Below are 896,288 nucleotides of genomic sequence, written 5' to 3'. Positions count from 1 at the left end.
CCATGGGGCGTATAATGCCCCATTTTCAGTGCGCGCATCCTCATAGTTAACGCCATAGATGATAGCGGCCGTCCTTTTTTCGCTCCGGGGAAAACAAATGCTGAGTTTCGAGCCGCTCCCTCCGGCGCAATTTTTGCCATTTCTGTGAGAATGCCTAATGCTGCGTGAGACAGCGGCACAGAATGCTCCCGTCCTGCCTTCATTCGATGCGCTGGTATCACCCAAACCTTGGCACTCAAATCGAGTTCCGACCAAGTGGCCCCTATGACCTCGCCAGAGCGGCTTGCACAAGTGATTAAGAATGCAAGAGCAAGTTGTGATGAACTTTCGAACGCCCGTGCCTTTTGGAAAAACGCCGGAACATCACGCCAAGCCATGGCCGCATGGTGCCCCCTTTGCAATTTGGTTCGTTTACCTAGCACCGGCTCTAGATTTCCCCTCCAAAGGGCAGGATTCAACGTCCAGCGCGATTTATCGGCGTCACGGGCTTTGGCGGCATCCCATACTCGTTCAATTCGACCGCGAATACGACTGGCAGTTTCCTGTTTCGTACGCCATATCGGCGAGAGCACGCCCAGGATGTCTTCAGTCGTGAGTTCATTCGTTGGTACGAACCGGATTGACGCGCAGTAGGTATCGCCAAGTGTCATCTTCCATTGATCTCGGTGCTTTTGATTTCGAAATTCGCCTTCGATACTTTTGACCAATTGGTCGGCGGCTTCCCCAAATGTTGGCACAGGCTTCGTCTTCGCTTCAAGCTCGGCCGCCTTGGCGTCCGATTCCTTCTTGGCCAATGGGTCGATGCCCTCAGAAATCAATTTCCGCGCCTCAGCGGCGAGATCGCGCGCGCGTTTCAAGGTAATTTCACGCGCCGAACCAAGACCCATCTCGCGTTGTTTGCCGCGCCATTTATAGAAGAATACCCATCGACGGCCGCCGTTGGCAGAAATGCTAAGATAAAGCCCGCCACCATCCGAATGCCTACCCACGGTGGAAAGTGCTTCGCAACCTCTTGCTGACAATTTGTGTATTTCCCGCGCCATAAAGAAATCTCCGCCAGGCTCTTCTGCCCTAGTTCATGCCCTACCAGAAGCTGCGGATGAATGCGAACGGAAATTGAGATAGAATTACAGAAATAGAAATAAGCTATTATAAAACAACAATAATGTTCGATGAGAAAGAGAGACGTTGAGAATAGAATAAACTAATGGGGCGGACACCCCCTCCGCCATATCCCGTTGCCATCATCCACCCATCGTCATGCGAACGAATTCGACAACGGACGTCGTGCCAAGTTTTGTCGAGATATTCACGCGGTGGGCGTCGACAGTTCGGGGCGATATGCCGAGGGCATTGGCAATGCCCTTCGTGTCGAAGCCGCGGCAGATCATGTTCAGAATCTCGCTTTCGCGCGGCGTCAGTGTCGCAAGCAAGGCCTCGTCCTGTTGCCGCTCGAGCGCGGTGTCGAGCAATCGTTCCATCGCATGGATGGTTGCAAACAGGGTATCGGCATCAACGGGCTTGGAGAGAAAGTCCATGACACCGACCTGAAAGGCCGCGCGGCAGGCCGCAACATCACCGTGTCCGGTCAAAATGACCAATGGCCAGCGGATTCCCCGCGCAGCGAGCTGTTGATGCAGCTCAAGGCCATTCACCTGCGGCATTTTCAGATCCACCAGCAGGAATCCCGGCTTGTTGCGATCGACTTTTTCCAGGAAAGAGTTGGCGTCAACGAAGGTCCGGACGGCCATGTCGCTGGCCCGAAAGAGCAGCGACAGACCTTCTCTTACCGTATCGTCATCATCGATCAGATAGATGGGGTACCGCGATGTCATACGATCAATCCTGCCTCTCGGATTTGAATTCGGAATATCGCTCGCCATTGTTGCGCGGGTAAACAGGATTGCGTGGCCAGTCTGGAAAACGCGCATGGTTAAGTTCTATTCACATAGCATTTTCTGTCACCGTAAAGAACGGCGGATTGCGCTCTTTGCACCGGTGTACCGGGGCATCATATCCAGCCTGATAATATGCTATGATTCCATGATCCTGGACCTGTCAGGTGAATATAGCGGATTGGACAGCCACATTTGGTGCAATGATGATGAAATCAATCCCGATCAGGACGTTTCTCTTTCAATGGATCGCGATTGAAATTGTGATCCTGATTGTCGTTGCTGCGATAACCCTGGCCAATCTGCGGAACGATTTTGCAGAAGACCGGTCGCGATTGGCAATAGAACTGACAAATCAATATTCGCAAAGGCGCGCAAGTGTCACGCTGCTGGATCTTGTTTTGCAACTGCCCGACGGAGACACGGAGCCCTCTTTTGTCCAAGTCGCCACGGGCATGATGAAGTCCTATGCTTTTTTGGATAGAATCCAGCTTTTTGAGATGAGACCCGGTCAGTCCGAACTGACTGAATGGATCAGTGTTCCTTCCGCGACCGGCAAGCCGGGAGAAGCAGATCTGCCTGCAATCATGCGTGCCGTGGCGCTCCAGCCTGAAGGGGAAACGATTGCCTATGCGATGCCGCACTTGGCCGAGCATGTTTTGTTTGCGACAAAAGCGATGAATGGCCGGACGCCTGCAGCTATTGTGGTGATCTATGATCTGGCAAAGGCGATTCAATCGATCGTTTTGCCGGAGGCAATAGAACTTCAGGTTCGCCTCGGGAACAGACCCGTTTATGTGCGAAACCCTCATACGCACGGACTTTTTACCGGCTACATGCCGTGGCTGACAGCGGACATGACGCGAACCCCGCTTCGTCCAGATGATGATTCCCAGGCTCATATTCATTTGGACAAGGATGTCGCATTGAGCGACGTGTTTGATTGGCGGATGATCGTCCCCCTGTCGATTTTTGGCTTCGCTGCGCTTTACGCATTTCACTTGCTGAGACGCCAGCGTGCGGCATTGGCAGACGCGCAAGCGGCAGAGCAGCGTGCGCTTCGGCAAATGGAATCGCTCCGGCATGAAAACCGCTTGTTCCAGGCCTCGCGCGTCAATGCTGTCGGCGAATTGGCATCAGGCATTGCCCACGAACTCGCACAGCCTCTTACCGCTTTGCTCAGTCAGAGCCAGGCGGGGCTCATTCTCCTGGAGAAGGGGGAAGCCGGGAACAGGGATGGCAGCCTCAAGCAAGCGCTCGCCGCCAATGTTCGCGAGGCTCAACGTGCCGGCAAAATCCTCCACAGAATGCGCGATTATATTGTCGGGAATGATATTCAACCGATGTTGCAAGAGCTCAACCCGTTCATCGTGAACATGATCGAGCTGCTGCGGGTGAAACTCAGGGAACAGAATATCGAGGTTTCGATGGATTTTGCCACTCCCTCGCCAAAATCGGTTGTGGGTGCCATTGAGCTCGAACAGGTCATTCACAATCTTCTGCGGAATGCTGTCGATGCCTTGTCCGAATGCAGGCATGACCGCAAGAGGATCACCATCAGGACGTTCAGTCAGGATACGGTCAATATCATCGAAATTGCTGATAACGGCCCGGGACTATCCGACGAAGTCCTGAAAAACCTGTTCCGTCCGTTTTTCACGACCAAGGAGAACGGCATGGGTCTCGGTCTTTCGTTGTGCGCCCGGTTGCTTGACCGGTCGGGCGGTACGCTCCATGCCCGCAATGATAATGGAGCGGTGTTCTGGATTGTGCTGCCCGGGGAAGGGATGACATCGCCGCTCATATCTCAAGGATCAGCGGACAGTGGTCTGACACTTCCGGTTCCGTCACCACCGTGAATTCCCGAACCTCGACATTCTGGTTCACCAGCATGTAATCGGCAAACCGTCCCTGCTTGCGATAATGCGAACTGCGGGTTCCGTTGAACCCTCCGGCCGTGACCAGATCCGTCAGCCCTATTTCGGCAAGCACGGAAAAGGTCTCGCTTCCGGGTTCGACATTGAAATCGCCGCACACGATCAGCGCGTCACCCGGCGCGGCAATCCGGGACGCCAGTTGCTTCAGCCGGCGGGCCTGCGCCAGCCGTTCGGGCGTATCCATCTTCCCGTTGACATCGCGCAGCCCGTGCATATGGGCGATGGCGACCATCCGGTCGCGCGCATAGTCGTAAACCCGGATTGCATGCGCAGACCGCGACCTCGGATGATCGCCATAGCCGTGCGGCGAAAACGCCTTGTGCACGAAGTCCTGTGCCTGCGCCGTAACCGGCAGGGAGTTACGCACGAAGGTCGCGAGCCCCCACTGCGAGGGCACCGGCTGATCACCGTTCCACAATACGCCCTGGGCTGCCGGACAGAATATGGCCGTATGGCTGGCAAGTGCGGCCGCAACATCGCGAAAAAAATTCGCGCGCTGGGGCAGGACATGATCCCCGTCGCGATACAGGAGCCAATCGTCCCTGGCCTCGGGACTGTGGACCACCTCCTGCAGGCATAGAACATCCGGCTGCTCCGTTTGGAGATAGGATATCAACGGTTCGTGCAGCTTGCCGCCCCAGCCGTTGAGGCTCATGATTCGCATGCCCTACATCTCCATGGGACCCGTGTGAGCTTTCTATGCGAACGTTAGCTGGGTTGAAACCCGGGAACAGGCTGGGCTTGCGGAAACGGCCTGAACGTCAGGGCGATCAGGAATGCGCCGATACCGATAGCCCAGGCTCCGATATAGAGCCATTCGTAGCTGGCGAATGTGTCGTAGATCAAACCTCCGGCCAACGGACCCGTGGCCATGCCCAAGCTGGCGGCCATAGCTGTTCCGCCGATGATGGTGCCCATCATGCGCATCGGGAAATTCTCGCGCGCCAGTACGGCATAGAGCGGCATGACACCGGCATAGATGAAACCGAACAATGCGGCCACCGCATAAAACCCGGCAAGTTCCCGCACGAAGACATAGGCCAGCGCCCCGAACGCCTGGAGCAGCAGCCCGCCGACCAGCACGCGCTTGGCGCCCAGGCGATCACCCAGAACACCGAAGACAACCCGGCCGCCAAGACCTGCCAACCCTTCCAGGCTGTAGATCGTAACCGCTGCGATCAAAGGAATTCCGCAGCTGACCGCGTAACTCACCGTGTGGAAAATGGGGCCGGAGTGGGTGGCGCAGCAAAAGAAATTGGTCAGCAGCAGGATGATGAACTGAGGAGACCGGATGGCTTGCCCGATCGACATGGATGACTGCGGCTCTGCGTCCTGCAGCCCCGGGGTATTGCCCATCTCGGCGGCCGGCGGGCGGCGCACCAGAAGGGCGGCGGGAATCATCACGGCGGCCGCAACCGCAGCGATGATCAGCATGGATGTCCGCCAGCCATGGATCGAAACAAGCCATGCCGCCAGCGGCGACATGGTCATCGGCGCCATGCCCATGCCCGCCGAAACAAGAGACACGGCAAGGCTGCGCTGGGTGTCGAACCAGCCGGTGACGCATGCCATCATCGGCGCGAAGATTGCGGCGGTCGCGGCGCCGACAAGCAGGCCGAAGACCAGTTGAAACTCGACAAGCGACGTAGCCCGACTGGCCAGTGCCAGACTTGCGGTCAGCAGCACCGATCCCGTCAGCACCACGGGACGGGCGCCGAAGCGGTCGGACAGGTTCCCCCACAGCATGCTAGCCGATGCCATGGCGATGAACCCGATCGTCATGGCGCCGGACACGCCGGTGACGGACCAGCCCGTGTCCCGGGCAATGGGCTGGAGGAAAACCGGGAGGGAAAACATGGCGCCGATGGCCATGCAGCCCAGCAAGCCGCCGGCTGCAACGATTACCCAGCGATACGAAGCATTGCTCATTGCTCTCTCCATTTTACTGGCTGTTGCCGAAAGCCCTTGCCATGCAGGCCGTGCAAACCGGTGTTCGCCCGCCGTGTTATCTGGGCCGCGCGACAACGCGCACTTTACCGCTTTTGCCGCCGCCACAGAAAAACTGATCACCGCCGTCGGACTCGAGCCCCGACACGCCGGTGCCCGCGGGCATGTCGAGGATGGTCAGGACATTGCCGGTCGCGGGATCGATGCGCCTGACATCACTTTGATCTTGTTCCCACGTGCCGTGCCAGAGTTCGCCGTCAACCCAGGTCACCCCGGTGACCATGCGCTTGGACTCGATGGTGCGCAAAATAGCGCCTGTCTGCGGATCGATCTGGTGGATTTTCCGGCCCTGATGCTGCCCGACCCAGAGCGTCCCTTCTGCCCATGCAAGCCCTGAATCGCCGCCGCCGCCGGGCGCCGGGATTGTCGAGAGCACACGGCCTGTCTCCGGGTCGACCTTCTGGATGCGATCTTCGGCAATCTGGAAGAGATATTGGCCATCGAAAGCGGTTCCGGCGTGCGCAGCGATGTCCAAGGAGCGCAACACGGTCCCGCTCGCCGGATCAAGTGCATTCAGCCGTTCTCCCGATGCAAACCAGACATTCCGGCCATCGAAGGTAACCCCGGCCACCTGGTCGGTGCCGGGAAACGGGCCATATTCGCGGAGAATTTTTGCCGATTGTTTCATGATTTCATCCTTGTCACCTGACTGCTGAACATTTCCTCCTGACCCTACTCACTTGGCAGGAGATCGGGGAGTAACAAGATTGTCGGGAAACCTGGCACGGGCGGACTGATCCAGCGGCGGGCGCGTCCGCGACCGAACGACTGCACCTTGCCCGCTTCCGCAAGTATCAGAAGGGCGCGCTGCACGGTCCGGGAACTGGCCCCCAGGGCAATGGCCAGAGCGGAACTTGACCATGACTCGCCATCGGCAAGAAAGGCGAGAACCGCGCCATGCGCTTCCTCCATGGGCGGCGCAAGGACAACGATGCCGCTGGCGTCGAGAGGTGTCATGCAAAAGCCCCGCGCTGTTGCGGACACATCGGCCAACATTCGCAGTTCCTCGCGCAACCGGCCGACTTCGACCCGCAGGCGGGCGCGATGCGATTCATCCGCATGCTTTGCCCCGAATGCGCGGGCGAGAAGCGCGGCTCTTGGCACGTCACCGGGCGCGGCTTCGCCCAGCGCGCGGGCCAGCGCGAACAAAACCGGTCGCGTGGCAAGCGATATCACCCGATCCCCGACCCGAACGACATGCCGGCACGCGTCGACGACCAGCACACCGGATGCGAGCAGCGTTTCGATCTGCTCCAGCAAGAGCGGACGTTCCTCACCGCGTTGAATCAGACGGGCGGCGGGTGTTTTCAGGATATGGGAGGCTTGCTCGACCTCCGCGATGAGGGCGGGGATCTTCGCTTCCGCCGCGGCTTTCTCGGCCCGCCTGAGTGCCTCGCGCGCTGCAGACGTGTTCAGGCGCCGGATGGCAATTCCGGCAGCCACGAGGGCGAGCGCCGCTCTCGACGTTGCCGGCAGCGGCGCGGGATCAAGCTTGGCGAGGGCGCGCTCGGCCGCGTCGACATGACCGACCAGAAGCAGCCGCCGAATATCCACGGTCCGTGCATGGGCGGCATTGACGTGATCGCCATGGGCTTCGAGTGTTGCCCGCGCCATGTCCAGTGCCTTTACGCGCCAGCCCAGATCGCGCGAGACAAGTGCAATTTCCGCTTCGGCGACGATGCATCGCGCGCGGGCTTTTTCCTCTTTTGCGCCGAATGCCCGCGCCGCGCTCTGCAACAGGGTCCTGGCGCGCGGGAATTCGCCAAGTTGCGCCATGGCGATGCCGCGCAGTGCAAGGGCGGGCGCGTCATCACGCAGCGCCACCCGTTTCAAGGCGCCGAGAGTATCACCTGTCGCAAGGGCGTGCGCTGCGGCGTTGATCAGGGAGTCCATCGGATGGCCGTCACACTTGTTACTCCGATCGTTCGATCAGCGAGTCGTAATCCATCTCACGGACAATAACCAGTATTGCAACCTTGATCGGCGAATGGGGGGGCTGGCGAAATCCTGCGTTTCTTTGCGCAGCATTTGAATAGAGGGCGGGTGAGGCTCGGTTGGGGCATTGACGGGGGAAGAATATCACCGAGCCTCCCATTGCCTCATGGAGAGTAGCAACGAGGGTATCATGAGCACCGGAGTTGGGCTTTTTCATGAAGCGCCAGCGCTTGCGCGCGCGGGCCGGATCGCTTGTACAAACACAATGCGAAGCATTCATTTGTTCAGATGATATTAATCTGCAGGTAGCATCTTTGTGCCGGCGTTAAGGTGGGAATGACGTCGTTTACGGGCAGGGGGCTCTGTGGATCAGGATGGCGAAAATACAAAAATAGACTACCAACCCTATGTGATGTCGGTTTGGCCGGTTCTATTTGCATTCGTGGCGGTTTCGATGATGGTGCTGTTTCTCGGCAGAATGGGGGCCGATTTCAGAAATGCGGGCGATCACAATCTCACCCCCCAGACGCACACCGGTGACGACTCCGACAGCCGGTGACACAATCCGGCTGTTCGGCGTTGAAAACCGGCGCAGCCGGCTTGCGGTCTTCCGCGTTGAATAGAGCTGCCTGACTTAGCCTGTTGTATCGCTCACGCATTTCTTGACGAAACTGTTTTTTGCGGCGCCGGCAAGCTTCTTGGCGGCGGCCTGCGTATCGCAGGTTGTTGCCGCATCTGCCGCGCATTTCTTCGTGAAATTGGTCAAAGCAGCGCCGGAAAGCTTTTTGGCCTCGGCCTGGCTTTTACAGGTGCCATCCGCCAAGGCCGGACTTGCTGCCAACGCCAGAAGTGCGATCGCTATAAGTACACGCATATTCAACTCTCCATTGCTGTTCCAGGAATAATAGGTTTGCCCCAATGGGATGCTACGTCAAATGCAACTGAATGACCTTCGTGTGTCTTTCTGAGACAACCGAACAGCCATTCAGCTTCGTTTCCGGTCTTTACCCGCCAGTATCTTGAGGAAGCGGTGAATTGTGCGCCGGTTCGGCCGTTCACTCAGTCTGCTGAAGCGCCGATGCAGAAACTCGTCGATTTCCCGAACGGAGACACTGGCAAGATCCGTACCGTAGCGGGCCTTCAATGCTTCTTCGATCATGTCCAGGTCCCTCGTGGTCGGATTGTAACCGGAGGTACTTATGGCAAGAGGAAGCGATTGGTGAATGAGGTATTTCGCAAGTTTATTGAGTTCTGGATCACGGCCCAATTTACTCATTTTTTCTCCCCCGTGCTCTTCGGCACTATGGGGGAGAGAATACGCTTCGACAGCCCCGCAAGCAACAACGCTGAACCAAAATATTCGTTAAATAAATTCGTCGATTTTTTACTTCATATCACGGGTATTACTAACAGGCGGCCACGGAGAAGACGTAACCGTGATAGTCGTTGTCGATAAGCAGATTCAGCTTGATCTGGGGGTTTCTCGCCAGCCACTCCCTGCATGCTCTTTGCTGGCCGAATTCCGGGAGATTCCTGAAACAACGCCAATCATCGAACAGCATGACAGACCCGACCGTCAAACGGGAGGTGAGGTAATCCAGCACAGGAACGGTGGACTCGTAGAGATCACAATCGACCCATGCGAACGCAACGGTCTGGATAGGCGATGACTGCGCATGTCCTGGTTGCAGCGTCTGGTCGTACCAGCCCTTGATGGTTGTAACCCGCGCCAGATCAACATTGCGCAGCTTGAGATTTTCCTTGAACTGCGTCTCGTTGCACGAGAACTGGCCTTCGAAGAAGCCGCCGCTATAGCCGCCGGACTCGTCGATCCCCTTCTTTGGTTGCGGCAAGCCCTCGAACGAATCCAGGGCGACAAAGCGCATCTCCGGATTTTCCCGTCCTATCACGTTGCACGCATAGGCAAAGGTCTCGCCCTGATAGACGCCGAACTCGAGATAATCTCCCTTGATTTGAGCGCCCCTGAAGTAATCGGTGACCTTGTCGATGACGTCCCACCTGAACCTGTTCGGTGCAAGGAGACGCGTTTGCAGATACTCGACCTGTTGGGCAAGAGCGAGATTCGTTTGCTCATACCGATCCAGCCGGTCCTGCAGTTCGGCGATCACCTGGTCTAGTCCGTAGCTTCGTTCCTGTTGCGGCAAACTGGTCATGCGTGATTCCACTTTATAACTGGGAGATTCGATAGCGGGCAGGCAAGTGTAACAGTCGTACCATTGCCTTTTGATGATTGAATCGCAAGAGAGCCGCCCATTGTCTGAATAAGACGCGCACACCCTGTCAAGCCCAGTCCGCTATGGCCGCGCGACTCGCCCTTCGTCGAGAAGAACGGTGTCGTGGCCTTCTTGATCTGTTCCCGGGACATGCCGACACCAGAATCCTCGATGGCGACAATCAGGTCTTTTCCAATCGGCCAGCGCCTGGCGATATTCACCTTGATCACAATGTGCGGGTGCAATTCATCCTCGACGGCGTCCTTGGCGTTGCGCAAAAGCTCGTGGAGCATGAGATGGAATTGGCCCTGCGGTACAAGCAGCTGCATTGCTTTCACATCGGCGCGCACGATGGGAATGGTCGATCCGTCGGGACGCGTGATCTGATCGAGGATCGTTCCCAGCGTCACGATCGGCGTATTGTCCTGATCAAATTTGGGATAGGCGATCCGGGCCAGCCAATCGGTCACAACCGACAGATCAGTGATCCGCTTGCGGGCCATGTCGAGCAGTTTTGGATCGGGGTTTTCCTCGGGCGAAAGTGTCTCGTGCATCCACATGGACAGTCCGTTGATTCGCGTGAAGGTCATGTGGGAGAAGAGCAGCGCGAACTGGCGGACCTGATTGTTGTAGAGCGCCTTGCTTCTGTAGGCGACCATGGCAAACAGAACGATCATGATCGCGGTTGCAAACACGAAGGCGTACAGGAAATTGTCGTAGAGCGCTTTTTGCTCGAGATCGGCGGTGCGTTTCTGGGTGTTTCCAAGGTTGCCCGTCGTCGTCAAGACAATGGCCGGCCAGAAATCTTCAAACCTGGCCACAATCAGATTGTAGTCCGGATCAGCTAGTGCAAGCTGCGGCATCAGCTCATTGTTTATGTAATCGAGCAGTGTCTTGATCAGATCGATATCCACTTTAGGCATGATCTTCTCGGTATAGGGCAAAGCGATCAACGTCTTGGCATTGATGGCGAGATAGGTGCTTTCAGACAGGATTTTGGCGCGATACTCCTGGGATTTGGTGAACGCAGCCAGCCGGGCCCATCCCATGATGCTGACCATTTTCTCGCGCGCTTGGGTTGAACGCCACTGAACCTCGTTGACTTCCCCGATGATGTCATAGGCCTGACTGCGATACTTGTCCGTTTGCAGAAACGAGGCCAGGCCGATCAGCACAAAGAGACCAAAGGAAATGGCAAGGATGTAGGTACCGTTTGCGCGGAGTATCTGTCTCACCTATCCACCACGTGTCTGAAATCAATCCCACTCATCGTCTAAGGATCACGCGGCTTGATGCGCGATCAAAAATTATTGCTCAAATTGCAGCTCGGTGAGAAACCAGATCCATCTTGAGTGATCTCCCGGGTCATAGGCCTTGGGCATGCTGTCAAAAGGCCAGACAATGTAGAATGGCCCAAAATCGTCGGCCTCAAGCGGGCGGAATTCGCCCTCATGGCATTTTCCTGCCTTGGCTTCAACGTCATTGCAGGCAATCTGTGAGGCAACGATCGGATTGTAACGTTTGATTTCGTCCATATCGATTCTGGCGGAATAATCGTTGGGCGCAATTCCCTTGATGACCTTCGCATTGGCCAATCCGTTCTTTGCCAAAATCTCGATCAGCGAAAAACCGCGATAGGTGCGCTGTACGTCGTTGGTCCAAGGCGTCTTGGTCTGGATCTCCCGATAGGGAAATGATTTTGCCAGATCGTCCTCCTTGTAGGAGACGATGGGTTTTCCGCTCTGGCGTTCGATCTGGAGAACATGCGGGTCGACTATGCCGGCGGAAGCGGCGGGAACCGCGCATAAGAGCACAAGGCCCAAGAAGCAGGCACGCCAACCGCTGTATATTTCCACGGCCTTTTCCTCAATCGGTTGCAGGATCATCATTGTCGGTAGTGATTTTGCGGCCATGAGCCAGGACTTTGCTGCGCGCCCGTTTGTATTTCTGCTCGGCCATCTCGGCACTTTTCATCTTAAAGTGCTTTGCCATAAGCACAAACAGTTCATTGCGTTTCATGCCCTTCGGGCGGTCTTCCACCCATTGGAGGCATTCTTCCTCCGACAATGACAGGAACGGATAATAATAGCCCGGAAAAGCATCGCTGATCGTCTCGCTCCCCCGATGCACGACAAATTCAGAACGGGTCATGAGTTCTAGAATGCTGGCGAGGGTGGGGGCATTGAGCCGGTTTTTACCCAGATATCCCTTCGCACCGAGATTTCTGCATGTTTCCGCCTCATCGGTCGAATACCGGCCGGTGATGACCAGATGAACGGCTGCGGGAGTGGAATTGATGATGGATTCGATGATTTTCAGGCGCACATCGCGGGATTCCATCTCGCTTCCATAGTCTGGAAGCCCCGGATCGATGATGATCAGGTCAAATTCATCCACCTCGATAGCCATCTGCGCCGCATGGAAGGTCTCGGCGGTCGCCACGTGCTGACCGGCTGTCTTGAAGTGCCGCTTCAGCGAATCCGCATAAAAATAATCATCTTCGATGATCAGAACTTTGGAAATTTTTACATTCGCGTGGTCCATGCGTGGGGTTTTAACAGGCTCGTCTCGCGAAAAATAGGTATCATCGCGGCACCTACCGCATGCGGACAATTCAAGCATGATGACAGGCAGGAATGCGTAAGGTGCCATGGTAATGCATTGGCTTTTCCTAAGACAATGGCGCCACTGCAACGATCCACCAATAGTGAAACTCGTTCTGCTTGCTATCGTTCCACGTGCACCACCGGTCGTTTTCTTGTTCAAACTCACTGTGATCATAGCGCTCGATCAGCGAGCTGATAGTAAGCTTGCAATCTTCAATTGTTTCAAATTGTAGGGGAAGGGGTTCGTCCCATAAAACATCACCAAGCGTGTTTCGCACACCGTGCTTGATTATATACATACTTGAAGACCCCCGAAATTCTTTGAGATATACTTAGTTGTATGAAGCCGGAATACAACCGGGCCGCGAAAAGAAAGCACCGCGCAGTTGTTTCGCTGCTGCATATCGCGTTCGGCGTGTCCCGGCATGCTCTGAAGGTCCATCGCCAGCGAGGCTGGACGCCTTGATTGGAACTTTCATCAGCAATCCGAGTTGAAGAACGCTGGCGAAACCCCGTTGGCAGGGCTCGGCCTGGAGGACGTGTGCAGCTTCTGACAAGCCGGGCCCACAGGAGGATGCAAGGAGAATGATCGACGATTTTGATGACGATGACGAAGAGGTCTGGCCAAGCTACAGCTCGAATGTCTGGTATATCGCCATATTCATCGGGGGCGTGGCCGCCGCAGCGCTTCTGACCTACATCTTCGGCGGCTGGCTCTAACGGCGCTTGCGCCGAACACGCTTCACGTCTCCGCATCAAACCTTTCCTTTGCGGATGAGGCGCCCGTTAACCAAAGTTAGCCATGACAGGCAATGTCTCCCTGCTCTGTTAAGCTGCTGTCAACCTATCGGTGCGAGTTATAATTCTGGTGCAATACTCCATGATGGGTTCTGGGGCTGCACCGGGTTCTGTTCGGTATCGTTGCGTAAAAAGTGTGGGGACGGCATCCAGCCGGTAGTTTGCATTGTCAAAAGCCAAAGCTTTTCGAATTGCGGGAGTTGTTGCGATGGGCGCCCTGATGGCAGCCTGCGCGTCCCCCACGGCAAAGGTTGCTAAACGAAGCCACGGCAAGGAATATTTCGCTGAATCCGAGTATGGCGTCAAAGCCAGCCCCCGCGTCGTCACCGATTTCCGCAACATGCCGCGCGGCGGCGGGCGCGACCAGATCGGCAGGCCCTATCAGGTTCGCGGCAAGTGGTATTATCCCAGGGAAGAGCTGGGCTACAAGCGCCAGGGGCGGGCATCCTGGTACGGCTCGGCCTTTCATGGCCGCCTGACCGCCAATGGCGAAGTATACGACATGAACCACCTGTCGGCGGCGCATCCGACCATGCCGCTGCCGAGCTATGCGCGCGTGACCAATCTTGCCAATGGCAGTTCCGTGATCGTGCGCGTCAACGACCGCGGGCCGTATCACAGCGATCGTGTGATCGATCTGTCGCAAAAGGCTGCGACAATGCTCGATTACCAACACACGGGTACGGCTGACGTGAAGGTGGAATATGTGGGTCGCGCGCCGCTCGAAGGGCGCGATGACGGCTTTTTGCTCGCGTCGTATCGTACGCCCGGCACGCGTGATCGTCTGATGCAGCCGGATTCGGGCACCATGATTGCCATGAATGGACCGACACCCACCCAGCGCAATGCCCTTTCCATTCCCGGCATGCGGCAGCCGAAGGCGCAAGGCGTTCAGGTGGCGAGCCTGAATGTGGCGCCGGTATCGTTCAATGATCAGGCGGTCAGTCTTGGTGCGCCCGCGCAGCCGCAGATGAATGCCGCCATGGGTGCAATGCCGTTCGGCTATGATATACAGCCGGTTCTGCCGCTTGTTGGTCCCTATATCGACGACAAGCCGGCGATCCTGCTCGGATCGCTGAAGGGCGGCACACGGCGCGCATCGCCATTCGTCAGTTCCTACGCCAGCGAGCGTGTGGCAAGTGCCAATGCCACGGCGGTGGCGATGAACAGTCTGATATCGCCGAAGGCCATTTCCGACGCGTGGAAGAATGAAAACAAGCCGCGTGAATCCGCAGCGGCACCGGCGGGTGAATATGTCGATGTCGGCCTTTTTGCCGACAGGTCCGAAGCGGGCCGTGTCATGAGCGCCCTGGCGCCATTGGGCAAGGTCGATCTGTCCGAGGTCAACAGCTCGGATGGCCCGCGCATCGCTCTGATTGCACGGACCAGCGCGGGAAAGAATACCGATGCCTTGCTGCAGGCTGCCTGGAAAGCGGGAGCAGGTGATGCGTTTGTCGTACGCGATGACGGAAACTGATTTCCCGCGTCAAAGAACATTGCCGTTACAGCCATTCCGTAAGCTTGCCGCCAGTCTTGCCGTCGTGCTGCTTGCCGCATCGCCGGTTCATGCGCAGGAAGCATTGTTCGACACCAAGGCCAAGCAGGCCCTGATGCTTGAAGACCAGACAGGCACCATTCTCTACGCCAAAACACCCGATACGCTGATCGAACCAGCCGCGCTGGCCAAGCTGATGACCATGGAACTGGTCTTTCATGCGCTCAAGACCGGCCAGATCAAGATCGATACCCAGTATACCGTCAGCGAAAATGCCTGGCGCACGGGCGGGGCGCCGTCCGGCGGCTCCACCATGTTTGCCAAGCTCAAATCGTCGATCAGCGTCGGCGACCTCATCCAGGGCGTTATCGTACAGTCAGCCAATGACGGTTGCATCATCCTGGCCGAGGGTATTGCCGGGTCGGAACAAAAATTCGCCGAGATGATGAACGCACGGGCGAAGGAAATCGGCCTGAAGAATTCGACGTTCCGCAATTCGACCGGCTTGCCCGATCCGGAGCAAAAGGTGTCGCTGACGGACCTTGTCACGCTGGCCCGCTACATCAAGCACGAATATCCGGAATATTATCGCACCTATGCGCAGGAGAGCTTCACCTGGAACAATATTTTCCAGCGCAACCGCAATCCCTTGCTGAAGCTGGATATCGGCGCTGACGGCATGGGAACCGGCTACACCGAACAATCCGGCTATGGTCTTGTCGGTTCGGCCGAACATAACGGGCGCCGTTACATCGCCGCCCTGAGCGGTCTGGCGACAGACAAGGAGCGGGCGGAAGAAGCGAAGAAAATCTTTGAATGGGCCTACAGCGCCTTCGAGGAAGTCAATATCTTTGCCGAAGGCGAGACCATCGCGGAAGCCAGCGTGTTTGGCGGTGTCAAATCCAGCGTCCCACTCAAGGCACACGAAAAGATCAGCCTTCTCGTCCCAACGGCCAACAAGGATCGCCTCAAGGCCCATGTGGTGTATAAGGGCCCGCTGCTGGCCCCGGTCAAGGCGGACGAGCAGGTCGGCGTGCTGCGGATCTGGATCGGCGATGCCTTGGCGCAGGAAACGCCGGTTTACACGGGCGAAGCCGTTGAACCCGGTGATCTGCAGAAGCGCACGCTCGATGCGGTCCTGGAACTCACCACCGGCTGGACGCGCCGCCTGAAGCTTTAAGCTTTTCCCGGCTCGACCTTTTCAGTCCCGCCCGTTAGAACCTCGTCTAGAGATCAAAAGTGACTCTTTATCGAAAGACGGCTGACGGCGTGCAACAAGGACTGTTCATTACCTTTGAAGGCGGCGAGGGCGCCGGCAAATCCACCCAGATCACCCGTCTGGCAGCGCATATGCGTGCAGCCGGCGATGATGTGGTGGTGACCCGCGAGCCGGGCGGCTCACCCGGTGCCGAGGCCGTGCGGCATGTCATCCTGAGCGGCGCTGCCGAATCCTTCGGTCCCGCCATGGAAGCCATGTTGTTTGCCGCCGCGCGCAATGATCACGTCGAGCAGGTCATGCGTCCGGCACTCAACACGGGCAGCATGGTGCTCTGCGACCGCTATATCGACTCCAGCCGGGTTTATCAGGGGGTCACCGGTGATCTCGATGCCGGTCTGATGCGGGCTATTGAAAGGGCAGCCGTCAACGGACTGATGCCTGATCTGACCATCATTCTCGATCTGCCGGCGGAAATCGGTCTGGAGCGCGCAAACGCGCGCCGCGGAACAGGCACGGCCGATCGCTTCGAAAAGGAAACCATCGAGATGCACCGCAAGCGCCGGGACGCTTATCTGGCCATCGCCAAGGCTGAACCGGGGCGGTGCAAGGTGGTGCCTGCGGACCGGCCGGTTGACGATATCGCGGCGGATATTGCCCGCCTCGTCGATCGCCTGAAGGCGCGGCGTGCGATAAAGGAAAAGGCCAGAGCGGGGGCGGCACAATGAGCGATACGCTTCCCGACGTGCCAGCCACGCACGATACGATTGACGGCATTCCCGCTCCGTCGGCCAATCCCGCGCTGTTCGGTCATCCATCCATCCGTTCATTTCTGGCCCAGGCCTATCAATCCGGCCACATGCACCACGCACTTCTGCTCGAGGGGCCGCAGGGGGTGGGCAAGACCACGCTGGCCTTTCACCTCGCCGGACACATGCTCAAGCATCCGGTGCAGCGCGATGCGCCGCTGGAACTGGCTGTGCCCGATTTTTCCGTCGCGCCGTACCGGCAGATTGCCACCGGGACACATCTGGCCGTGCTGCATATCAGCCGCCCGCTCGATGCCAAGACCGGAAAATTCAAGACCGGGATCACGGTCGATGAGATTCGCCGCGTGACGCATTTTCTCAATCGGACGGCACATGACGGCGCATGGCGCATTGTCATCGTCGACCCGGCAGATGACATGAATCGCAATGCTGCCAATGCGTTACTGAAGACTCTTGAAGAACCGCCGCAGCGAACGCTGTTTATTTTGATCTCGCATTCTTCCGGGCGCTTGCTGCCAACGATCCGCTCGCGCTGCCAGTCCATCCGTTTCGAGGGGCTGCAGCGCAGTGACCTCCTGTCGGCGCTGGCAACCATTGGCCTTGGCGCGGACCAGGTACCGGACACCGAAGCCCTCGTAACACATGCGGACGGCAGCGTGCGCAAGGCGGCACTGCTTGTGGCGTTTGGCGGACTGGAGATATCGCAGACCATCGACGCGATACTGACAAAGCCGGTATTCGATGTCCCCAAGGCGCAGGCGCTTGGCACAGCCTTGTCGGGACGCGATTCGGAAATTCAGTTTGATCTCTTCCTTGAGGACATTTTTTCGCGGATCGCGACGAAGGCAGGGGAGGCTGCCGAGAAGGGTGCCGTGGCCGTGGCCAATCACTGGTCGACGCTGTGGCAGGAAATGCAGGGCGAAGCCCGTGAAGCCGATGCCTTCAACCTTGACCGCAAACAGTCCGTTCTTATCTTTCTTGACAGGATGCATCGCGCCCTGCGTGCATCTTGATCCGCCACCCGGTCACACCACATGAATGCGGAATAGTATTTCAATTGAATTCATGCGTTTACGACCGGTATAGCAATCAGGCCGGACATGGGTTATGTCAGCCTGACGCCTTCCCAAGATGCCAATTCCGAAGCAAATCAGGTTACGTATGAGCCGCGAAACATTTTACATCACCACAGCCATTTCCTATCCGAACGGCAGCCCGCATATCGGTCACGCGTACGAGCTGATCGCGACGGATGCGATTGCCCGTTTCAACCGCCATGACGGCAAGGATGTGTTCTTCCTCAGCGGTACGGACGAACATGGCATCAAGATGCTTCAAACAGCACGCAAGGAAGGCATCACGCCGCGGGAACTTGCCGATAGAAATGCCAAGCTTTTCCGTGACATGGGTCATCTCCTGAATGCGTCCTATGACGACTTCATCCGCACCACCGAGGAGCGGCATTACGCGTCGTCGCAGGCGATCTGGAAAAAAATGGTCGAAGCCGGGGATATCTACAAGGATTCCTATGCCGGCTGGTACTCCGTGCGCGATGAAGCCTACTATCAGGAAGACGAGACGGAAGTGCGTGCCGATGGCGTGCGCTACGGCCCGCAGGGCTCGCCCGTCGAATGGCTGGAGGAGGAAAGTTATTTCTTCCGCCTGTCCGCCTATCAGGATCGCCTGCTCAAACTCTATGCGGACAATCCGAGCTTTATCGGGCCGGACGAGCGCCGCAACGAGGTCATCTCCTTCGTCAAGTCCGGACTGAAGGACCTGTCCGTATCGCGCACGACCTTCGACTGGGGCATTCCGGTTCCCGGCGACGAGAAGCACGTCATGTATGTCTGGGTCGACGCGCTGACCAATTATATCACGGCGGCCGGTTATCCCGATGAGAAGGCCGAGCGCTGGCGCTATTGGCCCGCCGACGTGCACATCATCGGCAAGGATATCATTCGCTTCCACGCCGTCTATTGGCCGGCCTTCCTTTTGTCCGCGGGAATCGAACTGCCGAAGCGCGTCTTCGGCCACGGCTTTGTGTTCAACCGCGGCGAGAAAATGTCGAAATCGGTCGGCAATGTCATCGATCCGTTCTCCCTGGTCGAGCATTACGGCCTGGATCAGGTGCGTTACTTCCTGCTGCGCGAAGTGCCTTTCGGTCAGGATGGCAATTACAGCCATGAGGCGATCGTCAACCGCACCAATGCGGATCTTGCCAACGACCTTGGCAATCTGGCGCAGCGCTCGCTGTCGATGATCAACAAGAACTGCGAAGCCAAGGTTCCGCAGCCCGGCGCATTGACCGATGTCGACAAGGCCATCCTCGGTCAGGCGGTGGCAGCGCTGGAGACAGCCCGCAAGGCCGTCGGCACGCAGGCCATGCATCTGGCGCTTGGGGCGATCTTTGCCGTGGTGGCGGAAGCCAACCGCTATTTTGCATCGCAGGAGCCATGGGCGCTGAAGAAGACCGATCCCGCGCGGATGGAAACGGTTCTCTACGTGACGGCGGAAGTGATCCGGCGTGTCGGCATTCTCTGCCTGCCGTTCATACCGGGATCGGCGGCCAAACTGCTCGATATCCTGGCCGTGCCCGCGGACAAGCGCAACTTCACCGATCTTCTCGGCGGCAGCGAACTGGTGCCCGGCGCCGATTTGCCCGCGCCGCAGCCGATCTTCCCGCGCTATGTCGAGGCAGACAAAGGCGCCTGATCAGGAACCCGGATCTTTTTCATGCTTGTCGATAGCCATTGCCATCTGGATTTTCCGGATTTTGCCGAAGAACGTGACGCCATCGTGCAGCGCGCGCTGGATCTTGGTGTTGTGCGGCTGGTCACCATCTGCACACGCGTTCGCAAGTTTGACGGCATTATCGGCATTGCCGAACGCTATGACAGCGTCTTTGCTTCGGTCGGGACGCACCCGAACAATGCGCATGAGGAACTCGACGTCACCGCCGATGACCTGATCAAGCTGGCCGAACACCCGAAGGTGGTGGCAATCGGTGAAGCCGGGCTCGACTATCACTATGATTATGCGCCGCCAGAAGCACAGCAGCAGGGATTTCGCACCCATATCGCCGCAGCACGCGTCACCGGCCTGCCGCTGGTCATTCACGCGCGCAGCGCCGATGAGGACATGATTGCGATCCTGCGCGAAGAATCAGGGAAGGGGGCCTTCCCCTTCATCCTGCATTGCTTCTCCTCCGGTGCCGAACTGGCGCGGGTTGGCGTCGAGCTTGGCGGTTACATCTCGTTTTCCGGTATTCTGACATTCAAGAATTCGCCGGAAATCCGCGACATCGCCAGAAATGTGCCGCGCGACCGGCTGCTGGTTGAAACCGACGCGCCTTATCTCGCGCCGATGCCGCATCGCGGCAAGCGCAACGAGCCGAGCTTTGTCACCCATACGGCAGCCGTGCTGGCGGACACCATCGGTGTCAGCGTCGAGGAAATCGGCATTTTGACCACCGACAATGTATTCCGCCTGTTCACCAAGATGCCAAGGCCCGCCGATGCCTGATCGCCTGCGCTTTACCATTCTGGGCTGCGGCTCGTCTCCGGGCGTGCCGCGCATCAATGGTGACTGGGGCAATTGCGATCCGGACAATCCGAAAAACCGCCGCCGCCGGGCGTCCATGCTGGTGGAACGCATTGCCGCGCATGGCGGCGTGACCACCGTTGTGATCGACACGGGGCCGGATTTCCGCTCGCAGATGATCGATTTCGGCTCCGGACGGCTTGATGCCGTCGTCTATACCCATGCGCATGCGGACCATATTCACGGCCTCGATGACCTTAGGACCTTTGTCATCGACCGGCGCGATCTGGTGGACATCTATGCCGATCAGGCGACCCAGCGCAGGCTCGTCGAAGGCTTCGGTTATTGTTTCAAGACGCCGGAAGGTTCGAGCTATCCGCCGATCCTGCGGCCGCATGAGATCGTGCATCACGAGGCTTTTGAGGTTGACGGCGCGGGCGGTCCGATCCGCTTTCTGCCGCTACCGCAGGTGCATGGCGATATCCTGTCGCTGGGCTTCCGCATCGGCGATGTGGGCTATTGTTCCGATGTCAGCGCGTTTCCGGAAACAACAGCGGCCGAGCTGCATGGGCTCGATATACTCATCATCGACGCGTTGCAGTACCGTCCGCACCCAAGCCATTTTTCTCTCGATGAATCAATGGAGTGGATCGAAAAGCTGAAGCCGCGTCGAGCCATTCTGACCCATATGCATGTGCCACTGGATTATGGAACTGTCCTGCGCGATACGCCGGAACATGTCGAACCGGCCTTTGACGGCCTGTCCTTTGAGGTTGAAGCATGAGCAAGAGCGTTGAACGTGTCCGTCAGGCAGCTCATGCGGCTGGGCTGGAGATCGAAATCCGCCAGATGGCCGATTCAACCCACACGGCCGAAGATGCAGCGGTTCAATGCGGCGTCACAGTCGCACAGATCGTCAAGTCACTGATTTTTCAAGGCACCGATACGCAGCAGCTTTATCTGTTTCTGGTTTCCGGACCGCGCCAGCTTGATCTTGCCAAGGCTGCGCGGCTGACCGGAGAAACGCTGCACCGGGCTGATCCAAAGCACATCCGCAAGGAGACTGGCTTTGCCATTGGCGGCGTATCGCCATTGGGGCATCTGATCGACATCAAGGCCTATGCGGATGAAACACTGATGCAGTTCGACGTCGTCTGGGCTGCAGCAGGCGGCACCAACTTTGTTTTCCCGGCAGAACCGCAGGCTTTGATGACGGCGGCAAAGGCTGAAATAGCCGATATTACCGGCTGATCGAGCCATTCCGGTCCATCTTCTGGTTCCATAATCTATCTTATGCGATCTTTGTATTGCTGTTGGGTACATTCCATTTTCAACTGCGACGGCCCTTTCTCGTATGAACCGACGGGCCTCTCCGTCATCGCTCGCCAAACCATATCTCCATCGCTAAGCTCATCGTCGAGTCGCACACGTGCCCTGAACTTGTAGATACAAGAAGGATGACCACCGTGGATTTGAAAACTGTACGCGCGCTGAAAAACGAAATCGCAGAACAGATCATTCGACCGCTTGTCACTGAAATCCGCGCCGAGCGCCGCATTGTCCGCTCTACAGCAATACGGCGTCTGACCGGCGTCGAAGGCGGTATCGCGCTTGGCATTGCCGCCGGCGACGGAAAGAACGATTACCGGCTCGCCGTCCGCGTCCAGCGCCGTGCGCTCGAAACAAATGCCTATCTGCGCCAGCAGATCGAGGAAGCAGCCCGCAACAAGGCCGACATCACCTATATCGGCACCGTGTTCAAAGGCGGCGCTGTGGCAGCGCCGGCAGTCTTGCCCTGGCATCAGCTGCGTCAGAGGCCGCTGCTGATCGGCGCGTCGGTCGGACATTATTCGATTACGGCGGGCACGCTTGGCGGCTTTGCGCAGCACACGGCGAGCGGCAAGGCCGTTATTCTGAGCAACAATCATGTGCTGGCCAATGAAAACAAGGCGAAGATCGGCGATGCGATCCTGCAGCCCGCGGCCTATGACGGCGGCAGGAAAAGCAAGGACAAGGTCGGCGAACTGCTGGCTTTTGAGCCGGTTGTATCAGGCGCAAACAATCTGGTCGACGCGGCCATCGCCTCGATCGATGCGGATATCGACTTCGACGCGGTGACCCTGATGGGTGCGGGAAAACTGAAGGGCCTGCGCAAGACCCCGCTCCGTCCCGGCGACAAGGTGTTCAAGATCGGCAGGACAACCGGCGTGACGCAAGGTGTTGTCACGGCAATCGAAGTCGATGACGTGGTGGTCAGCTATGAATTCGGCGATATCGGTTTTGACAGCCAGATCGAGATCCAGACCACAGGCAGCGGCCCTTTCAGCTCGGGCGGCGACAGTGGATCGATGATCATGGACGAAAAGGGCTATGCCTGCGCCCTGCTGTTTGCCGGCAGCGACCAGGGCGGCACCAATGGCAAGGGTGTCACCTTCGCCAACGACCTTTCCATCGTGCTGGAGAAAATGGGGCTGACGATGCCGGTTTGACCCTCGTGGAACGAATTTGACATTCGCATCCCGTTTCACATCAGGCGCACCAAGCGAATGTCAAATTCGGACCACTAGCGGGACTGGCCGGGATGCACTAAGTTAAAGCCATGAGCACCTCCATCGAACAGGCGCGACTTGCCAAGCCGAAAGCCAGGGAACTGGCCGGATCATGCGGCACCGTCATTGGTGTCGGCCTGATCCGCATCGGTGACTCCTATGCCATCAAGGTCAATCTGCGCGATCAGCTCCCCGAAACGGCCGAGCTTCCGGAAACGGTGGACGGCGTCAGGGTGGTATATGACGTGATCGGGCCCATATCGCTGCAGGCAGCCGGGAAACGCTGACCGATCCTGTGGACAAGCCACCGGCATTTCAGCTCGGTCATATCAGCCGCCCTGCTCCTGTCTTAGTATATTTCTTATGAAACCATCACGCGACATCACCCGCCTTCTTGAGATCATGCAGGCCCTGCGCACGCCGGTGACCGGCTGTCCGTGGGATCTTGAGCAGGATTTCAAGTCCATCGCCCCCTATACGCTCGAGGAAGCCTTCGAGGTGATCGATGCCATCGAGCGCGATGATATCGACGATCTGCGCGAAGAATTGGGCGATCTTCTCCTGCAGGTGGTGTTTCACGCGCGGATGGCGGAAGAGATGAAGGCATTCGATTTCGGTGACGTGGTCCAGGCGATCACCCACAAGATGATCCGCCGCCATCCGCATGTCTTTGGCGAAGAGGCTGCCCGCGGTGCCGGAATGGCCAAGGGCATGTGGGACAAGATCAAGGCCGAGGAAAAGGCGGAGCGGCGCGAGCGCCGTGCTGCGCTCAATCTCGGCGCCGTGGAGCCGACCGGTTTCCTCGACGACATTCCGCATGGCTTTCCTGCCCTGATGCGCGCACTCAAACTGCAGCAGAAGGCGGCCAAGGTTGGCTTTGACTGGTCGGAAGCCGCGCCCATTCTCGACAAGATCGAGGAAGAAATCGGCGAGTTGAAACAGGCCATTGCCAATGGTGACCGGGAAAATACGCAAGAAGAATATGGCGACCTGCTGTTTGCCATAGTCAATCTCGGCCGCCATTTGAAGCTTGAACCGGAAAGCGCCCTGCGCGGCACCAATGAAAAGTTCCGGTCACGCTTCCACTATATCGAGCGAAAGCTGAACGAGCAGAAACAGACGCTCGATGCGGCGACACTCGATGAAATGGAAGCACTCTGGCAGGAAGCCAAAACCGCGAAGTAACACCGTTTACCCGTTGGTCCGGCGCAGCAATTTCTCGTCGAGATTGGCGTGGGACGCGACGGTCATGTCCATGGTGAGGGATACCGATCCGTCGTCCAGATCCTTGCGTTTCACATTGCTGGAGTGCTGGTAGATCCAGTCCATCAGCCGCATCTGGTCCGGCCGCAGGGTGATTTTGACATGCTTCAGCTTGCCAGCAATGCGGTTCTCGATTTCCTTCAGCAGGGCGTCGACGCCCTCGCCCGTGATCGCCGACACCGGAATCGGATGTTCGTCACCCTTCACCGCCGCACTGAGACGCTGCGCCGACTCGCGGCCCGCATCGTCAAGCCTGTCGATCTTGTTCCACACTTCGAGAATGCGCTTCGTATCGCCGCGCTCGATGCCGAGGCTGGTCATGATCGCATGGACGTCTTCCGACTGGGCTGCAGTATCCGGATCGGAGATATCGCGGATATGCAGGATGAGGTCGGCTTCGACCACTTCTTCCAGCGTCGCCCGGAAAGCGGCAACGAGATGCGTAGGCAGGTTGGAGATGAAACCCACCGTGTCGGAGAGGATGATCGTCTCGCCGTGCTCCAGCCGGATACGGCGCAAGGTGGGATCAAGCGTGGCAAAGAGCATGTCTTCGGCCACGACCCCTGCTCCGGTCAGCCGGTTGAACAGCGTTGATTTACCCGCATTGGTATAGCCGACAAGCGCCACGACCGGATGCGGCACCTTCTTGCGCTTGCTGCGGTGCAGGGTGCGGGTACGCACCACCGTTTCCAGTTCGCGCTTGATGCGCAGGATCTTTTCCTGCAGTGCGCGCCTGTCGGCCTCGATCTGCGTTTCACCGGGACCGCCGAGGAAGCCGCCGCCGCCGCGCTGGCGCTCAAGGTGGGTCCAGCTACGGACCAGCCGCCCCTTCTGATAGGTGAGGTGCGCAAGTTCCACCTGCAGGGCGCCCTCTTTCGTCTGGGCGCGCCGTCCAAAAATCTCAAGAATGAGCCCGGTCCTGTCGAGAACCTTGGCGTTCCATGCCTTTTCGAGATTGCGCTGCTGTACCGGTGTCAGGGAATGATCGACGATCACGAGCTCCGCATGGGAAGCCTCGATGAGCTCATGAATCGTTTCAACCTTGCCCGTCCCCAGCAAGGTCGCCGGGCGCGGCGCCGAAACCTGCACGATATCGGAATGGACAATGTCCAGATCGATGGCCCGGGCCAAGCCTTCGGCCTCTTCCAGCCGCGCATCGTCGCTGCGCTGGAATTCGGGCTGGTGCTTCATGCGGCCGTGATCGTCGGCCTTGCCGCCATCGGAAAAGCGCGTCGGCAAAACCGGCACAATGACGATTGCGCGCGTGGCTTCTCTGGCGGTCTCACCATTATCGGTTGATCCGCCAGGGTTTTGCGCGTTACGCCTTGTTTCTTTGGTCAAATGTTATCTCAGTCGCTGTCTTCGGCCTCAGCTTCGAACATTTGTACAGGCTGGCTCGGCATGATGGTCGAGATGGCATGTTTGTAGACGAGCTGAGAATGGCCGTCGCGGCGCAACAGGACGCAGAAATTGTCGAACGAGGTGACAATACCGGTCAGTTTGACGCCATTGATGAGGAAAATTGTCAGAGAAATCTTCTGTTTTCTGACTGAATTCAGAAATAGGTCCTGAAGATTCTGCGATCGTTCAGCCATTGTTTTTGTCCTTTTATGCGATCAGCAAACGTGTCTCATACAAATTTCGGCAACGGGAGCAGAAAGCCTACTCCTGCAGGAGGTGAAAAATAGTTTCTGTTAGTCCCCTCATACTCCGGTTAACAGGATGGCGTTTTTTCCGCAATGTCAAAAAACGCTTCCCGTAACGAAAGTGCGATCGTTCCCGGGTGCCCATTTGCCACCGATTCGCCGTCAATCGCAACGATTGGCATCACAACAGTTGTGGCTGCGGTCATGAAAACTTCGCGCGCCCGCTTGGCTTCCTCGACAGAAAAGCCGCGTTCTTCGATCGTCAATCCCAGCTTTTTGGCCACATCGAAGATGGTTGTGCGGGTAATACCGCGCAAAATGCCGGTTTCCGCCTGTCTGGTCACCAGAACGCCGTCCATGGTGACAATCCACGCATTTGTTGCCGCGCCTTCCCTAACGGTGCCATCCGGATCGATGAACCAGGCCTCCTGAGCGCCCTGCTCCTTGGCCTGCTGGCGCGCCATAACATTTGGTAAAAGGCCGATAGATTTGATGTCCACCCGCTCCCAGCGGTTTTCCGGCACCGTGATGACCTTCACACCCTTTGCCGCCCGGGCAGCGAACATGACGGGATCCGTGCGCTTGGCGGTGATGACGATGGAAGGCGGTGTATCGGCGGACGGAAAGACGTGGTCGCGCTTGGCGACACCGCGCGTCACCTGCAGATAGACCATGCCATTGTACACACGATTGCGCCGGACCACCTCGGCGATCACGCTCTGCAGCGCCTTCCGGTTCATCGGCCAGCCGATCCGCAGCTCTGAAAGCGAGCGGTCGAGGCGGTTGAGATGGCGCGTCATGTCCATGATGTTGCCGCGGGCAACCTCGCAGACTTCATAAACGCCATCGGCAAACTGGTAGCCGCGGTCTTCAATGTGAACACCGGCATTGGCATGGGGAATGTATTGGCCGTTGACATAGGCGATACGGGACATCGGTAGAGCCTCCTATTCGAACTGGCCGAAGACCATGCGCATGGGCGTTGGCAGATCCACCCGCTTGCCGGTATCTTCCAATGCACCCGTTTCGATATCGCGTTTGAACACGGCGATGCCCCCGCCTTTCTGATTGGCAACGAGCATGAACTTGCCCGTGGGATCGATGACGAAGTTGCGTGGGCCAAGGCCCTGCGACGGTGTCCAGCCGATCAGCGCGAGGCTGCCGTCCGCGGCGATGGCATAGCTGACGATGCTGTTGTGGCCACGGTTGGAGCCATAAAGGAACCGGCCGTCGGCACTGACGGCGATTTCTGCGCAGGTATTGGTCGCGGTGAAGTCCGCAGGGATGGACGGAAGCGTCTGACCAAGCGTCAACTCGGCGGTTTCGGCATTGTAATGCAGCACTGAAACAGTGCTGTTCAATTCATTGATAACATAAGCAATCCTCCCATTCGGATGGAATGTTATATGGCGCGGTCCAGCACCATCGGGCAAGGTCGTGAAGGGCGTTGCTGCCAGCTCCAGTTTCCCGCCCTTCGACGGCAGCTTATAGGCCATGATCCGGTCAAGGCCGAGATCGCAAACGAACACGGTCCGATTATCCGGGCTGACGACGGCGCAGTGACCATGCTGCCGCTTGTCCGTCGGCAGGACCGCATTCTTGCCCTCGTGAATGGCAGCGGCAAAGGCCGATTCCAGCCCGCCGTCGGCGCGGATGGCGAAAGCGGCCACGGCATTGCCGGGGCGTTCGCCCAGCGCGGCAACGGTATAATTGGAGGCAAAGATCGTCTCGCCCGACTGATCGAACCCGAGATGGCAGGTGGTGTTGCCAAGGGTCGGCTGCATATTGATATAGGACAAGGCTCCCGAGGCCGGATCGATATCGAAGGCGACAGCCATCCCCTCGTTCCATTCGGGGATTTCCACTGCCGCGTAGAGACGCCGGCGCTTTTCGTCGATGGCGATATAACCGGGATTGTCGATTGCGAGGTATTCGCTGACGAGCGTGAGATCACCGGTATTGTCGTCAAAGCGGAAGACGCTGATCCCCTTTCCTGCATTGGGCAGAGCGTTGCGATTCAGGTTGCCGACAAAAGCATAGGTTTTTGGCATGGTTGGTCTCATGGGTTGGGGGCTGTGAGATGGAGGGTTTCTCCATCGGAAGGAATGATCAGCTTGTGGGAATCGATAGCCGCTGCCTGCGCATGGGCCTTCAGATCGTCGCGGGTGACGGTTGCATGGTCAAGGGCTTCCATATGCGTCGCGATGACTTTTGTCTTCAGGGGTGAAATGCGGCAGACCTCGACGGTCTGCTCCGCATCCATGACGATGAGAACACCGTCCCATTTGGCACCGCAGGAATGGGTGACGATGATATCGGGCTGCGTCGCTTCGATTGTTTCGCGCACCGGCGGATAGAGGATCGTATCTCCTGCCCAATAGATCGAGGGTTCGCCATCCGCCTCGATGGTAAAACCGATGACATTGCCCATCAGCTGAAGCACAGCCCCGGTGCCGTGATTGCCGTCGCGGCGGGTCAGGCGGATATTCCTCCAGGTCAGATCCCCGGTCAGTGGCGTGACGTCGGTGAAACCGAAGGAGCGGATTTTCTCTTCATCGCCCGGCTGGCAGATCAGCGGCAGATGCTTGGGGACAAGTTCCTGAGCCACAGGGTCGAAATGATCCGCATGCAGATGCGAGACGAGTACAAGCTCCACGCCATCAAGGATCTCGTCGGTTGAAACCGGCAGATCCGTCATGGGATTCGGCGAACGGCCGGTAAAGGACGGGCGGCTGTGTTTGGGAGCGAAAAATGGATCGATCAGGACGGTTGAACCGGCATAATCGAGTTTCAGCGTGGCATTGCGGAGAAGTTGCAGTTTCATGTCGGTGCGTCTTTCTGCTGATCAGAAGAATTCGAGACTGACGCGGAACATCTGCTCGACCTGTTTGACCGCTTCGGCCGTGGCAAAGATGACCACCCGGTCCTGCGGTTTGATGCGGACCGAACCGTCGGGGCGGATGACTTCGCCGTTGCGGTAGATCGCGCCGATCCGCAGTCCGTCCGGCAGATCGAGGTCGCGCAGCGGGGCGCCGACAAGCGGCGAGGTTTCAAGCGCCTCAGCCTCGATAATCTCCGCCCGGCCCTTCTGGACGCTGTGTACGGCCCGGATACGGCCGCGCCGCACATGTTGCAGCACACGCGAAATGGTGACGCTGCGCGGGCTGATATGGGCATCGATGCCGAGGGATTTGCTGAGGTCGAGATAATCCGGATTGTTGATGAGGACGAGGCTGGATTTGCAGCCGAGGCGTTTGGCCATGACGCCGGCCAGCATGTTGACCTGGTCATCATTGGTCAGCGCGACCAGAAGGTCCGCATCCTGGATTTCCGCTTCCAGCAGTAGTTTCTGATCCAGCGCACTGCCATGCAGCACCATGGAACGCCGAAGACCGTCTGCGATGGCATTGGCGCGGGTCAAATTGGGTTCGATCAGCTTGACCTTGGTCTTGGGCTGCTTGGCTTCGATCGTCTGGGCGACGTAGAGCCCGACATTGCCGCCGCCGGCAATGACAATGCGTGTTGCCTCGGGTTCCTCGTGACCGAACAGCGCCAGCGTACGGCGCACCTGTGACTTGGTTGTCGCGACATAGGCGATGTCACCGGCCAAGAGGTGATCGGCAGAGCGCGGAATGAGCAACGTGTCATTGCGGATGATCGCCATCACGGTCGACGGCAGGTCGGGGAAAAGATTGCTCAATTGAATGAGCGGCGTGTTGATGACGGGACAGTCTTCCAGGCATTCGATCGCCATGACCACGATAGTCTCGTCGGCAAAGCGGACAACGTCGCTCACGCCGGGCAAGGCGATGCGGCGCAGCACCATTTCTCCGACCTCAAGCTCGGGCGAAATGATGACGTCGATCGGCATGTGATCGCGGGAAAACAGGTCCTGATAGTGCGGCTGCAGATAGGCCTGTGCGCGGATGCGGGCGATCTTGGTCGGCACGTTGAACAGCGCATGCGCTACTTCACAGGCGACGATGTTCACTTCGTCATAAAGCGTTGCCGCAATGATCATGTCCGCCTGCTCGGCGCCGGCGGCCGCCAGAACATCCGGATGGGCGCCGTGACCGACAAAACCGCGCACATCGAGCGTATCGCCTATGACCTGAATGAGCTCGGCCGACGTGTCGATGACCGAAATATCGTTGTCTTCGGCGGCCAGGCGTTCGGCGATGCCATATCCAACCTGCCCTGCGCCGCAGATGATCACACGCATCAGCTGGCTTTGCCTTCGGCAATCACGGCCATTGCGTCCACGTCAATGAGACTGCTGGCCGGCGGGCCTTGCGGATTGACAGCACGAAACATTCCTCACTCCCATGATGAAGGGCCTATGCCGCAGGGCAAAGGCCGCCGACTTTCCCGTAAAAGCCGGAGAGTCGCAACCGAATACTGTCGGCTACCAACGTATTCCTCCGAAGCCTTGGAGATCGCGTGAAACGGTTAGACCCCGAGCGATTTCAGCTTCCGGTGCAGAGCCGAACGCTCCATGCCGACAAACTCCGCCGTGCGGGAAATGTTGCCGCCGAACCGGTTGATCTGCGCGATGAGATATTCCTTCTCGAAGCGCTCACGCGCCTCGCGCAGCGGCAGGGCCATGATGTGCTGGTCAGATTCGGTTGGAGCCTTCGGCAACGTGTCGCCGATTTCCGCAGGCAGCAGATCGGCGGTGATGACCGCTTCCGGATCATCGCCGCGCGCCAGGATAATCAGGCGCTCGATATTGTTACGCAGCTGGCGGATATTGCCCGGCCAGGAATGGGACTGCAGCACGGCCATGGCATCCGGGCCGATCTTGCGCGGCTTGATACCCGCCTGTTCGGCAATCTGCGTCATGAAGAATTCGACAAGCGCAGGGATATCGTCGCGCCGGTCCGCCAAGGGCGGAACAATCACGGGAACCACTGCCAGCCGGTGGAACAGGTCTTCGCGGAACCGGCCCTCGGCAATCATCGCTTCGAGGTTCTGCGCCGTCGAGGAGATGATCCGTACATCCACCTTGATGCGCTTGGTGCCGCCTACCCGTTCAAACTGCTGATCGACGAGCACACGCAGGATCTTGTTCTGCGTTTCGCGCGGCATATCGGCAATTTCATTGAGATAGAGAATGCCGCCATGGGCTTCCTCCAGCGCGCCCACCTTGCGCTCGCCGCCATCGGATTCGGTACCGAAAAGCTCGACTTCCATGCGCTCCGGCGTAATCGTCGCCGCATTCAGGTTGACGAATGGTCCCTTGGAACGGGTCGACAGGGCGTGGATGGCCCGTGCCGTCAGCTCCTTGCCCGCGCCGGACGGGCCGGTGATCATGATGCGGCTGTTGGTCGGTGCGACGCGCTCGATGGTCTGGCGCAGGTGGTTCATCGACAGCGACGTGCCGAGCAGTTCCGAGCTTTCCGTCGAGCGCTTGCGCAGGTCGGAAACCTCGCGCCGCAGCTTGGATGTTTCGAGCGCCCGTTCGGCAATCAGGATCAGCCGATCAGCCTTGAACGGTTTCTCGATGAAATCATAGGCGCCGCGCCGGATGGCCGAAACCGCGGTTTCGATGTTGCCGTGACCGGAAATCATGACCACGGGAATATCGGGATGGCGGCTCTTGATCTCGTCCAAAAGGGCAAGACCGTCGAGCCGGCTGCCCTGCATCCAGATGTCCAGAAAGATCAGGCGGGGAATGCGATCATCGATCGCCGCCAATGCACTGTCCGCGTCCGAGGCTACACGGGTTTCGTGCCCCTCGTCGCTCAATATTCCTGCAACAAGCTCGCGGATGTCGACTTCATCGTCGACGACAAGAATGTCAGATGCCATTTGAATTCACCTGTTTCGCCGATGGATCGGAATTGTCGGCTGTCTGTGTATTGGTATGGGTCGTGGGAAAAACCATGCGGATCATTGCACCCCGCCCGCCGTGGAAGTCCGCGGGGGCGTCGTGCAGTTCAATTTGACCGTCATGTTCTTCAACGATCTTTTTGACAATTGCGAGGCCAAGGCCCGTGCCTTTCTCGCGCGTCGTCATATAGGGTTCAAGCAAACGCTGCCGGTGTTCACGCGGCAAGCCTTTGCCATTGTCGGAAATTTCGACAATCAGAGCGTCTCCCTCCTGCCTCGACCGGATACGGATATGTCCGTCACCCAGTCCATCTTTCACAACGGATTCAATTGCTTCTGCAGCATTTTTGATAACGTTTCCGAAAGCCTGCCCGATAAGCCGGCCGTCGAATTGCCCGATGAGGGGCACATTGCCGAAATCCCGCTCGAAGCGGATATCGCTGCGGCTGACTTCGACCAGAAACGAGGCTTCGCGCAACGCCTCACGCAAATCCACCGCCTTGATTTCCGGTTTCGGCATGCGCGCGAAGGATGAAAACTCGTCAACCATACGCCCGATGTCACCCACCTGCCGGATGATGGTTTCCGTGCACTGGTCGAAGACTTCGCGATCTTCGGTAATCACCTTGCCGTAACGCCGGCGGATGCGTTCCGCCGACAACTGAATGGGCGTGAGCGGATTTTTGATTTCGTGGGCGATGCGCCGCGCGACGTCGGCCCAAGCGGATGAACGCTGCGCCTCCACCAGATCGGTGATGTCATCGACGGTGACCACATAGGAGTGGTCAGCCGATTCCGCGTCCTCCACGGTAATCTGGACATTGAACGTCCGGGCGCTGCCGCGCCGCGACATCGATACCTGTTCGCGGTAAACCGACCGGCCCGTGGCATGGGCAACCTCGAACACCAGCCCGATTTCCGGGACGAGCGCCGTCAGATTCTTGCCGACGGTCGTGACGGGGTCCAGATCGAACATCGCTTCGGCGGAACGGTTCATGATGCCGATTGCCCCATCGGCATCCACGCTGATGACCCCTGCCGTCACGCCGGAGAGCACCGCTTCGGAAAAACGGCGGCGTTCGTCGATCTGGTCCTTGGCGGCAACAAGGTCGCGGCGTTGCGTTCCCAGCTGGCGCACCATGGTGTTGAATGTCTGGGACAGCGAGCCGACATCGCCGTCGGAACGGCGCACCGGCACCGCAACATCCAGATTGCCGGTTGCAACATCATCCGCTGCACCGATCAGCAGCCGGATGGGGCGCACCAGCCGGTCCGCCACCGCAATGCCGGTCCAGATGGCCGACAGAAGCAAAGTCAGGGTCAGGCCGAAGTAGAGCAGAGCAAACAGAATCTGTGTGTCCACACCATTGGCAACCGGTTTACCCGCATCGAGATTATTGCCCTCGATGGCGCGCATGGAGTTGAGAATATCCCCGTCGACCGGGCGGACCGTATAGAGGAACATATCCGGTATCTGCTGAAGTTTCACGACGGCACTCAGCAGATTGGTCCGTTCCGGCGGGATGAGCACCGGCTTGCCGTCCTGTGCCGTGTTGAGAATGGATTTTGCGACCGGCGGAATTGAAAAATTCGTGCGTATGTCGGCGCGAACGGAGGTGTCACCGTTGGAGCGGATGATGAATGCGCCGATCAGGCCGCGGCCGAGCGCCTGCTGGGTCAGGAAGCGCGTAAAACTGGTGCGGTCCAGATTGTACAGCGAGCGTTGTGCGTCGACATCGCTGACCATTTCAAGCGTCGTGCCCTGCAGGTTGCGCGCACTTTCCTGAATGTAGGAATTGGCCAGGCTGATCGACGAGTTGACGATCGTCGTGGTCCGCATTTCGAACCAGCGATCAAGCCCGAGATCGAGCGTGACCGACGCGACGATGGCCACCAGCATGGCCGGTACCGCAGCGACAAGCGAAAACAGCACGACGAGGCGCACATGCAGGCGGGATGCAGCCTTCCCCCGGTTCCGGGCTTGGCTGATGCGATAGACTTCGCGGCCGATCAGCACGATCAAGGCGAGAATCAGCAGCGCATTGAGACCGGTCAGGATGAATGTAAGATTGCTCTCGGGCTGAACCGGGGTCATTCCCGTGAGGATGAAAAACGTTACGCCCGTCGTCAAAAGCGCCAGAACAACCGTGACAACGCCGATACGGGAGTAAAAGCGCTGCGTGTTGCCGCCAGCGGCAGCCGTGAGCGAGTTTCCCAACTGATTGACCGAATTTGATAAGAGCATTGCTTACGTCATCCCAACCAAGTTGCACTCATGCAACACATTGTGGCGGAAATGCAACGCCCTCTCGTCGAAACCTGTGCAGAATTGGTTCAGCACCGCACGTTTGGCACGACTGACCTCATTTTGGCACAACCGTAAAGAGCGCAGTCGTACGATGTTACGTAGAGGCACTTGCGCAAAGTTCGACACCTGTGGCGCTACTTTGTGCAGCTATCGGAAAACGCATTTGTGGTGGGAGACCAAAAGTTCTGTATTTAGGAGCCAAAGTTCCGTTCTCCTACCAACAAAATCAAAGGCTTAGCGGAAGAATATTTCCTGAGAAAACGAGTTTCCCGAGGATTGGGAACCCAAAAACAAAGTCCAGAATGTGGTCTGGATCAGCGCGTGTCCGAACTCCGAGAAATGCAGCAACATTGTTGAATGTTTCCGAGCATCTCGATGCTCGCAATGACATTGCTGGGCAGCGTCTGTTCAACTGCCGTTTTCGCCTATCATCCGGGAATTAGGTCTGAAGCGCGAACATCTCGAGATAGACGATCCGATATTCGCGCGCTCCATTGTCACCAATTGCCTCGTCTCGATCGGTGGGACGTGGTTCGCGCTCGGCAATCACAAGCCGGAAGCGTTCGCCATCTTTTGCAGCGCGGGGCAGAATGACGTCATAGCTTGCGATCTCCGGCATGAGGAGTCCTGACAACAGGTTGCCGCTTGTAGTCAACTGCAGAAAATCCCTCTGCTGACGCAGGGTTTCGGCAGACGCGGTGAGCTTGCGGCTCACGACCTTAGTACGCTGGCGCTGAGACACCTTGACCACCTGAGCGCCTTGCAGCGGCTCCCAACCGAAATCTTCGTCGGCTGCTTTTTCCAGGTATTCGACAAGAACCTCGATTTGAGAACGAGCCTGCCGGCGCCGCGCGCCGAACGTCTGAAACACGCCGACGAAGGGAATTCCGAACAATCCAACGCGATAATGAAGCGAATCCTTGCGAACCAGGGTTGCCAAACGATCATTGGTAAGCTGGACAATCTCTGCAATGGCGGATGGCGACAGATGCGCCCCGGGAGCAGAGATTGGTTGATACCGTGCGAGCGCCAGCCGAATGAAAGGCATGTAGCTGAGCCCGGGATCAAGGACGATGTCGGCGAACCAAAGTTGACGCTCAGCGTCAAAACCCACCAAATGCGGAGCAACCTCCACGCGTACATCTGCTGGGGTGCCAGGCATAGGCAGTTGTGTGACCGGAAGTTGTGCGGCGGGCAGTTCACCTTCCGATTTCGGAAATATCGGATCAAGACGATCCGGTGCGATCGGGCCTTGATAAACCGCTGCCGGAAACCGGCTGCGAGCCGGCGATCCATCTGCCAGGCTGTTGTTATCAGCAGTTGGATCACCGCCCCAACGCGTCACAAAACCTCCAAGTTTCGTATCAACCTCCGCGGCAGCCATTCCTGCGGGAGGCAAGATCACACCAAGCATCTCCATTGCGCCGGTGACCAGCCAGGGTCGCCTCAAATAGACGCGCAATCCGCCGCCATCCCGGTAACTGCGCTGCTCATTGCCCTCGGTTACCCGGGTCCAGCCAAAAGTCGGGATAACATAGACGATATCGGGAGCTGGCGGTGGCGCACTGTTCGGCACGAAACCGATCACTTCGTCGGACGTTACGATCAGATCGGCAGCATGCGTTGGTTCGCGAAGCGCTTCCGGCATGAATTGTGCAAAGCGTGTTGTCGCAGCGAGGGTGTATCCGACACGGCGATAACGTGTGTCGGGGAAAGTGTGCGCAACTTCATCTTTCAGAAAAACGCGGTGCCCCGGAGGAGACCTGCCGGGTGCCTCCAGCCGTGCAAGCTTGAGTTCAGCGGCATGGCCACCGCCGACATGCCAGCGCGGCAATGGCTCGGTTACGTCATCGACCGGATCAAGCCAGTGACCGGAAAGATCCAGCTTCTCCGTGCTGAGGCTGTCAACGGGCGTTGCGAATCCAATTGCACACGCTGTCTTGCCAACTGTCCGACCGATCACCAGAGACTCTATCGCGGGGCGCACAAGCGGTTTCTGAACGGCATGAACGAGGTCGAGATCGCGCCACGGCGTTAACATCCAGTGTCGCCCCTCAACCGCGCGCTGTTCCAATGCCAGTTGTTGATCAGGCTTTGCGTGCTCGATTCCCCACTGATAAATACCCAGCAGAGCAAGATCCTTGCGTTCGAGTGCATGGCTGAGGCGCACACGCACATGTTCGCCTTTCTCCAACGGGACGAACAATATCCGCTGGGCAGGATCAAAATTTGAACCACGCGGCCCCTCGCCGATCGCTATCCGGAAAGAGCTGGCATCCGGCCATGCCGATCCAGGCGAATAAAAAGGAACCTCCAATGTTTCCGTACTGCCGTCACCATAGCCGGCAATGCGCACGCGGCAGACACGGGACAGCGGGTCAGGCAGAAACGGCAGCGTAAACACCGCTTCGGCGACGGGGAATCTTTGCTCGCTCGCATCTGCGGCAAGAGTAGCAAGCTCACCATCGCGAGCGACAAGGAGATTGTATGATACCGGATCCAACCGGCCACCCGTATCCAGCATGCCATGCAACTCTGCCATGCGTTGAGAGCCCGACGGCGGCACAACATGGCGGGAGGCCACTTCGGCGGTGGGTACCGTATTATCGGCTTCCGTCCCATTGAACGTTCTGATCGCTGCAACCTGAAGGCTCTCTCCATGTACCGGTGGAAGCAGATCCGGTGTGCCAACCAAAGCAAAGTTCGGAGCCTCGACCGGCTCGAATCTATAATAAACCGTCGGCGGAGTTTCGACACCGTTCAACGTCGTTGCATTCTCGTCCAGCGGGCGCGCATTGCCAGCAAGATCGACAGTGCGCATCCTCACCTGGTAGCTTTGACCGAACCGCAATGACGGCAAAGACCTGGCTGTGGCAACATGGTCAACCTCCAATGGCAAGCCGGGCGGCGCAAGGCTTTCCGGGTCACCAACCTTATCGGCAGGATCAATTGCACGGCCAGGACGCGGCGCTGTCAGACTCCATCCATCCCAGCTAAGTATCGCCGCATCGACCTTCAACAGATCAGGTTCCGAACCGTCTGCAGACCCCGATGCAGCCAAGCGCACATTCCCTTCCTCATCGGCAACCTGCAATGTGGAATTGTCACCGAGAAAGCGATAGGTGCTGACGCGCCGGCAGAGTGAGCGCCAGGCCCCTCCTCCCGTCGATACGTCGGCCCGCACGCCGCGCAACAAGTCTTCCTGAAACAGCACGATGGGTTGGTTGGTCGCAAGCTGGCTCTGTATTTTGGCGGACCGATCGAAGGCCTCTTCGAGGGCATAGCCCGTTCCGTCACTGGCAAGAACAATACCGCCTGACCGCAGTGCCGGTGCGCCAGCCCTGTCGGGCTCGGGTGCGACCGGATCCCGGCCGTCGAGTGACTGGTTGCCAATCTCCAGTTCGCGCCGGTCAGTATTGGCGATGTTGATGGCGAACTGCCGAACCTTGAGCGCCGATCCATTGACATCCACTTCAACAAGGCTGCTGTCCCCAAGCAAGACATATCCGTCACTGACCATGGGGGTGCCCGCAGGGCGCGGCGCTGGCGCGAAACGGTTATCATGCAGGACTGTACGGGTGGCGGGAAAGATGTCGGGCAATGTGCTGACCGAATTGGTTTTTTTCCAATCGACAATCAGCTCCAGCTCGTCGTCGACATCCCTTGGGAAAACATCGCGCGGCAGCAAGAGATCAAGCCGAAAACCGCTCGCGCGCAGAAGCCTGGGATGATGCGACAGAAGGGAGACGATACGGTGGAAATCAATAGCCTCCCGGAAAGCGCTGGGATCTGGCAGAGGAACCAAATCATGGGTCTGCCATGAGACGTCCTCGCGAGGATCGTCTGGTCCGGCCTTCAATCTCGTGTCTGTCCGAAGTCCGGATAGCGGCGTGTTATACGCGTTGGCCAAGGCAAAGCGCCCCGACCGCGTACCGTTCAGTGGAGATCGGTTCGCCGGGCTTCGCTCGCGGCGGCGAGACCGCAATAGCCTGAAAACATCGGCCGCACGTGGCTCACCTTTACCACCTATGCCTTCAAGCAGCCCGAACCATGAAAGACGCGAGGGGAGTTCATCCTCGCATTTTACGGCCATCGTGCCATAAATCTCGGCAATATCCTTTGCGAGCGCCACGGCTGGTGACGTTAAAACGCTCGTATTCTGACGGTCCTCAAACTGATGAGCGCGAACAAATGTCTTCTCATCAAACAGGCGTCGCTGCACATTGACCTCCGGCAACGTCTCGAAGACGGCCTCGGTAATGTTGCCGTTAAATCGTACAGCGAGCTTTGCGGCAGCAACCCGCGCGGCCCAATCCAGAAAATCAGGAAACAGCTTCAATGGTTCTCCGGGCGTTGCTGTCGTCACAAGGCGGGGAGATACGAGCACGGACAGGCGCAGGCTCTTGCGATCCGCTGTGGTGCCGTTTGGAAGTGCCGTCCAGATCAACTGTTGTGTGCGATCGACCATTTTGGAACCTCCTCAGGCAAATGCGTCGGCATAAGCGTGCCAAACTGCAGGGGTAGGTACGAAGTCTATGAAACGCGGATCCGATTCTGAGCCCGCAAAACTGCGTTCAACAACGACGCTCGCACTGACGGAAAAGAAAGCAATATCAACTTCGACGGTCAAAACGGCCTGGCCCTTGACCACGGACGTGGTGCCTTGCTTGTAATATCCGAGGGACAAGTTGAGGATGATCGACACGGAGATAAGGCCCAGCGCCTGTACCTCTCCGCCCATTTCAACATAGCCCTTGAACACCGTAAGCCGATCGGGCTCGTTCCAGTGGAAGTACAAACCGCCTTTCACATAGATGCCACCGGAGGCAATGCCGAAATCAAGTTCAGCGAAAGCGCCAAACTCAAGTGCAGCCTCGATTTCCTGAATACCTTTGGAGGTCATCCCGAGCATGACAAAACCGCCGCCGCCAAAAAGAGCGACCGTCAACTGAAACGGATTCTGCCTTTCGGCAAAACCGAATTTGAAAACGAGCGGACGGCCATCGAACGGCAACTGAATCGCCGCAAAAATCATGATGTTCTTGAGTGTGAAAACACCCAGTACGACACTCGGAACACCGAATTTGCCGCCAACCGTCAAACCGCCGTTCTCAAGTTTTATGATTGGTTTAAAACCAAAACCGGGTTTGGAAGAGCCGCTTCCACCGCCACCACTACCGCCGCCGCTGCTGCCTCCACCACTTCCGGATGAGGAACCGCCAAACGCGGATTGGCGCAGCGTTTCAAGAAAAGCGAGTGGGCCACCGAACATGATTGGATCGGTACCAGCCAGCTTGGGATCCGGTTCCATTCCCTTCGCGGTGCCCGCCTTGAAACTGAACGAATCGAAGCTGACGATGATCGCTCCGAAAAAGTCGAATTTGAACCATGTGAGCTTGGCTTCAACGGAGGCCTCGGGGTCTTTCAACCCGGCGTCGCGGGCGTAACTGCCTGGCCCCGAACCCACCTGATCTGCCGCGGATTTGGGTTTTGCGACTTGCAGATAGGTTATCGTGGCCGCCTTGACGTCAAAGGTGGATGTGCCGCGTTGATTCATCTTCAAGACAAGGACCTTGTCGGGAAGCGTTGCGACATGGTGCTCGAAGCTGGTTTCAACCTGTTCCTTCGTGCGTGTTGTTTTGAGTTGTGGAATATGGCTGGCCTCGCTCATGACCAGCGGCACGAGCAGATCCTTCAGGTCGATACCGCCAAAGATTTTGGCTGATGGAAACCATTTGTCCGGCTGAAAACTGCCGCCGGCAAATGTCGCGGAGTCGCCCGTCGCTGTGCCTCCGACATGTCCAAACTCCTGCGATAGGCCGACAACCCCGAAGGCCGGTTGGACGAAGCCGCCGGATTTGTCCGATCTTCCGCCGCCGCCAAGATCCGCAACCAACGACATGTCTTTGGCTGCAAGGAACAGTTTCCCGGCATTGGAGCCGCCAAATCCTGCCCCCAGATAGTGATCGGCATACTCGAAGTTTCCAAGCCCTTCACCGCCGGTCATTTGCGCGATTTCAGTGGACTGAAGACGCACGGTCGCAATCAGGGGATAGCAACGTGGACCATTGCCACCCTTCCAGCCGGGCACGTCTTTCACGCGGAAATGCAATTCATCAATCGGAAAAGTAACCGACCCGGGACCAGGTGCCAGCTGCAACAATTGTTTCTGCAGATCGGTCGACGTCCGGCCGGGAACCGCTTGGTCGGAGCCATTGTATTGACCTGCTGCGCCAGCAGTTGGCTTGGCTTCGGAAACGAAGTGAAGCGGCAGATCAAAGCGGGCAACGTTCCCTCCCAGATCTACCGCCTTGATTGTAAAACGGAAATCCTCTTGTTTCCCGGGAGCGACCACAATCTGCGGCCAAAAATCCTCCTGGTCCGAAGGGGGCGCGAGATTCGGAGTCTGTTTGGTGAGGATTTCAACAGACGTGAATGGGAAATCCCGTCCTGCGTGAGGCTGTCCCGGCAGGGGATATGCCCGAACGGATTCGATCAACAGAATGCGCAGCCTTTGGCGAAGCACGGCGATACGGCCACCGTCAGGGCCCGTTTGAAATCTACGCTCGGTAATCTTCAACACCGAAGCACGATGCCCAAGCGGCATCAGCATCCCCACGCGCAGGACTTCGACGGCATAGTCGCGCCCCATCGCAGCATGGTGCACCCATTTGATGAGCGAAAGCGGCAACCCGTTCGGTCCGACAGGCCGCGTCATCCAGGTTCCGTCAACATCCAGCCATCCGCCAAGCGACGTGAGCATCAAGCGATGGGCAGAAGCAGGAATGGGTTGATAAGGTTTTCTCGAAATGGGCAGCAAAGCCGTTTCATCTGCCGTCAGCCGAACGAGGTCTGCGCGATCACCTCCCGAGAGCGACATCTGAAAAGGCGGCTCGCTAGCGGAAGGATTCGGGAAATCAGGGCTCCAGATCGCAGAGATTGAAATGGGGGCCTCCGTCGCATCCACGCGTTTTGCCCCCTGGGTCGCCCCAAGCCGGCTGTGCCACAGTTCGACACGCCGGTTTTTCTCGCCCCTGACAACAGGGCTTTGCGCGTGAGAGAAGCCAACATCATCCTCTATCGGCGACAACAGCAGCCGATAGGGAATTTCGAGCGCCGTCTGATTGTAAGCGGGTTGCCTGGGATAGAAGAGAAGCAATAGCCCAGGAATGACTCCGACCAGGGAACCGACATCGTTCGAACCCGCGAAACGTTCTGCGAACGCATCCACGAGTTGCAACTCCGCCGCATGCTGAGCCTGTTGAACGTCGGATGCACGGACACCCCGGCCGGATAGCAGGCTCTCGACAACGGCACCGACATGCAGCGCCGCCTCGCGTACAGATTGCGTCGTGAGAGCATCAGCGTTCTGTGCAGCACGACGCACCGTACGCGCGATATTGATGGCCAAATCGGGTTTTGCCGTCATAACGGGAGCAGTTCGACTTATTGCGGCCAATGAAGAGAGCACGTCCCGGTACGATGGAGGCAGAAAGGAGAGACGCGGCGGGCTCAGCGGCACGCGCGCAAGCGGCCAGGACGTCATGGCATCGAGAAATCCGGTAGCCGAGGCGTCCCAGTCGGTGGTTCCGCCCGGGAATTGATAGACAACCCGGCTCCGTCCTGCCAACCGGAGCGCCGCTGGCAAATCATTCGGGGCGAGCGCGCTTGGTGTCTCATCAAGCGATACATCCGCAAATACTTCTTCCGCAAACGCTTGCGGTTGATGGCAGACGGCGAGAAAAGCCGGCTTTTTGCCATCAAGCGGAGCAATTCTGCGTCCGCCTGCTGCGCTGGTGATTGCGAGATTATACAGCTTGAGCGTCAATATAACGAGATCATCCGCCCGCCAAAAACGCAGTTGAATTGGGACTGGATCAATCAGTCCCGGTATCAACCCCGCGACGATGGGGTTCAACTCACGAGCGCCAAGCAACCAAGAGTTGCTCTCCACCAGTTTTACTGTTTTGATTTGACTAGCCATTGAAACTCCCCCCCTGGAGGTTCTGCTGGCCTAAACATGCGCTCTTTTCTTCAAGTTATCCATACAGAAAGCGCTAAGAAATATTGGCTAAGCCATTTGCGGAATAGTCAAACGTCAATACATGCCACGGCGCATAGAGTTAATTGACCAAACATAGAAGGATTGACCGGGCGCCAAGTTCTACTTCTGAACGCAGTGAAACAATCGATCGGTCGTCGCGCGCATCACGTTGTTCACGTTTCGTTCACTGAATACTCCCCCTCACTGACGGCGTTTATATAAACCTTTTATGCTGCTCTCCTACCAGCAAAGTCAAAGGCTTAGCGGAAAAACCATTTCCTGAGAAAACGGGTTGCCCAAGGGTTGGGAGCCCTAAGACGAAGCTCAGATTAATGAATCTTACAACCTGAGACCTTCTTCAACGTCGCTAAAAAGCGCAGTCAACCCGCCACTATACACCAGGTAAATCCCTACCGGGCGGGCCACTGGCTATGTCCCGATGATACACGCACATAATCGGCGTCTAGTTTATGTGGCTAAGCATGTCCAAAACGGGGCAAGTCGGAGACACGCCGCCCGAACATTGATCGACCGTTCGCGCGAGGATGCTTTCCAGTCTGCGGAGATCGGAAATCTTGGCTCGCACATCATCAAGATGGGCCGAGGTCAGCGTTTTGACTGTGGCGCAGGACGCCTCGCTCGGCTGCACCAGGGCGAGAAGTGCTTTGATGTCTTTGATCCCAAAGCCGAGCTCACGTGCTCGCCGGATGAATGACAGCCGCCGCACATGCTCGGAACCATAGTTGCGATAGCCGCCGGCGGTCCGTACAGGCTCGGGCATCAGGCCGATACGCTCATAATAACGCACCGTTTCCGGATGGACGCCTGTTGCTCGTGCGATTTTGCCAATCGTCAGATCACGCATGGCCTCTGCTTCCTCTTGAGCCTGTAGTGGCTACAGGGTTCAGAATACACCTATCTTGCGAGGAAAGCAGCCGTGACTGACGCTCACCTGCCTCAGGGAGGAGTGGGAAGCTCGGTATGATCCAAGACTGGCGCATTCGATTACTCAAGCTGGGACAATCACCATGACACAGGTCATCTCGACCCTTACCTGCCCGTTTTGTGGACATCGAGCCACGGAGACAATGCCCACCGACGCTTGCCGATACGTCTACGAATGCGGAGGCTGCGGAACGCTGCTCAAACCTAAAGAGGGTGATTGCTGCGTCTTCTGCTCCTACGGCGATGTGCCCTGCCCGCCGATTCAAGAGACACGCAGGGCACAAAACACGCCACTTCGCATATGAGGAAGCTGTTGATCGTGTTGGCACCGGCCGAGCGCGCCCGATATCGAACAGTGATAAAAAGACTGTTTGTTTGATTTGGCAGTAACCTTTTTGTGCGCCGCGCGAACTTCCTATCAGACGAGCCGCGATGGCCCTGCTGGGCAAAAGCACATCGTCCACCGCCAACCCATAATCGGAGGAACAGAAATGTCCAATCGCATGCTATCCGCTCTGGTCGCCGGCGCGTTCGCTGCGGCCCTCAGTTCGTTTGCCGTCACATCTGCAAGCGCGGAGGAGATGAGGCCAATGAGCAAGGCTGACATGATGAAGATGCGTGACATGACCGCAAAAGAAGTCAAATCCGGCAAGATGGAAAAATGTTTTGGTGTGGCCCTCAAGGGCCACAATGACTGCTACGCCGGTGCTGGCACCACCTGCGCTGGAACGAGCACGACCGACTATCAAGGAAATGCTTTCAAGCTTGAGCCCAAGGGTACGTGCACAACCATGCATACGCCGAAGGGCACGGGAAGTCTCACGCCGAAAGTTTGAAAAAGACTGAACCGGACGGGCATTTGCACCGCTCGTCCGGGCAATTGGTTCCGACGAGGTCACCATGTACAATCAGTTGCCATCCGCCACCCAAGCTTTGATTCCGCCGCGTGCCGGCGTCGGGCTCAAACCCGAGCATTACCGCTTAATCGTTGAGACCGCGCCAGATATTGGCTTTTTCGAAGTCCATGCGGAAAACTATATGGGCGCCGGCGGTCCGCCGCACCGCTATCTCTCGGCCATCCGCGAACGCTATCCACTGTCCCTTCACGGCGTCGGTTTGTCGATCGGGGCAGACCGGCCACTTGATCAAGATCACCTCAAACGCGTCAGGGAGCTGATTCAACGTTACCAACCCGGGCTGTTCTCTGAACATCTGGCATGGTCATCGCACGATGCGGGTTTTCTGAGCGATCTGCTGCCGGTGCCTTATACGTTTGAGGCACTCACCCGCGTTTGCGAACACATTGATGACGTTCAAGAGAACCTTCAGCAACAGATGTTGCTGGAGAATCCGTCAACCTATCTCGCCTTTGCCGAAAGCACCTATTCCGAGATCGACTTCATTGCCGAGATTGTCCGGCGAACAGGCTGCGGTCTCCTTCTTGATGTCAACAACGTGCACGTCGCGTCGACCAATCAGGAATGGGACCCCATCGCCTATATCAATGCCTATCCCCTCGCCCATGTGCGGGAAATCCATCTGGCAGGCTATGCGAAGGAGGCTGACGACAAGGGGCGGCCGCTTCTCATCGATACCCATGATCGTCCCGTCGACGAGATCGTCTGGGGCCTTTTCGAACATACGGTGAAGCGTGTCGGTCCTATGCCCACGCTGATCGAATGGGACGCGGATATTCCCGCATGGACCATGCTCAAGGCAGAAGCTGAGCGCGCCGAGGCAATCATGTTCGCCGGCCTGCCCACGGGATTTTACCATGCTGCGGCTGGCTGAACGGCAACAGGAATTCGCGGCCGCGCTGCTCGATCCCGAGCGGCCAGCCCCGTTCGGCCTTGTCGGGCCAGACGGCGAGGCCAGTGCGCGACGGTTTGCGGTCTATCGCAACAATGTCGTGGCTGGTCTGGTCGAGACGTTACAGGCGACTTTCCCAGCCATTTACCGCATCGTTGGTCAGGCATTCTTTCAGGCGATGGCGCGCACTTACGTGTTTGCCGAGCCGCCAAGCTCGCCAATCCTTCTCGACTATGGTGCCGGTTTCCCGGATTTTATAGGCGATTTTGCCCCGGCAGCGACGCTTCCCTATCTAAGCGACGTCGCCCGCATCGAGTATCGTTGGACGCAGGCATATCACGCAGCCGAAGCCTCGCCGCTCGATCCTTTGGTTCTCGCCGCAATAGCACCTGAGGCTCTTCCAGAAATCTGTCTTCTTCCCCATCCTTCGGTGCATTTGGTCCGCTCGCAATTCCCGGCTCTTACGATCTGGCGGATGAACATGCCCGGCGGGGTTCCAGCGCCCGTCGACTTTGCGCTTGGTGAGGATGTACTCATCGTTCGACCGGCGGCCGAGGTCGAAGTCCGGTTGCTGGCAAGGGGCGGCTTGGACTTCCTGCAAGCACTTGCTGACGGGATGTCGGTGCTGGCTGCGCTGAAGATCGCAATGGCTGCCGACCACGGCTTTGATCTGACGGTCAACCTGGAGGAACTTATGAGGACCGGCGTCTTTGTCGGCTACAGCCCCTCGACCAATACAACGTTGCAAAAATTGGCAGGACAATCATGACCGGGGTCAGGACGTCCTTCCACATTTTCGGTATCGGGCAGACCGCCCGAAATATCACCAGGCGGCTCGTCCAGGTAGCCTTGATGACAGCACCGCCGATGCTTCGCATCGCACTCGCCGTGCCCTTCTTTCGATCCGGCCTTACCCGATGGGACGGCTTTCTTTCGCTTTCACCAAGTACGCTCTATCTCTTCGAGGAAGAGTTCCAACTTCATATTTTCGGCGATCTCTATGGTTTTCCAGCGCCGGTCCTGATCGCACATCTGGTCGGGATCGCCGAGATCACATTCCCGATCCTGCTTGTGCTTGGCCTGGCAACGCGATTCAGCGCCCTCTGCCTCCTGATGATGACAGCCGTGATCCAACTCGTTGTACCGGATGGCTGGGCAACCTTCCATCTGCCTTGGGCAGCCCTGGCGATCGCCCTCATTGCTCTTGGACCGGGCAAGATTTCGCTCGATCATCTGCTCGACAGGTTCAATCACACGGGGAAAGTGCGAGGTGCCGGTTGATGTCTCCTCGCCGCCTCCAAAGCCCCGACAACCGCATTGGTTCCACTCTAATAGCCGCGTCTTCATGTGGAGCGCAGCGATGACCGAGGAACCACGCAGCCACTTTCAGCCATTGAAAATCGTCGCCGGACGACAGCACGATGTGGGAACCAGCGATAACGGAATGCATGATTTCAGCCATGCTGAGCCGAGTATCCCTGACCTCGATTGGACCATCCTCATGGCGCGCGCCCAGGATGGTGACGCATCTGCCTATCTTCGGCTGTTGGAGGCGATAACACCGTATCTTCGCTCACTTGCAGCCCGGCGACATCGCGATCAACGCGACATTGAAGACGCCGTTCAGGATGTTTTGCTCACGGTGCATTCCATTCGCCACACTTATGATCCCGCGCGGCCATTTGGACCGTGGCTGGTCGCGATCGCCAATCGCCGTTTTATCGATCGGCTAAGGCGTCAGGGCCGCGTAAAGGCCAACGAGGTGTCTCTTACTGCAGCGCACCAAGCCTTGGCCGAGCCCCGAGCAAACATGGACGTAAGGCCGGATCGACATAAATTGGAGAGCGCAATCGGCACTCTCGCCCCAACGCAACAGCAGGCCATCCGGCTGCTCAAGCTCAAGGAAATGTCGCTGAAAGAGGCTGCGATGGCAACGGGCATGTCCATCGCTTCGTTGAAGGTCGCCACGCATCGCGCTCTGAAAAACCTGCGCAAGAAGCTGGCCGATTGGAAGAACATATGATCAAGACTCCGGATCTCATCGCGACACTTGCATCAAACATGGAGCCGGTCCGGCGACTGCGGCCGCCGGCCATCCGTGCGGTCTGCTGGCTTTTGCTCGCCGCTGTGTTGCTTGCGTTGATTGCTGTCAGTCAAGGGATTCGGCCCGATCTCGTTCAACGTCTTCGGGATCCCATCTTTGCCATCAGTATGACAGCGTCCCTTTTGACCGGCATATCGGCCGCCATTGCTGCCTTTGAACTGAGCCTGCCGGACCGCTCCCGGCTCTGGCTGCTCCTTCCTTTGCCGGCCGTGCTGTTGTGGCTGTCGAATATTGGATACCAGTGTTTCGTCCAGTGGATCAGCGTCAGTCCCGATGGCATCAGCCTTGGGGAAGCGGCCGATTGCTTCGCGACCCTGGTCCTGACCAGTTTGCCTTTGTCGCTGACAATGCTCGTGATGCTCCGCTACGCGGCTCCGCTCCGGCCAACAGTCACGACCTTGATGGGCAGCCTTGCGGTGGCTGCGATCACTGCGACAGCCTTGTCGCTGTTTCACGTCATCGATGCCACCCTGATGATCCTGATGTGGAACGTGGGCACCGCGGTCCTGCTGATCGGGCTCAGCGGTCTGTTCGGTCGAAGAATGTTCCGATGGGTGGCTCCGCGCACCTTGTCACCACAGGATTGAACCCCGGAAGATGATGGAGATAATCATGAAAAGACGACTGTTTCTTATTTCCTTGCTCACGGCGTTATTGGCGACATGGGCCGCTGGATCCGTGGCGAGCGCAGTTGATCGAAAGTCCTATGATACGGCAAGCTTCAAAGCGGCGCAGCAAGCCGGTGCACGCATTCTCGTGGATATTTCGGCCACATGGTGCCCTACCTGCAAGGCCCAGAAACCGATCATCGACGGGCTTGCAGAGCAGCCTGTGAACACGGACCTTGTGATTTTCGAGGTCGATTTCGACAGCCAGAAATCGGTCGTCCGCCAATTCCATGCGCAGAGCCAGAGCACCTTGATCGCGTTCCGAGGAAAGGTGGAGACCGCCCGGTCGGTCGGCGATACGAATCCGGGCTCAATAGAAGCTCTCATTCAGTCAACGGCAATGAAGTGAGGATAGTGCAATGGGAATTGGCAGCTCCTTGTTTGCGTTCCTGGCCGGTATCCTCTCAACATTGTCGCCTTGCGTTCTGCCACTCTTGCCGCTTGTCGTTGGCGCAGCTGTCTTCCAGCACAAGTTGGGTCCGGTCGCGCTTGCTGCGGGCCTAGCCATATCATTCGTTGGAATTGGGCTGTTTGTCGCAACGATCGGTTTCGCAATCGGGTTGGACACCGCAGCCTTTCAGGACCTTGCCGCCCTGCTTTTGTTGGCAGTCGGGTTGGTCCTCATGGTTCCCAAACTCCAGACTCAACTCGCCGTGTCAGGGGCCCCAATCAGCGGCTGGGCCGATCGCCGCTTTGGTGGATTTTCCGCAACCGGGTTGAAGGGGCAGTTCGCCCTTGGTCTGCTGCTCGGTGCGGTATGGACACCCTGCGTCGGTCCGACGCTTGGTGCTGCATCCGTGCTGGCGGCACAGGGTAAGGATCTCGGACAGGTGGCAAGCGTGATGACAGCCTTTGGTATTGGTGCGGCCCTACCTTTGCTTCTTCTCGGCGTTGTCTCCCGGGATCGCATGCTCCAGTGGCGCGACCAGCTGCTGCACGCCGGTCAACGAGGGAAAGCCATATTGGGCGCTCTGCTCTTCGCCATCGGACTTATGATCCTGAGTGGCTTGGACAAGAGGATGGAGACCTTGCTGGTCGAAGTCTCGCCTGTTTGGCTGACCCAACTTACAACCCGTTTCTGACTGACGGACATTCCACTCTGTAGCTTGGCCGAAGCTGGGGTGATATCGGTGGAACGCACTCACAGCGCCCCTCCGCGCGAGAAGACCAATGTTCATGTGATGGCATGGTTGGCGTGCACAATTGCAACGCGCCCGCTCAGCTGAGTTCTTGGGCAAGTCCGATGAGAAGTCCTTCAGGCCCGCGGATGTAACAGAGCCGATACACGTCTTTGTACTGGACGACTTCCCCTACAAGCCGCGCGCCGCGTTTGCGGAGCCTTTCAAGCGCGTCGTCGATATCGTCTACTGTGAACATGACGCGGAGGTAGCCTAGAGCGTTAACCGGAGCATTGCGGTGATCCGCGATGACGGGCGGCGTGAGGAAGCGGGAAAGTTCGAGCCGGCTATGGCCGTCCGGTGTGCGCATCATGGCAATCTCGACACGCTGATCGCCCAGTCCAGTGACACGTCCGGCCCATTCTCCTTCAATCGTGGCCCGACCTTCGAGGTCGAGGCCGAGCTCGCGAAAGAAATCAATCGCCTCTTCGAGGTCCTCGACGACGATTCCTATGTTGTCCATTCGTTTGAGTGCCATGCACCCAATCTACTGATAACTGCCCCCCTTATGCAAGCACACACCGGGTCGTGCTGGCTCAATGGCTCATCTGGCCTCAGGAGTTACGATCGTCTTGAACTGTCACGCGCAGAATCTTACCGCTTGCATCGAACAGAATGACCTCCTCGCCGGAACGCCGGGACACTTCACCCGTCTCGCGGTGCGTTGCGGCCAGACGCCAAACCGATCTGGCCGATTGGGGCGACAGCTCTTCGATCAGATCGTCTTCGGCAACCTGATCGGGATAGCTTGCAAAATAGACCTTGAATGCGTCCAGGATAGTCTCCTTCCCGGCAATCTCGCCGATACCGCTCGATACATAGACGGCATCGATTGCAAAAAAGCCGGCAAGTGCCTCAAAGTCGAGGGCATTGATGGCAGCGTGGTAAAGGCGGGTTGTTTCAACGGGACTGAACGGCATGAAAGGGTCTTACTCCGGTTTGAGCCTGTGGACAGTGCACTATCCCCCGCATTTGTTCCAGAACCCCCGTGCCCGAAATCGCAGGCGTTTGACAGCCGCCGCCGCTTCAACGACATAATTATCCGCGCACTGTTTCGGTGCGGCAGTGGATGCAGCGGTCTTTCAGCAACGGGGTGAAAACAAGTGCAGACAGCTCACACGGATATCCGTCAGAAGCATATGGCGGTGCGGACCCATGCACTGGACTTCTGGATGGCGCGCGCCGCCGTCCTCGTCGTTGCCGGATTGCAGTTCCTGCTGGTGAATGATTTCTCGTGGGGGCCGCGCTGGCTCGCCCCGGTGATCGAGCTTTTGCTGCTGGCGCCGCTTTCCATGGCAACCGCATGGGTGCAGACGCGGGCAAGGCAGGCAACGACGGACGAGCATTTTCATCTGGTTGGGCGTTCGCGGCGCCTGATCCGCCGCGCTGCCCTCGGCCTGACAATCCTGATCACGTTCATGAACTTTGTCGCGCTGTACTTTCTTGTACGAGCCCTTCTCGGCGGGCATGCCGGGTCGGCGCAGACACTGCTGATCGATGCGGTCAACATATGGGTGACGAACGTCATTGCCTTCACCCTTTGGTACTGGAGCATCGACCGCGGCGGCCCGGCCAGCCGCGGGCTGACATCGAAAACCTATGGCGATTTCCAGTTCCCGCAAATGGTCATTCAGGATGAACGGCTGAAGAATTGGTCACCCGGCTTCATCGATTACCTCTTTCTGTCATTCACCAACGCGACGGCTTTCTCGCCGACCGACACGATGCCCCTGTCACCACGGGCAAAACTGCTCATGATGGCGGAAGCGTCGCTCTCCCTGCTGACCATCGCCCTTGTCGCAGCACGCGCCGTCAATATCCTGGCGTAGCGGCGGAACCGGAAGCCCTGATGAACGAGAAGCGCATTCACCGGATTTTCGAGGTCAGCATCCTGTTGAAGGGCGCCCACGCGCTCATCGAGTGTATCGGCGGTCTGATCCTGGTTTTTGTCAACACGGCTTCTATCCGGTTGATGGTGAACACGTTCACACAGACGAGACTCCTGGACGATCCCGATGATTATATCGCCACGCACCTTGCAAGGCTTGCCGGCGATTTCTCCGTCAGCAGCCAGCATTTCTATGCCTTCTATCTGCTGAGCCACGGCCTCATCAAAGCCCTGCTTGTCATTGCGCTGCTGCGCAACAAGCTGTGGGCCTATCCGTTGTCCCTCGTGGTTCTGGGGCTGTTCATCGCCTATCAGCTTTATCGGTACTCCTACACGCACAGTCCGGCGCTCATCGTGCTGACGGTTTTCGACCTGTTTGTCATGCTGCTCATCTGGCACGAGTATCGACTGGTTCAAAAGCACGTCACGCGGTAGGTCACCCCGATTGCGCTGAAATCCACTTTATGGTTGTCAGAGTTCCATAAAGGACTCGAACCCGCCATAGATCATGCGCTTGCCATCGAAGGACATCTCCCATTTATCGCTGGCAAGTCGGGGATCCGCCATGGCTTTCTTGTTGGTTTCGTCCCGCTGCTTTCGCGACGCATGAACAATCCACGAAAAGATGACGATTTCATCGTCCTTCGCCTGCACGGCGCGCGGAAACGAGGTGAGTTCGCCGTAGGGAACATCATCGCCAAGGCATTCTACATAGGCCAGCGCGCCATGTTCCTTCCAGACGTCACCAGCCACGCGCGCCATGGCCTTGTAGGCATCGATCTTGTCCTTCGGCACGGCAAGCACAAATCCATCAACATAGGTCATCATATCCTCCTCATTCGGTTCAACGGCCCTAGGACGATTGAACGGGCCAACATTCTACATCGTTCCCGTTTTTATTCGGGCGCTTACATACCTTTCGGCCAATGGCGTGTCGCTTCAAGCGATTCACCTGTCTCAAGCAGGCTCTTGAGGCTTGAGAGAAGGCTGGGCCATCCGGTGGAAACCTGTTCGATCAGCTTGGATTCCGGCCGGTCCATCTCATGGACTACAGTCAGTTTCACCATATCGCCCATCGGATCAAGCTCATAGGTGAGGCGCGAAAATCCCTCTTGCTTCAATTCCGGCATGAATTCGTTGCGCCAGGACAGAACGAGGCGCTTGGGCGGATCGATTTCAACAACTTCTCCGGCATCGCCGACCCGCCCATCCGGAATCATGAGTTTCCACGAGGAACCGGGCTGCCAATCGCAATCCTGCCAGGTTCCCGCCCAATACTGCCGGGTAAATTCCGGATCGATCAGCGCGTGCCAGAGCTTTTGCGGCGTTGTGCGGATATAGGTCACGTACACAAATCTGGGTTTAGTCATGGCCGTCTTCCTCCAGGGTTTTCTTGAGTTCATCGAGGGTGCGCAGCGGACCCTGTTCATACTTGTGGATCCAGCGCGTGGAAATTTCATGGATCGGCACCGGGTTGAGGTAGTGCAGCTTTTCCCTGCCCCGCCAGACCGTCGCGATGAGATTGGCCTCTTCCAATATTGCAAGATGCTTGGTTACGGCCTGACGCGTCATGTCGATGCCCTCGCAGAGTTCGCCCAGCGTCTGGCCGTTCCTGGCAAAGAGATTGTCGAGCAATTGGCGCCGGCTCACATCGGCAAGCGCCCGGAATGTCGCGTCTATGGTCATATCCATATTATGCAACCTTTTGGTTGCATGTCAAATCATTACGCGATACCGCTGGGTTGCGCACCCTGTGCAACAGCCCGGCATCAAAACTTGAAGAATAAAATATTGACGAAATAACAATGGAGTAACCGCTCTTTCTAAAGCGGTTACTCCACTTCTTTGCTCTCAATGGTCAAAGACCGTTCTTTTTGAGAATCTCCGGCGCATTCGCCTTGGTGATGGTTTCAGTGCCGAGAACGATCTTCTTTTCCACCTTTTCGCCCGCCAGAACTTTCAGCGCCTGGCGCAATCCTTCCGCTCCGGGTGTCGGATACAGGAATGTTGCGGCAAGCTCCCCCTTGTTGACCCACTGGACGCCTTCATTCGGCAATCCGTCAACGCCAAGGAACAGGATGTCCTTCTCGCGCCCCGCATCCTTGGCGGCGAGATAGGCACCATAGGCCATCGGATCGTTGTGGCCGTAGACCAGCTTGATGTCCTCATGGTTGCGCAGGGCGGTTGCCATGATGTTGTAGGCCTGATCCTGCTTCCAGTCGCCGGACTGCTTGTCCAGGAGATAGGTGATGCCCTTCTCCGCGTCGGTGTATTTGTGGAAGCCGTTGCTGCGGTCATGGCTTGCCTGCGTGCCGAGGCCACCCCAGATTTCGACCACGGTGCCCTTGGCCTTGCCCTTGCCGCCGAGGAGTTCCACGGCATGTTGTCCCGCCGCTTCGCCGATCACCACATTGTCGCCGCCGATCCACTGGGTGAACTTGTCGGTATCGACGTTGCGGTCAAGCACGATCACCGGAATGCCGGCATCCATCGCTTTCTCCACGACACCGGTCAGGCCTGCGGATTCCTTGGGTGAAATCAGGATTGCGTCCACTTCCTGCCGGATGAAATTTTCAACATCGGCCACCTGCTTTTCCGTCTTGTCCTGGCCATCGGCGACAAGCAGCTCAACATTCGGATGGTTTTTGGCTTCGGCAACCAGATCCTTGTTGAACTGGACGCGCCAGGGCTCGACGGTCGTGGTCTGGCTGAAGCCGATGACATACTTATCCTTGGCCCATGCGCCCGGCATGTGCAGCGCCAGCGGCGCGATGAAAGCGGTTGCCATTGCCAATCTGGCAAAATCTCTGCGTGTCAGATTCATCATATCCTCCCTGATATTGCTTGTTGTCAGTTCATTCCCCCTGCCCTTGCCGGTTCTCTGGCTTGCCGGGCACGGATTTCTTGGACGGCGTGGCTGTCATGAGCTGGGAGAGAAAAAACAGCCATCCGCTGGAGCGCCGCTCCTGCAGCAGCACCGCCACGATGATGATGATGCCCTTGAGCACCAGCTGCGTGTTGCTGTCGATATTGTTGAGCTGCAGGATATTGCTGAGAAAGCCGAAGATGAGCACGCCGACAAGGGTGCCGATCATCGAGCCGCGTCCGCCCATCAGGCTGGTGCCGCCGATCACCACGGCGGCAATGGCGTCGAGTTCAAGCCCCATGCCCGCATCGGGCTTTCCCTGCCTGTATTGCGCGACATAGAGAATGCCCGCCAGTGCGGCGAGATATCCCGATATGGCATAGACGCTGATCTTTACCCGCCAGACCGGCACACCGGCGAGCCGCGCCGCCTCTTCATTGCCGCCGATGGCATAGATGTACCGGCCGAACTTGGTGTATTTCAGGATCACCCAGAACAGGAGAATGATACCGGCGAAAATCAGACCCGGCACCGGAATCAGCCCGAAAATGAGCGCGCGCAGGAATTCGAAATTCGCCGTCGCGTTGCTACCGGTATAGACCGGCCAGACCGCCGTATTCTGCCCCGCCGTCAGGCGGGCAATGCCCAGTCCTGCCACCATCATGGCAAGTGTCACGATGAACGGTTGCAGGCGACCGCCGACGATGACGAGGCCGTTGACCATGCCGAGCATGAAACCGACGGCCGGAACCACCACGAGCACCAGCAGCACGCCGGCCTTTGCATCCGTGCCGGAGGCGACCCACCAGGCGACAGCGGCCGCGGCGGCCACAGCCACAAGGGCGATGATGCGGTTCAGTTGCGTCCGGTCATTTTCGGGCTCGCCAACCGAGCGGCCGGGCACCTTGGCAAGGAACAGCCCTGCCCCCAGCACAACAAGGAATGCCAGCACGAAAATGGCGGGAACGCCGATGGAATAGGCGGCCGACCAGCCCTCATTGGTCAGAAGCATGGCGCAGACGACGGAACCCAGCGCAAGCACGGACCCGACCGAGAGGTCAATTCCGGCAATGAGGATCACCAGTGTCATGCCCACGGCAGTAATGCCGGTAACCGAAATCTGCCGGAAAACATCGGACAGGTTGCCATAGGACAGGAAAATATTGTGCCCCTTGGACGAGATCGGCGATGAGAAAATGCCGACCAGAAACAGCAGCACCAATCCCCAGTAGAGCTTGGTTGCATTCAGCAGGCGCTTGATCCGGCCAAGATTGCCTTGGGGTGACTGCATGGTCTGCTCGCTCGTTCGTGTCATGCCGCGTCCCTTGTCAGAGCCGTGCCCAGGGGTGTCGCCAGTTCCATCACCTGTTCTTCGGAAAACGCCGCGCTCTCAAGAATGCCCGCCGCCCTGCCCTCGCACATCACGAGGATGCGGCTCGACAGCGCAAGGAGTTCCGGCAATTCGGAACTCACTATGATCACCGCCACGCCGGACAGGGCGAGCTTTTTCAGGAGCTCGTAGATTTCATCCTTGGCGCCGACGTCGATCCCCCGGGTCGGTTCATCCAAGAGGACGACGCTGGGCCGGGTTTCCAGCCATTTGCCCAGTACGATCTTTTGCTGGTTGCCGCCGCTCAGCTGATCGATCTTCTGGTCCGGGCCATCGCAGCGCACGTGCATCGCTTTGATGATCCGGCCCGCAACAGAGTCCTCGCGCCGGCGGCTGATCCAGCCGAACGGCGCGAGCCACGGCAAGGACGGCAGCACGGCATTGGCCCGGATATCCGCATCCATGAGAAGACCCGTTCCCTTGCGGTCCTCGGTGAGGAACGCAATGCCCTTCGCCACCGACCGGCGCGGGGTCAGGGACGCGGCGGCAAGACTGGCGCCGTTGCGGGTGATCGTGCCGGAGCGTTCTCCGGTTGCCGCGCCAAAAATCAGTTCGAGCACTTCAGTGCGCCCGGAACCGAGCAGCCCGCCGATCCCGAGAATTTCACCGGCGTGAAGATCGAAGCTCACATCGTCAACGACATTGTGCATGCTGCCGCGCGAATTCGGGCGGCGCAGGCCGAGATGGCGCGCTTCAAGCACAATCGGCCTGCCCGATCTATCCGCCTTGGGTTCCGGTGCAGCCAGGTCGCGCCCAACCATCATGCGGATGAGATCGCGCTCGCTTACATCCTGGGCCCGGCGCGTGGCGATGAAACTGCCGTCGCGCAACACGGTGATCTTGTCGGCCAGCGAGAATATTTCATTCATCCGGTGGGAAATGTAGATAATGGCAACGCCGTTACGGGCGAGTTCCCGCACAAAACTGGCCAGTCTCTGGGCTTCGGCCTCCGACAGCGCCGAGGTCGGCTCGTCCAGAACCAGCACATCGGCATTCAGGGACAATGCGCGGGCAATCTCGACAAGCTGCTGCTCGCCGACGCGCAAATTCTCCACGTCGGCACGCGGATCGATATCGATGCCGAAGCGGTCGAGCAGCTCTGCGCTCCTTGTCTCGATGCTCCTGCGATCGATGAACAGGCCGCCGATCAGCGGCTCGCGCCCGAGAAAAATATTCTCGGACACGCTGAGGCTTGGAATGAGATTGAGTTCCTGGTGGATGATGGCGATGCCGTTATGCTCGGCTTCCCGCGGCGAGGCGAAGTCGACCGCCCGCCCCCGGACAAGCATGTCACCGCCGCTGCGGCGATGCACGCCGCTGAGGATTTTCACCAGCGTCGACTTGCCCGCACCGTTCTCCCCCATGATGGCATGAATCTCGCCCGGATAGATGTCGAGATCGATACTTCGCAGGGCAACAATATGAGCGAATGACTTGCTGATGCCGCGCATCGAGACGATCGGCAGCTGACTATCCAAAATGTTCCTCCCAAAACATTCTTTCAAGTTAATATGTAACATGTTAGATGTTATTGGGCAGGAGTCAAATGCTTCATTCGGAGAAATGGAACTCAGCCTCCCGCCATGCAACAGGGCCTATCGGGGAGCTTTGGACGTGCAATTGGGGTCAGGCGGCAAGAGTTTCAGGGAACAGAAGGTCGTCGCGGTCACACGCAAGGACCAGGTCTATTCCATCCTGCGGCAGGCCATCATTTCATCGCAGCTGGCACCCGGCGAAGCCATCCGCAAGGAACTGGTGGCGCTGCAGCTCGGCGTATCGCGCACGCCGGTCAGCGATGCCATCAACCGCCTCGCCGACGAAGGCCTGGTGGAGATTTACCCGCAAACCGGCACTTTCGTTGCCCGGCTGCGCCTCGACAAGATCGAGACCGCGCAGTTCGTGCGCATTGCCCTGGAGACGGCGGCCATCCGGCGGGCGGCGGAGCGCAGCGCGGCTGACATCGTGCAGCGTCTGCGCGATAATCTCGACCGGCAGCGCAAGGCGGCGGACTCCAGGGATTTCGAAGGGTTTTATGCGCTCGACGAGGAACTGCACGACATGATCTGCGATGCGGCGGGTTTGGTCGGACTGCGCGAAATTGCCGCCAAGGAGCGCAGCCAGATCGACCGCGTGCGGCGGCTGCTCCTGCACTACGAAACGCGCATGGTCGAAACGCTGAAAGAGCACCAGGCTATTGTTGATGCCATTGCCGACAACAGCGTCGAGCGCGCGGCGGCGGCGATGGAAGAGCATATTTCCAAGATGGGCAAAATGCTGCTGCAGCTGCAGACCAAACGGCCGGAGCTGTTTGCCGATTAGCGAACCGCCCCTCGCCGCGGCCTAGTCCGCATGCAGGTCACGCGGGATTGCCGGACCGACCTCGAGATCGCGGAATTCCGCCGCAAAGCCACCCCGCTGCGGCGAACAGGCCATGATACCGACCGACGCATCGTCTTTGGGAAATGGCGCGAGCCTTGCCAGCTGCCACGGCGCATCATTGATGGCATACTGGACCCGCACCGCGTCATCATGGCGGGTGAGCCGGATGTGCACGGCATCGTCGATGCGGGCGCTGTGCAGGGGAATGACGGACCAATCGGATATGCGGTTGGTCACGACAACGCTGAAATGCATGAGGCCATCGGTATATTCGATGCCGGTCTTGATCCAGTTGCGGGCGTCGATCCGCAGCATCAGACCGGCCTGATCATAGAGTTCCCGGTAATCGCCGCGCGCCGTCACGCGGGCGCTGAAATCGCCGCTGACCGGCGTCAGATAGGCATGGCCGCTGTCGCGTTCGAAACCATAGAAGGTATGCTGCCAGAAATCGGTATTCTCAGCCGTCGCTAGCGTGAGCAAACGGGCATCACCGTGATGGGACGGCGGCGCATTGAGCCAGTTGAACGCATCAGTCATCACTCTCTCCACGCGCGAATCCGGCCTCAAACGGCAGATGCGGTGTAGCAGATTGTGGCAGGTGCTGAAACGTGCCGATTTCTGATCTTACGGTCGCTGAAAGTCGAGATGCGCTATAAGAGCGGCAACATTTTCATCGATGCCTCGAAGAGCCGTCGCGCGCGATGGCTTTCGTGATTCACGCATACTCATGTCGGATTAACGGAGCAAAGTCTCACGAATGCAGTGTTTGCGGGCGTTCATCGGCTGGCGTGAAGCGGAACGGCTTTTGAAAATGCCCTCTCTCCGCCAAGACGTTCAGTTCGCGATTTGCCGCCATGACGGCCAGCTCATCCACATCGCGCACACCGCTTTCATAGATCGCAATGACAATCCGGGCGAGCTGGTTGCAGCGAGCGTGGGTTTTCGGGCAGCGATCGAGCATTTTGGAAGCGCGGTCATGGGCCTGCTGCATGATATCCCAATCCGTCGTGGAGTGAATGCGTTGGTCCCTGCTTGAAAAAGGCATGACACACTCCCTGGATATGACTGAAAGTTTTGCAATGCCGCACTGCCGTGCCTGTGGCACGCCAAAATCGCGGACAAAACGAGTAGATTCCTCTTTGCGCCGGAACGCAAATCACACCCGACAAAGCTGGCGATAACTATTTTGTGATAGGCATTTTGGGTTAGAAGCGCCAACCATTTTTTGTTGACCAGAGCGCTCATGTTTTGTATGGCTCACTTGTTCCGGGGTCCATTGCTGGCGCAACCGAAATTTGCTCTGCAAGCCATACAAATCAAAGAGGTTTTCATGAAAATCAACTTTCCGACTTTTGCAAGTGCCGCGGCGCTCGCTGTTGCCTTGATCGCCGCGCCGGCGATGGCGCAGAACGCCGATGGCATCGTTGTTTATAATGCCCAGCATGAAAGCCTCACCAAGGCGTGGGCCGACGGTTTCACCAAGGAAACCGGCATCAAGGTGACGATCCGCAACGGCAAGGACATGGAACTGGCCAACCAGATCGTGCAGGAAGGCGCTGCTTCCCCGGCTGACGCATTCCTGACGGAAAATTCCCCGGGAGTGGTTCTGGTTGACAATGCCAAGCTGTTCGCACCGCTCGACAAGGCAGTGCTCGATCAGGTGCCGGCCAATTACCGCCCGGAACATGGCCGCTGGACCGGCGTTGCCGCCCGTTCCACCGTATTCGCCTATGACAAGAACAAGCTGACGGAAGACAAGCTGCCGAAGTCGCTGCTCGACCTTGCCGATGCAAGCTGGAAGGGCCGCTGGGGCGCCGCACCGGCTGGCGCGGATTTCCAGGCGATCGTCAGCGCGCTTCTGGAACTCAAGGGCGAGGAAACCACAGCCAAGTGGTTGAAGGCACTCAAGGAAAATGCGACCGCCTACAAGGGCAACAGCGTTGCCATGAAGGCCGTCAATGCCGGAGAAATCGAAGGCGCGGTGATTTATCACTATTACTATTTCGGCGATAAGGCCAAAACCGGCGAAAACACCAAGAACGTGTCCCTGCACTACTTCAAGCATGAGGATCCAGGTGCATTCGTCAGCATTTCCGGCGGCGGTGTTCTCGCTTCGAGCAAGCACAAGGAAGATGCCCAGGCGTTCCTGAAGTGGGTCACCGGCAAGGCTGGCCAGGCAGTATTGAAGGATGGCGATTCCTTCGAATATGCCGTTGGCAAGGATGCAGCATCCAATGCCGCTCTGGTGCCTCTGGCCGATCTGCAGGCGCCGAAGGTCGAACCTTCCAAGCTGAACAGCAAGAAGGTGACGGACCTGATGACGGCAGCGGGCCTGCTGTAACCACAATGCCGGTTAGCCGGCAATGAAATAACTCTGGACACCTCCTGCACAGACATTTGATCTTGCAGGGGGTGTTGTTCGATTCCCCTTCGGGTATGAAGGCCAATCTGGCCGCCGGCGGGTGTTCGTGCATATGAAAGCAAATGTGAATTGTTGTCTACCGGATCAATGAACGGCCAACGTCCCGATGCAGCTGCTGCGCAGCTGGCCTTGGTCCCGCATCATGCCGTGCGTCGCCTGCCGTTTTTATCCGTTTTCGGCCTTGCGGGGCTTGTTGCCCTGCTCAGCCTTCTGCCGCTCGGTTTCGTCATCTGGGTGACCATCCAGACCGGCTGGGATACGGTCGTCACCCTGGTGTTCCGCGCCCGCGTCGGCGAACTCCTGATCAACACGGTGCTGCTGGAAGTCTGGACAATCCCGCTTTCCATCGTTCTGGCGGTCAGCCTTGCCTGGCTGACCGAGCGCACCGACCTGCCCGGCGCCCGCCTGTGGGCGTGGCTGGCGGTTGCGCCGCTTGCCGTCCCGGCATTTGTCCACAGCTATGCCTGGATCAGCATGGCCCCCAGCCTGCATGGCCTGTTCGGCGGCGTGCTGGTTTCCGTTCTGGCTTATTTCCCGTTTCTCTATCTTCCGGTCGCGGCGCAGATGCGGCGCGTCGATCCGGCCATGGAAGATGTCGGCGCATCGCTTGGCCTCGGTCCATGGCGGGTTTTCTTCCGGGTGCTCCTGCCGCAGCTGCGCTTTGCTATTTGCGGCGGCTCCCTGCTGATCGGCCTGCATCTTCTGGCGGAATACGGCCTTTTCGTCATGATCCGCTTCGATACCTTTGCGACAGCCATCGTCGACCAGTTCCAGTCAACCTTCAACGGCCCTGCCGCCAACATGCTGGCCGGTGTTCTGGTGCTGTGCTGCGCCGGTTTGCTGGCGCTGGAAGCGTTGATCCGCGGCAATGAACGCTATGCCCGCGTCGGCTCGGGATCAGCCCGTCCGATCACAAAGTACCGGCTGGGCTGGCTTGCTCTGCCCTGCCTGCTCATTCCGCTGATGACCACGGCGCTGGCGCTGGGCGTTCCGTTCGTGACCCTTGGCCGCTGGCTGATTGCCGGCGGCACATCGGTGTGGAAGCTGAATGAAATCGGCACTGCCTTCGGGACGACACTGCTGCTGGCGGTTGCCGGGGCGTTGCTGGCCACTGTCGCAGCGACGCCCATGGCATGGCTTTCGGTGCGGGCTCCCGGCCGCATGCAGCGAGCCCTCGAGGCCTGCCATTATTATGTCGGCTCCCTGCCCGGGGTCGTGGTCGCGCTGGCGCTTGTGACGATCACAGTGCGTGTTGTCCTGCCGCTCTATCAGACGGCGGCGACATTGCTGCTTGCCTACGGGCTGCTCTTCCTGCCGCGCGCCCTCGTCGGACTGCGGGCCAGCATCGCGCAGGCGCCTGTCGAACTGGAGCGGGCAGCCATGGCGCTCGGGCGCACGCCGGTGCAGGCGGTCACGCGCATTACCATGCGGCTGGCCGCGCCCGGCGCCGCCGCCAGCGTAGCGTTGGTGGCACTCGGCATTACCAACGAATTGACGGCCACGCTGATGCTTGCGCCCAATGGCACGCGTACATTGGCGACGGAATTCTGGTCGTTGACCAGCGAGATTGATTACGCGGCGGCCGCGCCCTATGCACTGATGATGGTGGTGCTGTCCCTGCCCCTCACGCTCCTGCTGCATGCCCAATCGAAACGGATAATTGGACGATGACCTTTCTCGACATTCGCGGTGTAACAAAACGATACGGTGCCACCACCGCCGTCGATGACGTCACGCTGTCAGTCCCGGCGGGCAGCCGCACGGCGGTTGTCGGGCCATCGGGATCGGGCAAGACCACCCTGCTGCGTCTCATCGGCGGGTTCGAAGCCCCGGACAGCGGCCAGGTGACGTTGAATGGCGACGTATTGGCCGAGGGCGCGGCGATCGTTCCGGCGCATCGCCGCAGTGTCGGGTTCGTGACCCAGGATGGCTCGCTTTTCCCGCACCTGACCGTCGCCGACAATATCGGCTTTGGCCTGGACAAACGCAGTCCCGACCGCAGCCAGCGTATCCTTGCCCTCATGGATATGGTCGAGCTCGACCCCGTCATGCTGAACCGCCGGCCGCATCAGCTTTCCGGCGGACAGCAGCAACGGGTCTCGCTTGCCCGGGCTTTGGCACGCCAGCCCAAGCTGATGCTGCTGGACGAGCCGTTTTCCGCGCTCGACACCGGTCTGCGCGAAAACATGCGCAAGGCTGTTGCTGCGGTTCTGAAAAAAGCCGGCATTACCACCATTCTGGTCACCCACGATCAGGCGGAAGCCCTGTCCTTTGCCGATCAGGTCGCGGTGATGCGGCAGGGCAAACTGGTTCAGGCCGGACCGCCGCGCTCGCTCTATCTGAACCCGTCGGACCGCACGACGGCCTCGTTTCTCGGCGATGCAATTCTGCTGCCGGCGCAGATCGGCAACGGCTGGATCGATTGCGCGTTTGGCCGGCTGAAGGCACGGACAGCCGAACGGCTGGGCACAGCGGAAATCATGCTGCGCCCCGAACAGCTGAAACTTGTCTCCGTCACCGAGAGCGACGCCGTGGCCGCCCCTGACGGGAATGCCGGTTATGGCAGGGTCGTTGACATCGAATTCGGCGGGGCGGTGTGCACGGTGACGCTTGCCATCATGGGCGACCACGGTTCTTGCAATGGCCAGAGGGCCGCGCCGGTGCAGATCAAATGTTCCGCAGTCAATCTTCCTGCAACCGGGGATCATGTGCGCATTGAAGTCCTTGGCGAGCCGCATATATTTGCCTGATGCGGTTGCTGTTCCGGAATCGGAAAGCGCAACTGCTTAAACAAGCATGCTCCCGGAAGGAACACCCATGCCGCTCTCCATGTACCAGATTTCAGTCCCGGTCTTTATCCGCGGGTTTTCGATCGTCTCGGCGCTGATTGCCAAGGCCGAAGCCTATGCGCAGGAAAAGAAGATCGACCCTTCCGTGCTTGTCAGCGCGCGCCTGGCCCCCGACATGCTGCCCTTTTCGGGACAGATCCAACGGGCCAGCGACACGTCCAAGGCGACCATTGCCCGCCTGACCGATGTCAAAGTGCCAAGCTTCCCCGACGATGAAGTGAGCTTTGCCGATCTGAAGGCGCGGATAGACAAGACCGTGGCCTTTCTGGAAGGCCTGGACACATCAGTGCTCGATGACAGCGAAAACCGCGAGGTTACCCTGAGCTTTGGTCCGCACAAGGCGCATCTGGGCGGCCATGACTACATGCTGCAGTTCGCGTTGCCGAACTTCTTTTTCCACGTCACCACCGCCCATGACATCCTGCGGCACAATGGGGTTCCCATCGGCAAGCTGGATTATCTGGGCGCCTACAGCAACTAAAAGAGAAGCCGTTAGCGCTGTCTTGCCTTGCGGGCAGCGTAGCGGCGATCGCGTTCCGCCTTGCGCTCGGCCTCATCGGCGACGACGCGGGCGATCCGGTTGCTTGACTCGGCCTGAAGCGCCTTTGCGGCGGCTTCTGCTGCTTCTGCCACGGCTGCCGCTTCCGCAAGCTTGCGGTCCCGTTCTTCCTGCTTTACGCGCTCGCGTTCTGCCTGCCGTGCCGCACGTGCCGCCGCAATGGCTTCCCGTTCTGCACGTTTTGCCTGCACCTCTGGATCAGTGGGCTTTGGTGCTTTTTCGAACTTTTTGAGAAGCAGTTGCTTGGCCTCGGCCGCCGCTTTGCGGCGATCAGCGAATTCATTGAGATGTTTCAAACCGGGGTAGTCCTTGTATGGGTCGTTTTGGATCTGCCGGAGGCGCGCCCGGCACCTGCCGTTTACGCTACAACGCACCGCATCACGCAGCGCCGCAGATAGACTTCCTGTAACCTACCCGGCTCGCCGTGACAATGAAAGCCCCGTCTAAAGACCAATTGAATTATCAAGATTTCCGGCTCATTGTAATATCTGGTGTCGATTGGCAAAAAGAACGTGAAAACCTTCGGGTCACGCACCATATCTCTGGAAACGATCAGGCGTCACAATCTGGCACCACGGACGGACGCCCATGGGAGAGCAACATGGCTCACTTTGAATATCAATTGCATGCCTTTGATCTTGATAGCAAATTTGGCTTTGCCGACGGCAATATGTTTGGCGCGCTGCTGCGCGAAAAACTCGGCAAGCTGGCACCCAACAAGCGCGAGGTTCTGGTGGAGTGCGTCAAACGCTTCCTGTTGCCAGCCATTCCGCGCCGGGTACAGACAATGATTGTTGCCAAGGGTCATAACCCGATCCGGCTGGTTGCCGGTGAAACCATCGACGATGTCGAAGATGTCACGGTGGGCATCCGGGAAAAGGACGTGCTGCAGATTGCCCGCGAGCTTCTGCGCCGTGTCAAGTCCTAGACGGCTTCACTCCGGCCGCAGATCAAGTGTCCACGTCTGTCCAACAAGGTCGTGGCCGAAAGAATGGTGCCGTTCTTCCTCCACGAGCTTGAATCCGGCTTCCTGATAAATGCGCCGGGCCGAAAGCAGAAAGTCATTTGTCCAGAGGGTTAGTTTGTGATAGCCGACCGCCCGCGCCCGCTCGATGCAGGCGGCAACAAGCGCCGAGCCGATGCCCAATCCCCGCGCTGACGGTTCCACATAGAGCATGCGCAATTTGCCGACCTGCGGGTCGTCCGTACGCATGAGAAAGACCGACCCGGCTATTTCACCATTCCGGTCGGCAATCCACGCCTGCTCCCGCGCCGGATCAAAGTTTGCGATGAACCCGGATATGATGCCGGCAATCAGACCTTCAAACGTCCAATCCAGATTGTATTCCTTGTTGTAAAGATAGGCCTGCCTGTGAACGACCAGGCCAAGATCACCTGCCCTTGGAGCCCGCAACGTGTAGGCCGGAGCCGGGCTGACCGTTTCGGATCGATTGCCCAGTATGGAGCGGATCTCGCGCATGGATTGGGTCAAGCGGCTGACACGGGCTGTATCGAGCGGCGCAAGCACGGCATTGGCCCTCTCGATAGCGCTTCGGTCCAGCGCTGCGAAGGCAGCCTGCCCCTCCGGCGTCAGCGAGAGAATACGCAGCTTGGCGTGATCGGTGCTGACCGTGCTACTGACAAGCTGGCGCGCTTTGAACCGTGCCAGTATCCGGCTGATCTGCGCGGTGTCCATATCGAGTATCCGCGAGAGGTCGGCAGCCGTTTTGACGGTGTCATTGTTGGCAAGTTCATAGAGAATGCGCGCTTCGGGAAGCGAAAACGGACTGTCGGTCAGATGCTCATCCAGCAGGCCGATAATGTGGGTATAGAAGCGATTGAACGTGCGTATTTCTGCGACCGGGTCCGACATCGGCCCATTCCTTTGCTGTTGACTGGCTTGAGTATTGACTCAGTCAACATTAAAAGGCAAGCGATTGCCATGCACAAACGGAAAGTGCCCGCGAACGGGCACCTTCATTGCCGGCGTGACTGGTCAATCAGTCAACGGCGACCATGACATCGGAAGCCTTGACGACGGCATAGGCACTGTCGCCAACCTTCAGCCGCAACTCGTCAACGGCTTCGTTGGTGATTGATGCCGTGACGATTGAACCGCCGACATCGATGCGGACATGGGCCGTCGTTGCTCCCTTGGTCACTTCGACAACTGTCCCTTTCAGCCGATTGCGTGCACTGATCTTCATGGCGTTTCTCCTGTTGTTTGCCGCACTTTAGACGGGCGAATGCTGTTTACAAGAAGCAAAGGAAAAAGGCCCGGAAAACCGGGCCCTTTCTGCGTTCTCCCAAGGAAATTCATCGTGCGGCGTGTGCCTTGCCTTCCCGGTCAAGCGCGCTGAATTCCTCATCGGAGAGGCTGATCCTTGCGGCATCGACGTTTTCCTCAAGATGCTTGACCTTGGATGTTCCCGGTATGGGCAAAATGACCGGGCTGCGCTTGAGCACCCATGCCAAGGCGATCTGGCCCGGCGTCGCCTTGTGACGGGAAGCGATGGTGTCCAGCAACGAGCCCGGCTTTGCCAGGTCACCCGCAGCCAGCGGGAACCAGGGTATGAAGCCGATTCCGTTCTGCGTGCAGTAATCCACGACATCCTCGCTTGCGCGATCAACGAGATTGTAGCGGTTCTGCACCGTCGCCACCTTGAAGAATTTCGAAGCGGCCTTGATCTCTTCAACAGACACCTCGCTCAGTCCGGCGTGGCGGATCACACCCGCGTCGAGCAGCGATTTCACAGCGCCGAACTGTTCGTCACGCGGTACTTTCGAGTCGATCCGATGCAATTGCCAGAGACCGATCTGATCAACACCAAGCTGGCGAAGGCTCTTATGCGCCTCGTCGATCAGGTATTTCGGATCGCCCTTCGGCGTCCAACGGTCCGGTCCCTCGCGCGTAAGACCAGCCTTCGTGGCAACGAGAATGTCGCCATAGGGATGAAGGGCTTCCTTGATCAGAAGTTCTGAAACATCCGGACCATAGGAATTTGCCGTATCGATGAAGTTCACGCCAAGTTCCGGCAGGCGCTGCAAGGTGCGAATGGCTTCCGGCTTGTCGGCGGGCTCCCCCCAGATACCACGGCCAGTGATGCGCATGGCGCCAAAGCCAAGACGATTGATTTCGATATCGCCGCCAATTCTGAATGTACCGGATTGGGATGCAATGGATTGGGACATTGTCACAGTTCTTTCGTTTGAATTGGAGTATTCGATGAAAGTCAGGAACGTCTGTTGCGCACGGAACGCGCGCAAGATCGTGAACGCACGCCATGGTGCGTCCTTGATACATATAGACCGCAACGGCAAAAGTTTAAGGCTTGAAGAAGCGCCCGCTCTCTTTACCGGTCACGAGATCGGCCAACGATTGCCATTGGCCGACACCCGAACGGCTTCATTCTAATTGAAATAGAAGGCGTAAGAGGCGAAATTTCCCTCAAAGATCGCCGTGATCTGGTTCCATTCGCCGCTGCTCATCGCTGGGCCGTCCTGAAGATACGGCACGGCAGCCGGACCGGTGAGCCAGAGGATGAAATCAAACGGCCTTGGATCGTCGAAAACCTTGGCCAGATTGATACCTTTGTCAAAGCGCCAATGGGGAATGAGGATCTTGCCATCCAGGGCCGCCTCGAATTGCGACAACACCGCGAGCCAGGCCTGGATGCGCTCCTGCGTGACATTGAAGGATGGCAGCACACCGCTCTTCTGCTTCGGGCCGGGCAGCCATTCATGGTCGTCGTCGGTTTCCTTGTCGATGAGGGCCCAGGTTTCCCGGTTGAGTGCAATCACCTTCTTCAGATGAACGCGCACCTCGCTCCACATCGCCTTGTCGGCAACCGGCCAGCGGATGGTGTGAATGAGGGTTATGAAATCAGCGATGTCATCGGCCTGTGCCTTGTTCACCCCGAACATCGTATATTCGTCCGCGCCCCTGCCATTGACTGCCGACATGGTCGAGACAGCACGGGGAAACACCACGCTGAAGCTGCTGTTCCAGCTTTCGGAAAAATCATGGGAAAGCCATGCCTTGGCGACGGCCATCAGCAGATTGTCATAGCCTTGCAGCCATTTCGCATCGGCGGTGTCGAAGCCGACAATGAAAGGCAGGGGATCGCCGTTTTCATTGGTATCCGAAATGGCACGGCCGATATGGTCTTCCGGCCCAACCTTGCCATCGCCGTTCCAGTCAAACCGGGCAACCGAAAGATCGACCTTCAGCTTTGCCGGCTTGTCGCCAACGGCGGCAAGTGCCTTGTCGGCAGAATCGAGATCGGCAATGAACGTTGCGAGAATACCGCGGAATTGCTCATAGGTGATGGGTTCCGGATTGCTGTTTCTGGCGATTTGGCTGGCGCCCAGCCCCAGATACAATTCATAGCCATCCGATTTCGAACCAAATCCATGTTTGAAAAGCGATTGCGCCAGCTTTTCGAACGCGCGGGCGGTGCGCACAAGGCCCAGGCCCAGCTGCGCATCGGCATTGTTCGTCGCTTTCGCCGCCAAGGCCAGCAGTTGCTCATCGGCCTCGCCGATGCGGCCATTGGCAAGATATTTCTGGAACAGCTCGGTCGCGGCATTGTCCGCCCGCGCTGTTGCTGAAAAAGCGAAGCAGGCAAAACTTGCCGCCATGATCAGGGAAATGAGTTTTTTCACGCAGATTTTCCGTTGTTGATGACATCGAACAGCGGATTGATAGGCCGGCGGAAAGCAAAAGTCTGTAAAATACAATCTTGTGGTGTACTTATTCACCTATAGATTGCAACTTTCAGCGTGGCTGATCGTCATCCCTGGCAAAAAATGCCGTCTTTTCTGCCTCCGATTGCAGCACTTCCTGAGCCCGGTCAAGCGCGCGCATGGCAGCAAAAAGCACCTCCCGATCATGCTGGTGCGCCTCGAACAGCGCAACAAAGGCCGGGTTGGTGATTTCATGCGGTTTTGGTGCAGCTTTGGCCCGGTTCAAGCTGTCATCGGCGGTGCGCCTGGCCTTCTCCACGTGATGTCTGGCCGCATCAACATCTGACAAGCTCTTGAAATACTGGCTCATTGTGCGCTTTACCGCTTTCGATGAACGCCCGGCTGCGCTGGAGAGCAAAGCCTGCCTGCTCTGCTCTTCCAACGTATTCTTGCCGGCGCGGCCGGCAGATTTGCTGTTCAGGTCGGACACGTTTTTCATGGGCCATTCTTTGACGATTGGCCACAGCATAGGGCATGGCATCCCATGCTGAAACGAAAGCACGGTTAAAACTCCCGTCAAAACGGGCACCGGATTCTGGTTCTGCCACCTGTGCTAGAACCAGATTGCGCTTTGCCCGTCTCCCAACTCTGTGGGAGGCGGTCTGTCGATTCGCCTCGCGCTTGTCATCGCGAGGGTCTATGGGCGGCGGTCAATGCGGAATGCGGCGTCCCAGCCGAGCGAATGGCGGGCTTTCCCGCTGTTGGCGACAACATCCGTCTCGGTAACATTGTAGGCACCGCTTGCACCGCGCTCGATAGCCTTGAGTGCTGCGCTGGCGGCCGCATCGACATGGACGCGCAAATCCGGATTGGCCGGCATATCGACACCGGTCCCCGGCCCGTAGAAAAAGCCGTAGCGCAGGACGATTCCCGCCATGCCGGGCTCGTTCAACACGGCCCGTTCCATGGCTGCGACACCGGCGACAGTCGTCGCGCGGGGTTCTTCCGCGTGCAGATCAAGCGGATCCGTTTCGATGAACACACCAGGTTTCGGCGCGTAGGCCCAGGCGATACTCTGCGCGATGATACGCCCGACACCCGCGGCTTTTGCCGCCTGTACGAGATTGGCGGTTCCCTCGCTGCGGATGCGGGCATTGCGGCTGATGAAATCCTTCATCGCCGCTGGACTGACACCATGCGGCAAATCCGTGAGCTGATGTATGATCACATCGGGCTCGGCCTCAGCCACAACGGATTTGAGTTTTTCGGCATCGAAGACATCGACAATGGCCGGCTCGACCCCGATCTGGCGCAAGGAAGCGGCCTTCTCGGCGCTTCGCGTGGTGCCGGTCACCACATATCCGGCCTACACCAACAGCGGTGCAAGCCGCCTGCCAACCGCGCCGCTGGCGCCTGCGAGAAAGATGTTCCTGATCATGTGTCTGTCTCCTGTCATTGCCTGCAATTGGTCTTGCGCCACCAAGACGAGACAGCCCAATCGAATGTGACATTGCCCTCACGTTTTTCGACCTAGACGGGTTCGAGCATGCCAAACCAGGCAACCAGCCCGAGCACGACAATGCCCAGTGTGATCTCCGTCAGGGTCCCGAGCCGTATGGCGCGTATGGAACCTGCCTCGCTGGTGCGCATGCGCGGAACGAAAACATAGCGGTTGATCAGGGCCAGTCCGGTCAGCACAACAACCAGAATGATCTTCAGCGCCAGCAAGGCCTGATAGGGGGATGTCCAATCAGCCGGCAGACGTCGAAGGACGAGCGTGGTATTGACCACGCCGGATGCGATCACCAGTGCGACGGCCGCATGACCGGCCGACGAAAACCGCATCAGCGCCGTTCGCGCAGCCACACGCCATTCCGCCTGGCGCAACCGGCCAAGGATCAGCACGACCGGTATCAGCGCGCCGATCCACGCGCCGCCCGAGAGCACATGCACCATATCGTTGAAACGGTGGGCTGCGCCGATCCAGCCCTCCCGCATTGTGGCATGGCCGGAAAATGCCAGGCTTGCCAGAAGCAGTCCCGAAGCCATGGCAAGAGCGATGGACGCGCGGCGTGGCGACAGAGCCAATGCGGGCAACAAAAGCAGGGCCGCCGCGACCTGTATCGCCCAGCCGCGGCCGACACTTGTCTCAAGCAGCACGTCCCGGATGGTTCCGAGATCGACGGCATCGCTCCAGCCCTGCCCGATCATTCCAGCCTGCAGCGGCAGCGTGGCAAAGATCGTTCCGATAGCCAGAAAGACCGCGATCCCGCTCGCAGGACGCAAGCGCTCCCCGATCTCCAGCGCCAGGGGTTTGGGCACAAGCAGTGCGAGATAGGCAAACGCGCCCCACAGGAACATCGTGGACGTATTGTGCACGAACCTGCACAGAACAAGCGTGGTCTCCAACCCCATCAGGGTTTGACGGTGAATGTATAGCTGCCCTTGGTCTTGTGACCGTCGGTGGAAAGTGCGGTCCAGTTCACGGTATATTCCCCCGACGCGAGGGGTGCCGACAGCGGAATGACCAGTGTCTTGTGGTCGTTGATCGACAGTTTGGCCTGTCCCGTCGATATGGTCGCCTTGCCCGGGCCGGTGATCGTTGCACCTGAGAATTTCAGATTCAAACCCTCGGAAAACGTCAGATCGATCTCGACGGGCGAGACCTTCACGATGGCGTTTTCGGCCGGAACTGCCGATTCAAGATGGGCGTGCGCCAATACCTGCCCCAACAGGCCGGCATTAAGGACCGCTGCGACTGCAAAAATACGAATGAGCCGTGACATGAGAACTCCTGTGAGCGGGCGGATTTGACGGATCCGGAGAAAGGGTGCGACCGCGCGGCGAAAGCTAAGCCTGATTTTTGCCGGGATCATGGCAGAATCCCTGTGGGGCGCGACGGCGCGCAGGCGGCAGCGCGAAGCATCCACCGGCGGCCGTCGCTGCTCATTTCCGTACAGCTGCGCGGCTCGACATCGATGCGCCAGAATGCGGAATCCGGTGCCTGCAAGACGCTCAGAACAGCGGCACGAATGACGGAAGCGTGCGTCACCACGATTGTGTGACCGCCATCATGCATATGCGCGCTCATCCAATCTGCAATCCTGACGAGAAAATCATGGACGGATTCGCCGCCATGCGGGGCCGAGGCGGGATTGTTCATCCAGTCCGTTACATCGTCCGGGTGGGCTTCGTGGACCGCGGCGAGCGTCCTCCCCGCCCATTTCCCGTAATCGATATCCGCCAACGCCGCATCGACAACGGATTCCAGACCCAGGGCATCGGCGGTTTGCCGGGCGCGCCGTGCCGGACTGGTCAAAACATGGTGCGCACGGCGCAAATGCCCGGCAATGGCCTGCAGGTTTTGGGCTTCCCCGGGTTCAAGCGCTTCGTCGGCGGGGAAAGCACCTGTGCGGACCGCCGGTGTAGCGCCATGGCAAACAAGGGTCAACCGCGTGGCTCTGGTCAAAATATCCCTCAAAACCCTCAGAAAAAACCGGAAACAGCCCGCAGACCGTTCATTGACAGTCTGCGGCGCGCACAGATATAACCGTGCTGTTGCGAGTTTGGAAGCCGGTGAAATTCCGGAGCGGTCGCGCCACTGTAATTAATCAGTCCTTTTTCGCTGATTGAAAGCCAGACCCTGGCCGCAACATCATCTATTCCGTTAGTGAACGCGTCATTCTGGGAGAAAATTCATGTCCGATATCGCTCTTACGCCGTCAGCAGGCGTCACGCCCATTCCTCTTGGCGAAGTCTTGCCCTGGGCCATTTTCGGCGGGCTGATCATGCTGCTCGCAATCTATTTCATTGGTGCGGAAGAAGGTGCGATGTCGCTCTTCTCGGGCATGTATGTGCACGAATTCGTCCATGACGGCCGCCATCTCCTCGGTTTTCCCTGCCACTGAGGAAACAAAACAATGACAAGAGATCTTTTGATCCGCGGTATGATCGCAGGGGTCATCGCCGGGTTATTGGCGTTCGGGTTTGCCCGGGTGTTCGGCGAACCGCAGGTTGATCATGCCATTGCCTTCGAGGAAAAGATGAGCCAGGCGGCCGGCGCAGCGGCTGAACCGGAGCTTGTCACGCGGGCGACACAGGCCGGCATCGGCCTGTTTACCGGCATTGTGGTCTACAGTGCCGCGCTTGGCGGATTGTTCTCCCTGGTTTTTGCCTTTGTGCATGGCCGGGTCAGTTCCCTCAGCCCGCGCAGCACGGCGGCCCTGCTGGCGCTCGCGGGTTTTGTGGCAATTGTTCTCGTTCCCTGCATCAAGTACCCGATGAATCCGCCTGCGGTTGGCAGCCCGGATACCATCGGGGCCAGAACGGAACTGTTCTTCGTCATGCTGGTGGTTTCGCTCGGTGCCCTTGCGGCGGCTGTGGGTCTGGCAAAGCGCCTTTATGCCCAGCACGGCGCATGGAACGCGACATTGATGGCCGGTGCCGCCTATGTCGTGTTCATTGCGCTGGTGCAATACGCGCTTCCCGCCATCAATGAAGTTCCCGAACAGTTCTCACCGACCGTTCTCTGGAATTTCCGCGTCGCATCGCTGGGCATCCATGTGATCGTCTGGACAACGCTTGGTCTGCTCTTCGGCGCTTTGGCTGAACGGGTTCTGGCCGGACATCGTCCGCGCTATCGCCTGCATGCGGCACGCTGAGCGCAGTCGCGCCATTCCTGAACGCCCGCGGGCGTTCAGGCTTCCGCTGCCGATGGGATTGTCATGAGACCGCAACGCTTCGATATCCCCATGGGATGCCCGGCAGGCTGGCTTCTGGCTCTGGTCGTATGCCTGTTCATGCTGCAAACCGAAAGCGGATGGGCGCACCGCAGCAGCGCCGGTACCGATACGTCGGGCATTTCCATTCCAAGCCTGTCCCATGGTGAAATGGCGGTTATCGCCGACTACCGCAAGCCGATCCTCGATCTGGCGGCCCGCATGACCCGCACCGATGAGAAATTCCGGCGGCTGTTGAACTACACCAATATCCAATACAGCTATTGTCTCTGGGGTATTGTCCCCGGCAGCATTGCGGACGAGCAAAGCCCGTTCAATGCCTGTTCGCACGCCTATCTTGCTGCGACGAAGGCTGTGCTTGTGTATATGCGTGACATGCCCGAACACCGGGACGCCGTCAGTGCCCTGGTCTCCGATCTCGATGCCACACTTGTGCGCAATGGCGGCTCTTTCGTCATGTGCCAGTATAGCGGCGATCCCTACAACACGGCTGATATCATCAGGCCGCGCTGGAGCGATGTGCCTGGACACCTGACCAGCCTGTTTTCCTTCCTGGGATTCGCGATGCTGCTTGCTTCGGCGGTTTTTTCCGTCATCCATCTGACACGCCCGCCACGACAGCCCGTCAACGCCTGATCAAGGCTATGGCCTTTAGGTCACACCGCGCATGTCTTGCCGCCAAACTCCAGATCGCCCTTTCCGCTGCGCGCGACTTGACGTAAGCCTGCTGTCCGGATCGTTTTGACCGTTTGAACGTTATTGCATTCCCTGCCCAAAGACGCTGAGAGCCAAGGACACTTCATGCCCTCCTTTGATTATATCCGCCCCATCCTCCTCTTGCTTGGCTCAAATGTTTTCATGACATTTGCCTGGTATGGCCATCTCAAATTCGCGGACCGGCCGCTCTTTCTGGTCATCTTCATCAGCTGGATGATTGCCTTTGCCGAATACTGCCTTGCGGTACCGGCGAACCGCTACGGTCACGAGATCTATTCGGCCGCCCAATTGAAGACCATTCAGGAAGTGATCACGCTTCTGGTCTTTGCCGGGTTTTCAGTGATGTATCTCGGCGAGAAAATCACCATCAACCACCTCGTCGGCTTCGCGATGATCTGCGGCGGCGCATTCTTCGTGTTCAAGGGTCCGCTCTAGGATCAAACGACAGCATACGTGCTTGATGGTGCAGACGGGTAGTATAGTTAGTCAGATAATTATATGAACGACGGCGGGAAACACCGTTGCCGGGAAGGAATCATCGCCCCAGATCGTTCTTGGTGTTCTTGTAGATGTTGACACCCAGTTCGCGGATTTTCTTGCGCAGCGTGTTGCGGTTGAGCCCGAGCAGTTCCGCTGCCTTGATCTGGTTGCCATGGGTTGCGGTCAGGCATGAGAGGATGAGCGGGTATTCCACTTCCTCCAGCACGCGCTGGTAAAGCCCGACCGGCGGCAGATCATCGCCATAGGACAGGAAGTAGCGCTGCATGTTGAGTTCCACCGCCTGGGCGATAGTGATGTCCTCATTGGACATCGACGTCGAGGATGGCTCCGCCGGCCGCAGGTCGGCCTTGAGTTCCGCCTCAATCACATCCGCATTGATTTCTTCCTGCGGATAAAGCGCGGCGAGACGGCGCACCAGATTTTCCAGCTCGCGCACATTGCCGGCCCAGGGATAGCGGCGCATCAGGTCGAGGCCATCGGCGGTGATGCGTTTTTCCGGCAGGCCGTCCTTTGCCGCCATCTTGAAGAAATGCCGGACAAGGTCGGGAATATCCTCGCCGCGCTCGCGCAGCGGCGGCAGGCGCAGCGGCACCACGTTCAGGCGGTAATAAAGATCCTCGCGGAACATGCCCTGATTGATCAGCGTCCGCAGATCCTTGTTTGTCGCGGCCACGATGCGCACATCAGTCTTGATCGGCGTGCGTCCGCCCACGGTCATGTATTCGCCCTGCTGCAGTACGCGCAGCAGACGCGTTTGCGCTTCCATCGGCATATCGCCGATTTCATCGAGGAACAGCGTGCCGCCATCCGCCTGTTCGAACCGGCCGCTCGACCGGTTCTGCGCACCGGTGAAAGCACCCCGTTCATGGCCGAACAGTTCGGATTCGATCAGGTCGCGCGGAATGGCAGCCATGTTGATGGCGACGAACGGCCCCTTGCGGCGACGGCCATACTCATGCAGCGCCCGCGCCACCAACTCCTTGCCCGTGCCGGATTCACCTGAAATCATCACGGTCAGGTCGGTCTGCATCATCCGGGCAAGAACGCGGTAGATATCCTGCATGGCAGGCGAGCGGCCCACCAGAGGCATGGTATCCGGCTGTTCTTCATTGGCCCATTTTTCCGGCTTTTTCTTCGGTTCCGCCAAGGCACGGCCGACAATGCTGACAAGCTCGGTCAGATCGAATGGCTTTGGCAGATATTCATAGGCCCCCGCTTCGGAAGCGCGGATTGCCGTCATGAAAGTGTTCTGCGCGCTCATGACGATAACCGGCAGATCGGGGCGCGATTTCTTGATGCGTGGCAGAAGGTCGAAAGCGTTTTCATCGGGCATCACCACATCGGTGATGACAAGATCGCCGTCACCGGCGGAAATCCAGCGCCACAGGGTGGCTGCATTGGACGTGATGCGCACATCGTAACCGGCACGTGACAGCGCCTGATTGAGGACTGTTCTGATAGCTGCGTCGTCATCCGCAACGAGAATGCTGCCCAAGCTCATGATCAGAATCCTGCCTTTTTCGATATAATCATTTCATCCGCATGGTCGTCGTCCGACGGATCGCTCTGCCATGCGGGCATCAGAATGCGGAATGTCGTCTTGCGCGGTACGGAATCGCATTCGATGACACCGCCATGATCGCCAACGATTTTCGCTACGAGCGCCAGGCCGAGACCCGAGCCGTTCGGCTTTGTCGTGATGAACGGATCGAACAGATGCGGCATGATATCCGGTGAAACGCCTGAACCGGTATCCTGCACGCAGAATTCGAGTGGCAGGGATACCCGGTTGCGGATGCCCGGAATCGACAGGCGGATACCGGGGCGGAAGGCGGTCGACAGCGTGATCTCGCCCGGCTCGCTCGTGCCGATGGATTCCGCCGCATTCTTCACCAGATTCAGGAACACCTGTACCAGCTGATCACGATTGGCAAAAACATAGGGCAGCGACGGGTCATAATCCTCATGGAACTTGATGTGGCTGGCAAAGCCGTTCTTGGCGATGGCTTTGACGTGGTCCAGCACGACGTGGATGTTCACCGCCTCCCGTTCGATCGGGCGCTCGTCGGAAAACACTTCCATGCGGTCGACAAGCGAGACGATCCGGTCGGTCTCGTCGGTGATCAGCCGCGTCAGCGCGCGGTCATCATCGTTGAGACCGGTTTCCAGCAGCTGCGCCGCACCGCGAATACCCGACAGCGGGTTCTTGATTTCGTGCGCCAGCATGGATGCAAGGCCGGTCACCGAACGGGCGGCGCCGCGATGGGTCATCTGTCGGTCGAGCTTTTCCGCCATTGACCGCTCCTTGAACAGGATGACGATCGATCCCGGCGCTTCGCTGACCGGCGTGACGTAGAGATCGACAATGCGGTCCTGTCCGAGGCGCGGCGACGAAACATCGACGCGATATTCATTGACGGGCGACGGGCTTTCCCGCACCTGCTTGACCAGAGCCAGCAACGGGCTGCCGAACGGCAGCAGCATTTCCAGCGTGTTGCGGCTCAATATGCTGGCGCTGGAGCGGAAAAACGCTTCCGCATCGGAATTGGCATAGGAAATATGCCCGCTTTCATCAAGCATGATCACAGGATGGCGGATCGCATTGAGAACGATCCCGGCCAGTTTGTCGTCCATCGCAACATTGTCTGCCGATGTCATCATGCAACCTTCTTCATGTCATGTTCGTCCGGCCGCGCGAGTGCGGCATGCAGGCGCCCGGCAACCAGACGCGGATTGGTTTCGGTCATGATCGAAGCGCGTTCAGCCGCGCTGATGTCGACACCGTGCTTTTCCAGATACCAGCCGAGATGCTTGCGCGCATGGCGAATGCCGGTCGGCTCGCCGTAATGGGCCAGCATCGCCTCGTAATGGGCCACCGCATAGTCGGCGATCAGGCCTGTGTCCTGCCCGTTCTGCGCGCCATGAACGATCATCCCGGGCAGCCAGGGCTGCCCATAGGAGCCACGCCCGACCATGACCGCATCGGCTCCCGACGCCTCGAGAATGCCATTGGCATCGTCGCGGTTCACCACATCGCCATTGGCAACAAGCGGGATGGAAACGGCCGCCTTGACGGCACGGATGGCATGCCAGTTCGCCTTGCCCTCATAGAACTGGCAGCGGGTACGCCCATGCACCGTCACCATCTGCACACCGGCCTGTTCGGCACGGGCGGCAAGCTCAGGCGCATTGATCGTGTCGTCATCCCAGCCCAGGCGCATTTTCAGCGTCACGGGAATGTTTACCGCAGCGATGGTCGCCTCGATCAGCGTCAGGGCATGGTCCAGATCGCGCATCAGGGCAGAACCGGAAAAACCGCCGGTCACTTTCTTGGCCGGGCAGCCCATATTGATATCGATGATATGCGCGCCCTCGCCTTCGGCGATGCGCGCGGCTTCCGCCATCCACTTCGTTTCACGCCCGGCGATCTGCACCACATGGGTGCCGAGACCGTCTCCGCGCAGCCGCAGCAGGTTGCCGCGCTCGCGCGTGCACAGCTCGGCGCTGGCAACCATTTCGGACACAACCATGCCTGCGCCGGCCTTCCACGCCAGCTGGCGGAACGGCAAGTCGGACACACCGGACATCGGCGCAAGGAACACCCGGTTACGCAGCTGTACGCCGCCTATCTCGAGTGGTTGATTCAGATCGATCACGTCACTATTGCCTGTTTCGTATGCAATTTTCCAATCGCCTATCCTTTAGACAGGAACACCGGACTAGGCAAGGCAAAGAGCACCTCGAATGGACGAGATTTCGTTTAAACCTCTGGTCTTTCGCCTCGGCAAGAGGTAACGCAGTCTGGAGTTACGGAGAGAAGTGTGGCGGCAGGTACAAACGACAAGCAGATGCGGGTGGCAGCCGTCATTGTGGCGGCTGGTCGCGGGGAACGCGCGGGCCAAAGCGTTGAAGGACCGAAGCAATACCGCAAGATCGGCGGTGAAGCGGTTCTGGCGCATACGCTGCGGGCCTTTCTCGGCTGCCCGTTCATCGGCGATGTCGTCGTTGTCATCCACAAGGAAGACGAATCCCTCTTCGCCCAGGCGGCAGGAGACTATGCGGCACGCGTCACATGCGTAACCGGCGGGCCGACGCGGCAGGAATCAACCCGGCTTGGCCTGCTCGCCCTGAAGGACCAGGCGCCGGACCACGTGCTCATCCATGACGGCGTGCGGCCGTTCATCTCCGCCGATCTGCTCGAGCGGGTTATTTTCAACCTGACGCCGCATATCGGTGTTCTGCCGGTGCTTGCCGTCTCCGATACGCTGAAAGCAGCGGGCCATGATGCCATGGTCAGCGCCACGGTGCCGCGCGCCGGGCTTTATGCGGCACAGACGCCGCAGGCCTTCCCCTATGGGCCGATCATGGCGGCGCATGATGCGGCATTCGCCATCGGCCGTTCCGATTTCACCGACGATTCCGCCATTGCCGAGTGGCAAGGCTTGCCGGTGCGGATTGTCGAGGGATCGGCTGACAATACGAAACTCACCTGGGCAAAGGATATCGATATGGCTGATGACCGTCTGTCGCAAAGGCATGCCGCCTTCCCGGATGTGCGCACGGGCAACGGCTATGACGTGCATTCGTTCGAGCCCGGCAATGGCGTGACGCTCGCCGGCGTCTTCATCGAACATGACCGCAAGCTCAATGGCCACTCCGACGCGGATGTCGCCTTGCATGCACTGACCGATGCTTTGCTGGCCACGCGCGGCGCGGGCGATATCGGCACGCATTTCCCGCCGTCCGACCCGCAATGGAAGGGTGCCGCCTCGCATATTTTCGTCGAGCATGCCGTGAAAATCGTCAAGGCGGCGGGCGGGCGCATCGCCAACGCCGATATCACCCTGATCTGCGAGGAACCGAAAGTCGGCCCGCACCGCGAGGCCATGACCGCCGCCCTGTCGAAAATGCTCGGGATTACGCCCGATCGCGTGTCGGTCAAGGCGACGACCAATGAAAAGATGGGCTTTATCGGCCGCAAGGAAGGCATTGCCGCCATCGCTACGGCATCGGTGATCTATCCGGGAGGATTACCGGAATGAGCGGACTGATCGCAGAGACAAAGGCCATCGCGGTTCTGGAAGCCTGCCGCGCCAGAGGCATTTTGCTGGCAACAGCCGAATCCTGCACCGGCGGGCTGATTGTGGCCTCCCTCACCGACATCGGCGGTTCATCCGACGTGGTGGATCGCGGCTTCATCACCTATTCCAACGAAGCCAAGCACGCGATGCTCGGCATTCCCATGGAAGTGATCGCTGCCCATGGCGCCGTATCGGAGGAAGTGGCGCTGGCCATGGCCGCGGGCGCATTGCAACACTCCCGCGCCGGCATTGCCGTGGCGGTGACGGGTGTTGCAGGTCCGGGCGGCGGATCGGCGGCCAAGCCGGTTGGTCTCGTCTGGTTCGGTGTCGCTCTCAAGGGACAGGCGCCGCAGGCTGTACGGCATGTTTTTCCCGATCAGGGGCGCGCGAGCATCCGGCAAAACGCCGTCGAAACGGCGCTCGATCTGGTGTTGAAGACGCTCGCCTGAATTCAGGTGCGCGACACCCGGAACGCCATGCCGATGGAATCCGGCGTCACCGGCTCGAAGCCGAATTTTGCGTAGAGATGTTTGGCCGGGCCATCGGCGATAAGGCTGACATAGGCGCCATCAGGCGCTTCCGCCGCCACATAGTCCATCAGCGCAGTCATGATCTTCTTGCCAAGCCCGCGCGCCTGATGGGCGGGATCAACCGCAATGTCCACCACCTGATAGAAACAGCCGCGATCCCCGACGATGCGGCCCATGCCGACTGCCTTGCCGTCCAGCGTCACCGTCACGCCGCAGACCGTGTTGGGAAGACCGATGAGAGCCGCCTCACGGCTCTTCGGACTCAAACCGGAAATCACCCGCAACCGGCAATAGTCGTCGACGGATGGTGCTTCCCCGTGAAGGGTGTAATCGGGCTCAACGCCACTCATCATTCTCTCCCAAGCTGGTTGCGCCGCAGTTCTAGCTGAATCGTCCCGCTGCGATCAATCATCCGATGCGCGGAAACTTGCCATTCTTGACATCATCACCGCCAGCATGGGATATCGGTTCCATGATCGAGAATGACGTTTTGATTGTTGCGCGGGTTGCCGGCATCCCAACAGGCGGGATGCAGGGACTTCGTGCACGCTGATCGAAAAGCGCAACGCGTCACCAACAAACCCCGCCGGCAACGGACGGGGCTTTTTTATGGTGCGCGCCGTCCATCGGCATCAAGATGGAGAACACGATGACACAGAATATTTATGATACGCCGGCCTTCTTCGAAGGCTACAGCCAGTTGGGCCGCTCGGTGGGCGGTCTTGCCAGTGCCGCGGAGTGGCCTGCCTTGCAGGCGCTGATGCCAGACCTTAACGGCCTGCGCGCCGTGGATCTCGGTTGTGGTTTTGGCTGGTTTGCCCGCTGGGCGCGAGAACGGTGCCGCAGAGGTGCTGGGCCTCGATGTTTCGGAAAACATGCTGGCGCGGGCACGATCAATGTCGACAGATGCGGCCATTCGTTATGACAGAGCCGATCTGGAGGTGCTTGACTTGCCCGAAGCAGCGTTTGATCTTGCCTACAGTTCACTCACCCTGCATTACATCGACAATCTGGCCGGGCTGTTCCGGACCGTTCACAAGGCACTCGTTCCCGGCGCGACATTCATCTTCTCGATGGAACATCCCATCTTTATGGCACCATCCCGTCCCGGCTGGTCGATTGATGCGGAAGGCCGCAAATCCTGGCCCGTCGACGGCTATCTGGTCGAGGGACCGCGTGTGACCGACTGGCTGGCCAAAGGCGTCATCAAACAGCACCGGACAATCGGCACCATTCTCAATCTGCTGATGAAGGCGGGTTTCGCCATCTCCAACGTGGAAGAATGGAAGCCGACGAAAGAACAGATCATCGCGAGGCCCGAGCTTGCCGAGGAACTGGAGCGGCCGATGTTCCTGCTGGTTGCCGCACAGCGCTAAGAGCCGCAAGACGCCGTTTGATCGGGAGAAATCCGGGGGCTTCCAATGGCGCCCGGATTTTGATACGGCTCAGCGCGGAAGAGTTTTTGACCCGCCTGGAGTCTCATTTTGCCATCGTAAAGACCGGTCTCGCCTGTATTACCCTGTGCTGCTGACAATGCGCGTTGCGTTCCGGCAGTGCTGACACATGTTCAGCGGGTGGCAGAGTTAGAGGCCGGTTGGCAATTCAAGCGTGTGCTTTGCGCAGACGCATCGGCCCAAAACTCTTCCCATCCCCGAACACGCCACACCGCGCTCAGTCCATGACTGTCTGACAGCCTTCTTGCTGAACTTCCAAAAGGAAGATCAAGACGGCATGTCCAATACTCTCTGCGTCCAATGGACCATTGTTCCACGAACGGCTCCCCAGCCTCGCATCACCTGCAGCCATTGCCGCTGCGTGCGGCCCTTCCAATCCAGCGGCAAGGCCCGGCTCAACGCCAATGGCCGCAAACTCGACGCCTGGCTCATCTACAAATGCACGGTCTGCGACAACACGTGGAACCGCACGATTTTCGAGCGCAGGCATGTCCGGGATATCGACCTGCAAACCCTTGCAGCGCTTCAGACCAACGATCCGGAATGGCTTAACCGTCTGGCATTCAATCCAGTGGGGTTGAAGGCAATGGAGGTCACGGAGTTCTCGGATGTTACCGTCAGGAAGCAGGTTCTATCTCACGCGCCGGATGTAACCCATCTGTCGATCGAACTCATACTGCCGTTGACAACAACCGTGCGCCTTGACCGGCTTCTGGCTTCGGAACTGGCTTTATCCCGCAGCCGGATACAGACACTCGAAAGCGACGGTCTGCTGTCCACGGCGCCATCCGGCCGCAACATTCTGCGAAAAAGCATTGGAGACGGTCTGGTCGTTCTCCTGGATATTTCCGACGAACCAGAGCGCGGCTGGATTATCGATGCGGCAAGCAGACAGGTAAACGGCTGAAACAGAACACCCCACGGCGGTGATTCCTGCGCTGTGGGGTGTTTTAGTTATCCGGCAAATCAAAAGATGGTTTTGCGTTATGAATCGCGGCCGTAAATCTGGTCGGCGCGTTTTTCAAAGGCCTCGGTGAATTTCCGGAAGGCAATATCGAACATCGATCCCATCAAGAAACCAAGCGTGCGGCTTTTGAATTCATAGTCGATGTAGAATTTGACCTCGGAATGTTCCGGGTTTGCGGAGGGCACGAACTGCCATTTGTTGTCGAGATAGCGAAACGGCCCGTCGACATATTTGGTCTCGATCACCTTCTCGTCCGGCTTGAGCAGGACCTGGCTGGTAAACGTCTCGCGGATCAGCTTGTAGCCTACGGTCATATCGGCGATGAGCAGCGTCTTGCCGTCCCGCTCCTTGCGTGAGCGCACCTTCAGGCTTTCGCACATTGGCAGGAACTGCGGATAGCTTTCCACGTCCGCCACCAGATCGAACATCTGCTCGGCCCGATGCACCACGGGGCGTGTCGTATCGAATTTCGGCATTCAGTCAGCTTCTGTTGGCGTGCAGCGCCTCGCGTGCAGCCTTCAGCTTGGCGAAATCATCACCCGCATGGTGCGACGAGCGTGTGAGCGGGCTCGATGCAACCACCAGGAAGCCCTTGGTCTTGGCGATGGTCGCATAGGACTTGAATTCGTCTGGCGTGACATAGTTGAGAACCGGATGATGCTTGCGCGTCGGCTGCAGGTACTGGCCGATGGTCATGAAGTCGACATTGGCCGAACGCAGGTCGTCCATCAGCTGCAGCACTTCGTTGCGCTCTTCGCCGAGGCCGACCATGATGCCGGATTTGGTGAAGATGGTCGGATCGAGTTCCTTCACCCGCTGCAGCAGGCGGATGGAATGGAAATAACGGGCACCCGGACGCACCTTGAGATAGTTGGAAGGCACCGTTTCCAGATTGTGGTTGAACACGTCGGGGCGCGCGGCAACGACGATCTCAAGCGCACCGTCCTTGCGCAGGAAATCCGGCGTGAGGATTTCAACCGTTGTGCCGGGAGAAATCGCGCGGATCGCGTTGATGACGTCGGCAAAATGCTGGGCGCCGCCATCGGGAAGATCGTCGCGGTCGACCGAGGTGATGACCACATGGGTTAGGCCCATCTTCTTGACGGCCTTGCCGACATTTTCCGGCTCGTTCGGATCAAGCGCCGTCGGCAATCCCGTTGCGACGTTGCAGAACGCGCAGGCACGGGTGCAGATCTCGCCCATGATCATGAAGGTGGCGTGCTTCTTGTCCCAGCACTCGCCGATATTCGGGCAACCGGCCTCTTCGCACACGGTCACGAGGCTGTGCGAGCGCACGATCTCGCGCGTTTCCGCATAGCCCTTGGAGACCGGCGCCTTGACGCGAATCCAGTCCGGCTTCTTCAGAATTTCCGTATCCGGACGATGCGCCTTTTCCGGATGCCGCAGGCGCCGCTTTTGATCGATCGTATCGAGAACCGTTACCATCAGGACTTCCTAGTTTAATTCGAGGATCTGGCTTTGCCAAAAATCCAGAGAATGATAATCGCGCCCGCCGTCGCAACAATCAGATTTCCAAAAAAGCCGTAAAAGTTGAAATTCAACAATCCGGCCAGCGTGCCACCCACGAACGATCCGGCAATACCAACAAGAATATTGGTGAACAAGCCATGATTGCGGCTCATCGCCTTTTCCGCGATATATCCGGCGATGAAGCCGATGACCAGCATCCCGAAGAAACCGACACCGGGCATGCTCATGATACCGACTGGCTGATCCATCTTCCCTCGCTCGCCCTATCGTCCTGATGCAATCGCAATGGCACGAAACACCAGAGCCCATATAGCACCGAAAAGAAAACCACCCAACCCGCAGGCAAAAGTCACCACCCACACACCGGTCCAGCCGCCGATGGCCGTGCCATTGATGGATATGGTGTTGCCGGAAACCAGACTCAAGGCAGACGCAGCAAACCCCAGCCCAAAGCCGATCAGGGTCGACCATTTGAGGATTGCCCATGACAGGCGAATCCAGGGTTTGCTGTCCTTGATGGTGACCAACGGACCGGAATTCCTTTCGTTATCAGGCGTTCAGTGCACGTCCATAGGCATCCAGCACGCTTTCCTTCATCGTTTCCGACAGGGTCGGATGCGGGAAGATCGTGTGCATCAGTTCTTCTTCGGTCGTTTCGAGGTTCATCGCAACCACAAAACCCTGGATCAGTTCCGTCACCTCAGCACCGACGAGATGGGCGCCGAGGAGCTGGCCGGTCTTCTTGTCGAAGACGGTCTTGACCATACCCTGGTCTTCACCCAGCGCAATCGCCTTGCCGTTGGCGACGAACGGGAAACGGCCGACGCGGACGTCATAGCCTTCCGCTTTCGCCTTGGCTTCGGTCAAACCAACGGAAGCGACCTGCGGGTTGCAATAGGTGCAGCCCGGAATCTTGGCCTTGTCCATCGGATGCACGTTCGGCAATCCGGCGATCTTCTCGACACAGATCACAGCCTCGTGCTCGGCCTTGTGCGCCAGCATGGGCGGCCCAGCGACGTCGCCGATGGCATAGATGCCGGGAACGTTGGTCTTGCCATAGCCGTCGATGACGATGCAGCCGCGATCCGTCTTGATGCCGAGTGCCTCAAGGCCGATGTTTTCGATATTGCCCTGCACGCCGACAGCCGAGACCATGCGGTCCGCGGTGATTTTTTCGACCTTGCCGTCCTTCTTTTCGACATGGGCGGTGATGGAATTGGCTGACTTCTCGACCTTGGTCACCTTGGCATCGAGAATGATCTTCATGCCCTGCTTTTCGAACTGCTTGCGGGCAAAGTTGGCAATCTCGGTGTCTTCGACAGGCATGACCTGCGGCATGACTTCGACGACGGTCACATCGACGCCCATCGTGCGGTAGAACGACGCGAATTCGATACCGATGGCACCGGAACCCATGACGAGCAGCGACTTTGGCATTTCTTCCGGCTTCATCGCCTCGAAATAGGTCCAGATCAGCTTGCCATCCGGCTCGATACCGGGAAGCGCGCGCGGACGGGCACCGGTGGCGATGATGATATGCTTGGCCGTATAAGTGCCCTCGCCCAGGGTATTCTTGGGCAGCGGCGCCTGCGGCTCGACCGGCTTCTTGGTGGTCTTGGAGACGACGATCTCGCCGGGCTTGGTCAGCTTGGCCTCGCCCCAGATGACATCAACCTTGTTCTTCTTCATCAGGAAGCCGACGCCGCCATTCATCCGCTCGGCAATGCCGCGCGAGCGTGCAACGATGGCCTTGAGATCTGCAGTCACGCTGCCTTCGATCTTCAGGCCGTAATTCTTCGCGTGTTCGGCGTAATGAAAGATTTCCGCCGAGCGCAGCAGCGCCTTTGTCGGTATGCAGCCCCAGTTGGAGCAGATACCGGCGAGATGCTCGCGTTCCACGATGGCCGTCTTCAATCCCAGCTGCGCGGAACGGATAGCGGCGATATAGCCGCCCGGGCCGGAACCAATGATGATCACGTCGTAATTATTGGCCAAGTCTCGGTCCTCCTAAGACTGAACTAAATATCGAGTATGCCTCGAACGATTGGTGCAATGGCCTTGCCGATTGCCCGTGTATTGTCTGCATCCAGATGCACGCCATCGACCGGCGATGTCTTCGCCACCGATCCCGCATCGAAAAACGCGCAATCGGCCTGCCGGGCGGCATCTTCATAAAAGGCGGCGAGCAGGCGCGACTGTTCGATGCCCTGCTCGAACACCAGCCGGAATTCCGGACCGTCCGTCTCGCCCAGCGGCGGCGGTGACATGATCAGGACGTCAGGTGCTTTCGCATCAAGCTGGTACGGCGCAGTACGGATGATCTCGATCAGCCGCTGCATGCCGCGCTTGGCGCCCTGCGCATTGCCGCAGATAAAGCTCTTCATGTCGTTGGTGCCGAGCATGACGATCACCAGATCAAGCGGAAAATGCGTGCCAAGCGCCGTGGTCAGCGTCTTGGCAGCATTGCGTTCAAACCCCGAGAGATGGTCGTCGAACGCGGTTGTCCGCCCGTTCAGACCATCCGCGACAACATTCACGTTGCCGCCAAGCTCTGCCTGCAAAATCTGTGGCCAGCGATCGCCCAGCGCATGGCGTCCTGACCCGTCGGGAATGTACCCCCAGGTCAATGAATCGCCATAGCAGAGGACCGTTTTCATTGGCGGCCTCAGACCAGCATGCCCATCGGGTTTTCGATGTGGCGCTTGAAGGCCTGAGCAAGCTCGGCACCCAAGGCTCCATCGACAGCGCGGTGATCGGTCGAAAGCGTCACGGACATGACCGTGGCAACCTTGATCTCACCCTTCTTGACGACGGCCCGCTCTTCACCCGCACCGATTGCCAGAATGGTGGCATGCGGCGGGTTGATGATGGCGGCGAAGTCCTTGACGCCGAACATGCCGAGGTTGGAAACCGCAGTCGTGCCGCCCTGGTATTCCTCGGGCTTCAGCTTGCGGTCGCGCGCGCGCTTGGCCAGGTCCTTCATCTCGTTGGAGATGGTGGACAAGGTCTTTTCCTCGGCCTTGCGGATGATCGGCGTGATCAGGCCGCCGGGGATCGACACGGCAACGCCCACGTCGGAATGCTTGTGCTTGACCATGTTGGCTTCGGTCCAGGACACATTGGCGTCCGGAACATCGCGCAGGGCCAGAGCCATCGCCTTGATGATCATGTCATTGACGGACAGCTTGTAGGCAGGAACGTCGCCCTTTTCCGTCTTGCGCATCGGCGATGCCGCATTGATCTGGGCACGCAGCGCCAGCAATGCGTCGAGTTCGCAATCGACCGTCAGATAGAAATGCGGAACCGTCGATTTGGCTTCCAGCAGACGCTTGGCGATCGTCTTGCGCATGCCGTCATGCGGCACAAGCTCGTAGGAGCCTTCCTCGAACAGTTTCAGCACCGTATCGTCCGACATGGGCTTAGGAGCCGCTGCCGGCGTGGCCGCTGCAGCTGCCGCAGGTGCCTTGGCACCGCCGCCAGAGATTGCTGCCTCGACGTCTTTCTTGATGACGCGGCCATGCGGGCCGGAGCCCGTTACAGCGGAAAGATCGATACCGGCGTCCTTGGCGATCCGGCGGGCCAGCGGCGACGAGAATGTCCGGTCGCCGGACTTTGCCGGAGCAGCAACAGCGGCGGCTGGTGCAGCCGGCGCTGGCGCCGTTTCCTTGGGTGCTTCGGCCTTGGCGGGCGCAGGTGCGGCTTCTGCTTTCGCGGGAGCTGCGTCGCCACCCTTGGCAGCAGCACCGACATCTTCGCCGTCCGCCGCCAGAATGGCGATCAGCGCATTGACCTTGACGCCTTCCGTACCGGCGGGAACCACGATCTTGGCAACCGTGCCCTCGTCGACCGCTTCGACTTCCATCGTTGCCTTGTCGGTTTCGATCTCGGCAATCACATCGCCGGGACCAACCTTATCGCCTTCCTTGACAAGCCATTTGGCCAGATTGCCCTCTTCCATCGTGGGAGAAAGAGCCGGCATGGTGATATTGATCGGCATATCGATTTCCTCCCCTTTACGCTGTGTATGTCACAGCTTTGACGGCCTCGACGATTTCTTGAACGTTCGGCAATGCCAGCTTTTCCAGATTGGCCGCGTAAGGCATCGGGACGTCCTTGCCGGCAATCGTCAGGATCGGCGCATCGAGATAATCGAAAGCCTGCTGCATGACGCGGGTAGCGATTTCCGTGCCGACCGAAGACTGCGGATAGCCTTCCTCGATGGTGACGCAGCGACCGGTCTTCTTGACCGATTCGACAACCGTCGGAATGTCCATCGGACGGATGGTGCGCAGATCGATGATCTCAGCATCGATGCCGAGCTTGGACAGCTCTTCCGCAGCCTTCACCGTGTAGTTCATGCCGATGCCGAAGGAGACGAGCGTGACGTCCGTGCCCTTCTTGTGGATGCGGGCCTTGCCGATCGGCAGGACGAAATCATCGAGCTTCGGCACATCGAAGGAGTGACCGTAGAGGATTTCGTTTTCGAGGAAGATGACCGGGTTCGGATCGCGGATCGCAGCCTTGAGCAGACCCTTCGCATCGGCAGCCGTGTAGGGCATGACGACCTTGAGGCCCGGAATATGGCTGTACCAAGCGGCATAGCACTGGGAGTGCTGGGCCGCGACGCGGGCAGCCGCGCCGGAAGGACCACGGAACACCATCGGTGCGCCCATCTGGCCGCCGGACATATAGAGCGTCTTGGCCGCCGAATTGATGATCTGGTCAATCGCCTGCATGGCGAAGTTGAAGGTCATGAATTCAACGATCGGGCGCAGGCCGGTCATGGCAGCGCCAACACCCACGCCGGCAAAGCCGTGTTCGGTGATCGGCGTATCGACAACGCGGCGCGGACCGAATTCGTCGAGCAGGCCCTGGGTGATCTTGTAGGCGCCCTGATATTCGGCGACTTCTTCACCCATGATGAAGACGTTGGGATCACGGCGCATTTCTTCCGCCATGGCGTCGCGCAGCGCTTCGCGCACGGTGGTCGAGACCATCTCGGTGCCTGCCGGAATATCCGGATCGGCGGCAACTTCAGTCTTCGGCGCGGCCGGAACGGTCGCGGCGGGCTTTGCAGCCTCCGCTTCCTGCTGCGGGGCTTCTTGCGCCTTGGCAGGCGCTTCAACGGCTGCAGCCTTTGGCGCGCTGGCGGCATCGGCGCTTTCACCGTCGCCCAGGAGAACGGCGATGACGGTGTTGACCTTCACGTTGTCGGTGCCTTCAGCAATAAGAATCTTGCCGATGGTGCCTTCATCGACCGCTTCCACTTCCATCGTCGCCTTGTCGGTTTCGATTTCTGCGAGAACGTCACCGGATGTGACCTTGTCACCTTCCTTTTTCAGCCATTTCGACAGTTTGCCCTCTTCCATGGTCGGCGAGAGCGCTGGCATCAGAATATCTACAGGCATGGTTGCGCCTCCCTTAGAGCAGAATGTCGGTATAGAGCTCGGATGCATCCGGCTCCGGATCGGACTGGGCGAAATCCGCTGCGTCGGCAACGATGTCGCGAACGTCCTTGTCGATCTTCTTCAGGTCGTCCTCGGTGGACCAGCCCTTGTCGATCAACCGGCTCTTCACCTGCTCGATGGGATCGTGTTCGGAGCGCATCTTCTGCACTTCGTCCTTGGAACGGTACTTGGCCGGATCCGACATGGAGTGACCGCGATACCGGTATGTCTGCATTTCCAGGATCATCGGGCCCTTGCCGGAGCGCGCCCATGCGGTGGCTTCTTCGCCAGCAGCCTGAACGGCGCGGACATCCATGCCATCGACCTGAATACCGGGAATGTTGAAGGAAATGCCGCGACGGGAGAAATCGGTTTCGGCCGAAGCGCGGGAAACCGCCGTACCCATGGCGTAACGGTTGTTTTCAATGATGTAAATGACCGGCAGCTTCCAGAGCGCCGCCATGTTGAAGCTTTCGTAGACCTGGCCCTGGTTGGCAGCGCCGTCACCGAAATAAGCCAGGGAGACATTGCCGTTGTCGCGGTAGCGATTGGCAAAGGCGAGGCCCGTACCGAGGGAGACCTGCGCACCGACGATGCCGTGACCGCCGTAAAAGTGCTTCTCTTTCGAGAACATGTGCATGGAGCCGCCCTTGCCCTTGGAAAGGCCGCCGCGGCGTCCGGTCAGTTCGGCCATGACGCCCCGGGCGCTCATGCCGCAGGCCAGCATGTGGCCGTGGTCGCGATAACCGGTGATGACCTGATCGCCTTCAACCAGTGTCGCCTGCATGCCGGTCACAACAGCTTCCTGACCGATATAGAGATGGCAGAAACCGCCAATGAAACCCATACCGTAGAGCTGGCCGGCCTTTTCTTCGAAGCGCCGGATCAGCAGCATTTCGCCGTAGGCGTGGAGCTCCTGCTCCTTTGTGTACTCGATTGGTTTTGGTGCTTTGACAGCAGAGGTCTGCGCAGAACGCGCAGGGCTTTTTTTCGCCCTCGTAGCCATATCTCACTCCCTGTTATTTTGTCGGACGACAATAGCAGCAGGAGCAGAACTTACAATATGCAGAATTGAATAAGAGCTATGCAAATAAGACGTTCAAAATGCACGATAAAAAGTGAATTAACCGGAATTCAGTTAATAGTTAAATCACCCGAGCCACGCATAATTGTGACTTCGTCCGGCCGCGATACATTCAACGCCTTGCGGGCCTGTTCATCTAACATGTCCCGCTCGATTGTTCCATCATGCATAAGTTGTACTTCCCGTTCAAGCTCCGTGCGCGACGCCTTGACCGCGTCGTACTGGGCGCGCAGCAGCCGGGTCTGATCCTGCAGCTTGATGGTGGAATAGAGACCGTATTCGCCGTGATAGGCATGGAAACCGAAATAGGCGAAAAACATCGAGGCAAGGATCGGCACGACAAGCCGTCCGCGATTGGTTTTCCGTCTCTGTTTTGTCCACATGGCAAATGACCCGAAGGGATGCGGAATCAGGTCACGATGGCCCGATTAGTCACACGGCCATAAAACAATGTTTTGCTTAACAGCCGATTAAATTTGCCGTTCCCGCTGCCCTGGGGCCGCCCCACCAAAACAAAATGGCGGGCACAGGGCCCGCCATCTCCATCGCTCGAATGTAACGCGTATCAGAGGCTGCGGAAAATGCCGCGGCCGGCGTAACGGGCCTGCGGTCCGAGTTCCTGCTCGATACGGATCAGCTGGTTGTACTTGGCGATCCGGTCGGAGCGGGAAAGCGAGCCGGTCTTGATCTGTCCGCAATTGGTGGCGACGGCGAGATCGGCAATCGTCGAGTCTTCGGTTTCACCGGAGCGGTGCGACATGACGGCGGTATAGCCAGCGCGATGCGCCGTATCGACCGCGTCGAAGGTTTCCGACAACGTGCCGATCTGGTTGACCTTGACGAGAATGGAATTGGCCACGCCCATCTTGATGCCATCGCGCAGACGAGCCGAATTGGTGACGAACAGATCGTCGCCGACGAGCTGGCACTTGTCGCCGATGAGGTCAGTCAGGTATTTCCAGCCTTCCCAGTCATCTTCGGACATGCCGTCTTCGATGCTGATGATCGGGTAGTCAGCCGCCAGCTTGGCCAGATACTTTGCCTGGGTCTTCGGATCGCGGCTCTTCTTCTCGCCTTCATAGACGTAATTGCCGTCCTTGAAGAATTCGGTTGCAGCGCAATCGAGACCGATGGCGATTTCTTCGCCTGGCTTGAAACCGGCTTTCTCGATGGACTCCATGATGAAGTCCAGTGCAGCCGGTGCCGTCTTCAGGTTCGGCGCAAAACCGCCCTCGTCGCCCACATTGGTGTTGTGGCCGGCATCCTTCAGGCGCTTCTTCAGCGTGTGGAACACTTCCGCACCGTAACGCACGGCTTCGGCCAGTGACGATGCGCCAACCGGGAGAATCATGAATTCCTGAAAATCGATGGGATTGTCGGCATGCGCGCCGCCGTTGATGATGTTCATCATCGGCACCGGCAGGACATGGGCGTTCGGTCCACCGAGATAGCGGTAGAGCGGCAGGCCGGAGGATTCAGCGGCGGCCTTGGCAACGGCGAGCGATACGCCGAGAATGGCGTTGGCGCCAAGACGGCTCTTGTTCGGCGTGCCATCGAGATCGATCATGGTCTTGTCGATGTGGATCTGGTTTTCCGCGTCGAGACCGCCGATTGCATCGAACAGCTCGCCATTGACGGCATCGACAGCCTTCAGAACGCCCTTGCCGAGATAGCGTGTGCCACCATCGCGCAGTTCCACGGCCTCATGTGCACCCGTCGAGGCGCCGGATGGGACCGCCGCGCGGCCCAGTGAGCCGTCTTCGAGAATGACATCGACCTCAACAGTCGGGTTCCCGCGACTATCCAGAATTTCACGGCCAATAATATCGACAATAGCAGTCATAAGGCTTTTCCTTCAATTTGCATTGGGCAGCATTCGCCACTGGAATAGCGAATGAAGATGACAAGGAAAATCCCCATGAAGACGAATTGTTGCTCAAAACAGAAAAAAGGCCGTCAGAGACGGCCTTTTCCTGAAAATCAGATCACGCCGACTTGGCGATCCGGTCGAACTCCAGCAGCTTTTCCAGAAGACGCGGCATCTGGTCGAGCGGCACCATGTTCGGGCCGTCCGATGGCGCATTGTCCGGGTCCTGGTGCGTTTCGATGAACACACCGGCCACGCCGACGGCAACGGCGGCACGCGCCAGCGTCTCGACAAACTCGCGCTGCCCGCCGGTGGAACCACCCTGCCCGCCCGGCTGCTGCACCGAATGAGTCGCATCGAAAATCACCGGCGCGCCGAAGCCCGCCATGATCGGCAGCGAACGCATGTCCGATACCAGCGTGTTGTAGCCGAAGGATGCGCCGCGCTCGGTCACCATCACATTCGGGTTGCCGCTTTCCGTGACCTTGGCAATGACGTTTTTCATATCCCAGGGCGCAAGGAACTGGCCTTTTTTGATGTTGACCACCTTGCCGGTCTTGGCGGCGGCGATCAGCAGATCCGTCTGGCGGCAGAGAAACGCCGGGATCTGCAGCACATCGACGACTTCGCCCAGAACCGCGCACTGCTCTTCCGTATGAACGTCGGTCAGCGTCGGCAGTCCGAACTCCTTGCGGATATCGGCGAAAACCGGCAACGAATTTTCAAGGCCAAAGCCGCGCTTGCCGGTCAGCGACGTCCGGTTGGCCTTGTCAAAACTCGACTTGTAGACCAGTCCGATGCCGAGCTTGCCCGTCAGCTCCTTCAGCGCACCCGCCATGTCGAAGGCATGCTGGCGGCTTTCCATCTGGCAGGGTCCGGCAATCAGCGAAAACTGCGCGGTATTGGAAAAGGCAACCGGGCCGGCGGAGACAGTGCAATTCAGGGACATCAGGCAGCCTCAAATACAATGGCAGCGCCCTGTCCCGGTGCCCTATGCACAATCAGGCGGGAGCCGCGCTTTTCGGTGGAGATATTGTTGTTGGCGAGCAGCGTTTCAACCGCAGCCAGATCGCGAACACCGACAACAAAGGCCTGCAAGCGCAAACCCCGCTCGTTTTCCGGCGCATCCAGACCGAGAAAGGATCGAAGACCGGCAGGCGTCAGCACGGTGATATTGGCATTGGCAGCGCGGATATCCATGCCGAAGGAATGGGCGTTGACGTCGCGCTGGTTGACCAGTTCCTGCAAGGGATACTGGAAATCCGTCGGATTGACTTCCGACAGCACGATCTCACGCAAGCCGACCGCGCCATTCCTGTGAGTCTGCAGGGCCGTGCGGTCCACTTTCGGTGGATTGACACGCTGGCAGGTAAAGAAGAAGGCATCGGGAGCCCGCAGATCCGCGGCAAAGGCAAGACGGAAACCGGCCACGCCTTCTGCACCATCAGGTGTTTTGAAGGCTCTTGAAAAATCGAGTATTTCGCCAGCTGAAATGCCTGATTTCACAAACTCCTTGTGATCTGCCCCAGCATCCTGCGTTCCCATGACCAGGGCGGAAAAACCTTCCTGGCCCTGGCGGAAACGATAGGCCTGATCGCGCGCAACAAAAACATTGCCATTTCTGGCTTCGGTTTCACAGGTTTCGCGCTGTGCGATGGCAAGGGGTTCAAGATAGGTGTTATCCGAGAAGAAGACGCAGGCATTCTCCGTGCCAAACGGATGCTGCGCTGATGGCGCAACAGTAAAGCCGAGCGCTTCCAGACGCTGGCGCGCCGTATCGAGATCCACCGTCGGCAGAACCAGATGATCAACAGGTCGGGGCGTGCGCGGCGTTGCTATGGTCATGGGAAAAGGGTGTGCCTCAATGCGGACTGCAATTCAAGCCACACCCCATATTGTTTCAAACGAGCCGGCTCTGGTCCATGGCCGCACGAATGAACGAGGCGAACAGCGGATGCGGTTCGAATGGCCGCGACTTCAGTTCCGGATGGTACTGGACGCCGATGAACCATGGATGATCGGCATATTCGATGGTCTCAGGCAGAACACCGTCCGGCGACATGCCCGAAAACACCAGACCGCAATCTTCCAGACGGTCCTTGTAATCGATGTTCACCTCGTAACGGTGGCGATGCCGTTCGAATATATCGGTCGAGCCATAGATGTCGGCAATCCGCGTGCCGGATTTCAGCATGGCTTCGTAGGCGCCCAGACGCATGGTGCCGCCGAGATCGCCAGCCTGTGTGCGCTTCTCCAGCATGTTGCCCTTGAGCCACTCGGTCATGAGACCGACGACCGGTTCATTCGTCGGGCCGAATTCGCTGGACGATGCCTTCTCGACGCCTGCCAGCGAACGAGCGGCCTCGATGACCGCCATCTGCATGCCGAAGCAGATACCGAAATACGGGACCTTCTTCTCGCGGGCGAATTTTGCCGCCAGAATCTTGCCTTCCGAACCGCGCTCGCCGAAGCCGCCCGGCACCAGAATGCCGTGTACCTTCTGCAGATAGGGCGTCGGGTCTTCCTGTTCGAAGATTTCCGATTCGATCCAGTCGAGATTGACCTTCACCTTGTTGGCCATGCCACCATGGTGCAGGGCTTCGATCAGCGATTTGTAGGCATCCTTGAGGCCGGTGTACTTGCCGACGACGGCAATCGTGACCTCGCCTTCCGGATTGTGGATACGCTTGCTGACCTCGTCCCAACGCTCCATGCGGGGCTTTGGTGCAGGATCGATCCCGAATGCCGCCAGAACTTCCGAATCGAGGCCTTCCCTGTGATAGGCCATCGGAACGTCATAGATCGTATCGACGTCGAGCGCCTGGATGACCGCAGACGAGCGGACATTGCAGAACAGCGACAGCTTGCGGCGTTCCGATTCCGGAATCTCGCGATCCGCACGAATCAGCAGAATATCCGGGGCGATACCGATAGAGCGCAGTTCCTTGACGGAGTGCTGGGTCGGCTTGGTCTTCAGTTCGCCCGCTGCGGGGATATAGGGCATCAGGGTCAGGTGGATATAGACAGCGCTGCCGCGCGGCAGGTCGTTGCCGAGCTGGCGGATCGCCTCGAGGAACGGCATCGCTTCGATATCGCCGACCGTACCGCCGATTTCGCACAGCACGAAATCGTAATCCTCATTGCCGTCGACGATGAAATTCTTGATCTCATCGGTGACGTGCGGAATCACCTGAACGGTTGCGCCGAGGTAGTCGCCCCTGCGTTCCTTCTCGATGATGTTGCGGTAGATGCGTCCGGTGGTGATATTGTCCTGCTTGTTGGCAGGACGCCCCGTAAAGCGCTCGTAATGACCAAGATCGAGGTCAGTTTCAGCGCCATCGTCGGTCACAAAGACCTCGCCGTGCTGATACGGCGACATCGTGCCGGGGTCGACGTTGAGATAAGGATCAAGCTTGCGAATCCGTACACGGTATCCACGAGCCTGAAGGAGGGCTGCCAAAGCAGCTGCGGCGATGCCTTTTCCGAGGGAAGAAACCACGCCGCCAGTGATGAAAACATATCGGGCCATGGGCTTATCTCGTTAGTCCTTTGTGAGTGATTTGGCCACAAGAAAATCGGCATGAAAGCCGTTTTTCCCGTGCCAATATCTTTTTCAAACAAGCAAAACGGCCAGACGTTAGGTCTGGCCGTTTCAATTCAGCGACGAATAGTTCTTACAGTACAACCACTTCCGTGCCAACAGTGACGCGGTTGTAAAGATCGATCACGTGATCATTGACCATGCGGAAACAACCGTTCGAAGCGGAGCTGCCGATGGTCCAGGGCTGCACGGTACCGTGAATACGGATATAGGTATCCTTGTTGCCCTGTGAAAGGTAGAGCGCGCGCGCGCCGAGCGGATTGCCTGGACCACCGTCCATGCCGTTCTCATACTTGGCGTAGTGATTTGGTTCGCGCTCGATCATTTCCTTGGTCGGGATCCAACGGGGCCATTCGCGCTTGGTGCGGATTTCGGCGGTACCCTTGAATTCGAGACCTTCCTTGCCGACGGCAATGCCATAGCGGCGTGCGGTCGTGGAGGACTCAACCAGATAAAGGAACTTCTGCTTCGGATCGATGACGATGGTGCCGGTCTTGTAACCGGTGAAGGAAACGTCCTGCGGCAGATACTTGGGATCGAGCGAATAGTTGCGCTTGGCCGCTGCCGCCGTTGCACGGGCGGGCTTACGGGCCTGCGAAACCTTAGCTGGTTTTGCAGTGGAAGCGGTTGGCGTCGTGTCAACCTTTGCCGCATCGGCAGGCGTTGCGGCCGTATTGACGGTGGACTGAGCGAATGCCGATCCGGACATGGCCAGAACAGAAATTCCGATGAGCAGAGAGCGACGTGAAATCATAGTGTTAGTTCCCGGATAATATGCACGCGCCATCAGCGGCACTTGCCAGGCCCCCAAGGCCAAACCTGACTATGGCGATATCTGAAGACTGTTTTCCACTCAATGCAAATCACCGTGAAGAACAGCCCAGACTGATTCTTCACCGCCAAGGGTTGCGGAAGCGCAACACATTTGCTGCGCATCCGCAAAGAATCAGTTTCAGCGGCGGTTACTGCGAATTGGGAACGGGGTTTGCAGGCTGCGCCGGCGCGGCCGGAGCAGCAGGCGCAGGCGCTGTTGATTCGGCCGGTGCCGGTGCCGGTGCCGCTGGTGCTGCCGGTGCCGAAGCGTCAGAGGCCGGCGGCGTTGTGGTCGCAGCACCCGGAAGCTGGTTGAGAATGCCGCCGCTGCCAGCTGGCTGTCCGCCGGTTGCGGGCTGTCCGCCCGTCGTTGCCGGGATACGGTTGAGAATATCCGTCGGGCTTTCGGCGTAGCGCGACATGATGCCAAGCGCCAGGGACGTGATGAAAAAGCCCGTCGCAAGAATCGCCGTTGCCCGCGTGAGCACGTTGGCAGCGCCGCGTGCGCTCATGAAACCCGAGCCGCCACCGATCCCAAGACCGCCGCCTTCAGAGCGCTGCATGAGCACAACTCCAACGAGGGCAAGTACAATCAGAAGATGAATGACGATGACGACGGTTTGCATGGGGTATTTTCTGCTTTCTAGGTGTCGGACGCGGCTCTTTACACCGTATCTCTTAATAAACCAAGCCCGTCAGCGGACAGTTTTCTCGGCAATTCGGCGCTTTTGATGCTCGTCAGAGCGAATGGTACGCCTCACAGATGGCCAGGAAGTCCACCGCTTTCAAGCTCGCGCCGCCAACAAGTGCACCATCGACGTTCGCGATGCCCAGAAGCTCGACCGCATTGGACGGCTTTACCGAGCCGCCATAGAGAATGCGCTGCCGCGCGCCTTCCGCACCAAAACGCGCGGTCAGCGCCGCACGGATCGACGCGTGAACCTCACGGACATCCCCCGCGGTCGGCGTCAAACCGGTCCCGATCGCCCATACGGGCTCGTACGCGATAACCGTATTGGCAGCGGTGGCTCCGTCGGGGATGGAACCGGCGAGCTGCGTTGCAATGATATCGAGTGTCGCTCCGGCCTTGCGCTGTGCTTCGGTCTCGCCGATGCAGATGATCGCGACCAGTCCGGCATCCCATGCGGCCACGGCCTTGGCATTGACCATCGCGTCGGTCTCGCCGTGATCCGTGCGTCGCTCGGAATGCCCGACAATGACATGCGATGCGCCGGCATCCTTCAACATGTCGGCGGAGATATCGCCCGTATGCGCGCCGGACTTTTTCGCATGGCAGTCCTCGCCGCCAATGGCAAGCGCCTCGCCTTCGACGGACTGGGCTGCCCGGAAAACCAGCGTGGCCGGCACACAGATCAATGCGTCAATCTTCTCGCCAATGGCCGAATTCGGCCGGTTGACGATAATGCGCAGTTCATCCAGAGACTCTCCCGTCCCGTTCATTTTCCAGTTACCAGCGACGAGTGGACGGACATCAGGGGTCATTCGGCGTTCCTCAAGACGATAGATTTGATGATTTCTCGGTCATTTGATTGTCTGACTAGCAAATTCACTTGATAAAGCAATCGACACAAGCCCTTCATGACGCTATTCCCCTAAGCAATTCAATTTGAGCCTCATACTGTTACGGTGACTTTCTATGCTCGATTCCTTGCGCGACGTGGCCCAGACCTGGGTAGCCAAGCTGCTTCTTGCTCTTCTTGGCGTCAGTTTTGTTGGCTGGGGCGTTTCCAATACCATTCTCAGCGCCGTCGGCAATGGTTCGGCGATCAGCGCCGGAAGCTCGAAAGTCTCACCGGTCGAATATCGTCTGGCCTATGACCGCCAGCTTGCCGCCCTGCAGCAGCGTTTTGGCCAGCGTTTCACCCGCGAACAAGCCGATGCCATTGGCGTCAGCAATCAGGTGCAGGCGCAGCTTGTCGCCGGTGTCGTGCTCGACGAGGAAGCGCGGAAGATGTCGCTTGGCCTGTCCAAGGATCGCCTGGCACAGCTGGCCGCCGAAGATCCGGCGTTTCAGGGACCTGACGGCCGTTTCAATCCCGGCCAGTTTGATCTGGTGCTGCGCAATGCCGGCATGACCCCACAGGGCTATCTCGACAGCCGCAGCAAGATCGCCCGCCGCCAGCAGATCGTCGAAGCCGTCGCCGACGGCATCACGGTGCCCGACACACTGCTGAAGGCGGTCGCGACCTATAAAGGCGAATCCCGCACCATCGATTACGTCTCGATGCCGAAATCCTTCATCACCGACATCCCCGCCCCCAGCGATGCGGACCTGAAGACCTATTTCGATGCGAACAAGGAAGCCTACGCCGCGCCGCAGTACCGCAAGATCACCTACGTCAAGCTTGAACCCAAGGACATTGCCGACCAGGCGTCGGTTTCGCCCGAGGAGATCAAGGCGGAATATGACAAGAACATTGCCCGCTATACCTCGCCGGAAACCCGCACCATCGAACAGCTGACTTTTGCCAATGCCGATGCCGCCAAGGCTGCCCATGACCGTCTGGCTGCAGGCACCTCGTTCGATGATGAAGTGAAGGCCGAAGGCAAGACAATGAATGACGTGCGTCTTGGCACGTTCCAGCGCAACGCCCTGCCCGACCAGACCATTGCCGAAGCGATCTTCAAGCTTCAGGCCGGAAATGTCAGCGACGTGATCACCGGCGCGTTTGGCCCGGTCATCGTGCGGGTGACTGCCGCCGCACCGCAAGTCATCAAACCGCTTTCCGAAGTGGAGAAGGACATTCGCGAGACGATCGCGCTTTCCCTCGCCGCATCGTCTGTCATGTCCGTGCACGACGCCTATGAGAATGCCCGGGCCGACGGCGCGACCATGGCCGATGCCGCTGCCAAACAGAACCTCAAGGTGGTCACCATTGATGCCGTCGACCAGTCGGGTCGCGGACCGGACGACAAGGAGATTCCCGGTATTCCGTTCGGTGAAAATCTTCTGGCTGCTGCCTTCCTTGCCGATCAGGGTTTTGACAATGAGCCGCTCAATATCGGTCCGAACAGTTTCCTCTGGTACGATGTCACCGGCATCACACCGGCACGCGACCGCACCCTCGACGAAGTGAAGGCGCGGGTCACGGACAACTGGCGGACGGCCGAGCTTGAAAAGCGCCTCAATGAAAAGGCAGAGGAAGTGCGCAAGCGCGTTGCATCCGGCACATCGCTTGACGACATCGCGGCCGAATTCAAGTTCACCAAGGAAACCAAACGCGGCATCACGCGCCAGTCAAAGGATACCGACCTCGGTGTCGGCGGCGTTGCCTCGGTGTTCGACGGGCCCAACGGTCTGGTCGGCGTTACGGAATCGGCGGCGGACCAGTCGAAGCTGATCTTCAAGGTGACGGAATCGATCGAACCGTTGAATGTGGGACCCGACTCGCTGACCAAGGCGGAGAAGGATACCTTCACGTCGCGCCTGTCCGACGATCTGCTCGATCAGCTGGTCATGCAGTTGCAGACCGTCTATCCCGTCACCATCAACAAGACCGTTATTAATCAGGCGCTTGCCCGCCAGTGATTGCAGTGAGACCCAGGAATGGCTGAACTGAAACGTTTCATCGGCATTGCGGCAGCGGGAAAAGCGCTTTCCCGCGAGGAAGCCGTGGAAGCCTTCGACATCATGATGTCGGGACAGGCAACCCCGGCGCAGATCGGCGCCCTGCTCATGGCCTTGCGGGTGCGCGGCGAGCAGGTTGACGAGATTGCCGGAGCGGTCTCGGCCATGCGCTCGAAAATGCTTCCCGTGAAGGCCGTGCCCGGCGCCATCGATATCGTCGGCACCGGCGGGGACCAGTCGGGTTCCTACAACGTTTCAACCTGCGCCGCCTTTGTGGCGGCCGGCGCCGGCGTGCCGGTTGCCAAGCACGGCAATCGCGCCCTCTCCTCGCGCTCCGGCGCGGCCGATACGCTGGCGGCGCTCGGCATCAACATCGAAATCGGTCCCGATCTGATTTCCACCTGCATCGAGGAAGCCGGCATCGGCTTCATGTTCGCGCCGTCGCACCATCCGGCGATGAAGCATGTCGGCCCCGCCCGGGTCGAACTTGGCACCCGCACCATCTTCAATCTGCTGGGCCCGTTGACCAATCCCGCTGGCGTTACCCGCCAGCTCGTCGGCGTCTATGCGCCCGAATGGGTTGAACCCATCGCGCAGGTGCTGAAGAACCTCGGTTCGGAATCCGTATGGGTCGTGCATGGCGACGGTCTCGACGAGATCACCACGGCGGGCGTCACCAAAGTCGCTGCCCTTGAGAACGGTGTGATCCGCACCTTCGAGATCGAACCCGAAGCCTTTGGCCTGCGTCTTGTCGATCCCCAGGATCTCAAGGGCGGCACGGCGGAAGAAAACGCGGTCTCGCTGCTCTCCGTCCTTGACGGCGCGCATGGCGCCTATCGCGATATCACCCTGTTCAATGCGGGTGCCGGACTGGTTGTCGCTGGCGCCACCGGCGACCTGAAAACCGGCATCAGCATGGCGGCCCATTCCATCGACAGCGGTGCGGCGCGAAATGTGCTAAAGAAGCTGGTGCACGTATCCAACAGCAAGGCTGACTGACCATGGTTGATATTCTTCGCAAGATCGAAGCCTACAAGCGTGAAGAGATTGCTGCGGCCAAGACACGTCTGAGCGTCGATGACCTCAAGGCCCGGATCAGGGATCAGGACGCCCCACGCGGTTTTCTCAGCGCTTTGCAGCGGAAACGCGCCGCCAATACATTCGGCCTGATCGCCGAGATCAAGAAGGCGAGCCCTTCCAAAGGCCTGATTCGCCCGGATTTCGATCCACCCGCGCTGGCGAAGGCCTATGAACAGGGTGGCGCAGCCTGCCTATCCGTGCTGACCGATGCACCGTCGTTTCAAGGGGCACCGGAATTTCTGACTGCAGCCCGTGCCGCCGTCAGCCTGCCTGCCCTGCGCAAGGATTTTCTCTTCGATACCTATCAGGTCTTTGAAGCTCGCAGCTGGGGCGCCGATTGCATTCTGATCATCATGGCGAGCGTCGACGATGCGCTGGCCGCAGCGCTCGAAGAAACGGCGATGGCGCTTGATATGGATGTGCTGGTCGAAGTGCATGACGAAGCCGAGATGGACCGGGCGCTGAAGCTTACCTCGCCGCTTCTTGGCATCAACAACCGCGATCTGCGCACGTTCCATGTGGATCTCGCCGTATCCGAACGACTGGCCAGAATGGTGCCGGCGGACAAGCTGCTCGTCAGCGAAAGCGGCGTCTTCACCCATGCGGATTGCCAGCGCCTCGCCAAATCGGGCATCGGCAGCTTCCTCGTCGGTGAAAGCCTGATGCGCCAGAGCGATGTGGCGGCAGCGACCCACGCGCTTCTGCATGGCACAGCGGACCAGCAGACAAGCGCCGCATGACAACCGCGCCGAAGCTGACCCATCTCGACAGCACCGGGGCGGCCCATATGGTCGATGTCGGTGGCAAGGCCGAGACTGAACGGGTTGCCGTGGCGGAAGGGTCCGTGCGGATGCTGGCGGAAACGCTCGAGTTGATCCTTTCCGGCAATGCCAAGAAGGGCGATGTCATCGGAACGGCCCGCATCGCCGGGATCATGGCCGCCAAGAAAACCCATGACCTCATTCCGCTCTGCCATCCGCTGCTTCTGAGCAAGATCAGTGTCGATATCGACGCCGACAAGGCCCTGCCGGGTCTGCGGGTGCGTGCCACCGTCAAGCTGACGGGTAAAACCGGTGTCGAAATGGAAGCGCTCACCGCGGTTTCCATTGCATGCCTGACGATCTACGACATGGCAAAAGCCGCCGACAAGGGTATGATCATTCAGGACATTCGCCTGTTGCAGAAATCGGGCGGGAAATCCGGCGATTGGTCCGCGGAAACTTCAGACGGGAATTGAACGATGGCAGACCTCCTTCCGGTTGACGAAGCGCTGCGGCGCATCCTGGCCAATGTGGATCTGCTTGAACCGGAAACCGTTGCGCTCGGCGATGCGGGCGGACGCGTGCTCGCTGCCGACCTGCATGCCACCCGCCAACAACCGCCCTTTGCCGCCTCGGCGATGGATGGCTATGCCGTGCGCGCCGCCGATGTCGCCAGCGTGCCTGTCCGCCTGAAGCTGGTGGGTCAATCCGCTGCCGGGCATGCCTTCCAAGGCTCGGTCGATCCGGGCGAAGCCGTGCGCATCTTCACCGGCGCACCGGTGCCGGCGGGTGCCGACAGCGTGGTCATTCAGGAAAATACTTTGCCGCATGGCGACGAGGTGGAGATCGTCGAGACCATTGCTTTTGGCCGCAACATCCGCGCGGCCGGCCTCGATTTCAACAGCGGCGATGTCCTGCTTGCCGCCGGCCGGCAGCTTGATCCGGCGGCCCTTGCCCTCGCCGCATCCGCCGATCATCCGCATCTGTCCGTCGTGCGGCGTCCGCGCGTCGCGATATTGGCGACCGGCGATGAACTGGTCAGCCCCGGCGAAAGCTACCGGCCCGACCAGATCATTGCTTCCAACAGTTATGGTCTGGCTGAAATCGTCCGCAATGCGGGCGGCATCGCCATCGATCTGGGCATTGCCGAAGACCGGCTCGAAGCGTTGAGCGATGCGCTGGACCGCGCTGTTGCAGCGCAGGCCGATATCCTGGTGACACTCGGCGGCGCCTCGGTTGGCGACCATGATCTGGTCCAGCCTGCCCTTGCCGCGCGCGGCATGGAACTCGATTTCTGGAAAATCGCCCTGCGTCCCGGCAAGCCGCTGATGTTCGGCCATCTCCAGGGCATGCGCATTCTCGGCCTGCCCGGCAATCCCGTATCGAGCCTGATCTGTGCGCATATATTCCTGACGCCGCTTATCCGCACCTTCATGGGGCTATCGCACGCGCCCGATCTGCGCGCTGCGGTTCTCGGCACTGATATGCCCACCAATGACCAGAGGCAGGATTACGTCCGGGCGCGCATCGTCACCGGACCGGATGGCACGCTGACCGCGACGCCGTTTCCGCTGCAGGATTCATCCATGCTGAAATTCCTCGCCGACGCCAATGGACTGATCATCCGCGAACCGCATGCGCCAGCCCTTGCCGCCGGTTCGCCCTGTACAATCCTGATGTTACGCTGATTTAAAAACCGGGCCTCTGGAGTCATGGGTCAGTCCACAACTCCAGAGCGGTATCGCCTGAGAGCAACCCAAGGCAATTCTTATACTCAAATCAGGCAGTTAACCGGTGCTCTCTACGGTCACTTTCCGTTATATTGGCAAGGTCTATTGCTTTTTGCAACCTAGACGCGTGCCGGAAAGATGGTTCGAGTGTTTTGCCCTGTTTGACCGCCTCGACAAACCGCTGATAGTTCGTCGCGACAGGCTCGACCTCGACCTCTTTCCACACCGCCGTTTCGACGTCCTCGCCGAGGCAGACCAGCAGCTTGGAGCCGTCATGACGGTGCACGACTTCGAATGCACCCTTGTCGCCGTAGACGCGCAGGCGCAGCTCATTGACATGTCCCGTGGCCCAGCGGCTTGAATGGACGACACCCAGCGCGCCATTGGTGAAGCTCACCGTCATGGTGAAACTGTCATTGGCGTCGAGTTCATATTCGCCGATGCGATTGCCTTCCGCCTTGTCGAATGCCTTGAGGCGGCAGAACACCTCGTCGATTTCCGTATCGGTGCCATAGACGACGAAATCGAGAATATGCACGCCGACGTCACCAAGCGTGCCATTGGAGCCGTGCTTCTTTGACAGACGCCAGAGCCAGCGGCTTTCCGTCTGCCAGTCGCCCCACATTTTCGAGACAAGCCAACTCTGGAGGTACGATGCTTCCACGTGCCTGACCTTGCCGATCTGGCCGCTGGTGACCAACTTGCGGGCCGCCTGCAACTGCGCGACATTGCGATAGGTCAGGTTCACCATGCCGACGAGACCCGCCGCCTCGATCTCGTCGGCCATTTCGGCGGCGTCTTCATAATTGGCCGCAAGCGGCTTTTCGCAGAACACGTGCTTGCCCGCCGCGATGCACTGCAGGGTCGTGGCGTGGTGGATGCTGTCGGGCGTAACATTGGCCACCGCATCGAAATCGCCCCAGGCCAGTGCCTCCTCCAGCGAGGTGAATGCCCGCTCGATGCCATATTCCGCGCGGAACGCTTCCGCCCGGCCCGGATCGACATCCACCGCGCCCGCCAGTGTTACCCCTTCGATTTCAGCGAAATTCTTGGCATGGGAATTGGCCATACTGCCGGTACCCAAGATCAAAAGACGCATTGGTCCAGTCCTTCACATGAATGTGCCGCACGCTGCAACGCGGTGCCGGCATTGATACTGCGGATATTGGAAACGGCCGCGCGCGGGCCGTCCCCGATCGGATCGGCGTTTAGCGGAAACCTTCCTCGCCGGCTTCATGCAGGCTGCCGCCGCGGGCGGTGATGGGCTCGATGGCCTGTTCGACCGGCGTGTTCGGCGCCGTATTGAGTTCCGGATAGCGGTTGGGGTTATAAGCCCAGTTCACCGCATTGCGCAGGACAAGCCCGACCGTCTCGTCGTGATAGGTTGGATAGGTTTCGTGGCCGGGACGGAAATAGAACACGTTGCCCGCGCCCTTGCGGTAGGTCAGGCCGGAACGGAACACCTCGCCGCCCTGGAACCATGAGACGAAGATCGTCTCGAGCGGTTCCGGCACGGAGAACGGCTCGCCATACATCTCTTCGTTTTCCAGCTCGAAATAGCGTGGCAGGCCTTTTGCGATGGGATGGCCGGGATTGACCACCCAGAGCCGCTCGCGCTCACCGGCTTCCCGCCAGTGCAGCGCACAGGGCGAGCCCATCAGGCGCTTGAAGATCTTGGAGAAATGGCCTGAGTGCAGGACGATGATGCCCATGCCTTCCCAGACACGCTTGGCAACGCGCTCGACCACGTCGTCGGCGACATCGCCATGGGCGCGGTGCCCCCACCAGATCAGCACATCGGTTTCGTCCAGTACCTTGTCGGTCAGGCCGTGTTCGGGTTCCTGCAGGGTGGCGGTCTTGACCGCGATATTGCTGTCGGACTTCAGAAGCTTGGCAATCTGGTTGTGCATGCCTTCGGGGTAGATTTCGGCGACGGTCTTGTTCAGCTGTTCATGAACATTTTCGCCCCAGACGAGCGTGCGGATGGTCATCTTTGTCTTCCTATTCATTGCATATGCGGTTGGGAGGATGCTCAGTTCAGTTTGACGCTGCCGGCCTGCCCGATTGATCGAAGCGGTGGACATTGTCGTTGATCGGCGAAATGTGGAGCAGTTCGCCGGGCTGCTGGCTTGCAGTCCCGTCCTGTCTGACGACAAGCGGGTCCTTCGCGCCAATATCGATGTAGAGATAGGTCTCGGAACCGAGGTTTTCGGACAGGATCAGCTTGCCGTTCCAGGTGCCGCCCCTGTCCTTGATTTCGAGATGCTCCGGCCGCACGCCGAGCGTGTGGGCGCGGTAGGTATCCGCGTGTTTCTCAGTGAGGAAATTCATCTTCGGTGACCCGATGAAACCGGCGACAAAGACTGATTGCGGCTTCTCATAAAGCTCCAGCGGCGTGCCGACCTGCTCAACGATGCCATCGCGCAGCACACAGATCCGATCCGCAAGCGTCATCGCCTCCACCTGATCGTGGGTGACGTAGATCATCGTGGTCTCGTGCATCTTGGCATGCAGTTTGGCGATCTCGAGCCGTGTCTGCACGCGCAAAGCGGCATCGAGATTGGACAGCGGTTCATCGAACAGGAAGACTTTCGGATCGCGCACGATGGCCCGGCCGATGGCCACGCGCTGGCGCTGGCCGCCGGAAAGCTGTTTCGGCAGGCGGTCGAGATAGGCGGTGATCTGCAGCATGTCCGCCGCCTCGTTCACCCTCCGCTTGATTTCGTCTGTGCCGCCCTTGGCCAGTTTCAGGCCGAACGCCATGTTGTCGAACACCGTCATGTGCGGATAGAGCGCATAGGACTGGAACACCATGGCAATGCCGCGCTGCGATGGCGTCAGGCTGTTGACCACCTTTTCGTCGAAGGCGAGCGTTCCGGCGGTGATGTCCTCGAGCCCGGCGATCAACCGCAGCAGTGTGGATTTTCCGCAGCCGGAAGGGCCGACGAACACCATGAATTCGCTCGGGCTGATTTCCAGATCGACCCCCTTGATGACGTCGAACGTACCGAAGGACTTGCGGACATTGTTGAGATGAATAGCTGTCATTTGAGTTACCCCTTGACGCCGCCGGCGGTGAGGCCGGAAATGATCTTGCGTTGGAAAATCAGGACGAGAACAACGAGCGGCACCGTCACGATGACGGATGCGGCCATGATCGTGCCCCACGGGATTTCATGCGCACTGGCTCCGGACAAAAGCGCGATGGTGACCGGCACCGTGCGCACCTCGGTCGAAGACGTGAATGTGAGGGCAAACAGGAACTCGTTCCATGCGGCGATGAAGGCGAGCAACCCGGTCGTTACCATCGCCGGCCACATCAGCGGCAGGAACACCTTGGTGATGATGACCCAGGGCGTTGCGCCATCGACAATGGCCGCCTCCTCGATTTCCACAGGCAGATCGCGCATGAAGGTGGTCAGCACCCACACGGTGAACGGCAATGTGAAGATCGTGTAGGAAAAGACGAGACTCCACAGCGTGTTGTAGAGGCCGAGAAAGCGCACGACCTCGAACAGGCCTGCCAGCACCGCAATCTGCGGGAACATCGAGACGGACAGGATGGTCAGCAGCAGCAGCGAACGGCCGCGAAACCGCACACGGGCCAGCGCAAAGGATGCGGTGACGGCGATCAGCAAAGCCAGCAGCACCACCAGTGTCGACACGACAAGCGAATTCAGCAGATTGCGGGTGAAACTGCCGGCATTGATGACCGATACGTAGTTTTCCAGCGAGAACGACGACGGAAAATACTCGACGGTGAACAGGTTGCTGCCGGTTTTGAAGCTGGTGATGATGGCGTAATAGAACGGAAAGACCGCCAGCACGACAATCAGGGTGACGAGCGCATAAAACGCCGTGTTCTTGGTGAGATTCCAGATCATCAGCGGTCTCCTCCGTCGAGGCGCACGCGGCCAAGCCAGATCGCCAGCACGGTCATCAGGGCGATCACCAGAAATAGCAGCGTCGACTGTGCCGAACCATAGGCGAACTTGTCGAATTCGATGAGATTTTCCCGCGCCAGCACCGACATGGTCTTGGTCTGCGAGCTGTTGGGCGTCAGAACATAGATCAAGTCGAAAATGCGCATGGCATCGAGCAGGCGGAAAATGATGGCGACCATCAGCGCCGGCTTGATCAGCGGCAGGGTGATGCGGAAAAACTGGCGGATCGGATGCACGCCGTCGATATGCGCGGCTTCATAAATGTCCTTCGGCACCATCTGCAGGCCTGCCAGAATGAGCAGCGCCATGAAAGGCGTGGTCTTCCAGACATCGACGATCAGCACCGCCGTCATGGCCGTATCGGCACTCGCCGTCCAGGCGATGGGATGGCTGATGAAACCAAGGCGCATGAACAGATCGTTGAGAATGCCGAACTGGTCGTTCAGCATCCAGCCCCACAGGCGGGCTGACACGATGGTCGGGATCGCCCAGGGAATGAGGATGGCAGCGCGGACAATGCCCCTGCCCTTGAACTCGGCATTCAGAACAAGCGCGACGATCATGCCGAAAAAGGCTTCCAGCGCCACGGAGATGATGCTGAAGCGCACTGTGTTCCACACGGCGTTCCACCAGGTCGGATCGACCAGAAGTCCTGAGAAGATCGTGCGGCCGCTTTTCAGCTGGATCCACGACAGATAGTTCTTGAATCCCACCCATTTGGCCGCACTCATATTGGTCAGCGAGGCATCAGTGAACGAGAAATAGATTGTCCGAAGCAAGGGCCAGCCGGCAACAATGGCCAGCGCGATGATCATCGGAATGAGAAACAGCTGCGCCGAGCGGGCGCGCTGCCGCAAAAGCTCTGAACGTGCGGTGGAAGGCGTCATGCTCGTATTCCTGCCCGTGTGGTTCCGGATGAAGCGAAAGCGTCAGGCAAACGGTGCGAACGGGTTCGGGAGGTTGTGAACGCCATCCGCACCGTGCCCTTTTGCTGGCAGGGGTCTACCAGCTGTTTCCCTTGAGTTCGGTCAGCTTTGCTTCCAGAAGCTCAAGGTTTTCGGCAGCGGTGCCATTGCCCGATAATGTATCGTGGACCGCGCTCCAGAACATGTTGGACACTTCATTGTATTTCACCTTCGTCGGCGCCGAGGGGCGCGGAACGGAATTTTCAAACACCGGCTTCCAGTTTGGAATCAGCGGCTGCGCGGCGGCGATATCCTTGTCGTCGTAGAGCGCCTTGATGGTCGGCATGCTGGCCTGGGAAATCGCCCGCGCCTTCTGCTGTGCGGGAGAGCCGAGGAACAGCGCCAGCTTGATCGCCTCTTCTGGCGCCTTCGAGTATTTTGAAACCGCCAGGTTCCAGCCGCCAAGCGTTGCAGCGGAGTTCTGGCCCTCCTTGCCGCTCGGCAGGGGTGCCACGTCGAACTTGCCCTTGATGGCGCTGCCATCGGCCCCGGCCAGCGCATAGGCATAGGGCCAGTTGCGCATGAAAACGGAATTGCCGGTCTGCCAGACACCGCGTGCCTCTTCCTCCGTGTAGGCGAGCACGCCCTTGGGCGAGATGGTATCGACCCAGCCCTTGGCGCGGTCGATGGCCGCTGCGGCTTCCGGATTATTGATCGAAATCGTGCCGTCCGCCTCGACAATCTGCCCACCGCCCGAGGATTTTACCCATTCGAGCGCGTTGCAGGTCAGGCCCTCATAGGCATTGGCCTGGAAGACAAAGCCATAAATGCTCTTGTTGCCGCCCGCCCGCTCGCCATCCTGGATTTCCTTGGCGGTTGCCGCCATCTCGTCCCAGGTTTTTGGCACCGGCTTCTTGTACTTTTCCAGCAGGTCCTTGCGGTAGTAGAGCGCCGGGGCGTCGGTGAACATCGGCAAGGCGACCAGCTTGCCGCCGACGGTCTGGCTTTCGATGATCGACGGTATGTGCTGATCGATAACGTCCTTTGCGGCTTCCTTCAGGTCGAGGAACTGGTCGGCCAGCTGCGGCGCCCAGATCACGTCGGTGCGGTAGACGTCGATATCGGTATTGCCGGCGGCGAGCCACAGGCGGTACTGACCGAAATTGTCGGAACTGTTGGCTGGCATGGCAACGATGGACACCTTGTTGCCGGTTTCCTTCTCGAACTGGTCAAGCTGCTTGCGCAGGAACTCGCGTCCATTGCCGGTGTCGCCGGATACGATCGCCAGATTGGCGGCAAAAGCCCCCGAAGCCAGCAAGGTCGTGGTCAAAAGGGTCGCAATGAATGATTTGGCTTTCATGATTTCCTCCCAAAAATCTGACAGAATCGGCTGCCGCACATCGCAGCGATGCTTGGCCCCTCTTCAAAAACTCCTCCTGAAGCGCTTTGGAAATCATTTGAAACATCAAAATTCAAAGCGCTTTGAATGAAAAATGGCAAAGGCTCTTTCACCTGTCAAGCCGCAAATTGGAGACACAAGCCAGACATCAAGGTCAACCACATGGAGAAATGGATTATTATATATATGTTACAGTGCATTATACGGTATTGCTGAGAACACGAATTCCGGGCTGCCGCCCCGTTGAAACAGCACGGAGCCGACCACGGATCACAATATCGCGAGCAATTTACCAAAGCGCTTTGAATTTAGCCTCTGGTTATGTTTATTATTTGGAGTCATATCTGCATTGCCTGAACAGACCGTACTGGATTGCTTGCCATGAAACTCAAGGAACTGGCTGAACAACTGGGCCTCTCGCAAACGACCGTCAGTCGCGCCCTGAACGGCTATCCTGAAGTCAACAAGGCGACGCGCGAACGCGTCAGCCAGGCAGCCCTCAAATTCGGTTACAGCGCGAATGCCAATGCCCGGCGCCTTGCCATCGGCCGCATCGGCGCCATCGGCATCCTGATGCCGCGCGACCGCAGCGAACGTTTCGGTCCGCACACGAGCGAGTTCTTTTCCGGTCTGGCCGAGCAGCTGTCGCAGCATGAAATGGACCTGCTGATGAGCCCGAGCATCAACAATGACGAGCTTGCGGCCTACCGGCGGCTGATTTCCAGCAAGCGCGTGGACGGCATCATCGTCACCGGCCCCACCCTGATGGACGAGCGGGTCGCCATGCTGACGGAAGCGAAATTTCCCTTTGTGCTGCACGGGCGAACCAATATCGCCGCCCCGCATGCCTGGCTCGACATCGACAATGCCGGCGCCTTCCGGCAGGCGGCATCGCACCTGATCGATCTCGGCCACCGGCATATCGCGATGATTGACGGGCTGAAGGGCCACACGTTTTCCGAACACCGGGAAATGGGTTATCGCGAAGCATTGCTGGAGCGCGGCATTGCCGTTGATCCGCGCTTCATCGTGCATGAGCGTTTTTCCGATGAAACCGGTTTCCATGAGGCGCAGCGGCTCTTGTCCTATACGCCGCATCCGACCGCCATTCTCGCCGGCTCGATGATGACGGCGCTCGGCATTTTCCGCGCCATCCGTTCAAGGGGCTATGAACTCGGCAAGGAAGTTTCGGTGATCGCCCATGACGACGTGTTCCCCTATCTCAATGCCAGCAACATGGTCCCCGCCATGACCACCACCCGGTCGTCGATCCGCTCCGCCGGATCGCGTATCGCCGAACTGCTGGTGCGCGTCCTCGACGGCGAGCCGGTCGAGAACATCCATGAGATATGGCCGGTCGAACTCATCCTGCGCCAATCGAGCGGTCCGCCCGTCGCCCCGCGCCGGTGAGTGCCTAGCCCAATTCGAAGGTTGTGATGCCAAAAATCCGGTCGAGCGGCAATTCGGGCGCCGGTCCGCGATACATGCGTGCGGTTTCGAACACCGGCGCGAGACCATAGCGGTCGCAAAGGCGCCGCGCGGCCCCATTGGTCCCGGGAATATCCAGAAAGACCTGTGCATCCCCGGCTTTTGCTGCGAGCGATTGAAACAGCCGGTCGGCGATCTCTTCGGTTTCGGCAAACAAGGGACCGATTTTGCAACCCTCGCGGCATGCGCGCACGACGCCATACCCCGCGATTTTTCCGTCGGCAATGCAGGCCAGGCCGTGGCGGGAGCCGGACGGGCCAAGCCAGGCACGGATAAACGATTCCCGTGGTTCGGGATTGAATTGACGGTCATAGGCGGCGACGGCGCCAATCCATTGCGTATCGATGGCGACGATATCGCCGCTGACGGGTGCCCTGCAGCCGGGTGCGCCGCCATAGCGGTAATTCGCATGGGCATAGACAAACCCCGACTTCCGATAGTTTTCCTGCTGGGCAACGACACCATCAAGGCCGACGGTCTGTCCGGCAAATCCGCTCAGCACGTCCTGCCAGAGCGACCAGCCGAAACCCAGACCGCGCGATTGCGGACGCACCATGTAGAAACCGAGAAAGCCGTAGTCTCGCGCATAGCGGACCAGCGAGACCGCTGCCGTCAGCTCACCATTCACCTCAAGCACGTGATAGCCCTTGGGGTCCGCGGCCCAGAATGCATCCGCATCGTCCAACCCGGGGTTCCAGCCCTCGGCGGCCGCCCAGTCGATGATGCTGCCAAGATCCCGGCGCTCGGCGATTCGGATGAAAGCTGTCATGATATTGTGATATCCAGTTGGAAACCGGCGGAACAGTACCCTGAACGGGCGCATTTCTGCCCCCACAAGCTTCGTAACCAAGCTTCCAGCATTGCCGCAACGGAATATTAAGCACTTGTAGAACAATGCTGGAACAGATAGTGTTTGTTCTGGTTTTGTTTTTCCGATTCCCTGCTAAAGGATCGCCAATGCTCACGCGTAAACAACATGAACTTCTTCTCTTCATTCATGAGCGTCTGAAGGAGACGGGCATTCCGCCATCCTTCGACGAAATGAAGGATGCGCTGGATCTGGCCTCCAAATCCGGCATTCACCGGCTGATCACTGCGCTGGAAGAGCGCGGCTTCATTCGCCGGCTTGCGAACAGGGCGCGCGCGCTGGAAGTCCTGCGCCTGCCCGACTCCATCGCACCCGGCCTCAACAGCCAGAGAAAGTTCGAGCCGAGCGTCATCGAGGGCAGTCTCGGACGCAATGTTGCACCGCCGAAGCCGCAGCCGCGCGCCTCCAACGACATGGATATGCCTGCCAATGTCAGCATTCCGGTCATGGGCCGGATTGCCGCCGGTGTGCCGATTTCTGCGATCCAAAACCAAACCCACATGCTGAGCCTTCCGCCAGACATGATCGGCAGCGGCGAACATTATGCGCTTGAGGTCAAGGGCGACTCGATGATCGAAGCGGGCATTTTCGACGGCGATACCGTTGTCATCAAGCGCGGCGACACCGCGAGCCCCGGCGAAATCATCGTGGCGCTGGTCGATGACGAGGAGGCCACCCTCAAGCGGTTTCGCCGCAAGGGTGCCTCGATTGCCCTGGAAGCCGCCAACCCTGCCTACGAAACGCGGATTTTCGGACCGGACCGCGTGCGGGTGCAGGGCAAGCTCGTCGGCCTGATCCGCCGTTATTGACCGGCCGCCGCGTCCCGTTCAGCATTGTCCGGGACGCCTTCGGTCGCGTGGGCCTTGTGTGAACGCTCCGGCCGGTTGCGCGCCGCATTGGAGTGGATGCGGTACTTGTTCCAGGGTCGGTCCGGCGGACCGATCGCCCAGGTCAGGCGGGCCGACTGCACTCTTTGCTCCAGCGCTTCTCCGGCTTTCGATAGATTCGTCAGGTCACCCTGCCCTTGCCCGCCGGAACCGAACCGGATTTCGGCAGCACCGTTCAAGGCGAGATCACGGCGCGTGATCACCATCGGACCGGGAACGGGGCAACCGGTTTCCACACCGGCAAAGCCCAGCACGACAATATTCCCCTCGCTGCAGGCGGCGTTCCTTTGCGCGGGATCATCCGTATAGGCAATGACGAGACCGCCCGGTTCTCGCGCCAGACAGAGCTTTCCGGCGCATTCGAAGGCACCCTCCGCTGCCTTTTTGCCGATCCGCGCCGGTTTGACGATCTGTTCCAGCCCAAAGCCCTGCCGCCAGTTGTTCAACGTGAAGGCGCCGCCCTGCGGGCGATTGATCATCAATGCCGCGCCATTGCGCACACCGGCCAGCCGGCCATCCTCGGACAGGACGATATCCGGCGGCGCTGTGCGTGCCATGATCAGGACGGCCGCAGCAAACAGCGGCAGGCTGCACAGACGCAACCACGACGTCGTGAGAAGCAGGATCACAAGTGCCGCACTCATCAGGATCAGGCTCGGCTGCGGCATCGGACCAAGATTGCCCGAGGGCGAGAGTGCGGCAACGTGATGGGCGATGAACACCACCATCTCGATGCCGCGTTCCATGACGGCGAACGGCAGGAAATCCAGATCGAACGGCATCAGCAACAGCGCCAATACGGCGAAGGGCATGACCAGAACCGAGACCACGGGCAAGGCAAATGCGTTGCCGATCAGTCCGAGCGGTGCGGTATTGTTGAAATGATAGGCGGCAAAGATCGCACTGGCCGAACCGGCGACCAGGGATGTCAGCGCGACGTCAACGATGTGATCGCCGATCTTGCCGGGCAGCTGCGCCAACAGATTGCTGCGGCGCGGACGCCTGCCATTCCGGCCGGCCTTGCGCGGCGACCACCAGCCGTAAAGGGCAATCAGTGCGGCAGTGGCGGAATAGGACATCTGGAAGCTTGGCCCCATCACCTCGTGCGGCGCGATGGCAATGGTTACCAAGGCGGCCAGGGCAACATTGCGCAGCGACAGCGCCGCCCGGTCCACGGTCATGGCGACAAGCATGACTGCCAGCATGACAAAGCTGCGCTGGGCCGCCACGTCGATCCCCGAAAGCAGCAGATAGAAGGCCGATGCCAGCAGCGCTGCGCATGCCGAAAATTTCTTGATGGGATAGCGCGCGGCAAAGTCCGGAAAAAAGGCCATGCATGCGCGCAGCGAGCCGATGACGATCCCGGCCACGAGCGCCATGTGCAATCCCGAAATGGAGAGGATATGCGACAGGCCGCTCAGCCGCATGGCGTTGTTGGTGGCCTCGCTGATGCCATCGCGCTGGCCGGTGATCAGCGATGCGGCGATGGCACCGGCTTCTCCAGGTATATGACCGAGGATACGATCGGTGAGCGCCTGGCGCATCGCAGCGACGGCAAACAGCGTTCTGGTTGTCAAATCAGCCGGTTCCGGCAGAGAGGCTGCTTCGGGCCTGCCGAGAAAGAAGCCGCTGCCGCCGATGCCCCTGTAGTAATTGTGGAAGGCAAAGTCGTAATTGCCGGATCGCACGGGACCGGATGGCGGGCGCAGATGCACCAGACCGCGCAACCCGTTGCCTATGGCGGCTTCAGGTGGCAAGGCTCTGGCCGATACAACCAGCCTTGCCGGGGCATAATGCAGCTGCGGGCGCTCTGTCGCCACGACATCCACCGTCACGCGCCAGCCGCCCCGGTCGGCGCGGTTGATCGCGACGACGCGGCCGGTCAGCCGCGTGGTGACGGCGGAGCCAAGCATTGGCGTATCCAGCCGCAGCGTTTCCAGTTTGGCGCAGAGCATGCCCATGACAACCAGCAGGGCGGCGGAAAGGCACATCCCGGTCAGATGCCGCTCGCGTGCCAGGAGTTTGAACCCGGCAAGCGCGGTCAATCCGAAAAGGATGGCGCTCAGCCGCGGTTCCACGGGCAAGCCGAAATAGGCGATAGCGCCGCTGCCGGCAAAAACCGGAACGAACAGAAAAAGACTGCCGCGATCATAATCCCGCCCGCATGCCCGGGAAACGGCCGGGAGCAAATCCTGCCCCAACTCCATGCGCCGGCGCAGCGCTACGGACAGACTCACGCCTCGCCGGGTGACGGCAATATTTTGGGATATTTGGGTCGCAAGACCCGGCTCATCGTCCGCCGGACGATCAAAAAACTGCCGTTCACTCGTTTGTGTACTGGTGCCGGGCCCCTGCATTTGCCTCCAATTCTGCCAATGCCCTTGCACGACAGCGCTCCTATGCTACATCAACGCCAGATCAAATCGATTGGATGTTAGGCTAATGGCCGAGACGTCTGTTGGAGTCCTTATGTCGTCACCTGTTGTTACCCGTTTTGCACCCTCCCCAACCGGATACCTCCATATTGGCGGTGCCCGCACAGCCCTGTTCAACTGGCTTTATGCCAAGCATACGGGCGGCAAGATGCTGCTGCGCATCGAAGACACGGACCGGGAACGCTCCTCGGAAGCAGCTGTCACGGCCATTCTCGATGGCCTGAAGTGGCTGGGCCTCGATTGGGATGGCGATGCGGTGTCGCAGTACGAGCGCGCGCCCCGTCACCGGGAAGTCGCCGAAGAGCTGATCGCCAAGGGCAAGGCCTATTACTGCTATGCCTCGCCGGCAGAGCTTGAGGAAATGCGCGAAAAAGCCCGCGCCGAGGGCCGCCCGCCGCGCTATGACGGCCGCTGGCGCGATCGCGATCCGAAGGAAGCCCCTGCAGGCGTCAAGCCGGTTATCCGCATCAAGGCGCCGCAGGACGGCGAAACCCTGGTGCGCGACCTCGTACAGGGCGATGTGCGCTTTCCCAACAAGGATCTCGATGATTTCATCGTCCTGCGCTCCGACGGCAATCCGACCTACATGCACGCGGTTGTTGTCGATGACCATGACATGGGCGTCACTCACATCATCCGTGGTGACGATCACCTGACCAATGCCGCGCGCCAGGCCATCATCTATGATGCGATGGGCTGGGATATCCCGGTGATGGGTCATATTCCGCTGATCCACGGTGCGGATGGGGCAAAGCTGTCGAAGCGTCACGGCGCACTCGGCGTCGAAGCCTATCGCGCCATGGGCTATCTGCCCGCCGCCCTGCGCAACTATCTCGTCCGCCTCGGCTGGAGCCATGGCGATGACGAGATCATGTCCGATGCGCAGATGATCGAGTGGTTCGAGATTTCCGACATCAATCGCGGCGCGTCGCGTTTCGACTTCCAGAAGCTCGAAGCGATCAACGGCCACTACATGCGGTTCTCCGCCGATGCCGACCTGGTCAAGGCGATGATCGACATCCTGCCGGAGATCGAAGGCGGCGCGGACATTCTGTCGCGGCTGAACGAGCGGACCCGTCAGCAATTGCTGGCGGCAATGCCCGGCCTGAAGGAACGCGCCAAGACGCTGGTCGAACTGGCGGACAGTGCGAAATACCTGTTTGCGCAACGCCCGTTGGCATTGGATGAAAAGGCAGCCGGCCTGTTGAATGAAGAGGGCCTGGGTGTGCTTTCCGGCGTTCTTCCGGCGCTGTCGGCCGTCAATGACTGGACTGCCGAAGCATTGGATGCCGCGGTGCGGGTTCATGCGGAAAATACCGGCCTGAAGCTGGGTAAAATTGCCCAGCCCTTGCGCGCCGCGCTGACGGGAAGAGCAACATCTCCGGGGGTTTTCGACGTGCTGGCGGTGCTTGGCCGCGAGGAGTCACTGGGCCGTATCGAAGACCGGATAAAAGGTTAATCCGTAGCCTCGGCGGTGCATTTTTGCATTGCAACATTATGCCGTTCGGCTACGGTGACGTGCCTGAGAAAATCAGGATAAAGACCTTGCAAAGAGGTCAAGGCTTTGGGCCAGTGTGCTGAACGCAGAGGTCAGAAAATAACCTGCCTGGAAGGAACATCCTGTTTCAAAGGCATACTGGAATATGAAGTAACTCGTGTGCTTTCACTTCCGAAGTTCGACGAGAGTCTACTGCTCAAGCAGCGAACTTCGGAATGGTACACGGGATGTCAGCGGGAGCTGAAGCAAGAAAGGAACGGCAATGTCTGAGAATAGCGTCAACATCGATCTGAATGGTCACGAGTTTGCGTTACCGATTAAAAAAGGCACCATCGGACCTGATGTCGTGGACATTGGAACACTCTACAAGAACACGGGTGCATTCACCTACGATCCGGGTTTTACATCCACAGCCTCCTGCGAGTCGCAGATCACCTATATCGACGGTGATGAAGGCATTTTGCTGCATCGCGGCTATCCGATCGAACAACTCGCCGAAAAGGGCGACTTCCTCGAAACCTGCTATCTCCTGCTTTACGGCGAACTGCCGACAAAGAGCCAGAAGCATGATTTCGACTATCGCGTGACGCACCACACCATGGTGCACGAACAGATGTCGCGCTTCTTCAGCGGCTTCCGCCGTGACGCCCATCCCATGGCGGTCATGGTCGGCTGCGTTGGCGCCCTGTCCGCCTTCTATCACGACTCGACCGATATTTCCGATCCGCATCAGCGCATGGTTGCATCCATCCGCATGATCGCCAAGATCCCGACCCTGGCTGCGATGGCTTACAAGTATCACATCGGTCAGCCCTTCGTTTACCCGAAGAACAATCTCGATTTCGCTACCAACTTCCTGCACATGTGCTTTGCCGTGCCGTGCGAAGACTACGTCCCCAATCCGGTTCTTGCCCGCGCAATGGACCGGATTTTCATTTTGCACGCTGATCACGAGCAGAATGCCTCGACGTCGACAGTGCGTCTTGCCGGTTCGTCCGGTGCCAATCCGTTCGCCTGTATCGCTGCCGGCATTGCCTGCCTCTGGGGCCCTGCCCATGGCGGCGCCAATGAGGCCGCGCTCAACATGCTCGGCGAAATCGGCACGGTTGACCGCATTCCGGAATTCATCAACCGCGCCAAGGACAAGAACGATCCGTTCCGCCTGATGGGCTTTGGCCACCGCGTCTACAAGAACTACGATCCGCGCGCCAAGATCATGCAGCAGACCACCAAGGAAGTTCTCGCCGAACTCGGCATCAAGGACGATCCGCTGCTCGACGTCGCCATGGAGCTGGAGCGCATTGCCCTGACCGACGAATATTTCATCGAGAAGAAGCTCTATCCGAACGTCGATTTCTATTCCGGCATCACCTTGAAGGCACTCGGCTTCCCCACCACCATGTTCACCGTGCTGTTCGCCGTTGCCCGTACGGTTGGCTGGATTGCCCAGTGGAAGGAAATGATCGAAGACCCGCACCAGAAGATCGGCCGCCCGCGCCAGCTTTACACCGGTGCAACGCAGCGCGACTACGTTCCGGTCGGCAATCGCAAATAAGATCATCCAGAATACGAAAAAAGGCGCCATTCGGCGCCTTTTTCATATCCAAAAGCCTGTTCCTCAGGCCCTCTGATGCACGTATTCGAGAACTTTCCCGGCGGCAATCTCGCCGGAAGGCCGTTCGGTACGCATCAATGCCGCGATCTCATCGAAACCCTCGAGCTGCAACGCCCTGGCGTAACCCGGTTTCAGCAGTTGTTCGATTTCGCGCGCCAGCGGGCCGGGACGAACGAACTGATTGAAATATTCCTGCACGACCCGCTTGTCGGCGATGATATTGGGCAAGGCCGCACTCCAGACCTTGATGCGCGGCGCAATGAACATGCGCGCCAGCCAGTCAGGCCGGTATGACAGCACCGTCGGGATGCGCGCCAGTGCGAGTTCCAGCGACACGGTCCCGGACGCGGCCAGAGCCGCATCGGCTTCGGCGAAGGCTTTCAGGCGTTCCGCTTCGCCCACCACAATGTCTGGCTGGACTTTCCAGCCGGCAGTGAGCTGGCGCACCAGTGGTTCGACTTTGGGAAGCGTCGGCAATGTCAGCCTGAAGCGGTTGCCGCGTTCCGCCAGCAGTTCAATTGCCTCACCGAAAGGTTTGGAAAGGCTTGATATTTCTGCTCTGCGCGACCCCGGCAGGACAACAAGATTGTGTTCGGTTCTGTCAGCGAAACTGCTTTCCCGCGCCCGGTTCCGCTCTGCCGCCGCCAGCAGCGGTGCATGGGTCACCAGCCTGTGGCCGACATAGGTGGCAGGCGGGCCGTCGAGATCTCGCAATGCCTGCACCTCGAACGGCAGAATGGCCAGCACATGGTCGATATAGCCGCGCATCGCCTTGGCGCGTTCCGGGCGCCAGGCCCAGACCGACGGGCTGATATAGTTGATGATCGGGATCGATGGATCGGCATCCCGCACCTTGCGCGCGACGCGATGGGTGAAATCCGGGCTGTCGATAATCACGAGGCAATCGGGTTTCGCCGCAATGATGGCTTTGGCCAGCTGCGCTATGCGGCGGATGAGCTGCGGCAGTTTGGTGACGATGGCGGTCAGCCCGACCAGAGCGATTTCGTGCTGGTCGAACAAGGAGTTGAGGCCGAGGGCTGAGAGATGCTCGCCACCGACGCCGGTCAAGGTCACCTCGCCGGGATATTGCCGCCGCAGGGCCTGCACCAGATCGGCACCAAGCAGGTCGCCGGACTCTTCGCCGGTGACAATGGCAAGGCGAAGCGGCTTGGCTGCGGCCATCACTCGGCCTCCTGCGCAAAAGTTTCGATGAAAATACCGGCTTCGTTGGCAGCAGCGATTGTTTCGGCGTAGCCAAGGATCAGCGTGCGCCGCGCTTCGATGGCAATGCCCTTCAGACCGGCCTTCACCGCATTCTCCACGGTGCTTACGCCGATGGCCGGCAAATCCGCCCGCACTTCCTGCTGCGGTTTGGCGCATTTCACCAGCACACCGCCCTTGCGGTTGATCCGCTTGGCAATGCGCAGTTCGGCCACCCGCTGCAGCATCGCATCGGTGCCCTCCACGCCCTCCAGCGCCACCACGCGGCTGCCGACGGCAATCGCCGCCTGCCCGATATCGAGCGAGCCGATCATGATGGCTGCCGCGCGGGCGGCCCGCATATCGGCAATGCTTGCCTGATCGGCTTTCTTCCGGGTGATGGTGCCCACTTCAGGCGCCAGAATATCCGGAACGATCTCGTGCGCACCGACAACCCGGAAGCCGTAGGACTCAATGGTTGAGATCACGGCCTTGAGCAAACCGTCATCGCCGAGGCGAAAAGCCCGCATGAAACGATACAACGCAACGAGATTGCCGTTGCCGGGCCGCAGCGCCGCGGAGAATTCCGGCCGGTGGCGCACGCCCCCCGCCAGCACGACGTTGCTGATCTCTTCCGATTTCAGGATTTTCATCAGGCCGCCCAGCTCGACAATCGAGATTTCGGCGTGCTTGCGCGCATTGATCTCGGGCGATGCCTCGCCCTTGATGGCAATGATCAGGGGGTTCGCACCCTGCTTCTGCAGGCTTTCCGCGATGGAAATGGGCAGCAGCCCGTTGCCCGCGACAATCGCCGTGCGGCCCGTTATGGCCGCCGGTTGCGTCCCATCCGTTGTCTTAGCTGTTGTCGTCACTGTCGCTGGTCTCGATTCCGGAACCGAGGGGCGGCGTGCAGAAGGCACGTTTGGTATCAGCGGTGATGAAATCGACCAGATCGAGAACCGCCGGCGATTGAGAAAAGGCAAGACGCACGTCACCGGCGCGATTGCGGACCGGCTTGCTGCGGTCGAACAGCATGCGCACCGCACGGCGCAGATTGTGTATCTCCGGACGGGCCATGCCCGAGCGCTTCATGCCGACAATGTTCAGGCCGCCCAGATAGGCATGATTGCCGATCACCATGCCATAGGGAATGACATCCAGTGCCACGGCTGCAAGCCCGCCGACAAACGCATGGTGGCCAACCCGCACAAACTGATGCAAAGCAGCGCCGCCACCGATGATGACGTTGTTGCCGACGGACACATGGCCGCCGATCATGACATTGTTGGCAAAGGTCACATTGTCGCCGATGTCGCAATCATGCGCCACATGCGAATAGGCGAGGAACATGCAGTTGTCGCCAACCGTGGTCAAACCCCGGCTGCCATCGGTGCCGCGATTCATCGTGACGCCTTCGCGGATCGTGCAGTTCCGGCCAATGACAAGCGTGGTGTGCCCGCCCTTGTGCTTGGTGTTCTGCGGATCGCCGCCCAGAATGGCGTTCGGATAGACCTTGGCACCATCGCCGAGTGTGGTCGCCCCCATGATGACGACATGGCTCAGCAGAGTGACATCATTGCCAATGACCGCTTCCGGTCCGATATGGCAGAATGGCCCGATGTTTACCCTGTCACCAATCTTTGCGCCCGCCTCGACAATCGACGTGGGATGAATGCTGGAATTGGACATCAAGCTCCGGTCTCGTCTTCTTCAGGGAAGCTGACCATTGCCGCCACGTCAGCTTCGGCAACCTTCACGCCGTCAACTTCCGCAACGCAGCTGTACTTGTGGATGTTGCCGCGCTGCTTGAGCTTGGTCACGCGCAGCTTGAGCTGATCACCCGGCACGACAGGCTTGCGGAACTTGGCATTATCGATGGTCATGAAGAACACCTTGCCCGGCTTGCCGCTGCCATTATGGAACAGAACGATAGCACCGGCGGTCTGCGCCATGGCCTCAATGATCAGAACGCCGGGCATGATCGGCAGTTCAGGAAAATGACCGGCAAAATGCGGCTCGTTGATGCTGACATTCTTGATGCCCGTGGCCGAGACATCGCGATCGATATCGACGATGCGGTCAATCAGCAGAAAGGGATAGCGATGCGGCAGATTTGCCAGAAGCTTCTGGATGTCCGCGACGCCAAGACTGCTCGCCTGTACATTTTCATTCATCTGAACTGCTCTCCTTCTTGGTCCTGGTCATCGCGCGGACACTCGCGATTTCACGGAACCATTGCTTGAACGGCTGCGCGGGCGCACCGGCCCACCGCTCACCGTCCGGAATATCATTCATCACACCGCTTGCTGCGGCGATTTCCACGCGGGAACCAATATTGACGTGATCCTTGATGCCGACGCTGCCACCCAGCATCGTCATGTCGCCAAGCACCACACTACCGGAAATGCCACATTGCGCAGCAATCACGCAATGGCGTCCAATACGAACATTGTGGGCAATCTGCACGAGATTATCGATTTTCGTGCCTTCGCCGATCACTGTATCGGCGAGCGCGCCGCGATCAATGGTCGTGTTGGCGCCAATTTCGACATTGTCCTGGATGATGACGCGGCCAAGCTGGGGCATCTTGTCGAGGCCAGCCTTGCCCGGAACATAACCAAAACCATCCTGCCCGATACGCACGCCCGGATGCAGTAGCACACGATTGCCAAGAAAGGCATACTGGACCGAGCAGCTCGGCGCGATATAGCAATCGCGGCCGATCTTGCAGCCGTTGCCGATGACGACGCTGGCGGCAATGACGGTGCCGGCACCGATGGAAACGCGCTTGCCGATGATGACACCGGGCTCGATCGTCACGCCGTCTTCTATTTCAGCGGTCGGATCAATGATGGCGTGCGGTGAAACACCCGTCTCTTCGCCGCTCCAGAGATGCGCATTCACCGCCCGCGGATAAAGCGCGCGGCCAATGGCGGCGAAATCCTGCTGCGGATGGCGGCTGACGATAACGGCAACAGTCTTGGGCACGCTTGCCTTGACTTCGTCCGTGCACAGAACGCCGGCGGCTTTCAAACCTTCGAGATTTTGCGCGTTCTTCTTGCCATCGATGAACACAAGCGCATCGGGACCGGCATCAGCCAGGGATGCGAGGCGGGCGACCGGCCGGTTGGCCAGAGAACTGTCCACAAGAACGCCATTGGTCAGATCGGCGATCTGACCAACAGTCACGTTCAGCAGTGGCTCATAAAAGATCGGATCGGCCATCGACTAACTTTCTCCCCCGGGGAAATATGCTCCCCCGGGAGGTCAGCAATCTATCAGAATTTGCTCGACATGCCGAAGTTGAAGTTCTGCACCTGATCGCCATCCACTTTCTTGACGGGGAAAGCGTAGTCGAAGCGCAGCGGACCGAACGGCGATGCCCACATGATACTTACACCCGCGGATGCGCGCCATTCCATGCTGGTGTTCGATGCCTGCTTGAGATCATTGCCATACAATGTAGCAGCGTCGGCAAACAGGGCGCCACGAATACCCAGGCTCTCAGGAACGATCGGCAGCGGGAACTGCGTTTCCACGGTGGCATTGAAGTAGGTATTACCACCCAGGAAGCTGCCCTTGGCATCCGCAACGCTCAAGTCGCGCGGACCGATACCGGCATATTTGAAGCCGCGAATCATTTCCTGATTGTTCTTGAACGTGTCAAACACGCGCAGATCGTCGCCAAATCCCTTGATGTAGCCAGCGCCGACACCGACGAGGCCGACAATGTCCATTTCCTGGGAAAGCGTCTTGTAGTAGCTGCCCTTGAACGTTGTCTTCAGGTAGTTGGCATCGCCGCCGACACCAGCATATTCCTGGTTGAACTTGGCATAGAGACCATCATGCGGGTTTTTCGTATCGTCGATGGTATTGTAGACAAGCGACCAGCTGACCGACGACTTGATCCATGTACCGCGATTTGCCGCATCAATGAATGCCTGCGAAATCTGCGACGGATCAGGAATGTCCGTTCCCGGGATCTTCGCAGCGTCTTCGATCGTGTATTTTTCCTGCGACAGGTTGTAAGCAACACCCGCCGTCAGTGTTTCGGTGATCGGCAGACCAAAACGGATCGTACCGCCGGTCAAATCGGTCTGATACTTGTCATTGACGCCGGACTGGCGCTTGAACAGATCGAAACCAGCCGAAATACGCTGACCGAGGAAGTAAGGCTCGGTGAAGGACAGCGAGTAGGTACGGTTGTTGTTCAGACCGCCACCGGCAGCAATACGGATATACTGGCCGCGACCAAGGAAGTTGCGCTCGGTGATCGAGCCTTCCACTGTCGGTCCGGGGCTTTCACCACCGGTCGTATAACCACCACCGATGGAGAATTCACCGGTCGACTTCTCGACAACGTCCACAACCAGAATAACCTGGTCAGGCTGCGAGCCGGGAGCCGTCGAGATATTGACGGTCTGGAAGAATTCAAGCCGCTCCAGGCGCTTCTTGGCGCGCTGGATCAGGACCTGATTGAAAGCGTCGCCTTCGCTCACATCGAATTCACGGCGGATGACGTAGTCACGTGTCTTCTCGTTGCCGCGGATTTCAATGCGCTCGAGATAGGCGCGCGGACCCTGGTCGATGTTGTAGACGACCGAAATCGTGTGGTTCTCGAAGTTACGGTCGCCGCGCGGCTCCACCTTGGCAAAGGCATAACCCTGGCCGGCCACCTTTTCGGACAGCTTGATGATGGAGTCTTCGACTTCCTTGGCGTTGTACGTATCGCCTTCGGATGTCTGCACGAGACCACCAAGCTTGGATGTATCGACACCCTCGACCGAGCTCTGGATTTCTACGCCGCCGAACTTGTACTTCTCACCCTCTTCAACCGTAACGGTGATCGTGTATTCGTTGGTGGCAGCATCGAGATTGGCCGTCGACGAAACGACGCGGAAATCCGCATAACCGCGGTTGTAATAGAAGCGGCGCAGCGACTCTTCGTCCGCCCGCATGCGGTCTTCGCTGTACACGTCATTGCGCGTCAGCCAGGACAACGGGTTGGAACGCTTGGTCGAGATCACGTCGCGCAGGCGGCGCTCACCAAAGGCGTTATTGCCGACAAACACGATGTTGGCGATCTTGGTGCGGTCACCTTCGTTGATGTCGAAGACAACGTTGACGCGACCCTGACCGAGATCCATGATGCGCGAACTTACCGTAGCATCGCTGCGGCCGATGTTGCGATAAGCGGCGCGGACAGCCTCGGTATCAGCGTCGAGCGTCTGCTGGCTGAAGGCGCTGCGCGACTTCGACTGCACGACACCGGTCAGCTGCGCGTCCTTGATCTTCTTGTTGCCGCGGAAAATGACCTGATTGACGACCTGATGCTCGGACACGGTAACGATCAACGCACCGCCGGACTGGGTGATGCGCACATCGCCGAACAGACCCGTGTTGAACAGGCGCTTGGTGGCAGCATCAATATCATTGTTGGAAAAAGGCTTGCCTGGCGTGATGCCGAGATTGTCCTTGACCGTTTGGGCATCCACACGGGTATTCCCGCGCACTTCAATGCGGCTGACGGTTGCTGCCTGAGCTGCTGTAATCCCCGCAACCGTCGTAACGATCGCTCCCGAACTTACCAGAGCCGCTGAAATGGCGAGCGCCGACGCTGCACCAACGAATTTTGAACTTGCCGCCATAGGCCTACTAAACCTTTGTTTCTCGTTGTCCCCGGGCGAGATCCCGGACTAAGCAATTACTCGCACACCGTCATAGCCGGTTTTTACATACACGCAAGGCTTACGGTTAAAATCTATTTACTTCACACGAAAGCGTGGCATCCCTGCCACGCCATTCACGGCTTATAGTAAACAGATCATAACGCTTTTCCACCCCACCCCTCTAATTTTCACTAATGTTTAATTTTCATCACCGACAGGCGAAAAGATCATTAAACACAACAAAACCCATGAATCCCAGCACCAGAAGGAAGCCCATCCGGAAGAAAATCTCCTGCACGGCCGGCTTTACCGGCCTGCGGATGACCGCTTCCACGGCATAAAAGATCAAATGTCCGCCATCCAGGGGCGGCAGCGGGAAAAGATTGAGCAAACCGATGCCGATCGACAGCATGGCGGTCAGCTGAATCAGCCAGTCGATCCCCTGACTGGCAGCCTGCCCTGCCATCGTGGCAATTTTGACCGGTCCGCCCAGCTGGCACTTGTCTTCCCTGCCGGCAAAGAAACGGCTGAAAAACTGGCCTGTCCGGGCAATGATGAAACCGCTTTCACGCACCGCCTGGCCGACTGATTCGATGGGGTTGTAGGTCACCCGCCGGAAGTTGCCGAACTCTTGATTGTTCACTACGCCGATCGCGGCGACTTTCACCGGATTGCCCAAGGCGTCCTTCTGTTCGGCAAGCTCCGGAGTGGCGGTCAGACTGACCTCCTGCCCCTTGCGCTCGACGACAAATTTCAGAGAATCGCCCGCCCGTGCCGAAACATGGCGCTGAACATCGGCAAAGGTTTCCACCTTGTCGCCATCCACGCTGATGAAGCGGTCGCCCGGCTGAAATCCGGCCACCGCAGCGGGGCCGCCCGGACGCACTTCCGCAACCACGGGGTCTGCCACCATGCGGCCATAGAGCGCAAAGAAGACGGAAAAGATTGCAACGGTCAGCAGAATATTGAACGCGGGGCCGGCAAAGACCGTCGCCGCGCGCTTCCACACGGGCTGGGTGTGAAAAGCAACGGCGCGCTCTTCAGCGGTCATGTTTTCAGGCAGGCCGATCGGCGAACTGGCCACGCTCTCGTCGCCGGCGAACTTCACATAACCGCCCAGGGGAATCGCCGACAATTTCCAGCGGGTGCCGCTGCGGTCGTTGAACCCGAACAATTCCGGCCCGAAACCGATCGAAAAGGCCTGGACGCCGATGCCGCACCACCGTCCCACGAGATAGTGCCCCATCTCGTGAACGAAGACGACAACCGTGAGTACAATCAGAAAGGGTAAAATCGTACCGATAAGCAAACCGTGCGTGCCGAAGATATAGCTCAGCGTATCCGTCAAAGTGTCCTCCGGGCCTTGCCCAACCCCGTCAGAGGGTCACCTAAGCTCAGCCTGCTAGAAAAGAATGTCGTAAGGCGTTTCCGGCTTCACCAGAATTGCCCCGATGAGGTACAGCAATGCCGCTGCGGCTACAAGTCCATCCACCCGGTCCATCACGCCACCGTGACCGGGGATCATGTATCCCGAATCCTTGACGCCGAATTTCCGTTTGACCCATGATTCGCCGAGATCGCCGATCTGCGCGGTCACCGACAGCACAAAGGCGATGAGCGGAACGGGCACACCGCCGGCCGGGGTAATGAAGGCTGCGCAGGCAACACCGGCAGCCACGCCCGCGGCAGCGCCGCCAATGGCGCCAGACCAGGTTTTATTCGGCGAGAAACGCGGAGCCAGTTTTGGCCCGCCCAGTGCCCGCCCGTTGAAATAGGCAAAGATATCGGTCGACCAGACGACGGCAAACAGGAACAGAACAGCGGCAAAGCCATCCCCGGTGTCGCCGCGCACGAATGTCAGCGCGATGGCCGGAAATCCGGCATAGAGCAGACCGATCGCCGGCCACAGGCCGGACTGCCGTCCACCCAGCACGGCCGTCAGCACGGCTCCAGCCAGCAATATGCCGATGATCAAAAGTCCATTGTGCGACAGCAGCAAAAGCCCAAGCACCACGATCAGGCAGGCCCAGGCAACGCCGCGGGTCAGCGGACTGGAGCGATCCAGCGTTATGGCATGCCATTCGTAGAAGACACCCAAACCGATGGCACTGGCCATGAGCGCAAATGGCACGCCGCCAACCCAGGTCAGGGCGACGGCGATTGCAATCATGACAACGGCACTGAGGGTTCGTATATGCAGATTGCTGAGACGGCCGGTGCCCTTGTCCGGTGCCGATGGCCCTGAAGCCGTCACAGAGCTATTTCCTGCTGATTGACGCCGCCAAAGCGCCGCTCGCGCATGTGGAAGGTTTCGATCGCTTCTGCCAGGTGGGTGGATTTGAAATCCGGCCAGTAGCACGGCAGGAACATGAACTCCGAATAGGCCGCCTGCCAGAGCAGGAAGTTCGACAGCCGCATCTCGCCGCTGGTGCGGATGATCAGATCCGGATCCGGAATGCCCGCCGTATCGAGCCGCGCGGTGATAGCCTCGGCCGTCACCTCGTCCTGCGTCAGAACACCCGCTGCGACGTCAGATACCAACGCCTTCACCGCGCGGGTGATTTCATTGCGCGAACCGTAGTTGAAGGCAATGATCAGCGTCAGTGCCGTGTTCTTCTCGGTCAGGCTTTCCGCTTCGGTCAGGAGGGCGCGAATATCCTTCGCCAGGCCTTCCCGCTCGCCGATGATGCGCACGCGCACATTCTCGCGATGCAGATCAGCCAGATCGCGCCGGATGAACAGCTTGAGCAGGCCCATCAGATCAGACACTTCGGATCGCGGGCGCGACCAGTTTTCCGATGAGAACGCAAACAGGGTTAGGTATGGAATGCCCATTTTGCCGGCAGCGCGGATAGTCTCGCGCAGCGCATCGACGCCCGCCTTGTGACCGGCGGTGCGTGGCAGGCCACGTGCTTTTGCCCAACGGCCATTTCCATCCATGATGATGGCAATGTGGCGCGGATTGGACATGGCATTCAACCTCCGGTGGTATTAACGGCTAAAAACAGACTAAACCTGCATGATTTCCGTCTGCTTGACAGCAACGACCTTGTCCATTTCGGCAATGGTCTCGTCCGTCAGCTTCTGTACTTTTTCGGAAAGAACGCGGTTGTCATCCTGACTGATCGCGCCATCCTTTTCGAGCTTTTTCAACTCGTCCATGCCATCGCGGCGCACATGGCGGGCGGCAACTTTCGCCTGCTCCACATACTGATGGGCAATCTTGACGAGTTCCTTGCGGCGCTGCTCATTGAGTTCCGGCAAGGGAATGCGCAGATTGTTGCCGTCGGTGATCGGATTGAGGCCGAGACCCGACTCGCGAATGGCACGCTCGACCTTGCCAACCATCGACTTGTCCCAGACCGAGACGGCAAGCATGCGTGATTCGGGCACGGTGATGTTGGCGACCTGGTTCAGCGGCATATGCGAGCCATAGGCCTCGACGGTGATCGGCTCCAGCAAACTCGCCGACGCACGGCCTGTCCGCAGGCCATTGAGGTCATGTTTCAATGCCTGCACGGCACCATCCATACGGCGCTTCAGGTCATTCAAATCGAGTGCATCACTCATATTCAACGCTCCTATATTCTTTCCGTTATTCTGGTCAGCCCCTGCGAGGTTGGCGGGTCAATCGTCGGAAACGATTGTCGCGCGTCCTCTGCCCTGCAGAATTTCGGCAAAACCACCCTTTTCGTGGATTGAATAGACAATTATTGGGATATTGTTCTCGCGCGCAAGGGCCACGGCTGTTGTATCCATCACCGTAAGGCCGCGATCGAGCATCTCCTTGTGGGTAAGTCGCTCAAAGCGGACGGCGCTGGGGTCCTTTTTGGGATCGGCGGTGTAAACGCCGTCAACCTGCGTGCCCTTGAACAGGGCATCGGCACCCACTTCGGCTGCGCGCAACGCTGCGGCCGAATCTGTCGTAAAGAATGGATTGCCCGTGCCGCCAGCAAAAATCACGACCTTCCCCATGTCCATGTAGGCTGTCGCCTGTCTCTGCGAGAACGTCTCGCACAATTCAGGCATGGCAATGGCGGACAGGACGACGGTGTCTATGCCGATTTTGACGAGGGAGGTGCGCAAGGCCAGTGAATTGATCACCGTGGCAAGCATGCCCATGTGGTCGCCGGTGACCCGGTCGCCGCCCTTGGACGCGACAGCGACACCGCGAAAGATATTGCCGCCGCCAATCACCACCCCGACTTCAACGCCGAGCGCCCGCGCTTCGGCAATATCACTGGCAATACGGTCGGCAACCGCAACGTCGATACCGAAACCCTGATCGCCCATGAGGGCTTCACCGGAGGCTTTCAGTAGAACGCGTTTATAGACAGCCGTACCAACCATAAGACCTCCCGCAGAGTCGTGCATTTCAGATATTCGAAGCCCGGATACACTAAGGGCACCGCGTTGTCACGCGATGCCCTCTGATTTCGTCAGTTGTGAAATTACTTCTTCACAGCTGCTGCAACTTCCGCTGCGAAATCGGTCTCTTCCTTCTCGATGCCCTCGCCCAGAGCAAAACGGGCAAATGCCGTGATCTTGGCCGGTGCGCCGATTGCCTTTTCCGCATCTTTCAGAGCGGCTTCGACAGTCAGGTCGGGATTGATGACAAAAGCCTGCGAGAGAAGGACAACTTCCTCATAGAACTTGCGCAGACGGCCTTCGACCATCTTTTCGATGATGTTGTCTGGCTTGCCGGACTGGCGTGCAGATTCGGTGAAAACCGCCTTTTCACGCTCAACGGCAGCCGGATCGACTTCAGCGGCAGTCAGGGCCAGCGGGTTGGTTGCCGCAACGTGCATGGCCACCTGGCGGCCGAATGCATTGGCAGCGTCGGCATTGCCGGCTGTTTCAATGGCAACGAGAACACCGAGCTTGCCGAGACCATCGGAAACAGCGTTGTGAATGTAGGTTGCAACAACGCCTTCACCAACGCTGAGCGCTGCAGAACGGCGGAAAGACAGGTTTTCGCCGATTGTGCCAACCGCATCCTTGATGGTGTCGACAACGGACTTGCCGGTTGCCGGATAGGTCGCAGCAGCAACGGCAGCCGTGGAACCATCGCTACCAAGAGCAACCGTCGCAACGTTGCGAACGATGTCCTGGAACGCGTCGTTGCGCGCAACGAAGTCCGTTTCGGAGTTGACTTCAACGATAACCGACTTCTTGCCGTTGGTCGCAACGCCAACGAGACCTTCGGCAGCCGTACGGCCGGCCTTCTTGTCGGCCTTGGAAATGCCCTTGGCACGCAGCCAGTCAACGGCAGCTTCCATGTCGCCATTGGTTTCGGTCAGGGCTGCCTTGCAGTCCATCATGCCGGCACCGCTGATTTCGCGGAGTTCTTTTACCTGTGATGCAGAAATGCTCATTATGTCGCCTCTTCTCAAAGCGAAGGCATACTGGGGAAACCAGCATGCCAACTTTGCGGCGCGTCATGCGCCAATACAATTGTTTTTAGTCACCCGTTACGACGGGTATATGAAGCCTCAAGCGGAGGCTTCACCGTCCTGTGCAGGAGCCGGTGCCGGCTCTTCGAGCGCTGGCTCGACAGGTGCTTCGTCCTGGGCGCCGATATCGATGCCGAGCGAGCCCTGCTGACGCAGGATGCCATCGAGGGCAGCCTTGGCAATCAGATCGCAATAGAGCGAAATGGCGCGCGAGGCGTCATCGTTGCCGGGGATCGGGAAGTCGATCTGGTCCGGATCGCAGTTGGAGTCGATAACGGCTACAACCGGAATGCCGAGACGCTTGGCTTCCTGAATGGCAATCGCTTCCTTGTTGGTATCGATGATGAAGATCAGGTCCGGGATCGAACCCATGTTCTTGATACCGCCGAGGGCGCGGTTGAGTTTTTCGCGTTCACGATCGAGGTTCAGGCGTTCCTTCTTGGTGAAGCCCTGTGCTTCGCCGGAAAGAAGTTCGTCCAGCTTGCGCAGGCGCTGAATGGAGTTCGAGATCGTCTTCCAGTTGGTCATCATGCCGCCGAGCCAGCGGGCATTGACGTAGTACTGGGCGGAACGGGTTGCCGCATCGGCAATGATGTCCGAAGCCTGGCGCTTGGTGCCGACGAACAGAACGCGGCCGCCACGGGCTACGGTGTCCGAAACCTTCTGCAGCGCACGGTGAAGCAGCGGAACAGTCTGGGCCAGATCGAGAATGTGAATGTTGTTGCGGTCACCATAAATGTATGGTGCCATTTTCGGGTTCCAGCGATGTGTCTGGTGGCCGAAGTGAACGCCAGCTTCGAGGAGCTGACGCATGCTGAAATCAGGCAATGCCATCTCTTAGTTTTCCTTTTCCGGTTTAACCTCCACAGGAAAGAGGCGGAAAACCCGCCACCGGAGGCCATATCGGATTTCTCCCGATATCAACCCAAATCCCGTGTGTGGAATGAAGCGGCTGTTAATGGATATTACCGGCAAACGCAAGAGCTACGGTGAGAAAAGGCTATTTTCACAGGTTTCACCGTCGGGTTATCGATAAATGGCTCCGCGATGGCCAATCTCAAGAACCAAAATAATAAGCCGTTTTCCCTGCAGGTCGCAAATGATGCGATAGTTTCCGACTCTATAGCGCCAAAGGCCGCCAAGCGGCCCTGTCAGCGCTTTGCCCAATTGCCGAGGATCGTCGACTGAAGCCAGACGTTCTCGCAAAAACGCAGCAATTCGCTTTGCATCATGTCGATCAAGTTTTGCCAGTTGCTTTGCGGCGGTAGCAGATAGCTCAATCTGCCAAACCAAGATCGCGTTCCACTTCATCCAAGGAGTAAACGCGCTCTTCTCCTTTGCGTATCCGCTCGAGAACGCCAAGGCCTAGATAGTAATCTTCCATGTCATCCAGGCCATTCTCGATAATTTCGCGCAAATAGAATGCTTTGCTCCGGCCGGTCTTGGACGCGAGGGTATCCAGTCTCTGTTCGATTTCAGGAGTTAAACGGATAGATGTCGCCATGATTGCCGCCAGTTGTATTCACTGCATTCAATGTATTCACTTTATCGCAAAAGTTCAAGAATGGGAGATTTCGTCCTCTATTTCGTGCATTTCGGCGCGTCGAACAGCTCCAGATTGACAAGCTTGCCGGTCATGGAGAAATCGCCGTAATCCATCTTGAGATCGCGGGTCACGCCGTTGCGATAGAGTTTGAAATTGATGCGGTAGCTGGGCAGGCCTTCCGATTTGTCCGTATCGTCGAAATAGGCGATGGAAACCGGCCAGGTGTTTTCCTTCTCGAGCGCGCCCATCTTCTTCGTCTCGTCATCGGAATCGCCGGGAGCGGGCTTGCCGATGACCACCGTCGTCGCCATGACCTTGTCGGCATCCTCGGAGCCGTCGAACAGTTTTGTCTGGTAGAACACATCCCCGGCGATCGCCTTCTCGATCAGTTCCTGCATGTGGCGTGTCGGGAACTGTGAAAGCTCGAGATTTTCCTTGTTCGCTTCCGGCTTGGTAAGGGAGATTTCCGTCTTGTCCTTGTCCAGAAGCGCATCGCCGCGCACTTCCTTGGTCAGGCTCTGGTCGACAAATGTCTTGTTGACGAAACGGAATTTGGCGCCGTCACCCGACTCGAACGTGGTGGTCTGCTGGTCGGTCACCCTTTGAGGCTGTTCTTCCATGTCGACGCGCGTCACAAAGCGAAAATTTGTCGTGTAACCTTCACAATCCGAACCATTGAATTCGTATACCATGCGGCCTGTCAGCCCCGTGATACCACTGCTTTCCTGCGCGTTATCCAGCTTGAGATCATAAATGGCGCGGTGTGGTACGAGAGTCGCTGTTCCAGCGGCGAGAGCCATCGACGATCCGGAAAGACCAAGGGCACTCAGGCTGAAAACGAGGACGGGGAATAGACGCATTGACAAGATTCTCCAGTTTTCGAATGGCCATATTAAAAAAACTCTTGGCGGAAGCGAGGCAAAAATCGCAACTTCATTCACAATCACTTGCGATTCCGCATGAGAAGGATGAGAAACCCAATGACCAGCACCATCGACAGCCGTCTAAACGACCTTGGAATTACCCTGCCCGTTGCCGCCGCTCCGGCCGCAAACTATGTGCCCTTCGCACGCAGCGGTTCACTGCTTCTCACCTCGGGGCAATTGCCGCTGGCCGGGGGCAAGCTGATCCATACCGGTTTGCTCGGCATTGATGTCGATCTGGCGCAGGGCCAGGAAGCGGCAAAGGCCTGCGCCATCAATATCCTTGCCCAGGCAAAGGCCGCGCTCGGCGATCTCGAGAAGATCGAGCGTATCGTGAAAATCACGGTGTTTGTCGCCTCCTCCAAGGATTTCACCGAACAGCACCTCGTCGCCAATGGTGCGTCCGACCTGCTCGTGGCCGTGCTGGGCGACAAGGGCCGCCACGCCCGTTCCGCCGTGGGTACAGCGGCGCTGCCGTTGAATGCGCCGGTTGAAATCGAAGCGATCATCGAGGTCCGCTGATCATGGCATCATTGGAATGGCTGACAAAGACGCCCATTGCCCATCGCGGATTGCATGACCTCAACAAATCCCGCTGGGAGAATACGCTTTCAGCCTTTGACGCGGCGGCAAGTGCCGGCTTTGCCATCGAATGCGATGTGCATCTCTCGGCCGATGGCAAGGCTCTGGTGTTCCACGACGGCACATTGGATCGTCTGGTTGCAAAGCCCGGCAACATTCATGATGTCACGGTGGCCGACGCCGCCGCGTTGCGGGTCGGCGGCACAAGGGACCACGTGCCGACACTCGCTGAGGCGCTCAAGCTCATTGCCGGCCGCGTGCCGATCGTCATCGAATTGAAGGGTATTCCGGGAAGGGACGATGGTCTCGTCAAGGCAGTCGCGGAGGATCTGGCCGGGTATGAGGGCAATGCCGCCATCATGTCGTTCGACCATCACCTCATCCGACTGTTCGGCAGGGACGCTCCGGGTATCCCGGCCGGGCTCACGGCGGAGGGGCTCGATGACAGCGATCTGGAGGCGCATTTCTCCATGCTCGCCCATGATATCGATTTCGTCTCCTACAATGTCCATCATCTGGAAAACCGCTTTGTCGGCTTCGTGAAGGGCAGGCTCGGCCTGCCGGTCATTTCGTGGACGGTGCGCAGCGCCGCTGACAAGGCCACGAGCGATGCGAATGTGGATCAGATCACGTTCGAGGGCTTTGATCCCCGCGCCGTTTGAAACACGGCTGTCATGCCGCGCTGCCTCTTGTATCGCCGGGTGGAATACCTAGTTTAATCAGAGGCAGCGAGGCGACTTTCATCCTGCCGGCAACGTCAGGAAACCAAGTTCAGCAATGTCAAATCTTGATCAGGGCGAGTTTACCTTGCGCGTCGGCGATGGAATCGGCGCGTTTACGCCGGAGGAATGGTCGCAGCTCTCGGGAACGTCGAGCGGCACACCCGGTTACAATCCGTTTGTTTCGCACGCCTTTCTCTCCGCCCTTGAGGATTCCGGCTGCGTCGACCGCAAGTCCGGCTGGCTGCCGCAGTTCCTGCGCCTTGAGGATGCCACAGGGACAGTCATCGGCGCGGTGCCGTGCTATCTGAAAGGCCATAGCCAGGGCGAATATGTTTTCGACCATGGCTGGGCCGACGCTTTCGAGCGGGCGGGCGGGCGCTATTATCCCAAATTGCAGGCCAGCATTCCCTTCACGCCCGCAACGGGCCCTCGCCTGCTTGTGCATCGGGACTGGGACGGTCCGGCTGTCCGGGCCGCGCTTGCCAATGGCCTGCGGCAGCTCACGGGGCAGCTCGGGGTTTCATCCGCGCATTCGACCTTTGTGAATACAGACGATCTGCCGGCATTCAACGAAGCCGGTTTCCTGCATCGCATCGATCAGCAGTTTCACTTCTTCAACGAAGGCTACGCAACCTATGATGATTTTCTCGACAGTCTTGCCGCGCGCAAACGCAAGGCCCTGAAGCGCGAACGGCGCGAAGCGCTGGCCGATGGCATCTCCATCGACCGCCTCACCGGCAGCGCCCTGACCAAACCGGTCTGGGACGACTTCTTCACCTTCTATACGGACACCGGCAACCGCAAATGGGGCCGCCCCTATCTCAATCGGGAATTCTACCGGTTGATCGGCGAGCGTATGCCCGGCGACATCGTCCTGATGATGGCGCGGCGCGGCGGCCGCTACATCGCCGGAGCCATCAATTTCATCGGTTCCGACCGGCTTTTTGGCCGCCACTGGGGCTGCATCGAGGACCACCGGTTCCTGCATTTCGAGGTCTGCTATCATCAGGCCATCGATTTTGCCATTGAACGCAAGCTGCATGTGGTCGAGGCAGGCGCCCAGGGTGAGCACAAGCTGGCGCGCGGCTATCTGCCGGTCACCACCCATTCCGCCCACTATATCGCGCATGAGGGCCTGCGCCGCGCCGTCGCCGGTTTTCTCGAGCACGAGCGCAATGACGTTGCGATCATGAGCGACGTGCTGAACGAACACGCCCCCTTCAAGAAATCCGACTGCTGAACACACCATTTGTCCGGGCACGCTTGACCTTGCGCTAGTGGAACGAATTTGACATTCGCATCCCATTTGACATCATCTGCAACATGCGAATGTCAAATTCAAAGTTCCACTAGAATTATATGCTTGCTAGTGGTCCTTTGATTCTGACATTTGCCAGAATGGCTTGTATCAAAGGGGTCGCAAATGTCAGAATCGGACCACTAGCACATGGCAAACATCCGATTCATCATTCAGGAAAGACGGGTGCCCCATGAGCCAGACCTATGACGACAACAATGTGTTCGCAAAAATCCTGCGCGGCGAGATTCCCTCGCACAAGCTCTATGAGGATGCCGATACCTATGCCTTCATGGATGTGATGCCGCAGGGCAAGGGCCACTGCCTGGTCATACCCAAGCAGCCCTCGCGCAACATCCTCGATGCCGCACCGGCCAGCCTCGCGGCCGCCATTGCCACGACTCAGAAGCTTGCGCGCGCCGTCAAGACGGCCTTTGACGCGGATGGCGTGACGGTCAGCCAGTTCAATGAACCTGCCTCGGGACAGACGGTTTTCCACCTGCATTTCCATATTATTCCGCGCTTTGAAGGCATTGCACTGAAGCCTCATACGGGTCAGATGGAAGATCAGGGCGTGCTCGCCGCCAACGCTGACAAAATCAGACAGGCGCTCGCACAGGCCGCTTAGGCTGTCGCCATGGCAGGACGTGAGATCGTTCTGGCGGCGACAGCACGGCCCGATTTGTAAAGCAGGCCGGTACCGTACCAGCATATCAGCGCCACGCCGACGCCTGCGATGACATCGACGAGATGATGTCCTCCCTCGATCGGCGTGGCGATCAGGATAATGGTGTTCAATATCAGGATCGGCAGAAACCAGAACCGGACACCGGAAAAAGCCAGCACCAGCAGGACCGAGAGGGTCCCGTGATAGGACGGAAATGCGATCAGTCCTTTCATGGAGTAGAACGAAATCCACTGATCAACGCCGGAACGAAGATCAAAGAAAGTCTGCTTATAGGCGAGATCCACCACCGGCCTGTGTATTTTCCATATGGCATCGGCAGGTTTGATTGTCGCCAATGCTCCGGCTGAAGGCAGAACCGCCGAAATCAGGATGCACGCAAGGGCGCCCGCCATGACGGCTGCAACGAAGTGCTGCGCCCTTTTCGCATCCTCCATCACGCCGAGAATGATGACGGCGCAGGCGACTTGAGCCAACGTCGTCAGATAGGTGATCGAGAACAACAGACCCAGCCAGGGGTGATCGCCAACATATTGCGCATAGGCGAGCCAGTCGAAGCCAAGCAGAGCGTCAAGGCGCATAAGCGGCACGTCAACGGAGGGAAAATCAAGCGATGTCACCAGATAGCTCAGTACCGCCGCGGCAGCGCTGAATGCCATGAGAATCGCCGTTTCAACGCACATCACACTCAGATGACGCACCGGCCGCTTTGCATGATAGATATAGGCCACGATGCTGCAGAGGCCCGTCAGGACGACCGCCTTCAAGGCACTGAAAGTGTCGAACCGGAAGTCAGACACGGCAATCCACACCGCGTCGATCAGCAGTATTCCGGCAACGATCAATGCTTTCCAAAGGGTCTGACTCTTCGACCTCATCTGAACTCCCCGCACGAGTACTCCGGCAAACCTAGAGAGCGGGGATGTTTATCCCGTTAAGCGATTGGCTTAATCAAAGCTAAAAATGGAGAAAAAGCCCGATTATCAAGACGATCTCCGCCGCGATCACACTGACGATCACATGGCGACCCAGGCGCAGATAGGCCAGAAACCCGACAGCAGCGGCACCAATGCGCAGGAACACCGAGGACTCGGCCAGCGCCCCGCTGGGATAGAGAATGAGCTGGGCGATGACACCCGCGACGAGCGCCGTTGCAACGGCACGCACCGCAATGAGCGCGTCGGAATCCTCGCGCACGCGGCCGCCGATGAGCACACCCAGATAGCGCCAGATATCCGTGGGCAGCCAGCCCGCCAGCAGGATGAAGAGATAGGGCCACCACCAGTCGGTCAGGCTATGCCAGGTCATGCTGCGCGCCCCCTCGCCCACCGCACATAGCCCATCGTCACCGCGCCGCCGGCAAAGCCCGTCAGCAGCAGATCATAGGCCGGTGCCAGGTGATGAATGAGCGGGAACAGCGCGAGGCCCGATACCATGGCCACGTGAACCGACCGGTCGCGCGCCGATCCCCACAGCGACGTCAGGAAATACATTGGCGTCAGGAAGAACAGCGCGGCGAAAACAATCGGCGGAAAGTCCGTCGACAGAAAATAGACCAGTGCCACCACGAGCGAGTTGGTCACGGTCAGCGTGATGCCGAGCCCGGCGAAATAGCTGACGCGCATATCGCGCGGAATGTGGCGGAATCGCTCCATGCCCATGACCCAGGCGGTGACGGCAATGAAATGCGACAGGAAAAGCAGCGTGATCCTGCGCGTCTTCGGCCCGCGCATTTCCGGGATGAAGGCGGCGACCATCGGCATGAGACGGATCGACGACAGGGTGACCGCAACCGCCGCCCCTATCAGCGAATAACCGCCGGAAATTGCGCCGATCAGGACGATATTGGCCGGAAGCGCCCAGATTGTCGCGACCATGAAGGTTGCCTGCAGCAGCGACACGCCATTCTCGCTGGCAAAACCGGCAAAGCCCACATGCGCCGTCATCAGAATGAAGGCCGGGATGCTGAAGATCATCGCCATGCCGGACAGAAACCAGGAGAACCGCGTTCTCACGGTGTCGTCTGCCGGCGTCTGTGATGAAGGAAATTCGGAATCGCCCATGATTCAACCGATAGCCCGATCCTGCCGTGCCAGCAAGAAAAAGGCCGCCCGGAGGCGGCCTTTTCGTTACTTCTTGCGCGGCACCTTGGGCACCGATGCCTTGCCGCGCGATGGCGGCGTTGGCTCGTCGGCGATGGAAGGACCGGCCGTCACTTTTTCAAGTATCGGCTTCTTCGGTGCAGGCTTCTTCTTCGCCACCGGCTTTTTCTCGACAGCGATTTCCTGCTTCGGCTTCACCGCCACTTCGTCGGCGATATAGTCAAGCACGAGACCCTTGGAACCATCGGCCTTCTCGGCAACCGAGACGACAACGGTACCGCCCTTCTTCAACCTGCCAAACAGCACTTCGTCCGCCAGCGGCTTCTTGATGTGCTCCTGAATGACGCGGCCGAGCGGACGGGCGCCCATACGGTCGTCGTAACCCTTTTCGGCCAGCCAGGCGATTGCCTCAGACTTCAGATCAAACGTCACGCCGCGATCGGCAAGCTGTGCCTCAAGCTGGATGACGAATTTCTGGACCACCTGATGGATGACCGGGATCGGTAGCGGACCGAACGGAATGATGGCATCGAGACGGTTGCGGAACTCCGGCGTGAACAGCCGGTTGATCGCTTCCATGTCATCGCCTTCACGACGCGAGGAGCCGAAGCCGATGGCCGAACGTGCAGCATCGGACGCACCCGCATTGGTTGTCATGATCAGGATGACATTGCGGAAATCGATCTGCTTGCCGTTGTGATCCGTCAGCTTGCCGTGATCCATGACCTGCAACAGGATGTTGAACAGATCCGGATGGGCCTTTTCGATTTCATCGAGCAGCAGCACGCAATGCGGATGCTGATCGACGCCATCGGTCAGAAGACCGCCCTGGTCGAAACCGACATAGCCGGGAGGTGCACCGAGCAGACGCGAAACCGTATGACGCTCCATATATTCCGACATGTCGAAACGCAGGAGTTCCACGCCGAGCGACAGAGCCAGCTGCTTGGCAACTTCGGTCTTGCCGACGCCGGTCGGGCCCGAGAACAGGTAGGAGCCGATCGGCTTCTCCGGTTCGCGCAGGCCGGCACGAGCCAGCTTGATCGAGGAGGACAGAGCTTCGATTGCCAGATCCTGGCCGTAGACGACGCGCTTCAGTTCGGCCTCGAGATTGGACAGAACCGCTTCGTCATCCTTGGACACCGTCTTCGGCGGGATGCGGGCCATCGTGGCAATGGTTGCCTCGATTTCCTTCACGCCGATGGACTTCTTGCGCTTTCCTTCCGGCAGCAGCATCTGGCTGGCACCTGTCTCGTCGATCACATCGATTGCCTTGTCGGGCAATTTGCGGTCGTTGATATAGCGCGCCGACAGTTCCACCGCCGATTTGATCGCTTCCACCGTGTACTTGACCTTGTGGAAGTCCTCGAAATACGGGCGAAGACCCTTCATGATCTCGATGGCATCCGGGATGGACGGCTCATTGACGTCGATCTTCTGGAAACGCCGGACAAGCGCCCTGTCCTTCTCGAAGAACTGGCGGAATTCCTTGTACGTCGTCGAGCCGATGCAGCGGATGGCACCGGACGACAAGGCCGGCTTCAGAAGGTTCGACGCATCCATTGCGCCGCCCGACGTGGCTCCGGCACCGATGATCGTGTGAATCTCATCGATGAACAGGATCGCACCCGGAAACTCTTCGAGTTCCTTGATGACCTGCTTCAGACGCTCTTCGAAATCACCGCGATAGCGTGTTCCGGCCAGCAATGTGCCCATATCGAGCGAAAACACCGTGGCGTCGGCCAAGACCGACGGCACCTTGCCTTCGACGATCCGTTTGGCAAGACCTTCAGCGATGGCTGTCTTGCCCACGCCTGGATCACCGACATAGAGCGGGTTGTTCTTGGAACGGCGGCACAGAATCTGGATCGTCCGGTTGATTTCCTGATCGCGGCCGATCAGCGGATCGATCTTGCCGGCTTTCGCGCGGTCGTTTAGATTGTTGCAGTAGGCCGTCAGCGCGTCCTGCTTCTTCTTCGTTGCACCCTCTTCCGACTCGGAAGCGTGGTTTTCTTCATTGTTGCTCTCCGTACCCAGCGGGGTACGCGGCTCGGATGCGCCGGGGCGCTTCGAGATGCCATGGGAGATGTAGTTGACCGCGTCGTAACGGGTCATCTGCTGTTCCTGCAGGAAGAACGCCGCATGGCTTTCCCGCTCGGCGAAAATAGCGACGAGAACGTTGGCGCCGGTGACTTCTTCACGGTTGGAGGATTGAACGTGAATAACGGCGCGCTGGATGACGCGCTGAAACGCGGCAGTTGGTTTTGAATCCTCGTCATACCCGGTGACAAGGTTGTCCAGTTCGTGATCGACATAGTCGGTCACCGTGCGGGTCAGCTGTGCGAGGTCAACATTGCAGGCGCGCATGACACTGCTCGCGTCCTGATCATCGATGAGCGCGAGGAGCAGATGCTCCAGCGTCGCATATTCATGATGATGCTCGTTCGCGATTGTCAGCGCCTGATGGAGGGCCCGCTCCAGACTAGGTGAGAAAGATGGCATGAAACCTCACTTTTTCTCCATCACGCATTGTAGCGGATGTTGGTTTTGCCGCGCATAGTCCATGACTTGGGTCATCTTGGACTCCGCGACCTCATAGGTAAAGACGCCGCACTCTCCGACTCCATGATTATGCACATGAAGCATGATGCGTGTGGCATCTTCTTTGTTTTTCTGGAAAAAGCGTTCCAGAACATGAATGACGAATTCCATGGGGGTGTAATCGTCATTCAGGAGCAACACCCGGTAAAGACTCGGCTTCTTCAGCTTAGGCTTGGTACGTGTGATGACAGCCGTTCCCCGGCCGGGGCCATTGCCGCTGCCTTTGTCTTCATCTTGCATTGTTGGTGCAAACCGCTTCATCTCTTCCAATACCCGCATTTGGTGGTCATGTGTTGCCCTGTGCATTCTATGTAGGTCGCAACGCGCTGATTTTAAGCCCTCTCACAAAGCATGCAATATCACTCGGCCCGTTTTCGGGCGCGCAAATAAAAAAAGTCCGGTTGCACGCGCAACCGGACCTTTCGCAAGCCGCCAATAAGGCTGGATTTATTTGGTAACCTTGGCAACTGCCGCCTCGTAGGGCTTGTAGGCTTCCTTGGCGAGGTCGGCATAGAGTTCGCCGAATTTGGTCGCCTGGGCAACAAAGGCTTCATAGGCCTTCTTGGAGAATGCGGTGTGCGCTTCGTAGAGCTGTTCGACCGACTTGGTCGTGCCGAGCTTTTCAACAAGTGCCGTGCCGTCTTCGAAGGACTTCTTCGAATATTCAGCCGCTTCATTGGCGATTGTCTGCAAACCCTGCGACAGGACCGAAACGCTCTTCATCGAGTTGTTGACGAATTCCTTGCTGGATTCACTCAGAGTTTCGAATGGGCTGGCCATGATAAATCCTTCCATGGATTAAATTTCTGCGTAGCCGTATTTAGTGTGCACTGCACAAAAAGTCAATTTTTTTGTGCATCGCAATAATTTCCGACAATTTTAAACAACGCAATGCCGCGGAATTCGTGAACATTCCGGTTACCATAAACAGTTTGGTAACGCTGTTGCGGGTAATGTTCGACGATCCGTACCTGACGAAACATTACGTCAGTCAAATTCCATATACGCTTCAGTATGAGCAGGTGTTGATTGTGCTTTATCCAGCCCGCCAAGGTTCCAGACTTTTTACCAGACTTACCCATACATTCCTGGCTTTGGCGCTCGCTTCCGGAATAGGCCTGACACAGACACCCAGGGCAGAAGCATCCTCGAAGGCATCGGCCATCGTGGTGGATGCCAACACCGGCAAGACGCTCTACTCGTCCAATGCCGATGCCCAGCGCTTTCCCGCGTCCCTCACCAAGATGATGACGCTGTACATGCTGTTTGAAGCGATGGAAGCCGGAAAGGTCTCGAAGTCGACACCCATTCCCGTTTCCGCCTATGCCGCCGGCCAGCCGCCGACAAAGATCGGCTTCAAGCCCGGCCAGACCATCAGCGCGGAAGCGGCCATTCTCTCCGTCATCACCAAATCGGCCAACGACTCGGCGACGGCCATCGGCGAATATCTCGGCGGTTCGGAACAGCGCTTTGCCCAGATGATGACCAACAAGGCGCGCCAGCTCGGCATGCGCAACACCACCTTCCGCAACGCCTCGGGCCTGCCCAATCCGCAGCAGCGCTCGTCGGCGCGCGACCTTGCCCTGCTTGGCATCGCCCTGCGCGAGCATTTCCCGCAATATTATGATTATTTCTCCACCCGCAGCTTCAGCTATCGCGGCCGCCGCATCGCCGGTCACAACCGCCTGCTCGGCAAGGTGCGCGGTGTCGACGGCATCAAGACCGGCTATACCCGCGATTCCGGCTTCAACCTCGTTTCGTCGGTGAATGTCGACGGCAAGAAGATGGTTGCGGTCGTGATGGGCGGCACCAGCGGCGGCGCCCGCGATGCGCAGATGGCCAAGCTGATCGAACAGTACCTGCCCGGCGCCTCGCGCCGTGACGGCGGCAATCTGCTGGCCTCGCGCAAGAACAGCAAGGTTCAGGTTGCAGCCGTCGAACTGCCTGAAGACGACGATGCGCCGATGCCGACACAGCGTGCCGAAGTTGTTGCGAAAACCAGCAATGTCGTGACGGCCTATGCCTCCGCCCCGGCCCAGTCGCCAGCCGCGCAGATCCTGACCGTTCCGACCCCGACCGCACGTGCTGCGGCAGCCGAATCCGACGATGAGGCCGAGGTCGATCCGGTCACCACCGCTTCGGCGTCGGACAAGGGTACGGCCAGCGGCTGGATGGTGCAGATCGGCTCGATGGGCAGTGCCGACGAAGCCAAGGCGATCCTGGCCCGTGCGGCATCAGAAGTCGGCGGCTCGCTTGCCACCCTGTCGCCCTACACCGAAAAATTCCAGAAGGGTTCGGCAACCTATTACCGCGCCCGCTTTGCCGGCATTGCCTCAGCCAAGGCTGCAAACAATGCCTGCACTGCACTGAAGCGTCAAAACTACCACTGCTTTGCAATTGCGCCCCAATCGTAAGGCAGTGATCTGAAAGACCCAGTTTGTACAGAGTTGAGGGTTTTGCGAATGTCGAGTGTCAATGATTTCCATGGATCTGCCGGTGCTGCCGGCAAGGAATCCCGGTCGCTCTTTGGCGGTATGCACGCGTTGCAGCAGGCGGCGCAGCGCCTTGCCGATCTGCGGCGCGGCAACGCAGCGTTCAAGACGATGGACCTGGTGAACGTGCTGCTGTGCCAGGCGGCGAGAACGCGCCGCGCGGCCATGCCTGCCGTGCGCTTGCACATCCGCACCGCCGGTCACAATGGTGTTACCGCAGTCCGCCTCAAGGTTTCCTGAAGATTCGGGTCTAGAGCAGCCCCAGCGACGCCAGTTCGTTGCGCAGTTCCGGCGGCAGTTTGGCCCGGCCCTTGCCCTGCCCCTCATCAGCCGGTGCATCCTCGCTTGTCAGATAGCGCCAGCCCTGGAACGCCCGCCGCGGCTGCCATTCCGTCGCGATGATGCGCGGATCCAGCACCAGATGGCAGCGTGAAATCCCCTCATCATCGGTGAAGGTGCGAATGTCCGTCAGTATCTGGCGGCATTGGATGTTGCCCTTGATAACCCAGTAAAGCGATCCACCGGCCAGCAATTCCTCGACGCGCTTGGGAACCATGCGCGTCGTATGGAACTGTTCGGGCGACAGTCCGGCACGCCTGCGCTCATCCAGGCGAAAATCGATCCACGCCGCGAGATCTTCGATCGCAGTGCAGCCGACACAAAGTTTGACGAGATTGAGAGCCATGCAGGAGATTTGACGCTTTCAGGCGGCAAGGTCAACCGAAACCGGCGGGTTCTCCACAAGGCGCCGGCGGGAAGCATGGCGATGCCGCCCGCCGGTGAAAGTCTCAGTGACCGGTTGCGGGTATGGCCGCCCCGCCGCCCGATTGCCGTTTGACCGCCGGGGCATGAGCGTCCGCCGCAACGACCGGCACCTCGACGCCCTTGGCATCATAGAGCTTGCCGTTGAGGAAATAGTCGCCGTCATGCAATTGCGCGATGTCCTGATAGCGCAGCACCCGCTCGGTACCGGCGACGAAGACCGACTGCTGGTCCGAATTGCCCGCGGTCAGATGGTTGAACACGATGTTCAGCGCAATCGCCATGAGTGCAGCCGAGCTGATGCCGGAATGGAAGATCGTGGCGAACCATGTGGGGAAATGATCGTAAAAATTCGGCGATGCAATCGGGATCATGCCGAACCCCAGCGACGTTGCGACGATGATGAGGTTCATGTTGTTGGCATAGTCGACCTTGGACAGCGTGCGGATGCCGCTGGCAGCCACGGTTCCGAAGAGCACGAGCCCCGCGCCGCCAAGGACGGCGCTCGGCACCGCCGCAACGATGCGTCCCATGACGGGCAGCAGACCCAGGGCGACGAGAAACACGCCGCCCGTCGCCACCACATAGCGGCTCTTGATCCCGGTCACCGCAACCAGCCCGACATTCTGGGCAAAGGCGCTCTGCGTGAATGAGCCGAACACCGGCGCGATCAGGCTCGACAGCATGTCGGCGCGCAGACCATCGCCGAGACGGCGCGAGTCCACCTTGGTCTCGATGATCTCACCAACCGCCAGAATGTCGGCCGATGTTTCGACCAGCGTGACCATGATCACGATGAACATGGAAATGATGGCTGCCACCTGGAAGGTCGGATACCCCCATTGAAAGATCGTCGGCAGGGCGATGAACGGCCCTTCGCTCACTTTGGAGAAGTCGGTCATGCCCAGTGCCAGCGCAATCAGGGTGCCGATGACGATGGCCAGCAGGATCGACAGCCGTGAAATGCGGGCACTGCCGACCTTGCTGAGCAAAAGCACGATGACAAGGGTCACCGCTGCCAGCTCGATATTGGCCATGCTGCCGAAATCCGGCGCCCTGCTGTTGCCGCCCATCGCCCAGCGCGCGGCAACCGGCATCAGGGTCAAGCCGATGGTGGTGATGACGATCCCGGTGACCAATGGCGGGAAAAACCGGGTAATCCTGGAAAAGACCGGCGTGATCAGCAGGCCGATGAACGAGGCGACCATGACGGCGCCCAGCACCGCCTCGATGCCGCCATTGCCTGTGATGGCGACCATGGTCGCCACGCCGGAAAACGACACGCCCTGAACGAGCGGCAAACGGCAGCCGAAAAAGGGCAGGCCCATCGTCTGCAGGATTGTCGCCAGCCCTCCGGCAAACAGCGACGCGGTGATCAAAAGGCCGATGTCGTTCGATGACAGCCCTGCCGCCTGGCCAAGGATCAGCGGAACGGCAATGATGCCGCCATACATGGTCAGAACATGCTGAAAGCCATAGGCCATATTGGCCGCCAGCCCCAGATTCTCGTCCTCCGGACGGTCCTCTGGCGTATTTTCATTCAATCGTGATGCCAAGGTAGTGTCCTCCCAATACCTTTATGCAGCCCAACCAAACATTGCTGATCGGGCGGGACGAAAACTATGGCAGCTTTTTGGGATTTGACTGTATCTGATTTATTGAAAGTGTTTTCGGCTGCGTGCGGGTATTGCACGCGCCGGTTCAATCAATCTCAGCACTCCACGACATTGACCGCAAGACCGCCAAGGCTGGTTTCCTTGTAGCGTTCGTTCATGTCATTGCCGGTCTGGCGCATGGTTTCGATGCAGGCGTCGAGCGGCACGAAATGCGTGCCATCCCCCTTGATCGCCAGGGATGCGGCCGTCACCGCCTTGACCGCGCCCAGCGCATTGCGCTCGATGCAGGGCACCTGGACGAGACCGGCCACGGGGTCGCAGGTCATGCCGAGATGGTGCTCGAGCGCAATCTCAGCCGCATTCTCGATCTGCGCGGCATTGCCGCCCATAACGGCAGCGAGCCCGGCCGCCGCCATGGCCGAGGCAGAGCCCACCTCGCCCTGACAACCGACCTCGGCGCCTGATATCGAGGCATTGTGCTTGATGACGCCGCCAATGGCCGCCGATGTCAGCAGGAAATCGCGAATGCCATCGGCATCGGCATCGTCATGGAAATGCAGGTAGTAGCGCAGCACGGCGGGAACCACGCCCGCAGCGCCATTGGTTGGCGCAGTGACGACGCGTCCGCCCGCAGCGTTCTCCTCGTTCACCGCCATGGCGTAGACGGACAGCCAGTCATTGGCCAGCAGCGGATTCATGCGGTTCTGCCGCCATTCCTCCTGCAGGCGGTCGTGCAGATAACGGGCGCGGCGCTTGACCTTGAGGCCGCCCGGCATGATGCCTTCCTGCTCCAGCCCGCGATCGATGCAGGAGCGCATGGCCGACCAGATGCGATCAAGACCGGCGTTGAGCTCATCCCGGCTCATGAAGACTTCTTCGTTGCGGCGTTTCATTTCCGCGATGGAGAGCCCGCTCTCCGCGCTCATGGCCAGCATCTGGGCCGCGTTCTTGAACGGGAACGGCACGGGATGTTCGGGTTTTGGTGCAGTGCGGGTCTTCGCGCTTTCCAGCTCTTCCTCGGTGACGACGAAGCCGCCGCCGATCGAATAGAAGATGCGGCGCAGAAGCAGGCGTTCATCCGCATCATAGGCTTCGAAAGCCATGCCGTTGGCATGCCCCGGCAGCGGTGTCCTGCGGTCCATGATCAGATCGGTTGCCGGATCGAAGCGGTAGGCGGGATGCCCCTCGGGGCGAATACGTTTTTCCTGTTTGACGGTCTCAAGCAGCGCATCCATCTGGTTGGGATCGACCGTGGCGGGCAGAAGGCCGCAGAGGCCAAGGATCACCGCCCGGTCAGTCGCATGACCAATGCCCGTGAACGCCAGCGATCCATGCAGATGCACGCGCAGGCGATCCACCTTCACGCCGGTCGGGCGTGGCCATTGCCCGTTCTTCAATTCTTCGAGGAACAGGCTGCCGGCGGTCATCGGGCCCATCGTATGGGAACTCGAAGGACCAATGCCGATTTTATAAAGATCGAAAACCGACAGGAACATCCGGCTACCTCAAATGGTGAAATTGCATCGCGCTATAATGGCTGCTCAAAGGCATAAGCCGAAGCCAGCCACCGACCTAGCGTTGTGTTTCTACGACATGCCGGACCAAAGAAAAAGGGTGCAGACGCACTGCACCCCTCCATCAGAAATTTATTCCGGCTCAACTGGACTGGAGCCTGATTTTTTATCAGTGCATCGCGATGAGATAGGTCACCAGCATGATCACTGCGAAACCGACAACTGCCCAGGCGGTGATGCCCCAGCAGGACTTTTGAACGCTATCGTCCATGAATTTTGTATTTCCCTGTTGCTCTCGGAAGGACACGATTCTGTCGAAACGCTCCCTCCCTGGGAACGCGGGTATATCCGTCCATGCCGTCCTTCGCAACGCCAAAGATGGCGAAATCAGGGCGGCGCGGCGCATGGCTGCGTTGAGCCCGCCGCATGACTTCAATGATTTCAATGTGTTAAAGAAAGCTTCAGCGCGCTGCGCCATTTACGATTGGGGTAAATTCGTGTTGAGTGAATCTGCAAACTGAGTCATGTGTTTGTGCACGTCTTTGTCTCACACCGAGAGAGCCCGCATGGAACCCGCACGCTTTATGTCCTACTGGCTCGATGCGCTGGCCCTTGTCTATTTCTTTGGCGTGTGGGTGCTCTATTCGCGCACCACGGACAAGGGATTTCTCAACCGGCGCTCGCTGACATCGGAAATGAATCTCGCCCGGCGGCAATGGATGACCACAATGTCGAGCCGTGAACTGCGCATGATCGACACCAGCATCATGATCGGCCTGCAGCAGGGCACCGGCTTTTTTGCGTCAACGTCGATTCTCGCCATCGGCGGCTGTTTCGGCCTGCTGAATTCATCCGGCCGGGTGGTCACGCTGTTCCACGATATCCCGTTCCTCGGCGAGACAACCGAGCGGCTGTTTGAAACCAAGGTTCTCGGCCTGCTGGTGCTCTTCGCCTATGCCTTTTTCAAATTCGCCTGGGCTTACCGGCTGTTCAACTACTGCTCGATCCTGATTGGCGGCGTGCCCATGGCGCGCGACAAGGCGCCGGATGATCCGCAGGTCATTGTCAGCGTCAACCGGGCGGCGGAGATCAACATCCTGGCCGGCCAGCACTTCAACAGCGGACTGCGCGGCATCTTCTTTTCCATCGGCTATCTCGGATGGTTTCTCGATCCGCTGCTGTTCATGATCACGACGAGCCTTGTGGCGGTTGTGTTGTTGCGCCGTCAGTTCTTCTCCAATGCCCGCGATGCGCTAATGCGCAACAATGCCAATGCGGATTCATAGGCTGCGCGGCAGATAGCGCCAGACGACGACGGCGGTGAACACCATCAGCGTGCCCAGGGCGATGAAGATCGCGCCAAGGCTGAAGAATGTCAGGATGATCGAATAGAAGAATGCCGGAAGGAGCTCGGAAAAATCGAGATAGGTCCGGTAGACCGAGGTCATCTGCGCCCGCTCGTGCGGGTGAACCGCGCGAATGAAGGTGGTCGAGGCCAACGTATCCAGCGCAACGCAGAAAAACGCCCCGGCAAGCAGCATGAGCGCCGCGATCATCGGAAATTTCTCACCCGCCAGCCCGGCTCCGGCCAGCGCAATGGCCAGAAGGATGAAAACGCCTGATATCGTCCGCATCAGCCCCTTGGCCATGCCGACCTTGCCCCACAGGATCGATCCCAGCAGGAACAGGTTGCCGAGGGAGACGAGCAGGCCGCCCGCCAGCTTGCCCTGGCCCGTCGCCACCATCAGGATCGGCCCGTAGACGAAGAACGTGCTCCAGTAGCACGACCGCGAAAACGCGATGAGCCAGGCGAGCCGCAGACGTGGCTGAGCGACAAACCGCCGGACATTGGCAATCGGATTGGCCGCCCGGCTCGGCCCCTTCTGCAGGGCGGGATTGTCGCTGAGGCGAAAATACCAGAACAGCGTGAGAAGCAGCAGGGAAAAGCCGATCGACAACAGGAACGGTGCGATCATGCCGATGGTACTGTAGAGAAAGACGCCGAGGAACGGCCCGGCCGTCCAGGCAAAGGTCGCCGTCGCCATGCGCACGGACTCGGCGCGCACGAGTTCGCCCTTCTTGATATGGTCCATGATGTAGAGGCTGAGCGTGATGGACAGTGCGCCTGCCCCGAACGTGCGCAGGAACAGCCCCGCCGCCTGCCCCGGCACCGTGTCGAGCGCGAAGGCGCAGCAGCCCAGGATCAGCGAGGTGGCGCCGGCCGTATAAACCCAGCGGCGCGGGATGCGGACGATCAGCAGCGGAATCGACAGGGTGACCATCAGCCCCAGCATCGACATGCAGGTGTAGAGGATGCTGACGCTGCGTTCGCTCTGCAGCAGGTCGTAGGTCTGGATCGGCACCACGCTGGTGATGATCGCCCGGGCCATCGACTCGATGCCAAACAGGATCGCAAACACCCGGGCTGTCGGACGTTTGGCCGTGCTGATCCAGATGGGATGGCGAACTTGATTGATCACTGGCTTGGCTATCGGGGAAATGCTGATTCGAGCGCCCCCTGACATTGGAGCGCGAAACCATGGATAGCAGTCAATCAAGCGACATTATATGTCTGTTTCGCAGAAACCTTTGAAACAAGTGCGAAATATCAGCCGTGATGCGTGCCGGAAACACATGGATTTTGTGTTGTAACTCCCCTAGCCTGTCAGGAGTTGCAATCATCGAGATTCCCGCATGAGCCAGACCGAGACGCTTGCCCCGCCCGCCAAATCCCGTCTCGGCAGGCTTGATGTGCTGCGCGGTTTCGCGCTCATTGCCATGGCGACCTATCACACGGGCTGGGATTTCGAGTTTTTTGGCTACATGGAGCCTGGCACCACGAGCCATGGGGCGTGGAAGCTTTATGCCCGCATCATTGCCTCGACCTTTCTGGTGCTTGTCGGTTTCAGCCTCGTGCTGGCCCATCGCAACGGTATCCGCTGGCGCTCTTTCGGCATCCGCCTGGCGCAGATCGTTGCGGCATCCCTCGCCATCACCCTCGTCACCCGGTACATCACGCCGGACAGTTTTGTGTTCTTCGGCATCCTGCATGAGATTGCCGCCGCCAGCGTGCTCGGCCTGTTGTTTCTGCGCCTTCCCGCCATTGTCATCGCCGTCGCCGCCGCGGCCGTTATCGCCGCGCCGCATTACCTGACCTCCGCTGCATTCGACGCACCGGCGCTCTGGCCGCTCGGCCTGTCGGAAATGCCCATCCGCTCCAATGATTACGTGCCCATTTTCCCGTGGTTCGGCCCGGTCCTGGCGGGCATGGCCCTCGCCAAGACATTGCTGCACCTCGACCGGATGCGCATTTTCGCCGGAACCATCCGTCCAGCCTGGCTCGACCGGGGATTGCGGTTCATCGGCCAGCACAGCCTGGCGTTCTATCTGATCCATCAACCGGTGCTGATCAGCTGCGTTTTCCTGATCGCGCAGGTGTTTCCACCAGCCACGCTTACACCGCACGAGGTTTTCGACCGGGAATGCACCCGTAGCTGCTCGATGGATAATGACAGGGCGTTCTGCGAACGTTTTTGCACCTGCACGGTGGGTCAGCTGGAGACCCAGAAGATTTTCGATGATGTCTATACGGGCAAGCGCAACCAGGACAATGACCCGCAGATACAGGATATCACCGGCATGTGCACGCAGGAAGCGATGCAGCCCTGATTGAAATTTTCATCGGCAGTTGCAGTGCGCGTGGTTCGACAAGCTCACCATGAGGAAGGTTGAGTGTTGCGGGGAGCCTTATTCCGCGACGTTCGCGATTGGCATGCAGCCAACCCACCACCCTCATGGTGAGCTTGTCGAACCACACAGCACGAACCATGCAGAAGGACATTACCAGCCCTCAGGTATTAACGCCCAGTTCCGCCAGCCGTTCGATGCAGGCTTCTTCAACCTGATCGAGTTCGGCCAGGGTTTCCTCGATGTCACGGCGCTTCTGGCGCAGGTCGCCGCGCTTTTCCTCGACGCGCTTCATCAACAGGTGCAGTTGACCCATTTCCCCCGGCGGCTCGCGGTACATCTGCACGATCTCGTGGATTTCCGCGATGGAAAAACCGAGCCGCTTGCCGCGCAGGATCTGCTTGAGCAGATGCCGGTCCGATGGCCGGAACAGGCGTGTCCGCCCGCGACGGACGGGGTGGATCAGCCCCTCATCCTCATAGAAGCGCAATGTCCGGGTGGAAACGCCGAACTCCCGCGTCAGCTCAGTAATGGAATAATATTCGCGCATGACAGACATTGCTCTGATTTTTCTTACTATTTCACATGGATGTTTGGCCACGCAATTACGTAAAAGTCAATTGTACCTTTGTTAGCATAAATGAACGTTAGTCTCAAATGCCGGGAAATCAGCTGTCAGGCCAGTCCGAACCACCAGGTTGCCAGTCCCAGGAACGAGAAAAACCCGACTACATCGGTCACGGTGGTGACAAAGACAGCCGACGAAATGGCGGGATCGGCCCCGAACTTGTCGAGCAGCAGGGGAATCAGAATACCGCCGAGCGCAGCGGCCATCATGTTGATGATCATGGCCGAGGCGATGATCCCGCCAAGTTCGGCATTGTGGAACCAGAAGCCGGCAACCATGCCGATCAGCACGGCGAACACCATGCCATTGATCAAGCCGACCGAGGCCTCGCGCCGGATGATGCGGCCCGCATTGTAGATATCCATGTCGCGTGTCGCCAGCGCGCGCACGGTCACAGTCATGGTCTGGGTCGCCGCATTGCCGCCCATCGAGGCAACGATGGGCATCAGCACCGCCAGCGCCACCATCTGCTGGATGGTGCCGTCAAACAGCCCGATGATGGAGGCGGAGAGAAACGCCGTGAACAGGTTGACGACCAGCCAGGGCGTGCGCGAGCGCGATGTGGAGAGAACGGAGTCGGACAGTTCTTCGTCGCCGACGCCGCCGAGGCGCATGATGTCCTCCTCGGCCTCTTCCTGAATGACGTCGACAATGTTCTCGATGGTCAGCACGCCGACAAGCCGTTCATTCTCGTCGACAACGGCGGCGGACAGCAGGTCGTACTGCTCGAAAATCTGCGCCGCCTCTTCCTGGTCCATCGTCGCGGGAATGGCATGGCGCGTCTCGTGCATGATCTCGTCGATCTTGCTGTCGCGGCCGGCGCGCAGGATGCGGTCGAGATCGATGGCGCCGAGCAGCCGGAACATCGGATCGATGACGAAAATCTGCGAGAAGGATTCCGGCAGGTCGGCATTGTTGCGCATGTAGTCGATGGTCTGGCCAACGGTCCAGAACGGCGGCACGGCGACGAACTCCGTCTGCATGCGGCGTCCGGCGGTTTCTTCCGGATAGCCGAGCGAACGGCGCAGGCGCACGCGCTCGGTGAACGGCAGCTGCGCCAGAATCTCGTCGCGGTCTTCCTGGTCGAGATCCTCCAGGATGTAGACGGCATCGTCGGAATCCAGGTCCTGAACCGCTTCAGCGATCTGCTGATTCGGCATGGCATCGACGATTTCGAGGCGCACGGCCTCGTCGACTTCGGTCAGCGCGGCAAAATCAAATTCATCGCCAAGCAGTTCAACGAGGGCCGCGCGCTGCTCCGATTGCAGCGCTTCAAGAACGTGGCCCAGCTCGGACTGGTGCAGTTTGCCGACATGGGAACGCAGGAACAGAACATCACGATCCGCAATGGCGGCGCCGACACGGGCGAGATAGGACGAGCGGACGGCACCGTCTTCGCCGTAGATGTCGACGTCCCGCTCGTCATCGGCGGGCGGAGGCAATGTTTCCGTTTCGTCCATCGATCCGCACCTGCCTTCCCGACACGACTTGCACCATACAGTGTCAGTTAACGCATAACCCCCGAAATCCAAATCGATTTCTCCGGGGATTATGCGTCAATTCAGAAGGTTATTCCCCCTGCGGGATCGTGTGCGCGGCGCAGCCGGGTCAGGCGGCGCTGTCTTCCCAGCCGCTGATGGCCTTGACCTCAAGGAAGTCCTCCAGCCCCCAGTGACCGCCTTCGCGGCCGATGCCGGACTGCTTGTAGCCGCCGAACGGGGCGTCCGCCTTGTGCGACGCGCCGTTGATCCGCACCATGCCCGCACGCAGCTGTTTCGATACACGCTTGATCCGCTCGCGATCGCCCGACTGGATGTAGGCGGCAAGACCGTATGGCGTATCGTTGGCGATTTCGACGGCTTCTTCTTCCGTATCGAACGGGATCATTGCCAGTACCGGCCCAAAGATTTCCTCACGGGCAATCGTCATCTCATTGTTCACATCGGCAAACACCGTGGGACGGACGAAATAGCCGCGATTGAAGCCTTCCGGGCGGCCGGTGCCACCGGCGATCAGGCGTGCGCCTTCCTTGATGCCCTGCTCTATCAGGCCCTGCACCTTGTTGAACTGCGCCTCGGAGACGAGCGGCCCCATATGATCGCCGTCCTGCGCAGGATCACCGACAACGGTCGCCTTCGCCGTGGCAGCGGCCACCTCAGTTGCCTTGTCATAGACCGAGCGCTCGACCAGCATGCGCGTCGGCGCATTGCAGGACTGGCCCGTGTTGTTGAACACGTGCAGGACGCCGCGCGTTACCGCCGCTTCGACATCGCTGTCGGCGAAAACGATGTTGGGCGACTTGCCGCCGAGTTCCAGCGATACGCGCTTGACCGTATCGGCAGCAGCCTTGGTCACGGCAATGCCGGCACGGGTCGAGCCGGTGAAGGACATCATGTCGATGCCCGGATGCGCGGACATGACAGCACCCACGGACGGACCATCGCCATTGACCATGTTGAACACACCGGCGGGAAGGCCCGATGCATCGATGATTTCAGCAAAAACCACCGACGAAATCGGCGCGATTTCCGAGGGCTTCAGCACCACGGTGCAACCGGCGGCGATGGCAGGCACGACTTTCAGCACAACCTGGTTCATCGGCCAGTTCCACGGCGTGATCAGGCCGCAGACGCCGATGGGCTCATAGGCGATCCGCACATTGGGGTTGTGCTCGTCGAGCGGACGTTCGAACTCAAAACTCTTCAGCGCCCGCATGAATGCCTTGAGGTGGCCGGTGCCCGAGGCTGCCTGCTCTTCCAGCGCCATCTTGATCGGTGCGCCCATTTCGGAAGAGATGGCCTGCGCCATGTCATTGATGCGCGTCTCGTAGACGGCGGTCAGGCGCTCGAGCCAGGCAATGCGCTCCTCGCGGCTTGTCAGGCTCCAGGTGGCGAATGCCTTGCGTGCGGCGGCAACGGCGGCATCGACATCGGCGGCCGAGCCCATTGAAATGACGGCGAATGGCTGCTCATCGGCAGGATTGATGACATCAAGATCCTTTGCCACGGCCGGAGCGGTCCATTTTCCATTGATATAGAAATCGGTCTTGCGAAGCATGGTTGGTCTCCTGCCTGGTGCTGTCGGATTGGGTTGGTTCAGGGGCGGATGTGCATCCGTTGGACTGTTGGTGTAGCGGATGAATGGACCGGCAGCCAACAGGAATATCGAACAAAGAGGCGAAAATAGCGGCGCGCTGGCGTCTGATCGTCATTTCCTGCGGTGGTGGAAGGCACGCCCGATGCGCAGGAAATTGCCGAGCATGGCGTGGCCATATTCCGTCAGCACCGACTCTGGATGGAACTGCACCCCGAATGTCGGGTGCTTCCGGTGGGCAAGCCCCATGATCTCGCCCCTGTCGGAGCGGGCTGTTACGGTGAGCGACGCATTGTCCTCGTCCGCAACGACAATCAGCGAATGGTAGCGCCCCGCCTTGAACGGGCTCGGCAATCCCTTGAAAACGCCCGTTCCGTCATGCTGGATCAGGGACGAGCGGCCATGCATGGGTTCCTGCGCCCGCAGCACCGCACCTCCAAAAGCTTCGCCGATACACTGGTGGCCAAGGCAAATGCCAAGAATGGGAATGCTGCCGCTGAAAGCTTCGATGATGGCGAGCGACTGCCCCGCTTCATGGGGTCCGCAGGGACCCGGCGAGATGACCAGAGCCGCGGGTTGCAGCGCTTCGATGTCGGCAACGGTGATTGCGTCGTTGCGCACGACGCGTGTTTCCTCGCCGAGCTCGGCAAAATAGCGCGCCACGGTGAAAACGAAGGAGTCGTAATTGTCGATGATAAGGATCATGAGCCGGCATCTCCGGCCATATCGAACACATCGAAAATCCGCGCCGCCTTGTCCAGCGTCTCCTGATACTCCGCTGCGGGATCGGAGAGCGCCGTGATGCCGCCGCCCGCCTGGAACACCGCCTTGCCGCCCTGGAACAGCACGGTGCGGATGGCGATGTTGGTGTCCATATTGCCGTTGAAACCGAAAAAGCCGATCGAGCCGCAATAGACACCGCGCGCGACCTGTTCCATCTCGGTGATGATTTCCATTGCCCGCAGTTTGGGCGCACCGGTGATGGAGCCCCCGGGAAAAGCCGCGCGGATCAGGTCCGGCAGTGATTTTTCGTCCGCCAGACGCCCGGTGACGACCGACACCAGATGATGCACGCTGGCATAGGATTCCAGCCCGCACAGCACGGGCGTGAGCACGGAATGGGGATTGCAGACCCGCGACAGATCATTGCGCATCAGATCGACGATCATCAGGTTTTCGGCGCGATCCTTTTCCGAGGCGAGCAAGGTCTCCGCATGCCGCCGGTCGGTATCCGGGTCGGCCGAGCGCGGCACCGTGCCCTTGATCGGCCGTGTCTGCACGTCCCGGCCCCGAACGGAAAGAAACCGCTCCGGCGAACTCGACGCGATGACCAGATCATCGTGCTCCAGATAGGCGGCAAATGTCGCGGCATTGCGCTGGCGCAGCGCCTTGTAGAAGGCCCAGACGGGATAGTTTTCGGGAAGATCGGCGATAAAGCGTTGCGCGATATTGGCCTGGAAAATATCGCCATCGAGAATGTATTCGACGACTTTCGCCACCGCCTGCATATAGGCTTCGCGCGTGAAATTGGATTGCCAGATATTGCGCGCAACACGTGGCCGCGTGGAGTCTGGCGTGTTCACCGGCTTTTCAAGCGCCGCGAGAAAGACATGAGCGCGTTCGGCAGCACGCCTTTCATCCGCCTGTTCGGGCAAACCGGACGAGACGAGCCAGACCCGTTGCGTCAGGTGATCGAAGGCAAGCACGACATCATGGAAATGCCAGATGGCGTCGGGCACATCGCCCTGCGACTGTTTGCGCGGTTCTGGAAGATTTTCCAGCAACCGCCCGAATTCATAGGAGAAATAGCCGATGGCCCCGCCATGGAATGGCGGAAGGCCAGCCTGATCGTCGAGGCGGAAACGTTTGAGATAGTGGGAAAGAGCCTCCAGCGGGCCGAGATCCAGTGGCTGATCGTTCCAGCTGGCCGCACCATCCCGGACCGCCAGCGTGCCGAAGGGATCGGCCGCCACATAGGAATAGCGGCCAAGCTGGTCGTGCCGCATGGCACTGTCAAGAAAGCTCAGCCCGCCGAACGGCTTCAGGCGTTCGGCAGCATCGACTGGTTCCAGCCAGGGGATTTCACGGATGTACATCCGTTGTCAGCCTTTCCCGAACGATGGCGTTACCCGCTCTTGCGGGTGGAAAGAAGTATACTTGTCTCGGTCAGGGTGATTCCGTCAATATGCCTGATGTCGCGCAGGGTGTGATCGAACGCCTCCAGCGTCTCCACCTCGATCTCCGCAACAATATCCCAGCGGCCGTTGGTGGTATGCAGCGCGCGGATTTCGGGAAAGCCCTGCAGGCGGCGGATAACCTTTTCCGCGCCCTGCCCGGCCACTTCGATCATGGCGATGGCGCGAACGCCATAAACGCCGGCACCCGCCTTCAGCGTCACGGTAAAACCCTGGATGGTGCCATCGGTCGTCAGCTTGTCGACGCGGGCCCGCACGGTGGCGCGCGAAATGCCGAGCAGCGTTGCCATCGACGAGACGGGCATGCGGCAGTCATCGCGCAGCAGCGACAAGAGGCGGCGGTCAAGATCATCCATGTCTGTTCCAGTTTGTACAATTGAGATGCGCAAACTGCGCATTAAGTAGCGCATTTCTATCAGGATGCTGTCTATTTGTCACCGTCTCGGGGTGGCAGTATACTGGCTGCGCCGGTGAATCCCCCGGCTTCATTTGATTGACCATTCAAACGCGAAAGTGGCGCTTGTTGATGAACATGCTCAGCAACTTTGAGAACGACCCCAAACAGAAATTGATGATCGTCGGCGCGCCCATCGAGGAAGGTGCCGGTCGTCTCGGCGCCCTGATGGGCCCGGCAGCGCTGCGCACCGCCGGTCTCATCCGCACTTTGGAAGAGATGGGCCATCCGGTCGACGATCATGGCGATCTTCGCCTGCCGCAGACCCTGCCAGCCGTTGCGCCCGTCACCGGCCTTGCCCATCACATCGAAAAGATCGCCGCATGGTCGCGCATGCTCTGCGTTGAAACCTATGAGGCGATGAAGGACGGCAGTTTTCCGGTCATTCTGGGCGGTGACCATTCGCTGTCCATGGGCTCGGTCGGCGGCATCGCCCGCTACTGCCAGGAAAACAACCGCGAACTGTTCGTGCTCTGGCTCGACGCGCATTCCGATTTCAACACCCCGGCAACCTCGCCGTCCGGCAACATGCACGGCATGTCCGCAGCGCTCCTGTGCAACGAGCCTGGCCTTGAAGGCGTGTTCGGCGACGAGCCGCACGGCCTGATCAAGCCGGAAAACCTGCATCTCTTCGGCATCCGCTCCATCGACACGGTCGAGCGCAAGCTCCTGCGCGAACGCGGCATCGACGTCATCGACATGCGCCAGATCGACGAGTTCGGCGTGGCCAAGCTGATGCGCCGCATCATCGAGCGGGTGCAGAAGGCCAATGGCATCCTGCATGTCAGCTTCGACGTGGATTTCATCGATCCGTCGCTTGCGCCGGGTGTCGGCACGACGGTTCCCGGCGGCGCCACCTACCGCGAAGCCCATCTCGTGATGGAAATGCTGCATGATTCCGGCGTTGTCGGCTCGCTCGACATCGTCGAGCTCAATCCGTTCCTCGATGATCGCGGCAAGAGCGCCATGCTGCTCGTCGATCTCGTCGCCAGCCTGTTCGGCCGGCAGATTTATGAACGGCCCGCCGTTTCAGACCAGAGCACCACGGCGCTCAACGTATAAGAAAATTGGCAAATAGGAGGATATTTTGCTGCAAACAGCCGCCCAACTGATTTCGACCGAGTCCCGTCTTGGCGCTCACAACTACAAGCCGCTTGATGTGGTTCTGTCGCGCGGCGAAGGCGTGCATGTCTGGGATATCGATGGGAACCGCTATCTCGACTGTCTTTCAGCCTATTCCGCCGTCAACCAGGGCCATTGCCATCCCAAGATCCTGGCAGCCATGACCGAGCAGGCGTCAAAGCTGACGCTGACGTCGCGCGCCTTCCGCAACGATCAGCTGGCCCTGTTCTACGAAGAGCTGGCAAGCCTCACCGGCTCGCACAAGATCCTGCCGATGAACAGCGGTGCCGAAGCCGTCGAGACCGCCATCAAGGCCGTGCGCAAATGGGGCTACGAGGTCAAGGGCGTGCCGGAGAATGCCGCCGAGATCATCGTCTGTTCCGATAATTTCCACGGCCGCACCATGGGGATCGTCGGGTTCAGCACGGACCCGTCCGCCCGCGAGAATTTCGGCCCCTTTGCGCCGGGCTTCAAGGTCGTTCCCTTCGGCGATATCGATGCCTTTGCGGCGGCATTGACGCCCAATACCGTGGCGTTCCTTGTCGAGCCCATCCAGGGCGAGGCCGGCGTGAAAATCCCGCCGAAAGGCTATTTCTCCAAGGTGCGCGCGCTCTGCACGCAGAACAACATCACGCTGATCCTCGATGAAATCCAGACCGGCCTCGGCCGCACCGGCGCCCTTTTGGCGGAAGAGCATGAGGCGATAGAGGCCGACGTGACGCTGATCGGCAAGGCGCTCTCAGGCGGCTTCTATCCGGTCTCGGCCGTGCTGTCGAACAGCGATGTACTCGGGGTTCTGAAACCCGGCCAGCACGGCAGCACGTTCGGCGGCAATCCGCTGGCCTGCGCCATCGCCCGCGCCGCGCTGCGTGTTCTGACCGAAGAGAACATGATCGAGAATTCGCGCATCGAGGGCGAGTATTTCCTGCAGCAGCTCAAGGGTATCCGCAGCAATATCGTGCGTGAAGTGCGCGGCCGCGGCCTGATGCTGGCCATCGAGCTGCGTCCGGAAGCCGGTGGCGCCAACCGCTTCTGCTACGAGCTGAAGGAACGCGGCATCCTCGCCAAGGACACCCATGGCGATACGATCCGCATCGCGCCGCCACTGGTGATCAAGCGCGATCAGATCGATTGGGCGCTGGAACAGTTCAACGAAGTGCTGACCAGCATGAATTGAGGCCTAGGGGGTTCAACACCCCCCTCTGGGCTGCCGCCCATCTCCCCCACAAGGGGGGAGATCAGCTTTCACAGCTATTTCAATTAATCTTCAACATTGAAAATAAGGCGAAACCATTGATGCCGACTTGATCTCCCCCCTTGTGGGGGAGATGTCCGGCAGGACAGAGGGGGGTGAAATACTTACATCCTCACCCGCTCCGCCTTCGGATCGTACATCGGCGTGAGCGATGCCACGGCTTGCACGCGCTCTCCGGCGATCTCGATCTCGTAGCTCGACGCCAGCACCTGCTCCGCGCTTTCGCCCTTGCAGGCGACGTAGCCAAGCCCGATCGCCCCGCCGAGATGATGGCCGTAATTGCCTGAGGTGATCGTTCCGACGATTTCGCCATCGCGCACGATGGCTTCGTTGTGGAACAGCAGCGGCTCGGGATCGGCAAGACGGAACTGCACCAGCCTGCGGTCCAGCCCGTTTTCCTTCTTCTGCAACACCGCATCACGCCCGATGAAGTCGCCCTTCGTGGTTTTGACGGCAAAGCCGAGCCCTGCCTCCAGCACATGGTCTTCGTCGGTGATATCATGGCCGAAATGCCGGAAGGCCTTTTCGATCCGGCAGGAATCCAGCGTGTGCAGGCCGCATAGTTTTAGACCCAGCTCCTGACCGGCCTTCTCCAGCGCCTCGAACACATGGGCGGTCTGGTCCGACGCGACATAAAGCTCCCAGCCGAGTTCTCCGACATAGGTGACGCGGTGGGCGCGGGCGAGGCCCATGCCGATCTCGATTTCCCGTGCGGTGCCGAAGGGATGACCCGTATTGGAAAAATCGTTTGGGCTGATCCTTTCGATCACCTCGCGGGATTTCGGCCCCATTAGGCACAGCACGGATTCCGCCGCCGTCACATCGGTGATGACCACGAATTCGTCCTTGAGATGCTTGCGCATCCAGGCGAGATCGCGCTGCAGGGTGGCGCCGGGAACAACGGCAAAGAATGCCGTCTCCGACAGGCGCGTGATGGTCAGGTCGCTTTCGATCCCGCCGCGATTGTTGAGCATCTGGGTGTAGACGATGCGGCCGGGTTCGACATCGAGCTGGTTGGCGCAAAGTCTTTGCAGGAAAGCCAGTGCATCGCGGCCCTCGATGCGGATTTTGCCAAAGGAGGTCATATCGAACAGGCCGACGCCATTGCGCACCGCCAGATGTTCCGCGCGCTGATTGTCGAACCAGTTCTGCCGCTTCCAGGAATAGCGGTATTCGCGCTCTTGCCCGTCATTGGCGAACCAGTTTGCCCGTTCCCATCCGGCCAGTTCGCCGAAAACGGCACCGCGTGCCTTCAGATGTTCATGGATGGGCGAACGGCGGATATTGCGGGAGGTCGCCATCTGCCGGTAGGGAAAATGGTCGGCATAGAGCAGGCCAAGCGTCTCGGAGACGCGTTCCTTCAGATACCGCCGGTTCTTCTGGAATGGCTGGGCCCGGCGGATATCCACTTCCCACAGGTCGAACGGTGCTTCACCGTCGTGAATCCACTGGGCCAGTGCCATGCCGGCGCCGCCAGACGACACGATGCCGATGGAATTGTAGCCCGCCGCCACCCAGTAACCGCCCAGTTCCGGTGCTTCGCCGAGATAATAGCGATCATCCGGGGTAAAGCTCTCAGGCCCGTTGAAAAAAGTGTGAATGCCCGCCGTGCCGAGCATCGGCATGCGGTTGACGCCCATTTCGAGGATCGGTTCGAAATGCTCGAAATCCTCCGGCAGCTGGTCGAAGCAGAAATCCTCGGAAATGCCGTTCATGCCCCACGGCTTGGCCACGGGCTCGAAGGCACCGAGCATCATCTTGCCGGCGTCTTCCTTGTAATAGGCGCACTCATCCGGCACGCGCAGCACCGGCAGGCGGCCGAGCCCCTCGATGGCCTCGGTAACGAGATAGAAATGCTCGCAGGCGTGCAGAGGCACCGTCACGCCTGACATCGACGCCAGATCACGCGCCCACATGCCGGCGCAATTGATCACCACATCGGTCTCGATCGTGCCCTGTTCCTCGCCCTTGGCCCAGGAAACGCCGGATACCCGGCCGTTCTTCTTGTGAATGTCGGTGACTTTCACGTTCTCGAAGATTTTCGCGCCGCGCTGCCTTGCGCCCTTGGCCAGTGCCATGGCGATATTGGCGGGATCGCACTGCCCGTCCAGCGGCAGATGCACCGCCCCGACCACATCTGATATGTTAAGATGCGGGTACATCTCCTTGACTTCCTGTGGAGAAATCTCCCGCACATCCACATCGAAAGCACGCGCCAAAGAAGCCTGGCGATAGATCTCGTGCTTGCGTTCCTCAGTCAGCGCCACGGTGATGGACCCCACCTGGCGCATGCCCGTGGCCACCTCGGTTTCCGCCTCCAGCTTGACGTAGAGATCGGCGGAATATTTGGCGAGCCGCGTCATGTTCTGCGAGGCGCGCAGCTGGCCGATCAGGCCAGCCGCATGCCATGTGGTGCCCGAGGTCAGCTGCTTGCGTTCCAAGAGAACGATGTCGGTCCAGCCCAGCTTGGCAAGATGATAGGCGACGGAACAGCCGGAAACGCCGCCCCCGATGATGACGGCTCTGGCCTTAGCCGGAAGAGAACTCATGCGCGGATTCTTTCGTTAGCGGGATCCCAGAGCGGCTGATCCGGATGCACGGTGGCCTTGAAACGTTCGCCGAAAATCTCAACCTCGATTTCCGTTCCAGGTTCGGTAAGTTCGGTCTTGAGCATGCCGAGCGCGATGGATTTATCGATCCGGTGCCCCCAGCCGCCCGAGGTGGTTTCGCCGACGATGCTGCCCTGGTGCCAGAGCGTCGACATATAGGGCGCATCGCAATCCCCGGCATCGACGGTCAGCGTGACGAAGCGCTTTTTCACGCCGTGCTGCTTTTCGCTTTCCAACGCGGCTTTGCCGAGAAAATCAGGCTTTTCCCATTTGATGAAACGGTCCAGCCCGCTTTGCAGCGGCGTGTAATCGGTGGAAAGATCGCCCTTCCATGCGCGATAGCCTTTTTCCAGCCGCAGCGAATCCAGCGCATACATGCCGAACGGTTTTAGCCCGTATGGCTGCCCGGCCTGCCAGACCGCGTCGAAAATCGCCTGGGTATCGGCAACCTTGCTGTGGATTTCCCAGCCCAGTTCCCCGGCAAACGACACGCGCCCAAGCTGGCAATAGCGTCCGGCGATCTGTGTCGTCTGGTGCGACAGCCAGGATTTGCCGAGGTCCGCATCGCAGATGCCGGCAAAGAGATCGCGCGCCTTCGGGCCCGTGACGATCTGGCAGGAAAACTGCTCGGTGACGTTGCTGATGCTGATCGCGCTGCCCCTGGGCAGATGTTTTTGCAGCCATTCCAGATCGTGCCACTCGGCAACGCCCGCAGTAATGAGGAAAAACACATCCTCGTCGATGGCCATGATCGACATTTCGGTGACGACGCGGCCCTTGGCATCGGCGAAATAGCCAAGGCCGATGCGGCCGGGTTTCGGCACAAGGCCGGTAATCAGGCTGGACAGCCAGTCGCGTGCCCCGGCGCCGCTCACCTTGAAGCGGGAGAAACCGGGCAGATCGAGAATGCCGACCGCATCGCGCACCGCATGGCACTCCTCGCGGATGCGCCGTTGCCACGGCCCTTCCCGCGTGAATGTCTGTGTCGCCTCTTCCGAGGTATCGTCGCCGGGCTGCGCATACCAGTTCGCCCGTTCCCAGCCATTATAGGCACCGAACTGCGCACCCAACCCGGCCACGCGCTCATGCAGCGGCGAAAGCTTCTTGTTGCGTCCGGCCGACCACGTATGGCGCGGGAAATGGATGGCGTATTCGTGGCCATAGACTTCCACACCCTTGGCGACGCTATAGTCATGATCGGCAAAGGCCGTGAAGCGGCGCGGATCGCAGGACCACATGTCCCATTCGGTCGCGCCTTCCGCCACCCATTCCGCCAGTACCTTGCCTGCCCCGCCTGCCTGCGCGATGCCGAAGGTGAAAACACAGGCTTCGAACGCATTGGGCACACCGGGCATCGGCCCGATCAGCGGGTTGCCATCCGGCGCATAGGGAATGGGGCCATTGATGATTTTCGACAGACCGGCCGTACCCAGGATCGGCACACGGGCGATCGCGTCGTTCAGATACCATTCGAGCCGCTCCAGATCGTCGGGAAACAGCTGGAAGGAAAAATCATCCGGCATCGGATCATCTGAGGTGGCCCAGTGCGCCCGGCAATTGCGCTCATAGGGCCCGAGATTCATGCCGTTCTTTTCCTGCCGGAGATAGTAGGACGAATCCACATCGCGCAGCAGCGGCAGCTTGTGGCCCTGCTCGCGGCTCCATGCGGCGATTTCGGGGATTTCATCGAACAGCAGATATTGATGGCTCATGACCATCATCGGCACCTCGCGGCCGAACAGCCTGCCGATTTCCTGCGCCCGGTAACCGGCGGCATTGACCACATATTCGCAGCGGATCTCGCCCTGCGGGGTCGCGATCACCCATTCGTCGCCGTCGCGCCGGGCACCTGTCACCGGACAGAAACGGATGATCTTTGCGCCCATGTCGCGCGCGCCCTTGGCGAGCGCCTGCGTCAGCTGGGCCGGATCGATATCGCCATCATTGGGATCGTACAGCGCGCCCGCCAGATCATGCGTCGCGATGAAGGGATAGCGGCCATTGATTTCATCGACGCCGAGCACGTCGATATCCATGCCCTGGTAGCGGCCCATGCTTTTGACACGCTGGAACTCGCGCATGCGCTCCTTGCCATGGGCGAGCCGCAGCGAGCCGGTGACATGGTAGTTCATGGGATAATCGACTTCCTGCGCCAGCCGCCGGTACAGCTCGGCGGAATAACGCTGCATGTTCATCACCGACCACGAGGCGGAGAAGGTCGGCACATTGCCCGCCGCATGCCAGGTGGAGCCCGATGTCAGCTCGTTCTTCTCCAAAAGCACGCAGTCGGTCCATCCCGCCTTGGCCAGATGATACAGCGACGAGACGCCGACCGCCCCGCCGCCGATGATGACGACCCGCGCCGACGTTGGAAATTCAGACATGCAAAGTCTCCCGTGGTCTCATGCTGTGGTTTTGCTGCCCGGTCATGCCCGGGCGATTTCATCGAGGTACCACTGGATGTACCGCAACTCGTTGTGTTCCATCGGCGCGATGGGCCCCGGCACGAAGTAGTGCGAGCGCACGCCGCGCGCGGTGTGTTCGATGATCGTCTTGTCCTCGGCCGTGGTCACCTTCCACAGCCATGTCAGCTTTTCCAGGTCGTAATCCCGGCCCTCCTCGGCATCGCCGCGCACCAGCCAGATCAGCTCCATCTCGCAGGTATCGGCTGTCTTCGGAATGAAACGATAAATCATGCCATGATCGGGGTAGCACACGAGGAAACTGGTGCCGCCAAGGTGGATGGAGGTCACGCCGCCGTCGAATTCGGTGAAACGGCCCATCAGCGGGCCGACAGGCGAGCCGTCCTGGCTGCCGCTCGATACGCCGTCATAAAGCGCATAGCGGAACGTATGAATCGTTTCATTGCCCTGCGCGGAGCTCTGCCAATGGTCGCCGGTCGCAATGTCGATGCCGAGCGCGCAGGTGCGCTGCTCCATCCGCGCATTCAGCTCGGTGATTTTTTCCAGCGGCTGTTCAAGCGCATGGGTCTGCGAATATTCCGGATGCGCCGGGCCGCAGTGGTAGCACTCGACATAATTTTCCACGGCCAGCTTCCAGTTGGCATCCACCGGATAGGTCTCGCGGTACGCCACCTTGGCATCGGCCCAGCCATATTGCCCGCAGGTGGTGCGCAGCGACTGCTCGATAATGTCGAAATTCAGCGGTTCCTCGGCAAAGCAGATGAAGATCAGCCCTTCGGCCACGCGCACATGCAGCTTTTTCAGGCCATGGGCGCTGCGGTCGAAATCCCGCGGCATCAGCCGCGCTGCGCGCAGGCTACCGTCATTCATGTAGGTCCAGGCGTGATAGGGGCAGACGAAGAAGCGGGCATTGCCCTTCTGCTGGGTGCAGACCTCGGCGCCGCGATGGCGACAGACATTGAGGAATGCGTGGATCGCGCCATCTTCGGTGCGCGAAACTATCACCGCCTCCGAATCGATCTTGAACAATTCGAAATCGCCCGCATTGGGAATGATGCTGGTATGGCCGATACAGTGCCAATGGCGGCGGAACACCCGTTCCATGTCCCGGGCATAGACATCCGGGTCCATGTAAAAGGCGCGCGCCAGCCCATGGCCGGGCCGGTGGTCCGCAATCATGCGGTCGATCTTGTCGCCTGCCGGTGCAACACCGGCCAATGCCTGTTCCGCGCCCATGTTAGCCTCGCTCAAAAAGAGTGGTCCCCCGACGCGCTCCCTTGTTTCCCGGATGCGTCGCAGATTAGAATGATTCCGCATTGGGCGCCGTTCAAGCGATGGTTGCTCATCAAGACATGAATTATTCTCAACAGTCTGTTTTACAGGATGCCGCCCGATGATGTCGAAGCCCCGAATACCCCCGCTCGGCTCGTTGCGCGCGTTTGAAGCCTCGGCCCGTCTCTTGAGCTTTCGCCTGGCGGGCGACGAGCTCGGCGTCACCCAATCGGCCATCAGCCACCGCATTTCCGAGCTGGAGGCTATTCTCGGGGTAAAGCTGTTCGAACGCCTGCCGCGCGGCGTGGCGCTGACCGATGCCGGGACGCTGTATTATCCCTATATGCGCGATGCCTTCGAAAAGATCGCCCGCGGCACGGCGCTGATCAACCGGCTGGGCACGACAGACGATCTGGCGATTGAAACCTATGCGACCTTCGCCATCCGCTGGCTCATTCCGCGCCTGACCGATTTCCGCAAGGTCAATCCGAACCTTGCCATCCGCATCGGCACCAGCCAGCTCGACTGGGAACTCAATATCGACAGTTCCGATATCGGCATCATCCATACGACCCGGCCGGAGCGGATGAACCTGCATTACCGGCTGCTTGTCAAAGCCGAGATGTTTCCGGTGTGCAGCGCGGCGGTTGCGGCACGGATCGCGGGCGACACCGAGGCAAAGGCACTCAACAAGGTACCGCGTCTGGCGCTCTATACCGCGCCGGAGGACTGGGGCACGTGGCTGGATGCCGCAGGAATTGCCGATAGCGGCCAGGCGGTGACGCTGAAGTTCGACACCTACCTCGCCGCCCTGCAGTCGGCTCTCGATGGTCAGGGACTGGCCATCGCACCGGGCTTTCTCGTCGCTGACGATCTGAAGGCGGGGCGTCTGGTGGCACCGTTCGCGCTGAAAGTCCCGCAACCCAGTGCATGGTATATGATCTGCCGCAAGGAGCGGGTCAATGAAGCGCGCATCCGCCAGTTCGAGAAGTGGCTGGTGGAGCAGTTCGAGGCTGCATAGGCTTGTGCGTGGTTCGACAAGCTCACCATGAGGGAAGTTGCATTTTGCAAAGCACTGGATTCCCTCATGGTGAGCTTGTCGAACCACGCACGGTGCTCTTGCAAACCTACTTCCTTTTAATCCCGATCGATTTTCCAACCCGCGCCGGAATCCCGAGCTTCGCATGGGCATCCCGGTAAAACGCGAGCTTTGGCAGCACGTCCTCTGGAAACGGCACAACCTTCGGGCCGTTCATATCCACATGCAGTGACAGAACTTCCGACGTCGCGGCAACCCAGCCATCGACGTGAATGATCTCGTTGTAGGTATGCAGACGCTTGCCGTCGAAATCGATGAGCTGGCTGGTGACCGTCACCAGATGGTCGAGATGGATCTCCTGCACGTAGCAGATATGAACCTCCGCCGTGTAGATCGTCAGCTTGCGCTCCGCCGCATATTTCGGGCCGAATCCCAGTTCGGCAAGGAATTCGTCACCGCCCCGGTCGAACACCACGTTGTAATAGGCCATGTTCAGATGGTCGTTATAATCGATCCATTCCTTTTCCATGGCTATCGGAGCGGAGCGGTACAAATCACCTTCTGGCATGCTGGTAGTCCCCTGATTGGTAAAACTCGGCGGCATTTGAACCATGGCAGCCGCCCGTCCACTGTGTCAAAAACGACTGATAATGGCGGCTGCCTAACGATTGGCTGCCGCGCGCAGGCTGCTCGGCGGCTTGCCCTCGAAGGTGCGGAACGTGCGGGCGAATGCGGCAGCGGATGAAAAACCCGTACGCGCGGCGATATCGGCCAGCGGGGTTTTGGTGTCGGTGATCAGCCGCCGCGCGATCTTCAGGCGCAGGCGCAGATAGTAGCGGCCGGGTCCCTCGCCCACGGCCTTTGCAAAAATCTTTTCGAGGCTGCGGGCGCTGAGACCGCAGCGTTTGGCGATGGCACCGATGGTGAGCGGCGCATCGAGATGCCCCTCCATAAGCCGAATCGCCGTGGCGAGTTTCGGATGCACGCCGTCGAGCCGCCCCAGCGAGACAAGCGGCTGCGCAACATTGGACGCATGCGCTTCGTCGTAGATAAAGACGCTCGCCACATCGAGCGCCACGGACATGCCGCAGCGCGAGCGGATGAGATGCAGCATCAGGTCGAAGGTCGGCGATGCGCCGCCCGTGGTGAAGACGGGCCCGTCGATAACATAGCGGTCCGGCCGGATATCCGCCTCGGGAAATTCGGCTGTGAATTCCTCCATGTCCTCCCAGTGGGTGGTGGCACGCCGTCCCCGCAGCAGCCCCGCCCGGCCAAGCAGCCATGACCCCGCCTCGATGCCGCCGATCATCTGGTAGTGATGCATGGCGCGGCGCAGGCCGGCGGTAAAGGTGGTGCGCGAAATATCCGATGTGCCGAAGCCGCCGATCATCAGCAGCATGTCGGCCTTGTCAGCCGGATCGAACGCGCCGGAGACGGCAATCGGCAGGCCGCAGGTGGTGATCGCCGGGTTGCCGTCCAGCGAAACGATCCGCCATTTGAACAGGGTGCTGCCCGACACGCGGTTGGCGGCACGCATGGGATCGATGGTCGATGCCACGCACATCAGCGATGCGCCGCTGAAGACGAGGACCGTCACGTCAAGCGTTTTGGTGTTGGGTAAAAAGAGTGGCGACGTTTCGCTATTCATCAAATCAAGTTCGTATATTGCAAAGCATGCATTTGCAACAGCTGCATGATTTGCCCAACGAAAAAATGGGAGCAAAGCAATGGGACTCACCCCCAATCGCGACGTATTCATCACCTGTGCCGTCACCGGCGCGGGCGACACCACCGGCCGGTCCGACAAGGTTCCGGTCACCCCGCGGCAGATCGCCGACGAATGCATTTCCGCCGCCAATGCCGGTGCCGCGGTGGCGCATATCCATGTGCGCGATCCGAAAACCGGCAAGGGGTCGCGCGATGTCGCGCTTTATGCGGAAGTGGTCGAGCTGATCAAGGCATCGGGCGTCGACATGGTGCTGAACCTCACCGCCGGCATGGGCGGCGACCTGACGCTCGGCAGCACCGAACAGCCGATGCCGCCCTCGCCCGTCGGCACCGACATGGTCGGCGCCACCGAACGGCTCGTGCATGTGGCCAAGCTGCGCCCGGAAATCTGCACGCTCGATTGCGGCACGATGAATTTCGGCGAAGGCGACTACGTCATGACCAACACGCCTGCCATGCTGAAAGACATGGCGGCACAGATCAAGGCGCTGGGCGTGCGCCCGGAAGTCGAGATTTTCGATACCGGCCACCTGCTCCTCGCCAAGTGGCTCTATGACCAGAAGCTTCTGGAAGACCCGGTCATGGTGCAGCTCTGCATGGGCATTCCCTGGGGCGCGCCGGACGATATCAACACGCTTTTGGCGCTGACCAACAACCTGCCCGCCAACTGGACGTTTTCGGCCTTCTCCATCGGCCGTAACCAGCTGCCCTATGCGGCCATGGCCATGCTGGCCGGCGGCAATATCCGCGTCGGTCTCGAAGACAATATCTGGCTCGACAAGGGCGTCCTTGCCACCAACGGCCAGCTGGTCGAACGGGCCGTGAAGGTCGCCGAGGGCATCGGCGCCCGCATTCTGGGACCGGACGAGGTTCGGGCCCGCATGAAACTGACAAAGGGCTGGTAAGAACATGAGCGTCATTCGCAAAGCGGCAGCCGTCGGCGGCGGCGTCATCGGTGCGGGCTGGGTTGCCCGTCTCATTCTCAACGGCATCGACGTATCAATCTTCGATCCGGACCCGGAGGCGGAACGCAAGGTCAGCGAGGTGATGAAGAATTCACGCCGCGCCTACAAGACCATGGTGCCCGGCGGCCTGCCACAAGAGGGTAAGCTGACCTTCGCCAAGTCAATCGCCGAGGCTGTTGCCGGTGCCAATTTCATCCAGGAAAGCGTGCCGGAACGCCTCGACCTCAAGCACAAGGTGCTGGCGGAGATCGACAAGCATGCGGCGGTCGATGCCATCATCGGCTCGTCCACCTCAGGCATCCTGCCGTCGGACATGCAGACATCGATGCAGCATCCCGAACGCCTCGTTGTCGGCCACCCCTACAATCCGGTCTATCTCCTGCCGCTGGTTGAAATCGTCGGCGGCAAGCTAACCTCGCCGGAAGCCATCGAGACAGCGCGCGAACTCTATGCCTCCATCGGTATGAAGCCCGTGGTCATCCGCAAGGAAATCGAAGCCTTTGTCGGCGATCGCCTGCTCGAAGCCGTCTGGCGCGAAGCGCTGTGGCTGATCAAGGACGACATCACCACCGTCGAGGAACTCGACGACATCATGCGCTATTCCTTCGGCATCCGCTGGGCGCAGATGGGCATGTTCCAGGTCTATCGCGTGGCGGGCGGCGAAGCGGGCATGCGCCACTTCATGGCCCAGTTCGGCCCCTGCCTGTCCTGGCCGTGGACCAAGCTGATGGATGTGCCCGAACTCACCGATGAACTCGTCGACAAGATCGCCGCACAGTCCGATGAACAGGCGCATGGCCTGTCCATCCGCGAACTGGAACGCATCCGCGACGATAACCTCGTGGCGATCATGGATGCCCTCTCCCGCCAGAACAAGGGCAAGGGCTGGGGTGCCGGTGCGCTCTACAAGGATTATACCAAGCAGTTGTCGAAACTGGCAAAGAAGCCTGCGGTCTCCAAGGCGGCCGAAAAGGCCAAATCCACCAAACCCAAGAAGAAGGCTTAAATCATGGATTTCGGTCTTTCGGAGGAGCAAAGGCTGATTGTCGAGACGACGCGGGCCTTTGTCGAAAACGAGCTCTATCCGCATGAGGCGGAAGTGGAGCGTACGGGTGTCCTGCGCAAGGAGCTTGCGGACGAGCTGAAACAGAAGGCGATTGCATCAGGTCTTTATGCGGCGAACATGCCGGAATCCGTCGGCGGCGCCGGTCTCGATACCGTGACTTGGCTGCTTTACGAAAAGGAGCTTGGCCGCGCCAATTATGCGCTGCACTGGTCCTGTGTCGGCCGTCCGTCCAACATCCTGCTCGCCGGGACCGACGCGCAGAAGGAAAAATACCTCTATCCCTGCATTCGCGGCGAAAAGTCCGATTGCCTCGCCATGACGGAACCGGGCGCCGGTTCCGACCTGCGCGGCATGAAGGCGACGGCCGTCGAAAAGGGCGGCGACTGGGTCGTCAACGGCACCAAGCATTTCATCAGCCATGCGCTGGAAGCGGATTTCGTCATCCTCTTCGTGGCGTCCGGCGAGGAAGACACGCCGCGCGGCAAGAAGAAGAAAATCACCGCCTTCTTCGTGGACAAGGGCCATCCCGGCATGACGATCCGCGAGGGGTATCGCAACGTCTCGCACCGGGGCTATACCAATGCCATCGTCGAATTCGACGATTGCCGGCTACCCGCCGATGCGATCCTTGGCGAGGTGCACAAGGGTTTCGAGGTTGCCAACACGTGGCTCGGCGCGACGCGTCTGCAGGTCGCGGCGACCTGTCTCGGCCGTGCCGAACGGGCGCTTGGCCATGCCATCGAATATGCCGCACAGCGCGAACAGTTCGGCCAGCAGATCGGCAAGTTCCAGGGCGTCTCGTTCAAACTCGCCGACATGGCAACGGAACTGAAGGCCGCCGATCTCCTGACCTTCGAGGCGGGCTGGAAGTTCGATCAGGGCACCGTCACCGATCAGGACATGGCCATGGCCAAGCTGAAGGCCACGGAAATGCTCGCCTTCGTCGCCGACGAGGCGATCCAGATTCATGGCGGCATGGGGCTGATGGACGACCTGCCGCTTGAGCGCATCTGGCGCGATGCACGCGTCGAGCGCATCTGGGAAGGCACATCCGAAATCCAGCGGCATATCATCTCGCGCGCCCTGCTTCGCCCGCACGGAGCGTAAGTGATTATGCGGTCAGGTTTTACCCCCCTCTGTCCTGCCGGACATCTCCCCCACAAGGGGGGAGATCAGCCTGCATTGCCGTTTCTGCGAAATTTGAAACGTTTCCTGTTGTGCGAAAGCATTCATGCCAATGTGATCTCCCCCCTTGTGGGGGAGATGTCCGGCAGGACAGAGGGGGGTGTCTGACACATGCGCGCACTCGACCGTCTGCTCCGTCCCAAAACCATCGCTGTCTTCGGCGGCCTTCAGGCTGCCGAAGTCATCAAGCAATCGCAGAAAATGGGGTTCTCCGGCGAGATATGGCCGGTCCACCCCAAGCATGACGAAGTGCTTGGCCTCAAGGCCTACCGCTCCGTTGCCGATCTGCCCGGCAGTCCCGATGCAGCCTTTGTCGGGGTCAACCGCTTTCTGACCCTCGATATCGTCCGCCAATTGCGCGAACGCGGCGCGGGTGTTGCCGTCTGCTACGCTTCGGGGTTTCTTGAAGCTGGCGCCGACGACGTGGATGGCGCACGCCTGCAGGATGAGCTGATCGCGGCGGCGGGCGACATGCCCATCATCGGGCCGAATTGTTACGGCCTGATCAATTATTGCGATGGTGCCCTGCTCTGGCCGGACCAGCATGGCGGGCGCAGGCTCGCCGCCGACAAGCGCGGCGTCGCCATCATCACGCAATCGTCCAACATCGCCATCAACATGACCATGCAGACGCGCGGATTGCCGATTGCCCATGTCATGACGGCAGGCAACCAGGCACAGACCGGCCTGCCCGACATGGCCATTGCCCTGCTCGAGGATGAACGGGTCACGGCGCTGGGTCTGCACATCGAGGCGTTTCAGTCAGCGGCGAAATTCGAAGCTTTGGCCAAACGGGCGCGGGAATTGAACAAGCCCATCGTTGCCATGAAGGTCGGACGCTCCGCCCAGGCGCGCGCCGCCACGGTGTCGCATACCGCCTCGCTGGCCGGATCTGATGCGGCGTCGGATGCATTCCTGAAGCGGCTCGGCATTGCCCGCGTCAATTCCATCGCCTCGTTCCTCGAAACACTGAAACTGCTGCATGTGCACGGGCCGCTCGATGGCGATACGCTGTGTTCCATGAGCTGTTCCGGCGGCGAAGCCTCCGTCATGGCCGACAGCGCCGAGGGGCGGAGCATCCACTTTCCACCGCTCACCCCGGAACATCGCGCCAAGGTCAAATCCACGCTGGGGCCGCTGGTCGCCGTCGCCAACCCGCTGGATTACCACACGTTCATCTGGAACAACGAACCGGCGCTGACCGAGACTTTCACGGCCATGGTATCCGGCGGTTTTGCCCTGAGCTGTCTCGTGCTCGATTTTCCGCGCAAGGACCGCTGTTCCGATGTCGACTGGTGGTCGACGGTGCGCGGCCTTGAATCGGCCCTCAAAACCAACAGGGCCAAGGGCGCCATCGTCGCCTCGCTGCCGGAAAACATCCCGGAGGAATACATGGCCGGGCTGATGGCGCAGGGCATTGCGCCGCTCTGCGGCATCACCGAGGCATTCGACGCGGCCGAGGCCGCCGCCTTCATCGGCAAGGCATGGAAGACACCCCTTGCTCAGCCGGTCGTCTCCCCGGAAATCCGAGACCCGGACGAACAGGCGCCCGACGAAGCCGCCGCAAAGGCCCTTCTGGCAAAGCACGGCCTGCCCGTGCCCTTGGGCTGGCGCTGCCAGACGGTCGACGCCGCGATTGCGGCTGCGGAGGACCTGACGTTCCCGGTTGCGCTCAAGGTGCTCGGCGTTGCGCACAAATCCGAGCACAATGCCGTGCGGCTCAATCTGCGCGATGCGGATGCCGTGCGCGCGGCGGCAACCGACCTGATTGCCATCGGCAGCGGCCTCTATGTCGAGCGCATGGTGACCGATGCCGTTGCGGAACTGATCGTCGGCATTGTCGATGATCCGCAGTTCGGGCCGCTGATGACCCTCGGGACCGGCGGCGTGCTGGTGGAACTGCTGCAGGACAGTGTCACGCTGCTGCTGCCCTCCAGCCGCGCGCAGATCGAAGCCGCCCTTCGCTCCCTGCGCATGTTTCCGCTGCTCGACGGTTATCGCGGCAAGCCGAAGGCTGATCTGGACGCGGCGCTGGACGCCATCCTTGGCATTGCCGGATTTGCGGTCAAGAATGCCGGCCGGATCGTTGAACTCGATATCAATCCGCTGCTTGTATGCCGCAGCGGCCAGGGCGCATGGATCGCCGATGCATTGTTGATCACCAGGGGAGAGCTGCATGAATGATGTTGTCAGGACGCGCCGCGAGGGCGGTATTCTTGAAGTCACACTGGACCGTCCGAAGGCCAATGCCATCGACCTGAAGACCAGCCGCCTGCTCGGTGAAACATTTCAAAAGTTCCGCGACGATCCGGAGCTTCGGGTCGCGATTGTCCAGACCGAAGGTGACAAGTTCTTCTGCGCGGGCTGGGACCTCAAGGCCGCTGCCGGCGGCGATGCGGTGGACGGCGATTACGGCGTCGGCGGTTTCGGCGGGCTGCAGGAATTGCGCGACTTCAACAAACCCGTCATCGCCGCGGTCAACGGCATGGCGGTGGGCGGCGGGTTCGAACTCGCCCTCTCCTGCGATCTCATCTACGCATCCGATCATTCGAGCTTTGCCCTGCCGGAAATCCGCGCGGGCACGCTGGCCGACGCCGCCACGGTGAAACTGCCCAAGCGCATTCCCTACCATGTCGCCATGGACCTGCTTCTGACCGGCCGCTGGATGGATGTCGCCGAGGCGCATCGCTGGGGTCTCGTCAATGAGGTCCTGCCCAAGGACAAGCTGATGGAACGGGTGTGGGAGATCGCCCGGCTCCTGGAAAGCGGCCCGCCGCTGGTGTTCGCCGCCATCAAGGAAGTGGCGCGCGAAGCGGAAGACATGAGCTTCCAGGACGCGATGAACTGGATCACCAAGCGCAAATTCCGCACGGTTGACATGCTTTATGCTTCGGAAGACGGTCAGGAAGGCTTCAAAGCCTTTGCCGAAAAACGCGATCCCGTATGGAAGGGCAGATGAGCACGGATTATTCAGTCCTGATCGACGCGGAAACCTGGGCCTTCATCGAGCGGACGAACAGCTTTTATCCGCCCGATGCCGTCGACTATACCGTCGCGCAGCAGCGCGACGTCTACAACACCATGTGCAAGGCCTTCTTTGCCGGCTACCCCGCGGGCGTCTCGGCAATGGATCGTTTCATCGAGGCCGATGGCCGGAAAATACCGGTGCGTCTCTACGACAAGGCAGGCACAAACCCGCAAGCGGTATGCCTCTATTTCCACGGTGGCGGTTTTGTCGTCGGCGGTCTCGACAGCCATGACGATGTCTGCGCCGAGATTTGCGAGAGCACCGGATTTCACGTCATCGCGGTCGACTATCGCCTTGCGCCGGAACATGCGCACCCCGCCGCCTTCGAGGATTGCCTTGCGGCATTCGAACACGTGGCGGCAACATCCAGCCTGCCGATTGTCCTGTGCGGTGACAGCGCCGGCGGCAATCTGGTGGCAGCCGTGTCGCACCATGTGCGCCATAGCGATCGCGCGCCGATCGGCCAGGTCATGGTCTATCCGGGACTGGGCGGCGCGCAGGACCAGGGGTCTTACCTCACCCATGCGGAAGCACCGATGCTGACGACGCGCGATACCGCCTATTATGCGAAAATCCGAAGCGGCGGCCGCGACTGGTCGACCGACCCGCGCTTTGCCCCGCTGGCCGATACGGATTTTTCTAACCTGCCCGATACCGTCGTGATCTCGGCCGAATGCGATCCGCTTTCCGACGATGGCAGGCAGTATTGTCAGCGCATCTCTGCCGCGGGCGGCAAGGCGATCTGGAACAATGAGCCCGGCCTCGTGCACGGCTATCTGCGTGCCCGCCACAGTGTCACACGCGCGCGCTCCAGTTTCCGCCGCATCTGCACCGCCGTGCATCTGCTGGGTCAAGGGCGCTGGCCGGGCCAGCTTTAAACCCGATTTTGCAGTTTGGTGATGCAGATCAGTTCCCGGCGCTTGCCATGCGCCGGTTCTTGACCGCACCTTCCAGCCAGCCCAGCTCCATTTCCGGAACCGATGACAGCAGCAGGTCGGTATAGGCATCGAAGGGTGGCTTCAGCACCTGCGTTTTCGGACCGTAGCGCACCACCTCGCCGCGATACATCACGGCGATGGCGTCGGCGATGGATTTCACCGTCGCAAGATCGTGGGTGATGAAGAGATAGGCGACATGTTCGTCCGCCTGCAGGTCGAGCAGCAGTTTCAGAATACCGTCGGCCACGAGCGGATCGAGCGCGCTGGTCACCTCGTCGCAGATGATCAGTTTCGGCTTGGCGGCGAGCGCCCGGGCGATGCAGACGCGCTGCTTCTGTCCGCCGGACAGTTCGGCGGGGTAGCGGTCGGCAAAGCCTTTGCCCATCTCGATCTTGTCGAGCAGTTCGGCAATGCGTGCGTCGCGCTCCTTGCCGCGCATGCCGAAATAGAATTCGAGCGGACGGCCGATGATGGTCCCGATGGTCTGGCGCGGGTTCATCGCCACGTCGGCCATCTGGTAGATCATCTGCAACTCGCGCAGATCGTTGCGCGTGCGGTTGGCAAGGCGCGGCGAAAGCGTGCGCCCGTCAAAGGTAATCGTGCCTTCCATCGGCGGCAGCAGACCGGTGATGGCACGCGCCAGCGTGGATTTGCCGGAGCCGGATTCGCCGACAACCGCCAGTGTCTGGCCGGGATGCAGATCCACGGAGACGTTCTTCAGCACCTTGACCAGCCCGCCGCCATAGGCCGCGGTGATGTTCTTCACCGACAGGATGGGCGCGCCTGCACTCGTCTTTTCCTGATGCGGGATGTGATGCACCGACACCAGCTGGCGCGTATAGTCCTCGCGCGGTTCCTTGATGATCTGGCGCGTATCGCCATATTCCACCATCTTGCCGTGGCGCAGCACCATGATGTCGTCGGCGACCTGCGCCACCACGGCCAGATCGTGCGTGATGTAGAGCGCGGCGACGTTGGTGTCGCGGATGGCATCCTTGATCGAGGCAAGCACGTCGATCTGCGTGGTCACGTCGAGCGCCGTTGTCGGTTCGTCGAACACGATCAGATCCGGCTCGGAACACAGCGCCATGGCGGTCATGGCCCGCTGCAATTGCCCGCCCGAGACCTGATGCGGAAAGCGCTGCCCGAAGGTTTCAGGATTGGGCAGACCGAGCTTCTTGAACAGGCCGATGGCGCGTTTTTCCGCCTCGGCGCGCGTGGCGATCCTGTGCTGCAGCGCCGCTTCAACCACCTGGTCCATCAGCTTGCGCGCCGGATTGAAGGCAGCGGCGGCGGACTGCGCGACATAGCAGACCTCACGCCCGCGGATTTGCCGCAGGATGGTCGCACCGCCTTTGAGAATGTCGCGGCCGTTGAGCAATACTTCGCCGCCGGTGATGCGCACGCCGCCGCGGCCAAATCCCATGCCGGACAGGCCGATGGTGGATTTGCCGGCACCGGATTCGCCGATCAGGCCGAGCACCTTGCCGCGTTCAACCTTTACCGAGACATTGTCGACGATCACCACATTGCGCGGCGCTTCGCCGGGCGGATAGCTGGTGGCCTCGATCCGCAGATTGCGGATGTCGAGAAGCAGGCCGGTCTTGTCCTTCGCAGGCGCTTTAGCCATTGCCGCGTCCTCCCTTCAGGCTGGTGGTCCGGTTGAGAATCCAGTCGGCGACGAGATTGACCGAGATGGCGAGGATCGCGATGGCAGCCGCCGGGATCAGCGCGGCCGGAATGCCGAACACGATGCCTTCCTTGTTTTCCTTGACCATGCCGCCCCAGTCCGCATCCGGCGGCTGGACGCCGAGGCCAAGGAAGGACAGCGCCGACAGGAACAGCACGGCAAAGATGAAACGCAGGCCAAGTTCGGCAACCAGCGGGGTCAGGGCGTTGGGCAGTATCTCGCGGAAAATGATCCAGATACGCCCCTCGCCGCGCAGCTTTGCCGCCTCGACGAAATCCATGACATTGATGTCGACCGCCACGGCCCGCGCCAGCCGGTAGACGCGCGTGGCATCGAGCAGGCCCATGACGAGGATCAGCGTGGTGACGTTGCCCGGCAGCACCGATAGCACCACAAGCGCGAAGATCAGCGTCGGGATCGCCATGATCAGATCGACGAAACGCGACATCAGCTGGTCGAACCAGCCGCCGATGACGGCGGCGGCGAAACCCAGCACCGAGCCGAGAATGAAGGACAGCGCCGTCGCCATGGCGGCGATGAAGATGGTGATGCGCGCGCCGTAGATCATACGGGAAAGCAGGTCGCGGCCGAGATTGTCCGTGCCGAGCCAGTATTTCGCCGACATGGGCTCCCACACATCGCCGACGGTTTCGCCGACGGAATAAGGCGCAACCCACGGCGCAAAGATGGCCGCGAACAGAAAGACCGCCGTGATGATCAGGCCGATCCAGGCGCTGATGGGGATGTTCTTAACATTCAGCATGGCGCGGCCTCACTTGGGATGTCTGAGGCGGGGATTGGAAACAATCGCCACGATATCAGCAATGATGTTGAGGGTGATGTAAACAGCCGCGAACACCAGTCCGCAGGCCTGCACGACCGGCACGTCGCGCTTGGCCACGTGGTCGACCAGATACTGCCCCATGCCGGGATAGACGAAGATCACCTCGACCACGACGACACCGACGACAAGGAAGGCCAGGTTGAGCATCACCACATTGATGATCGGGGCAATGGCATTGGGGAACGCATGGCGGGCGATGATCTGGAACGGCGTCAGCCCCTTCAGCTCAGCCGTTTCGATATAGGCCGACTGCATGACGTTGAGAATGGCCGCCCGGGTCATGCGCATCATGTGCGCGAGAACGACGAGCGTCAGCACCGTCACCGGCAGGGCGATGGCGCTCAGCCTTTCGCCAAGCGGCATGCCGTCATAGACGGTCGAGACGCTCGGAAACCATTGCAGGCGCACGGCGACGAAGTAGATCAGGAGATAACCGGTAAAGAACTCCGGCAACGACGTCGATGCGAGGCCGAGGCCGGAGATGATCTTGTCCACCCAGCCGTTGCGGTAGCGCACGGCCAGCAAACCCAGTCCGATGGCGAGCGGAATGGAAACCACCGCCGCCCAGAAGGCGAGGAACAACGTGTTCCACAACCTCCCCTTGAGCGACGATGCGATGTCCTGCCCACTGGAAAGCGCCGTGCCGAGATCACCGGTCAATATGCCGCCGAGCCAATGCAGGTAGCGGATATAGGCCGGATCGTTCAGCCCCATGTCACGCCGCAGGTTTTCCAATGCCTCCGGTGTGGCCGACTGGCCGAGAATGGATTGCGCCACGTCTCCCGGCAATATCTGGGTGCCTGCAAAAATCAGCACCGAGACGGCAAGGAGAAGGAGAAGGCCCATCGCAATGCGCTGGGCCACCAGTTTGAGGACAGGACCGCTCATTCGCCCCGGCCTTAGGCGTTCAGCCAGCAGCGGGACAAGGCATAGCCGCCACTCATTTCCTGATTGCCGTCCTTCACCCAGCCGCCAACCTTGGCGCTGGTGGCGTCGATGAAGTCGTTAAACATCGGCACGATGACACCGCCCTCGTCCCGCACCGTGACCGACATGTCGCGGTACATCTGCTTGCGCTTGACGGGATCAAGTTCGGCGCGCGCTGCAATCAATGTCTTGTCGAACTTTTCATTGAAGAAGCGCGTGTCGTTCCAGTCGGCGGTGGACAGATAGGCGGTCGAATACATCTGGTCCTGGGTCGGACGGCCGCCCCAATAGGATGTCGAGAACGGCTGCTTGTTCCAGACTTCCGACCAGTAGCCGTCGCCCGGTTCACGCTTGACCTCGATCTTGATGCCGGCCTTGGCCGCGCTCTGCTGGTACAGCTGGGCCGCATCGATAGCGCCGGGGAAGGCAACATCGGAGGTGCGCAGCAGTATTGCGCCGTCATGGCCGGATTTCTTGAAGTGGAAAGCCGCCTTGTCGGGATCGTAGGCGCGCTGCTCGATATCGTCCGAGAACAGCGGATAGGCCTTGTTGATCGGGAAATCATTGCCGATGGTGCCATAGCCGCGCAGGATCTTCTGCACCATGTCTTCGCGGTTCATGGCGTATTTCAGCGCCAGACGCAGGTCGTTGTTGTTGAACGGCGCCGTGTTGCAATGGGCGATGAAGACGTAGTGTCCCTTGCCTGCCGCGTTCTGGATGGTCACACCCGGCACGCGCTTGACCAGATCGACGATCTTCGGCTCGACGCGGTTGATCATGTGCACCTGGCCGGACTGCAGGGCAGCCGTGCGGGCGGTGGCATCGTTGATGACGATGATTTCGATCTGCGCCGCATGGCCGCGCTTGTCGCCATCCCAGTAATTGGCGAATTTTTCGCCGATGTGCCGTACGCCCGGCTCGTCCTTGACCACCTTGTACGGTCCGGTGCCGATACCGGCAGTGGGCTTGTCCTTGCCGCCGTTCGGCTGGATCATCAGATGGTAGTCATCCATCAGGAACGGCAGGTCGGCATTGGCTTCTTTCAATGTGAAAACAACGGTATCGCCGTCTTTCTTCACACTTTCGATGCCCTTCATGACGCCAAGGGCGCCGGACTTCGAATTGGCGTCGGAGTGGCGCTCCATCGTGGCCACGACGTCATCGGCCGTCATGTCCTTGCCGTTGTGGAACTGCACGCCCTTGCGGATCTTGAAGGTCCAGACCTTGGCGTCGGGGGTTGATCCCCATTCGGTTGCCAGTTTTGGATTGAGCGTGCCGTCCGGCTGGATTTCGACAAGCTGCTCGCCCCACTGGCGGCCGAACTTGTACGGCACCTGGCTCTGCCATGTCGCGGGGTCCATGCTGTCGGTCGAGGCACCGCCCTGCATGCCGGCTTTCAGCGTGCCGCCCTTGACCGGGCCTTCGGCGAGAGCCGCACTGGACAGAAGTGAATTGGCAAAAACGGTGGTGACACCGAGGGCTGCTGCACGGCCGAGAAAGTCACGCCGCGACAGATGTCCGCGGGCGACCTTGCGGCTCAGATAATCGAGTTCTCTTGACATACCCATTCCCCTTTTGTTGCTTGGAACGCATGGCGTCCAAATTCGGTTTTTGTGAATTATGCGACTTGATACCCGTAAATTTCAACCGTTAACGTGACTGTCTAACGTTCTCCTCCAGCAATCAGATGTATTGACGCGCGATCGTCTCGGCGAAATTCCGCTCGAAAACCAGTTCGTCATTTTCGTAGGCTTCGATCCGGCCGGTCAGATGAAAATTGGCCTTGTCCGACCGCATCGTGGTGAACGTTTCCGTGCGGACGCGCCATTCGTCGCGGCCGGACAGTTCCGTCCAATGCGTCTCGCCATGGGCGGACAGCGGATCGTCCGCGTGGATTTCCCAGCGTTCGCGCGCCACGCTGCCGTGGACGAGCCCATGTTCCTTGTCCCGCGCCTCGCCAAAATCATCCTCGATCGACAGGATGATCCTGCCGCTGACCTGATCATGTTCGATCCGCCGGCTGTTGGTGCCCTTGCGCAGGATGTCGAGCTGCCAGGGCGATGCGGCTTCGGGCTCCGGAAAGGTCCATTCATCGCCGGTGGCGAGATCGCGCGATGGCAGGTCGAGCGCGCCCGCATGCAGCGTCAGGCTGACCGCTTCCGGCGATGGCCAGACCATCGGCCAGTAGCTGGAGGAAACGGCGATGCGCAGCCGGTGCCCGGCGGGCACGCGATAGGCGATATCGTCGAGCTTGAAGCGGATTTTTACCGGTTCGCCCGGCGTGAGCGCTTGGGGTTTTTCATGGCTGTCGCGGTGGCACAGGTTGAACACACCGTAGGTGATGCGCGTTGAAGCACCATCGGGATGCACGTCGCACAGGCGCACGGCAACCATGGCAACGGGCTTGTCGCTGGACACGGTCAGGCTGATTTCCGGCGCGCCGACAATATCGACCGCTTTTTCCAGGATATCGCCGTCATAGCAGGCCGACAGCGCGTCATCGCGGCGCTGGTCGCCGGGAAGCTCCGGGCCGAGCCAGATGGCGCAATATTCGCCGCCCATCATGCCGCAATCCTGCGGCGAGGCGACGAGATGGGAAAACGCCCCGCCCCGTCTGGCGCTCAGGGACTTGTCGGCACCGAGCTGAAAGACCTCGTTGCCGATGGTCTTCGACGGCCATTGCGGCTCGGCAATCCAGTACCCCGGACGCTCCGTGTACCAGCTCTTCGGACGGACCGAATCCATGAGATAGCCGCGATAGGCCGGATCGTTCTCGACGCCCGTATCGATGTCCTTCAGCCAGCGGTCCCACCAGCGCAGTGCCTCCTGCAGGAAGCCGATGCGCGGTTCCGGCACGGCAAAATGCGGGTATTTGTGCACCCACGGGCCGACAATGCCTTTGACGGGCGCCTTTATGCCTTCCATCAGGCGCGGCACCGCGTTCTTGTAGGCATCACCCCAGCCGCCGACGGCCAGCGTGGCGGCCTTGATGGCGGAAAAATCCTCGCAGACCGAGCCGCGCTTCCAATAGGCGTCGCGCGTCTGGTGCGCCAGCCAGACGGCCGGCAGGAACGGTTCATGATCGAGCCGGTCCAGCCACATGCTGCGCCACTTGTCGCCGACCAGAGCCGGATCGGGCGTGCGGGAGGAATAGGCGAGCATGGTGGCGCCCCATCCCAGATTCTCGTTGAGCAGCAGCCCGCCCTTGTAATGGATATCGTCGGCATAGCGGTCGTCGGTGGAGCAGAGCGTGATGATGGCCTTCAGCGCTTCCGGCTGCAGCGCGGCCACCTGCAACGAATTGAACCCGCCCCAGGAAATGCCCATCATGCCGACCTTGCCTGTTGACCAGGGCTGCGCCGCGATCCATTCGATCACCGCGCAGGCATCGTTCAGCTCCTGAACCGAATATTCATCCTCCATCAGCCCTTCCGAATCGCCATTGCCGCGCATGTCGACGCGCAGGCAGGCATAACCATGCCCGGCGATGTAGGGATGGGTGAGATTATCGCGCGCCGTCGTGCCGTCGCGCTTGCGATAGGGCAGAAATTCGAGAATCGCGGGAACCGGATTTTCCATGGCGTCCTCGGGCATCCAGACCCGGGCCGACAGGCGGCAGCCATCGGGCAGGACAATGCCCAGATCGGCGGTTTCTTTCACTTGGTGCTGAAATGTTTCGACTGTCCGCATTATCATCTTTCGTCCTCACAGCGGAGCTGAAAACAGATAACGCACACCGGGCAGAACACCCGGTGAAAACATCAATCCCATTTTCTCGTCTTTTGCGAGGTGTTCCTTTTTATCCTACTATGCGCATCTGTCCGGCTAAGCGGACCAAACACTTGCGACATATGTGCGGTCATTTGCGTCACGATGAAAAAGTCTCATCCGAGCCTCGATGGTATGAGCTTTTCCAGCCGCCGGAACAGGAAAACGATGATGCCGGTGATGACGAGATACCCGGCCGCCAGCAGCAGAAGCGGCTCATAGGTGATGTAGGTATCCTGCCTGACGCGCGAAGCCACGGAATAGAGATCGACGACCGTAATCGTCGCCACCAGGGGCGTGGATTTCAGCTGCAGGACCGCCTCGCCCGCCAGTGTCGGTAGCGCGCGGTGAATGGCCTGCGGCAGCCAGATGCGGCGGAAAATCGTAAAGCGGCGCATGCCGAAGGCGCGCGCGGATTCGAGCTGTCCCTTGGGCACACCGGCGAAGGCGCCGCGCATGACTTCGCCCTCATAGCCCGCATAGGACAGGGACAGCGCGAGAACGGCATAGGGCCATGCCTGCCGCAGATACGGCCAGAGTTCGGAACTGCGTATCCACGGATATTGCGGAAACAGCGAGCCCAGGCCGTAATAGAGCAGCCAGAGCTGCAGGAGCAGCGGCGTGCCGCGGATGACCGTGCAGAACACGCGCGCCGGCACCGCCACCACAGCGGGCCCGGCTGCCTGTGCCAGCCCAAGCGGAACCGCCAGCAGAAAACCGATGATCACGGTGACGACCAGTATCCAGATCGTCCGCCACAGGCCCTGCAGGATCAGATCGCCGTAATTGGGCAGCCAGTCCCAGCGCATGAAGACAATAGCCGAGGCCACAAGCGCGAGGCCGATGAGGATAAGAACGATGCGGTGCGGCGGCAGTGCGCGCGCCTGACCGCTCGTGTCGCTGTCCTTGTGGATCGGGAATGTCTCGATCGGGGTTTCCAGCGGCGTCTCGGTCATTACCGCGCCTCCTTGACGGAAGGCATGCCGCGCCGCGCCCATTGCTCGACCTTGGCAAGGATGACATTGGAAAACAGCGTGATGGCCAGGTAGAGGATGCCGGCGGCGATGAAGAACAGGAAATACGCCTTTGTCGTGCCCGCCGCCTGCCGGGTGACGAGCGTCAACTCGCTGAAACCGACGACTGCCAGCAGCGCCGTATCCTTGGTCGAGATCAGCCAGAGATTGGCAAGGCCCGGTAGCGCATGCGGCAGCATGGCCGGCAGGGTGATGCGGCGCATCATCAGCGTCGGCGACATGCCATAGGCCCGCGCCGCCTCGATTTCCCCCTGCGGAATGGCCTTGATGGCACCGCGCAGCACCTCGGTTGCATAGGCGCCCTGCACGAAGCCGAGAACCACGATCCCCGCCACCAGTCCGCTGATGTCGACGCGCTGATAGCCGAGGCTTTCGAGCACCCGGTTGATCATGTCGGTACCAGCATAATAGAGCAAAAGGATCAGCACCAGTTCCGGCACGGCGCGGACGATGGTGGTGTAGATGGCCGCGATGTCGCGCACCAGCGGGCCGCCATAAAGCTTGCCATAGGCGCCGACCGTGCCGATGAGCAATCCCATGCCAAAGGCACCGACGGCGATCTGCAGCGAATTCGCCAGACCGCGCAGGAGGTTGCCGCCCCAACCCGGCGGATTGGGCGACAGAAGGTCGAACATGCCGGCTATTGCGGCGGGAGCAATCGATGCGTCGGCCAAGCGATCCTCGATTCAAAACAATGTATTACCATTCTCGCATGGTGCGTGGTTCGACAAGCTCACCATGAGGGAGCTTGTGGGCTGCAATCAAACCACTTCCCTCATGGTGAGCTTGTCGAACCACGCACCACAATCCGGTGAGCGCGTTAACCGCCGTAAATATCGAAGTTGAAATATTTCTTCGAAATCTCGTCATACTTGCCGTTGGTGCGAATGTCCTTGATGGCCGCATTGATCTTGGTCTTCAGCTCCGTCTCGCCCTTGCGCAGACCGACCCCGACACCCGGTCCAAGCACTTCCAGATCGGGCGCAACCTTGCCCTTGATTTCGCAGCAGGCCTTGCCAGCATCGGTCTGGGCAAAGGTCTCGAGCGCCAGCGAATCGGCCTGCGTGGCGTCGATGCGTCCGGCAGCCAGATCCTGATTGGCTTCGTCCTGCGTCTGGTATTCCTTGATTTCAGCGGCGGTCGCGGCGAAATGCTTCTTCGCATAGGCCTGATGGATGGTCGACACCTGCACACCGAGCACCTTGCCCTTCAGGCCTTCCGGCGACGCGTCCATCTTGACGTCCTTCGAGCCGAGAATGACCGTGGGCGTGTTGTAATATTTGTCGGAGAAATCGATCGTCTTCTCGCGCTCCGGCGTGATCGACATCGAGGCGGCGATCATATCGATCTTCTTGGTGGTCAGCGCCGGAATGATGCCGTCCCACGACACGGGCGTGATGACGCAATCAAGCTTGGCCTGCGCGCAGATGGCAAGGGCGACATCGACTTCCCAGCCTTCCCACTTGCCCGAGGCATCCGGCGAGGCGAAGGGCGGATAGGGTTCGGCGGCAATGCCGACCTTGATCTGTTCGGCGCTGGCGACTCCCATTCCGGCAACCAGCACAGCGGCGGCAACCGCTGATTTCAAGAAAGCTTTCATTCCTATCTCCATTTCTCTTTATTGTTCCCCAGGATTATTCCCTGTATTTTTTCATGCGACTTATGAAACAGTACGGATAAACTGCTTCAAACGTTCGGATTTTGGTGATCCGAACAATTCTTCCGGCGGCCCCTCTTCTTCGACAATGCCGTTGTGCAGATACATGACATGGCTCGCCACTTCCCGGGCGAATTTCATCTCATGCGTGACCAGGAGCATCGTCCGCCCCTCCTTGGCGAGGTCACCGATAACTTTCAGGACTTCACCGACCAGTTCCGGATCGAGCGCGGAGGTCGGTTCGTCGAACAGCATGACGCGCGGCTGGATGGCGAGCGCGCGGGCAATGGCGCCGCGCTGCTGCTGGCCGCCGGAGAGAAAGGCGGGATAGACATCGCGCTTGGCCGAAAGCCCGACCCGCTCCAGCAATTGCTCGCCGATGGCCATGGCCTCGTCACGCTTCATCCCCAGCACGTGAACCGGCACTTCGATGACGTTCTGGATCAGGGTCATATGCTGCCAGAGATTGAAATTCTGGAACACCATGCCAAGGCGGCTGCGGATACGCTCGATCTGGCGCCGGTTGGCGGGGTACTGGCCGCCCTCGCCGTCGCTGACCATCTGCACGTCCTCGCCATTGATGCGGATGACGCCGCTCGTCGGGTTTTCGAGGAAATTGATGCAGCGCAGGAAGGTGGATTTGCCCGAGCCGCTGCCGCCGATCATGGCAACCACGTCGCCGTCCCTGGCTGTCAGCGAAACGCCCTTGAGAACCTCAAGGGCGCCGAACTTCTTGTGCAGGTTCCAGACGTGGATGGCTTCGGCCCGTTCGGCCGCACCGGGTTGGAGCGGGTCCGTGGCAACGGATGCGCGCAACGCCTCCGTCATTGCTGGGTTCCCATGGGTTGTCTTGCACCTGCTGTCATGACACCGTTCATTTCTGCCTGTTTTGTCAGCATGAGGCGAAACTGCCTAATTTAGGGCATCACACCACTTGCGCTCTAATTATGCAAGCGTATAAATACTCCCAGATGCAATTTTTACGAGAGAGCAGTCGCATGAGCGCATTCGGTTCCCAGTCCATGGCCCTTCCCCTGAAACGCGTCATCATGCGCATGCCTGACCGCGTCATGGCGGGCGCCGAACGCGACGTCTGGCATTACGGTCCGCAGTTCGATCCGCGCCGCGCATCCGAACAGCACCGCGTCTTTGCCGGTCTCGTCGCCCAGTCGGGCGCGGACATCACCTGGATCAGGGACGGCAATGACGGATTGTCGGATTCCGTGTTCACGCACGATCCCTCCCTCGTCACCGACAAGGGCGCGATCCTGCTGCGCATGGGCAAATCCCTGCGCCTCGACGAGACGGACCTGCACCACGAAACCTACAGCCAGATGGATGTGCCGGTGCTCGGCCGCATCGTCGCGCCGGGCACCGTCGAAGGCGGCGACTGCGTCTGGGTCGACAGCAAGACACTGGCCATCGGCCGCGGTGTGCGCACCAATCAGGCCGGTATCGAGCAGATGGCCGCCATCCTCGAGCCGCTTGGCGTCACCGTCCTCGGGTTCGACCTGCCGCTGTGGCAGGGCGAAGAAGCCTGCCTGCACCTGATGTCGATCATTTCGCCGCTGGCCGAAGACTTGGCGCTGGTGCACCTGCCGCTGCTGCCCGCCGCCTTCTACCAGCTTTTGAAGGAGCGCGGCATCCGCCTGATCGCCGCGCCGGAAGACGAATTTGCCGCCAGCAACGGCCTCAACCTCAACGTTTTGCCAACTGCCCCCTATGAAGTCATCGCCGTGGCCGGATTCGAAAAGACCAAAGCCGCCATGGAAGCTGCCGGCTGCACCGTCACGACCTTCGAGGCGGATGCGCTGTGCATTGCCTGCGAGGGCGGCCCGACCTGCCTCACCCGTCCGGTTTTCCGGCAATGAACGCACAATCGGCTACACGCAAAACCTTTCGCCGTGAGGGCGAAGACAAGCGCCGCGAGGATCTGATCGCCGCGACGCTTGAATGTGTGGCCGAGCGCGGTCTTGCCGGTGCGACCGTGCGCGAAATCGCCCAGCGGGCCGATGTAACCGCCGGGCTGATCCGCTATTACTTTCCGACCAAGGATGATCTGATCGGCGCCGCCTACCGCGCCGTGATGAACCGCATGACCGTGCAGGCCAGCGATGCCTTGCAGAATGCCGCTGACGATCCGCGTTCGCGCCTGCAGGCGTTCGTTACCGCCAATCTCGGCGAACCGATCATGGACCCGCACAATCTCTCGCTGTGGGCGGGTTTCATCGCGCTCGTGCATGCCGACCCGGCCATGGCCGCAGCCCACCGCGACGGCTATCTCGGCTTTCGCGACGAGTTGGAAATCCTGATCCGCGAGGCGCTGCGTGCCGCCGGCAAACCGGCGGAACCGAACCACACCCGCCGCCACGCCATCGCCATCAACGCCATCATCGACGGATTGTGGCTGGAAGGCTGTCTTGCCGGCGATATTTTCGACGATGGGGAATTGGCGGAAACCGGGGTTGCCGCTATTGAAGCCGTACTGGGAATTTCATTACAAGCTGAAGGAGGCGCCCAATGATGCGCTATGCGTCTGTGACCGGCCGTCTGGCCGGACTGGGATCGGATAAATGGGCCGTGCATATCCGTGCGCGCGAAATGAAGCGCGCCGGTCATGAGATCATTGAGCTCACCATCGGCGAACCGGATATTCCCACCCCCACCGACATGCTGGATGTGGCCGAACACGCCATGCGCTCCGGCCGCACCGGCTATTCCAACGGCCGGGGCGAACCCGGCGTTCTCGCGGCGCTTTCGGCAAAGTACACCGCACGCACCGGCCGGGCCATCGGTCCGGAGCATATCCTGTGCTTTCCCGGCACCCAGACCGCGCTGTCGCTCGTCATGCTCGGCCTTGCCGAGGAAGGCGACGAGATCATCACGGGCGATCCGCTCTATGCCACCTATGACGGCGTCGTCCGTGCCACCGGCGCAACGCGCGTGTCCGTTCCGCTGCGGCCGGAAAACGGTTTCCGCATGCAGGCCGCCGATCTGGAAAAGGCGATCACGCCGAAATCCCGTGTCCTCCTCCTCAACACCCCGCACAACCCGACCGGGGCGGTGCTGAGCGCCAAGGAAGTGGCCGAGATCGGTGAAGTCTGCCGCAAACACAATCTGTGGATCGTCTCCGACGAGGTTTACGAACTGCTGATCTTCGACGGCAGTTTTGCCTCGCCGCTCGACCGGCCGGAACTCGCCGACCGGACGATTGCCGTTGCCTCCATTTCCAAATCCCATGCCGCGCCGGGTTTCCGCAGCGGCTGGTGTGTCGGTCCGGCGGAGTTCACGCAGAAACTGCTGCCGCTGTCCGAATCCATGCTGTTCGGCGTCCAGCCCTTCATCGCCGACATGACCGCCTATGCCCTCGGCCAGCCATCGGCCGCCGCTGCCACGATGCGCGAGAGCTATTTCCGCCGCGCCCAGCTTATTTCCAAGCGGCTCGACGGCATTGCCGGCATCGGCGCCGACGTGCCGCAGGCGGGCATGTTCATTCTCGCCGACATCCGCGCCACCGGATTGAGCGGCAATGATTTCGCCATGCGTCTTCTCGAAGAGGAACACGTGGCCGTCATGCCCGGCGAATCCTTCGGCGACAACCTCTCCGGGTACCTGCGTCTCAGCCTCAGCGTCGCCGATGACAAGATCGATGCCGCCTGCGCCGGGATCATCCGCCTCGCAACCCGCCTCCAGCAACGGAAATCCGCATGACCACGGTCGGTGAAGCCCTCGTCCATCTGCTTGAATCCTACGATGTCGATACCGTCTTCGGCATTCCCGGCGTCCACACCATCGAACTCTATCGCGGCCTTGCCGCATCGACGATACGCCACATCACGCCGCGCCACGAACAGGGCGCGGGCTTCATGGCCGACGGCTATGCCCGCGCGACCGGCAAGCCCGGCGTCGCCTTTGTCATCACCGGCCCCGGCATCACCAACACGATCACCGCGATGGGACAGGCGCGCGCCGATTCCATTCCCATGCTGGTGATCTCGGGCGTCAACCAGCGGGACTCGCTCGGCAAGGGCATGGGTTTCCTGCATGAACTGCCCAATCAGCGCGCCATGTTGCAGACGGTTGCAATGTTCTCGCATCGCATTGAAAAAGCGGACGAATTGCCCATCGTGCTCGCCCGTGCCTTTGCGCTGTTCGCCTCGCGGCGTCCCGGCCCCGTGCATATCGAGATACCGCTCGACGTGATGGCGCAGCCGCTGGATGGTGCGAGCCGCCAGTTGTCCGATGCGCCGATCCCGCAGGCATCGGCCGAAACCATGACGGAACTCACCCGCCAGTGCCTTGCGGCGGAACGTCCGGTCATTCTCATAGGCGGCGGCGCCAAGGGCGCTGCGGCGGAACTCAGGGATCTGGCGGAAAAGCTGGATGCGCCCGTGGTGGCCACCACCAATGCGCGCGGCATCCTGCACAATCACCCGCTGCTGATCCCGGCGAGCGCCAGCCTCACCGCCGTGCGCAAACTTCTTGCGGAAAGCGATCTTGTCCTTGCCATCGGCACTGAAATGGGACCGACCGATTATGACATGTATGGCGATGGCGGTTTTCCCGAGTTGAAACGCCTTGTGCGCATCGACATCGATGCCGGACAGCTCGACCGGCGTCCGGCCTTCATGCCCATCGAGGCTTCGGCCAGGGAAACCGTCGAAGCGCTCGCCGCTACCTTGCCCGCGCGGCGCAATACGAAGTCCGGCGAAGACCGCGCCCTGGCAACACGCGATGCCGCATGGGCCGAGATCGGTCCGCGCACGCAAAGCCATGTGCGCTTTCTGAATATTCTGCGCGACACACTGCCGGGCTCACTCATCGTCGGGGATTCCACGCAGGCCATTTATTCCGGCAATCTCTATTACGATCACGACCGTGTCGGCGGCTGGTTCAATGCGGCGACAGGCTTCGGCGCGCTCGGCTTCGGCCCGCCCGCCGCCATCGGTGCGGCCCTCGGGAAACCCGAGACCTCGACGATCTGCATTGTCGGCGATGGCGGGTTTCAGTTCGTGCTGGGAGAACTCGGCGCTGCGGTCGACGAGAAAGTCCCTGTTATTTTCGTGGTCTGGAACAATCAGGGCTATCAGGAAATCGAGCGCGCCATGCGCGATGTCCACATCAATCCGGTGGGCGTGCGTCCCTCGGCGCCCGATTACCTGAAAATCGCCGAGGCCTATGGCGTGGCTTCGCAGAAGCTGAAAACATTGGAGGAACTGCCCGCTGCTCTGTTGGAAGCCAAGGCGAGCGGACAGCCCTATCTGATTGAAATCGATGAAACATTGATTGGTTGATGGCTTCATGCCATCAACCATTTCTGCCCGTTACGGCCGGTGGATCGTCTTGACCTCGAGAAAGTCTTCCAGCCCGAATTTGCCGCCCTCGCGGCCATTGCCCGACTGCTTGTAGCCGCCAAACGGGCTGCCATAGCGATGCGGTCCGCCATTGATATGCACCATGCCGGCTTTCAACCGTGACGCCACGCGCTCGGCACGCTTGGCATCGCCCGTCTGCACATAGGCGGCAAGGCCGTACGGCGTGTCATTGGCGATGGCGATGGCTTCTTCCTCCGTATCGAACGGAATGAGCGCGAGCACGGGCCCGAACACTTCTTCCCGCGCAATGCGCATATCGTTGCGCACGTCGGCAAAGATGGTGGGGCGGACGAAATAGCCGGTCTCATAGCCCTCCGGCTTGCCCGCACCGCCGACCAGCACGCGTGCGCCCTCGGAAATACCCGCTTCGATCAGGTTCTGCACCCGGCCATACTGGATATGGCTGACGAGCGGGCCGATATGATCGCCCTCCTCCTGCGGATCACCGACCTGTGCCTGCCTGCCGGTGGCTTCGGCGATTTTCACCGCCTTGTCATAGACCGAGCGCTGCACCAGCATGCGCGTCGGCGCATCGCAGGACTGGCCGCTGTTGTTGAAACATTCGAGCACGCTGCCCGCCACGCGATCTTCCAGATCGGCATCCTCGAACACGATGTTCGGCGACTTGCCGCCCAGCTCCAGCGTGACGCGCTTGACCGTTTCGGCCGCGTCCTTGCTGACGGCGATACCGGCGCGGGTCGAGCCGGTGAACGACATCATGTCGACGTCCTTGTGCTTGGACAGGGCCGCGCCCACCGTCGCACCATCGCCATTGACCAGGTTGAACACACCGGCGGGAAAGCCCGCTTCGTCCACCATCTCGGCATAGAGCAGCGCGTTGAGCGGCGTGAACTCGCTCGGCTTCAGCACGCAGGTGCTGCCGGTGGCCAGCACCGGGACGACCTTCAGCGCGATCTGGTTGATCGGCCAGTTCCACGGCGTGATCAGCCCGCACACGCCGATAGGCTCGCGCACCAGCAGATCGCCGTTCGGCAGTTCCTCGCGCATGTGCAGGGCTTTCAGCGCGTCGATAAAACCCTGGAGATGACCGACGCCGACATCCGCCTGCTGCTGGGTGCTCATGGTGATCGGCGCGCCGAGTTCCAGTGTGATGGTCCGTGCCATCTCGTCGTAGCGGCGCTTGTAGATCGCGAGCAGCTTTTCCAGGAGCGCCAGCCGCTCCTCCACCGACGTCCGGCTGTAGGTCTGGAAGGCCGTCTTCGCCGCAGCCACGGCGCGGTCGATATCGGCGGCCGTGCCCATGGAGATGACGGCGACCGGCTTTTCCGTTGCCGGGTTGATCACCTCGAGATCATTGGCCTTGAGAGGCGGCACCCACGCGCCATTGATGTAGAAATCCCGCTTGATGAGCATCGTCGCCTCCTTATGAATGCCGTTTGTCCCGGAAATGGTATGGGGCTTTTCATCCGGATACCAGACGCAAAAGCGACGGAAAGTTTATCCACTCTCACCCCGCCGACCGCACCAGCGCCTGTGCCATGCAGTGAATACCGCCGCCGGTTTTGGAAATCTCGCTCATATCCACCGCCGCCACTTCAAATCCGCGTGCGCGCAGCTTGCCGATCAGCGTCCTGCTCGACGACGGCGCGATGATCCGGTCCTTGCCCAGCGCCATGAAGTTGCAGCCGAGATTCATCGTATCCTCAAACGGCACGTCGATGATCTCGTGGCCCTTGGCTTTCAGCCAGTCGACAATGCCCGGTTCGGTGCAGGCGAGGCACACGGCGGTCAGTTTCGGCGCAATCGGCACCACCATCAGGTCGATATGCACGTAATACTCGTCGATGAAGGCAAGGCGCGTCTCCCAGCCTTCCCGCCGAAACCATTCCTCCACCTGCCGCGCGCCCTCTTCCTGCGTGCGGGCGCCGCCGCAGCCGATGAGGACACAGCCCTCCTCGATCACGTTGAAATCGCCGCCCTCGAAGGTGCCGGCGGTCACCATGTCATAGATCGGAATTCCAAGCTTTTCATAGGTGCGGATCGCGGCATAGTTTTCGCCGCGCCGCCACCAGTTGGCCATGGCTGTGATGATGGCGCCATAGGGCGTCATGACGCTGGAATCGCGGGAATAGACCTGCATCGGCAGTTCCGGTTCCGGCTCATGCCAGTGGATCTTCACACCGAAATGCTCATAGGCGGCGACCAGTTCCTTGTGCTGGGCCTGTGCGGTCTGAATGTTGCACGGCGCCTCGCGCAGATGCTTGCGTGACAGCGAGCTTGTCGCCATGTGGCGCAGGAAGGCGGGCGAGCCCAAGAGTACATCGGTCAGCGGGTCGGTTTCGTTGCGAAAGCCCCAGCCTTTCAGCGGCGCGGTGCCGCCGTTCGGATTGCGGCGCTTCAGCGTGAACGCGTCGCCGTCAAAACCCTGTTCATGGCGTGTCATTGGTCCGTCTCCTCGTCAGGGGCGCGTGGGTATCCACCACTCCCGCCCGCGTGCAGTGGTCACATATTCCGGCCAGCGGAAATGAATCGGCGGTTCGTAGTCGCACAGCGGTGCGATCCAGTTTGACCCGCCAACGCCGCCGCCGGTGCGTTGAATGAATTCATCCTTTGCCTTGTCCCTCGCCCCGCCATCCTCAAGCAGGCGCAGGGCCGTCAGCGCCACCGTCTTGGCGGCGGTTAGCACCATCGGATCGATCGTTGCAGGGATACCGCCGAGCGCATTCATCACCCAGCCCGGATAGGCAAAGCCTTTCGGTGCCTTCAGGGCGGGACGCGCCACGTAGAACCGCACGGTGGGCGCATGCCACGTCATGTCGGTATAGTCGTCGGAGGTGGAATTGATCTGCGACGGCGGCAGGTCGCGGCGCAGGATCGCCTCAGCTTCTACAGGCGCGATCAATGCCTCGCATTCATCGAGAAACGGGTCCTGCATCGCATCGATCCCGGCATTCACCTGAATCTCCCGCGCAACCGCCTTTGCCGCCTCGTTCCAGCGCGGTGCGCCGACAGCCTGCAGGGCATCCCAGGTCACTTCGGCCATGGCATGGTTGGCTAGGCCGGGCCGCGATTTGCACACCCAGTGCCGCTCCACCCGGCAGCCGGTCATGGCGGCAGCGTGCTCGGCGTTGCGGTCGAGCACGGCGGTGACGCGCTCGGCCGTGGCAATGTCAGGCACGCGCATCATGTACTGGATTTCGGCAAGCCCGGCCGGAAGATTGTCGGCGGTCGCCTGCCCCGCCGTCAGAATCGCCTCGCTGATCGACCAGCCGCCCTGATGCGGCAGCATGGAATCGCGCAAGGCTTTCGAGGCCATGTACATCATCATCAGCGCGTCGTTGGCGCCGGGCGCGCGCACCGCCGAATGGGATTGCGGGATCGGCGCGCCGTCGCTGAGCCCCCAGCCCTCCGGCTGGTCGCAGACAAAGCGGTAGATCATCGAATAGGCGGCACCGCAGTGGGTCTCCCAGCGTACCGTATTGCACAGCGGCAGCATGTAGAACGGATGGAACGAGATCATCCCGTCCAGCCCGTCATAATAGCCCTTGGCGGCATGGATGGGTTTCGAGCCCCGCACTTTTTCAGCGGGTTCGCCGGTGAAGCGCAGCGTGCCCGCAATGCCGTGCTTCTGCATGGCGGCTTTTGTTGCCAGCAGCCCGCCAAGGCTGGAAATGCCGAGGCCGGAATGCGGGTCCGTGTGGCCGCCAGCATGCTCGTTCAGGCCGGGTCTTGGCCGCTTGACCGTTGCCGCGTCCTGGCAGTTGCCGGGGACGGCGTCATACTCCGCATACATGCCGATGACAGGGGATTTGCCGGTTGTTCCCGCCCTGTTGGTCCAGTGCGCGCAGAATGCCGTGGGCATGCCGCCCGAGCCGACCTCGACGTCGAACCCCTCGCGGCGCAACAGCGCCACATACCACTCCGCCGATTGATATTCGCGCCAGGCGGTTTCGCCGAAGTCGAAAATGGTGCGCGTCCATGCCGACAGGTCGGCCTGATGCGCGTCGACAAAATCCAGCGCTGTGCTTCCTGCTGCCGTGATCACCATCCATCTCCCCGTTGCGCCGAGATAATCATCTGGAAGGCGGGACAAAAAGTGATATGTTTTTTCAAAACGTGCAAATTCTATTCACCTCATCAACCGGAATTCCATTCATGCGCATTCCTTCCACCCAGGCCCTGCGGTCGCTCGAGAGTTTTGCAAGGCACGGCAGCGTCTGGCGTGCGGCGGAAGAGCTGCATCTGACCCGCAGTGCGGTCAGCCATCAATTGCGCCTTTTGGAGCGCGATCTCGGCTTCGAACTCTTGCAGCGCGACGGCAAGGGCGTTGCGCTCACGCCGCGCGGCCGCAAATACGCCAATGATGTGCGCAAGGCGCTGATCGTCATCGACGATGCCGGCGGCAGGCAGAGCCCGGCGGGTGTCGGCGGATCATTGTGCGTGAGTTCGACAGCGGGCTTCGCGTCGCTGTGGCTGTGCACGCATATCGCCGAGTTTCAGGAGAAATATCCCGATGTCGCGCTGCGCATCGTCACGCCGCGCAAGCTCGACGACGTGACTGATTCCACCGTCGATATTTTTATAGCCTTCGGCGACGGCAACTGGCCGAACCGCGCGGTGGAACTGCTGTGCGAGGTGGAATTCACGCCGCTGTGCAGCCCGGTGCTGCTCAACAAGATCGGCGGCATTGCCGAACCAAGAGACCTGTTGCGCGCGCCACTGCTGCATCTGGGCGATTTCGAGGACTGGACCCGCTGGATGGCGCTGGCCAATGTCGAGAACCCGGATTCGGAGCGCGGCATCATCTTTTCCGACATGAACCTTGTCTATTCCGCCGCCATCACGGCGCAGGGCGTTGCCATGGGCGATGAGCTCACCTGCCGCAAAGCCATGAAGGCAGGTCAACTCATCCGTCCGTTCGACCTCAGCATCAAGTCGCCGAAGTCGTATTTTCTCGTCACGGATTTCGCCAAGATCGAGCATCCGGCCCAGCTGGCGTTCACGGAATGGCTGAAATCCCGCCTGTCGCAAACGCGCAACGCATGAGGTCAGGAATAACATCTGCTCATGCTGGCGTGAATTTCATTCACGTATCGCGGCAATATATTTCAATTGTCGTCACCGGAGATTGTGCCTAGGCTTTCCCGAAAAGAAGGGGAAAGAGGTCAATCAATGCCTCAACGCATGCAACTGGGCGATGCGAAAGCCGCCGAGATCAAGGCTGTTTCCATTGGCAAGACGTTCGGTGCATTCCGTGCGCTGAAGGATTTGTCGCTCGACATCGGACGCGGCGAGTTTCTCACCCTTCTCGGTCCTTCCGGGTCGGGCAAGACCACGTTCCTGATGATTCTCGCCGGCTTTACCGCGCCGAGCGAAGGCCGCCTGATGATGGATGGCCGGGATATCACCGATGTGCCGGCCGAAGACCGCTCCTACGGCATGGTGTTCCAGGGTTATGCCCTGTTCCCGCATCTGACGGTTGAACAGAATATCGCCTTCCCGCTCAAGGTGCGCGGTCGCTCCGCCGCCGATATCAAGCGCCGCGTCGGCGAGATGGTCGAACGGGTTGGCCTCATCGGGCACGAGAAAAAGCTGCCGACAAAACTCTCCGGCGGCCAGCAGCAGCGTGTTGCTCTTGCGCGGGCACTGGCTTTCGAACCCGCGGTGCTGCTGCTGGACGAGCCATTCTCCGCTCTCGACAAGAATCTGCGCGAGATGATGCAGGAGGAGGTCAAACGGCTGCATCAGGAAACCGGCACGACCTTCGTCTTCGTCACGCATGACCAGTCGGAGGCCCTCGCTCTGTCCTCCCGCGTGGCAATTTTCAACCATGGCGAGCTTTTGCAGGTCGGACGCCCGCAGGACGTCTATGAGCGGCCGGCCAATCGCTTCGTTGCGGAGTTTCTCGGCGAGATCAACCTTCTGCCGCTCGATGCGCTGCGCCTCGACGGCGACAGGGCGGCCGGGCAGTTCGAGGACAGGACCATCGTGCTTGCCCGGACCAAACCGCAGATCGGGCCAAGAGCCGTCGCCGCCGTGCGCCCCGAACATATGACCATCGCAGCAGCGCCGAACAACGCCGGGCACAATGCCATCGCCTGCCGGGTCGAGGACGCGACCTATCTCGGCGCCGTCACCCGCTATCACCTGAAAACCCGCACCGGTGCATCGATCGCGGTGTCGATGCCGACGGTTGCAACGCCGCCCTTTGCGCACCGCGCCGATGTCTGGGTGTCCTGGCCCATAGAACAGGGGTTTTTACTGCCGCACCAGACCTAGAACCATGCATACGGCAAGACAGCCGGACATACGGAATGTGACAATAACAATCCTAGGGGAACACAATGGATCACGCATTTCAAAAAGACTGCCTGGAAATACTGGCTGAAAAGGTGGAACGCGGCGAAATCAGCCGCCGCCGTTTCACCCAGATGGCCGCGATGCTGCTGGCGGGTGCGCCGGCTCTCATGCGCTCGAACCGGGCACTGGCACAGGCGAAAGACCTCGTGCTGGTCAACTGGGGCGGCGATGCCATGACCGCCTATGACAAGGCATATGGCCAGCCCTTCACCAAGGAGAGCGGCATTGCCGTCAAGATGGACGGATCCGGCCCGACGGAAGGCGCCATCACCGCCCAGTTCAAGAGCGGCAAGCCCAGCTGGGACCTGATGGACATCGATCCGTTCTCCGGCATTACATTGGGCAAGCAGGGCATGCTCGAGCCCATCGACTACGCCATTGTCGACAGGAAAAAGATGCGCCCCGGCTTTGGCTGGGATCATGCGGCATCGACCTATTTCTTCTCCTACATCATCGCCTATGACTCGTCGAAATTCGGCGATCACGTGCCAACGGGGATGGCCGACTTTTTCGATGTGAAGAAATTCCCCGGCAAGCGCTCCCTCTACAAATGGGGCTCGGCGATGTGGGAAGCGGCGCTGATGGCCGATGGCGTGGCGCCGGAAAAACTCTACCCGCTCGACCTGAAGCGCGCCCATGACAAGATCGCCGCCTTCAAGGAAAACGTCGTGGCCTATTGGGGCGGCGGCGCCGAGAGCCAGTCCGTGCTCATGGACGGCGAAGCCTCCATGGCGCTGATCTGGTCGACCCGCGCGCAACTGCTCGAAAAGGATTCCGGCGGCAATATCAAATTCGTCTGGGATCAGGGCCTGATTTCACCCGGCGCCCTGGCCGTGATGAAAAACAATCCCGGCGGCAAGGACAATGCGATGAAGTTCATCGCCAGCGCGCAGACGCCGGAACGCCAGCTGCAGATGTTCGAGCTGCTCGGACAGGGCCCGGCCAATCCGGCCACCGATGCGCTCATTCCAGCCGACAAGAAGCGGGTCAACTGCGTCGATCCGGCCAACATGGCCAAGCAGATCCCGCTGAACATGGAATGGTATGCCGAACACTATGCCTCGGCTTTCGACGAATACACGAAAGTCATCTCGGCTTGAGCATGGCTTGGTGATCTTCCCCTTGCGGGGGAGATCACCGGCCGCATTTTGACAGCAACAGGGATTTTGAATGGGAAAGTCGGCGACATCACGAACAATCCTGCTGCTTGCGCCGCTGCTGCTGTTTCTCGGGCTTGCCTATGTGGTGCCGTTTCTCGGTGTCGTCAGATGGAGCGTCACCCTGCCCGAACCGGGTCTGGGGCAATATCGCGCCGTGCTTACCGATCCGCTCGTCCAGTCCGTGTTCATCCGCACGCTGCGCATCTGCCTGATCGTCACCGCCGCCGTGCTGGTCATGGCCTATGCCATCGCCTATGTCTGGGTGCGCGGAACACCGGTGCAGCGCATGCTGGCGGAATTCTGCATTCTCGTACCCTTCTGGATTTCCGTGCTGACCCGCGCCTTCGGCTGGCTGGCGCTTCTCTCCAATCGTGGCCTGATCAACACCTGGCTGCAGGCGGCCGGTATCATCAGCGAACCGCTGGCGCTTGCCCGCAACGAGTTCGGCGTCATCGTCGGCATGACGCATTTCCTCATTCCCTTCGCGGTCTTTCCCATTGCCTCGGCCATGCGCGCCATTGACGAGCGCGTGCTTCTGGCGGCGCGCGGCATGGGCGCATCGCGCAGCCGCATCTTCTGGAGCGTCTTCGTGCCGCTGACCTATGGCGGCCTGATCGGCGCGGCGCTGATCGTCTTCGTCTTCGCCCTCGGCTTCTTCGTCACCCCGGCCATTCTCGGCGGCGGCCGCAGCGTCATGGTGGCAGAACTGGTGTATCTGCGGATCTTCCAGAGCCCCGACTGGGGGCTCGGTGCGGCGATCAGCGTGGTTCTGGTGCTGTTCATCGGCATCCTGCTCGCACTCATGCGCCGCTTCATCAAACCCGCGCATCTGGTGGGCTGACCCATGCAATCATCCCGTCCCGGTCCCGTCCTCCTGATCATTGCCACCGCCGTCGCGCTGTTCCTGCTGATGCCGCTTCTGGCCGTCGTGCCCGTGTCGTTCACGCCGCAACGGTTTCTGTCGATGCCGACGGGCACGCTGTCGCTGCGGCATTATCAGGCCCTCATCGACAATCCGGCATGGGGACAAAGCGTACTGCTCAGCCTGCGCATCGGCCTTCTTTCCAGCGCCATCGCAACGGTGCTCGCCACGCTGTTCGGCCTCGGCATCTGGATGTTCCAGCCGCGCTTTTCCGCGCTGCTCATCGGCTTCGTGCTGCTGCCGCTCATCGTCCCGCCCGTCGTGTCGGCCATGACGCTGTATTTCCTCATGACCACGCTTTCCGCCTTCAACAGCTTCATCGGCTATGACACGTGGATCGGCGTGGCGCTGGCCCATGCGGTGATGATCACGCCCTTTGCCGTGGTTCTCATCCTTGTGGCGCTGTTCCAGGTGGACCGGCGCATCGATCTTGCGGCGCGCGGTCTTGGCGCTGATCTGACCACCCGCGCCTTCCGCATCATGATCCCCAACATCAAATTCGGCATTGCCACAGCGGCGCTTTTGTCCTTCGTGCTGTCGTGGGAGGAGATCGGCGTCACCCTGTTCATCACCAGCGTCAATGCCATTACGCTGCCGCGCCTGATGTGGATGGGCCTGCGCGACAATATTGATCCTGCCATCGCCGCCATTTCCGTGCTTCTGATCATCGTCACCGCGGTCATCCTCGCCCTGAGGATTTTTATCGAACGGCGCGGGACATCGGAGACAAAATGATTGCAGACCATAGTGTAGCGGCGCTTGAGGCGATAACCGGCGCGGGCGGAATCAAGACGGGCGAAGCCTTGCGGGCCATTCATCCGGGCTCCGATCCGCACAATCTCGATGCGGGGCTGATGGTCATCCCCCGGAATGTCGAACAGGTCTGCGCCATCGTCAAATTCTGCAACGGCAACCGGATCGCCATTGTCCCGCATGGCGGGCGCACCGGCCTTGCCGGCGGCGCCGTCTCGCAGAGGGACGAAATCATTCTGTCACTGGCTGCGCTCAACCGGATCGAATCCGTGCAAGCGGCGGCGGGAACCGCCATCGTCGAAAGCGGCGTCACCCTGCAGGCGCTGCAGGAGGAAGCCGCCAAGGTCGGCCTCACCACCGGCATCGACATCCCCTCGCGCGGCAGTGCCACCATTGGCGGCATGATTTCCACCAATGCCGGCGGCATGGAGGCATTCCGGCTCGGCGTCATGCGCCAGCGCGTGCTGGGGCTTGAAGTGGTCCTGCCCGACGGCTCCGTCATGAGCGATCTCGCCGAGGTAACCAAAAGCAATGAGGGATATGACCTGAAGCAGCTCTTCATCGGCGCGGAAGGCACGCTCGGCATCGTCACCCGCGCCGTCCTCGCGCTGGCGCCGGTCGACCGGTTTACCGCCACCGCGCTTGTCGCCTGCCCGTCCGCCGCAACGGCGGTGTCGCTGTTCCAGACGCTCCGGCAGGATCGCGCGCTGCGTCTGCTGCGCACCGAATTCATGGCGCAGAACTACTTCAGCCTTGCCGTCGAAGCCCTTGGTCCCGCATCGCTCGCCGCATTCACCGCAGCGCCTGTCTATCTCATTGTCGAAACCGAGGGCCTCGACCAGCAAGCCGCACAAACAGCGCTGGAAGAAGCGCTTGGCGCTGCCATCGAAAACGAACTGGTGCTCGATGCCATCATTGCCCAGAGCGGCAAGGAACGGAACGACATCTGGAATATCCGCGAAGACAGCAATGTCATCACCCGTGCCTATCCGCATGGCTACTGGTTCGACATTTCCGTGCCGCTGCAGCATCTGGACGCCTATCTCAGGCAGTTCAACAGGGGCGTCGCGGCGCTCGGCGCTGATGTCAGGGGCTTTGCCTTCGGCCATCTCGGCGACGGCAACCTGCATATCTGCGTGGCGGGCGAAGACGAGAACCCGCACAAGGATGCGGTCAAGGATATCGTCTATGCCAACCTGCGGCAGATGGGCGGCTCCTTCTCCGCCGAGCATGGAATCGGCCTGGAAAAGATGCCGGAACTGCAGGCGCTGGCCGATCCGGTAAAACTTGCCCTGATGCGGACGATCAAGCGGACAATCGATCCGAACGGCATCATGAACCCCGGTAAAGTTATTGGTTAGCCATTCAAATAACACATGGCATTACTGGTGTGCGTGGTTCGACAAGCTCACCATGAGGGAGATTGGTGCTTTGCAGGGAGCCATATTCTGCAGGAGTGTTCAAACTCAACATTTCCGATTGGCCTTGCAGCCCGCCATCTCCCTCATGGTGAGCTTGTCGAACCACGCACGGTATCATTGCAACAAGCGTATTCTGCTCTTCCCAGCCATGTCGCTGAGAACAAAGCATGTGGCGCGTTCGGGCTTCTCGGGCACCCCATGCAGGGTTATCGTTTCAGCCATGGTCCAGCCTTTCTCCTATCGGCTTTGTACAGGCCGGGTGCAGTCCCTGCGTCCGGTGCTGCTGCGAACGGCCATCTCCACCACCAACACCATAAAACCAACAAAAGGGGTTCTCACATGAAGACACTATTGATGAGCAGCGTCATGGCCTTTGCCCTGATGGGTGCCGCGGGCGCGGCTTCGGCAGCCGAGTGCGGTGACGTGACCATTGCCAGCATGAACTGGCAATCGGCGGAGGTTCTGGCCAATCTCGACAAGATCATTCTCAACAAGGGCTATGGCTGCAATGCCGACATCGTGCAGGGCGATACGATCCCGACCCTGACATCGATGACCGAAAAGGGCCAGCCGGACATCGCTCCCGAAGGCTGGGTCGATTTCATGCGCGATATCCTCGACAAGGCCGTTGCCGACGGCAAGCTCGTCTATACCGGGAAATCGCTGTCGGATGGCGGCGTTCAGGGCTGGTGGATTCCGAAATACATCGCCGACGCCCACCCCGACATCAAGACCATCGACGATGCGCTGAAACATCCCGAACTGTTCCCGGCGCCGGAAGACGCTTCCAAGGGCGCTGTGTTCAATGGTCCTCCCGGCTGGGGCGGCACGCTGGCGACCGCACAGTTCTTCAAGGCCTATGATGCGGAGAAGAAGGGCTTTACCCTGGTTGACACCGGGTCGGCTGCCGGCCTCGACGGGTCGCTCGCCAAGGCCTATGAACGCAAGCAGGGCTGGGTCGGTTACTACTGGGAACCCACCGCCCTCCTCGGCAAGTACCAGATGGTCAGGCTTGATCACGGCGCACCTTTCAACGCGGCGGAATGGAAGCGCTGCAACACCGTGGCCGATTGCGCCGACCCGAAAAAGAACGCCTGGGAACTGGCCGAAGTGGATACGGTGGTCACCAAGAAGTTCAGCGAAAAGTCCGGCCCGGTCATGGACTACCTGAAGGCGCGGTCTTGGTCCAACAAGACCGTCAACGAACTGCTCGCCTGGATGACCGACAATCAGGCAACCGGCGAAGACGGTGCAAAATACTTCCTCAAGAACCACGAGGACATCTGGACCAAGTGGGTCAGCGCCGACGTGGCAACAAAGGTGAAGGCTTCGCTGAAGTAACACTGGCTGGCGTCGTTTATCTCCCCCTCATTGGGGGAGATAGCTGCCGCATCACGCGAGCGCCGTCAAAACCGGATGGCGTAACGCAGCCCGTCATAGATGGCGGCATGGATATTGCGGGCATGCACCGCATCGCCGATCCGCAACAGATCGAATTGCCCCTCCGCCAGCCGCTGCGGGAAAATCGCGCCGCCATTGACCAGATTGCCGTAGTCCACCGCACCGCCATTGCGCGACAGCGGCTTCAACTCGCGGTAAAGATCGTCGATCGGCAAGGTGCCGTGCTCGACAACCACCTGATCCACCAGCCGTTCCTCGCGATAATCCGGATTGAAATCCGAGCCCAGTGTCGCGACAAGCTGGTTGCCGTTGCGGGCGACGCTCATCAGCCGCGTGTTGATGGTCACCCGCACCCCGTGCTCGTGGAACGCGCGCATATAGGGCACGTGGTTCATGCCGCCCATCTCCGGCGCGAAAAACCGTTCCGGGCTGACGAGTTCGAGCTTTGAACCGGCGCGTGCGATCATCTCCGCCGCGCTCATGCCCTGATGGCCGCCATTGTCGTCATAGAGCAGCACCGATTCACCCGGCTTCACCGCGCCCGCCAGGATATCCCAGCTTGAGGTGACCAGATCATCGCCCGCCGCCAGGGGCGGATTTTGCGGCAACCCTCCGGTGGCGATCACCACCACATCGGGCGAAAGCCCAAGCACATCGCCGGTTTCGGCCCAGACATTGTAGCGCAGGGAAACACCCAGCCGCTGCAGCTCCTCAAGCCGCCAGTCGACAATGCCGATCATCTCCTTGCGCCGCGGATTCTGCGCGGCAAGGCGCACCTGCCCGCCCGCATGGTCCGAGGCCTCCAGCACGGTGACGCTGTGCCCGCCTTCGGCCGCAACACGCGCCGCCTCCAGTCCGGCAGGCCCTGCCCCGACGACCACGACCGTCCGGCTGATTGCCGCTTTGGCGATGGCGTGCGGCATGCTGCCTTCGCGGCCGGTCGCGGCATTGTGGATGCACAGGGCCTCGCCGCCCTCATAGATGCGGTCAAGGCAGTAGGTCGCGCCGACGCAGGGGCGGATGCGATGCTCCTCGCCCGCCTCGATTTTCCGCACGATATGCGGATCGGCAATATGGGCGCGGGTCATGCCGACCATGTCGAGCTTGCCCTCGGCAATGGCATGGCGGGCCGTGGCTACATCGGCGATGCGCGCCGCATGGAAGACCGGAAATTTCGTCTCCTGCCGGATATCCCCGGCAAAATCCAGATGCGGCGACGAGCGCATGCCCTGCACCGGAATGACCTCGTTGAGCGCTGCATCCGTATCGATATGGCCGCGAATGATGTTGAGAAAGTCGAACTTGCCCGATGCCGCGATGCGCCGGGCGATCTCGACGCCCTCCTGCCGCGACAGGCCCTGCTCCCAGTCCTCGTCAGCCACCATACGGATGCCGACGATGAAATCCGGGCCGACGGACCGGCGCACAGCGTCGATCACCGCCCAGGTGAAGCGCAGGCGATTGTCGAGCGAGCCGCCATATTCATCGTCGCGCCGGTTGGTGGCGGGCGACCAGAACCCGTCCATCAGGTGGCCGTAGGCTTCGAACTCGATGCCGTCGAGTCCGGCCGCCTGCATGCGCTGCGCCGCCGATGCATAGTCGGCAACAATCCGCTCGATATCCCAGTCTTCGGCCTCTTTCGGAAAGGCCCGATGGGCGGGCTCGCGCACCGGCGAGGCGGAAACCACGGGCAGCCAGTCCGCCTTGTTCCAGCTGGTGCGGCGGCCGAGATGCGTCAGCTGGATCATCACGGCGGCACCGTGTTCATGACAATCGTCAGCAAGGTCGCGCAGCCAGGGCACGATCTCATCCTTATAGGCATGAAGATTGCCGAAGGCCGGCGGCGACTCGCGCGACACGACCGCCGACCCCGCCGTCATCGTCAGGGCGATGCCGCCCTTGGCCTTCTCCGCATGGTAGAGCCGGTAGCGGGTCTTCGGCATTCCGTTTTCCGAATAGGCCGGCTCGTGGCTGGTCGACATCAGACGGTTTTTCAGGCGCAGATGTTTCAGCTGATAGGGTTGCAGAAGCGGATCGGCATGTGAGGACAATGGTCTGGGTTCCCGTTGTTTTGGGCACCTTAACTTGCCATTTGGATATGGTGTTTCTCGGCTGCGACCTATTCTGACACGAAGTCGCCCTTAACGGTTTAATCTCTGCGCAACCGTAACGGCCATGACTCCCGCTTTACCGGATTCGCCCACGGCATCTGGCGACGAAGCGGCGGAAAGGGATTATGCGCCTCCAGACCCAGCGCAACGGTCGTAAAAGCTGATTGATAGCGCCAAAGGTAGCTTCATGTTGAATTTGCCGCTGTTCGATCTGGTGAATAGCCCATTGCAAATGACCAATGCGGTCAAGGACAGTTTGCTCCGAATTCCGGATGGTTGATAGGATGGCCTGAATGAGGCCTAAATTACCCGGTTCCTTGCTTAAAAACTCTCTTAAAAGGCCATTGCGGTAAAGAATGTTATAGTCGATATGCTGGCTTATACCATCGACGGTCGAGTTTCCGTACGCCCGATTGGTTTGAGATCGACGGCGGTGGCAATGATATGCCAAGCTGCTGCGAATAGTGCCGATATCACCAAGGGTGAGCAGGCGCAGATTGAAGTCCCAATCACCCAGAACGGCCATTTGAGGATTAAAGGCGCCAAGACTATCGACCGCCGCTTTTCTGACCACGAGACTGATGGGAGGGAATGTGTTGCGTATCAGCAAGTCGCTCATATCGATGCGGTCAGACCAGGAACCCCAGGCCTCGCGCCTTTCCTCGATAGTGGAATTGCCATCCAGACGCTCGTGTATGACTGTGCAATTTGTGACAACAGCGACATAAGCGGCATTTTCCGGCTCGCTCAAAAATGCGGTTGTCTCCTCAAGAAATGAGGGATCCCAGGCATCATCATCGTCGTGAATTGCGACGAAATCGCCTACTGCCTCCTCTAGAGCGGCGTTCGATGCCGCTTCCATGCCAAGACTTATTGGATGATGTTTGACCGTCACCCGCCCGTTAAAAGCATTTACATGCCTTTGCAGGAGCTTTTCCACCGGCAGCGGATCGCCGCCGTCATTCACAAGATAGAGATGCCAATCTTGATATGTTTGATTGAGAATGCTGGCGAAGGCACGAGCCAGAAGCAACGGTCTATCTTTGGTGCGCGTGACGACGACGACGCGCCCTCCTTGCTCGCGGCATGGCAAAGAGCGCATGCTGTTGGGGAAGATATGTTTGATATGCATTTTTAGATAATTACCTAAAGAAACTGCTTAAGGGTACGTTCGTTCAAATGGCTGAGATACTGGCTGGCTAGTTGACGAATAAACTCACGTTGTTCACCATTCGCCGTTTGTAGCCATTTGCCAAGCGTGCCTGTCCGCCACCCTGTTCGCCAGAATTGTTCCTGGGCTTGGTTCGGTTCGGCGGGCATCACCGGGCAAATAATGGGGTTAAAAACGGAGTGGTCAAAATTGGCACTATGCCTGATCTGTGACAATAAATGTATTTCATTGGAGGTGGGTGAAAGAACAACCGCTCCCAAGGCCGCGATGGCAACGTCCTTGCATAGATCATTAATTCCTAAAGACCCCACGCGGTTGTTTTTGAACAGCCCGGTGATGGTGTGGAGCACACCCTCCTGAAAGTGTTGGGTAATTGCGCTATACTGATCCATCTCTAGGGGATTTTCGGCACAAACAGGCTCCCACCGTTCCTGCCTTTGCTGATAGGAAACAACTGTTCCGTGAGGAGCAGAATGCAGCTCTTCAAGAATTTCGACCGCACCGTGGATTTCTGCCTGCTTTTCCATTGTGCTGAAATCTGAAGCAAAGGCTGCTTCCAGGAGGCCAGCAGCATATCGATTGCCCCGTGCGGCCGGCCAAAGGCCGTAGTAAAATCCCACGAGCGAAACTGCCTGATGGTCTTCTTCCATCAATGTCCGCAACGATCGTTGCATTGTTCCATGCCAACCCATATCGACAATTGCCAGATTGCCGGGTGACATAAACCCCTCTTGTTTCAAGTATTGCGTGAGCCGATCGCGTTCATCCGCCAGATTGCGATAAATGAGTCCCGCGTGCCGTTGCAGAAGCTGTTCAAAACTTGCAACGATATTCGCTCCATTCAAGCGCACATCCACAGATCCGAAACATGTGATGACATCCCTGAGAATATCAGGGTCATCAGACAAGCCAATGCGTTGCAACGCGATCTCCATTGTCGTCCAACCATCACTACTGCTCAAGAAACTTAACAGCGATGGTGAGAGCCGCCGGGAAGTGCTCTCAATATAACCGCATGCCAAATTGAGCGGACGCCTTGAAATAGCGAGGTAACGGCTTTCGATACCTGTTTGAGCCCCCAGTCCGGCTGCATCCCAGGCAGCTTTGATAAGCCAACCGTCGCGTGCACAGAAATACAATCGATCGATCTTGTGCAGTGTGGCTCTGCGTTGAAGCCAGTCTATGAAACTTCCTACTACTATGCCTCCAAGGCATTTACCCATGTTCCTCCACTGATCACGATCGGAAATTGGCATTCGCGACGACCTTGACTCTAAAGTCAGGCGGCGTTGAAAATAGGAGAACGGCAAGATCGATGGGTTCAATGCTCCGCCAACACGACGTTCAGAGCGCGCACGTTCGTAAGAAACTGTCGTGATACCGAAATTTCTCGGATTGTTACAGTCAGACCACTCGTCATCTCCGATATGGAGTATCTTTTGAGTGCACTGTGATTTTACCACCTCCCAAATAGCACCGGACGCCTTGGTAACGCCAACCTCATTCGAGATGTAGAGTGCCTGCCACCCGTGATATCCAGCATCTCCCAGAATTTCGGCCAAGAATGCTGCGGGAAGATACATATCGGATACGAAAATAAACGCCTTGCTCCGTTTGGTTAGTCGACGGGTGAGCTCCAGGATATCGGGGACGGGTTGCAGCACTTCACGTTCTACCGCTAGCTCGGTCCGCAATGCTTGTTCCCATGCCGAAAACTTGGGAAGCTCTGTTAAAATTGCTCCATAAATGTCATTGAGACCAACGTCCTCTGCCCCGGTGCTAAGCTGTTTCAGATTTCGTGCATTTGCTTCAGCTCTCTCGCGGGCGGCCGCATAGCCTTTGGCAATCTTACCGAAGAGCACGACAAGCCGCCGCTCCACTTCAGCAAAAACATCCGCTGGGCTATCGGTTATTCGAGTCAATGCCGTATCAAATATATCGAGAGATATAATTTCGGACGCCTGCGCAAGCTCCACAGTGCGGGCTATGAAATCTTCGTCAACCGCCCAATCGAACAACACATTCATTAAATTCGGCTCTCATTAAGAATATTGGCAATATTTGATACCCCGGCTCTGTTGTCGATGAATGGCTGATGCAACAGCCAGATCTAAGGCCCGCCGGTCCAAGCCAAAAGTACGTCGCCCAAATTGACGCATTTTGTTTTTCTACACGGACACTCTCCTGTGGGCTGCCGTCTCGACTTTAAAACATGTCCCTCCGGGAGATGGTTTGAACCCAAAAGGCGGCATCCAGCAATTATCAATTAGTCTAAGATATGGAGGTTCCTAAACCTCTGCATCACGCTGTCGGCGTCTTTCGAACTTCACAACCGCTTGATCGCACAGAAATTCCCTAAATCCGCTCCGCCGCACCGCGTCTACATCCTGGATGAAAATTTTTCATGCCGTGTTTCGCATGGATGCAACCAACAGCGGAGAGATCGCCCCGATGATCAGTGAGATCACCTGCCCTGACAACAAGAGCGCCCTGTGCGCCGACATCATGAGCGGCCTGCCGGAATGGTTCGAGGAACCGGATGGCATTGCTGCCTGCGCCAATCTGGTGACGGGGCTGCCCGTTCTCGCCCATACGGACGGCGGAACCTGCACCGGTTTCATCGCGCTCAAATATCACCCGCCGGCGGCGGCGGAAATCCTTGTAATCGCGACACGCCGGGAATTCCATGGCCGGGGGATCGGCCGTTCCCTCCTCCAGGCCGCCGAAGCCCATGCGCGCCAGTCCGGCTGCTCCCTGCTGACGGTCAAGACGCTGGCGCCGCGCGGCCGGCATGAACCGCATCTCGACAGCACGCGCGCCTTCTATGACCGCAACGGTTTTCTCAAGGCGGAAATCTTCCCCACATTGTGGGCGGAAGGCCATCCGTGCCTCTTTTTGGTCAAACCGCTGCACTAGGCGATCACCGCAAATCTCCTGTCCGGAGCCGGTTTTGCTCGACCCATCGTCATGCTGCCGCGCTTCTACCGTGTTGATGAAATACGATGCGGCTTGGAATTGTTCTGCCAACCGGTGTATAGGCAGGTCCGGCAGGGCCTTGCCCGCATGCTAAAGCCCGCATTGTAAGGAAAGACGCGCGTCGACATGACCATAGCGAATTCGCAGAAAATCACCGCATGGGAAGATATCACGGCTGCCGTGAACAATTTTCATCTCGCCGCGCTTCTGGGCTGGCAGGACGTGGCGCAGCGTTACCGGCGCTCCAGCGTGGGCGCCTTCTGGCTGACCATCAACATGGGCGTGCTCATCGGCGCCCTGGGTCTGATATTCGGCACCATTTTCCGCTCGCCCATGTCCGAGTTCCTGCCCTTCATCTGCGTCGGCCTCATCATGTGGGGGTATTTTTCGCAGCTGATCAACGAAGGCTGCCTCAGTTTCATCTCCAATACCGAGACGATGCTGCAATTGCCGCTGCCGTTCTTCACCTATGTCCTGCGCACCTGGTGGCGCAACTCCATCATCCTGTTCCACAACATCGTCATTTTCCCCATCGTGCTCTTGCTGTTCGGCAAGTTCATGGGATGGACCGCCCTGCTGGTCTTCCCGGCGTTCATTCTCGTCTCGCTCAACCTTCTGTGGATGATGGTGGTGCTGGCGGTGGTGTGCACGCGCTACCGTGACCTGACGCAGATCATCCAGAACGTCATGCAGGTCGGCATGTATGTAACGCCCATCATGTGGCAGCCGCACCAGCTGCCGGCGGACAAATCCATGCTGATGCTGGATCTCAACCCGTTCTATCATCTCATCAGCGTGGTCCGCGAGCCGCTGCTCGGGCAGACGGGCACCGCGCTCAATTGGGGCGTGGTTGCCGGCATGGCCATCATCGGATGGATCATCGCTCTGCTCTTCCTCAACCGCTACCGCTCGCGCATCACCTATTGGCTCTAAAACCCTTTCGGCACGCCCCACCATTTTCCTGCGAAGGCCAACATGACTTCTATGATACTCGATAACGTCACTGTGGATTTTCCGATCTACAATGCGAAAAGCCGGTCCCTCAAGAACCAGGTCATGAGTCTGGCGACGGGCGGCACCATCGGCTCGAACGCCGAAGGCCATGTGATCATCCGCGGCCTGGAATCGATCAGCCTGAGCCTGAACGACGGCGAACGGCTCGGCCTGATCGGGCACAACGGCTCGGGGAAAACCACGCTCCTGCGCGTGATGAGCGGCGTGTACTATCCCTCCGGCGGGCGCATCGCCATCAACGGCAAATGCACCTCGCTGATCAACATCTCGCTGGGCATCGATGCGGAAGCCACGGGGCGGGAAAACATCCGCATCCGCGGCGCGCTGCTCGGCTTTTCCAAGCGCGAGATGGCCGCCAAGCAGGCGGAGATCGAAGAATTCTCCGAGCTCGGCAACTTCCTCGACATGCCGGTGCGCACCTATTCGACCGGCATGCAGCTGCGCCTGGCCTTTTCGATCTCGACCGTCATCCAGCCGGAAATCCTGATCATGGACGAATGGCTGGCAGCGGGCGACGAAAGCTTTCAGAACAAAGCCAATGAGCGCCTGCACGACCTCGTCAACAAGACCAAGATCCTGATCATCGCCAGCCACTCCAGACAGTTGCTTCTCGCCAATTGCAGCCGTATCGTCTGGCTCGAGCATGGCAAGGTCAAGATGGATGGCGATGCCGAAACCGTCGCGAACGCGTATTTCGGCCACCAGTAACGCCAAGCGCGAAACGTGCTGGAGACATCCGGGTCGCTCTTGACCCGCGCGGAGGGACATGCCTCCTGACATGAGGCTGTCAGGAGGCCTGCTGTATGCGGGACCATCGCGATGAAGGATCCATTCCATGCATGACACAGAGATGAACCGCCTTTTCGAGAGATTATGGCGCGGCGAAGCGGCTATGGAAGAATGGAGCGCTGCCGTTGCCGGCGGTTCCGCGCAAGCCGTCTGCGACGATATGATTGTTGTCTCCACGCATTACGTCGTCGGCAATGTCACGGCAATCCGCACCGGCGCCGGGCTGGTGCTCATCGACACGGGCGGCCGGGAGACCGCGCGGGAAACGCTCGACGTGATCCGCCGCTGGGACAGCAGTCCCGTCCACACGGTCATCTATACCCACGGCCATATCGACCATACCTGGGGTGCCCGCCTCCTGGATGAGGAAGCGGACGCCAACGGTGTTGCCCGCCCGCGGATCGTTGCACACCGCAACGTCTTGCAGCGCTTCGCACGCTATGACCAGTCGCAGGATCTGAACAGTCTCGTCATGGGACGCCAGTTCAACAAAGCCGGCTATGTCTTCCCCGGCGAGCACCGGCGCCCCGACGACGTCTATGACGATCGGCTCAGCCTCGATATCGGCGGCCTGCGCATGGAACTGACGCACGGGCGCGGCGAAACGGACGATGCAACCTTTGTCTGGTTGCCGCAGAAGAAAATTCTGGTCAGCGGCGATTTTGTCATTTGGGTGTTCCCGAATGCCGGCAATCCGCGCAAGGTGCAGCGATATCCGCAGGATTGGGCGTCAACGCTGCGCAACATGCATGCGCTCGAACCCCACATCCTGGTTCCCGGCCATGGACCGGTCATTGCCGGCGCCGCGCGCGTGGCGCAGATGCTGGATGATGCTGCCAGTGCCCTGGAGAGTCTCGTTCGCCAGACACTTGAGCGGATGAACAGGGGCGACACGCTGAATTCAATCCTGCAGAGCGTCCAGGCGCCCTCGGAACTTCTCGCCAAACCCTATCTTCTGCCGAAATACGATGATCCCGCTTTTGTCGTGCGCAGCGTCTGGCATCTTTATGCCGGCTGGTTTGACGGAAACCCCGCGCATCTCAAGCCAGCGGCTGACCGGGACCTCGGCCGTGAAATCGCGCACCTTGCAGGCGGCGCCGAAAACCTGACGCAACGAGCCGAGGCGCTGCGGGCCGCGGGCCAGGCCCGCCTGGCCGCGCACCTGATTGAATTTGCCGTGGCGGCCGCGCCGCAGGACACGGCGGTACACCGCGTGCGCGCGGCCATCTATGCCGACTGCATCGACGCTGAGACCTCCTTGATCGGCAAGGCGATCCTGGCCTATTCACAGCGCGAGTCCGAAGAACACCTGCAATAGCAGGCTCAGGCGGCAAAGCGCCGGGCCTTGCATGCTTCGCCGGCACAGGGACGGGACGGCCGCTATCCAGCCATTCTTATCTGGCTTTGTTTCCCCTGCTGGCAGGTGTGCATCCGGCAACCTGCAGACGCCCGCGTGACCCAAGTAGGGACATCGTCGTCACCTTGATTTCCTCGTGTAACCGTTGTTGGATACTTCCGGGATATTGGAGGAAAAAAGCAAATGACAAAGCACAAGTCATCATCTCCAGCACTGTCGAACGAGATCACAACCGATCAATACTACGATCGCGGAGATTCCGTGAAGGTCAGATGGCCCTTTGGCATCGAAGTAATCAGGATCCATATTCCACGTGACTGTCATTATAAAGTAAAACTGGCACCCACCGACGAGAACGAATACAACGTCGACGTCATCACCAGCCGCGGGCTGACACGCGCCGAAAAAGATTGCATCGCAACCGCATACTATGAAACGACGCCCTTTGTCCTGGAGTCCGACATCACGTTCGTGGTTGCGCAACGCAGCTTTACCGATGGTGTGCCCGATGCGGAGTGGACGACCAACAGCGGCCCGAGTTTTTGACCTGATCGGCGACGCCCCGGACTTTCCCCCTCTTTCCGCCCGGGGATGACCGCTATTGTTCTGGTATTGCCAGCGGCATCCACGCGGATGATGACGGGTTGATCCCCGGAGCCTTATTCTGCCATCGCCGCGTTCAGCAATCCTTGGATCAGACTGGAGTTCACACCATCAGGATTGTGCAGACCGTAATGATCATACCATTCCTGGGGCGCTTCAGGGTGCGGCCCGACCAAAGTCGCGCTGCCTTTGCCAAATGCGTAACGAGCGGCCGCCAGATCGCCATTCTGATAATGGGCAAGTTCCCGGAAACCTGAATTCGTGTGATTTCTGGGCAGATGCGGACCATCCTGAAAATATGTCCACAGTGACGCCCCTGCCCATTGAACCGGCACCACGTGATCGCCGATATCGGACACGGAAAACCCCGGCCTCCCGACCTCGGAATCCGTTTCTCCTTCGACGATGTCAAAGCCCAAATCCGTACCGAGATACGCGCCCATGCAAATTCCAAAATACCGGCCGCCTTTGGATACAAAATCCCGGACGGCCTGGATGCCCGCCTTGCCCAGGCTTCTCCTTGCGCCGTCAATGTCCTGTCCGCCGCCGGGTTGTACATATAAGGAAGCTCCAATGAAACTGGATGGCACCAGCTTCAGCTGCTCATTGGGGCCGATGAATTTAACATCAAAATGAAAGGTGCTGTTCCTCAGGGCTTCGGCGGCCGCCGATGAACAATCATCACAACCGGCAGGCCCGCGATATACGAGCGCAACGGCGGATTGCGATGCATTGGCGGGAGCATTCAACACGAGAAAACATGCGAGAAGTGCGTATTTTGCGGCGCTGAGCATCAGAACAATTCCTTTAGAGTGATGCGGTGCGATCTACCCTAAATCGAATTGCGGTTTAATTTTGAGAAGGAACCAGCCAGCGCAAGCTGCACGGAGCGACGACGCCTAGAACTGCAGGCCGGCCTTTGCGTTGAAGCCATGGCGAATGGCGCCGCCTTCTCCAAGCGTGGTGTTGTAGGCGAGGCCGAGATTCAGCCCCTGGTCGAGGACCACGTCGAAACCCAGGCCCAGCCGGACCGCGTTGCGAACCGTGCCATCCCCCTTGAGACTGAACAACGGGCCGCCGGACCAATCGATGTAATTCAGGTCAATGTCGCTCGCATTTGCCATGTCGTAGCGCCATTCGGCCTTCAGGTTCGGCGTGAACGTGTAGCCGGTGAAACGATAGGTATAATCCGCTTCAAAACCCACGACGGCAACGAGTGAATTCACCGTCTGGTTGCCGTAGCGCAGGCTATTCGATCCGCCGTCCCTTTCGTTGAAGGCATCGAGCTTCGTCCAGGATGCGTCCATCCCGACATAGGGGGTGAAGTAGAGGGCATCCCGGCTTATTTCATAACCGGCCTTTACGCTGCCGAACACCTGCTGCCCATCGCGGGAACCATTGGCGAAACCGCCATCTTCCGTCAGATAGCGCTTGCTGTCGAAGGAAAGCGCGCCATAGCCGAGCACGGCTTCAAGATAGGTGTTCCTGATCGGCCGCCAGCTGGCATAGGTTCCGATGCTCCAGCTTTCACCTTCGCTGCGCGTACCATTGCTGCCAATATCCGTCCTGTCCCTGCCGTAACCAAGACCGATACCGGCGGTCAACCGTTCGTTGAAACGGTAATCCAGCCCGGCACTCACACCGGAGGTTGTAAAATCCCGGCTCGATCCGGAGGATTTGCCGGATGTGTCGCCAATGTCGACCTGACCGGCCGTCCAGACGCCGAAGCGGGATGGAACCGGCTTTTCCCCGACCACTCTGTTGAACGGCTCGGCAGGCCGGGTTCGTCTCGGCTCGGTGAAAAACCCGAGCGGCGTTGCGTCGGCCGGGTCGCGCCGGTCCTTTGCCCCGTCGTCACTGCGCGGCGTGTTCAGGCTGATGCCCTGGCTGGACTCATTGCCGCCGCCCCGGCGCAGCTGGCGCAACCGGTCGCCATAGTTCGACAGCTGGGCATCGGCAAACCGGCGCGCACCTTCCGCCTGGGCGTTGACGATACCGATGACTTCCACGTCCTTTGATGGGTCGGCCCTTGCCATCACCGTAATCGTAACATTGGCGGGCGCCGATGTGGTGAATGCATTGCCAAGGGTGTAGCTGACCGTGGCAACGCCGCTGAACGTGGCGGCGGGCGTGAAATCCAATTGGAAAGCCCGGCTGCCGCCGTCGCGAATGGTTGCGGTGCCTGACCCCGATGGACTGAGCGACACCATGGTCGCGGCAGTAAACGGACCGCCGGTTGCACCTTCCGTCAGGTTTACCGTCACCGGCGTTCCCGCCCGTGTGGTGACGGAATGGGCCGCGGCCACCGGCAGCGGATTGACCGTCAGCGTGATCGTGGCCGGCGGCGACGCTCCGAACACGTTGCTCAGGGTATAGCCGATGCTGACGGCGCCTGACGCCCCGGCTGGCGGCGTGTAGATGATATTGGTGCCAGACACGGTCGCACTGCCGAAAGCCGGTGGGGTAACAATGGCCGCGCCCGTGAAGGGACCGCCGGTGGCGCCCGCCGTCGTGTCAATGGTGGTGGCATGTCCAGCCATCGTTGCAGCGCTATGCGCAGCGGCAACCGGGACAGCCTGCGGCGATACGGTAATGGTGACCGTCGCCGGGGCGGAGGTGCCGCCGGGCCCGGTGACGCTGTAGGTGAAAGTATCGGTGCCGAAGAAATTTGCGGCCGGGGTATACACGGCGTTAAGACCGTTCACGGTCACCGTGCCATGCAAGGGCGCGCTGGTGACGGCAATGGAGGTTATTGGGCCGCCATCGTTGAAAATCACGGGAATGGTGACGGCCTGGTTGGCCAAGGTTGCGGCGGCATCGTTGACCGCAACCGGCGCGGCCTGATTGATTATCAATGTGTAGGCCTGAGCACCGTTGAAACTCTGATGGTCCGTCGCCGTGATGGTAAAACTGTACGCTCCAGCCGTATCCGGTGCACCAGACAAAAAGCCCGCGCTGCTTAACGTCATGCCGTTTGGCAGTCCCCCGGATGTGATTGCAAACGTATAGGGGCCCACCCCGCCGGTCGCCACCATTGTTTGGGAATAGTTGACGCCGGTTTTGCCGTTGGGAAGGGTTGAAGGCGCCAGGCTGATGCTAGGGGGATTGACAGTCAGCGTATAATTATTCGTGGCGGAAAATGGCGCGCCGGGGCCTGTGCTGCTGTCCGTCGCCTGCACGCTGAAAGGGAAAGGGCCCCAAACGGATGGCGTCCCCGACAGTAATCCCGTCGCAGCGTTGAGTGTCATGCCCTCTGGAAGTGAGCCAGCCGCGATCCAAAAGGTATAGGGGGCTGTGCCACCACTGGCAGAGAATGTCTGGCTATAACCGGAACCAGAACTGGCAGCCGGCAGCGTCGGCCCTGCCGGACTCAACGTTATTGTTGGTGATGATACATTCAGCATGAAAGCGCCGGTGACTGTGAAAGGGCCGCTACCGGTGCTGCTGTCCTGCGCACTCACGGTTATGCCAAAGCTGCCGGCAACCTGCGGAGTCCCGGAGAGGGTAACGCTGTTGCCTGTCAGTGGCGTGACGAGCATGCCTTGCGGGATGCCGTTGATGAGAAAGTTACGGAAAGGCGCTTGGCCGCCAGCGAAAGTGTAGGTCTGCGTATATGGGGTGCCAACCTGGGCGGTATGGGACGACGATGGCGTGACGGTAAAACTAGGTGGTGAGATCGTCACTGTGACAGTGGCTGGAGCCGACGTTCCATCCAGGTTGGTGGCGGTATAGGTGAAACTGTCACGTCCGGCATAACCGCTTGCCGGCGTGTAGGTGATCGACGTTCCGGATGCTGACGCAGTCCCATGCGCTGCAGCGCTTGCGACCGCCACAAATGTCGGCGCGCCGCCGCCAATACTGAGCGTTACAGGGTTGCCGACACTGCCATAGGCGACAGTGACAGTCATGTCGGATGCAACCGGCGGTGTCTGGGCCTGCGACAGGGCGGGCCAGAATACGGCCAAACAGACGAAGAACAGCCATGCCGCCAATAGTGTTGGGCGCGCGCCACATACCTGCCGGTGGGGCGCTACCCCCTCCGGCCAATTCGATCTCGGCATTATTCCCCCGCCCCATTGCATCCCCAACGCAATCATCATCCGTAATGTGCGCCGTTCATTGCATCAATACGGCAGATGCCGTAGTTCCCGACTATTTTGACCGGAACCGGAGCGACCTTGGTGTTGGCAGGAAGACTGCCGGCCGGAAATGCAATAGGGCAGCCGTTAGGCTGCCCTATTCTGCAATGATTTCAATCTTGAAGAGAAACCAAATGGTGCGGTCGAGAAGACTCGAACTTCCACGTCTTGCGACACAGCGACCTCAACGCTGCGCGTCTACCAATTCCGCCACGACCGCACTGTGGTAGAAGCCGAACGTGTCGGCTCGCGGCATGTAGCAAATGAATTTCAGTGAAACAAGCCCTGTCGGCAATAAACCCGAATGTTTTTCACAAAGCCGGGTGAAAGTTATGCCGCACCCCGCACACTGGAAATCTTCCAGGAAAAAGTCCATATGCGGCTCACCATCTTTATCCCAAGGGAATCGGCGCTTTGATGGCCGCAAACGGCCCCATCCGCCGTCATTCATCCGGGATGAAGCGACAGTCGAAAGTTTGGTTTCCGATCATGAAGAACAACCGCGACGATCTCGTCTCCGCGTTTTTTGCCCAAGGCGATTCCCCGAAAGTGGAGTGGCGCGTCGCCGATGGGCTGACCGATTACGATACCGCCCTCGCCTTCATGGAAGACCGTGTCGCGGCGATTCGCGCCGGCACGGCCAGCGAACTGGTCTGGCTGGTCGAACATCCGCCGCTCTACACCGCCGGCACCAGCGCCAAGGACGGTGACCTTCTGGCTGCCGACCGCTTTCCCGTCTATGCCACGGGGCGCGGCGGCGAATACACCTATCACGGCCCCGGCCAGCGCGTGGCCTATGTCATGCTCGACCTGAAGCGGCGGCGCGAGGATATCCGCGCCTTCGTGGCGGCGCTGGAGCAATGGATCATTGCCACGCTTGGCGCGTTCAACGTACGCGGCGAGCGGCGCGAGGACCGCGTCGGCGTCTGGGTGACCCGGCCGGAACGCCCGCCGCTGCCGGACGGGTCTCCCGCCGAAGACAAGATCGCCGCCATCGGCATCCGCCTGCGCAAATGGGTGAGCTTTCACGGCATCTCGATCAATGTGGAACCGGAGCTTGCCCATTTCGACGGCATCGTGCCGTGCGGTGTGCGCGGCCATGGCGTGACCAGCCTCGTCGATCTCGGCCTGCCCGTCGGCATGGACGATCTCGACCGGGCGCTGCGGGACGCATTCGAGCCTGTGTTCGGGCCGGTCGAGCGCTAGAGGATTTGGCAGAACCGATCTGCGTGGTTCGACAAGCTCACCATGAGGGAGCTTGCTGGCTGCAATCACCCAACATCCCTCATGGTGAGCTTGTCGAACCACGCACTATGGACATGCAACCAGATCAGGCGAATTCCATGATCACCGCATCCACGGCCAGGCTGTCACCCTGCTTGGCATTGATGGCCGATACGGTGAGATCACGGTCGGCGCGCAGCACGTTTTCCATCTTCATGGCTTCGACAATCGCCAGCGTTTCACCCGCCTTCACCTCCTGACCCTCCGCCACGTTGATCGAAACGATCAGGCCGGGCATCGGGCACAGCAGCATTTTCGACGTATCCGGCGGCAGTTTCACCGGCATCAGTTTTTCCAGCGCCGCCACATGCGTCTGCATGGCATGGCCGATCACCGACATGCCCTTCCAGTCGATGCGCACGCCGTTGAGCACGGGACGCAGCTGCGCCTTCACCGCGCGGTCGTCGATATAGCCGTCCCAGACCGCATCGCCGGGACGCCAGTCGCTGCGGATGGTGATGGCTTCGCCGCCATGCAGCGACAGTTCGATCTTGACCGGCGGCTTGGCCACGCTGCGGTGAATTTTCGCCGGCACGTATTCGTCGTTGATCCGCACCTCCCATTCGGCGCGGATCCTGCCCGTATGCGGCCGCAGGCGGTCGCCAAGGCCGTCGAGGCGCCCCTTGCGCACCAGTTCCACCACAAGCGCAATGGCGGCCAGCACGTCCCTGTCGGCGGCCGTTGGTGCAATCGGATGGAAGCCGTCGGGAAATTCCTCCGCGATGAAGCCGGTGGACAGCCGCCCTTCCCGCCAGCGCGGATGCTGCATCAGCGCCGCCAGGAACGGGATGTTGTGCTCGATGCCGTCGACCACGAAGGTATCGAGCGCATCGGCCATGGCGTCGATGGCTTCCAGCCGGGTCGGCGCCCAGGTGCAGAGCTTTGCCACCATGGGGTCGTAGAACATCGAAATTTCCGAACCTTCCGTCACGCCGGTGTCGTTGCGGATGATGGTCTTGCCGACCGGGCCTTCGCTTGGCGGGCGATAGCGGGTCAGGCGGCCGATCGACGGCAGGAAATTGCGATAGGGATCTTCGGCATAAAGGCGGCTTTCGATGGCCCAGCCGTTCAGCTTGACGTCCGACTGCTTCAGCGCGAGCTTTTCGCCCGCTGCCACGCGGATCATCTGCTCGACCAGATCGATGCCGGTGATCAATTCCGTCACCGGATGTTCCACCTGCAGACGGGTGTTCATCTCGAGGAAATAGAAGTTGCGGTGCTTGTCGACGATGAACTCGACCGTACCGGCGCTCTGGTAGTCCACCGCCTTGGCCAGGGCCACGGCCTGTTCGCCCATGGCCTTGCGGGTGGCCTCGTCGAGGAACGGCGACGGGGCTTCTTCCACCACCTTCTGGTTGCGGCGCTGCACCGAGCACTCGCGCTCGCCCAGATAGATGCAGTTGCCAAAACTGTCGCCCAGCACCTGGATTTCGATGTGGCGCGGCTCGACCACGAATTTTTCGATGAAAACCCGGTCATCCCCGAAGGAATTGCGCGCTTCCGAGGTGGCGCGTTCAAAGCCGTCGCGCACTTCGCTCTCGTCCCAGGCGATGCGCATGCCCTTGCCGCCGCCGCCGGCGGAGGCCTTGATCATCACGGGATAGCCGATTTCACCGGCGATCTTTTCCGCATGCGCCGCATCGGTGATGATGTCGAGAAAGCCCGGAACCGTGTTCACCTTGGCGGCATTGGCGAATTTCTTCGATTCGATCTTGTCGCCCATGGCGATGATCGCCCTGGGCTTCGGCCCGATGAAGACGATGCCCTGCTTCTCCAGTTCCTCGCAGAAAGAGGCGCGCTCGGACAGGAAGCCGTAGCCGGGATGAACGGCCTCAGCGCCCGTCGCCTTGCACGCGGCAATGATCTTGTCGGCGACGAGATAGCTCTCGGAGGCCGCCGCCGGACCGATATGCACCGCCTCGTCGGCCATGTCGACATGAACCGCATCGCGATCCGCGTCGGAATAGACCGCCACCGTGGCGATACCCATTTTCCTTGCCGACTTGATCACGCGGCAGGCAATTTCCCCACGGTTGGCAATCAGGATTTTCTTGAACACTTTTATGGACCTCCCGCACAAAATGCGCCTCTGGTTCTATTGCCAATGGCTGATTTGCTCAACTGCTATTGTCAGTGCTTGCATGGAAAGCAGACCGGTTAATTGAAAGCGGGCTCCGGCGTTTTCTGCTTTTTCCCCTCGCGCCAGACCACATAGGCACCCGAGGCAATGATGATGGCGATGCCCAGCCATTTCGACGCGGTCGGAAACTCCTGGAATACGAACAGGCCGATGATGACGGCCATGACGATTTCCAGATACTGGAACGGCGCCAGCAGCGACGCCGGCGCAAGGCGCGAAGCCTGCACCACGAGGAGATGCCCGCCCGTGGCGATCGCGCCGATGGCAAACAAAAGGAACCAGGACATGCCGGTTGCGGGCGTGCCCAGCGTCATGTCGCTGACGCCGAAGGCTGCACCGAGGAACAGCGCGACGATCACCGTCACCGTACCGCCGATGCCGGCATAGAGCTGCATGACCAGCGGCGTGTCGTGCACGCCCAGGCGGCGGTTGAGAACGAGATAGACCGCAAACAGCGCCGCCGTACCCAGCGGCAGCAGCGAAACCCAGCCGAACAGCTCCCAGCTCGGCTGGATGACGATCAGTGTCCCGATGAACCCGACCGCAACCGCAATGCGCCGGCGCCAGCCGACGGTTTCCTTCAGCACCACGGCCGAGAGCAGCGTCAGCATCAGCGGCTCGACGAAAAACACCGCCATGGCGTCGGCAAGCGGCATGTATTTGACGGCGGCAAAGAAGCACAGACTGCCGATGCCCATCAGAAAACCGCGCAGCAGGTTGCCCCAGAGGTTGTGCGGCTTGAGCGAGCGCATGCCGGTCAGCGCCACGATGATCAGCATGGTCAGGATCGTCTGGACAACGAAGCGTGACAACGTCACCGTGGCCGGCGGCAGGCTGTCCACCGTCGACAGCCATTTGGCGATGGCATCCATCATCGGCAGGATAAACATCGCACCGGCCATCGTTCCGACGCCCCTCATTTGCGGCGAGGTTGTGTTTTCCATGGTGCGGCCTTTCCGGGACAAATGGCTCAGGTGGGGCCCCAGCCATATCGGCTCTGCGGAAAAATGCAATCATCCGCATAATGCAAAATGGAAGCAGAATGCCGCCGGATTTGACTTTTCTGCTTCCAAATGGTGCAAAAGCTTTCGTCTACACTTTAAAAACAAGAAAAAGATGGAGAAAGCCATGAATTTCATCTCCAACATCATCACCGCCATGCCCGACACGGACACGCTGGGCGGCCGCCTTTCCCGCGCGCGCGATGCCAAGTCGATGACGGTGGCGCAGCTCGCGGTGCGTGTCGGCGTCAAGCCGGAAACCATCGCCGCCTGGGAATCCGACCGGTCGGAGCCCGGTGTCCACCGCCTGTTCATGCTGGCCGGATCGCTCGGGGTCACGCAGACCTGGCTCATCCACGGGGTCGGACAATCGCCCGACGAGAGCGACACGGCGGACGAAAACCGCCTGCTGAAAAGCCAGATCGCCAATCTCAAGGCTCTGCACCAGGAGCTGGGCGAGCGGATCGAAGAGCTCGAAAAAGCCGTCTCGCGCCTCAAAGCCGCTTGAAACTTGGGTTTTAACCGCATAGTTCTGTGGTGAACCCCGGAACAGATCACGAACGCCCATCGCGTTTCCCGGCGAAGCATGTCAAGATTGCCGGTGATTCGCAGCCCCTGTAGCATTGGCCAAAATACGATATGGATGACAATAACGACCTCTTTTCAGCGGTAGTCAAAACAGCCCGGGAACGCCAGGCAGCGGTGGACCAGACCAGGGTCGAACCCGCCGCGACACCGGTGGCCCCGCCTGTGAAAATCGCGCCGGTTGCGGCCGCGAAGGCCCCGGCACGGGCCGCCCCCGACAGCAGCGGCGGCTACAATGCGGCGCAGATCCAGGTTCTCGATGGTCTCGAACCCGTCCGCCGCCGTCCGGGCATGTATATCGGCGGCACCGACGAGCGGGCGATGCACCATCTCTTTGCCGAAGTCATCGACAACTCGATGGACGAGGCGGTTGCCGGGCACGCCAACTTCATCGATATCGAACTGGACGAGAACGGCTATCTCTCGGTCACCGACAATGGCCGCGGCATCCCCGTCGATCCGCATCCCGATCCCAAGCAGCTCGGCAAATCCGCGCTTGAAGTCATCATGACCACCCTGCATGCGGGCGGCAAATTCGATTCCGACGTCTACGAAACATCGGGCGGTCTGCACGGCGTCGGCATATCGGTGGTGAACGCCCTGTCCGATCATGTGGAAGTGGAAGTGGCCCGCAACCGGCGCCTCTACCGCCAGCGCTTCTCGCGCGGCCATCCGCTCGGACCGATCGAGGATGTCGGCGAGGTGCACAACCGTCGCGGCACGCGCGTGACCTTCCATCCGGACCCGGAGATTTTCGGCCAGGGCGCCAAGTTCGATCCGGCCCGGCTTTTCAAGATGGCCCGGTCAAAGGCCTATCTCTTCGGCGGCGTTGAAATCCGCTGGAACTGCGCGCCATCCCTGCTCGACCCGAAGGACCCGACACCTGACAAGGCGGTGTTTCACTTCCCCGGCGGGTTGAAGGATTATCTGGCGGCCTCGCTCGGCAAGGATTTTCAGGTCACGCGCGACATGTTCGCGGGCAGGACGGAAAAGTCCGGCGGGCACGGCGCGCTGGAATGGGCGGTTGCCTGGTATGGCGGCGACGGCTTTGTCCATTCCTACTGCAACACGATTCCCACAGGCGAAGGCGGCACGCATGAGGCGGGTCTGCGCATCGCCCTCACCCGTGGCCTGAAGGCCTATGCGGAACTGACCGGCAACAAGCGCGCGTCGATCATCACCACCGATGACGTGATGATCTCGTCGGCGGCCATGCTGTCGGTGTTCATCCGCGAACCGGAATTCGTCGGCCAGACCAAGGACAAGCTTGCCACGGTCGAAGCGCAGCGCATTGTCGAAAATGCCATCCGCGATCCATTCGATCATTGGCTTGCCGCCTCGCCGCAGGAAGCATCGAAGCTGCTGGACTGGGTGGTGGAGCGTGCGGACGAGCGCGTCAAGCGCCGCCAGGAAAAGGAAGTCAACCGCAAGTCGGCGGTGCGCAAGCTGCGCCTGCCGGGCAAGCTGGCCGACTGTACCCAGACGGGTGCGCTCGGCGCCGAACTCTTCATCGTCGAGGGTGATTCCGCCGGCGGCTCGGCCAAGCAGGCGCGGGACCGCGCCACGCAGGCGGTGCTGCCGCTGCGCGGCAAGATCCTCAACGTCGTCAGCGCCGGGCGGGAAAAGATGACGGCCAACCAGCAGATCGGCGACCTGATCCAGGCGCTCGGCTGCGGCACGCGGTCAAAATACCGCGACGAGGATTTGCGCTACGACCGCATTATCATCATGACCGATGCCGACGTCGACGGTGCGCACATCGCCTCGCTGCTCATCACCTTCTTCTATCAGGAAATGCCGGAACTCATTCGCAACGGCCACCTGTTCCTCGGCGTGCCGCCGCTCTACCGCATCGCCCAGGGTGGCAAGGTTGCCTATGCCCGCGATGACGCGCACAAGGATGAACTGATGCGCACGCTGTTCACCGGCAAGGGCAAGATCGAGATCGGACGCTTCAAGGGCCTCGGCGAAATGCGCGCCGACCAGCTCAAGGAAACGACGATGGACCGCAAGAAGCGCACGCTTTTGCGGGTGCAGATCGACGAGGAGTGGATCGAGGAAACAAAACTCGCGGTCGATGATCTGATGGGCACGAAACCGGAAGCCCGCTTCCGCTTCATCCAGGACCGCGCCGCGTTCGTGGAAGAGCTGGACATCTGATATTCAGCGATGAAACCTGTTTCAGATGGCGGTGCTTTGCATCGCCATTTTGTTTTGGGGCAAGCGCTCAATGGCTTTCCCCCCCTCTGTCCTGCCGGACATCTCCTCCACAAGGGGGGAGATCGCATCGGCATCAATCATCTCGGTCAACTTTCCCCCTTGAAGATCAACTGAAACAGCTGTGACAGCTGATCTCCCCCCTTGTGGGGGAGATGGGCGGCAGCCCAGAGGGGGGGTGAAAAGTATTTGGGCTGAAACTTATCCACCACATCCCAAGCCGAGATATTCTCATCCCTGTCCTTTCCGGCGGGAATGCTTCCTCACCCCTCAAAATCAGAAAAAGGAAGCGCAGCAGTAGACGGAGCGGCGTCACGCACTCATTTGTGCCTTGTGCGAATACGATCAAGCATGTCAGCAATAGCTTGATGCGGCTTTGATTTTATTATGGAATGAACACCATCAATGCAATCTATCGTATAATTATGATATTCATCATAGGCATCATAACCCAAATATCCCAATATAGATGTGTCATCCAAAAAACAGACACCGAATATTTTCCTGCCGCCATCGAATAGAGAATATTTCACATTGCACGATTCATGCACGACTGGCATGCGCACCAAATGAACCCCTTGTGATTTTATGGATTGATCATCGTTAAGCCACGCATAATGCGTATAGGTTTGGACATGGTGAACATCGTTGATATTCAGGATGTCTTTTTCTCCATAATTTGACAGAAGATCCCTTTCGGCATCCCCTGTCAAATGTATGTTTTTGACTATTTCCATTTCACTTAAAAGCCAATTTTGAAAGCCTTACGAAAGATTCACCCAAGACAAATTGTCATCATCGACATGTCATAAGATAGCGCACTTTCGTCAAAATGCGTCGTGGCTTTTCTTTCTGCGAATATTCACCAACAAGCCCTAAGTTTTTGGAGCTGGCGTCGTGGGAGGACAGTCTATCCCCCGAGTGGTGGTTATTGAATAAGTTCCAATCGGTGTTTTATATACGCAGATCTTATCTCTTCTATAGGTAAAACTCTCTTGAAGGGTTCCTGAAAAAGCAATTCTTGCGCCGTCCAGGGCTGACTTTGCGCTGCCCGTTGGTCCGCCTATCCCCCAATGATCTTTTGAATCGTAGGTTCCTGATCGGCCGGGCGCGCCGCCCCATACGAGATCGAGTTCGGCCTCAGCCAATTCACGCATGTCATCTCCTTTCGCAAAAGTTCGCAACAGGATGGGTGTCGCGTTCAAAAGATGACTGAATTTATCCATTTTAAAAATTCGCAGTCCTCCCTAGGAAGAGCGAACCGCGCATGATGGTTCTGCCAACCGCTTCGTTCGAAAAAAATCACGCCAACTTATCCACCACGTCCCAAGCCGAGATATTCTCATCCCTGTCCTTTCCGGCGGGAATGCTTCCGGAAACCTTCGAAAGTCGGGAAAGGACCGGCACTTCATCCCGCAGGCAAAACCTGCGGGACGAGGAGGTTGCGCTGAGGCTGTGCGCGTTTCCGATGAGGAAACAAGGCAGAACAGGCAAGACCTGAAATCGCCGGGGCGGGTGGTCCCAGGATCGCAAGCATAACATACCACATACCCCAAGACCCGCGTTCCAGGGACCGCCCGTCTTTCCTCTTTTGCAATGGCCAGATGCGATCGCGGGCGTGGCAAGGCAATGCCGCGCCCGGCGCATATGCAAAGGGCGCCGTTTCCGGCGCCCCTGATACGAAGACAAATTGTCTAGATGTGCAGCGCGTGGCCCAGCGCCTTGAGCGCGGCTTCCTGAAACCCCTCGCCCTGCGTCGGATGCGCATGGATGGTTCCGGCGATGTCTTCCAGCCGCGCGCCCATTTCCATGGCCAGCGCAAATGAAGCCGACAATTCGGAGACACCATGGCCGACGGCCTGGATGCCGAGGATGAGATGATTGCTGGCGGCGGCCACCACCCGGACAAAACCATCCTCGCCTTCCTTGGTCATGGCGCGGCCATTGGCGGCAAACGGAAACATCCCGATCTTGACCTCATGTCCGGCCTGCTTGGCCTCATCCGGCGACAGGCCCACCGTGACGATTTCCGGATCGGTGAAGCAGACGGCGGCAATGGCCCGCTTGTCCCAGCTGCGGTTTTCGCCTGCAACGATTTCCGCCACCATCTCGCCCTGCGCCATGGCGCGGTGCGCCAGCATGGGCTCGCCGGTGACATCGCCGATGGCATAGACGCCGCGCATGGAGGTGCGGCACTTGTCGTCAATGCGGACAAAGCGGCCATCCATATCGATGTCGATCTCTTCAAGACCCCAGCCTGAGGTGACAGGCTTGCGCCCGACCGTCACCAGGATCTTGTCGGCGGCAATGCGCTCGTCCTTGCCGTCGGCGGTTTCGATCAACAGCGCATCGCCCTTGCTGCTGACCCCCTTGGCTTTGGCGCCGGTCAGGACGGTGATGCCGAGCGTGTTCAGGTGCTTGACCACCGGGCGCGTCAGCTCCGCATCATATTGCGGCAGAACTTTTGACTGGGCTTCGACAACCGTGACCTTGGAGCCAAGCTTGGCATAGGCCGTGCCGAGCTCGAGCCCGATATAGCCGCCGCCGACCACGACGAGCTTTTCCGGGACGTCCGGCAGCGAAAGCGCTTCGGTCGAGGAAATGACATTGCCGCCGAACGGCAGCGACGGCACCTCGACCGGCGCCGAACCCGTGGCGATGACGACGTTTTCGGCGCGGATGATCTGCAGGCCGGTCAGGGTTTCCACCTCGATGGTCTTGCCATCGCGGAAGCGGGCCTTGCCGGTGACGATCTTGACGTTCGCCTTCTTGAGCAAACCGGCAACGCCGTTGTTGAGGCGGCTGACGATGCCGTCCTTCCAGGCGATTGTTTTGGTGAAATCGATGGCCGGTTCGGCAACCGAGATGCCGAGCGGCGTCTGCCGGGCGGCGAAATGCGCGACCTTGGCAAATTCATCGGCCGCGTGGATCAGCGCCTTCGACGGAATGCAGCCGACGAGCAGGCAGGTGCCGCCGACCTTCGCCGCCTCGACGATCACCGTATCGACATTGAGCTGTCCGGCGCGGATGGCGCAGACATAGCCGCCGGGGCCAGCGCCGATGACCAGCAGCTTGCAGGAAATATCTTTCATCGGATCAACCCTCCACGAATATCAGCGCTGGCGTTTCGAGCAGCGTCTTGATCCGCTGAATGAAGACTGCGGCGTCCCAGCCGTCGATCACGCGGTGATCGAAGCTTGAGGACAGGTTCATCATCTTGCGCGGTATAAAGGCCGCGCCATCCCACACCGGCCGGGTCATCATCTTGTTGACACCGATGATAGCGACTTCCGGATAATTGATCACGGGCGTCGTGACGATACCGCCCATGCTGCCCAGCGAGGTGATGGTGATGGTCGAACCGGTCAGCTGCTCGCGCGTTGCCGTGCCGGTCTTGGCCGCTTCGGCCAGAAGATTGACTTCTGCGGCGCAGCCCCAGAGATCGCGCGCTTCCGCGTGCTTGACCACGGGAACCACGAGGCCGGACGGCGTCTGTGCCGCAATGCCGATATGCACGCCGCCATGCTGGTGGATGATGTTGGCATCGTCGTCATAAAGGGCGTTCAGCTGCGGCTGTTCGGCGATGGCTTTCACCATGGCGCGCATCAGGAACGGCAGCAGCGTCAGCTTCGGCTGGTCGGCGCGTTTCTTGCCGTTGAGCAAAGCGCGCAGTTCTTCCAGCGACGTGACATCGATCTCCTCGACATAGGTGATGTGCGGGATGTGCGATTTGGCAATCGCCATCTTTTCCGCAATCTTGCGGCGCAGGCCCACCACCTTGATTTCCTTGACCGACGTGTCCGGCGCAAGACCGGATACCACGGGCTTTTGCGCGCCGCGGGCAAAGAAGGTGTCGAGATCTTCATGGGTGATGCGCCCGGCCGGACCGGTGCCGGTCACCTGGCGCAGGTCGACACCCGCCTCCCGCGCCCGCAGGCGCACCGCCGGCGGGGCCAGCGGCTTGTCGCCCTCGGCGCGCGGCGCACCGATGCCAAGCGGCACGGCGACCGGCGCATGCACTACCGGCGCTGCGGCCTTTTCGGGCTTTGCAGCCTTGATCTCCGGCTTTGGTTCTGCCTTGGCGGGCTGGGCCTTCGGCTCTTCCGCCTTGACCGGCTTCGCCGGTTCCGCAGCGGGGGCATGGCCCTCGCCTTCGACCTTCAGGCGGATGATCGGCGAACCGATGGCGATCACCTGCCCGATCTCGCCGCCCAGCCAGAGGATTTCACCGTCGACCGGGGATGGAATTTCCACGGTCGCCTTGTCGGTCATGACGGCGGCAAGGATCATGTCCTCGCGCACGAGATCACCGACCTTCACATGCCATTCGACGAGTTCGGCTTCTGCAACGCCTTCACCGACATCCGGCAGCTTGATGACAAATTCACCCATCGTCTGCTCCTACCCTTCCAGCGTTTCAAGGAATGCACGGCCTACGCGCGCGGGACCGGGGAAATAGTCCCACTCCTGCGCATGCGGATAGGGCGTATCCCAGCCCGTCACCCGCGCCACCGGCGCTTCCAGATTGTAAAAGCAATGCTGCTGGACGAGTGCGGCGAGTTCCGCGCCGAAACCGGAGGTCAGCGTTGCCTCATGCACGATGACGCAGCGGCCCGTCTTGGTGACGGATTCGACGATGGTTTCCAGATCGAGCGGCAGCAGCGTGCGCAGATCGATGATCTCCGCATCGATGCCGGTCTCCTCGGCGGCAGCTTCCGCCACATAGACCATGGTGCCATAGGCAAGCACGGTCAGCTGTTTGCCCTCGCGGCGCTTGATGGCCTTGCCCAGCGGCACCGTGTAATGCCCGTCCGGCACCTCGCCCAGCTCATGCTTCGACCACGGCGTCACCGGGCGGTCATGATGGCCGTCGAACGGACCGTTATAGAGCCGCTTCGGTTCGAGGAAGATCACCGGGTCCGGGTCTTCGATGGATGCAATCAGCAGGCCCTTGGCATCGTGCGGATTGGACGGCACGACGACCTTCAGACCGGATACATGCGTGAACAGCGCTTCCGGGCTCTGGCTGTGGGTCTGGCCGCCGAAAATGCCGCCGCCCGCCGGCATGCGGATGACGATCGGCGAGGTAAAGCCGCCATTGGAGCGGTAGCGCAGGCGCGCCGCTTCCGAAACGATCTGGTCATAGGCCGGATAGACATAGTCGGCGAACTGGATTTCGATGCAGGGTTTCAGGCCATAGGCCGCCATACCGATGGCAGCACCGACGATACCGCCCTCGCTGATCGGCGCATCGAAACAGCGGGTCTTGCCGTATTTGGCCTGCAGGCCGTGGGTGCAGCGGAAAACGCCGCCGAAAAACCCGACATCCTCGCCGAACACGACCACGTTGTCGTCGCGTTCCATCATCACATCCATCGCGTCGCGGATGGCTTCAATCATTGTCTTACGCGGCATCGCTCACACTCCCGCCTGCTGGCGCTGACGACGCAGATGCGGCGGCATTTCCTCGTAGACACCTTCGAACATGTCGCGCGCCGACGGCTTGCCGCCCGCATGCAGCGTGCCGAAACTTTCGGCTTCTTTCTGGGCGGTGATCACGCTGTCGAGAATTTCCGCTTCCGCCTGGGTGTGGCGCTCCTCCGACCAGACGCCGCGCCCGATCAGGTGGTTCTTCAGGCGCATGACGGGATCGCCAAGCGGCCAGGCATCGGATTCGGTCTTTGGGCGGTAGGCGGACGGATCGTCCGAGGTGGAATGCGCCCCGGCACGGTAGGTGACATATTCGACGATGGTCGGGCCGAGATTGCGCCGCGCCCGCTCGATGGCCCATTTGGCCACGGCGAAAACGGCGAGATAGTCATTGCCGTCAACCCGCAAGGCAGGCATGCCGAAGCCGAGGCCGCGCGCGGCGAAAGTGCCGGCACCGCCGCGGGCAATGCCCTGGAAGGTGGAGATCGCCCACTGGTTGTTGACGATGTTGAGGACAACCGGGGCCTTGTAGGTGGAGGCAAAGACCAGTGCGGCATGGAAATCCGATTCCGCGGTCGATCCGTCGCCGATCCAGCCGGCCGCGATCTTGGTGTCCTTCTTGATCGCCGATGCCATGGCCCAGCCGACGGCCTGGATATACTGCGTCGCCAGATTGCCGGAGATCGAGAAGAATCCATGTTCTTTCGAGGAGTACATGATGGGGAGCTGGCGGCCCTTGAGCGGATCTCTTTCGTTGGAATAGATCTGGCACATCATCTCGACCATCGGGTAGCCGCCGGCGATAAGCAGACCGGCCTGACGATAGGTCGGAAAATTCATGTCGCCCGGCGACAGCGCCATGCGGAAGGCGCAGCTCACGGCTTCTTCGCCCAGATGCTGCATGTAGAAGGAGGTTTTGCCCTGCCGCTGGGCGATCTGCATGCGCGCATCGAAGGTGCGCAGCGTCATCATGTGGCGCAGGCCTTCAACCAGCTGCTCGTCCGTCAGTTCGCCAGCCCAGGGGCCGACAGCTTCGCCATCGCGGTTGAGAACACGGATGATCGAAAATGCCAGATCGCGGATTTCCTCCGGATTGGCATCGACGGGCGGACGGCGCACCGAACCCGCTTCGGGAATGTTCACATTGGAAAAATCCGGCTCGCCGCCGGGACGCACGGCCGGTTCCGGCACGTGCAGGCTTAGTGGACCAAATTCACTCGTGGAATCATCGGGCATTCAGCAGACCTCCCAGTCACGCGACGTTTCCGCACTCTACCATGAAATATTAGGTCAGTAATACTGTCTTATTATTCCGCCCTGCTCCCCGAAAATGCCTGCAAGCATCAATATCCGGCGGCAACAATATGAAATCTATGATCATTCCGGCGCGGCTGCGGGACCGGGCCATGGCGCTGCGCCGGAAAAAAGCAATTTTGCATCACGGAACATGCGGCCCGCATATTCATTCGTTCACACGGGCATGGGATTTTGTAATCAAATGCGTGCTCACGGCGAAAAAAGCCGGGTCAGGCGGCGGCGATGGCCAGTCCGTGGCTGCGCGCATTCTCCCGAATCGCTTCCAGATAAATCTTGCGCAGGAGCGACTGCATGCCGTCATTGGCCGCGGTCAGGTCATGCGCCATTACAGGCTTTTCCGGCGCCAGACGCTCCATCATGCGGCGCGTGACTTCCTGCGGCCCGATGGCCAGCCGGCCATTGGCGACATCACGCCAGGCATGCAGCGCGACGCGCAGCGGCTGGTGCGTGCTGTCGGGCAGTCCAGCGGCACTGAACAGCGCGCCGAGCGCCGCATCGCGGCCATCGATCAAAAGATTGCGCACCCGGGCAAGGTTGTGCCCGGAGAGCGCCACCAGAATCGCACCGAAGAAATCGATCTTGCCGGAGGCGACGATGCGGATGACAAAGGCCGTGGTCAGGTCACCGCGCAGCTGCAGATGCTCGATCAGCGCCGGATATTGCGCCGGCGGTGTTTCGGCAACCAGACTGATGGAGGCCTTGACGCAGGCTTCACTGGTGACGCGCCTGGCACGGCGCTCGCCCATCAGGGCCATGACCATATCCATCTGGCACAGGGCTTCGGCCACCTTGATCGCCAGCGCATGGCGGCAATCGGCGGGCAAGCGGTCATCATCGGCGAGCAGCGACCGGATATCGGCGACATGGCCAAGGCGCTCGACCAGACGGCGGAAACTGATATCGGCAATCTCGGCGCGGCTGTTGGCCAGCAGTTCGAAAACGGCAACCGGTTCGGCGATCTCGATGAGAGCAGCGCTGACGGCAAAGGACACCTTGGCCCGGCCCGCAATCACCCTCTGGCTTTCCGCGCAGCCGCCGGCAATGCAGTCGATCAGGTCGATATCGGTCAGCACCGTCGAGCGCGCCAGCATGTAGGCGGCGATTTCCGCCTGGTCGCGCGCCAGCCCGGCGACGATGTGAGCCGGCGCATGGGCGCTGGTGGAGAAAGCTTCGGCCAGCGCAAGGCGCACTTTTGGCGACGGGTCGTCCAGCAGCAGCGTCAGCGCCGCCTCCGCCGCACAGCGGTCCTCGAAGGCGCGTCCGGTTTCGAGATAGACATGGGCCAGCGCGCCTGCGGCATGGCAACGCTGCGCCGCAGAAGCATGTCCGACCATCGCCAGATAATGCCGTATTGTCATGAATTTATACCCCAAGCCCTTATTGCAGCCAAGGCTAGCGGCAAAAGGTTTACGATCGGTTCACCATGTCGATTAACCATGTTGTTTCGGCGCCGCGAGAGAACTTTGATCCTTCCCCGTTGCGAACCCGCCGAAGCCGCCCTAGTCTTTCGCCAAAAATCGCATTGAGGAGACGCCAGCACATGGCCGGACTGTATCTGGAAGAATTCGAAGTCGGGCACGTGTTCAATCACAGCCTGCGCAAGACCATCACCGAGAGCGACAACATGCTGTTCTCGGTCATGACGCTCAACACGCAGCCGCTGCACATCGATTTCGACTTCGCCGCCAAGACCGAGTGGGGCAAGCCGCTGGTCAATTCGCTGTTCACGCTCGGCCTGATGATCGGCATCTCCGTCAATGACACCACCATCGGCACGACAATCGCCAATCTGGGCATGACCGACGTGACCTTCCCCGCGCCGCTGTTTCACGGCGATACGGTGCGGGTGGAGACAACGGTGCTTTCAACGCGGCCGTCCCAATCCAAGCCGGATCGCGGCATCGTCGCGTTCGAGCACCGCGCCTACAATCAGAACGGTGTTCTCGTCGCCAAATGCACGCGCCAGGCGATGATGAAATCCCGGAGCGCTGCCTGATGCGCTCGCTTTTGTTCGTGCCGGGCGATTCGGAAAAGAAGCTGGAAAAGGGCCTCGCCAGCGGCGCGGATGTGCTGCTGATCGATCTCGAAGATTCGGTCAGCGCCGAACGCAAGCCCGCTGCCCGGCAGATCGCGGCGGATTTTCTCAAATCGAACCGCGACAAGAGTTCGCCGCGCCTGTTCGTGCGCATCAACGATCTGGCGAGCGGCCTTGCCGATGCCGACCTCGGCGCGGTCATGCCGTCGCTGCCCCACGGGATCCTGCTGCCCAAATCCAACAACGGCAAGGATGTGACGCGGCTGTCGGCCAAGCTGAACGTGCACGAGGCCCATGCGGACGCGGCGGAGGGTTCGACGCGGATTCTCGCCATCATCACGGAAACCGCGCTCGGCACCCTGTCGGCGGCCAGCTACCCCGATGCATCGGCTCGGCTTGTCGGTCTCACCTGGGGTGCGGAAGACCTGTCGGCGGTCATCGGCGCACGTGCGGTGCGCGATGACAACGGGCGCTATACCGACGTGTTCCGGCTGGCGCGGGCGCTGACCATTCTCGGCGCTTCGGCCGCCGATGTCGCCGCCATCGATACGGTCTACATCAACTACAAGGACGATGCCGGGCTTGCCCGCGAATGCACTGAGGCGGAACGCGACGGTTTTACCGCCAAGCTCGCCATCCATCCGGCGCAGGTCCCGGTGATCAACGCGGTGTTTACGCCCTCGGCCGAAGCGGTGGCACAGGCGCAAAAGATCATCCGGGCCTTCGCCGAGGATCCCGCAGCGGGTGTCATCGGCATTGACGGGCTGATGTTCGACCGACCGCATCTGCGCCGGGCGGAACGGCTGATGGGGCGGGTTGGTGCTGCTTAGGCCGTTCGACGGCATGCCTGACAGTGCGTGGTTCGACAAGCTCACCATGAGGGATGAAGCGAGCTGCAGGGCTGCTGTACTCTGCAACGCCTGTGATGAGCCTTGCAATCAACCACTTCCCTCATGGTGAGCTTGTCGAACCACGCACTTCGGTAAGTGCAAGGCTTTTTACCTCACCCCTCCCATTTCGGCCGGAACATCTGAAATGTTTCCGACACCGTGGCAAAGTCCATGTAGCCGAGCCGCGACACCGGCTGCGCCTTGGTCATGTCGACAAGGCCGTTGGTCAGGATCGCCTCGTCGATGTGAACGCCGACGACTTCTCCGGTCACCATGATGGCCTGCACCGGATTGCCGTGCCGGTCGGTCGGATGGCGGATGTCGGTGACGACGCATTCCAGCGTCGCGAAGGCTTCGGCCACGCGCGGCGCGCCGATCAGCCGGCAATCGGCGGCATTGAGGCCGGCATATTCGAACTCGCTGACGCCGCGCGGCGCATTGACCGAGGTCTTGTTCATGGCCACCGACAGGTTGGCGCTGACGAGATTGGCGGCAAATTCCCGCGTTTCCTCGATGAAGGTGACGCTGTCCTTGCGGCCTTCCGAGGAAAACATGATCAGGCAGGGTTTCGTGCTGATCATGTTGAAGAAGGAATAGGGCGCCAGGTTGATTTTGCCCTCCGCCGAACGGCTGGATATCCAGCCGATGGGACGGGGCGAAACGATGGCCTTCAAGGGATCATGCGGCAGGCCATGGCCATCATCGAACTTGTAGAACATGGCGGCTCAGCCCTTCCACGGTCCGGCATATTCGGACAGGATATCCTTTACCTCGGGGCGCGGGCGCTCCGGCACTTTCGTGTCGCAGCTGCCGATATGGACGAAACCCGCCACCCGCTCATGCGGCGCCAGCCCGAGCAGCGCCCGGCCCTTCTCATCGGATGAATACCAGTTGCTGATCCAGTTGGTGGCGTAGCCGAGGCCGTTGGCCGCATGGACAAGGTTCATCGCCGCCGCGCCGGAGGACAGGAACTGCTCCCATTCCGGAATGTGATGATCGACCTTGGAGAAGATCACGCCGATGACCAGCGGCGCGCGGGCAAAGCGCTTCAGCTCCTGCTCGCGCCGCTGTTCGGTCAGCGGCCCTTCCCGCTCCTCGGCCAGATCGGCGAGATATTTGCCGACCTCGACGCGCGCATCGCCGCGATACAGCACAAAACGCCAGGGTGTCAGGCGGCCATGATCGGGCACGCGCGCGGCGATGCGGACCATGGTTTCGATCTCCGCATCGCTTGGACCGGGAAGGCCAATGGCGGAAATCGGGGTTGAGCTGCGCTGCGACAGAAATTCAATGATGGGAGAAGGCATGAAACGGGGTACCAGATGCTGTTTTTCGAATGGGCGGACAATGTCGCGGTTTCACCGGCCGTGTAAAGTCATGATCGCGTGAAAAAGCCTTGAAATTGCCACCGGCTTCGGATCAAAACAGTGCATGGGCATATTCGACACTCAGAAAGCGGGCTTCGGCTCCGGCACATCCTGGATTTTGCCGGCGGCACTGGCAGCAACCCTGTTGACAACCGGCGCCTGGGCGCAGGCGCTTGCACCCGACATCGCCACGCCCGACGTGGAATTGCCGTCGATCCCCAACCTCAACCAATATGCCAACCCGAAAGCCCCGGCCAACAATCCGCTTGCCGCGGAAGCCGAGCTGGTCCTGTCGGCGAAACTGGCGGAGAACGGCGAAAACATTGGCCGCGGCCTCGTCTGGCGCGTGTTCTCGCCGGATGCCGATGCGGATGGCAAGCTGCCCCTGCTGGCAACGGCCAAGGGTGGCACGACCTCGTTCAACCTCGCCCCCGGCAGCTATCTCGTGCATGTGGCCTTCGGCCGGGCGGGCGCCACCAAGCGCATCACCATGACCCGCGCCAAGCGCAACGAGACGATGATTCTCGACGCGGGCGGCGTCAAGCTCAACGCGGTTCTGTCCGGCGGCGCGCGCATCCCGCAGGACCAGCTGCGATTCTCCATCTATGAGGATCACGAGGACGCCAGCGGCGAACGGGCGCTCATCATCCCCGACGTCAAGCCGGAAAGCGTCGTGCGGCTGAATGCCGGGACCTATCAGATCGTTTCCAATTACGGCACGGCCAATGCGGTCATCCGCGCGGATATCCGCGTCGAGGCCGGCAAGATCACCGAGGCCAATGTGGAGCACCGCGCCGCGCAGCTGACGATGAAGCTGGTGCGCGAGGCGGGCGGCGAAGCCCTTGCCGATACCGCCTGGTCGGTGCTGACGACCTCGGGCGACATCGTGCGCGAAAGCGTCGGCGCCTTTGCCTCCATGGTACTGGCGGAAGGCGAATACGTCATCATCGCCAAGAACAAGGACAAGATTTACCAGCGCGATTTCAAGGTCGTTGCCGGCCGCAACCAGGATGTGGAACTTCTGGCGACCAACGGCGCCAGCGCCGCCTCCACTGCCAATCAGCCCGCCAGCGGCGACGATCCGCTGGACTAAGCTGCAAGACCGGGCCGCAGGACCGGGGCTCAGCGGCGCGTTGCGGCCGGAGCCAGCGCAAACACCGCGCCATACATATAATCCAGCAAATTCTTGCGGTCGGCCAGCGGCGCCAGTTCCGACCAGTCCATTGTCCGGCCGATGCGCACGGTGATGGCCTTGCCGGACAGCTTGCGGAATTCGCGGATGAGCAGCGAAATGCGCAGCGTCATTGAAATCTTGCTGGCGAGATGGAAAACCCGGCCGTTCTGCCCGCCGAAATACACCGGGATGACCGACGCCTTGGCCTGCTGCACCAGCTTGGCCGGAAAAATCTTCCAGGGCAGATCCTCCGCCCGGCCAAAACCCTTGGGCGCCGTGGCAACGCCGCCCGCCGGAAAGACGACGATGGTGACGCCCTCCTTCAACAGGCGCACCGCCTCATGGCGGGTGGCCATGTTCATCGCCACCGCTTCCTTGGTTTCGTCGAAGCAGACCGGCAGCGCATAGGGGCGGATTTCCGGCACCTTCATCAGGTCGTTGTTGATGAGCACGCGGAACGGCCGGCCGAGCTGTTCGGCCAGCGCCAGCGCGGCAATGCCGTCGCCGATGCCGAAGGGATGGTTGGCGACGATCACCAGCGGCGTATCTGGCAGATGCTGCGGCGGCCACTGGTCCGCAACGTCGAGCCTGATGTTGATCAGGTCCATCATGCGGCAGAACACATCGATTCCCGCCGGAACGATGTCGGTGCGCCAGGCATTGTAGAGCCGGACATAGTGGTCGCGGCCGGACAGGCCTTCAATCGAACGGATCAACCATTGGGTGATGCGCGACTGGGTGTCATTGGCGTAGGAGAGTTCTCTGAACTGCACGATCGCATCCCGGCAAATAATGAAACGGCTGAATAGTCACGCAACTCCATGACAGCGTGATGAAAGTCACCACGCTGTCACAAAGCAATGTGCGGGCCTACTCCGCAGCGGCGCGCAACAGGTCCGGCGGCGTGGCTTCCTCGCCGAGCTGCCGGATCGCATCATCAAGGCTGAGCGACGTCTGGTTCTGCGAACCCAGACGGCGCATGTTCACCGTCCGCTCCTCCGCCTCGCGCATGCCGCAGACGAGAATGACCGGTACCTTCTGCAGGGAATGCTCACGCACCTTGTAGTTGATCTTCTCATTGCGGAAGTCGGTGATGACCTGCAGCCCCGCCGCCTTCAGTTCCTTGGCGACCTGCCTGCCGTAATCGTCGGCTTCCGTGGTGATGGTGGCCACAACCACCTGCACCGGTGCAAACCACAGCGGCAGATGACCGGCGAAGTTTTCGATGAGAATGCCGAGGAAGCGCTCCATCGAGCCGCAGATGGCGCGGTGGATCATCACCGGCTGCTTCTTCTCGGAAGTCGAGTCGATGTAGAAGGCACCGAACCGTTCGGGCAGGTTGAAATCGACCTGCGTCGTGCCGCATTGCCATTCGCGGCCGATGGCGTCCTTCAGCGTGTATTCGAACTTCGGGCCGTAGAACGCTCCCTCGCCCGGCAGAATGCCGGTCTTGATGTCGTTCGACTGCTGCTGGATCTGCTCCAGCACACCCATCATCACGTTTTCAGCCCGATCCCACAGTGCATCGGAACCGACGCGCTTTTCCGGGCGCGTTGACAGCTTGATGGTGATCTCGTCAAAGCCGAAATCCTTGTAGACGGACAGGATCAGGCCATTGATGCGCAGGCATTCGGCCGCCATCTGTTCGTCCGTGCAGAACACATGCGCATCGTCCTGCGTGAACCCGCGCACGCGCATCAGCCCATGCAGCGCGCCCGACGGCTCATAGCGATGCACATTGCCGAATTCCGCAAGCCGCACCGGCAGATCGCGGTAGGACTTCAAGCCATGCTTGAAGATCTGCACGTGGCCCGGGCAGTTCATCGGCTTGAGTGCGAAGACGCGCTCGTCGTCGGTTTCATCGCCGGCGACCGTCACCTTGAACATGTTGTCGCGATACCAGCCCCAGTGACCCGACGTCTCCCACAGGGACTTGTCGAGCACCTGCGGCGCGTTGACTTCCTGATAGACGCCGTCGAGACGGCGGCGCATGTAGCTGACCAGCGTCTGGAACATGCGCCAGCCCTTGGCGTGCCAGAACACGACGCCGGGGCCCTCCTCCTGGAAATGGAACAGGTCCATTTCGCGGCCGAGCTTGCGGTGATCGCGCTTTTCCGCCTCCTCCAGCACATGCAGGTAGGACTGCAGCTCGGCATCGGTGGCAAAGGCGGTGCCGTAGATGCGGCTGAGCATCGGATTGTTGCTGTCGCCGCGCCAGTAGGCACCGGCCACCTTCATCAGCTTGAAGGCATTGCCGACCTGGCCGGTCGAGGCCATGTGCGGGCCGCGGCACAGGTCGTACCAGTCGCCCTGCGCGTAAATCTTCAGGTCCTGGCCTTCCGGGATCGCATCGACCAGCTCGACCTTGTAGGCCTCGCCCTTGTCGGCAAAGACCTTGCGGGCCTTTTCGCGCGACCAGATCTCCTTGGTGAACGGCCTGTTGCGGGCGATGATCTCGCGCATCTTCTTCTCGATGAGCGGCAGGTCATCGGGGGTAAAAGGCTCGTTCTTGGCAAAATCGTAGTAGAACCCGTTCTCGATCACCGGGCCGATGGTGACCTGGGTGCCCGGAAACAGCTCCTGCACGGCCTCGGCGAGGACATGGGCGCAATCGTGCCGGATCAGCTCGAGCGCACGCGGATCGTCGCGGGTCAGGATCTCGATGCTGCCGGAATGCTGCAGCGGGTCGGACAGATCGCGCACGACGCCGTCGACCGCATAGGCCACGGCCTTCTTGGCCAGGGATTTCGAAATGGATTCGGCAAGTTCCGCACCGGATATGGCCGCGTCGTATTCGCGCTTCGAGCCATCGGGGAATTGCATGGATACAGTTTTGGAAACTGTCTGTGACATCAGTTGCTCCTATCCAGTCCCGCCAACAATCGCGGGTGGTGTTTCATGACCGGAACGGCTCCGGCGAGCGGACTTTTATGCGCAGATTGATCCGGCGTAAAGTGGCGGTTGAGGAAAAGCGGGTTTTGACCGCTGCAAGTGGGTGGTGCGTGGTTCGCCCTTCGACAAGCTCAGGAAGCTCACCATGAGGGAGTTGGGTGGGCTGCAAGGCCAATCACGAACGCTGCAGAACTTAGCTCCCTGCAATCATCCCCCTCCCTCATGGTGAGCTTGTCGAACCACGCGCCACAGCACTGCGAATGACACAGCAGAAAATCCCTAGTGCGGTTTGCTCACACGCCAGTACCGCCACGGCATGTACCAGACAAAACGTTTGTCCAGCATCATCGGCACGGGATCGTGACCACTGGTGCCGCCGGGCCCGCAGCGGACGAACCGGAACAGGCCCATCCAGCCTCCCGTCCACAGGCCGTAACGGGCGATGGATTCATAGGCATATTCGGAACAGGTCGGCAGGTGGCGGCAGGAATTGCCGATGAAGCCGGACAGCGTCAGCTGGTACAGCCGGACGAAGGCCGTGCCGAACAGCCGTCCCGGCGTCTTGCGCCATGGTCCGTTCCAGTTGCGGGAATATTTCTTTCCCGCCGCAGGGGAATGGTTGTGGGCGGGGTCAGCGCACATCGGCGGCTCAGGCGGCCGCTTCGGCGTTTTTCTTCTCGATCTGGTCGAGGCAATCCACCACCGCCTCGAAGGTCAGCATGGTGGAATTGTGCCGGGCCTTGTAGTCGCGCACCGGCTCGAGAAATTTCAGGTCTTCAAAGCGCCCCTGCGGTGGCGCTCCATTCTCTTTCAGCATTTTGAACATGGCATCGCGCACAGCGTGCAATTCCTCGCTGGTCGCGCCGACCACATGCCGCGCCATGATCGACGACGACGCCTGGCCAAGCGCGCAGGCTTTGACGTCATGGGCGAAATCCGTCACCACGCCGTCCTTGACCTTGAGATCGACGATCACCGTCGAACCACAGAGTTTCGAATGCGCCGTGGCGGTTGCATCGGGATTGTCCAGACGGCCAAGGCGCTGGATATTCCCGGCAAACTCCAGAATGCGCGTGTTGTAGACGTCATTGATCATAATGAGCTTCCGCTGGTGACACGGCCCGAAGCGAAGCGCAAACAGACAATTGTCCATCGCTTTGGCCCTATGAATCCCGAATTCACTCTCTATATAGTATGTGAGCGGGCGAGCACAAAGCGCCATGGCGTAAATTCTGCGTCAATGGTAGATGTAGTCGCCCAGGTTCAGCCTCAGGGCCAAGCCGGCTTCAATACACCACGTATTCGTTTCGGAACGACTATCGTGTATTGCCGTTTAACTCGTCGCTCCCTTGAGGGCGACTACGGGAGATCGCGATGGATGCGGTAATAAAAAGTTTGCAGTCAACGACTGGCAATCAGAACAGCCTACGACGCCCAACCCAGGAAGAAGCGGAAGCTGCCGTTCGCACGCTGCTGCTCTGGGCCGGCGACAATCCGGACCGCGAAGGCCTGCTCGACACGCCGCAGCGCGTGGCAAAAGCCTATAAGGAACTGTTTTCGGGCTATGATGAAGACCCGGAGGAAGTGCTCGGACGCACCTTTGAAGAAGTTGCCGGTTATGACGACATCGTCTTCATCAAGGACATACCGTTCTTTTCACACTGCGAGCATCACATGGTTCCCATCATCGGCAAGGCGCATGTCGCCTATCTGCCCGATGGCGAGAAAGTGGTCGGCCTGTCGAAGATCGCCCGCGTCGTGCATATCTATGCCCGCCGCCTGCAGACGCAGGAGAGCATGACAGCCCAGATCGCCAATGCGATCCAGGGGTCGCTGCGCCCGCGCGGCGTGGCCATCATGATCGAGGCCGAGCATATGTGCATGGCCATGCGCGGCATCCGCGTGTCCGGTTCGACGACGACCACCACCACCTTTACCGGTGCCTTCAAGGGTGACGTCAACGAACAGGTCCGCTTCATGACCCTCGTCAAGGGTCGCTAAACCAGTCTTTTCCAGAATTGGCAGTCATGTCCAACGGTTCCTTTTCGTCGCCCCTTGCCGACAAACATGCAAACGAAGAAGGCGCGGTGTTCGCACCGCGCTTCGATGCCGCCGGTCTGGTGACCGCCGTCGTCACCGATGCGCGTGACGGCCATCTCCTGATGGTGGCGCACATGAATGCGCAATCGCTGCGCCTGACTTTGGAGACCGGCATCGCCCATTACTGGTCGCGGTCGCGCCAGTCGCTGTGGAAGAAGGGCGAGACCTCCGGAAACCTGCAGACCGTTGTCCGAATGCGCACCGATTGCGATCAGGATGCGCTTTGGCTGGAGGTAACGGTGGCTGGAAACGGCCCGACGTGCCATACTGGCCGCCGATCATGTTTCTACCGTCAGGTCGTCAGCGAAAATGGCACATCCCATCTGGTCATGACGCCGGAGGCGTAACATATTTCTGCGCTCCGGTGCCGTTGATCGGATGCTCTCGTTTTCGTTGGTTGGCTAAGCGGCCATAATTCCGCAATATTCATCCTTTGGATACCAAAGTGAGGGGATAATGTGCGAATACGACTTTAGGAGTGCATGCCATGCTCGAATGGGCATCGCGACGGCTACGTGCGGCAGAACCGATTGGCGTTACGAACGGTCCTGAAACACCGGTCATGGATCCGTCCCCCCACAGTGACAAGAGAGCCCCAATCGCGCTGGCGCTGGGCGGCGGCGCGGCGCGCGGCTGGGCGCATATCGGCGTGCTGCGCGCGCTCGACGAGGCCGGTATCGAGATTTCCATGATTGCGGGCACGTCGATCGGCGCGCTGGTCGGCGGCTGTTATCTCGGCGGCAAGCTCGACCAGCTGGAAGAGTTCGCGCGCAGCCTGACCAAGCGCGGCATTTTCTCGCTGCTGGACCTGCGGTTCGGCGGCAGCGGCCTGTTCGGCGGCATGAAGCTTGACAAGCGCCTGCGCGACCATCTCTCCGCGCTTTCCATCGAAGACCTGCCGAAACCGTTCATCGCGGTGTGCACGGAGATCAATACCGGCCACGAAATCTGGCTGACGCGCGGCAACCTGATCACCGCCATGCGGGCATCCTATGCCCTGCCCGGCGTGTTCGAGCCGGTCGAGTGCAACGGCCGCATTCTGGTGGACGGCGCGCTGGTCAATCCGGTGCCGGTTTCCGTCTGCCGCTCCTACGAACAGCCGCTGGTGGTGGCGGTGAACCTGCACTACGACCAGTTCGGGCGTGCCGCCGTGATCAAGCATTCCGCCGGAGCGACGCTTGCCGCCGATGCCGAACGCGAGGGCGCGGTGGCGCATTTCCGCGCGGCGCGCGCCACGCGGCTTGGTATTACCGGCGTGATGATGGAATCGTTCAACATCATTCAGGACCGGATTTCCCGCGCCCGCATGGCCGGCGATCCGCCTGACATCGCGCTGCTGCCGAAAATCGGCCATGTGGGGCTTGCCGAGTTTCACCGCGCCGACGAGGCGATCAAACTCGGCTATGAGGAAACCATGGCCCGGCTCGGCGAGCTCGAGCGCATGCAGAAGGTCGTGTTCTGACACGACCTCAGCAACCGCTTCAGGCGGTTGCGATATAACTGCGAATTTCCTGGGACTCGCGCTCCACTTCCTCGATGCGCAGCTTCACCACGTCGCCGATGGACACGATACCGTGCAACCGGCCATCCTTCTCGACCGGCAGGTGGCGGAAGCGGCCGCGGGTCATCATTTCCATGACCTGGTTGACCGTATGCTTTTCCGAGCACACGCTGACCTTGATGGTCATGATTTCGGAAACGGGACGCCAGAGCACATCGGCGCCATCGGCAGCAATGGCGCGCACGACGTCGCGCTCGGAGAGAATACCCTTGATGGCCTTCTTGTCATCGACGATGACAATGGCGCCGATCTTGTGTTTGGCCAGTGCGGCGACCGCGTCGCCAAGGGTCGTTTCGGGTGCTGCGCTAAAAACGTCGTAGCCTTTGCGTTCCAGTATCATTTTGACTGTCATGTACGTCCTCCTTGCACATAAGTCCTAACGCTGACCGCCGCGATCCTCCTTTATCCCGGCGGTCAATGCGCCATGGTGCGCGTATGTTGCCCCCAATGCAACAGCTTTGCAATCATGCCGACAATTCAGCGCCGGTCGCCGCGATCAAACAGGGCAATGCCCAGAAACCCGATGAGAAAGCCGCCAATATGCGCTTCCCAGGCGATCGTTGCGGCATCTCCCGGCACGACGGCGAAAAGGCCGGTGCCGATATTGGTGATGAACCAGACGGCGACGAAAACGAGAACGGTGCGGGTCCGCAGCGCAACGGCAATCGGCAGGATCGGCCCGGTAAACGCCGCGGAATTGCGCTGGGTCGAGCGGCGGAAACCGAAGCGCGCGGCCGCCCCCATCATGCCGGATATGGCGCCGGAGGCACCGACCAGCGGGATCGGGCTGGCGGGGTAAATGGCAAAGTGCATCATGACGGCGGCAACGGCGGTGACGATCCAGAACAGCGACGTGCGCAGCGGCCCGATGCGCGCCGCCAGCGGCGAGCCGAAGGCGGCAAGCCAGACCATATTGAGCGCTATATGGGCAAAACTGCCGTGCATGAAGGAATAGGTGATGGTGGTCAGCCAGGCGGCGGGCGAATAAAACCCGCCGAACTGGGAAAACCGCGCGGGAATGAAGGCGTAATCCAGCAGGAAATTGTTGTCCTGCGCCTCGGTCAGCACGTAGTTTTCAACCAGAAACACCGCGGCGCAGATGGCGAATATGGCGAGGATGACGCCGGGAATGTTGAAGATCGGCTCGCGTGCCGGTGATTGATCAGGGGTGCTCATAGGTCCGTCATTCTTCCCGCAACTGATTCAGTGCAATGCGTGCTTAGCAGCAAACTCTCCAAACAAAAATAAGGCCGTTCAATGATGTTGAACGGCCCCGAGCTGGATACATGAACATAGAACTCTACTCGCCCCCCTTGTCGCATGCCGGCACCGCCCGCACAATCTAAACCATTTGTTAACCTTAATCGTCCCCTGCGGTGGACGCAGCCGCTTCGCCAATGGCGCTTCCCGCCTGCCGGTGCCAAAGTCAGCGCTCGTGGACAGCGGGGGTTCGCGGCGCGTGGTTCGACAAGCTCACCATGAGGGAGGTTGTGGGTTGCAGGGAGTCATAGTCTGCGGCGTTTGGTATTGGCATTGCAGCCAGACCACACCCTCATGGTGAGCTTGTCGAACCACGCACCCCATACGGCGCAAGACCGGAATATCAACAGGAAGCAGCATATGCGGCACGACGGAACCAGCGAGATCTTCGCCTACTGGAACGATCTGCGCGGAACCCGCGCAGCGCCGGAGCGGCGGGAGATTTCGCCCGCGCTCATCCGCTCGCGCCTGTCCGAAACCTTCATCCTGCGCGCCAGCGGCCCCGGCGAAGCGCGGTTCCGGCTGGCGGGAACGCGCATCTGCTCGATCTATGGCCGCGAGCTGAAAGGCCAGAGCTTCAGCTCCATCTGGCAGGCCAAGGACAAGGCCGTCATCGCGCGCATCGTCACCAGCAGCCTGACCAGCAAGACCGTCGTCCAGTCGACCTATGAGGGCAAGAGCAGCCGCGGGCGCAAGATGCTGTTCAACCTCATCCTGCTGCCCCTCGCCAACGAGGTGCATGAACGGCACCTGCTGGGCATGATCGCACCGGCCGGCAAGCCGTTCTGGCTGGAATCCGACGCGATCATCGAAAACAGCCTGCGCTCCATCGCGATGATCGATCCGCGCAATGCAGCCAATATGCCTGCCGGCAGCGTCCGGGCTGAAGATCACAAGCCCCTGATTTCCAATATACTCCTGCCTGCTCCCAATGGCAGCCGCCGGGTCAGGCATCTCATGGTCTTCGACGGCGGGAAAATCTTGGATTAGGTTAGTAAATTCTAAGCAAACCATATCTGCGTTACATCGCCGTTAAGACTTGTGTTCTAGTCTTCAGAGATAAAGAGTCATTTTAAGCCTTCGGACACACTTCATGCATCTGACCCGTGACGATTCAACCCAGACTATCGCCACGACGGGAAAATTCCATCGCGTGAAGGTCGAACTTTACGGCCGCTTCATGCTGGAAGACCGGACCGAGCATGTCGGCCAGATCAGTGAAATGTCGCCGGGCGAGGCCCTGTTCACCACGGAAGTCATGGCCGGCACGGGTGAGCGCATCATTGCCTATGTCGATCATATCGGCCGCATCGAAGGCACGGTGGAGCGCCTCGTCAGCAACGGCTTTTACCTTTCGCTCGTCGCATCGGAGCGCAAGAAGAACAAGATCGCGGCGCAGCTGACCTGGCTTGCCAACAAGCATGAGCTGGACATGCCGGAAGACCGGCGCCATCAGCGTATCGCGCCGCGCAACCCCATTGCCAAGCTCGGCATGGCGGATGGCCGCGAATATCCCTGCCGCATCATCGATTTGTCGATCTCCGGCGCGGCGGTTGAAATCCGCATGCGCCCCGCCCTGCACAGCCAGGTCGTTCTCGGCTCCATGCGCGGGCGCGTCGTGCGCCATTTCGAGGAAGGCATTGCCATCGAGTTCGCGACGGTCCAGAGCCGCGAAGCCATCGAAATCTCCCTGCAGAATTAAATATCCCTCGCTTGGTTACCAAATGACTTCAGCGTGCAAGCTATGCAGCGGCACGCTTTAAGCGATCATAAATAATTACCTTCCGAGAAAAACCAAACTTTAACCGAAATATACTTCGCATACTTCACTCAATTCATGCTTTAAACAAAACAGTAATATTCAATAATACTTTGCAACGAGCGATAGTTTATTTTTTGCTACCCGTTTTGTTCGGATTTATTGCTGCAGATTTCCATCAGATCAAGGTCTCTCTGTCATTGTCGCCTCAACCGGGGAGACGACGGTATGATAAAAAGCATAATTCTTGCGGGCGCAGCCCTTCTGTTGATGAGCATAGGCACCCAGGCGGGCCCGGCGCGGTCCACGGCGACGGTGATGCAGACCGGCGGGCGCACTTCGCAGCCCATCGGCCATTACGATTTCTGCCAGATCTACCAGGACGAATGCCGCATCCGCAGCATCAGCGACACGCCGGTGCCCCTGACGCCAAAAGTCTGGGCGCAGCTGGTTCAGGTCAACACCCAGGTCAACACGGATATCAAGCCGGCCACGGATATGGAAATCTACGGCGTCGAGGAATATTGGGGCTATCCCGACAAGGTCGGCAATGTCGGCGACTGCGAAGACTATGTGCTGCTCAAGCGCCGGATGCTGATGCAGCGCGGCCTGCCCGTCAGCGCGCTGCTGATCACCGTCGTGCGCCAGATGAATGGCGAAGGCCATGCGGTTCTGACCGTGCGCACCGACCGGGGCGACTATGTCCTCGACAATCTGGAACCGCAGATCAAGCCGTGGAACGAAACGAGCTATGACTATCTGAAGCGCCAGTCGACACATTATACCGGCGCATGGGTGTCCATCACCGACGACCGCCAGGTTCTGGTCGGCAGCATCGGGAAATAATGCCGGACAGGATCAGCTGATCTCAAGCCCCCGCATGAAGCGCCTGCCGTTCTCGACATAATGGGCGGCGGAAAGCCGGAGCTGTTCGATGGCAGCCTCGTCCAGCGTGCGGATGACCCGCGCCGGCGATCCGACAATCAGCGCGTTGTCGGGGAACTCCTTGCGCTCCGTCACCAGCGCCCCGGCACCCACCAGCGAATTCCTGCCGATTTTCGCACCGTTGAGAATGATGGCGCCGATGCCGATCAGCGTGTTTTCGCCGATGGTGCAGCCGTGCAGCATGGCGCGGTGGCCGATGGTGCAGCCCTCGCCGATCGTCAGGGGATAACCCATATCCGTGTGCATCACCGTATGTTCCTGCACATTGGTGTTGCGGCCGACATGGATCCGTTCATTGTCGCCGCGCAGAACGGCACCGAACCAGATGCCGGCATTTTCACCGAGAAAGACCTTGCCGACCAGCGTCGCATCGGGCGCGATCCAGTTTGACGGGCGGTGTTCAAATTCAGGCGCGTGGCCGTCGAGCGTGAATAGGGGCATCGTATCTCCTCAGATTCTTCACGCTCAGCTTAGCGAGCCGCCGCCCGCTTGGCGATGCCGATGCGAATACAACTTTCACGTGTGGTTAACCATAAATCAGCACTTTGAGGTTAGCCTTCCTGTCAACCGAGGCAACAGGACCTGAAGGTTGATGCAAGCTTCCGCACAGCGCGTGGAATCGATAACGGGCAGCCCCTTTCTGCAGCGCATTTTCTATGGCATCGCGGCGCTCGCCCTCCTGACGGTCGGGCTTGTCGTTGCCGGGCATTATTTCGGCCATACGATTTCCCTCGGCGGGCATACGGAAGACACGGATGTGCATGAGGTGGTGATCGGCAACAGCGTGCTGGCGCTGCCGGCCAACACCATCCGCTTCCGGGCGCAGCGGCGCGATGGCGTGGCGCAGCGGGTTGATCTCTATCTGCACTGGCCCGACATGCAGGGCTACCAACCGGAATTCATCCGGGATTTCAACGGCGCGGGCGAAAAGAAGGCGCTGCTCTTCCTGACGTTTGAGCCGCGCGCAACCTCGCGCGACATGTCCGGCCGCTACGGTCCGGTCTACAGCACCCTGACGGACGGCCCCGGCATCAAAGGCCCGGCGGGTCTGACAATCCAGACGTTTCGCGCCACCAGCGGTTTCGTCAGTGAACAGCTCGTCTCCTCACCGGAGAGCAAGGGCCGCAGCTTCTTTGTCGCGCGCTGCCTCGATGAGGCGACGTCGAAAAGCAACCTCGCCTCCTGCCAGCGGGATGTTTTCATCGGTGAGGATTTGCAGCTGACCTACCGATTCCCGCGCGAATTTCTCGCCAACTGGCAGGAATTGGAGCAAAAGGTCCTGGCCTTTGCGCAAGGCCATCTCAAGACACCGAAGTGACGCCTCTGGCGGCACTTCCATTCCAAACAGCGTTAACCGTCAGAGATCCATGTCGAGAATGGCCATGGAGAAGTTGTAGGACAGTTCGCCCTCATCTTCATCCTTGTAGATCAGGCCGAGAAATTCATCGCCAAGATAGAGTTCAGCCGAATCGTCCTTGCGGGGACGGGCCTTTACCGTGAGTTCCGTGTTTCTGAATGTACGCTTGAAATAGCTGTCGAGTTTTTTCAGTTCTTCGGGTTTCACGCGGTTTCTCCTGTCGAATGCAAAATTGTGAAGCGGGCTTGTGGCATGCAGCAACCGGCCCTGTAAAGGGCCGGCGTGTTCGTTTCAATCACTGAAGCGCCCGGTTTCAGTCGAAATTGGTGATGAGCTGGTCCATGGCGCGGGACGGTTCGGCGCAGCCGGTTTCGCCAACGACCCGGGCGGGAACCCCGGCGACGGTGACATTGTGCGGCACGGGCTTGAGCACCACGGAACCGGAGGCAACTTTCGAGCAATGGCCGATTTCGATATTGCCAAGGATGCTGGCCCCGGCGCCGATCAGCACGCCGTGGCGAATTTTCGGATGACGGTCGCCGGTTTCCTTGCCGGTACCGCCGAGCGTGACGCCCTGCAGGATCGAGACATTGTCCTCGATGACGGCGGTCATGCCGACGACGATGCCGGTGGCATGGTCGAAGAACACGCCCTGCCCCATCGGCACGGCGGGATGGATATCGGTCTGGAAGACGGAGGATGAGCGGCTCTGCAGGTAGAGGGCAAAGTCCTTGCGGCCCTCGTTCCACAGCCAGTTGGCCAGCCGGTGCGTCTGGATCGCCTGGAACCCCTTGAAATAGAGGATCGGCTCGATGAACCGCGTGCAGGCTGGATCGCGGTCATAGACGGCCTGGATGTCGACGCGCAGAATCTGCGACCAGGACGGCGTGGCGTCCATCATCGCGGTAAAGGTCTGGCGCAGCAGCTCCGACTCGACATCCGGGTGATCGAGCCGCTGTGAAATACGGTGAATGACCGCCTGCTCCAGCGACTGGTGGTTGAGAATCGTGGTGTACAGGAACGTCGCCAGCAGTGGCTCCTGGCGGATGGTTTCCTCGGCTTCGGCACGGATGGACAGCCAGATCGGATCCATCTGTTTGACCGATCCGGTCATTTTCATCGGGTTGCTTGCGGACATGTCCTACTCCAGGCAATCAGCCAATAGTCTTGCGTTGCCACCAGCATACGGCAAAAGCGATGGGTTGACACCCCAAATTCACCGGGCTGAAACAGTGTCGCGGTCTATGCGTGGTTCGACAAGCTCACCATGAGGGAGGTTGGTGCTGTAACGCTCATCGGAACCATTGCAGAAGAGTGCTCCCTGCAATCCTCCACATCCCTCATGGTGAGCTTGTCGAACCACGCACCACACATCTTCTTGCGGTTTACGCGCGCACCGTCAGAGCGGATGGGCTTTCAAAAACGTGAGCACGGCTTCCTTGAACACCTTGTCGCCGACGGCCAGCATGTGATCGCGGTTGGGGATGTCGATGGCTTCGCCCTGCGGCATCAGCGCCGCCAGCCGGTGCGGGCTGCCGCCGATGTCGTCCTTGGTTCCCACAGCAACCAGCGCCGGCTGGGTGATGCGCGCCATATTGGCTTCGCTGATTTCCTCCTTGGAGGTGATCACGCAGGCGGCCAGGGCGATCTTGTCGCTTCTGGTCTTGTCGGCGAACATGCGGAACATTTTTCCGCGCGGATGCGTCACCGTTTCGGCGTCTTCCGCCAGCAGCGCCTCGGCGATGGGATTCCAGTCGCCGGCACCTTCCACCATGCCGATGCCAAGCCCGCCGAAAATGACGTCATGCACCAGTTCGGGATGTTCCAGCGCCAGGAAAGCGGTGATGCGCGCGCCCATGGAATAGCCCATCACATGGGCTTTGGCGATGCCGAGATGCCTGAGCAGGGCCGCGGCATCCCCGGCCATCAGGGTCGGCGTATACAGTGATTTTTCGTGCGGCTTGTCCGACTGGCCGTGGCCGCGATTGTCGATGGCGATAGTCCGGTAACCGGCGGCGGTCAGGGCCGGCACCCAGCCGGGCTGCACCCAATTGTAGAAATGGGATGAGGCAAAGCCATGGATCAGCAGAACCGGTTCGCCCGCGCCCTCATCGAGATAGGCGAGCTTCAATCCATCATTCTCAAAAAACTGCATGGGGTCGGGACTCATTGATCTGGTCAAAAATGGTAAGGGGCTTTTTTCCTGGAAACAAGGCGCAATGCTATGGGTCATCGTGCGTGGTTCGACAAGCTCACCATGAGGGATGTGGTTTGGCTGCAATGCCAATCGCGGGCGCTGCAGAATATCGCTCCCTGTAATCCAAGACCTCCCTCATGGTGAGCTTGTCGAACCACGAACCACGCGAATGCAGCCTATTTTTTGGTGCAGGTGCCGCAGACCGCAGCAATGGCCGGGTGGCGGACCTTGTCGCCGACCGCAACGCCCAGCCGCCGGGCCGTGCCTGCCTTGACTTCGATGACGAACCGCGCGGGACCGCCGGAGGAAATCGTCGTCCGGGAAAACGGCACCGCATTGGCGCGAATCGCCGATACACGGCCGTTTTCATCGAGGAAAATCATGTCGAGCGCCGAAGGGGTATTCTCCATCCACATGGTGACGAGACGGCTGTCTTCGAACACGAACAGCATGGCGCTATTGTCCCTGAGGTCGGTGCGGAACATCAATCCCCGCTCGCGCTCGTCGTCGGTATCGGCCACCTCCACCTGAAAGGGAACATCGCCCCTGGCCGTGTTGATCACCAGCGGCGCCGCATCGATGGGCAGATGCATCGGCTGCTGATCGGCGGCGCGCACGGCCGATGTGGCAAGGACCAGCGCAAGAAGGCCGATCAGCAAAGACCGGCACACGCGCAACAGCCTGTTCATGGGATGTCTTAGTGGGATGCCGGCAGCTGCGTGCCGATATCCGGGTGAATTTCCGAAGCCATCAGGCCCTTGTCACCATTGCCGAAGCGGACCAGCACCACCTGTCCCGGGCGCAGTTCGGTCAGGCCGAAGCGGCGCAGGGTTTCCATGTGGATAAAGATATCCTCGGTGCCTTCGCCGCGGGTAAGGAAGCCAAAACCCTTGGTGCGGTTGAACCACTTGACCAGAACACGCTCCAGTCCGCTCGACGGCGTGACGGTGACATGGGTGCGCACCGGCGGCAGTTCAGTCGGGTGAACTGCGGTGGAACTGTCCATCGAGAGCACGCGGAAGCACTGCATGCCGCGCTCGCCCTGCTTGACTTCACAGACGACACGCGCGCCTTCGAGCGCGGTCTGGAAGCCGTCGCGGCGCAGGCAGGTCACATGCAGGAGGATATCAGGCAGATCAGCATTGTCAGGGATTACAAAGCCATATCCCTTGGCGACATCGAACCATTTGATGGCGCCCGAAACCTCGATGAGGTCGAGGCCATCGGCTAATTGTTCATCATCGGGGGAATGCCGGGCTGATACTGGTCTGTCTGACATGAAGCGAGCCCCTCCTCTCCTGAAAGCAACCACTGATTCTCTGGAGTCAGAATAACACCTGTCCAATGGATGAGGGCAAGTATCATCTGGCTGTTTTTGTTGAAAAACAGGTGCAAATCTTGTGATGACCGGTTCAACCACCCGTTGTAAGCCTGTCAATTTGTGGCGTCATGAAAATAATGTTACCAAAAAGATGTAGGCGCCTAGCCCGGCGATCGCATGATCACCCCGGGGCAATGATACGATTGCCTGGGGGCAATTGCACAATTGCCCGGGGCAGCCGTCCGGTTGCTGCCGCCTTTCATACACTGACGCACACATCAAGGGAAAACGATGCGCTATCTTCACACAATGGTCCGCGTCCGCGATATCGATGAATCGCTGGATTTCTACTGCAACAAATTCGGCCTTGAGGAAATTCGGCGTACGGAAAACGAAAAAGGCCGTTTCACGCTGATTTTCCTGGCCGCTCCCGACGATAAGGGCCGCGCCGTGGCCGAACGGGCGCCGGAACTGGAACTGACCTACAACTGGGACCCGGAAACCTATACGGGCGGGCGCAATTTCGGCCACCTCGCCTATGTCGTCGACAACATCTACGCCACCTGCCAGAAGTTGCAGGACAGCGGCGTCATCATCAACCGTCCGCCCCGCGACGGCAACATGGCCTTCGTCCGCTCGCCCGACGGCATTTCCATCGAAATCCTGCAGAAAGGCGCACCGCTGCCGCCGCAGGAACCCTGGCTGTCGATGCCGAACACCGGCAGCTGGTAAATTTATGCCGACGTCACCGCCGCCTGAGAGGCGGCGGTGACGGATGGTGTTTGATGCAGGGTGCGTGGTTCGACAAGCTCACCATGAGGAAGGTGGGCTGTAAAGTTAGCCGAAATGATAGCTGCCAAGCCAATTGGAAATGTTGCAGAATAGAGTTTCTTGCAACCCTCGTCGTCCCTCATGGTGAGCTTGTCGAACCACGCACCGCACGCCTTGCAAATGGCGACCGGAAGGAAAGGGAGCCTGTGATGAACGGAAAATTCAGGAATCTGCTCCCCCTAAGCGATGAGGAGGAAGCCCGAATACAGCGGGGCATTGCCGAAGATCCGGACAATCCCGAACTGACCGACGAAGAAATCCAACAGATGCGGCCGTTCAGGGAAGTGTTTCCCGAACTTGCCCGCGAAATCGACAAGGAGATCGCCGCGCGTGGCCGCCCAACACAAGAACCATGATTACTCCTGAGCAAATACGCGGCGCACGGGCGATGCTGGGACTGACCCAGGCGGAGCTCGCAACGCTGGCTGGCCTGTCGACAACCGGCCTCAACAATATCGAACGCGGTCTGGCCGACCCCAAGGCGTCCACCTTGCGGGCTATTCAAGCGGCGCTGGAAGCCAAGTCCGTGGTTTTTCTCGGCGATGGGCAAAACATCGATGGCGGGCCGGGTATCCGGCTGCGGCGGGAATAAGTTTCATCATACCATCGTCTATATTGCTGCCAGCCTGGGGCTATGGAACAATCACAAGTGGACCAGATCGGGAGCGTGCATTGCTGACGACGGGAAACCAGCTTCGCGCGGCACGCGCGCTTGTGGATATGGACCAAACAACCCTCGCAAAGGGCGCAGGCCTGAACATCAATACGATAAGCGCCATGGAGAAGAAGGGGCCTGCCGTGCTGACAAGCGGCCTCGACAAGATCCGAGCTGTCATGCGCGTGCTTGAGGAAGCGGGTGTGGAATTTCTCAATCATGGCCAGCCGGGCGTACGACTCCGGAAGGACTGAGGGTCAACACCTCGTGGAGAAAAAGCCTTTAACCGCCGATCAATGCAGGGCCGCACGCGCGCTCACCAACATGTCTCAGGAGGATCTGGCCAAGGCTGCGCGGGTTGGCCTGTCCACCGTCCGCAATTTCGAAACCGGCAGGTCAACGCCGGTGACCAACAATCTGCAAGCCATCATACAGGTGCTTGAGGCACGGGTTTCCTTCCTCGCCGATAGCCAGACCGTCGACGGCGGGCCGGGTGTCAGGCTGAAATAGAGTGATACTCTCCCCCGCACAGTGCCGTGCCGCACGCGCTCTGATTGGCTGGTCGCAATCCAGGCTTGCGGACGTGGCAAAGGTTGCGCCGGCGACCATTGCAACCTTCGAAACCGGCAAACGCATCCCCTATGACCGGACGCTTGACGATCTCAAGGACGCCTTGACGGCGGCTGGGGTGGTCTTTCTCGACAAGGGCACCGAGCGCGCCGGCGGCGCCGGTGTCCGGCTGGCGGATTAGCGCAATACACTTCTGCACCTAAAACAGTTTGCCAAATGGAAAACTTTTGACTATAGTTCTCCATATGGAAAACTATCAGATATCGCTGGATGCCGCCTTTCACGCCCTCGCCGACCCCACCCGCCGGGCGGTGGTCAGCCGCCTGACCCGCGGCCCCGCCCCGGTCAAGGAACTGGCGGAACCCTTTGCCATGGGATTGCCGTCCTTCATGAAGCACCTGCGGGTGCTTGAGGCCGACGGGCTGATCCATTCCAGAAAGATCGGCCGCGTGCGCACCTGCTGGGTGGATACCGAAAGGCTCGCGGCCGCCGAAACCTGGCTCGCCGAGCAGCGGGCCCTCTGGCAGGGCCGGGCGGACCGGCTGGCCGATTATGTCGAAACCCAGATGCACGGGAGTGTTGAAGATGCCGGTTGACCCATCCGAACTGACCATTGCGCGTTTCATCAAGGCGCCGCCCGCCCTCGTCTGGAAGGCCTGGAGCACGCCGGAGCATCTGGCGAAATGGTGGATCCCCGCCCCCATCGAATGCAAGGTGGTCCAGCTCGACCTTCACCCCGGCGGCGCGTTCGAGACGCGCATGCGCGAGGACGGCGGCGATTTCCAGCCGCATGTCGACGGCTGTTTCCTGGAGATCGTGCCGGAAGCGAAACTGGTGTTCACCACCGTCATGACCGGCGGCTGGAAACCGGCCGAACCCTGGCTGGCCCTGACCGCAATCATCACCTTCGCAGCCGAGGGCAGCGGCACCCGCTACGCCTCGCGCGTTCTGCACAAGGACACCGCCGACGCCCGCAAGCATGAAGAAATGGGATTTGACGAGGGCTGGGGCACCGCCATCGACCAGCTGGCGGCTTTCGTCCAAGATTTGGCCTGAACTAGTTGCCCGTCCCGGCCCTCGCCTTCAGCGCCCCGGCATAGTCGAGCACCATTTTCCGCCGCTCGGGCGTGCCGGGATGGGTTTGCAGCATGCTGGTGGGGCTGTGGTCGTCGAGCTTGTCCTCCACCAGCGCGAAGAATCGGGCAATGGCGGCGGGGTCAAAACCGGCCTTCTGCATCAGTTCGACGCTGTGCCGGTCGGCGGCGCTTTCGTCGGCACGTGAATAGGACAAGGCCAGCAAACCGCCGCCCTGCACCAGCACGTCATGGGTGCTGCCGCCGATATCGCCGCCGATCAGCATGATCAGCCCGGCAACCCCGGCGGCGCGGTAGAGCTGGCGCAGGCTGTGTTTCAGCTCCACATGGCCGATCTCGTGGGCAAGCACGCCGAGCAGCATGTCCGTGTCGCCATCCGCCAGCCTGACCAGCTGGTCGGTGATGACGACCGTGCCGTCCGGCAAGGCGAAGGCATTGGGGCCGATGATGCCGCCATCGCGAAAATTCAGGTTGAAGCCGCCAGCACCGAGGCTGGATTTGGCCGCGAGTTTGCCGAAGCCCTCGTTCAGCTTGGCCTTGTCGGCGTCCGGCAACGTGCTGGGGGAGAAAACCGTGGTGTCGAGCGTTTGCAGCGTCCCTTTCGACATGAGGGCGGGGACAACCGGCGGCGTGACCACAACGGCGACTTCGACCAGCGCGGGCACGGCAAAACGGTAGATCGAGAAGGCGAAGACAAAGGTCAGGAGGACGAGCACCAGCAGCCGGGGGTGGAACCGCTCCAGCCGGTGCACCCACCCGGCGCTGCGCCCCTGCTGCGCCGCCACCAGCGCATCGATGGCGTCATTGTCCATCGTCTCGAAACTGGTCCTGTCGGGATAGGTCAGGCGCCGCGGTATCGACCCGACACGGTCGCTGATGCCGATCTGATCGAAGGCGGCGGCGGACAGGACCGTTCCGTCCACGGCAACGACCGATACGGCATCGTCGGCGAAAACCAGACTGGCTCCCCGGCCCGCGCTCGATCCTTCGCGGTACCAGAGGCCTGTCGTCAGTTTTCCCATGTCAGAAGCCAAAGTCGATACCTTCGATATCCATGAATTCCGAACCGACAGCCGAACCGCTGTCCTTGATATCCGAGAAAATCTCGCCGACATCGCCGTCAAAGACAATGGCCGTATAGTCCGCGTGGAAGCGCGCCAGCCGGACGGCGGCCCAGGGCCGCATCAGACCGAGGGTGACGATGGTCACAACCAGATTGGAAATCATCACCCAGGCATAGGTCCAGCGCGGCATGTCGGAATAGAGATAGTGCCTGTCATCGAATGTCGTGGCACTCAGACCGGCGTTGCGTATGCCGGCGGAATAGAGCAGCCCCGTGACGGCATAGATCAGCAGCACGGGCACGAACAGAAGATATATGAGCAGAATGAATGCCACTTCGCCGCTCGAAGCCTGCGCCTTCATTGCCGCAAGCCCGGCCGATGCGCCAGCGATCAGGATTCCGAAAAGAAAAAGCCCGGCAACCGTGAGTATGGCAGGTAAAACCCAGACGCGATAAAGCGAGCCGATCGTCGGGTCCGGCGAAAACACCTTGCCGCCATAGCGCAGGTTGCCGAGCGTGTAGCGCAAGGTCCACCGGCTGGCGACGGGCGCGAGCAGGCCAAAGGAAATCCCCGCCACAAGGCTGCTCAGGAAGAAAGCCCTGACCGCCCCCCAATAACCGCCGGTGAAATCGAAGCGCACATTGCGGTAGCTGGTGACGCGTGCGCTGAAACGCAGGCCGCGCGCGATCAGCCAGGGGATCGCGACGATGAACACCAGGCCGAGCAGCCCGCCGAGGAGCGGCGAAAACCGCAGCAGTATATTGTAGAGGATGAGATAGCCGACGACGAGGACGCGGCCGATCAGAATCTGCTTCGGTCGGGCGTGATAATCGAACCGGCCATCGGCCAGTTTGGTATTGCCGTAGAAATAGCGATTGCGCCGCACCTTTGCCCAGGCGGAATAGATGCCGAGCGTCACAATCGTCAGCAATACATTGACGATCCAGATGCCGAAATATTCCTTGGCGGTGCCGGAGAACGCAAACCGGTGACCGGTATATTCAGCCGGACGGCCGAACCGTGGTTGTGGCGAGCCTTCCATGTTTCCCCCGAAACAGTTTTGTCCGACAGGACTCCAGGAACAGGCTTAGCCCGACTTGGGACGGGATGGCAATCACGCCGCCGGAATTTCGCCGCGACGGCCGTTTGATATCGCCGACAAACCGCTTTCGCAGGCCGGTTTGTCCTGATATCAGAAATGTCACAATGAGGAGGATGCCATGAAGGATGTGCTGATCGAGCTGGAGCGCCGCAGGACCATTGCGCGGGAGGGCGGCGGCAAGACGCGGATCGAGGCCCAGCACAAGCGCGGCAAGCTGACGGCGCGCGAGCGCATCGACATTTTCCTCGACGAAGGCTCGTTCGAGGAGTTCGACATGTTCGTCGAACACCGTTCCACCGATTTCGGTATGGAAGAGACAAAATTTGCCGGCGATGGCGTCGTGACCGGCTGGGGCACCATCAACGGGCGCACGGTTTTCGTCTTCGCCAAGGATTTTACCGTGTTCGGCGGCTCGCTCTCCGAGGCGCATGCGGAAAAGGTGCAGAAAATCCAGGACATGGCCCTGCGCAACCGCGCGCCGGTCATCGGGCTCTACGATGCGGGCGGCGCGCGTATCCAGGAAGGCGTGGCGGCGCTCGGCGGCTATGCGGAAATCTTTCAGCGCAACGTGCTCGCCTCCGGCGTTATCCCTCAGATTTCGGTGATCATGGGACCGTGTGCGGGCGGCGACGTCTATTCCCCCGCCATGACGGATTTCATCTTCATGGTGCGCGACACGTCCTACATGTTCGTCACAGGGCCGGATGTGGTGAAGACCGTGACCAATGAAACGGTGACGGCCGAGCAGCTGGGCGGCGCGTCGATCCACACCACCAAATCGTCGATTGCCGACGGCGCCTATGACAATGACGTGGCGGCGCTGTTGCAGATGCGCCGCCTGATTGATTTTCTCCCGGCATCCAACACCGCCGATATTCCCGAGATCGAATGTTTCCAGGACACGGACGAGCCGGATTACTCGCTCGACCGGCTGGTGCCGGACAATGCCAACAAGCCCTACGACATCAAGGAGCTGATCCGCAAAACCGTCGATGAGTCCGATTTTTTCGAGATCCAGGAAAGTTTTGCCAAAAACATCGTCGTCGGCTTCGGCCGCGTCGAGGGCCGCACCGTTGGCATCGTCGGCAACCAGCCGATGGTTCTGGCCGGGGTGCTGGACAGCGATGCCTCGCGCAAGGCGGCGCGCTTCGTCCGCTTCTGCGACTGCTTCAACATTCCCATCGTCACGTTCGTCGACGTGCCGGGCTTCCTCCCCGGCACGGCGCAGGAATATGGCGGCCTGATCAAGCATGGCGCCAAGCTCTTGTTCGCCTATGCGGAGGCAACGGTGCCGAAGATCACCATCATCACGCGCAAGGCCTATGGCGGCGCCTATGACGTGATGGCGTCCAAGCATCTGCGCGGCGACATCAATTATGCCTGGCCGTCGGCGCAGATCGCGGTGATGGGTGCCAAGGGCGCGGTGGAAATCATCTACCGCAAGGATATTGGCGATGCGGAGAAAATCGCGGCGCACACGAAACGCTACGAGGACCGGTTCCTGTCGCCGTTCGTGGCGGCCGAGCGCGGGTACATCGATGAGGTGATCATGCCCCATTCCACGCGCAAGCGGGTTTCACGGGCACTGCGCATGCTGCGCAACAAGGATCTCGAAAATCCCTGGAAGAAACATGACAATATCCCGCTCTAGGGCGGGATATCGGTATTCAAGACAAAAAGAATATCGGGGAATTAACGGCGGAAGCTGAAGCCGCCGCTGGATTCGCGAAGGATCTGCGAAATGGTGCGCTTGTCACATGGCTCTGCCAATTTGGCGGCGGCCTTGACCATTGTTGCGCTCGACTTCACGCCGACCTTCGGCAGTTTGATGACACGTGCTTCAGACGGCGACGACGTTTCTTTATTTATTGTTAGCATTGTTCACACCTCTAGTTAAACTACTCTCGCCAAGAGAATAATCCTGTTTCAGCATGCGTCTGTATTTCGGATGCATTGTGACATTAAGAAAATTCAAACGATTTAACAAATCACTATTTGTATCCGATTTTGACTCTCGTTTGAATAAAACCAACAAATCGTAAAAAGGTTCCCCGTCCGTAAATATCACGTAAATATTACACTATGAAACAACAGTAAAAGGCCGTTCTGGCCGGGATGATCCCGCTCTTATGGTTAACGCAACCGGCGTGGCCGAGGCTGAGTGCGTGGTTGTGGTGCATGGTTCGACAAGCTCACCATGAGGGAGGTCGTGGATTGCAGCGGGCGATATTCTGCAGCGCCCGCGATTGGCATTGCAGCCAAACCACATCCCTCATGGTGAGCTTGTCGAACCACGCATCAAGGGCTTTGCAACCGGGGTGATCGCGTGGCGGCCTAGATGGACTCGATGCCGACCTTGCGCTGGATCTGGTCAATCGTTTCCTTGACGAAGAAGGTCAGGCCAGCGGTTACGGTCACGATGTGCGTTCCCGTCCCATAAGGGTTGAACGATACGACATGGGCAAAGTTGAGTGTGATGAGATCGCCGTTGACGTCGGTCAGTTTGATCCACATGGCTGTCTTCCCTCCCAGTTTGACTGCACAGCGGCTTCAACAGACACGCTGTGCCGTCAGGGAAGCAGGTTTCCCGGCATCAGGCAATTCGATTAACGGCATTGCCGGAGATTCTTGCCGACTATGGTTTCCGGCGATAGTGATAGCTGTGCAGTTCGCGGTCAAAACCCAGCGAGGCGTAGAGCGCCCGCGCCGGCTGGTTGTCGGTGAGAACCTGCAGGCAGGCACCCTCGGCGCCTTCGTCCCGCGCCCAGTCGAGCAAGGTTCCAACCGCCCGCTGGCCATAGCCGCGTTTGCGGTGATCCGCATCGGTGGCGACGGATTCCAGCACCAGCAGGCCGTTGCTGATGGCACCATAGGCCTTCGCGACGATCCGGCCATCCATGGTGACGGAGGCAAAGGCCTTTGGCACGACGATGGAGGCGATCATATCGGTGAAAACCGCCTGCTCATCATCCGACCAGCCGGAGATGCGCCTGCCGTCACGCGACCAGCCCGGCGTCATCTCGCGCGACAGTTCGGCGGCAGCAGCGCCGCCTGGGCGATGGCGGCGCAGGTCACAATACAGAACCGTGCTGCCGCCCTCGAAGCGGTAACCGCGCTCGACCAGATGCGACTCCATTTCATCGGCGATGGTCGGAACCCGGAAAATGTAGTCGCGGCCGAGCGCGCCATAGAGTTTTTCCGCCGCATCGATCACGCCGGCGGGTTCGGCGCGCGGTCCGCGCAAAGGGTTGACCGAGTTGGTGCGGCGAACGCCGCCGCCGGAAAACCGCAGCAGCCAGCCGCCATGCAGAACCTGCCGCGGCGACGGCCACGCATTGAAACATGCTTCCTCGACACGCCAGTTCAGATCATCCATCACTGCTTTCTCCTAAACCGCCTGCCCTGCCACCCAGCCGGATGACCAGGCCCACTGAAAATTATAGCCGCCGAGCCAGCCCGTCACGTCGACCACTTCACCGATGAAGTAGAGACCCTTGACGGATTTGGCTTCCATCGTCTTCTGGTCGAGCCCGTCCGTGTCGACACCGCCCAGCGTGACTTCCGCCGTGCGGTAGCCTTCCGAGCCGGCGGGCTTGACCTGCCATTCATTGATGGCCTTCTCGACGCCGAGCAACTGCTTGTCGGAGACATCGGCGAGATGGCTGTGGATGCCGCTGTTTTCGGCGATCAGCTGCGCCAGCCGCTTCGGCAGAAGCTCCGACAGGGCTGTCTGCAGCGCCTGCCGCCCATTGCGCGCACGGGCGGCGCGCAGCGCGTCAAGAATTTTGACACCCGGCAGCATGGCGACGCTGATCGTGTCGCCTTCGCGCCAATAGGACGATATCTGCAGGATCGACGGGCCGCTGAGACCGCGATGGGTGAAGAGCATGGCTTCGGCAAATTTTGTCTTGCCGTGGCTGATGACGGCATCGACGGAAATACCGGACAGGGGTTTCAGCGGCGCCAGCGTGTTGTCATCGAAGGTCAGCGGCACCAGCGCCGGGCGGATGTCGGTCAGCGCCAGGCCGAACTGCCTGGCAACATCATAGCCAAAGCCGGTTGCGCCCATTTTGGGAATGGACTTGCCGCCACAGGCGACCACCAGCGAGGTACAGCGCACGCGCTCGCCGGACAGCGCAACGGTATAACCGCCCGCCGTCGCCTCGATGGACTCGACCACCGTCTGCAACCGCAGCTCGACATTGGCCTGCTTCATCTCCGTGACCAGCAGATCGATGATCTGCTTGGCCGAACCGTCGCAGAACAGCTGGCCCAGCGTCTTTTCATGCCAGGCGATGCCATAGCGGTCGACCAGCGCGATGAAATGGCGCTGGGTATAGCGGCGCAGCGCGGAAATGCAGAAATGCGGGTTTCTGCTGATGTAGTTCTGCGGGGCGGCGTTGAGATTGGTGAAATTGCAGCGCCCGCCGCCGGAAATGCGGATCTTGTCGCCCGGCGCCCTGGCGTGATCGACAATGAGCACCGAGCGGCCACGCTTGCCCGCCTCGACAGCGCACATCATGCCCGCAGCGCCCGCCCCGATGATGAGAACGTCCACCTGCTTCATCATGGCGACGGCAACAGTTCATCGGTGCGGCCGGTCGCCCAATAGGCGAAAAGCCCGACCCATTCCTTCAGGACGATCGTCAGGTTCTGCAGGGAATCGATCGGGTTGTCCTGGGCAAATCCGGGATATTCGATGCCGGAGGTGCGGTAATCGGCAGGCCACGGCACCACGTCGAAGCCCGCCTTGCGGAACAGCCCGACCGAACGGGGCATGTGGAAGGCGGACGTGACGAGCAGCCACGTCTCGCCGGGTTTGATATCGAGCAGCTTTTTGGTGAACTGGGCATTCTCGTAGGTGTTGCGCGATTCATTCTCGAGAACCAGCCGGTCGGCGGCAACGCCGAGCGCCGTCAACAGGCGCGGCGCCGTGGCGGCATCGCCCTCGCCCTCCAGCACCAGTGTGCCGCCGCCGCCGGTGACCACAACTTTTGCCTCGGGGTAACGCCGCGCCAGCACTGCCGTTTCAACGAAGCGGTCACCGCTGGCATTGAGCTCGTAGCCGCCGCGCACCAGATTGACCCCGCCTTCGAAACCGCCGCCAAGGACGATGATGCCATCGTCGTGCGGCGGTGCGGGCGACGGGCGCTGGAACCGGTCTTCCAGCGGGTGCATGAGAAGCGCGCCCAGCGAACTCCAGACGGCCAGCCCCAGGATCAGAAATGCCCCGGCGGATGCGGTCATCGCCGTGCGCCGCCAGGAGAACCACACGGCAAAAAATGCGAGGCCCATCAGCAGAATGGAAAAATTCAAGGGTTGAGCAACGAACCAGAACACCTTGGAAACAAAGAAAAACATTGAAAGTTCCTACGTCAGGTTCGCCAGCATTTTGACCTTCTCGATCTTGCGTTCGAGGCTCTCCGACCATTCAAGGCTCCGGTGCACGATTTCAAAGCCCTCGCGCTCATACAGGCGTATGGCACCCGCATTGCGCGCATGGGATTCAAGCCGGGCGGTTGCATATCCCGCCGCGACAATGTCGGCTTTCAGCGCCTTGAGCAGGAGCGAACCGATGCCCTGCCCCTGATGGCCGGGATCGACCCACATATCCGAGATGTAGTCATCGTTCTTTTCGCGCGCGCCCCAGCCGAGAATGACACCATCCACCTCGGCAACCAGCACGCGGGCAAAATGTTCCTCGGCAAAGGCTTGGTAGGCACGCTCGACATGCGCGCGCATGCCGGGCAGTTCCGGTTCAAACGAGAAAATATTCGATGCCCAGGCCCGTGAGCCGACCGCGGCCAGCGCCGCGATGTCGGCTTGCGTGGCAGGCCTGATTACCACCATTTCGGCGCGTTGAACCTGCCTGCGGCCTGTTCGATGACATAGGCGGTCTGGAACAGGGTTTCCTCGTCGAACGGGCGTCCGATCAGCTGCAGGCCAAGCGGCAGGCCCCGGCTGTCCAGTCCGGCAGGCACGGCGATGCCGGGAAGCCCCGCCATGTTGACCGTGACCGTGAAAATATCATTCAGGTACATTTTCACCGGATCGGACGCCAGATCCTGATCGGCGATGCCGAAGGCTGCCGACGGGGTTGCGGGTGTCAGGATCGCATCGACGCCGGCATGGAAGACGTCCTCGAAATCCTTCTTGATCAGGGTGCGCACCTTTTGCGCCTGCAGGTAATAGGCGTCGTAATAACCGGCTGACAGCACATAGGTGCCGATCATGATGCGGCGCTTGACCTCGTCGCCGAAACCGCTGGCGCGGGTCCTTTCATACATGTCGACAATGTCCTTGCCCGGCACGCGCAGGCCGTAACGCACGCCGTCATAGCGGGCAAGGTTCGACGAGGCTTCCGCCGGGGCCACGATATAATAGGCCGGCAGCGCGTATTTCGTGTGCGGCAGCGAGATATCGACGATGGATGCACCGGCGTCCTTCAGCCAGGCAATGCCCTGCTGCCACAGCTTTTCGATCTCTTCCGGCATGCCCTCGACACGGTATTCCTTGGGAATGCCGATCTTGAGGCCGGTCAGCGGCTTGCCGATGATGGATTCGTAATCGGGAACGGCGATATCGACCGATGTCGTGTCCTTGGTATCGACCGAGGCCATGGATTTGAGCAGGATCGCCGCATCGCGCACGTCGCGGGCAATCGGTCCGGCCTGATCCAGCGACGAGGCGAAGGCGACAATGCCCCAGCGCGAGCAGCGTCCATAGGTCGGCTTGATGCCGACGGTACCCGTGAAGGCGGCGGGCTGGCGGATGGAACCGCCGGTATCGGTGGCCGTCGCACCGGCGCACAGGCGGGCGGCGACCGCAGCGGCCGAGCCGCCGGACGAACCGCCGGGCACCAGATCGGCATTGGAGCCGTTGGCGCGCCACGGGTTTTTCACCGGGCCGTAATAGGAGCTTTCGTTGGATGACCCCATGGCGAACTCATCCATGTTGAGCTTGCCGAGCATCACGGCGCCGTCGGCCCACAGATTGGAGGTGACAGTGGATTCATAATGCGGCTTGAAGCCGTCGAGAATATGCGAACAGGCCTGCGTGTGGATGCCTTCGGTGCCGAACAGGTCCTTGATACCCAGCGGTATGCCTTCCAGCGCCCCGGCCTTGCCTGCAGCCAGACGGGCATCGGATGCCTTGGCCATGTCAAGCGCCTTCTCCGGCGTGACGGCGATATAGGCGTTCAGGGCCCCGTTCGCGGTCTCGATTGCCTTGAGATAGGCACTGGTCAGCTCAGTGGCGGTGATCGCCCTGGCTTTCAGCTGGTCGCGCGCCTCGGCAATGGTGAGAGCGGTCAGATCGGTCATATCAAGTCCTGTTTATTGGGCTGGCGCGAGGGCGAGCCGCTTTTCGTAAAATGCACTGTGTTCCGAATCCGGATAATCGAGGAGCGCACCGCAGCGGATGAAGCCGGAACGCTCATACAGCCGCCATGCCGCGTCAAATCCGGGGCCGACGCCCGTCTCCAGCACAAGCCGGGACATGCCCTTGTCGCGGGCGAGCCCGGTTATGGCCTCGAGCAGGATCGAACCGACGCGTTTGCCGCGCACGGACGGCAGGGTGAACATGCGCTTGATCTCGCCGGTTTCCGCGTCATGCTGCTTGAGCGCACCGCAGCCCACCGCCCGCCCGGTTTCGTCGCGGGCGATGAACACCGTGGCGTCGGCGCCTGCCATCTCTTCCACCGTCATCTTGAACTGGAATTCGACCGGCGACAGCGGCAGAAGATGCGCATTCAGCGCATCCACAAGGGCGCGGACGTCATCCTGCAGGGGCGTTTCGATGGCGACCGTGATCGTCATGGCTGCGCCTTACTCCACCACTTTCGGAACGACGAAGAAATTCTCTTCGGTGACCGGCGCATTGGCAACGATATCGGCCGCCTTGCCGCCGTCATTGACCACGTCCCGGCGCTTCTTCATGGCCATGGGCGTGACCGATGTCATGGGCTCGACACCCGCCACATCGACTTCGTTCAGCTGTTCGACGAAACCGAGGATGGCATTCAGTTCGCCGGTCATGCGGGTCGCATCGTCCTCACTCACGGCAATACGGGCAAGACGCGCAACGCGTTTGACGGTGGAAATATCGACAGACATTGGGATTCCCGAAAATTCAATTCTTGATCAAGCAGCTATAGTGTCCGTTGCGGGCAAGCGCAACGGACAAGTCGGCATGCCGGACGCCGATTACTGCGCCTTGTCGGCCTGCGCATCCGGATTGTCTTCTTCATCGTCGGGTGCAGGCACATCAATGACATCCTCGCTGCCGGGTTCGACAACCGGGTCCGGACCTTTCACGGGATTGCCATTGATCGCAACCGAACCGTCGGCCTGCTGATCGACGACCCACCGGATCCGTCCGCCATCGACTTCCGTGCCGAAATCCTTCGCCAGCTTGACGAAGGTGATGTAATTCTGGATTTCGGCGTCGGTTTCCGCCGCCTTGTTCAGGCGCTCGACAACCTTGTCGAAACCGGCCATCTCCCAGGTGGTGTGGCTGGCGGGCTTCAGGCCGGCAAAGGTCATCTCGCCTTCGACCGTCAGCTCCGCATCGGCGGTACGCACCAGGCTCTTCGAAATCACCAGCTTGGGCGGCGCAACCAGGAACTGCGCGGCGGTTGCCGCTTCAAACTCCTCGGAGAGAACCTTGTCGCGGTTCAGGTCCATATCGTCGATGGCGCCCTTGACGACCGTATCGAGATCGACACCGGCAGTCCCGATCACCAGTTCCACATCGGTCGGAAGGAAAGGCACACCCCATTCGGGGATCGGCAGGGCCGGATATTTCAGGCCGTTGGTGCGCATGGCGTAGTGATAAGCGCCATCCTTGCTGATGCCGTCGAGGTTGGTTTCCTGCGAAATGTTCTGGGCGGCGAAATTGCCCAGCGGCGTTTCAACGTTGAAATCCTTGAAATGATACTCGCCCTTGAGCTTGTCCCAGAGCGGCAGGGACGCCCGCAGCTTCAGCTTGAGCTCGTCCTGTCCGGCCTTGTTGAGCTTCTTCTCGTCCATATGGGCGACGACGAATGCCCACAGGTCCAGCAGCTCCCGGTTGCGGAAGCCCTTGCCCTCGGCAACGCTGCCGAGTTCGCCGCTGCGCAGCGTCACCTTCACCGGTTCACCGGCAGCCGGCGTTTCGGTCTTGGCTGCTTCGCCCTCTTCGGAGGCCGCATCAGGCGTGGGGAGCTTCGTGACGATCGTTTCGCTGAAATTTGCGAGGGATTGCGTCATATCGATATCGATGCCGCCCGATGCAGCGGCCTTGGCAAGCATCTGCCCTTTTGCCCCGCTGGCGCTGGCGTCGATATCCTGTTCCGCCGACTTCAGCGACAGCTTGAACGCATCATAGGCGAAGGTCGAGGTCGAGAACGTGCCGATCTTGGGATCGAACAATCCGGTCCAGCTGCCGCCATCGACCGACCAATGGAACGACTCAGGGCCCTTGGGCCCGCTCACGTCGAAGGCCGCCGCAGGTATGTTGCCCGAGGACACATTCCATGTTCCGTCGGCCAGCGGCTTGGTCAGGATGCTGTAATCCCCCAGGCTGCCCTTCAGCAGGTCCTGCTTCGGCATGGTTTTGAGGAAAGCATCGGTGCTGAAGGTAACGCGGTAGCCGTCGGCCTCGGGCGTTACCTTGAGAATGCCGTTGCTGAGTGCGGTCTTGCCGACATATTTCGACAGGGTATTGGCAAGCTCATCGGCGCCCTTGGCATCGATTGTCTGGGCGAAAGCCGGTGTCGACAACGCCATGACGCAGGAAATCAGGATTAGTTTACGCACAATACCTCCAATAGCTCAGCCTATCGTCGTGGTGACGACCAAAATCACAACGGCTTTAGCAACCCAAACTCAAACCGTAAACTGATCATTTGTCCCCGCGACAAAGACCTGCGTCTTGCTGCCTTCCATCGCGGCGACAAATTTGTCGGCGGTCTGGTCGATGATCGGGAACGAGCCGTAATGGCATGGGATCGCCCTGGCGAATTTGAAATAGCGCTGCGTTGCCAATGCGGCGACGGCACCGCCCATGGTGAAGCGGTCGCCGATCGGCACGATGCCGATCTCCGGCTGGTGCAGTTCGTTGACCAGCGCCATGTCGGAGAAGATGTCCGTATCGCCCATGTGATAGAGCGTCGGCTCATTGTCGAAATGCAGGACGACGCCATTGGCCGAACCCAGCGAATGCGACACGCCATCCTCGGTGATCTGTGCCGAGGAATGCAGCGCGTTGGCATAGGTCACGGTGAAGCCATTGTGCGATACGGTCCCGCCGGTATTGGTTGGATCGACCCGGGCGACACCGCGATTGTTGAGCCAGGTCACCAGATCGGCATTGCCGATCACCACCGCACCCGTATCCTTGGCAATGGCGGCGGTATCGCCGACATGATCGCCATGACCGTGCGTCAGGATGATGTGGGTGGCGCCGCGTGTCGCCTCCTTCGGGTCGACGCCGCGCGCACCCGGATTGCCGTTGAGGAAAGGGTCAATCAGAATCGTGCTCAGGGCGATTTCAATGCGAAAGGCCGAATGGCCAAGCCAGGTAATCTTCATGGGGTTTTCCCTTCCAGTGTCAGTCTTTGCTCGCCACAACCGTCTATTGCAGCTATGTGACATTCATTCGAATTACAACGGCGAATTACAACGGCCTTTCGCCGGCCAATTCAAGTGCAGGAAACACCCTTGACGGTTCTGACCATTGAACAGCTCGAAGATCATGTCGCCGACGGCCAGACCGTCGCGGGGCTCGACCTGGGCACGAAAACCATCGGCATCGCCATTTCGGACCGGGGTTTTTCCTTTGCCAATCCGCGCCCGGTGCTCAAGCGCAGCAAGTTCACCCACGACGCGCAGGATCTGCTGAAGGCGCTGAAAAGCGACAATGTCGGCGCCATCGTCATCGGCCTGCCGGTCAATATGGACGGCAGCGAAGGCCCGCGCGTGCAGGCCACCCGCGCCTTCGTGCGCAACATGGAAAAGCTGACCGACCTGCCCTTCGTCTACTGGGACGAGCGTCTATCGACGGTTGCGGCTGAGCGCGCGCTGATCGGCATGGATGTATCACGGCAAAAACGCGCCGAGCGGATCGATTCCGCTGCGGCGGCGTTCATCCTGCAAGGGGCATTGGACCGCCTGCAGAGCCTGCGTCAGAACGCAGACGGCAATTCCTTCGAATAGGCCAGCGCCGTATTGGCCGACGCCGCGGCGGCGGCACGGTTTTCCCGCCACACCTTGACCCAGGCGATGATCTGCTTGCGGCGGCGGAAGGCGATCAGACAGAAAACCAGCCCCGTATCGACGATGCAGGCACGGGCGACCAGCGGCGGAATGCTGTCCGGCGCGATCCCGAGAATATTGCCGTAAATGGTGAAGACCAGATCGTGCATTTCACGGCTGAAGAAGTACATCCCCATGCTCAGATCGTAGTACGACAGAAAATACCAACCCCACAGAAAGCTTAACGGGCCTGCCCAGAATATCAGGAAGCTGCGCATTCATTTCTCCTAGCGGGGAAGTCGGTGGCGGGTTGTGTAACCCCGTGAAATCACGAGGTATTTTCGAATCACATTGATATCTGCTAAGAGTTTAGACGCAACGTAAACCGTTTGTTAAGGTTAATTTAAAAAAATTTTATTAAAATTGAAGGTATTAGCCGGAGCACTTTTCGGCCCTGCGAGAGGACCGATCAGCGGCTGATGCACGTATTTGACAAATGCGGTCCCAGCACCGCTGAAAAGCAGTGGGATTGAGGCCCCGTTGAAGCCCGCAGAAACGGCGCTCAGTTGGCCGGGGGATAGAGCGAGTTGACGATGCTCTTGGCGTTGTGACGGGCATCGAGCATGCCGTAGGTGGTGCGCCACTGCCCGCCGAGGCGGGTTTCGATGAACGCATCGGCGATATCTTCCGAATGCAGGTGCCGCAGTTCCGCACCCGCTGCGGCCAGCGCCAGCTGTTCAGTCAGGATGCGCGCAGCGCCTTCGTCGTTTTCCGCAACACGCATGGCGGCGCGCAGCACCTCGACCGTGCCCTGCCCGCCGCGCCCGAGCTGGGCGCCGATCCAGTTCAGCACCTCGTCGAACAGCTGCGGCCCGCGCTTGAGAACGCGCAACACGTCCAGCGCCATGACATTGCCGGAGCCTTCCCAGATGGCATTGACCGGGGCTTCGCGGTAATGGCGGGCAAGATTGCCCTCCTCGATGTAGCCATTGCCGCCGAGGCATTCCATCGCCTCGTACAGCAAGGCGGGGGCGATCTTGGCAACCCAGTATTTCACCACCGGGGTCATTACCCGGGCAAAAGCCGCCTCGCCGCGATTCTGCGCCGCATTGTCGAAGGCGCGGGCCAGCCGGAAGGTCAGCGCCGTCGCGCCGGCCACATCCAGCGCCATGTCGGCCATGACCCGCAGCATCAGCGGCTTGTCGAACAGCGGCCCGTCAAACACGATGCGATGGCGTGCATGGTGCACCGCCTCGGCAAGACCGGCGCGCATCATCCCGGCCGAAGCGATGGCACAGTCCAGCCGCGTCAGCGTCACCATGTCGATGATGGTTTTGACACCGTCGCCCGGACCGCCGACCATCTGGCCCAGCGCATTGTCGAATTCGACTTCGGACGATGCATTGGAGCGGTTGCCGAGCTTGTCCTTCAGCCGCTGGAAGCGGAAGCCGTTGGATGATCCGTCGGGCAGGATGCGCGGCACGAGGAAACAGGACAGGCCTTCCCGCGCCTGCGCCAGCACCAGGAACGCATCGGACATCGGCGCCGACATGAACCATTTATGGCCGGTAATCCGGTAAAAGCCGCTGCCGGCGGGTTCGGCGCGCGTCGTATTGGTGCGCACATCCGTGCCGCCTTGCTTCTCCGTCATGCCCATGCCGAGCGTCAGGCTTGCCTTCTTGGCCGGGGATTTGTTGCTGGAATCATATTTGCGCGGCAAGACCAGCGGCGACCACTCGCGGTACAGGCTTGGCGACGACATCAAAGCCGCCAGCGACGCGCTGGTCATGGTGATCGGGCAGAGATGCCCGCATTCCAGCTGCGCCGCCGTATAGAAGCGCGCCGTGCGCGCCTGATGGCGCAGGCCGTTTTCCGTCGGGCCGTCTTCCCAGATGGATGAATGCAGGCCCTGCGCCACGGAACGGCGCATCAGCGCATGATAGGCCGGATGATAATCGATGACGTCGACGCGAAAGCCCTGGCGGTCATGGGTGCGCAGCTTCGGCGTTTCCGTATTGGCGAGCCGCGCCAGATCCTGCGCATCACCGGACAGGACAAACCGGCCGCTTTGTTCCAGCTCCGTCCGGGTCGCCTGCGGAAACCGCTTGGTGATCTGCATCAGCAACGGATCGCCGAGATAGGCGTTGAGGCCGATCATGGAGGGTGTCTGGTTGAGAACGTCGTGGGTTTTCAAGAAAATGTCCTGATCCAATATGAGCTGTCTTTACGGCATGGCCCGTTTCATCCGAACACGTCAGCGCCGCAATCATGAGTCGCGCATTTATGGAATGAAGGTTCTGACAAGCGGTTAACCGATCCATCTTCTTCTAGCCGAATGACGGCGCCGATGCAAAATGTCTCAGGCAGCTTTTTCTGTATCCGGGCGCAAGCTTATGTCTAGACAAATGAAAAGCTGCCTGCCTATCATGCCTCTATATTCATCGTGCCAAAAAAATGAACAAAGGGGTCAATCAGATGAAATTCAAATGGTATCTCGGCGCTGCATGCGCGGCGCTTCTGGCATCCGCCGTCCCGTCACAGGCGGACACGGCGGTTTCCGTCGGCCTGTCCGGCTGGACCGGCTTTGCCCCGCTGACGCTGGCCAAGGAGGCCGGCATCTTCAAGAAGAACGGCCTTGACGTCACGCTGACCAAGATTCCGCAGGCAAGCCGCCATCTGGCGCTGGCATCGGGCGACGTGCAGTGCGCCGCCACCACGGTGGAAACCTGGATCGCCTGGAACGCCAATGGCGTCGCCACCAAGCAGATTTTCCAGATGGACAAGTCGTTCGGCGCCGACGGCATGGTCGTGCGCAGCGACGTCGCCAAGATTTCCGACCTCAAGGGCAAGGCCATCGCCGCATCGGCGCCCGGCACATCGCCCTATTTCGTCCTGGCATGGATGCTGAAGCACAACGGCCTGTCGCTGAAGGACGTCAAGGTCGTCAATCTCGAGCCGGGACCGGCGGCCCAGGCCTTCGTTGCCGGGCAGAACGACGCGGCGATGACCTATGAGCCCTATCTCTCCACCGTGCGTGCCGCCCCGGACAAGGGCAAGATCATCGCCACCACGCTGGATTATCCCGTCGTGATGGACACGTTCGGCTGCACCAATGCATTCCTCGAAAAGAATCCGGAAGCGGCCAAGGCCTTCGCCAAGAGCTACTTCGACGCGCTGGAGCTCATCGCAGCCGACAAGGACAAGGCCTACGCGATCATGGGTGCCGACGTGAAGCAGACGGCAGAGGTGTTCGGCAATTCGGCACAATATCTGCGCTGGCAGGACAAGGCAGCCAACCAGGCCTTCTTCGAGAAGGATTTTGCCAAATTCTCCGACGAGGCGGCAGACCTTCTGCTTGAAATCGGCGTCATCAAGAAGAAGCCGGATATCAGCACCATCGTCGATACCAGCTTCATCAAGTAATCAGCTGATGGCTGCAAGAGGAGGGTGCGTGGTTCGACAAGCTCACCATGAGGGAGGTGGGGGATTGCAGGGAGCACTATTCTGCAACCCATCGGATTGGCCTTGCATCAAACCACCTCCCTCATGGTGAGCTTGTCGAACCACGCACTGCAGCTTGCAGCCACTTCAACCGGACAACATCGGCACTCCTAGGGTTATACCTTCACTCTTTGCATCGGAACACTCATGGTTCAACCTCTCCAGCCGATCGGGGCGTCGTCACGCGTCCTGCTTGGCGTCCTCTTCTTTATCCTGTTTATTGCGGCATGGTCCGCCGCCACCTTCGGCGGCTTCGTATCCAGCACATTCCTCGCCGATCCCCTGACCATGCTGCATGACGGCTGGCTCCTGTTGTCCCAGCAGAATTTTCTCTACGATATCGGCATGACGATCTGGCGGGTTGTCGGCGGCTTTGTCATCGCGGCCATTATCGCCGTTCCCCTCGGCATTGCCATGGGCGCCTACAAGCCCATCGAGGCCATGCTGGAACCCTTCGTCTCCTTTGCCCGGTATCTTCCCGCCTCGGCCTTCATTCCGCTCCTGATCCTGTGGGCGGGTATCGGCGAGATGCAGAAACTGCTGGTGATTTTCATCGGCGCGGTGTTCCAGATCATCCTGATGGTGGCCGTGGCCGTCGCCAATACGCGCCGCGATCTGGTGGAAGCCGCCTATACGCTCGGCGCCAATGACAGCGGCATCGTCAAGCGTGTCCTCATCCCGGCCAATGCACCGGATATCGCCGAAACATTGCGGCTGGTGCTCGGCTGGGCCTGGACCTATGTCATCGTTGCCGAAATGATCGGTGCCTCCTCGGGCATCGGCTACATGATCATCAACAGCCAGGCGCTGCTCGCCACCGGGCAGATCATTTTCGGCATCATCGTCATCGGAGTCATCGGCCTGATTTCGGATTTCCTGTTCAAATCGGTCAATCGCCGGCTTTTCGCCTGGAGGCTCGCATGAGCACGCTCGTCATCAAAGGCGTCAGCCGCATTTTTCCGGGCGTGCACGGCGGCAAGCCGACCGAGGCGCTGCAACCCACCGACCTCACCGTGGCGCACAACGACTTCGTTTCGATCCTCGGACCGTCCGGGTGCGGCAAGTCCACGCTCCTGCGCATTGTCGCCGGGCTCGACCGTCCGACCAGCGGCACCGTGACGCTCGACGGGCAGGACGTGACAGGCCCAGGCGCGGATCGCGGCGTGGTGTTCCAGTCCTATACGCTGTTTCCGTGGCTGACCATCGAGCAGAATATCGGCTTCGGCCTGCGCGAACGCGGCGTTGCAGAAAAGGAAAAGCGCGACATCGTCGCCTCCTATATCGACAAGGTGGGCCTGCGCGGTTTCGAAAACCACTGGCCGAAACAGCTGTCGGGCGGCATGCAGCAGCGCACGGCGATTGCCCGGGCGCTGGCCAACAATCCAAAAATCCTGCTGCTCGACGAACCCTTCGGCGCGCTCGACAACCAGACGCGCGGGCTGATGCAGGAGCTGCTGCTCGGCATCTGGGAGCACGAGCAGAAAACCGTCATCTTCGTCACGCACGATATCGAGGAAGCGATCTTCATGGCGTCGCGGGTGGTGACGATGTCGGCACGGCCGGGCCGGATCAAATCCATCATGCCCGTGCCGCTCGGCCATCCCCGGCATTATACGGTGAAGGCAAGCCCGGAGTTTACCCAGATGCGGCTGAAGCTGACGGAAGAAATCCGCAGCGAGGCCATTCTGGCCGCCGAGGCGCATTAGGGGCCTTGCTTCGTTGCATCGGCATCGTGCGTGGTTCGACAAGCTCACCATGAGGGGAAACGGGGGATTGCAGGGAGCACTATTCTGCAACGTTTGTGATGAGCCCTGCAGTCGAACCACCTCCCTCATGGTGAGCTTGTCGAACCACGCACGATATTCATGCAGCGTCACGAACTTATAAGAACAAGGGATTTTTTAGGGGGAACAGGGCGGGATATGCTGCCAAACGCTTGCGGGGCGGCGGCATCAAGCCTATAGGGGGGACTTGATATGACATCAAAAACGCTCCCCCTCCTGTTTCCCCACCGCCATTTGCTTGGCATCAAGAACCTTTCCCCCGAGGACATCAATATTCTTCTCGACCTTGCCGACAGCGAGATCGCGGTTTCGCGCCAGTCCGAGAAGAAAAAGAGTGTCCTGCGCGGGCGGACGCAGATCAACCTGTTCTTCGAGGCATCGACCCGGACACAGTCATCCTTCGAGCTGGCCGGAAAACGGCTCGGCGCCGATGTGATGAACATGTCGGTCGGCAATTCCTCGGTGAAAAAGGGCGAAACGCTGATCGATACCGCCATGACGCTGAATGCGATGCGGCCGGATATCCTGATCATCCGGCATGGCTCGGCCGGTGCCGCCGCCCTGCTGGCGCAAAAGGTGGGCTGCTCAGTGGTCAATGCCGGCGACGGCGCGCATGAACACCCGACGCAGGCGTTGCTCGATGCGCTGACGATCCGGCGCGCCAAGGGCAAGGTTGCCCGGCTGATCGTGGCGATCTGCGGCGACGTGCTGCATTCGCGCGTCGCCCGCTCCAACATTCTCCTGCTCAATGCCCTCGGGGCACGGGTGCGGGTGATTGCCCCGTCGACCCTTTTGCCCGCCGGGATCAGCCAGATGGGCGTCGAGGTTTTCAACTCGATGGAAGACGGCCTGAAAGACGCCGACGTGGTGATGATGCTGCGCCTGCAGCGCGAGCGCATGGCGGGCGCCTTCGTGCCGTCGGTGCGTGAATATTTCCACTATCACGGGCTTGATCGCGAAAAGCTCAGGCATGCCAAGCCCGACGCGCTGGTCATGCATCCCGGACCGATGAACCGCGGCGTCGAAATCGCCTCGGATGTGGCCGACGGCTCGCAGAGCGTCATTCAGGAACAGGTTGAAATGGGCGTTGCCGTGCGCATGGCGGTGATGGAAGCGCTGCTGGACCCGCGCCGCAACGCGGAAGGAGTAGCGGGATGAGCACGACCGTTCTGCACAATGCCCGGATCGTCGATCCATCCCGCGGTCTCGATGAGACCGGAACAATCATCATCAGGGGCGGCAGCATCGTTGCCAGCGGCGCCGATGCCCGCAACCAGGGTGCGCCCGAAGGCGCGACTGTTATCGACTGCACGGGAAAAACCGTCTTGCCGGGCCTCGTCGATGCCCGCGTCTTCATCGGCGAGCCCGGTGGCGAACACCGCGAAACCATCGCCTCGGCCAGCCATGCGGCAGCCGCCGGCGGCGTGACCTCCATCATCATGATGCCGGACACCGATCCGGTGATCGACAATGTGGCGCTGGTCGAATTCGTCCGCCGCACGGCGCGCGATACGGCCGTGGTCAATGTCTATCCGGCTGCGGCGGTCACCAAGGGGCTGCAGGGCCAGGAAATGACCGAAATCGGCCTGCTGCGCGCGGCGGGTGCCGTGGCGATCACGGAAGGGCGCCATTCCATCGCCGATACGCAGCTCTTACGCCGCGCGCTCACCTATGCCAGGGATTTCGGGGTTGTCCTGTCGCACGAGACACAGGATCCCTATCTCGGCATATCGGGCGTGATGAATGAAGGCCTCTACGCCAGCTGGCTCGGCCTTTCCGGCACGCCGCGCGAAGCCGAAGTCATTCCGCTCGAACGCGACCTGCGTCTTGCCGCGCTGACCAAGGGCACCTATCACGCCGCGCAAATCTCGACGGCCATGTCCGCCGAGGTGGTGGCCCGCGCCAAACAGAACGGCGTCAATGCCACCGCCGCCGTCTCCATCAACCATCTTTCGCTCAATGAGAACGACATCGGCGAATTCCGCACCTTCTTCCGCCTGCAGCCGCCGCTGCGGCTCGAAGAAGACCGGCTGGCCATGGTCGAGGCACTGCGCAACGGCACCATCGACATCATCGTCTCGTCGCACGATCCGCAGGATGTCGACACCAAGCGCCTGCCCTTCGCCGATGCGGCGGCCGGGGCCATCGGCCTGGAAACACTGCTCGGCGCCGCCCTGCGGCTCTATCACAATGGCGATGTGCCGCTGATCCGCATCGTCGAGGCGCTTTCCAGCGGCCCCGCCAAAATTTTCGGCCTCGATGCGGGCACGCTCAAGCCGGGCGCCCGGGCGGATATGACCATAGTCGATCTTGACGAGCCGTGGATTGTGAAGGAAGAACAGCTGCGGTCGCGCTCCAAGAACAGCTGTTTTGAAAGCGCACGTTTCCAGGGCCGCGTTCTGCAGACATTTGTGGCGGGCAAGTCCGTTTTCACCATCTGAAGAGAAAACCGGGGAAGAGAGCATGTCGGATTTCATCAACGGGCAGGCAGGATATCTTTTCGCCGCGCTGGTCCTGGGCTACCTGCTCGGCTCCATTCCGTTCGGGCTGATCCTGACACGGCTTGCGGGCCTCGGCGACGTGCGCAGCATCGGCTCCGGCAATATCGGCGCCACCAATGTTCTGCGCACCGGCAACAAGAAGCTGGCGGCGGCAACGCTGCTGCTCGACATGTTCAAGGGAACCGCTGCCGTACTGATCGCCGGCGCCATCAGCCCGCAGGCCGCCATTGTCGCCGGTCTCGGCGCCTTTCTCGGGCACATCTTTCCGGTCTGGCTGAAATTCAAGGGCGGCAAGGGCGTGGCCACCTATCTTGGCGTCCTGCTCGGCCTCGTCTGGCAGGTGGCGCTGATCTTCGCCGCCATCTGGCTGATCATTGCCTACACCACCCGCTATTCCTCGCTGTCGGCGCTGATCGCGGCGGTTGCCACCCCGATCATTCTCTATGTCATGGGCTACCACGCCATCGCCCTGCTCTTCCTCATCCTGACGGTCATCGTCTTCATCAAGCACCGCGCCAATATCGAGCGCCTCCTGGCCGGCACCGAGGGCAAGATCGGGTCCAAGGGGTGACGGAGGATCAGAAAGGCATCCGCCTTTCTGACAGCCAGCGACTGAGCTGGCTTCGGCTGATCCGCAGTGAGAATGTCGGCCCGGTCACCTTCCGCCACCTGATTGCCCGCTACGGCTCGGCTTCCGACGCTCTGGAAATGCTGCCGGAACTGGTGCGGCGCGGCGGCGGCCGCCGTCCCATCCGGATCGCCAGCTTCGACGAGGCCCGGCGCGAAATGGCGATGGCCGCGCGCGTGGGTGCGGTCTTCACCGGTATCGGCGAACCCGACTATCCCCGCTATCTGCGCCACGCCGACAATCCGCCGCCGCTGGTGGCGATCAAGGGCGATGCGGCGGTGTTTCGCCTTCCGGCTGTCGCCATTGTCGGCGCGCGCAATGCCTCGCTCATCGGGATCAAACTCACGCGGATCATTGCACGGGAATTGGGACAGGCAGGCTATGCCGTCATCTCCGGGCTTGCCCGCGGCATCGACAAGGCAGCGCATGAGGCAAGCCTTGATAGCGGCACGGTTGCCGTCATGGCCGGCGGCCTGGACAAGCCCTATCCGCCTGACAATCTCGATCTCTTCGCAGCGATCCCCGCAAGCGGCGGCGCCGTCATCAGCGAAATGCCGTTCGGCTGGGAGCCGCGCGCCCGGGATTTTCCGCGCCGCAACAGGATCATCGCGGCGCTTTCCCTAGGCCTGCTGGTTGTCGAGGCGGCGGAGCGATCCGGCTCGCTGATCAGCGCCCGGTTTGCCGGAGAACTCGGCCGCCTGGTTTTCGCCGTCCCCGGTTCGCCGCTCGATCCGAGGGCCAAGGGCACCAATGCCCTCTTGAAGAACGGCGCCATTCTTGTGACTGAAACCGCCGACATCCTGTCGGCCATCGGACCGCTTGTGGACCGGCCCTCCCTCGACGATACGGCGTTTTTCGCGCCGGAATCCGCCTTTCCGTCCATTCCCCCGCCCGACGAGACAGACCGCGACCGGATCGTCACCCTTTTGGGTCCAACGCCCGCCGATGTCGACGACCTCATCAGGACAAGCGGAATTCATCCGGCGGCCATTTCGCTTATTCTGCTCGAACTCGATCTGGCCGGCCGGCTGCAGCGTCACTCAGGTGGAAGTGTTTCGCTTCTTTAAAGGGGAGACAATGTTTGTCTCTTTTGCCAAAAGATCATTGCTTTCGATGTAAGCGATTTCGATCAGATAGGCCAGCATGTCCAGGTCATTCAACTTGGCCATACTGCGCAATTCTCCCAGCATTTGCTGAATATATCTTATGTTTTCTGTCCGACTGAACTTGTTCTCACCCATGACTTCGTCCTTAAATACGCATTTATACAGAAATAAATAAAGTTATATTATATAGGTCTTTAATCCGGTGGATTTCACAGTTTGCCAGTCCGAACCTCCACAAAAACAATCAAATAGTGATTCGCTTTCTTAAAAAAGGCGGGACTCGCTGCCTTTCTCAATAAAGCGCCTGAGACGCATGGATAATATCATTAATTGCAATATTTCAAATAGCAACTTTAAGTTGCATTTAACGATTTTTCACGCACAGGCCTTGACGTTCCGAGCAAGCCTGTTCATTTCACAAGACCTGTTTCGAAGTGAAAACTGTGCTTTTGTAATGTGACAAGAGCAGGAAAGCCCAATTCAATAATGAACGTTGTCGTCGTCGAATCGCCCGCCAAGGCTAAAACAATCAACAAATATCTGGGTTCAGGCTATACGGTTCTGGCCTCGTTCGGCCATGTCCGTGATCTGCCTGCCAAGGATGGGTCCGTACGTCCGGATGAAGATTTCGCCATGTCGTGGGAAGTCGACGGGGCATCGGCCAAACGTCTGGGCGATATCGTCAAGGCCTTGAAGGACAGTGACGGCCTCATTCTCGCAACCGATCCGGATCGCGAGGGTGAAGCAATCTCCTGGCACGTCCTGGAAGTGCTGCGGCAGAAGAAGGCCATTGGCACCAAGCCGGTCAAGCGCGTGGTGTTCAATGCGATCACCAAGAACGCGGTGCTTGACGCCATGGCCAATCCGCGCGACATCGACATGCCGCTGGTGGATGCCTATCTCGCTCGGCGTGCGCTTGACTATCTCTTCGGCTTCACCCTGTCGCCGGTGCTCTGGCGCAAACTGCCCGGCGCCCGCTCCGCCGGCCGCGTGCAATCGGTCGCCCTGCGGCTCGTTGCCGATCGCGAAGCCGAGATCGAACGCTTTGTGCGCGAGGAATACTGGAACATTGCAGCGCTCTTGAAGACGCCGCGCAATGACGGCTTCGAAGCCCGGCTGATTTCCGTCGACGGCAAGAAGCTTGCCAAGCTCGATATCAAGAACGCCGAACAGGCGGGTGCGCTGTGCACCATGCTGGAGGGCGCAAGCTTCAAGGCGGCATCCGTCGAAGCCAAGCCGACCAAGCGCAATCCCGGGCCGCCCTTCACCACCTCCACCCTGCAGCAGGCGGCATCCGGCCAGCTCGGCTTCTCGGCCTCGCGCACCATGCAGATCGCCCAGCGGCTGTATGAGGGTATGGACCTTGGCGGCGAGACCGCCGGTCTGATCACCTATATGCGTACGGACGGCGTGCAGATGGCGCCAGAGGCGGTTCAGGCCGCGCGCCAGACGATCAGCAAGGTGTTCGGCGAAAAATACGTGCCGGAGAAGCCGCGCTTCTACTCGACCAAGGCGAAGAACGCCCAGGAAGCGCACGAAGCCATCCGCCCGACCGATTTCAACCGCCACCCGAAGGATGTGCGCCAGTTCCTCGATGCCGACCAGGCGCGGCTCTATGAGCTGATCTGGAAGCGCGCCATCGCCAGCCAGATGCAGTCGGCCGATATCGAACGGACCGTCGTGGACATTGACGCGCAGAACGGTTCAAGTTTTGCCCAGTTGCGCGCCAATGGTTCCGTGGTGAAGTTCGACGGCTTCCTCGGTGCCTATGTGGATCACCGCGAGGAAGAGGATGTCGATGAGGACGGCGCCCGCCTGCCCGAGATCCGCGCCGGCGAGGCCCTCGCCCGCGAAAAGATCAACGCGACGCAGCACTCGACCGAACCGCCGCCGCGTTATTCCGAAGCCACGCTGATCAAGCGGATGGAAGAGCTCGGCATCGGCCGTCCCTCGACCTATGCGGCGACCCTCGCCACCCTGCGCGACCGCGAATACATCACCATCGAAAAGCGCAAGCTCATTCCCGAAGCCAAGGGCCGTCTGGTCATTGCCTTCCTCGAGAGCTTTTTCCAGCGCTACGTGGAATATGATTTCACCGCCGATCTGGAGGAAAAGCTCGACGAGATTTCCGACGGCAAGCTGCGCTGGAAGGATGTCCTGCGCGACTTCTGGACCGATTTCTTCGGTTCGGTCGACGGCATCAAGGAACTGCGCGTCACCAATGTTCTCGATGCGCTGAACGACCAGCTCGGCCCGCTCGTCTTCCCGCCGCGCGAAGACGGCAGCGACCCGCGCATCTGCCAGGTCTGCGGAACCGGCAATCTCTCGCTGAAGCTCGGCAAGTACGGCGCGTTCGTCGGCTGCTCGAACTATCCGGAATGCAAGTTCACCCGTCAGCTCGGCGGCAGCGAAGCCTCCGGCGAGAACGGCAATGGCGACGAGCCGAAGGTGCTTGGCAAGGATCCCTATACCGACGAGGACGTCAGCGTGCGCAACGGCCGTTTCGGCCCCTATGTGCAGCGCGGCGACGGCAAGGAAGCCAAGCGCGCCAGCCTGCCGAAGGGCTGGACCATCGACGCCATGGACCATGAAAAGGCGCTGGCGCTCCTGTCCCTGCCAAGGGATGTGGGCCAGCATCCCGAATCGGCCAAGATGATTTCGGCGGGTATCGGCCGGTATGGCCCCTACCTCTCGCATGACGGCACCTATGCCAATCTGGAAAGCGCGGAGGACGTGTTCTCCATCGGCCTCAACCGCGCCGTCACGGTGCTGGCGGAAAAGCTGGCCAAGGGCCCGGGCCGCGGGCGCGGTACACCGGCGGCGCTGAAGGATCTGGGCGAACATCCCGATGGCGGACCGATCACCGTGCGCGACGGCAAATACGGTCCCTATGTCAATTGGGGCAAGGTCAACGCGACCCTGCCGAAGGGCAAGGACCCGGCAACCGTCACCGTCGAGGAAGCTCTGCTGCTGATCGCCGAGAAGGCCGGGGCCAAGGGCACCAAGAAAGCCCCTGCCCGCAAGGCAGCGGCGAAAAAGCCCGCCGCCAAGAAACCAGCCGCCAAAAAGGCGGCGACGAAAAAAGCTAGTTAAGGACCCGAACATTGGCACGCCGTATCTCTCCACCCAAAGGAAAAAAGCGGCCTGCCAGTTCCGCAGACACCGGTCGCGAGCCCTATCTGCCGGGCCGCGAGGAAATTCTCCAGTTCATCAAGGAGAATCCGGACCGCGCGGGCAAGCGCGATATCGCCAAGGCTTTCAACCTCAAGGGCGATGCACGCATCGGCCTGAAAGACATTCTGCGCGATCTGGCCGATGACGGCCTTGTGGAAAAGCGGGCAAAGCGCCTTGCCGTCCCCGGCAGCCTGCCGAGCGTTGCCGTCCTCGATATCACCGGACGCGACGGCGATGGCGGGCTGATTGCCAAGCCGGCCGAATGGCCTGCCGATCACGAGGACCGGCCGCCTACCGTTTTCATCCGCGCCTCGCGCAACCAGAAGGGCCCGACGCCCGGCGTCGGCGACCGCGTTCTCGCCCGCATTTTTCAAGGCGCCGATCCCAGCGGTCCGGCCTATACGGCCCGCGTCATCAAGCGCATAGAACACCGCAAGGATGCGGTACTGGGCGTGCTGCGCCATCTCGACAATGGCGAATGGCGGATCGAGCCGGTGGAGCGGCGGCAGGCGGAGCTTTCCGTCGACCCGGCCCAGCTGAACAATGCCAAGGCGAACGACCTCGTTGAAGTCGAAGTGAGCAAGATCGGCCGCTACGGGCTGGCGCTTGCCCGGATCAGCCAGATCATCGGCTCCGTCGCCAGCGAGCGGGCGCTGTCGATGATCGCCATCCACGAGCATGAAATCCCGCATGTGTTTCCCGACAGCGTCATTGCCGAGGCGGAAAAGGCCAAGCCCGCCACCATGGCGCACCGGGAGGACTGGCGGCACGTGCCGCTTGTCACCATCGATCCGGCCGACGCCAAGGATCACGACGATGCCGTCTGCGCCGAAGCGGACACGGACGAGAAGAATCCCGGCGGATTCATCGCCACCGTCGCCATCGCCGACGTCGCCGCCTACATCACACCGGGTTCGGCGCTCGACCGCGAAGCGTTGAAGCGCGGCAATTCGGTCTATTTCCCCGACCGCGTCGTTCCCATGCTGCCCGAGCGCATTTCCAACGACCTGTGCTCGCTGAAGGAACTGGTCGACCGCCCCGCCCTTGCCGTGCGCATGATTTTCGGTGCCGACGGGCGCAAGATTTCGCACACATTCCACCGCATCATGATGCGCTCGCATGCGCGCCTGTCCTATCCGCAGGCACAGGCGGCCATTGACGGTGCGACCGACGAGAAGACGGCGCCCATTCTCGACAGCATCCTGAAGCCGCTCTGGGCAGCCTACGCCGTGCTCAAGCGCGGGCGCGATTCCCGCGAACCGCTGGAACTCGACCTGCCGGAAAAGAAAATCCTGCTGACGCCGGAAGGCAAGGTCGACAAGGTGGTGATTCCGCCGCGGCTCGATGCGCACAAGCTCATCGAAGAATTCATGATCCAGGCAAATGTCGCCGCCGCCGAAACGCTGGAGCGCAAGCGCCAGCCGCTGATCTTCCGCATCCATGACGCGCCCTCGCTGGCCAAGCAGGAAATTCTGCGCGAGTTTTTGCGCACGCTGGATATTTCGCTGGCGCGCGGCGCCGAACTGCGCCCGAACCAGTTCAACCATATTCTCAAGCGCGTCGAAGGCAGCGAACAGCAGGAACTGGTCAACCAGGTCGTCCTGCGCTCGCAGTCGCAGGCGGAATACAACCCCGAGAATATTGGCCATTTCGGTCTCAACCTGCAGAAATATGCGCACTTCACCTCGCCGATCCGCCGTTACGCCGATTTGATCGTGCACCGCGCGCTGATCGCGGCGCTGGCGCTCGGCCCCGACGGCATCACCCGCAAGGAAGAGGAAGACCTGCCGGAGATCGCCGCGCTGATTTCCACCTCGGAGCGGCGCGCCATGGCGGCCGAGCGCGACACGGTCGACCGGCTGATCGCCCATCACCTCGCCGGACAGGTCGGCAGCAGTTTCCAGGGGCGGATTTCCGGCGTGACCAAGGCCGGGCTGTTCGTTGCCCTTGCGACATATGGTGCCGATGGCTTTATTCCCATTTCAACCCTCGGCGATGATTACTATCTTTACGACGAAACCAACCATGCCCTTTCGGGCGAAAGAAGCGGCAAGGGCTTCCGGCTGGGCGATATCGTCGATGTGCGCCTGATCGAGGCCCTGCCGGTGGCGGGTGCATTGCGGTTCGAAATGCTGACCGAACCGCATGCCGTTCCAAGCGGCGTGCGCTCGCACCACAAGGCCAAGCGTTTTGCGCGCGGAAGCCAGAAACGTCCGGGCGGGTTTTCCCGCGGCGGGCGAAGAGGTAAGGGATGACGGAACATATTTTTGGTGCGGATACTGCCCCGGCAAGACCCGTCCGCCCGGTGGGGCAGGCCATGTGGCGCGGCTTTCGCAGCCGCTGCCCGCATTGCGGCGAAGGAAAACTGTTCCGCGCCTTCGTCAAATCGGTCGACCGCTGCGCCGTCTGCGGCGAGGACTATACCCACCAGCAAGCCGATGATTTTCCTGCTTATATAACCATCACAATTGTAGGCCATATTGTGCTGGGCGGATTCCTCGCGGTGGAAACGCTCGTCCTGCTTTCAAGCTGGGTGCATCTGGCAATCTGGGCACCCCTCACGGTTGCCATGTCCATCGCCCTGCTCCAACCGATAAAGGGCGCGATCATTGGATTGCAATGGGCCAATTACATGCATGGTTTCGGCGGCGAAACCGATGAGCTGGAACCGCCGGAACGGTGACACGATGCCATTGAGCGACCTCGACAAATCCGCGCCTGCCAAAGCCGCACATGCCCGCCTGCGGCCGCGCGATGCCGCATCGCTGCTGCTCGTTGACCGCACGGGCAAGGAACTGCGCATCCTCATGGGCCGGCGCCACATGCGCCATGTCTTCATGCCGGGGAAATTCGTGTTTCCGGGCGGGCGCACCGAACGGGCCGATGGCCGGATTGCCGCCTTCGGCGAGCTGACGCCGGCCGACGAGGGCAATCTTTTGAAAGGCATGGGCACGCGCCCCAGCATCCAGCGCTGCCGCGCCCTCGCCCTTTCCGCCATCCGCGAGACATTTGAGGAAGCCGGGCTGTTCCTCGGCCGGCACGCCCCCGCCGCCATCGGCCACCCCGACTGGGCGGCCTTTGACCAGCGCGGCATCCTGCCCGACCTTTCGGCCATGCGCTATTTCGCCCGCGCCACCACGCCGCCCGGCGGCTCGCGCCGCTTCGACACGCGCTTTTTCATGGCCTTCCGCGAAGCGGTGGCCGACAGCCTGCCCGAAGGCACCGGACCGTCGCTCGAGCTCGAGGAGCTGTGCTGGCTCCCCTTCAACGACGCCCTGAAGCTCGATATTCCGACGATCACCCGCGCCATCATCCAGGAGGCGCAGGCGGTGCTGGAGACCAATCCGGCCCTGCAACCCGGCCACACCGTCGTTGAATACCGCATGAAATACGGGCGCTTCGTCCGAGAGGTCTTCTAGTTCATGGATGCAATGCAGAAGACGTCCGACCAGATCGTGGTCCGGTCATCCTGGCGCGCCCTTGTTGCGGCCATCGCGACGATCAGTGCCGTCGGTGTCGCCATCGGCCTTGGCATTCCGCTGCTCAGCGTCATCCTGGAAAATCGCGGCCATTCCGCCACGATGATCGGCCTCAATGCGGCGGTTGCCGGCATCGCCTCCATCGTTGCCGCGCCCTTCGCCGCCTCCATCGCCGCCCGTCTCGGCGTGGTGCCTACCCTGCTGCTGATGCTTCTGATCGGCGCCTGCTCCTTCTTCGGCTTCTATGTCTTCAGCGATTTCTGGGTCTGGGTGGTGTTGCGCGTCTTCCTGCATTTCGCCCTGACCATGCTGTTCATCCTGTCGGAATACTGGATCAACACCGCCGCGCCGCCGGAAAAACGCGGGCTGGTGCTCGGCGTCTATGCCACGGTGCTGTCCATGGGCTTTGCGCTCGGGCCCTGGCTGTTTTCGCGCATCGGCAGCACCGGCATCACGCCGTTTGCCGTCGGCTTCGGCATCATCATTTTCGCCATGCTCCCTGTTCTCCTTGCCTGGAAGGAAAGCCCCGATTTTCACGAGGAAGAACACGTGCCCTTCGCGCCCTTCATCTGGGCGGTGCCGACGGCAACGGCCGCCGTCTTCGTGTTCGGCGCGGTGGAAACCGGCGGCTTCGCGCTGTTTCCGGTCTACGGCTCGCGCATCGGCTACAGCGAGGCGGATGCCGCCCTGCTCCTGACCACGATCGGCCTTGGCAATGTGCTGATGCAGATCCCCATCGGCCTGCTGAGCGACCATGTGCAGGACCGCCGCAAGATCCTGCTTGTCTGCGCGCTGGTCGGGCTTGCCGGCATGTGCATCCTGCCCTTCATCACCGCCAACTGGTATCTGGTGGCGGGCCTGTTCTTCATCTGGGGCGGCGTGGTGGCCGGGCTCTACACGGTCGGCCTTGCGCATTTGGGCTCACAGCTTACGGGGCGCGAACTCGCCTCGGCCAATGCGGCGTTTGTGTTCTGCTATGCCGTCGGCATGCTGGTGGGTCCGCAGGCACTGGGGCTTGGCATGGATGCGATGGGCCCCGGCGGATTTGCGGTGTCGCTGGCAATATTCTTCGCCGGTTACGCGCTTCTGGTCGGTTCCCGGCTGATAAGACGCAGGAACTAGCTTGACTTTTCGGCGGGTGTTGGTACATGTCCGACTGAATTTCCGCTTATAGCCACGTTGTTGGACTGAACGGCGGTCCTCTTCTAATAAAGACAGGTAAACTGAAAATGGCTAAGGCTGCAAATATCAAGATCAAGCTTCTGTCGACCGCTGACACCGGTTTCTTCTACGTTACGAGCAAGAACAGCCGTACGAAGACAGAGAAGTTCTCTTTCCGCAAGTACGACCCGGTCGTACGCAAGCACGTTGAATTCAAGGAAACCAAGATCAAGTAATCCTGGATTTTCCCGCATGTTCAAAATGCCGCCTTCGGGCGGCATTTTTGTTTCCGGGGATTGGCAATCCGATTCGGGCGGCCTCAGGCCGCCTCGGAGACAACCTTGTTGCGGCCCGACGCCTTGGCGCCATACAGCGCCTCGTCCGCACGCTTGAGCATGTTCTGCACGCTGTCATCCTTCGACTGCACGCTGGCAATGCCGATGCTGATGGTCACCGGCACGCTGGTGGCGCCGTCATCGACGAAAAACGGCGTCGAGGCCACTTCACGCCGGATACGCTCGGCGACAATGGCCGCCATCGTCAGGTCCGTATCGGGCATGACGATGAAGAACTCTTCCCCGCCATAGCGGCTGGCGAGGTCGCTGCCGCGCACGTTGCGGCGCAGGCGCTGGGCGAATTCGCGCAGCACCTCATCCCCGCCATCATGGCCGTAGGTGTCGTTGATCAGCTTGAAGCGGTCGATGTCCGTCATCAGGATCGACAGCGGACGGCGGCGATCCACGGCGCGCTTGAACAGGGTTGCCAGGTGCGTTTCCAGATACAGCCGGTTGTGCAGGCCCGTCAGGCTGTCGGTGACGGCCATCTCGTAGGTCTTGACGACACTGGCGCGCAGGCCGTCATGATAGGCCTTGCGGCGCAGCTGCGTGCGCAGGCGCGCCAGCAATTCGTTGGAATTGAGCGGCCGCACCACATAATCGTTGACGCCAAGCTCCAGCGCGCGGCGGACCTTCGGTTCCTCGCCTTGATCCGCGACGAATATGATCGGCATCGACCGCGTGTTATCGAGCGAGCGCAACTGCGCGCAAATGCGCAGCGGATCGTAATCGGCAAAGCTCGATGCGATGATCAGGCAGTCGTGATTGCCCTGAATGGCGTCGAAAAAACCCGTCTGCGGATCGGTCTGCACGTCGACGGTGCATTCTTCCGCCAGAATGGTTCTGATTCGTTCGACGCTGCCGGGCCGCTCGTCGATGAGCAGCACCTTGGCATCCCGGGCTATGGCTTCGACACCGCTGGGAAAGCGCAGGATGGATTCGAGGCCGACATCGCGGGTCGTTGCCACCCGCAGCCGCAATTCGTCGGTGAGATTCTTCAGCCGCACCAGGCTTTTCACCCGGGCAAGCAGTTGCAGGTCGTTGACCGGCTTGGTGAGAAAATCATCGGCGCCGAAGTTCAATCCGGTGATCCGGTCCATATCCTGATCAAGCGCTGTCACCAGAATGACCGGGATATGCGCGGTGGCGGGCTGCGATTTCAGCCGGCGGCAGACCTCGAACCCGTCCATGCCCGGCATCATGACATCGAGAAGGATGACATCGACGCTGTTGTTTTCACAGAATTCCAGCGCTTCATAGCCGTTCGACGCCGTCACGACTTCATAATATTCGGCGCTCAACCGCGCTTCCAGAAGCTTCACGTTGGCAGGAACATCATCTACGACAAGTATGCGGGCCGTCATAGTTCACTTCTCCGGGAAAACTGACGGGTCAAGCGTCGCCAAGGTAGGATTTGATGGTTTCGATGAATTTCGGCACGGAAATCGGCTTGGATATATAGGCCTCGCAGCCGCCCTGCCGGATACGTTCCTCGTCGCCCTTCATCGCGAAGGCCGTGACGGCGATGATGGGGATCACATGCAGATCATCATCCGCCTTCAGCCATTTGGTCACTTCGAGCCCGGAAACCTCCGGCAGCTGGATATCCATGAGGATCAGGTCGGGGCGATGCTCGCGCGCCAGATCGAGGGCTTCGAGACCGTTGCGTGTGCGGATCGTTTCATAGCCGCTGGCTTCGATAAGGTCGCGGAAGAGCTTCATGTTGAGCTCATTGTCCTCGACAATCATGACTTTCTTCACCATTGGCAACGTCCCGTTGATCATGCGTGGCGTGGGATTGCCGCCTTGACAAGGCTCCCACCGCAGCATCATTGAATGGATGCAAGTAATAGCGCGTTTTGATTGATGAAAAGGTAACTCTTCACGGCGGTCAAAAAATGCTGCAGATCATGTTTAACCAAGGCTTTATTGAACATCTTCTTTTGTAGAGATTCAATTGGTCATTGGCCCTTCCGCCTGCAATGGGGTCGCGGCAGGCGGTCAAACGGGAATATTGTTTTCAAGGGTGTTCGGATGAACACACATTTCGGGACAGACAGGCAGAATGAAACAGCAGATGAACCTCGAGAATGCACAGGATCTGGCGATCAATGCCCTGGTTTTCCTGGCGCAGGACAGTGAATTGCTGCCGCGCTTTCTTGCCCTCACCGGCATCACGGCGGATCAAATCCGCCAGGCGGCGCAGGAGCCGGGATTTCTGGCCGGCGTGCTGCAGTTCTACCTGGCGCATGAGCCGACCCTGATGCGCTACTGCGAAGCGACAGAGACGGACCCTACGCTGTTCCAGCAGGCGCTGCGGCTGCTGCCGGGCGGACGGCAGGAGGATGTGTACTAACGCGCAAACGGCTTGCAAGCGGCCTGTCTCTTCAGTAAGTTCGGCATGTTCTATTTATGTTCCGAGCATCATGGCCCCCCTCAACGATCCTGAATTTGGATTCTGCCGCGACTGTCTGACAGCGCAGACCTCGACCGGGCGCCGCTGCCAGCAATGCGGCAGCCCGCGCCTGCTGCGCCATCCGGAACTCTACAGGCTCTCCATTGCCCATGTGGATTGCGATGCATTCTATGCCTCGGTGGAAAAACGCGACAATCCGGAGCTGCGCAACAAGCCCGTCATCATCGGCGGCGGCAAGCGCGGTGTGGTCTCCACCGCCTGTTATGTCGCGCGCATTCACGGCGTGAAATCCGCCATGCCGATGTTCAAGGCGCTGGAGGCCTGCCCGCATGCGGTGGTCATCAGTCCGAACATGGAAAAATATGTGCGCGTGGGGCGCGAAATCCGCCAGATGATGCGCGATCTGACGCCGCAGGTGGAACCGCTGTCGATCGACGAGGCGTTTCTCGACCTGTCGGGCACGCAGCGCCTGCACCACGATCCGCCGGTGCGGGTCATGGCGCAGTTTTCCAACCGCGTGGAAAAGGAAATGGGCCTGTCGGTTTCTGTCGGCCTGTCCTATTGCAAGTTCCTGGCAAAAATCGCCTCGGATTTCGACAAGCCGCGCGGCTTTTCCGTCATCGGCGAAGCGGAAACGCCGCATTTCCTGCATGACAAGCCGGTGACGATGATCTGGGGTGTCGGCAAGGTGTTTGCCGCCACGCTGGAACGGGACGGCATCCGCACCATCGGCCAATTGCAAACCATGGAGCTTGGCGCGCTGATGGCTGCCTATGGCAGCATGGGCCAGCGCCTTTACCAACTGTCGCGCGGCATCGACACGCGCAGGGTGGAGCCGGACGGCGAATCCAAGAGCGTATCGGCGGAAACGACATTCAACGAGGATATCGGCACGCTGGAAGAGCTGGTTCCAATTCTGCGCTCGCTCTCTGAAAAAGTGTCGCGCCGCCTGAAGGCCGCCGACATTGCCGGCCGGACGGTGGTTCTCAAGCTCAAGTCGAGCGATTTCAAGCTGAAGACCCGCAACCGGCAATTGGCCGACCCGACCCAGCTTGCCGACCGGATTTTCCGCACGGGACTGGCGCTTCTGGAAAAGGAGATCGATGGCACGCGGTTCCGGCTCATCGGCATCGGCGTGAGTGATCTCAGCGACGATGGCCGCGCCGATCCGCTCGACCTCGTCGATGTGCAGGCGACCAAGCGGGCCGTGGCGGAGACGGCCATCGACAAGCTGCGCGGAAAATTCGGCAACAATGCCGTCGAAACCGGCTATACCTTCGGCAAGATCAGGCAAAGGACACGGCCGGTCCCGGACGAGATTGATTGATTTGATTCAAAGGTTTGTCAGATTTGTTTAAAAGATTGAATCCGGCCCTGCTGCAAGACCATTTGTGCGTGGTTCGACAAGCTCACCATGAGGGGCTGGGTGGGCTGCAAGACTATTCGGAAACATCGAGGTATGAGCAATCCTGCAGGATATAACTCCCTGCAATCCTAGCACTCCCTCATGGTAAGCCTGTCGAACCACGCACCACACAAGATGCCTTTTGCGGCAAAGCGAAGGAGAGATAGCCAGGCCACCATTGACCGGCGCTATTTCAGCGGCAGAAACAGCTCCGCAACCGCCTCATGCTCCGGCACCTCCGGGAAGAAGCTCAGACGCTGGCAATAGATCGGGAAGTCACGCGCTTCCTCGCCGCTGGCCGGAAGCCAGTCGCGATACAGATAGAGCGCGGCGGGCTCCAGATTGTCGGTGTTGCCGACGACGCGCAGCACCGCACAGCGACCACCGGGAATCTCGCCGGCCTTGATCTGCTCGCCGTTCGCCTCGATCGGCTGGTCGGTGCCGACACAAAGGTCCATGCTGTAATCGGCGGGCGATGCGGGACGCCGCTCGGAATGCCAGACCGTGAAGGTCGGGCTTGTCCTGGGGTGCAGGCCAGCGGCCTTGCGCCAAGCGATGAACCGCTGGATGGTGGCACCGATCATCGCGGGGTCACCCCGATGTTCCATGATCGCCACCCGCGTCGGGGCCACATCGCGAATCGTCACGTCAATCGTGGTAAAAGTCTTCTGCATGAGCTTGCTCCTTGCATTGTCAAAAGGCCCGAAGACCGCAAGCCACGGCTCCCAATCGGGAGATTTTCGGAACGACGAAGGCGATTGCCCGAACCGTTGCCGAAAGGCGCGGGCGAAGGCATCGGGTGCGTCGTAACCGGCATCCATCGCTATATCCGTGACGCTTTGGGCGTCTATGTAGGCCAGCCGATACGAAGCGCGCTTCATACGGGCAAGCTGGACATAGCGATGCACTGATAACCCGAAGGTCGACATGAACTGCCGGTGGAAATGGTATTTCGAGAACGCCGCGACGCTGCTCAGCGCTTCCAGGCCCAGATCATCGTCAAGATGCTGTTCGATGTGATCCAGCACCCGTTGCATCCGGGCATGGTAGTTTTCAAGTGCCGCCTTCATCGCCTGTTCCTCCGTGGCGCCACCAGCTAGCCCCTTGCGGATATACAGCGCTCGACCGATCTTGCGGTTTGGGAGGGATCGATCGATACAGTCCAACCGGCCTCACTGCAGCTGTGGCTGCGCCTAAACCATCTCCACATCGACGACGCCGGGAATGGCCTTCATGGCGCTGGCGACCTGCGGGCCGACGCGGTAGCGGTTGGGCAGTTCGATCTCCACTTCGCTAGCGCCATTCTCCTTGATCAGGATGAGCGAGACGATCTGGCCGTCATTCTGCGGGGCGAGATAGGGCGTGATGGCGCTCAGCGGCTCGCTGGAGCGCATATAGAGGCGCAAGGCCTTCTGCATGCGCGTGGCTTCATCCTCAAGCGACTGCGCCGTCTGGATGCGCAGGCTGATGCCCTCTGGCCGGTCTTCGGCGCCGACCGTCACCACGACGGAGCGTCCCGGCTCCAAGAGATCGCGGTATTGCGCCAGCGCCTCGGAGAAAAGCACCGCCTCGAACTGGCCCGATGCATCGGAAAACTGGATGATGCCCATCTTGTTGCCGGTCTTGGTCTTGCGTTCCTGCTTGGCGGTGATAGTTCCGGCAAGCCGTCCGGCATTGGCGCCGCGCTTGACCGCAGCGGAAAATTCGGCCCAGCTCTGCACCCGCATCTTTTCCAGGATCGGCCGGTATTCGTCGAGCGGATGGGCGGAGAGGTAAAAACCCGCCGCTTCGAATTCGCGCCGCAGTTTTTCCGCCGACAGCCATGGCGCCGCATTGGGCAGCTGCAGCCCTTGCGATCCGCCTGCGGCCATGCCGCCAAAAATGTCCGCCTGCCCGCTGACACTGTCTTCCTGCGTGCGCTGCGCATGGCCGATGATGCGGTCGAGACCGGCAATGAGCGCCGGGCGTTCCCGCCCGAAGCAGTCGAACGCCCCGGCATTGATCAGGCTTTCAAACACGCGCCGGTTGACGACGCGCGGATCGATGCGTTCGCAGAAATCCTCGAGGCTGGCATAGGGCGCGTCGCCGCGCTTCTCGACGATATGATCGACCGCCGCCTCGCCCACGCCCTTGATGGCGGCGAGCGAATAGAAAATACGGTTGTCGCCGACTTCAAACAGGCGGAACGACGTGTTGACCGAAGGGGTGACCACCTCGATGCCCAGCCGCAGCGCTTCGCGGCGGAAATCGTTGAGCTTGTCGGTGTTCGCCATATCGTAGGTCATCGATGAAGCGAGGAACTCGACAGGATAATGCGCCTTCATATAGGCGGTCTGGAACGACACGATGGCATAGGCGGCGGCGTGCGACTTGTTGAAGCCGTAGTCGGCGAACTTGGCGAGCAGGTCGAAAATGAAGTTGGCCTGCGGCTTGGTCACGCCGCGTTCCACCGCGCCGTCAACGAAACGGACGCGCTGCATGTCCATCTCGGAGCGGATCTTCTTACCCATGGCACGGCGCAGAAGATCGGCTTCGCCCAGCGTATAGCCGGACATTTCCTGCGCGATCTGCATCACCTGTTCCTGGTAGATGATGACGCCCTGGGTTTCCTTGACGAGATGGTCGATCTTGGGATGGATCGACGCCATCTCCTCGTCGCCATTCTTGCGCGCGTTGTAGGTCGGGATGTTTTCCATCGGACCCGGACGGTACAGCGCCACAAGCGCGATGATGTCCTCGATCCGGTCGGGCTTCATGCCGATCAGCGCCTTGCGCATGCCGGTGCTTTCCACCTGGAACACGCCAACCGTCTCGCCGCGCGACAGCATTTCATAGCTGAGCTTGTCATCGAGCGGCAGGTTGGACAAATCCACGGTGATACCGCGCCGCTTGACCAGATTGACCGCAGTCTGCAGCACCGTCAGGGTTTTCAGGCCGAGAAAGTCGAATTTGACCAGCCCGGCCTCTTCCACCATCTTCATGTTGAACTGCGTGACCGGCATGTCCGAGCGCGGATCGCGGTACATCGGCACAAGTTCGGACAGCGGACGGTCACCGATGACAATACCGGCGGCGTGGGTCGAGGCGTGGCGGTACAGGCCTTCCAGCTTCAGCGCAATGTCCAGAAGGCGCTCGACAACCGGCTCCTTGTCGCGCTCTTCGCGCAGGCGCGGCTCATCCTCGATGGCCTTTGCCAGCGTCACCGGATTGGCCGGGTTGGCCGGAACCATCTTGGTCAGGCGGTCCACCTGCCCATAGGGCATTTCGAGCACGCGGCCGACGTCGCGCAGCACGGCGCGCGCCTGCAGCGTTCCGAAGGTGATGATCTGCGCCACCTGATCGCGGCCATACTTGGCCTGAACATAGCGGATGACCTCGTCGCGCCGCTCCTGACAGAAGTCGATGTCAAAGTCGGGCATCGAGACGCGGTCGGGATTGAGGAAGCGTTCGAACAGCAGGGAGAAGCGCAGCGGATCGACGTCGGTGATCGTCAGCGCATAGGCAACGAGCGAACCCGCACCGGAGCCACGACCGGGACCGACAGGAATATCATGGGCTTTCGCCCATTTGATGAAGTCGGAAACGATGAGGAAGTAACCCGGATATTTCATCCGGGTGATGATGGAAATCTCATATTCCAGCCGTTCGGCATATTCCTGCGCCGTGTGGCCATCAGCCATGCCGAGCGTCTCGATGCGGCTTGCCAGGCCTTCCCGCGCCTGCCGGGCCAGTTCGTCGGCTTCCTCCTGCAGGGCCGCTTCGGGATCGTCGCTTTCACCGGTGAAGCGCGGCAGAATCGGCGCGCGGTTCTTCGGATAATAGGAACAGCGCAGCGCGATCTCGACGGTATTTTCCAGCGCCTCGGGCAGATCGGCAAACAGCGCCACCATCTCGTCTTCGGTCTTGAGATAATGGTCCGGCGTCAGGCGGCGGCGATCGTCGATGGAAAGCAGTGAACCCGCCGCAATGGCCAGCAACGCATCATGCGCCTCATAGTCGGCGCTCTTGGAGAAGAACACGTCATTGGTGGCGACCAGAGGCAGTTCCAGCTCATAGGCAAGCGCGATATGGGTCGCTTCGAGGGCGCGGTCATAGCCGCGATGACGCTGCAGCTCGACGTAGAGCCGGTCGCCATAGAGCGAGCGCAGATGGATGAGCCGCTGGCGGGCGCGGTCGATGCGGTCGTCCTTGATCGCCTTGGCGATCGGCCCCTCGGGACCGCCGGAAAGAACGATGATTCCATCGGAAAGACCCGGCAGCCAGGAGGCAGCAACATGGACGGGATCGCCGGCGGGCGTTTCCAGATAGGCGCGGCTGACAAGCCGGACGAGATTGGCATAGCCGATTTCCGTCGCCGCCAGCAGCACGAGCGGCGCAAGCCCGAGCGCTTCGCGCCGGTTGGCGCTGCGGCTTTCCTCCGCCTGGTCGTGAAAGGCGATGTCGAGCTGGCAGCCGATGATCGGCTGCAAGCCGGACTTCGAACCCTTCTGGGCAAATTCGAGCGCCCCGAACAGATTGTTGGTGTCGGTGATGGCGATGGCCGGGCTTTTGTTGGACGTGGCGAGATCGATGACCTTGGCGACCTGCAGTGCGCCTTCCAGCAGGGAATAGGCGGAATGCACCCGCAGATGGACGAAACGAAGCGCCTGCTTTTCCGCACTGCCTTCGCCGGGTCTGCCCTGTCCGTCTGCCACTGTATCCATCTCCAGAAAATTCCGGCGAACGCGCTGATTCACCACCCGCGCATTCTCGAACAATGGTCAGGGGGTGTCCACCTATACTTTGACCGCCGGATCGTGCGACTGTGAACAACCTGTGATGTGCCAGCGAAAGGCCCGTGAATGAGCAATGCATATCCCGAAATCTATCTGGTGCGGCACGGTCAGACGGAATGGAGCCTGTCCGGCCAGCACACCGGGCGAACCGACATGCCGCTGACGGCAGCTGGCGAAGCGGCAGCCCGCACCCTGGCAGGCCGCCTGCAGGGCCTTGCCTTTTCCGCCATATGGTCGAGCCCCTCCCAGCGCGCATCGAAAACCTGCGCCCTCGCCGGATTTGGCGACGCCCGCGTGATCAAGGACGATCTGGCGGAATGGGACTATGGCACCTATGAGGGCATCACCACCAAGGCGATCCTGGCGGAGCGCCCCGGCTGGCAGCTTTTCCGCGACGGCTGCCCCGGCGGCGAATCCGCAGCCGACGTCGGTGCGCGTGCCGACCGGATCATCCACGCCATCCGCGCGGCGAATGACAGGATTCTCATCTTCTCGAGTTCGCATTTCCTGCGGGTGCTGACGGCCCGCTGGCTTGGCTTGCCGCCCGAAGGCGGCGCGCTTTTCGTTCTGGATACCACCAGCATCAGCGTGCTCGGTTATGAGCACGACCTGTCGGAACCGGTTGTCCGCATGTGGAACCAGATATGATGATGGGCGACGCCCGCGGGCCAGGAACCAGGGAAAACCTAGTCATCCCGGCCCCGCCGGTTCTTTCAGATAACGCTGACCCACATGGCGAATGTTGCAATAAACAGACTGACTGTAACGAATGACATGACGTCCTGGAAAAGTTCGCTCATCGGTAAAACCCTTCTTCGTTTGCTCTATGTATATGTTTTGTTCTATTTTTGTTCCAAAGTCAAGCGCACCAAAGCTGCCATTGGCGCTATGGTTGTCGATTTCTTAACAGAGGGTAAAACGCGGACCGGCGAACGGGTGCCGCCAAACGCAAACGGGCGCGGATTTTTCCGCGCCCGTTTGCTTTCCATGGTGTGAACGGATCAGGAGACCGTGGTGATCTTGCCGTCCTTGAGCGTGACGCGGCGATCCATGCGGCGGGCCAGTTCGTGATTGTGCGTGGCGATCATCGCCGACAGGCCGGACTGGCGCACCAGGGCTTCCAGCGCCTCGAACACATAGGAGGACGTCACCGGATCGAGATTGCCGGTGGGTTCGTCAGCAAGCAACACAAGCGGCGCATTGGCCACCGCGCGGGCGATGGCGACGCGCTGCTGCTCGCCCCCGGACAGTTCCGACGGCCGGTGCGAGGCGCGCGCGCCCACCTTCATGTAATCAAGCAGCTGCTGCGCGCGTTCGGAGGCGACACGCGGTTTCATGCCGCGGATCATCTGCGGCATCATCACGTTCTCCAGCGCAGAAAATTCCGGCAGGAGATGGTGGAACTGGTAGACGAAACCGATGTCGTTGCGGCGGATGGCGGTGCGCTCTTCATCGGACAGCGAACCGCAGGCGCGGCCGTCCAGAATCACATCGCCATTGTCAGGCCGCTCCAGGAGACCCGCCGTGTGCAGAAGCGTCGACTTGCCGGCGCCCGACGGCGCGACAAGCGCGACCATCTCGCCCCTGCCGAGGGAGAAATTGGCATCGTCCAGAATAACCAGCTCCCGGTCGATCTCATTGTACCGGCGGCCGACGCTGGTCAGCTGAAGAATGGGCCCGGCTGACATTATTCGTACCTCAAGGCTTCAACGGGATCGAGCTTGGCCGCGCGCCATGCGGGGAAAAGCGTTGCCAGAAACGACAGGACAAGCGCCATCAGGATGACCGTGAAGGTTTCATTGAAATCCATCTTGGCGGGCAAGGTGCTCAGGAAATAAAGCTCCGGATTGAACAGGGTCGTGCCTGACAACCAGGAGAAGAATTGCCGGATGCGCTCGACGTTGAGGCAGACGAGGACACCCAGGGCCACGCCGGCAATCGTACCGGTCACGCCGATCGCCGCGCCCGTCATCAGGAAGATGCGCATGACCGAGTTGCGCGTCGCGCCCATCGTTCGCAGGATGGCGATATCGCGTCCCTTGTCCTTCACCAGCATGATCAGGCCGGAAATGATGTTCAGGGCCGCCACGAGAACGATCAGCGTCAGGATCATGAACATGACGTTGCGCTCCACCTGCAGGGCGGAGAAGAAGGTGACGTTGCGCTGGCGCCAGTCGGTGAGCATCAGCGGACGCTGCGCCGCATCCTCGATGGGCTTTTTCAGCGCGTCGACATTGTCGGGATTGTTGGCAAAGATCTCGATGGACTGGACCTTGCCCTCCTGGTTGAAATAGAGCTGCGCTTCATCCAGCGGCATGAGCGCGATCGAGGCGTCGTATTCGGACATGCCGATCTGGAAAATGGCGACGACCGGATAGGATTTTACCCGCGGCGAAACCCCGAGCGGCGTCACATCGCCGTCCAGCGACATCAATGTCAGCTTGTCGCCGATGCCGAGCCCCAGATTTTCCGCCATGCGCGTGCCGATGGCCACGCCGCCCGCCTTGTCGAAATTGGCGAAGGTGCCCTGCTTGACGTTCTTGGCGACGAGCTGGAGCTTGTTGATATCCTCTTCGCGCAGGCCCCGTACGAGCGTGCCGGTGCCCTGCCCGACATTGCCCTGGCCGAGCACCTGGCCTTCCACGACGGGAATGGCGAAGGAAACACCGGGAACCGCATCGATCCGCTTGATCACATTGTCGTAGTCGTCCAGCGGCCGGTCCATGGGCTGCATGATGACATGGCCGTTGATGCCGAGAATGCGCGTCAGCAATTCGCTGCGAAAACCGTTCATGACGGCCATGACGATAATGAGCGTCGCCACGCCGAGCATGATGCCGGTAAAGGAGAAACCGGCGATCACCGAAATAAACGTTTCCTTGCGCCGGGCGCGCAGATAGCGCCAAGCGATCATCCGTTCATAGGCAGAGAACGGCTTGGGACCTTGTTGTACAGCAGTGACGGCCGATTCTGTCATAGAGTTCCAGCCTGAAAGTCAGCGGGGCCTGCAAGCTTGTTGATTGCAGCTTCAATGCTCAGGGTCTCCCGTTCACCCGTCGCGCGATCCTTGATCTCGACTTCGCCCGCGGCAACACCGCGCGGCCCGATGATCACCTGCGTCGGCAGGCCGATCAGGTCCATCTTGGCGAATTTCGCACCGGGACGATCATCCGTATCGTCCAGCAGCGGCTCAAGACCGGCATTGGTCAAGGCCTCGTAGACCTTGGCGGATACCGCGTCGCACGCCTCGTCACCCGGCTTCATGTTGACGATGCCCGCGCCGAACGGCGCAACGGCCTTCGGCCAGATGATGCCGTTCTCGTCATGGGATGCCTCGATGATCGCGGCGATGACACGCGAGGGTCCGATGCCGTAGGAGCCCATGGAAACCATGTGTTCCTTGCCATCGGGACCGGTGACCTTGGCGCCCATCGGTTCGGAATATTTGGTGCCGAAATGGAAGATGTGGCCGACCTCGATGCCGCGTGCGGCAAGCTGTTCGGACGCACCGACCTTGTCCCAGGCGGCTTCGTCGTGCATTTCATCCGTCGCCGCATAGGGCGTCGTCCATTTCGTCACGATATCGGCGACCTGCGCATTGTCATCGAAATTGGTATCGGCACCGGGAACCGGCAGGTCGAGATAGGCGCGGTCGCAATAGACCTGGCTCTCGCCGGTTTCGGCCAGAATGATGAATTCGTGGCTGAGGTCGCCGCCGATGGGGCCGGTATCGGCACGCATGGGGATGACCTTGATGCCGAGGCGCGAGAAGGTGCGGAGATAAGCCACGAACATGCGGTTGTAGGCGGCCTTGGCGCCTTCGAAATCGATATCGAAGCTGTAGGCATCCTTCATCAGGAATTCACGCGAGCGCATGACGCCGAAACGCGGGCGGCGCTCGTCGCGGAACTTCCACTGGATGTGATAAAGATTGAGCGGCAAGTCCTTGTACGACTTCACATAAGCCCGGAAAATCTCGGTGATCATTTCCTCGTTGGTCGGGCCAAACAGCATCTCGCGGTCACCGCGATCCTTGATGCGCAGCATCTCGTCGCCATAGGCGTCATAACGGCCGCTTTCGCGCCACAGATCGGCGGACTGGATCGTCGGCATCAGCAGCTCGATGGCGCCGGACCGATTCTGTTCCTCGCGGATGATGTTGGACACCTTGTTGAGGATGCGCAGGCCTGCCGGCAGCCAGGCATAGATGCCAGCCGACTCCTGACGGATCAGGCCGGCACGCAGCATCAGCCGGTGCGAGACGATTTCCGCCTCTTTGGGATTTTCTTTCAGGATAGGCAGGAAATAACGGGAAAGCCGCATTGAGATCACCAAATTGAAACACAGCCTGAATGCTTGAAGAATCAGGCAAAACCAAGTGCAAAGTTAGCGTATTACCCAAAAATCGTTGCCGATTTCCGGAAAGACTCATACGCCGCCAAATGTGTTGCCGCGTCCCGCCCAAAACCCGGATTAATCCGCGACGCAGCAATGTTTCTTAGCGGCTTAACAGCGGGTTGGGAACCCGCCAACGCCAAATGAGACATCTCAGATTTGTGACAGTTTTGTTACGCTGCCAGATTTGTAAGCAAAAAATGACTGTACCGAATATTTTTCGTGACATTTCGAAGGCAGTCCGCTATTTTTTTAATCATAATGAGAAAGTAAGAATAATTCTGCTTTCCAGCGCGGTCAAAGTCTTGGGAGGATGTGACCTTTGGCGCGGTAATACGCAGCCACCATGCAAATGGAATAGGGTCAGACGCGATCTAACAATGCAAGGCGAAAGCCTTGCATTTTTTTTGTCTTGTTGCGGCAATACAAGCACTTATCAAATAAACTTAAAGGTGGTTGCACAGACTGCAGCGCCTCGATCGCGTTGCTTCAGTTCTATTTTGCAACTACTTGGGTGGCAGGCAGATGCGCTCCACCCCGACCAGCCTGCACACCTGATGGGATATTTCCCTTCAACCCCTCTATCCGGAAGGTCCGCAACGGCACGATGATGCCGGTGTCGATTCGCGCGATGTCGTCTCATCCCCGCAGCGCGATCTTAGACCAATGTCGCAATGTTCAGCTCATCTTCGCCTGTTAATTTGGCGTCGCAGGATCAGTGTGCCAGGCGCGGGGATTGGCACATCAGCGACGTTACAATGTTCGGGGACGAACCATGGGAATTCACACACGCGGCGCGGCTGAGCCCGGCAAGCGCAGCATATGCATAAGCACGATTACACGTAATCGTCCGTTCATGCTGCAGAACCTGTTGCAGTCCTATGCCGCCATGGGCGTACCCCATGGTGCCCATCTGCATTTCCTCATCGTCGAGAACAATGAGAAGGCAACGCTGCACGATGTCATCGCGCATTTCCGGGCGCTCGTGCCGCAATGGACGGTTCAGTACGAGGTGGAACCGCGTCTCGGCATTGCCCGTGCCCGCAACCATGCGCTGGCATGCGCCCTGGCCGGCAATCACGATCTCATGACATTTGCCGATGATGATGAACGGGTCGAACCCGACTGGCTGATTGAACTGCTGGCGGAACTGGATGCCTCGAGGCTCGATATCGTCGGCTCCCCCGTGCGCGCCGCGCCGATTTCCGCCGACGCGCCGTTTTCCGCGCAACTGGTCTGGGCCGGTCTCAACCGCAGGGGCATGGACAGCGAACGCAAGGCCCGGCGGCGGTACCAGCGCAACGAAGCGCACAGGATTCTGCTGGCAACCGGCAGCTGGATGGGCAGGCTGAGTTTCTTTGACCGGACGGGCCTGCGTTTCGACGATACGCTTGATCTGGCCGGCGGGGAAGACTGGCGCCTGTACAGGGAAGCCAAAAAACTCGGCGCCAGGACCGGCTGGACGCCGCATGCCATTGCCTACGAAACCGTGCCGATGGACCGGCTGACCCTCGGCTACCATTTCCGCCGTGACCGGGACAGCAGTTCGGTTGAAACCTGCCGGAAGCTCGACCAGCAACGTGCGCTGACCTTGCTGCGCATCCCCGGCTCGCTGGCGATACGGGTGTTCAAACTGTGCAGCTATGCCGCCGCGGCGCCGTTCACGCGCGGCGAAGCGCTGGTGCGGCTGGCGGCATGCATGGGCAGTATTTTCGGCATCTGTCAGGGCTGCCTTGGCAAGAGATCGTCGCACTATCGGCGGACAAGCGGTTTTTGACGATTGCACGCTTGTCATGCGTGGTTCGACAAGCTCACCATGAGGGAAGTGGTTTGGCTGCAATGCCAAGCACGGAGATTACAGAATTATGCTCCCTGCAATCCTCACTCTCCCTCATGGTGAGCTTGTCGAACCACGCACAATGCACCACGGTGCGGATGCCGGATCAGACCGCAGTCCTAATGCAGTTGCGGGAAGAAAACCGGAATGCTCTCGACGCCGAAACCAAGCTTCTGGTTGACGATGTAGAAGAGGATAAAAACCACGGCTGAAATCGCTGTGGTGATCAGGAACACCCGTCCCATCCGGTGCTTGTGCGGCGCACTGGCGGTCGTGCCCAGCGTGACATCATCCTCATCGGCCTGGGTGCGCAGGCCAAACGGCAGCACGGTGAACAGCGTCAGCCACCAGAAGATGAAATAGATCGCCATTCCAGTTGCGATGGGCATGTCAGACTTGCTCCAGTTCGATCAGCGTCCCGTTGAAATCCTTCGGGTGAAGGAACAGCACCGGTTTGCCATGGGCGCCGATTTTCGGTTCGCCATCGCCCAGGATACGGGCGCCCTGCTGTTTTAGCTGATTTCGTGCCGCCAGAATATCGGCCACTTCGTAGCAGACGTGATGCATGCCGCCGGACGGGTTCTTTGCCAGGAACGCCGCGATGGGCGAATCCGCATTCAAGGGTTCGAGAAGCTCGATCTTGGTGTTGCCGACATCGATGAAAACGACAGTCACGCCATGCTCCGGCAGAACCTGCGGCTCGGTGAGTGTCGCACCGAGCGTATCGCGATAGACCGCAGACGCTGCCGCAAGATCCGGTACGGCGATGGCGACATGATTCAGACGACCAAGCATCCTTGACCTCACGTGCGGGTTACGAACACGGTGACGATCGGCTTCTTGCCCCAGGCCTCGTTGGCAGCGGCACGGACGGCGCGGCGCACCGCCTCGCGGACCATCGCCAAATCCTTGCGCTTTTCACGCGGGATACTCTGCACCGCACCAACGGCCGCATCGTACAGCAGATCTTCAAGCAGCTCGCCTTCCCGATCGTTCTCCGGCAGGCCGACCGGCACGATTTCCGGGTCCTCGATGATGTTGTACTTCGCATCGAGCAGCATCGATACCGCGACATGGCCGACATAGGACAGCTTGCGCCGGTCGACAATGCCGACCTCTTCCTCATCGCCGATGAGCTTGCCGTCCTTCATCACGCGGCCAAACGGCGCCTGATCGATGATCTCCGCCCTGCCCGGCGCCAGACGCAGAATGTCGCCATTGCGCACCTGCGGCACCTCGGGAATGCCGGCCATGGCCGCAAGCGAGCCCTGCGCCACGAGATGCGCGGCTTCGCCATGCACAGGCACGAGAATGCGCGGACGCACCCATTCATACATGCGCTTCAGCTCATTGCGGCGCGGGTGGCCCGAGACGTGCACCAGTTGATCATCGTCGGAGATGATATGGATGCCCTGCTCGATCAAAAGGTTTTTTGTCTCGATGATCGGCTTTTCATTGCCGGGAATGGTGCGCGAGGAATAGATCACAGTATCGCCGGCTGACAGCGCCACATTGCGCATTTCATCGCGGGCAAGCTTGGCCAGCGCCGCGCGGGATTCGCCCTGGCTGCCGGTGAGAATGATGACGATATTCTCGCGCGGGATGAAACCATAATCCTCTTCGGAGAGAAATTCCGGAATGCCGTCGAGATAACCCAGTTCACTGGCCACATCGATCATCCGCTTCATCGAGCGGCCGAGCACCAGCACCTGGCGTCCGGCATCGCGGGCGGCGATGGCGATGGAGCGGATACGTCCGACATTGGACGAAAAGGTGGTGATAGCAACGCGGCCGCGGGCGTTTTCGATGATGTCGCGCAGACTGTCGCCGACCTCCCGCTCGGAGGGCGATTCCCCGTCACGCAAGGCATTGGTGGAGTCGCACATCATTGCCAGCACGCCTTCGTCGCCGAGGGCACGGAATCCTGCTTCGTCGATCAGCGGTCCAAGCGACGGCTCCGGGTCCATCTTCCAGTCGCCGGTGTGAACGACGATGCCAAGCGGTGTCCTGATCGCCAGCGAGACCGGTTCCGGGATCGAGTGGGTCACGGCAAGCGCTTCGAACTCGAAGGGGCCGACATTGAACTTTTCGCCGGCGCGGTAAATGGTGACGGGAATATCCGGCGCACCCGGCTCCGACTGGCGCTTGGCTTCCAGCAACCCGGCGGTGAACGGCGTCGCATAGACAGGCACATTCAACAGCGGCCAAAGGTCGAGCAAGGCGCCGTAATGGTCCTCGTGGGCATGGGTGATCACAATCCCCTTGAGATTGTGCCGCTCGGCCTGCAGAAAACGGATATCGGGAAGAACGAGATCAGCGCCTGGAAGATCCGGTCCGGCGAAGGTGACGCCCATGTCGACGACCACCCATTCGCGCTTGTGTGCGGGGCCATAGCCATACATGGCCAGATTCATCCCGATTTCACCAACGCCGCCCAAAGGCAGGAACACGAGCTCTGCCTGATCGGAATTTGCCATTTATACTCCTTACAACCGGCTATCCGGCACTTGCCGATGCAACTGCTCCGAAATGAACATCGCCGGCAGCAATCTTCACCCGTTCCCCATCATTATCGCGTATGACGAAACGGCAGTCTTCGTCAATTGTTTCGAATATACCACGCAGCACCGAGCCGTCGACCCGCACGGCAACTTCACTGCCAATTCCTGCCGCGCGCTTGAGCCAGCGCTTGCGAATGTCGGCAAGCCCGCGCCCCTCGTTCCAGATGCGGCTGTTTTCCTGCCAGGCATCGGACAGCGCCAGAAACAGCGTTTCCGCATCGCAGGCCGCGCCAAGCTGTTTCAGCGATGTCGCTGGATAAGGCACGTCCTCGGGGTAAGCAACCACATTGACACCGATGCCGACGACGACGGCAAACCGCCCGTCCGGCAGATGCGTCGATTCCAGGAGAATGCCGGCAAGCTTGGCCTTGTTGGCCAGGAGATCGTTCGGCCACTTCAGCTCGACACGCAAATCCGACCTGCTGGCACCGATGCCATCGACGCCGACCGAAACCGCGCCTTGCGGGCAGACGGCGTCAAGCGCGTCCGCCAGGGAAAGCCCGGCGACAAAGCCGAGGGTTGCCGCCGTCTTCAACTCGAAATTGCCGGTGAGCAGCAGCGAGGCCGCCAGATTGCCGTGGGACGTGGCCCAGGCGCGGCCGCGGCGCCCGCGCCCGCTTTCCTGTTTCTTCGAAACAATCCACAGCCGTCCGGGATCGCCAGCCTGCGCGCGCTCCAGCGCGACCGCATTGGTCGAGCCGACCGTATCGAAGGCCTCCATCCGGAAGCCGTTTTGCTGCGCCAGCGGCGAGAGCGAGAATCCCATTGATCAGGGTTCCCGGCCTCAGAAGAACGTTTTCGCGGCAGCTTCCGCATAGGTGCTGACCGGTCCGCCGATCAGTACATAAAGCAGCGTCAGCAGGCCCGAGACACCAAGGACCAGGCGCAGTTCGCCGGCAACCGGCACGAACCCGCCAGCCGGTTCATCGAACCACATGATCTTGATGATGCGCAGATAATAGAACGCACCCACGACCGAAGCCACGATACCGATGATGGCCAGCGCATAGAGATTGGCCTGCATCGCGGCAAGGAAGGTGTACCACTTGCCCCAGAACCCGGCGAGCGGCGGAATACCGGCCAGCGAGAACATGAGGATGGTGAAGATCGTCGCCATGATCGGATTGGTGCGGGACAGGCCGGCCAGATCTTCGATCAGCTCGACATTGCCGTGCTTGCGGCGCATGGCCAGGATGAAGGCAAACACGCCGAGCGTCGTGATCAGGTAGATCAGCATGTAGATCGCCACGCCGCGCACACCGACCTGCGTACCGGCGGCAAGGCCGACAAGCGCATAGCCCATGTGGCTGATCGACGAATAGGCCATCAGGCGCTTGATGTTGCGCTGGCCGATGGCTGCGAATGCACCCAGAACCATCGACGCAATGGCGATGAAGACGATGATCTGCTGCCAGTCATGGGTGATCGGCTGGAACGTCTCGACGGCAACGCGTGTCAGAAGCGCCATGGCGGCCATCTTCGGCGCACTGGCGAAGAAGGCGGTCACCGGCGTCGGTGCACCTTCGTAGACATCCGGCGTCCACATGTGGAACGGCACGGCGGAAATCTTGAAAGCAAGACCGGCAAAGATGAACACCAAGCCGAACACGACGCCAAGCTGACGCTCGCCGCCTGCCAGCGCCTGGGCGATGCCCGCAAAGCCGGTATGGCCGGTAAAGCCGTAGACGAGCGAAATGCCGTAAAGCAGCATGCCCGACGACAATGCGCCGAGAACGAAATACTTCAGGCCGGCTTCGGTCGAGCGGGCACTGTCGCGGTTGATTGCAGCGATGACGTAGAGCGCCAGGGACTGCAGTTCGAGGCCGAGATAGAGCGACAGGGTGTCATTGGCCGAAATCATCAAGAGCATGCCGAGGGTCGACAGCAGGATGAGGATCGGGAACTCGAACTTGTCGAACTTCTCCGCCTTGGCGAAGCCAACCGACATGACGAGCGCAACGATCGAGCCGACCAGCGTCAGCACTTTCATGAAGCGCGCGAACGGATCCGAAACGAAGGCACGGCCGAAGACGTGACCATCGTGCGGGAAGAGAACGAGGATTGCCAATGCTGCAAGCAGCACGGCAACCGCCAGTCCGTTGACCAGGGAATTCGCCCGTTCACCGGAGAAGGCCCCGATCATCAGTAGAGCCAAAGCGCCCACTGCGATGAGCAGTTCGGGAGCCATAAGCGTCAGGTTGGCAATCATGTCGGTCTGCATCGGCCTTGGCCTCTTCCTGCTATTTCAGCGCCAGTGTGGCGGCTGCGGACAGCGCGTTATTGTATTGATTGATAAGGGCGTGCACCGAGCTTGCCGTCGCATCGAAGACAGGCATCGGATAAACACCGTAGAAGATGGTGAGGATCACCAGCGGATAGACCACCAGCTTTTCGCGCGGCGACATATCCAGAAGCGACTTCAGGCTTTCCTTGTCGAGCGAGCCGAACACGACGCGGCGATAGAGCCACAGCGCATAGGCCGCCGAGAAAATCACGCCTGATGTTGCAAACAGCGCAACCCAGGTGTTGACGCGGAAGACGCCAAGCAGCGTGAGGAATTCACCAATGAAGCCCGAGGTGCCCGGCAGGCCGACATTGGCCATGGTCAGGACCAGGAACACCACCGCATATTTCGGCATGTTGTTGACGAGGCCGCCATAGGCGGAGATGTCGCGGGTGTGGGTACGGTCATAGACAACACCGACGCAGAGGAACAGTGCGGCAGAAACCAGACCGTGCGACAGCATCTGGAACAACGCGCCCTGGATGCCCTGCTCGTTGGCGGCGAAGATACCCATGGTCACATAGCCCATGTGCGCAACCGAGGAGTAGGCGATCAGCTTCTTGATGTCTTCCTGCATCAGCGCCACCAGCGAGGTGTAGACGATGGCGACAACCGAAAGCGTGTAGATCAAGGGAGCAAAATCAGCTGATGCAACCGGGAACATCGGCAGGGAGAAGCGTAGGAAGCCGTAGCCGCCGAGCTTCAACAGGATGCCGGCCAGGATGGCGGACGCCGCCGTCGGCGCTTCCACGTGCGCATCCGGCAGCCAGGTGTGCACCGGCCACATCGGCATCTTCACGGCGAAGGACGCGAAGAAGGCCAGCCACAGCCATGTCTGCATGGAGGCCGGGAACGGATAGGCCAGCAGCGTCGGGATATCGGTCGTGCCAGCCTGCCAGTACATGGCCATGATGGCCAGCAGCATCAGCACGGAGCCGAGCAGCGTGTAGAGGAAGAACTTGAAGCTGGCATAGACGCGGCGCTTGCCGCCCCACACGCCGATGATGATGAACATCGGCACCAGCACGGCTTCGAAGAACACGTAGAACAGCACGATATCCAGCGCGCAGAACACACCGATCATCAGTGTTTCCAGCACAAGGAAGGCAATCATGTATTCCTTGACCCGGCTCTGGATGGCTTCCCAGCTGGCCAGGATGCACAGCGGCATCAGGAATGTCGTCAGGATGACGAACAGCATCGAAATGCCGTCCACGCCCATGTGATAGGAAATCCCGGAGTCGAGCCAGGCTGCCTTTTCCACGAACTGGAAGCCGGCATGGCCCTTGTCGAAATAATACCAGATCGGCAGGGAAAGCAGGAATGTGATGACCGTCGTCCACAGCGCCACGTTGCGGATATTACGCCGCGCGGATTCACTGTCATCCCGGATCAGAAGGATCAGGAATGCACCGACCAATGGCAGGAAGGTAACAGTCGATAGAATTGGCCAGTCGGTCATCAGAAGTTGCTCCCGAGCATCATCCACGTGACGAGTGCGGCGACCCCAATGAGCATCGCGAACGCATAATGATAGAGGTAACCGGTCTGCAGGCGCACCACGCGGTTGGTGACATCCACGACGCGGGCCGAGATACCATCCGGACCATGGCCGTCGATCAGCCAGCCATCGCCCTTCTTCCACAGGAACCTGCCAAGAGCCTTGGCCGGACGCACGAACAGGAAGTCGTAGAGTTCGTCAAAATACCACTTGTTGAGCAGGAACTGGTACAGGCCGCGGTGCTGCTCGGCCAGCCGGACAGGTGTCTGCGGCGAGCGGATGTAGAAGTACCAGGACAGGATGAAGCCTGCGAGCATCGCAAGGAACGGCGAGGCAGCAACCAGAGCAGGCACATGGTGGTGCAGCTCCAGAATCTCGTTTTCCTTGCCGGTGAACAGTGCACCCTTCCAGAACTCGGCATATTCGTGGCCGAAGAAGTATTCGCGGAAGATGACGCCGGCAAACAGTGCGCCGATGGCGAGAATGAACAGCGGCACCAGCATGACATAGGGCGATTCATGCACGTGATGCATGACGTCGTGCGACGCGCGCGGCTTGCCATGGAACGTCATGAAAATCAGGCGCCATGAATAGAAGCTGGTGAACAGCGCTGCGATAACCAGGAGGATGAAGGCATAGCCCGCCGCCGGGCTGGTCGACGCATAGGCCGACTCGATGATCGCATCCTTGGAGAAGAAGCCGGCGGTGCCGATCGACGTGCCGGGGATACCGAGGCCGGTCAGCGCGACGGTGCCGATGACCATCATCCAGTAGGTTTGCGGGATCAGCTTGCGCAGGCCGCCCATGTGACGCATGTCCTGCTCGTCGGAAACCGCGTGAATAACGGAACCGGCGCCAAGGAACAAAAGGGCCTTGAAGAAGGCGTGCGTGAACAGGTGGAAAATCGCCGCGCCATAGGCACCCAGACCAAGCGCCACGAACATGTAGCCGAGCTGCGAGCAGGTGGAATAGGCGATGACGCGCTTGATGTCGTTCTGCACCAGGCCGACCGTGGCGGCAAAGAAGGCGGTCGTGGCGCCGACAAGCGTCACAACGATCAGCGCCGTATGCGACAGTTCGAAGATCGGCGACAGGCGGGCAACCATGAACACGCCTGCGGTCACCATCGTTGCGGCATGGATCAGCGCGGACACCGGTGTCGGGCCCTCCATGGCGTCAGGCAGCCAGGTGTGCAGCAGGAACTGCGCGGACTTGCCCATCGCGCCCATGAACAGCAGCAGGCAGGCAACCGTGATCGCTTCCTGCTTGCCCAGGGCATAGCCGAGGAAATTCAGGACAACCTTGCCGTCCCCTGCGCCCTCTGCCGGAAGATACTGGGCGGCGGACTGGAACAGCGTGTCGAACTGAACCGTATCGAACAACACGAACAGCGCGAAAATACCGAGAAGGAAGCCGAAATCGCCGACGCGGTTGACGATGAAAGCTTTCATCGCCGCGGCATTGGCCGAAGGCTTCTTGAACCAGAAACCGATGAGCAGGTACGAGGCAAGGCCCACGCCTTCCCAGCCGAAGAACATCTGAACCAGATTGTCGCCGGTCACCAGCATCAGCATGGCGAAGGTGAAGAGCGAGAGATAGGCGAAGAAGCGCGGCCGATGCGGATCGTGATGCATGTAGCCGATCGAATAGGTATGGACGAGCGCCGACACCGTGTTGACGACGATCAGCATGACAGCGGTCAGCGTATCGATGCGCAGGGCCCAGTCGAAGCTCAGCGAGCCGGACTCGACCCAGTGCATGACCGGAACCTTGAACGCCTCGCCATGGCCGAGCGCCACGGTCGTGAATGCGATCCATGAGAGAACCGCAACCACGATCATCAGACCGGTGGTGACATACTCGCTCGCCTTCGCGCCGATGGACGAGCCGAACAGACCCGCGATCAGAAAGCCGAGCAGCGGAAGGAAGACAATCGCCAGATACAGCATGCCCCCGTCAACCTTTCATCATGTTGACGTCTTCTACGGCAATCGATCCACGATTGCGGTAGAACACGACGAGAATAGCCAGACCGATGGCAGCCTCAGCGGCCGCTACGGTCAGGACAAACAATGCAAAAACCTGTCCAACCAGGTCACCCAGTGCGGCGGAGAACGCCACGAAATTCAGGTTGACGGCGAGCAGGATCAATTCGACCGACATCAGGATGACGATCACGTTCTTACGATTGAGGAAGATACCGAAGATCCCCATCGTGAACAGGAGTGCCGAAACTGTCAGATAATGTGCAATACCGATGACCATCATGCGCTCCTGTCAAATACCCTTGCCCGTTTCGACCTGCTTGACCTCGATGGCCGTTTCAGGCGTGCGTCCGACCTGCTGCGAGATGTTCTGGCGCTTGATGCCTTCCTTGTGGCGAAGCGTCAGCACAATCGCGCCGATCATGGCGACCAGAAGCACGAGACCGGCAATCTGGAAGTAGTAGATGTAATCCGTGTAGAGGATGTCGCCGAGCGCCGCCGTATTGCTGCGCGTGGCGATATCGGGTGTCGGCTGAACAACCACGCGGCCAATACTTGGCGTGAAGACCGAACCGCCGAGAACGACAATCAGTTCCACCGCAAGGATCATGCCGACAAGCGCACCGATGGGCGCATATTGCAGCGCCCCGCGCTTCATTTCGGCAAAATCCACATCCAGCATCATCACGACGAAGAGGAAGAGGACGGCCACCGCGCCGACATAGACCACAAGAAGGATCATCGCCAGGAATTCAGCACCCGTCAGCAGGAAGAGCCCCGCCGCGTTGAAGAAGGCGAGGATCAGAAACAGCACGGAGTGCACGGGATTACGCGCCGCAATCACCATGAACGCACTGGCGACGGTGATGAAGGCGAAGAGATAAAAAAACGCCGCCGCAATACCTGTCAGCATGGGTTCCCCCGATTTCCATTCCGGCAGACTGTTCTGCCATTTTAAAAGCGATTCACGGAGATTCCGCGTATTCGCAGCCTCATAACGCATGTTCCGGGCGGGTAGAAGCACCCTGCCCTAAGACACATGCGCGCACTCGGACGGGACGACGCCCCATCCACTCAATTGTTACCGGTACGGTGCATCCATTGCGATGTTCCGTGCCAGCTCGCGTTCCCAGCGGTCGCCATTGGCGAGCAGCCGGTCCTTGTCATAATAAAGCTCTTCACGGGTTTCCGTGGCGAACTCGAAATTCGGACCTTCGACGATGGCATCCACCGGGCAGGCTTCCTGGCAGAAGCCGCAATAGATGCACTTCACCATGTCAATGTCATAACGCACCGTGCGGCGCGTTCCGTCATTGCGGCGCGGACCGGCTTCGATGGTGATGGCCTGCGCCGGGCAGATCGCTTCGCAGAGCTTGCAGGCAATGCAGCGTTCTTCGCCGTTGGGATAGCGGCGCAGCGCATGTTCTCCGCGGAAGCGCGGGCTGAGCGGTCCCTTTTCGTAGGGGTAGTTCAGCGTCGCCTTCGGCGCGAAGAACTGGCGCATCGACAGGAAGAAGGCGCCGACGAACTCCGCCAGCAGGAGCGATTTAGCAGCTTGTGCGAGTTGTGCCATGCTGATTCTCCTTACGGTGTCAGGCCGGTGATTTTAAGAAACGCCGCGGTGGCGATGACCATGAAGAGCGAGATCGGCAGGAACACCTTCCAGCCCAGACGCATCAACTGGTCGTAGCGGTAGCGCGGAACGAATGCCTTCACCATGGCGAACATGAAGAAGACGAAGAAAAGCTTGAGCATGAACCAGATGATGCCGGGTACCCAGTTCAGGAACCAGACGTCAACCGGTGGCAGCCAGCCGCCGAGGAACAGGATCGTGGTCAATGCGCACATCAGGGTGATGGCGACATATTCACCGAGGAAGAACAGCAGGAACGCGGTCGACGAATACTCGATCATGTGACCGGCAACGAGTTCCGATTCCGCTTCGACCAGATCGAAAGGCGGGCGGTTGGTCTCGGCCAGCGCCGAGATGAAGAAAATGACGAACATCGGGAACAGGCCGAGCCAATGCCAGTCAAGGAAGGTGTTGGGCAGGCCGACCATGGTGCCGAGACCGGTCTTCTGCGACAAGACGATATCCGTGAGGTTCAGCGAACCGACAGTGAGCAGAACGGTGACGATGACGAAACCGATGGAGACTTCGTAGGACACCATCTGCGCGGCGGAGCGGAGCGCACCGAGGAACGGGTACTTCGAGTTCGATGCCCAGCCGGCCATGATGACGCCGTAGACTTCGAGCGAGGAAATGGCGAGCACATAGAGAATGCCGACATTGACGTTGGCAATCGCCCAGCCCTCATTGACCGGAATGACCGCCCAGGCCGCCATGGCCAGCACCGAAGACACCAGCGGAGCCAGAAGGAAAATGCCCTTGTTGGCGCCGGACGGAATGATCGGTTCCTTGACCACGAACTTCAGAAGGTCGGCGAAGGACTGCAGCAGGCCGAACGGTCCAACGACGTTCGGGCCACGGCGCAACTGAACTGCCGCCCAGATCTTGCGATCCGCGTAAAGCAGGTAGGCGATGATCAGCAGCATCACCACGAGCATCAGCGCTGATTTTCCGAGGATAATCAGCAGCGGCAGGATGTAGGTTGCGAAAATATCTTCCATATCAGTCTCTTCCCCGCCTACTCGGCCGCCTGCTTGAAGCCGCCCTTGGCCAGCGCGGAACATTCAGCCATGACGGCTGAGGCGCGGGCGATCGGGTTGGTCAAGTAGAAGTCTTGGACCGGCGATACGAAGGCCGTCTTGTCGACGGTGCCCGACGCATTGGCCAGTTTCTTGATGTCGGCAGCATCACCGGCCTGGATGGCGTCGACGACGGCCAGGTGCGGGTATTCTGCATAAAGTTTTGCACGCAGGGCGGCAAGCGAGTCGAATGGCAGCTTCTTGCCGAGCACATCGGACAGTGCGCGCAGGATCGCCCAGTCTTCCTTGGCATTGCCCGGCGCAAAGGCGGCGCGGTTGGTCATCTGCACACGGCCTTCGGTGTTGACGAAGGTGCCGGACTTTTCCGTATAGGTCGCGCCCGGCAGGATCACGTCGGCATTGTGCGCGCCCTGATCGCCATGGGTGCCGATATAGACGGTGAAGGCACCGCCCTTGCCGGCCCAGTTCAGTTCGTCGGCGCCGAGCAGGAACAGCACGTCGAGTGCCCCCTGCATCTGCGCAACCGACTTGCCGCCTTCGCCCGGCACGAAACCGATATCGAGGGCGCCAACCCGGCTGGCGGCGGTATGAATGACGCCGAAACCGTTCCAGTCATCGGCAAGCGCGCCGGTATCCGCCGCAATCTTGGCAGCGAGACCGAGAACCGCATTGCCATCCGCACGGCTGAGCGCGCCCTGCCCGATGATGATGATCGGCTTCTTGGCCTTCTTCAGCACCGCATGGAATTTCAGCGAACCGTTGGCAAGTTCCGCCAGGGTATCTGCGCCGGCACCGAGATATTCGTAGTTGAAGCGCAGGTCGGCCTGTTCGCCGATCAGCGCAATCGGAATTCCGGCAGCGCGCCAGCGTTTGCGCAGGCGGGCATTGAGCAGCGACGCTTCAAAGCGCGGATTGGAACCGATGATGAGCACGGCATCAGCGTCTTCGATACCGTCAATGCTTGGATTGAAGATATAGGAGGCGCGGCCATTGGCCGTGTTCAGAACCGTTCCGTCCTGACGTCCGTCGATATTGGCGGAGCCGAGCGATGTGACGAGCTGCTTGAGCGCATACATTTCCTCGACGCTGGCGAGATCGCCGGCAATCGCGCCGATCTTGTCGCCGGTCGTCTTGGCAACGGCCGCCTTGATCGCCTCGAACGCTTCCGGCCAGCTTGCCGGAACTAGGCGGCCATCCCGACGCACATAGGGGCGGTCGAGGCGCTGGGTGCGCAGGCCATCCCAGATGAAGCGGGTCTTGTCGGAAATCCATTCCTCGTTCACCGCTTCGTTGACGCGTGGAAGCACGCGCATCACTTCGCGGCCGCGGGTATCGACGCGGATCGACGAGCCGACGGCATCCATCACGTCGATGGATTCGGTCTTGGTCAACTCCCATGGACGGGCCTGGAAGGCGTAGGGCTTCGATGTCAGCGCACCGACCGGGCAAAGATCGATCACGTTGCCCTGCAGTTCCGATGTCATCGCCTGCTCGAGATAGGTGGTGATTTCGGCATCTTCGCCGCGGCCGATCAGGCCGAGTTCGGAAATACCGGCCACTTCCGTGGTGAAGCGGACGCAGCGCGTGCAGTGAATGCAGCGCGTCATGACCGTCTTGACGAGCGGTCCGATATATTTGTCTTCAACGGCGCGCTTGTTTTCCTTGTAGCGCGACGCACCGATACCGAAGACCATGGCCTGGTCCTGCAGATCACACTCGCCGCCCTGATCGCAGATCGGGCAATCCAGGGGATGGTTGATCAGCAGGAATTCCATCACGCCTTCGCGGGCCTTCTTGACCATCGGCGTGTTGGTGAAAATCTCCGGCGTCTCGCCGTTCGGGCCCGGACGCAGGTCGCGCACGCCCATGGCGCAGGACGCGGCAGGCTTGGGCGGTCCGCCCTTCACTTCAATCAAGCACATGCGGCAATTGCCGGCGATCGACAAACGCTCATGGAAACAGAATCGCGGCACCTCGGCACCCGCCGTTTCCGCAGCCTGCAGAAGCGTGTAGTGATCCGGTACTTCGATTTCCCTACCGTCGACTTTGATCTTTGCCATCGTCTGTCCAACCTCGCGGAACATTCCGCATTTTCATTTGGCATTCCCGCGAAACCGCTGAAATACCTTCAATTGCTCCATGCCGGTCCAAGCCAGCACGGCTTTATTCGGGCTTCCCCCCCCCGCCAAGGCAGCGGATTGTTTGACCCACTCATCCCGCACGATACGCCCGCCGAATTTCAGATGATCATCGACCCAGGCAATCTCCCGGGGTGACCATGCCGCAATCTGCGCATGGGTGTAGATGCCAAGACCGTTCAAGACCTGCTCCAGCTTCGGGCCAACGCCCGAAATCCGCTTCAGGTCGTCCGGCAAGGCCGGCTTTGCGATTGCCGCCGGTTTCGACGGCCCCGTTGAAACCGCCGCCAGCTTGGCTTTTTTGCCAGCAACCGCCTTTGGTGCGGTTTCGGTCGCCTTGTTGCGTATGATCGTCTTCAACTCAGCAACATCAGGCGCCTGCTTTGCCTCGGCCGCCGGCGACCTGTCCAGCGGCTTCAGCTTCGTGTTGGCATCAAGCATACCGGCAAGAGCACCGGCCCACAGACCCCACATCTGGCTGGCGATGCCGAGACCCACAACAGACGCCGCCGCCATCGCGCCCATCGGCGGTGTCAGCAGATTAGCAGCCGGAACGATCTGCTTCGGCATCACTGCCGACCAGTCCGTACCCGATCGCTTGTCTGTTCCGGTATCCGGCATATCCCCTCAACCCTATTCCGCCGCAACAAGCACGGGGCTTGCCGCAGAAGCGTTGCGTGTAAACTCATCGATACGACGTTCGATTTCCGGACGGAAATGCCGGATCAGACCTTGTACCGGCCATGCCGCCGCGTCGCCGAGCGCGCAGATGGTGTGGCCTTCGATCTGCTTGGTCACGTCGAGCAGCATGTCGATCTCGCGCTTCTGCGCATTGCCGACCGCCATGCGTTCCATGACGCGCCACATCCAGCCTGTGCCTTCGCGGCATGGCGTGCACTGGCCGCAGCTCTCGTGCTTGAAGAAGTAGGACAGGCGCGCAATGGCGCGAACGATGTCGGTGGACTTGTCCATGACGATCGCAGCCGCCGTGCCGAAGGACGACTTGACGTTGCGCAACCCATCGAAATCCATCGGGCAATCGATGATATCGGCAGCCGGAACGACCGGGCAGGATGCACCGCCGGGAATAACCGCCAGCAGATTGTCCCAGCCGCCGCGAACGCCGCCCGCATGCTTGTCGACCAGCTCGCGGAAGGTGATGCCCATGGCTTCTTCAACCGTGCATGGACGGTTGACGTGGCCGGAGATCATGAACAGCTTGGTGCCGACATTGTTCGGACGGCCGATGCCGGAGAACCACGCCGCGCCGCGGCGCAGGATGGTCGGGGCAACGGCAACCGATTCAACATTGTTGACGGTCGTCGGGCAGCCATAAAGGCCCATATTGGCCGGGAATGGCGGCTTCAGGCGCGGCTGGCCCTTCTTACCTTCCAGGCTTTCCAGCAAGGCGGTTTCCTCGCCGCAGATATAGGCGCCGGCGCCGTGATGGACATAGATATCGTAGTCCCAGCCATTCTTGTTGTTCTTGCCGAGCAGCTTGGCGTCATAGCATTCGTCAATGGCGGCCTGCAGCGCTTCACGCTCGCGGATATATTCGCCGCGCACATAGATGTAGCAGGTGTTGGCGCCCATGGCGAAACCGGCAATCAGGCAGCCTTCGATCAGCGTATGCGGATCGTGGCGCATGATATCGCGGTCCTTGCAGGTGCCCGGCTCGGATTCGTCGGCATTGATGACGAGATAATGCGGGCGTCCGTCGCTTTCCTTGGGCATGAAGGACCACTTCAGACCCGTCGGGAAGCCGGCGCCGCCGCGGCCGCGCAGGCCCGATGCCTTCATCTCGTTGATGATCCAGTCACGGCCCTTGGCGATGATCCCTGCAGTGCCATCCCAGCAGCCGCGTGACATCGCACCCTTCAACGACTTGTCGAAAAGGCCGTAAATATTGGTGAAGATGCGGTCTTTGTCAGCGAGCATATCGCACCCGTCCTACTCTCTTCGTCCATTCTCCAGCGAAAACGCACATCGTTTCCGCCAATGATCTTATCTCGGCTTCTTGCCGAAAACCTTGATGTACTCGGCTTCGCCGCCCTTGGCCAAGGCCTTGGCTTGCTTGACCCAGTCGTCGCGTTCGATACGGCCCTTGAAGTTGAGGTAACCGTCAACCCATTCACGCTCAGCCTTTTTCCAGCCGGCGACCTGGGCAAATGTATAGATGCCGAGTTCATGCAGGATGCCTGCAATCTTCGGGCCAACGCCGGAAATCAGTTCGAGATCATCCACGGCGGCAGGCTTTTCGATCGCGGCCGGACGGTTCTTGTCCTCGAGCGATACGGCCTTTGCCGGTGTCTCGTCCTGCTTTGCCGCACTGGCGGCCGGAACTGCAGCGGCATCGGCAGCCTTTGCCGCGCGCTTCGGCTTGGCCGCGCCATCGCCTTCGATCAGCGTCGTTGCGCCGCCCTCAGGGGCGGAGAAATAACGGTCGATCTGCGGGCCGGGCGTGATCGTATCGCCCTTGCCGGCTTCGAAAGCATCGATGATTTCCTCGAGGCGTTCGGGCGTCAGATCCTCATAGGTATCCTTGAACACCATGATCATCGGCGCGTTGACGCAGGCACCGAGGCATTCGACCTCTTCCCACGACAAAGTGCCGGATTCGTTGGTGTGGAAGGGCTCGTGGTGAATGCGGTGCTGGCAGACCTTCTTCAGGTCTTCCGCGCCGCGCAGCATGCACGGCGTGGTGCCGCAAACCTGGATATGGGCACGGGTTCCGACCGGCTTCAGCTGGAACTGCGTATAGAATGTCGCCACTTCCAGAACGCGGATCAGCGGCATGTCGAGCATGGTTGCAACATGCTCGATGGCAGCCTTGGTGACCCAGCCATCCTGTTCCTGCGCGCGCATCAGCAGCGGAATGACCGCGGACTGTTCGCGGCCCTTGGGATATTTCTTGATGGTCTGCTTGGCCCAGGCAGTGTTTTCGCGATTGAACGCGAAGGCTGCTGGTTGGACGCTATCTTCTGCAAGACGACGGACGGACATTAGCGATCAACCTCACCAAATACGATATCGAGCGAGCCGAGGACAGCGGAGACGTCGGCCAGCATGTGACCACGGCACAGGAAGTCCATGGCCTGGAGATGGGCAAAGCCCGGGGCGCGCAGCTTGACGCGGTATGGCTTGTTGGAACCATCGGACACCAGGAACACGCCGAATTCGCCCTTGGGCGCTTCAACGGCAGCGTAAACCTCACCGGCGGGCACGTGATACCCTTCGGTATAAAGCTTGAAGTGATGGATCAGCGCTTCCATCGACCGCTTCATCTCGCCGCGCTTCGGCGGAACGATCTTGGCGGACATGTTGGAAACCGGCCCTACCCGCTCCTTGCCCAGCAGGAGATCGACGCACTGGCGCATGATGCGCACCGACTGGCGCATTTCTTCCATGCGGATGAGATAACGGTCGTAGCAGTCGCCGTTCTTGCCGATCGGAACATCGAATTCCATCTCGGAATAGCATTCATAGGGCTGCGACTTGCGCAGATCCCAGGCGGCACCCGAGCCGCGCACCATGACGCCGGAGAAACCCCATGCCCATGCGTCTTCCAGCTTCACGACGCCGATATCGACGTTACGCTGCTTGAAAATGCGGTTCGGGGTGATCAGGTCGTCGAGATTCTTGACGGTCTGCAGGAACGGATCGCACCACTTGCCGATATCCTCGATGAGCCTGTCGGGAAGATCCTGATGCACACCGCCGGGACGGAAATAGGCCGCATGCATACGGGCACCGCAGGCGCGCTCGTAGAACACCATCAGCTTTTCGCGCTCTTCGAAGCCCCAGAGCGGCGGCGTCAGAGCACCGACGTCCATGGCCTGCGTGGTCACGTTCAAAAGATGCGAAAGAATACGGCCGATTTCCGAGAACAAAACACGGATCAGCTGGCCGCGCTTGGGCACCTCAATGCCGAGCAGGCGCTCGACGGCCAGCGCATAGGCATGCTCCTGGTTCATCGGCGCCACGTAGTCGAGGCGGTCGAGATAGGGCACGGCCTGCAGATAGGTCTTGGCTTCCATCAACTTCTCGGTGCCGCGATGCAGCAGCCCGATATGCGGGTCAACGCGCGCGACCACCTCACCGTCCAGTTCAAGCACAAGGCGCAAAACGCCGTGCGCCGCAGGATGTTGCGGGCCGAAGTTAATGTTAAAGTTGCGGACGCTGTGTTCAGTCATATTTCGCTTCCTGGCGTCTTACACGTCTGTATTCGCACGCATTCAATTCGCTTTGGCCTTCTCGTCACCCGGCAGCACATAATCCGTGCCTTCCCAGGGTGACTGGAAGTCGAAATTGCGGAATTCCTGCCGCAGTTCGACAGGTTCATATACGACGCGCTTGACCTCGTCGTCATAACGGACTTCGACGAAGCCTGTCAGCGGGAAATCCTTGCGCAGCGGATGGCCGTCAAAACCGTAGTCGGTCAGGATGCGGCGCAGATCCGGATGACCGGAGAACAGCACGCCATAGAGATCGTAGGTTTCGCGCTCATACCAGTCGGCACCGGGATAGACCGGCGTGGCGGAAGGCACGGGTGTATCTTCGTCTGTCGCCACCTTGACGCGGATGCGCAGATTCTGGCGCGGCGACAGAAGATGATAGACCACGTCAAAGCGATGCGAGCGGTAGGGATAGTCCACGCCGCTGATATCGATCAGCGAAATGAACTGGCACTGCACGTCGTCACGCAGGAAGGTCAGAACATCCAGCAGTCTTGCCGCGTCGACTTCAACACTCAGATCGCCATAGGCGAGAGCCACCGAATTCAGCGACGCGCCCAGCTTTTCCTGGAGGTAGCTGGAGAGTTCATTCAATGCTTCTTCAAACATCGCCCTCTCCTATCGCTCGATCGTGCCGGTGCGGCGGATTTTCTTCTGCAGCATCAGAACACCATAGAGCAGCGCTTCGGCCGTGGGCGGGCAGCCCGGCACATAGATATCCACCGGCACGACGCGGTCGCAACCACGCACGACCGAATAGGAATAGTGATAATAGCCGCCGCCATTGGCGCAGGAGCCCATCGAGATGACGTAGCGCGGCTCAGGCATCTGGTCATAGACCTTGCGCAGCGCCGGAGCCATCTTGTTGGTCAGCGTGCCGGCAACGATCATCACGTCGGACTGACGCGGTGACGCGCGCGGGGCAAAGCCGAACCGCTCGCCGTCATAGCGCGGCATGGAGGTGTGCATCATTTCGACCGCGCAGCAGGCAAGGCCGAAGGTCATCCACATCAGCGAACCGGTGCGCGCCCAGGTGACCAGCGCATCGGCGGAGGTGACGAGAAATCCCTTGTCGGCGAGCTCATTGTTGATCTCACCGAAAAACGCATCATCGGAACCGATCGGCTTGCCCGTACCGGGATCAAGAATGCCTTTGGGTTTCGGTGCCACGAGGGTGGTTTGGCTAGCGGTCAATCCCATTCCAGCGCTCCCTTTTTCCACTCATAGATAAAGCCGATTGTCAGAACGCCGAGGAAGATCATCATCGACCAGAAACCGAACCAGCCGATCTTGCTGAAGGCCACGGCCCACGGAAAGAGGAAGGCAACTTCCAGATCGAAGATGATGAACAGAATCGAGACAAGATAGAAGCGGACATCAAATTTCATGCGGGCATCATCGAATGCGTTGAAGCCGCACTCATAGGCCGACAATTTTTCCGGGTCTGGCGACTTGTATGCGACCAGAAAAGGCGCAACCAACAGTGCCAAACCGATTACCAGCGCTACCCCGATGAAGATAACGATGGGCAGGTAGGAACTTAAAAGCTCGTTCATGATCCGACTTTTTCCGCCTTGTGAACTCAGGCTGACAAGAATGCCATGTTATGCACATGACTGCCACCAATACGCGACAGACCGCACCAGCTTTGACACCGGTACGATGCGGCGAGGGTTAGCGCGTTAGCGCCATGCGCGCAAGTGCAACAATCACCCCAATACCACCGGTTTTTTGTCACCATTTCGTGACGCATATCCATAAAAAGCCGCGAATTTCGCAGTTTTAAGCCAGTTTGACCCGCAAAACACGGCTGAATCACTCTTTAGAATGATATTAATGTGCCTTGCCGGCCTGTTTGTCCGCGACGTGGTTTTCAGAACTGCGACATTCGGTCCTATAAACGATTTAGGACAAAATGCAGATATGCCGCGCGCGTGGAAACAGCACGCGCGCCAGGGCGCGAATGCTGTTGTGCAGAGTTTGGGAAAGAGCGGCGCTTAGAGACCCGCGAGAGGCTCCAGACTGAGCCTTTCCCCCTCTTCGGACAGATATTGCTTCTTCTGCGCCCTGCGGTCGAGCAGCAGCGACCAGACGGCCACGCCAAGACCGAGCAAGGCCAGCGCCGATCCTACGAAGGGCAGGTTCTGATAGGACACGCCCCAGGTGAGCGCCGCACCGCCAACCCAGGCACCGGCGGCATTGCCCGCATTGAAGGCGCCCTGGTTGAGCGTGGCCGCCAGATTGGGCGCTTCGCTCGCGGTTTCGACCACCCGCATCTGCAACGGCGGAACGATGACGAAGGTCAGCATGCCCCACAGGAACACCACGGCAATTGCCGCTGCCGCCGTGCCGCTGACTTCCGCCAGCAGGGCATGGGTGAACACCACGGTGACCAGGGTGCCGATGACGGTGGGCATCAGCTTCCAGTCGGCAAGCTTGCCGCCGATGACATTACCCACGGTCATCCCAGCGCCGAACAGCAGCAGAACCCAGGTTACCGCCGCGGTCGACAGGCCGGACACATCGGTGAGGATCGGCTTGATATAGGTAAAGACGGCAAACAGGCTGCCGGAGGCGAGCGCCGAGATCAGCATGGCAAGCCAGACCTGCAGTTTGCCGAGAACCTTGATCTCGCTGAGAATGCCGCCCCCCTTCTCTTCTTCCCCGGCCGCGGGAACCAGCAGCGCGATGGCGATGACTGCGGCAACGCCGATGGCGACGACCGCATAGAAGGTCGAGCGCCAGCCATAGAGCTCACCGAGGGCGGTACCGGCGGGCACGCCGAGAATATTGGCGAGCGTCAGCCCGGCAAACATCAGCGCGATGGCGCTGGCGCGCTTGTGGCGCGGCACGAGGCTGGCGGCCACCACCGACCCGATGCCGAAGAAAGCACCGTGCCCGAAGGCGGTGACAACGCGGGCAATCATCAGCATCCAGTAATTGGGGGCAATGGCGCAGAACAGATTGCCGACGACGAAGAGCATCGCGAGACCGATGAGCACGGGCTTGCGCGGCAGGGATGCCGTGGCAATAGCGATGATGGGTGCACCGATGACGACGCCAAGCGCATAGCCGGTCACCAGCAGGCCTGCATGGGGGATGGTGACATGCAGGTCGGCCGCGACTTCCGGCAACAGACCCATGATCACGAATTCGGTTGTGCCGATGCAGAAAGAGGCAATAGCAAGAGCGAGAATCGGCAAGGGCATGGGCGGCAACCGTCGGAGCTGGAGTAAGGAATCATGCTGCCTAGTCCACAAAGCTTTCACAACTGATTTTTGTGCAACGCAGCAATGCATTTATGCGGGGCGATTCACCCCGGCGGCGAATCGTATCCACGGGTTGAAAAACAGCGGAAGAGATTCGCCGTCTGTATATCAGCGGAAAACCGGACAGGACTGATTTTCCTAAGCCGCACCAGAAACCGGCAGGCGCCTGAGGGGCGAACCGGAGAGCGGCAGGCGGTGGACCATGGGAACATTCGGGAGAGAAGAGATGCAAGCGTGCGGGGCACCACTTTCCGTAATATCAAGCATTTACATCAATTGCTTGAGAGGGAAAGTGGCGCGAGTGACGGGGCTCGAACCCGCGACCTCCGGCGTGACAGGCCGGCACTCTAACCAACTGAGCTACACCCGCGCACTTTGCAAACCAGAAATTCATCTGGCGTGAGCGGTCGTTTAAGGGGTTCGCGGGGGAGTGTCAAGCGCTAGTCGACAGGAAAAATGCGATTGTGAAAAACTCTTCAAACAAATCATAAAAGTGTCTCATACCCTCTTGCCAATATCGCACGAAACGCCTAAACGCTCCCCACACACCCTTTGTGAGGGGGCGATTAGCTCAGTTGGTAGAGCGCTTCGTTTACACCGAAGATGTCGGGAGTTCGAGTCTCTCATCGCCCACCATTCCCCAGCGGAATATTTTCTCCCCTTACTTTTAGTCGAGATAACTTGTCTGTTCACGTCGCAGCCAACATGCGTGCTTGGTTGGGATTCGCCAGTTGCGGATTTTTCCCGCCGGCAGTGAGCAACTGCAATATTTTATCCTTTGCGCCAGCAATTTTCTGCGGCAACAATGTTCTCCTCCTTCCAAGAGCAAACCAGAAAACGGGAACATCACATGCCAAACAACCGTGCAGCACGAATCGCAATCCTTTCATTCGCCACGCTTTACCCTGCCCTTGCCCAAGCGCATGTCGGCGTGGGTGATACCAGCGGCTTTAGCCATGGCTTCGCCCACCCCATGTCCGGCCTCGATCACGTCCTGGCGATGATTCTCGTCGGCATCCTTGCCTTCCAGCTGGGCGGACGCGCCCTGTGGCTCGTTCCGGCAGCGTTTGTCGGGATGATGGCCGCTGGCGGCGCGCTCGGCGCTGCCGGAGTAAGCCTGCCCTTTGTCGAACTTGCAATCGCACTCTCGGTAATTGTGCTCGGAGCGGCGGTGGCTTTCGAGATTCAGGCGCCCGTGGCCATTGCAACCGCCCTCGTCGGCCTCTTCGCCATTTTCCATGGCTATGCCCATGGCGCGGAAATGCCGGAAAGCGCCGGCGGCCTCGCCTATGCGGGCGGCTTCATGGCCGCCACTGCCCTGCTCCACGTCACCGGTATCGGCATCGGCTTTGCCATCGGCAGAATCAGCCAGCGCGCCAGCCCCAGTGCGGTGCGAATCATTGGCGGCCTGGCGGCGCTCGCGGGCGTCGGCATCCTGACAGGCGCGCTCTGAACAATTCGAATGCCGAATCAAAAAGGCCGGGCAATTGCTTGCCCGGCCTTTTGTTTGTTTATTTCCGATGGCGTCAGTGCGCGATCTGCGCCGAAGCATCATCTTCGACCACGGCGGCGGCAGGCACATTGACCGGCTCCGTCCACTCGATCGGCTCCGGCTGACGCACGAGCGCATGCTTGATCACTTCCCCGGCACGCGATACCGGGATGATCTCAAGGCCGTTCTTCACATTGTCCGGAATTTCCGCCAGATCCTTGGCGTTTTCTTCCGGGATCAGAACCGTCTTGATGCCACCGCGCAGGGCGGCAAGCAGCTTCTCCTTCAGGCCGCCAATCGGCAGGACCCGTCCGCGCAGCGTGATCTCGCCGGTCATGGCGATATCCTTGCGCACCGGAATACCGGTCAGGATCGAGACAATGGCTGTCACCATCGCGATACCGGCCGATGGACCGTCCTTCGGTGTCGCGCCTTCCGGCACATGCACGTGGATGTCCCTGCGGTCGAACAGCGGCGGCTCGACACCGAAATCGATGGCTCTGGAGCGGACATAGGATGCCGCTGCGGAAATCGATTCCTTCATCACGTCGCGCAGGTTGCCCGTGACGGTCATGCGGCCCTTGCCGGGCATCATGACGCCTTCGATGGTCAGCAGTTCGCCGCCCACCTCAGTCCAGGCAAGACCTGTGACAACGCCTACCTGATCTTCACCGTCGATCTGGCCGAAGCGGAATTTCTGCACGCCGAGATAGTCGTTGATGTTGGTCTCGGTGACCTTCACCGTCTTCTTGGTCTTCGACTTCAGAATTTCCGTCACTGCCTTGCGGGCAAGCTTCATCAGCTCCCGTTCGAGACTGCGCACGCCGGCTTCCCGCGTGTAATCGCGGACGATGGCACGGATCGCGCCTTCCGATACGGAAAACTCCTTCGGCTGCAACGCATGGTCGCGGATGGCCTTGGGCAGGAGGTGCCGCTTGGCGATCTCGACCTTCTCGTCTTCCGTGTAACCGGCAATACGGATGATCTCCATACGGTCCATCAGCGGACCCGGGATGTTCAGCGTATTGGCCGTCGTCACGAACATCACGTTCGAGAGGTCATATTCGACCTCGAGATAGTGATCCATGAAGGTTGAGTTCTGTTCCGGATCGAGCACCTCGAGCAGAGCCGATGACGGATCGCCGCGGAAATCCTGGCCCATCTTGTCGATTTCATCGAGCAGGAAGAGCGGGTTGGACTTCTTTGCCTTCTTCATCGACTGGATGACCTTGCCGGGCATCGAACCGATATAGGTGCGGCGGTGACCGCGGATTTCAGCCTCGTCACGCACGCCGCCAAGCGACATGCGGACATATTCACGGCCGGTTGCCTTGGCGATCGAGCGGGCCAGCGAGGTCTTGCCGACGCCGGGAGGACCAACGAGGCACAGGATCGGACCTTTGATCTTGGTCGACCGCGACTGCACGGCGAGATATTCCACGATCCGGTCTTTCACCTTGTCGAGGCCGTAATGTTCAGCATCCAGGATCTCGTCGGCGAGGTTCAGGTCGTTCTTCACCTTCGACTTCTTGCCCCACGGAATGGTCAGCAGCCAGTCGAGATAGTTGCGGACAACCGTCGCTTCGGCGGACATCGGGCTCATCTGGCGAAGCTTCTTCAGCTCCTGATTGGCCTTTTCGCGCGCTTCCTTGGAGAACTTCGTCTTCTTGATGCGCTCTTCCAGCTCGGCTGCCTCGTCGCGGCCGTCTTCGCCGTCGCCGAGTTCCTTCTGGATCGCCTTCATCTGTTCATTGAGGTAGTACTCGCGCTGGGTCTTCTCCATCTGGCGCTTGACGCGCGAACGGATACGCTTTTCCACCTGAAGCACGGAAATTTCCGACTCCATGAACGACATGGCCTTTTCCAGCCGTGCACGCACGGACAGGATCGACAGCATGTCCTGCTTCTCGGGAATCTTGATCGCAAGATGCGAGGCGACCGTATCGGCCAGCTTCGAGTAGTCCTCGATCTGTCCGGCAGCGCCAACGACCTCTGGCGAAATCTTCTTGTTCAGCTTCACATAGTTTTCGAAGTCCGACACGACCGAGCGGGCCAGGGCTTCGATTTCAACCGCGTCTTCGGCGGGTTCCGACAGCGTCGTGGCATTGGCTTCGTGGTAATCCTCGCGGTCGCTGAAACTGGTGATTTCAGCGCGGGCAATACCTTCGACCAGAACCTTGACCGTACCATCCGGCAGTTTCAGCAACTGCAGGACATTGGCAATGGTGCCGATGTTGTAGATGGCATCCGCCTGCGGGTCATCATCCGCAGCGTTCTTCTGTGTGGCAAGCAGGATTTGCTTGTCGACGCCCATCACTTCCTCGAGTGCGCGAATGGATTTTTCGCGACCGACAAAGAGCGGAACGATCATGTGTGGGAAGACAACGATATCGCGCAATGGCAAAACGGCATAAAGCCCGCTTTCTCCACCCGCCAGTGTCTTCTTGCTTGCAACCGTCATTTCATGTCCTTTCTCAGGCCAATCGGCCTAGATCGCCACATCCGGGTACCCTTTGGTTGCATGATCTTTTTCCAAAATCGGGATCCATTTTGGGGATCATGCGAAGAGCGGCATACGACCGGCTGTGCAGCTTAACCTTTACTTGGAGTGGCGGGGCTCCGGTTTCAAGCGCCCCGGTTTCAAGCTCGGTCACAGAATCGTAATCTATCCTGCTCCTACCAAACTCCAAGCGCAATCTTTTGCGATGCAGCACACCTCTGAAGAGGATGATTTTCGTGGAAATCATCTGTCGACGGGGGCGATACTGCCCGGCCTACACTGTCTTACCGACGCTGCTCTGCAAAAATTGTGCGCCCCGCATGGTTAATCAACCGTAAATATTGTTTCGTGGCGCAATTAAGACCCGCAACAAATGCGAGGGTTAAAATGCAAAAGGCCCCGCTGACGCGGAGCCCTGCTTTCCAGACACTGGTTCGGCGCCTTACGCCGAAACATTGCCCTTTTCTTCCTTGCGCTCGGCATAGATGTAGAGCGGGCGCGAATTGCCCTCGACCACATCGCCGGAGATCACGACTTCCTGAACGCCGTCGAGCGTCGGCAGTTCGTACATCGTGTCGAGCAGGATCTTTTCCATGATCGAACGCAGCCCGCGTGCACCGGTCTTGCGGGCAATGGCCTTGAGGGCGATTGCCTTCAGCGCGTCCTCATGGAACGTCAGCTCGACGTTCTCCATGTCGAACAGGCGCTGGTACTGCTTGACCAGGGCGTTCTTCGGCTCCGACAGAATCTGCACCAGGGCAGCTTCGTCGAGATCCTCGAGCGTGGCGATGACAGGCAGACGGCCGACGAATTCGGGGATGAGACCGAATTTCAGGAGGTCTTCCGGTTCAAGCTCGCGGAAGATCGCGCCGACGCGGCGATCGTCCGGCGCCTTCACCGCAGCGCTGAAGCCGATGGACGTCTTCTCGCCGCGTGCCGAGATGATCTTGTCGAGACCGGCAAAGGCACCGCCACAGATGAACAGGATGTTGGTCGTGTCCACCTGCAGGAATTCCTGCTGCGGATGCTTGCGCCCGCCCTGCGGCGGAACGGAAGCGACCGTGCCTTCCATGATCTTCAGCAGTGCCTGCTGCACGCCCTCGCCCGACACGTCGCGGGTGATCGACGGGTTGTCGGACTTGCGGCTGATCTTGTCGACTTCGTCGATATAGACGATGCCGCGCTGGGCCCGCTCGACATTGTAGTCGGCCGACTGGAGCAGCTTGAGAATGATGTTCTCGACATCCTCACCGACATAACCGGCTTCCGTCAGCGTCGTCGCGTCTGCCATTGTGAACGGCACGTCGATGATGCGGGCGAGCGATTGCGCCAGATAGGTTTTGCCGCAACCGGTTGGACCAACGAGAAGGATGTTGGATTTCGCCAGTTCGACTTCATTGTTTTTCGATGCGTGGGCCAACCGCTTGTAGTGGTTGTGCACCGCGACAGAGAGAACACGCTTGGCATGGTTCTGGCCGATGACGTAATCATCGAGCACCGCCATGATTTCCTGCGGCGTCGGAACGCCTTCGCGGGATTTCACCATCGAGGATTTGTTTTCCTCGCGGATGATGTCCATGCACAGCTCGACGCATTCATCGCAGATGAAAACAGTCGGGCCCGCAATCAACTTGCGAACTTCGTGCTGGCTCTTCCCGCAAAACGAGCAATAAAGCGTATTCTTTGAATCACCGCCGCCGTTGCTGACTTTGCTCATTGCAGTTTCCTTTCAGTATCGGCGCCCTGTTTGGCCGGGAACCGTTCACACCCTTCGGGACTCTGCCCTGCGGGGAATGATTCGAATAGTAATTCGAAGAATAGGCTTCCTCTACTCACCAATCACTTAACGTAGCGTCTGTTGGCCTGCATGCAAGCCGGATGTGTGGCAAAAAGTCCGCATCCGGGTCAAAAAAAGTTCATTCTCGACCCGGTGCGGCCATTTAGCCGGTTACTTTGCATCCCCTTCGATGATCGCACGGGATTCGAGCACCTTGTCGATAAGGCCGAACTCGAGTGATTCCTGAGCCGTCATGAAGTGGTCGCGGTCGAGAGTCTTCTCGATTGTCTCGTAGTCGCGGCCCGTGTGCTTGACGTAGATCTCGTTGAGGCGGCGCTTCATTTTGATGATGTCCTGGGCATGGCGCTCGATGTCGGATGCCTGGCCCTGGAAGCCGCCTGAAGGCTGGTGCAGCATGATGCGGGCGTTCGGCAGCACGAAGCGCATGTCCTTTTCACCGGCTGTCAGCAGCAGCGAACCCATCGACGCGGCCTGACCGAAGCACAGGGTCGAGACGGCCGGACGGATGAACTGCATGGTGTCGTAGATCGCCATGCCCGACGTGACGACGCCGCCGGGCGAATTGATGTAGAGGTTGATCTCTTTCTTCGGATTTTCCGATTCAAGGAACAGAAGCTGGGCGCAGATCAGCGTCGCCATGCCGTCCTCGATGGGTCCGGTAATGAAAATGATGCGTTCTTTCAGCAGGCGCGAGAAAATATCATAGGCCCGCTCGCCCCGGTTGGTCTGCTCGACGACCATGGGTACGAGGTTCATTGCTGTTTCGATTGGATCTCTCATCGGTGGGCCTCAGCGTTTTGGAGAACAAGGGGTTTGAACGCCCCCAAGATTCGTGGATTACACTTTCGATACATAGGGTGTTGCCACCCTGTTCCGCAAGATGTTCTGCCGCCATCCGGGAAGGAGCGCAAGCGCAGAACCGCTTTTTACGCGGCTTCCGCCCGCAACCAGCGCTGCAGCAGGGGTACATCGCCGGTTCCGAGCGTTTGCGCGACCCGCCGCCCGACCGCCGCGCCGAATTTGTACCCATGTCCGGAACAGGCCGAGACGACGAGGCATTTGTCCCGTTCCACGGCGAAAAACCGTTCATCCGCGGTGAAGGTATAGGCGCAGGTGACAACACTGCTTACCCTGTATTCGCCGATCCGCTGCAGCGGCGGGGCAAAGAGATCGCGGATCGCTTCGCCCTCGCCCGGTTCCGCAACGCGGGCTGCGTCGGCATCCGCCGATTTGCGCTTGTGCAGGCCAGAGCCGAATTTCAGGCCGCCGCCGCCGCTTGCCGGAATGATGTAACCGTCGGTACGCCCGCCCACATCGAGCACGACGGGAGAATGCTCCCAGGCCGCCTGCAAATCCGCCGGCGGTTCGAGATAGACCACGGCCGTCCGGTAGGTGGTGAGCGAAGAGACGAGATCGGGGAACAGTTTTGTCACCCAGGCACCCGCCGTGACGACCACCCTGTCCGCAGCAATGACCGTGCCATCGGCCAAGGTCACCGTCCCTGCGGCGCTGTCGACGGCGGTCACCCCGGTGTTTTCCAGCAGTGTGGCGCCGTGCGCGCGCAGCCAGCGGGCCATATCCCCGGCGATCCTGCGGCAATGCAGCGCGCCGCCCTCCGGCGAGAAGAACGCGTAGCGGAACGTGCCCGCTTCCAGATAGCCATAGCGCTTTATGGCCTCGGCAGGCTCATAAAGCTCGAGGGGATAGCCGCCCTGCTCGAGCCCCTTGCGGTATTCCTCGGCTTCATCGCCCGCGTCGCGCGATATGCAGATGAAGCCGCGCGGATCGAGATGGCTCGTGCCGATGTCCTGCCACAGCTCGTCCCAGGCCGCATAGGCCTCAGAAATCGCATCCGCGTAACCGCCCGCGGCACCGTAGGCGCGGCGGATGATGCGGTGATGATCGCCCGAGGCGGCGAGCGGATTGGGAATCGGCCCCTGCTCGATCAACGTCACCGCATGACCGGCCTTGGTCAGCGACCAGGCGCTGGACAGTCCGGCAATTCCTGCTCCGACGATGGTGATTTTCATGATGGGGTCCTGCTATGACTGAAGAAGGAGGGAGATTCGCATGCAATATGAAACCATTCGCATCGATTGCTCAAACATTTTCGACGTGGAAAGCTTTCATCCGGTGTTTGCCGCGACCTGCGGCTTTCCTTCCAGCAAAGCGGCGACCCGCCTGTTGCCTGTCCTTCCTTCGTCTGACCCACGGTATATCTGACCATGACCCCTGCCACGCCCGCCTCATTCCAGTTCACGCCTGCCACCCGCCATCTGCGGCTCGATCCGCACGACCAGGTCTTCGTGCAGAATCCCTACGGCACCTATGCCGCGCTACACGCGCAGACATCGGCGTTCTTCTGGGAGGAATACGGCTTCTGGTGTTTCATCGGCTATGACGGCGTCAACAAACTATTGCGCGACCGCCGCTTCGGCCGGGAAAACCGCCATGGCATCGCCGATTCCCAGGGCAATACCGGCGATCGCGCGCATCTGAAGGATTTCGACCACGTCGAAAAATTCTCGATGCTGGAGCTGGAACCGCCCACCCATACCCGGTTGCGCACGCTGGTGAACCGGGCCTTCGTTTCCCGGCAGGTGGAAAGGCTGCGCCCGCGCATCGAGACGCTGGCGCACGCGCTGATCGACCGCTTCGAAGCAAAGGGCAAAGCCGATCTCATCGCCGATTTCGCCACGCCCATTCCCGTCACCGTGATTGCCGAAATGCTCGGGGTGCCGACGGAAGCGGCGCCGCGGCTTCTCGACTGGTCACACCGCATGGTCGCGATGTACATGCACGGCCGCAACCGCCGGTCGGAAGACAGCGCCAATGCCGCCGCCGCCGAGTTCTCCGGCTTTCTCAGGGACTATGCCGGACGACGGCGCAGCGAACCTGCCGACGATCTTCTGAGCCTGCTGCTGGCGGCCGAGGCGGATGGTGCAAAACTGTCCGAGGATGAGCTGATCACCACGGCGATCCTGCTGCTCAATGCCGGGCACGAAGCGACGGTGCACCAGACCGGCAATGCGGTCAAAACCATTATGGAAAGCGGCCGCAGCGCCGCCGACCTGTTTTGCGATGCGGATTCGACGGCGCGGACCGTCGAGGAATGCCTGCGCTTCGACGCGCCGCTGCACATGTTCACGCGCTATGCCTATGAAGAAATCGACCTTGGCGACGGCATTGCGGTGAAGCCCGGCGACCAGATCGGCCTGATGCTCGGCGCGGGCAACCGCGATCCCAACGCCTTTGCCGATGCCGGCGCTTTCCTGCCGGGACGGTCAGACCAGAAAAACCTTTCCTTCGGCGCCGGCATCCATTTCTGCATCGGTGCACCGCTGGCGCGGCTGGAACTGCAGGTCTCGCTCAAAGTGCTGTTCGACCGGCTTCCCGGACTGCATTTCAAGGAAGCCCCGCGCTTCAAGGATACCTATCATTTCCATGGATTGGAGCGGCTGGAGGTGGAGTGGTGAGGTGTTTTGCAAAAGCACTGTGCGTGGTTCGACAAGCTCACCATGAGGGAGTTGGTCTGATTGCAAAGCCAACCAGCAACTTTGCAGAATAAACGCCCTGCAACCCACTCATTTCCCTCATGGTGAGCTTGTCGAACCACGAACCACGTTAATGCAATCGCAGCACTCACAACCTGATCACATATTCCTTGCGGGTGGTTTCAATGACTTCCCATGTGCCGCGAAAGCCGGGGCGCAGCACAAAACTGTCTCCGGCCTGCAAATGCCGTTCCTTGCCGCCCTCTTCCGTGACGATCGAGCGGCCCGAGAGAATGTGGCAGAACTCCCACTCGTCATAGACGATGCGCCATTTGCCCGGCGTTGCTTCCCAGATCCCGGCGTAGAGGCCGCCATCGGCCTCGTCGCAGTTCCAGGTGCGGAACTGCGGATCGCCCGCGATCACCCGGTCTGCCGCCGGGGCGCCGTGTTCGGGGTCGATGCTGCCGAAATCGATGGTGACAAAATGCGACGATGCCATGGGCCTATCCCGCCTTCGTCAGTGCCTGGTCGAGATCGGAAATCAGATCCTCGACGGTCTCGATACCGATGGACAGCCGCACCACATCCGGCCCCGCACCTGCGGCGATCTTCTGCGCATCGCTCAATTGCCGATGCGTGGTCGATGCGGGATGAATGATCAGGGATTTGGTATCACCGATATTGGCCAGATGCGAAAACAGCTGCAGGTGTTCGACCAGCTTGACCCCGGCCTCATAGCCGCCCTTCAGCCCGAAAGTGAAAACCGCACCGGCGCCGCGCGGCGCATATTTCAGCTGCAGGGCATGATAGGGATCATCTGGCAGCCCGGCATAGCTGACCCAGGCCACCTTTGCGTGGCTGGAAAGCCACTGCGCCACCTTCAACGCATTGTCCGCATGGCGCTGCATGCGCAGCGGCAAGGTCTCGATGCCGGTCAGGATCTGGAACGCATTGAACGGCGACAGCGCCGGCCCGAGATCGCGCAGGCCGAGGACGCGGCAGGCAATGGCAAAGGCAAAATTGCCGAATGTTTCGTGCAGCACGATGCCGTTATATTCGCTGCGCGGCTCGGACAGCAGCGGATAGTTGCCCGACTTCGACCAGTCGAACGTGCCGCAATCGACAATCACCCCGCCCATGGAATTGCCATGGCCGCCGAGGAATTTGGTCATGGAATGCACGATGATATCGGCGCCGTGCTCGATGGGGCGGATGAGATAGGGCGACGCCAGCGTGTTGTCGACGATCAGCGGCAGGCCATGCTTGTGGGCGATGGCGGCGATGGCCTCGATATCGGTGACGATGCCGCCGGGATTGGCAAAACTTTCGATGAAGATCGCGCGGGTCCGGTCGTCGATCTGCGATTCGAACGAGGCGAGATCGTCGGGTTCCGCCCAGCGCACATGCCAATCGAAGGACTTGAACGACTGGCCGAACTGATTGATCGAACCGCCATAGAGCTTTCTGGAGGCAATGAAATTGTCGCCAGGCTGCATGAGAGTGTGAAACACCAGGAACTGTGCCGCATGGCCCGATGCAACCGCCAGCGCCGCAGTGCCGCCTTCCAATGCCGCCACGCGCTCTTCAAGCACCGCATTGGTCGGGTTGGTGATGCGGGTATAGATATTGCCGAAGGCCTTCAGGCCGAACAGCGATGCGGCGTGGTCAGCATCGTCGAAAACAAAGGCTGTCGTCTGGTAGATCGGCGTGGCGCGCGCGCCGGTTGCCGGATCGGGCTGGGCGCCCGCATGTACGGCAAGAGTTTCAATTCCGGGTGCGCGGTGCGCCATGGTTCATCTCCCTGTCATTCCTGATTTTGCTACACGCTATGGGATCGCGGCTTTGCCGCCAACCTATTTTGGCGATCTGAGGCCAAAACTCTGGAAGCCCTGCCGCATCTGTGGTTTTTTCGCCGACAGGATGCGCGAATTGACGCCGCTCCAGCCGATCTCGCCGCACAGCCGCGCATATTCGATCTTCGGGCAGCGATTCATCACCACCTGAATGCCCGCAGCTTCGGCCCTGCGTGCCGCTTCGTCGTGGCGAACCGTCAACTGCGTCCAGATGACCTTCGGCAGCGGCGTCAGCGTCAAGACCTCATCGACAATCGCCGGCACGGCCTCGGAGGCGCGGAACACGTCGACCATGTCGATGGCTTCAGGGATATCGGCGAGGCGCGCAAAAACCTTCTGGCCGAGAATGTCCTTGCCCGCCTGTCCCGGATTGACCGGTATGACCCGGTAGCCCTTGTCGATCAGGTACTTCATGACAAAGAAACTTGGCCGCACCTCATTGGCGGATGCGCCCACCATGGCAACGGTTTTGACGGATGAAAGAATGCCGCTGATATAGGCGTCCGGGTAATGATCGTGATCCATGCGCTTATTCGCCCGTCCATTCCGGCTTGCGCTTTTCGATGAAGGCGTTGATGCCTTCCTCCGCATCGCGCGCCAGCATGTTTTCCACCATCACCTGCGCCGTATAGGCATAGGCCTCGGAAAGTCCCATTTCGGCCTGCCGGTAAAAGGCTTCTTTGCCTGTCTTGACGGTTAAAGTCGATTTCTCCGCAATGGCTTGCGCGTATTTCCTGACAATCGGATTCAGGTACTCCTCCGGCACGACCCGGTTGATCAGACCGAACTCCCGTGCCGTCGAGGCATCGATGGTCTCGCCGGTGAGGAGCATTTCCATGGCCTGCTTGCGCGAAACATTGCGCGACAGGGCCACCATGGGCGTCGAGCAGAACAGGCCGATATTGACGCCCGGCGTGCAGAATGTCGCCTTGTCCGAGCAGATCGCCAGATCGCAGGATGCGACAAGCTGACAACCCGCAGCCGTCGCAAGACCACCGACGGCGGCAATCACCGGCCTCGGATGATGCACGATGGCCTGCATCAGTTCAGCGCAGAGCAGCATCGTCTTCTCGAAAAAGGCCCGGCCCCGGTCGGCGTCCTGCCGGTGCGCGGTCAGTTCCTTCAGGTCATGGCCCGCCGAAAAAAGCTTCTGCGCCGAATCGATGATGATCACGCGCACCGCCTTGTCATCCCGCGCCGCATGCAGATGATCGAGCAGCAGGCGCATCATGGCGAGCGAGAGCGCATTGGCGGGCGGATTTTGCAATGTCAGGCGCAGGACGCCCGAGGCAAGCTCATATCCGACGATTGGTTCATCCTTGCGGATAATGTGAACTTCTCCCATATCGCTCCTCATTCCCAGCGCTTGCAACCCGGTCAAAGGCTGGTCCATTGTTTATAAAGTGGTTTGATCGAACTCACGTGCTTTTTGACAATAGCGAGATTCTCCGCCGACGGGCGTGCTTTCTCGACCTTTGCCAATCCGCTCTTCAGGCCGTCGATCATTTCCGCCTTCTGCTTGTCGGTCAGGTTGGGCATGGACGGAATGGAGGCGATGGCCTTTTCCACCTCCTCGCGCGGTTCCGGATTGGTCACCCAGTGATAGGTCACCATGATCGTTCTTGTGGTTTCGCCCCAGTCGTTGAAATCCTTGAAGCCGTATTCCGCCGCCTTCTTGTCCAGCCGCGCCGTTGCTTCCGGTGAAAGGACGGCGTTGCCCGCCGCTTCTTCCTTCATCTGCGCGCCGACGGGAGCAAAGCTGTAGAGAAAGCGCTTGATGATGTCCTGGGTCAGCGCCACGGGCCGGACCGGCAGGCTGAAGGGTTCGATCTGCGGCGCGGTCTGTGCAAAGGATGGCACTGGAGCCGCAACAGCGAGCCCGGCCATGATAATCAGCGAGCCGGATAGGGATCGAAGCAAAGTCATAACTGGCTTCCTTGCAAAGAAGACACGGATGGCTAGTGGTCCGATTCTGACATTTGCATTCCTTCGATACAAGCCATTCAGGCAAATGTCAGAATCAAAGGACCACTAGAAAGTCTATGATTCTAGTGGAACTTTGAATTTGACATTCGCATGTTCCGCGTGATGTCAAATGGGATGCGAATGTCAAATTCGTTCCACTAGGAATACCAGCGATCATCGCCAGAGAACAGATGGAGTGCCCTTTGGAAACGGCAATGGATGTAACAGCGTTAACGGCCTTTCTCGAACGGGAGTTTCCACAGGTGAACGCTGACGGGGTTGCCTACACCGTTACCGGTGCCGGCCCGGGTTATGCCACGATGCGGCTTGATCCGGCGGACCGGCACCTGCGTCCCGGCGGCACGGTATCAGGCCCCACCCTGTTTGCCCTTGCCGATATCGCCGCCTATGTGGCGATCCTCGCGCAGATCGGCCCGGTCGCCCTGGCGGTGACGACCAATCTCAACATCAACTTCCTGCGCAAGCCGCAACTCGGGCCCATCGATGCCACGGCAAAGGTGCTCAAGCTGGGCAAACGGCTCGCGGTGATGGATATCGCGCTCACCAATGGCGAAGACAACGAACTGGTGGCCCATGCCACCGCAACCTATTCGATTCCACCGCGCAGCTAGGGCTGCAAGCGGGATTAAAATTCCGCAAAACGCAGCAAATCCGGGCAAGAAGCATGTGGTAATATAATACCTTTTTCATAAACTATTGTTTTATAAAGAGTATTTGTCAAAACCGCCAAAAACATCTGCTTGACGTGATCCTGTTGGGCCGGTATTGAACCCCTCGACTGCGGTAGGTTCTTCCTGCCGCATTTAACTGTTGTGCGGATGTTCGCCATTCACACAACGCAAGCAACAAGAAAAGCCTTCCTATGTGAAGGATGATCTCAAGGACGAACACAAATGGCTACCTTCACCCAGAAGCCGGCAGATGTGACGAAAAAGTGGATCCTGATTGACGCCGAAGGTCTCGTCGTCGGCCGTCTCGCCACCATCGTTGCCAACATCCTGCGCGGCAAGCACAAAGCAACCTTCACTCCTCACGTTGACGATGGCGACAATGTCATCATCATCAATGCTGAAAAGGTTGCCTTCACCGGTAAGAAGTTTACCGACAAGGTTTACTACTGGCACACCGGCCACCCAGGTGGCATCAAGGAACGCACTGCCCGTCAGCTGCTCGAAGGCCGTTTCCCGGAACGCGTCGTCGAAAAGGCTGTTGAGCGCATGGTTCCCCGTGGTCCGCTCGGCCGTCGCCAGATGAAGAATCTGCGCGTTTACGCAGGTTCCAATCACCCCCATGAAGCGCAGGCGCCCGTCGTTCTCGACGTTGGTGCACTGAATTCCAAGAACAAAAGGAGCGCATAAGAATGGCTGAGCTCAATTCGCTCGCAGATCTCGGTACTGCCGCCGCATCGACGCAGGCAGCTGCACCGGTTCATGTCCAGAAGCTCGATGCCAATGGCCGTGCCTATGCAACAGGCAAGCGTAAGGATGCGGTCGCCCGCGTCTGGATCAAGCCAGGTTCCGGCAAGATCGTCATCAACGACAAGGAATACGGCAAGTATTTTGCCCGTCCGGTTCTGCAGATGATCCTGCAGCAGCCAATCGTTGCCGCCAACCGCGCCGGCCAGTACGACATCATCGCGACCGTCGCCGGTGGTGGTCTGTCCGGTCAGGCCGGTGCCGTTCGTCACGGCATCTCCAAGGCCCTCACCTACTTCGAACCTGCCCTGCGCGGTGTTCTGAAGAAGGGTGGTTTCCTCACACGCGACAGCCGCGTTGTTGAACGCAAGAAGTACGGCAAGGCGAAGGCCCGTCGTTCCTTCCAGTTCTCGAAGCGCTAATCCAGCGTTTCCATTGGACAGAACAGAAAGCGGGCCCTCGGGTCCGCTTTTTTGTTGCCAATAAATGCGTTTGCGGTAGCTTCGCCGCCAAGCTGAAGATGCATTATCCCGGAGTTAGAAATCCAATGCCATCGAAGACCATCGATCACGCCTTCACCGCACGGACCCTGACGAGCGCTGCGACCGATCCCACGCATGCGGGAGCGCTGTCCTTCATGCGCCGGCGCTATACGAAGAATCTGAACGGTGCGGAAGTGGTCGTCTGGGGCATTCCCTTCGACGCGGCGGTTTCCAACCGGCCGGGTGCGCGGTTTGGCCCGCAGGCGATCCGGCGGGCATCGGCCATTTTCGACAATGACCCGCAATATCCCTTCCAGCGTGATCTGTTCGAAGACCTCGCCGTGATCGACTACGGCGATTGCCTGCTCGACTACGGCAATCATCAGAAGACTCCGGCGACAATCGAGCGCGAAGCGGCCAAGATCGTCAAATCGGGCGCGTTCCTGCTCTCCATGGGCGGTGATCACTTCGTCACATGGCCCATCCTGAAAGCGCATGCGGCCAAGCATGGCCCGGTGGCGCTGGTGCAGTTCGATGCGCATCAGGACACCTGGTACGATGACGGCAAGCGCATCGATCATGGCTCCTTTGTCGGCCGGGCGGCGCGCGACGGCGTCATTGATCCCGCGCATTCGATTCAGGTCGGCATCCGCACCCACGCACCGGATGATTGCGGCCTGCAGATCGTTTATGGCTACGAAGTCGAGGAAATGTCGGCTGCCGAGATTGCCAAGGCGATCATCAAGCGCACCGCCGGCAAACCCGTCTATCTCACCTTCGACATCGATTGCCTCGACCCGGCTTTTGCCCCCGGAACCGGTACGCCCGTTGCCGGTGGTCCGTCCTCGGCGAAAATCCTTTCGGTGCTGCGCCATCTGACCGAACTCAACATCGTCGGCGCCGACGTGGTGGAGGTCGCACCCGCCTATGACCATGCGGATGTGACGGCCATCGCCGGTGCCACAATAGCGATGTACTACCTTGGTATTCTGGCGGAGAAAAAGGCCAAGCGACGAAGCTGACATTCTGATTCAGGGTTCTTACATAATGAATCCGGTTTTCTCGCTAACTCTCTGAATATCAAGCGCCAAAGGCATCTCACATGAAACCGAAAATCTTTATCGACGGCGAACACGGCACCACAGGACTGCAAATCCGGACGCGACTTGCCGGCCGCCACGATCTCGACGTCCTCTCCATTCCGGAAGCCGAGCGGCGCAACAAGGACATGCGCGCCGACTTCCTGAAGAGCGCCGACGTGGCAATCCTCTGCCTTCCGGACGACGCGTCGAAGGAAGCTGTTGCCATCCTTGAGGGCCATAATTCCACGCGGATCATCGATACATCGACGGCGCACCGGATTCATCCTGATTGGGCCTATGGCTTTGCCGAGCTCGACCGGGCGCAGCGGCAGAAGATCGCCGATGCCCGGCTGGTGGCCAATCCCGGCTGCTATCCGACCGGCGCGATTTCTCTGGTGCGGCCGTTGCGCGATGCGGGCATTCTTCCCGGCGATTACCCGATCACCGTCAATGCGGTTTCCGGCTATACCGGCGGCGGCAAGCAGATGATCGCGCAGATGGAAGATCCAGCCAATCCGGACCATATCAGCGCCAACAATTTCCTCTACGGCTTGCCGCTCAAGCACAAGCACGTGCCGGAACTGCAGACACACGGCCATCTCGACCGGCGTCCGATCTTCAGTCCCAGCGTCGGCCGCTTTGCCCAGGGGATGATCGTACAGGTTCCCGTGTTCACCGGCGATCTCAACGGCAATGCCTCGCTGGAATCCATCCATGCCGCCCTGACAGCACATTATGAAGGCCAGGACATCGTGCAGGTGGTGCCGCTGGCGGAGAGCGCATCGCTGGCAAGAATCGATGCGGAAGAACTGCGCGATACCGACATCATGAAGCTGTTCGTGCTCGGCACCGAAGGTCAGGGACAGGTGAACCTCGTGGCGCTGCTCGACAATCTCGGCAAGGGCGCTTCCGGCGCGGCCGTGCAGAATCTCGACCTCATGCTGAACCATGGCTGACAGCATCCACGAGACATTCCCGGCCGAATGGCAGATATCGTCTCCGGAACTGTTCGTTGAAACCCATACCAGCCGCATCATCATGGTGCGGCTGGCTGACGGCACACCCGCTGTCATCAAGGCACTCAACGAAACCGGCATGCGGGAAGAGTTGCGCGGCGTGCACTATCTCGACTGGCACGACGGCAATGGCTCCATCCGCGTGCTGGCCGAAAAAGGCAATCTGCTGCTGCTCGAACATGCCGGCAGCCACACGCTGCTGGACCACCTGAACGCGCATGGCGACGATGCGGCCACTGCGATTGCTGTCGATGTCCTGCTGAAACTGCTGGGCAATAATGGCAAGGGCAAATCCGTCGCACCGGACCTGCGGCCATTGCGCGAACAATATGCCAGCCTGTTCAAGAAAGCGGAAATCGACCGGAACAACGGTGATGCCAGCATTTTTGTTGCAGCGGCGGGGATTGCCGACACGCTGCTCAGCAACCCGGTCGAGGTTCAGCCGCTGCATGGCGATGTCCACCACGAGAACATTCTTCTGGGCGAGCGCGGCTGGCTTGTCATCGATCCGCAGGGGCTTCTCGGCGATCCGATGTACGATGCCGCCAACATGTTCTACAACCCGCTGGAACGGCAGGATTTGCGCACCAGCGAGCAGCGTGTTGCCACCATGGCCCTCACCTTCTCCCGCGCCTTCAACCGCGATATCCGCACGATCCTCGGCTATGCCATGTCGCACGCGGCGCTGTCGGCCTCATGGCACACGGAAGACGAAAATTTCGAGGAAGCGGAGCGGAGCCTCGGCGTCGCACGGGCAGTGCAACGGGTGATGGCCTCACTGGGTTGAGCGCCTGATCAGGCGGGCGACCGCAAGGAATGTCAGGACGCCGAGAATGCCCACCGTGGCGGCAACCGACAAGGCCAGCGTCGGCCCGAGCTTTTCCATGATGAAGGCGAAAATGAACGGTGCGGATGACGACACGATCAGCCGCGCCGAGGTGATCTTGCCCAGAATTTCGCCATAGCCCTGATGCCCGAACAGCGCCAGCGGCAGGGTGCCCTGAACGATGCTGTTGAGCCCCGAGCCCATGCCGAAGAGCATGGCGAAGACCACGGCGCCCGCCACCAGCGGCACCGGCAATGGCGCGATCAGCATCAGGAACGACAGGGGGATCAAGGCTGTCGACAGCACGGCGATCGACATCGCCGACAGCTTGGTGCCGAAAACCATGTTTACCAGACGTGCGGCGAACTGCGACGGCCCGAAGATGGCGCCGACCAGAACGGCCGACGTGCCGACACCCACAGCGGCCAGAACAGGCACCAGATGCACGAGCATGGCCGACAGCGAAAAGCTTGCCAGCGAGAACCCCGCCATGATCAGCAGCAGCGCCGGACGCCTGTTCTCGACGGGCAACTGCCCGCCGACGCCTCTGGCGGGTTCATCCGCGCGTTCCTCATGCAGCTTTGGCGAGCGCCGCGTCATCTGCGACAACCAGAAATGGATGGGAAAACAGATGAAGACCTGCAATCCCGCGTAGAACAGGTAAATCTCCCGCCATGTAAACATTGTCAGCAGACGTGTTGCCAGCGGCCAGAACAAGGTCGAGGAAAACCCGGCTATCAGCGTCAGATAGGTGATCCGGCGCGGCGCCGTCTGCGGATCGATCTGCACAAGCACCGCGAAGGCTGTGTTGTAGAGGATGAACGGTGTGGCCATCCCCGTTGTCACAAGCGCCGGAGCGAACCAGATCCAGCTTTGCGCCAGGACGCAGAGGATGAGCGACAGTGCTGCGGCGAGCGAGCCGAATGTCATCACCCGCCCTGCTCCGAAGCGGTCGGCCCAGCGGCCGGACCATGGCGAGATGATGCCGCCGATCAGAAGCGTGCCGGAGAAGGCCGCAAACAGCCATTGGCGGGACTGGCCGAACTCCTGCGCCATGGCAGGCTCGAGAATGCTGAAACTGTAATAGAGCGTGCCGTAGCTGACGATCTGCGTGACACCCAGACCCGTAACGGCGGCCAGTGAGCGTCTTGCGCTGAGAATCATGATGGTTGCTTTCGATACGGCGGGAATGCCCCGCTGTCCGTAGCCAGCGAAGCTCTCGAATCACTACACCGAGTCTTTGCGCAAAGACAGCCGCTACGAGCGTGCGGTGGTGATTTCCGTTGGCAAGGGATAGGCGCCCTTGGTGGCACGCCAATGGGCAACGGCAAAGCCAAGGATGACGATGGCAAATCCCTGATGCAAAAGGCCCAGGCTCATCGGTACCTGCATCAGCAGCGTAGTGATGCCGATGGCTGCCTGCGTGAGGACAAGGACCACCAGGAATATCGCGCGCCGCGCATGGGTTGTGCCCGGCAGGCGCCGCACCGTCGAGACCGCCTGCCACAGCGCCGCAAGCAGCACGAAATAGGCGAAGCAGCGGTGAACGAACTGCACGGTCTTCGGATTCTCGAAGAAATTGTGCCAGATGGGCTGGATCGGGAACATGTCGCCGGGAATGACGGCCCCATCCATCAGCGGCCAGGTATTGTAGGAAAGACCGGCATCCAGCCCGGCAACCAGCGCGCCGAGGTAAATCTGGATGAAGACAAACACCACGAACCATCCGGCCAGACGCTGGGTGCTCCGGCCTGCGGAGCTTTCCGAATAAACAGCAAGCCCGCGTGCCACATACATCACGGCGGCAAAAATGATGCAGGCCAGTGTCAGGTGCGTCGCCAGCCGGTACTGGCTGACGTCGACGCGGCCGCTGAGACCCGATGCAACCATCCACCAGCCCACGGCGCCCTGCAGGCCGCCAAGCGCCAGGATGCCGATCATGCGCGGCTTCAGCAGCCGTTCAAGCCGGCCGGTCAGCCAGAAGAAGGCAAGCGGAATGGCGACGAGGAAGCCGACGCCCCGCGCCAGGAACCGGTGCGACCACTCCCACCAGAAAATGCGCTGAAATTCGCCAAGGCTCATGCCCTTGTTGAGCTGTTCGTACTGGGGAATGAGCTTGTATTTCTCGAACTCTTCCAGCCATTGCGCGTGGTTCAAGGGCGGAATGATGCCGTGGATCGGCTTCCATTCAGTGATTGAAAGGCCCGAACCGGTCATGCGCGTCGCACCGCCGACCAGAACGATCGTGGCGAGCACAAGCAGCACGAGATAGAGCCACACGCGGATCAGTCTGCGGTTGCGCGCTTCGCGATCTCCGGCGGAGGACACAGCGCCTTCGGATAGGGTGTGGGCGGCCATTCAAAACACTCCTGTAACTGGCCGGATAGGTGCAGCATATGCGCCGGGATGACAAGCCGGGTTTACGCGACAAGCCGTCGCGTTTTTGCCGCAAGGGGGGCTTTTTTGCTTTTCGCCCGCGGCTTAACCGGTTAGATGAAACCCTTGCGCACGTGTTGCAGATGAAAAAGACCAGAACTGGAATGGATTCATGCCCGTAAGGCTCAAGAAACTCATCGGAACCATCCTGCTGGTTACCCTGGTTTGCGTCTACGCCATCGTCGCCACGATCTTCGCCGTGGCACTGCTTGCCAATGCCAGCCCGTGGATCCACCTGATCTATTTTCTTGGCACCGGCCTGCTTTGGGTCATTCCCGCCATGTTCATCATCAGCTGGATGGAAAAGGCACCGAAGAAGAAGGCCTAACTCAGGCCTGGATGACGCGCCGTCCGGCATTGGCGATCGGCGTTGTCACACCGCTCATCATCGTCTTCGCATAGACAAGCTTCTGAAAACGGCCATTGATCGAAATACGCGGCAAGGCATGCAGATTGTTGCTGTGCTCGGTATGGATGGTGCCGTGGCGCGTGGTGACCGCCGACAGAAAACCTTCCGATGCCGCAATGTCGGCTTCCCGCCGCCCGGCAGCCTTGGCCGAGCCGTAGGGATAGGCAAAATGCTGCGGCCGCCGTCCGAGCTGGTCCTCGATCATGCCTGCCGACAGATGCATTTCCTGCGCGACCATGCCCGCCGTCAGCTTTTTCAGATTGTAGTGGTGCACGGTATGGCCGCCGATGGTGCACAGCGGATCGCGGTTCATCTGGCGGATCTCGTTCCAGCTCATCACATCGCGGTCCGGCGCGACGCTGCACACCATATCCTGCACCGCGCACATCGCGCGCAGGACAGGCATCTGTTCCAGTTCGGTCAGCGTATATGAGAAATACCGCATAATGGCATGAAATGCCGACCTTTTCTGAGAAAGCGTCCCGCATCGCCATTCCGGCCCGTCTGGGATTCGGATGAAATCCGCCTTGGCGACAAGACTTTCGACGACTTCCCACCACAGCACCGCCGCCCCTTCGATAAAACCCGGCGCGACATACACGACGAATGGCACCGAATGTTTCTGGAAGACGGGATAGGCGTGGTGGAAATTATCGTCATAACCATCGTCAAGCGTCACCGCGACGAAACGCCGGTCGGAACGTTTGCCGCTCTTCACCCGTTCGACCACCTCGTCCATGGAGATGAACTCGGTTCCCTCGGATTTGAGCGAAACGATGATCTGTTCAAGGAACGCTGGCGTGATGGACAGGGAGCGCGTCACGCCAAGCGGGCTGACGCAGTCCGGACGGACGCGATGCAGCATGATGATCGAGCCCAGCCCGCCAAAATGCTCGCGCGCCGTCGACGCAAAACCGGTGTGCCACGCCAGTCGCATCACGGCCTTTCGTATCAAGTCGGCCGCGTGGACCATTCCTTCACCAATTCGCGCTAATAGGCATGTTGAAACGGGATCGTGACCGTCATTTCATGCAGATTAAGTGTTTATATATCGTTGATCAACGGCATGGTATTTGACGCAACACCGCTTTCACTGGAACCCGCCATGCCTTTACCCCATCTCGATCCAAGAATCATTGCGGCACCCGGTGAAATCGCAACAATCTGGCGATCCCTGCCGCAGAACCATGTCTGCGGCCCGGCACAGTCCGAGGATTGGGTTTCCCTGTGGCAGTCGAATGTCAATGCGGATTGCCTGATCGCCTGCCTCTGCGCCGGGGAAACACCGGTCTTCATTCTGCCGCTGGCGATCAGCCGGTCCGGCCCCTTCAGGGTCGCCGCCTACCCCGGCGGGCCGCATGCCAACTGCAATTTCCCCGTTGTGTCCCCCGCGCATGCCGTCAGCCCCGGCGACCTGAACCGGCTCTTCGAGGCCCTGCACCAGGCGCGGCCGGACATCGATCTCGTCACGCTGGAACGGCAGCTTCCGCTGCTCGACGGTTGCGCCAACCCGCTGCTGCAACTGCCGAACCGGGAAAACGCCAATATCAGTCTGGCGATCACGCTGGACCGCAATTTTCAGACGGTTCTCGAGCGCCACAACGCCAAGCGCAAGAAGAAGAAACACCGCAACAGCATCGGCAAGTTTGCCGAGGCCGGCGGGTATCGCATTGTCACGGCAACGGTGCCAAGCGAGGCCGATGCCATGCTTGAGAACTACCTTGCAAACAAGGCAGAAAAGTTCGCCCGATCCGGGATCAGGAACACGTTTGAACCCGAGGAAATCCAGCGTTTCTTCCGGCAGCTGTTTGCCCGGCACGCGGCGAAGGAACAGCCCCTGTTCCAGCTCAAAGCCGTCGAGGTCGCCGGGCGCTATCGCGCGGTCCTCGGCAAATCCCGGGCGAGAACGCAGACCTTCATCGACTTCATCGGCATTGCCGACGATGACATGAGCAATGCCAGTCCGGGTGAATTCCTGTTTTTCGAAGACATTCAGGACAGTTGCAACACCGACCTTGCCTCCTACAGTTTCGGGGTTGGCGATGAGCCGTACAAGCGGAACTGGTGCGATGTCGAAACGCTGCTCCATGACACGCAGCACAGCCTGACGGCCAAGGGCCGCGCCTGTGCCGCCTACCGCGCCGCCCGCGGCAATCTCGTGCGTGCGGTCAAGAGAAATGACCACCTGTGGACCGCGGTGAAAAAACTGCGGTCCCGGCTCTTTGGCCGCGCCTGAACAGTCTCAGTGGCGATGGCTCGCGGCAGCGGCGCGGACGATCAGCCCGTCGTCCAGCTCCAGCGCACCATCCTTGAACGGGGTGAGAAGCTCGGGCTTGATGAACTCGCCGTCAAACAGCGCCATGGATATCGCCTTGACGTCATGGTCTTCGGGATCGACCAGGCTCAGCACAAGTTCCGAACCATCGTCGACAATGTGCTTCAGCTCGGCCGCCGTGGCTGGCCCGCTGTCGATGACCACCAGATCATAGGCGGACTGCAAGGCATTGAGAATCATCGGCAGGCGCCCGATGGACTGCATGGCCTTGACGGGGTCGTGGATGCCGAGGGGAATGAGCTCCGCCTGCGAGTAATGATCGGCGTGGATGACTTCGCTGAATGACCGCTCATTGGCCAAAAGGTCGGTCATTCCCGCGAGATTCTGGCCATCCAGCATGGAACGGCCAATTTCACCCGATCCGGTCATATCGATCAGAACGACCCGCACGCCGCGATCGGCAAGTTCCCGCACCAGCAATATGGTCAGCGCGGAGGCCTCGTCCCCTTCCGGCGACACGATAACCGCGCGGGCGGCACCGCTTGCCATCAGGCGGTCGGCAACGCCGGCAACACCCGAATGATCCGCATGGTGATCGGAACCTTCTGCGGATGGCGCGGCAGCCAGAACCGGGGCTGCAACGGATGGTGCCGTGAATACCGGTGCGGCAACCGGCGACGGCTCCGCATGAAGGGGCTTGCTGCTTTCAACCGGAGGCACAGCCGCTGCCACGATTTTCGGGGGAGCGGCCACCTTGGGTTCCACCATATCAACATCTGCAACGGCCGTGGGCGCAGGACGCAGGGCCCGGCCACTGAACAAGGCGCTGAGCAGCGTGCCGATGCTGAGGATCAGCAGCGAGGCGACGAAGGCCGCAGCGGTCATCGGGAGAACCTTCGGGAAATAGGGCTCGACCGGCTTGTCCGCGCGGGAGAAAATCCGGACATCGGCGGGCAGATAGCCGCGATCCGTGCGTGAGGAAGCCTCGCGGTAACGCGTCAGGTATGATTCGAGCAGCTGGCGTTGCGCCGTCGCCTCGCGCTCCAGTGCGCGCAATTCCACTTCTTCTTCGCCGGCCTTGGATGATTGCGCCTTCAAACCGTTGAGGGTGCGCGTCAGTTCGGCCTCACGCAGACGGGACGTTTCCGCCTCGTTTTCAAGGCTGGCAAGCACCTTGCGGGCCTCCAGCCTGATCTGCTGATCGAGATCGGCCAGCTGCGACCGCAATGCCTTGATGCGCGGGTGGCCGCTGAGCAGAGACGCGGACAGATCGGCAATGTCGTTGTTGAGCTGAACCTGGCGTTCGCGCAGCCGCTGGATCAGCGGCGACGCCATCACATCAGGCAGGGTTTCCACCGGGGCACCCTTGGCGAGCGCTGTGCGAATACCCGTCGCTTTGGCTTCACTGGCCGCCTTGCTGGCGCGCACGCGCGACAGTTCCGATGACAGTTCGGACAGCTGCTGCGTGGCCAAAACCGCATTGTTCTGGCCGATCAGCAGGTCCGACGAGCTGCGATAGGCGGCAACCTTGGCTTCGGCATCCTTCACCCGCTTGCTCAGATCGGCAATTTCAGGTTCGAGCCAGCCGGTGGCATCGGCATTCGACTGGGATTTCGACGCCTGTTGCGTTGCCACATATTCGTCCGCGATGGCATTTGGCACCGCGGCGGACAGCGTCGGGTCCTTCGAGGAAAACTGGATGACGATGACGCGCGAATTCTGCACGCTGTAGACCACGAGGCGATCGCGCACGGCCTGCAGGATATAATCATCGCGTGCCGTGGCATCGGGATCGGCGGCCAGGCCAAGCTTGGCCAGGATACGCGTCAGCGCGGAAGGATCGGCACCAGCAGCGAGTTCAGCGTTGTTGCCCAGGTCGAGTTTTGCGATCACCCGCTTCAACAGGTCGGACGAACCGATGAGTTCCACCTGGCTCTTGATTCCTTCCTGATCGAGAATCGGCCGGTCGTCACCCTGCTCGCCGCTCGGGCGGGTAAACACGGATTCGCGCGTCTCGATGAGAATGCGTGTTTCCGCGCGGTATTTGGGCGAAATAAGCGAAAGAACCAGGAACGCCGCCAGCGTCAGTAGGATGGCGCCCAGCAAAACACGCACCCTGTTGCGCCATAAACTGGCAAACAGCGCACCAACGTCAATATCCACGTCACTATCGACAGAGCCAGCCCGAGGCATTCCCCACTCCACTTTGAATGCCGCAATGGTAAAGACCCATGGTAACCAGCGGGTTAAAATATCCGGCACTATAAAGCAGACAGCGCAACAAAAGTGCACGCGCAGTTTACCAGCCATTAACCCTAATGAACTGATAATCCCGCTCAGAGTCGAGCGAATTCGTCGCCATTGTTGCAAGGGTATTTACGGTGTTCAGCAAGCAAATCTTTCTGGTCGCGATCAGCGTTGTGTCGATGACACTCGGCGGCTGCGCCAGTTATCGCCCTGCCCCTGCGGCATTCCATGACGCCATCAACAAACCCTACCTGCTCGATGCGGGTGACCGGGTGCGCCTGACCGTGTTCGAACAGGAAGGCTTGACCAATACCTACAGCGTTGATCAGGCCGGTTATATCTCGGTGCCGCTCATCGGCAGCGTGCCCGCCCGCGGCAAGACAATCCAGCAGATCGAAGCCGCCGTGGCCGCCAAGCTGCGCAAGGGCTATTTGCGTGACCCTGATGTAGCCGTGGAAGTCGACCGCTACCGGCCGATCTTCGTTATGGGCGAAGTCGGCGCCGCCGGTCAGTATTCCTACGTGCCGGGAATGACCGCCCAGAAGGCGATTGCCGCGGCCGGCGGTTTCAGCGCCCGGGCCAATCAGGGGGATGTCGACATCACGCGCCAGCTCAACGGTGAAATCCTCACCGGCCGCGTGACGATTTCCGATCCCGTCCTGCCCGGCGATACCGTCTATGTACGCGAGCGCTTCTTCTGATCGCGGGAGATGAGCGACAGCCGATCCCTTCGTATTGTTCACTGCTTTCGCGCACCTGTCGGGGGAATATTCCGGCACGTGCGCGATCTCATTGATGCGCAGATAAAGGCAGGACATCGGGTCGGCGTTGTCTGCGATGCATCGACCGGCGGGGATTTCGAAGAGGCCCTGCTTGAACAGATGCGGGACAAGCTGGCATTGGGGATGCAACGCATCGCCATGCAGCGGCAGATCGGCCCCGGCGATCTGATGGCGGCCGTGCACACCCGCAAGACGCTCAAGGCAATGCAGCCGGATATCCTGCATGGGCACGGCGCCAAGGGCGGCACCTATGCCAGACTGTTCGGCTCGCTGCTGCGGCTCTCGGGAAAGCGCGTTGCGCGGTTTTACTCCCCGCATGGCGGCAGCCTGCACTACAGCCCGGCCACCACGGCCGGCCGCGTGATTTTTCGCATCGAGCGGTTCATGGAAGGGATGACCGACCGGATCATCTTTGTCTCCGTTTTCGAGCGCAACACATACATCACCAAGGTCGGCGCGCCGCGCTGCAAATCCGCGTTGATCTATAACGGTCTGGCGGATGCTGATTTTGAACCCGTCCGGCCGGACAAGGATGCCGCGGATTTCCTGTTCATCGGCGAACTGCGTAGCCTGAAAGGGCCTGATATTTTTATCGACGCCCTGGCAGGCGCGAGCACCATGGGCGGACAAGCGCCGACTGCCGTCATCGTCGGCGATGGCGGCGAGCGCGATCCGCTTGTCCGGCAGGCTGAAGCGACGGGCATGCGCGCGCAGATCAGGTTCCTGCCGCCCATGCAGGCGCGCGCAGCGTTTGGTCTTGCCCGGATTGTGGTCATTCCCTCCCGCGCGGAAGCCCTGCCCTACATTGTCCTGGAAGCGCTGGCCGCCGGCCGGCCCGTCATCGTCAGCCGTGTCGGCGGCATTCCGGAGATAGTGGGTGAGAATTCCGTCGCCCTGGTGCAACCGGATGCGCAGGAGCTTGCCCGCAAGATGGCGGCCGTTCTCGGCGATCCCGCCGCCTATCTGGCTGCCCTTCCCGGTCCCGATCAGATCAGGCAACGCTTCAGCGCCGACAGCATGGCGGCGCAGCTCGAGACGGAATATTTCGCCGCGCTGAATGAATAGGCCGAACCCCGTCCGCATGCATTTTTCAGGCAAGCATTCCTTAGCTCATCCGTGATATGACGGATCAATCGAACTCTTCAAGGTGCAGTATGAAAGACAGAAAAGGGGAAAACAGGTTCTCGCGGGATGCCGTGCGCGATCTTGCGGCCGATGCAGGTTCGTCCAAGCCGGCGGAAAAGGCCAAACTCAGCCCTGTCGCCTACCAGATTGCCTCGCAATATGCGCGCAACAGCAATTCGCCCGTCATGATCAGCGGCATCATGCGCATCGTGGAATTCCTGATTATCCTGTTGACCGGCATGACGGTCTTTCTGATGTATGTCGGCCTGCAGCGGGGGGCAATCTTCAGTTATTTCTCCGCCGTTCTTGTGACCGCCATTGTCGGCGTGCTCGTCCTGGAACTCACGGACAGTTACCAGCTTGCGGTGATGCGCAATCCGTTCACCCGATTCGGCCGCCTGCTGATGGCGTGGTCCGGCACCTTTGCGCTGATGGCGCTGGCCGCCTTTTTCCTCAAGATTTCCGAAGCCTATTCGCGGGTCTGGCTGGGCACCTGGTATGTTTCCGGGCTGATCCTGTTCATTGCCTTTCGCGTGATCATGTCGCGGCTTATCCGCCGCTGGGCCCGCAACGGCAAGATGGAACGCCGCGCCGTGATTGTCGGTGGCGGCAAGCCGGCCGAGGACCTGATCCGCTCGATCGAGCAGCAGCCCTACAACGATATCCGCATCTGCGGCGTCTTTGATGACCGGGATGCCAAACGTTCCCCGCCGGTCGTCGCGGGTTATCCCAAGCTGGGCAATATTTCCGAGCTGATCGAGTTTGCACGCATCGCGCATATCGACATGCTCATCGTCTCCCTGCCGATCACGGCGGAAGAGCGCGTTCTGGCGCTTCTCAAGAAGCTCTGGGTCCTGCCGGTGGATATCCGGTTGTCGGCCCACAACAATCACTTGCAGTTCCGCCCGCGCGCCTATTCCTATATCGGCTCGATCGCCATGATCGATCTGTTCGACAAGCCCATCAATGACTGGGATTCCGTGGCGAAACGGGCATTCGATATCGTCTTCAGCCTGTTCGGCATCATTGTCTTCAGCCCGATCATGCTGGCGACCGCCCTCGCCATCCGGCTGGAGAGCAAGGGCTCGGTCATTTTCAAGCAGCAGCGGCACGGCTTCAACAATGAAATCATCGAGGTCTGGAAGTTCCGTTCCATGTATACGGAAATGTGCGATCCGACGGCGCGCAATGCGGTGGTGAAGAACGATCCGCGCGTCACGAAGGTCGGACGCATCATCCGCAAGACATCCGTCGACGAATTGCCGCAGTTTTTCAATTCCCTGATGGGAACGCTTTCGCTGGTCGGCCCCCGGCCGCACGCCATATCGGCCCATACCCACAATCTGCTCTACAACGAGGTCGTGGACGGCTATTTCGCCCGCCACCGGGTCAAGCCGGGTGTGACGGGGTGGGCTCAGATCAATGGCTGGCGCGGTGAAATCGATACGGAAGACAAGATCAAGATGCGGACGGAGTTCGATCTCTACTACATTGAAAACTGGTCATTGTGGTTCGATCTGAAAATCCTGTTCCTGACACCGGTCCGCCTGCTCAACACGGACAACGCCTATTGAGCGCCGCCGCCGATCCCACTGATTCAGCCCGCGTCGGCAGAGCCGCCGGCAACCGTGCGCTGATCCGGATGTTTTCGATGACCGCCGTCGGGTTCGGCGTGTTCCTCAGCGGGTTCGTCATCAACGAACCCGCGCCCTACGAATTGTACATGGCTACCCTGATCGTGGGCTGGGCACTCTTCGGCCTGCGCTTCTCGCGCAGCGTGGTGGTTCTTCTCGCAACGCTAGTGCTGTTCAATCTCGGCGGCTGGCTGTCGGTGGCGCAGATGGCCGATCTGAAGACCGCACCAATGTATATGGCCGTGTCGCTGTTTCTGGCGCTCACGTCGGTGTTCTTCGCTGCGATCATCGAAGGCAACCACCGCATTCTGCAGGCAATCTTCAACGGCTACGTGATCGCGGCGGTCTGTACGACGATGCTGGGGATTCTCGGCTATTTCGACGCCTTCCCGGGGGCGGAGGTTTTTACGCGCTATGGCCGCGCCATGGGCGCCTTCAAGGATCCCAACGTCTTCGGCCCCTTCCTGATTCTGCCGATTGCCTGGCTGGTGCATGGCATATTGGTGGGCGATCTGCGGACCCTGCCGCTGCGCCTCATCCCCACGCTCATCCTCACCCTCGGCGTTTTCCTGTCGTTTTCCCGTGCCGCATGGGGCATGGCCGTGCTGGTGATTGCGGGCCTTGCCCTGGCGCTGTTCATCCGCAGCCCGAGCCGCCTCTTCCGCATCAGAATCATCCTGCTTGCCGGCCTGGCGGTCGCGATTCTTCTCGTCGCCATCGTCATCGCGCTGCAGATTCCCAGTGTGTCGGAACTGTTCTTTGCGCGCGCCCAACTGGTGCAGGATTACGACAATGCCCAGTTCGGACGCTTCGCCCGCCACTGGTACGGCCTGCTGATGTCGGTCGATCATCCCCTCGGCATCGGACCGCTGGAGTTCGGGCCCATCTATGGCGAGGATACCCATAATATCTGGCTGAAAGCGGCGCTTGATTATGGCTGGATCGGCTTCGTCAGCTACCTGACCCTGACCATGCTGACGCTGGGTCTCGGCCTGCGCATCCTGTTTCGCGACAGGCCCTGGCAGCCCTTCCTGCTATGCGCCTATCTCACCTATCTCTCACATGTGGCGATCGGCAATGTCATCGATACCGATCACTGGCGCCATTTCTACATTCTTGTGGGCATCATCTGGGGCTGCGTCGCGCTGGAAGCCCGATATTCGCCGGCGCCCGCCGCTTCTGAAACAAGGGTGTGAAGCGGTCGCGACAGGCTCTACCCGAGCGCTTTTTTCCTATGAATTCCAGTTATATATTTAGCGTCAATAGGCACTTCGGAACCACAGCCGGATAATCACTTATAATAGATTTCCAATGTCGCCTCCGTGCGTTACCTTGAGAAAGACGCAATTTCAACGCAGCATCAGGCGATTAAATCAAGCTTCTCATACAAGTAGAATTTATAAACTACCGGTTGCATCCAACACATAAAATAATGGGTGGAAATGGTCATTGACGTTTTTAGATACCGATAATCCGAATTATTCAACGGCCGACGGCGAACTCATGCAGCAGGCGCTGGACGAGGCGGCAAGCACGTTGAAAATCGAGGATGACAACGATCCGGAACGGAAAACTCTGGAGCGTTTTGTCCGTGCCGCATTCATTATCGGCAACCGGGATGCCGAAGCGATAGCCCGATTTGCCGTGAATGCCGTACTCATCCGGCGGAAGGCTGCCAAAGGCAGAATCCGCCCTACCCCCGGAAATTACCGATAAACTGCCGGAATGCGGGCGAGGTCGCGCCGCTGAACATCTCCGCCGGCGAACCGTCGCAATCGATCAGCCCTTCGCGCATGAACACGACGCGGTTGGAAACATCCCGCGCAAAATTCATTTCATGGGTCACGACAAGCATCGTCATCCCCTCCTCCGCCAGCGAGCGCATCACCCGCAGCACTTCACCGACCAGTTCGGGATCGAGCGCCGAGGTGGGCTCGTCAAACAGCATGACCTTCGGTTTCATCGCCAGGGAGCGGGCAATGGCTGCCCGCTGCTGCTGACCGCCGGACAGATGGGCCGGATAGGCATGGCGCTTTTCCGCGATCCCCACCTTTTCCAGAAGCGCTTCCGCTTCTGCGATGCATTCTGCCCGAGGGCGTTTGAGCACGTGAACGGGGCCTTCGATCAGGTTTTGCAGGATGGTCATATGCGACCACAGATTGAACGACTGGAACACCATCCCGAGCTCCGCGCGGATATGGTCCACCTGCTTCGAACTCGCGGGGACATTCCTGCCGTGCTTCCTGACCATGTTGATATGTTCGCCATCCACCCAGATCTCGCCTTCATCGGCAATTTCGAGAAGATTGATGCAGCGCAGGAACGTCGATTTGCCCGAACCGCTCGACCCGAGAATGGAGATGACGTCGCCGTCATGGGCTTCGAGCGAAATCCCGCGCAGGACTTCCAGTGAACCGAATTTCTTGCGGATATTGCGCACGGAAAGCCGGTTGACGGTTGCTGCGGCGGGATCGGCGGAATGTTCATGCACCATAATACAAGGTTCCTTACGGCAAACGCGGAACAGCGCGCCGATGGTGGGAAAGCCGGTGTTCCAGCAGCGCCATGGCCTGCAGGATCAGGAAATTGAGGATGAGGTAGATCGCCGCCGCGCACAAAAACACTTCCATGGTGCGGTAGGTCTGCGAAATGAGACGCTGCGCCACGCCCGTGACCTCCCACACCGTCACGAGGCTGGCGAGCGCGGTCGATTTGACCATCATGACGATTTCAGTGGAATAGGCGGGAAGCGCATGGCGGAAAGCGATCGGTCCGATGATCCGCCGGACGAGCAGAAAACCCGACATGCCGATGGAGCGCGCGGCCTCGATCTCCTTGACGGAAACGGCCCGCAGACCGCCGCGAAATATCTCGGCGGTATAACCGGCCGTGCACAGCGCGAGGGAAAGCACGGCGCAGACAAAGGGTTCGCGCAGGAACGGCCAGAGAAAACTGTAGCGGATAAAGCCGAACTGACCGAGGCCGTAAAACACCAGGAACATCTGGATCAGCAGCGGCGAACCACGGAACACGAAAATGTAACCCTTGGCAAAATTGCTGAGGATCGGGTTTTTGGCGACACGCATCCACACGATCAGCAAGGCCAGCAGACCGCCGAAGAAGATCGAGAGGAAAAACAGCGCCAGCGTCATCGGCACCGCTGCCAGCAGGGTTTTCATGGTCTGGAAAATGAAGACAAAATCCATGACCGCTCCTCAGGCCTGACCAAGGGACGACGGCATGGAGCGGTTGGCGCGCCGCTCCGCCCGGTTGAACAGCCGGTCCGACAGGCTGGTCAGAACGAGATAGAGACAGCCGCCGGCAATGAAGAACAGGAAATATTGCCGGGTCGATCCGGCGGCGACCTGGCTCGTGCGCATCAGATCCGCCAGCCCGGTCACCGAAACCAGCGCCGAGTCCTTCAGGCTCAGCTGCCAGACATTGCCGATACCGGGAATGGCGAAACGCAGCACCTGCGGCGCGATGATGCGGCGAAAGCGCAGGCCGCGATGCATGCCGATGGCCTCTGCAGCCTCCAGTTCCCCCTTGGGAATGGCCAGAAAAGCGCCGCGATAGACCTCCGCCTGATAGGCGCCGGAGATGATGCCGACCGCCAGCGCGCCCGCGGCAAAGGACGGCAGTCCGAGAAAGCCTTCATAGCCGAGATAGCGACCGATGGCAGTGACGGCGCCCGATCCGCCGAAATAGATGAGATAGATGATCAGAAGCTCAGGAACACCGCGAAACACCGTCGTATAGGTGTTTCCGAGCGCGCTCAGAACCCTGTTTCCCGACAGTTTCGCCCAGGCAACCATGGTGCCGAGAACAGCGCCGAGAAGCAGGGCGACGATGGTCACGCACAGGGTCATCAGCGCACCGGCGATAAGCAGCCCGCCCCAGCCCTGCTGTCCAAATCCGAGCACCTCGATTATCCACATGCGCCGTGTTCCCGCTCCGCCCGGTTGTTCCGGTTTTTCAGAGTATAGGCGGGCATTGTCAGATGCTGCAAATGCCGCGCCTTTCTGACAATGCCCCATTCATCCACAGGGCGTTACCGCCTCGCGGCGATCGTCACGGGCTGACGTCGGTCTTGAACCACTTCATCGACAGGGTCTTGACCGTGCCATCCGCCAGGGCGGCGGTAATGGCCTTGTCGAACATGGCCTTCAGATCCGTATCGGCCTTGCGGATGCCCAGCCCCTCGCCGATGCCGAAGATCGTACCGCCGAATTCAGGGCCGGTGAAAACCAGCGCGCCGTTGGCCTTTTCGAATGTCGTGCCGAAATACACGGCATCGTCGAAGGCAAGATCGATACGGCCGGACTCCAGATCGAGATCGCGTTCGGCGCCGGTCTTGTATTCGCGCACGGTGGCGATGCTGCCGAAATTGTCATAGATGAACTTGGCATAGACGGTCGCCGCCTGGATGCCGATGGTCTTGCCCTTGAAGGCTGTCTTCATCGCCTCAATTTCGGCAACGCCGGTCTGCCCCGGCGTGAGCTTGAGAACCGAACCAGTTCCGGCCGCATTGGCCAGCGGGCTGTCCTTCTGGGTGGCAAAACCCGCATGGGTATTGGCATAGGGGATCGTGAAATCGATGACCTGCTTGCGCTCGTCGGTGATCGACAGCGCATCCATGATGACATCGAACTTGCCGGCGTTGAGCGCTGGAATCATGCCATCCCAATCGGAGGCCACCAGTTTGCACTCGACCTTCATCTGGGCGCACATATGTGCGGCCAGTTCCGGCTCGAAACCACCCAGCGTCCCGTCCGGATTGGTGACATTCCAGGGCGCATAGGCACCCTCCAGCGTGATCGTGACTGTCTTCCAGTCCTTCGCATGGGCCGCAGACATGGACAGCGCGGAAAGCGCCATCGCACCCGACAGCAGGAGCTTGTGTAGTTTCATCAGCCTTCTCCTCTTGAGGTTGGCAAGTGTTGAACCCGTGTTCCCGTGCCACACTGCGGTGGCTTTTGAGCTTTTGTCTTTTGGCAAGTTGTATATGGTACCTTATGACATCCCCTGTGCCGCGCAAGAGGGAAAGTCGCACAGCGAGGCAAATTCTGATCCTGCACAAGGAATGAGCAATGAAGGGCCTGCGATGACCGATGCCATGCTCAAGAAGCAACCCGCCACACGTTATGGTGCGCCGCTTTATGCCCATGTGAAACGGATGATTCTTGGCCGCATTCATAGCGGCGAATGGCCGCCCGAGCATCGCGTCCCGTCGGAGAACGAGCTGGTGGCCGGACTGGGCGTCAGCAAGATGACCGCCAACCGCGCCCTGCGCGAGCTTGCCAATGAGGGTGAGCTGGTGCGCATCCGCGGCGTGGGCTCGTTTGTCGCGGCGCGCAAGGGTTATTCAACGCTGTTCGAGGTGCGCAACATCGCCGACGAAATCATCGAGCGCGGCCATGTCCATGGCGCGTCAGTGGTTCGTCTGGCACGCGAAAACGCCACCTGTGCCGTCGCCGATGCGCTTGAACTGCCGTCCGGCGCACCCGTCTTTCACTCGGTGATCGTGCACTTGGAAAACGGCATCGCCGTGCAGATCGAGGATCGTTTCGTCAATCCGCGCGCGGCTCCCGATTATCTGGCGCAGGATTTTTCGGCGCGCACGCCCAACGCCTATCTCAGCGCAATTGCCCCGCTCAGCGGGTCGGAACATATCGTCGAGGCTGCCATGCCGTCGGCACGCGACCGCAAGCTGCTCGGCATTGCGCGCAGCGAGCCATGCCTTGCCATCCGCCGCCGCACCTGGTCGGGCGACACCGTGGTCTCGCTGGTCCATCTGGTCTATCCCGGCAATCGCTACCGGCTGGAATCGCGGACGGGTGCCACGCCGGAGAAGCTTTGACGGCGCTGCCAAGCAAAAAAGCCAGACCCGAGGTCTGGCTTTTTGGTAACCGATCTATCCAACCAATGATTGATCTGGCGGGATAAATGGTCGGAGCGGCCGGATTCGAACCGACGACCCCTTGACCCCCAGTCAAGTGCGCTACCGGGCTGCGCTACGCTCCGCCGGTGCCGAACCCCTAGAATACTGGGGTTTTTTTGGCAATAGCCGATTTGGAAGAAAAAGAACAAACTGCACACAAATGCACGGCGTGGGCGTTTTCGGCACGGACCATCCCACGGATTTCTTTACCTTCCCCACCCTTACCTCATACTCGCCGGGCTAAACGGGATGATTCGAATGCGGAATTCGGATTTCATTTTGGAGGACCGTCATGTTGATCGATTTCCAGGGCCGCTATATCGAGAGAGCGGCCCTCGTCGTTATGCACTATCAAGCCGACGTGTTTGCAATCCTGTTCGGGGAGCAGCCGTCGCCCTTGCTGGATCGGTGCAACACTCTGATCAGGCGCTGGCGCGCCACCGGCCGGCCGGTGCTGTTCCCTAACTTTTCGCTGGGTGAAGCCTATGAACACGCGCCGCCGGCAAGCAACCGCCAGATTTCGCCTTATATATCGTCCGGACATTTTCGCACCGGCCGCCCCGTTGCGGGGCTTGCGATCGAACCGGGTGACCTTTTCTATGCATGTCCGCGGGCCAGCGTTTTTCACGGCACGTCGCTCGACGCCGATCTTCGGACGCGCGGTGTAAGCACCCTTGTCATGGCCGGGATAAGCACCACCGGCGTCGTTCTTTCCAGCGTCACCTGGGCCAGCGATGCGGACTACGATGTGCGCCTGATCGAGGACTGCTGCTACGACCCCGACCAGGAGGCGCATGACGCTCTGTTCCGCTCCGGGTTCGGCGGACGCGTCCAGGCCCACACACTTCAGGAGAAGCCATGTTTGACCATGTGAAATTCGGCGTAAGCGACTATGCAGCCAGCAAGGCGTTCTACCTCAAGGCACTCGAACCGCTCGGTGTCGCTGTCATCGCAGAGGGGACGACACCGGCGCAGGGTGCCGAGCTCAGCCCAAAGGGCAAGGCCTCCCTGTGCCTGTACCAGACCGAGGAGAAGCCGGCGCATCTTCACCTGGCGTTCACGGCCGAGAATCGCCAGCAGGTCGACGCTTTCCATCGGGCGGCTCTGGCGGCGGGCGGCAAAGACAATGGCGCGCCGGGTCTGCGCCCGCGCTACCACGCGAACTACTATGCGGCCTTCGTCATTGATCCGGACGGGCACAACATCGAAATGGTTTGCCACGAACCCGAGGCCTGAGGGACGGCCATGGAAAGACAGGGCGAGCTAAGGTCCTCGCCCGTCTCAAATGGACAGGGGATATTTCGTATTCGGCTGGATCTAAAGTGCGATCGCGTGCCTGTTCTTTCCCGCAGCCTTTGCCTGGTACAAAGCTTTGTCGGCCTTATCCAATAAAACGCCGGCTGCACTACCGTGCCGCGGAGCAAGGGCAATTCCCATGCTGGACCCCACTTCCACGCTGCTGCCGACGTTCAAGCGGATGCGCTCGCCTATGTTTTCAGAGATTGACGCCGCAAACGCCGTAAGGTCCTGATCGTCCTCGCTCGCTTTCACAACCACAAACTCATCGCCGCCAATACGGGCCGCTGCGTCTTCGGGCCCGAGATTGGCTAAAATCCGCCTCGACACTTCATACAGCACCTCATCGCCGCTTGCGTGGCCGTATTGATCGTTGACGAGTTTGAAGCCATCCAGATCGAGGTAAAGCACGGCAAAGCCTGTCTGATCCTGCTGCAGCGCCGACAAACGATCATTGATGTGTGCCAGCAGGCCCGTGCGGTTCAGCAGGCCCGTCAGCGCATCTTCATTTGCCCGGCGCTCATTTTCGCGTTCAGCCAGCTTTGTCGCAATCAGCATCGCATTGAGCTTGTGCGAGGCCATGGCCATGCTGATGAGATAAAGCGGAATTTGCAGAAGCGTGACGTATAAGATCGGTTCGCCCGACAGCGCACCACCGAGGCAAGCAGGCCCAAGGCTCAAGATGATCATGACCGAGGCAAGACGCGGCGCGCCAAAATTGCGAAAGCAGATGCCCCCCACCATAGCGCCGGCGGACAGGCAGGCGAGCGTTGCCACCACCCAATCCCCGCTCATCATGCTGATGAAACAGCCGTAACCGACGGCGCCTGACCAGGCCAGAGCCAGCAGAATGTAAATGTCGGTAGGCGTGGCTTTGCCCGCTTTGGCATTCCTGTGGCTGATGAGCAGCACCACGAGCCTCGCGCTGCAGATCAGCAATTCACATCCCAGCCAGAAGATGAATTCCAGTCGAGGTATCCGGTATGCGATGAATGCCGATACCAGAATTGTATTGATAACGCCTCCGGCAAAAATCGGTAATGTTCCGAACAGGCTCGCAATCAATTCCGATCGAATATAGCCCGGCACATTGGATCCAGCATCGGCCAACCAGCGTGTCAGCCGCCATCTCGGTACACTGAATCCTGAAATATCCTCGCGCATAGGCACCTGCTCCGTTGTCGGCGAGATGCCTAGCGAAGAGTCGTCAAGAATTAGAGAATCCCGCGACAGTTCCGAACCAGATAGTTAGAAATGCCTTAAGATGTGAACAGCAGTGTTGATGACCGGGCATCATCGCATCGGCAACGGATTGTCCGACCACGAGGGATCGCCTGCCGGATTTGCGGACCAAAACCGGATGCCCGTGAAATCGATCGATTGCACATTGTCCGGCAGGGCATCACGATAAATGCCAAAGCGCGGCTGGACGTCGATAAACGGGCGGCCGGAATCATCGCGGACACCATGATCGGGATAACCGAGAAGCCCTGTATACGGATCGCAACCGCGCCCGTTGAGCCAGACCTGCACCTGGCTTGCCCCCTCCTTCAGGCTGGGCTTGATCATGACCTTCACATCATTCCAGTGGTCCAGGTCCAGGTGCCATGGACCGCATATTATTCTGGATTCCCCGAGATTGCAGTCGCTGGTTCCGCGCACCTTGACCAGGAAATCCGCCCCCGTGGCCGACGGGCGGGCCTCGACCTTGAACAGGGGATTGGCGGCGGGACACGCCCCTTGCGGCTTCTCGTCACGCGCCTGGATGTTCTGCTTTACCTGATGAATGACTGTCCGGTTGCCGATGCCCTGCCAGGGACGTTCAAGACGGAACCGGAAGCGGTACCAGGTCGGCGCATCGAACTTGACGACCTCCTTTCGCATCTGGATTTCCACGCGTTCCGTCGATTTTTCGTCGGACTCTTTTTCAACGGCGTCGCCCGGATGCACGGAGAGGCGCAACACCGGCCCGGAGGAAGGGGCAGCGCTGGAATCACAGGACAGGCGCGACCGCCATGCCCCCTGATCCAATTTCTTGCTGATCTTCCATAGGCTTGGGGGATGCTGCGGATCGGGTGCGCACAACTCGGCAAGGTCGCCTGACAGAGCCGGAGCCGCCTCCTGCGCTGCGGCTGACCCCACAACCATGACGCTTAGGCTGAAGAAAACACAAGCTATCCACGAAAGACGTGCGTTCACGAAACGAGCTCCCCCTGTCCCATATCCTCTCATTCCCTTGGTCATAAGCCGCAATCCCAATGGCAACATGACACAAAAGTATAAACCTGTATAAAACTGTACATTGCCTATGACGCTTGTCCTTGCTCAGGCAAATGTGCGGATCGCGGGATGTTGAAACCGGCGCAGATTGGCGCCGAGCTGTTCAAAGTCCTCTGTCCGGGGATCGCTGCGCCGCCAGGCCAGGACAATGGTGCGCGCATATCCGCTGCCCTGCAGCGGCAGGTAGTGCAGCCCATGAACGTCACTCACCGCAAGGACGGGCAGCAGGGTACATCCCTCGCCTGCAGCCACCATATATTTCAGGGTCTCCAGGCTGGTCGCATGCCGGTTCGTGGTGTCGATCTCCGCACAGGCGGCAATGGCCTGATCCCGCAGGCAATGCCCCTCCTCCAGCAGCAATCGCTCACGGGCGGACAGATCTTTCCATCCGGCACCGCCAGCCAGCGTTGCCGCATGTCCCTCGGGACAGGCCATCACGAACGGTTCGTGAAACAGCGGGATTTCGCTCAAGCCCGGCTCTCCTGATGGTGTCGACATGAGCACGGCATCAAGGTCACCGCGCAGCAGAGCCGTGACGAGGTCGTCGGTGCGTCCTTCACCCAGCACGAAGGCAAGCGCCGGGTAGTGCGCGCGCAAGCTCTGGAGAATGCGCGGGAAATAATAGGGGCCGAGCGTGGCGATTGCCGACAGGCGCAACGTGCCGCCGAAGGCCTCCGCGGAACGGACGGACAAATCCAGCAGCCGGCGCGCCTCCAGCACCACACGGCGCATCTGGTCAAGGAGTTCCTGACCCTGCGGCGTGACGATGACCCGCCGCGTCGTGCGTTCGAAAATCACCGTCTTCAGCCGGGTCTCGAGCTTGCTCACCTGTACGGAAAGCGAGGGTTGCGCAACCCGGCACTGTTCGGCGGCCTTGCCGAAGCTGCCCAGATCCGCAACCGCAATGGCATATTCCAGATCGCGAAGCGACAGGCCGGACAACGTCATGACGATCATGCTCCTTTCAATACAGGCCGATGGTCGAGCCACTTTCATGCGACTGGCCCATCGCACGGCCGGCATGACATACTCATAGTCTATGCCTATTAGAATATGACAATTCTTATATTATGCCAATGTATATCAGCGCGGTATATCGGACATGCCTGACAGGGCGCGCATGAGCGGCGCCCGGGGCAAACGAGCCAGGCCCGGTAGGGCCAAGGCATTTCCCGTTGTGTAAAGGAACGAATGATGACGACGAACGAGCAGATACCGGTCAAGGAGATGGAAGTCGCGGCCACGATCAAGGCGCTGAATGCCGCACTGTCCGAAGCGGGAGTAGAGGCCGACAAGATCATCTCGATCCATTTCGTCCTGGGGGTCAAGGCAACGGTCGGACAGCCGGTCGAAGACAGGTACCGGGTCCATTACCGCGGCTGAATGAACGACACGGGACGACGCGGGAAACATGACGGCTTGATTGTGACAAACGCCTTTGGCAAGTGAGCTTCGCTTGAGCAACCCAAGCATGGGGTCCAGTGCGTGCCCGCCCTCGCTCGGCGCTGCACTGGGCCTCGCCACAGGCGCATCCGCGCGCCGGCAGACATGCTGTCCCCGAGGCCGGACTGCATCTCAGTTTCGCCTCAGGTTCGGATAATCTCCTGCTCAGGTTCTCGTGTTATCACCCGCACGTTGTCACCTTCGGGCAACGGAGGCTCGGCATCCCATCACCCCCCGATGCCCCTTGCCGGGCCTCACCCGAAGGATACGGGTACCGCGCAGCGTGAAGTTTGCGCCCCCCGCACGCCGACATCCGGCTTTACCCTAAATTGCAGATTGTGACGGATTGGAACCAGGCGTTGAATGCGCTATGGGGTATGCATGAAGCTCATTCAAATCGCCGCCTGGCTGCTGTTCGCAGCCATACTTTTCATCACTGTCGACCCCATCAGCCTGCGGCCGGAGAGCGGCTTGCCGGTCAATGTCGAGCGCTTTGCAGCTTTTGCCGTGCTTGGCTTCGTCTTTGCGGCAGCCTATCCGCGGCGGTGGCTGCTCATCCTGGTTTTGGTGGTTGGCGCAGCTTTCGGTTTCGAGCTGGCGCAGATGCTTGCCCCCACCCGGCATGCCCGGCTGCTCGATGCCGTGGTGAAGGCGGCGGGCGGAGCCTTCGGGGTTGCCGCAAGCACGCTCTTCCTGCGCCTTTTGCGCTAAGGGGATTCGCCCTGCCATTTGCCAACGGCAAGCCCCGGAAGCATTTTACCTGCGGCGGGCCGTCTGGAAGCGGATATCGCCCGCGGCACCCAAAAGGATAATGTCGTCACCCAGCGACCATTCTGCCGCCCGCGCCGCCAACCGTGCGGGAACAGCCTCTGAATTGCCCGGACCAGCCGGCACATCGTAGGTTGCGTGGCCATCATGGGAAAGGATCACCGCAAATCCCTTTTCCAGCGCGGCTCGCGCTGTCGCCGCCAGGCACATTTCCGACAGCATGCCGCAGATCGCCATCGACCGGACACCATGCGCCCGCAGCATATTCTCGAGCCCGGTGCCATCGAAGCCATCATCTCTGGACTTGCGGATCACCGCTTCGCGCGACTCAGGCGGAAAGAACAATTGCCATCCATCGGTATTCGGCGCGTCAACCGCGCCGGCTGGACCGTCATTCTGCAGGAAGACAACCGGCACCTTGGCCGCGCGCGCATTCTCGAGAAGCCTTTTCACCGCACCCTGAAGCTGGACGCAATCCGGAACGGCTTCGGCTCCCGTGATGAAGGCATTTTGCACATCGACGATCACCAGAGCGTGGGCAGTTATCTCATCTTTTGTAAACGCCAAATCTCCACCCTCCTCCATCCGCAGCGCCAACCGATAGGACAGTCGCGCGCCGAGGTTTATTCACTGTTTCGTGTATGGCCAGCCCGGCATTTGAACACCGGATATATTCCAAACCACCCGGAATCATTGCATATAAGAGGTCTCTCAAAAAAAGTCATAAGACATGAGGGGTGTGGAACATGCGAACAAGAATTAAGTTTCTGGGACGACAGAGCTGCAAGGAAAAAATCATCGTTCAGGCGGAGGAGCAGAGTCGCGCTGCTCAGATGAATTTTCAGGATTGCACAGCCGATGTGCAGGCGCTCGTCAGGCGTATACGACGAAAGGCGAGAATTAAACTTCTGACATCACACAGATAATCCGCATTCCGGACATGGCATGTCACCCATGCATACCTTGCGGCTGGCTGCAGCCATTGTTGAATGGCGTATCAATTGCGCTCAGAATCAGCCACAACCAAGCTGCCCGCAAGGGCAAGGCGCGACTGCTATCAACTTAAGGATAGGGTCGGGCGGGCTGATTGACGTCTCACCCGCTGCCACGAACGGACGTGGCCGCCTCCAGACCAATGCCGGGCGGTCAGGCACGGGAAACAGCAGATCCACCAGATCGCCGGCGCCACGCAGCTGGCGGAAATACCAAGCGAAAACCTGATAATATTTACAAACCCTATCACAATTTTGTTACAATAGCATGATATGCTTGTACGTTAAAGTATTCATGGTGATTATACTTGATATTAACCCTGTGTTAACTTATAGTTGCAAATCCGCAACAATAAAAATCCCATCGCTCCCGGCATTAAAGATTTGTAATTTGACATTTGACTCTACGACCAAAGTCGCAGAATACCGAATTGTCACTACCAATCTCATGGAGAGCAACAATGAACATTAAGAGCCTGCTACTCGGCTCCGCTGCAGCTCTGGTTGCAGTAACTGGCGCGCGCGCTGCTGACGCAGTTGTCGTCGCCGAACCTGAAGCTGTCGAATACGTTCGCGTTTGCGATGCATACGGCAAGGGCTTCTTCTACATTCCTGGCACCGAGACCTGCCTGAAGATCGGCGGCTATGTCCGTTACGACGCCAAGGGCGGCGACAGCGTATACACCGGCGGCCATGTCAGCGGCATCAAGGGCTCAGACGGCTTCAACGAAGACACCTATTACAAGCGCACACGCGCCACAGTTCGTTTCGACGCCCGTTCGGAAACCGAACTCGGCACACTGCGTTCGTACATTGAAACACGTTTCAACTACACGAACGGTTCCAACAGCGGTGGCCTCATTCCTAACGCGTTCATCGAACTCGGCGGTTTCCGCATCGGTGTTGCTGACGAACTGTTCGGTTCGTTCACTGGTTATGCTGGCAGCGTCATCAACGACGACGTGATCAACTATCAGTCCGGCACTTCCAACCAGGTTAGCTACACGTTCGCAGCTGGCAATGGCTTCTCGGCCATGATCGGTGCTGAACAGGGCGAATCTGAATCCGACAACGACGGCGTTTCGCACGACTACCGCATCAACGATTACATGCCGCATGTAGTCGGCGGTGTGAAGTACGAGCAGGGTTGGGGCGGCATCTCGGCTGTTGCTGGTTATGACTCGGTTATCGAAGAATGGGCCGGTAAGGTTCGTTTGGACGTCAAGATCACCGACGCTGTTAAGGCATTCGTCATGGGTGGCTATCAGTCCAACTTCGACGACAATTACACGACCGGTCACGTCCGCAGCCTGAACTGGTTCGGCCGCTGGGAAGGCGACTGGGCTGTTTGGGGTGGTCTGTCCGCCAAGGTTTCGGATAAGGCAACTGTCAATGCACAGGTTGCATACGAATCCGAAGGCACCGTTGCTGGTACTTTGAACGTTGCTTACGAGCTCGTTCCTGGCTTCACGATCACGCCAGAAATCAGCTACACCAAGTTCGACGGTCATCGTAAGGATGTATCGATCGACAAAAACGGCGGCAACGACGATGCATTCGGCGGCATGATCCGCTTCCAGCGCAACTTCTAATCCTTAACAGGATTTGAAGATGTATCCGGGGCCCGTCCCCGGATACTCAGGCCTTGGCCCAACAAACATATGAATTGTGTTTGGCAATGGAGAAGGACTGCATTGCTGAACTGCGATGATGAGATCTCCAGTCACGTCATTTTTTGAAACGGTGGGCTTCGCGGCTCACCGTTTTTTACATGTGCGGCGTTGCACGCGCTGCACGCCGGCCGGATCGATATGTTGTGATTTGGAAACCGGCACGTTTCCCGCTATATTCCGCCCTGGAATGCAGGAGGTTACGGATATGCGTGATCTTGATTTCTTGCTTGCAGTCATTGTGATTATCTTGCTGGCGTACCAGACGAAACCGTCGCACCGGGTGTAAACGGCAAGAGTTGACTGACCTCTCCATAGAATGATCCAGGCAAGGATCGACTGTCCGTCGTATGATCCGGGAATATCCGTATACGAACCACAGCATTGGGCTTTCGGCATGGGCCGGGAGCGGAACGTCGTCAGGGAGCGAATGAACTATGGGAGAAGCGATTCTTCACACGCCGCACCATGCACAGCCTGCATCGCCCAAAACGATGCAAAAGGTGAGCAAACAAATTCCTAAAATTGCCTGTGACCCGACAAAACTCTCTTCAATCCTGCGGTTGGCCAAAGGTGGATTCAGCCACCGACGCTTCAAGCATGACACCAAGTAGGTTTTGACCGGAGAAACAAAAAGCCCGTTATCGGAACGCCGATAACGGGCATGCGGGGGTGTCGGCCGGAGCAGCGTTTGCCGCTGTCTTATTTTGGCAGGAGAACCTTGTCGATCACGTGAATGACGCCGTTCGACTGTTTGACATCAGCGATCGAGACATGAGCGACGTTGCCCTTCTCATCCTTGATCGAGATTTTGCCGCCCTTTTCGCTGACGGTCAGAATGCAGCCACCGACCGTCTTCACCTTGTGCGAGCCGCCGTCGTCCTTGATCATCTTCTTGATCGTCATGGACATGGCGTCAGCAGCCACCACATGGCAGGTGAGAACCTTGGTGAGCGTCGCCTTGTTTTCCGGTTTCAATAGCGTCTCGACAGTGCCCTTTGGCAGCTTGGCGAAAGCTTCGTTGGTTGGCGCGAATACCGTGAACGGTCCCTTGCCCTGAAGCGTTTCGACAAGACCGGCCGCCTTGACCGCGGCGACAAGTGTTGTGTGGTCCTTGGAGTTGACCGCATTCTCGATGATATTCTTGTTGGCATACATCGGTGCGCCGCCAACCATCGGGTTGTCCTTTGCCAATGCTGCTCCGCTCAGTGCTGTAACCGCCAAAAATCCGGCGAAAATACCTGCAGTCAATTTACCCATTGTATTGCTCCGCGTTTGCCTCCCCTTCCTGGGGAATGCAAACAAGAACGAGGGCTTGACCGGGAAAGTTTCCGGCAGGTGCATTTATTATTTTTCCGGGCGCTGACATTCGAACAAAACCCGGGGGGAACCGAAACGGCCCCTGCCCGTTATAGGCTTGTCATGCACAGGAGCATATGAAGAATGGCAATATTTTCCAAAACCACCGATGATATCCAGGACGACGTCGAGGCTCAGATCGCAGCCTTGCGCAAGGAAGTGTCGAAACTCACGGCCAATCTCGCCGACATGGGCGGCGAAAAGCTGGACGATGTGAAACGCGCTGCCACCAATCAGGTGCGCTATGCCGCCGATGCGGCCAAGGAAAACCCGCTGGCAACCCTTGCCATCGTGGCAGGCGCAGCCCTGCTCATCGGGCTTGTTTCAAGACGCTAACGAAGGGTGATGGCCATGGACAGTGCTGAACCAAGCCGCAACGACGAGGATCGCGCCCGTTTGCAGCGCGAAATCGAAGATCTGAAGCGCGATCTGGCGGCGCTGACGCAGTCGCTCGCCGACAAGGGCGTGCAACTGCTCGATGATCTCGAAGGCGATGATTCCTCGGCCTTTGAGGCCATCAAGGACGGCGGACGGCGGGCAGCGCATGCTGTCGGCCATCAGGCCCGCAAAATCGGCGGTATCCAGACGCAGAATTCCGTGTCGACGCTGATGGTCATTGCAGGCCTCGGCATCGTCATCGGTATGCTGGCCCGTTGAATCAGTTGCAAAATTTTTTCAAAATATTTTGGAACTTTTGGCCGATGGCGGCGTTTCCACAATACTGGTCCCCCAACCAGCTAGGCTGAACCCCACAGCCAACCCCAAATCCCAGCTTTCACTCCCCGTGGAAGCTGGGTTTTTTTGGCGGGAGCGCGGGTGCGTGGTTCGACAAGCTCACCATGAGGGAATTCATTTGATTGCAAGGCCAATCGGATACGTTGCAGCCTATGGCTCCCTGCAATCCTCAACCTCCTTCATGGTGAGCTTGTCGAACCACGAACAACCTTATTGCCAGCCTGCAACTCTGCAGCGAATTGCGCGGTGAACCTAACGGACCTGATCCAGCAGGCGCTTGCATTCCAGGAGGTCGAAAAGCGTTTCCTGCAGCAGGGTCCGGTTGTCCTTTGACAGCCGCTTGCCGTCGGCAGCCACCGGCCCGTCGTCGTCGCCCTTGATCAGGCCGAAGAGGCGCCGGCCATGGGACGATGATTTCGGCGATCCCATGATGGCGGCTTCTTCCGCCGCGTCGGCGCGTTCCTGCTCGGCGGAATGCGCTTCCTCCTCGCGAACGGCCGCCTGCTTCTGCTGGCTGATGGCTTCGGCGGCAGCGGTGTCGCCGCTGCCGAGCGCAATGATGAACTGTGCGCCATTTTCCCGCAAAAGCCGCTGCACGCCCTTGATCGTATAGCCCTGATCATACAGCAGATGGCGAATGCCCTTGAGCAGGTCGACATCGAGCGGGCGATAGTATCGTCGTCCGCCGCCGCGCTTCATCGGCTTGATATGGGTAAAACGCGTTTCCCAAAAACGCAGAACATGCTGGGGAAGATCGAGATCTTCAGCAACTTCACTGATGGTTCTAAAAGCGTCGGGACTCTTGTCCATGTTTTCACCCTTTCAGGAGAAAATCTGATTCGACGCCTATTTCAGCGGTTTATCAAGTGGTTTTCAAGTACAACGCGAGATTGCCCCACAGCAATCTCGCCCAGGGAGCCGAAGCGCCCTGCATAAATCCGCTATGCAGATTTCTTCTTGCGTGCCTGATGCGAACGCAAAATGCGCTGTTTGAGCACATTGGACGCCTTGAACGTCATGACCCGGCGAGGCAAAATGGGCACCTCTTCACCCGTTTTCGGGTTGCGGCCGATGCGTTCGTTCTTGTCCCGGACCTGAAACGTGGCGAACGATGACAATTTGACCGTTTCGCCACGAACAATGGCATCACATACTTCATCGAGAATGGTTTCGACGAGTGAAGCTGACTCCGTGCGTGAAAGCCCTACCTTGCGATAGACTGCTTCGGCCAGATCAGCGCGCGTAATGGTCTTACCCCCCATACGATCTCTAAGCTCTCGTTTGTTGCAAAACTATCAAGGTGGAAGCGGAAGTTATAGGATCAAATCCGATAGGGCAAGCAGGTAAAACAGTTGATAAAACAAACTGCTGACCCAACCGGACCATCACCACCGTAGCAGAACTGCACCCCACGTAAAGCCCCCGCCCATGGCTTCAAGAAGGACAAGATCGCCCTGCTTGATCCGCCCGTCGGCAACCGCTGTCGCCAGGGCCAGGGGGACGGACGCCGCGGAGGTATTGCCATGCTGGTCAACCGTAATGACCACCTTTTCCTCGGCAAGGTTCAATTTCTTGGCTGATGCGTCGATGATGCGCTTGTTGGCCTGGTGCGGAACGAACCAGTCGACATCCTCGGCAGTGATCCCGGCTTCCGAGAACGAGGCCTCGATCACGTCGGTGATCATGCCGACCGCATGCTTGAAAACCTCGCGGCCCTCCATGCGCAGGTGACCGACGGTCTGGGTGCTGGATGGTCCGCCATCCACATACAACTTCTGCTTGTGCGAACCGTCGGACCGCAGGTTGGCGGTGAGGATGCCGCGATCGGATGTCAGGCCGCGTCCCTCATTGCCCTCAAGCACGACGGCACCGGCGCCATCGCCGAACAGGACGCAGGTCGTGCGGTCATTCCAGTCGAGAAGCCGCGAGAACGTCTCTGAACCGATGACCAGAACGCGCTTGGCCATGCCGCCGCGAATGTAGAGGTCGGCAGTGCTGATGGCATAGACGAAGCCGGAGCAGACCGCCTGCATGTCGAAGGCAAAGCCATGGGTCATGCCGAGGCGTGCCTGGATATCGACGGCGGAGGCCGGGAACGTATTGTCGGGTGTCGAAGTCGCCAGAATGATCAGGTCGATGTCGTCCGGTGTCATCCCGGCATTGTCGAGCGCTGCGCGTGCTGCTGCCTCGCCCAGCGAAGCGGTTGTTTCGCCCTCGCCTGCGATATAGCGCTGACGGATGCCCGTCCGCTGCACGATCCACTCGTCGCTGGTTTCGACAATGCCTTCCAGATCGGCGTTCTTGACCAGACGCGCCGGTTTGGCCGCCCCTACACCTCTAACAACGGACCGGATCATTTATTTTTCCTACGCCTGTGGTTCTATCTCAGCTTCTGAATCATTTTCGGTCTCGCCCTGAAAAGCGACCCCGACCGGGCTTTTGTGAAAATGGCTCAGATCCGAGGCAATTTTGCTCAGGAGCTTGTTGCGCGCCATATCATAGCCGACATCGACGGCGGACGCGAAGCCCAGCGCATCGGTTCCGCCATGGCTCTTGATGACAACGCCATTGAGCCCGAGAAACACGCCGCCATTGATCTTGCGCGGGTCCATTTTCTCCCGCAGATGATTGAATGCGCCCTTGGCGAAGAGATAGCCGATCTTGGCCATCAATGTGCGGCCCATGGCATCGCGCAGATACTGCGCGAACTGCTTGGCCGTGCCCTCCGCCGTCTTCAGGGCGATGTTTCCGGTAAACCCTTCGGTGACCACCACATCGACGGTGCCCTTGCCGATGTCGTCGCCTTCGACGAAGCCGTAATATTCAAGGCTTGGCAAGGGAATCTCGCGCAAAATGCGCGCCGCGTCCTTGACGTCGTCCTGTCCCTTGATTTCTTCCACCCCGACATTGAGCAGGCCGATCGTCGGGCGTTCGATCTCGAACAGCGAACGGGCCATGGCGGCGCCCATGACGGCATAGTCGACCAGCTGCTGCGCGTCGGCACCGATGGTCGCGCCGATATCGAGCACGATGCTCTCACCGCGCAATGTCGGCCAGATGCCGGCAATGGCCGGGCGTTCGACATTGGCCATGGTGCGCAGGCAGAATTTCGACATGGCCATCAGCGCGCCGGTATTGCCCGCCGATACGCAGACATCCGCCTCGCCGGTTTTCACCGCCTCGATGGAGCGCCACATGGATGACTTCCAGCGGCCATTGCGCAAGGCCTGGCTGGGTTTTTCGTCCATCCGCACCGACACATCGCAGTGGTGGAATGTTGAGCTCGCAAGCGTGGGATGACGGTCGAGAACCGGCCTTACCTCTTCCTCACGACCGAAGATCACAAACCGGATATCAGGATGGCGCTCCAGCGCCGTTGCCAGACCGGGAATGACGATCTCAGGACCGAAATCACCGCCCATGGCATCAATGGAAATTCTGATCACTCTCGATTGTCCTGTTCAGTGAGTATGCTTGCTGGGTTTATCAATTGCTCAAAGACTCGGCGAAAATAGTCAATTTCCGTCGCTGTACAACCGGAATCTGCCGGACCTCCGGCACATAGACTGGAATCATTGTGAAAAACACTGCCCCTTTTTGGGTATTTTCCGTTGTTATAGCCCATCAGGGCAGTATTTCGATAGTCAGCCTCAGGAAATCGTCACAATCAAGGCTTCTGTTTCCAGTCCTTGAGGCCGGCAAACGGACTGACAGGCTTCTCCGCTGTTTCATCATCACCGAAGACAACCTCGATGGGTGCATCCGATACGCCCTCCTTGCGGGGATATGGATCAATGGCCAGCTCAAAAAACTCCTCGGCTATGGCACCGGCATCCAGCGTATCGCCGGAAAATGTCTCCGGTATATCGGGACCGTCGGCGCTGATGATCAGCTCGCCGTTCTCATCGAGCGGCAAACGCGCCAGCTTGGAGTTCTCCGGCACGAACAGCGTATCCACTTCCGCATTGACGACCGCATCGACAGGATCCGACGTGACAACGCAGGACTGGACGATCCGGGCCTTCACCACGCCGCGCACGCGTATGCCGTCCTTCTTCCAGGGAACAATCTGCAGATCGGCCTTGAACGACGTCACATCCTGCAATTCGTGAAAGTCCCGCAGCGCTATGCGCTCGCGCTCGTCCGCTTCGATCTTGACGGTCAGTCCCTTCTGCGGAAGCCGTTTGACCGAGACCGGGAAACTGAGTGCGCCATCGATATTTCTTGTCATTTTGCTCCCCTTCCTAATTCTGCAGGGTTTCTGCACCGGCGCTGGCGTCCGGAAAGGCCAGCTGCCCGCGGGCTATATCTTCATCCGACTGGTTTTCCAGGAACAACGCCGCTTGGATGGTGTATCCGGCCAGCGCTGAGGCGCCTGTCCATTCGCTGGTGTCAGGGCGGACATTGCGGGCCAGTGCGGCCGCCAGGGCCGGATGGTCGTTGGTCTGGAGCGCCTTGTCATAGGACTCCACCCGGCCATAGAACATGCGCGCCAGTTTCTTCATCCGCTTCGGGATACCGGAGTCGCCGATCCCAAGCTCCCGCAGCGAGTGATCCACGTCGCGGAAGAATTCATCCGTCACTTCCTGTCCGATCATCTTGAGGGCGGGCGTCCTGCCCTTTATCCGGCGCATGAAAAGAAAAACGTGCAAAGATACCATTTCATAGCGTCCGAGCGGCGAATCCGGCACATCAATGTCAGAATAGAGGTATGGCTGCCGCGCCGCCGCCACGATCACATCGTAGAGGGCTGTGGTAATCGCCTCATTTGCTTTGGCCTTCCGGCTGAATAAATTGAGAATCATATATGTGCTTTCACTTGGGTCGGGCCGCAACACGAGTCGCCGGTTGCATCGGACTTCAAGGTGGTTTACCGAAGTTCTGCGGGCAGCGAAAGACGTGGCCCCACTATTGAAATGGAGATGTCGTTGTTGCAGCGGATTTTCAAGGCCGATCGTTCCCGGGAATATCTTCTCGCCGGAACTCTGTTTTTTGTCGTAGGGCTTGCCGGCTGTAATACCGCCAACCTCAATCCATCCGAAACATTGTCGGAAGGCTATATTCTCGACGAGAAGGCGCTGGCGTTCGTTCCGGTCGGGTCCAGCCGCGAGCAGGTCATCCTGTCGCTTGGCAGCCCGTCCTCGACGGCAACGTTCGACAACGAAGTCTTCTACTACATTTCCCAGAAGCGCAAACGCAGCGTCGCCTTCATGCAGCCGAAGGTGACCGATCGTCGCATTCTTGCGGTTTATTTCGACCAGAAAAGCAAGGTCGCCAGCATTTCCAATTACGGATTGCAGGACGGCAAGGTTTTCGACTTCATCTCCCGCACCACGCCGACCGGCGGCAAGGACCTGTCGTTCCTCGGCCAGTTGCTCGCAGGCGTTGGCAAGGCACCCGGTTCCATTGGCGCAGGCGGACCTCCCGGTCAGTAATCCCTGAGCTGAAAACAAAAAACCCGCGAAACCTGATTTCGCGGGTTTTTCTTTGACGTGAAGGACGCTTATCCGTGCGCAAGCACCGCCAGCAGCAGCAAGGCCACGATGTTGGTGATCTTGATCGCCGGATTGACCGCAGGGCCAGCCGTGTCCTTGTAGGGATCGCCAACCGTATCGCCGGTCACGGAAGCCTTGTGGGCTTCAGAGCCCTTCAGGTGCCGCGTTCCATCCTTGTCGACAAAGCCGTCTTCGAAGGACTTCTTGGCATTGTCCCAGGCGCCGCCGCCGGATGTCATCGAAATGGCAACGAAAATGCCATTGATGATCACGCCGAGAAGCGAAGCACCGAGCGCGGCGAAGGCCGAGGCTTTTGAACCGGAAATCAACAGCACGCCGAAATAGACGACGAGCGGCGCCAATACCGGCAGCAGCGACGGCACGACCATTTCCTTGATGGCGGCACGGGTGAGAATATCCACCGCCCGCGCATAATCCGGACGCTCCGTACCGGCCATGATGCCCGGCTTTTCACGGAACTGCCTGCGCACCTCTTCCACCACGGAACCCGCCGCACGGCCAACGGCCGTCATCGCGATACCGCCGAAGAGGTAGGGGATGAGACCGCCGAAGATCAGACCGGCGACAACGTAGGGATTGGACAATTCGAACGATACGGCGCCTATTCCCTTGAAATAGGAGAAGGCCGTCGAACCATCCTTGTTCGCTTCGCTGATGAAGAACTGCAGGTCGTTGGAATAGGCGGCAAACAGCACCAGCGCGCCCAAACCGGCCGAACCGATTGCATAGCCCTTGGTCACGGCTTTCGTCGTGTTGCCAACGGCATCCAGCGCGTCGGTGGACTTGCGCACGTCCGGATCAAGCCCGGCCATTTCCGCGATACCGCCGGCATTGTCCGTCACCGGACCGAAGGCATCGAGCGCAACGATCATGCCGGCAATGCCGAGCATGGCGGTAACGGCGATGCCGGTGCCGAACAGCCCGGCAAGCTGGTAGGTCGAGATGATGCCGCCGACGATGACCAGGGCGGGCAGCGCCGTCGATTCAAGCGACACGGCCAGACCCTGGATGACGTTGGTGCCGTGGCCGGTCACCGACGCCTGGGCAATCGAATTGACCGGACGCTTGTTGGTGCCGGTATAATATTCGGTGATCACCACGATCAATCCCGTCACCACGAGCCCGACAAGGCCGCAATAGAAGAGGTTGATGCCGGTGATCGACTTGCCTGCGACCGTTCCCACCTCACCCCAGCCGACAGTCATCGACGTGGCAAGGGCAAGACCGGCAATCGACAGAAGACCCGTCACAATGAGGCCCTTGTAGAGAGCGCCCATGATCGAGTTGTTCGCACCGAGCTTGACGAAGAACGTCCCGGCAATCGAGGTGATGATGCAGGCGCCGCAGATGGCGAGCGGATAGAGCATGACCGTGCTCAGGACGGGCGTTGCGGCAAAGAAGATGGCACCCAGAACCATGGTGGCAACAATGGTCACCGCATAGGTTTCGAAAAGGTCGGCGGCCATGCCGGCGCAGTCGCCGACATTGTCGCCCACATTGTCGGCGATGGTTGCCGGGTTGCGCGGGTCATCTTCGGGAATTCCGGCTTCAACCTTGCCGACGAGATCGCCGCCGACATCGGCACCCTTGGTGAAGATGCCACCGCCAAGACGGGCAAAGATGGAAATAAGCGACGCACCGAACCCGAGGGAGACAAGCGCGTCAATGACAACACGGTCCGCAGGCAGATGGCCCATCGGGCCGGTCAGGATATAATAATAGACCGAGACGCCCAAAAGCGCGAGACCGGCGACCAGCATGCCGGTGATCGCGCCGGATTTGAAGGCGATCTCGAGACCGGCGGCGAGACTGCGGGACGATGCCTGCGCCGTGCGCACATTGGCACGGACGGAAACATGCATGCCGATGAAACCGGCAAGCCCCGACAAGACAGCACCGATCATGAAGCCGACTGCCGCGGTGGAAGACAAGAGGTACCAGACTGCTAGAAAGACAACGACGCCAACCATGGCGATCGTGGTATACTGACGTGTGAGATAGGCCTGTGCACCTTCGCGAATTGCACCGGCGATTTCTTGCATGCGCGCATTGCCCTGGTCCGCTGCGAGCACCGATTGGGTAGCCCAGAAAGCGTAAACGACAGACAGCAGACCGCAGGCGATGACGAGAAACAGTATAGTCATGCCACTCCCTCAGATTTTGACCCGAAAAATACCCCTCCCCAGGTCAGGTTCGGTACGGCACGCAAAATCTGCCAGGCCGGCAGAAACGCGACCGTATGTACTAGGAGTAACGAAGCGGATGCGAAAAGGTCAAGGCCTTTCGCTGAGGCGGCTCAGGGTTGGGATAAGCTTGCCAACAGGCACGATGGAACACCCCCCTCTGGGCTGCCGCCCATCTCCCCCACAAGGGGGGAGATCAGCTGTCAGAGCCACTGCAAATCAACTGCCAACGTCAAAGACACTGTAACCACATCGATGCCGATGTGATCTCCCCCCTTGTGGGGGAGATGTCCGGCAGGACAGAGGGGGTGTCCGCCACTTTCAATGAATGGACGTCAGCCGCGCGGGTTCTTCGCGCCGCGGCTTTCACCGCGCAATTCGAAGGCCAGACGGTCGAGCACGGCATTCACCAGTTTGGGTTCGTCTTCCGTGTAGAAGGCCTTGGCGATGTCGATATACTCCGAAACGATAACCGCCGTCGGCACATCGGGACGGTTCTTCAGTTCCCAGATACCGGCACGCAGGATCGCCCGCAGCGTGGAATCGAGCCGCGACAGCGGCCAGTCTTCGGTCAGGGCCTGACGGATCATCGGATCGAGGGATGTCTGCTCGGCCACCACACCGGCGACAATGGCACGGAACCATTGCGGATCGGCATCCAGATACTGCGTACCGTCGACTTCCTTGCCGAGACGGTGCGCTTCATATTCCGCCACCACCTCGATCACGCCGGTTCCGGCAACATCCATCTGGTACAGTGCCTGCACCGCCGCCAGGCGGGCAACGCCGCGCTTGTTGGCGGGCTTTACAGCGGGACTTTCCCCATCTTTGGAAGCAGGCATCCGGTCAGGCTCCGAGTTTTTCCTTGAGGGCAATCATGGTCAAGGCAGCGCGCGCTGCAAAGCCACCCTTGTCCTTGTCCTCGCGGCGGGCACGGGCCCAGGCCTGCTCTTCATTCTCGACGGTGAGAATGCCATTGCCGATGGCAATGCTTTCATCCACCGCAAGCTCCATCAGAGCACGGCAGGATTCATTGGCAACGATATCGAAATGATAGGTTTCGCCGCGAATGACCGTACCAAGCGCCACGAAGCCATCATACTCCGTTCCGCCGTCTTCCGCTGCATCGAGGGCAAAGGAAATGGCGGCAGGCACTTCAAGCGCGCCGGGAACGGTCACGACATCATAGGTTGCCTTGCCTTCATCGAGCGCCAGCTTGGCACCGTTCAGCAGGGCATCCGACAGGTCGTCGTAGAATCGCGCTTCCACGATCAACAGATGGGGCGCATGCGCCTTTTTTTTGGACATGGAAAACTCCAGAACTCAATGGGGGTGGCGAAGATGCTCCGCCTCTGCGTGTGGTCCTAGGCTGATTTCGGATATTCTGCAAGCCGTGCAGCGTATCTCGCCATCTGATCGATCTCGATATTCACCTTGTCACCGGCCTTGCGGTCGCCCCAGGTGGTGACTTCAAGCGAATGGCGGATCAGCAGGACATCGAATTCATTGCCATTGACGGCATTGACCGTCAGCGACGTGCCGTCGAGCGCCACGGAGCCTTTCGGCGCGATGAACCGCGCCAGTTCTTCCGGCACCCGCAGCGCGAAACGGACGGCATCGCCCTCATCCTCGCGCTTGACGATCTCGGCCATGGCATCGATATGGCCGGAGACAAGGTGCCCGCCCATCTCGTCGCCCAGCTTCAGTGAGCGTTCCAGGTTGATGCGCGTGCCGTTCTTCCAGTTGGCGATGCTGGTCAGGCGCAAAGCCTCTTCCCAGGCTTCCACCTCGAACCAGCGGGCATTCGAACCCTTTTCCGGCAGCGTCACGACGGTCAGGCACACGCCTGAACAGGAGATGGAGGCGCCGATCTCGATCGTCTGCGGATCGTAATTGGTCTCCACGCGCAGAAGCACGCCTTCATTGAGCGGCTTGACCTGACCTATCTTGCCGATATCCGTTACAATTCCCGTAAACATGCATGGTTCCTCAGATGGGTCTTACGTATTCGCGATAGTGATCGTCACCGAAGCGGTCATCCCGCGACAGCGTGAAGTCACGAGCGATATGGGAAGAAAGTTCCGGTACTGCAAGACCGCCGTCCGATCCGATTGCCAGCGGGCCTTCAAAAAGCGCAATGCGGTCAACGAGATCGTCCTGCAGAAGCGCGGACGCGACAGCAGCACCGCCCTCCACCATCAGCGTGGCGATGCCCTGCGCCGCCAGATCGTCGAGCAGTTCCGGCAGCGCGGTTGCGCCACAATCGGTTTCGGTCGCGAGCATGCGGCAGCCCGCCGCGACCAGCGCCTGGCGCTTGGCCGGATCGGCCTGGGCGCTGGCGGCAATCCACAGGGGAACGCTACCCGCCGATTGCACCAGCTTGCTGTCCAGCGGCAGACGCAGCCGGCTGTCGAGCACGATGCGCACCGGCGAGCGGTCTTCCAGCCCCGGCAGGCGGCAGGTCAAGACGGGGTCATCGGCCAGCGCCGTGCCGATTCCCACGAGAATGGCATCGGATTCAGCCCGCATCAGGTGCACCTGCGCCCGCGCAATCGGGCCGGTGATGGCAATCTGGCCCGTCCCGTGCCTGCCGATATAGCCATCGGCGGAAAGTGCAAGTTTCAGAGTCACTTCCGGGCGTTTTTTCGATGATCGAATCAGGTAGCCGGCGAGATAATCGGCGGCTTCCGCTGCCAGAACGCCGGTCACCACCTCAATGCCGCCATTGCGCAGGATGGCATAGCCCCTGCCCGCCACCCGGTCATCCGGGTCATTGGCGGCGGCAACGACGCGGCTGACACCCGCCGTGACCAGTGCATCGGCACAGGGCGGCGTCTTGCCGTGATGGGCGCAGGGTTCGAGCGTGACATAGGCGGTAGCGCCCCTCGCCCGGTCGCCAGCCTCGGCCAGGGCTTGTGTTTCCGCATGCGGCCGCCCGCCGATGGCGGTCACGCCACGCCCGGCAATGACACCATCCTTGTCGACAATCAGCGTGGCGACGGACGGGTTTGTTCCCGTCAGCCCCTGATGGCTGCGCGACAGACGAATGGCCGCAGCCATGTAGCGCCGGTCAAGCGCACTCTGCTCCGATGGGTTCATGCGGTTCACTCATCCTCGACCGGATCGGACGCAACATCGCCAGCCGTGATTTCGTCGATCACATTGTGGAAATCCTTGGCCTCGCGGAAATTGCGGTAGACCGAGGCGAAGCGGATGTAGGCGATGTCATCGATGCCTTTCAGCGCATCCATGACCAGCCGGCCGATTTCGTCAGAGCTGACCTCCGGTTCGCCGGAGCTTTCGAGCTGGCGGACAATGCCCGACACCGCGCGCTCCACCCGTTCCGGATCGACCTGCCGCTTGCGCAGCGCCACTTCCACCGAACGCATCAGCTTGTCGCGGTCGAAAGCCACCTTGCGGCCACTCTTCTTGATCACGCTCAGATCGCGCAGCTGCACGCGCTCGAAGGTGGTGAAGCGCCCGCCGCACACGGTACAGATGCGCCGTCTGCGGATCACCGCCCCATCTTCGGCGGGGCGGGAATCTTTCACCTGAGTATCCTCAGACTGGCAGTAGGGACAACGCATCGTTTGGCTTTCCGGAGATGATTCTGAAATCGGTAGTGGTCCGATTCTGACATTTGCGTCCCTTTGATACAGGCCATTCAGGCAAATGTCAGAATCAAAGGACCACTAGCAAGTCTATGATACTAGTGGAACTTTGAATTTGACATCCGCATGTTGCGGGTGATGTCAAACGGGGTGCGGATGTCAAATTCGTTCCACTAGGGGAAGATAGTGGCTTTCGGTACGATATAAAAGCACCCTGGCCGCAACGATGTGTCAAAGAAATGGTTGGCGTGGCTAATCTTGACCGGCGGGTGGCAAAGCTGCTGTGTGTGGTTCGACAAGCTCACCATGAGGGAGATGGAGGATTGCAGGGAGCCATACCCTGCAACCTTTGCGAATAGCTTGACGCCAACTCACCGCCCTCATGGTGAGCTTGTCGAACCACGCACTTCCTCCCGCACCCGCAAACAAAAATGGCGGCGCTCAAGCACCGCCATTTCCAGTATTTCTCCCGGATTTACTGTCCGAGATAGGGGTAAAGCGGGAAGCGGCCAGTCAGCTCGACGACCTTGGTCTGCACGGCCTTTTCCACCGCTGCATTGCCCTCATCGGAATTGGCAACCTTCAGGCCATCGAGCACTTCCGAAATCAGATTGCCGATCTCGGTGAATTCGGCCGCGCCGAAACCGCGCGTCGTGCCAGCCGGCGTGCCCAGGCGCACGCCCGAGGTGACGAACGGCTTTTCCGGGTCGAACGGGATGCCGTTCTTGTTGCAGGTGATGTTGGCGCGGCCAAGCGCGGCTTCCGCACGCTTGCCGGTGGCGTTCTTGGGACGCAGGTCCACCAGCATCAAATGGTTGTCCGTGCCACCCGAAACGATGTTGAGGCCGTTCTTCTTCAGCGATTCTGCCAGGGTACGGGCATTGTTCACGACATTCTGGCCGTAGGTCTTGAATTCCGGCTTCAGCGCTTCGCCGAAAGCCACGGCCTTGGCGGCGATGACATGCATCAGCGGTCCGCCCTGCAGGCCGGGGAAGACAGCCGAATTGATCTTCTTGGCAATATCAGCGTCGTTGGTCAGGATCATGCCGCCGCGCGGGCCGCGCAGGGATTTGTGCGTCGTAGTGGTGGTGACATGCGCATGCGGTAGCGGCGACGGGTGCACACCGGCAGCCACGAGACCGGCGATGTGCGCCATGTCGACCATGAGATAGGCGCCGATCGCGTCGGCGATCTGGCGGAAGCGTTCGAAATCCCAGACGCGCGAATAGGCCGTGCCGCCGGCAATGATCAGCTTTGGCTTGTGCTGATGCGCCAGGCGTTCGATTTCGGCCATGTCGAGCAGGTTGTCGTCCTGGCGCACGCCATAGGAAACGACATTGAACCATTTGCCGGACATGTTAACGGGCGAACCGTGGGTCAGGTGCCCGCCGGAATTGAGGTCGAGGCCCATGAAGGTGTCGCCCGGCTGCAGCAGTGCCAGGAACACGGCCTGGTTCATCTGGCTGCCGGAATTCGGCTGCACATTGGCATATTCGCAGTTGAACAGTTTTTTGGCGCGCTCGATGGCCAGTTCTTCCGCGATATCGACAAACTGGCAGCCGCCATAATAGCGCTTGCCCGGATAGCCCTCGGCATATTTGTTGGTCATGATCGAGCCCTGTGCCTCAAGCACGGCACGCGAAACGATGTTTTCCGAGGCGATCAGCTCGATCTCGTGGCGCTGGCGGCCCAGTTCCTTGCGGATGGAGCCAAAAATTTCCGGATCGATGTCTTCGAGTGATGCGTTGAAAAATGTATCTGCAACGGAAGCGCTTGCATTCGACATGGTGCCTGGACCCTCATTTGCCGGTAAGTGAGTAGGTATTTCCGGCGCATTATCATACTTAAACGATCAAGGCCAATGGCCGGTGGGCGAAAAGCACTAGCCCGAAACCGCCATCCACCATTCAAATGCAAAAAGACCGCCCGGAGGCGGTCTTTGCAATATCAGCATATTCAAGCAGATGCGGCGATCAGGTGTTGGTGCCGATCGACAAGGCCTGCTGGCCATCGCGCTCATAAATATCGTCGCGCAGCTGGACAACGCCGTCGCCGGTCGACCAGGCGCTGACATAGACGAAATGCAGGGGAACCGGATCGGCAACGGCAATCGGCGTGTTGACGCCGGATTTGATCGTCGCATCCATGGTCTGGCGGTCCCAGCCCGGCGTGTTGCGCAGCAGCCAGACATTCAGGTCGCGCACGTTCTGCACGCGCACGCAGCCTGAGGAATCGAAGCGCATTAGCTTGTTGAAATTGCCCTGCTGCGGCGTGTCATGCATGTAAACCGCATAGGGATTGGGGAAGTTGATCTTGGTCGAGGACATGGCGTTGATCTTGCCCGGGTCCTGACGGAACATCAGCTTGACCGCATCGTCGGTGTTCCAGTCGACGCTTTCCGGCGGCACTTCCTGGCGCTGTTCGTTGAACAGGCGAATCTTGTTGCGCGTTAGGTATGTCGGGTCCTTGCGCATCAGCGGGATAATATCCTTCTGGATGATCGACTTCGGTGCCGTCCAGTAAGGGTTGAGAATGACTTCGGAGATCTTGGAGTCGAGAATCGGCGTCTGGCGGTCGATCTTGCCGACAATGGCCGTATGGCGCTGCACGACGCGGCCGCCCTCGACGGCCTCGATCTGCGCGGCCGGAATATTGACCATGACATAACGGGCGCCCTGGTTGGCAGCGGCGAGCGTGCGCACGCGCTCCAGATTGGTCTGCAGCTGGCCAAGCCGGATATTGGCCGGAATGTTCATGGCGGCAATGGTGAACTGGCCCATGACGCCATCGGCGGGAAGGCCGTGGCGGGTCTGGAAACGCTTCACCGCCGCATCGACATAGGTGTCGAACGAATTGGAAATGCCGGCGCTCGCGGACAGATCACCCGATACCATCAGGCGCTTGCGCAGGATGGAAACGGAAGGATCGACAACGCCGAGTTGCAGTTTGGTGGTAACCGGCACGTTCGGCCAGCCGCCACCGGCAACGATCTGGTTGTAGCTGTTGATGGCCGCCTGAATGAAGGACACCGTCTCGGGGCTGGCAATCGGCTGGAAGCTGGCCACCTTGGCGTGGGCGCTGGAGCGAGCGTCGAACTGATCGTCCCAGTTGCCGCGGCGCGGAGAAGCAAGGATGTCGTTGATTGCGGCATCTTCCGCCCAGGCGGACGATGCAATGGCAGCCAAACCAGCTGTTGCCACGCCCGTGAGGAATGTGCGGCGATCAAGCGCTGATGATCCTAGTTTCTTCATAGTATTGCCCAACCCAATTGGAAGTTCTGTAACCAACCCGTCGCCTCATAACGCAGAACACGGATTATGGTTTCCAAAATTATCAGGAACACCCTTAATAAACAGCAACTTTTGCACTGATCGCGTTATCGTGATGGTTCGAGCGCCGATCAGCCCGTGCGGAGGCCGCTATTTAAGCTTCACTGAATTATGGAATAACTCAAAACGCCATTCCACGCCATTATGGCGGATTGATGACTTTTGGCCCGTTGGCACAGCCCTGCACAGCAAAGCCCGCCTTCGCTGTCACGCGAAGGCGGGCTTTTGTTTGGCAGCGGTCTCGAGGATTACATGCGGTAGGCGATGGTATCGTTCCAGAAGCGGTCGAGACGCTGCAACGCCTTGTTCATCGACTGGAATTCTTCCGCCTTGATGCCGCCGACATGCTCGATCGAAGCCACGTGACGTTCGTAAAGGCCTGCAACCAGTTCGGCCACTTCATTGCCCTTCTCCGTCAGGCTGACGCGAACCGAACGGCGGTCGGTGCGGGAACGCTCGTGGGAGATGAAGCCGAGTTCGACCAGTTTCTTCAGATTGTAGGACACGTTCGAGCCGAGATAGTAACCGCGGCTGCGCAGTTCACCGGCGGTCAGTTCAGCATTGCCTATGTTGAAAAGCAGCAATGCCTGGATGGCGTTGATGTCGCTGCGGCCGTTGCGGTCGAATTCATCTTTGACAACGTCAAGTAAACGACGATGCAGACGTTCGACCAACTGAAGTGCTTCAAGATAAAGAGTCCGCAATGCTGTATCATTGACGGTCGCATGCGGGCTCGTGCCAGACTTTCTCTGTATGTTGTTCATAATACCTGCCTCACTGTTGTTTCGGTGTATTTTTCTCACCGTTGAGGCAACACTATCGAATACGCATAAAATTCGAATTAAAACTCAGACTTAACAGTACCTTACCACGAGGCATGCAATTTCAGGCTTAATGAAGACTTACCGCTGCGGCATGGCCTGCTGGCGCTTCTGCAGCAAAAGCACGATACGGAAGGCGATATAGAGCAAGGCGACGCAGCCATGGATAACGGCGATTGCCGGCCGGTAATAAAAGTATTCCCAGAACACCGTGAACATCAGCGTCTCACCCGCGGCAGCCACGAACCAGATGACGGGACCCCACGAAACCATCATCCAGAGCCCGGTCGCCGCCACGGGAAACAGCATGGCCAGCGACACGGACGCCACCTTCCATTGCCAGGGCATCAGGTCGAAGCGCCAGAGCAGCCCGTCGTAATAGCCCATGATCTGCACCCAGTAACCGACACCGGCCGCGAGGCAATACAGCGACACCAAACGCAGCAGCCAGATGAATCCGGTCTGGGCCAGCGTCGAATCGAAGGGCAGATGGGTGGGCTTCTCGATCATGTAAGCTGCAGTTCCCGCTCGCCCAGAGGCGCGAAATAAGCGTCCACCATCTCCGGCGTCACGTCTTCGACCGTTGCGGGCTGCCAGACCGGCGCATTGTCCTTATCGACCAGCAGCGCCCGGACACCTTCATAGAAATCGTGGTTTTCCAGCATTCGGGACAGGATCCGGTATTCCATCTGCATGCATTGATCCATGTCGAGATCACGTCCTTCTTCGATCTGCCTGAACGTCACGTGCAGGCTGGTGGGAGAACGTGTCCTGACGATATCCAGAACGCGCTGCGCATCCTCGTTTCCGTTCACACCGGCAGCGGCCAGGCGGATGAGACAACCGCCAAGCGTTTGCGAATCGAAGAGCACGCCGATCATATCGCGTATTTTTTCACTGGTTTCATAGTCCGGATTGATCGTTTTGCCGTGCAAGGCTTCCGCCGGGTCGCCTGTTTTGATCAGGCTGTGGCGGATCGCCTCCTTGTCCTGCGCCCGGATGGCATGGGTGGCAATGCCGCTCTGCAGGCAATCGCCCTGGCGGATACGGTTGCCGGTCAGAGCGAGATAGGTGCCGAAATGTTCGGGCAAATGCGGCAGGAAGGCGCTGCCGCCCACATCGGGAAAGAAGCCGATACCGACTTCCGGCATGGCGAACATGACATTTTCCGTGACGATCCGGTGCGAGCCATGCACGGAAATGCCGACGCCGCCGCCCATGACGATGCCGTCGATCAGGGAAACATAAGGTTTTGGAAAATGGCGGATGAAGGCGTTGAGCCGGTACTCGTCGTAAAAGAAGTCATAGAGCGGCTTGCCCGCCTGCCCCGCATGGTAGACGGCAAGAATATCGCCGCCCGCACAAAAGGCGCGGCCTTCGCCTTCCACGATGACACAGGCGATATCGGGATCGGCGGCCCATGCCTGCAGGGCGCGATGCATCGCCCGGACCATGATCGGGGTCAGGGCATTGAGGGCTTTCGGGCGTGTCAAACGAACCAGTCCGGCCTTGCCCCTGGTTTCGAATACTATTTCGCCTTCGCCGCCGAAATCGATTTCCATGCACCCCTCCTCATTGATTATTATGAGGTTAGGAAACTCCGGCGCACCGCGTCAATGGATCACATCTGTTGCCAAGCATCTTGGTCGGAGGGGGGAAGCCTGTTAAAACACTTCTAAACAACAGCAGAAAGTCCGCCGCACGCGGATAAGGCAGCCATCATGAACAAAGTTTCCCCTTTTCATGCCAGCACCGGCAGGACCGTCGATGAAATCACGCAGAGCCGCCGCCTGCGCCGCATGCGCAAGGCCGACTGGTCGCGCCGCCTGGTTCAGGAGAACCAGCTGACGGTGAATGACCTGATCTGGCCGATCTTTCTGTGCGAGGGGACGAATCGCCGTGAAGACATTGCCGCCATGCCCGGCGTGCAGCGCTTTTCTGTGGATATGGCCGCGCGCGAGGCGGAACGCGCCGCAAAGCTCGGCATTCCGGCCATTGCCACCTTCGCCAATATCGACCCGGCGCTGCGCGATGAGACGGGATCGGGCATTCTCGATGCCGACAACCTGATCAACCGCGCCACCCGCGCAATCAAGGACGCAGTGCCGGAAATCGGCATGATCACTGATGTGGCGCTCGACCCGTTCACCAGTCATGGCCATGACGGCATTCTGCGCGACGGCATCATCGTCAATGACGAGACGGTGGCGCAGATCACCCGCGGCGCCGTGCTGCAGGCAGCCGCCGGTGCCGATATCATTGCACCGTCCGACATGATGGACGGCCGTATCGGCGCCATCCGCGAAGCGCTGGACCAGAATGGTTTCCAGGATGTGGCGATCATGGCCTATGCGACCAAGTTCGCATCGGCCTTCTATGGCCCCTACCGCGAAGCCATCGGCACGTCGGGACGCCTGAAGGGCGACAAGAAGACCTATTACATCGATCCGGCCAACACGGACGAGGCGGTCCGCGAAGCGGAGCAGGATCTGGCGGAAGGCGCGGATTCACTGATGGTCAAGCCCGGCCTGCCCTATCTCGACATCATCCACCGGCTCAAGCAGACATTCTGCGTCCCGACATTCGCCTATCAGGTGTCCGGCGAATACACGATGATCAAGGCCGCCGGCGCCAATGGCTGGATCGACGAGGAACGGGTGATGATGGAAACGCTGCTGGCGTTCAAGCGTGCCGGTTGCGACGGCATCCTGACCTATTTCGCCCCGCTTGTCGCCGAGCGCCTGAAAGCCGGGCTTTAGACTGCATCAGCTCCGTGCGTGGTTCGACAAGCTCACCATGAGGAAAATGGATGGGCTGCACAGTCGATTGGGAACATTGAAGAATACAGTTCCCTGCAATCCTCACTCTCCCTCATGGTGAGCTTGTCGAACCACGCACAATGGCCATATGCAGCCCTATTGCGCAAAATCTCCTTGAATTTCCATTCTGGAGTTCCCACGTTCTGCAGCACGGCACTGTGTCCGTGTGTTTGAAACGGGAAACGAAATGAATACGAGCGCGCTTGACGGCGAAATAATCACCAACCGCCTGGATGACTGGCGGATGTATCAGGGCGTGCGGTCCAGCCGCATTTTCGCGTTCCTGATGGATTATGTCATCGTGTTTTTCCTGTGCATCCCGGTCGCGATCATCATCGCCATTCTGGGTGTTGCAACGCTTGGCCTTGGATGGATGCTGTACGGCATCATGTTCCCGGCCGTGGCGCTCGCCTATGTGGCGACAACACTCGGCGGACCGCGCCAGGCAACCAAGGGCATGCAGATGATGGGCCTCAGGCTCGAACGTCTTGACGGCCAGAAGGTCGATGGCCTGCTTGCGATCGTCCATACGGTGCTTTTCTGGGGATTGAATGTGGTGCTGACGCCGCTTATCCTGCTCGCAACTTTCGTCGTCGACCGCAAATGCACGGTCCACGATCTTCTTCTTGGTACGGTCGTCGTACGCGCATATCATTAATCCAGAGGGCTCCCGTCGGGAGCCTTCTTCCTTTACCGGCCACATCCATGACTCATCTCAGGCTTGCTGCTCTCGCCGCAATGGCATTTGCATTCTATGGTTCCGGACTTGGCGTCAGCATCGCTGCTTCGCCGGCCGGACGGTTTTGCGGCGAGGTGATTTCAAGCGGTGACTACCGGGATGTCGTCACAGCACTCAATGTGGATCGTGATGGCCGCATATCGGGCACATACCAGATCGAAGCGCGCGATGGCCTGGTCATGGGAACCCTCGCGGAAAAAGATCCGGCCAAGGGTACCGAGCGCACGATGGTCTGGGTCGACAAATACGGCTCGGGTCTGCTGACCATTCGCTTTTCCAACGATTACCGTTCCTTCGCCGGCCGCTGGGGCCGGACGGTCGACGGCAAGGCGGACGCGCCGAGCCATTCATGGAACGGCCAGCCCTGCTACAATCTCAATGACGAGCACGGCTGACATTTTGCCTGGCACCTCGGTCCTGGCCGTAACGTTTGCAACGACGACCCGCGACATTCACATCTGAATGCAATATAATTGAATTGACGTTTTCGGGGGTCTTACGATTCTATAGGGGTTGCAGACTGTTCCAGGATAACGAATGACGCATCAACCGCAGCAATCACCGCAGTTCTTCCTGACAGCACCCTCGCCCTGTCCTTATCTGGAAGGGCAATTGGAGCGCAAGGTTTTTACACACCTCGTCGGCGGGCGCGCCGCCGAGCTGAATGATCTGCTGACCCAGGGCGGTTTCCGCCGCTCCCAGAACATTGCCTACCGTCCGGCCTGCGAGAATTGCCGGGCCTGCGTTTCCGTGCGGATTCTGGCCGGGGAGTTCAAGCAGGACAAATCCATGCGCCGGGTCTGGAACCACAACCGGGACCTGATCGGCAATATCCACCAGGCGGAACCTTCGACCGAACAATACGCCCTCTTCCGGCGCTATCTCGATGCGCGGCACAACAAGGGCGGCATGTCGGAAATGACGGTGCTCGACTATGCGATGATGGTCGAAGACACCCATGTCCCCACCCAGATCATCGAATACCGCCGCCGCGGGCCGGATTCCTTCATCACCAAGAAGGGCGAAGGCGAGCTGATCGCCGTGGCGCTGACCGATGTCATGGGCGACGGATTGTCGATGGTCTATTCCTTCTTCAATCCGGATTACGCCGACCGTTCGCTCGGCACCTTCATGATCCTCGATCATATCCAGCGCGCCGCTGCCGCCGGCCTTCCGCATGTCTATCTCGGCTACTGGGTCGAGGGCTCGCGCAAGATGCAGTACAAAATCCGCTACAAGCCCCAGGAACATCTGGGCCCGAAGGGCTGGGAACGCCGCGATTAGTTCATGTGCACTTTGGTGGTGCGTGGTTCGACAAGCTCACCATGAGGGAGGGTGAGGATTGCAGGGGAGCACTATTCTGCAACGTTTGTGACCAACCTTGCACCAAACCACATCCCTCATGGTGAGCTTGTCGAACCACGCACCACGAAACTGCCTTCTGCCGTTTGAAACAGATTTATGTGCAGGCGACCTAGAATAAGCCAGCGCTTGCGGCTAATGCTCGGGCCTCAAAACAAGAAAAAGACTTGGAAAGTCAGAGGAAATGTCCCAACCGCATCTCGATCACCGCAAGGGCCTGCTCATCACGGGCATAGGCGGACTGATACTCTCCGTCGATATCCCGCTGCTGCGCCTCGGCCAGGGGGAAACCTGGTCGACGCTGCTTTTGCGCAGCGGCACGACCTTCATCTGCGCCCTGATCATCTGGGCGGTGTGGAGCATGGTGACCGGCCGGGTCAAGACCATCCTGCCGGGGCGGATCGGCGTTGCCGTGGCCGGGCTTTACGGCCTGGGCTCGATCTTCTTCATGATCGCCGTCTACAACACCTCGACCGCCAACCTTGTTTTCATCCTGGCGTTCAACACGGTGTTTGCCGCGCTGCTTTCCTGGATTTTCCTGAAGGAGCGCCCGAAAACCGCGACCTTCGTCGCCATGTTCTTCATGCTGATCGGCGTGGGGATCATCGTGCGCGAGGGCCTGTCATCGGGGCACCTGTTCGGCAATATCATCGCCCTGATGTCGACATTCTTCCTCGCCTCCGCCATCACGGTCACCCGCGCCTCGAAGAAGGATATGAGCTTTGCCGCCATTATCGGCACCGTCCTGCCGATGACCGTGGCGATTTTCATGGTTTCACAGCATGGCTTTTCCGTCGCTGCGCCCGGCTGGATCATCTTCAACGGCGCCGTGGTGACGACAATCGCCTTTGCCTGCCTGGCGACCGGCCCGCGCTTCCTGTCCGGGCCCGAAGTGGCGATGTTTTATCTGCTGGAGACGGTTCTGGCGCCGATCTGGGTCTGGCTGGTCTTTGCCGAACGTCCGAGCGACCCCACCCTGTTCGGCGGTATCATCATCATCACCACGCTGGTCAGCCATTCGATCTGGCAGATGCACAGCGCCCGCAAGCGCTCGCGGATGGCGGCGTTCCGCCACCCGATCTGAGAACCCCTATTCGGCTGCCTCGCTGGCATAGCCCGGTGCCGGATAGGCGGGCACGGTGCGCACGCCAGGGCGTGCGGCCGCTTCGGCTTCGTCCGGCTTGTTCGGACGGAAGCCCCAATGGAACGCACGCGCCATCCAGCGGCTGAGATCGTCCATGATCGTGTAGAAGGACGGCACGAACACCAGTGACAGGACAGTCGAGATCAGCAGCCCGCCGATCACCGCGATGGCCATGGGTGCCCGGAACTCGCCGCCATCGCCGAAGGCCAGCGCCGCCGGCACCATGCCCGCGGACATGGCAATCGTCGTCATGACAATGGGACGGATGCGCTTGCGTCCCGCATCGATGATGGCCTCATTGCGCGGAATGCCGTGCTTGACCTCTTCAATGGCAAAATCGACCAGCATGATGGCATTCTTGGTGACGATGCCCATCAGCATGAGAATACCGATGACCACGGCCATGGAGACGGAATTGTTGGTGAGCAGCAGGGCGGCGGCCACACCGGCAATCGACAACGGCAATGACATCAGGATGGTGAACGCATGGAAGATACTGCCGAAGAGTAGGATCAGCACCACGAACACCAGCATCAGGCCCATGATCATCGCATTGCGGAAACCGGCAAAAACTTCGCCCATCACTTCGGCGTCGCCGGTTTCCTGAATGCGCACGCCATCCGGCATGGATTTGACCTGCGGCAAGCCCTTGACGATGGAAAGCCCCTCGCCGATCTCCTTGCCGCCGGCCATGTTGGCGCCGACGACGACGCGCCGTTCGCGGTTGAAGCGTTCGATGGACGACGGTCCCTGGCCGAAACTGACCTGTGCGATGGATGCCAGCGGCACCACGACGCCGGATGGGGCGGTCACGGTCAGCGTGTTCAAGACGGTGAGATCGCGGCGGGCGTCCTCGGTCAGCTGAACCCGGATCGGAATCTGCCGGTCACCCACGGTGTATTTCGCCAGATTGGCATCGAGATCGCCAAGGGTTGCCACGCGCAGCGCATCGGAAACGGCAGCCGTGGACAGGCCAAGCTCGGCCAGCTTGTCCATGCGCGGTGTCACGATGATTTCCGGACGGTCCAGCGCGGCGCTGGAGGACACCGCCTGGAAGCTGCCCGTTGCCGTCATGCCGCTCTGCATGGACCGGGCCTGCTCGCTCACTTTCTGGCCGTCCGTGCCGATGACGCCGACGGCAAATTCGCGCTCGCCGCGATCATTGACAAAGTTGGCGCGCAGATCCGGCACTTCGGAAAGCTTGGCGAAAATCTCGGCTTCGATCTGCTTCTGGCTCCGGTTGCGCTCGCTCTTGTGGCTGAGCTTGACGATCATGGTCGCGCGGCGCGTGTCCGTCTCGCCCTTGGGCGACGACCCGCCGACGACATAGGTCTGCTGCACTTCCGGGATTTCCCGGACCCGCAGCGCCGCTTCATCGGTGACGCGGCGGGTTTCATCGATGCGCGAACCCGGCGTCAGCTCAAGATTGACCGCCACCCGCGCCTCGTCCTGTGCCGGGACAAACCCGGACGGCAGGAACCCCATGGCCCAGATGGCCGTTGCGAACAGCAGGACGCCACTGATGAGCGTGAGCCAGCGATAGCGCAGTGTCACGCCAAGGAAGCGTGTATAGGCGCCAACCCAGCCGGTGCCATTGTCCTCATGGTGCAGGTTCTTGCCATCGCGCAGGAGATAGGCGGTCATCATCGGCGTGATCAGGCGGGCAACCAGCAGCGAGAAGAACACCGCCACGGCGACCGTCAGGCCGAACTGCTTGAAATATTGTCCGGCGATGCCGCTCATGAAGCTGACCGGCGCAAACACCGCTATGATCGTCACGGAAATCGCGATAACGGCGAGCCCGATTTCGTCGGCCGCTTCCAGCGACGCGCGATAGGGCGATTTGCCCGACCGCATGTGCCGGACGATGTTCTCGATCTCCACGATGGCGTCGTCGACGAGAATGCCCGTCACCAGCGTGATGCCGAGCAGACTGATCAGGTTCAGCGAGAAGCCGAGCATATCGATGGCCCAGAATGTCGGAATGGCGGACAGAGGCAGGGCAATCGCCGCGATCAGCGTCGCGCGGATATTGCGCAGGAACAGGAAGACCACGACGATCGACAGCAGCGCGCCTTCGACCAGCGAGCTCATGGCGGCTTCATAATTGCCGTAGGTGTAGTTCACCGCATTGTCGATGATGCTGAACCGCACATCGGGGTATTTCTGCGTCAGCAGATCCATGCGGTCCTGAACCCGCTTGAACACATCCGCATCGCTGGCACCCTTGGCGCGGAACACGCCGAGGGACACCACGGTCTGGTTGTTGACGCGGGCAAAGGATTTGGGTTCCTGAAACGAATCCGACACGGTGCCGATGGCATCCAGCCGGACAGAGCGCCCGCCCGCCAGCGGAATTTCGACGCTGCGCAGGTCGTCCAGCGTGCGGGATGCGCCAAGGGTACGGATGGTCTGCTGGGTTGAACCCAGATCGCCGCGCCCGCCGGTCAGATCGGCATTCATCGATTTCAGCGCGCGGTTGACGTCAAATGCGGTCACGCCCAATGCCGTCAGACGGTCCGGATCGAGCGAGACGCGGATTTCCCGCGTCACGCCGCCATAGCGTTCGACACGGCCGACACCCTTGACGCCCTGGATATCGCGCAGAATCTTGTCGTCGACGAACCAGGACAGTTCCTCGGATGTCATCGCCGGCGCGGAAATCGCATAGGTCAGGATCGACGAGCCCTCGACATCGACAGAGCTGACGATGGGTTCCTTGATCGTGGCAGGCAGATCGCTGCGGATGCGGGTGACCGCATCCTTGACATCGTTGAGCGCCTTCTGCGTATCCACTTCGAGGCGGAACTCGACGAGCGTTGTCGAAATGCCTTCGGTCAGCGTGGTGGTGACGTTCTTCACGCCGGTGATGTTGGCAACCGAATCCTCGACACGCTTGGCGATCTGGGTTTCCAGCTCGCTCGGCGCAACGCCGGGATCGGTGATCGCCACGGAAATCAGGGGAACATCGATATTGGGAAAGCGGGTGATCGGCAGCTTGGAAAAGCTCATCAGGCCGAGAACGACGAGCACGACAAACAGCAGGATCGACGGAACCGGATTGCGGATCGACCAGGCGGAAATGTTCCAGTTCATTTGACTGCCCCCGTCGTTTCCGCGGCAATGCGCATGGGCGTCACCCGGTCGCCATTGGCAACGAACGTACCGGCCCGCGCGACAACGTCTTCGCCGTCGGCAAGGCCGTCGAGCACTTCCACAGCGCGGTCATTGCGGATGCCGAGGGTGACCTTGCGCGTGTCGACCACGCCGTCCTTGACCACCTGCACAAGGGCCGTCGGGCCGCGATAGACAACGGCCGAGAGCGGGACGCTGACGCCATTGCGCCGGGTCAATTCGATGACCGCACGGGCAAAGTTGCCGGGCCGGATCGCGTCATTGTGCTCCAGTGAAATCTTCACCGCACCGAGGCGCGAGCTTGCGGTGATTTCCGGGGAGATGAGACGCACCCGGCCGGAAACCGGCTGCTCCATGCCGGACACGCGCACGGCCACCGGCATGTCGGGCTTGAGGCGCGGCAAATCCACTTCCGGTATATTGGCCGAAAGTTCGAATTCGCCGTCACGGGCAATGCGGAACAGCGGACCGGCATTCATCGACACAATGCCGCCGAGCAGCGCATTGCGGCTGAGGACGACGCCGGTCGTCGGCGCCTTGACATCGGCCTTTTCGATGCGCAGCAGGACATCGCGCTTCTGCGCGGCCACCAATTGCAGCTGTGACTGGCTGGCGACCAGCGCCTGCCGAGATGTGTTGAGCCGGGCATTGGCGCTGTCATAGGCATTGGTGGCATTGTCGAAATCGGCTTTGGAGGTGATGCCCTTGGCCGACAGGGCGCGGGCGCGGTCGAGCGCTTCCTGGGCCTGCCGGACGGCGATCTGCGCATCAACGATCTGCGCCTCCGACTGGGCGATGGACGCTTCGGCCTGGGCGCGCTGCGCCTCGATCTGCGCCAGCTGGATTTCGAGGGATGATTTGTCGAGGCGGGCGATGATCTCGCCCTCCTTCACCCGGTCACCCTGATCGGCACTGAGTTCGAGCACGATCAGCCCCGCCACATCGGTTCCCACCGCAACTTCCTGACGCGGAACGATGGTGCCGGTGACGGTGATGGACGCGACCATTTCGGCTTCGGCGGCCGGAATGACATTGATGACCGGCGGCTTGACCGCCTGTACGGCCGTTTTGTCCTCGGCCATGGCGGCCGGGACGAGCGCGGCAGTGAGGCCGAGGGCCAGAACGACGGATGCCAGAAGTTTAGTGCGACGGTTGCGCATCGGATTACCTGATCAAAAGAGGTATTTGCTGGATCGGTATGTCAGTATTTATGCTTGCACGGGGCGCAGGATGCCGACTGCAAGAGCGCGGAACATCGGCTCCAGCGCCTCGACAGGCACACCCTGTGCCGGAAAATTCCGCATGATGATCCCCTCGCCCATGGCGGCAAGGCTCGCCACGACAAGCTCCAGGTCACCGACGGGATCAATCTCGCCCCGGGCCTTGGCGGCGCCGACGGCCGACAGAAGCTTTTCGCGCATCTGCCCTTCATAAAGCTCGCACTGGGCGGCAACGGCTTCGTTGCGGATGGCTTCCGCCCGCACCTCGGCAAAAAGCCGCGCGCTGGCGTCGTCAACGCCGTTCGCCGACTTCTGGCGAACGTGATCGAGGCCCACCATCACAAGCGCATCGATGATGTTGCCGTACCCGCTCATGCGGTCGAGAATTTCGGCGCTTGCCTTGCGATGGCCGGCGACGATGGCTTCGATCAGGGATTCCTTCGAGGGGAAATAACGGTAAAGCGCGCCGGGGCTCATGCCGGCCTCGGAGCAGATGTCATTCATCGATGCGCCACGAAAGCCCGCACGGACAAAACAGTTGGTGGCGGCTTCAAGGATGCGCGCTTCCTGCACTTCGCGGTTCTGCGCCCGTTTGCCGAACAGCTTGGCGACAAAACAGCCGGATTCCCTGTCCGATCCGTCATCGGTCAGGAGCTTCGATTGCTTTGGCAGAATACTGTCGGTCACGAGGCACCACAAAAAAGAGCGAATGTTCACTCTCATTTACAGCGAAACGCAAAACTGGTCAATACGAGAATGAACGCTCTCGTTTAATTTTTCAATCGGCCGTCACATCGATGTCAGGAAAACTTGCCCGAGCGCGGGAAACCCTTCGGCACCATGCGGCCGGCGGAAGCACGCGGTCCGATCCATTCGGCCAGTTCCTCCCGGCTGCGCGTGAACGTCCGGTCCGCCGCATCCTGCCATGTGAGCCCCCGCTCCATGGCAAAGACGCGGATATCGGAGACGCCGCCATCCTTGTAGCGCTGCAGGCGTACGCCCTTGCCGCGCCCGAGTTCGGGGATTTCCGCCAGCGGGAACACCAGCATCTTGCGGTTCTCGCCGACGATCGCCACGCTGTCGCCGGTGACGGGAATGCAATGGCGCGCCTCATCCGGCGCCTTGACGTTCATCACCTGCCTGCCCTTGCGGGTATTGGCCATGACATCCGCCTCCGGCACGAGGAAGCCGTTGCCGTCATGGGATGACAGCAGCAGCTGGCGCCCGGGGTTGTGCACGAAGGCCGTGACGATGTCCTGATCGTTCTCCATATCCACGATGATGCGGATCGGCTCGCCATGGCCGCGCCCGCCAGGCAGGCTGTTGGCGCCGATGGTATAGAACTTGCCGCCGGTGGTCAGGATGAGAATGCGGTCCGTGGTTTCCGCGTGGAATGCCAGCTTGAGCTTGTCGCCCTCCTTGAAGGTCAGCGACGAGAAATCGGGCAGATGCCCCTTCATGGCGCGCAGCCAGCCCTTTTCCGAGACGACGACCGTCACCGGCTCCTTCTCGATCATGGCATGGTGAATATCGGCCTGGTCATGCTGCGGCGCATCGGCAAAGGTGGTGCGTCGCTTGCCGAGCGGTGTGTCGGCCGCATATTTCTTCTGCATTTCGGCGATCTGCCAGGAAATGGTCTGCCACTGCTTGGCATCGGAACCCAGCAACTGCTCGATTTCGCCCTTTTCGGCGGTCAGCCCGTCGAATTCCTTGCGGATCTCGAATTCCTCGAGCTTGCGCAACGACCGCAGGCGCATGTTCAGGACCGCTTCCGCCTGAACATCGCTCAGCCCGAAACGGGTCATCATTTCCTGCTTGGGCTCATCCTCCTCGCGGATGATGCGGATCACCTCGTCCAGGTTGAGATAGGCAATCAGGAAACCGCCGAGAATTTCCAGGCGGCGCTCGATCTCGGCCAGCCGGTGGCGCGAACGGCGGATGAGGACGTCCTTGCGGTGTTCGAGCCATTGCTTGAGCACGTCGCGCAGCGACAGGACGTTGGGCACCTTGCCGTTCGAGAGAACATTCATATTCAGGGGAAAGCGTGTTTCCAGCTCGGACAGCTTGAACAGGGATTCCATCAGAATATCGGGATTGACGCTGCGGCTCTTCGGTTCGAGCACGATGCGCACATCCTCGGTGGATTCGTCGCGCACATCATCCAGCAAGGGAATTTTCTTGGCGATCAGGAGCTCGGCGATCTTTTCGATCAGCCGGGATTTCTGCACCTGATAGGGAATTTCGGTGATGACGACGATCCAGGTTCCACGCCCCTGATCCTCCACATGCCAGCGGGCGCGCAGGCGGAAACCGCCGCGCCCGGTCTTGTAGGCATCGAGAATGGCATCGGCACTTTCGACAAGCACGCCACCGGTCGGGAAATCCGGCCCGCGCACCCTGGTTCTGGTGTGATCCTCGGGATCGTCCTCCAGCGACATCAGCTCTTCGACCGTCGCCTCGGGATGCTTGATCAGGTGCAGGGCGGCGGCGCAGAGTTCCGATACATTGTGCGGCGGGATCGACGTGGCCATGCCCACCGCAATACCGGACGAGCCGTTGGCGAGCAGGTTCGGGAAGGCGCCGGGAAGAACGATCGGTTCTTCGTCTTCCTCATTATAGGTCGGGCGGAAGTCGACGGCATCCTCGGTGATGCCTTCGAGAAGCAGCATGGCGACATCGGTCATCCGCGCTTCGGTATAGCGCATGGCCGCCGGGTTATCGCCGTCGATATTGCCGAAATTGCCCTGCCCGTCGACAACCGGATAACGCACGGCGAAATCCTGCGACAGGCGCACCAGCGCGTCATAGATCGACTGGTCGCCATGCGGGTGGAACTTGCCCATGACCTCGCCGACGATGCGGGCGCATTTGGCATAGGACTGGTCGGGCGAAAGCCGCAACAGCCGCATCGCATGCATGATTCTGCGGTGGACGGGTTTGAGCCCGTCGCGCACGTCCGGCAGGGCACGGTTCATGATTGTCGAAAGCGCGTAGGCCAGATAGCGTTCTTCCAGCGCGGCTTTCAGATCAACCGGTTCAATATTATCGTCGCCATTGTCTGGCGGAATCAGGCTTTTTCCCATGTCAATGGGTTATCAACTCACCGATTCACGGGCAAGCAATGATTCGCTCAGATCACAGCCTGTTGCCTATCGTGATGGGCAAAAAATGGGCAGGGCTTGCGTCCATCCGTCAAATCTGACTTTCTACCGCCCAATTGGCCCGATTTCGCAGGGAAAGACTGTCATAGTTTTGCCGCGCGGCATGGGATAGATTTGTTTATTGAGCAAAACAAGGAACACACTATGCGTCCAACCTACTCTCTGAAATCCGGCTTGCACCTCATGGCTGCGACCACTGCACTTGTCGTTGTCTTTGCCGGTTCAGCCTATGCGGTGGACGGCAATGCGGTGGCGGCCCGTTTGAAGGCCGTTTACGGCGAACAGGGCGGCACCCTTGAATACGCAAACGTCGAAACCAACGGCTCGACCGTCATCCTCAAGGACACCAAGCTGTCCGCAGCGGGCGCCAAGGAAAGCTTCAATGCCGGCGATGTGACACTCAGCGATGTCAGCGACGTTTCGGGCGGCGGCTTCAAGATCGGATCGGCGACCGTACTGGATATCAAGTTCAGCCCCGCCGATGAACCGGACAGCAAGATCAGTGTCGAAGGCATCAAGCTTGAAGGCATCACCCTGCCGGCCGAAGGCGCAACCGAGCCGCTGGCGAAAATGCTCCAGTACCAGAAAGGCGGGCTGAAGCACTTCAACGTCAACAGCAAGGGCAAGGATGTCTTTTCGGCTGACAACCTGACCGTTTCCGTTTCGCCGTTCACCGCGTCGGCACCGGTTGTCTTCACATCCAATGTCGCCAGCTTCAAGGCGGATCTGTCGGGTGTGGAGGACCCAAAGACCAAGGACACGATCAAGGCGCTTGGTTATGAAACGCTTTCGGGCAAGATCGACATGAACGGCTCGTGGAACATCCCCGATGGCCGTCTCAACGTCGACAAGTTCGCCTTTGCCGCCGACAATGCCGGCACGCTGGGCATGAAGTTCGACATTTCCGGTTACACCCTCGACTTCATCAAGGGCATTCAGGACGCTGTAAAGAGCGGCGACGGCAAGCCTGACGATGCCAAGGGCATGGCCATGCTCGGCCTGATGCAGCAGTTGAGCTTCACCGGCGCATCGATCCGCTTCGACGATGCTTCGCTCACCAACAAGGCTCTCGACTACGTTGCCAAGCAGCAGGGCGCCAAGCGCACCGACCTGGTCAACCAGGGCAAGGCCATCCTGCCGATGATGGCAGCACAGCTCGGCAATGCCGAATTTGCCCAGGCCCTGGGAACAGCGGTCAGCGCCTATCTCGACAGCCCGAAGAACATCGAGATCAAGGCCGCCCCGGCCAAGCCCGTGCCGTTTGCCATCATTGCAGCCGGCGGCATGGCCGATCCGAAGTCGCTGATCAAGACACTCGGCGTCACGGTCAACGCCAACCAGTAATCGATAGAGACGGCAAAGAAAAAGCCCGGCGAGATGCCGGGCTTTTTTGTTTGTCCAGAGTCGGTTGGAAAGGGTTTTTAATCCTCTTTCTTCATCGGCGCGAGGCGGATGTTGAGGTCGCGCAGCTGCGCGGGCGACACATCCGACGGCGCATTCATCAGCAGATCGTAGGCCTGCTGGTTCATCGGGAACATGGTGATCTCGCGCAGGTTCTTGGCACCCACGAGCAGCATCACGATGCGGTCGATACCGGCCGCCATACCGCCATGCGGCGGTGCGCCATACTGGAACGCGCGGTAGAGGCCGCCAAAGCGCTCTTCCACGGTTTCCCGCGAATGGCCGACCGCCTCGAACGCCTTGACCATGGTTTCCGGCAGATGGTTGCGGATGCCGCCCGAGGAAATCTCGAAGCCGTTGCAGACGAGATCGTACTGGAATGCCTTGATCGTCAGCGGGTCCTGGTGCTCCAGCGCGTCCATGCCGCCCTGCGGCATGGAGAACGGGTTGTGGGCGAAATCGATCTTCTTCTCGTCTTCCAGCCATTCGAAGAACGGGAAGTCGACAATCCAGGCAAGCTTGAACTGGTCGCGGTCGACGAGGTTGAGTTCTTCGCCCGCACGGGTGCGTGCGGCACCGGCAAAGGAGACGAACTTCTTGGGATCGCCCGCAACGAAGAACGCCGCATCGCCATCGTCCAGACCCAGCTGCACGCGCAAGGCTTCGGTGCGTTCCGGTCCGATGTTCTTGGCCAGCGGACCGGCGCCGACAATCTTGTCTGACCAAAGACCGAGTTGTTTGGATACTCGTTCTTCGTATTGCTCTGCGCTTTCGTTCGCCAGCTTAGGATGTTCTACAGCATTAAAAACAAGCGAATTGCCCGTACCTTCCTTGCGCCAGAAGATATAGCCGAGGCCCGGCTGGCCCTCACCCTGCGCCCAGGAGTTCATGCGGTCGCAGAAGGCGCGCGAGCCGCCTGTCTTGGCCGGGATCGCCCAGATTTCCACCTTCGGATCGTTGGCGATCATGTTGGCGAAAACCTTGAAGCCGGAACCGGCGAAATGCTCGGTCACGGCCTGCATCTCGATCGGGTTGCGCAGGTCTGGCTTGTCCGAGCCGTATTTGCGCATGGCATCGTCGTAGGCGATGCGCGGGAACTGCTGCGTGACAGGCTTCCCCTCGGCGAATTCCTCGAACACACCGCGCAGGACCGGCTCCATCGTCGACAGCACGTCTTCCTGTTCGACAAAGCTCATTTCGATGTCGAGCTGGTAGAACTCGCCCGGCAGGCGGTCGGCACGCGGATCTTCGTCGCGGAAGCAGGGTGCGATCTGGAAGTAGCGGTCGAAACCGGACATCATGATCAACTGCTTGTACTGCTGCGGCGCCTGCGGCAGGGCATAGAACTTGCCGGGATGAATGCGGCTGGGCACGAGGAAGTCGCGCGCACCTTCCGGCGACGATGCCGTCAGGATCGGCGTCGAGAATTCGGTGAAGCCGATCTCGGTCATGCGGCGGCGCATGGCGGCGATGATCTTGGTGCGCGACATGATGTTCTTGTGCAGCGTGTCGCGGCGCAGATCGAGGAAGCGGTACTTCAGGCGGATATCTTCCGGATAGTCCAGCTCGCCGAACACCGGCAGCGGCAGTTCCTTGGCGGCGGACAGGATTTCGATCTCACGGGCGAAGACTTCAATCTCGCCGGTCGGCATGTTGGCATTGACCGTATCGTCCGTGCGGGCCTTCACTTCACCGTCGACGCGGATCACCCATTCGCCGCGCACGGTCTCGGCCAGTTTGAAGGCGGGCGAGTCGGGGCTGGCGACGATCTGGGTCAGACCGTAGTGATCGCGGATATCGATGAAGAGAATGCCGCCATGATCGCGGACGCGATGAACCCAGCCGGAAAGACGAACTGTCGAACCAACGTCGGATTTCCGCAGGGCGGCGCAGGTATGGCTGCGGTAACGGTGCATGATATGTGCCTCTGAGATGCTTGATGCTTGCTGCCGGGAGGTGTGAAGAAAGCCCCGGCCATGATCTTGGAATTTGCGCGGACAAGCGCATTTTGACGGCGATTTGTCAAGATTGCGAATGACTGGAAGCCCGTTTTGTCGGCCTATCAACCATATAGACGCGACAAGCAGCGAAGAAACTCGGACAGGCGAGACAAATGCATTTCCATTCGCTATAGAAATTTCATGACCATGATTACAACCACAGATCAGCTTGACCAGGCTGTAGCCGCCCTTTCGCAATCCGATTTCGTAACAGTCGACACGGAGTTCATCCGGGAGACCACGTTCTGGCCGGAGCTTTGCGTTATCCAGCTCGCATCCCCTGATCATACTGCCATTGTCGATGCCCTCGCCCCGGGTCTCGATCTTGCGCCGTTTTTCCGGCTGATGGCGGATGAGACCATCGTCAAGGTGTTCCACGCGGCGCGGCAGGATATCGAGATCGTTTTCCATCTCGGCAATCTGATCCCCCATCCGGTCTTCGACACGCAGGTGGCGGCCATGGTCTGCGGCTTCGGCGATGCCATTGCCTATGACCAGCTGGTGCAGCGGGTGAATGGCGCGCAGATCGACAAGTCCTCGCGCTTCACCGACTGGCGCCGCCGCCCGCTCTCCGACAAGCAGCTCGACTATGCGCTGGCCGATGTCACCCATCTGCGCGACATCTATCTGCACCTCAAGGCAAAGCTTGAGGAAGAAGGCCGCACCGACTGGGTCCTCGACGAGATGAAGGTGCTGACGGCGCGCGAGACCTATGACATGCATCCCGACGATGCGTGGAAGCGCCTTAAGATGCGCCTGCGCAAACCGCAGGAGCTTGCCGTGCTGCGCAGCGTTGCCGCCTGGCGCGAACGCGAAGCGCGCGAGCGCAACGTGCCGCGCGGCCGCGTGCTCAAGGACGACGCCATTTACGAGATCGCCCAGCAGCAGCCGCGTGACGTGGAAGCAATGGGCCGGCTGCGCACCATCCCCAAGGGCTGGGAGCGCTCCAGCATCGCCACGGGGCTGCTCAATGCCGTCAACATCGCACTGGACCTGCCGAAGGAAGACATGCCGCGCCTGCCGAAATCCGTGCAGTCGCCGGAAGGTGCAGGAGCGGCGGCCGAACTGCTGAAGGTTCTGCTGCGTCTCGTGACGGAAGAACACGGCGTTGCCGCCAAGGTTGTCGCAACGTCAGACGAGATCGACCGGATTGCCGCGGAAGGCGATGCGGACGATATTCCGGCCCTGCAGGGCTGGCGCCGCGAGGTCTTTGGCGAAAAGGCGCTGCAGCTGATCAATGGCGAGTTGTGCCTGAAGTTCGAGAACAAGCGGATCCGGGCCGTGCCCTGCACGGACTGATACTTCGGCCTAAACCGAAGTACCGGCCCGCCAAAACTGGCTAGCATCGGCCCGTTGAAACCATGCTGATGTGAGGCAATGATGTCTGCTACCCCCGTGCAAACCCCGTCTCCGGCCAGAGAACTGGCGCTTCTCGCCATTCTCGCCACGCTATGGGGCGCCTCCTATACCTTCATCCGGGTCGGGGTCGAGACGATCCCGCCGGTCACCTTCATCGCCGCCCGCACGCTGATCGCCGGCGGACTGCTGCTGGCCATCATCAAGCTGCGCGGCCTTGCCCTGCCGCGCGATCCGGCGATCTGGAAGCGCTTTCTCATCCAGGCCTGCATCAACAGCGTGATCCCCTTCACGTTGATCGCCTGGGCGGAATTGACCGTCAATGCCGGTCTTGCCACCATTCTCAATTCGACAACGCCGATCTTCGCCTTTCTGCTGACGGTCCTGATCACCCGCCACGAAGCCGTGACCACGCGAAAAGTCTTCGGCGTGGCGGCCGGTGTCATCGGTATTTCCCTGATCATCGGGCTCGAGGCATTCAACGGCATCGGCAAGGAACTGGTGGCGCAGCTTGCCATCGTTGCGGCAACGATTTCCTATGCGGCGGCCGCAATCTTCGGCAAGGGTTTCAAAAATCTCGATCCGATGATGCCCGCCGCTGGCTCGATGCTCTGCGGCGCCGTCATCCTCATCCCGGTCAGCCTCGTGGTCGACCGGCCATGGACGCTGGCGCCCTCCGCCCACTCGCTGCTCGCGCTGCTTGGCCTTGCCGTGTTCTCCACCGCCCTCGCCTTCGTGATCTATTTCAGGCTGATCAACACGCTGGGCACGGTCGGCACGACATCGCAGGCCTATCTGCGCGTGCCGATCGGCGTCGGCATCGGCGTATTGTTTCTCGGCGAAAGCCTGGCATCGACCGCATGGATCGGCCTGGTCTGCGTGATTGCCGGTGTCGCGGCGATGACCCTGCCCGGACGCAAGAAGGCGGCTATCGCCGCCTGAGCACCGGCACTTATTTGCCGATGGCCATTTTCAGCGGCTTGCCCGTCAGTTTCGCCAATTGCTGCAAGCGGCCTTCCGGCACATCGCCGATCAGGTCGGCATTCCTTGCCGCCACTTCAAGGTAGATGCCGTCAGACGCCTGTTTCCACGAGAGGTTGGGAACCACCCCCGCCATCGATGCGGAAAACGGATAAACAATCCGCATGATCGCCGCCAGTATCTTCGAATATTCCAGCAGCCGCGGCGTGGCGAGCGCGGCCAGTTCCGGGTCTGCCGCGTTGTTGGCAATACCCTCGTGGCGGAAGAAATTGGCGAGCGCGATATAGGCACGGCCCGGATGATCAATGCCGACAAAAGCGGCGTTGGAGATCATGTTCAGCGCCTGCGAACCGCGATAATCGGGATGGGCACGCCAACTGATATCGGCGATCAGGCAGGCCGCGCGGCGATAGCGCTTCTCGTCCTCCGTCTCGTCATAGCCGAGCGCGGCAAAGGCATCGCCGCTCCAGTCCGCCAGCTCGCGCGCATAGGCGGGCGAGCGGGCGCGCAGCACGGCCAGTTCATCGGCGGCGGCAATCAGCGGGTCTTCCAGCTGCTCGGATTCCGACAGCAGCGAGAACAGAAACCCTTCCCGCACGCCAAGGGCCGAAAAGACAACCTTTGACGGACGCATCTTGCGGATGGTCTCAAGCAGGGCGATGGCGCCATAGGACAAGAGTGCACGGCGGTTCTTCGAGACATCCTCGATCCCGCGCATATTGTCGAGATTGCCGTCCGCGACGCGCTTGAGAAAGCGCTGTGCCTCCTCGAAGGGAATTTCATAGTGGTGCATGACGTGCAGCGGATAGTGCTCGGCGCTCATGTGCAGCTTGGCGAGGTTTCGCCACGTGCCGCCCACGGCGTAGAACGCCCGGCCCTTGCCCTTGGCCAAAAGCTTGGCCGATTCCAGCGTCTTCTTGGCGATATCGGACGCGGCGGAAAGATCGCCGTTCGACATATCCTGCAGACGCAGGCCGCCCAGCGGCAGGGTGATGCCGTCGCCGATGGTGCGGCCCTTGACGTCGACCAGTTCGAGACTGCCGCCGCCCAGATCGCCTGCGATACCATCGGGATCATGAAAGCCGGAGATGATCCCCAGCGCGGAATAATAGGCCTCTTCCCGACCGGACAGAACCTTGATCGGTTCTCCCAGAACGATTTCGGCCTGGGCGATAAAATCGGGACCGTTTTCGGCTTCGCGCGCTGCCGCCGTCGCCAGCACATCCAGCGAGCGGGCGCCCGCCTGATCGGCCAAGGCGCGGAACCGGCGCAGCGCCCGCAAGGCGCTTTGCACAGCCTTTTCATTCAGCTTGCCGGTTTTTACCAGGCCTTTGCCAAGGCCGCAGAGAATCTTTTCGTTGAAAAGGACGGTCGGCGAACGGGTAACCCCCTCATAGACGACCAGACGTACAGAGTTCGAGCCGATGTCGATGACACCGGCCGGATGGCGTCCTTGCACACGCCCCTGCGCTGCGGATATCATGCAGTCTTGTTTTTCGCTGCTTTGGATCGCTTGCGGTGAGCGATCAAGCGTGGTGCTGAAGACTTCAGCGACTTGCCGCGGCCGGACAGGCTGGGATTTGTCATGAAATATTCCTGCGCGTTAAAAGCATCTTCTCCATCCGCCGGAACAATCCGGCGCGACGTACCGTCTGCTAGTAACTCGTAACTCTGCTGATTGTCGAGAAGGTTTGCCAGCATAATCTGTGAAAGAAGCTGTTGATGCACAGTTGGATTGGTGATCGGAACCAGCGTTTCGACGCGGCGGTCGAGGTTGCGGGTCATCATATCGGCTGAACCGATATAGACGAGCGCCTTTTCCGACGGCAGTCCCGCACCGTTGCCGAAGCAGAAAATACGGCTGTGCTCGAGAAAGCGGCCGACGATGGATTTCGCCCGGATCGTGTCGGAAAGGCCCGGAACCTGCGGGCGCAGGCAGCAGATGCCGCGCACGATGAGGTCGATGTCGACGCCGTGCGTGCTGGCATTGTAGAGCGCATCGATGATCTGCGGATCGACCAGCGAATTCATCTTCATCCAGATTGCCGCCGGACGGCCGGCCTTGGCGTGCTCGATTTCTTCGGCGATGTGCTGGAGAATGCGCGGGCGCAGGGTGGTCGGCGACACGGCAATGCCCATCTCACCCGAAGGCTGCGTATAACCGGTGATGAAGTTGAAGATCTGGGCTACGTCGCGGCCGATGGATGGCTCGCACGTGAAGAACGACAGATCCGTATAGATCTTGGCGGTAATCGGGTGGTAATTGCCCGTGCCGAGATGCACGTAGCTGCGCAGCTTCTGTTCCTCGCGGCGCACGACCAGCGACATTTTCGCATGGGTTTTCAGCTCGATGAAGCCGAAGACGACCTGAACGCCGGCGCGTTCCAGATCGCGCGCCCAGCGGATATTGGCTTCTTCGTCAAAGCGCGCCTTGAGTTCGACCAGCGCCGTCACCGACTTGCCGGCATCGGCCGCGTCGATCAGTGCGCGCACGATCGGGCTGTCATTGGAGGTGCGGTAGAGCGTCTGCTTGATGGCAACCACTTCCGGATCCGCCGCCGCCTGGCGCAGGAACTGCACGACGACATCGAAGGATTCGTAGGGGTGGTGCACCACGATGTCCTTTTCGCGGATCGCTGCAAAGCAATCGCCGCCATGCTCGCGCACCCGCTCGGGGAAGCGTGGGTTGTAGGGTACGAACTTCAGGTCGGCGCGCGGAATGCCGACGATTTCGGAGATGGTGTTGAGCGCCAGAAGACCTTCGAGCACGCTGATGCGGTTGTCGGGAACACCGAGTTCCGTCGCCACGAAGGCGCGCAGCGATTCCGGCATTTCATCATCGAATTCGATGCGGATCACCTGGCCGCGGCGGCGGCGCTTCAGCGCGCTTTCGAACAGGCGCACCAGATCTTCTGCTTCTTCCTCCACCTCGATATCGCTGTCGCGGATGATGCGGAATGTGCCGGCGCCCTTTACCTCGTAGCCGGGGAACAGCCGCCCGGTGAACAGGCTGATGGCATCCTCAAGCGTCAGGAAGCGGAAACGTCCGGCATCGTCGGGAATCTGGATGAAACGTTTCAATGCCTGCGGCAGGCGCAACAGCGCCGTCATCGGACGGTTGTCGATGCTGCGGCTCAACAGCATGGCGATGGTGAAACCGAGATTGGGAATGAACGGGAACGGATGTGCCGGATCGATGGAAAGCGGGGTCAGGACGGGATAGATGGTTTCGAGGAAGTGATCCTCGAGCCAGAGGCGTTCGCTTTTGGTCAGCTTGTCCGGGCGGACGATCTCGATGTTTTCCGCCAGCATCTCGACGCGCAGTTCATTCAGGCGCAGCTGCTGGGCGGCCTGCAGTTTGCCGACCTCATCGAGCACGAATTCCAGCTGCTCCTGCGGCGTGCGCCCGTCCGGGCTGCGATTGGCTACTCCGGCACGCACCTGCCCGGCGAGACCGGCAATACGCACCATGAAGAATTCGTCGAGATTGGCGGCGGAGATGGACAGGAAGCGTAGGCGCTCCAGCAGCGGCTGGTGCACATTGTGGGCTTCTTCCAGTACGCGGCGGTTGAACTGCAGCCAGGAGAACTCGCGATTGACGAAACGGTCGACACTGGTGTGCAGATCCGGCAGACCGATGGCTTCGACTGCATTCGTTATGGCGGGTGACTGATCGTTCATTGTCATTCTCCGATTGGAATAGTCCCGTCAAAAGCGGAATCACAGGCCACATTAGTCAAGTCTCTTGAAGGTTTTATAGCAATCGCGGCCCAATCCCTCCTCAGCCCGATAAAAATCGGCACGCGGCAGCTTACACCGGAACCAAAGCCTTTCGCGATGAATTTCTCATGCGGCGCCTGACGGAAAACCCGCCATAATGCCGGTTGCGGCGGAACCAGCCGCCTGTTGTGTCAGATTGCCTCGCTTTAGCGCCGCAGAAGCGATTTTCTTCGCCGCGGAATTGCTCTATGAGAAAGACAACACCATTGCCTATCGACTGAAAGCCCAGGAGCGACACATGGCCGGACACAGCATTCCCCACTTCCAGAACAGCGCTGGTCACGCCGCCATCAGCATTGGCGTCAAGGAATTCATGTGCGTCGGCGCCAATCCGCCTTTCGATCACCCGCATGTCTTCCTTGACCTTGGCGATGACAATGAAAAGGTCTGCCCCTACTGCTCGACCCTGTACCGCTACGATGCGTCGCTCTCCGCCGGGGAAACTGTTCCTGCCGGCTGCACCTATGTGGACGACAAGGCTGCCTGATTGCAAACGCCCGTCATCGATCTGAAGACGGCTCGCAACAGGCGAACTCCCAATCCTGATCAAATCATCATTGCGGGTGCCGGTATCGCCGGCCTGACACTGGCGCTGGCGCTGAGCGCCAAAGGCTTTGCCGTCCAGATCTTTGAGAAGAGCGCCATTCTGGCCGAAGCGGGCGCCGGATTGCAGCTTTCGCCCAATGCCACCCGCCTGCTCGGCCGCCTCGGCGTCCTGGACAGGCTGATGCCTCATGCCGTGCAGCCGGATGCGGTCTGCCTGCAGGATGGCGTGAGCGGGGAAAAGCTGCTGCACCTGCCCATCGGCAAGGCCGCGGCACAACGCTGGCACGCGCCCTACATCGTCTGCCACCGCGCCGACCTGCAGCAGGCACTCCTTGCCGAAGTGCGCCAGCGCGGCAACATCGCCATGCAGCTGGAATCGGCCGTTACCCATCACAACAGCGACGCTCAGGGCGTGCTGGTTCGCGTGCAATACAACGACCGCATCGAAGAGCATCGCGGCGCCCTGCTGGTGGGCTCCGACGGTGTCTGGTCGAACACCCGCAATGCGCTGTCAGACCTTGATCGCGCCCGCTATACCGGCTCCATCGCCTGGCGCGTGTCCGTGCCTGCCGATCGCCTCCCGGCCTCGTTCAGCGCCCTCCTGCCTGAAGGAACCAATGTCGTTGCCTGGACCGGCAGCAATGCGCACCTCATCGCCTACCCCATCCGTTCGGGCGAGCTGATGAATTTCGTGGCGGTGGCGCGCGACCGGAAAAACCCCGGGCGCTGGGACATCGAAGTCAATCCGCAGGCCCCGAACCAGAATTTTACCCGGGATTTCTACTGGTGGCATCCGGGCATCCGCGATCTGGTGCTGTCGGCCGGCCAGTGGACACCCTGGCGCCTGTTCGAAATGAAGCGGTGCAGCTTCCTGCGGGATGAGCGGCTTGTGCTGATCGGCGACGCGGCCCATGCGATGACGCCCTATGCGGCCCAAGGCGCAGCCATGGCCATCGAGGACGCCTGTGCTCTCGCCGCCGCACTCGGCCATGGCAGCGAGGACTGGCCCGCAGCGCTGGCGGCCTATGCCAGGAACCGGACAAAGCGCATCGAGTCCGTGGTGCGGCGCGGCGCGCTCAATCAGCTGGCCTATCACGCCAAGGGGCCGGTGGCGCTTGCCCGCAACCTGCTGTTGCGCAACCGGCCTGCTGAAAAGTTCGTGGCGGGTTTCGACTGGCTTTATGGATTTGATGCGGAAAAGCCCAACGGCGAGATTTGATCGCCACTCGCATTGTTATAGCGCTTGAGTGACCAGACCAGGCTTTGCGGCAAGGGATTCCAGGCGCCGGTGCGCAGGCCGCCTGCCCGCAATACGGCGCCGGTCCAGGTATTGCAGCCGAGCAATGCGGTGAAATAGCCATTGGCTTCGAAGAAACGGTCATTCAGACCATATCCGGCGCCTTCGATCATCATCGCCTTGCCCTCGGCGTTCAGCCGGAAACTACCGAGCATATGTACAAGCATCGCTTCGAAGGCTTCGGGGCCGACCGTCAACCGCTCGATACCGGGCTGGTCCGTGTTGACTACCCCGATGGGCTCCACATGCATCGTGGAACGATCAAGCGTCAAACCACGCATCAGGGGCATGAATTTGAGTTCGGCCCAGGTGGGGGTTTCAAGATAGAAGCTGCGCCCTCCCCAGCCCACGACAATCCAGGCAATGCGCGGGTCGGTCAGTTGGAAATTCTCCCCGTTCAGGATGGACAGCCGCGCCATGACATCGGGATCGGCGGGAAATGCGATGTCCGTATGAATGGGATTGGACAGGAGAAGGACGGTACGGCCAGCCAGCGGCGGAGAGGCTGTCTGCGCGAAGAACGACCGCGGTATCAGGGCACCAGCCACAAACAGCAAAACAGCGGCCACGAGGGCCGCTGCGATGGATGTGACGACGATGCGCAGAATTCTCAATGCAGGATCTGGCTGAGGAACAGCTTGGTGCGCTCGTGCTGCGGGTTGTCGAAGAATGCCGCCGGTTCGTTCTGCTCGACGATCTGGCCCTGATCCATGAAGATCACACGGTTTGCCACCTGGCGGGCAAAGCCCATTTCGTGGGTGACGCACACCATGGTCATGCCCTCTTCGGCCAGTTGAACCATGGTGTCGAGCACTTCCTTGATCATTTCCGGATCGAGCGCCGAGGTCGGCTCGTCGAACAGCATGATGCGCGGGTTCATGCACAGCGAACGGGCGATGGCCACGCGCTGCTGCTGGCCGCCGGACAGCTGGCCGGGATATTTGTTGGCCTGTTCCGGAATCTTGACGCGCTCGAGATAATGCATGGCAATCTCGTCCGCCTTCTTCTTCGGCATCTTGCGCACCCAGATCGGCGCGAGCGTGCAGTTTTCCAGGATGGTCAGATGCGGGAAGAGGTTGAAGTGCTGGAACACCATGCCGACTTCGCGCCGGACTTCATCGATCTTCTTCAGGTCGTTGGTCAGTTCGATGCCGTCGACAAGGATCTTGCCGCTCTGGTGCTCTTCGAGGCGGTTGATGCAGCGGATCATCGTCGACTTGCCCGATCCCGAAGGTCCGGCAATGACGATGCGCTCGCCGCGCATCACCTTGAGGTTGATGTCCTTGAGGACGTGGAAATCGCCATACCACTTGTTCATGTTGGTAATCTCGACGGCTACATCGGTCTTGGAGACCTGCATGAGCGAGCGGTCGACATGAATTTCGGATGGATCGACAACGTTTTGAGTGGTCATGCAGATGCTCCTTAGCGTTTATGTCCTGTGTCCAGCCTGCGTTCCATGAAGATGGAATAACGCGACATGCCGAAACAGAAAATCCAGAATACGAAACCGGCGAAAATCAGGCCGGATATGGGGGTTTGCGGGGATGCCCAATTGGCATCGTTGAAGTGCTGACGCACGGTTCCGAGCAGATCGAACATGCTGATGATGGAAACCAGCGATGTATCCTTGAACAGACCGATGAAGGTGTTGACGATCCCCGGGATCACCATCTTCAGCGCCTGCGGCAGGATGATGAGGCCGGTTTTCTGCCAGTAGCTCAATCCCAGCGAGTCAGCACCTTCGTACTGCCCTTTGGGAATTGCCTGCAGGCCGCCGCGCACCACTTCCGCCATATAGGCCGATGCGAACAGCGCCACGCCGATCAGGGCGCGGAGGAACTTGTCGAAGGTCACGCCCGGCGGCAGGAACAATGGCAGCATGTAGCTGGCCATGAACAGCACGGTCACCAGCGGGATGCCCCGCACCATTTCGATGAAAACGACGCACAGCATCTTGATGACGGGCATTTTCGAACGCCGCCCCAACGCCAGGACGATGCCGAGCGGCAAGGACACGGAAATGCCGACGAAAGACAGGACCAGCGTGACAAGCAGACCGCCCCACGTCGCGGTTTCGATATAGGGAAGGCCAAACCAGCCGCCAACCAGCAGGAAGAATGCAACGATCGGGAAGACAAAGAAGAACACGATCGCGTTGGCGGATTTGAAGGGAATCCTCGGGATCAGCAGCGGAACCAACAGGACGACGAACATGACGCCGACAATGTTGACACGCCAGTGCTGGTCCTGCGGATAGCGGCCATACATGAACTGGTTGAAATTGGCGTTCACATAGGCCCAGCAGGCACCCGACCAGCCTTCCGGCTGGGTACCGCCCTGGGACACCGTCGCGCAGACCGCCCGATCCACCCCCGACCAGGAAGCCTGGACGAACAGCCAGTTGATCATCGGCGGCACGAACCAGGCGAGAAGGAAGAGCGCGAACACCGTCAGAGCGGCATCGACGGGCGTTGCCATCAGGTTGATGCGTATCCAGCGGACGATTCCCCGCTCGCCCAGCGGCGGCGTCTGGCCCTGCAGCATTTCGGTACGAACGAAACTTAGATTGTTGTCGGCCATGATCAGCGCTCCACCAATGCCATTTTGGCGTTGAACCAGTTCATGAACAGCGATGTGAGCACGCTCAGGCTGAGATAGATCACAATGAATATCGCCACCACTTCAATGGAACGGCCGGTCTGGTTGAGGATGGTTCCGCCGACGGCAAACAGATCGGGATAGCCGACTGCGACCGCAAGCGACGAGTTCTTCGTCAGGTTGAGATACTGGCTGGTCAGTGGCGGAATGATGATGCGCAGGGCCTGCGGCACGACGACGAGCCGCGTCGTTGTTCCCGCGCGCAGCCCGAGCGCATGCGACGCCTCACTCTGGCCTTTTCCGACGCCGCGAATGCCGGCCCGGACGATCTCGGCGATGAAGGATGCGGTGTAGAAGGACAGCGCGAGATAGAGCGACATGAACTCCGGTCCGACCAGAGCGCCGCCCTTGATGTTGAAGCCGCCGAGTTCCGGATAATTCATGGTGACCGGAAAGCCCTTGAGCGCGAATGCCAGGAAAGGCAGGCCGATGATCAGCGCCAGCGATGTCCACAACACCGGAAAGCGCTGGCCGGTGGCCATCTGCCGTTTATAGGCCCAGCGACGGACCAGAAAGGCGCCGACGACGGCAAGCACAAAGGCAACGCCAGCCAGCCAGGCACCCTGGCCGAAAACCGGCACGGCAAAGAAGAAACCGCGATTGTTCAGGAAACTGAACGGCAGCGCGATGCTCTGTCGTGCCTGGGGCAAAACCGCCAAAACGCCGGAGTACCAGAAGAAAATAACCAGCAGCGGCGGGATATTGCGGAAAACCTCGACATAGACCGTGCACAGTTTGCGGATGAGCCAATTGTGCGAAAGCCGCCCGACACCGATGATGAAGCCGATGATGGTCGCGGTGATGATACCGACGACGGCAACCAGCATCGTGTTCAAAATACCGACATAGAGCGCCTTTATATAGGTCGAGTCGCTTGAGTATTCGGTGAACGGATGCGAGCTGATATCAAATCCGGAGCGGCCATCGAGAAAACCGAAACCCGTTGCCAGATTGGCGCGCTGCAGATTGGCGATAGTATTGTTGACAAACCAGTAACCCACAGCGACCAGTACAACCAGAACGACGAGCTGATAGATATAGCCGCGAATTCTCGGATCGTTCAGAAGTGATACTTTGGCGCTGCCTGTACCGGCAGGCGTAATATCCTGCGATGCCATTGACCCCTCATTTCTTTTAACCGTTTATTTTTATTATTTTTATTTTTGTTATTTTTTTAATTGTTCCCCCGGAAAGGAGGACGAGCCCCCTTCCCGGATTTCAGATCGATGACTTCAAAAAATCAGCGGATCGGCATTGCGTATTGCAGGCCGCCCTTGCTCCACTGAGCATTGATGCCGCGCGCAATCTTCAGCTTGCTGCCGGAACCGATATTGGATTCGAACACTTCGCCGTAGTTGCCCACGGCCTTGACGATGTTGACAACCCAATCATTGGTCAGACCGAGATCCGTGCCAAGCTTGGTGTTGGCTTCCTGGCCGAGCACGCGCTTGATTTCCGGGCTGTCGCTCTTGATCAGATCCTGGACATTGGCCTTGGTGATGCCAAGCTCTTCGGCCGTCAGCATGGCGTAATGCACCCAGCGGATGACGTGCGCCCACTGGCTGTCGCCCTGGCGGACAACGGGACCGAGCGGCTCCTTGGAAATGATTTCCGGCAGAACGACGTGATCGTCCGGTGCCGAGAGCGTCAGGCGAATGGCGTACAGGCCGGACTGGTCCGTGGTGTACACGTCGCAACGTCCGGCATCATAGGCGGCGTTGACCTCTTCAAGCTTCTCGAACACGACGGGATTGTATTCCATCTTGTTGGCCTTGAAATAGTCGGCCAGATTGAGTTCCGTCGTCGTGCCGGACTGAACGCAGACCGAAGCGCCCGAAAGCTGCAATGCGGAATTGATACCCGACAGCTTCTTGGCGTTGATCATGAAGCCCTGGCCGTCGTAATAATTGACGCCGGTGAAATCAAAGCCCTGCGAGTCACGGCTCAGCGTCCATGTGGTGTTGCGAATCAGAACGTCGATTTCACCGGACTGCAGCGCTGGCAGGCGGTCCTTGGCGGAAAGCGGCGTGAATTTCACCTTGGTTGCATCGCCAAAAATGGCGGCGGCGACAGCGCGGCAATAGTCGACGTCAAAACCGGACCATTCGCCCTTGTCGTTCGGCGAAGCAAACCCGGCCAGACCGGTGTTGACGCCGCATTGCAGAAAGCCCTTTTTCTTGACGTCATCCAGCGTGCCGGCGGAGGCCGCAGAAGCCAGCAAGAGCAGCGCCGATACCCCCAGAACGCTCTTCAAAACGAGATTTTTCATAACGACTAAACCCTTTTAATTGTTGCCCGTGGTTCCCAAGAGAGAAATTTTACATGCCGGTGGGTTCCCCCACACCCTTTTAAGGCTCCAGCATGTCTCCCATTCACCCCTGTATCGAAGGCCATTCTACGTGTTTGGTCAAGGGATAATCTTTGCTCAATATTTTTGCAGAAACGGCCGAATGGCTGCTTCGGAATGGAATTTTCGATTATTTCTTGGTCAAAAACCCCGATCAGCGCCAGAAGCGCTCGCGAAAACGCAAAACCGGGAAGAATCGAGTGCCATCGAACAGAAAGGCCGCCCGGCGCCCGGCGAGGAATCTGGCAAGTGCAAGGGTGAACAGGAAGCCCACGCTGTAGCCCGCGACCACATCCGTCGGATAATGCGCCCTGGCGATGATGCGCGTAAAGGCAATGAACATGGTCGCCAGGATGATCGGCACGCGCCAGCGCGGAAACCAAAGCGCCAGAACCGCGCCGACTGCCCCCATCGTGGTTGAGTGCCCCGAGGGGAAACTGGCGAAATCATACCCTGCGTGCAACGGCGAAAAGCCGTTGGCTCCAAGGGTGTCGATGAATTTCGGCCGGGCCCGCCCGATGCAGAACTTGGCGATATTGGTGAGAATTCCCGACAGCGCCACGGACCAGAAGGCAAACGTCGCCTGGGCATAGATCAGGCCGAGACGCACGCGTTTGGCATGGGGCAGCTTGCGCCAATCGATGTCGATCAGGCAAACCGCAATGAAAAAGGCCGGGATCAGATACCATTGCGACAAACCGATATCCGTCATCAGCCGCAGGGAACTCAGCGGCCCCTGATGCGAGGACAGGTTGCGCGACAGCGGATCGTCGAAGGGATGCAGCAGCAGAATGAAGAAAAAGATCAGGACCGCCGCCATTGACATGCCCCCGGTCCAGGCCGCCGGGCTGTTCGGATAGGCCGGTGCCCGCATGCGGCGCAGGAAATTGACGATCGAGCGGCGCGCGCGCTTCAGGCCGGACAGGGATTGCGGATTGCTGGCATCAGTCATTGTTTCTCCCATCGACCCAAGCGGCCTTATTCTTCCACGCCTGCTGTGCTCGCCTGTTGCAACAGGAACGCCGTGGCCTTATCGACTTCTCCCAGCAGTTACAATTGTTGGCATCGCAGTGCAGAGGATATTCCATGGGCAGAGAGTCGGACAAAATGGCAAAATTCGGGATCAACACACGCCTGGCCCATGGAGGCTACGATCCCCGGGATTATCACGGTTTCGTCAATCCGCCCATTGTCCATGCCTCGACGGTGCTGTTCCCCGATGCGGAAACCATGGCCAGCCACAAGCAGAAATACGGCTATGGCACGCACGGAACCCCCACGACCGACGCGCTGTGCCAGGCCATCGACGAACTGGAGGGTTCGTTCGGCACGCTGCTCGTGCCGTCCGGCCTTGCCGCGGTAACCATTCCCCTTCTGGCGTTCCTGTCGCCGGGCGATCACCTGCTGATGGTCGACAGTGTCTACGGCAACACGCGCTATTTCTGCGATACGACGCTCAAGCGGCTCGGCATCGAGGTCGAGTACTACGATCCGCTGGTCGGCGCCGGCATCGAAACGCTCATCCGTCCCAACACGGCTGTTGTCTTTACCGAATCCCCCGGCTCCAATACGTTTGAAATTCAGGATATTCCGGCAATCGTCGAGAAGGCGCACGCGGCAGGCGCCATCGTCATGATGGACAACACCTGGGCAACGCCGCTCTACCTGAAGCCGCTGGATTTCGGCGTCGATATCTCCATTCACGCGGCAACGAAATATCCGTCCGGCCATTCCGATATTCTCATGGGCACGATTTCCGCCAATGAAAAATGCTTCAGGCAGCTGGACGATACCTATACGGCCATCGGTCTGTGCGTGGGCGGCGACGATGCCTATTACGTCCTGCGCGGCTTGCGCACGATGGCACTGCGTTTGGAGCGCCATGGCGAAAACGCGCTCGAAATAGCGCGATGGCTGGAAAAGCAGCCCGGCGTGATCGAGGTTCTGCATCCCGCGATTGAGAGCCACGCGGGGCACGCCCTGTGGAAGCGGGATTTCAGCGGCGCTGCCGGTGTGTTCTCGATTGTCATTGAAGGCGAGACGAAACAGGCCCGGGCTTTCCTCAATGCCCTTGATATTTTCGCGCTCGGATATTCCTGGGGCGGCTATGAGAGCCTCGCGCTTCAGGTCAACCTGTCCGACCGGGTGCTGACGGGCAAGCATTACAAGGGTCCGCTCATCCGCCTGCAGGTTGGCCTCGAGGATACCAAAGACCTCATCGCCGATCTGGAAAAGGCGCTCGCCGCGGCAAGACATGCGCAATAACGCAATAAACAGAAGGTGATTTCGCCTTGCCGATTGTTCCTGTTATGAAAACGCCATGAGCAGGCTTGCCATTCTTCTGACGTTCCTCACGGCGTTTTCCGTCGGCTGGGTGCCCGTGTTTGCGGCGCCCGTCCGGTTGGCCGACGAAATGGCGGTACAATCGGCCGGTCAGATGGCCGGCCACGCCCATGCCTGTGCCGGCGACCAGAAGCATTGCACGGACACGGCCAAGCTGCCCCATCCCGCGCTATGCTCCGCCTGTATCGCCATTCCCGCCATCGGCATTGCCGCCGTGACCACGGCTTCGACCCGGATGCTGGTGCCGCACGGCATGGAACTGCCCCTCATTGCCCAGGCCAGCGCACCGCTGTCGCCGCCGCCCAAACCGCTATTGATCGCTTCCTATCCTTCATAACGCACGGGTGAACAGGTCATAGCCTGTGCTTGTCTGTCTGACCCAAGGAAAGATCAATTCGATGAAAACCTCTTATTTCTCCGCCGCAGCCCTTGTCTGCGCCCTCGCCTTCACCGCACCAGCCCTGGCGCAGGAGCACAAGATGATGAAGCATGATGCCATGGCGATGCAGCCAACCGGCGATCAGGGCCCGTCATCCAAGGCATTTGCGCAGGCAAACACCAAGATGCACAAGGACATGTCCATCAAATTTTCCGGCGATGCCGACAAGGATTTTGTCCGCGGCATGGTTGCGCACCATCAGGGCGCAATCGACATGGCCAAGGTGGAGCTGAAATACGGCAAGGATGAAGAAATCCGCAAGCTTGCGACCGATATCATCGCCGCGCAGGAAGGCGAAATCAAGCAGATGAAGGCCTGGCTGGCCAAACATGGCGGCTAAACCGCCGCGCCATCCATAATTCATGCCAAAAAAATTACCCGCCGGGTCAAAGCGGCGGGTAATTCAAAAAGCGTCCAATGTGTCTCAGGAGGCGTTGTGATGCTGCATTTCGTAGGAGGCCGCGCGTTTCTGCAGGCTCAATTCCCATAGACTATGGGCAGCATCGGCATAGGTTGACGTACCGGCCTTGAACTCCGCCGAACGCAATGGCAGCAAGTCTTCCACGACATCCAGCGTTCTCGATGGAAGAATGTCGGTGCAGGTCCACAGACGCCGGAACACGGCGCTGATCAGAACCTGCCGGTCGTTGACCTCGATTTGAGGTTCATCGTGCCCGAGTTCCCAATCCTCCAAAGCATCAAGGGCGTCTTGAAAGGCACTATGCAATATGATGGGCGCGTGGCCGTCATGAAGTGGGTGCAGCAAACCAGGCATTCCTGTCTCCTCACTCTTGCGTTGCAATGCCGGGTGCTCCCGGAAACAGAATCATAAGGGCGAGCGGGCGTCATCAGCAAGCCAAAACTTCAATACAAGACCAATTGGCTAGAGATTTCTGATTAAATCGATATTTCACTACAGTTTTAAACATCGACGTTGATATATTCATTATGAAAATCAGCACAACACATTGATGAATTTGAGTTTACAGGCAAATCATACGGCAGCGACGTTGCCGCCGTCCACCGCCTTCCCCTGGCCTGGAGCAATGCTGCGCTGCCGCAAGTGCCGGCGAACTGATTCACGCTGCCATCTTGCCAAAACGGCGGCATTGGCCCATTCATGTCCCGCTATTCGTGATCGAGGAAATTGGCACATGACGACGAAACACCTTCCGCTGATTATTGTGGCTGTGCTGCTGGCCGGCTGCGGCAATATACAGGGGCAGCTTGATCGCGAGAAAATTTCATCCCTGCACTACGATACGGTCGAGTGCCCCGCTTTGATTGCGCAAAAGAACAGCGCGATGGCCGAGATCAGCAGCCTGACCAATGGCGCGGGCTACCGGGAACCGAGCGTGATCACGGGCTTCGGTCCCATTCTGCCGGATTATCGCACCGCCAACCAGAAGAAGGCCGGCGCCCTGCAAGGACAGGTTGATTCCATGACCCGCTCCATCGCACGGCGGAAATGCACGGGCTGATTGCCCGGCAGCCACCCGCCGCGCCGGTCCCGGCAAAGAAATGGCCCCTTACGGGGCCATTCTTGTCTCATGCACCTGTTCTCATGAGCCGCGCAGCAGCTTGCACAGGGCAACCAGCGAGCTGTCATAGCTCGTCGCGTTGGATGAAATTTCCGCACAGCGGATTTTCAGCTTCATCCTGTCCTGGGCCGTGAGCTGTGCCAGCCTGGCGGCGACCGCCTTGTTGTTCACACCGGGATTGAGGCTGCCCGGCTTGGTGCCGCCGCCAAGGATACCACCACCCGTCGTGACCCCGCCGGTACTGACACCGCCGGGACTGGTACCGCCCGGGCTGGTGCCGCCCGAATTGCTGCCACCACCAATGCCGACGCCGACCCCGGCGCCAATGCCACCGGTTCCACCGACATTGGCTCCAGCTCCTGCGCCGATCCCGCCTGATCCGATATTTGCGCCAGCTCCCGCTGTCACACCGCCGGATCCGCCGACATTGGCGCCAAGTCCGGCACTAACGCCATTGTTGACGCTGGCGCCCGCCCCCGCATTGATTCCGTTTGAACCGCCGATCGATGCGCCCACGCCCGCGGCAACACCCTTGGAGCCGCCAACCGATGCATCAGCACCCGCCTTTACACCGCCGAGATTGGCGCTGGCACCAACGCCCAGACCGCCATTCTGCGAACCGCCGACTGAAACGCCGCCCACCGACAAACCTCCGGCAAGCGCCGACGTTGTAAGCACCGCAAGTATGAAAGAGCCAGCTACAATGCAGCTCGTCTTCTTTTCGAACTTATTCATTACAACCTCCCGATTATTACTACTTTGCCCAAGCATTCACAAACCAAGAACACCGATATATGCATCAATAATCGAAATAAATCAATACAACACTTATTACTCAATACATATTTTCTAAATAACATCATTAAAAAACAAAAGTTTTACGCGCAACAATGATGTGTTGCGTATTTTTAATTCTATCTGTTAATTTATTTTCTTAAAATTCTAAACTTCCATCGATCTCCACCGCAAAAATCTCCAACCTCATCTGGAATGGATATATTGCGATACGTAAGAACATGGGATTTAGTTTCATTCCTCAATATTTTTTCTTTCTTATTATAAAGTGCTTCATATTTGCTTTAGGTGATCCGTGATGAAATTGGAAAAACACATGATTACTTACATTTTTAATGAAAACTTATTTTGAAGGGTCCCCTCGAACGCCACCGGACGGTTGCATCTGCTTGCCCAAGCGTTGGCATTGCCGGGGATCGGGCGATAGCGCAGCGGTTTTGAGGGGCCAGCGTCGGGGTACGCCGCACGGCACGGCGCGGGAAATGCACGCCCTGCGGTCATGACTTTCATTTTACTTAAAATATTCAGGGCGATGTAAGCGATGATTAAGCAAGAAATCCGGTGATACTTTGCTAACCAGTTTTTTTAAGTCAGCCGAAATTGTTGAAAGCCTAAGTTCACGACGGTTCAACGAAACCGCGTCAAAAGCAACGCTTCAACAGGGATACAGAACATGACAACTCTTTTCACACGTTTTCTCAAGGATGAGTCCGGCGCAACAGCCATCGAATACGGCCTGATTGCTGCCCTCATCTCCGTCGGCATCATTGCCGGTGCAACCTCCCTTGGCACAAACCTCGGCACGCTGTTCACCAACCTCGGCAAAAAGTTTGGGGCTACGGTCGTTAACTAAACATGCCGTTGGGGTTGCCTGGCCACGGGCAACCCCAATTTCATATCCAACGCCAATGCCGTTGACGTTGGATATGAAATTATCCGGACGGACCCCTGCCCGCCATTTCCATGGCTCCGGTCGTCCCATGGGCCAAAATCAGCCCGATCACCCATATGCATGCATATGCCTGCTGATTACTTCGGGCTTTGATCTATTCTCCTAATAATATTGACTATTTTACTCATATATCGTTTCACGATGCTATATATTTACAATTTCCCGTAAACGTTGTTTCGTCTTCCCAGTTTTGATTCAGAATGCGCTTGAACAAAATCATGGAGGGGACCGCATCATGATCTTTGGCATGACTTTCTATACTTTCGTTCACGTCCTGATCAGCCTGATCGGGATCATATCGGGGCTGATCGTTCTCGCCGGACTGCTTGCGTCCGACAGAAAGGAAGGATGGACACTCATCTTTCTGGTGAGCACGGCAGCCACAAGCCTGACGGGCTTCGGCTTTCCCTACCAGGGCTTTACGCCTGCCATCGGCGTCGGCATCCTCTCGATCATCATTCTCATCATCGCGATCGCCGCCCGTTACCCCCTGCATCTCGCCGGGCCGTGGCGGCGGGTCTACGTGGTCGGCGCCGTGATCTCGCTGTACTTCAATGTTTTCGTGCTGGTCGCCCAGTCATTCCAGAAAATACCCGCATTGAATGCCCTGGCGCCCACCGGCTCGGAGCCGCCTTTTGCGATCGCGCAAGGGATTGTGCTGCTCCTGTTCATTGCCGCCGGCTTTGCCTGCCTGCGGCGGTTTCATCCCGTCATACGGTGAAAACCCGGACCGGATACCCGGCAGCTCCGGATCACTGCACCGCGCCGGCCCATCAAAGGGCCGGACCTCTCAATCGGATGTACTAGAATATTACACCTCCCGATGCCGCCGGGTCAGTGTTATGATCGTGTCTTGAAATTGTTCTCGAATTGCCATGCTGGTCGAACGTGACTTGCTCCTCACCGCAATTGCAGGTTCAAAGTCCGTTAACCTCTGCCTGGCCAAGCCCATGCAGGAGAAAGCAATGGAGGAGGAGGACGAAGAAAACAGGGAGAAGGATGACTATGCGCCCTATATGACATCCATATGGGGTTATCTCGTCGTCTTCCTGATCATCATTCCCCTTGTGCTGATTCTCGGCAGGAAATTCGGGCGATGAGCCCATTCTATTGGCATTTTCCCCGGCCCGCCCATGGCGAAATTGCGGTTCACCGGCAGGAACACCAAGCCACGCAATGTGGCTTATCCAACGGATTTCACGTGGTTTTGTCATATTCATCCCCGCGTGGAACCGTGCAACACGACACAACTGGAGAATGAAGACAAAAGTACCAAAGCTTGTCGCTGGCGGGCCTTTTGTGGCGCATATCGTCTTGTGCTTCACCCCGTCGTCCAATTTGCTGACACCCACCTGCATTGCGTTGGCAGGGGATGTTTGGAAAGGGTCATCTGAGTGCTTACTTTGTACTTTTTGGAAGACTACCGTAATCCGGGCCATTCAAATCGCGAGACAGAAATGGCAACACATCGCCCCGAGAACCCAAAGCCAGTCAAAAAGGCCGGGAAAGTCAAACCCGTCAAAGCCGCGGCGGTGACGAACTGGGATGAACTTATCGCCCGGAACGTGAAGCTCGAAGACAGGCTTATCAAGAAGCTGAGATCGCGCCATATTGTTCGCAAGCTCAAGGTGAGGTTTCTGACCAAATAGGACTTCGGTATCCGACACGGCACCGGTGCAATGGAGCGATGACCGGTGCCATCGATGCCCGGCATTCGACCGGATCTGTTCACGGCGCTTCAGCTCGAAGCGCTGGCGTCAGCGGCCGGACACAACATTTCACCTTCCATAGTTACAGATGTTCTCATTGCATATTCGCGCAATAGTTGTATTCATTTCGATAAAATTTTAACCGCTCTGGAATCTTCAATGTCTGATGACAACAAACAACCCGGCGTATTCGCAGGTTCCTGGCGGCTTGCGATTATCATGCTTGTCATTCTGGCCGCCGTCTGGATCCTTGGACGCGCCTTCGCATAACAACCCTAGGTTTAGTAAACTGTGATTCAACCGGATATTACCGCTCCGGCGGGATGCATCCCGGCTGCGCTTGCAACCGCCAATCCCTGCCCGCATCCGGTGACGGCCCATGAGAATCCCCGTTTTTGATGCACTGCAGCACGCTTCTGTGGGTCGATTCCGCAACACTTCTCTGCCCAACAGGTCATTTTCGGTGCGTTTTCTGAATTATTTTCATGCACACGCTTTGACATTTAACTTTCATGTTGATGGAATAGGCACCTGCAGACGAATTAGGGGAACATTCGAATGTATGAAGATGATGAGGACGAACAGCACTTGCACTATACCACGCCCGCGTGGTGCCATTTGCTTGTGTTTGGCTTTGCGCTGGCAATCGCCGTGCTGATTAGTCAGATTTGTTCTTCCATGGCCTGACGGGCTCCCGTCAGTTCAACCATCGACATCGGGATACTGTCCCATAAGACCCTCACCTGACCCTAGATCGTATTCGCGGGTTTTCCCGGCTGATCGGTCGATGCGCCGAGCGTGGTCCCCAATTGCGATCCGGTGCGCTCGCTGACATCGATGCCCGCTTCCAGCGATGCGGCGACAAAAGCCGCGCGTGCATCCTCGGCGGACAATTTTTCATCAAGTGCATTGCGGCATGCGTCACAGGCGATCCTGTGCTTTTCGCCCCGGCGCCGCGACCAGTACTGCGTCAGCATGGTCAGCGCGTCGCGCACGTTGCGCACAACGATGACGCGTCCGGTACGCGGCGACTTGATGGTCACATGCGTGAATGAAAGCATTTCCATAAGCTTCAAATGCATGAGAAGGCAAGTGGTTCCATCACGCTTGATTGACGAACTGTCCGGCTTGCCCGACACTGGGTTTTTCCGAATGAAAGGGCTGCCCATGGAATATGACAAGGAGACGATCAAAGGCTCGACCAATGGCTACGGGCTTGGGGTAAAGTTCGAACTCACCAATGGCCAGGTATGGGAGCAGACCAGCAGCGACGACGAATATCTGCACCAGTTCATGCCGGAAGTTCTGCTCGATACGGCCGGAAACATCGGAAAACTCAAGATCAACGACATGAATGACTGGGTGGAGATCAAGAGAATTCTCTGACGCCCACAGCGCGGGTGTGACGGCAAGCAAAAGGAAACGCCCCGCCATCCCCTGGGGGGCAGCGGGGCGGATAAAGCTTCAACCCGGCGTCAATTGACCGAAATCACTTCTCCGGTTCGACGATCAATGGAGACGCTGATGTCGTCGCCCTGATAGTCCGTTCCTTCCACGATGATGCGCGACCGCGTCCGCCGGATATCGTCGACTTCGCGCACGCCTTCGGACCGGGCGATCCGCACCGCCGTCCGATCAGTGATGCTGACGCTGCGATAGGGACGATCCATTTGCGGATCGACGAGGCGAACGCCGCCGGGACCTATTTCGATTGATTGCGCGAATGACGGCGCTGAAGCCAATAGCGTCAGAGCCGTTACACCCGCCATTGCCAGAACTTTGAACATGACACTCTCTCCTTAACACGACCCACCAAAACCATACACCACATATGCCTTTGCCGACGCCCCCGAAGCAGGGTTAATGATTAGTTTAGGGCTATAGTGTGGCTGAATTTGCCGCGCCATTGCGTTCCGGATAACTTTCAGAATACGCGTGTTACGAAGCGATCGATTTTCGACCCCTCCCGATAAAAAACGGCAACCGCCAGGGCCGCCAGCAAGGCCGTCACACCGCCGCCGATCACGTCGGAAACATAGTGCGTGCCGACATAGATGCGCGACCAGCAGACGAGAAAGGCCATCAGCCCCAGCAGAATGGTGCGGCGCGCCAGACCGTGAAGCGCAAAGGCCGCGACGATGGCAAGCGATGCCGTCGCATGGTCCGACGGAAACGACCAGTCGGCGCTGGGAGGAACGAGAAGATGCGTGATATCAGCATCATAGGGCCGGATGCGCTGCACAAACAACAGAATGATCTGGTTCAAGCCCAGTCCGATGAGAAAGGTCAGCCCGGCCGAGACGCAGGTATGCCGCACGTGCAGCCTGCCCGCCTTGCTCCACCATTGACCAATGACGGCCACGATCATCAGCGGTACGCCGAAGCTGGTGACGGTCAACATTATTCCGTCGAGAACCGGAGTATGGCCAGCGGGCAAATTGAGCCATTGCGTGATCGTTTGATCCATTCTCTTCTCTGCTTCCTTAGCCTCGAGCGGACTGCGAAAGCCCCGGAATGGCATGTCCTGTCCATCCGGTCTTTCGAATCGGTTTTTCCCGCGACCTCACTGACCGTGAATCGCAACGATTTCATGGCGGAGAACTGGTTCCGTCGACTGGCACGCCGCGGATTGCCGGTCAATGCCGGCTTGGCTTGCATTGTTGCCGCCGCTTCAATTTCCGCAGTTGTCTGCTATGCAGGATCGATCCGCTGTCAGGAAATCGGGGGCCCCATGCAAACCTACGTCACAACCGCACTGATCTACGGCGCCGCCGCCCTGGCCGAGATCGCCGGATGTTTCGCATTCTGGGCATGGCTGCGCATGGAGCGATCGGTGTTTTGGCTGGCGCCGGGCACATTGTGCCTTGTCGCCTTTGCCTATTTGCTGACACTCGCGCCATCGGGTGAAGCCGGACGCGCCTATGCCGCCTATGGCGGTGTCTATATCTTTGCATCGCTGATGTGGCTTTGGCTGGCGGAAGGGCAGCGGCCGGACCGCTGGGACATGACCGGTGGCATTCTTGCGCTTGTCGCGGCGGGGATCATACTCTTTGCGCCGAGAGGAAGCGCTGCCTGACGCCTGTGGCATGAATCGGGTGGCTGGCCATCAAGGGCAAGCGATACACTGAATCCACGCCCCCAGGGAGTGTGAGTTCAATGTTGTCTCTCTTGAATGCTTTGCATGCAATGGCCGCCCGACGCGGCGAGGGTCTGCACCCCGAATTGGCCGCGCGGCTGGAACAGCACGCCCGCAGCAACCCGGAGCGACCGGCCGCGACTCTGCACCCGGATCACACCGGCCAGCAAGAGGGCGGTCAGGTCGTTCAGGTCGATCTCGGTGTGATGCTGTTCAGGCACGGCCGCGGTCGTATCGACAAAACCTGAGACGACAAGCGCGCAGGCCCGTGTACCGATCACCTCGTTTGCGTGAACACGCAAGCATGAAGGCTGGTCAACCCACGCCTCCCCCTGCATCCGCGCAAACTGGGCAGGGCTCACATTGCCCAGCCAAAGTCATTCACCTGTTTGACAACGAACAAAGCGCCCTCAATAATTATCGCGGCGGCAGTCCGCCTGTTCAAGAAGTCCAGGAGCAACCTCGATGATCATTAATGAGATGACGAAGGCGGAGATCAATGCCTTGCTGAGCCGCGCGAGCATTGGCCGCCTGGCCTGCTCCAGGGATGATCATCCCTATATCGTTCCGCTCAGATTCGCCTATCACTCCGTCTTTCTCTATTCTTTTACAACGGTCGGCCGAAAGGTCGAATGGATGCGCAACAATCCGCACGTCTGTGTCGCGTTCGATGAGATCGACGCAACCAATCGCTGGCAAAGCGTGATCGTCAACGGGCTGTATGAAGAACTGTCGAACGATCCGTCCCATGTCGACGCACGCGCAACCGCACACCATCTTCTGAGCGCATCCGCCGAGTGGTGGCAGCCCGGATATACAAAGACGGTCATTCGCGATGCAGAGCGTCCGCTTGAACCCGTGTTTTTCCGGATATCGATCCTCGAAACAAGCGGGCACAAAGCCGTCAAAACCGCGAGCTAGCGGTCCGGCACAATCCGGCACAGGAATTGGCACCCGCTTTTTTCAACAGCACCGTCCTGCGGGACTTGACGCGGCGAATGATCGGATCGCCAAAAAGTGCTGCGGAACCTCTCACGCCCGCCGCCGTTTACCCCATTCAATTGGAGGTCATACGATGCTTACAGCAGCAGTTTTATGGTGGCTGGGCGTTCCGCTCATTGTCGTCATCCTGATTTTCTTCATCTTTCTGCGGCGCCGCTGAATGGGGCGCCTGTTCGGTGCGGCGGGGGCGGCCCTTATGGTTTCAGGTAGGAAAACCCCGTCTGGATCTCATGCCTGATATCGGCGATCACCTTGTGAACCGACTCAATGCGTCCGTCGCTTGCCTGATCGAAGCAGATCCCGACTTTAAGTCCGCGTTGCCGCAATGCCGGCAGAAAATCTTTCAGCACCGCGTCAAGTTCCATCTCAACGATTTCGGTTTTGATATGCAAGCCGGTACCGCGGTCCAGCGGCCCCAGCCACAGCTCCGCAAAGATGGCATCCGGCCAGAGCGGGCAGCACATCGATGTCCCGGCCGGGTCATTGAGAATGAGATAATTCGAACCAAGGTTGATGGTGTATACTTTGTAGGTCTCAACCGCTTTCTTGATGAAATATCTGTAACGCATGGCGTGTGAGAGTTTGAGAACTCTTGTTGCCTCTTCAATACTCTGTTTTGTCTCCATGTGCCCACCCTCGTTGCTGAGGATAGACCAGAATATTAAAGATTGAAGGACAATTATTCCAAAGCGAGAGTTTATTCCGGCCGTGTAAACCGAAATTGATGATCGAGGGTTGGAGAAGCGCTTATTCCAGCGCCTGGGGACGATCGGCTTTATGTGGATGGGAGCGGTGCAACCATGTTGCGCACCCCCACTGGGTCCATTTAATTTACCCTCTGCAATGTGATTTTATCTTGCTGCTCGGCATTCAAACGATGAACGCCCGCTTCTGCTGCAGTTCTTGTTGCCGCATAATATCGGCCGAGGCCAAATGACAGTGCCGCCAGGAACAGGACAACGCCGATATACTTCCAAGCACTGGCTTGATAGGGCTGCGGATCAATCGAATACATTCTAAACTCCAGGGTGACGGCATTGAGCGGGGAAAGCTGGCGCTGTAAAAACCCCACCATCCCGAAAGACGGTGGGGTAAAGTGTGTCTGGAACAGGATTTTGCAGCACTTCCTTCCATCGATAAGTCAATTGACCCAACTCCCTGCACCCGATGGGAGCTTGGATTTCGTTCTTCTCAGGGAACGTGTTGTGGCAGTGTCGTTTCCGGCATATTTGAATTATTGACGGGCAACAGAACAACGTTGCCAGTCATGGACATATCATCAAAACCGGCGTGACGTGAGCGTGACCGAAATCCCGGATCAGACCGGTATTATTGGGCAAAAAGCGTCCATGGCTGCCTTTGCAGGAACTGCGAGCCAACCCCTTGTCAATCAACGCATAAATGCTAGACAGGAATTCCGGTAAACTCGAAGGAAAACGATATGCCGGACTTCTCAACACTCATGCTTTTTGCCGCCGCGTCCGTGGTTCTCACGGCCACGCCCGGCCCCGATATGCTTCTCATCGCCTCCCGCAGCATCAGCCAGGGACGGGGCGCGGGGTTTCTGACCTATGCCGGCATAGCGCTCGGCACCTATTGCCATGCGATGGCCGCAGCGCTTGGGCTTTCCCAGCTTTTTCTTGCCGTTCCCGTGGCTTATGAAATCATTCGCTGGGCGGGCTGCGCCTATCTGCTTTATCTCGCATGGAAAACCATACATTCGGAAGGGACGGCATTCTCCCCGACATCCCGCCTCAAACGTTTTTCGATGAAACGGATTTTCGGCGAAGGCCTCTTCACCAATCTGCTCAATCCCAAGATGGCACTGTTCGTGCTGGCGCTGTTTCCGCAGTTCGTCAAACCCGAAGCCGGTTCTCTGGCCGTGCAGATGCTTATTCTCGCCACCGTGCTCAATGGCATCGGCTTTGTCGTCAATGGCGCGGTGATTCTCCTGAGCAGTCATATCCGCAGCCGGGTCGGCAGCGTCCCCCGCTTCCGCAAACTGCCGCAATATTTGCTGGCAACGGTCTTCACCGGCCTTGCCTGCCGCCTTGCGCTTGGCAGCCGGACCTAGGCAAGTCTGACACGGTGTGGCAGCCGGATTTTAGCTGCAGCCCAGGCGAGGCACACGGCAAAGCAAGCCTTGGACGCGCCGTTCATCTCGAATTGCACCGGGAGCCTACGCCGACATCTCGCGGAATTTGACGTGCGGCGGGGCTGTGACGGTATTGTCCTGCAACGTCCATGTCCCGCCGTCCAATGCAAACCCGCACTTCTGGTACAGGTCGCGGCATAGGCCGTTGGCTTCGGTCGGCGTGTAGACGCCCTTCAGGGGAAGGTGGCTTGCGGCAAGCCCGGCGATAACCGCCTGCTCAACACCAAGGCCAACCACCCGGCAACTCATCACGAACTGGATGATGATGTGATCCCTGACAATGGCGATTCCCACCAGACCATAGTCGGTGTATTTGTCGCCGACTTCGAAAGTCTCGAAGACGGCACCCGAGAGAAAGGCCTGCTGACATTCACCGATGGTCCAGCGCTTGCCCGTGGTGTTGAACTGGTTGGATTTGTTGAGCAGTTCCAGCGCGCGTGGAAAACGTTCGTCCTCTATGGTGTTGATCGGGCGGATGCCGACGGAAACGTCGAGGGAAGCCAGGAACTCTTCCCGGGTCATAACGGCCTTCGCGGTTTCCCGCTGCACCTGAGCCTGGATCATCTCGGTGCGTCTGCTTGACTCCGGCGTGACGTACGGAACCTGCGTTTCCGGGGCCCAAAGCAATGTGCTGCGGATCGAATACAACTCGTCGCCAAGTACCCGCATGGCCGGAAATGCCGCTTGCACGCTTTCCCGCTCAACGGGATTATCGTCAATGAAGAGAGCGTTCTTCGGCAAGAGATTGGTTTCGCTGAGAATATCCTGGATGTTTTCCGATTTTGGCCGCCAGTTTATTTTCCGGACCGCGAAGTCATCGATATTCAGTCTGTGCTTCAGGAACTGAGGCCACAAGTCGAGGATTGTCGCTTCGTCATTCTTGCTGACGATCGCCAGGACGATACCGCGCTGCTTGAGAAATTTCAGGGCTTCGATCAGGCCGAGCGGCCATCCTTCCAGGAGAACGCGATTGTGTATGCCTTCTTCCGCGACAACCCCGCGCCAGAGCGTATCGTCCAGATCAAGGATGACCAGCTTCACGCTGTCTTGCTGGGTGAGCGTCCGATACATGGCATGTATCTCGCTCCAAAACCCGAAGATGAAATCTTCTATGTTGATCGGGTAAAGGCTGGTGAGTTTGGTTGGCTGGACAATGCGGGTTGTGTCGTGGATGGAATCCCAGTCATTGGCATAGCTGGCATGCGACCAGTTCCAGACGAGATCCTCTTGAATGAACTTTCGGCCGAATGTCTGCGCGATGGCATCGGCCTGGACCATATGTGCCCCATGTTCCCGCGCCAGCTCATGCAGTTTGCGGTTCAACTGCTCGACGAAATAGGTGGGGTTGCGCAGGTCATAGCGCGGCAGAAGCCGCCCCATGTGATTCTGCTGCGGTATGAAACATTCGGAAACGAAGGTCATGAGCTTGGTGTTTTCTGTAAACGCCAGCGCGCCCGTAAACGTTTGGATCAAACGCTGCTCGCACTCCCGCAGTTTTTCCTTGAACGGTTCCTCGCTGGTGTGCGGTATATCCGAAAGCATGGTTTCCGGCACAATCGTCCGCAACGGCAAATGTATAAGCTGGAAAGCATATTCTTCGATGGGATGCGGCGGTTCTGTCAGGTCACCGGGATAGTTGTACAGGACATGATCGACTTCCGCGCCCTTGAAAATGACATGGGCGTAGTGGAACAGACCCGCTGCCATGCACGATCCGACAACGAGGATCCGCTTAACAGCGACGGGTGTTGCCTCCAACGTGTCGGGTGTTCTGAATTTATAGGCAACCTTTTGATTTCGCACAGAAGCCGTGGTTTCAAGCATTCAGAGCATCTCCAATCAATCGCAGATCAAGCTAAGCGGTGCCATCCAATCGCCGCAAGACAGATCGCGAAGGCAAAGGACGAAAAACGCAGCATTGAGAATTGGAGTAAACGCGCATCCCGATGGCCTTGCCGCGCAGCCGGCTTCTCCGGGGAATAGCGTGGACGACAGGCCCCGCAGGCGGCTGCGCGGTATCAGGACGTGTTCACTTCACCGGAAAGATCATGTTTTGCGCAATTTTGTGGTCATTTTAACAACAATTGCATTGACACGGCGGCCATAGCAATCTCGATTTCGTGCAACTTGTCACCTGTTTGGATTGCAACGAAAATGATGAAAATACTCGTTATCGCCATATCCGCCCTTACCCTATCAAGCGTTGTGCTTGTCAGCACAGCGGACGCAGCGCGATTCGGATTGAGTTTTGGCGGGCCTCGCAAAAGCGTCGCCAAGGAAAGCGGAAAGGCAAAGAGCAGCAACCCGGGCAAGGGAAGCTCCCGTGGTGGTGGTGGGGGTCACGGTGGCGGTGGTCACGGTGCCGGTGGTAACAGTGGCGGTGGCGGTGGTCACGGTAGCGGTGGTAACGGTGGCGGACACAGACGATAGGTGTCAATGTCACCGGCCGACATGGCTTCGGCGCTGGGCGCGACACACAGACAGGGACATCGTTGTCACCTTGATTTCCCGATTTGGACCATGTTGTTCTGTCTCCCAAAAACGTGGGAGAAGAAGCATGGGCGACAACAACAGATCCGATGAGATTGACTCTCTGCCCGCTGCTCTCGAACTTATCAACACTGTTGACGATCCGGAGCACAAGGTGGCGTTTCTCAAGGACGTTGTCAGCACGCTGGTGGAGGAAGTATTGGAGCTTCGCAAGAAAGTTGCCGAACTCGGCGGCTAAGACCTTTCCTGCTTCGACCGGCCTCCATGAAAGCTTGTTGGTTTGCACAACAGACCAACTGCTGGGTTCGAATTAGCGAAGTCGCGTGGTAGACTACAAGACGTCGTTATATTTCAATGATGGTTTCAAAAAATACTGAATCGATTCGCTACCTAAGTACAGAAGGATCTAAACAACAGATGTTACGGTTCTAATCGACCGCACAGCTTGTTGAAGTATTGCCGAACGGAATGATTCGACTGTTGGCGTTTTCGATACCTTTTGACTCTTTCGCCAGAAAGAACAAATACAGAACACTTAGCGCGTACGGGAGTTGCGTCGATGCTGACTGAAACAGCGCGCACCATATCGAATTTGCATGATGACCAAAAACATGGGAACCGCTATGTTGAACATTCCAAACACCATGCCAGACCAATAAAGCTTAGGGTTATTAGTTCTCGTCCACTCATTGTTTCGAGCTACCCACACACCCGTATGCCATGATCGCAATAATGCCGGCGCGAACAGGTAGGTTGCAAATAGCAAATAGCTGACCAAAATGGGCAGATAGAACACAGCTTCCCCCAGTATTTCACCCGTATTGTTACAGCAATCGTCATATGATCCGCAACAACTGCCCCTGAAAAGCAACGGCCCCCACGTTTAGTGACACGAGGACCTTCTAAGTATGCTGATCTCCGTGGAATGTTATCTGTGAAACAGCTTCACCACCCACTCGACTGAGTTTGCCAGCGTGACACCAAAGGTCACACCGGCGAGCCCGACCACGCCAAGTACGCTGATCCCATCAACTTCCACTTCTTCACCTCGTCCGTGATTTTTTGGAAACCTACACGTCATCCCTTATTGTAGCGACGTCTGTTTTCATGCCTCCAACGTCAGCTATGATCTCATCAGTTTGGCAATGAACTACGGCGTGCTTTTCGTCGACCTCGCGATTCTCCGCGCCAGTTGTGCGCCCAGAAGCGTCGATATCCCTGCGCAAAGCCGCGACTTGCCCGGACAGCAAGCCGACTGCCTAATAGACGTCATTGAGACTTGTTGCCGTCGTTGCCAGCGCTTTCGTGTTTTGCCGACAGCGTTGTGCGAAGTGACCTGATTGGCAAATTACCGGTCAGTTTTCAAAATGGAGACCGATATCTCAGGGCTTGCGGTTAGTGTCGAGAACCTCTCGCACACGCGCTGCTTCATCTTCGATTGACAGCCCGAAATCACCGCACAAAACAGCTGCATCGGAAGAAATTGCGGTTTCATTGATTTCATTCCTTTGCGGGAACCTAGACCGATGTTTGAAGCGCAAGCACAGCGGGTTTGCTGGCGACCTTCGCGCCTGTCATGGAATTAGAAGGAGCAGAAATGATCAACGCGCCCAACACGGCCCCAGCCCCGATTTAACGGTATTTGAGGAGAGTAAGGATCATGTCGGATTAATCCGCTTATTGAGGAACAGGTGAGCGTCAATGACAAAGCTGATCACGAGGATGGCAGCGAGCGCTTCTGCAGCGGCCCGTGTCAGCAAAGGCATAGGACAGCGTTGAAATCGCTCCTATTGAGCTTTTTCGGCAATGTCAGCTTCTCTAACGCACCGGTATTGAAATCGAAGGACACCAGGGCAGCAAACTGATTATCGGTCAGTTTAACCTTGACCAGCCTGTCCACCCTCGCCTCGAACCTCGACAGGCCCGTCAGCAGGAGGATATCGGCTCCATCAGCCGTGATCCACATGCCCGCGGTAACGACGGGCCACCGGCGGCACTGGTATGACCGTAGCCAATGTTCCAGACGCCCACCGTATCGCTATAGGCTGTTGTTCTCAGGGCTTCCCACTCTTTGACAAGCGAAAGCCCAGCCGCATTGATACATCGTGGTATGGTGATTTCCTGATTGTTGGAACGAAGTCTATGTCAGTTGATGGACACTTGCGGCTCGCGTACTTCCCGCAGAGACCGACTGTGATGAAGGGAAAGTTTGCCGCAATCGGGGCTTCTCCCAGATTGACGCGCAAAAAATACCGCCAGTTATGAACGATTTGCATGGATTTATTTGGAAATTCTATCCGCGCACGCAGCGCAGAGGCATGAGGCGCGGGGTTAATTCAGTGACGCGCTACCCCATGCTGGACACGAAACTGGTCCGGCAAGGGCCGGGTCCAATGATACGAGGATTTTGGGATTAGAATCATTGCTGAATTGATCACAGTGAATATAAGGAAACAGGGTGGTTCGATCCATAAAAAGTTCCTGAGACAATCAGTGCTGATTGACTGGAAAGTCTCAGGAATGGGGAACCCTAGTGACGCCAGTTTCCAAAAACAAATGCCATGTTGGATTATTGTGCACTCTTAGACGCGCCGCATTTTCAGGGGTTTCAGTCACCAGAGCAACAAGGCCATAAGGAGCTGGTATACATAAGACAGAACGCAGATGCTAACTGACCTTCACAAGCCCTTTGAGAAATGAGAGACCTCTACTTGCACGCGCCTCATTGCGGATGAACACGATTTCCTCGATATAGCCCGCCCGCATTGGTGCTGGATACCGCATCAGTTCAGCATTGGGCGCGAGCGTCTTTATTACTTCACTCACCGTGAACGAATTGACTTCATGGTTGATCGATAGAAGCACCTTCGCAGTGTCGAGCGCATGTTTGACATAGGTATCGGCCGACGACCTGTCCATTTCGGTCATTGAATCCACGTTGACCACGAGATCCGCTTTGATGTCGGGAAGGCAGATAGGAGGCAGAACGCGAACCGCACCTGGGCAATACTCCTCACCAAAAAGACATACCTTATCCGGCCCGAGTGTCCGTCCGAGGAAGTAGCCTTGTGCGAGATTGGTCAGTGGTATGTCAATGATAGTGTAATTTGTTGCGCCGGAACGATGGCAGTAATAGGCAGTGCGTCCAAGTCCCGCACCGATCTCGAGGATCGAATTTCCTTTGGCCAAACGCAACAAATGCAAGGTTCGGTACTGCTGATATATCGCGAAGACAGCGCGAAGATTAGCCGTCCCGGTTTTCAATTTCAGGCCGAACTCATCCGGGTATGGGTTAGGAAAATCCGCGCGCGTCACGGAGCCGATCAGCGCTATCAGCTCGTCGCTTGTACGCTTCTCGGGAGGTCGATGATCCGGCGCTTCGGGGTTATTCACCCTTGCCACACCGACAGCCGCAGCAAGCGCTTCAATGGCACTCACTACCAAACCCGCCTGCTGAATCTTCAAAGCCTCGTCGTTGAAAAGTTGTTCGTGTCGCTCTGTATAGATGAGGTCAAACCCGTATAACAGATGATTGGAAACGGGATTGCGAAGCGCCGCCGCCAATTCATCGTCCGAGCCATTTAGAACGGTGTTATGGACCGAGGATTTCCAGCCATCCAAAATACCCCACTGCGATTCTCCGTGTTCTGAAAACGTCTTGTGGGCCGCAATATAGGCTGCCCGGACACGGCGAACCAACTGTAGATCGTCTATTCCATCGACTTTAGAGCTAAAATCATACATGTAAAAAAAATCCTCCCCTATAGATTGAAGATTTCTTTAGATTGTCAAAAAAAGTATTTCAATGCCTGACAAGCTAAGTCTTCATATTTTTCCGCAATAAATATCGACATGGACGTTGCCGGCGGATAAATAATTTCTATTCGTCATGGCAATTTGTACATTATCATAATTAGTACTAGCAAGGCGTTTGCCTATTAGCACATCTGACCGAGCAGAGAGACGCACGCATTTGATCCATATGCTATCGATTTGCTCTCTGTCATCCAGTTCATCCAGTAAAACCGTCGATCTGCACCTGCAACAGACCCTTCCCACATGGTGTTTTGCCCGCATAGGCGAAGAAAGTTGCTCGGTCTATTTCACGCTCCAGAATAGCGCTGATCTACCTGAGGGCCACCGCTGGAAGGTAGCCATCACGTTTGAACACCCCACTTGCTACGGACTAGTGAGTGATAGGGCTGAGTAGAAACCAATGAAAGGGATTGGTGGATTGCTGTACGGATACGTATGGGATAGGAATCGCAGGCTGGCCTGTTCTAAAGATATCACCGGAGAGTGCATGCAAACGTTACGTAGACTGAAGGCCCGGCTTTTCCCCAACCTCGTCGTTGACCGATCTCCATTGGATCATGAAATGCAACGCCTACAACGCCGCATTTCCCAGTTGGAGAGAGAGAATACCGCACTTGAGCAACAGTATGCCGCGTTGAAAAAAAATCCTCCAGCGATCAATACCTATCACTTCAAGGGCTACAATATTCCGATCAACCTCATGTTAATGACAGGTGGCGGCCCCGAGACATTCGACGGGATTTCATCGCTCCACAACAACCTTCTCCAAAGGTGGATTGGTATTGAACCAAACCACAATATTTTAGAGATCGGCTGTGGTATCGGGCGCGATGCTATACCGCTCTCCTATCAAGTCACGAACGGCTCATATCTGGGCATCGATATCATCGGTGACTCAATATCCTGGTGCAAACAAGAGATTGAGTCCCGGAACCCAAATTTCAAATTTCTGCACTTCAATGTGGAAGACAAACTTCACAATGCCGGCGGAGTAACAAAGACCACGGACATCGTACTCCCGATAGAAGATGAATCGGTTGATCGGATATTTTTGTTCTCTGTCTTCACCCATTTGTATCAGGCCGATATCGAGCACTATCTGAGAGAATTTAGGAGGGTACTCAAGCCTGGTGGATTGGTGTTGGCGACGACGTTCATCTACGACGACGCCATATTACAGAAAGCTAGGGAAACGAACTTGACAGCCTTCGATCTGCGGTTTGAGCACGAAATTGATGACGGTTGCAGGATAAATGACCTTGACCAGCCGCTAGGAGCAATCGCATTCACCCGCAAGCGATGGGATGAGATGCTGAAGTCAACGGGTATGAAATACGTTCACCCTGTTCTATTGGGCGGTTGGTCTGGTTTCTTCGATACCTATGAAGACGGACAGGACGTCCTCATTTTGGAAGCTGTCCGTTCCTAGCCTCATCTCAGCACTGACGGCCAGACAGCATCGGCAGAGAAAATCGGTGCCGTTGTCGGGATGTCCTTCACTGGGATACGAATTGGTGTGATGGATCCGATTGAGTTTGAACAAGCCGTAACAGCCGCATCAATTGCGTCTGCAATGCTCTCCGGCGTGACCTCGTCGAGGCTTGTTAGAAGTGGACTTCTCTCCGAGATGTCTTTGCATTCGTATCGGTTGGATATTGTTCTGATTCCCGCATATGCCATTTCGAGTGGCGGGTAGCTAGGATGTGGTGAAATCATCAGCGATAGGCCGATCGATGCCTTGCTCAAGAGCTTGGCATACACATCCAAAGGCATCTTTCCGGTAATCACAGCATTTTTGAGTTCGCCGAGTTGATATTTATCAAAGGCCTCGCCAATGCAATAGATCGTCCAGTCGGCTGCCTTTGTCGGGTTACGACGACACCACAAGTTCAAACCATCGATACCAGCCTCGAAACAATTGCGCACTGCAGACGGCCGCGAGTAAAAAAGGATAATCTTTTCGCGCGGAATTTCAGTCAAGGCCGCATTGATTTTTGCATTAGGCGCATATGGAATGACGCATCGGTGCGCGTGCTGGTAATACTTGGCAAAATACCGTTCAAGCTCTTCAGAATTGAAGATAGCAAAAGTGTCTTCGTCACGTTTATAAGTTGCATCGACCAGCGCATACTTAGTCGACCATCCATAGAAGCCGGGTTCAAAATCTTGGATTAGGTAGACAACCCGTGGCGCACTGCCGAAAAGAAGTTTCTGTGTATCGTGTAGTCGATACGCATTGAGGGCGGTCCACCATGCTGTGGCAACAAATATGTCATTCCGCGTGAGTTCAAGAGAATTATAAAGCCGATCGGTAGCGTCAACAATTGTCTTATGACCTCGTTTTTCTTGCCCGATCTTTTGGATTTCGTAACCGTCCAGAATATCTGGAAGAGATTCGCCGACAGCATTATCAGTGACTATTACTCGGAAATCAGTATCATTCTCAGAGACATCCAAGATCTGCCGAAATACTTTTAGAGCCGTATCAATTCCACCGAAAATGTGTGCTGCCTCTAGAGTTGGAACCAACAGATTCAAACGGCGCCGCACTTCATACCTAGGTATTGAAGTTATGCGCGTAGATTCGGGAATAGAACATTGAGTAACGGAAAGAAAGTGCTGGCTTGACGTGATGAGTGGCTCAAAGTCTTTCGTTGGCTTTTCTGTTCCGCCTTCTGTTGTAATTCGAACCCAGCCATAGCCGGACTTCTCGACGAATAAGAGTAGAGAGCGCTCAATTGCGTGCGCCAATGTCCCATCGACCTGACCAGCCTCTTCAGGAAAATCGCTATAATCCAGATCAAGTTCGAGCAATTTTGATATTGCGGCTGACCGCCCCCAGTACATCGAGCCCGACGGAAATTCGAGGATATTGTAGACGTCCAGTGTGACACCGATTCGTGCAAGAAGTTCTTTAGCTATGGGAAAATCATAGCCCCAGTTGATGACGGGCTTAATGAAATCCGCATGCTCTGGATAAACCGCACCGACATTTCCTTCGGACAAAAGGCGTAGGTTTGTTGAAGCAATTTCTTCAGATCCGATGAGTGAGCCAATTAGATAGTCGCGCCAGTTTGCGTATTTGCCGGCCGCATGAAGCGATTGCTTAGAATGCAGATGCAAAAAGGCCGGGTAACGGGCATAGATATCCTTGAACGCGATATACTTTGGAGCAACATCACGGCCACGGTTGGGCACAATGCGTATCTCGCATTCTATGGTGTTGACCCCACTTTTATCAATACGGGCTAGTATCTGGGCCTTCTTGTCGTCAGTGTCAGTCGTTATAAAAAGCCCAAAAGGAACGGGGATGTTCGTTAGGTATTGGATAATCTCAGCGGCCACCTCAGGATAAAAGATGTGCGCGACGACAGCCACACGATCAAAGACAATGCTCTCTCCAAGAGAAGCATCGGGTATATGCACGGCAGGATTCGTCCCATCAGGGATTGTACGGGCGAGAACCGCCCCAATCTGATCAATGCTTCCAACTCGACGCATTTGCGACTCTACGCTGAGTGCCTTCTTTCTGAACAAACTGCGAAATGGAATCTGAGTGGTTTCGACTCGGTGTGCTGTAAACCTCAGAATGTGAGCTACAATCGCCCGCATTCCTCGTTCACGGTAAATCTTCCAGGCTCGCGACGTGTATCGGGTAATCATCCAACCAACCTACAATGAATGCAAAAACTGACGTCCCTCTTTGCAGCGCTAGACTAATGACGGTATGGTGTAAAGAATATTACAGGAACGATTACGCTTTCTGGTCGAATTCCAGATGTGCTGTGTTGCAAATTTATCCAACTCCCGTGAGGCGGGACATGAGCGAGTATTGTCTCTCAGAGAAGCAAATCGTGAACTTTCCCCCTATGCGCCAACGCGCGATCACAACGCACTTCCTGCAGTAAAGAACCTGTCGACCTGCTCAGCCCTGAATGTGCAGCGAAGCCTTGCCGCAGCATTTCATCTGTACGGAAGAATGAGCCCGCCATTTCATAAACAACGCGAATGGCGGGAGGCTGGTACGCTACTGGTGCTATCAGCGGGGCGATGGAGAAGGTCCGCAAGCCGCCTGACGGGCATCCATGACAGTGATCGGCAAATGGTCAACATCCCTCATACATTCCCACCAATGGTCTGGTGGCTCTCGATGCTGCCAGCCAAGGCGCGCCGGATCATGGTGTCTGCTCGGCCTCGATGAACCGCACCAGTCGTCCGAATGCAAAGCGCGCGCGCAACCTCGGGAAGCTCGGCGGTATCGCTCGGCGTCACGGCAAAAGCCACCGTGATAGGGCCGGTTCCTCCCAGTAGCATTGTAAATCGGTCTACTGCTGCCGTGATGCGCCTACTTTTACCCAATTAGACGATTGTAACGACGCTACGCCACCAGTTGCCAGCGATCTGGCGGGACTGAAAGCCTTGTCCCGGTCGCGGGTTGGGCAAGCCAGGAGGGCTGCCGCGAAAATCAGAAACCGCTAGGTATTCACTGCAAGAATCCTATGAGTTCAGATGTTATTTGATCGCGGACAAGTCACGCAATGCGCAGAGTCGATTGGTGGGATACCCCACACATCGACTGTTGGATAAAGGGCTGCAGTTCCTTGTGTTTGGCACTGTGTTGACGATTGTGATTTCAACTAACCAATACGAAAAGAGCAAGCGGATAATGCGTGATCCACACGTTCAAGCCGAGATAACAGAATTGTGGGTAATTAAAACCAGGAACGGATCCGCGAGCAACACTGTGGGCGGCTATATCAAGTCCACCCGCTCGGATTCCAAAACAAGCTATTCGTGCGAGGTATCCATTGTTCTCGGCGAAAAAGATGATCGTCTCAAGGTCGCGGACTTCATAGAGATCGCGCCGGGGCTCGATAGCTGTTATGAACCTGTCGTTGTGTCTAAGTTTGAAAACTAAGATACCCACAGCTCACATAGGGCTGCAATCTAATTTTGGCAAAGTTATCCATGGCGGGAAGCCCCAAACAATGCTGCAATCTCTCACAAGCTTAGGGCATGTATGGTTCGAAGCGCTTAACAGAGGCGGAAGTCTATACGCGCGATGCGGACAAAGTCAGGCTTGCGCGGGGTGCCGCTGAACGCATAGCGAACAATTCAACGTCGCACCTTGAACCAGAGGGCGTCACACCTATCAGTAAAATCAATGACTTAGATGGGCAAGTGGCGATCCCGGCTGGATTCGAACCAGCGACCGTCGGCTTAGAAGGCCGGTGCTCTATCCAGCTGAGCTACGGGACCAGTTTTACACCGGCGAACACAGTATCGCCGGGAAATCCGAACAAACTGCAAACAAGGCCAAACGTCGAAGAATCAGTGCGTCCAGGGCTGCTTGCGGTCAAAGCGGAAGTTTTCCGAATAGGAGACAACGCGCCGTCTTGTTTCCTTGGGTTCCTGCACCGAATAGGCAATGCCGTTCTTCTGTGCGTAGGCGATTGCCTCTTCCTTCGTTTCGAAGGACAGGCGGATCTGGCTCTTCATGTCGCGCGATGACGTATAGCCCATCAGCGGCTCAACCTTGCGCGGCTGTTCCGGCTCGAATTCCAGCATCCAGCTTTCGGTCTTGGCCTTGCCGGACTGCATTGCTGTTTTTGCGGGGCGGTAAATACGTGCTGCCATTAGAAGAAATCCCTTTGTCTGAAATCCCGATATAGTACAGGCTTCGGTTCAGTACCAGCAGCATCATCGGTTGAAATGGTCGGAGCGGAGAGATTCGAACTCCCGACCCTCTGGTCCCAAACCAGATGCGCTACCAGGCTGCGCTACGCTCCGTATCAAGTTCAACGTTGGCTTCCCTAGAGTTTTTGATTCCGGAACGCAATAGCGAAATCAAAGAAAAGCCCGCAAACGGAACAAAAGCTTTGCCACGGCGGGGTACGGCACCGAAAGCCCGGGAAAAGCGCCGGGAATGTTCTGCTGATGTTCCTCCCTGCCCCACAGCCCCATTTGCGAGAGACGAGCTGAAGCATATGATTCGGTGACAAATGGCTTGATTGCACCGTCGCTGTGGACGGGTGCCGGCCTACACTCAACGTCCGAGCTTTTTCACCAAGGTTGCTGCTTTGCGAAGGGGCCGAGTGATTGACCATGACGTACTCGATTGGATGGAACTCAAGCTATCTTCAAGGTCGGCAACGGTTGCAGCCAACCGGGATATCGTAGCGGATTGCGCTTCCATCGCGTTGCGCTCTTTTTCGACCAAAGCGGTTTGAAGGTTGTCCAGTTCGCCTTGCAGCGTTTGTTGTGCCGAGTGCGCCTGCGCCAAATCCCGCCTGGCCGCCACTTCGAGGCGTCTCAGTCTTCTGATCTCTCGTCGCAGCGCAATATTATCCAATTGCTCCAGTGACGGATATTCATCGGCTGATTGCGCCGGAGCTGATACCGGAAACTGGGACACCATTTCCGACCTGACACGAACTTTTTCCGGCTCAACAATCCTCTCGCTCACCAGCTTCACTTGGTCGAAATTTACTGATGCTGGCAAACACCCTCGAAGGACTGAAAAGAGATATTCCGGATCTCGGGTAAAGCGAGGAAAAGCCAAAAGATAAATTGGAACCCCAGCATTCGTCAGCTTGTCCAAGAGCTGATGGAATCCCACGGCGAGGAGCCGGGCTTGATCCAAAGGGTTCAGTGAAAAAACCGTACCTCCAGGTGCGCTCCCCCATGCGTCCCAGGTTTTACTCTCGTCGGCCATCCATTCTTGGGTACGGTGGAGGTTCTGCAGTTCCAGAATGGTCCTGCTGCTTGCCGCTTCCACAAGATTACGAATCGGAATTATGACGCCATCAAGTTTAATGCTTTTGTTTTCAAGCACCTCATCTGCAAATTGGTACAGCCAAGGAGATTTCACAACATAAGGCAGGTTCTCACCGCCGTGGAGAATAAGATCTTCCAAGCCCGCATTGGCATCTTCAAACAATACTGTTTGACCATCCGCTTTGGTGATATGAGTTTCCAGACCTAGCGCATCAAGATATCTGACGAGAAGGCTTGTCCCAGCACGCCCGGTGCCAGCTACAAGGAGATGATTTTTCATTGTTCCCTATGATACCGTTACAACAAATCATGGAGACAAAGAGGCCTAGCATGAACCGATCAATCTCCCATAAAACCAATGGTTTCCGACGTAAGTAAAACTTACGTCAGGGAAAGAATTATCTTCATTCATGGATTCCCCCGAATCCCCATCCAGTAAAACTGATATATTAACCGCAATACAAACTGCAATCACAATTTATTGATGATCAAAGCACAGCCGAAATTCCCGATGTTTTGCGCCCCGTTGAAGAATTCAGCATTCATTACTCCGCGCTGCTCGTGCTGATGCTGCAATACAGCAATCAACGTTGCCCGTCCCAACCCCCCAATCTCATTTCGCAACTCCCGGAGTGCACCGCCGGTTTGGACAAACTCCATCTTGATCACAACGCAGCAAACCAGACAAAGGCCGCTCCTGCGGCCAGTGGCGACAAATGGCTTGATTGTAACGTCCGACTTTGGAACACTCCCTGCTGCTCGAACACACCAGCCTTTGGCGGGCCGATGTGCCACGTTGAAGATACGTCCTTGATCCGGGTTCAATCCCCCGGGACTGGTTTTGCAGGGAACGCCCGTCGCCAGCTTTGATTTCCATGCCGGCGCCTATTTCAAACCGTTGGAGTTTCATCATGTCAGCACATATCGAGATCACAGATTCGGCAGCATTCGACCTGGCCCAAAGCATCGCCGATACCCAGAAGGCGAAACTGCGGGAGCAGCAGATGCGCCAGATCAGCGACGACGACATGCAGGTCGGTGAAACCTGGTTTGTCTGGGGCATCTTCAGCGCCATCACCGATGATCGCCCGCGGCAGCAGAAACTGCTGGCCGATTATCTCGCCCGGAAAATCCAGCCGCGCGGCGACATTGCCAAAATCGTCAGGGATACACTTGCGCTCGACAGCGAGGGCAACCAGCTGTTCAACGCGATCTCCACCGCCGGCCGGCAGGCCTATCACGAAGACGGCGACCACCATCTGAGCAAGATCGCCGCCATCTTTCTCAACGCCATCAAGAACCATTGACGCTTTTCGCGTCAAAGCAGTTCAGATCATGAACGGCCGGACGCTCTAAAGATCGAAGGTCGTCTGCCCCTCGTCGAGGGCCGTGACGACGCTGGCGGCCAGCGCGCGGGTGATTTTCGATTTCTTCTCTAGTGCCGCGCGGTCAAGACGCTCGACAACCCGGCTGGCCGTGGACAGCGACCGCTCGATATGGCTGACCAGAAAGCTGATCACATTGGGATCGACAGCGATCTGCCGGTCGGCAAAGAGCTTGTACATCACCCCGGACAGGAGCATGTCGTCCGGCTCGCCGATCTCGACCGTCGTTGCCGCCTTCAGGCGTGAGGCAAGGTCAGGCAGCTGCACCGGCCAGGTGCCCGGCCAGCGGCGTGATGTCATCAACAGGCTCGATCCGCTCTGGCGCACGCTGTTGATCAGATGGAAAAGTCCGGCTTCATCGATCGGACCATCGCCGATAGCGTCGATCAGGAACGGACCGGTCCTGCCCGAGGCATCGCCGATATGCGCGGCATCGATGACAGTTGCCTCCGATTCGGCCTTCCAGACCGCCGCCAGATGCGTCTTGCCCGACCCGGTCGGCCCAGCCAGAATGACGACGGGAGAAATCCAGCCCGGCCAGCGGTCGACAATGTCCACCGCCGCCATGTTGGAGGCGGTGACAATCAGGTCGTCGCGCGAATATCCCGGCTCATGGCCAAGATCGAGCGGCAGCTGTCGCGGTGCATCGGTCATGTCAGGTGAAATACAGTCAATGCCGCCCGGATGTCACCGGATTTCTTTGGACCGCCCGCTTTTGCTGTAATCGCCTGTGTAGAGCGGGGATTGCCGGTAACGGCCGATGACAAAGCGCACGAGAACACCCATGGCCGCAGCCGTCGGCACGGCGATCAGCATGCCGGTGAAGCCCATGAGCGAACCGAAGGCAAACAGCGCGAACATCAGCCAGACCGGATGCAGCCCGACGGAGGAGCCCACCAGTTTCGGCTGGAGAATATTGCCCTCGAAGAACTGGCCGATGAAGAACACCACGGCCACGGCACCCACATAGAAATAGTCAGGCCAGAACTGCACCAGCGCCACGCCGATGGCCAGCACCAGCCCGACCAGCGAACCGACATAGGGGATGAAACTGATGAGGCCGGCAAACAGTCCGATCAGCAGCCCGAAATTCAGCCCGACGATGGTCAGCCCCACCGCATAGATCATGCCGAGCAGCAGGCACACCGTGCCCTGCCCGCGCACGAAGCCGGCGATGGCCTTGTTCATGTCGCGGGCGATTTCGCGCACCGTCTGCACATGGTCGCGCGGCGTCAGGTTGTCGATGCTCTGCACCATGCGGTCCCAGTCGAGCAGCATGTAGAATGCCACGACGGGCGTGACGACGAACAGCGCGGCGACATCGATAAGCGTCTTGCCCGAGCTCCAGATCGACTGCAGCAGGGTGGACAGGAAACCGGCACCCTGCTGCAGCAGGGAATCGAGGCTGTTGCGGATGACGGACGCATCGACGCCGATGAAATCCTTCAGCCACTGGGAATCGCGGTTGGCGATCAGTTCCTGCAGCCGGGCGACGTAGCTCGGCAGGCGGGCGATGAAATCGGTCATCTGCGATGCCAGGATCGGCACGAGGATCATCAGCAGCAGCGCAAAGGTCACCAGGAACAGGATCAGGATGACGATGGTTGCCAGAAGGCGCGACATGCCCAGGCGTTCCAGCCGGTCGGCGACGGGATCGAGGAAGTAGGCAAGCACGAGCCCGGCCACGAAGGGCAGCAGGATGGACGAGAAAATGTAGAGGAACAGCGCCAGGAACACCACGGCGCCGGTCCAGAAAAACGCCTGACGCCGCACGGCGGTTGCCAGCGTGTTCACCTGCACATCCACGTGGATGTCACGTTCGGCCGGTGGTGTCGTCTTCGTCTTGCTTACGGTTTTGCTCATAGCCAGCCATGTGTTGTGTCCATGCCACGAGATAGGCAGTGGAGGACGCTGCGGTCAAGAGTGCAACCATCCATACCAGAATCGTCCGCCCCGCGCCGAACGAAAATTGGAAGGTCATATCCGCCAGCGTAAACGCCACCAGCACGATCTGCAGCGCCGTGTTCGCCTTGGACACGAACAGCGGGCGCATTTCCACCGGATTGGCCATCACCGTCGACAGCAGCACCGCACTGATAATGAGGATGTCACGCGAAACAACGATGACAACCAGCCAGACCGGCAGCTCGTTGAGGAACCCGAGAACGACGAACAGGGTGACCAGCAGCAGCTTGTCGGCCATGGGATCGAGATAGGCGCCCAGTTCCGAACGCTGGTCGTAGCGCCGGGCGATGTAGCCATCGACACCATCGGAAACGCCGGCGATGACGAAACCGACAAGCGCCGCACCGACGGAACCGGACAGCAGCGCCATGACGATGAACGGCACGAGGATGAAGCGGAAGATGGTGATGTAATTGGGAATTGTCACTCGGCCGGCTTCCTCGCATTTTCTATTGTTACGCTCTAGATGGACGCAGCAGCGGTATTGCTCAACCCCTTTCCGGCGGCCAAACTGTCGATATCTGGTGTTTTCACCCCGCTTGGGGCACTCAGAGCTTGCAGCGACGGCGGAGTCGTGCCATTTCGCCAGCAACAATCCGGAGCTGACAATGACGATCAAAAATGGCCTCACCTATGCGCAGGCAGGCGTCGATATCGATGCCGGCAATCTGCTTGTCGAAAAGATCAAGCCGATCGTGCGCTCGACGCGCCGTCCCGGTGCCGATGGCGAGATCGGTGGTTTTGGCGGCCTGTTCGACCTGAAAGCCGCCGGTTTTACCGATCCGGTCCTCGTTGCCGCCAATGACGGCGTCGGCACCAAGCTGAAGATCGCCATCGATGCGGGCGTGCATGACACGGTTGGCATCGATCTCGTCGCCATGTGCGTCAACGATCTGGTGGTTCAGGGCGCGGAACCGCTGTTCTTCCTCGACTATTTTGCCACCGGCAAGCTCGACCCGGATCAGGGCGCGGCCATTGTCAGCGGCATCGCCGAGGGCTGCCTGCAGGCCGGATGCGCGCTGATCGGCGGTGAAACCGCTGAAATGCCGGGCATGTACCGCGATGGCGATTACGATCTTGCCGGCTTTGCCGTTGGCGCCGCCGAACGCAACCAGCTGCTTCCCTCGGGCGATGTGGCCGAAGGCGATGTCATTCTCGGCCTTGCCTCCTCGGGCGTTCATTCCAACGGCTTTTCGCTGGTCCGGCGTATTGTCGAGCTCTCCGGCCTTGGTTGGGATGCCGATGCGCCCTTCAAGCCGGGCACATCGCTCGGACAGGCACTGCTCACACCGACCCGCATCTATGTGAAGCCGCTGCTGGCGGCGATCCGCGAAACCAATGCCATCAAGGCCCTCGCCCACATCACCGGCGGCGGCTTTCCCGACAATATTCCCCGTGTTCTGCCAAAGGACCTGACCGCCAGCATCGATCTTTCCGCCATTTCGGTGCCGCCGGTCTTCTCCTGGCTGGCCAAGGTCGGCGGCGTCGCGCGCGATGAAATGCTGCGCACGTTCAATTGCGGTATCGGCATGATCGCCGTTGTTGCCCCCGAGAATGCCGATGCTGTGCTCGCTGCGCTGAAGGCGCAGGGCGAGGATGCCGTGCGTCTTGGCACCATGGTTGCCCGCGCCGACAGCGGTGTTGTCTATCAGGGCAATCTGGCGCTGTGAGCAGCGCAGCCCACAAGAAGCGTGTCGCGGTCCTGATTTCGGGCCGCGGCTCCAACATGACCGCTCTGATTGAAGCAGCCAGGGCGGCTGACTATCCCGCCGAGATCGTCGCCGTGATTGCCAACAGGATTGACGCCGGCGGGCTGGAAACGGCAAAGGCGCACGGCATTGCGGCCCATGCCATTGCGCATCGCGATTATCCGACAAAGCAGGCGCATGAGGCCGCCGTCTCCGATGCGCTGCATGCAGCGGGAGCGGAAATCGTCTGTCTCGCCGGTTACATGCGGCTGATGTCGGCGGAGTTCGTTCAGGCCTGGGAAGGCCGGATGATCAATATCCACCCGTCGCTCTTGCCGCTGTTCAAGGGCCTGCACACGCATGAACAGGCGCTCGAAGCTGGTGTTCGCGTGCATGGCTGCACGGTGCACTTCGTCACGGCGGGCATGGATGAAGGTCCGATCATCGCCCAGACCGCCGTGCCGGTGCTCAATGGCGATACGGCAGACAGTCTTGCATTGCGCGTGCTGTCCGTGGAACACGAGACCTATGCCCGCGCCCTGGCGCAGGTGGCATCCGGCAAGGCCGTCATGCAGGACGGACGGACAGTTTTCAGCGATTGATCACGTGACGCCGCTGCTTACGCAGCGTCTTTCTTGTTTTTCGTCGCAGGCACAATTTTCAGTTGCAGTCCAAGCGCGTCGGCGACTTTGGTAATCGTTGCCAGTTCCGGATTACCCTCACCGCTCAAGGCTTTATATATTGTTTGACGCGGGAGACCGGTTCTTTGGGAAAGCTCGGTAATCCCGCGCGCGCGGGCGATGGTACCCAAGGCGCGCGCTATTTCCGCAGGCGTTCCATCCTCACACGTCGCCGCCAGATATTCTTTGATCATCTCTTCGGAATCCAGATGATGCGCGGTATCATAGGGACTTAACTTTATCATGATCTGGCTTTCCTCAAGGTAATGGCCATTGTCTGTGCTCTCTTGATATCGCGGTCCTGCGTACTCTTGTCACCGCCGCACAACAGGATAATCAAGACGCTCTTTCGCTCAATGTAATAGACGCGGTACCCCGGACCATAATCAATACGAAGTTCACTGACGCCCTCGCCGACAGCTTTGACATCACCGGGATTGCCTTCAATCAATCGATCAAGCCGTTTGGCAATTCTCGCTCTGGCTCGCTGATCTCGCAGACCATCAAACCAGTCTAAAAACGTGTCGGTCTTTTCAATCAACCGCTTCATAAATGTAAACCATAGTTGTCAAAATGTATAGATAATCAAAACTACAAATTCAAAAAACAGTCAAAAATATCAATAAAATCAATTCATTGCCGGGCGAACCCAAACCTTGCTGTCGTGGAAGGCTGCGCCGCCATAGGGCGCCGACGCGTCCGAGCCCGTCAGCACGTTGATGCCCTCGCCGCGCTCGAATGCCGAATTGCGGAACAGGCCTTCCGAGATCACCACGCCGCGCTTGAGACCGGCATTCAGGCGGGCATGCACCACCACCTCGCCGCGTTCATTGCCGATTTCGACACGCATGCCCTCCTCGATGCCGAGCGCCGATGCATCGTCGGGATGGATCAGCAGTTCCGGGCGGCCCTCTTTCAGCATCGAGGTCGGTGTTTCGGCAAAGGTCGAGTTGAGGAAATTATGCGCGGGTGATGTGCCCAGCCGGAACGGATGTTTTGCATCCGCGACTTCAATGGCTTCCCAATAATCCGGCCATTGCGGCAGAGTCGCGAACGGTCCCTGCGTACCCATGGACTGCGGCGGACGGTTCGGCGACGGGCTGCCGGTCCAATCCGGCTTGAAGCGGAATTTGCCGTCGGGCCAGTTGAAACCCTTCGCGTAATGCGCGGTTTCGTAATCCGGCTGCACATCGAGCCAGCGGATTTCCTTCAGCACGTCATAGCCCGGCAGATTGCTCGCCGCCATCATATGGTCGATCAGCGTCCGGGCATCGAGATCGAAGCCCGGCAGGTCGCCGACACCGAGGCGTTTTGCCAGTTCGTTGATGACGTAGAGATTGGGCCGCGTTTCACCCGGACCGTCGATCAGCTTGGGGCCGAGCACGATGTGCTGCTGGCCGCCGCCGCGATAGATATCGTCATGTTCCATGAACATGGTGGCCGGCAGCACCACGTCGGCCAGCTTTGCCGTGTCGGTCATGAACTGTTCGTGCACGACCATGAACAGGTCCTCGCGCAGCATGCCCTGCTTGATCAGGCGCTGCTGCGGCGCGACATTGGCCGGATTGGTGTTCTGGATCAGCATCGCCATGACGGGCGGACCGCCATAAAGCGTCTCCTTGTCACCGTTCAGCGCCAGACCGATTTTGGACTGGTCGATATGGCGAACGGAGGAATCCTTGAAGGCCTGTCCTTCGATTTCCCGCTTGTCCATGCGGAAAATGCCGGAGTTGGAGTGAAATGCCCCGCCGCCCTCATGGTTCCAGGCGCCGGTGACGGCCGCAATGGACAGGGCCGCATGCATGTTGACCGCGCCGTTGCGCTGGCGGGTGAAACCGTAGCCAAGCCGGAAGAACGTCTTCTTTGTCGTGCCGACCAGCCGGGCGAACGCTTCGATCTCCGCGACCGTCAGGCCGGTCAGCGCCGCCGCCCATTCCGGCGTGCGGTCGGCAAGATGCGCTTCCAGCCCCTTCGGATCGTCCGTATAGGTATTGAGATAGTCCCAATCGGCAAGACCATCGCGGAACAGCACGTGCATGACGGCGCAAGCCAGCGCCCCGTCGGTGCCCGGCTTCAGCACGAGGCCGAGATCCGCCTGCCGCACGGTGGCATTTTCATAGATGTCGATGGCAACGATCTTGGCGCCGCGCTCCTTGCGGGCGCGCACCGCATGGGTCATCACATTGACCTGCGTGGCCGCCGCATTGGTGCCCCAGATCACCACGCAATCGGACTTGGCCATTTCGCGCGGATCGACGCCGCCAAGCTTGCCGGTCCCGGCGAAAAACCCGGTCCAGGCCATGTTGGTGCAAAAACTGTCGAACTGGTTGGAATATTTCTTGGCGTGCCGCAGGCGGTGCATGGAATCGCGCTGCACCAGCCCCATCGTACCGGCATAGATATAGGGCCAGATGCTTTGCGAGCCGTATTCCGCTTCGGCCTTGAGGAAGCGTTCAGCAACGAGATCAAGCGCCGCATCCCAGCTTGCCTCTTTCCACACGCCCTCACCCTTCGAGCCGCCGCGGACAAGCGGCTTCAGCAGCCGGTCGGGATGGTGGATGCGCTCGGCATAGCGGGCAACCTTGGCGCAGATGACACCAGCGGTATAGGTGTTGTCCTTGGCGCCGCGCACGCGTCCGATCTGGCCGGAATCGAGCACCTCGACATCCAGCGCGCAGGTCGAAGGGCAATCGTGAGGACAGGCCGAATGGCCCGTGCGGAGGATGACAGCTTTGTTCATGGCCTATCCATAGCGCAGTTTTCGCGCCGCCGGAATGGGCTGGATAGCGGCTGCAGACGCAAAATGTCGCGACCGCGCTTGACGCTGGCGAGCGGACTTGATACTTAAGCAATCACTTTAGTATTGAATACTGATCAAACTTTGCATGGGAGGCCCGAAATGTCACTGAAACTGTATTTTCACCCGCTATCGTCGTTCTGCATGAAAGTGCTGACCGCGCTGTACGAGAACGACACGCCCTTCGAGCCCTGCATGGTCGATTTCATGAACGAAGAGGCAAGCGCCGAATTCCGCAAGATGTGGCCGATCCGGCAGTTTCCGGTCTTGCGCGACGAAGCCCGGGGCCAGACCGTTCCTGAATCCAGCATCATCATCGAATACCTCACCGAGCATTTTCCCGGCAGGACGCCGCTTTTGCCCTCCGGGCTGGAGCCGGCACTGGAAACGCGCTTCTACGACCGCTTCTTCGATCTGCACGTGCATGTGCCGATGCAGAAAGTCGTCACCGACAGGCTGCGTCCCGAGGGCCAGAACGATACGCTGGGCGTTGAACATGCCAGACAGAAGCTGCGAACCGCCTATGATGTGCTCGAGGACCGTCTCAAAGGCCGGACGTGGGCGGCAGGCAACGCCTATACGATGGCGGACTGCGCCGCTTCCCCCGCGCTTTTCTATGGCGACATGGCCGTGCCGATCGGCGAGGGATATCCCGTGCTGACCGCTTATCGCGATCGCCTGATGAACCGGCCATCCTTTGCCCGCGCCCTGGAAGAGGCAAAACCCTATTTCGACATGGTGCCGAAATAGGCGTCAGGCGAGACGCATCACGGCGGCGCCTGCGGCGATCAGCGCCACGGCGATCAGGCGCTTGGCGCCGATATTCTCCTTGAGAACCAGGGCGGAGATGGCCACGGCAAACAGGATCGACGTTTCACGCAAGGCGGCAACGGCTGCGACCGGGGCCATGGTCATCGCCCACAGGGCAAGACCGTAGGAGCCGAGCGTGCCGACGCCACCAACCGTGGCCAGCCGCGTCCGCTTGAGGAAATGCGGCCAGAGTTCGCCCTTGCGGGTCACGACGGTCCAGAGAAACAGGGGAATGGCGTTGAGGGTGAAAACCCACATCGTATAGGCCGCCGGTGCGCCGGAATGCCGGACGCCGATGCCGTCGATCAGGGTATAGGTGGCGATGACCAAAGCATTGATCAAAGCAAAGACCGTCGTGGCGCGGTTGGCCCCTGCCCGCCGCCGCGCCTCCAGCGCCAGCACCAGCACGCCGCAGCAGATCAGGGCAATGCCCGACCATTTCTGCGCCGACAGGAATTCGCCGACCAGCGGACCGCTGGCAATGGCGACGAACAGCGGCGCCGTGCCGCGCATGATGGGATAGGCCTGGCTCATGTCGCCGCTGCGGTAGGCCGCCGCGACAAGCGCGAGATAGATGAGCTGGACCACGCCCGATGCCGCCAGAAACGGCCAGCTCTCGCGCGCCGGTACCGGCAGGAACGGCAGGCAGATCATGGCGATCACCCCCGCCGAAGTCACGACCACGACGGTGTTGAGGAATTTATCGCCCTCGGATTTGACGACAGCATTCCAGCTTGCATGCAGGAATGCGGCAAACAGGACAATGAGAACAACTGTTCCGGACATGATCAGACCCCGGCACGCCCGAAATGCGCGTGCTCCCCGCGCTCAATGACACATTTGGGTCATAAGGCAAATTCGATAATCTCATCTTTAAAGTGAGAAGTTCTAAACGGCATTGATGCCGTCGACAAAACTGGCAAGACCGGCGCGCAGCGGCGCACCGAATTCCGCGCTTTTGGCGATGCCGTCCGCGTCCAGCTTCTTGCCCTTGAGCGGCAGGGTGAGCGACGCACTTGTGACCACATGCGCCGACATCGTCATCAGGACTTCCATGAGAAGCGGCGTGATGCGCTCCGAGTGCGGCGAAGTATTGATCAGAAGCACCGGCTTTCCCGGGAATTCGACGCACGACACGAGCCAATCCAGCATGTTCTTGAAGCTGCCGGGAATGCCATGGGCATATTCCGGGCAGGAAATGATCAGACCATCCGCCGCACCGACCTGCTTGCGCAACGCCACAATCTTCTTGGGCGGGTTGTCGCCGTCGAGATCGGGATTGAACGGCGGCAACCCCGCCAGCCCCGCATAAAGCGCCACGCTGACACCGGCGGGCACCAATTGACTGCACGCCTCCAGCACCGACTTGTTCATGGAAACGGCGCGCAGGCTGCCGGACATGGCGAGAAGTTTTGTCATCGGAAGACCTTCGGGAATCAATTTGACAATCAGCATAGCGAGATGCTTGCGATAGCACCAACATCGTGAAACAAGCAGGGCCATGAACTACCGTCACGCCTATCACGCCGGCAATTTCGCCGATGTCGTCAAACACATTATCCTGACGCGGATTGTGCTCTATATGCAGCGCAAGGACCATGGCTTTCGCGTCATCGATACCCATGCGGGTATCGGCCGCTACGATCTCAAGGGAACGGAAGCGGGCAAGACAGGCGAATGGCAGAGCGGCATCGGCCGCCTGCTCGAGGCCAAACTGGATACGGACGTCGCCGGTCTCATCCAGCCCTATCTGGACATTGTCCGCGCCGAAAATCCCGATGGGGCCATCCGCCACTATCCCGGTTCGCCGCTGATCGTGCGGCACCTGCTGCGCAAGCAAGACCGGCTGTCGGCACTTGAACTGCATCCGGACGATGCCCGGCTCCTTGCCGAGCTGTTCGAAGGCGACGTGCAGGTGCGCGTGACACAGCTGGACGGCTGGCTGGCGCTGGGCGCTCACCTGCCGCCCAAGGAAAAGCGCGGCCTCATCCTTGTCGACCCGCCGTTTGAAATCGGCGGCGAATTCGACCGTCTGGCGGAAGGCCTGGTCAAGGCGCACCGGCGTTTCGCCGGCGGCACCTATGCCTTCTGGTATCCGGTCAAGGACCGGCAGGAGGTCAAGCGTTTCGCCTCCCTCCTGCACGATACCGGCATTCCCAAAATCCTGCGCGCGGAGCTGATGATTCGAGCGCCCTCGCCGGAACCGCGGCTCGATGGCACCGGCATGATCATCGTCAATCCGCCTTTCACGCTGGAGGGCGAGCTGCGCAGCGTTTTCCCGGCGTTGTCAAAAGTCCTCAGTGACGGGCAGAATGCCGGTTTCACCGTCGATTGGATCCGCGGCGAGCAAGTTGGTGCTTGACCGCGCGCATCGGCTGTCCGACATTGGTCGCAAATCGATACCTCATGGAGAGTGACCCCTATGGCACGCGTTTCCACCCTTCTCGCCACGACCCTTGGCGCTGCATTGGCAATTTCGTCCGCCGTTCCGGCGTTTTCCGCCGATTACCTGCAACGCGCGCCCAGCCAGACCTATGACGATACCTGCGGCAAATCCGGCGTCCTCAATCGCATCGTCAACCGGTTCTCCTATCAGGTGCATCACGTTCCGGGCCTGCAGCAGGTGGCGATCCAGGATTTCAGCGACGTTCATCAGCAACGCTATGAGCCGAGCCGCAATCCGGAAATGTCCGCCGTCCCGCGCTATTATTGCCAGGCGACCGCCCATCTCTCCGATGGCAGGCAGCGTCCGGTCTGGTACGTGGTCGAGGAAGGCTTGGGTTACGCTTCCATCGGCAACAATGTCGAGTTCTGCGTGGCCGGGTTCGACCGCTGGAACGTTTACAATGGCAGCTGCCGCAGCCTGAAATGATCCGTGACCGCTGATGCAGCTCGGCAGCCTGGCGCGCTACGCCCTGTTTGCAGCGCTTCTCGGCGTGTCGGTACTGACCTATCTGCGTGAGCAGCAGCCGCGGGAAAGTCTTGTTCCGCAACAGACCCCCGAGGTGATTGCCGCGGGCGAACGCCAGACAACCGGCGCGCCCGCCGCACCCGTACCGGCGGGCACCGGTTTTGATTTCTACGTTCTCGCATTGTCCTGGTCGCCCAGCTATTGCGCCGCCGAGGGCTCCAATGCCAACCGGCAGCAATGCTCGACCGGGCGCCCCTACGGCTTCGTCGTGCACGGGCTCTGGCCGCAATATGAACAGGGCTATCCGCAGGACTGCACCACCGACGAACCGCGCGACGTGCCGTTCAGCCAGGCCAGGCAGCTCTCCGACGTCATGCCCTCCGCCGGGCTCGTCACCTATGAATGGCGCAAGCACGGCACCTGCACCGGATTGACGCAGAAAGATTATTTTTCCGTGATGCGGCAGGCGGTATCGCGCGTTGCCATCCCGTCCGCCTACAGCCAGCCCACCCAGCGGGCGCCCGTCAATCCGCAGCTTGTCGAACAGGCCTTCGTCGCGGCCAATCCGGGAATGACGCGGGATGCGGTCTCCGTCACCTGCGACAGCACATACCTGCGTGAGGTGCGCGTCTGCCTGACCAAGGACCTGCAGTTCCGCAGCTGCCCGGAGGTTGACCGCTCCTCCTGCCGCCGGCGTTCCGTCGACATGCCGGGAACGCGGTAGAACATCCATTCCCGCACTGCATGATTTGTCGTGCGTGGTTCGACAAGCTCACCATGAGGGGAAACTGGGGATTGCAGGGAGCACTATTCTGCAACGTTTGTGATGAGCCCTGCAGCCAAACCACCTCCCTCATGGTGAGCTTGTCGAACCACGCACAATTTTGACCGCTTTGCGAAAACCCGCCGGGCGTTTACCGTTCGCCATCGAATCGTCAACCGAGGAGCGTCATCGTGACGAAAGTTCTGTATTCCCCCGCCTCGCCCTACAGCACCAAGGTGCGCATGGTCGCCCATTACGCCGGCATTCCGATTGAAAGTGTCCTCGTGGACACCAATACGGCCCCGGCCGAACTGATCAACGCCAATCCGCTCGGCAAGATTCCGACACTCATTCTCGACGACGGCAAGGCGCTCTACGACAGCCGCGTCATCACCCAGTATTTCAACCGCGTGTCGGGCAACAAGATTTTCCCGCGCAATGCCGAAAAGCGGCTGGAGGCGGAACAGCTGGAATCCGTTGCGGACGGCCTGTGCGATGTCCTGCTTGCCCATGTCTATGAGCGGCGTTTCCATCCGGAAGAGAAAATCCATCAGCCGTGGCTCGACTGGCAATGGGCCAAAGCGATCCGCGTGCTCGACTATCTCAATGCGGCGCCGCCGCGCCTCGGCAAGAAGCTGCATGGCGGCCATATCGCGCTGGCCGCCGCCCTCGCCTATGCAACCCTGCGGTTCGAAGGCAAATGGGAAAAGGGCCGTTCGAAACTCAAGCGCTGGCAGAAGCGGTTCGAAGAACTGCATCCCGAGCTTGCGGCGCTTCTGCCGAAGTAAATCCCGAACAACAAAAAAGCCGGGCAGTTTCCTGCCCGGCTTTTTCTGGAGGTCAAGTCCAGATTAGAACTTGTAGCCAACACCAACGCGAACTTCGTTCGTGGTGATCTTGTTCGATACGCTGTCGATGCCGCCCAGATCATAGTCCTTCTTGCCAAAGTCGGTGTAGCGATATTCAACGCGACCGACGATGTTCTGGGTGATCTTGGCTTCTGCACCGGCACCGGCAGTCCAGCCGACGTGGGTCTTGCTTTCGCTGCCCAGAGGACCGGACAGCTTGCTGTCGGTAATGGCAACACCGCCTGTACCGTAGAGCAGGACCGGATCAAGAGCGATACCGGCACGGGCACGGATAGAACCTTCTACGCCCTGCTTGGCCTTGTAGCCGAAGTTGTTTTCCTTGGCACCGGAGTAGCCGATGTCGCCTTCAGCACCGTATACGAACTGGCCGTTCTGCAGGTTGTAGCCGCCGTAAGCGCCACCCTTCAGGCCGTCAGCATCGAGCTTGCCAACACTGGTCTTGTTCTTGTTCCAGCCATAACCGCCGTAAACACCGAGGTATGCACCGGACCAATCGGCCTGGGGCGCCTGGTACGCAGCTTCAGGCGCAGGAGCCTGTTCGGTGATGACGTCAGCAGCGAGAACTGGGGCGGAGAGCGTCAGCACAGCCGCCGAAGCGAGGATCATTGTCTTAAGAGTGCGCATGGCAATCTCCTTTTTTTAAACTCTTCTACACGGAGCGGGCACTTGGTCGGGGGGATAAACCAAAACTTGCGTCCGCTGAACGAGAGGAACATTCGCTTCTCATTGTGGCGGCACTCGCGCCAGACTGTGAAAAGAAACTGTCGAGAAAATGGCAGAAATGCGATGTGTTCATTATGCAACATTTTGAATTAGCCAATGATTTCAACGATGTAAAAATAGTACGACAAAATAGATTTTACGAAATATTTGAGAAAATTTTATTGAAAAGTCCGCAATCCGCCGGTTTCAATATAGTATACTTAACCGATACTTAAACTCTGCCTTATGCTTGCATTTCTCGGCCAATTTTCGTGGCTATACGCACCTTCATCTGGCAAAAATGCCATGAATGAAACGAATGACTGGAATTTCTCATTTGTCAGTGCAGATGCCGCCAAACCCTCGCGCTTTGCCGATATCCTCCCTATATTCGAGCATGAATCGCAGGACTGGGAGAGCCATTTGCACAGAGATAAGACCGTTGCCCTTGTCACAGGCGGCGCAAGGCGCGTTGGTAAGGCGATTGTAGAGAATCTTGCCGCCAACGGTTTTGCTGTGGCTATTCATTGCAATCATTCGCTCGAAGAGGGTCAAGCCCTGCTGCGTGCAGTAGAGGCGGCCGGAGGCACCGCGGCGGTGGTCCAGGCGGATCTGACCGACGGCGATGCGGTTCGCGGCCTGATCGGCAGCGCCGAGGATGCGCTCGGTCCGGTGGAAATTCTTGTCAACAATGCGTCGATCTTTCATGACGACGGGTTCGGCAATTTCGACGACCACGTCTGGGACAGGCATTTCGCCGTGCATGTGAAGGCCCCGGTCCTGCTGGCGGATGCGATGAAATCGGCGCTTCCCGACGGGGAGAACGGCCTCATTGTCAATATTATCGACCAGCGCGTGTGGCGGCTCACGCCCAAATTCACCTCCTACACCCTGTCGAAGGCCGCATTGTGGGCCGCGACCCAGACCATGGCGCAGGCGCTGGCCCCGCATATCCGGGTCAATGCCATCGGTCCGGGGCCGACCATGCAGGGCGAACGTCAGGAGAGAATCGATTTTGAACAACAAGTTGACGGCCTGCTGTTGAAACACGGGCCCGATCTGGCAGAATTCGGCAACACGATCCGCTATCTCTGGCAGACGCGCTCCATCACCGGGCAAATGATTGCCCTGGATGGCGGGCAGCATCTGGCGTGGGAGACGCCGGATGTCACGGGAATGGCAGAATGACCAACGCACGCAATCATCCGGCAATCGATCCGGCCCCGCCGCTTTCCCCCGACGGGAACGCGGAGGATACCGATGTGATGCTGGATGATGACGGTCCGCTCGCCGAGGAAAACAGCGAGCCGATCCGCGATGTCGCCGCACTGATCAATGCGATCGAATGGGATTCCAGCGTCGAAAGCGACGGAACCAGCGGTGCCGATGTTATTGGCGAACTGGTCAAGCGGCTGCCTAACAAGCCCGGCGTCTACCGCATGTTCAACGGCGACGGCGATGTGCTCTATGTCGGCAAGGCCCGCAACCTGAAGAAGCGCGTTTCCAACTATGCACGCGGTCAGGGCCACAACAACCGTATCGCCCGCATGATCCGCGAAACCATGAAAATGGAATTCGTCGTCACCCGTACCGAGACCGAAGCGCTGCTGCTGGAAGCGAATCTCATCAAGCGCTTGCGCCCGCGCTTTAATGTTCTGATGCGGGACGACAAGTCGTTTCCCTATATCCTGCTGACGGCGCCCAAGCAGACCGACCGGCGGCTGGCACCGGGCATTTTCAAGCATCGCGGTGCCCGCTCCTCGAAGGGCGATTATTTCGGCCCCTTTGCCTCGGCGGGTGCTGTCGGGCGCACGATCAACGCGCTGCAACGCGCCTTCCTGCTGCGCACCTGCACCGATTCGTTCTACGAAAACCGCACGCGCCCCTGCCTGCTCTACCAGATCAAGCGCTGCTCCGGTCCCTGCACCGGTGAAATCAGCGAAGCGGATTATGACGAGCTGGTCACCGAGACCAAGGCGTTTCTGTCCGGCAAGAGCCAGGCGGTGAAAACCCATCTGTCCGATGCCATGCGCGAAGCTTCCGCCGAACTCGATTTCGAGCGCGCGGCGGTCTATCGCGACCGCCTGTCTGCTCTCTCCCACGTCCAGTCGCATTCGGGCATCAACCCGCAATCGGTTGAAGAGGCCGACGTCTTTGCCATCTATCAGGACGGCGGCACCACCTGCATTCAGGTGTTCTTCTTCCGCACCGGCCAGAACTGGGGCAACCGCGCCTATTATCCCAAGGCCGACTCGTCGCTGTCGAGCGCCGAGGTGCTCGGGGCCTTTCTGGCGCAGTTCTACGACGACAAGCCCTGCCCCTCGCTGATCATGCTGTCGGAAACGGTGGAGGATCAGGAGCTGCTCGGTGTCGCCCTGACGGCGAAATCCGACCGCAAGGTGACGATCACCGTGCCGCAGCGCGGCGAGAAGAAGGACCTTGTCGAGCACGCGCTCAGCAATGCCCGCGAGGCGCTTGGCCGCCAGCTGGCCGAAACCTCGTCGCAGTCGCGCCTGCTCAAGGGGGTCGCGGAAACCTTCGGTCTGGAAAAAACACCGCGCCGCATCGAGGTCTACGACAACTCCCACATCATGGGCACCAATGCCATCGGCGGCATGATCGTCGCGGGCCCGGAGGGTTTTGTCAAAAACCAGTACCGCAAGTTCAACATCCGCTCGACGGAGATCACGCCGGGCGACGATTTCGGCATGATGCGCGAAGTGATCGAGCGCCGGTTCAGCCGCCTCGTCAAGGAACACGGCACGCCGGAAAACAAGGACATGCCGGATGCACCGGCGGATGAGGAGATCGATGAATTCGACGAGGAGTCCGATGCCTTCCCCGCATGGCCTGATATCATCCTGATCGACGGCGGTCAGGGCCAGATGAGCGCGGTGCGCGGCATTCTGCAGGAGATGGGGATTGCCGACAAGGTGACGGCCATCGGCGTTGCCAAGGGCGTGGACCGCGATGCCGGGCGCGAGCGGTTTTTCATGGAGGGCAAGCAGTCCTTCACCCTGCCGCCGCGCGATCCCGTCCTGTATTTCCTGCAGCGGCTACGCGACGAGGCGCACCGCTTTGCCATCGGCACGCACCGCGCCAAGCGCAAGAAGGAAATGGTCAAGAATCCGCTGGATGAGATCGCCGGGATCGGCCCTTCACGCAAACGTGCACTGCTTCATCAGTTTGGCACGGCTAAAGCTGTATCGCAGGCCGCTGTCGAGGATCTGATGAAGGTGGACGGGATATCGGAAGCAATGGCCATCACCATTCGCGATCATTTTCGCACCTAGTTTGGTTTACTTATTGAAATCGGGACACAATTGCGCCCGACTCCGGAATGATGAGCTTGACGTTTGGCGGACAAGCCCGTTTGATCGGCACTGATTTGATTGGTTGGAAATATGCCCAAGAACAACGCCTACTCCTTGCCGAACCTGTTGACCTATGGGCGCATTCTCGCGGTGCCGCTGGTCGTGCTGTGCTTTTTCCTTGAAGGCAGCCTGCAATCCAGCGATGCGGCGCGCTGGGGCGCGCTGGCGATTTTCGCCATTGCCAGCATCACCGACTTCTTCGACGGCTATCTCGCACGCATCTGGAAACAGACCTCGACCATCGGCCGCATGCTCGATCCGATAGCCGACAAACTGCTGGTATCGGCCTGCCTTTTGCTGCTGGCGGCGGACGGAACCATTGCCGGCTGGACGCTGTGGGCGGCGATCATCATCCTGTGCCGCGAAATTCTCGTTTCGGGCCTGCGCGAATATCTGGCGGAACTGAAGGTCAGCGTGCCGGTGAGCCAGCTGGCGAAATGGAAGACGACGATCCAGATGTTTGCCGTGGCCATCCTTCTGGCGGGACCCGCCGGCGACAAGATCGTGCCGCATACGACGCAGTTCGGCATCGCCCTGCTGTGGGTGGCGGCCCTCGTGACACTCTATACCGGCTGGGACTATTTCCGTGCCGGCCTCAAACATGTGGTAGATTAGAGCCATGGCAGTGAAACTTGTATATTTCGCGTGGGTGCGCGAACGCATAGGCAAGGGCGAGGAGATCATCGATCTCGCGCCCTCCATCGTGACCGTCGGCGATCTCCTGAGCCATCTCAAAACCCGCGGCGAGGAATATGAGGCGGCGCTGGAATATCAGGACGTCATCCGCGTGGCCATCAACCAGGAACATGTCGACCACAAGACGCCGATTGGCGGCGCACATGAGATTGCCCTGTTCCCGCCCATGACCGGCGGCTGAAGCCATGTCCGGCGCGATCAGACCGCGCGTCGCCATCCAGAGCGACGATTTCGATACGGCCGCTGAAATTGCCCGTCTGACATCGGGACGCCATGACATTGGCGCCGTCGTCACCTTCAGCGGACTGTGCCGGGACGAGGCCGGGACGCTGCAGGCGCTTGAAATCGAGCATTACCCCGAAATGGCCGCCCGCGAGATCACCCGTATTGCCGGCGAAGCGCTTGGCCGCTGGCCGCTGACGGGCCTGACGGTCATCCACCGCTATGGCATGATCCGGCCGGGCGAGAACATCGTGCTGGTCGTGGCTGCCTCCGCCCATCGCCGCGCCGCCTTTGACGCTGCCGCCTTTCTGATGGATTATCTGAAGAATGCCGCACCCTTCTGGAAGAAGGAACACCTTGCCAGCGGTGCGGCAAGCGGCTGGGTCGAGGCCAAATCGACCGATGCGGCGGCGCTTACGCGCTGGCAGGAGATTGAGAAATGAGACGGCTTGCCATTCTGTCACTCTTCATCGGCTTCGCCGGCGTGATCGCGCTGTTCGGCCTGTCGTTCAAGGCACACAGCGAAAGCCGCGTGCCGGTCATTACCGATGTGTCCTGGCTGGCGGAAGACATCAATGGCGGCGGCGTCATCGACTTCGCCCAGACAACCCTCACGATCGGCCGTGACGGTGCGGTGAGCGGTTCCGGCGGCTGCAACCGCTTCATGAGCAAGGCTGTGGTCAAAGGCCGCAAGCTCACATTCAAGCCGGCGGCGGCAACGCGCAAACTCTGCCCGCCTGCCCTGATGGATCAGGAACACAAGTTCTTTGCCGCGCTGGAACGCACCCGTTCCTTTTCGGTCGTCGGCGGCAAACTCACCCTGCGCGATGCATCGGGCAGAACCATTGCGCAGCTGGCGCGGCAGGACTGAATTCACAGCCCTTTAAAACAAAAAAGCCGGGAAAATCCCGGCTTCTTGGTGTCTGATCTGAAACAATCAGCCGACGACTTCCGTACCGGAGAACCAGTAGGCGATTTCTTCTGCGGCTGTCTCAGGCGCATCCGAACCGTGAACCGAGTTTTCGCCGATCGACAGGGCGAATGTCTTGCGGATGGTGCCTTCGTCGGCATTGGCCGGGTTGGTGGCGCCCATGACTTCACGGTTGCGCGCAATGGCGTTTTCGCCTTCCAGAACCTGGACGATGGTCGGTGCGGAGGACATGAATTCAACGAGTTCGCCGAAGAAAGGACGTTCCTTGTGAACGGCATAGAAGCCTTCGGCTTCGCGGCGGCTCATCCAGACGCGCTTGGAAGCAACAACACGAAGACCAGCCTCTTCCAGCTTCTGTGTGATGGCACCGGTCAGGTTGCGGCGCGTCGCGTCGGGCTTGATCATCGAGAAAGTGCGTTCAATCGCCATGGAATAAAACCTTGTCGTTAGGGGAATTGGATGGCGGCTCTATAGCGTCAGGCAGCCCCTTTGCCAAGGGGCTGTGCCGAGAAACAGGCAATGGCATGGTGCGTGGTTCGACAAGCTCACCATGAGGGCGGTGGTTTGACTGCAATGCCAATCTGATAGGTTGCAGAATATATCCCCTGCAATCCTCAATCTCCCTCATGGTGAGCCTGTCGAACCACGCACAACCCTGCTGCCCAAATTGCAGACCTATGCAGCAGCACTGATCTCGCGGGCAATGCCGCCATGCAGATCGAGGCAGCGCTCGAACCACGCGTGCACCGGATCCTTCTCGTCCAGCAGCTTGAACGGCGTCAGCACCCGCACCCACTGGAACGCCCCGAACACGATGTAATCGCTGAACAACGGACCCTTGCCGCCGATGAACGGCTGTGACAGCAGCATCTTGCGCAGGGGCTCAAGGCTTTTGGTGAAGGCGTCGTGCCTGGCGTCACGTTCGGCAGCCACCGCCTCCAGCGGACGGCCGAAGATTTTCTCGCGGCTTTCGCGGAAATAGGCCTGGTTCGGCGCATCGAGAATATCGTGCACCGGCATGAGGATGACGAGATTCAGATAGGGATGCAGCGTCATCTGCGACCAGCCCTCGACGAAGCGGGCCATGGCCCGGCCACCCTCGCCCTTGAACAGCGATGGCCGGTCGGGATAGGTGTCTTCCAGATACAGGGCGATCTCGAAGGAATCCGCCACCCGCGTATCGCCATCGCGGATGATGGGCACCTTTGGCGAGAACGCGCCTTCGAGCTCCGGAATACCCTTGAACGACACGCGATTGCGGTTGAACGGCAGGCCCTTGTGGGCCAGCGACATCACGGTTTTCCAGCAATGCGGGCTGAATGGCCTGTTCAGATCCGTACCGACGAGTTCGTGCAGAATGATTCCCATGGAAAGGCGCCTCTGTTTGGATATTATGGCAGCAAGACTGACGCATTTCGGCGGAAAGTCAATTTGCTGCAACAGCATTTTCGCATGCGCGCCGCCTATAATCCGCGATGAATTGCATAACCAGCGTGCGTGGTTCGACAAGCTCACCATGAGGGACTTGGGCAGATTGCAGGGAACCAGTTCTGCGACGTATCAGATTGGCCTTGCACCAAACCACCTCCCTCATGGTGAGCTTGTCGAACCACGCACCTCCTGACAAGCGTGCCCAATCGGACACAGATATCGCCTAACCCGACTTTCCCGCGCAATCGGGCGATATCTGCAGCATGCACGGCTTGCGAAAAGCGCATTTCCCGTGCAAAAGCGCGGCCATGCTTATTCTCAACGACATATCCGTGCGTATGGCCGGACGCCTGCTGATCGATCACGCCAACCTCAACCTGCCGTCGGGCACGAAGGCTGGACTGGTCGGGCGCAATGGCGCGGGCAAATCCACCCTGTTCAAGGTGATCACCGGCGAGATGCCGGCGGAAACCGGCGATTTCTTCCTGCCCAAGAACATCCGCATCGGCCAGGTGGCGCAGGAAGCGCCGGGAACGGAAGATTCCCTGCTCGAGATCGTGCTGGCCGCCGACCAGGAGCGCACCGCCCTTCTCGCGGAAGCCGAAACCGCCACGGACCCGCACCGCATCGCCGAGATCCACATCCGTCTGGTCGATATCGACGCGCATTCGGCCGAAGCGCGCGCCGGTGCGATCCTCTCCGGCCTCGGCTTCGATTCCGAAGCGCAGAAGCGCCCGGCCTCGTCCTTCTCCGGCGGCTGGCGCATGCGCGTGGCGCTGGCGGCCGTGCTCTTCGCCGAGCCGGACCTGTTGCTGCTGGACGAGCCGACCAACTATCTCGATCTGGAAGGCACGCTGTGGCTGGAGGATTATGTCCGCCGCTATCCGCACACGGTCATCCTGATCAGCCACGACCGCGACCTTCTCAACTCGGCCGTCAATTCGATCATCCATCTCGACCAGACCAAGCTGACGCTGTGGCAGGGCAATTACGACCAGTTCGAACGGCTGCGCAGCGAAGCGCTGGAGCTGCAGCAGAAGCAGCGCACCAAGCAGGAAGCGCACCGCAAACATATGGAGGCCTTCGTCGAGCGTTTCCGCGCCAAGGCGTCCAAGGCCAAGCAGGCGCAGTCCCGCCTGAAGGCGCTGCAGAAGCTGAAGCCGATTTCGTCGGTGATCGAAGACCATGTGGCGCCGTTCCATTTTCCCGAACCGGAAAAGGTGGTGGCATCGCCGATCATCGCCGTTGAAAGCGGTGAAGTCGGCTACACGCCGGGCAAGCCGGTGCTCAAGCATCTCAACCTGCGTATCGATGCGGACGACCGTATTGCGCTGCTGGGTTCGAACGGCAACGGCAAGTCGACGCTGGCCAAGCTGATCAGCGGACGTCTCGCGCTGCAGAGCGGCCGGATGACGGTGGCGCCGAACCTGAAGATTTCCTTCTTTGCCCAGCATCAGCTCGACGATCTGGTGCCCGAGGACAATGCCATCGAGCATGTGCGCAAGCTGATGCCCGATGCGCCGGAATCCAAGGTGCGCGCCCGCGTCTCGCAGATGGGCCTGGCCACGGTGAAGATGAACACGGCGGCAAAGGATCTTTCCGGCGGTGAAAAGGCCCGTCTTTTGATGGGGCTTGCGACCTTCCAGGGTCCGAACCTGCTCATCCTGGACGAACCGACCAACCATCTGGATATCGACAGCCGTGAAGCGCTGATGCATGCGCTCAATGATTTCGATGGTGCCGTCATCCTGATTGCGCACGACAGGCATCTGATCGAAGCCACCATGGACCGGCTCTGGCTGGTGCGTGACGGTGCGGTTGCGCCCTATGACGGCGATCTCGACGCCTACCGTTCGCTGGTTCTGGCCGATGCCAAGGCCGAACGCTCCGGCAACAGCAAGATCAACGCCGATGACGGACAGAAGCTGACCAAGGCCGAGCAGCGCAAGTTGTCGGCGCAGAAGCGCGAAGCGCTGAAGCCGCTGCAGAAGAAGATCCAGGAAGCCGATGCCATGGTGCAGCGCTTCCAGAAGAAGATCGAGACCCTGCAGGACCAGTTGGCCGATCCGGTCATCTACAGCCGCGAGCCGGCCAAGGCGACGCAGATCGGCAAGGAAATCGGCTATGCCAAATCCTCGCTCGCCCGGGCGGAAGAGGAATGGCTGACGCTGTCGACCGAATATGAAGAGGCGATGGCTGATCTGTAACGGGAACGTTACCTCTCCTTACCGTGGTGCGTGGTGCGTGGTTCGACAAGCTCACCATGAGGGAAGTGAGTTGACTGCAAAGCTGATCTTAGACGTTGCAGAATAGTGCTCCCTGCAATCCCCCACCTCCCTCATGGTGAGCTTGTCGAACCACGCACCAGCCATATGCAGCCGGTTTAACTGTTCAAATTTTGCTGCGGTTTTTTGAGAGTTGAGACAGGCGTTCATAATCCAATGCGATCAGCGCCTGCTTTTTCACGCGTGACCACCCCTTGATCTGGCGTTCCCGTGCTATGGCATCAAGGATACGGTCGTAAGTCTCGGTGAAGACAAGTTGGACAGGGCGGCGGCGTTTTGTGTATCCATCGCAAATTCCTGCATTATGTTCCCAAACGCGGGCGTCAACGTCCTGTTTCGTTAGCCCCGTATAATATGATCCATCCGAGCACAGCAGAATATAGACTGTGACCTCCATGCCTGGCTCTCCATATGCGGCGCTGAATGCTAGGAAAACGGATCACAACAGGCAATTCGACAAAAGTTGCAATATGCACAGTGCGTGGTTCGACAAGCTCACCATGAGGGAAGTGAGTTGACTGCAAAGAGCCATATTCTGCAATGCCTGTGACTAGCTTTACAACCAAACCACATCCCTCATGGTGAGCTTGTCGAACCACGCACCACGCACCATCACTCCTCATCACCAACAGCAAAAATCGCAAGAGAGGGGATTTGCAGGTCGAAATCCTCCCCTCTCCTGGATTTTCCGGATAATCCGGAACTGTCGCCCGCCCCTTGTCAGGGCGGGCTTTTTCGTGCCGCTACGGCAGATCGGCGGCGAACACCGTCTTCCTGCGCAACGGCAGGGCGAAACCAGCGATCATGGCGGCAAGGCCGATCATCGTCGAGACGGCAAAGATGATCATCGTCGCATCGCGCAAGGCTTCGGGGCTTGTTGCCTGGGGATAGCTGGCGGCATTGGCGACCAGACCGGCCACCGCAGCCCCGATGGCGTAACCGGCGGATTGCAGCGTCGGCAGGAGGGCGGAAGCCCGGTCGCGCTCGCCGTCACGCGCCGATTCCATCACGCTCTGGCTCAAAAAGCCCCAGCTGACCCCGAACCCCGCGCCGATGCTCATCTGGCCGACCAGAACCACACCCGGCAGATCGGCGGAGAAACCGAGCACGAGAACCGCAAGTCCCGTCACCAGCAGTACCGGTCCGAGCCGGATCATCCGCGAGCGGCGGCGCGGGTCCTGCACATTGGCCACCAGAATGGCAATGCTGCTCCAGGCGACGGCAAAGCTGGCGCTGAACGCACCGGCCATGGTCGGGCCATAGCCCCAGAGATTCTGCAGGGTCATGACGAGATAGACCGAGGTGGACGCCTGGGCGACGGGCATCAGCAGCACGATCCACAGGCCGATGCCGACCGTCGACGTCAAGGCAAAAGCATCGGACGGGAACAGCGGCGTGCGGCTGCGGCGGTCAACCGCAACGACGGCAATGAGAACGGCCGCAGCGCCAGCGACACACAGGACCTCCAGCGTCAGGGTCTGCATGATGCCGGCAAGCGCCACCAGCATGATGCCGCCGCCAATCGCCCCCAGCCGCAGGAAAGGCACGGACAGCGCTGCGGCTTCGGCCGCCGAACGCGGTACGATGCGGAACACCAGCGCGATGAAGATCAGCGCCATGGGTACATTGACGAGGAAAGCCGCGCGCCAGGATACGGTTTCCGTCAAAAGCCCGGCAACCAGCGGACCGCCGAAGGCCGCGATGGCCCAGACGACGGCTTCGGCGCCAAACACTTTTGCCACCAGGCGCGACGGGAACAGGTCGGGAATAAGGGCATAGCAGATGGCGGCGATCACGCCCTCGCCCAGCCCCTGCAGGGCGCGGCCGACAAGCACTTCCGTCATCGACGAGGCCAAGGCGGCAATCAGCGTGCCCGCGAGAAAGACGATGGCGGCGCCGACCAGCGCCCGGCGCGGACCGAGCCTGCCCTTCAGCAGCGCGCCGCTGGCACCGCCGACAATGGACAGGACGAGATAGAGCGTGAAGGCCCAGGAAATCAGCTTCAGCCCGCCGATCTCGCGCACCGCCGTCGGCAGGGAGGTGGAAACGAGAAAGCCGTTGAAGGCAAACAGCGCCACGCCGAGGCAAAGCGTCGTGGTCGCGGCGGAAAACTGCGGGGTCAACAGCTCGGACCAGCGGGCATCGCTGGCTGTATCGTCGGGGTCATGCATGGCGTCACCTCAATTAAATAAGCTTTGTGTTTTTATATTCCGCTTAATAAAATAAGCAATCGCTTTTTAAAAAGAATTTTGTTACATTGCCGACATGCAGGATCGAACGACAAACCGCATGCTCTATTCCCTGAAAGTCGCCGGCGCGCAGACTGCCGCGTCCCTGGCGGATCGTCTCGGCATTACCTCCGTCGCGGTGCGGCAGATGCTGGGACGGCTGCATGAGGATGGCCTCGTCGCCTTTGAAGACAGCCGCGAGACCGTCGGCCGCCCGAAACGCTTCTGGCACCTGACCGAGGAAGGCAACGGGCAGTTTCCCGACAACCATGCGGCGCTGACGGCCGATATCCTCGCATCCGTGTCAGCCGTGTTCGGCGATGCGGGGCTCGACAAGCTGATCGCGCACCGTGAAGCCGCTACGCTCGACCACTATCGCACGCAACTCGCCGACGCGGGCTCCCTTGAGCAACGGGTGCAGCGTCTGGCGGAAATACGCTCCGCCGAAGGGTACATGGCGCAAACCACCCGGGATGCGGCGGGTGCGCTGGTTCTGGTGGAAAACCACTGCCCGATCTGCGTGGCCGCCAGGGCATGCCAGAAACTGTGCCGGTCGGAGCTCGATGTGTTTCAGGCAGCGCTCGGTCCCGATGTCGAGATCAGGCGCTTCGAGCATATATTGAAGGGCGCCCGGCGCTGCGCCTACCGGATCACGGAAAGGCCGGGGGACAGCCCTCAGCTGGCAATGAAGCTGTAGAGCATCGGGCTCATATAGCCTTTCCCGACGCGCCAATAATCGCGCATCGGCCCGCCCTCGCATTGAAAGCCGAGCCGTTTGGCCAGCCGGATCGAAGCGGTGTTGTCGGGATGGATGATCGCCGTGATGCGATGCGCCTTCAGATGGGCCACGCAATAATCCATCAGGGTCTTGACCGCCTCGCTCATCAGTCCCTGCCCGTGCCACTCGCGGCGCAGGATGTAGCCGATTTCAAGCCGGTGATTGCTGACCTCGCGGTGATGGTAGTTCACCATGCCGATGCACTCGTCCGTGATCCTGTCGGCCACCGCCCAGGCCATCGAATCGTAGGGCGATGTGGTCTTTGCCAGGATGCGCAGGCATCGCCGCGTTTCCTCCATCGTCGTGCAGGCGGTAAAGCCCCAATACTGCGTCAGCGTTTCGTTCGCGAGGCAGGCGTGCAGCCCGGCTTCATCGCGGCTTTCGAACGGACGCAGGCGCAGGCGCGGCGTCAGCAGTGTCGGGCAGGCATTGCTCGGCGACACGATCACCGTCCCCATTTGGGCGCTGGCGGCGTGCTGTTGGGGTTGGCCTTGCGGCGTCCCAGGCGGATCAGGCCGAAAATGCTGACGGCGATCATGGTCAGGCCAGCCGGAACGAAGCGCTTGTCGATGCTCACCGCCCCCTTGCGCAGGACGATATCCACCTGCGCCACGTCGAGGCCATCGGCATCGCCGGGTCCAATCTTGATGGTATAGTCGCCCGATACCACGGGATCGATATCGCCGATCCGGTCGCGATAGAAACGCGGCCTCTGCGGCGATCCCCTGTTGGCGGCCTGCGCATTGACATAGGAAAGCGTCTTGACCAGCACGTCCCGGCCGTCCCGCGATACGACCGAGGTCAGGGCGGTGCGCCCTTCGGCCGGAATGAAACTGCGTAGTGGCTGCATGTCGGCAAAGATCCGCACCGGGCCATCGCTGGCCTTCAACGAAACCGTCACGGGTTTGTACGGGCCGGGCCGGTCAAACACCCGCCACGACCCCAGCTCGCTGCCGGAAAAATTATAGGCGTACCAGGGATAGCCAATTCCAAGCGCCACACCGGCGAGCAGGAGCAACAGCAGCAGCTTGCGCATCTCTCAGGCCTTCTTTTCCCAGCGGCCTTCGGCATTCTGCTGCCAATAGGTCAGCGTGTGCCCCCCGGCCTTCAACTGCTTCCACTGCTCTCGCGCCTGTTCAAGCTGCATCTGGTCGTGCCCGTCGAACATCAGCACGAGCCGTTCATAGGCTTCCACATGCACCGGAACCGCGCCATCCACCAGAAAGCGCACCGTGGCCCCATTCGGATTGCCCTCGCCCGTGGTCAGTATCACCGGCTGCTCCTCCGGGTGCGGCTCCTGATCCGTGGCATGGGCCAGAAACGACGCATCCGACCAGGTCCACAGATGATTGTCGAGACTGTCGCGCCGCTCCTGCGATCCGGTCTGGATGACCACCTTCCACTGGCGGCTCAGCGAGCGCTCGACCAGACCCGGAAGCGCGTTTTCCAGTGTCGATTCAGTCAGGTGGTAGAAGAGGATTTCGGTCATTGTCTCTCTTGGCTCAAAAACGCGCCAGTGTCACTTCGTTCAAGCAGTCCTGGACCGATTCGTCAAAGAATGGGTGGTGCGTGGTTCGACAAGCTCACCATGAGGAATGTGATTTGGTTGCAATGCCAATCGCGAGCGTCGCGGAATAAGGCTCCCTGCAATCCACTCCGTCCCTCATGGTGAGCTTGTCGAACCACGCACCACAGTCTCGTCAGCCTTCGAAATTGTCCTGGACCAGCCGGTCAAGCAGGCGGACGCCGAAACCGGATGCCCACGACTGGTTGTAGTCGCTGGCCGGTGTGCCCATGGCGGTACCGGCGATATCCAGATGCGCCCAGGCCGTATCCCCGACAAACCGCTTCAAAAACTGCGCTGCGATGATGGCGCCGCCAAAGCGGGTGCCGATGTTCTTCATGTCGGCGTTCTTGGTATCGATCAGCTTGTCATATTCCGCGCCGAGCGGCATGCGCCACACTTTCTCGCCGGTCGACTGCCCCGCATCGAACAGCTGCGCCGCCAGCGTGTCGTCATTGGAGAACAGCCCCGCATGCGACTGGCCGAGCGCAACCATGATCGCACCGGTCAGTGTGGCGAGGTTGACCATGAATTTCGGCTGGAAACGCTCGTTGCAATAGTAAAGCGCATCCGCCAGCACCAGCCGGCCTTCCGCGTCGGTGTTGAGCACCTCGATGGTCTGGCCCGACATGGAGGTGACGATGTCACCGGGACGCTGGGCGTTGCCGTCGACCATGTTTTCAACGAGGCCGACGATGCCGACCACATTGACCTTGGCCTTGCGGCTTGCCAGCGTGTGCAGGAGGCCGGTGACGGCGGCCGCACCGCCCATGTCGCCCTTCATCTCGTCCATGCCGGCGGCCGGCTTGATCGAGACGCCGCCGGAATCGAACACCACGCCCTTGCCGACGAAGGCGATGGGCGCTTCCTTGCCCTTGCCGCCCTGCCATTCCATGATCGCAAGCCGTGCCGGGCGCACCGACCCTTGGGCGACACCGAGCAGCGAGCCCATGCCCAGCTTCTTCATATCCTTGGGGTCGAGAATCTCGACCTTCACATCGAGCTTCTTCAGTTCCTCGATACGTTCGGCAAATTCAACCGGTCCGAGAATATTGGCGGGTTCATTGACGAGGTCGCGCGCCAGGATGACGCCTTCCGCCACGGCTTCGGCATTGGCAAAGGCCTTCTTTGCCGCCTGCGGATCGGCCACGAGAAGGGTGATCTTGGCCGAGGACTTGTCGTCCCGGCTGTCGTCATTCCTGCCCTTCTTCGTCTTGTACTTGTCGAACGTGTAGGCGCGCAGCAGGATGCCGAGCGCGAAATCCGCGGCATTTTCACCCGACACGTCCGTATCCGGCAACGCCAGAACCACGGAAACATGCTTGGCCTTGCCGATCTTCGAGAAGGCGGAACCGCCCAGTTTCAGCCAGTCATCGGCTTTCAGCTTGGCCGGATCGCCGGTGCCGACCAGGACCAGGCGGTCAAGCTCGGTGCCGCCAGGTGCAAGCGTGCTCAGGCTCGCTGCAAGTTTTCCCTTGAAATCCGAGACATCGATGATACGCGACAGCAACGCCTGCCCGACGACAGATTCGGCTTCCTGCGCGGCCTTGCCTTCGGCTGCCAGAAGCAAAATTGCGGTTCCGTTTTCGACGGCAGCAAACTTTGCAAAACTGATGGATGGTCGTTTGGACATGATATCTCCAGATTGAACAAATTGTGACTTCCTAATTCATCAAAGTTGATGAATGAAGTGGGTAACGATAGGTATCGGGCGCTAACACCTTGTTAACCAGCTTTCTTCGCCTATTTTTAGCCAAGCCTGACTAGATTGAACATATAACGGGTTCGTCCCATAGTGCGGCAAAATAATGCCATGGATTGCATGGCATACATGAAATGGTCGTTCATCCGTGAGCGGCAAGTCGACAAACAAGGTGGCGGAACTCTTTTGCGAAACATGACATGCGCCTGATTGAGTATTACATCTTGCGACGCATCGTCGTCATGTTTCTGGCAGTCCTCCTGTCAGCAGTCGGCATTACGTGGATCGTCCAGGTCCTCGGCCGCATCAACTTCCTGACCACCAGCGGCCAGAGCTTCTTCTACATCCTGAAGTTCAGCTCCAACCTGCTTCCCGCCGCTTTTCCCGTCGTCATGCCGTTCGCGCTGGTCATTGCCGTGACGCAGACGCTGTCGACGATGAACCAGGATTCGGAACTCGTCGTCATCAACGCCTCGGGCGCGCCGCGCTCCACGGTCATCCGGCCTGTCCTGCTCTTTGCCGTCGTCGTCGCCGGTCTTTCATTCGTCATCGCCAATTTCATCGCCCCGTATTCGCAGATGAGCATGCGGCAGATGCTGGCCGACGCCCGCTCCGACGTGATCAATCTCGTCGTGCAGCAGGGCTCCTTACAGCGGCTGGACAAGGATCTCTATCTGCAGATTGAAAGCCGCGATGCCAACGGCGCCATCAAGGGCCTGTTCGTGTCCGATTCGCGCGATCCGGTGACCGACCTCCTCTACTATTCGAAGGACGGCCTTGTCGTCGACAAGGGCAACCAGAGCCTCTTGGTCATGAAGGACGGCGAAATCGACCGCCGCGACGTGAAGACCGGCGATGTGTCGATCATCAAGTTCAACACCTATGCTCTTGATCTTGCTGAATTTTTGCCATCGGACGACAAGGACGTCACCATCTTCCCGAAAGATCGTCCGCTGAACTATCTGATGAACCCGGATCCGAACGATACGGTCTACCAGCAGAAACCGCTGCGCTACACCTCGGAGCTGGCCAAACGGCTGACCGACTGGATGTATCCCATCGTTTTCGCCTTCATTTCGCTGGCCGCCGCCGCGGATTCGCGTTCGCACCGCGAGGCGCGCATTTCAGCCTCCTTCACGGCGATCACGTTGAGCCTGATCGTCTTCTGGATCAGCTATTCCAGCGGGCAGGCTTCGGAAAAGAATGAAAACGTCATTCCCTTCCTCTTTGTTTTCCCGGTTCTTGTTACCCTGTCGGCCATCTATGCATTGGCGACGAATCGTCAGATCGGCATGCCGGCAAAGCTGGCCGACTTCTTCAAGAACGGGTTTTCGTCACCACAGGCGGCCCTTGCAGGTGTCAGGACAAAGCTGCTAAATCCCCGCTCCGGACGTGGAGCGCGTGACGAATGATAGGCTGGACACTCGGACGTTACTTCTTTCTCCGCTACGTGACGATCACCTGCTATTTCCTCATGGGAAGTTTTGCGCTCGCCCTCATCCTCGATTTCACCGAGCTGTCGAGCAAGCTGGCCGCCCTGCCGGAATATTCCTCCATTCAGGCATTCGGCCTGTCCGTGATGCGCATTCCCTACATCATGCAGCAGGTGTTTCCGTTCATCGCGCTGTTTTCGGCGATGACCACGCTGATCTCGCTCAACCGGAAGTACGAGCTTGTCGTGGCTCGCTCCGTCGGTGTCTCGGCCTGGCAGTTTCTCCTGCCCGCCTGCACCGGTGCGTTTTTGTTCGGCCTTCTCGCCGTCCTGATCGTCAATCCCCTCGCCGCCTATGGCTTTGAGAAAAGCGAGGCCGTACAGGCGGCCTGGCGCAGCGGAAAAACCAACGATACAACCGATGCTCGCGTGCCGTGGCTGCGCCAGAAAACCGATGAAGGCGAGACCATCATCGGTGCCAAGGATGTCGTCAACCGCGGGTTGCGTTTGGTCGATGCTTCCTTCATCCGGCTGGACAAGAACAAGGACATTATCGAGCGTCTCGACGCCAAAACCGCTGACCTGGAAGACGGTTACTGGCAGTTGACGGACGTGACGAAATTCGTGCTGGGCGAGACACCTGTTTCACCGGGCGATGTCCGCATCGCAACGCATCTTCGGCCTGAATTCGTTGAAGAAAGTCTGGCCCGGCCCGAGACAATTCCTTTTTTTGAGCTGCGTAACAAAATTGCCGCAGCTCGCTCTTTTGGCTATCCAGCCAATGCTTTTGACATGCATTTCCAGTCTTTGCTGGCTTTGCCTGCCCTTTTAATGGCGATGACCCTAATCGCCGCGACGGTTTCGCTGAAATTTGTTCGCTTTGGCCAATCTGGAACGATGATTCTGGGTGGCGTCCTCGCGGGCTTCGTGCTTTATGTCGTCACAGTTGTGGTCAAGGCATTCGGAAATGCGGGATTCGTTCCGCCTTTCGTTGCCGCTTGGACTCCGGTCCTGATCGCAACTTTTTTTGGGGTCTCCTTTCTGCTGCACAAGGAGGATGGTTAGAGTGGGATTGAATGTAACGCGCTCGGTGTTGCCGACGTGGCTCGCACGGCTTATGTGCGGGACGGCCGTGCTATGCCTTGCAGGCGGGATTTCATTCCCGGCCTTGGCCCAGACAAATGATGCCCTTGCAGGTAATTTCAAGACGAATCCGAATGCGCAGATGCTGCTGGAATCGGATGAACTCGTCTATGATATCAATGCCAAGACGATTTCAGCCGTCGGCGGCGTGAAGATCGAATATGACGGCAACCGCCTCGTTGCCCGTCAGGTTACCTATGACCAGAAGACCGGCCGCCTGAAGGCCGTCGGCAAGGTCGAGATCGTTGAAAAGGACGGCAACCGCATCTATGCGGAAAATCTCGATGTCACCGATGACTTCAAGGAAGGTTTCGTCAACACGCTGCGCGTCGAGGCTGCGGATAACACGCGCTTCGCGGCGGAAAGCGCCGAGCGCATCGGCGGCGAAATCACCAAGTTCAACAACGGTATTTATACCGCCTGCGAACCCTGCCGCGACAAGCCGGGCAAGGCTCCGCTCTGGCAGGTGCGCGCCCAGAAGATCGTCTGGAACGGTAAGAACAAGACCATCCGGTTCGAGCGCGGACGCTTCGAGCTGTTCGGCATGCCCCTGGCCTTCCTGCCGGCGTTTGAAATTGCCGATCCGACCGTGAAGCGCAAAAGCGGCTTCCTGATGCCGAGCTACAAATACGAGACGAATCTCGGCTATGGCGTCAGCGTTCCCTATTTCTGGGCGCTCGCTCCCAATTATGACCTGACCCTCACAGGCACCGGCTATACGAAGCAGGGCTTCCTTGCCGACGCGGAATGGCGCCATCGCCTGGAAAACGGCGAGTACAGCATCCGTGTCGCCGGCATCAGCCAGCGCAAGCCCGGTGAGTTCGATGTGACCGATCAGGTCGATCAGGACAATACCGGCCGCGGCATGATCGGTTCGAAGGGTGCGATTCACATCAACCCGCGCTGGACCCTCGGCTGGGATGCGATGGTGCAGTCGGACAAGGCCTTTGCCTACCGCTATGGCCTCGAAGGCTATGCGGACTACAACAAGACCGACCAGATTTACCTGACCGGCCTGCATGACCGGAACTATTTTGACCTGCGGCTCTACAAGTTCCACGTTCAGGAAGGCTGGAGAGATTCAGACCCCAATTCCTATGAGAACAAGCAGCCCTGGGTTCTGCCAAGTCTCGACTACGCCTATATCCCTACCCAGCCTCTTGCCGGCGGCGAGTTGAACTTCAACTTGAACGTGCAGGCGCTGTATCGCGACAAGGAAGATGGCACGGCATCGACAGGTCTGACACGCTCCGGCTATCTCTCTGGCATCAAGGGCAATGACGGTCGCATCACCGGCGAAGTCGAGTGGAAGCGTACATTCATTACCGATAGCGGCCTTGTCCTGACGCCCATTCTCGCCCTGCGCGGCGATGGCATGTATGTCGACTCGAATTCCGTTGGCGTCAATCGCGATCAAGCCTTTCGCGGCATGGCAACCGCCGGGCTCGAAGCCAAATACCCGATCCTGTTCACGGCAGCCAATTCAACCCACGTGCTTGAACCGACGGCACAGCTCTTTGTCCGCAACAACGAGCCCTATGCCGGCCAGATGCCGAACGAAGATGCGCAAAGCTTCGTCTTCGATGCCTCAAGCCTGTTCGAACGGGACAAGTTCTCGGGTTACGACCGCGTCGAGGGCGGCACACGCGCCAATCTGGGTATTCGTTATTCCGGTACGTTCAACAACGGCCTGTCGCTCAACGGTATTGCCGGCCAATCGTTCCAGCTGGGCGGCATGAATTCCTTTGCCTCGCAGGACTTTGTCAATGCGGGCGCGGAATCGGGACTGGAAACGGCACGTTCCGACTATGTTGCGATGATCGGCGCCAACTACGGCGCCTATACGCTGACGACGGGCGGCCGCTTCGACAAGGATACGTTCGAGGTTCATCGTGCCGAAGTCGCAGCGACGGGCGCCGGCAAGTACGGCTCGGTTTTCGGGAAATACGCATTCATCGGCGCTCAGCCCACCTATGGCTTCACCGAGGACAGGCAGGAAGTCACCCTCGGCGGCACGGCCAAGCTGACACCAAACTGGCGTCTTCTCGGCTCGGGCACCTACGATATCGTGCATGACACACTGGTGAGGCGCACGGCGGCAATTGCCTATGACGATGAGTGCTTCACCTACCAGATGTACTATACGCAGCAACGGCCTATCACCGGCACTGGCACAGCCGGCGACACGACAACAACATACGGTTTCCAGATCTCCTTCCGCACGCTGTGGGAATTCGGCAAGCCTGTCGATATTGGCGGCATTTGATTATTTCTTTTCAACTGGCCGCCCTTGCGGCCAGTCATGCTTTTGCCTTAGTAAAACGGCAATAAGAACGGAAATGAATCTCACAGGAATGGATTTTACCGGTCATTTTTGTCAAAATGGTCAAAAGAGATCCATAATGATCGGATAATGTGGAACATGATGGTGAGGAAGCACATTCTTGCGGCGGCGATTGTTACCGCTTTGGGCTCGGGCCTGGCGGCGGGCATTTCGCTGCCTGCGCAAGCGAGCGACGTCAAGGTAATCGTCAATGGAATGCCGATTACCGATTATGACATTGCCCGGCGCGCGGCCTTTCTGAAGCTGCAGCACAAGAAGGGCAACCTGTCGCAGATGGCGCGGGAGGAACTCACCGACGACATGCTGAAACGCCAGGAAATGCGGCGGCTGAACATCGTCGTTTCCGATACCGAAGTGAATCAGGCTTTCGAGCGCTTTGCAACCAACAACAAGATGACCCTTGCCCAGCTCACCGGTGTCCTCGACAAGGCCGGTGTGACTGCCGACCATTTCAAGGAATATATCCGCCTGCAGATGGGCTGGGGCCGTGCCCTCAGCACCCGCAACCGGTCGCAGGGCGGCAGCCGCGTGTCCGAGCAGGATGCCGTGCAGCGCATGCTGAAGGACGGCGGCAAGAAGCCCGTCTCGACCGAATTCACATTGCAGCAGGTCATTTTCGTTGTTCCGGCCGCCGATCGCGCCAACATCGCCAAGCGCCGCAACGAGGCCAATGCGCTGCGCGCCAAGTTCAACGGCTGTGACTCAACGCGCGATATGGCCAAGGGCATACTGGACGTGACCGTCCGCGATCTCGGCCGTTTCGTCGAACAGGAACTGCCGCCGGAATGGTCGAAACAGGTCACCGCCACTTCGCCCGGACACGCGACCACCACACTCGACACCGACAAGGGCGTCGAATTCCTCGGTGTCTGCGCAACGCGCCAGCTTTCCGATGACCGCGTCGCCCGCCTTGTTTTCTCGCAGGAAGCGGCAGCGGCCAACCAGAAGCCCGATGCCACGGCGGAAGCGGTCAACAAGCAATATCTCGATGATCTGCGGAAAAAGGCATCCATCGTCAACCGATGATGGTATTGCCTTCCCATGAGCAGCATCCTCGCCGTAAGCTCCGGTGATCCCTCCGGAATCGGACCTGACATAGCGCTTGCCGCATGGGCATTGCGCGCGTCGGTGCGTCCGCCGGCGTTTTTTCTGCTTGGCGACGAAAAGCTCATTGCCGCACGTGCGGCACGGCTCGGCATGGATTGCCCCATCGAAATCACCACGCCTGAAGATGCCGACAGGGTTTTCGGGCGGGCTTTGCCGGTTGTTCCCCTGCAAAACCGGCAAATCGACCGTCCCGGCATTCCGCTCGCCGAAAATGCCGCCGGAACGATCGAGGCGATCGAGCGCGCCGTCGAATACACGCTTTCCGGCCGTGCCAGTGCCGTTGTCACCTGCCCTATCGCCAAGAAGCCGCTCTACGAGGCGGGGTTCCGCTTTCCCGGCCATACGGAATTCCTGGCGCATCTGGCCAGTGAACGGTTCGGCCGCGAGGTCACACCAGTGATGATGCTGGCAGGGCCCCTGCTGCGCGCGGTTCCCGTGACCATCCACATTGCGCTTGCCCGGGTTCCCGAGGTGCTGGATACCGCCCGGATCGTCACCATTTCACGCATCACGGCGCAGGCGCTGAAAAACCAGTTCGGCATTGCCAATCCGCGCCTTGCCATTGCCGGGCTCAATCCGCATGCGGGCGAAGGCGGCGCCATGGGCCTGGAAGACGAAGAGATCGTCCGCCCGGCGGTTGAGATCCTGCGCAAGGAAGGCATCGATGCACGCGGGCCGCTGCCGGCCGACACGATGTTCCATGCGGCGGCGCGTGCCAGCTATGACGCGGCGATCTGCATGTATCACGACCAGGCGCTCATCCCGGCCAAGACGCTGGGCTTCGACGACAGCGTGAACGTGACGCTCGGCCTGCCCTTCGTGCGCACCTCGCCCGACCACGGCACCGCATTCGATATCGCCGGATCGGGCAAGGCCAAGCCGGACAGCTTCATCGCCGCATTGCGCCTGGCGGGTGAACTCGCCTCCCATCGCTCCAACCCGGAAAACAACGCCGCATGAGCATCGACAGCCTCCCCCCTCTGCGCGATGTGATCGACCGGCACGAGCTGATGGCCAAAAAATCCCTCGGCCAGAATTTCCTGCTCGATCTGAACCTGACCGCCAAGATCGCGCGGCAGGCTGGCGATCTGCAGGGACAGACCGTCATCGAGGTCGGCCCTGGCCCCGGCGGCCTGACCCGCGCCCTGCTGGCGCAGGGTGCCCATGTGATTGCCATTGAACGCGACGAGCGCTGCCTGGCGGCGCTGCAGGAAATTTCCGATCATTATCCCGGCCGCCTGCAGGTCATATCAGGCGATGCGCTGGAGACGGATTTCAAGGCGCTGGCGGGAGACGGCACGGTCAAGATCGTCGCCAACCTGCCCTACAATGTCGGCACGCAGCTGTTGATCGGCTGGCTCTTGAGCGAGCCGTGGCCGCCCTTCTACGCCTCGCTGACGCTGATGTTCCAGCGCGAAGTGGCCGAGCGCATCGTGGCAAAGCCTGCCTCCGACGCCTATGGCCGCCTCGGCGTGCTGGCGGGCTGGCGCACGGAAGCCAAAATTACGTTCGACGTGCCGCCGCAGGCCTTTACCCCGCCGCCGAAGGTGACGTCCTCGGTGGTTCACCTCATTCCGCGCGCAAGCCCGCTGGCCTGCGATGCAACCATGCTCGGCCGTGTCACGCAGGCGGCCTTCGGCCAGCGCCGCAAGATGCTGCGCCAGAGCATCAAGCCGCTCGGCGGTGAAGCGCTGCTGGCCAAAGTCGGGATTGATCCCACACGCCGCGCCGAAACACTGTCCATTGATGAGTTTGTAGCGCTGGCCAACGCGGTTTAGGTGTGGGTTAGGGAAACCATTGGTAAATCTTGCATAACCACTGTGCGTGGTTCGACAAGCTCACCATGAGGGAATGGGTGGGCTGCAGGGCTAGCCGGAAACATTGCAGAATAAAGCTTCCTGCAATCCTCACTCTCCCTCATGGTGAGCTTGTCGAACCACGCACAATGTTCCTGCAGATATCAGATAACCTGCACCGTTAATCGATCTTCTCATCCAGGAGGCCGCTGACGAAATCGAACAGGCCGGGGCAACGGTCCCGGCGCAGGCGTTCGGCCGTCACGATGGACTGGACCTCGTGATAGGCACGTTCCAGATCCTTGTTGACGATGACGTAATCATAGGAACGCCAGCGTTCGATCTCGTTGCGCGCATTGCGCAGGCGCATGTCGATGACTTCTTCGGTGTCCTCGGCGCGGCGATGCAGCCGCAGCTTCAGGTCGGCCATGGACGGCGGCAGGATGAAAATGCTGACGACATCGCCCTTCATCTTGTCCTGCAATTGCAGCGCGCCCTGCCAGTCGATGTCGAACAGCATGTCCTGTCCGTCGGCCAGGGCGTTTTCCGCCGCCTCACGCGGCGTGCCATAGAAATTGCCATGCACCTCCGCCCATTCGATCAGTTCATCACTGTCGCGCAGGCGTTCGAATTCGCGCACCGAAATGAAATGATAATGCACGCCGTCGATCTCGCTGGCGCGGCGCGGACGGGTGGTGACGCTAATCGACAGCGACAGCTCCAGCTTTTCCTTGTCGTTGAGCAGCAGACGGGCAATGGTCGACTTGCCGGCACCCGATGGCGACGACAGCACCAGCATGAGGCCGCGGCGCTTGATGCTGTTTGAGGCGTTGAGCATGTTTACTCCAGATTCTGTATTTGCTCGCGCAATTGATCCACAACCGCCTTGAGGTCAAGTCCAATCGACGTGATGGAGGCCGCATTGGACTTGGAGCAGAGTGTATTCGCCTCGCGGTTAAATTCCTGTGTCAGAAAATCCAGCTTGCGCCCGACACCATTGCCATCGCGCAGCAGCGTGCGCGCGGCGGCCACATGCATTTCCAGACGGTCCAGCTCTTCCTGGATATCGGCCTTGGTTGCGAGAAACGCCGCCTCCATGTGCAGGCGCGCTTCATCGAGAGCCGGAGATGCATCGAGCAGCAGTGCAACCTGTGCCGCCAGTCTCGACCGGACGGCGTCGAGCGTCCGGCTCGGATCGCGCCGCGCCTCCCCGGTCAGCCGTTCCACCGCATCGATCTGGGTGCTCAGTATGTCGCCGAGCGCCTTGCCCTCGGTCTCGCGGTTGCGCGCAAGCTGCACCAGCGTCTCGTCGAGGACCGCCAGCACGGCCGCTTCGATCTCGGCCCGGTCTTCATCCGTCAACACGTCCTGCGGCGCTTCCAGAACGCCGCGCAGCGCCATCAGACCTTCCGGGGTGGACGGTGCCAGACCGAAGTCCGCACGCAGCTGGGCGGCGATCCCTGCCAATTCCCTCAGCAGCGGTTCGTTGATGAGCGCCCTGGCATCGCCGGCGCTGCGGTCAACGGTCAGGGCCGCCTGGAAATTGCCGCGCTTGAAATGCTGGCTGAACAGCGCGCGCGCCTTCTGCTCCACGGCTTCGAACCCCGCGGGCAGCCGGAACCGCACATCGAGCCCCTTGCCGTTCACCGATTTGATTTCCCATGAAATCTGCGCCCCGGCGCTGTTCCGGAGGTGACGGGCAAAACCCGTCATGCTTTGCAATGACATTTTTCCCCCAAAGTCCGAAAGGACAAAGGCCTGATCGAAACCAGGCCTTCAGACATTATTCCTGTGTCGGCGCGCTGTCGTCCGCCGCAGACGGCTTGGCATTCTTGTCGCCGGTGGCGGCCTTGGCGGCCTCGTCGACACGGTTCTTCTCGACGGTGCGCCAGCGCTTCACATTGTCGTTGTGGTCATCCAGCGTTTCGGCAAAGACATGCCCGCCGGTTCCATCAGCCACGAAGTAGAGGTCCTTGGTCTGCGAGGGGTGCGCAACCGCTTCCAGCGCATCGCGACCCGGATTGGCAATCGGACCGGGCGGCAGGCCATTGATCGTATAGGTGTTGTAGGGCGTCGGCTTCTCCAGATCCGATTTCAGGATTGGGCGGTCGGCCGGCTTGCCCTTGCCGCCGAACAGGCCATAGATGATCGTCGGATCGGACTGCAGGCGCATCCGCTTGTTCAGGCGGTTGATGAACACGGCGGCGACGCGCGGACGCTCATCGGCCTTGCCGGTCTCCTTCTCGACGATGGACGCCAGCGTGACGAATTCCTCGATGGTCTTGAGCGGGATGCTCTGGTCGCGGCGCGCCCAGATATCCTCGACCAGTTTCTTCTGGTCGGCCTGCATCTTCTTGATGATTTCCTCGCGCGTCATGCCGCGGGAGAAGCGCTGCGTGTTGGCGAACAGCGTGCCTTCCGCCGGAACGACCGCCGGCAATGCTCCCACCAGCGCATCGTCCTCGCTGACACGCTGCAGAATCTGGTCGACGGTCAGGCCTTCGGGAACAGTCAGCGAATGCAGGACAGACTTGCCGCTGCGCAGCAGGTCCATGATGTCACGCATCGAGGCGTGCGCCTTGATCTCGTACTCGCCGGCCTTCATGTCGCGCTGAAAGCCATAGGCCTGAACGCCATATTTGAACACGCGGCCATCGGTGATGATGCCGCGGCGTTCGAGGCCATCGGCGATTTCGACGATGCCGCTGCCGTTCTTGACGAGATAATTGGTGGTGACTTCCGTCGGGCCGGGTTCGTTGAAGGCGACCTTGCCGAAATAGACCGCGGCAGCGGCGGCAATCACCAGAAGCACCACGAGCGACAGCATGAAATTGGCGAAGACGACGATCTGGCTGCGCGCACGGCGCGAGCGGCGCCGGGGTGCGGGCGGCGGCGTGCCCGGTTCGGGGCGCAGGGCCTCCGATGCCGACTGCGGGACAATCGGATTGCGCTCCGGCGCGCTGGCGGCGGCTGAACCGTTCGTCTCTTCAGACTGCTGATCTGAGCTCACACGGGCACCTCGAGCATGTTTTTCCGGTTGGAACCGGTATTATTCTGATTGTGAATATGGCGAAAGCGCGAAAACGCTTCCGCCATTGCTTCAATCACTGTTGATAACGCCGCAAAACCAGCGAAGCGTTGGTACCGCCAAAACCAAAGGAATTGGAAAGAGCCACATCGACGGTGCGATGCCGCGGCTTGTGCGGGACCAGATCGATCTTTGTCTCGACCGATGGCTTGTGCAGATTGAGCGTGGCCGGAGCGACATTGTCGCGAATGGCCAGCGCACAGAAGATGGCTTCGGTCGAACCGGCTGCACCCAGGAGATGACCGATGGAAGACTTTGTCGACGACATCGACACTTTCGGAGCGGCATCGCCCAGAACACGTTCAACGGCCGCCAGCTCAATCGTATCGGCCATCGTCGATGTGCCGTGCGAATTGATGTAGTCGACCTGATCCGGGGTAATGCCTGCGCGCTTCAGCGCCATTTCCATGGAGCGCTGCGCACCCTCGCCGCTCTCCGACGGAGCGGTGATGTGGTAGGCGTCGCCGGACAGGCCGTAGCCGATGACCTCGGCGTAAATCTTCGCCCCGCGGGCCAGCGCATGTTCCAGCTCTTCCAGCACGACGATACCGGCACCCTCGCCCATGACGAAACCATCGCGGTCATCGTCGTAGGGACGCGAGGCCGCTGTCGGATCATCGTTGCGGGCTGTGGACAAGGCCTTGCAGGCGGCAAAACCGGCCAGCGAAATGCGGCTGACGGGCGATTCCGTTCCGCCGGCAACCATCACATCGGCATCACCGAAGGCGATGAGACGCGATGCATCGCCGATCGCATGCGCGCCGGTCGAGCAGGCGGTGACGACCGAATGGTTCGGGCCGCGCAGCTTGTGCTTGATGGAGACCTGGCCGGAAGCCAGATTGATCAGACGTCCGGGAATGAAGAACGGCGAAATGCGGCGCGGACCCTTGTCGCGCAGCGTATAGCCGGCTTCGACAATGCCCTCGAGACCGCCGATACCCGAACCGATGAGAACACCCGTGGCGATCTGATCCTCGTCGCTTTCCGGTGCCCATTTGGCATCGGCAAGCGCCTGGTCAGCGGCAGCCATGGCATAAATGATAAAGGGATCAACCTTGCGCTGTTCCTTCGGCTCCATCCAATCGTCCGGATTGAATGTGCCATCGGAGCCATCGCCGACTGGAATGCGGCAGGCAATCTTGCAAGGCAGATCTTCAACTTCAAACTCTGTGACCCGCCGGGCACCGCTCTGGCCAGCCAGGAGGCGGGACCATGTGTGCTCAACACCGGATGCAAGAGGAGAAACCAGCCCAAGGCCGGTTATGACAACGCGCCTCATGGCCGATCCTTCAATGTCATATTCAGCATGATATTTTCCAAGGGCCCTGCGCAGGTTCCGACAAAGGCAATCTGCCGCCTGTCAAAATTCCTGCGCTGCCGGGCCGAATGAAAATCAGGCTTGTGCTTTGTCGATGAACTTGACGGCATCGCCGACTGTCAGAATTGTCTCGGCAGCATCATCAGGAATTTCAACGCCGAATTCTTCTTCGAAAGCCATCACGAGCTCGACAGTATCAAGGCTGTCTGCGCCCAGATCGTCGATGAAGCTCGCACCATCGGTGACTTTCTCGGCATCAACGCCCAGATGTTCAATAACGATTTTCTTGACGCGTTCTGCAGTATCACTCATGTGGAAACCTCAACCTGTTTGTTTTTCTCCATGCCTTGGTTAGCGGCACGGATGACTCTAATCAAGCAATAAGATGGCAGGTCAGCCTTGTTTAACAGCTAAAACCCCTCATCCCAGCCACTTCTTCCTCGCGGAATGGAAAAGGCATCAAATCGATTTGACACCCTGACTTGGTGCGCGACTTATCACGCTTTATTCACGGTCTCAATCGCATAAATGTGATTGCGACCGTTGCATCCGGTTCAATTGCATGTCCGGGTGCCATTTCATCAGATCATCGCCATGCCGCCGTTGACGTGGATCGTCTGGCCGGTGACGTAGGAAGCCTCATTGCTGGCGAGATAGACCACGGAGGATGCCACCTCTTCGCCTGTCCCCATGCGGCGCATCGGGATGGCGGACATGATGCCTTCCTTCTGCTTGTCGTTCAGCTTGTCCGTCATGGCCGATTCGATGAAACCGGGTGCAACGCAATTGACCGTGACGTTGCGGCTGGCGATCTCAGCCGCGAGCGCCTTGGAAAAACCGATAAGGCCGGCCTTGGACGCGACATAGTTGGTCTGGCCCGGATTGCCGGTCACGCCGACAACGGAGGTGATGTTGATGATGCGGCCATAGCGGCGGCGCATCATCGGATGGGTCAGTTCGCGGGTCAGGCGGAATACGGCGGTCAGGTTGACCTCCAGCACATTGTCCCAATCGGCATCGCTCATGCGCACGAACAGGCCGTCCTTGGTGATGCCCGCATTGTTGACGAGGATTTCGACGCCTTCGAGCTCCGCTTCGGCCTTTTCGCCCAGCGCCTTCACTTCATCGCGGTTCGACAGGTTGGCCGGGAAAATCTTGACCCGCTCGCCAAGCTCGTTTGCCAGCGCCTCGAGTTTTTCGACGCGCGTGCCATGCAGGCCGACAATGGCGCCCTGCGCATGCAGCGCCCGGGCAATGGATTCGCCGATACCGCCGCTGGCGCCGGTTATGAGAGCCTTGCGGCCTGTCAGGTCAAACATTGCTCAATCCCTTCCGTTCAAACGTTCAGCGCGGCAACGGCCGCGTCAATATCATCCGGCGTGCCGACGGCGACACCGGAAATGTCCTTGTTGATGCGGCGTGCCAGGCCGGTCAAAACCTTGCCTGCACCAATCTCGTAGAGTGTCGTTATGCCATTGGCGCCGAACCATTCGACCGTTTCGCGCCAGCGGACCTGGCCCGTCACCTGCTCGACCAGCAATGCCGCGATTGCATCGGCCGACGTCACCGGAGCCGCGCGCACATTGGCGATCAGCGGCACCACCGGATCGTGCTTGGCCACATTGGCCAGCGCCTCGCGCATGGCATCGGCGGCCGGCGCCATCAGCGCGGAATGGAAAGGTGCGGAGACCGGCAGCATGATGGCGCGCTTGGCGCCCCGTTCCGTCGCGAGGGCAGCGGCTGCTTCAACGGGAGCTTTCGAGCCGGAAATGACGATCTGGCCGCCGCCATTGTCATTGGCGATCTGCACCGGGCCTTCGAGCGCGGCATCGGCGCAGACAGCAGCGACGACCTCGTGCTCAAGCCCGATGATGGCGGCCATGGCGCCGGCTCCGGCGGGAACCGCCTGCTGCATGGCATTACCGCGGATGCGCAGGAGCCGCGCCGTATCGGCAAGCGAGAATGTTCCGGCAGCGCACAGCGCCGAATATTCGCCGAGCGAATGACCGGCGACATAGGCGACCTTGTCCCTGATCGATATGCCGCGCGCTTCCAGCACGCGGATGACGGCGATGGACACCGCCATCAGGGCCGGCTGCGCATTGGCGGTCAGTGTCAGGGTTTCTTCCGGGCCGTCCCAGATGATGGCGGAGAGCTTTTCACCAAGCGCGTCATCGACCTCGTCGAACACCGCCCTGGCTTCGGCAAAATTGTCGGCCAATGCCTTGCCCATGCCGACGGCCTGACTGCCCTGACCGGGGAAGGTGAATGCTATGGACATGGGGCGTGCCTCCGGATTTCTGCTTTATCGTCGTCAATCTGCCGCGCGATGTGCCTATCGGCAAGCCCGAAGTCAAGCTTTCATGCGCCATAGCGGCCGCACATGCACATTATAATAGGCGGAATAACGGGTTTTCAGCGCCACGCCCGCTCTGTCGCGTCTGGCTGTTGAAAGGTGGGAAAGACGGGCGGTCCCAGGAACGCGGGTCTTGGGGTATGTGGTATGCAATGCTTGCGATCCTGGGGACCACCCGCCCCGGCGTTTTTGAGGGTTTTACCCAATGGGTCCACCACCGGGCCAAACCTCCCCGGCCGCACAGGTTCCTCCCCGTGAAGCCGAAGCGCCGATCCTTTCCCGACTTTCGAAGGTTTCCGGAAGCATTCCCGCCGGAAAGGACACGAGAAGGATAACTTGGGTTGGGAGAACGTGGATAAGTTGGTGTGATTTTTTATGATGGCTGGCAAAACTGCGGTGCGTGGTTCGACAAGCTCACCATGAGGGAGGTGGTTTGACTGCAGCCCACAAACTTCCCTCATGGTGAGCTTGTCGAACCACGCACCACGCGTTACAAATCCCCATAAACCGGCCGGCATGTCGCGTTGCAATATAAAACGTCCATGGCGGGTTGCGTCTTTTACCATTTGCCCGTATAAGCCGCCCGTTCATTGCTCGGCGTCAGCTGGGGGCTGAACGGAGGGTCGGATTTCGATCCGTGGAAGCGTAAAAGCTTCAGCCTCCCGTGTCTCCGCTCTCGATCGTCTCCATCAGCGTCCTTTCTTCCCCGGTCACCCGGCAGAGAGATTCGCAGAGGTTTACCGTTGATTCCGGGCAATATTAACGAAGAAAGGCAAAGACAATGGCTCTTTATGAACATGTGTTCCTTGCTCGACAGGACATTTCGCAGCAGCAGGTCGATGCGCTTGTAGAACAGTACAAGGGTATCATCGAGGCCAATGGCGGCAAAGTCGGGCGTATTGAAAGCTGGGGCCTCCGCGCCCTGACCTATCGCATCAACAAGAACCGCAAGGCGTATTACTCGCTTCTCAACATCGATGCTCCGGCAGCCGCCGTTGCCGAAGTTGAGCGCCAGCAGCGCATCAATGAAGACGTTCTGCGCTTCATGACGATCCGCGTTGAAGAGCACGAAGAAGGCCAGTCGGCCATGCTTGCACGCCGTGACGATCGCCGCGAACGCGACGACAAGTTCGGTGGCCGTGATGACGATCGTCCGCGCCGTCCACGCCGCCCGCGTGACAACGAAGCCGGTGAAGGAGCAGAATAATGGTTGATATCAATCAGATCCCGACCCGTCGTCCGTTCCATCGCCGCCGCAAGACCTGCCCGTTCTCGGGTGCCAATGCGCCGAAGATCGACTACAAGGACATCAAGCTCCTGTCGCGCTACATTTCCGAGCGTGGCAAGATCGTTCCTTCCCGTATCACGGCTGTCAGCCAGAAGAAGCAGCGCGAACTCGCCCAGGCGATCAAGCGCGCCCGTTTCCTCGGCCTGCTGCCATACGTTGTGAAGTAAGACTATCGGAGGCGGCAGGATTTCGTCCCGCCGCCTTCTGCCCTCCGGGGCAACAAAGCCTTCCGCGATGGGCGCGGTCAGGCACACCAGAAAACCCAAGTTGAGGGATCGGTTGAAAAACCACCTCTAACTGCTTCGACAAGCAGGACAGCGAGCGACATGAAACTGACTGGAACAGATATCGGCATTGGTGTGCTGGCGGGCCTTGCGGCTGCGCTGCTGACGACCGGTGTTATCGTGAATTCCAGCCTTGCCATGATATTGCTGCTGCTTTCGCCGCTGCCGATCTTTGTCGCGGCGCTGGGCTGGGGCACGGCCTGCGGCTTCATCGCCGCGCTGACCGTGGCTGTTGCGGTGTCCGTCATCGCCGCCCCGACGGCCGCCGTCGTCGTCGTGCTCATCACCGCCCTGCCCGCCGCCGTCGGTGCCTATTTCACCGGCCTTGCCCGTCCGGCCGCCGAGATCGGCGGACCCAAGGACGTCTATGTCTGGTATCCCCTCGCCGATACATTGTTGCGGCTGGCGCTTGTAGTCGCCGCCGCCTTCATCGTCATCGGCGTCATGATCGGCTTCAGCGAAGATTTTGCCCGCCAGCTGGCGCAGGCGCTGACCCAGCAGCTGGCCGTGAGCAATCCGGAACTGGCGGCCAATGCCGACCTGACGCAGAGCATGGCGCAATTCGTCGTGCGCGTCCTGCCGGCCCTGCAGCCCGCCGCGTGGCTGTGCGTCATCATCGCCAATCTCTACATCGCCCTGCGCCTGACGGCTGCCTCGGGCAAACTGCGCCGCCCGCGGGATGACTGGCCGCGTGCCCTGCGCATGCCGCGCCCGGCGCTTGTCGTGTTTGCCGTCGCCTGCGCCGCTGCGTTCCTGCCGGGCGGTCCCGGCTACGCGGCAACGGCGGTTGCCGGTGCCCTCGGCGCCGGGTTCGTCATGGCCGGCTTCGGCATGCTGCATGCCCGCACGCGCGGCGCCACCTGGCGGCCGTTTGCGCTGTGGTTCGCCTATCTCGCCGTGTTTCTCTTTATTTTTGCACTTCTCGTCTTCCTTCTCGCCGGTCTGTTTGACACATCGCGCAACGCGCCGGTTTCGAAGGCTGTGAATACCGATACCCCACCCAATAACGACAATTGAACTTGAAAGGAAAACTCACATGGAAGTCATTCTTCTCGAACGCATCAGCCGCCTCGGCCAGATGGGTGAAACAGTCAAGGTAAAGGACGGCTTTGCCCGTAACTTCCTTCTGCCGCAGGGCAAGGCGCTTCGTGCCAACGAAGCCAACAAGAAGAAGTTCGAAGGCCAGCGCGCCCAGCTCGAAGCCCGCAACCTCGAGCGCAAGACCGAAGCCCAGGCGATCGCCGACAAGCTCGACGGCAAGACATTCGTTGCTGTCCGCTCCGCCGGTGAAACCGGTCAGCTCTACGGTTCAGTAACGACCCGCGACATTGCCGACCTGATCACGGCGGAAGGTTTCTCGATCAACCGCAACCAGGTTGAACTGAACACGCCAATCAAGACGATCGGCCTGCACAAGATCGTTCTGGTTCTGCATCCGGAAGTTGAAGCAACCGTTACGATCAACATTGCCCGTACGGCCGATGAAGCCGAGCGTCAGGTAAAGGGTGAAGACCTCACCTCCGCCGAAGCGATCTATGGCATTGAAGAAGCACCGCTTTCCGACGAATTCTTCGACGAAGACGAAGAAGGCGAAGAAAACGCCTGATTTCAAAGCAAAAACCGCTCGCAGGAGTGGTGTTTGCTTTACCATGAAACACCCGGCAGAGATGCCGGGTGTTTTTTTGCTTTGCAGAATCAAAAAAACGGGTAAATTTGTTTATCCTACCCACGCCCGACCTTGGCTCAATCCCGAGCCTCATAATGGCCGAGCTCTATCGTCAATGATGGAGATTGTTCATGAATGCCATTCTTAGGGCTGCGCTTTCGCGGCTCATCCACACTGGTACACTTTCGATTACTGACTCATCCGGCCAGAAGCGCACCTTTGGTGACGGGACCGGAGAACCCATCCACTTCCGCATCAACACGGCTGCGGCCGAACGGCGGATTGCCTTCGATCCCTCCCTGCATTTCGCCGAAGCCTATATGAACGGCGAACTCGATGTTCTCGACGGCGATATCTACGACGTCCTGAAGATCATCTTTGAAAACACCGGCGCCACCGCGGCACGCGAGCCATGGATGCTGGCGCTGGAGGGCATTCGCCGTGCCACCCGCCGCCTGCACCAGATGAACAATCTCACCCGTTCATCCAGCAATGTGCAGCGGCACTACGACCTGTCGGAAGAGCTCTACCGCCTGTTTCTCGACCCGGACATGCAGTATTCCTGCGCCTATTTCGAGCATCCAGATGCGACCCTCGAAGAGGCGCAGCTGGCGAAGAAGCGGCATATCGCGGCCAAGCTTCTGGTCGAAAAAGGCCACAAGACCCTCGATATCGGCTGCGGCTGGGGTGGTCTCGGGCTTTACCTCGCCCGTCATCTCGACGCCAATGTGCTGGGCGTCACGCTCTCGCACGAACAGCATGGCATCGCCAACAAGCGGGCCATCGACGAGGGCCTGTCGACCCAGGCTCGCTTCGACCTGCGCGACTACCGGACCATCGACGACAGTTTTGACCGGATTGTCTCCGTGGGCATGTTCGAGCATGTCGGCGTCGGGCATTTCGCCGAGTATTTCCAGCATACGGCGCGGCTGTTGAAGAAGGACGGGGTTTTCCTCCTGCATTCGATCGGCCGGTCGGACGGGCCGTCCTATACCAATGCCTTCATCCAGAAGTACATCTTTCCGGGCGGCTACATCCCCGCGCTCTCGGAAGTGCTTCCGCAGATCGAAAAGGCGGGGCTGGTCATCACCGACATCGAAATCCTGCGGTTGCACTATGCCGACACACTGCGCATCTGGCGCGAGCGGTTCATGGCGAACCGCGACAAGGCCAAGGCGATCTATGATGAGCGCTTCTGCCGGATGTGGGAATTCTATCTCGCCGCATCGGAATCGGCCTTCCGCTGGCAGAACCTGATGGTGTTCCAGATCCAGCTGGCGCACCGGCAGGAATCGGTGCCGCTGACGCGCAACTATATCGAGAAGGAAGAAAAACGCCTGAAGCGGCTGGAAAGCGAGCGCAGCTGCGCCAATACCCAGGTCGACAACCGGGAATCGGCTGCCGGACGCTGACGCCCGCCGCAGCAAACCCATTGGCCCGTCGTGATCGTGCTGATCGCGGCGGGCCAAAGCATGAATCGCGCCCGGTTTTCGCATCGTGGCGGCATATTCTACCAAGTGCGCGGTGGACATTGGCAGGAGAACGCGCTTAAGCCTCCCCACGGGCTGCCGAATAGCCTAGAATCAGCAAATGCGAATCGCGCAAGAGACGTGGCCAATCTTTTTCCCCTCTGTGGATAGCGGGGTCTAAGGTTGTTACCTGCATTGCCTAGGATTCGCGGCGCAGGCCATAGTTAATTCGAACGGGAAAAAATACCATGGCTGAGGCAGCACGCAAATTCATCGAGGTACGGGAAAACGCGGACAAGCTCTACCGCGAGGCACCGAACAATATCGAGGCCGAACAGGCGCTGCTCGGGGCCATTCTCATCAACAATGATGCGTTTTACCGCGTTTCCGACTTCCTCAAGCCCGTGCATTTCTACGAACCGCTGCACCGCAAGATTTTCGACGTGTCGTCGGACATGATCCGCATGGGCAAAATGGCCAATCCCGTGACGCTGAAGACGTTCCTGCCCGTGGAGGAAAAAGTCGGCGAGATGACGGTGATGCAGTATCTGGCGCGCCTTGCCGCCGAAGCCGTGACCATCATCAATGCCGAGGACTATGGCCGCGCCATCTACGATCTTGCCACGCGCCGCGCGCTGATCACCATCGGCGAGGACATGGTCAATATCGCCTATGACGCGCCGGTGGACGTGGCGCCGCAAGGCCAGATCGAGGATGCCGAGCGCCGCCTGTTCGAACTGGCGGAAACCGGCCGCTACGATGGCGGCTTCCAGACCTTCACCGATGCGGTGAAAACCGCCGTGGACATGGCAAACGCCGCCTTCATGCGCGACGGGCACCTGTCCGGCGTTTCCACCGGCATCCATTCTCTCGACAACCGCATGGGCGGCCTGCAGCCGTCGGATCTGATCGTGCTTGCAGGACGACCCGGCATGGGCAAGACCTCGCTTGCCACCAACATCGCCTTCAATATCGCGGCGGCTTACGAGTCCGAGCAACTGGCGGACGGGACGATCAAGGCCAAGAATGGCGGCGTTGTCGGCTTCTTCTCGCTCGAAATGTCGTCGGAACAGCTGGCGACCCGTATCATTTCCGAGCAGTCGGAGATCAGTTCATCGAAAATCCGCCGCGGTGAAATCAACGAGGCCGAATTCGAAAAGCTCGTCGCCTGCTCGCAGCACATGCAGAAGGTGCCACTCTACATCGACCAGACCGGTGGTATTTCCATTGCCCAGCTGGCCGCCCGTGCCCGGCGTTTGAAGCGCCAGCGCGGCCTTGACGTTCTGGTCATCGACTATATTCAGCTGATGCAGGGCTCGTCCAAAAAGGCTTCGGAAAACCGCGTTCAGGAAATCACCGAAATCACCACGGGCCTCAAAGCACTCGGCAAGGAACTCAACACGCCGATCATCGCGCTGTCACAGCTCTCCCGTCAGGTGGAAAGCCGCGAAGACAAGCGCCCGCAGCTCTCCGACCTGCGCGAATCCGGGTCGATCGAGCAGGACGCCGACGTGGTGATCTTCGTTTATCGCGACGAATACTACATCAAGAACAAGGAGCCGAAGGAAGGCACCGAGGAGCATTTCAAGTGGCAGGCCGACCTCAAGGAGGCCATGGGCAAGGCGGAAGTCATCATCGCCAAGCAGCGTCACGGCCCGACGGGCACGGTGAAGCTGGCCTTCCAGGCGGAATTCACCCGGTTCACCGACCTTGCGGAAGATTCACACCTGCCAGAACGCTTCGAGTAATCAATTGAACAGCACAAAACCTCACGTCACCACCGCAGGCGCCGATCCCCGTCTCGCGGGCGGGCGGCTTACCATCGATCTCGATGCGCTCGTGGCCAACTGGATGTTCCTTGCGGAAAAATCGAAACCGGCGCAGGCGAGCGCTGTCGTCAAGGCTGACGCCTACGGGCTCGGCATCGGCCATGTCGTGCCTGTCCTGCGCGACGCCGGCTGCCGGACCTTCTTCGTGGCGCTGGTCGAGGAAGGCCTGCGGGTCAAGGCTGTCGCGCCGGATGCACGGGTTTTCGTTCTGAACGGCCTGTTTGCCGACGCGCGCCCGGTGTTCGAAGCATCGGGGCTGATCCCGGTCCTCGGCTCGCTGCACGAAATCGGCCTGTGGAGCCGCGCCAATGCCGCGAGCGGATTGACGCTGCCCTATGCCCTGCACGTGGATACCGGCATGAATCGGCTGGGACTGACCATGGCCGAAGCACTCGACCTTGCTGCCGCTGGCCGCGAAATGCCGGTGCTGGTGATGACGCATCTGGCGACCGGCGATGAACCCGGCCATCGCCTCACCCGGCAGCAGATCGAGTCATTTCAAACGCTTCGCACCGCTTTTGCAGGCATTGAATCAAGCGCGTCCAACTCATCCGGCATTTTTCACACGATCAGCAATGGCGGCGACCTGAGCCGTCCGGGCATTGCCATGTATGGCGGCGAGGCGCTGGCCGGCGTCGCCAATCCCATGCGCCCCGTGGTGACGCTGGAAGCGCGCATCGTGCAGATCCGCACCAGCCCCAAAGGCGAGACGGCGGGCTACGGCGCCACCGCGCTCTTGGAACGCGACACCCGGATTGCCGTCTGCTCGACCGGCTACGCCGACGGCTATCTGCGCTCGCTGTCGGGCAGCGGCACGCCCCTGCGCAGCGTCGTGCCCAAGGGCGGCGAAGGCTTTGTTGCCGGACGCAAGGTGCCGGTGATCGGCCGGGTGACCATGGACCTGACATCGTTCGACATTACCGATCTTCCCGAGGACGCCGTCAAACCCGGCGATCATGTCGAGCTGTTCGGCGGCAACATCGCCCTGGATGACGCGGCGCGCGCCGCGGGCTCCATCGGCTTCGAGCTGTTGACCAGCCTTGGAAACCGCTATCACCGCCGCTACCTCTATTCCGGAAAAGACGCCTGATGGCCAAGGCAAGAATTCAATTCATCTGCCAGAACTGCGGTGCCGTGCATACGCGCTGGGCCGGCAAGTGCGATTCCTGCGGTGAATGGAACACGCTGGTCGAAGAAGGCACGGCGGGCGGCATCGGCAGTGGTCCCGGCAAGCTGTCCGGCCGCAAGGGCCGCGCCGTCGCCCTCACCTCGCTGTCCGGCGAGATCGAGGACGCGCCGCGCATCCACTCCGGCATCGGCGAGCTCGACCGGGTCACCGGCGGCGGTTTCGTGCGCGGCTCGGCCATTCTGGTGGGTGGCGACCCCGGCATCGGCAAATCCACCCTGCTGACCCAGGCGGCGGCGGCACTGGCGCGGCAGGGCCACAAGGTCATCTATGTCTCGGGCGAAGAAGCGGTGGCGCAGATCCGCCTGCGGGCGCAGCGCCTGCATGCCGCCGACACCGATGTGCTTCTGGCCGCCGAAACCAATGTCGAGGACATCCTCGCCACCATTTCCGATTCCAAGCGGCCCGACCTCATCATCATCGATTCGATCCAGACCCTGTGGACGGATGCCGCCGATTCGGCCCCCGGCACAGTCACGCAGGTGCGCGCCGGCGCGCAGGCAATGATCCGCTTTGCCAAGCAGACCGGCGCCGCCGTGGTCCTCGTCGGCCACGTCACCAAGGACGGCCAGATCGCCGGGCCGCGCGTTGTCGAGCACATGGTGGATGCGGTGCTGTATTTCGAAGGCGAAGGCGGCCATCACTACCGCATCCTGCGCACGGTGAAGAACCGTTTCGGCCCGACCGACGAGATCGGCGTGTTTGAAATGTCCGACCGCGGATTGCGCGAAGTTGCCAACCCGTCAGAGCTTTTTCTCGGCGAACGCAATGACAAATCGCCGGGCGCCGCGGTTTTTGCCGGGATGGAAGGCACCCGGCCGGTGCTTGTGGAAATTCAGGCGCTGGTGGCGCCCTCGACGCTCGGCACACCGCGCCGCGCCGTCGTCGGCTGGGACGGCGGCCGCCTTTCGATGATTCTGGCGGTCCTGGAAGCCCATTGCGGCGTGCGGTTCGGCCAGCACGATGTTTACCTGAATGTGGCGGGCGGATACCGGATTTCCGAGCCTGCAGCCGATCTTGCGGTGGCATCTGCACTGGTTTCCTCCATTGCCGGTATTGCCCTTCCGGCCGATTGCGTCTATTTCGGCGAAGTCAGCTTGTCTGGCGCCGTTCGCCCGGTGGCGCATGCGGTGCAGCGGCTGAAGGAAGCAGAGAAGCTTGGGTTCAAGCAGGCTGTTCTTCCCAAGGGAAGCAACGACGTGCCGAAGGGACGCAATGCGCATCTGACCGAGACCGCGTCGCTGCCGGACCTTGTGGCCCGGATTGCGGCGTCGGGACCCGGTAAAACGAAACGCGACGACTGACGCGGCACAGTCCTCCCGAGAGGGTGTGCAGGTCGGAATTGGATTGGGGATACATGTAAATGCCTATTACGTTGCTAGACGGAATTCTTTTGGGCATCACCCTCGTTTCGGCGGTTCTCGCCATGGTGCGCGGCTTTTCGCGCGAAGTGCTGTCCGTCGTGTCATGGGCAGCGGCGGCCGCGGCCGCCTATCTCTTCTACAAGCCGGTCGTCCCCTTCCTCGCGCCCTATATCAGCAATGAGACCATCGCCCAGATCGCGGCGGCCGGTATCGTCTTCATCGTCACGCTGATCATCGTTTCCGTCATCACCATGAAGATTGCCGATTTCATCATCGACAGCCGCATCGGCGCGCTCGACCGCACGCTCGGCTTCCTCTTCGGTGCGGCGCGCGGCGTTCTTCTCGTGGTTGTCGCGATGCTGTTCTTCAACTGGCTCGTCACGGACAACCAGCCCGCCTGGGTGGCGCAGGCCAAGTCCAAGCCGATGATCGACTCGCTCGGCGCAAAGCTGATCAGCCTTTTACCGGAAGACCCGGAATCAACCATTCTGAAGCGTTTGAAGCCCGGCTCGAGCCATACTCCGGACGCAACGACGGCACCTGAACCCAAGGAAGACATCCCGCCGGAAGGCACGACACCGAAGCCCTGACGGGCTGCCGGGTGCGACAAACGGTTAACTTGGCGTTTGCGTGGTAATACCCCACATAGTGTGGCATAATGGAATGACAGATCTTATAGTTGAATCTGCGGCGAAAGGCTTGCGGTAATGACCGACATTTTTCGTGATGAGACCCCTCTCATGTCCCTTGACGACGACACACTGCATGAAGAGTGCGGTGTGTTTGGCATTTTGGGGCACCCCGATGCCGCCACGCTGACGGCGCTGGGTCTGCATGCCCTGCAGCATCGCGGGCAGGAAGCGGCGGGTATCGTCTCCTATGATGGCAAGCAGTTCTGCTCGGAGCGCCGCATGGGTCTTGTCGGCGACCATTACACCAACCCGGCCACGCTGGCACAGCTGCCTGGCGACCGCGCCATCGGCCATGTGCGCTATTCCACAACCGGCGATCCGGCGCTGCGCAATGTGCAGCCGCTGTTTGCCGAACTGGAAATCGGCGGCATCGCCATTGCCCATAACGGCAATTTCACCAACGGCCTGACCATGCGCCGCAAGCTGATCGCCGACGGCGCGATCTGCCAGTCCAATTCCGACACGGAAGTGGTGTTGCATCTCATCGCCCGTTCGCGCAGCACATCGTCGAGCGACCGTTTCGTCGATGCGATCCGCCAGATGGAAGGCGGCTATGCCATGCTCGCCCTCACCCGCACCAAGCTGATCGCCGCGCGCGATCCGATCGGCATCCGGCCGCTCGTCATGGGCGATCTCGACGGCAAGCCGATCTTTGCCTCCGAAAGCTGCGCGCTCGACATCATCGGCGCGAAGTTCGTGCGTGACATCGAGAACGGCGAAGTCGTCGTCTGCGAAATCCAGAGCGACGGCACGATCAGCATCGAAGCCTTCAAGCCGCAGGCGCCAAAGCCCGAACGCATCTGCCTGTTCGAATATGTCTACTTTGCCCGCCCGGATTCCATTGTCGGCGGCCGCAATGTCTATACGGCCCGCAAGAACATGGGCATCAACCTGGCCAAGGAAGCACCGCTGGACGCCGACGTCGTCGTCCCGGTTCCCGACGGTGGCACGCCTGCGGCCATCGGCTTTGCCCAGGCGAGCGGCATTCCGTTCGAGCTCGGCATCATCCGCAACCATTATGTCGGCCGTACCTTCATCGAGCCGACCCAGTCGATCCGCGCCTTCGGCGTCAAGCTGAAGCATTCGGCCAACCGGGCCGTGATCGAAGGCAAGCGCGTGGTGCTGGTCGACGATTCCATCGTGCGCGGCACCACATCGGTCAAGATCGTGCAGATGATCCGCGATGCCGGGGCGCGGGAAGTGCATATCCGCGTCGCCAGCCCGATGATCTATCATCCGGATTTCTACGGCATCGATACGCCGGATGCGGACAAGCTGCTGGCCAACCAGCACGCGACCCTTGCCTCCATGTGCAAATATATCGGCGCGGATTCGCTGGAATTCCTGTCCATCGACGGGCTGTACAGGGCGGTCAGCGGGGCACCGCGCGACGCACAGGCGCCGCTGTTCACCGACCACTACTTCACTGGCGATTACCCGACCCGGCTGGTTGACCGGGACGGCATCAGCAATGTGCGCCAGTTCTCGCTTCTCGCAAACAACGGCTAACGGTTGAGTTCCCATTCATGATTTCTGACGGCAGTTTCCGGCTGGACGGCAAGCTCGCGCTTGTCACCGGCGCATCCCGCGGCATCGGTTATTTCCTTGCCAAAGACCTGGCAGCGCGCGGTGCGCATGTGATTGCCGTCGCCCGCACGGTGGGCGGCCTGGAAGAGCTGGACGACGAAATCAAGGCTGCGGGCGGCACGGCGACGCTGGTCCCGCTCGACCTGACCGACATGCCTGCCATCGACCGGCTCGGCGGCTCCATCCATGAGCGCTGGGGCAGGCTCGACATTCTCGTCGCCAATGCCGGTATCCTTGGCACGATTTCGCCGATCGGCCATGTCGAGGCAAAAGTCTTCGACAAGCTGATGAACATCAATGTGACCAGCGTCTGGCGGCTGATCCGCAGCACCGACCCGCTGCTGAAGCTTTCCGAGGCGGGCCGTGCGGTGCTGCTGTCGTCAGGCGTTGCCCACTCCGCCCGCGCCTATTGGGGGCCCTATGCGGCATCCAAGGCCGCTGTCGAGGTGATGGGCCGCAGCTGGGCCGAGGAAGCGCGCCAGACAAAACTGCGTATCAATTCGGTCAACCCCGGCGCGACACGCACCGCGATGCGGGCGCAGGCCGTACCGGGCGAAGACCCCGACACACTGCCGACTGCGGCGGAGGTGGCGGCCAAGATCGCGCTCATCCTCGATCCGAGGATCGACGCCACGGGCAAGCTCTACGACGTGCGCGCCGGCAAGCTGCTGGGTTACAACGACCCGAGCTAGATTGTACATTCATCATGGTGCGTGGTTCGACAAGCTCACCATGAGGGATAGAGTAGGCTGTAGGGCGCTGTATTCTGCGACGTTTGTAGTTGACCTGGCATCAGACCACTTCCCTCATGGTGAGCTTGTCGAACCACGCACAGATGGATCTGCAACTGATCATCCGGCGAGGCGGATAATCGCCGCGCCGGATTTGTCGGCGGCAAGCGCCCTGGCGCGCCAGGCCTTCGGGCTCATGCCGGTGACACGCAGGAACTCGCGGTTGAAGTTGGACTTGGTCTGAAACCCGGCATCGAACATGATACCGGTGACCGCACGATCCGTATCCGCCAACAGGCGGCAGGCCTCCCTCACCCGGTAATCATTGACATAGTGCGAAACGCTCATCGCCTTGACCCGGTTGACGGCCGTCGACACCTGCCGGGCCGGCAGGTTCATCTTGCGCGCCAGACGGTTCAGGTTGAGATCGACATCCCGGTAGAGTTCCCGCGCCTGCATCAGCCGATCGAGCGCGGCGGCGATTTCCGTATCTTCGGCGCTGGGCAGCACCGGAGACGCGCCCTCTTCCGCGATTGTTTCGTCCCGTTCCTCCGGGCGGCTGGTTCCCGCGACCGTGGCCGCGCTCCCGAGGACGAGCAGGGCCAGGACATTGCCGATGGCAACGATGCGGGCGGAATGGCTGCCGCCCGACTGGGCAAAATCCCAGCTGATGACGATATCGATGACCGCGGAACTGGAAACGGCAAAGGCTGTCACCTGCAATGCCCGGTAGGCGCTGATGACGCCGTCCAATCGGGATGAACCCAACGCGTCGGGCCCGGTAAAGGCGAGACGGCAGAGCGCAATGCCATAGCCCGCGAACACCAGGATGATGGCCAGCGAGACCGGCGCCGGCCAGAAGGCAATGAGACCGGTGACCACAAGCGTCGGCAAGAGGTGCAGCAGCAGCCACGGACGTTCTCTTGGCGGCCGCTCGCTGCGCAGGCCGTCAAAACTCAGCCATGCCAGCGTGGCGATGATGACGGCGAGCACGGCCTGGACCGGCAAGACCTCCAGCACATCGTACCCCCAGCGCACCCCGATCACCACCGATTGCAGCGCATAGACCGACACCAAGGCGAGGAAGAACGGATTCCTGTCATTGCCGTCGCTTCGCCGGATCATCTGGACGAGAAGAACGACAAGCAGGACGGCGACGACAAACGGCAATGGAACAAACAGCATGGAACCTGCGACCGGGACGAGTGGACGAGGCCCACTATGTCCTGAAACGCGATCGCGGACGACCTGAATTGTGATCAAGGTCGAATTTCAGCGGATAGCGCCCTCCTCTGGTTGCCATGCCAAGCCACAGGAGCCCATCATGCTGAGCCTTATCACCGCCATTCTGCTTCTCTTCGGAACCGTAACCCCCAGCGCCGCCGACCAAGTCAAGCCGCCGCTCGATATCGGCGCGATCAACAGCGTCGCCATTACGGGGGAAGCCAGCCGCATCGTGTTCACCGCAGGCGATGGCGCGCCCTATCAGGCCCGCGTCAACAGCACACGGTCCGGCTGGTTCTCCGGCTGGTATTCGAGCTGGTTCGCCGATCAATGCGCCACCCGCACCACCATGGAGGTCAGGGAACGGACGCTGCGCATCCACGTGGTCAATGCGCCGCTGCTCAGCCTTTCCGACTGCGAGGTGCTGATCCGTGCCAGCCTGCCTGCCGACAGCGATGTCAGCATCGAACAGGCGGCACTGCAGGCCCGGCTGACCGGTGACTATGGTGCCGTGCGCATCAAAGGCCATGCGGCGGATTTTGCGCTGGATGGGCACGCGGCGAGCCTTGATATTTCGGGTGACGCCGTGCGCAGCGACCTGCGCTTTATCCGCGTCAGCAGCAGCGAGATCATCCGGCTCGATTCCCGCGCGCTCGACGCCTCCTTCAGCTTCGGCAAGGACGTTCCCATCAGCTACGCCGTGGATGCCAAGGCATCCCTCGTCGACAGCAAGCGTGACAGCACACCCGGCGCCAAACCCGCGATCAGCATCAAAAGCGATTATGCCCGCGTGACCATCCGCTGATCTCCACCTCTCGAAACAAGGAATATTATCATGCGATTTTTCAGTGCCGCAGCTCTGGTTATTTTGAGTGTGTTTTGGCCTCTTCAACAGGCGCTTGCCGACCAGATTGCTGGTGTTCGGCAAATCGCCGTTCCCTCGAAAGAGCGCGGAACCGATCTCGATGTGACGGTCTGGTATCCGGCACGGACCGGCGGCGAAGAAGTCCTGCTGGGCGATACCCCGCTTTTCACGGGGACCGCCAGCATGCGCGATGCACCGCCTGTTGAGGGGAAATTTCCGCTCATCCTGCTTTCCCACGGCACCGGCATTGCCGGCAATGCGCAAGCCACGGGCTGGATTGCCGCCCCATTGGCGCGGCAGGGATACATTGTCGCCGCGCCAAATCACCCGGGAAATCAGAGCGGAAACACATCGGCAAGCGAGACGATGAAGCTTTGGCTGCGGCCAGCGGATTTTACCGCGACCCTGGATGCGTTGAAAACCGGAACGGTTTTCCGCGACCGGATCGACTGGAAAAACGTCGGCGCGCTCGGCCTTTCCATGGGTGGCTACACCGCCCTTGCGGTGGCAGGCGCCCGCATGGACCAGCAACGCCTCGCGGCCTATTGCGATACCGATCTGCGCAACCACTCCCTGTGCGAATGGCTCGCACAGAGCGGCGTTGATCTGCACAGGATCGATGTGCAGCGGGCAGGCCTGGACTATAGGGACAACCGTATTCGCTCGGCAGTTGCAATCGACCCGGCCATGTCGGACACGCTCACAACCGAAAGTGTTGCCGGCATCGCAATCCCCGTCAACCTCGTGAACCTCGGTCGAAAAGGCGACATTCCCCGCACGCTGCAGGCGTCGTGGATGGCTGACATCATTCCGGGTGCGCGCTATGCAAGCATCGAGGATGCCAACCATTTCAGCATGTTTGCCGCGTGCAAGGCCGGTGCATCGGACAAACTGAAGGCTGAGGGCGTAACGGAACCGCTGTGCGACGATGGCGGCGGGCGATCCCGCAGCGCCATTCACGCGCAGCTGATCGATATGATCACAGACGCGTTCAACCGGACGCTCAAAGCGCAATAGATGTGCTGCAAAGTCTTTGTGCGTGGTTCGACAAGCTCACCATGAGGGAGGAGGAGGATGGCAGGGAGCTTTATTCTGTAACGCTTGTGATTGCAGTGCAGCCCACTCCATCCCTCATGGTGAGCTTGTCGAACCACGCATGATGGCCCCTGCAATCCCTTCAGGACGCCGGTGTCTCTGAACCGGCGGCAGGTTCGGCAGCGGCGGCGGCATCCGCCGCCTCGTGCCGCTTCCACGCGCGGGCGCTGAACGGCAGGCTCAGGAAGAAGCCGACGGTCGTCAGCGTCAACGTCTGCCACGTGTAGCTCATCAGGAATGCCACATAGACCACGATGAACAGGAAGCTCGGCATCACCCAGTCGGATCGGAGTTTTGTTCCGGCTGCCTTGCCGCTGAACACCGGCAGGCGGCTGATCATCAGGATCGCCACGCAGACGGTATAGGCGGCGCCGGCAAAGGCCAGCGGCCTTGTCGGCGCGAGGCCGAGAAAGCCGAGATAGACCGGCAGCATCACCAGCATCGCCCCCGCCGGGGCGGGAACGCCGGTGAAAAAATTACCCTGCCACGCCGGTTTGCCGATCACATCAAGCATCACGTTGAAACGGGCCAGGCGCAGGCAGCAGGCAATGCAATAAAGCAGCGCGGCGATCCAGCCGAAGGAGCGGGCCTGATCCAGCATGTAGGCATAGAGCACCAGCGCAGGCGCCACGCCGAAATTGACGATATCGGCAAGCGAATCCATCTGCGCGCCGAATTTTGTCGAACCCTTCATCATGCGGGCGATGCGCCCGTCAATGCCGTCGAGGAACGCGGCGAGAAGAACCATCGACACCGCCAGCTCGAAGCGGTTCTCGAAGGCCAGCCGGATGCCGGTCAAACCGGCGCAGATGGCCAGAACCGTAATGACATTGGGCACGAGGTAGCGCATGGGGATGCGCGAACCCGTGGGTTCCTGCACCTGCGGCTTTTCATCGAACAGCGGATCGGTCTCGGGTTCGTTCATGCCGCGCGCCTCAGCTGATACGGACCAGCGGGGCGCTGGGCTCGCCGCCGAATTCCGCCAGCACGCTCTCGCCGCCAACGGCCGTCTGGCCGACGGCAACGCGCGGTGCAAAACCTTCCGGCAGGTAGACGTCCACGCGCGAGCCGAAACGGATCAGGCCAAAGCGTTCGCCGATGGAAATGGAATTGTTTTCATCGACCCAGCAGACAATGCGGCGTGCCACGAGACCGGCAATCTGCACCACGGCAAGCCGGCCATTGGGGCTGTCGATCACCAGGCCGTTGCGCTCGTTCTCGGCGCTTGCCTTGTCGAGTTCCGCATTGAGGAACTTGCCCGGCTTGTGGACAATGGTGGTGATGCGGCCGCGCACCGGCGCGCGGTTGATATGGCAGGAAAACACGTTCATGAACACGGAAATGCGGGTCATCTCGCGGTCGCCGAGGTTGAGTTCGCGCGGCGGCACGGCAGGCCCGACGGACGATACGATGCCATCGGCAGGGCTGATCACCAGCCGGTCGTTGGTCGGGGTGACGCGCTGCGGATCGCGATAGAAATAGATGCACCAGGCGGTGAGGATGAGGCCGATCCAGAACAGCGGTTCCCAGAAATAACCGAGAACCACGGTCACGCCGGCAAACCCGGCGATGAACGGATAACCTTCCCGATGGATGGGGACCAGAGTGTTGCGGATGGAATCGACAAGGCTCATTGCTTTGTTCCTGACAGCGCCGGGTGTTCGCCGGGCAGCATACACGCCGCGCCGGAATTTCGCGTTACTTATCGGAGATTGGCAGCGGGGGCAAACCTTTCAACCCGGCTTGCACCGGTCATCAGCAGAATTCTTCAGTGGCGGACTTTTGCTGGCTGCGACTTTTCACGGCTCGACGGCGACGTCGAGTGCGGGTTTGCCGCGAACGACGACACCCAGATCGTCCTCCTCGCGCACCTTGCGCAGGCGTTCTTCGGCCTCGGTTGCCTCGCGCTGGCGGTTCCACATGGAGGCATAGAGGCCGTTTTCGGCCAAAAGCGCCGCATGGCGGCCGCGTTCGGCAATCACGCCATCCTTGAGCACGATGATCTCGTCGGCACCGATGATCGTCGACAGGCGGTGGGCGATCACCAGCGTGGTGCGGTCGCGGCTGACCAGATCGAGCGAAGCCTGGATTTCATGTTCGGTGGCGCTGTCGAGCGCCGAGGTGGCCTCGTCGAGGATCAGGATCGGCGGTGCCTTCAAAATGGTGCGGGCAATGGCAACGCGCTGCTTTTCACCGCCGGAGAGTTTCAGGCCGCGCTCGCCGACCATGGCATTGTAGCCTTCCGGCAGGCTCTGGATGAAACTGCCGATCTGGGCGAGTTCCGCCGCGTTGCGCACTTCCTCTTCCGTCGCCGTGATGCGGCCATAGCGGACGTTGTAGGCGATGGTATCGTTGAACAGCACCGTATCCTGCGGCACCATGCCGATCACCGCGCGCAGGCTTTCCTGCGTCACGTCGCGGATATCCTGGCCGTCAATGCTGATCGAACCGCCCTGGATATCGTAGAAGCGGTAGAGCAGGCGCGACAGGGTGGATTTGCCGGCACCGGACGGGCCGACAATGGCGACGGTCTTGCCGGCGGGAACTTCGAAGCTCACCCCCTTGAGGATCGGGCGCTTCGGATCGTAGGCGAACTTCACATTGTCAAAGCGCACGGCGCCGCGCTCGATCACCAGCGGCCTGGCACCGGGCTTGTCGGTCACCTCCTGCTCGACATCGAGAAGGTCGAACATCTGTTCGATATCGGTCAGGCCCTGCCGTACTTCGCGGTAGATGAAGCCGATGAAATTGAGCGGAATGGAAAGCTGCATGAGCATGGCATTGATGAAGACGAAATCGCCGAGGGTCTGCGTGCCGGCCAGCACCTCCCTGCCCGACATGATCATCATGACCGCCATGCCGATGCCGAAAATCACCGACTGGCCGAAATTCAGCCAGCCGAGCGACGTCCAGATGCGGGTCGCGGAAATCTCGTAGCGCGCCATGGCCGCATCGAAGCGGCTGGCCTCCATCTGTTCATTGCCGAAGTATTTGACGGTTTCGAAGTTCAGGAGCGAGTCGATGGCCTTGGTGTTGGCGTCCGTGTCGGAATCGTTCATGTCGCGGCGGATGCTGATCCGCCAGTCGCTGGCACGGATGGTGAACCAGGTGTAGAGCCAGACCGTCGCCACGACCACGGCGAGATAGGACAGACCATAGGCAAACGCGAAAATCACGGCGGTCAGCAGGAATTCGATGATCGTCGGCGCGGTGTTGAGGATGGTGAAGCGGACGATGGTTTCAATGCCCTTGGTGCCGCGCTCGATGATGCGCGACAGGCCGCCGGTGCGCCGCTCGACGTGGAAGCGCAGGGACAGGTTGTGCATGTGCACGAATGTCCGGTAGGCAAGCTTGCGCACGGCATATTGCCCGACACTGGCAAACAGCGCATCGCGCAGCTGGTTCAAGCCTGCCTGAATGATGCGCGCGGCATTGTAGGCGGCCACCAGCATCAGCGGGCCGACGAGAATGAGCGGCAAGAGATCGGACGGCACGAACTTGCCGTTCAAGGCATTGGTCGCCCATTTGAAGAAATAGGGCACCAGAATGAGGATGACCTTGGAAATCAGCAGGTAGAACGAGGCCCAGACGACCCGCATCTTCAGGTCGGGACGTTCATCCGGCCACATATAGGTCCAAAGATTGCGGATGGTCTGCAGCGTTTTGCCAGACTCGGCGGAGACAGTTTTTTCAGCCACGGCTATTCCTTGATGGCCGCAGCGGCTACCCGCGCTGCCGGCACAATGGTATCGGGCGGACAGCACAGATTGGCCATATCGCCGACAAGAGCGGCGACATCGGCAAAGGCGTCCGGATTGATGCTGTAATGGGAACTCTGGCCGGACTGGCGGTAATTCACCAGACCGGCATCGACCAGTATTTTCAGATGCTGCGATACGGTCGACTGCGCCAGATCAAGCGTTGCGACAATATCCTTGCAGCAGGAGGCATTCAGCCCGGCCAGCTGCCGAACAATGCGCAGGCGCGCGGGATGGGCGAGCGCGGTGAGAATCCGCGCCGTTTCCGCATCTGACATCGCCTGTTGAAATCGGTTGCTGCATTTCATCGTTCATCGGCGATAAACGATATAATTTTCCAATGCAAGGGTTAAAGCGGGTCATCCATGCCATACGGGTGCGGTTTTGGAGCATATCCGACACTCAAGCATCAGAAAAAGCCGTCGAGAAATGCCGCCGTCCGATCCGAGATTCCGACGATCTTGTCGGTTGCCTGGCGGTAGAACTTGAAGTTGAGTTCCGTACCGGGCTCACCATCCTTCCAGTCGGTCAGATGCCTGAGTTCACGCCTGCCCAGCGGATGCGCGGCAAGGGCATTGCGCCGGATCACGACGCTGACACGCGGCGTTTGCCTGATGACGCCGCTCTTCCTGGCGAAGGCTTCGGCTGAGATGACGACACCGCGTGCGACAAGCCCCTGCCCGCCTTCGTTCTCGCTGGCGAAGAGAAAGACCGTGTCACCGGCGGCGATATGCTTGCCGCCATACATGGTCTTCTGCGCGGTGAATGCGAACATTTCCGCCTGCGGATCGCGAATCTCGGCTTTGATCGCGAATGCCACCCGTCCGTCCTTACGCTATTGCGGCGCCGGCTTGTCCTTTTCCGGCAATGAAAAGACCTGTCCGGGGAAAATCCTGTTCGGGTTCTGGATCTGCTCCTTGTTGGCCAGATAGATCGTCGTGTAGCGCACGCCTGCACCGTAGGTCCGGCGCGAAATCGTCCACAGATTGTCGCCGCGCCGGATGATGACCGAACCATCGACATTGCGAAGCGGCTTGGCCGTATCGGTGCCCGGCGCCTGTTCACTGCCGGCAGCCGGGGCTGTTTCGGTCGAAGCCTGCGGCGTTGCCGCCGGTGCGGGCGTTGCGGATGGTGCGACGGCCGACACGCGCTGGCCTGCCTCGCGCTTGAACGGTACGGCGGCGCGGGCAATGACGGTCACGCCATCCTTTTCCACCATGTCCGCACGGATGATATAGTCGCCCACGGGCAGGTCGCGGGTTGTCTGCACGAGAAAGTGGCCATCGGCGCCCGTCTTGGTCGAGCCGATGAGATTGTCATTGGCATAGACCTTGACCGTGTAGCCGGCATCGGCAATGCCGGCGATGAACAGTTTGCTGCCTTCGATCTCCACCGCTTCGACAACGATGCGGGCCTTGGCGGCGGGCTGCTTGGCAGGCTTGTCACCGGTGGGAGCCGCTGCTGCGGCCGGCTGGCTGGAAGCCGCCTGACCTGCTGGAGCTTCCGGCACGGTGATCAGCCGGCTCGGCTGGCCGGATTGTTCGACAAGCGCCAGCACCTGGCCCGATTTGGTTTCGGGGATGGAGACGATGGCGGTTTCCAGCGATGTCATGGCGCTGCCATCGGGTGCCGTCGAGCGCAGGACCAGCTGGTAATCGCCGGGCTTCAGGGGATCATCGAGGACGATGACGAAATCGCCATTGGGCGAGGCCTTGGTGGTTCCAAGAATATCGCCGCGGGCCAGAAGGTCCACCTTGGCATTGTTGGCAGCCTTGCCCGCCAGAACGATCGTCCCCTTGGGGTCAACGCGCAGCACATCGAAGGTTGGCGCACCCGGCTTGCCCTCGGCTGCTTCAACCTGCGGCGTCGTCGTGCCTGTGGCTGGCGCGGCAGCCGGTGCCGTCGTGTCGGCCGAGGGCGCAGCGGGAGCTGCAGCTTGCGGCTGTTCGGCCGGTTTTGCGGCGGGCGTTTGGGCGGTTGGCGCAGGTGTGTTTCCGCTCGCCGTTACGGCCGGCGTATTGGAAGTCGGCTTACCCGGAACAAACCCCAGATAGGCAGCAGCCAGCCCCACGGCGACAACAACGCCAAACCCCAATAGTGCAAACTTGTTCTTGACCATCGATCCCCAACCCTTTTGTTCTTTTTGCTCTAGCGCCTTTTGTGCTCTGCCACAAGAAAACCGTTTAGATTCAGCCTCATTCTTTGTGATTATTCTACCAGATTCGCAATTCGAGGCTTTTGTCGCATCCGCAGCGGCTTGACGTTTCACCGCACAGAAGGCACCACTTTTCAAATGAGCAAGATTCAATCCATCTGCGTTTACTGCGGCTCGTCTCCGGGCCGCGATCCGATTTACAAACAGAGCGGCAGGATGCTGGGCAAATCCATTGCCGAAAACGGGCTTGAGCTGGTGTACGGCGGCGGCACGAAGGGCATCATGGGCGCCGTTGCCGATGGTGTCATGTCGGCGGGCGGCAAGGTCACCGGCATCATTCCGAAGTTCCTGATGAACAAGGAAGCCACCGAGCATGCGCTCGGCCAGCTGTCGGAACTGGTTGTCACCGAGGACATGCACGAGCGCAAGCACAAGATGTTCGAGCGCTCCGACGCCTTCGTCACCCTGCCCGGCGGCATCGGCACGGTGGAGGAGATCGTCGAGATCATGACCTGGGCGCAGCTCGGGCGCCACCGCAAGCCGATGGTGTTCGCCAACATCAACGGGTTCTGGAATCCGATGCTTGCCCTCATCGATCACATGAAGGCGGAAGGCTTCGTGCATACGTCACATTTGGTCAATCCGCTTGTGGTAGAACGCCCGGAAGACATCGTTCCGGCGATCCTCAAAGCAGCAGCAAGAGGCGACCGGGACGGCGACGAAGCGATCATCGAACGGCTGTAGCAGCAAAGGAGCGGGGATTTCATGGTTCAAACGCTGAGCTTAGATCCCTCCCCCGAAGCAAAACTTCTGCCCCATGACGACTTTGTCATATCCTACCGCTTCGGCAGCGACGGCGCCTTGCTGTCCGAACCTGCCGCCGTGACGGACAAGGCATGGACCTGGAAGAGCTATGCGCTGGCCGATGCGCGCGCCCGGCGCAGCCTCGAAGCGGACAAGAGCCTGCCGGACAGCGTGCGCGAAGCCTTTCTCTCCTCCGGCGATCAATGCCAGATCAGCTTCGAAGACGGCTGGCTGTTCGGTGAACTGCCGGATCTGCAGCACGAGCACTACGGCGATCCGCGCGAGCTCGGCTATTTCCGCTTTGCCTTCGACCGGAACCTGTTCATCAGCGGCCGCCGCCACCCGCTGCAATCGGTGGATGACGTGCGCCAGTCCATCAATCGCGGCAAGATCAGGCCGGCCGCGCCGATTGCACTGTTCAACGCGATATTCCGGCGCTTTCTCGACCTGCTCAAGGCCGAGATCAACCGGCTTTCGGAAACGCTCGATTCCATCGAGGACCACATCGTCAGCGAAAAATGGCAGGGCGAGCGCGAACGGCTGGTGCCGGTGCGCCGACAGATCGTGGTGTTTCACCGCTATCTCACGGCTGCCACCAGCCTGTTCCGCCATATCGACCATGCGGACCGGCGCGCCCTGCCGGAAGATCTCGACGATCTGATCGAAGGCCTGTCGATCCGCGCGGCAACGCTGCATGCGGAAGGCGAACAGCTGCAGCAGCGCGCAAGGCTGCTGCAGGACGAGCTGCTGGCCAAGATGACCGATCAGTCCAACCGTTTTCTCTACGTGCTCTCGGTCATGACCGCCGTGCTGTTGCCGAGCAATGTCATCACCGGACTGTTCGGCATGAACACGCCGGGCCTGCCCTTTGCCAACAGCGCGCATGGCTTCTGGGTGGTGGCGCTGCTCGCCGTGATCATCTCGGCCATGGTCTACCTGATCGTCCGCAGGATCGGCGGATCAGGGCGTTAGGAAAGCTTCGCCTTGCGCGATTCATGCAGCATCGACCAGGTGTAGATCGCCAGTGCCGCCCAGATCAGCGCGAAGGCAATGAACTGGCTGTTGGAGAACGGCTCCTTGAACACGAAGATGGCGCAGAGGAACACGATGGTCGGCGCGAGATACTGCATCAGGCCGATGGTGGTATAGCGCAGGAGTTTTGCGCCAAAAGCGTAGAGAATAAGCGGAATGGCCGTGGCCGGACCGGCAAACAGGAGAAGGCCGATATCATGGCTGCCGCCATTGACGAAATGGCTCGTACCCTGCGCCACGGTCCAGGCAATGAAGCCAAGCGAGGGAATGGACAGGATCAGCACTTCCAGCATGAAGCCTTGCGTCGGACCGATGGGCAACGTTTTGCGGAAGAAGCCGTAGAACCCGAAGCTGAAGGCGAGAACCAGCGAAATCCACGGCAGGCCGCCGGATGAAATGGTCAGGAGCACAACCGCGCAGGCCGCAAGGCCGACCGCTACCATCTGCGGGCGCGTCAGCTTTTCCGACAGGAAAATACTGCCGAGCACCACGTTCACCAGCGGATTGATGTAGTAGCCGAGCGCCGTGTCGATGGCGTGCCCGGCACCGATGGCCCAGACATAGGTGCCCCAGTTGATGGTGATCAGCGTCGCCGTCAAGGTGGCCATGGCCAGCATGCGCGGCGTTGTCAGCGCGGTTCTCAGATCGTCGAAACGTCCCAGCCACCACAGCACGGCACCGGCAATGGGAACCGACCAGACGATGCGGTGCGCCACCACTTCCAGCGCCGGCATGTAAGCCACGGCTTTCAGATAGAATGGCAGGATGCCCCACAGCAGATAGGCGGAAAGCGCAAAGATAAAGCCTTTCCTGCCGTCGGACATTCCCGGCCCTGCTTCAGCTGCGATTGCTCCAGCCCCAAGGCCGCTTTGATTGATCTGTTCACTCATGCGGCGATGCTCTACGACTACAGGCCGGAAACGTCTATCGAATTCGGCTGATCATCCCATCAACGCCCTTGATGATTTGGGATCAATTTCATCCAAAAATCGAGAAAACCGGCTCACTCGGCAGCGATTTTGCCAGCGAGATCGCGATTTTTCATCAATTTATAGACGATTGAGTCCATCAGCGCCTGAAACGAGGCATCGATGATATTGTCGGAAACGCCCACCGTCCACCAGCGCACATTGCTGGAATCCGTCGATTCGACCAGAACCCGGGTGATGGCTTCCGTGCCGCCATTGAGGATACGCACCTTGAAATCCGCCAGCACCAGATCGTCGATCTCGTGCTGGTAGCGCCCCATGTCCTTGCGCAAGGCCAGATCGAGCGCATTGACCGGGCCATGCCCTTCCGCCACGGACATGCGCTGCTCGCCATCAACCTCGACGCGGACCACGGCTTCGGAAACGGTCTTGATATTGCCATTGGCATCAAAGCGGCGTTCGACCATGCAGCGGAAGGATTCGACCTTGAAGAATTCCGGCACCGTACCGAGCGTACGGCGGGCCAGCAGTTCGAAGCTGGCATCGGCGCCCTCATAGGCATAGCCCTCAGCCTCGTGCTCCTTGACCAGCGCGATCAGCGTATCGAGGCGCGGATCGTTTTTTGCAACGGGAATGCCGCGCCGCTCCAGCTCATTGATAAAGTTGGATTTTCCGCCCTGATCGGACACCATGACCTTGCGGCGGTTCCCGACAGTCTCCGGCGGTATGTGTTCGTAGGTCGCCGGGTCCTTGATCAGTGCCGAGGCGTGAATGCCCGCCTTGGTGGCAAAGGCCGACGCGCCGACAAAGGCGCCCTGCGCATTGGGCGCGCGGTTGAGCAGTTCATCGAAACTGCGCGACAGGCGCGACAGGCCCTTGAGCTTTTCGGCGCTGATGCCGGTTTCGAAGCGGTCCGACCAGGCGGGCTTGAGCGCCAGTGTCGGGATGATGGTGATCAGATTGGCATTGCCGCAGCGCTCGCCGATGCCGTTGAGCGTGCCCTGGATATGACGCACGCCCGCATCGACGGCCGCGAGCGAATTGGCAACCGCCTGCTCCGTGTCGTTGTGGGCATGGATGCCGAGGTGATCGCCGGGGATGGCTTTGGTGACGGCGCGGACGATCGCGCTGACTTCGCCGGGCTGCGTGCCGCCATTGGTGTCGCACAGCACCACCCAGCGCGCCCCGGCGTCGTAGGCGGTCCTGGCGCAGGCCATGGCATAGTCCGGGTTGGCCTTGTAGCCGTCGAAAAAATGCTCGCAATCGACGATGGCTTCCTTGCCCGCCTCGACCGCCGCCCGGACGGAAGCATCGATGGATTCGAGGTTCTCCTCGTTGGTACAGCCGAGCGCGACACGGACATGGTAGTCCCAGCTCTTGCCGACAAAACAGACGACATCGGCCGGAGAGCGGATCAGCGCCGCCAGCCCCGGATCGTTGGACACCGAAACAGCGGCGCGCTTGGTCATGCCGAAAGCGGCAAACTTTGCCCGTTTGGTGCGCTTTTCCGCAAAGAAGGCCGTGTCGGTCGGATTGGCGCCGGGATAGCCGCCCTCGACATAGTCGAGGCCGAACTCATCGAGCATATCGGCAATGACCTTCTTGTCCTCGACCGAAAAATCGATGCCCGGCGTCTGCTGCCCGTCGCGCAACGTCGTGTCGAAGAGATAAACGCGTTCTTTTGTCACTTGCCCGCCTCCCCCAGCGGCCATGCATCCGTATCATGATCGGGATGCTGGTTGGAAACCATTGTTTTCAGGAATTCGATCGATTCAGGATCGCCATCGGACCTGTGGCCCGGCAACCGGCTGAGATCATCGACATAGGGCAGCTTGTCTTCGATGCCCCATTGCACGAGCGGCGCCAGTTCCTCCGGATGATCGAAGGCGCCGATGGCCAGCGCGACACCGTCGGGCGCCTCGTAGGTCAGGGGCGTGCCGCAAGCGGCGCAGAAGCCGCGCTGGACGTGATTGGACGAGCGGAAGCGCTTTGGCGCGCCGCGCGTCCACTCCAGGTGCGCCGTCCGGGTGGAAACCAGCGGCGCATAGAAATTGCCGAAAGCCTTCTGGCACATGCGGCAATGACAGATGGAGGTATCGGTCAGCGCACCTTCAACGCGGAACCGCACCGCGCCGCACTGACAGCCGCCGCTATAGACGGGCCTGTTATCAAGACTCATGGCTGTGGCTCCCCTTCAGCGCAACACGGACAATGTGCTGACACACGCCCTCGATATCCCGCAAGACATCGTCATTCCAGAAACGCAGGACGACCCAGCCATCGGCTTCCAGCCGGCGGGTTCTGCCCAGATCATAGACCAGATGATCATCTTCACCATGCTGCGCGCCATCAAGCTCAACAATCACGCGATGTGAAGGACAAGCAAAATCAACGATGTAACCGGCAACGGGCATCTGCCTTTTAAAGCTTAGCCCCATCAGCCGGTGCGCACGAACCGCATTCCAGAGCTTCAGTTCAGCGTCCGTCAATGCCCGGCGCATTGCCTTGGCATTGCTTCGAATTTTGCGGGGAACAGGTGTATGTGACGGCATGGTACTCACCCCCCTCTGTCCTGCCGGACATCTCCCCCACAAGGGGGGAGATCACATAGACATCGGTGTTTACCCACAATGTTCAAACTCTCAGATTGTATGACGGCAGCCATGAAAGCTGATCTCCCCCCGTGTGGGGGAGATGTCCGGCAGGACAGAGGGGGGTGAAATAGCGCCGATGTCACCGTTTCACCTCCCAGGTTGTCACGCGTTCGCCGGTCTGCGGGTCCTTGCCGTCCTTCAGCTGGATGCCCTGCTCCAGAAGCTCATTGCGGATGCGATCCGCCTCGGCAAAGCTTTTCGCCGCAAGCAGGGACAACCGCTCGCTGATCCTGGCATCGAGCTCCGCCTTGAAGGCGTCGGACAGGCTGGCGGCGGTTTGACCCGCCACATCCACGCCCAGCAGGGCAAATGCCGCGTGGTAATCCGCCGGGCTGACCGAACCGGATTTGCGGATCGATGCCAGCCAGTTGATCAGGCTTGGCGTCGCCAGATCGTCCGACAGGATGGTGATCGCATCATCCGGGATCGTGCCGACAGGCGCATCGCCGACATATTCGCGCGCCTTGACCAGGATGTTCTCCGCTTCCTCGAGCCGGCTGACGGTGAAGTCGATCGGCTCGCGGTAATTGGTCATCAGCATGGCGAGGCGCAACACCGCGCCCGGCCATTTGCGATCGCCGAAGGTCGTCGTCTGCAACAGCTCGTTGATGGTGAAGAAGTTGCCGGCGCTCTTGGCCATTTTCTGGCCTTCGACCTGCAGGAAACCGTTGTGCATCCAGATATTGGCCATGCGCTCGGTCCCCAGCGCGCAGCACGACTGGGCGATCTCATTCTCATGGTGCGGGAACACCAGATCGATGCCGCCGGCATGGATATCGAAAATGTTCTTCATCGGATCGTCGCAGGCAAGACCGCCGCCGAAGGGCTCGAGCAGCTTGGCCATCGCCATGGCGGAGCACTCGATGTGCCAGCCGGGCCGGCCAAGCCCTTCAATGCCCGCGGGCGACGGCCAGCCGGGTTCATCCACCTTGGACGGCTTCCACAGAACAAAGTCCATCTCGTCGCGCTTGTAGGACGCCACGTCAACGCGGGCACCGGCGAGCATGTCATCGGCCGAACGGCGGGCAAGCAGGCCATAGCGCGGGCCCTTGCGGGCATTCATTGCCGAAGGGGAAAACAGCACATGGCCGTCGGCGACATAGGCGACGCCCTGCTCGACGAGCCGGTCGATCATCGCCACCATTTCCTTGATGTAATCCGTGGCGCGCGGCTGGTCCGACGGCTCGAGATTGCCGAGCGCCGTCACATCCGCCTGAAACTGCGCATTGGTCTTGTCGGTGACGATCCGGATCGCCTCGTTGAGCGGCAGGCCGGGATAGTCGCGCGCCGCACGGGCGTTGATCTTGTCATCCACGTCGGTGATGTTGCGCACATAGGTCACCTGTGCCTCGCCATGCAGATGGCGCAGCAGCCGGAACAGGACGTCGAAGACGATCACCGGGCGGGCATTGCCGATATGGGCATAGTCGTAGACGGTCGGACCGCAGACATACATGCGCACGTTTTTCGGATCGATCGGCACGAAATCTTCCTTCGTGCGGGTGAGCGTGTTGTAGAGGCTCAGGGTCTGCGGCATGTCTTTGATCTCAAATTCGGGTTGCAACGGTAAAAACGCATATCACGGCGCTGGTCTGGCGACCGGTGCGTTTCACATCTTTGGAGCGAATTTTGAGACGAAAACGGCCGGGGCCAGCGAAGCGCTAGCTGATAATAATCCGACAGGTAATAATCGTTACGGACGACGTTTTCATGATTGCATTTATGATTGAGCCGGGGCGCAAGGTCAAGCGCAACTTGCCAACGGCCGGGTGTGGCAAATTTATCGGGTTTGAACTGGTTAATTCAAATTAACCGGAAAGCCCAAAATCCTCCCGGAATGTGCCTTTTTTCCGGCGGAATTGACCGGGATTCCTGCACCCCAGAACAGAGGGGAATTGTCCCCGCGACACAGGACCGGACACATGACCAACACTTCCGTAGCGGCCAAAGCCCGCGACACCGTTTTCGCCGATCATCTGGCCGCACAATACCGTGCGATTGGCCCGGCCGCCGTTCAGGCCGCCGTTTTGACCAAGCCGCGCCAGCGGCCGCTGCTGACCGTTTCAACCGTGCAGGAAACGGACTAACAGACTGAGGGCGATCCCGGCCATGACAAGGCCGATCAGGACGTCCAGGACACGCCATGCGGCCGGCCTGGCAAAAACCGGCTGCAGCAGTCTCGCGCCATAGCCGAGACCGAAGAACCAGACGAACGAGGCGACCGCAGCTCCGGCGCCATAGGCCGCCCGGTTGACGCCTTCAAAACGCGCTGACAGGCCGCCCAGCAGAACCACCGTATCCAGATAGACATGCGGATTGAGGAAGGTCAGCGCCAGCACCGTGGCAATGGCCGCCTTCAGCGAGCCCCCGCCCGAGCGCGCCGCCTGCATGGCCTCCGGCTTGAGCGCACGGCGAAACGCCACCGATGCATACCAGAACAGGAATGCCGCGCCGCCAAGCGTGACCATCGAAATCAGCTGGGGGGACTGGGCAATCAGCGTGCCGAGACCGGCAACACCGGCCGTGATCAGCAGCGCATCGGACAGCGCGCAGATCAGGGACAGGATGAAAACATGCTCCTGCAAAAGCCCCTGGCGCAGAATGAAGGCATTCTGCGCGCCGATGGCGATGATCAACGAGGCACCGAGAAGGAAACCGGACAAAGCGGCGGAAAACATGGGAAAATCCTGAAATCTGAAGGAGAGGCTTGGATGGACGGTCAGAACAGCTTCATCTGATCGTCGGACTCGGGCGGCTTCTGCCGCAGCGGTTTTTTGACCTCAAAAGCCCCTTCGGCCACCCGTTCCTGAATGTCCGGGCCCATATTGGCAACCTTGTTGACCTTGTCGGACACCGGTATCGCCTCGAAAAAGTCCGCCTGGGCCGGTTTCAACAGATCGGCGACATGGCGCGGCTCCTGGGTCTTGCAGTCGAGCCAGCGGCTGAAATCCTTGGGTTCGATGACGACGGGCATGCGGTCATGGATGGGGCGCAGCGTTTCATTGGCGCTGGTGGTCAGGATCGCGCCCGTGTCCATTTCCGAGCCTTCCGCATTGGCCCATGGCTCGTACAGGCCGGCAAAGGCGATGACGCCGCCATGCTTGGGGCGGATCCAGAACGCCTGCGACTTGTTCTTGCCGTCGCGGCGCCATTCGTAAAAACCCGAAGCGGGGATGAGCGCACGGCGATGCCGCATGGCGGTCTTGAAGGATGCCTTGTCGATGGCGGTTTCCGAACGGGCATTGATCATCAGCGGATAATCGGCGGTGTCCTTGACCCAGCCGGGAATGAACCCCCAGCGCACCAGCAAGGCCCGCCGGTCGGGGCGGTTGCTGCCGGGCGGCGGCGTTTCGCCCGAGACGATCATCAGCACCGGCTGTGTCGGCGCGATATTGTAGCGGGCCGGAAAGGCCTCGACATCCATCAGCCCCATCAGGGCTTCAATCTCTTCCGGGGTTCCGAGGAGGGCAAAACGTCCGCACATGCAATGAGAGCCTATTTGAATTGGAGTGGCGATCATCCGGTTTTTCGATGCCGGGTCAAGGTGGAGTTTGCGGGATGTTGCACGATGCTCTTGTCAAAGCCCCAGCCGCGACATACCCCTGACATATGGCACAGATTCCGCTTTCCCCCGATGTTGACGGCGTTTCAGCCGTCTGTATCCGCAACGAGGCTTTCCTCCTGGTGGAGCGCGGGCGCGAACCCGCCAAGGGCTGGCTGGCCTTCCCCGGCGGGCGGCGCGAAGAGGGAGAAGCGCCTGATACCGCCGCCATCCGCGAACTGTTCGAAGAAACCGGCATCCGCGCGACGGAGGTGTCCTATCTCGACACGGTTGTCTTCGATTATTCGACCCCGGAATTTCCCGCCCCCCGGCCCTATCGCCTCGCGGTTTTCCTGGCGCACGATCCCAGGGGTGAGGCCATTGCCGCCGATGACGCGGCGGCGGTCCACTGGCTGAAAGTCAAGGAAATGGCCGGCTTCGATGTCACCGCCAGCGTGCTCGACATGGCCCACGCTCTCGCGCGAACCTTCAAAAGTTGAGGGTATTGCCGCATTGCGCCTTGAAGACGCCTTGCTTTCCGGCCACAACCGTCTGCAGGGGATTCCACCGCCACAGGGTCAAGACGTGCGCCGCAGAGCATTGATATCAGCATTTCTGTTGGCGATCGTCAGCGCGGGTCCCGCCCACGCGGTGGACCCATTGTATGAAACAAAGCTGATCCGGCTGGCGGAAATTCTCGGCTCCATTCATTCGCTGCGCAACATCTGCGGCGAAAAAAGCAGCCAGTGGCGCGACCGGATGGATTCGCTGCTGGCGGCGGAGAATCCGGACCCTGCCCGCCGGGCACGGCTGGTGGCCAGTTTCAACCGCGGCTACCGGACGTTTACCGAGACCTATACGGCGTGCACGAGCCAGGCGATTGCGGCGATTGACCGCTACCAGACCGAAGGAGAAAGGCTTTCTTCGGAGATCATATCGGGCTATGGAAATTAACCAGGCTTTAACTGTTGAAGCCAAAGGACCGCATTTTAAGCAAAACGTATGGTATTGTTTAGCGGCAGTTTAAGAATTGGCTTCGGCCAAGGATGGTATAATCATGAACATGACATCGGCGGACCTCGATAAGTTGGTTGCAGAAGAAAAAAAGCTGGTTGCGATCGAATATCAGAATGAAGTCTGGGCAGATGGCACTCTTGAAGGTATCGAGCCCGAGATCATGGCCGAAGCTGCATTTGCGACCGCGCTGACCGAATTGATCCGGGATAACGGCGAAGTGTCCGCGCTGGCCTTGCTCGAAGTGCTGCGCGAACGTATTTCTGCAGGTGAATTCTCTTCGAATCGCGTCCTGCAATAATTCAACGACCTGGTGATCCTGCATGCTCGACAAGCTCGCTTCCGCTTCCGTGATCGCCAGAACAGGTTTTCTAGCGGCAGTCCTTTGCGCCTGCGCTGTTCCTGCCTATGCCGCTGCACTGGACAGGCCCGTGCAGCTGGCGCTCAGCGAGATCAAGAAGGAAGAGCTGCCGAAGGCCACTGAAACGGCTCCGGCAAAGCCCGAGGAGAAGGCACCGGCGGGCACCGCCCCGGCAGCTCCGCCTGCCGCTTCCGAGACCAAACCCGCCACGACAACACCGGAAAAGCCCGCCGCCCCTGCCGCAGCGCAGGAAAAGAAGGCGCCCGAGGCACCCGCTGCCAAGGAAAACGATACGGCTGGCGCGCCGCGCAGCAATCCGGCCCTGCCGAACGTACCGGAAGGCTCGCCGCCGCCGCACGTGGAATACGACGTCACCAAGCTGCCCTTCCCGGTGCAGAAGATGCGCGAGCTTATCATTGCCGCAGCCAAGACCGGTTCGCTGGAATCCCTGCGGCCGCTGATCGGCTCGGGCGACGACATGACGATGCTGTCGCTCGCCGATACCGACGGCGACCCGATTGCCTATCTGAAGAGCCTTGCCGGCGACACGGATGGACAGGAAATCCTCGCCATCGCCATCGATATCCTCAATTCAGGCTATGTCCATCTGGATGCCGGAACGCCTGATGAGCTCTATGTCTGGCCGTATTTCTTCGCCTACCCGCTCGACAAGCTCGATGCCAAGCAGCGCGTGGAATTGTTCCAGATCGTCACCGCCGGTGATTATGACGAGATGAAGCAGTTCGGCACCTATGTGTTCTACCGCCTCGGCATTACGCCGAAGGGCCGCTGGCGCTTCTTCGTCAACGGCGACTAAGAGCCCCCACCGGCGAAATAGCGCGTGGGCGTGCCCCCGAACACGCGCCGGAACATGGCAATGAAGGCGCTGATATTGTTGTAGCCGACATCAAGCGCGACTGATGTGACCGCCTGCCCCGCTGCCAGCAATTCCAGCGCCCGCATCAGCCGGGCGCGCTGGCGCCACTCGGTAAAGGTGAAACCCGTTTCAACCACGAATTTGCGCGTCATCGTCCGGGTGGGAATACCCGCCCAGTCAGCCCAATCCTCGGCCTTTCGTTCGTCGAGCAGATTGCCGGTAAAGGCATGGGCGATGCGCGCCAGCCGCGCATCCGCCGGCATCGGCAGCCCGAGATCCTCATGCGGCAGGCTGGCGATCTCATCGAGAATGACGCGCGCAATCCGCTCCTGTCCCTGATCAAGCACCTCGCCCTTCCAGCCAGCCGCCCGGCTGACCGCCTCGCGCAGCAGGCCGGAACTGCGCAGGGTGCAGGGAATGGCGGGGAGCATCGCGCATTCCGGTTCCGCCACGTAGACACTCCAGCCGAAATAGGCCCCGTGCGACTGCAGCGAATGCTTGTGATACGGCGGTATCCACACCGCATGGATGGCGGGAACGACCCATTGCCCCGCTTCCGTTCCAATCGTCAACAGGCCGGTGCTCGCCCCCAGCAACTGGCCGCGCGCATGGGCGTGGACGGCAACGAACCGTGGAGCACTCCTCTCCTGCTTGCCCGCAATGATGATCGGGCCTTCGGACGACATGGCTTGTTCCGGGGTGATGAAATAGCTCATTTTGGCCTCAACGCCGTATTCATTGGCATAGATACGATAGCAGCGCCAACGTGTCGTGGCTAGTTTGCTCGCATGATTTTTGCCAAGGAGACGACGATGCGTGCCCAGGACATTTTGCCCGACAATATCAACCAGGTGGAGGTCAACGACGTTGCCGTGCGCAAGGGGACGGTTGGCGCCTTCCTCATCAACGCACGGCTCTGGCTGAAACCCGGCGCAACCGCCGAGGAGCGTGAGGTGACCGAACAGGACATTCTCGATGCGCTGCCCGCACTGGTTGCATTGGGTCTGTTTGACTTCTTATCGATCCGTGATCCCAAACTCAGGGAATTCGTCGCCATGCACCTGTAGGAGACAACGATGCTCATTGATCTGAAGGAATTTCCGCTTGTCTATCTGCGTGCCGACCAGGACAGCACCGAAAGCCCGGAAGCGCAGATCAGGGCGCTGTTTGCCCGCGGCGAACGCTTCGTCATGATCGCCGATCATTCGCCCGACGATCATCAGGAGGAGCCGCACGAGCAGCGCAAGCAACGCTCGCTGGTGCTCAAACGCTTTCGCGACCAGCTGGCACGCTGGTGTGCCGGCGCCATCGTCATCGAGAACAAGGGGCCGGTGGCCAAGCCGATCAAGCTCGCCTCCCAGGCGTTCGGCCATGCTTTCGGCGTTCCCTTTGCCTTTGTCAAAGACGATGCCGCCGCACGGGAAACCGCGCACCGCATCCTTGTGCCGCAGGCTTTTCCGCTCGGCTGAAAAATAATCCGAAAAATTTACGGGGCATGTCACATCCGGCCTTTCCATCTCGTCTTGTCTGCAGGCAACGCAATGCCGCACAAGGAGATGACTGATGAAAGCCCGATTGATTCCCTATAGCTACGCCATCATGAAGCCAATGCTTGACATGGAGGACGTCGTTGTCAAAAGCGGCCTCGAACACAGCCTGATCGAGCTGGTCAAGATGCGCGCCTCGCAGATCAATGGCTGCGCCTACTGCCTCGACATGCATTCGAAGGATGCGATCAAGCATGGCGAAACGGTGCAGCGCCTGGTGCTGCTTGATGCCTGGCGGGAATCGCCGCTTTATAGCGACCGTGAGCGCGCCGCGCTGGGTTGGACCGAGGCACTGACACTGGTTGCGCAAACCCATGCCGACGACCGCGACTTTGAGCCCCTCAAGACTCAGTTCACCGAAGAGGAGATCGTCAAACTGACCATGCTGATCGTGACCATCAACGCCTGGAACCGGATTTCCGTCGGCTTCCGCTCCGTCCATCCGGTCGACAAAGCCCGTGCAGCCTGACGCGACGGAAACATTCAACCGCCTCCGGCCCCGGCTGATCCGCATTGCCTACCGCATGCTCGGTTCAGTCGCGGAGGCGGAAGACATCGTGCAGGAAGGTTTCATCCGCTGGCACCAGGCCGACCGGTCGCAGGTGCGCAGCGCGGAAGCCTTCCTCGTGCGCACCATATCGCGGCTTTGCCTCGATCACCTGAAATCGGCGCGCGTGCGGCGGGAGACCTATGTGGGAAGCTGGCTGCCCGAGCCGATCTTCGACCCCAGCGAGGAGGAAACCGACAATGATATCACCCTCACCCTGATGATGGCGCTGGAACGGCTGTCGCCGCTCGAACGCGCGGCCTTCCTGCTGCATGATGTGTTCGGCCAGGATTTCAATCAGGTATCGGAAGCCATCGGCCGCGATCCGGCAACCTGCCGCCAGCTTGCCAGCCGCGCCCGTACCCATGTGCAGCAGGCAAAACCGCGTTTTCCCGTGTCCGACACGCATGGCAGGACTATTGCGACAGCCTTCTTCAATGCCTCGCGCAGCGGCGACATGCAGGCCCTGCAAGCGCTGCTCGCCGAGGATGTCACGCTCTACACCGATGGCGGCGGCATCCGTCCCTCGGCGATCAATCCCGTCTATACACAGGACAAGGTGTCGCGTTTCTTTGCCGGTATTGCGCGCCACGCCGAATACCGCAAACCGCCGCTGCTGCGTCAGGGACTGATCGATGGCCTTCCCGGCTATGTCACCCGCGAAGCCGACGGCCTGCTCCAGACCACCGCCCTCGCCATCGAGGACGGAAAAATCAAGGCGATCTACATCGTGCGCAACCCGGAGAAGCTGGGCCATATCGCCGTCGCCAATTGATCTTGCGGCAGCAGAGGGCGATCCCGCGCGCCCTACCGCGCGGCTTGCAACGCGCTATCGATGATCGCCGACATCTGGGCCACCGAAAGCGCGCCGACATATTTCCTGCCGTTGACGAAGAATGTCGGCGTACCGGTGACGCCGAACTCCTTCAGTGCGCTTTCCCGGACGGCGTTCACCTTGTTGAGGAGTGACTGGTCGGCCAGGCAGGATTTGAATTCCTGCTCCGACAGCCCCGCCAGCTTGGACGTCTGCTGCAGATAACCCATGATATCCTTGGTCTGGATCCACTGCCGCTGATGCCCGAACAGCGTTTCGATGAAGGGATAATAGCGCTCCTTGGTCACGCAGCGCGCCAGCATGAAAATGCCCGTGGAGCGCGGCTCCAGCGGCAATTCGCGAAAGATGAGCTTCGCCTTGCCGGTGCTGATGTATTTCTGTTTGATGACGGGCAGCGTTTGCACGGTGAAATCCGCGCAATGCGAGCAGGCCATGGACGCGTATTCAACGATGGTCACGGGCGCACCGGCATTGCCGAGGACCATGTCCTCAAGCGGCCCCGGCTGCATGAGTTTGGCCACATCAACGCTGCCGACAGGCGCAGGAACAGTCTCGCCGGCAGCCATCGCCGGGACGGCCATGGAAATGGCGGCGGCAGCGGACATCAGGAGCGTATCACGGCGGTTTGGCATCTTGCCTCCCTACTCAATCTCATAACCAGCCCAGATGCCGGCACGCAACGACTGGTCCGGGAGACATAATCAATCACGCGCTCGCACGCAATCAGCCGGCTCGGGAAAACCACCGCTCCGCTTTTCGCAATTGAACCGCGTGAAACAATACCATGCCCAAAAGATCAAAAAGGCCTCGTGTCATTCACCGGCCAAATCCCCCGCCGCGCGGAGCCGGATGCGTCTTGTCGCAGTCGTTCCAGCCACTGCTTGATACGGTAAAGCTCCCCACCGGCGTGCTGTAGTGGCAATCCGTTCCGAGCTTGAGGCCGTCAATGCCGCGAGTGACCCCCACCAGCGTACCGGAAAATCCGCGTGATTTGGTCGTCGTCGTTGAAACAGAACTATGCGACGAACTGCTCTTGCTGCTGCCTCCCGATTTCGCGGATCCACCCGACAACTGCCCCTTGGAGATACCATGATCGCTATCAAGATTGCCGCCGCCACCTGACACAAATTCAATTTCTTCCGCAGTCAATTCACGCATGACTATCTCCTCGTTGAAAATCGACAAAATCAATCCGTTTTTAAAGGAAACACGGGCAACAACCTGTGTCTATGCTACTTTCGGAGAGGTTTTCGTTGCGCAAGGCGTTGTTTTTCAACACCCGAATTGACCTGCCGAAACATCGCGCTCACGATAGGTGCACCTCTCACACCACGGAATCATCCCATGCCAGAATTCACAATGTATCAGGTCGATGCTTTCACCAGCGCGCTTTTCCGCGGCAATCCGGCCGCCGTTCTGGTGCTAGACGACTGGCTGCCCGAGGCAACCATGCAGAACATTGCCGCCGAGAACAATCTGGCTGAGACGGCATTCGTGCGGCCCAACGGCAGGGGATGGGACCTGCGCTGGTTTACCCCGGTGCACGAGGCGCCGTTCTGCGGCCATGCCACGCTGGCGACCTCGCACGTGCTCGCGCATGAGATGGGCATTGACGGCCAGCTGGTGTTTGAGACGCAGGTCGGCACCTTGCGCGTCGATCGCAGCAATGACGGCTATCAGCTTGATTTTCCGAGTTTTCCGCCTGAAATCCTGAGCGAAATTCCAGCGCCGTTGAGGGCCATCTTCGGCACGGGCGAGGTCAAGGCGTTTCGCAATTTCGAAAACATGTTCGTCGAACTTGCCGATGAACGGGCGGTCGTGGAGTTCGTGCCTGATCTGCCCGCAATCCTGAAACTCGATCCGCTCAGCCTGGTGATCACGGCAAAGGGCAATGAGCACGATTTCGTCTCGCGCTACTTTGCGCCGCTCGCCGGCATCCCGGAAGACCCGGTCACCGGCTCCATTCACGCGACGCTGGTGCCCTACTGGGCGCAGAAGCTGGGCAAGCAGAACCTTTCCGCCTTCCAGCGCTCCAACCGCGGCGGGCACCTCCTGTGCGAACTCAAAGGCGACCGCGTTCTCATTTCAGGATCGGCGGTCACCTTCATGAAGGCGCAGATTTACCTGCCCTGACCGAGCGCTTCGCCAAACAGCACCGGCTCGCCCTGCGACGGCGTGACGATTTCGCCGTCCCACATGACCTTGATACCGCGCACGATAGTGCCGACGGGCCAGCCGGTGACGATCCTGCCGTCATAGGGCGTCCAGCCGGCCTTTGAACCGACCTGCGCATTGGTGATGGTTTCGCGCCGCTTCATGTCGACGATGGTCAGATCCGCGTCATAACCGACGGCAATGCGGCCCTTGCGCGCCATGCCGAACAGGCGGTTGGGGCCGTGCGAACTCAGGTCGACAAACCGCTCGATCGACAGGCGCCCGGCATTGACGTGATCCAGCATGATCGGCACCAGCGTCTGCACGCCGGTCATGCCCGACGGCGATGCCGGATAGGGCTTTGCCTTTTCTTCCAGCGTGTGCGGCGCATGGTCGGAGCCGAGCACGTCGACAATGCCCTGTCCGATGCCCTTCCAGATGCCGTCGCGGTGGCGCGCATCGCGCACCGGCGGGTTCATCTGGATCAGCGTTCCCAGCGTGGCATACTGGCTGGCATCCAGCGTCAGATGATGCGGCGTTGCCTCGCAGCTGGCCACATCCTTGTGCGCGGCGAGGAAATCGATTTCTTCCGCCGTGGAAATATGCAGGACATGGATGCGCGCGCCGGTTTGGCGCGCAATGCGCACAAGCCGCTCGGTGCACTGGAGCGCGGCGATTTCATCGCGCCAGACCGGGTGCGAGGCGGGATCGCCGGCAATGCGATAGCTTTCGCGCTCGCGCAGGCGGAACTCGTCCTCGGAGTGGAAGGCGGCGCGGCGGCGGGTGTTGCGCAGGATGGAAGCCACGCCTTCGTCATCCTCGACCAGGAGATCGCCGGTGGACGAGCCCATGAACACCTTGATGCCTGCAGCGCCGGGCAGACGTTCCAGTTCGGCCACGTCTTTCGCATTGTCGCGCGTGCCGCCGACCCAGAAAGCGAAATCGCAATGCATGCGGTGATTGCCGCGCCGCACCTTGTCTTCCAGCGTTTCCGCCGACGTGGTCAGAGGTTTGGTATTGGGCATTTCGAAGACGGCGGTGACACCGCCGAGGACGGCCGAGCGCGAACCGCTTTCCAGATCTTCCTTGTGCTCGAGGCCGGGCTCGCGGAAATGCACCTGGCTGTCGACAACACCGGGCAGAATGTGCAGGCCGGTCGCATCGATGATCTCGCCGGCGGAGGCACCGCCGAGATTGCCGATGGCGGCAATGCGGCCATTGGTGATGCCGATGTCGCGCAATCCGACACCATCCTGATTGACAACCATTCCGCTTCTGAAAATCGTATCGAACGTCTGAGCCATCTGCTTTCCATTCCTGCCTTGCGAACCCTTCCCTTGCGGCTTACGTAACGGGGACAGCAAAGGCAAGGGTGATATGATGGCATCGGCAAACTTAAGCGGCAGAGCGGTTCTCGACATAACCGGAGACGATGCGGAAAAGTTCCTGCAGAACCTGATCACCACCGATCTCGACACCCTCAGCGAAGGCGATCTCAAACCCGGCGCGCTGCTGAGCCCGCAGGGCAAGATCCTGTTCGAGTTCCTTGTCTCCCGATCAGTGGAAGGTCTCGTGCTCGATACGCTGCAAACCTCGGTCGCCGATCTCCAGAAAAGACTGACGCTCTACAAGCTGCGTGCCAAGGTGCAAATTACCCTGCGGCCTGAATCGGTTGTCCGGGTTTCATGGCACAATGAGTCAGGTGCTTCAGCCAATGATTCAGGTGTGCAGGACCGCCGCTTTCCCGATGCCGTGAATGTCCGCCGCCAGTACGGCGGGGAAACCGCACCGACGGCGGATGAATCGCAATGGACGGCGCTGCGCATTGCCCACGGCGTGGCGGAAGCGCCGCTCGACTATGCGCTTGGCGATGCGTTTCCGCATGATGTCAATCTCGACCAGACCTCCGGTGTGTCCTTCAAAAAGGGCTGCTTCATCGGCCAGGAGGTGGTCTCGCGCATGCAGCACCGCGGCACGGCGCGCCGGCGCATTCTGATTGCCTCGGGCAATGCCAGCCTGCCTGAAACGGGTACGGCCATTACCGCCAACGGCCGCGAGATCGGCACGCTGGGCAGCACTGTCGGCAATGCAGCGCTGGCGCTGGTGCGCATCGACCGTGTCAAGGACGCCATGGATGCGGGCACACCGATCCTGTCAGGAGATGCGGTTCTCACCCTTGCCATTCCGCCCGAACACCGCTTTACATTTCCCGTGACGACCGAAGGGGCCTGAGCGGGAGAATCCATGCCGAAACCGGCAGCAGCTAAAACCAGACAGAGCAACGAAACGCGGGCATGGCAGCGCATGCTGTCGGGCCGCAGGCTCGACCTGCTTGACCCCTCGCCGCTCGACATCGAAATCGAGGATATCGCGCAGGGCCTGTCACGCGTGGCGCGCTGGAACGGCCAGACCGTCGGCGACCACGCCTATTCGGTGGCGCAGCATTCCCTGCTGGTCGAGCACATCTTCGGCCTGATCGTCCCCGATGCAAGCACCGAGCACCGGCTGGCAGCACTTTTGCACGATGCGCCGGAATATGTGATCGGCGACATGATCTCACCGTTCAAGGCGGTGGTGGGCGGCGATTACAAGAGCGTCGAGCTGCGCCTGCAGCAGGCCATCCACCTGCGCTTTTCCCTGCCGCCAAGCGTATCGCAAAGTCTGCGCAGCCTGATCAAACGTGCCGATGCCGTCGCCGCCTATTTCGAGGCGACGCGGCTTGCCGGTTTTGCCGAGAAGGAGGCCGTGCTTTTCTTTGGGCGTCCGCGCGGAATCGACCCGCAATGTCTCGACTTGACGGCCATGGCCACCCAGAATGCGCAGAATGCCTTTTTGCAGCGTTTTGCTGTATTGGAATCACTACGCCACCAGACATAAGGGCCAGCCATGCCGCATATCATCGTCACTCCCCTTTCCCGGCTTGCCGAAACGGCAACACGGTCCGGCGCACGGGACATGGTGACCCTGATCAACATGGGCACCCCGGTTGAACGGCCCGCCGAAATCGCCGAAGCACGCCACCTGTTTCTCGGTTTCAACGATATCATCGAACCGGCTGACGGCATGACGCCGCCGGGTGCCGAGCACGTGCAGAGCCTGATCGCCTTCGGCCGCAATTGGGACCGGCAGGCGCCGCTGCTCGTGCATTGCTATGCCGGTATCTCGCGCTCCACCGCCGGGGCCTATATCACCGCGCTGGCGCTCAACCCCGCGCTTGACGAGGTCTGGCTCGCCCAGACCCTGCGCCGGAACGCGCCTTCCGCCACGCCCAACAGCAGGCTGGTTGCCCTCGGCGACGACATCCTTGGCCGCAAGGGGCGCATGGTCGACGCGATCAAGGCGATCGGGCGCGGCGAGGACGCATTTGAAGGCACCCCCTTCATCCTGCCGCTCGCGGTCCAGCCATGACAACCACCGGTGCGCCCAACGCCGTCGAAATCAATCTGAGCGCCGCCATCGCCGCGGTTGCCGACAACGATCCGCTGATCCTGACGACACCGGCCAGCGACGATGCGCAGCGTGATGAATTGCCGTTCGGCCCGTTCAATCCGCTGGCGCACCGCACCTTCGAGACAGGCCTGCGCGAGTGGGTGGCGGAGCAGACGCCGCTGCGCCTCGGTTATGTCGAGCAGCTCTACACATTCGGCGACCGCGGGCGGCACAAGACGGCCGAGGACCGTGACCTGCACATCGTCTCCGTCGGTTATCTCGCACTGACCCGGATCACCGATGACAACCGGGAAGCGCTGCGCAAATCCGGCGCACGCTGGCGCAGCTGGTATTCATTTCTGCCGTGGGAAGACTGGCGCGGCGGCAAGCCCGCCATGATCGATGACACCATTCGCCCTGCATTGTGCCAGTGGGCAGAACAGGGCAACTCGCATGCGCGCCTGAGCCGGTTCCGGCTGGCCTTCGGCGACGAGGGCATCGCCTGGGACGAAGAGCGGGTGCTGGAACGCTATGAACTGCTCTACGAGGCGGGTCTCGTCACCGAGGCCGTGCGCGACGGGCGCGCCGATCCGCCTGCCCTCACAGGCAATCTCGGCCTGCCGATGAGTTTCGACCATCGCCGTATCCTGGCAACGGCGATTTCACGCCTGCGCGCCAAGCTAAAGTACCGTCCCGTCGTTTTCGAGCTGATGCCGCCGACCTTCACGCTTACCGCGCTGCAGGAAACCGTGGAAGCCATTTCCGGCCGCCACCTGCACAAGCAGAATTTCCGCCGTCTGGTGGAAGGGACGGAACTGGTCGAGCCGACCGGGGCCGAACAGACACAGGCGCGCGGCCGCCCCGCTGCGCTTTACCGGTTCCGGCACAATGTATTGGAGGAGCGCAGCGTCGCGGGCCTGCGGGTCGGCGGGCGCGGATAGGGAGGGGATATGACCGACAAACCCAGTGCCGTGAACGCCGAAGGCATTGCGGAACCGTTCGCCGTGGAAAGCGTGCCGTGGCAGGGCTGGTCGGAAGGCAGCCGTTACGGCTCGCGCTTCCGCTATCTCTCTGCCTTCGGCGGTGCCAGCCATGTCGGCGTTGCGATGGAGGAACTGGCGCCGGGCATGGAGTCCAGCCTCAACCATTATCACATGCTGGAGGAAGAGCAGGCGCTGATCGTCGCGGGCGAGATGACCCTGAAGCTCGGCGACAAGACCTATCTGGTCAAAGCCGGCGATTACATGTGTTTTCCCGCGGGCCAGAAGGCCGGACATTCCTTCTACAACCACAGCAGCGAGCCCTGCCGCTTCCTCATCATCGGTGAGAAGAACCCGCATGACGTGATCGTCTATCCGGAGACCGGCCGGGTCAGCGTCCGCCTGACCGGCGAAGGCTATGACAAGTCGGCCACGATGGAATATTGGCAGGGCGCCGATATGGAGCGGAAGGGGTAAGCGGAGCTTACTTCAGCAGATATACGTTCTCGTCACCCGGGAATGCCCGTGCGCGGACATCATCCGCATAGGCTTTCACCGCCGCGTCGATACCGGCGCCGACTGTACCGTAGACTTTGACGAATTTGGGCGGCTTGGGGTTGTAACCCAGCATGTCCTCCAGCACGAGAATCTGCCCGTCGCATTCTTTCGACCCGCCGATGCCGACGGTCGGAATGGGGATTTCCCGGGAAATCTCGGCGGCGAGCGGCTCGACGATGCCTTCCAGCACCACCGAAAACGCGCCGGCATCGCTGACCGCCTTGGCATCCGCCTTGATCAGCGGCCACAGCGCCGTGTCACGCCCTTGCGTCTTGAAGCCGCCCAGCGTGTTGATCGACTGCGGCGTCAGGCCGATATGCGCCATCACAGGAATGCCGCGTTCGGTGAGAAAGCGGATGGTCTCGGCCATGCGCACGCCACCTTCGATCTTGATGGCGCCGCAGCCGGTTTCCTGCATCACCCGTGCCGCGTTGCGGAACGCCACGGCAGGGCTTTCCTCGTAACTGCCGAAGGGCATGTCGACGACAACCATGCCACGTTTCGAACCGCGCACGACAGCCTTGCCGTGCATGATCATCATGTCGAGCGACACGCCAAGCGTGGAGTCCATGGCGTAGAGCACCATGCCGAGACTGTCGCCGACGAGGAGAATATCCGCATGATTGTCGACGATGCGGGCCGTGTTGGCGTGATAGGAGGTCAGCGCTACGATGGGTTCGCCGCCCTTGCGTGCACGGATTTCCGGCGCCGTAACCCGGCGAATGACGATTTCCTGGCTCATCTGGATGCGCTCCCCTCGCGTTGTTGTCAGCCGATCACGCGCTGGTCGATCAGCCGCACCTTGCCGAAGCGCACCGTGAGCAGGATGACCACGGGCTGTTTGAATTTACCCGAGACGGGATCGAGCGTCTGGGCGTCACGGATATCGACAGCTTCGACGTCGCCCTGCTTTTCCGTTTCCAGCGCCGTGCGCACGGCATTGCGGATGGCCGCCACCGAACGCTGCCCTTTTGCCACCATCGCATCGGCAAGATCGAGCGAGCGCGGCAGGATCGCCGCCGCCTTGCGATGTTCCGGCGTCAGCATGGCATTGCGCGAGGAGCAGGCGACGCCATCCGCTTCGCGCACCGTTGCCACGCCGGTGATGACGACGGGCATGTCGAGATCGGCGACCATACGGCGGATGATGGTCAGTTGCTGATAATCCTTCTCGCCGAAGAAGGCGTGGTCCGGCTGCACGATGTTGAACAGTTTCGTCACAACCGTGCTGACACCGCGGAAATGGCCGGGCCTGATCTTGCCGATCAGAATCCGCGAGAGAACCGGATTTTCGACGATGGTGTGGGCGCCCGCCCGGTAGATTTCGGCCACCTCCGGCGTGAAGACATAATCGACGCCTTCCGCTTTCAGCTTGGCGAGATCTCCGGCCATGTCCCGGGGATAGGTGGACAGGTCCTCGTTGGGACCGAACTGGGTCGGATTGACGAAGATCGACACGACAGTCACATCGCAGGCGGCGCGCGCGTGGCGCACCAGCGTCATGTGGCCGATGTGCAGATAGCCCATGGTCGGCACGAGACCGATGCTCCGGCCCTTCAATCGTTCCGCCTTGAGGGCGGCGCGCAGCTCGGCGATGGTGGCGATGACTTTCATTTCAGTTCTATGTCCAGTCCGATATCCAGCGTTGGCGCTGCCATGGTGATCTTAGAGGTCGAGATGTAATCGACGCCGGTTTCGGCGATGGCCTTGATCGTATCAAACGCAATATTGCCCGATGCTTCAAGCCTGGCGCGGCCTGCATTGATTTTCACCGCCTTTTCAAGCAGTTCCGGCCCCATATTATCAAGAAGAATCACATCGGCATTGACGGACAATGCCTCATCGAACTGGTCGAGGCCATCCACCTCCACCTCGATCTTGACGAGATGTCCGGCATAGGCCCGCGCGGCCAGAATGGCCTTGGCGACACCGCCCGCAACGGCAATGTGGTTGTCCTTGATCAGGATCGCGTCATCAAGGCCGAAGCGGTGGTTGGAGCCGCCGCCGCACTTCACCGCATATTTGGCGAAAGTCCGCATGCCGGGAATGGTCTTGCGCGTGTCGCACACCCTGGCATGGGTATGGGCGATCAGGTCGGCAAAGCGGGCGGTATAACTGGAGATTCCGCTCAGATGCATCAGGAAATTGAGCGCCACGCGCTCGGCCGACAGGATGGCGCGGGCATTGCCTTCGACAATGGCGATGATGTCGCCGGGTTTCACCCGCACGCCGTCCTTGACCAGGGCGGTGAATGTCACGTCGGGATTGATCAGGATGAAGGCCTTGCGGGCAAATTCCATGCCGCAGATCACGCCGGCCTCGCGGCTGGACAGAACCGCCTTGGCGGTCGCCTCCTCGGGAAGCGTGGCATTGGTGGTCAGATCACCGGCGCGCCCGAGGTCTTCGAGCAGGGCGGCACGCACGGCGTCGTCGATCAGCAGTCCCGGCAATGATGGGGGAAACGCCTTCTGCGCTACGGTTGCTTTCTGAGACATATTCATCAGCTCTCTCCACCTGCGCCTAGGCGCGTTCCATCATGTCGCCGACATAGGCCTGCGCATCGTCCAGTGTCAGAAATGTCCGGTGCTGCCATTCCCGGCGTTTTTCGGGAAAATCGGTGCGGAAATGGCCGCCGCGGCTTTCCTCGCGCCGAAGGGCACTGACCGCCACCAGCTTGGCGGTGGCCAGCACATTGCGCAATGCCGGATCGCGGTTGGTCCGTTCAAGGGCGAGAATGGCCTTCAGCCCGGCGCGCATGTCCTCGCCGTTGCGGATCACCCCGAAGCTGGCGCTCATGGTCCTGCGCAACGTCGCCATGGCGGAACTGTCGCCTTCGGTCTGCAGGTCATCGCGGTCGACCGATCCGGCCGACCAGTTATCGACCGGTTTCGCGCCGTCCCTGCCGATTTTGGCAGCGATGCGGGCAGAGAACACGACTGCCTCCAACAGCGAATTGGATGCGAGGCGGTTGGCGCCATGGGCACCCGTGGAGGTGCATTCGCCGCAGGCCCAGAGGCCGTCAATCGAGGTGCGCCCGTCGGCATCGGTGAGGATACCGCCCATGAAATAGTGGGCGGCGGGAATAACGGGTATGGGCTGGGTCACGGGATCGATGCCGGCGTCGCGGCAATAGCGGTACACCGTCGGAAATTCCTCGGGGAACGCCGCGCCGACCGCCGTGGTGCAGTCGAGCCAGGCGCCCCGCCCCGCCATGACTTCGGCATAGATGCCGCGCGCCACCACATCGCGCGGGGCAAGTTCGCCATCGCTGTCGATTTTCAGCATGAAGCGCTCGCCATTGCGGTTGATCAGTGTCGCGCCATGGCCGCGCAATGCTTCGGTTGCCAGCGGCGCCGGGTCCTTGTGCACATCGAGCGCCGTCGGGTGAAACTGCACGAACTCCATATCGGCCATCATGGCACCCGCACGCGCCGCCATGCCGATGCCCTCGCCGCGCGCCTCGGACGGATTGGTGGTGACCGCATAGAGATGACCGATGCCGCCCGTGGCGATGACGACCGAACGGGATGCAAGGCGTATCTTCTCGCCCCGGCCCGCGTCGGCGCGGGCAATCACCCCGGTGACGGCGCCTTTTTCCGTGGTGATGTCTTCCACCACATAGCCTTCCATCACGCGGATGGACGGGGTGTTCTCGACGGTGTGCACCAGCGCCTGCATGATGGCGCGGCCCGCCATGTCGCCGCGCACGCGGACAATGCGGCTTTCCGAATGGGCCGCCTCACGCGACACCTGCAGCTTGCCTTCCAGATCGCGGTCGAATGGCACGCCATAGCCAAGCAGGTCATGCACGCGGGCAGCGGCTTCCGTTGCCATCAAACGTGCAATGCTTTCGTCCACGATGCCGTCGCCAGCGGCCATCGTGTCGGCGACGTGCTTGTCCGTTGTATCGCCCTCGGAGACGGCGGCGGCAATGCCCGCCTGCGCCCAGGCCGAGGACGCACCGCGGCCGATGGGTGCGGCCGCGAGAATGGTGACGGGACGCGGCGCAAGCTTCAGCGCGCAAAACAGGCCGGCCAGACCGCCACCGATAATGATCACCGGCTCAACCGGCGCCGGGGCCTTGGAGAATGGTACGCTCATCGGAATTACCCCCTGTTGCCCAGCCGGGCCGTTGGGTTGAAGGTCAGTTCTTGAGGTTCACCATGCGCTCGACGGCAAGACGGGCACGTTCGGCAACCAGCGGATCGACGTGAATTTCCTCACGCATGTAGGCGAGGCTTTCCAGAATGTTCGGCAGCGTGATGCGCTTCATGTGCGGGCACAGGTTGCACGGCTTGATGAACTTCACCCCGGGCACCTCCGACTCGATGTTCGACGCCATCGAGCATTCGGTGACGAGAAGCACCTTTGCGGGCTTCCGGTCCTTCACATAATTGATCATGCCGCTGGTGGAGCCGGTATAATCGGCGATGGCCACGACTTCCGGCGGGCATTCCGGATGGGCAATGATCTGGATATCCGGATCGGCAACCCTGTAAGCCAGAAGCTCATCGGCGGTGAAGCGCTCATGCACCTCGCAATGGCCCTTCCAGGTGAGGATCTTGACGTCCGTCTGGGCGGCGACGTTCTGCGCCAGGAATTCATCGGGAATGCACAGAACCCGGTCAACGCCAAAGCTCTCGACCACCTCTACGGCATTGGCCGAGGTGCAGCAGATATCGCTTTCCGCCTTCACCTCGGCCGAGGTGTTGACATAGGTGACGATCGGCACGCCGGGATAGGTTTCCCGCAGCAGGCGGACATCGGCGCCGGTGATGGATTCAGCCAGCGAACAGCCGGCTCGCATATCCGGAATAAGAACGGTTTTCTGCGGGTTCAGCAGTTTCGAGGTCTCGGCCATGAAATGCACGCCGCACTGGACGATGATTTCCGCGTCGACACGCGTGGCCTCGCGGGCCAGCTGCAGGGAGTCCCCGACAATGTCGGCGACGCAATGGAAAATTTCCGGCGTCTGGTAATTATGCGCGAGAATGACGGCATTGCGCTGCTTCTTCACCCGGTTGATCGCCGCCACATAGGGCGCGTAAACCGGCCATTCGATGCGGGGAATATGATGCGCAACCCGCTGGTAGAGGTGTTCGGTTTCCGCCGCCACTTCCGGGGTGAAAGACAGGTCCGGCATGGTGAGAACGCCGAAACGTTCCGCTGCGGATGGGCCGGCGATAGGGCCGTTTACGGTGCGCGCAGTGCTGGTCATCGTCTTTTCCTCCAAGGGCAACCTCCTCAGATTGCCTGCTGCCGATCATTTATACTCAATATGAGCATATTTGTGATCAAAAGAAAAACGGCAAGGCCGTCGCTGAATACATAGGCCAATATTTCCACGGCTTCAAGGGGCAGATTTTCAACAATCGGCTAAAGATTGCGGGAGGAATGAACGCGCCGAAGACAATCCGGCGCGGGTTTTCCCTGTGTCACGCAGGACGTGCGAGCCGATGGAAACGCCCGGTTTGAGGGCATTTCCCCGATTTATTTCAGAGGGTTAGTACGTGGTTCCCCGGTGGCGGTAATAGTTGCGGTCCTGCCGGTCGCGTTTGGCCGGGCTGTCGCCACCCAGACGCGGCGAGCAATCGGTGAATATTTTCGCGTTGATATCCGTTGGCCGGTCGCAAAAGACCAGCGGGCTGACCCGGCCCGAATTGGCGCAACCGGCCAGGGTAATGGTGGCCAAAGCCAGAAGTGGCAGAAGAAATCGCATCGGGAAAACCTTTGTCTATATGTGCGGCGGGGAATCGAAGGACCCATAACGTATCAATTGCGTTGATGTGCCAATTCACATCTATTCAATTGATTGAGAGTACAAATAGGATAATTCTCTCCTGGATTTAAGGGGAGAGACCATGATTCAATCGCGCACAGCAAAGCCTGCGGGCTTACCGTGGCTGATCATCACCGCCGGTTGTCTCATCGCGGTCATGACATTCGGCCCACGCTCGGCCATGGGTCTTTTCCAGTTGCCGCTGCTGCATGACAAGGGCTGGGACCGCACTACATTCGGCATGGCCATCGCCTTGCAGAATCTGTTCTGGGGTATCGGCCAGCCCTTCTTCGGCGCCATCGCCGACAAATTCGGCACATGGCGGGTCCTGCTGATGTCGGCGATCCTCTACAGCGCCGGGCTGATCCTCATGGCATGGGCTTCCTCACCCGGCATGCTCTATATCGGCGGCGGCCTTCTTGTCGGCCTCGGCATCGCCTCCGGTTCCTTTGGAACGATCCTTTCCGCATTTGCCCGCAATGTTTCGGCCGAAAAACGCACCTTCGTCTTCGGCCTCGGCACCGCAGCGGGTTCCGCCGGCATGTTCGTGTTTTCGCCGCTCAGCCTTGCGCTGATCGAGCGTTTCGGCTGGTCCGATGCGCTGGTCTATCTCGGCATCGCCATGCTGATCGTGCCGCTTCTCGCCATCCCGCTGCGCGGCAATTCCACCAGCGGCCGTGTCAGCGAGGCACAGTACAAGCAATCGATGGGCGAAGCCCTGCGCGAAGCGCTCGGCCACAGAAGCTATGTGCTGCTGACGACAGGCTTTTTCGTCTGCGGCTTCCAGCTGGCGTTCATCACCGCGCATTTTCCCGCCTATATCAGCGATATCGGCATCGATGCCAAATATGCGGTGCTGGCGCTGGCCCTGATCGGCTTTTTCAACGTGATCGGTTCGCTGGCATCCGGCGTCATCAGCCAGCGTTACTCCAAGCCGAAATTCCTCGCCTATCTCTATATCGGCCGCTCGGTGCTGGTGGCGGCGTTCCTGCTGCTGCCGCAGACCGGCGCATCCGTCGTGGTGTTTGCCATCGTGATGGGGCTGATGTGGCTTTCAACCGTACCGCCGACCAATGCGCTGGTCGCCATCATGTTCGGCACGCGCTATCTCGGCATGCTCGGCGGTATCGTGTTCTTGTCGCACCAGATCGGCTCTTTCCTCGGTGTCTGGCTGGGCGGCTATCTCTACGATCACTTCGGCAGCTACAACCCCGTGTGGTGGCTGAGTGTCGTCCTCGGGATTTTCGCCGCCATCGTGCATTGGCCGATTGAAGAGCGCCAGGCGGACCGCCCCGCCCTGCAACCGGCCGAATAGGCTGCGTTACGGCTGAAGGCGCTTACGGATGGGTTCGAATTCCGGCGTGGCCTTGCGCTTGACCGGATCCGGCTCGTTGGCATCGATGGCTTCCCAGTACTTCCAGTTCACCTTTTCCGATCCAAGCTCGTAGTCCATGCCGTCCCAGCTGTCCTCACGGAAACTGTAAAAAGCCCAGTGCAGCCTGTCTTTATCGAGCACGGTCAAGACATCCTCGAGATAGGCCTTGCAACCCGCAAGCATGCGCATGCAGCCATATTCGCCTGCAGCCAGCCGGTTGAGCGGGATATGATGCGCTTTTGCCCAGTCGACCGGCTTGGCGAGGTAATCGGCAACTTTCTGCGCATTCCATGTCACCGTTGATCCGGCATAGGGAACCTCGCCCGGATAGGCATAGGGCTTCTTCCGCTTGATATTCGGCGCGCTTGTTGCTTCGTAGGGTTCGTACATGTGGAAGCTGTAAACGACCTTCGTGTCATCGAGCGGTGTCGGCCAGTAGCTGAAGGCATCGGCAGCCGCATACCACCCGGCATCCGCCATGACAGGTGTGACGGGATCGACCTTGCGGATTTCGGCGATCACCGTGTTGTAGAAGGCGATCAGGTCGCGCGAGCCGCCCTTCTGCTTGCCGTACCAGGCCTGCATGTCCGCAACACTGGCATGTTCGGCAATACCGCCCATCTTCTCCGGCGCGGGCTCGTTGATGATATTGTAGGCCGCAATGGCCGGATGATCCTTCAGGGCGGTCGCCAGATCCCGCCAGAACTGCGCGGCTTCCTGCCATTTTGCCTTGTCCTGCCAGAGCCGGTCATCGAACGTGCCGTTGTTGTTCTGCGACCAGCGCATGGATGGCAGGGACAGCGGCGTGATGACGACCTTGAGGCCGGCCTTATCAGCGCGGTCGAGCGTCGCCCTCAGCGTGGCAAGATCGGCTGCGGGAATGCCTTCATAGTGATCGGCATCGCCGATGAGAAAATCCCGTCTCGCCGGCTTCCACTTGTCGTAGGAGAGCCGCACCCAGCTTGCGCCATATTTCTTCAAGGCGTCGAAATAGGCCTGGTCCGGCGGCAAGCGATTGAAACTGTTGCCGCCATGCTGCGGCGTATCCCAGAAAGTGATGAGATCGGCGGCATTGGCGGCGCAGCTCATGGCGAGGGAGAGAAACAGGGTCGTCGCGATACGCATGGGCACTCCTTCGGATCAATGGTCAGAGGGACAACTGACGGGGCACTGCGGCGGCAATGGGCCGGGTTTTGCCCGGCACGACGGTTATAAACAGAAACCGCCGCCTGACGGGTCAGACGGCGGCGATTTGCATCGATATGGTAAGCGCTTCGTTAATCGCGCAATGCCGCCTCGATCTTGTCGAGCGCCTCGGCCTTGCCGATGCCGGTGAGGAAGGCGAGCGTCGTGATCACCGGCTTGCCGAGATCCTTCGGCAACTGGGTCGTGGTGACGACAAGGTCGACATCATCGATCTGGCTGGCTACCTCGGTCGCCTTGCACTGGCGTGAATTGAAGGTAATGCCGCGTTCCTTCAGCGCGTCCTCCACCGCGTGAGCGACGACGGTCGACGTCGCGATACCGGTTCCGCAGGCGAAAAGTACAGTCTTTTGTTTGGTCATTGGTCCCTCTTCATCCCGGATGGCGCATCAGGCCAAAAGCCGGGTCACATCGTCAACAGTGGTGGATCGCATCAGGGCGGAGATCGTATCCGCCGACTGAATGGTCAAGGCGATTTCCTGCAGCATTTCAATCTGCTGGTCCTTGTCGTTGAGGGCCATCAGAAAAACCACGCTGACCTGCAGTTTTTCCTCCGGGTCCTCCATATTGCAAAAGGCCACCGGTCTGCACAGCGTCGCCATGGCGAGGCCCGGTTTCAGCACATGTTCCGGGTCCGTGTGGGGAATGGCAACATTGTTGTCCAACCCCAGCGGCAAGCCGGTGGGCAGCGCCGCCTCGCGGGCAAGCACCGCCGCGGCAAAGCTCGGCTTCACATAACCCAGGCTGTGCAAACGATCGGAAAGGATCCGGATCACGTCCTGATCATTCCCGGCCTCGACCCCAAGGATAATCGCCCCGGGATCGAGATAGTTCATCAGGGCTTTCGCCATTCACTTACTCCAGTACACGTCTTGTCAGGCAGTCTTGTCGGCGTTTTCATCGGCACCGGCGGCACGTTCCCATGCGGCGGTGTTGCGGTGATAGGCCCAGAAGGCACCGGCGATGACGATAGCAATGACACCAAGACCCGCCGCGCCGAGACCGCGGATCGCAGCGATCACCGCATAGGACACCCACAGGAACCCGTCGACGACGCTGGTGATCTGCACCGCATTGGCCGGCATCTTGAAGCCGGACGACTGGGCCGCGCTGGTGAACAGCGGTGCCAGCGCGTTGGCGACGTAGAAGCCTACAGCCAGCGTGAAGGTGCCGACAATGACCATGCGGAAGACATTCCCCTTCAACAGCGGCGCTGTCATGGCGACGACGAACGGAATAACCGCGAGATCGGCAAAAAGAATGACGCGGTTGCCCGGCAGGATCACCGAGAGGATGATGGCAATCGGCACCAGGATCAGTGACGAAGAGATCGCCGCGGGATGACCGATCAGAATTGCCGAATCAAGCCCGACCAGCAATTCCCTGTCGCCCGTCCGCTTCTTGACGAAGGCCTGTGCCGCATCGGAAACCGGCAGAAGCCCTTCCATCAATATCTTGACCATGCGCGGCAGCAGCAGCATCACGGCAGCCAAGGTCATGCCGGTCTGCAGCACCTTGCTGAGAACCACGCCGAAATCCCCGGCGTTGTAATAAGCGATCACGCCCAGCACGAGACCGATGATCAGGCCGAGAATGACCGGCTCACCGAAGACGCCGAAGCGCTTTTCGAAGGTTTCGGTGTTGATCTCGATCTTGTTGATGCCGGGAATCCGTTCGATGATCCAGTTCAAGACGATGGCAATCGGCAGGATTTGCGCTGAGGCCAGATGCGGCACGGAAATGCCGGGAATGCCATAGAACTGCTGCACGGCCTTGGCCGACCAGTCGGCAAAGAGCAGGCAGAGTGCGACCATCAGCGCCGCGACGATCAGGCCGTAGGCCAGGCTGTCGGTGGCCGCGACGGCGAGCGAGCCGATGAAGGCAAAGTGCCAGAAATTCCACACGTCGACGTTCAGCGTGCGGGTCATGCGCGTCAAAAGCAGCACGATATTGACCGCGATGCCGATGGGAATCACCCACAGGCCGACGGACGATCCGAAGGCGATGGCAGCGGCCGACGGCCAACCCACATCGACGATATCGCGCTGAATGCCGGTATTGGTGACGATCGCCTTGGCGACATCGCCAATCGATGTCAGCATCAGCCCGAGCACCAGATTGATACCGATAAAGGCAACGCCGATGGTGACGGCTGCACGGAACGCGCGCCCCACCTTGGCGCCAAGCACCACGGCAATGATGAAAATAACGATCGGCAAGAGGACCGTCGGCCCCATCGTGTCGACGGCAGCCTTCAGGCCCGCCAAGAAACTGTCCATTTAAACCTCCCCAGCAACCCTGCGGCTGCGATACCCCAAACGCTGTTTTCGCGTCGCGCCAATGTTTGACAGGATATGCGGGAAAAACTAGCGGATTTTCCGAAAATTCGACCGAAATTCACACTTGTGCGCAGCGATTTCGCTGCAATTTCCCAGTTCCTGGGCAGATTTTCACGGACCGGGTAAAAGCTTGATCATTCCGGCCGGCAAACCCCGAAAACGCGCGTTCAAGATGCCTCTGGAACCGGCACTGCCTGCTGGTCGCGATACCGCAGTGCAAGGTTGACATTGCGTCCTGCGGTCATGCCGAGAAACCACGCCCAGACACCCGCGGCAATCGGCTGGACCGGCCAAGCGGCAACCCATGCAGCATGGGATTCGATGCCGTAATGCAGGGTGAATTCGAAGGCGAAGCTGGCAAGGATAATCGCGAACATCATGATGTCACCCGGCACGGTGATCTGTCCGGCCTGCTGGTCGATGGCGATGGTCCAGCGGCGGGCGTGATGCCAGCCGAGCGCCAGCCCGATGGCGAGTCCCAGCAGCGCGGCAAGAATGTCCCGATCCGCCGGATGCGGAAACAGGCCGAAGAACCCGCGAAAACCGAGAGCCGCAAACAACAGGGGCATGATGAGAAGCCGCCGGATGCGGATCGTGCGCCGGAAGCAGCGCGTAACCCCGACCCACAGCAATGCAATGAAGATAAAATAGACGTAGACCGGGATATGTGACATGGCAAAATCCGTTCTGATTGCAAGCGCATCTCAAATAAACTAGAATCCTAACAGTGTAAAGATGGTCTGAATACGCATGGACGAACACGATCAAAACCCCGCCGGTTATCATCATGGCAATCTGCGCCAGGCGCTGCTTGCTGCCGCCCGCGGGCTGCTGGAGGAACGCGGCCCCGGCGCCTTGAGTTTGCGCGAGATCGCCCGCCGGGTCGGCGTATCCGCGCCTTCGGCCTATCATCACTTCGCCAGCCTCGATGCCATTGCCGTGTCACTGGCAGAGCAGGGATTCACGGAATTCGCCGAGCAGCTGGAAGCAGCCCCGACCAATGCCAAGGGCATGCTGGCGCCGACCGGCGAGGCCTATATCGCCTTTGCCCGCGCCAATCCGGCGCTTTACCGCCTGATGTTCGGTGAAGGATTGCGCGGTGCCTCGAGGGAAAGCGAGGCCGTGCGCGCGCTGCGCCAGCGCGCCTATGAAAAGGTCAAAGCCGGCCTGTACAAAAGGCTGCCCGCAGAAGAGGTTCCCGCAGCCGCCCTGTTTCTATGGTCGCTGACCCACGGGCTGGCATTGCTGATGATCGACGGGCAAGTGGACGCCGGGGCTGATGCCGACGCATTGATCCGAAAGGTTCTGAGACTGTCGGGAACCGGCTTGCCGAGCGCCGGGTAGAAAGATCTGATGGCCGTCAAAAACCTCAGCCGCCGCGCATGAAACTTTCAAGCGGGAAAATCGCGCACGTCTCGGTGCCGTGGGCCAGCAGCTTGCCGTTGGCATCGCGCAGGAAGGCTTCCGAGGTCGCCAGCGTGCGGCCGCGATGCACAAGCTTGCCCTCGCAGAAGACAGGGCCGGTATCGGGCGACAGCGGCCGCACCAGATTCACCTTGAATTCCACTGTGGTGTAGGCTTCGCCCGGCTTCAGGGTCGTCATCACGCAGCAGGCCAGCGCCGAGTCCATCAATGTCGCCACCCAGCCGCCATGAATGCCGCCCAGCGGATTGAGATGCTCCTGCGCCGGGACGCCCTTGAAGACAACCCGGTTCGGCTCGACCTCGTGCAGGGCGAAAGACAGGGTTTTGGCCATGGGCGGAGCGGGATACTCCCCGCGCAGCATCGCCTGCAGGACGTCGAGACCGCTGCGCTTTGCCAGATCGGCAAGCGGCAGCGTACCGATGCCACCGGGAAACGCGATGGCAGGCATGGTATCTGAACTCATGGTTGTGCTGACCTTTCCTGCGCGGCCTGGCCCTGCCCTGCCGTCCTTGCTATCGAGCGCGATACCGCCGTCAAAAATCCGTCGCGCGACTCCGGCGCCTTCAGCGCCCGCGGTTCCCAGACGTGACGGGTGAAGAAGAAACTGGTCAGGCGGAAAGCATCCGTCAGTTCCGCGAGCGACGCCGCCCGCACCGTCGAACTGATCATGAATGGCGGCATCGCCAGAAGCTTGTCGGCCCAGGGCGCACCGGCATCGCGCGATACAGCCCGGCCGGATTTCGGCGAGACATAGGCAAGGTTGTCGCCGCTGCCCGTCGCCGCGCAGCGTTTCAGGTCGAGCCCGAAACCCAGCTCCTCCAGCATCATCACCTCGAAGCGCAACAGCAATTCACCCGAGATCAGCGGGTCGTCGCAATGTTCGAGGATGATGGCAAGCGTCTCGAAAAGCCCCTGATGCGGATCACGCTCCGGCAGGAGGCGCAGATGCGCTGCAGCTAGCTGCAGCGCATAGAGGCCGACGGGCTGTTCGATCAGCCGGGCGGCGGCAAAGGATACCGGCTCGACCTGCATCATGCCGAGATGCTCGTCAATGCGCGCGCGCCAGATCACATCCACCCGGTTGCCCGGCTGCAGCAGCGGCTGCATGCGGCGGGAGCGGCCGCCGCGCACCAGCCCCATATGGCGGCCATGCGCGCGCGTCATCAGTTCGAGGATCGCACTGGTTTCCCCGTGCCGCCTCGTTCCGAGTATGATTCCTTCATCCCGCCATTCCATGAGGCGAGACTCGCGCTATCCGTGCGGGAATTCAAGGCCCATTTCGCGGTAGCGCTCGGGATCATTGCCCCAATTGTCACGCACCTTGACGAACAGGAACAGATGGACCTTCTGTTCGAGGATTTCCATCAGTTCCTTGCGGGCGGACTGGCCGATGGCCTTGATCGCCTGCCCCTCGTGGCCGAGCACGATCTTCTTCTGGCTGTCGCGCTCGACATAGATCACCTGCTGGATGCGGACGGAACCATCCGGCTTCTCTTCCCAGCTTTCGGTCTCGATGGTCGACGAGTATGGCAACTCATTGTGCAGGCGCAGGTAAAGCTTTTCCCGGGTGATTTCCGCCGCCAGCATGCGCATCGGCATATCGGAAATCTGGTCTTCCGGGTAATACCACGGACCTTCCGGCAGGTTGTCGGCGAGGTACTTCAACAGATCCTTGCAGCCATAGCCCTTCAGGGCCGAAATCATGAACGTCTTGTCGAAATTCACCTTCTCGTTGGCGCGCTGCGCCAGTTCCAGGAGTTTCGGCGCTTCGATGCGGTCGACCTTGTTGAGGACGAGAATGACCTTGCGCTTCTTCTCGTGCAGGCTGCCCAGAATGGCTTCCGCTTCTTCGTTGATACCCTCTTCCACGTCGATCAGCACCAGAATGAGGTCGGCATCCTTGGCGCCGCCCCAGGCTGTCGTCACCATGGCGCGGTCGAGCCGGCGCTTGGGTTTGAAAATACCGGGGGTATCGACCAGCACCATCTGCGTGCGGTCGTGAATGACGATGCCGCGCACCAGCGCGCGCGTGGTCTGGACCTTGTGGGTGACGATCGAAACCTTGCTGCCGACCAGCTGGTTGACCAGCGTCGACTTGCCGGCATTCGGCGCGCCGATCAAGGCGATGAAGCCCGAACGCGTCGGGCCTTCGGGCTGGGCCGTTTCCGGCGTTGCATCCTGGTCGGTCATGTCTGTCCTTCTTCCTGCGTCTTCTGACGGACGCCTTCCCGGTAAAGCAGGGCAACGGCCGCTTCCTGCTCGGCAATGCGCTTGGAGCGCCCCGTGCCGGTGGCTGGCGCAAAGCCCTTCACCTCTACCTTCACCGTAAATTGTGGATCGTGGTCCGGGCCGGTGCGCTCGACCACGCTGTATATGGGCTGGGCACCATCCTGCTGGTGTGCCCATTCCTGCAATTCCGTCTTGGGATCGCGCTGCGCCGAGTTGATCTCGCGCGAGCGGGCATCCCAATACCGCTGGATGAAAGGTTGCGCCGCTTCCAGCCCGCCGTCCAGATAAATCGTTGCGATCAGCGATTCCACCACGTCGGCTCGCAGGCTTTTCAGCCGCTTGTCCGCCAGTCCCTTCACATCGGAGCCGGTGCGGATGAATTCATGCAGGCCGATTTCATCGGCCACCGCAGCGCATGTATCGGCATTGACCAGCGAGTTCAGGCGCAGCGACAACTCCCCTTCGCTCGCGGTCGGATAGGCACGGAAGAGCATTTCGGCAATGACCAGCCCGAGAACGCGATCGCCGAGGAATTCGAGCCGTTCATAATCCGATCCGACCGACTGGCGGGCACTGGCATGGGTCAGCGCGCGCTCCAGGCGGGCGAGATCGCGAAATGTGTGGCTCGTCTGCTCCTCCAGTCTGCGAACGGCGTCAGCGGACAGGGTCATGGGCGGCTCATTGGCTCTTCGGGGTGAAGGAGGTTCCGTTCACGCTGTGAAGCAGACGGTCAAAGCGCAGCTCCGACGGCCAGCGCCACAGTTCCAGCGGGCTTGCCTTGCCGGCAATGGAGAAGAAGATGATGTTGGCACGGCCGATGAAGTTTTCGAAGGGCACGTAGCCGACGTCAAAGCGGCTGTCGGCGGAATTGTCGCGATTGTCACCCATCATGAAATAGTGGCCGGCCGGCACAACGAATTCACGCGTGTCGTCGCCGAGACCATTGGGGGTCAAATCGAGCGTGTCATAGGTCACGCCGTTCGGCAGCGTTTCGCGGTAGACATCCACGGGACGGTTGACTTCGGTGACATCGGGATTGTTGATCTGGCCAACCTTGACGCGCGGCACGGCCACGTCGTTGAGGTAAAGCACGCCGCCACGCATCTGCACGCGGTCACCGGGAAGGCCGACCACACGCTTGATGAAATCCAGCGATGTATCGTTGGGCTTGCGGAACACGGCAATGTCGCCGCGCTGCGGCTCGCTGGCCCAGATGCGCCCGGAAAACAGATTCGGCGCAAAGGGAATCGAGTATTTCGAGAAGCCGTAGGAGAATTTCGAAACGAAGAGATAATCGCCCTCAAGCAGGGTCGGACGCATCGAACCGGACGGAATGTTGAACGGCTGGAACAGCACGGTCCGGATCACCAGAGCGAGCAGCAGGGCCTGCACGACAACGCTGATCGTCTCGCCAAGACCGCCAGATTTTTTCACAACAGATTTGTCGCTCACGCTCGTCATATCTCCAAATTTCTAAGCTGCACCCTCTTAACCGCTGAATCTGCAGGGAGCAATGCTACATAGCTCTGCTCAATGGCGTTTGATTGCGGCTATTCCACGATTTTCAGCGCTTCGATAATCACGAATGCTTGCGCAAGCGGAAAATCGTCGGTGATCGTCACGTGGATGTGCGCGGTATGTCCGGCGGGCAGAATCGCCTCAAGCCGACGGGCGGCACCATTGGTCAGCCGCATCGTCGGCGCGCCGCTCGGAAGGTTGATCACCCCCATGTCGCGCCAGAAAACACCTTCGGACAACCCCGTCCCGAGCGCCTTGGCGCAGGCCTCCTTGGCCGCAAAACGCTTGGCATAGGAGGCGGCGCGCAGCTTGCGCCGTTCGGAGCGGGCCTGCTCGACCGGCGTGTAGACACGATCGATGAAGCGCTGGCCATGCCGCTCCAATGTCTTTTCAATCCGTCTTATATCAATCAGGTCACTGCCGATCCCGATGATCATGAGGGTTCGGCCACCTTTTCCAGCGCATAACCGGCCTTGCGGCGGTGCTGGAAGCTGGCAACGATCCAGCGGGTCGGGAAATAGACCACCAGGGCGGCGATGAAACCGAGGGGTATCGCGCCGATCAGCATCGGCTTGACGATCGGGCCCCACAATTCGGCGAAATCCAGATGCCGCAGCATGTGGCCGAGATGATGCGGGAAAGGCTCGTCGCTGGGACCGCCGCTCAGGATGAACCGCCCGGCCTCCAGCGTCGCGCCCCAGATAAACGGCAGGAACAGCGGATTGCCGAGCGTCGTGCCAAGGATGGCGGCGGCAATGTTGCCGCCGATGATCCAGGCTATCGCCAGCGCCACGGCGATATGCACGCCGAGAATGGGAATGAACGAGGAAAAAATGCCGGCGGCAAGCCCTGCCGCAATGGCGTGCGGGGTTGCCCGCAGCCGCAGCACGCGCTTGCCGAAATAGCGCAGCGACCGGCCGACCGAGCGGCGCGGCCACAACGCAGTACGCATCCGTTCACGGAAGCCCGGTTTGATACGCCGTTTGAAGAGCATTGGTATTCAAGTCCCTCGACGCCGGAGCCAGCGAGTGCGCAACTGGCTCAAGCGCTCACGTCTTTTGGTTAATCAAATATTACGACTACCAGGCTTAACAGGCGGAATTGCGGCAAGCTCTGGCGGTAATTGGTCCGCAGGATAGGCCGGGACTTCATATTCCGCCAGTGCAATCAGCGGCACGCCGACATCTGTCTTGCCGGCGGAGCGATCGATAATGCAGGCAGCAGCCAGAACCTCGGCGCCCAGTTCCTGCAAGGTGGTGACCGTCTCGCGGATCGACAAGCCCGTCGACACGATATCTTCGACGATGACGACGCGCGCACCTTTGGCAATTTCAAAGCGGCGCAGGCGGAACACACCGTTCTCGCGTTCGACCCAGATGGCCGGGACGCCGAGATGGCGCGATGTTTCATAGGCCGGGATGATGCCGCCAATGGCTGGTCCCACCACATAGTCGATCGGGCCAAGACCGGCATTCCTGATCTTGTCGGCGAGCGCTCGGCACACGCGCTCGGTCTTGTCCGCATGCATGAACACGCGGGCCTTTTGCAGGAATGTCGGGCTGCGCAAGCCCGATGTCAGGATAAAATGCCCTTCGAGCACTGCCCCTGCTTCGCGAAATACCTGCAGAACTTCATCCGTATTCATGTGTGCCCTCTATCCGTTCACGCGCTGTGCGTCGCTGACGCACTTGCTTTCCTTGAGTTTCGACAGGATCCGGTTGAGATGTTTCAGATCCCAGACCTCCAGGTCGACGATCATCTGCGTAAAGTCAGGCGCCGTGCGGACCATGGAGAGATTGTGAATATTGGTTTCGTTCGCCGCGATGATCTCGGCGATTTCTGCCAACGAACCCGGCGCATTGATCGCCGAAATGTTGATGCGGGCCGGGAACCGGTCGCGCCTGCTCTCGTCGATATCCCAGCGCACGTCGATCCAACGCTCCGGCTGGTCGTCATAGGCCATCAGCGCCGATGACTGGATCGGGTAGATGGTCATGCCCGCACCGGGCTGCAGAATGCCGACGATGCGGTCGCCGGGCACCGCACCTTCCGGCGAGAAGTGCACGGGCATGTCGGGGCTTGCCCCGCGGATCGGCAGGGCATGCGGGCCGCCCGGCTCCCATCCCGCCGCGCCGTCGCTGCCTTCCGGCATCTTGAAGATCATGCCCGACGTGTTGCGGAAATTGACCCAGCCTTCCTCGCGCTCGCTCTGTGTCGGCTTGGGCTTGGAGTCCTGATACTCCGGATAGACCGCCTTCATGACATCGGAGGACGGCAGTTCCCCGCGGCCGACCGCGGCCAGAACATCGTCGATCTCCTTGCGCGCCAGGCGCGGCAGGCCCTTCTTCAGTTCGTCGCGCGAATAGACTTTCCCGGCCCGCTCGAAAGCCCGCTCGAGAATCTGCGTGCCGAGGCCGGAATACTGCTTGCGCACCGCAATGCGCGTGGCACGGCGGATGGCAGCGCGCGCCTTGCCGGTGACGACCACCGATTCCCAGGCCGCCGGCGGTGTCTGCGCCTTGGATCGGATGATCTCGACCTCATCGCCATTATGCAATTCGGTCATCAATGGCATGATGCGGCCATTGACCTTGGCGCCAACGCAGCTGTCGCCGATATTGGTGTGCACCGCATAGGCGAAATCGATCGGCGTTGCCCCGCGCGGCAGGGCGATGAGCCGGCCCTTCGGCGTGAAGCAGAAGACCTGGTCCTGAAACAGCTCCAGCTTGGTGTGTTCGAGAAACTCTTCCGGATTGTCGCCTTCCGCCAGGGCTTCGATGGTCTGGCGCAACCACGCATAGGCGTTGGTTTCCGTCGAAATGACATGCGGGTTCTGCGCGCTGCCGCGATCCTTGTAGATCGAGTGGGCGGCCACGCCGTATTCGGCAATGTCGTTCATTTCGCGGGTGCGGATCTGCAGTTCGACACGCTGGCGCGACGGACCGACGATGGTGGTGTGGATCGAACGGTAGTCGTTCTGCTTGGGCGTCGAGATATAATCCTTGAAGCGGCCCGGCACCATCGACCACGTGGTATGGATGATGCCAAGCGCATTGTAGCAATCGGCGACGGTATCGACGACAACGCGGAAGCCGAAGATATCGGAGAGCTGTTCGAAGGAGAGCCCCTTGCTTTCCATCTTGCGGAACACCGACCAGGCCTTCTTCTGCCGGCTTTTGACACTGGCCTTGATGCCGCGCTTTTCGAACAGGCTGGAAAGATCGGTTTCGATCTGCGTCAGCGTGCTGCGGTTCTTTTCCATCAGCTCGGCGAGCCGGTTGGTCACGGCATTGAAAGCTTCGGGATTGATGTAGCGGAAGGCCAGCCCTTCCAGTTCCTCGCGCATATCCTGCATGCCCATGCGCCCGGCGAGCGGCGCATAGATATCCATTGTTTCCTCGGAAATGCGCAAACGCTTGTCCGGCGGCACGTGATGCAGCGTGCGCATATTGTGCAGGCGGTCGGCGAGCTTGACCAGCAGCACCCGCACATCGTCGGAAATGGCGAGAAGCAGCTTGCGCAGGTTTTCCGCCTGCACGGCCTTTTTCGAGACGAGGTCCAGCTTTTTCAGCTTGGTCAGGCCTTCGACGAGTTTGCCGATGTCGGGCCCGAACAGCGTGTCGATTTCCTGCCGGGTCGCCGAGGTATCCTCGATGGTGTCATGCAGCAGGGCAATGGCGATCGTCGCCTCGTCCAGATGCATGTCGGTGAGGATCGCGGCCACTTCGAGCGGATGGGAAAAATACGGATCGCCCGATGCACGTTTCTGGTGACCATGCTTCTGCATGGCATAGACATAGGCTTTGTTGAGAAGCGCCTCATTGACGTCAGGCTTGTAACGCTGAACACGCTCGACAAGCTCATACTGACGCATCATGGACGGAAGCCTCCAAACCCAAAACTCTAAATTATCGAGCGATATATGGTAATTGCGTTACCAAGACGCAAAAATAATGCGCCGCAGAAAGACTGCGACGCATCACGATAGCCTGAACCGGCAATCAGTCGCGCTGAAAGCGCGACATTTGATTAATAGTCGTCGCTTTTTTCCGGAGCTACCAGACCTTCGATACCGGCCAGCAATTCCTCTTCCGACATGCTGTCGAAGGAAACATTGTCGTCTGCCTCGATCTCGGCAATCTCGTTGCCTTCGCTGTCGCCGGAGGTGACCTGCGGTACCACAGCAACGGCTTCCGGCTCATCGACTTCCACATGCTTCTGCAGCGAATGGATCAGATCTTCCTTGAGATCGCCCGGCGAAAGCGTTTCCTCTGCGATTTCGCGCAGGGCAACAACCGGATTCTTATCATTGTCGCGATCGATGGTGATCGCTGCACCCTGTGAAATCAGGCGCGCGCGGTGACTGGCGAGCAAAACCAGTTCAAACCGGTTTTCGACCTTGTCAACGCAATCTTCAACAGTGACGCGGGCCATGAGCTGCCCCTTTCATTTTTAACTGAATTAGCGGATTAAGCGGGACATAACGCGGTTACACGGAAAAAACAAGCAAAAGCCGTCAGCAGGTTCAACGCAGGCTGTTTAACAGTAAAAAACAATCACCATATATTGAGCGGCTCCATCCAAAATTCGGACAAATTTTCCGCCCAGCTATTGGCTTTTCACCGAACCCGACGTAGTAAATATGCTACTTTCGTATAAGATCAGATCGAGCTTTATTACCTTCTAGCTGATTTGAAATTGAAGCTCACCTTTTTGAAATGGAACCTTATTATGTTTGATCCACGTGAAAAGATCGTTTTGTTTATCGATGGTGCAAATCTCTACGCGGCCTCAAAGGTACTGGGATTTGATATTGACTATCGCAAACTTCTTACAGCTTTCCAGAAAAGAGGCTATTTGCTTCGCGCGTATTACTACACAGCGCTTGTAGAAGATCAGGAATACTCATCGATACGCCCATTGATCGATTGGCTTGATTACAACGGATATAAGGTTGTTACGAAACCCGCAAAAGAATTTACCGATTCTGCCGGCCGCCGTAAGATCAAGGGCAATATGGACATTGAACTTGCTGTCGATGCCATGCAGTTGACGGACACGGTGGACCATTTTGTTATCTTCTCCGGCGACGGCGATTTCCGCTCCCTGGTGGAAGCCTTGCAGCGCAAGGGCCGCAAGGTCAGCGTCGTCTCGACACTTTCGACCCAGCCGCCAATGATATCGGACGAACTGCGCCGTCAGGCGGATCACTTCATCGACCTGACATCGCTGCGCACCGAAATCGGCCGCGAGGCATCCGAGCGCGCACCGCGCCGCGTCGAAGAAGAACAGGTCGATTACTAATAATCGCTTATTGATATTTGTGGAAAGATTCGGAAATGCCGCATGGAAAACCATGCGGCATTGTGCTTTTTAGCGCCCTATGAGTGTCGAACCTTCCCCCGATTGCCCGATCTGCCCGCGACTGCATGACTTCATCGCCGGATGGCGCGTCAAAGAACCGGCGTGGCACAACGCGCCGGTCCCCGCCTTCCTGCCTGCGGGTGGGATTGAGTCGGTTCAGCTGCTCATTATCGGGCTCGCACCCGGCCTGCGCGGCGCCAACAGGACGGGCCGCCCGTTCACCGGCGACTATGCGGGGGATTTGCTTTACGGCACGCTGGCAGAATTCGGCTTTTCCCGCGGCACTTTCGCCGCCCGGCCGGATGACGGCCTGGAACTGCTCGATGCGGCGATCGTCAACGCCGTTCGCTGTGTTCCGCCGGAAAACAAGCCTGTCGGCGGCGAGATCAACAATTGCCGGCGGTTTCTGACGCCGACCATCCAGCAGTTCCGCAACCTGCGCGCCATCGTGACCCTTGGCACCATCGCGCACCAGTCGACGATACGGTCGCTGAAGCAGCCGGTGGCGAAATTTCCGTTCAGCCATGGCGGACAGTCCGACATCGGCGATATCCGCATTTTTTCCAGCTATCACTGTTCGCGCTACAACACGAACACCGGACGCCTGACCGAACCCATGTTCAAGAGCGTCTTCGCTGCCGTGCGCGCCCATCTGGACACCGTGGCTGCAAGGTAACACGCTGATTATCTCTCCCCTTGCGGGAGAGAACGGATTTTCTTGGATTTAGCCCCCTTTGCTAAATCCTTAGAAAATCCAAGAGAGGGGGAATAGCAATTTCTGTCAAATCCCCTCTCTGGCGATTTCTAGCACTTAGCAAGAGCTAAGATGCTGAAACCGCTTTCTCCCCCGCAAGGGGGGAGATAAGCGTCGGCACTTATTTTCAACCGCGGTCGCGCAGCAGCCGTGACTTCTCACGGTTCCAGTCGCGCTGCTTTTCCGTCTCGCGCTTGTCGTGCAGTTTCTTGCCGCGGGCAACGGCAAGTTCGAGCTTCGCCCTGCCCTGATCGTTGAAATAGAGTTTCAGCGGCACGACGGTCATGCCTTCGCGGTCCACCGATTGCGCCAGGCGTGCCATTTCACGCTTGCTGACCAGCAGCTTGCGGTGGCGGCGCGGCGCGTGGTTGAAGCGGTTGGCCTGCAGATATTCCGGAATATAGGAATTGATCAGCCAGAACTCGCCGTTCTCGAGGCTCGCGTAGCTTTCGGCAATGTTGGACTGGTTGTTGCGCAGGGATTTGACTTCCGTGCCCTGCAACACAATGCCAGCCTCCATCGTGTCGAGAATCTCGAAATTGAAGCGCGCTCTGCGGTTCTCGGCAATGACCTTGCGAACCGTAATGGTTTTTTTGGCAGCTTTGGGCTTGTTCATGAGGCCTATATAATGCTTTGCAAGTAGGTCGTACACTCACAAATCTGGTCGAAATGGCGCCTGAAACGGCATGAAGATGCGAGGAGAGGCGCGAAGGGAGGGGTCTTTCCCCCGGCCGAGCAGTTCGACACGGCAGCTTGCAGCCGTTTCGGCGTCCGGAGGATATGGCTCAATTGTCAGTTGATCAAACCCGCATGTTTCATCGCCTGATCGATACGTTCGGCGGTAGCCGCTTCAATCGGGACGAGCGGGGAACGCACCGAATTGTTCATCTTGCCGAGCTTGGCCAGGGCATATTTCGGGCCTGTCGGGTTTGGTTCGATAAACAGCGCCTTGTGCAGCGGCATCAGGCGGTCCTGAATGGCAAGCGCCGCGGTGAAGTCGCCCCGCAGGGTCGCAGCCTGGAACTCAGCACACAGGCGCGGCGCGACGTTCGAGGTGACGGAGATGCAGCCGACACCGCCATGGGCGTTGAAGCCGAGCGCCGTCGCGTCCTCGCCGGACAGCTGGATGAAATCCAGACCGCAGGTGATGCGCTGTTCCGAAACACGCTCGATCTTGCCTGTCGCATCCTTCACGCCGGCAATGTTCTTGAAGTCATGCGCCAGCTGGCCCATCGTCTCCGGGGTCATGTCGATGATCGAACGGCCGGGAATGTTGTAGATGATGATCGGCAGCGAGACGGATTCGGCCACGGCCTTGTAATGGGCATAGAGGCCGCGCTGGTTCGGCTTGTTGTAATAGGGCGTGACGACGAGAACCGCGTCTGCCCCGGCCTTTTCCGCATGCTGCGCCAGCTCGATGGCTTCGCGTGTGTTGTTGGAGCCGGCACCGGCAATCACCGGCACCTTGCCCTTGGCTTCCTCAATGCAGACTTCGACCACGCGTTTGTGCTCGGCATGGGACAGCGTCGGCGACTCGCCCGTCGTTCCGACAGGCACGAAACCATTGGTGCCCTCGGCGAGCTGCCAGGCCAGGAATGCGCGAAAGGCTTTCTCGTCAAACGACCCGTTTTGGTCGAATGGCGTGACGAGAGCGGTGATTGAGCCTTTCAGCATGGTGAACTCCAAGAAAACAACGTTAGATCAAGGCCGGGCCAGCATGGCGCCAACCAGGAGGTGGCGCACCATAGTCGTGCAACCTTCGCCGGGCAAGATGATTTCCTTGATGAAAAACAGCAATACAATTGATGTTTTGCGTAGAACCAACGGACCATGCTAACCTTTCGTTAAGATTGCCTTCACACGTCCGCCACTATTATCTGATCCAACAGTTCTGGATCCGGGGCTGCGCGTGATCCTTTCGATTAAATTGGTTGCCTGAATGCTGAGAACTTCTGTTTTGCGTCATGTTCTTCTCGCGTCATCGCTGCTGGTGACGACGGCTTCGTTTGCGCAAAATTCAACGCCGCCCATTCCAACTCTCAAACCGTTTGCGCCCACCCAGACACGGACCAGCCCCGCAGCACAGATCATGGCCAAGCCCGATCCGGTGACCACGGCGGGAATCGCCCAGCCGTCGAAACCGTCGGCCATTGCGGGCAGCCTCAAAAGCGGCCTCGATGCCCTGTCGGGCGGCGACGTGCAGCAGGCTCTCGGCATCCGCAACGGACTGCCGGCCGATGCGCTGGACCGTCATATCCTGACCTGGGCCATCGGCCTGTCGAATGCGCCGGGTGTTCCCAGCTCGGAAATCGCCCATGCGGCAGCGGAACTGCCGGGCTGGCCCGGCATGGCGACCTTCCGCAACAATTCGGAACGGGCGCTGTTCAAGGAGAACCCGCCGGCGGCAACGGTGATCAATGCCTTTGGCGGCACCCCGCCGCAGACGGCCGAAGGCACCATCATCCTGGCCCGCGCCTTTGTCGCCACCGGCAACACCGCCCGTGCCCGTCAGGTTCTCGGCCCCTTCTGGCGCACCAAGAAGCTGGACGATGCGCAGGAAACGGCGATCCTGAAGGAATTTGCGCAGGTCATTCCGCGCGAGGACCATCTGGTGCGCATGCTGACCATGCTTTACGAAGGCAAGGCAAAATCCGCCGGCCGCGTCGCCAAGCTTGCCAATGCCGACGTGCTCTATCAGGCCTTTGCCGCGGTTCTGCAGAAATCGCCGGATGCAGCGCAGAAACTGGCGGCTGTCTCAGGCTCCTGGCAATCGAACCCCGCCTACATCTTTGCCAAGGCGCAGTATCTGCGCCGTCAGGAGCGCTTCAAGGAAGCGGCCGATGTGCTGGCCACCGCGCCGCGCGATGCGGCATCGCTGATTGACCCGGACGCCTGGTGGGTGGAACGGCGCGTGCTGTCACGTGAACTGCTGGATATCGGCGATGCCACGCGCGCCTACAAGATCGCGGCCATGCACAGCGCCGAAACCCCGTCCGTCGCCGCCGAGGCGGAATTCCATGCGGGCTGGTATGCCCTGCGGGCGCTCAAGGACCCGCAGACGGCGCAGCGCCATTTCGCCCGCATCGCCGAGATTTCGTCGCGGCCGATGTCCGCCTCGCGCGCCTATTACTGGCTGGGCCGTTCCGCCGAAGCGGGCGCGGGCGGCAATGCGCGTGACTATTACAGCCGTGCGGCGCGGTTCGGCACGACATTCTATGGCCAGCTGGCCGCCGCCAAGCTCGGACAGGCGAGCCTGCAACTGCCCTATCCACGCCCGAGCGATGCGGATCGCGCCCGTTTTGCCCAGCGCGAAGCCGTGCGCGCCATCCAGCGCCTGGAAGATACCGGCTATGCGCAGCGCGCCGCCATTCTGTACGCCAGCCTGAGCCAGGAACTCGACAGTCCCGGCGAACTGGCATTGCTGGCGGTCATGGCGGAACGCACGAGCAATCACTTCGTCGCCCTGCGTGTCGGCAAGATTGCGGCGCAGCGCGGCATCGACGTCGGCGCCCTGTCGCATCCCATCGGCGCCATCCCCGGCAATGCCAATATTTCCGGTTCCGGGGCTGCCCTTGCCTATGCCATCGCCCGGCAGGAGAGCGAGTTCAACGCCAGCGCCGTTTCCAGCGCGGGCGCGCGCGGCCTGCTGCAGTTGCTGCCCGGCACAGCCAAGGACGTCGCCAAGCGCGCGGGTATTTCCTATTCCAAGGACCGGCTTACCGGCGATGCCGCCTATAACGCCACCCTGGGTGCACGGTTCCTCGGCGAACAGATCGCCAAATTCGACGGTTCCTACGTCCTGACCTTTGCCGGATACAATGCCGGGCCCAACCGCGCCAATGAGTGGGTTTCGCGCTACGGCGATCCGCGCGGCAAATCCGTCGACGAGGTCGTCGACTGGATCGAGCGCATTCCCTACACGGAAACCCGCAATTACGTGCAGCGCGTCATGGAGAACTACGAGGTCTACAAATCGCGGCTCTATGGCAAGGCCCAGATCGAGAGCGATCTGACCGCCGGACGGCTGCAGCGTTAGCCGGGCTCTACACTCAACAACAGGATTGCGGATTGGCCGATTTATTGCGCGACATTCATTTCGACGCCCCCGATGGCCTGCATCTCCATATGAGGCTTTACCAGCCCGAGCACAAAAGCGACAACCTGCCGGTCGTCTGCCTGCCCGGGCTGACCCGCAACAGCCGCGACTTTCACGATCTCGCATTGTCCTTGTCGCAGCACCCGCAGACGCCGCGCCCGGTGGTCAGCGTCGATTATCGCGGACGCGGATTATCGGCCTATGATCCGGACTGGTCGCACTACAATATCGGAATGGAAGCGGGCGATGTCATCGCCGGTCTTGCCCACCTGCAGATCGACCGGGCGATTTTCCTCGGCACATCCCGCGGCGGGCTGATCACGCATATTCTGGCAGCCATCGCACCGCAGCTTCTCGCCGGCGTCATTCTCAATGATATCGGTCCGGAAATAACAGTCGAAGGCCTGCAGCAGATCAGTGCCTATCTCAATGGCGCGCGCCAGCCCGGCGACTGGAATGACGCGGCAGAGTTGCAGCGGTCAGTGCACGGAGCAGCCTTCCCTGCCCTGACCCAGGACGACTGGCAGCGTTTTGCCCGGATGATCTACCGCGAAGACAACGGTGCGATCCGTCCGGATTACGACCCCAATCTCCGCAAGACGATGGAGAACATCGACTATTCGCAAAAGCTGCCGGATCTGTGGGCCCAGTTCGAGCTGATGAAAGACCTGCCGCTGCTGCTGATCCGGGGCGAAAACACCACTTTGCTGGCGCAGGAAACCGTTGACGAGATGGCACGGCGGCATAGCGCGCTGCAGGTGTTCAACGTCGCGGGTCAGGGCCATGCGCCGCTGCTGGAGACAGGCCGCATACCCGAGCTGATCGCCGCGTTTTGCGCAGGGGTCGATTTGCGCGCGGATTAGCCGCTCTTTGCCGGCTTCTTGGGTGCCGCCTTGGCCTTGGCCGCAGCCTTTGCTTTGGCTGGGACGTCCCCTGCCTGCCTGATCATATCGGCAGCCTGCTTCATCCAGCCTTCGCGATGGGCACGGCCGGGGAAGCCAATCGCACGGCTCACCCACGCAGCCTGATCCACATCCCAACCCGCAATCTGGTCAAAGTGAAACACGCCGAGCGTATGAAGCTCCGACTGGATCACGGTGCCGATCCCCTCGATGTCCGACAGGCGATCCGGCTTGCCCCGCCGCGCGTTTTTCAACAGCGCGGGGCGGTGCGTGTCGTCTTGAGATACCCTGACCGCCCGGCTGCTTGCAGTCTTTGCCGCGGTCTTTTGGGCCGGAGCCTTCGTCTTTGATCGCGCGGCCACGGGGGATGCCATCGCCGGGACCGGCTCGGCCGGCGGCACCATTGCCGGACGGGACAGCGGCTTGCTCACATCGTCATTGGCAGGCGTGACCGGCACATGCGTTGCGGCGGCGAGACGGGCGTCAGCGGCGCGCGTCGACTCCTGAGAAACAGAATCGGTTTTCGGAGAGAACCTTTTGAAAAGATGACCCAAAATGGCGCCGATAATGAACGCGGCTGAAATGAGCAAAAGCGCCTGAAGAAGAAAAATGACCACAGCTCGTTACCCCAGTTTCAACACAGATCAGTTGCGCTTGCCGCCCTGGGTCGACCAGCCGACATAGAAACCGACAAGAGCGGCCACCAACAGAAAGAGCCATAGCTTCGTGATGAGATACATGATTGTCCGCGCTCCCGTTGATTGCACTGGATCAGCATTCCCGCCGGGCAATCACCCGGCATTGCCGGCCGGCGGCGGCGCCAGCTTCACCTCGCCCACCCTACCATTACCCGGAAGTTGTGTCTTCAATGCGTTGGTGACGGACTCATAATCCGCGGCATTTGCGGCTGTCCCGGTGATGCTGTAGGTCTCGCCGGCAAGCCGGACCTCACCGCTGATCAGCTGCGATGCCTGTTTCAGCGCGAAATTGGCAAGCTCGACAAATCCCTGCGGCGCGCCGCGCGCGACGGCCATTTCGTCCAGGATTTCAATGCCCGGCATGGCATTTTCAGCCGCAGCCAGAAGCTTGGCACGCGTATCGCCGTAGGGGACATTGCCCGACAGAAGGATGCCCTGATCCGACTTGGTCACCACGAAACTGAAGGGATCGACCAGAGGTAAAAGCGTCGCTGCGTTCTCGACCACGCGAATCCCATCGGTGGTTTCCGCGATTTTTAGCGCCGATGCGAGGGCTTCGGCCGATGGCGCCACCCCCTTGAGGGTCAGATCGCGCCCGTCCACCTCGATGCTGGCCCAGCTGTTATCCGTTTCCAATGCGGCAGCGACGGTCTCCGTCAGTTGGCGGTCCATCGGCTCGGCAAGGAACCAGCCGGCAAGCGTTGTCAAACACGCAACGGTAATCAGACCAGGCCAGAACCAGCTTTTCACAATGTGCATGGATGGCATTTTCCCCTTACGGCAACCGAACAGAATGCTGTCTTGCCCGATGTCGGTGGGAATATCAACACGGCGCCTCGCGGCAAACGGCGAACGCCGGAAAACTGGCCACGCGCGCCACAAAGAAAAACCCGGCAGCTTGCGCTGCCGGGTCCTATGAACTCAATCCTGTTAAGGATTAGAAGTTGCGCTGGAAGCGGATCATGCCACCGAATGCATCGTCGTTGCCGCCGACAGCGGGGCTGGTCGCGATATCCTTACGATGACCGTCGAACTTGGTGTAGCTGATTTCTGGCGTGATCGTGAAGCCAGGAACGAGCTCGTAAGCAACGTTCAAAGTACCAGCAACGGTGCCTTCGGATTCGTATGCAACCTGTGCATTGACAGTTGCCTTATCCGAAACCTTGGCGGACAGACCACCCCAAACAGCCCAGTCGCCTTCCCAGCGGCCGAACCAGTTCAGGCTGCGGACGTGACCGGTCGTGTAATTGTCGTCGAAGTTGGACTGATAGCCACCCATGACGAATGCCTTAACAGCGTCGGTGATCTTGACGTCCAAACGAACCTTACCGGCCCATTCTTCGATAACCGAGTCATAACCAGCAACAGCCGAGATGCCGCCCCAACCCTGCTCGAACTTCACACCACCAAGTACGTGCGGCATGTAGTCATTGATGCGGTAGTCGTGCGAGAAGCCATCGTTGTCCGACTCAACTTCACCCTGTTCAGCAGCGATGATCGCCGAGAAACCGTTACCAGCTGTGAATGTGTAGCTGATCTGGTTGGAAGTGCCTGACTGATAGTTGATCACGTCGTCGTTGATGACATCGCCGGCATAACCGGTCCACGAACCGAACAGTTCGTCAGCAACACCAACGCGGAAACCACCGAGTTCGATGAATGCCTGAGGAATGGAGCTGTTGTTGGAACCGTTCTTATAGTTGAAACGTGTTTCAATGTACGAACGCAGTGTGCCGAGTTCGGTTTCCGAACGGGCGTCAAAGCGGATCGTTGCACGTGTCAGCTTGTCGTATGTGCCGTCGCCATCAGGATCGCTGCCCTGGTTGACGTGGCCGCCGTTGTATACGCTGTCACCGACCTTGGCGTCGTAACGCAGATAGCCGCCGATCTTCAGGCAGGTCTCAGTACCAGGAATGTAGAAGAAGCCCTTGCCGTATGCATCGCAAACGCGAACATATTCGACAGCTTCTGGCTCAGCGACGACAACTGCATCGGCAGCGCGTGCGCCAGTTACTGCAACGAGGGCTGCAGCGGAGCCGAGTAGAAGGCTCTTGATGTTCATTTCTGACCTCCAGTCAAAGTTAAAAATGGGTCTGGGCATTCCAATTTGGCTGAAGGACAACCTTGTCCCCATCCCCTAAGTCCTAGAAGAAATGCGATCAACGCCGTTCCTCTGCGACCGAACATACTCGCCCTCTCGGGGGTTTCAACCATGAATGTCGGCATCCACACCTCGCGGCCCCTCTATGCCTTATCCCTGTTGCACAAATGACACGAAAACGTCGCGACCCCGGCGAAATCTTTACCACTCATTAATATAGGTAACCGGATTTTCATCAATTTCTCTGTATCGATGGCGGAAACGGAACGGTGTTTTGACTCGAAATCGGGCATGCATCACCGGCATATTTGCAGTGTATGCATCGAATCAAATGCGACACGTAGTGATTCTGACAGGTGGTTTGCCATGACTTATTTCTATCTCTTTGTAGCCATAATTTTCGAGGTGGCGGCCACGTCGGCGCTCAAGCAAGCGGATGGTTTTACAAAGCTTTGGCCGTCGCTGATCTGTTTGGCCGGTTATGCGGCGGCTTTCTATTTCCTGTCCATACTGGTCAAGACGATGCCCGTCGGGATCGTTTATGCCATCTGGTCCGGCGCCGGGATCGTGCTCATCGCGGCCATCGGCTGGTTCTGGTTCAAGCAGCCGCTCGACACGCCGGCAATCATCGGCCTTTCGCTGATTATCGCCGGTGTTCTCATCGTCAACCTGTTCTCGGGAACCGTCGGACACTAGAGCCTTTCCTGCCGGCAAAAACCCGTTGAATCACCTGGCCTTCCGTCAAACTTTGACTGGAGGTCAGAAATGAACATCAAGAGCCTTCTACTCGGCTCCGCTGCAGCCCTGGTTGCAGTCACTGGCGCACGCGCTGCCGATGCAGTTGTCGTCGCCGAACCGGAAGCTGTCGAATATGTTCGCGTTTGCGACGCATACGGCAAGGGCTTCTTCTACATCCCCGGAACCGAGACATGCCTGAAAGTCAGCGGTCATGTGCGGTTTGATGCCAAGGGCGGCGATGATGTCTCCAAGGGCGGCAAACTCGGTACCTGGAAACTTCTATCCCGCGCCACCATCCGCTTCGATGCCCGTTCGGACACCGAACTTGGTACATTGCGTTCCTTTGCCGAAACACAGTTCAATTATACGAACGGTGACAACAGTTCGTCGATTCCCCACGCCTATATCTCGCTCGGCGGCTTCCGCATCGGCCTGACCGATTCGCTCTTTGACACATGGACCGGTTCGGCCGGCAGCGTGCTCAGTGACGGCGTGATCTCCTATGCCGGCGGTGGCGACAATCAGGTCAGCTACACCTTCACCGGCGGCAATGGTTTCTCGGCCCTCATCGGCCTGGAACAGGGTGACAAGGATCACGTGATCGTGGACTACGTGCCGCACATCATTGGCGGTGTGAAGTTCGAACAGGCCTGGGGCGGCATCTCCGCTGTTGCCGGCTACGATTCCGTCGTGGAAGAGTTTGGCGGCAAGCTGCGCCTGGATGTAAAGTTCACCGACACTGTCTCCGCCTTCGTTCTGGGCGGCTATCAGTCCGGTTACGGCGACCACGCCAAGGAAAAACGCACCACGTCCTATTACGGCCCGTGGAATGGCGACTGGGCCATCTGGGGCGGTCTGTCCGCCAAGGCTTCGGACAAGGCCACGTTCAACGCGCAGTTGGCCTACGAATCCGAAGGGACCTATGCCGGCGCAATCAATGTCGCCTACGAACTGGTTCCCGGTTTCACCATCACGCCTGAACTCAACTACACCAAGTTCGATGGTGCCCGTAAGGCCAAATCCCTGGCCAGCAATGGAAGCGATGACGCGTTTGGCGGGTTCCTTCGCTTCCAGCGCAACTTCTGATGCCATGACACGCATGACCAGCGCCGGAATTTACCGGCGCTGGATTTTTCCAAATTCATTTTCACCACTCCATTTTCAGCGCCCGTCAACACGGCGCACGGACATTTAGCAGGAAAGGATAGCAAAGCGGTCGCGGACCGAGGAGATCTGGAAATGTCGAGGCAATATCGCTGGGAACGGACTGTTGAGGATGCTGTGCAAGGCTTCCTCGAACGGGATGGTATTATCCTAAAGTGCTATTCCCCACCCGATTGTGCTTTTCAGAAAGACGATTACAACTCGTTGCATATTTCACTTATGCATATTTTTCTGATTTAGAGCGTGATCCCTATGACAATTTCATCGATGGGTGCCAAACAGGCAGACACGGACTTCCCGGTTCGGTTTCAGTACAACGTCACCTACGCAGCGGCGGACCGTACCGGCAATCGCGTGGTCAGGGATCATTCTCTGGATGAGCTGACGGCGCGCTATATCGGGATTCTCTGGGACGACGGTTCGCACAAGGGCAATGTCAAATCCTTCCTGGGCGAGACCGGTGAGATTCTGGCCGGCAACCGGTTCAGTGTCTTCACCCAGGACATGCTCGATTCGGTGATCGGCACGCTCCGCGAGCGCGGCAACAGCAATGCAACCATCAACCGCAAAATGGCTGCTTTGAGCAAATTGCTTCGGAAAGCTTACAAGATGGGCGATATTTACAGCCTGCCCGAGTTTCGGCGGCAAAAGGAAAGACAGGGCCGGATTCGCTTTCTCGAACTGGAGGAAGAGGCCCGCCTGTTCTCGGCCATTCGCGCCAAATGCGAAGACAGCTATCGTTTGAGCATCTTTCTCGTCGACACGGGGTGCCGGCTCGGCGAGGCAATCGGGTTGAACTGGAACGATCTGCAGGGAAACCGCTCGACCTTCTGGCTGACAAAATCCGGGCGCAGCCGGACGGTGCCTTTGACCCGGCGCGCCCATGACGTCACCCAGATTCCACGTGGGCGCTTGAAGGGTCCGTTTGCCATGCACGATCAGCCGCGCTTCCGTGCCATCTGGAATGAAGCCAAGGCCGAGGTCGGATTGGGGACGGACGATCAGGTCGTGCCGCATATTTTGCGCCATACCTGTGCATCGCGGCTGGTGCGCGGCGGCATCGATATCAGGCGCGTGCAGATCTGGCTCGGGCACCAGACGTTGCAGATGACCATGCGGTACGCGCATCTGGCAACGCATGATCTCGATCCCTGCGTTGTCGTGCTGGAGCAGAATTGACGACCGGCGCGGAAAAGCCGGATATTCGCGGCGGTCCCATGCGGTCGGGAGCTGGAGTGGTCGCAGCCTGCACCGCGCCCGATCGGCAAACGGCCTCAGAAGCGATAACGGATACCGATCGTATTGGCGTTTGAACCTTCCCCCATATTGCCGAAGGTTTCGCCGGCACCGGAGCGGTGATGCAATTGCCACGTCACTTCAAGGTTGGGCGCCCCGCCCCAGCGAAATGAAAGTTCCGGCCCGAGAAAGCCAAGGAAGGAAGCATCGCCATTGTAGCGCAGTTCGCGTTCCTTCTCGATCTGGGTCTCGCCGGTCACCGCGCTGAAGCCAGCCGTGAATGCCGGGGAGATCACGACATTGCCGATAACGAGGCCCTGGTGGCGCAGCCGGACGCCGGTCCAGATCTCGCCCGATGTGTCGTCGTCCTCACCGAACCGCAACGCGACGCCGACAACGCCGCCAAGTTGAAATCCTGATCCGAGATTGTAGACATCGCGCCCATAGGTGACGCCGACCAGATAATTCTTGGTGTAGTCCACATTGAAGAGATGGATGGCGCTGCCCGCGGTATCGCGTGCAAATGGTCCGCCCAGCAGCGTGACATCATTGCGCGTCGGCGCTTCTCCGGGCTGCAGGAAAGGATCCGTGGTGGCAAAATATATGAAGGGATGGGCCTTGCTGGCGGCCATTGCCTGACCGGAAGAAAAACCGAGAACTGCCGCGCTGACCAGCGCTCCAACACCAACCGAACGCCAAGATTTCATCTCTGCCCTCATGGTTCCTGAATAAGACGAGTCTGGCGCACACGATACAAAAAACGCGGGAAGAAGAAACACAAAATTAAACATAGGCATTTTGTTCTTGAAAATGCGTGGGGCTTGAATGGTTTGGCAGTGTCTGCCGCCCCGGAAAAAGCCTGGACCCCGCGCATGGCGCCGGGTCCAGGCCTTTTTGACTCATCGCTGTGATTCCCTCAGTTTCGCTTCAGGTTGGGATAATCTCCCCCTCAGCTTCTGATGGTATCAAGCGCACGTTGTCACCTTCGGGCAACGTGAGGCTCGGCAATTCATCCCCCGATGATCCCCCCCTGCCGGGCCTCATTTCCGGCTTTGCAACAGCGTCGGTCAAGTATACCCAACCTCGACATGTTCAAAATCACCGTGAATCAGCGCATATATTACGTCTCTCAAAAAAAATCACAAGACAAGAGGGCAAAACAAGATACAGGCAAGAATTGCGTTCCTGTGTCAGTAAAACTGCCAAGAAAAAAATATTCCACACGTCCGATAATACATGGGTTGTGCTGCGCCGCACTGTACCCCTCAGGCATCGGAACGACGCGCAGGCACTGACGCAGCCAGTGGCGGGCCGTCAACGGACAAAGCGGTTTCCGCCGGCGCATCGGCAGAGCGACGGTGCCGGCCCGCCGGCAGTATGGCTCCAGGTCTTGATTTCGCCATATCACGTAACATATAAAGTGTCATGAAATCTGCAAACCGGTTGTCGGGCACAGTCCCCGCCCGGCGGATGTTCAAACCGATGCCATACCCGCTGGAGGCGCAAGCGCGATGACCCCATTTTCCGATCCGCAGGCCGTGGCGCGCTATGCCGACGGACCGACCCGTTTCGTGCCCGGCTTTGATGCCATGCAGCGCATGACCACGCTTCTGCTGGCCGAACGTGCCCCTGACGATGCCCGGGTGCTGGTTCTTGGCGCTGGTGGCGGGCTGGAATTGAAGATGTTCGCGCAGGCCCATCCGGGCTGGATCTTCGACGGCATCGATCCGTCCGCCGAGATGCTCCATCTGGCCGAACGGACGCTGGGGCCACTGGCCGCGCGGGCGCGGCTGCAGCAGGGCTATATCGGCGATGCGCCTGACGGCCCCTACGATGCGGCGACGTGCCTGCTGACCCAGCATTTCATGGATATGGATGAGCGGCGGCGTACGGCGGCCGAAGTCAGGCGCCGCCTCAAGCCCGGCGCGCCTTTCGTCACCGCCCATCTCAGCATCCCGCAAGGCGACGGCGCGCGTGCAACCTGGCTATCGCGCTACGCCGCGTTTGCGGTCGCGGCCGGGCTTGATCCTGAAAAGGCTGCGAACATGCAGCGGGCTGTCGACACGAAAACCCACATTCTTGCGCCCGAGCAGGACGAAGCGATCCTGATCGAGGCGGGTTTTACGCGCGTCGAGCTGTTTTATGCAGCTTTCAGCTTTCGGGGCTGGGTCGCCCATGCCTGATGCCCGATCCGTATCGCGCATGGCGCGCCAGTCCCGGATCGGCTAGGCTGCACCGGGATGCGGGAGAACAAAGGGCGAGGGATGAAGTACCTGACTATTGCTGCTTGCATCGCGCTTGTCGCGGGCGGTGCCTTTTATGCGGCGACGTACAACGCCGCACACAGGGAGCAGAAAGAACAAACGCAGCCAATGCGGGATGCCGAGAACGCATTTTATGACGCCGCCGGAGCAAAAGAGGGAGAAACCGAGAAGGTTCGCACCGTCTGCGAGAATTTTGCACGTGACCCGGCAATGAACGCCGAGCCGGTGAAAAGCTTTCTCAGCAAGTGCCGGCAGTTTGGTTTTCTGTAAAAACCTCCCAGCCCCTCTTGTTGCCCCCCGCTTCGGCGAAAGCTCGCCGCGTGTCTTCCAAGGTCCCATCCGCATGGAAGAAATGCTTTTGAGGATGAGAAAAACTTTGACGGCTCCCCGGACCCAGAACATAAATGGACGACGGTTAAATTCTCAATGAAGATCAACAGGAACTGGAAACGCTATATTGAGAATTCTACTATTCCTAGCTCTTCTGTTGCTGGCCGGTTGTGATGATCGCCCTGCCGGGTGGTCTGCCATTGTTTACCCGGATCGAACCGACCGAACAAAATTTGTCGTAACGCCGCATTTCACGTCTGTGTCGTACTGCCTGGATTCTGCGAAAGAGAAGATGAACGAAATCCAGGTCAATGGCCGCGGCGATTATCAGTGCGGCTATAATTGCGAGGAATACGGAGATCCTCATAGGAAGAATATCTGCGAGAAATACAGCAAGTAGATCGCGGTCCTGTCTGGTTACGAGACCGCTGAGCCGCATTCGATGGCCGATCTTGCCAGCATCAGTGATCGACATCCGCGTCTCATGTTTGGGTATGCCGCAGGCATTCGATTGCGAAGCCGCTTAACAAAGCCATCAAGGATTCGGGCTGCCAAAACTGACCAGCCACGCATTTGGGCGGCTCCAACAGCCGGAGGCTGCTGATCGATACCCATGTCCACGGCGATGCCCACCGGGAGGTGGTAAACCGGGTGTTTTCCGGCAAAACCCGCAAGAACAAACGGTGATTTGCTTGTGCCAATTTTGTGCCGTTTGTGTCTCACCGTTACCGCTTGGTTCCGTTTTCCACGGCTCGGAACTGCAAAATAGAAAAATCAGAAAACTTACACAAAGGCCTTGCCAACAAAGGGTTTCCTCTTTAGTCAGCGTCCTTGGAGAGGTGGCCGAGTGGTCGAAGGCGCTCCCCTGCTAAGGGAGTAGGCCCGTTAAACGGTCTCGAGGGTTCGAATCCCTTCCTCTCCGCCATTCTTCAAATCACCTCAATGACAATGCTATTTTCATCAATTATTTCAAATAGATAATGTCATTATATGGATCGGCTGCTTTAGTCATTTGTGCCAATGATTTGTGCCAATTTTGCATCCCTATGCCAATTGGTCGCACTCAAGCCTGCCCCCGAGAAGTCTCTAAAAGTCGCAAAGGTCCGCCCGAAAGCCGACACTCTCAGATAGAGGCTGTCACGGTTGATCTCGATCTCAAAGCGGCGCGTGTTAATAAGCATTTCGTGGTTTCTTTCTCTCGTTAATGCACCCATCTGCGAGTGCTGCTGAGATGTAGTCTGATCCGCATTCAGCCGTCAATGGCAATTTATTATTATATTTCAAATAGTTATGTGCGCTTGTGCAACGATTGCAGATGTGGATTGATTGGAAAGAAGCATCGGAGATCGAAACAAGGAAGCCACGCTACGACCGCAGCCCTTTCTGTTAAGAATGAAATCATTCCGATATTCCCAACGAATCAATCGCGGATACCTGCAAAGCCGAATCGAGCACCTAGGGAACCGAAGCTGACCTAAGCCAACCTCGGTTCCACTTACGTTGCCTATGGATTAGTGACGGCCACGATTGTGTGGCAATTCACCCACGCCTGAGATCAACGCATTGTTGAACTCTACGAACGGCATGGCTTGAGCAAATGGCAGGATGCGGAGCATGGCCCTTTCCTCTTCCTGAGACATCCCGTCCTTCGCGGCATTCACGCCACCCTTGATAGCCTTGAAGCTGTCCGTGACTACGCTGACCGAAGGGATACCAAAGAGGGCTGAGGATGCCTGCCCGGAAGAGCGACTGTTAGAGAAGACTGGATCATAGAGGCCTGTATCGGAGAAAGTGTCCGTCAGGGTAGGAATGATCGACGACCACCCCGCCCCCGCGAACGAAGCGGCTGCGATGTTGTCCATCGTTAGCTTGCCGCTCTTGCCGTACAGGAACTCCTGTCTGTCTCTGGCATTCATTCCCACTGCTTGTAGCTGCGACCGGAGGCTGTAGTTAAGTCCGGCAATTGCTGCGGTGGTAGCGACCCCGATAGCAGCCTCAGAGTCCCGCATGTGGAGGGTCTTTAGTGTCTGCTTGACGTAGGCTGCGGCCATGAACGTGCGGAACTGCATGATCATCTTGCCGGTCTCGGTACTCATCCAAGGCATGAGGTTCCCGATATCGTTCTTCTGGATAGCCTGCCCCACCTTACGGGCTACAGCGAAACGAAAAGCTTCTGCCGCTTCCTTATCGACTGCTTTGGTTAGATCGAGACCAGCAACCTTAGCGCCTTTCATGTTGACGATAGTCCCCAGTCGAAGCTCGGCATACACACGGTTGGCCATCGGCAAATCGAGACCAAGGTCGGCCAATCGCTGGGGCGACATCTTCAATGTCTGTCCAAAGACGCCCTTACGACCTGCCGCAATGTTCGCGAAGTTCTGGATGATGGCCCTGTGTGCCCAACGCTGGCTGGTCTGATTTACGAAACTCAAGCCGCCAATGTCTGAGGTGAAGTTGTTAGCCCTCTCGAGGAGGTTGTCGGCCGTACCTCGCCAACCGGAACCAACCTTCTCCACAGAAGAGGCCAAGACGTCATCGAACTCCCTATCGGTAGGATTGTAACGGGTCAGCCGTTCCGCCCCGGTGCCGAAGGTGTGTTCGATGTCATCCGCAAAGCGTGAGGTGTGCGCCAGTTCGCCTGCATCATTGACGATCTTACTGAACCAAGACATCTGGGACATGGAAGCCTTCAGGCCTGTTGATGCCAGGACATTGCCCAACTCAGGAACACTGGAGAAGCCTGCTTGGTTCATGACGCGGCTGTAGTTGAACTTACGGAGTGCCCTAAACCAGAATGCCGCCTCGGGATTATCCACCTCGATCTTGTTTACCGAACGTCCCTTGATGCTGTCATAGGCGAACTGGAGGTTCTTAACGAGTGCCGTCGTCTCCTTCGGGTCAATCCTATCGTCAGCCGCCTTCTTCCATGTGGCCTTGAGGAACTTGTCCCAATCACCGTCTGAGGTGATCCCATCCACTGCAGTAATGCCTTGGCTATCGACAAGCCGGATACGTGCAAGAGCGATGTTCCCAGCCGAACGGCGGGAGTACCGAGTGATGAGGCCGGTCGCATCGGTGTTGATGAGGTCACGGATTGAGAGGCCGCGTTCGTCAACGATGCCGTTTAGGTCCTTAGGGTTGTAATTGAGCTTGTAGTTCTCATCCATCAGGGTTCGGTGACGCTGGTGAGTGTCCCTACCCGCATCACTTTTCGGCTTGCTCTTGCGGAAGTTCTCGGCAATGGCCTCGGCTTCGTTGTCTAGTAGACCACCATGAGACTTAAGCAGGGCAATCATCTCGTCGATATTGTCCCCCGACAGTGCCCGAAGAGCGTCATCGGTGATCCCTTGTGAGCGGGTGGTCAGCGCATTGGTGAAGCCCTTGGCTGTCTTCCTCAAGACATCCTCCGGTACGCTTGGATTGGCAGAACGCATAGCTCCGAAGAACAGGTTCTCAAGTGTCCCTGCTTCCATCTTCTCGTGAACCTGCCGAACGGAACTCATTTCGAACTGGCGGGGTGCATAGTGCTTGTTCTCTGGGATGTTCTCATGGCCGAAGACTGCTCGGCCTGTCTTGCCTTCTCGCGCCCATGGGTTCTTCAAGAGACTGTTCTGCTCGGCATAGATGGCTGCGTACTTGTCGCCCACGACTTGGACGGGCTTGCTGTAACGGCTTGCCCTGTCGGTCCCGGTATCGCGCATGTAGGCATCAATCTGAGCATTGAACTTGCGTTCGGCTGCACCCTTGAAGCGACGGTCTGTTACGTCTGTAGCGGTCTCCTTGAAGTGCTCTGCAAGCTGTGCCTTGTACGTCCGGTGGGCTGCAACATTGAACTCATTGAAAAGGTTCTCGGCCTCTTCGGATGCTGCACGGCCATTGACCGCTGCGAGTGGCTTTGATTTGACCACTGTGCCGTTGACCAGCTTTCCGGCTGAGTTCTCGACTTTGCCGACACCTTCCTGCACCAGCGCTGCACCCATGCCCTTGCCCAGTGGGTTCGTTGACCTGTTGAAGGTCGCTGCAAGGTCAAACCGCACACCCTTCAAAGCTGCGTCGGGCGTATCGGAGAGCTTGAAGTTGGCCAGAGCGTGGTCTGGGTTGAGCCTCGGTTCTGCGATGTTCACCTGAGCAGCGCCAACTGAGCTACCATGAGGTACGTAAGGAACGCCCTCATGTTTGGCTAGCGTCCTATGTGCCGCCTCTTGCAACTGACTACCTTCCGTCGCCGTCACCGTACGGGAAGAGAGTTTGCCTACGAGGCCACCAACACCGAAGCCCATGGCCGTGCCAAGCAAGACATCGGCCTTCGTGGTGTTCGGGTTGAAGTTGTAGCTAACTGCCCCCTGCACGAGGCCAGCCGTACCGCCAATCAATGCACTGCCGAGGGCTTTCCCCGTACGGAGGCCATACTTGCCTAAGACTAGCTGTGGTGCCAACGCGCCCACCGCGAGGTCCGTGGCCCGTGCAACTGGGTCAAGGATGACATTCAGAATAGCCAGAGCATCACCCGTAAGACCGGTCTTGCTGAGCCGCTCTAGGCGGTCGCGGTCTTCCTTGGCATTCTCGATTTGCTTGAAGTACCCGGCCTTTGAAGTCGATCCGCCTATAAAGCCTGCATAACGTTCTGGGTCTAGCCCAGACATCTGAAGGTCTGATAGGAGCTTCTCCTCATTCGGCTTCTGCCAATTCGGATCGGCCTTATAGACGTCGAAGTCGAACAGGAAGTCCGATGCTGCCTTGTAGACGTAAGCGGTGTCGGTGTGCTGGTTGAAGCTATCTTTCTCGATATCCCACAAAGATTGATCGTTACCCCTGCGGTGATCGTAAGCCGCCTGAGTTTCCCTAGGTGCACCAGAGACGGCTTCATTGGCCATAAAGGGAACTTCGGTTGCTGCGGTGTAGGCAACGCCCGGAGACACCGTGCCAGCCTGACCGCCACTGCGGATGATCTCGGCTTCCCTATTGCGTCGATTGAGGTTGACGCCCCCATTATCTGAGCCACGGGCAGCAACGGCGTCGGCGATAGCGTTGACGTCACCTGTCTGCACTGCGGCCACGACATCGCTTGTCAGAGAGCCGTAGTTGTACGCGGTGGATGTAAGAGCCGCTTGGGTTGCTGCCGGTAGAGCTTGCCACTTGTCGCGACCAACCTTGTCAGCGGCTGCTTCTGCGAAGATATTCGCGCGTCGGCCTAGGTCCCGGTCGCTGTCCTCGCGAGTGACGACGCTGTCTTTGGTGATCCGCTGGACCGTGCCGTCCGCGAGAGTTGTGGTGTCGGAACCGTAGCCGGCTCGAAAATGGTTTACGTCCCAGTAGGCTTTATTAGCATGGCCTTCAAAGCCTTTGATTAGCGATAATGCGTCGGTCATTGGTTGGGTGGTTCTTTCTGTTGATGAGTGCTGGTGGTGATCTTGAAGCGGTCGTTGAAGCCGCGCGTGATGAGGCCACGCACTACGCCTTCCCGGAGACGCCAGCGCGTTTGAGGAACGGTGAGCCGCATGACGGCTGCTAGATGTTCAATGGTCTTGTACTGGCCGGAGCGGAGGAGAAGGATTGCATCCTTGATCCCGTTCGCCGTGGTGCGTTCTCGTGAGACCCGCCACTGGTGAAGCCGCCTGTAAGCGCGGTCGTTCATGCTGGATCAGTGCTCGCCTTGGTCATTACCACTCGGTCTGGGCTGCTTCCCAAGCTTCCCAATACTCATACTCCTCGGATGCCTGTTCCGCTGTCTTGGCGATGGCTGCTGCCCAAGCTGCAAGCTCGGCTGGGACCTCTTCAGGGTAATCACTAGGGTCACTGGAGTTCATCAAGATGGGGTCAAGGGCGAACTCAAGGTAGGCTGCCGCATTGTCCAAGACAGTCCGTTTGACCTTGACTGCCTGTAGGCTGATGACATTGCCGTTCATGCCGGGAGGGCCTTAGCCTGAGTGTCTGCTTCAGCACGGGCAACTGCCATCGGGTGCGGGACATACCGCTGCCAGATGATGCCCTTGTCATTTTCGGTGACCGAGATGGCACCCCAGTCGCCTAGGGTCCTGTTACGTTTCCAGATGGGTTTCCCCGAGCGGAGTACGGTGGCGATGGTGTCGGCTGGTGCCCCGCGTTTGATAAGTTGCCTTGCGAGAACTGGCACGGGGTCTTTTCCCTTGGTCGTGATTTCGAAGCTTGCGCCTCTGTATGTCGTGCGAGCCATGTAGCTGCCGACTAGTTCGATCTGCATAGGTATTTCCTGCTCCTTCCAATTGAGCGTGGAGCGGCTTCAAACGAAAAGAGGACCCGAAGGTCCCCTCTGTTCAAACGTCGCTGTGTGAGAGTGCTATTAGCGCGGAGCTTTCCAGCCCTTGTTGCCCGCGTCTGACATTGCCTGTTCAAGACCGGCGGTGTGCTGCGCCTTGGTGATGAGACCCTGCTTCAGATAGTCCTTGGCCTGATCCGGAGACATCTCGATGCCGTGGACCCGGATGTTTACCGTCGATGGATCGGTGGCATGCATACCTAGAGCGGAACGGCCAACCTGCTTGTAGTCTGGCGTGAGATCAGTGAAGACGCCCTGACCGTTCACGATAGTCATCCGCTGGGAACGTCCCCGCATTGAACGAGCGGCGGCGGCATCGCCCGCGCGAACAGCTTCTTCGAGGAATGGCATCATCTTGATCTTGTCGGCAACGTCAGCCGCGTAATCCGCTGCCTTCTTATCCATGGAGGAAAGCAACTCGCGCCGCCCTGCGTCTCCCAGTCCTGCAAGTGCTTCTATAGTGCCCTCTGTTAGGGTTGGTTTCCGGTCTACGGTGGCCTTTGGTGCTTCTGATCCGGCCTGATAGCTCATAAATGACGACATGGTGTTTCCTTAGATTGTTGAGTTTGATTGGTTGATGGCTGTGGCCTGCCTTGCGGCATTGCCATTGAAGTAGTCGTAGAGGCTGCGCATGGAGAGTTGCCCGAAGCTATATTCACTCGACAGCAACTTGCAGAAATCCATAAGGTCTCCGAGATCACAGTCGAGTTTGACCGAGAGGTCATCCCAGCTTATTGCCTTGGATGCTTCTACGGCTTCAATTAGTTCCTTGGCTGCTGCATTCGGATGTCCCGGTGTTCGGTGATCAGATGGAAACCTGTACTTGGAGACCCCCGCCGTTGCCTGTGGAAGGGCAAAACCTTGATCATCCCGCCCCTCGGCATAGAGCTTCCTGACAGCCTCAAGACGCGCCTTTTGGTTGAAAGCGGCATTCTCATCTGCATAGCGGTCAAACTGTTCATGCAGGGCTGCTTCACCGCAATCCCAAATCCCATGGATAAGACCCATGCTGTTCGATGCGTGTCGGCACTGGTCTTCAGTAATCCCCAGATGACCTGCGAGGTCTGACCAGCTCTCAGGCCGATGTTTGATCAACACGTAGCGGATGCTGGTTGCGACCATGGACGGCTCAGGTATCTTCCCGCCAACTTCAGGGAACGCCTGAGCCATCTCAAATGCCACTGGGGTTGCCGCTGGTGCATATACGGTGGCCGGGGTAGATGCTGGTGCTGCCACTTCGCTCATGCTTGGCGAAGGCTCTCGGCCTGACTGGCCTGCAAATACACCGTGCCGCTAGGCATACGGCGAACCGTCCTATGAACCGCCTCGGTCACTGAGGAGCTGCGAGCTTCCACCTTCTCAGACGTAAGTGCCTCATCACGGACCCAGTGGTATCCGGGCTTTACCGTAGAGGAGACCCCAGACAGCCTATAGGCATCCGCGTCACCTACGCGCGTGTCAATATTCGTCCAGGGCGACCCCTGCTGTATTTCCGACACCACGCTGTGTTCCTCGGTGGCGATAAGTTGTCTTACGCTCTCACGGCCCCTACGCACCCCCTTTGACTTGCCGAGAACGGCGTCAATCACTTCCACGCCTGATGGGATGGCGATGTTTCTAGCCCTGCGCTTTAGGGTTTCCTTGTCATTGTAACCTGCGGGTGTCAGGCGTTCGATCTTCCGTCCAGTCTTCTTGGACCAGAGCTTCCGTAGCTTCCATGTGTACTTGGTCTTTTCGGCATGGGTGGCGTTGGCTGCTGGTGCTTCTGGCAAGCTGTAAAGGGGAATGCCTACCTTGACGCACTCTACCAACCAGTTTGGCTGGGTCCGTTTGATTGTTGCGTCGGTGCCTACTGTTCGGATGTCCGCTCGCTTGGAGTATTGGTTGTACGGGAGTTGTGCTTTTGCCATTAGAGGAGGCCTCGCTTGAAGTATGGGTTGAATGGGAATTGGCTGGCATAAGCCTTGCCGCTGGGGCCACGTAGCCAGATGCGATACACGTCCTCGGCTCGGGCGTAGGCCAGTTCTTTCGTTCGCTGTACGAACTCGGACTTGGTCATTGATTGGATGTTCTCGGGCGTCTTCAGGTGGAACTGTTTCATGAGTTGGTCGGTCATCGGTTGGTTAGTGCTCCGTTGGGTAGGATTTTGGGTGAACGCTGGCTGTCCTTGGCCAACCTCGTTACGAGGAGCTTCAAGGTGGATCAGCGCTGATGTCTGTGGGTTTTGGTGTGAAGGCCCCCGATGAGGGGACCCATCTTGAGCGTTGCTCTGGGTGTAACAAGAGTTGACCTTAGCTAACTCGACAGAGAGGGACTAATGCGGGTATCTCGTATCTGCGAGATGCATAATCTCTGAGACCCCGAACCCATCAGGGCGCAGCCCAATACAGGATAAACCGAGGAGTACTCCGCACATGGAGACCACGGCTTAAGGTGCTGGGAGGTAACCTCGGTGAATGTTAACGGAGGAGATTATGGGGCCGTTCCGGGCCGTTCAACTTCCCCGCACCATGGTCATCGTTACGATATTGTATCGGAGTTGTTCGAGGTATCTTGGATTTAGATGTCTCGGTTATGTCCGGTAATCCATCGTTATGGGGACTGTTCAGTTCATTGCTGGGAAGGTGTTTCACACACCTAAGTCCGCTTCAGTTCTATAATGCGCAAGGATGTAAATCCGTACTTCCCGAAACGAGTTTGCGGTAGTTGTCACTGACGGTCATCTTGGACAAGCCCGTTCGCTTCACGATATCAACCTGTCGTATGTCCGGCCCAATCGCCAGCAATGCCCTGATCTGGTCAATGGCCCTCACCTTGGCAACCACAGGTTCAGCGAACGCCTTCTCCAGTTGCACCATAGTCTCGATGTAGGCCATCCCTGTCGCAGTTATCCAGTCGAGGCCATACCCATTTCCGCTCTTTGTCTGTTTGGCGTATCCCATCTTAACAGCCCATTCAGATGCCCTTAACCGGTCACTGTACTTTGGCCGGAACTGGGTCGGGTCCGTGAGCATGGGAAGCATCTTTATTGCAACTTCAGTGTGAAGCATCCCTATTGACACAAGGAAGGCTCTGGACCGCCGAGTGCCGCTTCCGAGACCTTTGGCAACGTCGGATAACTTCCTGTCCCCAGCGGCGAACACGTCACGTTCAGGGACTACGGTGATCTCACCCGTTTCGGGATTAACTACCTCATTACCCGCCCGGACATGCCATAGGTGTTCCTGCGTTTTCTGCGATGCCGCATTATCCTTCAGGCACTTGAAGGCCGGGGTGTCCTGCGGTCCGACATAGTTCTCGCAACGCGCCCTGAGGTCCTCGAACGCCTGATGGAAGTCAAAGCCTTCAAGGTCCTGATCATCATAGGAAAGCGTGATGGGCGCATAGACTTCCTGCCCTTGCCGAGAAACCGCCACCCTCTGGTTAGCCATGTGGCATTCCAGCCGGACATTGTAAGCTGCGATGCTTGATAGACGCTCGACATGTTTCGGCAACTCAACACGGGTCTCGTCCCGCTTTCGTTCGCGTTCCATGATCTTAATGTCGGCAGCGCACACAGCCCATGGATTGACGATGTCGGGGTGTACTGCATGGCGTATCCGGCCCCGCGAAAGGGCGGCATAAGTTGGTACTGGTGTTATATTCATTGGCTTAAGTTCCTTTCGGTTGGGGCTGGGGTGGCTGGGGTAGGTCTATTTCTGCTCATGTTCCAAAGGCGCCGAGGACCACAAAGACACCGGCGAGGATTTGGCGGATGAATGGATGGATGTGAAGCGCTAGAGGGGGTGGTTAGGCCCCTGAGCGCTTCGTTGGTGCTAGGGGGTTGGGTAACGTCCCGGAACGCTGCAATAGTGCTAGATGTCACCAATAGGTCACGAGACACTTCGTTGGTGCTAGGGGTCACCACTAGCTGGTGTCGTGCTAGTGAGGGGGTTTAGGTCGGATGTACGGACGTGAAGTGCTAGTGGTGCATGTTAGCGTTCTGACCGCCCATTGCCGTTGTCGTGCTAGTGGGGCCCCATAGCTCCGAACTTGCCGGTGTGCAGATAGAGCGTAACCTAGGGGACAACCTAACCTCAAGAAATACCCGGGGGGTAGTGCTAGAGCGCAACCTTAGGTCCTAAGCCCACCGGAGTGGGCCAAGGTGGCCTAGGGTCCTAGAAGAACCGGGGAGCGGAGATACCTGCGAGCAACGGCATTCATATAGCTAGTGGGGCCCCTTAGGTCCTAGATGTGCATGTTAGGTGAGCATCCCATGCACCGGCTGGCCCCTTCCCCGTGCTAGGCCATTCGCTTGATCACCCGAGCCACCGTAGCGGCCTCCCATCGACCACCGTTAACCGTGGACACATTAAGCTCCTCTAATGCACCTGCGATGGCCCTGAGTGATTTACCAGCATCACGCATAGGCTTGATGACCTCCCATACAGTGGCTGCATGTTCATCAGCCTTAGCGCTCCATACAGCGTTCCGCTTCATGGTCTTGTCCCTGAGGCCACCCAGTTTGACCCCGCGTTCCTTGGCTGCACCTAAGGCGGCAATGGTCCGCTTTGAAATGAAGTCGCGTTCCTGCTCGGCAAGCGCTGCATAGATGTGGAGTTGGAAGTTATCAGCCTGAGGCATAGAGGCCACGCGAAGTTTGACGCGCTTGTCCTCCATGATCTGCGCAATGAAGGAGACCCGACGCGATAGGCGATCCAGCTTGGCCACCAGTAGCTCGGCCCCCGTGGACTTTACGAGGTCAATAGCTGCCTTAAGCTGTGGTCTGGATGCACTAGCTCCACTCTCTATGTCCGTGAAGGTGTCTAGGATTTCGTACGGTTGGTCGCTGTAGTTGGTGAGATACAGATCAATGTCGCGTAGCTGCGCTTCAAGACCGAGGCCGCTATCACCCTGCTTAGCTGTACTGACGCGGGTGTAAATGACGTACTGTTTCAATGGAGCACCCTCGGCTGTGTTGTGTCTGTTACAGCCGTATAGTCCATCGTGTACGTATCGTCAACGGTCGTTGTGATTGTTACAACCTCCCCCGACTAGTGCAATTTCAGCCTGAGCGATATTCCAAGACATCCCTATGGAACATCGTCACCCCACCGGGGGATTTCGCGCTCATTCATGTTCTGATTGAGGACTTCGGATTTATTACCCCAAAACAGGCCTGATTACCTGTTAGCGTCATAGACGAATAGCCGGATTGGCTTTCGCCTTCCCGCCAAATTCAAGCGAATATACAATCTCTGTTTGGGTCGAGAGACCGGGCTCCAAGCGAAATGGTCAAACTCACGAAACAGTAGTGGTATGTCTCCATGGGGTGGAATTGTCAGCCTACCGCCCATATCCTCGGGCTCGATCTCATCAACCACCCTCCGAAGAAAGCAAAGCCGACGCACGGTCCACTCAAGTGTCCAGTAGGAGACAAGGACGGGCTTAGCGGCGAGATTTGTAAGAATGACCTCATTTCCTATATTGGGGTCGCTGGTGAACTGGTAGGTAGCCACAACCCGAAAGCGCTGTTTCCACATCTCGACAAACTTGATGACTGCCAGACTGGTTGAAAGAACTGCGCCCCAAGCCGCTAGACCGTTGTTGGCCAACCAAAGCGAGACCGTAGACATTAACGGTCACCCCAAAGGCTCTTTAGTTTACCTATGCTGCTCTTGAGCCAATTGGGTGGCCCAAATAGATCAGCCTCGGTATGACTTATGGCCGAGGTGATAATACCTTGTTGGAATGTGTCTGATATCTCGGAGAACAGGTCCAAAGCTTCATCAAATTGTTTGAGCGTCCCCACTTTGCCGTCGGGTCCCTTTGCAGCGGCATGGACCGCCGATCTGCCGTTCACATACTCCTCCAGGTTGACCTTCAAATTAGGGAAATAGATGCGAGTTAACATCTGCAATCTTCCGAAAGAGCGCCCCATCTCAGGGTCCGCTTTCGCTGTCAATTCTTGAAGCTGGGTTTGGGTAATCTCGTGCTTTACATACGGATAATAGCAAACCAGTATGGATTTCAGTTGCCGGTCGTAGTGTTCGAAATTCAGATACAATTCTTCAGCCTTGTTCTGTCTCAGAAGATTTACATCGCGACGAGTAGCGAGCCAGAACGATACAATGGCAGCAACGGCACCGCTTGATAGAATTGTGATGATTGAACTCAAGCCACCCATGTATAGTCCCCAATTGATACACCAACACCCGATGTAACAGGATTTCCCTTAGGGACCCACGAAGAAAGTTCCGTTAGCGCACCAAAAATGCTTGCTAACTGAGAAATATCATGATTCCGGTTTTCGACTTATCAACACAGAATTGTGTGTCAACGTGGGATAAGTGTCTAGCCGCACTAGAAAAAAGTTGGGTTGAGTCGCAAGATCGTTTCATGTGGCGAATCACACAAGCATGCTGAGACCGGAGAGCGCTTCAACGCAAACCGGCCCCAGAACTGAAATGACCTGCAATTGCAACTTTGGCAGTCGTCAGCGGGTCACTCGGAAAGAAGGAAGCATTTATTCGTTTCCCCGTAACGCCGGCGACGGTAGCGCGTTCTTTCTTTTCGGGCAAGGCGGTCTGCCGCAAGTACAAGGAAAAGTGAGCGCATGAAGCCACTTCCTCCACAGCCTCGTCGTCATTCTCCCAAGATGACTGACAAACTTGCTGCGCGTATCAAAGCATTGTTGGCGCAGAACGTAATGCAACACGACATAGCGGCCCGACTCGAAATCAATCAGGGTCGAGTTAGTGAAGTGAAAACTGGCAAGAAGTTCCGGGATACACCACCAGAGCAACTTGATCTAGGTCTTTAAGAACTGCCTCCGGCTGTAATGGCCGGAGCTTCTTTTTGCAGAAACGGATCAGTCTGAGGTTATTAGGAGCCAAGCTTGGTTAAGCAGATCACACATTTCAATACGACGTACAAAATCGGCTCCATCTCCATCAACGTAGATGACCTTATCGATATTCTGGAAAGGCGGGGCTTTAAACGGGTAACCGCCAGAACCAACGATCATGAATTCGAAAGCTTGTCTGATATAAAGCAGCACAAATCATTGCTTGCCGGTTCCCCAGACTTGAATACTGACGGGATTAGCCTGAGTTTCAACCGATTTGGTTCGTATCTTAGAATCTATGGGGAGGACCCGGATCTAGTGGTGAAACTTCAGACCATGCTGAAGGACTTTCAAGCAAAAAGAACATTATTCGATGTTATACTTCAGAACTCTTATAAATTATTTGCAATATCATTAGTTATTTATTGGGCGATGCAAATATATCAATGGAAGTATCCGCAGAACATAACAGAATATTTTACAATAATATTCTATATCGTGAATGCCGCATTCATCTTATCACTTCCCATCTACATCTATAGCTCCATAAGACAGCCGGTGAGATTGAAGCCGAACGGCCCATTCGGGAAATACGCTGGTCAGATCATGATCGGTTTGATTGTGGCAATAGGCAGCGGGGTAATATTGAAGAAGTTCTTTGGAGTCTGAATGGGGGGAATTATGGATTGGTTGATGTGGGTTTGGAGTGATCCTCAGCTAAAAGCTGCATCTATATCGCTTGCAGTCACTATACTAATAGCCGTCGTCAAGATATTTCTTGCGGCGAGACCCAAAATTAGATGGGGTATCCAAAACAACAATCACCTGTTAGTGCCAGTAAGCAACGGCCCGACAATGAATGTCTTCATTAGAAGTTTTACAGTTTCCAACAGTGGGTCAAAAGTGGCCGACGATGTGGAGATTGTTCTGAATTACAAGCCGTACCATCTTGAGTACTACCCGCATTTACCGATCACTGAGACGCTCAATGTAGACGGGAGGTGCGTACAGACCATTAAGAGACTGAATCCTAAAGAGCATATTACATTTTCCATGCTCTCTACAAATGCCCAACTACCTGATATTACCTACGTTCGCTGCTATGGGCATAGGGCGAAACAAGTAAATATGGCTCCGATGCAGGTGTTCCCGGTTTGGTGGAACCTCTCGGTAATTGCTATCTTCTTCGTAGGATTGGTCAGCATTCTGTATTGCATTATCTATATGATAGTACGCTGAATGCGTCGCATCTTCTTGGGCATGTATGACATCTTTCCCTCAGATGCGAAGGCAGTCGATTACGGGTAACTTAAAGCTCCGAAATCTTAACCGCCTCAACGCAAGCCCTCTTTTGCTCAAGGCTTGCGCCCTGAGTATAGACACCGAAAGTAATCATCTCCTTCCTTCCGGTATCGTGACCCACAACATCGGCGATGGTAGTCTCAGGTATGTGAGCGTGTCTGGCCTTGGTGATGAATGTGCGCCTCAGACTGTGGAAATTTACCAAGCTACGTCGAACGCCTTCACGCTTCTCGTCAACTTCCAACTCAACACGTCGTCTTGTGAAAGCTTTACTGAGCGTGTCAGCGGCCTTTGGAAGTTTGGATAACTCTTCAAAGAGCAAGGCTTGGGCGGCTTTACCCTCGGTTCTCGTTGCGATCAATTTTGATAAAGCACTGTGAATGGGAATCGTCCGCACACCCGCCTGTGTCTTTGCCTTGTTTAAATCAAAGATGCCCCCTACGCAGGCTTCTACAGTAAGGCCAGTAATCTCGCTGATGCGCATACCAGACAGAGCGGATATAAGGGCGAGCTCTTGGAGTTGTTTTTCCCATCGACCGCCGCAAGAACCATACAGAACCTTGGTCAACTCATCATCCGTGAAGGGCCGCTCAGTCTCCACCTTTGCACCCTGCTTATTGCGTTCTTTGGCGATCTGATCATGCCAAGGGTTGCCGAACTTGGCCTTATCGACATGTCCACGGCGGGCGAGATATTCCCAGTACCCCACGATGGCACCAGTATGCTTCTTAGCCGTCTTGCGGTTAAGCTTGAGCAACTCCGCTGTTACATACTGACCGGCCACCTTACGGGTGACGTCAGACATCGTGTAGCCATTGGACTTACACCAGCCAGTGAGCCTATTCAGAATACCTTGGTAATCTGAGGTCGTCTTGGATGATAGTTTGGCCTCTGCCAGCCACAACTCAACGTATTTATCTACCTCCTCTTGTCCGGTCCAAACCTTGTCAAAGGCGGTCTGAAGGGAGGGCTTGAGGTCTTCAGAATATTCCTGCGCTATACCGACGATCAGGTTGCGCTGATCAACGTCCTGTTCGTTCAATAGTGCTTCACGGCTAATCAATGCAAAACGCTCCGCTTCGGCTTGTGCGTCAACGATCGAAAGGCCAGACCTTATTCTTCTGAACCTACCGTTCAATTCCTTCTCGATTACGTTCCGCCGCTCTTTGGCTTTGACGATATCGCCGGTTTCGGTGCTTTCGACGTAGTTCTGCTTTCCCCCGAAGTGGCTGCGACAATCGGCGGGGATGCCCATCTTGAATTGGAAGATGTTGCCCTTGAGCCTGATATGCCTGTTTGGTTTACCCCTGAAACCTGCCATTTGTGCCAATCCTTTGTGCCAATATCAGGCCGGATTATCTAGTAATATCAATGATGTCAATAACTTGAAGTTATTTGGCGGAGCTTCCCTTCCTCTCCGCCATTTTCCATTGATTTTGTTGAATCTTTTTGTATCATAACAACTGTACCCTAGCGATGAGCTTGGAGGATATTTAGAGCCGTTGAAGTGAGACGCCGGACTTTTGTCCTGATAAGTCCAATAAAAGATTGCCACCTACATCTTATTTAAACAGAATTTGTTTGTGCTATGTTCTGACCTTGGTGGGAATAAACACATGACGACGTACACGTTCCGCATAGCTGATTCTTTTAGACCGGATACCATCCCTATGGCCCGGCTGGCCGAGTATATGGCTGAATTAGCCAAACTTCTTGGCGAGGTCGAACATGTTCACTTTGATGAAGTTTATGCAGGCTCTGTCGCACTTAAAGCTGATATCGATGCGCCCGCTGTGCCGAAGGTGACGCAGCGAATTTTTGCCGTCCGCGATCATAACGGGCCAGAAGACGCCATGAAGGCATGGCGACGCCTGGACGACATGCTCGCCGCTGATAACGCCGTCGGTCAGTTACTGGATACAAATGGGGCTGAGATCATTCCCTTTCCCGGGAAAAGTCGCCCTACACCTGTAATCTTCGGTCCGTTCCGGGAAGAAGGCACTCTTGAGGGTGAGATCATCCGCATTGGTGGTAAAGACGAGACTATTCATGTGGCAATTCGGGATGGCGAAATGCTGTACAGCAAGTGTGTTGCTTCCCGTGAAGTCGCGCGGCGAATGGCTCCGTACATTCTTGGTCCGACGGTCCGCGTGCGGGGCACGGGGACGTGGGAGCGACTGAGCGATGGGATATGGGATCTGAAGTCTTTTCGGATCACTGATTTTGATGTGCTGGAGGATACCCCGCTTGTCGAAGCTATTGCTAAGCTGCGTGCGGTGCCCGGCAACCACTGGAACGACGATCCTTATCCCGTAGATACGATCTTGAGTGAGCGAGGCGATAGCCGGAGAAGTACCCATTGACCGTTGCCATTGATACCTCTGTTCTTCTGTACATCCTCAATGAATCGACCGCTGCTCCGATGGACCCTTCGACGGGAAAGCCGGTTACGCAATGCAAGGAGCGGGTAAACCATCTAATCGAAACGCTGGCTAAGGCAGGGACGACAATAATTGTGCCGACACCCGTACTGTCTGAAATGCTTGTTAGGGCCGAGACGGCAGGGCCAGCCTACCTACAGATAATTGACAAAATAAAGCCCATTCGGCTCGCGGACTTTAACAAACGGGCGTCCGTCGAAGCTGCCGCGATGACAGCGCAAATAATTAAGACTCAAGGCATGTCAGTTGGAGGCGATGCTCGCGCCAAGTTGAAGTTCGACATAATGATCGCTGCGGTCGCAAAAATTAACGGTGCCACAACAATCTACTCCGACGATGGCGGAGTTAAGAAGCTGGGCGAAAAATTTGGTTTCAGTGTCGTTGGAATGGTGGATCTTCCACTCCCCCCGGAAGACGCGCAGAGCCGCCTTGATATCTAAGAAGACGCCGGGCCCAAGCCTGGCAGCGCGTATCATGCCCCTCATTTTGACTGGGAAGAGACGCTCAGACACCGCCGGTTGCCGTGCATGTCCCGGTCTGTCCGGCACCCCCTTTCCGTCAGAGCGTTACCGCCCCGATCTGCTGCAGGACACCCAGGCGGTCGACCTGCAGCCATGCCCGCGTCAGCTTGCCATCCTGCGCCTGATAGATGGCGATTCCCTGCTGAACCGCTGTCTTGCCGGTGGGCGCGATACCCGACAGCGGTCCCAGATGCGCCGCCTCGAAGCGCCAGCGCACGCATACCCTGTCTTCCGCCGCAAACAGGTCTTCCAGCTCAAACCGCAGGCCGGGAAACGCCGTGATCATCCGTTCGACGGTCTGCCGGAAGCCTTGCGGCCCCTGCTCGCCGCCGGCGCCGACGAAACCCTCCGACAGATACTCTGGAAGCCGCTCGAGCAGGCGCGGATTGAGACAATCCTCATACAGGCCTTTGACAAGTTCAGACGGGGTCATGCTATACCTCAAATTGACAATGTGTTGTCAATTTTGCATTTTGACAACATGCTGTCAATATGTCGCTGGAAATTCGGGAGATCAGCATGCGCACCCCTCAGGGCGAAGAATTGAGCCGGCTCGTCTGGGACATCCTGCAAACCGCCGGCCGCCTGACCGAGGCCGGCAACCGGCTGAGCGCGCCGTTCGGATTGACCGCCGCACGCTGGCAGGTCATGGGCGCGATTGTTCAGGAGGCCGCAACCGTGGCGGATGTCGCCCGCCACCTTGCCCAGACGCGCCAGAGCGTGCAGCGCCTGGCCGATGAACTGGTGTATGACGGGCTTGCGGCCTACGGCCCGAACCCGCGGCACCGCCGCGCCAGCCTGCTCAGCCCGACGTCTCAGGGGACTGCGTCCTACGCGGCGCTGATGCGGCGGCAGGCCGAATGGGTGAATGCGCTGTCCGCCGGGATGCGGCTTGAGGATATCGCCGCGTCGAGGGATCTGCTGGCCACTCTCGGCGCGGCGCTGGAGAGCAGCCGGCCATAGAAAAAGGCGGCTCTCGCGAGCCGCCCTTTCTGCATTCCAACGCTCTGACGGGAATCAGAGACGGAAAACACCCAGCGGATACCAGTAGCCATCGCTGTGACGGCGATAGCCGCGGCGATGTTCACGGTAGCCGCGATGATTCTTCCAGTAACCGGGACGGTAGCCGCGGTTGTCGTAGTGCGGGCGGCGGCGATCATCACGGCGATCCCAGCGACGGTCATCGCGGCGATCCCAACGGCGATTGTCGTGGCGGCGCCGCTCAACGTACTGCACCTGCTCGACATTGGATACGACCGGCGCCTTCTGGGCCGATACCGGTGCCGCATTCGAAGAAACGACCGAAGTCAATCCAACGAGAACCGCCAGCAAGCCAGCGGTAAACAGCGAAACAAGATTTTTCATTAGTCACTCCTATCGATTCATACCGGGGATAGGTGCGCCTTCAAGGATGAACAGAGTATGAACGGTATTGCGGTCATCTCGCCCGCAGCGCGCCTTATCCGGATATCGCCGCAGGCCGGGGACCCCGCAAACCGATGCAGTTACCCCAGGGATCGCGCACCTGACACATGGCAAGGCCATCCTGTATTGCCAGCGGCCCGCGGTAGAGCGTGGCGCCCAGTTTTTCCACATGCGCCAGAGCCGCGTCAAAATCGTCCACCGCCCAATAGACGACGGAGCCGAAGGGCCCCGACCCCACCTGCGCGTCCGCAGGCACGATTTCAAGGCAGACGGAGCCAACTTGCAGAAACTCGAAATCAAATTCGTCGAGCCGCGTGCGGACAGCCTCAGGAAACGCCCGCTGATACCATGCGAGCCCCGCTTCGACATCGCCGACATGAACCAGAACCGCGGCAATGGGATGGGATGTCGCGTGCATGGGCGCTGGATCTTCCGTGTGAATGGCGTTGAATCTGCCGGGGATAGCCGAGCGCGGCCATGCTGGCAATGCCGGACGCGCCTTGATTGGATAGTCGCAGGCAAGGTTGGCGGAAGTAGCAAAAGTAGCACGCGCAACGATTGCAGCATTTGAAACAAACAAACGTGTGCCTTACGACAGAACTCTTGGCGATCTCAAAGACGTGTTAGCTGCTGCTGCCTGGGTTGTTCTTTTGACGCGGGCACGTTCGTTGAAGGTAGGGATAGTGTGAGATTGCGCAAATGAATTCAGCACGAAAAAGATAAAGAGATAAGCGATATGGCGTCGGGTGACAGGCCCTCTCAATCAATAGTCCTATTGCAATCACCTGCTATGTGAACGAAATATCAAGGCTCGCCCGCGACAATAAGATTCGCGCGCGGCTTCGGGTGGGATATGGCCAAGAATATCAAAGCACAGGTCAGACCGGAACTGCTTGTATGGGCAAGAACTACAGCTGGCTATGCTCAGGCTGACGCATCTGCGCGCCTTAAAATTGATGAAGATACATATGTTGCGTGGGAGGCAGGTTTAGAACTGCCAAGTTTTCCCCAATTACGGAAGGTAGCAGAACTTTTCAAACGCCCATTAGCGGTATTTTTTCTCTCCGAGCCGCCATCCGGGTTTGAAGTTATGAGAGATTTAAGACGTTTGCCAGGTTCGGGTTTCCGATATCTCCCGCCAGGACTTCAACAAGAGATTAGACAGGCGGCCCAAAGACGAGAGCTCGCCATTGAACTTGCTGAAGACATTGGCATCGATTTATTCCCATTCGATCTCTCAGCGAATTTAACTGAAGATCCGGAGATCGTAGGCGATCGGGTAAGAAGATTCCTGGGCATCTCTACCAAACAGCAATTTGCGTGGAAAGACGCTGAAGGCAGGGCTTCTTTCAGCGGATGGCGCAATAAAATTGAACACGCTGGCGTATTAATTTTTCAAGCAACAAAGTTTTCGTCAGAGGATGCATCAGGATTCGCAATTTGGAAGCCGATATTACCGACGATTGTAATCAACCGAAAAGACGTTCTAACCAGAAGGACTTTTAGCCTTCTCCATGAGTTCGTCCATCTTATGCTACGAGTGAGCAGCGTATCAGATTTAGAAACAGATGCCGCGCGACCAGCAGAAGATCAGGCGCTTGAGATTTTTTGCAATCAAGTTGCAGCGTCGGCCCTTATGCCAATGTTTGATCTCATGGAAGACGACAGGCTTCGTGGTCACGGGGCCAAGTCGATTGACTGGTCAGATGCTGAGATATCTGATTTGGCTCGAAGTTACGGCGTAAGCCGGGAAGCTTTTGTTCGCAGACTGTTGACATTTGATCTCACGACTCCAGAATTTTATCAGAGGAAAAGAAATCAATATAATGCAGAGTACGTGGTGTATCTCGAACGCCAAAAACAAAAGCAAAAAGAGAGCGATGGCATTCCGCGCAATATGCCACTTGAAACAATAAGCAATTTCGGTCGACCGTTTGTCGGTATGGTTCTTGGAAACTATCACCAAGAGAGACTCACATTGAGTGAGGTGTCAGGGTATCTGGGGCTTAAAACCAAACATCTCCCCAAGCTTGAACAGATTGCAGGTTTTCGATGACGCATTCTGCAGTCGGTACAATATACAGTATCGACAGCAGCTCGCTCATTCACGGTTGGCGCAGAGTTTATCGTCCGAAGAATTTTGCATTTATTTGGCGACGACTGGAAGCTCTGGCAGAAGAGGGCCGATTAATGGCGTCAATTGAAGTTCTTCATGAAATTGGCAAAAAGGATGATGATCTGCACAAGTGGTGCCATGAGCGAAAAGAAATTTTATTTCGCGACGTGGATGAGGAGTGCCAAGTCCATTTGATTAGTATCATGAAGACGTATCCACGATTGGTTGACACCGTGAAAGGACGTTCCGGCGGGGACCCGTTTGTCATTGCTCTCGCATTGTCAGGTGGTGGGTATACTGTGGTTACCGAAGAATCACCCGGAAAAATGAGAATCCCTGACGTTTGCCGTGCGGAGAATATCCCATGCATCGGATTGGCAGATATGATTGAGCAGGAAGACTGGCAATTTGCCTAGGAATACGCTGCCCCCTTACCCTTTAACGCCCCCGCCTCCCTTTTGATCTCCGCCGCTGTCGCCTCCAATCCCGCCAGGGCAAAGCGCTGGAAATGGGCGATAATGGCTTCCTGCGCACCGGGCGCCGGTGCGAAGAGATCGGGCAGAACCTGTGACAGCAATTGGCGGTTGCCGAGCAGCAGCATGGCAAAGGGCGAGACCATATTGAGCAAACACCGCCCCACTGCCGGATGGTCGGCGGGCACCCCCAGAATATCGGCAACCAGCCCGGTTACCACCTGTTTCTTCGGCAGCACCTCCTGATTCAACAGCACGGGAAAGGCCTGGGATGGCGCAAGAATCTCGCGGCTCAACACCCGCAACACCCATGTGGATGACGCCGGGGCGGTGATTGCCGCGGCAATCAGTCCGATGAGGATTTTCAGCTTGTCGATGGAAGCCCCCGGTCCCTGCGCCAGCGCCACCAGCCGGTCGTAGGTCAGGAGCCGCCGGTGCGCCTCGACCAGCACCGCCGCATAGAGCCCTTCAATACCGCCATAATAATAATTCACCGCGGCCGAATTGCTCCCGGCCCGCTCGGCGATCTCCTTGCCCGTGGCGCGGTCAAAGCCCTTTTCGGCAAAGATTTCGCCCGCCGCTTCCAGAATCTGGGCCTTGGTCGAAGCGCCGTCCTCGCGCCGTCCGGGAAGTTTTCGAGGTGTTTTGCGTATCATGCCCGTACAGTAACCCAGATTTGAAAGGATTAAAAGTTCAAATTGAAATTCAAATTTGACATAATGCGCACGCGGCCTGTATGATGGCGCATGAGCAAAATCATCCGTTTCCTGCTTCCGCTGATCCTCATTGCCGTCCTCGCCGGCGGAGCCTGGTGGTACTATCGCCCGTCATCGGCGAACGATGCGCTGACGCTGTACGGCAATGTCGACCTGCGACAGGCATCGCTTGCCTTCAACGGGTCGGAGCGGATTGCCGAGGTGCTGGCGGAAGAAGGCGATGTGGTGGGCAAGGGCCAGGTGCTGGCGCGGCTCGATACCAGCCGCCTCGCCCCGCAGGTGCAGCAGGCGGAGGCAACGGTCGCCGCCCAGCAGGCCGCCCTGCTCCAGCTGAAAAACGGCAGCCGGCCTGAGGAAATCGCCCAGGCGCGCGCCAATCTGGTGTCGGCACAGGCCGATGCGCTGAACGCCAAGGCGCAATTCGATCGCCAAAGCGTACTGACCGCCAATGCCACCGCCAGCAAGCAGGACCTTGATACGGCGCGCGCGGCAGCGGCTGTTGCCGACGCCAAGGTGGACGTGGCGCAAAGTGCGCTGGCGCTTGCCATCGCCGGTCCGCGTGTCGAGGAAATCAGCCAGAGCGAGGCGCAGTTGCGCGGCAGCGAGGCGCAACTGGCGCTCATGCGCCAGCAGCTTGCCGATGCGCAGCTTTTTGCGCCGTTTGATGGCGTCGTGCGCTCGCGGCTGATGGAACCGGGCGAGATTGCAGCGCCCAGCAAACCGGTATTTTCGCTGGCAACGCGCGGCACGAAATGGGTGCGCGCCTATGTCTCCGAAACCAATCTCGGCCATCTGCGCCCCGGCATGCGGGCCAGGATCACCACGGACAGTTTTCCCGATCAGCCGCTGGGCGGCTGGGTCGGCTTCATCTCGCCGGTGGCGGAGTTTACCCCGAAAACCGTGGAGACGACCGACCTGCGCACCAGCCTCGTCTATGAGGTGCGCGTCTTTGTCGAGGACCAGAAGGATATGCTGCGGCTCGGCATGCCAGCCACCGTCACGTTGCTGCCGGATGCCGCGCCGCATGCGATTGCGCCAATGGCGGACACAAAACCATGACCGGCGCCGCGCCAGCCTCCCCCGTCACGGCGCGGTCCATCCACAAGACGTTCCACCGCGATACCGGCGAAACGGTCAAGGCGCTCGACGATGTCTCGTTTGAGGCGCGCCACGGGACGGTGACCGCCCTTGTCGGGCCCGATGGCGCGGGCAAGACGACAATCCTGCGGCTGATGGCCGGGCTGATGGCGGCCGAGAGCGGCGAACTCAAGGTGCTCGGCATCGATGTCGCGGCCGATCCGCAGGCGGTGCAGAACCGCATCGGCTACATGCCGCAGAAATTCGGTCTTTATGAGGATCTGAGCGTTCAGCAAAATCTCGATCTTTATGCGGACCTGCATGGCATCACCCCGGACCAGCGCCGCGAGATTTATCCGCGGCTGATGGACATGACCAATCTTGGCCGATTCACCGAACGGCTGGCGGGAAAACTGTCCGGCGGCATGAAGCAGAAGCTGGGTCTTGCTTGCACGCTGGTACGCTCGCCGGAATTGCTGCTGCTCGATGAGCCGACCGTCGGCGTCGATCCGCTGTCGCGGCGGGAACTGTGGCAGATCGTGCTGAAACTGGTGCGCGAAGACGGCCTGACGGTCATCGTCAGCACCTCCTATCTCGACGAGGCCGAGTTCTGCGACCATGCGGTCGTCATGCATCTGGGCAAGGTGCTGGCGCAAGGCAAGCCCGACGAAATCACCGCCCGCGCGAAAGGCAATGTGTTCATCGCCGCGCCGCAGGACGGCATGAATGCCCGCTCGCTGCAGGCGCGGCTGTTCCGCCATGACGGCGTGGTGGATGCGGTGCCTGAAGCAGGCAAGGTGCGCATCGTCCGGCAACCGGGTTTCAACGGTAAACTCAGCGTCGACGGAAGGCCGGTGGCGCTGACCGCAACGCCGCCGCGTTTCGAGGACGGCTTCATGGTGCTGTTCAGCGCCGTGGCGGGCGAAGGCCATTCCAGCAGCCTGGAGCTGCAGCGCGCGGCAGACTCAGAACGCAAGGACGAGATTTCCGTTGAGGTGCATGACCTTGTGCGCATGTTCGGCGATTTCGCCGCGGTGAACCATGTCAGTTTCCGCGTGAAGCGCGGCGAGATTTATGGGCTGCTCGGCCCGAACGGCGCGGGCAAGAGCACCACATTCCGCATGCTGTGCGGGCTGATTCCCGCAACCAGCGGAACATTGCGGGTTGCAGGTGCGGATTTGCGCACGGCGCGGGCAGAGGCGCGGCAGAATCTGGGCTATGTCGCGCAGAAATTCTCGCTCTATGGTGATCTCTCGGTGGACGAGAACCTGGATTTCTTCGCCAGCGCCTATGGCCTGCGCGGCGCGAAAAAGCGCGAACGCATCGACTGGTCGAAGCAGCAGTTTGAACTCGGTGAACTGGCGACGCTGCCGAGCGGCCAGTTGCCCGGCGGGTTCAAGCAGCGCCTGGCCATGGCCGCCGCGCTGTTGCACGAACCGGACATCCTGTTCCTCGACGAGGCGACGAGCGGCGCCGATCCCCTCGCCCGGCGCGAATTCTGGGGGCGCATCACCGCGCTGTCGGAACAGGGCGTGACCGTCATCGTCACCACCCATTTCATGGAGGAAGCGGAATATTGCGACCGGATCATGATCATGGATGCCGGGCGCAACCTTGCCGAGGGAACGCCCGCCGACATCCGTGGCCATGCCAAACCGCAGGACGGGCGCGAACCGAACATGGAGGATGCGTTCATCGCCATTGTCGAGGAATCGCGCAGCGCCGCTGAAACAAGGGGCAAGGCCGCATGAGCACACCCGCCCCGATCCAGCATCATGGCAGCCTGCGGCGCATCCTGGCGCTGGTGCGCAAGGAATCCTGGCAGGTGATCCGCGATCCCAGCAGCATCGCCGTCGGCATCGTCATGCCGATGATGCTGCTGATCCTGTTCGGCTACGGCCTGTCCTTCGATCTGAAGAACCTGCCGCTCGCCCTCGTGATGGAAGAGAATTCCGCCGAAGCGCGCGGCGCGGTGTCGGGTTTCGAGCTTTCGGACTATTTCCAGACCCATCCGGTCAAGACCATGGCTGAGGCCGAGCGGCTGCTCAAGGACAAGACCGTCAGCGGCATCGTGCGCATTCCGCCGCAATTTGCCCGAAACGTTGCGCTGGGCAATGGCGATATCCAGATCGTCGTCAACGGCACCGATGCCAATACGGCGCGCATTTCGCTGGCCTATGCGCAAGGCGCCGTTGCCACGTGGCTGGCGCGGCAGGCGGCCGAAGGCAGGATCGCCAGCAGCGGTGCTTCGGTCAATATGCAGACGCGGCTCTGGTTCAACGAAGCCAATGAAAGCAGCTATTTCCTCGTGCCGGGGCTGATCGTGCTGGTCATGACGCTGATCGGCGCACTCCTGACCGCGCTCGTCATGGCGCGGGAATGGGAGCGCGGCACCTTCGAGGCGCTGTTCGTCACGCCGGTGCGGCCGGTTGAAATCCTGCTCGGCAAGATTATTCCCTATTTCGTTCTCGGCATGCTCGGGCTGGCATTGTCCGTCGTCGGCAGCCAGATCCTGTTCCATGTGCCGCTGCGCGGCTCGCTGTGGATACTCGTCATCGTCTCGATGCTCTATCTGATTGTGGCGCTCGGCATCGGCCTGCTGATTTCATCGGTCACCAAGAGCCAGTTCGTTGCCAGTCAGGTCACCCTCGTCGTCACCTTCCTGCCCGCAATGATGCTGTCCGGCTTCATGTTCGACATCCGCAGCATGCCGCTCGTCATCCAGCTCATCACCTATATTTTCCCCGGCCGCTATTTCGTCAGCGTGCTGCAGACCCTGTTTCTGGCCGGCGATATCTGGGGGGTGATCCTGCCCAACGCCGCGGTGCTTGCGGTGATGGCAACGGTGCTGATGGCCGCTTCCGTGCGGGCAACGCGCAAGAAACTCGGGTGAGGCAACCATGATCCAGTCGCTCTTCCGCATCATCGCCCTTATCCGCAAGGAATTGCTGGCCATGCTGAAGGACCCCAAGAGCCGCATCGTGCTGGTGGTGCCGCCGATCATGCAATGCCTGGTCTTCGGCTATGCCGCGAGCTACGACCTCAACAACGTGCCCTACGCCCTTCTCGATCACGATCACAGCGCCGCCTCGATGGCGCTGGCCGCACGCTTCGACGGTTCCGCCACGTTTACCCGCATCGCCACGCTGCAGCGGACAGGCGATATCGACGGTTATATCAACAACGGGCGCGTTCTGCTGGTGCTGGTCATCGACCAGGACTTTGAAAAGAACCTGATGGCCGGAAAGCCTGCCCAATTGCAGGTTATCGCCGACGGGCGCAATTCCAATACGGCCGGCACGGCGCAGGGCTATGTCAGCGCCATCGTGACGGATTTCACCCATCGCTGGCGTGCCGAGAACGGCCAGGCCGCCAATACCGGAATCACGGTGACGACGCGCGCCTGGTACAATCCGAGCCTCGAGACGCGCTGGAACATGATCCCCTCGCTGATCGGCACCATCACCATGATGATGACGATGATGCTAACCGCCATGTCCGTGGCGCGCGAGCGGGAGGCGGGAACGCTCGACCAGTTGCTGGTCACGCCCTTCCGCCCCTCCGAAATCATGGTGGGCAAGGCCCTGCCGTCGATGATGGTGGGTACCACGCAGGCAACGCTCATCCTGCTCGTCGCGCAGTTGTGGTTCCAGATCCCCTTCGCCGGGTCCTACCTCATTCTTTATATGGGATTGATCCTGTTTCTGGCGGCAGCAGTCGGCATCGGGCTTTTCCTGTCGTCGCTGGCCGCGAACATGCAGCAGGCGATGATCTTTTCCTTCGTGCTCTTGATGCCGTTCATGCTGCTGTCAGGCCTGACAGCGCCCATCGGCAACATGCCGGATATCCTGCAATATTTCACGCTGATCAATCCGCTGCGCTATGCCATCAGCATCACGCACCAGGTCTATCTGGAAGGCGCGGGGATTCGCCAGCTCCTGCCGGAAATGCTGGCGCTCATCGGCATTTCGGTGGTGACACTGCCGGTTTCATCCTGGCTGTTCCGCCACCGGCTGGTGTGAAAATCCTGGACGACCTGATTGCGCGGTGCGTGGTTCGACAAGCTCACCATGAGGGATGTTGTTGATGACAAAGCCAATCGGATATGTCGCAGAATATGGCTCCTTGCAATCTACTCCCTCCCTCATGGTGAGCTTGTCGAACCACGCACTGAAGGGAATGCAAGTCGTCCGCGATCAGCCCGGCCAGCAGCGCATGGCGATATCGATCAGCCTGTAGAGCTCTTCCCGCGCGGTTCCGCTGGATGCCTGTACCGCTGTACCCTGGGATATGGTCATGATAAACCGGGCGATATCTTCCGCATCGCACTCGGTTTTCAGGTCACCCTCGCGTTTCGCCCGGGCAAAACGCCGCGCCAGTGCCTTCTGGCCCATATTGCGCTTTTCGATGATGGTTTTCTGGATCGCGGCGGCGGCATCGCTGCAGCCCATGGCCGCATTGATTCCCAGGCACCCCGAAGGATTGCAGTCGCAGGTCTGCGCATCGGCAAAGCCGTGCAGAATATCCATGGCGACGGTGCGTGCGTCCGGCTGCTCCAGCGCCTTCCAGAAAAACGCCATGTAATTCCGCTCATAGCGCTCCAGCGCCATGCGGAACAGTTCTTCCTTGTTGCCGAAGGCGCCATAAAGGCTTGGCTTGGTGATACCCATGCCGTCCGTCAGGTCAGTGATGGATGTGCCCTCGTAGCCCTTGCGCCAAAAAAGTTCGAGCGCAGTCTGCAGTGCCTCATCGGCATCAAATTCCCTCGGCCGTCCCATGGACAAGACTCCCTAGAAGAAATATACCGTTCGGTATAAAATCCAATTGACAGCCACCGTACCGCAGCCTTATATCTCGTTTTATACCGATCGGTATCGATCGTCAACGATCCAATTTCGTTTAGCCACTCCCAATGGCGATACAACTTTCAAAGCAGGATGACCACGATGTCAATCAGCACTTACAAAAGATCACTCTATGTCGGCGGCTTTATTGTGGCGCTGGCAGCCGTGGGTTCGACCCAACTGTTCGATCTTGGCAAGAGCCATGCCGAAACCAGCAAACAGGCCGCGCCCGTCGCGACGCCCGTTTCCGTCGCTGTCGTCCAGCCGAAACTCATCACCCGGTGGAGCGAGTTCTCCGGCCGCCTCGAAGCCATCGACCATGTCGACCTTCGTTCGCGCGTCGCCGGGGCCATCCAGTCCGTCGCCTTCAAGGAAGGTGCACTGGTCAAGCAGGGCGACCTTCTCGTCAAGATCGATCCGGCTCCCTATGAAGCCGAGGTCGCACGGGCAAAGGCTGCCGTCAGCGCCGCCGAATCGAAACTGTCCCTCGCCAAGAACGAACTGGAACGCGGCAAGCGCCTGATCGATTCGCGCACCGTGTCCCAGAGTGACTATGACCAGCGCTTCAATGTGCAGAGCGGCGCACAGGCCGATCTCGAAGCGGCACAGGCCGGGCTCAAGACCGCCATGCTCAACCTCGATTACACGGAAATCCGTGCGCCCATCAGCGGCCGCGTCGGCCGCATCGAAATCACAGCCGGCAATCTGATCGCCTCCGGTCCCAGCTCCCCGCTGCTGACCACCATCGTCTCGATCAGCCCGATCTACGCCAGCTTCGAGGCCAATGAGAACACCGTGGCACAGGCCCTCGCCGACCTGCCGCAGGGTCTCAACAGCCGCGATTTCTCCGACCGCATCCCCGTCGTGATGGACGTTTACGGCCAGAGCGACGTGAAGGGCAAGCTGCAGCTGATCAACAACAGCGTCGATGTCGCAAGTGGCACGGTCAAGGTGCGGGCGGTGTTCGACAATACGGACGGCAAGTTCATGCCGGGCCAGTTTGCCAAGCTGCGCATGGGCACGGCCAACGAAAAGCAGGAACTGCTTGTCGATGAAAAGGCTGTCGGCACCGACCAGAGCAAGAAGTTCGTCATGGTGGTCAACGACAAGAACATCGTCGAATACCGCGAGATTTCGCTCGGGGCACCGGCCGAAGGCCTGCGCATCGTCACCAGCGGCCTGCAGCCGGAGGAAAAGATCGTCGTCAACGGCCTGCAGCGCATTCGTCCCGGTTCGCTCGTCGCTCCTGAAATGGTCGCCATGGGCGCTGCAGCACACAATTTGCAGGCCTTGGCCACCGATCCAGCCAAGACACAACAGTAATCGCATCAAAGCCCCGCAACGGGCAGGCGGATAGTGATATGAATATCTCCAATTTCTTCATCGACCGCCCGGTCTTCGCGGGCGTTCTGTCTTTCGTGATTTTCCTTGGCGGTCTGATCGCCCTGACGGCCATGCCCGTTTCGGAATATCCGGATGTCGTGCCGCCATCCATCGTGGTGCGCGCGCAATATCCGGGTGCCAACCCGAAGGTCATTGCCGAAACCGTGGCGACGCCGATCGAGGAACAGATCAACGGCGTCGAAGGCATGCTCTACATGGGCAGCCAGGCAACCACCGACGGCCAGATGACCCTGACCGTGACCTTCGCCATCGGCACCGACCCCGACAAGGCGCAGCAGCTGGTGCAGAACCGCGTGTCGCAGGCGGAACCCCGCCTGCCGCAGGAGGTGCGCAGCCTCGGCATCACCACGGTGAAGAGCTCGCCGGATCTGATGCTGGTGGTCAATCTCATTTCGCCCAACAACCGCTATGACATCACCTATCTGCGCAACTACGCGCTGATCAACATCAAGGACCGGCTCGCCCGCATCAAGGGCGTTGGTGACGTGCAGCTGTTCGGTTCGGGCGATTATTCCATGCGCGTGTGGCTCGATCCGCAGAAGACGGCGGAGCTTGGCCTGTCGGCAACGGATGTTCTCAATGAAATCCGCGCGCAGAACGTCCAGGCCGCCGCCGGCGTCATCGGCGCCTCCCCCAGCCCCAACGGCGTTGACCTGCAATTGTCGGTGAACGCACAGGGCCGGTTGCAGACCGAGGAAGAATTCGGCCAGATCATCGTCAAGACCGCCGCCAACGGCGCGATCACGCATCTGCGCGATATCGCCCGTATCGAGCTTGGCGCTGCCCAGTATTCGCTGCGCTCCCTGCTCGACAACAAGCCGGCCGTCGCCATTCCCGTCTTCCAGGCGCCGGGCTCCAACGCCATCCAGATCGCCGATCAGGTACGTGCGGTCATGGACGAGATGAAGCTGACCATGCCGGAAGGCGTCAGCTACGAGATCGTTTATGATACGACGCAGTTCGTCCGCGCCTCCATTGAAGCTGTCGTGCACACGCTGCTGGAAGCCGTGGTGCTCGTGGTTCTCGTGGTCATTCTGTTCCTGCAGACATGGCGCGCCTCGATCATCCCGCTGATTGCGGTTCCGATCTCGATCATCGGCACATTCGCCGTCATGCACCTCTTCGGCTTCTCGGTGAATGCGCTGAGCCTGTTCGGCCTCGTGCTCGCCATCGGTATCGTGGTGGATGACGCGATCGTGGTGGTGGAAAACGTCGAACGCAACATCGAAAACGGTCTGGCGCCGCGTGCGGCAACCGTTCAGGCGATGCGCGAAGTGTCGGGTCCGATCATCGCCATTGCACTGGTGCTGGTGGCGGTTTTCGTACCGCTTGCCTTTATCAGCGGCCTGACCGGGCAGTTCTACCGCCAGTTCGCGCTGACCATTGCCATCTCGACCGTCATCTCCGCCTTCAACTCGCTGACCCTGTCCCCGGCCCTCGCCGCCCTGCTCCTCAAGGGCCATGACGAGCCGAAGGATGCGTTGACGCGGTTCATGGACAAGACGCTGGGCTGGCTGTTCCGCGGCTTCAACGCCGTGTTCACCCGCGGCGCCAATGGCTACAGCCGGGGCGTCACCGCCGTCATTTCGCGCAAGACCGTGATGATGGGCATCTATATTCTGCTGATCGGTGCGACGGCCTTCATGTTCAAAAGTGTTCCCGGCGGGTTCGTGCCGCCGCAGGACAAGCAGTATCTCGTCGGCTTCACCCAGCTGCCGGATGGTGCAACGCTTGACCGCACGGAGGCCGTCGTTCGCCGCATTGGTGACATCGCCCTGAAGATTCCGGGCGTGCAGAGCACCATTGCGTTCCCTGGCCTGTCGATCAACGGTTTCACCAACAGCTCCAATGCCGGTATCGTCTTCGTCTCGCTCAAGCCATTCGAGGAGCGCAAGACGCCTGACTTAAGTGCCGGAGCAATTGCCAAGGCGCTGAACATGCAGTTGTTCGGCATCAAGGAATCGTTCAGCGCCGTGTTCCCGCCACCACCCGTGCAGGGCCTCGGCGCCATCGGCGGCTTCAAGTTCCAGATCGAGGACCGCAACGGTCTTGGTTATCAGGCGCTGAACGATGCCACCAAGGCATTCCTTGCCAAGGCTGCAGCTGCTCCGGAACTCGTCGGCCTGTTCTCCAGCTATCAGATCAACGTGCCCCAGCTCTACGCCGATGTGGACCGTGCCAAGGCACGCCAGCTCAACGTCTCGCTGCCGGAGATCTTCAACACGCTGCAGATCTATCTGGGCTCGGTCTATGTCAACGACTTCAACAAGTTCGGCCGTACCTATTCTGTCCGCATGCAGGCCGATTCGGGCTTCCGGGCCAAGGCGGAAGACATTGGCGACCTGAAGGTGCGTTCGGGTTCGGGTGAAATGATCCCGCTGTCGGCCCTGCTCAAGGTGGAATCGAGTGCCGGACCCGACCGCGCCATGCGTTACAACGGCTTCCTTGCTGCCGATGTGAACGGCAACGCGGCGCCGGGCTTCTCCTCGGGGCAGGCGCGTGCCGCCGTCGAACGCATCGCCGCCGAGACCTTCCCGGCCGGCATCGGCTATGAATGGACGGAGCTTACCTATCAGGAGATCATCGCCGGCAATTCCGCCTACCTGATCTTCCCGCTGTCGATCCTGCTGGTGTTCCTGGTGCTGTCGGCCCAGTACGAAAGCCTGTCCCTGCCGCTGTCGATCATCATGATCGTTCCGCTCGGTTTGCTCGCCGCCCTCTTCGGCGTCTGGCTGACCGCCGGTGACAACAACGTCTTCACGCAGATCGGGCTGATCGTGCTTGTCGGCCTCTCCGCCAAGAATGCCATCCTGATCGTGGAGTTCGCGCGGGAACTGGAGTTTGCCGGATCAACGCCGTTCAAGGCGGTGATCGAAGCCAGCCGCCTGCGGCTGCGCCCGATCCTGATGACCTCGCTTGCCTTCATCATGGGCGTGGTTCCGCTCGTCACTTCGACGGGCGCCGGTTCGGAAATGCGCAGCGCCATGGGCGTGGCCGTGTTCTCCGGCATGATCGGCGTGACGCTGTTCGGCCTGTTCATGACACCGGTCTTCTACGTGCTCGTTCGCGCCATGACCGGCAACCGCCCGCTCAAGCATGCGAGTCAGGGAAGCCACTTCGACGGCGAATCAAGCCACAATTCGGCCACGGTTCATCCCGCTCCGGTTCCGGCCGAGTAGAAAAAACACGCGCGGTGCGCAGGTTTTCCCGCCTGTGCACCGCGCGAATCAAGTCACTGAAACCACATTGTTTTCTTCGGCATTGACAGGCAAAAGGCCCACCGGACGGGCCGTTCACAAAGACGTTTGGGGCCTGAACGTGCTTTTTGGGGTGACAAAAAGTTTCAAGCTGTTACAGTTGCGTGACCAAGCCGACTATCGGCACTGACGAGCATGACCGGGTTTCGCGTTCCGCGGAGGTCGTTTAGATCAGGAGCAGACTTTGACAAGCGTTGCACCAGCCAATGACAACAGAAAGATCAGCGATGGGTTCTTCCCTCTGGTCTTGTTCCTTGTGGTCACCGAAATCGCGGCAACCGTGCTGCTGACTTTGCCAAATTGGTATTGAAACCCAAACAGGCGGAAGCCAGTATGTCGATCCTGCCCCTGCTGGCAGGAATGATCATTATCGTGATGCTTGCCGGCGTCCTCATCGTCTGACCGGACTTTACTTTCCAGACCATTTTTGCCTCTCCGGCAATTCCTCCATCCAATCAATCAATTGGGATAACACGGGCGGATGCTCTGTGATAATCTTGGCCTGTTGAACTGATTTGGCCGCCGTCTCGCGCAGGAGAACGGCGGCATGGAGAGCCCAATGAAACGTGCAACCTGTTCGGTGTTGCTTCTCATTCTGTTCGTTGCCGGATGCCAGACGATCACCCCGGAGGAACGGCGCGCCATCGATGGCCGGACCTGTTCGTCCTATGGTTTCAAGCGAGGCACCGACGCCTTTGCCCGCTGCCTGCTCGACCTTGAACTGGACCGCCGTGCCACAAGCCGGGCTCAATTCGATGACATGCGATTCAATTCTCCGCCCCTGATTATCTATGGGGGCCGCCATTACCGCTGGTAAGTTATAAACAGGGGACAGCGATGTCCCTTGACGGGTTTTGAAACTTCACGAAAAGGTCGTGAACTCTTTTGGCACCCGTCAAAACACAGACGAATCAAGAAGGATAATATTGATGCGAAGCCTGTTTTTTGCCGTAGCGGTGGCTGCGGGACTTTTTGCTGCTGAAAGCCAGGCGCAAGGTATGCCCAATGCCGCTGCCCCCAGTGTCAATGCTCCCGGTGCCAATGCGCAAGCCACACGTGTTCGCCCTGAACAGGATGCCATGTCCGCGCGCATCCGGAAGAACCGTCCGGCCAAACGGACCTATGCGCGCGAAGAAAGCCGGCGGCAGCTGACCGCGGAATATAATCGCCGCGCCCGGGTTTTCGGCCGGGCCAGCGCCGACCGCTGGCTGGCGACCCAGCGCCCCTGACCTATCCCTGCCATTGCTTCCCGTACATCTGCCGGTGACCCGTCGGCGGATTTTTTGCTGTTGCGGGCCCGTCTTGACAATGACCATTGGTTCGCACGACTATTGCCGGGCTGCGTAGGGCGCATCGACGTGTGGTCGAAAGGGCAATGCCCGCCTGCGTCAAATGACAACAGATGCGCCAATGCCGAACCTCGAAAACCTCAGAAAGCAAGCCAAGCAGTATCTGCGCTGGCATCGTGAACGGTACCATCCCGTTGCCGCCGAAATCCGGGCCGCTCTGCCGCGGTACCGGCATCTCGACGACAAGGACGTGCTGGATGCGCCGTTCAGGCTCAGCGATGCGCAGGAACTTGTGGCACGCCAGCGGGGTTTCGAAGGGTGGCAGGCGCTCCTATCAGGAGCCCAGACCATGAGCACCCCCATCCATCAAACTGCGCCGCGCGCCGTCCTCAGTTCCATTGCTGCCCAGCTTTTCGTCGCCGATATCCAGCGATCATGCGACTTCTACACCGGCAAACTCGGCTTTGCCGTTGATTTCATCTATGGCGAACCGCCCTTCTACGGACAACTCATCCGCGACCGGGCCATGCTTGCCTTGCGGCTGGTCTGCGAGCCTGTCTTTGCCGGCGATATCCGCAGCCGGGAGCATCTGCTTTCCGCCTCAATCGCCGTCGACAGCGCGGCGGAGATCAAGCAGCTTTTTCTCGACTTCCAGGCGGCGGGCGTGTCCTTTCACCAGACGCTGAGGAAGGAGCCTTGGGGGGCGCGAAACTTCATCGTGCTCGATCCGGACGGCAATCTCATTCTGTTTGCCGGCCCGGCGGACTGAGCCGCCGGATTGCGTGCTCCACACATCCCGGCATTTTCACGGCTTGTTGTCTTGTCACTGCCGGATTCCTGTGGATGTAAGGAGCCATGTGATCAGGGAAAAACAGCGGCGTGATCAAGTTTCCATGGAATGACCGGGCAGGAAAGCCGTCAGCCATCAAAATCGCAGCCCTTGTTGCTGCCTTCATCCCTCTGGTGTTCATCGCTACGGGCTACAAGGTCAATATTCTCGGACCGCGGCCGATCACCGAAGCCATTCACCAGACCGGTGACTGGGCGATCCGCTTCTTCCTGATCTCGCTCGCCATAACGCCGCTGCGCCACATCACCCGCTGGAACAGGCTTATCCTGATCCGGCGCATTCTCGGCCTCACCGCCCTCGCCTATGCCGCCCTGCACTTCTCGCTCTACATCGCCGACCAGAACGCCAATCTGCTGCGGGTGGCCAGCGAGATCTGGCTGCGCATCTATCTGCTGATCGGTTTCACCGCATTGCTTGGCCTGGCTGCGCTCGGCGTGACCTCCACCGATGGCATGATCCGGCGCATGGGCAGGAACTGGAACCGGCTGCACATGCTGGCCTATCCGCTGGCGGCGCTCGGCGTCCTGCACTTTTTCATGCAGTCCAAGGCGGATGTCACGCAGGCGACGCTGATGGCGGGTTTTCTCATCGCGCTGCTGCTCTACCGCTTCGCCCATGCGCGCGGCTTTGCCCTGTCTTCGCCGTGGACGCTGCTTGCCATTGCCGTGCTGGCGGCGCTGGGAACCGCCCTTGCCGAATATGCCTGGTTCGCGCTCGCCACCCGAATTCCGCCGATGCGGGTGCTGCTGGCCAACCTCTCCTTCGCCTATTCGATCCGCCCGATGTGGTGGGTCCTGGCGGCGGCGCTGCTTCCGGCCCTGTGGGTTGGCATAAAGCCGGCGCTCAACCGGCAAGGCCGCAAACTCAATCCTGTTACACCGAAATAAGAGACAGGTTTTGCTTTTCACCGCCGGAAAAAATGCTATCGCTGTGGCCATGGAACCGCAGCTTACCCCCCTGATTGAATCGCTCCCCTCCACTGTGCCCTTCGTCGGACCGGAAACACTGGAACGCCAGCGCAACCGGCCGTTTCGCGCCCGGCTTGGCGCCAATGAGAACGGGTTTGGACCGGCGCCATCGGTGATCGCAGCCATGCGCGACGCCGCGCCGGAGGTGTGGAAATATTGCGACCCGGAGAATTTCGACCTGAAGGCGGCGCTCGCCGCGCATCTCGCCGTCACGCCGCGCAATGTCGTGGTTGGCGAAGGCGTCGACACCCTGCTGGGGCTGACCGTTCGCCAATATGTGCGCGAGGGAACGCCGGTTGTCACCTCGCTCGGTGCCTATCCCACCTTCAACTTCCATGTGGCCGGGTTCGGCGGGCGGCTTGTCACTGTTCCCTACCGGGATGACCGGGAAGACCTCGATGCCCTGCTGGACGCAGCCGTCCGCGAAAAGGCGCCGCTGGTCTATTTCTCCAATCCCGACAACCCCATGGGGACATGGCACGAGGCAGTGGCGATCGAAGCCTTCATCGCCGCCCTGCCCGAAACCACCCTGCTGATCCTCGACGAAGCCTATGGCGAGACCGCCCCTGCCTCCGCCCTGCCCGCCATCGACGTCTCGCGGCCCAACGTGCTGCGCATGCGCACTTTTTCCAAGGCCTATGGCCTCGCCGGCATGCGCTGCGGCTATGCCATTGGCGCGGAAAGCCAGATCACCGCCTTTGACAAGATCCGCAACCATTTCGGCATGAACCGCATGGTGCAGATCGCCGCGCTGGCCGCCCTTGCCGACCAACCCTATCTCAATGCGGTGGTGGCGCGGATCATTGCCGGGCGCGACCGTATCGCAACCATCGCCGCCAGCAACGGCCTTGCTGCCATCCCTTCCGCCACCAACTTCGTCGCCATCGACTGCGGACGCGATGGGGCCTATGCCGCCAGCGTGCTGAGTGGTCTCATCGAGCGCGACATTTTCGTCCGCAAGCCAATGGCCCCGGTGCTTGACCGCTGCATTCGTGTCAGTGTCGGACTGGACGAGGAACTGGACCTGTTCGAGGAAAAGCTCGCCGAGACGCTGGCTGCATTGAAATAGATCCGGGAAATAGATCCGGGAAACAGATCTGAAAAGCGGACCGGGAAAGCAGACCACTGCTGCACAGACATAGACTGGAACCGAACATGGCATTGAATGGCGACACCCACCTTGGTGATACCAACAGCGGTACCGCCGCCGATACACGCGGGCACAACCTCAATCGGACATTCGCCGGCCTTGGCGGCCTGATCGGCGCCGCTGGCATCGCCGCCTATGCAGCCGCCGCGCACAGCGCCAGTCCGCATATGGCAACGATTGCGCCCATCCTGTTCATCCATGCCCCGGCGTTCCTCGCCCTTGCGGTGCTCGCGAAAATCAGCCGCGCGGCCTATGGCGGCGGCCTCGCGCTGTTGCTCGGCCTCCTCCTGTTCATCGGCGATCTTGCCTCCCGCGATATCACCGGTGACCGCCTGTTCCCCGGCGCCGCGCCTGCAGGCGGTACTCTGCTCATCCTCGGCTGGCTGCTGGTTGCCGCCACAGCCTTCCGCACATTCGATTTCAGGAAATAGTTGTCGCGCTATAGAGAGATATGACGCCCTGCCGTCTGACGACCGGTGAGATCAGCTTATTCCCTTCAGCTTGTTGTTGCACAGCTTGTAGTAACCACCGCCTTTCTCGATCCAGCGCATGCCGCCCAGCGTATTGTTGTCCTTGTTGATGTGATAGTGCTCCAGACAGGTGTGCATGCGCGCCTTGGCCGGTTTTTCCGCCGCAAATTTGCTGGAAACGGCGCTCGGAAACACGAGTGATTTCGGCACCACGGCCGTCGGGGCGGCCTTTGGCGCAATCTCCGACTTTGTCTCCGGTGACCCAGTTTCCGCCGCCGCAGACGCCGCTTTCGCGCATTCCTGCTTGCGGAATTCGTTCCAGCCCGTTGTGCTGCCTGCCGCTTGCGCAGCTTTGTACCTGGCACTGCACTCCTTCATTGAAACGGCCTGCGCCGGCACACCCCCTGCCAGCAGAACAATTGCAGCGGCCAGCGCAGGCAACAGATGTTTGAATTCTCGACCAACCATGCTTTTCAACTCTCAGTCTTGTGAAAAACGCTATTCAATCAAAGGCATATTGAAGACTGGCAATAAACTGAATCTACCCGATTTTGCGCTGCGGCACCATCGGACGCCTCTTATCACTTCGTCTGAGAGCCCTCGTCTCTCAGTTGTGCAAACCAGTATCGAGGGTTGAATTTGCCTCTTGAATGAATTGAACGTTCGTTTTATTAATACCCCATGGCGAGAACAATTGGCTCAGACGGCGAGAAGACCCAGGCAGCGATTCATGTCGCGGCAAGGCGGCTGATTGCCAAGGTCGGCTACGAGGCCATGTCGATGCGCCAGCTGGCGGAAAAGGTAGGCGTGCAGGCGGCGGCCCTCTACCGCTATCACCCGACCAAGCAGGAGCTGCTGTTCGCGGTGATGCGCGACCACATGGACCGGCTGCTGGCGGCATGGCGGACCGAGAGCCAGACCCTGACCACGCCGCTCGAACGGCTTGCCGCCTTCATCCGCTTTCACATCCGCTATCATGTGGAGCGGCGGGACGATGTGCACATTGCCAATATGGAACTGCGCAGCCTGCAGGGCGACAAGCTGGCCATTCTGGTGGAATTGCGGGCGGTCTACGAGAACGAGCTGCGGCTGATCCTCGAGGCGGGCAGCGCATCCGGTCAATTCGATATCGATGACATTCCGCTGACGACCCGGGCCATCATTGCGATGACCACCGGCGTGAATGTCTGGTTTCGCCCGGACGACAGGCTTACTGTCACGCAGATTGCGGAAAAATACGTCACTATGGGATTGCGCCTTGTGGGCGCCAAGAATGTCACGACAAAGGACATGGGAGAGTAGCATGTATCAGTCAGGTCTGCGATTTGGACTTTCAGATGATCTCGAAGCGCTGCGCGAGACGGTGCACCGGTTCGCGCAGGAACGCATCGCACCGCTTGCCGCCGAAACGGACCGGTCCAACCAGTTCCCCATGCATCTCTGGCAGGAAATGGGCGCGCTCGGTCTGCTCGGCATGACGGCAAACCCGGATTTCGGCGGCTCGGGCCTCGGCTATCTCGCCCATGCCATTGCCGTGGAAGAGATTTCCCGGGCATCGGCGTCCGTCGGCCTGTCCTACGGCGCGCATTCCAACCTTTGCGTCAACCAGATCAACCGCTGGGGCACGGACGCGCAGAAGGCGAAATATCTGCCGAAGCTGTGTTCGGGCGAGCATGTGGGCTCACTCGCCATGTCCGAGCCCGGTGCCGGCTCCGACGTCGTGTCGATGAAACTGCGGGCCGACAAGAAGAATGACCGCTATGTGCTGAACGGCAACAAGATGTGGATCACCAATGGTCCCGATGCCGATACGCTGGTGGTCTACGCCAAGACCGACCCCGCCGCCGGGTCGCGCGGCGTTACGGCGTTTCTGGTCGAGAAGGGTTTCAAGGGTTTCAGCACGGCGCAAAAGCTCGACAAGCTGGGCATGCGCGGCTCCAACACCTGCGAACTGGTGTTCGAGGATTGCGAGATCCCGTTCGAGAACGTGCTCGGCGAAGAGGGCAAGGGCGTGCGCATCCTCATGTCCGGCCTCGACTATGAACGGGTCGTGCTTGCCGGCGGCCCGCTCGGCATCATGGCTGCCTGCCTCGACGTGGTGGTGCCCTATGTGCATGAGCGCAAGCAGTTCGGCCAGCCGATCGGCGAATTCCAGCTGATGCAGGGCAAGCTTGCCGATATGTACACGACGATGAACGCCTCTCGCGCTTACGTCTATGCGGTGGCTGCCGCCTGCGACCGCGGCGAGACCACGCGCAAGGATGCCGCCGGCTGCATTCTCTATGCGGCGGAAAAGGCCACCTGGTGCGCTCTGGAGGCCATCCAGGCGCTGGGCGGCAATGGCTACATCAACGATTACCCGACGGGACGCCTGCTGCGCGACGCCAAACTGTACGAGATCGGCGCCGGCACCAGCGAAATCCGCCGCATGCTGATCGGGCGCGAAATGTTCGGGGAGAGCGCCTGAATGGCATGAATTCTATTTTATGTCATTCTTTGGTAGAATTGCCATGTTTTATGAATGATGGCAGGTTTCTTCCATTGTTCTCAAAGAGGTCTTTAACAATGGCACGCAAGAAGAATGAAGGTTTCCGTGAGGAACCGCAAGCGTTTGAGCACGATGCCGATACCTCGTCGGCACCGTTTTCCTGGGCTGTGACTGCTACGATAGGTGATGGCGGCCGCTTGGTTATTCCGGCCGAGATGCGCAAGCTCATGAACGTGAAGCCGGGTGACACCGTCGCCCTGCGCATGGTCGACGGCTATCTTCAGGTTGCCTCCCAGAGCGCGACGCTGAAAAAGATCTGGGAGAGCGCCGAAAAGCTCAAAAGGCCGGGTGTCAGTCTGGTGGACGAATTCATTGCGGACAGACTGGCCGAACAACGCGCTTCCGATGCGCGGTTTGACCGGCTGGCGCGCGAAGCTGCGGAAATCGCCAAGGCACAGAAGAAATGACCACGGTGGTCCTTGATGCCTCGGCGGTGCTGGCGGTTCTTCTGCAGGAGCCGGGGGCAGACCGTGCGCAGGCCTGCCTTTCCGGCGCGCTCTGCACGACCGTCAACCTGGCCGAGATCATGGCCGCCTGCGCCGACAAGGGCCTTTCCCTTGCCGTTCCCGATGCACTGATGACCGGATACAGTATCCGGTATGTTGATTTCGACAAGGATCTCGCACTGACCGCCGCCTTGCTGCGTCCGGCAACCCGCCACAAGGGTCTTTCCCTCGGCGACCGCGCCTGCCTTGCTCTTGCCATAAGGGAAGGCGCCACTGCCATTACCACCGACCGCGCCTGGGCCGACCTTGATGTCGGCTGCCACATCGAAGTGATCCGATAGGAGAATACATGAGCATACTTCAGTCCCAGATCACCACCACATCCGAAACCTTTGCCACCAATACGGAGCGCATGCGCGCCCTTGTCGATGACATCAAGGCCAAGGCTGCGCTGGTGAGCAAGGGCGGGACCGACGAAGCACGCAAGCGCCACACCGCGCGCAACAAGCTGCTGCCGCGCGACCGGCTGGTGCAGTTGCTTGATCCCGGTTCGCCCTTTCTGGAAATCGGCCAGTTTGCCGCCTGGGACATGTATGGCGACACTATCGCATCGGCGGGGCTGATCGCCGGTATCGGGCGCGTGTCCGGCAAGGAGGTGATGATTGTCGTCAACGACGCCACGGTCAAGGGCGGCACCTATTATCCGCTGACCGTGAAGAAGCATCTGCGCGCGCAGGAAATCGCGCTGCAGAACAACCTCCCATGCATCTATCTCGTCGATTCCGGCGGCGCGAACCTGCCGAACCAGGACGAGGTTTTCCCGGACCGCGAGCATTTCGGGCGCATCTTTTACAACCAGGCGAACATGTCAGCGGCGGGTATTCCGCAGATCGCGGTGGTCATGGGCTCCTGTACGGCGGGCGGCGCCTATGTGCCGGCCATGTCGGAAGAAACCATCATGGTCAAAGGCCAGGCGACCATCTTTCTCGCAGGCCCGCCACTGGTGAAGGCCGCGACCGGCGAGGACGTGACGGCGGAAGATCTTGGCGGTGCCGAAGTGCACACGCGCGAGTCCGGCGTTGCCGATCACTATGCCATGGACGATGCCCATGCCCTTGCCATCGCCCGGCGCATCGTCGGAAACCTGAATCGAAAGAAGGTGATAGGGCTCGACCTTCGCAAAGTGAGTCCGCCTCTTTATGATCCGCATGAACTCTACGGCATCGTGCCCACGGACCTACGCCAGCCCTATGATGTGCGCGAAGTCATCGCCCGCGTGGTCGACGGTTCGGAATTTGATGAGTTCAAGCAGAATTACGGCACCAGCCTCATCACCGGCTTTGCCCATCTCTACGGCATGCCGGTCGGCATCATCGCCAACAATGGCGTGCTGTTTTCCGAAAGCGCGCTGAAGGGCGCGCACTTCATTGAGCTGTGCACCCAGCGCGGCATTCCGCTGGTCTTCCTGCAGAACATCACCGGCTTCATGGTCGGCCGTTCCTATGAAGCGGGCGGCATCGCCAAGGATGGCGCCAAGCTGGTGACGGCGGTTGCCACGGCGCGCGTACCCAAGGTGACGATGATCATCGGCGGATCGTTCGGCGCGGGCAATTACGGCATGTGCGGCCGCGCCTTCTCGCCGCGTTTCCTGTGGATGTGGCCCAATGCCCGCATTTCCGTCATGGGCGGCGAACAGGCGGCAACGGTGCTGGCTCTGGTCAAGCGCGAGGGGATCGAACGCAAGGGCGGTGACTGGCCCGCTGCCGACGAGGCAGCCTTCCGCGCGCCGATCCTGGAAAAATACGAGCGCGAGGGCCACCCGCTCTATTCCTCGGCGCGCCTGTGGGACGACGGCATCATCGACCCGGCCAAAACCCGCGAGGTTCTCGCCCTTTCACTTTCCGCAGCCCTGAATGCACCCGTGGAGGATACCACATTCGGTATCTTCAGGATGTAAGGAGAAAAACCATGACAACAATGTTCTCCAGAATCCTCATTGCCAATCGCGGTGAAATTGCCTGCCGGGTCATCCGCACCGCGCAGAAGATGGGTATCGGCACCGTTGCCGTCTATTCCGACGCCGATGCCGATGCGTTGCATGTGGCAATGGCCGACGAGGCCGTGCATATCGGCGGCGCCACCGTATCGGAAAGCTATCTGCGCGCCGACCGCATCATTCAGGCGGCCATCGATACGGGCGCCGAAGCGATTCATCCCGGCTACGGGTTCCTGTCGGAAAACCCCGGCTTTGTCGATGCCGTGGTCAAGGCCGGACTGGTGTTCATCGGCCCCTCGGCCGATTCCATCCGCGCCATGGGCCTGAAGGACGCCGCCAAGCGGCTGATGGAAAAGGCGGGCGTGCCTGTCGTTCCCGGCTATCACGGTGAAGCACAGGAACTGGTCGTGCTCGCTTCCAAGGCGCGCGAGATCGGCTATCCCGTGCTGATCAAGGCACGCGCCGGCGGTGGCGGCAAGGGCATGCGCAAGGTCGACAGCCCCGATGATTTCGCCGAAGCGCTGGGCAGCGCGCGGCGCGAAGCCAAGAGCGCCTTCGGCGATGACCGGGTGCTGGTGGAAAAATATGTCTCCAAGCCGCGCCATATCGAAGTGCAGGTGTTCGGCGACAATCACGGCAATGCCGTGCATCTCTATGAACGCGACTGTTCGCTGCAGCGCCGCCACCAGAAGGTGATCGAGGAAGCCCCTGCTCCCGACATCACGCCGGAGATGCGCGCGGCGATGACCGACGCCGCCGTGAAGGCGGCCAAGGCCATCCATTATTCCGGCGCGGGCACGATCGAATTCATCGTCGATGCCAGCCAGGGCCTGCGGCCGGACGGCTTCTGGTTCATGGAAATGAACACGCGGCTGCAGGTCGAGCATCCAGTGACAGAAATGATCACCGGGCTTGACCTGGTGGAATGGCAATTGCGCGTGGCGGCGGGCGAACCCCTGCCGCTGACCCAGGCGCAAATCCCGCTGAATGGCCATGCCGTGGAAGCGCGGCTTTATGCGGAAGACCCGGCCAAGAGCTTTCTGCCAGCCATCGGCACGTTGCATCACCTCGCCTTTCCGGCTGCCGTCAGGGAAGGCACGGTGCGGATTGAGACCGGCGTGCGCCCGGGCGACACCATTTCCCCCTATTACGATCCGATGATTGCCAAGATCGTCGTTCACGCCAAAGACCGCGCGACCGCGCTGCAAGCCATGGAAGACGCCCTCCTGCACACGGAGATTGCCGGAACGGTCACCAATGCAGCATTTCTCGCCGCATTGGCGCGGCATCCGGGTTTTGCCGCCGGTGATGTCGATACCGGCCTGATCGACCGGGATCTTCACAGTCTGGTCGTTCCCGTGGCCATGCCGGCGGGCGCAAAGGAGCTGGCCGTGCTCTATGCCAGCGGCCTTCTGACAAAGGTCACCTCCGACGATCCCTGGACGGCACTGCGCGGCTACAGCCATCTGGCGCCGTCGCAATACCCGGTCACGCTGGGCGAGCCCGGCCATACGCTCCGCTATGGCATTACGGTTCTGGATGACGATCGTTTCGAGGTCGCTGCAGCCGACGCCACCCTTGACCTGCGGGTGCGGCGCGATGGCAGCGGCTGGCACATCACCGGCAAAGGCATCAACCTGCGGGCAAAGACCGCGGCAATACCGCAAGGCATTGCGGTCATCGCCAGAGGCGTGGTGGCAATTTTTGCCGTGCCGGATCCCCTGCAGCAGGCCGACGAGGCCGGGGGTGCGGGCGACCGGCTGACCGCGCCGATGCCGGGTCTGGTGAAATCCGTCCGGGTCTCTGCCGGCGACCTCGTCAGGAAGGGGCAGGTTCTGCTGGTGCTGGAGGCGATGAAGATGGAACATTCCATCACCGCTCCGCATGACGGAAAAATTGCCGAGATCGTCAACGAAGGGGCTCAGGTCAAGGAGAAGACGGCCCTTGTGCGCTTCGAAGAGGCGGAAGTCGCCGCGTTGACCAAGATTTGAAGCAGAAATGACAAACAGTCGTGCTAGTCGTATATCTGTGACGAGCACCACTTGCCTACTCAAGTCGTAAGAATTTCCCATTCACAGCAGAGGAGATCGACCCATGGCTACCAAATCATTGCAGACGATCAAACGCGCGCCCACCGCAACGCCCACCGATCTCGGCGCGGACGCGACCCGCGACATCGCAGCCGCCGTCAATGCGCTGCTTGCCGATACCTTCGCGCTCTACATGAAAACGAAAAACTTTCATTGGCATATGAGCGGGCCGCATTTTCGCGATTATCACCTGATGCTGGACGAACAGGGCGCCCAGATTTTTGACATGACCGACGTTCTGGCGGAGCGCGTGCGCAAGATCGGCGGCACAACATTGCGCTCCATCGGGCAGATTTCCGCCCAGCAGCGCCTGCTCGACAACGACGCCAATTTCGTGACGCCGGAAGACATGCTGGCCGAACTGCGCGACGATACGAAGAGCTTTATCGGTTATCTGCGGCAGGTGCATGAGCTTTGCAGCGAATACCATGACAGTGCCACCACGAGCATCATCGAGAATTACATCGATGAATCCGAGCGCCGTCACTGGTTCCTGTTCGAAGCAACCCGCACCGGTCCTGCCAGCGTCTGATGTGCTGACAACGGTTTCATCGACAGAGCGGCATGAACAGCGCCTTTATCGGCAACACGGGTTCATGCCGTTCAATCCTTTTAATCGTTCGCCTTGGTCATTTTCGCGCGTTTATCGCGGTTCTGCGTATCGGCAATCAGGGCTTCCACGGCGGAAATGTTCAACGCCAGAGTGGCTATCCGTTTCAAGGTATTATTGTCAGGAAAAGCATTGGTCTTTGCAGTCAAAATTATCAACTCTTTTTGAGCACGGCTCAACCTTGACAATAATGCCCCAAGCTCGTCCTGCATAACTTCCCCGTCTTCTTTAAGAATCAAAAATTCCATAAACCGTTTACTTAGCTGATATCCCAGTGTTCGCAACCCCTAAGAGTTGCGAAAGTCTCACTAAAAAACCACATTAAATCGAATTAACTATCATAATTCTAATGATAGGTTTAATCATAGCCTCTCACAGAAATTCATAACAAAAAGACAAAACAACATAAAAAATGAGCATTGTTATCAAATCAATTCTAAACTGACAAAGATATATCTGATTTAAAACTTTATACTACACGTTATTTAGAAGAAAATATTTGCATTACTGTGACAATCCAAAGCATCTGCTCCAGATTCTCCTGAATGTGCCGCCCCTTGAAATCAGGCCGGCAACTCAGACCCGCCGGGTCGCAGCGACGCTCCCAAGAGAACAATGGCCCCTTAGCATGATGCCGTCTAACGGCTAGGTTGCAATCACAACAATAATCTCGTTTTGATTGCGTCAATAATGTGGAATTGCCGAAGAAGAGCGTTCAGCGTCGAACCGGCAGCGGTGTCAACGGCACGGCTGGCTCCCGCGCCGCAGGAGTACCCGCAGCCGCTTCAGGCGATAACAGCAGGCGATCCCGGCTACGTCCTGGCGCGTGATACCGGCATCGCGCAGCAAATGTTCACCCGGCTTGCGCGACAGTACCGCGAGTTGGCGAGCCTCGCGATCAGCGATCTGCAAACCCTTCCAAAGATTTGAAAACAAGCAGAAAACAGACATGGAGATGGTCTCGAATGGCGAATAGTCACCATGCTTGACGCAAGCATTGACATACATCAAACGAATAGAAATTATGCCTGTCATTCGAAATTTTAATTGCAGGGAACGCCATGAACCCGCCACTCGACAGCGATCTGCTCCGTACGTTCCTGGCCGTGGCAACGGCCGGCAATGTCACCCGCGCGGCGGAAAGGATCGGGCGCACGCAATCGGCCGTGAGTGTCCAGATCAAGCGGCTCGAGGAGGTTCTGGGAGAAAGCGTTTTTGCCCGCGGCTCGCGCGGCGTTGCGCTGACCGCCCAGGGCGAAGCACTGCTCGTCAACGCGCAACGCATTGTCGCGCTGCTGGATGAAACCATGGCGACGATCCGGGCCAAGCCGCTTGGCGGCCCCGTGCGGATCGGCCTTCCCGAAGAATATGGCTACACGATCCTGCCGCGCGCCCTCGCCGCCTTCGCCAGCCAGCATCCGCAGGTGGAGGTAACGGTCAAATGCGGATATTCGGCGCAACAGCTGGCCGCACTGGATGCGGACGAGCTTGATCTTGCCGTCATATTCAACTGGGAGCCGCCGGCAACCGGCGAGGTTCTCTTTGTCGACCCGACCGTCTGGGTCACCTCGGAGGTGCATTGCGTGCATGAAATCACGCCCGTTCCCATCGCGATCTACGAGCGCTCGGACTGGTGCAGGAAATTCGCCATGGGATCGCTGGAGCGCAACAGGATCGAATACCGCGTGGCCTATAGCTGCGATACGGGCGGAGGCTTGAAAATAGCAGCGGTTTCGGGCCTTGCCATCGCCCCGCTTGCGCGCAGCAATATTCCGCCGGGCTGCCGCGAACTGACGGAAGCAGAGGGATTTCCGGTCATTGATTCATCGAATGTCGTGCTGCGGCGCAATCCGCGGATGATGAGCCCCGCGATTGACGGCATGGCCAAGGTGATCCGCGATGCGTTCCAGCCGATGGGCTGAGCCATTGTTGTCTCGTGCCGGTGTGGCTTGAGCGCTCATGCGTGGTTCGACAAGCTCACCATGAGGGAGGGTGAAGATTGCAGGGAGTTACGTTCTGCGACGTTTGTGAATAACCTTGCACCAAACCACTTCCCTCATGGTGAGCTTGTCGAACCACGCACCAAGCATCTGCAGTTCAGTGCGTGGTCATCCATTCGCGGGCTTCGCGCATGGCCGTTGCCAGATCGGCCTTGGACATGGTTTTCACCAGTTCGGCGCGCAGTTCCGCAGCCCGGTCGCTGCCTTTGATTGCCGCAATGTTGAACCATTTGTGCGCGGCGACATGATCGACGGCACAGTCACGGCCCGTGGCATACATGATGCCCATTTCAAAGAGGATGTCCGTTTCTGCGGTGCCGCCGACATGTCCGGCATCGATATTGTGAAGATCAAAACGTGCCATTTTACCGAGTCCCTGTTTAAACCGATAAGCCCTGTTAGACTTCTGAGAACCGCCTGATTTGTTTGTTTTGGCGTGCTCTTTCGATGTTTTCGAGAATGCCACACAGCCCTCAAATTGCTGTTAAGGGGCATGATTAACTGGAGCCAAACAAAACAAAAACAACTGGTAAACTTCGGAATTCATTAAATATATCGCCCCAGCAATTGCAGGCATTTGGATCAAATTCGCTTAAAATGCCATTATCCGATTTCAAGCCTTTGCTAACCAAGGCACAGCTTCTTTTTGCCGGGCTTGGAGCCATTCGCACAGGAATCTCCTCTCCGTTCCGCAACGCCTGCCTGCAAAAAACCCCGGCTGCGAGCGCATAAGGCTTCCTTTCAGGGGTTTTTTGAATTACGTTTACGTAAGGGACATGCAAATGGACGCGGAGAGACCCCATTTGCCGCACAACCCTTATCGGGAGGAACATATGAATCGCAAACTCTTATTGGCATGCGCCGGCGTTGTATTGATGGCAGGTCCGGCACTGGCCGAGGAACCGATCGTCGGCACGTGGAAGCGGCCGACAGGTACGCTCATCCAGTACTCGTCCTGCGGCGCCGACAAGTATTGCGGCACGGTCTTGACCGGCGAGTACAAGGGCAAATCCATCGGCGAGATGTCCGGCAGGGGCGGGTCCTACAAGGGACAGGTCAACAAGCTCGATGAGGGCAAGACCTACAATGGCAAGGCCAGCGTCAGCGGCAACACATTGTCCCTGTCCGGTTGTGTGCTGGGCGGGCTCATCTGCAAGAGCGAAAGCCTGACACGCCAGTAATTTTCAGACGGCATGCCAAACCCCGTGAAAGCGTAGAGCTCTCGCGGGGTTTTTGTTTGCCTGCATCAGATATGGCCGGCCCGGCCGGGTTGCGCCGTCTTGCGATGCGCTTACCGCTGCCCGTACCCGTCGCCGAAACCCCAAGGCGTGCACCGCTTGCCCTCTCCAGGCCTTTGAACGCGGCTTCGATACCCCGCCCCTTCGCTGCGCCCGCCGGTCTGATCGATAGCGACAGGGCCGGAACAACCGGCATGGACCCAACACGTGCAGCGCGGCGTGTAATATGACCTGACATGTCTCATCTGCGTCTCCGGCATCGTGAATCGCAAGGCGGTCCTTGCCGGAGCGGAAACTGATGCGGGATGTGGCGCTTTCCAAGGAAAATGTGTGACGCAAAAAAGTAAGCGCCGGCAATGTTGACGTTGGCAAAATCAGAGTGTAATAAACCAAAAGGTTATTTAACCTATGAGTTAGATATGATCGGTTCGGAATGGGAAGGAAGAGGAACCATGACCGCAGCGCTGGCCCGCAGGGACAATGATCGCGAACTGACAATCGTCCGGATCGTCGATGCGCCGGTGGCGCTCGTTTTCAAGGTCTGGTCACAGCCGGAGCATGTCGTGCGCTGGTGGGGCCCGAAGAATTTCACCTGCCCGAACTGCCAGATCGATTTCAGGGAGGGCGGCGCCTATCGCTCGTCCATCCGCTCTCCCGATGGCGAGGACGCCTGGATGGTCGGCCGCTACACGCGGATCGTCGAGCCGGAGCGGATCGTCTTCACCTTTGCCTGGGAGGATAGCGATGGCCTGCGCGGGCCGCAGACATTGGTAACCGTCACCATGAGCGCGCAGGGACAGCGCACGCGGCTCGTCTTCCATCAGACACCGTTCGATTCCGCCGACGACCGGGATTCGCATGAGAATGGCTGGACCGAATGCATGGAACGGCTGGAGGCCTATGTCGAGCCGCTGGGCCGTCTTCACTGAGGAGCGTATGCCCCCGCTTATGGACTGATTATCGCTTGAACCAATATCAAGGAGGAAACGATGAACACCCATGCACACCCTGACGACCGCAAGGTTGTTTCCCGCGCCGAGTGGGACAAGGCCAGAAAGGCCTTTCTGCTGAAGGAAAAGGCCTTCACCAAGCAACGCGATGCCCTGAACCGCGAGCGCCGTGCGCTTCCGATGGTGCAGATCGACAAGGATTATGTGTTCGAGGGGCCGAAGGGCAAGCTCGGCCTGTCCGATTTGTTCGAGGGGCGCCGCCAGCTGATCGTCTATCATTTCATGCTGGGACCGGGCGAAGGCGAAGGCTGCCCCGGCTGCTCCTTCCTTGCCGACAGTATCGGCAATCTGGCACATCTGCACGCCCGTGACACCACGCTGGTGGCCGTCTCGCGCGCGCCCCTCGCTGAAATCGAAGCTTACAGAAGACGCATGGGCTGGACATTCCCGTGGGTGTCGTCGCATGACAGCGATTTCAACTATGATTTTCACGTGACATTGGACGAGGCCGTCATGCCGCCCGTCTACAATTACACCACGGCCGAGGAATATGAGCGCAAGGGCATGCCCTGGTTCATGCGCGGCGAACAGCCGGGAACCAGTGTCTTCCTGCGCGACGACGATACGGTCTACCACACCTATTCGAGCTATGGACGCGGCGGCGACCTGCAGCTTGGCACCTACAACTATCTCGACCTGACGCCGCTCGGCCGGCAGGAGGGCTGGGATGGCACGCCCGATCTTGGCGGTCTCGGCAAGAACTGGGTCAAGCGCCATGACGAATACGCCGGCACGGCCAAATCCGCCGACGATAGCTGCTGTCACTGATTTCGATCCCCCAGCGGAGATATCCGATGAAAAAAACCTATCATGGCAGCTGTCATTGCCAGGCCGTGCGTTTCGAATGCACGATCGATCTCGATGCCGGTACGAGCAAATGCAATTGCTCGTTCTGTGCCAAGCTGCGGTTCTGGAAAGCCTTTACCGGCGGTGATGAGCTGCAGATCCTCGCAGGCGCTGACAATCTCACGCAATACCAGTTCGGCAGCAAGACCATCACGCATTCCTTCTGCAGAACCTGCGGCGTCAAGCCGTTCGGACAGGGCAATCTGGAGGTGATGGGCGGGCCGTTCTATGCCGTCAACCTGTCCGTTCTCGATGACCTTTCGCTGGAAGAACTGCTGGCAGCCCCTGTGCAATATCAGGATGGCTTGCACGACAATTGGGGAGAGGCGCCGGAGGAAATCCGGCACCTGTAGAGGGATGATCCTGCCCCTGACAATGGCTCGCCTGTCAGCGCGCCCGTTGGCCGAACAGGATTTTCTGCGCATCCTTGTCGTCGGCGAGATTGCGGCGCGCTTCCTTGCCCAGATCCCTGCCCCGCTGAACGGCGGGGCGGGCGCTTATGGCTTCAAACCAGCGCTTGAGATTGGGAAAATCATTGAGATCCTGCCCCTGATTGGCGTAGGAGACAACCCAGCCGAATGACGCCATGTCGGCGATGGAATAGTCGTCAGCAAGATAGTCCCGGCCTTCCAGACGCCGGTTCATCACACCGTAAAGACGGTTGACCTCGTTGGTGTAGCGGTTGATGCCGTATTCGATCTTTTCCGGAGCATATTGCCTGAAGTGATGCGCCTGCCCGGCCATGGGCCCGAGGCCGCCCACCTGCCAGAACAGCCACTCCTCCACGGCGACGCGCTTGCGCTCGTCCTGCGGATAGAACTTGCCGAACTTGCGGCCGAGATATTGCAGGATGGCGCCGGATTCGAACACGGAAATCGGTTCGCCGCCTGGCCCTTCCGGATCGATGATCGCGGGCATGCGATTGTTGGGCGCGATCTTGAGGAATGACGGTTCGAATTGTTCGCCCTTGCCGATATTGACCAGCTTGAGATCGTAGGGAACCCCGAGCTCTTCCAGCATGATGGAAATTTTCCAGCCGTTGGGTGTCGGCCAGTAGTAGAGTTCAATCGGCTTGGTCTGCGTCGTCATGTCGGTCTCCTGGGAGCTTGATCTATCCGGTCAAACATAAGTGCCCGATGCCCGATCGCAATAGCCGGCGGCCGATTTCCGGGCGGCTTTGGCGGGCGGCCTGAACCGAATTGAAATTTCAGGCTTTTTGCCATCTCCCAACTGACATCCGATTTCACTATATTAGGAGCATGAACAATCGAATCGGAACAAAGAAACCCGTCGCCATCAGCATGCCGCCCCATGTTGAACCCGAAGAATTTACCGACGCGAAAGCCGCCGTGCAGGCGCTGATCGCCCTCTACGAGCGGAACACGCAGTTTCTGCGCGATGGCTTCGACAAGGTCGCCAAGGGCAAAGTGGAAAACAACACGCATTTTCGTGCCTTCTATCCGGAAGTGCGCCTGTCCACGTCAAGCTATGCGCAGATCGACTCCCGCCTCGCCTTCGGCCATGTGTCGGCACCCGGCCAGTATTCGGCCAACATCACCCGGCCCGATCTTTTCGAAAGCTACCTGGAAGAACAGATCAGACTGCTGATCCGCAATCATGGCGGGCCGGTTACGGTGCAGGAATCCACGACACCGATCCCCATCCACTTTGCCTTCCTTGAAGGCACCTATGTGGAATCCTCGGTTGCCGATGCGTTCCAGCGCCCGCTGCGCGATCTCTTCGATGTCCCCGATCTCAACGCCACGGATGACCGGATCGTCAATGGCGAATATGAGACCGACGATATTGACGGGATCATGCCGCTGTCGCCATTCACGGCGCAACGCGTGGATTATTCCCTGCATCGCCTGTCGCACTATACCGCGACCCGTCCGGTGCATTTCCAGAACTATGTCCTCTTCACCAATTATCAGTTCTACATCGATGAGTTCTGCGCCCTGGCGCGGCGGCTGATGGCCGAGGGTGGCGGCGGCTACGAGCGGTTCATCGAACCGGGCAACCTGATCACCGAAGCCGGTGATGACGCGCCGACGTCCGGCGTGCCGATTGGACGGCTGCCGCAGATGCCTGCCTATCATCTGGCGAAGAAAGACAATGCCGGCATCACCATGGTCAATATCGGCGTCGGCCCCTCCAACGCCAAGACCATCACGGACCACATCGCCGTTCTACGCCCGCATGCGTGGCTGATGCTCGGCCACTGCGCCGGACTGCGCAACACACAGGCGCTCGGCGACTATGTGCTGGCCCATGCCTATGTGCGCGAGGATCACGTGCTCGATGACGACCTGCCGGTCTGGGTGCCGATCCCGGCGCTGGCGGAGGTGCAGGTGGCGCTCGAACAGGCGGTCGCCGAAGTCACGGGACTTGAGGGCTACGACCTGAAGCGCATCATGCGCACGGGCACGGTTGCCACCATCGACAACCGCAACTGGGAACTGCGCGACCAGCGCGGACCGGTGAAGCGCCTGTCGCAATCGCGCGCAATTGCGCTCGACATGGAGTCGGCGACCATTGCCGCCAACGGCTTCCGCTTCCGCGTGCCCTATGGAACGCTGCTGTGCGTTTCCGACAAGCCGCTGCATGGCGAATTGAAGCTGCCGGGCATGGCAACGGAGTTCTACAAGCGTCAGGTCGCCCAGCATCTGCAGATCGGCATCCGTGCGCTGGAGAAACTGGCGGAAATGCCGCCGGAAAAACTGCACTCGCGCAAGTTGCGCAGCTTCTTCGAGATGGCCTTCCAGTAGCAGAGACGAGCTTTTCTCGGCGGATGGCCTGACGATTTGGCGATTGTTGCTTGGAAACAAGGGCGAAATGCCGTATTCTTCTGGAGTGGAGATGGGCTTTCGCCCACCTCCTTTTTCTAGACTGTGAAATGAACCCGGAGGATCAGTGACCAGCTGCTCCGGGTTTTTTTCACTTCCAGTGTGATGCTCAGCGGCAGATACCACATCGCGTCACCTCCAGTTTTGAGAGCAAGGCCATTGCCATGGTCGGGCGGCCCATCCTCCCGATGCACCGGCTGGCTCAGTGCGTGCTGCTTCACTCTCAAACGCCTGAGTGACAGGCACCTTTGCAAATCCCGCAAAAACAGCAACGCATGCAGAGTTGAATGCTGAGAAGCTCTGCATTTCACGGTTGTTTCAGCCGACGATTTGAGCCAATCCGCAGTCTGCCCGGGGAAAATCGGCTTGGAAATTGGGACAGAATGCCGTATTCTTCTGGAGTGGAGATGGGCTTTCGCCCACCTCCGTTTTCTAGACCGTGAAATGAACCCGGATGGTGAGTTGCCAGCTCGTCCGGGTTTTTTTCACTTCCAGTGTGATGCTCAGTGGCAGATACCACATCGCGTCACCTCCAGTTTTGAGAGCAAGGCCATTGCCATGGTCGGGAGGCCCGTCGTCCCGATGCACCGGCTGGCTCGGTGCGTGCTGCTTCACTCTCAAACGCCTGAGTGACAGGCACCTTTGCAAATCCCGCAAAAACAGCAACGCATGCAGAGTTGAATATTGAAGACGGTGTGCATTTGGAGGTTGCGGCGATGGCGCATCGCTGAATGAGCGGAGAACGCAATCCAGCATTCGGCATCTTGATTGCGTCGCAATTGACCGTTTAATGCGTGACCATGACAACAACGACAAAATCATCCTGGGCGAAGCTCGCGGCGGTGCTTGTACCGGTCCTGCTGTCGGTACCGCTGGTGCTCGGATTTTTCGGTTCCGTGCATCCGGTTTTCGATGCATTCGCGCACTTCCGCATGCACCTCGCCGCGCTCATGATCCTCACGGCACTCCCAGCCCTTTTCATGGGGTTGTGGCGGGAAAGCCTGATGACCATCATTCTGGCGGTCATGGCCCTGTCGACCGTGCTGGCCCCTGCTCCCGCGCCCGCATCAGCCGGGACGCCGCAAGCCGCCACGCCATCCGGCCAGCCGCAATACACGCTGCTGCAGTTGAACCTTCGCTTTGACAATGCCGACCAGACGGAGGTCATCCGTCTGATTGCGCAGCAGAGCCCCGACGTCATCACCCTGCAGGAGGTTTCGGACAGCTGGCGGGCGAAGCTCGCGGCGATCGAAGCGCGGTATCCCTACAATCTCTACTGCCCCAGCAGCAAACGCATCGGCGGCGTAGCGATCCTCTCCCGCCGCCCCTTTGCGCTGGGCACGACGCCGCAATGCATCGGCAACGCCCTTGCCGGCCTCGCCCGGATTGATTTCGGCGGCCGCACCGCACTGGTTGCCGCCCTGCACCTGGACTGGCCCTGGCCGTTTGCGCAACCTGATAATGTCGAGGAAATGCGTGCCTATTTCGAACGGCTGCAGGGACCGATGATTGTTGCCGGCGATTTCAATGCGGCGCCATGGAGCCAAACCGTTCGCCGGATCGCGGCGGCAAGCAAAACCATGCCGGCGGATGGATTGCGCCCGAGCTGGCTGATCAATGGCACGCTGGCAAAAGCGGCCAGATGGATCGGCCTGCCGCTTGATCATATCCTCCTATCAAGCCGAATCTCGGGCGCAAGCGTCGAAACGCTCGGGCCCGTCGGCTCGGATCACCTACCGCTGCTCCTGCGGTTTGCAATCGATGCGGCAGCCGATGACGGTCCGGATCTGCAGACCGTGATGCTAACGCAGTGATTATTCGAATACCGGCCTCAAGAAACTGCGCTCGTAGCTGATGATGCTGCGATTGTGTTTTTCCATTTCAAACACCGCCTGGCATTCGGGGTCTTTCGCCATGCGCCGCCGGTATGTTTCATAGTCAGCAAGACTGGGAAAGCTGAACATCGCATAGGCGATGTTGCTTGCCCCTTCGCTCGGCAGGAAATAGCCGTGATGGTTTCCGCCCAGGCGCGTAACGAGCGCGATCCAGCGGCGGCCATATTCCTCGAATTCGGCGAGCTTGTAGGGATCGATGACATATTTGAGATAGCAGGTGATCACGGGCAAACTCCGGGACAGGTCGGTTGATCGACAAAAGACGCGAGCTTTTACCCGCGTCTCAATCGGAAAAAAGCCCGGATCAACCGGGCTTTTCATCACATGCTGGTATAGACCGGCCCCTCGCCGCCCTGCGGCGGCACCCAGTTGATGTTCTGGTTCGGGTCCTTGATATCGCAGGTCTTGCAGTGAACGCAGTTCTGGGCGTTGATCACGAATTTCGGTCCGGTGCTTTCCTCGACCCATTCATAAACGCCCGCCGGGCAATAACGCGTCGATGGCCCCGCAAAGACATCGTGTTCCGAGGATTTCTGCAGCGCCGCATCCTTGACAATGAGGTGGACCGGTTCGTTTTCCTCGTGGTTGGTGTTCGACAGGAACACCGAGGACAGGCGGTCGAAGGTCAAGACGCCATCGGGCTTGGGATAGGCGATCGGCTTGTGCTTGGCCGCCGGTTCCAGCGATGCCGCGTCGGACTTGCCATGCTTCCATGTGCCGAAGGGCGACCAGCCGCCGAAAATCGTGTTCAGCCACATGTCGATGCCGCCAAGCACCACACCGCCGACGGTGCCGAGTTTCGACCACATCGGCTTGACATTGCGCACCCGCTTCAGGTCCTTGCCGATCTCGCTGGTGCGCCAGGCGTTTTCGTAGGAGATGAGTTCGTCATTGGCCCGTCCCGCAGCCAGTGCCGCAGCCGCATGTTCCGCCGCCAGCATGCCCGAGAGCATGGCATTGTGCGATCCCTTGATGCGCGGCACGTTGACGAAACCGGCGGAGCAACCGATCAGCACGCCGCCGGGGAAGGACAGTTTCGGCACCGACTGCCAGCCGCCTTCGGTAATCGCGCGCGCACCATAGCCAAGGCGCTTGCCGCCCTCGAACGTGCCGCGAATGGCGGGATGCGTCTTGAAGCGCTGGAATTCCTCGAACGGCGACAGATAGGGGTTCTTGTAGTTGAGGTGCATGACGAAGCCGACGGCCACCGTATTGTCCTCGAGGTGATAGAGGAACGAACCGCCGCCCGTCTTCAGGTCGAGCGGCCAGCCGAAGGAATGCTGCACCAGGCCCAGCTTGTGCTTGGCCGGATCGATCTGCCAGAGCTCTTTCAGGCCGATACCGAACTTGGCTGGTTCCTTGCCTTCATCAAGCTTGAACTTGCTGATGAGCTGTTTGGCGAGCGAGCCGCGCGCGCCTTCGGCGATGAGTGTATACTTGCCGAGCAACGCCATGCCGCGCGTATAGGCCGGACCGTGCGAGCCGTCCTTTTCGATACCCATGTCGCCGGTGGCCACACCAATGACCGCACCGCTATCGTCATAGAGAACTTCGGAACCGGCAAATCCGGGATAAATCTCGACGCCCAGCTCTTCCGCCTTGGTGCCGAGCCAGCGGCAGACATTGCCCAGCGAAACAATGAAATTGCCGTGATTGTTCATCAGCGGCGGCATGGCAAAGTTCGGCAGGCGGACGGAGCCTGCCGGCCCCAGAACCAGAAAGTGATCCGCTGTCACGGGTGTCTTGAAGGGGTGTCCCTCCTCGTCCCGCCAGCCGGGCAAGAGCTTGTCGACGCCGATGGGATCGACCACCGCGCCGGAAAGAATATGGGCACCGACCTCGCCGCCCTTTTCCAGCACGACGACCGATAGTTCAGGATTGATCTGCTTGAGCCTGATCGCCGCTGACAGGCCCGATGGGCCACCGCCAACAATCACGACATCAAACTCCATGCTCTCCCGCTCTGGAAGTTCGTTTGTCTCGCTCATGAAGTCCTCCTGAATGCTATGCCCCGCAAACACTTCGCCTGTGTTTTTCCCATTTGTAACGCAACAATAGCCGTATGACAGAGGCTAGCATCCATTCAAGATGCGGCCAATTGCCCTCATCCTACGACCATTTCCACAATTTATAATTTACCTTAACGTAAACGTCAATATTTTAGCCCCGTGTGCGGTGGAATTTCCAAGGCACAGGAACAGGATAGCGGCTGTGACATCAAGGGCGTTTGCCGGTGTTTCTCAGGCGAGATTGCAGGGCCATTGTGCGTGGTTCGACACGCTCACCATGAGGGAGAGCGAGAGTTGCAGGGAACCACATTCTGCGACACCGCAGATGCGCCCTGCAATCAAACCACCTTCCTCATGGTGAGCGTGTCGAACCACGCACCGCGCACCATGCCATCCGCAGGCAGGTCAACCCAGTTGCGCCTTTGCGCATTTCGTTCATACTCGCCTCCATTGACATGTCTCGCATAAAAAAACTGCTGGTGGATCGGGGATAACCAACAAGCGGGGACGGGATGAGATCACTCTGGATGATCTGGACAATGGGCAGTGTTCTGGCTGTCACCATGATTTTTACCCATTCTGCGGCGCAGGAGCAGAAGAAATGGACTGTTGGGCCCTATAGTTTTTCCGATGAAATGGGCGGGTTCAGCATCCGTTCGGTCAGCGGGACCGGCACAACCGAAGATCCGATCGTCATCACCGAAGAGCTGAATGATATCGTTCCGGTCACGCTTGTCATTCGTAACACCAGCGTGGGAAAGCCAGGATTCGTGCCGCAGGGTTTTGGCCTGCTGTTCCATCTGCAGATCCGGGCCATCAATGGCAGCGGCCGCCCGTGGCAGGAGTTCTTCTTCGAACTGCAGTCGGTGCTTGGGGAACCGAGCGACTATAGTGACGGGCTGTCCTTCTGCCAGCCATGCGACAAGACAGGAATGATCCATTCCAATCTCTTTGCCACCTATGAAGACAATCCCGAACCCTATGACCGCCTGACCTTTCAAGACGGCAAGGTTGATCCAAAGGCAAACGCGATCATGGATTTTCCGATTGGCGACTTTACCCCCAAGCGCATCTTTTATCTGGTGCAGGAGCCGCGCATTCCCTCCACCTGACCTTGCAATCACGCGCGCAATTTGCGACTTGAAGGAGAGACCCGCTCCAATCCGGGTTCAAGGATCAGCCATTGCCCGACCTGCGTGAACTCTTGCACTTTTATGCCGAAGCCGGTGCCGACACACCGCTCGAAGACGTGCCGGTCGATCGTTTTGCCGCAGTGGAGCCCGCACGCAAGCCCGTTCAGCCGCCCGCAGCAACGCGCCTGGCAGCGCCGCAGGCCGAGCGGCCGCGGCCGGAGCAGCAACCGGTGGCAGCGCCGGCCTTGAACAAGACCTCCGTCCCCGACGACACCAAGATTGCGCTGGCGCGGCAGCTCGCCTCGAGCGCCACCACGCTTGAACAGTTGCGCGAGCAGCTTGCATCCTTCGATGGCTGCAATCTGAAATTCACTGCCAAGAACCTGGTCTTTGCCGACGGCAATCCGCACGCCCCCATCATGTTCGTCGGCGAGGCGCCGGGACGCGAAGAGGACCTGGAAGGCGTGCCGTTCATCGGCCGTTCCGGGCAGTTGCTCGACCGGATGCTCAGTGCCATCGGCCTTGACCGCACCGGCGTCTACATCGCCAACACAATTCCCTGGCGCCCGCCGGGCAACCGCACGCCGACGCCGCTGGAAACCGAGATCTGCCGCCCCTTCTTCGAACGGCAGATCGAGCTTGCCGGCCCCAAACTGCTGGTTGCCCTCGGCGGGCCCGCCGCCAAGGCGTTGACCCATGCGCCGGAAGGCATTTTGCGGCTGCGCGGCAACTGGAAAACCCACCGCACGGCGGCGGGGATCGACATCCCGGTCATGCCGACGCTGCATCCGGCCTATCTCCTGCGCAATTCAGCCCAGAAGCGCTTTGCCTGGCGTGATTTCATTGCCGCCAAAATACAGTTGCGCGCCCTCACGCAATAATTCATATGCCATGGCGCAAAACTGGAATGACAGTGTCGTAATTTCCGGCTCCGAAGCCCGGTGAAACCTGTACTTTCCGGTGCAGAAACGCAGGGTCCCCATATGTTTCGCCAGCTCTTGCCGATTGCGGCACTGTTGACCAGCACCTTCCTGATGCTGACCGCCGGCGGTTTGGCTGGCATTCTGCTGCCCTTGCGCGCCGGAATAGAAGGCTGGTCGCCGACCACGGTCGGCTGGCTTGGCACGGGCTATGCCCTCGCCTTCACCGGCGGCTGCATTGTCGTTCCGCGTCTGGTGCGCCGCGTCGGCCATGTCCGCGTCTTTGCCGTTCTCCTGACCCTGCTCAGCATGTCGATGCTGCTGCACGGGCTCATCATCGACCCGTGGGCCTGGACCCTGTTCCGGGCGCTTGCCGGTTTCTCGCTGGCCGGCAGCTACATGGTGATTGAAAGCTGGCTGAACGAGCGCGTGACCAACGCCACACGCGGCATGGTGTTTTCAATCTACATGATCGTGTCGATGATCGGCCTGCTGGTCGGGCAATACATCCTGCCGTTCGGCAATCCGGCGACACAGGCGCTGTTCATGATCGGTGCGCTGATCTATGCCGCAGCCCTCGTGCCAACCGGGCTTTCCAATGCCCAGTCGCCGCGCCCGCTGACCGAGGTTTCGCTCGACCTGCCCGGCCTCTACCGCAAATCGCCCGCTGCTATGATCGGCTCGCTGATTGCCGGTATCATAGCGGGCGCGTGGAATTTCCTCTCGGCGATCTATGGCCGCGAAATCGGCCTTTCCACCTTCGACATCGCCACGATGATTGCCAGCGCCATGATCGGCGGCGCCATCTTCCAGTATCCCATCGGGCGCATCTCCGACTTTGTCGACCGGCGCTATGTGATGGTGGTGGCCGGTATTGTCGGCGTCCTGTTGTCCGTGACGATGATCATCGTGCAGCCTGTTACACCCTGGGTCATCTATTCCCTGATGTTCGCCTTCGGCACGGTGCTGTTTCCGATCTATTCGCTCAACGTCGCCCATGCCAATGATTTTGCCGAGCCGAGCGAATTCGTCAAAGTCTCGAGCGGGCTGCTGATCGTCTACGGCATCGGCAGCATGATCGGCCCGCAGATTGCCGGGCGGCTGATGGATGTCACCGGCCCCGCCGGTTTCTTCATGACCATGGCGGGCTGCTATGCGGCCTACGGTTCCTACGCCTTCTGGCGCAGCCTGCGCCGGGCCCGGCAGGTGCCGTCGGAGCGGCCGGACTTCGTCTACCGCGCGCCGGACAGGCCGCAGACACCGGAAACGCTGCAGCTCAATCCGGCCATCAGCGCGGCCAAGGACGACTAGGGTCAGGCCCCTTAGTCAGCCCTGCGGCGTCGAGGCCTTGCGCGCCCGGGCCCGGGCAAGCCCGAGCTGGCGCTCGCGATAGATGATGAAGATGCCGGCGCTGATGACGATGACCGCACCCGTCATCATTTCGCTGGACGGAATATCGCCGAACAGCATGTAGCCGATGACCAGACCGAGCAGCATCGACGTATATTCAAACGGCGCGATGGTCGACATGTCGGCGTGCCGGTAGCTCTCGGTGAGAAGGATTTGCGCCACGCCGCCGGCAATGCCGGCCATGACCAGGAGTGTCGCCTGCATCGGCGTGGGCCAGACCCAGCCGAAAGGCAGGCTGACCAGCGCGATGACGCTCGAGGCAATCGAGAAGTAAACGACGATGGTCGGGGTGCGCTCGGTCTGGACCAGACGCCGTACTAGCAACATGGCGATGGCCGCAAGCCCTGCCCCGCAAAGAGTGGCCAGCGCGCCGATTGCCTCTTCGCCGCCGAATTCGCTTTGACCGGTGAAGAACGTCATGCGCGGCCAGAGAATGATCAGCACGCCGATGAGCCCGACAAACACGGCGCTCCAGCGGTAAAGCCGCACGGTCTCGCGCAGGAACACCGCGCTGCACAATACGGTCAGCAGGGGCGTGGCATAGCTGAGGGCAATCGCTTCCGGCAAAGGCAGCTTGGTAAGGCCGTAGAAACTAGCGCTCATGGCGCTGACGCCGACAAAACCGCGCCAGAAGTGGCTGAAGGGTTCATTGGTCTTGAACGCGACGTTCAGCTGGCCCTGCCACGCGATGAACACGACAACCGGAAAGATGGCGAAGAAGGAGCGGAAGAACACCAGTTGTCCCGCAGGGATGCCGTCCGATGCTTTCAGCAGGCTCGACATGCAGACGAAGACGCAGACCGAAGCGACCTTGAGGCCAATTCCGAGCATGACATTGGTGCTGCGCACCTTATCCGTGAGGGGCGGTCCACCGTCTTTCTGGTGAACGATAGTTGTCACGACTGGTATTCCTTGAGGGAGCGAACGGAGAGAAACGGAATTGATATATCTGTATAGGTTACTTTGACGAATCCTTCCAGATACCAATGCGATCACGTTGCATGTTTCAAGCACATACGGAAGTGAACAAAAGCAACAGCATACGCGGAAAAAACCGGCTGCTTTGTTGTATGCCGGGGCAAACACGGCTACGGTCCGGCACCACAAAAAGGACAGTTTCCCAATGCGTACCGATACCGGCCAGATCTTTCATCTTGAAGATTACAAGCCAACCGATTTTCTTATTCCTGAAACCCATCTTGAATTCTCGCTCCATCCCGAGCGCACCATCGTCAAGTCGACACTGCATATCGAACGCCGGCCGGGCGTTGCCGCCAATGCACCGCTTGTCCTTGACGGCGACGAACTGAAACTCATCGACATCAGCATCGACGGTGTGGCGCTGGGCGACAATGCCTATGTCGCAACACCGGACCGCCTTGAAATCAGCGCCCTGCCCGAGAGCGGCACGTTCAAGCTGCAGATCACCACGGAAGTCAATCCGACCACCAACCGCCAGTTGACCGGCCTCTACCGGTCCAGTGGCGTCTACTGCACCCAGTGCGAAGCGGAAGGTTTTCGCCGCATCACCTATTTCTACGATCGCCCTGACCTTCTGTCGGTCTATACGGTCCGCATTGAAGCCGATGCCAAGGAAGCGCCGCTGCTTCTGGCCAATGGCAATCCCGGCGAAAAGGGTGCTCTGGCCGATGGAAGACATTTTGCCGTCTGGCACGATCCCCATCCCAAGCCCGCCTACCTCTTCGCACTCGTGGCGGGCGATCTCGGTGTCATCACCGACAGTTTCACCACCGCCTCGGGCCGTCATGTTGATCTCGGCATCTATGTCGAGCACGGCAAGGAGCCGCGCGCGCTCTATGCCATGGACGCGCTGAAGCGCTCGATGAAGTGGGACGAGGATGTTTTCGGCCGCGAATATGATCTCGACGTCTTCAACGTCGTTGCGGTCTCCGACTTCAACATGGGCGCGATGGAGAACAAGGGGCTCAACGTCTTCAACGACAAATATGTGCTTGCCGACCACGAGACCGCGACCGATATCGATTATGCCGGCATCGAAGCGGTCATCGCCCACGAATATTTCCACAACTGGACGGGCAACCGCATCACCTGCCGCGACTGGTTCCAGCTGTGCCTGAAGGAAGGCCTGACGGTTTTCCGCGATCACGAGTTTTCCGCCGACATGCGCTCGCGCGCCGTCAAGCGCATCGCCGAGGTCAAAGGTCTCAAGGCCCACCAGTTCCCGGAAGATGCCGGCCCCCTCGCCCATCCCGTGCGCCCGCGCCAGTTCCGCGAGATCAACAATTTCTACACGGCAACCGTCTATGAAAAGGGCTCGGAAGTCGTGCGCATGATCCGCACCATTCTTGGTGCCGAGCTCTTCCGCAAGGGGATGGATCTGTATTTCGAGCGCCATGACGGCGATGCGGCGACAATCGAGGACTTCATCAAGGTGTTCGAGGAGGCCTCCGGCGAGGATTTGAGCCAGTTTGCCCTCTGGTACGACCAGGCCGGCACGCCCAACCTCGCCATCACCTATGATTACGATCAGGCGACGCAGACCTTCGAAATCGAGATCGAACAATCGCTGAAGGCCACCCCCGGACAATCGTCGAAGAAGCCCATGCACATTCCCGTGCAGTTTGCCCTGCTGGGCGCCAAAGGGCGCGAGCTGAGGCCGAAATCCGTCAAGGGCGGAACAGTCAAGGGCGATGTCATCCACCTGTTCAAGCGCAAGGAACGGCTGAGCTTTTCCGGCATCACCGAACGGCCGGTGCCCTCCCTCTTGCGCGGTTTCTCCGCTCCGGTCACCATGACCAGTGAACTCACCCGCTCCGACCTGACGTTCCTTGCCCGCCACGACGGCGACGCCGTCAACCGCTGGCAGGCACTGACGCAGCTGCTGACGGCGAAACTGACCAGCAACGCCAAGCGCGTGCGCGGCGGCAAGTCCGCCACCATTGAAAGCTCGTCGATCAAGCTTCTCGGCGAAATCGCCTTCAACAGCAATCTGGACGAGGCCTTCCGGGCGCTGTGCCTTGGCCTGCCGTCGGAAAGCGATATCGCCCGGGAACTCGGCAGCAATATCGACCCCGACGCCATTCTGGGCAGCCGCGAGGCGTTCATTCTTGCCGTCGCCGAAGCGCATGCCGCCAAATTCGATCAGCTGTATGACGATCTCGATCACAGCGGCCCGTTCAAGCCCGATGCGACAAGCGCCGGACGGCGTGCCTTGCGCAATGTGCTGCTCGATTATCTCAGCGCTGCCGACGGCAGCCCGAAACGCGCGGCGGCCCAGTTCAGCCATGCGGACAACATGACCGACCGCGTCGCGGCACTGGCGGTGCTCGTCCAGCGGTTCGGCGACAGCTCCCAGACGAAGAATGCGCTCAAGGCATTCGAGGATCGCTTCGGCAATGATGCCCTCGTCATGGACAAATGGTTCATCGTCCAGGCGACCCAGCCGGGCGAAGGCGCCCTGGCCAGGGTGCGCTATCTGATGACTCACAAGCTGTTCTCGCTCGACAACCCCAACCGGACACGCGGCCTGATCGGCGCCTTCTCCAGCGGCAACCAGACCGGGTTCAACCGTGCCGATGGCGAGGGTTACAGGTTCTTCGCCGAGACCATCCTGACCGTCGACAAGAAGAACCCGCAGCTTGCGGCGCGGCTCCTGACAGCCATGCGTTCCTGGCGCTCGTTCGAGGCGGTGCGGCGCGAGCATGCGCGCGAGGCCCTGGTTTCCATCGCCGTGGTCAAGGACCTCTCCGCCGACGTCAGCGACATCGTTCAAAGGACGCTTGCCTGAGCCCGCTTCGCACCGGTTTTGCCTGAAGATTCGGCTGTCTCTTTCCCGTTTTGCTGCCCCGGCCGGTTATCCACCGGCCGGGGCATAGTTTTACCCCTCGCCGACTTTTTCCGGACGTGGAGTCTTTTCAAAGGCTTAGTCGAATCGGCTGCAAAACTGATTCATGGCTGCCACAATGATTGCTAAATATTTAACAAAAGGACTGGACACACCGAATCAGTTTTGATTCACTACAGGTGCTTCGGATGTGCGGCGTGGCGAAGCAAATCACTGATTATACAGGCAATTGAGGGGGCCATTCGATGGCAAATGCGGACGCGTATCGCGCGCCGACGGGGAAGGATTATGCCGGAAAGCGGGAGACTGCGCGGGGGCGCACCCGTCTTTCCGGTCATATCAAACTTCTCGCTGACCCTGCCTACGGCAAGCTGCTGGCTGCCGAGCCTTACCTGCGCCGTGCCATTCCGCCGCTGATCATTATTTTCCTCATCATCCTCGCAACGGCCCGCGCGATGTCGCTCCTGTCCTGGCGCGACGATACGGAACGGACGGCCCGGGCCACGCTGGCGCTGGCCGCGAACCACATGGCGAGCATCATCGACAACCGGATGAAGGCCGGCCAGAAACTCGACAGCGGCGAGCTGCAGAACATCATCGCCGAGATGCGTTCCAACGACCTCATCCCGCACGGCATGTGGATCGCCATTGCCTCGGGGGAATCGAAGATCGTCGCCTCGTCGGATGGCGGCGACCGCTGGCGCGACAAGAATCTGGAAAGTTTTGTCACCGACGGCCAGCCGCTGTTCCTGTTCGGCGAGCGTGCCGGGGTGATGGAAGTGCGCATGAACGGCACGACGGGCCTTGCCGCATTCAGCCGGACCGGCAGCGGCGGTTATTCCGTCTTCGTCATGCACCCGGTCGATGCGATCTTTGCCGAATGGCGGCGGATGATATCCGTCAATGTCACCCTGTTCGCCGGAACCGCCGCGATCATGCTGGTGGTCCTCTATGCCTATTTCAGCCAGTCGGCCCGGGCGCAGGATGCCGATGCGCTCTACCAGCACACCCAGGCGCGGGTGGATACGGCGCTGGCGCGCGGACGCTGCGGCCTGTGGGATTGGGACATGGCGCGCGGCCGGGTCTACTGGTCGCGGTCCATGTATGAAATGCTCGGCTATGAAGCCTATGACGCGATCCTGTCGCTGGGGGATATTTCATCCATCATCCACGAAGACGACGACAAGCTGTACGGTCTGGCCGCCCAGGTGGCAGCGGGCGAGATCAGCCAGATCGACCGGGTGTTCCGCATGCGTCACGCCGAGGGCCACTGGGTCTGGATGCGGGTACGCGCGCAGGTTGCCGATGCCACCGTCGGCGATACGCATCTCGTCGGCGTTGCCGTCGACGTCAGCGAACAGCACCGCTTTGCCCAGCAGACCGCACAGGCCGACCAGCGCATCCGCGAAGCCATCGAGAGCATTTCCGAAACCTTCGTTCTCTGGGATGCGGACAATCGCCTCGTCATGTCCAACAGCAAGTTCAACGAATATTCCGGCCTCGCCAATGAATGCCTGCTTCCCGGCATCGGCAGGGATGAACTGGAGCCGCGCATCCGCGCCGTTGCGTTCGAAAAGCGTATGGCCAATGAACATGGCCGTGCCGGCGCGCTGACCTTCGAACGGCAGCTGGCCGACGGCCGCTGGCTGCAGGTCAATGAACGGCGCACGCAGGATGGCGGGCTGGTGTCGGTGGGCACGGACATTACCCAATTGAAGGTGCACGAAGAGCGGCTGGTCGACAGCGAGCGCCGCCTGATGGCGACCATTCACGACCTCAGCCTTGCGCGCAAATCCGAAGTGGAGCGCACGCTCGAACTCACCGAACTCAACAGCAAATATGCGGTGGAGAAGGAACGCGCCGAGGCCGCCAACCGGGCGAAATCCGAATTCCTCGCCAACATGTCGCACGAACTGCGCACGCCGCTCAACGCCATCATCGGCTTTTCCGAAATCATGCATTCCGGCACGTTTGGCCCGCTCGGCTCAGACCGCTACGAGGAATATGTGCAGGATATCCACACCAGCGGCAATTACCTGCTCAACGTGATCAATGACATTCTCGACATGTCGAAGATCGAGGCCGGTCACTTCTCGCTCGACCGTGAAGAGATCGACCTTTGCCCGCTGATCAACGAGACGGTGCGCGTCGTCTCGCTGCAGGCGCTGAACAAGGACGTGAAGGTGGAAACAAAAATCGCCGACAGCGTCACGCTCAATGCCGACCGGCGGGCGATCAAGCAGATCCTGATCAACCTTCTGTCGAACGCGGTGAAATTCACCGATACGGGCGGACGCATCTCGGTGCGGGCGCGCAAGGTGTCGGGCGCGCTGGTGTTTACCATCGAGGATACGGGCTGCGGCATTCCGAAATCGGCGCTGAAAAAGATCGGCCAGCCGTTCGAACAGGTGGAAAACCAGTTCACCAAGACGCATACGGGTTCGGGCCTCGGGCTTGCCATTTCCCGCTCGCTGACCGAGCTGCATGGCGGCGCGCTGAAGATCCGCTCGACCGAGGGCGTCGGTACCATCGTCTCCGTGCGCATCCCCACCCGGACCATCGGCCCGGTGCGGGAGGAATGGCGGGTTTAGAACGCTCTATTTTCCGTTGGATTTACTCGCCCGGGCGTCACGCAGCACTGCATTGAATGTCTTGCGGACCGATTTGGCCGTGTCTTCCAGATGGGTTTCCACCCGCCCGAGATCGGGAAGATCGCAGGCGCGGCACAGGAGATCGCCGAGGCCGGGCGGAAAATCCTCGCGCCGGGTGTCACTGTTCAGGCACAGCCGGATGATCTGGGTCAGCTCCGTATAAAGATTGGCCGCCTCCACCAGTTGATCCGTCACGACAGGCGCGGCAAAACCGGCCTTGAGCTTTGTCAGGACTTCCGCCGTCGAATGAGCGATGATCGGACCCTCGACATTGCCGGTGAGCACGGCAAACTGGGCGATGAATTCCAGATCGATGATGCCGCCGGGAACCAGCTTCATGTCCCAGGCATCGCGCGGCGGCTTCTCCGTTTCCAGCAGTACCCGCATTTCGGCCACGTCCTTGGCAATCTTTGCCGGGTCGCGCGGCAGGCTGAGAATCTCGCTGATGTCTGTCTCGATCTCGCCGAACAGCGCTGTATCGCCTGCCACGGGCCGTGCCCGGGTCAACGCCATGTGTTCCCAGGTCCAGGCTTCCGTGCGTTGATACTTACGGAAGGAATCGATATGCGTCGCCACCGGCCCCTTGTTGCCGGAGGGGCGCAGTCGGAAATCCACCTCGTAGAGAACGCCCTCCGCCGTCGGGGCGGAAAGCGCCGCGATCAGGCGCTGGGTCAGCCGCATATAGTATTGCGATGGCGCCAGCTGCTTTTCGCCATCGGATTCCTCGGCATCCGCATCATGGTCATAGAGCAGGATGAGATCGATATCCGAGCCTGCGGTCAGCTCGCGGCTGCCGAGCTTGCCCATGCCGAGAATGGCGATGCGCCCGCCAGACACGGTGCCGTGCTTGCTGGCGAATTCGTCGATCACCGCCTGCAAGGCCCGGTCGATGACCAGATCGGCGAGATCGGAAAAGGCTTTGCCCGCCCGGATGCCGTCGATGGCGCCGGTCAGAAGCCGGATGCCGATGAGAAAGCGATGCTCGGCTGCAAAAATCCGCAGGCGGTCGAGAATATCCTCATAGACCTGGGCGGGCCCGAGAAAGTTTTCCAGCCGCTCGGCCAGATAGGCGCGGGTCGGGATATCGGCAAAGATGGCGGGATCGAGCATGCCGTCGAAGACATGCGGCTTGCGGGTGATGATGTCGGCAAGGCGCGGCGCGGCGCCCATGATGAGGACAAGCAGATCAAGCAGCCGCGGGTTGGACTGCAAAAGGCTGAACAGCTGGATGCCGGCGGGCAGGCCCTTGATCATCTCGTCGAAACGCATCAGCGCTTCGTCGGCCCGGCTTGTCGCGCCGAAGGCCTTGAGCAGCACGGGCGTGAGTTCGGTCAGGCGCTCGCGCGATTCCGCCGATTGGGTGGCGCGGTAGCGGCCGAAATGCCAGGTGCGGATGACGCGGCAGATATCGCTCGGGCGTTCGAAGCCGAATTTCGCCAGGGTTTCCAGCGTATCGGGATCGTCGACGTCGCCGGTGAACACCAGATTGCCGGCCTCGCCCGCCAGCTCCTGCGCCTGTTCGAACAGCGCCGCATAGTGCGTTTCGACGGTTTTCAGCGACTGGCGGAAATCAGCGGCAAAGGCGTCACCGTCGCGATAGCCCATCATGTGGGCCACCCGCAGGAAATTCTCGTCGTCTTCCGGCAGCATGTGGGTCTGCTCGTCGGCGATCATCTGGATGCGGTGCTCCACATCGCGCAGAAAACCGTATTTCTCCACCAGCGTGTCGCGTGCCTCCGCACTGATCCAGCCAAGGCCGTTGAGCGCCGCCAGCATGTCCACCGTGCGCGAGCCGCGCAGCTGCGGAAAGCGGCCGCCGGCAATCAGTTGCTGGGTCTGCACGAAGAACTCGATTTCGCGAATGCCACCCCGGCCAAGCTTGACGTTGTGCCCGCGTACGGCAATTTCGCCGTGGCCCTTATGGGCATGGATTTGCCGCTTGATCGAATGCACGTCGGCAATGGCCGCATAGTCGAGATATTTGCGCCAGACATAGGGCGCAAGCTCCGCCAGCACCTGCTTGCCCGCCGCGATATCACCGGCGACCGGCCGCGCCTTGATCATGGCGGCACGTTCCCAGTTCTGGCCGCGCCCCTCGTAATAGTTGAGCGCTGCGCCGACGGGAATTGCCAGCGGGGTTGATCCGGGATCCGGGCGCAGGCGCAGATCGGTGCGGAAGACATAGCCGTCAGCGGTGCGGTCCTGCAGGATGCGCACCAGACGCCGCGTCAGCCGCGAAAACGTTTCGACGCATTCATAGGGATCGGGAATGGCCGGGCTGTGCTCGTCAATGAAGACGATCAGGTCGATATCGGAGGAATAGTTCAGTTCGAACGCGCCGAACTTGCCCATGGCGAGGATGATCCAGCCGCACTGCTTTTCCGGGTGTTGCGGGTCCGGAAGCTTGAGTTTGCCGGACTCGTGCGCATCGCGCAGCAGGAACCGCACCGCCGCCCGCACGCTTTCTTCCGCCAGCCGCGACAGCCAGCGGGTTGTTTCTGCCGTATCGAACACGCCGGAAAGATCGCCCAGCGCGATCAGCACATGCCCCTCCAGCTTCAGCTGGCGCAGGACAGCCATAATGCCGGTTTCGGTAATGTTTTCGGCTTCCGAGCTTGCCGCCACGCTCTGCATGAGCGCGTCCAGACGCTGAGCCAGCGGCATGGCGAACAGCGGTTCCAGGATGGCAGGGCGGCGGATGAAGACCGTGCGCAGATAGGGCGAGAGGTCGAGGACAGCCGCGAGGAAGGCCGCCGCTTGTCCATGGCCCTTCACGCCAGCGGTGGCAGGGCATTCCTTCCCGGCGGCGCTGTCGGCAAGCTCGGCCAGAAAGGCGGCGGCCGCCTTCTTGTCCAGCGGTGTCAGCGGGCGCAGATCGCGGGCGAAAAACGCTGCATCATCAAGGCCGGATGCCCTGGTCCTGACATTCATTTGGTCTCCTCCCCCACCGGGAAAGCGAGCACAGCGCGCAGCCCCGGAGCATTGTCCTGCAATTCCAGAGTGCCACCGTGCAATTTCATCACCGCCTTGGCAAGACTGAGACCCAGTCCTGACCCCGGTTGCGAACGGCTTTCCTCCAGGCGCACGAAACGCTCCGTGGCCCGATCCACCTGATCGGGCGGGATGCCCGGGCCATTGTCGGTGACAATCACCCGGATCGTGTGATCCTGCTTTTCCACAGCGAGGGATATTTCCACCGGCTTTTCACCGCCGCCGGCATATTTTATGGCGTTGTCGACCAGATTGGAGATGGTCTGCCCGACCAGTTCGCGGTTGATGCGGACCGGCGTTGCATCCTCCGCGCCCAGAACGAAACGGATGCCCGCCTCTTCGGCCGTGGGCTCGTACAGCTCATAGACGTCCTGCACGACCGTCGACAGCGGCAACAGCTCCATCGTCTCGGAGGAATAACCGGATTCCAGCCGCGAAATCATCAAAATGGCATTGAAGGTACGGATCAGCTGGTCGGAATCGGCAATCATCCCGTCCAGCGCCGCCCGATAGGCCTTGGTGGTCGTGGCATTGGCAAGGGCGGATTCCGCCCGGTTGTGCATGCGGGTCAGCGGCGTCTTGAGGTCATGCGCGATATTGTCGGAGACGTGGCGCACCCCCTCGTTCAACTCCTGGATACGCGCCAGCATGCCGTTGAGATTGGCAGCCAGACGGTCGAACTCATCCCCCGACCCGCTGACCGGCAGGCGTCCGGCGAGATCACCGCCCATGATGCGCTGCGACGCGGCGGAAACCTCATCGATCCGGTGCAATGCGCGCCGCCCGACGAAAAACCAGATCAGAAACGCACCGATGCCCATGATGCCCAGCGCCGCGCCGAGCGAGCGCCGGACCACGAGCCTGATCTTTTCCGGCTCGCCCAGATCGCGGCCGACCATGACGCGGATGCCATTGGGCATGACGATCACCCGCGCGATGGCGGTATGCACCTGCGGATCGCTGCTGGTTTCGCCGTAGCGTTCATAGGCAATCGGCCGCTCGATCCAGCCGTCTGTCTGCAGAACACCCGCCTCGATGCTCTGCACATTGCCGGCGACGATGCGTCCGGCGGGATCGGCGACGAGATAGAGATAGGCGCCGGGCTGACGGCTGCGCCGGTCAACCGAGCGCACAAGACCGGCAATGCCGGCGCGCTGATAGGACTGGCCGACGCTTTCGACCTCCTCGTTGACGGCGGCTTCAGTCTGGGATGTGAGAAGATTGACGGAAAGACTGGTCATGTAGAAGACCAGCACGATGGCGCAGACGGTAAAAAGCAGAAGATACAGCGCTGACAGCCGGACGGCTGTCATTTTCATCATGGCAAGAAAGCGGCTCATGCATCGATTCCGCCAGCCTTGAGCATGTAGCCGGCGCCGCGCACCGTGTGCAGCAGGGGCGTGTCGAAACCCTTCTCGATCTTGCCGCGCAGGCGCGAGACGTGCACGTCGATCACATTGGTCTGCGGGTCGAAATGATAATCCCAGACATGCTCGAGCAGCATGGTGCGGGTCACCACTTGACCGGAGTGACGCATCAGATATTCCAGCAGGCGGAATTCACGCGGCTGCAGGACAATGGCCTGCCCGGCGCGCTTGGCCGTGTGGGACAGGCGGTCGAGTTCCAGATCGCCGACCCGGTACATGGTTTCCGCCTCTTTCGGGCTGGAACGGCGCTGCAGCACTTCGATGCGCGCCAGCAATTCCGAGAATGCATAGGGTTTGGTGAGATAATCATCGCCGCCGGCGCGCAGGCCGGTTACCCGGTCATCCACCTGCCCCAGCGCGGAAAGAATGAGCGCCGGCGTATCGATGCCCTGGGCGCGCAGGGCCGCGACGACGGACAGGCCGTCACGGCGCGGCAGCATGCGGTCAACGATCAGCGCATCATAGCTGCCCTGCTCCGCCAGGGTATAGCCGGTCTCGCCATCGCCTGCCAGATCGGCGGAGTGCCCGGCCTCGGCAAAGGCCTTTTCCAGATAACGGGCCGCTTCACGGTCATCTTCAATAACGAGAATCTTCATGACGTTCATTCTAAGCCGGTTTTGAGACAGAGGTAAGCACCATCGCAATGGCACCCTTTGCGGCAAGCGGGCAGCAGATCTGTCGACAATCTGCTGCCCTTTGCTTTGGCGCTAACGGGGGACAGGTGCAGCGCCGCTGCAATCCTATCCGGACCGCTTAGCCCTGGTTGATGGGCAGGGCCACGAACCGCGACTGGTCGTTGGTCTGCACCTGCAGGAGAACGGCCTTGCGTCCGCTCTTCGTCGCTTCGGCAATCGCCGCATCGATGTCGGAGCCGCTCTTGACCGGCTTGTTGTTGACCGAGACGATGATGTCGCCGGTCGTGATGCCCTTGTCGGCGGCATCGCCGGAGCGATCCACATCGGTCACCACGACACCCTTGCCATCGTCGGAAGGAACAACCGTCAGGCCGTAATCATCCAGCACCGAAGCCGGATCCTGATGCTTGCCGCCGCTGTCCTTGTTCGATGCCTGCTTGTCATCGCCGGGCATCGACTTGATCGACACGTTGAGCGACTTGGCCTCGCCCTTGCGCCAGACGGTCAGTTCGGCATCCTTGCCCGGATTGATCGCGGCAATCTTCTTGGCCAGATCGCGCGGATCGGAGACCGTCTCGCCATTGACGGCGGTGATCACGTCGCCCGACTGGATACCGGCCTTGGCAGCGGGCCCATCGGACTGCGGTTCGGCAACCAGCGCACCCTTCTCTTCGGAAAGGCCAAGCGATTCGGCGATTTCCTTGCTGACCGGCTGAATCTGCACACCGATCCAGCCACGGGAGACGGTGCCGGTCTTGATCAGCTGGTCGACGACCATCTTGGCCGTCGTCGACGGGATGGCGAAGGCGATGCCGACGCTGCCGCCGGACGGCGAGTAGATCGCGGTGTTGATGCCGACGACTTCACCGTTCAGGTTGAAAGCCGGACCGCCGGAATTGCCCTTGTTGACGGCCGCATCGATCTGCAGGAAGTCATCATAAGGACCGGCGCCGATATCGCGGCCGCGCGCCGAAATGATACCGGCCGTCACCGTGCCGCCGAGACCGAAGGGATTGCCGACCGCAACGACCCACTGGCCGACACGCATCTTGTTGTCATCGCCGAAGGACACGTAGGTGAACTTGCGCTTGTCGTCGACCTTCAGAACGGCGAGATCGGTACGCTTGTCCTTGCCGATCAGCTTGGCATCGAGTTCGGTGCCGTCATTGAGCACAACGGTGTAGGTGCTGCCGTCTTCGACCACATGGTCATTGGTGACGAGATAGCCATCCTCCGAAATGAAGAAGCCGGAGCCCTGCGCGGTGGGACGCATGCGGTCCGGACGGTTCTGGTGATCGCGCTGACCTTTGCGCGGCTGCATGCCGCGCTGGCCGTTCGGGCCGCCGAATTCATAGAAGAAGCGCTTGAGCGGATGATTGTCGGGAAGCTGGTCGAAGCCGGGAATGCCCGAACCGTCATCGGCGGTCTGCTGGACGGAGCTCTTCACCCGGACGCTGACAACAGCGGGGCTCACCTTTTCAACGACATCGGCAAAGCCGGGCTGCTGCGCGCCGTCTACACGCACGGCTTCAGCCTGCGCAGGCACAACGGCAGCAAGCGGGCCTGTGGCCAACAGTCCCCCGGCGAGCGCCGAGGCGAGCAGCGCGGCAGCAATGCCCTTGCGGTATGTGGAGGACGTACGATTGTTAGACATAAAACTTTCTCCTTGGACGCCCGATCGGAAATCCGACCGTTTAATAACCAACAGTGATACAGATAAGAACGTTACGCCGCCATTTCCGCAACATGACAAATTTGTAAGATAATTTTCTGGCGCTGCGATTCGTCAGCCACTGGAGGATAGCCCATATGCCATCAATGCCGCCGCTCGGATCCACAATGCGCACGCACCAGCCCTATCCGGGCGTTTATGCATTTTACGATGGCAGGATAGACGGCGCGCGCGCCTATTCCGCCGATCCGAACTGGCTGGATGACGGAGCCTATACGCTTGGCCTGTGTTCCTACGCCATCGTTTCCGGCGAGGAAGCCCTGGTTTATGACACCAGCATTTCAAACCAGCATGCGGCGCTGATCCGCAACACGCTGCAGGAGGCAGGCGTGCGGCACATCCGCGTGGTGCTCAGCCACTGGCATGTGGATCATGTGGCGGGCAATGCGGTGTTTGCCGATTGCGAGATCATCGCCAATGACCTGACGGCCAAGGCGCTCACCGACAACAGGGAACGGCTGGAGAACGGCACGCCGCCCATCCGGCCGCTGGTCATGCCCAACAGCATCTTCACGGGCGAGCGCGATCTGAAGATCGGCGATATCGCGGTGCAGCTGCGTCACGTGGATATTCACAGCCATGACGGCACGGTGATGATCCTGCCGCATCTGAAGCTGCTGTTTGCCGGCGACGCGCTGGAAGAGCCGATCACCTATGTGGCGGAACCGAACCGGCTGGAAAACCACCTGCTCGACCTGGAACGGATTTCAACCTGGGATATCGAAAAAATCCTGCCCAATCACGGCGCGGAGAATGTCATCGTGGCCGGTGGCTACGGGCCGGAGCTGATTGCCGCCACGGGGCGCTATGTCAGCAAGCTGATGCGCCTGCGCAACGAGCCGGAGCTGGCTGGCGATGACCTGCAGGCGTTTACGGCGGACGATTTCCGTTCGGGCGTACTGACCTATTATGCACCCTACGAGCCGGTCCACAGGCAGAATGTGGAATCGGTCATCGGCGCGCATCGCACATAGCGGTTGCGGATCAATCGTTGGAAGCAGCCAGGAGTTTCTTGAGCTGCTTCTTTTCGCTGTCGGACAGCGGCGCCGTTTCCAGAGGGGAACGGCGGCGGCGGCGAATCGAAACCACGATGGCGATTGCACCGGCAACCAGCGCCGCAACGGGAAAGCCCCACAGCAGGATCGTGCTCAGCATCAGGCGCGGCTTCAACAGGACGAATTCGCCGTAGCGGGCGACGATGAAATCAAGCACCTGCTCGTCCGTATCGCCTGCCGTCAGCCGTTCACGCACCAGCACGCGCAAATCCCTGGCCAGATCAGCGTTGGAATCATCGATCGACTGGTTCTGGCACACCATGCAGCGCAGCTCGGTGGAGAGGGTGCGCGCCCGTGTCTCCAGCGCCGGGTTGGCCAGCATCTCGTCGGGCGAGACGGCGCGTGCGCCGGTCGCCGCGAAGCTCAGGGCCGTCAGCAACAGCAAAACCGCGGCAAGCGCACGCCTCATGCCACGGCTCCCCTCGCCCGCTGCGGCTTGGCAGCTTTTGCCTTCCCGGGTGCGCCGACCCGCAGGCGACGGTCAGCCAGGGACATGGCACCGCCGGCCATCATCACCAGCGCGCCGAGCCAGATCAGCGTGACATAGGGTTTCCACCAGACGCGTACGACCATGCCGCCATCCGGCGTGGCGTCGCCCAGCGAGACATAGAGCTGGCTGAAGAGGAATGTCTTGATGCCGGCCTCGGTGGTCTGCATCTTGCGCACGGGGTAGAAGCGCTTGGACGACATCATCGTGTCCACCTCCCGCGCCGCGCTGTCGAGGATGGTGAACTTGCCCTGATCCTCGGTGAAATTCGAATCCTTGACCGGATCGATGCGGTCAAAACGCAGGGTGTAATCGGCGACCCGGACGGTCTGGCCCGGCTTCATCACCGTCACGTCTTCCGTGGCAAAGGTCGAGACGACAACGATGCCCAAAAGGGTGACGCCAAGGCCGAAATGGGCGAAGGCGGTGCCGAACACCGATTTCGGCAGGCCGGCCAGCCGCCGCAGCATGATGCTGACGGGCGCCTTGCCAAAACCGGCTTTCAGGGAAAGATCGGTGAGTGCGCCCAGCATCAGCCAGAATGCCAGGCCGATGCCGAACGCCGAGAAGACCGCCGTGCCCGAGGTCTTGTAGAGAACCACGGCCACCACCAGCAGGGCGAGGAAGAACGCCATCATCAGCCGCTGGGCGACGCCAAGGATATCACCGCGCTTCCATGCCAGCAGCGGTCCGAACGGCACGGCGGCCAGCAGCGGGATCATCAGCGGACCAAAGGTCATGTTGAAGAACGGCGGCCCGACGGAAATCTTTTCGCCGGTCAATGTTTCCAGGAGCAGCGGATAGAGCGTGCCGATCAGCACCGTTGCGGCCGCCGTCGTCAGGAAGAGGTTGTTGAACACCAGCGCCCCTTCCCGCGAGATCGGCTGGAACAGGCCGCCCGGCGCCAGCGTCTGTGCGCGGCGCGCGAACAGCGCCAGCGATCCGCCGATGAAAAGCACGAGGATGGCAAGAATGAACAGGCCGCGGCCCGGATCGGTGGCAAAGGTATGCACCGAGGTCAGGACGCCCGAGCGGACGAGGAAGGTGCCGAGCAGCGACAGGGAGAAGGTGAGGATCGCCAGCAGCACCGTCCAGATTTTCAGGGCCGAGCGTTTTTCCATCACCAGGGCCGAGTGCAGCAGCGCCGTTCCAGCAAGCCACGGCATGAACGAGGCGTTTTCAACCGGGTCCCAGAACCACCAGCCGCCCCAGCCAAGCTCGTAATAGGCCCAGTAGGAACCCATGGCGATGCCGCCGGTCAGGAACATCCAGGCCGTCAGCGTCCATGGCCGCACCCAGCGCGCCCAGGCGGCGTCGATACGCCCGTCGATGAGCGCCGCCACGGCAAAGGAGAAGCAGACGGAAAAGCCGACATAGCCGAGGTAAAGCAGCGGCGGATGGATGGCGAGACCAATGTCCTGCAGGATCGGATTGAGGTCCTGCCCTTCGATCGGTGCAGGACTGGTGCGTGTGAACGGATTGGATGTGGCAACGATGAACAGCAGGAAAGCCGAGCCGATCCAGGCCTGCACGCCCAGCACATTGGCTTTGAGCGAAGGCGGCAGATTGTTGCCGAAAAAGGCAACCAGTGCGCTGAAGAACGTCAGGATAAGCACCCACAGCAGCATGGAGCCTTCATGATTGCCCCAGACGCCGGTGATCTTGTACAGCATCGGCTTTTGCGAGTGCGAGTTCTCCCAGACGTTCTGCAGGGAGAAATCCGACACGATGTAGGCGGATGTCAGTGCGACAAAGGCAAGTGCGATCAGGGCAAAGACCGTGAAGGCGGCCGGAACGGCAACCGCCATCATGCGGTCGTCGTTGCGCCGCGCACCCCACACGGGCACCACAGCCTGCACGATGGACAGGGCGAGCGCCAGAACCAGTGCGAAATGTCCGAGTTCAACGGTCATGGCTGCTTGTTCTCCCCCTGCCAGACGCCCTTGGCCTTCAGACTGTCGGCAACTTCCTTGGGCATATAGTTTTCATCATGCTTGGCAAGCACACTGTCCGCCTGAAACGCGCCGCCCGGCGCAAACGTGCCCTCGATCACCACGCCCTGATCCTCACGGAAGAGATCGGGAAGGATACCGTCATAGGTCACGGGAACGCTCTTGATGTGATCGGTGACGGCAAAGGTGATCCGTGTGCCCGTGCCGCGCACCACGCTGCCCTTTTCAACCAGGCCGCCCAGCCGGAACCGCGATTCCGACTGCAGGTCCGCAGCGGCGATATCCGACGGCATGCGGAAAAACGCGATCCGCTGCTGCAGCGCAAACAGCACCAGGCCGGCCGCGCAGGCCAGCACCACCAGGGCGCCGCCGATCACCGAAAGCCGTTTCTGCTTGCGTGTCATTATTTCTTCTCCCGCGGCGTGTCGCCGGGCTGTTCCACCAGGCCCAGATCATCGGCGACTGCGTCGAGACGCGCAACCTTGTCGGCGCTCAACACTTTGCGAGCATTCGCCAGCGCTTCCAGCGCATCGTTGGGGCGGTTGAGAACCACATAGGACCGGACCAGCTTTTCCCAACCCTCGACATCGTCGGGCGATTGCTTGAGTTTTTCGGCAAGGTTGGAGACCATGCCCTCGATCATGGCGGCGCGATCCTGTACATTCATGGCAGCCGCCGCCTCGACCTGCGACGCATCGGGACCTGTCGCCCTGTCGATGTCGCTGACATCCGGCGCATCGCCGGCGATCTCCTTGTCGAGCCGTGTCAAAGCCGCCTGCGCCTCGTCGCGCCACGGCACGTCGCTGGGCGCATCGACCAGCAGCTTGCGGATCAGGTCGCGCGATTCAACCAGCTTGCCCTGCTGCATCCAGCCATTGATGATGAAGAACTGCGGGCGCATGTCGCCGGGATTGAGCGTGAGCGCCCGGTTGAAACTGGCTTCTGCCTCGGGCGTCATCGTGCCGCCAGCCACTGCGCTCAACGCTTCGCCCAGACCCATTTGGCGCGGACCGCTGTCCCCGTTCAGGCGGATGGCATTGCGGTATGCGGTCACCGCATCGGCGGGGCGTCCCGTGCGCAGGTAGATCGGCGCCAGCACTTCCCATCCCTGCCCGTCATCGGGATTAAGGGTGAGATGCGCTTCGGCACGGGCAATCAGTTCGGCGGGGGTCGCCTGATCCGCCGGACGGGACAGGCGCTCGGCCAGCGGCTGCGCCGGCAGATCCGGCGAGCCGGTCTTGGCATAAATGCTCCAGGAAAGCAGCGGAATGGCCAGCACGGTCACCAGCGTCAGCCATTCGCGGGTGGCGCTCTTCTGCGGGCGATAGACCGTTTTGTCGGCTTCGGCGGCTGCCGCCGACTTCAGCAGACGCCGGCTGATTTCAGCGCGCGCCTGTTCGCTGCTGGCCGCATCGATGATGCCGCGCTTCTCGTCAGCCTCCAGCTCCCGCAACTGGTCACGGTAAACCTCGACATCATATGTGTTGTCCGACACGCTTGTTTTGACGCGGCGTGTCAGCGGCAATAGCACCACGAGCGTTGCGATAACGGTCAACAGTGCGGCAGAAATCCAGAAAACCATGCGTTGAGACATAGTCTGCAAGCGCCGTAAAATCCAAATGGATTTCACGGCTAGGGCAATTCGCCGCAAAGCGGGCAAATGATCGGGCTATGGAAGCGTCAGATCAGCGGCGTCCAGCTGCCGTCTTCGTTGCGGCAGGCCGTCCCGCGTGACGTCTGCGGCGTTCCGTCGATGCGGATGGTGTGGGTATACTGGCGGCAGTTCTGCGAGCCGACCTGGTATGGTTGCGCCGCCACCACTTCGCCGCTGCGGCTGCCCGAACTGTTCTTCCAGTCGACAGCCTTGCCGGCAGGCGAATATTCCAAAGCCTGATACTCGGCCTGAAGCGCGCTCTTGCGGTCAGCCGGATCGAGCGAAGCCGCCAGGCGGCTGCCAAGCAGGCCATTGCCGAGCGGCGCAAGCACGCCCGAGGTTGCCGGCTGGGACGATTTGCCGGTCAGGCGGGCAAAGGTGCCTCCACCCTTGGCGCCCGACGTGGTCGAGCACGCGGAGAGAAGAAGAACGGCAATAAGAGAAAGAGCAATCTGGGATTTCATCATGGGTCCGTTTTTACGGGGCCTCGCAACAAAGGCAATAGCTAGGCAACCATTTATGACCCGATTGGGCATCCCGTTGCAAGCGCCATTCAGTCGCCGGCCACCGGAAGCGTGATCCGCGCGCGCAAACCGCCGAGGTCCTCGCTGCGTTCCAGGCGCAGCGTTCCGCCATATTCGCGCACGGTGTCATGGACGATGGACAGCCCGAGGCCGGTTCCCGGCTTGCTCTCATCCAGGCGTTTTCCGCGCGTCAGTGCATCCTTGATCTGGCCGGGCGCGAGACCCGGACCGTCATCCTCGACGCTGATATCGAATGCATTGTCCATGGTTTCCCGATTGGCGGCCGACACTGTAAGCCGGATGGCGCTGCGTCCCCATTTCCCGGCATTTTCCAGAAGGTTGCCGACGATTTCCTCAAGGTCTTCCTGCTCGCCCGCAAACACGGCATCGGGCATCCTGTTGTCGAAGCGCATATCCATGCCCGGATTGAGCTTGGCGGTGACACGCACGAGACGCGTCAGGATCGGGGTGACGGACGCGCGAAAGACCACGCTGTCGCGCTGCGCCGCCACGCGGGCCCGCTGCAGATAGTGCTGGATCTGCACCTGCATGGCCGCGCTTTGTTCGGCGACGATCTTGCCCTTTACGCCGCCGATCGTCCGGCTTTCATTGGCCAGAACCGACAGGGGCGTTTTCAGGGAATGGGCGAGATTGCCCACCTGCGTGCGCGAGCGCTCCATGATGCGGCGGTTGTTTTCGATCAGCGCATTCATTTCACGCGCCAGCGGCGCAATCTCGATGGGCAGATCCTCGTCTAGCCGCGAAACCTTGCCCTCGCGGATATCGGCGAGCGAACGGCGCACGCGGTCAAGCGGGCGCAAGCCGAACAGGATGACCGCCGCATTGATCAGCGTTCCGGCAATGCCGAAAACGCCGAGGTAGAAATAGAGCGTGTTGCGGAAATCGGCGATTTCGCCTTCCAGCTCGCTCAGATTGCCCATCACACGAAACCGGGCGACGCGGTTTTCCGCATCCAGCACCACTTCCGTCTCGACGATGGAGAGCTGTTCGCCCTTCAGGCCCGGCTCCGTATAGGAACGCTGGAACGAGGTATCGAAGGGAACCATCAGGGTTGACGGGGAATCGATGCTCTTTCCGCCGAGCGAGATCGACCGCAGCGAACCCTTGAGATTGTCCGCGACCGGATCGACGGACCAGTACCAGCCGGAAAACGGGCTGGAATAGCGCACTTCGCCGGGGTCCGGCCGCCCGACCAGCGTGCCGTCATTCACGCTGACGGAGGCGATGACGCTGAACAGATGCGCCGAAAGCAGCTGCTGGAAGCTGTGCTGGCGCGCTTCGCCATAGAGCGCCGAAATGATGGTCGCGATGGCAACGAAGGATACGATGGTCCACAGCGTCGAGAAGAGAATGACGCGCAGGGAGAGTGACCGGACATTGGGGAGATAGCGGGTCAGCCGTATGATCACGCGTGTGCCCTGCCCCTGCCCGTCAGGCCTTGTTGTCCTGGGATTTGATGCGATAGCCCATGCCGCGGATGGTTTCGATCAGATCGATACCCATTTTCTTGCGCAGCCGCCCGACAAACACTTCAATCGTGTTCGAATCGCGGTCGAAATCCTGATCGTAGAGGTGCTCCACCAGCTCGGTGCGCGAAACGACCTCGTCCATGTGGTGCATGAGATAGGACAACAGGCGGAATTCGTGCGAGGTCAGCTTCAACGTTGTGCCGTTGACTGCCGCCTTCGACGTCTTGGTGTCAAGGCGCAGCGGACCGCAGGTGATTTCCGACGAGGCATGACCCGCTGCCCGGCGAATCAGCGCGCGCAGGCGCGCCAGCACTTCCTCGATGTGGAACGGCTTGGCGACGTAATCATCGGCCCCGGCATCGATACCGGCCACCTTGTCGCTCCAGCGGTCGCGTGCCGTCAGCAGCAGCACGGGCATGATGCGCCCGTCGCGCCGCCACTTCTCCAGCACCGTCAGTCCGTCCATCTGCGGCAGGCCGATATCGAGGATCACCGCGTCGTAGGGTTCCGTATCGCCGAGAAAATGCCCTTCTTCGCCGTCGAAAGCGTGATCCACCACATAGCCGGCTTCGGTCGTTGCCTCGACCAGCTGGCGGTTCAGATCACGGTCATCTTCAACGATGAGTATTCTCATGCACAACTTTCCCCGCCGGACAGGCTGAACAACAGATCAAACGGCATCCGGCTCAGTTCGCTGGAACCGCAACCTCGACGCGGCGCGGACGTTCACCGTCCTTGCCGGGAATGAGCACCACGACCACGCAAACCTCGCGGCCGTTCTGCGTCTGCGAGGTGGCGCGCGCCAGGGTGCCTCCCTGGGACTGGGCCACCTGCTGACCGACCTGCGAGCAGTCGGCTGCAGCCAGCTGAAGCAACGCACCGTTCTGCGATGCATCGGGTGCAATCGGAACAGCCCCGGCATGAAGCACGCCGGATGCTGAAATCAGGGCCGCTAGGGGCAAGGAGAAAAGTGTGTGTTTCATCATGGCGCTATTATTATCAATCGCAGTCTGAACGATGCATGAACAGTTGGACGTGGCGTGAGCCTTTGATAACAGGTTTGCCACAGGTCACGTCTTTTAACACTATATTTCTTTACGTGAAATGAGCGCCGTTGCACTCAGCCGGCCAAAAAGCGCGGCGATGCCGCTGAGCGCCGTCAGAAACTGCATGATGGTATCGGCAAGCCGGGCCTCGAGGTCATGATCCAGCGACACATTGAAGAAGCTTGAACAGGACAGGACGATCGTTGCGATTGCTGCCCAGATGGTCTTTGACAGGTACCATTGTTTTTCATTGGTCATAATCAATTCCTTTTGAAACAGTTTGATTTTAAAGGGCTTTTGTCTGCGTATCAAAAACGGCACGGGCGAATCTTCCCGCACCGGCAGCGCTGGAAATCATGGCGACGCTGAAATCGACTGCGCTTGCAAGACTGCCGAAATCCGCCAGGCGCAGCGCCGCCGGATAAAGCCATTCCGGCCGCACAACCTCGGTCGACCGGATCAATTTGCCGCTGCTCCGTATTTCGATCCGATAGGCCTCGCGCTCCTCACCCAGCGGAATTTCCGCAGCCAGCCAGCTGTCCGCATCGATGCGCCCGCGCCGTATCCAGGCAATATGCAGATTGCCCTGCTCATCTGCCCTGCCGCTGAGGTGGACGGGTTCGAGCGGCTCGAGCGCCCGGATGCCTCCGGTCGTTGTGACGGTGCTGAAATAGCGGTCGGAAAAATCCTGGCCCGCCGCACCAATGCGCCAGTGCAAGGCCAAGCCCGTTTCCCGGGCTTTCAATCCCGCCGGCATCACCGCACCGTCCAGAAGGATGAACGGCGTACCCTTTTCCCGTGGCTGCAGCGCCTCCCGCTCGGTTCCGCATTGCCCGCGCAGCAGGCCGGACAAACGCCACCGGTCGGCAGCAACCTCCTCGGCATGCAGGAATTGCAGGATTTCCCATTGACCGTCCGGGGATGCCAGAAGGGCCGAATTCGCCCCGTTGAAGAGCTGCGGCAGCGTGGTGGAACGCAGCTCGCCAAAGTCAAGATCGACCTCCAGACCGGCATTGCCGAGCAGGCGCCCGCTGACACCGCCCGGCAGCGCTTTGGCCAGCCTGCCCATCACCGCCCGCTCCGGCAGCGCGGCCCGCGCCTCAAAACCGGTGTCTTCCGGCGAGGCATGAACGGATGCACCCGCCCACGGCCTGGCAAAGGCGGCAACCCGCAATTGATCGAGCGGATTTTCAGCACCCGGCCACATCGGCAGATCGCACAAATGAAACCGCGGGCGGCCGAACACCGCCACCGTTGCCGTCGCCGCGGAAGCGGGCAATCCCGCCCTGTCCGCATGCAGTACATGCCGGGGCAGGCCTTTTGCCTCGACACGGCGGGTTGCGCCGTCTTCAATGGAGGTGACGAGATAATCCTTGACTGGCATGGAGCCATCCAGCCGGATACGGCTGCCCACCTTCAAGGCGGCATGCTTCCACGGCAATTCGAATGATACGGTCCGCCGGGCGGCACGGTGTGCCTGCAGCCAGTCCTCCGCCAGGCCTTTGACCTGACCCGCCTCAAGCATGGCGGCAACGGCGAGATTTTCCGTCCCCTTGCCGTCGGCCCTTCCAGCGGATGCCATCGCCACCTGATAGTCGAGCATCGGATCGCGATAGGCGATTTCGACCCGGGCGGGCTGCTCCATGATTTCATGCAGCTTTCGCTGCACTGGCCCCCTGTCATCGGGCTCGACGAATTCATCGATCAGTGCGGTTTGCGCGGGCATACGCGCCGCGCTTTGAAACACCAGCGTCGCACCGTCTTCGAAGGCGTTGATGCCAAACACCTCCAGCAGCGGCTCAAGGACCGACCGGGCATGTGCGGGCTCTTCGACGATCAAACCGCTGACAAAGCCATCGGCCGCACTCGCATCCACCCCGGCAACACCGAAATCGGCGAGAACAGCGCCAATCAGCTCGTCGAGCGCAACCCCGGAAAGCCTGCCGTTCAGCCAATGCCCCGAGGTCCAGTTGTCGCCGTCGGACCAGAGCTTGCGGTTGAGGGGAAACTCCGGAAACGGCCTCGTATCCCAGGCCCAGACATAGACGCGGCCCGTATTCAGCATGGCGCCGCTATGACTGTGCCAATGGTCCAGATGGGCACGCAAAAAACGGTTCTGTGCGAGGTCGCTGCGGCCGTGATCGGAAAAATGCGGAAACGCCCCCTCGGAGGATTTGGCATCGGGAAAGACATTGGGCTGATTGGGGCCCTTGTCGACCGCCGGGCAGCCCAGTTCCGTCAGCCAGACCGGCTTACCCATAGGCTGCCACGCCGTGGCATTGGCGCTCTCGACGCCGCCCTTGCGATTGTAATGCGGGTTTTTCCACCAGGCCTCGATGTCCTTGTAGCGGTAGACCCAAGGCTTGCCCGATCCGTCGGTGATCGGCGTGCGCCGCCGCGCGGTTCGATCCGCATCCGATGCATAATACCAGTCAAAACCTTCGCCGGCGGCAATCTGGCTTTGCAGCGCCGCTAGATCATAGGGGCCGGAAAAACCGTTGGCGCTCGGGGCGCTGTAGTCCTCGTCGCGCCAATCGCTGAGCGGCATGTAATTGTCGATCCCGACCGCACCGATGGCCGGATGCGCCCAGAGCGGATCAAGATGGAAAAAGGCGTCGTTCGATCCGTCCTGCGGATGATGGCCGAAATATTCGGTCCAGTCCGCGCCGTAGGTCAAAATGCAGCCACTGCCGAGCACGGTGCGGACATCGTCCGCCAGCCTGCACAGGCCGGAGACAAAGGGAAAACTGTCGCCCTCTCCCCTGATGCCCGTCAGACCGCATAGCTCCGAGCCGAGCAGAAACGCATCCACACCGCCGGCGCAAACGGCAAGATGAGCCAGATGCAGGATGAAACGCCGATACCCCCAGTCATCGTCCTGACCATGGTAGATCACCGATCCGTCATCGGTTCCGAACGAGCGGATCTCGGCGCCCCCCAAGAAAGCGGCGACCTCGGCGGCTGCCGCAGCCGTGCCGTTGCTGCTGCCCGGCCGATAGGGCGCGGGGTGACAACTGATGCGGCCGCGCCACGGATAGGCCGCCTGCCTGATACCGCCATGGGGATCGGGCAATGTGTTATCGGCGGCGATATCAAGCATCAGGAACGGATAAAGCGTCACTTTCAGACCCCGCGCCTTCGCTGCGCGGATCGCCTCGACCACGCTGCGATCCGACGGCGTACCGCCATAGGCGGCACAATCGCCGCTGCGCGACATCAGATGGGCCTCGTCGCGGGCGACATCGCCGGCCCGCCACACCTCGCTTTCATCATAGCCCTCGCGGTCCATCACGCCCGGCCGGATGCGGCAATGGCCAGCGCGCAGATCCGTGCCGAACCAGGGCACGACAATGGCAACGTTTTCCAGGCTGGGACAAAGCGCCTGCAATTCGTCGAGCGAAGCCTGCCAGTCGGTTGCGCCGCGCAGGCAATTGCGGTTCAGGCCGCGCGTTTCGCCGGGTGCGGGCTCGCAGGTGACCGGCGTCGGCGATAGGCCGAATTCGGTGGCGCCGGGAATGAGCGCGACCGCCTTGAGATCGTGGGCAAGTGCACCGATGGCGCGCACCACCTCGAACTGGAATTGCGGTATGCGGTTGCCGTACATCTCAAGCGGAAACCGTTCGAACACCACATAGGCGGTGTTGCGATAGGCGGGCGCGTTGCCGGTTCCCTGTTTCGCCTCGATCAGCGGGTCGGGCAATTGTGACGCACCGCCCTTGTGAACGCGCAGGGTCAATGCATTCTGGTCCACTTCCCTGCCGTCGGCCCAGATCCGCCTGACAAGGCTGATTTCGCCCTCCGCCAGGGCAATGGCAAAATTGCCGACATAGGAATACTCCGTCACCTTTGGTCCGCCCTTGGCGCCGCTCCGGCGCCTCGACTTCACCTCATCGAAGCGTGTCGCCCAGATGAGGGTGCCGGTCAGCCGCACGGAGCCGTAGACTTTCGGCAAGGCGGCCCCTTCCTCAGCAGTCATCGGCTTCATGGCAGCCAGCCGGGGACCCTCGATGTGCTTTGTGCCGGAGAAAGCCCGATCAATCAGATAGGCGCCCAGCGAAGTCACGGCACTGCCGATATAGGCCCCGACTCCTTGAAGAATAAGCGTGGCCATGCCGGACGGTTCCTATCTGCGGCCGGGAAAGGCGAAGACCGCCGCGATGCGTTTTCGCCATTGCGGCACGAGCGCCGATTCCATGACCCTGTGCCCCTCATAGGCGTGAATGAAGCGTTCCTCGCCCGTCACAATGCCGAGATGCTTGGCTGCCATGCCGTCACGCCAGCGGAAGAGGATGAGATCGCCCGTGTCCACATCCTGCACGGCCTTCTCTGCCATGTGACGCCTCGCTGCCAGGACAAGCGGATCGCCGCCGCCTGCTTCCGCCCAGTCGGCGGAATAGACGGGAATCTCTTCCGGTTCGCATCCGTAAAGCGTGCGCCAGACGCCGCGCACCAGCCCAAGGCAATCGCAGCCGACGTGGAGCGTGGAGCCGCCATGGCGGTACGGCGTACCAATCCAGCGGCGCGCTTCGGTGACAACGTCGATTGCGATGGTCATGGCACCAGCACGCCGCCGTCGAAATTGCCCGATCCGTCGGCATAATTATAGGCGGCGTCATTGCCCGGCAGATGCGGAAATCCGCGAAAATTGGCCGTATTGCTGAACTTTGTCTTGCAGGTGCCAAAGCTCTTGTCACAACCCGGCAGCAGCGAAAATGTATCGCCTGCCTGCATGTCCGGAACCGGCGCATCGCGCAGATCCAGCCGGATGTCGTTCCCCGCCATCTCCTGCCCGGTCACCACACTGGTGCGCCCGGCTTTGCCGCCGGAAGTCCAGGTGAGCACGCCATTGCGGAACCAGTTCGCAGCGGCGGCGTGCAGGCCGCTCGCCAGAAAGGCGCGGTCGGATATCACGCCGGAAACGCTGCCCTTCTCGCCATCGCTGCGATAGCCGCAGCGTGCATCGCCGAGCTCCGCATCGCAAAGCCGCGTGATCCGCCGTCCTTTCACCTTGTCCAGGTCGACAGCGCTGCTCTTCAGTTCCGCCACGAACCGGCCGCCGCTGCGGGTAACGGTGCCTATCCTTGCCCGCCGCAAAAGGGCCCGCTGCTGCGGTGCCGCCCAATTGACGATAAATGTCTCGACAAGGGCGTCGTCGAATGCACCAGATTCCACGCCGCTATCGGTAATGCCGAGGGATGACAGGGCACCCTCGACTTCCGCGCCATCAACGGCCAGCCCCAGCGCACTTGTCGCCTCGCTGGCCGTCAGACCCGTCTGCGGTTCACAGCGCACGCCCTCGATGCTCAATAGCCGGTCATGGTCGGTGAAGCCGAGGGTGACGCCATCCTTTCGACGGATGATCCAGCAAAAGCAATGGGTTGTCACATCACCTGCAAGATGTGATTCAAACTCGGGAGAAAGGGGGTTCATGCCTTCACCTCAATGATCGGAATGGTCGGGATTTCACCCGCGTTGAACGATTTGACGCTGATGGTCAGCCGGTCCGTATCGAAGCGGACGGGAACGTCAAAGGCAAAGCCGGCGGTCACAGATGTTCCTGCGGGTGGTATGCGGTCTGGCTTGAACACGATTTGGCCTGTCAGCACATCGACCGTAAAATCAGCCGGCTCCTGCTTTTCAATGCCGCCCACCGCAACGCGCACGGAGCCCGGCACCGGCTTGGAGATGGTGCGCTGATAGTCGCCATAGCGTTTCTGCAGCTGGAACGCCGCCTGCTTTCCGTCACCTTGTCCCAACAGCTGATCCGTCGCGGCAATCGGCTTGCCCGCCGCGCAGGACTGATGGTCGAACGGATCGCGGAACCGGAACGCAAGCAGCGAACCGCACCGCGCCTCGAAGAAGCTCAGGACCTCTTCCAGATCGGCCAGCGACCGTAGGCCCGTGCCTGCATCGTAGTGATGGCGCGAGGACGCCCAGCGCGCATTGCGCTGTTCGTGTCCCGAGGTCAGTGCCACAATTTCATTCTTCCATTCCGGGCCGCCCGTTGCGCCAAAGGATACGCCGAGCGGAAACCGGACGTCATGAAAAGGCTGCATCGCGTTGTTTCCTATAGGGTGCGCGTGCCGCGGCGCACGGCGCGCGCCAGCATGCCGGTCAATTGGGCTTCCGATTTGCGGAAGGAGGCTGCATCGGGCGTATTCACGTGCAGGACCACCTGCACCGGCGAACCGCCTCCGTGAGCAGCAATACCCAGCCTGCCATCCGCTCCGCGGGCCAGAGGCATGATGGCCTCCGCACCCGCCTCGCCCATCAGCCCGAGCGATCCGCCTGCACTGAAATACGTCGGATCGGAAACCACGCCGCCCTTTGCATGCGGTTTTGCCGCGCCCAGCAGGCTTGAAAACATCGACGCGCTCCAATCTTCGAGCGATTTCATACCGGTGGTCAGCGCCATGCCAGCCATGTCCCGCCCCAACTGCCGCAGCACGACACCGAGGTCGTTGCCGCTCATCACAGCGCTTTTCAACGACCCGGTCAGGACACGGCCGAATTGCTCGGACTGCGCCTTCAGGTCGGACAATGCCTTCTCGAAACCCGATGTATCGGCGTCGATCGCCACCGTCATTTTCTCGTTCATGGCTGTTCCTCGCCCAAAGCCGGTGCATCGGGAAACGCCTGCATCAATTGTTCGAACCGCGGCCGGGAGACGGCTGCGTGTCCCGGCGGCTCGGCGAAAGCCGCGCAGATTTCCCGTGGCGTCATTGCCCAGAAGTCATGTGTGGAAAGCCGCAGCAGGCCAAAGCCTGCGCCCATGAGGACCGCCCACGGAAAGACGAGGCCGGAATCTGCTGCGGCATTCAAGGGTTTGCGCCGGATTGCTTCGTTTTTGATTCACCAAAGGTCGCCGCCAGTAGTTCACTGACGATGCGGGCAAAGCCCGTTGCCCCGCCCTCGGCCCGCATCTGCGCGGCTTCCTCCGGCGTTATGCTGTTGCCGCCGCCCTTCAGCCCGGCCGCAATGATCTTTGCCGCATCACGGGCGGAGAGCGTACCGCCGGAAAAGCGCTGCAACAGCATACCCATGTCGGCCGCCATGAAGGCGTCCTCCAATTCGGCCAGTGCGCCCAGTGTCAGGCACAGCGTCCATTCGCGCCCGTCCAGGACGGCGCTGATTTCACCGCGATGCCGGTTTGCCATCAGGCCGCCTCGGTGAAACGGATCAGGCCGGCGGATTCCAGAGCGATGTCGAAGGTCACCTCGGCATCGTGCTTGCCGCCATATTCGAGCGCCGTGATCTGGAAAGGTCCCTGCAACGAACCGAAATCCGGCAGGATGATCTGCCATGTCAGGATATCGCCTGCAAAAAATGCCCGCCGGATCAGCGCGTCCGATTGCGCATCCTTGAACAGACCCGAACCGCTGATCGATGCGCGCTGCACGCCGCTGCCGCCCAGGAGTTCGCGCCACCGCCCCGCCGCATCGGCGTCGGTCACATCGATGGTTTCGGTGTTGAAGGCGATCCGGTTGGACCGCAGCCCCGCGCAGGTGACGAACTTGCCGCCCGCATCCTGCAGTTTGAGCAGGATATCCTTGCCTCTCTGGGCGCCCATTGTTTGAAGTCCTCCATGCAAAAGGGCACCCGGCGGGTGCCCTGGCTCGTTCGAAGTCTACGGCTGAAACTCTTCCGTCACCGCGCGGTACCGCATGACACCGGCGAAGCTGCTGCGGCTGTCAGCCAGTGCCGTCTGCGTGTATTCCAGGCGGATGCCGACGAGTGTGTGCCCTTCCAGGAGCAATGACCCTGACGGCAGGAGCTGCTCGATCCGATCCATGATGGCGAAAACCGTTTTCCGGCTGGCCCGATGTGTCCAGACATGCAGCGTCAGCAAATGCTCGCCACCGCGTTCGGTAGACGTGCTCCAGTCATAGGTGCTGGCCGTCCCGAAGGTGATGTACGGGAATTCGGCCTGCGGCGGCACATGATCGAAAACCCGCCGGTTCACCCACTCATTGAGACCCGGATCCGTCTTGAGTACCTGCAACAGTGCCTTTTGCAGTTGAAGCCCGGCGCTGGTCATCGCACGGGCTTTCGTTTGTCCGGCGCTTCCTGTTCGTGCCCGGCCGACCTTGACGTATCCGTCACCTCTTCGCGCAGCTCAATCGCGCGCCAGCGCAGTGTCCGGATAAGGTCCGCAACCGTTATTTGCAGGCTCAGTTTCATTGCCCCTCCTCCCGTGCTCGGCAGACGAGATATCGCCCGGTTTCATCGGGATCATGAATTGTCACCAGCCGGAAAATGCGGGCTCCCTTGCGCAGGCGCATGCCGCTTTTCAGATCGCCCCGTCCCCGCAGCGTGATGCGATGCGTGATTTCGGCCAGGCTCTGCCCGCCATAAAACACCGTACCGGCGCCCGCCGGCTCGATATGCGCCCAGACCGTCGCTATTTCCTGCCATTGTTCGACGCTGCCGTTCACGGCATCATCGGCAAGAACCGCCCGTTCCAGCTGCAGTTCATGCGCCAGTTTGCCGGGATCAATGAACAGGGTCGGCATCAGAGCGAGACCCTTCGCCAGAGATTGACAACACGCTCGAATGCCGGCGTCAGGGAGGCCGGATGGTCGGCCGGGCCATAGGTCCCGCGAAACTCATACCAGTGGGCAACCAGGGTCATCAGTGCGTGTTTGAGCGCATCCGGCACATCCACCCCGGTTTCGCCGAACCCGGCAATAACATCGATCTCCAATCCGCTCAGCCCATGGGCTGGGAATTGCAGGTGCAGCCGTGCAGGACGGGTTGCGGCCTCCAGATGCATCGCCACTGCCGGAAGAACGACCGGCACCCCGTCAGGCTCGTAGGCCGTGACGGCAGCGACGGACTGCACGGGATAGCGATCGATTCTTATCAGGCCGTCATTTGGCCAGCGGTCGATGTAAAACCGCAGCTGCTGTTTGATCAGCACCAGTCCGGTCAGGGTCTCCAGTGTTTCGCGTGCCGCCTTCAGCAGCCCGGAAAGCAGTGCATCTTCGCCGGTTCCGCTCAGCCGCAGGAACTGGCGCAGATCCGCCAGAGCCACCGGCTCCACAGCCGGCGGCCTTACTACCGTGATGGTCATGGACATTCCTGCATTGGTTGAGAGGAGTTCGGCTGCATGCGTGTCGTGCAGCCAATTCTTGTTTGACTACGCCGCAAACTTCAGCAGCTTGATCGCATCAAAATCCTGCACACCGCCGCCCACGCGCTTGGTCGTATAGAACAGCACGTAGGGTTTGGCGGAATAGGGATCGCGCAGGACCCGCACCCCGGTGCGATCCACCACCAGATAACCCCGGGCGAAATCGCCGAAGGCAATGGCAGCGCCGCCGGTTGTCATCGGTGGCATCGCTTCTGCTTCGGTCAGCCGGAAGCCCAGCAGCGAGGCCTGCTGGCCGGGTGCTGCGGGCGGCGTCCAGAGATAGTTGCCGTCATTGTCCTTGAGCTTGCGCACGGCTGCCTGCGTCTTGCGGTTCATCACCCAGCTGGCATTCTGCCGGTATCCGGCCTTCAGCGTGTAAACCGTATCAAACAGGATGTCCGAGGCGTTCAAGGTTGCAAACCCACCGGCAATGCCGGTCGAAACGCTGCCCAGCTTGCCCCAGCTCCAGATCGCATCGGCAACGCTGTCATAGGTCAGGAACCCCTTGGGCTGGCTGGTGCCATTGCCATTGACGAAGGCCTGGCCCTCCTGTTCGGCGAAAGCGGTCTCGACCTCGGAGGATATCCACTGTTCCACATCGACCGCCGCGTCATCGAGCAGCGACGAGGATGCGGCCGGCATGGCGTAAAGCTCCATGGTGGGAAATTGCAGTTCCGCCAGTTTGGAGGCTTCCGTCTGCGGGCGGGCATCGGTTTCCCCGACCCAGCCCACGGCCGGTCCCTTCACCGCAAACGGCTTTTTCAGCACGGAGCCTGATACCTGCCGCACCGTTGCGAGGGCACGGATGGGCGAGAGCGCGGCGAGCCGCGTGCCGATATCGCGCTCCAGTTCCGGCGGCACGAGATAGCCGCCATCGGGCGCGGAGCCGATGGACAGAGCCTTGGCTTCGATGGTGCGCACGCCGTGCTCATCGCCGCGCCGGATATAACTGTCGAAGGCGGTCTTGTGCTCCAGCGACAGCAACGGGCTCATCCCCGTTTCCAGGGCGGGCCGCGCCTTCTTCAGCAGCATATGGTCGATCATGCGCTTCTGTTCATCCAGCGCGAGATTGATGCGTTCGACCTTTTCATCGGTCAGAACATCGGCGCTGGCACGTTTTTCAATCTGCCTGATCCGGTCATCATTGTTCTGGCGGAACTCATCGAAAGCCTGCATGAAATCATTGAATGCTTCGGCTACATTCTGTGTGCCCGCGCTCTTGGCTTCGGGCGCCGGAGTGGAAAATTGTTCGGTCATTTCAAATCCTTTGTGTGTGAAATGGAGAGAATGATTCAAGCGCGGAGCCGCCGGGCGGCAGCCCGCAGGGTTGCCGCCAGCGCCGCATGAACGTCTGCCGGCTGCGCCTTCACTTGCCCGACCCGGGCCGAGGGCAGCATCGGAAACGTCACCACGGAAATTTCCCAGAGGTCCGCCTCGAGAATACGCCGGTTGCCGAGGCCGTCCGTCTTGGCCTTGACGGTGCGAAAACCAATGGACAGCCCATCGATTGCTCCGGAGCGCATGAGTTCCAGCACGTCGCGCCCGCGGGTTACACCGGTCGTTAAACGGCCCTCGACATAGAGCCCGCGCCGGTCCTCGACGATCCGGGTCCAGACACCGATGGGCTCATTGGGATCGTGCTGCCAGAGCATGCGAATGCCTGCGGCACTCCGCTTGCGAATGGACGCGGCAAAGGCGCCAGGAGCGATGACATCCTTGCCGAGGTCGACCTCGCCGAACAGGCTGGCATAGCCGGAAAAACTGCCGTCGAGCTCAACCCGTTCGATGGCCACTCCGGCGAACTTTTTCTCAATTCTCTTATTTCTCAGCATTGGCGATATCCCTTTTGCTGGAAGGACTTGGATGATCCTGCGGAGGTTTTGATTCACCGATGCGCGCCGTCAGACGGGAAAAAATGCCAAGGGCGGTCCAGGCGGCAAGGCTGGCTGCCGCAGCGCCCATCAGCATCAGTTCGCCATCGCCGAGCTGGCCGCGAATGTCGAGTTCGGATGCGATCTTCACACCGGCCAGCCCGCCAAAAGCCAGGCCGCAGACAATGCCGACGATAAAGCGGATGGCTGCCTCGCTCTTGTCCCTCGGCAGCATATAGGCAAGCGAGACAGCGGAGCCTGCAATGGCACCGGCTGCCTTTGCCGCCAGAATCCAGGCGGCATCGGACCAGTTTGTCATGATCATTCTCCGGAAAGTTCGTGCGGCCTGCGGGCATATCCCACGGCCTCTCTCTTCTCGTCATCACTGAGGAATGGCGCTGCCGATACGCGCTGCCACAGCGCATCCCGTTCCATCGACAATCCGTCGATGCGATCGAAATCCGGCTCCAACCGCAACCCGGTGCCATAAACCGGACCCAGCCAATTACCGATGGCCTTGGCGGTGCGGGTGATCAGCGGGATCACCGTCAGGCGATAGAATGCGCGATTGGCTTCGGCATAATTGGCATAGGTGTTGTCGCCGGGGATACCGAGCAGCATGGGCGGAACGCCAAACGCCAGTGCAATATCGCGGCTGGCGGCATTCTTGCCGGCGATGAAGTCCATGTCGCGCGGTGACAGGCCCATGGATTTCCAGTCAAGCCCGCCTTCCAGCAGCAGCGGCCGCCCTGCCTTAGCCGCGCCGGTGTACCCCTCTTCCAGTTCGGTCTTCAGCCGCTCGAACTGGGCTTCGGTCAGCCGTGCCGTATCGGCAGGCGCATAGACGAGCGCGCCGGATGGCCGTGCCGAATTATCGAGCAGCGCCTTGTTCCAGACGCCGGACGCATTGTGAATGTCGAGGGCCATCAAAGCCGCTTCGAGCGGTGCAAATCCGTAGTGGTCATCCAGCGGATGAAACAGTTTGAGATGCAGCGCCTGCCCGTCATCGAGCGGGATGGTGCGCTTGCTCGCGCCAACGCCATAGCAGAGCGCCAGCGGCCATCCGTTGTCACCCGTGACCACGCGTATCCGGTCCGGTCGCAGAAGGTGCAGTTCGCTGACACCGTTGCCGCTGCTGACCCTTTCCACATAGGCGTTGCCGGACAAAAGGAGATGACCGTAGAGCGTTTCGAACAGGCTGGCCCCGTCGGCGCCGCCATGCGGATTTGACAAGAGATCAAGCAGTGGATGCTGCGTGTGTTCCGTCCGTCCTTGATAGAGCAGCCAGGGCGTGGCGGCAGCGGCTTCCGCCAGCAGACGCACACAGCGGTAGACAACGGGATTGCGCATGAATCCCTGCCGGGACAGTCCGGTGTATCCGCCCTGCGACCAGCGCGCTTCACGGTCGAGCTGCAGGGCGACAAACCCCTGTGCTGCCTTGGTCTGCAGAGGCGGGTTTTCGTTCGCGGCGCGACGGCGCCACGGCCAATGACGTGCCATGGGACATGTTCTCTTTGTTGGGTAAGACGGATCAGGTCGCCGGGACAACCGCACGCGGTATATCGCATCGGCGATTCAACCCTGCATTCGTTGAAGGATTTGTAAAACCCGGCAATGTGTTGAACCGGAACAGGTTTTGAGAGCGAAGCAGCAAACACCGAGCCAGCCGGTGTATCGGGAAGATGGGCCTCCCGACCTTGGCAAGGGCCTTGCTCTCAAACTTGGAGGTGGATGTGTGGTATCTGCCACTTAGCATCACCTTGGAAATGAAAAGGACCCGGACCAGCTGGCAACTGACAATCCGGATCCAATTCATCTTCTAAGAAAAGGGGCGCGGGCGAAAGCTCGCGTCCCACTCCAAGACAAGACAATACAATAACTCCGCGACCTTTCCAAGCAACCCAGAGTGGCTGGGCGCTCATCATAGGAATGGTTTTTCACTCTCATAGCAACCGCACGCCGCATATCGCACCGGCGTTTCAACCCTGCATCGTTGAAGCTTCTGCAAAATCCGGCGATGTTTCGAACCGGAACGAGTTTTGAGAGCGAAGCAGCACGCACCGAGCCAGCCGGTGCACCGGGACGATGGGCCTCCCGGCCTCGGCAAAGGCCTTGCTCTCAAACTTGGAGGTGAACGTGTGGTATCTGCCACTTAGCATCACCCTGGAAGTGAAAAGGACCCGGACGTGCTTGCAACTAACGATCCGGATCCAATTCATTCACTAGGAAATGGGGGACGGGCGAAAGCTCGTTCCCTACTCCAAGACCATACAATAACTTTTCTGCCTTTCCAAGCAACCCGGGGTTTAGCCAACCACGCGAATACGCGGGATGACCTCTCTTTTCAGCATCAGCTCGCTCAAAGCCCAGACCAGCGCGTCGACGCGATCCGGCGAGCGGCCGTTCGACAAGCCCGCATGGGTGAAATCGCACATCTCATCTTCCAGTGCGGCAAACCGGCCCGCATGCCGGACCCTGCCCTGTTCGTACAGGGCGGCAATGGGCTCGGCACGCAGCGCCTTGCCCCGATTGGCCCGCACGCCACGCACCGGCACCCCATCGTCCTGCGCTGCAATCACCGCAGCCACCATATCGCCGCCCTGATTGACTTCCGCAATGATCAGGTCGGCCTCCAGCCGGTGAAACAGTGCAACCGCGCGCCGTGCCCATTGGATGGGCTTGGCCGGTGCAAAGCTTTCATCGGCCAGCACCCAGCCCGTCCCCGCCGCGTCAAGTCCGGCAGCAACAATGCCGCAGGCATCGGATTTTCGCGTGGCGCTGGCCGGCGGATCAATGGCGACAACGATCCTTTGCATCGGCGGCACGTCAGCATGGTAAATCTCATCCAGCATCGACCGGGACCACAGGGCATCGCGCCGCTCCTCGATCAGCTCGCCATCGAGTTCCTGCCGCCCCAGACGGGTTCCGCGATAAAGCCTGTTCACATGTGTCAGAAAGCTTTGGGCAAGATTGGCTTCGTTCTCCGCCGTTCGCATGCGGTTCACCAGAACAGCATCATCATTCATCAATGTCTTGAGCAGGGCGATGGGTTTCGGCGTGGTTGTCACCACCTGCTTGGGATTTTCCCCGAGGCGCAAACCGAATTGCAGCATGTCCCAGGTTTCCTGCGCGTGTTTCCACTTCGCCAGTTCGTCGCCCCAGGCGGCATCGAATTGCGGCCCGCGCAGGCTGTCGGGATCCTCCGAGGAGAACATTGCCGCCGTCGCGCCATTGGCCCAGACGAGCCGCCGGCGCGTCACCTCGAAACGCGGCCGCTCGGCCCGGGATACCGCCATGATCCCGGACGGGCCGTCGACCATGACCTCGCGCACATCGGCAAGCGTTTCGCCCACCAGCGCGATGCTGAGGGATGGCCGCGGCCGGAAGGGCGGAAAGCCCTGCACGATGCTGTTGACCCACTCCGCCCCGGCGCGGGTCTTGCCGGAACCGCGTCCGCCAAGGATCAGCCATGTCCGCCAATCCCTATGCGGCGGTTGCTGGTTCACCCGCCCCTGGAACACCCATTCGTTGATCAGGGACTGCATCTGCACCGGGCTGAGATTGTCGCTGCACCAGTTCGTCGGCGCGGCAGAGGGCAAGTTCATGGATTCTTCCGTCGATGCGCACCAGCGCTTCGCGCAATTCTTCCGGGCTCAGCATGAGCACGGACCGCTGCTGTTCAACGCGCTTCTCCTGCATGTCGCTGAGGCGATCCATGGTGCGGGCAAGCTGCGCCAGGGCATCCAGCCGTGTCTTCGCCGTCGCCGTCTCGTCTCCCAGTTGCAGTTGCTCCAGCTCCTTGCGCACAAGCGCCATGAGATCGTGAATGAGGGTCATTTCCGTGTTCTGGCATTCCAGATATGCAAGCGTCAGCCCGTCCTCGACGAGGCGCTGCTCGAACTCCGGCCGGCCGATGCCGAACACCGGCGCCATTGCATCGGCGGAAATCCCGTAGTGCCGGCAGAGATCATAGGCGTGCCGGCGGCACAGCGCGCTCTCGCCGCGCTCCATCACTGTCATGGCCAATTCCTGGAAGATCAGATCGCCCGCCACCGGAATGATCCGGGCACATTTCTGATGATAACCAGACCCTACACAAGTTCCGTCACGCAGTCAAGGACTATTTTCCTAAATATGATTATTTTCTTTCAATACCCCCGCCGTCAGACGGATGCCTTCCTCCAGCCGAGTGCCAGCAGCCCTGCCCCGATCATCAGCGAACCGCCGGTGCGGTTGACCGCGCGCTGCACCCTCGGCTTGCGGATGGTCTGGCGCGCCATGGAGGCCATCAGCGCATAGGTTCCGGCATTGAGCGTCGCCAGCACCAGGAATGTCGTCTCGAAGATCAGCATCTGGGTGAAGACCGGCCGTGCCGTATCGAGAAACTGCGGCAGGAACGCCACGAAAAAGATGATGCTCTTGGGGTTCAGCGCCGTCACCACATAGGTGTGCAGGAAGATGCGCAGCGCGCTTCCATCGCTCCCCTGCGCTTCGCCTGCGGCGGCAGTGTCCGCCACCGGGGCGCGCCACAGCTTGATGCCGAGATAGATCAGATAGGCCGCGCCGATCCACTTGAGCACGGTGAAGATCGCGGCGGAGGCGGCAAGCAAGGCGCCGAGCCCCAGCATGGATGCGGTCATGGCGGTGAAATCGCCCAGCGCCACACCCGCAACGGTTGCAGCGGCAAAGCGGCGGCCATGGCCGAGCGCATAGGAAATGACCAGCAGGATGGTCGGGCCGGGAATAGCCAGAAGGATTGCCGATGCCGCAACAAATGCCAGCCAGTGTTCGATGGACATGCTCTTTCGCTCCCGCCAAAAACCACAGCAATCCATCACCGGAACACAATTGCAAGTGGAATTTTTGCCGCCCCGGACTCCATCAAATCTCGGTGTTGGCGGCTGCGCCCCTTGTCGCCTGATCAGAAAAAGAGTTAAATTTTTCCTTGAGATAGAAAGGGACGAAACGGACTGCCGCGGTCTTATAACGGCCATCATAAGAAGCTGTTAAGCGTAATCGGCTACATCATATCTTCGCGCGCGATGTGGCTGACGACAGGCAGACAAGAGATTGGCATGATGAACGAGCCTCGGGCCAAAAACACTCTGACCGAGAAGAAACGCAAGCGATTCAAGGTCTCGCCTCTGCTTGGACTTGATGCCTGGATCGATTCGTCGCTGTACGAGCTGCGTTTCCGCCTCGCCGAATTCTGGGAAGACACCACCATCTTCTTCCGCCGCTTCCATGTGTCGGGCTGGCGGCGCGGCGTCGTCGAACTCCTCAGCGAAGGCTTTACCTGGGGCACCGCCGGTTCCGTGGTCATGCTGACGCTCGCCATTCCCGCCTTCCACGACACGGAAAAGAACTGGCGCACGCGCGACGATTTCGCCGTCACCTTCCTCGACCGCTACGGCAATGAGATCGGCCAGCGCGGCATTCTGCACCGCAGCGCCGTGCCCATCGACGAATTGCCCGATCATGTGATCAAGGCGGTTCTGGCCACGGAAGACCGCCGCTTCTTCGACCATTTCGGCATTGATTTCCTTGGTCTTTCCCGCGCCATGACGGAAAACCTGCGCGCCAATTCCGTGGTCCAGGGCGGCTCCACCATCACCCAGCAGCTGGCGAAAAACCTGTTCCTGACCAATGAGCGCAGCCTCGACCGCAAGATCAAGGAGGCGTTCCTGGCGCTGTGGCTCGAATCCAACCTGTCGAAAAAGGAAATCCTGCAGACCTATCTCGACCGCGCCTATATGGGCGGCGGCACGTTCGGCATCGCCGCGGCATCCGAATTCTATTTCGGCAAGAGCGTCAAGGACGTCAATCTGGCCGAGGCGGCCATGCTCGCCGGCCTGTTCAAGGCCCCGGCCAAATATGCGCCGCATGTCAACCTGCCTGCCGCCCGCGCCCGCGCCAATGTGGTCCTGAGCAATCTCGTGCAGGGCGGGCTGATGACCGAAGGCCAGGTGGTGGGCGCCCGGCGCAATCCGGCGACGGTTGTGGACCGTGCCCGCTCGGAAAGCCCGGATTATTTCCTCGACTGGGCGTTTGACGAGATCCGCCGCGTCGGCCAGAAACTGCCCTCGCACACCCTCGTCGTGCGCACCACGCTCGATACCGGCATCCAGAAGGCGGCGGAGGAATCGGCGGAATATCACCTGCGCCAGTTCGGCAAGGAATACCATGTGACGCAGGCGGCCATCGTCGTCCTGGAAACCAACGGCGCGGTGCGCGCCATCGTCGGCGGGCGCGACTATGGCGAAAGCCAGTTCAACCGCGCCACGGCGGCGCTGCGCCAGGCCGGTTCCTCGTTCAAGCCCTATGTCTATGCCGCCGCCATGGAAAAGGGCATGACGCCCAAGACCATGATTTCGGGGGGCGCCGTGTCCTGGGGCAACTGGTCGCCGCAGAACTATTCGCGGCAGTATCTCGGCCAGATCGACCTGACGACGGCCCTCGTCAAATCCATCAACACGGTGCCGGTGCGCCTCGCCAAGGATTATCTGACGACGGCGCCCATCGTGGCGCTGGCGAAAGTCATGGGCGTGGAATCGGTGATCAGTTCGCACAAGACCATGGTGCTCGGCACCTCGGGCATGACGGTCATGGATCAGGCGACGGGCTACAACACTTTTGCCACCGGCGGCCTTGCCGGCGTGCGCCATGCCTTCACCCAGGTGAGCGACCAGAACGGCAAGCTCCTGTGGGACTGGAAAACCGACGGAAACAAGCCGCACCGGGCGCTCACCGAAAAGGCGGCCTTCAACATGAACATCATGCTCAGCCAGGTGCCGGAATGGGGCACGGGACGGCGCGCCGCCCTGCCGATGACGCGCGTGGCGGGCAAGACAGGCACGACCCAGAGTTACCGCGATGCCTGGTTCGTCGGCTTCACCGGCAACTACACCGCGGCCGTCTGGTTCGGCAACGACAACTTTACCCCGACCAAGGAACTGACCGGCGGCATCCTGCCGGCGATGACCTGGCAGCGCTTCATGAACTATGCCCACCAGAACATCGATCTGAAGCCCATTCCCGGCATCGATCCGGCGATGCCGAAGCAGGACAAGGTGGCGGCAGCCAAACCGGCCACGGGCGATGATGCCGAAGCGCTGAAGGCAGCCGAACGCCCGCGCGTGCTCTCCAATGCCACCGTCACCTCGCTGCGTGAAATCGGCCAGGCGCTGAAGGAGGCACCGGCACTGAAACTGCCCGATGTGCCGACGAAAATCTCCGCCCGCTGACGCCGTTTGCCGCGATGCCGTGCGTGGTTCGACAAGCTCACCATGAGGGAGGTGGGGATTGCAGGGATCTAAAATCTGCAAGGTCGACGGCTGGCTTGAAACTCGCTTACCATGAGGAACGTGGGGGATTGCAGGGAGCCAGTTCTGCAACGGTTGCGATTGACCTCGCACCAAACCACCTCCCTCATGGTGAGCTTGTCGAACCACGCGCCACATGTGAGCTTTCTGAGTTTTTCGAAGGGTGAACCACGCACGAACAACCGCGCGGAACACTGATTCGCCATGCCCCGCGCGCAGCGGAAATGCGGGCCAGGTTGTGCTTGCAGCGATCATCTGCCGCCGCACGGCAACATATTCAAGGTTGAATCTAAGGTTGAATTTAAGCATTAAATGCAATCTATAGTACGTTAAATACACGATATACTATACTAAAGTATTATGAATAAGTTAAAATTTACGGGTTGAAATCCCGCGTCTTCTGGTTATCGTTGAACCGGTAACTATACTGCTGCGTGAGTAACGTTGTACTCAGCAGCCATTTTCAGACATTGATTTTGAACCATCCCTTTAGGAGAAATGATGAAAGTTTTCGTCCCCATTATCGCCGTATCCGCCCTCCTTGCCTCCACCGTTTCCGGTTGGTCTGCCGAAACGCCTCCTGCGCCAAAGACGACGACCGGCAAGTTGATCGTCAAGATAACGATCAACCCGGAATGCAAGGTCAATCCTAGCGGCGAGGCCACTCTCGATTTCGGAAGTTATGGTGTTGTGGCTAACGATATCGATCAAAAGAGCTCCATCAACGTCCAGTGCACCAAAGACACGCCCTACAGCATTGGCCTGAATGCTGGCGATAATCCCTCCAGTCCTGGTGATGTTGCCACCCGCCGAATGAAGGGTACTACGGCCAACACTTTCGTCGGCTATCAATTGTATTCGGACGAGGGCCGCCAGACCGTCTGGGGAAATACTGACAAAAAGGATACCGTTACCTCTAAAATCGGAGACGGCACCGTGCAGGCTTATCAGGTCTACGGCCGCGTGCCGAAGTCAGCGGCCATTGTTGCCGGCACGTACACCGACACGGTGACAGTAACAGTCACTTTCTGATTATCCCGGATATTTTACCGCTTTCATGTGGCGAGCAGCGTGCACCCAATGCACGCTCTCGATCAGCTACTTTGAACCATGTTTTAGGAGCGACAATGAAAATTGTTATCCCCATCATTGCTCTGTCCGCGCTGATTGCATCCGGCGTTTCCGCCTGGTCCGGCTCCCCGTCCACAAACAACCTGCAAATCAAGATGAAAATTGACGAGGCATGTACGGTTAATTCCGGCGGCGATGCCGTTCTTGATTTTGGAGAGCATGGTCTTGTGACTGGAGACATCGACGCCCAGACACCTTCAGAGGACGGAGGCTCCATTCATGTCCTGTGCACTGCTGGCATCTATTTTTCAATTTACCTAGACGCCGGCAGGAGTCCTATAGAGCCGGGTAACATCATGGAACGCAGAATGACAAACGGCAAAGGCGATTACATCCGCTATCAACTGTATTTAACCCCCAGTCGCTCCCAGTACTTCGATAATTGGGGAGCGCCGCCACTTCCGCAATCTGGGAGCGTGGGATGGGGGGCCGTTAATCTCGGCAAGGGTCTTACCGACCAGTTTTCCCATTCAGACGCCGGAGCACAGCCCATTCCGGTCTACGGCCGCATCCAGAAGTCAGACATACCCTTCGCCCCGGGCATCTACTCGGATACTGTGACGGTGACGGTGACGTTCTGAGCGGCGTCCTGGCAACCGCGGCGAGACTGGGTCGTTCACCACTCTGATACCCGACGGGATCTCGGCTCACCGATTAACAATCTGGAAAGGCAGCATTTTTCAACGCCAAAATTTTGCTTGAACATTTTAATGTTTCGACAATTGGAACGGATTTTTTATGACTTTATTCCATCCCGCGAAGCTGTTCTTCGCCATAGCCTCTTTTGCCTCCATGCTGGCTTTCAACAACACTGCCCTCGCAGCGCCGCTGCAGGTTTCGCCTGTCTCTGTCGATCTGACCGCCCCGGGCCAGACGTCCACGGTCAATCTGCGCAATGAGGGGGACCGTCCCGTCAATGTCCAGGTCCGGGTGTTTTCCTGGACCCAGGTGAACGGCGAAGACAAGCTCACGCCAAGCCGCGATGTGGTCGCCAGCCCGCCCGCCGCGACGCTGCAGCCCGGCACAACCTATACGATCCGCATTGCCCGCATCGCCCCGCCGCTGAAATCCGGCGAGGAAACCTACCGGCTGCTCGTCGACCAGCTTCCCGAGGTCAATCTTCGCCGCTCGGCCGCTTCGGTGGATATGCTGCTGCGCTATTCCATCCCGGTTTTCTTCACCGAAAGGTCTGCGGGTGCCGACCTGCAATGGAATATCAGCCGGTCCGGCAAGACCCTGATTGCCGAGGCCACCAATGTGGGCAACCGCCATGCCAAGATCGCCGGTCTCGCGGTCGCCTCCAAGGCCGGGACGGTTTCCTTCGGTGAGGGGCTCAACGGCTATGTCCTGCCCGGCTCGACCCGGCGCTGGATCGTCAGTGCGGGTGCGCAGCGCATCCAGCCCGGCGCCAGCGTCAAGGTCACGGCCAAGGGGGATGACTATGCGGTCAATCAGACAGTTGTCGTCACGCCTTGATCTGCGGCTTGCCTGCATGGGGTTTTGTCTGGCGGGCGCCATGTCACCCATCCTGGCCCAGGAGGCACCGCCGATTACACCGGAATTGCCTAGGTCCGGGCAGGAGCTGCTGCTTGGCGTCAAGGTCAATGACAATGCCTCGCGCGTGCTTGCCCGTTTCCGGCACCTGCCCGACGGCAGGCTGGCGGCGACGCCGGACGAGCTGCGCAAGGCGGGGTTCCGCGCGGAGCGCGGTGTCGCCGGCAAGGATGGTTTCATCCCGCTCGACAGCCTGCCCGGCGTGGCCTGGGAATATAATGACGTGGACCAGATGATCGCCTTCACCGCGCCGGATCAGGCGCGCGAGCCGACGACGGTCGATCTCGGCGGCGAGAGCGAGCCCATCGATTATTCCGCAGTCCGTTCGGATTTCGGGCTGGTGACGAACTACACCCTCTATGCCACGTCAGGCTCCAACTGGCATGGCGACAATCTTGACGGCAGCCTGAGCGGCAGTGCCGAGTCACGCCTGCTGACGCCCTTCGGCACGCTGTCGACGAGCGGTCTCGGCCGGATGAACCCCTTCGATGCGGGACGCTATGACATCGCCCGGCTGGACAGCAACTGGCGCTATGTCGATCCGAAGCGCATGCTGACCTATCAGATCGGCGATACTGTTTCCGGCGCGCTGTCATGGAGTTCGTCCTATCGGCTGGGCGGCCTGCAGATCAGGCGCAATTTCGGCATCCGCCCGGATCTGGTCACCACGCCCGTCCCCAGTCTCAGCGGCAGCGCCTCGGTGCCCTCGACGCTCGATCTCTATCTCAACAACATGAAGGTCTATTCCGGCGAGGTGCCATCGGGGCCGTTCGATTTCAGCGGCCTGCCCTTCCTCGGCGGCGGCGGCGATGCGCGCATTGTCATGAAGGACGCGCTCGGCCGCGAATCCGTGATCCAGCGTTCCTATTTTTTTGCGCCGGGCATGCTGCGCAAGGGCTATGTGGATTATTCCGCCGAAATCGGCTTTCCGCGCCTCGGCTATGGCTATACCTCGTTCGACTATGTCAGCGATATCGCCGCCTCCGCCAGCATTCGCTATGGCCTTGCCGACTGGCTGACCCTGGAAGGGCATGCGGAAGGCATCCGCAGTCTGGTCAATACCGGCGCGGGTTTTGTCGCAAGCCTCGGCCCCTACGGCTCCGTCAATGCCTCGGTGGCGGCAAGCCGTTATGAGGGCGATGTCGGCGGCAAGGTTTCGGCCTTCTATCAGGTCTCCCGCAACGGCTATTCCTTCTATATCGGCGGCGACCGCATGGTCGGCGATTACAATGATGTCGGCCTGGTGGCGGACCGGCGCAACAATTACGAGACACCGGTTTCCGCCCGCAGCCGTCAGGTCGATCGCGTCGGCCTCTCCTTCCCGCTCGGGTTCGATCCCTCCTCGCTCAGCCTCGGCTTCTCCCGCATTCACGGCGCCGGGCAAGGCAATGATTCCAGCCTGGTCAGCGCGTCCTGGTCGCGCACCGTGTTCGACAAGGTCTCGCTCTATGTCACCGGCTATGGCGATCTCAGCCGCGGCGGGGATTTCGGCGTCTATGCCGGCCTGTCCATGCCCATCGGCAAGGACATGACCGCCTCGGCCAGCCTGTCGCGCAATGGCGATCACATCGGCGTCGATACCAGCCTGTCGCGATCCTCCGGGCTTGAGGAAGGCGCTGTCGGCTGGACCATACGGGATCGCGAGGGCGGCGGCGGCAACAGCGCCCGCTCGGTCAGTGCCAATTACCGCACGCGGCTGGCGCAGCTTTCGGGCTCCGTCGAACAATCCGGCGATCAGGGCCGCGTGACCGGCACCATCGAGGGCTCCGTCGTTGCCGCCGGCGGCGGCGTGTTCCTGGCCAATCGCGTCGACGATGCCTTCGCCGTGGTCAAGGCAGGCGGTCCGAATGTCGATGTCTCGGTCAACAGCCGCCGCGTCGCCAAAACCAATTCCCGCGGACGCGCCCTCGTTCCCTCGCTGGATTCCTACCGCAATAATCGCATTTCCATTGACCCCGCCAATCTGTCCTTCGATCTGCAGCCGGAACAGACGCAGGCCATTGTCGTGCCCGCCGACCGTTCCGGTGCGGTGGTAGATTTCGGTGTGCAGAAAGTCGATGCCGCCATCGTCAGCCTGACCGGGCCGGATGGCAAGCCTTTGCCGCTCGGCGCCGCGGTGCAGCTTGACGGCTCCAGCCAGTTCACCGTTGCCGGCTATGACGGCCGCACATACCTGACCGGACTTTCCGGCCGCAACAGCGTCACCGTCACCCTGCCCGAAAACGCCGGCACCTGCCACGCCACGTTCGATTACGCGGCCAAACCCGGCGCGCAGCCGGAAATCGGCCCGATCCCATGCCGCTAGAAAGAGGAAGTGCAATGCGTGTTTTCCGTCCGGGCCGGTGGCTGTTTGTGCTCGCCGTCCTGATCGTTGTTCTGGCGGCGTCGCCAGCCTCGGCTCAGACCTGCAAGGTAACCAATGCACCGGCGTTCGCAACGACGAAAATGGACATCGTATCGGGCAAGGAAACCTACACCGCAAGCACGGAGATCGGATATGAATGCTCCGCGATAGGACCCGTCGGGTCGGTTGCAACGATAGGAGTGCAGATTTGCGCCTACATTCTCAAAGATGCGGGAATGTCTCCCGCAAGCAAAACTGACATATTTTACCAGACAGGAGACGGCAATTCCCGCCTTGCTTTCAATGCACAGTTCGAACCGGGCTTGGCGCCGAACGGCCAAAGCACTGTTACCGGGTCTGCAGGGAAGCTGACACTCGACGGCTCGGGCAAACTGAACGGCAGCCTGCGTCTGAGAGTGACCCATCTCGGGCGGCAGCAACAGGATCGTGTCCGGAGCGGAACCTATGGTGGCGAATACCGGATCGTCAGCAATTATAGGTTCAACGCAGCCGAGGTCCCCTGCCCGCAAGACCCGCTCTCCGCTGACGAAGCAACAATTTTCACCCTCCCAACCACCATCCAGCCAACCTGCCAGCTCGAGAACAAGGGCGAAAAGCAGGACACGTTCGATCCGATTGATTTCGGCACAAGAAGCGCCCTTTCCGCAGCAAATGCCGGCGCCGGAGCGATCCGCGCAACGACCAATATCGATGTGCGCTGCACCTATGAAACGCCCTACGCGCTTGATCTCGACAACGGCAAAAACTTCGACGGCGGCACGCGGCGCATGAAGAATGGTGACAATTTCCTGGCCTATCAGCTGTTCAACAAGTCCGCGTCGGGCGAATCCTCGCCCTGGAGCAAGCTTTCGGGGATTGGCAACACGGTCAATGCGGTCAACAAACATACGGTCGAAGGCCAATTGACCACGCCCATTGCCATTGCGCCCGCTGCGGGCGCCTATGCGGATACGGTTGTCGTGACGCTCACATTCTAGGACATCGCATACAATCGTAATTGTCAGCACCACCTTGCCTCACCGCACCGTTCGCGTGTAGTCATCGTTCATGCTTCGAAATGTGCTTCTTGCCCTCATCGCTCTTGTCATTGCCGTCGGCGGCGGCACGCTGAGCGCATGGTATGCGGTCAACCGCTTCGACGGTTTCGGCACGCTGACCATCGGGCAATGGACCGGCTATCCCGATGCGGGCACGCCGCAGTCCGACCCCTATGCCAAGGCGCGCGCCGCGCGCGAGGGTGCGTTTCCGCTCGGCAGCGCCGAGGGCCTGGCCTTCTACGCCTATCGCGACGATCAGGGGCAGGCGCTCAACCGCCAGTGCACCTACCGCATGGCCGGCAACAGTCCCAATTCGCGCTTCTGGACGCTTTATGCGGCGGATCTGGCGCTGATTCCGCTCGATCCCGGCGCAGACCGGCCGCCGGCCCTGCACTCGCGCCAGATTTTCCGCGGCGACAACGGCGCATTCATCGTTGCCGTCTCGCCCAAAGCCCAGGCCGGCAACTGGCTGGCAACGGCCGGCTCCGGCCGCATGGTGCTGGTGATGACGCTCTACGATACGCCGGTCGGCGGCAATTCCGGCCTGGTCGACATGACCTTCCCGGCGGTGAAAAAGGTGAGCTGCGATGGGTAGACTGATCCGCGCCCTGCTCTTCGGCCTGGTCGGCGCCGGCATCGTGCATGTGGCCGTGGTGCTGCTTGTGCCGCTCTATTCCGACCGCAATGCCTGGTCGCGCATATCAGACTATGGCGAAGACTGGGCCTTCCACCCCGTGGTGCGGCAAGCGACGGCGCAGACCGTGCCGCTGGCGCTCGATCCGCTGTTCGAAGCCGTGGCCTGCCGCTTCGACATCACCGACCTTCCCGCCCGCATCACCGGCGTCGGCACGGCGCCCTACTGGTCGATTTCCGTCTATGACCGGCAGGGCGAGAACATCTATTCGATCAATGACCGCACCGCCATTGCCGACCAGCTCGATCTCGTCATCGCCCGGCCCCTGCAGATGATCGAACTCAACAAGACCAAGCCGGTATCGGCGGCCAATTCCGTGCTGATCGAGGCGGATATGAACGAGGGCTTTGTCGTCGTGCGCGGCTTTGTGCCCGACCAGTCCTGGAAAGCCCAGGTCGATGCCTTTCTGAAAAGCGCCAACTGCGCGCCGCTGCTCTGATTGCGTTCAGCGGCGCGCCGGCAGATCCCCGGTGTGGATGATCAGGCTGCCTGCGCTGAAGCCTTGGCTGTCTTGCGGTGGGTAAAGCTGCGCCTTCCGTCGACACTGACCGGCACATCCCCGTCGACCGTGGCCCGGCGTACGACACGGTGCTGGTCGCCATAATCATTGACCGCGTAGTGCTGGGTTGCGCGATTTTCCCAGATCGCCACATCCCCCGCCCGCCAATGCCAGCGAATGGTGTTTTCCGGGCTGGTAATGTGGGATTGGAAAAGCGCGTAGAGTTTGGCAGAATCGCTCTTGGAAAGACCGGACAGGCGTTGGACAAAATTGCCGAGCAGCAATGAGCGCTCGCCGGTTTCCGGATGCACCCTGACCACCGGATGCTCGGTCTCATAGATTGTTGAGGTAAAGACGTCCTCATAATGCCGGCGTTCCGCCTCGGTCGCATGCGGCCGGGCCGCAGCATAATCATAAAGATTGCTGTGAACGGCCCATAACTGTTCAGCCAGAAACTTGAGCGGTGCGGGAAGGTTCTCATAGGCAGCGTGCGTGTTGGCCCAGATCGTGTCCCCGCCCGTTGCCGGGATAACCACCGCCCGCAGGACCGAGAACTTTGGATAGGCATCGACGAACGTCACATCCGTGTGCCACTGGTCCGCGCGTCCCCCGCCCCGGCTTGTGTCCAGGTTGAGAATGGAAGCGGTACCTTGCACGGCGCCCTGCGTGGGATGAGGAACAAGGTCGCCAAGACGCCGGGCGAAAAGCTCCTGCTGCGCATCGTCAAGATGCCCCTGATCGCGAAAGAAAATCACTTTGTGGCGCAGCAGCAGACCATTGATCGCTGCTATATCGGCATCAGGCAGGTCGCCATCAAGTCGAATATTCTGGATTTCGGCACCAATACGGCCGTTGAGTTCCACTACATTGAATTTGAAAGTACCGGTATCAATAAAATTTGCATGGGTCATCGTACCACCCGTATAAATCGGTTGAAAGATCGCGGCGGGTAGCCGTCCACTGCCCGCCCCATCATTCAAATCCGGCGGAAGCGCGATTCACAGGCAAAAACGTTTAAAACCGGCGCTCCGGATGAAAAACACCATCGCGCAAATCCGGTGAGAGAGCCGGGACTGTTTCAAACCGCGGCGATGTCAATCCAGCAGGCCTTCCAGTCCCTTCTGCGTCTTTGTCGCCGTGAACTGCTGAATGTCATAGGTCGCGAGTTTCTTCACCCAGAACGGATCTTCAGCCAGAATGGCGCGCAGCGCCTCCTCGCTCTCGCTCTTCGCCAGAATCACCCCGCCGGTGCGCGGCACCTTGCGACCCGAGGCGAGAAAAGTTCCGCTGGCATAATGGCGGTCGAGAAAGGCAATGTGCGCGGGAACGGCTGCATCGAGCGCGTCGAGCGGCGCGATATAATTCAGCGAAACGATGTACATGGGAGAGCTCCGGCGGGGATGATCGTACCCCTGTCATATACACGTGCGAGCCCTCGGACAAAACCGGTGCGGCGTCAAAAAGCGGTGATCACGGGCGATTGCAAAACCGTGCGTCGCGGTTAACCTGCGCCCGTCCCAACAGCCCGCTGGAGAAAGCGCCCATGAAACGTCTCGTCCTTGCCGCAACCGCCGCCCTTCTCGCCCTCACCGCAGCACTGCCCGCCCGCGCCTTCGATCCGCAGAATGCCGAGCGCATCAAAACCCTCGTCGACACCGGTATGCAGTATTACTGGTCGGGCGGCGACGTCAAAAAGGCGGGAGCCGAGATTTTCAAGGGCATCACCCTGCATGGCCGCTACGACGTGGTGGAACAATCCTTCACCGAGGCGTCGAAGCTGGCGCCGGAGCAGCTGAATTTCCGCTTTGCCGTCGCCTCCTCGCAGATCCTGCAGAAGAAGGTGAGCGAGGCGCGCACCACCTATCAGGACATTCTGGCCAAGGACCAGACCTCATTCGAGGCGCAGGCATGGATCGAGGCGCTGGCCCATGTCGGCAACGATGAAACAGGCGCCGCGCTGGCGCATCAGGCGCTGGCCGGGCTCGACCGCGACAGGGCCGAAGCCTATCGCCAGCGCTTCGTGCGCGCCGAACAGATCATCGCGGACAAGCCCAATGCCGATGTGCCGGTATTGACCGGCAAGGTGATGATCGTGGCGCTCGGCTATGCGCTGGCCAAGGATGGCACGATGGAAAAGCCGCTACTCGACCGGCTCGATGTGACGCTGAAGGCGGCGCAGGCCAACCCGGCGGCGCGCGTCATGGTCACCGGCGGCCAGCCGCAGGCGGGTGTCACCGAGGGCGATCTGATGACCAAGTGGCTGGTGGAAAAGGGCGTCGACCGCGACCGGATCCTGATCGAGGACAAATCCAAGGACACGGTCGGCAATGTGCTGAATGTCGCCAACCTCCTGAAGCGGCACACGGCGGACAGCGTCATTCTGGTGACCAGTTCCAGCCATATGCGCCGCGCGCGGACCCTGCTGGAAGATGCGCTGAAGCAGTATGGCATCGGCGCCAATGTCGTGCCAGTCGTGGCGCTCGATGCACCGTCGCTGGACGAAGCGGCCAAGGTTTCGGCCGATGAGCGGCTGGTGATCTATCGCGACCTGATGCGCGTGTCGGGCCTGTGGGCCTATCCCGGCCTGCAGCAGTAACGGCCTCGTCGGGCCAACAGCCAGCGGCAGGCCACTTGCGCAGCCTGCCGCTCTGTTCAAACCACGGCTCAGAACCTTACCGTCAGATCGGCTTTGACCGCGTTGTCGTTGACACCGGCAGAGAACTGGCCGGTATAGGTGAGGCCGAGTGTGGTGGCCTTGCCGATATCGAAGGCGAGGCCGGCTTCCACCAGCGCCGCATCGGCGGCAACCGGCAGGCCGCTGACATCGAAGCTTTCGCCGCCGCTGGCAAAGGCGAACTGCGCCTGCGGCGTGACATCGCCATAGGCATGCCGCCAGCCGGCCATGCCGCGCGCCGTCAGCGTCGTGGCATTGCCGAGGGTGAAGGCGCGCGATGCCCTGAGCCCGAGTGTCGTCGTCGTCAGGTCCGTGCTGGATGACGGCGCCGACAGGGCGGCAATGCCGCCGGTCTCAGTAAAGCCATCGGTCTTCAGGTGGGTATAGGCTGCCGCGGCGAAGGGTTCGAGCGCCGCATAGGGCGTCTCGATGCGGTAGGCGGCCTCGCCGAAGAGTTGCACCGTGTTGGCGCTGTAACCGGCGGTGTCCGTCTCCTCCAGCGTGCCGAAGGCGACCGTGCGGCGCGTATCGATCACGTGATGCGCCAGGATGGTGCCGAGGCTCAAGGTCAGCGCATCGATTTTCGTGCCGCCATAGATGCCAACTTGATAGCTGTCGGCGGAGACGGAGGAACCCGCCCCATGCAGCGAGGTCGAGCCATAACCGGCAAGCACGCCCAGCCGCCATGTCCCGGCAATCAGGGCATCGACGCCGGTGACGATGCCGCCGGTGTTTCTGCTGTAGGCGGCCGCATTGCCATCGCTGGCGCCATGGCTCCAGCCGCCATAGGCCTGTCCCCACAAAGCGGTGGTTGCAGCGACTGGTACCGGTGTTGCCGCATCAAACGCCTCACCGGCATTCCGCTTGTCCTTGGCCTCCGGGCCATAGGCGAGCGGCGTTGCAACCGGCGCGGCTTTGGCGGCGACACCGTCAAAGGCGGCACGCACCCGCTCGCTCGCCGCCCCGCTGACCAGCCCGGCATCCTGCAACAGCGTGCCGCGCAACGAGGCATGCGCCTCGCCCGACAGGCTGTCATAGGCGAGCACTTCGCCCTTTTGCGAGAACAGCACGGTCTGCAACAAACGGTTGCCGAGACCAAGCTGCATCACCGCACGGCCGGTGCTCTTTTGATTTGGCGTGACCGCATCGACCAGAACAAGATTTTTGATCTGCTCCTCCCGCAGTTGCAGCTTCAGGCGCTCGGCTTCCAGCTGTGTCTGCTCGGCCTTCAGGCGATCAGCCTCTGCCTGCTTCTGCTTTAACTCGTCGGCAAGTTTCTGTTCTTTCTCGGTCCTAGCCGTTTCTGTCAGATCAAAACCCACGCTCACCGTCTTGTCGGTATAGGCAAGCGAGGGCGTGATGTAGTTGTAATTGGGTTCGATCTTTTCAAACCGCCCTGTCACGCCTTTTTCGGCGGTCAGGATGACAAAGCTCTTCTGGAACAGGTTTTTGACCTGCTGTTGGCTTAGTTTTTCGAACTTATTTGTCTTCGTGTCCAAATCTTCCGCACGCACTTCGACCGTACCGCCGTCAAGAGTTGCCTGCCCCTGCACCACCAGCTTGCCGGACCGCACGCCATCATTGGCGACCAGCACGGTGAAAAAGCTGTCCTTGTCGAAGGTCACATTGCCTGTCGCGGTCAGGGCGGCAAACTTGTCAGCGCGCGTACCAGGAACGATCTGGCCACCCGCATGCACCAGCACATTGCCGACACGACCGTTGCCATAGAGCTGGGCATTCCCGCTGAGCGTAATGTCGCCCGCGATGCCGCCGATATAAACAAACGCGGCGGCATCGGTGGTTGAATTGCCGCCATTCAAAACAATATCACCGGCCTTGCCGTCAGGATGGATGTTCAACCAGCCGCCATTGTTGACCGTGCTCTTGCCGGTGATTTCACCGCCAGTCACGACGTTCAACAAGCCGCCCGCGTTGACGGTGACCGTGCCAGCCGTTGCCTTGTCTTTGACTTGCAAATAACCGCCCAGATCGACTGTGCCATGGTCGAGCCTGCTCCCCTCACCAAAGATAAAAGCAGTACCGCCGACGCCGCCCAAGCCCGTTGCTGAATCCCACGCCTTGACGCCCTCGACGGTGAGGTCTTTTACCAAGCCACCATTATAGACATCCAGCCTGCCGCCATTGCGGACAGTGACCGTGCCAGCCGTTGCCTTGTTGATGACTGCCAGCCCGCCGCCCAGATCGACCGTGCCATGGTCGAGCCTGCTCCCCTCACCATCGATAAACGCTAAACCGCCGATGCCGCCCAAGCCCGTTGTTGCATCCCACGCCTTGACGCCCTCGACGGTGAGGTCTTTCACCAAGCCACCGTTATAGACATCCAGCCTGCCGCCATTGCGGACAGTTACCGTGCCAGCCGTTGCCTTGTTGACGACTGCCAGCCCGCCGCCATTGCGGACAGTGACCGTGCCAGCCGTTGCCTTGTCTTTGACTGCCAGCTTGCCACCCAGATCAACCGTGCCGTGGTCGAGCCTGCTCCCCTCACCGGAGATATACGCAACACCGCCGATGCCGCCCAAGCCCGTTACTACATCCCACGCCTTGACGCCCTCGACGGTGAGGTCTTTCACCAAGCCGCTATTATAGACATCCAGCTTGCCGCCGTTGCGGACGGTGACCGTGTCAGTCGTTGCCTTGTTGCCGACTGCCAGCTTGCCGCCCAGATCGACTGTGCCATGGTCGAGCCTGCTCCCCTCGCCGACGATAAACGCAAAACCGCCGATGCCGCCCAAGCCCGTTGTTGCATCCCACGCTTTGACGCCCTCGACGGTGAGGTCTTTCACCAAGCCACCATTCAAGACATCCAGCTTGCCGCCGTTGCGGACAGTGACTGCGCCAGCCGATGCCTTGTTCACGATGCGCAAAAAGCCGCCCAGATCGGCCGTGCCGCTTTCGAGCCTGCTCCCTTCGCCGGAGATATTCGCAACACCGCCGATGCCGCCCAAGCCCGTTACTACATCCCACTCCTTGATGCCCTTGATGGTGAGGTCTTTCACTGTGCCACCATTGAAGACATCCAGCCAGCCACCATTGCGGACAGTGACCGTGCCAGCCGTTGCCTTGTTGCCGACTATCAGATCGCCACCCAGATCGACCGTGCCGTGGTCGAGCCTGCTCCCTTCGCCGGAGATATTCGCAACACCGCCGATGCCGCCCAAGCCCGTTACTACATCCCACGCCCTGACGCCCTCGACGGTGAGGTCTTTCACTAAGGCACCATTGGTGACATCCAGCCTACCGCCATTGTTGGCGGTGATTGTGTCAGCCGCTGCCTTGTTGACGACTGCCAGCTTGCCGCCCAGATCAACCGAACCGCTATCGAGATGGCTCTCCACGTCGGAGATAAACGCAACGCCGCCGACGCCGCCATCCCCAGATGCATCCCACGCTTTGTCACCTTGAACGAGGACATCTTTCACCAAACCACCAGCCCAGGCATTCAGTGTACCGCCGTTTTCGACGGTGAAGCTTTCGTCTTTGTCACCGGGGGTGGCTACTCTGGTCTCGCCGCTTTTGACCGTGATCCGCGTGGCTTTGGGGGCATCAGTTTTTTCTGCCGGGGCCGGTGCCTCCCCGGCCGCTGGATCGGGCTTGGTCGCCTCCGGTGCTGACGCAACGATTTCCGTGACTGGCTTTGCTGGTGCTGGCGGGAGCGGGCTTGATGCATCGACCTCCTTCGGCACGGTGGAGACTGCTTCGGGAACCGCCTGCGATGGGGTGCTTGCCATTGGTTGTGCGCCTGATACCGTCTCAAGGTCCTCCGCCCATGCCATCCCCCCGGTACCGGCCAAAAGTATCGCGGTGCAGACGCTGCACAGGAGATGGTTGCGGAAAGTGAAAAGAAAATTTGGACGTGCGGGTGCAACCGCAGCTGTGGCGTGAAAAATCATAAAATATAGCTCCCAATATACTGTTGGCTAAAATAAAATGCCGTCAAAAAAACGAATCAATACAATACTTACTGGCGCCTATTGATTCAGAACAAAGCTGGAAGCGCAAGAGCACAACCTGAGTGACCAGGCTTTTTCTACCCTGTGTGGCAAAAAAACAATAATTTACGTATTGTTGGTTGTATTAAGTGGCAGCCTGACTGCAACCACCAGTAGTTTCTGATGGAAGAGCACACCAAACAGCTGAACGCGTCACGGTTGAGAACAATGCCGGGATTCGAACATCAGGGGTGAGCGGGTGCACCAGCGCGGCGCAATATTCCCATCCGCAGCGGCCATATGGGCTGCGCCGAATGTCCCGACGCGCCTTTAACCCGGCTGGGGTGTCGGGTCGAAAAACCGGTGGCCCGGCTTGTCCGTGTCACGCGGGCGGGCGGCCAGCGCCGGGCGCTCATAGCGCACGCCGGGAAAAATCATGATCTGCGCGGTTGCCGGCCGCTTCGTCTCGGTGGTGGTGCGGCGCCGCGAGGCGCTGCCTGGAAAGGCAATGACAAACCCCATTTCATCCATCCGTTCGGCTCGTTGATCTCCTTGATACGCAAACGCTCATGCTGGTCTTGGCATCCGGCCAAAGCGCCGGACAACCTGGCTGCCTTGCTCCCCGTTTCCGGGGTGCGGACCGGTCCCGGTCCGCTCGCGCGCGATCATTTCGCGCATAATTTCATTAGACACCCGCAGGGTTAACGGATTGCTAACGCTTCATGGCTCATTTTAGGCATAGTTTGGCGTTGCGCGTGATCGAGTGGAGTGTGTTCGTGAAGTATCCTGAGTTTCGGGCACTTGAAGACCGCAATGGCGGCAGCAAGGCTGACGATCTCCTGACCGCATCGATCACCGCCTTCTGCTGCGTCGCAAGACCGGCAAAGAGCGATGCCCAGCAGCTGGAGGATCTCGCCGTTCCGCTGCTCGCCCTCGCCTCGCCGCGCGTGCGCCGCCATGCCGCCGCTGCCCTTTCCGAAATGCCGCATGCGCCCAAACGCCTGATCCTGGCGCTCGCCGAGGATGATGTGGATATCTCCGCGCCGCTGCTCCTGCGCTCGCCGGTGCTCAAGCCCGGCGATCTCATCGGCCTGATCCAGCGCAGGGGTATCGGCCATGCCCGCGTCATCGCCCGGCGCACGGTGGAGGACGCGGCGCTGCTGCAGACCCTGCGTCATTTTCACGACCCGGCCATTGACCGCGCCCTGGCGCTGCAGAGCGGATTGCCCGCCCATGAGGAGAATGAAGCCTTGGACCGTGCCGAACCCGAATCGCCGCGCCTGCGCGAAACCCGCGAGGCGCTGCGCGCTTTAATGCGCGCATCCGATGCCGGCCATTCCACCGATCAGGCCCTGGCCGACCGGCTGATCGATGCCGCCCTGCTCGACGAAACCCATACGTTCCGCGCCGCCTTCACCACGGCGCTCGATCTCGACGGTGAAACCGCCGAACGCATCATCGGCCACGGGCTCAATGCCGAACTGACCATCGCGCTCGCCGCGCTCGGACTTTCGGCGGAAGCGGCGCATCTGGTGCTGACCGGCCTGTTCGGCCTCGTGCACAAGGATCTGCATTCGCTGCGCCTGTTCGTGCAGTCCTACCGCCAGATCGACCAGGACAAGGCGCAGGCAACGATCCAGCGCTGGAAGACCGAGGAAAACTCGCAGAAGCTGCGGCAGAAACTGCGGGAAATGGCGGCGGATTTCGAACGCGGCGGCACGGCGCCCGGCCCGGCCAAGCGCCGGGTGTCGTAACAACCGCCCGTCCGTGGTCAGTCGCGGGCGAGCGGAAACAGGTCGCCGCGCTCGCCGCGATAATCCTCGATCTCGACGATCCACAGATCCCGGTCCCAGCGCTTCTGCTTGTCCAGCGCCGCATCCGCCTCGGCTTCAGCCACCCCTGATTGCAGCAGGGTGAACTGCCGTTCGTCCGGCTTGGTCTCGTCATAGACCATCTGCGGCGCCGGGCCGAACAGGTCGTAGCTGCCGTCGGCATTGCGGAACTTGATGAAGATCGCCCCGGCTTCCGCCGCGCCCTTATGGCCAAGCGCGGCGAAGGCACCGCTGCCGTTGATGCGGCGCACCAGCGCGGAAACCCAGAATTCCGATGTCAGACGCATATGCCGTAACCGCCCATGCCCAGCCTCATCAGTTGATCAGGCCGATTTCCTGCATCTTGGCCAGCAGTTTCGCATCGGGCTCGCCGGTGACCGGCAGCTTGAACAGGTTCTGGAATTCCCGGATGGCGGTCTTGGTGCTGGCGCCGACCTTGCCGTCGATCTCCACCTTGTCGTTGCCGAAGGCGCGCAGGCCCGCCTGGATGCGGACGATTTCCGCCGGGGCGAGGCTGCTGCCCGCGGGCGGCTGGGCGGTGCCCGCCGTCAGCTTGTCGGCCGGGGTGGCCGACACGGTCTGGACGGTGGCTTTTTCGGCGGAGTGGCCGGGCTTGGCGGCCGGGATCGCAATGCTGGCGGTGGTGTCGCTGGCGCTGCCGACGGCGGGCTGGGCCGTCTCGATGCCCATGTCGGCCGAAGCCTTGCGGTAGGCCTCGATGGCGGCGCGGGTGCCCTTGCCGGCGAGGCCATCCACCGCGCCGTTGTAGAAGCCGAGCGACAGCAGTTTCTGCTGCATCTTCGCCACTTCCGGATCGCCGCCGGGTGCCAGCACGGGCGTGCCGCCATTGCCGGCGGCATTGTTGATCGCCGCAGCGACCGGATCAGGATTGCCCTGCGGCACGGGAACCGAATTGACCTTGCGCACCGGCGCATCGACGGCGCTCTGCTTCTGCGGTGTGCCGAATACGCCGCCATCGTGCTTGATCGGCTTGAACACCAGTTCCGGCCGGGTGCGGAAAAACACGCCGTCATGCACCTGCGGCTGATACCACAGCGCATTGGCGGAGATGAAGCCGAGGGTCACCAGAAAGGCCGTCGCGCCGCCGGTGATCGTCGGGTTGCGGGCAATCAGCCCGCCTGCCCCGATGGCGATACGGGCCATATGGCCGCGCTTCGGCGCGCGGCGCTTCCTGCTGTCAGGCCGATTTGCGGGCTTGCGCATGCGAACCTCCCTCACTGTCGCCGTCGGCCCGGAATTCAACGATATTGACCGGTTCCGCCGGAACCGGCTCGATCCGCGGACCGGCGAGTGGAATGAGAACATTCACCACCGTGCCCTCACTGGGACGGCTGCGGATGTCCATCTGACCGCCATGCAGGCCGATCAGGCCCTTGACGGTGGCAAGGCCAAGGCCGGTGCCTTCGTGCCTGCGCGTGTAATCGTTCTGCACCTGGCGGAACGGCTGGCCGAGCGTCAGCAGATCCGCCTCGGCAATGCCGATGCCGGTATCGCTGACGGAGAAGGCCAGCATGTCGCCATGCAGCCCGGCGTCGATGGTGACCACGCCGCCGCTCTCGGTGAACTTGACCGCATTGGACACCAGGTTGATCAGCACCTGCTGGATGGCGCGCTGGTCGGCAACAACAGTGCCGATGTTGCGGCTGACGCGGTCGCACAGCGTCACGTTCTTCTGCGAGGCCTGATGCGCCATCATGTCATGCACCATGGTCACCGCATCCTTGAAGGCGAAGGGCTCGGCCATGATCGGGTAGGTTCCGGCCTCGATCTTGGATACGTCGAGGATGGCATTGACCACGGAAAGCAGATGCGTGCCGGACTGATGCACCAGCTCGACATATTCGCGCTGGCGCGCATCGGGCAGCTTGCCGCAGATTTCCTGCAGCAGCACATCGGAGAAGCCGATGATGGAATTGAGCGGAGTGCGCAGCTCATGGCTGACCGAGGCCAGGAAGCGGCCCTTGGTCACCTCGGCTGTCTCGACCTGGGTGCGCGCGGCATCGAGCGCAAAGCGGTCGGCGACTGCGCCGGAAATATCCGTTGCCACAACGACGAAACCATTGTCCCGGCTCTGCGGCACGCCCGAAAGGCGATAGGTGGCAAAGCGCACGGTATGCGCCGGTTTCGCCGCATCGCCCGGTGCAACGCAGCGCAGCTTTATCTCCGCCGCCGTGGCGGCCGTACCGCTGCGCAAATCCGACAGGAACGCCAGGAAATGCACGCGGTCCGAGACGTGCACGCGGTCGACCAGCGCCGTGCCGATCAGCAGGCTGCGGGCCACGCCGAAATGCTCCTGCGCCTTGCAGGACAATGCGGTGATCATGCCGTCGCGGCCAAGCCCGATCACCACGCCGTCAACGGCGCTCTCCAGATCGGCGACACGGTCGTCGCGGCGCGCTTCCTGACCGCGCGCCACCAGCGCACCGGCGGAACGGACCAGCAGCGTTGCCCCGTAAGCGAGCGCGGCAAGCAGGGAGAATGCCGTCAGCGTGACGTTGCCGCCCATCCACACGGACACGCCGAGGAGAACGGCAAGCACCGCCGCGGCAATGCCGCCGGAGAGGACAAGCGCCTTTTGCGAGCGCATGACGAACCAGGCTTCGAGCGGGATCGCCGCGCCCATGATCCAGAGCAGGAGATTGGCGGACGGCGCCATGACGGCGATCAGCGCGATGGCAGCGCCGTAGGACGCCAGCGCAGCCAGACCCAGCCGCGTGCTGTTGCGAACCAGCGAGAGCGTTCCGCAGAAAATCATCGGCAGGGCAAAAACACCGACACCGAGGCTGAGCATGCCACCGGCTTCACTGAACAGGGAGTGGCTGGCGGCCAGCGCAACGGCGAGCAGGAACGGCATGGCGAGGAAGGCACCGGCCATGCGGGCGTCCCTGTCGCGTTCGGCTGCGCCGGCAACAGATGTGCTTACCCAGCGTTTGCAATGGCGCCGGTAGGCATCAGCAATTCTGGGCAGTGTGACGGAATGAATCGGCACCAGTTTTTTCCTGCTATCCGGACGGTCCGGCCGGGGCCGGATGCGTCACGGTCATTTCAATGTCGCCGTTAACTTTTGCAGACGAGGCTTTAAGGAAAGGATAAAACCGGGGACGCAGATGTCCCGCACAACCGGTTTCAGCCGAATGTGCGGGGGCTTTTCAATGCATGGTAAATGAAGGGTTTCGGGTTGCCGCCGATTTGCCAATCGAATCGCAAAACCGGCATTTCGGGCTCCAAGATTTCTTAATCCTTGGTTTCTATGATCGCTCAAATGCAAAACCGCGTCTCAACCGGTTTTTGCCTTGTCTGTGGCAATGTCTCGGCATGGGCTGCTCCTGGGAAGCGGTTCCGGTGTTGGCAGAGGATATCTGAAATGTTCTTCCTGATCAGGTTTGCGATCAAGTTCTGCTTCTGGATGTTTTTGATTTCGCTGTTCATTCCAGTGGACTCAAAGGACAATCCGCAAGGGACGGCCCAGCCCGGCCCGCTCGAGGCTTTCTTTGCCGCACGCGAAACCATCAGCGATCTCAGCCAGTTCTGCACGCGCAATCCCAATGCCTGCGAAACCGGCAAGGCGGCCCTGAACAATGCGGGCGTTCGCGCCGGCGAAGTGGCCAAGGTCGGTTATCAGTATCTCGATACGCAGCTGGGCGCCAAGACCAACGGCGCCGATGCGGCCGTTGCCGCCGCCCATGGGGACACCGCCGATGCCGCCACTGCCACGGACAAGAGCGATCTGATCAAGGCCAAGCTGCGCGAGATGGCGATGCGCGAAATTCTGGAAGCGGCCATCCGCCAGCGCGAACAGGCCAATGCCGTCGACGGCAAGACAACGGGCACAATCGCAAAGAAGTAGCCTGCGCGACAGGAAAAACGATGACGTACGGCTTTCGCATCACTATATGTGCCACATCACATGCGAGACTGGACCTATGGCACAGACAATTGACGACATCATCGCGGATTTCGACTTCCTGGACGATTGGGAAGACCGCTACCGCTATGTCATCGATCTCGGCCGCGAATTGAAGCCCTATCCGGATGCCGCCCGCGATGCGGCGCATAAGGTCAATGGCTGCGTCAGCCAGGTCTGGCTGAAGAGCACGCCGAGCGACGGTGCCGATCCGGTCATCGATTTCCTCGGCGATTCCGATGCGCATATCGTGCGCGGCCTCGTCGCCATCATGATGGTGCTCTATTCCGGCAGGAAGGCGTCGGAAATCCTCGCCATCGATCCGGAAGCCATCCTGAAGAAGCTGGGCCTGAACGAAAACCTGACGCCGCAGCGCTCCAACGGCCTGCGCTCGATGGTCGCCCGCATCCGCAACGAGGCACAGGCTGCCCTCGGATCAGCCAGCGCCACGCAGCACTGAGGACACGCCCTGACAGTGGGATTTTCATCGGGGCATTCCCGCCAATGCGTGGCGCGTGGTTCGACAAGCTCACCATGAGGGACGTTGAGGGCGGCAGGGAGCTACTTTCTGCAACATCTGCAAGTGGCATTGCAGCCCACCTTTCTCCCTCATGGTGAGCTTGTCGAACCACGCACAACAAGGCTGCTACCGCGCAAGTGTGGGGCGGTAATCCCCGGTTCCCCAGTGAATAATGCGCGGATTGCGCCGGGCGGGCGATGGCGGGCAGTAATGCCTGTCCAATGCCGCCAGCGCCGTCTTGAGGATGAGCTTGGCGGAACGGACCGGCCACTGCCGTTCCCGCTCGACACTCTCGAGGCCCTTGAGAAAGCAGCAGACATCCACCAGCACGCCGGACAGTTCCGGCCCGACCGCATCCAGCGCCCGCTCGACCCGCTGCCGTGCCGCCAGTACGGCATCGGTGATTTCCAGGACACCATTGCCGGATCGGCGGCTGGCACCGCTTCCCACGGCACTCCAGTTGACGCCAAGCGGCGGCATGAAATTGCCGAGCGTATAATCGTTGCGCAATTGCTCCCCGGCCTTGAAGGCGGCCTCGCTGATCAGCGGGGCGCCGGATGAATCCCTGCGCCGGCGCAACAGGCCGAGCGGCGATTCCGCTTCGTTGCGCCGGACCCTTGCCGCGCCGGGCCGGACGTCCGGCACCGCCAGCGTTTCAAGGCGATGCTGGGCGGCGAAGGCATCGGCCCCGCCATCCAGCCGGCGCAGAAACGCCCTGCCCGCATCGGTGATGATGAGCATGCCGTCAGTGGAGCGCGCCAGTCCTTCGCGCAGGACATGGTCAAGCACCGCCGTTCCGATGGAAATCGCGCCGCCCCCTGCACTTTCCAGCGTCATCTTGCCATTGCCTGCAGTTGCAGGTTCCGCGGCAGCCTTGGCCAGAAAGCACAACACCCGGCGTACGCCGGCACCGCTTTTGCCCCGGACGCTCATTGGCGCACCATGCCGCTGCGCAGGAACGCCGCCCGCAGAATGTTTTCAAGAGTCTGCACAACCCGGTCGAACTCCGGCTCGTCGCGCATATCCTCGATCAGATGACAGGCATGGTTGACCGTGCTGCGGTCGCGCCCGAAGGCACGCCCGACCTCCGTCATGGTCAGCGACAGCGTGACATGCGCCACATACATGCCGATCTGCCGGACGCGGGCCACCGACCGCTCGCAACGGGAATGCGCGCGCAGTTCGCGGCCGCTGACATTGAAGAAGCTGGCGAGAATGTCGATGACGCAGTCGCAGACATGAAAAAGACGGCCGTCCGGCGGTTCACCCCCATCCGGGGCAACGGGCTCTGCCCGCTTCGATTTCGGACGCGCTTGACGGAGGATCTCAATCATCGCCCGCGCCTCGGCGGCAGAGCGGATCAGATGGGGGAAATTCTCGGACATGCTCGCTCCACTTCATATATAGGAATATCTTCTTATATTATTCCCAGCAAGACCGTGGATAAGTTTTCCCGCGCACAAACATCATGTCGTTGTTTTCATGGATTCTTTTCTGAACCCGCTCACGCAATCTAGGACTTTTGTCCTACATTCCTCAAAGCAAGGCAAAGTGTGTCCATCTACCATCGAGGACGGAAACATGGTTCAGAGCGAATGGACGAAGCAGAGGGCGGCATTCCTGGCTGCGAGGGACGCGCAGCGCAGCATGGCGCGGCAACGCCTGGCGCTGCAAATCCTCTGCGGCGAAGATCTTGACGCGGTGATCGCGCTTGGTGCGGCCGAGAAGCAGACCTATTGCAGGCGATTAAAGCGTTTGATTGAACGAGAGAGGATCAAGGGCGGCAAGGGGCACTGGAGCTACGACCTCAATCGTCATATCGGTCTCAAGCAAGCCCTGGATACTTTGCTGAAATCCATGAGGGGCTAAAGTCCATGAGGGGCTGAAATCCGTGCCGTCGCCCGCGCGCGGAAAATGGAGCCCGGACAACAAAACGGCGCCCGAAGGCGCCGTCTTGCAAATAGTCTGAACCGCTTGCTGTCAAGCAGCCTTCTTGCGCTTGCGGCCGAGGCCCATGTTCTTGGCCAGACGCGAGCGCGCAGCAGCGTAATTGGGTGCAACCATCGGATAGGAGGCATCCAAATCCCACTTTTCGCGGTACTGCTCAGGCGTCAGACCGTAATGGGTCATCAGATGACGCTTCAAAGACTTGAACTTCTTGCCGTCTTCGAGGCAGACAATGTAGTCATCCGCAACGGATTTCTTCGGGTTGATTGCAGGCTTTGGCTTTTCCTGAATCGCGACGACTGCTTCTGCACCACTGCCGACCCGACCAAGAGCAGCGTGGACATCAGCGATAAGCGCGGGAAGATCGCCAGATGGCACTGAATTGTTGCTTACGTAAGCAGCAACCAATTCAGCGGTCAGTTCCAGGAGAACGTCTCCAGCAGCTGTATTTGAATTGTCGAATGTTGTCATCAAAGTCCAAATCCTTCATCTAATTTGAAAAGTTGGTATTACACGGGAAAGCAAGCAGTATAAATCTGCAAATATCAGAAACCCTGACACTGATGACGACACTGTATTCAGGATGGAGCTCTAATTGTCAAATCAATACTTCACCTAAAAAAGAAATATTTGTAATTTTTCCTTGATATTGAATTTACTGCGAACCTGGCGCTGATTGGACCAGGAAAGCTAAAATCCCGCTACACATATGATAACATAAATGTTCACACGTGAACATCCGCACAACACCACTAAGACCAAAAATGGCAAAAATGAGGAACCAATCCGCATTTCACAAGCATTCTATAACAACGGAGGCCGCTCAGTGCAGTGCCAGACCTACTTTAGTGCAACATGAGACAATATTAAGTAATTCTGTTTTTGATCAAAAAGACAAATTACGTGGAAATATGCGCGAAAAATCCTGCTCGAGAGCCCCGATCAGCGGCCGAACGGGTGTAAAACCGGCAAAAGATGCGACTTTCGTCACCGGATTGGCGACGGGCGCGGGAGCGCGGCAATAGTGTTGCAGGCGGCGCGCCACAGTATTCGCAGATGAACCGGCGGATCTCGTCTATCGGCACGCCCGGAGCACGGCGCTGTTCCGGACAGGCAGGATTGACGAATCCTTCGCAGATGTGATTGTCATCGTGTTCTCCGGCAAAGTGCGACATTGTTCCGTTGCAAAGTCATCAGCCTGTTCCATCCACTGTACTGAGAGTATTTCATGACCAAAACATCACGTTTCACCTCTCTTCCCGCCCCGCAATCCGCCAAACACCCGGTATCGGACACGCGCCACGGCATAACCCGTGTCGACAACTATGCGTGGATGCGCGCCGACAACTGGCAGGACGTGTTCAAGGATCCGTCCGTGCTCGATCCGGCCATCCGCAGCCACCTGGAAGCGGAAAACACCTATCAAACCGCGCTGATGGCCGACACGAAGGCGCTGCAGAGCACCCTGTTCGACGAGATGAAGGGGCGGATCAAGGAAGACGATTCCTCGGTCCCCTCCAAGGACGGCCCCTTTGCCTATGGCACGTCCTACAAGACCGGCGGCCAGCATCCGCGCTTCTTCCGCATACCGCGCGACGGCGGCGCCGAGACGATGCTGCTGGACGGCGACCTGGAAGGCGAAGGCAAGGCCTATTTCAGCCTGGCTTCCGCCGATCATTCGCCGGATCACGCCAAAATGATCTGGGGTTTCGATGACAAGGGATCCGAGTTCTACACATTGCGGGTGCGCGATCTGACGACGCTGGCCGACGCAACCGATGTGGTCACGGAAACATCGGGCGACGGCGTGTGGAATGCCCAGTCAACCGGCTTTTACTACACCAAGGTGGATGCCAACCATCGCCCGTCGCGCCTGTTCTACCACGTGCTCGGCCAGCCGGAGAGCGCGGACCGCCTGATCCATGAGGAAATGGATCCCGGCTTTTTCATGGGCGTCAGCGGCAGCGCGCTCGATGATTTCATCTTCATCGATTGTCACGATCACGAAACGTCGGAAGTCTGGCTGCTCGATGCCAGGGATGCCGCGTCCGAACCCCGCCTTGTCGCCGCGCGCCAGTCCGGCGTGGAATACAGCATGACCGAAGGCGGCGATGTCTTCTACATCCTCACCAACATCGACGGTGCCAAGGATTTCAAGATCATGCGCACGCCGGTCACCGCGCCGGAACCGGCCAACTGGACCGAGGTGGTGGCGCACAAGCCGGGACGCCTGCTGCTCGGCCATGGCGCCTACAGGGATTATCTGGTCTGGCTGGAGCGGGAAAACGGCCTGCCGCGCATCATGATCCACAACCGCCACACGGGCGAGGAACACGCCATCGCCTTTGACGAGGAAGCGTTTTCCCTCGGCCTGCAGGGAAGCCCCGAATATGACAGCGAGGTCATCCGCTTCTCCTACTCCTCCATGACCACGCCATCGCAGCTCTACGATTATAATATGCGCACGCGCGAGCGCACGCTGCTGAAAACCCAGGAAGTCCCCTCCGGCCACAACCCGGACGACTATGTCACGCGGCGGCTGCTGGCTCCGGCGGCGGACGGCGAAACCGTGCCGGTTTCCATCGTCTATCACCGCGATACGAAACTGGATGGTTCCGCACCCTGCCTGCTCTACGGCTATGGTTCCTACGGCTCGACCATGTCGGCAAGTTTCAGCACCACGCGCCTGTCGCTCGTCGATCGCGGTTTCATCTACGCCCTCGCCCATATTCGCGGCGGCAAGGACAAGGGCTATGCCTGGTATGAGAACGGCAAGCGCCTGCACAAGAAGAACACGTTCAGCGATTTCATCGCGGTCGCCCGCCATCTCGTGGCGGAAGGCTTTACCAATCCGCAAGGCACCATTGCCCATGGCGGCTCGGCCGGCGGCCTGCTGATGGGCGCGGTTGCCAACATGGCGCCGGAGGCGTTTGGCGGCATCATCGCCGAAGTGCCCTTTGTCGACGTCATCAACACGATGCTGGACGATACCTTGCCGCTCACCCCGCCCGAATGGACCGAATGGGGCAATCCGATCACCTCGCCGACGGACTATGCCTACATGGCGTCCTATTCGCCCTACGACAATGTCCGGGCACAGGCCTATCCGCCGGTTCTGGCGGTCGCCGGGCTGACCGATCCGCGCGTCACCTACTGGGAACCGGCCAAATGGGTGGCCAAATTGCGCGAGCTCAAGACCGACGATCATCCCGTGCTGTTCCGCGTCAACATGGATGCCGGGCATGCGGGCGCCTCCGGCCGCTTCTCCCATCTGGAGGAAGTCGCCTATGTCTATGCCTATGCCCTCAAGCTCGTGAACAAGACCGCCGCCTGATCACAGGCACCTCATCCCCGCCGCCCGTTGACACCAGCGGGCGGCCGATGCACTGGGTAGCTGGAAATATCAGCGCGGCATTTCCCGCGAGTGTACCCCTATCGCAAGATCAGTTTTGACCTGTCATCCGGGTCGGTATCGATAAGGCGCTCTGTCTTTACTGCCAGGATATAAGCCGGAATCTTGAAGACAATTTCCATATTTCCCAAAATTGCCAGAGCGTGCTCCGGCAGTTTCCGCCTCTTATATGCCGCCAGATCGATACCGGGGCCGACATGTCGCCATAGCCCCGGCGGATTGGCTTGGCGAAAGCTGCAGGCATCGGCCCAGTCGAAGGAAACGATCCAGCTTTCGCCCGGCCGCGTTCGCTCGATTTCTGCAGCAAAATCGCGCGCCAGTTGCAAGGCACGGACAGAAACCCGGACCGAGCCCGGCCCGGCAAGCTCCCAAGCATGGGGCGCATCGTCAAAAAATCGCGTTGCCATCGACGAAATCCTCAAAACGGTCTCAGGAACTGCGGTGGTTTTAACTTCTCGTGAAAGCACTCAAGGGATAATATTCCTATTTCTTGCTCTCGTCGTCAATTCGACTTTGGTCGCGCAGATGTGTTCGCCCGTGCACCGCGTCACGGTTACACGTGCTGCGGTTTCGGCTATAAAGGCACAAAGCGCTTGTGGGGAAGCAATGTCAGACTTGGTTCACTGCGGAGGTTTATGATGAAACGAAGCGCTCTTGTCCTGATGCTCGGCGTGGCGTTCGCCGCCCAACCCCTGCTTTCGGTTCTGGATACAACCGGGGTGCAGGCAGCGGTTCGCAAGAATGTCAGCGAATTTGCCGGGCAGCGCTGCAACAACCCGCCGCGCGGATCGGGCGTGATCGTCGGCCGCTATTCCGGCACGACCGACAATCCGATCATTTCCATGGGCAGCGACAATGTGCCGGTTTCCGACTTTCGCTGCTTCCGCACGATGGAAGAATGCCGCGGCTGGCTCTACACCATGCGCAGCAAATATGTCGACGGGAATTCCGTGCTGATCGGGTGCAACAGGCGCTGAGTTCAGGCCGCGCCGCTGATCCGCTTCATCGTTGCTTCCAGACTGTCCTCGGCAAAACCGGCGGCCATCGCCTGCATCGCCTCGCCCGCAGCCGTCGCGGCCCGTTCCCACATCAGGGCTTCGTAAGCCCGCACAGCCGTGTTCCGGTCCTCGTCCCCGGTCAAGGCATCGGCGAGATCGGCGGCATCGCGCAGCGCCAGATTGCCGCCCTCGCCCGCCGGTGGCATGACATGCGCCGCATCGCCGATCAGCGTCACTCCAGCACGGCTCTGCCAGCGGTGCCCGACGGGCAGCGCGCAAATCGGCCAGGGCCGCACCGTGTCCTTTGCCGATTCTATGAGCTGCAGCAGACTGCCGTCCCAGCCGGCAAACTGCGCGGCAAGGCTTGCCTTCGTCGCCTCGAACCCCGGCGTCTCCTCGCCTCGCAGCGCCGCATAGACGCGGATATGCGCATTGGCGTTGCGCTGCGCGAAGATCGACTTGCCGTCGCCCTTGGCAATCATCGTGCCGCGTCCGACCAGCGCCGCGATATCGGGATGGCGCGTGTCGGCATCGTCGATCGCAAGTTCATAGAGGGTCAGTCCGATATGCCGGGGCTTTTCGTCCGACACCAGTGCACGCACCCTTGACCCGACGCCGTCAGCTCCGACAACGAAATCATGCCGGGCGACGGAACCGTTTTCGAAATGCAGTTCGAACGTGCCGTCATTGCACCCCAGGGCTTCCGTCAAACGGCAGCCCCAGCGAACGCTGTCTGCCGGAATGGACCGCAAAAGCAGGTCTCTCAATTGGCTGCGGTCAATCTCCGGGCGGTCCCCGTCGGAGGCATCGTCCTTGTACACAAGCAGGCCGTGCTTGTCATAAAGCCGCGTGCCCTGGTCTTCGTAGCGCGCAAAATGCTGAAACTCGGCAAACAGCCCAGCTTGCTTCATGGCATACTGCCCGGTTGCGGGATGCAGGTCGAGCATGCCGCCCTGCCCGCGATGCACGGCCGATTCATCCCGCTCATAAACGGTGAAGGCGACGCCCTTCAGATACAACATACGCGCGAGCAACAGCCCGCCTGGGCCACCGCCGACAATGGCGATCCCTGAATTCTTTGACATGTTCATCATCTCACTGGTAGATTGCATAGGGTCCTATTATCATATCATAGGGTCCTATGCAAGGAGAATCGCCATGCCCGGCCCGGACCCGAGACAAACCCCATCTTTCCTCATCAAGCAGGCAGCGCGAGAGCTGATGCGCAGAGGCGAGGAGCGGCTGCGGCCGCTTGGTCTCGGCGCGGCCTATCTCCCGGTTCTGGTGGCGGTGAAGAATGGCGAAGCATCGACGCAGGCCGATCTGGCCCGGCTGCTGCAGGTGGAACAGCCGTCCATGGCCCAGGCGCTGGCCCGGATGGAACGGGACGGCTTCATTCAGCGCAAGCCCGATCCGGCCCATCGGCGGAGCCAGATCATCGAGCTCACCGCGCTCGCCTTCGAGCGCCTGCCGCAGGCTTATGTGGCGCTGAACGAGGGCAACATCCTGGCCATGACGGGTTTTTCCGCCGGCGAGACGGCGCAGTTCGTGGCCTTTCTCAATCGCGTCAATGCCAATCTGCGCAATGAGGATAGCAAGTCCTGATTCCCCCGAATGGGCGGCTCAGGCGGGCCTGCCCTTCCAGACGATGTCGCTGACGTTGAGTTTTTTGGGAATGATCTTCAACGCATAGAACTCATCCGCCAGCGCCTGCTGATAGGCGACAACCTCCGGGGTGACGGCTCCGACATTCCCCAGCTGGGCACCGTCGCGAGTCAGCGTGACCCTCTGGATATCCTCAGGCACGCCGGTGATTTTCGACAGGGCGGCGACGGTTTCGTCCAGATTGTCCTGCGCCGCCCGGCCAACCCGCGCCAGTTCGTCCAGCACATCGCTCAGGATGTCGCCATGGGCGGCGGCGAAATCGCCATTGCTGAGGAAATACGACCAGCTGTCGACGATTCCCCGGCCCGTTGCCAGAACACGGGTTCCGGGACGTTTTTCGGCAACCGCCAGATAGGGGTCCCAGATCGACCACGCATCGATCTGGCCGGAGGAAAAGGCCGCCGCCGCATCCGGCGGCGACAGGTCCGACGCCGTGATGTCGTTCACCGACAGGCCCGCCGTGCGCAGCGCCTTGACCGTAAAATTGTGTGCGCTCGAGCCGCGCTTGAAGGCAACGCGCTTGCCCTTGAGATCGGCAAGACTGTTGATCGGCGAATCCCTGCGCACCAGAATGGCCGATCCGTCCGGCGAGCCCTTGTAGGTGCCGGCATAGACCAGATTGCCGCCCGCGGCCTGCGCAAAGAGCGGCGGCACATCGCCGGTCGGACCGAAATCGACCGCACCGGCACCCAGCGCCTCGAGCAGCGGCGGACCGGAGGAGAATTCGGCCCAGCTCACGGCGATGCCGCGCGCTGCCAAGCGTTTCTCCAGCGCGCCCGTCCCTTTGGCCAGGGCGAGGACACCATTCTTCTGCCAGCCGATGCGCAGTATTTTCGGCGGCACCGTAGCGGCCGCCCGGACGGTCAACGGCACGAGCGCAGTTACGGCCGCCGCCCCGATCAGCGAAAGAGTCTGTCTGCGTGTAACCATCGATGCCATCCTTTCCATCTCCTGCGGGCTGCCACGGGCAGACACCTCACACGCAAGGATGGGGTAAACGCGGAACCGGATCGACGTCATAAATATTGAACAATAGGCGGGATCGAGAAAATCATGCCCCGCCAGGCCGGATGAAGTGAAATCGTTTGGCCGAAAGGCAATCCCGGCGGCGTGCGTTCAGGGTTTTGGGAACCCCCGGGGATGGGCAGGAATGGCTTTCAGGTAAGCCGCGATCGCCGCCCGGTCGGCCGGCTCCAGATGCGCCGTGTTCAGCACGACATCGGTCATCGACCCGCCGAGCGAGTCGAAATCGGGCGTAAACCCGCTTTCCAGGGCATAGGCGATGACCTTTTCCGACCAGCTGTCGATACCGCCCTCGCCGCCCGTGATGTTGGGAACGACACCCTTGCCCTCGGGTGCCTTTGCGCCGGCCAGCCAGCGGCTCTTGTCCAGCCCGCCAATGGCGTTGCGCGGTGTGTGGCATTCACCGCAATGGCCGGGGCCTTCCACCAGATACTGGCCGCGCTTGATCGCATCCGTGGCATCGGCGATCGTGAGAACCGGATCGGATGTCAGATAGAGCCATTTCCACAGCCCCAATCCCCGGCGAACGGTGAAGGGGAAACGCAGCCGGTGAGCCGCCGCGACATTGTCCGACGGCGGCAGCGTTTTCAGGTAGGCATAGAGATCGGCGATATCCTGCACCCGCATGCGCGCATAGGAGGTGTAGGGAAAGGCGGGATAATAGTGCCTTCCATCCGGCGATACCCCGGCGAGCATGGCATTGGCCAGGTCTTCGAACGACCAGGTGCCAATGCCCTTGCCGGAGGGAGAAATATTGGGGGTAACGAAGGTACCGAACGGCGTGACCAGCTCATGGCCGCCTGCCAGCACCAGACGCGCATCGCCTCTGGCGCCCGGCGCGGCATGGCAGGAGGCGCAGCCCCCTGCCCAGAATACCCGTTCGCCGCGCTTGGCATCACCGGGAGCCGCGGCGGCAAGCCGTGCCGGATCAACCCGCGACGGTGCCGACAGCAACCAGAATCCGGCGCCCCCGGCCAGGGCAGCCACAATGACGAGCAGCAGCAGCTTGCGGATCATTGTGCCTCCCCCGCCTGTCCGGTCAGTTCTTCTTGACGCGGAAGGTCTGATGGCAGGCGCCGCAATTCTGCGAGACTTGCGCGAAGACAAGCTTGAAGCTGTCAAGGTCCTGCGGTTTGGCGGCAGCCGCCGCTGCGGCATCGGCCTTGTACTTGTTGACAGCCGCGACGAAGCCCGCATTGTCTTCCCAGATTTTCGGCGAAGCGGTGGTTTCGCCGCCGGTGTCGCTGCCGGCCGGAAACAGCGCTGCCGGATCGATCTTCTGCGCATCCTCGTTCAGCCTGCTGAGAGCCGCCAGCACCGCAGCCGCATCAAACGGCTTTTCGCCTTTGGCAATCGGGACGATACTGCCGATGGTCTTGCCCTGATCCTTCATAATCGCCTGCCGGTCCGCAATCGGATCAGCGCCTGCGGCAGCCGAAAACACTGCCATGGCCAGCAAAGGCGCCGCAGCGAATGCAATCAGTCTCTTCATGGATGTCTCCAACTCTCGTGGCTTCAAGAACATGTGGCTTCAAGGGTTTTCAGGGGCATTCTCGGGTCCGAACCCTACAGTAAACATCCCGGATTGCACCCGCCCCATACGATCACATTTTCGTATGACAGAGGTTGGTTCGCATACGAAAAACCCCGGCTTTCGGCCGGGGTTTTGCTGTCTGTCCGTCAGATACGGCGCCATCTGCGATCATGGCGGTGATGCCAGTACGGGCGATCCCAACGGCGGTCATAGCGATGATAATAGCGCCGGTCCCAACGACGGTCCCAACGGCGATCATAGCGATGGCGCCAGTGCGGGCGATCCCAGCGGCGGTCATAGCGATGATAATAGCGGCGGTCGTAGCGGCGATCGTAATAGTCACGGTAATACTGAACGCGCTGCACATTGCTGTCTGCAGCCGCTGGCCCTGTTGCGGTGATGGGCCTTTCGACAGTCATCGGGGCGGCGGACACCGGTCCGGCTGCTCCGAGGGCCCCGATCGACATCACGACGGCAAAAAGAGCTGACATCAACTTTTTCATAGTGCCTCCAGTGAAATGCGCCCTGAGTGAACGTGCATTTCGACATGTTAAGTCCCTTGGGAATAGACTTAAGTCTAATCCCATGAACCAGAGATGAATAATCAATATGGCGCAGCAATGGCACGGGGGACGCGGGCGATCACATATAAAAACCGGCCGTGCGAATATGTGAAAACACCTTCGCACGGCCCGCCGGGGCATCCCTTATTCGCTCGCGCCGTTGTTGGCATCCAGCCGTGTCAGTATCTGATAGGCCATGCGGATGCGGTCCTCATTGGGATAGTATTTGTTGGCCAGAATGACGATGCCGAACTGCTTTTTCGGCACGAAGGCGACATAGCCGCCGAAGCCGTTGGTGGAACCTGTCTTGTTGATGAGCACATCGTCGCGGGCAGGCTGCGGCGGCGTCAGCGCGGTCACCGGCGTCGGCTTGAGCATGTCGGGAGAGTTGCCGCGCAGCAGCGTCTTCAGATCGACCGGATAGGCATATTGTTCCCAGATCAGGTCCTGCGTCATCGCGCCGACCTTGAAATAGCCGGTATGCGTATCGGCGATTGCCCGCTGCAGCTTGCCTTCCAGCCTGGCCATTTTCATGTTTGCTTCCAGGAAGCGGACCAGGTCCGTGCTGGTGGTTTTCACGCCATAGGCTTCCGAGGAAAGGACCGCCTTGCTCACCCGGGCCGGGACATCCTTCCTGGTATAACCCTGGGCATAGTCCGCCATTTTGGTGTCCGGGACGTTGATATAGGTGCTTTTCAAGCCAAGGGCCGGAAACAGCTGGCCTTCCATCAGTGCGGCAAAATTCCGGTTCATCGCCTTTGCCGCGATGTAACCCAGCATGCCGATGCTCGGATTGGCATAGGTCCGGTATGTTCCGGCGGCATAGGCCGGCTTCCAGTTCTGCAGATAGGTCATCAGCTGGTCATCGTTCTTCACCTCGTCGGGAACCTGCACCGGGAAGCCGCCCGGCGTATGGGTGCCAAGATGCATCAGGCTGACATTGCCGAAGGCCGTATCCCGCATGGACGGCAGATACTTGCTGGTCTTGTCCGACAGGGAAAGCTGACCGTTTGCCTGCGCATAGGCCGCAAGCGTGACCACGAAGGTCTTGCTGATCGATCCGATCTCGAAGAGCGTATCGGCCGTGACCGGCTTGCCGGTTTCCCGGGAGGAAACGCCGTAGTCAAACAGATAGGGCTTTCCCTTGATCGTGACGGCGACGGCCATTCCGGGAATATTGTATTTTTCCATGACCGGCCTGATTGCCGCATCCACGACGGCCCTGACTGCCGTCGCCGGTTTGTCGGCCGCATGCCCCATGGCGGCCGGCGCACAGGCGGCAAACAGGATGGAGAGCAGAACTCTGGTGGCTTTCGCTGGCATTTCTTCGACTTCCTTTGCTGGTTCGGCATTGTGGACGGGTCCGCGACCGGCGCGGATTGCGCGCCGGTTGAAAACCCCGCAGGTGCTGGTCATGGAGATCGCCTGACATAAGACTGGCTTCCGCATTGCATCGCAGACCTGCTGAGCCGCATCTATCTAACCGGCTGGGATGCCCTGTCAAAACATGATATCTCGGGGCAGACATAAGAAAAACTAGGGCACACATGGTTCGGCCATTTCTCCCTCTCAACGGCCTCAGAGCCTTCGAAGCTTCCGCGCGGCACCTGAGCTTCACCCGCGCGGCCATCGAATTGTGCGTGACGCAGGCTGCGGTGAGCCAGCAGGTGAAAAGCCTGGAAATGCGCCTGGGCGTACCGCTGTTCCTGCGTCTGCCGCGCGGCCTGAAGATAACGGCGGAAGGCGAAGCGCTTTTGCCCGTGGTCACAGGTTCCTTCGACCGGATGGCCGACACGCTTGACCGGATCGAGGGGGGACAGGTCCGCGAGCTGCTGTTTCTGGGCGCGGTCGGCACATTCGCCGTCGGCTGGCTCCTGCCGAGACTGCCGGATTTCCAGCGGCAGTTTCCCTTTATCGAGGTCCGGCTGTCGACCAACAACAATCGCGTCGACATGGCGGCGGAAGGGCTGGATTTTGCCATCCGCTTCGGCAACGGCGCCTGGCACGGCACGGATGCGACCCGTCTGTTCGAGGCGCCGCTCTCGCCGCTGTGCGTGCCGCAGCTGGCCGAGACGCTGCTGGAGCCTGCCGATCTTGCCAGTCACACGCTGCTTAGAAGCTATCGCATGGATGAGTGGAACAACTGGTTCGCGGCGGCCAACGTTCCCGCCTCGCCGCAATTGAACAAAGCCATCGTGTTCGACTCGTCCTTGGCCATGATGGAAGCCGCCCTGCAGGGGATCGGCGTTGCTCTTGCACCACCGATGATGTTTTCACGCCATCTGACCGCAGGCGCCATCGAACAGCCGTTCCAGACCTCGATCTCGCTGGGAAGCTACTGGCTGACGCGGCTGCAATCGCGCACGCCGACACCAGCCATGACCGCCTTTGCCGAATGGATCGTTTCAGCGCCCTGATCAGGCCGATGCGGCTTGGCTTTTCAATGCCTCGCCGAGATTGTCGAGCATGGCGCTCCAGCCGGCCTGGCGGTATTCCGGCTTGTCTTCATCATCAAGAAAGGCCGCCTGTTCGGTGAGAACAAGGCGGCAGCCTTTGCCCGACGGCGTGAGGTCAACGGTCACGATGCTGCTGGAAATGGGCGTCGTTTCGCGTCTCATCGTACCGGCGGAAATGATCCGTTCATTCGGCACGATATCCTGGTAGGAACTGGTGCTGATATAGGTTTCGCCGCCGGTCTTGCCGAAACGGAAGATGTCACCGCCGCCGATACGAAAATCGAAGTGATCATAGGCCGCGTGCCAGCCATCGCCCATGGCGTTCCAGCGCAGGAGCGCCTCGACACTGGACCAGGCAGCAAATACGCGCTCCGGCGAGGCATCATAGGTGCGCTCGACAACGATGGTTGCATGGTTGACGGAACCTCCGGTCATGATGTCCTCCCTTGCCGGTCAATTCATTAAGTGATTGCTTAAGTATCACGCGATTGGCTGTCACGCAACCAATACTTAATTGTTGACTTAAGTGTCTTGCCACCGAAAATGTCCGCTGCCAGCGCAGCGCACCGGTTCTTGCATAAGCGGCAATCGGGTAAACTCCATGGTGCTGGTGAGTCGAAGGAAAAGCCCGTGAAGAAAAAACGCGCCGACCATGTCTGGGATGTCCCGCCTTCCGCGCGCGGCAAGCCTGCCCGGCTGACGGTGGCCACCTGCCAGTTTCCGGTTTCGCATGACATCAACTCCAATCTGACCCACATGCTCGATCTCATCGCCCGCACCGCATCTGCCGGTGCTGATGTCGTGCATTTTCCCGAATGCGCCCTCTCCGGCTATGGCGCCGCGACATGGCCATCGTGGGATGATTTCGAATGGGCAACGCTCAACGCCGCCATGGACAGGGTTGCCGAGGCGGGCCGCACCCACGCGATCTGGATCGTCACCGGTTCGGTGCATTGGGATCACGCGCACACCCGGCCCACCAATGCGCTGTTCGTGTTTGACGATAGGGGAGCGATTGCCGGGCGCTATGACAAGCGGCGCTGCTCGATCAACGATCTGCGCGCCTTTGCGCCGGGCGACACGCCGTTGATTCTCGATATCAAGGGCGTGCGCTGCGGTTTTCTCATTTGCCTCGACTGGGCCTTTCCCGAACTCTGGCAGGAACACGCCGGCAAGGTCGAGCTGGTCTTCCATTCCTGCTACGCGGACAATGTATCGCGCGACCGGATCGAGGCCCACACGATCCAGCCGCTGATCCAGGGCTATGCCTGGCTCAACCAGTATGCCGTCAGTTCATCCAACTCGTGCCGGCCGCGCCAGAATTTCCCCAGCTTCTGGATCGAGCGCACTGGCCATCACGGCGGCAGCGCGGTACGGGACGAAACCGGTTTCATCCTGAATGTGCTGACCGACGATCCGGAACTCGACGCCTTCTGCCAGCGGGTGCTGGAATTCCGGCGTTCAGCCAGCGACGGCAGCCTCTACGCGCCCTATCTGGAAGTCAAGAAGGCTTGATGCAACCACTGCCAAAATATGGCATGATGTGGCAACGCATCCCCGCAGGTGAGTAACCGTGTCCCGATCCCAGCGCCTTCTCGACCTGATCCAGACCATGCGCCGCTATCGGCGTCCGGTCGCGGGCAAGGTGCTGGCGGAGGAGACCGGCATCAGCATCCGCACGCTCTATCGCGACATCGCCACCCTGCAGGCGCAGGGTGCGCATATCGAGGGCGAACCCGGCCTCGGCTATGTGCTGCGCCCCGGCTTCATGCTGCCGCCGCTGATGTTCACCGAGGAGGAGATCGAAGCGCTGGTGCTCGGCTCGCGCTGGGTGGCCAAACAGCCGGACAACCGGCTTTCCACGGCGGCGCGCGATGCCCTCAACAAGATCGCGGCGGTGCTGCCGGACGACCTGCGAGAGAGCGTCGATACCTCTGCCCTGCTGGTCGGTCCCGGGGACGGATCGGCAACCGATGGCGTCGATCTTGCCGACGTGCGCAAAGCGATCCGCAGCGAGCGTAAGCTCGATATCACCTATCGCGACGGCAATGGCAGTCAATCCAGCCGCCTGATCTGGCCCTTCGCGCTGGGTTTCTTCGATAAAATGCGCGTCATCGTTGCCTGGTGTGAACTGCGCCAGGATTTCCGGCATTTCCGCACGGACCGGCTGTCGCGGCTCGAAGCAACGGACATACGCTATCCCAAGCGCCGGCAGGTCCTTTTGCAGGAGTGGCGCGACGCGCAGGGTATCGCCCAGCCGCGCTGATCACTACTGCCAGAAACTGGCAGCATGCCGTTTTATGGTGTTCCCATCAAAACCTGAAGGAGAAATGCCGTGGCCAACCCCAATCTCATCATTCTTTACGTTGCCAATGCCCCTGCCAGCCGCGCCTTCTATGCGGCTCTGCTCAAGCGCGAACCGCTTGAAGAAACGGTCAATTTTGCCATGTTTGCCCTCGACTCCGGCTCGCTGCTCGGCGTCTGGGCGCACAACAAGGTTGAACCGGCCGTTACCAGCATTGGTTCGGGCAGCGAACTCGTGTTCAGCGTGGATACGGACAGCGAAGTCGAGGCAACCCACAGGGACTGGGCGGCACGCGGGTTGCCGATCGTTCAGGCGCCGGTGCACATGGATTTCGGCTATACCTTTGTTGCCCTCGATCCGGATGGTCACCGGCTGCGGATGTTTGCCGCCACCCCACAACAGGGAACGGCGCAATGAGCCGGCACTGGATCGCAGTTGCTTCGGCGGACCATGTCCGCCGCGGCCTGCAGGACGGCTTCATGCAGGTGTGCCACGGCAAGGAAGGCCCACTGAAGCGCATCAAGCCTGGCGACGGGGTGGTCTATTATTCGCCGACCGAGATATTCGGCGGCAAGGACCGCCTGCAGGCTTTCACTGCCATCGGCATGGTGCAGGCGGAAGACGCCTACCGCCACGACATGGGCGGAGGGTTCGTGCCGTGGCGCCGCAATATCGGCTGGTTCGATGCCACGGAAGCGGACATCCGCCCGCTGCTCGACAGTCTCAGCTTCACCAGGGGCAGGCAGAACTGGGGCTACCAGTTCCGCTTCGGGGTGCTAGCCATCAGCCCGGAGGATTTTGATGTCATCGCCGGGGCCATGCATGCCCATCGTCAAGGGCTTAATGTTGCCCCGCCTCTGCCATCGCTCCGGATGGCGTGCGATGACGGGTTGCAGCCCAGAACATCAGGGCAAGCGCACTGATGCCCGCCCCAGCGAGGCTGACCCCTGCCCAGCCGGCGGAGGCGTAGACCAGCGTGGAGCCGAGCGAGCCTGCCGCACTGCCGATTGAATAGAAGATCATATAGCCCGCCGTCAGGCGGCTCTGCGCTTCCGGACGCACGCGGTAGATCAGGCTCTGGTTGGAAACATGTACCGCCTGCAGGGCGAAATCGATGGTCACAATGCCGATGATCAGGAACCACAGTGACGTCTGCATGAAGGCGACCGGTATCCACGACAGGAGCATGATGGTCAGGGCAATGCCGGTGGTGCGCTGCGCATGGCCCCGGTCGGCCCAGCGCCCTGCCCGCGAGGCCGCCAGCGCTCCGGCAGCGCCGGCAAGACCGAACAGCCCGATTTCAGTATGCGACAGCGAAAACGGCGGAGCGCTCAGCGGCAGCACCAGCGGTGTCAAAAGCATGGTGATGTCGGCGAAGATGAACATGGCAATGATGGCACGGATACGCAGCACCGGCTCTTCGATGAACAGGCGGAAAACCGATCCGATCAGCTTCGGATAGGCGATTTTTGTCCGCCGCACTTCGTTGCGTGGCAGGAAGTGAAACAGCAGCGCTGCAATGATCAGCGTCAGCACCGCCGAGACAGCATAGACCGAGCGCCAGCCCGCCAGATCGGCCATGCCACCGGCAATGGTGCGGGCGAGCAGAATACCAATGACGATGCCGCTGGTGACGATCCCGACCACCTGCCCCCGCTCATGCGGCTTTGCCAGACTGGCGGCATAGGCGACGAGCGCCTGCGTGACAACGGCGAGCAGGCCGATGGCGGCCATCGCCACCAGCAGCGCGAGCGAGGTCGGGGCAAAGCACACCGCCAGCAGGGCCAGCGCGGAGAGAACCGATTGGCCGGCGATCAGTCGGCGGCGGTCGATCAGATCGCCCAGCGGCACGATCAGCAGCAGGCCAAGCCCGTAACCGACCTGTGAAATCGAGACGATCATGCCGATGGTGGCGTGGCTCATGCCAAAACTGTCGGCAATGGCGTCGAGCAGCGGCGGCGCAAAATAGACGTTCGCCACGGCCAGTCCGCAGGCAACGGCAAACAGAAGTGCCAGGGGGCGGGAGAATTCTATGGCCTGCGGCCCGCTGAAAGGCGTTTTTTCAGCAATTTCATCCGTATAGACCGCTTGTCCACCGCCAATGACCAGATTATCGTCCTGCTCAAGCTTCATCGCATCCTCCTGCGAATGTGGTTGCAAATTAAAACCTATTGCGTCTTAGCTCCATCGGTTTTATATTGCAACTACCCTTCGCAGAGGGAGAAACAAGATGAGCACTGCTCTGCGACCAAAAAAAGGGGGACTACAATGGTCAAGCGAACGAGCCACAAGGATGATCCGTGCCCGGTGGCAAGGCCACTGGATGCGATCGGAGACTGGTGGTCACTGCTGATAATACGCGACGCGTTTGAGGGATCGCGGCGTTTTGGGGAATTTCAGAGAAGTCTTGGCCTGGCCAAGAATATTTTGTCGACGCGGCTGCGCAATCTCGTTGCCCATGACATTTTCACCATCGCGCCCTGCGCCGATGGCAGCGCCTACAATGAATATGTGCTGACCGAAAAAGGCCGCGATCTCTTCCCGCTGCTTGTCGCCCTGCGGCAATGGGGCGAAGAATACTACTCCGACAGCTATCAGGCGAAAGTTCAACTGGTCGACCGCGAAACGGGTAAACCGGTGCGGCGGCTGGAGCTGCGCTCCGATGACGGGCGCCTGCTCGGGCCTGACGATACGGTGGTTGTCGGGAACTAGATTTCCCTGCCCTCGCCCTGCCTGACATCGCTCCGCGGTGTCTGGCATGGTCATCGCGTAAAATGCAAATGAAAATCATTTGCAATAAGACTTGACGATGATCCGATTATCCGTATTCTGTGATGGTGCCAGTGGGACGCTGGCTCCGGGCGGACAATAGAAAAAGGCCCCATCCTTGACGGGGCCTTTCCATCGATATCACTCGGGAAAAAGCTTATTTGGCTTTTTCGTAGAGTTCGAGGACGTAATCCCAGTTGATGAGACTGTCGACGAAAGCTTCGAGATATTTTGGACGGGCATTGCGGTAGTCGATGTAATAGGAGTGTTCCCATACGTCGACGCCGAGGATCGGCGTTGCGCCATGAACCAGCGGGTTTTCGCCGTTTGGTGTCTTGGAGATTTCAAGCTTGCCGTTCTTGACGGAGAGCCATGCCCAGCCGGAGCCGAACTGTGTGGTGCCGGCAGCGATGAAATCGGTGCGGAACTTGTCGTAGCCGCCGAGATCCGAGTCAATGGCCTTTTCCAGAGCGCCCGGAAGCTTCTTGCCGCCGCCGTTCTTCTTCAGCCAATGCCAGAAATGCAGGTGGTTGTAATGCTGGCCGGCATTGTTGAAAAGGCCGGCATTCTTGCCATAGGACTGCTTGACGATCTCTTCAAGCGAGAGATTTTCAAGACCGGCTTCGGCAGCCAGTTTGTTGCCGTTGTCAACATAAGCCTTGTGGTGCTTGTCATGATGATATTCCAACGTCTCGCGCGACATGAAGGGGGCGAGCGCGTCGTAATCATACGGCAGTGCGGGCAGTTCGAAAGCCATGGAAGTCTCCTCTTCGATTCAATCTGTGATCGGGATTGGCACCGGATGTTCCCCGTTGCGGGGTGATGGCCAATCCTGACAAAACCTGCGCTTGTTACATAGGTCCGTATTTCCCCGGGGGCAATGCGGAACGGATCAATATTTCGGTTTGATCCGGTTTCGGCGTTAAATTTTCGGCGTGGAGTGGGCGAACTCCCAATAGAGCTCCCTCGCCTTCTTGGTGATCGGACCCGGCTGAAGGTCGCGGCCTTCAATACGGGTAACGGGCACGACCTTCGAATGGTTCCCCGTGGAGAAAATCTCGTCGGCGTTGAGGAAATCCTGCACCGTCAAGGTCGCCTGCGTCGTGCGGAAACCGTAATCGGCCAGCACGTCGATCGTGCGGGCGCGGGTGATGCCGGACAGGAACGTGCCATTGGGCGCGGGCGTGAAAATGTGCCCGTCCTTGACCATGAAAATGTTCGAGCTGCCGGTTTCAGCGACATTGCCCAGCATATCAAGCACCAGCGCATTGTCGAAACCGCGGGATTTGGCCTCGAGAATGGCGCGGCCATTGTTGGGATAGAGGCAACCGGCCTTGGCATTGGTCGGCATCGTCTCGAAGCTCGGACGGCGGAAGGGCGAAACGGTGACGGAAAAACCCGTGGGCTCCTGCATCGGCGATTCGTACAGGCTGAGACAGAAGCGGGTTGAAGCGGGATCGGCGGGCACACCCATATAGCCGCCATGCTCGGCCCAGTACATCGGCCGGATATAGACGGCGATCCGGCCATCGAATTTTTTCAGCCCGTCGCGGGCAAGACCGGCAATGTCTTCAGCGCTCATGGTCGGCTGGAGACCAAGCGCGGCGGCGGAGGCATTCACCCGGGCGCAATGGCGGTCAAGATCGGGCGAGACGCCCTCGAACCAGCGTCCGCCGTCAAAAACCGTCGAACCCAGCCACATGGCGTGGCTGCGCGGCCCGATCAGAGGCACGTTGCCCTCGTGCCAGTCACCGTCGACATAGGTCCAGGTGGTTGATTGCGCTGCTGTATTGACTGCCATGAGAGTGATTCCGTCGCTGAGAATAGGTCGCCCTATCGAAGGGTTATTCGACCGCAAGGTCAATGGTTCAGACGCTGCGGAAGGCAAATTGCGACAAACGGACCGCCATAACCAGCACTTTTCCGCGTCAAACCACGGCTTCTCATACTTTTGATGAATTGCGCATCGGAATATCGCCGGTCCACTATGACACGGCAGCATTGAGCCGTTTGTCAGTTCCGGACTTCAAATGTTGTGAGAAAACGCACCGTATCATTTCCCCCCGCTCCCCTCAGGATACGGCTTCTTGGCGGACCCCTTGCCGGGTCTGCTCTTCTTTTGGCTCAAAGAAAAAGGCCGGCAACCCCAGGTCACCGGCCTTTCATGTGGATAAAGGCGGCAGATTACATCACCAGGATCGGCGTCTTGTTCGGCACGCGATCATAGAGATCGATAATGTCCTGGTTGATCAGGCGCACGCAGCCCGACGAAACCGCCTTGCCGATGGACCACCATTCCGGCGAGCCGTGCAGGCGATAGAGCGTGTCCTGGCCATTCTGGAAGATGTAGAGGGCGCGGGCGCCCAGCGGATTGGTCAGGCCGGGCTGCATGCCGCCATTGCGGGCGCTGTACTGCACCAGCTCCGGCTGGCGGGCAACCATCTCATCCGGCGGAGTCCAGGTTGGCCAGTGGCGCTTCCACTGGATGACCGCGCGTCCGGACCAGGCAAAGCCTTCGCGGCCGATGCCGACGCCGTAGCGGATCGCCTGACCGCCTTCGCGCACCAGATAGAGGAACTTGTTCTGGGTATCGACAACGATGGTGCCGGGCTGTTCGCCGGTCGGGTCCTGCACGACCTGACGCAGATAGCGCTTGTTCATCCTCTTGATCGGAATGGCGGGCAGCTGATAGCCGTCATCCTCGCGCGCCGCATACATGGCTTCGTAGGAGCCAAAGGCCGGATCGACATCCGCCTGCGGTGCGAGCGGCTGGCCATTGTCGTCAACCTTGATAACCGGCATATCCGGGATTGCGGCGCATCCGGCGAGGCCGACGGCCGCTGTTGCGGTCAATGCAGTCAGGAAACCGCGGCGGGAAATCATGTTTTGCATCATTGAACCAATTTAGCGGTGGGAGATGGAGTGTGAGATAGCATGGATCGGGTTTACCAGCTCTAAACGCACATAAAATATGGCAACGGACCGTTGGCAATATGGCGCAAACAAGGCGGGTGGCGGACTGTTGCCCTCCCGCAACAGAAAGGCTGCCTGAAGGATGCCTGCACCGTTCACCGGGCGATAAACAATTCGTGAGACCGCGAAACCCGTATTCCAATCGCCGAATCACCGGGGTTCATAGCGAAAATCCGACACGCCGAACCGCCCGGCAAGGTTGCTGAGCGGTGCAGCGCCGGTCTTGCCTCTGACATAGCGATCCATGAAGGCGACACTGGCTTCGCTGATGCGCGTGCGGGTGAACAGGCCGAGATCGGTCCACGTCAGATGACCTGCCCCCAGGAATTCCACGTAATATTTCGGGCCTTTCGACAGGTCGTAGCCGCCGCCCGGCCGCCTCACTTTCGGGGTCACAAAAATATCGCGCGTGCCGCCCTGGTACATGACCGGAGCTTCGAGATGCCGCAGCGCATCCCGGTGCAGATAGGGACCGACATAGGGGGACAGGGCAAGCGTTGCCTTGACGCCGCCGATGCGCCAGCCGGGCCAGGCGCCGCTCATGCCCAGCACGGTATAGCCGCCGAGGGAATGCCCCGCGAGCCCCATCTCGTTCCAGTTGATCCGGCTGTTCCACTGCCGGTCGCGCTTCAGGGCGGCAATCACCTTGCTGAAATCATCGGCGCGGTTCCTGAACGTGGCTTCCGTCCAGCGCAGCGGTTTGCGCAGGGAAACCTGCGGCTTGTCGAGAATGCTCTGGTCGCCATTGTTGCAGGTGGCGTCGTGATGATTGGGCGCGAAGACGATGTAGCCCGCCTTGGCAAAGGCCCGCATCAGGAATTTCGATTGGGTCGAACAGCCGTGGAACCCATGCGAGAAGAAAATGACCGGCTGGCGGGCAATCGTCCGCTGGTCGGGTTCCCACACATGGACCGGCACCCCGCCGATCACCGCTTCGCTGTCCCTGGCAAGGGCGGTTCCTGCCGTGGCCAGCATGGCGGTGAGAACGACGGCGATCAATCGCAACAGGGGGCGCGGCGGAGCGAAAGATTGGCCTGTGCTGTTCATCGGCGCCCGCCTTGTCCGCTATCGTAGTCCTAGCGCTTGCTCAGGCTTCCCAGGATGCCGCGCACCAGCGCGCGTCCGAGCGAGCTGCCCACCGAACGGACCACCGATTTCATCGCCGCTTCCGCCACTGTCTGGCGGGCACGGGGCTGGCCGCCGCGCGGGCCCGGCGCGCTGCTGCCGCCGCCCAGAATATCCGGCAGGCGCCAGCCGCTGGTGCTGTCGGCTTCCTGTTCCTTCGTGGCTGCAGCTTCCGCCTGTCCCTGCGCCGCCTTTTTCTGCAGGACCTCATAGGCGGATTCGCGATCGATCATCTGGTCATACTGGCCGGCGACCGGGCTGGCATTGATCAGTTTCTGCCGCTCGTCAACGGTCAACGGGCCGATGCGTCCCGCGGGCGGGCGGATCAGCGTGCGCTGCACGACGGACGGCACGCCTTTTTCCGCCAGGGTCGACACCAGCGCTTCGCCGGTGGACAGGTTGGTGATCGCCGCGAAGGTATTGAAATCCGGATTGGGGCGGAAGGTATCGGCCGCCGTCTTCACCGCATTCTGCTCGCGCGGCGTATAGGCGCGCAACGCATGCTGGACGCGGTTGCCGAGCTGGGCCAGCACGGTTTCCGGCACATCCAGCGGGTTCTGCGAGATGAAGTAGACCCCGACCCCTTTGGAGCGGATGAGGCGCACCACCTGCTCCACCCGGTTGAGCAGGGCTTTCGGGGCCTCGTTGAACAGAAGATGCGCTTCATCGAAGAAGAAGACGAGGCGCGGCTTTTCCGGATCGCCGATTTCAGGCAGTTCCTCGAACAGTTCCGACAGGAGCCAGAGCAGGAAAGTGGAATAAAGCCGCGGATTCATCATCAGCTTGTCGGCGGCCAGCACGCTGACCACGCCGCAGCCATTGGTGCTCGTGCGCATGATATCGGCGATGCGCAGGGCCGGTTCGCCAAAGAATTTCGTGCCACCCTGCTGCTCAAGCACCAGGAGGGAACGCTGGATGGCGCCGACGGACGGTTTCGTGACATTGCCGTAGCGCGCGGAAATTTCCTCGGCACGCTCGGCGATATTGACCAGCAGAGCCTGCAGGTCCTTCATGTCGAGCAGCAGCAGCCCCTCTTCGTCGGCGATCTTGAAGGCGATGTTCATCACGCCTTCCTGCGCTTCGGTGAGGTTCATCAGGCGCGACAGCAGCAGCGGCCCCATTTCGGAAATGGTGGCGCGGATCGGATGGCCCTGTTCGCCGAAAATATCCCAGAAAATGACCGGCGACGCCTCGAGCGCATAGGGATCGAGCCTGACCTCCGCCGCCCGCTTGACGAGAAAATCCTTTTCCTCGCCCTTCGCGCCGATCCCCGACAGATCGCCCTTGATGTCGGCACAGAAGACCGGAACGCCCGCACGCGAAAACCCTTCCGCCAGAACCTGAAGCGAGACGGTCTTGCCCGTCCCTGTCGCGCCGGTGATCAGGCCGTGGCGGTTGCCGTATTTCAGCAGCAGCGCTTCGGCCTGCTGATAGCTGTCATCCGGTTTGCGGCTCGCACCAAGGAAGATACTGTCGTCAGCGGCCATGGGGGGTGATCCTCTTCACTGTGGTGTTTCTGCCATCCGATATAAAGGCCGGATGCCCGGGGGACAATGCCTTGCGGCCGGGACTCATGCATAAGATTGCAAGGCGGCGCTGAAATTGCTGACGTTTTTGTGTCATCTTCCCGTGCCACAACGGGAGCGACGCCGCCTGAAGAATGTCATGCCGGCTGATCCAGATTGACGCAGTGGCTTGCAAGGCGGATGATATCCGCATATTACGTAAACGTAATTCATGACAGACGGGAGATTAGGCTCATGGACGAACTTATCGCGCGTATTACCGCCAATGTCGGCACCGATCCGGAAACCGCAAAGAAGGCCGTCGGCCTCATCCTTGCTTTCCTGCAGAAGGAAGGCCCGGCCAAGGCAACCGACCTGATCAGCAGCATCCCCGGCGCGGATGCGGCCATTGCCGATGCCAATTCCGGCGGCGGCTTCCTGTCCGGCCTGATGCCCGGCGTCATGGGCCTCGGCTCCAAGCTGATGGGCGCTGGCCTCGGCATGAGCGAAATCTCCGGCATTTCCAAGGAAACCATTGCCTTTGCCCGTGAAAAGGCTGGCAGCGACGTGGTGGACGAAGTCGTCAATTCGATCCCGGGCCTCAGCCAGTTCGTCTGAGACGCACGGCGCGGCCGCTCACAACCAGCATGTCAAACGCGCGCCAGGAGGCGCGCGTTTTCGTTTGGCCATTCCCTCGGTGCGTGGTTCGACAAGCTCACCATGAGGGAGGTGGTTTGATTGCAGCCCACAAGCTTCCCTCATGGTGAGCTTGTCGAACCACGCACCGCATATTTCTGCTCGTTACCTCACGCAGGCTTGCGTGCCGGGACCGTGACGAGATTGACCAGCACCGCCACGACAACATTGGCAGCCAGCGCCAGCAGCCCGATATAGACCGTGAACGGTGCGCCGCCGAGGCTGATGGCCTGCAGCGGTTTCAGGCCGTTGATCCACACCAGATATGTGCCGCCGCAGAAGCCGACAAGCCATCCGGCCAGCAGGCCCGGTGCGCGGAACCAGTTCGAGTAGAGCCCGAACACCAGCGCCGGCAATGTCTGCAGGATCCAGATGCCGCCGAGCAGCTGCAGGTCCAATGCAAACTGCGTCGGCAGGAAGGCAATGACCAGCAGCGCGCCGATCTTGATGATCAGCGACGTCACCTTGGCGACCTTCGCCTCCCCCGCATCCGTCACCTGAGGATTGACATAGGCCTTCCAGAAATTGCGGGTGAAGAGGTTGGAGGCGCCGATGCTCATGACGGCGGCGGGAACCAGCGCGCCGATGGCAATGGCGGCGAAGGCAAAACCGGCGAACCAGCTGGGGAACAGGGTCTGGAACAGCGCCGGAACCACCTGGTTCGGGCTGGAGACATTGAGATGGGCGGCGTGGCCCATATAGCCCAGCAGGGCAAGCAGACCGAGGAGCAGCGTATAGGCCGGCAGCATCACCGCATTCTTGCGGATGGTGTTGCCGCTGTTCGACGCGAAGATGCCGGTCAGCGTATGCGGATACATGAAGGCTGCCAGCGCCGAACCGAGCGCCAGCGTCGCATAAGCCACATACTGGTTGCCACCGAGCAGCAGATTGCCGGAGCCCTTGGCCTTGAAGGCGGCATCCGCCGAGGCGAATACATTGGCATAGCCGCCGAGTTTCGACGGGATCAGCGCCACCGCGGCGATCACCGCGATGTAGATCATGATGTCCTTGACGAAGGCGATCAGCGCGGGCGCGCGCAGGCCCGCCGAATAGGTGTAAAGCGCCAAGATGACGAAGGCGACCGCCAGCGGCAGCTCGCCGGTCAAGCCCAGAGCCTGCAGCACGGCAGCCATGCCGACCAGCTGCAGCGCGATATAGGGCATGGTTGCGATGACGCCGGTGAGCGCCACCGCCAGCTCCAGCCCGCGCGAGCCGTACTGTCCGAATACCACGTCGCCGGCAGTCACGTAGCCATTGTCCTTGGCCCGTTTCCACAGGAGCGGCATGACCATGAAGACGAAGGGATAGACGATGATCGTGTAGGGCAGCGCAAAGAAGCCATAGGCGCCGACCGCATAGACCAGCGCCGGAACCGCGATCACCGTATAGGCGGTGTAGAAATCGCCGCCGACGAGAAACCAGGTGATCCAAGTGCCGAAATTGCGACCGCCCAGGCCCCATTCATCGATATGCGCCATGGTCTTGGGCGCCCGCCAGCGGGAAGCAATGAACCCGAGCACCGTGACAAGGGCGAAAAAGAAGACAAAAACCGAAACGGCAACCGGATCAAGATTAGTCGTCATAGCGCACACTCCGGTAGACGATCCACGTCACGAAAGCCGTCAACGGCACAAAAGCCAGCTGATACCAGTAGAAAAAGGGGAAGCCGAGCAGTTCCGGTTCGCGGGAATTATAGAAGGGAACCCAGAGAAGTCCGATGTAGGGAATCGCAAGTAGCCATAATATGGCCTTTTTTGAACCGTTTTCCATGGATATGTCCTCTCGAAATTAACTTTTGAGGAAAGATGAAACCCGAGGGTTTCATTAATAGGCTCCGCCATCATTTGCGCAAGACGCGATCGATGCGGGCAGCGCGCGGATATGGTTCCAAACGCGCATTATCAACAATGTTCTTTTCGGCACTGTGGCAATTCGTGATCAACAAGACCCCGATACATAAAGAAATTAGTAACCAAGATTCTTCATGCTCCCAGGCAGTCGGCAATTGACGCCAGACACGCGTGTTCCGTGCCTGATGGTTGGTATTGGCCGTGGCGGACCCCTTCGGGGCAGTCGCAGGTTTGAGTAAGCGTTTGGAAAAAGAGTACGATGGCGTTCGCGACCGATACATTCAGGCAGGCTGGTTCCTTTAACCCTTCGGCCTTTCGCGTGGGCAAACCGCGCGGCGCGCTAGTCAGCGCGCTGGCCATCGGCGTCGGCATTGCCGCCACCGTGTGGGTTCTGGCAACCGTGAGCACGACGCAGAAAATGGTGGCCTCCTTGGGCTCAAGCCCGGCGGTGCTGCACCATGGCTCCCATGCGCTCGACAGCATCGCGCTTGTCGACCCGAACAATCAGAAGGTCCGCAGGCCAAGCAGCGCCGCACTCGCAGCACTCAATCCCGAATTGCGGCATCGCATTCCCCACGGCGCACCGACGGACGCCAAAAACGCCAATACAGCGGACCGCGTCGTGGTCAGCCATAACGATGCCTTCGCCGAGCCCGCATCCGCGCTGGTGATGCTTGAGACATCGCCATTGTCTGAATCCGACGTCACCGCGCTTCTCAACACGCCATCCGGACCGGTCGACGCCGAGGTGCAGAACGCAATCCGCGCCGCAATGGTCAACAGCGCCCTGGCGCTGGCAGCAAATAGCAGATCCGCGCCGGCGCTCGACAGCAGGCCAGTTGGTTCCATACCGCTGCCCGCCAACGCCCCCGACCGGGAAAAACTGGAGATCGCCGCGGCGGGCGCGGCCCTGGCCACGGCATCGGACAATCCATTCAGCGCCCAGCCTGATCTCGTGGACAAGCGCCGCCACGAACCGGAAATACCGATCCTCGCCAGCTACGCACCCTCTGCAACCGAGAGCAACCCGATGATGGGGCCGCTCGCGCCGGACCTTGAAGTGGCCGTGCCCGTGCCGGAAGATGCGCCGGACAGAAAGACCGCCAGCGTGGCGCCGGACGATGCGGCCTCTTCCGATGATACGCAGGACACGGTTGACGTTCCGCTCCCTTCGAAGCGGCCGAAACTGGCTGCCGGGACCGCTCCTGCAGCCCCCACCGCCCCGGCAAAACAGCGGCCTGAGGTGAAGATGGCTTCCATCCGCCCGGATGATGCAGCCATCGAAGCCATGCCCCGATCGAAAAGCCTGTTCGGATCGCTATTCGGCGGTTCGCGAAACGGTGTCGCTGTCTATGACATCTCGGCGCGCACGGTTTACCTGCCCAATGGCGAACGGCTTGAAGCGCATTCGGGCATGGGTCACATGCTGGACAATCCCCGCTATACGCGCGAGTCGAACCGCGGGCCGACGCCACCGCATACCTATAATCTGACCATGCGCGAACAGCTTTTCCACGGCGTCGCGGCGATCCGCCTGACACCGGTCGACGGCCGCAATGCCTTCGGCCGCAACGGCCTGCTCGCCCATACCTACATGCTGGGACCGCGCGGCGATTCGAACGGATGCGTGGTTTTCAAGGATTATCGCCGCTTCCTCAAAGCGTTCCAGCGCGGTGAAGTCTCGCGTCTCGTCGTGGTGGAACGCATGTCGTCGTTCTCACGCATGGCCACGCGCTAAGGTCTGGCTCTAGTGTTTTATGCCAAGGCAATAGACATTTATTACGACTGGTGTTATTGAGCACGCAGCTCAATTCAGGAAAGGAGGGCTGCGCATGAATACGTTCTTCCGGCATCATCGCCAGCGTGGCCCCGTCAACGCCCTGCAGATACGTTTGCAGGGCTGACCGGAAACAGCTTTCCATACATTCCAGGTCTGCCCTTCGTGGTCACGCAGCGTCTGCTCGCTTTTTGAGCGGCCTTGCGTCTCTTCACAACCCACCGAGCCAACACGGTTACCTCACCGTTTCGTGCACCCGACGACAGCAGAAGAGAACTGCGTCGCAGCACATGGCCCGGCAGACCAGAGAATAAAATGGCACTGATCAATGTAAGAAACCTCGGCGTCACTCTTGGGGCCCCGCTTTTCACCAACCTGAGTTTTGTCGTGGGCGCGGGTGACCGGCTCGGCATCGTTGCCGCCAATGGCCGCGGCAAGTCCACCCTGCTGCACTGTCTCGCGGGAACGCTCGATTCCACCACCGGCGACATCACCCGCACGCGCGGCCTGCGTATCGGTTATGTCGAGCAGGCAGTACCGGACGCTCTTCTTAGCACCACCTTCTACGACATGGTCCTGCAGGCCTTGTCCGCCGAACAGCAGGAGACCGAAAGCTGGCGCGTCGATGTCGTGCTTGCCTCGCTCGACGTGCCGGATGTCTTGCGCGAGCGCACCGTCAGCCAGCTCAGCGGCGGCTGGCAGCGGCTTGCGCTGATTGCCCGCGTCTGGGTGACCGACCCCGATGTGTTGCTGCTGGACGAGCCGACCAACCATCTCGACCTTACCAAGATCGCGCAGCTGGAAGACTGGCTGAACAGTCTTCCCCGCGATGTGCCGGTGGTGATCTGCAGCCACGACCGGGCCTTTCTCGATGCGACGACCAACAGGACCCTGTTCCTGCGGCCGGAGAATTCGCATGCCTTCGCCCTGCCCTACACGCGGGCCCGGGTAGCGCTTGACGAGATCGACGCGGCGGAAGCGCGGCGCTACGAGCGCGATATGAAGGTGGCGCAGCAACTGCGCCAGCAGGCGGCCAAGCTCAACAATATCGGCATCAATTCCGGCAGCGACCTCTTGGTTGTGAAGACGAAACAGCTGAAGCAGCGGGCGGAAAAGCTGGAGGATGCCGCGCGGCCCGCCCATCAGGAACGGTCAGCCGGGGCGATCCGGCTTGCCAACAGCGGCACGCACGCCAAGGTGCTGGTGACGCTCGACGATGCGTCCGTCGAGACGCCGGATGGTACGCCGCTGTTCAAAACCGGCAGGAAATGGATATGCCAGGGCGACCGGATCGTGCTTCTGGGTGCCAACGGCACCGGCAAGTCACGTCTCGTCGGCATGATCCGGCGTGCCATCACCGATCCGCTGAGCTCGCCGGACACCGTCAAGGCGACACCCTCGCTGGTGCTTGGCTATGGCGACCAGGCGCTGGCCGACCTGCCGGACCGCGACACGCCGTTCGACACGATCAGCCGGCGGTTCGATATCGGCGACCAGCGCACGCGCACCCTTCTGGCCGGGGCCGGACTTGGCATCGATATCCAGAACAAGCCCAACAGCGTGCTGTCGGGCGGGCAGAAGGCGCGGCTGGGCATGCTGGTGCTGCGGCTGGCCAATCCGAACTTCTTTCTGCTGGATGAACCGACCAACCATCTGGATATTGACGGGCAGGAAGCGCTGGAATCCGAACTGATGGCGCATGAGGCCAGCTGCCTGCTGGTCTCGCATGACCGCAGCTTTGTCCGGGCGGTCGGCAACCGGTTCTGGCTGATCGAGAAACGGCGCCTTGTCGAGGTGGAAAGCCCCGAAGCGTTCTTTGCTTCCGTCAGCGGCACCCCATCCTGAAAGGGGTACCGGGCCGTCTCGCCGAGGCGGCCCGGTGCCGGTTCAATGGGCGTGCGCGGCCTGCGCCGTGACGATGGCGTCGGCCTCCTTGCCGTAGAGCTCCTCGAAATGATCGAAGGCCTTGGAAAAGCTGCCGATGCCCTGCGTGGCGGAGCGCAAGGCCCGCCCCAGTTCATCCAGCGAACTGCCGGGGATCATCGCGCGGAAAACGTCCCAGCCCTTGGTGTTGTCATCCCGGTCGAAGCCCAGAACCTGTCCCTTGAAGGCGGATACAATAGGCACGAGATTGCCTGAATAGACCGATGGTATGTGAATTTCGATGCGGAAGACCGGCTGCATGAGCACGGCCGAGGCTTCCGACAACGCCTGCCGGACACCCATTTTTGCCGCAGCGCGGAAGGCAAATTCCGAACTGTCGACCGAATGATGCTGCCCATCGGTCAGCATCACGCCGACATCGATGACGGGAAGGCCGAGCGGGCCCCGCTCCATCGCTTCGCGCGAGCCCGCTTCCACTGCGGGGATGTAGTTGCGCGGCACCGCCCCGCCCTTCACCGTTTCGCCAAAGGAAAAGCCCTCGCCGCGCCCGTTGGGATGCACGCTCAGTTTCACGTCGGCAAACTGGCCGGCGCCGCCGGTCTGCTTGCGGTGGCGGTAGTGAACATCGGCGGGTTTGGAGATCGTCTCCCGATAGACCGGACTTGGCATGCGGTCGGTGACATTGACGTGGAAGACCTCCGCCAGGGTTTTGCACAGGTCGCGCAGATGCACCGGCCCCTGCACGCTGACAAGCTGGGCACCGGTGCCCTCTTCCTGCGCCACCTTGAGCCCGCGGTCCGTTTCCACCAGTTTCGCCAAAGTTTCGGAGAGCTTTGTTTCGTCCCGCTCGCTTTCGGGAACGAGAATACGCTCCAGCATGGGTGTGGGCGGTGTCGTCCATTCCGGCGCCGCTATGGCTGCATCCACTGTCAGCAGGGACGGCACCGGCAGATGATCCGACTTGACGGTGCTGAACACATCGCCCGGCGCTGCGGTTCCCGACGCCGTGGGGCGCCCGGTTCCAGGGTCCTGCACAGGGCCAAGACGCCCGCCACCCAGAAGCGCGCCTTGCTTGAGGCCATCCTTCAGTGCACGCACCAGCACGGTCTTGCCGATGTTCTGGCGGTGATAGGCATGAAAACTGACGGCTGCCAGTGCGTTTTCCGGCGTGCTGTTGGCCGCGGCAAGGCGCTTGCGCAGGGCATCGACCGGCGGCGCTTCATGGCGCAGGGCTTTCATCAGGCGCAGCATCCCGTTGCTGTGGCTGGCCGCGCCAAGCAGGACCGGAATGATCTTGTTCTCCCGCAACACGCGCGACGAGATGGCAAAGACGGCGTCACTGGGCGGCTCGCGGTCTTCGATCAGCTCTTCCAGCAGCCAGTCGTCGAATTCTGAGAGATGTTCAAGCAGCTCGGCGCGCGCCTCGTGTTCCCGTTCAAGCTCGCCTTCCGGTATGGCGATCAGGGCGGATGTCTGGCCTTCGCGATAACGCCAGGCCCGTTCCGAGATCAGGTCACAGGTGCCGACAATCTTGTCGCCTTCGCGGATCGGAATCTGCCGCAGGACAAGGGAATGGCTGCAATAGCCCTGCAGCGCGGCAATGACATCGCGTATCCGCCCCCTTGGCTCGTCGATGCGGTTGACAAAGACGATGCAGGGCGTTCCCGACGCTTCGATGACCCTGAGGTACGGGGCGGCGAGCACCGCCTCTTCCGGCACGGGCGAAACGCAAAGGATACAGGCATCGCTGGCAATCAAAGCATCCTGCGCGTGGGCCAGGGCTTCATTGCCACCCGGCGTGTCCAGCGCGCACCATGCCTCGTTTCCGAAGGTGAATTCCGTCAGATTAAGCCCGTAGGGCGAGACCGACTTCTTTGGCGCGCCCTCCAGCGCGCCGAGTTTTTCCACGAGCGTGGATTTTCCGGTCTGCGAGGGCCCAAGTACCGTAAAGCAGCGCATTCGCGTCCTCCCCTGCTACGATCATAGTCTCGCCTGACAGGATGCCTCAACATGGCCAAAAGCGCCAGAGTGCGGTTGTTTTTCTTGGTTTGGCAGCGCTTTTCCAGCCATGCAAACGAAAACAGGCCGGACTTTCGTCCGACCTGTTTCATTCCGGTCTGTCATCGCGGACCGCCATGACGGCGGTCCCGCTGGCGACGCTTTAAGCGGCGCTCAGCTGATCCGCTGACATTTTGCCCGACTTCTTGTCGCGCACCAGTTCGTAATTGATTTTCTGGCCGTCGTTGAGATCACGCAGACCTGCGCGTTCAACTGCAGAGATGTGTACGAATACATCTGCACCGCCATCTTCAGGCTGAATGAAGCCGAAGCCCTTTGTAGAATTAAACCATTTAACTGTGCCTGTGGCCATAATGAACCTCCGTAGGGCAGATGTATCGAGTGTCGCGCATAGCGCACGACGCACCCTTGTAGCGATTTTTTATAGAAGCCGTAAAGCCCATATGCGTGAAAGTGTTAACGTGTCTTGCAACTGTTTTATTACAATGGCGCGACAGAGCCCGGTTCTCCGGCCGGATGGCCTTGCACTTGCGGCGCGTCCGCGCCATGAGTGGGCGCAGGGTTTCGGGCGTCGGACAGACATATGCAGGGTAAGAAAATAGCGATTATCGGCGGCGGTCCCGCCGGGCTCATGGCGGCGGAAATGCTGTCCGGCACCGGGCACGCCGTGACCGTCTACGACGCCATGCCAACCGTAAGCCGCAAATTCCTGCTGGCGGGAAAATCCGGCCTCAACATCACCCATTCGGAAGATTATGACCGCTTCGTCACCCGTTACGGCGCCGCATCGGCACGGTTGCGCCCGGCACTGGACGGGTTCACACCGGCCGATGTGCGGCGCTGGGCGGCAGATCTCGGCACGGAGACATTCACCGGATCATCCGGCCGGGTTTTCCCGACGGCGATGAAAGCCTCGCCGCTGCTGCGGGCCTGGCTGCGGCGGCTCGAGGCACGCGGCGTCCGTATCCTGACCCGGCATCGCTGGACGGGCTTTGCCGAAAACGGCTTCGCCTTCGACACGCCCGAAGGCCCCAAAACCATCGATTGCGATGCCACCCTGCTGGCACTCGGCGGTGCAAGCTGGCCCCGCCTCGGTTCCGATGGCGCATGGACGGCCTGGCTGAGCGGGAAAGGTGTTGAGATCGCCGCATTTCGTCCGGCCAATTGCGGTTTTGACGTCGCTTGGGACGATGGGTTCACGCAGCGGTTTGCCGGCCAGCCGGTGAAATCCGTCACGGCGACGTCGGATGCCGGTACATTTCCCGGCGAGTTCGTCATCACCCGGAACGGGATCGAAGGCAGTCTGGTCTATACCCATGCGGCCAGTCTGCGCGATCGGCTCGAACGCGAAGGCAGGGCCGCCCTTACGCTCGACCTTGCGCCGGGCCGGAGCGTGGAAAGGCTGGCAAGGGACCTGGCACGGCAGGACAGCAAGGCCAGTTTCGCCAATCGCCTGCGCAAGGGCGCCGGCATCGACGGCGTGAAAATCGCCCTGCTGCGCGCGTTCGCGCCTCCCGCGGCTCTCGCCGATCCCAAAAAGCTGGCGCGGCAGATCAAGGCCACGCCGCTGGCGGTCCTGCGCCCGCGCCCCATCGCCGAAGCCATTTCCTCGGCGGGCGGCATTTGTCTGGACGCCATCGACGACGGATACATGCTGAAGGCGCTGCCGGGCGTGTTCGCCGCCGGGGAGATGCTGGACTGGGAGGCACCGACCGGCGGTTACCTCCTGACCGCCTGCTTTGCCACCGGTCGCGCCGCGGCGCGGGGCATGGAAGCCTGGTTGAACCGGTAGGCAATCTTTCCGGTCCATACGGCAAGCGCGAGCTCTGCCAGGCCGCACGCCAGGATCAACAGCAAAAGCCCGTTCTTGCCCGCATGGACCAGCATCCAGCCGCCGACCGACGGGAAGCCGAACACCCCGACAAAATAGGACAGGACGAACCATGTCAGTGCGGCAGGGCGACGGTCGGCGGGCGAGTCGTTGACCGCCTGCGTCTGGATGATGGAGTAGACGAGCCCATAGCCGATCCCGAGCAGCAGCGCGGCCAGCACGTGAAACACGGCACTCGCCGGAACGGCAAACATGGCAATGATGCCAAGAACCATGATGAACAGGAGGACTTGCGCACTGATTTCCTTGGGTACCCGGTTGACCAGCGGTGCGAGCAGCCAGCGCGACAGGACAACCGTAACCGCATAAATGGCAAAGAATGTGCTTGCCCGTGCAGCGGTACCGGCGACCAGCGCGGTCTGGAATGTCAGGATGCCGGAGAAGACGCAGGCGCCAAGGGCAACCATGACAATGGGATAGATCGCCGCCGTGCGGCTGATGGCAGGAAAATCGCGCAGCCACCGGCGTGAACCGCTGGCCGGATGCAATGCCACAGCCACCCGCTGGAAGGCCGCAAGCAGGACTGCGGCAGCAAGAGCAATGCCGCCGACAATCAGGAACGTCGTGACTGTCGCAAAATGCAGCGTGCGGATGGCAAAATCCGCCAGAATCGGACTGCCGCCGATGCCAGCCATCTGGAACGCGCCGAACCGGGTGAACCAGAATGCACGATCAGCATCATCCGTTCTTTCAATGACCGCCATGGGCGCCGCGAGATAGAAGGTGCCCCAGCCGAGGCCAATGAGAAACCCGCCAACGGCGATCAGCGGCGTGATGGACGTCAGCATCGCAAGGAGAACAAAACCCGCCGCGACGCTCAAGGCGCCGCAGGCCGCCAGATTTGCCGCACCGGCCCGGCCGGAAAACCAGCCGACAAGCGGCACGCCGACGAAGGTACCGGCCATGGCCGCCGCCAGCGCCAGGCCCGTATCGACTTCATTGCCGCCGAGCGTGTGGAAATAATCGTTGAGCAGGAAGGTGGCGCCATAACCGGCGGAGGTCAGCAAGGTGCCGAGGAACAGAAAAATCGCAGTGGTGAAGCGCATGGCCTTGACTCGCACGAGGAGGAATAAGTGGCTTCATAAAAGCTGCAATACTGTATAAAATACAGGTCCACTTCACGCCGCCCGCGTGGACCACTTGGGAGAGGAAATGCCCGTTCCCCGCAAAACGCGCCGGCGTGAAAGCCCCGTGCATTCGTTCGAGCCGTTCATTGACAGGGACGCGGCCTCACCCGTGGCGCGCCAACTCTACCTGTCGCTGCGCAAGGCAATTCTGACCGGCCAGATCCGTCCCGCCTCGCGTCTGCCGTCGACGCGCCTTGCCGGCATCGAATGGGGGCTTTCGCGCGGCGTGGTTGCGGAGGCCTATGACATCCTCATCACCGAGGGGTATGCGCGCGGCGTGCACGGTGCGGGCACATTCGTTGCGGCCAGCATTCCCGCCCGGCAGCAGACGCCGAAAACACCCCAGACGGAGAAACCGGCGGAGCGCACCATTTCCGCAGCCGCCCGCCGCGCCCTCGCCAGTGCCGGCAGCTTCGATACCAGCACGCAGGTGCCGTTCGTCACCGGCCGCGTGGTGCACGACGAACGGACGAGCGCGCTGCTGCGCAAGCTTTCGGCCCGTCATCTGAATTTCAGCCGCGACCATTATCGCCATGTGCAGGGCCAGGAAGAGCTGCGTGAAGCCATCGTGGCCTACCTCACCGCTTCACGCAGCGTCCGCTGCGACGCCAGCCAGATCTTCATCACCTCGGGCACACAACAGGCCATCGATCTGGTGGCCCGGACCCTGGTCACGCCGGGTGACCGGATTTTGATGGAAGACCCCTGCTATCCCGGCGCCCGCCACGCATTCGCGCTGCACGGTGCGGAACTTACAGGCATAGAGGTCGATGAAAACGGCCTGCAGACAGCGCTGCTGCCTCCGCTATCCGGTCAGGTGCGTGCAATCTATGTGACGCCGTCGCATCAATACCCGGCAGGCGCAGCCATGTCGCTGCCGCGCCGCCTCGCGCTGCTCAATTGGGCGCGCGACAACCACAGCTGGATCATCGAGGACGATTACGACAGCGAGTTCCGTTATGATGGCAGGCCTCTGGCTTCGCTCCAGGGGCTGGATGAAAACGAACGTGTCATCTACCTCGGCACGTTCAGCAAAGCGCTTCTTCCAAGTTTCCGTGTCGGCTACGCCGTTGTGCCGCATGATCTCGTGCCGGCGTTTGCAGCCATACGCCCGTTTTTGGACCGCTTCCCGCCCCCGTTCCAGCAGAGTGTTCTGGCGGATTTCCTGGCGGAGGGCTATTTTTCCAGCCATCTGCGGCGGCTGCGGGAGAGCTACCGCAAATCGCGCGACCTGCTGGTTACTCTGCTGCAGGAGCAGGTTGCCGATCACTTGACGGTCGCGGTCCCGCACCAGGGCATTCATCTTGTCGGCCGCAGCACCGGAACGTGGCAGGCAGACCAGGCAGTTGCGGCGGCCTGTGCCGTTCGAGGGGTCAAGGTGATGCCGGTTTCGCCCATGCATATCTCAGCAATGCCGCGCCAGGGGCTGCTCCTGGGTTTTTCGGCGCTGACATCCGGTGAAGCGGAACCTGCCACGGCGCGCCTGCGGGCGGCCCTCGATGAGGTGGCTATCTGTTGACCACGAGCATCTTCATCCGCATGCGCCGGCGCAATCGCCGCATGGCAGCCTGAAAATGGGCGTGGGCCATTTCACTGCACCCCTGCGCCCGGACACATATCTTGTTCCTGTGGTTTTGCGGATCGACGTAAGTAATCCTGGCACGCACAACCATGCTATCCTCACATTGTCTCATGACATTGTATGAGAGATGCTGGTTATGCGCTTTTCCGGTTATTTTTAGAATAGCTCTATTGTGAGTAACGTTAACAGCGCCGGTGCTGGCGATACTGCCTCCATAGACCCAAGAGATGGGAGGAGGCTCGACAACAGCTAATTTCGAAGGACTGGCAGCCGTCGAGCCCCATGCTGGCCCCACGACAAACCAGCGCCGCCATGGTGATCCCCGGCGCGGCGCGGGTCAAATTACAAATCGGCAATGAAACCTGTCGGGTTAGATAAACAGCTTGAACGCAACCGGTATCGCAACGCCAACCATGAAGATTGCCAGAGCACAGGTGCGGCAGACGAAATCAGTCCAGATGCTGTCGTTGTCATTGTCGCTTATCATCGGATCAGCCTTCACATCCAACATGGAATATACGCCCTCCAAGGCTTCAAGAATAAGCCTGCATGCTTAACGACCTGTAAATGCGGTGCGGCGGCTGGAGAAAACGTGCCTGCCGGCCACTGCCCGAACCGGCAGTGGCCAGATGATGGAAGACAAATCAGAGAGATTGTGAGGCTCGACACCGGCCATTGCATGTCACTACCATGGAGAGCACCGAGCCTCTGCCAACAGTCGTTCCATATGCGGCCTGGGCACTTTCGTCTTTGGGGGACCAGTTCGACAGATCGCATACTCACCATCAGCATGCTTACATTTATTGAACGGAACAGGGTGTCAATGGAATAGGTAAATGTACCCAGAAATGTCCGTGGGCCAGGTGCGCGCCGTCACCTCAAACGACGCCCGGCACTATGTCCGGTTGATCGATACGCCGCCATCGACCAGCATGGCCGTGCCCGTGGTGAAGCTGGACGCATCCGAGGCCAGATAGAGCACGGAACGGGCTATTTCCGCTGGTTTTGCCAGCCGCTTGAGCGCATGCATCCCTTCGACAAAGGCACGCTTTTCCGGCGTGTCGATCCAGGCTTCCGCCATGGTCGTATCGGTACCGCCCGGCAGCAGTGCATTGACGCGAATACCCTGCGGCCCGAATTCCACCGCAAGTGTCTGCATCAACCCGATAAGCCCCGCCTTGCTGGCCGCATAGGCGGCCGTGCCGGGCATGCCGGCGGTATATCCGACAAAGGTCGATGTGAAGATCAGCGATCCGCCGCCCCGCCTCTGCATGGCGGGCAACTGATATTTTGCCGCCAGGAAAGCCGATGTCAGATTGATGTCGATGGTCTCCTGCCAGCCGCCAAGCGAAACATCCGGCGTCGGGCCCATTTCACCATTGGTCGCGGCATTGTTGAAGGCGATGTCCAATCCGCCGAATTTTTCTTCGGCCAGCTCCACCAGCGCCCTGGCATAGGCGGCATCGCCGACACTGCCCGCGAGCGCCACGGCCTCACCGCCCTCGCCGGCAATCTCCGCCACCAGTTTGTCCAGTTCATTCCCCCGCCGTGCGGCAACGACCACACGGGCGCCTTCCCGCGCCAACAGCTTGGCCGTTTCGTAGCCGATGCCGGAGCTGGCACCGGTGACAATGGCGGTTTTTCCATTCAAACTATGCATATCATCGCCTCTTGGATTTCAAAAATGCCGGCATGACAGCCACGCCAGCGCGGCCATCAATGGCTTTCGTGCCCGCACCGCGCCACCCGAAACCTGCGGGCTCCGCCCCTCGCCTTGACGGCTCATGACTTCACTCCCATAATTGTGCCATGCAACCAGACACTCCCCGGCTTCGACTGCGCCAATGGCGTGCGAAAGATCGTGCGCCGAAGGCCGGAGAATCCCCATGAGCAACGAACAGACCTGCCATGTCGCCGTCAGCCAGAAGAATGATACAAGCTGGTATTATGTTCTGGTGATCGATGGTGACGCCGGCCCGCAGATCGGCCCCTACAGGACCGAGCAGGAAGCCCGCAGCGCCGGCGAAAAGGAACTTGCCGATCTCGATCTCGGCACGGAAGAGTGATCGCGGAGCAGTGACGCGCCCGCCAACAGCAAGGATTGCCATGTCAGATCCCCATGCGAGCCAACCGGAGACAGGGACACCGGGTGTTTGGGACGACAGCCGGTCGCACAACTGGATCGTCCTGCAGGACCCACTGGAACGGATGCTTGGCCCGATCGGCGATGCGGCGATCAAGGCGCTCGCGCCGCGGCAGGGCGAGGCCTTCCTCGATGTGGGCTGCGGTTGCGGCCGCACATCGCTGGCGCTGGCCCGTGCCGTGGGGCCGGATGGCAGCGTCACGGGCGCCGACCTCTCCCCGTCGATGCTGGCCGCGGGCAGCGCCGAGGCGGCCGCCGAACGCCTCGGCAATGTGCGTTTCATCGAGGCCAATGCGCAAACCCATGACTTCGGCCCGGCCCGGTTCGACGGCTTGTTCTCGCGCTTCGGCGTGATGTTCTTTGACGATCCCGTCGCGGCCTTTGCCAATCTGGCCAAGGCGCTGAAACCCGGCGGGCGGCTTGCCTTCGCCTGCTGGCGCGACCGGCGCGAGGTGGAATGGTTCGAAATGCCGATCCGGGTTGCAAGCCGGTACCTTCCCGCCCCCGATCTGCCGGGCCAGGGGCCGGGCGCATTTTCGCTGGCAAGGCCGGAGCGTATTCGCGCTGTCCTGACAGCGGCCGGTTTTTCGGACATCGGTGTCGCGCCGCTTGATCTGACGACCGGCGGCGGCGACATCGACGAAGTGCTGAGCATCCTCAAGATCGGCTTTGTCGGCGAGCATATCAGGCAGTTTCCCGATGGGGCAGAGGCCGCCTGGGAGGCCATTCGGCGCGAACTTGCCGCCTATGCGACACCGGACAGCGTCTTCATTGGAACGGGCACATGGATCGTAACCGCGCGGCGGGCATAAGTTTTTGACATTCCTGCCGCTTTGGGCAAATTTCCTCTCCCCGCGATTCGACAAGCAGGCCACCGCCTGATTCCTCAACATCGCTGCCAAGGGCACGGCCCGCCGGCAGATAGAGAAGGCTGATCCCATCCATGAAAAAGCCAACGCTGCTGTGCGCCATTCTTGCCGTGTCCCTGCAATCGGCAGCCGCCATGGACACGAGAATGGAAACCGGCCTGGAGAAACTCGATCCGCAGACCCGGCTCGAACAGCGCTGCGATGTGGAGGCGATGGAGCGCATCCGCAAGGACCAGAACGGCTACAATCCCGATAAGGTGCTGGCCTACGCCTTTGCCGACCCGAAAGTCGACCAGCACGCGATCAAATCGCGCGGCGCGGCCTTTCGCAGCCGGGGCGAATGGTATCACCTGGCATTCAAATGCGCGACGAATGACGACAATATGGAAATCGTCGCTTTCAAATACCGCATCGGTGAAAAAATCCCCAGGAACGAGTGGGGCCAGCACTATCTGGTGCCCTGACCGCATCTTCGGGGCAGCGGCGTGCCGGGCGCGTGCGCGGCAAACCGCGCAAATAAGTTACCTCGGCCCACAATTTTGCAATGCTATGGCAATGGTGCACGCCGATTGCTGTTGCGGACCGATGCTTCCCGCCACTCCCATCGCATCGGTTCCGGAGAACCACCATGCGACGTTTCTGCCATGCCCTGCTCTCAGCCACTCTCGTGATGAGCCTTGCTCCCGCCATGGCGGCCGAGCCGCCGGCCCTTTTCGTCCAGTACGACACGGACCCATGCACCGATGGCCGCTACAGCGACGGCAAACCGCGCAGCTGCCGTGAACTCCTGCGCATGCTCGAGCGCCGTGACCGCTACCGGGAACGGCGGGAGCGCTACGAGCCCTGCACCGACGGCCGGATCAGCGATGGCCGCCCGCGCAGCTGCCGCGAAATCAGGCGCTGGCTGCGTGAACGGGACGACGAGGACGACTGGCGGCCGGGCAAACAGTGGAAATAGATTTTGCAGCGCGGAACAAACGGCGCGATCCGCCGTTTGAATGATCGTGAATGTTCACAACGGAGGGTATTGATATGGGAACTGCAGGCGTGGGCTGGATTGCAGCCATCATTATCGGCGGACTGGCCGGCTGGCTGGCCGAGATGTTCATGAAGAGCGACACAGGCATCGTCATGAATATTATTCTGGGTATCGTCGGCGCGGTTCTTGCCAATGCCATTCTATCGGTGTTCGGCATCGTTCTGACCGGCTGGATCGGCTATCTCATCGCCGGATTCATCGGTGCCTGCATTCTGGTCGGTGTCGGGCGAGCCATCCGCCGCTGACAGCCGCTGCCCGGCCGGTTGCGTGTGACCGGGCAGTTTTGACGATTTCAGCCGTTTGCCGAAGCGATAACCCGGCAAATGGCGGTTTTCGTTGTGCCTTCGGGTGCCACCTGCCCCGGTGCAGGAAGACGCGAAAGGGAATTTTAAAGCGCTTGATGACAGCCGTTCGAGCTTGCGCGATGCCGGAAAAAGCCTATTAGATCAATGCCAAGACGATTGTTGCAAAATCGTCCAGAAGGGGTGCGGCAGTATCGCGATCCATCCCGACAGGTTTGACCGGAGGGCCCGCATGCAATACCGCTTACTTTATCTCCTGCCCGCCACCTTTTTCATTCTCGCCGCCCAAGGCAGCCAATCACGGGCCGATGGTGACACCTATACAGCCTACAGCAACACGGCCCAGAGCATCACCGGCGATATAGAAATGGACGATTTCAGCATTACCTTTGCCAATGGCGAGGCGCTGGCTTTTTCGTCGTTGCTCGGCGACCACTTCATTGTCGATGGAAAGAATCTCAACGCATCGGTCTACAAAGTCGAAACCCCTGCGGATCCCGAACTGGAAAACGGCAACAGGCTGTGCGGGTCCGGCGATGTTTCCTATGTCGCCACCTGGCGCGCCGGCGAAGGGCTGACGGAGGTTGCCGTGTTCACCGGCGACAAGGCGCCGGCCAGCAACAGCGATATGTGCGCATCCTATATTTATCAGGATTAGCAGACGTTCTTGCTTTCGCCGGAACAACGCGGTTGATTGACCCGGTGAAAACATGCAGGGGACAGTCATGAGTTTGTTGGCCTGGACCGATGAGCGCTGGTACACACTTCGCAGCGGCTATCGTGATCTCTACAACCCGTCCGATGCGCTTCAGGCACTCGAACAGGGGGATTTCACCCTCGCCTGGGACGAATTGTGGGAAAACCTGCATCATCACGGGGATGTGGACACGGCTGCCTATGCCGCCGTCCCGGAAATCGTGCGGATCGCCTGGCAGCTCAAGCTCAGGGATTGGAACGCCTTTGCCCTTGTCGCCACCATTGAAGCGGCCCGCCTGAACAATGACCGCAATCCCCCGATCCCGGAATGGCTGATGGACGCCTATGAACGGGCGTGGGTCGATATGGCAACCCTTGCATTGCACATCTATCCGAAAGCCGAAGACCCGGCCCTGGTGACAGGTCTCCTGTCGGTCCTGGCCTTTGCCAAGGGAAACAGGACCATTGGCACCTTTGCGGTGGATCTGACCGAGGACGAACAGCGCACTCTGCCCGGGTGGCAAGCCAGCGATTCGCCCTAGGATTGCAACAGTGCCTTCCCGGCGCCGCCGAACCTAAAATTTTTGTCATGTGGGAACCGGGCGCAAAGCCAATGTATTGTTGTCGTGTCAACAGCTCAGAGGTTCAACATGAAAAGCCTGATACTTGCCACCGCGATTGCCGTTACATCCCTGATGGCGTTCAACGCGCCGTCCGAAGCGGCCCCGCTCTCCGTACCGCTGGTCCAGACCACCAGCCCTTCCGGCACGACGGGCAGCGTTGTCCAGAACGTCGATTACCGGCCGGGTTACCGGCGTCACTATCGCCGATGGAATCGCCACTGTTTCGTCCGGACGGAGCGGCACCGTGTACATGGCCGAATCATCGTCAGAAAAGTCCGCGTCTGCCGCTGATTTCCATCTGAACCAAAACCCGGCAAGGCCGTCCTGCCGGGTTTTTCTTGTCTGCGTCGCCCATTCGGCACGCGCCAGCGGACCGAATTTGACCTGCGACCCGATTGCTGCCAAAAAACTGTTCCACAGTCACATCGACGTCACAATGGAGATGCCTGATGAGACACAAATGCCTTGTGATCGGCGTGCTTGTTCTTATGTTTGCCCTTCTGGGAGCCCTTGCGCTGTTCTCAAAGAAACAAGCCGGGCCCGGCCAAGTACCGCCCCATTCCCTGCAGGATCCCCTTCGCGCTCCTTGAGATCACAGTGTTCATGGCAAGCATCCGTCTGAAATGGCTGGGATATTTCATACTGGCTGCAGCATTGCCGCTGGCGCTTCTGGCGGGCGGACTACCCGTCAACGAATACGAGGCGCAGGGCATCGATGGCGTGGATTGCGACGGCCCGATTCAGGTGCTTTTCTATGCCGTGCCGACCCTGCTGGTGTATGGCACCGGCCTCGCGCTGCACGCCAGAACGCTGCGAAAGCCGTTCAGTCTGGCTGTCGCGCTGATGTGCGCCGCCCTGTGCCTGTTCGCCGGACTGAATGCGGCAGCGGCGCTGCGCGAGCAACGGCAGCAGGACCGCACGGCGGAAACCTGCAGCCCGGGGCTATGACAACAGGCCAAGCCACTTGCATTCCCGCCGCGGGCAGGATTGGATCGGCAACGAAAACTGCACCATCAATCGGGAATATGACAATTGGCCTTCCAGTGCGATCTGCCCGCAATACCGACCGTTCAGCAAGACGATGATGCCGTGCGCATAACCCGCTGGGATTTTCAGCCGGGCGCCGTCACGGGCTGGCATGAGCATGGATGGCCCTATTTCGTCGTCATGCTGGTGGATGGAACCCTGCGCATTCACAACGGAACCGATATCACCGACGTGCCGCTGGCCGCCGGCCAGTCCTATCAGCGCCCGTCCGGCATCAAGCACGATGTCATGAACGGTTCGCCGCATGCGATTGCCTTTGTCGAGATCGAGATCAAAAAGCCGGAAGCGCTCATCGCCTAGCTCTTGGCGCAACCCGTAAAATACCATCGTTTCCTGCAATTTTTTATTGATATGGAGACTATAGATTGCTCGGCAGCCACTGGAGCCTGCCGATGTTTCGCAACCTGTTTCTGTCTTTAGCCGCCGTCCTCCTGCTTGTTACTGCTGCACAGGCAGAATCGGGGTCATTCGAAGGAAAATGGCAACAAATCGGCTCGAACGCTGGCGATTGCAAAACCTGCAAGATTGAAATCACGAAAACAGGCATGTCTTTGAATGTAACGTCAAACAACGGCTGGGCTGCTACGTTTAAAAAGCCCAAAGCCGACTCTGTCAAAGTCGTGGAAGGTACGGGCGAATGGCGCAGCAATAGTGGCGGTGCCTATGCCGGGAAACTGTTCCTCGCCCACATGGAGATCCGCAACGCACGTCTTTATCTGAAAATGATGGTGAGACAGAACAATGGCGTGATCTCGACCGTGGAAGCCAGTTTTCAACGGTCTAAGGCATTGGATATATAGGCTTTCCTTTTAACTTTGATTGTTTCCGGACTCGTTGCGGTCATGACGATGTCAACATGGACAGCAGGCAGGTTATCCACAGCGCAGGTTTTTCGCAGCTTGGCATTGCTGCCGTTTGCCGTAAAATCGGTGCTCGCAAGTCAATGAGCACCAGGAGCAGACCGTGATCGATCCATCTGATGTCAATCGCGACGCAGAAACAATCGTACTCACCCTCGACAACAATCTGGCTTCGACAGAGCACAAATATCCAAGTGTCGATCAGGCGTGCATGGCCATTCCCCAGCTTCGGGACGTGTCGAGAATTTACATCAACGGCGATACGCCCATCGAGGCGACCGAGTTCGTGCAGTTGTGCGCCGTACTCGACAAGGGATCGGCCATCCGATCCTGACCGGCCGCTGCCCGCTTGATGAGCTTCAATCGGGCGGATAGGTTGCTGCGCATGATCACAGACCGCACCGCACCAGCCGTCGACGACATCGTCACCCCCCGCCTCACCCTTCGGCTCATGCCCGCCGATGCGGTCACCGCCTGTCTGGCCGGTGATCTCGCCCACGCCGGCCGCATGACCGGAACATCCATACCGCACGAATTGCTTGAGGACCCCGGTGCGCTTGAAGCAGGCCGGATGCGTCTGGACGAAGACCCGGATTATCTGCCGTGGTCCGTGCGTGCGATCATATTGACCGCGGAACGGCGCATGATCGGCCACATCCGGTTTCACACCCGGCCCGATCCCGATTATCTGCAGTCCTATGCGCGCAATGCCGTCGAGTTCGGCTATCTCATCTTCAAAAGTGACAGGGGCCACGGCTACGCTTCCGAAGCGGCCAAAGCCGTCATGGAGTGGGCGCGCGATGTCCATGGCGTCCAGCATTTTGCCGCCTCCGTATCGCCGGACAACCCGCCCTCGCTTCGCATCGTACAGCGCCTGGGCTTTGCCAAAGTCGGCGAGGAAATGGATGAGATCGACGGGATCGAATATGTTTTCCTGCGCGCGGCGCGTTGATTTTCACGCGGTGGCCGTACGCCGACTTTCTGTAGACAACACAATAGATTACCGGAACAGCTGAATTGTGACTGTTCATCGGGTGTTGTCGTACAAAATGTGCTGGAACAGCAGAAGAATTTAAGGAACCATTCACGGCTGAACTTGTTTGAGTAAACAAGTATGATGTTCGGGAGTACATCCGATGTCTATCAAGTCTCTTATCGTCGCAGCCGTGATCGGCTTTTCAGGCCTGGCGCTGTCCGGGTGCGTCGAAGGTACCTACTACCGGGGATATAGCGGCTATGGCGGTTATTATGGTGGCTATGGCGGCTACTATGATTCGGTCTATTTTGGCGGTCCGCGCTATGGACGCAGCTATTACGGGCGCAACTATTACGGGCGGAACTATTACCGCCGCGATTATGGCAGGCGCTACTGGGACAACCGCGGCAATCGTCCGGGTTGGAATGGACGTTCCGGAATGGCACGGTCAGACGGCCGCCGGGTCTTCGTTCCCCGCTACCGGACCAGCAATGACGGCGGTCCCGGCCGGTCAAATCAATAACCGGATCGAGGCTGCTTCCGGCCGCATCGATCCCGCGGAAAGCAGGGATTTACCGGCCCGTCACGTCGACGGTGCCGACAGCTGGACCATATCGACCAGCCGAAGCGGGTTTTCCAGACCCAATATCTCAGGGCCATATGTTTTGTTTTATTGCGAAGCAGCATAACACCCCCTAAAGTTGGCAGGAAATATCGGGCCTGACGCAAATTGCGTTTTTGCGTACCGAAAACCAACAGTGACGCCGGTTTCCGGCCGAAATGATCTCATTCGGCGGAAAGCCGGTTTGATTCGACCGGGAGTGAGCATGGACGCGTCTATCCTAAAGGACACGGCGTTTGCCGCGGCAAACCGCGAGGGCTGGGTCAAACTGGCGCAAAAGGCCCTGAAGGGTGCGGACTTCCATGAGGCCCTCGTCTCGCGGACCGACGACAATATTCCCATCGAGCCGCTGTATGAACGCCGCAAGAATGCCAAACTGACTCCGCGCCGCAATCCGGCGCAGCCATGGCATATCGTCCAGCGCATCGACGATCCGGACCCGGTTCGCGCCAACAGGCAGCTTCTGGAAGATCTGGAAAACGGCGCGACCGGCATTTCGCTGGTGTTCGAAGGGGCGCCCAATGCGTTTGGCTACGGTTTGCCGTCAACGCGCGAGGCGGTCGATCAGGTGCTGCGCGGCGTGCATCTGGAGATGATCCACCTGCGCATGGACGTGCATCCGAAAAGCCGCGCCTGTGCCGACTGGTTCGTCGATTACATGCGCCCGCGCAACATCAACCCGAAGACACTGAGCTTCTCCCTGGGGATCGATCCCGCGGCAACGCTGGCCGGAACCGGCCGCCTGCGCATGACGCTGGCAGCGCTCAAGGCATCCCTGCCGCAGTCGCTGGCCGGGTTCTTCTCCACCGACCTGCCGGGGATCGTGCTGGAAGCCGATGGCCGCGTCTACCACAATGCCGGTGCAACGGAGGCGCAGGAGCTGGGCGCCATGCTGTCCATCGCATCGGGCCATTTCCGCCTTTTTGAGCAAGCGCGCCAGCCGATTGTCTACGCCGCCCCGCATATCGGTTTTTCCATCGCCGTCGATCAGGACCAGTTCCTGTCGATCGCCAAGCTGCGGGCGCTGCGCCGCCTCTGGGCTCGCCTGCAGGAGGCCTGCGGCATTCCCCCGTCTGCCGCGACCATCCATGCGGAAACCTCCATGCGGATGATGACGAAAAAGGACTGCGAAACCAACACGCTGCGCACCACGATTGCGGCTTTTGCGGCGGCAGTGGGCGGTGCCGACAGCCTCGCCGTCCTGCCGCACACCATCACCCACGGCCTGCCCGATCCGTTTGCCCGGCGGCTTGCCCGCAACACCCAGCTGGTACTGGCCGACGAGAGCAACCTTGCCTTCGTCGCCGATCCGGGAGCCGGTTCGGGTGCGATCGAAGCCCTGACCGACGCCCTGTGCGAGGCCGCATGGAAAGAATTCCAGATGCTGGAAAAGGAAGGCGGCATCCTGCAAAGCCTGGTCGAAGACCGCTTCCAGCAGCGCATCATCGCGGCGCGGGTGGCGCGCAACGAAGAATACCGGTCCGGCACGCGTGCGATCATCGGAACGACACTTTTCCCTGCGAAGGAGGAGCGGCCAGTGACCGTGCTTGATGCCCCCCATATGCCGCTGCCGACGGATGGCGTGGTTCACTGCGAGCCGCTGACCTTCCCGCGCATCGATGAAACATTGCAGGCTTCCGCAGAATGAGAGTTCCCGATTTTACCCAGATCGACTGGCAAGAGCCCAAAACGTCTGCCCGCAAGCCCGAAGCAGCGGTGTGGAAAACCCCGGAAGGTATCCGCGTCAAGCGTGCCTACGGCGATGCGGCGCTGAAGGGCCTGTCCCACCTCGATACGTTTCCGGGATCGGCCCCGTTCATCCGCGGGCCCTACCCCACCATGTATGTCCAGCAGCCCTGGACCATCCGGCAATATGCGGGATTTTCGACGGCCGAAGAATCCAACGCGTTTTACCGGCGCAATCTGGCGGCCGGCCAAAAGGGCCTTTCCGTCGCCTTCGATCTTGCCACGCACCGCGGCTATGACAGCGATCATCCGCGCGTGGCCGGTGACGTCGGCATGGCGGGCGTGGCCATCGATTCCATTCTCGACATGCAGCAATTGTTCGATGGTATTCCGCTCGGCGAAATGACCGTGTCGATGACCATGAACGGCGCGGTCCTGCCGATTCTGGCGCTTTACATCGTTGCCGCCGAAGAACAGGGCGTCGACCAGAAACTGCTCGCCGGAACCATTCAGAACGACATTCTGAAAGAGTTCATGGTGCGCAACACCTACATCTACCCGCCGCAGCCTTCGATGCGGATCATTTCGGACATTTTCTCCTATACCTCGCAGAATATGCCGAAATTCAACTCGATCTCGATTTCCGGCTATCACATGCAGGAAGCGGGCGCGACCGCCGATCTCGAGCTTGCCTATACCATTGCCGACGGCATCGAATATGTCCGGGCCGGTGTCGCGGCCGGACTCGACATCGATACATTCGCGCCGCGCCTGTCGTTCTTCTGGGCCATCGGCATGAACTTCTTCATGGAAGTCGCCAAGATGCGCGCCGCGCGCCTGCTCTGGGCGGTGCTTTTGAAGAAGAACTTCAACCCGAAAGACGAGCGCTCGCTCTCACTGCGCACCCATTCGCAGACATCAGGCTGGTCGCTGACCGCGCAGGACCCCTACAACAACATCATGCGCACCATGATCGAGGCGATGGCATCGACCCAGGGGCACACCCAGTCGCTGCACACCAACTCCTTTGACGAGGCGCTGGCGCTGCCGACCGACCATTCGGCCCGCATCGCCCGCAACACCCAGCTGATCCTGCAAAAGGAATCCGGCACAACGCGCATCATCGATCCCTGGGGCGGTTCGGCCTATGTGGAGCGCCTGACCCACGATCTGGCGACGCGGGCGCTCGCCCATATCGAGGAAATCGAGACGCTCGGCGGCATGGCGAAAGCCATCGAACAGGGCATTCCCAAACTGCGCATCGAAGCGGCCGCGGCACGAACCCAGGCACGCATCGACAGCGGCCAGCAGCCGGTGATCGGGGTCAATTCCTACCGGCCGGTCGATGACGTCAAAATCGATGTGCTGAAGATCGACAATGCGGAGGTGCGGGCCCGCCAGCTGTCGAAGCTGCAGCAGCTCAAGGGCACGCGCGATGTGACCGCAGTGGACGGCGCCTTGACCGCCCTGACCGGCGCCGCCAAATCCGGCACCGGCAATCTGCTCGATTTTGCCATCAAGGCTGCACGGGCCCGGGCAACGGTCGGCGAAATTTCGCTGGCACTGGAAAAAGCCTATGGCCGCCATGTCGCCGATATCCGCACCATTTCCGGCGTCTACCGCAAGGAAGTCGGCAAGAGCGCGGTGATCGACCGGGTGCAGGCCAAGGCCGCCGCCTATGAAAAGCGCACCGGCGAAAAGCCGCGCATCCTCGTTGCCAAGATGGGCCAGGACGGCCACGACCGCGGCCAGAAGGTGATTGCAACGGCATTCGGCGATCTCGGCTTCGACGTGATCGTCGGCGCCATGTTCCAGACACCGGATGAAGTGGCGGAGCTTGCCATTGAGAGCAATGTCGACATTGTCGGCGTGTCCTCGCTGGCAGCCGGACATCTCACCCTTGTCCCCGAACTGAAAGAGGCGCTGAAGCGGCGCGAGCACGACGATATCCTGATCATTGTCGGCGGCGTCATTCCGCCCCAGGATTTCGATGCCGTGCTGAAGGCCGGCGCGACTGCCATCTTCCCGCCGGGGACCGTGATCGGTGAAGCCGCGGAAAAGCTGATTGATACCTTGCTGGGTTCATTGTGACATGATCGTTGTTTACACGCTTGAAGCAGATCATCTGGCCGCACGCCCGGCCAAGGCCGGCGATGCCCTGCCTGACAATACGGTCTGGATCGACCTGCTCAATCCCACCCATGACGAGGATGTCCAGACCGAGACCTGGACCAAGACCGCCATTCCGACCCGCGAGGATATGGTGGAGATCGAGGAGTCCAGCCGTTTCTATACGGAAAATGGCGGACAGTACCTGACGGCGCCGATCCTCTATTTCACCCAGGACAAGCATCACGCCATCAGTCCGATCTCGTTCATCCTGACGGGTTCGTTCCTGGTTACGGTGCGCTATGCCGAGCCGCGGGCCTTCAGCCTCTATGTCAGCCGGGCGTCGAAGCCCGGCAACGGGCTGATCAACGACAAATGCAGCGGCGTGACCATTCTGCTTGGGATCATCGAAGCCGTGACGGATCGCATTGCCGATATTCTCGAAGGCGTCGCCTCGGATATCGACCAGAACTCCCACACGATCTTCCGCCGTTCCGACAATGACAAACCGATGACGACGAAGAATTTCCGCGACAGTCTCACGCGGATCGGCGGCCAGGGTGCGTTTCTGTCGAAGGTGCGGGAAAGCATTGCCGGGGTGAGCCGCCTGCTGGTCTACCTCGCCGCCATTACCGAGCAGAACAGCTACAAGAAAGAGACGAAGGCGTGGATCAAGTCGCTGGAGCGCGACACCCAGTCACTGAGCACCTATGTCGACTTCCTCTCCAACAAGATCACCTTCCTGCTCGATACGGTGGTTGGCCTCATCTCCATCGAACAGAACGCCATCATCAAGATCTTCTCGGTGGCGGCCGTCGCTTTCATGCCGCCAACGCTGGTGGCCTCGATCTACGGCATGAATTTCGAGTTCATGCCGGAGCTCAAGACGATGTGGGGCTATCCCATGGCCATCGGCATGATGATTGCCTCGGCCGTCATCCCGCTGCTGATCTTCCGCAAGAAGGGCTGGCTGTAAGACGAAGTGATGAGATCAGCGATCTTGATTCACTTGACTGCAGGTGTTGTAATTCATTCGCAACACTGGGGCGCAGATCATGTATGTGGTCACCTTGATCGAGATCGGAGACGAAGTTGGTTTCATTATTCCAGATGAAATTCTTGATCGTTACAATCTTAAAATTGGTGACGAACTTGAGGTTTTAGAAACGGGCAAGGGACTGATCCTAATACCGTCTGCTGTTGCTTCTGGGGCAGATAGAAATGGCTTATGATGCATCCGCAAAGCTGAGCCTGACTTTTCCAGCTCAATTGGGGCAACCAGCCAAAGAACCCTTGTAAGCGAATGGTTTAAGGCTTTCTCTCGTTATTCCGATTCAACCTGCGGCAGTCCGATCGCGATGATTTCCCATTCGCGGCCGTTGAGTTCGAAAATATCGCCGAGCGATTTGCCGAACATCAGCTGCGCCATGGGCGAGACATGCGAAATCTTGCCGTGGCTGGCATCGGCCTCATCTTCGCCGACGATGGCCCAGCTGTGGCGGGTATCATGCTCGTCGGCGATGGTCACCGTCATGCCGAAGCGCACCACGGAGCTGGCGGGGTCGGGATGGGAAACCTCCGCCGTCTCCCGCCGCGCCGTCCAGTAACGCAGGTCACGCGAGGCCCGCGCGATCAGGTCACGGTCGGCCTCGGCATTGCCCTTGGCCAGTTCCTCATGCAGGGCAGCGATCTCAGCATCGATCATGGCAAGACCGTTTTCGGTCACCAGATTCCGGTGCGGACTGACGGGGCGCTCGCCCAGATCAATCGATGAATTGCTGTCGTCTTCCTTGGTGAAAGCTCTGCTCATCCGGTGAAGGTATGCCTTGCCTGACCAAGCTGCAAGTGCCATCAATCGATTGGCCAAAAGACATACAATCCTTGGCCTGTCCAACCGCTGAACCTGAGGTAAAGCCCGTGATCGACAGACGTCTTGTTCTCGGTGGAATGGCCGGGCTTGGTGCCGGGGCACTCCTGCCCGCCCGGACTTTTGCAGCGGCATCCACAGGACTGAATCCCGGATCGCCTGACGATCAGGGCAAGGCGCTCAATGCCCTCCTGCAGAAGGCGAGCGCGACCGGCGATCAGATTTTCCTGCAACCCGGAACCTATATTGTTTCCGGCGTGGATTTGCCCGCACGGACCAATCTCGCCGGCATTCCCGGCGCAACCCGCCTCGTTTATGGCGGCGGCGGTTCCTTTCTGAGGGCCAGCAGCGGCGCGCAGATCCGCCTCAGCGGGCTTGTCATCGACGGCGCGAACCAGCCGCTTGCCGGCGGCGCCAAGGCGCTGGTCGATGCTGCCAATGTCACCCGGATCGTCATCGAGGATTGCGATGTCGCGGCATCGGGCAAAAACGCCATCGCGCTTTCTCAATGCGGCGGCAGTATCCGCAACAACCGTATCAGCGGCGCCCGGGATGCCGGTATTTTTGCGTCGCAATCCGCCGGGCTCGACATCACAGCCAACCATGTCGGCGATTGCGGCAATGGCGGCATCCTGATCTTCCGCGATGCACAGGGGCCGGACGGGACCATCGTCAGCGGCAACCGCGTCGAGAATATCCGCGCCGATGGCGGCGGCACCGGCCAGAACGGCAATGGCATCAATGTGTTCCGTGCGGGCAACGTGCTTGTTTCCAACAATGTGCTGGTGGGGTGCGCCTTCTCCGCCGTCCGCGCCAATGCCGGGAACAATGTGCAGATCATCGGCAACAATTGCACCGGCAGCGGCGAGATGGCGCTTTATTCCGAATTCGCCTTCGAAGGCGCGGTGATCGCCAACAACATCGTCGACGGCGCGGCCAGCGGCATTTCCATGGTCAATTTCGATGGCGGCGGTCGCATGGGCACCTGCAGCGGCAATGTGGTGCGCAACCTCACCGCCATCGGGCCCTATCCCGCCGATGCGCCTGGTTTCGGCATCGGCATCAGCGTCGAAGCGGATATTGCCGTGACGGGCAACGTCATCGAGACTGCCGCCCTCTACGGCATCAAGCTGGGCTGGGGTCCCTATATGCGCAACCTCACCGCCACAGGCAATGTGATCCGGCAGGCGGGCACCGGCATTTATGTCAGCGTCGTCGACGGTGTCGGCTCCGCTGTCATCACCGACAATATCATCGAGAAGGCCGCCCGAGGCGGCATTCTCGGCCATCGCTGGATGGATGCGGTGACCAAGGATCTCGCCCGGCAGAATGCCAGCGGTTATGACAAGCTGATCGTCGCGCGCAATATTCTCAGTTGATATCGGCTTCGGTCAGGATATCGGCCGGGCTGACAACACCGTAGGTGATGCCGTTCCAGTTGCGCATTTCGCGGTCGGCAAACCGGTCGAGCTTCGATTCCAGTTCCGCATCCCCACGGAAAATCCGCGCGAGAACCGCTCCGATCATCGCTTCGGAGGCGCGGGTCGCACCATCATCGCATTTGAGCGCGATGCCGAGACCGAATTCCGGCAAAGCCGCCACAAAAACGCCTTCCGCACCGGTCTTGACGAAGATGCGCCCCGGCGCCATTTCCATCAGCCGCGTGCAGGCGCGGTTGGTGCCTGCGACATAGTATGGGGCTGCCATGGTGGCATCGAGCAGACGCTTTGCTGCCTTGGCCCGTACCGGCGGCAGGCCGGTGCCGGTCGCCATGCGGGCAAAGCCATGGGCAAGGCTTTTCAATGGGATGGCATAGGTCGGGATGGAGCAACCGTCCGTGCCGCAATGATCCAGCGAATGAACCGCGCCGGTCACGCTCTCCATGGCTTCGCATACCATGGTCTGAGTCGGTGATCCCAGGGTCGAATAGCCTGCGGTCTCGATGCCGAGATGCACGCAGGTGCAGAGAAATCCGGAATGCTTGCCGGAGCAGTTGTTGTGCAGCGCCGTCGGCTCCTGCATGCTGCGGGCCTGGGCGATCAGCACGGACTGATCGGATGACCAATGCGCACCGCATTCCAGTGCGGAGAGGTCGAGACCGGCGCGGCCGAGCATGTCGGCAGCCTTGCTCACATGCAGCGGTTCGCCCGAATGCGACGCGCAGGCCATGGCCAGTTCCTCATTGCCGAAGCCATAGGCATCGGCAGCGCCGCTTTCCACCAGCGGCAGCGCCTGGATTGCCTTGATCGCCGAACGGGGAAAGGTCGGCCGTTCGATATCGCCGGCCGAATAGACAATCCTGCCGTCGCCATCTGTGACAACAACCGCGCCGCGATGGCGGCTCTCCACTGTTTCGCCGCGAAAAACTTCAACCAGAACCGGATTGCTCATAACGCCCTACATTGCTCAGGAAATCGACCGGCGTCCGCCGGAATTGATGGTCTTATAGGATGCCCCGTTTGCCTTTCCAATGGCGAAAACGGCACAATTGCGCTCAGCCGCCCTTCTGCCACTCCATGACAAGGAAATAGGGTACCCGGCGGTAGCGATCGGCCTTGTCGGGATCGCCGCCATAGGGTGCCGGTTCGGCAAAATGGCGCAGGGTGAGACCATGACCAAGGAGAAGCGACATGTAAGTGCTCAGCGGCCGATGCCAGTTCTGGATGCGGATACCGCGCCACTCCACCCAGTCCACACGCTCCTCAAGATAATGATCCACGTAGAAGCGCGGATCGCCGTTGATATCGGGCTGCCAGCCCCCCGGTTGTCCCGCCGTGTTGAAACTGTTGAGATTGGCAATCAGCAGGGTTCCACCCGGCGCAAGCACCCTGACCATTTCAGCGATGGCCTTGCGCAGATAGGGAATATCGATGAGCGAGAGGTAGCTTACGACCAGATCGAAAGAGGCATCCGGAAATTCCAGCGCCTCCGCATAGCCGAAACGATAGTCTCCTTCGGGGTCACGGGCCTGCGCCTGCGCCAGCAATTCCTCGGTCGGGTCAATACCGACCGGCTTGATTCCAAGGCCCTTGAGGATGCGGCAGAAGCGGCCTTCGCCGCAGCCGACGTCGAGTGCGTTTTTAAAGCCGCGTCCGCTGACGCGTTCCAGCATCGGCTTGTCGAGAACATAAACGCGGCCGTAGTCACCGTCTTGCGCCTGTTCGGCAATCCAGGCGGATGCCGATTCCTTCCATCCGTTCGACATGTCTTTTTCCTCTGCCGGAAAAGATGATTCAATTCATGGATTTGCCGGATGCTTTTGACACGGCGAATCCGGGACTTGAAGTCCCGGATTCGAAAAGAACGCTATCGGATGGTTTATTTGATGCGTTCGAGGATCGACACATAGTTGGCGACGGCAGCGCCGCCCATGTTGAAAATGCCGGCAAGCTTGGCATCCGGCACCTGAATGCCGCCGGCTTCGCCCGTCAGTTGCATGGACGAGAGCACATGCATGGAGACGCCGCTGGCGCCGATCGGATGGCCTTTGGCCTTGAGACCGCCGGATGGATTGACCGGCAGGCGCCCGCCCATGGCCGTCTGGCCTTCCAGCGCAACCTTGGCACCCTCGCCTGGCTTGGCCAGACCCATCGCCTCATATTCGATGAGTTCGGCGATGGTGAAGCAATCATGGGTTTCGACAAAGGACAGATCGTCGATGGTGACACCGGCCTGATCGAGGGCGCGCTTCCAACCTTCGGCGCAGCCTTCGAACAGCAGGATGTCACGCTTGGAGATCGGCAGGAAATCCTGCACATGGGCAGCGCCACGGAAGGCCACGGCGCGCTTCATCTTCAGTGCCGTCTGCGTGTCGGTGAGAACCAGCGCTGCCGCGCCGTCCGACACCAGCGAGCAGTCAGTCCGCTTCAACGGACCGGCAACGAAGGGGTTCTTCTCGCTTTCATGCCGGCAGAATTCATAGCCCAGATCCTTGCGCATCTGCGCATAGGGATTATTAACGCCGTTCTTGTGGTTCTTCGCGGCGATTGTCGCCAGCGCATCGGACTGGTCGCCATATTTCTGGAAATAGGCCGCCGCAATCTGGCCGAACACCCCGGCAAAACCGGCGGGGATATCGCCCTCTTCCGGCAGGTAGGAGGCTTTGAGAAGGTTCTTGCCGATTTCGGGTCCCGGCGTCGATGTCATCTTCTCGACACCCACCACCAGTACAACACGGGCAGCGCCGGCGCGAATGGTCTTGATGCCCTGATGCACGGCCGCCGAACCGGTGGCGCAGGCATTTTCCACCCGGGTGGCGGGCTTGAAGCGGAAGGCATCGCTGGCCTGCAGGACGAGGCTGGCGGTGAAATCCTGCGGCGAGAACCCGGCATTGAAGTGGCCGAGGACAATCTCGTCGACATCCTGCGGGCCGATGCCTGCATGATCGAGCGCAGCGACGGCCGCCTTGACGATCAGGCTTTCCACGCTCTCGCCTTCCAGTTTTCCGAAAGGCAGATGCGACCATCCAACGATACAGGCTGTCATGTCATTCCTCCAAAATGTCATTCTTGTTGAGGTAACCATGAACCCGCATCGTTTCAAGGTAAAGGGCTTTGTTGCAGTGCAATACCAGGGCCTGTGGTTTGGCAATTATCGTGCGGTTGGGAGCATCGTGGAGAGTCGTTTATTGCTTGCCGGTGGTTACACCAGTGCTGCCAGAATGTGGTGCGTGGTTCGACAAGCTCACCATGAGGGAGGTGGTTTGGTGCAGGGCCAATTGCAATCCTTGCAGAATATACTCACTGCAGCCCTCACCCTCCCTCATGGTGAGCTTGTCGAACCACGCACGGAGGCTTTGCGCCGCTTCCATCAAATACCGCTCCAAAACGTCGCTATTTTTATTGATTGATCAGTCAATCAAGAATAATAATTCCTCCGAACGAGGTTTTTCAGCATGCCCAAAGTCGGAATGGAACCACTGCGCAAGCGGGAGTTGATCGATGCGGCGATCCGCACCATCGGCCAGCGCGGCTCGCTTGATGTGACTGTCGCGGAGATCGCCCATGAAGCGGGCGTTTCGCCGGCGCTGGCGCATCATTATTTCGGCGGCAAGGAACAGCTGATCCTGGCCACCATGCGCCATCTCCTGAAAGAACTCGGGCAGGATCTCCTGGCGGCGCTGGCGCCAGCGCAGACACCGGCGCAACGCATTGCCGCCATCATCGCCGTCAATTTCTCCGCCTCGCAATTCGCGCCGCAGACCGTGGCGGCATGGCTGACCTTTTACGTGCACGCACAGCAATCGACCGAGACCCGCCGCCTCCTGCGGGTCTATGCCCGGCGCATGCACTCCAACCTCGCCTTTGCGCTGAGCAGCATGACCGACCGGGCGACTGCTCTGCAGATTGCCGAGGGCACCGGCGCGATGATCGACGGGCTCTATATCCGCCATGCGCTGCGCAATGGCGCGCCTGAGGCAGCTTCGGCAATCGCGCTCGTGGAAGATTATGTGACGACGAAATTAGCCGCCGCCGGAGCATGCCAATGACAAGACCGAATATTCTCATCCTGATGGTCGACCAGCTGAACGGAACCCTGTTTCCGGACGGTCCGGCCGATTTCATCCATGCCCCGCATCTGCGTGCGCTGGCGCAGCGTTCGGCCCGCTTTGCCAACACCTATACCGCTTCGCCGCTCTGTGCCCCGGCCCGTGCCTCGCTGATGTCCGGGCAGCTGCCGTCCCGCACCCGCGTCTATGACAATGCCGCCGAGTTCGCCTCGGATATTCCGACCTATGCGCACCATCTGCGCCGCGCCGGTTACTACACCGGCCTTTCCGGCAAGATGCACTTTGTCGGGCCTGACCAGTTGCACGGTCTTGAAGAACGCCTGACCACGGATATCTATCCCGCCGATTTCGGCTGGACCCCGGACTACCGTAAGCCGGGCGAGCGCATCGACTGGTGGTATCACAATCTCGGTTCCGTCACCGGCGCTGGCGTCGCCGAAACCAGCAACCAGATGGAATATGACGACGAGGTGGCGTTTCATGCCACGCAAAAGCTCTACCAGCTGTCGCGCACATCGGATGATCCGGCGCGCCGCCCGTGGTGCCTGACGGTCTCCTTCACCCATCCGCACGACCCCTACGTGGCACGGCGCAAATATTGGGACCTCTATGAGAATTCCCCTGCACTCGAGCCTGCCGTTCCTGCCATCCCGTTCGAAGCGCAGGACCCGCATGCGCAGCGCCTGATGCAGGCCTGCGACTACACACAATTCGATATTACCCCGGAAAACATCCGCCGGGCACGCCAGGGCTATCTCGCCAATATTTCCTATGTCGATGACAAGATCGGCGAAATTCTGGAGGTGCTGCAGGCTACGCGGATGCTCGACGACACCATCATTGTCTTCACGTCAGACCATGGCGACATGCTGGGCGAGCGCGGCCTGTGGTTCAAGATGAACTTTTTCGAGGGGTCGGCCCGCGTGCCGCTGATGATTGCAGGCAAGGGCATCACGCCGCAATTGGTTACCCAGCCGGCCTCGACGCTTGACATCAACCCGACCCTTGCGGCACTCGCCGGTATCGACATTGCCGCCGTCAAACCATGGACCGACGGCGAGGACCTGACCGGCCTCATCGCGGGCGGCAAGCGGCAGGGCCCGGTGCTGATGGAATATGCGGCGGAGGGCTCCAATGCCCCGCTCGTCTGCATGCGCGACGGCCGGTACAAGTTCGTGCATTGCGAGATCGATCCGCCGCAACTGTTTGATCTTGAATCCGATCCGCGCGAGCTGACCAACCTTGCCGGTGATCCCGCCCATGCGGCACTGCTTGCCCAGTTCACGGCTGCCGCCAAGGCGCGCTGGGACATGGCGGCCTATGACGCCGCCGTGCGTGAGAGCCAGGCGCGGCGCTGGGTGGTCTATGAGGCGCTGCGCAACGGCTCCTATTATCCCTGGGACTACCAGCCGCTGCAGAGGGCCTCGGAGCGCTACATGCGCAATCACATGGATCTGAATGTTCTGGAAGAAAACGCGCGCTTTCCGCGCGGCGAATAATGGGGCCAGCTATGGAAGCAGATTTCGTCATCATCGGTTCGGGTTCGGCCGGTTCCGCCATGGCCTACCGCCTGTCGGAGGATGGCAAGCATTCGGTCATCGTCATCGAATTCGGCGGCACGGATATGGGGCCATTCATCCAGATGCCCGCCGCCCTCTCCTTCCCGATGAACATGAGCACCTATGACTGGGGCTTTTCGTCCGAGCCGGAACCGCATTTGGGCGGGCGCACGCTGGTGACCCCGCGCGGCAAGGTGATCGGCGGCTCCTCCTCCATCAACGGCATGGTCTATGTGCGCGGCCATGCCCATGATTTCGACCATTGGGCGGAGAGCGGCGCGGCGGGCTGGTCCTATGCGGACGTTCTGCCCTATTTCAAGCGCATGGAACATTCCCATGGCGGCGAGGCCGGATGGCGCGGCACCGATGGCCCGCTGCATGTGCAGCGCGGACGGCGCGACAATCCCCTCTTCCACGCCTTTGTCGATGCGGGCAGGCAGGCTGGTTTCGAAGTCACCGAAGATTATAATGGCGCCAAGCAGGAAGGCTTTGGCGCCATGGAACAGACCATTCACAATGGCCGCCGCTGGTCGACGGCCAATGCCTATCTGCGCCCGGCGCTGAAGCGGCGGAATGTGAGTCTCGTCAATGGCTTCGCGCGTCGTGTGGTCATCGAGAATCAAAGGGCGACGGGGGTGGAAATCACCCGGCGCGGCAAGACGGAAATCGTGCGCGCGCGGCGTGAGGTGATCGTTGCGGCATCATCGATCAACTCGCCAAAACTTCTGATGCTGTCGGGCATCGGCCCGGCACAGCACCTGAAGGAGCATGGCATTGCCGTGGTGGCCGATCGCGCCGGCGTCGGCCAGAACCTGCAGGACCATATGGAAGTCTATATCCAGCAGGAAAGCCTGAAGCCGATCACGCTCAATTCGAAACTCGGGCTGTTCTCCAAGGCCAGGATCGGCGCACAATGGCTGTTCTTCAAGACCGGCGACGGCGCCACCAACCATTTTGAATCCGCCGCGTTCGTGCGTTCAAAACCCGGTGTCGACTACCCTGATATCCAGTACCATTTCCTGCCCGCCGCCATCCGCTATGACGGCAAGGCGGCAGCCAAGGGCCATGGCTTTCAGGCGCATGTGGGTCCGATGCGCTCGAAGTCGCGCGGCAGCGTCACCCTGCGCTCGTCCGACCCGCTGGAAAAGCCGAAGATCGTCTTCAACTACATGTCGCATCCGGACGACTGGGCGGACTTCCGCCATGCGGTGCGGCTGACCCGCGAGATTTTTGGCCAGGCGGCGCTCGATCCCTATCGCGGCCGCGAGATTTCGCCGGGCGCGCATGTGCAGTCCGACGAGGCCATCGACGACTTCCTGCGCGAACACGCGGAAAGCGCGTTCCATCCCTGCGGCACCTGCAAGATGGGCGCAGCAAGCGATCCCATGGCCGTGGTCGATCCGCAATGCCGGGTGATCGGTGTCGAGGGCCTGCGTGTGGCCGATTCCTCGATTTTTCCGCGCGTCACCAACGGCAATCTGAACGGTCCGTCGATCATGACCGGCGAAAAGGCGTCCGACCATATTCTTGGCCGCGATCCCCTGCCGCGCTCCAATCAGGAGCCGTGGATCAATCCGCGCTGGGAAGTGAGCGACCGGTGATGGTATCGGATTTTACTTTGCACAACCGGTGTGCGTGGTTCGACAAGCTCACCATGAGGGATGTCGTTTGGCTGCAATGTCAATCGCAAACCCTGCAGAATAGTGCTCCCTGCAATCATCACCCTCCCTCATGGTGAGCTTGTCGAACCACGCACAAAGCCTATGCTGAAATTACAACTCCAGGAGAACACCATGCGCGCGCAGCCGAAGGCATCGCATTTCATCAATGGCCGCTTCGTCGAGGACAAGGCCGGCAAGCCGCTCGATGTGATCTATCCGGCGACCGGCGAAATCATCGCAAAACTGTTTGGCGCAACGCCGGCCCTGATCGAACAGGCCGTGCAGGCTGCGGCGGCTGCGCAGCCCGCTTGGGCAGCGCTCAAGCCGGTGGAACGCGGCCGCATCCTGCGCCGGGCGGCGGACCTTCTGCGTGCCCGCAATGCCGAGATCGCCGAGCTGGAAACGCTCGATACCGGCAAGGCCATTCAGGAAACGCTGGTTGCCGATCCGGCATCGGCGGCCGATGCCCTGGAATTCTACGGCGGCATCATCGCCGGGTTCAATGGCGAGATGATCGAGCTTGGCGGCTCCTATGCCTATACGCGCCGCGAGGCGCTGGGCGTCTGCGTCGGCATCGGCGCATGGAACTATCCGATCCAGGGGGCAGGCTGGAAATCGGCCCCGGCGCTCGCTGCGGGCAATGCCATGATCTTCAAGCCTTCGGAAAACACCCCGTTGTCTGCCCTTGCACTGGCGGAGATTTACAAGGAAGCCGGCCTGCCCGATGGCCTGTTCAATGTCTTGCAGGGGTTTGGCGATGTCGGCTCGCAGCTCGTCGATCATCCACTCGTGGCCAAGGTTTCGCTGACCGGCTCGGTGCCCACCGGCAAGAAGGTGCTGGCGCAGGCCGGTTCGCACATGAAGCATGCCACGATGGAGCTTGGCGGCAAGTCGCCGCTGATCATTTTCGACGACGCGGACGTGGAGAACGCCGTTGGCGGCGCCCTGCTCGGCAATTTCTATTCCACCGGACAGGTCTGCTCGAACGGCACCCGCGTTTTTGTCCAGAAGGGCATCAAGGACAGGTTCCTTGACCGGCTGGTGATGCGCACCAAGGCAATTCGCCTCGGCGATCCGCTCGATCCCGAAATCCATCTGGGACCGCTGATCAACGCGGCGCAGCGCGACAAGGTTGTTGCCTATATCGAAAAGGGCAAGGCCGAGGGGGCGACGCTTGCCTTTGGCGGCGGCGTGCCGAAGATGCAGGGCTTTGAAGGCGGCTGCTATGTCGAACCGACGATTTTCACCGGTGTGACCGATGGCATGACCATCGCGCAGGAGGAAATTTTCGGCCCCGTCATGGCTGTTCTCGATTTCAACGACGAGGACGAGGTTGTCGCCCGCGCCAACGATACGGAGTTCGGCCTGTCAGCGGGCGTCTTCACCAAGGATTTGTCTCGCGCCCACCGGGTCATCAGCCAGCTCAAGGCCGGCACATGCTGGATCAACACCTACAACCTCGCGCCGGTTGAAATGCCGTTCGGCGGCTTCAAGCAGTCCGGTGTCGGCCGTGAAAACGGTCTGGCTGCGCTTTATCACTACAGCCAGGTCAAGTCGGTCTATGTGGAAACGGGCAAGGTCGAGAGCCCCTATTAGAATTGATCATGGCGGGACATTTATCTGTCCCGCCATGTCCATCATTTGCCGTAGATGGCATCGCGCACACCATCGGGAAATGCCCCAATCATGCCGGCATAGGCCGTATTGGTCAGCGCGACGACGGAGAGCTTGCGCTTGGGGTCGACAAACCACGACTGGCCGTAGACCCCGCCCCATTGCCACGTGCCTGCCGATTGCGGCGAGGCCGCCGCCGCAGGATTTTTCAGAACGGAAAACCCGAGACTGAAACCCCAACCCGGCGGCGTGGCCGTCACGACGATATCGCCAATCTGGTTGTCAGACAGCAGCTTGACGCTGTCCGCCTTCAGCAGGGGCGAGCCGCCCTTGCGCAGGGTTTCGAGGAAGCTGATGTAATCATCAGCGGTTCCGGCCATGCCCGCACCACCGGACGCGTAGGACGCGGGATCGAAGATGCGGTCCGGCGCAAAGCTGACGACGCCGTCGAAAAACGGTACGACATGCGGTCCGTCCATCCGTACCGGCGGCTGGGCATCGCCATAGGCCACCGCCAGCCGTGCCCGGTCACCCACGCTGAATGCCGTATCCTTGAGACCCAGCTTTCCGGTGACATTTTCGCTTACCAGCTCGGGTAGTGTCTTGCCCGTGGCCTTGGCGAGCACTGCACCCAACACGTCGATGCCAACCGAATATTCCCAGGCGGTGCCGGGTTCGAACGACAGGGGGACCGTTGCGATGCGCCGCAGATTTTCTTCGATGGAGAGCCCCGGCTGGTCAAGACCATCTGATATGTTGGCCTTGCGATAGGGGCCATCGGCGGCCTGAAGGAAGCCATAGCTCAGGCCTGACGTGTGATCCATCAGCTGCCGGATCGTGATGACAGGTTCACGGCCATCAGCCAGTTTTGGCCGGAAATCCGGCAGATATCGCGTGACGGGATCATCGAGCTTCAGCTTTCCATCTTCCACCAGCCGCAGGGCTGTAACCGCGACAATCGGCTTGGTCATCGACGCAAAGCGGAAGATGGCATTCTCCCTGATCGGGATCCTGGCCTCGCGATCGGCAAACCCCGCCGCGCGGCGATAGACGATCTCGCCATCCTCGGCGACCAGGATGACGGTGCCCACGATGGTCTGATCGGCGATGGCATGATCAATCACGGCGTCGAGCCGGTCCTTGAAACTGGCCTGTGTAGCCAGTGCCGGAGCGGTCAAGGCAAGTGTTGTCAGGGCGGTAACAACTGGTATGTTCATCGGCCTGTTCCTTTTTAATAGTGGTCGCTATATAATAGGATTAGCACAAGCCTGCTTCGCGTCAACAAATTTATTAGTGGTCACTATGAAAATAAATGAGCCATCTGTCAGCACCGTTGAAGAACCCGCCCGCAAGCGCGGCCGTCCACGCAGCTTTGACCGGGAGGCAGCGCGGGAGAAAGCACTGCAACTTTTCTGGGAGCATGGCTACGAGGGTACGTCGATCAATGACCTGACGGCGGCGATGGGCATTACCCCGCCCAGCCTCTACACGGCCTTCGGTTCGAAGGAAGCGCTCTATGCGGAAGTCCTCGACCTCTACCGCAGCAGTTTCGGCGCCTATTTCCCCGCAGCGCTTACGGAGGAAAAGACGGTTTATGGCGGGATCAGACGTCTGTTGCGCGGCGCGGCGGAAACGTTCACCGCAGGCCCGGGCGGCTGCATGATCTCGACGGCGGTCCTCTCCTGTGCATCGGAAGTGAAAGGCGTCGCCGATAGTCTGGCCGCCATGCGCAGCGGCAGTCTGAATATGATTGAGAACTATATCCGCAAGGGCATCGGCACGGGCGAACTGCCGGAGACCACCAATACGCGCCAGCTTGCCCGGTTTTATGGCACGATCATTCAAGGCATGTCGGTGCAGGCGCGCGATGGTGCCAGTGTCGAAGAATTGACAGGCATTGCTGAAACGGCCATGCGTGCCTGGCCCGTGAAAGCCCCGGATTAAGCCTTGCCGATGTAATCCACATACTGCGTCAGGGCGCAGACGAGATGATAGAAGATCGAGGCCGGCACGTCTTCGGCCCGTGCCCTGCCCTTTTCATCGATCAGGTCGATCCACAGGCCCTTCGGCGCCTGTTCGATATGCCAGCGGAACAGACGGCCCACCCGTGCCTCGACTTCCGGTTTCAAGTCCGGCCCGCCATTGCCGTCCAGCGCAATCGCGGCCTTCACCGCCTCCGTCTGCGGCCAGCTGCGTGAATTGGTGTCGAGCGGCAGGCCGTGCCGGGACACAGCGCCGTAGGCGAGTTCCGTGGTGCGGTTCAGCCCGTTGGCAATAGCCGAGGCATAGAGCTTGCGCGCGTGGCGGATGATGTCTTTCTGGCCCGACGCCTTGGCAAAATTGGACAGGAGGTAGGCCCATTCGAAATGGTGCCCTGGTTCTGTCCACTCGCCTTTTTCGCCCGGTGCCCGCTCCCAGTCATCGGTAAAGTATTCGCCGAGCGTCCATGTCTCCGCATCGAAGAGGTGATGCCGGAACAGATCGACAATCCGCGCGGCACGCTGCAGATAATCACGGTTGCCCGTCACATCGTACCAGGCAAGGAATGATTCCAGCAGGTGCATATGCGGGTTGGACCGGCGCAAACCGGTATCACCCGGCATTTCCAGGAAACCGCGCAATTTGGAATCGGCGAGATACTCATCGATGAAGGCAAAGGTTTCCGTGGCAAGACCAAGCGCCTGCGGATGGCCCGCCCGATGGGCATGCGCCAGCGCCAGCAGCACGAAGGACTGGTCATAGGCATCTTCTGCCCCGTCAAGCACCGTACCGTCGGGGTTGAACGTCTTGACCCAGCCGCCGCGCTTCGTCCGGCCATTGGCCGTAATGAAGCGGATACCATGGTCGATCAGATCATGGGCCGGGCCATCCCAGCCCATTTCGTGCGCCACCGCAAAGGCATAGATCTGCCGCGCCGTGGTGCGCATCCGCTTGGTCTTGACGATGGGGGTGGCGTCGAAGGTCAGCGCCTCATGGAACCCGCCATAGCGCCGGTCGACGCCGACCGTCGACCAGAGCGGCAGCGTCTCCTCGAACAGCCAGTGGCGTACACGCTTTTCATAGGCGCCGACCTGCGGCAGCCGGTCCTGCGCCGGGGTAAACTTGGTTTCAAGCCGCCCCGTCTTTTCCAGCTGTTCAACGATCTTGCGGACATTCTGGCTTTCGGTGACGGGAGCGACGAATGTTGCGTCCGAGGTCGACACGACGGCAAGGTCGCGCAGGCCGATGGCGGACAAAAGGCGGCCATTGCTGCGCAGATAGCTGTTCTCGCAATCGATGGCCACGACGTCGCCGACAATCACATTGCCGCTGCCGTCGCTTGAACTGACTTCGAGCAGGGATTGCCACGATCCAAGATCGTTCCAGCGGAAGCGCGCCGGGACCAGCGCAATGTCCTGCGCATGCTCCATGATGGCATAGTCGACGGAAATGGATGGCACCTCCGCATAGAGATCGTGCGGCAGGTAGGTGCCGGAGACATTGCTTGTCGCCTCGTCGAGCGCCGTGACGGCACCATCCCAGATTTGCGGCGCATGGGCACGGAAGGCATCGCGCATGGTGCTGGCGCGGAACAGAAAGATACCGGAATTCCAGAGGAAGTTCTTCGATTCGAGATACTCGATCGCGGTTTCCTCGTTCGGCTTTTCCACGAAACGGATGACGTCGCGCGTGTTTTCATTCTGCGGTCCGACCTCGATATAGCCGTAGCCTGTCTCCGGCCGGTCCGGCTGGATGCCGAAGACAACGATCCGGCCGGCCATGGCCGCATCGGTGCCCGCTTCCACCGTGTTCCAGAAATCGCGGTCCGTGGTGATTTCATGGTCGGAGGGCACGACCAGCACCAGATCATCGCCATGTTCGCGCAGCGTGATCTCGGTTGCCAGCACGACGGCGGCCGCGGTGTTGCGCCCCATGGGTTCGAGAATCGCCCGCCCGCCCGCCAGATCGACGCCGGAAAGATCCTGGCTGATGCGGTCGGCATGCCGTTCGGAGGCAAGCAGATAGACCGGAACAGGCATTTCGCCGCCGCGCGCGCCCATGCGCTTGACGGTGCGCAGCAGCATAGAACCTTGACCGGAAAGATTATGAAACTGCTTGGGAAAGTCTTCGCGCGACAAAGGCCAGAGCCTCGAACCAACACCGCCACTCATCACAAAGCTGATAATCCGCTTCATTCCCGATGTCATTGCATGCAACCCCATTGTTTCAGTCGATATCTCGTCCGATATACAATTCGCTCTCTTCCGGCAGACTTTGCGATACCTCGCGTCATCCGTATTTTACCGATACAAGACTTTCAGCAGCGATCACAAGGCCGGTTCAACCATTTCCGGAACAAGGTTTATGTTTGCACGGGTATAATTGAAGAAGTGCTTATGAAACGACTTGCAGGCACAAAAACTCGGCGGTATATACCCCGCATCGCTGGTCACGGAGTGTAGCGCAGCCTGGTAGCGCACGTCGTTCGGGACGACGGGGTCGGAGGTTCGAATCCTCTCACTCCGACCAGTGTTTTCAACAGCTTTCCCATTCGATGTCCGATCTGCGGACATGCCACGCGCATGTCAGTGCAGCGTATCGCCGCCGTCGGGATCGATCAGGCCGGCCAGCCCCTCGTCCTCGACCGCACGCAGAAATTCGTCAAATGCAGCCTGGTCCGTTTCGAACGGATCGTCCCAGACAATCGAATCCTTGTCTTCGGTCACCACTTCGAGCGTCCATTCGTTCTGCTCGGCAAGGCGGTAAATCTCAACGCTGACGGTGATTCCATCGCGCGTGAACTCCTTCGACAAACGCGACACAACCAGTTCGGGTTCTTCGTCCATCATCAGCCCTCGGGACATTCCTTGTTTCTCGCTTCATCATCTTACGACGCGTCGTGAAATAGCAAGCGGGAAAATCCAGATTCATCCGTGCCGGCGGCCCCGGCCATGCATGTGCCTTGCGCCGCCGTACCGATCCACTATTATTCCAGTCCACGTTCCATGCATGGCATGAAGCCATGACCACCCCAGATCGAGCGGAGCAATCCATGTACAGACCACCCGCGTTTCGTGAAGATCGCCTCGACGTGATGCACGCATTGATCCGCAAGCATCCGCTGGCCATGCTGGTGACGAGCGGCGAACACGGGTTGATGGCGAACCTCATTCCCTTCGAGCTCGATGCGGATGCGGGGTCGAACGGAACCCTTCGCGCGCATCTGGCCAGGGCCAACGAGCAGGTGGCGGCCTTGCAGGCGGGTGCCGAGGCGCTGGTCATTTTCCAGGGCCCCAACACCTATATCACGCCGTCCTGGTATGCGGCCAAGCGCGAACACGGCAAGGTTGTACCAACCTGGAACTACGTCGTTGTCCAGGCTTGGGGTACACCGCAGATACAGGACGATCCGGAATGGCTGCGCCGGCAGATCGGCAGCCTCACCCGCACGCAGGAAGGCGGCCGCGCCCAGCCATGGGCCGTGGAAGATGCGCCCGAGCCATTCATTGCCGGGCAGGTGAAAGGCATTATCGGCGTTGAAATCCCGATCACGCGCATCGAAGGCAAATGGAAAGTCAGCCAGAACCGGGCTGAAGCCGACAGGACCGGCGTTGCCGAGGGCCTGCGGCAAGAGGGCCCGGAAGCGCAGGCCATGGCGCGGATCGTGCATGAACGGGGAAAAGCCGGCGGCGCCTGACCGCCTTCCCCGCCATGCAAAAACCTGACATTTCACTGGCCGCCGCCGCAGGCAAGCTCCGGCAATTGACAGGCGAGACCGTCCGGCTCGTCCCGATCACGGAAGGCGAGGATTCGCATGCCTTCCGTTATAATCTCGGCAACGAGCGCTTTGTCCTGCGCATCAACCGGTCCGCAGAGGGATTTGCCAAGGACGCCTATGCGAGCCGGCATTTTTCCGCGCCCGCGCTGCCCATTCCGGCCGTCGTCGCGCACGGCGTTCTCGATGACGGCAACGGGTTTTGTATCTCGCAGATGGCAGAAGGTGTCACCCTGCAGGATTTGCCGCCGCAGGACCTGCCGCCGGTTCTTGCACCGGTCGCCAATGTCCTCCAGGCCATTGCTGTCTCAGACATTGGCTCAGCGCGCGGCTACGGCCCGTTCGATGCGTCGGGAAACGGACGCAATGCAAGCTGGCAGGAATTCCTGTCCGCCGTGTCAGCCTATGACTGGGGTAGCGTGACCGGCGATGACCAGGTCACGGATATGGCCGGACGCTGTGCCGAACTGGCCAGGCACTGCCCCGATGTGCGGGCGCTTGTGCATGCGGATTTCGGTTCGAACAATGTATTGACCGATGGCCGTCGGATCACAGGTGTCATCGACTGGTCGGAAGCCATGTATGGCGACCCGCTCTACGATATCGCCAATATCCTGTTCTGGCGGCCGTGGCTGGACTGCATGGAGCAGCAGGCCCGCTATTTCGAGGCTCACCGGCCGGATCTCGTCCGGGACAAAACCGTACTCGCGTGTTATCAGCTGCGCATCGGGCTGCAGCAGGTCCATGAGAGCGCCGTCGACGGGGCAATCGACGACATGCGTTGGGCGCTGCAACGCTGCCGCGCCATCGACAGCCTACTGAGGGCAGCGTAGGGTCCAGACCCTAGGCAGCCATGGCCGCCAGCTCGATGCGGTTTCGGCCGAGGCGCTTGGCCCGGTAGAGCGCCACGTCCGCCTCCTCGATCAGTTCCGTCATTGACTGATGCTGCGCTGTAAAAGTGGCGACACCGGCGCTGACGGTGACATGGGCCCGCGTGCGCCCGAGATCGAAAAAGGTCTCGTTGACGCGCCGCCGGATCGCTTCGGCCATCGCCATGGCTTCGCCGGCGGCTGCGGACGGCATCAGGATCGCAATCTCCTCCCCGCCATAGCGGGCGACCAGATCGGATTTGCGCACCAGCGAGCGAATGATGGTGGAAATTTCCACCAGCACCAGATCGCCATTGGAGTGACCCCAACGATCGTTGATGCTCTTGAATGAATCGATGTCGATCATGACAAGTGAAAAGACGTCGCCGCCGGTCGATGCCGCCTTGCGGAAGGTGCGCCGCGCGACCCGGTCAAACAGGCGGCGGTTGGCAAGGTTGGTCAACGGATCCGTATGGGCGTCCACCTCCAGCGTCTTCACCCGGTCGACACGCAGGCGTTCGCGATGCAGGAACATGGAGATGAGAAAAATCCCGGCAACGCTCAAGGTCAGTATCGGCAAGGCAATGCGCTGGAAAATCGGCAGCGCCTGCTCGAATGGCAGGATGAAGATGCTCAGCGTGTAGAGCGGAACCGTCAGGCCGAGAATGAGGAAATGTTTCCAGGAATAGGTCTGGGGCCTGTAGACCAGCGTGAAGATCAGGCTGATCAGGCCGATGATGACAATGCCGACGACACCGGCCTGCACACCAACGCCTCCGATCAGGACGCGGGACAGGATCGTTAGAGCTGTCGACACCAGCACCGCCACAACGCCGCCGAACGGTGCGCTGAGCGCCAGCAGGATGGAACGCGCATCGACAATGATACCCTCATCGACGATGACGGGGTCGAGCATGGAAATGATGGCGGCACCGCCGAACAGAAGCCCAACCATCAGGCCGCGCGTCCAGGGCAGGTTGAAAGCGCGAATAATGGAGCCATAGGCCATGCTGACCAGGGCAACCAACCCAAGACGATGGACGAGATCGGCAATGACAGGGAAATATTCAGCGTACAATTATCAACCTCAATTCCACTTCACGCGACACTAGCGTTTGCAGGCTAATTTCGTGCGAAGGACATCCCTAAAAATTGAACTATTGGGCGATACCACGCGAATCTTCTACCACAGGTTGTATTGACTGACGACCTTTGAAACAAATTTTACCAACCGATTGCTTGAAAAGCATGGGAGCGGATTTTTATTCCCGGAGCGGGGATCGCCGGGTTCTCAAGCGGCGGGAACCTGCAGTCTGGGCACGGCATCGATCAGAACCCGGGTTGCTTCGGCCTGCGGGGCAGCGAGAACCCGCTCGGTCTCGCCGCTTTCGACAATGCGCCCCTCGTCCAGCACGATCATGCGGTCGGCCACGGCCCGGACCACGGCGAGATCGTGGGAAATGAAGAGATAGGACACGCCGGTTTCCTCCTGCAGATCGAGCAGGAGATTGAGGATCTGCGCCCGCACGGAAACATCGAGCGCCGATACCGGCTCGTCCAGCACGATCAGGTCGGGACGGGTGGCGATCGCCCGGGCAATGGCAATGCGCTGGCGCTGGCCGCCGGACAGTTCCAGCGGGCTGCGCTGCATCAGATCGGGGCTCAGCCCCACCCGTTCGAGCGCGGCGGCGATAAGCTGGCCATAGTTGTCCCGTGGCGCCAGATCGTGCAGGCGCAGCGGGTCTTCCAGGATGCGCCGGACCGTGGCCCGCGGATTGAATGCCGCCAGCGGATCCTGAAACACCATCTGGAATCGCGGGCGCAGCAGCCGCAAGGCTTCGCCCCGCAGGGCCGTGATATCGTGGCCGCACAGGTGGATTGATCCCGCATCCGGATTGCCCAGCCGCATGACGAGGCGGGCGAGCGTCGTCTTGCCCGAACCCGATGCCCCGACCAGCGCCAGCGTTTCACCGCGCCGCAAGGCAAATCCGATATTCGTCAGGCCCGATGCGTTGCGCTCGCCAAAGCGCTTGGCAACATCCTTCACTTCGAGAACAATGGAATTGTCGGTTTCACTCATGGCAGGTTCAGGCTGTCAGGGTTGATTTCAACAAGCCGCCTTTGCCGCGGCGTGTCCAGTGACAGGTGCGCGCCGATCAGCGCCTTGGTATAGGGATGCGCGGGTTGGCCGAGAACATCGGCTGCGGTACCCTGTTCGACCAGTTGTCCCTTGTAGAGAACGGCGATCTGGTCGGCGCGTTCGGAGGCCAGCGCGATATCATGGGTGACGAACAATAGCGTCAGCCCGTCCTCGCGCACCAGCTCGTCCAGCAGGTTGACGATATGGCGCTGTACCACCGTGTCGAGCGCGCTGGTCAACTCATCGGCGATGACAAGCGACGGATTGGCCGCCAGCGCCAATGCGAGGGCGATGCGCTGGCGCTGCCCGCCGGAGAATTCATGCGGATAGCTGTTGAGGCGCGACAGGGCTTTCGGGATGCGCACCCGGTCCATCAGGTCGGCGGCACGCACCCGCGCGGCGATCCAGCTGGTGTCCTCATGCGCCCGGATGACCTCGGCAATCTGGTCGCCGACCCTCATGACCGGATCGAGACTGCCGCCCGGGTCCTGGAACACCACGCCGATATCCCGGCCGAGACGCGGGCGGCCCGACGTGCCGGGAAACGTGATCGAGCCGGTCTGGCGCGCCTGTTTTGGCAGAAGCCCCGCGATGGCCATGGCGAGAGTGGATTTCCCCGAGCCGCTTTCGCCGATCAAAGCCAGCCGGCCGCCCCGGTCGAGGTCGAGCGAGATATCCGCCAGGGCAACGGTCTTGCCGTAGGTCACGCCGACATTTTCCACGCGCAGCAATGGTTCGCTCATGGCTGGAGGAACCTTTCACTGCGCGACAGGCCGCGCCCGATCAGATGCACGCTGAGAACCGTCACCACCAGCGCCAGACCCGGCACGATGGAAAGATAAGGCGCCGCGCGCAGCACCGTGCGCCCTTCGGCAATCATGCTGCCCCAGGTCACCCGGTTCGGATCGCCGAAGCCGAGGAACGACAGGGCGGCTTCGATGAGGATGGCCGCGGCCACGGAAATGGCGGCGAGCGAGGCGGCCGGACCAAAGGCATTCGGCAATATTTCCCGGAAGGCAATCTCCAGCGGCCGCATGCCAAGCGTGCGGGCGGCGGCCACGAAATCGCGCTCGCGCAGTGACAAAACCTCCGCCCGTGTCACCCGCGCGGCTTGCGTCCATGTGCCGAGGCTGATGGCCAGAATGAGGGTCGGGACGCTCGGCCCGGTGACGCTGATTGTCGCCAGCGCCAGCAGAAAACCCGGAACCGTCTGGAATGCCTCGGTGATCCGCATCAGCACCGCATCGGCAATACCGCCGAGAAAACCGGCCAGCGTGCCGACCAGACTGCCGATGACAAGCGATGCCGCAGCCGAGAAGAACGCCACCAGCAGCGTCGTGCGCGTGCCGTAGAGAAGCTCCGATAGCACATCGCGGCCAAGACGGTCGGTGCCCAGCCAATGCGCCTGCGACGCAAAAGGCCGCAGCAATGGTTCGCCGACGATGGAGAGCGGATCGCCCGGCACGATCCACGGGGCGAGCAAGGCCATGAGAACCAGCGCAAGCAACAGCACCAGTCCGGCACGGCCTTCAAGGTTGAGACGCCGCCAGATCGTCATCGGCCGATCCTCACGCGCGGATCGAGCCTGCCATAGGCCAGATCGACCAGCAGATTGGCGATGATCACCGTTATGGCGCTGCACAGGATGACACCCAGCAGCAGCGGCGTATCGCGCCGCGAGACAGCCTCCGCCGCCAGCCGTCCGAATCCCGGAATGGCAAAAACGCTTTCCACCACGACGCTGCCGCCCAGCATGACCGCCGCCTGCAGGCCGAGCATGGTGATGACAGGCAGGACCGCATTGCGCGCCACGTGCCGCCAGACGATTCGGCCACGGCTGAGACCGCGCGCCTTCAGGCCGGTGACGAAGGGATCGCGCCAGACCTCGCTCATGCGGTCGCGCATCAGGCGCAGATACAGCGCGAGGTACACCATGGCAAGCGAGGCGACCGGCAGGACCAGATGCGCGGCGATATCCGCCATGCGCGCCCATCCGCTCTTGCCGGACGCGATGGTCTCGATGCCGCCAACCGGCAGCCAGCGCAGATCGACCGCGAAGACCACGATCAGCACCAGCCCCAGCCAGAAGCCGGGAACCGCATAAAGCGCCAGCGAACCGATGGACAGGAAACGGTCGCGCAGGGAGCCGGGTTTCGCACCGGCGATGACGCCGAGCAGCGAACCAAGGAAGAAGGCTAGCGCCGTGGCAATGCCCATCAGCAGCAGCGTCACCGGCAGGCGTTCGATGATCACCGACAACACCGGACGTTGAAACGCTGTCGACCAGCCGAGATCGCCGTGGCCAAGCGCCGAGACATAGGCGATGAAACGATGGACGGGGCCCTGATCAAGGCCCCATGCCTGGCGCAACTGTGCCAGCTGGTCGGCATCCATACCGCCGGAACGGGCCACATAGGAATCCACCGCATCACCGGATGCCGCCTCCAGCAGCAGAAAGCTGCCGATGAGCACAACGGCCAGAACCGGAATCGCACCCAAAAGGCGTTTCAGGAAAAAGGATGCGAGTGGCGGCAAGAAGGGCTCCGACAGGTCATGCGAATGGAGGGGGACACTAAAGCCAATAATGCCGGAAGACAAACGGGTTTGTGTTCAGGAGGGAAGATGCAGTATCAAGATAAAACCATACCCTCAACCCCTACCCTTTCAGCCAGACATTGGACCAGTTCGACACCGCCCAGCGCGGATTATCGGAAACATTCTGCACCGTATCGCGGGCAACGGTGATGAAGGAGAACTCGGCCACATTGATCAGCGGCAGGTCCTCAGTCACCACTTTCTGCAACTTCTTGTAGAGACCGGCGCGCTTGTCGCTATCCACGGTGGAAGCGGCATCCTTGATCAGCTTGTCCACATCCGCATTGGCATAGCCATACTGGTTGGAGAACGGCACACCGGCGGGCAGCCCGCTTTCGAACAGGATGGTGGTGGAGATCGCCGGATCGGAACGGTAGACCGGCGTTGCCACGGTGATATCGAAATCGTGGTCCGTATAGACCGCCTTCAGATGGGCGGGTGTATCATTGCTGACCACCTGCGCATCGATGCCCACCTTGGCCAGCGCCTGGCGCAGATAGTCGCCGAACTGCTTGGTTTCATTGAAGAATGGGGCAGGCAGGAGCTTGAGCGTGAAACGGTTGCCATCGGCGCCGCGCTTGTAGCCCGCTTCGTTGAGCAGCGCTTCCGCCTTGGCCGGATCGAAGGCATGGGCGGCCACATCCGGCTCATAAAACGCCTTGTCATAGGCAGGAACCGGCCCCGTGGACGGTTTTGCATAGCCGAGGAAGATCGTCTTGACGACAAAATCCCGGTCGATGGCATGGGCAAGCGCCTGGCGCACCTTCGGATCGGCCAGTTCCTTGCGGCGATGGTTGATTTCGACGATGAGCTGATAGGTCAGCCCTTCATAACCATTGGCGTAAACCTTCAGGCCCGGCACCTTGGAGATGCGGGCGAGATCGGCAAGCGGCACGGCGGAGAAAGCAGCCAGCTGGATCTGTTCGGCCTCCAGCGCATTGCCGGCCGATGAACGGTCGGGCAGAATCTGGTAGACGATCTCATCCAGCAGCGGCTGGTCCTTCTGCCAGTACGCCTCATTGCGCTTCAGCAGATAATATTCGCCCGGCTTGTGTTCGCCGAATTTGAACGGGCCGGTGCCGACCAATGCTTGGTTGGCCGGATTCTTGGCGATATCCGTGCCTTCATAGAGATGTTTCGGCACGACGGAGGTGACCACCGGCAGCGCATTGCGGATGAGCTGGAACGGTGTCGGCTGGGAGAATTTGAGGATGGCCGTGTGGTCATCCGGTGTTTCCACACTCTCGAGGTTCTTGAAGACCACGCGGCCGAGGTTCTGCAGCTTCTTCCACACTTCCAGCGCGGAGAAGGCAACGTCGGCCGAGGTGAACGGCTTGCCATCATGCCAAGTCACGCCCTCGCGCAATTTGAACGTTGCAGTCAGGCCGTCGGCCGAGCCCTCCCAGGCCGTGGCCAGGCGCGGCGACAGGCCGTCCTTGCTGTCATAGGACTGTTCGGCCAGCGGTTCGACAATCTTGCTGGCGACAAAGAACACGCCGTTGGACGCGACGATGGCGGGATTGAGATTGGCCGGTTCACTGTCCCCGGCGACGATCAGACGCCCGCCTTTGACAGGCGTTTCCCCCTGCGCCCAGCCAAGACCCGGCATGGCGGTGAGCGCGGCGGCGCTGGCGGTCAGATGGAGAAAAGAGCGTCGGTTCAACAGGATACGGGACATGCTTGCGATCCTCTTATGCATAGGTTTGGCCGAGGGGGCGGGACAGAATCTGGCTGAGAGCCCTGATGGTGGCGCGGGCAAAATCGGGTTTGGCGGACGCGCCCATGTGCCCGACGCGCAGCAGCTTGCCCGATGTGTCGGCGCGGCCGAGCGACAGGAGGATGCCGTGCTCATCGCGCAACCGGTCGCGCAAGGCCGTGTCGCTGAAACCATCGGGCAGCTTGAAAGCGGTCGCCGTCGGCGCGCAGAATTCCAGCTTTTTCGGCCACAGCTTCAGGCCAAGCTCAAGCAGGCCGTTGCGGGTGATTTCAGCCGTTTCCGCATGGCGGGCCCAGACGTTTTCGGCGCCCTCCGCGGCATAGAGATCCAGCGCCGCATCCAGCGCATAGATTTCCGCAATGGACGGCGTCACCGGAAAGGGCTTGCCGGGCTCCGAGGCGCCTTTCCAGCCGAGAAGGCTGAGGAACGAGCCGCGCGGCGCATCCGGGTTGGCCTCGATCTTGGCCCAGGCCCGCTCGCTCACGCCGATAAGGCTGAGGCCGGGTGTGCTGCCCAGGCATTTCGATGGCGAGGTGATGAAAATGTCGGCATGCGTCTCACGCGGATGGGCATCCAACCCGCCAAAGGACGACACGGCATCGACAATGAGATAGGCCCCGTGCTCGGCAACGACCGCACCGATGTCCCGCAGCGGATTGAGCGTGCCGGACGGCGTGTCGTGATGGCAGAGCGAGACAATTTTGATATCCGGGCGCTGGCGCAGCACCGCACGCACCGCCTGCGGGTCGATGATGTCGTCATAGGGCACGGCAAGCTCGATGACTTCCTTGCCATAGCGCGCGGCCCAGCCGGCAAACCCCTTGCCATAGACACCGGAGACAAGGTTCAGAACCACATCGTCACGGGCAATCAGCGCGGCAGCAGCGGCTTCGATGCCGAGAATGGCCTCCCCCTGCATGATGACGGGCGCCGTGTCCTGCCGCAGCGCCAGCCGCAGCTTTTCGATCACCTCGGCATAGAAGGCCTGGAAGGCGGGATGATAGTCATAGAGAACAGGCTTTCCGAGCGCGGCAAGCACTTGCGGATAGGCGGGAACCGGACCTGTGGTCAGCATCAGCGGCGGAATGGGGAGCATGGATCGCACTTCGAAATTTCATCCCATTCACCGGCGCAAATGGCACTTGGAGCAGACCATATTCTCCCGTTTGCTGGAAACCAAGAAAAACTATTCCAATATTCCAAAACGCGCTGGCAAAACCATCATACGTGGTTCGACAAGCTCACCATGAGGGAACCCGGTGGGCTGCAGCGCTAATCTTGAACGTTGCGGAATATAGCTCCCTGCAATCCCCCACCTCCCTCATGGTGAGCTTGTCGAACCACGCACAAAAGCTCTTTACTCCAGCGGAATCACATCCACCGATTGCTTTGCTTCCTGCGAGCCGCTGGTTTTCAGCACGCCGACGATGGGCGAAACATCGGCATAATCCCGGCCGTAGCCGACGGTGATATGGTCATTGCCGGCCATCATCGCATTGGTGGGATCGAACTCCTGCCAGCCCGCCTCGCGCCCGCACCAGACACGCACCCAGGCATGCATGGCGTCGGCACCCTCAAGCCGCTCCTTGCCGGGTGGCGGGATGGTGCGCAGGAAACCGCTGACATAGCCCGCCGGAATGCCGATGCCGCGCAGGCCGGCAATCATGATGTGGCTGAAATCCTGGCAGACACCGGCCCGCAGTTCGAAGGCCTCGCGCGCCGTGGTGCGCACATTGGTGGCGTCGGAATCATAGGCGAAATCCGCATGGATGCGGTTGCACAGATCGCCCGCCGCCTCCATGACCGTGCGCGTCCTGCCGAGGCTTGTCGCGGCGTAGGCCGATATGTCAGGGTCGATGGCCGCGTGGGCGCTGGATGTCAGAAAGTGATGCGGCGCGTCGGATGCCACCGACCAGACGCCGCGTATTTCCCGGATCAGGCCGGCAAGATCGGGCGAAACATCGAGCATGGTCTGCGGCCGCGCGACGTTGATGCGGGCCGTCATCGTCACATCGAGCGTCTCGTGCGGATTGCGGTAGACGATGGAGGTCACCGTATTGGCGAAGAAATCGGTAAAATCGGAGCGTTCCGCCGCGGCGGGGTCAAAGGAGAGACTTGAGGCGACCACGCGCTGGATTCCCGGCAGGGTCTGCGGCATCACCCGGATATGGTGGCGCCCGCCCGCTGCGGAGCGCTCATAGTCATAATGCAGGTGGAGGCGGATGTTATAGAGCATTCCACACCCCCTCAGGCAAAATACGTATCGGAAATGGTATCGGACAGCGCGCCGATTTCATTGGCGAGTTCATGCAGCTTGTCAGCGGTCAGTTCGCTGGATTCCATGATGGCAAGCTGCGTGTGCAGGCGCAGCACATCCTTGGAAAAGGCGGACATATGCGCCCCCGCCTCGCGCTGCGGCAAAAGATTGAACTCGGTTTTGAGCGCATCGAGCTGGAAAATGATCGAGCGCGGATTGAGCGGATCGAGCGCGAGAAGGTCAAGCACGCTCAGGCGGCCGGAATAGACGCTGTACTGCCGGCGATGCGTCATGACGCTGTCGCCGATTTCCAGCAGCATTTCCAGCGCACCTTCCGGCGCTTCATGCCGCGACAGGTTCGCCAGGATGCGCGCCATCTGGATACCGCGCTCCAGCCGGCGGCCGATTTCAAGAAAACGCCAGCCGGTGAAACGATACATGTTCTCGTGCACCAGCCCGGAGAACCCGGCCAGCTTGCGCAGGATGATCGTCATGGCGCGGGTGCCGTCATCGCCCTGCGACACCACCCCCTGGAACCGGTGCACGGTCTTCGACAGATCGCGCAGCGCCAGCCAGCCATCGGGTGAAAAGCGGTCGCGGATACGTCCGGCACTGAGCATGGCGCCATCGATGGAACGCAGGAGGCCCTTGGGAATGGCTTCATCGAGATCAATGCCGAGGGGTTTGAGCTGATCGCGCATTTCCGTCAGAAGCGGCAATTCCGCATTGGCCGTCTCGGCATAGCGGGCATGGCACGCCCGCAGGATGCGGGCCGTGGCTTCGGCACGTTCGATATAGCGGCCCATCCACATCAGGTTTTCCGCCGCACGGCTCGGCAGCGTGCCCGGCACATTGCGGCGGAAGGCATCGTCCTCGCGCGGCAACAGCGTATCCTTGCGCACGGGCGCCGAACTGGTGATCCACACATCCGCCGCCTGCCCGCCGCGCTGCATGGCAATCGCCGCCGTGTCGAGCGTGAACCCGACGCGGGCAAACCCGCCCGGCATGAAACTCCAGCCATCGCCATGACGCGCCGCAAAGACGCGCAGGACAAAGGGGCGCGGTTCCAGCCTGCCGTCCACATAGACCGGCGTCGTCGACAGTTTGACGGCTTCCTGCCCGACCAGTCCACGGCCGTCGGTTTTGAGCTTGTGCAACAGCGCCTCGCGCGCCGCATCGTCGAGGGCGGACCCCAGAACCGTGGCCTGCACGTCTTCAAACGGCAACCGGGTCGACAGCGCAGGGCCGACCATCATCTGGTCAAGCCGGTTCATGACGTGCTGGCGTTCCTTCTCCTGGCCGCACCACCAGGTGGCGATGCTCGGCAAGGCAAGATCGCGGTCGTGCAGGGCCTTCGAGATCGCTGGAAGGAAGGCCAGCAGCGCCCGGGTTTCGAGAATGCCCGATCCCAGCGCATTGACCAGCGAGACGGAACGCTGGCGCAGTGCGCCAACCATGCCCGGGGTACCGATCCACGAATCCGACTTCAGCTCCAGCGGGTCCATATAAGCGGCATCCATGCGCCGCCACAGAACATCGATGGGCTTCAGACCGGACACGGTGCGCACCATGACCCGGCCCTTGCTCACGGTCAGGTCGTCGCCTTCCAGCAGCATGATGCCGAGATAGCGGGCGATATAGGCGTGTTCGAAATAGGTTTCATTGTTCGGGCCGGGCGTGAGAATGGCCGCGCGCCCTGCGGGATCGTGGATCAGGCTCTGCAGGGAATCGCGGAAATCCTTGAAGAAACCGGCAAGACGGTGAACGTTCATCGCGCCGGAAATATCCGAAAGGGCGCGGGTGGTGGCAACGCGGTTTTCCAAGGCAAACCCGGCACCCGAAGGCGCCTGCGTGCGGTCGCCCAGCACCCACCACTGGCCATTGGGCGCACGCCCCAGCTCGAAAGCACAGAAATGCAGGAAATGCCCGCTGGCCGGCTTGATACCGGCGACGGGATGCAGGAACTCGGGGTTCGAGGCAATCAGATCCGGCGGCAGCAGGCCATCACGCACCAGCCGGTTGTCGCCATAGATATCGGCAACGATATCCTCCAGGAGATCGGCGCGCTGGGTCAGCCCTGATGTGATGGCGCGCCAGTCATCCTCGTTAATCAGAAGCGGAACATGAGCGAGCGGCCATTCGCGCTCCTGCGTACCGGTCTCGTCATAGACCCGGTAAAACACGCCCGCATCGTGCAGATACTGGTTGGCGCGGGCAAAGCGGGTGGCGAGTTTTTCGGGGCCGAGGGTGTCGAGCGAGCGCAGCAGCTTTTCCCAGCCGGGCCGAACAACCCCGTTGGGATCGATCATCTCGTCCGCCACGCCCTGCAGGGGCTTGTAGCTGGCAAGGAGACCGGGGAGTAGGTTGGTTTTCACGCTCTGTGACATGTGTCTATCGATAACCGGTTTGTGAGTGCTGCAGGACAGGAGTGCGTGGTTCGACAGGCTCACCATGAGGAAAGGCGTGGTTTGCAACGTCAATCTGCCACGTCGCAGGATATGTCTGCCTGCAATCCTCCCGCTCCCTCATGGTGAGCCTGTCGAACCACGCACAGCCATGATGCCAACCATATCTCAATGCCTCGGCCTTCTCAGATCAAGGGTCATCGGAAATTCCCCCGATGGCTGCTCCCTGCGCAATTCATATCCGCCGGCCGTATGGCCGCGCGGCTCGAAACGCGCCAGCCGGCGTGCCTCGGCCTCGTTCGAATTGACCGGGAACGTATCATAGCTGCGCCCGCCGGGGTGTGCGACATGATAGACGCAACCGCCGATCGCCCGTTGCGACCACTGGTCGTAAATGTCGAAAACCAGCGGCGTGTTGACCGGGATCATCGGATGCAGGCCGGAGCGCGGCTGCCACGCCTTGTAGCGCACGCCGGCAACCGCCGTGCCCTGGCTGTCCGTCATCTTCAGCGGCACCTCGCGCCCGTTGCAGGCAACGCTGTAGCGGGCCGGATTGAAGCCGTCGACCTTGACCTGCAGCCGTTCCACCGAGGAATCGACGAAGCGTACCGTGCCGCCGATGGCACCCTGCTCGCCCATCACATGCCATGGCTCCAGCGCCTGCCGGATTTCCAGTTTCACACCCTCATTCTCGATTTCCCCGCAGAAGGGGAAGCGGAATTCCAGCTGGGCCTCGAACCATTCCGGGCGGAAATCAAAGCCGTTCTCGCGCAAATCGGCGAGAACATCGAGGAAATCCTGCCAGACATAGGCCGGCAGCATGAAACGGTCATGCAGCGCCGTGCCCCAGCGGACGAAACTGCCCTGAATCGGATTGTTCCAGAACCGGGCAATCAGCGCGCGGATCAGCAATTGCTGGGCAAGGCTCATGCGCGCATTGGGCGGCATCTCGAAACCGCGGAACTCGACCAGCCCGAGTCTGCCGGTCGGACCGTCGGGCGAGAACAGCTTGTCGATGCAGATTTCCGAACGGTGCGTGTTGCCGGTGACATCCACCAAAAGATTGCGGAACAGCCGGTCGACCAGCCAGGGCAGAGGCGGCGTGCCCTCGCCCGGCCGCGGCACCTGCGAGAGGGCAATCTCCAGCTCGTAGAGACTGTCATGCCGCGCCTCGTCGATGCGCGGTGCCTGGCTGGTCGGCCCGATGAACAGGCCGGAGAACAAATAGGACAGCGATGGATGCCGCTGCCAGTGCAGGACAAGGCTTTTCAAGAGATCAGGACGGCGCAGGAACGGGCTGTTGGCGGGTGTTTCGCCGCCGACCACCACATGGTTGCCGCCGCCGGTACCGGTATGGCGGCCATCGATCATGAACTTGTCGGCACCGAGCCGCGTCTGGCGGGCTTCCTCATAGATTGCCGTTGTGGTTGCCACGCAGTCGCGCCAGTTGGCCGCCGGATGGATATTCACCTCGATCACGCCGGGATCGGGTGCAACGCGGATGACGTTGATGCGGTGATCCTGCGGCGGGCTGTAACCTTCGATGTGAACCGGCAGCCCGAGCTTGTGGGCGGCAGCTTCCGCCGCCGCAACCAGTTCCAGATAGTCCTCGAGCGCCTCCACCGGCGGCATGAACACGCTGAGGCGCCCGTCGCGCGGCTCGACCGATATGGCGGTGCGCACGGCCCCGCCGATTTCCCCCAGTTCCTGCTCGACCCGCTCCTGCTGGTTGCCTTCATCAGCAATGAAAGAGGCAACCGCCAGGATGTTCTCACGCGCCTGCGGTGCCGGGTCGGGCAGCGCCCCGCGATCCACCGACGGATCGACCGGCACGATATAGGGATATTCCGAGGCCGGAACATGCGGCAGGGCGCCGAGCGGCAGCCGGTATCCGACGGGCGAATCGCCCGGCACCAGGAACAGCTTGCCGCGCCGCGTCTTCCATTTTTCGCTGCGCCAGCGCGGGCCGGAGGCCTGGCTGTTCCAGCGCTGCACCGGCAGGACAAAACCGCTCGGCTCGGTCAGGCCCCGTTCGAAAACCCGGGCGATGCGGCTGCGCTCTTCCGGGTCCTTGAGCCTGGAGTTGGACGGATCGACATTATCGGGAAGATTGCCCTCCTTGATGATCCATTCCGCCGGATCTTCGTAGGCGGGCGCCACCATCTCTTCTTCAACGCCAAGCTCCTGCGCCAACGCGACGAGGAGTTTTCCGGCATCTTCCGGCTTGACGTCAGCCTCGCCGTTCTCCGGCGCGATCAGGTCGGGATTGACCCAGATCGGCTTGCCGTCCTTGCGCCAGTAAAGCGAGAACGTCCAGCGCGGCAGGCTCTCGCCCGGATACCACTTGCCCTGCCCGTAATGCAGAAAACCACCCGGCGCAAAACGCTCGCGCAGCCGCCGGATCAGCTTGTCGGCCCTTTCGCGCTTGGTCGGCCCGACCGCATCGGTGTTCCATTCGCCCGATTCGAAATCATCGATGGACACGAATGTGGGCTCGCCGCCCATGGTCAGGCGCACATCCCTCTCGTTCAGGATCGCGTCCACCTTTTCGCCGAGCGCATCGAGCGCATTCCAGGATTCGTCGGAAAACGGCTTGGTGATGCGTGGGTGCTCGGATACGCGCGTCACGCGCATATCGAAACCGAATTCCACATTGGCGAATTCCGCCATGCCGGAAATCGGGGCGGCATTGCGGTAATGCGGGGTGGCGGCAAGCGGTACGTGGCTTTCGCCGGTCAGAAGCCCGGAGGTGGGGTCGAGGCCGATCCAGCCCGCCCCCGGCAGATAGACTTCGCACCAGGCATGCAGGTCGGTGAAATCCTTGTCAGTACCGGCGGGACCATCGATGGCGACAAGATCGGGCTTCAGCTGGATGAGATAGCCGGAGACGAACCGCGCGGCAAAACCGAGATTGCGCAACACCTGCACCAGCAGCCAGCTTGAATCCCGGCACGATCCCGAGCGCAGGTTCAAGGTGGCGTCTGGTTCCTGAACCCCGGTTTCCATGCGGATGACATAGCCGATCTCGCGCTGGATACGTGCGTTGAGATCGACGACGAAATTCACCGTGTTCGTCGGGCTGCAATCGATGGTTGCAAGGAAAGCCGAAACCAGCGGTCCGGCCGGTTGCGGTTTCATATAGATCGACAGGTCGTCGCTGATCTCTTCGGGATAGCTGAACGGCCAGGTCTCGGCGACCGGTTCGACAAAGAAATCGAATGGATTGTAGACGGTCATATCAGCGACGAGATCGACCTCGATCTTCAGCTCCGTCACCGGTTCGGGAAAGACGAAGCGGGCGAGGAAATTGCCGTAGGGGTCCTGCTGCAGGTTGACGAAATGATTGGCCGGACTGACTTTCAGGGAATGGCTGAGAACTTTTGTCCGGGAATGGGGTGCCGGCTGGAGCCGGATGATCTGCGGCCCGAGCATGATGGGCCGGTCATACCGGTAATGTGTCAGATGATAGACTGCTGCGTGAATTGCCATATCGCCTCAAAAGTCTGATTCAAAAAACTGCGGTTCCACAAATGCTCCCCGCACTCTAACGCGTTACCGGCCAATTGAAATCTTTCATTTGCCAAAAATTTTGGCAGCGGTAAAAATTGCCGCATAAACGTGCTTGCAACTGCGCGGCTGGCCGCATAGCATCCGCGCCGATGGTTTCTTCCGCACGACAACGCGGGAGATGAAAAGGGAACACGGTGAGGCGTACCCAAAAGGGACCGAGACCGTGGCTGCCCCCGCAACTGTAAGCGGTGAGCGATGCCTGACATGCCACTGACCGGAAGGTCGGGAAGGCAAGGCGAAGCTGAGACCCGCGAGCCAGGAGACCTGCCATCTCATCTACAATTCGAACCGGACGGGGTGTGCCGGGAGCGATGCGATGTCCTCTCCCGCATTGTCGCGATGGTGCATTGGCCGCGTTCCCCTAACCTTTGTCCACAAGGCAAGGCACCGGCATGACCACGCCAAGACCCGACCACCAGATTATCGTCTGCACCCTGTGCAAGGCGGCTGACGGACTGTCACGACCGGGACAGGCCCTTGCCCACAGGCTGCAGGCGGAACTCGATGGCCAGCTCGGCTATGAGGTGCGCGGTGTTGGCTGCATGGCGGGCTGCGAACGACCCTGCACGGTGGCGTTCCGGGCGCCCGGCAAGGCGCAATATCTCTTCGGCGATATCGATCCCGCCACGGACTTTGCCGATCTTCTGGACTTCGCCCGGATGTATCACGCGCTCGCCGATGGCTGGTCCAAGGCATCACAGCGCCCGCAAGGCCTTTGGGACAAGACACTCGCACGCATTCCGGCGCACCTATGATAGATCAGGCATTGACTAATGTTATAACGTTACTATACGAGAACGACGCGTCCGCGATAACGCGACGACGTTTACCGGTTGGGATTTGACACCATGTGCCTTGCCTGCAGTCACGGATATCCGCCCATGAGCCATGTCGCCCTGCGTGCCGACGAGGTGACGTTCCGCACCGCCGGCCAGACGCTGGTGGATGAGGTATCGCTCGACATCGTGCGCGGCGCGCGACTTGCCATTATCGGGCCGAATGGCGCGGGGAAATCCACGCTTTTGCGCATGCTGGCCGGACTGCTGCGCCCCTCCTCCGGCAGCATCCATCTCGACGGCACGGCAATAAACCGGCTGCCGCCGAAGGAACGGGCCAGGAGATTTGCCTTCGTCGGCCAGACCGACATGCCGGACCCGCAATTGCTGGTTGACGATTATGTATCCCTTGGCCGCATTCCGCACACCGGCACCCTGACCAAGGCGAAGGACCGGGATATCGTGACGGAAGCCCTGCTCCGCGCGGGGATCGCCGCGTTTTCGCGCCGTCCCATCGGCTCGCTCTCCGGCGGCGAAAGGCAGCGCGTGCAGCTGGCGCGCGCCATCGCCCAGCAGCCGGACATCCTGTTTCTCGACGAACCCACCAATCACCTCGACCCGAAGGCGCGCAGCGAATTGCTGGCGCTCGTCGCCGGTCTCGATGTGACAACCATCGCAGTCCTGCACGACCTGCCGCTGGTGGCGCCGTTTGCCACCCACGTCGCCGTCATGCATGCCGCCCAGCTTGTCGCCGCCGGCACGCCCGACGAAACGCTGACGCCGCGCATCGTCAGCGATGTCTTCGATCTCGATGTCCTGCGCCTGCGCCATCCCTCGCAGGATCGCGATCTCATGGTGTTCGAAGCACCCGGACCAACCACAAAACAAACTGCTCAGCTACGGAGAATTTGATGAAAAGAATGTTGCTCGCCCTCGCCTTGTCGGCGCTGTCCGCCCCCGCATGGGCGTTTCCCGTGACGGTCGACAGTTGCGGCAAGCCCGTCACCTTCGAGGCCGCGCCCAAGCGTGCGGTCATCCAGGACATCAACATGAGCGAAATGGCCTTCGCCCTGCACCTGCAATCCTCGATGGTCGGGGTTTCGGGCATTACCGGCTGGTACAAGCTCGACGACGCCTTCAAGAAACAGCTGGGCGCCATTCCCGAGCTTGCGCCGAAATATCCGACTCTTGAAAATCTCATTGCGGCGGAACCGGATTTCTTCTTCGCCGGCTGGAATTACGGCATGAAGCCGGGCGGTGAGGTCACCCCCGACACGCTGGCGCCGCACGGCATCAAGACGCTTGAACTGACTGAAAGCTGCATCCATCTCGACAAGTCCCGGCCCGCCGCCACCATGGACCTGCTCTATGGCGATATGGAAAAGCTCGGCAAGATTTTTGGCAAGAAAGACGAAGCCAACAAACTGGTCAGCGGCTGGAAGACAGAACTCGCGGCGATCAAGACAAAGATCGGCGACAAGAGCGGCACCCGCGTCTTCCTTTACGATTCCGGCGAGGACAAGCCGTTTACAGCGGGCAAGTTCGCCATTCCCACGGCGATGATCAGCGAAGCCGGCGGCACCAATATCATGGCCGATCTCGACACCAGCTGGGGCACCACCTCGTGGGAAACCGTGGCGACGCGCAATCCGGAATTCCTCGTCCTCCTCGATTATCAGGATGATGCGGGCTACCAGAAGCTGCTCGACTTCCTCAAATCGCATCCGGCAATGAAGGAAACCGACGCCGTCAAGAACAACCGCTTCGTCGCCCTGCGCTATGCGGAACTGACGCCCGGACCGGCCAATATCGAGGCCATCGCCAAGATGGCCAAGGCCATGCATCCGGAAGCATTCTGAGTGCATCTGCCTTTCCGTCAGCATCTGACACTCATGACGGGGGTGATGGCCATTCTGGCCCTCGCCCTCGTGTCGATTGCCTATGGGGCAACGGTCATTCCGCTCGGCGATGTCCTGCGCGCCCTCGCCCATGCCGCCGGCCTCTCCGATACGGCCGTTGGCGGCCCTGTCGGCAAGATCATCGTCGACCTGCGCCTGCCGCGGGTCATCCTCGCCATCTGCGTTGGGGCGGGGCTTGGCATCATCGGCGCGCTGCTGCAGACCGTCACCCGCAACGACCTTGCCGATCCGTTCCTGTTCGGCCTTTCCAATGGTGCAGCGGCGGGAGCAGTCTCGGTGATTACGGTCATCGGCGACCGCTTCGGCATCTGGACCCTGCCGATTGCCGCCTTCAGCGGCGGCATGCTGGCGGCCATCGTCGTGCTGATGCTGGTGCGGCGCGTGCAGGGACAGGGGCCGGAACGGCTAATCCTGGCGGGCCTTGCCGTCTCGTTCCTGTTTGCGGCGCTGACCAATTACATGGTGTTTGCCGGCGACCAGCGCGCCGCGCATTCGGTGATGTTCTGGACGCTCGGCGGCCTCGGTCTTGCCCGCTGGGAGAACCTGCCGCTCGCCCTCACCGGGCTTGCCGCCATCCTGGTCTACGCCCTCTACAACCACCGCAATCTCGATGCGCTGCTGGCCGGCGAAAACACGGCGGAAAGCCTTGGCATAAGGGTGACGCGCCTGCGCAACACGGTGTTCATCGTCTGCGCCTTCTCCACCGCGATCTTTGTCTCGGTGGCGGGTGTCATCGGCTTTGTCGGCCTGATGATCCCGCATATTGCCCGGCGTTTTTCCGGTCAGCTGCATGCGGGACTGATCGTCACCTGCGCCGTGCTCGGTGCCCTGCTGATCCTGCTCAGCGACCTCGCGGCCCGTCTGCTGCTGGCGCCGCAGGAATTGCCCATCGGTATCGTTACCAGTTCCATCGGCGCGTTTTTTGTGGTGACGATCCTGTTGAGGAAGCGACCGGGGTAGCGATCCTTGTACAGCGGAAGGGATTGGCCTATGCTTAGGCATATGCCAATTTAAAGCGAGGTTCTGCCATGCAGGAACGCCAGGTAAAATTATTTCGCAATGGCCGAAATCAGGCTGTTCGAATCCCGGTGGAATTCGAAATGCCGGGCGACACCGCAATCATGCACCGTGAAGGAAACCGGCTGATCATCGAGCCGGTCACGCGGCGATCCTTGAGCGAGTTTCTCGCACATCTCGAACCCATTGATGAAGAGTTTCCCGATGTCGATGAAGGCCTTCTTCCCCTTCGCGAGATTGATTTATGACGCACAGCTATATGCTCGACACCAATACGATTTCAAATTTGCTGCGCAATCAGAATGACCGTCTGACGGACAAAGTCAGACAGCACAGCAAGACAGTTTGCACAAGCATTCTCGTTGCAGCCGAGCTTCGCTATGGCGTGGACAAAAAGGGCTCGTCACGGCTGCGCGCGATCATTGAAGAATTGCTTGCGATCATCGATATCCTGCCATTCGAAAGCCCTGCAGACGCGCACTACGCCCGCATTCGCACGGAACTTGAGGCGACAGGAAAACCAATCGGACCGAATGATCTTTTGATCGCAGCCCATGCCTGCGCGACCGGTACCGTGCTGGTGACAGACAATATAAAGGAATTCAGCCGCGTTCCCGGGCTGCAAATTGAAAACTGGTTATAGCTTTCCCCAGGCCACAAAATCCGGATTGGCGAAATCGGCGTCGTCGGCCTGATTGCGGCGGCCATAGGTCAGCGGATTGCCGTCAAGCGTGAGCGTGATCCCGCCCGCAGCCCGCAGGACCGCATCGCCCGCCGCCGTATCCCATTCCATGGTCCGGCCGAAACGCGGGTAAATATCGGCCTCGCCGCGCGCCAGCAGGCCGAATTTCAGTGACGACCCGACGGACACACAGTCGGCAATACGGAATTTTTCCAGATAGGCATCGGTTTCCGGCGTGCGGTGCGAGCGGCTGGCAACGGCAATGAGATCGTCCGGACTGGTGCGGCAGCCTATGGCTTTGTGTGCGGTGACCGCACCGCCCTCGCCGATAGCAATTTCCTGTGCACCGGCAGTGCCGCCGGTGAACAGCACACCGCGGACGGGGGCATAGACAACGCCGAGAACGGGCGCTGCGTTTTCGATCAACGCAATGTTGACGGTGAAATCACCGTTGCGGTTGACAAATTCCCGCGTTCCGTCGAGCGGATCCACCAGATAGAAGCGCGCACCGAGATCGCCGGGCACGTGGCCGCCGGAGATTTCCTCTTCCGCCACGACGGGTATGTCAGGCGTCGCCCTGCGCAGAGCCGCCAGGATGATGGCTTCGGCGGCATGATCGGCTTCCGTGACCGGCGACTGGTCATCCTTCAGCGCGAAATTACAGCCCTCAGCGTAAATGCGCAGGATTTCCTGTCCGGCGGCAATGGCCGCTGTTTCCAGGACGGCAAGCAGGGCGGCATGATCGAGGGGCGGGAGGGTGATGGTCATGCCCTTAAATCGACCACGAGCTTTGATCGTAGTTGAAGATGATGCCGTGCTCGACCAGCAGCTTCTCCACCTCCGAGGCAAGTGCCTCCGTCGTGCGGCCGACCGTGTGCAGATGCAGTTCCGGATTCTCCGGCGCTTCATAGGGCGAGTCGACGCCGGTGAAATTCTTGATCTCGCCGCGCAGTGCCTTGGCGTAGAGCCCCTTCGGGTCACGCCGCGCGCATTCCTCGAACGGCGTATCAACGAAGACTTCGAGGAACTCGCCATCGGCCAGCAGTTCGCGCACCATGCGGCGCTCCGAACGGAACGGCGAAATGAACGAGACCAGCACGATCAGCCCGGCATCCACCATCAGCTTGGCCACTTCGCCGACGCGGCGGATGTTTTCCGCCCGGTCCTCTTCGGTGAAGCCAAGGTCGCGGTTGAGCCCGTGGCGCACATTATCGCCATCGAGAATATAGGTATGCTTGCCGAGCGACGACAGGCGTTTTTCAACGAGATTGGCGACCGTCGACTTGCCCGAACCGGAAAGGCCGGTGAACCATATCACCGCCGGCTTCTGGTTCTTCTGGTCGGCGCGTGAGGCCTTGCTGACATCCAGCGCCTGCCAATGCACGTTCGATGCACGGCGCAGGCCGAAATCGATCATGCCGGCGCCGACCGTCGCATTGGTCAGGCGGTCGATCAGGATGAACGACCCGGTCGAGCGGTTCGACTTGTAGGGGTCGAAGGCAATCGGCTCCTGCGTTGAAATATTGACGACGCCGACTTCATTCAAGTCAAGCGATTTGGCCGCTTCCTGCGCGAAGCTGTTGATATCGATTCGGTATTTGAGATCGGTGACCGTGGCTGTCGCCTGATCGGTCTCCGTGCGCAGGATATAGGAACGGCCGGGGATCAGCGCATGTTCGGCAAACCAGACGAGGTGCGCGGCAAACTGGTCCGCCACCTCGGGGCGGGCGCCGGGTGCCACCAGCATGTTGCCGCGCGATACCTCGACCTCATCCTCCAGCACCAGCGTCACCGCCTGCCCTTCGACAGCCCGGTCAAGGTCGCCGTCCAGCGTCACCACACGCTTGACGCGCGAGGACTTGCCGGACTTGGCCACCACCACCTCGTCCCCCGGCGCGACAACACCGGAGGCGATGGTGCCGGAGAAGCCGCGGAAGTCGAGATTGGGCCGGTTGACATATTGCACCGGGAACCGGAACGGGCGCTCCTCATCCGCATCGGCGAGCGGCACGTCTTCGAGATGTTCGAGCAGCGCCGGGCCCTTGTACCAGGGCATGTTGGCGGAAGCGGAAATCACATTGTCGCCGAAGCGGGCGGAGAGCGGAATGGGCTGGATCGACTGGAAACCAAGCTTGCCGGCAAAATCCTGGTAGTCAGCGACAATCCTGTCAAAAATGGCCTGGGAGTAATCGACGAGATCGATCTTGTTGATGGCCAGGACGATGTTGCGGATGCCGAGCAGCGAGGCGATGAAACTGTGGCGGCGTGTCTGCCGCAGGATGCCCTGCCGCGCGTCGACAAGCACGATGGCAAGATCGGCGGTGGAGGCGCCGGTCGCCATGTTGCGGGTATATTGCTCGTGGCCGGGCGTGTCGGCGACGATGAACTTGCGCTTGGGCGTGGAGAAGAAGCGGTAGGCGACGTCGATGGTGATGCCCTGCTCGCGCTCGGCTTCCAGACCATCGACCAGCAGCGCGAAATCGATGTCCTCGCCATTGGTGCCGTGTTTGCGGCTGTCATTCTGCAGGGCGGCCAGCTGGTCCTCGAAGATCAGCTTGGTGTCGTAGAGTAGACGGCCGATCAGCGTCGACTTGCCGTCATCGACCGAACCACAGGTGAGAAAGCGCAGCAGCGATTTCTTTTCCTGTTCGGCCATGTAGGCACGGATTTCCTCGGCGGCGGAAGCCTCGATCGGGGCAATGGTGTTCATCAGAAATAGCCCTCGCGCTTCTTTTTCTCCATCGAACCGGCTTCATCCTTGTCGATCATGCGGCCCTGCCGTTCGGAGGTGCGGGCGATCAGCATTTCGCTGACGATTTCCGGCAAGGTCACCGCATCGGATTCAATCGCACCGGTCAAGGGATAGCATCCGAGCGTGCGAAAGCGGACAAGCTTCTCCTGCAGCTCTTCGCCGGGCAGCAGCTGCATGCGTTCGTCATCGCGCATGATCAGCATGCCGTCGCGCTCCACCACCGGCCGCTTGGCGGCGTAATAGAGCGGGACGATCGGGATGTTCTCCTGCAGGATGTACTGCCAGACGTCGAGCTCGGTCCAGTTGGAGATCGGGAAGACGCGGATGGATTCGCCCTTGGCGACCCGCGTGTTGTAGATCTTCCACATTTCCGGGCGCTGGTTCTTCGGGTCCCAGGAATGCTGCGCGTTGCGGAAGGAGAAAATGCGCTCCTTGGCCCGCGACTTCTCCTCGTCGCGCCGCGCGCCGCCGAAGGCCGCGTCGAAGCCGTATTTGTCAAGCGCCTGCCGCAGGGCGACAGTCTTCATGATATGGGTATGGGTGTTCGATCCATGCACGAAGGGGCTGATGCCCTGGTCGATGCCATCCTGGTTGCTGTGCAGCAGCAGGTCGAAGCCGAGACGTTTCGCCTCTGAATCACGAAACGCGATCATCTCCTTGAATTTCCACGTGGTATCCACATGCAGGAACGGAAACGGCGGTTTGGCCGGATAAAAGGCCTTCATCGCCAGATGCAGCATCACGGAGGAATCCTTGCCGATCGAATACAGCATCACCGGCTTGGTGAATGTTGCGGCAACCTCGCGGAAAATATGGATCGCTTCGGCTTCAAGACGCTGAAGGTGCGTCAGGCTCTTGGTCATGAAAATCACTGTCCACTGTTTTTCGGCGTCTTACGATGTGCCGATACGTGCGGCAACCATAGTGGAACGCATCGCCGGAAGAAAAGGATGGTTTCACAACCCGGGGCAAATTCGCGCCAATTTATTGCTGCCGGCACAATGAATGAAAGAACTTCATTCCAGTGAAGCGGAATGCGGGAGTCCGGCTTTTTTAAAAATGCGGATCCGTGGAAAATTGATCCACCCTGATTTCCGCTCCCCGGCCGTGCCTTCCCTCACGTTTTGCGTCGTTGAAATGCGGCCAAACGTCTACGACTTTAGTCTAACAATGCGATTGACCAGGATGAGCAACTCTCATAGATGGACTGGCACTTTAACAATTTTTTCCGCTGGAATAGTTCATGGATATTTGCACCTTCTGGTATGGCCCGCGCCTTCGGGAGGTGGACCGGGTCTGTCTGGCATCGATGGTGATGACCGGACAGCGGGTGAAACTCTACGCGTTCGACGAGATCGCAAACCTTCCCAAGGGCATCGAGATTTGCGATGCGGCACCGATACTGGACAAAAAATATCTTCGGCGCATCGACCCGGATTTTCCCGATATCGAGAACCCCGGTCACGTCGTATCCCAGTTCAGCGACCTGTTTCGCGTCACGTTGATGAAGAAACAGCAGGGCCTTTGGCTCGATACCGACATCTATCTGATGAAGCAGTTTCATCCGGCGACCGACAAGCCTTACCTCGCCCGGGAAAACCACTTCCGCCTCGGCGTATCGGCGATGTACCTGCCGCCGGACAATCCCGTCATCGGCGAGTTCGACGCCTATATGGAAGGAACGGTCGTCGTTCCGCCATGGCTGGGCTTTCGCCGCCGCGTCATGCGCCCGGCATGGTTCCGCATGACCGGACAGAAGGTAACCCCGGCCACAATCGGCATCACCGCCTTCGCCAATGACGGCATTTCGCGCATGGCCAAGCGTTACGGTTTCTTCAAGGATGCCGCACCGAAGGAAAATTTCTACTACTGGACGGCGCGCGATGCCTTGCGCATCTTTGACCCGGCCTATGGACTTGAACCGCTCGACCATCCGGATTTCATCGGTTTCCACGTCCACAAGAAAGACCCGACCAACCAGCCCCTCGTTCCCGGCAGTTTTTACCACTGGGCTGCCAACCGCGTTGCGGATTATCTGTAGGTTTTAAGCCGTCGCGCCCGAGCACTGTTCAACAAGCTACGCGGAAAGGAACGATAGGATTGGCCGCTTATCCCATATCTGGGTTTCAATGTAGCCATCCGACTTGCCGATGCTGTCGGAGAGGCTCTGCCGTTCGGGCAAGCCGTGGGCCGCTATAACGTTCTCAATCCCGACCAATGTGAAAACTTGACCGTGAAACGGCTGTCTTTGAGAAGCGGCGTTGCCGCCCATACCAAGCGAAAAGCTTGTCATGCTATCAGGGTAGGTGAACGTCAGGACGTCGGTTGGGAATGCATCTAGCGGAATAACGATGGAACCCGGTCGAGATGCATCAAGACCGTCCGCAAAGTTGCCCAAGAAAAAATAGAGAGGCCTTGAAAGCGGCGTCCCGCCAAGCAGCCGCTGCCGCTCCCTTATCAACCACGTCTCCGTTTCTCGCCGTCTGCGTAGGTAGTTTGCCTTAATACTCCGTTTTCCAGAGCCGCGAATACGATTTAATACGGCCTCAGCTTGGTCGTCCGGCAGGTCGCAAAGGTTAGCAAGAAACGGTCCCTCGGGATTGTAGTTATGAGTGAGAACCTGAGGTATCGTTCGGATAGGCATGCGCCAAGATAGCATTAGATACAGGCGAGACAAGTTCTCTTTGTTAGGCGCACTTTGCTATGCCTATTGTGCGTGGTTCGACAAGCTCACCATGAGGGAGATGGAGGGCTGCATGCCAACCCCATACATTGGAGGCCTATCGCATATAGTAGGAGGATATAACTCGCCGCAATCTCCTCCATCCCTCATGGTGAGCTTGTCGAACCACGCACTGCCATTGCACCCGCAACCCGCCCATCTCTTGAATGAAACGTTTCATGTTGACAAATCCGTGATCTTCGGGCTCCTATTGAGCTGAGACGCTGCTATTGCGCCCGCGCAATGAAACGTTTCATCGCCATGTTGGAGGACGTGGCAAACCGCTGAACGTCTTTTGTCATTCTGGGAGGAATACAATGAAATTCGCACGTTTTATTGCCGCCAGCCTTCTGGCAGGCACGCTCGCCATGCCTGCGGCCAGCTATGCCGCCGACAAGCCCGTGGTCGGGCTTGTGATGAAATCCCTTGCCAACGAATTCTTCAAGAACATGCTCGAGGGTGCAAAGGCCCACGAGGCCAAGCGCGGCGACTACACGCTGAAAGCCGTCGGCATGCAATCCGAGACCGATGTCGAGACGCAGATCAATGCCATCGAGAGCTTCATCACCCAAAAGGTCGATGCCATCGTTGTTGCGCCGTCCGATTCCCGCGCGCTCGTTCCGCCGATCAAGCGTGCCGTGGATGCCGGTATCACCGTCGTCAATTTCGACGTGGCGCTCGATGACAAGGCCAAGCAGGAGGCAGGCCTGAAGCTCGCCTTTGTCGGCCCTGACAACCGCGAAGGCGCCAAGATGGCCGGCGATGCGCTGGCCAAGAAGCTCGGTGCAGGCGCCAAGGTCGTCATCATCGAAGGCAATCCCGGCGCCGACAATGCGGCCCAGCGCAAGCTCGGCTTCATGGACTCCGTCACGGCGGGCAAGCTCGACCTGCTCGACTCGCGTACCGCCCACTGGGAAACCGAAGAAGCCAACACCGTATTCTCCAACATGCTGACAGCCCATCCGGATATCCAGGGCGTGATGGCGGCCAATGACTCCATGGTTCTCGGCGTCGTCAAGGCCATCGAAGCGGCTGGTAAAACAGGCAAGATCGAAGTCGTCGGCTTTGACAACATCCCGGCTGTCCAGCCGTTGCTGAAGGAAAAGAAGCTGCTTGCCACGGTCGACCAGTTCGGCCAGCAGATGGCCGCCAACGCCATCGACAAGGCGCTTGGTGTCGTGGCCGGCGGCAAGCCGCTCGAAGGCTGGGTCAAGACCGACATCAAGCTCGTGACATCGGACGACGTGAAGTAACACGGGGTAAACCGCGGCTGTGTCTGGTTCGGCACAGCCGCCAACCAGGTCCGGCGATCATGGAAAACACTGACATGGCAGACGCACCGGCAGGCGCTGTTGTTGAACCTGTGCTTGAACTTTCGGGCGTCAAGAAACGCTTCGGCGGCGTTGTGGCGCTGAATGGCGTCAGCTTTTCGCTGCGCCCCGGCGAGGTGCATGCGCTGGTCGGTGAAAACGGCGCGGGCAAGTCGACGCTGATCAAGATCCTGTGCGGGATCATCCAGCGGGATGCCGGGGAGATCACGCTGGACGGCGGGACCTATGATCCGCACACGCCCGGCGATGCGAAGAAGGCCGGCATTCAGGTGGTGCACCAGGAATTCAACCTGCTGCCCTACCTCTCGGTTGCGGAAAACATCTGCTTTGAGGACATGCCGCGCAAGGCGTTCGGCATGGTTGATTACCCCACGCTCTACGCAAAGGCCCGCAAAGCGCTCGATGCGATCGGGCTGGGCGATGTCGATGTGCGCCGCCCGGTGGAATCCCTCGGCGTGGCGCACCGCCAGCTGGTGGAAATCGCCCGGGCGCTGATGGGCGAAAGCCGCATTCTCATTCTCGACGAGCCGACCGCAACCCTGACGGCACGCGAGACCGAACGGCTGTTCCAGATCATCGCCGCCCTGAAGGCCAAAGGCGTCGCTGTCGTGTTTGTCTCACACCACCTCAACGAGGTTTTCTCCATCTGTGATCGGGTCACGGTCCTGCGCAACGGCGAATCCGTCATGACGGCGGATATTGCGGGGACGACGACCGATCAGCTGGTTACCAACATGGTCGGGCGCCAGCTTGCCGCCGCCATGGCCGCCGCGCGCGATCTCGACACGAGCGGCCGCACCGCACTTTCCCTGCGCAACCTGCGCCATCCTGCCTCCCCGCACGCGGAAGGCGTTTCGTTCGATCTGCATTACGGTGAAATCCTCGGCATTGCCGGACTGGTCGGCTCCGGCCGTACCGAACTGCTGCGCTCGATCTTCGCCGCCGACCTGCCGCTGTCCGGCACGATTGAACGCGACGGCCAGCCGCGCCACTACCGCAATCCCAAACAGGCCATTCGTGACGGCATCGGCTTCGTCACGGAAGACCGCAAGGAGGAAGGCCTGATCCTCGGCATGGCAATTGCGGCCAATGTCACGCTGGCGAGCCTGCGCAAGGTTTCGCGGCTCGGCCTTCTCGACAAACGCGAGGAAACCCGGCTGACGCGCGCGCTCGGCGGCGAGATCAAGCTGAAATACGGTGACACCGCCGATGCGGTCTCCACCCTGTCGGGCGGGAACCAGCAAAAGGTCGTCCTGGCAAAATGGCTGGCGAACAACCCGAAAATCCTGCTGCTCGACGAGCCGACCCGCGGCGTCGATGTGGGCGCCAAGGCCGAAATCTATGCGCTGCTACGCGGCCTTTCGGAAAAGGGGCTGGCGCTGCTCATCGTCTCGTCGGAACTGCCCGAGCTCATCACCCTCAGCGACCGCATCCTCGTCATGTCGAAACACCGCATCGCCGGTGAAGTGGCACGCGCTGACTTTTCCGAAGAGCGCATCCTGAACTTTGCCTACAAGGACGAACGCAACCATGGACACCACTGATTTGACCACGGCACAGGCGGGCAGCAAAACCATCGCCACCACGACCAAGACCGTGCTGCGCGAAGCGGGCATCGGCATCGCGCTCATCGCGCTGATCATCGTGTTTTCCTTCACGCCGCACTTCCTGTCCTCCAGCAATGTCACCAATATCCTGACGCAGGTGACGATCAATCTGGTGCTTTCCATCGGCATGACCTTCGTCATCCTCATCGGCGGCATCGATCTTTCGGTGGGCTCCGTCCTGTCCTTCTGCGCCGTTGTGGCTGGTACGGTGATGACCCTGCCGGGGCTCGATCCTGCGGTGGCCGTGTTCCTCGCCACCATCAGCGCCATCGTGGCCGGTATTGCCTTCGGCCTCCTCAACGGCCTGATCAGCGCCTGGTGGGCCATCCCCTCCTTCATCGTCACGCTGGGCACGCTCAACATTGCCCGCGGCGCGGCACTGCAGGTCACCAATGCATCGACCATCTATTCCTTCCCGGCCGCCTTCAACGCCTTCGGCTCGCAGACGTTCTACGGCATTCCGCTGCTGTTCCTGATTGCACTGGTGCTGGTGGCAATCGGTTGGTTCGTGCTGACCAAGACCGTGTTCGGCCGCGTACTCTACGGCATCGGCAACAATGAGGAAGCGGCCCGCCTCGCCGGGCACAACGTGTTCTTCTACAAGGTGGCTGCATTCACCATCTGCGGCGTTCTCGTCGGCATCGGCGCGATCATCTACATGGCCCGCCTGAACATCGCCAGCCCGATCATCGGCATCGGCTTCGAGCTCAATGCCATTGCCGCCGTCATCATCGGCGGCACCAGCCTGAGCGGCGGACGCGGCAGCATCGTCGGCACCCTGCTCGGCGCCTGCATCATCGGCGTGCTCGCCAACGGCCTCATCCTGCTTGGTCTCAGCGATTTCATGCGCCAGATGATCACCGGATTTGTGATTATCCTTGCAGTAATCCTTGACAAATATCGTGAAAGATTGACGAAAGCATAAGGGGAAAACACAGTTGTCCGCATTGGTCGGCACCCGCAACAGGTCAGGCATGGGAAGATGGTCAACATCAAGGATGTAGCAGCACGGGCCAATGTTTCCGTCGGCACTGTTTCACGCGTTCTGGCAAAGAACGAGACCGTCGGCAAGGAACTGCGCGAACTGGTGGAAGCCACCATTCGCGAGCTGAATTTCCGGCCGAACGGCGTTGCGCGCGGTCTGCGCCGCAGCCGCACGGACATGATCGGCCTCGTCATCCCCGATATCACCAACCCGTTCTTTGCCGAACTGGCAAAACATGTGGAGGCGATTGCCTCGCAGGCCGGTTTCTCGGTGTTGCTGTCGATCACCAATGACGACCCGAAGATCGAACTGGCGCAGATCGACAGCCTGCTCAAAAGCTATCCCACCGGCCTCATCGTCGTGCCGACGCAGTTCGGCGCCTCAAAGGGCTGGAGCAGCGACGTGGCGACGGTTGCCGTCGACCGGCGCTTTACCGGATTGCCGCTCATTTCCGTCAATCACTACCGGGGCGCAGCGCTTGCCGCTGCGCATCTCGTGGCGCTCGGCCATGAGCGTATCGCCTATATCGCCGGTTCCGCCGATGCGCCGGTTTCGCGCGAACGGCGCGCCGGTTTCCTCAACATGCTTGGCACGGCAGGCGTGCGCTGCGAGGCGGTCGAGGGCCATTTCGACTATGCGTCGGGCGAAACGCTCGGGCGCTTCCTGCTCGACCGTCCGCCGCATGAGCGCCCGACCGCCATTGCCACGGCCAGCGACCAGCAGGCCATCGGCCTTCTGCGTGCCGCCAGCGATCTCGACCTCAAGGTGCCGGACGACGTGTCGATCATCGGGTTCGACGATATTCCGCTGGCCAATCTGGTGACGCCGCGCCTGACCACGATCAGCCAGCCCGTCGAGCAGATCGCCGCGCGGGCGTTTGCCGCCATCACAGGGGCCGACAATGTGCCTCTGCAGGATGACTATCTCGAGGCAACGCTGGTGGTGCGCGGTTCGACGGCTGCACCGCGCCGGGACGTCTGAAGGCGTTGGGTCGTGCGTGGTTCGACAAGCTCACCATGAGGGAAGTGGTCTGGTGCACGGTTGATCACAAACGCTGCAGAACATAGTTTCCTGCAGCTCGTTCCATCCCTCATGGTGAGCTTGTCGAACCACGCACCACGCTTAGTGCAACGGCAACAAAAGATTTCAGGCCGCGTCCGGCGCAATCACGCCCTTGGTCAGGATGAAGCAGCCGTAAAAACGCCGCTCGCCCGTGGCGATGACGCAATAGGCATTCTTGGCGTGCTCGTAGAAGGCCATGCGGTCGATGGACACCATCGGCCAGTGCTTGCCCTCGGCGGCATCGATTTCCGCCTGCAGTTCCTTCTGCACATCCGGAATCTCATCGGGGCTGCCGACGATTTCCATGCGCGCGGCGGCGTCATCGATGAAGGTATCGAGCGGCATGACCGAAAGAATGGCCCTGGCGGCGCGCGGCGCGCTCACATTATCGATCCGCAGCAGGCGGCCGAGACGGGTCTGCCGGGCGACGGAATCGCCGGGGAAATTCGTATCGCAAATGACCAGGCGATCGCCGTGCCCCATGGACTTCAGCGCATAGAGGACATCGGCATTCAGCAGCGGATCGAGATTTTTCAGCACGGTTGTTTCCTCATTCTAGCGGGTATTGGCCTTAAGCCCTGTTGGCGGCGACGAAGGCCTCGAACTCCGCCGTCGTCGCATAGGATTTCTGCGTGCCCGGACGCGTGATGGAATCCGCCGCATAGAGCGCGGCCTTCTTCAGCGAGGCTTCCAGTTCCTTGGTCTCGACGTAGAAGCGGGCAAAGCTGCCGATGAAGGCATCGCCGGCACCGGTCGTATCCTTCGGCTTGACCTTGACCGGTTCGATCATGGTCGACTTGTCGGCGGTGATCAGCCGCGCGCCGCGCGAGCCGAGCGTGACGATGACGGTGCGGATACCCCGGGTGATCAGCGCATGGGCCGCCTGTTCGATCTGTTCGTCGGTGTCGGTCGGCATGCCTGTCAGCAAGGCCAACTCGCTCTCGTTCGGCACCACGAAGGTGACTTTGGCAACCTTCGCGGCGTCCAGACCGGGCGCGGCGGGGGCGGGATTGAGGATGGTCTCGATACCATGTTTCTCGGCGAAGGCAGCGGTGTAGTAGACCGTCTCCAGCGGCACTTCCAGCTGCATCAGGATCAGGTCGCATTGCTTCAGGTCTTCGGCGGCCGCATCGATGTCGGCGGGCTTGAGATCATTGTTTGCTCCCTTGATGATCAGGATCGAATTCTCGCCCGACTCGTCAACAAAAATCGGTGCGACGCCGCTCGACTGCCCGGCCACCATGCCGACATGGCTGATATCGATGCCGTTGTTCCGCAGATTGTCGATGGTGCTCTGGCCGAACACGTCATCGCCCACCTTGGTGACCATCATTACGTCGGCATCAAGCCGGGCGGCGGCCACGGCCTGATTGGCACCCTTGCCGCCGAACCCCATGGCGAATGCCGGTGCTTCCAGGGTTTCGCCGGGCGCCGGCATGCGGATGATCGACGTGACGAGATCGGTCATGTTGCTGCCAACGACTGCAATGCGACGAGCCATATTATGTTCCTTGCCTTATCCGTAGTGTTTGAAATTGCTCTATATGAATGACTTCACGAAAGAAACATGCCCCTACCTGTCGCTGTTCCTGAAGGCGTTGAGCGCGATAACCAGCAGCAGGAAACCACCCCAGATGAAGTCGATCAGGTGGTTGGAAAAGCGCAGGATCTGGAAGCCGGAGGACAGCAGCATCAGCGCGATCAGGGCAATCGAAACCCCGAGCACCCTGCCCTTGCCGCCCGCCGGATTGGTACCGCCGAGCACGGCAATCAGGATGGCCTGCAGGAGATAGGATGCGCCGTAATCCGACTTGGCGGCGTTGGTCCGGCCCGACAGGATGATCCCGGCAATGGCCGCGAGCAGCCCCGTCATCATGTAGGAGTAGAAAATCATCCGGTCCTTGCGCAGACCGGCAAAGATCGCGGCGCGCGGATTGGTACCGATCAGCATCAGGTTGACGCCGAGCGTGGTGCGCGTCAGCAGGACAGCGACGGCACCCGCAACGACGACGAACAGGATGAACGGGGTGGCAATGCCGAGAATCTTGCCGTTGCCGATAAAGTTCCAGGCATCCGGGAAGCCGACAATCGCCGGGCCACCGGTGAGGACCACGGCAAGACCGGTAAAGATCTGCCCGGTGCCCAGCGTCGCCAGGATCGGCGTGATGCGCAGTTTCGAGATGAGGAAGCCGTTGAGCACCCCGGCGAGAAGGCCGATGGCGAGCGCCATCAGGACGCCGATGCCGGTATAAAGCAGCACCATGCCGGTGGACTGGCTGGTTCCGACGATCACCGAATGGAAGAACACACCGGCAAGGATGCCGGCGAGATTGGCAATGCCCACCACCGAAAGGTCGATGCCGCCGGTCAGCATGGCGATCATCATGGCAATGGCGAGGATGCCCAGTTCCGGCATGATGTAGGTGATGGACTCGAAATTGTAATAGCGCAGGAACTTGTCCGGGTTGAGATAGGACATCAGCGCGAAGACGAGCACGGTGATGACGAGCAGTTGCAGGATGTTGCGGTCCTGTCCGAAAATGCGCTTGGCGAATGAGCTGTTTTGCATGATGACGTTCCCTGCTCTCACACCAGTTTCTTGCGGTCGCGCCAGGCGGTCAGCGCTGTCGCAACGATAATGATCAGGCCGACGACGACACGCTGCCACGTGGTGTCGACCTTCATGATGATCAGGCTGTTCTTGACCATGACAAGCATGAACACCCCGAGCAGCGTGCCCATGACGCTGCCGCGTCCGCCGAAAATCGAGGCGCCGCCAAGCACCACGGCGGCGATGACGTCGAGTTCGAGCCCGGCAAAATCACGCGGATTGGCGAGCCAGATCATCGAGCCGTGCAGGAGACCGGCAAAACCGGCCAGCGCCCCGGCAAAGCAATAGACGAAAAACAGCGTGCGGCGGGTGTTGAAGCCGACACGGCTCGCCGCTTCCGGTGCGCCGCCCAGCGCAAAGATGCTGCGCCCGGCCATGGTGTAGCGCAGGAAAAGGTGGGTGACGAGGGCAAGGCCGAGATAGATCAGGATCATCGCCGTCAGGCCGAAATTGGTACCGGTGGCCGAGGTCAGGCTGACCAGATCGGTCTTGGCGAACGCGATCAGCTGCTGGGGCATCTTGTCGATGTTGATGACGCTGGTGCCGACAAGGCCAAGCAGCAATCCGCGCACCACACTGCCGGTGCCCAGCGTGACGATCAGCGGGATCATCCGGAACGTGTGGATGAAAAAAGCATTGAACGCGCCGAGAAACAGGCCGATCAGCGTCGCCGCGACGAAGGGCAGAAACACACCCTCATAGCCCATATAGATCATCAGCTTGATGGTCAGGTACATGGCCGCGGCGGCAAAGGCGGTGAACGACACGTCGATGCCGCCCGAGATCATCACCACGAGAACGCCGAGCGCCATGATGCCGATGATGACATTGCTGCGCAGAAGCCCGAACAGATTGTCCAGCGACCAGAAGGCCGGGTTGATCAGTCCAATGATGATCATGGCGGCAAAGAGGATGCACGCGATGATGAATTCCGATCGGCGAAACAGAGTCATTTCAAGGCCTTCAGGCGGTCGTTTAGAGTATCTTCATCCAAAGCATCAGGTCCGACTTCATCGACGAAACGGCCGCGGTGCATGATGATGACGCGGTTGCAGTTCTGCACAAGCTCGGGCACATCGTCGGATATCATCAAAACGGCAAGGCCATCCTGGGTGGCGAGATCGCGGATCTTGCGATGGATCTGCGCCTTGGAACCGACATCGACGCCGACGGTCGGGCCGTTGAGGATGAGCACCCGCGCCCCGGTCAACAGCCAGCGCGCCAGAACCACGCGCTGCTGGTTGCCGCCGGAGAGATGGTTGACGGGCGTATAGGGTCCGGGCGCGGCAATCTGCATGGCACCGAACATGGCGGTGGTGGCCTTCGCCGTCTTCTTGCGGTCGATGAACAGACCCCGGACAAAATTGTCGAGCGATGTCGCCAGCATGTTGCGCTCGATCGACTGGGTCAGGAACAGGCCTTCCGTCAGCCGGTCTTCCGGCACATAGGCCAGACCGCTGGCAATGGCCTCCTGCACGGTCTTCGGATGCACGCTGGTGCCGTCGATCTTGACGGTTCCGGTAAACTTGGGATGCATGCCGAACAGCGCCAGGGCCAGTTCGGTGCGGCCGGAGCCGATGAGGCCGGACAGGCCGACAATCTCGCCCGCATGCAATGTCAGGTTGATGTCATCGAGGCTGCCGGCAATGCTGAGATTGCGCACGTCGAGACGCGGCAGCGTATCGCCCTTTGTCGGCTGCCAGCGATAGACCTGATCGGTCAGGTCATGACCGGTCATGGCGCGGGTGATCGCAGGCTCATCGAAATCACTGATCGGGCCTTCGGCGGCCTTCTTGCCGTTGCGCAGGACCGTCAGCCGTTCGCTGATCTCCAGCATTTCGCGCATCTTGTGACTGACGAACAGCACGGCGATGCCCTGCGCCTGAATATCGCGCACGATGCGGAACAGCGCGTCGACCTCGTGCCGGGTCAGCGCCGTCGTCGGCTCATCCATGATGATCAGGCGCGCATCGGCCATGACCGCACGGGCGATCGCCACGATCTGCTTGCCGGATGTCGGCAGCGTCTCGACATCGGCGTCGAGGTCCATCGTCACACCGAGCCGGGCAAGCGCCTTTTCGGCGAGTTCACGCACACGGCGCCAGTTGACGGTGCGCTTGCCTTCGAGAAGCAGCGTGTTCAGCGCCAGATTTTCTGCGACGGTCAGATTTCCGAACAGGGAAAAATCCTGATAGATGACCTGAATGCCATGCTGCACCGACTGGGCAGGCGTCATGCCGGAGACCGGCTTGCCATCGATCAGGATTTCACCATCGGTCGGCTGGTAAACACCGGCCATGATCTTGATGATCGTCGATTTGCCGGAACCGTTCTCTCCGGCGAGACAGTGGATTTCACCCGGTTTGATCGAGAGCGAGACAGCATCCAGCGCCACAAGGCCGCCAAAGCGCTTGCCGATATTTTTCAGTTCCAGAAGGTGTTCGCTCATGCTCTCTCCGGTGCCGACACAGTGTTGAGGCGGCGGGAGTCCATACGGACGCCCGCCGCCATCAAACAATAGCGATCAGAAGTTGTAATCGCCCATATTGGCCGAGGTTACGCCAACCCAGCCTGCACCATAGAGCAGGTTTGGCTTGGATGCATCGGGAACGAGCAGGCTGTTGTAGCCGGGCAGGCCCAGATCAAGACCGGCCTTGATCTCGCCGTTCTTCTTCTCCAGCGCCATGACGGCCAGTTCGTTCATGGCGTAACCGGCAACGGCCGGATCCCAGAACTGGATGTACTGGATGTCGCCATTCTTGAGGTATTGGCCCGCAACGGAAACCAGACCCGTACCGGCAAAGAAGACCTTGCCCTTCAGACCGCCTTCGGCGATCAGACGGCCAGCACCTGCGGAGGTCGGCATGGGCGCACCCAGGATGCCCTTGACATCCGGATAGGTGGTCATGGCTTCCTTCAGCTTGGTGTAATCCTGGTTGGCATCGTCATAGGTTTCCAGACGCTCCGTTGCCAGGGACATGTCAGGGAAATTCTTCTTCTGGTATTCGATGGCACCATCGATCCAGTCCATCTGCGACTTCGAGGTCAGGCTGCCGACGGTGGCGAGATACTTGCCCTTGCCGCCCATATCCTTGGCCAGAACTTCCATCAGCTTCGCGCCGTAGGCCTTGTTGTCGAAGGCTTCGAGCTCATAATCGACATTGACGATGTTGGAGGCTTCGTGCGCGATGACAACGATGCCGCGATCGCGCGCCTTCTTCAGAACCGGCTCCACCGCTTCCACCGAGAACGGCACGATGCAGATGGCATCGACGCCCTGCGCGATCAGATTTTCAACGATCTGCACCTGCGCCGCGGCATCGGCCTGGCTCGGACCGACCATCCATGCGTCTGCGCCGGTTTCCGCCTTGAACTGTGCAACGCCGGTGCGCATGCGGTCGAACCAGGCGATGCCGTCGACCTTGACGACCGTGGCAATCGAATAGGTCTTGCCGCTGGCGGAGGTGACGTATTCCTTCTTCACCTTGGATGTATCGACGGCGCTGTCGGCCATGGCCGGTGCGGCCAGTGCCGCAACGATGGCGAGTGATGCGAGCAGTTTCTTCACAGGTTTATCCTCCCTTGGTTTTGCCTTGTATTTTCCCGGCCGTGCGCGAAGCGCCCACCCTGAAATCCTTCTCATGTCGCGGAAAATGCCTTGGCCTGACGATGCACATCAAAACCGGTCCGCCCTCGATGGGTGCCGCGGTACGATGCCAAAAACTGTCAGATCAATTTGCGCCCGAGATTCTCCCAAACCGGCGCAAATGTGCCTCTCCCTGCGATTCATGCCTTCATGAAACGTTTCATTTAACATTTCGGATCATGCGGGACTTGTCAATACGACTCGGCCGAGATTGAACAAATGTTTATCGGGATATTGAATTGTCACGAATTTTTGGCGCGGCCGCAGCCGGAAATCCGCTTTCCCCGCCATGAATATGGATTGGCGCATTGATTGGCGGCGACACCTCTTGATATGAGTGAGGTTCAGGAATGGGGTTTCACAAAATGGTCAAGGGCAAGGTCCTCGTCACGGGCGCCTCCGGCTTCATCGGACAGGAGCTTGTGCCGCACCTCATGGCCGCCGGTTATCAGGTGACCGGCGCTTCGCGCTCATCGGCGAGCCCGGCGACCCTCCCGATTGAAACGATTCCTCTGCCCTCACCCGCCGCCCCGGACGAAGATTTCGCGCGGCTGCTCGCCGGGTTTGATCATGTGGTGCATCTGGCGGCCATCGCTCACACGCGGCTGCCGGAGGCGGCACAGCTCTACCACGATGTGAACTGTGTCCTCGCCGCCAAACTCGCCAGGGCTGCGGATCAGGCGATCATCGGCAAGCTGGTGTTCCTTTCGTCGATACGGGCGCAATCGGGGGCCACGCAGGAGGGTCTGGTCACCGAGCTGTCGCCGCCCCGGCCAAGCGATGATTACGGCCGGGCAAAACTTGCCGCCGAGGCGGAAATCGCCGCGGCGATGCCAAGGCGCAACTTTACCATCCTGCGTCCCGTCCTTGTCTACGGGCCCGGCGTCAAAGGCAACATGGCGGCCCTGATCAGGCTCGCGGCCCGCAAGATACCCCTGCCGCTGCAGTCATTGACGGGACAACGCTCGGTGCTTGACCGCTCGGCGCTGTGCCGCGCCATCCTGCACAGCCTGTGCAGCACGAACACGGACGGGGGCATCTATATCGTCGCGGACAAGAGGCCCATGACAGCGGCGGCAATCGTCACGGCGATCCGGCATGGCCTGGGCCGGGACGCCGGACTGGTCAGCATTCCCGCCGGACTGCTGCATCTCGCCGCTGCCGTGACCGGCCAGCAGCAGCGCTGGCAGACACTCAACGGCAATCTCGTGGCAAGCGCCGCCCTGCTGGAATCAACCGGCTGGGAACCGACCGTTGATTCCGGGTTGCGGATCGCGCAGTCGGTTTTGCCCGCGAGCCGTGCAGCCGAACGCGGTTGATTCCGGTTATATGAATATATTCAATGGCTTGGATATTGCTGTGACATGGCTGGGGCGCCTGGATTCGAACCAGGGAATGGCGGTACCAAAAACCGCTGCCTTACCACTTGGCTACGCCCCAAAATGCCGATGCGGGTGCATTGCACCGCAGGACAGCGCGGCCTTATAACCTCTGGTTCCAGCTTGCGCAACGTGAATGATTGCCCAGTTTGTCGCTCTTTCACAATTGTTTCGGCATTATTTTCATGACAAGGGTGTGAACAATTCGCCAAGCTCTAGGGGCAGGACTCATTAATATGATCGAAATGGCGCCTGAAACGGCAAGAAGATGCGAGGAGAGATGCGAAGGGCGGGGTCTTCCCCCCGGCCGAGCAGTTCGACACGGCAGCTTGCAGCCGTTTCGGCGTCCGCAGGATATGGTCCATTTGCCCGGCTCCATCGTCGCAAAGACTCGACAATGAACCACATTGCCTTCGTCTTTGCTCCTTGTAACCAAACAAATGGCCTCATACCATTTCGACCAGATTAATGGGTCCTGACCCTAGATTAAGGGTGCCGCTGCCTTGTCGCCGATCCTCACCGTCTTTGTCCTTGCCGCCATTGCCAGCGCCGTGCTTCTTGCCGTTCTCATCCGGTTGCTGCCCCGTCATTTCCTGGCCGCGGGAATCAATGAACGCTCAAACCACACTCAGCCTGCACGCCAGCTTGGCGGCCTTGCCATCGTGCCGGTGGTCGTGGCGCTCCTCTGGCTGTTCGGAGCGCGGATGGGTCTCGACCAGCGCTTTCTCGTCACCGCGTCCATCGGTGCGCTGATCCTCTGGATCACGGGGATGCTCGACGACCGGCATCACCTGCCGGAAAGCATCCGGATCATCGCGCAGCTGATCGCCGCCTGCCTTTGCGTTTACGGCCTCGGGCCGGATTTCCGCCTGCTTCCGGATTTTTTTCCGGTCCTGCTTGAGCGGGGCCTGCTTGTTCTGGCGCTGGTCTATTTCATCAACCTGACCAATTTCATGGATGGCCTCGACCTGATGGTCGTATCCGGCATGGGCATTCCGCTTGCCTTTCTCGCGGGCTTCGCGGCCTTTGGCCTGGCGGGCGTGGCCAGCGGCAGCATCGCAGCGGCCACAGCCGGGGGGCTCTGCGGCTTTGCCCTGTTCAATCGCCCCAAGGCCACGGTGTTTCTCGGCGATTCCGGCAGCCTGCCGCTGGGGCTGCTGTGCGGCCTCGCTTTTTTCATGGTCGCACGCGACATGCGCATTGCCACCGGACTGATCCTGCCGCTGTTTTTCATTGCCGACGCCACGACGACGCTGATCAAGCGCCTGCTCGAGGGCGACAATATTTTCGCCGCCCATTCCAAGCACGCCTATCAGGTTGCCAAACGGTCGGGGTGGAGCGTGTGGCAGGTTGTGCTGACCGTGGCTGCACTGAATGTCATTCTGGGCATCTGCGCATTTGCCGCGAGTTCCACCAGCATTCCGGTCCGCCTGACCGGTATTGCGATAGCGGTTGTATGCGTTTCCGCCGTGCTGCTGCGCTTCCGCCGACGGACAGCGGCCTGATCAGAGCCTGCGAAAAATGGCGGCGAGATAAAGCCCGACCTGGCCCGGAAAGGTCTGCCGGTAAACACCAGACTGGCGCAGGGCGAGAATGCGCCGGATGACGTTGTCGGATCGCACCTTCCAGTAGAGATCGCAGGTCGCCTGCGCTTCGACGGTCAGCAGATCGCGGTTGCGCACCAGCCCCTGAATGTTGAGATCGGCCCGATCGGCAAACCGGACGGCGAAGCGGGCGCGCAAGGCAGCCAGTTGCCCCTTCCAGCCCTCGCCACGGCTCGGCTGGCGGTGCCGCACCAGCGGCTGCGGGTCAAAATGCACCACGCCACCGGCGCCGGAGACAATCAGATACAACCACCAGTCATGGCTGGAAAATTGCGTCGTCCGGCACGACGCCGTGAGCAGATCGTGTGCCTTGCGGTTGAAAAGCATCGTGCTGCCCGCGGCAATGTTCTGGACCAGCGCATTGCGGAATTCCGCCGGGCGCGCATAAAGCGGCGACGAACCGATGATGGCGCCATTTTCGGCGATGGTAAGCGTCCGCGAACAGAAGAGGGATGGCACGGCAAAGGCATTGTGCTCGATCCAGCGGATGGAGGCGGCAAGCTTTTCCGGCTCCCAGATATCGTCCTGATCGGCAAAGGCATAATATTCCGCCTCGATGGCCGGATTGGTGATCAGCGACCGGAAGTTTTCGCTTCGCCCTTCACCCGCGCCGTGCAGCAGGGTCACCCGGCCCTTGGTCCAGCGCCGTGCCCATTGCTGCAGGATCGCCCGGCTGCCATCCGTCGACCCATCGTCCGAGACCCACAGATCGATATCGGGATAGGTTTGCGCGGCGATGGAGGCCAATTGCGCGTCGAGACATGCGGCACCATTGAAGGTTTCCAGGAGGACGGCAACCGTTCCTGATGATGGAGCCCTTTTCAACAACCGCTATCCCGCTTCGTGTCTGTTTCGGTGAAACCAGTGCAGCCGTTTCTGCACGGGAATCTCGCCAAGATTGAGGTCCCGTGTTAACTGAGAGCCTTCTCGAAAAGCAGGGCCCGCACGGCATCCGGGTTTTGTTGTGCGATCAGCCCGCGCAGTTCTTCGACCGCTGCAGGCAGATGGTCGACCGGCGCCACCCGCCGTCTGGCGCGCAGAATCTTGGAATGGCTCGTCGCCGAAACACCCGTCGGATCGTAGAAGAGTTCCTCATGCAGCTTTTCGCCGTCGCGGATACCGATCGTGACGACCTCGATGTCGCCATGGGGGTTTTTGCCGTCCTTCACCGACAGCCCCGCCAGGAGGATCATATTTTCGGCGAGATCACGGATACGCACGGCGTCGCCCATTTCCAGAAGCAGGATGTCGCCGCCCTCCGACAATGCGCCGGCCTGAATGATCAGTTCCGCCGCTTCGCGGACGGACATGAAATAGCGGGTCATCTCGTCATGGGTCACCGTCAGCGGACCGCCATGGGCGATCTGCTCGCGGAACAGCGGAACGACGGAACCGCTGGAACCAATTACATTGCCGAAGCGGACGCAGGTGAAGATCTGGCCGGTGCCGTGCGTCTTCGCCACGTCGCCATGGTAGCGCACGATCAGCTCGGCCCAACGCTTGGTTGCACCCATGACATTGGATGGACGCACTGCCTTATCAGACGAGATGAGGACGAAATTGCGGACACCCGCCTCGCGGGCCACGGCCGCCAGAACATCGGTTCCGATGACATTGTTGCGGGCGCCTTCGACGACGTTTTCCTCGACCAGCGGCACATGCTTGTAGGCGGCGCAATGGTAGACGTTCTCCACCTTGTGCTGATCGAGCACCACCTTGAGCAGCGGGCCATCGCTGATCGAGCCAAGGACAGGCACCAGAACGCAATCGCTGATACCGGCGAGTTCGCGGTGAAGCTGATAGATGCTGTGCTCGTTCACATCGAACAGCACGAGTTTGGCCGGGGCCAGCTTGACGATCGTCCGGCAGAGTTCCGAACCGATGGATCCGCCGGCACCGGTCACCAGGATGACGCGGTTTTCCACCGTCTTGTCGAGAAGGTCGGGGTGGGCCGGCACCGGCGAGCGCCCCAGGAGATCGTCGATATCGATATCGCGCAGATGGCTGACAATGTATTTTCCGGCCGTCAGGTCGGAAATCGCCGGCAGGATGCGCACCTTGACATTGAGCGACTTGAGCTTGCCCATCAGCAAACGGCGCTGATTGCCGCTCAGCGACGAGGTGGTCACGATCATTTCGTTGATGCCGAAACTGTCGATGAGATCTTCGATCTGCGCGGTCGGGTAGACGCGGATGCCGAGAATGTCCATGCCGTGCAGCGTGGCATCGTCATCGATGAAACCGGCGACGAAAACCTCGTTCTGGCTGCGCAGCGCATTGGCCAATTGGCGCCCCGCATCGCCGGCGCCGAATATCAGGCACTGCCGGGCCAGGAGTTTTTCACGAATCGGGCTCCACAGCAGCCATTTGGCGGCAAAACGGCTGCCGCAGATCAGGACAACGGCAAGGACCCAATACAAAAAGGGGACGGCGCGCGGCACGCCTTCGGCACCGGTCATCTGGGTCAGAAACGCGACAACCACCCAGATGATCACCGAAAAGGTCACCGCCTGCATCATCGTCCAGATGGCTTTATCCGGCAGATAGCGAATAACCGCCCGGTAAAGGCCAAACCGGATAAACACCGGCGATGCGATCAGGGGGGCAGCGATCATCAGCATCGCCTGCTCGGTATTGGGCATAAACAGGGTGTTGAACCGCAGCACGTAGCTGAACCAGGCCGCAAATGTCAGCACCACCATGTCAAAGCTGACAAGGAGCACCTGCTTGTAACGACGCGGCATCATGGCGATGCGTTGCCGAAAATTTTCCAATTTCATTGATCCTCGGTGCTTACGGAATGCCTGGGTGACATGAGAAACTGCAATTTTCCTTAAAGTCCAATTTGAGGCATTTGTGAGATGGAGATGCTCATCCCTGGATTCCCCAATAGTTTCAAGACCAGTAACATAGGGTTACATAAATGCAATCATCGTCTGGCGGTCAATCGGCGGTTGTCCTTTCAGCCACTTTATCCAACACAGACTGGCTGCGTTTATCCTTGGCTTTTTTCCAACGATGGAACAACGCCCCATGGACCAGACACCGAACCTTCAGCTCCCCTACATCGCACCGTCGCAAGCCCAGAAGCATGTCACCCATAATGAGGCCATCCGGGCGCTGGATGCCCTCGTGCAGCTTTGCGTGGTCAGCAGAACACTCAAGGAGCCGCCGGCCGAGCCACGGGAAGGCAACCGCTATTGTATCGCATCCGGCGCGTCCGGTGCGTGGGGTGGCAAGGACGGGCACGTCGCGGCGTGGCAGGATGGCGCGTGGGCATTCTTCCAGCCGCGGGACGGATGGCGCGCATGGATCGTTGCCGAGAACTGCCTTACAATTTTCAATCAGGGACAGTGGACCGATTTCCGTCCGGCAACAAATCCCGTCGACCGCGTCGGCATCCAAACCCAGGCGGATGACACGAACCGCCTGAGCGTGAAGAGCCCCGCCTCGCTGTTCGACCATGCGGGCAGCGGGCATCAGCTGAAAATCAACAAGGCAGGCGACCAGCAGCTCGCGTCCATTCTTTTTCAGTCGGCCTATCAGGGCCGCGTCGAGATCGGCACGATCTGGAACCGGGATTTTTCCATCAAGGCCAGCATCGACGGCAAGGACTGGCGGGATATCCTGCTTGCCGACAGCAGAACCGGGGCAGTGCAGTTTCCCGGTGGCATCGTCCAGCCGAGGACGGGCAAGAAACTGTCCGGGCTGATTTTCCTGCCCGATGGCGGCGCTACCGCCGTTCTCGAACCCGCCGCGGGCAGCGCTGTCTGTGCGTCCGTCTCCGCCGACCTGCTGTCACTGAAAGGCAAGGCGGCGGCGGGCATCTTTGCCACGGGCATGCGCGGCGTCGCCATGGTCCGCATCTGGAACACCAGCAAATCTCCGGCCCAGTCCGCTTGGGCGAAATGGGATACCGCTGGCGATCAGCTGCAGGTCAGCGATCCCGCCCATATCCGGCCGTGGGCCGCGGGCGATGCGATCCAGACCGCCGATCCGGCCAATCAGACCATCGCTCTCGATATCTCGCCGCTCATGCAAAAGCAGCTTGGCGGGGCCTTCCCGCAGGAAGGGGTGTTGCTGGGCAACGGGGCGGGCGGGGATGTGACAATCCCATGCCCCATCGCTTCACCGGTATCATCCGGCAATCTGCTCATCTTCAAAGCGGACGAGCGCAGGCGATTCAATGTGATCGGGATTTACGGATGAGCGGCACTGGTTTTTTATCGTGCGTGGTTCGACAAGCTCACCATGAGGGAGGTGGTTTGGTGCAAGGTTAATCACAGACGTTGCAGAACTTAGCTCTCTGCAGCCCGCTCCATCCCTCATGGTGAGCTTGTCGAACCACGCACCACTGCACTGCAAAACTTTCCTCAGCTGCCGCGATAGGTTGAGTAGGACCATGGCGTCACCAAGAGCGGCACGTGGTAATTCGCCTCCACATCCGCGATGGCAAAACGGATAGGCACCACATCGAGAAAGGCAGGTTCCGCCAAAGCAGCGCCCTTTGCCCGAAAATATGCCTCGACAAAAAAACTGAGCTCGTAGCGCCCGACCGCCATTTCGCCGGGCGGCAGCAGCAGCGCGTCGGTACGGCCATCGGCATTGGTGACCGTCGTTTTGAGCAGATGCCTGATCTCATCCGCGTCGATCCGATGCAGTTTCAGCATCATGCCTGCGGCAGGACACCCGGCCGCCGTATCCAGCACATGTGTGGACAGTTTTCCCATGGATGACCTCTCAGGCTAGCAGATCGTCAAGTCGGAACCGGGCGATCAAGGCGATCTGGCGCAGGGCTTCGGCCACCTCTTCGCCGGCATTGTTCTGCAACCGCGTCCTGAATGCCGCCAGGATGGAATGCTTGTCATGACCGCGTACGGCGAGAATGAACGGAAAGCCGAACCGCCGCTGATAGCCGTCATTCAACCGGTGGAATTCGTCGAATTCGCCATCCGTCAGCCGGTCAAGCCCGGCGCCCTTCTGTTCGCTGGTCGAGTGCACCGTCAGGCTGCCCTGGCGGGCGGCCTTGCCTGCAAGGTCCGGGTGGGCACGGATGAGGCCAAGCTGCGCCACCTGCCCGGCCTTGTCGACGGCACCGGCCATGGCCGCGTGCAGGAGTTCCACACTGGCGAAGGGCCGCAGCGGCACCACGGCTTCCGCAACCCACGGTGAATGCTCGAAAATACCGCCCAGCGCCTTGACGAAGGTTTCAGGCGCGGCATCGTTCAGTTCATCGAGAGTCATCGGCATCTTTCTTCATGCGTTGTTTCAGTGCGTTGACCGCACGCAGCACGTTTTCCGGCGTCGCGGGCGCATCGAGCCGGGGAGCGATGGCACCCTGCGCCAGCGAGGCAATGGCATCACGGATGGCGAGCCAGACAGAGACCCCGAGCATCAGCGGCGGCTCGCCGATGGCCTTGGAACGGAACACCGTTTCCTCGCGGTTGGGCGCGTTGTCGAGAATGCGCACATTGAATTCCGGCGGGACATCGCGCGATCCGGGAATCTTGTAGGTGGACGGCCCGACAGTGCGCAGCCTGCCTGTCTTGTCCCACCAGAGTTCCTCGCAGGTCAGCCAGCCCATGCCCTGGACAAAGGCGCCCTCGATCTGGCCGAGATCAATCGCCGGATTCAGCGGCGAGCCGACATCCTGCAGGATATCGGCGCGCAGGCAGCGCGTCTCGCCGGTGAGCGTATCGACGGCAACTTCCGTCACCGCCGCGCCATAGGTGAAATAGAAGAAGGGCCGGCCCTTCATCGTCTTGCCGTCCCAATGGATTTTCGGCGTGGCGTAGTGCCCGGCTTCCGACAGCTGTACCCGTTTGAGCCAGGCCATCTTGGCCAGTTCGCCGAAGGATATGGATTCGTTATCGGCGTGAACACGGCCTTCGCGATAGACGATGGTCGCTTCCTGCACGCCGAAATGTTCGGCGGCAACGGCGGTCATGCGCGCCTTGATCGCCGTGGCTGCCTTGAAGGCCGCCATGCCGTTGAGATCGGAGCCGGTGGACGCCGCCGTAGCGCTGGTGTTCGGCACCTTGCCCGTCGCGGTGGAGGAGATGCGCACCATGTCGAGCTCGACCTGGAAGACTTCCGCCACGACCTGCGCCACCTTGACGAACAGGCCCTGCCCCATTTCCGTGCCGCCGTGGTTGAGGAAAATCGAACCATCGAGGTAGACGTGCACCAGCGCACCGGCCTGATTGAGCGAGGTCAGGTTGAAGGAAATACCGAACTTGACCGGCATCATCGCCAGCCCCCGGCGGATGACCGGATTGGCAGCGTTATGCGCATCGATCTCGGCGCGCCGCTGGCGCCAGTCGGCCGAGGCCAGCACCGCTTCGGTCACCTCGATCAGCCGGTTGTCTTCCACCGGCTGGCCATAGGGCGTCACCGCGCCGGTTTCATCGCCGTAATAGTTGATGGCGCGGACGTTGTTGGGATCGAGCTGCAGCTCCCGCGCGATGGTATCGATGATGTTCTCGATGGTCAGGATGCCCTGCGGCCCGCCGAATCCCCGGAAGGCGGTGTTGGAAACCGTATTGGTCTTGCAGGCATGGCCGATAAAGCGGGCGTGCGGAATATGGTAGGCATTGTCCGTATGCGTCAGCGTGCGGGTGATGACAGGGCCGGTGAGGTCAGGCAGGTTTCCGGCGCGGGCGAGATATTCCACATCCAGCCCGCGAATGCGGCCGCGTGAATCGACACCGACTTTCCAGTTGGCCACATAATCGTGCCGCTTGCCGGTTCCCGCCATGTCGTCGCGGCGTTTCAGCCGCAGCTTGCACGGCTTTCCCGTCTTGGCAGCCACCAGTGCCGCCGCCCCGGCGATGATCGTCGCCTGGCTTTCCTTGCCGCCGAAACCGCCGCCCATGCGCCGCACCTGGCATTCCACCGCATTGGCATGCAGGCCGAGGATCAGCGCCACATGGTGCTGCACCTCAGTCGGATGCTGCGTCGAAGAGTGCACCAGCATCTCGCCATTTTCACCGGGAATGGCATAGGCGATCTGGGTTTCCAGATAAAAGTGATCCTGCCCGCCCATGTGCAGCGTGCCGGAAAAAACATGCGGTGCACCGGCAATCGCCGTCGCGGCATCGCCGTCGATGACTTCCTGCGGCGGCAGGACATAGCTCCTGCGCCGGTGCGCCTTCTCGATATCCAGCACCGGCTCCAGCGGTTCGATGTCGACCTTGACCTTCTTCGCGGCGCGATAGGCCGTTTCGAAATCGCGGGCAGCAACGACGGCGATGACCCGCCCTTCATGATCGACGATATCCTCGGCGAACAGCGTTTCGCCATTGAGGATCGGGCCGACCTCGTTGTGGCCGGGCACATCCCTGGCCCACCAGACACCGGCCACGCCCTCCATCGCCAGCGCCTGCGCCGGATCGATGGATTTCAGCCGCCCATGGGCGACCGGCGAAAGAACAAAGGCCGCGTGCAGCGTGCCGGGCAGTTCGGGCATGTCGTCGATGTAGTTCGCCTCGCCCGCCACGTGGCGTGCGGCGGAATCATGGGCAATGCCCTTGCCGACGATGCTGCGCTGGACAGTATGGGGAGCATTGTCGGTCATAGCGCCATCACTTCCACGGTCTCGCCGGAGACATCCCGCCAGAACCGCTCAACCAGATTGGCTGCTACCTGCAGCCGGTAATCCGCGCTGCCGCGCCAGTCGTCGAGCGGCTTGAACGTCGCGGTGATTGCCGCCGCGCAGGCTTCGACCGCTTTCGCATCGAACTGCGTGCCGACCAGCGCCTGCTCTGCGGCCACCGCCCGGCGCGGTGTTGCCGCCATGCCGCCGAAGGCAATGCGCGCGCTGCGGACCTGGCCATCCTCGCGGGTGATGGAGAAAGCGGCGCAGACCGTCGAGATATCCTGATCGTAGCGTTTGGAAATCTTGTAGACGCGAAAATCCTGCCCCGGCTTCGGCTTGGGGATGGAGACCGATGCGATCACTTCGTCGGCCCGCAACTCCGTCTTGCGATAGTCGAGGAAGAAATCCTCCAGCGCCATGAACCGGCGGCCGTTGAGCGAGGCCAATTCCACATCGGCGCCCAGCGCGATCAAGGCAGGCGGGCCGTCGCCGATGGGGCTTGCGGTGCCGATATTGCCGCCAATGGTTCCCATGGAGCGAATCTGGGTCGAGCCGAAACGGCGAATAAGCGTGGCAAAGGACGGATAGGAACCGGCGACGCGCGCAAGCACCTCCTCCCAGGTCACGGCAGCCCCGAAACTCAGATGATTGTCCGTCTCGCCGATGGCCCGCATTTCCCGCACATGCGCCAGCGAAATGACATCGTCCCAATCCGCATGGTAATCGGCCAGCGCCACGCCGAGATCGGTGCCGCCGCCGAGCAGCAGGGCATCCGGCCTGTCCTTGCGCAGTTGCAAAAGGTCCGCCAGCGTTTGCGGCTGGTGGAAGGTCGAACCATCGGCCGATACCGCCTTTTGCGGCTCCATCTCGGCGAATGCCCTCACCTCAAGGCCCGGTATCGGAGCGCCGCCAGCACCTGCCACCTTGCGGGCGGCTTCAACGATGGGGCGGTAGCCGGTGCAACGGCACAGATTGCCCGCCAGCGCATCGTGGATTTCGTGGTCATCGGGATGTGCCGTGCTGGCGGCAAGGCCGGCCAGCGAAATGACGATGCCCGGCGTACAGAAGCCGCACTGCGACGAGCCGTTTTCCGCCATTGCCGCCTGTACGGGGTGCAGGACTTCGGTTTTCAGGCCTTCGACGGTGACCAGCGCTCGCCCATCGAGCTGACCCATGGCGAGAATGCAGCTGTTGGCGGCGTGATAGCGCACCGAATCACCAGAGGGATCGCCGATCAGCACCGAGCAGGCGCCGCAGTCGCCCTCGGCGCAACCTTCCTTGGTTCCCGTCAGGCGCGGCGCGCTGCGCAGCCAGTCGAGCACCGTCATATCCGGCCGGACCGACGCCAGCTGTTTTTGACCATTGAGAAAAAATTTGATCGTTTGTGACATGGTGCACAGCTTCATCCGGCAGCGATGAAGCGTCAAGGGGCAGAGGGAAGTTCGTGGTGTCTTGGTGCGTGGTTCGACAAGCTCACCGTGAGGGACGTGGTTTGGCTGCAATGCCAATCGCAAAGGTTGCAGAATATAGCTCCCTGCAATCCTCACTCTCCCTCATGGTGAGCTTGTCGAACCACGCACCGCCTATCTGCGATTCAGACCGTTTCGATCCGATAAACCACATCCCCGAAGAAAAACTCTTCAAGATTGTCCCCCGCACCGCCGCGATCGACCACGAGGAAATCCGACGCCGCTTCCAGCGAAATCAGCGGGTGATGCCAGACATTGCGGCCGTAATTGACGCCCTGATTGCCCTGTGCCAGGAACGCCCTCGGCTGCCCCGGACGGCCCGCATCGTCTTCCGCCACGACGACGAGAAACGGCCGGTCCTGCAGCGGATAGAATGCCTGGCTGCCGAGGGGATGGCGCTCAAGCATCGCGATGTTGATGGGTGGGGCGAAAGCCTGTCCGCGAAAAATATTGACCAGAACCCGCGCCTCCGCCCCGCTCACATCGACATGGGCCAGATCGTGAAAACGCTGCGTGGTACCATTGTTGATCAGGCGTATGTCGGCACCCTCGGTTTCGATCACATCGCCAAAGGGTTCGAACGCCGCGCGGGTCAGCGGCTGGACGGCAAGCAGAGAGATGGTCATACGGCACTGTCCGGGCGATGATGCTCGTGCCAGTGGCGTGCGATATCGATGCGGCGCGTCACCCAGGCAGCCTCGTGCCCCTGCACATAATCCAGGAACCGCTCCAGCGCCGCCGCCCGTCCGGGGCGTCCGACAAGACGGCAATGCAGGCCGACGGACATCATCTTGGCCGCGCCTTCCTGCCCTTCCCGGTAGAGCACGTCGAACGTGTCCTTGAGATAGGTGAAAAACTGGTCGCCGGTATTGAAACCCTGCGGCGTGGCAAACCGCATGTCGTTGGCATCGAGCGTATAGGGAACAATCAGATGCGGACCCTTCGGCCCTTTTACCCAATAGGGCAGTTCATCGGCATAGCTGTCGGCGGAATAGACGAAACCGCCCTCTTCCATGACGATCTTCAGCGTGTTGTCCGAGGGCTTGCCCTGATAGATGCCGAGCGGGCGCGAGCCGGTGATTTCGGTGTGCAGCCGCACGGCTTCGAGGATGTGCTGGCGCTCGATGTCTTCCGGAAAATCCTTGTACTCCAGCCAGCGCAGGCCGTGGCTGGCGATTTCCCAATCGGCTTCCTGCATGGCGGCCACCGCTTCCGGGTTGCGTGCCATGGCCAGCGTCACGCCATAGACCGTGACCGGCAGGTTGCGGCGGGTAAAGATGCGCCACAACCGCCAGAAGCCGGCACGGGAGCCGTATTCGTAGATGGATTCCATGTTGAGATTGCGCTGCCCCGGCCACGCCGCCGCACCGACGATTTCCGAGAGCAGGTTTTCCGACGCCGGATCATTGTCGAGAATGCAGCTTTCGCCACCCTCCTCGTAATTGATCACGAACTGCACGGCGATGCGGGCATGGCCCGGCCATTTCGGGTCCGGGGTATTGCGGCCGAAGCCGATGAGATCGCGGGGGTAATCGGACACGGAGTGCCTCTCCAACAGACAATGCTGCACCCCCTCCATCCGGCAGGACAGAGGGGGTGCAAAGAGCAGGAATCAGCGGCGCTTGAGCAGCGAGCCGACGGCCGGGACAATGGCGGCGGCCAGCGCCAGCTTCAGGATATCGGCAACGATGAACGGGCCTACGCCGAAGGCAAACGCCTTCTCGAAGCCGAGCAGGTAAGCCATCCAGAGGAAGCCGAGGCTGAGGATGATCGCCTCACCGGCGAGCATGGCAACACCCATGGCGACGGGGTTGCGGGCAAAGCCCTTGTCAGCGGCAAGACCGACAACCCAGGCTGCGGCGAGATAGGCGACGAGGTAGCCGCCCGTGGTGCCGACCATATAGGCAAGGCCGATGCCCTTTTCCGGCGTTCCGGTGAAAACCGGCATGCCGAGCGCACCTTCGAGCAGGTAAAGCGCCATGGTGGCCACGGCCAGGCGCGAGCCATAGGCGGCGGCAATGGCGAAAACGGCGAAGGTCTGCATGGTGACATTGACGAAAACCATGTCGATCTTGGTCTTCGCCGCAAGGGTCATCAGCGCCGTGCCGACAAGGGCAAGCGAGACAAACCATACGGCTTTGGCAAGCTGGCCTTCCGGCTGGAAGGTTTCAGCAAGGGAACGGGTCTGGGCAGCAATCATGTTCTATCCTCCGGATCGGCTTTCGCCACGCGTTGAAAAGGGTATATTGGGGATGACGCCGCAGCGCAATATGCGCAAGGCCATACACAAGGTCCGCACACCCCCATGTCCCTCGTTTTCGACAGTTCTTTTGCGCCGCATTATGGCGAAGCCGTCGAGATTGCGCCTGATATCAAGCGCATCACGGTCAACAATCCCAGCCCCTTCACCTTTTTCGGCACCAACAGTTATCTGATCGGCCGCGATACGCTGGCGCTGATCGATCCGGGTCCAGTTGACGATGCCCATCACACGGCATTGCTGCGCGCCATCGCCGGGCGGCCGGTCAGCCATATCTTTGTCAGCCATACACACCGGGACCATTCGCCGCTCGCAACGGTGCTGAAAGCCGAGCTTGGCGCCACGCTGGTGGCGGAAGGCCCGCACCGCCCGGCCCGGCCGCTGCATATTGGCGAGATCAACCTGCTCGATGCCAGCGGCGACTATGATTTCGTGCCCGATATCGCCGCTGCCGACAATTCGGTCATCATAGGCGATGGCTGGGCCCTGCGCACCATTCATACGCCCGGCCACACGGCCAACCATGTGGTGTTCGGGCTTGAGGGAACGGACATCCTGTTTTCCGCCGACCATGTGATGGCCTGGGCCACATCCATCGTGGCGCCGCCCGACGGCTCGATGTCGGACTACATGGCTTCGCTCGACCGGCTCCTTGAGCGGCATGACCGGGTCTATCTTCCCGGCCATGGCGGTGCGGTGACCAAGCCGAAAACCTTCGTGCGCGGTCTGAAAGCCCACCGCAAGATGCGCGAGCGCGCCGTGCTCGAGCGGGTCAAACTGGGCGACCGCACGATCGCCGCCATGGTCAAGGTCATCTACCGGGAAACCGACCCGCGCCTGCACGGCGCGGCGGGACTGTCGGTGCTTGCCCATCTGGAAGATCTCGTTGCCCGCGGCAAGGTGCATACGGAAGGCAACCCCTCCATCGACGGCGTCTACTGGGCCGGCTGAGTGGTGTCTTCCTCCGGCTGCGCATTCTGCACCTGCGCATCGAGGTCTGCCATGAACCGGGCGATGCGCCCGGCATTTTCGCCAAGATCGTGAATGCCGTAGCGCGAGACCGACCGCATATCGACATAGGTGGTCTCGCCCTCGTCGCTCAGGCGGATGACGACGTCGCTGGTGAAGCCCAGCAGCCAGGTCCGCGCCACGACTTCCATGAGTATTTCCTCGTCGTCGCCGGGCACGCCCTTCTGATCGATGATGGTCCAGCCATTGTTGGTGATCACCGTCACGGCGGCATCGAGAACGCGGTCCGGCGAGCCTTCGTAGCGCCGGCCCGTCACTTCGGGATAGGCCTTGGCCTGCAGGGCGCGGCTGTGCGGATCGTTGACCAGCGGGTTCATGCGGTCCGTCCGTTGACCGGCCAGGGCAAACAGCGCAGGCGGCTCGGTGACATCGGTCGACACGTCATAGATCGCCGGCAGGGTCATCGCCTGGTAGACCGTCACGACAAAGGGCCCGAGGACCACCAGCGCGATCACCGCGCCCCAGAAGGCGGACGGGCCGCCGCGGTCGCCGCGGCGCCACAGGCTGGTGAATCCCTTGATGCCGAGCAGCAGCGCCAGCACCGCGAGGGCCGCCACAATGGCGAGCAGCCAGAGAAACTCGGGGGTTTCGATCCGCTCGAAGCGGTGCCCCAGGCCGGACAGGACAAACAGGATGGCCGACAGGAACGCGATCCGCACCGACCATTTGGCGGAAATCGATTGGCGGCGTCGGATGTGGTGTCGCATGGAATCCCGATATGGCTGGTCTGTGACTGACATGAACAGCTAACCGTATTTCCCCGGTGAGACAAGCATTGGAACGGCAGGCCCCGCGGCCGCCGGCCGTTGCCAAGGCTCCTGCCCGCTAGACCACTGCCGGGATATAGACCCGCGCCGTCTCGTCGTAGATCATCCCGATGGCCGGATCGGTCCGGCTCATTTTGCCGGTTTCAATGTGGCCCGCATAGCGGCGCAGATACCTGCTGTCCGTGTTCACCGCATCGACGAAGGAAACATCGTACCAGCCGTCCTTTGTGGCGACGTCAACCTTGTCTGTACCATTGGAAACAATCGTCGGCTTTTCATCGGGATAGTAGGCATTGATCATTTTCAGTTTGCCGTTGGCCGTGGGCCAATTTTGCAAATCAAAAGTGAGTGCCTTGCCGTCTTTATCGGGCGTTATATGGCAGTTGAAATAAAAGGCCGTTTCGGTACCGTCGAATATAGTGCCGCGAGCTTCGGCCAAGTAGCCATTGGGCCCGTAGACAGCATGGTGATAGTTCATATCAGCCCCAACGGACAACGGGCAAGAAATCGTCAACTCCGGATCGCCAAGCATTATTCCTTCCACGCTTATGGGTTGGGATTGCAGCCAAGCTTGCTCATTATAGTTGTAAAGTACAAATGACACGCCCAACTTACCTGAATTTTTAAAAATACACTCCGGGTACGCAGTCATGGAGGAAGAAAACCGAAAGCTGACCTGAAAATCGTAACCAAGCGGCAACAAATCGCACTGTGTTCGATCCTGCTTCACTGCCACCGTTTTTTTTGCATTGGGATCGGCATTGACGTGCTCGATCTTGGGTTTGAGTGGATTGTCCGCTTTTTTCTTTGCGTTGGTCTTTTCACCGTCAGTTAGAATTTTTACCGGCAGCGCCTTATTGATCAATGCATCAATTGTTCCGGTCGCCTCGCGGTTAAAATCGAATGTACCGGTCAGGTCGCCTGCAACGGCCCGTCGCCAGGAAGAAACATTCGGAAGGCTTGGCCTTTTGAAATATTCCCCCTTTGCCGCAAATCGTTTTTCGATCCACGTGTCGAGGAATGAAATGAACGAGGTGTGATCGAATACTTCGGAACAAACACGCCCGCCGGCGCTCCATGGAGAAATGACCAGCAACGGGACACGCATGCCCATCCCCAAAGGCCGTGTAGCTTCACGTTCCTTCTTTTCATCGCCGGTTTCTTTATCGGCCAGCTTTTCCTTGAATGCATTTTCCGAATTGAAATCACGCCCTTCTTCTTTTCCTGTTTCGTTGTTCAATCGTGTTGACGTGACCTCTATGCCCTCCGACAAAGCCTTTGCAGGTATGCCGTACCACGCAGCGGCTTCGGGATAACTTAAAGGCGGCACGGGTGGCGGCATATGATCGAAAAAGCCGCCATTCTCGTCATAGGTTATGAAGAACGCTGTCTTTTTCCAGACGTCCTTGTTGGCAGCGAATGCGCGCAGTATCTCATTTACATAATACTCGCCGAAATGCGGGGGGTATTTGGGGTGCTCGGAAAACGCTTCCGGCGCGATAATCCATGAAACGGCGGGAAGCTTGTCCGAAGCAATATCCTGCTCAAACTTCGACGGCTGGTTCGCATCGGTCCGCAATACCGAGTTTTTTAATCGGCTTTTCGTATAGATCGGTGTGTTTTCCTTGCGAAAATTTGCGAAGGCTTCCAGGGTATTATTGTCGTAGTTTCCCGTGAATACATCGCTCCCCAGGCCATCCTGATAAAACTTCCAGCTCAGGCATTTTTCCAGTTCCTGCCTCACCTTCTGTTCACGCGATTCAAGGTTTTTGAGCGCGTCTTCCAATACTTCCGGATAGGACTTCCAATCAGGTCGTCCCAGCACCTTGTGCGGCGTACCGAAGGGAAAATGGCTGTTGTCGTAGCGGCCTTTGCTGGTTCCGGTCCAGAAATAGATGCGATTGGTGTCGGTTCCGCCATTGTGCGAACAGAAATAGGCGTCGCAAATGGTGAAGGCTTTGGCCAGCTGGAAATAGAGCGGAATATCCCGTTCGGTGTAATGGGCCATGGACACGATGCCCTTTTGCGGAATCCATTTGTCCATGAGGCCGCTGTTCCACGCGGCAAGACCGCTTTTGTAATCATGGGCTGGGTCTTGCAGGAAGACACCGCCCGCGCCACCCTCCTCGTCCGGCGTATCACCTTGCGGCAGTTGATACGGCTTTACCATTTGCGCCGAACCGTCCGACTGCGCCTGGTGCCAGACCGGTTCCCCATTTTTCAATTTCAGCGGCCGCGGATCGCCGAAGCCCCTCACACCACGCAATGTGCCGAAGTAATGGTCGAAGGACCTGTTCTCCTGCATCAGAATGACCACATGCTCGATATCCGCCAGCGAGCCTTTCCGGCAGTGCGCCGAAGCGCTCAGCATATCTTCCACAACGGTTGAACTGGCTAAAGCCTCCTGCATATAGGCCGAACATGCCGCATAGGCGGCGGTATTGACGCCGGCGATACCGAGCATCTTGATAAAATCGCGTCTGTCCATAGTAGCTTCCCAGGATAATAAAATATTGAAATAACTATCTTTTTTGGATCGAACGCCTTACTGACAAACCTCGACAGCAGGCTGCAAGCGAGCAGATTCGGCGGCTTTCAGATGGTTGATCTCATCCTGAAGTCGCCTCATTTCGGCTGCATCCGCAGCAAAACCGGCGTTCTGATTGGCAAGCGCAGCAATCTGGTTCTTCAGTTCGTCGAACTGTGCCGCGTCAAATGTCGATGCTGAGACGACATTTGGGTCGGGTTGTTCAGTGTCGGAACAGGCGGTGAGAAAAAGCAATGGGAGCAATAGAAAAAATCGAGGTTTCAAAATCCCCTCCGGTTAATGAATGCGTGACTGAAAATGCAGTGTCTAAAAAATGAAATCGGTTTTTGAGTTTGAATATGGGCAACGGCACATGAATGCCCGCAGTGTATGAAGCTCTGATGACGCAATCGCCTACAACCCGGCGCCGGGCGGCATCTGCCCGCCACCGAACCATCTCAACCGTTTACACTTTATGAGTAGATCGGCTGTCACATAGCTGACATCATCGCCCCGGTGATTCAGGGCAGGATAGAAGGCGGGCAAGCAAGCCGCTTTTACAACGCAAAATGACGAGGCCGGATAGAATGCCTGAGACTGGCAAAGCGGTTTCGCTTGAAGTTGTCGAGATCGAACTGGCGCTTGGCGCACAGGATATTGTTGCCGACGGTTTCGAAGGCGTTTTGCAGAAGGCCGCGGCCCTGGTCGGCGGGGAGGTTGTTTTCAACATTCGCGCGCCGGAAGACGGGGACCAGCAGCGCATTGCGGCCATTTCCCTGTCGGACGGTGCCGTCGACCAGCTCGTTTTCGTCATGCTCGGCAATGACGGCACCAGCCTTACCGTTTCGGCCGAAGATGATGAAACCACGCTGCTCACCCGGCTCGGCAAGGATTATGCGGCCGTGATGAAGGGCCTTCGCCCGGAATAACGACGCAGGCGACGTTTTCTTTTGGAAGCCGCTTTGCTCTTTCCGGCAAGTCTGGCTAAGCTCGCCCCATCCCATCAAAATGGAGTCATGAAATGGCGAGCAGCCGCCCCCTTACAAATGTCCAGCAGCGCGATATCGATTCGATCCTGCATCCCTATACCCCCCTCCATAAATTGCAGGATCAAGGACCGCTGGTGATGGGCCATGCCAAGGGGGTCTATATCTATGACACGCAGGGCAAGGAATATATCGAGGGCATGGCGGGCCTGTGGTGCGCCGGTCTCGGCTTCGGCGACGAGGAAATGATCGACGCTGCGACCGAGCAGCTGCGCACCCTGCCCTATTACCACCTCTTCGGCGGCAAGGGCATGGAACCGGCGATCGAGCTTGCCGAAAAGCTCAAGGAAATAGCGCCTGTTCCGATCTCCAAGGTTTTCTATACCTCGTCGGGTTCCGAAGCCAATGACACGCAGGTCAAGCTCGCCTGGTATTACAACAACGCGCTGGGCCGCCCGAAGAAGAAAAAGATCATCTCGCGCGTCAAGGCCTATCATGGCGTGACCATCATGGCCGCGTCGCTGACCGGCCTGCCCTATAACCACAAGGGCTGGGATCTGCCGGTGGAAGGCATCCTGCACACCGACTGCCCGCACTACTACCGTTTCGGCCAGGCGGGCGAGAGCGAGGCGGAATTCGTGGCGCGTCTTGCCGATTCGCTGCGCGACATGATTGAACGCGAAGGCCCCGACACCATCGCCGCCTTCATCGCCGAGCCGGTGATGGGTGCAGGCGGCGTGCTGGTGCCGCCATCGGGCTATTTCGCCGCCATCGAGCCGATCCTGCGCGAGCACGACATCCTGATCATTGCCGACGAGGTCATCAACGGTTTTGGCCGCACCGGCCACTGGTGGGGCAGCCAGGCCGTCGGCATGACGCCGACCACCATCTCGGCGGCCAAGCAGCTGACATCGGCCTATGCACCGCTCGGCGCCGTGCTGGTTCCCGAAGACGTCTACCAGGCCTATGTGGATCACAGCGCCCAGATCGGCACGTTCGGCCACGGTTTCACCTATGGCGGCCATCCCTTGGGCTGCGCGCTCGGGGTCAAGGCCATCGAGATCTACCAGCGCCGCAACATCGTCGACTATGTGCGCGGCCTGACGCCGACCTTCGAAGCACGTCTGAAGAAGGTCATCGATCATCCGCTGGTCGGCGAAGTGCGCAATTCCGGCCTGATGGGTGCGGTGGAACTGGTGGCCGACAAGGCAACCAAACGCTCCTTCGATCCGGCGCACGGTGTCGGCGCACAGCTCGCCCGCTTCCTCGAAGGCCACGGCGCGGTGCTGCGGGCCATCGGCGATTCCATCGCCTTCTGCCCGCCGATGATCATCACGGAAGCGGAGCTGAACGAGCTCTTCAACCGCTTCGAGCTGGCATTGGCCGATACGGAAGAGCACGTCGCGAAGAACAATCTGCGCGCAATAAGCTAATTTCTCAAAAAGAGACGGGGCGGCTTGCGCCGCCCCGTATCCGGTTCAGCGTGCCTTGAGGAAATCGCCGACTTCCAGCAGGACGAATTCATTGTCATCGGCTTTGTCGAGGGCACGTCCGGCCGAGAATGGCAGGTTGTTGTCGTTGCCGACGATGATGTGGCTGGCATCGACGACGTCGACATTCTCGATGGTGACGAACGGCATGTCGTAAAAGCCCTCGCCGCCGCCCTGGCGCTTCCTGTTGTCAGGATCAGCAATGTTGAGAAGATCGATGTAGCCGATCTTGCGCACGGCGGCGCCCACATTCTGGTCGGTCATTTCGATCTTGTAGATGCGCTTGACCTTGGACGGCACATCGAAACAATCGGGCTTGGGCGTCTTCGGGTCGGCACACGCCTTTGCCGCGGTGCCCGCACCATTGTCGCGTTCGATCACCAGCGCCGTCGTGTCGTCGATCATGTTGAAATCGCCGATCGCCTCGCCGCCCGGTGCCAGCGGATAGAGCCAGCTGCGGCCGGTCCAGTTCTTCGATGCGACATCGAATTCGATGACGCGCAGCGCCGGCTGGCCGTCAACCTTTTCCACCACGCCGTCATCGCCGAACAGCGGGCCTTCGAGCAGGCCGTAGAGTTTCTTGCCGCCCTTTGACTGCGCCAGCCCTTCAAAGCCGCCGGAACGCTTGAGGTTGAATGCCGGGTTCTTCAGCGTCGGATTGGCCGGCAGGGTGATGGCCGGATTGTCGGGCGAACGGACGGCGCGATCACCGACCTTGGTGGCGATGACGTCGGTGACCTTGCCGTCGCGGGTCACCTTGACGAGATAGGGGCCGAACTCTTCGCCGATCCAGAAGCCGTCGGCGACAGGCTGGATCGATTCGACATCGAGATCACTGCCGGTGAGATAGCGGGTATCGCTGCCTTCCATGACGATCGGGAATGGGATTTTCTTGTCCGGATCGCGCAGGAACACGGTTTCCTTGCGCTCGACCGTGCCTTTGTCCCAATTGAAAGCGAGGTGATGCAGCATGAGCATGGCATCGGGCGAATTCAGCTTGGTGCCGAAACCGTTGTCGGAGAGCGACCAGTAGGTGCCATCACCGACCGCCTTGATACCGGAAAAGCCCTGCACCGGCTGGCCATCGAATGGCAGACTAAGGCCGGTCAGCCGCACGCCGTCCTTGCCGGGAACGGTCGCCAGACCTTCCGCCCGCTTGCGGTCGGCGGTGGTGAACTTGCCCGAGGTCTTCAGGTGTTCCGGCGCATCGTCCGGTGCCTTGATGATCGTGTTGGCCGGCAGGATGGCATGGGAGACGAGTTTCGCCTTGAATTCCTGATCCGCGGCCAGGGCCGAGGCAGGAACCAGAAAGGAAGCGCAGAGCAGAGCGGCAAAGAGGGGTCGCATGGGGTTCACCTGAGGTTCGAGTGCGTGGATCGAGCCCGCAGGATTAGGTGCCGTGCATCTCTGCCGTTTGACTGTTCCGTGAAGTTTTGGTGACGCTGCCGGATTGGTCAGGTGGCGATTTCGGTTCGCAAACCGTGAAATGCCTCTTGCAGATAGTCCGCCAGAGGACGTCGCCCCTGCTCGGCGCTCCACGTTTCCGCCGCCAGCCGCAGTGCGCCGACGCTGACCATGGCCACCAGCCGCAGGCCCGCCCGCCTCTCAGGCTCCGGCCAGCGCTCACTCAACGCGTCGAACAGCATCTGCTCCTTGCGCTGATAATTGGCTTGCTTGCGGGCACACAAAGCCTCAGTCGAGCGCAACAGGCCGTCGATGGCGATCGCCTGTTTGGTCTCATAGCTGGCTATGACCTTGAGAAAGGCGTTGCGGACGACATCGAGCGGCGCTTCATCAAGAGGCTCGTCAGCAATGGCCGCCCGGAATGCCTCATCGGTGCTGCTTTCGAACGCGTTGACGACCTCTTCCTTGGAGCTGAAATAATGGAAAAACGTCCGGCGTGAAATATCAGCGGCCGCCGCGATGGCATCCAGCGTCGTGGCCTCGAAACCGTCTTTCAGGAACAGGCGCAGTCCCGCCTCGGCGATACGCTGGCGTGTCTCGCGCCGCTTGCGTGCCCGCAATCCTTCCTGGGTTGATAGGGTGTCCGTCATGTCTGTCTCCGGCGCATCTTATGGCAAATAATTGCCCTACTTGCAAATTTGCACTGAGTGCATATTTAATGCCAACGATCATCAACGCGAGTACGCATCATGGCAGACTGGACTTTTTCGGATATTCCCTCACAGCGTGGCCGCTCCGCCATTGTGACCGGCACGGGCGGCCTCGGCTACGAGACAGCGCTTGCCCTCGCCCGCGCGGGCGGCGCGATCATTCTCGCCGGGCGCAATACGGCCAAGGGGGCAACTTCCGTCGCACGGATCAAGGCTGCCATTCCCGGCGCGGACATCCGTTTCGAGGAACTCGACCTTGCCAGCCTCGCATCGGTGCGCTCGTTCAGCGACCGCATGCGGGAGCAGCGCCAGAGCCTTGACCTGCTGATCAACAATGCTGGCGTGATGGCACCGCCCACCCGGCAGGCGACGAGCGACGGCTTTGAGTTGCAGTTCGGTACGAATTATCTCGGTCATTTCGCTCTCACGGCACATTTGCTGCCCCTGCTGATCAGAGGGGACCGGCCGCGCGTGGTCAATCTGAGCAGTCTAGCCCATCGCAGCGGCAAAATTCATTTCGACGATCTGCAATGGCAAAAGACCTACAAGCCGTGGCCGGCCTACTCCCAGTCGAAACTGGCAATGCTGATGTTCGCCTTCGAGTTGCAACGCCGCAGCGATACCGCCGGCTGGGGCCTGATGAGCAATGCGGCACACCCCGGCTTTGCCCGTACCGAACTTATTTCCAATGGCCCCGGCGCAAGTGGGCTCCTATCCAGGGTCAGCATGCTGATGCAACCCTTTGCCAGTCATTCCGCTGCCGACGGTTCGCTGCCGACGCTGTTCGCCGCCACCTCTCCTGCCGCAACCGGCAGCGGCTACTACGGCCCGAACTGGTTCCATGAGCTGAAGGGACCGCCAGAACCGGCCAAGGTCATGCCGCAGGCCAAAGATACCGCCGTGGCGGCGAAGCTGTGGGATATGTCGGAACATCTGACAGGGGTTGGATTTGATACTGTGGAATGAGATGTATTAAAGCTGATTGCCAACGCGTGGTGCGTGGTTCGTGCAATCGTTTTCAGGTGGGAGACCAGTGTTGACCGACCCCATCATCCGCAAGGCCACAAGCGCCGATCTCCCCGCCATTGTCGCGCTTCTGGCCGATGATCCGCTCGGCAGCCAGCGCGAGGTGATCTCCGATCCGGTCGACCCGCGTTACCGCTCGGCCTTTGCCGCCATCGACAGCGACCCGAACCAGCTTCTGGTCGTGGCGGCAGACGGAGGACTGGTTGTCGGCTGCGCCCAGATCACCTTCATCCCCGGATTATCACGCACCGGCATGTGGCGCGGGCAGATCGAAAGCGTGCGGATTGCCGAAACGCACCGGCGCGGCGGGCTTGGCCGCCGCATGTTTGAATGGGCCATCGACGCCTGCCGCGAACGCCAGTGCGGGCTGGTGCAGCTTACCACCGACAAGACGCGGCCCGACGCGGCGCGTTTCTACGAAGCGCTGGGATTTGTCGCCAGCCATGAGGGCATGAAGCTCGCATTGCAGCGCTAGGCACAGGAAGCCGCGCGCTCCAGGAGGATTGTGCGCTCGCGGGCATTGCGCGTGAGACTTGCGGCCCGCTCGAACTCGGCCCGCGCTTCATCCGGCCGCTTGAGTTTCAGCAGGAGGTCGCCGCGAATGCTTGGCAGGAGGTGATAAGCCTGCAGGGACGGCTCGCCAGTCAGCTGGTCAATAAGGTCGAGCCCGGCTTGCGGACCGAAAGCCATGGAAAGCGCTACCGCCCGATTGAGCTCGACGACAGGCGATGGCATGAGCTTTGCCAGCTGCTCGTAGAGCGCGGCGATCCGGACCCAGTCGGTTTCCTCGGCGGTTCGCGCCCGTGCATGGCAGGCGGCGATGGCCGCCTGCAGGCCATAGGGGCCGTAGACGGTGCCCAGCCTTTCGGCCCGCTCCAGCGCCGCCAACCCGCGCCGGATCAGCAGATGGTCCCAGTGCGCGCGGTTTTGGTCGAACAGCAGGACCGGTTCGCCCGACGGCCCGACCCGCGCGGCAAAGCGCGAGGCCTGAATTTCCATAAGGGCGATCAACCCGTGCACCTCCGGTTCATCCGGCATCAGATCAGCAAGGATCCGCCCGAGCCGCATGGCTTCCTGTGCCAGTTGCGGCCTGATCCAGTCATCTCCCGCGGTGGCCGAATAGCCCTCGTTGAAAATCAGGTAAAGCACGGCAAGCACCGAGGCGAGACGTTCCGTGCGGTCCTTGCCGCGCGGCACCTCGAAGGGAATATTCGCCTCCGACAGCGTGCGCTTGGCCCGGACGATGCGCTGGGCAACGGTGGCTTCAGGTGTCAGGAAGGCGCGCGCGATCTCCTCCGTCGTCAGCCCGCCAATCATGCGCAGCGTCAGCGCCGTGCGCGCCTCGGCCGATAGCACGGGGTGGCAGGCGGTGAAGATGAGGCTGAGCATGTCGTCGCCGATGTCGTCGTCCAGCGCCGTATCGAAATCCGGCATGGCGGCCTGTTCGATTTCCGCGTCATAGCCCAACTGCCCGTGCTTGCGCTTCAGCATCTTCGTGCGGCGGAAGTGATCGATGGCCCGGCGTTTGCCGGTGACCATCAGCCATGCGGCGGGATTGCGCGGGATGCCCTCCGACGGCCAATGGCGCAGTGCGGCGATCAGCGCCTCCTGCGCCAGTTCTTCGGCAAGCCCGACATCCCTGACAATGCGCGCAAGCCCGGCAATGATCCGGGCCTGCTCGATTTTCCACACGGTTTCGATGGCACGATGGGTTTCGGCGGCGGTCGTCATAAGGGCCGATCACATCACCTTCGGGGCCGTCGCGCAAGATCGCGACGTGCGGCTTACTTGTTCTGGCCGGCGCCCATGTCGCGAAAGCGGTCGATGGCTTCGAATTCGCCGAAATCTTCGAGTTCGAACATCTGCCGGATTTCGATCTCGCCACTGTCCGGATGCGGATTGGGAAACCGGTTGGCCCATTCAATCGCCTCCTCGCGCGTCTTCACCTGAATGATGGTGTAGCCCGCCACCAGTTCCTTGGCTTCGGCGAACGGCCCGTCGATCACGGTCCGCTTGCCGCCGGAATACCGGATTTTCCAGCCCTTTGCAGTGGGTTGAAGGCCATTGGCGTCCAGCAGCGCCCCGGCTTTCGCCAGCTGTTCGTGATAATCGGCCATGGCGCTGAAGAGTTCCTCCGGCGGCATGACGCCGGCTTCCGAATCTTTCGTTGCCTTCACCAGAATCATGAATCGCATTGTCGTTTCTCCTTCGGTTCGGATGCCGGGCGGCCGGATGGTCCGGCCGTTGGTAAACCCTCGCTCCGATGACACGACGCGCGGGATTTACCGGTATCGACATATCGCCTGAATTTTTTCATGGGCGAATGCCGGGTTCAGGACAGGGACAAGGGCGGGCCGGTGTAGCGGGCACGCGGGCGGATCAGCTGGTTCATCGACTGTTGTTCCAGAATATGCGCAATCCAGCCGACGGAGCGGGCAATGGCGAAGAGAATGACGGGTGCCGCCGGAGGCAAACCAAAGCCATCGGTCATGGCGGCGAGAGCAAAATCAATGTTGGGCTGCTCGCCGGTCAGCATCTCTGCCGTTTCGCGAATCTGCCGATAGATGGCGCCCGGTTCGAACTGTGCCAGCAGCGCCGTGGCGCGCTGGTCACCATGGGGATAGAGCGGGTGCCCGAAGGCAGGAATGGCCCTGCCCTGGGCCAGCAGTTCGCGTATCGCAAAACCTGCGCCGGTGGCCTGTGCGATCCGGACCAGCGCCTGCACGCTGAGATAGGCCTCGCCATGCAGCGGCCCGGTCAGCGCGGCGAGACCGGCGAGCATGCCGGCCGACAGCGGCGCTCCGGTCGAGGCGGCGACGCGGGCCGCAAAGGTCGAGGCATTGAGTTCGTGATCGGCCAGCAGAACCAGCGCCCGGCGGATGCAGTCTTCCGCCTCCGGCGCATTCCAGGCATGGGCCAGTCGGATGTGAACGGCGTGATTGGCGGCGCTGCCGGTGCCAAGCATCGCCGCAACGACGTCCGCAAAGACACCGGATGCCTCGGCAACCAGCACGGCACGCGAACGGCCATGAGCCGGCAGGTCCGTTGCGGCACGCCGGGCAAGGACAATCATGGCTGCCTCCAGCGGGCGGTCGGACTTGGGCATATCATGGGCGGAAGGTGACGCGGTGATTTCCCCCGCTTCCCACAACAGCGCTGCAACCTGTTCAAGTGTCGACGAGGCGGCCAGTGCGGACGCATCCCTGCCGCGATACCATAGGCGCCCGTCGGCAATGGTCGAGATGCTCGACGGCAGGACCGGATCGCCCCAGCCGATCGCCTCGGCGGCGACATTGGCCACCGTGCGCCGCCCGGCCTTGCGTCCGGCGAGGCGTTTCACATCCTCGCTCTTGTAAAGGCTGCGGCGCGGGTCCTGCGGATCGGGCTTGGCCTGAATCCGTCCCCGGCTGACATTGGCGTAAAGGGTCTGCGGCTGGACGCCAAGGGCCGCCAGAGCCTGCGATGCCGTCAACCACGCCATGGAACCTCACATTGATCATTTACGTCAAGATTGACGTCAATCATAGCGCACCTCATCCTGTGGCGGAAACAAAAACTGGAGTTTGCCATGAAAAACGGTCTTGATGACGTTGTCGCCACGGAAACCACGCTGTCGGATGTTGACGGGCTTGGAGGCATATTGATCATTCGCGGCCGGTCGCTGGATGAATTGGCCGGCGTTGTCCCCTATGAGGAACTGCTGGCGCTGCTGCTGTCGGATGCCTTTGACGAAAAGCTCGATGCGGACGGACTGCGCACGCGCACCGGCCTCGCCCGGCAGGAGATATTCAACGCGATACCCGATGCTGCCGCGCCCTTGCTCGCACTGCCGGTCACCGATGCGGTGCGCGCGCTGACCGCCCAATTCGCCGATGGCGATGACCTTGCCACCGCCCTGCGCCTGATCGCGGCTCCCGCCGTGTTCACCCCGGCGGTCATCCGGCTGAAGAACGGCCAGGCACCTGTCGCCCCCGACACCGCGCTCAGCCACGCCGCGGATATATTGCACATGTTGCACGGCCGAACCGTCACACGGCAGGAAGCCGCCGCACTCGATACCTATCTCGTTACGGTCAGCGATCACGGCATGAACGCCTCGACATTCGCGGCACGGGTGGTGGCGTCCACCCATGCGGGACTGGTGTCCTCCGTGCTGGCTGCATTCGGCGCGCTCAAGGGGCCGCTGCATGGCGGTGCACCGGGGCCGGTTCTCGACATGCTCGATGCCATCGGCACACCGGACAATGCCGAAGCATGGCTGGAAAGAGCACTAGACGACGGCGAGCGACTGATGGGATTCGGCCATCGCATCTACCGGGTGCGCGACCCGCGCGCGGATGCATTGATGCAGGCGCTGCGGCGGCTGGCTGGAACGGGCAATCACGGTGCGGGCCGCTTCAAGCTGGCGGAGAGCGTCGAAGCGGCGGCATTGCGCATTCTCGCCCGCCGCAAACCCGACCGCCCGCTCAAGACCAATGTGGAATTCTATACGGCACTGCTGCTGGAAACGCTTGGTTTTCCGCGGGACAGCTTTACCAGCGTCTTCGCCATGGGACGGGTCGGCGGCTGGATCGCCCATGCAAGAGAGCAGACCCAACATGGCCGGCTGATTCGCCCGCAATCGCGGTATATCGGACCGCGCCCGATCAAGGCCGCATAGGTTTTTCGAAGTAATGGGATGGTGGAAACGGCCCGAAAGGGCCATCCACCATCACATGTGCGTGTTTAAACCCGGATATCCCAGATAATACTGCAATTACCCCAGTAATGTTCAACCTTAGATAGTATTTTTACTCACAAAAACGGGATTTTGGTGGTATTCTACCGATGGACTCAAGTGCACCGTCTTTGGACATTCAAAAGGAGCAACTGGGATCATGACACAGCTTCTCAATCGCCTGTCTCTGGCACTCGCCATGACGCTCTCCACCACTCCCTCCGTGATGGCCGGCCCGCTGACCACTATGGATGATGTCGGCAAAGCGCTTCATGCCTGCTGGACTGCGCCGGAGGGGTCACAAAAATCCACCGTGACACTCCGTTTCAGCTTCAAGCGCGACGGCTCGCTGATCGGCCCGCCGCGAACGGCTGCCATCGATTTTCCGGGCAATGACGCGGCGGCACGCAAATCATTCATCGATGCGGCCATTTCCGCCGTCAAGGATTGCACGCCGCTGACATTGTCACCGGAACTTGCCCAGGGCATTGGCGGCCAGGTCTTCACCATGCAGTTTGTTTCGCCTGACGCCTGCGGCGGCGATTGCAACCGGCAAGCCAGCGTGCGGCCAAACTGACCGGCAGCCATCTACAGCAAAAAGGCGGCTCCGTGAGCCGCCTTTCCTGTTCTCGCATAGAGTGCGCCAGTGCTATTGGCGATGAAGTTCCACCCGGCGGTTCTTGGCCCGTCCGGCTTCGTCGTCATTCGATGCGACAGGCGACTGCAAGCCCTCTCCCTTCGCCTTGAGACGGCTCGCCGAAACACTGTAGGTACTGACCAGATCGGCGACAACCGCATCGGCCCGCGCCTTCGACAACTGCATGTTGAAGTCAGCACCGCCAATATTGTCGGTATGGCCAACCACATCGAGTTTCTCGTTCGGCTGATCCTTCAGGAACTTGGCGATTTCATCAAGGCTCGGGCGCGACTCCGGTTTGATTGACGCCTTGTTGAAGTCGAAATGAATACCGTAGAGCAGAACCTTGCCCGCCGTATCGAGGCTCTTGCTGATCTGCGAGGCGGACACCACGACCATCTGGTCGGTCAGGTTGCCGACCTGCAGGGAGTCAAGGCGGACATAGACCTGGCCCTTGACCGCATCGAATTCCGGCACATAGCCATCCTCGAATTCGATGACGTAGAGCGCGATGTAGGTTTTAACGCCGCCCTCTTCCTTGACGGCCGCCACATAACGCGCCTCGTCCGGGCTGTAGCCGAAAAGCTGGCCGCCGGGGCCCTTTTCGCCAAAGACGTTCTCCAGTTGATAGGTGTCGGCCTGCTTGGCCTGGAACAGGACCTTGTAGCCCGCCGATTGCAGATCGTTCAGGTAGTTGCGGAACACTTCGGCCGAGGAAGGTCCGGCAGGAACGGAATAGACATTCTGCGTCAGGCGGCCTTCCAGTGCTTCCTTGCTGGCAAAATCCGACTTGGCGGAGTCATCCTCGTTCTTGATCCACTTTCCGGTCGGCAGGGTATATTCCGCAAAGTTTCGCGCATCGCACAACATGATCGATGACCCTTCAAAGCGCTTGATACCGGGGAAATCCTGGCAGCCCGGCTTGTCTGCCGCATGGGCCGACGATGCGATGAAAACGGCCATGAACATAAGTGCCGCGAAGACTCCGCTGCAGAGTTTCGATGTCATGAGTATCTCCAAAATGATGTGACGCTGTTGCACTGCCGGCCTGAAACCTTGGACAAGCTGCGCTACGGGATTGCTTTATAATAATACAAAAATCATTTAGCAATACACAAAACATATCCCGTTTTCACCATTGAATGATCAACCGACAGACAAAATCTGGCGATTCTACAGGCGTTTGATCACAGTTTTAATACATGCGGGATGCCCGTCTTCCGCCAAGAGAAATGTCTAAACAAATAGCAAAATACAAAAACAATAGTTCGAAATTCCAGCGCAATGTACAGACAGCTCCGCTCCGGCCCCGTAACGGGACCGGACCAGAGCTGCGCACGGGGCCTCAGGCTTTGGAAGCGGGTTTCTCCACATGGCCGCCAAACTCGCTGCGCATGGCCGACAGCACCTTGTTGGCGAAGTCGGCATTGCCGCGCGAGCTGAAACGCTCCTGCAGCGCCGCGCTGAGAACCGGCGTGGGTACGGCCTCGTCAATGGCGGCGATGGCCGTCCAACGCCCCTCGCCCGAATCCGAAACACGCCCCTGGAAATTCGACAAGGTCGGATCGTCGTTCAGGGCGTCGGCGGTCAAATCCAGCAACCAGGAGCTGATCACGCTGCCACGGCGCCAGACCTCGGCGATCTGCGGCAGGTCGAAACTGTATTGATAATGCTCGGGATGCAGGAGTGGTGTGGTTTCCGCGTCCACCTCATGCGAGCGCAGGCCGATATCCGCATTGCGCAGAATGTTCAGGCCTTCCGCATAGGCCGCCATCAAACCATATTCGATGCCGTTATGGACCATCTTGACGAAGTGGCCCGCACCATTGGCACCGCAATGCAGATAACCGAGCGGCGCCGTGCTCTTGCCCGGCGCAGCCACGGCTGGCGCGGCGGGATCGTTGCCACCCGGCGCCAGCGAGGCGAATACGGGCGAGAGATGCTCCACCACGTCCTTTTCGCCACCGATCATCAGGCAATAGCCGCGCTCCAGTCCGAAGACGCCGCCGCTGGTGCCGACATCGACATAGTGCAGGCCTTTTGTCTTCAGCTCGCCGCCGCGGCGGATATCGTCGTGATAATAGGAATTGCCGCCATCGATGAGGATATCGCCCGGCTCGAGCAGCGGCACGAGCTTGGCGAGAACGCTGTCGACAACGGCGGCGGGCAGCATCAGCCAGATGGCGCGCGGCTTGGCCAGAAGCGAGACGAACTCCTCCAGCACGACCGTTCCGGTCGCGCCCTGTTTTTGCAGGTCCGCCATGCTTTCGGCACGGGTGTCGTGAACCACGAGGGCGTGACCACGCTTCATGAGGCGCTGCGCCATGTTGGCGCCCATGCGCCCTAACCCAATCATGCCAAGCTGCATTTCATTCTCCTTGGAGTGTTTGCAATCCGTCGGGGGAGCCCGCGGGCTCCTCATCGGGAGCAAGTTAGGCAGACAGGACCACGGACACAAGCAAGCGTTGCGTCATAAGCGCGTGATAGCAGCGGCCAGGGCATGGGCGAGTATCGGTTGGCAGAGCGAAATCTTTGATAAAGCGTCAGAAAACGGTAAGATCGCCGGTAATTTCCTGTATAGGTTCTGCAAGACGAAATGATACCTCAACCCGATGAAGGAGGGCCGATGATATCCGGATGGATCAGACTGATTGTAGCTTGGGCAACTGTGGGTGCCTTTCTTGTTTTCGGATATGGCTGGATGGCCGATCTGAGTTCGGTGATGAAAGCTTCGTTTCTGTTTGTCTGGCTGTTCGGCGTCATCATCTGGTCGGCCTTCGGCGTCGTGCATGAGGCGGAGGAACTGGCGGAACTGCTGGGCGAACCGCTCGGAACGCTCATTCTCACCCTCTCCATCGTCATCATCGAAGTCGTGCTGATCAGCGCCGTGATGCTGAGTTCGGATGCGCCGACGCTCGGCCGCGACACGATGTTCGCGGTGCTGATGATCGTTTTGAACGGCGTGGTCGGCCTTGGCCTGCTCATCGGCGGGCTGCGTTACGGCCAGCAGGGCTACAATCTGCAGGGCGCGGCATCCTATCTCATCGTCATCATTCCGCTGACGGTCATCCCGCTGATCCTGCCGAACTTTACGGTTTCCACCAGCAATGGCTCCCTCACCGTGGTGCAATCGGTGTTCTTCTCGATTTTCACCATCGCCCTCTATGTGATTTTCCTCGTGCTGCAGACCGGGCGGCACCGCGACTTTTTCGTCTATCCCAAGGGAGACGAGGACGTTCTGCAGGCATCGCCTGAAATCGAAGCGCCCCACGCGAAGCCTGCCGGGTCGATTGGCGGCCACACGCTGCTGCTGATCCTGAACATCCTGCCGATCGTGCTGCTGTCAAAGAGCCTGGCCTCGCTGCTCGACCATGGCATTGCCAGCTTCGGCGCGCCCACCGCACTCGGCGGTTTGCTCATCGCCGCCATCGTCTTCACGCCGGAAGCCATCACCGCGCTGCGCGCCGTTTCCGGCAATGAACTGCAGCGCGCGGTCAATCTGTGCCTGGGTGCGGCAACCTCGACCGTCGGCCTGACCGTACCGGCCGTGCTTGCCATCAGCCTGTTCACCGGCCAGACCGCCATTCTCGGCCTGTCATCCACCGAAATGACCCTGCTGGCGGTAACGCTGATCCTCAGCACCCTGACCTTTTCCGGCCTGCGCACGACGGTGCTTGAAGGCGCGGTGCATCTGATGATCTTCTTCGTCTATCTCGTGCTGATCTTCAGCCCCTGACCGGCGCAAGATCGAGGTGTTCGGCGACGAAATCGACGAACACCCGCAGCTTGGGCGAGAGATAGCGGCTCGACGGCCAGAGCACGCGGAACGTACCGGAAAACGGGATGAAATCATCGAGAACGCTGACCAGCGTTCCAGCCCGCAGCTCGTCCATTATGGTGAAATCCGGCAGGCAGGCGATGCCAAGCCCCTCCTGCGCCATGTGAATCTGCGGTGCCGACGTGTTGCAGACGAGGGTCGCGGGCAGGTCAAGCTCCACATCCCTGCCATCGCGGGACAGCGGCCAGAGTTGCAATTTCCCGGTGGTCGGATAGCGGTAAAACAGGCAATGATGCCGCGTCAGGTCCTCCGGCACTTCCGGTGTTCCCATGCGCGCGAAATAGTCCGGTGATCCAACGAGGCGCTTGCGGAACGAGCCGAGCACCCGGGTCATCAGCCGCGAATCATTCGGCTCGCCGGTGCGCAGGACCGCGTCGAAACCGTCCTCGATCACATCGACCAGCCGGTCGGAACAGTCAATGTCCAGCTCGATATCGGGATAGGCGCGCATGAAGGCGGAAAGCACCGGCATCATCAACCGGTCCGCAATCGGCATGCTGACACGCAACCTGCCGCGCGGCGCCTCATTGGCCTGCGACAATTCCAGTTCAGCCGCCTCGATCTCGCAGAAAATGCGGCGGCACCGCTCCAGAAACAGCGAGCCTTCCGGCGTCAGCGTGATGCTGCGGGTGCTGCGGTGAAAAAGCCGGGCACCAAGCCGCTCCTCCAGCCGCGCAATGGATTTGCCGATGGCAGAGGGGGAAACGCCGAGGTGGCGGCCGGCGGCCACGAAACTGCGGTATTCGGCGGCCTGCACGAAGGCATTCCACGAGCCCAGATTGTCCATCGACACCACCTCTTCATTGCCGACAAAAATGTCGCTTGTGAAAGGAACTATAGCCTGTTTTTCCGTTTCGCGAAGATGACTAGGTTCGGTTTCCCATCGCGGGTGTGAAGCTTTGCACTGTAAAGGCATCGCCTCTCCGCCTGCCCAACCCCGTACCTATTGACCAGGCAAAGACATGACATCGATCACAACATCGCTGGACGAGGCTACTCCCGCCTCCTCCTTCCGGCTGCCGCTCAGCGGCCTGCTTGCCCTTGCAGCAGCCGGTTTCATCACCGTCCTCACCGAAGCGCTGCCGGCGGGTCTGCTGCCCCAGATGGGCGCCAGTCTGGCAGTGCCCGAATCGCTGGTGGGCCAGCTCGTCACCATCTACGCTCTCGGCTCCCTCATCGCCGCTATCCCGCTGACCGCAGCCACACGCGGATGGCGGCGCAAGCCGCTGCTGCTCAGCGCCATCGGCGGATTTGCCATCGTCAACACGATCACGGCGGTTTCCACCAGCTACACGCTCACGCTCGGCGCCCGATTTTTTGCCGGTGTTTTCGCCGGATTGCTCTGGGCGCTGGTTGCCGGTTATGCCGGGCGCATGGTGCCCGACCACATGAAAGGCAAGGCCATGGCCGTCGCCATGCTTGGCGCGCCCGTCGCGCTGTCCCTCGGCGTGCCCGCCGGGACATTTCTGGGCGCGTTTGTCGGCTGGCAATACACGTTCGGCATCATGAGCGGGCTGACGGTGCTGCTGGTTGGCTGGACCATCTGGAAATTGCCGGACTTTCCCGGCCAGGAAGCGGGCAGGCAATTGCCGATCTCCGGCGTCTTCGCCATTCCGGGCGTCAAGGCGGTGCTGTTTGTCACGCTCACCTATGTGGTGGCCCATAACGTGCTCTATACCTACATTGCGCCGTTTCTGGTTCCCGCCGGGCTCGCCGGAAGCATCGACAAGGTGCTGTTCGTCTTTGGCCTGTCCGCCATTCTCGGCACCTGGATGATCGGCCTGATGATCGACCGCTGGCTGCGTGAACTCACGCTGATCTGCATCGCGGCCTTTGCCGTGGCCGCCGTTCTCCTTGCCATCTGGTCCGCCAACAGCACGATGGTCTATCTCAGCTTCGCCATCTGGGGTCTGACCTATGGCGGCGTGCCGACCCTGTTCCAGACCGCATCGGCTAAAACCGCGGGTGATGCGGCGGATGTCGCGCAATCGATGATCGTCACCGTCTGGAACATCGGCATTGCCGGCGGCGGCATCATCGGCGGCTTCCTCCTGGAAACAACCGGCGTCACCTCGTTCTCATGGGTGCTGCTGGTACTGCTCGCCCTGGCCTTCATCGCCGCCGTCCGGGCACGAAGCCACGGCTTTCCGGCCGCAGTAACAGCGGCATAAATAAGATTGTGAGAAAGCAAAACCGGCGGCGGTCTTTCGCTGCCGGTTTGATCAGACCCCGGAGCGCACCGGCTGGGCGGAAACGGTCACGTCCTGCAGGCGCACGAAGCGGAAGCCCTTTTGCTGCAGGGCCAAAACACCTTTGACAACACCGGCACCGGCCACCCGGCCCGGCTGGTTGATATGGGCGATGATGACATCGCCATCCTTGGCAGCGACAATACGCTTTTCCACCAGCCCGGCCATCAGCGAGGCACCCATATCGGCATTGAGCGAGTAACCGGCCACGCGGTAGCCCATCTCATGGATGATGCGGATACCGTCTTCGCTGTAGCGGGCGGTCGCATCGCGATACCAGACCGGCTTGGCGACGGAGGCTTTCAGCATGGCGTCGACACCGCCCTGGATTTCATTGCGGATGGCGGCTTCCGAGCCTGCCGTCTTCAACCCGAACATGGTGGGCTGGTTGTCGATGGCGGGGATGTGGTTGAAACCGTGATTTTCCAGTTCGAACAGGTCGGGATGCGCCTTCATGACCGCAAGCGCCTCGGCATTGTGCCGCATCCAGCGGGCGGTGACGAAGATCGTTGCCGGGATGCGGTTTTCAACCAGCGTGTTGAGAATGCGCAGGTCCGTCTGCCCCGAACAGGCATCCAGCGTCAGGGCCACCTGCGGCGCCGCGGCGCCGCCCTTGGCGATATAAAGCTTCGGCTCGACGAATGGCGCCGGATGATCCCCGGCCGTTGCGATCCCCGCAGGCGTGACGAGAAGAAGAGCAGCGATGATGGCAGAAGCTGAGCGCACGGTGTTTACCAATCTTGAGAATTGCCCGCAGATACACGCGCAGATCACGTCCAAAATGCGGCACCGGCCCTGCCAACAGGGCCAAGGCACTATTTTTGCTTGGCCGAGGCCTGTGCCGCCGCCAGGCGCGCGATCGGCACGCGGAACGGCGAGCAGGAGACATAGTCAAGGCCGGTTTCTTCGCAGAAGTGAATGGAAGCCGGATCGCCGCCATGTTCGCCGCAAATGCCAAGCTTGATATCCGGGCGGGTTGCCTTGCCCTTTTCCACAGCAATACGCACCAGTTCGCCGACGCCGTCCACGTCAATGGAGACGAACGGGTCCTGCTGGATGATACCCTTCATCTGATAGGTCATCAGGAAAGCGGATGCATCGTCGCGCGAAATACCGAAGGTTGTCTGGGTCAGATCGTTGGTGCCGAAGGAGAAGAACTCCGCCACCTCGGCAATCGAATGCGCACGTACCGCAGCGCGCGGCAGTTCGATCATCGTGCCGACGAGGTAATTGATCCTGATATCCGCTTCCTTCATCACGTCGGCGGCGACCGCATCGATGCGGGCCTTGACGAAATCAAGTTCGGCACGCAGGCCAACCAGCGGCACCATGATTTCCGGTTCGACCGGCGCGCCGGTGACTTCCGCCGCCTGCACGGCGGCTTCGAAAATCGCCCGCACCTGCATTTCGGCAATTTCCGGATAGGAAATGGCGAGGCGGCAGCCGCGATGGCCCAGCATCGGGTTGAATTCATGCAGGCTGTCGGTGCGCTCGCGCAGTTTCTCCGGGCTGACATTCATGACAGCAGCAACTTCCGCGATTTCCTCTTCCGTCTTCGGCAGGAATTCGTGCAGCGGCGGGTCAAGCAACCGGATCGTCACGGGAAGGCCGTTCATGATTTCGAACAGTTCCTTGAAATCGGCGCGCTGCATCGGCAACAGTTTGTCGAGCGCGGCGCGGCGGCCCTTCTCGCTGTCAGCCAGGATCATTTCGCGCATGGCGATGATGCGCTCGCCGTCAAAGAACATATGCTCGGTGCGGCAAAGACCGATGCCCTCGGCCCCGAACGAGCGCGCCATGCGCGCATCATTCGGCGTTTCGGCATTGGCACGCACCTTCATGCGGCGCGTCGTGTCGGCCCATTCCATGATCTTGGCAAAATCGCCGGAGAATTCCGGCTGCAGCATGGGAACGGCGCCCTTGAGCACCTGGCCGATACCGCCATCGATGGTGATGATGTCGCCCTTCTTCAAAAGCACGCCTGCGGCCAGCAGGGTTTCATTGCGGTAATCGACGCGCAGGGAACCAGCACCGGAGACGCAGGGCTTGCCCATGCCGCGCGCCACCACGGCCGCGTGGCTGGTCATGCCGCCGCGGGTGGTCAGGATGGCTTCGGCGGCGTGCATGCCGTGAATGTCTTCCGGGCTGGTTTCGATGCGCACGAGGATGGCCTTGCGGCCTTCCGACTTCAGCTGTTCGGCATCTTCCGACGAGAACACGATCTCACCCGTCGCCGCGCCCGGCGATGCCGGAAGCCCGCTGCCGATGACATTGCGCTTGGCCGAAGGATCGATCGTGGGATGCAGCAGCTGATCGAGCGAAGCCGGATCAATGCGCAGAACCGCTTCTTCCCGTGTGATCAGCCCTTCATTCGCCATTTCGACGGCAATTTTCAGGGCAGCCTTGGCGGTGCGCTTGCCGGATCGCGTCTGCAGCATCCACAGCTTGCCGTTCTCGATGGTGAATTCGAGATCCTGCATGTCGGTGTAATGCTTTTCCAGTCGGTCCGACACGGCGCAGAATTCGGCAAAGGCGGCCGGCATCAGCTTTTCCAGCGACGGCTTGTCGGAACCTGCAGCAATGCGCGCGTCTTCCGTGATGTTCTGCGGCGTCCTGATGCCCGCAACCACGTCTTCGCCCTGCGCATTGACGAGAAACTCGCCATAGAGCTTCTTTTCGCCGGTCGACGGATTGCGCGTGAAGGCAACGCCCGTTGCCGAACGCTCGCCCATATTGCCGAACACCATGGCCTGGATATTGACGGCCGTGCCCCAGCTTTCCGGGATGTTGTGCAGGCGGCGATAGGTGATGGCGCGCGTGTTCATCCAGCTGGAGAAAACAGCGCCGATCGCGCCCCAAAGCTGCTTTTCCGGGTCCTGCGGGAATGGCTCTTCCAGCTCTTCCTCGATCTTGGCCTTGTAAAGGTCGATGATGCCCTTCCAGTCGTCGGCCGAGAGCGCCGTATCGATCTCGACGCCGAGATTGGCCTTGGTATCCTCGAGGATTTCCTCGAAGACCGAATGGTCGAGCCCCATGACCACGTCGGAATACATCTGAATGAAACGGCGGTAGCTGTCATAGGCAAAGCGCGGATCGCCGGATTCGCGGGCGATGGCTTCCACGGTCTGATCATTGAGGCCGAGATTGAGCACGGTGTCCATCATGCCCGGCATGGAAGCGCGGGAGCCGGAACGCACGGACACCAGCAGCGGCTTGGACGGGTCGCCGAAATCGCGGCCCGTCACCGCAGCAATGTGACCGAGCGCCTTCTTGGCATCAGCTTCGAGCGTATCGGGATAGCGGTGGCCATTCTCATAGAACCAGCTGCAGACCTCGGACGTGATGGTAAATCCGGGCGGGACCGGCAGCCCGAGCGCGCACATCTCGGCCAGATTGGCCCCCTTGCCGCCCAGAAGGTTGCGATCGCCGGCAGAGCCTTCCGCCTTGCCGTCACCGAATGTGTAAACCCACTTCACCATTGCAGCCTCCCATGCCGCCGTCCACGCGCCGCAAAGCGCTGAAGAAGGTCTATTCGATAGGTTCGCGAAGCACCACCAAAAAATGCTGCATTGCACCATTCAAATCGATTAGCAGAGTAAATCCGCGTTAATCTTTGAAATCCTTCGTCATTTCAAGCTTGAAGCAGTCTGGTATCAGCTCGCCTCGCGCAGTTGCTCGGCGGTCTGGAGATCGACTGACACCAGCTGGCTGACGCCCTGTTCGGCCATGGTTACGCCAAAGAGGCGGTTCATGCGCGCCATGGTGATCGGGTTGTGGGTGATGACGACAAACCGTGTTTCAGTGGAGGCCGCCATCTCGTCCATCAGGTTGCAGAAGCGCTCGACATTGTGATCGTCGAGCGGCGCGTCCACCTCGTCCAGCACGCAGATCGGCGCCGGATTGGTCAGGAACACAGCAAAGATCAGCGCCATTGCGGTCAGGGCCTGCTCGCCGCCGGACAGCAGCGTCATGGTCTGCGGCTTCTTGCCGGGCGGGCGGGCAAGAATTTCAAGACCGGCTTCGAGCGGGTCTTCCGATTCAATCAACTGCAACTCCGCCGTGCCGCCGCCGAACAGGTGTGTGAACAGGCGCTGGAACTGCGTATTCACCACTTCGAACGCCGCGAGCAGCCGTTCGCGCCCCTCGCGATTGAGGCTCTGGATCGCCTGGCGCAGTTTCTTGACCGCCTCGATGATGTCTTCGCGCTCGCTGACAATCGCTTCGAGCCGCGCCGACAACTCTTCCTGCTCTTCCTCGGCCCGCAGGTTGACGGCACCGAGGCGCTCGCGCTCGATCTTGAGCCGTTCCAGATTGCGGTCCGTCGCATCGACATCCGGCAAGGGATCGTTGGGGCCGAGGCCGGTCAGCTTCATTGCTTCATGCGGCGCGCAATTGAGGGCTTCGGCAATGCGTGTTTCGGCGTCATGGCGGCGTTCCTGTGCCGCGGCAAGACGCTCTTCCGACCGTGCCCGGCCTTCACGCGCCGTGGCCAGCGCCTGAATGGCATCGGTGGCAGCGCGATCCAATTCCTGCTGACGCGCTTCCGCCACGGCCAGACGATCACCGGCCTCCTTGCGCAACGCTTCCGCTTGCGAGAGCTGCGACAGCAGCGCCCGGTTGCGTTCGGCAATTTCATCCGGCGCATCGACCAGATCGGCAAATTCCTCTTCCGCTTCCTGCCGCCGTTCGGTCAGGGATTCAATCTGGCGGTCGGCATTCAGCGCGCGGTCGTTCCAGCTCCTGCGTTCAAACCCGATGGACTCCAGGCGCCGCATGCGGTTCTCGGCCTCGCGACGCAAGCCTTCATGCACGGCACGTGCCTCGGCGAGCGCCGCCCGGTCGGTCATGACTTCTGCGGTCAGCTGGCTAAGGCGGATATTGACCTCTTGCAGATCCGGCGCGCGGGCCAGCCGGTCCTCTGCCTCAAGGAACTGTTCCTGTGTTTCTTCAAGCGTTTCGGCGAGGCGGGCCTTGCCCTCGTCCAAAGCGGCGCGGCGGCTGGAAAGCTGGCCGGCAGCCCGTTCGGCCGATGCAAGCGCCTCACGCGCATCGCTGACGGCGCGCTGCATGGCGCGCCAGTGATCGCGGGCCATACGCTCATTCTCGACCGACTGGCGCACGGCGGCTTCTGCCCCTGCAATCGCGGTCTCAGCCTCACGCAGGCGCTTCGTCGCTTCGACAACTTCGATATCAAGTTCGGCGAGGCGGTTTTTCTGGGCCAGACGCTGTGCCGCCGGTGTCGGTGCATCGGCGCTTGCCGTATAGCCATCCCAGCGCCACAGCGCACCGGAACGGCTGACCAGTCGCTGACCCGGCTTCAACGATGCCTGAATGCGTGCGCCGTCCGCTTCGTCAACAATGCCGATCTGGGCAAGACGGCGGGCCAGCTGGCGCGGCGCCTTGACCACACTGGCAAGGGTTTTCAATCCGGCCGGCAGTGCGGGATCATCACCGGCACCGTCCACATCACCCCAGAAAACCGGGGCGCTACGGTCGAGCGGCGCGTCGAGATCTTCACCGAGCGCCGCGCCAAGCGCGATTTCAAACCCCTTTTCCACCTTTACCGCTTCGACAACAGCGGGAAACAGGTCCGACCCGCCGACATTGATCATCTTTGCCAAGGTGCGGGCTTCAGTCTCGATGCGGTTGAGATTGCTGCGGGCATCCTGCACCGGCTGGCGCAACTGCGCTTCCGTGCGGCGCGCCGTCTCGACGGCCGCTTCCGCCGCCAGGGCGGCTTCCTCGGCCTGCTCGAGCGTTGCCTCGGCTGCTTCAACCAGCGCCTGCTTCTCGATGGGATCGGCAAGAGCCGCAATCTGCGCTGCTATCGCCGCGAGATCGCGTTCCACATCGCCCATCTGGCGGGCAAGGCGGTCACGGCGCTCTGTGCTTTCGCGCAAATTGCGCTCGATCTGCGCCCGTTCGGCGGTGGCTTCGGCGCGTTCAGCGGTTACCTTGGCAAGGGCCGCTTCGCTCTCCCGGAGCTTGGCATCGGCGCGTTCAAAATCGGCGCGGGTTGCCAGTTCGTGTTCGCCCGCATTGGCGTTGTCCTGATTGAGCGAACGCTCTTCCGCATCGAGACGCGCCAGAATATCGGCATTGTCGCGCACCATCTGCTCTTCGCGGGCGATATCGGCGGTGAGCTGGGCCAGACGCTTTTCCAGTTCCGACTGGCGGGCCCGGATGCGCTGGGCCTCTTCCTCGATCTGCGAGCGGGCGATGGTCAGGCGCTGCAGGGCCGCGGCAGCCTTGGCTTCCGCCTCACGCAGATCCGGCAGCTTGTGCGCGCCGATCGCCTGTTCCTTGGCAGCGTTCATCTGGACCTGAGCGAAATCGCCGACGCCTGATGTTGCGGCAGACAGAGCCGATTGCGCCTCGGCCTCCTGGTGTTTGGCAACAGCCCATTTCAGATGCAGGAGGATCGCTTCGGAACGGCGGATATCCGCCGACAGGCTCTTGAAGCGATTGGCCTGGCGCGATTGCCGTTTCAGGCTCTCGATCTGGGTTTCCAGCTCGCCGACGACGTCTTCCAGCCGCTCCAGATTCTGTTCTGCTGCCCGCAGGCGCAGTTCCGCCTCGTGGCGGCGGGTGTGCAGGCCGGATATGCCGGCAGCTTCTTCGAGAAGTGCCCGGCGGGCCTGCGGCTTGGCCTGGATAAGTTCGCCAATGCGGCCCTGACCGACCATGGATGGCGACCGGGCGCCGGTCGACTGGTCGGCGAACAGCAGCTGCACGTCCTTGGCGCGGGCATCCTTGCCGTTGATGCGGTAGACCGAGCCCGCCTCGCGTTCGATGCGGCGCGACACCTGCAGTTCATCGGCATCGTTGAAAGTTGCCGGGGCACTGCGGTCGTGATTATCGAGAAAGAGCGTGACTTCGGCCGTATTGCGCGACGGGCGCGTGCCGGAGCCGGAGAAAATGACGTCATCCATGCCGGATGCGCGCATGTTCTTGTAGGAGCTTTCGCCCATGACCCAGCGCAGGGCTTCCACGAGATTGGACTTGCCGCAGCCATTGGGGCCGACAACGCCGGTCAATCCGCTTTCAATGACGAATTCGGCGGGTTCGACGAAGGATTTGAAACCGAGGAGGCGGAGTTTCGTGAAGCGCATCAGAGGCCCTTCCCGCACAAAACCGCAAGGGCGGACGCGGCAAGGCGTCCGCCTGAATTCAACAGGCAGTTATCAGAGTAGACCGTCGATAATCGCTGACATTTCGTCAACCGATAGGGCTCCTGCATATTTCGTGCCGTTGATGAAGAAGGTCGGCGTAGCATTGACGCCGAAATCCTTGGCTCCGCGGTCACGCGATGCATTCACATCATCCAGAAGTTTTTGGTTCGTCAAGCAAGCGTTGAACGACTCCTGTGTAAAACCGGCCAATTTGGAGATTTGCATCAAAGGTTCTACGGCATTTGCCGATGCGGCCCACTGTTCCTGCTGTTTGAACAGCACATCGACAAGCGGATAGTAGCGGTCTTCCGGGGCGCAGCGGGCGAGCATGAAGGCAGCGGCAGCGCGCGGATCGAACGGGAATTCGCGCAGGATGAGCTTGGCCTTGCCCGTGTCGATGTACTTTTCCTTGATCGCCGGCAGCGTGGCAACGGTGAAGTGGGCGCAATGCGGGCAGGTCATCGACGCGTATTCGACGATGGTGACCGGGGCGTCGGCCTTGCCAAGCACGATATCCTTGAGAGGTCCCTGCTCCATCAGCTTGGCCTGATCGACCTTTCCAGCGGATTCCGGAATCTTGACGTCGGCGGGCGTACCGGGCAACGGCGTCGCGGCGGGCTTGGCCGCATCTTCTGACCATGCCGGGTTGCCCGCAGTCACAGCGAGCGCCGCCGTCGATACGGCCGCGAGGGTCAGAATGTTTCGGCGTGTCAGCATGTCAGTCATAAGGATCACCTGTCTCCGGTGTTGATTATGCGTTGTTTGACTCCGTAGAGCCCTATGGCAGTCTCTTTAAGGCAGAGCTTGCCATCTGTCTTTGAATTTTTCGTGATCTGAACGGGATAAAATCAGGCAGAACGTGTTTCAGCGCTTGATCTTTTCCGCGTGGATGCTTTGCCCGAGCCGTTCCAGCGCCTCGCGCAGGCTATCGTCCTCGATGGCTTCGACGACGCGACTGATCTTCCCCCTGGTTGCCGCGTCGACCGGCGGCAATGCACGCCGCTTCGGCGCGGGCAGCGTGATCGCCTTCTGCTCGATCTTGATGCGGCCGACTGCGGCAAAGCCGAGAAAGGCATTGACCCGGCTGATGATTTCACCGGTCTCGTGCTGGATGCGCATGGCGGTAAACCCCTGGCAGGCAATCACCAGTGTCGCCGGCTGGAACGGGTCGTCCTCATGCGCACGGCGTGGCCACAGCAGCTTCAGCGGGCGGGACTGGTCACCAAGAGCGGGGCCAACCACTTCTTCCCAAGCCTGAACAAGCTCTATAGTGATCCCGGCGCGCTTGCGCAGGACAGGATCGAGCACGCCCGATGCGGGATCGGCCAATGGCCGGAATCCCCTTTGCTTGCGGTCATCGCTCATGGTGCAAACTGCCTTGCATGTCCGGAATGGAAGCGTCAGCGGCCATTATAGCCGCGAAACCATTCGACAAACAGGGGAATACCCTCCTCCAGCGTCGTCTTCGGGCAGAAGCCGAGATCACGCGTGGCAAGGTCGATGTCGGCATAGGTGCGCTCGACATCCGCCGGGGGCATTGGCTCGAACTTTTTGACGGCTTCGCGTCCCACAGCCTGCTCGATGATTTCGATAAAGCGCAGCAGCGCCACCGGATTGTTGTTGCCGAGATTGTAGACCGGTGCAGTTTCCGCCGGATTGGACAGGATGCGGTTCACCGCACCAAGCACGCCGCTGACAATATCATCGATGAAGGTGAAATCGCGCGCCATCTTGCCGTGATTATAGACCTTGATCGGCTCGCCCTTTGAAATGGCGTCCGTGAACAGCCAGGGCGCCATGTCAGGACGGCCATAGGGGCCATAGACCGTGAAGAAGCGCAGGCCGGTCGAAGCGATCTTGTGGACATGCGCATAGGAATAGGCCAGCAGTTCAGCGGAGCGCTTTGTCGCCGCATAGACGGACACCGGATTGTTGACCGGATCGCTCTCGGAAAACGGCACCTTGGTATTGGCGCCGTAAACCGACGACGAGCTTGCATAGACGACCGGCGGCTGCTTCGGCATCACGCGGGCCTGTTCAAACACAGTCACCTGTCCCTGAACATTGGCATCGACATAGGCGGCGGGATTTTCGACGGAGTAGCGCACACCCGCCTGAGCCGCCAGATGCACGATGACATCGGCATCCATGTCGCCGGCAATCGCGGCACGCAATTCCTCGGGCCTGGCAATATTGGCGCGGGCAAAACGGATATTGGACTGGCCATCGAGCGCCGACAGGCGGGTCTCCTTGAGGGCCACCTGATAATAGTCATTGAGGTTGTCGATGGCGATGACCTCAAAGCCTTCCCTGGCGAGCCGCCTTGCCACGTGAAAGCCGATAAAGCCTGCCGCTCCGGTAACAATCGCTTTCATGTCAGAACTTTATCCCCAACCCATTGTCATGCCGCTAGTGCGGCTTTGTCTTGTTCGGCGCGGTCCGCGATTTCCCGCACCGACAGATAGGGCGTCGGACCGGAAATCGTGCAAATGAGCAGCGTCACGTAGATGAAGACCGCGTCGGTCGCGTCGTGCCCGAACATGATGCCAAACATTCCCGTGATCACATAAGCCGTCACGAGCAGCAAGGAAAGCGCCGTCGTCAAATCCCGCCCGGGTCCGGGTTCCTTCAGGCGCGCGGCGACGATGGGGGCCGACAGCAGCAGAAGCAGCGCCAGAACCCCCAGCACCCCGCCATCGACTGCCGCATTCAAAAAGCCGTTATGGACATGCGTGAACAGCATGTACTTCTCGGGAGGCAGATCCAAAGCCCTGTTGACCGACTGCATGCGGTTTTGCGGGCCCTGTCCGACAAACGGTGACGCGAGAAATGCCTTTTCAGCCCCGCTCCACAGCAGGAGCCGGGCACTCAGCGAGCTGATGTCGTTGGGATCTTCGTCCAGCCGCACGATGTCGGTTTGCAACGCGCTGTAGCGGTCCATGACCTTCGGGACTGCCGCAAGAGCCACGACCACGAGCAAAAGCGCCATCAATAATTTAACGGTTCGATTGATCGAGGGCAGTGTCTGGCCGCGCAGGTACCAGAACAGGATGGCGCAGTGAAACGGGATGACGAGCCAGGCCGACCGGGTGCCGGAAAGGAACACGCAGACCAGCCCGCAGGTGAAGCCTGCAACCGCAATCAGCCGTTCGGTTTTGCTTTGTGAGTGGACATTGAGCAGGGCGATGCTGCCGAACAGCACGGCGAACAGCCCGAAAACCGCAGCGTTGCCCGCACCGCCGGTGGCCCGGCTCTCATGCAGGAGCATCTGGACCACGCTGTAAATCAGGGCGCCGATCATTCCGATGCCCGCTCCGGTCACGAAGAACGGACCGATACGTCCGTCGAGACTCACCCTCAGCCTGGGGATAATGGCCCAGACCGCCAGGAACGGGATCATCTTCAAGAGATATTCAGCACCCTTCGCCAGATTCGGGCTGAGAAGCACGACGAGAACCGTCACCAAGACATAGGCGGTAAAAATCCAGCCGATGATGCGGTCCTGGCGCGTCATCTGCCAGGGAAAGCGCCGCAGGACCAGGGAAATTATCGCCCAAAGGAAGGCGCAAACCAGCGTTACCGAGGTTCCGCTGACCAGCAAGCCGGGGAAAAGTGCAAACAGGAAAGTGAAGATGCGATTGTTGCGATCAATACCGACGAGACGCCCTTTTGTGGGTAGCAGCAGGGCGTTGGTCAACTGAGCTGGGAACATTTATGAATCCGAATGTTCTTGAATTTACTTTCGCAACCGTTTCATGAGAAATGTCACTTCACTTCCCTGTAAAGCAGTTTTGAATTGATGCAACCAATAACGAATGAACTGCTCGCCTGGTATGATAGCCATCATCGCATTTTACCCTGGCGCATAACGCCGGGGGATCACAAGTCCGGAATTGTAGCTAATCCCTACCGCATCTGGCTGTCGGAAATCATGCTTCAGCAGACGACGGTCGAGGCGGTAAAACCCTATTTCCTGACCTTCATACGCAAGTGGCCAACGGTCATGGACCTGGCTGCCGCCAGCCAGGATGACGTGATGCGCGCCTGGGCCGGGCTTGGCTATTATTCCCGGGCGCGCAACCTGAAAAAGTGTGCCGATATCGTGGCAGCGGACTTCGGCGGGCATTTTCCCGCCGATCTTGCCGGGCTCAAATCATTGCCGGGAATCGGCGACTATACGGCGGCGGCCATCGCATCCATTGCCTTCGGCATGCCGATTGCCGTTGTCGACGGCAATGTCGAGCGTGTCATCACGCGCCTCTATGCCCTGTCGACGCCCCTGCCCGCGGCGAAGCCCGAGATCCGGCGGCTGATGCAGCTGCTGACCCCCGACAAACGGCCGGGTGATTTTGCGCAGGCGATGATGGACCTCGGCGCAACCATCTGCACGCCCAAGCGGCCGGCCTGCGTGATCTGCCCCCTCAACGACAATTGCGAGGCCCTGAAAACCACGGACCCGGAGTTTTTCCCGGTGAAGGCGCCCAAAAAGGAAAAGCCAATTCGGCTGGGCGCGGCGTTCATCGCCGTTTCCACCAATGGTGAAGTCTATCTGCGCGGACGGGCTCAAACGGGATTGCTTGGCGGCATGACCGAGGTGCCGACGACGGAGTGGAACTCCCGAATCGATGGTGAAACGGGTATCGATGCGGCTCCCTTTGATGCCGAATGGGTGCCCAGCGGCACGATAACCCATATTTTCACGCATTTTGAGCTGCGCCTGACGATCTACGCGGCCCGGAACGTGCGCAAGCCGGCCGGCACGGATGGCTGGTGGATCAGCGTGGAGAAACTGGACAATGAGGCATTGCCGACGGTGATGAAAAAAGCCATTGCTGCCGCAATACCGGATGCTTTCGAGAAAAGAAGGAAAGAGGCATGACACCCGTCAAACACATCGTTTTCGACATCGGACAGGTTCTTATTCACTATGATCCCGATGTTGCTCTCCGCAGTGTCATCCCGGATGCGGCCGAGCGCAAATGGTTCTTCGACAACGTCTGCACCCACGAGTGGAACATCGAACAGGATCGCGGCCGCAAATGGGCCGATGCCGAAGCGCTGCTGATCGCTGATTTTCCCGACCGCGAACACCAGATCCGCGCCTTCCGGCAGAACTGGCACCAGATGATCACCCATAGCATCGACGACAGTGTCGTCATCATGCGCCAGCTGATCGCCGACGGGCACGATGTGACGATGCTGACGAATTTCGCCTCAGATACGCTGCGCGAAGCCTGGCAGCGCTTCCCGTTCCTGACGGAAAGCCGCGGCGTGACCATCTCCGGCGATATCGGCCTGATCAAGCCTGACAAGGCAATCTATAACCATCACGTCGCAACATTCGGCGTGGATCCCGCCGCCACGCTTTTCATCGATGACAGCGCCAAGAATGTCGCCGGGGCGCAGGCTGCCGGATGGCAGTCGGTGCAGTTCATCGATCCGCAAACGCTGCGCGCTGACCTCAACCGCCTCGGCATCCGCGTCTGATCCGCTGCACACAACGAAACGCCCAAGGTGAACCTTGGGCGTTTCGGGATCAGAGCGGTACTGGAGGTCTCGTCCGATCGGATTGGGATTTACACGCCGGCGGAAACCATTCCGTCGCGGACCTGCTTGCGCAGTTCGTCGATCGGCTTGAGCTTGCCGTCTTCCTCATAGTGCCAGAACGTCCAGCCGTTGCAGGCATCAAAGCCCTGCACCTTGGCGCCCATACGGTGGATCGAACCCGCATCGCCATTGCTGGCAACGGTTCCGTCAGCGCGCACGATGGCCGCATGCCGCTGGCGAATGTCGCTCAAGACGACGCCGGGCTTCAAGAGCCCTGCTTCGACGATGCTGCCGAAGGCAACACGCGGCTCGGCCCGCTTGCCGGTCATCACCTTGAGTTCGGCGCCGCCCAGCTCCTCGACCGAGGCAATCCGGCTCATCGCCGCGTCGATGTATTTCTGTTCCCGTTCAACGCCGACAAAATGGCGGCCCAGACGTTTGGCGACCGCGCCTGTTGTTCCCGACCCGAAGAATGGATCGAGAATGATGTCGCCGGGTTTGGACGAAGCCATGAGAATACGGGCCAGGAGGGCTTCCGGCTTCTGTGTCGGGTGGATCTTGTCGCCATTCTCATCTTTCAGACGCTCCGCACCGGTGCAAATGGGAAACAGCCAGTCGGACCGCATCTGCAAATCGTCATTGGCAGCCTTCATCGCTTCATAGTTGAAGGTGTAGCCCTTGCCCTTCTGGTCACGCGACGCCCAGATCATGGTTTCATGCGCGTTCTGGAAACGGCGGCCACGGAAATTCGGCATGGGGTTGTTCTTGCGCCAGATGATGTCGTTGAGCATCCAGAATCCGAGATCCTGCATGGTGGCGCCAACGCGGAAGATATTGTGATAGGAGCCGATGACCCAGATGGTGCCGTTCGGCTTCAGGACGCGGCGGCAGGCAAGCAGCCAGGCGCGCGTGAAGGCATCATACGCCTGGAAACTGTCGAACTGGTCCCAATGATCATCAACAGCATCGACCTTTGACTGGTCCGGGCGATGCAGATCGCCGTCAAGCTGCAGATTGTAGGGCGGATCGGCAAAGATGACATCGATCGAATGATCGGGAAGACGATTGAGGGCGGCAACACAGTCGCCTTTGAGGATCGTGTCGAGCCAGGAGGATTGCGGTGCAGCCTGGGGCAGGTCATTGACGAGACGAACAACGGACATGGGATACTCGATTACTGGAGACGCGTTACTGAACTGACCTTATGGTTACCGAGCAGGGTAAACATCGCGTTAAGGCCGACAGATATCCGTGAATGAAAACAATGCGCTTTTCTTTGACGCATCGCCAATAAGAGTGTAGTCGATGCCGGTAATCCCCCAGACTTGACCCAAAGCTGCGCGATGCAGCCATTTTTCACGAACAGGTATGACGTAATGGAACCCCAGCTGATTATTTTCGACTGCGATGGCGTGCTCGTCGATTCAGAGATATTGGCCGCCGAAGTCGAATCGAAACTGTTGACGGAGTCGGGCTATCCGATTGAAGCCGAGGCTATCGCCGAGCGCTTTGCCGGACTGACCTGGACCGACATCCTCATTCAGGTGGAGAAAGAATCGGGTGTCCCGATTTCCGCGTCGCTGATCGAGGAATCCGCCCGTCAGATGGACCACAAGCTGCGCCATGAACTGAATGTCATCGAGGGTATCGAACCGGTCGTCGCCGCGCTCAAATATCCCAAATGCATTGCCTCGAACTCGACCAGCGCTTCGCTGAAGATGATGCTGGAGCAAAGCTCGCTCTACGAGCTCTTCGCTCCCAATATTTTCTCGGCGCGCGAAGTGGGAACCCGGAAATCAAAGCCGGCGCCGGATGTCTACATCTACGCCGCCAAGCATTTCAATGTCGATCCTGCCCGCTGCATCGTGATCGAAGACTCCGCGCACGGCGTGCATGCGGCGGTGACCGCAGGCATGCGGGTTATCGGCTTTACCGGCGGCGCCCATACCTATCCGGGCCACGCGGACAAGCTGACCGATGCCGGCGCTGAAACCGTCATCAGCCGCCACCGCGACCTCCCCGCCGTTATCGAGGCCATGGCCGTCTGGTCCGAAGCCGTCTAGGATCAGCTGATCCGGCAAAAACTGAGGTGCGTGGTTCGACAAGCTCACCATGAGGAGGGTAAGGGTTGCAGGGAGCACTATTCTGCAACCTTAGCGATTGGCATTGCAGCCAAACCACTTCCCTCATGGTGAGCTTGTCGAACCACGCACCACAGATTTCTGCCATTCAAACAAAACAAAAGGCACCGCCAAAGCGGTGCCTTTTTCATGAAGCCGGCTGCGCCAGCCTTGTTTTTACTTCTTCTTTTTCGTCTTGGTCTTTGCCTGGGAATCATCCGGGCCTTCGTCAAATCCGATGAAGACCTGAATGTCCTTCGCCGTCGGCGTCGGGAAGCTGACGTTGGGGTCGTTGAAAATGAACTGCGATGCGGCCGAGGTATCGGTCGCCGAAATCGGCTGCCGGTAGAGCTTGGAATACAGCACATTCGATCCCTGCATGACAGCAACACGGATCGGCATGGTCAGCGTGCCGGGGCTGAATTTCGGGCCGGGAACGACCTTGCCGGAAATGGCGACATTCATCCCGAGCGCGCCGCCGTTGCGCTGGCAGGAGCGCGTCTCGTCGGCGATCGATGCCTGATAGATCAGGTTTTCCGGTGCCTTTGGCGCCTTGCCGTAATTGTTAAAGATGGCTGTTCCCTCACGGATCGTCACCGGCGGGCAATAGGCGGTCAGTTCCGTTGCGGTGATACGCGCCTGCGCTTCCTGTACTGCCGGATCCTTCGATGCATCCTTGGCACCGCTGGTGGAGCATCCCGCAAGACCCACAGCGAAAATCATGCCGCAAAGTTGATAGAAGGGCAGAGATTTATGTGTTTCTGACTTCATGAACTGAACTTTCCTTGACGAACGGACCTGTTCTATACCAACGGTGAGGTAAGAATGCGACGGTGCTTTCCAGCTTTCTGCCACAGGAGTTGGCTGGCTCGCAAGCGCGGTACAAAAGGCGAATGATATGAAATATGCAAGCACTCGCGGAGAAGCGCCGGTTTTGGGCTTTTCCGATGCCCTTCTGGCTGGTCTGGCGCGCGATGGCGGCCTTTATCTGCCTCAGGAGTTTCCACAGTTTTCCCCTGAAGAGATTCGCGCCTTGCGCGGCAAGAGCTACGAAGAGGTGGCAATCCGCGTCCTCACCCCGTTCATTGCCGGCGATATCGATCAGGCGGATTTCGAGCGCATGGTGCATGAAGCCTACGCAACGTTCCGCCACAAGGCGGTCTGCCCGCTGATCCAGACCGGCCACAATGAATTCGTCCTTGAACTTTTCCATGGCCCCACCCTTGCATTCAAGGATGTCGCCATGCAGCTGCTCGCCCGGCTGATGGACTACATCCTTGCCAAACGCGACCAGCGCGCGACCATTGTCGGCGCCACATCAGGCGACACGGGCGGCGCGGCCATCGAAGCCTTCGCCAATCGTGACCGCACGGACATCTTCATCCTGTTCCCGCACAACCGCGTCTCGCCGGTGCAGCAGCGGCAGATGACGACATCGGCAGCGTCCAACGTGCATGCTCTGGCCATCGAGGGCAACTTCGACGACTGCCAGTCGCTGGTCAAAGGCATGTTCAACGACCTGAACTTCCGCGACTCCCTGTCGTTGTCGGGCGTCAACTCGATCAACTGGGCGCGCATCATGCCGCAGATCGTTTATTACTTCACCGCGGCGGTTGCCCTCGGCAGTCCGGACCGGCCGGTTTCCTTCACGGTCCCGACCGGCAATTTCGGCGATATTTTTGCCGGCTATGTCGCCAAGCGCATGGGTCTTCCCATCGACCGGCTGGTGATCGCAACCAACGATAACGATATTTTGACCCGGACAATCGAGACGGGAAAATATGAAACACGCGGCGTCTTCCACACCACCTCGCCGTCCATGGACATTCAGGTTTCGTCGAATTTCGAACGCCTGCTATTTGAGGCGCATGGCCGCGATGCCGCAGCGGTTCGCCGCCTGATGGACGGTCTGAAGCAGTCCGGCAGCTTTACCATTGCCGACGCGCCGCTTGCGAAAATCCGCAGCGAATTCGATGCGGGACGCTCAACCACTGCGGATACCGCCCTTGTGATCAAGGATGTTCTGGCACAATCGGGCTACCTGCTCGATCCGCATTCCGCCATCGGCCTGAAGGTCGCACGCGAAAAAGTCGGCGCCGGCGTACCCAGCATTGTTCTCGCGACGGCGCATCCGGCCAAATTTCCCGATGCGGTGGAAGCCGCAAGCGGCATTCATCCGGCGCTTCCGCTCTGGCTCGGCGACCTCATGCAGCGAAAAGAACAGTATACGGTACTTCCCAATGACCTTAGAAATGTGGAAGAGTATGTCAGCCGACGTTCAAGAGCGGCAAGGTAAGGAGCATTGAATGGGCGTTGAAATCAGTCGCCTCTCCAACGGTCTGACGATTGCGACAGAGACAATGCCGCATGTGGAGAGTGTAGCCCTTGGCATCTGGGTCAAGGCAGGATCACGTAACGAGGCGAGCAATCAGCACGGTATTGCCCATCTTCTGGAACATATGGCCTTCAAGGGAACGGAAAATCGCTCCGCCTGGAAAATAGCCGCCGATATCGAGGATGTGGGCGGCGAGATCAACGCCGCCACCAGTGTTGAAACAACATCCTTCTATGCCCGCGTCCTGCGCGATGACATGCCGCTGGCCATCGATATTCTCGCCGACATTCTCAACAGCTCCAAATTTGACGCGGAAGAGCTGGAACGCGAGAAGAACGTGATCATGCAGGAGATCGGCGCGGCGCATGACACGCCCGACGACGTGGTCTTCGACCGCTTCACCGAAACCGCCTTCCGCAATCAGACGATCGGGCGCACCATTCTCGGCACGCCGGAAACCGTCCAGTCCTTTTCATCGGCCGATCTGCGCCGCTATATGGATGACCAGTACAGCGCCGAGCGCATGGTTGTTGTCGCGGCCGGCGGCGTCAAGCACGACGACTTCGTCCGGGAAGTGGAAAGCCGCCTTGGCTCTTTCCGGGCAAAGACGACGGCACCGGAACCCGATGTCGCCCATTATGTCGGCGGAGACTTCCGCGAGCAGCGCGACCTGATGGATGCGCAGGTCGTTCTCGGCTTCGAAGGCCGCGCCTATCACGTGCGCGATTTCTATGCCTCGCAGCTCCTTGCCATGATTCTTGGCGGCGGCATGTCCTCGCGGCTGTTTCAGGAAGTGCGGGAAAAGCGCGGGCTGTGCTATTCGGTCTATGCCTTCCATTGGGGTTTTTCCGACACCGGCGTTTTCGGCATCCATGCCGCGACCGGACGCAGTCACCTGAAGAAGCTCGTCCCCGTCATCATCAACGAACTGCACGAAGCGGCCCGCAACATCGGGCAGGACGAATTGAACCGCGCGCGGGCGCAGTACCGCGCCAGCCTGCTGATGTCGCATGAGAGCGCGGCAAGCCGGGCCGGACAGATTGCCCGCCAGATGCTGCTCTACGGCCATGCCGTTTCCACCGAGGAACTGGTGGAGCGCCTGTCCAAGATCACCACGGAACGCCTGACCGATCTTGCCGGGCGGCTGTTCATCGACGCATCGCCGACTTTGGCTGCCGTTGGTCCAATCGCCCCCTTGATGAAGTTCCCTGATATTCGACATGGGCTGGCAACGGCAACGCCGAGCCCACGAAAAATAGCGGTCTAGAGCGTCAACGGCACATCGCCATGATCGCCCTGCCCTTCCTGAAAAGCGCTTCGCCCTTGCTGCAGGGCGAACGGCTTTATCTGCGCCCTCCACAGGTTTCCGATTATCGGGCCTGGGCAAATTTGCGCGCAACGAGCCGGGATTTCCTTGCACCATGGGAACCGCTGTGGGCCGATGACGATCTGGAACGCAGCGCATTCCGCCACCGGATTCGGCACTATGACGACGAGGCGGCAGCGGGAACGGCGCATCCCTTCTTTCTTTTCCACAATTCAGATTCCCGCCTTCTCGGCGGCATCACGCTTGGCAACATCCGGCGGGGTGTCGGTCAAAACGGCATGATTGGTTACTGGATGGGTGCGCCCTATGCCGGTCAGGGCTATATGAGCGAAGCGCTGCGCCTGCTGATATCCCACGCTTTTACCAAAGTCCGGTTGCACCGGCTGGAAGCCGCCTGTATTCCAAGCAATGAAAGATCGATCCGCCTTCTCGAAAAAGCCGGATTTCAGAGGGAAGGACTGCTACGCTCCTACCTGAAAATAAATGGTACGTGGCAAGACCATCTGCTCTTCTCGCTCATAGAAGACGATGTGCGCGCCAAATAACGAAGGTTGAATTCGTGGCATCATTGACCGGACACATGCTGAAAGGCCTATCGAGGATTTTTGTCCTCCTCTTTTTGATGATGTCCATGCTGTCGGCTGCCAGCGCCTTTGAAACCATCAAGATCACCAAGGAAAGCACTGCACTCGATCTGTCCAAGGCCGTGGAGATTTACCGGAACCAGGGCGAGACCTTCCAGATTTCCACGGCGCCCGGTACTGACGGCATTGTCCGCCGCATCGAGGTGCAGGCCAATGACAGCCGCTCGACAGGCGACTGGGCGGCCTTCTCCCTGGCCAATCCCACCGATGAACAGATCGACCGCCTGATCGTCGCGCCGCATTTCCGCCTGGTCGGATCGGGCTTCATCTGGCCGGATCTCGGCTCGACGCGCATCACCTCCATCACCCCCAGTGAGGGCTTTGCCCTCGACAGGCAGGCCAGCGAAGACGCCGATATTTTCCTGGTCACGCTCAATCCGGGCTCGGTCATCACCTTCGTCGCCGAACTCGCCTCGCCCAACCTGCCGCAGGTCTATGTGTGGGAGCCGAATGCCTACAAGGACACGGTCAATTCCTACACGCTTTATCGCGGCATCCTGCTCGGTATTGCCGGGCTTCTCGCGCTGTTCCTGACCATTCTTTTTGTCGTCAAGGGAACATCGCTTTTTCCGGCGACCGCAGCCATGGCCTGGGCGGTTCTTGCCTATATCTGCGTGGATTTCGGCTTCTGGAACAAGCTGATCGAGATCACGCCCGGCAACGAACAGGTCTGGCGGGCGGGCACCGAAGTGGCGCTTGCGGCGACGCTGGTGATCTTTCTCTTCACCTATCTCAATCTCAACCGCTGGCACGACAATTTCAGCTACGGCGCGCTGACCTGGATTCTGGGTCTCGGCATTCTCTCCGGCGTGGCCATCTTCGATCCGCCCATCGCGTCCGGCATTGCGCGCTTTTCCTTTGCCCTGACGGTCATCGCCGGCATCGTCCTCATCGGCTTCTTTTCATTCCGAAGTTACGACCGGGCGATCATGCTCATACCGACCTGGCTGCTCCTGCTTGTCTGGCTGCTGGGAAGCTGGCTGACCGTCTCCGGCATTCTTGCCAATGACATCGTCCAGCCGGCACTCGGCGGCGGCCTCGTGCTGATCGTCCTCCTCATCGGGTTCACGGTGATGCAGCACGCCTTTTCCGGCGGCGCCCTGCAGCAGGGGCTGTTCTCCGACGTGGAGCGGCAGGCGCTGGCCATCATCGGTTCCGGCGACATCGTCTGGGACTGGGACGTGCCGCGCGACCGCGTCGTCACGACGCCGGACCTTACCAATTTCCTCGGCGCTTCGGCGAGCTCGCTGCACGGCGCCGTGCGCAACTGGCTGCCAACGCTGCATGCCGATGACCGCGACCGTTTCCGCACCACGCTCGACGTCATTCTGGAAAACCGCCGCGGCCGCATCTCACAGACCTTCCGCCTGCGCGCCAATGACGGCCACTACTACTGGTACACGCTGAAAGCCCGCCCGGTGATCGGTTCCGACGGTGAGATTGTCCGCTGCGTCGGCACCCTCATCGATGTGACCGAGCAGAAAAAGGCAGAAGAACGCCTGCTGCACGACGCGGTCCACGACAATCTGACCGGCCTGCCCAACCGCGAACTGTTCCTCGACCGCCTCGGCTCCGTCATCACCATGGCACAGACCGAAAGCAAGATCCGCCCGACCGTGTTCATCATCGACATCGACCGCTTCAAGCAGGTCAATGACGGGCTCGGCATGTCGGCAGGCGATACGTTCCTTCTGACCGTCTCGCGGCGCCTGCATCGCCTTTTGCGGCCGCAGGACACGTTGAGCCGTCTCTCCGCCGATCAGTTCGGCCTTATCCTGGTATCGGAAGTCGAGCCGGCGCGCATCGCCGCCTTTGCCGAAGCCGTCAAACAGGCCATCCGCGCGCCCATTGCCTTCGCCAAGCGCGAAATCGTCCTGACCGCATCGCTTGGCCTGATCACCTGGACCAGCGGCAGCACGGCCTCTCCGGAAGATCTCGTGAAGGACGCCGAGCTTGCCATGTTCCAGGCGAAACGCTTTGGCGGCGACCGGATCGAACCCTTCCGTCCGGCGTTCCGGGCGGTGGGCAGCGACAAGCTGCAGCTCGAATCCGACCTGCGCCGCGCGCTCGAGCGCCACGAAATCCACATTGCCTATCAGCCGATCGTGCGGCTGGAGGACAACACCATTGCCGGTTTTGAAGCCCTGATGCGCTGGGATCACCCGCGCCGCGGCTCGATACCGCCATCCGAATTCATCCCGATTGCCGAAAGCTCGGGGCTGATCGTGCAGCTTGGCCTGTTCGTCATGCAGCATGCGGCGGAAGACCTCGTCAATTGGCAGCGCACCATCGGCGCCACGCCGCTGTTTGTCTCGGTGAACATATCGAGCAGCCAGCTGATCCGTCAGGATCTCATCGACGATGTGCGCTCCGTGCTGACCCAGACACAGATCGATCCGGCCAGCCTGAAACTGGAACTGACGGAATCCCTGATGATGGAGAATCCCGAGCGGTCCGCGCATGTTCTCTCCAGCATCAAGGCCATGGGCGTCGGCGTATCGCTGGATGATTTCGGAACGGGCTATTCATCCCTCTCCTACCTCACCTCGTTCCCCTTCGACATGATCAAGATCGACCGGTCATTCCTCAAGGCCGAACAGCCGCAGAAAGTCACGCTGCTGCGCTCGATGATCAGCATGGCGCATGACCTTGGACTGTCGGTTGTGACGGAAGGGATCGAGAATGAGAGCGACGCGCTGCAATTGCGCCAGATGGGCTGCGAATACGCCCAGAGCTTCATGTTCAGCCCGCCGCTGACGCTCGATGTCGCGACAAAGCTGCTGCGCGAGCAGTTCCAGCAGTCAAAGGCATCGTAGGGGTCAGGCGTGGCCGGCGACGGTAGCGAGGCGTGACGGGTCAACGCCCATATGCGCCAGCAAGCGGTCGTACTTGCTCTCGAGATCGGTGTCGAACAGCAGTTCCTGCGGCGCGCGGCAGGTAAGCCAGCCATTGTTGGCGATCTCGTTTTCAAGCTGCCCCGCCGCCCAGCCGGAATAACCCAGGGTCATCAGGGCGCAGCGCGGGCCGCGGCCGCCGGATATGGCACGCAGAATATCCACCGTGCCTGTCAGGCAAATCTCTTCCGAAACCGGCATGGTGGAATCCGTCAGATAATCGTCGGAATGCAGGACAAAGCCGCGGCGCATCTCCACCGGCCCGCCATTGCGCACGATGAAATCGCGGGTGCAGTCAGGCAGCATGATGGCCTGATGTTCATCGAGAACGCCGAGCTGCACGAGAATGTCGGAGAACTCCATCTCCTGGGGGCGATTGATGATCAGCCCCATGGCACCCTTTTCCGAGTGCGCACAGACGTAGATAACCGAACGCGCGAAGCGGCTGTCGTCCATTCCCGGCATCGCCAGAAGGAATTGACCATTCAGAAATCCGGTCTCTTTGTTCGCCGTTCTGAAAATATCCATCGAATAAAGGTATCAAGGATTGCGCAAATGACAACGGTTTTGAACGAGGAATTGTAAAAGAGCCGCAATCCGGGCGCGTTCGCGCAGGATATAACGCGCGCCTCACATAGAAATGATGAGCAAATTCCGTGACATCCTTGATAAGGCCGAAAAGGCCTGCAATGGTCCGCGCATGAACACGACCATGCCCATTTTTCTCGCTGCAGCGTTGACTGTTGCGGCTTTTGCCTCGCCGTCACAGGCTGGAACCTCCGAGTGGACAAAGACACCCGGCGGCAGCGTCCGGCTGATAGTCGACAATCCCCAGAAGGGCGCGAGCGAGGTACATGGCGCGGTGCAGATCAATCTCGATCCGGGCTGGAAAACCTACTGGCGCGAGCCCGGCGATGCCGGTGTGCCGCCGGAACTCGCGCTCTCCCAGGAGGGCAACATCAAAAGCTATTCGCTCGGGTTCCCAGCGCCGCACCGGTTTGAAGACGGCACTTCGAAGTGGTCAGGATACAAGAAATCCGTGGCACTGCCGGTTATCCTGACACTCGCCGACCCCTCCAAACCAGCCCAGTTCAAGGGCCATGCGTTTCTCGGTATCTGCGAGGCGATCTGCATTCCCGTCACCGCCGAATTCGATATTTCCATCGACAACAGCCCGTCGGATGCGCTGACGAAAACGCTTGTCAGCGATGCATTTGCCGCCCTGCCCGACAAGGCATCGGCTTCGTTCGGCGTGAAAAGCGCCGTGCGCCGGGATGATCATGTCAAGGTTACCGTTCAGCTGCCGACGGATCAGCCGCAGACCGACCTCTTCGTTGCCGGCGAGGGCGGCGTGACGTTCGGCATGGCGAAACTGAAAAGCCGCGAGACGACAACCGCCGTGTTCTCGGTGCCGGTTCTCACCGGCAAGGACAAGAAGGCCGTGACGCTGAACTACACCCTGGTCCAGGGCGAGAAGGCGGTTTCAGGCAAGCTTGAGGCACAGGAATAGCACCGGTCTACCCTCGACTTTTGGTCATGCACGCCCTATCTGCATAGGGCTAATTTTGTTCATATGGAGCCAATTCATGACAATCAAGGTAGGCGAGCGTTTGCCGGACGCCACGTTCAAGACAAAATCCGATGACGGTGTCAGCGAAGTCAGCTCGGACACCCTGTTCAAGGGCAAGAAGGTGGTGCTTTTCGCTGTACCGGGTGCCTTCACCCCGACCTGCAGCATGAACCATCTGCCGGGTTATCTTGAAAACCGCGATGCCATTCTGGCCAAGGGCGTCGACACCATCGCCGTTGTCGCCGTTAACGATCCGCATGTGATGGGCGCCTGGGCCAAGGCCACCAATGGCGAAGGCAAGATTCAGTACCTGTCCGATGGCAATGCGACCTTCACCAAGGCTGTCGGCCTGGATATCGACCTTGCTGCCGGCACGATGGGCGTGCGCTCCAAGCGCTATTCCATGCTGGTTGAGGATGGCGTGGTCAAAGAACTCAACATCGAGGACTCGCCCGGTCAGGCTGTGACCTCAAGTGCAGCGACCCTGCTCGGCCAGCTGTAAACAGCGACAGAGCCAACCCATGCAAGGGGGGCCGGTCTGACCGGCCCTTTTGTTTGCTCAGGATTTGTTTTTGAACGGCGCCATGCCGGTTCGGGCAAGCTCGTCGGCACGCTCGTTCTCCGGGTGCCCGGCATGGCCCTTGACCCAGTGCCAGACAACCTTGTGGCGCTTGCGTGCCTCATCAAGCGCCTGCCAAAGCTCGGCATTCTTCACGGGCTTCTTGGCGGCGGTTTTCCAGCCGTTGCGCTTCCAGCCCTCGATCCAACCGGAAATGCCATCACGGACATAGACCGAATCCGTATAGAGATCGACCGAACAAGGCTCCTTCAGCGCATTGAGCGCGGCAATGGCCGCCATCAGCTCCATGCGGTTATTGGTGGTATCCGCTTCACCGCCGGAAAGCTCTTTCTCATTGCCGTTCCAGCGCAGAACCGCGCCCCAGCCGCCAGGGCCGGGATTGCCGGAACAGGCGCCATCGGTAAAAACCTGTATCGACTTCACGAGGCGGCACCCGCTGGCAGAAGGCCATATTCTTCGGCGGATTTGATCTGGCGATGGAAGCGCATGCGGCGGACATATTCCATCGGGTCCTTCTTGACGACGAAACTGCCCTCGGGAACGGTCAGCCAGTCATAGAGCCGGGTGAGCATGAAACGCAGCGCCGAGCCGCGCGCGAGGATGGGCAGGCCCTCCGCCTCCTCCGCCGACAGCGGGCGAACGGAATTATAACCGCGCAGCAATGCCGTGCCCTTGGTCAGATTGAAGGAATGGTCCTTTTCAAAGCACCAGGCATTCAGGCAGACCGCAACATCATAGGCGAGCAGATCCGTGCAGGCGAAATAGAAATCGATCAGGCCGGAAAGCTTGTCGCCGAGAAAGAAGACGTTGTCCGGGAAAAGATCGGCATGGATGACGCCGGCCGGCAGGTGTTGCGGCCAATGGGCTTCGAAGAAAGCCAGATCGGCTTCGGTCTCGCTGGCGAGGCCCGGCTCGACCCGGTCGGCATTGGCCTTTGAATTGTTCCACAATGGCCGCCAGCCGGCGACGGAGAGCGCGTTTTTGCGACGCATGGGGAAATCCGCCCCCGCCACGTGCATGCGCGCCAGCGCCTCTCCCAGCGCGTGGCAGTGCTGCACCGTGGGCCTGCGCATCCACATGCCTTCAAGGAAGGTCACGATGGCGGCCGGGCGGCCCGCGAGTTCGCCGATGCTGGAACCGTTCTTCTGCCCGACGGGCAAGGGACAGCTGATCCCCTTCCCCGCAAGGTGCTGCATCAGCCCCAGAAAGAACGGCAGATCATTGCTGTTTACCCGCTTTTCATAGAGCGTCAGGATGTAGGAGCCCTTGCTCGTATGCAGCAGATAGTTGGAATTCTCGACGCCTTCGGCGATGCCCTTGTAGGAGAGCAGGTTGCCGATGTCATAATCCCGAAGGAAGTGCGCGAGATCGATTTCGTTGATATCGGTATAGACAGCCATAATCAGTGACTTCCGTTGACGAATGCCATGTCGCCGCTGGTCAGTTCCACATCGCGCAGATCGCGCATGACATGGAAATTCTCGGTTTCGATGGTCGTCTCGGCAAGTTCAATCGACACGGAATAGCGCTCCGAAAAGGACTGGATGATTTCATCGACAATGATTTCAGGTGCGGACGCACCGGCGGAGAGGCCGACGGTCGCAATATCGCCGATCAGGTCCCAGTCGATATCCGCGGCCCGCTGCACCAGCAGCGATTGCGAAGCACCGGAGCGCTCTGCAACCTCGACCAGCCGCTTCGAATTGGACGAATTCGGCGCACCGACGACGAGGAACAGATCGCAACCGGGCGCTGCCGCCTTCACAGCGTCCTGACGGTTCGTCGTGGCATAGCAGATGGATTCGGCCGCCGGCGCAGTCAAATCCGGGAAACGGCTCTGCAAGGCGGCGATGATCCCGGCAGTGTCATCGACCGACAGCGTTGTTTGCGTGACGAAGCCGAGGTTCTTCGGGTCCGCCGGCTGATAGTTCTCAGCATCTTCGATGGTTTCGATCAATGTTACCGCGCCCTCCGGCAATTGCCCCATCGTTCCGATGACTTCAGGATGACCGGAATGGCCGACCAGAATGACGTGCCGCCCAAGCCGCTGATGGCGCATGGCCTGCTTGTGCACCTTGGAGACAAGCGGACAGGTGGCATCGAGATAAAACAGGTTCTTGTGTTCCGCGTCTTCCGGCACCGACTTCGGCACGCCGTGCGCAGAGAAAACCACGGGCTGGCTGCGATGTTCTGCCGGGATTTCGTCGAGTTCTTCGACGAAAACGGCACCGCGCGCCTGCAGGCCCTGCACCACATAGCGGTTGTGCACGATCTCGTGCCGGACATAGACCGGCGCACCGTATTTCTTCAGCGCCAGGACGACGATCTGGATGGCGCGATCCACCCCGGCGCAAAATCCGCGCGGTCCGCACAGGCGGATTGTCAGTGGTTTCTTGTCAGCCATGGTCATAGGTCTCGCGGAAGTCGGGGCGTTGGATGTGCCCATGGAATTGGGCGGCAATCAACGGGAAGTCAAGTCCGAAGGTTGAGTTTCTGCTTTGTCGCCCTGTCTGCGCCGCACCATGGAGATGATCACGATGGTCAGCAGCGTCGCCGCCAGACCATACCACGTGACCGCATATTGCAGATGGCTGTTGGGAAGATCGATGATGGTGACACCGCCGATGGGAAAGCCGCCGGGATTGGGCGTTTTGTCGGCATCGATGAAGAACGGCACCAGCTGTTCCGGATTGATGCTGGACTGCGCCGCCATAACAGGCAGGTCTTTCCAGAAATAGATGTTCTTGACGAGATCATTATCGGGAAGAATGGAGGACGGTTTTCCAGCCAACGGATTGCGCGCTAGCCCGGTGACGGTCACCGGTCCCGCCACTTCGCCCTGTTGGCGTGTCGACGCGTTCTTCTGGTCGTAGGGCACGAAGCCCCGGTTGACGAAAACCGCCCGGTCATCATCGAGTTGCAGCGGGGTATAGATGAAGTAACCGGAATAGCCCTCATAGGTGGCGAAGAAATGCCGCTCGCGGTCATTGAGCAGACGCCCGGTGACTGTCACGGGACGGTATTCGACATCATGGTCCTGCGCCCAGATCTTTTCGATCTCCACCAGTGGCTGCGGTGCGGAATGGGTGCGCGCGGCGATGGTTGCCAGCAGCGCTTCCTTCCATTGCAGGCGTTCCACCTGCCAGGTACCGAGCCCGATCAGAATGACAAAGAGGATAGCGCTGAGGCTCAGCGTGATCCATGGAAACCGGGTGGGCCTTACTGGCATTGCGATATCACTCATGGGCCGCGGGAATATCAAGGCGCCCTTCCGCAGCCTTGTGTTTGTATTGAAGGGCAATCAGGACACCTTTCATCCAGCGCAAAGCGGTCAGGCAAAGCACAAGCGCCAGCGGAATCCACAGGATGAAATGCACCCAAAGCGGCGGATCGAGCGTGACTTCCATCCACAGCGCCAGACCGACGACGATAAACCCGATCAGCAGCATCACCAGCACGGCCGGACCATCGCCCGAATCGATAAAGGAATAATCGAGCCCGCAGCTGGAGCATTGCCGGGCCGGTGTCAGAAAACCATCAAACAGCTTGCCCTGTCCGCAGCGGGGGCAACGTGCCTTGACGCCCGCAGTGAACGGGTCAACTGGCGGATAAAGGGCTCTGTCTTCACTCATGGGTTGGTCTCGATCGGTGTTCCATCCTGGACCAGCGCCCAGATTTCATCCATTGCGCGATTAGTGACGCCATTGCACCCCTCTGTCCAGTCGATAAGTTGAAGCACCCACCCCTCATCGGGATTGTGCCCAAACAGTAAGGGCGGCCATGTTTCCATGACCGCCCTCTTTATTTCTGTTTGCAGCGGCTTGCTTATTCGACGGCCAGCGTCGCGCCCCATGAGGCCCAGACGTAGATCGAGAAGAACAGGAACAGCCAGACCACGTCAACGAAGTGCCAGTACCAGGCGGCAGCCTCGAAGCCGAAATGCTTCTGCGGGGTGAAATCGCCGCGCATGGCGCGCAGCAGGCAGACCAGCAGGAAGATCGTTCCGATGATCACGTGGAAGCCATGGAAACCCGTGGCCATGAAGAACGTCGCGCCGTAGATCGAATCCTTGAACGCGAACGGTGCGTGCATGTACTCGTAGCCCTGCACGAACGAGAAGAGCATGCCGAGCAGGACAGTCAGCGTCAGGCCGGTGATCAGGCCCTTGCGGTCCTTGTGGATCAGCGCATGGTGCGCCCAGGTGACCGTCGTACCGGACAGCAGCAGGATGATGGTGTTGTACAGCGGCAGATGCAGCGGATCGAGAACTTCGATGCCCTTGGGAGGCCAGTGACCGCCGGTGAATGCCGCACGGGCAACCTGCTCAGCTTCGCCCGGGAACAGGCTGGCATCGAAGAAGGCCCAGAACCAGGCAACGAAGAACATCACTTCCGACGCGATGAACATGATCATGCCATAGCGCAGGTGCAGGGAAACGACGCGGGTGTGGTGCCCTTCCTTGCTCTCCCGGATGGTATCCGACCACCAGCCGAACATGGTGTAGAGAACGATGGCCAGGCCGATGAAGAACAACCATGGCTGTGCCAGGTTATGCCCAAAGAGCGGCAATTCCCCGCCGCTGTGATAGCGCATGTAAGCGATGCCGCCGATAGCCATGACAAAAGCACCGACAGAGCCTAGGAATGGCCATGGGCTTGGGTCGATAATGTGGTAGTCGTGGTTCTTTGTGTGCGCTTCGGCCATTTTAACCCCCGCAAGTTCTATTCATCTGTTTAGCCACTGACAAAATGTCAGCGCAAGTTCAAAGCTGTCCCGACGGCTTGTCTTTCTTCACGTCCGCACTGGCGGCAACCGGTGCCGGCATCGCGATCGGAAAGAATGTGTAGGACAGGGTAATCGTGTTGACGCCCTTCAGTTCTTCCGAATTGACGATATCCGGATCGACGAAGAAAACGACGGGCATCTGCATGTCTTCGCCCGGCTTCAGCACAGTGTCGGTGAAGCAGAAGCACTCGACCTTGTTGAAATAGGCACCGGCGGCCTGCGGCGTGACATTGAAGGCTGCACGGCCGGCAGACGGCTTGTCCAGCTTGTTGATCGCTTCATAGTGAATGAGCTTGGTCTCGCCAATGTTCATCGTCACTTCGCGCTGCACCGGCTTGAACTGCCACGCCAACCCATCAGATGTATTGGCGTCAAAGCGAACCGTGATCTTCTTGTCGAGGATCGTGTCGGACATCTGCTCGACCCGCTGGGTCGTGCCGCCATAACCGGTGACCTGACAGAACATGGCGTAGAGCGGCACGGCCGCAAAAGCCATGCCAACCATGCCGAAGAAGAAGGCAAGGCAGGAAATCGCGATCGTCCGGTCGGAAACCCGGCGCTTTGGCGCAGGGGTGCTATCCGCGGCTGGTGTCTGGTTATCTTCCACAGGAGCGCTCATCACATCTGCCGTTCGAGAATCCTGGCACCGAGCTTGGCCCATGTGCCGACATAAACGAGGATCACAAACGCGGCCAAGGCCAGGGCAAGCGCGATGGAGCGGCTGCGCTGCGCCCTTTTCTGTTTGGGTGTCAGTGTAACGCGATCATCACTCATGTCATGCACCTGCCAGGAAAAGTGCTTTGCGCACAAGGATTTCGCCGAGAAGTACGGCATAGAGACTGAAAAGATAGAAGATCGAGAAAGCGAACATCTTCTTCGCCGGCTTGATCATCGGCGCACCAACCGGCGCACGCCAGACGGTCCAGGCGTAAAAAAGGAACATTGCTCCGGCGCCGATGGAAAACACGCCATAGACAATGCCGGCAAAACCCATGACCCATGGCAGCACGGCAACCGGCGCCACCAGCAGCGTGTAGAGAAAAATCTGGAACTTCGTCGACGCTTCGCCCATGACATTGGGCATCATCGGGATTTTGGCTTTCTCGTAATCATCCGACATGAACAGCGACAGCGCCCAGAAATGCGGCGGCGTCCACAGGAAGATGATGAGGAAAAGCACGATGCTTTCGATGCCGACCGAATTGGTCACGGCAGCCCAGCCGATCATGGGCGGAAATGCACCCGCAGCTCCGCCGATGACGATGTTCTGCGGCGTCGAGCGCTTCAGCCACATCGTATAGACCACCGCATAGAAGAAGATGGTGAAGGCCAGCAGGAACGCGGAGAGAAGATTGACGAAAAGGCCGAGCGTGACCACCGAGAACGCGGACAGCAGCAGACCGAAGGTCAGTACCTCTTCGCGCGTGATCCGGCCGGCCGGAATGGGACGATTGGCGGTGCGCTTCATCACGGCATCGATATCGGAATCGTACCACATGTTCAGCGCGCCCGAGGCTCCGGCACCGACGGCGATGCAGAGAATGGCGATAACACCGAGAATGGGATTGATATGACCGGGCGCGGCCATCATGCCGACAATGGCGGTGAAGACAACCAGTGACATCACGCGCGGCTTGAGCAAGGCAATATAGTCCGACGCATTGGCTTCAGACAGGCCAATCGCGGTATCTACGGTTGCGTTTTTCTCAATCAGGGCCATTCGATCAGTCTTGTTGTTTCGGTCGTTTCAACTTGAAGATGCCCGGGCCGCTGGGGTTCAGCGGCCCGGTTGTATTGTTACTTGATGCGTGGAAGCTGTTCCCACTGATGGAACGGGGGCGGCGAAGACAGCTGCCATTCCAGTGTGGTCGCACCTGGACCCCAGGGGTTGGCGCCGGCTTCACGCTTCTTGGCAAAAGCCTCGAAGACACCAAAGAGGAAGATCAGCACGGCAACACCGGAGATATAGGAACCGATGGACGATACTTCATTCCAGCCGGCGAATGCATCGGGATAGTCGATGTAGCGGCGCGGCATGCCGGCAAGTCCGAGGAAATGCTGCGGGAAGAACACCAGGTTAACGCCGACGAACATCACCCAGAAGTGCGTGTGCGCAATGGTGTGATTGTACATGTAGCCGGTCATCTTCGGGAACCAGTAGTACCAGCCTGCGAAAATTCCGAACACAGCGCCCAGCGACAGCACGTAGTGGAAGTGCGCGATCACGTAGTAGGTGTCATGCATCGCACGGTCGAGACCGGCATTGGCCAGCTGCACACCTGTCACACCACCAACGGTGAACAGGAAGATGAAGCCGATTGCCCAGACCATCGGCGGCTTGAACTCGATGGAACCGCCCCACATGGTCGCGATCCATGAGAAGATCTTCACGCCCGTCGGCACGGCGATGACCATCGTCGCGAAGACGAAGTAACGCTGTGTGTCGAGCGAAAGGCCAACCGTATACATGTGGTGCGCCCAGACGATGAAGCCGACCACGCCGATGGCAACCATGGCATAGGCCATGCCGAGATAACCGAAGATCGGCTTGCGCGAGAATGTCGAGACGATGTGGCTGATGATGCCGAAGGCCGGCAGGATCATGATGTACACTTCGGGATGACCGAAGAACCAGAAGAGGTGCTGGAACAGCAGCGGATCACCGCCACCTTCCGGCGAGAAGAACGTCGTGCCGAAGTTGCGGTCGGTCAAAAGCATGGTGATGCCGCCTGCCAGAACCGGCAGAGCCAGCAGCAGCAGGAATGCGGTGATCAGCACGGACCAGGCAAACAGCGGCATCTTGTGCAGCGTCATGCCGGGGGCACGCATGTTGAAGATCGTGGTGATGAAGTTGATCGCACCCAGGATCGACGATGCACCGGCAATGTGCAGCGACAGGATGGCAAAATCCATCGCCGGGCCGGGTTGGCCGGTTGTCGAATACGGCGGATAGATGGTCCAGCCGCCGCCCGTGCCGTAGCCGCCGGCAGGACCCGGAACGAACATGGACAGGAGGAGCAGAAGCAGCGCGGGCGGAAGCAGCCAGAACGAGATGTTGTTCATGCGCGGGAAGGCCATGTCAGGCGCACCGATCATGATCGGAACCATCCAGTTGGCGAAACCGCCGATCAGCGCAGGCATGACCATGAAGAAGATCATGACCAGACCATGCGCCGTCGAGAACACATTGTACATCTGCTTGCCACCATCGATGGCGGCGTCACCCTGGAAGCCGTAGACCATCGATGCAAGACCGCTGAAAATCTGGATGCCGGGCTGCTGAAGCTCGGCACGCATGGCGATCGAAAGGCAACCGCCAATGATGCCGGCAACGATCGCGAAGATCAGATAGAGCGTGCCGATATCCTTGTGGTTGGTCGAATAAACCCAGCGCGTCCAGCCTGTCGGCTTATGGGCGCCATGGTCCTCGTGAGCTGCAGAACCTGCCATCAAAGTGCTCCCGTTCCTCAATAATTCGCGTCAACCAGCTCAGTTGCCGGCTACGTTTATGTTCTTGTCTGCGTCGATTTTAGCGGTGAGTGTCTTGTATGCGCCTGGAAGATCCTTCCCGGCAGCAGCAAACCACGCATCATACTGGCTTTGCGAAACCACATGGATCGCAATCGGCATGAACGCATGATCCTTGCCGCAAATCTGCGAGCACTGACCATAATACATGCCTTCCTTGTCTGCCTTGAACCATGTTTCATTGCTGCGGCCGGTGACGGCATCCATCTTGACGCCGAAGGCCGGCATCGAGAAGGAATGGATCACGTCGGCACCCGTCACCAGAAGACGAACGGTTGTGTTCACAGGAACAACCATTTCATTGTCTACGGCAAGCAGACGGGGATAGGCCTTGCGGTCTTCCTTGCCTGCGGCAGCGCGATCGGCATCCTTGAGCATGACGGAGTCGAAGGAGACTGGCGCATCACCCACCTGGTATTCATATCCCCAATACCACTGGTAACCCGTCGCCTTGATCGTCATCTTGGCTTCTTCGGGCGAATACTGCGCGGTCAGAAGCTGGAAGGACGGAATTGCCAGGAACAGAAGAATAACAACCGGACCAACGGTCCAGACCACTTCCACCGCCGTGTTGTGGCTCGTCTTGGACGGAACCGGATTGGCACTGGCGCGGTAGCGAATCATGACCCAGCCCAGAAGGACCATCACGAACAGTGTAATCGGGACGATGAACCACAATGTATAGTGCTCGAACCAGATGATCTGCTCCATAATGGCAGACCCTGCCGGCTGGAACGTCATCTGCCAAGGCTCAGGCTGTGCAGCATATGCAGTACCGGCACTTAACAGGCCCCCCAGGACACCCATCAGCGTGACAATGTTCTTCTTCACCTAGAAATCTCCCGAATGAAGCTTCAATTCCATACGTTAAGACCGGGCTTCAAAAGTGGCCCGGCGATATGCCGCGTTCAAATCACACATTAGCCTACATCGCAAGGAAGGCGAACGTGATGCCGTGCGGCATTTTTGCGCGCAGCGCGCCGCCTGTGGATTACAGCATCTTGTAAAGACGTATCTTTTTTCACTTTCCGGACGATTTTGACCAGCGACACGTGTAGGGCTCACAATCCGGCCATTTTTGCATTACACCAGAGATGACAGAGCCGCTGTATGCTGGGGAGTGTTTGAGCGGTATTCTTTTCATCCGGGCCGTGGCGGTTTAACGTCTGGATGATTCGTTTTGGAGCCTACATGTCCTCTTTCGCGCTACGTAGCATCGCCCTCGGTCTGCTTTCCCTGTCCATTGCCGGTTTTTCCGGCAGTGCTATGGCAGCGCAGCAGAGCGGCACGGTCAAATCCACACACGGCGCATGGTCGATCCTGTGCGACACGCCGGCAGGCGCGAAATCGGAGCAATGCGCCCTGATTCAGAATGTCGTCGCGGCGGATCGCCCGGAAATGGGTCTTTCGGTCGTGGTTCTCAAAACCGCCGACAACAAGGCCAAGATCCTGCGCGTGCTTGCACCGCTCGGCGTGCTCCTGCCCAACGGGCTCGGCCTGAACGTGGATGGCAAGGATATCGGCCGCGCCTATTTCGTCCGCTGCTTCGAAGACGGCTGCTATGCGGAAGTCATCCTGGAAGATCAGCTGGTCCAGACCTTCAAGACCGGCAAGGCGGCAACCTTCATCGTCTTCCAGACGCCGGAAGAAGGCATCGGTATTCCCGTCGAACTCAATGGATTTGGCGAAGGTTTCGACGCCCTCCCCTGATCGCTCCATAAGTTTTCTGTTGTAGCGGGCCGGGCGAGGCCCTACATCCGCTTCATAATCACCTGAACGGATGAATGATCATGAAAAGCCTCATCGACAGTTTTGACGCACCGCGCGAAAAAATCCTCGAAACCGTCAAGCAAAGCCTTGAGGGCGCCGATGACGGCGAGCTTTTCATCGAATACCGGGAATCGGAAGGTCTTGCCTTCGACAATGGCCGTCTGAAGAATGGCACATTCAATCAGGATCAGGGATTTGGCCTGCGCGCTGTTGCCGGTGAAGCTGTCGGCTATGCGCATGCGGGCGAGCTTTCGCTGGGCGCGCTCAAGCGTGCCGCCGATGCGGCCTCGGCCGTGCGCACCGGCTACGCTGGCGCCTACACCGCTGCCCCTCCCGGAACCAACCGCAGTCTTTACGGCGACGAGAACCCGATTGGCTCGCCCAGTTTCGAGGCCAAGGTCAAACTGCTGCAGGAAATCGACGCCTATCTACGCGCCAAGGATCCGAAGGTTCGGCAGGTCAGCGTATCATTGGCAGGATCGTGGCAGCAGGTCGAAATCCTGCGTGCTGACGGGCATTTCGTCCGCGACATCCGCCCCATGGTGCGCCTCAACGTTTCCGTTGTCGTCGGCGATGGCGACCGGCAGGAAAGCGGTTCCTATGGAGCGGGCGGGCGCAAGGGTTTTGGCGAGTTCATCACTGCCGAAAAATGGCAGCATGCGGCGGATGAAGCGCTGCGCCAGGCTCTGGTCAATCTCGAGGCCATTCCTGCCCCGGCGGGAACATTCGATATTGTCCTGTCCAACGGCTGGCCCGGCGTGATGCTGCACGAGGCGGTCGGCCACGGGCTCGAGGGCGACTTCAACCGCAAGAAGACATCGGCCTTTGCCGGGCTGCTCGGTCAGAAAGTGGCATCGAAGGGCGTTACCGTCGTCGATGACGGGACGATTTCCGAGCGTCGCGGCTCGCTGACCGTCGACGACGAAGGCATGCCGACCAACAAGACCGTTCTCATCGATGACGGTATTCTCGTCGGCTATATGCAGGACCGGCAGAACGCGCGCCTGATGGGCATGCAGCCCACCGGGAACGGACGGCGCGAATCCTATGCGCACGCGCCGATGCCGCGCATGACCAACACCTACATGCTCGACGGCGACAAGACGCCGGAAGAAATCATCGCCTCGGTCAAGAACGGCATCTATGCGGTTTCGTTCGGCGGCGGCCAGGTGGATATCACCTCCGGCAAGTTCGTGTTCGGCTGCACAGAGGCCTACATGATCGAGAACGGCAGGATCGGCGCGCCGGTCAAAGGTGCGATGCTGATTGGCAATGGCCCCGATGCCATGCAGCGCATTTCCATGATCGGCAACGATCTGCAGCTCGATACGGGCATGGGCAATTGCGGCAAGGGCGGCCAGTGGGTGCCGGTCGGCGTCGGCCAGCCACACCTGCGCATGGACCAGATGACCGTGGGTGGAACGGCGGTCTGACCGCCCTTCCCACCCCCTATTTCTTTGAGAGCAGCGCCACCGCTTCCACATGCGACGACCAGAGAAACTGGTCGATCGGCACGACGCGGTCGATCTTGTAGCCGCCTTTGACGAGGATGCTCAGATCGCGCCCGAGCGTCACCGGATTGCAGGACACCGCAGCCACTTTCGGCACATTCGATTTTGCAATCTCGATGGCCTGGGCTTCCGCACCGGCGCGTGGCGGGTCGAAGACCAGTCCGGTATAGGGCGCAAGCTCACGCGCCAGAAACGGCCGGCGGAACAGATCGCGGCGCTCAACGCTGACCGGCTTCAGGCCCTGAACATGACGCGCGCCACGATCCAGCGCATCAATCGCGACCTGTTCGCTTTCCACGGCATGAACGGCAGACTTTTCCGCCATCCGCAACGCGAACGTGCCGGAACCGCAGAACAGATCGAGGGTTTTCTTGGCCTTGGCGAGATGCCCTGTCACCAGCGCAGCCATGGCCTCCTCCGCCTCGACAGTTGCCTGCAGGAATCCGCCGGCCGGAAGATAGACCGGAACCTTGCCGAAATGCACCAGCGGCTTTTTCGGCTCGACGATGATTTCACCCTCGAAGCTCAACCGGGCAAAACCCTTTTTCAGAACAAGGTTCGTCAGGGCATGCCGCTTGGCAGCATCAGGCGCGCCGCATCCCGATGCGGTGATATCGAGCCCGGAAGCAGTGGCGGTGACAGTCAGCTTGAACGGCTTCATGCCACCGCCCAGCACCGCAACCACTTCGCGCAGATCATCCAGCCGCGAAACGATTTCCGGAACCGTGACAGCACATTCGGTGATGTCGATGAGTTCGTGGCTCTGGTGTCTGTTGAACCCGAGCACGGCGCCATGGTCGCTGGTGCGGACGGCAAAGACTGCCCTGCGGCGGGTCTGCGGCGCGCAGGGCACGAGCGGATCGAGCTTGAACTGCAGTCCGCGCCCGCCGAGCGCGTCCTGCACGAGCGAACGCTTCCAGTCCTGATAGGCGCTGTCCTGCCAATGCTGGAGCGCGCAACCGCCGCACTCCTCAAAATGGCGGCAGGCGGGATCGATCCGCTCTGCCGATGCCTCAAGCAGGGCCATCATCGTTGCACGGCCGTTTTCCAGCGCGACATTGGCGACCTCGCCGGGCAGCGAGAACGGCACATAGACACTGCCTGCCGTCGTTGCGGCAATGCCGTCGCCACCGGCGCCCATCCGCTCAATTGTTACGCGCGTGCTCATCAGCTCTTCAATCTTTTCTCTTCAAACCGGCCAGAAGATATTCGCGATTGCCATCGCCGCCCTCTATGGGCGAAGGGCACAGCCCCAGGGCTTTCCAGCCCGGCAATCCATCCAGCCAGTTCCTTAGAGCATTTGCAACGCGTTCGCCATCCATTGGATCGCGCAAAATGCCACCCTTGCCGATCGCCTCGCGGCCGGCCTCGAACTGCGGCTTGACCAGGAGGACGCAGTGACTGCCGGGTTCGGCCAATTCCAATGCGGGCGGCAGGGCGAGTTTCAGCGAGATGAAGCTGACATCCGACACCACCAGCCCGATACTTTGCCCACCCAGATGATCGCGGGACAGCACCCGTGCATTCAGGCCTTCGAGATTGGTGACGCGCGGATCGGTGCGCAGGCTGTCATGCAGCTGGTCGTGGCCGACATCGACGGCAACGACGTGCGTTGCGCCGCGCTCGAGCAGGACCTGGGTGAAACCGCCGGTGGATGCGCCGATATCCAGCGCACTGAGGCCATGCACATCGATGGAAAACCAGTCAAGACCGGCAATCAGTTTCAATGCGGCGCGCGAGACGTAACCGCTTGCCGGGTCGTCAACCCCGATGACAGCCGTACCGGAAAACGTTGCTCCGGGCTTGGTGACCACCGCATTGTCGACGGTGACCGTGCCGCGCACAATGGCGTCTCTTGCCCGCGAACGGCTGGCAAACAGGCCCTTTTCGACAAGCAGTTGATCCAGCCGCATTGCCGCCTATGCCCTGGCCGGTGCTGCCAGGTAGTCGCGGCCGAACGCCCCGAAGACGGTCTGGACGATGCCGGCCCGGTCGAGCCCCGAACGCGCATACATGGCTTCCGGCTTGGCGTGATCGAGATAGAGGTCCGGCAAGGTCAGAGTGCGGACCCGCAAGCCATGGTCAAGCAGACCATCGCGGCTGAGGAAGTGCAGGACGTGCGAGGCGAAGCCGCCGATGGCCCCCTCTTCCACCGTCACAAGCACCTGATGCTCGCGCGCCAGACGGCGGATCATGTCTTCATCCAGCGGCTTGGCGAAGCGGGCGTCCGCGACCGTGGTGGAAAGCCCCGCCGCATCCAGCTCATCGGCAGCCGCCAGGCATTCCTGCAGGCGCGTGCCGAAGGAGAGCAATGCGACCTTGCTGCCTTCGCGGACGATGCGGCCCCTGCCGATCTGCAGGATCTGTCCGCGTTCGGGCAGATCGATGCCGATGCCGTCGCCGCGCGGATAACGGAACGAAATCGGACCCTCGTCATATTCTGCCGCTGTGCGCACCATGTGGCGCAGTTCCGCCTCGTCGGAGGCTGCCATCACCACGAAACCCGGCAGGGCCGCAAGAAAACCCGTATCGAACGAGCCCGCATGGGTCGCGCCGTCGGCGCCGACCAGACCCGCGCGGTCAATCGGGAAACGCACGGGGAGATTCTGCAGGGAAACGTCATGCACGACCTGGTCGTAGCCGCGCTGCAGGAAGGTGGAATAGATCGCGGCAAACGGCTTGAAACCTTCCGTCGCGAGGCCCGCGGCAAAGGTGACGGCGTGCTGCTCGGCAATGCCGACGTCGAACACCCGGTCCGGAAAGACTTCGCCGAAGAGATCGAGCCCGGTGCCACCCGGCATGGCGGCGGTGACGGCGACGATCTTGTCGTCGTGGCGGGCTTCCTCGATCAGGCTCGTGGCAAAAATCTTGGTATAGCTCGGCGCGTTCGCAGGCGGTTTGGCCTGTGCGCCAGTGATGACATCGAATTTGTTGACGCCATGATACTTGTCGGCGGCGGCTTCCGCCGGGGCATAGCCCTTGCCCTTCTGGGTGACCACATGAACCAGCACGGGGCCATCCATCGTATCGCGGACATTTTTCAGAACCGGCAGGAGGTGATCGAGATTGTGCCCGTCAATCGGGCCGACATAGTAGAAGCCGAGCTCCTCGAACATCGTGCCGCCGGTCCAGAAACCGCGCACATATTCTTCCGAGAGCCGGGCTTTTTCCTGCAGGAATTTCGGCAGTTTCTTCGCCAGCTGCTTGGCGGTCTCGCGAATGGAGCGGTAGGTCCGGCCGGATACCAGCCGCGCGAGATAGGCACTCATGGCGCCCGTCGGCGGCGCAATCGACATGTCATTGTCGTTGAGGATCACGATCAGCCGCGCATCGAGCGCGCCGGCATTGTTCATCGCCTCATAGGCCATGCCCGCCGACATGGCGCCATCGCCGATGACCGAGATCACATTGCGCTTGATGCCGGAGAGATCGCTGGCAACCGCCATGCCGAGGCCGGCGGAAATGGACGTCGAGGAATGGGCGGCGCCAAAAGGGTCATATTGGCTTTCGCTGCGCTTGGTGAAGCCGGAAAGCCCGCCCTCCTGCCGCAGCGTGCGGATACGATCGCGGCGGCCTGTCAGTATCTTGTGCGGATAGGCCTGATGGCCGACATCCCAGATGATCCGGTCATGCGGCGTATCGAAAACGTGATGCAGCGCAACCGTGAGTTCGACAACGCCAAGACCGGCTCCCAGATGACCGCCCGTGGTCGAAACGGCATCCACCAGCTCCGCCCGCAGCTCCTGTGCCAGTTGCGGCAGGTCGGTCTCCGGCAAGGCGCGCAAATCCGCGGGGATCATGACGCGGTCGAGCAGCGGTGTTTCCAGTTTTTTCGCCAAAGCACAGGTTCCAGTTCCAAGGTCAATTCTTGCCAGAAGGCTGGCGCTTCCTAGATGAATTCCGCCGAAGCAGCAAGAAGGCCAGCCTTCCCGCTGCGCATGTCAATTTTCAGGCAGAGGGATGAATTCTTCCTCGTCGCCCGGCACGATATCGAAACGGCCCGAGCGCCATTCCTCTTTCGCCTGTTCGATCCGCTCTTTCGATGACGAGACAAAATTCCACCAGACATAGCGCTTGGATGGCATGGTCGCGCCGCCAAACAGCATGAAATGCGCACCCTGCGGTGCCGATACGACAATTTCGTCTCCGGCGCGGAAGGCCAGCAGGCGGTCGGCAGGAAAACTCTCGCCCGAAATCTCCACCGACCCATCCAGCGTATAGATTGCCCGCTCTTCCGCCGCATCTGCCGGTATCTGGATATGCCCGCCCGGTTGCAGGCGGATATCGACGTAGAGTGTCTCGGCATGCTGCTTTACCCGCGATCCCGCGCCATGGAATGTTCCCATGACAACGCGGGCTTCCGTGCCGGCCTCGCGCAGCACCGGCAGTTCGCCCGCCGCCGTATTGGCAAAGGTGGGGTCGATTTCCTCGAGATGGTCGGGCAGCGCCAGCCATGTCTGCAGGCCTGATATGGGCAGCGGCTGGGTGCGCAGCTCTTCCGGCGAGCGTTCGGAATGGACAATGCCGCGGCCGGCGGTCATCAGATTGACGTCGCCCGGCCGGATGACCATTTCGGTGCCAAGACTGTCGCGATGACGGATATTGCCGTCAAAGAGATAGGTTACCGTGGACAGGCCGATATGCGGGTGCGGCCGGACATCGAGCGCATCGGTGGGACGCAGGATGGCCGGTCCCATGCGGTCAAAGAAAATGAACGGGCCGACAAGCCGCCGCTTGGCGGTGGGCAGCGCGCGGCGAACCTGCAGGCCGCCGACATCGCTCGTGCGCGGGATGATCAGCGTTTCAATCGAATCAACGGCCGTGGCGTCGCCGGGTTGCGGATCATTGCCGGGAAAAAAGCTCATCAACGCTGCTCCAACTCTTCGGAGCCGCATCATAGCGTCTCGCAGCCCGGCTGAACAGCCGCGGTCTATTCCGGGTCGAGCGGCTCGGTGCCGGCGGGCTGGCCGTCGCGGCCCAGCCGGATTTTTTCGACCTTGTCCTCCGCGGCGCGCAGCAGCGTATCGCAATGTTTTTTCAGGGCTTCGCCGCGTTCATAGATGCGGATCGACTGCTCAAGCGGCACATCGCCGCGCTCGAGATCATCGACAATCTTTTCCAGTTGATCGAGCGCCTGCTCGAAGCTCATGGCGGCGATATCGGCATTGGGTTGTACATCGGCCATGGTTTCAACCTTTCATCAAACGTTTGATATGTGCGCTGGCAGACAGCGACATGCCCTTGAGGTCGTAGCCGCCTTCCAGCAGGCTGACAAGCCGGTTCGACGCGTACTTCCCAGCTCTTTCCAGCAAAACGCCGGTGGCCCAGTCGAAATCATCCTCATCCAGATTGATCTCGGCCAGGGGATCGCGATGATGCGCATCGAAACCGGCCGAAATGATGATCAGGTCCGGCTGGAAGCTGTCGAGCGACGGCAGGATACGCGTCTTGAACGCCTCGCGGAAATCCTCGCTCCCGGTCTGGGGGGCGAGCGGCGCATTGACGATATTGCCTGCGCCCGTTTCATCCCGGGCGCCGGTGCCGGGATAGAGCGGCATCTGATGGGTCGAGCAGTAAAGCACGGACGGATCGTCCCAGAAAATGTCCTGCGTGCCATTGCCGTGGTGCACATCCCAGTCGACGATGGCGATCCGCTCCGCCCCATGCGTCTTCTGGGCGTGGCGGGCGGCGATGGCCGCATTGTTGAACAGGCAAAAGCCCATGGCCCGATTGCGCTCCGCATGGTGCCCCGGCGGGCGCGATGCGACAAAGACATTGTCCGCCTGGCCGGTAAAGACATCATCGACCGCCGCATTGGCCGCGCCGATGGCAGCAAGCGCCGCCTCCCAGCTCTTCGGGCTGACGGAGGTATCGGCATCGACCCGGGTGATTCCCGCGTCCGGAATGGCCTCACGGACCCGGTCGAGATAATGATCCGGATGGGCATAGAGAATGGTTGCCGCGTCGCCCGGCGGCGCCAGCGCCCGGTCCAGGGCATCGAACGCACTGTCCTCCAGCACCTTGTTCAGCGCCCGCAGCCGGTCCGGCCGCTCGGGATGGCCGACGGGCGTCAAATGCTCGAGATAGATCGGGTGCGTATAAAGACGGGTGACCATATCGGCTTTCTGCAACTGTGAATGGACATCGGCACAAGGCTTGGGTTGCGCCGGGAGAATGTGCACAGACATCGCGCTTCGCACAAGAGCCAAAGCAGCGGACTTGGCATGGTGTCCCGGAACTTCGGGCGGGATCAATGCCGCCACCGCGCCTGAAATTTTGCATATTTCAGCGAAAACCTCGACCAATGTCTAATTGACGGCCTCCCGCCCGATGTAGGAATATTATCCCTTTAAAGGATAGTATTCATGAATTTACAGAATGAACATTCTTCCAGACACCTCCGGCTCCGCTGGCATCTTTCCGCCAACGCGCTCCAGCTCAAGGCGCTGAAACTCGCACCGCCCAACAGCCTGCGCAGCGATCAGTACCGCCAGCTCGACTATCAGCGCGCCTTGCTGGAGGCCGAACTGAGGCTGCAGGAGGAAATCGATCTCCTGCGGAAATACGATCCCGACCAGCCGCGCGAGCCAGCCGGAGTACCGGAGGGTGGACAGTGGACCGATGCGGCGGGTGCAAGTGCCGTATTGGGAGCAGCCGCGGCAGGTACCCATGCGCAGGGCTCTCAACCCGCTATGCCAGCGCTTCGCAATCCCGCCAATACGCCAAAGCTGTCATCCGGAAATGTTCGTGGCATTGCCACTCTGTCAGCAATCGTGCCGCGCATGCGGTGGAACGACGACATTGGCAGTCAAGTCGAAGAATATAACGAACTCACCGCAGAAGTTGGGGACGATGCTCGCCTCGTTCCTATTATCGCGTCCCGTGCGCAAGCCTATACCAAGGGCAAAGACGACGCGAAAGTCTGGGCCGCCGTCGCGGCCCTCTCGCGGGAAGAGGCGGCAAAATATTGCCCTAACTTCCTGAGAGTTCAGACCATGCTGAATGAGGCGGCGAGAGAAGCCGGACCGGTTTCCAATTTTGGCTCGACGACGCTTCGGGGTACAGCGATTCATTCCCTGCTCAAGCAGAAAGTCGAGAACATCGGAAGTCCCGACCTGCGCGCTGAAATATCCGCTCTTAAATCGCTCAGCGGATCACTGGCAGATCGCATTTATCCATCGCACAACGACCCATCCAGGTGGGCAAAATATGCGGGCAAGGGGACAATTCGCGTCGATGTCTATGACAGGGCCTCGGAAAAACTTGTCTGTGTCTATGACGCAAAAACCGGGAAAAGAGATATCACGGTTCCGCGGTTGGGTGAAATCGGCAGAACAGTCGCCAGGTATTTTGGCGAAGGCACACAATTCTTTGTCATGGGGATGAAACCGTTCGAATGACCACGATCACGCAAACCAAACAAGCCGTCCAGCCTCTGCTCGCTCGCCATTCTGATCTGGCGCTGGTGGGGCGATACCTCATCCTGACGCCTGTGCGGCATTTTGTTCGCGGTGTCTTCATCGATCGCAGCATCAATCAACACGCATTTGTGCCGACGCTGAGTGTCTGTCTTACATTTGATGGCGACACCGAACAGGGCATCGGCTGGGGTGACCGATTCATCTACCGTTCCTTTGAGGACGCCGATCCTGACCTCGTCGATAAACGGAAAAACGACCCGCGCTTCGGCGTCTGGGACATACGCTATCCCGAGAATATTGAACTGATGCTGCGGTTCACCGAGGCGGCGTTGCAATCGTTACGCGCGATGGTCACGTTCGAGCAAATGATGGAGTTTGCCCGCCGCTACGAGAACAATCTGACGCCGTTTGAATTCATGTATTATCCGCGGCTGCTAATGGCCGCAGCCACCGGCGATTTCGAGACGGCAAGATACATTATCGGCAAAAGGGAGGGACTAAGGCAAAGCTTTGAGGTCCATTATCCAGCATTCTGTCCGGCCCTGCTTTCCGAAGACCGGGCGGCACTGGCCAAATGTCTGCATGACCTGGAAGCAAAAACAATCAAGAATCTCAAGTTGACAAAGTTCTGGGAGCCTACGCCCTTCCCGCTGGAACTGGAGGTGTCCAGATGACAACAGGCGCTGAAATTCGCAAGATGGTAAAACCATTGCTCGAACGCCACGATGATCTGGCAATGATCGGGCGTTTCGTGGTCGTCAAACCCATTCACCACCTTCGACGCGGAATTTATCTGGATTATTGCCGAACACCTTGGATGTTTGATCCGATAACCGTCGTGGATCTCCTCATTCCGCCAAGTGACGTCATCACGCTGGGGTTTGGCGATTTCCTTTCTGATCCCAAAACCGGATACTGGGACGCAACGAATCCGGACTCCGTTCAGCGGCTTTTCGATCTGCTCGAAGGAAAGATTCTACCAAAGCTTCGTTCCACAACGACATTTGAACATTATCGAGCACTGGCAGCACAGTACGAGGCTTCCGGTGACTATTATGACTGGGATCGCTTCTTTGAAATGCTGGGTGCGACGGCGACAGGCAATCTGGACCTTGCTCAATCCATCGTCGAACCATTGCCGGGCATGCAACACTATCTCGCGCAATTGGCACCGTCCTTCTGCCCCGCCCTGCTGGCGCGAGACCGTGTCGAAATCGCCAGGATTCTGCACGAATGGGAGGCGCTGGCTGTCCAAAAATGCAAACTGGAGAAATTCTGGGAGCCAACGTCCTTCCCGCTGGAATTGATCGAGGCTCCGCCGGTCAGGCCGCCGCCAGGGCCTGGGTAAGATCGGCGATCAGATCGTCGGGGTGTTCGATGCCGATCGACAGCCGGATGGTCGAATCGAGCACGCCGATCCGCTGGCGCACATCCACGGGCACGCCGGAATGGGTCATGGTGGCGGGGTGGCTGGCGAGGGATTCGGTGCCGCCGAGGCTGACCGCCAGCTTGAGGATCTGCAGCGCATTCAGGAATTTGAAGGCTGCGGGCTGGCCGCCGCGAATATCGAACGAGAAGGTGGAACCGGCACCGGTGCACTGCGCGGCAAAGGTGCGGCCGAGCGGTGAGTTCGCATCGTGATAGGGCAGATAGTGGATTTTTTCCACTTTCGGATGATCGCGCAGGAAATCCGCGACGGCGCGCGCATTGTTATCGGCCTTTTCCATGCGGATGCTCAGGGTTTCCAGCGAGCGGCCGAGCATCCAACAGGAATGCGGGTCGAGCTGCGTGCCGATGGCACCGCGCAGCGCTTTGACCTGTTTCATCACGGCTTTCGAGCCGAGCGCCGCACCGGCGATCAGATCGGAATGGCCGCCGACATATTTGGTCAGCGAATACAGGGAGATGTCGGCGCCGTGCTCGATCGGGCGTTGGAACACCGGTCCGAGCAGCGTGTTGTCGCAGGCGATCACCGGCGTGTGCCCCTGCTTTTTGCCGATGGCGTCGGCAATGCGGCGGATCATCGCCACATCGACCAGGCTGTTGGTCGGGTTGGCCGGCGTTTCGATGAGGATGATGGAGACGCGGCCCCTGCTCATCGCCTCATCGGCCGCCGCCTGCACCGAGGCTTCGTTGACGCCATCGGCAAAGCCGACGGCAGCCACACCCATATTGAGAAATGTCCTCGCCAGCAGGGTTTCCGTGCCGCCATAGAGCGGCTGCGAATGCAGCACCGCGTCGCCCGGGCGCACGAAGGCCAGCAGGGTCGTCGCAATGGCCGACATGCCGGAGGAGAACAGCGCGCAGCTTTCCGTGCGCTCATAGACAGCCAAGCGGTCCTCGACGATTTCGCTGTTGGGGTGGTTGAAACGCGAATAGACGAGGCCGGCACCGACGCCGGCCGGCGGCTCCTTGCGGCCGGAGACGAAATCAAAGAAATCGCGGCCTTCCTCGGCGGATTTGAACACGAAGGTCGAGGTCAGGAACACCGGCGGCTTCACCGCGCCTTCCGACAGTTCCGGATCGTAGCCATAGTTCAGCATCAATGTTTCAGGATGCAATTTGTGGTTGCCGATATGGGTCTTGGACGGATGGGGAGCGGCCATGCGAATCTCCTCGCGTGAGGGGTGGGGTGCTATCAAGCAAATTATATCAAATGCAGGGATCAATCCTTGCTTTTTACGATCAAATTGCATTGATTGACGCTAACAATTGCCATGAATGAGAGATTATGACGCAGAAAATTGCTGACGAGACCGACCGGCGCATTCTCAGGGAACTGCAGGCGGATGCGCGCATCACCAACAACGATCTGGCCGAACGGGTCGGACTATCTCCATCCCCCTGCCTGCGCCGACTGCGGCGGATGGAGGAAGCCGGCATCATCCGAGGGTACACCGCCCTCGTCGACCCGGTCATCGAGGGCTGGACCATGGCCGCCATCGCCACGATCCGGCTCAGCCGCCAGCATGAGGATGAGATCGTCATGTTCGAGGAAGCGATCCGCGGCTGGGACGAGGTGCTGGAATGCCACCTTGTCACCGGCTCGCGCGATTATGTGCTGAAAGTCATGAGCGCCGGGCTGGAACACTATGAGCGCTTCATCAAGGAGAAGATCGCCCGGCTGAAGTGCGTCGCCTCCATCGAGACCAGCTTTGTCATGAACACAATCAAGGAGCGGCGGGTTTAACAGGGTATTCCCAAGATGGGAATTTTTTACTTGTTCCCAATATGGGAAATTGCTATATATGCCTGATGCAGATCATAGCCAAGAAAGCACTGCGGGCATTTTGGCTTGTTCACAACCAAGCTGAAGCACCCTTAACGGCTTGGTATGTGGCTGTGAGCAGGGCTGAATGGAAAACACCGGCGGACGTGAAATTGCAATTCGGCAACTCTGTCGACTTTGTCCGCGACAACAGGGTGATCTTTGACATTGCCGGCAACAAGTACCGCCTTATCGTGCATGTCGCCTACCCGTTCAAACGTGTGCTCATCAAATTTATCGGCACGCATAAAGAGTACGATGCAATCGACCCGGAGACTGTGTAATGAAAAACATTCGGCCGATCAAAACTGAAGAAGACTATGACTGGGCGATTGGTGAAATCACGCACTATTTCGACAATCAACCCGAGCCGGGAACACCTGAGGGTGACCGGTTCGACGTTCTTGCGACCTTGATCGAAGCCTATGAAGACGATCATTATCCCATTCCGGCATTGGACCCAATTTCCACCATCGCCGCGCACATGGAAATGGCCGGGCTGAATCGCCGGGCCCTGGCAGAGGTTCTTGGCTCTGCGCCAAGAGCCTCTGAAGTTATGGCCAGAAAGCGCGCGCTGACGATGGATATGGTGTTCAAGCTTAATCGCGAATGGCATATTCCTGCCGAACTTCTCGTACAGCCCTATCATCTCGTGCATGATGAGAAAAAGGTTCAAAGAAGGGCCTGACCGCCCCGATCAGTCTTTCCCCGGAAACCTCATCAACACGTCATCCGGCTTTGCCAAGCAGCTCTGCAACGTCGCAATGCATTGCCGTTGCAACCTGCTCGGCGGTTTCCAGCGTAACGTTCATCCGGCCCGCTTCCATGCGGCTGATGTAGGCCTGGTCTGCACCAATGCGCAGCGCCAGTTCTTCCTGCAAGATGCCCAGGGCACCCCGTCTTTCCTTCACAGCCAGACCAAATCGCTTCTTGATGTCCATAAGAGGCAGGAAGCCACGCGTCAGATAATATCCGTCCGCGTGATCTGGATGCCAAAGCCTTCGAGACCGACATAGTGCCGCTCGCGCGATGACAGCAAGCGGATCGAGGTGATGCCGAGATCTTTCAGGATCTGCGCGCCAAGGCCGATCTGGCGCCATTCCTCTTCACGCACCTTGGCTTCCGCATGCGCCTCGCGGTCCTGCAGCGTGGCGCGATTGCGGTCGTCATCGCGGCCGACGCCGACGGAGCCCTCGCGCAGGTAGACGATGACACCGCGTTTTTCCTCGGCAATGCGCTTCATGATGCTGTCGAGCGTGTTGCGCGCACCAAAGACGTCGCTGAGAATGTCCTCGCGCTGCAGGCGCACAGGCACATCCTCGCCGTCGCGGATATCGCCGAAAACAATGGCCGCGTGGTGCATGGGCTCCCATGGCAGCGCATAGGTGATCGCCTTTGCCTGTCCGGCGCAGGTATCGATCTCATATTCGCCGATGCGCTCGATCAGGGTTTCCTTGCGCTGGCGGTAGGCGATGAGATCCGCCACCGTCACCTGGTGCAGCTTATGCGTTTCGGCAAAGCTTGCCACCTGCGGGCCGCGCATCACCGAACCGTCGTCGTTGACGAGTTCGCAGATCACGCCGACCGGCGGCAGGCCGGCAAGCTTGCACAGGTCGACGGCCGCTTCCGTGTGGCCGGAGCGCATGAGCACGCCGCCCTCGCGCGCGATCAGCGGGAAAATGTGTCCCGGACGCACGAAATCGGCAGCGCCGGCATTGGGATTGGCGAGGTTGCGCACAGTCAGGGTGCGGTCATCGGCGGAAATGCCCGTGGTGGTGCCGTGCTTGTAGTCCACGGTCACGGTGAAGGCGGTGGAATGCGGCGCGTCGTTCTCGGCCACCATCGGCGCCAGATTGAGGCGCTTGGCGTGGTCGCGCGGCATGGGCGTGCAGACGATGCCGGAGGTGTGACGCACGATGAACGCCATCTTTTCCGGGGTGCAGTGCACCGCCGCGACGATCAGGTCACCCTCGTTCTCGCGCCCGTCATCATCCATGACAACGACGATTTCACCGCGTTCGAACGCACGCAGCGCATCGACGACCCGTTTCTGATTGTAAGCCATGTATGCGCCTCTTGATTAGATGCTTTAGATGCGGCCGGTCTGGCCGCGATGTCTGAGATAATGATCGGCAATCGCGCAGGCAACCATGGCTTCGCCGATGGGGACAGCGCGGATGCCGACGCAGGGATCGTGCCGGCCCTTGGTCATCACATCCACCTGTTTGCCATCGGCATCGATGCTCTGGCGCGGGGTGAGGATGGATGAGGTGGGCTTGACGGCAAAGCGCGCGACGATGGGTGCGCCGCTGGAAATGCCGCCGAGAATGCCGCCGGCATGATTGGACAGGAAAATCGGCTTGCCGTGATTGTCCATGCGCATCTGGTCGGCGTTTTCCTCACCGCTCAGCGTGGCCGCTGCGAAACCATCGCCGATTTCGACACCCTTCACCGCATTGATGGACATGAGATAGCTGGCGATATCCTGATCGAGCTTGCCGTAGACAGGCGCACCGAGCCCCGCCGGTACATTTTCAGCGACGATTTCAACGACTGCGCCGATGGAGGAACCCGCCTTGCGGATACCGTCGAGATAGCCGGCGAAGAGATCGACGGAGCCGGGGTCCGGCGTGAAGAACGGGTTGTTGTCCACCTCGTCCCAGTCCCAGCGGTCCCGGTCGATCGTGTGAATGCCCATGCCCACCAGCGCGCCGCGCACGATCAGGCCAGGCACAACCTTGCGGGCAATGGCACCGGCGGCAACGCGCGCCGCGGTTTCCCGCGCCGATGAGCGCCCGCCGCCGCGATAGTCGCGGATGCCGTATTTGACGTCATAGGTGTAATCGGCGTGGCCGGGACGGTACTGGCGGGCGATATCGCCATAATCCTTGGAGCGCTGGTCGGTGTTCTCGATCATCATCGAAATCGGCGTGCCCGTGGAGACCATGGTGACGCCATCGTCCTGCAGCATGAAGCCGGACAGGACTTTCACCTGATCCGGCTCGCGCCGCTGGGTGGTGTATTTCGACTGGCCGGGCTTGCGTTTGTCCAGATAGGCCTGAATCTCGGCTTCGGTAAAGCTGATACCGGGCGGACAACCATCGACCACGCAACCAAGCGCGATTCCATGGCTTTCACCCCAGGTGGTGACACGAAAAAGATGACCGAAAGTATTATGCGACATGAGATTACCCGGCGTTATGTCAGGGGGTTTTATGAGCGTTTACGCCTGTGGTCAAACCCGCCGCTGAAATTCCTTTGTCCACCACGAAAAAAGCAATTGTTTTGCCACAAATGCGCGCTTTAAGGTGACGGACAAATCGACCACCAGATTTTGATTAAAGAGGATATCAAAATGCGTTTCATCGTCGCGACCTTCATGTTCGTCGCTTCCCTGCTTCCGGTCGGCGCGCTCGCTGACGATGCGCAGGGCACCATCACCAAAATCGACGAAGACAATTCGACCATTACGCTCGACGATGGCAAGGTCTACAAGCTGCCGGGCGAATTCGACTTCAGCGCCATCGACAAGGGCATGAAGGTCACGATCATGTTCGATCTGGTCAACAAAGAGCGCTTCATCACCGATATCGAAGAATCGGTGCAATAAGCACCTGTTCGTCACAAGCCGAGGCCTGGATGGTCACATCCAGGTCAGACTGCCCTTCTCAAGGCGCAGAATTTTATCCTGGGTGATGGCGAGGTTCGCCGCATCATGGCCATCAAGGCCCTCCACCATCTGGAAAATCGTGCGCATGCAGCCGCCATGCGTCACGCATACGGTCGGCTCCCGCACTTCTGACAGCCAGTTCCCTATCCGTATCGCCAGAATGGCGTAACTTTCGGCCGTAGGCCCCGGCGGAACAAAGTTCCATTTGTCCCGGGCCCGTGCGGCCACGAGGTCGGGAGACCGGGCTTCGATGTCTTCCAGCATGTAACCTTGCCAAGCACCGAAATTCACCTCCATGAGGCGGGCATCGGTGCGGTAGGCCCAGGGATCGATCCCCATGCGGGTTCTGATGCGCTCCATCGTATCGCGCGTGCGGCGCAAAGGGCTGGCGACAAAGTCGAAACCCGCTCCCTCCCCGATCAGGGATTTGAGCATATCGCCGTTGCGTGCGGCCTGCTGCTGGCCGCACGCATTGATATCGACATCTTCCTGCCCCTGGATTCGCTCGGACACGTTCCAGTCCGTCTCGCCGTGGCGCGAGAAATAAACAATCGAGTCCGGCAGATGCACTTTGGAGCTAGTCCTTGACGACAGAGATATCCGGCGCGTCCACAGCCTTCATGCCGACGACATGATAGCCGCTGTCGGCATGGTGAATTTCGCCCGTGACCGAACGGGACAGGTCGGAGAGGAAATACAGGCCGGCATCGCCGACTTCCTCGATGGTAACGGTACGGCGCAACGGGGCGTTGTACTCGTTCCATTTGAGGATGTAGCGGAAATCACCGATGCCCGACGCGGCCAGCGTCTTGATCGGACCGGCGGAGATCGCATTGACGCGGATATTGTCCGGGCCGAGATCCACTGCCAGATATTTCACGCTGGCTTCTAGCGCCGCCTTGGCAACACCCATGACGTTGTAATTCGGCATGACCTTTTCCGCGCCGTAATAGGTCAGCGTCAGGATCGAGCCGCCATCGGTCATCAGCTTTTCCGCGCGCTTGGCAACGGCCGTCAGCGAGAACACCGAAATCAGCATGGTCTTGGTGAAATTCGCTTCTGACGTATCGACATAGCGGCCGGTCAGTTCGTCCTTGTCGGAGAAACCGATGGCATGCACCAGAAAGTCGATCTTGCCCCACTTCTCTTCCAGAGCGGCAAAGCACGCATCGATGGTCGAGGCATCCGAAACATCGCAATGGCCGCAGAGAAAAGCCCCGAGTTCCTGCGCCAGAGGCTCGACGCGCTTCTTCAGCGCATCACCCTGATAGGTGAAAGCAAGCTCGGCACCGGCATCATGGGCCGCCTTGGCAATGCCCCAGGCGATCGACCGATTATTGGCAACGCCCATAATAAGTCCGCGTTTACCTTGCATCAAACCAGTTTTGGCGGTCATTTACCAACCCTTCACGAAAGACATATGATTGATTTGCGGTATCGCACAGCCCGCGCCGGGCTTCAAGCATCGTGTCAGTTTCGTCAAGGATTTTCGGGAACCGTTGATTTTCAGAGACTCGAATCGCGCAGAAATGCTTCCAATGCCGCATCACCATGCTCGGGCAACATGACGCGAACATGAACAAAGAGATCGCCGTGACCATCCGGCTTTTTCGGCAAACCCTTGCCTTTCAGGCGCAAAACCCGGTCAGAACTGGTCCATGGCGCTATTTTCACCGCCACACGGCCATTCAGGGTCTCGACTTCCTGCCGGGAACCGAGTGCTGCATCGCGCAACGACACCGGCAGGTCGAGATGCAGGTCGTGGTCTTCCACCTTGAATTTCGGGTGCGGCTTGAAACGTATCGTGACCAGCGCATCGCCGGGTGTTCCGCCGGGAATGGCCTCGCCCTGCCCCTTCAGCCGAATCGTTTGACCATTTTCAACCTGCGCGGGCAGCTTGATCGCCAGCCTTTTACCGTTTGGAAAAACCGCTTCAACCTTCTCGGCACCGACAGCCTGCTCAAGCGTCACGTCGATGGTGGCCTGGAGGTCCGTGCCTTTGCGCGGGCCTGCGCGGCGCTGTCCGCCGCCGAAAGCGCCGGCGCCCTCGCCGAAGAGGCTGCTCAGAATATCTTCAGCACCAAAACCGGCCGTGCTGCGGTAGTCGAATCCGCCGGACCGCGCACCGCGTGCACCGCCAAAACCGGCGAAGGGATCGCCGCCGCCGGAAAACCCTTCGAAACCCTGCGGCGCGCGCTGCTTGCCCTCGGCGTCGATCTCGCCCCGGTCAAACTGGCCGCGACGTTCCTTGTCGCCGATGATCTCATAGGCCTGGTTGATCTCAGAGAAATTTGCCTGCGCCTTCGGGTCATCCTGGTTCTGGTCAGGATGATATTTCTTGGCGAGCTTGCGAAACGCCGACTTGATTTCTTCAGGCTTCGCCGTCTTGGCGACGCCCAGCACGGTATAAGGATCGCGCATGTGTGTGCCCTTCCTAGTGGAACGAATGTGACATTCGCATATTCCTCGTCATGTACAATGGGATGCGAATGTCACATTCGTTCCACTGGCATAAACGGGGTGCGTTGGGGATTTGCCCGTTATATGCGCATCAATAGGAAGAAATTCCAGACTTTCTGTCAAGAAATCTGCAATCGCTGCCCGGTTCCATCGAAAATATCATTCAGTTGCAGAGAATCAAATCGGCGCGAAGGATTTCAGCGTCCATTGTCCGCCATCCTGCATGCAGGTCTCACCCTTGTAGAGCATGACGCCGTCAAAAGATTCGCGCGATGTCTGGAATTCACGGCAGAGCCCTGTCTCGGTCTTCTTCTCGGCGATTGCCGTGATCGTGCCCTGACTGCCGGTCTCCGGATTGGACCATGGCAGCGGCTTGTTGCCCCATTGGGTGAAATTCAGCGCGGAGACGATATTGCGGACCGTCGACTGGTCGGCGGCACCCTTGGCATCCACCTGCGGCGCTGGAGCAACCGAACCCGTCACCGTCGCCTTGTCCGGGACCGCGCTCTCGACACTGAAGCTTTTCATGGCACAGCCGGAGAGAAGACAGAGCACAAAAACAGCAGCGAACGGCGCAGTCCGCACCGGAATTTTCGCCCCAAGGTTCTTGATATCTGGTATTGCCAATGCCAAACGCATATCTCTCTTTAACAAGGTCAACCAGCTATGACTATGGGTGAAATGAAGTTAACAACCGGTGACTTCACAGAAAAAACCGAACCCTTCGCGCTCTTCGACGAATGGCTCAAAGACGCAACCAAATCCGAGCCGAATGACCCGAATGCTGTTGCTCTGGCAACGGTGGATAGTGATGGCCTGCCGGATGTCCGCATGGTTCTTCTTAAAGGTTTTGACGAGCAAGGCTTTGTTTTTTATACAAATTTTGAAAGTCAGAAAGGTCAGGAAATACTGGGCTCAATGAAGGCCGCCATGTGTTTTCATTGGAAAACGCTGCGCCGTCAAGTGCGTGTGCGCGGTCCCGTGGAAATTGTCAGCGATGCGGAAGCCGATGCCTACTACGCCACCCGCCCGCGGGGCAGCCGTATCGGCGCCTGGGCTTCCAAGCAATCGCGGCCGCTGGAAAGCCGTTTTGCCCTGGAAAAAGCCGTCGCGGAATACACTGCCCGCTATGCCATCGGCGAAATACCCCGGCCCGCCCACTGGTCGGGCTTCCGCATTCGCCCGACATCCATTGAATTCTGGCATGACCGGCCTTTCCGCCTGCACGACCGCGTGGTTTTCAGCCGTGCGACGCCGGATGGCGACTGGGGCAAAACCCGCTTGTACCCATAGGGCTCTTCAGCCCTTCTTGCGCATCAGGAAGGCCATCAGGGCGCCCCGTGCTTCTTCCGACTGGAGCCGTTCCGCAAAATGCCCGGCTTCCAGTTTGATGCGCTCGACCGTTTCAGCACGCGGCATGCGCAGGAGATCGCGCGAGATCTGCATGGCTTCCGGCGGCTTGGCGGCAATTTCCGTCGCCACGGCCAGAACAGTGCTTTCCAGCTGGTCCGCCTCGACGATCCGGTAGACAAGACCGGCGTCCTTCGCTTCGGCCGCGTTCAGCCCGGCGCCCATCGCCAGGAAAGCAAAGGCCTGCTGACGGCCCATCAGGGCAGGTCCGAGCAGGCTCGAACCCGCTTCGGGTACAAGACCCAGATCGACGAAGGGCGTCTTGAACAGGGATTGCGGCGTGGCGAAGGTCAAGTCGCAATGGAAATTGAGCGTCGAGCCGATGCCGATGGCAAGCCCATCCACACCCGCAACAACCGGCTTTCTGCTATTCGTCAATGTGATGAGGAAGTCAACAACCTCGGTGCCCATGGTACCCGACGTGGCAAAGGCCATGAAATCCTGCAGATCATTGCCGGAGGAGAAGGCGCCCGGCACCCCCAGGAATACATGGGTGCGGATATCCGGATTCGCATCGCCTTCCACCAGCGCTCCGGTCATGGCCGTATACATGGCTCGTGTCAGGGCATTCTTCTTGTCCGGGCGGTTCATCCGGATGGTCTGGACGGCGCCGTGGCGCTCGATGACGATATGATCTGACATGAAGTTTCCCTATTGCAATGCGGCACGGGCACCGAGCAGGCTCGGCGCACCGTTGATGACGCGATCTTTCAGCGCCGACGTTTCGTTGAGAAGATTTTCGGCGAAGAATCGCGCAAGGGCCGTCCGGCCGGTATTGTCGCCACCCAGCGCACCCTTGGCGAGGTAGGTTGCACCGGCAGCCAGGCCGAAGAGGCGCAGATAGGGCGTCGCTCCGGCAAGCGCATTGCTGATGTCACCGCCGGCAAGGGTCTGCTGCAGCCAGAGCGTCGTTGCCTCCAGATCGTCAAGACCGGCCTGCAGGCGCTCCGCCGTGTTGCCGAAACCGGTGCTGTTGCTCAGCGAAACGGCTTCGGCCACCGTGCGCAGCTCGGCGATATAGGTCTTGACGTGGTTGCCGCCATCGAGCGGCAGCTTGCGCTGGACGAGATCGATGGCCTGAATGCCGTTGGTTCCCTCATAGATCGGGGCAATGCGGGCATCGCGCAAAAACTGTGCGGCGCCAGTCTCTTCGATGAAGCCCATGCCGCCATGAATCTGGATGCCGATCGAGGCAACGTCGACGCCGACATCAGTGGAAAACGCCTTGGCGACCGGCGTCAGCAGGTTCGCGCGATCTGCCCAGTGCCTTTTGTCGTCATCTGCGCCGGTCCGCGCCATATCCAGCGCGTGGGCGCAGGCATAGGCGATGGAGCGGGCGGCGCCGGTCAGGCCCTTCATGGTCAGAAGGTTACGCTGCACGTCGGGGTGTTCGATGATCGGGCTCATGCCCTCACCCGTCCAACCCGGCGCGCGCATCTGGCGGCGCTCCTGCGCATAGGCCAGGGATTTCTGATAGGCGGCCTCCGCCACCGCAACCCCCTGGATGCCCACGGCCAGCCTTGCATTGTTCATCATGGTGAACATGCAGGCCAGACCGCGGTTTTCTTCGCCGATAAGCCAGCCGATGGCGCCCGGCTTCGCATCCCTGGCAAAACCATCGCCATAGATCATCGTGCAGGTGGGCGAGCCGTGAATGCCCATCTTGTGCTCGACACCGCTGCAGAACACATCATTGCGGGCGCCGAGCGAACCATCGGCATTCACCAGGAATTTCGGCACCAGGAACAGCGATATCCCCTTGGTTCCCGCAGGCGCGTCGGGCAGGCGCGCCAGAACCAGATGGATGATATTGTCCGTAAGGTCATGCTCGCCATAGGTGATGAAAATCTTCTGACCGAAAATGCGGTACGTGCCGTCATCGGCCCGCTCGGCCCGCGAGCGCAATGCTCCCACATCGGAACCGGCCTGCGGTTCGGTGAGATTCATGGTTCCCATCCACTCGCCCGAAACCAGCTTTGGCAGATAGGTGTGTTTCAGATCATCCGTCGCGTGGGCTTCGAGCGCCTCGATGGCGCCAAGCGTCAATGTCGGTCCGATGCCGAAAGCCATGGAACCGGAATTCCACATTTCCAGCGCCGCCACTGCGAGCATCATCGGCAGACCCTGTCCGCCGAACTCTTCCTTGCCGGTCAGGGCGTTCCAGCCGCCGCCGATCCAGTCGCTGTAAACGTCTTTCCAGCCGGGCGGCATGGTGACTTCGGCATCTTTCAGCGGCGTTCCGTGCTTGTCACCAACCTCCAGGAGCGGCGCAACGCGCGTGGACGCGAATTTACCCGCCTCTTCCAGGATGGCATCAACCAGATCGTCGGAGAGCTCGGCAAAACGCCCGGCGGCGATGGCCTCGTCCAGACCGGCAATTTTCTTCAGTGTGTGTGCGATTTCCTCGACGGGCGCCCGGTACATTGATCACAAGTCTCCTCATCCAGTGATGCTGCGTCGTTGCGGATAGACATTGCCGCCCCCAGCCTGGCAAGGCAAGTGGATTTTTACGTAAACGTAAGAAAATCTGCCCTTTGATCCTTGTGCGGCGCGGTCTGTTCGGCACCGCAGACACATGAACCCGCGACTCCGACAGGCGTTCTCGCCGATCAACCCTTGTGCTTTACGGCATTTTAACCATGAACCAGCGATCATGGGCGCTTGTATCGGAAGCCGCAGACCACGAGGTGTGAAGGGACAGGCATTTGACAATCCGAGCGCAGGTTTTCGCCCTTGCTGCCCTTGTCACCGCGTTGATGTCCAGCGCCCCTTCCCGTGCGGACTCCCAGTTCCAGACCCCCTGGTCCAACCAGCAGCGCGCCATCGTTCTCGACGGCTATGAGCACAATTCATTCAATCTCCCGGAAATCGTCAGGGATCCGCGCATTGCCGCCTTCATTCACAAGGCATCCGATGGCATGCCTGCCGCCTATCATTGCGGACGCATCGCCGATGTGAAGGATCAGGAAATATGCCGCCGCATCTGGCGCAACTATGCGGTGTCGCGCGAGCTCTACCAGACACGGCGCGTTCTGGCCAAAGCGCTCGGCCTGAAATGGGGCTCCTACCATCTGGCGCGCCCGGGCAATCCCATAGAACAGGCGAACCATTTCATCGATTATGCCGAGCCGACCAGCGACGAGCTGATGGCCATCGATATCGAGGACAATGACCCGGCCCGGTTCATGTCGCTGGCGGACGGCGAGATATTCGTCGCACAGATCAAACTGCGCACCGGCCGCTATCCCGTGCTCTACACCAATGGCACCACGGCCAAATACATTGCCGATCACCGGCTGGCACTGCCGATCCTGTCGCGCCTGCCGCTCTGGTATGCGCGGTATGAGGCCGACATCGCCCCGCATTTCCCGAAAGGCAACTGGCAGGACTATGCGCTCTGGCAATTTGCCTCGCAGAACAATTGCAGCAAAACGCGCTGCCCCTACCGGCCCAATGGCACGAACCGTGACATCGATGTGAATATCGCCGATATGACCGTTGCGGAACTGAAACGCGCCTGGCCGTTCGACACCCTCGTACCGGCGGTGCTGCCCGACGACATGCCCAGACCCGGCGAACGGCCTGCCTTGCCCAGCGATATTCTGATGGCGTCGATGGAGCCGCCGCTTGTCGATTATAGCGGGTTGCGGCAGATACCGGGCCTGCTCATCGCCGCTGCGAAAGGACTGGCTGCTACCGTGCAAGCCTCTATCGATGGCCTGGGCGACACACCGCAGGCGGTCGATACCATGGTGACGGCGTCCGTCATCCGTATTGCCAAATCACATCCAAGTGAAAAACTGACACTGGAAACGATCAGGACCAGCCTGCGAGAACCGGTGACAACACCCGATGACCACCCGGACAGCCATCTGATCGCCGGCTTGGTCGGTTTCTGCTTTGATGAAACCAGCACGGGCATGAGCCATCTGCCGGCCTATGCCATGCAGCGCTGACCTTCAGAGAGAAGCAGGCACGTGAGCGCATGCGCCTGCTTCAAAGTTCATCCGTGTGTTTGCGCAATCTCAAGAAAAGACAACGTCATCCGGCGAGAGATCGGCAAGGGACACATGCTCGATCAGAATGCCGCTGGAATCGCCGTCAAAGCTGACATAGACGCCGTCAGCCGTGTCGTGCGACGCGGCGAGAAAACTGTCGAAATCGTGAATGCCGCTGCTGCCCGCGGTGAAATCGCGAAGATTGATCACATCGCCTTCCGCCACATTGAAATCCGCGATGTGGTCGACACCGCCAAGGGTTTTGGCATCGAATATGAATGTATCCGCGCCCGCGCCGCCGAAGAGATGGTCCGTGCCGGTACCGCCATCCAGGAGATCGTTGCCCGACCCGCCCTTGAGGATGTCGTCACCCGCACCGCCCAGCAGCGTGTCATTGCCGTCGCCGCCATTCAGCGTATCGTTGCCGGCACCGCCATCGAGGTAATCATTGCCGCGGCCGCCGAAGAGGACATCCTTGCCGTCACCGCCCCAGATTCTGTCATCGCCATTGCCGCCGTCGATGTAATCGTTGCCGGCATCGCCATGGATCTCATCATTGCCGCCGCCGCCGAACAGCGTGTCATTGCCATCGCCGCCAAATATGCGGTCGTTGCCATCGCCGCCTTCGACGCGGTCGTCACCGGCGCCGGCGTTGACATCGATATGGGAAAAATTCGTTGCAATGATCTTGTCATTGCCCGCTCCCGTCGTCAGCTCAAGCCGCTCCAGGTCGACGAAATAGAGATGATTGGCCGGAACCGTCGCATCCCCGAAAAAGAGGTGGCCGCTGGAACCGTTGAAGGTGACCGGTTCGGCAGAGTGGGAAAGATCGACCGCAAGGGTGTCGATACCCGCGCCGCCGCGTGCTGCGCCGCCAACGCCGTTGAACACCAGCCTGTCGTCTCCATCACCGCCTTCAAGCTGGTCAAAACCGCTCGAACTGGTCAGGATGTCATTTCCAGCCCCGCCATAGAGAAAGTCATTGCCCGCGCCGCCGTCGAGAATATCATTGCCGCCAAGACCCCAGAGATTGTCGTTCCCGTCCGTCCCGTGCAGAACATCGCTTGTGCCACCACCCACTATTTTCGCCATCGAAATGATCTCCCAAAAAGCCTGTGATGGCGGAGTATATGTAAGGACATTTGACAAGCAAGTGTCGTTTTAGAAAAACAAAACATAGTATGTATACTTATTTTACTTGTAAAATATTTCAAATTTATAAGTAAAATTTCTGATATTATGGGATCAAAGCGCACGAACGAATTTCCCGCATCGTGCCCCCGCGGCCTGCGGCGGAGGCCCGTGCAAAAACCCGTTTTCGCGGAACGGCTGCCATCGGATTTTGACCAGAGGTGACCGGCATTTTCCCGGAGTTATCCACGCTAAAAACCGATGTTAAGCATCTGTTCAGGTTAACAAGACATTCCGGAAATCGTGAGAATTGCAGCTGATCAAACGATGCTACCTTTGCGCGATCAGCCCCAATCCTCAGTTTCACAATGAGATAATGACCCCACGCAGCGCCCGCGCCCAAAACCGTATCCTGATCATCATGGCCTGTTTCATCGGGATTTTCTGCATTATCAGCGGGCGGCTGGTCTTTTACGGCATGAAGGACGATCCGGTGGATTTCAATGGACCGACGGGCTCCATTCTGGCCTCCCGCCCGGACATTCTCGACCGCAATGGTGCGGTGCTGGCAACCGATATCAACACCGTCTCGCTCTATGCCGAACCGCGCAAGATCATCGATCCGGACGAGGCGTTCGAGCTGCTTGCCACCGTCCTGCCAGATCTCAATTTCGAACAGACCTACGCCCGCCTGAAGGGCAAGGCCGGCTTTGCCTGGCTCAAACGCGGCCTGACGCCGAAGCACAAGAGCCAGATCATGGCGCTGGGCATACCCGGGATCGGCTTTCGCACGGAGAAATCCCGCTTCTATCCCGGCGGCCCGACGGCGGCGCATATTCTCGGCCTGGTCAATGTCGACAATCAGGGCATTGCCGGCATGGAGAAGTATATCGACTCGCAGGGTCTGTCCGACCTGCGCGATGTCGGCCTTGCCCATGCGCGCAAGCTCGCACCGGTCAAGCTCTCCATTGACCTCAGGGTTCAGCACGTGGTGCGCGACGTGCTGGTCAATGCGGTCGAACGTTACCGCGCCATTGCCGCGGGCGCCGTGGTACTCGACGCCGACACCGGCGAAGTCCTGGCGATGGGTTCGGTGCCGGATTTTGATCCGAACAATCCGTTCAACGCGCTGGAGAAGGACCGGCTCAACCGCATGTCGGCCGGTGTCTACGAGATGGGCTCGACCATCAAGACCTTCACCACGGCCATGGCGCTCGATTCCGGCAAAGTGGACCTCAACAGCACCTTCGACGCCACCCGCCCCATCACCATCGGCCGCCAGACCATCCACGATTTCCACGGCAAACGCCGCGTGCTGACTTTGCCGGAAGTGTTCCTGTTTTCTTCCAATATCGGTTCGGCCAAGGAAGCGGATGTGGTCGGCATCGAAGGGCATCGCGAATTCCTGGTCCGGCTCGGCCTGCTCGACCGGATGCAGACGGAATTGCCCGAGGTGGCGCGGCCGACAGAGCCGAAAGTCTGGAAGAAGGTTCACTCGATAACGATTTCCTTCGGCCATGGCATGGCCACCACGCCGCTGCAGACCGCAGTCGGAGCCGCGGCTCTGCTGAATGGCGGCATGCTGATCGCGCCGACATTCCTGCCGCGTGGCATTGAAGAAGCGCGGACCTTGGCCAAGCGGGTGGTCAGCAAGAAGACCAGCGATGATCTGCGCTATCTCTACCGGCTCAATGCCCAGAAGGGCACGGGCGGCTCCGCCAGCCGGACGCAGGTTCCCGGATATCGCGTCGGCGGCAAAACCGGAACCGCCGAAAAAGTCATCAACGGACGCTATTCCAAGGATGTGCGCTTCAACACCTTCATCGCCGCCTACCCCATCGAGAACCCGCGCTATGTCGTGCTGACGATCATCGATGAACCCAAGCCCGTCGACGGGCAGGTTGCCGCCGGCGCCGGCCTCAACGCGGCGCCGATGGCCGCGGAAATCATCCGGCGCTCGGCCAATATTCTCGGCGTGCTTCCGGTGTTCGAGACGGCAGAGGATTAGGCCGGGATGGCCTTGAACATGATCGTGGTGGCGTCGAGATGATCCTTGAACGGATCACGGCAGTAGTCCGGAATGATCCCGGCAATCTGATAACCCAGGCCGAGGTAAAGCGGTTCAGCCTTGTCGCCGGTCCGCGTGTCCAGGGTGATCAATCCCCGCCCCAACCGGTGCGCCGCGCTTTCCAGCTCGACCATCAACGCCTTGGCGATTCCCTGGCGGCGGAAATCCGGATGCACCATCACCTTGCGGATTTCGGCCCGATGCGGCTGATTGGGCGGCGTATCGTAATCAAGCTGGCCGGTTCCCGCGATCCTTCCGTCTTTACGGACCACGAGCAACAATCGTTTGCCTTGCCGGACCGCTGGAAGCACGCTCATCATCCAGAACGCCTCCCCGTCCGCTTGCGAGAACGGCAAGACGAAGCCGATACTGGCACCGCCATGCACGCAGGCATGCAGGAGCGCGCCGAGCGCCTGCACATGGACCTCGATGTCATCGGCATCAAAAACAGCAATATCGTTGGTCAATGGGGCCTCACAGCATGAAAAGCACATAGCGTGCACCGGAATGTTCGGATGTGGCGAAGGCGCTGGGCCCGAACAGCTGATAGCGCAGGCAGTCGCCGGGATTGAGAGCATGGGTCTGACCATCGACGGTCACCTCAAGCTGGCCTTCGATCAGCAGCAAATGGTGTTCGAGACCCGGGCGTGGCGGGTTGTCATAGGAAATGCGGGCGCCCGGATCGAGTTCGCATTCCAGCATCTCGCCCGCCAGGGTTTGCGCCGGCGGCGATACGGAACGGCGCTTGAAGCCGACACTCGGATCAATCCACACGGCTTGCGCCTCGCGGCGGATCAGCGGCGCGAACTCATCCTCGACCATATGCATCAGCCGCGACATCGTGAGGCCATAGGCGGAGCACAGCTTGCCGAGCACCTGGGCGGTGGGACTGACCTCGGCATTTTCGAGCCGGGACAGCGTGGCACGGCTCACCATGCTGCGGCGGGCAAGCTCATCCAGCGACCACTCGCGCTCCGCCCGCAATCCTTTGAGGCGCTTGGCGATGCGTTGATCCATAGCAGCGGTATCAATCGAGGTGTTTTCCATATATGAGAAATTATCTCTATATAGGAAACATGTCAACCGCGTCTCGTGGAGGTATTCAGGATGTTGGCGCCGCTTGTGTCCCAATCAATGGGCGCTTAGCATTTCGTCACATCCTGTCAAACTGCGCCGGAGTTCCCCGCCATGCACATGCTTCATCACATTTCGCTCGGCGTTGCCGATATCGAGCGCGCAGCATCTTTTTACGATGCGGCGCTTGCCCCGCTTGGATATGTCAGGGTCTGGGAGGATTTGCGGCCGGGTGAAGCGGATCAGGCGGTCGGCTATGGCGCGCCGGGTGGCGGCGACAAGCCGGCGATCAAGCATCGCCCGGAAGGCCGATACGCGCCCGGCCCCGGCTTTCACCTTGCCTTTGCAGCACCGGACCGTCAGGCAGTCGACCGGTTTCATGCGGCTGCCCTCAGCCATGATGGCAGCGACAACGGCAAACCCGGCTTGCGGCCTCATTACGGCGCGCATTATTACGCAGCCTTTGTCATCGATCCCGACGGACACCGCATCGAGGCCGTTTTCAATCAGCCGGAATGATCAAAGTGACGGATAGGCGACATGACATCCGGACCAGGACCGAATGCCGCTTCCGCCCGGACACTTTTTGTCTATAGTTCCAGTTCCATTCACCTGGGACCCACGTCCGGAGCCGCACATGCCATCCACCGAACTTTTGATCGCTTTTTTCATCACCACGGCGATCTTTGCCTATATTCCCGGTCCCGCCATGCTGTACGCGGCGGCGCAAACCATTGCGCGCGGCCGCTGGTCCGGGCTGATGGCGGCATTCGGCATTCATCTTGGCGGCTATGTGCATGTGTTTGCCGCGGCGGCCGGATTGTCGGTGCTGTTCCATGCCGTGCCGGTGCTCTATCTCGCGGTCAAGTTCTGCGGCGCGGCCTATCTGGTGTGGCTCGGCATTTCGCTGTTTCGTGCCAAGGTCAATGGCGACGTCACCATGCCGGGCGTGGAGCAGAAATCCGCCCGCCGCGCCTTTCTTGAAAGCATCAGCGTCGAGGTTCTCAACCCGAAGACGGCGATTTTCTTCATGGCGTTCCTGCCGCAGTTCATCGACACTTCTGCGGCGTTTCCGGTCTGGCTGCAGTTCGTGCTGCTCGGAACCATGGTCAATCTGATGTTCTCTTCCGCCGATCTGGTCTGCGTGATCCTGGCGGGAGCCGTGGTCACGCGCCTCAAGCGCTCAAGCCATGCCCAGCGGCTGATGCAGCGTGCCGGCGGAACGATCCTGGTGGGGCTCGGCGTTCATCTCGCCCTGCAGAAGAGCTGATCTAGCCTCGTCCGTCCGGATAGACCGCCGGTCCCTTGATCTCGATCTTGTTGCCGAAGGGATCGCGGATGTAAAACGAGTGTCCCATACCGCGGGCGCCGCCATGCATCGCCTCCCGCTCGATCTCGACCCCATGGGCATCGAGATGGGCGCGCAGCGCATCGTGATCGAACGGCCCGGTTGCGATGCAGACGTGATCGACGTTGCGCCCGCCCGTCACCGGCGGAACAGCACTGGCGGCGCCGGCGTGAGTAATGTCCCACAGGACGATCAGCGCCGACCCGCACCAGACCTGCTCCATCCCGAGCGCCGGATAGATATAGCCAGGCCGGCAGCCGAGAACCTCGTAGTAGAATTTCAGCGCGGACGGCATGTCGTCGACGAGAAAGACCACATGATCGATGCCCACCAGAGAAAACGGAACACTCGCTGCCTGCATGGATGTCTCCTCGGGTTCTGATGTCCTGCGTGTAAACCGCACCCCATAAAGCAAAATCCGGAACGCCCCTGCCAAGGCGCTCCGGAACTGTAATACTCAAAGGGCCTGTTCAGCGGCCGTCGGGGGTTTTTGTACCGCCCCATTTGTCCTTCACGGCGTCAAAATGCTCTTCAGGCTTGTATTCGGCAACCTGCAGGCCAACCTGCTTTGCCGTCAGGCGGCCCATGGCGGAAAGAACCTGATAGCTGCTGACGACGCTGTCATGCTCCGCCTGCACCAGCGCGAGCTGGCCCGTGATGACATCGGCCTGAGCATTCAAGACGTCGAGGGTGGTGCGCTGCCCGACCTTGCGCTCTTCTATCACGCCATTGAGCGCAAGCTGGGCTGCGGCCACGACGCTCCTCTGCGCCACAATGGAGGCTCTGGCTGCATCCAGTTTTGACCACGCGGCAGCAACGGCCTGACGGACGCTGTCTTTCGACACATCCACCTCGATGCGCCGCTGGCCGAGATTCTCCTTCGACTGGCGCACTGCCGCCGCTGTTCGACCGGCTCCATAGATCGGAATCGTCACGTTCAGTTTGGCCGATGCCGCGGAGTTATTGGGTGTCGTCGCCGATCCGCCCTGGAAAACATCCGTCCGGCTGAGCGTTCCCGTTGCCCCGGCCTGCGGCAGCAGCACACCCTCGTTCACCTTGACCTGATACCCGGCAACGTCGGTGTTGAGTTTCGCCGCACCAATCAGCGGATGATTGGCATCGGCGATGGAATAGGCCTGATTAAGCGATTTCGGCAAGGATTTGGCGGTTGCCGCCGCCGTCAGAGACCCTGGAGTGGCCCCGACGGTCTGGACGTAAGTGGCTTCGGCAATCTTCACATTGGCACGGGCGGTATTGCGGTCGTTGACCGCTGTCGCCTGCGATGCCTCAGCCTGGGCGACGTCGGTGCGGGTGCCCTCGCCCACATCGAACCGTGCACGGTTGGAGCGCACCTGCTCGTTGAGGAATGCCAGGTTCTTTTCGCGCAGGGCAACGATCTGGCGGTTGAGGTAGACATCCATATAGGCCTGCACGGTCGTCGCCAGAATGGTCTGCTCACTGCCGCGCAAGTTTTCGCGGGCCGCAAGCACACCGGTTTCTGCAGCCGCAACGTTGTTCCTGGTCTGGAAACCGTCGAACAGCATCTGGTCAACCTCGACACCTTCGGTGGAGGAGCTTTTCGTTCCTGCCCTTTGGCCATCAATTTTGCTGCGCTCTGTATTGACAGAGACCTGGCCGGTCACGCGCGGACGGTAACCGGATTTGGCGATCGCCACGTTCTCGTCCGTCACCCGCACACCGGCGCGGTTCGCATTCAGCGTCGAATTGTTCTGATAGGCCTTCGACATCGCGCCGAAAATCGTTTCGGCCATGGAAGGCGTTGCTGTCAGAACCGAAGTCATCAGCAGGATCGCAGTGAGGCTTCGCTTGGCTGTTATGGACACGGTGAATTTCTCCGACAGTTTGAACAGAGGACTCGGCTCAGCGAACCGTTCGTTCCGATTTGCAAGAGACATTGCGCTACGAACCGCCGATGTCAATGTTGAAAACCGGATGAGCGGTGTTTTTACTATACCTCACCCTTCTCGCGGGCGATAGCGCGCCAGCCGATATCACGCCGGTAAAAGCCTTCCGGCCAGTCGATCCGGGCAATCGCGGCATAGGCGGCGTCCTGCGCCTGCTGCACCGTTTTGCCGCTGGATGTGACATTAAGCACACGCCCGCCATTGGCGACAAGCGCGCCGTCTTTCTCGGCGGTGCCCGCGTGGAATATTCTTACCGTATCCGACTGCGCCGCATCGGCACCCCGGATCACGCTGCCCTTCTGCGGAGATGCGGGATAGCCCTTTGCGGCCATGACGACGGTCAGCGCCGAATCGTCATTCCAGCGCACCGACATCTGGTCCAGCGCACCATCGGCGGCGGCCTTCAACAAAAGGAGCACGTCATCCTTCAGCCGCAGCATCAGCACCTGTGTTTCCGGGTCACCGAAGCGGGTGTTGTATTCGATCAGCTTCGGACCGTCCCCGGTGATCATCAGGCCGGCAAACAGCACGCCGCTGAACGGCGCGCCGATTTCCGCCATGCCGCGCATGGTCGGCTCGATCAGTTCGCGCATGGTGCGGTCAATGATCGCCTGCGTCATTACAGGTGCGGGCGAATAGGCGCCCATGCCGCCGGTATTGGCACCGGTATCGCCGTCGCCGACGCGCTTGTGATCCTGTGCCGTACCGAAAGGAAGGGCTGTCTTGCCATCGCAGAGGCAGAAGAAGCTGGCTTCCTCGCCATCAAGAAATTCTTCCACCACCACTTCGGCACCGGCGCCACCGAAGGCGCCGTCAAAGCAGGCATCCACCGCGTCGAGGGCTTCCTGCACGGTCATGGCCACCACGACGCCTTTACCAGCAGCCAGACCGTCGGCCTTGACCACGATGGGCGCGCCCTGCTTTTCCACATAGGCCCGGGCGGCTGCGGCATCGCTGAAGCGGCCATAGGCGCCGGTCGGGATGTTGAAGCGGGCACAGAGATCCTTGGTGAAGCCCTTTGAGCCTTCCAGCTGCGCGGCCGCCTTGGACGGGCCGAATACGGAAATGCCTGCGGCGCGCAGATCGTCGGCGATACCGGCAACCAATGGTGCTTCCGGGCCGACAACCACGAAATCAACCGCTTTTTCCTTGCAGAATGCCACGATGGCGGCGTGATCGGCCGGATCGAGCGCCACGCATTCGGCCTCATGCGCAATGCCGGGATTGCCAGGGGCGCAGTAGAGCTTTGTCAGCACGGGAGACGCCGCGATCTTCCAGGCCAGAGCGTGTTCGCGGCCACCGGAACCAATAAGCAAGACGTTCATCGTTTTCTGCTCCGTGCATGAAGGGGTTGCTGTGTCGGTATGGCCTCGGGCACGAAGGGTCAAGCACGCAATCACAGATTTGCCCTGAATTCAGGCGTAATTTACTTGACTGGCGCAGCGCCCGCTGCAAGGTCACGCCATGACACCGGAAAAAGACATCATACAGTCAAGCCAAGGCCGGGGCCGCGTTTTCGACGCGCCGTCGGGACATTGGGTTTATCGCGCACTGCCAGCCTGGCTGTGGCCCTACGCGCAGCTGGCGCGCTGGGACCGCCCCATCGGCTGGTGGCTCCTGCTTTGGCCCTGCTGGTGGTCCGTCGCCCTGGCGGCAAGTGCCGGCGCCAAGGTGGGCGATTCCGTCTGGTCGATCATTCCTTCCCCCTGGCACCTCGCCCTGTTCCTGATCGGTGCGGTCGCCATGCGCGGCGCGGGCTGCACCTATAATGATCTGGCCGACGAGGACATCGACAATCAGGTAGCGCGCACCCGTTCGCGTCCGCTGCCTTCGGGCCAGGTGACGCGCAAACAGGCCAAAATATTCATAGTGCTGCAAGCGCTTGTGGGGCTGCTGGTGGTCATCCAGTTCAACCTCTTCACCATTCTTCTCTCCATCGCCTCGCTGGTGATCGTTGCGATCTATCCGTTCATGAAGCGCATCACCAACTGGCCGCAGCTTGTGCTCGGGCTTGCCTTCTCCTGGGGTGCCCTTGTCGGCTGGTCCGCGCATTTCGGGGCACCAGCGACGCTGAAAGACTTTCTCCCGCCGCTGCTGCTTTATGCCGGCTCGATCCTCTGGGTGATCGGCTATGACACGATCTACGCCCACCAGGACAAGGAAGACGATGCCCTCGTCGGCGTGGGTTCGACGGCGCGGCTGTTCGGCAGCCGCACCCGCGAAGCGCTGATGGTGCTCTATGGCGGCGCGCTGGTGCTGTTCCTCGGGGCGTTTGCCGTGGCGGAAGTGCCCATGCCCGCCGTCGCCGGTCTTCTGGCGGCAGGAGCACATATGTACCGCCAGATCATGGTGCTCGACATCGACGATCCCGCGCAATGCCTGCGCCTCTTCCACTCCAACAAAGTTGTCGGCTGGCTGATTTTTGCCGGGCTGGTGCTCGGCGCGCTGTGGACGGTGGTCAAACCGTTCTTTTAGCTTGAACTGATCGCACTCAAGCCTTCAACCAATCGGTCAAGCTCAGCCTCTGTCGTGTAGAGCGCTGGCGAAACCCGCAGGCATTGGCCTTTGGCCACCCCGGTGCGCCGGACTGTCAGGACACGATGCTTGTCGCGCAGGGCCGTCATCAAGGCGTTGTTATCGTCCTTGCTGATCTTGCCCTTGATGCGGAACGACGTGATGCCGGCATGCATGGTATCGTCGTCGGGCGTGAGGATTTCGACAGTTTCGATCGCCCGCGCCTGCTTCACCCAGTAATTGCGAAGATAAGTCAGGCGTGCCTGTTTGCGCTTCGAGCTGATCATCTCGTGCAGATCGAGCGCGGCAGGCACGCTCAAGGTCGCTGCGAAGTTGGTGGTGCCGGTATGGACACGCGAGCGGATATCGTCCTTCGGCCAGTCTTCATCGGCCAGATCGCGGTCGATATCGGCCAGCCTTTCCTTGCGAATGTACAGGAAGCCCATGCCAACCGGTGCGCCGATCCATTTATGCAGGTTGAAGCCGACGAAATCAGCACCGAGATCGGTTACCTTGAAATCCATCTGCCCCCAGGAGTGGGCTGCATCAACCACCACATCCACACCGCGGGCACGGGCCATGTCGGCAATCTCGCGAATGGGCATGACAAGCCCGGTGCGATGGGACAGATGGGTCAAAAGCAGCAGCTTTGCCTTGGGAGTCGCCTCGAGCACGGTGCGATAGGCATCGAGTACGGCTTCCCGCGTCGCCGGCTCCGGAATGGCGAAGGTCTTGACCTCGACACCCCTGCGGCCCGCCAGCGCATTCATGGCATACTGCATGGAATCATAATCGAGATCGGAATAGATCACCGCATCGCCCGGCAGCAGCTTGTTATAACCGGTGATCAGCTTTTGCAGGGCTTCGGTGGCGCCGCGCGTCAGGGCGACTTCCTCCGGCGCCGCACCAACGGCACCGGCAACCCGGTTGCGCACATCCTCAGCATCCTTGCCAAAGGCATTGCGGGCATAGACCGTATTCTGCCGGTTTACGCGCTGCGTATTTTCCAGATAGGCCTGCAGCACAGGGCGGGCCATGATGCCCCAATAGCCATTCTCAAGATTGGCGATCGAGCGCTCCACATCGTAGAGATCGCTCACGGCGGCCCAATAGGCGCGGTCCGTGGCAATGGCCGTGTCATTGGCGGCAGGAAGCACCGCTGTTTCCATGGCTGATGCCTTGACGATTGTTGCGGCGAGCGCGGTTGCCGCGCTGCCCATCAGAAAATGACGACGTTCTATACCTGGCATCGGACCGATCCTTCACGCGCTGTGTTCCATCTGGTTCCTGATTAGGACTCCAATGTCACAGCTGCATGAAGGAATTGACGGTGAAGCCGATTGTTCAGCGGTTGCCGGAGGCGATGATTTCCTCACCGCCGACGACGAGACGCAGTCCGAGATTGCCCATCTTGCGGCGAGCCAGAAAACGCGGACGGCGGCGGCGCGGTTCACGGCCCTGGCGGCGTTCCACCGGTTCGCCCACGGCAACCGGTCCGATGCTCTGCTCGAGCTGGCGGGCTTCGCCGTCTTCCTCGACCAGCATCATCGGCAGCTTGAACAGATTGGACCAGGCGCGCCAGTCCGCGGCGATGTCATTGAGATCGTGAGCGACCAGCAGCGGCACCGAAAGATGCGGATCGCTGTGCATCAGTTCGAGCGTCACGGTGATGTCGCCGAGCTCGTCCTCGGCGGCACGGGCCGTCACGCCCTGAAAGGCGCAGACCGGCAGGGCCAGCGACACCGGCAGGTTGCTGTTCGGCAGTACGCGCTTGACCACCGCGCCGCGCTCATGCAGCGAGAAGGTAATGTCGCCCCGGTCATCGCGCGTGGCGTAGGTGACGGTCTGTGGCAGGTGGAATGGGTCGAGCCGGAATTCCTGGCCTGCCCAAACCGGCTTTGCTCCGGCTTTTTTCATGTGACGCCTTCTGTCGATCCTGAGAGCCGGTTTTCCGGTCTTCTCTTTTGTATTTCCCTGTAGAAGCGGACCAATTTTTCTGGTCTCGTATGGGGAAACAATAGGCGCCAATCCCCCCGCTTCCGCTTAACGAACGCGGTTAACCGTTTCTCATCGCGGGGAATGGTTATCGAAATTCGACCATCGGTAAGGTTTCAAAAAGAGAGATAAACAAAAGACTGACGGGGAAGCTCGACTTGCATCGAAACGCTTCCCCGCCATCGACAGAACCATGAAACAGCGCGCTCAGATCACCTTGCCGGGATTCATGATGCCGGCCGGATCGAAGGATGCCTTGATCCGGCGCATCAGATCGAGCGCCACCGGCGACTTGGTTTCCGACAATTCCTTGCGCTTCAACTGGCCGATGCCGTGCTCGGCGGAGATCGATCCCTTGTAGGCGCGGACGATCCCGTGCACGCGGGCATTGACCTCGCCCCAGCGCGCAAGGAACGCTTCCTTGTCGGCACCGGCGGGCTGGGTGATGTTATAATGCAGATTGCCGTCGCCCATATGGCCGAAGGAAACGATGCGCGCACCGGGTATCATCGCGAGCACGGCCGCATCGGCTTCGGCAATGAATTCCGGGATGCGCGCCACGGGCACCGAAATGTCGTGTTTGATCGAGCCACCCTCGGGCTTCTGCGCCATCGACATGGCTTCGCGCATATGCCAGAAGGATTTTTCCTGCGCGGTGCTGTCGGCAATCGTGGCATCTTCGACCAGTCCCGCCTCAAACGCCTCCGTCAGAATAGCCTCGATGGTCTCGCGTGCATCTTCAGCGGAGCGCGACGAGGAAATATCAATCAGCACATACCAGTTGTGCGCGCCCTGCAGCGGATCGCGCACACCTTCCGTATGCGCTACCGAAAACTCGACGCCGATACGCGGCATCAGTTCGAAGCCGGTCAACGCCGCACCGGCATGGCTCTGCGCCAGCCCCAGAAGTTTCAGGGCGTCCTCGGGGCTGTTCAGCCCGGCATAGGCAACGCCCTTGCCCTTGGGCAGCGGGAAGAGCTTCATCACCGCAGCGGTAATGACGCCGAGCGTGCCTTCCGCGCCGACAAACAGATCCTTCAGATCGTAGCCGGTGTTGTCCTTCTTGACGTAGCGCAGATCGTTGAGAATCTCGCCGGTCGGCAGCACCACCTCGACGCCAAGGCAGAGTTCACGCGTGTTGCCGTAAGCCAGCACCGCCGTGCCGCCCGCATTGGAGGAGAGATTGCCGCCGATCTGGCAGGAGCCTTCCGAGCCCAGCGAAAGCGGAAACAGGCGCCCGGCCTGTTCTGCCGCTTCCTGCAATTTCTGCAGGACGACACCGGCTTCGACGATAATGAGATTGCCGGCGGGCTCGACCGAGCGGATCTTGTTCAGGCGTGACAGTGACAGGATGACCTGCTGGCCCGTTTCATCGGGCATCTGGCCGCCGACAAGGCCGGTGTTGCCGCCCTGCGGCACGATGGCCGTACCGGTTTCAGTCGCCAGTTTGAGGATTGCCGAAACCTCGTCCACGGTGGACGGCCGCAGGACCAGTCCCGTCTTGCCGCCGAATTTTTCCCGCGGTTCGATCAGGTAGGGTTCGATGTCCTGCGCGTCATGCAAGGCGTTTTTCTCACCCACGATGGCAGTAAAACGGGCAACAAGGTCTGGCGTCAGGGTCATTTGATCTGTTCCAACTCTTCTATGGGGGGCACGCGCGGCGCGGCAGCGCGGACAAGGCGGTCATTGATGGCTTCGCCCAGTCCGGTGAAGGGGATCGGCTCGACAGCAATGACGGCACCGCCGAGACGGTCGAGACGCTTCATGTAATCGAAAAGATTGGTGGCAGCCTCCCGCAGATTGCCCGTCTCGCTGAGGTTGAGACACGCGCTCGCCCTATGGGCATCCGCAGCGCGGTCCGGACCGAAGGCCAGCAGTACCTCGCCATCCCGCACCTCGTGCACATTGAGACGGACACCGGCGGCAGGAGCGTAATGCGAGGCCATCATGCCGGGCGCCTCGATCGCGGCACGCTGATCCATGCGCCGCAACGATTGACCAATGAGCGCTTCGATATCCTCGGCGGCAAGCCCGCCGGGCCGTAGCAACAGAACCGCGTCGCCATCCACCTTGACGATGGTCGATTCCAGCCCGACCTCGGACGGACCGGCATCGAGGATCAGGGCAATCTTGCTGCCGAGATCGTCGGCAACGGCCTGGGCACTGGTGCCGCTGATCCTGCCGGATGTGTTGGCGCTGGGGGCGGCCAGCGGATGACCGAGCGCTGCGATGATCTTTCCGGCGATACCGCGCGGCATGCGCAGTGCCACCGTATCGAGACCGGCCGCCACCAGGGGATGAATATGGGTGTCGGGCCGCAACGGCAGGACCAGTGTCAGGGGACCGGGCCAGAACGCATCCATCAGTTTGCGAGACAACGGATCGATCACCGCATAGCGTTCCGCCATGGCGATATCCGAGACATGGCAGATCAGCGGATTGAAATGCGGCCTGCCCTTCGCTTCAAAGATACCGGCAACGGCATCGCCATTGGTGGCGTCAGCCGCCAGGCCATAGACTGTCTCGGTCGGAATGGCGACAAGCTGGCCTGCAGCCAGCGTCTGGGCCGCCTTCAGAATTGCCTGTTCATCTGGTGCTATTGTCTCGGCCAAGGGCGCTTCTCCGATCGTGCGCATTGCCTACACGATGGGCAGGGCTCGCCGCAAGCCTGCGCTGATGAACTCACCGTATGAGGTGATGCGTAAAATTGAATCCACCCGTGGTAAAAATTAGCAAGGTTTGGCTGATAGAGATTGGCGGTCAACAAGGATAGAGCCACATGTTCCGCCATCTGCTTGCCATCATAGCTGCTGCCCTTATCGCACCGGCCATTGCGCATGCCGGAGAATCCATCAAGCTCAAGGGCCCGTCGGCACGGCCAAACTCGGTCACCTTTGTCGGCTATGACAGTTTCGATGCCAATGGCAATCCTGTCTGCACGCCCTGCATCGAGCAGCGCGCGGCGGAAGCCGCCAAGCTTCAGGCCTATCTGGAGCGCCGCGAACGCTCGCGCCAGTACATGGCCCGCCTTCAGGGCAACGGCCCCAAACCGGACTCCTTTATCGCCACCGCCAATGCCGCGACA

At 59.9% G+C, this 896,288-nt stretch carries 889 protein-coding genes, 9 tRNA genes, 4 pseudogenes and 2 riboswitches (2 of these 904 only partly in view); of the genes and pseudogenes, 383 read left to right on the top strand and 519 right to left on the bottom strand.

Features of this window, described 5'->3' with window-relative positions:
* Nucleotides 1–1,043, bottom strand: the 5' portion of a protein-coding gene (locus ACZ5FP_RS12080) for a tyrosine-type recombinase/integrase (RefSeq protein WP_464660384.1). It extends 199 nt beyond the left edge of the window; only the first 1,043 of its 1,242 coding nucleotides appear in the window; the start codon lies at nt 1,041–1,043; its stop codon lies beyond the left edge, outside the window.
* Nucleotides 1,044–1,244: 201 nt separating this feature from the next.
* On the bottom strand, nt 1,245–1,835 hold the full coding sequence (locus tag ACZ5FP_RS12075; RefSeq protein ID WP_464660382.1) for a response regulator transcription factor: 591 nt from the start codon (nt 1,833–1,835) through the stop codon (nt 1,245–1,247).
* Nucleotides 1,836–2,098: 263 nt separating this feature from the next.
* On the opposite strand from ACZ5FP_RS12075, the gene ACZ5FP_RS12070 reads away from it, so the two are divergent.
* Nucleotides 2,099–3,754 carry a sensor histidine kinase gene (locus ACZ5FP_RS12070; RefSeq protein WP_464660380.1) on the top strand — a complete coding sequence of 552 codons (1,656 nt, stop codon included), beginning with the start codon at nt 2,099–2,101 and terminating at the stop codon, nt 3,752–3,754.
* On the opposite strand, the gene ACZ5FP_RS12065 is transcribed toward ACZ5FP_RS12070, so the two are convergent.
* The 4 genes from ACZ5FP_RS12065 to ACZ5FP_RS12050 form a co-directional block, all read right to left on the bottom strand.
* Nucleotides 3,696–4,496, bottom strand: a complete 801-nt coding sequence (locus ACZ5FP_RS12065; RefSeq protein WP_464660378.1) for an endonuclease/exonuclease/phosphatase family protein — start codon at nt 4,494–4,496, stop codon at nt 3,696–3,698. The two genes, ACZ5FP_RS12070 and ACZ5FP_RS12065, sit on opposite strands and share 59 nt — an antisense overlap.
* Before the next feature lie 44 nt (nt 4,497–4,540).
* Nucleotides 4,541–5,761: an MFS transporter gene (locus ACZ5FP_RS12060; protein ID WP_464660376.1), complete on the bottom strand. Its 1,221-nt coding sequence runs from the start codon at nt 5,759–5,761 to the stop codon at nt 4,541–4,543.
* 76 nt (nt 5,762–5,837) lie between these two features.
* Nucleotides 5,838–6,467: a Vgb family protein gene (locus ACZ5FP_RS12055; protein ID WP_463012978.1), complete on the bottom strand. Its 630-nt coding sequence runs from the start codon at nt 6,465–6,467 to the stop codon at nt 5,838–5,840.
* Nucleotides 6,468–6,511: 44 nt separating this feature from the next.
* Nucleotides 6,512–7,732 (bottom strand): helix-turn-helix domain-containing protein, encoded by a 1,221-nt coding sequence (locus tag ACZ5FP_RS12050; RefSeq protein WP_464660374.1) that lies wholly within the window; start codon nt 7,730–7,732, stop codon nt 6,512–6,514.
* A 406-nt stretch (nt 7,733–8,138) separates the two neighbouring features.
* Between ACZ5FP_RS12050 and ACZ5FP_RS12045 the strand changes: the two genes are divergently transcribed.
* Complete coding sequence (locus tag ACZ5FP_RS12045; protein ID WP_464660372.1) at nt 8,139–8,333, top strand: hypothetical protein; 195 nt, start codon at nt 8,139–8,141, stop codon at nt 8,331–8,333.
* A gap of 75 nt (nt 8,334–8,408) precedes the next feature.
* On the opposite strand, the gene ACZ5FP_RS12040 is transcribed toward ACZ5FP_RS12045, so the two are convergent.
* From ACZ5FP_RS12040 to ACZ5FP_RS12015, 6 genes are all read right to left on the bottom strand, one after another.
* Nucleotides 8,409–8,648 (bottom strand): hypothetical protein, encoded by a 240-nt coding sequence (locus ACZ5FP_RS12040; protein ID WP_464660371.1) that lies wholly within the window; start codon nt 8,646–8,648, stop codon nt 8,409–8,411.
* 111 nt (nt 8,649–8,759) lie between these two features.
* A complete protein-coding gene (locus ACZ5FP_RS12035; protein WP_464660369.1) occupies nt 8,760–9,050 on the bottom strand; it encodes a hypothetical protein in 291 nt (96 codons plus the stop codon).
* A gap of 130 nt (nt 9,051–9,180) precedes the next feature.
* On the bottom strand, nt 9,181–9,948 hold the full coding sequence (locus ACZ5FP_RS12030; RefSeq protein WP_464660367.1) for a TylF/MycF/NovP-related O-methyltransferase: 768 nt from the start codon (nt 9,946–9,948) through the stop codon (nt 9,181–9,183).
* Nucleotides 9,945–11,243: a sensor histidine kinase gene (locus ACZ5FP_RS12025; protein WP_464660365.1), complete on the bottom strand. Its 1,299-nt coding sequence runs from the start codon at nt 11,241–11,243 to the stop codon at nt 9,945–9,947. The genes ACZ5FP_RS12030 and ACZ5FP_RS12025 overlap by 4 nt, the downstream gene beginning before the upstream one ends.
* A gap of 72 nt (nt 11,244–11,315) precedes the next feature.
* Entirely contained in the window at nt 11,316–11,864 is a 549-nt protein-coding gene (locus ACZ5FP_RS12020; protein ID WP_464660363.1) for a putative pterin-binding protein, read from the bottom strand.
* A gap of 10 nt (nt 11,865–11,874) precedes the next feature.
* A complete protein-coding gene (locus ACZ5FP_RS12015; RefSeq protein WP_464660361.1) occupies nt 11,875–12,660 on the bottom strand; it encodes a response regulator in 786 nt (261 codons plus the stop codon).
* Between the two features lie 539 nt (nt 12,661–13,199).
* On the opposite strand from ACZ5FP_RS12015, the gene ACZ5FP_RS12010 reads away from it, so the two are divergent.
* The 12 genes and pseudogenes from ACZ5FP_RS12010 to mazG all read left to right on the top strand — a co-directional run bounded on the left by ACZ5FP_RS12010 (nt 13,200) and on the right by mazG (nt 24,167).
* Entirely contained in the window at nt 13,200–13,334 is a 135-nt protein-coding gene (locus tag ACZ5FP_RS12010) for a hypothetical protein (protein ID WP_464660359.1), read from the top strand.
* Between the two features lie 286 nt (nt 13,335–13,620).
* Nucleotides 13,621–14,280, top strand: a pseudogene (locus tag ACZ5FP_RS12005) (septal ring lytic transglycosylase RlpA family protein); the annotation flags it as partial.
* Between the two features lie 577 nt (nt 14,281–14,857).
* Nucleotides 14,858–16,087 (top strand): D-alanyl-D-alanine carboxypeptidase family protein, encoded by a 1,230-nt coding sequence (locus tag ACZ5FP_RS12000; RefSeq protein ID WP_223613429.1) that lies wholly within the window; start codon nt 14,858–14,860, stop codon nt 16,085–16,087.
* An 89-nt stretch (nt 16,088–16,176) separates the two neighbouring features.
* A complete protein-coding gene (gene tmk / locus ACZ5FP_RS11995; protein WP_464663255.1) occupies nt 16,177–16,851 on the top strand; it encodes a dTMP kinase in 675 nt (224 codons plus the stop codon).
* The gene (locus tag ACZ5FP_RS11990; protein ID WP_464660356.1) at nt 16,848–17,906 is read left to right on the top strand and encodes a DNA polymerase III subunit delta'; all 1,059 of its coding nucleotides are present in this window, start codon (nt 16,848–16,850) and stop codon (nt 17,904–17,906) included. The genes tmk and ACZ5FP_RS11990 overlap by 4 nt, the downstream gene beginning before the upstream one ends.
* Nucleotides 17,907–18,054: 148 nt before the next feature.
* Nucleotides 18,055–19,605, top strand: a complete 1,551-nt coding sequence (gene metG, locus ACZ5FP_RS11985; protein WP_464660355.1) for a methionine--tRNA ligase — start codon at nt 18,055–18,057, stop codon at nt 19,603–19,605.
* A 21-nt stretch (nt 19,606–19,626) separates the two neighbouring features.
* Nucleotides 19,627–20,415, top strand: coding sequence for a TatD family hydrolase (locus ACZ5FP_RS11980; protein WP_464660353.1), 789 nt, complete (start codon nt 19,627–19,629; stop codon nt 20,413–20,415).
* On the top strand, nt 20,408–21,217 hold the full coding sequence (locus tag ACZ5FP_RS11975; RefSeq protein WP_464660351.1) for an MBL fold metallo-hydrolase: 810 nt from the start codon (nt 20,408–20,410) through the stop codon (nt 21,215–21,217). The genes ACZ5FP_RS11980 and ACZ5FP_RS11975 overlap by 8 nt, the downstream gene beginning before the upstream one ends.
* Complete coding sequence (locus ACZ5FP_RS11970) at nt 21,214–21,684, top strand: YbaK/EbsC family protein (protein ID WP_346306347.1); 471 nt, start codon at nt 21,214–21,216, stop codon at nt 21,682–21,684. The genes ACZ5FP_RS11975 and ACZ5FP_RS11970 overlap by 4 nt, the downstream gene beginning before the upstream one ends.
* A 215-nt stretch (nt 21,685–21,899) precedes the next feature.
* Complete coding sequence (locus ACZ5FP_RS11965) at nt 21,900–22,922, top strand: hypothetical protein (RefSeq protein ID WP_464660349.1); 1,023 nt, start codon at nt 21,900–21,902, stop codon at nt 22,920–22,922.
* Between the two features lie 110 nt (nt 22,923–23,032).
* A complete protein-coding gene (locus ACZ5FP_RS11960) occupies nt 23,033–23,269 on the top strand; it encodes a hypothetical protein (RefSeq protein ID WP_346306345.1) in 237 nt (78 codons plus the stop codon).
* 76 nt (nt 23,270–23,345) lie between these two features.
* Entirely contained in the window at nt 23,346–24,167 is an 822-nt protein-coding gene (gene mazG / locus ACZ5FP_RS11955; RefSeq protein WP_464660347.1) for a nucleoside triphosphate pyrophosphohydrolase, read from the top strand.
* A gap of 6 nt (nt 24,168–24,173) precedes the next feature.
* Here the strand turns inward: mazG and hflX are convergent, their stop codons facing one another.
* The 11 genes from hflX to ACZ5FP_RS11900 form a co-directional block, all read right to left on the bottom strand.
* Nucleotides 24,174–25,586 carry a GTPase HflX gene (hflX, locus tag ACZ5FP_RS11950; RefSeq protein WP_319025570.1) on the bottom strand — a complete coding sequence of 471 codons (1,413 nt, stop codon included), beginning with the start codon at nt 25,584–25,586 and terminating at the stop codon, nt 24,174–24,176.
* A gap of 8 nt (nt 25,587–25,594) precedes the next feature.
* Nucleotides 25,595–25,840, bottom strand: a complete 246-nt coding sequence (gene hfq / locus ACZ5FP_RS11945) for an RNA chaperone Hfq (protein ID WP_091885912.1) — start codon at nt 25,838–25,840, stop codon at nt 25,595–25,597.
* Between the two features lie 119 nt (nt 25,841–25,959).
* Nucleotides 25,960–26,826, bottom strand: coding sequence for a D-amino-acid transaminase (locus ACZ5FP_RS11940; RefSeq protein ID WP_464660344.1), 867 nt, complete (start codon nt 26,824–26,826; stop codon nt 25,960–25,962).
* Between the two features lie 12 nt (nt 26,827–26,838).
* Entirely contained in the window at nt 26,839–27,942 is a 1,104-nt protein-coding gene (locus ACZ5FP_RS11935) for a lactonase family protein (protein WP_464660342.1), read from the bottom strand.
* Nucleotides 27,943–27,950: 8 nt separating this feature from the next.
* Complete coding sequence (locus ACZ5FP_RS11930) at nt 27,951–28,715, bottom strand: MBL fold metallo-hydrolase (RefSeq protein ID WP_464660340.1); 765 nt, start codon at nt 28,713–28,715, stop codon at nt 27,951–27,953.
* A 21-nt stretch (nt 28,716–28,736) separates the two neighbouring features.
* Nucleotides 28,737–30,113: a Trk system potassium transporter TrkA gene (trkA, locus tag ACZ5FP_RS11925; protein WP_464660339.1), complete on the bottom strand. Its 1,377-nt coding sequence runs from the start codon at nt 30,111–30,113 to the stop codon at nt 28,737–28,739.
* A 227-nt stretch (nt 30,114–30,340) separates the two neighbouring features.
* Complete coding sequence (gene ntrX / locus ACZ5FP_RS11920; RefSeq protein ID WP_223614954.1) at nt 30,341–31,702, bottom strand: nitrogen assimilation response regulator NtrX; 1,362 nt, start codon at nt 31,700–31,702, stop codon at nt 30,341–30,343.
* Nucleotides 31,692–33,968, bottom strand: a complete 2,277-nt coding sequence (locus ACZ5FP_RS11915; RefSeq protein WP_464660337.1) for a sensor histidine kinase NtrY-like — start codon at nt 33,966–33,968, stop codon at nt 31,692–31,694. Before ACZ5FP_RS11915 ends, ntrX begins: the two co-directional genes overlap by 11 nt.
* 502 nt (nt 33,969–34,470) lie before the next feature.
* Nucleotides 34,471–38,499, bottom strand: coding sequence for a hypothetical protein (locus tag ACZ5FP_RS11910; protein ID WP_464660335.1), 4,029 nt, complete (start codon nt 38,497–38,499; stop codon nt 34,471–34,473).
* Nucleotides 38,500–38,511: 12 nt separating this feature from the next.
* Nucleotides 38,512–42,015 (bottom strand): hypothetical protein, encoded by a 3,504-nt coding sequence (locus ACZ5FP_RS11905; RefSeq protein ID WP_464660333.1) that lies wholly within the window; start codon nt 42,013–42,015, stop codon nt 38,512–38,514.
* A 523-nt stretch (nt 42,016–42,538) separates the two neighbouring features.
* The gene (locus tag ACZ5FP_RS11900) at nt 42,539–42,940 is read right to left on the bottom strand and encodes a MerR family transcriptional regulator (protein WP_464660331.1); all 402 of its coding nucleotides are present in this window, start codon (nt 42,938–42,940) and stop codon (nt 42,539–42,541) included.
* Nucleotides 42,941–43,103: 163 nt separating this feature from the next.
* Between ACZ5FP_RS11900 and ACZ5FP_RS11895 the strand changes: the two genes are divergently transcribed.
* The 9 genes from ACZ5FP_RS11895 (at nt 43,104) to ACZ5FP_RS11855 (ending at nt 48,683) form a co-directional block, all read left to right on the top strand.
* Nucleotides 43,104–43,325, top strand: a complete 222-nt coding sequence (locus tag ACZ5FP_RS11895; RefSeq protein WP_464660329.1) for a GDCCVxC domain-containing (seleno)protein — start codon at nt 43,104–43,106, stop codon at nt 43,323–43,325.
* A 186-nt stretch (nt 43,326–43,511) separates the two neighbouring features.
* Nucleotides 43,512–43,856: a BufA1 family periplasmic bufferin-type metallophore gene (locus ACZ5FP_RS11890; RefSeq protein ID WP_464660327.1), complete on the top strand. Its 345-nt coding sequence runs from the start codon at nt 43,512–43,514 to the stop codon at nt 43,854–43,856.
* Nucleotides 43,857–43,920: 64 nt separating this feature from the next.
* Nucleotides 43,921–44,811, top strand: a complete 891-nt coding sequence (gene bufB / locus ACZ5FP_RS11885) for an MNIO family bufferin maturase (protein WP_464660325.1) — start codon at nt 43,921–43,923, stop codon at nt 44,809–44,811.
* A complete protein-coding gene (locus tag ACZ5FP_RS11880) occupies nt 44,795–45,598 on the top strand; it encodes an HvfC/BufC N-terminal domain-containing protein (RefSeq protein WP_464660323.1) in 804 nt (267 codons plus the stop codon). The genes bufB and ACZ5FP_RS11880 overlap by 17 nt, the downstream gene beginning before the upstream one ends.
* An 83-nt stretch (nt 45,599–45,681) precedes the next feature.
* On the top strand, nt 45,682–46,110 hold the full coding sequence (locus ACZ5FP_RS11875) for a DoxX family protein (protein ID WP_464660321.1): 429 nt from the start codon (nt 45,682–45,684) through the stop codon (nt 46,108–46,110).
* Between the two features lie 79 nt (nt 46,111–46,189).
* Nucleotides 46,190–46,852: a sigma-70 family RNA polymerase sigma factor gene (locus tag ACZ5FP_RS11870; protein WP_464660319.1), complete on the top strand. Its 663-nt coding sequence runs from the start codon at nt 46,190–46,192 to the stop codon at nt 46,850–46,852.
* Nucleotides 46,849–47,520, top strand: a complete 672-nt coding sequence (locus tag ACZ5FP_RS11865; protein WP_464660317.1) for an NrsF family protein — start codon at nt 46,849–46,851, stop codon at nt 47,518–47,520. The genes ACZ5FP_RS11870 and ACZ5FP_RS11865 overlap by 4 nt, the downstream gene beginning before the upstream one ends.
* A gap of 25 nt (nt 47,521–47,545) precedes the next feature.
* Nucleotides 47,546–47,950 carry a thioredoxin family protein gene (locus tag ACZ5FP_RS11860; RefSeq protein WP_464660315.1) on the top strand — a complete coding sequence of 135 codons (405 nt, stop codon included), beginning with the start codon at nt 47,546–47,548 and terminating at the stop codon, nt 47,948–47,950.
* A 10-nt stretch (nt 47,951–47,960) separates the two neighbouring features.
* On the top strand, nt 47,961–48,683 hold the full coding sequence (locus ACZ5FP_RS11855; RefSeq protein WP_464660313.1) for a cytochrome c biogenesis CcdA family protein: 723 nt from the start codon (nt 47,961–47,963) through the stop codon (nt 48,681–48,683).
* 136 nt (nt 48,684–48,819) lie between these two features.
* On the opposite strand, the gene ACZ5FP_RS11850 is transcribed toward ACZ5FP_RS11855, so the two are convergent.
* On the bottom strand, nt 48,820–49,257 hold the full coding sequence (locus tag ACZ5FP_RS11850; protein ID WP_464660311.1) for a VOC family protein: 438 nt from the start codon (nt 49,255–49,257) through the stop codon (nt 48,820–48,822).
* Nucleotides 49,258–49,333: 76 nt separating this feature from the next.
* Nucleotides 49,334–49,699, bottom strand: a complete 366-nt coding sequence (locus ACZ5FP_RS11845; RefSeq protein ID WP_464660309.1) for a nuclear transport factor 2 family protein — start codon at nt 49,697–49,699, stop codon at nt 49,334–49,336.
* 204 nt (nt 49,700–49,903) lie between these two features.
* Between ACZ5FP_RS11845 and ACZ5FP_RS11840 the strand changes: the two genes are divergently transcribed.
* Both ACZ5FP_RS11840 and ACZ5FP_RS11835 read left to right on the top strand, forming a co-directional pair.
* On the top strand, nt 49,904–50,608 hold the full coding sequence (locus tag ACZ5FP_RS11840; protein WP_464663253.1) for a hypothetical protein: 705 nt from the start codon (nt 49,904–49,906) through the stop codon (nt 50,606–50,608).
* A 20-nt stretch (nt 50,609–50,628) separates the two neighbouring features.
* Nucleotides 50,629–51,102, top strand: coding sequence for a DUF2127 domain-containing protein (locus ACZ5FP_RS11835; protein WP_464660307.1), 474 nt, complete (start codon nt 50,629–50,631; stop codon nt 51,100–51,102).
* A 36-nt stretch (nt 51,103–51,138) separates the two neighbouring features.
* Here the strand turns inward: ACZ5FP_RS11835 and ACZ5FP_RS11830 are convergent, their stop codons facing one another.
* The 6 genes from ACZ5FP_RS11830 to ACZ5FP_RS11805 all read right to left on the bottom strand — a co-directional run bounded on the left by ACZ5FP_RS11830 (nt 51,139) and on the right by ACZ5FP_RS11805 (nt 56,401).
* On the bottom strand, nt 51,139–51,492 hold the full coding sequence (locus tag ACZ5FP_RS11830; protein ID WP_464663251.1) for a DUF1428 domain-containing protein: 354 nt from the start codon (nt 51,490–51,492) through the stop codon (nt 51,139–51,141).
* Between the two features lie 83 nt (nt 51,493–51,575).
* On the bottom strand, nt 51,576–52,037 hold the full coding sequence (locus tag ACZ5FP_RS11825; protein WP_464660305.1) for an SRPBCC family protein: 462 nt from the start codon (nt 52,035–52,037) through the stop codon (nt 51,576–51,578).
* On the bottom strand, nt 52,030–52,347 hold the full coding sequence (locus tag ACZ5FP_RS11820; protein ID WP_288193807.1) for an ArsR/SmtB family transcription factor: 318 nt from the start codon (nt 52,345–52,347) through the stop codon (nt 52,030–52,032). The genes ACZ5FP_RS11825 and ACZ5FP_RS11820 overlap by 8 nt, the downstream gene beginning before the upstream one ends.
* A gap of 178 nt (nt 52,348–52,525) precedes the next feature.
* On the bottom strand, nt 52,526–53,485 hold the full coding sequence (locus tag ACZ5FP_RS11815) for a substrate-binding domain-containing protein (protein WP_464663249.1): 960 nt from the start codon (nt 53,483–53,485) through the stop codon (nt 52,526–52,528).
* 37 nt (nt 53,486–53,522) lie between these two features.
* The gene (locus ACZ5FP_RS11810; RefSeq protein ID WP_464660303.1) at nt 53,523–54,848 is read right to left on the bottom strand and encodes an ABC transporter permease; all 1,326 of its coding nucleotides are present in this window, start codon (nt 54,846–54,848) and stop codon (nt 53,523–53,525) included.
* On the bottom strand, nt 54,845–56,401 hold the full coding sequence (locus tag ACZ5FP_RS11805; protein ID WP_464660301.1) for a sugar ABC transporter ATP-binding protein: 1,557 nt from the start codon (nt 56,399–56,401) through the stop codon (nt 54,845–54,847). Before ACZ5FP_RS11805 ends, ACZ5FP_RS11810 begins: the two co-directional genes overlap by 4 nt.
* Nucleotides 56,402–56,537: 136 nt before the next feature.
* Between ACZ5FP_RS11805 and ACZ5FP_RS11800 the strand changes: the two genes are divergently transcribed.
* Nucleotides 56,538–57,242, top strand: coding sequence for a GntR family transcriptional regulator (locus tag ACZ5FP_RS11800; protein WP_464660300.1), 705 nt, complete (start codon nt 56,538–56,540; stop codon nt 57,240–57,242).
* Nucleotides 57,243–57,263: 21 nt separating this feature from the next.
* On the opposite strand, the gene ACZ5FP_RS11795 is transcribed toward ACZ5FP_RS11800, so the two are convergent.
* Both ACZ5FP_RS11795 and ACZ5FP_RS11790 read right to left on the bottom strand, forming a co-directional pair.
* Entirely contained in the window at nt 57,264–57,839 is a 576-nt protein-coding gene (locus tag ACZ5FP_RS11795) for a DUF1349 domain-containing protein (RefSeq protein WP_464660298.1), read from the bottom strand.
* A gap of 214 nt (nt 57,840–58,053) precedes the next feature.
* Complete coding sequence (locus ACZ5FP_RS11790) at nt 58,054–58,347, bottom strand: hypothetical protein (RefSeq protein ID WP_223614969.1); 294 nt, start codon at nt 58,345–58,347, stop codon at nt 58,054–58,056.
* Nucleotides 58,348–58,632: 285 nt separating this feature from the next.
* On the opposite strand from ACZ5FP_RS11790, the gene ACZ5FP_RS11785 reads away from it, so the two are divergent.
* From ACZ5FP_RS11785 to ACZ5FP_RS11770, 4 genes are all read left to right on the top strand, one after another.
* Nucleotides 58,633–59,643: an iron ABC transporter substrate-binding protein gene (locus ACZ5FP_RS11785; RefSeq protein WP_464660296.1), complete on the top strand. Its 1,011-nt coding sequence runs from the start codon at nt 58,633–58,635 to the stop codon at nt 59,641–59,643.
* A gap of 168 nt (nt 59,644–59,811) precedes the next feature.
* Nucleotides 59,812–61,395, top strand: coding sequence for an ABC transporter permease (locus ACZ5FP_RS11780; protein ID WP_464660294.1), 1,584 nt, complete (start codon nt 59,812–59,814; stop codon nt 61,393–61,395).
* On the top strand, nt 61,392–62,474 hold the full coding sequence (locus ACZ5FP_RS11775; protein WP_464660293.1) for an ABC transporter ATP-binding protein: 1,083 nt from the start codon (nt 61,392–61,394) through the stop codon (nt 62,472–62,474). Before ACZ5FP_RS11780 ends, ACZ5FP_RS11775 begins: the two co-directional genes overlap by 4 nt.
* 67 nt (nt 62,475–62,541) lie before the next feature.
* Nucleotides 62,542–63,054: a DUF1993 domain-containing protein gene (locus tag ACZ5FP_RS11770; protein ID WP_464660291.1), complete on the top strand. Its 513-nt coding sequence runs from the start codon at nt 62,542–62,544 to the stop codon at nt 63,052–63,054.
* A gap of 11 nt (nt 63,055–63,065) precedes the next feature.
* On the opposite strand, the gene ACZ5FP_RS11765 is transcribed toward ACZ5FP_RS11770, so the two are convergent.
* Complete coding sequence (locus ACZ5FP_RS11765; protein WP_464660290.1) at nt 63,066–63,428, bottom strand: DUF6481 family protein; 363 nt, start codon at nt 63,426–63,428, stop codon at nt 63,066–63,068.
* A 305-nt stretch (nt 63,429–63,733) separates the two neighbouring features.
* Between ACZ5FP_RS11765 and ACZ5FP_RS11760 the strand changes: the two genes are divergently transcribed.
* Nucleotides 63,734–64,060 carry a hypothetical protein gene (locus ACZ5FP_RS11760; protein ID WP_288193780.1) on the top strand — a complete coding sequence of 109 codons (327 nt, stop codon included), beginning with the start codon at nt 63,734–63,736 and terminating at the stop codon, nt 64,058–64,060.
* A gap of 6 nt (nt 64,061–64,066) precedes the next feature.
* Here ACZ5FP_RS11760 and ACZ5FP_RS11755 read toward each other — a convergent pair whose 3' ends face one another.
* The 9 genes from ACZ5FP_RS11755 to ACZ5FP_RS11715 all read right to left on the bottom strand — a co-directional run bounded on the left by ACZ5FP_RS11755 (nt 64,067) and on the right by ACZ5FP_RS11715 (nt 71,287).
* Nucleotides 64,067–65,005, bottom strand: a complete 939-nt coding sequence (locus ACZ5FP_RS11755; protein WP_464660288.1) for a bifunctional helix-turn-helix transcriptional regulator/GNAT family N-acetyltransferase — start codon at nt 65,003–65,005, stop codon at nt 64,067–64,069.
* Nucleotides 65,006–65,132: 127 nt separating this feature from the next.
* On the bottom strand, nt 65,133–65,339 hold the full coding sequence (locus ACZ5FP_RS11750; protein WP_464660286.1) for a TOBE domain-containing protein: 207 nt from the start codon (nt 65,337–65,339) through the stop codon (nt 65,133–65,135).
* 109 nt (nt 65,340–65,448) lie between these two features.
* Nucleotides 65,449–66,324: an aldo/keto reductase gene (locus ACZ5FP_RS11745; protein ID WP_464660285.1), complete on the bottom strand. Its 876-nt coding sequence runs from the start codon at nt 66,322–66,324 to the stop codon at nt 65,449–65,451.
* Between the two features lie 219 nt (nt 66,325–66,543).
* The gene (locus ACZ5FP_RS11740; RefSeq protein WP_464660283.1) at nt 66,544–67,797 is read right to left on the bottom strand and encodes a hypothetical protein; all 1,254 of its coding nucleotides are present in this window, start codon (nt 67,795–67,797) and stop codon (nt 66,544–66,546) included.
* 112 nt (nt 67,798–67,909) lie between these two features.
* The gene (locus ACZ5FP_RS11735) at nt 67,910–68,407 is read right to left on the bottom strand and encodes a hypothetical protein (protein ID WP_288193785.1); all 498 of its coding nucleotides are present in this window, start codon (nt 68,405–68,407) and stop codon (nt 67,910–67,912) included.
* 108 nt (nt 68,408–68,515) lie between these two features.
* The gene (locus tag ACZ5FP_RS11730) at nt 68,516–69,172 is read right to left on the bottom strand and encodes an NAD-dependent epimerase/dehydratase family protein (RefSeq protein ID WP_464660281.1); all 657 of its coding nucleotides are present in this window, start codon (nt 69,170–69,172) and stop codon (nt 68,516–68,518) included.
* A 176-nt stretch (nt 69,173–69,348) separates the two neighbouring features.
* A complete protein-coding gene (copD, locus tag ACZ5FP_RS11725; protein ID WP_464660279.1) occupies nt 69,349–70,233 on the bottom strand; it encodes a copper homeostasis membrane protein CopD in 885 nt (294 codons plus the stop codon).
* Entirely contained in the window at nt 70,233–70,604 is a 372-nt protein-coding gene (gene copC / locus ACZ5FP_RS11720; protein ID WP_464660278.1) for a copper homeostasis periplasmic binding protein CopC, read from the bottom strand. The genes copD and copC overlap by 1 nt, the downstream gene beginning before the upstream one ends.
* 86 nt (nt 70,605–70,690) lie before the next feature.
* Nucleotides 70,691–71,287, bottom strand: coding sequence for a histidine phosphatase family protein (locus tag ACZ5FP_RS11715; RefSeq protein WP_464660276.1), 597 nt, complete (start codon nt 71,285–71,287; stop codon nt 70,691–70,693).
* Between the two features lie 46 nt (nt 71,288–71,333).
* A riboswitch (cobalamin riboswitch) is annotated at nt 71,334–71,484 on the top strand.
* A 32-nt stretch (nt 71,485–71,516) separates the two neighbouring features.
* Here ACZ5FP_RS11715 and ACZ5FP_RS11710 point away from each other — a divergent pair.
* From ACZ5FP_RS11710 to ACZ5FP_RS11695, 4 genes are all read left to right on the top strand, one after another.
* Complete coding sequence (locus ACZ5FP_RS11710; RefSeq protein ID WP_130269314.1) at nt 71,517–71,726, top strand: CbtB domain-containing protein; 210 nt, start codon at nt 71,517–71,519, stop codon at nt 71,724–71,726.
* 12 nt (nt 71,727–71,738) lie between these two features.
* A complete protein-coding gene (locus ACZ5FP_RS11705) occupies nt 71,739–72,479 on the top strand; it encodes a CbtA family protein (protein WP_464660274.1) in 741 nt (246 codons plus the stop codon).
* A gap of 63 nt (nt 72,480–72,542) precedes the next feature.
* Nucleotides 72,543–73,193 (top strand): hypothetical protein, encoded by a 651-nt coding sequence (locus ACZ5FP_RS11700; protein ID WP_464660272.1) that lies wholly within the window; start codon nt 72,543–72,545, stop codon nt 73,191–73,193.
* 165 nt (nt 73,194–73,358) lie between these two features.
* Nucleotides 73,359–73,709 (top strand): DMT family protein, encoded by a 351-nt coding sequence (locus ACZ5FP_RS11695; RefSeq protein ID WP_463012938.1) that lies wholly within the window; start codon nt 73,359–73,361, stop codon nt 73,707–73,709.
* Nucleotides 73,710–73,809: 100 nt separating this feature from the next.
* Here ACZ5FP_RS11695 and ntrC read toward each other — a convergent pair whose 3' ends face one another.
* The 3 genes from ntrC to dusB are packed head-to-tail and all read right to left on the bottom strand — an operon-like array spanning nt 73,810 to nt 77,431.
* Entirely contained in the window at nt 73,810–75,276 is a 1,467-nt protein-coding gene (gene ntrC / locus ACZ5FP_RS11690) for a nitrogen regulation protein NR(I) (RefSeq protein WP_223614990.1), read from the bottom strand.
* Nucleotides 75,277–75,278: 2 nt separating this feature from the next.
* On the bottom strand, nt 75,279–76,436 hold the full coding sequence (locus ACZ5FP_RS11685; protein ID WP_223614991.1) for a two-component system sensor histidine kinase NtrB: 1,158 nt from the start codon (nt 76,434–76,436) through the stop codon (nt 75,279–75,281).
* Nucleotides 76,433–77,431, bottom strand: a complete 999-nt coding sequence (dusB, locus tag ACZ5FP_RS11680) for a tRNA dihydrouridine synthase DusB (RefSeq protein ID WP_464660270.1) — start codon at nt 77,429–77,431, stop codon at nt 76,433–76,435. The genes ACZ5FP_RS11685 and dusB overlap by 4 nt, the downstream gene beginning before the upstream one ends.
* A gap of 192 nt (nt 77,432–77,623) precedes the next feature.
* Here dusB and ACZ5FP_RS11675 point away from each other — a divergent pair, with 192 nt between their 5' ends.
* Complete coding sequence (locus ACZ5FP_RS11675) at nt 77,624–78,817, top strand: bifunctional 2-C-methyl-D-erythritol 4-phosphate cytidylyltransferase/2-C-methyl-D-erythritol 2,4-cyclodiphosphate synthase (RefSeq protein ID WP_346305429.1); 1,194 nt, start codon at nt 77,624–77,626, stop codon at nt 78,815–78,817.
* A complete protein-coding gene (locus tag ACZ5FP_RS11670) occupies nt 78,814–79,305 on the top strand; it encodes a CinA family protein (protein WP_464660268.1) in 492 nt (163 codons plus the stop codon). Before ACZ5FP_RS11675 ends, ACZ5FP_RS11670 begins: the two co-directional genes overlap by 4 nt.
* 2 nt (nt 79,306–79,307) lie before the next feature.
* Here the strand turns inward: ACZ5FP_RS11670 and ACZ5FP_RS11665 are convergent, their stop codons facing one another.
* On the bottom strand, nt 79,308–79,736 hold the full coding sequence (locus tag ACZ5FP_RS11665) for a GNAT family N-acetyltransferase (protein ID WP_464660266.1): 429 nt from the start codon (nt 79,734–79,736) through the stop codon (nt 79,308–79,310).
* Nucleotides 79,737–80,035: 299 nt separating this feature from the next.
* Here ACZ5FP_RS11665 and ACZ5FP_RS11660 point away from each other — a divergent pair.
* Together ACZ5FP_RS11660 and ACZ5FP_RS11655 are read left to right on the top strand one after the other, a co-directional pair.
* Nucleotides 80,036–80,762: pseudogene (locus ACZ5FP_RS11660) on the top strand (class I SAM-dependent methyltransferase).
* Nucleotides 80,763–81,117: 355 nt separating this feature from the next.
* Entirely contained in the window at nt 81,118–81,747 is a 630-nt protein-coding gene (locus tag ACZ5FP_RS11655; RefSeq protein ID WP_464660264.1) for a DUF1062 domain-containing protein, read from the top strand.
* Between the two features lie 77 nt (nt 81,748–81,824).
* Here the strand turns inward: ACZ5FP_RS11655 and ACZ5FP_RS11650 are convergent, their stop codons facing one another.
* The 17 genes from ACZ5FP_RS11650 to tpiA all read right to left on the bottom strand — a co-directional run bounded on the left by ACZ5FP_RS11650 (nt 81,825) and on the right by tpiA (nt 97,613).
* Nucleotides 81,825–82,283, bottom strand: a complete 459-nt coding sequence (locus tag ACZ5FP_RS11650) for a type II toxin-antitoxin system RatA family toxin (RefSeq protein ID WP_105732851.1) — start codon at nt 82,281–82,283, stop codon at nt 81,825–81,827.
* A gap of 4 nt (nt 82,284–82,287) precedes the next feature.
* Entirely contained in the window at nt 82,288–83,253 is a 966-nt protein-coding gene (gene lipA, locus ACZ5FP_RS11645; RefSeq protein ID WP_130269307.1) for a lipoyl synthase, read from the bottom strand.
* A gap of 14 nt (nt 83,254–83,267) precedes the next feature.
* Nucleotides 83,268–83,546 carry a GlsB/YeaQ/YmgE family stress response membrane protein gene (locus tag ACZ5FP_RS11640; RefSeq protein ID WP_223614997.1) on the bottom strand — a complete coding sequence of 93 codons (279 nt, stop codon included), beginning with the start codon at nt 83,544–83,546 and terminating at the stop codon, nt 83,268–83,270.
* 15 nt (nt 83,547–83,561) lie between these two features.
* Nucleotides 83,562–83,825: a hypothetical protein gene (locus ACZ5FP_RS11635; protein WP_403174018.1), complete on the bottom strand. Its 264-nt coding sequence runs from the start codon at nt 83,823–83,825 to the stop codon at nt 83,562–83,564.
* A gap of 22 nt (nt 83,826–83,847) precedes the next feature.
* On the bottom strand, nt 83,848–85,293 hold the full coding sequence (lpdA, locus tag ACZ5FP_RS11630) for a dihydrolipoyl dehydrogenase (protein WP_223614998.1): 1,446 nt from the start codon (nt 85,291–85,293) through the stop codon (nt 83,848–83,850).
* 23 nt (nt 85,294–85,316) lie between these two features.
* Nucleotides 85,317–85,955 (bottom strand): SGNH/GDSL hydrolase family protein, encoded by a 639-nt coding sequence (locus ACZ5FP_RS11625; protein ID WP_464660261.1) that lies wholly within the window; start codon nt 85,953–85,955, stop codon nt 85,317–85,319.
* An 8-nt stretch (nt 85,956–85,963) separates the two neighbouring features.
* Entirely contained in the window at nt 85,964–87,295 is a 1,332-nt protein-coding gene (locus tag ACZ5FP_RS11620) for a pyruvate dehydrogenase complex dihydrolipoamide acetyltransferase (RefSeq protein ID WP_223615000.1), read from the bottom strand.
* A 16-nt stretch (nt 87,296–87,311) separates the two neighbouring features.
* Entirely contained in the window at nt 87,312–88,706 is a 1,395-nt protein-coding gene (locus ACZ5FP_RS11615) for a pyruvate dehydrogenase complex E1 component subunit beta (protein ID WP_464660260.1), read from the bottom strand.
* 13 nt (nt 88,707–88,719) lie between these two features.
* Nucleotides 88,720–89,751, bottom strand: a complete 1,032-nt coding sequence (gene pdhA, locus ACZ5FP_RS11610; RefSeq protein WP_346305418.1) for a pyruvate dehydrogenase (acetyl-transferring) E1 component subunit alpha — start codon at nt 89,749–89,751, stop codon at nt 88,720–88,722.
* A gap of 128 nt (nt 89,752–89,879) precedes the next feature.
* Nucleotides 89,880–90,212, bottom strand: a complete 333-nt coding sequence (locus ACZ5FP_RS11605; RefSeq protein ID WP_223615003.1) for an FtsB family cell division protein — start codon at nt 90,210–90,212, stop codon at nt 89,880–89,882.
* A 182-nt stretch (nt 90,213–90,394) separates the two neighbouring features.
* On the bottom strand, nt 90,395–91,672 hold the full coding sequence (gene eno / locus ACZ5FP_RS11600; protein WP_223615004.1) for a phosphopyruvate hydratase: 1,278 nt from the start codon (nt 91,670–91,672) through the stop codon (nt 90,395–90,397).
* A gap of 142 nt (nt 91,673–91,814) precedes the next feature.
* Nucleotides 91,815–92,645, bottom strand: a complete 831-nt coding sequence (kdsA, locus tag ACZ5FP_RS11595) for a 3-deoxy-8-phosphooctulonate synthase (protein ID WP_464660257.1) — start codon at nt 92,643–92,645, stop codon at nt 91,815–91,817.
* Complete coding sequence (locus ACZ5FP_RS11590; protein WP_464660255.1) at nt 92,645–93,541, bottom strand: VOC family protein; 897 nt, start codon at nt 93,539–93,541, stop codon at nt 92,645–92,647. Before ACZ5FP_RS11590 ends, kdsA begins: the two co-directional genes overlap by 1 nt.
* Before the next feature lie 55 nt (nt 93,542–93,596).
* On the bottom strand, nt 93,597–95,225 hold the full coding sequence (locus tag ACZ5FP_RS11585; RefSeq protein WP_223615006.1) for a CTP synthase: 1,629 nt from the start codon (nt 95,223–95,225) through the stop codon (nt 93,597–93,599).
* 145 nt (nt 95,226–95,370) lie between these two features.
* On the bottom strand, nt 95,371–96,051 hold the full coding sequence (locus tag ACZ5FP_RS11580; protein WP_223615007.1) for a L,D-transpeptidase: 681 nt from the start codon (nt 96,049–96,051) through the stop codon (nt 95,371–95,373).
* 208 nt (nt 96,052–96,259) lie between these two features.
* On the bottom strand, nt 96,260–96,736 hold the full coding sequence (secG, locus tag ACZ5FP_RS11575; protein ID WP_464660253.1) for a preprotein translocase subunit SecG: 477 nt from the start codon (nt 96,734–96,736) through the stop codon (nt 96,260–96,262).
* 112 nt (nt 96,737–96,848) lie between these two features.
* Nucleotides 96,849–97,613, bottom strand: coding sequence for a triose-phosphate isomerase (tpiA, locus tag ACZ5FP_RS11570; RefSeq protein ID WP_464660251.1), 765 nt, complete (start codon nt 97,611–97,613; stop codon nt 96,849–96,851).
* Between the two features lie 154 nt (nt 97,614–97,767).
* Here tpiA and ACZ5FP_RS11565 point away from each other — a divergent pair, with 154 nt between their 5' ends.
* Genes ACZ5FP_RS11565 through ACZ5FP_RS11545 form a run of 5 tightly spaced genes read left to right on the top strand, consistent with a single transcriptional unit; the run spans nt 97,768 to nt 103,228 of the window.
* Nucleotides 97,768–99,660, top strand: coding sequence for a SurA N-terminal domain-containing protein (locus ACZ5FP_RS11565; RefSeq protein WP_464660249.1), 1,893 nt, complete (start codon nt 97,768–97,770; stop codon nt 99,658–99,660).
* Nucleotides 99,661–99,678: 18 nt separating this feature from the next.
* On the top strand, nt 99,679–100,698 hold the full coding sequence (trpD, locus tag ACZ5FP_RS11560; RefSeq protein WP_426136858.1) for an anthranilate phosphoribosyltransferase: 1,020 nt from the start codon (nt 99,679–99,681) through the stop codon (nt 100,696–100,698).
* 2 nt (nt 100,699–100,700) lie between these two features.
* Complete coding sequence (gene trpC / locus ACZ5FP_RS11555) at nt 100,701–101,519, top strand: indole-3-glycerol phosphate synthase TrpC (RefSeq protein ID WP_464660247.1); 819 nt, start codon at nt 100,701–100,703, stop codon at nt 101,517–101,519.
* The gene (gene moaC, locus ACZ5FP_RS11550; RefSeq protein ID WP_464660246.1) at nt 101,516–102,016 is read left to right on the top strand and encodes a cyclic pyranopterin monophosphate synthase MoaC; all 501 of its coding nucleotides are present in this window, start codon (nt 101,516–101,518) and stop codon (nt 102,014–102,016) included. Before trpC ends, moaC begins: the two co-directional genes overlap by 4 nt.
* A gap of 3 nt (nt 102,017–102,019) precedes the next feature.
* Nucleotides 102,020–103,228, top strand: coding sequence for a molybdopterin molybdotransferase MoeA (locus ACZ5FP_RS11545; protein ID WP_464660244.1), 1,209 nt, complete (start codon nt 102,020–102,022; stop codon nt 103,226–103,228).
* A 91-nt stretch (nt 103,229–103,319) separates the two neighbouring features.
* Here ACZ5FP_RS11545 and ACZ5FP_RS11540 read toward each other — a convergent pair whose 3' ends face one another.
* From ACZ5FP_RS11540 to ACZ5FP_RS11515, 6 genes are all read right to left on the bottom strand, one after another.
* A complete protein-coding gene (locus ACZ5FP_RS11540; protein ID WP_464660243.1) occupies nt 103,320–104,369 on the bottom strand; it encodes a Gfo/Idh/MocA family protein in 1,050 nt (349 codons plus the stop codon).
* A 109-nt stretch (nt 104,370–104,478) separates the two neighbouring features.
* On the bottom strand, nt 104,479–105,261 hold the full coding sequence (locus tag ACZ5FP_RS11535; RefSeq protein ID WP_464660241.1) for a ThuA domain-containing protein: 783 nt from the start codon (nt 105,259–105,261) through the stop codon (nt 104,479–104,481).
* Between the two features lie 46 nt (nt 105,262–105,307).
* Nucleotides 105,308–106,318 carry an ABC transporter ATP-binding protein gene (locus ACZ5FP_RS11530; protein ID WP_464660239.1) on the bottom strand — a complete coding sequence of 337 codons (1,011 nt, stop codon included), beginning with the start codon at nt 106,316–106,318 and terminating at the stop codon, nt 105,308–105,310.
* A 5-nt stretch (nt 106,319–106,323) separates the two neighbouring features.
* Nucleotides 106,324–107,154 carry a carbohydrate ABC transporter permease gene (locus tag ACZ5FP_RS11525; protein ID WP_223615017.1) on the bottom strand — a complete coding sequence of 277 codons (831 nt, stop codon included), beginning with the start codon at nt 107,152–107,154 and terminating at the stop codon, nt 106,324–106,326.
* Complete coding sequence (locus ACZ5FP_RS11520; RefSeq protein ID WP_346306815.1) at nt 107,154–108,101, bottom strand: carbohydrate ABC transporter permease; 948 nt, start codon at nt 108,099–108,101, stop codon at nt 107,154–107,156. Before ACZ5FP_RS11520 ends, ACZ5FP_RS11525 begins: the two co-directional genes overlap by 1 nt.
* Before the next feature lie 115 nt (nt 108,102–108,216).
* Entirely contained in the window at nt 108,217–109,479 is a 1,263-nt protein-coding gene (locus tag ACZ5FP_RS11515) for an ABC transporter substrate-binding protein (protein ID WP_464660236.1), read from the bottom strand.
* Between the two features lie 420 nt (nt 109,480–109,899).
* On the opposite strand from ACZ5FP_RS11515, the gene ACZ5FP_RS11510 reads away from it, so the two are divergent.
* Complete coding sequence (locus tag ACZ5FP_RS11510; protein ID WP_464660234.1) at nt 109,900–110,928, top strand: substrate-binding domain-containing protein; 1,029 nt, start codon at nt 109,900–109,902, stop codon at nt 110,926–110,928.
* A 4-nt stretch (nt 110,929–110,932) separates the two neighbouring features.
* Here ACZ5FP_RS11510 and ACZ5FP_RS11505 read toward each other — a convergent pair whose 3' ends face one another.
* Nucleotides 110,933–111,775 (bottom strand): GNAT family N-acetyltransferase, encoded by an 843-nt coding sequence (locus tag ACZ5FP_RS11505; RefSeq protein WP_464660233.1) that lies wholly within the window; start codon nt 111,773–111,775, stop codon nt 110,933–110,935.
* Nucleotides 111,776–111,963: 188 nt separating this feature from the next.
* Here ACZ5FP_RS11505 and lexA point away from each other — a divergent pair, with 188 nt between their 5' ends.
* On the top strand, nt 111,964–112,683 hold the full coding sequence (gene lexA / locus ACZ5FP_RS11500) for a transcriptional repressor LexA (protein WP_105733144.1): 720 nt from the start codon (nt 111,964–111,966) through the stop codon (nt 112,681–112,683).
* Here lexA and ACZ5FP_RS11495 read toward each other — a convergent pair.
* Complete coding sequence (locus tag ACZ5FP_RS11495; RefSeq protein ID WP_464660231.1) at nt 112,677–114,998, bottom strand: ComEC/Rec2 family competence protein; 2,322 nt, start codon at nt 114,996–114,998, stop codon at nt 112,677–112,679. The genes lexA and ACZ5FP_RS11495 overlap by 7 nt on opposite strands.
* Nucleotides 114,999–115,230: 232 nt before the next feature.
* Here ACZ5FP_RS11495 and gltX point away from each other — a divergent pair, with 232 nt between their 5' ends.
* The gene (gltX, locus tag ACZ5FP_RS11490; protein WP_464660229.1) at nt 115,231–116,655 is read left to right on the top strand and encodes a glutamate--tRNA ligase; all 1,425 of its coding nucleotides are present in this window, start codon (nt 115,231–115,233) and stop codon (nt 116,653–116,655) included.
* Nucleotides 116,656–116,956: 301 nt separating this feature from the next.
* Nucleotides 116,957–118,249 carry a citrate synthase gene (gene gltA, locus ACZ5FP_RS11485; RefSeq protein ID WP_105732880.1) on the top strand — a complete coding sequence of 431 codons (1,293 nt, stop codon included), beginning with the start codon at nt 116,957–116,959 and terminating at the stop codon, nt 118,247–118,249.
* Nucleotides 118,250–118,312: 63 nt separating this feature from the next.
* Here the strand turns inward: gltA and lpxB are convergent, their stop codons facing one another.
* The 16 genes from lpxB to ACZ5FP_RS11405 form a co-directional block, all read right to left on the bottom strand.
* A complete protein-coding gene (gene lpxB / locus ACZ5FP_RS11480) occupies nt 118,313–119,494 on the bottom strand; it encodes a lipid-A-disaccharide synthase (RefSeq protein WP_464660227.1) in 1,182 nt (393 codons plus the stop codon).
* The gene (locus ACZ5FP_RS11475) at nt 119,491–120,381 is read right to left on the bottom strand and encodes an LpxI family protein (protein WP_346306819.1); all 891 of its coding nucleotides are present in this window, start codon (nt 120,379–120,381) and stop codon (nt 119,491–119,493) included. The genes lpxB and ACZ5FP_RS11475 overlap by 4 nt, the downstream gene beginning before the upstream one ends.
* On the bottom strand, nt 120,365–121,198 hold the full coding sequence (gene lpxA, locus ACZ5FP_RS11470) for an acyl-ACP--UDP-N-acetylglucosamine O-acyltransferase (protein WP_464660225.1): 834 nt from the start codon (nt 121,196–121,198) through the stop codon (nt 120,365–120,367). Before lpxA ends, ACZ5FP_RS11475 begins: the two co-directional genes overlap by 17 nt.
* On the bottom strand, nt 121,198–121,683 hold the full coding sequence (gene fabZ, locus ACZ5FP_RS11465; protein WP_223615028.1) for a 3-hydroxyacyl-ACP dehydratase FabZ: 486 nt from the start codon (nt 121,681–121,683) through the stop codon (nt 121,198–121,200). Before fabZ ends, lpxA begins: the two co-directional genes overlap by 1 nt.
* Nucleotides 121,676–122,734, bottom strand: coding sequence for a UDP-3-O-(3-hydroxymyristoyl)glucosamine N-acyltransferase (gene lpxD / locus ACZ5FP_RS11460; protein WP_223615029.1), 1,059 nt, complete (start codon nt 122,732–122,734; stop codon nt 121,676–121,678). Before lpxD ends, fabZ begins: the two co-directional genes overlap by 8 nt.
* A 53-nt stretch (nt 122,735–122,787) precedes the next feature.
* The gene (gene bamA / locus ACZ5FP_RS11455) at nt 122,788–125,157 is read right to left on the bottom strand and encodes an outer membrane protein assembly factor BamA (RefSeq protein WP_346306822.1); all 2,370 of its coding nucleotides are present in this window, start codon (nt 125,155–125,157) and stop codon (nt 122,788–122,790) included.
* A gap of 229 nt (nt 125,158–125,386) precedes the next feature.
* Nucleotides 125,387–126,526, bottom strand: a complete 1,140-nt coding sequence (gene rseP / locus ACZ5FP_RS11450) for an RIP metalloprotease RseP (protein ID WP_464660222.1) — start codon at nt 126,524–126,526, stop codon at nt 125,387–125,389.
* Nucleotides 126,527–126,580: 54 nt separating this feature from the next.
* The gene (locus tag ACZ5FP_RS11445; protein WP_464660220.1) at nt 126,581–127,432 is read right to left on the bottom strand and encodes a phosphatidate cytidylyltransferase; all 852 of its coding nucleotides are present in this window, start codon (nt 127,430–127,432) and stop codon (nt 126,581–126,583) included.
* Nucleotides 127,429–128,148: an isoprenyl transferase gene (locus ACZ5FP_RS11440; protein WP_464660218.1), complete on the bottom strand. Its 720-nt coding sequence runs from the start codon at nt 128,146–128,148 to the stop codon at nt 127,429–127,431. Before ACZ5FP_RS11440 ends, ACZ5FP_RS11445 begins: the two co-directional genes overlap by 4 nt.
* A 39-nt stretch (nt 128,149–128,187) precedes the next feature.
* Nucleotides 128,188–128,748: a ribosome recycling factor gene (gene frr, locus ACZ5FP_RS11435; protein ID WP_105732890.1), complete on the bottom strand. Its 561-nt coding sequence runs from the start codon at nt 128,746–128,748 to the stop codon at nt 128,188–128,190.
* A gap of 57 nt (nt 128,749–128,805) precedes the next feature.
* Nucleotides 128,806–129,528, bottom strand: a complete 723-nt coding sequence (gene pyrH / locus ACZ5FP_RS11430; RefSeq protein ID WP_105732891.1) for a UMP kinase — start codon at nt 129,526–129,528, stop codon at nt 128,806–128,808.
* A gap of 101 nt (nt 129,529–129,629) precedes the next feature.
* Complete coding sequence (gene tsf, locus ACZ5FP_RS11425; protein ID WP_346306826.1) at nt 129,630–130,553, bottom strand: translation elongation factor Ts; 924 nt, start codon at nt 130,551–130,553, stop codon at nt 129,630–129,632.
* A gap of 117 nt (nt 130,554–130,670) precedes the next feature.
* On the bottom strand, nt 130,671–131,465 hold the full coding sequence (rpsB, locus tag ACZ5FP_RS11420) for a 30S ribosomal protein S2 (RefSeq protein WP_223615036.1): 795 nt from the start codon (nt 131,463–131,465) through the stop codon (nt 130,671–130,673).
* A 192-nt stretch (nt 131,466–131,657) separates the two neighbouring features.
* The gene (locus tag ACZ5FP_RS11415) at nt 131,658–131,924 is read right to left on the bottom strand and encodes a type II toxin-antitoxin system RelE family toxin (RefSeq protein WP_464660215.1); all 267 of its coding nucleotides are present in this window, start codon (nt 131,922–131,924) and stop codon (nt 131,658–131,660) included.
* Nucleotides 131,908–132,135 carry a type II toxin-antitoxin system RelB family antitoxin gene (relB, locus tag ACZ5FP_RS11410; RefSeq protein ID WP_105732895.1) on the bottom strand — a complete coding sequence of 76 codons (228 nt, stop codon included), beginning with the start codon at nt 132,133–132,135 and terminating at the stop codon, nt 131,908–131,910. The genes ACZ5FP_RS11415 and relB overlap by 17 nt, the downstream gene beginning before the upstream one ends.
* A 77-nt stretch (nt 132,136–132,212) precedes the next feature.
* Nucleotides 132,213–133,037 (bottom strand): cell envelope integrity EipB family protein, encoded by an 825-nt coding sequence (locus ACZ5FP_RS11405; RefSeq protein WP_403173760.1) that lies wholly within the window; start codon nt 133,035–133,037, stop codon nt 132,213–132,215.
* 120 nt (nt 133,038–133,157) lie between these two features.
* Between ACZ5FP_RS11405 and ACZ5FP_RS11400 the strand changes: the two genes are divergently transcribed.
* The 4 genes from ACZ5FP_RS11400 (at nt 133,158) to ACZ5FP_RS11385 (ending at nt 136,329) form a co-directional block, all read left to right on the top strand.
* Nucleotides 133,158–133,622 carry a RidA family protein gene (locus tag ACZ5FP_RS11400; protein WP_464660213.1) on the top strand — a complete coding sequence of 155 codons (465 nt, stop codon included), beginning with the start codon at nt 133,158–133,160 and terminating at the stop codon, nt 133,620–133,622.
* A 2-nt stretch (nt 133,623–133,624) separates the two neighbouring features.
* Entirely contained in the window at nt 133,625–134,344 is a 720-nt protein-coding gene (locus ACZ5FP_RS11395; protein ID WP_464660211.1) for a glycerophosphodiester phosphodiesterase, read from the top strand.
* Nucleotides 134,345–134,459: 115 nt separating this feature from the next.
* The gene (locus tag ACZ5FP_RS11390) at nt 134,460–135,644 is read left to right on the top strand and encodes a GNAT family N-acetyltransferase (RefSeq protein ID WP_464660210.1); all 1,185 of its coding nucleotides are present in this window, start codon (nt 134,460–134,462) and stop codon (nt 135,642–135,644) included.
* A gap of 250 nt (nt 135,645–135,894) precedes the next feature.
* Nucleotides 135,895–136,329 (top strand): HIT family protein, encoded by a 435-nt coding sequence (locus ACZ5FP_RS11385; RefSeq protein WP_464660208.1) that lies wholly within the window; start codon nt 135,895–135,897, stop codon nt 136,327–136,329.
* Here the strand turns inward: ACZ5FP_RS11385 and ACZ5FP_RS11380 are convergent.
* The 6 genes from ACZ5FP_RS11380 to ACZ5FP_RS11355 all read right to left on the bottom strand — a co-directional run bounded on the left by ACZ5FP_RS11380 (nt 136,326) and on the right by ACZ5FP_RS11355 (nt 141,869).
* Nucleotides 136,326–137,264 (bottom strand): phosphatase PAP2 family protein, encoded by a 939-nt coding sequence (locus ACZ5FP_RS11380; protein ID WP_464660206.1) that lies wholly within the window; start codon nt 137,262–137,264, stop codon nt 136,326–136,328. The two genes, ACZ5FP_RS11385 and ACZ5FP_RS11380, sit on opposite strands and share 4 nt — an antisense overlap.
* Before the next feature lie 79 nt (nt 137,265–137,343).
* Nucleotides 137,344–137,694: an AzlD domain-containing protein gene (locus ACZ5FP_RS11375; protein WP_464660203.1), complete on the bottom strand. Its 351-nt coding sequence runs from the start codon at nt 137,692–137,694 to the stop codon at nt 137,344–137,346.
* Nucleotides 137,691–138,449: an AzlC family ABC transporter permease gene (locus ACZ5FP_RS11370; RefSeq protein WP_464660201.1), complete on the bottom strand. Its 759-nt coding sequence runs from the start codon at nt 138,447–138,449 to the stop codon at nt 137,691–137,693. The genes ACZ5FP_RS11375 and ACZ5FP_RS11370 overlap by 4 nt, the downstream gene beginning before the upstream one ends.
* Before the next feature lie 66 nt (nt 138,450–138,515).
* Nucleotides 138,516–140,990, bottom strand: a complete 2,475-nt coding sequence (clpA, locus tag ACZ5FP_RS11365) for an ATP-dependent Clp protease ATP-binding subunit ClpA (RefSeq protein ID WP_464660200.1) — start codon at nt 140,988–140,990, stop codon at nt 138,516–138,518.
* Between the two features lie 6 nt (nt 140,991–140,996).
* The gene (gene clpS, locus ACZ5FP_RS11360; protein WP_105733146.1) at nt 140,997–141,350 is read right to left on the bottom strand and encodes an ATP-dependent Clp protease adapter ClpS; all 354 of its coding nucleotides are present in this window, start codon (nt 141,348–141,350) and stop codon (nt 140,997–140,999) included.
* Between the two features lie 186 nt (nt 141,351–141,536).
* Nucleotides 141,537–141,869, bottom strand: a complete 333-nt coding sequence (locus tag ACZ5FP_RS11355; RefSeq protein ID WP_464660199.1) for a phasin family protein — start codon at nt 141,867–141,869, stop codon at nt 141,537–141,539.
* 173 nt (nt 141,870–142,042) lie between these two features.
* Between ACZ5FP_RS11355 and ACZ5FP_RS11350 the strand changes: the two genes are divergently transcribed.
* Nucleotides 142,043–143,503, top strand: coding sequence for an SPOR domain-containing protein (locus ACZ5FP_RS11350; protein WP_464663247.1), 1,461 nt, complete (start codon nt 142,043–142,045; stop codon nt 143,501–143,503).
* A 48-nt stretch (nt 143,504–143,551) separates the two neighbouring features.
* Nucleotides 143,552–143,821 carry a hypothetical protein gene (locus ACZ5FP_RS11345; protein WP_464660197.1) on the top strand — a complete coding sequence of 90 codons (270 nt, stop codon included), beginning with the start codon at nt 143,552–143,554 and terminating at the stop codon, nt 143,819–143,821.
* A 10-nt stretch (nt 143,822–143,831) separates the two neighbouring features.
* Here the strand turns inward: ACZ5FP_RS11345 and ACZ5FP_RS11340 are convergent, their stop codons facing one another.
* From ACZ5FP_RS11340 to ACZ5FP_RS11325, 4 genes are all read right to left on the bottom strand, one after another.
* The gene (locus ACZ5FP_RS11340; RefSeq protein WP_105732907.1) at nt 143,832–144,266 is read right to left on the bottom strand and encodes a DUF1489 family protein; all 435 of its coding nucleotides are present in this window, start codon (nt 144,264–144,266) and stop codon (nt 143,832–143,834) included.
* A 103-nt stretch (nt 144,267–144,369) separates the two neighbouring features.
* A complete protein-coding gene (locus ACZ5FP_RS11335) occupies nt 144,370–145,899 on the bottom strand; it encodes a nucleobase:cation symporter-2 family protein (protein ID WP_464660195.1) in 1,530 nt (509 codons plus the stop codon).
* Between the two features lie 155 nt (nt 145,900–146,054).
* Nucleotides 146,055–147,455, bottom strand: coding sequence for an L-serine ammonia-lyase (locus ACZ5FP_RS11330; RefSeq protein ID WP_464660193.1), 1,401 nt, complete (start codon nt 147,453–147,455; stop codon nt 146,055–146,057).
* Nucleotides 147,456–147,642: 187 nt separating this feature from the next.
* A complete protein-coding gene (locus ACZ5FP_RS11325; RefSeq protein ID WP_464663348.1) occupies nt 147,643–147,951 on the bottom strand; it encodes a hypothetical protein in 309 nt (102 codons plus the stop codon).
* Between the two features lie 88 nt (nt 147,952–148,039).
* Here ACZ5FP_RS11325 and ACZ5FP_RS11320 point away from each other — a divergent pair, with 88 nt between their 5' ends.
* The gene (locus ACZ5FP_RS11320) at nt 148,040–148,759 is read left to right on the top strand and encodes a DUF599 domain-containing protein (RefSeq protein ID WP_464660191.1); all 720 of its coding nucleotides are present in this window, start codon (nt 148,040–148,042) and stop codon (nt 148,757–148,759) included.
* Here ACZ5FP_RS11320 and ACZ5FP_RS11315 read toward each other — a convergent pair.
* Nucleotides 148,754–149,953: an MFS transporter gene (locus ACZ5FP_RS11315; RefSeq protein WP_403173723.1), complete on the bottom strand. Its 1,200-nt coding sequence runs from the start codon at nt 149,951–149,953 to the stop codon at nt 148,754–148,756. The genes ACZ5FP_RS11320 and ACZ5FP_RS11315 overlap by 6 nt on opposite strands.
* A 214-nt stretch (nt 149,954–150,167) precedes the next feature.
* Here ACZ5FP_RS11315 and ACZ5FP_RS11310 point away from each other — a divergent pair, with 214 nt between their 5' ends.
* The gene (locus tag ACZ5FP_RS11310; RefSeq protein WP_464660189.1) at nt 150,168–151,142 is read left to right on the top strand and encodes a heparan-alpha-glucosaminide N-acetyltransferase; all 975 of its coding nucleotides are present in this window, start codon (nt 150,168–150,170) and stop codon (nt 151,140–151,142) included.
* Nucleotides 151,143–151,323: 181 nt separating this feature from the next.
* Here ACZ5FP_RS11310 and ACZ5FP_RS11305 read toward each other — a convergent pair whose 3' ends face one another.
* The 6 genes from ACZ5FP_RS11305 to ACZ5FP_RS11280 form a co-directional block, all read right to left on the bottom strand.
* A complete protein-coding gene (locus ACZ5FP_RS11305) occupies nt 151,324–151,710 on the bottom strand; it encodes a MerR family transcriptional regulator (RefSeq protein ID WP_105733149.1) in 387 nt (128 codons plus the stop codon).
* 125 nt (nt 151,711–151,835) lie between these two features.
* Nucleotides 151,836–153,248, bottom strand: a complete 1,413-nt coding sequence (gene mgtE, locus ACZ5FP_RS11300; RefSeq protein WP_223615051.1) for a magnesium transporter — start codon at nt 153,246–153,248, stop codon at nt 151,836–151,838.
* Nucleotides 153,249–153,396: 148 nt separating this feature from the next.
* Nucleotides 153,397–154,845 (bottom strand): aldehyde dehydrogenase family protein, encoded by a 1,449-nt coding sequence (locus tag ACZ5FP_RS11295; RefSeq protein ID WP_464660186.1) that lies wholly within the window; start codon nt 154,843–154,845, stop codon nt 153,397–153,399.
* Nucleotides 154,846–154,995: 150 nt separating this feature from the next.
* Complete coding sequence (locus ACZ5FP_RS11290) at nt 154,996–155,586, bottom strand: anthranilate synthase component II (RefSeq protein WP_464660184.1); 591 nt, start codon at nt 155,584–155,586, stop codon at nt 154,996–154,998.
* Nucleotides 155,583–156,977 (bottom strand): aminodeoxychorismate synthase component I, encoded by a 1,395-nt coding sequence (pabB, locus tag ACZ5FP_RS11285; RefSeq protein ID WP_464660182.1) that lies wholly within the window; start codon nt 156,975–156,977, stop codon nt 155,583–155,585. The genes ACZ5FP_RS11290 and pabB overlap by 4 nt, the downstream gene beginning before the upstream one ends.
* A gap of 29 nt (nt 156,978–157,006) precedes the next feature.
* Nucleotides 157,007–157,432 carry an Lrp/AsnC family transcriptional regulator gene (locus ACZ5FP_RS11280; RefSeq protein WP_105732917.1) on the bottom strand — a complete coding sequence of 142 codons (426 nt, stop codon included), beginning with the start codon at nt 157,430–157,432 and terminating at the stop codon, nt 157,007–157,009.
* Between the two features lie 176 nt (nt 157,433–157,608).
* Between ACZ5FP_RS11280 and rocF the strand changes: the two genes are divergently transcribed.
* Both rocF and rocD read left to right on the top strand, forming a co-directional pair.
* On the top strand, nt 157,609–158,592 hold the full coding sequence (gene rocF, locus ACZ5FP_RS11275) for an arginase (protein WP_374042729.1): 984 nt from the start codon (nt 157,609–157,611) through the stop codon (nt 158,590–158,592).
* 28 nt (nt 158,593–158,620) lie between these two features.
* Nucleotides 158,621–159,829 carry an ornithine--oxo-acid transaminase gene (gene rocD / locus ACZ5FP_RS11270; protein WP_464663245.1) on the top strand — a complete coding sequence of 403 codons (1,209 nt, stop codon included), beginning with the start codon at nt 158,621–158,623 and terminating at the stop codon, nt 159,827–159,829.
* A 182-nt stretch (nt 159,830–160,011) separates the two neighbouring features.
* Here rocD and ACZ5FP_RS11265 read toward each other — a convergent pair whose 3' ends face one another.
* Genes ACZ5FP_RS11265 through ACZ5FP_RS11255 form a run of 3 tightly spaced genes read right to left on the bottom strand, consistent with a single transcriptional unit; the run spans nt 160,012 to nt 166,175 of the window.
* Nucleotides 160,012–162,456: a GcvT family protein gene (locus ACZ5FP_RS11265; protein WP_464660180.1), complete on the bottom strand. Its 2,445-nt coding sequence runs from the start codon at nt 162,454–162,456 to the stop codon at nt 160,012–160,014.
* On the bottom strand, nt 162,453–164,900 hold the full coding sequence (locus ACZ5FP_RS11260) for a GcvT family protein (RefSeq protein ID WP_464660178.1): 2,448 nt from the start codon (nt 164,898–164,900) through the stop codon (nt 162,453–162,455). Before ACZ5FP_RS11260 ends, ACZ5FP_RS11265 begins: the two co-directional genes overlap by 4 nt.
* Before the next feature lie 42 nt (nt 164,901–164,942).
* The gene (locus tag ACZ5FP_RS11255; RefSeq protein ID WP_464660176.1) at nt 164,943–166,175 is read right to left on the bottom strand and encodes an aromatic ring-hydroxylating oxygenase subunit alpha; all 1,233 of its coding nucleotides are present in this window, start codon (nt 166,173–166,175) and stop codon (nt 164,943–164,945) included.
* 157 nt (nt 166,176–166,332) lie between these two features.
* Here ACZ5FP_RS11255 and ACZ5FP_RS11250 point away from each other — a divergent pair, with 157 nt between their 5' ends.
* The gene (locus tag ACZ5FP_RS11250) at nt 166,333–167,232 is read left to right on the top strand and encodes a LysR substrate-binding domain-containing protein (protein WP_464660174.1); all 900 of its coding nucleotides are present in this window, start codon (nt 166,333–166,335) and stop codon (nt 167,230–167,232) included.
* A gap of 106 nt (nt 167,233–167,338) precedes the next feature.
* Here ACZ5FP_RS11250 and ACZ5FP_RS11245 read toward each other — a convergent pair whose 3' ends face one another.
* Both ACZ5FP_RS11245 and ACZ5FP_RS11240 read right to left on the bottom strand, forming a co-directional pair.
* Nucleotides 167,339–167,818 (bottom strand): thioesterase family protein, encoded by a 480-nt coding sequence (locus tag ACZ5FP_RS11245; RefSeq protein ID WP_464660173.1) that lies wholly within the window; start codon nt 167,816–167,818, stop codon nt 167,339–167,341.
* Nucleotides 167,819–167,911: 93 nt separating this feature from the next.
* On the bottom strand, nt 167,912–168,901 hold the full coding sequence (locus ACZ5FP_RS11240; RefSeq protein ID WP_464660171.1) for a GlxA family transcriptional regulator: 990 nt from the start codon (nt 168,899–168,901) through the stop codon (nt 167,912–167,914).
* 76 nt (nt 168,902–168,977) lie between these two features.
* Between ACZ5FP_RS11240 and ACZ5FP_RS11235 the strand changes: the two genes are divergently transcribed.
* The 6 genes from ACZ5FP_RS11235 (at nt 168,978) to ACZ5FP_RS11210 (ending at nt 176,100) form a co-directional block, all read left to right on the top strand.
* Nucleotides 168,978–169,883, top strand: a complete 906-nt coding sequence (locus tag ACZ5FP_RS11235; RefSeq protein WP_105732925.1) for a beta-keto acid cleavage family enzyme — start codon at nt 168,978–168,980, stop codon at nt 169,881–169,883.
* A 4-nt stretch (nt 169,884–169,887) separates the two neighbouring features.
* Nucleotides 169,888–170,949 carry a carnitine 3-dehydrogenase gene (locus ACZ5FP_RS11230; protein WP_464660169.1) on the top strand — a complete coding sequence of 354 codons (1,062 nt, stop codon included), beginning with the start codon at nt 169,888–169,890 and terminating at the stop codon, nt 170,947–170,949.
* 3 nt (nt 170,950–170,952) lie between these two features.
* Nucleotides 170,953–172,116, top strand: coding sequence for an acyl-CoA dehydrogenase family protein (locus tag ACZ5FP_RS11225; protein ID WP_223615062.1), 1,164 nt, complete (start codon nt 170,953–170,955; stop codon nt 172,114–172,116).
* 189 nt (nt 172,117–172,305) lie between these two features.
* Complete coding sequence (locus tag ACZ5FP_RS11220) at nt 172,306–174,378, top strand: acetate--CoA ligase family protein (RefSeq protein ID WP_464660167.1); 2,073 nt, start codon at nt 172,306–172,308, stop codon at nt 174,376–174,378.
* A complete protein-coding gene (locus ACZ5FP_RS11215) occupies nt 174,371–175,153 on the top strand; it encodes a carnitinyl-CoA dehydratase (protein ID WP_223615064.1) in 783 nt (260 codons plus the stop codon). The genes ACZ5FP_RS11220 and ACZ5FP_RS11215 overlap by 8 nt, the downstream gene beginning before the upstream one ends.
* The gene (locus tag ACZ5FP_RS11210; RefSeq protein WP_464660166.1) at nt 175,150–176,100 is read left to right on the top strand and encodes an alpha/beta hydrolase; all 951 of its coding nucleotides are present in this window, start codon (nt 175,150–175,152) and stop codon (nt 176,098–176,100) included. The genes ACZ5FP_RS11215 and ACZ5FP_RS11210 overlap by 4 nt, the downstream gene beginning before the upstream one ends.
* A 28-nt stretch (nt 176,101–176,128) precedes the next feature.
* On the opposite strand, the gene ACZ5FP_RS11205 is transcribed toward ACZ5FP_RS11210, so the two are convergent.
* From ACZ5FP_RS11205 to ACZ5FP_RS11165, 9 genes are all read right to left on the bottom strand, one after another.
* Nucleotides 176,129–177,790 carry an ABC transporter ATP-binding protein gene (locus ACZ5FP_RS11205; RefSeq protein WP_464660164.1) on the bottom strand — a complete coding sequence of 554 codons (1,662 nt, stop codon included), beginning with the start codon at nt 177,788–177,790 and terminating at the stop codon, nt 176,129–176,131.
* Nucleotides 177,783–178,613 (bottom strand): ABC transporter permease, encoded by an 831-nt coding sequence (locus ACZ5FP_RS11200; protein WP_288193685.1) that lies wholly within the window; start codon nt 178,611–178,613, stop codon nt 177,783–177,785. The genes ACZ5FP_RS11205 and ACZ5FP_RS11200 overlap by 8 nt, the downstream gene beginning before the upstream one ends.
* Before the next feature lie 9 nt (nt 178,614–178,622).
* On the bottom strand, nt 178,623–179,582 hold the full coding sequence (locus ACZ5FP_RS11195; protein ID WP_223615068.1) for an ABC transporter permease: 960 nt from the start codon (nt 179,580–179,582) through the stop codon (nt 178,623–178,625).
* A gap of 11 nt (nt 179,583–179,593) precedes the next feature.
* Nucleotides 179,594–181,183 (bottom strand): ABC transporter substrate-binding protein, encoded by a 1,590-nt coding sequence (locus tag ACZ5FP_RS11190; RefSeq protein ID WP_346307278.1) that lies wholly within the window; start codon nt 181,181–181,183, stop codon nt 179,594–179,596.
* A 121-nt stretch (nt 181,184–181,304) separates the two neighbouring features.
* On the bottom strand, nt 181,305–183,311 hold the full coding sequence (locus ACZ5FP_RS11185) for a CocE/NonD family hydrolase (RefSeq protein WP_464660162.1): 2,007 nt from the start codon (nt 183,309–183,311) through the stop codon (nt 181,305–181,307).
* Between the two features lie 194 nt (nt 183,312–183,505).
* Nucleotides 183,506–184,345, bottom strand: a complete 840-nt coding sequence (locus ACZ5FP_RS11180; RefSeq protein WP_346307276.1) for an ABC transporter permease — start codon at nt 184,343–184,345, stop codon at nt 183,506–183,508.
* Entirely contained in the window at nt 184,345–185,058 is a 714-nt protein-coding gene (locus ACZ5FP_RS11175; RefSeq protein WP_346307282.1) for an ABC transporter permease, read from the bottom strand. The genes ACZ5FP_RS11180 and ACZ5FP_RS11175 overlap by 1 nt, the downstream gene beginning before the upstream one ends.
* Nucleotides 185,059–185,243: 185 nt before the next feature.
* A complete protein-coding gene (locus tag ACZ5FP_RS11170) occupies nt 185,244–186,023 on the bottom strand; it encodes a transporter substrate-binding domain-containing protein (RefSeq protein ID WP_403173655.1) in 780 nt (259 codons plus the stop codon).
* Between the two features lie 60 nt (nt 186,024–186,083).
* On the bottom strand, nt 186,084–186,908 hold the full coding sequence (locus ACZ5FP_RS11165) for an ABC transporter ATP-binding protein (RefSeq protein WP_105732939.1): 825 nt from the start codon (nt 186,906–186,908) through the stop codon (nt 186,084–186,086).
* 170 nt (nt 186,909–187,078) lie between these two features.
* Here ACZ5FP_RS11165 and ACZ5FP_RS11160 point away from each other — a divergent pair, with 170 nt between their 5' ends.
* Genes ACZ5FP_RS11160 through ACZ5FP_RS11145 form a run of 4 tightly spaced genes read left to right on the top strand, consistent with a single transcriptional unit; the run spans nt 187,079 to nt 191,374 of the window.
* Nucleotides 187,079–187,951 carry a dimethylarginine dimethylaminohydrolase family protein gene (locus tag ACZ5FP_RS11160; protein ID WP_105732940.1) on the top strand — a complete coding sequence of 291 codons (873 nt, stop codon included), beginning with the start codon at nt 187,079–187,081 and terminating at the stop codon, nt 187,949–187,951.
* The gene (locus ACZ5FP_RS11155) at nt 187,948–188,604 is read left to right on the top strand and encodes a TetR family transcriptional regulator C-terminal domain-containing protein (RefSeq protein WP_223615075.1); all 657 of its coding nucleotides are present in this window, start codon (nt 187,948–187,950) and stop codon (nt 188,602–188,604) included. Before ACZ5FP_RS11160 ends, ACZ5FP_RS11155 begins: the two co-directional genes overlap by 4 nt.
* Nucleotides 188,604–189,791, top strand: coding sequence for a pyridoxal phosphate-dependent aminotransferase (locus ACZ5FP_RS11150; protein WP_464663243.1), 1,188 nt, complete (start codon nt 188,604–188,606; stop codon nt 189,789–189,791). The genes ACZ5FP_RS11155 and ACZ5FP_RS11150 overlap by 1 nt, the downstream gene beginning before the upstream one ends.
* On the top strand, nt 189,788–191,374 hold the full coding sequence (locus ACZ5FP_RS11145) for a 5-guanidino-2-oxopentanoate decarboxylase (RefSeq protein ID WP_464660160.1): 1,587 nt from the start codon (nt 189,788–189,790) through the stop codon (nt 191,372–191,374). The genes ACZ5FP_RS11150 and ACZ5FP_RS11145 overlap by 4 nt, the downstream gene beginning before the upstream one ends.
* 30 nt (nt 191,375–191,404) lie before the next feature.
* On the opposite strand, the gene ACZ5FP_RS11140 is transcribed toward ACZ5FP_RS11145, so the two are convergent.
* From ACZ5FP_RS11140 to ACZ5FP_RS11130, 3 genes are all read right to left on the bottom strand, one after another.
* Nucleotides 191,405–192,829: an aldehyde dehydrogenase family protein gene (locus tag ACZ5FP_RS11140; RefSeq protein ID WP_464660158.1), complete on the bottom strand. Its 1,425-nt coding sequence runs from the start codon at nt 192,827–192,829 to the stop codon at nt 191,405–191,407.
* 94 nt (nt 192,830–192,923) lie between these two features.
* On the bottom strand, nt 192,924–193,859 hold the full coding sequence (locus ACZ5FP_RS11135; RefSeq protein WP_464660157.1) for a dimethylarginine dimethylaminohydrolase family protein: 936 nt from the start codon (nt 193,857–193,859) through the stop codon (nt 192,924–192,926).
* Nucleotides 193,860–193,874: 15 nt separating this feature from the next.
* Entirely contained in the window at nt 193,875–195,464 is a 1,590-nt protein-coding gene (locus tag ACZ5FP_RS11130; RefSeq protein WP_464660155.1) for a zinc-binding metallopeptidase family protein, read from the bottom strand.
* 107 nt (nt 195,465–195,571) lie between these two features.
* Here ACZ5FP_RS11130 and ACZ5FP_RS11125 point away from each other — a divergent pair, with 107 nt between their 5' ends.
* From ACZ5FP_RS11125 to ACZ5FP_RS11095, 7 genes are all read left to right on the top strand, one after another.
* Nucleotides 195,572–196,462 carry a LysR substrate-binding domain-containing protein gene (locus ACZ5FP_RS11125; protein WP_346305234.1) on the top strand — a complete coding sequence of 297 codons (891 nt, stop codon included), beginning with the start codon at nt 195,572–195,574 and terminating at the stop codon, nt 196,460–196,462.
* A 126-nt stretch (nt 196,463–196,588) separates the two neighbouring features.
* Nucleotides 196,589–197,695: an ABC transporter ATP-binding protein gene (locus tag ACZ5FP_RS11120; protein ID WP_464660153.1), complete on the top strand. Its 1,107-nt coding sequence runs from the start codon at nt 196,589–196,591 to the stop codon at nt 197,693–197,695.
* Nucleotides 197,696–197,760: 65 nt separating this feature from the next.
* Complete coding sequence (locus ACZ5FP_RS11115) at nt 197,761–198,876, top strand: ABC transporter substrate-binding protein (RefSeq protein WP_223615081.1); 1,116 nt, start codon at nt 197,761–197,763, stop codon at nt 198,874–198,876.
* A gap of 70 nt (nt 198,877–198,946) precedes the next feature.
* Nucleotides 198,947–199,777 carry an ABC transporter permease gene (locus ACZ5FP_RS11110; RefSeq protein ID WP_346307238.1) on the top strand — a complete coding sequence of 277 codons (831 nt, stop codon included), beginning with the start codon at nt 198,947–198,949 and terminating at the stop codon, nt 199,775–199,777.
* 3 nt (nt 199,778–199,780) lie between these two features.
* The gene (locus ACZ5FP_RS11105) at nt 199,781–200,593 is read left to right on the top strand and encodes an ABC transporter permease (protein WP_464660151.1); all 813 of its coding nucleotides are present in this window, start codon (nt 199,781–199,783) and stop codon (nt 200,591–200,593) included.
* Complete coding sequence (locus ACZ5FP_RS11100; protein ID WP_464660149.1) at nt 200,590–201,972, top strand: FAD-binding oxidoreductase; 1,383 nt, start codon at nt 200,590–200,592, stop codon at nt 201,970–201,972. The genes ACZ5FP_RS11105 and ACZ5FP_RS11100 overlap by 4 nt, the downstream gene beginning before the upstream one ends.
* 399 nt (nt 201,973–202,371) lie before the next feature.
* A complete protein-coding gene (locus ACZ5FP_RS11095) occupies nt 202,372–203,373 on the top strand; it encodes an ABC transporter substrate-binding protein (protein WP_223615085.1) in 1,002 nt (333 codons plus the stop codon).
* A 65-nt stretch (nt 203,374–203,438) separates the two neighbouring features.
* On the opposite strand, the gene ACZ5FP_RS11090 is transcribed toward ACZ5FP_RS11095, so the two are convergent.
* From ACZ5FP_RS11090 to ACZ5FP_RS11080, 3 genes are all read right to left on the bottom strand, one after another.
* The gene (locus ACZ5FP_RS11090; RefSeq protein ID WP_464660147.1) at nt 203,439–205,484 is read right to left on the bottom strand and encodes an oxidoreductase; all 2,046 of its coding nucleotides are present in this window, start codon (nt 205,482–205,484) and stop codon (nt 203,439–203,441) included.
* Between the two features lie 136 nt (nt 205,485–205,620).
* Nucleotides 205,621–206,676: a glycosyltransferase family A protein gene (locus ACZ5FP_RS11085; protein ID WP_464660145.1), complete on the bottom strand. Its 1,056-nt coding sequence runs from the start codon at nt 206,674–206,676 to the stop codon at nt 205,621–205,623.
* A 14-nt stretch (nt 206,677–206,690) separates the two neighbouring features.
* The gene (locus tag ACZ5FP_RS11080) at nt 206,691–208,742 is read right to left on the bottom strand and encodes a hypothetical protein (RefSeq protein WP_464660143.1); all 2,052 of its coding nucleotides are present in this window, start codon (nt 208,740–208,742) and stop codon (nt 206,691–206,693) included.
* A 424-nt stretch (nt 208,743–209,166) separates the two neighbouring features.
* Here ACZ5FP_RS11080 and ACZ5FP_RS11075 point away from each other — a divergent pair, with 424 nt between their 5' ends.
* The 5 genes from ACZ5FP_RS11075 (at nt 209,167) to ACZ5FP_RS11055 (ending at nt 213,397) form a co-directional block, all read left to right on the top strand.
* On the top strand, nt 209,167–209,631 hold the full coding sequence (locus ACZ5FP_RS11075; protein WP_464660141.1) for a GNAT family N-acetyltransferase: 465 nt from the start codon (nt 209,167–209,169) through the stop codon (nt 209,629–209,631).
* A gap of 186 nt (nt 209,632–209,817) precedes the next feature.
* Nucleotides 209,818–210,624 (top strand): ABC transporter permease, encoded by an 807-nt coding sequence (locus tag ACZ5FP_RS11070; protein WP_463012880.1) that lies wholly within the window; start codon nt 209,818–209,820, stop codon nt 210,622–210,624.
* Nucleotides 210,625–210,666: 42 nt separating this feature from the next.
* A complete protein-coding gene (locus ACZ5FP_RS11065; RefSeq protein WP_223615090.1) occupies nt 210,667–211,413 on the top strand; it encodes an ABC transporter ATP-binding protein in 747 nt (248 codons plus the stop codon).
* A gap of 127 nt (nt 211,414–211,540) precedes the next feature.
* On the top strand, nt 211,541–212,812 hold the full coding sequence (locus tag ACZ5FP_RS11060; RefSeq protein WP_464660138.1) for an alkyl sulfatase dimerization domain-containing protein: 1,272 nt from the start codon (nt 211,541–211,543) through the stop codon (nt 212,810–212,812).
* A 222-nt stretch (nt 212,813–213,034) separates the two neighbouring features.
* Nucleotides 213,035–213,397 (top strand): hypothetical protein, encoded by a 363-nt coding sequence (locus tag ACZ5FP_RS11055; RefSeq protein ID WP_464660136.1) that lies wholly within the window; start codon nt 213,035–213,037, stop codon nt 213,395–213,397.
* Between the two features lie 113 nt (nt 213,398–213,510).
* Here ACZ5FP_RS11055 and ACZ5FP_RS11050 read toward each other — a convergent pair whose 3' ends face one another.
* The 3 genes from ACZ5FP_RS11050 to ACZ5FP_RS11040 form a co-directional block, all read right to left on the bottom strand.
* Complete coding sequence (locus ACZ5FP_RS11050; RefSeq protein WP_464660134.1) at nt 213,511–214,248, bottom strand: BPL-N domain-containing protein; 738 nt, start codon at nt 214,246–214,248, stop codon at nt 213,511–213,513.
* A 105-nt stretch (nt 214,249–214,353) separates the two neighbouring features.
* Nucleotides 214,354–217,515 carry an autotransporter domain-containing protein gene (locus ACZ5FP_RS11045; RefSeq protein WP_464660132.1) on the bottom strand — a complete coding sequence of 1,054 codons (3,162 nt, stop codon included), beginning with the start codon at nt 217,513–217,515 and terminating at the stop codon, nt 214,354–214,356.
* 213 nt (nt 217,516–217,728) lie between these two features.
* Nucleotides 217,729–217,813, bottom strand: a tRNA-Leu gene (locus tag ACZ5FP_RS11040).
* Nucleotides 217,814–218,082: 269 nt separating this feature from the next.
* On the opposite strand from ACZ5FP_RS11040, the gene lipB reads away from it, so the two are divergent.
* Entirely contained in the window at nt 218,083–218,799 is a 717-nt protein-coding gene (lipB, locus tag ACZ5FP_RS11035) for a lipoyl(octanoyl) transferase LipB (protein WP_464660130.1), read from the top strand.
* Between the two features lie 124 nt (nt 218,800–218,923).
* On the opposite strand, the gene ACZ5FP_RS11030 is transcribed toward lipB, so the two are convergent.
* Both ACZ5FP_RS11030 and ACZ5FP_RS11025 read right to left on the bottom strand, forming a co-directional pair.
* Complete coding sequence (locus ACZ5FP_RS11030; protein WP_464663241.1) at nt 218,924–220,888, bottom strand: ATP-binding protein; 1,965 nt, start codon at nt 220,886–220,888, stop codon at nt 218,924–218,926.
* Between the two features lie 146 nt (nt 220,889–221,034).
* Entirely contained in the window at nt 221,035–221,961 is a 927-nt protein-coding gene (locus ACZ5FP_RS11025; protein WP_288193913.1) for a DMT family transporter, read from the bottom strand.
* Between the two features lie 184 nt (nt 221,962–222,145).
* On the opposite strand from ACZ5FP_RS11025, the gene ACZ5FP_RS11020 reads away from it, so the two are divergent.
* Together ACZ5FP_RS11020 and parE are read left to right on the top strand one after the other, a co-directional pair.
* Nucleotides 222,146–222,526, top strand: coding sequence for a helix-turn-helix domain-containing protein (locus tag ACZ5FP_RS11020; RefSeq protein ID WP_223615098.1), 381 nt, complete (start codon nt 222,146–222,148; stop codon nt 222,524–222,526).
* Nucleotides 222,527–222,657: 131 nt separating this feature from the next.
* The gene (gene parE, locus ACZ5FP_RS11015) at nt 222,658–224,763 is read left to right on the top strand and encodes a DNA topoisomerase IV subunit B (protein ID WP_346305109.1); all 2,106 of its coding nucleotides are present in this window, start codon (nt 222,658–222,660) and stop codon (nt 224,761–224,763) included.
* A gap of 21 nt (nt 224,764–224,784) precedes the next feature.
* On the opposite strand, the gene ACZ5FP_RS11010 is transcribed toward parE, so the two are convergent.
* The 8 genes from ACZ5FP_RS11010 to ACZ5FP_RS10975 form a co-directional block, all read right to left on the bottom strand.
* Nucleotides 224,785–224,913: a hypothetical protein gene (locus ACZ5FP_RS11010; protein ID WP_464660127.1), complete on the bottom strand. Its 129-nt coding sequence runs from the start codon at nt 224,911–224,913 to the stop codon at nt 224,785–224,787.
* Nucleotides 224,914–225,140: 227 nt separating this feature from the next.
* The gene (locus ACZ5FP_RS11005) at nt 225,141–225,557 is read right to left on the bottom strand and encodes a hypothetical protein (protein WP_464660125.1); all 417 of its coding nucleotides are present in this window, start codon (nt 225,555–225,557) and stop codon (nt 225,141–225,143) included.
* A gap of 138 nt (nt 225,558–225,695) precedes the next feature.
* The gene (locus ACZ5FP_RS11000; RefSeq protein WP_464660123.1) at nt 225,696–226,046 is read right to left on the bottom strand and encodes a hypothetical protein; all 351 of its coding nucleotides are present in this window, start codon (nt 226,044–226,046) and stop codon (nt 225,696–225,698) included.
* A gap of 468 nt (nt 226,047–226,514) precedes the next feature.
* Complete coding sequence (gene lpdA / locus ACZ5FP_RS10995; protein WP_464660121.1) at nt 226,515–227,912, bottom strand: dihydrolipoyl dehydrogenase; 1,398 nt, start codon at nt 227,910–227,912, stop codon at nt 226,515–226,517.
* Nucleotides 227,913–227,916: 4 nt separating this feature from the next.
* Nucleotides 227,917–229,212 (bottom strand): dihydrolipoamide acetyltransferase family protein, encoded by a 1,296-nt coding sequence (locus tag ACZ5FP_RS10990; RefSeq protein ID WP_464660119.1) that lies wholly within the window; start codon nt 229,210–229,212, stop codon nt 227,917–227,919.
* A gap of 9 nt (nt 229,213–229,221) precedes the next feature.
* Nucleotides 229,222–230,235 (bottom strand): alpha-ketoacid dehydrogenase subunit beta, encoded by a 1,014-nt coding sequence (locus tag ACZ5FP_RS10985; RefSeq protein ID WP_464660117.1) that lies wholly within the window; start codon nt 230,233–230,235, stop codon nt 229,222–229,224.
* A gap of 3 nt (nt 230,236–230,238) precedes the next feature.
* Nucleotides 230,239–231,486 carry a 3-methyl-2-oxobutanoate dehydrogenase (2-methylpropanoyl-transferring) subunit alpha gene (locus tag ACZ5FP_RS10980; RefSeq protein WP_346305911.1) on the bottom strand — a complete coding sequence of 416 codons (1,248 nt, stop codon included), beginning with the start codon at nt 231,484–231,486 and terminating at the stop codon, nt 230,239–230,241.
* Between the two features lie 290 nt (nt 231,487–231,776).
* The gene (locus ACZ5FP_RS10975) at nt 231,777–232,925 is read right to left on the bottom strand and encodes a DUF2336 domain-containing protein (RefSeq protein ID WP_464660115.1); all 1,149 of its coding nucleotides are present in this window, start codon (nt 232,923–232,925) and stop codon (nt 231,777–231,779) included.
* A gap of 182 nt (nt 232,926–233,107) precedes the next feature.
* Between ACZ5FP_RS10975 and ACZ5FP_RS10970 the strand changes: the two genes are divergently transcribed.
* Entirely contained in the window at nt 233,108–233,563 is a 456-nt protein-coding gene (locus ACZ5FP_RS10970) for a MaoC family dehydratase (protein WP_223615109.1), read from the top strand.
* Nucleotides 233,563–234,432: an HpcH/HpaI aldolase/citrate lyase family protein gene (locus tag ACZ5FP_RS10965; protein WP_464660113.1), complete on the top strand. Its 870-nt coding sequence runs from the start codon at nt 233,563–233,565 to the stop codon at nt 234,430–234,432. The genes ACZ5FP_RS10970 and ACZ5FP_RS10965 overlap by 1 nt, the downstream gene beginning before the upstream one ends.
* Before the next feature lie 173 nt (nt 234,433–234,605).
* On the opposite strand, the gene ACZ5FP_RS10960 is transcribed toward ACZ5FP_RS10965, so the two are convergent.
* Entirely contained in the window at nt 234,606–235,211 is a 606-nt protein-coding gene (locus ACZ5FP_RS10960; protein ID WP_464660111.1) for a flavin reductase family protein, read from the bottom strand.
* A 6-nt stretch (nt 235,212–235,217) separates the two neighbouring features.
* Complete coding sequence (locus ACZ5FP_RS10955) at nt 235,218–235,799, bottom strand: nitroreductase family protein (RefSeq protein ID WP_223615112.1); 582 nt, start codon at nt 235,797–235,799, stop codon at nt 235,218–235,220.
* Between the two features lie 124 nt (nt 235,800–235,923).
* Between ACZ5FP_RS10955 and ACZ5FP_RS10950 the strand changes: the two genes are divergently transcribed.
* The gene (locus tag ACZ5FP_RS10950; RefSeq protein WP_464660109.1) at nt 235,924–236,952 is read left to right on the top strand and encodes a hypothetical protein; all 1,029 of its coding nucleotides are present in this window, start codon (nt 235,924–235,926) and stop codon (nt 236,950–236,952) included.
* Between the two features lie 29 nt (nt 236,953–236,981).
* Here ACZ5FP_RS10950 and ACZ5FP_RS10945 read toward each other — a convergent pair whose 3' ends face one another.
* From ACZ5FP_RS10945 to ACZ5FP_RS10930, 4 genes are all read right to left on the bottom strand, one after another.
* Nucleotides 236,982–237,806 carry a lysophospholipid acyltransferase family protein gene (locus tag ACZ5FP_RS10945; protein WP_464660107.1) on the bottom strand — a complete coding sequence of 275 codons (825 nt, stop codon included), beginning with the start codon at nt 237,804–237,806 and terminating at the stop codon, nt 236,982–236,984.
* A 97-nt stretch (nt 237,807–237,903) separates the two neighbouring features.
* Nucleotides 237,904–239,886: a threonine--tRNA ligase gene (thrS, locus tag ACZ5FP_RS10940; RefSeq protein WP_464660105.1), complete on the bottom strand. Its 1,983-nt coding sequence runs from the start codon at nt 239,884–239,886 to the stop codon at nt 237,904–237,906.
* Nucleotides 239,887–240,204: 318 nt separating this feature from the next.
* The gene (gene yidD / locus ACZ5FP_RS10935; RefSeq protein ID WP_464660103.1) at nt 240,205–240,567 is read right to left on the bottom strand and encodes a membrane protein insertion efficiency factor YidD; all 363 of its coding nucleotides are present in this window, start codon (nt 240,565–240,567) and stop codon (nt 240,205–240,207) included.
* Nucleotides 240,568–240,574: 7 nt separating this feature from the next.
* Entirely contained in the window at nt 240,575–241,021 is a 447-nt protein-coding gene (locus tag ACZ5FP_RS10930; protein ID WP_288193931.1) for an iron-sulfur cluster assembly scaffold protein, read from the bottom strand.
* Between the two features lie 278 nt (nt 241,022–241,299).
* On the opposite strand from ACZ5FP_RS10930, the gene folE reads away from it, so the two are divergent.
* From folE to ACZ5FP_RS10915, 3 genes are all read left to right on the top strand, one after another.
* Complete coding sequence (gene folE / locus ACZ5FP_RS10925) at nt 241,300–241,926, top strand: GTP cyclohydrolase I FolE (RefSeq protein ID WP_464660101.1); 627 nt, start codon at nt 241,300–241,302, stop codon at nt 241,924–241,926.
* Nucleotides 241,927–241,952: 26 nt separating this feature from the next.
* On the top strand, nt 241,953–242,372 hold the full coding sequence (gene hisI / locus ACZ5FP_RS10920; RefSeq protein WP_288193932.1) for a phosphoribosyl-AMP cyclohydrolase: 420 nt from the start codon (nt 241,953–241,955) through the stop codon (nt 242,370–242,372).
* Nucleotides 242,373–242,587: 215 nt separating this feature from the next.
* A complete protein-coding gene (locus tag ACZ5FP_RS10915) occupies nt 242,588–243,487 on the top strand; it encodes a patatin family protein (protein WP_464660099.1) in 900 nt (299 codons plus the stop codon).
* A 19-nt stretch (nt 243,488–243,506) separates the two neighbouring features.
* On the opposite strand, the gene ACZ5FP_RS10910 is transcribed toward ACZ5FP_RS10915, so the two are convergent.
* Nucleotides 243,507–243,938: a CBS domain-containing protein gene (locus tag ACZ5FP_RS10910; RefSeq protein ID WP_464660098.1), complete on the bottom strand. Its 432-nt coding sequence runs from the start codon at nt 243,936–243,938 to the stop codon at nt 243,507–243,509.
* 125 nt (nt 243,939–244,063) lie between these two features.
* Complete coding sequence (locus tag ACZ5FP_RS10905) at nt 244,064–244,762, bottom strand: rhomboid family intramembrane serine protease (protein WP_464660096.1); 699 nt, start codon at nt 244,760–244,762, stop codon at nt 244,064–244,066.
* A 444-nt stretch (nt 244,763–245,206) separates the two neighbouring features.
* On the opposite strand from ACZ5FP_RS10905, the gene ACZ5FP_RS10900 reads away from it, so the two are divergent.
* The 3 genes from ACZ5FP_RS10900 (at nt 245,207) to ACZ5FP_RS10890 (ending at nt 247,451) form a co-directional block, all read left to right on the top strand.
* Complete coding sequence (locus ACZ5FP_RS10900; RefSeq protein WP_464660095.1) at nt 245,207–245,836, top strand: PAS domain-containing protein; 630 nt, start codon at nt 245,207–245,209, stop codon at nt 245,834–245,836.
* 103 nt (nt 245,837–245,939) lie between these two features.
* Entirely contained in the window at nt 245,940–246,548 is a 609-nt protein-coding gene (locus ACZ5FP_RS10895) for a PilZ domain-containing protein (protein ID WP_464660094.1), read from the top strand.
* A gap of 285 nt (nt 246,549–246,833) precedes the next feature.
* Nucleotides 246,834–247,451 (top strand): transglutaminase-like cysteine peptidase, encoded by a 618-nt coding sequence (locus ACZ5FP_RS10890; protein ID WP_464660092.1) that lies wholly within the window; start codon nt 246,834–246,836, stop codon nt 247,449–247,451.
* A 12-nt stretch (nt 247,452–247,463) separates the two neighbouring features.
* Here ACZ5FP_RS10890 and ACZ5FP_RS10885 read toward each other — a convergent pair whose 3' ends face one another.
* Entirely contained in the window at nt 247,464–247,991 is a 528-nt protein-coding gene (locus ACZ5FP_RS10885) for a gamma carbonic anhydrase family protein (protein WP_464660090.1), read from the bottom strand.
* Nucleotides 247,992–248,142: 151 nt separating this feature from the next.
* On the opposite strand from ACZ5FP_RS10885, the gene ACZ5FP_RS10880 reads away from it, so the two are divergent.
* A complete protein-coding gene (locus ACZ5FP_RS10880) occupies nt 248,143–248,868 on the top strand; it encodes a hypothetical protein (protein WP_464660088.1) in 726 nt (241 codons plus the stop codon).
* 39 nt (nt 248,869–248,907) lie between these two features.
* Here ACZ5FP_RS10880 and ACZ5FP_RS10875 read toward each other — a convergent pair whose 3' ends face one another.
* From ACZ5FP_RS10875 to ACZ5FP_RS10855, 5 genes are all read right to left on the bottom strand, one after another.
* Nucleotides 248,908–249,114 carry a DUF3126 family protein gene (locus ACZ5FP_RS10875; RefSeq protein ID WP_105733161.1) on the bottom strand — a complete coding sequence of 69 codons (207 nt, stop codon included), beginning with the start codon at nt 249,112–249,114 and terminating at the stop codon, nt 248,908–248,910.
* Nucleotides 249,115–249,220: 106 nt separating this feature from the next.
* Nucleotides 249,221–250,045, bottom strand: coding sequence for a serine O-acetyltransferase (gene cysE, locus ACZ5FP_RS10870; protein WP_223615130.1), 825 nt, complete (start codon nt 250,043–250,045; stop codon nt 249,221–249,223).
* A 261-nt stretch (nt 250,046–250,306) separates the two neighbouring features.
* Nucleotides 250,307–251,062: an alpha/beta fold hydrolase gene (locus ACZ5FP_RS10865; RefSeq protein ID WP_464660086.1), complete on the bottom strand. Its 756-nt coding sequence runs from the start codon at nt 251,060–251,062 to the stop codon at nt 250,307–250,309.
* Nucleotides 251,063–251,280: 218 nt separating this feature from the next.
* Nucleotides 251,281–251,793, bottom strand: a complete 513-nt coding sequence (locus ACZ5FP_RS10860; RefSeq protein ID WP_464660084.1) for a DUF192 domain-containing protein — start codon at nt 251,791–251,793, stop codon at nt 251,281–251,283.
* Between the two features lie 8 nt (nt 251,794–251,801).
* Nucleotides 251,802–252,383 (bottom strand): cold-shock protein, encoded by a 582-nt coding sequence (locus tag ACZ5FP_RS10855; RefSeq protein ID WP_223615133.1) that lies wholly within the window; start codon nt 252,381–252,383, stop codon nt 251,802–251,804.
* Nucleotides 252,384–252,716: 333 nt separating this feature from the next.
* Here ACZ5FP_RS10855 and ACZ5FP_RS10850 point away from each other — a divergent pair, with 333 nt between their 5' ends.
* From ACZ5FP_RS10850 to ACZ5FP_RS10815, 8 genes and pseudogenes are all read left to right on the top strand, one after another.
* Nucleotides 252,717–253,157 carry a VOC family protein gene (locus ACZ5FP_RS10850; RefSeq protein ID WP_403173430.1) on the top strand — a complete coding sequence of 147 codons (441 nt, stop codon included), beginning with the start codon at nt 252,717–252,719 and terminating at the stop codon, nt 253,155–253,157.
* Nucleotides 253,158–253,405: 248 nt separating this feature from the next.
* Nucleotides 253,406–253,612, top strand: a complete 207-nt coding sequence (locus ACZ5FP_RS10845) for a hypothetical protein (RefSeq protein WP_464660082.1) — start codon at nt 253,406–253,408, stop codon at nt 253,610–253,612.
* Complete coding sequence (locus ACZ5FP_RS10840; RefSeq protein ID WP_464660080.1) at nt 253,609–253,848, top strand: helix-turn-helix domain-containing protein; 240 nt, start codon at nt 253,609–253,611, stop codon at nt 253,846–253,848. The genes ACZ5FP_RS10845 and ACZ5FP_RS10840 overlap by 4 nt, the downstream gene beginning before the upstream one ends.
* 80 nt (nt 253,849–253,928) lie before the next feature.
* Complete coding sequence (locus ACZ5FP_RS10835; protein WP_403173420.1) at nt 253,929–254,165, top strand: hypothetical protein; 237 nt, start codon at nt 253,929–253,931, stop codon at nt 254,163–254,165.
* Nucleotides 254,166–254,235: 70 nt separating this feature from the next.
* A complete protein-coding gene (locus ACZ5FP_RS10830; protein ID WP_464660077.1) occupies nt 254,236–254,421 on the top strand; it encodes a helix-turn-helix domain-containing protein in 186 nt (61 codons plus the stop codon).
* 1 nt (nt 254,422) lies between these two features.
* Nucleotides 254,423–254,656: pseudogene (locus ACZ5FP_RS10825) on the top strand (helix-turn-helix transcriptional regulator); the annotation flags it as partial.
* Nucleotides 254,657–254,708: 52 nt separating this feature from the next.
* Nucleotides 254,709–255,077 (top strand): ArsR/SmtB family transcription factor, encoded by a 369-nt coding sequence (locus tag ACZ5FP_RS10820; protein ID WP_464660075.1) that lies wholly within the window; start codon nt 254,709–254,711, stop codon nt 255,075–255,077.
* Entirely contained in the window at nt 255,067–255,537 is a 471-nt protein-coding gene (locus tag ACZ5FP_RS10815; protein WP_464660073.1) for an SRPBCC family protein, read from the top strand. Before ACZ5FP_RS10820 ends, ACZ5FP_RS10815 begins: the two co-directional genes overlap by 11 nt.
* A 1-nt stretch (nt 255,538) precedes the next feature.
* Here ACZ5FP_RS10815 and ACZ5FP_RS10810 read toward each other — a convergent pair whose 3' ends face one another.
* Nucleotides 255,539–256,597, bottom strand: coding sequence for a M48 family metallopeptidase (locus ACZ5FP_RS10810; protein ID WP_464660071.1), 1,059 nt, complete (start codon nt 256,595–256,597; stop codon nt 255,539–255,541).
* A 1-nt stretch (nt 256,598) separates the two neighbouring features.
* Nucleotides 256,599–257,681, bottom strand: coding sequence for a YjgN family protein (locus ACZ5FP_RS10805; protein ID WP_464660069.1), 1,083 nt, complete (start codon nt 257,679–257,681; stop codon nt 256,599–256,601).
* A gap of 178 nt (nt 257,682–257,859) precedes the next feature.
* On the opposite strand from ACZ5FP_RS10805, the gene ACZ5FP_RS10800 reads away from it, so the two are divergent.
* Entirely contained in the window at nt 257,860–259,392 is a 1,533-nt protein-coding gene (locus ACZ5FP_RS10800) for an acyl-CoA carboxylase subunit beta (protein ID WP_464660067.1), read from the top strand.
* Between the two features lie 90 nt (nt 259,393–259,482).
* Nucleotides 259,483–259,638, top strand: coding sequence for a hypothetical protein (locus ACZ5FP_RS10795; protein WP_464660065.1), 156 nt, complete (start codon nt 259,483–259,485; stop codon nt 259,636–259,638).
* Between the two features lie 437 nt (nt 259,639–260,075).
* On the opposite strand, the gene ACZ5FP_RS10790 is transcribed toward ACZ5FP_RS10795, so the two are convergent.
* The 10 genes from ACZ5FP_RS10790 to ACZ5FP_RS10745 form a co-directional block, all read right to left on the bottom strand.
* Nucleotides 260,076–260,255 carry a hypothetical protein gene (locus ACZ5FP_RS10790; protein ID WP_346305684.1) on the bottom strand — a complete coding sequence of 60 codons (180 nt, stop codon included), beginning with the start codon at nt 260,253–260,255 and terminating at the stop codon, nt 260,076–260,078.
* Between the two features lie 121 nt (nt 260,256–260,376).
* Nucleotides 260,377–261,117, bottom strand: coding sequence for a GNAT family N-acetyltransferase (locus ACZ5FP_RS10785; protein ID WP_464660063.1), 741 nt, complete (start codon nt 261,115–261,117; stop codon nt 260,377–260,379).
* 12 nt (nt 261,118–261,129) lie between these two features.
* On the bottom strand, nt 261,130–262,308 hold the full coding sequence (locus ACZ5FP_RS10780; RefSeq protein ID WP_464663239.1) for a BaiN/RdsA family NAD(P)/FAD-dependent oxidoreductase: 1,179 nt from the start codon (nt 262,306–262,308) through the stop codon (nt 261,130–261,132).
* Nucleotides 262,308–263,102 carry a YdcF family protein gene (locus ACZ5FP_RS10775; protein WP_464660061.1) on the bottom strand — a complete coding sequence of 265 codons (795 nt, stop codon included), beginning with the start codon at nt 263,100–263,102 and terminating at the stop codon, nt 262,308–262,310. The genes ACZ5FP_RS10780 and ACZ5FP_RS10775 overlap by 1 nt, the downstream gene beginning before the upstream one ends.
* A 9-nt stretch (nt 263,103–263,111) precedes the next feature.
* The gene (locus ACZ5FP_RS10770) at nt 263,112–263,591 is read right to left on the bottom strand and encodes an N-acetyltransferase family protein (RefSeq protein WP_464660059.1); all 480 of its coding nucleotides are present in this window, start codon (nt 263,589–263,591) and stop codon (nt 263,112–263,114) included.
* On the bottom strand, nt 263,582–265,063 hold the full coding sequence (gene gatA, locus ACZ5FP_RS10765) for an Asp-tRNA(Asn)/Glu-tRNA(Gln) amidotransferase subunit GatA (RefSeq protein ID WP_346307125.1): 1,482 nt from the start codon (nt 265,061–265,063) through the stop codon (nt 263,582–263,584). The genes ACZ5FP_RS10770 and gatA overlap by 10 nt, the downstream gene beginning before the upstream one ends.
* Before the next feature lie 12 nt (nt 265,064–265,075).
* On the bottom strand, nt 265,076–265,558 hold the full coding sequence (locus ACZ5FP_RS10760; protein ID WP_464660057.1) for a GNAT family N-acetyltransferase: 483 nt from the start codon (nt 265,556–265,558) through the stop codon (nt 265,076–265,078).
* A 9-nt stretch (nt 265,559–265,567) separates the two neighbouring features.
* Complete coding sequence (gatC, locus tag ACZ5FP_RS10755) at nt 265,568–265,855, bottom strand: Asp-tRNA(Asn)/Glu-tRNA(Gln) amidotransferase subunit GatC (protein WP_223615153.1); 288 nt, start codon at nt 265,853–265,855, stop codon at nt 265,568–265,570.
* Nucleotides 265,856–265,945: 90 nt separating this feature from the next.
* Nucleotides 265,946–267,538: a hypothetical protein gene (locus ACZ5FP_RS10750; RefSeq protein ID WP_464660055.1), complete on the bottom strand. Its 1,593-nt coding sequence runs from the start codon at nt 267,536–267,538 to the stop codon at nt 265,946–265,948.
* Nucleotides 267,539–267,607: 69 nt separating this feature from the next.
* Nucleotides 267,608–268,312, bottom strand: a complete 705-nt coding sequence (locus tag ACZ5FP_RS10745) for a metal-dependent hydrolase (protein WP_464660053.1) — start codon at nt 268,310–268,312, stop codon at nt 267,608–267,610.
* Nucleotides 268,313–268,441: 129 nt separating this feature from the next.
* Here ACZ5FP_RS10745 and ruvX point away from each other — a divergent pair, with 129 nt between their 5' ends.
* Nucleotides 268,442–268,936 carry a Holliday junction resolvase RuvX gene (gene ruvX, locus ACZ5FP_RS10740; RefSeq protein WP_105733017.1) on the top strand — a complete coding sequence of 165 codons (495 nt, stop codon included), beginning with the start codon at nt 268,442–268,444 and terminating at the stop codon, nt 268,934–268,936.
* Here the strand turns inward: ruvX and ACZ5FP_RS10735 are convergent.
* Nucleotides 268,906–269,253 (bottom strand): DUF6105 family protein, encoded by a 348-nt coding sequence (locus tag ACZ5FP_RS10735; protein ID WP_464660050.1) that lies wholly within the window; start codon nt 269,251–269,253, stop codon nt 268,906–268,908. The two genes, ruvX and ACZ5FP_RS10735, sit on opposite strands and share 31 nt — an antisense overlap.
* Nucleotides 269,254–269,537: 284 nt before the next feature.
* Nucleotides 269,538–271,169: an acyl-CoA dehydrogenase family protein gene (locus ACZ5FP_RS10730; RefSeq protein WP_464660048.1), complete on the bottom strand. Its 1,632-nt coding sequence runs from the start codon at nt 271,167–271,169 to the stop codon at nt 269,538–269,540.
* A gap of 281 nt (nt 271,170–271,450) precedes the next feature.
* Between ACZ5FP_RS10730 and ACZ5FP_RS10725 the strand changes: the two genes are divergently transcribed.
* The 7 genes from ACZ5FP_RS10725 (at nt 271,451) to dprA (ending at nt 278,456) form a co-directional block, all read left to right on the top strand.
* Complete coding sequence (locus ACZ5FP_RS10725; protein ID WP_346307223.1) at nt 271,451–272,398, top strand: ABC transporter substrate-binding protein; 948 nt, start codon at nt 271,451–271,453, stop codon at nt 272,396–272,398.
* 225 nt (nt 272,399–272,623) lie between these two features.
* Nucleotides 272,624–273,400: an ABC transporter permease gene (locus ACZ5FP_RS10720; protein WP_223615159.1), complete on the top strand. Its 777-nt coding sequence runs from the start codon at nt 272,624–272,626 to the stop codon at nt 273,398–273,400.
* Nucleotides 273,397–274,182, top strand: coding sequence for an ABC transporter ATP-binding protein (locus ACZ5FP_RS10715; RefSeq protein WP_464660046.1), 786 nt, complete (start codon nt 273,397–273,399; stop codon nt 274,180–274,182). Before ACZ5FP_RS10720 ends, ACZ5FP_RS10715 begins: the two co-directional genes overlap by 4 nt.
* 270 nt (nt 274,183–274,452) lie before the next feature.
* Nucleotides 274,453–275,418, top strand: a complete 966-nt coding sequence (locus ACZ5FP_RS10710) for an aspartate carbamoyltransferase catalytic subunit (RefSeq protein WP_464660044.1) — start codon at nt 274,453–274,455, stop codon at nt 275,416–275,418.
* Nucleotides 275,415–276,701 carry a dihydroorotase gene (locus ACZ5FP_RS10705; RefSeq protein WP_464660042.1) on the top strand — a complete coding sequence of 429 codons (1,287 nt, stop codon included), beginning with the start codon at nt 275,415–275,417 and terminating at the stop codon, nt 276,699–276,701. The genes ACZ5FP_RS10710 and ACZ5FP_RS10705 overlap by 4 nt, the downstream gene beginning before the upstream one ends.
* Nucleotides 276,702–276,723: 22 nt before the next feature.
* Complete coding sequence (gene plsY, locus ACZ5FP_RS10700; RefSeq protein ID WP_464660041.1) at nt 276,724–277,332, top strand: glycerol-3-phosphate 1-O-acyltransferase PlsY; 609 nt, start codon at nt 276,724–276,726, stop codon at nt 277,330–277,332.
* Nucleotides 277,329–278,456 (top strand): DNA-processing protein DprA, encoded by a 1,128-nt coding sequence (gene dprA, locus ACZ5FP_RS10695; protein WP_464660039.1) that lies wholly within the window; start codon nt 277,329–277,331, stop codon nt 278,454–278,456. Before plsY ends, dprA begins: the two co-directional genes overlap by 4 nt.
* Here dprA and ACZ5FP_RS10690 read toward each other — a convergent pair.
* Nucleotides 278,430–278,630: a hypothetical protein gene (locus ACZ5FP_RS10690; RefSeq protein WP_223615165.1), complete on the bottom strand. Its 201-nt coding sequence runs from the start codon at nt 278,628–278,630 to the stop codon at nt 278,430–278,432. The genes dprA and ACZ5FP_RS10690 overlap by 27 nt on opposite strands.
* Nucleotides 278,631–278,981: 351 nt before the next feature.
* Between ACZ5FP_RS10690 and topA the strand changes: the two genes are divergently transcribed.
* The 6 genes from topA to rpmG all read left to right on the top strand — a co-directional run bounded on the left by topA (nt 278,982) and on the right by rpmG (nt 286,545).
* Nucleotides 278,982–281,588 carry a type I DNA topoisomerase gene (gene topA / locus ACZ5FP_RS10685; protein ID WP_464660037.1) on the top strand — a complete coding sequence of 869 codons (2,607 nt, stop codon included), beginning with the start codon at nt 278,982–278,984 and terminating at the stop codon, nt 281,586–281,588.
* Between the two features lie 11 nt (nt 281,589–281,599).
* Nucleotides 281,600–283,924 (top strand): ribonuclease R, encoded by a 2,325-nt coding sequence (gene rnr, locus ACZ5FP_RS10680; RefSeq protein WP_464660035.1) that lies wholly within the window; start codon nt 281,600–281,602, stop codon nt 283,922–283,924.
* Entirely contained in the window at nt 283,921–284,352 is a 432-nt protein-coding gene (locus ACZ5FP_RS10675; protein WP_288195063.1) for a DUF983 domain-containing protein, read from the top strand. Before rnr ends, ACZ5FP_RS10675 begins: the two co-directional genes overlap by 4 nt.
* Nucleotides 284,353–284,356: 4 nt before the next feature.
* Nucleotides 284,357–285,088 carry an NUDIX hydrolase gene (locus ACZ5FP_RS10670; protein WP_464660034.1) on the top strand — a complete coding sequence of 244 codons (732 nt, stop codon included), beginning with the start codon at nt 284,357–284,359 and terminating at the stop codon, nt 285,086–285,088.
* A 3-nt stretch (nt 285,089–285,091) separates the two neighbouring features.
* A complete protein-coding gene (locus tag ACZ5FP_RS10665) occupies nt 285,092–286,270 on the top strand; it encodes an MFS transporter (protein ID WP_346307232.1) in 1,179 nt (392 codons plus the stop codon).
* Between the two features lie 107 nt (nt 286,271–286,377).
* A complete protein-coding gene (rpmG, locus tag ACZ5FP_RS10660; RefSeq protein WP_105735448.1) occupies nt 286,378–286,545 on the top strand; it encodes a 50S ribosomal protein L33 in 168 nt (55 codons plus the stop codon).
* Between the two features lie 83 nt (nt 286,546–286,628).
* On the opposite strand, the gene ACZ5FP_RS10655 is transcribed toward rpmG, so the two are convergent.
* Together ACZ5FP_RS10655 and ACZ5FP_RS10650 are read right to left on the bottom strand one after the other, a co-directional pair.
* The gene (locus tag ACZ5FP_RS10655) at nt 286,629–288,008 is read right to left on the bottom strand and encodes a PleD family two-component system response regulator (protein ID WP_464660032.1); all 1,380 of its coding nucleotides are present in this window, start codon (nt 288,006–288,008) and stop codon (nt 286,629–286,631) included.
* Between the two features lie 28 nt (nt 288,009–288,036).
* Nucleotides 288,037–288,408 (bottom strand): response regulator, encoded by a 372-nt coding sequence (locus ACZ5FP_RS10650; protein ID WP_008122893.1) that lies wholly within the window; start codon nt 288,406–288,408, stop codon nt 288,037–288,039.
* A 301-nt stretch (nt 288,409–288,709) separates the two neighbouring features.
* Here ACZ5FP_RS10650 and ACZ5FP_RS10645 point away from each other — a divergent pair, with 301 nt between their 5' ends.
* Both ACZ5FP_RS10645 and ACZ5FP_RS10640 read left to right on the top strand, forming a co-directional pair.
* Nucleotides 288,710–289,000 carry a DUF3572 domain-containing protein gene (locus ACZ5FP_RS10645; protein ID WP_464660031.1) on the top strand — a complete coding sequence of 97 codons (291 nt, stop codon included), beginning with the start codon at nt 288,710–288,712 and terminating at the stop codon, nt 288,998–289,000.
* 70 nt (nt 289,001–289,070) lie between these two features.
* A complete protein-coding gene (locus tag ACZ5FP_RS10640) occupies nt 289,071–290,387 on the top strand; it encodes a DNA polymerase IV (RefSeq protein WP_464660029.1) in 1,317 nt (438 codons plus the stop codon).
* A 266-nt stretch (nt 290,388–290,653) separates the two neighbouring features.
* Here the strand turns inward: ACZ5FP_RS10640 and ACZ5FP_RS10635 are convergent, their stop codons facing one another.
* Entirely contained in the window at nt 290,654–291,535 is an 882-nt protein-coding gene (locus tag ACZ5FP_RS10635; protein ID WP_464660027.1) for an AraC family transcriptional regulator, read from the bottom strand.
* 123 nt (nt 291,536–291,658) lie between these two features.
* Entirely contained in the window at nt 291,659–295,168 is a 3,510-nt protein-coding gene (gene dnaE, locus ACZ5FP_RS10630) for a DNA polymerase III subunit alpha (protein WP_464660025.1), read from the bottom strand.
* A gap of 138 nt (nt 295,169–295,306) precedes the next feature.
* Here dnaE and ACZ5FP_RS10625 point away from each other — a divergent pair, with 138 nt between their 5' ends.
* Nucleotides 295,307–295,888 carry a histidine phosphatase family protein gene (locus ACZ5FP_RS10625; protein WP_464660024.1) on the top strand — a complete coding sequence of 194 codons (582 nt, stop codon included), beginning with the start codon at nt 295,307–295,309 and terminating at the stop codon, nt 295,886–295,888.
* A gap of 84 nt (nt 295,889–295,972) precedes the next feature.
* A complete protein-coding gene (locus ACZ5FP_RS10620; RefSeq protein WP_464660022.1) occupies nt 295,973–296,236 on the top strand; it encodes a hypothetical protein in 264 nt (87 codons plus the stop codon).
* Between the two features lie 5 nt (nt 296,237–296,241).
* Here the strand turns inward: ACZ5FP_RS10620 and ACZ5FP_RS10615 are convergent, their stop codons facing one another.
* The 3 genes from ACZ5FP_RS10615 to proS are packed head-to-tail and all read right to left on the bottom strand — an operon-like array spanning nt 296,242 to nt 299,563.
* Nucleotides 296,242–296,928, bottom strand: coding sequence for an ABC transporter ATP-binding protein (locus tag ACZ5FP_RS10615; RefSeq protein ID WP_105735461.1), 687 nt, complete (start codon nt 296,926–296,928; stop codon nt 296,242–296,244).
* Nucleotides 296,928–298,217: a lipoprotein-releasing ABC transporter permease subunit gene (locus tag ACZ5FP_RS10610; RefSeq protein WP_223615177.1), complete on the bottom strand. Its 1,290-nt coding sequence runs from the start codon at nt 298,215–298,217 to the stop codon at nt 296,928–296,930. Before ACZ5FP_RS10610 ends, ACZ5FP_RS10615 begins: the two co-directional genes overlap by 1 nt.
* Entirely contained in the window at nt 298,214–299,563 is a 1,350-nt protein-coding gene (gene proS, locus ACZ5FP_RS10605; RefSeq protein ID WP_223615178.1) for a proline--tRNA ligase, read from the bottom strand. The genes ACZ5FP_RS10610 and proS overlap by 4 nt, the downstream gene beginning before the upstream one ends.
* Before the next feature lie 847 nt (nt 299,564–300,410).
* Between proS and ACZ5FP_RS10600 the strand changes: the two genes are divergently transcribed.
* Nucleotides 300,411–301,412, top strand: coding sequence for a glycosyltransferase family 2 protein (locus ACZ5FP_RS10600; RefSeq protein WP_464660019.1), 1,002 nt, complete (start codon nt 300,411–300,413; stop codon nt 301,410–301,412).
* Between the two features lie 179 nt (nt 301,413–301,591).
* Here the strand turns inward: ACZ5FP_RS10600 and ACZ5FP_RS10595 are convergent, their stop codons facing one another.
* The 21 genes from ACZ5FP_RS10595 to ACZ5FP_RS10495 all read right to left on the bottom strand — a co-directional run bounded on the left by ACZ5FP_RS10595 (nt 301,592) and on the right by ACZ5FP_RS10495 (nt 322,485).
* Nucleotides 301,592–301,861, bottom strand: a complete 270-nt coding sequence (locus tag ACZ5FP_RS10595) for a DUF1467 family protein (RefSeq protein WP_223615180.1) — start codon at nt 301,859–301,861, stop codon at nt 301,592–301,594.
* Nucleotide 301,862: 1 nt separating this feature from the next.
* Nucleotides 301,863–302,267 (bottom strand): methylmalonyl-CoA epimerase, encoded by a 405-nt coding sequence (mce, locus tag ACZ5FP_RS10590; protein WP_223615181.1) that lies wholly within the window; start codon nt 302,265–302,267, stop codon nt 301,863–301,865.
* Between the two features lie 8 nt (nt 302,268–302,275).
* Complete coding sequence (locus tag ACZ5FP_RS10585; RefSeq protein WP_223615182.1) at nt 302,276–303,949, bottom strand: ribonuclease J; 1,674 nt, start codon at nt 303,947–303,949, stop codon at nt 302,276–302,278.
* Between the two features lie 19 nt (nt 303,950–303,968).
* Entirely contained in the window at nt 303,969–304,799 is an 831-nt protein-coding gene (locus tag ACZ5FP_RS10580) for a biotin--[acetyl-CoA-carboxylase] ligase (RefSeq protein ID WP_346306064.1), read from the bottom strand.
* 18 nt (nt 304,800–304,817) lie between these two features.
* On the bottom strand, nt 304,818–306,254 hold the full coding sequence (gene nuoN, locus ACZ5FP_RS10575; RefSeq protein WP_463011330.1) for an NADH-quinone oxidoreductase subunit NuoN: 1,437 nt from the start codon (nt 306,252–306,254) through the stop codon (nt 304,818–304,820).
* Between the two features lie 19 nt (nt 306,255–306,273).
* The gene (locus tag ACZ5FP_RS10570) at nt 306,274–307,779 is read right to left on the bottom strand and encodes an NADH-quinone oxidoreductase subunit M (RefSeq protein ID WP_464660017.1); all 1,506 of its coding nucleotides are present in this window, start codon (nt 307,777–307,779) and stop codon (nt 306,274–306,276) included.
* On the bottom strand, nt 307,779–309,767 hold the full coding sequence (gene nuoL, locus ACZ5FP_RS10565) for an NADH-quinone oxidoreductase subunit L (protein WP_223615186.1): 1,989 nt from the start codon (nt 309,765–309,767) through the stop codon (nt 307,779–307,781). The genes ACZ5FP_RS10570 and nuoL overlap by 1 nt, the downstream gene beginning before the upstream one ends.
* A 7-nt stretch (nt 309,768–309,774) precedes the next feature.
* Nucleotides 309,775–310,083: an NADH-quinone oxidoreductase subunit NuoK gene (gene nuoK / locus ACZ5FP_RS10560; RefSeq protein ID WP_091883761.1), complete on the bottom strand. Its 309-nt coding sequence runs from the start codon at nt 310,081–310,083 to the stop codon at nt 309,775–309,777.
* Nucleotides 310,084–310,095: 12 nt separating this feature from the next.
* Entirely contained in the window at nt 310,096–310,716 is a 621-nt protein-coding gene (locus ACZ5FP_RS10555) for an NADH-quinone oxidoreductase subunit J (protein WP_426137162.1), read from the bottom strand.
* 168 nt (nt 310,717–310,884) lie between these two features.
* On the bottom strand, nt 310,885–311,376 hold the full coding sequence (gene nuoI, locus ACZ5FP_RS10550) for an NADH-quinone oxidoreductase subunit NuoI (protein WP_091883764.1): 492 nt from the start codon (nt 311,374–311,376) through the stop codon (nt 310,885–310,887).
* Nucleotides 311,377–311,387: 11 nt separating this feature from the next.
* Nucleotides 311,388–312,434, bottom strand: coding sequence for an NADH-quinone oxidoreductase subunit NuoH (gene nuoH / locus ACZ5FP_RS10545; RefSeq protein ID WP_464660015.1), 1,047 nt, complete (start codon nt 312,432–312,434; stop codon nt 311,388–311,390).
* Nucleotides 312,435–312,451: 17 nt separating this feature from the next.
* Nucleotides 312,452–314,533: an NADH-quinone oxidoreductase subunit NuoG gene (gene nuoG / locus ACZ5FP_RS10540; protein WP_464660013.1), complete on the bottom strand. Its 2,082-nt coding sequence runs from the start codon at nt 314,531–314,533 to the stop codon at nt 312,452–312,454.
* 33 nt (nt 314,534–314,566) lie between these two features.
* Complete coding sequence (locus ACZ5FP_RS10535) at nt 314,567–315,232, bottom strand: helix-hairpin-helix domain-containing protein (RefSeq protein ID WP_464660011.1); 666 nt, start codon at nt 315,230–315,232, stop codon at nt 314,567–314,569.
* 12 nt (nt 315,233–315,244) lie between these two features.
* Nucleotides 315,245–316,549 (bottom strand): NADH-quinone oxidoreductase subunit NuoF, encoded by a 1,305-nt coding sequence (nuoF, locus tag ACZ5FP_RS10530; RefSeq protein WP_105735490.1) that lies wholly within the window; start codon nt 316,547–316,549, stop codon nt 315,245–315,247.
* A gap of 66 nt (nt 316,550–316,615) precedes the next feature.
* Complete coding sequence (gene nuoE, locus ACZ5FP_RS10525) at nt 316,616–317,614, bottom strand: NADH-quinone oxidoreductase subunit NuoE (RefSeq protein ID WP_464660009.1); 999 nt, start codon at nt 317,612–317,614, stop codon at nt 316,616–316,618.
* A complete protein-coding gene (locus tag ACZ5FP_RS10520) occupies nt 317,614–318,804 on the bottom strand; it encodes an NADH-quinone oxidoreductase subunit D (protein ID WP_346306524.1) in 1,191 nt (396 codons plus the stop codon). Before ACZ5FP_RS10520 ends, nuoE begins: the two co-directional genes overlap by 1 nt.
* Before the next feature lie 42 nt (nt 318,805–318,846).
* Nucleotides 318,847–319,455, bottom strand: coding sequence for an NADH-quinone oxidoreductase subunit C (locus ACZ5FP_RS10515; protein ID WP_464660008.1), 609 nt, complete (start codon nt 319,453–319,455; stop codon nt 318,847–318,849).
* Nucleotides 319,456–319,464: 9 nt separating this feature from the next.
* Nucleotides 319,465–320,046: a NuoB/complex I 20 kDa subunit family protein gene (locus tag ACZ5FP_RS10510; protein WP_223615194.1), complete on the bottom strand. Its 582-nt coding sequence runs from the start codon at nt 320,044–320,046 to the stop codon at nt 319,465–319,467.
* The gene (locus ACZ5FP_RS10505) at nt 320,037–320,402 is read right to left on the bottom strand and encodes an NADH-quinone oxidoreductase subunit A (RefSeq protein ID WP_091883778.1); all 366 of its coding nucleotides are present in this window, start codon (nt 320,400–320,402) and stop codon (nt 320,037–320,039) included. The genes ACZ5FP_RS10510 and ACZ5FP_RS10505 overlap by 10 nt, the downstream gene beginning before the upstream one ends.
* 441 nt (nt 320,403–320,843) lie before the next feature.
* Nucleotides 320,844–322,055, bottom strand: a complete 1,212-nt coding sequence (locus ACZ5FP_RS10500) for an MFS transporter (protein ID WP_464660005.1) — start codon at nt 322,053–322,055, stop codon at nt 320,844–320,846.
* A gap of 353 nt (nt 322,056–322,408) precedes the next feature.
* A tRNA-Asp gene (locus ACZ5FP_RS10495) sits at nt 322,409–322,485 on the bottom strand.
* A gap of 190 nt (nt 322,486–322,675) precedes the next feature.
* Here ACZ5FP_RS10495 and ACZ5FP_RS10490 point away from each other — a divergent pair.
* Nucleotides 322,676–322,751 (top strand) — tRNA-Val (locus tag ACZ5FP_RS10490).
* A 214-nt stretch (nt 322,752–322,965) separates the two neighbouring features.
* Nucleotides 322,966–323,568 (top strand): HupE/UreJ family protein, encoded by a 603-nt coding sequence (locus tag ACZ5FP_RS10485; protein ID WP_464660003.1) that lies wholly within the window; start codon nt 322,966–322,968, stop codon nt 323,566–323,568.
* Nucleotides 323,569–323,641: 73 nt separating this feature from the next.
* Here the strand turns inward: ACZ5FP_RS10485 and lon are convergent, their stop codons facing one another.
* The 4 genes from lon to ACZ5FP_RS10465 form a co-directional block, all read right to left on the bottom strand.
* Nucleotides 323,642–326,068 (bottom strand): endopeptidase La, encoded by a 2,427-nt coding sequence (gene lon / locus ACZ5FP_RS10480; RefSeq protein WP_346307361.1) that lies wholly within the window; start codon nt 326,066–326,068, stop codon nt 323,642–323,644.
* 481 nt (nt 326,069–326,549) lie between these two features.
* Nucleotides 326,550–327,824 carry an ATP-dependent Clp protease ATP-binding subunit ClpX gene (gene clpX / locus ACZ5FP_RS10475; protein ID WP_105735507.1) on the bottom strand — a complete coding sequence of 425 codons (1,275 nt, stop codon included), beginning with the start codon at nt 327,822–327,824 and terminating at the stop codon, nt 326,550–326,552.
* Nucleotides 327,825–328,055: 231 nt separating this feature from the next.
* Nucleotides 328,056–328,685, bottom strand: a complete 630-nt coding sequence (locus ACZ5FP_RS10470; RefSeq protein WP_091883799.1) for an ATP-dependent Clp protease proteolytic subunit — start codon at nt 328,683–328,685, stop codon at nt 328,056–328,058.
* Between the two features lie 146 nt (nt 328,686–328,831).
* The gene (locus ACZ5FP_RS10465; RefSeq protein ID WP_463011337.1) at nt 328,832–329,935 is read right to left on the bottom strand and encodes an NAD(P)/FAD-dependent oxidoreductase; all 1,104 of its coding nucleotides are present in this window, start codon (nt 329,933–329,935) and stop codon (nt 328,832–328,834) included.
* A 40-nt stretch (nt 329,936–329,975) separates the two neighbouring features.
* Between ACZ5FP_RS10465 and ACZ5FP_RS10460 the strand changes: the two genes are divergently transcribed.
* Both ACZ5FP_RS10460 and ACZ5FP_RS10455 read left to right on the top strand, forming a co-directional pair.
* Nucleotides 329,976–330,128: a hypothetical protein gene (locus ACZ5FP_RS10460; RefSeq protein WP_464660000.1), complete on the top strand. Its 153-nt coding sequence runs from the start codon at nt 329,976–329,978 to the stop codon at nt 330,126–330,128.
* A 2-nt stretch (nt 330,129–330,130) separates the two neighbouring features.
* Nucleotides 330,131–331,381, top strand: coding sequence for a cytochrome P450 (locus ACZ5FP_RS10455; RefSeq protein ID WP_464659998.1), 1,251 nt, complete (start codon nt 330,131–330,133; stop codon nt 331,379–331,381).
* A 166-nt stretch (nt 331,382–331,547) separates the two neighbouring features.
* On the opposite strand, the gene ACZ5FP_RS10450 is transcribed toward ACZ5FP_RS10455, so the two are convergent.
* The 5 genes from ACZ5FP_RS10450 to ACZ5FP_RS10430 form a co-directional block, all read right to left on the bottom strand.
* Nucleotides 331,548–331,898, bottom strand: a complete 351-nt coding sequence (locus tag ACZ5FP_RS10450) for a cupin domain-containing protein (protein WP_463011339.1) — start codon at nt 331,896–331,898, stop codon at nt 331,548–331,550.
* Between the two features lie 4 nt (nt 331,899–331,902).
* Nucleotides 331,903–333,189 (bottom strand): O-acetylhomoserine aminocarboxypropyltransferase, encoded by a 1,287-nt coding sequence (locus ACZ5FP_RS10445; protein ID WP_464659995.1) that lies wholly within the window; start codon nt 333,187–333,189, stop codon nt 331,903–331,905.
* A gap of 63 nt (nt 333,190–333,252) precedes the next feature.
* Complete coding sequence (locus tag ACZ5FP_RS10440) at nt 333,253–333,777, bottom strand: CoA-binding protein (RefSeq protein ID WP_464659993.1); 525 nt, start codon at nt 333,775–333,777, stop codon at nt 333,253–333,255.
* Nucleotides 333,778–333,781: 4 nt separating this feature from the next.
* Nucleotides 333,782–334,597 carry an enoyl-CoA hydratase gene (locus ACZ5FP_RS10435; RefSeq protein ID WP_464659991.1) on the bottom strand — a complete coding sequence of 272 codons (816 nt, stop codon included), beginning with the start codon at nt 334,595–334,597 and terminating at the stop codon, nt 333,782–333,784.
* Nucleotides 334,598–334,629: 32 nt separating this feature from the next.
* Nucleotides 334,630–335,178 (bottom strand): hypothetical protein, encoded by a 549-nt coding sequence (locus ACZ5FP_RS10430; RefSeq protein ID WP_464659989.1) that lies wholly within the window; start codon nt 335,176–335,178, stop codon nt 334,630–334,632.
* 254 nt (nt 335,179–335,432) lie between these two features.
* Here ACZ5FP_RS10430 and ACZ5FP_RS10425 point away from each other — a divergent pair, with 254 nt between their 5' ends.
* The 6 genes from ACZ5FP_RS10425 to ACZ5FP_RS10400 all read left to right on the top strand — a co-directional run bounded on the left by ACZ5FP_RS10425 (nt 335,433) and on the right by ACZ5FP_RS10400 (nt 340,020).
* A complete protein-coding gene (locus ACZ5FP_RS10425; RefSeq protein WP_288193347.1) occupies nt 335,433–335,849 on the top strand; it encodes a PaaI family thioesterase in 417 nt (138 codons plus the stop codon).
* A 282-nt stretch (nt 335,850–336,131) separates the two neighbouring features.
* Nucleotides 336,132–336,596, top strand: a complete 465-nt coding sequence (gene rplM / locus ACZ5FP_RS10420; protein ID WP_105735528.1) for a 50S ribosomal protein L13 — start codon at nt 336,132–336,134, stop codon at nt 336,594–336,596.
* A 2-nt stretch (nt 336,597–336,598) separates the two neighbouring features.
* The gene (gene rpsI / locus ACZ5FP_RS10415) at nt 336,599–337,075 is read left to right on the top strand and encodes a 30S ribosomal protein S9 (RefSeq protein WP_105735530.1); all 477 of its coding nucleotides are present in this window, start codon (nt 336,599–336,601) and stop codon (nt 337,073–337,075) included.
* Between the two features lie 125 nt (nt 337,076–337,200).
* Nucleotides 337,201–338,157, top strand: a complete 957-nt coding sequence (gene speB, locus ACZ5FP_RS10410) for an agmatinase (protein ID WP_346304980.1) — start codon at nt 337,201–337,203, stop codon at nt 338,155–338,157.
* 80 nt (nt 338,158–338,237) lie between these two features.
* Entirely contained in the window at nt 338,238–339,173 is a 936-nt protein-coding gene (gene argC / locus ACZ5FP_RS10405; protein WP_223615751.1) for an N-acetyl-gamma-glutamyl-phosphate reductase, read from the top strand.
* Nucleotides 339,166–340,020: an aminoglycoside phosphotransferase family protein gene (locus tag ACZ5FP_RS10400; RefSeq protein WP_464659986.1), complete on the top strand. Its 855-nt coding sequence runs from the start codon at nt 339,166–339,168 to the stop codon at nt 340,018–340,020. The genes argC and ACZ5FP_RS10400 overlap by 8 nt, the downstream gene beginning before the upstream one ends.
* Here ACZ5FP_RS10400 and arsK read toward each other — a convergent pair.
* A complete protein-coding gene (gene arsK, locus ACZ5FP_RS10395; RefSeq protein WP_464659983.1) occupies nt 340,009–341,223 on the bottom strand; it encodes an arsenite efflux MFS transporter ArsK in 1,215 nt (404 codons plus the stop codon). The genes ACZ5FP_RS10400 and arsK overlap by 12 nt on opposite strands.
* A gap of 93 nt (nt 341,224–341,316) precedes the next feature.
* Nucleotides 341,317–342,417, bottom strand: a complete 1,101-nt coding sequence (locus ACZ5FP_RS10390; RefSeq protein ID WP_464659981.1) for a COX15/CtaA family protein — start codon at nt 342,415–342,417, stop codon at nt 341,317–341,319.
* 190 nt (nt 342,418–342,607) lie between these two features.
* On the opposite strand from ACZ5FP_RS10390, the gene ACZ5FP_RS10385 reads away from it, so the two are divergent.
* The gene (locus tag ACZ5FP_RS10385) at nt 342,608–342,823 is read left to right on the top strand and encodes a DUF2842 domain-containing protein (RefSeq protein WP_105735541.1); all 216 of its coding nucleotides are present in this window, start codon (nt 342,608–342,610) and stop codon (nt 342,821–342,823) included.
* A gap of 1 nt (nt 342,824) precedes the next feature.
* Here ACZ5FP_RS10385 and ACZ5FP_RS10380 read toward each other — a convergent pair whose 3' ends face one another.
* Nucleotides 342,825–343,841 carry a polysaccharide deacetylase family protein gene (locus ACZ5FP_RS10380; RefSeq protein ID WP_464663237.1) on the bottom strand — a complete coding sequence of 339 codons (1,017 nt, stop codon included), beginning with the start codon at nt 343,839–343,841 and terminating at the stop codon, nt 342,825–342,827.
* A gap of 168 nt (nt 343,842–344,009) precedes the next feature.
* On the opposite strand from ACZ5FP_RS10380, the gene ACZ5FP_RS10375 reads away from it, so the two are divergent.
* Nucleotides 344,010–345,140, top strand: coding sequence for a GNAT family N-acetyltransferase (locus ACZ5FP_RS10375; protein WP_464659979.1), 1,131 nt, complete (start codon nt 344,010–344,012; stop codon nt 345,138–345,140).
* Nucleotides 345,141–345,146: 6 nt separating this feature from the next.
* Here ACZ5FP_RS10375 and ACZ5FP_RS10370 read toward each other — a convergent pair whose 3' ends face one another.
* Nucleotides 345,147–347,372: a GumC family protein gene (locus ACZ5FP_RS10370; protein ID WP_464659977.1), complete on the bottom strand. Its 2,226-nt coding sequence runs from the start codon at nt 347,370–347,372 to the stop codon at nt 345,147–345,149.
* A gap of 233 nt (nt 347,373–347,605) precedes the next feature.
* Between ACZ5FP_RS10370 and ACZ5FP_RS10365 the strand changes: the two genes are divergently transcribed.
* The 5 genes from ACZ5FP_RS10365 (at nt 347,606) to ACZ5FP_RS10345 (ending at nt 352,683) form a co-directional block, all read left to right on the top strand.
* Entirely contained in the window at nt 347,606–348,127 is a 522-nt protein-coding gene (locus ACZ5FP_RS10365) for a polysaccharide biosynthesis/export family protein (RefSeq protein WP_223615777.1), read from the top strand.
* 9 nt (nt 348,128–348,136) lie between these two features.
* Nucleotides 348,137–349,273 carry a glycosyltransferase family 4 protein gene (locus ACZ5FP_RS10360; protein WP_464659975.1) on the top strand — a complete coding sequence of 379 codons (1,137 nt, stop codon included), beginning with the start codon at nt 348,137–348,139 and terminating at the stop codon, nt 349,271–349,273.
* An 89-nt stretch (nt 349,274–349,362) separates the two neighbouring features.
* Nucleotides 349,363–350,907 (top strand): undecaprenyl-phosphate glucose phosphotransferase, encoded by a 1,545-nt coding sequence (locus tag ACZ5FP_RS10355; protein WP_464659974.1) that lies wholly within the window; start codon nt 349,363–349,365, stop codon nt 350,905–350,907.
* A gap of 77 nt (nt 350,908–350,984) precedes the next feature.
* Complete coding sequence (locus ACZ5FP_RS10350) at nt 350,985–352,163, top strand: O-antigen ligase family protein (protein ID WP_464659972.1); 1,179 nt, start codon at nt 350,985–350,987, stop codon at nt 352,161–352,163.
* 307 nt (nt 352,164–352,470) lie between these two features.
* Nucleotides 352,471–352,683 (top strand): hypothetical protein, encoded by a 213-nt coding sequence (locus ACZ5FP_RS10345; protein ID WP_464659970.1) that lies wholly within the window; start codon nt 352,471–352,473, stop codon nt 352,681–352,683.
* On the opposite strand, the gene ACZ5FP_RS10340 is transcribed toward ACZ5FP_RS10345, so the two are convergent.
* The 4 genes from ACZ5FP_RS10340 to ACZ5FP_RS10325 form a co-directional block, all read right to left on the bottom strand.
* Nucleotides 352,661–353,461, bottom strand: coding sequence for an ABC transporter ATP-binding protein (locus ACZ5FP_RS10340; protein WP_223615742.1), 801 nt, complete (start codon nt 353,459–353,461; stop codon nt 352,661–352,663). The two genes, ACZ5FP_RS10345 and ACZ5FP_RS10340, sit on opposite strands and share 23 nt — an antisense overlap.
* A 13-nt stretch (nt 353,462–353,474) precedes the next feature.
* Nucleotides 353,475–354,173 (bottom strand): ABC transporter permease, encoded by a 699-nt coding sequence (locus tag ACZ5FP_RS10335; protein ID WP_346306002.1) that lies wholly within the window; start codon nt 354,171–354,173, stop codon nt 353,475–353,477.
* Between the two features lie 9 nt (nt 354,174–354,182).
* A complete protein-coding gene (locus tag ACZ5FP_RS10330) occupies nt 354,183–354,905 on the bottom strand; it encodes an ABC transporter permease (protein ID WP_288193333.1) in 723 nt (240 codons plus the stop codon).
* Between the two features lie 133 nt (nt 354,906–355,038).
* Entirely contained in the window at nt 355,039–355,878 is an 840-nt protein-coding gene (locus ACZ5FP_RS10325; protein WP_464659968.1) for a transporter substrate-binding domain-containing protein, read from the bottom strand.
* 193 nt (nt 355,879–356,071) lie between these two features.
* Between ACZ5FP_RS10325 and hutC the strand changes: the two genes are divergently transcribed.
* Nucleotides 356,072–356,827, top strand: a complete 756-nt coding sequence (gene hutC, locus ACZ5FP_RS10320) for a histidine utilization repressor (RefSeq protein ID WP_464659966.1) — start codon at nt 356,072–356,074, stop codon at nt 356,825–356,827.
* Nucleotides 356,828–356,914: 87 nt separating this feature from the next.
* Here hutC and ACZ5FP_RS10315 read toward each other — a convergent pair.
* Nucleotides 356,915–356,991: transfer RNA gene (locus ACZ5FP_RS10315), tRNA-Pro, on the bottom strand.
* A 209-nt stretch (nt 356,992–357,200) separates the two neighbouring features.
* Here ACZ5FP_RS10315 and ACZ5FP_RS10310 point away from each other — a divergent pair.
* Both ACZ5FP_RS10310 and ACZ5FP_RS10305 read left to right on the top strand, forming a co-directional pair.
* Nucleotides 357,201–357,782, top strand: a complete 582-nt coding sequence (locus ACZ5FP_RS10310; RefSeq protein WP_464659964.1) for a cysteine hydrolase family protein — start codon at nt 357,201–357,203, stop codon at nt 357,780–357,782.
* Entirely contained in the window at nt 357,767–358,144 is a 378-nt protein-coding gene (locus tag ACZ5FP_RS10305; RefSeq protein ID WP_464659962.1) for a VOC family protein, read from the top strand. Before ACZ5FP_RS10310 ends, ACZ5FP_RS10305 begins: the two co-directional genes overlap by 16 nt.
* Before the next feature lie 81 nt (nt 358,145–358,225).
* Here the strand turns inward: ACZ5FP_RS10305 and ACZ5FP_RS10300 are convergent, their stop codons facing one another.
* From ACZ5FP_RS10300 to ACZ5FP_RS10290, 3 genes are all read right to left on the bottom strand, one after another.
* Nucleotides 358,226–359,368: a diguanylate cyclase gene (locus ACZ5FP_RS10300; protein WP_464659960.1), complete on the bottom strand. Its 1,143-nt coding sequence runs from the start codon at nt 359,366–359,368 to the stop codon at nt 358,226–358,228.
* Nucleotides 359,369–359,497: 129 nt separating this feature from the next.
* Nucleotides 359,498–360,352, bottom strand: coding sequence for a heparin lyase I family protein (locus ACZ5FP_RS10295; RefSeq protein WP_464659958.1), 855 nt, complete (start codon nt 360,350–360,352; stop codon nt 359,498–359,500).
* A gap of 177 nt (nt 360,353–360,529) precedes the next feature.
* The gene (locus ACZ5FP_RS10290; protein WP_464659956.1) at nt 360,530–361,441 is read right to left on the bottom strand and encodes a LysR substrate-binding domain-containing protein; all 912 of its coding nucleotides are present in this window, start codon (nt 361,439–361,441) and stop codon (nt 360,530–360,532) included.
* Nucleotides 361,442–361,675: 234 nt separating this feature from the next.
* Here ACZ5FP_RS10290 and ACZ5FP_RS10285 point away from each other — a divergent pair, with 234 nt between their 5' ends.
* Nucleotides 361,676–361,867 (top strand): hypothetical protein, encoded by a 192-nt coding sequence (locus tag ACZ5FP_RS10285; RefSeq protein ID WP_464659955.1) that lies wholly within the window; start codon nt 361,676–361,678, stop codon nt 361,865–361,867.
* 441 nt (nt 361,868–362,308) lie between these two features.
* Complete coding sequence (locus tag ACZ5FP_RS10280; RefSeq protein ID WP_464659953.1) at nt 362,309–362,638, top strand: VanZ family protein; 330 nt, start codon at nt 362,309–362,311, stop codon at nt 362,636–362,638.
* 45 nt (nt 362,639–362,683) lie between these two features.
* Here ACZ5FP_RS10280 and ACZ5FP_RS10275 read toward each other — a convergent pair whose 3' ends face one another.
* Entirely contained in the window at nt 362,684–363,262 is a 579-nt protein-coding gene (locus ACZ5FP_RS10275) for an isochorismatase family protein (RefSeq protein WP_464659951.1), read from the bottom strand.
* Nucleotides 363,263–364,148: 886 nt separating this feature from the next.
* Here ACZ5FP_RS10275 and ACZ5FP_RS10270 point away from each other — a divergent pair.
* Both ACZ5FP_RS10270 and ACZ5FP_RS10265 read left to right on the top strand, forming a co-directional pair.
* Nucleotides 364,149–365,279 carry a porin gene (locus tag ACZ5FP_RS10270; protein WP_464659949.1) on the top strand — a complete coding sequence of 377 codons (1,131 nt, stop codon included), beginning with the start codon at nt 364,149–364,151 and terminating at the stop codon, nt 365,277–365,279.
* Nucleotides 365,280–365,794: 515 nt separating this feature from the next.
* Nucleotides 365,795–365,971, top strand: a complete 177-nt coding sequence (locus ACZ5FP_RS10265) for a hypothetical protein (protein ID WP_158531326.1) — start codon at nt 365,795–365,797, stop codon at nt 365,969–365,971.
* A gap of 88 nt (nt 365,972–366,059) precedes the next feature.
* On the opposite strand, the gene ACZ5FP_RS10260 is transcribed toward ACZ5FP_RS10265, so the two are convergent.
* Nucleotides 366,060–366,617 (bottom strand): fasciclin domain-containing protein, encoded by a 558-nt coding sequence (locus ACZ5FP_RS10260; RefSeq protein WP_223615728.1) that lies wholly within the window; start codon nt 366,615–366,617, stop codon nt 366,060–366,062.
* Between the two features lie 183 nt (nt 366,618–366,800).
* Between ACZ5FP_RS10260 and ACZ5FP_RS10255 the strand changes: the two genes are divergently transcribed.
* Nucleotides 366,801–367,052 (top strand): hypothetical protein, encoded by a 252-nt coding sequence (locus tag ACZ5FP_RS10255; RefSeq protein WP_464659947.1) that lies wholly within the window; start codon nt 366,801–366,803, stop codon nt 367,050–367,052.
* Nucleotides 367,053–367,067: 15 nt separating this feature from the next.
* Nucleotides 367,068–367,373, top strand: a complete 306-nt coding sequence (locus ACZ5FP_RS10250) for a hypothetical protein (protein WP_464659946.1) — start codon at nt 367,068–367,070, stop codon at nt 367,371–367,373.
* Between the two features lie 330 nt (nt 367,374–367,703).
* On the opposite strand, the gene ACZ5FP_RS10245 is transcribed toward ACZ5FP_RS10250, so the two are convergent.
* From ACZ5FP_RS10245 to ACZ5FP_RS10220, 6 genes are all read right to left on the bottom strand, one after another.
* Nucleotides 367,704–368,261 (bottom strand): MerR family transcriptional regulator, encoded by a 558-nt coding sequence (locus ACZ5FP_RS10245; RefSeq protein ID WP_403172928.1) that lies wholly within the window; start codon nt 368,259–368,261, stop codon nt 367,704–367,706.
* A gap of 131 nt (nt 368,262–368,392) precedes the next feature.
* Entirely contained in the window at nt 368,393–368,713 is a 321-nt protein-coding gene (locus ACZ5FP_RS10240; RefSeq protein WP_091883889.1) for an integration host factor subunit alpha, read from the bottom strand.
* Nucleotides 368,714–368,836: 123 nt separating this feature from the next.
* Nucleotides 368,837–369,808, bottom strand: coding sequence for a beta-ketoacyl-ACP synthase III (locus tag ACZ5FP_RS10235; protein WP_105735591.1), 972 nt, complete (start codon nt 369,806–369,808; stop codon nt 368,837–368,839).
* A 9-nt stretch (nt 369,809–369,817) separates the two neighbouring features.
* On the bottom strand, nt 369,818–370,897 hold the full coding sequence (gene plsX / locus ACZ5FP_RS10230) for a phosphate acyltransferase PlsX (RefSeq protein ID WP_464659943.1): 1,080 nt from the start codon (nt 370,895–370,897) through the stop codon (nt 369,818–369,820).
* 221 nt (nt 370,898–371,118) lie between these two features.
* Complete coding sequence (locus ACZ5FP_RS10225) at nt 371,119–371,682, bottom strand: YceD family protein (protein ID WP_463011359.1); 564 nt, start codon at nt 371,680–371,682, stop codon at nt 371,119–371,121.
* 13 nt (nt 371,683–371,695) lie between these two features.
* Nucleotides 371,696–372,256 carry a ubiquinol-cytochrome C chaperone family protein gene (locus ACZ5FP_RS10220; protein ID WP_288193387.1) on the bottom strand — a complete coding sequence of 187 codons (561 nt, stop codon included), beginning with the start codon at nt 372,254–372,256 and terminating at the stop codon, nt 371,696–371,698.
* 123 nt (nt 372,257–372,379) lie between these two features.
* Between ACZ5FP_RS10220 and ACZ5FP_RS10215 the strand changes: the two genes are divergently transcribed.
* The gene (locus tag ACZ5FP_RS10215; RefSeq protein ID WP_346306623.1) at nt 372,380–372,886 is read left to right on the top strand and encodes an outer membrane protein assembly factor BamE; all 507 of its coding nucleotides are present in this window, start codon (nt 372,380–372,382) and stop codon (nt 372,884–372,886) included.
* A 68-nt stretch (nt 372,887–372,954) separates the two neighbouring features.
* On the opposite strand, the gene ACZ5FP_RS10210 is transcribed toward ACZ5FP_RS10215, so the two are convergent.
* The 11 genes from ACZ5FP_RS10210 to ACZ5FP_RS10160 form a co-directional block, all read right to left on the bottom strand.
* Entirely contained in the window at nt 372,955–375,111 is a 2,157-nt protein-coding gene (locus ACZ5FP_RS10210) for a sodium-translocating pyrophosphatase (RefSeq protein WP_403172903.1), read from the bottom strand.
* 374 nt (nt 375,112–375,485) lie between these two features.
* Nucleotides 375,486–375,992: a transcription antitermination factor NusB gene (nusB, locus tag ACZ5FP_RS10205; protein WP_223615721.1), complete on the bottom strand. Its 507-nt coding sequence runs from the start codon at nt 375,990–375,992 to the stop codon at nt 375,486–375,488.
* Nucleotides 375,993–375,996: 4 nt separating this feature from the next.
* Nucleotides 375,997–376,458, bottom strand: a complete 462-nt coding sequence (gene ribH, locus ACZ5FP_RS10200) for a 6,7-dimethyl-8-ribityllumazine synthase (protein WP_091883905.1) — start codon at nt 376,456–376,458, stop codon at nt 375,997–375,999.
* 56 nt (nt 376,459–376,514) lie between these two features.
* Nucleotides 376,515–377,129, bottom strand: coding sequence for a riboflavin synthase (locus ACZ5FP_RS10195; RefSeq protein ID WP_464659940.1), 615 nt, complete (start codon nt 377,127–377,129; stop codon nt 376,515–376,517).
* A gap of 10 nt (nt 377,130–377,139) precedes the next feature.
* Nucleotides 377,140–378,249, bottom strand: a complete 1,110-nt coding sequence (ribD, locus tag ACZ5FP_RS10190; RefSeq protein WP_464659938.1) for a bifunctional diaminohydroxyphosphoribosylaminopyrimidine deaminase/5-amino-6-(5-phosphoribosylamino)uracil reductase RibD — start codon at nt 378,247–378,249, stop codon at nt 377,140–377,142.
* Nucleotides 378,250–378,254: 5 nt separating this feature from the next.
* On the bottom strand, nt 378,255–378,737 hold the full coding sequence (nrdR, locus tag ACZ5FP_RS10185; protein ID WP_105735609.1) for a transcriptional regulator NrdR: 483 nt from the start codon (nt 378,735–378,737) through the stop codon (nt 378,255–378,257).
* Nucleotides 378,738–379,236: 499 nt separating this feature from the next.
* Complete coding sequence (gene glyA, locus ACZ5FP_RS10180; protein WP_403172868.1) at nt 379,237–380,547, bottom strand: serine hydroxymethyltransferase; 1,311 nt, start codon at nt 380,545–380,547, stop codon at nt 379,237–379,239.
* Between the two features lie 187 nt (nt 380,548–380,734).
* Nucleotides 380,735–382,024 (bottom strand): L,D-transpeptidase family protein, encoded by a 1,290-nt coding sequence (locus tag ACZ5FP_RS10175; protein ID WP_374042779.1) that lies wholly within the window; start codon nt 382,022–382,024, stop codon nt 380,735–380,737.
* Nucleotides 382,025–382,338: 314 nt separating this feature from the next.
* Nucleotides 382,339–382,854, bottom strand: coding sequence for a transcriptional regulator LdtR (gene ldtR / locus ACZ5FP_RS10170; protein WP_105735615.1), 516 nt, complete (start codon nt 382,852–382,854; stop codon nt 382,339–382,341).
* A gap of 138 nt (nt 382,855–382,992) precedes the next feature.
* A complete protein-coding gene (locus ACZ5FP_RS10165) occupies nt 382,993–383,421 on the bottom strand; it encodes a DUF6163 family protein (protein ID WP_223615716.1) in 429 nt (142 codons plus the stop codon).
* Entirely contained in the window at nt 383,418–384,473 is a 1,056-nt protein-coding gene (locus tag ACZ5FP_RS10160) for an enoyl-CoA hydratase/isomerase family protein (protein ID WP_464659935.1), read from the bottom strand. Before ACZ5FP_RS10160 ends, ACZ5FP_RS10165 begins: the two co-directional genes overlap by 4 nt.
* A gap of 159 nt (nt 384,474–384,632) precedes the next feature.
* Between ACZ5FP_RS10160 and hemB the strand changes: the two genes are divergently transcribed.
* From hemB to ACZ5FP_RS10135, 5 genes are all read left to right on the top strand, one after another.
* The gene (gene hemB / locus ACZ5FP_RS10155; RefSeq protein WP_464659933.1) at nt 384,633–385,670 is read left to right on the top strand and encodes a porphobilinogen synthase; all 1,038 of its coding nucleotides are present in this window, start codon (nt 384,633–384,635) and stop codon (nt 385,668–385,670) included.
* A gap of 304 nt (nt 385,671–385,974) precedes the next feature.
* On the top strand, nt 385,975–386,388 hold the full coding sequence (locus ACZ5FP_RS10150) for an RDD family protein (RefSeq protein WP_464663235.1): 414 nt from the start codon (nt 385,975–385,977) through the stop codon (nt 386,386–386,388).
* Between the two features lie 47 nt (nt 386,389–386,435).
* The gene (locus tag ACZ5FP_RS10145; protein ID WP_464659931.1) at nt 386,436–386,864 is read left to right on the top strand and encodes a hypothetical protein; all 429 of its coding nucleotides are present in this window, start codon (nt 386,436–386,438) and stop codon (nt 386,862–386,864) included.
* Nucleotides 386,865–387,006: 142 nt separating this feature from the next.
* Nucleotides 387,007–387,753 (top strand): arginyltransferase, encoded by a 747-nt coding sequence (locus ACZ5FP_RS10140; protein WP_223615712.1) that lies wholly within the window; start codon nt 387,007–387,009, stop codon nt 387,751–387,753.
* Between the two features lie 262 nt (nt 387,754–388,015).
* Nucleotides 388,016–388,915 carry a DMT family transporter gene (locus ACZ5FP_RS10135; RefSeq protein WP_464659929.1) on the top strand — a complete coding sequence of 300 codons (900 nt, stop codon included), beginning with the start codon at nt 388,016–388,018 and terminating at the stop codon, nt 388,913–388,915.
* Nucleotides 388,916–388,921: 6 nt separating this feature from the next.
* On the opposite strand, the gene ACZ5FP_RS10130 is transcribed toward ACZ5FP_RS10135, so the two are convergent.
* From ACZ5FP_RS10130 to parC, 4 genes are all read right to left on the bottom strand, one after another.
* Nucleotides 388,922–392,071 (bottom strand): efflux RND transporter permease subunit, encoded by a 3,150-nt coding sequence (locus tag ACZ5FP_RS10130; protein ID WP_464659928.1) that lies wholly within the window; start codon nt 392,069–392,071, stop codon nt 388,922–388,924.
* Nucleotides 392,068–393,270 carry an efflux RND transporter periplasmic adaptor subunit gene (locus ACZ5FP_RS10125; RefSeq protein WP_464659926.1) on the bottom strand — a complete coding sequence of 401 codons (1,203 nt, stop codon included), beginning with the start codon at nt 393,268–393,270 and terminating at the stop codon, nt 392,068–392,070. Before ACZ5FP_RS10125 ends, ACZ5FP_RS10130 begins: the two co-directional genes overlap by 4 nt.
* 48 nt (nt 393,271–393,318) lie before the next feature.
* On the bottom strand, nt 393,319–394,017 hold the full coding sequence (locus tag ACZ5FP_RS10120) for a TetR/AcrR family transcriptional regulator (protein WP_223615708.1): 699 nt from the start codon (nt 394,015–394,017) through the stop codon (nt 393,319–393,321).
* A 113-nt stretch (nt 394,018–394,130) separates the two neighbouring features.
* Nucleotides 394,131–396,413, bottom strand: a complete 2,283-nt coding sequence (gene parC / locus ACZ5FP_RS10115; protein WP_464659924.1) for a DNA topoisomerase IV subunit A — start codon at nt 396,411–396,413, stop codon at nt 394,131–394,133.
* A 222-nt stretch (nt 396,414–396,635) separates the two neighbouring features.
* Between parC and ACZ5FP_RS10110 the strand changes: the two genes are divergently transcribed.
* Entirely contained in the window at nt 396,636–397,835 is a 1,200-nt protein-coding gene (locus ACZ5FP_RS10110; protein ID WP_464659922.1) for a hypothetical protein, read from the top strand.
* A 77-nt stretch (nt 397,836–397,912) separates the two neighbouring features.
* Here ACZ5FP_RS10110 and aspS read toward each other — a convergent pair whose 3' ends face one another.
* Nucleotides 397,913–399,808: an aspartate--tRNA ligase gene (aspS, locus tag ACZ5FP_RS10105; protein ID WP_464659920.1), complete on the bottom strand. Its 1,896-nt coding sequence runs from the start codon at nt 399,806–399,808 to the stop codon at nt 397,913–397,915.
* A 225-nt stretch (nt 399,809–400,033) separates the two neighbouring features.
* Here aspS and rnd point away from each other — a divergent pair, with 225 nt between their 5' ends.
* Both rnd and ACZ5FP_RS10095 read left to right on the top strand, forming a co-directional pair.
* A complete protein-coding gene (gene rnd, locus ACZ5FP_RS10100; protein ID WP_223615704.1) occupies nt 400,034–401,191 on the top strand; it encodes a ribonuclease D in 1,158 nt (385 codons plus the stop codon).
* Between the two features lie 78 nt (nt 401,192–401,269).
* The gene (locus tag ACZ5FP_RS10095) at nt 401,270–402,190 is read left to right on the top strand and encodes a DMT family transporter (RefSeq protein WP_464659918.1); all 921 of its coding nucleotides are present in this window, start codon (nt 401,270–401,272) and stop codon (nt 402,188–402,190) included.
* A 10-nt stretch (nt 402,191–402,200) separates the two neighbouring features.
* Here the strand turns inward: ACZ5FP_RS10095 and ppx are convergent, their stop codons facing one another.
* Together ppx and ACZ5FP_RS10085 are read right to left on the bottom strand one after the other, a co-directional pair.
* Complete coding sequence (ppx, locus tag ACZ5FP_RS10090; RefSeq protein WP_346306212.1) at nt 402,201–403,712, bottom strand: exopolyphosphatase; 1,512 nt, start codon at nt 403,710–403,712, stop codon at nt 402,201–402,203.
* Nucleotides 403,709–405,910, bottom strand: coding sequence for an RNA degradosome polyphosphate kinase (locus ACZ5FP_RS10085; RefSeq protein ID WP_105735647.1), 2,202 nt, complete (start codon nt 405,908–405,910; stop codon nt 403,709–403,711). The genes ppx and ACZ5FP_RS10085 overlap by 4 nt, the downstream gene beginning before the upstream one ends.
* Nucleotides 405,911–406,247: 337 nt before the next feature.
* Here ACZ5FP_RS10085 and ACZ5FP_RS10080 point away from each other — a divergent pair, with 337 nt between their 5' ends.
* Nucleotides 406,248–406,496: a zinc-finger domain-containing protein gene (locus tag ACZ5FP_RS10080; RefSeq protein ID WP_105735649.1), complete on the top strand. Its 249-nt coding sequence runs from the start codon at nt 406,248–406,250 to the stop codon at nt 406,494–406,496.
* Nucleotides 406,497–407,774: an FAD-dependent monooxygenase gene (locus ACZ5FP_RS10075; RefSeq protein ID WP_464659915.1), complete on the top strand. Its 1,278-nt coding sequence runs from the start codon at nt 406,497–406,499 to the stop codon at nt 407,772–407,774.
* Here ACZ5FP_RS10075 and ACZ5FP_RS10070 read toward each other — a convergent pair.
* From ACZ5FP_RS10070 to ACZ5FP_RS10045, 6 genes are all read right to left on the bottom strand, one after another.
* Entirely contained in the window at nt 407,735–408,466 is a 732-nt protein-coding gene (locus ACZ5FP_RS10070; RefSeq protein ID WP_464659914.1) for a TIGR02117 family protein, read from the bottom strand. The two genes, ACZ5FP_RS10075 and ACZ5FP_RS10070, sit on opposite strands and share 40 nt — an antisense overlap.
* Nucleotides 408,463–409,266 (bottom strand): amino acid ABC transporter ATP-binding protein, encoded by an 804-nt coding sequence (locus ACZ5FP_RS10065; protein ID WP_288194976.1) that lies wholly within the window; start codon nt 409,264–409,266, stop codon nt 408,463–408,465. The genes ACZ5FP_RS10070 and ACZ5FP_RS10065 overlap by 4 nt, the downstream gene beginning before the upstream one ends.
* A gap of 11 nt (nt 409,267–409,277) precedes the next feature.
* Nucleotides 409,278–410,435, bottom strand: coding sequence for an amino acid ABC transporter permease (locus tag ACZ5FP_RS10060; protein ID WP_464659912.1), 1,158 nt, complete (start codon nt 410,433–410,435; stop codon nt 409,278–409,280).
* A gap of 2 nt (nt 410,436–410,437) precedes the next feature.
* Nucleotides 410,438–411,631 (bottom strand): amino acid ABC transporter permease, encoded by a 1,194-nt coding sequence (locus ACZ5FP_RS10055; RefSeq protein ID WP_464659911.1) that lies wholly within the window; start codon nt 411,629–411,631, stop codon nt 410,438–410,440.
* 122 nt (nt 411,632–411,753) lie between these two features.
* Complete coding sequence (locus ACZ5FP_RS10050; RefSeq protein WP_223615697.1) at nt 411,754–412,782, bottom strand: amino acid ABC transporter substrate-binding protein; 1,029 nt, start codon at nt 412,780–412,782, stop codon at nt 411,754–411,756.
* 232 nt (nt 412,783–413,014) lie between these two features.
* Nucleotides 413,015–413,812 (bottom strand): phosphatase PAP2 family protein, encoded by a 798-nt coding sequence (locus ACZ5FP_RS10045; RefSeq protein WP_464659909.1) that lies wholly within the window; start codon nt 413,810–413,812, stop codon nt 413,015–413,017.
* A gap of 134 nt (nt 413,813–413,946) precedes the next feature.
* Here ACZ5FP_RS10045 and ACZ5FP_RS10040 point away from each other — a divergent pair, with 134 nt between their 5' ends.
* From ACZ5FP_RS10040 to copM, 3 genes are all read left to right on the top strand, one after another.
* The gene (locus ACZ5FP_RS10040; protein ID WP_464659907.1) at nt 413,947–415,125 is read left to right on the top strand and encodes a cystathionine beta-lyase; all 1,179 of its coding nucleotides are present in this window, start codon (nt 413,947–413,949) and stop codon (nt 415,123–415,125) included.
* 55 nt (nt 415,126–415,180) lie between these two features.
* On the top strand, nt 415,181–415,540 hold the full coding sequence (locus ACZ5FP_RS10035; RefSeq protein ID WP_464659905.1) for a hypothetical protein: 360 nt from the start codon (nt 415,181–415,183) through the stop codon (nt 415,538–415,540).
* 61 nt (nt 415,541–415,601) lie between these two features.
* Complete coding sequence (gene copM / locus ACZ5FP_RS10030; protein ID WP_463011372.1) at nt 415,602–415,982, top strand: CopM family metallochaperone; 381 nt, start codon at nt 415,602–415,604, stop codon at nt 415,980–415,982.
* An 84-nt stretch (nt 415,983–416,066) separates the two neighbouring features.
* Here the strand turns inward: copM and ACZ5FP_RS10025 are convergent, their stop codons facing one another.
* Nucleotides 416,067–416,417, bottom strand: coding sequence for a BRA0787 family protein (locus ACZ5FP_RS10025; RefSeq protein ID WP_223615692.1), 351 nt, complete (start codon nt 416,415–416,417; stop codon nt 416,067–416,069).
* A gap of 379 nt (nt 416,418–416,796) precedes the next feature.
* On the opposite strand from ACZ5FP_RS10025, the gene ACZ5FP_RS10020 reads away from it, so the two are divergent.
* On the top strand, nt 416,797–417,123 hold the full coding sequence (locus ACZ5FP_RS10020) for a hypothetical protein (protein WP_223615691.1): 327 nt from the start codon (nt 416,797–416,799) through the stop codon (nt 417,121–417,123).
* A gap of 81 nt (nt 417,124–417,204) precedes the next feature.
* On the opposite strand, the gene ACZ5FP_RS10015 is transcribed toward ACZ5FP_RS10020, so the two are convergent.
* Nucleotides 417,205–417,918: a hypothetical protein gene (locus ACZ5FP_RS10015; protein ID WP_464659902.1), complete on the bottom strand. Its 714-nt coding sequence runs from the start codon at nt 417,916–417,918 to the stop codon at nt 417,205–417,207.
* Nucleotides 417,919–418,651: 733 nt separating this feature from the next.
* Between ACZ5FP_RS10015 and ACZ5FP_RS10010 the strand changes: the two genes are divergently transcribed.
* From ACZ5FP_RS10010 to ACZ5FP_RS09985, 6 genes are all read left to right on the top strand, one after another.
* Complete coding sequence (locus ACZ5FP_RS10010) at nt 418,652–418,831, top strand: Flp family type IVb pilin (protein ID WP_464659900.1); 180 nt, start codon at nt 418,652–418,654, stop codon at nt 418,829–418,831.
* 346 nt (nt 418,832–419,177) lie between these two features.
* Nucleotides 419,178–419,651: a hypothetical protein gene (locus ACZ5FP_RS10005; protein ID WP_464659898.1), complete on the top strand. Its 474-nt coding sequence runs from the start codon at nt 419,178–419,180 to the stop codon at nt 419,649–419,651.
* Nucleotides 419,652–419,895: 244 nt separating this feature from the next.
* Nucleotides 419,896–420,030 (top strand): hypothetical protein, encoded by a 135-nt coding sequence (locus ACZ5FP_RS10000; protein ID WP_464659896.1) that lies wholly within the window; start codon nt 419,896–419,898, stop codon nt 420,028–420,030.
* 357 nt (nt 420,031–420,387) lie between these two features.
* Entirely contained in the window at nt 420,388–420,579 is a 192-nt protein-coding gene (locus ACZ5FP_RS09995; RefSeq protein ID WP_463011375.1) for a hypothetical protein, read from the top strand.
* 54 nt (nt 420,580–420,633) lie between these two features.
* Nucleotides 420,634–420,909, top strand: a complete 276-nt coding sequence (locus ACZ5FP_RS09990; RefSeq protein ID WP_464659895.1) for a hypothetical protein — start codon at nt 420,634–420,636, stop codon at nt 420,907–420,909.
* A gap of 288 nt (nt 420,910–421,197) precedes the next feature.
* Nucleotides 421,198–421,326 carry a hypothetical protein gene (locus ACZ5FP_RS09985; protein ID WP_264319180.1) on the top strand — a complete coding sequence of 43 codons (129 nt, stop codon included), beginning with the start codon at nt 421,198–421,200 and terminating at the stop codon, nt 421,324–421,326.
* Between the two features lie 62 nt (nt 421,327–421,388).
* On the opposite strand, the gene ACZ5FP_RS09980 is transcribed toward ACZ5FP_RS09985, so the two are convergent.
* Complete coding sequence (locus tag ACZ5FP_RS09980) at nt 421,389–421,700, bottom strand: DUF982 domain-containing protein (RefSeq protein ID WP_346305513.1); 312 nt, start codon at nt 421,698–421,700, stop codon at nt 421,389–421,391.
* 91 nt (nt 421,701–421,791) lie between these two features.
* On the opposite strand from ACZ5FP_RS09980, the gene ACZ5FP_RS09975 reads away from it, so the two are divergent.
* On the top strand, nt 421,792–422,025 hold the full coding sequence (locus ACZ5FP_RS09975) for a hypothetical protein (protein ID WP_346305514.1): 234 nt from the start codon (nt 421,792–421,794) through the stop codon (nt 422,023–422,025).
* Nucleotides 422,026–422,114: 89 nt separating this feature from the next.
* Here the strand turns inward: ACZ5FP_RS09975 and ACZ5FP_RS09970 are convergent, their stop codons facing one another.
* Nucleotides 422,115–422,426, bottom strand: coding sequence for a PepSY domain-containing protein (locus tag ACZ5FP_RS09970; protein WP_223615683.1), 312 nt, complete (start codon nt 422,424–422,426; stop codon nt 422,115–422,117).
* Between the two features lie 137 nt (nt 422,427–422,563).
* The gene (locus ACZ5FP_RS09965; protein WP_464659891.1) at nt 422,564–423,106 is read right to left on the bottom strand and encodes a phosphatase PAP2 family protein; all 543 of its coding nucleotides are present in this window, start codon (nt 423,104–423,106) and stop codon (nt 422,564–422,566) included.
* A 264-nt stretch (nt 423,107–423,370) separates the two neighbouring features.
* On the opposite strand from ACZ5FP_RS09965, the gene ACZ5FP_RS09960 reads away from it, so the two are divergent.
* The 3 genes from ACZ5FP_RS09960 (at nt 423,371) to ACZ5FP_RS09950 (ending at nt 424,696) form a co-directional block, all read left to right on the top strand.
* Nucleotides 423,371–423,715: a YnfA family protein gene (locus ACZ5FP_RS09960; protein ID WP_464659889.1), complete on the top strand. Its 345-nt coding sequence runs from the start codon at nt 423,371–423,373 to the stop codon at nt 423,713–423,715.
* A gap of 80 nt (nt 423,716–423,795) precedes the next feature.
* The gene (locus ACZ5FP_RS09955; protein ID WP_464659887.1) at nt 423,796–424,023 is read left to right on the top strand and encodes a hypothetical protein; all 228 of its coding nucleotides are present in this window, start codon (nt 423,796–423,798) and stop codon (nt 424,021–424,023) included.
* Between the two features lie 217 nt (nt 424,024–424,240).
* Nucleotides 424,241–424,696 (top strand): pyridoxamine 5'-phosphate oxidase family protein, encoded by a 456-nt coding sequence (locus ACZ5FP_RS09950; protein WP_223615679.1) that lies wholly within the window; start codon nt 424,241–424,243, stop codon nt 424,694–424,696.
* 275 nt (nt 424,697–424,971) lie between these two features.
* On the opposite strand, the gene ACZ5FP_RS09945 is transcribed toward ACZ5FP_RS09950, so the two are convergent.
* Nucleotides 424,972–425,403: a DUF2750 domain-containing protein gene (locus tag ACZ5FP_RS09945; protein WP_464659885.1), complete on the bottom strand. Its 432-nt coding sequence runs from the start codon at nt 425,401–425,403 to the stop codon at nt 424,972–424,974.
* A 200-nt stretch (nt 425,404–425,603) separates the two neighbouring features.
* Nucleotides 425,604–425,792 carry a hypothetical protein gene (locus tag ACZ5FP_RS09940; protein ID WP_464659883.1) on the bottom strand — a complete coding sequence of 63 codons (189 nt, stop codon included), beginning with the start codon at nt 425,790–425,792 and terminating at the stop codon, nt 425,604–425,606.
* Between the two features lie 426 nt (nt 425,793–426,218).
* Here ACZ5FP_RS09940 and ACZ5FP_RS09935 point away from each other — a divergent pair, with 426 nt between their 5' ends.
* Entirely contained in the window at nt 426,219–426,851 is a 633-nt protein-coding gene (locus tag ACZ5FP_RS09935) for a LysE family translocator (protein ID WP_464659881.1), read from the top strand.
* 105 nt (nt 426,852–426,956) lie between these two features.
* On the opposite strand, the gene ACZ5FP_RS09930 is transcribed toward ACZ5FP_RS09935, so the two are convergent.
* Both ACZ5FP_RS09930 and ACZ5FP_RS09925 read right to left on the bottom strand, forming a co-directional pair.
* Nucleotides 426,957–428,639 (bottom strand): HAD-IIIC family phosphatase, encoded by a 1,683-nt coding sequence (locus ACZ5FP_RS09930; RefSeq protein ID WP_464659879.1) that lies wholly within the window; start codon nt 428,637–428,639, stop codon nt 426,957–426,959.
* Between the two features lie 362 nt (nt 428,640–429,001).
* Nucleotides 429,002–429,244, bottom strand: coding sequence for a hypothetical protein (locus tag ACZ5FP_RS09925; RefSeq protein WP_464659877.1), 243 nt, complete (start codon nt 429,242–429,244; stop codon nt 429,002–429,004).
* A 245-nt stretch (nt 429,245–429,489) separates the two neighbouring features.
* Between ACZ5FP_RS09925 and ACZ5FP_RS09920 the strand changes: the two genes are divergently transcribed.
* Entirely contained in the window at nt 429,490–429,660 is a 171-nt protein-coding gene (locus ACZ5FP_RS09920; RefSeq protein ID WP_223615674.1) for a hypothetical protein, read from the top strand.
* A 1,515-nt stretch (nt 429,661–431,175) separates the two neighbouring features.
* Here ACZ5FP_RS09920 and ACZ5FP_RS09915 read toward each other — a convergent pair.
* The 3 genes from ACZ5FP_RS09915 to ACZ5FP_RS09905 form a co-directional block, all read right to left on the bottom strand.
* On the bottom strand, nt 431,176–431,388 hold the full coding sequence (locus ACZ5FP_RS09915; protein ID WP_464659875.1) for a glycoside hydrolase family protein: 213 nt from the start codon (nt 431,386–431,388) through the stop codon (nt 431,176–431,178).
* Complete coding sequence (locus ACZ5FP_RS09910; RefSeq protein WP_464663233.1) at nt 431,349–431,522, bottom strand: glycoside hydrolase family protein; 174 nt, start codon at nt 431,520–431,522, stop codon at nt 431,349–431,351. Before ACZ5FP_RS09910 ends, ACZ5FP_RS09915 begins: the two co-directional genes overlap by 40 nt.
* Before the next feature lie 567 nt (nt 431,523–432,089).
* Nucleotides 432,090–433,166 carry a putative sugar O-methyltransferase gene (locus ACZ5FP_RS09905; RefSeq protein WP_464659873.1) on the bottom strand — a complete coding sequence of 359 codons (1,077 nt, stop codon included), beginning with the start codon at nt 433,164–433,166 and terminating at the stop codon, nt 432,090–432,092.
* A gap of 559 nt (nt 433,167–433,725) precedes the next feature.
* Here ACZ5FP_RS09905 and ACZ5FP_RS09900 point away from each other — a divergent pair.
* Entirely contained in the window at nt 433,726–434,667 is a 942-nt protein-coding gene (locus ACZ5FP_RS09900; protein WP_464659871.1) for a class I SAM-dependent methyltransferase, read from the top strand.
* A gap of 2 nt (nt 434,668–434,669) precedes the next feature.
* On the opposite strand, the gene ACZ5FP_RS09895 is transcribed toward ACZ5FP_RS09900, so the two are convergent.
* From ACZ5FP_RS09895 to ACZ5FP_RS09865, 7 genes are all read right to left on the bottom strand, one after another.
* Nucleotides 434,670–436,739: a rhamnosyltransferase WsaF family glycosyltransferase gene (locus ACZ5FP_RS09895; RefSeq protein WP_464659869.1), complete on the bottom strand. Its 2,070-nt coding sequence runs from the start codon at nt 436,737–436,739 to the stop codon at nt 434,670–434,672.
* A 615-nt stretch (nt 436,740–437,354) separates the two neighbouring features.
* Nucleotides 437,355–437,552 carry a spike base protein, RCAP_Rcc01079 family gene (locus ACZ5FP_RS09890; protein WP_464659867.1) on the bottom strand — a complete coding sequence of 66 codons (198 nt, stop codon included), beginning with the start codon at nt 437,550–437,552 and terminating at the stop codon, nt 437,355–437,357.
* 868 nt (nt 437,553–438,420) lie between these two features.
* Nucleotides 438,421–438,497: transfer RNA gene (locus tag ACZ5FP_RS09885), tRNA-Arg, on the bottom strand.
* A 72-nt stretch (nt 438,498–438,569) separates the two neighbouring features.
* The gene (locus tag ACZ5FP_RS09880) at nt 438,570–438,875 is read right to left on the bottom strand and encodes an ETC complex I subunit (RefSeq protein WP_105735719.1); all 306 of its coding nucleotides are present in this window, start codon (nt 438,873–438,875) and stop codon (nt 438,570–438,572) included.
* Nucleotides 438,876–438,951: 76 nt separating this feature from the next.
* Nucleotides 438,952–439,028 (bottom strand) — tRNA-Pro (locus ACZ5FP_RS09875).
* Nucleotides 439,029–439,284: 256 nt separating this feature from the next.
* Nucleotides 439,285–440,295 carry a hypothetical protein gene (locus ACZ5FP_RS09870; protein ID WP_464659865.1) on the bottom strand — a complete coding sequence of 337 codons (1,011 nt, stop codon included), beginning with the start codon at nt 440,293–440,295 and terminating at the stop codon, nt 439,285–439,287.
* A 191-nt stretch (nt 440,296–440,486) separates the two neighbouring features.
* The gene (locus tag ACZ5FP_RS09865; protein WP_464659863.1) at nt 440,487–440,684 is read right to left on the bottom strand and encodes a hypothetical protein; all 198 of its coding nucleotides are present in this window, start codon (nt 440,682–440,684) and stop codon (nt 440,487–440,489) included.
* A 242-nt stretch (nt 440,685–440,926) separates the two neighbouring features.
* On the opposite strand from ACZ5FP_RS09865, the gene ACZ5FP_RS09860 reads away from it, so the two are divergent.
* Complete coding sequence (locus tag ACZ5FP_RS09860; RefSeq protein WP_464659861.1) at nt 440,927–441,322, top strand: hypothetical protein; 396 nt, start codon at nt 440,927–440,929, stop codon at nt 441,320–441,322.
* Between the two features lie 45 nt (nt 441,323–441,367).
* Here ACZ5FP_RS09860 and hdaA read toward each other — a convergent pair whose 3' ends face one another.
* From hdaA to ACZ5FP_RS09845, 3 genes are read right to left on the bottom strand one after another with little or no spacing between them, the layout of a single operon-like run.
* Nucleotides 441,368–442,054, bottom strand: a complete 687-nt coding sequence (gene hdaA, locus ACZ5FP_RS09855) for a DnaA regulatory inactivator HdaA (RefSeq protein WP_464659859.1) — start codon at nt 442,052–442,054, stop codon at nt 441,368–441,370.
* A gap of 33 nt (nt 442,055–442,087) precedes the next feature.
* Entirely contained in the window at nt 442,088–443,263 is a 1,176-nt protein-coding gene (locus ACZ5FP_RS09850; RefSeq protein WP_223611211.1) for an AI-2E family transporter, read from the bottom strand.
* On the bottom strand, nt 443,214–443,792 hold the full coding sequence (locus tag ACZ5FP_RS09845) for a CDP-alcohol phosphatidyltransferase family protein (protein ID WP_346305711.1): 579 nt from the start codon (nt 443,790–443,792) through the stop codon (nt 443,214–443,216). Before ACZ5FP_RS09845 ends, ACZ5FP_RS09850 begins: the two co-directional genes overlap by 50 nt.
* Before the next feature lie 181 nt (nt 443,793–443,973).
* On the opposite strand from ACZ5FP_RS09845, the gene purM reads away from it, so the two are divergent.
* Nucleotides 443,974–445,035 carry a phosphoribosylformylglycinamidine cyclo-ligase gene (purM, locus tag ACZ5FP_RS09840; protein ID WP_464659856.1) on the top strand — a complete coding sequence of 354 codons (1,062 nt, stop codon included), beginning with the start codon at nt 443,974–443,976 and terminating at the stop codon, nt 445,033–445,035.
* The gene (purN, locus tag ACZ5FP_RS09835; RefSeq protein ID WP_464659854.1) at nt 445,032–445,655 is read left to right on the top strand and encodes a phosphoribosylglycinamide formyltransferase; all 624 of its coding nucleotides are present in this window, start codon (nt 445,032–445,034) and stop codon (nt 445,653–445,655) included. Before purM ends, purN begins: the two co-directional genes overlap by 4 nt.
* Nucleotides 445,656–445,672: 17 nt before the next feature.
* Here purN and ACZ5FP_RS09830 read toward each other — a convergent pair whose 3' ends face one another.
* The 3 genes from ACZ5FP_RS09830 to ACZ5FP_RS09820 all read right to left on the bottom strand — a co-directional run bounded on the left by ACZ5FP_RS09830 (nt 445,673) and on the right by ACZ5FP_RS09820 (nt 448,473).
* Nucleotides 445,673–445,978 carry an addiction module antidote protein gene (locus tag ACZ5FP_RS09830; protein WP_464659852.1) on the bottom strand — a complete coding sequence of 102 codons (306 nt, stop codon included), beginning with the start codon at nt 445,976–445,978 and terminating at the stop codon, nt 445,673–445,675.
* A complete protein-coding gene (locus ACZ5FP_RS09825) occupies nt 445,975–446,283 on the bottom strand; it encodes a type II toxin-antitoxin system RelE/ParE family toxin (protein ID WP_464659851.1) in 309 nt (102 codons plus the stop codon). Before ACZ5FP_RS09825 ends, ACZ5FP_RS09830 begins: the two co-directional genes overlap by 4 nt.
* 78 nt (nt 446,284–446,361) lie before the next feature.
* A complete protein-coding gene (locus ACZ5FP_RS09820) occupies nt 446,362–448,473 on the bottom strand; it encodes a molybdopterin-containing oxidoreductase family protein (RefSeq protein ID WP_464659849.1) in 2,112 nt (703 codons plus the stop codon).
* A gap of 159 nt (nt 448,474–448,632) precedes the next feature.
* Between ACZ5FP_RS09820 and ACZ5FP_RS09815 the strand changes: the two genes are divergently transcribed.
* Nucleotides 448,633–449,280, top strand: coding sequence for a glutathione S-transferase family protein (locus ACZ5FP_RS09815; protein ID WP_464659847.1), 648 nt, complete (start codon nt 448,633–448,635; stop codon nt 449,278–449,280).
* Nucleotides 449,281–449,283: 3 nt separating this feature from the next.
* On the opposite strand, the gene ACZ5FP_RS09810 is transcribed toward ACZ5FP_RS09815, so the two are convergent.
* Nucleotides 449,284–450,126 carry an EamA family transporter gene (locus ACZ5FP_RS09810; RefSeq protein WP_464659846.1) on the bottom strand — a complete coding sequence of 281 codons (843 nt, stop codon included), beginning with the start codon at nt 450,124–450,126 and terminating at the stop codon, nt 449,284–449,286.
* Between the two features lie 102 nt (nt 450,127–450,228).
* The gene (locus tag ACZ5FP_RS09805; RefSeq protein ID WP_464659845.1) at nt 450,229–450,759 is read right to left on the bottom strand and encodes an NADPH-dependent FMN reductase; all 531 of its coding nucleotides are present in this window, start codon (nt 450,757–450,759) and stop codon (nt 450,229–450,231) included.
* Nucleotides 450,760–450,841: 82 nt separating this feature from the next.
* On the opposite strand from ACZ5FP_RS09805, the gene ACZ5FP_RS09800 reads away from it, so the two are divergent.
* The 4 genes from ACZ5FP_RS09800 to ACZ5FP_RS09785 all read left to right on the top strand — a co-directional run bounded on the left by ACZ5FP_RS09800 (nt 450,842) and on the right by ACZ5FP_RS09785 (nt 453,802).
* Complete coding sequence (locus tag ACZ5FP_RS09800) at nt 450,842–451,702, top strand: 23S rRNA (adenine(2030)-N(6))-methyltransferase RlmJ (protein ID WP_464659843.1); 861 nt, start codon at nt 450,842–450,844, stop codon at nt 451,700–451,702.
* A gap of 60 nt (nt 451,703–451,762) precedes the next feature.
* Entirely contained in the window at nt 451,763–452,212 is a 450-nt protein-coding gene (locus ACZ5FP_RS09795; protein ID WP_223611220.1) for a hypothetical protein, read from the top strand.
* Between the two features lie 13 nt (nt 452,213–452,225).
* Entirely contained in the window at nt 452,226–452,975 is a 750-nt protein-coding gene (locus ACZ5FP_RS09790) for a ribonuclease T2 family protein (protein ID WP_464659840.1), read from the top strand.
* Between the two features lie 230 nt (nt 452,976–453,205).
* Nucleotides 453,206–453,802 (top strand): glutathione S-transferase N-terminal domain-containing protein, encoded by a 597-nt coding sequence (locus ACZ5FP_RS09785; protein ID WP_403172498.1) that lies wholly within the window; start codon nt 453,206–453,208, stop codon nt 453,800–453,802.
* Between the two features lie 63 nt (nt 453,803–453,865).
* Here the strand turns inward: ACZ5FP_RS09785 and ACZ5FP_RS09780 are convergent, their stop codons facing one another.
* Nucleotides 453,866–454,507, bottom strand: coding sequence for an outer membrane protein (locus ACZ5FP_RS09780; RefSeq protein ID WP_223611223.1), 642 nt, complete (start codon nt 454,505–454,507; stop codon nt 453,866–453,868).
* A gap of 501 nt (nt 454,508–455,008) precedes the next feature.
* Here ACZ5FP_RS09780 and ACZ5FP_RS09775 point away from each other — a divergent pair.
* From ACZ5FP_RS09775 to ACZ5FP_RS09750, 6 genes are all read left to right on the top strand, one after another.
* The gene (locus ACZ5FP_RS09775; RefSeq protein ID WP_223611224.1) at nt 455,009–455,773 is read left to right on the top strand and encodes an SDR family oxidoreductase; all 765 of its coding nucleotides are present in this window, start codon (nt 455,009–455,011) and stop codon (nt 455,771–455,773) included.
* Nucleotides 455,770–457,878 (top strand): excinuclease ABC subunit UvrC, encoded by a 2,109-nt coding sequence (gene uvrC, locus ACZ5FP_RS09770; protein WP_374042748.1) that lies wholly within the window; start codon nt 455,770–455,772, stop codon nt 457,876–457,878. Before ACZ5FP_RS09775 ends, uvrC begins: the two co-directional genes overlap by 4 nt.
* 111 nt (nt 457,879–457,989) lie before the next feature.
* On the top strand, nt 457,990–458,574 hold the full coding sequence (gene pgsA, locus ACZ5FP_RS09765; protein ID WP_223611225.1) for a CDP-diacylglycerol--glycerol-3-phosphate 3-phosphatidyltransferase: 585 nt from the start codon (nt 457,990–457,992) through the stop codon (nt 458,572–458,574).
* A 4-nt stretch (nt 458,575–458,578) separates the two neighbouring features.
* Entirely contained in the window at nt 458,579–458,836 is a 258-nt protein-coding gene (gene moaD / locus ACZ5FP_RS09760) for a molybdopterin converting factor subunit 1 (protein ID WP_346306802.1), read from the top strand.
* Nucleotides 458,837–458,840: 4 nt separating this feature from the next.
* Nucleotides 458,841–459,320, top strand: coding sequence for a molybdenum cofactor biosynthesis protein MoaE (locus ACZ5FP_RS09755; RefSeq protein WP_346306801.1), 480 nt, complete (start codon nt 458,841–458,843; stop codon nt 459,318–459,320).
* Nucleotides 459,317–459,748, top strand: coding sequence for an META domain-containing protein (locus ACZ5FP_RS09750; protein ID WP_464659836.1), 432 nt, complete (start codon nt 459,317–459,319; stop codon nt 459,746–459,748). The genes ACZ5FP_RS09755 and ACZ5FP_RS09750 overlap by 4 nt, the downstream gene beginning before the upstream one ends.
* A gap of 66 nt (nt 459,749–459,814) precedes the next feature.
* Here the strand turns inward: ACZ5FP_RS09750 and ndk are convergent, their stop codons facing one another.
* A complete protein-coding gene (gene ndk, locus ACZ5FP_RS09745) occupies nt 459,815–460,237 on the bottom strand; it encodes a nucleoside-diphosphate kinase (RefSeq protein WP_077114036.1) in 423 nt (140 codons plus the stop codon).
* Nucleotides 460,238–460,483: 246 nt separating this feature from the next.
* Nucleotides 460,484–461,176, bottom strand: a complete 693-nt coding sequence (locus tag ACZ5FP_RS09740; protein WP_464659833.1) for a glutathione S-transferase family protein — start codon at nt 461,174–461,176, stop codon at nt 460,484–460,486.
* Nucleotides 461,177–461,547: 371 nt separating this feature from the next.
* Here ACZ5FP_RS09740 and ACZ5FP_RS09735 point away from each other — a divergent pair, with 371 nt between their 5' ends.
* Complete coding sequence (locus ACZ5FP_RS09735) at nt 461,548–463,446, top strand: ABC-F family ATP-binding cassette domain-containing protein (protein WP_346307791.1); 1,899 nt, start codon at nt 461,548–461,550, stop codon at nt 463,444–463,446.
* A gap of 184 nt (nt 463,447–463,630) precedes the next feature.
* Here the strand turns inward: ACZ5FP_RS09735 and ACZ5FP_RS09730 are convergent, their stop codons facing one another.
* Complete coding sequence (locus ACZ5FP_RS09730) at nt 463,631–463,921, bottom strand: GIY-YIG nuclease family protein (RefSeq protein WP_346307792.1); 291 nt, start codon at nt 463,919–463,921, stop codon at nt 463,631–463,633.
* A gap of 346 nt (nt 463,922–464,267) precedes the next feature.
* Nucleotides 464,268–465,695, bottom strand: coding sequence for an MFS transporter (locus tag ACZ5FP_RS09725; protein WP_464659830.1), 1,428 nt, complete (start codon nt 465,693–465,695; stop codon nt 464,268–464,270).
* 118 nt (nt 465,696–465,813) lie between these two features.
* Here ACZ5FP_RS09725 and ACZ5FP_RS09720 point away from each other — a divergent pair, with 118 nt between their 5' ends.
* Nucleotides 465,814–466,449 (top strand): helix-turn-helix transcriptional regulator, encoded by a 636-nt coding sequence (locus tag ACZ5FP_RS09720; protein ID WP_464659828.1) that lies wholly within the window; start codon nt 465,814–465,816, stop codon nt 466,447–466,449.
* Here ACZ5FP_RS09720 and ACZ5FP_RS09715 read toward each other — a convergent pair.
* The 4 genes from ACZ5FP_RS09715 to ACZ5FP_RS09700 all read right to left on the bottom strand — a co-directional run bounded on the left by ACZ5FP_RS09715 (nt 466,428) and on the right by ACZ5FP_RS09700 (nt 469,727).
* Nucleotides 466,428–466,973 carry a GNAT family N-acetyltransferase gene (locus ACZ5FP_RS09715; RefSeq protein WP_464659826.1) on the bottom strand — a complete coding sequence of 182 codons (546 nt, stop codon included), beginning with the start codon at nt 466,971–466,973 and terminating at the stop codon, nt 466,428–466,430. The genes ACZ5FP_RS09720 and ACZ5FP_RS09715 overlap by 22 nt on opposite strands.
* 2 nt (nt 466,974–466,975) lie before the next feature.
* Nucleotides 466,976–467,566 (bottom strand): hypothetical protein, encoded by a 591-nt coding sequence (locus ACZ5FP_RS09710; protein ID WP_464659825.1) that lies wholly within the window; start codon nt 467,564–467,566, stop codon nt 466,976–466,978.
* Nucleotides 467,567–467,569: 3 nt separating this feature from the next.
* Nucleotides 467,570–468,019 (bottom strand): DNA polymerase III subunit chi, encoded by a 450-nt coding sequence (locus ACZ5FP_RS09705; protein WP_464659823.1) that lies wholly within the window; start codon nt 468,017–468,019, stop codon nt 467,570–467,572.
* A gap of 211 nt (nt 468,020–468,230) precedes the next feature.
* The gene (locus ACZ5FP_RS09700; RefSeq protein ID WP_464659821.1) at nt 468,231–469,727 is read right to left on the bottom strand and encodes a leucyl aminopeptidase; all 1,497 of its coding nucleotides are present in this window, start codon (nt 469,725–469,727) and stop codon (nt 468,231–468,233) included.
* A gap of 269 nt (nt 469,728–469,996) precedes the next feature.
* On the opposite strand from ACZ5FP_RS09700, the gene ACZ5FP_RS09695 reads away from it, so the two are divergent.
* The 6 genes from ACZ5FP_RS09695 (at nt 469,997) to rsmA (ending at nt 477,600) form a co-directional block, all read left to right on the top strand.
* Nucleotides 469,997–471,208: an LptF/LptG family permease gene (locus ACZ5FP_RS09695; RefSeq protein ID WP_464659819.1), complete on the top strand. Its 1,212-nt coding sequence runs from the start codon at nt 469,997–469,999 to the stop codon at nt 471,206–471,208.
* Entirely contained in the window at nt 471,205–472,293 is a 1,089-nt protein-coding gene (lptG, locus tag ACZ5FP_RS09690) for an LPS export ABC transporter permease LptG (RefSeq protein ID WP_464659817.1), read from the top strand. The genes ACZ5FP_RS09695 and lptG overlap by 4 nt, the downstream gene beginning before the upstream one ends.
* 1 nt (nt 472,294) lies before the next feature.
* On the top strand, nt 472,295–474,637 hold the full coding sequence (locus tag ACZ5FP_RS09685) for an LPS-assembly protein LptD (protein ID WP_464659815.1): 2,343 nt from the start codon (nt 472,295–472,297) through the stop codon (nt 474,635–474,637).
* 156 nt (nt 474,638–474,793) lie between these two features.
* A complete protein-coding gene (locus ACZ5FP_RS09680) occupies nt 474,794–475,741 on the top strand; it encodes a SurA N-terminal domain-containing protein (RefSeq protein ID WP_464659813.1) in 948 nt (315 codons plus the stop codon).
* 15 nt (nt 475,742–475,756) lie between these two features.
* Nucleotides 475,757–476,782, top strand: a complete 1,026-nt coding sequence (pdxA, locus tag ACZ5FP_RS09675; RefSeq protein ID WP_464659812.1) for a 4-hydroxythreonine-4-phosphate dehydrogenase PdxA — start codon at nt 475,757–475,759, stop codon at nt 476,780–476,782.
* Nucleotides 476,779–477,600 carry a 16S rRNA (adenine(1518)-N(6)/adenine(1519)-N(6))-dimethyltransferase RsmA gene (gene rsmA / locus ACZ5FP_RS09670; protein ID WP_464659810.1) on the top strand — a complete coding sequence of 274 codons (822 nt, stop codon included), beginning with the start codon at nt 476,779–476,781 and terminating at the stop codon, nt 477,598–477,600. Before pdxA ends, rsmA begins: the two co-directional genes overlap by 4 nt.
* A gap of 199 nt (nt 477,601–477,799) precedes the next feature.
* Here the strand turns inward: rsmA and gmk are convergent, their stop codons facing one another.
* The 7 genes from gmk to fabD form a co-directional block, all read right to left on the bottom strand.
* Nucleotides 477,800–478,456 (bottom strand): guanylate kinase, encoded by a 657-nt coding sequence (gene gmk / locus ACZ5FP_RS09665; RefSeq protein WP_105735787.1) that lies wholly within the window; start codon nt 478,454–478,456, stop codon nt 477,800–477,802.
* A 2-nt stretch (nt 478,457–478,458) separates the two neighbouring features.
* On the bottom strand, nt 478,459–479,346 hold the full coding sequence (locus ACZ5FP_RS09660) for a YicC/YloC family endoribonuclease (protein ID WP_464659807.1): 888 nt from the start codon (nt 479,344–479,346) through the stop codon (nt 478,459–478,461).
* Nucleotides 479,347–479,401: 55 nt separating this feature from the next.
* A complete protein-coding gene (gene mltG / locus ACZ5FP_RS09655; protein WP_464659805.1) occupies nt 479,402–480,628 on the bottom strand; it encodes an endolytic transglycosylase MltG in 1,227 nt (408 codons plus the stop codon).
* A gap of 94 nt (nt 480,629–480,722) precedes the next feature.
* On the bottom strand, nt 480,723–481,985 hold the full coding sequence (gene fabF / locus ACZ5FP_RS09650) for a beta-ketoacyl-ACP synthase II (protein ID WP_223611243.1): 1,263 nt from the start codon (nt 481,983–481,985) through the stop codon (nt 480,723–480,725).
* 114 nt (nt 481,986–482,099) lie between these two features.
* The gene (locus ACZ5FP_RS09645; RefSeq protein ID WP_008128530.1) at nt 482,100–482,336 is read right to left on the bottom strand and encodes an acyl carrier protein; all 237 of its coding nucleotides are present in this window, start codon (nt 482,334–482,336) and stop codon (nt 482,100–482,102) included.
* A 269-nt stretch (nt 482,337–482,605) separates the two neighbouring features.
* Nucleotides 482,606–483,343, bottom strand: coding sequence for a 3-oxoacyl-[acyl-carrier-protein] reductase (gene fabG, locus ACZ5FP_RS09640; protein ID WP_403172153.1), 738 nt, complete (start codon nt 483,341–483,343; stop codon nt 482,606–482,608).
* Between the two features lie 17 nt (nt 483,344–483,360).
* The gene (fabD, locus tag ACZ5FP_RS09635) at nt 483,361–484,305 is read right to left on the bottom strand and encodes an ACP S-malonyltransferase (protein ID WP_464659802.1); all 945 of its coding nucleotides are present in this window, start codon (nt 484,303–484,305) and stop codon (nt 483,361–483,363) included.
* An 856-nt stretch (nt 484,306–485,161) separates the two neighbouring features.
* Here fabD and rpsF point away from each other — a divergent pair.
* From rpsF to ACZ5FP_RS09580, 11 genes are all read left to right on the top strand, one after another.
* Nucleotides 485,162–485,587, top strand: a complete 426-nt coding sequence (rpsF, locus tag ACZ5FP_RS09630) for a 30S ribosomal protein S6 (RefSeq protein WP_105735802.1) — start codon at nt 485,162–485,164, stop codon at nt 485,585–485,587.
* Nucleotides 485,587–485,835 (top strand): 30S ribosomal protein S18, encoded by a 249-nt coding sequence (gene rpsR / locus ACZ5FP_RS09625; protein WP_027229803.1) that lies wholly within the window; start codon nt 485,587–485,589, stop codon nt 485,833–485,835. Before rpsF ends, rpsR begins: the two co-directional genes overlap by 1 nt.
* A gap of 159 nt (nt 485,836–485,994) precedes the next feature.
* On the top strand, nt 485,995–486,969 hold the full coding sequence (locus ACZ5FP_RS09620) for a DUF2232 domain-containing protein (protein WP_464659800.1): 975 nt from the start codon (nt 485,995–485,997) through the stop codon (nt 486,967–486,969).
* A 19-nt stretch (nt 486,970–486,988) separates the two neighbouring features.
* The gene (rplI, locus tag ACZ5FP_RS09615; RefSeq protein WP_288194111.1) at nt 486,989–487,558 is read left to right on the top strand and encodes a 50S ribosomal protein L9; all 570 of its coding nucleotides are present in this window, start codon (nt 486,989–486,991) and stop codon (nt 487,556–487,558) included.
* A 191-nt stretch (nt 487,559–487,749) separates the two neighbouring features.
* A complete protein-coding gene (locus ACZ5FP_RS09610) occupies nt 487,750–489,030 on the top strand; it encodes a class I SAM-dependent methyltransferase (protein ID WP_464659797.1) in 1,281 nt (426 codons plus the stop codon).
* A 305-nt stretch (nt 489,031–489,335) separates the two neighbouring features.
* Nucleotides 489,336–490,835 carry a replicative DNA helicase gene (locus ACZ5FP_RS09605; protein ID WP_464659795.1) on the top strand — a complete coding sequence of 500 codons (1,500 nt, stop codon included), beginning with the start codon at nt 489,336–489,338 and terminating at the stop codon, nt 490,833–490,835.
* Between the two features lie 4 nt (nt 490,836–490,839).
* Entirely contained in the window at nt 490,840–492,006 is a 1,167-nt protein-coding gene (alr, locus tag ACZ5FP_RS09600; protein ID WP_464659793.1) for an alanine racemase, read from the top strand.
* On the top strand, nt 492,006–493,406 hold the full coding sequence (radA, locus tag ACZ5FP_RS09595; protein WP_346304874.1) for a DNA repair protein RadA: 1,401 nt from the start codon (nt 492,006–492,008) through the stop codon (nt 493,404–493,406). Before alr ends, radA begins: the two co-directional genes overlap by 1 nt.
* A gap of 59 nt (nt 493,407–493,465) precedes the next feature.
* A complete protein-coding gene (locus ACZ5FP_RS09590; RefSeq protein WP_105735815.1) occupies nt 493,466–494,056 on the top strand; it encodes a CvpA family protein in 591 nt (196 codons plus the stop codon).
* A gap of 117 nt (nt 494,057–494,173) precedes the next feature.
* The gene (gene purF / locus ACZ5FP_RS09585) at nt 494,174–495,667 is read left to right on the top strand and encodes an amidophosphoribosyltransferase (protein WP_464659791.1); all 1,494 of its coding nucleotides are present in this window, start codon (nt 494,174–494,176) and stop codon (nt 495,665–495,667) included.
* A 17-nt stretch (nt 495,668–495,684) separates the two neighbouring features.
* Complete coding sequence (locus ACZ5FP_RS09580) at nt 495,685–496,437, top strand: SDR family NAD(P)-dependent oxidoreductase (RefSeq protein ID WP_223611252.1); 753 nt, start codon at nt 495,685–495,687, stop codon at nt 496,435–496,437.
* Nucleotides 496,438–496,596: 159 nt separating this feature from the next.
* On the opposite strand, the gene ACZ5FP_RS09575 is transcribed toward ACZ5FP_RS09580, so the two are convergent.
* Complete coding sequence (locus ACZ5FP_RS09575; RefSeq protein ID WP_464659789.1) at nt 496,597–497,661, bottom strand: helix-turn-helix domain-containing protein; 1,065 nt, start codon at nt 497,659–497,661, stop codon at nt 496,597–496,599.
* 139 nt (nt 497,662–497,800) lie between these two features.
* Here ACZ5FP_RS09575 and ACZ5FP_RS09570 point away from each other — a divergent pair, with 139 nt between their 5' ends.
* Entirely contained in the window at nt 497,801–498,505 is a 705-nt protein-coding gene (locus ACZ5FP_RS09570) for a hypothetical protein (protein ID WP_464659787.1), read from the top strand.
* 30 nt (nt 498,506–498,535) lie between these two features.
* Nucleotides 498,536–499,582, top strand: a complete 1,047-nt coding sequence (locus ACZ5FP_RS09565) for an alpha/beta hydrolase family protein (RefSeq protein ID WP_464659785.1) — start codon at nt 498,536–498,538, stop codon at nt 499,580–499,582.
* A 160-nt stretch (nt 499,583–499,742) separates the two neighbouring features.
* Here ACZ5FP_RS09565 and pssA read toward each other — a convergent pair whose 3' ends face one another.
* From pssA to ACZ5FP_RS09535, 6 genes are all read right to left on the bottom strand, one after another.
* Nucleotides 499,743–500,510: a CDP-diacylglycerol--serine O-phosphatidyltransferase gene (gene pssA, locus ACZ5FP_RS09560; protein ID WP_464663232.1), complete on the bottom strand. Its 768-nt coding sequence runs from the start codon at nt 500,508–500,510 to the stop codon at nt 499,743–499,745.
* Nucleotides 500,511–500,595: 85 nt separating this feature from the next.
* Nucleotides 500,596–501,294: a phosphatidylserine decarboxylase gene (locus ACZ5FP_RS09555; RefSeq protein ID WP_464659783.1), complete on the bottom strand. Its 699-nt coding sequence runs from the start codon at nt 501,292–501,294 to the stop codon at nt 500,596–500,598.
* Between the two features lie 165 nt (nt 501,295–501,459).
* Nucleotides 501,460–503,358: an ABCB family ABC transporter ATP-binding protein/permease gene (locus ACZ5FP_RS09550; protein ID WP_464659781.1), complete on the bottom strand. Its 1,899-nt coding sequence runs from the start codon at nt 503,356–503,358 to the stop codon at nt 501,460–501,462.
* 2 nt (nt 503,359–503,360) lie between these two features.
* On the bottom strand, nt 503,361–503,696 hold the full coding sequence (locus ACZ5FP_RS09545) for an ArsR/SmtB family transcription factor (RefSeq protein ID WP_223611257.1): 336 nt from the start codon (nt 503,694–503,696) through the stop codon (nt 503,361–503,363).
* A 131-nt stretch (nt 503,697–503,827) separates the two neighbouring features.
* A complete protein-coding gene (locus tag ACZ5FP_RS09540; protein WP_464659779.1) occupies nt 503,828–504,238 on the bottom strand; it encodes a hypothetical protein in 411 nt (136 codons plus the stop codon).
* Between the two features lie 15 nt (nt 504,239–504,253).
* Complete coding sequence (locus ACZ5FP_RS09535; RefSeq protein WP_464659777.1) at nt 504,254–505,537, bottom strand: LysM peptidoglycan-binding domain-containing protein; 1,284 nt, start codon at nt 505,535–505,537, stop codon at nt 504,254–504,256.
* A 174-nt stretch (nt 505,538–505,711) separates the two neighbouring features.
* Between ACZ5FP_RS09535 and ACZ5FP_RS09530 the strand changes: the two genes are divergently transcribed.
* A complete protein-coding gene (locus tag ACZ5FP_RS09530; RefSeq protein ID WP_223611260.1) occupies nt 505,712–506,317 on the top strand; it encodes an LOG family protein in 606 nt (201 codons plus the stop codon).
* A gap of 21 nt (nt 506,318–506,338) precedes the next feature.
* Entirely contained in the window at nt 506,339–507,349 is a 1,011-nt protein-coding gene (locus ACZ5FP_RS09525; RefSeq protein ID WP_464659775.1) for a CorA family divalent cation transporter, read from the top strand.
* Here the strand turns inward: ACZ5FP_RS09525 and rarD are convergent.
* From rarD to cysS, 5 genes are all read right to left on the bottom strand, one after another.
* A complete protein-coding gene (gene rarD / locus ACZ5FP_RS09520; protein WP_464659773.1) occupies nt 507,346–508,299 on the bottom strand; it encodes an EamA family transporter RarD in 954 nt (317 codons plus the stop codon). The genes ACZ5FP_RS09525 and rarD overlap by 4 nt on opposite strands.
* A 113-nt stretch (nt 508,300–508,412) precedes the next feature.
* A complete protein-coding gene (gene cimA, locus ACZ5FP_RS09515) occupies nt 508,413–510,050 on the bottom strand; it encodes a citramalate synthase (RefSeq protein ID WP_464659771.1) in 1,638 nt (545 codons plus the stop codon).
* On the bottom strand, nt 510,023–510,517 hold the full coding sequence (locus tag ACZ5FP_RS09510) for a GFA family protein (RefSeq protein ID WP_464659769.1): 495 nt from the start codon (nt 510,515–510,517) through the stop codon (nt 510,023–510,025). The genes cimA and ACZ5FP_RS09510 overlap by 28 nt, the downstream gene beginning before the upstream one ends.
* Nucleotides 510,507–510,890 carry an endonuclease domain-containing protein gene (locus tag ACZ5FP_RS09505; protein ID WP_464659767.1) on the bottom strand — a complete coding sequence of 128 codons (384 nt, stop codon included), beginning with the start codon at nt 510,888–510,890 and terminating at the stop codon, nt 510,507–510,509. The genes ACZ5FP_RS09510 and ACZ5FP_RS09505 overlap by 11 nt, the downstream gene beginning before the upstream one ends.
* A 181-nt stretch (nt 510,891–511,071) precedes the next feature.
* The gene (gene cysS, locus ACZ5FP_RS09500; protein WP_464659766.1) at nt 511,072–512,529 is read right to left on the bottom strand and encodes a cysteine--tRNA ligase; all 1,458 of its coding nucleotides are present in this window, start codon (nt 512,527–512,529) and stop codon (nt 511,072–511,074) included.
* Nucleotides 512,530–512,914: 385 nt separating this feature from the next.
* On the opposite strand from cysS, the gene ACZ5FP_RS09495 reads away from it, so the two are divergent.
* Entirely contained in the window at nt 512,915–513,079 is a 165-nt protein-coding gene (locus ACZ5FP_RS09495) for a hypothetical protein (protein ID WP_158531317.1), read from the top strand.
* Here ACZ5FP_RS09495 and ACZ5FP_RS09490 read toward each other — a convergent pair.
* Nucleotides 513,056–513,670 (bottom strand): LysE/ArgO family amino acid transporter, encoded by a 615-nt coding sequence (locus ACZ5FP_RS09490; protein WP_464659765.1) that lies wholly within the window; start codon nt 513,668–513,670, stop codon nt 513,056–513,058. The genes ACZ5FP_RS09495 and ACZ5FP_RS09490 overlap by 24 nt on opposite strands.
* Nucleotides 513,671–513,711: 41 nt before the next feature.
* Nucleotides 513,712–514,476 carry an SOS response-associated peptidase gene (locus ACZ5FP_RS09485; RefSeq protein ID WP_464659764.1) on the bottom strand — a complete coding sequence of 255 codons (765 nt, stop codon included), beginning with the start codon at nt 514,474–514,476 and terminating at the stop codon, nt 513,712–513,714.
* A gap of 125 nt (nt 514,477–514,601) precedes the next feature.
* Between ACZ5FP_RS09485 and ACZ5FP_RS09480 the strand changes: the two genes are divergently transcribed.
* The 4 genes from ACZ5FP_RS09480 (at nt 514,602) to ACZ5FP_RS09465 (ending at nt 516,725) form a co-directional block, all read left to right on the top strand.
* A complete protein-coding gene (locus tag ACZ5FP_RS09480) occupies nt 514,602–515,033 on the top strand; it encodes an NUDIX hydrolase (protein WP_464659762.1) in 432 nt (143 codons plus the stop codon).
* Nucleotides 515,034–515,064: 31 nt separating this feature from the next.
* Complete coding sequence (locus tag ACZ5FP_RS09475; protein WP_374042756.1) at nt 515,065–515,487, top strand: TIGR02301 family protein; 423 nt, start codon at nt 515,065–515,067, stop codon at nt 515,485–515,487.
* 103 nt (nt 515,488–515,590) lie between these two features.
* The gene (locus ACZ5FP_RS09470; protein WP_105736147.1) at nt 515,591–515,848 is read left to right on the top strand and encodes a hypothetical protein; all 258 of its coding nucleotides are present in this window, start codon (nt 515,591–515,593) and stop codon (nt 515,846–515,848) included.
* A gap of 22 nt (nt 515,849–515,870) precedes the next feature.
* Nucleotides 515,871–516,725, top strand: a complete 855-nt coding sequence (locus ACZ5FP_RS09465; protein ID WP_464659760.1) for a hypothetical protein — start codon at nt 515,871–515,873, stop codon at nt 516,723–516,725.
* On the opposite strand, the gene ACZ5FP_RS09460 is transcribed toward ACZ5FP_RS09465, so the two are convergent.
* Nucleotides 516,722–517,501, bottom strand: a complete 780-nt coding sequence (locus ACZ5FP_RS09460; protein ID WP_464659758.1) for an AraC family transcriptional regulator — start codon at nt 517,499–517,501, stop codon at nt 516,722–516,724. The two genes, ACZ5FP_RS09465 and ACZ5FP_RS09460, sit on opposite strands and share 4 nt — an antisense overlap.
* A 96-nt stretch (nt 517,502–517,597) precedes the next feature.
* On the opposite strand from ACZ5FP_RS09460, the gene ACZ5FP_RS09455 reads away from it, so the two are divergent.
* The 4 genes from ACZ5FP_RS09455 to ACZ5FP_RS09440 all read left to right on the top strand — a co-directional run bounded on the left by ACZ5FP_RS09455 (nt 517,598) and on the right by ACZ5FP_RS09440 (nt 519,654).
* On the top strand, nt 517,598–517,852 hold the full coding sequence (locus tag ACZ5FP_RS09455) for a hypothetical protein (RefSeq protein ID WP_223611271.1): 255 nt from the start codon (nt 517,598–517,600) through the stop codon (nt 517,850–517,852).
* A gap of 9 nt (nt 517,853–517,861) precedes the next feature.
* Nucleotides 517,862–518,254: a hypothetical protein gene (locus tag ACZ5FP_RS09450; RefSeq protein ID WP_464659756.1), complete on the top strand. Its 393-nt coding sequence runs from the start codon at nt 517,862–517,864 to the stop codon at nt 518,252–518,254.
* Between the two features lie 94 nt (nt 518,255–518,348).
* Nucleotides 518,349–518,801 (top strand): carboxymuconolactone decarboxylase family protein, encoded by a 453-nt coding sequence (locus ACZ5FP_RS09445; protein ID WP_464659754.1) that lies wholly within the window; start codon nt 518,349–518,351, stop codon nt 518,799–518,801.
* 55 nt (nt 518,802–518,856) lie between these two features.
* Nucleotides 518,857–519,654, top strand: a complete 798-nt coding sequence (locus ACZ5FP_RS09440) for a sigma-70 family RNA polymerase sigma factor (protein ID WP_464663230.1) — start codon at nt 518,857–518,859, stop codon at nt 519,652–519,654.
* Between the two features lie 32 nt (nt 519,655–519,686).
* On the opposite strand, the gene ACZ5FP_RS09435 is transcribed toward ACZ5FP_RS09440, so the two are convergent.
* Together ACZ5FP_RS09435 and ACZ5FP_RS09430 are read right to left on the bottom strand one after the other, a co-directional pair.
* A complete protein-coding gene (locus ACZ5FP_RS09435; RefSeq protein WP_464659753.1) occupies nt 519,687–520,346 on the bottom strand; it encodes a DsbA family protein in 660 nt (219 codons plus the stop codon).
* A gap of 184 nt (nt 520,347–520,530) precedes the next feature.
* Entirely contained in the window at nt 520,531–520,872 is a 342-nt protein-coding gene (locus tag ACZ5FP_RS09430) for a hypothetical protein (RefSeq protein WP_464659751.1), read from the bottom strand.
* A 186-nt stretch (nt 520,873–521,058) separates the two neighbouring features.
* Here ACZ5FP_RS09430 and ACZ5FP_RS09425 point away from each other — a divergent pair, with 186 nt between their 5' ends.
* Nucleotides 521,059–521,847, top strand: a complete 789-nt coding sequence (locus ACZ5FP_RS09425) for a PhzF family phenazine biosynthesis protein (RefSeq protein WP_464659749.1) — start codon at nt 521,059–521,061, stop codon at nt 521,845–521,847.
* On the opposite strand, the gene ACZ5FP_RS09420 is transcribed toward ACZ5FP_RS09425, so the two are convergent.
* Nucleotides 521,835–523,172, bottom strand: coding sequence for a dihydroorotase (locus ACZ5FP_RS09420; protein WP_464659748.1), 1,338 nt, complete (start codon nt 523,170–523,172; stop codon nt 521,835–521,837). The genes ACZ5FP_RS09425 and ACZ5FP_RS09420 overlap by 13 nt on opposite strands.
* Nucleotides 523,173–523,248: 76 nt before the next feature.
* Here ACZ5FP_RS09420 and ygfZ point away from each other — a divergent pair, with 76 nt between their 5' ends.
* Genes ygfZ through ACZ5FP_RS09395 form a run of 5 tightly spaced genes read left to right on the top strand, consistent with a single transcriptional unit; the run spans nt 523,249 to nt 526,754 of the window.
* A complete protein-coding gene (gene ygfZ, locus ACZ5FP_RS09415; RefSeq protein ID WP_464663229.1) occupies nt 523,249–524,100 on the top strand; it encodes a CAF17-like 4Fe-4S cluster assembly/insertion protein YgfZ in 852 nt (283 codons plus the stop codon).
* Nucleotides 524,101–524,112: 12 nt separating this feature from the next.
* Nucleotides 524,113–524,745, top strand: a complete 633-nt coding sequence (locus ACZ5FP_RS09410) for a YfbR-like 5'-deoxynucleotidase (protein ID WP_464659746.1) — start codon at nt 524,113–524,115, stop codon at nt 524,743–524,745.
* Between the two features lie 9 nt (nt 524,746–524,754).
* Nucleotides 524,755–525,276, top strand: a complete 522-nt coding sequence (locus tag ACZ5FP_RS09405; RefSeq protein WP_464659744.1) for a tyrosine phosphatase family protein — start codon at nt 524,755–524,757, stop codon at nt 525,274–525,276.
* Nucleotides 525,273–526,238, top strand: coding sequence for an NUDIX hydrolase (locus ACZ5FP_RS09400; RefSeq protein ID WP_223611280.1), 966 nt, complete (start codon nt 525,273–525,275; stop codon nt 526,236–526,238). Before ACZ5FP_RS09405 ends, ACZ5FP_RS09400 begins: the two co-directional genes overlap by 4 nt.
* Before the next feature lie 9 nt (nt 526,239–526,247).
* Entirely contained in the window at nt 526,248–526,754 is a 507-nt protein-coding gene (locus ACZ5FP_RS09395; protein WP_464659742.1) for a cupin domain-containing protein, read from the top strand.
* Between the two features lie 7 nt (nt 526,755–526,761).
* Here the strand turns inward: ACZ5FP_RS09395 and panB are convergent, their stop codons facing one another.
* From panB to ACZ5FP_RS09365, 6 genes are all read right to left on the bottom strand, one after another.
* A complete protein-coding gene (panB, locus tag ACZ5FP_RS09390) occupies nt 526,762–527,577 on the bottom strand; it encodes a 3-methyl-2-oxobutanoate hydroxymethyltransferase (RefSeq protein WP_464659740.1) in 816 nt (271 codons plus the stop codon).
* A 26-nt stretch (nt 527,578–527,603) separates the two neighbouring features.
* Nucleotides 527,604–528,449, bottom strand: coding sequence for a pantoate--beta-alanine ligase (panC, locus tag ACZ5FP_RS09385; RefSeq protein WP_464659739.1), 846 nt, complete (start codon nt 528,447–528,449; stop codon nt 527,604–527,606).
* Nucleotides 528,446–529,336, bottom strand: a complete 891-nt coding sequence (gene nadC, locus ACZ5FP_RS09380; RefSeq protein ID WP_464659737.1) for a carboxylating nicotinate-nucleotide diphosphorylase — start codon at nt 529,334–529,336, stop codon at nt 528,446–528,448. The genes panC and nadC overlap by 4 nt, the downstream gene beginning before the upstream one ends.
* Before the next feature lie 19 nt (nt 529,337–529,355).
* Nucleotides 529,356–530,936, bottom strand: coding sequence for an L-aspartate oxidase (locus ACZ5FP_RS09375; RefSeq protein ID WP_464659735.1), 1,581 nt, complete (start codon nt 530,934–530,936; stop codon nt 529,356–529,358).
* Between the two features lie 43 nt (nt 530,937–530,979).
* Nucleotides 530,980–532,053 (bottom strand): quinolinate synthase NadA, encoded by a 1,074-nt coding sequence (nadA, locus tag ACZ5FP_RS09370; protein WP_464659733.1) that lies wholly within the window; start codon nt 532,051–532,053, stop codon nt 530,980–530,982.
* Between the two features lie 285 nt (nt 532,054–532,338).
* Nucleotides 532,339–532,554: a hypothetical protein gene (locus ACZ5FP_RS09365; protein WP_223611288.1), complete on the bottom strand. Its 216-nt coding sequence runs from the start codon at nt 532,552–532,554 to the stop codon at nt 532,339–532,341.
* Nucleotides 532,555–532,696: 142 nt separating this feature from the next.
* Here ACZ5FP_RS09365 and ACZ5FP_RS09360 point away from each other — a divergent pair, with 142 nt between their 5' ends.
* Nucleotides 532,697–533,929 carry an MFS transporter gene (locus ACZ5FP_RS09360; protein ID WP_464659731.1) on the top strand — a complete coding sequence of 411 codons (1,233 nt, stop codon included), beginning with the start codon at nt 532,697–532,699 and terminating at the stop codon, nt 533,927–533,929.
* A 6-nt stretch (nt 533,930–533,935) separates the two neighbouring features.
* Here ACZ5FP_RS09360 and ACZ5FP_RS09355 read toward each other — a convergent pair whose 3' ends face one another.
* The 5 genes from ACZ5FP_RS09355 to ACZ5FP_RS09335 all read right to left on the bottom strand — a co-directional run bounded on the left by ACZ5FP_RS09355 (nt 533,936) and on the right by ACZ5FP_RS09335 (nt 538,205).
* Nucleotides 533,936–535,114 carry a glycoside hydrolase family 5 protein gene (locus tag ACZ5FP_RS09355; RefSeq protein WP_464659730.1) on the bottom strand — a complete coding sequence of 393 codons (1,179 nt, stop codon included), beginning with the start codon at nt 535,112–535,114 and terminating at the stop codon, nt 533,936–533,938.
* A 152-nt stretch (nt 535,115–535,266) separates the two neighbouring features.
* Nucleotides 535,267–535,554, bottom strand: coding sequence for a PTS sugar transporter subunit IIB (locus ACZ5FP_RS09350; RefSeq protein WP_464659729.1), 288 nt, complete (start codon nt 535,552–535,554; stop codon nt 535,267–535,269).
* 27 nt (nt 535,555–535,581) lie between these two features.
* The gene (locus ACZ5FP_RS09345) at nt 535,582–536,043 is read right to left on the bottom strand and encodes a PTS sugar transporter subunit IIA (protein ID WP_223611292.1); all 462 of its coding nucleotides are present in this window, start codon (nt 536,041–536,043) and stop codon (nt 535,582–535,584) included.
* Between the two features lie 24 nt (nt 536,044–536,067).
* Nucleotides 536,068–537,471, bottom strand: coding sequence for a PTS galactitol transporter subunit IIC (locus ACZ5FP_RS09340; protein ID WP_464659727.1), 1,404 nt, complete (start codon nt 537,469–537,471; stop codon nt 536,068–536,070).
* 227 nt (nt 537,472–537,698) lie between these two features.
* Nucleotides 537,699–538,205 (bottom strand): CcdC protein domain-containing protein, encoded by a 507-nt coding sequence (locus ACZ5FP_RS09335; RefSeq protein ID WP_464659725.1) that lies wholly within the window; start codon nt 538,203–538,205, stop codon nt 537,699–537,701.
* Nucleotides 538,206–538,281: 76 nt separating this feature from the next.
* On the opposite strand from ACZ5FP_RS09335, the gene ACZ5FP_RS09330 reads away from it, so the two are divergent.
* A complete protein-coding gene (locus tag ACZ5FP_RS09330) occupies nt 538,282–538,875 on the top strand; it encodes a TetR/AcrR family transcriptional regulator (protein WP_464659723.1) in 594 nt (197 codons plus the stop codon).
* A 25-nt stretch (nt 538,876–538,900) separates the two neighbouring features.
* On the opposite strand, the gene ACZ5FP_RS09325 is transcribed toward ACZ5FP_RS09330, so the two are convergent.
* The 10 genes from ACZ5FP_RS09325 to rpoZ form a co-directional block, all read right to left on the bottom strand.
* Nucleotides 538,901–539,419 carry a PaaI family thioesterase gene (locus ACZ5FP_RS09325; protein ID WP_464659721.1) on the bottom strand — a complete coding sequence of 173 codons (519 nt, stop codon included), beginning with the start codon at nt 539,417–539,419 and terminating at the stop codon, nt 538,901–538,903.
* The gene (recO, locus tag ACZ5FP_RS09320; protein ID WP_464659720.1) at nt 539,416–540,192 is read right to left on the bottom strand and encodes a DNA repair protein RecO; all 777 of its coding nucleotides are present in this window, start codon (nt 540,190–540,192) and stop codon (nt 539,416–539,418) included. Before recO ends, ACZ5FP_RS09325 begins: the two co-directional genes overlap by 4 nt.
* 15 nt (nt 540,193–540,207) lie before the next feature.
* A complete protein-coding gene (gene era / locus ACZ5FP_RS09315; RefSeq protein ID WP_464659718.1) occupies nt 540,208–541,146 on the bottom strand; it encodes a GTPase Era in 939 nt (312 codons plus the stop codon).
* Nucleotides 541,143–541,856, bottom strand: coding sequence for a ribonuclease III (rnc, locus tag ACZ5FP_RS09310; protein ID WP_464659717.1), 714 nt, complete (start codon nt 541,854–541,856; stop codon nt 541,143–541,145). The genes era and rnc overlap by 4 nt, the downstream gene beginning before the upstream one ends.
* A 7-nt stretch (nt 541,857–541,863) precedes the next feature.
* The gene (gene lepB / locus ACZ5FP_RS09305) at nt 541,864–542,646 is read right to left on the bottom strand and encodes a signal peptidase I (protein WP_288194245.1); all 783 of its coding nucleotides are present in this window, start codon (nt 542,644–542,646) and stop codon (nt 541,864–541,866) included.
* 89 nt (nt 542,647–542,735) lie between these two features.
* A complete protein-coding gene (gene acpS / locus ACZ5FP_RS09300) occupies nt 542,736–543,140 on the bottom strand; it encodes a holo-ACP synthase (protein WP_223611301.1) in 405 nt (134 codons plus the stop codon).
* On the bottom strand, nt 543,137–543,697 hold the full coding sequence (locus ACZ5FP_RS09295; protein WP_464659715.1) for a DUF2062 domain-containing protein: 561 nt from the start codon (nt 543,695–543,697) through the stop codon (nt 543,137–543,139). Before ACZ5FP_RS09295 ends, acpS begins: the two co-directional genes overlap by 4 nt.
* 72 nt (nt 543,698–543,769) lie before the next feature.
* Nucleotides 543,770–544,348: an orotate phosphoribosyltransferase gene (gene pyrE, locus ACZ5FP_RS09290; RefSeq protein WP_223611303.1), complete on the bottom strand. Its 579-nt coding sequence runs from the start codon at nt 544,346–544,348 to the stop codon at nt 543,770–543,772.
* A gap of 9 nt (nt 544,349–544,357) precedes the next feature.
* Entirely contained in the window at nt 544,358–546,580 is a 2,223-nt protein-coding gene (locus ACZ5FP_RS09285; protein WP_464659714.1) for a RelA/SpoT family protein, read from the bottom strand.
* 152 nt (nt 546,581–546,732) lie between these two features.
* Nucleotides 546,733–547,137 carry a DNA-directed RNA polymerase subunit omega gene (rpoZ, locus tag ACZ5FP_RS09280; RefSeq protein WP_223611305.1) on the bottom strand — a complete coding sequence of 135 codons (405 nt, stop codon included), beginning with the start codon at nt 547,135–547,137 and terminating at the stop codon, nt 546,733–546,735.
* A 297-nt stretch (nt 547,138–547,434) separates the two neighbouring features.
* Between rpoZ and ACZ5FP_RS09275 the strand changes: the two genes are divergently transcribed.
* Complete coding sequence (locus tag ACZ5FP_RS09275) at nt 547,435–548,007, top strand: LabA-like NYN domain-containing protein (protein ID WP_223611306.1); 573 nt, start codon at nt 547,435–547,437, stop codon at nt 548,005–548,007.
* Between the two features lie 79 nt (nt 548,008–548,086).
* Complete coding sequence (locus ACZ5FP_RS09270; RefSeq protein ID WP_464659712.1) at nt 548,087–548,743, top strand: uracil-DNA glycosylase; 657 nt, start codon at nt 548,087–548,089, stop codon at nt 548,741–548,743.
* 205 nt (nt 548,744–548,948) lie between these two features.
* On the opposite strand, the gene smpB is transcribed toward ACZ5FP_RS09270, so the two are convergent.
* Entirely contained in the window at nt 548,949–549,437 is a 489-nt protein-coding gene (gene smpB, locus ACZ5FP_RS09265; protein WP_464659711.1) for an SsrA-binding protein SmpB, read from the bottom strand.
* 176 nt (nt 549,438–549,613) lie between these two features.
* Entirely contained in the window at nt 549,614–550,495 is an 882-nt protein-coding gene (gene dapA / locus ACZ5FP_RS09260; protein ID WP_464659709.1) for a 4-hydroxy-tetrahydrodipicolinate synthase, read from the bottom strand.
* Between the two features lie 265 nt (nt 550,496–550,760).
* On the opposite strand from dapA, the gene ACZ5FP_RS09255 reads away from it, so the two are divergent.
* Both ACZ5FP_RS09255 and ACZ5FP_RS09250 read left to right on the top strand, forming a co-directional pair.
* On the top strand, nt 550,761–552,857 hold the full coding sequence (locus tag ACZ5FP_RS09255; RefSeq protein WP_464659707.1) for a lytic transglycosylase domain-containing protein: 2,097 nt from the start codon (nt 550,761–550,763) through the stop codon (nt 552,855–552,857).
* 89 nt (nt 552,858–552,946) lie between these two features.
* Nucleotides 552,947–553,780 (top strand): alpha/beta fold hydrolase, encoded by an 834-nt coding sequence (locus tag ACZ5FP_RS09250; RefSeq protein WP_464663227.1) that lies wholly within the window; start codon nt 552,947–552,949, stop codon nt 553,778–553,780.
* On the opposite strand, the gene ACZ5FP_RS09245 is transcribed toward ACZ5FP_RS09250, so the two are convergent.
* The 3 genes from ACZ5FP_RS09245 to ACZ5FP_RS09235 all read right to left on the bottom strand — a co-directional run bounded on the left by ACZ5FP_RS09245 (nt 553,777) and on the right by ACZ5FP_RS09235 (nt 556,579).
* Entirely contained in the window at nt 553,777–554,436 is a 660-nt protein-coding gene (locus ACZ5FP_RS09245; protein WP_464659705.1) for a hypothetical protein, read from the bottom strand. The genes ACZ5FP_RS09250 and ACZ5FP_RS09245 overlap by 4 nt on opposite strands.
* A gap of 174 nt (nt 554,437–554,610) precedes the next feature.
* Nucleotides 554,611–555,276, bottom strand: coding sequence for a BON domain-containing protein (locus ACZ5FP_RS09240; RefSeq protein WP_464659704.1), 666 nt, complete (start codon nt 555,274–555,276; stop codon nt 554,611–554,613).
* A gap of 178 nt (nt 555,277–555,454) precedes the next feature.
* Nucleotides 555,455–556,579 (bottom strand): porin, encoded by a 1,125-nt coding sequence (locus tag ACZ5FP_RS09235; protein WP_464659702.1) that lies wholly within the window; start codon nt 556,577–556,579, stop codon nt 555,455–555,457.
* A 405-nt stretch (nt 556,580–556,984) separates the two neighbouring features.
* Between ACZ5FP_RS09235 and ACZ5FP_RS09230 the strand changes: the two genes are divergently transcribed.
* The 3 genes from ACZ5FP_RS09230 (at nt 556,985) to ACZ5FP_RS09220 (ending at nt 559,699) form a co-directional block, all read left to right on the top strand.
* Nucleotides 556,985–557,314, top strand: a complete 330-nt coding sequence (locus tag ACZ5FP_RS09230) for a DMT family transporter (protein WP_346306528.1) — start codon at nt 556,985–556,987, stop codon at nt 557,312–557,314.
* A 69-nt stretch (nt 557,315–557,383) separates the two neighbouring features.
* On the top strand, nt 557,384–558,442 hold the full coding sequence (locus ACZ5FP_RS09225) for a porin (RefSeq protein ID WP_464659700.1): 1,059 nt from the start codon (nt 557,384–557,386) through the stop codon (nt 558,440–558,442).
* A 330-nt stretch (nt 558,443–558,772) separates the two neighbouring features.
* The gene (locus tag ACZ5FP_RS09220; RefSeq protein WP_464659698.1) at nt 558,773–559,699 is read left to right on the top strand and encodes a tyrosine-type recombinase/integrase; all 927 of its coding nucleotides are present in this window, start codon (nt 558,773–558,775) and stop codon (nt 559,697–559,699) included.
* A gap of 95 nt (nt 559,700–559,794) precedes the next feature.
* Here the strand turns inward: ACZ5FP_RS09220 and ACZ5FP_RS09215 are convergent, their stop codons facing one another.
* The gene (locus tag ACZ5FP_RS09215; RefSeq protein ID WP_346306530.1) at nt 559,795–560,463 is read right to left on the bottom strand and encodes a hypothetical protein; all 669 of its coding nucleotides are present in this window, start codon (nt 560,461–560,463) and stop codon (nt 559,795–559,797) included.
* An 804-nt stretch (nt 560,464–561,267) separates the two neighbouring features.
* Here ACZ5FP_RS09215 and ACZ5FP_RS09210 point away from each other — a divergent pair.
* Together ACZ5FP_RS09210 and ACZ5FP_RS09205 are read left to right on the top strand one after the other, a co-directional pair.
* Nucleotides 561,268–561,939 carry a class I SAM-dependent methyltransferase gene (locus tag ACZ5FP_RS09210; RefSeq protein ID WP_464659696.1) on the top strand — a complete coding sequence of 224 codons (672 nt, stop codon included), beginning with the start codon at nt 561,268–561,270 and terminating at the stop codon, nt 561,937–561,939.
* Between the two features lie 81 nt (nt 561,940–562,020).
* The gene (locus ACZ5FP_RS09205) at nt 562,021–562,290 is read left to right on the top strand and encodes a hypothetical protein (protein WP_464659694.1); all 270 of its coding nucleotides are present in this window, start codon (nt 562,021–562,023) and stop codon (nt 562,288–562,290) included.
* Between the two features lie 205 nt (nt 562,291–562,495).
* On the opposite strand, the gene ACZ5FP_RS09200 is transcribed toward ACZ5FP_RS09205, so the two are convergent.
* Nucleotides 562,496–562,825 carry a hypothetical protein gene (locus tag ACZ5FP_RS09200; RefSeq protein WP_464659692.1) on the bottom strand — a complete coding sequence of 110 codons (330 nt, stop codon included), beginning with the start codon at nt 562,823–562,825 and terminating at the stop codon, nt 562,496–562,498.
* A 358-nt stretch (nt 562,826–563,183) separates the two neighbouring features.
* Here ACZ5FP_RS09200 and ACZ5FP_RS09195 point away from each other — a divergent pair.
* Nucleotides 563,184–563,275 (top strand) — tRNA-Ser (locus tag ACZ5FP_RS09195).
* Between the two features lie 586 nt (nt 563,276–563,861).
* Here the strand turns inward: ACZ5FP_RS09195 and ACZ5FP_RS09190 are convergent.
* From ACZ5FP_RS09190 to ACZ5FP_RS09145, 10 genes are all read right to left on the bottom strand, one after another.
* Nucleotides 563,862–567,719, bottom strand: a complete 3,858-nt coding sequence (locus ACZ5FP_RS09190; RefSeq protein ID WP_464659690.1) for a glycoside hydrolase family protein — start codon at nt 567,717–567,719, stop codon at nt 563,862–563,864.
* Nucleotides 567,716–567,985 (bottom strand): hypothetical protein, encoded by a 270-nt coding sequence (locus ACZ5FP_RS09185; protein ID WP_464659688.1) that lies wholly within the window; start codon nt 567,983–567,985, stop codon nt 567,716–567,718. The genes ACZ5FP_RS09190 and ACZ5FP_RS09185 overlap by 4 nt, the downstream gene beginning before the upstream one ends.
* 25 nt (nt 567,986–568,010) lie before the next feature.
* On the bottom strand, nt 568,011–568,256 hold the full coding sequence (locus ACZ5FP_RS09180; protein WP_464659686.1) for a hypothetical protein: 246 nt from the start codon (nt 568,254–568,256) through the stop codon (nt 568,011–568,013).
* Nucleotides 568,253–568,570 (bottom strand): hypothetical protein, encoded by a 318-nt coding sequence (locus ACZ5FP_RS09175; protein WP_464659685.1) that lies wholly within the window; start codon nt 568,568–568,570, stop codon nt 568,253–568,255. Before ACZ5FP_RS09175 ends, ACZ5FP_RS09180 begins: the two co-directional genes overlap by 4 nt.
* A gap of 99 nt (nt 568,571–568,669) precedes the next feature.
* Nucleotides 568,670–569,188, bottom strand: coding sequence for a hypothetical protein (locus ACZ5FP_RS09170; protein WP_464659683.1), 519 nt, complete (start codon nt 569,186–569,188; stop codon nt 568,670–568,672).
* A gap of 9 nt (nt 569,189–569,197) precedes the next feature.
* Nucleotides 569,198–569,890 carry a hypothetical protein gene (locus ACZ5FP_RS09165; protein ID WP_464659682.1) on the bottom strand — a complete coding sequence of 231 codons (693 nt, stop codon included), beginning with the start codon at nt 569,888–569,890 and terminating at the stop codon, nt 569,198–569,200.
* Between the two features lie 664 nt (nt 569,891–570,554).
* The gene (locus ACZ5FP_RS09160) at nt 570,555–570,761 is read right to left on the bottom strand and encodes a hypothetical protein (RefSeq protein WP_464659680.1); all 207 of its coding nucleotides are present in this window, start codon (nt 570,759–570,761) and stop codon (nt 570,555–570,557) included.
* 538 nt (nt 570,762–571,299) lie between these two features.
* A complete protein-coding gene (locus ACZ5FP_RS09155) occupies nt 571,300–572,292 on the bottom strand; it encodes a hypothetical protein (RefSeq protein WP_464659679.1) in 993 nt (330 codons plus the stop codon).
* Between the two features lie 634 nt (nt 572,293–572,926).
* Complete coding sequence (locus ACZ5FP_RS09150) at nt 572,927–573,583, bottom strand: recombinase family protein (RefSeq protein WP_464663121.1); 657 nt, start codon at nt 573,581–573,583, stop codon at nt 572,927–572,929.
* Between the two features lie 676 nt (nt 573,584–574,259).
* Nucleotides 574,260–574,811, bottom strand: coding sequence for a hypothetical protein (locus ACZ5FP_RS09145; RefSeq protein WP_464663120.1), 552 nt, complete (start codon nt 574,809–574,811; stop codon nt 574,260–574,262).
* Nucleotides 574,812–575,522: 711 nt separating this feature from the next.
* Between ACZ5FP_RS09145 and ACZ5FP_RS09140 the strand changes: the two genes are divergently transcribed.
* Nucleotides 575,523–576,140, top strand: a complete 618-nt coding sequence (locus ACZ5FP_RS09140) for a hypothetical protein (protein WP_464663119.1) — start codon at nt 575,523–575,525, stop codon at nt 576,138–576,140.
* A gap of 640 nt (nt 576,141–576,780) precedes the next feature.
* On the opposite strand, the gene ACZ5FP_RS09135 is transcribed toward ACZ5FP_RS09140, so the two are convergent.
* Complete coding sequence (locus ACZ5FP_RS09135) at nt 576,781–578,094, bottom strand: DUF6538 domain-containing protein (protein WP_464663118.1); 1,314 nt, start codon at nt 578,092–578,094, stop codon at nt 576,781–576,783.
* 295 nt (nt 578,095–578,389) lie between these two features.
* On the opposite strand from ACZ5FP_RS09135, the gene ACZ5FP_RS09130 reads away from it, so the two are divergent.
* Nucleotides 578,390–579,136 (top strand): hypothetical protein, encoded by a 747-nt coding sequence (locus ACZ5FP_RS09130; protein WP_464663117.1) that lies wholly within the window; start codon nt 578,390–578,392, stop codon nt 579,134–579,136.
* Nucleotides 579,133–579,654 (top strand): PIN domain-containing protein, encoded by a 522-nt coding sequence (locus tag ACZ5FP_RS09125; protein ID WP_464663116.1) that lies wholly within the window; start codon nt 579,133–579,135, stop codon nt 579,652–579,654. Before ACZ5FP_RS09130 ends, ACZ5FP_RS09125 begins: the two co-directional genes overlap by 4 nt.
* Before the next feature lie 118 nt (nt 579,655–579,772).
* Here ACZ5FP_RS09125 and ACZ5FP_RS09120 read toward each other — a convergent pair whose 3' ends face one another.
* Nucleotides 579,773–580,168 carry an ester cyclase gene (locus ACZ5FP_RS09120; RefSeq protein WP_464663115.1) on the bottom strand — a complete coding sequence of 132 codons (396 nt, stop codon included), beginning with the start codon at nt 580,166–580,168 and terminating at the stop codon, nt 579,773–579,775.
* An 86-nt stretch (nt 580,169–580,254) separates the two neighbouring features.
* On the opposite strand from ACZ5FP_RS09120, the gene ACZ5FP_RS09115 reads away from it, so the two are divergent.
* The gene (locus ACZ5FP_RS09115) at nt 580,255–580,698 is read left to right on the top strand and encodes a MarR family winged helix-turn-helix transcriptional regulator (RefSeq protein WP_464663114.1); all 444 of its coding nucleotides are present in this window, start codon (nt 580,255–580,257) and stop codon (nt 580,696–580,698) included.
* Between the two features lie 54 nt (nt 580,699–580,752).
* On the opposite strand, the gene ACZ5FP_RS09110 is transcribed toward ACZ5FP_RS09115, so the two are convergent.
* Both ACZ5FP_RS09110 and ACZ5FP_RS09105 read right to left on the bottom strand, forming a co-directional pair.
* Entirely contained in the window at nt 580,753–581,100 is a 348-nt protein-coding gene (locus ACZ5FP_RS09110) for a hypothetical protein (RefSeq protein WP_464663113.1), read from the bottom strand.
* Nucleotides 581,101–581,194: 94 nt separating this feature from the next.
* A complete protein-coding gene (locus ACZ5FP_RS09105) occupies nt 581,195–581,578 on the bottom strand; it encodes a VOC family protein (RefSeq protein WP_464663112.1) in 384 nt (127 codons plus the stop codon).
* A gap of 435 nt (nt 581,579–582,013) precedes the next feature.
* Between ACZ5FP_RS09105 and ACZ5FP_RS09100 the strand changes: the two genes are divergently transcribed.
* Together ACZ5FP_RS09100 and ACZ5FP_RS09095 are read left to right on the top strand one after the other, a co-directional pair.
* Nucleotides 582,014–583,216: an ImmA/IrrE family metallo-endopeptidase gene (locus tag ACZ5FP_RS09100; RefSeq protein WP_464663111.1), complete on the top strand. Its 1,203-nt coding sequence runs from the start codon at nt 582,014–582,016 to the stop codon at nt 583,214–583,216.
* Nucleotides 583,213–583,692: a DUF4411 family protein gene (locus ACZ5FP_RS09095; RefSeq protein WP_464663110.1), complete on the top strand. Its 480-nt coding sequence runs from the start codon at nt 583,213–583,215 to the stop codon at nt 583,690–583,692. Before ACZ5FP_RS09100 ends, ACZ5FP_RS09095 begins: the two co-directional genes overlap by 4 nt.
* Here the strand turns inward: ACZ5FP_RS09095 and ACZ5FP_RS09090 are convergent.
* A complete protein-coding gene (locus ACZ5FP_RS09090; RefSeq protein WP_464663109.1) occupies nt 583,689–584,405 on the bottom strand; it encodes a CerR family C-terminal domain-containing protein in 717 nt (238 codons plus the stop codon). The two genes, ACZ5FP_RS09095 and ACZ5FP_RS09090, sit on opposite strands and share 4 nt — an antisense overlap.
* 90 nt (nt 584,406–584,495) lie before the next feature.
* Between ACZ5FP_RS09090 and ACZ5FP_RS09085 the strand changes: the two genes are divergently transcribed.
* From ACZ5FP_RS09085 to ACZ5FP_RS09070, 4 genes are read left to right on the top strand one after another with little or no spacing between them, the layout of a single operon-like run.
* Nucleotides 584,496–585,524: an HlyD family secretion protein gene (locus tag ACZ5FP_RS09085; protein ID WP_464663108.1), complete on the top strand. Its 1,029-nt coding sequence runs from the start codon at nt 584,496–584,498 to the stop codon at nt 585,522–585,524.
* Nucleotides 585,521–587,293: an ATP-binding cassette domain-containing protein gene (locus ACZ5FP_RS09080; RefSeq protein WP_464663107.1), complete on the top strand. Its 1,773-nt coding sequence runs from the start codon at nt 585,521–585,523 to the stop codon at nt 587,291–587,293. Before ACZ5FP_RS09085 ends, ACZ5FP_RS09080 begins: the two co-directional genes overlap by 4 nt.
* Nucleotides 587,290–588,435, top strand: a complete 1,146-nt coding sequence (locus ACZ5FP_RS09075; RefSeq protein ID WP_464663106.1) for an ABC transporter permease — start codon at nt 587,290–587,292, stop codon at nt 588,433–588,435. Before ACZ5FP_RS09080 ends, ACZ5FP_RS09075 begins: the two co-directional genes overlap by 4 nt.
* Nucleotides 588,436–588,442: 7 nt before the next feature.
* The gene (locus ACZ5FP_RS09070) at nt 588,443–589,564 is read left to right on the top strand and encodes an ABC transporter permease (protein WP_464663105.1); all 1,122 of its coding nucleotides are present in this window, start codon (nt 588,443–588,445) and stop codon (nt 589,562–589,564) included.
* A gap of 174 nt (nt 589,565–589,738) precedes the next feature.
* On the opposite strand, the gene ACZ5FP_RS09065 is transcribed toward ACZ5FP_RS09070, so the two are convergent.
* A complete protein-coding gene (locus ACZ5FP_RS09065) occupies nt 589,739–590,320 on the bottom strand; it encodes a TetR/AcrR family transcriptional regulator (protein WP_464663104.1) in 582 nt (193 codons plus the stop codon).
* A gap of 168 nt (nt 590,321–590,488) precedes the next feature.
* Between ACZ5FP_RS09065 and ACZ5FP_RS09060 the strand changes: the two genes are divergently transcribed.
* From ACZ5FP_RS09060 to ACZ5FP_RS09025, 8 genes are all read left to right on the top strand, one after another.
* The gene (locus tag ACZ5FP_RS09060; protein WP_464663103.1) at nt 590,489–591,709 is read left to right on the top strand and encodes an efflux RND transporter periplasmic adaptor subunit; all 1,221 of its coding nucleotides are present in this window, start codon (nt 590,489–590,491) and stop codon (nt 591,707–591,709) included.
* Between the two features lie 38 nt (nt 591,710–591,747).
* Complete coding sequence (locus ACZ5FP_RS09055; RefSeq protein ID WP_464663102.1) at nt 591,748–594,969, top strand: efflux RND transporter permease subunit; 3,222 nt, start codon at nt 591,748–591,750, stop codon at nt 594,967–594,969.
* A 637-nt stretch (nt 594,970–595,606) separates the two neighbouring features.
* Complete coding sequence (locus tag ACZ5FP_RS09050) at nt 595,607–595,864, top strand: hypothetical protein (protein WP_223611335.1); 258 nt, start codon at nt 595,607–595,609, stop codon at nt 595,862–595,864.
* Between the two features lie 112 nt (nt 595,865–595,976).
* A complete protein-coding gene (locus ACZ5FP_RS09045) occupies nt 595,977–596,276 on the top strand; it encodes a hypothetical protein (protein WP_346304928.1) in 300 nt (99 codons plus the stop codon).
* 181 nt (nt 596,277–596,457) lie between these two features.
* Nucleotides 596,458–597,105, top strand: coding sequence for a VOC family protein (locus ACZ5FP_RS09040; protein WP_464663101.1), 648 nt, complete (start codon nt 596,458–596,460; stop codon nt 597,103–597,105).
* Between the two features lie 110 nt (nt 597,106–597,215).
* Nucleotides 597,216–598,073 carry a protein-methionine-sulfoxide reductase heme-binding subunit MsrQ gene (locus ACZ5FP_RS09035; RefSeq protein WP_464663100.1) on the top strand — a complete coding sequence of 286 codons (858 nt, stop codon included), beginning with the start codon at nt 597,216–597,218 and terminating at the stop codon, nt 598,071–598,073.
* Nucleotides 598,074–598,122: 49 nt separating this feature from the next.
* A complete protein-coding gene (locus ACZ5FP_RS09030) occupies nt 598,123–599,223 on the top strand; it encodes a pyridoxal phosphate-dependent aminotransferase (RefSeq protein ID WP_464663099.1) in 1,101 nt (366 codons plus the stop codon).
* Nucleotides 599,224–599,309: 86 nt separating this feature from the next.
* Complete coding sequence (locus ACZ5FP_RS09025) at nt 599,310–599,735, top strand: DUF423 domain-containing protein (protein ID WP_464663098.1); 426 nt, start codon at nt 599,310–599,312, stop codon at nt 599,733–599,735.
* Nucleotides 599,736–599,786: 51 nt separating this feature from the next.
* On the opposite strand, the gene ACZ5FP_RS09020 is transcribed toward ACZ5FP_RS09025, so the two are convergent.
* Nucleotides 599,787–600,242, bottom strand: coding sequence for a hypothetical protein (locus ACZ5FP_RS09020; RefSeq protein WP_464663097.1), 456 nt, complete (start codon nt 600,240–600,242; stop codon nt 599,787–599,789).
* Between the two features lie 213 nt (nt 600,243–600,455).
* Here ACZ5FP_RS09020 and ACZ5FP_RS09015 point away from each other — a divergent pair, with 213 nt between their 5' ends.
* From ACZ5FP_RS09015 to ACZ5FP_RS08985, 7 genes are all read left to right on the top strand, one after another.
* Nucleotides 600,456–601,076: a TetR/AcrR family transcriptional regulator gene (locus ACZ5FP_RS09015; protein ID WP_223611342.1), complete on the top strand. Its 621-nt coding sequence runs from the start codon at nt 600,456–600,458 to the stop codon at nt 601,074–601,076.
* Between the two features lie 16 nt (nt 601,077–601,092).
* Nucleotides 601,093–602,241 (top strand): isovaleryl-CoA dehydrogenase, encoded by a 1,149-nt coding sequence (locus tag ACZ5FP_RS09010; RefSeq protein ID WP_463012025.1) that lies wholly within the window; start codon nt 601,093–601,095, stop codon nt 602,239–602,241.
* A gap of 98 nt (nt 602,242–602,339) precedes the next feature.
* Nucleotides 602,340–602,729 carry an AbrB/MazE/SpoVT family DNA-binding domain-containing protein gene (locus ACZ5FP_RS09005; RefSeq protein ID WP_464663096.1) on the top strand — a complete coding sequence of 130 codons (390 nt, stop codon included), beginning with the start codon at nt 602,340–602,342 and terminating at the stop codon, nt 602,727–602,729.
* A complete protein-coding gene (locus tag ACZ5FP_RS09000) occupies nt 602,726–603,109 on the top strand; it encodes a type II toxin-antitoxin system VapC family toxin (protein ID WP_464663095.1) in 384 nt (127 codons plus the stop codon). The genes ACZ5FP_RS09005 and ACZ5FP_RS09000 overlap by 4 nt, the downstream gene beginning before the upstream one ends.
* Nucleotides 603,110–603,117: 8 nt before the next feature.
* On the top strand, nt 603,118–604,725 hold the full coding sequence (locus ACZ5FP_RS08995) for a carboxyl transferase domain-containing protein (protein WP_464663094.1): 1,608 nt from the start codon (nt 603,118–603,120) through the stop codon (nt 604,723–604,725).
* A 20-nt stretch (nt 604,726–604,745) separates the two neighbouring features.
* On the top strand, nt 604,746–606,755 hold the full coding sequence (locus ACZ5FP_RS08990) for an acetyl/propionyl/methylcrotonyl-CoA carboxylase subunit alpha (protein ID WP_464663225.1): 2,010 nt from the start codon (nt 604,746–604,748) through the stop codon (nt 606,753–606,755).
* Between the two features lie 103 nt (nt 606,756–606,858).
* Nucleotides 606,859–607,386, top strand: coding sequence for a Dps family protein (locus tag ACZ5FP_RS08985; protein ID WP_346304939.1), 528 nt, complete (start codon nt 606,859–606,861; stop codon nt 607,384–607,386).
* 80 nt (nt 607,387–607,466) lie between these two features.
* Here ACZ5FP_RS08985 and ACZ5FP_RS08980 read toward each other — a convergent pair whose 3' ends face one another.
* Together ACZ5FP_RS08980 and ACZ5FP_RS08975 are read right to left on the bottom strand one after the other, a co-directional pair.
* Nucleotides 607,467–607,712 (bottom strand): hypothetical protein, encoded by a 246-nt coding sequence (locus ACZ5FP_RS08980; protein WP_464663093.1) that lies wholly within the window; start codon nt 607,710–607,712, stop codon nt 607,467–607,469.
* Between the two features lie 490 nt (nt 607,713–608,202).
* Nucleotides 608,203–608,499, bottom strand: a complete 297-nt coding sequence (locus ACZ5FP_RS08975; RefSeq protein WP_464663092.1) for a DUF1127 domain-containing protein — start codon at nt 608,497–608,499, stop codon at nt 608,203–608,205.
* A gap of 26 nt (nt 608,500–608,525) precedes the next feature.
* Here ACZ5FP_RS08975 and ACZ5FP_RS08970 point away from each other — a divergent pair, with 26 nt between their 5' ends.
* The gene (locus ACZ5FP_RS08970) at nt 608,526–609,386 is read left to right on the top strand and encodes a LysR family transcriptional regulator (RefSeq protein ID WP_464663091.1); all 861 of its coding nucleotides are present in this window, start codon (nt 608,526–608,528) and stop codon (nt 609,384–609,386) included.
* A gap of 175 nt (nt 609,387–609,561) precedes the next feature.
* On the opposite strand, the gene ACZ5FP_RS08965 is transcribed toward ACZ5FP_RS08970, so the two are convergent.
* Nucleotides 609,562–609,828 (bottom strand): sel1 repeat family protein, encoded by a 267-nt coding sequence (locus tag ACZ5FP_RS08965; RefSeq protein WP_464663090.1) that lies wholly within the window; start codon nt 609,826–609,828, stop codon nt 609,562–609,564.
* A 469-nt stretch (nt 609,829–610,297) separates the two neighbouring features.
* Between ACZ5FP_RS08965 and ACZ5FP_RS08960 the strand changes: the two genes are divergently transcribed.
* From ACZ5FP_RS08960 to ACZ5FP_RS08945, 4 genes are all read left to right on the top strand, one after another.
* Nucleotides 610,298–610,645 (top strand): DUF2147 domain-containing protein, encoded by a 348-nt coding sequence (locus tag ACZ5FP_RS08960; protein WP_464663089.1) that lies wholly within the window; start codon nt 610,298–610,300, stop codon nt 610,643–610,645.
* 509 nt (nt 610,646–611,154) lie between these two features.
* On the top strand, nt 611,155–611,631 hold the full coding sequence (locus ACZ5FP_RS08955; RefSeq protein ID WP_464663088.1) for an SRPBCC family protein: 477 nt from the start codon (nt 611,155–611,157) through the stop codon (nt 611,629–611,631).
* 60 nt (nt 611,632–611,691) lie between these two features.
* A complete protein-coding gene (locus ACZ5FP_RS08950; RefSeq protein WP_464663087.1) occupies nt 611,692–612,480 on the top strand; it encodes a DUF899 domain-containing protein in 789 nt (262 codons plus the stop codon).
* Nucleotides 612,481–612,506: 26 nt separating this feature from the next.
* Nucleotides 612,507–612,911, top strand: coding sequence for a GFA family protein (locus tag ACZ5FP_RS08945; RefSeq protein ID WP_464663086.1), 405 nt, complete (start codon nt 612,507–612,509; stop codon nt 612,909–612,911).
* Nucleotides 612,912–612,945: 34 nt separating this feature from the next.
* Here the strand turns inward: ACZ5FP_RS08945 and ACZ5FP_RS08940 are convergent, their stop codons facing one another.
* The gene (locus ACZ5FP_RS08940) at nt 612,946–613,647 is read right to left on the bottom strand and encodes a glutathione S-transferase N-terminal domain-containing protein (protein WP_464663085.1); all 702 of its coding nucleotides are present in this window, start codon (nt 613,645–613,647) and stop codon (nt 612,946–612,948) included.
* A gap of 170 nt (nt 613,648–613,817) precedes the next feature.
* On the opposite strand from ACZ5FP_RS08940, the gene ACZ5FP_RS08935 reads away from it, so the two are divergent.
* Nucleotides 613,818–615,326 carry an AMP nucleosidase gene (locus tag ACZ5FP_RS08935; protein ID WP_346305340.1) on the top strand — a complete coding sequence of 503 codons (1,509 nt, stop codon included), beginning with the start codon at nt 613,818–613,820 and terminating at the stop codon, nt 615,324–615,326.
* A gap of 878 nt (nt 615,327–616,204) precedes the next feature.
* Entirely contained in the window at nt 616,205–617,218 is a 1,014-nt protein-coding gene (locus ACZ5FP_RS08930; RefSeq protein WP_464663084.1) for an endonuclease/exonuclease/phosphatase family protein, read from the top strand.
* Here ACZ5FP_RS08930 and ACZ5FP_RS08925 read toward each other — a convergent pair whose 3' ends face one another.
* Entirely contained in the window at nt 617,219–617,524 is a 306-nt protein-coding gene (locus ACZ5FP_RS08925) for an NIPSNAP family protein (RefSeq protein WP_464663083.1), read from the bottom strand.
* 95 nt (nt 617,525–617,619) lie between these two features.
* On the bottom strand, nt 617,620–619,287 hold the full coding sequence (locus ACZ5FP_RS08920; protein ID WP_464663082.1) for an electron transfer flavoprotein-ubiquinone oxidoreductase: 1,668 nt from the start codon (nt 619,285–619,287) through the stop codon (nt 617,620–617,622).
* 533 nt (nt 619,288–619,820) lie between these two features.
* On the opposite strand from ACZ5FP_RS08920, the gene ACZ5FP_RS08915 reads away from it, so the two are divergent.
* The 3 genes from ACZ5FP_RS08915 (at nt 619,821) to ACZ5FP_RS08905 (ending at nt 622,672) form a co-directional block, all read left to right on the top strand.
* Nucleotides 619,821–620,420 (top strand): hypothetical protein, encoded by a 600-nt coding sequence (locus tag ACZ5FP_RS08915; RefSeq protein ID WP_464663081.1) that lies wholly within the window; start codon nt 619,821–619,823, stop codon nt 620,418–620,420.
* 71 nt (nt 620,421–620,491) lie between these two features.
* The gene (locus ACZ5FP_RS08910) at nt 620,492–621,322 is read left to right on the top strand and encodes a uracil-DNA glycosylase (RefSeq protein ID WP_464663080.1); all 831 of its coding nucleotides are present in this window, start codon (nt 620,492–620,494) and stop codon (nt 621,320–621,322) included.
* A gap of 102 nt (nt 621,323–621,424) precedes the next feature.
* Nucleotides 621,425–622,672, top strand: a complete 1,248-nt coding sequence (locus ACZ5FP_RS08905; protein WP_346305346.1) for an MFS transporter — start codon at nt 621,425–621,427, stop codon at nt 622,670–622,672.
* A 15-nt stretch (nt 622,673–622,687) separates the two neighbouring features.
* Here the strand turns inward: ACZ5FP_RS08905 and ACZ5FP_RS08900 are convergent, their stop codons facing one another.
* Nucleotides 622,688–623,602 (bottom strand): DMT family transporter, encoded by a 915-nt coding sequence (locus ACZ5FP_RS08900; protein ID WP_464663223.1) that lies wholly within the window; start codon nt 623,600–623,602, stop codon nt 622,688–622,690.
* Nucleotides 623,603–623,894: 292 nt separating this feature from the next.
* Between ACZ5FP_RS08900 and pepN the strand changes: the two genes are divergently transcribed.
* Nucleotides 623,895–626,540, top strand: coding sequence for an aminopeptidase N (gene pepN, locus ACZ5FP_RS08895; protein WP_464663079.1), 2,646 nt, complete (start codon nt 623,895–623,897; stop codon nt 626,538–626,540).
* Between the two features lie 302 nt (nt 626,541–626,842).
* On the top strand, nt 626,843–629,188 hold the full coding sequence (locus tag ACZ5FP_RS08890; RefSeq protein ID WP_464663078.1) for a PAS domain-containing sensor histidine kinase: 2,346 nt from the start codon (nt 626,843–626,845) through the stop codon (nt 629,186–629,188).
* 6 nt (nt 629,189–629,194) lie between these two features.
* Here ACZ5FP_RS08890 and ACZ5FP_RS08885 read toward each other — a convergent pair whose 3' ends face one another.
* The 4 genes from ACZ5FP_RS08885 to ACZ5FP_RS08870 form a co-directional block, all read right to left on the bottom strand.
* Nucleotides 629,195–632,179: a bifunctional [glutamine synthetase] adenylyltransferase/[glutamine synthetase]-adenylyl-L-tyrosine phosphorylase gene (locus ACZ5FP_RS08885; protein WP_464663077.1), complete on the bottom strand. Its 2,985-nt coding sequence runs from the start codon at nt 632,177–632,179 to the stop codon at nt 629,195–629,197.
* Nucleotides 632,176–633,579, bottom strand: coding sequence for a sensor histidine kinase (locus tag ACZ5FP_RS08880; protein ID WP_463011476.1), 1,404 nt, complete (start codon nt 633,577–633,579; stop codon nt 632,176–632,178). The genes ACZ5FP_RS08885 and ACZ5FP_RS08880 overlap by 4 nt, the downstream gene beginning before the upstream one ends.
* Nucleotides 633,576–634,262: a response regulator transcription factor gene (locus ACZ5FP_RS08875; protein ID WP_223611368.1), complete on the bottom strand. Its 687-nt coding sequence runs from the start codon at nt 634,260–634,262 to the stop codon at nt 633,576–633,578. The genes ACZ5FP_RS08880 and ACZ5FP_RS08875 overlap by 4 nt, the downstream gene beginning before the upstream one ends.
* A 157-nt stretch (nt 634,263–634,419) precedes the next feature.
* A complete protein-coding gene (locus ACZ5FP_RS08870) occupies nt 634,420–635,955 on the bottom strand; it encodes a Do family serine endopeptidase (RefSeq protein ID WP_346307422.1) in 1,536 nt (511 codons plus the stop codon).
* A 155-nt stretch (nt 635,956–636,110) separates the two neighbouring features.
* Here ACZ5FP_RS08870 and ACZ5FP_RS08865 point away from each other — a divergent pair, with 155 nt between their 5' ends.
* Nucleotides 636,111–637,007, top strand: coding sequence for an MBL fold metallo-hydrolase (locus ACZ5FP_RS08865; RefSeq protein ID WP_464663076.1), 897 nt, complete (start codon nt 636,111–636,113; stop codon nt 637,005–637,007).
* A 10-nt stretch (nt 637,008–637,017) separates the two neighbouring features.
* Here ACZ5FP_RS08865 and ACZ5FP_RS08860 read toward each other — a convergent pair whose 3' ends face one another.
* The 28 genes from ACZ5FP_RS08860 to ACZ5FP_RS08725 all read right to left on the bottom strand — a co-directional run bounded on the left by ACZ5FP_RS08860 (nt 637,018) and on the right by ACZ5FP_RS08725 (nt 660,044).
* The gene (locus tag ACZ5FP_RS08860; protein ID WP_223611371.1) at nt 637,018–637,497 is read right to left on the bottom strand and encodes a cytochrome c-type biogenesis protein; all 480 of its coding nucleotides are present in this window, start codon (nt 637,495–637,497) and stop codon (nt 637,018–637,020) included.
* Nucleotides 637,494–639,488 carry a heme lyase CcmF/NrfE family subunit gene (locus ACZ5FP_RS08855; protein ID WP_464663075.1) on the bottom strand — a complete coding sequence of 665 codons (1,995 nt, stop codon included), beginning with the start codon at nt 639,486–639,488 and terminating at the stop codon, nt 637,494–637,496. Before ACZ5FP_RS08855 ends, ACZ5FP_RS08860 begins: the two co-directional genes overlap by 4 nt.
* Nucleotides 639,485–639,931, bottom strand: a complete 447-nt coding sequence (ccmE, locus tag ACZ5FP_RS08850; protein WP_346307418.1) for a cytochrome c maturation protein CcmE — start codon at nt 639,929–639,931, stop codon at nt 639,485–639,487. Before ccmE ends, ACZ5FP_RS08855 begins: the two co-directional genes overlap by 4 nt.
* Nucleotides 639,931–641,109, bottom strand: coding sequence for a c-type cytochrome biogenesis protein CcmI (gene ccmI, locus ACZ5FP_RS08845; protein WP_464663221.1), 1,179 nt, complete (start codon nt 641,107–641,109; stop codon nt 639,931–639,933). The genes ccmE and ccmI overlap by 1 nt, the downstream gene beginning before the upstream one ends.
* A gap of 98 nt (nt 641,110–641,207) precedes the next feature.
* Complete coding sequence (locus tag ACZ5FP_RS08840; RefSeq protein ID WP_288194122.1) at nt 641,208–641,645, bottom strand: hypothetical protein; 438 nt, start codon at nt 641,643–641,645, stop codon at nt 641,208–641,210.
* Nucleotides 641,646–641,734: 89 nt separating this feature from the next.
* Complete coding sequence (locus tag ACZ5FP_RS08835) at nt 641,735–643,078, bottom strand: ATP-binding protein (protein WP_223612369.1); 1,344 nt, start codon at nt 643,076–643,078, stop codon at nt 641,735–641,737.
* Between the two features lie 79 nt (nt 643,079–643,157).
* Complete coding sequence (locus tag ACZ5FP_RS08830; RefSeq protein ID WP_105736062.1) at nt 643,158–643,829, bottom strand: response regulator transcription factor; 672 nt, start codon at nt 643,827–643,829, stop codon at nt 643,158–643,160.
* Nucleotides 643,830–643,881: 52 nt separating this feature from the next.
* On the bottom strand, nt 643,882–644,181 hold the full coding sequence (locus tag ACZ5FP_RS08825) for a hypothetical protein (RefSeq protein ID WP_374042749.1): 300 nt from the start codon (nt 644,179–644,181) through the stop codon (nt 643,882–643,884).
* A gap of 99 nt (nt 644,182–644,280) precedes the next feature.
* Nucleotides 644,281–644,499, bottom strand: a complete 219-nt coding sequence (locus ACZ5FP_RS08820; protein ID WP_223611376.1) for a hypothetical protein — start codon at nt 644,497–644,499, stop codon at nt 644,281–644,283.
* A gap of 28 nt (nt 644,500–644,527) precedes the next feature.
* On the bottom strand, nt 644,528–648,352 hold the full coding sequence (locus tag ACZ5FP_RS08815) for a baseplate multidomain protein megatron (protein WP_464663074.1): 3,825 nt from the start codon (nt 648,350–648,352) through the stop codon (nt 644,528–644,530).
* Between the two features lie 12 nt (nt 648,353–648,364).
* Nucleotides 648,365–648,796 (bottom strand): NlpC/P60 family protein, encoded by a 432-nt coding sequence (locus ACZ5FP_RS08810; RefSeq protein WP_464663073.1) that lies wholly within the window; start codon nt 648,794–648,796, stop codon nt 648,365–648,367.
* The gene (locus tag ACZ5FP_RS08805; RefSeq protein ID WP_464663072.1) at nt 648,793–649,671 is read right to left on the bottom strand and encodes a DUF2163 domain-containing protein; all 879 of its coding nucleotides are present in this window, start codon (nt 649,669–649,671) and stop codon (nt 648,793–648,795) included. The genes ACZ5FP_RS08810 and ACZ5FP_RS08805 overlap by 4 nt, the downstream gene beginning before the upstream one ends.
* Complete coding sequence (locus ACZ5FP_RS08800; protein WP_464663071.1) at nt 649,668–650,297, bottom strand: phage distal tail protein, Rcc01695 family; 630 nt, start codon at nt 650,295–650,297, stop codon at nt 649,668–649,670. The genes ACZ5FP_RS08805 and ACZ5FP_RS08800 overlap by 4 nt, the downstream gene beginning before the upstream one ends.
* An 11-nt stretch (nt 650,298–650,308) precedes the next feature.
* Nucleotides 650,309–650,839 (bottom strand): phage tail tape measure protein, encoded by a 531-nt coding sequence (locus tag ACZ5FP_RS08795; protein WP_464663070.1) that lies wholly within the window; start codon nt 650,837–650,839, stop codon nt 650,309–650,311.
* Nucleotides 650,836–651,063, bottom strand: coding sequence for a rcc01693 family protein (locus ACZ5FP_RS08790; RefSeq protein ID WP_464663069.1), 228 nt, complete (start codon nt 651,061–651,063; stop codon nt 650,836–650,838). The genes ACZ5FP_RS08795 and ACZ5FP_RS08790 overlap by 4 nt, the downstream gene beginning before the upstream one ends.
* On the bottom strand, nt 651,060–651,398 hold the full coding sequence (locus tag ACZ5FP_RS08785; RefSeq protein WP_464663068.1) for a gene transfer agent family protein: 339 nt from the start codon (nt 651,396–651,398) through the stop codon (nt 651,060–651,062). Before ACZ5FP_RS08785 ends, ACZ5FP_RS08790 begins: the two co-directional genes overlap by 4 nt.
* Nucleotides 651,398–651,811, bottom strand: a complete 414-nt coding sequence (locus tag ACZ5FP_RS08780) for a phage major tail protein, TP901-1 family (RefSeq protein WP_288195042.1) — start codon at nt 651,809–651,811, stop codon at nt 651,398–651,400. The genes ACZ5FP_RS08785 and ACZ5FP_RS08780 overlap by 1 nt, the downstream gene beginning before the upstream one ends.
* A gap of 57 nt (nt 651,812–651,868) precedes the next feature.
* Nucleotides 651,869–652,279 carry a DUF3168 domain-containing protein gene (locus tag ACZ5FP_RS08775; RefSeq protein ID WP_464663067.1) on the bottom strand — a complete coding sequence of 137 codons (411 nt, stop codon included), beginning with the start codon at nt 652,277–652,279 and terminating at the stop codon, nt 651,869–651,871.
* Complete coding sequence (locus tag ACZ5FP_RS08770; RefSeq protein WP_464663066.1) at nt 652,276–652,422, bottom strand: hypothetical protein; 147 nt, start codon at nt 652,420–652,422, stop codon at nt 652,276–652,278. The genes ACZ5FP_RS08775 and ACZ5FP_RS08770 overlap by 4 nt, the downstream gene beginning before the upstream one ends.
* The gene (locus ACZ5FP_RS08765) at nt 652,419–652,754 is read right to left on the bottom strand and encodes a phage head closure protein (RefSeq protein WP_464663065.1); all 336 of its coding nucleotides are present in this window, start codon (nt 652,752–652,754) and stop codon (nt 652,419–652,421) included. Before ACZ5FP_RS08765 ends, ACZ5FP_RS08770 begins: the two co-directional genes overlap by 4 nt.
* Complete coding sequence (locus tag ACZ5FP_RS08760) at nt 652,754–653,314, bottom strand: head-tail connector protein (protein ID WP_464663064.1); 561 nt, start codon at nt 653,312–653,314, stop codon at nt 652,754–652,756. Before ACZ5FP_RS08760 ends, ACZ5FP_RS08765 begins: the two co-directional genes overlap by 1 nt.
* Before the next feature lie 66 nt (nt 653,315–653,380).
* Nucleotides 653,381–654,631 (bottom strand): phage major capsid protein, encoded by a 1,251-nt coding sequence (locus ACZ5FP_RS08755; protein WP_464663063.1) that lies wholly within the window; start codon nt 654,629–654,631, stop codon nt 653,381–653,383.
* A gap of 35 nt (nt 654,632–654,666) precedes the next feature.
* Nucleotides 654,667–655,206, bottom strand: a complete 540-nt coding sequence (locus ACZ5FP_RS08750; protein ID WP_464663062.1) for an HK97 family phage prohead protease — start codon at nt 655,204–655,206, stop codon at nt 654,667–654,669.
* Nucleotides 655,193–655,564, bottom strand: a complete 372-nt coding sequence (locus ACZ5FP_RS08745) for a DUF6107 family protein (protein WP_464663061.1) — start codon at nt 655,562–655,564, stop codon at nt 655,193–655,195. The genes ACZ5FP_RS08750 and ACZ5FP_RS08745 overlap by 14 nt, the downstream gene beginning before the upstream one ends.
* A gap of 2 nt (nt 655,565–655,566) precedes the next feature.
* On the bottom strand, nt 655,567–656,745 hold the full coding sequence (locus ACZ5FP_RS08740) for a phage portal protein (RefSeq protein ID WP_464663060.1): 1,179 nt from the start codon (nt 656,743–656,745) through the stop codon (nt 655,567–655,569).
* Nucleotides 656,746–657,551: 806 nt separating this feature from the next.
* A complete protein-coding gene (locus ACZ5FP_RS08735) occupies nt 657,552–658,790 on the bottom strand; it encodes a DNA-packaging protein (protein ID WP_464663218.1) in 1,239 nt (412 codons plus the stop codon).
* Complete coding sequence (locus tag ACZ5FP_RS08730; RefSeq protein ID WP_464663059.1) at nt 658,729–659,265, bottom strand: hypothetical protein; 537 nt, start codon at nt 659,263–659,265, stop codon at nt 658,729–658,731. The genes ACZ5FP_RS08735 and ACZ5FP_RS08730 overlap by 62 nt, the downstream gene beginning before the upstream one ends.
* A gap of 143 nt (nt 659,266–659,408) precedes the next feature.
* Nucleotides 659,409–660,044 carry a LysE family translocator gene (locus tag ACZ5FP_RS08725; protein ID WP_464663058.1) on the bottom strand — a complete coding sequence of 212 codons (636 nt, stop codon included), beginning with the start codon at nt 660,042–660,044 and terminating at the stop codon, nt 659,409–659,411.
* 276 nt (nt 660,045–660,320) lie between these two features.
* Between ACZ5FP_RS08725 and ACZ5FP_RS08720 the strand changes: the two genes are divergently transcribed.
* The 8 genes from ACZ5FP_RS08720 (at nt 660,321) to ACZ5FP_RS08685 (ending at nt 669,787) form a co-directional block, all read left to right on the top strand.
* Nucleotides 660,321–662,489: a transglycosylase domain-containing protein gene (locus ACZ5FP_RS08720; protein ID WP_464663057.1), complete on the top strand. Its 2,169-nt coding sequence runs from the start codon at nt 660,321–660,323 to the stop codon at nt 662,487–662,489.
* A 576-nt stretch (nt 662,490–663,065) separates the two neighbouring features.
* Nucleotides 663,066–663,599, top strand: coding sequence for a Csu type fimbrial protein (locus ACZ5FP_RS08715; protein ID WP_464663056.1), 534 nt, complete (start codon nt 663,066–663,068; stop codon nt 663,597–663,599).
* 95 nt (nt 663,600–663,694) lie between these two features.
* Nucleotides 663,695–664,279, top strand: coding sequence for a Csu type fimbrial protein (locus ACZ5FP_RS08710; protein ID WP_464663055.1), 585 nt, complete (start codon nt 663,695–663,697; stop codon nt 664,277–664,279).
* Nucleotides 664,280–664,436: 157 nt separating this feature from the next.
* Nucleotides 664,437–665,174 (top strand): fimbrial biogenesis chaperone, encoded by a 738-nt coding sequence (locus ACZ5FP_RS08705; protein ID WP_464663054.1) that lies wholly within the window; start codon nt 664,437–664,439, stop codon nt 665,172–665,174.
* Entirely contained in the window at nt 665,140–667,557 is a 2,418-nt protein-coding gene (locus tag ACZ5FP_RS08700) for a fimbria/pilus outer membrane usher protein (RefSeq protein ID WP_464663053.1), read from the top strand. The genes ACZ5FP_RS08705 and ACZ5FP_RS08700 overlap by 35 nt, the downstream gene beginning before the upstream one ends.
* Nucleotides 667,558–667,571: 14 nt before the next feature.
* Nucleotides 667,572–668,594, top strand: a complete 1,023-nt coding sequence (locus ACZ5FP_RS08695) for a spore coat protein U domain-containing protein (RefSeq protein WP_464663052.1) — start codon at nt 667,572–667,574, stop codon at nt 668,592–668,594.
* A gap of 70 nt (nt 668,595–668,664) precedes the next feature.
* Entirely contained in the window at nt 668,665–669,249 is a 585-nt protein-coding gene (locus ACZ5FP_RS08690; protein WP_464663051.1) for a DUF1214 domain-containing protein, read from the top strand.
* Nucleotides 669,242–669,787 (top strand): DUF1254 domain-containing protein, encoded by a 546-nt coding sequence (locus ACZ5FP_RS08685; protein WP_346305130.1) that lies wholly within the window; start codon nt 669,242–669,244, stop codon nt 669,785–669,787. The genes ACZ5FP_RS08690 and ACZ5FP_RS08685 overlap by 8 nt, the downstream gene beginning before the upstream one ends.
* Before the next feature lie 41 nt (nt 669,788–669,828).
* On the opposite strand, the gene ACZ5FP_RS08680 is transcribed toward ACZ5FP_RS08685, so the two are convergent.
* Complete coding sequence (locus tag ACZ5FP_RS08680) at nt 669,829–670,758, bottom strand: TauD/TfdA dioxygenase family protein (protein WP_464663050.1); 930 nt, start codon at nt 670,756–670,758, stop codon at nt 669,829–669,831.
* Nucleotides 670,759–670,941: 183 nt separating this feature from the next.
* Nucleotides 670,942–671,229, bottom strand: a complete 288-nt coding sequence (locus tag ACZ5FP_RS08675; RefSeq protein WP_464663049.1) for a YciI family protein — start codon at nt 671,227–671,229, stop codon at nt 670,942–670,944.
* A gap of 161 nt (nt 671,230–671,390) precedes the next feature.
* Here ACZ5FP_RS08675 and ACZ5FP_RS08670 point away from each other — a divergent pair, with 161 nt between their 5' ends.
* Nucleotides 671,391–672,443 (top strand): YdcF family protein, encoded by a 1,053-nt coding sequence (locus ACZ5FP_RS08670; protein WP_464663048.1) that lies wholly within the window; start codon nt 671,391–671,393, stop codon nt 672,441–672,443.
* A gap of 68 nt (nt 672,444–672,511) precedes the next feature.
* On the opposite strand, the gene ACZ5FP_RS08665 is transcribed toward ACZ5FP_RS08670, so the two are convergent.
* Nucleotides 672,512–676,270 carry an autotransporter domain-containing protein gene (locus ACZ5FP_RS08665; RefSeq protein ID WP_464663047.1) on the bottom strand — a complete coding sequence of 1,253 codons (3,759 nt, stop codon included), beginning with the start codon at nt 676,268–676,270 and terminating at the stop codon, nt 672,512–672,514.
* A gap of 531 nt (nt 676,271–676,801) precedes the next feature.
* Nucleotides 676,802–676,993 carry a hypothetical protein gene (locus ACZ5FP_RS08660; protein ID WP_464663046.1) on the bottom strand — a complete coding sequence of 64 codons (192 nt, stop codon included), beginning with the start codon at nt 676,991–676,993 and terminating at the stop codon, nt 676,802–676,804.
* A gap of 254 nt (nt 676,994–677,247) precedes the next feature.
* Here ACZ5FP_RS08660 and ACZ5FP_RS08655 point away from each other — a divergent pair, with 254 nt between their 5' ends.
* Nucleotides 677,248–678,225: a DUF2336 domain-containing protein gene (locus ACZ5FP_RS08655; protein ID WP_464663045.1), complete on the top strand. Its 978-nt coding sequence runs from the start codon at nt 677,248–677,250 to the stop codon at nt 678,223–678,225.
* A 17-nt stretch (nt 678,226–678,242) separates the two neighbouring features.
* Here ACZ5FP_RS08655 and ACZ5FP_RS08650 read toward each other — a convergent pair whose 3' ends face one another.
* Genes ACZ5FP_RS08650 through ACZ5FP_RS08640 form a run of 3 tightly spaced genes read right to left on the bottom strand, consistent with a single transcriptional unit; the run spans nt 678,243 to nt 681,313 of the window.
* Nucleotides 678,243–678,590: a DUF1491 family protein gene (locus ACZ5FP_RS08650; RefSeq protein ID WP_464663044.1), complete on the bottom strand. Its 348-nt coding sequence runs from the start codon at nt 678,588–678,590 to the stop codon at nt 678,243–678,245.
* Between the two features lie 28 nt (nt 678,591–678,618).
* A complete protein-coding gene (locus tag ACZ5FP_RS08645) occupies nt 678,619–679,527 on the bottom strand; it encodes a peptidoglycan-binding domain-containing protein (protein ID WP_403170896.1) in 909 nt (302 codons plus the stop codon).
* Nucleotides 679,502–681,313, bottom strand: coding sequence for a sensor histidine kinase (locus ACZ5FP_RS08640; protein ID WP_464663043.1), 1,812 nt, complete (start codon nt 681,311–681,313; stop codon nt 679,502–679,504). Before ACZ5FP_RS08640 ends, ACZ5FP_RS08645 begins: the two co-directional genes overlap by 26 nt.
* 375 nt (nt 681,314–681,688) lie before the next feature.
* On the opposite strand from ACZ5FP_RS08640, the gene ACZ5FP_RS08635 reads away from it, so the two are divergent.
* A complete protein-coding gene (locus tag ACZ5FP_RS08635; RefSeq protein ID WP_464663042.1) occupies nt 681,689–682,171 on the top strand; it encodes a DUF5330 domain-containing protein in 483 nt (160 codons plus the stop codon).
* Between the two features lie 76 nt (nt 682,172–682,247).
* Nucleotides 682,248–682,688, top strand: coding sequence for a SufE family protein (locus ACZ5FP_RS08630; protein ID WP_346307912.1), 441 nt, complete (start codon nt 682,248–682,250; stop codon nt 682,686–682,688).
* A gap of 186 nt (nt 682,689–682,874) precedes the next feature.
* On the opposite strand, the gene ACZ5FP_RS08625 is transcribed toward ACZ5FP_RS08630, so the two are convergent.
* Nucleotides 682,875–683,681 carry a DUF6456 domain-containing protein gene (locus ACZ5FP_RS08625; protein WP_464663041.1) on the bottom strand — a complete coding sequence of 269 codons (807 nt, stop codon included), beginning with the start codon at nt 683,679–683,681 and terminating at the stop codon, nt 682,875–682,877.
* Complete coding sequence (locus ACZ5FP_RS08620; protein WP_464663040.1) at nt 683,678–684,133, bottom strand: helix-turn-helix domain-containing protein; 456 nt, start codon at nt 684,131–684,133, stop codon at nt 683,678–683,680. Before ACZ5FP_RS08620 ends, ACZ5FP_RS08625 begins: the two co-directional genes overlap by 4 nt.
* A 196-nt stretch (nt 684,134–684,329) precedes the next feature.
* On the opposite strand from ACZ5FP_RS08620, the gene ACZ5FP_RS08615 reads away from it, so the two are divergent.
* The gene (locus ACZ5FP_RS08615; RefSeq protein ID WP_464663039.1) at nt 684,330–684,617 is read left to right on the top strand and encodes a cytoplasmic protein; all 288 of its coding nucleotides are present in this window, start codon (nt 684,330–684,332) and stop codon (nt 684,615–684,617) included.
* Between the two features lie 111 nt (nt 684,618–684,728).
* On the opposite strand, the gene ACZ5FP_RS08610 is transcribed toward ACZ5FP_RS08615, so the two are convergent.
* Nucleotides 684,729–685,166: a Ros/MucR family transcriptional regulator gene (locus ACZ5FP_RS08610; protein ID WP_091880604.1), complete on the bottom strand. Its 438-nt coding sequence runs from the start codon at nt 685,164–685,166 to the stop codon at nt 684,729–684,731.
* Between the two features lie 757 nt (nt 685,167–685,923).
* On the opposite strand from ACZ5FP_RS08610, the gene ACZ5FP_RS08605 reads away from it, so the two are divergent.
* Nucleotides 685,924–688,029: a S9 family peptidase gene (locus tag ACZ5FP_RS08605; protein WP_464663038.1), complete on the top strand. Its 2,106-nt coding sequence runs from the start codon at nt 685,924–685,926 to the stop codon at nt 688,027–688,029.
* Between the two features lie 98 nt (nt 688,030–688,127).
* Here the strand turns inward: ACZ5FP_RS08605 and ACZ5FP_RS08600 are convergent, their stop codons facing one another.
* Nucleotides 688,128–688,574 carry a hypothetical protein gene (locus ACZ5FP_RS08600; RefSeq protein WP_464663037.1) on the bottom strand — a complete coding sequence of 149 codons (447 nt, stop codon included), beginning with the start codon at nt 688,572–688,574 and terminating at the stop codon, nt 688,128–688,130.
* Nucleotides 688,575–688,742: 168 nt separating this feature from the next.
* On the opposite strand from ACZ5FP_RS08600, the gene ACZ5FP_RS08595 reads away from it, so the two are divergent.
* Complete coding sequence (locus tag ACZ5FP_RS08595; RefSeq protein ID WP_426206184.1) at nt 688,743–689,084, top strand: metallophosphoesterase; 342 nt, start codon at nt 688,743–688,745, stop codon at nt 689,082–689,084.
* Between the two features lie 2 nt (nt 689,085–689,086).
* On the opposite strand, the gene ACZ5FP_RS08590 is transcribed toward ACZ5FP_RS08595, so the two are convergent.
* Nucleotides 689,087–690,190, bottom strand: coding sequence for an FAD-dependent oxidoreductase (locus ACZ5FP_RS08590; RefSeq protein ID WP_464663036.1), 1,104 nt, complete (start codon nt 690,188–690,190; stop codon nt 689,087–689,089).
* Nucleotides 690,191–690,263: 73 nt separating this feature from the next.
* On the opposite strand from ACZ5FP_RS08590, the gene ACZ5FP_RS08585 reads away from it, so the two are divergent.
* Nucleotides 690,264–690,710 (top strand): MarR family winged helix-turn-helix transcriptional regulator, encoded by a 447-nt coding sequence (locus ACZ5FP_RS08585; protein WP_464663035.1) that lies wholly within the window; start codon nt 690,264–690,266, stop codon nt 690,708–690,710.
* A gap of 18 nt (nt 690,711–690,728) precedes the next feature.
* Here ACZ5FP_RS08585 and ACZ5FP_RS08580 read toward each other — a convergent pair whose 3' ends face one another.
* The 5 genes from ACZ5FP_RS08580 to ampC all read right to left on the bottom strand — a co-directional run bounded on the left by ACZ5FP_RS08580 (nt 690,729) and on the right by ampC (nt 695,213).
* Nucleotides 690,729–691,700, bottom strand: coding sequence for an aliphatic sulfonate ABC transporter substrate-binding protein (locus tag ACZ5FP_RS08580; protein ID WP_464663034.1), 972 nt, complete (start codon nt 691,698–691,700; stop codon nt 690,729–690,731).
* 186 nt (nt 691,701–691,886) lie between these two features.
* Nucleotides 691,887–692,810, bottom strand: coding sequence for a cytochrome c (locus ACZ5FP_RS08575; RefSeq protein ID WP_464663033.1), 924 nt, complete (start codon nt 692,808–692,810; stop codon nt 691,887–691,889).
* Nucleotides 692,811–692,832: 22 nt separating this feature from the next.
* Nucleotides 692,833–693,285, bottom strand: a complete 453-nt coding sequence (locus tag ACZ5FP_RS08570) for a c-type cytochrome (protein WP_464663032.1) — start codon at nt 693,283–693,285, stop codon at nt 692,833–692,835.
* Nucleotides 693,286–693,473: 188 nt separating this feature from the next.
* Complete coding sequence (locus ACZ5FP_RS08565; protein ID WP_464663031.1) at nt 693,474–693,818, bottom strand: hypothetical protein; 345 nt, start codon at nt 693,816–693,818, stop codon at nt 693,474–693,476.
* Between the two features lie 216 nt (nt 693,819–694,034).
* Nucleotides 694,035–695,213: a class C beta-lactamase gene (ampC, locus tag ACZ5FP_RS08560; RefSeq protein WP_464663217.1), complete on the bottom strand. Its 1,179-nt coding sequence runs from the start codon at nt 695,211–695,213 to the stop codon at nt 694,035–694,037.
* Between the two features lie 224 nt (nt 695,214–695,437).
* On the opposite strand from ampC, the gene ACZ5FP_RS08555 reads away from it, so the two are divergent.
* Nucleotides 695,438–696,307 carry a LysR family transcriptional regulator gene (locus ACZ5FP_RS08555; protein WP_223611406.1) on the top strand — a complete coding sequence of 290 codons (870 nt, stop codon included), beginning with the start codon at nt 695,438–695,440 and terminating at the stop codon, nt 696,305–696,307.
* On the opposite strand, the gene ACZ5FP_RS08550 is transcribed toward ACZ5FP_RS08555, so the two are convergent.
* Nucleotides 696,308–696,781: an SRPBCC family protein gene (locus tag ACZ5FP_RS08550; protein WP_464663030.1), complete on the bottom strand. Its 474-nt coding sequence runs from the start codon at nt 696,779–696,781 to the stop codon at nt 696,308–696,310.
* 195 nt (nt 696,782–696,976) lie between these two features.
* On the opposite strand from ACZ5FP_RS08550, the gene ACZ5FP_RS08545 reads away from it, so the two are divergent.
* The 4 genes from ACZ5FP_RS08545 (at nt 696,977) to ACZ5FP_RS08530 (ending at nt 699,574) form a co-directional block, all read left to right on the top strand.
* Nucleotides 696,977–697,861: a carbon-nitrogen hydrolase family protein gene (locus tag ACZ5FP_RS08545; protein ID WP_464663029.1), complete on the top strand. Its 885-nt coding sequence runs from the start codon at nt 696,977–696,979 to the stop codon at nt 697,859–697,861.
* 58 nt (nt 697,862–697,919) lie between these two features.
* Nucleotides 697,920–698,612 carry a helix-turn-helix transcriptional regulator gene (locus tag ACZ5FP_RS08540; RefSeq protein ID WP_464663028.1) on the top strand — a complete coding sequence of 231 codons (693 nt, stop codon included), beginning with the start codon at nt 697,920–697,922 and terminating at the stop codon, nt 698,610–698,612.
* 69 nt (nt 698,613–698,681) lie between these two features.
* Complete coding sequence (locus ACZ5FP_RS08535; protein WP_464663027.1) at nt 698,682–699,068, top strand: VOC family protein; 387 nt, start codon at nt 698,682–698,684, stop codon at nt 699,066–699,068.
* Nucleotides 699,065–699,574 carry an EVE domain-containing protein gene (locus ACZ5FP_RS08530; protein WP_464663026.1) on the top strand — a complete coding sequence of 170 codons (510 nt, stop codon included), beginning with the start codon at nt 699,065–699,067 and terminating at the stop codon, nt 699,572–699,574. The genes ACZ5FP_RS08535 and ACZ5FP_RS08530 overlap by 4 nt, the downstream gene beginning before the upstream one ends.
* Here ACZ5FP_RS08530 and ACZ5FP_RS08525 read toward each other — a convergent pair.
* Nucleotides 699,492–700,784, bottom strand: coding sequence for an MFS transporter (locus tag ACZ5FP_RS08525; protein WP_464663025.1), 1,293 nt, complete (start codon nt 700,782–700,784; stop codon nt 699,492–699,494). The genes ACZ5FP_RS08530 and ACZ5FP_RS08525 overlap by 83 nt on opposite strands.
* 135 nt (nt 700,785–700,919) lie before the next feature.
* Here ACZ5FP_RS08525 and ACZ5FP_RS08520 point away from each other — a divergent pair, with 135 nt between their 5' ends.
* The gene (locus tag ACZ5FP_RS08520; protein ID WP_346307893.1) at nt 700,920–701,363 is read left to right on the top strand and encodes a winged helix-turn-helix transcriptional regulator; all 444 of its coding nucleotides are present in this window, start codon (nt 700,920–700,922) and stop codon (nt 701,361–701,363) included.
* A gap of 214 nt (nt 701,364–701,577) precedes the next feature.
* Here the strand turns inward: ACZ5FP_RS08520 and ACZ5FP_RS08515 are convergent, their stop codons facing one another.
* The 5 genes from ACZ5FP_RS08515 to ACZ5FP_RS08495 all read right to left on the bottom strand — a co-directional run bounded on the left by ACZ5FP_RS08515 (nt 701,578) and on the right by ACZ5FP_RS08495 (nt 707,005).
* A complete protein-coding gene (locus tag ACZ5FP_RS08515; protein WP_105737248.1) occupies nt 701,578–702,177 on the bottom strand; it encodes a superoxide dismutase in 600 nt (199 codons plus the stop codon).
* 165 nt (nt 702,178–702,342) lie between these two features.
* Entirely contained in the window at nt 702,343–703,221 is an 879-nt protein-coding gene (locus tag ACZ5FP_RS08510) for a branched-chain amino acid aminotransferase (protein ID WP_223611414.1), read from the bottom strand.
* Between the two features lie 383 nt (nt 703,222–703,604).
* The gene (locus ACZ5FP_RS08505) at nt 703,605–704,312 is read right to left on the bottom strand and encodes a L,D-transpeptidase family protein (protein ID WP_223611415.1); all 708 of its coding nucleotides are present in this window, start codon (nt 704,310–704,312) and stop codon (nt 703,605–703,607) included.
* Nucleotides 704,313–704,543: 231 nt separating this feature from the next.
* Entirely contained in the window at nt 704,544–705,440 is an 897-nt protein-coding gene (locus ACZ5FP_RS08500; protein WP_464663024.1) for an alpha/beta hydrolase family protein, read from the bottom strand.
* Between the two features lie 29 nt (nt 705,441–705,469).
* Nucleotides 705,470–707,005, bottom strand: a complete 1,536-nt coding sequence (locus ACZ5FP_RS08495) for a helicase HerA-like C-terminal domain-containing protein (RefSeq protein ID WP_464663023.1) — start codon at nt 707,003–707,005, stop codon at nt 705,470–705,472.
* Nucleotides 707,006–707,278: 273 nt separating this feature from the next.
* Here ACZ5FP_RS08495 and ACZ5FP_RS08490 point away from each other — a divergent pair, with 273 nt between their 5' ends.
* A complete protein-coding gene (locus ACZ5FP_RS08490; RefSeq protein WP_105737238.1) occupies nt 707,279–707,641 on the top strand; it encodes a hypothetical protein in 363 nt (120 codons plus the stop codon).
* 188 nt (nt 707,642–707,829) lie between these two features.
* Here ACZ5FP_RS08490 and mctP read toward each other — a convergent pair whose 3' ends face one another.
* Together mctP and ACZ5FP_RS08480 are read right to left on the bottom strand one after the other, a co-directional pair.
* Nucleotides 707,830–709,302 carry a monocarboxylate uptake permease MctP gene (gene mctP / locus ACZ5FP_RS08485; protein WP_223611418.1) on the bottom strand — a complete coding sequence of 491 codons (1,473 nt, stop codon included), beginning with the start codon at nt 709,300–709,302 and terminating at the stop codon, nt 707,830–707,832.
* Nucleotides 709,292–709,489: a DUF3311 domain-containing protein gene (locus ACZ5FP_RS08480; protein WP_223611419.1), complete on the bottom strand. Its 198-nt coding sequence runs from the start codon at nt 709,487–709,489 to the stop codon at nt 709,292–709,294. The genes mctP and ACZ5FP_RS08480 overlap by 11 nt, the downstream gene beginning before the upstream one ends.
* Nucleotides 709,490–709,828: 339 nt before the next feature.
* Between ACZ5FP_RS08480 and ACZ5FP_RS08475 the strand changes: the two genes are divergently transcribed.
* Entirely contained in the window at nt 709,829–711,307 is a 1,479-nt protein-coding gene (locus tag ACZ5FP_RS08475; protein ID WP_464663022.1) for a DUF2778 domain-containing protein, read from the top strand.
* A gap of 354 nt (nt 711,308–711,661) precedes the next feature.
* Nucleotides 711,662–713,191 (top strand): ABC-F family ATP-binding cassette domain-containing protein, encoded by a 1,530-nt coding sequence (locus ACZ5FP_RS08470; protein WP_464663021.1) that lies wholly within the window; start codon nt 711,662–711,664, stop codon nt 713,189–713,191.
* Nucleotides 713,192–713,233: 42 nt separating this feature from the next.
* Here the strand turns inward: ACZ5FP_RS08470 and ACZ5FP_RS08465 are convergent, their stop codons facing one another.
* Nucleotides 713,234–715,189: an elongation factor G gene (locus ACZ5FP_RS08465; protein WP_464663020.1), complete on the bottom strand. Its 1,956-nt coding sequence runs from the start codon at nt 715,187–715,189 to the stop codon at nt 713,234–713,236.
* A gap of 202 nt (nt 715,190–715,391) precedes the next feature.
* Nucleotides 715,392–715,601 carry a cold-shock protein gene (locus ACZ5FP_RS08460; RefSeq protein ID WP_162700345.1) on the bottom strand — a complete coding sequence of 70 codons (210 nt, stop codon included), beginning with the start codon at nt 715,599–715,601 and terminating at the stop codon, nt 715,392–715,394.
* A 231-nt stretch (nt 715,602–715,832) separates the two neighbouring features.
* Here ACZ5FP_RS08460 and ACZ5FP_RS08455 point away from each other — a divergent pair, with 231 nt between their 5' ends.
* On the top strand, nt 715,833–717,041 hold the full coding sequence (locus tag ACZ5FP_RS08455) for a TIGR03862 family flavoprotein (RefSeq protein WP_464663019.1): 1,209 nt from the start codon (nt 715,833–715,835) through the stop codon (nt 717,039–717,041).
* On the opposite strand, the gene ACZ5FP_RS08450 is transcribed toward ACZ5FP_RS08455, so the two are convergent.
* Nucleotides 716,969–718,186 carry an MFS transporter gene (locus ACZ5FP_RS08450; protein WP_464663018.1) on the bottom strand — a complete coding sequence of 406 codons (1,218 nt, stop codon included), beginning with the start codon at nt 718,184–718,186 and terminating at the stop codon, nt 716,969–716,971. The genes ACZ5FP_RS08455 and ACZ5FP_RS08450 overlap by 73 nt on opposite strands.
* Before the next feature lie 106 nt (nt 718,187–718,292).
* Here ACZ5FP_RS08450 and pdxR point away from each other — a divergent pair, with 106 nt between their 5' ends.
* The gene (gene pdxR, locus ACZ5FP_RS08445; RefSeq protein WP_464663017.1) at nt 718,293–719,786 is read left to right on the top strand and encodes a MocR-like pyridoxine biosynthesis transcription factor PdxR; all 1,494 of its coding nucleotides are present in this window, start codon (nt 718,293–718,295) and stop codon (nt 719,784–719,786) included.
* 433 nt (nt 719,787–720,219) lie between these two features.
* On the opposite strand, the gene ACZ5FP_RS08440 is transcribed toward pdxR, so the two are convergent.
* Together ACZ5FP_RS08440 and ACZ5FP_RS08435 are read right to left on the bottom strand one after the other, a co-directional pair.
* Nucleotides 720,220–720,360: a hypothetical protein gene (locus ACZ5FP_RS08440; RefSeq protein WP_223611426.1), complete on the bottom strand. Its 141-nt coding sequence runs from the start codon at nt 720,358–720,360 to the stop codon at nt 720,220–720,222.
* Nucleotides 720,361–720,744: 384 nt separating this feature from the next.
* Complete coding sequence (locus ACZ5FP_RS08435; protein WP_464663016.1) at nt 720,745–721,509, bottom strand: SDR family oxidoreductase; 765 nt, start codon at nt 721,507–721,509, stop codon at nt 720,745–720,747.
* Between the two features lie 226 nt (nt 721,510–721,735).
* Here ACZ5FP_RS08435 and ACZ5FP_RS08430 point away from each other — a divergent pair, with 226 nt between their 5' ends.
* The 18 genes from ACZ5FP_RS08430 (at nt 721,736) to ACZ5FP_RS08345 (ending at nt 734,053) form a co-directional block, all read left to right on the top strand.
* Complete coding sequence (locus tag ACZ5FP_RS08430; RefSeq protein WP_464663015.1) at nt 721,736–721,915, top strand: hypothetical protein; 180 nt, start codon at nt 721,736–721,738, stop codon at nt 721,913–721,915.
* A 40-nt stretch (nt 721,916–721,955) separates the two neighbouring features.
* Nucleotides 721,956–722,804, top strand: coding sequence for a class I SAM-dependent methyltransferase (locus tag ACZ5FP_RS08425; protein ID WP_464663014.1), 849 nt, complete (start codon nt 721,956–721,958; stop codon nt 722,802–722,804).
* A gap of 131 nt (nt 722,805–722,935) precedes the next feature.
* Nucleotides 722,936–723,325, top strand: coding sequence for a DUF930 domain-containing protein (locus tag ACZ5FP_RS08420; RefSeq protein WP_464663013.1), 390 nt, complete (start codon nt 722,936–722,938; stop codon nt 723,323–723,325).
* A gap of 164 nt (nt 723,326–723,489) precedes the next feature.
* Complete coding sequence (locus tag ACZ5FP_RS08415) at nt 723,490–723,819, top strand: hypothetical protein (protein ID WP_464663012.1); 330 nt, start codon at nt 723,490–723,492, stop codon at nt 723,817–723,819.
* A 74-nt stretch (nt 723,820–723,893) separates the two neighbouring features.
* Entirely contained in the window at nt 723,894–724,145 is a 252-nt protein-coding gene (locus ACZ5FP_RS08410) for a GlsB/YeaQ/YmgE family stress response membrane protein (RefSeq protein WP_223611432.1), read from the top strand.
* Between the two features lie 289 nt (nt 724,146–724,434).
* Nucleotides 724,435–724,860 (top strand): hypothetical protein, encoded by a 426-nt coding sequence (locus tag ACZ5FP_RS08405; protein ID WP_464663011.1) that lies wholly within the window; start codon nt 724,435–724,437, stop codon nt 724,858–724,860.
* Nucleotides 724,861–724,927: 67 nt separating this feature from the next.
* Entirely contained in the window at nt 724,928–725,440 is a 513-nt protein-coding gene (locus tag ACZ5FP_RS08400) for a hypothetical protein (protein WP_464663010.1), read from the top strand.
* A 108-nt stretch (nt 725,441–725,548) separates the two neighbouring features.
* The gene (locus ACZ5FP_RS08395) at nt 725,549–725,812 is read left to right on the top strand and encodes a hypothetical protein (protein ID WP_223611436.1); all 264 of its coding nucleotides are present in this window, start codon (nt 725,549–725,551) and stop codon (nt 725,810–725,812) included.
* Between the two features lie 312 nt (nt 725,813–726,124).
* Nucleotides 726,125–726,469, top strand: coding sequence for a hypothetical protein (locus ACZ5FP_RS08390; protein ID WP_464663009.1), 345 nt, complete (start codon nt 726,125–726,127; stop codon nt 726,467–726,469).
* A gap of 84 nt (nt 726,470–726,553) precedes the next feature.
* Entirely contained in the window at nt 726,554–726,868 is a 315-nt protein-coding gene (locus ACZ5FP_RS08385; protein ID WP_223611438.1) for a cupin domain-containing protein, read from the top strand.
* A 65-nt stretch (nt 726,869–726,933) separates the two neighbouring features.
* A complete protein-coding gene (locus tag ACZ5FP_RS08380; protein ID WP_464663008.1) occupies nt 726,934–727,368 on the top strand; it encodes a hypothetical protein in 435 nt (144 codons plus the stop codon).
* Nucleotides 727,369–727,531: 163 nt separating this feature from the next.
* The gene (locus tag ACZ5FP_RS08375) at nt 727,532–727,762 is read left to right on the top strand and encodes a hypothetical protein (RefSeq protein WP_204276690.1); all 231 of its coding nucleotides are present in this window, start codon (nt 727,532–727,534) and stop codon (nt 727,760–727,762) included.
* 51 nt (nt 727,763–727,813) lie between these two features.
* Nucleotides 727,814–728,380, top strand: coding sequence for a GNAT family N-acetyltransferase (locus ACZ5FP_RS08370; protein ID WP_464663007.1), 567 nt, complete (start codon nt 727,814–727,816; stop codon nt 728,378–728,380).
* 184 nt (nt 728,381–728,564) lie between these two features.
* Nucleotides 728,565–728,927, top strand: coding sequence for a hypothetical protein (locus ACZ5FP_RS08365; RefSeq protein WP_464663006.1), 363 nt, complete (start codon nt 728,565–728,567; stop codon nt 728,925–728,927).
* A gap of 304 nt (nt 728,928–729,231) precedes the next feature.
* Complete coding sequence (locus ACZ5FP_RS08360; RefSeq protein ID WP_464663005.1) at nt 729,232–730,674, top strand: methylmalonyl-CoA mutase family protein; 1,443 nt, start codon at nt 729,232–729,234, stop codon at nt 730,672–730,674.
* Nucleotides 730,671–732,803, top strand: coding sequence for a methylmalonyl-CoA mutase (gene scpA, locus ACZ5FP_RS08355; protein WP_464663004.1), 2,133 nt, complete (start codon nt 730,671–730,673; stop codon nt 732,801–732,803). The genes ACZ5FP_RS08360 and scpA overlap by 4 nt, the downstream gene beginning before the upstream one ends.
* 1 nt (nt 732,804) lies before the next feature.
* Nucleotides 732,805–733,797, top strand: a complete 993-nt coding sequence (gene corA, locus ACZ5FP_RS08350) for a magnesium/cobalt transporter CorA (protein ID WP_223611443.1) — start codon at nt 732,805–732,807, stop codon at nt 733,795–733,797.
* A 79-nt stretch (nt 733,798–733,876) separates the two neighbouring features.
* Nucleotides 733,877–734,053 carry an AbrB/MazE/SpoVT family DNA-binding domain-containing protein gene (locus ACZ5FP_RS08345; RefSeq protein ID WP_403170681.1) on the top strand — a complete coding sequence of 59 codons (177 nt, stop codon included), beginning with the start codon at nt 733,877–733,879 and terminating at the stop codon, nt 734,051–734,053.
* A 92-nt stretch (nt 734,054–734,145) separates the two neighbouring features.
* Here ACZ5FP_RS08345 and ACZ5FP_RS08340 read toward each other — a convergent pair whose 3' ends face one another.
* Complete coding sequence (locus ACZ5FP_RS08340; RefSeq protein ID WP_130268915.1) at nt 734,146–734,631, bottom strand: GreA/GreB family elongation factor; 486 nt, start codon at nt 734,629–734,631, stop codon at nt 734,146–734,148.
* A 107-nt stretch (nt 734,632–734,738) separates the two neighbouring features.
* Between ACZ5FP_RS08340 and ACZ5FP_RS08335 the strand changes: the two genes are divergently transcribed.
* Nucleotides 734,739–736,067, top strand: coding sequence for a TIGR03808 family TAT-translocated repetitive protein (locus ACZ5FP_RS08335; protein ID WP_464663003.1), 1,329 nt, complete (start codon nt 734,739–734,741; stop codon nt 736,065–736,067).
* On the opposite strand, the gene ACZ5FP_RS08330 is transcribed toward ACZ5FP_RS08335, so the two are convergent.
* The 3 genes from ACZ5FP_RS08330 to ACZ5FP_RS08320 all read right to left on the bottom strand — a co-directional run bounded on the left by ACZ5FP_RS08330 (nt 736,060) and on the right by ACZ5FP_RS08320 (nt 739,173).
* A complete protein-coding gene (locus ACZ5FP_RS08330) occupies nt 736,060–737,079 on the bottom strand; it encodes an asparaginase (RefSeq protein WP_288192881.1) in 1,020 nt (339 codons plus the stop codon). The genes ACZ5FP_RS08335 and ACZ5FP_RS08330 overlap by 8 nt on opposite strands.
* Before the next feature lie 103 nt (nt 737,080–737,182).
* Nucleotides 737,183–737,893: a class I SAM-dependent methyltransferase gene (locus ACZ5FP_RS08325; RefSeq protein WP_464663002.1), complete on the bottom strand. Its 711-nt coding sequence runs from the start codon at nt 737,891–737,893 to the stop codon at nt 737,183–737,185.
* 113 nt (nt 737,894–738,006) lie between these two features.
* A complete protein-coding gene (locus ACZ5FP_RS08320) occupies nt 738,007–739,173 on the bottom strand; it encodes an acetyl-CoA acetyltransferase (protein WP_464663001.1) in 1,167 nt (388 codons plus the stop codon).
* On the opposite strand from ACZ5FP_RS08320, the gene ACZ5FP_RS08315 reads away from it, so the two are divergent.
* From ACZ5FP_RS08315 to betB, 5 genes are all read left to right on the top strand, one after another.
* Nucleotides 739,172–739,537 carry a hypothetical protein gene (locus tag ACZ5FP_RS08315; protein WP_464663000.1) on the top strand — a complete coding sequence of 122 codons (366 nt, stop codon included), beginning with the start codon at nt 739,172–739,174 and terminating at the stop codon, nt 739,535–739,537. The two genes, ACZ5FP_RS08320 and ACZ5FP_RS08315, sit on opposite strands and share 2 nt — an antisense overlap.
* A 45-nt stretch (nt 739,538–739,582) precedes the next feature.
* Nucleotides 739,583–740,176: a transcriptional regulator BetI gene (betI, locus tag ACZ5FP_RS08310; RefSeq protein WP_464662999.1), complete on the top strand. Its 594-nt coding sequence runs from the start codon at nt 739,583–739,585 to the stop codon at nt 740,174–740,176.
* Entirely contained in the window at nt 740,173–741,696 is a 1,524-nt protein-coding gene (betC, locus tag ACZ5FP_RS08305) for a choline-sulfatase (RefSeq protein WP_464662998.1), read from the top strand. The genes betI and betC overlap by 4 nt, the downstream gene beginning before the upstream one ends.
* A gap of 11 nt (nt 741,697–741,707) precedes the next feature.
* Nucleotides 741,708–743,357, top strand: coding sequence for a choline dehydrogenase (gene betA / locus ACZ5FP_RS08300; RefSeq protein ID WP_464662997.1), 1,650 nt, complete (start codon nt 741,708–741,710; stop codon nt 743,355–743,357).
* 192 nt (nt 743,358–743,549) lie between these two features.
* Nucleotides 743,550–745,013, top strand: a complete 1,464-nt coding sequence (betB, locus tag ACZ5FP_RS08295) for a betaine-aldehyde dehydrogenase (protein ID WP_464662996.1) — start codon at nt 743,550–743,552, stop codon at nt 745,011–745,013.
* A gap of 41 nt (nt 745,014–745,054) precedes the next feature.
* Here betB and ACZ5FP_RS08290 read toward each other — a convergent pair whose 3' ends face one another.
* On the bottom strand, nt 745,055–746,248 hold the full coding sequence (locus ACZ5FP_RS08290) for a serine hydrolase domain-containing protein (protein WP_464662995.1): 1,194 nt from the start codon (nt 746,246–746,248) through the stop codon (nt 745,055–745,057).
* A gap of 85 nt (nt 746,249–746,333) precedes the next feature.
* Here ACZ5FP_RS08290 and ACZ5FP_RS08285 point away from each other — a divergent pair, with 85 nt between their 5' ends.
* Nucleotides 746,334–746,975, top strand: coding sequence for a TetR/AcrR family transcriptional regulator (locus ACZ5FP_RS08285; RefSeq protein ID WP_464662994.1), 642 nt, complete (start codon nt 746,334–746,336; stop codon nt 746,973–746,975).
* Here ACZ5FP_RS08285 and ACZ5FP_RS08280 read toward each other — a convergent pair.
* Entirely contained in the window at nt 746,972–749,206 is a 2,235-nt protein-coding gene (locus tag ACZ5FP_RS08280) for an AGE family epimerase/isomerase (RefSeq protein ID WP_464662993.1), read from the bottom strand. The two genes, ACZ5FP_RS08285 and ACZ5FP_RS08280, sit on opposite strands and share 4 nt — an antisense overlap.
* Before the next feature lie 257 nt (nt 749,207–749,463).
* On the opposite strand from ACZ5FP_RS08280, the gene ACZ5FP_RS08275 reads away from it, so the two are divergent.
* Nucleotides 749,464–749,540, top strand: a tRNA-Pro gene (locus tag ACZ5FP_RS08275).
* Between the two features lie 56 nt (nt 749,541–749,596).
* On the opposite strand, the gene ACZ5FP_RS08270 is transcribed toward ACZ5FP_RS08275, so the two are convergent.
* On the bottom strand, nt 749,597–749,875 hold the full coding sequence (locus ACZ5FP_RS08270) for a hypothetical protein (protein ID WP_426137213.1): 279 nt from the start codon (nt 749,873–749,875) through the stop codon (nt 749,597–749,599).
* 188 nt (nt 749,876–750,063) lie between these two features.
* Here ACZ5FP_RS08270 and ACZ5FP_RS08265 point away from each other — a divergent pair, with 188 nt between their 5' ends.
* Both ACZ5FP_RS08265 and ACZ5FP_RS08260 read left to right on the top strand, forming a co-directional pair.
* Nucleotides 750,064–750,708, top strand: coding sequence for an FMN-binding negative transcriptional regulator (locus ACZ5FP_RS08265; protein WP_464662992.1), 645 nt, complete (start codon nt 750,064–750,066; stop codon nt 750,706–750,708).
* Nucleotides 750,709–750,722: 14 nt separating this feature from the next.
* Complete coding sequence (locus tag ACZ5FP_RS08260; RefSeq protein ID WP_464662991.1) at nt 750,723–751,619, top strand: aminoglycoside phosphotransferase family protein; 897 nt, start codon at nt 750,723–750,725, stop codon at nt 751,617–751,619.
* A gap of 10 nt (nt 751,620–751,629) precedes the next feature.
* Here the strand turns inward: ACZ5FP_RS08260 and ACZ5FP_RS08255 are convergent, their stop codons facing one another.
* The 10 genes from ACZ5FP_RS08255 to ACZ5FP_RS08210 form a co-directional block, all read right to left on the bottom strand.
* Nucleotides 751,630–752,733, bottom strand: a complete 1,104-nt coding sequence (locus ACZ5FP_RS08255) for a GGDEF domain-containing protein (RefSeq protein WP_464662990.1) — start codon at nt 752,731–752,733, stop codon at nt 751,630–751,632.
* A gap of 213 nt (nt 752,734–752,946) precedes the next feature.
* The gene (locus ACZ5FP_RS08250; RefSeq protein ID WP_464662989.1) at nt 752,947–753,735 is read right to left on the bottom strand and encodes an ABC transporter ATP-binding protein; all 789 of its coding nucleotides are present in this window, start codon (nt 753,733–753,735) and stop codon (nt 752,947–752,949) included.
* Nucleotides 753,732–754,538, bottom strand: a complete 807-nt coding sequence (locus ACZ5FP_RS08245; protein ID WP_464662988.1) for an ABC transporter ATP-binding protein — start codon at nt 754,536–754,538, stop codon at nt 753,732–753,734. The genes ACZ5FP_RS08250 and ACZ5FP_RS08245 overlap by 4 nt, the downstream gene beginning before the upstream one ends.
* Nucleotides 754,535–755,353: an ABC transporter permease gene (locus ACZ5FP_RS08240; protein WP_464662987.1), complete on the bottom strand. Its 819-nt coding sequence runs from the start codon at nt 755,351–755,353 to the stop codon at nt 754,535–754,537. Before ACZ5FP_RS08240 ends, ACZ5FP_RS08245 begins: the two co-directional genes overlap by 4 nt.
* Nucleotides 755,350–756,330 (bottom strand): ABC transporter permease, encoded by a 981-nt coding sequence (locus tag ACZ5FP_RS08235; RefSeq protein ID WP_464662986.1) that lies wholly within the window; start codon nt 756,328–756,330, stop codon nt 755,350–755,352. Before ACZ5FP_RS08235 ends, ACZ5FP_RS08240 begins: the two co-directional genes overlap by 4 nt.
* Before the next feature lie 121 nt (nt 756,331–756,451).
* Complete coding sequence (locus tag ACZ5FP_RS08230; RefSeq protein WP_464662985.1) at nt 756,452–758,068, bottom strand: ABC transporter substrate-binding protein; 1,617 nt, start codon at nt 758,066–758,068, stop codon at nt 756,452–756,454.
* A gap of 13 nt (nt 758,069–758,081) precedes the next feature.
* On the bottom strand, nt 758,082–759,203 hold the full coding sequence (gene ppaT / locus ACZ5FP_RS08225; RefSeq protein ID WP_464662984.1) for a pyridoxamine--pyruvate transaminase: 1,122 nt from the start codon (nt 759,201–759,203) through the stop codon (nt 758,082–758,084).
* Nucleotides 759,204–759,464: 261 nt separating this feature from the next.
* Entirely contained in the window at nt 759,465–760,343 is an 879-nt protein-coding gene (locus tag ACZ5FP_RS08220; protein WP_464662983.1) for a transglutaminase family protein, read from the bottom strand.
* Nucleotides 760,344–760,354: 11 nt separating this feature from the next.
* Nucleotides 760,355–762,751 (bottom strand): circularly permuted type 2 ATP-grasp protein, encoded by a 2,397-nt coding sequence (locus ACZ5FP_RS08215; RefSeq protein ID WP_464662982.1) that lies wholly within the window; start codon nt 762,749–762,751, stop codon nt 760,355–760,357.
* A 186-nt stretch (nt 762,752–762,937) separates the two neighbouring features.
* On the bottom strand, nt 762,938–766,258 hold the full coding sequence (locus ACZ5FP_RS08210) for a transglutaminase family protein (RefSeq protein ID WP_464662981.1): 3,321 nt from the start codon (nt 766,256–766,258) through the stop codon (nt 762,938–762,940).
* Between the two features lie 154 nt (nt 766,259–766,412).
* Nucleotides 766,413–766,625, top strand: a riboswitch (cobalamin riboswitch).
* A gap of 106 nt (nt 766,626–766,731) precedes the next feature.
* Here ACZ5FP_RS08210 and ACZ5FP_RS08205 point away from each other — a divergent pair.
* From ACZ5FP_RS08205 to ACZ5FP_RS08180, 6 genes are all read left to right on the top strand, one after another.
* Nucleotides 766,732–767,094, top strand: a complete 363-nt coding sequence (locus tag ACZ5FP_RS08205; protein WP_464662980.1) for a DUF1636 family protein — start codon at nt 766,732–766,734, stop codon at nt 767,092–767,094.
* A 126-nt stretch (nt 767,095–767,220) separates the two neighbouring features.
* Nucleotides 767,221–768,027: an ABC transporter ATP-binding protein gene (locus ACZ5FP_RS08200; protein WP_464662979.1), complete on the top strand. Its 807-nt coding sequence runs from the start codon at nt 767,221–767,223 to the stop codon at nt 768,025–768,027.
* Entirely contained in the window at nt 768,027–768,974 is a 948-nt protein-coding gene (locus ACZ5FP_RS08195; RefSeq protein WP_464662978.1) for an ABC transporter substrate-binding protein, read from the top strand. The genes ACZ5FP_RS08200 and ACZ5FP_RS08195 overlap by 1 nt, the downstream gene beginning before the upstream one ends.
* A gap of 33 nt (nt 768,975–769,007) precedes the next feature.
* Nucleotides 769,008–769,994, top strand: coding sequence for a FecCD family ABC transporter permease (locus tag ACZ5FP_RS08190; RefSeq protein WP_464663215.1), 987 nt, complete (start codon nt 769,008–769,010; stop codon nt 769,992–769,994).
* Between the two features lie 68 nt (nt 769,995–770,062).
* Nucleotides 770,063–770,299, top strand: a complete 237-nt coding sequence (locus ACZ5FP_RS08185) for an antitoxin (RefSeq protein ID WP_105737137.1) — start codon at nt 770,063–770,065, stop codon at nt 770,297–770,299.
* Complete coding sequence (locus ACZ5FP_RS08180) at nt 770,296–770,694, top strand: PIN domain-containing protein (protein WP_464662977.1); 399 nt, start codon at nt 770,296–770,298, stop codon at nt 770,692–770,694. Before ACZ5FP_RS08185 ends, ACZ5FP_RS08180 begins: the two co-directional genes overlap by 4 nt.
* Here ACZ5FP_RS08180 and cysQ read toward each other — a convergent pair.
* From cysQ to cysD, 3 genes are read right to left on the bottom strand one after another with little or no spacing between them, the layout of a single operon-like run.
* Complete coding sequence (gene cysQ / locus ACZ5FP_RS08175) at nt 770,689–771,501, bottom strand: 3'(2'),5'-bisphosphate nucleotidase CysQ (RefSeq protein ID WP_464662976.1); 813 nt, start codon at nt 771,499–771,501, stop codon at nt 770,689–770,691. The genes ACZ5FP_RS08180 and cysQ overlap by 6 nt on opposite strands.
* 4 nt (nt 771,502–771,505) lie before the next feature.
* Nucleotides 771,506–773,443, bottom strand: a complete 1,938-nt coding sequence (gene nodQ / locus ACZ5FP_RS08170) for a bifunctional sulfate adenylyltransferase/adenylyl-sulfate kinase NodQ (RefSeq protein ID WP_464662975.1) — start codon at nt 773,441–773,443, stop codon at nt 771,506–771,508.
* Nucleotides 773,443–774,348 (bottom strand): sulfate adenylyltransferase subunit CysD, encoded by a 906-nt coding sequence (gene cysD, locus ACZ5FP_RS08165; protein WP_403170539.1) that lies wholly within the window; start codon nt 774,346–774,348, stop codon nt 773,443–773,445. Before cysD ends, nodQ begins: the two co-directional genes overlap by 1 nt.
* Here cysD and ACZ5FP_RS08160 point away from each other — a divergent pair.
* Both ACZ5FP_RS08160 and ACZ5FP_RS08155 read left to right on the top strand, forming a co-directional pair.
* Nucleotides 774,347–774,490, top strand: coding sequence for a hypothetical protein (locus tag ACZ5FP_RS08160; RefSeq protein WP_223611474.1), 144 nt, complete (start codon nt 774,347–774,349; stop codon nt 774,488–774,490). The two genes, cysD and ACZ5FP_RS08160, sit on opposite strands and share 2 nt — an antisense overlap.
* A 238-nt stretch (nt 774,491–774,728) precedes the next feature.
* Complete coding sequence (locus ACZ5FP_RS08155) at nt 774,729–775,526, top strand: glycosyltransferase family 32 protein (protein ID WP_130268888.1); 798 nt, start codon at nt 774,729–774,731, stop codon at nt 775,524–775,526.
* A gap of 36 nt (nt 775,527–775,562) precedes the next feature.
* Here ACZ5FP_RS08155 and ACZ5FP_RS08150 read toward each other — a convergent pair whose 3' ends face one another.
* The gene (locus tag ACZ5FP_RS08150; RefSeq protein WP_464662974.1) at nt 775,563–775,946 is read right to left on the bottom strand and encodes a hypothetical protein; all 384 of its coding nucleotides are present in this window, start codon (nt 775,944–775,946) and stop codon (nt 775,563–775,565) included.
* A gap of 578 nt (nt 775,947–776,524) precedes the next feature.
* Between ACZ5FP_RS08150 and ACZ5FP_RS08145 the strand changes: the two genes are divergently transcribed.
* The 4 genes from ACZ5FP_RS08145 to ACZ5FP_RS08130 all read left to right on the top strand — a co-directional run bounded on the left by ACZ5FP_RS08145 (nt 776,525) and on the right by ACZ5FP_RS08130 (nt 781,111).
* Nucleotides 776,525–777,460 (top strand): substrate-binding domain-containing protein, encoded by a 936-nt coding sequence (locus ACZ5FP_RS08145; protein ID WP_464662973.1) that lies wholly within the window; start codon nt 776,525–776,527, stop codon nt 777,458–777,460.
* 74 nt (nt 777,461–777,534) lie between these two features.
* A complete protein-coding gene (locus ACZ5FP_RS08140) occupies nt 777,535–779,082 on the top strand; it encodes a sugar ABC transporter ATP-binding protein (RefSeq protein WP_464662972.1) in 1,548 nt (515 codons plus the stop codon).
* Nucleotides 779,069–780,070, top strand: a complete 1,002-nt coding sequence (locus ACZ5FP_RS08135) for an ABC transporter permease (protein WP_346305203.1) — start codon at nt 779,069–779,071, stop codon at nt 780,068–780,070. The genes ACZ5FP_RS08140 and ACZ5FP_RS08135 overlap by 14 nt, the downstream gene beginning before the upstream one ends.
* 57 nt (nt 780,071–780,127) lie before the next feature.
* Nucleotides 780,128–781,111, top strand: a complete 984-nt coding sequence (locus ACZ5FP_RS08130; protein ID WP_223611478.1) for a LacI family DNA-binding transcriptional regulator — start codon at nt 780,128–780,130, stop codon at nt 781,109–781,111.
* Nucleotides 781,112–781,276: 165 nt separating this feature from the next.
* Here ACZ5FP_RS08130 and ACZ5FP_RS08125 read toward each other — a convergent pair whose 3' ends face one another.
* The 6 genes from ACZ5FP_RS08125 to ACZ5FP_RS08100 all read right to left on the bottom strand — a co-directional run bounded on the left by ACZ5FP_RS08125 (nt 781,277) and on the right by ACZ5FP_RS08100 (nt 787,371).
* A complete protein-coding gene (locus ACZ5FP_RS08125) occupies nt 781,277–781,732 on the bottom strand; it encodes an RbsD/FucU family protein (RefSeq protein ID WP_463011559.1) in 456 nt (151 codons plus the stop codon).
* A gap of 31 nt (nt 781,733–781,763) precedes the next feature.
* The gene (gene rbsK / locus ACZ5FP_RS08120) at nt 781,764–782,693 is read right to left on the bottom strand and encodes a ribokinase (RefSeq protein ID WP_464662971.1); all 930 of its coding nucleotides are present in this window, start codon (nt 782,691–782,693) and stop codon (nt 781,764–781,766) included.
* A 72-nt stretch (nt 782,694–782,765) separates the two neighbouring features.
* Nucleotides 782,766–783,761, bottom strand: coding sequence for an ABC transporter permease (locus ACZ5FP_RS08115; protein WP_403170523.1), 996 nt, complete (start codon nt 783,759–783,761; stop codon nt 782,766–782,768).
* A 17-nt stretch (nt 783,762–783,778) separates the two neighbouring features.
* Nucleotides 783,779–784,756: an ABC transporter permease gene (locus ACZ5FP_RS08110; protein WP_288192851.1), complete on the bottom strand. Its 978-nt coding sequence runs from the start codon at nt 784,754–784,756 to the stop codon at nt 783,779–783,781.
* Nucleotides 784,753–786,252 carry a sugar ABC transporter ATP-binding protein gene (locus ACZ5FP_RS08105; protein ID WP_223611482.1) on the bottom strand — a complete coding sequence of 500 codons (1,500 nt, stop codon included), beginning with the start codon at nt 786,250–786,252 and terminating at the stop codon, nt 784,753–784,755. The genes ACZ5FP_RS08110 and ACZ5FP_RS08105 overlap by 4 nt, the downstream gene beginning before the upstream one ends.
* Before the next feature lie 75 nt (nt 786,253–786,327).
* Complete coding sequence (locus ACZ5FP_RS08100) at nt 786,328–787,371, bottom strand: autoinducer 2 ABC transporter substrate-binding protein (protein WP_223611483.1); 1,044 nt, start codon at nt 787,369–787,371, stop codon at nt 786,328–786,330.
* Between the two features lie 428 nt (nt 787,372–787,799).
* On the opposite strand from ACZ5FP_RS08100, the gene ACZ5FP_RS08095 reads away from it, so the two are divergent.
* Nucleotides 787,800–788,768, top strand: coding sequence for an NAD-dependent epimerase/dehydratase family protein (locus ACZ5FP_RS08095; protein WP_464662970.1), 969 nt, complete (start codon nt 787,800–787,802; stop codon nt 788,766–788,768).
* Nucleotides 788,769–788,814: 46 nt separating this feature from the next.
* Here ACZ5FP_RS08095 and ACZ5FP_RS08090 read toward each other — a convergent pair.
* A tRNA-Gln gene (locus tag ACZ5FP_RS08090) sits at nt 788,815–788,889 on the bottom strand.
* A gap of 442 nt (nt 788,890–789,331) precedes the next feature.
* Here ACZ5FP_RS08090 and ACZ5FP_RS08085 point away from each other — a divergent pair.
* Entirely contained in the window at nt 789,332–790,333 is a 1,002-nt protein-coding gene (locus ACZ5FP_RS08085) for an MraY family glycosyltransferase (protein WP_464662969.1), read from the top strand.
* Here the strand turns inward: ACZ5FP_RS08085 and ACZ5FP_RS08080 are convergent, their stop codons facing one another.
* A complete protein-coding gene (locus ACZ5FP_RS08080) occupies nt 790,334–791,257 on the bottom strand; it encodes a glycosyltransferase (RefSeq protein WP_464662968.1) in 924 nt (307 codons plus the stop codon).
* Nucleotides 791,258–791,343: 86 nt separating this feature from the next.
* Entirely contained in the window at nt 791,344–793,212 is a 1,869-nt protein-coding gene (locus ACZ5FP_RS08075; protein WP_464662967.1) for a polysaccharide biosynthesis protein, read from the bottom strand.
* Between the two features lie 253 nt (nt 793,213–793,465).
* On the opposite strand from ACZ5FP_RS08075, the gene ACZ5FP_RS08070 reads away from it, so the two are divergent.
* A complete protein-coding gene (locus tag ACZ5FP_RS08070; protein WP_464662966.1) occupies nt 793,466–794,641 on the top strand; it encodes a DUF2793 domain-containing protein in 1,176 nt (391 codons plus the stop codon).
* A 164-nt stretch (nt 794,642–794,805) separates the two neighbouring features.
* Here the strand turns inward: ACZ5FP_RS08070 and uraH are convergent, their stop codons facing one another.
* The 7 genes from uraH to ACZ5FP_RS08035 form a co-directional block, all read right to left on the bottom strand.
* Nucleotides 794,806–795,162: a hydroxyisourate hydrolase gene (uraH, locus tag ACZ5FP_RS08065; RefSeq protein ID WP_464662965.1), complete on the bottom strand. Its 357-nt coding sequence runs from the start codon at nt 795,160–795,162 to the stop codon at nt 794,806–794,808.
* Nucleotides 795,163–795,172: 10 nt separating this feature from the next.
* The gene (uraD, locus tag ACZ5FP_RS08060; RefSeq protein ID WP_223611490.1) at nt 795,173–795,676 is read right to left on the bottom strand and encodes a 2-oxo-4-hydroxy-4-carboxy-5-ureidoimidazoline decarboxylase; all 504 of its coding nucleotides are present in this window, start codon (nt 795,674–795,676) and stop codon (nt 795,173–795,175) included.
* Entirely contained in the window at nt 795,663–798,008 is a 2,346-nt protein-coding gene (xdhB, locus tag ACZ5FP_RS08055; protein WP_464662964.1) for a xanthine dehydrogenase molybdopterin binding subunit, read from the bottom strand. The genes uraD and xdhB overlap by 14 nt, the downstream gene beginning before the upstream one ends.
* Nucleotides 798,005–799,420 (bottom strand): xanthine dehydrogenase small subunit, encoded by a 1,416-nt coding sequence (xdhA, locus tag ACZ5FP_RS08050; RefSeq protein ID WP_464662963.1) that lies wholly within the window; start codon nt 799,418–799,420, stop codon nt 798,005–798,007. The genes xdhB and xdhA overlap by 4 nt, the downstream gene beginning before the upstream one ends.
* A gap of 203 nt (nt 799,421–799,623) precedes the next feature.
* Nucleotides 799,624–800,124 carry an ureidoglycolate lyase gene (locus tag ACZ5FP_RS08045; protein ID WP_464662962.1) on the bottom strand — a complete coding sequence of 167 codons (501 nt, stop codon included), beginning with the start codon at nt 800,122–800,124 and terminating at the stop codon, nt 799,624–799,626.
* Entirely contained in the window at nt 800,121–801,077 is a 957-nt protein-coding gene (puuE, locus tag ACZ5FP_RS08040) for an allantoinase PuuE (RefSeq protein ID WP_464662961.1), read from the bottom strand. Before puuE ends, ACZ5FP_RS08045 begins: the two co-directional genes overlap by 4 nt.
* A gap of 33 nt (nt 801,078–801,110) precedes the next feature.
* Nucleotides 801,111–801,698 carry a biotin transporter BioY gene (locus ACZ5FP_RS08035; protein ID WP_346306500.1) on the bottom strand — a complete coding sequence of 196 codons (588 nt, stop codon included), beginning with the start codon at nt 801,696–801,698 and terminating at the stop codon, nt 801,111–801,113.
* Nucleotides 801,699–801,803: 105 nt separating this feature from the next.
* Here ACZ5FP_RS08035 and ACZ5FP_RS08030 point away from each other — a divergent pair, with 105 nt between their 5' ends.
* Nucleotides 801,804–802,709 (top strand): MBL fold metallo-hydrolase, encoded by a 906-nt coding sequence (locus tag ACZ5FP_RS08030; protein WP_464662960.1) that lies wholly within the window; start codon nt 801,804–801,806, stop codon nt 802,707–802,709.
* On the opposite strand, the gene ACZ5FP_RS08025 is transcribed toward ACZ5FP_RS08030, so the two are convergent.
* From ACZ5FP_RS08025 to ACZ5FP_RS08015, 3 genes are all read right to left on the bottom strand, one after another.
* Nucleotides 802,694–803,494, bottom strand: a complete 801-nt coding sequence (locus tag ACZ5FP_RS08025; protein ID WP_464662959.1) for a DUF1499 domain-containing protein — start codon at nt 803,492–803,494, stop codon at nt 802,694–802,696. The two genes, ACZ5FP_RS08030 and ACZ5FP_RS08025, sit on opposite strands and share 16 nt — an antisense overlap.
* A gap of 118 nt (nt 803,495–803,612) precedes the next feature.
* A complete protein-coding gene (locus tag ACZ5FP_RS08020) occupies nt 803,613–806,042 on the bottom strand; it encodes an alkaline phosphatase family protein (RefSeq protein ID WP_464662958.1) in 2,430 nt (809 codons plus the stop codon).
* A 57-nt stretch (nt 806,043–806,099) separates the two neighbouring features.
* Nucleotides 806,100–806,366 (bottom strand): hypothetical protein, encoded by a 267-nt coding sequence (locus ACZ5FP_RS08015; RefSeq protein ID WP_464662957.1) that lies wholly within the window; start codon nt 806,364–806,366, stop codon nt 806,100–806,102.
* A gap of 302 nt (nt 806,367–806,668) precedes the next feature.
* On the opposite strand from ACZ5FP_RS08015, the gene ACZ5FP_RS08010 reads away from it, so the two are divergent.
* Together ACZ5FP_RS08010 and ACZ5FP_RS08005 are read left to right on the top strand one after the other, a co-directional pair.
* Entirely contained in the window at nt 806,669–807,010 is a 342-nt protein-coding gene (locus ACZ5FP_RS08010; protein ID WP_346306505.1) for a hypothetical protein, read from the top strand.
* 92 nt (nt 807,011–807,102) lie between these two features.
* Nucleotides 807,103–808,500 (top strand): aminotransferase, encoded by a 1,398-nt coding sequence (locus ACZ5FP_RS08005; protein ID WP_464662956.1) that lies wholly within the window; start codon nt 807,103–807,105, stop codon nt 808,498–808,500.
* A 45-nt stretch (nt 808,501–808,545) separates the two neighbouring features.
* On the opposite strand, the gene ACZ5FP_RS08000 is transcribed toward ACZ5FP_RS08005, so the two are convergent.
* Both ACZ5FP_RS08000 and ACZ5FP_RS07995 read right to left on the bottom strand, forming a co-directional pair.
* Entirely contained in the window at nt 808,546–809,904 is a 1,359-nt protein-coding gene (locus ACZ5FP_RS08000; RefSeq protein WP_464662955.1) for an esterase-like activity of phytase family protein, read from the bottom strand.
* A 107-nt stretch (nt 809,905–810,011) separates the two neighbouring features.
* Entirely contained in the window at nt 810,012–810,611 is a 600-nt protein-coding gene (locus tag ACZ5FP_RS07995) for a TetR/AcrR family transcriptional regulator (protein ID WP_464662954.1), read from the bottom strand.
* Nucleotides 810,612–810,710: 99 nt separating this feature from the next.
* On the opposite strand from ACZ5FP_RS07995, the gene ACZ5FP_RS07990 reads away from it, so the two are divergent.
* Nucleotides 810,711–811,637: an SDR family oxidoreductase gene (locus tag ACZ5FP_RS07990; RefSeq protein WP_464662953.1), complete on the top strand. Its 927-nt coding sequence runs from the start codon at nt 810,711–810,713 to the stop codon at nt 811,635–811,637.
* A gap of 70 nt (nt 811,638–811,707) precedes the next feature.
* Nucleotides 811,708–812,172 (top strand): N-acetyltransferase family protein, encoded by a 465-nt coding sequence (locus ACZ5FP_RS07985; RefSeq protein ID WP_464662952.1) that lies wholly within the window; start codon nt 811,708–811,710, stop codon nt 812,170–812,172.
* Here ACZ5FP_RS07985 and ACZ5FP_RS07980 read toward each other — a convergent pair.
* The 3 genes from ACZ5FP_RS07980 to ACZ5FP_RS07970 form a co-directional block, all read right to left on the bottom strand.
* Nucleotides 812,169–813,428, bottom strand: coding sequence for an RNA polymerase sigma factor (locus ACZ5FP_RS07980; RefSeq protein WP_464662951.1), 1,260 nt, complete (start codon nt 813,426–813,428; stop codon nt 812,169–812,171). The genes ACZ5FP_RS07985 and ACZ5FP_RS07980 overlap by 4 nt on opposite strands.
* A gap of 53 nt (nt 813,429–813,481) precedes the next feature.
* Nucleotides 813,482–813,892 carry a YciI family protein gene (locus ACZ5FP_RS07975; protein WP_464662950.1) on the bottom strand — a complete coding sequence of 137 codons (411 nt, stop codon included), beginning with the start codon at nt 813,890–813,892 and terminating at the stop codon, nt 813,482–813,484.
* 137 nt (nt 813,893–814,029) lie between these two features.
* The gene (locus ACZ5FP_RS07970; RefSeq protein ID WP_464662949.1) at nt 814,030–815,178 is read right to left on the bottom strand and encodes a citrate synthase; all 1,149 of its coding nucleotides are present in this window, start codon (nt 815,176–815,178) and stop codon (nt 814,030–814,032) included.
* Nucleotides 815,179–815,265: 87 nt separating this feature from the next.
* On the opposite strand from ACZ5FP_RS07970, the gene ACZ5FP_RS07965 reads away from it, so the two are divergent.
* Together ACZ5FP_RS07965 and ACZ5FP_RS07960 are read left to right on the top strand one after the other, a co-directional pair.
* Entirely contained in the window at nt 815,266–816,357 is a 1,092-nt protein-coding gene (locus ACZ5FP_RS07965; RefSeq protein ID WP_464662948.1) for a citrate synthase/methylcitrate synthase, read from the top strand.
* A 217-nt stretch (nt 816,358–816,574) separates the two neighbouring features.
* On the top strand, nt 816,575–816,991 hold the full coding sequence (locus ACZ5FP_RS07960) for a hypothetical protein (RefSeq protein WP_464662947.1): 417 nt from the start codon (nt 816,575–816,577) through the stop codon (nt 816,989–816,991).
* Nucleotides 816,992–817,063: 72 nt separating this feature from the next.
* Here ACZ5FP_RS07960 and ACZ5FP_RS07955 read toward each other — a convergent pair whose 3' ends face one another.
* Nucleotides 817,064–818,059 (bottom strand): OmpA family protein, encoded by a 996-nt coding sequence (locus ACZ5FP_RS07955; protein ID WP_464662946.1) that lies wholly within the window; start codon nt 818,057–818,059, stop codon nt 817,064–817,066.
* A gap of 337 nt (nt 818,060–818,396) precedes the next feature.
* On the bottom strand, nt 818,397–819,419 hold the full coding sequence (gene gnd, locus ACZ5FP_RS07950) for a phosphogluconate dehydrogenase (NAD(+)-dependent, decarboxylating) (RefSeq protein ID WP_464662945.1): 1,023 nt from the start codon (nt 819,417–819,419) through the stop codon (nt 818,397–818,399).
* 333 nt (nt 819,420–819,752) lie between these two features.
* On the opposite strand from gnd, the gene ACZ5FP_RS07945 reads away from it, so the two are divergent.
* Nucleotides 819,753–820,787: a calcium:cation antiporter gene (locus ACZ5FP_RS07945; RefSeq protein WP_464662944.1), complete on the top strand. Its 1,035-nt coding sequence runs from the start codon at nt 819,753–819,755 to the stop codon at nt 820,785–820,787.
* Here ACZ5FP_RS07945 and ACZ5FP_RS07940 read toward each other — a convergent pair.
* Nucleotides 820,777–821,676, bottom strand: coding sequence for a LysR family transcriptional regulator (locus ACZ5FP_RS07940; RefSeq protein ID WP_464662943.1), 900 nt, complete (start codon nt 821,674–821,676; stop codon nt 820,777–820,779). The two genes, ACZ5FP_RS07945 and ACZ5FP_RS07940, sit on opposite strands and share 11 nt — an antisense overlap.
* Nucleotides 821,677–821,851: 175 nt before the next feature.
* Between ACZ5FP_RS07940 and ACZ5FP_RS07935 the strand changes: the two genes are divergently transcribed.
* On the top strand, nt 821,852–823,060 hold the full coding sequence (locus ACZ5FP_RS07935; RefSeq protein WP_464662942.1) for an MFS transporter: 1,209 nt from the start codon (nt 821,852–821,854) through the stop codon (nt 823,058–823,060).
* Nucleotides 823,061–823,111: 51 nt separating this feature from the next.
* Here ACZ5FP_RS07935 and ACZ5FP_RS07930 read toward each other — a convergent pair whose 3' ends face one another.
* The 7 genes from ACZ5FP_RS07930 to ACZ5FP_RS07900 form a co-directional block, all read right to left on the bottom strand.
* The gene (locus ACZ5FP_RS07930; protein WP_464662941.1) at nt 823,112–823,864 is read right to left on the bottom strand and encodes a polysaccharide deacetylase family protein; all 753 of its coding nucleotides are present in this window, start codon (nt 823,862–823,864) and stop codon (nt 823,112–823,114) included.
* An 89-nt stretch (nt 823,865–823,953) separates the two neighbouring features.
* Entirely contained in the window at nt 823,954–826,617 is a 2,664-nt protein-coding gene (ppdK, locus tag ACZ5FP_RS07925) for a pyruvate, phosphate dikinase (protein WP_464662940.1), read from the bottom strand.
* Between the two features lie 174 nt (nt 826,618–826,791).
* Complete coding sequence (smc, locus tag ACZ5FP_RS07920; protein WP_464662939.1) at nt 826,792–830,250, bottom strand: chromosome segregation protein SMC; 3,459 nt, start codon at nt 830,248–830,250, stop codon at nt 826,792–826,794.
* A gap of 72 nt (nt 830,251–830,322) precedes the next feature.
* On the bottom strand, nt 830,323–831,036 hold the full coding sequence (locus ACZ5FP_RS07915; protein WP_464662938.1) for a DsbA family protein: 714 nt from the start codon (nt 831,034–831,036) through the stop codon (nt 830,323–830,325).
* A 138-nt stretch (nt 831,037–831,174) separates the two neighbouring features.
* Nucleotides 831,175–831,675 (bottom strand): DUF721 domain-containing protein, encoded by a 501-nt coding sequence (locus ACZ5FP_RS07910; protein WP_223611516.1) that lies wholly within the window; start codon nt 831,673–831,675, stop codon nt 831,175–831,177.
* A gap of 35 nt (nt 831,676–831,710) precedes the next feature.
* Nucleotides 831,711–832,685 carry an SDR family NAD(P)-dependent oxidoreductase gene (locus ACZ5FP_RS07905; protein ID WP_464662937.1) on the bottom strand — a complete coding sequence of 325 codons (975 nt, stop codon included), beginning with the start codon at nt 832,683–832,685 and terminating at the stop codon, nt 831,711–831,713.
* Between the two features lie 26 nt (nt 832,686–832,711).
* Nucleotides 832,712–834,022: an O-antigen ligase family protein gene (locus tag ACZ5FP_RS07900; RefSeq protein WP_464662936.1), complete on the bottom strand. Its 1,311-nt coding sequence runs from the start codon at nt 834,020–834,022 to the stop codon at nt 832,712–832,714.
* 87 nt (nt 834,023–834,109) lie between these two features.
* On the opposite strand from ACZ5FP_RS07900, the gene mutY reads away from it, so the two are divergent.
* Nucleotides 834,110–835,189: an A/G-specific adenine glycosylase gene (mutY, locus tag ACZ5FP_RS07895; RefSeq protein WP_464662935.1), complete on the top strand. Its 1,080-nt coding sequence runs from the start codon at nt 834,110–834,112 to the stop codon at nt 835,187–835,189.
* The gene (locus ACZ5FP_RS07890; RefSeq protein WP_464662934.1) at nt 835,186–835,797 is read left to right on the top strand and encodes an HAD family hydrolase; all 612 of its coding nucleotides are present in this window, start codon (nt 835,186–835,188) and stop codon (nt 835,795–835,797) included. Before mutY ends, ACZ5FP_RS07890 begins: the two co-directional genes overlap by 4 nt.
* Before the next feature lie 89 nt (nt 835,798–835,886).
* Here the strand turns inward: ACZ5FP_RS07890 and ACZ5FP_RS07885 are convergent, their stop codons facing one another.
* Complete coding sequence (locus tag ACZ5FP_RS07885) at nt 835,887–837,020, bottom strand: DNA methyltransferase (protein WP_464662933.1); 1,134 nt, start codon at nt 837,018–837,020, stop codon at nt 835,887–835,889.
* A gap of 213 nt (nt 837,021–837,233) precedes the next feature.
* Between ACZ5FP_RS07885 and ACZ5FP_RS07880 the strand changes: the two genes are divergently transcribed.
* Complete coding sequence (locus ACZ5FP_RS07880) at nt 837,234–837,920, top strand: HAD family hydrolase (protein WP_223611522.1); 687 nt, start codon at nt 837,234–837,236, stop codon at nt 837,918–837,920.
* A 234-nt stretch (nt 837,921–838,154) separates the two neighbouring features.
* On the opposite strand, the gene ACZ5FP_RS07875 is transcribed toward ACZ5FP_RS07880, so the two are convergent.
* A complete protein-coding gene (locus ACZ5FP_RS07875; protein ID WP_223611523.1) occupies nt 838,155–838,748 on the bottom strand; it encodes a hypothetical protein in 594 nt (197 codons plus the stop codon).
* Between the two features lie 127 nt (nt 838,749–838,875).
* On the opposite strand from ACZ5FP_RS07875, the gene thrC reads away from it, so the two are divergent.
* Genes thrC through ACZ5FP_RS07855 form a run of 4 tightly spaced genes read left to right on the top strand, consistent with a single transcriptional unit; the run spans nt 838,876 to nt 845,099 of the window.
* Nucleotides 838,876–840,273 (top strand): threonine synthase, encoded by a 1,398-nt coding sequence (gene thrC / locus ACZ5FP_RS07870; protein WP_464662932.1) that lies wholly within the window; start codon nt 838,876–838,878, stop codon nt 840,271–840,273.
* A 10-nt stretch (nt 840,274–840,283) separates the two neighbouring features.
* Nucleotides 840,284–841,579 (top strand): M16 family metallopeptidase, encoded by a 1,296-nt coding sequence (locus tag ACZ5FP_RS07865; RefSeq protein ID WP_464662931.1) that lies wholly within the window; start codon nt 840,284–840,286, stop codon nt 841,577–841,579.
* 20 nt (nt 841,580–841,599) lie between these two features.
* On the top strand, nt 841,600–842,184 hold the full coding sequence (locus tag ACZ5FP_RS07860; protein WP_426137223.1) for a GNAT family N-acetyltransferase: 585 nt from the start codon (nt 841,600–841,602) through the stop codon (nt 842,182–842,184).
* A 35-nt stretch (nt 842,185–842,219) separates the two neighbouring features.
* The gene (locus ACZ5FP_RS07855) at nt 842,220–845,099 is read left to right on the top strand and encodes an EAL domain-containing protein (RefSeq protein ID WP_223612378.1); all 2,880 of its coding nucleotides are present in this window, start codon (nt 842,220–842,222) and stop codon (nt 845,097–845,099) included.
* A 3-nt stretch (nt 845,100–845,102) separates the two neighbouring features.
* On the opposite strand, the gene ACZ5FP_RS07850 is transcribed toward ACZ5FP_RS07855, so the two are convergent.
* Nucleotides 845,103–845,705, bottom strand: a complete 603-nt coding sequence (locus tag ACZ5FP_RS07850; protein WP_223611527.1) for a YqgE/AlgH family protein — start codon at nt 845,703–845,705, stop codon at nt 845,103–845,105.
* A 112-nt stretch (nt 845,706–845,817) separates the two neighbouring features.
* Here ACZ5FP_RS07850 and ACZ5FP_RS07845 point away from each other — a divergent pair, with 112 nt between their 5' ends.
* A complete protein-coding gene (locus tag ACZ5FP_RS07845) occupies nt 845,818–846,687 on the top strand; it encodes a protein-disulfide reductase DsbD domain-containing protein (protein WP_464662930.1) in 870 nt (289 codons plus the stop codon).
* Between the two features lie 76 nt (nt 846,688–846,763).
* On the top strand, nt 846,764–847,249 hold the full coding sequence (locus ACZ5FP_RS07840) for a peroxiredoxin (protein ID WP_223611529.1): 486 nt from the start codon (nt 846,764–846,766) through the stop codon (nt 847,247–847,249).
* A gap of 57 nt (nt 847,250–847,306) precedes the next feature.
* Here the strand turns inward: ACZ5FP_RS07840 and rnhA are convergent, their stop codons facing one another.
* From rnhA to coxB, 11 genes are all read right to left on the bottom strand, one after another.
* Complete coding sequence (gene rnhA, locus ACZ5FP_RS07835; RefSeq protein ID WP_105737018.1) at nt 847,307–847,750, bottom strand: ribonuclease HI; 444 nt, start codon at nt 847,748–847,750, stop codon at nt 847,307–847,309.
* The gene (locus ACZ5FP_RS07830) at nt 847,747–848,727 is read right to left on the bottom strand and encodes a homoserine kinase (protein WP_464662929.1); all 981 of its coding nucleotides are present in this window, start codon (nt 848,725–848,727) and stop codon (nt 847,747–847,749) included. Before ACZ5FP_RS07830 ends, rnhA begins: the two co-directional genes overlap by 4 nt.
* A 2-nt stretch (nt 848,728–848,729) precedes the next feature.
* A complete protein-coding gene (gene ispH / locus ACZ5FP_RS07825) occupies nt 848,730–849,737 on the bottom strand; it encodes a 4-hydroxy-3-methylbut-2-enyl diphosphate reductase (protein ID WP_346306381.1) in 1,008 nt (335 codons plus the stop codon).
* 51 nt (nt 849,738–849,788) lie between these two features.
* Nucleotides 849,789–850,556: an SURF1 family protein gene (locus ACZ5FP_RS07820; RefSeq protein ID WP_464662928.1), complete on the bottom strand. Its 768-nt coding sequence runs from the start codon at nt 850,554–850,556 to the stop codon at nt 849,789–849,791.
* Nucleotides 850,557–850,563: 7 nt separating this feature from the next.
* The gene (locus tag ACZ5FP_RS07815; RefSeq protein ID WP_223611534.1) at nt 850,564–850,959 is read right to left on the bottom strand and encodes a DUF983 domain-containing protein; all 396 of its coding nucleotides are present in this window, start codon (nt 850,957–850,959) and stop codon (nt 850,564–850,566) included.
* Nucleotides 850,960–851,152: 193 nt separating this feature from the next.
* Complete coding sequence (locus ACZ5FP_RS07810) at nt 851,153–852,031, bottom strand: cytochrome c oxidase subunit 3 (protein ID WP_223611535.1); 879 nt, start codon at nt 852,029–852,031, stop codon at nt 851,153–851,155.
* Between the two features lie 58 nt (nt 852,032–852,089).
* Nucleotides 852,090–852,731: a cytochrome c oxidase assembly protein gene (locus ACZ5FP_RS07805; protein ID WP_403170395.1), complete on the bottom strand. Its 642-nt coding sequence runs from the start codon at nt 852,729–852,731 to the stop codon at nt 852,090–852,092.
* Complete coding sequence (locus ACZ5FP_RS07800; RefSeq protein ID WP_165401776.1) at nt 852,731–852,886, bottom strand: hypothetical protein; 156 nt, start codon at nt 852,884–852,886, stop codon at nt 852,731–852,733. The genes ACZ5FP_RS07805 and ACZ5FP_RS07800 overlap by 1 nt, the downstream gene beginning before the upstream one ends.
* Nucleotide 852,887: 1 nt before the next feature.
* The gene (gene cyoE, locus ACZ5FP_RS07795) at nt 852,888–853,832 is read right to left on the bottom strand and encodes a heme o synthase (RefSeq protein ID WP_223611537.1); all 945 of its coding nucleotides are present in this window, start codon (nt 853,830–853,832) and stop codon (nt 852,888–852,890) included.
* Between the two features lie 77 nt (nt 853,833–853,909).
* Complete coding sequence (gene ctaD / locus ACZ5FP_RS07790; RefSeq protein WP_346306384.1) at nt 853,910–855,562, bottom strand: cytochrome c oxidase subunit I; 1,653 nt, start codon at nt 855,560–855,562, stop codon at nt 853,910–853,912.
* Nucleotides 855,563–855,601: 39 nt separating this feature from the next.
* Nucleotides 855,602–856,447, bottom strand: coding sequence for a cytochrome c oxidase subunit II (gene coxB / locus ACZ5FP_RS07785; protein ID WP_105737343.1), 846 nt, complete (start codon nt 856,445–856,447; stop codon nt 855,602–855,604).
* A 363-nt stretch (nt 856,448–856,810) separates the two neighbouring features.
* Here coxB and ACZ5FP_RS07780 point away from each other — a divergent pair, with 363 nt between their 5' ends.
* Nucleotides 856,811–857,350, top strand: a complete 540-nt coding sequence (locus ACZ5FP_RS07780; protein ID WP_464662927.1) for an invasion associated locus B family protein — start codon at nt 856,811–856,813, stop codon at nt 857,348–857,350.
* Between the two features lie 80 nt (nt 857,351–857,430).
* Complete coding sequence (gene tldD, locus ACZ5FP_RS07775; RefSeq protein ID WP_403170390.1) at nt 857,431–858,843, top strand: metalloprotease TldD; 1,413 nt, start codon at nt 857,431–857,433, stop codon at nt 858,841–858,843.
* Between the two features lie 16 nt (nt 858,844–858,859).
* On the opposite strand, the gene ACZ5FP_RS07770 is transcribed toward tldD, so the two are convergent.
* From ACZ5FP_RS07770 to ACZ5FP_RS07745, 6 genes are all read right to left on the bottom strand, one after another.
* Entirely contained in the window at nt 858,860–860,089 is a 1,230-nt protein-coding gene (locus tag ACZ5FP_RS07770; RefSeq protein ID WP_464662926.1) for a class I SAM-dependent RNA methyltransferase, read from the bottom strand.
* Between the two features lie 7 nt (nt 860,090–860,096).
* Nucleotides 860,097–860,834 carry a TlyA family RNA methyltransferase gene (locus ACZ5FP_RS07765; protein WP_464662925.1) on the bottom strand — a complete coding sequence of 246 codons (738 nt, stop codon included), beginning with the start codon at nt 860,832–860,834 and terminating at the stop codon, nt 860,097–860,099.
* A 6-nt stretch (nt 860,835–860,840) separates the two neighbouring features.
* Nucleotides 860,841–862,721: a 1-deoxy-D-xylulose-5-phosphate synthase gene (gene dxs / locus ACZ5FP_RS07760; RefSeq protein WP_464663212.1), complete on the bottom strand. Its 1,881-nt coding sequence runs from the start codon at nt 862,719–862,721 to the stop codon at nt 860,841–860,843.
* Nucleotides 862,722–862,862: 141 nt separating this feature from the next.
* Nucleotides 862,863–863,786, bottom strand: a complete 924-nt coding sequence (locus tag ACZ5FP_RS07755; protein ID WP_464662924.1) for a pirin family protein — start codon at nt 863,784–863,786, stop codon at nt 862,863–862,865.
* Between the two features lie 65 nt (nt 863,787–863,851).
* On the bottom strand, nt 863,852–864,106 hold the full coding sequence (locus ACZ5FP_RS07750; protein ID WP_105736989.1) for an exodeoxyribonuclease VII small subunit: 255 nt from the start codon (nt 864,104–864,106) through the stop codon (nt 863,852–863,854).
* Nucleotides 864,107–864,110: 4 nt separating this feature from the next.
* Complete coding sequence (locus ACZ5FP_RS07745) at nt 864,111–865,037, bottom strand: histone deacetylase family protein (protein ID WP_464662923.1); 927 nt, start codon at nt 865,035–865,037, stop codon at nt 864,111–864,113.
* A 249-nt stretch (nt 865,038–865,286) separates the two neighbouring features.
* Here ACZ5FP_RS07745 and ACZ5FP_RS07740 point away from each other — a divergent pair, with 249 nt between their 5' ends.
* From ACZ5FP_RS07740 to ACZ5FP_RS07730, 3 genes are read left to right on the top strand one after another with little or no spacing between them, the layout of a single operon-like run.
* Nucleotides 865,287–866,321, top strand: coding sequence for a hypothetical protein (locus ACZ5FP_RS07740; RefSeq protein ID WP_464662922.1), 1,035 nt, complete (start codon nt 865,287–865,289; stop codon nt 866,319–866,321).
* Nucleotides 866,318–867,016: a hypothetical protein gene (locus tag ACZ5FP_RS07735; RefSeq protein WP_464662921.1), complete on the top strand. Its 699-nt coding sequence runs from the start codon at nt 866,318–866,320 to the stop codon at nt 867,014–867,016. Before ACZ5FP_RS07740 ends, ACZ5FP_RS07735 begins: the two co-directional genes overlap by 4 nt.
* Nucleotides 867,013–867,690, top strand: coding sequence for a hypothetical protein (locus ACZ5FP_RS07730; RefSeq protein WP_464662920.1), 678 nt, complete (start codon nt 867,013–867,015; stop codon nt 867,688–867,690). Before ACZ5FP_RS07735 ends, ACZ5FP_RS07730 begins: the two co-directional genes overlap by 4 nt.
* Here the strand turns inward: ACZ5FP_RS07730 and ACZ5FP_RS07725 are convergent.
* Entirely contained in the window at nt 867,665–868,948 is a 1,284-nt protein-coding gene (locus tag ACZ5FP_RS07725) for a cystathionine gamma-synthase family protein (protein WP_464662919.1), read from the bottom strand. The two genes, ACZ5FP_RS07730 and ACZ5FP_RS07725, sit on opposite strands and share 26 nt — an antisense overlap.
* Before the next feature lie 125 nt (nt 868,949–869,073).
* Between ACZ5FP_RS07725 and ACZ5FP_RS07720 the strand changes: the two genes are divergently transcribed.
* The 3 genes from ACZ5FP_RS07720 to ACZ5FP_RS07710 all read left to right on the top strand — a co-directional run bounded on the left by ACZ5FP_RS07720 (nt 869,074) and on the right by ACZ5FP_RS07710 (nt 870,298).
* Nucleotides 869,074–869,532, top strand: a complete 459-nt coding sequence (locus tag ACZ5FP_RS07720) for an Lrp/AsnC family transcriptional regulator (RefSeq protein ID WP_464662918.1) — start codon at nt 869,074–869,076, stop codon at nt 869,530–869,532.
* A 65-nt stretch (nt 869,533–869,597) separates the two neighbouring features.
* Nucleotides 869,598–869,894 (top strand): type II toxin-antitoxin system HigB family toxin, encoded by a 297-nt coding sequence (locus ACZ5FP_RS07715; protein ID WP_464662917.1) that lies wholly within the window; start codon nt 869,598–869,600, stop codon nt 869,892–869,894.
* Nucleotides 869,894–870,298, top strand: a complete 405-nt coding sequence (locus tag ACZ5FP_RS07710) for a helix-turn-helix domain-containing protein (protein WP_464662916.1) — start codon at nt 869,894–869,896, stop codon at nt 870,296–870,298. Before ACZ5FP_RS07715 ends, ACZ5FP_RS07710 begins: the two co-directional genes overlap by 1 nt.
* Nucleotides 870,299–870,338: 40 nt before the next feature.
* Here the strand turns inward: ACZ5FP_RS07710 and ACZ5FP_RS07705 are convergent, their stop codons facing one another.
* From ACZ5FP_RS07705 to aroC, 3 genes are read right to left on the bottom strand one after another with little or no spacing between them, the layout of a single operon-like run.
* Nucleotides 870,339–870,551 (bottom strand): helix-turn-helix domain-containing protein, encoded by a 213-nt coding sequence (locus ACZ5FP_RS07705; RefSeq protein ID WP_464662915.1) that lies wholly within the window; start codon nt 870,549–870,551, stop codon nt 870,339–870,341.
* Nucleotides 870,552–870,571: 20 nt separating this feature from the next.
* Nucleotides 870,572–871,675, bottom strand: a complete 1,104-nt coding sequence (ribB, locus tag ACZ5FP_RS07700; RefSeq protein WP_229490889.1) for a 3,4-dihydroxy-2-butanone-4-phosphate synthase — start codon at nt 871,673–871,675, stop codon at nt 870,572–870,574.
* Between the two features lie 24 nt (nt 871,676–871,699).
* A complete protein-coding gene (gene aroC / locus ACZ5FP_RS07695) occupies nt 871,700–872,794 on the bottom strand; it encodes a chorismate synthase (RefSeq protein WP_464662914.1) in 1,095 nt (364 codons plus the stop codon).
* A 171-nt stretch (nt 872,795–872,965) separates the two neighbouring features.
* Here aroC and ACZ5FP_RS07690 point away from each other — a divergent pair, with 171 nt between their 5' ends.
* The gene (locus ACZ5FP_RS07690; RefSeq protein ID WP_182547647.1) at nt 872,966–873,220 is read left to right on the top strand and encodes a DUF1344 domain-containing protein; all 255 of its coding nucleotides are present in this window, start codon (nt 872,966–872,968) and stop codon (nt 873,218–873,220) included.
* A gap of 33 nt (nt 873,221–873,253) precedes the next feature.
* On the opposite strand, the gene ACZ5FP_RS07685 is transcribed toward ACZ5FP_RS07690, so the two are convergent.
* The 4 genes from ACZ5FP_RS07685 to ACZ5FP_RS07670 form a co-directional block, all read right to left on the bottom strand.
* Nucleotides 873,254–873,844, bottom strand: a complete 591-nt coding sequence (locus ACZ5FP_RS07685; RefSeq protein ID WP_464663211.1) for a histidine phosphatase family protein — start codon at nt 873,842–873,844, stop codon at nt 873,254–873,256.
* Between the two features lie 13 nt (nt 873,845–873,857).
* Nucleotides 873,858–874,676, bottom strand: a complete 819-nt coding sequence (fabI, locus tag ACZ5FP_RS07680; RefSeq protein WP_091880942.1) for an enoyl-ACP reductase FabI — start codon at nt 874,674–874,676, stop codon at nt 873,858–873,860.
* A gap of 110 nt (nt 874,677–874,786) precedes the next feature.
* The gene (locus ACZ5FP_RS07675) at nt 874,787–875,701 is read right to left on the bottom strand and encodes a DnaJ C-terminal domain-containing protein (protein WP_464662913.1); all 915 of its coding nucleotides are present in this window, start codon (nt 875,699–875,701) and stop codon (nt 874,787–874,789) included.
* A gap of 216 nt (nt 875,702–875,917) precedes the next feature.
* The gene (locus ACZ5FP_RS07670) at nt 875,918–876,268 is read right to left on the bottom strand and encodes an RT0821/Lpp0805 family surface protein (protein ID WP_464662912.1); all 351 of its coding nucleotides are present in this window, start codon (nt 876,266–876,268) and stop codon (nt 875,918–875,920) included.
* A gap of 144 nt (nt 876,269–876,412) precedes the next feature.
* On the opposite strand from ACZ5FP_RS07670, the gene pdxH reads away from it, so the two are divergent.
* A complete protein-coding gene (gene pdxH / locus ACZ5FP_RS07665; protein WP_403177461.1) occupies nt 876,413–877,033 on the top strand; it encodes a pyridoxamine 5'-phosphate oxidase in 621 nt (206 codons plus the stop codon).
* A gap of 6 nt (nt 877,034–877,039) precedes the next feature.
* Here the strand turns inward: pdxH and ACZ5FP_RS07660 are convergent, their stop codons facing one another.
* Entirely contained in the window at nt 877,040–877,792 is a 753-nt protein-coding gene (locus ACZ5FP_RS07660) for a crotonase/enoyl-CoA hydratase family protein (RefSeq protein ID WP_464662911.1), read from the bottom strand.
* A 9-nt stretch (nt 877,793–877,801) separates the two neighbouring features.
* On the bottom strand, nt 877,802–879,574 hold the full coding sequence (locus tag ACZ5FP_RS07655; protein WP_464662910.1) for an acyl-CoA dehydrogenase family protein: 1,773 nt from the start codon (nt 879,572–879,574) through the stop codon (nt 877,802–877,804).
* 281 nt (nt 879,575–879,855) lie between these two features.
* On the opposite strand from ACZ5FP_RS07655, the gene ACZ5FP_RS07650 reads away from it, so the two are divergent.
* On the top strand, nt 879,856–881,106 hold the full coding sequence (locus tag ACZ5FP_RS07650; protein ID WP_464662909.1) for a glycoside hydrolase family 25 protein: 1,251 nt from the start codon (nt 879,856–879,858) through the stop codon (nt 881,104–881,106).
* A gap of 69 nt (nt 881,107–881,175) precedes the next feature.
* On the opposite strand, the gene ACZ5FP_RS07645 is transcribed toward ACZ5FP_RS07650, so the two are convergent.
* Entirely contained in the window at nt 881,176–882,240 is a 1,065-nt protein-coding gene (locus ACZ5FP_RS07645) for a calcium-binding protein (RefSeq protein WP_464662908.1), read from the bottom strand.
* Between the two features lie 433 nt (nt 882,241–882,673).
* Here ACZ5FP_RS07645 and ACZ5FP_RS07640 point away from each other — a divergent pair.
* Nucleotides 882,674–884,287, top strand: a pseudogene (locus ACZ5FP_RS07640) (peptidoglycan D,D-transpeptidase FtsI family protein); the annotation flags it as partial.
* Here ACZ5FP_RS07640 and ACZ5FP_RS07635 read toward each other — a convergent pair.
* Nucleotides 884,284–884,814, bottom strand: coding sequence for a GNAT family N-acetyltransferase (locus ACZ5FP_RS07635; protein ID WP_464662907.1), 531 nt, complete (start codon nt 884,812–884,814; stop codon nt 884,284–884,286). The pseudogene ACZ5FP_RS07640 and the gene ACZ5FP_RS07635 sit on opposite strands and share 4 nt — an antisense overlap.
* A gap of 7 nt (nt 884,815–884,821) precedes the next feature.
* Entirely contained in the window at nt 884,822–885,364 is a 543-nt protein-coding gene (locus tag ACZ5FP_RS07630) for a helix-turn-helix domain-containing protein (RefSeq protein WP_464662906.1), read from the bottom strand.
* A 177-nt stretch (nt 885,365–885,541) separates the two neighbouring features.
* On the opposite strand from ACZ5FP_RS07630, the gene ACZ5FP_RS07625 reads away from it, so the two are divergent.
* A complete protein-coding gene (locus ACZ5FP_RS07625; protein WP_464663210.1) occupies nt 885,542–885,940 on the top strand; it encodes a VOC family protein in 399 nt (132 codons plus the stop codon).
* Nucleotides 885,941–886,058: 118 nt separating this feature from the next.
* Nucleotides 886,059–886,691, top strand: a complete 633-nt coding sequence (locus ACZ5FP_RS07620) for a LysE family translocator (RefSeq protein ID WP_346305756.1) — start codon at nt 886,059–886,061, stop codon at nt 886,689–886,691.
* Nucleotide 886,692: 1 nt separating this feature from the next.
* On the opposite strand, the gene ACZ5FP_RS07615 is transcribed toward ACZ5FP_RS07620, so the two are convergent.
* From ACZ5FP_RS07615 to purD, 3 genes are all read right to left on the bottom strand, one after another.
* Nucleotides 886,693–887,130 (bottom strand): VOC family protein, encoded by a 438-nt coding sequence (locus ACZ5FP_RS07615; RefSeq protein ID WP_464662905.1) that lies wholly within the window; start codon nt 887,128–887,130, stop codon nt 886,693–886,695.
* Between the two features lie 109 nt (nt 887,131–887,239).
* The gene (locus tag ACZ5FP_RS07610; protein ID WP_464663209.1) at nt 887,240–888,571 is read right to left on the bottom strand and encodes a TolC family outer membrane protein; all 1,332 of its coding nucleotides are present in this window, start codon (nt 888,569–888,571) and stop codon (nt 887,240–887,242) included.
* Between the two features lie 167 nt (nt 888,572–888,738).
* Entirely contained in the window at nt 888,739–890,019 is a 1,281-nt protein-coding gene (gene purD / locus ACZ5FP_RS07605) for a phosphoribosylamine--glycine ligase (protein ID WP_464662904.1), read from the bottom strand.
* 139 nt (nt 890,020–890,158) lie between these two features.
* Here purD and ubiA point away from each other — a divergent pair, with 139 nt between their 5' ends.
* Nucleotides 890,159–891,169, top strand: a complete 1,011-nt coding sequence (ubiA, locus tag ACZ5FP_RS07600) for a 4-hydroxybenzoate octaprenyltransferase (RefSeq protein WP_464662903.1) — start codon at nt 890,159–890,161, stop codon at nt 891,167–891,169.
* Here the strand turns inward: ubiA and ACZ5FP_RS07595 are convergent.
* The 4 genes from ACZ5FP_RS07595 to ACZ5FP_RS07580 form a co-directional block, all read right to left on the bottom strand.
* Nucleotides 891,166–892,458, bottom strand: coding sequence for an aminotransferase class V-fold PLP-dependent enzyme (locus tag ACZ5FP_RS07595; protein WP_464662902.1), 1,293 nt, complete (start codon nt 892,456–892,458; stop codon nt 891,166–891,168). The genes ubiA and ACZ5FP_RS07595 overlap by 4 nt on opposite strands.
* Nucleotides 892,459–892,552: 94 nt before the next feature.
* A complete protein-coding gene (locus ACZ5FP_RS07590) occupies nt 892,553–893,125 on the bottom strand; it encodes a DUF6101 family protein (RefSeq protein WP_464662901.1) in 573 nt (190 codons plus the stop codon).
* Nucleotides 893,126–893,410: 285 nt separating this feature from the next.
* Nucleotides 893,411–894,826, bottom strand: coding sequence for an FAD-binding oxidoreductase (locus ACZ5FP_RS07585; protein ID WP_464662900.1), 1,416 nt, complete (start codon nt 894,824–894,826; stop codon nt 893,411–893,413).
* A complete protein-coding gene (locus ACZ5FP_RS07580) occupies nt 894,823–895,815 on the bottom strand; it encodes an L-threonylcarbamoyladenylate synthase (RefSeq protein WP_464662899.1) in 993 nt (330 codons plus the stop codon). Before ACZ5FP_RS07580 ends, ACZ5FP_RS07585 begins: the two co-directional genes overlap by 4 nt.
* Before the next feature lie 167 nt (nt 895,816–895,982).
* Between ACZ5FP_RS07580 and ACZ5FP_RS07575 the strand changes: the two genes are divergently transcribed.
* Nucleotides 895,983–896,288 carry the 5' portion of a hypothetical protein gene (locus tag ACZ5FP_RS07575; RefSeq protein ID WP_223611571.1) on the top strand. It continues 123 nt past the right edge of the window, so only the first 306 of its 429 coding nucleotides appear in the window; the start codon lies at nt 895,983–895,985; its stop codon lies beyond the right edge, outside the window.

It is taken from the genome of Phyllobacterium sp. T2-21 (assembly GCF_055378485.1).
Note: the sequence above shows the minus strand (reverse complement) of the source record. Positions and strands in the feature narration are given on the sequence as shown.

What these genes read in the sequence shown, in the direction of transcription:
- ACZ5FP_RS12075 (WP_464660382.1), bottom strand. Translation starts at nt 1,835, where the DNA reads ATGACATCGCGGTACCCCATCTATCTGATCGATGATGACGATACGGTA.
- ACZ5FP_RS12070 (WP_464660380.1), top strand. Translation starts at nt 2,099, where the DNA reads ATGATGATGAAATCAATCCCGATCAGGACGTTTCTCTTTCAATGGATC.
- ACZ5FP_RS12065 (WP_464660378.1), bottom strand. Translation starts at nt 4,496, where the DNA reads ATGCGAATCATGAGCCTCAACGGCTGGGGCGGCAAGCTGCACGAACCG.
- ACZ5FP_RS12060 (WP_464660376.1), bottom strand. Translation starts at nt 5,761, where the DNA reads ATGAGCAATGCTTCGTATCGCTGGGTAATCGTTGCAGCCGGCGGCTTG.
- ACZ5FP_RS12055 (WP_463012978.1), bottom strand. Translation starts at nt 6,467, where the DNA reads ATGAAACAATCGGCAAAAATTCTCCGCGAATATGGCCCGTTTCCCGGC.
- ACZ5FP_RS12050 (WP_464660374.1), bottom strand. Translation starts at nt 7,732, where the DNA reads ATGGACTCCCTGATCAACGCCGCAGCGCACGCCCTTGCGACAGGTGAT.
- ACZ5FP_RS12040 (WP_464660371.1), bottom strand. Translation starts at nt 8,648, where the DNA reads ATGCGTGTACTTATAGCGATCGCACTTCTGGCGTTGGCAGCAAGTCCG.
- ACZ5FP_RS12035 (WP_464660369.1), bottom strand. Translation starts at nt 9,050, where the DNA reads ATGAGTAAATTGGGCCGTGATCCAGAACTCAATAAACTTGCGAAATAC.
- ACZ5FP_RS12030 (WP_464660367.1), bottom strand. Translation starts at nt 9,948, where the DNA reads ATGACCAGTTTGCCGCAACAGGAACGAAGCTACGGACTAGACCAGGTG.
- ACZ5FP_RS12015 (WP_464660361.1), bottom strand. Translation starts at nt 12,660, where the DNA reads ATGGCACCTTACGCATTCCTGCCTGTCATCATGCTTGAATTGTCCGCA.
- ACZ5FP_RS12010 (WP_464660359.1), top strand. Translation starts at nt 13,200, where the DNA reads ATGATCGACGATTTTGATGACGATGACGAAGAGGTCTGGCCAAGCTAC.
- ACZ5FP_RS12000 (WP_223613429.1), top strand. Translation starts at nt 14,858, where the DNA reads ATGCGTTTGTCGTACGCGATGACGGAAACTGATTTCCCGCGTCAAAGA.
- ACZ5FP_RS11990 (WP_464660356.1), top strand. Translation starts at nt 16,848, where the DNA reads ATGAGCGATACGCTTCCCGACGTGCCAGCCACGCACGATACGATTGAC.
- metG (WP_464660355.1), top strand. Translation starts at nt 18,055, where the DNA reads ATGAGCCGCGAAACATTTTACATCACCACAGCCATTTCCTATCCGAAC.
- ACZ5FP_RS11980 (WP_464660353.1), top strand. Translation starts at nt 19,627, where the DNA reads ATGCTTGTCGATAGCCATTGCCATCTGGATTTTCCGGATTTTGCCGAA.
- ACZ5FP_RS11975 (WP_464660351.1), top strand. Translation starts at nt 20,408, where the DNA reads ATGCCTGATCGCCTGCGCTTTACCATTCTGGGCTGCGGCTCGTCTCCG.
- ACZ5FP_RS11970 (WP_346306347.1), top strand. Translation starts at nt 21,214, where the DNA reads ATGAGCAAGAGCGTTGAACGTGTCCGTCAGGCAGCTCATGCGGCTGGG.
- ACZ5FP_RS11960 (WP_346306345.1), top strand. Translation starts at nt 23,033, where the DNA reads ATGAGCACCTCCATCGAACAGGCGCGACTTGCCAAGCCGAAAGCCAGG.
- mazG (WP_464660347.1), top strand. Translation starts at nt 23,346, where the DNA reads ATGAAACCATCACGCGACATCACCCGCCTTCTTGAGATCATGCAGGCC.
- hfq (WP_091885912.1), bottom strand. Translation starts at nt 25,840, where the DNA reads ATGGCTGAACGATCGCAGAATCTTCAGGACCTATTTCTGAATTCAGTC.
- ACZ5FP_RS11940 (WP_464660344.1), bottom strand. Translation starts at nt 26,826, where the DNA reads ATGTCCCGTATCGCCTATGTCAACGGCCAATACATTCCCCATGCCAAT.
- ACZ5FP_RS11935 (WP_464660342.1), bottom strand. Translation starts at nt 27,942, where the DNA reads ATGCCAAAAACCTATGCTTTTGTCGGCAACCTGAATCGCAACGCTCTG.
- ACZ5FP_RS11930 (WP_464660340.1), bottom strand. Translation starts at nt 28,715, where the DNA reads ATGAAACTGCAACTTCTCCGCAATGCCACGCTGAAACTCGATTATGCC.
- trkA (WP_464660339.1), bottom strand. Translation starts at nt 30,113, where the DNA reads ATGCGTGTGATCATCTGCGGCGCAGGGCAGGTTGGATATGGCATCGCC.
- ntrX (WP_223614954.1), bottom strand. Translation starts at nt 31,702, where the DNA reads ATGGCATCTGACATTCTTGTCGTCGACGATGAAGTCGACATCCGCGAG.
- ACZ5FP_RS11915 (WP_464660337.1), bottom strand. Translation starts at nt 33,968, where the DNA reads ATGCTCTTATCAAATTCGGTCAATCAGTTGGGAAACTCGCTCACGGCT.
- ACZ5FP_RS11910 (WP_464660335.1), bottom strand. Translation starts at nt 38,499, where the DNA reads ATGGTCGATCGCACACAACAGTTGATCTGGACGGCACTTCCAAACGGC.
- ACZ5FP_RS11905 (WP_464660333.1), bottom strand. Translation starts at nt 42,015, where the DNA reads ATGGCTAGTCAAATCAAAACAGTAAAACTGGTGGAGAGCAACTCTTGG.
- ACZ5FP_RS11900 (WP_464660331.1), bottom strand. Translation starts at nt 42,940, where the DNA reads ATGCGTGATCTGACGATTGGCAAAATCGCACGAGCAACAGGCGTCCAT.
- ACZ5FP_RS11895 (WP_464660329.1), top strand. Translation starts at nt 43,104, where the DNA reads ATGACACAGGTCATCTCGACCCTTACCTGCCCGTTTTGTGGACATCGA.
- ACZ5FP_RS11890 (WP_464660327.1), top strand. Translation starts at nt 43,512, where the DNA reads ATGTCCAATCGCATGCTATCCGCTCTGGTCGCCGGCGCGTTCGCTGCG.
- bufB (WP_464660325.1), top strand. Translation starts at nt 43,921, where the DNA reads ATGTACAATCAGTTGCCATCCGCCACCCAAGCTTTGATTCCGCCGCGT.
- ACZ5FP_RS11880 (WP_464660323.1), top strand. Translation starts at nt 44,795, where the DNA reads ATGCTGCGGCTGGCTGAACGGCAACAGGAATTCGCGGCCGCGCTGCTC.
- ACZ5FP_RS11875 (WP_464660321.1), top strand. Translation starts at nt 45,682, where the DNA reads ATGACAGCACCGCCGATGCTTCGCATCGCACTCGCCGTGCCCTTCTTT.
- ACZ5FP_RS11870 (WP_464660319.1), top strand. Translation starts at nt 46,190, where the DNA reads ATGACCGAGGAACCACGCAGCCACTTTCAGCCATTGAAAATCGTCGCC.
- ACZ5FP_RS11865 (WP_464660317.1), top strand. Translation starts at nt 46,849, where the DNA reads ATGATCAAGACTCCGGATCTCATCGCGACACTTGCATCAAACATGGAG.
- ACZ5FP_RS11860 (WP_464660315.1), top strand. Translation starts at nt 47,546, where the DNA reads ATGAAAAGACGACTGTTTCTTATTTCCTTGCTCACGGCGTTATTGGCG.
- ACZ5FP_RS11855 (WP_464660313.1), top strand. Translation starts at nt 47,961, where the DNA reads ATGGGAATTGGCAGCTCCTTGTTTGCGTTCCTGGCCGGTATCCTCTCA.
- ACZ5FP_RS11850 (WP_464660311.1), bottom strand. Translation starts at nt 49,257, where the DNA reads ATGGCACTCAAACGAATGGACAACATAGGAATCGTCGTCGAGGACCTC.
- ACZ5FP_RS11845 (WP_464660309.1), bottom strand. Translation starts at nt 49,699, where the DNA reads ATGCCGTTCAGTCCCGTTGAAACAACCCGCCTTTACCACGCTGCCATC.
- ACZ5FP_RS11835 (WP_464660307.1), top strand. Translation starts at nt 50,629, where the DNA reads ATGAACGAGAAGCGCATTCACCGGATTTTCGAGGTCAGCATCCTGTTG.
- ACZ5FP_RS11830 (WP_464663251.1), bottom strand. Translation starts at nt 51,492, where the DNA reads ATGACCTATGTTGATGGATTTGTGCTTGCCGTGCCGAAGGACAAGATC.
- ACZ5FP_RS11825 (WP_464660305.1), bottom strand. Translation starts at nt 52,037, where the DNA reads ATGACTAAACCCAGATTTGTGTACGTGACCTATATCCGCACAACGCCG.
- ACZ5FP_RS11810 (WP_464660303.1), bottom strand. Translation starts at nt 54,848, where the DNA reads ATGACACGAACGAGCGAGCAGACCATGCAGTCACCCCAAGGCAATCTT.
- ACZ5FP_RS11795 (WP_464660298.1), bottom strand. Translation starts at nt 57,839, where the DNA reads ATGACTGATGCGTTCAACTGGCTCAATGCGCCGCCGTCCCATCACGGT.
- ACZ5FP_RS11790 (WP_223614969.1), bottom strand. Translation starts at nt 58,347, where the DNA reads ATGCCTTTTTCAAGCAGGGACCAACGCATTCACTCCACGACGGATTGG.
- ACZ5FP_RS11785 (WP_464660296.1), top strand. Translation starts at nt 58,633, where the DNA reads ATGAAAATCAACTTTCCGACTTTTGCAAGTGCCGCGGCGCTCGCTGTT.
- ACZ5FP_RS11780 (WP_464660294.1), top strand. Translation starts at nt 59,812, where the DNA reads ATGAACGGCCAACGTCCCGATGCAGCTGCTGCGCAGCTGGCCTTGGTC.
- ACZ5FP_RS11775 (WP_464660293.1), top strand. Translation starts at nt 61,392, where the DNA reads ATGACCTTTCTCGACATTCGCGGTGTAACAAAACGATACGGTGCCACC.
- ACZ5FP_RS11770 (WP_464660291.1), top strand. Translation starts at nt 62,542, where the DNA reads ATGCCGCTCTCCATGTACCAGATTTCAGTCCCGGTCTTTATCCGCGGG.
- ACZ5FP_RS11760 (WP_288193780.1), top strand. Translation starts at nt 63,734, where the DNA reads ATGGCTCACTTTGAATATCAATTGCATGCCTTTGATCTTGATAGCAAA.
- ACZ5FP_RS11755 (WP_464660288.1), bottom strand. Translation starts at nt 65,005, where the DNA reads ATGTCGGACCCGGTCGCAGAAATACGCACGTTCAATCGCTTCTATACC.
- ACZ5FP_RS11750 (WP_464660286.1), bottom strand. Translation starts at nt 65,339, where the DNA reads ATGAAGATCAGTGCACGCAATCGGCTGAAAGGGACAGTTGTCGAAGTG.
- ACZ5FP_RS11745 (WP_464660285.1), bottom strand. Translation starts at nt 66,324, where the DNA reads ATGTCCCAATCCATTGCATCCCAATCCGGTACATTCAGAATTGGCGGC.
- copD (WP_464660279.1), bottom strand. Translation starts at nt 70,233, where the DNA reads ATGGGGTTGGAGACCACGCTTGTTCTGTGCAGGTTCGTGCACAATACG.
- copC (WP_464660278.1), bottom strand. Translation starts at nt 70,604, where the DNA reads ATGTCACGGCTCATTCGTATTTTTGCAGTCGCAGCGGTCCTTAATGCC.
- ACZ5FP_RS11710 (WP_130269314.1), top strand. Translation starts at nt 71,517, where the DNA reads ATGTCCGATATCGCTCTTACGCCGTCAGCAGGCGTCACGCCCATTCCT.
- ACZ5FP_RS11705 (WP_464660274.1), top strand. Translation starts at nt 71,739, where the DNA reads ATGACAAGAGATCTTTTGATCCGCGGTATGATCGCAGGGGTCATCGCC.
- ACZ5FP_RS11700 (WP_464660272.1), top strand. Translation starts at nt 72,543, where the DNA reads ATGAGACCGCAACGCTTCGATATCCCCATGGGATGCCCGGCAGGCTGG.
- ACZ5FP_RS11695 (WP_463012938.1), top strand. Translation starts at nt 73,359, where the DNA reads ATGCCCTCCTTTGATTATATCCGCCCCATCCTCCTCTTGCTTGGCTCA.
- ntrC (WP_223614990.1), bottom strand. Translation starts at nt 75,276, where the DNA reads ATGAGCTTGGGCAGCATTCTCGTTGCGGATGACGACGCAGCTATCAGA.
- ACZ5FP_RS11685 (WP_223614991.1), bottom strand. Translation starts at nt 76,436, where the DNA reads ATGATGACATCGGCAGACAATGTTGCGATGGACGACAAACTGGCCGGG.
- ACZ5FP_RS11675 (WP_346305429.1), top strand. Translation starts at nt 77,624, where the DNA reads ATGCGGGTGGCAGCCGTCATTGTGGCGGCTGGTCGCGGGGAACGCGCG.
- ACZ5FP_RS11670 (WP_464660268.1), top strand. Translation starts at nt 78,814, where the DNA reads ATGAGCGGACTGATCGCAGAGACAAAGGCCATCGCGGTTCTGGAAGCC.
- ACZ5FP_RS11665 (WP_464660266.1), bottom strand. Translation starts at nt 79,736, where the DNA reads ATGAGTGGCGTTGAGCCCGATTACACCCTTCACGGGGAAGCACCATCC.
- ACZ5FP_RS11655 (WP_464660264.1), top strand. Translation starts at nt 81,118, where the DNA reads ATGTCCAATACTCTCTGCGTCCAATGGACCATTGTTCCACGAACGGCT.
- ACZ5FP_RS11650 (WP_105732851.1), bottom strand. Translation starts at nt 82,283, where the DNA reads ATGCCGAAATTCGATACGACACGCCCCGTGGTGCATCGGGCCGAGCAG.
- lipA (WP_130269307.1), bottom strand. Translation starts at nt 83,253, where the DNA reads ATGGTAACGGTTCTCGATACGATCGATCAAAAGCGGCGCCTGCGGCAT.
- ACZ5FP_RS11640 (WP_223614997.1), bottom strand. Translation starts at nt 83,546, where the DNA reads ATGGATCAGCCAGTCGGTATCATGAGCATGCCCGGTGTCGGTTTCTTC.
- ACZ5FP_RS11625 (WP_464660261.1), bottom strand. Translation starts at nt 85,955, where the DNA reads ATGAAAACGGTCCTCTGCTATGGCGATTCATTGACCTGGGGGTACATT.
- ACZ5FP_RS11620 (WP_223615000.1), bottom strand. Translation starts at nt 87,295, where the DNA reads ATGCCGATCAATATCACCATGCCGGCTCTTTCTCCCACGATGGAAGAG.
- ACZ5FP_RS11615 (WP_464660260.1), bottom strand. Translation starts at nt 88,706, where the DNA reads ATGCCTGTAGATATTCTGATGCCAGCGCTCTCGCCGACCATGGAAGAG.
- pdhA (WP_346305418.1), bottom strand. Translation starts at nt 89,751, where the DNA reads ATGGCTACGAGGGCGAAAAAAAGCCCTGCGCGTTCTGCGCAGACCTCT.
- ACZ5FP_RS11605 (WP_223615003.1), bottom strand. Translation starts at nt 90,212, where the DNA reads ATGTGGACAAAACAGAGACGGAAAACCAATCGCGGACGGCTTGTCGTG.
- eno (WP_223615004.1), bottom strand. Translation starts at nt 91,672, where the DNA reads ATGACTGCTATTGTCGATATTATTGGCCGTGAAATTCTGGATAGTCGC.
- kdsA (WP_464660257.1), bottom strand. Translation starts at nt 92,645, where the DNA reads ATGTCCCTGAATTGCACTGTCTCCGCCGGCCCGGTTGCCTTTTCCAAT.
- ACZ5FP_RS11590 (WP_464660255.1), bottom strand. Translation starts at nt 93,541, where the DNA reads ATGACCATAGCAACGCCGCGCACGCCCCGACCTGTTGATCATCTGGTT.
- ACZ5FP_RS11585 (WP_223615006.1), bottom strand. Translation starts at nt 95,225, where the DNA reads ATGGCCCGATATGTTTTCATCACTGGCGGCGTGGTTTCTTCCCTCGGA.
- ACZ5FP_RS11580 (WP_223615007.1), bottom strand. Translation starts at nt 96,051, where the DNA reads ATGATTTCACGTCGCTCTCTGCTCATCGGAATTTCTGTTCTGGCCATG.
- secG (WP_464660253.1), bottom strand. Translation starts at nt 96,736, where the DNA reads ATGCAAACCGTCGTCATCGTCATTCATCTTCTGATTGTACTTGCCCTC.
- tpiA (WP_464660251.1), bottom strand. Translation starts at nt 97,613, where the DNA reads ATGACCCCTGATGTCCGTCCACTCGTCGCTGGTAACTGGAAAATGAAC.
- ACZ5FP_RS11565 (WP_464660249.1), top strand. Translation starts at nt 97,768, where the DNA reads ATGCTCGATTCCTTGCGCGACGTGGCCCAGACCTGGGTAGCCAAGCTG.
- trpD (WP_426136858.1), top strand. Translation starts at nt 99,679, where the DNA reads ATGGCTGAACTGAAACGTTTCATCGGCATTGCGGCAGCGGGAAAAGCG.
- trpC (WP_464660247.1), top strand. Translation starts at nt 100,701, where the DNA reads ATGGTTGATATTCTTCGCAAGATCGAAGCCTACAAGCGTGAAGAGATT.
- moaC (WP_464660246.1), top strand. Translation starts at nt 101,516, where the DNA reads ATGACAACCGCGCCGAAGCTGACCCATCTCGACAGCACCGGGGCGGCC.
- ACZ5FP_RS11545 (WP_464660244.1), top strand. Translation starts at nt 102,020, where the DNA reads ATGGCAGACCTCCTTCCGGTTGACGAAGCGCTGCGGCGCATCCTGGCC.
- ACZ5FP_RS11540 (WP_464660243.1), bottom strand. Translation starts at nt 104,369, where the DNA reads ATGCGTCTTTTGATCTTGGGTACCGGCAGTATGGCCAATTCCCATGCC.
- ACZ5FP_RS11535 (WP_464660241.1), bottom strand. Translation starts at nt 105,261, where the DNA reads ATGACCATCCGCACGCTCGTCTGGGGCGAAAATGTTCATGAACAGCTG.
- ACZ5FP_RS11530 (WP_464660239.1), bottom strand. Translation starts at nt 106,318, where the DNA reads ATGACAGCTATTCATCTCAACAATGTCCGCAAGTCCTTCGGTACGTTC.
- ACZ5FP_RS11525 (WP_223615017.1), bottom strand. Translation starts at nt 107,154, where the DNA reads ATGATCTGGAATCTCACCAAGAACACGGCGTTTTATGCGCTCGTCACC.
- ACZ5FP_RS11520 (WP_346306815.1), bottom strand. Translation starts at nt 108,101, where the DNA reads ATGACGCCTTCCACCGCACGTTCAGAGCTTTTGCGGCAGCGCGCCCGC.
- ACZ5FP_RS11515 (WP_464660236.1), bottom strand. Translation starts at nt 109,479, where the DNA reads ATGAAAGCCAAATCATTCATTGCGACCCTTTTGACCACGACCTTGCTG.
- ACZ5FP_RS11510 (WP_464660234.1), top strand. Translation starts at nt 109,900, where the DNA reads ATGAAACTCAAGGAACTGGCTGAACAACTGGGCCTCTCGCAAACGACC.
- ACZ5FP_RS11505 (WP_464660233.1), bottom strand. Translation starts at nt 111,775, where the DNA reads ATGACAGCTTTCATCCGAATCGCCGAGCGCCGGGATCTTGGCAGCATC.
- lexA (WP_105733144.1), top strand. Translation starts at nt 111,964, where the DNA reads ATGCTCACGCGTAAACAACATGAACTTCTTCTCTTCATTCATGAGCGT.
- gltX (WP_464660229.1), top strand. Translation starts at nt 115,231, where the DNA reads ATGTCGTCACCTGTTGTTACCCGTTTTGCACCCTCCCCAACCGGATAC.
- gltA (WP_105732880.1), top strand. Translation starts at nt 116,957, where the DNA reads ATGTCTGAGAATAGCGTCAACATCGATCTGAATGGTCACGAGTTTGCG.
- lpxA (WP_464660225.1), bottom strand. Translation starts at nt 121,198, where the DNA reads ATGTCCAATTCCAGCATTCATCCCACGTCGATTGTCGAGGCGGGCGCA.
- fabZ (WP_223615028.1), bottom strand. Translation starts at nt 121,683, where the DNA reads ATGAATGAAAATGTACAGGCGAGCAGTCTTGGCGTCGCGGACATCCAG.
- lpxD (WP_223615029.1), bottom strand. Translation starts at nt 122,734, where the DNA reads ATGGCCGATCCGATCTTTTATGAGCCACTGCTGAACGTGACTGTTGGT.
- bamA (WP_346306822.1), bottom strand. Translation starts at nt 125,157, where the DNA reads ATGGCGGCAAGTTCAAAATTCGTTGGTGCAGCGTCGGCGCTCGCCATT.
- ACZ5FP_RS11440 (WP_464660218.1), bottom strand. Translation starts at nt 128,148, where the DNA reads ATGTCCAATCCGCGCCACATTGCCATCATCATGGATGGAAATGGCCGT.
- frr (WP_105732890.1), bottom strand. Translation starts at nt 128,748, where the DNA reads ATGAGTGATGCACTCGATTTGAATGACCTGAAGCGCCGTATGGATGGT.
- pyrH (WP_105732891.1), bottom strand. Translation starts at nt 129,528, where the DNA reads ATGGTTGGTACGGCTGTCTATAAACGCGTTCTACTGAAAGCCTCCGGT.
- tsf (WP_346306826.1), bottom strand. Translation starts at nt 130,553, where the DNA reads ATGAGCATTTCTGCATCACAGGTAAAAGAACTCCGCGAAATCAGCGGT.
- rpsB (WP_223615036.1), bottom strand. Translation starts at nt 131,465, where the DNA reads ATGGCATTGCCTGATTTCAGCATGCGTCAGCTCCTCGAAGCTGGCGTT.
- relB (WP_105732895.1), bottom strand. Translation starts at nt 132,135, where the DNA reads ATGGCGACATCTATCCGTTTAACTCCTGAAATCGAACAGAGACTGGAT.
- ACZ5FP_RS11405 (WP_403173760.1), bottom strand. Translation starts at nt 133,037, where the DNA reads ATGCGTCTATTCCCCGTCCTCGTTTTCAGCCTGAGTGCCCTTGGTCTT.
- ACZ5FP_RS11400 (WP_464660213.1), top strand. Translation starts at nt 133,158, where the DNA reads ATGACCAGCACCATCGACAGCCGTCTAAACGACCTTGGAATTACCCTG.
- ACZ5FP_RS11395 (WP_464660211.1), top strand. Translation starts at nt 133,625, where the DNA reads ATGGCATCATTGGAATGGCTGACAAAGACGCCCATTGCCCATCGCGGA.
- ACZ5FP_RS11390 (WP_464660210.1), top strand. Translation starts at nt 134,460, where the DNA reads ATGTCAAATCTTGATCAGGGCGAGTTTACCTTGCGCGTCGGCGATGGA.
- ACZ5FP_RS11385 (WP_464660208.1), top strand. Translation starts at nt 135,895, where the DNA reads ATGAGCCAGACCTATGACGACAACAATGTGTTCGCAAAAATCCTGCGC.
- ACZ5FP_RS11380 (WP_464660206.1), bottom strand. Translation starts at nt 137,264, where the DNA reads ATGAGGTCGAAGAGTCAGACCCTTTGGAAAGCATTGATCGTTGCCGGA.
- ACZ5FP_RS11375 (WP_464660203.1), bottom strand. Translation starts at nt 137,694, where the DNA reads ATGACCTGGCATAGCCTGACCGACTGGTGGTGGCCCTATCTCTTCATC.
- ACZ5FP_RS11370 (WP_464660201.1), bottom strand. Translation starts at nt 138,449, where the DNA reads ATGGGCGATTCCGAATTTCCTTCATCACAGACGCCGGCAGACGACACC.
- clpA (WP_464660200.1), bottom strand. Translation starts at nt 140,990, where the DNA reads ATGCCATCTTTCTCACCTAGTCTGGAGCGGGCCCTCCATCAGGCGCTG.
- clpS (WP_105733146.1), bottom strand. Translation starts at nt 141,350, where the DNA reads ATGAAGCGGTTTGCACCAACAATGCAAGATGAAGACAAAGGCAGCGGC.
- ACZ5FP_RS11355 (WP_464660199.1), bottom strand. Translation starts at nt 141,869, where the DNA reads ATGGCCAGCCCATTCGAAACTCTGAGTGAATCCAGCAAGGAATTCGTC.
- ACZ5FP_RS11350 (WP_464663247.1), top strand. Translation starts at nt 142,043, where the DNA reads ATGTTCGACGATCCGTACCTGACGAAACATTACGTCAGTCAAATTCCA.
- ACZ5FP_RS11345 (WP_464660197.1), top strand. Translation starts at nt 143,552, where the DNA reads ATGTCGAGTGTCAATGATTTCCATGGATCTGCCGGTGCTGCCGGCAAG.
- ACZ5FP_RS11340 (WP_105732907.1), bottom strand. Translation starts at nt 144,266, where the DNA reads ATGGCTCTCAATCTCGTCAAACTTTGTGTCGGCTGCACTGCGATCGAA.
- ACZ5FP_RS11330 (WP_464660193.1), bottom strand. Translation starts at nt 147,455, where the DNA reads ATGTTCCTGTCGGTTTTCGATCTTTATAAAATCGGCATTGGTCCTTCG.
- ACZ5FP_RS11325 (WP_464663348.1), bottom strand. Translation starts at nt 147,951, where the DNA reads ATGGCGCAGCGCGCTGAAGCTTTCTTTAACACATTGAAATCATTGAAG.
- ACZ5FP_RS11320 (WP_464660191.1), top strand. Translation starts at nt 148,040, where the DNA reads ATGGAACCCGCACGCTTTATGTCCTACTGGCTCGATGCGCTGGCCCTT.
- ACZ5FP_RS11310 (WP_464660189.1), top strand. Translation starts at nt 150,168, where the DNA reads ATGAGCCAGACCGAGACGCTTGCCCCGCCCGCCAAATCCCGTCTCGGC.
- ACZ5FP_RS11305 (WP_105733149.1), bottom strand. Translation starts at nt 151,710, where the DNA reads ATGCGCGAATATTATTCCATTACTGAGCTGACGCGGGAGTTCGGCGTT.
- mgtE (WP_223615051.1), bottom strand. Translation starts at nt 153,248, where the DNA reads ATGGACGAAACGGAAACATTGCCTCCGCCCGCCGATGACGAGCGGGAC.
- ACZ5FP_RS11295 (WP_464660186.1), bottom strand. Translation starts at nt 154,845, where the DNA reads ATGCTTCGCAAGACCGATTTCTATATCAATGGAAAATGGACCGCTCCG.
- ACZ5FP_RS11290 (WP_464660184.1), bottom strand. Translation starts at nt 155,586, where the DNA reads ATGATCCTTATCATCGACAATTACGACTCCTTCGTTTTCACCGTGGCG.
- pabB (WP_464660182.1), bottom strand. Translation starts at nt 156,977, where the DNA reads ATGTACATCCGTGAAATCCCCTGGCTGGAACCAGTCGATGCTGCCGAA.
- ACZ5FP_RS11280 (WP_105732917.1), bottom strand. Translation starts at nt 157,432, where the DNA reads ATGGATGATCTTGACCGCCGCCTCTTGTCGCTGCTGCGCGATGACTGC.
- rocF (WP_374042729.1), top strand. Translation starts at nt 157,609, where the DNA reads ATGCTCAGCAACTTTGAGAACGACCCCAAACAGAAATTGATGATCGTC.
- ACZ5FP_RS11265 (WP_464660180.1), bottom strand. Translation starts at nt 162,456, where the DNA reads ATGAGTTCTCTTCCGGCTAAGGCCAGAGCCGTCATCATCGGGGGCGGC.
- ACZ5FP_RS11260 (WP_464660178.1), bottom strand. Translation starts at nt 164,900, where the DNA reads ATGTCTGAATTTCCAACGTCGGCGCGGGTCGTCATCATCGGCGGCGGG.
- ACZ5FP_RS11255 (WP_464660176.1), bottom strand. Translation starts at nt 166,175, where the DNA reads ATGGGCGCGGAACAGGCATTGGCCGGTGTTGCACCGGCAGGCGACAAG.
- ACZ5FP_RS11250 (WP_464660174.1), top strand. Translation starts at nt 166,333, where the DNA reads ATGATGTCGAAGCCCCGAATACCCCCGCTCGGCTCGTTGCGCGCGTTT.
- ACZ5FP_RS11245 (WP_464660173.1), bottom strand. Translation starts at nt 167,818, where the DNA reads ATGCCAGAAGGTGATTTGTACCGCTCCGCTCCGATAGCCATGGAAAAG.
- ACZ5FP_RS11235 (WP_105732925.1), top strand. Translation starts at nt 168,978, where the DNA reads ATGGGACTCACCCCCAATCGCGACGTATTCATCACCTGTGCCGTCACC.
- ACZ5FP_RS11230 (WP_464660169.1), top strand. Translation starts at nt 169,888, where the DNA reads ATGAGCGTCATTCGCAAAGCGGCAGCCGTCGGCGGCGGCGTCATCGGT.
- ACZ5FP_RS11225 (WP_223615062.1), top strand. Translation starts at nt 170,953, where the DNA reads ATGGATTTCGGTCTTTCGGAGGAGCAAAGGCTGATTGTCGAGACGACG.
- ACZ5FP_RS11220 (WP_464660167.1), top strand. Translation starts at nt 172,306, where the DNA reads ATGCGCGCACTCGACCGTCTGCTCCGTCCCAAAACCATCGCTGTCTTC.
- ACZ5FP_RS11215 (WP_223615064.1), top strand. Translation starts at nt 174,371, where the DNA reads ATGAATGATGTTGTCAGGACGCGCCGCGAGGGCGGTATTCTTGAAGTC.
- ACZ5FP_RS11210 (WP_464660166.1), top strand. Translation starts at nt 175,150, where the DNA reads ATGAGCACGGATTATTCAGTCCTGATCGACGCGGAAACCTGGGCCTTC.
- ACZ5FP_RS11205 (WP_464660164.1), bottom strand. Translation starts at nt 177,790, where the DNA reads ATGGCTAAAGCGCCTGCGAAGGACAAGACCGGCCTGCTTCTCGACATC.
- ACZ5FP_RS11200 (WP_288193685.1), bottom strand. Translation starts at nt 178,613, where the DNA reads ATGCTGAATGTTAAGAACATCCCCATCAGCGCCTGGATCGGCCTGATC.
- ACZ5FP_RS11195 (WP_223615068.1), bottom strand. Translation starts at nt 179,582, where the DNA reads ATGAGCGGTCCTGTCCTCAAACTGGTGGCCCAGCGCATTGCGATGGGC.
- ACZ5FP_RS11190 (WP_346307278.1), bottom strand. Translation starts at nt 181,183, where the DNA reads ATGTCAAGAGAACTCGATTATCTGAGCCGCAAGGTCGCCCGCGGACAT.
- ACZ5FP_RS11185 (WP_464660162.1), bottom strand. Translation starts at nt 183,311, where the DNA reads ATGCGGACAGTCGAAACATTTCAGCACCAAGTGAAAGAAACCGCCGAT.
- ACZ5FP_RS11180 (WP_346307276.1), bottom strand. Translation starts at nt 184,345, where the DNA reads ATGACCGAGACGCCGCTGGAAACCCCGATCGAGACATTCCCGATCCAC.
- ACZ5FP_RS11175 (WP_346307282.1), bottom strand. Translation starts at nt 185,058, where the DNA reads ATGTTCGACCTTCTGTCGCCCAATCCGCCGGGTTGGGGCGGCAACCTC.
- ACZ5FP_RS11170 (WP_403173655.1), bottom strand. Translation starts at nt 186,023, where the DNA reads ATGAAAGCTTTCTTGAAATCAGCGGTTGCCGCCGCTGTGCTGGTTGCC.
- ACZ5FP_RS11165 (WP_105732939.1), bottom strand. Translation starts at nt 186,908, where the DNA reads ATGACGGAGGCGTTGCGCGCATCCGTTGCCACGGACCCGCTCCAACCC.
- ACZ5FP_RS11160 (WP_105732940.1), top strand. Translation starts at nt 187,079, where the DNA reads ATGAGCGCATTCGGTTCCCAGTCCATGGCCCTTCCCCTGAAACGCGTC.
- ACZ5FP_RS11155 (WP_223615075.1), top strand. Translation starts at nt 187,948, where the DNA reads ATGAACGCACAATCGGCTACACGCAAAACCTTTCGCCGTGAGGGCGAA.
- ACZ5FP_RS11150 (WP_464663243.1), top strand. Translation starts at nt 188,604, where the DNA reads ATGCGCTATGCGTCTGTGACCGGCCGTCTGGCCGGACTGGGATCGGAT.
- ACZ5FP_RS11145 (WP_464660160.1), top strand. Translation starts at nt 189,788, where the DNA reads ATGACCACGGTCGGTGAAGCCCTCGTCCATCTGCTTGAATCCTACGAT.
- ACZ5FP_RS11140 (WP_464660158.1), bottom strand. Translation starts at nt 192,829, where the DNA reads ATGCTCATCAAGCGGGATTTCTACATCAATGGCGCGTGGGTGCCGCCT.
- ACZ5FP_RS11135 (WP_464660157.1), bottom strand. Translation starts at nt 193,859, where the DNA reads ATGACACGCCATGAACAGGGTTTTGACGGCGACGCGTTCACGCTGAAG.
- ACZ5FP_RS11130 (WP_464660155.1), bottom strand. Translation starts at nt 195,464, where the DNA reads ATGGTGATCACGGCAGCAGGAAGCACAGCGCTGGATTTTGTCGACGCG.
- ACZ5FP_RS11125 (WP_346305234.1), top strand. Translation starts at nt 195,572, where the DNA reads ATGCGCATTCCTTCCACCCAGGCCCTGCGGTCGCTCGAGAGTTTTGCA.
- ACZ5FP_RS11120 (WP_464660153.1), top strand. Translation starts at nt 196,589, where the DNA reads ATGCCTCAACGCATGCAACTGGGCGATGCGAAAGCCGCCGAGATCAAG.
- ACZ5FP_RS11115 (WP_223615081.1), top strand. Translation starts at nt 197,761, where the DNA reads ATGGATCACGCATTTCAAAAAGACTGCCTGGAAATACTGGCTGAAAAG.
- ACZ5FP_RS11110 (WP_346307238.1), top strand. Translation starts at nt 198,947, where the DNA reads ATGGGAAAGTCGGCGACATCACGAACAATCCTGCTGCTTGCGCCGCTG.
- ACZ5FP_RS11105 (WP_464660151.1), top strand. Translation starts at nt 199,781, where the DNA reads ATGCAATCATCCCGTCCCGGTCCCGTCCTCCTGATCATTGCCACCGCC.
- ACZ5FP_RS11100 (WP_464660149.1), top strand. Translation starts at nt 200,590, where the DNA reads ATGATTGCAGACCATAGTGTAGCGGCGCTTGAGGCGATAACCGGCGCG.
- ACZ5FP_RS11095 (WP_223615085.1), top strand. Translation starts at nt 202,372, where the DNA reads ATGAAGACACTATTGATGAGCAGCGTCATGGCCTTTGCCCTGATGGGT.
- ACZ5FP_RS11085 (WP_464660145.1), bottom strand. Translation starts at nt 206,676, where the DNA reads ATGCATATCAAACATATCTTCCCCAACAGCATGCGCTCTTTGCCATGC.
- ACZ5FP_RS11080 (WP_464660143.1), bottom strand. Translation starts at nt 208,742, where the DNA reads ATGAATGTGTTGTTCGATTGGGCGGTTGACGAAGATTTCATAGCCCGC.
- ACZ5FP_RS11075 (WP_464660141.1), top strand. Translation starts at nt 209,167, where the DNA reads ATGATCAGTGAGATCACCTGCCCTGACAACAAGAGCGCCCTGTGCGCC.
- ACZ5FP_RS11070 (WP_463012880.1), top strand. Translation starts at nt 209,818, where the DNA reads ATGACCATAGCGAATTCGCAGAAAATCACCGCATGGGAAGATATCACG.
- ACZ5FP_RS11065 (WP_223615090.1), top strand. Translation starts at nt 210,667, where the DNA reads ATGACTTCTATGATACTCGATAACGTCACTGTGGATTTTCCGATCTAC.
- ACZ5FP_RS11060 (WP_464660138.1), top strand. Translation starts at nt 211,541, where the DNA reads ATGCATGACACAGAGATGAACCGCCTTTTCGAGAGATTATGGCGCGGC.
- ACZ5FP_RS11055 (WP_464660136.1), top strand. Translation starts at nt 213,035, where the DNA reads ATGACAAAGCACAAGTCATCATCTCCAGCACTGTCGAACGAGATCACA.
- ACZ5FP_RS11050 (WP_464660134.1), bottom strand. Translation starts at nt 214,248, where the DNA reads ATGCTCAGCGCCGCAAAATACGCACTTCTCGCATGTTTTCTCGTGTTG.
- ACZ5FP_RS11045 (WP_464660132.1), bottom strand. Translation starts at nt 217,515, where the DNA reads ATGCCGAGATCGAATTGGCCGGAGGGGGTAGCGCCCCACCGGCAGGTA.
- lipB (WP_464660130.1), top strand. Translation starts at nt 218,083, where the DNA reads ATGAAGAACAACCGCGACGATCTCGTCTCCGCGTTTTTTGCCCAAGGC.
- ACZ5FP_RS11025 (WP_288193913.1), bottom strand. Translation starts at nt 221,961, where the DNA reads ATGGAAAACACAACCTCGCCGCAAATGAGGGGCGTCGGAACGATGGCC.
- ACZ5FP_RS11020 (WP_223615098.1), top strand. Translation starts at nt 222,146, where the DNA reads ATGAATTTCATCTCCAACATCATCACCGCCATGCCCGACACGGACACG.
- parE (WP_346305109.1), top strand. Translation starts at nt 222,658, where the DNA reads ATGGATGACAATAACGACCTCTTTTCAGCGGTAGTCAAAACAGCCCGG.
- ACZ5FP_RS11005 (WP_464660125.1), bottom strand. Translation starts at nt 225,557, where the DNA reads ATGGAAATAGTCAAAAACATACATTTGACAGGGGATGCCGAAAGGGAT.
- ACZ5FP_RS11000 (WP_464660123.1), bottom strand. Translation starts at nt 226,046, where the DNA reads ATGGATAAATTCAGTCATCTTTTGAACGCGACACCCATCCTGTTGCGA.
- lpdA (WP_464660121.1), bottom strand. Translation starts at nt 227,912, where the DNA reads ATGAAAGATATTTCCTGCAAGCTGCTGGTCATCGGCGCTGGCCCCGGC.
- ACZ5FP_RS10990 (WP_464660119.1), bottom strand. Translation starts at nt 229,212, where the DNA reads ATGGGTGAATTTGTCATCAAGCTGCCGGATGTCGGTGAAGGCGTTGCA.
- ACZ5FP_RS10985 (WP_464660117.1), bottom strand. Translation starts at nt 230,235, where the DNA reads ATGCCGCGTAAGACAATGATTGAAGCCATCCGCGACGCGATGGATGTG.
- ACZ5FP_RS10980 (WP_346305911.1), bottom strand. Translation starts at nt 231,486, where the DNA reads ATGCCCGATGATTCCACGAGTGAATTTGGTCCACTAAGCCTGCACGTG.
- ACZ5FP_RS10975 (WP_464660115.1), bottom strand. Translation starts at nt 232,925, where the DNA reads ATGACAATACGGCATTATCTGGCGATGGTCGGACATGCTTCTGCGGCG.
- ACZ5FP_RS10970 (WP_223615109.1), top strand. Translation starts at nt 233,108, where the DNA reads ATGGCCGGACTGTATCTGGAAGAATTCGAAGTCGGGCACGTGTTCAAT.
- ACZ5FP_RS10965 (WP_464660113.1), top strand. Translation starts at nt 233,563, where the DNA reads ATGCGCTCGCTTTTGTTCGTGCCGGGCGATTCGGAAAAGAAGCTGGAA.
- ACZ5FP_RS10960 (WP_464660111.1), bottom strand. Translation starts at nt 235,211, where the DNA reads ATGTTCTACAAGTTCGATGATGGCCATGGCCTGCCGCATGATCCCTTG.
- ACZ5FP_RS10955 (WP_223615112.1), bottom strand. Translation starts at nt 235,799, where the DNA reads ATGCCTTCTCCCATCATTGAATTTCTGTCGCAGCGCAGCTCAACCCCG.
- ACZ5FP_RS10950 (WP_464660109.1), top strand. Translation starts at nt 235,924, where the DNA reads ATGGGCATATTCGACACTCAGAAAGCGGGCTTCGGCTCCGGCACATCC.
- thrS (WP_464660105.1), bottom strand. Translation starts at nt 239,886, where the DNA reads ATGTCACAGACAGTTTCCAAAACTGTATCCATGCAATTCCCCGATGGC.
- yidD (WP_464660103.1), bottom strand. Translation starts at nt 240,567, where the DNA reads ATGTGCGCTGACCCCGCCCACAACCATTCCCCTGCGGCGGGAAAGAAA.
- ACZ5FP_RS10930 (WP_288193931.1), bottom strand. Translation starts at nt 241,021, where the DNA reads ATGATCAATGACGTCTACAACACGCGCATTCTGGAGTTTGCCGGGAAT.
- folE (WP_464660101.1), top strand. Translation starts at nt 241,300, where the DNA reads ATGGATGCGGTAATAAAAAGTTTGCAGTCAACGACTGGCAATCAGAAC.
- hisI (WP_288193932.1), top strand. Translation starts at nt 241,953, where the DNA reads ATGTCCAACGGTTCCTTTTCGTCGCCCCTTGCCGACAAACATGCAAAC.
- ACZ5FP_RS10915 (WP_464660099.1), top strand. Translation starts at nt 242,588, where the DNA reads ATGGATCCGTCCCCCCACAGTGACAAGAGAGCCCCAATCGCGCTGGCG.
- ACZ5FP_RS10910 (WP_464660098.1), bottom strand. Translation starts at nt 243,938, where the DNA reads ATGACAGTCAAAATGATACTGGAACGCAAAGGCTACGACGTTTTTAGC.
- ACZ5FP_RS10905 (WP_464660096.1), bottom strand. Translation starts at nt 244,762, where the DNA reads ATGAGCACCCCTGATCAATCACCGGCACGCGAGCCGATCTTCAACATT.
- ACZ5FP_RS10900 (WP_464660095.1), top strand. Translation starts at nt 245,207, where the DNA reads ATGCGGCACGACGGAACCAGCGAGATCTTCGCCTACTGGAACGATCTG.
- ACZ5FP_RS10895 (WP_464660094.1), top strand. Translation starts at nt 245,940, where the DNA reads ATGCATCTGACCCGTGACGATTCAACCCAGACTATCGCCACGACGGGA.
- ACZ5FP_RS10890 (WP_464660092.1), top strand. Translation starts at nt 246,834, where the DNA reads ATGATAAAAAGCATAATTCTTGCGGGCGCAGCCCTTCTGTTGATGAGC.
- ACZ5FP_RS10885 (WP_464660090.1), bottom strand. Translation starts at nt 247,991, where the DNA reads ATGCCCCTATTCACGCTCGACGGCCACGCGCCTGAATTTGAACACCGC.
- ACZ5FP_RS10880 (WP_464660088.1), top strand. Translation starts at nt 248,143, where the DNA reads ATGCAAGCTTCCGCACAGCGCGTGGAATCGATAACGGGCAGCCCCTTT.
- cysE (WP_223615130.1), bottom strand. Translation starts at nt 250,045, where the DNA reads ATGTCCGCAAGCAACCCGATGAAAATGACCGGATCGGTCAAACAGATG.
- ACZ5FP_RS10865 (WP_464660086.1), bottom strand. Translation starts at nt 251,062, where the DNA reads ATGCAGTTTTTTGAGAATGATGGATTGAAGCTCGCCTATCTCGATGAG.
- ACZ5FP_RS10860 (WP_464660084.1), bottom strand. Translation starts at nt 251,793, where the DNA reads ATGAACAGGCTGTTGCGCGTGTGCCGGTCTTTGCTGATCGGCCTTCTT.
- ACZ5FP_RS10855 (WP_223615133.1), bottom strand. Translation starts at nt 252,383, where the DNA reads ATGTCAGACAGACCAGTATCAGCCCGGCATTCCCCCGATGATGAACAA.
- ACZ5FP_RS10850 (WP_403173430.1), top strand. Translation starts at nt 252,717, where the DNA reads ATGCGCTATCTTCACACAATGGTCCGCGTCCGCGATATCGATGAATCG.
- ACZ5FP_RS10845 (WP_464660082.1), top strand. Translation starts at nt 253,406, where the DNA reads ATGAACGGAAAATTCAGGAATCTGCTCCCCCTAAGCGATGAGGAGGAA.
- ACZ5FP_RS10840 (WP_464660080.1), top strand. Translation starts at nt 253,609, where the DNA reads ATGATTACTCCTGAGCAAATACGCGGCGCACGGGCGATGCTGGGACTG.
- ACZ5FP_RS10830 (WP_464660077.1), top strand. Translation starts at nt 254,236, where the DNA reads ATGTCTCAGGAGGATCTGGCCAAGGCTGCGCGGGTTGGCCTGTCCACC.
- ACZ5FP_RS10815 (WP_464660073.1), top strand. Translation starts at nt 255,067, where the DNA reads ATGCCGGTTGACCCATCCGAACTGACCATTGCGCGTTTCATCAAGGCG.
- ACZ5FP_RS10810 (WP_464660071.1), bottom strand. Translation starts at nt 256,597, where the DNA reads ATGGGAAAACTGACGACAGGCCTCTGGTACCGCGAAGGATCGAGCGCG.
- ACZ5FP_RS10805 (WP_464660069.1), bottom strand. Translation starts at nt 257,681, where the DNA reads ATGGAAGGCTCGCCACAACCACGGTTCGGCCGTCCGGCTGAATATACC.
- ACZ5FP_RS10800 (WP_464660067.1), top strand. Translation starts at nt 257,860, where the DNA reads ATGAAGGATGTGCTGATCGAGCTGGAGCGCCGCAGGACCATTGCGCGG.
- ACZ5FP_RS10795 (WP_464660065.1), top strand. Translation starts at nt 259,483, where the DNA reads ATGGTGCGCTTGTCACATGGCTCTGCCAATTTGGCGGCGGCCTTGACC.
- ACZ5FP_RS10790 (WP_346305684.1), bottom strand. Translation starts at nt 260,255, where the DNA reads ATGTGGATCAAACTGACCGACGTCAACGGCGATCTCATCACACTCAAC.
- ACZ5FP_RS10785 (WP_464660063.1), bottom strand. Translation starts at nt 261,117, where the DNA reads ATGGATGATCTGAACTGGCGTGTCGAGGAAGCATGTTTCAATGCGTGG.
- ACZ5FP_RS10780 (WP_464663239.1), bottom strand. Translation starts at nt 262,308, where the DNA reads ATGAAGCAGGTGGACGTTCTCATCATCGGGGCGGGCGCTGCGGGCATG.
- ACZ5FP_RS10775 (WP_464660061.1), bottom strand. Translation starts at nt 263,102, where the DNA reads ATGTTTTTCTTTGTTTCCAAGGTGTTCTGGTTCGTTGCTCAACCCTTG.
- ACZ5FP_RS10770 (WP_464660059.1), bottom strand. Translation starts at nt 263,591, where the DNA reads ATGGTGGTAATCAGGCCTGCCACGCAAGCCGACATCGCGGCGCTGGCC.
- gatA (WP_346307125.1), bottom strand. Translation starts at nt 265,063, where the DNA reads ATGACCGATCTGACCGCTCTCACCATTGCCGAGGCGCGCGACCAGCTG.
- ACZ5FP_RS10760 (WP_464660057.1), bottom strand. Translation starts at nt 265,558, where the DNA reads ATGACGATCACGGTCGCCATCGAAACGCCCCTGCAGGATGACGTCCGC.
- gatC (WP_223615153.1), bottom strand. Translation starts at nt 265,855, where the DNA reads ATGTCTGTCGATATTTCCACCGTCAAACGCGTTGCGCGTCTTGCCCGT.
- ACZ5FP_RS10745 (WP_464660053.1), bottom strand. Translation starts at nt 268,312, where the DNA reads ATGAAGATTACCTGGCTTGGCCATTCGGCCTTTCGCATTGAAATCGCC.
- ACZ5FP_RS10735 (WP_464660050.1), bottom strand. Translation starts at nt 269,253, where the DNA reads ATGCGCAGCTTCCTGATATTCTGGGCAGGCCCGTTAAGCTTTCTGTGG.
- ACZ5FP_RS10725 (WP_346307223.1), top strand. Translation starts at nt 271,451, where the DNA reads ATGAAATTCAAATGGTATCTCGGCGCTGCATGCGCGGCGCTTCTGGCA.
- ACZ5FP_RS10720 (WP_223615159.1), top strand. Translation starts at nt 272,624, where the DNA reads ATGGTTCAACCTCTCCAGCCGATCGGGGCGTCGTCACGCGTCCTGCTT.
- ACZ5FP_RS10715 (WP_464660046.1), top strand. Translation starts at nt 273,397, where the DNA reads ATGAGCACGCTCGTCATCAAAGGCGTCAGCCGCATTTTTCCGGGCGTG.
- ACZ5FP_RS10710 (WP_464660044.1), top strand. Translation starts at nt 274,453, where the DNA reads ATGACATCAAAAACGCTCCCCCTCCTGTTTCCCCACCGCCATTTGCTT.
- ACZ5FP_RS10705 (WP_464660042.1), top strand. Translation starts at nt 275,415, where the DNA reads ATGAGCACGACCGTTCTGCACAATGCCCGGATCGTCGATCCATCCCGC.
- plsY (WP_464660041.1), top strand. Translation starts at nt 276,724, where the DNA reads ATGTCGGATTTCATCAACGGGCAGGCAGGATATCTTTTCGCCGCGCTG.
- ACZ5FP_RS10690 (WP_223615165.1), bottom strand. Translation starts at nt 278,630, where the DNA reads ATGGGTGAGAACAAGTTCAGTCGGACAGAAAACATAAGATATATTCAG.
- topA (WP_464660037.1), top strand. Translation starts at nt 278,982, where the DNA reads ATGAACGTTGTCGTCGTCGAATCGCCCGCCAAGGCTAAAACAATCAAC.
- ACZ5FP_RS10675 (WP_288195063.1), top strand. Translation starts at nt 283,921, where the DNA reads ATGACGGAACATATTTTTGGTGCGGATACTGCCCCGGCAAGACCCGTC.
- ACZ5FP_RS10670 (WP_464660034.1), top strand. Translation starts at nt 284,357, where the DNA reads ATGCCATTGAGCGACCTCGACAAATCCGCGCCTGCCAAAGCCGCACAT.
- ACZ5FP_RS10665 (WP_346307232.1), top strand. Translation starts at nt 285,092, where the DNA reads ATGGATGCAATGCAGAAGACGTCCGACCAGATCGTGGTCCGGTCATCC.
- rpmG (WP_105735448.1), top strand. Translation starts at nt 286,378, where the DNA reads ATGGCTAAGGCTGCAAATATCAAGATCAAGCTTCTGTCGACCGCTGAC.
- ACZ5FP_RS10655 (WP_464660032.1), bottom strand. Translation starts at nt 288,008, where the DNA reads ATGACGGCCCGCATACTTGTCGTAGATGATGTTCCTGCCAACGTGAAG.
- ACZ5FP_RS10650 (WP_008122893.1), bottom strand. Translation starts at nt 288,408, where the DNA reads ATGGTGAAGAAAGTCATGATTGTCGAGGACAATGAGCTCAACATGAAG.
- ACZ5FP_RS10645 (WP_464660031.1), top strand. Translation starts at nt 288,710, where the DNA reads ATGAAACAGCAGATGAACCTCGAGAATGCACAGGATCTGGCGATCAAT.
- ACZ5FP_RS10640 (WP_464660029.1), top strand. Translation starts at nt 289,071, where the DNA reads ATGGCCCCCCTCAACGATCCTGAATTTGGATTCTGCCGCGACTGTCTG.
- ACZ5FP_RS10635 (WP_464660027.1), bottom strand. Translation starts at nt 291,535, where the DNA reads ATGAAGGCGGCACTTGAAAACTACCATGCCCGGATGCAACGGGTGCTG.
- dnaE (WP_464660025.1), bottom strand. Translation starts at nt 295,168, where the DNA reads ATGGATACAGTGGCAGACGGACAGGGCAGACCCGGCGAAGGCAGTGCG.
- ACZ5FP_RS10625 (WP_464660024.1), top strand. Translation starts at nt 295,307, where the DNA reads ATGAGCAATGCATATCCCGAAATCTATCTGGTGCGGCACGGTCAGACG.
- ACZ5FP_RS10620 (WP_464660022.1), top strand. Translation starts at nt 295,973, where the DNA reads ATGGCGAATGTTGCAATAAACAGACTGACTGTAACGAATGACATGACG.
- ACZ5FP_RS10615 (WP_105735461.1), bottom strand. Translation starts at nt 296,928, where the DNA reads ATGTCAGCCGGGCCCATTCTTCAGCTGACCAGCGTCGGCCGCCGGTAC.
- ACZ5FP_RS10610 (WP_223615177.1), bottom strand. Translation starts at nt 298,217, where the DNA reads ATGACAGAATCGGCCGTCACTGCTGTACAACAAGGTCCCAAGCCGTTC.
- proS (WP_223615178.1), bottom strand. Translation starts at nt 299,563, where the DNA reads ATGCGGCTTTCCCGTTATTTCCTGCCTATCCTGAAAGAAAATCCCAAA.
- ACZ5FP_RS10600 (WP_464660019.1), top strand. Translation starts at nt 300,411, where the DNA reads ATGGGAATTCACACACGCGGCGCGGCTGAGCCCGGCAAGCGCAGCATA.
- ACZ5FP_RS10595 (WP_223615180.1), bottom strand. Translation starts at nt 301,861, where the DNA reads ATGCCCATCGCAACTGGAATGGCGATCTATTTCATCTTCTGGTGGCTG.
- mce (WP_223615181.1), bottom strand. Translation starts at nt 302,267, where the DNA reads ATGCTTGGTCGTCTGAATCATGTCGCCATCGCCGTACCGGATCTTGCG.
- ACZ5FP_RS10585 (WP_223615182.1), bottom strand. Translation starts at nt 303,949, where the DNA reads ATGGCAAATTCCGATCAGGCAGAGCTCGTGTTCCTGCCTTTGGGCGGC.
- ACZ5FP_RS10580 (WP_346306064.1), bottom strand. Translation starts at nt 304,799, where the DNA reads ATGGGATTCTCGCTCTCGCCGCTGGCGCAGCAAAACGGCTTCCGGATG.
- nuoN (WP_463011330.1), bottom strand. Translation starts at nt 306,254, where the DNA reads ATGCAGACCGACATGATTGCCAACCTGACGCTTATGGCTCCCGAACTG.
- ACZ5FP_RS10570 (WP_464660017.1), bottom strand. Translation starts at nt 307,779, where the DNA reads ATGACCGACTGGCCAATTCTATCGACTGTTACCTTCCTGCCATTGGTC.
- nuoL (WP_223615186.1), bottom strand. Translation starts at nt 309,767, where the DNA reads ATGCTGTATCTGGCGATTGTCTTCCTTCCGCTGCTCGGCTTTCTGATC.
- nuoK (WP_091883761.1), bottom strand. Translation starts at nt 310,083, where the DNA reads ATGGTCATCGGTATTGCACATTATCTGACAGTTTCGGCACTCCTGTTC.
- ACZ5FP_RS10555 (WP_426137162.1), bottom strand. Translation starts at nt 310,716, where the DNA reads ATGCTGACAGGTATTGCGGCGGCGTTTTTTTATCTCTTCGCCTTCATC.
- nuoI (WP_091883764.1), bottom strand. Translation starts at nt 311,376, where the DNA reads ATGGCACAACTCGCACAAGCTGCTAAATCGCTCCTGCTGGCGGAGTTC.
- nuoH (WP_464660015.1), bottom strand. Translation starts at nt 312,434, where the DNA reads ATGGAAGATATTTTCGCAACCTACATCCTGCCGCTGCTGATTATCCTC.
- nuoG (WP_464660013.1), bottom strand. Translation starts at nt 314,533, where the DNA reads ATGGCAAAGATCAAAGTCGACGGTAGGGAAATCGAAGTACCGGATCAC.
- ACZ5FP_RS10535 (WP_464660011.1), bottom strand. Translation starts at nt 315,232, where the DNA reads ATGCCGGATACCGGAACAGACAAGCGATCGGGTACGGACTGGTCGGCA.
- nuoF (WP_105735490.1), bottom strand. Translation starts at nt 316,549, where the DNA reads ATGCTCGCTGACAAAGACCGCATCTTCACCAATATTTACGGCCTTTTC.
- nuoE (WP_464660009.1), bottom strand. Translation starts at nt 317,614, where the DNA reads ATGTCCGTCCGTCGTCTTGCAGAAGATAGCGTCCAACCAGCAGCCTTC.
- ACZ5FP_RS10520 (WP_346306524.1), bottom strand. Translation starts at nt 318,804, where the DNA reads ATGACTGAACACAGCGTCCGCAACTTTAACATTAACTTCGGCCCGCAA.
- ACZ5FP_RS10515 (WP_464660008.1), bottom strand. Translation starts at nt 319,455, where the DNA reads ATGTTTGAAGAAGCATTGAATGAACTCTCCAGCTACCTCCAGGAAAAG.
- ACZ5FP_RS10510 (WP_223615194.1), bottom strand. Translation starts at nt 320,046, where the DNA reads ATGGGATTGACCGCTAGCCAAACCACCCTCGTGGCACCGAAACCCAAA.
- ACZ5FP_RS10505 (WP_091883778.1), bottom strand. Translation starts at nt 320,402, where the DNA reads ATGAACGAGCTTTTAAGTTCCTACCTGCCCATCGTTATCTTCATCGGG.
- ACZ5FP_RS10500 (WP_464660005.1), bottom strand. Translation starts at nt 322,055, where the DNA reads ATGCCCTTGCCGATTCTCGCTCTTGCTATTGCCTCTTTCTGCATCGGC.
- ACZ5FP_RS10485 (WP_464660003.1), top strand. Translation starts at nt 322,966, where the DNA reads ATGCCAAACAACCGTGCAGCACGAATCGCAATCCTTTCATTCGCCACG.
- lon (WP_346307361.1), bottom strand. Translation starts at nt 326,068, where the DNA reads ATGACGGTTGCAAGCAAGAAGACACTGGCGGGTGGAGAAAGCGGGCTT.
- clpX (WP_105735507.1), bottom strand. Translation starts at nt 327,824, where the DNA reads ATGAGCAAAGTCAGCAACGGCGGCGGTGATTCAAAGAATACGCTTTAT.
- ACZ5FP_RS10470 (WP_091883799.1), bottom strand. Translation starts at nt 328,685, where the DNA reads ATGAGAGATCCAATCGAAACAGCAATGAACCTCGTACCCATGGTCGTC.
- ACZ5FP_RS10465 (WP_463011337.1), bottom strand. Translation starts at nt 329,935, where the DNA reads ATGAAAATCACCATCGTCGGAGCAGGAATTGCCGGACTGTCCAGCGCC.
- ACZ5FP_RS10460 (WP_464660000.1), top strand. Translation starts at nt 329,976, where the DNA reads ATGCAATATGAAACCATTCGCATCGATTGCTCAAACATTTTCGACGTG.
- ACZ5FP_RS10455 (WP_464659998.1), top strand. Translation starts at nt 330,131, where the DNA reads ATGACCCCTGCCACGCCCGCCTCATTCCAGTTCACGCCTGCCACCCGC.
- ACZ5FP_RS10450 (WP_463011339.1), bottom strand. Translation starts at nt 331,898, where the DNA reads ATGGCATCGTCGCATTTTGTCACCATCGATTTCGGCAGCATCGACCCC.
- ACZ5FP_RS10445 (WP_464659995.1), bottom strand. Translation starts at nt 333,189, where the DNA reads ATGGCGCACCGCGCACCCGGAATTGAAACTCTTGCCGTACATGCGGGC.
- ACZ5FP_RS10440 (WP_464659993.1), bottom strand. Translation starts at nt 333,777, where the DNA reads ATGGATCACGATCATTACCCGGACGCCTATATCAGCGGCATTCTTTCA.
- ACZ5FP_RS10435 (WP_464659991.1), bottom strand. Translation starts at nt 334,597, where the DNA reads ATGGGAGAAGTTCACATTATCCGCAAGGATGAACCAATCGTCGGATAT.
- ACZ5FP_RS10430 (WP_464659989.1), bottom strand. Translation starts at nt 335,178, where the DNA reads ATGACTTTGCTTCGATCCCTATCCGGCTCGCTGATTATCATGGCCGGG.
- ACZ5FP_RS10425 (WP_288193347.1), top strand. Translation starts at nt 335,433, where the DNA reads ATGGATGTAACAGCGTTAACGGCCTTTCTCGAACGGGAGTTTCCACAG.
- rplM (WP_105735528.1), top strand. Translation starts at nt 336,132, where the DNA reads ATGGCTACCTTCACCCAGAAGCCGGCAGATGTGACGAAAAAGTGGATC.
- rpsI (WP_105735530.1), top strand. Translation starts at nt 336,599, where the DNA reads ATGGCTGAGCTCAATTCGCTCGCAGATCTCGGTACTGCCGCCGCATCG.
- speB (WP_346304980.1), top strand. Translation starts at nt 337,201, where the DNA reads ATGCCATCGAAGACCATCGATCACGCCTTCACCGCACGGACCCTGACG.
- argC (WP_223615751.1), top strand. Translation starts at nt 338,238, where the DNA reads ATGAAACCGAAAATCTTTATCGACGGCGAACACGGCACCACAGGACTG.
- ACZ5FP_RS10400 (WP_464659986.1), top strand. Translation starts at nt 339,166, where the DNA reads ATGGCTGACAGCATCCACGAGACATTCCCGGCCGAATGGCAGATATCG.
- arsK (WP_464659983.1), bottom strand. Translation starts at nt 341,223, where the DNA reads ATGATTCTCAGCGCAAGACGCTCACTGGCCGCCGTTACGGGTCTGGGT.
- ACZ5FP_RS10390 (WP_464659981.1), bottom strand. Translation starts at nt 342,417, where the DNA reads ATGGCCGCCCACACCCTATCCGAAGGCGCTGTGTCCTCCGCCGGAGAT.
- ACZ5FP_RS10385 (WP_105735541.1), top strand. Translation starts at nt 342,608, where the DNA reads ATGCCCGTAAGGCTCAAGAAACTCATCGGAACCATCCTGCTGGTTACC.
- ACZ5FP_RS10380 (WP_464663237.1), bottom strand. Translation starts at nt 343,841, where the DNA reads ATGCGACTGGCGTGGCACACCGGTTTTGCGTCGACGGCGCGCGAGCAT.
- ACZ5FP_RS10375 (WP_464659979.1), top strand. Translation starts at nt 344,010, where the DNA reads ATGCCTTTACCCCATCTCGATCCAAGAATCATTGCGGCACCCGGTGAA.
- ACZ5FP_RS10370 (WP_464659977.1), bottom strand. Translation starts at nt 347,372, where the DNA reads ATGCCTCGGGCTGGCTCTGTCGATAGTGACGTGGATATTGACGTTGGT.
- ACZ5FP_RS10365 (WP_223615777.1), top strand. Translation starts at nt 347,606, where the DNA reads ATGACACTCGGCGGCTGCGCCAGTTATCGCCCTGCCCCTGCGGCATTC.
- ACZ5FP_RS10360 (WP_464659975.1), top strand. Translation starts at nt 348,137, where the DNA reads ATGAGCGACAGCCGATCCCTTCGTATTGTTCACTGCTTTCGCGCACCT.
- ACZ5FP_RS10355 (WP_464659974.1), top strand. Translation starts at nt 349,363, where the DNA reads ATGAAAGACAGAAAAGGGGAAAACAGGTTCTCGCGGGATGCCGTGCGC.
- ACZ5FP_RS10350 (WP_464659972.1), top strand. Translation starts at nt 350,985, where the DNA reads ATGACCGCCGTCGGGTTCGGCGTGTTCCTCAGCGGGTTCGTCATCAAC.
- ACZ5FP_RS10345 (WP_464659970.1), top strand. Translation starts at nt 352,471, where the DNA reads ATGCAGCAGGCGCTGGACGAGGCGGCAAGCACGTTGAAAATCGAGGAT.
- ACZ5FP_RS10340 (WP_223615742.1), bottom strand. Translation starts at nt 353,461, where the DNA reads ATGGTGCATGAACATTCCGCCGATCCCGCCGCAGCAACCGTCAACCGG.
- ACZ5FP_RS10335 (WP_346306002.1), bottom strand. Translation starts at nt 354,173, where the DNA reads ATGGATTTTGTCTTCATTTTCCAGACCATGAAAACCCTGCTGGCAGCG.
- ACZ5FP_RS10330 (WP_288193333.1), bottom strand. Translation starts at nt 354,905, where the DNA reads ATGTGGATAATCGAGGTGCTCGGATTTGGACAGCAGGGCTGGGGCGGG.
- ACZ5FP_RS10325 (WP_464659968.1), bottom strand. Translation starts at nt 355,878, where the DNA reads ATGAAACTACACAAGCTCCTGCTGTCGGGTGCGATGGCGCTTTCCGCG.
- hutC (WP_464659966.1), top strand. Translation starts at nt 356,072, where the DNA reads ATGACCGATGCCATGCTCAAGAAGCAACCCGCCACACGTTATGGTGCG.
- ACZ5FP_RS10310 (WP_464659964.1), top strand. Translation starts at nt 357,201, where the DNA reads ATGTTGATCGATTTCCAGGGCCGCTATATCGAGAGAGCGGCCCTCGTC.
- ACZ5FP_RS10305 (WP_464659962.1), top strand. Translation starts at nt 357,767, where the DNA reads ATGTTTGACCATGTGAAATTCGGCGTAAGCGACTATGCAGCCAGCAAG.
- ACZ5FP_RS10300 (WP_464659960.1), bottom strand. Translation starts at nt 359,368, where the DNA reads ATGCGCGAGGATATTTCAGGATTCAGTGTACCGAGATGGCGGCTGACA.
- ACZ5FP_RS10295 (WP_464659958.1), bottom strand. Translation starts at nt 360,352, where the DNA reads ATGGTTGTGGGGTCAGCCGCAGCGCAGGAGGCGGCTCCGGCTCTGTCA.
- ACZ5FP_RS10290 (WP_464659956.1), bottom strand. Translation starts at nt 361,441, where the DNA reads ATGATCGTCATGACGTTGTCCGGCCTGTCGCTTCGCGATCTGGAATAT.
- ACZ5FP_RS10285 (WP_464659955.1), top strand. Translation starts at nt 361,676, where the DNA reads ATGATGACGACGAACGAGCAGATACCGGTCAAGGAGATGGAAGTCGCG.
- ACZ5FP_RS10280 (WP_464659953.1), top strand. Translation starts at nt 362,309, where the DNA reads ATGAAGCTCATTCAAATCGCCGCCTGGCTGCTGTTCGCAGCCATACTT.
- ACZ5FP_RS10270 (WP_464659949.1), top strand. Translation starts at nt 364,149, where the DNA reads ATGAACATTAAGAGCCTGCTACTCGGCTCCGCTGCAGCTCTGGTTGCA.
- ACZ5FP_RS10265 (WP_158531326.1), top strand. Translation starts at nt 365,795, where the DNA reads ATGGGAGAAGCGATTCTTCACACGCCGCACCATGCACAGCCTGCATCG.
- ACZ5FP_RS10260 (WP_223615728.1), bottom strand. Translation starts at nt 366,617, where the DNA reads ATGGGTAAATTGACTGCAGGTATTTTCGCCGGATTTTTGGCGGTTACA.
- ACZ5FP_RS10255 (WP_464659947.1), top strand. Translation starts at nt 366,801, where the DNA reads ATGGCAATATTTTCCAAAACCACCGATGATATCCAGGACGACGTCGAG.
- ACZ5FP_RS10250 (WP_464659946.1), top strand. Translation starts at nt 367,068, where the DNA reads ATGGACAGTGCTGAACCAAGCCGCAACGACGAGGATCGCGCCCGTTTG.
- ACZ5FP_RS10245 (WP_403172928.1), bottom strand. Translation starts at nt 368,261, where the DNA reads ATGGACAAGAGTCCCGACGCTTTTAGAACCATCAGTGAAGTTGCTGAA.
- ACZ5FP_RS10240 (WP_091883889.1), bottom strand. Translation starts at nt 368,713, where the DNA reads ATGGGGGGTAAGACCATTACGCGCGCTGATCTGGCCGAAGCAGTCTAT.
- ACZ5FP_RS10235 (WP_105735591.1), bottom strand. Translation starts at nt 369,808, where the DNA reads ATGATCCGGTCCGTTGTTAGAGGTGTAGGGGCGGCCAAACCGGCGCGT.
- ACZ5FP_RS10225 (WP_463011359.1), bottom strand. Translation starts at nt 371,682, where the DNA reads ATGACAAGAAATATCGATGGCGCACTCAGTTTCCCGGTCTCGGTCAAA.
- ACZ5FP_RS10220 (WP_288193387.1), bottom strand. Translation starts at nt 372,256, where the DNA reads ATGATTCTCAATTTATTCAGCCGGAAGGCCAAAGCAAATGAGGCGATT.
- ACZ5FP_RS10210 (WP_403172903.1), bottom strand. Translation starts at nt 375,111, where the DNA reads ATGACTATACTGTTTCTCGTCATCGCCTGCGGTCTGCTGTCTGTCGTT.
- nusB (WP_223615721.1), bottom strand. Translation starts at nt 375,992, where the DNA reads ATGCCTGCTTCCAAAGATGGGGAAAGTCCCGCTGTAAAGCCCGCCAAC.
- ribH (WP_091883905.1), bottom strand. Translation starts at nt 376,458, where the DNA reads ATGTCCAAAAAAAAGGCGCATGCGCCCCATCTGTTGATCGTGGAAGCG.
- ACZ5FP_RS10195 (WP_464659940.1), bottom strand. Translation starts at nt 377,129, where the DNA reads ATGTTTACGGGAATTGTAACGGATATCGGCAAGATAGGTCAGGTCAAG.
- ribD (WP_464659938.1), bottom strand. Translation starts at nt 378,249, where the DNA reads ATGAACCCATCGGAGCAGAGTGCGCTTGACCGGCGCTACATGGCTGCG.
- nrdR (WP_105735609.1), bottom strand. Translation starts at nt 378,737, where the DNA reads ATGCGTTGTCCCTACTGCCAGTCTGAGGATACTCAGGTGAAAGATTCC.
- glyA (WP_403172868.1), bottom strand. Translation starts at nt 380,547, where the DNA reads ATGTCGAATGCAAGCGCTTCCGTTGCAGATACATTTTTCAACGCATCA.
- ldtR (WP_105735615.1), bottom strand. Translation starts at nt 382,854, where the DNA reads ATGAACAACATACAGAGAAAGTCTGGCACGAGCCCGCATGCGACCGTC.
- ACZ5FP_RS10165 (WP_223615716.1), bottom strand. Translation starts at nt 383,421, where the DNA reads ATGATCGAGAAGCCCACCCATCTGCCCTTCGATTCGACGCTGGCCCAG.
- ACZ5FP_RS10160 (WP_464659935.1), bottom strand. Translation starts at nt 384,473, where the DNA reads ATGGAAATCGATTTCGGCGGCGAAGGCGAAATAGTATTCGAAACCAGG.
- hemB (WP_464659933.1), top strand. Translation starts at nt 384,633, where the DNA reads ATGAACAAAGTTTCCCCTTTTCATGCCAGCACCGGCAGGACCGTCGAT.
- ACZ5FP_RS10150 (WP_464663235.1), top strand. Translation starts at nt 385,975, where the DNA reads ATGTATCAGGGCGTGCGGTCCAGCCGCATTTTCGCGTTCCTGATGGAT.
- ACZ5FP_RS10145 (WP_464659931.1), top strand. Translation starts at nt 386,436, where the DNA reads ATGACTCATCTCAGGCTTGCTGCTCTCGCCGCAATGGCATTTGCATTC.
- ACZ5FP_RS10140 (WP_223615712.1), top strand. Translation starts at nt 387,007, where the DNA reads ATGACGCATCAACCGCAGCAATCACCGCAGTTCTTCCTGACAGCACCC.
- ACZ5FP_RS10135 (WP_464659929.1), top strand. Translation starts at nt 388,016, where the DNA reads ATGTCCCAACCGCATCTCGATCACCGCAAGGGCCTGCTCATCACGGGC.
- ACZ5FP_RS10130 (WP_464659928.1), bottom strand. Translation starts at nt 392,071, where the DNA reads ATGAACTGGAACATTTCCGCCTGGTCGATCCGCAATCCGGTTCCGTCG.
- ACZ5FP_RS10125 (WP_464659926.1), bottom strand. Translation starts at nt 393,270, where the DNA reads ATGCGCAACCGTCGCACTAAACTTCTGGCATCCGTCGTTCTGGCCCTC.
- parC (WP_464659924.1), bottom strand. Translation starts at nt 396,413, where the DNA reads ATGGGAAAAAGCCTGATTCCGCCAGACAATGGCGACGATAATATTGAA.
- ACZ5FP_RS10110 (WP_464659922.1), top strand. Translation starts at nt 396,636, where the DNA reads ATGCGTCCAACCTACTCTCTGAAATCCGGCTTGCACCTCATGGCTGCG.
- aspS (WP_464659920.1), bottom strand. Translation starts at nt 399,808, where the DNA reads ATGCACCGTTACCGCAGCCATACCTGCGCCGCCCTGCGGAAATCCGAC.
- rnd (WP_223615704.1), top strand. Translation starts at nt 400,034, where the DNA reads ATGACCATGATTACAACCACAGATCAGCTTGACCAGGCTGTAGCCGCC.
- ACZ5FP_RS10095 (WP_464659918.1), top strand. Translation starts at nt 401,270, where the DNA reads ATGATGTCTGCTACCCCCGTGCAAACCCCGTCTCCGGCCAGAGAACTG.
- ppx (WP_346306212.1), bottom strand. Translation starts at nt 403,712, where the DNA reads ATGATATCCGCAGCGCAGGGGCGTGTGCAAGGACGCCATCCGGCCGGT.
- ACZ5FP_RS10085 (WP_105735647.1), bottom strand. Translation starts at nt 405,910, where the DNA reads ATGAACGATCAGTCACCCGCCATAACGAATGCAGTCGAAGCCATCGGT.
- ACZ5FP_RS10080 (WP_105735649.1), top strand. Translation starts at nt 406,248, where the DNA reads ATGGCCGGACACAGCATTCCCCACTTCCAGAACAGCGCTGGTCACGCC.
- ACZ5FP_RS10065 (WP_288194976.1), bottom strand. Translation starts at nt 409,266, where the DNA reads ATGACCACTCAAAACGTTGTCGATCCATCCGAAATTCATGTCGACCGC.
- ACZ5FP_RS10060 (WP_464659912.1), bottom strand. Translation starts at nt 410,435, where the DNA reads ATGGCCGACAACAATCTAAGTTTCGTTCGTACCGAAATGCTGCAGGGC.
- ACZ5FP_RS10055 (WP_464659911.1), bottom strand. Translation starts at nt 411,631, where the DNA reads ATGGCATCGCAGGATATTACGCCTGCCGGTACAGGCAGCGCCAAAGTA.
- ACZ5FP_RS10050 (WP_223615697.1), bottom strand. Translation starts at nt 412,782, where the DNA reads ATGAAAAATCTCGTTTTGAAGAGCGTTCTGGGGGTATCGGCGCTGCTC.
- ACZ5FP_RS10045 (WP_464659909.1), bottom strand. Translation starts at nt 413,812, where the DNA reads ATGACTGATGCCAGCAATCCGCAATCCCTGTCCGGCCTGAAGCGCGCG.
- ACZ5FP_RS10040 (WP_464659907.1), top strand. Translation starts at nt 413,947, where the DNA reads ATGGGCAGAGAGTCGGACAAAATGGCAAAATTCGGGATCAACACACGC.
- ACZ5FP_RS10035 (WP_464659905.1), top strand. Translation starts at nt 415,181, where the DNA reads ATGAGCAGGCTTGCCATTCTTCTGACGTTCCTCACGGCGTTTTCCGTC.
- copM (WP_463011372.1), top strand. Translation starts at nt 415,602, where the DNA reads ATGAAAACCTCTTATTTCTCCGCCGCAGCCCTTGTCTGCGCCCTCGCC.
- ACZ5FP_RS10025 (WP_223615692.1), bottom strand. Translation starts at nt 416,417, where the DNA reads ATGCCTGGTTTGCTGCACCCACTTCATGACGGCCACGCGCCCATCATA.
- ACZ5FP_RS10020 (WP_223615691.1), top strand. Translation starts at nt 416,797, where the DNA reads ATGACGACGAAACACCTTCCGCTGATTATTGTGGCTGTGCTGCTGGCC.
- ACZ5FP_RS10015 (WP_464659902.1), bottom strand. Translation starts at nt 417,918, where the DNA reads ATGAATAAGTTCGAAAAGAAGACGAGCTGCATTGTAGCTGGCTCTTTC.
- ACZ5FP_RS10010 (WP_464659900.1), top strand. Translation starts at nt 418,652, where the DNA reads ATGACAACTCTTTTCACACGTTTTCTCAAGGATGAGTCCGGCGCAACA.
- ACZ5FP_RS10005 (WP_464659898.1), top strand. Translation starts at nt 419,178, where the DNA reads ATGACTTTCTATACTTTCGTTCACGTCCTGATCAGCCTGATCGGGATC.
- ACZ5FP_RS10000 (WP_464659896.1), top strand. Translation starts at nt 419,896, where the DNA reads ATGGAGGAGGAGGACGAAGAAAACAGGGAGAAGGATGACTATGCGCCC.
- ACZ5FP_RS09995 (WP_463011375.1), top strand. Translation starts at nt 420,388, where the DNA reads ATGGCAACACATCGCCCCGAGAACCCAAAGCCAGTCAAAAAGGCCGGG.
- ACZ5FP_RS09990 (WP_464659895.1), top strand. Translation starts at nt 420,634, where the DNA reads ATGCCCGGCATTCGACCGGATCTGTTCACGGCGCTTCAGCTCGAAGCG.
- ACZ5FP_RS09985 (WP_264319180.1), top strand. Translation starts at nt 421,198, where the DNA reads ATGTATGAAGATGATGAGGACGAACAGCACTTGCACTATACCACGCCC.
- ACZ5FP_RS09980 (WP_346305513.1), bottom strand. Translation starts at nt 421,700, where the DNA reads ATGCTTTCATTCACGCATGTGACCATCAAGTCGCCGCGTACCGGACGC.
- ACZ5FP_RS09975 (WP_346305514.1), top strand. Translation starts at nt 421,792, where the DNA reads ATGAAAGGGCTGCCCATGGAATATGACAAGGAGACGATCAAAGGCTCG.
- ACZ5FP_RS09970 (WP_223615683.1), bottom strand. Translation starts at nt 422,426, where the DNA reads ATGTTCAAAGTTCTGGCAATGGCGGGTGTAACGGCTCTGACGCTATTG.
- ACZ5FP_RS09965 (WP_464659891.1), bottom strand. Translation starts at nt 423,106, where the DNA reads ATGGATCAAACGATCACGCAATGGCTCAATTTGCCCGCTGGCCATACT.
- ACZ5FP_RS09960 (WP_464659889.1), top strand. Translation starts at nt 423,371, where the DNA reads ATGCAAACCTACGTCACAACCGCACTGATCTACGGCGCCGCCGCCCTG.
- ACZ5FP_RS09955 (WP_464659887.1), top strand. Translation starts at nt 423,796, where the DNA reads ATGTTGTCTCTCTTGAATGCTTTGCATGCAATGGCCGCCCGACGCGGC.
- ACZ5FP_RS09950 (WP_223615679.1), top strand. Translation starts at nt 424,241, where the DNA reads ATGATCATTAATGAGATGACGAAGGCGGAGATCAATGCCTTGCTGAGC.
- ACZ5FP_RS09945 (WP_464659885.1), bottom strand. Translation starts at nt 425,403, where the DNA reads ATGGAGACAAAACAGAGTATTGAAGAGGCAACAAGAGTTCTCAAACTC.
- ACZ5FP_RS09940 (WP_464659883.1), bottom strand. Translation starts at nt 425,792, where the DNA reads ATGTATTCGATTGATCCGCAGCCCTATCAAGCCAGTGCTTGGAAGTAT.
- ACZ5FP_RS09935 (WP_464659881.1), top strand. Translation starts at nt 426,219, where the DNA reads ATGCCGGACTTCTCAACACTCATGCTTTTTGCCGCCGCGTCCGTGGTT.
- ACZ5FP_RS09930 (WP_464659879.1), bottom strand. Translation starts at nt 428,639, where the DNA reads ATGGCAGCGGGTCTGTTCCACTACGCCCATGTCATTTTCAAGGGCGCG.
- ACZ5FP_RS09920 (WP_223615674.1), top strand. Translation starts at nt 429,490, where the DNA reads ATGGGCGACAACAACAGATCCGATGAGATTGACTCTCTGCCCGCTGCT.
- ACZ5FP_RS09915 (WP_464659875.1), bottom strand. Translation starts at nt 431,388, where the DNA reads ATGTGGATCACGGCTGATGGAGCCGATATCCTCCTGCTGACGGGCCTG.
- ACZ5FP_RS09905 (WP_464659873.1), bottom strand. Translation starts at nt 433,166, where the DNA reads ATGTATGATTTTAGCTCTAAAGTCGATGGAATAGACGATCTACAGTTG.
- ACZ5FP_RS09900 (WP_464659871.1), top strand. Translation starts at nt 433,726, where the DNA reads ATGCAAACGTTACGTAGACTGAAGGCCCGGCTTTTCCCCAACCTCGTC.
- ACZ5FP_RS09895 (WP_464659869.1), bottom strand. Translation starts at nt 436,739, where the DNA reads ATGCGTCGAGTTGGAAGCATTGATCAGATTGGGGCGGTTCTCGCCCGT.
- ACZ5FP_RS09890 (WP_464659867.1), bottom strand. Translation starts at nt 437,552, where the DNA reads ATGCTACTGGGAGGAACCGGCCCTATCACGGTGGCTTTTGCCGTGACG.
- ACZ5FP_RS09880 (WP_105735719.1), bottom strand. Translation starts at nt 438,875, where the DNA reads ATGGCAGCACGTATTTACCGCCCCGCAAAAACAGCAATGCAGTCCGGC.
- ACZ5FP_RS09870 (WP_464659865.1), bottom strand. Translation starts at nt 440,295, where the DNA reads ATGAAAAATCATCTCCTTGTAGCTGGCACCGGGCGTGCTGGGACAAGC.
- ACZ5FP_RS09860 (WP_464659861.1), top strand. Translation starts at nt 440,927, where the DNA reads ATGTCAGCACATATCGAGATCACAGATTCGGCAGCATTCGACCTGGCC.
- hdaA (WP_464659859.1), bottom strand. Translation starts at nt 442,054, where the DNA reads ATGACCGATGCACCGCGACAGCTGCCGCTCGATCTTGGCCATGAGCCG.
- ACZ5FP_RS09850 (WP_223611211.1), bottom strand. Translation starts at nt 443,263, where the DNA reads ATGAGCAAAACCGTAAGCAAGACGAAGACGACACCACCGGCCGAACGT.
- purM (WP_464659856.1), top strand. Translation starts at nt 443,974, where the DNA reads ATGACGATCAAAAATGGCCTCACCTATGCGCAGGCAGGCGTCGATATC.
- ACZ5FP_RS09830 (WP_464659852.1), bottom strand. Translation starts at nt 445,978, where the DNA reads ATGATAAAGTTAAGTCCCTATGATACCGCGCATCATCTGGATTCCGAA.
- ACZ5FP_RS09825 (WP_464659851.1), bottom strand. Translation starts at nt 446,283, where the DNA reads ATGAAGCGGTTGATTGAAAAGACCGACACGTTTTTAGACTGGTTTGAT.
- ACZ5FP_RS09820 (WP_464659849.1), bottom strand. Translation starts at nt 448,473, where the DNA reads ATGAACAAAGCTGTCATCCTCCGCACGGGCCATTCGGCCTGTCCTCAC.
- ACZ5FP_RS09815 (WP_464659847.1), top strand. Translation starts at nt 448,633, where the DNA reads ATGTCACTGAAACTGTATTTTCACCCGCTATCGTCGTTCTGCATGAAA.
- ACZ5FP_RS09810 (WP_464659846.1), bottom strand. Translation starts at nt 450,126, where the DNA reads ATGTCCGGAACAGTTGTTCTCATTGTCCTGTTTGCCGCATTCCTGCAT.
- ACZ5FP_RS09805 (WP_464659845.1), bottom strand. Translation starts at nt 450,759, where the DNA reads ATGACAAAACTTCTCGCCATGTCCGGCAGCCTGCGCGCCGTTTCCATG.
- ACZ5FP_RS09800 (WP_464659843.1), top strand. Translation starts at nt 450,842, where the DNA reads ATGAACTACCGTCACGCCTATCACGCCGGCAATTTCGCCGATGTCGTC.
- ACZ5FP_RS09795 (WP_223611220.1), top strand. Translation starts at nt 451,763, where the DNA reads ATGGCACGCGTTTCCACCCTTCTCGCCACGACCCTTGGCGCTGCATTG.
- ACZ5FP_RS09790 (WP_464659840.1), top strand. Translation starts at nt 452,226, where the DNA reads ATGCAGCTCGGCAGCCTGGCGCGCTACGCCCTGTTTGCAGCGCTTCTC.
- ACZ5FP_RS09780 (WP_223611223.1), bottom strand. Translation starts at nt 454,507, where the DNA reads ATGCGCACTCTTAAGACAATGATCCTCGCTTCGGCGGCTGTGCTGACG.
- uvrC (WP_374042748.1), top strand. Translation starts at nt 455,770, where the DNA reads ATGACCAACGCACGCAATCATCCGGCAATCGATCCGGCCCCGCCGCTT.
- pgsA (WP_223611225.1), top strand. Translation starts at nt 457,990, where the DNA reads ATGCCCAAGAACAACGCCTACTCCTTGCCGAACCTGTTGACCTATGGG.
- moaD (WP_346306802.1), top strand. Translation starts at nt 458,579, where the DNA reads ATGGCAGTGAAACTTGTATATTTCGCGTGGGTGCGCGAACGCATAGGC.
- ACZ5FP_RS09755 (WP_346306801.1), top strand. Translation starts at nt 458,841, where the DNA reads ATGTCCGGCGCGATCAGACCGCGCGTCGCCATCCAGAGCGACGATTTC.
- ACZ5FP_RS09750 (WP_464659836.1), top strand. Translation starts at nt 459,317, where the DNA reads ATGAGACGGCTTGCCATTCTGTCACTCTTCATCGGCTTCGCCGGCGTG.
- ndk (WP_077114036.1), bottom strand. Translation starts at nt 460,237, where the DNA reads ATGGCGATTGAACGCACTTTCTCGATGATCAAGCCCGACGCGACGCGC.
- ACZ5FP_RS09740 (WP_464659833.1), bottom strand. Translation starts at nt 461,176, where the DNA reads ATGGGAATCATTCTGCACGAACTCGTCGGTACGGATCTGAACAGGCCA.
- ACZ5FP_RS09735 (WP_346307791.1), top strand. Translation starts at nt 461,548, where the DNA reads ATGCTTATTCTCAACGACATATCCGTGCGTATGGCCGGACGCCTGCTG.
- ACZ5FP_RS09730 (WP_346307792.1), bottom strand. Translation starts at nt 463,921, where the DNA reads ATGGAGGTCACAGTCTATATTCTGCTGTGCTCGGATGGATCATATTAT.
- ACZ5FP_RS09725 (WP_464659830.1), bottom strand. Translation starts at nt 465,695, where the DNA reads ATGCATGACCCCGACGATACAGCCAGCGATGCCCGCTGGTCCGAGCTG.
- ACZ5FP_RS09720 (WP_464659828.1), top strand. Translation starts at nt 465,814, where the DNA reads ATGCTCTATTCCCTGAAAGTCGCCGGCGCGCAGACTGCCGCGTCCCTG.
- ACZ5FP_RS09710 (WP_464659825.1), bottom strand. Translation starts at nt 467,566, where the DNA reads ATGCGCAAGCTGCTGCTGTTGCTCCTGCTCGCCGGTGTGGCGCTTGGA.
- ACZ5FP_RS09705 (WP_464659823.1), bottom strand. Translation starts at nt 468,019, where the DNA reads ATGACCGAAATCCTCTTCTACCACCTGACTGAATCGACACTGGAAAAC.
- ACZ5FP_RS09700 (WP_464659821.1), bottom strand. Translation starts at nt 469,727, where the DNA reads ATGTCCAAACGACCATCCATCAGTTTTGCAAAGTTTGCTGCCGTCGAA.
- ACZ5FP_RS09695 (WP_464659819.1), top strand. Translation starts at nt 469,997, where the DNA reads ATGCGCCTGATTGAGTATTACATCTTGCGACGCATCGTCGTCATGTTT.
- lptG (WP_464659817.1), top strand. Translation starts at nt 471,205, where the DNA reads ATGATAGGCTGGACACTCGGACGTTACTTCTTTCTCCGCTACGTGACG.
- ACZ5FP_RS09680 (WP_464659813.1), top strand. Translation starts at nt 474,794, where the DNA reads ATGATGGTGAGGAAGCACATTCTTGCGGCGGCGATTGTTACCGCTTTG.
- pdxA (WP_464659812.1), top strand. Translation starts at nt 475,757, where the DNA reads ATGAGCAGCATCCTCGCCGTAAGCTCCGGTGATCCCTCCGGAATCGGA.
- rsmA (WP_464659810.1), top strand. Translation starts at nt 476,779, where the DNA reads ATGAGCATCGACAGCCTCCCCCCTCTGCGCGATGTGATCGACCGGCAC.
- gmk (WP_105735787.1), bottom strand. Translation starts at nt 478,456, where the DNA reads ATGCTCAACGCCTCAAACAGCATCAAGCGCCGCGGCCTCATGCTGGTG.
- ACZ5FP_RS09660 (WP_464659807.1), bottom strand. Translation starts at nt 479,346, where the DNA reads ATGTCATTGCAAAGCATGACGGGTTTTGCCCGTCACCTCCGGAACAGC.
- fabF (WP_223611243.1), bottom strand. Translation starts at nt 481,985, where the DNA reads ATGAGGCGCGTTGTCATAACCGGCCTTGGGCTGGTTTCTCCTCTTGCA.
- ACZ5FP_RS09645 (WP_008128530.1), bottom strand. Translation starts at nt 482,336, where the DNA reads ATGAGTGATACTGCAGAACGCGTCAAGAAAATCGTTATTGAACATCTG.
- fabG (WP_403172153.1), bottom strand. Translation starts at nt 483,343, where the DNA reads ATGTTTGACCTGACAGGCCGCAAGGCTCTCATAACCGGCGCCAGCGGC.
- fabD (WP_464659802.1), bottom strand. Translation starts at nt 484,305, where the DNA reads ATGTCCATAGCATTCACCTTCCCCGGTCAGGGCAGTCAGGCCGTCGGC.
- rpsF (WP_105735802.1), top strand. Translation starts at nt 485,162, where the DNA reads ATGGCTCTTTATGAACATGTGTTCCTTGCTCGACAGGACATTTCGCAG.
- rpsR (WP_027229803.1), top strand. Translation starts at nt 485,587, where the DNA reads ATGGTTGATATCAATCAGATCCCGACCCGTCGTCCGTTCCATCGCCGC.
- ACZ5FP_RS09620 (WP_464659800.1), top strand. Translation starts at nt 485,995, where the DNA reads ATGAAACTGACTGGAACAGATATCGGCATTGGTGTGCTGGCGGGCCTT.
- rplI (WP_288194111.1), top strand. Translation starts at nt 486,989, where the DNA reads ATGGAAGTCATTCTTCTCGAACGCATCAGCCGCCTCGGCCAGATGGGT.
- ACZ5FP_RS09610 (WP_464659797.1), top strand. Translation starts at nt 487,750, where the DNA reads ATGAATGCCATTCTTAGGGCTGCGCTTTCGCGGCTCATCCACACTGGT.
- ACZ5FP_RS09605 (WP_464659795.1), top strand. Translation starts at nt 489,336, where the DNA reads ATGGCTGAGGCAGCACGCAAATTCATCGAGGTACGGGAAAACGCGGAC.
- radA (WP_346304874.1), top strand. Translation starts at nt 492,006, where the DNA reads ATGGCCAAGGCAAGAATTCAATTCATCTGCCAGAACTGCGGTGCCGTG.
- ACZ5FP_RS09590 (WP_105735815.1), top strand. Translation starts at nt 493,466, where the DNA reads ATGCCTATTACGTTGCTAGACGGAATTCTTTTGGGCATCACCCTCGTT.
- purF (WP_464659791.1), top strand. Translation starts at nt 494,174, where the DNA reads ATGACCGACATTTTTCGTGATGAGACCCCTCTCATGTCCCTTGACGAC.
- ACZ5FP_RS09580 (WP_223611252.1), top strand. Translation starts at nt 495,685, where the DNA reads ATGATTTCTGACGGCAGTTTCCGGCTGGACGGCAAGCTCGCGCTTGTC.
- ACZ5FP_RS09575 (WP_464659789.1), bottom strand. Translation starts at nt 497,661, where the DNA reads ATGCTGTTTGTTCCATTGCCGTTTGTCGTCGCCGTCCTGCTTGTCGTT.
- ACZ5FP_RS09570 (WP_464659787.1), top strand. Translation starts at nt 497,801, where the DNA reads ATGCTGAGCCTTATCACCGCCATTCTGCTTCTCTTCGGAACCGTAACC.
- ACZ5FP_RS09565 (WP_464659785.1), top strand. Translation starts at nt 498,536, where the DNA reads ATGCGATTTTTCAGTGCCGCAGCTCTGGTTATTTTGAGTGTGTTTTGG.
- pssA (WP_464663232.1), bottom strand. Translation starts at nt 500,510, where the DNA reads ATGCGCTACCTCGTGCCCAATGTCATTACGGTTCTGGCCATCTGCGCC.
- ACZ5FP_RS09555 (WP_464659783.1), bottom strand. Translation starts at nt 501,294, where the DNA reads ATGAGCCTTGTCGATTCCATCCGCAACACTCTGGTCCCCATCCATCGG.
- ACZ5FP_RS09545 (WP_223611257.1), bottom strand. Translation starts at nt 503,696, where the DNA reads ATGTCAGATGCGGAAACGGCGCGGATTCTCACCGCGCTCGCCCATCCC.
- ACZ5FP_RS09535 (WP_464659777.1), bottom strand. Translation starts at nt 505,537, where the DNA reads ATGGTCAAGAACAAGTTTGCACTATTGGGGTTTGGCGTTGTTGTCGCC.
- ACZ5FP_RS09530 (WP_223611260.1), top strand. Translation starts at nt 505,712, where the DNA reads ATGAGCAAGATTCAATCCATCTGCGTTTACTGCGGCTCGTCTCCGGGC.
- ACZ5FP_RS09525 (WP_464659775.1), top strand. Translation starts at nt 506,339, where the DNA reads ATGGTTCAAACGCTGAGCTTAGATCCCTCCCCCGAAGCAAAACTTCTG.
- rarD (WP_464659773.1), bottom strand. Translation starts at nt 508,299, where the DNA reads ATGAGTGAACAGATCAATCAAAGCGGCCTTGGGGCTGGAGCAATCGCA.
- cimA (WP_464659771.1), bottom strand. Translation starts at nt 510,050, where the DNA reads ATGGCCGCTGGGGGAGGCGGGCAAGTGACAAAAGAACGCGTTTATCTC.
- ACZ5FP_RS09510 (WP_464659769.1), bottom strand. Translation starts at nt 510,517, where the DNA reads ATGAGTCTTGATAACAGGCCCGTCTATAGCGGCGGCTGTCAGTGCGGC.
- ACZ5FP_RS09505 (WP_464659767.1), bottom strand. Translation starts at nt 510,890, where the DNA reads ATGCCGTCACATACACCTGTTCCCCGCAAAATTCGAAGCAATGCCAAG.
- cysS (WP_464659766.1), bottom strand. Translation starts at nt 512,529, where the DNA reads ATGCCGCAGACCCTGAGCCTCTACAACACGCTCACCCGCACGAAGGAA.
- ACZ5FP_RS09495 (WP_158531317.1), top strand. Translation starts at nt 512,915, where the DNA reads ATGACCAACACTTCCGTAGCGGCCAAAGCCCGCGACACCGTTTTCGCC.
- ACZ5FP_RS09490 (WP_464659765.1), bottom strand. Translation starts at nt 513,670, where the DNA reads ATGTTTTCCGCCGCTTTGTCCGGTTTCCTTCTCGGTGCCTCGTTGATC.
- ACZ5FP_RS09485 (WP_464659764.1), bottom strand. Translation starts at nt 514,476, where the DNA reads ATGTGCGGACGTTTTGCCCTCCTCGGAACCCCGGAAGAGATTGAAGCC.
- ACZ5FP_RS09480 (WP_464659762.1), top strand. Translation starts at nt 514,602, where the DNA reads ATGGCACAGATTCCGCTTTCCCCCGATGTTGACGGCGTTTCAGCCGTC.
- ACZ5FP_RS09470 (WP_105736147.1), top strand. Translation starts at nt 515,591, where the DNA reads ATGAACATGACATCGGCGGACCTCGATAAGTTGGTTGCAGAAGAAAAA.
- ACZ5FP_RS09465 (WP_464659760.1), top strand. Translation starts at nt 515,871, where the DNA reads ATGCTCGACAAGCTCGCTTCCGCTTCCGTGATCGCCAGAACAGGTTTT.
- ACZ5FP_RS09460 (WP_464659758.1), bottom strand. Translation starts at nt 517,501, where the DNA reads ATGAGCTATTTCATCACCCCGGAACAAGCCATGTCGTCCGAAGGCCCG.
- ACZ5FP_RS09455 (WP_223611271.1), top strand. Translation starts at nt 517,598, where the DNA reads ATGCGTGCCCAGGACATTTTGCCCGACAATATCAACCAGGTGGAGGTC.
- ACZ5FP_RS09450 (WP_464659756.1), top strand. Translation starts at nt 517,862, where the DNA reads ATGCTCATTGATCTGAAGGAATTTCCGCTTGTCTATCTGCGTGCCGAC.
- ACZ5FP_RS09445 (WP_464659754.1), top strand. Translation starts at nt 518,349, where the DNA reads ATGAAAGCCCGATTGATTCCCTATAGCTACGCCATCATGAAGCCAATG.
- ACZ5FP_RS09440 (WP_464663230.1), top strand. Translation starts at nt 518,857, where the DNA reads ATGCTCGGTTCAGTCGCGGAGGCGGAAGACATCGTGCAGGAAGGTTTC.
- ACZ5FP_RS09435 (WP_464659753.1), bottom strand. Translation starts at nt 520,346, where the DNA reads ATGCCAAACCGCCGTGATACGCTCCTGATGTCCGCTGCCGCCGCCATT.
- ACZ5FP_RS09430 (WP_464659751.1), bottom strand. Translation starts at nt 520,872, where the DNA reads ATGCGTGAATTGACTGCGGAAGAAATTGAATTTGTGTCAGGTGGCGGC.
- ACZ5FP_RS09425 (WP_464659749.1), top strand. Translation starts at nt 521,059, where the DNA reads ATGCCAGAATTCACAATGTATCAGGTCGATGCTTTCACCAGCGCGCTT.
- ACZ5FP_RS09420 (WP_464659748.1), bottom strand. Translation starts at nt 523,172, where the DNA reads ATGGCTCAGACGTTCGATACGATTTTCAGAAGCGGAATGGTTGTCAAT.
- ygfZ (WP_464663229.1), top strand. Translation starts at nt 523,249, where the DNA reads ATGGCATCGGCAAACTTAAGCGGCAGAGCGGTTCTCGACATAACCGGA.
- ACZ5FP_RS09410 (WP_464659746.1), top strand. Translation starts at nt 524,113, where the DNA reads ATGCCGAAACCGGCAGCAGCTAAAACCAGACAGAGCAACGAAACGCGG.
- ACZ5FP_RS09405 (WP_464659744.1), top strand. Translation starts at nt 524,755, where the DNA reads ATGCCGCATATCATCGTCACTCCCCTTTCCCGGCTTGCCGAAACGGCA.
- ACZ5FP_RS09400 (WP_223611280.1), top strand. Translation starts at nt 525,273, where the DNA reads ATGACAACCACCGGTGCGCCCAACGCCGTCGAAATCAATCTGAGCGCC.
- ACZ5FP_RS09395 (WP_464659742.1), top strand. Translation starts at nt 526,248, where the DNA reads ATGACCGACAAACCCAGTGCCGTGAACGCCGAAGGCATTGCGGAACCG.
- panB (WP_464659740.1), bottom strand. Translation starts at nt 527,577, where the DNA reads ATGAGCCAGGAAATCGTCATTCGCCGGGTTACGGCGCCGGAAATCCGT.
- panC (WP_464659739.1), bottom strand. Translation starts at nt 528,449, where the DNA reads ATGAAAGTCATCGCCACCATCGCCGAGCTGCGCGCCGCCCTCAAGGCG.
- nadC (WP_464659737.1), bottom strand. Translation starts at nt 529,336, where the DNA reads ATGAATATGTCTCAGAAAGCAACCGTAGCGCAGAAGGCGTTTCCCCCA.
- ACZ5FP_RS09375 (WP_464659735.1), bottom strand. Translation starts at nt 530,936, where the DNA reads ATGAGCGTACCATTCTCCAAGGCCCCGGCGCCGGTTGAGCCGGTGATC.
- nadA (WP_464659733.1), bottom strand. Translation starts at nt 532,053, where the DNA reads ATGACCAGCACTGCGCGCACCGTAAACGGCCCTATCGCCGGCCCATCC.
- ACZ5FP_RS09365 (WP_223611288.1), bottom strand. Translation starts at nt 532,554, where the DNA reads ATGCGATTTCTTCTGCCACTTCTGGCTTTGGCCACCATTACCCTGGCC.
- ACZ5FP_RS09360 (WP_464659731.1), top strand. Translation starts at nt 532,697, where the DNA reads ATGATTCAATCGCGCACAGCAAAGCCTGCGGGCTTACCGTGGCTGATC.
- ACZ5FP_RS09355 (WP_464659730.1), bottom strand. Translation starts at nt 535,114, where the DNA reads ATGCGTATCGCGACGACCCTGTTTCTCTCCCTCGCCATGAGCTGCGCC.
- ACZ5FP_RS09350 (WP_464659729.1), bottom strand. Translation starts at nt 535,554, where the DNA reads ATGACCAAACAAAAGACTGTACTTTTCGCCTGCGGAACCGGTATCGCG.
- ACZ5FP_RS09345 (WP_223611292.1), bottom strand. Translation starts at nt 536,043, where the DNA reads ATGGCGAAAGCCCTGATGAACTATCTCGATCCCGGGGCGATTATCCTT.
- ACZ5FP_RS09340 (WP_464659727.1), bottom strand. Translation starts at nt 537,471, where the DNA reads ATGGACAGTTTCTTGGCGGGCCTGAAGGCTGCCGTCGACACGATGGGG.
- ACZ5FP_RS09335 (WP_464659725.1), bottom strand. Translation starts at nt 538,205, where the DNA reads ATGTCACATATCCCGGTCTACGTCTATTTTATCTTCATTGCATTGCTG.
- ACZ5FP_RS09330 (WP_464659723.1), top strand. Translation starts at nt 538,282, where the DNA reads ATGGACGAACACGATCAAAACCCCGCCGGTTATCATCATGGCAATCTG.
- ACZ5FP_RS09325 (WP_464659721.1), bottom strand. Translation starts at nt 539,419, where the DNA reads ATGAGTTCAGATACCATGCCTGCCATCGCGTTTCCCGGTGGCATCGGT.
- recO (WP_464659720.1), bottom strand. Translation starts at nt 540,192, where the DNA reads ATGGAATGGCGGGATGAAGGAATCATACTCGGAACGAGGCGGCACGGG.
- era (WP_464659718.1), bottom strand. Translation starts at nt 541,146, where the DNA reads ATGACCGACCAGGATGCAACGCCGGAAACGGCCCAGCCCGAAGGCCCG.
- rnc (WP_464659717.1), bottom strand. Translation starts at nt 541,856, where the DNA reads ATGACCCTGTCCGCTGACGCCGTTCGCAGACTGGAGGAGCAGACGAGC.
- lepB (WP_288194245.1), bottom strand. Translation starts at nt 542,646, where the DNA reads ATGACGAGCGTGAGCGACAAATCTGTTGTGAAAAAATCTGGCGGTCTT.
- acpS (WP_223611301.1), bottom strand. Translation starts at nt 543,140, where the DNA reads ATGATCATCGGGATCGGCAGTGACCTGATTGATATAAGACGGATTGAA.
- ACZ5FP_RS09295 (WP_464659715.1), bottom strand. Translation starts at nt 543,697, where the DNA reads ATGCTCTTCAAACGGCGTATCAAACCGGGCTTCCGTGAACGGATGCGT.
- pyrE (WP_223611303.1), bottom strand. Translation starts at nt 544,348, where the DNA reads ATGAATACGGATGAAGTTCTGCAGGTATTTCGCGAAGCAGGGGCAGTG.
- ACZ5FP_RS09285 (WP_464659714.1), bottom strand. Translation starts at nt 546,580, where the DNA reads ATGATGCGTCAGTATGAGCTTGTCGAGCGTGTTCAGCGTTACAAGCCT.
- rpoZ (WP_223611305.1), bottom strand. Translation starts at nt 547,137, where the DNA reads ATGGCCCGCGTCACTGTTGAAGATTGCGTTGACAAGGTCGAAAACCGG.
- ACZ5FP_RS09275 (WP_223611306.1), top strand. Translation starts at nt 547,435, where the DNA reads ATGTTTGATCCACGTGAAAAGATCGTTTTGTTTATCGATGGTGCAAAT.
- ACZ5FP_RS09270 (WP_464659712.1), top strand. Translation starts at nt 548,087, where the DNA reads ATGAGTGTCGAACCTTCCCCCGATTGCCCGATCTGCCCGCGACTGCAT.
- smpB (WP_464659711.1), bottom strand. Translation starts at nt 549,437, where the DNA reads ATGAACAAGCCCAAAGCTGCCAAAAAAACCATTACGGTTCGCAAGGTC.
- dapA (WP_464659709.1), bottom strand. Translation starts at nt 550,495, where the DNA reads ATGCTGAAAGGCTCAATCACCGCTCTCGTCACGCCATTCGACCAAAAC.
- ACZ5FP_RS09255 (WP_464659707.1), top strand. Translation starts at nt 550,761, where the DNA reads ATGCTGAGAACTTCTGTTTTGCGTCATGTTCTTCTCGCGTCATCGCTG.
- ACZ5FP_RS09250 (WP_464663227.1), top strand. Translation starts at nt 552,947, where the DNA reads ATGAGGCTTTACCAGCCCGAGCACAAAAGCGACAACCTGCCGGTCGTC.
- ACZ5FP_RS09240 (WP_464659704.1), bottom strand. Translation starts at nt 555,276, where the DNA reads ATGCACATTGTGAAAAGCTGGTTCTGGCCTGGTCTGATTACCGTTGCG.
- ACZ5FP_RS09235 (WP_464659702.1), bottom strand. Translation starts at nt 556,579, where the DNA reads ATGAACATCAAGAGCCTTCTACTCGGCTCCGCTGCAGCCCTCGTTGCA.
- ACZ5FP_RS09230 (WP_346306528.1), top strand. Translation starts at nt 556,985, where the DNA reads ATGACTTATTTCTATCTCTTTGTAGCCATAATTTTCGAGGTGGCGGCC.
- ACZ5FP_RS09225 (WP_464659700.1), top strand. Translation starts at nt 557,384, where the DNA reads ATGAACATCAAGAGCCTTCTACTCGGCTCCGCTGCAGCCCTGGTTGCA.
- ACZ5FP_RS09220 (WP_464659698.1), top strand. Translation starts at nt 558,773, where the DNA reads ATGACAATTTCATCGATGGGTGCCAAACAGGCAGACACGGACTTCCCG.
- ACZ5FP_RS09215 (WP_346306530.1), bottom strand. Translation starts at nt 560,463, where the DNA reads ATGAAATCTTGGCGTTCGGTTGGTGTTGGAGCGCTGGTCAGCGCGGCA.
- ACZ5FP_RS09210 (WP_464659696.1), top strand. Translation starts at nt 561,268, where the DNA reads ATGACCCCATTTTCCGATCCGCAGGCCGTGGCGCGCTATGCCGACGGA.
- ACZ5FP_RS09205 (WP_464659694.1), top strand. Translation starts at nt 562,021, where the DNA reads ATGAAGTACCTGACTATTGCTGCTTGCATCGCGCTTGTCGCGGGCGGT.
- ACZ5FP_RS09200 (WP_464659692.1), bottom strand. Translation starts at nt 562,825, where the DNA reads ATGTCGATCACTGATGCTGGCAAGATCGGCCATCGAATGCGGCTCAGC.
- ACZ5FP_RS09190 (WP_464659690.1), bottom strand. Translation starts at nt 567,719, where the DNA reads ATGACCGACGCATTATCGCTAATCAAAGGCTTTGAAGGCCATGCTAAT.
- ACZ5FP_RS09185 (WP_464659688.1), bottom strand. Translation starts at nt 567,985, where the DNA reads ATGAACGACCGCGCTTACAGGCGGCTTCACCAGTGGCGGGTCTCACGA.
- ACZ5FP_RS09180 (WP_464659686.1), bottom strand. Translation starts at nt 568,256, where the DNA reads ATGAACGGCAATGTCATCAGCCTACAGGCAGTCAAGGTCAAACGGACT.
- ACZ5FP_RS09175 (WP_464659685.1), bottom strand. Translation starts at nt 568,570, where the DNA reads ATGCAGATCGAACTAGTCGGCAGCTACATGGCTCGCACGACATACAGA.
- ACZ5FP_RS09170 (WP_464659683.1), bottom strand. Translation starts at nt 569,188, where the DNA reads ATGTCGTCATTTATGAGCTATCAGGCCGGATCAGAAGCACCAAAGGCC.
- ACZ5FP_RS09165 (WP_464659682.1), bottom strand. Translation starts at nt 569,890, where the DNA reads ATGAGCGAAGTGGCAGCACCAGCATCTACCCCGGCCACCGTATATGCA.
- ACZ5FP_RS09160 (WP_464659680.1), bottom strand. Translation starts at nt 570,761, where the DNA reads ATGACCGACCAACTCATGAAACAGTTCCACCTGAAGACGCCCGAGAAC.
- ACZ5FP_RS09155 (WP_464659679.1), bottom strand. Translation starts at nt 572,292, where the DNA reads ATGAATATAACACCAGTACCAACTTATGCCGCCCTTTCGCGGGGCCGG.
- ACZ5FP_RS09145 (WP_464663120.1), bottom strand. Translation starts at nt 574,811, where the DNA reads ATGGGTGGCTTGAGTTCAATCATCACAATTCTATCAAGCGGTGCCGTT.
- ACZ5FP_RS09135 (WP_464663118.1), bottom strand. Translation starts at nt 578,094, where the DNA reads ATGGCAGGTTTCAGGGGTAAACCAAACAGGCATATCAGGCTCAAGGGC.
- ACZ5FP_RS09130 (WP_464663117.1), top strand. Translation starts at nt 578,390, where the DNA reads ATGACGACGTACACGTTCCGCATAGCTGATTCTTTTAGACCGGATACC.
- ACZ5FP_RS09120 (WP_464663115.1), bottom strand. Translation starts at nt 580,168, where the DNA reads ATGACCCCGTCTGAACTTGTCAAAGGCCTGTATGAGGATTGTCTCAAT.
- ACZ5FP_RS09115 (WP_464663114.1), top strand. Translation starts at nt 580,255, where the DNA reads ATGCGCACCCCTCAGGGCGAAGAATTGAGCCGGCTCGTCTGGGACATC.
- ACZ5FP_RS09110 (WP_464663113.1), bottom strand. Translation starts at nt 581,100, where the DNA reads ATGAAAAATCTTGTTTCGCTGTTTACCGCTGGCTTGCTGGCGGTTCTC.
- ACZ5FP_RS09105 (WP_464663112.1), bottom strand. Translation starts at nt 581,578, where the DNA reads ATGCACGCGACATCCCATCCCATTGCCGCGGTTCTGGTTCATGTCGGC.
- ACZ5FP_RS09100 (WP_464663111.1), top strand. Translation starts at nt 582,014, where the DNA reads ATGGCCAAGAATATCAAAGCACAGGTCAGACCGGAACTGCTTGTATGG.
- ACZ5FP_RS09095 (WP_464663110.1), top strand. Translation starts at nt 583,213, where the DNA reads ATGACGCATTCTGCAGTCGGTACAATATACAGTATCGACAGCAGCTCG.
- ACZ5FP_RS09090 (WP_464663109.1), bottom strand. Translation starts at nt 584,405, where the DNA reads ATGATACGCAAAACACCTCGAAAACTTCCCGGACGGCGCGAGGACGGC.
- ACZ5FP_RS09085 (WP_464663108.1), top strand. Translation starts at nt 584,496, where the DNA reads ATGAGCAAAATCATCCGTTTCCTGCTTCCGCTGATCCTCATTGCCGTC.
- ACZ5FP_RS09080 (WP_464663107.1), top strand. Translation starts at nt 585,521, where the DNA reads ATGACCGGCGCCGCGCCAGCCTCCCCCGTCACGGCGCGGTCCATCCAC.
- ACZ5FP_RS09075 (WP_464663106.1), top strand. Translation starts at nt 587,290, where the DNA reads ATGAGCACACCCGCCCCGATCCAGCATCATGGCAGCCTGCGGCGCATC.
- ACZ5FP_RS09070 (WP_464663105.1), top strand. Translation starts at nt 588,443, where the DNA reads ATGATCCAGTCGCTCTTCCGCATCATCGCCCTTATCCGCAAGGAATTG.
- ACZ5FP_RS09065 (WP_464663104.1), bottom strand. Translation starts at nt 590,320, where the DNA reads ATGGGACGGCCGAGGGAATTTGATGCCGATGAGGCACTGCAGACTGCG.
- ACZ5FP_RS09060 (WP_464663103.1), top strand. Translation starts at nt 590,489, where the DNA reads ATGTCAATCAGCACTTACAAAAGATCACTCTATGTCGGCGGCTTTATT.
- ACZ5FP_RS09055 (WP_464663102.1), top strand. Translation starts at nt 591,748, where the DNA reads ATGAATATCTCCAATTTCTTCATCGACCGCCCGGTCTTCGCGGGCGTT.
- ACZ5FP_RS09050 (WP_223611335.1), top strand. Translation starts at nt 595,607, where the DNA reads ATGAAACGTGCAACCTGTTCGGTGTTGCTTCTCATTCTGTTCGTTGCC.
- ACZ5FP_RS09045 (WP_346304928.1), top strand. Translation starts at nt 595,977, where the DNA reads ATGCGAAGCCTGTTTTTTGCCGTAGCGGTGGCTGCGGGACTTTTTGCT.
- ACZ5FP_RS09040 (WP_464663101.1), top strand. Translation starts at nt 596,458, where the DNA reads ATGCCGAACCTCGAAAACCTCAGAAAGCAAGCCAAGCAGTATCTGCGC.
- ACZ5FP_RS09030 (WP_464663099.1), top strand. Translation starts at nt 598,123, where the DNA reads ATGGAACCGCAGCTTACCCCCCTGATTGAATCGCTCCCCTCCACTGTG.
- ACZ5FP_RS09025 (WP_464663098.1), top strand. Translation starts at nt 599,310, where the DNA reads ATGGCATTGAATGGCGACACCCACCTTGGTGATACCAACAGCGGTACC.
- ACZ5FP_RS09020 (WP_464663097.1), bottom strand. Translation starts at nt 600,242, where the DNA reads ATGGTTGGTCGAGAATTCAAACATCTGTTGCCTGCGCTGGCCGCTGCA.
- ACZ5FP_RS09015 (WP_223611342.1), top strand. Translation starts at nt 600,456, where the DNA reads ATGGCGAGAACAATTGGCTCAGACGGCGAGAAGACCCAGGCAGCGATT.
- ACZ5FP_RS09005 (WP_464663096.1), top strand. Translation starts at nt 602,340, where the DNA reads ATGGCACGCAAGAAGAATGAAGGTTTCCGTGAGGAACCGCAAGCGTTT.
- ACZ5FP_RS09000 (WP_464663095.1), top strand. Translation starts at nt 602,726, where the DNA reads ATGACCACGGTGGTCCTTGATGCCTCGGCGGTGCTGGCGGTTCTTCTG.
- ACZ5FP_RS08995 (WP_464663094.1), top strand. Translation starts at nt 603,118, where the DNA reads ATGAGCATACTTCAGTCCCAGATCACCACCACATCCGAAACCTTTGCC.
- ACZ5FP_RS08990 (WP_464663225.1), top strand. Translation starts at nt 604,746, where the DNA reads ATGTTCTCCAGAATCCTCATTGCCAATCGCGGTGAAATTGCCTGCCGG.
- ACZ5FP_RS08985 (WP_346304939.1), top strand. Translation starts at nt 606,859, where the DNA reads ATGGCTACCAAATCATTGCAGACGATCAAACGCGCGCCCACCGCAACG.
- ACZ5FP_RS08980 (WP_464663093.1), bottom strand. Translation starts at nt 607,712, where the DNA reads ATGGAATTTTTGATTCTTAAAGAAGACGGGGAAGTTATGCAGGACGAG.
- ACZ5FP_RS08975 (WP_464663092.1), bottom strand. Translation starts at nt 608,499, where the DNA reads ATGACAGGCATAATTTCTATTCGTTTGATGTATGTCAATGCTTGCGTC.
- ACZ5FP_RS08970 (WP_464663091.1), top strand. Translation starts at nt 608,526, where the DNA reads ATGAACCCGCCACTCGACAGCGATCTGCTCCGTACGTTCCTGGCCGTG.
- ACZ5FP_RS08965 (WP_464663090.1), bottom strand. Translation starts at nt 609,828, where the DNA reads ATGGCACGTTTTGATCTTCACAATATCGATGCCGGACATGTCGGCGGC.
- ACZ5FP_RS08960 (WP_464663089.1), top strand. Translation starts at nt 610,298, where the DNA reads ATGAATCGCAAACTCTTATTGGCATGCGCCGGCGTTGTATTGATGGCA.
- ACZ5FP_RS08955 (WP_464663088.1), top strand. Translation starts at nt 611,155, where the DNA reads ATGACCGCAGCGCTGGCCCGCAGGGACAATGATCGCGAACTGACAATC.
- ACZ5FP_RS08950 (WP_464663087.1), top strand. Translation starts at nt 611,692, where the DNA reads ATGAACACCCATGCACACCCTGACGACCGCAAGGTTGTTTCCCGCGCC.
- ACZ5FP_RS08945 (WP_464663086.1), top strand. Translation starts at nt 612,507, where the DNA reads ATGAAAAAAACCTATCATGGCAGCTGTCATTGCCAGGCCGTGCGTTTC.
- ACZ5FP_RS08940 (WP_464663085.1), bottom strand. Translation starts at nt 613,647, where the DNA reads ATGACGACGCAGACCAAGCCGATTGAACTCTACTACTGGCCGACACCC.
- ACZ5FP_RS08935 (WP_346305340.1), top strand. Translation starts at nt 613,818, where the DNA reads ATGAACAATCGAATCGGAACAAAGAAACCCGTCGCCATCAGCATGCCG.
- ACZ5FP_RS08930 (WP_464663084.1), top strand. Translation starts at nt 616,205, where the DNA reads ATGACAACAACGACAAAATCATCCTGGGCGAAGCTCGCGGCGGTGCTT.
- ACZ5FP_RS08920 (WP_464663082.1), bottom strand. Translation starts at nt 619,287, where the DNA reads ATGAGCGAGACAAACGAACTTCCAGAGCGGGAGAGCATGGAGTTTGAT.
- ACZ5FP_RS08915 (WP_464663081.1), top strand. Translation starts at nt 619,821, where the DNA reads ATGAGATCACTCTGGATGATCTGGACAATGGGCAGTGTTCTGGCTGTC.
- ACZ5FP_RS08905 (WP_346305346.1), top strand. Translation starts at nt 621,425, where the DNA reads ATGTTTCGCCAGCTCTTGCCGATTGCGGCACTGTTGACCAGCACCTTC.
- ACZ5FP_RS08900 (WP_464663223.1), bottom strand. Translation starts at nt 623,602, where the DNA reads ATGCTCGGAATTGGCCTCAAGGTCGCTTCGGTCTGCGTCTTCGTCTGC.
- pepN (WP_464663079.1), top strand. Translation starts at nt 623,895, where the DNA reads ATGCGTACCGATACCGGCCAGATCTTTCATCTTGAAGATTACAAGCCA.
- ACZ5FP_RS08890 (WP_464663078.1), top strand. Translation starts at nt 626,843, where the DNA reads ATGGCAAATGCGGACGCGTATCGCGCGCCGACGGGGAAGGATTATGCC.
- ACZ5FP_RS08885 (WP_464663077.1), bottom strand. Translation starts at nt 632,179, where the DNA reads ATGAATGTCAGGACCAGGGCATCCGGCCTTGATGATGCAGCGTTTTTC.
- ACZ5FP_RS08880 (WP_463011476.1), bottom strand. Translation starts at nt 633,579, where the DNA reads ATGAGCCGCTTTCTTGCCATGATGAAAATGACAGCCGTCCGGCTGTCA.
- ACZ5FP_RS08875 (WP_223611368.1), bottom strand. Translation starts at nt 634,262, where the DNA reads ATGAAGATTCTCGTTATTGAAGATGACCGTGAAGCGGCCCGTTATCTG.
- ACZ5FP_RS08870 (WP_346307422.1), bottom strand. Translation starts at nt 635,955, where the DNA reads ATGTCTAACAATCGTACGTCCTCCACATACCGCAAGGGCATTGCTGCC.
- ACZ5FP_RS08865 (WP_464663076.1), top strand. Translation starts at nt 636,111, where the DNA reads ATGCCATCAATGCCGCCGCTCGGATCCACAATGCGCACGCACCAGCCC.
- ACZ5FP_RS08860 (WP_223611371.1), bottom strand. Translation starts at nt 637,497, where the DNA reads ATGAGGCGTGCGCTTGCCGCGGTTTTGCTGTTGCTGACGGCCCTGAGC.
- ACZ5FP_RS08855 (WP_464663075.1), bottom strand. Translation starts at nt 639,488, where the DNA reads ATGACCGTTGAACTCGGACATTTCGCACTGGTTCTGGCGCTCGCCCTG.
- ccmE (WP_346307418.1), bottom strand. Translation starts at nt 639,931, where the DNA reads ATGACACGCAAGCAGAAACGGCTTTCGGTGATCGGCGGCGCCCTGGTG.
- ccmI (WP_464663221.1), bottom strand. Translation starts at nt 641,109, where the DNA reads ATGGTTTTCTGGATTTCTGCCGCACTGTTGACCGTTATCGCAACGCTC.
- ACZ5FP_RS08840 (WP_288194122.1), bottom strand. Translation starts at nt 641,645, where the DNA reads ATGAAATCCCAGATTGCTCTTTCTCTTATTGCCGTTCTTCTTCTCTCC.
- ACZ5FP_RS08830 (WP_105736062.1), bottom strand. Translation starts at nt 643,829, where the DNA reads ATGAGAATACTCATCGTTGAAGATGACCGTGATCTGAACCGCCAGCTG.
- ACZ5FP_RS08825 (WP_374042749.1), bottom strand. Translation starts at nt 644,181, where the DNA reads ATGATGAAACACACACTTTTCTCCTTGCCCCTAGCGGCCCTGATTTCA.
- ACZ5FP_RS08820 (WP_223611376.1), bottom strand. Translation starts at nt 644,499, where the DNA reads ATGACCAATGAAAAACAATGGTACCTGTCAAAGACCATCTGGGCAGCA.
- ACZ5FP_RS08815 (WP_464663074.1), bottom strand. Translation starts at nt 648,352, where the DNA reads ATGGCCACGCTTATTCTTCAAGGAGTCGGGGCCTATATCGGCAGTGCC.
- ACZ5FP_RS08810 (WP_464663073.1), bottom strand. Translation starts at nt 648,796, where the DNA reads ATGACCATCGCAATCGACGTTGTCACCGAAGCGCGCCGCTGGATTGGT.
- ACZ5FP_RS08805 (WP_464663072.1), bottom strand. Translation starts at nt 649,671, where the DNA reads ATGAACCCCCTTTCTCCCGAGTTTGAATCACATCTTGCAGGTGATGTG.
- ACZ5FP_RS08800 (WP_464663071.1), bottom strand. Translation starts at nt 650,297, where the DNA reads ATGCAGCCTTTTCATGACGTCCGGTTTCCGCTCGGCGTATCCTTTGGC.
- ACZ5FP_RS08795 (WP_464663070.1), bottom strand. Translation starts at nt 650,839, where the DNA reads ATGAACGAGAAAATGACGGTGGCGATCGACGCCGATACATCGGGTTTC.
- ACZ5FP_RS08785 (WP_464663068.1), bottom strand. Translation starts at nt 651,398, where the DNA reads ATGGCAAACCGGCATCGCGGTGAAATCAGCGCCGTCCTGGACGGGCGC.
- ACZ5FP_RS08780 (WP_288195042.1), bottom strand. Translation starts at nt 651,811, where the DNA reads ATGGGCGCCCAGAGAGGCAAGGATATCCTGCTCAAACTGCAGGATGCG.
- ACZ5FP_RS08775 (WP_464663067.1), bottom strand. Translation starts at nt 652,279, where the DNA reads ATGACCAGCGCCGGGCTTCAACTGCAAAAGGCACTGTTGCAGGTACTC.
- ACZ5FP_RS08770 (WP_464663066.1), bottom strand. Translation starts at nt 652,422, where the DNA reads ATGAAACTGAGCCTGCAAATAACGGTTGCGGACCTTATCCGGACACTG.
- ACZ5FP_RS08765 (WP_464663065.1), bottom strand. Translation starts at nt 652,754, where the DNA reads ATGCCGACCCTGTTCATTGATCCCGGCAAACTGGCGCATGAACTGCAG.
- ACZ5FP_RS08760 (WP_464663064.1), bottom strand. Translation starts at nt 653,314, where the DNA reads ATGACCATCACGGTAGTAAGGCCGCCGGCTGTGGAGCCGGTGGCTCTG.
- ACZ5FP_RS08755 (WP_464663063.1), bottom strand. Translation starts at nt 654,631, where the DNA reads ATGACCGAACAATTTTCCACTCCGGCGCCCGAAGCCAAGAGCGCGGGC.
- ACZ5FP_RS08750 (WP_464663062.1), bottom strand. Translation starts at nt 655,206, where the DNA reads ATGCTGAGAAATAAGAGAATTGAGAAAAAGTTCGCCGGAGTGGCCATC.
- ACZ5FP_RS08745 (WP_464663061.1), bottom strand. Translation starts at nt 655,564, where the DNA reads ATGACAAACTGGTCCGATGCCGCCTGGATTCTGGCGGCAAAGGCAGCC.
- ACZ5FP_RS08740 (WP_464663060.1), bottom strand. Translation starts at nt 656,745, where the DNA reads ATGGCACGTCATTGGCCGTGGCGCCGTCGCGCCGCGAACGAAAACCCG.
- ACZ5FP_RS08735 (WP_464663218.1), bottom strand. Translation starts at nt 658,790, where the DNA reads ATGCAGTCCCTGATCAACGAATGGGTGTTCCAGGGGCGGGTGAACCAG.
- ACZ5FP_RS08730 (WP_464663059.1), bottom strand. Translation starts at nt 659,265, where the DNA reads ATGACAGTGATGGAGCGCGGCGAGAGCGCGCTGTGCCGCCGGCACGCC.
- ACZ5FP_RS08725 (WP_464663058.1), bottom strand. Translation starts at nt 660,044, where the DNA reads ATGTCCATCGAACACTGGCTGGCATTTGTTGCGGCATCGGCAATCCTT.
- ACZ5FP_RS08720 (WP_464663057.1), top strand. Translation starts at nt 660,321, where the DNA reads ATGATGAACGAGCCTCGGGCCAAAAACACTCTGACCGAGAAGAAACGC.
- ACZ5FP_RS08715 (WP_464663056.1), top strand. Translation starts at nt 663,066, where the DNA reads ATGATGAAAGTTTTCGTCCCCATTATCGCCGTATCCGCCCTCCTTGCC.
- ACZ5FP_RS08710 (WP_464663055.1), top strand. Translation starts at nt 663,695, where the DNA reads ATGAAAATTGTTATCCCCATCATTGCTCTGTCCGCGCTGATTGCATCC.
- ACZ5FP_RS08705 (WP_464663054.1), top strand. Translation starts at nt 664,437, where the DNA reads ATGACTTTATTCCATCCCGCGAAGCTGTTCTTCGCCATAGCCTCTTTT.
- ACZ5FP_RS08700 (WP_464663053.1), top strand. Translation starts at nt 665,140, where the DNA reads ATGCGGTCAATCAGACAGTTGTCGTCACGCCTTGATCTGCGGCTTGCC.
- ACZ5FP_RS08695 (WP_464663052.1), top strand. Translation starts at nt 667,572, where the DNA reads ATGCGTGTTTTCCGTCCGGGCCGGTGGCTGTTTGTGCTCGCCGTCCTG.
- ACZ5FP_RS08690 (WP_464663051.1), top strand. Translation starts at nt 668,665, where the DNA reads ATGCTTCGAAATGTGCTTCTTGCCCTCATCGCTCTTGTCATTGCCGTC.
- ACZ5FP_RS08685 (WP_346305130.1), top strand. Translation starts at nt 669,242, where the DNA reads ATGGGTAGACTGATCCGCGCCCTGCTCTTCGGCCTGGTCGGCGCCGGC.
- ACZ5FP_RS08680 (WP_464663050.1), bottom strand. Translation starts at nt 670,758, where the DNA reads ATGACCCATGCAAATTTTATTGATACCGGTACTTTCAAATTCAATGTA.
- ACZ5FP_RS08675 (WP_464663049.1), bottom strand. Translation starts at nt 671,229, where the DNA reads ATGTACATCGTTTCGCTGAATTATATCGCGCCGCTCGACGCGCTCGAT.
- ACZ5FP_RS08670 (WP_464663048.1), top strand. Translation starts at nt 671,391, where the DNA reads ATGAAACGTCTCGTCCTTGCCGCAACCGCCGCCCTTCTCGCCCTCACC.
- ACZ5FP_RS08665 (WP_464663047.1), bottom strand. Translation starts at nt 676,270, where the DNA reads ATGGCAAGCACCCCATCGCAGGCGGTTCCCGAAGCAGTCTCCACCGTG.
- ACZ5FP_RS08660 (WP_464663046.1), bottom strand. Translation starts at nt 676,993, where the DNA reads ATGGGGTTTGTCATTGCCTTTCCAGGCAGCGCCTCGCGGCGCCGCACC.
- ACZ5FP_RS08650 (WP_464663044.1), bottom strand. Translation starts at nt 678,590, where the DNA reads ATGCGTCTGACATCGGAATTCTGGGTTTCCGCGCTGGTGCGCCGCATC.
- ACZ5FP_RS08645 (WP_403170896.1), bottom strand. Translation starts at nt 679,527, where the DNA reads ATGCGCAAGCCCGCAAATCGGCCTGACAGCAGGAAGCGCCGCGCGCCG.
- ACZ5FP_RS08635 (WP_464663042.1), top strand. Translation starts at nt 681,689, where the DNA reads ATGTTCTTCCTGATCAGGTTTGCGATCAAGTTCTGCTTCTGGATGTTT.
- ACZ5FP_RS08630 (WP_346307912.1), top strand. Translation starts at nt 682,248, where the DNA reads ATGGCACAGACAATTGACGACATCATCGCGGATTTCGACTTCCTGGAC.
- ACZ5FP_RS08625 (WP_464663041.1), bottom strand. Translation starts at nt 683,681, where the DNA reads ATGAGCGTCCGGGGCAAAAGCGGTGCCGGCGTACGCCGGGTGTTGTGC.
- ACZ5FP_RS08620 (WP_464663040.1), bottom strand. Translation starts at nt 684,133, where the DNA reads ATGTCCGAGAATTTCCCCCATCTGATCCGCTCTGCCGCCGAGGCGCGG.
- ACZ5FP_RS08615 (WP_464663039.1), top strand. Translation starts at nt 684,330, where the DNA reads ATGGTTCAGAGCGAATGGACGAAGCAGAGGGCGGCATTCCTGGCTGCG.
- ACZ5FP_RS08610 (WP_091880604.1), bottom strand. Translation starts at nt 685,166, where the DNA reads ATGACAACATTCGACAATTCAAATACAGCTGCTGGAGACGTTCTCCTG.
- ACZ5FP_RS08605 (WP_464663038.1), top strand. Translation starts at nt 685,924, where the DNA reads ATGACCAAAACATCACGTTTCACCTCTCTTCCCGCCCCGCAATCCGCC.
- ACZ5FP_RS08595 (WP_426206184.1), top strand. Translation starts at nt 688,743, where the DNA reads ATGATGAAACGAAGCGCTCTTGTCCTGATGCTCGGCGTGGCGTTCGCC.
- ACZ5FP_RS08590 (WP_464663036.1), bottom strand. Translation starts at nt 690,190, where the DNA reads ATGTCAAAGAATTCAGGGATCGCCATTGTCGGCGGTGGCCCAGGCGGG.
- ACZ5FP_RS08585 (WP_464663035.1), top strand. Translation starts at nt 690,264, where the DNA reads ATGCCCGGCCCGGACCCGAGACAAACCCCATCTTTCCTCATCAAGCAG.
- ACZ5FP_RS08580 (WP_464663034.1), bottom strand. Translation starts at nt 691,700, where the DNA reads ATGGTTACACGCAGACAGACTCTTTCGCTGATCGGGGCGGCGGCCGTA.
- ACZ5FP_RS08575 (WP_464663033.1), bottom strand. Translation starts at nt 692,810, where the DNA reads ATGATCCGCAAGCTGCTGCTGCTCGTCATTGTGGCTGCCCTGGCCGGG.
- ACZ5FP_RS08570 (WP_464663032.1), bottom strand. Translation starts at nt 693,285, where the DNA reads ATGAAGAGACTGATTGCATTCGCTGCGGCGCCTTTGCTGGCCATGGCA.
- ACZ5FP_RS08565 (WP_464663031.1), bottom strand. Translation starts at nt 693,818, where the DNA reads ATGTCAGCTCTTTTTGCCGTCGTGATGTCGATCGGGGCCCTCGGAGCA.
- ampC (WP_464663217.1), bottom strand. Translation starts at nt 695,213, where the DNA reads ATGCCAGCGAAAGCCACCAGAGTTCTGCTCTCCATCCTGTTTGCCGCC.
- ACZ5FP_RS08555 (WP_223611406.1), top strand. Translation starts at nt 695,438, where the DNA reads ATGGTTCGGCCATTTCTCCCTCTCAACGGCCTCAGAGCCTTCGAAGCT.
- ACZ5FP_RS08550 (WP_464663030.1), bottom strand. Translation starts at nt 696,781, where the DNA reads ATGACCGGAGGTTCCGTCAACCATGCAACCATCGTTGTCGAGCGCACC.
- ACZ5FP_RS08530 (WP_464663026.1), top strand. Translation starts at nt 699,065, where the DNA reads ATGAGCCGGCACTGGATCGCAGTTGCTTCGGCGGACCATGTCCGCCGC.
- ACZ5FP_RS08525 (WP_464663025.1), bottom strand. Translation starts at nt 700,784, where the DNA reads ATGAAGCTTGAGCAGGACGATAATCTGGTCATTGGCGGTGGACAAGCG.
- ACZ5FP_RS08520 (WP_346307893.1), top strand. Translation starts at nt 700,920, where the DNA reads ATGGTCAAGCGAACGAGCCACAAGGATGATCCGTGCCCGGTGGCAAGG.
- ACZ5FP_RS08515 (WP_105737248.1), bottom strand. Translation starts at nt 702,177, where the DNA reads ATGGCTTTCGAACTGCCCGCACTGCCGTATGATTACGACGCGCTCGCC.
- ACZ5FP_RS08510 (WP_223611414.1), bottom strand. Translation starts at nt 703,221, where the DNA reads ATGGCAGTCAATACAGCAGCGCAATCAACCACCTGGACCTATGTCGAC.
- ACZ5FP_RS08505 (WP_223611415.1), bottom strand. Translation starts at nt 704,312, where the DNA reads ATGCAAAACATGATTTCCCGCCGCGGTTTCCTGACTGCATTGACCGCA.
- ACZ5FP_RS08500 (WP_464663024.1), bottom strand. Translation starts at nt 705,440, where the DNA reads ATGAACAGCACAGGCCAATCTTTCGCTCCGCCGCGCCCCCTGTTGCGA.
- ACZ5FP_RS08495 (WP_464663023.1), bottom strand. Translation starts at nt 707,005, where the DNA reads ATGGCCGCTGACGACAGTATCTTCCTTGGTGCGAGCCGCAAACCGGAT.
- ACZ5FP_RS08490 (WP_105737238.1), top strand. Translation starts at nt 707,279, where the DNA reads ATGGACGAACTTATCGCGCGTATTACCGCCAATGTCGGCACCGATCCG.
- mctP (WP_223611418.1), bottom strand. Translation starts at nt 709,302, where the DNA reads ATGACGACTAATCTTGATCCGGTTGCCGTTTCGGTTTTTGTCTTCTTT.
- ACZ5FP_RS08480 (WP_223611419.1), bottom strand. Translation starts at nt 709,489, where the DNA reads ATGGAAAACGGTTCAAAAAAGGCCATATTATGGCTACTTGCGATTCCC.
- ACZ5FP_RS08475 (WP_464663022.1), top strand. Translation starts at nt 709,829, where the DNA reads ATGGCGTTCGCGACCGATACATTCAGGCAGGCTGGTTCCTTTAACCCT.
- ACZ5FP_RS08470 (WP_464663021.1), top strand. Translation starts at nt 711,662, where the DNA reads ATGGCACTGATCAATGTAAGAAACCTCGGCGTCACTCTTGGGGCCCCG.
- ACZ5FP_RS08465 (WP_464663020.1), bottom strand. Translation starts at nt 715,189, where the DNA reads ATGCGCTGCTTTACGGTACTTGGGCCCTCGCAGACCGGAAAATCCACG.
- ACZ5FP_RS08460 (WP_162700345.1), bottom strand. Translation starts at nt 715,601, where the DNA reads ATGGCCACAGGCACAGTTAAATGGTTTAATTCTACAAAGGGCTTCGGC.
- ACZ5FP_RS08455 (WP_464663019.1), top strand. Translation starts at nt 715,833, where the DNA reads ATGCAGGGTAAGAAAATAGCGATTATCGGCGGCGGTCCCGCCGGGCTC.
- ACZ5FP_RS08450 (WP_464663018.1), bottom strand. Translation starts at nt 718,186, where the DNA reads ATGCGCTTCACCACTGCGATTTTTCTGTTCCTCGGCACCTTGCTGACC.
- pdxR (WP_464663017.1), top strand. Translation starts at nt 718,293, where the DNA reads ATGCCCGTTCCCCGCAAAACGCGCCGGCGTGAAAGCCCCGTGCATTCG.
- ACZ5FP_RS08440 (WP_223611426.1), bottom strand. Translation starts at nt 720,360, where the DNA reads ATGTTGGATGTGAAGGCTGATCCGATGATAAGCGACAATGACAACGAC.
- ACZ5FP_RS08435 (WP_464663016.1), bottom strand. Translation starts at nt 721,509, where the DNA reads ATGCATAGTTTGAATGGAAAAACCGCCATTGTCACCGGTGCCAGCTCC.
- ACZ5FP_RS08430 (WP_464663015.1), top strand. Translation starts at nt 721,736, where the DNA reads ATGAGCAACGAACAGACCTGCCATGTCGCCGTCAGCCAGAAGAATGAT.
- ACZ5FP_RS08425 (WP_464663014.1), top strand. Translation starts at nt 721,956, where the DNA reads ATGTCAGATCCCCATGCGAGCCAACCGGAGACAGGGACACCGGGTGTT.
- ACZ5FP_RS08420 (WP_464663013.1), top strand. Translation starts at nt 722,936, where the DNA reads ATGAAAAAGCCAACGCTGCTGTGCGCCATTCTTGCCGTGTCCCTGCAA.
- ACZ5FP_RS08415 (WP_464663012.1), top strand. Translation starts at nt 723,490, where the DNA reads ATGCGACGTTTCTGCCATGCCCTGCTCTCAGCCACTCTCGTGATGAGC.
- ACZ5FP_RS08410 (WP_223611432.1), top strand. Translation starts at nt 723,894, where the DNA reads ATGGGAACTGCAGGCGTGGGCTGGATTGCAGCCATCATTATCGGCGGA.
- ACZ5FP_RS08405 (WP_464663011.1), top strand. Translation starts at nt 724,435, where the DNA reads ATGCAATACCGCTTACTTTATCTCCTGCCCGCCACCTTTTTCATTCTC.
- ACZ5FP_RS08400 (WP_464663010.1), top strand. Translation starts at nt 724,928, where the DNA reads ATGAGTTTGTTGGCCTGGACCGATGAGCGCTGGTACACACTTCGCAGC.
- ACZ5FP_RS08395 (WP_223611436.1), top strand. Translation starts at nt 725,549, where the DNA reads ATGAAAAGCCTGATACTTGCCACCGCGATTGCCGTTACATCCCTGATG.
- ACZ5FP_RS08390 (WP_464663009.1), top strand. Translation starts at nt 726,125, where the DNA reads ATGGCAAGCATCCGTCTGAAATGGCTGGGATATTTCATACTGGCTGCA.
- ACZ5FP_RS08370 (WP_464663007.1), top strand. Translation starts at nt 727,814, where the DNA reads ATGATCACAGACCGCACCGCACCAGCCGTCGACGACATCGTCACCCCC.
- ACZ5FP_RS08365 (WP_464663006.1), top strand. Translation starts at nt 728,565, where the DNA reads ATGTCTATCAAGTCTCTTATCGTCGCAGCCGTGATCGGCTTTTCAGGC.
- ACZ5FP_RS08360 (WP_464663005.1), top strand. Translation starts at nt 729,232, where the DNA reads ATGGACGCGTCTATCCTAAAGGACACGGCGTTTGCCGCGGCAAACCGC.
- scpA (WP_464663004.1), top strand. Translation starts at nt 730,671, where the DNA reads ATGAGAGTTCCCGATTTTACCCAGATCGACTGGCAAGAGCCCAAAACG.
- corA (WP_223611443.1), top strand. Translation starts at nt 732,805, where the DNA reads ATGATCGTTGTTTACACGCTTGAAGCAGATCATCTGGCCGCACGCCCG.
- ACZ5FP_RS08345 (WP_403170681.1), top strand. Translation starts at nt 733,877, where the DNA reads ATGTATGTGGTCACCTTGATCGAGATCGGAGACGAAGTTGGTTTCATT.
- ACZ5FP_RS08340 (WP_130268915.1), bottom strand. Translation starts at nt 734,631, where the DNA reads ATGAGCAGAGCTTTCACCAAGGAAGACGACAGCAATTCATCGATTGAT.
- ACZ5FP_RS08330 (WP_288192881.1), bottom strand. Translation starts at nt 737,079, where the DNA reads ATGAGCAATCCGGTTCTGGTTGAAGTTTTTCGCGGCGAAACAGTGGAG.
- ACZ5FP_RS08325 (WP_464663002.1), bottom strand. Translation starts at nt 737,893, where the DNA reads ATGTCGAACGGATGGAAGGAATCGGCATCCGCCTGGATTGCCGAACAG.
- ACZ5FP_RS08315 (WP_464663000.1), top strand. Translation starts at nt 739,172, where the DNA reads ATGTCATTCCTCCAAAATGTCATTCTTGTTGAGGTAACCATGAACCCG.
- ACZ5FP_RS08320 (WP_464663001.1), bottom strand. Translation starts at nt 739,173, where the DNA reads ATGACAGCCTGTATCGTTGGATGGTCGCATCTGCCTTTCGGAAAACTG.
- betI (WP_464662999.1), top strand. Translation starts at nt 739,583, where the DNA reads ATGCCCAAAGTCGGAATGGAACCACTGCGCAAGCGGGAGTTGATCGAT.
- betC (WP_464662998.1), top strand. Translation starts at nt 740,173, where the DNA reads ATGACAAGACCGAATATTCTCATCCTGATGGTCGACCAGCTGAACGGA.
- betA (WP_464662997.1), top strand. Translation starts at nt 741,708, where the DNA reads ATGGAAGCAGATTTCGTCATCATCGGTTCGGGTTCGGCCGGTTCCGCC.
- betB (WP_464662996.1), top strand. Translation starts at nt 743,550, where the DNA reads ATGCGCGCGCAGCCGAAGGCATCGCATTTCATCAATGGCCGCTTCGTC.
- ACZ5FP_RS08290 (WP_464662995.1), bottom strand. Translation starts at nt 746,248, where the DNA reads ATGAACATACCAGTTGTTACCGCCCTGACAACACTTGCCTTGACCGCT.
- ACZ5FP_RS08285 (WP_464662994.1), top strand. Translation starts at nt 746,334, where the DNA reads ATGAAAATAAATGAGCCATCTGTCAGCACCGTTGAAGAACCCGCCCGC.
- ACZ5FP_RS08280 (WP_464662993.1), bottom strand. Translation starts at nt 749,206, where the DNA reads ATGAAGCGGATTATCAGCTTTGTGATGAGTGGCGGTGTTGGTTCGAGG.
- ACZ5FP_RS08270 (WP_426137213.1), bottom strand. Translation starts at nt 749,875, where the DNA reads ATGTCCCGAGGGCTGATGATGGACGAAGAACCCGAACTGGTTGTGTCG.
- ACZ5FP_RS08265 (WP_464662992.1), top strand. Translation starts at nt 750,064, where the DNA reads ATGTACAGACCACCCGCGTTTCGTGAAGATCGCCTCGACGTGATGCAC.
- ACZ5FP_RS08260 (WP_464662991.1), top strand. Translation starts at nt 750,723, where the DNA reads ATGCAAAAACCTGACATTTCACTGGCCGCCGCCGCAGGCAAGCTCCGG.
- ACZ5FP_RS08250 (WP_464662989.1), bottom strand. Translation starts at nt 753,735, where the DNA reads ATGAGTGAAACCGACAATTCCATTGTTCTCGAAGTGAAGGATGTTGCC.
- ACZ5FP_RS08245 (WP_464662988.1), bottom strand. Translation starts at nt 754,538, where the DNA reads ATGAGCGAACCATTGCTGCGCGTGGAAAATGTCGGCGTGACCTACGGC.
- ACZ5FP_RS08240 (WP_464662987.1), bottom strand. Translation starts at nt 755,353, where the DNA reads ATGACGATCTGGCGGCGTCTCAACCTTGAAGGCCGTGCCGGACTGGTG.
- ACZ5FP_RS08230 (WP_464662985.1), bottom strand. Translation starts at nt 758,068, where the DNA reads ATGTCCCGTATCCTGTTGAACCGACGCTCTTTTCTCCATCTGACCGCC.
- ppaT (WP_464662984.1), bottom strand. Translation starts at nt 759,203, where the DNA reads ATGCTCCCCATTCCGCCGCTGATGCTGACCACAGGTCCGGTTCCCGCC.
- ACZ5FP_RS08220 (WP_464662983.1), bottom strand. Translation starts at nt 760,343, where the DNA reads ATGCTCTATAACATCCGCCTCCACCTGCATTATGACTATGAGCGCTCC.
- ACZ5FP_RS08215 (WP_464662982.1), bottom strand. Translation starts at nt 762,751, where the DNA reads ATGTCACAGAGCGTGAAAACCAACCTACTCCCCGGTCTCCTTGCCAGC.
- ACZ5FP_RS08210 (WP_464662981.1), bottom strand. Translation starts at nt 766,258, where the DNA reads ATGGCAATTCACGCAGCAGTCTATCATCTGACACATTACCGGTATGAC.
- ACZ5FP_RS08205 (WP_464662980.1), top strand. Translation starts at nt 766,732, where the DNA reads ATGACCACGCCAAGACCCGACCACCAGATTATCGTCTGCACCCTGTGC.
- ACZ5FP_RS08200 (WP_464662979.1), top strand. Translation starts at nt 767,221, where the DNA reads ATGAGCCATGTCGCCCTGCGTGCCGACGAGGTGACGTTCCGCACCGCC.
- ACZ5FP_RS08195 (WP_464662978.1), top strand. Translation starts at nt 768,027, where the DNA reads ATGAAAAGAATGTTGCTCGCCCTCGCCTTGTCGGCGCTGTCCGCCCCC.
- ACZ5FP_RS08190 (WP_464663215.1), top strand. Translation starts at nt 769,008, where the DNA reads ATGACGGGGGTGATGGCCATTCTGGCCCTCGCCCTCGTGTCGATTGCC.
- ACZ5FP_RS08185 (WP_105737137.1), top strand. Translation starts at nt 770,063, where the DNA reads ATGCAGGAACGCCAGGTAAAATTATTTCGCAATGGCCGAAATCAGGCT.
- ACZ5FP_RS08180 (WP_464662977.1), top strand. Translation starts at nt 770,296, where the DNA reads ATGACGCACAGCTATATGCTCGACACCAATACGATTTCAAATTTGCTG.
- cysQ (WP_464662976.1), bottom strand. Translation starts at nt 771,501, where the DNA reads ATGACCATCACCCTCCCGCCCCTCGATCATGCCGCCCTGCTTGCCGTC.
- nodQ (WP_464662975.1), bottom strand. Translation starts at nt 773,443, where the DNA reads ATGAACACCATTGCCCCGATCGAGGCTTCCGCCGCCGAGGAAATCCGT.
- ACZ5FP_RS08160 (WP_223611474.1), top strand. Translation starts at nt 774,347, where the DNA reads ATGAAAATCACTGTCCACTGTTTTTCGGCGTCTTACGATGTGCCGATA.
- cysD (WP_403170539.1), bottom strand. Translation starts at nt 774,348, where the DNA reads ATGACCAAGAGCCTGACGCACCTTCAGCGTCTTGAAGCCGAAGCGATC.
- ACZ5FP_RS08155 (WP_130268888.1), top strand. Translation starts at nt 774,729, where the DNA reads ATGGATATTTGCACCTTCTGGTATGGCCCGCGCCTTCGGGAGGTGGAC.
- ACZ5FP_RS08145 (WP_464662973.1), top strand. Translation starts at nt 776,525, where the DNA reads ATGAAATTCGCACGTTTTATTGCCGCCAGCCTTCTGGCAGGCACGCTC.
- ACZ5FP_RS08140 (WP_464662972.1), top strand. Translation starts at nt 777,535, where the DNA reads ATGGCAGACGCACCGGCAGGCGCTGTTGTTGAACCTGTGCTTGAACTT.
- ACZ5FP_RS08135 (WP_346305203.1), top strand. Translation starts at nt 779,069, where the DNA reads ATGGACACCACTGATTTGACCACGGCACAGGCGGGCAGCAAAACCATC.
- ACZ5FP_RS08130 (WP_223611478.1), top strand. Translation starts at nt 780,128, where the DNA reads ATGGTCAACATCAAGGATGTAGCAGCACGGGCCAATGTTTCCGTCGGC.
- rbsK (WP_464662971.1), bottom strand. Translation starts at nt 782,693, where the DNA reads ATGGCTCGTCGCATTGCAGTCGTTGGCAGCAACATGACCGATCTCGTC.
- ACZ5FP_RS08115 (WP_403170523.1), bottom strand. Translation starts at nt 783,761, where the DNA reads ATGCAAAACAGCTCATTCGCCAAGCGCATTTTCGGACAGGACCGCAAC.
- ACZ5FP_RS08110 (WP_288192851.1), bottom strand. Translation starts at nt 784,756, where the DNA reads ATGACTCTGTTTCGCCGATCGGAATTCATCATCGCGTGCATCCTCTTT.
- ACZ5FP_RS08105 (WP_223611482.1), bottom strand. Translation starts at nt 786,252, where the DNA reads ATGAGCGAACACCTTCTGGAACTGAAAAATATCGGCAAGCGCTTTGGC.
- ACZ5FP_RS08095 (WP_464662970.1), top strand. Translation starts at nt 787,800, where the DNA reads ATGGGGTTTCACAAAATGGTCAAGGGCAAGGTCCTCGTCACGGGCGCC.
- ACZ5FP_RS08075 (WP_464662967.1), bottom strand. Translation starts at nt 793,212, where the DNA reads ATGAAATTGGAAAATTTTCGGCAACGCATCGCCATGATGCCGCGTCGT.
- ACZ5FP_RS08070 (WP_464662966.1), top strand. Translation starts at nt 793,466, where the DNA reads ATGGACCAGACACCGAACCTTCAGCTCCCCTACATCGCACCGTCGCAA.
- uraH (WP_464662965.1), bottom strand. Translation starts at nt 795,162, where the DNA reads ATGGGAAAACTGTCCACACATGTGCTGGATACGGCGGCCGGGTGTCCT.
- uraD (WP_223611490.1), bottom strand. Translation starts at nt 795,676, where the DNA reads ATGACTCTCGATGAACTGAACGATGCCGCGCCTGAAACCTTCGTCAAG.
- xdhB (WP_464662964.1), bottom strand. Translation starts at nt 798,008, where the DNA reads ATGACCGACAATGCTCCCCATACTGTCCAGCGCAGCATCGTCGGCAAG.
- xdhA (WP_464662963.1), bottom strand. Translation starts at nt 799,420, where the DNA reads ATGTCACAAACGATCAAATTTTTTCTCAATGGTCAAAAACAGCTGGCG.
- ACZ5FP_RS08045 (WP_464662962.1), bottom strand. Translation starts at nt 800,124, where the DNA reads ATGACCATCTCTCTGCTTGCCGTCCAGCCGCTGACCCGCGCGGCGTTC.
- puuE (WP_464662961.1), bottom strand. Translation starts at nt 801,077, where the DNA reads ATGGAGGGGGTGCAGCATTGTCTGTTGGAGAGGCACTCCGTGTCCGAT.
- ACZ5FP_RS08035 (WP_346306500.1), bottom strand. Translation starts at nt 801,698, where the DNA reads ATGATTGCTGCCCAGACCCGTTCCCTTGCTGAAACCTTCCAGCCGGAA.
- ACZ5FP_RS08030 (WP_464662960.1), top strand. Translation starts at nt 801,804, where the DNA reads ATGTCCCTCGTTTTCGACAGTTCTTTTGCGCCGCATTATGGCGAAGCC.
- ACZ5FP_RS08025 (WP_464662959.1), bottom strand. Translation starts at nt 803,494, where the DNA reads ATGCGACACCACATCCGACGCCGCCAATCGATTTCCGCCAAATGGTCG.
- ACZ5FP_RS08020 (WP_464662958.1), bottom strand. Translation starts at nt 806,042, where the DNA reads ATGGACAGACGCGATTTTATCAAGATGCTCGGTATCGCCGGCGTCAAT.
- ACZ5FP_RS08010 (WP_346306505.1), top strand. Translation starts at nt 806,669, where the DNA reads ATGCCTGAGACTGGCAAAGCGGTTTCGCTTGAAGTTGTCGAGATCGAA.
- ACZ5FP_RS08005 (WP_464662956.1), top strand. Translation starts at nt 807,103, where the DNA reads ATGGCGAGCAGCCGCCCCCTTACAAATGTCCAGCAGCGCGATATCGAT.
- ACZ5FP_RS08000 (WP_464662955.1), bottom strand. Translation starts at nt 809,904, where the DNA reads ATGCGACCCCTCTTTGCCGCTCTGCTCTGCGCTTCCTTTCTGGTTCCT.
- ACZ5FP_RS07995 (WP_464662954.1), bottom strand. Translation starts at nt 810,611, where the DNA reads ATGACGGACACCCTATCAACCCAGGAAGGATTGCGGGCACGCAAGCGG.
- ACZ5FP_RS07990 (WP_464662953.1), top strand. Translation starts at nt 810,711, where the DNA reads ATGGCAGACTGGACTTTTTCGGATATTCCCTCACAGCGTGGCCGCTCC.
- ACZ5FP_RS07980 (WP_464662951.1), bottom strand. Translation starts at nt 813,428, where the DNA reads ATGACGACCGCCGCCGAAACCCATCGTGCCATCGAAACCGTGTGGAAA.
- ACZ5FP_RS07975 (WP_464662950.1), bottom strand. Translation starts at nt 813,892, where the DNA reads ATGCGATTCATGATTCTGGTGAAGGCAACGAAAGATTCGGAAGCCGGC.
- ACZ5FP_RS07970 (WP_464662949.1), bottom strand. Translation starts at nt 815,178, where the DNA reads ATGGCGTGGTTGACGGCATCGCAGGCTCTGGCGGCCCTTGGCGTCCAG.
- ACZ5FP_RS07965 (WP_464662948.1), top strand. Translation starts at nt 815,266, where the DNA reads ATGAAAAACGGTCTTGATGACGTTGTCGCCACGGAAACCACGCTGTCG.
- ACZ5FP_RS07960 (WP_464662947.1), top strand. Translation starts at nt 816,575, where the DNA reads ATGACACAGCTTCTCAATCGCCTGTCTCTGGCACTCGCCATGACGCTC.
- ACZ5FP_RS07955 (WP_464662946.1), bottom strand. Translation starts at nt 818,059, where the DNA reads ATGACATCGAAACTCTGCAGCGGAGTCTTCGCGGCACTTATGTTCATG.
- gnd (WP_464662945.1), bottom strand. Translation starts at nt 819,419, where the DNA reads ATGCAGCTTGGCATGATTGGGTTAGGGCGCATGGGCGCCAACATGGCG.
- ACZ5FP_RS07945 (WP_464662944.1), top strand. Translation starts at nt 819,753, where the DNA reads ATGGCCGATCTGAGTTCGGTGATGAAAGCTTCGTTTCTGTTTGTCTGG.
- ACZ5FP_RS07940 (WP_464662943.1), bottom strand. Translation starts at nt 821,676, where the DNA reads ATGGACAATCTGGGCTCGTGGAATGCCTTCGTGCAGGCCGCCGAATAC.
- ACZ5FP_RS07935 (WP_464662942.1), top strand. Translation starts at nt 821,852, where the DNA reads ATGACATCGATCACAACATCGCTGGACGAGGCTACTCCCGCCTCCTCC.
- ppdK (WP_464662940.1), bottom strand. Translation starts at nt 826,617, where the DNA reads ATGGTGAAGTGGGTTTACACATTCGGTGACGGCAAGGCGGAAGGCTCT.
- smc (WP_464662939.1), bottom strand. Translation starts at nt 830,250, where the DNA reads ATGCGCTTCACGAAACTCCGCCTCCTCGGTTTCAAATCCTTCGTCGAA.
- ACZ5FP_RS07915 (WP_464662938.1), bottom strand. Translation starts at nt 831,036, where the DNA reads ATGACTGACATGCTGACACGCCGAAACATTCTGACCCTCGCGGCCGTA.
- ACZ5FP_RS07910 (WP_223611516.1), bottom strand. Translation starts at nt 831,675, where the DNA reads ATGAGCGATGACCGCAAGCAAAGGGGATTCCGGCCATTGGCCGATCCC.
- ACZ5FP_RS07905 (WP_464662937.1), bottom strand. Translation starts at nt 832,685, where the DNA reads ATGAAAGCGATTGTTACCGGAGCGGCAGGCTTTATCGGCTTTCACGTG.
- ACZ5FP_RS07900 (WP_464662936.1), bottom strand. Translation starts at nt 834,022, where the DNA reads ATGTTCCCAGCTCAGTTGACCAACGCCCTGCTGCTACCCACAAAAGGG.
- mutY (WP_464662935.1), top strand. Translation starts at nt 834,110, where the DNA reads ATGCAACCAATAACGAATGAACTGCTCGCCTGGTATGATAGCCATCAT.
- ACZ5FP_RS07890 (WP_464662934.1), top strand. Translation starts at nt 835,186, where the DNA reads ATGACACCCGTCAAACACATCGTTTTCGACATCGGACAGGTTCTTATT.
- ACZ5FP_RS07885 (WP_464662933.1), bottom strand. Translation starts at nt 837,020, where the DNA reads ATGTCCGTTGTTCGTCTCGTCAATGACCTGCCCCAGGCTGCACCGCAA.
- ACZ5FP_RS07880 (WP_223611522.1), top strand. Translation starts at nt 837,234, where the DNA reads ATGGAACCCCAGCTGATTATTTTCGACTGCGATGGCGTGCTCGTCGAT.
- ACZ5FP_RS07875 (WP_223611523.1), bottom strand. Translation starts at nt 838,748, where the DNA reads ATGAAGTCAGAAACACATAAATCTCTGCCCTTCTATCAACTTTGCGGC.
- thrC (WP_464662932.1), top strand. Translation starts at nt 838,876, where the DNA reads ATGAAATATGCAAGCACTCGCGGAGAAGCGCCGGTTTTGGGCTTTTCC.
- ACZ5FP_RS07865 (WP_464662931.1), top strand. Translation starts at nt 840,284, where the DNA reads ATGGGCGTTGAAATCAGTCGCCTCTCCAACGGTCTGACGATTGCGACA.
- ACZ5FP_RS07860 (WP_426137223.1), top strand. Translation starts at nt 841,600, where the DNA reads ATGATCGCCCTGCCCTTCCTGAAAAGCGCTTCGCCCTTGCTGCAGGGC.
- ACZ5FP_RS07855 (WP_223612378.1), top strand. Translation starts at nt 842,220, where the DNA reads ATGCTGAAAGGCCTATCGAGGATTTTTGTCCTCCTCTTTTTGATGATG.
- ACZ5FP_RS07850 (WP_223611527.1), bottom strand. Translation starts at nt 845,705, where the DNA reads ATGGATATTTTCAGAACGGCGAACAAAGAGACCGGATTTCTGAATGGT.
- ACZ5FP_RS07845 (WP_464662930.1), top strand. Translation starts at nt 845,818, where the DNA reads ATGATGAGCAAATTCCGTGACATCCTTGATAAGGCCGAAAAGGCCTGC.
- ACZ5FP_RS07840 (WP_223611529.1), top strand. Translation starts at nt 846,764, where the DNA reads ATGACAATCAAGGTAGGCGAGCGTTTGCCGGACGCCACGTTCAAGACA.
- ACZ5FP_RS07830 (WP_464662929.1), bottom strand. Translation starts at nt 848,727, where the DNA reads ATGGCTGTCTATACCGATATCAACGAAATCGATCTCGCGCACTTCCTT.
- ispH (WP_346306381.1), bottom strand. Translation starts at nt 849,737, where the DNA reads ATGACCATGGCTGACAAGAAACCACTGACAATCCGCCTGTGCGGACCG.
- ACZ5FP_RS07820 (WP_464662928.1), bottom strand. Translation starts at nt 850,556, where the DNA reads ATGCCAGTAAGGCCCACCCGGTTTCCATGGATCACGCTGAGCCTCAGC.
- ACZ5FP_RS07815 (WP_223611534.1), bottom strand. Translation starts at nt 850,959, where the DNA reads ATGAGTGAAGACAGAGCCCTTTATCCGCCAGTTGACCCGTTCACTGCG.
- ACZ5FP_RS07810 (WP_223611535.1), bottom strand. Translation starts at nt 852,031, where the DNA reads ATGGCCGAAGCGCACACAAAGAACCACGACTACCACATTATCGACCCA.
- ACZ5FP_RS07805 (WP_403170395.1), bottom strand. Translation starts at nt 852,731, where the DNA reads ATGAGCGCTCCTGTGGAAGATAACCAGACACCAGCCGCGGATAGCACC.
- ACZ5FP_RS07800 (WP_165401776.1), bottom strand. Translation starts at nt 852,886, where the DNA reads ATGAGTGATGATCGCGTTACACTGACACCCAAACAGAAAAGGGCGCAG.
- cyoE (WP_223611537.1), bottom strand. Translation starts at nt 853,832, where the DNA reads ATGGCCCTGATTGAGAAAAACGCAACCGTAGATACCGCGATTGGCCTG.
- ctaD (WP_346306384.1), bottom strand. Translation starts at nt 855,562, where the DNA reads ATGGCAGGTTCTGCAGCTCACGAGGACCATGGCGCCCATAAGCCGACA.
- coxB (WP_105737343.1), bottom strand. Translation starts at nt 856,447, where the DNA reads ATGGGTGTCCTGGGGGGCCTGTTAAGTGCCGGTACTGCATATGCTGCA.
- ACZ5FP_RS07780 (WP_464662927.1), top strand. Translation starts at nt 856,811, where the DNA reads ATGATTCGTTTTGGAGCCTACATGTCCTCTTTCGCGCTACGTAGCATC.
- tldD (WP_403170390.1), top strand. Translation starts at nt 857,431, where the DNA reads ATGAAAAGCCTCATCGACAGTTTTGACGCACCGCGCGAAAAAATCCTC.
- ACZ5FP_RS07770 (WP_464662926.1), bottom strand. Translation starts at nt 860,089, where the DNA reads ATGAGCACGCGCGTAACAATTGAGCGGATGGGCGCCGGTGGCGACGGC.
- ACZ5FP_RS07765 (WP_464662925.1), bottom strand. Translation starts at nt 860,834, where the DNA reads ATGCGGCTGGATCAACTGCTTGTCGAAAAGGGCCTGTTTGCCAGCCGT.
- dxs (WP_464663212.1), bottom strand. Translation starts at nt 862,721, where the DNA reads ATGATCCCCGCGGATTTGCGCGCCTTGCCGGAGACCGACCTGCCGCAA.
- ACZ5FP_RS07755 (WP_464662924.1), bottom strand. Translation starts at nt 863,786, where the DNA reads ATGAGCTTTTTTCCCGGCAATGATCCGCAACCCGGCGACGCCACGGCC.
- ACZ5FP_RS07750 (WP_105736989.1), bottom strand. Translation starts at nt 864,106, where the DNA reads ATGGCCGATGTACAACCCAATGCCGATATCGCCGCCATGAGCTTCGAG.
- ACZ5FP_RS07745 (WP_464662923.1), bottom strand. Translation starts at nt 865,037, where the DNA reads ATGGTCACCCGTCTTTATACGCACCCGATCTATCTCGAGCATTTGACG.
- ACZ5FP_RS07740 (WP_464662922.1), top strand. Translation starts at nt 865,287, where the DNA reads ATGAATTTACAGAATGAACATTCTTCCAGACACCTCCGGCTCCGCTGG.
- ACZ5FP_RS07735 (WP_464662921.1), top strand. Translation starts at nt 866,318, where the DNA reads ATGACCACGATCACGCAAACCAAACAAGCCGTCCAGCCTCTGCTCGCT.
- ACZ5FP_RS07730 (WP_464662920.1), top strand. Translation starts at nt 867,013, where the DNA reads ATGACAACAGGCGCTGAAATTCGCAAGATGGTAAAACCATTGCTCGAA.
- ACZ5FP_RS07725 (WP_464662919.1), bottom strand. Translation starts at nt 868,948, where the DNA reads ATGGCCGCTCCCCATCCGTCCAAGACCCATATCGGCAACCACAAATTG.
- ACZ5FP_RS07720 (WP_464662918.1), top strand. Translation starts at nt 869,074, where the DNA reads ATGACGCAGAAAATTGCTGACGAGACCGACCGGCGCATTCTCAGGGAA.
- ACZ5FP_RS07715 (WP_464662917.1), top strand. Translation starts at nt 869,598, where the DNA reads ATGCAGATCATAGCCAAGAAAGCACTGCGGGCATTTTGGCTTGTTCAC.
- ACZ5FP_RS07710 (WP_464662916.1), top strand. Translation starts at nt 869,894, where the DNA reads ATGAAAAACATTCGGCCGATCAAAACTGAAGAAGACTATGACTGGGCG.
- ACZ5FP_RS07705 (WP_464662915.1), bottom strand. Translation starts at nt 870,551, where the DNA reads ATGGACATCAAGAAGCGATTTGGTCTGGCTGTGAAGGAAAGACGGGGT.
- ribB (WP_229490889.1), bottom strand. Translation starts at nt 871,675, where the DNA reads ATGGCTTACAATCAGAAACGGGTCGTCGATGCGCTGCGTGCGTTCGAA.
- aroC (WP_464662914.1), bottom strand. Translation starts at nt 872,794, where the DNA reads ATGTCGCATAATACTTTCGGTCATCTTTTTCGTGTCACCACCTGGGGT.
- ACZ5FP_RS07690 (WP_182547647.1), top strand. Translation starts at nt 872,966, where the DNA reads ATGCGTTTCATCGTCGCGACCTTCATGTTCGTCGCTTCCCTGCTTCCG.
- fabI (WP_091880942.1), bottom strand. Translation starts at nt 874,676, where the DNA reads ATGACCGCCAAAACTGGTTTGATGCAAGGTAAACGCGGACTTATTATG.
- ACZ5FP_RS07675 (WP_464662913.1), bottom strand. Translation starts at nt 875,701, where the DNA reads ATGCGCGATCCTTATACCGTGCTGGGCGTCGCCAAGACGGCGAAGCCT.
- ACZ5FP_RS07670 (WP_464662912.1), bottom strand. Translation starts at nt 876,268, where the DNA reads ATGAAAAGCTTCAGTGTCGAGAGCGCGGTCCCGGACAAGGCGACGGTG.
- pdxH (WP_403177461.1), top strand. Translation starts at nt 876,413, where the DNA reads ATGGGTGAAATGAAGTTAACAACCGGTGACTTCACAGAAAAAACCGAA.
- ACZ5FP_RS07660 (WP_464662911.1), bottom strand. Translation starts at nt 877,792, where the DNA reads ATGTCAGATCATATCGTCATCGAGCGCCACGGCGCCGTCCAGACCATC.
- ACZ5FP_RS07655 (WP_464662910.1), bottom strand. Translation starts at nt 879,574, where the DNA reads ATGTACCGGGCGCCCGTCGAGGAAATCGCACACACACTGAAGAAAATT.
- ACZ5FP_RS07645 (WP_464662908.1), bottom strand. Translation starts at nt 882,240, where the DNA reads ATGGCGAAAATAGTGGGTGGTGGCACAAGCGATGTTCTGCACGGGACG.
- ACZ5FP_RS07630 (WP_464662906.1), bottom strand. Translation starts at nt 885,364, where the DNA reads ATGGATCAACGCATCGCCAAGCGCCTCAAAGGATTGCGGGCGGAGCGC.
- ACZ5FP_RS07625 (WP_464663210.1), top strand. Translation starts at nt 885,542, where the DNA reads ATGCTTCATCACATTTCGCTCGGCGTTGCCGATATCGAGCGCGCAGCA.
- ACZ5FP_RS07620 (WP_346305756.1), top strand. Translation starts at nt 886,059, where the DNA reads ATGCCATCCACCGAACTTTTGATCGCTTTTTTCATCACCACGGCGATC.
- ACZ5FP_RS07615 (WP_464662905.1), bottom strand. Translation starts at nt 887,130, where the DNA reads ATGCAGGCAGCGAGTGTTCCGTTTTCTCTGGTGGGCATCGATCATGTG.
- ACZ5FP_RS07610 (WP_464663209.1), bottom strand. Translation starts at nt 888,571, where the DNA reads ATGACTTCGGTTCTGACAGCAACGCCTTCCATGGCCGAAACGATTTTC.
- purD (WP_464662904.1), bottom strand. Translation starts at nt 890,019, where the DNA reads ATGAACGTCTTGCTTATTGGTTCCGGTGGCCGCGAACACGCTCTGGCC.
- ubiA (WP_464662903.1), top strand. Translation starts at nt 890,159, where the DNA reads ATGACACCGGAAAAAGACATCATACAGTCAAGCCAAGGCCGGGGCCGC.
- ACZ5FP_RS07595 (WP_464662902.1), bottom strand. Translation starts at nt 892,458, where the DNA reads ATGCCAGGTATAGAACGTCGTCATTTTCTGATGGGCAGCGCGGCAACC.
- ACZ5FP_RS07590 (WP_464662901.1), bottom strand. Translation starts at nt 893,125, where the DNA reads ATGAAAAAAGCCGGAGCAAAGCCGGTTTGGGCAGGCCAGGAATTCCGG.
- ACZ5FP_RS07585 (WP_464662900.1), bottom strand. Translation starts at nt 894,826, where the DNA reads ATGACCCTGACGCCAGACCTTGTTGCCCGTTTTACTGCCATCGTGGGT.